This is a genomic window from Cupriavidus sp. C1SS-2L, from assembly GCF_057073735.1.
The window spans coordinates 2,883,497-3,789,621 of the sequence record NZ_CP172708.1 but is presented as its reverse complement, the minus strand read 5'-3'; the positions used below and the strand labels follow the sequence as shown (position 1 = coordinate 3,789,621).

The 906,125-nt window shown below is 64.9% G+C and carries 818 protein-coding genes, 14 tRNA genes, 6 rRNA genes, 4 pseudogenes and 2 riboswitches (2 of these 844 running past the window's edge); of the genes and pseudogenes, 500 read left to right on the top strand and 342 right to left on the bottom strand.

Annotation, left to right across the window (positions count from 1 at the left end):
* From ACIGJG_RS17575 to ACIGJG_RS17550, 6 genes are all read right to left on the bottom strand, one after another.
* Window positions 1-1,699 carry the 5' portion of a hypothetical protein gene (locus ACIGJG_RS17575; protein ID WP_483672584.1) on the bottom strand. The gene continues 689 nt to the left of window position 1, outside the view, so 1,699 of the gene's 2,388 nt are visible here — the first part of the coding sequence; the start codon lies at window positions 1,697-1,699; the stop codon falls past the left edge of the window.
* A 410-nt stretch (window positions 1,700-2,109) separates the two neighbouring features.
* Complete coding sequence (locus ACIGJG_RS17570) at window positions 2,110-5,307, bottom strand: efflux RND transporter permease subunit (RefSeq protein WP_483672583.1); 3,198 nt, start codon at window positions 5,305-5,307, stop codon at window positions 2,110-2,112.
* A 3-nt stretch (window positions 5,308-5,310) separates the two neighbouring features.
* Entirely contained in the window at window positions 5,311-6,549 is a 1,239-nt protein-coding gene (locus tag ACIGJG_RS17565) for an efflux RND transporter periplasmic adaptor subunit (RefSeq protein ID WP_011299550.1), read from the bottom strand.
* Between the two features lie 281 nt (window positions 6,550-6,830).
* Window positions 6,831-7,469 (bottom strand): MOSC domain-containing protein, encoded by a 639-nt coding sequence (locus tag ACIGJG_RS17560; RefSeq protein ID WP_140950435.1) that lies wholly within the window; start codon window positions 7,467-7,469, stop codon window positions 6,831-6,833.
* Window positions 7,470-7,609: 140 nt separating this feature from the next.
* A complete protein-coding gene (locus tag ACIGJG_RS17555) occupies window positions 7,610-8,782 on the bottom strand; it encodes an MFS transporter (protein ID WP_220631147.1) in 1,173 nt (390 codons plus the stop codon).
* Window positions 8,783-8,996: 214 nt separating this feature from the next.
* The gene (locus ACIGJG_RS17550) at window positions 8,997-10,022 is read right to left on the bottom strand and encodes a D-2-hydroxyacid dehydrogenase family protein (protein WP_140950433.1); all 1,026 of its coding nucleotides are present in this window, start codon (window positions 10,020-10,022) and stop codon (window positions 8,997-8,999) included.
* 461 nt (window positions 10,023-10,483) lie between these two features.
* On the opposite strand from ACIGJG_RS17550, the gene ACIGJG_RS17545 reads away from it, so the two are divergent.
* Window positions 10,484-12,340, top strand: a complete 1,857-nt coding sequence (locus ACIGJG_RS17545; RefSeq protein WP_483672582.1) for a phosphoenolpyruvate carboxykinase (GTP) — start codon at window positions 10,484-10,486, stop codon at window positions 12,338-12,340.
* An 87-nt stretch (window positions 12,341-12,427) separates the two neighbouring features.
* On the opposite strand, the gene ACIGJG_RS17540 is transcribed toward ACIGJG_RS17545, so the two are convergent.
* Together ACIGJG_RS17540 and ACIGJG_RS17535 are read right to left on the bottom strand one after the other, a co-directional pair.
* On the bottom strand, window positions 12,428-13,123 hold the full coding sequence (locus ACIGJG_RS17540) for a response regulator (protein ID WP_140950431.1): 696 nt from the start codon (window positions 13,121-13,123) through the stop codon (window positions 12,428-12,430).
* Window positions 13,120-14,526, bottom strand: coding sequence for a cache domain-containing protein (locus ACIGJG_RS17535; RefSeq protein ID WP_041679756.1), 1,407 nt, complete (start codon window positions 14,524-14,526; stop codon window positions 13,120-13,122). Before ACIGJG_RS17535 ends, ACIGJG_RS17540 begins: the two co-directional genes overlap by 4 nt.
* A 388-nt stretch (window positions 14,527-14,914) precedes the next feature.
* On the opposite strand from ACIGJG_RS17535, the gene ACIGJG_RS17530 reads away from it, so the two are divergent.
* The 3 genes from ACIGJG_RS17530 to ACIGJG_RS17520 all read left to right on the top strand — a co-directional run bounded on the left by ACIGJG_RS17530 (window position 14,915) and on the right by ACIGJG_RS17520 (window position 17,881).
* A complete protein-coding gene (locus tag ACIGJG_RS17530; RefSeq protein WP_011299543.1) occupies window positions 14,915-16,987 on the top strand; it encodes a carbon starvation CstA family protein in 2,073 nt (690 codons plus the stop codon).
* Window positions 16,988-17,013: 26 nt separating this feature from the next.
* Window positions 17,014-17,208, top strand: coding sequence for a YbdD/YjiX family protein (locus ACIGJG_RS17525; RefSeq protein WP_010811333.1), 195 nt, complete (start codon window positions 17,014-17,016; stop codon window positions 17,206-17,208).
* A gap of 223 nt (window positions 17,209-17,431) precedes the next feature.
* On the top strand, window positions 17,432-17,881 hold the full coding sequence (locus ACIGJG_RS17520; protein ID WP_011299542.1) for a hypothetical protein: 450 nt from the start codon (window positions 17,432-17,434) through the stop codon (window positions 17,879-17,881).
* A 260-nt stretch (window positions 17,882-18,141) separates the two neighbouring features.
* Here ACIGJG_RS17520 and ACIGJG_RS17515 read toward each other — a convergent pair whose 3' ends face one another.
* The gene (locus tag ACIGJG_RS17515; RefSeq protein ID WP_041679755.1) at window positions 18,142-18,396 is read right to left on the bottom strand and encodes a hypothetical protein; all 255 of its coding nucleotides are present in this window, start codon (window positions 18,394-18,396) and stop codon (window positions 18,142-18,144) included.
* Window positions 18,397-18,590: 194 nt separating this feature from the next.
* Between ACIGJG_RS17515 and ACIGJG_RS17510 the strand changes: the two genes are divergently transcribed.
* A complete protein-coding gene (locus tag ACIGJG_RS17510) occupies window positions 18,591-19,502 on the top strand; it encodes a LysR family transcriptional regulator (protein WP_011299540.1) in 912 nt (303 codons plus the stop codon).
* 52 nt (window positions 19,503-19,554) lie between these two features.
* On the opposite strand, the gene ACIGJG_RS17505 is transcribed toward ACIGJG_RS17510, so the two are convergent.
* The 4 genes from ACIGJG_RS17505 to ACIGJG_RS17490 form a co-directional block, all read right to left on the bottom strand.
* Entirely contained in the window at window positions 19,555-22,245 is a 2,691-nt protein-coding gene (locus tag ACIGJG_RS17505; protein WP_011299539.1) for a DNA topoisomerase III, read from the bottom strand.
* Window positions 22,246-22,401: 156 nt separating this feature from the next.
* On the bottom strand, window positions 22,402-22,806 hold the full coding sequence (locus tag ACIGJG_RS17500) for a thioredoxin family protein (RefSeq protein WP_011299538.1): 405 nt from the start codon (window positions 22,804-22,806) through the stop codon (window positions 22,402-22,404).
* Between the two features lie 79 nt (window positions 22,807-22,885).
* On the bottom strand, window positions 22,886-24,025 hold the full coding sequence (gene dprA / locus ACIGJG_RS17495) for a DNA-processing protein DprA (protein WP_011299537.1): 1,140 nt from the start codon (window positions 24,023-24,025) through the stop codon (window positions 22,886-22,888).
* Window positions 24,022-25,188, bottom strand: a complete 1,167-nt coding sequence (locus ACIGJG_RS17490; protein ID WP_011299536.1) for a LysM peptidoglycan-binding domain-containing protein — start codon at window positions 25,186-25,188, stop codon at window positions 24,022-24,024. The genes dprA and ACIGJG_RS17490 overlap by 4 nt, the downstream gene beginning before the upstream one ends.
* A gap of 161 nt (window positions 25,189-25,349) precedes the next feature.
* Between ACIGJG_RS17490 and def the strand changes: the two genes are divergently transcribed.
* From def to ACIGJG_RS17445, 9 genes are all read left to right on the top strand, one after another.
* Window positions 25,350-25,856 (top strand): peptide deformylase, encoded by a 507-nt coding sequence (def, locus tag ACIGJG_RS17485; protein ID WP_011299535.1) that lies wholly within the window; start codon window positions 25,350-25,352, stop codon window positions 25,854-25,856.
* A gap of 136 nt (window positions 25,857-25,992) precedes the next feature.
* Window positions 25,993-26,988 carry a methionyl-tRNA formyltransferase gene (fmt, locus tag ACIGJG_RS17480; protein WP_011299534.1) on the top strand — a complete coding sequence of 332 codons (996 nt, stop codon included), beginning with the start codon at window positions 25,993-25,995 and terminating at the stop codon, window positions 26,986-26,988.
* A 167-nt stretch (window positions 26,989-27,155) separates the two neighbouring features.
* Window positions 27,156-28,016: a zinc metalloprotease HtpX gene (gene htpX / locus ACIGJG_RS17475; RefSeq protein ID WP_041680095.1), complete on the top strand. Its 861-nt coding sequence runs from the start codon at window positions 27,156-27,158 to the stop codon at window positions 28,014-28,016.
* Window positions 28,017-28,210: 194 nt separating this feature from the next.
* Window positions 28,211-29,584 carry a 16S rRNA (cytosine(967)-C(5))-methyltransferase RsmB gene (gene rsmB / locus ACIGJG_RS17470; RefSeq protein WP_011299532.1) on the top strand — a complete coding sequence of 458 codons (1,374 nt, stop codon included), beginning with the start codon at window positions 28,211-28,213 and terminating at the stop codon, window positions 29,582-29,584.
* A gap of 21 nt (window positions 29,585-29,605) precedes the next feature.
* Window positions 29,606-30,481: a DUF4390 domain-containing protein gene (locus tag ACIGJG_RS17465; protein WP_011299531.1), complete on the top strand. Its 876-nt coding sequence runs from the start codon at window positions 29,606-29,608 to the stop codon at window positions 30,479-30,481.
* Window positions 30,478-32,916: a sensor histidine kinase gene (locus ACIGJG_RS17460; protein WP_011299530.1), complete on the top strand. Its 2,439-nt coding sequence runs from the start codon at window positions 30,478-30,480 to the stop codon at window positions 32,914-32,916. The genes ACIGJG_RS17465 and ACIGJG_RS17460 overlap by 4 nt, the downstream gene beginning before the upstream one ends.
* A 51-nt stretch (window positions 32,917-32,967) precedes the next feature.
* Window positions 32,968-33,678, top strand: coding sequence for a response regulator (locus tag ACIGJG_RS17455; RefSeq protein ID WP_140950428.1), 711 nt, complete (start codon window positions 32,968-32,970; stop codon window positions 33,676-33,678).
* 52 nt (window positions 33,679-33,730) lie between these two features.
* Window positions 33,731-33,806, top strand: a tRNA-Phe gene (locus tag ACIGJG_RS17450).
* A 220-nt stretch (window positions 33,807-34,026) separates the two neighbouring features.
* Window positions 34,027-34,518, top strand: coding sequence for a hypothetical protein (locus ACIGJG_RS17445; RefSeq protein WP_220631696.1), 492 nt, complete (start codon window positions 34,027-34,029; stop codon window positions 34,516-34,518).
* Window positions 34,519-34,539: 21 nt separating this feature from the next.
* Here ACIGJG_RS17445 and ACIGJG_RS17440 read toward each other — a convergent pair whose 3' ends face one another.
* Window positions 34,540-36,294 carry a cellulose biosynthesis regulator YedQ gene (locus ACIGJG_RS17440; RefSeq protein ID WP_483672581.1) on the bottom strand — a complete coding sequence of 585 codons (1,755 nt, stop codon included), beginning with the start codon at window positions 36,292-36,294 and terminating at the stop codon, window positions 34,540-34,542.
* 160 nt (window positions 36,295-36,454) lie between these two features.
* Between ACIGJG_RS17440 and ACIGJG_RS17435 the strand changes: the two genes are divergently transcribed.
* Window positions 36,455-37,075, top strand: a complete 621-nt coding sequence (locus ACIGJG_RS17435; RefSeq protein WP_483672580.1) for a LysE family translocator — start codon at window positions 36,455-36,457, stop codon at window positions 37,073-37,075.
* Window positions 37,076-37,420: 345 nt separating this feature from the next.
* Window positions 37,421-38,170: an aquaporin gene (locus tag ACIGJG_RS17430; RefSeq protein WP_041679753.1), complete on the top strand. Its 750-nt coding sequence runs from the start codon at window positions 37,421-37,423 to the stop codon at window positions 38,168-38,170.
* Here ACIGJG_RS17430 and ACIGJG_RS17425 read toward each other — a convergent pair.
* Window positions 38,154-39,812 carry a carbohydrate porin gene (locus ACIGJG_RS17425; protein ID WP_011299524.1) on the bottom strand — a complete coding sequence of 553 codons (1,659 nt, stop codon included), beginning with the start codon at window positions 39,810-39,812 and terminating at the stop codon, window positions 38,154-38,156. The genes ACIGJG_RS17430 and ACIGJG_RS17425 overlap by 17 nt on opposite strands.
* Before the next feature lie 478 nt (window positions 39,813-40,290).
* On the opposite strand from ACIGJG_RS17425, the gene ACIGJG_RS17420 reads away from it, so the two are divergent.
* The 3 genes from ACIGJG_RS17420 to dinB all read left to right on the top strand — a co-directional run bounded on the left by ACIGJG_RS17420 (window position 40,291) and on the right by dinB (window position 43,734).
* Window positions 40,291-41,424, top strand: coding sequence for a TRAP transporter substrate-binding protein (locus tag ACIGJG_RS17420; protein ID WP_041679752.1), 1,134 nt, complete (start codon window positions 40,291-40,293; stop codon window positions 41,422-41,424).
* Between the two features lie 163 nt (window positions 41,425-41,587).
* Window positions 41,588-42,493 carry an EamA family transporter RarD gene (gene rarD / locus ACIGJG_RS17415; protein WP_011299522.1) on the top strand — a complete coding sequence of 302 codons (906 nt, stop codon included), beginning with the start codon at window positions 41,588-41,590 and terminating at the stop codon, window positions 42,491-42,493.
* A gap of 146 nt (window positions 42,494-42,639) precedes the next feature.
* Complete coding sequence (dinB, locus tag ACIGJG_RS17410) at window positions 42,640-43,734, top strand: DNA polymerase IV (RefSeq protein WP_011299521.1); 1,095 nt, start codon at window positions 42,640-42,642, stop codon at window positions 43,732-43,734.
* Window positions 43,735-43,798: 64 nt separating this feature from the next.
* Here dinB and ACIGJG_RS17405 read toward each other — a convergent pair whose 3' ends face one another.
* Complete coding sequence (locus tag ACIGJG_RS17405; protein ID WP_041679751.1) at window positions 43,799-44,773, bottom strand: DUF2272 domain-containing protein; 975 nt, start codon at window positions 44,771-44,773, stop codon at window positions 43,799-43,801.
* A 250-nt stretch (window positions 44,774-45,023) separates the two neighbouring features.
* Window positions 45,024-45,302, bottom strand: a complete 279-nt coding sequence (locus tag ACIGJG_RS17400) for an HU family DNA-binding protein (RefSeq protein ID WP_011299519.1) — start codon at window positions 45,300-45,302, stop codon at window positions 45,024-45,026.
* 1,125 nt (window positions 45,303-46,427) lie between these two features.
* Between ACIGJG_RS17400 and ACIGJG_RS17395 the strand changes: the two genes are divergently transcribed.
* Window positions 46,428-46,946, top strand: coding sequence for an SET domain-containing protein (locus ACIGJG_RS17395; protein ID WP_011299518.1), 519 nt, complete (start codon window positions 46,428-46,430; stop codon window positions 46,944-46,946).
* A gap of 31 nt (window positions 46,947-46,977) precedes the next feature.
* Here the strand turns inward: ACIGJG_RS17395 and ACIGJG_RS17390 are convergent, their stop codons facing one another.
* From ACIGJG_RS17390 to phhA, 4 genes are all read right to left on the bottom strand, one after another.
* Entirely contained in the window at window positions 46,978-48,606 is a 1,629-nt protein-coding gene (locus tag ACIGJG_RS17390; RefSeq protein WP_011299517.1) for a sensor histidine kinase, read from the bottom strand.
* A 43-nt stretch (window positions 48,607-48,649) separates the two neighbouring features.
* The gene (locus ACIGJG_RS17385; RefSeq protein WP_011299516.1) at window positions 48,650-49,354 is read right to left on the bottom strand and encodes a response regulator transcription factor; all 705 of its coding nucleotides are present in this window, start codon (window positions 49,352-49,354) and stop codon (window positions 48,650-48,652) included.
* Between the two features lie 174 nt (window positions 49,355-49,528).
* A complete protein-coding gene (locus tag ACIGJG_RS17380) occupies window positions 49,529-49,831 on the bottom strand; it encodes a 4a-hydroxytetrahydrobiopterin dehydratase (protein WP_041679750.1) in 303 nt (100 codons plus the stop codon).
* Window positions 49,832-49,948: 117 nt separating this feature from the next.
* Window positions 49,949-50,899: a phenylalanine 4-monooxygenase gene (phhA, locus tag ACIGJG_RS17375; protein ID WP_011299514.1), complete on the bottom strand. Its 951-nt coding sequence runs from the start codon at window positions 50,897-50,899 to the stop codon at window positions 49,949-49,951.
* Between the two features lie 158 nt (window positions 50,900-51,057).
* Here phhA and ACIGJG_RS17370 point away from each other — a divergent pair, with 158 nt between their 5' ends.
* The 6 genes from ACIGJG_RS17370 (at window position 51,058) to ACIGJG_RS17345 (ending at window position 62,760) form a co-directional block, all read left to right on the top strand.
* Window positions 51,058-51,531: an Lrp/AsnC family transcriptional regulator gene (locus tag ACIGJG_RS17370; RefSeq protein WP_011299513.1), complete on the top strand. Its 474-nt coding sequence runs from the start codon at window positions 51,058-51,060 to the stop codon at window positions 51,529-51,531.
* A 97-nt stretch (window positions 51,532-51,628) separates the two neighbouring features.
* Window positions 51,629-57,679 carry an alpha-2-macroglobulin family protein gene (locus tag ACIGJG_RS17365; RefSeq protein ID WP_483672579.1) on the top strand — a complete coding sequence of 2,017 codons (6,051 nt, stop codon included), beginning with the start codon at window positions 51,629-51,631 and terminating at the stop codon, window positions 57,677-57,679.
* The gene (locus ACIGJG_RS17360; protein ID WP_140949987.1) at window positions 57,676-58,386 is read left to right on the top strand and encodes a lysoplasmalogenase; all 711 of its coding nucleotides are present in this window, start codon (window positions 57,676-57,678) and stop codon (window positions 58,384-58,386) included. Before ACIGJG_RS17365 ends, ACIGJG_RS17360 begins: the two co-directional genes overlap by 4 nt.
* A gap of 32 nt (window positions 58,387-58,418) precedes the next feature.
* Window positions 58,419-60,623, top strand: coding sequence for a penicillin-binding protein 1C (gene pbpC / locus ACIGJG_RS17355; RefSeq protein WP_483672578.1), 2,205 nt, complete (start codon window positions 58,419-58,421; stop codon window positions 60,621-60,623).
* 187 nt (window positions 60,624-60,810) lie between these two features.
* Window positions 60,811-61,743 (top strand): aldo/keto reductase, encoded by a 933-nt coding sequence (locus tag ACIGJG_RS17350; RefSeq protein ID WP_483673091.1) that lies wholly within the window; start codon window positions 60,811-60,813, stop codon window positions 61,741-61,743.
* Between the two features lie 60 nt (window positions 61,744-61,803).
* Window positions 61,804-62,760, top strand: a complete 957-nt coding sequence (locus ACIGJG_RS17345) for a delta(1)-pyrroline-2-carboxylate reductase family protein (protein ID WP_140949990.1) — start codon at window positions 61,804-61,806, stop codon at window positions 62,758-62,760.
* Here the strand turns inward: ACIGJG_RS17345 and ACIGJG_RS17340 are convergent.
* Window positions 62,757-63,371, bottom strand: coding sequence for a TetR/AcrR family transcriptional regulator (locus tag ACIGJG_RS17340; protein ID WP_483672577.1), 615 nt, complete (start codon window positions 63,369-63,371; stop codon window positions 62,757-62,759). The two genes, ACIGJG_RS17345 and ACIGJG_RS17340, sit on opposite strands and share 4 nt — an antisense overlap.
* A 215-nt stretch (window positions 63,372-63,586) precedes the next feature.
* Here ACIGJG_RS17340 and ACIGJG_RS17335 point away from each other — a divergent pair, with 215 nt between their 5' ends.
* Together ACIGJG_RS17335 and ACIGJG_RS17330 are read left to right on the top strand one after the other, a co-directional pair.
* Window positions 63,587-65,548 carry an alkyl/aryl-sulfatase gene (locus ACIGJG_RS17335; protein ID WP_483672576.1) on the top strand — a complete coding sequence of 654 codons (1,962 nt, stop codon included), beginning with the start codon at window positions 63,587-63,589 and terminating at the stop codon, window positions 65,546-65,548.
* Window positions 65,549-65,824: 276 nt separating this feature from the next.
* Window positions 65,825-66,550 carry an OmpW/AlkL family protein gene (locus ACIGJG_RS17330; RefSeq protein WP_011299505.1) on the top strand — a complete coding sequence of 242 codons (726 nt, stop codon included), beginning with the start codon at window positions 65,825-65,827 and terminating at the stop codon, window positions 66,548-66,550.
* Between the two features lie 86 nt (window positions 66,551-66,636).
* Here ACIGJG_RS17330 and ACIGJG_RS17325 read toward each other — a convergent pair whose 3' ends face one another.
* Entirely contained in the window at window positions 66,637-66,837 is a 201-nt protein-coding gene (locus ACIGJG_RS17325) for a heavy-metal-associated domain-containing protein (protein WP_011299504.1), read from the bottom strand.
* Window positions 66,838-67,056: 219 nt separating this feature from the next.
* On the opposite strand from ACIGJG_RS17325, the gene ACIGJG_RS17320 reads away from it, so the two are divergent.
* Genes ACIGJG_RS17320 through ACIGJG_RS17310 form a run of 3 tightly spaced genes read left to right on the top strand, consistent with a single transcriptional unit; the run spans window position 67,057 to window position 70,958 of the window.
* On the top strand, window positions 67,057-69,516 hold the full coding sequence (locus ACIGJG_RS17320) for a heavy metal translocating P-type ATPase (RefSeq protein WP_483672575.1): 2,460 nt from the start codon (window positions 67,057-67,059) through the stop codon (window positions 69,514-69,516).
* The gene (gene cueR, locus ACIGJG_RS17315; RefSeq protein ID WP_011299502.1) at window positions 69,513-69,962 is read left to right on the top strand and encodes a Cu(I)-responsive transcriptional regulator; all 450 of its coding nucleotides are present in this window, start codon (window positions 69,513-69,515) and stop codon (window positions 69,960-69,962) included. The genes ACIGJG_RS17320 and cueR overlap by 4 nt, the downstream gene beginning before the upstream one ends.
* 54 nt (window positions 69,963-70,016) lie before the next feature.
* Window positions 70,017-70,958, top strand: a complete 942-nt coding sequence (locus ACIGJG_RS17310) for an alpha/beta hydrolase (RefSeq protein WP_011299501.1) — start codon at window positions 70,017-70,019, stop codon at window positions 70,956-70,958.
* Here the strand turns inward: ACIGJG_RS17310 and ACIGJG_RS17305 are convergent.
* Entirely contained in the window at window positions 70,955-71,842 is an 888-nt protein-coding gene (locus tag ACIGJG_RS17305) for a LysR family transcriptional regulator (protein WP_140949995.1), read from the bottom strand. The two genes, ACIGJG_RS17310 and ACIGJG_RS17305, sit on opposite strands and share 4 nt — an antisense overlap.
* Window positions 71,843-72,078: 236 nt before the next feature.
* Here ACIGJG_RS17305 and ACIGJG_RS17300 point away from each other — a divergent pair, with 236 nt between their 5' ends.
* The 12 genes from ACIGJG_RS17300 (at window position 72,079) to ACIGJG_RS17245 (ending at window position 85,801) form a co-directional block, all read left to right on the top strand.
* Window positions 72,079-73,698 carry a GMC family oxidoreductase gene (locus tag ACIGJG_RS17300; RefSeq protein ID WP_011299499.1) on the top strand — a complete coding sequence of 540 codons (1,620 nt, stop codon included), beginning with the start codon at window positions 72,079-72,081 and terminating at the stop codon, window positions 73,696-73,698.
* Between the two features lie 316 nt (window positions 73,699-74,014).
* Entirely contained in the window at window positions 74,015-74,791 is a 777-nt protein-coding gene (locus ACIGJG_RS17295; RefSeq protein WP_011299498.1) for an ABC transporter ATP-binding protein, read from the top strand.
* A 13-nt stretch (window positions 74,792-74,804) separates the two neighbouring features.
* Window positions 74,805-75,530 carry an ABC transporter ATP-binding protein gene (locus tag ACIGJG_RS17290; RefSeq protein ID WP_011299497.1) on the top strand — a complete coding sequence of 242 codons (726 nt, stop codon included), beginning with the start codon at window positions 74,805-74,807 and terminating at the stop codon, window positions 75,528-75,530.
* 88 nt (window positions 75,531-75,618) lie between these two features.
* The gene (locus ACIGJG_RS17285; RefSeq protein WP_011299496.1) at window positions 75,619-76,827 is read left to right on the top strand and encodes an ABC transporter substrate-binding protein; all 1,209 of its coding nucleotides are present in this window, start codon (window positions 75,619-75,621) and stop codon (window positions 76,825-76,827) included.
* A 103-nt stretch (window positions 76,828-76,930) separates the two neighbouring features.
* Complete coding sequence (locus ACIGJG_RS17280) at window positions 76,931-77,815, top strand: branched-chain amino acid ABC transporter permease (protein ID WP_041679747.1); 885 nt, start codon at window positions 76,931-76,933, stop codon at window positions 77,813-77,815.
* A complete protein-coding gene (locus tag ACIGJG_RS17275) occupies window positions 77,815-78,843 on the top strand; it encodes a branched-chain amino acid ABC transporter permease (protein WP_011299494.1) in 1,029 nt (342 codons plus the stop codon). Before ACIGJG_RS17280 ends, ACIGJG_RS17275 begins: the two co-directional genes overlap by 1 nt.
* Before the next feature lie 310 nt (window positions 78,844-79,153).
* Window positions 79,154-79,660 (top strand): hypothetical protein, encoded by a 507-nt coding sequence (locus tag ACIGJG_RS17270; protein WP_483672573.1) that lies wholly within the window; start codon window positions 79,154-79,156, stop codon window positions 79,658-79,660.
* Between the two features lie 57 nt (window positions 79,661-79,717).
* Complete coding sequence (locus ACIGJG_RS17265) at window positions 79,718-80,476, top strand: sulfite exporter TauE/SafE family protein (protein ID WP_041679745.1); 759 nt, start codon at window positions 79,718-79,720, stop codon at window positions 80,474-80,476.
* A gap of 272 nt (window positions 80,477-80,748) precedes the next feature.
* Window positions 80,749-81,900 (top strand): ABC transporter substrate-binding protein, encoded by a 1,152-nt coding sequence (locus ACIGJG_RS17260; protein ID WP_011299491.1) that lies wholly within the window; start codon window positions 80,749-80,751, stop codon window positions 81,898-81,900.
* Between the two features lie 250 nt (window positions 81,901-82,150).
* Complete coding sequence (locus ACIGJG_RS17255) at window positions 82,151-83,203, top strand: branched-chain amino acid ABC transporter permease (protein ID WP_011299490.1); 1,053 nt, start codon at window positions 82,151-82,153, stop codon at window positions 83,201-83,203.
* A gap of 3 nt (window positions 83,204-83,206) precedes the next feature.
* On the top strand, window positions 83,207-85,048 hold the full coding sequence (locus tag ACIGJG_RS17250; RefSeq protein ID WP_011299489.1) for a branched-chain amino acid ABC transporter ATP-binding protein/permease: 1,842 nt from the start codon (window positions 83,207-83,209) through the stop codon (window positions 85,046-85,048).
* Between the two features lie 9 nt (window positions 85,049-85,057).
* Window positions 85,058-85,801 carry an ABC transporter ATP-binding protein gene (locus ACIGJG_RS17245; protein ID WP_011299488.1) on the top strand — a complete coding sequence of 248 codons (744 nt, stop codon included), beginning with the start codon at window positions 85,058-85,060 and terminating at the stop codon, window positions 85,799-85,801.
* 253 nt (window positions 85,802-86,054) lie between these two features.
* Here ACIGJG_RS17245 and ACIGJG_RS17240 read toward each other — a convergent pair whose 3' ends face one another.
* On the bottom strand, window positions 86,055-86,966 hold the full coding sequence (locus tag ACIGJG_RS17240) for a LysR substrate-binding domain-containing protein (protein WP_140950004.1): 912 nt from the start codon (window positions 86,964-86,966) through the stop codon (window positions 86,055-86,057).
* A gap of 120 nt (window positions 86,967-87,086) precedes the next feature.
* Here ACIGJG_RS17240 and ACIGJG_RS17235 point away from each other — a divergent pair, with 120 nt between their 5' ends.
* The 24 genes from ACIGJG_RS17235 (at window position 87,087) to ACIGJG_RS17120 (ending at window position 118,286) form a co-directional block, all read left to right on the top strand.
* Window positions 87,087-88,082: a tripartite tricarboxylate transporter substrate binding protein BugE gene (locus ACIGJG_RS17235; protein WP_483672572.1), complete on the top strand. Its 996-nt coding sequence runs from the start codon at window positions 87,087-87,089 to the stop codon at window positions 88,080-88,082.
* Window positions 88,083-88,085: 3 nt separating this feature from the next.
* Complete coding sequence (locus ACIGJG_RS17230; protein ID WP_483672571.1) at window positions 88,086-88,955, top strand: N-formylglutamate amidohydrolase; 870 nt, start codon at window positions 88,086-88,088, stop codon at window positions 88,953-88,955.
* Window positions 88,956-89,724: 769 nt separating this feature from the next.
* Window positions 89,725-91,665 carry a tRNA uridine-5-carboxymethylaminomethyl(34) synthesis enzyme MnmG gene (mnmG, locus tag ACIGJG_RS17225; protein WP_011299484.1) on the top strand — a complete coding sequence of 647 codons (1,941 nt, stop codon included), beginning with the start codon at window positions 89,725-89,727 and terminating at the stop codon, window positions 91,663-91,665.
* A 21-nt stretch (window positions 91,666-91,686) separates the two neighbouring features.
* Entirely contained in the window at window positions 91,687-92,373 is a 687-nt protein-coding gene (rsmG, locus tag ACIGJG_RS17220) for a 16S rRNA (guanine(527)-N(7))-methyltransferase RsmG (RefSeq protein WP_483672570.1), read from the top strand.
* An 83-nt stretch (window positions 92,374-92,456) separates the two neighbouring features.
* On the top strand, window positions 92,457-93,263 hold the full coding sequence (locus ACIGJG_RS17215; protein WP_011299482.1) for a ParA family protein: 807 nt from the start codon (window positions 92,457-92,459) through the stop codon (window positions 93,261-93,263).
* A gap of 2 nt (window positions 93,264-93,265) precedes the next feature.
* Entirely contained in the window at window positions 93,266-94,168 is a 903-nt protein-coding gene (locus ACIGJG_RS17210) for a ParB/RepB/Spo0J family partition protein (protein WP_011299481.1), read from the top strand.
* Window positions 94,169-94,497: 329 nt separating this feature from the next.
* Window positions 94,498-95,016, top strand: a complete 519-nt coding sequence (locus tag ACIGJG_RS17205) for an ATP synthase subunit I (RefSeq protein WP_483672569.1) — start codon at window positions 94,498-94,500, stop codon at window positions 95,014-95,016.
* Window positions 95,017-95,275: 259 nt separating this feature from the next.
* The gene (gene atpB, locus ACIGJG_RS17200; RefSeq protein WP_011299479.1) at window positions 95,276-96,142 is read left to right on the top strand and encodes a F0F1 ATP synthase subunit A; all 867 of its coding nucleotides are present in this window, start codon (window positions 95,276-95,278) and stop codon (window positions 96,140-96,142) included.
* 72 nt (window positions 96,143-96,214) lie between these two features.
* Window positions 96,215-96,481, top strand: a complete 267-nt coding sequence (gene atpE / locus ACIGJG_RS17195) for a F0F1 ATP synthase subunit C (RefSeq protein WP_011299478.1) — start codon at window positions 96,215-96,217, stop codon at window positions 96,479-96,481.
* Between the two features lie 100 nt (window positions 96,482-96,581).
* Entirely contained in the window at window positions 96,582-97,052 is a 471-nt protein-coding gene (locus ACIGJG_RS17190; protein ID WP_011299477.1) for a F0F1 ATP synthase subunit B, read from the top strand.
* A 2-nt stretch (window positions 97,053-97,054) separates the two neighbouring features.
* Window positions 97,055-97,594: a F0F1 ATP synthase subunit delta gene (locus tag ACIGJG_RS17185; RefSeq protein WP_011299476.1), complete on the top strand. Its 540-nt coding sequence runs from the start codon at window positions 97,055-97,057 to the stop codon at window positions 97,592-97,594.
* A gap of 38 nt (window positions 97,595-97,632) precedes the next feature.
* The gene (gene atpA, locus ACIGJG_RS17180; protein WP_011299475.1) at window positions 97,633-99,174 is read left to right on the top strand and encodes a F0F1 ATP synthase subunit alpha; all 1,542 of its coding nucleotides are present in this window, start codon (window positions 97,633-97,635) and stop codon (window positions 99,172-99,174) included.
* An 83-nt stretch (window positions 99,175-99,257) separates the two neighbouring features.
* Window positions 99,258-100,133 carry a F0F1 ATP synthase subunit gamma gene (gene atpG, locus ACIGJG_RS17175; RefSeq protein WP_011299474.1) on the top strand — a complete coding sequence of 292 codons (876 nt, stop codon included), beginning with the start codon at window positions 99,258-99,260 and terminating at the stop codon, window positions 100,131-100,133.
* Window positions 100,134-100,166: 33 nt separating this feature from the next.
* Window positions 100,167-101,570 carry a F0F1 ATP synthase subunit beta gene (gene atpD, locus ACIGJG_RS17170; protein WP_011299473.1) on the top strand — a complete coding sequence of 468 codons (1,404 nt, stop codon included), beginning with the start codon at window positions 100,167-100,169 and terminating at the stop codon, window positions 101,568-101,570.
* A gap of 99 nt (window positions 101,571-101,669) precedes the next feature.
* The gene (locus ACIGJG_RS17165; RefSeq protein ID WP_011299472.1) at window positions 101,670-102,086 is read left to right on the top strand and encodes a F0F1 ATP synthase subunit epsilon; all 417 of its coding nucleotides are present in this window, start codon (window positions 101,670-101,672) and stop codon (window positions 102,084-102,086) included.
* 680 nt (window positions 102,087-102,766) lie between these two features.
* Window positions 102,767-103,204 carry a CoA-binding protein gene (locus ACIGJG_RS17160; protein ID WP_011299471.1) on the top strand — a complete coding sequence of 146 codons (438 nt, stop codon included), beginning with the start codon at window positions 102,767-102,769 and terminating at the stop codon, window positions 103,202-103,204.
* An 18-nt stretch (window positions 103,205-103,222) separates the two neighbouring features.
* Window positions 103,223-104,179, top strand: coding sequence for an alpha/beta hydrolase (locus ACIGJG_RS17155; RefSeq protein WP_220631133.1), 957 nt, complete (start codon window positions 103,223-103,225; stop codon window positions 104,177-104,179).
* An 82-nt stretch (window positions 104,180-104,261) separates the two neighbouring features.
* The gene (gene hemE / locus ACIGJG_RS17150) at window positions 104,262-105,353 is read left to right on the top strand and encodes a uroporphyrinogen decarboxylase (protein ID WP_011299469.1); all 1,092 of its coding nucleotides are present in this window, start codon (window positions 104,262-104,264) and stop codon (window positions 105,351-105,353) included.
* Between the two features lie 531 nt (window positions 105,354-105,884).
* Window positions 105,885-108,170, top strand: coding sequence for a primosomal protein N' (locus ACIGJG_RS17145; RefSeq protein ID WP_483672568.1), 2,286 nt, complete (start codon window positions 105,885-105,887; stop codon window positions 108,168-108,170).
* A gap of 197 nt (window positions 108,171-108,367) precedes the next feature.
* Entirely contained in the window at window positions 108,368-112,336 is a 3,969-nt protein-coding gene (putA, locus tag ACIGJG_RS17140; protein ID WP_483672567.1) for a trifunctional transcriptional regulator/proline dehydrogenase/L-glutamate gamma-semialdehyde dehydrogenase, read from the top strand.
* A 149-nt stretch (window positions 112,337-112,485) separates the two neighbouring features.
* Window positions 112,486-113,637, top strand: coding sequence for a branched-chain amino acid ABC transporter substrate-binding protein (locus ACIGJG_RS17135; protein ID WP_140950002.1), 1,152 nt, complete (start codon window positions 112,486-112,488; stop codon window positions 113,635-113,637).
* A 164-nt stretch (window positions 113,638-113,801) separates the two neighbouring features.
* Window positions 113,802-115,769, top strand: a complete 1,968-nt coding sequence (locus tag ACIGJG_RS17130; protein ID WP_041679743.1) for a tetratricopeptide repeat protein — start codon at window positions 113,802-113,804, stop codon at window positions 115,767-115,769.
* A gap of 175 nt (window positions 115,770-115,944) precedes the next feature.
* On the top strand, window positions 115,945-117,171 hold the full coding sequence (locus ACIGJG_RS17125) for a cation:proton antiporter (RefSeq protein WP_084791921.1): 1,227 nt from the start codon (window positions 115,945-115,947) through the stop codon (window positions 117,169-117,171).
* Entirely contained in the window at window positions 117,171-118,286 is a 1,116-nt protein-coding gene (locus tag ACIGJG_RS17120) for a YbdK family carboxylate-amine ligase (RefSeq protein ID WP_011299463.1), read from the top strand. Before ACIGJG_RS17125 ends, ACIGJG_RS17120 begins: the two co-directional genes overlap by 1 nt.
* A 25-nt stretch (window positions 118,287-118,311) precedes the next feature.
* Here the strand turns inward: ACIGJG_RS17120 and ACIGJG_RS17115 are convergent, their stop codons facing one another.
* The 8 genes from ACIGJG_RS17115 to ACIGJG_RS17080 form a co-directional block, all read right to left on the bottom strand.
* Window positions 118,312-118,800, bottom strand: a complete 489-nt coding sequence (locus tag ACIGJG_RS17115) for a YMGG-like glycine zipper-containing protein (RefSeq protein WP_011299462.1) — start codon at window positions 118,798-118,800, stop codon at window positions 118,312-118,314.
* A 157-nt stretch (window positions 118,801-118,957) separates the two neighbouring features.
* A complete protein-coding gene (locus ACIGJG_RS17110) occupies window positions 118,958-119,695 on the bottom strand; it encodes an MBL fold metallo-hydrolase (protein ID WP_011299461.1) in 738 nt (245 codons plus the stop codon).
* 82 nt (window positions 119,696-119,777) lie between these two features.
* Window positions 119,778-121,154: an L-serine ammonia-lyase gene (locus ACIGJG_RS17105; protein WP_011299460.1), complete on the bottom strand. Its 1,377-nt coding sequence runs from the start codon at window positions 121,152-121,154 to the stop codon at window positions 119,778-119,780.
* Window positions 121,155-121,204: 50 nt separating this feature from the next.
* A complete protein-coding gene (locus tag ACIGJG_RS17100; RefSeq protein ID WP_011299459.1) occupies window positions 121,205-121,732 on the bottom strand; it encodes a DUF421 domain-containing protein in 528 nt (175 codons plus the stop codon).
* A 104-nt stretch (window positions 121,733-121,836) separates the two neighbouring features.
* Window positions 121,837-124,767 carry an aminomethyl-transferring glycine dehydrogenase gene (gene gcvP, locus ACIGJG_RS17095; protein WP_011299458.1) on the bottom strand — a complete coding sequence of 977 codons (2,931 nt, stop codon included), beginning with the start codon at window positions 124,765-124,767 and terminating at the stop codon, window positions 121,837-121,839.
* A gap of 103 nt (window positions 124,768-124,870) precedes the next feature.
* Window positions 124,871-125,251 (bottom strand): glycine cleavage system protein GcvH, encoded by a 381-nt coding sequence (gene gcvH, locus ACIGJG_RS17090; protein ID WP_011299457.1) that lies wholly within the window; start codon window positions 125,249-125,251, stop codon window positions 124,871-124,873.
* Window positions 125,252-125,355: 104 nt separating this feature from the next.
* Window positions 125,356-126,483, bottom strand: a complete 1,128-nt coding sequence (gcvT, locus tag ACIGJG_RS17085; protein ID WP_011299456.1) for a glycine cleavage system aminomethyltransferase GcvT — start codon at window positions 126,481-126,483, stop codon at window positions 125,356-125,358.
* 95 nt (window positions 126,484-126,578) lie between these two features.
* Window positions 126,579-126,703: riboswitch (glycine riboswitch) on the bottom strand.
* 21 nt (window positions 126,704-126,724) lie between these two features.
* A riboswitch (glycine riboswitch) is annotated at window positions 126,725-126,813 on the bottom strand.
* A gap of 59 nt (window positions 126,814-126,872) precedes the next feature.
* Window positions 126,873-127,109, bottom strand: coding sequence for a glycine zipper 2TM domain-containing protein (locus ACIGJG_RS17080; RefSeq protein ID WP_011299455.1), 237 nt, complete (start codon window positions 127,107-127,109; stop codon window positions 126,873-126,875).
* Window positions 127,110-127,370: 261 nt separating this feature from the next.
* Here ACIGJG_RS17080 and ACIGJG_RS17075 point away from each other — a divergent pair, with 261 nt between their 5' ends.
* The 3 genes from ACIGJG_RS17075 (at window position 127,371) to ACIGJG_RS17065 (ending at window position 131,517) form a co-directional block, all read left to right on the top strand.
* Window positions 127,371-129,467 (top strand): UvrD-helicase domain-containing protein, encoded by a 2,097-nt coding sequence (locus ACIGJG_RS17075; protein ID WP_140949306.1) that lies wholly within the window; start codon window positions 127,371-127,373, stop codon window positions 129,465-129,467.
* Between the two features lie 237 nt (window positions 129,468-129,704).
* On the top strand, window positions 129,705-130,436 hold the full coding sequence (locus tag ACIGJG_RS17070; RefSeq protein WP_011299453.1) for a response regulator: 732 nt from the start codon (window positions 129,705-129,707) through the stop codon (window positions 130,434-130,436).
* Window positions 130,437-130,440: 4 nt separating this feature from the next.
* On the top strand, window positions 130,441-131,517 hold the full coding sequence (locus ACIGJG_RS17065; protein WP_011299452.1) for a sensor histidine kinase: 1,077 nt from the start codon (window positions 130,441-130,443) through the stop codon (window positions 131,515-131,517).
* Here ACIGJG_RS17065 and ACIGJG_RS17060 read toward each other — a convergent pair.
* Entirely contained in the window at window positions 131,503-132,642 is a 1,140-nt protein-coding gene (locus ACIGJG_RS17060; protein ID WP_011299451.1) for an ABC transporter substrate-binding protein, read from the bottom strand. The two genes, ACIGJG_RS17065 and ACIGJG_RS17060, sit on opposite strands and share 15 nt — an antisense overlap.
* Before the next feature lie 206 nt (window positions 132,643-132,848).
* Here ACIGJG_RS17060 and hemN point away from each other — a divergent pair, with 206 nt between their 5' ends.
* Window positions 132,849-134,318: an oxygen-independent coproporphyrinogen III oxidase gene (gene hemN / locus ACIGJG_RS17055; protein WP_011299450.1), complete on the top strand. Its 1,470-nt coding sequence runs from the start codon at window positions 132,849-132,851 to the stop codon at window positions 134,316-134,318.
* Between the two features lie 83 nt (window positions 134,319-134,401).
* On the opposite strand, the gene ACIGJG_RS17050 is transcribed toward hemN, so the two are convergent.
* A complete protein-coding gene (locus tag ACIGJG_RS17050; protein WP_011299449.1) occupies window positions 134,402-135,295 on the bottom strand; it encodes a c-type cytochrome in 894 nt (297 codons plus the stop codon).
* Window positions 135,296-135,644: 349 nt separating this feature from the next.
* Between ACIGJG_RS17050 and ACIGJG_RS17045 the strand changes: the two genes are divergently transcribed.
* Window positions 135,645-135,720 (top strand) — tRNA-Arg (locus tag ACIGJG_RS17045).
* A 270-nt stretch (window positions 135,721-135,990) separates the two neighbouring features.
* On the opposite strand, the gene ACIGJG_RS17040 is transcribed toward ACIGJG_RS17045, so the two are convergent.
* Both ACIGJG_RS17040 and ACIGJG_RS17035 read right to left on the bottom strand, forming a co-directional pair.
* Entirely contained in the window at window positions 135,991-136,224 is a 234-nt protein-coding gene (locus tag ACIGJG_RS17040; RefSeq protein WP_011299448.1) for a YMGG-like glycine zipper-containing protein, read from the bottom strand.
* A 16-nt stretch (window positions 136,225-136,240) separates the two neighbouring features.
* Window positions 136,241-136,624 (bottom strand): hypothetical protein, encoded by a 384-nt coding sequence (locus tag ACIGJG_RS17035; protein ID WP_011299447.1) that lies wholly within the window; start codon window positions 136,622-136,624, stop codon window positions 136,241-136,243.
* 267 nt (window positions 136,625-136,891) lie between these two features.
* On the opposite strand from ACIGJG_RS17035, the gene ACIGJG_RS17030 reads away from it, so the two are divergent.
* From ACIGJG_RS17030 to arfB, 3 genes and pseudogenes are all read left to right on the top strand, one after another.
* Window positions 136,892-137,728, top strand: a complete 837-nt coding sequence (locus ACIGJG_RS17030) for a MipA/OmpV family protein (protein WP_483672565.1) — start codon at window positions 136,892-136,894, stop codon at window positions 137,726-137,728.
* A 218-nt stretch (window positions 137,729-137,946) separates the two neighbouring features.
* Window positions 137,947-138,222, top strand: a pseudogene (locus ACIGJG_RS17025) (FAD-binding oxidoreductase); the annotation flags it as partial.
* A gap of 79 nt (window positions 138,223-138,301) precedes the next feature.
* Window positions 138,302-138,706 (top strand): alternative ribosome rescue aminoacyl-tRNA hydrolase ArfB, encoded by a 405-nt coding sequence (gene arfB / locus ACIGJG_RS17020; protein ID WP_483672564.1) that lies wholly within the window; start codon window positions 138,302-138,304, stop codon window positions 138,704-138,706.
* 4 nt (window positions 138,707-138,710) lie between these two features.
* On the opposite strand, the gene ACIGJG_RS17015 is transcribed toward arfB, so the two are convergent.
* The 5 genes from ACIGJG_RS17015 to ACIGJG_RS16995 all read right to left on the bottom strand — a co-directional run bounded on the left by ACIGJG_RS17015 (window position 138,711) and on the right by ACIGJG_RS16995 (window position 144,478).
* Window positions 138,711-139,772 carry a GNAT family N-acetyltransferase gene (locus ACIGJG_RS17015; protein WP_483672563.1) on the bottom strand — a complete coding sequence of 354 codons (1,062 nt, stop codon included), beginning with the start codon at window positions 139,770-139,772 and terminating at the stop codon, window positions 138,711-138,713.
* A gap of 79 nt (window positions 139,773-139,851) precedes the next feature.
* Window positions 139,852-140,730: a protease HtpX gene (htpX, locus tag ACIGJG_RS17010; protein ID WP_483672562.1), complete on the bottom strand. Its 879-nt coding sequence runs from the start codon at window positions 140,728-140,730 to the stop codon at window positions 139,852-139,854.
* 113 nt (window positions 140,731-140,843) lie between these two features.
* Window positions 140,844-141,218: a hypothetical protein gene (locus ACIGJG_RS17005; protein ID WP_245001893.1), complete on the bottom strand. Its 375-nt coding sequence runs from the start codon at window positions 141,216-141,218 to the stop codon at window positions 140,844-140,846.
* A 59-nt stretch (window positions 141,219-141,277) separates the two neighbouring features.
* A complete protein-coding gene (locus ACIGJG_RS17000) occupies window positions 141,278-142,945 on the bottom strand; it encodes an NAD(P)-binding protein (protein ID WP_483672560.1) in 1,668 nt (555 codons plus the stop codon).
* 21 nt (window positions 142,946-142,966) lie between these two features.
* Window positions 142,967-144,478, bottom strand: a complete 1,512-nt coding sequence (locus ACIGJG_RS16995) for a polyamine aminopropyltransferase (protein WP_140949301.1) — start codon at window positions 144,476-144,478, stop codon at window positions 142,967-142,969.
* 181 nt (window positions 144,479-144,659) lie between these two features.
* Between ACIGJG_RS16995 and ACIGJG_RS16990 the strand changes: the two genes are divergently transcribed.
* The 8 genes from ACIGJG_RS16990 to ACIGJG_RS16955 all read left to right on the top strand — a co-directional run bounded on the left by ACIGJG_RS16990 (window position 144,660) and on the right by ACIGJG_RS16955 (window position 150,243).
* Window positions 144,660-145,046, top strand: coding sequence for a DUF350 domain-containing protein (locus ACIGJG_RS16990; RefSeq protein ID WP_041680085.1), 387 nt, complete (start codon window positions 144,660-144,662; stop codon window positions 145,044-145,046).
* Between the two features lie 48 nt (window positions 145,047-145,094).
* Window positions 145,095-146,117, top strand: coding sequence for an SPFH domain-containing protein (locus ACIGJG_RS16985; protein WP_483672559.1), 1,023 nt, complete (start codon window positions 145,095-145,097; stop codon window positions 146,115-146,117).
* Between the two features lie 9 nt (window positions 146,118-146,126).
* Window positions 146,127-147,638, top strand: coding sequence for a DUF4178 domain-containing protein (locus ACIGJG_RS16980; protein ID WP_140949300.1), 1,512 nt, complete (start codon window positions 146,127-146,129; stop codon window positions 147,636-147,638).
* A gap of 4 nt (window positions 147,639-147,642) precedes the next feature.
* The gene (locus tag ACIGJG_RS16975) at window positions 147,643-147,807 is read left to right on the top strand and encodes a hypothetical protein (RefSeq protein ID WP_166487025.1); all 165 of its coding nucleotides are present in this window, start codon (window positions 147,643-147,645) and stop codon (window positions 147,805-147,807) included.
* A gap of 10 nt (window positions 147,808-147,817) precedes the next feature.
* A complete protein-coding gene (gene speD, locus ACIGJG_RS16970) occupies window positions 147,818-148,198 on the top strand; it encodes an adenosylmethionine decarboxylase (RefSeq protein WP_049796479.1) in 381 nt (126 codons plus the stop codon).
* 75 nt (window positions 148,199-148,273) lie between these two features.
* Complete coding sequence (locus tag ACIGJG_RS16965; protein ID WP_011299427.1) at window positions 148,274-148,723, top strand: Cd(II)/Pb(II)-responsive transcriptional regulator; 450 nt, start codon at window positions 148,274-148,276, stop codon at window positions 148,721-148,723.
* Between the two features lie 470 nt (window positions 148,724-149,193).
* Window positions 149,194-149,613, top strand: coding sequence for a nucleoside diphosphate kinase regulator (gene rnk, locus ACIGJG_RS16960; protein WP_140949299.1), 420 nt, complete (start codon window positions 149,194-149,196; stop codon window positions 149,611-149,613).
* A 276-nt stretch (window positions 149,614-149,889) separates the two neighbouring features.
* Window positions 149,890-150,243, top strand: coding sequence for a hypothetical protein (locus ACIGJG_RS16955; RefSeq protein WP_483672558.1), 354 nt, complete (start codon window positions 149,890-149,892; stop codon window positions 150,241-150,243).
* A 217-nt stretch (window positions 150,244-150,460) separates the two neighbouring features.
* Here the strand turns inward: ACIGJG_RS16955 and ypfJ are convergent, their stop codons facing one another.
* The 6 genes from ypfJ to gcl form a co-directional block, all read right to left on the bottom strand.
* Window positions 150,461-151,336 (bottom strand): KPN_02809 family neutral zinc metallopeptidase, encoded by an 876-nt coding sequence (ypfJ, locus tag ACIGJG_RS16950; protein WP_041679739.1) that lies wholly within the window; start codon window positions 151,334-151,336, stop codon window positions 150,461-150,463.
* A gap of 217 nt (window positions 151,337-151,553) precedes the next feature.
* Window positions 151,554-153,017, bottom strand: a complete 1,464-nt coding sequence (gene pyk, locus ACIGJG_RS16945; RefSeq protein ID WP_011299423.1) for a pyruvate kinase — start codon at window positions 153,015-153,017, stop codon at window positions 151,554-151,556.
* Window positions 153,018-153,093: 76 nt separating this feature from the next.
* Window positions 153,094-154,401: a glycerate kinase type-2 family protein gene (locus tag ACIGJG_RS16940; RefSeq protein WP_011299422.1), complete on the bottom strand. Its 1,308-nt coding sequence runs from the start codon at window positions 154,399-154,401 to the stop codon at window positions 153,094-153,096.
* Window positions 154,402-154,499: 98 nt separating this feature from the next.
* Window positions 154,500-155,420, bottom strand: coding sequence for a 2-hydroxy-3-oxopropionate reductase (gene glxR, locus ACIGJG_RS16935; protein ID WP_011299421.1), 921 nt, complete (start codon window positions 155,418-155,420; stop codon window positions 154,500-154,502).
* Between the two features lie 69 nt (window positions 155,421-155,489).
* On the bottom strand, window positions 155,490-156,272 hold the full coding sequence (hyi, locus tag ACIGJG_RS16930) for a hydroxypyruvate isomerase (protein WP_011299420.1): 783 nt from the start codon (window positions 156,270-156,272) through the stop codon (window positions 155,490-155,492).
* A 131-nt stretch (window positions 156,273-156,403) separates the two neighbouring features.
* Window positions 156,404-158,188, bottom strand: a complete 1,785-nt coding sequence (gene gcl, locus ACIGJG_RS16925; RefSeq protein WP_011299419.1) for a glyoxylate carboligase — start codon at window positions 158,186-158,188, stop codon at window positions 156,404-156,406.
* A 177-nt stretch (window positions 158,189-158,365) separates the two neighbouring features.
* Here gcl and ACIGJG_RS16920 point away from each other — a divergent pair, with 177 nt between their 5' ends.
* Entirely contained in the window at window positions 158,366-159,217 is an 852-nt protein-coding gene (locus ACIGJG_RS16920; RefSeq protein WP_483672556.1) for a hypothetical protein, read from the top strand.
* A gap of 12 nt (window positions 159,218-159,229) precedes the next feature.
* Here ACIGJG_RS16920 and ACIGJG_RS16915 read toward each other — a convergent pair whose 3' ends face one another.
* A complete protein-coding gene (locus ACIGJG_RS16915; RefSeq protein WP_220631122.1) occupies window positions 159,230-160,444 on the bottom strand; it encodes a M20 aminoacylase family protein in 1,215 nt (404 codons plus the stop codon).
* A gap of 29 nt (window positions 160,445-160,473) precedes the next feature.
* The gene (locus ACIGJG_RS16910; RefSeq protein ID WP_011299416.1) at window positions 160,474-161,769 is read right to left on the bottom strand and encodes an MFS transporter; all 1,296 of its coding nucleotides are present in this window, start codon (window positions 161,767-161,769) and stop codon (window positions 160,474-160,476) included.
* Between the two features lie 344 nt (window positions 161,770-162,113).
* On the opposite strand from ACIGJG_RS16910, the gene ACIGJG_RS16905 reads away from it, so the two are divergent.
* From ACIGJG_RS16905 to ACIGJG_RS16895, 3 genes are all read left to right on the top strand, one after another.
* Window positions 162,114-163,064 (top strand): LysR family transcriptional regulator, encoded by a 951-nt coding sequence (locus tag ACIGJG_RS16905; RefSeq protein WP_011299415.1) that lies wholly within the window; start codon window positions 162,114-162,116, stop codon window positions 163,062-163,064.
* A 64-nt stretch (window positions 163,065-163,128) separates the two neighbouring features.
* Window positions 163,129-164,040: a LysR family transcriptional regulator gene (locus ACIGJG_RS16900; RefSeq protein ID WP_011299414.1), complete on the top strand. Its 912-nt coding sequence runs from the start codon at window positions 163,129-163,131 to the stop codon at window positions 164,038-164,040.
* Window positions 164,041-164,062: 22 nt separating this feature from the next.
* Window positions 164,063-164,425 (top strand): DUF2784 domain-containing protein, encoded by a 363-nt coding sequence (locus tag ACIGJG_RS16895; protein ID WP_483672555.1) that lies wholly within the window; start codon window positions 164,063-164,065, stop codon window positions 164,423-164,425.
* Here the strand turns inward: ACIGJG_RS16895 and ACIGJG_RS16890 are convergent.
* From ACIGJG_RS16890 to ACIGJG_RS16865, 6 genes are all read right to left on the bottom strand, one after another.
* Window positions 164,422-165,255 (bottom strand): crotonase/enoyl-CoA hydratase family protein, encoded by an 834-nt coding sequence (locus tag ACIGJG_RS16890; RefSeq protein WP_483672554.1) that lies wholly within the window; start codon window positions 165,253-165,255, stop codon window positions 164,422-164,424. The genes ACIGJG_RS16895 and ACIGJG_RS16890 overlap by 4 nt on opposite strands.
* Window positions 165,256-165,325: 70 nt before the next feature.
* On the bottom strand, window positions 165,326-166,987 hold the full coding sequence (locus ACIGJG_RS16885) for a long-chain-fatty-acid--CoA ligase (RefSeq protein WP_483672552.1): 1,662 nt from the start codon (window positions 166,985-166,987) through the stop codon (window positions 165,326-165,328).
* A gap of 76 nt (window positions 166,988-167,063) precedes the next feature.
* The gene (locus ACIGJG_RS16880) at window positions 167,064-167,849 is read right to left on the bottom strand and encodes an enoyl-CoA hydratase-related protein (RefSeq protein ID WP_011299410.1); all 786 of its coding nucleotides are present in this window, start codon (window positions 167,847-167,849) and stop codon (window positions 167,064-167,066) included.
* Between the two features lie 28 nt (window positions 167,850-167,877).
* Window positions 167,878-168,678, bottom strand: a complete 801-nt coding sequence (locus tag ACIGJG_RS16875) for an SDR family oxidoreductase (RefSeq protein ID WP_220631118.1) — start codon at window positions 168,676-168,678, stop codon at window positions 167,878-167,880.
* Between the two features lie 492 nt (window positions 168,679-169,170).
* The gene (locus ACIGJG_RS16870) at window positions 169,171-169,863 is read right to left on the bottom strand and encodes a GntR family transcriptional regulator (RefSeq protein WP_011299408.1); all 693 of its coding nucleotides are present in this window, start codon (window positions 169,861-169,863) and stop codon (window positions 169,171-169,173) included.
* Between the two features lie 47 nt (window positions 169,864-169,910).
* Window positions 169,911-171,302 (bottom strand): C4-dicarboxylate transporter DctA, encoded by a 1,392-nt coding sequence (locus ACIGJG_RS16865; RefSeq protein WP_011299407.1) that lies wholly within the window; start codon window positions 171,300-171,302, stop codon window positions 169,911-169,913.
* Between the two features lie 403 nt (window positions 171,303-171,705).
* Here ACIGJG_RS16865 and ACIGJG_RS16860 point away from each other — a divergent pair, with 403 nt between their 5' ends.
* A complete protein-coding gene (locus tag ACIGJG_RS16860; RefSeq protein WP_011299406.1) occupies window positions 171,706-172,959 on the top strand; it encodes an allantoate amidohydrolase in 1,254 nt (417 codons plus the stop codon).
* Window positions 172,960-173,008: 49 nt separating this feature from the next.
* Window positions 173,009-174,277 (top strand): M20/M25/M40 family metallo-hydrolase, encoded by a 1,269-nt coding sequence (locus tag ACIGJG_RS16855; protein WP_011299405.1) that lies wholly within the window; start codon window positions 173,009-173,011, stop codon window positions 174,275-174,277.
* Window positions 174,278-174,343: 66 nt separating this feature from the next.
* Here the strand turns inward: ACIGJG_RS16855 and ACIGJG_RS16850 are convergent, their stop codons facing one another.
* A complete protein-coding gene (locus ACIGJG_RS16850) occupies window positions 174,344-174,850 on the bottom strand; it encodes a MarR family winged helix-turn-helix transcriptional regulator (protein ID WP_011299404.1) in 507 nt (168 codons plus the stop codon).
* 66 nt (window positions 174,851-174,916) lie between these two features.
* Here ACIGJG_RS16850 and ACIGJG_RS16845 point away from each other — a divergent pair, with 66 nt between their 5' ends.
* Genes ACIGJG_RS16845 through ACIGJG_RS16835 form a run of 3 tightly spaced genes read left to right on the top strand, consistent with a single transcriptional unit; the run spans window position 174,917 to window position 176,468 of the window.
* On the top strand, window positions 174,917-175,396 hold the full coding sequence (locus tag ACIGJG_RS16845) for a carboxymuconolactone decarboxylase family protein (RefSeq protein ID WP_011299403.1): 480 nt from the start codon (window positions 174,917-174,919) through the stop codon (window positions 175,394-175,396).
* 2 nt (window positions 175,397-175,398) lie between these two features.
* The gene (locus ACIGJG_RS16840) at window positions 175,399-175,845 is read left to right on the top strand and encodes a GNAT family N-acetyltransferase (protein WP_373460818.1); all 447 of its coding nucleotides are present in this window, start codon (window positions 175,399-175,401) and stop codon (window positions 175,843-175,845) included.
* Between the two features lie 2 nt (window positions 175,846-175,847).
* Window positions 175,848-176,468: an FMN-dependent NADH-azoreductase gene (locus ACIGJG_RS16835; protein WP_011299401.1), complete on the top strand. Its 621-nt coding sequence runs from the start codon at window positions 175,848-175,850 to the stop codon at window positions 176,466-176,468.
* 4 nt (window positions 176,469-176,472) lie between these two features.
* Here the strand turns inward: ACIGJG_RS16835 and ACIGJG_RS16830 are convergent, their stop codons facing one another.
* Window positions 176,473-177,057 carry a GNAT family N-acetyltransferase gene (locus ACIGJG_RS16830; RefSeq protein ID WP_041679737.1) on the bottom strand — a complete coding sequence of 195 codons (585 nt, stop codon included), beginning with the start codon at window positions 177,055-177,057 and terminating at the stop codon, window positions 176,473-176,475.
* Between the two features lie 141 nt (window positions 177,058-177,198).
* On the opposite strand from ACIGJG_RS16830, the gene arsC reads away from it, so the two are divergent.
* Window positions 177,199-177,558: an arsenate reductase (glutaredoxin) gene (gene arsC / locus ACIGJG_RS16825; protein ID WP_011299399.1), complete on the top strand. Its 360-nt coding sequence runs from the start codon at window positions 177,199-177,201 to the stop codon at window positions 177,556-177,558.
* Window positions 177,559-177,699: 141 nt separating this feature from the next.
* Here arsC and ACIGJG_RS16820 read toward each other — a convergent pair whose 3' ends face one another.
* From ACIGJG_RS16820 to ACIGJG_RS16810, 3 genes are all read right to left on the bottom strand, one after another.
* A complete protein-coding gene (locus ACIGJG_RS16820; protein WP_041679736.1) occupies window positions 177,700-177,930 on the bottom strand; it encodes a hypothetical protein in 231 nt (76 codons plus the stop codon).
* Window positions 177,931-178,114: 184 nt separating this feature from the next.
* The gene (locus ACIGJG_RS16815; RefSeq protein WP_011299397.1) at window positions 178,115-178,762 is read right to left on the bottom strand and encodes a hypothetical protein; all 648 of its coding nucleotides are present in this window, start codon (window positions 178,760-178,762) and stop codon (window positions 178,115-178,117) included.
* 25 nt (window positions 178,763-178,787) lie between these two features.
* Entirely contained in the window at window positions 178,788-179,438 is a 651-nt protein-coding gene (locus ACIGJG_RS16810; protein ID WP_011299396.1) for an MBL fold metallo-hydrolase, read from the bottom strand.
* Between the two features lie 260 nt (window positions 179,439-179,698).
* On the opposite strand from ACIGJG_RS16810, the gene ACIGJG_RS16805 reads away from it, so the two are divergent.
* A complete protein-coding gene (locus ACIGJG_RS16805; protein WP_011299395.1) occupies window positions 179,699-180,442 on the top strand; it encodes a septal ring lytic transglycosylase RlpA family protein in 744 nt (247 codons plus the stop codon).
* 72 nt (window positions 180,443-180,514) lie between these two features.
* Here ACIGJG_RS16805 and rsmI read toward each other — a convergent pair whose 3' ends face one another.
* Window positions 180,515-181,414 (bottom strand): 16S rRNA (cytidine(1402)-2'-O)-methyltransferase, encoded by a 900-nt coding sequence (gene rsmI, locus ACIGJG_RS16800; protein WP_011299394.1) that lies wholly within the window; start codon window positions 181,412-181,414, stop codon window positions 180,515-180,517.
* An 11-nt stretch (window positions 181,415-181,425) separates the two neighbouring features.
* Between rsmI and ACIGJG_RS16795 the strand changes: the two genes are divergently transcribed.
* From ACIGJG_RS16795 to ACIGJG_RS16710, 18 genes are all read left to right on the top strand, one after another.
* Window positions 181,426-181,809, top strand: a complete 384-nt coding sequence (locus ACIGJG_RS16795; RefSeq protein WP_011299393.1) for a YraN family protein — start codon at window positions 181,426-181,428, stop codon at window positions 181,807-181,809.
* Between the two features lie 83 nt (window positions 181,810-181,892).
* Window positions 181,893-182,480 (top strand): phosphoheptose isomerase, encoded by a 588-nt coding sequence (locus tag ACIGJG_RS16790; protein WP_011299392.1) that lies wholly within the window; start codon window positions 181,893-181,895, stop codon window positions 182,478-182,480.
* A gap of 75 nt (window positions 182,481-182,555) precedes the next feature.
* Entirely contained in the window at window positions 182,556-183,329 is a 774-nt protein-coding gene (locus ACIGJG_RS16785; protein WP_373460819.1) for a BON domain-containing protein, read from the top strand.
* A gap of 124 nt (window positions 183,330-183,453) precedes the next feature.
* Complete coding sequence (locus ACIGJG_RS16780) at window positions 183,454-183,780, top strand: c-type cytochrome (protein ID WP_011299390.1); 327 nt, start codon at window positions 183,454-183,456, stop codon at window positions 183,778-183,780.
* Window positions 183,781-183,789: 9 nt separating this feature from the next.
* The gene (locus ACIGJG_RS16775; protein ID WP_011299389.1) at window positions 183,790-185,049 is read left to right on the top strand and encodes an NAD(P)/FAD-dependent oxidoreductase; all 1,260 of its coding nucleotides are present in this window, start codon (window positions 183,790-183,792) and stop codon (window positions 185,047-185,049) included.
* A 99-nt stretch (window positions 185,050-185,148) separates the two neighbouring features.
* The gene (locus ACIGJG_RS16770; RefSeq protein ID WP_011299388.1) at window positions 185,149-186,042 is read left to right on the top strand and encodes an O-acetylserine/cysteine exporter; all 894 of its coding nucleotides are present in this window, start codon (window positions 185,149-185,151) and stop codon (window positions 186,040-186,042) included.
* 75 nt (window positions 186,043-186,117) lie between these two features.
* The gene (locus tag ACIGJG_RS16765; protein ID WP_011299387.1) at window positions 186,118-186,534 is read left to right on the top strand and encodes an ArsR/SmtB family transcription factor; all 417 of its coding nucleotides are present in this window, start codon (window positions 186,118-186,120) and stop codon (window positions 186,532-186,534) included.
* 69 nt (window positions 186,535-186,603) lie between these two features.
* Window positions 186,604-187,953, top strand: a complete 1,350-nt coding sequence (gene soxC, locus ACIGJG_RS16760) for a sulfite dehydrogenase (RefSeq protein WP_011299386.1) — start codon at window positions 186,604-186,606, stop codon at window positions 187,951-187,953.
* Window positions 187,937-188,971, top strand: a complete 1,035-nt coding sequence (locus ACIGJG_RS16755; protein WP_011299385.1) for a c-type cytochrome — start codon at window positions 187,937-187,939, stop codon at window positions 188,969-188,971. Before soxC ends, ACIGJG_RS16755 begins: the two co-directional genes overlap by 17 nt.
* A 118-nt stretch (window positions 188,972-189,089) precedes the next feature.
* Window positions 189,090-189,416, top strand: coding sequence for a c-type cytochrome (locus tag ACIGJG_RS16750; RefSeq protein WP_011299384.1), 327 nt, complete (start codon window positions 189,090-189,092; stop codon window positions 189,414-189,416).
* A 167-nt stretch (window positions 189,417-189,583) separates the two neighbouring features.
* Window positions 189,584-190,039: a thiosulfate oxidation carrier protein SoxY gene (gene soxY / locus ACIGJG_RS16745; RefSeq protein WP_011299383.1), complete on the top strand. Its 456-nt coding sequence runs from the start codon at window positions 189,584-189,586 to the stop codon at window positions 190,037-190,039.
* Window positions 190,040-190,085: 46 nt separating this feature from the next.
* Window positions 190,086-190,397, top strand: coding sequence for a thiosulfate oxidation carrier complex protein SoxZ (gene soxZ, locus ACIGJG_RS16740; RefSeq protein ID WP_011299382.1), 312 nt, complete (start codon window positions 190,086-190,088; stop codon window positions 190,395-190,397).
* Between the two features lie 67 nt (window positions 190,398-190,464).
* Window positions 190,465-190,923, top strand: coding sequence for a DsrE family protein (locus ACIGJG_RS16735; RefSeq protein ID WP_011299381.1), 459 nt, complete (start codon window positions 190,465-190,467; stop codon window positions 190,921-190,923).
* A 76-nt stretch (window positions 190,924-190,999) separates the two neighbouring features.
* A complete protein-coding gene (soxA, locus tag ACIGJG_RS16730; RefSeq protein ID WP_011299380.1) occupies window positions 191,000-191,827 on the top strand; it encodes a sulfur oxidation c-type cytochrome SoxA in 828 nt (275 codons plus the stop codon).
* A gap of 18 nt (window positions 191,828-191,845) precedes the next feature.
* Window positions 191,846-192,520 (top strand): sulfur oxidation c-type cytochrome SoxX, encoded by a 675-nt coding sequence (gene soxX / locus ACIGJG_RS16725; RefSeq protein ID WP_011299379.1) that lies wholly within the window; start codon window positions 191,846-191,848, stop codon window positions 192,518-192,520.
* Window positions 192,521-192,529: 9 nt separating this feature from the next.
* Complete coding sequence (locus tag ACIGJG_RS16720; RefSeq protein ID WP_011299378.1) at window positions 192,530-193,027, top strand: TlpA family protein disulfide reductase; 498 nt, start codon at window positions 192,530-192,532, stop codon at window positions 193,025-193,027.
* A 126-nt stretch (window positions 193,028-193,153) separates the two neighbouring features.
* Window positions 193,154-194,875, top strand: a complete 1,722-nt coding sequence (gene soxB / locus ACIGJG_RS16715) for a thiosulfohydrolase SoxB (protein ID WP_140949194.1) — start codon at window positions 193,154-193,156, stop codon at window positions 194,873-194,875.
* A gap of 73 nt (window positions 194,876-194,948) precedes the next feature.
* A tRNA-Ala gene (locus ACIGJG_RS16710) sits at window positions 194,949-195,024 on the top strand.
* Between the two features lie 72 nt (window positions 195,025-195,096).
* Here ACIGJG_RS16710 and ACIGJG_RS16705 read toward each other — a convergent pair.
* Complete coding sequence (locus ACIGJG_RS16705) at window positions 195,097-195,348, bottom strand: hypothetical protein (protein WP_041679735.1); 252 nt, start codon at window positions 195,346-195,348, stop codon at window positions 195,097-195,099.
* Window positions 195,349-195,479: 131 nt separating this feature from the next.
* Window positions 195,480-197,015: a DHA2 family efflux MFS transporter permease subunit gene (locus ACIGJG_RS16700; protein ID WP_220631110.1), complete on the bottom strand. Its 1,536-nt coding sequence runs from the start codon at window positions 197,013-197,015 to the stop codon at window positions 195,480-195,482.
* Between the two features lie 127 nt (window positions 197,016-197,142).
* On the opposite strand from ACIGJG_RS16700, the gene ACIGJG_RS16695 reads away from it, so the two are divergent.
* The 4 genes and pseudogenes from ACIGJG_RS16695 to ACIGJG_RS16680 all read left to right on the top strand — a co-directional run bounded on the left by ACIGJG_RS16695 (window position 197,143) and on the right by ACIGJG_RS16680 (window position 199,843).
* A complete protein-coding gene (locus tag ACIGJG_RS16695) occupies window positions 197,143-197,586 on the top strand; it encodes a MarR family winged helix-turn-helix transcriptional regulator (protein ID WP_011299374.1) in 444 nt (147 codons plus the stop codon).
* Between the two features lie 5 nt (window positions 197,587-197,591).
* Window positions 197,592-198,521, top strand: a complete 930-nt coding sequence (locus ACIGJG_RS16690; RefSeq protein ID WP_011299373.1) for a cation diffusion facilitator family transporter — start codon at window positions 197,592-197,594, stop codon at window positions 198,519-198,521.
* Window positions 198,522-198,867: 346 nt separating this feature from the next.
* Window positions 198,868-199,152: pseudogene (locus tag ACIGJG_RS16685) on the top strand (iron chelate uptake ABC transporter family permease subunit); the annotation flags it as partial.
* A 1-nt stretch (window position 199,153) separates the two neighbouring features.
* Complete coding sequence (locus tag ACIGJG_RS16680; protein WP_220631109.1) at window positions 199,154-199,843, top strand: ATP-binding cassette domain-containing protein; 690 nt, start codon at window positions 199,154-199,156, stop codon at window positions 199,841-199,843.
* A 9-nt stretch (window positions 199,844-199,852) separates the two neighbouring features.
* Here the strand turns inward: ACIGJG_RS16680 and ACIGJG_RS16675 are convergent, their stop codons facing one another.
* The 3 genes from ACIGJG_RS16675 to ACIGJG_RS16665 form a co-directional block, all read right to left on the bottom strand.
* The gene (locus ACIGJG_RS16675; protein WP_011299371.1) at window positions 199,853-200,479 is read right to left on the bottom strand and encodes a DNA-3-methyladenine glycosylase I; all 627 of its coding nucleotides are present in this window, start codon (window positions 200,477-200,479) and stop codon (window positions 199,853-199,855) included.
* 135 nt (window positions 200,480-200,614) lie between these two features.
* Window positions 200,615-201,574 (bottom strand): hypothetical protein, encoded by a 960-nt coding sequence (locus ACIGJG_RS16670; protein WP_011299370.1) that lies wholly within the window; start codon window positions 201,572-201,574, stop codon window positions 200,615-200,617.
* A 190-nt stretch (window positions 201,575-201,764) separates the two neighbouring features.
* Complete coding sequence (locus ACIGJG_RS16665; RefSeq protein ID WP_140949197.1) at window positions 201,765-202,079, bottom strand: hypothetical protein; 315 nt, start codon at window positions 202,077-202,079, stop codon at window positions 201,765-201,767.
* Between the two features lie 285 nt (window positions 202,080-202,364).
* Here ACIGJG_RS16665 and ACIGJG_RS16660 point away from each other — a divergent pair, with 285 nt between their 5' ends.
* Window positions 202,365-203,252 carry a DODA-type extradiol aromatic ring-opening family dioxygenase gene (locus tag ACIGJG_RS16660; RefSeq protein ID WP_011299368.1) on the top strand — a complete coding sequence of 296 codons (888 nt, stop codon included), beginning with the start codon at window positions 202,365-202,367 and terminating at the stop codon, window positions 203,250-203,252.
* 3 nt (window positions 203,253-203,255) lie between these two features.
* Here the strand turns inward: ACIGJG_RS16660 and ACIGJG_RS16655 are convergent, their stop codons facing one another.
* From ACIGJG_RS16655 to ACIGJG_RS16640, 4 genes are all read right to left on the bottom strand, one after another.
* On the bottom strand, window positions 203,256-204,461 hold the full coding sequence (locus tag ACIGJG_RS16655) for an MFS transporter (protein ID WP_084791920.1): 1,206 nt from the start codon (window positions 204,459-204,461) through the stop codon (window positions 203,256-203,258).
* A gap of 100 nt (window positions 204,462-204,561) precedes the next feature.
* Window positions 204,562-205,839: an MFS transporter gene (locus tag ACIGJG_RS16650; RefSeq protein WP_181184369.1), complete on the bottom strand. Its 1,278-nt coding sequence runs from the start codon at window positions 205,837-205,839 to the stop codon at window positions 204,562-204,564.
* A 76-nt stretch (window positions 205,840-205,915) separates the two neighbouring features.
* Window positions 205,916-206,326 carry a VOC family protein gene (locus tag ACIGJG_RS16645; RefSeq protein ID WP_140949198.1) on the bottom strand — a complete coding sequence of 137 codons (411 nt, stop codon included), beginning with the start codon at window positions 206,324-206,326 and terminating at the stop codon, window positions 205,916-205,918.
* A gap of 5 nt (window positions 206,327-206,331) precedes the next feature.
* Window positions 206,332-206,682, bottom strand: a complete 351-nt coding sequence (locus tag ACIGJG_RS16640) for a GFA family protein (protein ID WP_041679733.1) — start codon at window positions 206,680-206,682, stop codon at window positions 206,332-206,334.
* A gap of 142 nt (window positions 206,683-206,824) precedes the next feature.
* Between ACIGJG_RS16640 and ACIGJG_RS16635 the strand changes: the two genes are divergently transcribed.
* On the top strand, window positions 206,825-207,436 hold the full coding sequence (locus ACIGJG_RS16635) for an HD domain-containing protein (RefSeq protein ID WP_011299363.1): 612 nt from the start codon (window positions 206,825-206,827) through the stop codon (window positions 207,434-207,436).
* 43 nt (window positions 207,437-207,479) lie between these two features.
* Here ACIGJG_RS16635 and ACIGJG_RS16630 read toward each other — a convergent pair whose 3' ends face one another.
* On the bottom strand, window positions 207,480-211,073 hold the full coding sequence (locus ACIGJG_RS16630) for an indolepyruvate ferredoxin oxidoreductase family protein (RefSeq protein WP_483672550.1): 3,594 nt from the start codon (window positions 211,071-211,073) through the stop codon (window positions 207,480-207,482).
* A gap of 344 nt (window positions 211,074-211,417) precedes the next feature.
* Here ACIGJG_RS16630 and ACIGJG_RS16625 point away from each other — a divergent pair, with 344 nt between their 5' ends.
* Window positions 211,418-212,677 (top strand): NYN domain-containing protein, encoded by a 1,260-nt coding sequence (locus ACIGJG_RS16625; protein WP_011299361.1) that lies wholly within the window; start codon window positions 211,418-211,420, stop codon window positions 212,675-212,677.
* A gap of 51 nt (window positions 212,678-212,728) precedes the next feature.
* Here the strand turns inward: ACIGJG_RS16625 and gspF are convergent, their stop codons facing one another.
* From gspF to gspG, 11 genes are all read right to left on the bottom strand, one after another.
* Window positions 212,729-213,946 (bottom strand): type II secretion system inner membrane protein GspF, encoded by a 1,218-nt coding sequence (gene gspF / locus ACIGJG_RS16620; protein WP_011299360.1) that lies wholly within the window; start codon window positions 213,944-213,946, stop codon window positions 212,729-212,731.
* Between the two features lie 12 nt (window positions 213,947-213,958).
* Window positions 213,959-215,494: a type II secretion system ATPase GspE gene (gene gspE / locus ACIGJG_RS16615; protein WP_084791919.1), complete on the bottom strand. Its 1,536-nt coding sequence runs from the start codon at window positions 215,492-215,494 to the stop codon at window positions 213,959-213,961.
* Between the two features lie 8 nt (window positions 215,495-215,502).
* The gene (gene gspD, locus ACIGJG_RS16610) at window positions 215,503-217,917 is read right to left on the bottom strand and encodes a type II secretion system secretin GspD (RefSeq protein WP_011299358.1); all 2,415 of its coding nucleotides are present in this window, start codon (window positions 217,915-217,917) and stop codon (window positions 215,503-215,505) included.
* A gap of 34 nt (window positions 217,918-217,951) precedes the next feature.
* Window positions 217,952-218,758 (bottom strand): type II secretion system protein N, encoded by an 807-nt coding sequence (locus tag ACIGJG_RS16605; protein WP_220631106.1) that lies wholly within the window; start codon window positions 218,756-218,758, stop codon window positions 217,952-217,954.
* Window positions 218,758-219,366, bottom strand: a complete 609-nt coding sequence (locus tag ACIGJG_RS16600; RefSeq protein ID WP_483672549.1) for a type II secretion system protein M — start codon at window positions 219,364-219,366, stop codon at window positions 218,758-218,760. Before ACIGJG_RS16600 ends, ACIGJG_RS16605 begins: the two co-directional genes overlap by 1 nt.
* Before the next feature lie 8 nt (window positions 219,367-219,374).
* A complete protein-coding gene (gspL, locus tag ACIGJG_RS16595; protein WP_011299355.1) occupies window positions 219,375-220,775 on the bottom strand; it encodes a type II secretion system protein GspL in 1,401 nt (466 codons plus the stop codon).
* Between the two features lie 257 nt (window positions 220,776-221,032).
* Window positions 221,033-222,046, bottom strand: a complete 1,014-nt coding sequence (gene gspK / locus ACIGJG_RS16590) for a type II secretion system minor pseudopilin GspK (RefSeq protein ID WP_483672548.1) — start codon at window positions 222,044-222,046, stop codon at window positions 221,033-221,035.
* Between the two features lie 2 nt (window positions 222,047-222,048).
* Window positions 222,049-222,747 (bottom strand): PulJ/GspJ family protein, encoded by a 699-nt coding sequence (locus ACIGJG_RS16585; protein WP_041679732.1) that lies wholly within the window; start codon window positions 222,745-222,747, stop codon window positions 222,049-222,051.
* Entirely contained in the window at window positions 222,725-223,129 is a 405-nt protein-coding gene (gspI, locus tag ACIGJG_RS16580; RefSeq protein ID WP_011299352.1) for a type II secretion system minor pseudopilin GspI, read from the bottom strand. The genes ACIGJG_RS16585 and gspI overlap by 23 nt, the downstream gene beginning before the upstream one ends.
* Window positions 223,126-223,626, bottom strand: a complete 501-nt coding sequence (locus ACIGJG_RS16575) for a GspH/FimT family pseudopilin (RefSeq protein WP_011299351.1) — start codon at window positions 223,624-223,626, stop codon at window positions 223,126-223,128. The genes gspI and ACIGJG_RS16575 overlap by 4 nt, the downstream gene beginning before the upstream one ends.
* Before the next feature lie 15 nt (window positions 223,627-223,641).
* Window positions 223,642-224,025 carry a type II secretion system major pseudopilin GspG gene (gene gspG, locus ACIGJG_RS16570; protein ID WP_235679786.1) on the bottom strand — a complete coding sequence of 128 codons (384 nt, stop codon included), beginning with the start codon at window positions 224,023-224,025 and terminating at the stop codon, window positions 223,642-223,644.
* Window positions 224,026-224,333: 308 nt separating this feature from the next.
* On the opposite strand from gspG, the gene ACIGJG_RS16565 reads away from it, so the two are divergent.
* The 5 genes from ACIGJG_RS16565 to ACIGJG_RS16545 all read left to right on the top strand — a co-directional run bounded on the left by ACIGJG_RS16565 (window position 224,334) and on the right by ACIGJG_RS16545 (window position 228,457).
* A complete protein-coding gene (locus ACIGJG_RS16565; RefSeq protein WP_011299349.1) occupies window positions 224,334-224,786 on the top strand; it encodes an RrF2 family transcriptional regulator in 453 nt (150 codons plus the stop codon).
* Between the two features lie 101 nt (window positions 224,787-224,887).
* Window positions 224,888-226,108 carry a globin domain-containing protein gene (locus tag ACIGJG_RS16560; protein WP_011299348.1) on the top strand — a complete coding sequence of 407 codons (1,221 nt, stop codon included), beginning with the start codon at window positions 224,888-224,890 and terminating at the stop codon, window positions 226,106-226,108.
* A gap of 70 nt (window positions 226,109-226,178) precedes the next feature.
* Window positions 226,179-226,868 carry a type II secretion system protein N gene (locus tag ACIGJG_RS16555; RefSeq protein ID WP_140949206.1) on the top strand — a complete coding sequence of 230 codons (690 nt, stop codon included), beginning with the start codon at window positions 226,179-226,181 and terminating at the stop codon, window positions 226,866-226,868.
* 170 nt (window positions 226,869-227,038) lie between these two features.
* Window positions 227,039-227,611, top strand: coding sequence for an EF-hand domain-containing protein (locus tag ACIGJG_RS16550; RefSeq protein ID WP_011299346.1), 573 nt, complete (start codon window positions 227,039-227,041; stop codon window positions 227,609-227,611).
* Between the two features lie 354 nt (window positions 227,612-227,965).
* Window positions 227,966-228,457: an Lrp/AsnC family transcriptional regulator gene (locus ACIGJG_RS16545; RefSeq protein ID WP_011299345.1), complete on the top strand. Its 492-nt coding sequence runs from the start codon at window positions 227,966-227,968 to the stop codon at window positions 228,455-228,457.
* Window positions 228,458-228,539: 82 nt separating this feature from the next.
* On the opposite strand, the gene ACIGJG_RS16540 is transcribed toward ACIGJG_RS16545, so the two are convergent.
* Window positions 228,540-229,238, bottom strand: coding sequence for a GNAT family N-acetyltransferase (locus ACIGJG_RS16540; RefSeq protein WP_011299344.1), 699 nt, complete (start codon window positions 229,236-229,238; stop codon window positions 228,540-228,542).
* 376 nt (window positions 229,239-229,614) lie between these two features.
* Here ACIGJG_RS16540 and kefF point away from each other — a divergent pair, with 376 nt between their 5' ends.
* Together kefF and kefC are read left to right on the top strand one after the other, a co-directional pair.
* A complete protein-coding gene (gene kefF / locus ACIGJG_RS16535) occupies window positions 229,615-230,163 on the top strand; it encodes a glutathione-regulated potassium-efflux system oxidoreductase KefF (protein WP_483673090.1) in 549 nt (182 codons plus the stop codon).
* A complete protein-coding gene (kefC, locus tag ACIGJG_RS16530) occupies window positions 230,160-231,968 on the top strand; it encodes a glutathione-regulated potassium-efflux system protein KefC (RefSeq protein WP_011299342.1) in 1,809 nt (602 codons plus the stop codon). Before kefF ends, kefC begins: the two co-directional genes overlap by 4 nt.
* A gap of 19 nt (window positions 231,969-231,987) precedes the next feature.
* Here kefC and ACIGJG_RS16525 read toward each other — a convergent pair whose 3' ends face one another.
* From ACIGJG_RS16525 to paaA, 7 genes are all read right to left on the bottom strand, one after another.
* Entirely contained in the window at window positions 231,988-232,623 is a 636-nt protein-coding gene (locus tag ACIGJG_RS16525; RefSeq protein WP_011299341.1) for a TetR/AcrR family transcriptional regulator, read from the bottom strand.
* A gap of 72 nt (window positions 232,624-232,695) precedes the next feature.
* Window positions 232,696-233,490, bottom strand: a complete 795-nt coding sequence (locus ACIGJG_RS16520; RefSeq protein ID WP_011299340.1) for a DUF1835 domain-containing protein — start codon at window positions 233,488-233,490, stop codon at window positions 232,696-232,698.
* 146 nt (window positions 233,491-233,636) lie between these two features.
* The gene (paaE, locus tag ACIGJG_RS16515) at window positions 233,637-234,725 is read right to left on the bottom strand and encodes a 1,2-phenylacetyl-CoA epoxidase subunit PaaE (RefSeq protein WP_220631102.1); all 1,089 of its coding nucleotides are present in this window, start codon (window positions 234,723-234,725) and stop codon (window positions 233,637-233,639) included.
* Between the two features lie 34 nt (window positions 234,726-234,759).
* Window positions 234,760-235,302: a 1,2-phenylacetyl-CoA epoxidase subunit PaaD gene (paaD, locus tag ACIGJG_RS16510; RefSeq protein ID WP_011299338.1), complete on the bottom strand. Its 543-nt coding sequence runs from the start codon at window positions 235,300-235,302 to the stop codon at window positions 234,760-234,762.
* A gap of 13 nt (window positions 235,303-235,315) precedes the next feature.
* Complete coding sequence (gene paaC, locus ACIGJG_RS16505; RefSeq protein WP_011299337.1) at window positions 235,316-236,158, bottom strand: 1,2-phenylacetyl-CoA epoxidase subunit PaaC; 843 nt, start codon at window positions 236,156-236,158, stop codon at window positions 235,316-235,318.
* A gap of 12 nt (window positions 236,159-236,170) precedes the next feature.
* Window positions 236,171-236,458: a 1,2-phenylacetyl-CoA epoxidase subunit PaaB gene (gene paaB, locus ACIGJG_RS16500; RefSeq protein WP_011299336.1), complete on the bottom strand. Its 288-nt coding sequence runs from the start codon at window positions 236,456-236,458 to the stop codon at window positions 236,171-236,173.
* Between the two features lie 22 nt (window positions 236,459-236,480).
* Entirely contained in the window at window positions 236,481-237,485 is a 1,005-nt protein-coding gene (gene paaA, locus ACIGJG_RS16495; RefSeq protein WP_011299335.1) for a 1,2-phenylacetyl-CoA epoxidase subunit PaaA, read from the bottom strand.
* 225 nt (window positions 237,486-237,710) lie between these two features.
* Between paaA and ACIGJG_RS16490 the strand changes: the two genes are divergently transcribed.
* Both ACIGJG_RS16490 and ACIGJG_RS16485 read left to right on the top strand, forming a co-directional pair.
* Window positions 237,711-239,918, top strand: a complete 2,208-nt coding sequence (locus ACIGJG_RS16490) for a VTT domain-containing protein (protein ID WP_483672547.1) — start codon at window positions 237,711-237,713, stop codon at window positions 239,916-239,918.
* Entirely contained in the window at window positions 239,879-240,658 is a 780-nt protein-coding gene (locus ACIGJG_RS16485; protein ID WP_140953102.1) for an endonuclease/exonuclease/phosphatase family protein, read from the top strand. Before ACIGJG_RS16490 ends, ACIGJG_RS16485 begins: the two co-directional genes overlap by 40 nt.
* A 24-nt stretch (window positions 240,659-240,682) precedes the next feature.
* Here ACIGJG_RS16485 and ACIGJG_RS16480 read toward each other — a convergent pair whose 3' ends face one another.
* A complete protein-coding gene (locus tag ACIGJG_RS16480) occupies window positions 240,683-241,333 on the bottom strand; it encodes a Vgb family protein (protein ID WP_483672546.1) in 651 nt (216 codons plus the stop codon).
* A gap of 37 nt (window positions 241,334-241,370) precedes the next feature.
* Window positions 241,371-242,594 carry a helix-turn-helix domain-containing protein gene (locus ACIGJG_RS16475; protein WP_483672545.1) on the bottom strand — a complete coding sequence of 408 codons (1,224 nt, stop codon included), beginning with the start codon at window positions 242,592-242,594 and terminating at the stop codon, window positions 241,371-241,373.
* A 165-nt stretch (window positions 242,595-242,759) separates the two neighbouring features.
* Between ACIGJG_RS16475 and ACIGJG_RS16470 the strand changes: the two genes are divergently transcribed.
* Window positions 242,760-243,230, top strand: coding sequence for a universal stress protein (locus tag ACIGJG_RS16470; protein WP_220631098.1), 471 nt, complete (start codon window positions 242,760-242,762; stop codon window positions 243,228-243,230).
* Between the two features lie 23 nt (window positions 243,231-243,253).
* On the opposite strand, the gene ACIGJG_RS16465 is transcribed toward ACIGJG_RS16470, so the two are convergent.
* From ACIGJG_RS16465 to ACIGJG_RS16450, 4 genes are all read right to left on the bottom strand, one after another.
* Window positions 243,254-243,532 (bottom strand): DUF1488 family protein, encoded by a 279-nt coding sequence (locus ACIGJG_RS16465; protein WP_011299329.1) that lies wholly within the window; start codon window positions 243,530-243,532, stop codon window positions 243,254-243,256.
* A gap of 106 nt (window positions 243,533-243,638) precedes the next feature.
* Window positions 243,639-245,741: an FUSC family protein gene (locus ACIGJG_RS16460; RefSeq protein ID WP_011299328.1), complete on the bottom strand. Its 2,103-nt coding sequence runs from the start codon at window positions 245,739-245,741 to the stop codon at window positions 243,639-243,641.
* 398 nt (window positions 245,742-246,139) lie between these two features.
* Entirely contained in the window at window positions 246,140-247,384 is a 1,245-nt protein-coding gene (locus tag ACIGJG_RS16455; RefSeq protein ID WP_011299327.1) for a nucleoside recognition domain-containing protein, read from the bottom strand.
* 76 nt (window positions 247,385-247,460) lie between these two features.
* Entirely contained in the window at window positions 247,461-247,847 is a 387-nt protein-coding gene (locus ACIGJG_RS16450) for a DUF488 domain-containing protein (protein ID WP_011299326.1), read from the bottom strand.
* 679 nt (window positions 247,848-248,526) lie between these two features.
* On the opposite strand from ACIGJG_RS16450, the gene ACIGJG_RS16445 reads away from it, so the two are divergent.
* From ACIGJG_RS16445 to dsbD, 55 genes are all read left to right on the top strand, one after another.
* A 16S ribosomal RNA gene (locus ACIGJG_RS16445) occupies window positions 248,527-250,060 on the top strand.
* Window positions 250,061-250,124: 64 nt separating this feature from the next.
* Window positions 250,125-250,201, top strand: a tRNA-Ile gene (locus tag ACIGJG_RS16440).
* An 11-nt stretch (window positions 250,202-250,212) separates the two neighbouring features.
* Window positions 250,213-250,288 (top strand) — tRNA-Ala (locus tag ACIGJG_RS16435).
* A gap of 298 nt (window positions 250,289-250,586) precedes the next feature.
* Window positions 250,587-253,467, top strand: a 23S ribosomal RNA gene (locus ACIGJG_RS16430).
* Window positions 253,468-253,588: 121 nt separating this feature from the next.
* Window positions 253,589-253,701, top strand: a 5S ribosomal RNA gene (gene rrf, locus ACIGJG_RS16425).
* The 16S, 23S and 5S rRNA genes sit together here with 5 tRNA genes alongside, the layout of an rRNA operon.
* A 321-nt stretch (window positions 253,702-254,022) precedes the next feature.
* Window positions 254,023-254,108, top strand: a tRNA-Tyr gene (locus tag ACIGJG_RS16420).
* 51 nt (window positions 254,109-254,159) lie between these two features.
* Window positions 254,160-254,233, top strand: a tRNA-Gly gene (locus ACIGJG_RS16415).
* 40 nt (window positions 254,234-254,273) lie between these two features.
* Window positions 254,274-254,348: transfer RNA gene (locus tag ACIGJG_RS16410), tRNA-Thr, on the top strand.
* Between the two features lie 42 nt (window positions 254,349-254,390).
* Window positions 254,391-255,581: an elongation factor Tu gene (gene tuf, locus ACIGJG_RS16405; protein WP_011299314.1), complete on the top strand. Its 1,191-nt coding sequence runs from the start codon at window positions 254,391-254,393 to the stop codon at window positions 255,579-255,581.
* 82 nt (window positions 255,582-255,663) lie between these two features.
* Window positions 255,664-255,739 (top strand) — tRNA-Trp (locus ACIGJG_RS16400).
* Between the two features lie 59 nt (window positions 255,740-255,798).
* The gene (gene secE, locus ACIGJG_RS16395; RefSeq protein ID WP_011299325.1) at window positions 255,799-256,179 is read left to right on the top strand and encodes a preprotein translocase subunit SecE; all 381 of its coding nucleotides are present in this window, start codon (window positions 255,799-255,801) and stop codon (window positions 256,177-256,179) included.
* Window positions 256,180-256,189: 10 nt separating this feature from the next.
* Window positions 256,190-256,771, top strand: coding sequence for a transcription termination/antitermination protein NusG (gene nusG / locus ACIGJG_RS16390; RefSeq protein ID WP_483672543.1), 582 nt, complete (start codon window positions 256,190-256,192; stop codon window positions 256,769-256,771).
* A gap of 162 nt (window positions 256,772-256,933) precedes the next feature.
* On the top strand, window positions 256,934-257,365 hold the full coding sequence (gene rplK, locus ACIGJG_RS16385) for a 50S ribosomal protein L11 (RefSeq protein ID WP_011299323.1): 432 nt from the start codon (window positions 256,934-256,936) through the stop codon (window positions 257,363-257,365).
* Window positions 257,366-258,061 carry a 50S ribosomal protein L1 gene (gene rplA / locus ACIGJG_RS16380; protein ID WP_011299322.1) on the top strand — a complete coding sequence of 232 codons (696 nt, stop codon included), beginning with the start codon at window positions 257,366-257,368 and terminating at the stop codon, window positions 258,059-258,061.
* 392 nt (window positions 258,062-258,453) lie between these two features.
* Window positions 258,454-258,975, top strand: coding sequence for a 50S ribosomal protein L10 (gene rplJ, locus ACIGJG_RS16375; RefSeq protein WP_011299321.1), 522 nt, complete (start codon window positions 258,454-258,456; stop codon window positions 258,973-258,975).
* A gap of 66 nt (window positions 258,976-259,041) precedes the next feature.
* On the top strand, window positions 259,042-259,416 hold the full coding sequence (rplL, locus tag ACIGJG_RS16370; RefSeq protein WP_011299320.1) for a 50S ribosomal protein L7/L12: 375 nt from the start codon (window positions 259,042-259,044) through the stop codon (window positions 259,414-259,416).
* Between the two features lie 417 nt (window positions 259,417-259,833).
* The gene (gene rpoB / locus ACIGJG_RS16365) at window positions 259,834-263,940 is read left to right on the top strand and encodes a DNA-directed RNA polymerase subunit beta (RefSeq protein ID WP_011299319.1); all 4,107 of its coding nucleotides are present in this window, start codon (window positions 259,834-259,836) and stop codon (window positions 263,938-263,940) included.
* A gap of 114 nt (window positions 263,941-264,054) precedes the next feature.
* Complete coding sequence (gene rpoC / locus ACIGJG_RS16360) at window positions 264,055-268,302, top strand: DNA-directed RNA polymerase subunit beta' (RefSeq protein ID WP_011299318.1); 4,248 nt, start codon at window positions 264,055-264,057, stop codon at window positions 268,300-268,302.
* 249 nt (window positions 268,303-268,551) lie between these two features.
* A complete protein-coding gene (locus tag ACIGJG_RS16355; RefSeq protein WP_483672542.1) occupies window positions 268,552-269,025 on the top strand; it encodes an aminoacyl-tRNA deacylase in 474 nt (157 codons plus the stop codon).
* A 167-nt stretch (window positions 269,026-269,192) separates the two neighbouring features.
* Window positions 269,193-271,040, top strand: a complete 1,848-nt coding sequence (recQ, locus tag ACIGJG_RS16350) for a DNA helicase RecQ (protein WP_011299316.1) — start codon at window positions 269,193-269,195, stop codon at window positions 271,038-271,040.
* 325 nt (window positions 271,041-271,365) lie between these two features.
* Window positions 271,366-271,743: a 30S ribosomal protein S12 gene (rpsL, locus tag ACIGJG_RS16345; protein WP_006576501.1), complete on the top strand. Its 378-nt coding sequence runs from the start codon at window positions 271,366-271,368 to the stop codon at window positions 271,741-271,743.
* A 207-nt stretch (window positions 271,744-271,950) separates the two neighbouring features.
* Complete coding sequence (gene rpsG / locus ACIGJG_RS16340) at window positions 271,951-272,421, top strand: 30S ribosomal protein S7 (RefSeq protein WP_010810459.1); 471 nt, start codon at window positions 271,951-271,953, stop codon at window positions 272,419-272,421.
* A gap of 117 nt (window positions 272,422-272,538) precedes the next feature.
* Entirely contained in the window at window positions 272,539-274,647 is a 2,109-nt protein-coding gene (gene fusA / locus ACIGJG_RS16335; RefSeq protein WP_011299315.1) for an elongation factor G, read from the top strand.
* Between the two features lie 78 nt (window positions 274,648-274,725).
* Complete coding sequence (tuf, locus tag ACIGJG_RS16330) at window positions 274,726-275,916, top strand: elongation factor Tu (RefSeq protein WP_011299314.1); 1,191 nt, start codon at window positions 274,726-274,728, stop codon at window positions 275,914-275,916.
* A 78-nt stretch (window positions 275,917-275,994) separates the two neighbouring features.
* Window positions 275,995-276,303, top strand: a complete 309-nt coding sequence (gene rpsJ, locus ACIGJG_RS16325) for a 30S ribosomal protein S10 (protein WP_006160488.1) — start codon at window positions 275,995-275,997, stop codon at window positions 276,301-276,303.
* Between the two features lie 260 nt (window positions 276,304-276,563).
* Entirely contained in the window at window positions 276,564-277,793 is a 1,230-nt protein-coding gene (locus ACIGJG_RS16320) for a dienelactone hydrolase family protein (RefSeq protein WP_483672541.1), read from the top strand.
* 326 nt (window positions 277,794-278,119) lie between these two features.
* Window positions 278,120-278,770: a 50S ribosomal protein L3 gene (rplC, locus tag ACIGJG_RS16315; RefSeq protein ID WP_011299312.1), complete on the top strand. Its 651-nt coding sequence runs from the start codon at window positions 278,120-278,122 to the stop codon at window positions 278,768-278,770.
* A 12-nt stretch (window positions 278,771-278,782) separates the two neighbouring features.
* The gene (gene rplD / locus ACIGJG_RS16310) at window positions 278,783-279,403 is read left to right on the top strand and encodes a 50S ribosomal protein L4 (RefSeq protein WP_011299311.1); all 621 of its coding nucleotides are present in this window, start codon (window positions 278,783-278,785) and stop codon (window positions 279,401-279,403) included.
* The gene (gene rplW, locus ACIGJG_RS16305; protein WP_006576245.1) at window positions 279,400-279,714 is read left to right on the top strand and encodes a 50S ribosomal protein L23; all 315 of its coding nucleotides are present in this window, start codon (window positions 279,400-279,402) and stop codon (window positions 279,712-279,714) included. Before rplD ends, rplW begins: the two co-directional genes overlap by 4 nt.
* A 2-nt stretch (window positions 279,715-279,716) precedes the next feature.
* Window positions 279,717-280,547 (top strand): 50S ribosomal protein L2, encoded by an 831-nt coding sequence (rplB, locus tag ACIGJG_RS16300; protein ID WP_011299310.1) that lies wholly within the window; start codon window positions 279,717-279,719, stop codon window positions 280,545-280,547.
* Between the two features lie 22 nt (window positions 280,548-280,569).
* Window positions 280,570-280,845: a 30S ribosomal protein S19 gene (gene rpsS / locus ACIGJG_RS16295; RefSeq protein WP_011299309.1), complete on the top strand. Its 276-nt coding sequence runs from the start codon at window positions 280,570-280,572 to the stop codon at window positions 280,843-280,845.
* Between the two features lie 9 nt (window positions 280,846-280,854).
* A complete protein-coding gene (gene rplV / locus ACIGJG_RS16290; protein WP_010812393.1) occupies window positions 280,855-281,184 on the top strand; it encodes a 50S ribosomal protein L22 in 330 nt (109 codons plus the stop codon).
* A 9-nt stretch (window positions 281,185-281,193) separates the two neighbouring features.
* Window positions 281,194-281,988, top strand: coding sequence for a 30S ribosomal protein S3 (rpsC, locus tag ACIGJG_RS16285; protein WP_011299308.1), 795 nt, complete (start codon window positions 281,194-281,196; stop codon window positions 281,986-281,988).
* Window positions 281,989-281,990: 2 nt separating this feature from the next.
* Complete coding sequence (gene rplP / locus ACIGJG_RS16280; RefSeq protein WP_010812391.1) at window positions 281,991-282,407, top strand: 50S ribosomal protein L16; 417 nt, start codon at window positions 281,991-281,993, stop codon at window positions 282,405-282,407.
* A gap of 11 nt (window positions 282,408-282,418) precedes the next feature.
* Window positions 282,419-282,613: a 50S ribosomal protein L29 gene (rpmC, locus tag ACIGJG_RS16275; protein WP_008642937.1), complete on the top strand. Its 195-nt coding sequence runs from the start codon at window positions 282,419-282,421 to the stop codon at window positions 282,611-282,613.
* Window positions 282,610-282,888 carry a 30S ribosomal protein S17 gene (gene rpsQ / locus ACIGJG_RS16270; RefSeq protein ID WP_011299307.1) on the top strand — a complete coding sequence of 93 codons (279 nt, stop codon included), beginning with the start codon at window positions 282,610-282,612 and terminating at the stop codon, window positions 282,886-282,888. The genes rpmC and rpsQ overlap by 4 nt, the downstream gene beginning before the upstream one ends.
* Window positions 282,889-283,166: 278 nt before the next feature.
* Window positions 283,167-283,535, top strand: a complete 369-nt coding sequence (gene rplN, locus ACIGJG_RS16265) for a 50S ribosomal protein L14 (protein WP_006576237.1) — start codon at window positions 283,167-283,169, stop codon at window positions 283,533-283,535.
* Between the two features lie 9 nt (window positions 283,536-283,544).
* Window positions 283,545-283,853 (top strand): 50S ribosomal protein L24, encoded by a 309-nt coding sequence (gene rplX, locus ACIGJG_RS16260; protein ID WP_011299306.1) that lies wholly within the window; start codon window positions 283,545-283,547, stop codon window positions 283,851-283,853.
* 25 nt (window positions 283,854-283,878) lie between these two features.
* A complete protein-coding gene (gene rplE, locus ACIGJG_RS16255) occupies window positions 283,879-284,421 on the top strand; it encodes a 50S ribosomal protein L5 (RefSeq protein ID WP_011299305.1) in 543 nt (180 codons plus the stop codon).
* A gap of 9 nt (window positions 284,422-284,430) precedes the next feature.
* Window positions 284,431-284,736, top strand: coding sequence for a 30S ribosomal protein S14 (gene rpsN / locus ACIGJG_RS16250; protein WP_011299304.1), 306 nt, complete (start codon window positions 284,431-284,433; stop codon window positions 284,734-284,736).
* 27 nt (window positions 284,737-284,763) lie between these two features.
* Window positions 284,764-285,159, top strand: coding sequence for a 30S ribosomal protein S8 (gene rpsH, locus ACIGJG_RS16245; protein WP_010812384.1), 396 nt, complete (start codon window positions 284,764-284,766; stop codon window positions 285,157-285,159).
* Window positions 285,160-285,169: 10 nt separating this feature from the next.
* Window positions 285,170-285,703 (top strand): 50S ribosomal protein L6, encoded by a 534-nt coding sequence (rplF, locus tag ACIGJG_RS16240; protein ID WP_011299303.1) that lies wholly within the window; start codon window positions 285,170-285,172, stop codon window positions 285,701-285,703.
* A gap of 11 nt (window positions 285,704-285,714) precedes the next feature.
* A complete protein-coding gene (gene rplR / locus ACIGJG_RS16235) occupies window positions 285,715-286,071 on the top strand; it encodes a 50S ribosomal protein L18 (protein WP_010812382.1) in 357 nt (118 codons plus the stop codon).
* Window positions 286,072-286,092: 21 nt separating this feature from the next.
* Complete coding sequence (gene rpsE / locus ACIGJG_RS16230) at window positions 286,093-286,611, top strand: 30S ribosomal protein S5 (RefSeq protein WP_011299302.1); 519 nt, start codon at window positions 286,093-286,095, stop codon at window positions 286,609-286,611.
* A 10-nt stretch (window positions 286,612-286,621) separates the two neighbouring features.
* Window positions 286,622-286,804: a 50S ribosomal protein L30 gene (gene rpmD / locus ACIGJG_RS16225; RefSeq protein WP_010812381.1), complete on the top strand. Its 183-nt coding sequence runs from the start codon at window positions 286,622-286,624 to the stop codon at window positions 286,802-286,804.
* Window positions 286,805-286,823: 19 nt separating this feature from the next.
* Entirely contained in the window at window positions 286,824-287,258 is a 435-nt protein-coding gene (gene rplO / locus ACIGJG_RS16220) for a 50S ribosomal protein L15 (protein WP_011299301.1), read from the top strand.
* 47 nt (window positions 287,259-287,305) lie between these two features.
* Window positions 287,306-288,649 carry a preprotein translocase subunit SecY gene (gene secY, locus ACIGJG_RS16215; protein WP_011299300.1) on the top strand — a complete coding sequence of 448 codons (1,344 nt, stop codon included), beginning with the start codon at window positions 287,306-287,308 and terminating at the stop codon, window positions 288,647-288,649.
* 86 nt (window positions 288,650-288,735) lie between these two features.
* The gene (gene rpmJ, locus ACIGJG_RS16210; protein ID WP_008642959.1) at window positions 288,736-288,852 is read left to right on the top strand and encodes a 50S ribosomal protein L36; all 117 of its coding nucleotides are present in this window, start codon (window positions 288,736-288,738) and stop codon (window positions 288,850-288,852) included.
* A 19-nt stretch (window positions 288,853-288,871) separates the two neighbouring features.
* On the top strand, window positions 288,872-289,237 hold the full coding sequence (rpsM, locus tag ACIGJG_RS16205; RefSeq protein WP_011299299.1) for a 30S ribosomal protein S13: 366 nt from the start codon (window positions 288,872-288,874) through the stop codon (window positions 289,235-289,237).
* A 24-nt stretch (window positions 289,238-289,261) separates the two neighbouring features.
* On the top strand, window positions 289,262-289,660 hold the full coding sequence (rpsK, locus tag ACIGJG_RS16200) for a 30S ribosomal protein S11 (protein ID WP_010812376.1): 399 nt from the start codon (window positions 289,262-289,264) through the stop codon (window positions 289,658-289,660).
* A 286-nt stretch (window positions 289,661-289,946) separates the two neighbouring features.
* Window positions 289,947-290,570, top strand: a complete 624-nt coding sequence (rpsD, locus tag ACIGJG_RS16195; protein ID WP_011299298.1) for a 30S ribosomal protein S4 — start codon at window positions 289,947-289,949, stop codon at window positions 290,568-290,570.
* A 171-nt stretch (window positions 290,571-290,741) separates the two neighbouring features.
* Window positions 290,742-291,722, top strand: a complete 981-nt coding sequence (locus tag ACIGJG_RS16190) for a DNA-directed RNA polymerase subunit alpha (protein WP_011299297.1) — start codon at window positions 290,742-290,744, stop codon at window positions 291,720-291,722.
* Between the two features lie 142 nt (window positions 291,723-291,864).
* Window positions 291,865-292,260 carry a 50S ribosomal protein L17 gene (gene rplQ / locus ACIGJG_RS16185; protein WP_011299296.1) on the top strand — a complete coding sequence of 132 codons (396 nt, stop codon included), beginning with the start codon at window positions 291,865-291,867 and terminating at the stop codon, window positions 292,258-292,260.
* 109 nt (window positions 292,261-292,369) lie between these two features.
* A complete protein-coding gene (gene cutA, locus ACIGJG_RS16180) occupies window positions 292,370-292,750 on the top strand; it encodes a divalent-cation tolerance protein CutA (protein WP_011299295.1) in 381 nt (126 codons plus the stop codon).
* Between the two features lie 51 nt (window positions 292,751-292,801).
* Window positions 292,802-294,721: a protein-disulfide reductase DsbD gene (gene dsbD, locus ACIGJG_RS16175; protein ID WP_011299294.1), complete on the top strand. Its 1,920-nt coding sequence runs from the start codon at window positions 292,802-292,804 to the stop codon at window positions 294,719-294,721.
* A 3-nt stretch (window positions 294,722-294,724) separates the two neighbouring features.
* Here the strand turns inward: dsbD and ACIGJG_RS16170 are convergent, their stop codons facing one another.
* From ACIGJG_RS16170 to yihA, 3 genes are all read right to left on the bottom strand, one after another.
* Window positions 294,725-295,915 (bottom strand): magnesium transporter CorA family protein, encoded by a 1,191-nt coding sequence (locus ACIGJG_RS16170; protein ID WP_011299293.1) that lies wholly within the window; start codon window positions 295,913-295,915, stop codon window positions 294,725-294,727.
* Between the two features lie 15 nt (window positions 295,916-295,930).
* Entirely contained in the window at window positions 295,931-296,923 is a 993-nt protein-coding gene (gene hemB, locus ACIGJG_RS16165) for a porphobilinogen synthase (RefSeq protein WP_011299292.1), read from the bottom strand.
* Between the two features lie 269 nt (window positions 296,924-297,192).
* Window positions 297,193-297,879 carry a ribosome biogenesis GTP-binding protein YihA/YsxC gene (gene yihA, locus ACIGJG_RS16160; RefSeq protein WP_011299291.1) on the bottom strand — a complete coding sequence of 229 codons (687 nt, stop codon included), beginning with the start codon at window positions 297,877-297,879 and terminating at the stop codon, window positions 297,193-297,195.
* A gap of 448 nt (window positions 297,880-298,327) precedes the next feature.
* On the opposite strand from yihA, the gene ACIGJG_RS16155 reads away from it, so the two are divergent.
* The 8 genes from ACIGJG_RS16155 (at window position 298,328) to msrQ (ending at window position 306,446) form a co-directional block, all read left to right on the top strand.
* On the top strand, window positions 298,328-298,987 hold the full coding sequence (locus ACIGJG_RS16155) for a c-type cytochrome (protein ID WP_011299290.1): 660 nt from the start codon (window positions 298,328-298,330) through the stop codon (window positions 298,985-298,987).
* Window positions 298,988-299,142: 155 nt separating this feature from the next.
* A complete protein-coding gene (locus ACIGJG_RS16150) occupies window positions 299,143-301,344 on the top strand; it encodes a cytochrome c biogenesis protein ResB (RefSeq protein ID WP_011299289.1) in 2,202 nt (733 codons plus the stop codon).
* A 91-nt stretch (window positions 301,345-301,435) separates the two neighbouring features.
* On the top strand, window positions 301,436-302,641 hold the full coding sequence (ccsB, locus tag ACIGJG_RS16145; protein ID WP_011299288.1) for a c-type cytochrome biogenesis protein CcsB: 1,206 nt from the start codon (window positions 301,436-301,438) through the stop codon (window positions 302,639-302,641).
* A gap of 143 nt (window positions 302,642-302,784) precedes the next feature.
* Window positions 302,785-303,228, top strand: coding sequence for a COG4315 family predicted lipoprotein (locus ACIGJG_RS16140; RefSeq protein ID WP_011299287.1), 444 nt, complete (start codon window positions 302,785-302,787; stop codon window positions 303,226-303,228).
* A gap of 31 nt (window positions 303,229-303,259) precedes the next feature.
* A complete protein-coding gene (locus tag ACIGJG_RS16135) occupies window positions 303,260-303,811 on the top strand; it encodes an RNA polymerase sigma factor (RefSeq protein ID WP_011299286.1) in 552 nt (183 codons plus the stop codon).
* Window positions 303,808-304,644, top strand: a complete 837-nt coding sequence (locus tag ACIGJG_RS16130) for an anti-sigma factor family protein (RefSeq protein WP_041679728.1) — start codon at window positions 303,808-303,810, stop codon at window positions 304,642-304,644. The genes ACIGJG_RS16135 and ACIGJG_RS16130 overlap by 4 nt, the downstream gene beginning before the upstream one ends.
* A gap of 105 nt (window positions 304,645-304,749) precedes the next feature.
* A complete protein-coding gene (gene msrP, locus ACIGJG_RS16125; RefSeq protein WP_011299284.1) occupies window positions 304,750-305,754 on the top strand; it encodes a protein-methionine-sulfoxide reductase catalytic subunit MsrP in 1,005 nt (334 codons plus the stop codon).
* Window positions 305,755-305,768: 14 nt separating this feature from the next.
* Entirely contained in the window at window positions 305,769-306,446 is a 678-nt protein-coding gene (gene msrQ, locus ACIGJG_RS16120; protein ID WP_140950920.1) for a protein-methionine-sulfoxide reductase heme-binding subunit MsrQ, read from the top strand.
* 30 nt (window positions 306,447-306,476) lie between these two features.
* Here msrQ and lysA read toward each other — a convergent pair whose 3' ends face one another.
* Together lysA and ACIGJG_RS16110 are read right to left on the bottom strand one after the other, a co-directional pair.
* Entirely contained in the window at window positions 306,477-307,736 is a 1,260-nt protein-coding gene (lysA, locus tag ACIGJG_RS16115) for a diaminopimelate decarboxylase (RefSeq protein ID WP_011299282.1), read from the bottom strand.
* Between the two features lie 2 nt (window positions 307,737-307,738).
* The gene (locus ACIGJG_RS16110; protein WP_041679727.1) at window positions 307,739-307,963 is read right to left on the bottom strand and encodes a hypothetical protein; all 225 of its coding nucleotides are present in this window, start codon (window positions 307,961-307,963) and stop codon (window positions 307,739-307,741) included.
* Window positions 307,964-308,154: 191 nt separating this feature from the next.
* On the opposite strand from ACIGJG_RS16110, the gene cyaY reads away from it, so the two are divergent.
* A complete protein-coding gene (cyaY, locus tag ACIGJG_RS16105; RefSeq protein ID WP_011299280.1) occupies window positions 308,155-308,490 on the top strand; it encodes an iron donor protein CyaY in 336 nt (111 codons plus the stop codon).
* 83 nt (window positions 308,491-308,573) lie between these two features.
* On the opposite strand, the gene ACIGJG_RS16100 is transcribed toward cyaY, so the two are convergent.
* Complete coding sequence (locus ACIGJG_RS16100; protein ID WP_011299279.1) at window positions 308,574-310,949, bottom strand: penicillin-binding protein 1A; 2,376 nt, start codon at window positions 310,947-310,949, stop codon at window positions 308,574-308,576.
* Window positions 310,950-311,285: 336 nt separating this feature from the next.
* On the opposite strand from ACIGJG_RS16100, the gene pilM reads away from it, so the two are divergent.
* From pilM to ACIGJG_RS16045, 11 genes are all read left to right on the top strand, one after another.
* The gene (pilM, locus tag ACIGJG_RS16095; RefSeq protein WP_011299278.1) at window positions 311,286-312,389 is read left to right on the top strand and encodes a type IV pilus assembly protein PilM; all 1,104 of its coding nucleotides are present in this window, start codon (window positions 311,286-311,288) and stop codon (window positions 312,387-312,389) included.
* 20 nt (window positions 312,390-312,409) lie between these two features.
* Window positions 312,410-313,051, top strand: coding sequence for a PilN domain-containing protein (locus ACIGJG_RS16090; RefSeq protein ID WP_011299277.1), 642 nt, complete (start codon window positions 312,410-312,412; stop codon window positions 313,049-313,051).
* Window positions 313,052-313,053: 2 nt separating this feature from the next.
* Window positions 313,054-313,722 (top strand): type IV pilus inner membrane component PilO, encoded by a 669-nt coding sequence (locus tag ACIGJG_RS16085; protein WP_011299276.1) that lies wholly within the window; start codon window positions 313,054-313,056, stop codon window positions 313,720-313,722.
* Entirely contained in the window at window positions 313,719-314,255 is a 537-nt protein-coding gene (locus ACIGJG_RS16080) for a pilus assembly protein PilP (protein ID WP_011299275.1), read from the top strand. Before ACIGJG_RS16085 ends, ACIGJG_RS16080 begins: the two co-directional genes overlap by 4 nt.
* Window positions 314,252-316,372, top strand: a complete 2,121-nt coding sequence (locus ACIGJG_RS16075; RefSeq protein ID WP_011299274.1) for a type IV pilus secretin PilQ — start codon at window positions 314,252-314,254, stop codon at window positions 316,370-316,372. Before ACIGJG_RS16080 ends, ACIGJG_RS16075 begins: the two co-directional genes overlap by 4 nt.
* Before the next feature lie 241 nt (window positions 316,373-316,613).
* Window positions 316,614-317,192: a shikimate kinase gene (locus ACIGJG_RS16070; protein ID WP_011299273.1), complete on the top strand. Its 579-nt coding sequence runs from the start codon at window positions 316,614-316,616 to the stop codon at window positions 317,190-317,192.
* Window positions 317,189-318,295 (top strand): 3-dehydroquinate synthase, encoded by a 1,107-nt coding sequence (gene aroB, locus ACIGJG_RS16065; RefSeq protein ID WP_011299272.1) that lies wholly within the window; start codon window positions 317,189-317,191, stop codon window positions 318,293-318,295. Before ACIGJG_RS16070 ends, aroB begins: the two co-directional genes overlap by 4 nt.
* Before the next feature lie 47 nt (window positions 318,296-318,342).
* Window positions 318,343-319,479 (top strand): deoxyguanosinetriphosphate triphosphohydrolase, encoded by a 1,137-nt coding sequence (locus ACIGJG_RS16060; protein WP_011299271.1) that lies wholly within the window; start codon window positions 318,343-318,345, stop codon window positions 319,477-319,479.
* Between the two features lie 103 nt (window positions 319,480-319,582).
* The gene (locus ACIGJG_RS16055) at window positions 319,583-320,308 is read left to right on the top strand and encodes a transposase (RefSeq protein WP_483672540.1); all 726 of its coding nucleotides are present in this window, start codon (window positions 319,583-319,585) and stop codon (window positions 320,306-320,308) included.
* A gap of 350 nt (window positions 320,309-320,658) precedes the next feature.
* Window positions 320,659-325,461, top strand: a complete 4,803-nt coding sequence (locus tag ACIGJG_RS16050) for a glutamate synthase-related protein (RefSeq protein WP_011299269.1) — start codon at window positions 320,659-320,661, stop codon at window positions 325,459-325,461.
* A 121-nt stretch (window positions 325,462-325,582) separates the two neighbouring features.
* On the top strand, window positions 325,583-327,046 hold the full coding sequence (locus tag ACIGJG_RS16045) for a glutamate synthase subunit beta (protein ID WP_011299268.1): 1,464 nt from the start codon (window positions 325,583-325,585) through the stop codon (window positions 327,044-327,046).
* A gap of 67 nt (window positions 327,047-327,113) precedes the next feature.
* On the opposite strand, the gene ACIGJG_RS16040 is transcribed toward ACIGJG_RS16045, so the two are convergent.
* A complete protein-coding gene (locus ACIGJG_RS16040) occupies window positions 327,114-327,653 on the bottom strand; it encodes a GNAT family N-acetyltransferase (RefSeq protein WP_011299267.1) in 540 nt (179 codons plus the stop codon).
* A 228-nt stretch (window positions 327,654-327,881) separates the two neighbouring features.
* Between ACIGJG_RS16040 and ACIGJG_RS16035 the strand changes: the two genes are divergently transcribed.
* The 27 genes from ACIGJG_RS16035 to ACIGJG_RS15905 all read left to right on the top strand — a co-directional run bounded on the left by ACIGJG_RS16035 (window position 327,882) and on the right by ACIGJG_RS15905 (window position 348,793).
* Complete coding sequence (locus ACIGJG_RS16035; RefSeq protein ID WP_041679724.1) at window positions 327,882-328,967, top strand: Bug family tripartite tricarboxylate transporter substrate binding protein; 1,086 nt, start codon at window positions 327,882-327,884, stop codon at window positions 328,965-328,967.
* 104 nt (window positions 328,968-329,071) lie between these two features.
* Window positions 329,072-329,893 carry an ABC transporter ATP-binding protein gene (locus ACIGJG_RS16030; RefSeq protein WP_011299265.1) on the top strand — a complete coding sequence of 274 codons (822 nt, stop codon included), beginning with the start codon at window positions 329,072-329,074 and terminating at the stop codon, window positions 329,891-329,893.
* Window positions 329,890-330,666 (top strand): lipid asymmetry maintenance ABC transporter permease subunit MlaE, encoded by a 777-nt coding sequence (gene mlaE, locus ACIGJG_RS16025; RefSeq protein ID WP_483672539.1) that lies wholly within the window; start codon window positions 329,890-329,892, stop codon window positions 330,664-330,666. Before ACIGJG_RS16030 ends, mlaE begins: the two co-directional genes overlap by 4 nt.
* Window positions 330,667-330,717: 51 nt before the next feature.
* Window positions 330,718-331,239, top strand: a complete 522-nt coding sequence (gene mlaD, locus ACIGJG_RS16020) for an outer membrane lipid asymmetry maintenance protein MlaD (protein WP_011299263.1) — start codon at window positions 330,718-330,720, stop codon at window positions 331,237-331,239.
* Window positions 331,236-332,147, top strand: a complete 912-nt coding sequence (locus tag ACIGJG_RS16015; RefSeq protein ID WP_011299262.1) for an MlaA family lipoprotein — start codon at window positions 331,236-331,238, stop codon at window positions 332,145-332,147. The genes mlaD and ACIGJG_RS16015 overlap by 4 nt, the downstream gene beginning before the upstream one ends.
* Window positions 332,148-332,360: 213 nt before the next feature.
* Complete coding sequence (locus ACIGJG_RS16010; protein ID WP_011299261.1) at window positions 332,361-332,990, top strand: MlaC/ttg2D family ABC transporter substrate-binding protein; 630 nt, start codon at window positions 332,361-332,363, stop codon at window positions 332,988-332,990.
* Between the two features lie 146 nt (window positions 332,991-333,136).
* Window positions 333,137-333,421, top strand: a complete 285-nt coding sequence (locus tag ACIGJG_RS16005; RefSeq protein ID WP_041680076.1) for an STAS domain-containing protein — start codon at window positions 333,137-333,139, stop codon at window positions 333,419-333,421.
* Between the two features lie 229 nt (window positions 333,422-333,650).
* Window positions 333,651-334,601 (top strand): ABC transporter ATP-binding protein, encoded by a 951-nt coding sequence (locus ACIGJG_RS16000; protein WP_011299259.1) that lies wholly within the window; start codon window positions 333,651-333,653, stop codon window positions 334,599-334,601.
* Window positions 334,598-335,419, top strand: coding sequence for an ABC transporter permease (locus tag ACIGJG_RS15995; RefSeq protein WP_011299258.1), 822 nt, complete (start codon window positions 334,598-334,600; stop codon window positions 335,417-335,419). Before ACIGJG_RS16000 ends, ACIGJG_RS15995 begins: the two co-directional genes overlap by 4 nt.
* A 32-nt stretch (window positions 335,420-335,451) precedes the next feature.
* Window positions 335,452-335,700 carry a BolA family protein gene (locus ACIGJG_RS15990; RefSeq protein ID WP_011299257.1) on the top strand — a complete coding sequence of 83 codons (249 nt, stop codon included), beginning with the start codon at window positions 335,452-335,454 and terminating at the stop codon, window positions 335,698-335,700.
* A 110-nt stretch (window positions 335,701-335,810) separates the two neighbouring features.
* Window positions 335,811-337,061, top strand: coding sequence for a UDP-N-acetylglucosamine 1-carboxyvinyltransferase (gene murA / locus ACIGJG_RS15985; protein ID WP_483672536.1), 1,251 nt, complete (start codon window positions 335,811-335,813; stop codon window positions 337,059-337,061).
* Between the two features lie 8 nt (window positions 337,062-337,069).
* Window positions 337,070-337,744, top strand: coding sequence for an ATP phosphoribosyltransferase (gene hisG, locus ACIGJG_RS15980; protein ID WP_011299255.1), 675 nt, complete (start codon window positions 337,070-337,072; stop codon window positions 337,742-337,744).
* Window positions 337,745-337,772: 28 nt separating this feature from the next.
* Window positions 337,773-339,110 carry a histidinol dehydrogenase gene (gene hisD / locus ACIGJG_RS15975; RefSeq protein WP_011299254.1) on the top strand — a complete coding sequence of 446 codons (1,338 nt, stop codon included), beginning with the start codon at window positions 337,773-337,775 and terminating at the stop codon, window positions 339,108-339,110.
* Window positions 339,111-339,155: 45 nt separating this feature from the next.
* Window positions 339,156-340,256, top strand: coding sequence for a histidinol-phosphate transaminase (gene hisC, locus ACIGJG_RS15970; RefSeq protein WP_011299253.1), 1,101 nt, complete (start codon window positions 339,156-339,158; stop codon window positions 340,254-340,256).
* Between the two features lie 4 nt (window positions 340,257-340,260).
* A complete protein-coding gene (gene hisB / locus ACIGJG_RS15965; RefSeq protein WP_011299252.1) occupies window positions 340,261-340,848 on the top strand; it encodes an imidazoleglycerol-phosphate dehydratase HisB in 588 nt (195 codons plus the stop codon).
* A gap of 92 nt (window positions 340,849-340,940) precedes the next feature.
* Entirely contained in the window at window positions 340,941-341,564 is a 624-nt protein-coding gene (locus tag ACIGJG_RS15960) for a YchE family NAAT transporter (protein ID WP_011299251.1), read from the top strand.
* Window positions 341,561-342,214, top strand: coding sequence for an imidazole glycerol phosphate synthase subunit HisH (gene hisH, locus ACIGJG_RS15955; RefSeq protein ID WP_140952675.1), 654 nt, complete (start codon window positions 341,561-341,563; stop codon window positions 342,212-342,214). The genes ACIGJG_RS15960 and hisH overlap by 4 nt, the downstream gene beginning before the upstream one ends.
* Before the next feature lie 115 nt (window positions 342,215-342,329).
* A complete protein-coding gene (hisA, locus tag ACIGJG_RS15950) occupies window positions 342,330-343,076 on the top strand; it encodes a 1-(5-phosphoribosyl)-5-[(5-phosphoribosylamino)methylideneamino]imidazole-4-carboxamide isomerase (RefSeq protein ID WP_011299249.1) in 747 nt (248 codons plus the stop codon).
* 68 nt (window positions 343,077-343,144) lie between these two features.
* Window positions 343,145-343,915, top strand: a complete 771-nt coding sequence (hisF, locus tag ACIGJG_RS15945; protein WP_011299248.1) for an imidazole glycerol phosphate synthase subunit HisF — start codon at window positions 343,145-343,147, stop codon at window positions 343,913-343,915.
* 2 nt (window positions 343,916-343,917) lie between these two features.
* Window positions 343,918-344,325 carry a phosphoribosyl-AMP cyclohydrolase gene (gene hisI, locus ACIGJG_RS15940; protein ID WP_483672534.1) on the top strand — a complete coding sequence of 136 codons (408 nt, stop codon included), beginning with the start codon at window positions 343,918-343,920 and terminating at the stop codon, window positions 344,323-344,325.
* Window positions 344,322-344,699, top strand: coding sequence for a phosphoribosyl-ATP diphosphatase (locus ACIGJG_RS15935; protein ID WP_140952678.1), 378 nt, complete (start codon window positions 344,322-344,324; stop codon window positions 344,697-344,699). Before hisI ends, ACIGJG_RS15935 begins: the two co-directional genes overlap by 4 nt.
* Window positions 344,700-344,744: 45 nt before the next feature.
* A complete protein-coding gene (locus ACIGJG_RS15930) occupies window positions 344,745-345,134 on the top strand; it encodes a DUF4870 family protein (RefSeq protein ID WP_011299245.1) in 390 nt (129 codons plus the stop codon).
* 51 nt (window positions 345,135-345,185) lie between these two features.
* Window positions 345,186-345,542, top strand: a complete 357-nt coding sequence (locus ACIGJG_RS15925) for a histidine triad nucleotide-binding protein (RefSeq protein ID WP_011299244.1) — start codon at window positions 345,186-345,188, stop codon at window positions 345,540-345,542.
* Between the two features lie 146 nt (window positions 345,543-345,688).
* The gene (tatA, locus tag ACIGJG_RS15920; protein WP_011299243.1) at window positions 345,689-345,910 is read left to right on the top strand and encodes a Sec-independent protein translocase subunit TatA; all 222 of its coding nucleotides are present in this window, start codon (window positions 345,689-345,691) and stop codon (window positions 345,908-345,910) included.
* Window positions 345,911-346,012: 102 nt separating this feature from the next.
* Window positions 346,013-346,519 carry a Sec-independent protein translocase protein TatB gene (gene tatB, locus ACIGJG_RS15915; protein WP_011299242.1) on the top strand — a complete coding sequence of 169 codons (507 nt, stop codon included), beginning with the start codon at window positions 346,013-346,015 and terminating at the stop codon, window positions 346,517-346,519.
* A 109-nt stretch (window positions 346,520-346,628) separates the two neighbouring features.
* A complete protein-coding gene (gene tatC / locus ACIGJG_RS15910; RefSeq protein ID WP_011299241.1) occupies window positions 346,629-347,417 on the top strand; it encodes a twin-arginine translocase subunit TatC in 789 nt (262 codons plus the stop codon).
* A 230-nt stretch (window positions 347,418-347,647) separates the two neighbouring features.
* A complete protein-coding gene (locus ACIGJG_RS15905; RefSeq protein ID WP_041679723.1) occupies window positions 347,648-348,793 on the top strand; it encodes a porin in 1,146 nt (381 codons plus the stop codon).
* 407 nt (window positions 348,794-349,200) lie between these two features.
* Here the strand turns inward: ACIGJG_RS15905 and ACIGJG_RS15900 are convergent, their stop codons facing one another.
* On the bottom strand, window positions 349,201-350,397 hold the full coding sequence (locus tag ACIGJG_RS15900; RefSeq protein ID WP_011299239.1) for a Do family serine endopeptidase: 1,197 nt from the start codon (window positions 350,395-350,397) through the stop codon (window positions 349,201-349,203).
* Window positions 350,398-350,416: 19 nt separating this feature from the next.
* Between ACIGJG_RS15900 and ACIGJG_RS15895 the strand changes: the two genes are divergently transcribed.
* Window positions 350,417-351,163: a Nif3-like dinuclear metal center hexameric protein gene (locus ACIGJG_RS15895; RefSeq protein WP_011299238.1), complete on the top strand. Its 747-nt coding sequence runs from the start codon at window positions 350,417-350,419 to the stop codon at window positions 351,161-351,163.
* Between the two features lie 72 nt (window positions 351,164-351,235).
* On the opposite strand, the gene mscL is transcribed toward ACIGJG_RS15895, so the two are convergent.
* The gene (gene mscL, locus ACIGJG_RS15890; protein WP_011299237.1) at window positions 351,236-351,670 is read right to left on the bottom strand and encodes a large conductance mechanosensitive channel protein MscL; all 435 of its coding nucleotides are present in this window, start codon (window positions 351,668-351,670) and stop codon (window positions 351,236-351,238) included.
* A 214-nt stretch (window positions 351,671-351,884) separates the two neighbouring features.
* On the opposite strand from mscL, the gene petA reads away from it, so the two are divergent.
* The 6 genes from petA (at window position 351,885) to ACIGJG_RS15860 (ending at window position 356,192) form a co-directional block, all read left to right on the top strand.
* Window positions 351,885-352,502 (top strand): ubiquinol-cytochrome c reductase iron-sulfur subunit, encoded by a 618-nt coding sequence (petA, locus tag ACIGJG_RS15885; RefSeq protein WP_011299236.1) that lies wholly within the window; start codon window positions 351,885-351,887, stop codon window positions 352,500-352,502.
* A 2-nt stretch (window positions 352,503-352,504) separates the two neighbouring features.
* Window positions 352,505-353,908, top strand: a complete 1,404-nt coding sequence (locus ACIGJG_RS15880) for a cytochrome b (RefSeq protein WP_140952681.1) — start codon at window positions 352,505-352,507, stop codon at window positions 353,906-353,908.
* Window positions 353,909-353,947: 39 nt separating this feature from the next.
* Window positions 353,948-354,691 carry a cytochrome c1 gene (locus tag ACIGJG_RS15875; RefSeq protein WP_011299234.1) on the top strand — a complete coding sequence of 248 codons (744 nt, stop codon included), beginning with the start codon at window positions 353,948-353,950 and terminating at the stop codon, window positions 354,689-354,691.
* Window positions 354,692-354,898: 207 nt separating this feature from the next.
* Complete coding sequence (locus ACIGJG_RS15870) at window positions 354,899-355,510, top strand: glutathione S-transferase N-terminal domain-containing protein (RefSeq protein ID WP_008643086.1); 612 nt, start codon at window positions 354,899-354,901, stop codon at window positions 355,508-355,510.
* Between the two features lie 56 nt (window positions 355,511-355,566).
* A complete protein-coding gene (locus ACIGJG_RS15865) occupies window positions 355,567-356,055 on the top strand; it encodes a ClpXP protease specificity-enhancing factor (RefSeq protein WP_140950681.1) in 489 nt (162 codons plus the stop codon).
* A gap of 61 nt (window positions 356,056-356,116) precedes the next feature.
* Window positions 356,117-356,192 (top strand) — tRNA-Thr (locus tag ACIGJG_RS15860).
* Window positions 356,193-356,308: 116 nt separating this feature from the next.
* On the opposite strand, the gene ACIGJG_RS15855 is transcribed toward ACIGJG_RS15860, so the two are convergent.
* The 3 genes from ACIGJG_RS15855 to ACIGJG_RS15845 are packed head-to-tail and all read right to left on the bottom strand — an operon-like array spanning window position 356,309 to window position 359,352.
* Window positions 356,309-357,079 (bottom strand): enoyl-CoA hydratase/isomerase family protein, encoded by a 771-nt coding sequence (locus ACIGJG_RS15855; protein ID WP_041680075.1) that lies wholly within the window; start codon window positions 357,077-357,079, stop codon window positions 356,309-356,311.
* 14 nt (window positions 357,080-357,093) lie between these two features.
* Window positions 357,094-358,329, bottom strand: a complete 1,236-nt coding sequence (locus ACIGJG_RS15850; protein ID WP_140950680.1) for a CaiB/BaiF CoA transferase family protein — start codon at window positions 358,327-358,329, stop codon at window positions 357,094-357,096.
* A gap of 45 nt (window positions 358,330-358,374) precedes the next feature.
* Window positions 358,375-359,352: a Bug family tripartite tricarboxylate transporter substrate binding protein gene (locus tag ACIGJG_RS15845; RefSeq protein WP_483672531.1), complete on the bottom strand. Its 978-nt coding sequence runs from the start codon at window positions 359,350-359,352 to the stop codon at window positions 358,375-358,377.
* Window positions 359,353-359,514: 162 nt separating this feature from the next.
* Between ACIGJG_RS15845 and ACIGJG_RS15840 the strand changes: the two genes are divergently transcribed.
* Window positions 359,515-360,540 (top strand): LysR family transcriptional regulator, encoded by a 1,026-nt coding sequence (locus tag ACIGJG_RS15840; RefSeq protein ID WP_011299229.1) that lies wholly within the window; start codon window positions 359,515-359,517, stop codon window positions 360,538-360,540.
* Here ACIGJG_RS15840 and ACIGJG_RS15835 read toward each other — a convergent pair.
* Complete coding sequence (locus tag ACIGJG_RS15835; RefSeq protein ID WP_011299228.1) at window positions 360,467-361,519, bottom strand: phytoene/squalene synthase family protein; 1,053 nt, start codon at window positions 361,517-361,519, stop codon at window positions 360,467-360,469. The genes ACIGJG_RS15840 and ACIGJG_RS15835 overlap by 74 nt on opposite strands.
* A 194-nt stretch (window positions 361,520-361,713) precedes the next feature.
* On the opposite strand from ACIGJG_RS15835, the gene sorA reads away from it, so the two are divergent.
* Window positions 361,714-362,967, top strand: coding sequence for a SorA family sulfite dehydrogenase catalytic subunit (sorA, locus tag ACIGJG_RS15830; RefSeq protein WP_011299227.1), 1,254 nt, complete (start codon window positions 361,714-361,716; stop codon window positions 362,965-362,967).
* Window positions 362,968-362,981: 14 nt separating this feature from the next.
* Window positions 362,982-363,608, top strand: a complete 627-nt coding sequence (gene sorB / locus ACIGJG_RS15825; protein ID WP_011299226.1) for a SorB family sulfite dehydrogenase c-type cytochrome subunit — start codon at window positions 362,982-362,984, stop codon at window positions 363,606-363,608.
* 55 nt (window positions 363,609-363,663) lie between these two features.
* On the opposite strand, the gene ACIGJG_RS15820 is transcribed toward sorB, so the two are convergent.
* Entirely contained in the window at window positions 363,664-365,058 is a 1,395-nt protein-coding gene (locus ACIGJG_RS15820) for an amidohydrolase family protein (protein ID WP_140950676.1), read from the bottom strand.
* Between the two features lie 2 nt (window positions 365,059-365,060).
* The gene (locus ACIGJG_RS15815; RefSeq protein WP_011299224.1) at window positions 365,061-366,410 is read right to left on the bottom strand and encodes a nucleobase:cation symporter-2 family protein; all 1,350 of its coding nucleotides are present in this window, start codon (window positions 366,408-366,410) and stop codon (window positions 365,061-365,063) included.
* A gap of 250 nt (window positions 366,411-366,660) precedes the next feature.
* Here ACIGJG_RS15815 and ACIGJG_RS15810 point away from each other — a divergent pair, with 250 nt between their 5' ends.
* Window positions 366,661-367,671: a helix-turn-helix transcriptional regulator gene (locus ACIGJG_RS15810; RefSeq protein ID WP_483672530.1), complete on the top strand. Its 1,011-nt coding sequence runs from the start codon at window positions 366,661-366,663 to the stop codon at window positions 367,669-367,671.
* A 51-nt stretch (window positions 367,672-367,722) separates the two neighbouring features.
* Here ACIGJG_RS15810 and ACIGJG_RS15805 read toward each other — a convergent pair whose 3' ends face one another.
* From ACIGJG_RS15805 to ACIGJG_RS15785, 5 genes are read right to left on the bottom strand one after another with little or no spacing between them, the layout of a single operon-like run.
* The gene (locus ACIGJG_RS15805) at window positions 367,723-368,805 is read right to left on the bottom strand and encodes a CobW family GTP-binding protein (RefSeq protein ID WP_011299222.1); all 1,083 of its coding nucleotides are present in this window, start codon (window positions 368,803-368,805) and stop codon (window positions 367,723-367,725) included.
* A gap of 57 nt (window positions 368,806-368,862) precedes the next feature.
* The gene (locus ACIGJG_RS15800) at window positions 368,863-369,453 is read right to left on the bottom strand and encodes a UbiX family flavin prenyltransferase (protein ID WP_011299221.1); all 591 of its coding nucleotides are present in this window, start codon (window positions 369,451-369,453) and stop codon (window positions 368,863-368,865) included.
* Window positions 369,450-371,723, bottom strand: coding sequence for a xanthine dehydrogenase family protein molybdopterin-binding subunit (locus tag ACIGJG_RS15795; RefSeq protein WP_011299220.1), 2,274 nt, complete (start codon window positions 371,721-371,723; stop codon window positions 369,450-369,452). Before ACIGJG_RS15795 ends, ACIGJG_RS15800 begins: the two co-directional genes overlap by 4 nt.
* Window positions 371,723-372,205 carry a (2Fe-2S)-binding protein gene (locus ACIGJG_RS15790; RefSeq protein WP_140950675.1) on the bottom strand — a complete coding sequence of 161 codons (483 nt, stop codon included), beginning with the start codon at window positions 372,203-372,205 and terminating at the stop codon, window positions 371,723-371,725. Before ACIGJG_RS15790 ends, ACIGJG_RS15795 begins: the two co-directional genes overlap by 1 nt.
* Complete coding sequence (locus ACIGJG_RS15785; RefSeq protein ID WP_220631091.1) at window positions 372,193-373,077, bottom strand: FAD binding domain-containing protein; 885 nt, start codon at window positions 373,075-373,077, stop codon at window positions 372,193-372,195. The genes ACIGJG_RS15790 and ACIGJG_RS15785 overlap by 13 nt, the downstream gene beginning before the upstream one ends.
* Before the next feature lie 179 nt (window positions 373,078-373,256).
* Between ACIGJG_RS15785 and ACIGJG_RS15780 the strand changes: the two genes are divergently transcribed.
* Entirely contained in the window at window positions 373,257-374,171 is a 915-nt protein-coding gene (locus ACIGJG_RS15780) for a LysR family transcriptional regulator (RefSeq protein WP_483672528.1), read from the top strand.
* A 3-nt stretch (window positions 374,172-374,174) separates the two neighbouring features.
* On the opposite strand, the gene ACIGJG_RS15775 is transcribed toward ACIGJG_RS15780, so the two are convergent.
* From ACIGJG_RS15775 to ACIGJG_RS15750, 6 genes are all read right to left on the bottom strand, one after another.
* Window positions 374,175-375,566, bottom strand: a complete 1,392-nt coding sequence (locus ACIGJG_RS15775) for a nucleobase:cation symporter-2 family protein (protein ID WP_011299216.1) — start codon at window positions 375,564-375,566, stop codon at window positions 374,175-374,177.
* A gap of 224 nt (window positions 375,567-375,790) precedes the next feature.
* On the bottom strand, window positions 375,791-377,215 hold the full coding sequence (locus tag ACIGJG_RS15770; RefSeq protein ID WP_483672527.1) for a UbiD family decarboxylase: 1,425 nt from the start codon (window positions 377,213-377,215) through the stop codon (window positions 375,791-375,793).
* A gap of 97 nt (window positions 377,216-377,312) precedes the next feature.
* Entirely contained in the window at window positions 377,313-378,227 is a 915-nt protein-coding gene (locus ACIGJG_RS15765) for an amidohydrolase family protein (RefSeq protein WP_011299214.1), read from the bottom strand.
* A 37-nt stretch (window positions 378,228-378,264) separates the two neighbouring features.
* Window positions 378,265-379,167 carry an amidohydrolase family protein gene (locus ACIGJG_RS15760; RefSeq protein WP_011299213.1) on the bottom strand — a complete coding sequence of 301 codons (903 nt, stop codon included), beginning with the start codon at window positions 379,165-379,167 and terminating at the stop codon, window positions 378,265-378,267.
* A gap of 319 nt (window positions 379,168-379,486) precedes the next feature.
* Window positions 379,487-379,984 carry a M48 metallopeptidase family protein gene (locus ACIGJG_RS15755; RefSeq protein ID WP_011299212.1) on the bottom strand — a complete coding sequence of 166 codons (498 nt, stop codon included), beginning with the start codon at window positions 379,982-379,984 and terminating at the stop codon, window positions 379,487-379,489.
* A gap of 49 nt (window positions 379,985-380,033) precedes the next feature.
* A complete protein-coding gene (locus ACIGJG_RS15750; RefSeq protein ID WP_010812270.1) occupies window positions 380,034-380,258 on the bottom strand; it encodes a hypothetical protein in 225 nt (74 codons plus the stop codon).
* 141 nt (window positions 380,259-380,399) lie between these two features.
* Here ACIGJG_RS15750 and ettA point away from each other — a divergent pair, with 141 nt between their 5' ends.
* Complete coding sequence (gene ettA / locus ACIGJG_RS15745) at window positions 380,400-382,067, top strand: energy-dependent translational throttle protein EttA (RefSeq protein WP_011299211.1); 1,668 nt, start codon at window positions 380,400-380,402, stop codon at window positions 382,065-382,067.
* A gap of 60 nt (window positions 382,068-382,127) precedes the next feature.
* Here the strand turns inward: ettA and ACIGJG_RS15740 are convergent, their stop codons facing one another.
* Window positions 382,128-383,264, bottom strand: a complete 1,137-nt coding sequence (locus tag ACIGJG_RS15740; RefSeq protein ID WP_011299210.1) for a metallophosphoesterase — start codon at window positions 383,262-383,264, stop codon at window positions 382,128-382,130.
* A gap of 372 nt (window positions 383,265-383,636) precedes the next feature.
* On the opposite strand from ACIGJG_RS15740, the gene ACIGJG_RS15735 reads away from it, so the two are divergent.
* The 4 genes from ACIGJG_RS15735 to ACIGJG_RS15720 all read left to right on the top strand — a co-directional run bounded on the left by ACIGJG_RS15735 (window position 383,637) and on the right by ACIGJG_RS15720 (window position 392,099).
* Window positions 383,637-386,024, top strand: a complete 2,388-nt coding sequence (locus tag ACIGJG_RS15735) for a carbohydrate-binding family V/XII (protein WP_220631090.1) — start codon at window positions 383,637-383,639, stop codon at window positions 386,022-386,024.
* Window positions 386,025-386,245: 221 nt separating this feature from the next.
* Entirely contained in the window at window positions 386,246-387,484 is a 1,239-nt protein-coding gene (locus ACIGJG_RS15730; protein ID WP_220631692.1) for an efflux RND transporter periplasmic adaptor subunit, read from the top strand.
* Window positions 387,481-390,654 (top strand): efflux RND transporter permease subunit, encoded by a 3,174-nt coding sequence (locus ACIGJG_RS15725; RefSeq protein ID WP_140950672.1) that lies wholly within the window; start codon window positions 387,481-387,483, stop codon window positions 390,652-390,654. The genes ACIGJG_RS15730 and ACIGJG_RS15725 overlap by 4 nt, the downstream gene beginning before the upstream one ends.
* A complete protein-coding gene (locus ACIGJG_RS15720) occupies window positions 390,651-392,099 on the top strand; it encodes an efflux transporter outer membrane subunit (RefSeq protein ID WP_140950671.1) in 1,449 nt (482 codons plus the stop codon). The genes ACIGJG_RS15725 and ACIGJG_RS15720 overlap by 4 nt, the downstream gene beginning before the upstream one ends.
* Here the strand turns inward: ACIGJG_RS15720 and ACIGJG_RS15715 are convergent.
* From ACIGJG_RS15715 to ACIGJG_RS15705, 3 genes are all read right to left on the bottom strand, one after another.
* Window positions 392,088-393,458: an MATE family efflux transporter gene (locus ACIGJG_RS15715; RefSeq protein WP_483672525.1), complete on the bottom strand. Its 1,371-nt coding sequence runs from the start codon at window positions 393,456-393,458 to the stop codon at window positions 392,088-392,090. The two genes, ACIGJG_RS15720 and ACIGJG_RS15715, sit on opposite strands and share 12 nt — an antisense overlap.
* Window positions 393,451-393,963 (bottom strand): winged helix-turn-helix transcriptional regulator, encoded by a 513-nt coding sequence (locus tag ACIGJG_RS15710; RefSeq protein WP_483672524.1) that lies wholly within the window; start codon window positions 393,961-393,963, stop codon window positions 393,451-393,453. The genes ACIGJG_RS15715 and ACIGJG_RS15710 overlap by 8 nt, the downstream gene beginning before the upstream one ends.
* 288 nt (window positions 393,964-394,251) lie before the next feature.
* On the bottom strand, window positions 394,252-395,154 hold the full coding sequence (locus ACIGJG_RS15705; RefSeq protein WP_011299203.1) for a LysR family transcriptional regulator: 903 nt from the start codon (window positions 395,152-395,154) through the stop codon (window positions 394,252-394,254).
* A 129-nt stretch (window positions 395,155-395,283) separates the two neighbouring features.
* Between ACIGJG_RS15705 and ACIGJG_RS15700 the strand changes: the two genes are divergently transcribed.
* The 5 genes from ACIGJG_RS15700 (at window position 395,284) to ACIGJG_RS15680 (ending at window position 400,787) form a co-directional block, all read left to right on the top strand.
* Complete coding sequence (locus ACIGJG_RS15700; protein WP_483672523.1) at window positions 395,284-396,783, top strand: acyl-CoA synthetase; 1,500 nt, start codon at window positions 395,284-395,286, stop codon at window positions 396,781-396,783.
* Window positions 396,784-396,855: 72 nt separating this feature from the next.
* Window positions 396,856-397,854 (top strand): Bug family tripartite tricarboxylate transporter substrate binding protein, encoded by a 999-nt coding sequence (locus ACIGJG_RS15695; RefSeq protein ID WP_011299201.1) that lies wholly within the window; start codon window positions 396,856-396,858, stop codon window positions 397,852-397,854.
* A gap of 187 nt (window positions 397,855-398,041) precedes the next feature.
* Complete coding sequence (locus tag ACIGJG_RS15690) at window positions 398,042-399,538, top strand: chloride channel protein (protein ID WP_084791917.1); 1,497 nt, start codon at window positions 398,042-398,044, stop codon at window positions 399,536-399,538.
* Between the two features lie 142 nt (window positions 399,539-399,680).
* Window positions 399,681-399,938, top strand: a complete 258-nt coding sequence (locus tag ACIGJG_RS15685) for a hypothetical protein (RefSeq protein WP_220631086.1) — start codon at window positions 399,681-399,683, stop codon at window positions 399,936-399,938.
* 120 nt (window positions 399,939-400,058) lie between these two features.
* Window positions 400,059-400,787, top strand: a complete 729-nt coding sequence (locus tag ACIGJG_RS15680) for a hypothetical protein (protein ID WP_011299199.1) — start codon at window positions 400,059-400,061, stop codon at window positions 400,785-400,787.
* Window positions 400,788-400,815: 28 nt separating this feature from the next.
* Here ACIGJG_RS15680 and dapB (ACIGJG_RS15675) read toward each other — a convergent pair whose 3' ends face one another.
* Together dapB (ACIGJG_RS15675) and ACIGJG_RS15670 are read right to left on the bottom strand one after the other, a co-directional pair.
* On the bottom strand, window positions 400,816-401,625 hold the full coding sequence (gene dapB / locus ACIGJG_RS15675; RefSeq protein ID WP_140950667.1) for a 4-hydroxy-tetrahydrodipicolinate reductase: 810 nt from the start codon (window positions 401,623-401,625) through the stop codon (window positions 400,816-400,818).
* Between the two features lie 46 nt (window positions 401,626-401,671).
* Window positions 401,672-402,130 carry an Lrp/AsnC family transcriptional regulator gene (locus ACIGJG_RS15670; RefSeq protein ID WP_483672522.1) on the bottom strand — a complete coding sequence of 153 codons (459 nt, stop codon included), beginning with the start codon at window positions 402,128-402,130 and terminating at the stop codon, window positions 401,672-401,674.
* 133 nt (window positions 402,131-402,263) lie between these two features.
* Here ACIGJG_RS15670 and ACIGJG_RS15665 point away from each other — a divergent pair, with 133 nt between their 5' ends.
* The 3 genes from ACIGJG_RS15665 (at window position 402,264) to ACIGJG_RS15655 (ending at window position 405,296) form a co-directional block, all read left to right on the top strand.
* Window positions 402,264-403,445 carry a saccharopine dehydrogenase family protein gene (locus ACIGJG_RS15665; protein WP_011299196.1) on the top strand — a complete coding sequence of 394 codons (1,182 nt, stop codon included), beginning with the start codon at window positions 402,264-402,266 and terminating at the stop codon, window positions 403,443-403,445.
* The gene (gene amaB / locus ACIGJG_RS15660; protein ID WP_011299195.1) at window positions 403,442-404,959 is read left to right on the top strand and encodes an L-piperidine-6-carboxylate dehydrogenase; all 1,518 of its coding nucleotides are present in this window, start codon (window positions 403,442-403,444) and stop codon (window positions 404,957-404,959) included. The genes ACIGJG_RS15665 and amaB overlap by 4 nt, the downstream gene beginning before the upstream one ends.
* A 133-nt stretch (window positions 404,960-405,092) precedes the next feature.
* Window positions 405,093-405,296, top strand: coding sequence for a hypothetical protein (locus ACIGJG_RS15655; protein ID WP_084791916.1), 204 nt, complete (start codon window positions 405,093-405,095; stop codon window positions 405,294-405,296).
* A gap of 30 nt (window positions 405,297-405,326) precedes the next feature.
* On the opposite strand, the gene ACIGJG_RS15650 is transcribed toward ACIGJG_RS15655, so the two are convergent.
* The 6 genes from ACIGJG_RS15650 to hemA all read right to left on the bottom strand — a co-directional run bounded on the left by ACIGJG_RS15650 (window position 405,327) and on the right by hemA (window position 410,424).
* Complete coding sequence (locus ACIGJG_RS15650; RefSeq protein ID WP_011299193.1) at window positions 405,327-405,953, bottom strand: UbiX family flavin prenyltransferase; 627 nt, start codon at window positions 405,951-405,953, stop codon at window positions 405,327-405,329.
* An 8-nt stretch (window positions 405,954-405,961) separates the two neighbouring features.
* The gene (gene grxD, locus ACIGJG_RS15645; RefSeq protein ID WP_011299192.1) at window positions 405,962-406,273 is read right to left on the bottom strand and encodes a Grx4 family monothiol glutaredoxin; all 312 of its coding nucleotides are present in this window, start codon (window positions 406,271-406,273) and stop codon (window positions 405,962-405,964) included.
* A gap of 117 nt (window positions 406,274-406,390) precedes the next feature.
* The gene (prmC, locus tag ACIGJG_RS15640) at window positions 406,391-407,260 is read right to left on the bottom strand and encodes a peptide chain release factor N(5)-glutamine methyltransferase (protein WP_011299191.1); all 870 of its coding nucleotides are present in this window, start codon (window positions 407,258-407,260) and stop codon (window positions 406,391-406,393) included.
* A 159-nt stretch (window positions 407,261-407,419) separates the two neighbouring features.
* Entirely contained in the window at window positions 407,420-407,746 is a 327-nt protein-coding gene (locus tag ACIGJG_RS15635) for a hypothetical protein (protein ID WP_140950665.1), read from the bottom strand.
* Between the two features lie 195 nt (window positions 407,747-407,941).
* Complete coding sequence (gene prfA, locus ACIGJG_RS15630; protein ID WP_483672518.1) at window positions 407,942-409,024, bottom strand: peptide chain release factor 1; 1,083 nt, start codon at window positions 409,022-409,024, stop codon at window positions 407,942-407,944.
* 95 nt (window positions 409,025-409,119) lie between these two features.
* Window positions 409,120-410,424 (bottom strand): glutamyl-tRNA reductase, encoded by a 1,305-nt coding sequence (gene hemA / locus ACIGJG_RS15625; protein ID WP_011299188.1) that lies wholly within the window; start codon window positions 410,422-410,424, stop codon window positions 409,120-409,122.
* Between the two features lie 157 nt (window positions 410,425-410,581).
* On the opposite strand from hemA, the gene ACIGJG_RS15620 reads away from it, so the two are divergent.
* Window positions 410,582-410,827 carry a hypothetical protein gene (locus ACIGJG_RS15620; protein WP_011299187.1) on the top strand — a complete coding sequence of 82 codons (246 nt, stop codon included), beginning with the start codon at window positions 410,582-410,584 and terminating at the stop codon, window positions 410,825-410,827.
* Window positions 410,828-410,876: 49 nt separating this feature from the next.
* Here ACIGJG_RS15620 and ACIGJG_RS15615 read toward each other — a convergent pair whose 3' ends face one another.
* Entirely contained in the window at window positions 410,877-411,644 is a 768-nt protein-coding gene (locus ACIGJG_RS15615; protein ID WP_483672516.1) for a 5'-methylthioadenosine/adenosylhomocysteine nucleosidase, read from the bottom strand.
* Between the two features lie 135 nt (window positions 411,645-411,779).
* Between ACIGJG_RS15615 and ACIGJG_RS15610 the strand changes: the two genes are divergently transcribed.
* Genes ACIGJG_RS15610 through ACIGJG_RS15600 form a run of 3 tightly spaced genes read left to right on the top strand, consistent with a single transcriptional unit; the run spans window position 411,780 to window position 414,420 of the window.
* Window positions 411,780-412,808, top strand: coding sequence for a DUF2157 domain-containing protein (locus ACIGJG_RS15610; protein WP_483672515.1), 1,029 nt, complete (start codon window positions 411,780-411,782; stop codon window positions 412,806-412,808).
* Window positions 412,805-413,929 carry a DUF4401 domain-containing protein gene (locus ACIGJG_RS15605; RefSeq protein ID WP_041679720.1) on the top strand — a complete coding sequence of 375 codons (1,125 nt, stop codon included), beginning with the start codon at window positions 412,805-412,807 and terminating at the stop codon, window positions 413,927-413,929. Before ACIGJG_RS15610 ends, ACIGJG_RS15605 begins: the two co-directional genes overlap by 4 nt.
* Window positions 413,926-414,420: a GDYXXLXY domain-containing protein gene (locus ACIGJG_RS15600; protein WP_011299183.1), complete on the top strand. Its 495-nt coding sequence runs from the start codon at window positions 413,926-413,928 to the stop codon at window positions 414,418-414,420. The genes ACIGJG_RS15605 and ACIGJG_RS15600 overlap by 4 nt, the downstream gene beginning before the upstream one ends.
* Before the next feature lie 68 nt (window positions 414,421-414,488).
* Here the strand turns inward: ACIGJG_RS15600 and ychF are convergent, their stop codons facing one another.
* The gene (gene ychF, locus ACIGJG_RS15595; RefSeq protein WP_041679719.1) at window positions 414,489-415,580 is read right to left on the bottom strand and encodes a redox-regulated ATPase YchF; all 1,092 of its coding nucleotides are present in this window, start codon (window positions 415,578-415,580) and stop codon (window positions 414,489-414,491) included.
* A gap of 114 nt (window positions 415,581-415,694) precedes the next feature.
* Between ychF and ACIGJG_RS15590 the strand changes: the two genes are divergently transcribed.
* From ACIGJG_RS15590 to ACIGJG_RS15570, 5 genes are all read left to right on the top strand, one after another.
* Window positions 415,695-416,972 (top strand): UbiH/UbiF family hydroxylase, encoded by a 1,278-nt coding sequence (locus ACIGJG_RS15590; protein WP_140949680.1) that lies wholly within the window; start codon window positions 415,695-415,697, stop codon window positions 416,970-416,972.
* Window positions 416,973-417,012: 40 nt separating this feature from the next.
* Window positions 417,013-417,762 carry a DsbC family protein gene (locus tag ACIGJG_RS15585; RefSeq protein ID WP_011299180.1) on the top strand — a complete coding sequence of 250 codons (750 nt, stop codon included), beginning with the start codon at window positions 417,013-417,015 and terminating at the stop codon, window positions 417,760-417,762.
* Between the two features lie 123 nt (window positions 417,763-417,885).
* Window positions 417,886-418,890, top strand: a complete 1,005-nt coding sequence (acuI, locus tag ACIGJG_RS15580) for an acrylyl-CoA reductase (NADPH) (RefSeq protein ID WP_011299179.1) — start codon at window positions 417,886-417,888, stop codon at window positions 418,888-418,890.
* 55 nt (window positions 418,891-418,945) lie between these two features.
* Window positions 418,946-420,760 (top strand): M61 family metallopeptidase, encoded by a 1,815-nt coding sequence (locus tag ACIGJG_RS15575; protein ID WP_140949688.1) that lies wholly within the window; start codon window positions 418,946-418,948, stop codon window positions 420,758-420,760.
* A 53-nt stretch (window positions 420,761-420,813) separates the two neighbouring features.
* Entirely contained in the window at window positions 420,814-423,126 is a 2,313-nt protein-coding gene (locus tag ACIGJG_RS15570) for an FUSC family protein (protein WP_011299177.1), read from the top strand.
* Between the two features lie 25 nt (window positions 423,127-423,151).
* On the opposite strand, the gene ACIGJG_RS15565 is transcribed toward ACIGJG_RS15570, so the two are convergent.
* Together ACIGJG_RS15565 and ACIGJG_RS15560 are read right to left on the bottom strand one after the other, a co-directional pair.
* On the bottom strand, window positions 423,152-424,498 hold the full coding sequence (locus ACIGJG_RS15565) for an ABC transporter ATP-binding protein (protein ID WP_483672514.1): 1,347 nt from the start codon (window positions 424,496-424,498) through the stop codon (window positions 423,152-423,154).
* 7 nt (window positions 424,499-424,505) lie between these two features.
* Window positions 424,506-426,260 (bottom strand): ABC transporter permease, encoded by a 1,755-nt coding sequence (locus tag ACIGJG_RS15560; protein WP_011299175.1) that lies wholly within the window; start codon window positions 426,258-426,260, stop codon window positions 424,506-424,508.
* Between the two features lie 210 nt (window positions 426,261-426,470).
* Here ACIGJG_RS15560 and ACIGJG_RS15555 point away from each other — a divergent pair, with 210 nt between their 5' ends.
* Window positions 426,471-426,743, top strand: coding sequence for an acylphosphatase (locus ACIGJG_RS15555; RefSeq protein WP_011299174.1), 273 nt, complete (start codon window positions 426,471-426,473; stop codon window positions 426,741-426,743).
* A 38-nt stretch (window positions 426,744-426,781) separates the two neighbouring features.
* Here the strand turns inward: ACIGJG_RS15555 and ACIGJG_RS15550 are convergent, their stop codons facing one another.
* The 8 genes from ACIGJG_RS15550 to rpe form a co-directional block, all read right to left on the bottom strand.
* Window positions 426,782-427,549 (bottom strand): uracil-DNA glycosylase, encoded by a 768-nt coding sequence (locus ACIGJG_RS15550; protein WP_011299173.1) that lies wholly within the window; start codon window positions 427,547-427,549, stop codon window positions 426,782-426,784.
* Window positions 427,550-427,586: 37 nt separating this feature from the next.
* A complete protein-coding gene (locus tag ACIGJG_RS15545) occupies window positions 427,587-428,207 on the bottom strand; it encodes a CYTH domain-containing protein (RefSeq protein WP_011299172.1) in 621 nt (206 codons plus the stop codon).
* Between the two features lie 4 nt (window positions 428,208-428,211).
* Window positions 428,212-429,015 (bottom strand): indole-3-glycerol phosphate synthase TrpC, encoded by an 804-nt coding sequence (gene trpC / locus ACIGJG_RS15540; RefSeq protein WP_011299171.1) that lies wholly within the window; start codon window positions 429,013-429,015, stop codon window positions 428,212-428,214.
* A gap of 7 nt (window positions 429,016-429,022) precedes the next feature.
* A complete protein-coding gene (gene trpD, locus ACIGJG_RS15535; RefSeq protein WP_041680070.1) occupies window positions 429,023-430,051 on the bottom strand; it encodes an anthranilate phosphoribosyltransferase in 1,029 nt (342 codons plus the stop codon).
* Between the two features lie 77 nt (window positions 430,052-430,128).
* Complete coding sequence (locus ACIGJG_RS15530) at window positions 430,129-430,698, bottom strand: aminodeoxychorismate/anthranilate synthase component II (protein WP_041679717.1); 570 nt, start codon at window positions 430,696-430,698, stop codon at window positions 430,129-430,131.
* Between the two features lie 25 nt (window positions 430,699-430,723).
* Window positions 430,724-432,241 carry an anthranilate synthase component I gene (trpE, locus tag ACIGJG_RS15525; RefSeq protein WP_011299168.1) on the bottom strand — a complete coding sequence of 506 codons (1,518 nt, stop codon included), beginning with the start codon at window positions 432,239-432,241 and terminating at the stop codon, window positions 430,724-430,726.
* Between the two features lie 432 nt (window positions 432,242-432,673).
* A complete protein-coding gene (locus ACIGJG_RS15520) occupies window positions 432,674-433,399 on the bottom strand; it encodes a phosphoglycolate phosphatase (RefSeq protein WP_011299167.1) in 726 nt (241 codons plus the stop codon).
* Window positions 433,400-433,407: 8 nt separating this feature from the next.
* A complete protein-coding gene (gene rpe / locus ACIGJG_RS15515; protein ID WP_011299166.1) occupies window positions 433,408-434,109 on the bottom strand; it encodes a ribulose-phosphate 3-epimerase in 702 nt (233 codons plus the stop codon).
* 215 nt (window positions 434,110-434,324) lie between these two features.
* Here rpe and apaG point away from each other — a divergent pair, with 215 nt between their 5' ends.
* Window positions 434,325-434,699: a Co2+/Mg2+ efflux protein ApaG gene (apaG, locus tag ACIGJG_RS15510; protein ID WP_041679716.1), complete on the top strand. Its 375-nt coding sequence runs from the start codon at window positions 434,325-434,327 to the stop codon at window positions 434,697-434,699.
* Window positions 434,700-434,723: 24 nt separating this feature from the next.
* Here the strand turns inward: apaG and ACIGJG_RS15505 are convergent, their stop codons facing one another.
* Window positions 434,724-434,924: a hypothetical protein gene (locus ACIGJG_RS15505; protein WP_011299164.1), complete on the bottom strand. Its 201-nt coding sequence runs from the start codon at window positions 434,922-434,924 to the stop codon at window positions 434,724-434,726.
* A gap of 118 nt (window positions 434,925-435,042) precedes the next feature.
* Between ACIGJG_RS15505 and mltA the strand changes: the two genes are divergently transcribed.
* Entirely contained in the window at window positions 435,043-436,185 is a 1,143-nt protein-coding gene (gene mltA / locus ACIGJG_RS15500; protein ID WP_041679715.1) for a murein transglycosylase A, read from the top strand.
* 18 nt (window positions 436,186-436,203) lie between these two features.
* Here mltA and paaK read toward each other — a convergent pair whose 3' ends face one another.
* The 3 genes from paaK to paaG all read right to left on the bottom strand — a co-directional run bounded on the left by paaK (window position 436,204) and on the right by paaG (window position 438,869).
* Window positions 436,204-437,508, bottom strand: coding sequence for a phenylacetate--CoA ligase PaaK (gene paaK / locus ACIGJG_RS15495; RefSeq protein ID WP_011299162.1), 1,305 nt, complete (start codon window positions 437,506-437,508; stop codon window positions 436,204-436,206).
* An 82-nt stretch (window positions 437,509-437,590) separates the two neighbouring features.
* Complete coding sequence (gene paaI / locus ACIGJG_RS15490; RefSeq protein ID WP_041679714.1) at window positions 437,591-438,037, bottom strand: hydroxyphenylacetyl-CoA thioesterase PaaI; 447 nt, start codon at window positions 438,035-438,037, stop codon at window positions 437,591-437,593.
* A 46-nt stretch (window positions 438,038-438,083) separates the two neighbouring features.
* The gene (gene paaG, locus ACIGJG_RS15485; RefSeq protein WP_483673087.1) at window positions 438,084-438,869 is read right to left on the bottom strand and encodes a 2-(1,2-epoxy-1,2-dihydrophenyl)acetyl-CoA isomerase PaaG; all 786 of its coding nucleotides are present in this window, start codon (window positions 438,867-438,869) and stop codon (window positions 438,084-438,086) included.
* Between the two features lie 339 nt (window positions 438,870-439,208).
* Between paaG and ACIGJG_RS15480 the strand changes: the two genes are divergently transcribed.
* The 11 genes from ACIGJG_RS15480 to ACIGJG_RS15430 all read left to right on the top strand — a co-directional run bounded on the left by ACIGJG_RS15480 (window position 439,209) and on the right by ACIGJG_RS15430 (window position 450,888).
* Window positions 439,209-440,006: an amino acid ABC transporter substrate-binding protein gene (locus ACIGJG_RS15480; RefSeq protein ID WP_011299159.1), complete on the top strand. Its 798-nt coding sequence runs from the start codon at window positions 439,209-439,211 to the stop codon at window positions 440,004-440,006.
* A 123-nt stretch (window positions 440,007-440,129) separates the two neighbouring features.
* The gene (locus ACIGJG_RS15475) at window positions 440,130-440,783 is read left to right on the top strand and encodes an amino acid ABC transporter permease (RefSeq protein WP_011299158.1); all 654 of its coding nucleotides are present in this window, start codon (window positions 440,130-440,132) and stop codon (window positions 440,781-440,783) included.
* Between the two features lie 37 nt (window positions 440,784-440,820).
* Complete coding sequence (locus ACIGJG_RS15470) at window positions 440,821-441,573, top strand: amino acid ABC transporter ATP-binding protein (protein ID WP_041680069.1); 753 nt, start codon at window positions 440,821-440,823, stop codon at window positions 441,571-441,573.
* A gap of 373 nt (window positions 441,574-441,946) precedes the next feature.
* Window positions 441,947-443,092 carry a glycosyltransferase family 9 protein gene (locus tag ACIGJG_RS15465; protein WP_011299156.1) on the top strand — a complete coding sequence of 382 codons (1,146 nt, stop codon included), beginning with the start codon at window positions 441,947-441,949 and terminating at the stop codon, window positions 443,090-443,092.
* A gap of 61 nt (window positions 443,093-443,153) precedes the next feature.
* Window positions 443,154-443,930 carry an enoyl-CoA hydratase gene (locus ACIGJG_RS15460; RefSeq protein WP_011299155.1) on the top strand — a complete coding sequence of 259 codons (777 nt, stop codon included), beginning with the start codon at window positions 443,154-443,156 and terminating at the stop codon, window positions 443,928-443,930.
* A 580-nt stretch (window positions 443,931-444,510) separates the two neighbouring features.
* Window positions 444,511-446,044 (top strand): 16S ribosomal RNA (locus ACIGJG_RS15455).
* Between the two features lie 64 nt (window positions 446,045-446,108).
* Window positions 446,109-446,185 (top strand) — tRNA-Ile (locus ACIGJG_RS15450).
* Between the two features lie 11 nt (window positions 446,186-446,196).
* Window positions 446,197-446,272, top strand: a tRNA-Ala gene (locus ACIGJG_RS15445).
* A gap of 298 nt (window positions 446,273-446,570) precedes the next feature.
* Window positions 446,571-449,451 (top strand): 23S ribosomal RNA (locus tag ACIGJG_RS15440).
* A gap of 121 nt (window positions 449,452-449,572) precedes the next feature.
* Window positions 449,573-449,685: ribosomal RNA gene (gene rrf / locus ACIGJG_RS15435) — 5S ribosomal RNA — on the top strand.
* Between the two features lie 390 nt (window positions 449,686-450,075).
* Window positions 450,076-450,888, top strand: coding sequence for a DUF3047 domain-containing protein (locus ACIGJG_RS15430; protein ID WP_011299154.1), 813 nt, complete (start codon window positions 450,076-450,078; stop codon window positions 450,886-450,888).
* Between the two features lie 12 nt (window positions 450,889-450,900).
* On the opposite strand, the gene ACIGJG_RS15425 is transcribed toward ACIGJG_RS15430, so the two are convergent.
* Both ACIGJG_RS15425 and ACIGJG_RS15420 read right to left on the bottom strand, forming a co-directional pair.
* Window positions 450,901-451,929: a DUF2891 domain-containing protein gene (locus ACIGJG_RS15425; RefSeq protein WP_011299153.1), complete on the bottom strand. Its 1,029-nt coding sequence runs from the start codon at window positions 451,927-451,929 to the stop codon at window positions 450,901-450,903.
* Between the two features lie 15 nt (window positions 451,930-451,944).
* Entirely contained in the window at window positions 451,945-453,138 is a 1,194-nt protein-coding gene (locus ACIGJG_RS15420; protein ID WP_011299152.1) for a M20 aminoacylase family protein, read from the bottom strand.
* Between the two features lie 325 nt (window positions 453,139-453,463).
* On the opposite strand from ACIGJG_RS15420, the gene ACIGJG_RS15415 reads away from it, so the two are divergent.
* From ACIGJG_RS15415 to ACIGJG_RS15395, 5 genes are all read left to right on the top strand, one after another.
* On the top strand, window positions 453,464-455,050 hold the full coding sequence (locus ACIGJG_RS15415; RefSeq protein ID WP_483672512.1) for an ABC transporter substrate-binding protein: 1,587 nt from the start codon (window positions 453,464-453,466) through the stop codon (window positions 455,048-455,050).
* A gap of 125 nt (window positions 455,051-455,175) precedes the next feature.
* Window positions 455,176-456,153, top strand: a complete 978-nt coding sequence (locus tag ACIGJG_RS15410; protein ID WP_011299150.1) for an ABC transporter permease — start codon at window positions 455,176-455,178, stop codon at window positions 456,151-456,153.
* A 3-nt stretch (window positions 456,154-456,156) separates the two neighbouring features.
* Window positions 456,157-457,071 (top strand): ABC transporter permease, encoded by a 915-nt coding sequence (locus tag ACIGJG_RS15405; protein WP_011299149.1) that lies wholly within the window; start codon window positions 456,157-456,159, stop codon window positions 457,069-457,071.
* Between the two features lie 15 nt (window positions 457,072-457,086).
* On the top strand, window positions 457,087-458,085 hold the full coding sequence (locus ACIGJG_RS15400) for an ABC transporter ATP-binding protein (protein WP_483672511.1): 999 nt from the start codon (window positions 457,087-457,089) through the stop codon (window positions 458,083-458,085).
* A complete protein-coding gene (locus ACIGJG_RS15395) occupies window positions 458,082-459,140 on the top strand; it encodes an ABC transporter ATP-binding protein (RefSeq protein ID WP_140952396.1) in 1,059 nt (352 codons plus the stop codon). Before ACIGJG_RS15400 ends, ACIGJG_RS15395 begins: the two co-directional genes overlap by 4 nt.
* Window positions 459,141-459,216: 76 nt before the next feature.
* On the opposite strand, the gene ACIGJG_RS15390 is transcribed toward ACIGJG_RS15395, so the two are convergent.
* Complete coding sequence (locus ACIGJG_RS15390; protein ID WP_011299146.1) at window positions 459,217-460,395, bottom strand: ABC transporter substrate-binding protein; 1,179 nt, start codon at window positions 460,393-460,395, stop codon at window positions 459,217-459,219.
* A 304-nt stretch (window positions 460,396-460,699) separates the two neighbouring features.
* Between ACIGJG_RS15390 and ACIGJG_RS15385 the strand changes: the two genes are divergently transcribed.
* Together ACIGJG_RS15385 and ACIGJG_RS15380 are read left to right on the top strand one after the other, a co-directional pair.
* Window positions 460,700-462,811, top strand: coding sequence for a molybdopterin-containing oxidoreductase family protein (locus tag ACIGJG_RS15385; RefSeq protein WP_220631078.1), 2,112 nt, complete (start codon window positions 460,700-460,702; stop codon window positions 462,809-462,811).
* A 7-nt stretch (window positions 462,812-462,818) separates the two neighbouring features.
* The gene (locus ACIGJG_RS15380; RefSeq protein WP_483672510.1) at window positions 462,819-463,958 is read left to right on the top strand and encodes an aminopeptidase; all 1,140 of its coding nucleotides are present in this window, start codon (window positions 462,819-462,821) and stop codon (window positions 463,956-463,958) included.
* A 16-nt stretch (window positions 463,959-463,974) separates the two neighbouring features.
* On the opposite strand, the gene ACIGJG_RS15375 is transcribed toward ACIGJG_RS15380, so the two are convergent.
* The 3 genes from ACIGJG_RS15375 to ACIGJG_RS15365 all read right to left on the bottom strand — a co-directional run bounded on the left by ACIGJG_RS15375 (window position 463,975) and on the right by ACIGJG_RS15365 (window position 470,478).
* Window positions 463,975-465,267: a branched-chain amino acid ABC transporter substrate-binding protein gene (locus ACIGJG_RS15375; protein WP_483672509.1), complete on the bottom strand. Its 1,293-nt coding sequence runs from the start codon at window positions 465,265-465,267 to the stop codon at window positions 463,975-463,977.
* Between the two features lie 59 nt (window positions 465,268-465,326).
* Window positions 465,327-468,626, bottom strand: coding sequence for an acetyl-CoA carboxylase family protein (locus tag ACIGJG_RS15370; protein WP_483672508.1), 3,300 nt, complete (start codon window positions 468,624-468,626; stop codon window positions 465,327-465,329).
* 73 nt (window positions 468,627-468,699) lie between these two features.
* Window positions 468,700-470,478, bottom strand: coding sequence for an AMP-binding protein (locus ACIGJG_RS15365; RefSeq protein ID WP_483672507.1), 1,779 nt, complete (start codon window positions 470,476-470,478; stop codon window positions 468,700-468,702).
* A 205-nt stretch (window positions 470,479-470,683) separates the two neighbouring features.
* Between ACIGJG_RS15365 and ACIGJG_RS15360 the strand changes: the two genes are divergently transcribed.
* Both ACIGJG_RS15360 and ACIGJG_RS15355 read left to right on the top strand, forming a co-directional pair.
* Window positions 470,684-471,319 (top strand): TetR/AcrR family transcriptional regulator, encoded by a 636-nt coding sequence (locus ACIGJG_RS15360; RefSeq protein ID WP_140952378.1) that lies wholly within the window; start codon window positions 470,684-470,686, stop codon window positions 471,317-471,319.
* Window positions 471,320-471,488: 169 nt separating this feature from the next.
* Window positions 471,489-473,171: a long-chain fatty acid--CoA ligase gene (locus ACIGJG_RS15355; RefSeq protein ID WP_011299139.1), complete on the top strand. Its 1,683-nt coding sequence runs from the start codon at window positions 471,489-471,491 to the stop codon at window positions 473,169-473,171.
* Window positions 473,172-473,238: 67 nt separating this feature from the next.
* Here ACIGJG_RS15355 and ACIGJG_RS15350 read toward each other — a convergent pair whose 3' ends face one another.
* The 4 genes from ACIGJG_RS15350 to ACIGJG_RS15335 form a co-directional block, all read right to left on the bottom strand.
* The gene (locus ACIGJG_RS15350; RefSeq protein WP_011299138.1) at window positions 473,239-473,691 is read right to left on the bottom strand and encodes a hypothetical protein; all 453 of its coding nucleotides are present in this window, start codon (window positions 473,689-473,691) and stop codon (window positions 473,239-473,241) included.
* Window positions 473,688-474,191 (bottom strand): MarR family winged helix-turn-helix transcriptional regulator, encoded by a 504-nt coding sequence (locus tag ACIGJG_RS15345; RefSeq protein WP_011299137.1) that lies wholly within the window; start codon window positions 474,189-474,191, stop codon window positions 473,688-473,690. The genes ACIGJG_RS15350 and ACIGJG_RS15345 overlap by 4 nt, the downstream gene beginning before the upstream one ends.
* 108 nt (window positions 474,192-474,299) lie before the next feature.
* Window positions 474,300-475,301, bottom strand: a complete 1,002-nt coding sequence (locus tag ACIGJG_RS15340; protein WP_011299136.1) for a Bug family tripartite tricarboxylate transporter substrate binding protein — start codon at window positions 475,299-475,301, stop codon at window positions 474,300-474,302.
* A 164-nt stretch (window positions 475,302-475,465) separates the two neighbouring features.
* Window positions 475,466-476,629, bottom strand: a complete 1,164-nt coding sequence (locus tag ACIGJG_RS15335; RefSeq protein ID WP_011299135.1) for a porin — start codon at window positions 476,627-476,629, stop codon at window positions 475,466-475,468.
* 389 nt (window positions 476,630-477,018) lie between these two features.
* Here ACIGJG_RS15335 and coq7 point away from each other — a divergent pair, with 389 nt between their 5' ends.
* From coq7 to lpxC, 18 genes are all read left to right on the top strand, one after another.
* The gene (gene coq7, locus ACIGJG_RS15330) at window positions 477,019-477,642 is read left to right on the top strand and encodes a 2-polyprenyl-3-methyl-6-methoxy-1,4-benzoquinone monooxygenase (protein ID WP_011299134.1); all 624 of its coding nucleotides are present in this window, start codon (window positions 477,019-477,021) and stop codon (window positions 477,640-477,642) included.
* Window positions 477,643-478,091: 449 nt separating this feature from the next.
* Entirely contained in the window at window positions 478,092-478,520 is a 429-nt protein-coding gene (gene mraZ / locus ACIGJG_RS15325) for a division/cell wall cluster transcriptional repressor MraZ (RefSeq protein ID WP_011299133.1), read from the top strand.
* 7 nt (window positions 478,521-478,527) lie between these two features.
* A complete protein-coding gene (gene rsmH, locus ACIGJG_RS15320) occupies window positions 478,528-479,526 on the top strand; it encodes a 16S rRNA (cytosine(1402)-N(4))-methyltransferase RsmH (RefSeq protein ID WP_011299132.1) in 999 nt (332 codons plus the stop codon).
* Window positions 479,523-479,852, top strand: a complete 330-nt coding sequence (ftsL, locus tag ACIGJG_RS15315) for a cell division protein FtsL (RefSeq protein WP_011299131.1) — start codon at window positions 479,523-479,525, stop codon at window positions 479,850-479,852. The genes rsmH and ftsL overlap by 4 nt, the downstream gene beginning before the upstream one ends.
* Complete coding sequence (locus tag ACIGJG_RS15310) at window positions 479,849-481,651, top strand: peptidoglycan D,D-transpeptidase FtsI family protein (protein ID WP_011299130.1); 1,803 nt, start codon at window positions 479,849-479,851, stop codon at window positions 481,649-481,651. The genes ftsL and ACIGJG_RS15310 overlap by 4 nt, the downstream gene beginning before the upstream one ends.
* Window positions 481,648-483,210, top strand: coding sequence for a UDP-N-acetylmuramoyl-L-alanyl-D-glutamate--2,6-diaminopimelate ligase (locus tag ACIGJG_RS15305; protein ID WP_011299129.1), 1,563 nt, complete (start codon window positions 481,648-481,650; stop codon window positions 483,208-483,210). Before ACIGJG_RS15310 ends, ACIGJG_RS15305 begins: the two co-directional genes overlap by 4 nt.
* Window positions 483,207-484,607, top strand: a complete 1,401-nt coding sequence (locus ACIGJG_RS15300; protein WP_483672506.1) for a UDP-N-acetylmuramoyl-tripeptide--D-alanyl-D-alanine ligase — start codon at window positions 483,207-483,209, stop codon at window positions 484,605-484,607. The genes ACIGJG_RS15305 and ACIGJG_RS15300 overlap by 4 nt, the downstream gene beginning before the upstream one ends.
* 14 nt (window positions 484,608-484,621) lie before the next feature.
* The gene (gene mraY / locus ACIGJG_RS15295; protein ID WP_011299127.1) at window positions 484,622-485,791 is read left to right on the top strand and encodes a phospho-N-acetylmuramoyl-pentapeptide-transferase; all 1,170 of its coding nucleotides are present in this window, start codon (window positions 484,622-484,624) and stop codon (window positions 485,789-485,791) included.
* A 58-nt stretch (window positions 485,792-485,849) separates the two neighbouring features.
* Window positions 485,850-487,361: a UDP-N-acetylmuramoyl-L-alanine--D-glutamate ligase gene (murD, locus tag ACIGJG_RS15290; protein WP_483672505.1), complete on the top strand. Its 1,512-nt coding sequence runs from the start codon at window positions 485,850-485,852 to the stop codon at window positions 487,359-487,361.
* Window positions 487,358-488,599: a putative lipid II flippase FtsW gene (gene ftsW, locus ACIGJG_RS15285; RefSeq protein WP_011299125.1), complete on the top strand. Its 1,242-nt coding sequence runs from the start codon at window positions 487,358-487,360 to the stop codon at window positions 488,597-488,599. Before murD ends, ftsW begins: the two co-directional genes overlap by 4 nt.
* Window positions 488,596-489,666: an undecaprenyldiphospho-muramoylpentapeptide beta-N-acetylglucosaminyltransferase gene (gene murG, locus ACIGJG_RS15280; RefSeq protein ID WP_483672504.1), complete on the top strand. Its 1,071-nt coding sequence runs from the start codon at window positions 488,596-488,598 to the stop codon at window positions 489,664-489,666. The genes ftsW and murG overlap by 4 nt, the downstream gene beginning before the upstream one ends.
* Before the next feature lie 23 nt (window positions 489,667-489,689).
* Window positions 489,690-491,117, top strand: a complete 1,428-nt coding sequence (murC, locus tag ACIGJG_RS15275) for a UDP-N-acetylmuramate--L-alanine ligase (RefSeq protein WP_011299123.1) — start codon at window positions 489,690-489,692, stop codon at window positions 491,115-491,117.
* Window positions 491,114-492,097, top strand: a complete 984-nt coding sequence (locus ACIGJG_RS15270) for a D-alanine--D-alanine ligase (RefSeq protein ID WP_011299122.1) — start codon at window positions 491,114-491,116, stop codon at window positions 492,095-492,097. Before murC ends, ACIGJG_RS15270 begins: the two co-directional genes overlap by 4 nt.
* Window positions 492,098-492,130: 33 nt before the next feature.
* A complete protein-coding gene (locus ACIGJG_RS15265; protein WP_011299121.1) occupies window positions 492,131-493,015 on the top strand; it encodes a cell division protein FtsQ/DivIB in 885 nt (294 codons plus the stop codon).
* The gene (ftsA, locus tag ACIGJG_RS15260; protein WP_011299120.1) at window positions 493,012-494,244 is read left to right on the top strand and encodes a cell division protein FtsA; all 1,233 of its coding nucleotides are present in this window, start codon (window positions 493,012-493,014) and stop codon (window positions 494,242-494,244) included. Before ACIGJG_RS15265 ends, ftsA begins: the two co-directional genes overlap by 4 nt.
* Window positions 494,245-494,418: 174 nt before the next feature.
* Window positions 494,419-495,615: a cell division protein FtsZ gene (ftsZ, locus tag ACIGJG_RS15255; protein ID WP_483672503.1), complete on the top strand. Its 1,197-nt coding sequence runs from the start codon at window positions 494,419-494,421 to the stop codon at window positions 495,613-495,615.
* 398 nt (window positions 495,616-496,013) lie between these two features.
* The gene (locus tag ACIGJG_RS15250) at window positions 496,014-496,520 is read left to right on the top strand and encodes a peroxiredoxin (protein ID WP_140949073.1); all 507 of its coding nucleotides are present in this window, start codon (window positions 496,014-496,016) and stop codon (window positions 496,518-496,520) included.
* 153 nt (window positions 496,521-496,673) lie between these two features.
* Window positions 496,674-497,591, top strand: coding sequence for a UDP-3-O-acyl-N-acetylglucosamine deacetylase (gene lpxC, locus ACIGJG_RS15245; RefSeq protein ID WP_011299117.1), 918 nt, complete (start codon window positions 496,674-496,676; stop codon window positions 497,589-497,591).
* Window positions 497,592-497,651: 60 nt separating this feature from the next.
* Here lpxC and ACIGJG_RS15240 read toward each other — a convergent pair whose 3' ends face one another.
* On the bottom strand, window positions 497,652-498,158 hold the full coding sequence (locus ACIGJG_RS15240) for a DciA family protein (protein WP_140953489.1): 507 nt from the start codon (window positions 498,156-498,158) through the stop codon (window positions 497,652-497,654).
* Window positions 498,159-498,558: 400 nt separating this feature from the next.
* Between ACIGJG_RS15240 and secA the strand changes: the two genes are divergently transcribed.
* From secA to ACIGJG_RS15215, 5 genes are all read left to right on the top strand, one after another.
* On the top strand, window positions 498,559-501,333 hold the full coding sequence (secA, locus tag ACIGJG_RS15235) for a preprotein translocase subunit SecA (protein WP_483672502.1): 2,775 nt from the start codon (window positions 498,559-498,561) through the stop codon (window positions 501,331-501,333).
* 155 nt (window positions 501,334-501,488) lie between these two features.
* Window positions 501,489-502,715, top strand: coding sequence for a bifunctional glutamate N-acetyltransferase/amino-acid acetyltransferase ArgJ (gene argJ / locus ACIGJG_RS15230; RefSeq protein ID WP_011299114.1), 1,227 nt, complete (start codon window positions 501,489-501,491; stop codon window positions 502,713-502,715).
* A 33-nt stretch (window positions 502,716-502,748) separates the two neighbouring features.
* Entirely contained in the window at window positions 502,749-503,645 is an 897-nt protein-coding gene (locus tag ACIGJG_RS15225; RefSeq protein WP_011299113.1) for an ATP-binding protein, read from the top strand.
* On the top strand, window positions 503,642-504,070 hold the full coding sequence (locus tag ACIGJG_RS15220; RefSeq protein ID WP_140953488.1) for an NUDIX domain-containing protein: 429 nt from the start codon (window positions 503,642-503,644) through the stop codon (window positions 504,068-504,070). The genes ACIGJG_RS15225 and ACIGJG_RS15220 overlap by 4 nt, the downstream gene beginning before the upstream one ends.
* A 79-nt stretch (window positions 504,071-504,149) precedes the next feature.
* Complete coding sequence (locus ACIGJG_RS15215) at window positions 504,150-506,189, top strand: OPT family oligopeptide transporter (protein ID WP_011299111.1); 2,040 nt, start codon at window positions 504,150-504,152, stop codon at window positions 506,187-506,189.
* A gap of 22 nt (window positions 506,190-506,211) precedes the next feature.
* Here the strand turns inward: ACIGJG_RS15215 and ACIGJG_RS15210 are convergent, their stop codons facing one another.
* The 8 genes from ACIGJG_RS15210 to ispB all read right to left on the bottom strand — a co-directional run bounded on the left by ACIGJG_RS15210 (window position 506,212) and on the right by ispB (window position 513,429).
* Window positions 506,212-506,403 carry a DNA gyrase inhibitor YacG gene (locus tag ACIGJG_RS15210; RefSeq protein WP_011299110.1) on the bottom strand — a complete coding sequence of 64 codons (192 nt, stop codon included), beginning with the start codon at window positions 506,401-506,403 and terminating at the stop codon, window positions 506,212-506,214.
* A 4-nt stretch (window positions 506,404-506,407) separates the two neighbouring features.
* A complete protein-coding gene (gene zapD / locus ACIGJG_RS15205) occupies window positions 506,408-507,166 on the bottom strand; it encodes a cell division protein ZapD (RefSeq protein ID WP_011299109.1) in 759 nt (252 codons plus the stop codon).
* A 214-nt stretch (window positions 507,167-507,380) separates the two neighbouring features.
* On the bottom strand, window positions 507,381-508,007 hold the full coding sequence (gene coaE, locus ACIGJG_RS15200) for a dephospho-CoA kinase (protein ID WP_140953486.1): 627 nt from the start codon (window positions 508,005-508,007) through the stop codon (window positions 507,381-507,383).
* A 68-nt stretch (window positions 508,008-508,075) separates the two neighbouring features.
* Window positions 508,076-508,963, bottom strand: a complete 888-nt coding sequence (locus tag ACIGJG_RS15195; protein ID WP_011299107.1) for a prepilin peptidase — start codon at window positions 508,961-508,963, stop codon at window positions 508,076-508,078.
* Window positions 508,964-508,966: 3 nt separating this feature from the next.
* Window positions 508,967-510,241: a type II secretion system F family protein gene (locus tag ACIGJG_RS15190; RefSeq protein WP_011299106.1), complete on the bottom strand. Its 1,275-nt coding sequence runs from the start codon at window positions 510,239-510,241 to the stop codon at window positions 508,967-508,969.
* 35 nt (window positions 510,242-510,276) lie between these two features.
* Window positions 510,277-512,016: a type IV-A pilus assembly ATPase PilB gene (pilB, locus tag ACIGJG_RS15185; RefSeq protein WP_041680065.1), complete on the bottom strand. Its 1,740-nt coding sequence runs from the start codon at window positions 512,014-512,016 to the stop codon at window positions 510,277-510,279.
* A 299-nt stretch (window positions 512,017-512,315) separates the two neighbouring features.
* Window positions 512,316-512,392, bottom strand: a tRNA-Pro gene (locus tag ACIGJG_RS15180).
* A gap of 107 nt (window positions 512,393-512,499) precedes the next feature.
* A complete protein-coding gene (gene ispB, locus ACIGJG_RS15175; RefSeq protein WP_049796430.1) occupies window positions 512,500-513,429 on the bottom strand; it encodes an octaprenyl diphosphate synthase in 930 nt (309 codons plus the stop codon).
* A gap of 494 nt (window positions 513,430-513,923) precedes the next feature.
* Between ispB and rplU the strand changes: the two genes are divergently transcribed.
* From rplU to proB, 4 genes are all read left to right on the top strand, one after another.
* A complete protein-coding gene (gene rplU / locus ACIGJG_RS15170) occupies window positions 513,924-514,235 on the top strand; it encodes a 50S ribosomal protein L21 (RefSeq protein WP_011299103.1) in 312 nt (103 codons plus the stop codon).
* A 39-nt stretch (window positions 514,236-514,274) separates the two neighbouring features.
* On the top strand, window positions 514,275-514,535 hold the full coding sequence (rpmA, locus tag ACIGJG_RS15165; protein WP_011299102.1) for a 50S ribosomal protein L27: 261 nt from the start codon (window positions 514,275-514,277) through the stop codon (window positions 514,533-514,535).
* A gap of 122 nt (window positions 514,536-514,657) precedes the next feature.
* A complete protein-coding gene (gene obgE / locus ACIGJG_RS15160; RefSeq protein ID WP_011299101.1) occupies window positions 514,658-515,755 on the top strand; it encodes a GTPase ObgE in 1,098 nt (365 codons plus the stop codon).
* Window positions 515,756-515,840: 85 nt separating this feature from the next.
* On the top strand, window positions 515,841-516,959 hold the full coding sequence (gene proB / locus ACIGJG_RS15155; protein ID WP_011299100.1) for a glutamate 5-kinase: 1,119 nt from the start codon (window positions 515,841-515,843) through the stop codon (window positions 516,957-516,959).
* Between the two features lie 71 nt (window positions 516,960-517,030).
* Here proB and ACIGJG_RS15150 read toward each other — a convergent pair whose 3' ends face one another.
* Together ACIGJG_RS15150 and ACIGJG_RS15145 are read right to left on the bottom strand one after the other, a co-directional pair.
* The gene (locus ACIGJG_RS15150; RefSeq protein ID WP_011299099.1) at window positions 517,031-517,612 is read right to left on the bottom strand and encodes a CNP1-like family protein; all 582 of its coding nucleotides are present in this window, start codon (window positions 517,610-517,612) and stop codon (window positions 517,031-517,033) included.
* A complete protein-coding gene (locus ACIGJG_RS15145) occupies window positions 517,612-518,307 on the bottom strand; it encodes an RNA pyrophosphohydrolase (protein ID WP_011299098.1) in 696 nt (231 codons plus the stop codon). Before ACIGJG_RS15145 ends, ACIGJG_RS15150 begins: the two co-directional genes overlap by 1 nt.
* 194 nt (window positions 518,308-518,501) lie before the next feature.
* Here ACIGJG_RS15145 and ACIGJG_RS15140 point away from each other — a divergent pair, with 194 nt between their 5' ends.
* From ACIGJG_RS15140 to ACIGJG_RS15125, 4 genes are all read left to right on the top strand, one after another.
* Window positions 518,502-520,223 carry a proline--tRNA ligase gene (locus ACIGJG_RS15140; RefSeq protein WP_011299097.1) on the top strand — a complete coding sequence of 574 codons (1,722 nt, stop codon included), beginning with the start codon at window positions 518,502-518,504 and terminating at the stop codon, window positions 520,221-520,223.
* A 4-nt stretch (window positions 520,224-520,227) separates the two neighbouring features.
* On the top strand, window positions 520,228-520,953 hold the full coding sequence (locus tag ACIGJG_RS15135; RefSeq protein ID WP_011299096.1) for a lytic transglycosylase domain-containing protein: 726 nt from the start codon (window positions 520,228-520,230) through the stop codon (window positions 520,951-520,953).
* On the top strand, window positions 520,950-521,798 hold the full coding sequence (locus ACIGJG_RS15130) for a 2OG-Fe(II) oxygenase (protein WP_011299095.1): 849 nt from the start codon (window positions 520,950-520,952) through the stop codon (window positions 521,796-521,798). The genes ACIGJG_RS15135 and ACIGJG_RS15130 overlap by 4 nt, the downstream gene beginning before the upstream one ends.
* A 120-nt stretch (window positions 521,799-521,918) precedes the next feature.
* Window positions 521,919-522,545 (top strand): LysE family translocator, encoded by a 627-nt coding sequence (locus ACIGJG_RS15125; RefSeq protein ID WP_140952262.1) that lies wholly within the window; start codon window positions 521,919-521,921, stop codon window positions 522,543-522,545.
* A 7-nt stretch (window positions 522,546-522,552) separates the two neighbouring features.
* On the opposite strand, the gene ACIGJG_RS15120 is transcribed toward ACIGJG_RS15125, so the two are convergent.
* On the bottom strand, window positions 522,553-523,095 hold the full coding sequence (locus ACIGJG_RS15120; RefSeq protein WP_011299093.1) for a hypoxanthine-guanine phosphoribosyltransferase: 543 nt from the start codon (window positions 523,093-523,095) through the stop codon (window positions 522,553-522,555).
* A 58-nt stretch (window positions 523,096-523,153) separates the two neighbouring features.
* A complete protein-coding gene (ffh, locus tag ACIGJG_RS15115; protein ID WP_011299092.1) occupies window positions 523,154-524,542 on the bottom strand; it encodes a signal recognition particle protein in 1,389 nt (462 codons plus the stop codon).
* A gap of 93 nt (window positions 524,543-524,635) precedes the next feature.
* On the opposite strand from ffh, the gene ACIGJG_RS15110 reads away from it, so the two are divergent.
* From ACIGJG_RS15110 to ACIGJG_RS15075, 8 genes are all read left to right on the top strand, one after another.
* Window positions 524,636-525,583 carry a cytochrome C assembly family protein gene (locus ACIGJG_RS15110; RefSeq protein WP_483672501.1) on the top strand — a complete coding sequence of 316 codons (948 nt, stop codon included), beginning with the start codon at window positions 524,636-524,638 and terminating at the stop codon, window positions 525,581-525,583.
* 7 nt (window positions 525,584-525,590) lie between these two features.
* Window positions 525,591-525,845, top strand: a complete 255-nt coding sequence (locus ACIGJG_RS15105; protein ID WP_011299090.1) for a PP0621 family protein — start codon at window positions 525,591-525,593, stop codon at window positions 525,843-525,845.
* The gene (locus ACIGJG_RS15100) at window positions 525,842-527,959 is read left to right on the top strand and encodes a sensor histidine kinase (RefSeq protein ID WP_011299089.1); all 2,118 of its coding nucleotides are present in this window, start codon (window positions 525,842-525,844) and stop codon (window positions 527,957-527,959) included. The genes ACIGJG_RS15105 and ACIGJG_RS15100 overlap by 4 nt, the downstream gene beginning before the upstream one ends.
* A gap of 4 nt (window positions 527,960-527,963) precedes the next feature.
* On the top strand, window positions 527,964-529,553 hold the full coding sequence (locus tag ACIGJG_RS15095; protein WP_483672499.1) for a sigma-54-dependent transcriptional regulator: 1,590 nt from the start codon (window positions 527,964-527,966) through the stop codon (window positions 529,551-529,553).
* Window positions 529,550-530,161, top strand: a complete 612-nt coding sequence (gene ampD / locus ACIGJG_RS15090) for a 1,6-anhydro-N-acetylmuramyl-L-alanine amidase AmpD (protein WP_011299087.1) — start codon at window positions 529,550-529,552, stop codon at window positions 530,159-530,161. Before ACIGJG_RS15095 ends, ampD begins: the two co-directional genes overlap by 4 nt.
* 509 nt (window positions 530,162-530,670) lie before the next feature.
* Window positions 530,671-533,610 (top strand): ribonucleoside-diphosphate reductase subunit alpha, encoded by a 2,940-nt coding sequence (locus ACIGJG_RS15085; protein WP_483672498.1) that lies wholly within the window; start codon window positions 530,671-530,673, stop codon window positions 533,608-533,610.
* A 140-nt stretch (window positions 533,611-533,750) separates the two neighbouring features.
* Window positions 533,751-534,935 carry a ribonucleotide-diphosphate reductase subunit beta gene (locus ACIGJG_RS15080; protein ID WP_011299085.1) on the top strand — a complete coding sequence of 395 codons (1,185 nt, stop codon included), beginning with the start codon at window positions 533,751-533,753 and terminating at the stop codon, window positions 534,933-534,935.
* 189 nt (window positions 534,936-535,124) lie between these two features.
* A complete protein-coding gene (locus ACIGJG_RS15075) occupies window positions 535,125-536,444 on the top strand; it encodes a hypothetical protein (RefSeq protein ID WP_483672496.1) in 1,320 nt (439 codons plus the stop codon).
* Window positions 536,445-536,542: 98 nt separating this feature from the next.
* Here the strand turns inward: ACIGJG_RS15075 and ACIGJG_RS15070 are convergent, their stop codons facing one another.
* Entirely contained in the window at window positions 536,543-536,638 is a 96-nt protein-coding gene (locus ACIGJG_RS15070) for a SymE family type I addiction module toxin (protein ID WP_483673086.1), read from the bottom strand.
* Between the two features lie 421 nt (window positions 536,639-537,059).
* Window positions 537,060-537,515, bottom strand: coding sequence for a hypothetical protein (locus ACIGJG_RS15065; protein WP_483672495.1), 456 nt, complete (start codon window positions 537,513-537,515; stop codon window positions 537,060-537,062).
* A 713-nt stretch (window positions 537,516-538,228) separates the two neighbouring features.
* Here ACIGJG_RS15065 and ACIGJG_RS15060 point away from each other — a divergent pair.
* The 18 genes and pseudogenes from ACIGJG_RS15060 (at window position 538,229) to ACIGJG_RS14975 (ending at window position 564,391) form a co-directional block, all read left to right on the top strand.
* Entirely contained in the window at window positions 538,229-539,212 is a 984-nt protein-coding gene (locus ACIGJG_RS15060; RefSeq protein WP_483672493.1) for a M35 family metalloendopeptidase, read from the top strand.
* A gap of 2 nt (window positions 539,213-539,214) precedes the next feature.
* Window positions 539,215-539,655: a hypothetical protein gene (locus ACIGJG_RS15055; protein ID WP_483672491.1), complete on the top strand. Its 441-nt coding sequence runs from the start codon at window positions 539,215-539,217 to the stop codon at window positions 539,653-539,655.
* A gap of 51 nt (window positions 539,656-539,706) precedes the next feature.
* The gene (locus tag ACIGJG_RS15050; RefSeq protein ID WP_483672490.1) at window positions 539,707-540,210 is read left to right on the top strand and encodes a hypothetical protein; all 504 of its coding nucleotides are present in this window, start codon (window positions 539,707-539,709) and stop codon (window positions 540,208-540,210) included.
* A 297-nt stretch (window positions 540,211-540,507) separates the two neighbouring features.
* Complete coding sequence (locus ACIGJG_RS15045; RefSeq protein ID WP_483672489.1) at window positions 540,508-543,012, top strand: two-partner secretion domain-containing protein; 2,505 nt, start codon at window positions 540,508-540,510, stop codon at window positions 543,010-543,012.
* The gene (locus ACIGJG_RS15040; protein ID WP_140953393.1) at window positions 543,009-544,757 is read left to right on the top strand and encodes a ShlB/FhaC/HecB family hemolysin secretion/activation protein; all 1,749 of its coding nucleotides are present in this window, start codon (window positions 543,009-543,011) and stop codon (window positions 544,755-544,757) included. The genes ACIGJG_RS15045 and ACIGJG_RS15040 overlap by 4 nt, the downstream gene beginning before the upstream one ends.
* Window positions 544,758-544,780: 23 nt before the next feature.
* The gene (locus ACIGJG_RS15035) at window positions 544,781-545,599 is read left to right on the top strand and encodes a peptidylprolyl isomerase (RefSeq protein WP_140953392.1); all 819 of its coding nucleotides are present in this window, start codon (window positions 544,781-544,783) and stop codon (window positions 545,597-545,599) included.
* Window positions 545,600-545,709: 110 nt separating this feature from the next.
* Entirely contained in the window at window positions 545,710-553,320 is a 7,611-nt protein-coding gene (locus ACIGJG_RS15030) for a polymorphic toxin type 22 domain-containing protein (RefSeq protein ID WP_483672488.1), read from the top strand.
* 382 nt (window positions 553,321-553,702) lie between these two features.
* Window positions 553,703-557,197: pseudogene (locus ACIGJG_RS15025) on the top strand (DUF637 domain-containing protein); the annotation flags it as partial.
* On the top strand, window positions 557,194-557,547 hold the full coding sequence (locus ACIGJG_RS15020) for a hypothetical protein (protein WP_011299072.1): 354 nt from the start codon (window positions 557,194-557,196) through the stop codon (window positions 557,545-557,547). The pseudogene ACIGJG_RS15025 and the gene ACIGJG_RS15020, both read left to right, overlap by 4 nt.
* Window positions 557,548-557,839: 292 nt before the next feature.
* Window positions 557,840-558,190: a guanyl-specific ribonuclease gene (locus ACIGJG_RS15015; protein WP_207206575.1), complete on the top strand. Its 351-nt coding sequence runs from the start codon at window positions 557,840-557,842 to the stop codon at window positions 558,188-558,190.
* Window positions 558,191-558,195: 5 nt separating this feature from the next.
* Entirely contained in the window at window positions 558,196-558,585 is a 390-nt protein-coding gene (locus ACIGJG_RS15010; protein WP_011299070.1) for a barstar family protein, read from the top strand.
* 19 nt (window positions 558,586-558,604) lie between these two features.
* Window positions 558,605-558,730, top strand: a complete 126-nt coding sequence (locus tag ACIGJG_RS15005; protein WP_258234705.1) for a hypothetical protein — start codon at window positions 558,605-558,607, stop codon at window positions 558,728-558,730.
* Window positions 558,731-558,749: 19 nt separating this feature from the next.
* Window positions 558,750-559,157, top strand: coding sequence for a hypothetical protein (locus ACIGJG_RS15000; protein ID WP_011299069.1), 408 nt, complete (start codon window positions 558,750-558,752; stop codon window positions 559,155-559,157).
* A gap of 206 nt (window positions 559,158-559,363) precedes the next feature.
* Entirely contained in the window at window positions 559,364-561,637 is a 2,274-nt protein-coding gene (locus ACIGJG_RS14995; protein ID WP_220631054.1) for a DUF637 domain-containing protein, read from the top strand.
* Between the two features lie 9 nt (window positions 561,638-561,646).
* Entirely contained in the window at window positions 561,647-561,901 is a 255-nt protein-coding gene (locus ACIGJG_RS14990) for a DUF7660 family protein (RefSeq protein WP_011299067.1), read from the top strand.
* Between the two features lie 92 nt (window positions 561,902-561,993).
* Window positions 561,994-562,500 carry a hypothetical protein gene (locus ACIGJG_RS14985; RefSeq protein ID WP_181184511.1) on the top strand — a complete coding sequence of 169 codons (507 nt, stop codon included), beginning with the start codon at window positions 561,994-561,996 and terminating at the stop codon, window positions 562,498-562,500.
* Window positions 562,497-562,715 carry a CPCC family cysteine-rich protein gene (locus ACIGJG_RS14980; RefSeq protein ID WP_220631053.1) on the top strand — a complete coding sequence of 73 codons (219 nt, stop codon included), beginning with the start codon at window positions 562,497-562,499 and terminating at the stop codon, window positions 562,713-562,715. The genes ACIGJG_RS14985 and ACIGJG_RS14980 overlap by 4 nt, the downstream gene beginning before the upstream one ends.
* Before the next feature lie 1,139 nt (window positions 562,716-563,854).
* Window positions 563,855-564,391: a DUF6496 domain-containing protein gene (locus tag ACIGJG_RS14975; RefSeq protein WP_483672487.1), complete on the top strand. Its 537-nt coding sequence runs from the start codon at window positions 563,855-563,857 to the stop codon at window positions 564,389-564,391.
* 216 nt (window positions 564,392-564,607) lie between these two features.
* On the opposite strand, the gene ACIGJG_RS14970 is transcribed toward ACIGJG_RS14975, so the two are convergent.
* The 4 genes from ACIGJG_RS14970 to ACIGJG_RS14955 form a co-directional block, all read right to left on the bottom strand.
* Window positions 564,608-565,006, bottom strand: a complete 399-nt coding sequence (locus ACIGJG_RS14970) for a hydroxyquinol 1,2-dioxygenase (RefSeq protein WP_483672485.1) — start codon at window positions 565,004-565,006, stop codon at window positions 564,608-564,610.
* Window positions 565,007-565,319: 313 nt separating this feature from the next.
* Window positions 565,320-565,736, bottom strand: coding sequence for a glycine zipper family protein (locus ACIGJG_RS14965; protein WP_483672484.1), 417 nt, complete (start codon window positions 565,734-565,736; stop codon window positions 565,320-565,322).
* A gap of 13 nt (window positions 565,737-565,749) precedes the next feature.
* The gene (locus ACIGJG_RS14960) at window positions 565,750-566,196 is read right to left on the bottom strand and encodes a hypothetical protein (protein WP_483672482.1); all 447 of its coding nucleotides are present in this window, start codon (window positions 566,194-566,196) and stop codon (window positions 565,750-565,752) included.
* A gap of 203 nt (window positions 566,197-566,399) precedes the next feature.
* Window positions 566,400-567,731: a D-serine ammonia-lyase gene (locus ACIGJG_RS14955; RefSeq protein WP_483672481.1), complete on the bottom strand. Its 1,332-nt coding sequence runs from the start codon at window positions 567,729-567,731 to the stop codon at window positions 566,400-566,402.
* 98 nt (window positions 567,732-567,829) lie between these two features.
* On the opposite strand from ACIGJG_RS14955, the gene ACIGJG_RS14950 reads away from it, so the two are divergent.
* Window positions 567,830-568,777, top strand: a complete 948-nt coding sequence (locus ACIGJG_RS14950; RefSeq protein WP_181184514.1) for a LysR substrate-binding domain-containing protein — start codon at window positions 567,830-567,832, stop codon at window positions 568,775-568,777.
* Here ACIGJG_RS14950 and ACIGJG_RS14945 read toward each other — a convergent pair.
* Window positions 568,716-569,300, bottom strand: a complete 585-nt coding sequence (locus ACIGJG_RS14945; protein WP_140952064.1) for a hypothetical protein — start codon at window positions 569,298-569,300, stop codon at window positions 568,716-568,718. The genes ACIGJG_RS14950 and ACIGJG_RS14945 overlap by 62 nt on opposite strands.
* A 365-nt stretch (window positions 569,301-569,665) precedes the next feature.
* Here ACIGJG_RS14945 and ACIGJG_RS14940 point away from each other — a divergent pair, with 365 nt between their 5' ends.
* From ACIGJG_RS14940 to ACIGJG_RS14915, 6 genes are all read left to right on the top strand, one after another.
* Window positions 569,666-570,049, top strand: a complete 384-nt coding sequence (locus ACIGJG_RS14940; protein WP_041680058.1) for a lysozyme inhibitor LprI family protein — start codon at window positions 569,666-569,668, stop codon at window positions 570,047-570,049.
* Between the two features lie 4 nt (window positions 570,050-570,053).
* On the top strand, window positions 570,054-570,833 hold the full coding sequence (locus ACIGJG_RS14935) for an N-acetylmuramoyl-L-alanine amidase family protein (RefSeq protein WP_140952067.1): 780 nt from the start codon (window positions 570,054-570,056) through the stop codon (window positions 570,831-570,833).
* A 153-nt stretch (window positions 570,834-570,986) separates the two neighbouring features.
* Window positions 570,987-571,925 carry a LysR family transcriptional regulator gene (locus ACIGJG_RS14930; protein ID WP_483672480.1) on the top strand — a complete coding sequence of 313 codons (939 nt, stop codon included), beginning with the start codon at window positions 570,987-570,989 and terminating at the stop codon, window positions 571,923-571,925.
* Between the two features lie 66 nt (window positions 571,926-571,991).
* Window positions 571,992-572,963: a Bug family tripartite tricarboxylate transporter substrate binding protein gene (locus tag ACIGJG_RS14925; protein WP_483672479.1), complete on the top strand. Its 972-nt coding sequence runs from the start codon at window positions 571,992-571,994 to the stop codon at window positions 572,961-572,963.
* Between the two features lie 59 nt (window positions 572,964-573,022).
* Window positions 573,023-574,258: a CaiB/BaiF CoA transferase family protein gene (locus ACIGJG_RS14920; RefSeq protein WP_483672478.1), complete on the top strand. Its 1,236-nt coding sequence runs from the start codon at window positions 573,023-573,025 to the stop codon at window positions 574,256-574,258.
* A complete protein-coding gene (locus ACIGJG_RS14915) occupies window positions 574,255-575,070 on the top strand; it encodes an enoyl-CoA hydratase/isomerase family protein (protein WP_483672477.1) in 816 nt (271 codons plus the stop codon). Before ACIGJG_RS14920 ends, ACIGJG_RS14915 begins: the two co-directional genes overlap by 4 nt.
* Before the next feature lie 24 nt (window positions 575,071-575,094).
* Here the strand turns inward: ACIGJG_RS14915 and ACIGJG_RS14910 are convergent, their stop codons facing one another.
* The 4 genes from ACIGJG_RS14910 to ACIGJG_RS14895 all read right to left on the bottom strand — a co-directional run bounded on the left by ACIGJG_RS14910 (window position 575,095) and on the right by ACIGJG_RS14895 (window position 577,932).
* A complete protein-coding gene (locus ACIGJG_RS14910; protein ID WP_011299051.1) occupies window positions 575,095-576,390 on the bottom strand; it encodes a cation:proton antiporter in 1,296 nt (431 codons plus the stop codon).
* Window positions 576,391-576,555: 165 nt separating this feature from the next.
* Window positions 576,556-576,786 carry a DUF2798 domain-containing protein gene (locus ACIGJG_RS14905; RefSeq protein ID WP_011299050.1) on the bottom strand — a complete coding sequence of 77 codons (231 nt, stop codon included), beginning with the start codon at window positions 576,784-576,786 and terminating at the stop codon, window positions 576,556-576,558.
* Between the two features lie 34 nt (window positions 576,787-576,820).
* Entirely contained in the window at window positions 576,821-577,381 is a 561-nt protein-coding gene (locus ACIGJG_RS14900) for a flavodoxin family protein (protein WP_011299049.1), read from the bottom strand.
* A 47-nt stretch (window positions 577,382-577,428) separates the two neighbouring features.
* Complete coding sequence (locus ACIGJG_RS14895) at window positions 577,429-577,932, bottom strand: DUF2938 domain-containing protein (protein ID WP_011299048.1); 504 nt, start codon at window positions 577,930-577,932, stop codon at window positions 577,429-577,431.
* Between the two features lie 80 nt (window positions 577,933-578,012).
* On the opposite strand from ACIGJG_RS14895, the gene ACIGJG_RS14890 reads away from it, so the two are divergent.
* Window positions 578,013-578,444, top strand: coding sequence for a helix-turn-helix domain-containing protein (locus tag ACIGJG_RS14890; protein ID WP_483672476.1), 432 nt, complete (start codon window positions 578,013-578,015; stop codon window positions 578,442-578,444).
* A 638-nt stretch (window positions 578,445-579,082) separates the two neighbouring features.
* On the top strand, window positions 579,083-579,646 hold the full coding sequence (locus ACIGJG_RS14885) for a ferritin-like domain-containing protein (protein ID WP_011299046.1): 564 nt from the start codon (window positions 579,083-579,085) through the stop codon (window positions 579,644-579,646).
* Window positions 579,647-579,660: 14 nt separating this feature from the next.
* Here the strand turns inward: ACIGJG_RS14885 and ACIGJG_RS14880 are convergent, their stop codons facing one another.
* Both ACIGJG_RS14880 and ACIGJG_RS14875 read right to left on the bottom strand, forming a co-directional pair.
* Complete coding sequence (locus tag ACIGJG_RS14880) at window positions 579,661-580,800, bottom strand: AI-2E family transporter (RefSeq protein WP_011299045.1); 1,140 nt, start codon at window positions 580,798-580,800, stop codon at window positions 579,661-579,663.
* Between the two features lie 186 nt (window positions 580,801-580,986).
* On the bottom strand, window positions 580,987-581,262 hold the full coding sequence (locus ACIGJG_RS14875; RefSeq protein ID WP_011299044.1) for a hypothetical protein: 276 nt from the start codon (window positions 581,260-581,262) through the stop codon (window positions 580,987-580,989).
* Between the two features lie 181 nt (window positions 581,263-581,443).
* On the opposite strand from ACIGJG_RS14875, the pseudogene ACIGJG_RS14870 reads away from it, so the two are divergent.
* The 3 genes and pseudogenes from ACIGJG_RS14870 to ACIGJG_RS14860 form a co-directional block, all read left to right on the top strand.
* Window positions 581,444-581,518: pseudogene (locus ACIGJG_RS14870) on the top strand (hypothetical protein); the annotation flags it as partial.
* A 67-nt stretch (window positions 581,519-581,585) separates the two neighbouring features.
* Window positions 581,586-581,771, top strand: a complete 186-nt coding sequence (locus tag ACIGJG_RS14865) for a diguanylate cyclase (RefSeq protein WP_041679708.1) — start codon at window positions 581,586-581,588, stop codon at window positions 581,769-581,771.
* A 64-nt stretch (window positions 581,772-581,835) separates the two neighbouring features.
* The gene (locus ACIGJG_RS14860; protein ID WP_011299043.1) at window positions 581,836-582,195 is read left to right on the top strand and encodes a hypothetical protein; all 360 of its coding nucleotides are present in this window, start codon (window positions 581,836-581,838) and stop codon (window positions 582,193-582,195) included.
* On the opposite strand, the gene ACIGJG_RS14855 is transcribed toward ACIGJG_RS14860, so the two are convergent.
* Window positions 582,164-582,562, bottom strand: a complete 399-nt coding sequence (locus ACIGJG_RS14855; protein ID WP_220631043.1) for a nuclear transport factor 2 family protein — start codon at window positions 582,560-582,562, stop codon at window positions 582,164-582,166. The two genes, ACIGJG_RS14860 and ACIGJG_RS14855, sit on opposite strands and share 32 nt — an antisense overlap.
* Window positions 582,563-582,827: 265 nt before the next feature.
* Here ACIGJG_RS14855 and ACIGJG_RS14850 point away from each other — a divergent pair, with 265 nt between their 5' ends.
* The 11 genes from ACIGJG_RS14850 to ACIGJG_RS14800 all read left to right on the top strand — a co-directional run bounded on the left by ACIGJG_RS14850 (window position 582,828) and on the right by ACIGJG_RS14800 (window position 596,821).
* Window positions 582,828-584,057 carry a formylglycine-generating enzyme family protein gene (locus tag ACIGJG_RS14850; protein ID WP_483672474.1) on the top strand — a complete coding sequence of 410 codons (1,230 nt, stop codon included), beginning with the start codon at window positions 582,828-582,830 and terminating at the stop codon, window positions 584,055-584,057.
* Window positions 584,058-584,122: 65 nt separating this feature from the next.
* Entirely contained in the window at window positions 584,123-585,217 is a 1,095-nt protein-coding gene (locus ACIGJG_RS14845; protein WP_483672473.1) for an HAD family hydrolase, read from the top strand.
* 54 nt (window positions 585,218-585,271) lie between these two features.
* The gene (locus ACIGJG_RS14840; RefSeq protein ID WP_245001886.1) at window positions 585,272-587,026 is read left to right on the top strand and encodes an arylsulfatase; all 1,755 of its coding nucleotides are present in this window, start codon (window positions 585,272-585,274) and stop codon (window positions 587,024-587,026) included.
* A gap of 57 nt (window positions 587,027-587,083) precedes the next feature.
* On the top strand, window positions 587,084-589,714 hold the full coding sequence (locus ACIGJG_RS14835; RefSeq protein ID WP_483672472.1) for a fused MFS/spermidine synthase: 2,631 nt from the start codon (window positions 587,084-587,086) through the stop codon (window positions 589,712-589,714).
* Window positions 589,711-590,688, top strand: a complete 978-nt coding sequence (locus tag ACIGJG_RS14830) for an AAA family ATPase (protein ID WP_011299037.1) — start codon at window positions 589,711-589,713, stop codon at window positions 590,686-590,688. The genes ACIGJG_RS14835 and ACIGJG_RS14830 overlap by 4 nt, the downstream gene beginning before the upstream one ends.
* A 16-nt stretch (window positions 590,689-590,704) precedes the next feature.
* Window positions 590,705-591,730: a DUF58 domain-containing protein gene (locus ACIGJG_RS14825; RefSeq protein WP_011299036.1), complete on the top strand. Its 1,026-nt coding sequence runs from the start codon at window positions 590,705-590,707 to the stop codon at window positions 591,728-591,730.
* Window positions 591,727-592,272: a DUF4381 domain-containing protein gene (locus ACIGJG_RS14820; RefSeq protein WP_483672471.1), complete on the top strand. Its 546-nt coding sequence runs from the start codon at window positions 591,727-591,729 to the stop codon at window positions 592,270-592,272. Before ACIGJG_RS14825 ends, ACIGJG_RS14820 begins: the two co-directional genes overlap by 4 nt.
* A complete protein-coding gene (locus ACIGJG_RS14815) occupies window positions 592,259-593,281 on the top strand; it encodes a vWA domain-containing protein (protein ID WP_483672469.1) in 1,023 nt (340 codons plus the stop codon). Before ACIGJG_RS14820 ends, ACIGJG_RS14815 begins: the two co-directional genes overlap by 14 nt.
* A complete protein-coding gene (locus tag ACIGJG_RS14810) occupies window positions 593,281-594,915 on the top strand; it encodes a vWA domain-containing protein (protein ID WP_483673085.1) in 1,635 nt (544 codons plus the stop codon). The genes ACIGJG_RS14815 and ACIGJG_RS14810 overlap by 1 nt, the downstream gene beginning before the upstream one ends.
* On the top strand, window positions 594,912-596,267 hold the full coding sequence (locus ACIGJG_RS14805) for a BatD family protein (RefSeq protein ID WP_483672468.1): 1,356 nt from the start codon (window positions 594,912-594,914) through the stop codon (window positions 596,265-596,267). Before ACIGJG_RS14810 ends, ACIGJG_RS14805 begins: the two co-directional genes overlap by 4 nt.
* A gap of 110 nt (window positions 596,268-596,377) precedes the next feature.
* Window positions 596,378-596,821 (top strand): thioesterase family protein, encoded by a 444-nt coding sequence (locus tag ACIGJG_RS14800; RefSeq protein ID WP_140952096.1) that lies wholly within the window; start codon window positions 596,378-596,380, stop codon window positions 596,819-596,821.
* Between the two features lie 15 nt (window positions 596,822-596,836).
* On the opposite strand, the gene ACIGJG_RS14795 is transcribed toward ACIGJG_RS14800, so the two are convergent.
* The 3 genes from ACIGJG_RS14795 to ACIGJG_RS14785 form a co-directional block, all read right to left on the bottom strand.
* Window positions 596,837-598,468: an MFS transporter gene (locus ACIGJG_RS14795; RefSeq protein ID WP_011299030.1), complete on the bottom strand. Its 1,632-nt coding sequence runs from the start codon at window positions 598,466-598,468 to the stop codon at window positions 596,837-596,839.
* A gap of 104 nt (window positions 598,469-598,572) precedes the next feature.
* Window positions 598,573-599,472 carry a recombination-associated protein RdgC gene (locus ACIGJG_RS14790; protein ID WP_011299029.1) on the bottom strand — a complete coding sequence of 300 codons (900 nt, stop codon included), beginning with the start codon at window positions 599,470-599,472 and terminating at the stop codon, window positions 598,573-598,575.
* 93 nt (window positions 599,473-599,565) lie between these two features.
* On the bottom strand, window positions 599,566-600,144 hold the full coding sequence (locus ACIGJG_RS14785; RefSeq protein WP_011299028.1) for a BPSL1445 family SYLF domain-containing lipoprotein: 579 nt from the start codon (window positions 600,142-600,144) through the stop codon (window positions 599,566-599,568).
* Between the two features lie 169 nt (window positions 600,145-600,313).
* On the opposite strand from ACIGJG_RS14785, the gene ACIGJG_RS14780 reads away from it, so the two are divergent.
* Complete coding sequence (locus ACIGJG_RS14780) at window positions 600,314-600,742, top strand: hypothetical protein (protein WP_140952102.1); 429 nt, start codon at window positions 600,314-600,316, stop codon at window positions 600,740-600,742.
* Between the two features lie 12 nt (window positions 600,743-600,754).
* On the opposite strand, the gene ACIGJG_RS14775 is transcribed toward ACIGJG_RS14780, so the two are convergent.
* Both ACIGJG_RS14775 and ACIGJG_RS14770 read right to left on the bottom strand, forming a co-directional pair.
* Complete coding sequence (locus ACIGJG_RS14775; protein WP_140952105.1) at window positions 600,755-601,588, bottom strand: aldo/keto reductase; 834 nt, start codon at window positions 601,586-601,588, stop codon at window positions 600,755-600,757.
* A 129-nt stretch (window positions 601,589-601,717) separates the two neighbouring features.
* On the bottom strand, window positions 601,718-602,110 hold the full coding sequence (locus ACIGJG_RS14770; protein ID WP_011299026.1) for a tautomerase family protein: 393 nt from the start codon (window positions 602,108-602,110) through the stop codon (window positions 601,718-601,720).
* 124 nt (window positions 602,111-602,234) lie between these two features.
* Between ACIGJG_RS14770 and ACIGJG_RS14765 the strand changes: the two genes are divergently transcribed.
* Together ACIGJG_RS14765 and ACIGJG_RS14760 are read left to right on the top strand one after the other, a co-directional pair.
* Complete coding sequence (locus ACIGJG_RS14765) at window positions 602,235-603,113, top strand: LysR family transcriptional regulator (protein ID WP_220631038.1); 879 nt, start codon at window positions 602,235-602,237, stop codon at window positions 603,111-603,113.
* Between the two features lie 150 nt (window positions 603,114-603,263).
* Window positions 603,264-605,387: a TonB-dependent receptor gene (locus ACIGJG_RS14760; RefSeq protein ID WP_483672467.1), complete on the top strand. Its 2,124-nt coding sequence runs from the start codon at window positions 603,264-603,266 to the stop codon at window positions 605,385-605,387.
* Between the two features lie 81 nt (window positions 605,388-605,468).
* On the opposite strand, the gene ACIGJG_RS14755 is transcribed toward ACIGJG_RS14760, so the two are convergent.
* From ACIGJG_RS14755 to ACIGJG_RS14740, 4 genes are all read right to left on the bottom strand, one after another.
* Window positions 605,469-606,155: a Fe2+-dependent dioxygenase gene (locus tag ACIGJG_RS14755; protein WP_011299023.1), complete on the bottom strand. Its 687-nt coding sequence runs from the start codon at window positions 606,153-606,155 to the stop codon at window positions 605,469-605,471.
* 18 nt (window positions 606,156-606,173) lie between these two features.
* The gene (locus ACIGJG_RS14750) at window positions 606,174-608,429 is read right to left on the bottom strand and encodes a TonB-dependent receptor (protein ID WP_011299022.1); all 2,256 of its coding nucleotides are present in this window, start codon (window positions 608,427-608,429) and stop codon (window positions 606,174-606,176) included.
* A 358-nt stretch (window positions 608,430-608,787) separates the two neighbouring features.
* Window positions 608,788-609,795 carry a Bug family tripartite tricarboxylate transporter substrate binding protein gene (locus ACIGJG_RS14745; RefSeq protein ID WP_483672466.1) on the bottom strand — a complete coding sequence of 336 codons (1,008 nt, stop codon included), beginning with the start codon at window positions 609,793-609,795 and terminating at the stop codon, window positions 608,788-608,790.
* Between the two features lie 206 nt (window positions 609,796-610,001).
* Complete coding sequence (locus ACIGJG_RS14740) at window positions 610,002-610,475, bottom strand: DUF2147 domain-containing protein (RefSeq protein ID WP_140952159.1); 474 nt, start codon at window positions 610,473-610,475, stop codon at window positions 610,002-610,004.
* A 1,512-nt stretch (window positions 610,476-611,987) separates the two neighbouring features.
* On the opposite strand from ACIGJG_RS14740, the gene ACIGJG_RS14735 reads away from it, so the two are divergent.
* On the top strand, window positions 611,988-612,584 hold the full coding sequence (locus tag ACIGJG_RS14735; RefSeq protein ID WP_011299018.1) for a histone H1-like DNA-binding protein: 597 nt from the start codon (window positions 611,988-611,990) through the stop codon (window positions 612,582-612,584).
* A 278-nt stretch (window positions 612,585-612,862) separates the two neighbouring features.
* Here ACIGJG_RS14735 and ACIGJG_RS14730 read toward each other — a convergent pair whose 3' ends face one another.
* From ACIGJG_RS14730 to ACIGJG_RS14685, 10 genes are all read right to left on the bottom strand, one after another.
* A complete protein-coding gene (locus tag ACIGJG_RS14730; protein WP_140952121.1) occupies window positions 612,863-613,330 on the bottom strand; it encodes an outer membrane lipoprotein in 468 nt (155 codons plus the stop codon).
* 36 nt (window positions 613,331-613,366) lie between these two features.
* Window positions 613,367-614,314 (bottom strand): carbohydrate kinase family protein, encoded by a 948-nt coding sequence (locus tag ACIGJG_RS14725; protein WP_011299016.1) that lies wholly within the window; start codon window positions 614,312-614,314, stop codon window positions 613,367-613,369.
* Window positions 614,315-614,432: 118 nt separating this feature from the next.
* Window positions 614,433-614,933 (bottom strand): thiol peroxidase, encoded by a 501-nt coding sequence (tpx, locus tag ACIGJG_RS14720; protein ID WP_011299015.1) that lies wholly within the window; start codon window positions 614,931-614,933, stop codon window positions 614,433-614,435.
* 138 nt (window positions 614,934-615,071) lie between these two features.
* Window positions 615,072-616,838, bottom strand: coding sequence for a zinc-ribbon and DUF3426 domain-containing protein (locus tag ACIGJG_RS14715; protein WP_220631033.1), 1,767 nt, complete (start codon window positions 616,836-616,838; stop codon window positions 615,072-615,074).
* 9 nt (window positions 616,839-616,847) lie between these two features.
* Window positions 616,848-617,741 (bottom strand): 50S ribosomal protein L11 methyltransferase, encoded by an 894-nt coding sequence (gene prmA / locus ACIGJG_RS14710; RefSeq protein ID WP_220631032.1) that lies wholly within the window; start codon window positions 617,739-617,741, stop codon window positions 616,848-616,850.
* A 38-nt stretch (window positions 617,742-617,779) separates the two neighbouring features.
* Complete coding sequence (gene accC, locus ACIGJG_RS14705; protein ID WP_011299012.1) at window positions 617,780-619,132, bottom strand: acetyl-CoA carboxylase biotin carboxylase subunit; 1,353 nt, start codon at window positions 619,130-619,132, stop codon at window positions 617,780-617,782.
* A 188-nt stretch (window positions 619,133-619,320) separates the two neighbouring features.
* Entirely contained in the window at window positions 619,321-619,785 is a 465-nt protein-coding gene (gene accB, locus ACIGJG_RS14700) for an acetyl-CoA carboxylase biotin carboxyl carrier protein (protein ID WP_011299011.1), read from the bottom strand.
* 206 nt (window positions 619,786-619,991) lie between these two features.
* Window positions 619,992-620,480, bottom strand: coding sequence for a type II 3-dehydroquinate dehydratase (gene aroQ / locus ACIGJG_RS14695; RefSeq protein ID WP_011299010.1), 489 nt, complete (start codon window positions 620,478-620,480; stop codon window positions 619,992-619,994).
* A 214-nt stretch (window positions 620,481-620,694) separates the two neighbouring features.
* Window positions 620,695-621,243 carry a TlpA family protein disulfide reductase gene (locus tag ACIGJG_RS14690; protein WP_011299009.1) on the bottom strand — a complete coding sequence of 183 codons (549 nt, stop codon included), beginning with the start codon at window positions 621,241-621,243 and terminating at the stop codon, window positions 620,695-620,697.
* A gap of 87 nt (window positions 621,244-621,330) precedes the next feature.
* Window positions 621,331-622,020: a hypothetical protein gene (locus tag ACIGJG_RS14685; RefSeq protein WP_011299008.1), complete on the bottom strand. Its 690-nt coding sequence runs from the start codon at window positions 622,018-622,020 to the stop codon at window positions 621,331-621,333.
* A gap of 184 nt (window positions 622,021-622,204) precedes the next feature.
* Here ACIGJG_RS14685 and mpl point away from each other — a divergent pair, with 184 nt between their 5' ends.
* From mpl to mtgA, 8 genes are all read left to right on the top strand, one after another.
* Entirely contained in the window at window positions 622,205-623,578 is a 1,374-nt protein-coding gene (mpl, locus tag ACIGJG_RS14680; RefSeq protein WP_011299007.1) for a UDP-N-acetylmuramate:L-alanyl-gamma-D-glutamyl-meso-diaminopimelate ligase, read from the top strand.
* Between the two features lie 10 nt (window positions 623,579-623,588).
* Complete coding sequence (locus ACIGJG_RS14675) at window positions 623,589-624,197, top strand: YqiA/YcfP family alpha/beta fold hydrolase (protein ID WP_011299006.1); 609 nt, start codon at window positions 623,589-623,591, stop codon at window positions 624,195-624,197.
* Complete coding sequence (locus ACIGJG_RS14670) at window positions 624,194-624,778, top strand: chorismate--pyruvate lyase family protein (RefSeq protein ID WP_483672465.1); 585 nt, start codon at window positions 624,194-624,196, stop codon at window positions 624,776-624,778. Before ACIGJG_RS14675 ends, ACIGJG_RS14670 begins: the two co-directional genes overlap by 4 nt.
* A 56-nt stretch (window positions 624,779-624,834) precedes the next feature.
* Window positions 624,835-625,575: a 3-oxoacyl-ACP reductase FabG gene (gene fabG / locus ACIGJG_RS14665; RefSeq protein ID WP_011299004.1), complete on the top strand. Its 741-nt coding sequence runs from the start codon at window positions 624,835-624,837 to the stop codon at window positions 625,573-625,575.
* 180 nt (window positions 625,576-625,755) lie between these two features.
* Complete coding sequence (locus ACIGJG_RS14660) at window positions 625,756-627,900, top strand: ribonuclease catalytic domain-containing protein (protein ID WP_140952128.1); 2,145 nt, start codon at window positions 625,756-625,758, stop codon at window positions 627,898-627,900.
* 138 nt (window positions 627,901-628,038) lie between these two features.
* Complete coding sequence (locus ACIGJG_RS14655; protein ID WP_140952131.1) at window positions 628,039-628,959, top strand: energy transducer TonB family protein; 921 nt, start codon at window positions 628,039-628,041, stop codon at window positions 628,957-628,959.
* Complete coding sequence (gene aroE / locus ACIGJG_RS14650; RefSeq protein ID WP_140952134.1) at window positions 628,959-629,843, top strand: shikimate dehydrogenase; 885 nt, start codon at window positions 628,959-628,961, stop codon at window positions 629,841-629,843. Before ACIGJG_RS14655 ends, aroE begins: the two co-directional genes overlap by 1 nt.
* Before the next feature lie 66 nt (window positions 629,844-629,909).
* Complete coding sequence (gene mtgA / locus ACIGJG_RS14645) at window positions 629,910-630,611, top strand: monofunctional biosynthetic peptidoglycan transglycosylase (RefSeq protein WP_041680049.1); 702 nt, start codon at window positions 629,910-629,912, stop codon at window positions 630,609-630,611.
* A gap of 86 nt (window positions 630,612-630,697) precedes the next feature.
* Here the strand turns inward: mtgA and corA are convergent, their stop codons facing one another.
* Together corA and ACIGJG_RS14635 are read right to left on the bottom strand one after the other, a co-directional pair.
* The gene (gene corA / locus ACIGJG_RS14640) at window positions 630,698-631,660 is read right to left on the bottom strand and encodes a magnesium/cobalt transporter CorA (protein WP_011298999.1); all 963 of its coding nucleotides are present in this window, start codon (window positions 631,658-631,660) and stop codon (window positions 630,698-630,700) included.
* Between the two features lie 473 nt (window positions 631,661-632,133).
* On the bottom strand, window positions 632,134-633,048 hold the full coding sequence (locus ACIGJG_RS14635; protein WP_011298998.1) for a DMT family transporter: 915 nt from the start codon (window positions 633,046-633,048) through the stop codon (window positions 632,134-632,136).
* A gap of 194 nt (window positions 633,049-633,242) precedes the next feature.
* Between ACIGJG_RS14635 and pyrF the strand changes: the two genes are divergently transcribed.
* Window positions 633,243-634,061, top strand: a complete 819-nt coding sequence (gene pyrF, locus ACIGJG_RS14630) for an orotidine-5'-phosphate decarboxylase (protein ID WP_041679704.1) — start codon at window positions 633,243-633,245, stop codon at window positions 634,059-634,061.
* 71 nt (window positions 634,062-634,132) lie between these two features.
* Here pyrF and ACIGJG_RS14625 read toward each other — a convergent pair whose 3' ends face one another.
* From ACIGJG_RS14625 to thiL, 3 genes are all read right to left on the bottom strand, one after another.
* Complete coding sequence (locus ACIGJG_RS14625; RefSeq protein ID WP_011298996.1) at window positions 634,133-634,630, bottom strand: CinA family protein; 498 nt, start codon at window positions 634,628-634,630, stop codon at window positions 634,133-634,135.
* 67 nt (window positions 634,631-634,697) lie between these two features.
* Window positions 634,698-635,264 (bottom strand): phosphatidylglycerophosphatase A family protein, encoded by a 567-nt coding sequence (locus ACIGJG_RS14620; RefSeq protein WP_011298995.1) that lies wholly within the window; start codon window positions 635,262-635,264, stop codon window positions 634,698-634,700.
* Between the two features lie 129 nt (window positions 635,265-635,393).
* Complete coding sequence (gene thiL, locus ACIGJG_RS14615) at window positions 635,394-636,374, bottom strand: thiamine-phosphate kinase (RefSeq protein ID WP_483672464.1); 981 nt, start codon at window positions 636,372-636,374, stop codon at window positions 635,394-635,396.
* A gap of 311 nt (window positions 636,375-636,685) precedes the next feature.
* Here thiL and ACIGJG_RS14610 point away from each other — a divergent pair, with 311 nt between their 5' ends.
* From ACIGJG_RS14610 to ACIGJG_RS14600, 3 genes are all read left to right on the top strand, one after another.
* A complete protein-coding gene (locus ACIGJG_RS14610; protein WP_011298993.1) occupies window positions 636,686-639,010 on the top strand; it encodes an NADP-dependent malic enzyme in 2,325 nt (774 codons plus the stop codon).
* Window positions 639,011-639,396: 386 nt separating this feature from the next.
* The gene (locus ACIGJG_RS14605; RefSeq protein WP_181184515.1) at window positions 639,397-639,747 is read left to right on the top strand and encodes a guanyl-specific ribonuclease; all 351 of its coding nucleotides are present in this window, start codon (window positions 639,397-639,399) and stop codon (window positions 639,745-639,747) included.
* Window positions 639,744-640,355: a barstar family protein gene (locus tag ACIGJG_RS14600; protein WP_011298991.1), complete on the top strand. Its 612-nt coding sequence runs from the start codon at window positions 639,744-639,746 to the stop codon at window positions 640,353-640,355. The genes ACIGJG_RS14605 and ACIGJG_RS14600 overlap by 4 nt, the downstream gene beginning before the upstream one ends.
* A gap of 119 nt (window positions 640,356-640,474) precedes the next feature.
* Here ACIGJG_RS14600 and ACIGJG_RS14595 read toward each other — a convergent pair whose 3' ends face one another.
* From ACIGJG_RS14595 to ACIGJG_RS14585, 3 genes are read right to left on the bottom strand one after another with little or no spacing between them, the layout of a single operon-like run.
* Window positions 640,475-641,083 (bottom strand): YidB family protein, encoded by a 609-nt coding sequence (locus tag ACIGJG_RS14595; RefSeq protein ID WP_011298990.1) that lies wholly within the window; start codon window positions 641,081-641,083, stop codon window positions 640,475-640,477.
* Window positions 641,084-641,122: 39 nt separating this feature from the next.
* Window positions 641,123-641,872, bottom strand: coding sequence for a 16S rRNA (uracil(1498)-N(3))-methyltransferase (locus tag ACIGJG_RS14590; protein ID WP_011298989.1), 750 nt, complete (start codon window positions 641,870-641,872; stop codon window positions 641,123-641,125).
* Entirely contained in the window at window positions 641,872-642,303 is a 432-nt protein-coding gene (locus ACIGJG_RS14585; protein WP_011298988.1) for a VOC family protein, read from the bottom strand. The genes ACIGJG_RS14590 and ACIGJG_RS14585 overlap by 1 nt, the downstream gene beginning before the upstream one ends.
* Window positions 642,304-642,577: 274 nt before the next feature.
* Here ACIGJG_RS14585 and tkt point away from each other — a divergent pair, with 274 nt between their 5' ends.
* Window positions 642,578-644,611: a transketolase gene (gene tkt, locus ACIGJG_RS14580; RefSeq protein WP_181184513.1), complete on the top strand. Its 2,034-nt coding sequence runs from the start codon at window positions 642,578-642,580 to the stop codon at window positions 644,609-644,611.
* Window positions 644,612-644,672: 61 nt separating this feature from the next.
* Entirely contained in the window at window positions 644,673-645,671 is a 999-nt protein-coding gene (gene gap, locus ACIGJG_RS14575) for a type I glyceraldehyde-3-phosphate dehydrogenase (RefSeq protein ID WP_011298986.1), read from the top strand.
* Window positions 645,672-645,740: 69 nt separating this feature from the next.
* Here the strand turns inward: gap and ACIGJG_RS14570 are convergent, their stop codons facing one another.
* Entirely contained in the window at window positions 645,741-646,349 is a 609-nt protein-coding gene (locus ACIGJG_RS14570; RefSeq protein ID WP_011298985.1) for a flavin reductase family protein, read from the bottom strand.
* 272 nt (window positions 646,350-646,621) lie between these two features.
* On the opposite strand from ACIGJG_RS14570, the gene ACIGJG_RS14565 reads away from it, so the two are divergent.
* Window positions 646,622-647,608 (top strand): LysR family transcriptional regulator, encoded by a 987-nt coding sequence (locus tag ACIGJG_RS14565; protein WP_140952147.1) that lies wholly within the window; start codon window positions 646,622-646,624, stop codon window positions 647,606-647,608.
* A gap of 96 nt (window positions 647,609-647,704) precedes the next feature.
* Here ACIGJG_RS14565 and fur read toward each other — a convergent pair whose 3' ends face one another.
* Window positions 647,705-648,136, bottom strand: coding sequence for a ferric iron uptake transcriptional regulator (fur, locus tag ACIGJG_RS14560; RefSeq protein WP_011298983.1), 432 nt, complete (start codon window positions 648,134-648,136; stop codon window positions 647,705-647,707).
* Between the two features lie 186 nt (window positions 648,137-648,322).
* On the opposite strand from fur, the gene ACIGJG_RS14555 reads away from it, so the two are divergent.
* The 9 genes from ACIGJG_RS14555 (at window position 648,323) to ACIGJG_RS14515 (ending at window position 658,087) form a co-directional block, all read left to right on the top strand.
* Window positions 648,323-648,946, top strand: a complete 624-nt coding sequence (locus ACIGJG_RS14555; protein ID WP_483672463.1) for an outer membrane protein assembly factor BamE — start codon at window positions 648,323-648,325, stop codon at window positions 648,944-648,946.
* Between the two features lie 102 nt (window positions 648,947-649,048).
* Window positions 649,049-649,846 (top strand): 4-hydroxy-tetrahydrodipicolinate reductase, encoded by a 798-nt coding sequence (dapB, locus tag ACIGJG_RS14550; RefSeq protein ID WP_220631026.1) that lies wholly within the window; start codon window positions 649,049-649,051, stop codon window positions 649,844-649,846.
* 178 nt (window positions 649,847-650,024) lie between these two features.
* Window positions 650,025-652,646, top strand: coding sequence for a leucine--tRNA ligase (gene leuS / locus ACIGJG_RS14545; protein ID WP_220631686.1), 2,622 nt, complete (start codon window positions 650,025-650,027; stop codon window positions 652,644-652,646).
* A gap of 44 nt (window positions 652,647-652,690) precedes the next feature.
* Window positions 652,691-653,197, top strand: a complete 507-nt coding sequence (locus ACIGJG_RS14540; protein ID WP_011298979.1) for an LPS-assembly lipoprotein LptE — start codon at window positions 652,691-652,693, stop codon at window positions 653,195-653,197.
* Window positions 653,198-653,220: 23 nt separating this feature from the next.
* The gene (gene holA / locus ACIGJG_RS14535) at window positions 653,221-654,279 is read left to right on the top strand and encodes a DNA polymerase III subunit delta (RefSeq protein WP_220631025.1); all 1,059 of its coding nucleotides are present in this window, start codon (window positions 653,221-653,223) and stop codon (window positions 654,277-654,279) included.
* Between the two features lie 72 nt (window positions 654,280-654,351).
* The gene (locus ACIGJG_RS14530) at window positions 654,352-655,632 is read left to right on the top strand and encodes a glutamate-5-semialdehyde dehydrogenase (RefSeq protein WP_011298977.1); all 1,281 of its coding nucleotides are present in this window, start codon (window positions 654,352-654,354) and stop codon (window positions 655,630-655,632) included.
* A gap of 66 nt (window positions 655,633-655,698) precedes the next feature.
* The gene (locus tag ACIGJG_RS14525; RefSeq protein ID WP_011298976.1) at window positions 655,699-656,121 is read left to right on the top strand and encodes a CopD family protein; all 423 of its coding nucleotides are present in this window, start codon (window positions 655,699-655,701) and stop codon (window positions 656,119-656,121) included.
* 36 nt (window positions 656,122-656,157) lie between these two features.
* Entirely contained in the window at window positions 656,158-656,763 is a 606-nt protein-coding gene (locus ACIGJG_RS14520) for a DsbA family protein (RefSeq protein ID WP_483672462.1), read from the top strand.
* Between the two features lie 70 nt (window positions 656,764-656,833).
* Window positions 656,834-658,087 (top strand): THUMP domain-containing class I SAM-dependent RNA methyltransferase, encoded by a 1,254-nt coding sequence (locus ACIGJG_RS14515; RefSeq protein ID WP_011298974.1) that lies wholly within the window; start codon window positions 656,834-656,836, stop codon window positions 658,085-658,087.
* Window positions 658,088-658,126: 39 nt separating this feature from the next.
* Here ACIGJG_RS14515 and ACIGJG_RS14510 read toward each other — a convergent pair whose 3' ends face one another.
* The 5 genes from ACIGJG_RS14510 to ACIGJG_RS14490 form a co-directional block, all read right to left on the bottom strand.
* Window positions 658,127-659,173 carry a response regulator gene (locus tag ACIGJG_RS14510; protein WP_011298973.1) on the bottom strand — a complete coding sequence of 349 codons (1,047 nt, stop codon included), beginning with the start codon at window positions 659,171-659,173 and terminating at the stop codon, window positions 658,127-658,129.
* A 125-nt stretch (window positions 659,174-659,298) separates the two neighbouring features.
* On the bottom strand, window positions 659,299-660,774 hold the full coding sequence (locus tag ACIGJG_RS14505) for an NAD(P)(+) transhydrogenase (Re/Si-specific) subunit beta (RefSeq protein ID WP_011298972.1): 1,476 nt from the start codon (window positions 660,772-660,774) through the stop codon (window positions 659,299-659,301).
* Complete coding sequence (locus ACIGJG_RS14500; protein ID WP_011298971.1) at window positions 660,774-661,094, bottom strand: proton-translocating transhydrogenase family protein; 321 nt, start codon at window positions 661,092-661,094, stop codon at window positions 660,774-660,776. The genes ACIGJG_RS14505 and ACIGJG_RS14500 overlap by 1 nt, the downstream gene beginning before the upstream one ends.
* An 84-nt stretch (window positions 661,095-661,178) precedes the next feature.
* Entirely contained in the window at window positions 661,179-662,246 is a 1,068-nt protein-coding gene (locus ACIGJG_RS14495) for an HAD family hydrolase (protein WP_140953136.1), read from the bottom strand.
* A gap of 90 nt (window positions 662,247-662,336) precedes the next feature.
* Window positions 662,337-663,458, bottom strand: a complete 1,122-nt coding sequence (locus ACIGJG_RS14490; RefSeq protein WP_011298969.1) for a Re/Si-specific NAD(P)(+) transhydrogenase subunit alpha — start codon at window positions 663,456-663,458, stop codon at window positions 662,337-662,339.
* Window positions 663,459-663,703: 245 nt separating this feature from the next.
* Between ACIGJG_RS14490 and ACIGJG_RS14485 the strand changes: the two genes are divergently transcribed.
* Complete coding sequence (locus ACIGJG_RS14485) at window positions 663,704-664,195, top strand: NUDIX hydrolase (RefSeq protein ID WP_181184546.1); 492 nt, start codon at window positions 663,704-663,706, stop codon at window positions 664,193-664,195.
* Window positions 664,192-665,280, top strand: a complete 1,089-nt coding sequence (mnmA, locus tag ACIGJG_RS14480; protein WP_011298967.1) for a tRNA 2-thiouridine(34) synthase MnmA — start codon at window positions 664,192-664,194, stop codon at window positions 665,278-665,280. The genes ACIGJG_RS14485 and mnmA overlap by 4 nt, the downstream gene beginning before the upstream one ends.
* A gap of 66 nt (window positions 665,281-665,346) precedes the next feature.
* On the opposite strand, the gene ACIGJG_RS14475 is transcribed toward mnmA, so the two are convergent.
* On the bottom strand, window positions 665,347-665,961 hold the full coding sequence (locus tag ACIGJG_RS14475) for a glutathione S-transferase family protein (RefSeq protein ID WP_011298966.1): 615 nt from the start codon (window positions 665,959-665,961) through the stop codon (window positions 665,347-665,349).
* A gap of 368 nt (window positions 665,962-666,329) precedes the next feature.
* Here ACIGJG_RS14475 and purB point away from each other — a divergent pair, with 368 nt between their 5' ends.
* The 8 genes from purB (at window position 666,330) to ACIGJG_RS14435 (ending at window position 675,138) form a co-directional block, all read left to right on the top strand.
* Complete coding sequence (purB, locus tag ACIGJG_RS14470; protein ID WP_011298965.1) at window positions 666,330-667,706, top strand: adenylosuccinate lyase; 1,377 nt, start codon at window positions 666,330-666,332, stop codon at window positions 667,704-667,706.
* A 255-nt stretch (window positions 667,707-667,961) separates the two neighbouring features.
* Window positions 667,962-668,513, top strand: coding sequence for a cytochrome b (locus ACIGJG_RS14465; protein WP_011298964.1), 552 nt, complete (start codon window positions 667,962-667,964; stop codon window positions 668,511-668,513).
* Window positions 668,514-668,600: 87 nt separating this feature from the next.
* Window positions 668,601-669,173 (top strand): YceI family protein, encoded by a 573-nt coding sequence (locus ACIGJG_RS14460; RefSeq protein ID WP_483672461.1) that lies wholly within the window; start codon window positions 668,601-668,603, stop codon window positions 669,171-669,173.
* A 94-nt stretch (window positions 669,174-669,267) separates the two neighbouring features.
* The gene (locus ACIGJG_RS14455) at window positions 669,268-669,858 is read left to right on the top strand and encodes a YceI family protein (protein ID WP_011298962.1); all 591 of its coding nucleotides are present in this window, start codon (window positions 669,268-669,270) and stop codon (window positions 669,856-669,858) included.
* A 348-nt stretch (window positions 669,859-670,206) separates the two neighbouring features.
* Window positions 670,207-671,598, top strand: coding sequence for a class I SAM-dependent methyltransferase (locus ACIGJG_RS14450; RefSeq protein WP_011298961.1), 1,392 nt, complete (start codon window positions 670,207-670,209; stop codon window positions 671,596-671,598).
* Window positions 671,599-671,661: 63 nt separating this feature from the next.
* Window positions 671,662-672,993, top strand: a complete 1,332-nt coding sequence (locus tag ACIGJG_RS14445) for a sensor histidine kinase (protein WP_011298960.1) — start codon at window positions 671,662-671,664, stop codon at window positions 672,991-672,993.
* Window positions 672,994-673,000: 7 nt separating this feature from the next.
* Window positions 673,001-674,134 (top strand): hybrid sensor histidine kinase/response regulator, encoded by a 1,134-nt coding sequence (locus ACIGJG_RS14440; protein WP_011298959.1) that lies wholly within the window; start codon window positions 673,001-673,003, stop codon window positions 674,132-674,134.
* On the top strand, window positions 674,131-675,138 hold the full coding sequence (locus tag ACIGJG_RS14435) for a response regulator (protein WP_011298958.1): 1,008 nt from the start codon (window positions 674,131-674,133) through the stop codon (window positions 675,136-675,138). Before ACIGJG_RS14440 ends, ACIGJG_RS14435 begins: the two co-directional genes overlap by 4 nt.
* Before the next feature lie 72 nt (window positions 675,139-675,210).
* Here ACIGJG_RS14435 and secF read toward each other — a convergent pair whose 3' ends face one another.
* The 5 genes from secF to queA all read right to left on the bottom strand — a co-directional run bounded on the left by secF (window position 675,211) and on the right by queA (window position 680,986).
* Window positions 675,211-676,182 (bottom strand): protein translocase subunit SecF, encoded by a 972-nt coding sequence (gene secF / locus ACIGJG_RS14430; protein WP_011298957.1) that lies wholly within the window; start codon window positions 676,180-676,182, stop codon window positions 675,211-675,213.
* Between the two features lie 24 nt (window positions 676,183-676,206).
* The gene (secD, locus tag ACIGJG_RS14425; RefSeq protein ID WP_220631022.1) at window positions 676,207-678,072 is read right to left on the bottom strand and encodes a protein translocase subunit SecD; all 1,866 of its coding nucleotides are present in this window, start codon (window positions 678,070-678,072) and stop codon (window positions 676,207-676,209) included.
* A gap of 197 nt (window positions 678,073-678,269) precedes the next feature.
* Complete coding sequence (gene yajC, locus ACIGJG_RS14420) at window positions 678,270-678,596, bottom strand: preprotein translocase subunit YajC (RefSeq protein WP_011298955.1); 327 nt, start codon at window positions 678,594-678,596, stop codon at window positions 678,270-678,272.
* A 183-nt stretch (window positions 678,597-678,779) separates the two neighbouring features.
* Window positions 678,780-679,910 carry a tRNA guanosine(34) transglycosylase Tgt gene (gene tgt / locus ACIGJG_RS14415; protein ID WP_011298954.1) on the bottom strand — a complete coding sequence of 377 codons (1,131 nt, stop codon included), beginning with the start codon at window positions 679,908-679,910 and terminating at the stop codon, window positions 678,780-678,782.
* Window positions 679,911-679,936: 26 nt separating this feature from the next.
* The gene (gene queA, locus ACIGJG_RS14410) at window positions 679,937-680,986 is read right to left on the bottom strand and encodes a tRNA preQ1(34) S-adenosylmethionine ribosyltransferase-isomerase QueA (protein WP_011298953.1); all 1,050 of its coding nucleotides are present in this window, start codon (window positions 680,984-680,986) and stop codon (window positions 679,937-679,939) included.
* A gap of 147 nt (window positions 680,987-681,133) precedes the next feature.
* On the opposite strand from queA, the gene recG reads away from it, so the two are divergent.
* The 4 genes from recG to ubiA all read left to right on the top strand — a co-directional run bounded on the left by recG (window position 681,134) and on the right by ubiA (window position 686,142).
* Entirely contained in the window at window positions 681,134-683,320 is a 2,187-nt protein-coding gene (recG, locus tag ACIGJG_RS14405) for an ATP-dependent DNA helicase RecG (protein WP_011298952.1), read from the top strand.
* A 110-nt stretch (window positions 683,321-683,430) separates the two neighbouring features.
* Window positions 683,431-684,381, top strand: a complete 951-nt coding sequence (locus ACIGJG_RS14400) for a LysR substrate-binding domain-containing protein (RefSeq protein WP_011298951.1) — start codon at window positions 683,431-683,433, stop codon at window positions 684,379-684,381.
* 267 nt (window positions 684,382-684,648) lie between these two features.
* Entirely contained in the window at window positions 684,649-685,134 is a 486-nt protein-coding gene (locus ACIGJG_RS14395) for a Dps family protein (protein ID WP_011298950.1), read from the top strand.
* 150 nt (window positions 685,135-685,284) lie between these two features.
* Window positions 685,285-686,142 carry a 4-hydroxybenzoate octaprenyltransferase gene (gene ubiA / locus ACIGJG_RS14390; protein ID WP_011298949.1) on the top strand — a complete coding sequence of 286 codons (858 nt, stop codon included), beginning with the start codon at window positions 685,285-685,287 and terminating at the stop codon, window positions 686,140-686,142.
* An 81-nt stretch (window positions 686,143-686,223) separates the two neighbouring features.
* Here ubiA and proC read toward each other — a convergent pair whose 3' ends face one another.
* A complete protein-coding gene (proC, locus tag ACIGJG_RS14385) occupies window positions 686,224-687,060 on the bottom strand; it encodes a pyrroline-5-carboxylate reductase (protein ID WP_011298948.1) in 837 nt (278 codons plus the stop codon).
* Between the two features lie 45 nt (window positions 687,061-687,105).
* Window positions 687,106-687,795, bottom strand: coding sequence for a YggS family pyridoxal phosphate-dependent enzyme (locus ACIGJG_RS14380; RefSeq protein ID WP_140951563.1), 690 nt, complete (start codon window positions 687,793-687,795; stop codon window positions 687,106-687,108).
* 78 nt (window positions 687,796-687,873) lie between these two features.
* On the opposite strand from ACIGJG_RS14380, the gene ACIGJG_RS14375 reads away from it, so the two are divergent.
* From ACIGJG_RS14375 to ACIGJG_RS14365, 3 genes are all read left to right on the top strand, one after another.
* Window positions 687,874-688,917: a type IV pilus twitching motility protein PilT gene (locus tag ACIGJG_RS14375; protein WP_011298946.1), complete on the top strand. Its 1,044-nt coding sequence runs from the start codon at window positions 687,874-687,876 to the stop codon at window positions 688,915-688,917.
* 85 nt (window positions 688,918-689,002) lie between these two features.
* Window positions 689,003-690,142 (top strand): PilT/PilU family type 4a pilus ATPase, encoded by a 1,140-nt coding sequence (locus ACIGJG_RS14370; RefSeq protein ID WP_011298945.1) that lies wholly within the window; start codon window positions 689,003-689,005, stop codon window positions 690,140-690,142.
* Between the two features lie 31 nt (window positions 690,143-690,173).
* The gene (locus ACIGJG_RS14365) at window positions 690,174-690,668 is read left to right on the top strand and encodes a glutathione peroxidase (protein ID WP_011298944.1); all 495 of its coding nucleotides are present in this window, start codon (window positions 690,174-690,176) and stop codon (window positions 690,666-690,668) included.
* A gap of 6 nt (window positions 690,669-690,674) precedes the next feature.
* On the opposite strand, the gene ACIGJG_RS14360 is transcribed toward ACIGJG_RS14365, so the two are convergent.
* From ACIGJG_RS14360 to ACIGJG_RS14310, 11 genes are all read right to left on the bottom strand, one after another.
* Window positions 690,675-691,364, bottom strand: a complete 690-nt coding sequence (locus tag ACIGJG_RS14360; RefSeq protein ID WP_483672460.1) for a helix-turn-helix transcriptional regulator — start codon at window positions 691,362-691,364, stop codon at window positions 690,675-690,677.
* Between the two features lie 22 nt (window positions 691,365-691,386).
* On the bottom strand, window positions 691,387-691,758 hold the full coding sequence (locus tag ACIGJG_RS14355; RefSeq protein WP_011298942.1) for a VOC family protein: 372 nt from the start codon (window positions 691,756-691,758) through the stop codon (window positions 691,387-691,389).
* A gap of 86 nt (window positions 691,759-691,844) precedes the next feature.
* Window positions 691,845-692,570, bottom strand: a complete 726-nt coding sequence (locus tag ACIGJG_RS14350) for an LrgB family protein (RefSeq protein WP_011298941.1) — start codon at window positions 692,568-692,570, stop codon at window positions 691,845-691,847.
* A complete protein-coding gene (locus ACIGJG_RS14345; protein ID WP_011298940.1) occupies window positions 692,567-692,959 on the bottom strand; it encodes a CidA/LrgA family protein in 393 nt (130 codons plus the stop codon). Before ACIGJG_RS14345 ends, ACIGJG_RS14350 begins: the two co-directional genes overlap by 4 nt.
* Before the next feature lie 75 nt (window positions 692,960-693,034).
* The gene (gene glcF / locus ACIGJG_RS14340; protein ID WP_011298939.1) at window positions 693,035-694,288 is read right to left on the bottom strand and encodes a glycolate oxidase subunit GlcF; all 1,254 of its coding nucleotides are present in this window, start codon (window positions 694,286-694,288) and stop codon (window positions 693,035-693,037) included.
* Window positions 694,289-694,331: 43 nt separating this feature from the next.
* Window positions 694,332-695,435 (bottom strand): glycolate oxidase subunit GlcE, encoded by a 1,104-nt coding sequence (gene glcE / locus ACIGJG_RS14335; protein ID WP_011298938.1) that lies wholly within the window; start codon window positions 695,433-695,435, stop codon window positions 694,332-694,334.
* A 43-nt stretch (window positions 695,436-695,478) separates the two neighbouring features.
* Window positions 695,479-696,399 (bottom strand): ion transporter, encoded by a 921-nt coding sequence (locus ACIGJG_RS14330; protein ID WP_011298937.1) that lies wholly within the window; start codon window positions 696,397-696,399, stop codon window positions 695,479-695,481.
* Between the two features lie 14 nt (window positions 696,400-696,413).
* Window positions 696,414-697,934, bottom strand: coding sequence for an FAD-linked oxidase C-terminal domain-containing protein (locus tag ACIGJG_RS14325; RefSeq protein ID WP_011298936.1), 1,521 nt, complete (start codon window positions 697,932-697,934; stop codon window positions 696,414-696,416).
* Window positions 697,935-698,154: 220 nt separating this feature from the next.
* On the bottom strand, window positions 698,155-698,673 hold the full coding sequence (locus ACIGJG_RS14320; protein WP_011298935.1) for a GNAT family N-acetyltransferase: 519 nt from the start codon (window positions 698,671-698,673) through the stop codon (window positions 698,155-698,157).
* 14 nt (window positions 698,674-698,687) lie between these two features.
* A complete protein-coding gene (locus ACIGJG_RS14315) occupies window positions 698,688-699,578 on the bottom strand; it encodes a LysR substrate-binding domain-containing protein (protein WP_011298934.1) in 891 nt (296 codons plus the stop codon).
* 5 nt (window positions 699,579-699,583) lie between these two features.
* Window positions 699,584-701,014 (bottom strand): FAD-binding oxidoreductase, encoded by a 1,431-nt coding sequence (locus ACIGJG_RS14310; protein WP_011298933.1) that lies wholly within the window; start codon window positions 701,012-701,014, stop codon window positions 699,584-699,586.
* Window positions 701,015-701,266: 252 nt separating this feature from the next.
* On the opposite strand from ACIGJG_RS14310, the gene ACIGJG_RS14305 reads away from it, so the two are divergent.
* The 4 genes from ACIGJG_RS14305 to ACIGJG_RS14290 all read left to right on the top strand — a co-directional run bounded on the left by ACIGJG_RS14305 (window position 701,267) and on the right by ACIGJG_RS14290 (window position 707,287).
* Complete coding sequence (locus ACIGJG_RS14305) at window positions 701,267-701,842, top strand: cob(I)yrinic acid a,c-diamide adenosyltransferase (protein ID WP_483672459.1); 576 nt, start codon at window positions 701,267-701,269, stop codon at window positions 701,840-701,842.
* A gap of 215 nt (window positions 701,843-702,057) precedes the next feature.
* Entirely contained in the window at window positions 702,058-704,001 is a 1,944-nt protein-coding gene (gene dnaK, locus ACIGJG_RS14300) for a molecular chaperone DnaK (protein WP_011298931.1), read from the top strand.
* Between the two features lie 168 nt (window positions 704,002-704,169).
* Window positions 704,170-705,309, top strand: coding sequence for a molecular chaperone DnaJ (gene dnaJ, locus ACIGJG_RS14295; protein ID WP_011298930.1), 1,140 nt, complete (start codon window positions 704,170-704,172; stop codon window positions 705,307-705,309).
* Window positions 705,310-705,499: 190 nt separating this feature from the next.
* Window positions 705,500-707,287, top strand: a complete 1,788-nt coding sequence (locus tag ACIGJG_RS14290) for a chorismate-binding protein (RefSeq protein ID WP_483672458.1) — start codon at window positions 705,500-705,502, stop codon at window positions 707,285-707,287.
* 20 nt (window positions 707,288-707,307) lie between these two features.
* Here ACIGJG_RS14290 and ACIGJG_RS14285 read toward each other — a convergent pair whose 3' ends face one another.
* The 9 genes from ACIGJG_RS14285 to ACIGJG_RS14245 form a co-directional block, all read right to left on the bottom strand.
* Window positions 707,308-707,994: an energy-coupling factor ABC transporter ATP-binding protein gene (locus tag ACIGJG_RS14285; RefSeq protein WP_011298928.1), complete on the bottom strand. Its 687-nt coding sequence runs from the start codon at window positions 707,992-707,994 to the stop codon at window positions 707,308-707,310.
* The gene (locus ACIGJG_RS14280) at window positions 707,991-708,689 is read right to left on the bottom strand and encodes an ABC transporter permease (RefSeq protein WP_011298927.1); all 699 of its coding nucleotides are present in this window, start codon (window positions 708,687-708,689) and stop codon (window positions 707,991-707,993) included. Before ACIGJG_RS14280 ends, ACIGJG_RS14285 begins: the two co-directional genes overlap by 4 nt.
* 3 nt (window positions 708,690-708,692) lie before the next feature.
* Complete coding sequence (gene panB, locus ACIGJG_RS14275; protein ID WP_011298926.1) at window positions 708,693-709,514, bottom strand: 3-methyl-2-oxobutanoate hydroxymethyltransferase; 822 nt, start codon at window positions 709,512-709,514, stop codon at window positions 708,693-708,695.
* Between the two features lie 93 nt (window positions 709,515-709,607).
* A complete protein-coding gene (locus ACIGJG_RS14270; RefSeq protein WP_011298925.1) occupies window positions 709,608-710,252 on the bottom strand; it encodes a deoxynucleoside kinase in 645 nt (214 codons plus the stop codon).
* Window positions 710,253-710,287: 35 nt separating this feature from the next.
* Entirely contained in the window at window positions 710,288-710,824 is a 537-nt protein-coding gene (folK, locus tag ACIGJG_RS14265; protein WP_011298924.1) for a 2-amino-4-hydroxy-6-hydroxymethyldihydropteridine diphosphokinase, read from the bottom strand.
* Complete coding sequence (pcnB, locus tag ACIGJG_RS14260; protein WP_011298923.1) at window positions 710,821-712,350, bottom strand: polynucleotide adenylyltransferase PcnB; 1,530 nt, start codon at window positions 712,348-712,350, stop codon at window positions 710,821-710,823. Before pcnB ends, folK begins: the two co-directional genes overlap by 4 nt.
* A gap of 1 nt (window position 712,351) precedes the next feature.
* Window positions 712,352-713,026 (bottom strand): histidinol-phosphatase, encoded by a 675-nt coding sequence (locus tag ACIGJG_RS14255; protein ID WP_011298922.1) that lies wholly within the window; start codon window positions 713,024-713,026, stop codon window positions 712,352-712,354.
* Between the two features lie 87 nt (window positions 713,027-713,113).
* Window positions 713,114-713,821: a DnaA regulatory inactivator Hda gene (hda, locus tag ACIGJG_RS14250; protein ID WP_011298921.1), complete on the bottom strand. Its 708-nt coding sequence runs from the start codon at window positions 713,819-713,821 to the stop codon at window positions 713,114-713,116.
* Window positions 713,822-713,922: 101 nt separating this feature from the next.
* On the bottom strand, window positions 713,923-714,993 hold the full coding sequence (locus tag ACIGJG_RS14245; protein WP_483672457.1) for an AI-2E family transporter: 1,071 nt from the start codon (window positions 714,991-714,993) through the stop codon (window positions 713,923-713,925).
* A 158-nt stretch (window positions 714,994-715,151) separates the two neighbouring features.
* On the opposite strand from ACIGJG_RS14245, the gene purM reads away from it, so the two are divergent.
* Window positions 715,152-716,204: a phosphoribosylformylglycinamidine cyclo-ligase gene (gene purM, locus ACIGJG_RS14240; RefSeq protein WP_483672456.1), complete on the top strand. Its 1,053-nt coding sequence runs from the start codon at window positions 715,152-715,154 to the stop codon at window positions 716,202-716,204.
* A gap of 86 nt (window positions 716,205-716,290) precedes the next feature.
* Here purM and ACIGJG_RS14235 read toward each other — a convergent pair whose 3' ends face one another.
* Complete coding sequence (locus ACIGJG_RS14235; RefSeq protein ID WP_483672455.1) at window positions 716,291-717,184, bottom strand: sterol desaturase family protein; 894 nt, start codon at window positions 717,182-717,184, stop codon at window positions 716,291-716,293.
* A gap of 111 nt (window positions 717,185-717,295) precedes the next feature.
* Between ACIGJG_RS14235 and ACIGJG_RS14230 the strand changes: the two genes are divergently transcribed.
* Complete coding sequence (locus tag ACIGJG_RS14230) at window positions 717,296-718,222, top strand: LysR family transcriptional regulator (RefSeq protein ID WP_483672454.1); 927 nt, start codon at window positions 717,296-717,298, stop codon at window positions 718,220-718,222.
* A 24-nt stretch (window positions 718,223-718,246) separates the two neighbouring features.
* Here ACIGJG_RS14230 and miaA read toward each other — a convergent pair whose 3' ends face one another.
* Window positions 718,247-719,203 carry a tRNA (adenosine(37)-N6)-dimethylallyltransferase MiaA gene (miaA, locus tag ACIGJG_RS14225; protein ID WP_011298916.1) on the bottom strand — a complete coding sequence of 319 codons (957 nt, stop codon included), beginning with the start codon at window positions 719,201-719,203 and terminating at the stop codon, window positions 718,247-718,249.
* A gap of 48 nt (window positions 719,204-719,251) precedes the next feature.
* Window positions 719,252-721,210 (bottom strand): DNA mismatch repair endonuclease MutL, encoded by a 1,959-nt coding sequence (gene mutL / locus ACIGJG_RS14220; RefSeq protein WP_483672453.1) that lies wholly within the window; start codon window positions 721,208-721,210, stop codon window positions 719,252-719,254.
* Between the two features lie 141 nt (window positions 721,211-721,351).
* On the opposite strand from mutL, the gene ACIGJG_RS14215 reads away from it, so the two are divergent.
* A complete protein-coding gene (locus ACIGJG_RS14215; protein ID WP_181184495.1) occupies window positions 721,352-722,005 on the top strand; it encodes a VTT domain-containing protein in 654 nt (217 codons plus the stop codon).
* 18 nt (window positions 722,006-722,023) lie between these two features.
* Here ACIGJG_RS14215 and ACIGJG_RS14210 read toward each other — a convergent pair whose 3' ends face one another.
* Together ACIGJG_RS14210 and murJ are read right to left on the bottom strand one after the other, a co-directional pair.
* Window positions 722,024-722,872: a SirB1 family protein gene (locus ACIGJG_RS14210; protein ID WP_011298913.1), complete on the bottom strand. Its 849-nt coding sequence runs from the start codon at window positions 722,870-722,872 to the stop codon at window positions 722,024-722,026.
* Window positions 722,873-722,953: 81 nt separating this feature from the next.
* Complete coding sequence (gene murJ / locus ACIGJG_RS14205) at window positions 722,954-724,504, bottom strand: murein biosynthesis integral membrane protein MurJ (RefSeq protein ID WP_011298912.1); 1,551 nt, start codon at window positions 724,502-724,504, stop codon at window positions 722,954-722,956.
* 362 nt (window positions 724,505-724,866) lie between these two features.
* On the opposite strand from murJ, the gene rpsT reads away from it, so the two are divergent.
* The gene (gene rpsT / locus ACIGJG_RS14200; RefSeq protein WP_011298911.1) at window positions 724,867-725,133 is read left to right on the top strand and encodes a 30S ribosomal protein S20; all 267 of its coding nucleotides are present in this window, start codon (window positions 724,867-724,869) and stop codon (window positions 725,131-725,133) included.
* A gap of 125 nt (window positions 725,134-725,258) precedes the next feature.
* Here rpsT and ACIGJG_RS14195 read toward each other — a convergent pair whose 3' ends face one another.
* Entirely contained in the window at window positions 725,259-725,558 is a 300-nt protein-coding gene (locus ACIGJG_RS14195; RefSeq protein ID WP_011298910.1) for a DUF3579 domain-containing protein, read from the bottom strand.
* 416 nt (window positions 725,559-725,974) lie between these two features.
* Between ACIGJG_RS14195 and argF the strand changes: the two genes are divergently transcribed.
* Together argF and ppnP are read left to right on the top strand one after the other, a co-directional pair.
* Complete coding sequence (gene argF / locus ACIGJG_RS14190) at window positions 725,975-726,898, top strand: ornithine carbamoyltransferase (RefSeq protein ID WP_483672452.1); 924 nt, start codon at window positions 725,975-725,977, stop codon at window positions 726,896-726,898.
* 96 nt (window positions 726,899-726,994) lie between these two features.
* A complete protein-coding gene (gene ppnP, locus ACIGJG_RS14185; protein ID WP_140951553.1) occupies window positions 726,995-727,306 on the top strand; it encodes a pyrimidine/purine nucleoside phosphorylase in 312 nt (103 codons plus the stop codon).
* Window positions 727,307-727,337: 31 nt separating this feature from the next.
* On the opposite strand, the gene murB is transcribed toward ppnP, so the two are convergent.
* Window positions 727,338-728,348: a UDP-N-acetylmuramate dehydrogenase gene (gene murB / locus ACIGJG_RS14180; RefSeq protein WP_011298907.1), complete on the bottom strand. Its 1,011-nt coding sequence runs from the start codon at window positions 728,346-728,348 to the stop codon at window positions 727,338-727,340.
* Window positions 728,349-728,485: 137 nt separating this feature from the next.
* Between murB and ACIGJG_RS14175 the strand changes: the two genes are divergently transcribed.
* Window positions 728,486-728,971 (top strand): YajQ family cyclic di-GMP-binding protein, encoded by a 486-nt coding sequence (locus ACIGJG_RS14175; protein ID WP_011298906.1) that lies wholly within the window; start codon window positions 728,486-728,488, stop codon window positions 728,969-728,971.
* 57 nt (window positions 728,972-729,028) lie between these two features.
* Here the strand turns inward: ACIGJG_RS14175 and ACIGJG_RS14170 are convergent, their stop codons facing one another.
* The 3 genes from ACIGJG_RS14170 to ACIGJG_RS14160 all read right to left on the bottom strand — a co-directional run bounded on the left by ACIGJG_RS14170 (window position 729,029) and on the right by ACIGJG_RS14160 (window position 730,595).
* Complete coding sequence (locus ACIGJG_RS14170) at window positions 729,029-729,478, bottom strand: DUF192 domain-containing protein (RefSeq protein WP_041679699.1); 450 nt, start codon at window positions 729,476-729,478, stop codon at window positions 729,029-729,031.
* A 158-nt stretch (window positions 729,479-729,636) separates the two neighbouring features.
* On the bottom strand, window positions 729,637-729,831 hold the full coding sequence (locus tag ACIGJG_RS14165; protein WP_041679698.1) for a hypothetical protein: 195 nt from the start codon (window positions 729,829-729,831) through the stop codon (window positions 729,637-729,639).
* A 104-nt stretch (window positions 729,832-729,935) separates the two neighbouring features.
* The gene (locus ACIGJG_RS14160; RefSeq protein ID WP_220631019.1) at window positions 729,936-730,595 is read right to left on the bottom strand and encodes a pseudouridine synthase; all 660 of its coding nucleotides are present in this window, start codon (window positions 730,593-730,595) and stop codon (window positions 729,936-729,938) included.
* A 263-nt stretch (window positions 730,596-730,858) separates the two neighbouring features.
* On the opposite strand from ACIGJG_RS14160, the gene icd reads away from it, so the two are divergent.
* Together icd and ACIGJG_RS14150 are read left to right on the top strand one after the other, a co-directional pair.
* Window positions 730,859-732,109: an NADP-dependent isocitrate dehydrogenase gene (gene icd, locus ACIGJG_RS14155; RefSeq protein ID WP_140953161.1), complete on the top strand. Its 1,251-nt coding sequence runs from the start codon at window positions 730,859-730,861 to the stop codon at window positions 732,107-732,109.
* 137 nt (window positions 732,110-732,246) lie between these two features.
* Window positions 732,247-732,708: a VOC family protein gene (locus ACIGJG_RS14150; protein ID WP_220631018.1), complete on the top strand. Its 462-nt coding sequence runs from the start codon at window positions 732,247-732,249 to the stop codon at window positions 732,706-732,708.
* A gap of 232 nt (window positions 732,709-732,940) precedes the next feature.
* On the opposite strand, the gene ACIGJG_RS14145 is transcribed toward ACIGJG_RS14150, so the two are convergent.
* A complete protein-coding gene (locus tag ACIGJG_RS14145) occupies window positions 732,941-733,150 on the bottom strand; it encodes a cold-shock protein (RefSeq protein WP_011298900.1) in 210 nt (69 codons plus the stop codon).
* A gap of 535 nt (window positions 733,151-733,685) precedes the next feature.
* Here ACIGJG_RS14145 and clpS point away from each other — a divergent pair.
* The 4 genes from clpS (at window position 733,686) to ACIGJG_RS14125 (ending at window position 738,295) form a co-directional block, all read left to right on the top strand.
* Window positions 733,686-734,012: an ATP-dependent Clp protease adapter ClpS gene (gene clpS / locus ACIGJG_RS14140; RefSeq protein ID WP_011298899.1), complete on the top strand. Its 327-nt coding sequence runs from the start codon at window positions 733,686-733,688 to the stop codon at window positions 734,010-734,012.
* Window positions 734,009-736,306 carry an ATP-dependent Clp protease ATP-binding subunit ClpA gene (gene clpA / locus ACIGJG_RS14135; protein ID WP_011298898.1) on the top strand — a complete coding sequence of 766 codons (2,298 nt, stop codon included), beginning with the start codon at window positions 734,009-734,011 and terminating at the stop codon, window positions 736,304-736,306. The genes clpS and clpA overlap by 4 nt, the downstream gene beginning before the upstream one ends.
* A gap of 121 nt (window positions 736,307-736,427) precedes the next feature.
* Complete coding sequence (locus ACIGJG_RS14130) at window positions 736,428-737,447, top strand: tripartite tricarboxylate transporter substrate binding protein (protein ID WP_220631017.1); 1,020 nt, start codon at window positions 736,428-736,430, stop codon at window positions 737,445-737,447.
* A complete protein-coding gene (locus ACIGJG_RS14125) occupies window positions 737,447-738,295 on the top strand; it encodes a VOC family protein (RefSeq protein ID WP_220631016.1) in 849 nt (282 codons plus the stop codon). The genes ACIGJG_RS14130 and ACIGJG_RS14125 overlap by 1 nt, the downstream gene beginning before the upstream one ends.
* Window positions 738,296-738,316: 21 nt before the next feature.
* Here the strand turns inward: ACIGJG_RS14125 and dut are convergent, their stop codons facing one another.
* The 6 genes from dut to ACIGJG_RS14095 form a co-directional block, all read right to left on the bottom strand.
* The gene (gene dut, locus ACIGJG_RS14120; RefSeq protein WP_011298895.1) at window positions 738,317-738,817 is read right to left on the bottom strand and encodes a dUTP diphosphatase; all 501 of its coding nucleotides are present in this window, start codon (window positions 738,815-738,817) and stop codon (window positions 738,317-738,319) included.
* A gap of 52 nt (window positions 738,818-738,869) precedes the next feature.
* Window positions 738,870-739,895, bottom strand: coding sequence for an LLM class flavin-dependent oxidoreductase (locus tag ACIGJG_RS14115; protein ID WP_483672451.1), 1,026 nt, complete (start codon window positions 739,893-739,895; stop codon window positions 738,870-738,872).
* Window positions 739,896-739,900: 5 nt separating this feature from the next.
* A complete protein-coding gene (gene coaBC, locus ACIGJG_RS14110; protein WP_140953166.1) occupies window positions 739,901-741,103 on the bottom strand; it encodes a bifunctional phosphopantothenoylcysteine decarboxylase/phosphopantothenate--cysteine ligase CoaBC in 1,203 nt (400 codons plus the stop codon).
* 66 nt (window positions 741,104-741,169) lie between these two features.
* The gene (lspA, locus tag ACIGJG_RS14105) at window positions 741,170-741,700 is read right to left on the bottom strand and encodes a signal peptidase II (RefSeq protein ID WP_483672450.1); all 531 of its coding nucleotides are present in this window, start codon (window positions 741,698-741,700) and stop codon (window positions 741,170-741,172) included.
* Window positions 741,700-744,591 (bottom strand): isoleucine--tRNA ligase, encoded by a 2,892-nt coding sequence (gene ileS / locus ACIGJG_RS14100; RefSeq protein ID WP_041679697.1) that lies wholly within the window; start codon window positions 744,589-744,591, stop codon window positions 741,700-741,702. The genes lspA and ileS overlap by 1 nt, the downstream gene beginning before the upstream one ends.
* Window positions 744,592-744,724: 133 nt before the next feature.
* Window positions 744,725-745,732 (bottom strand): bifunctional riboflavin kinase/FAD synthetase, encoded by a 1,008-nt coding sequence (locus tag ACIGJG_RS14095; protein WP_041680042.1) that lies wholly within the window; start codon window positions 745,730-745,732, stop codon window positions 744,725-744,727.
* A 217-nt stretch (window positions 745,733-745,949) separates the two neighbouring features.
* Between ACIGJG_RS14095 and ACIGJG_RS14090 the strand changes: the two genes are divergently transcribed.
* On the top strand, window positions 745,950-747,752 hold the full coding sequence (locus ACIGJG_RS14090) for a hybrid sensor histidine kinase/response regulator (RefSeq protein ID WP_041679696.1): 1,803 nt from the start codon (window positions 745,950-745,952) through the stop codon (window positions 747,750-747,752).
* 27 nt (window positions 747,753-747,779) lie between these two features.
* Here ACIGJG_RS14090 and ACIGJG_RS14085 read toward each other — a convergent pair whose 3' ends face one another.
* Complete coding sequence (locus tag ACIGJG_RS14085) at window positions 747,780-748,439, bottom strand: response regulator (RefSeq protein WP_011298888.1); 660 nt, start codon at window positions 748,437-748,439, stop codon at window positions 747,780-747,782.
* 237 nt (window positions 748,440-748,676) lie between these two features.
* On the opposite strand from ACIGJG_RS14085, the gene purN reads away from it, so the two are divergent.
* The 6 genes from purN to nadC all read left to right on the top strand — a co-directional run bounded on the left by purN (window position 748,677) and on the right by nadC (window position 755,899).
* On the top strand, window positions 748,677-749,342 hold the full coding sequence (gene purN / locus ACIGJG_RS14080) for a phosphoribosylglycinamide formyltransferase (protein ID WP_011298887.1): 666 nt from the start codon (window positions 748,677-748,679) through the stop codon (window positions 749,340-749,342).
* A complete protein-coding gene (locus tag ACIGJG_RS14075; RefSeq protein WP_041679695.1) occupies window positions 749,339-750,757 on the top strand; it encodes an RsmB/NOP family class I SAM-dependent RNA methyltransferase in 1,419 nt (472 codons plus the stop codon). The genes purN and ACIGJG_RS14075 overlap by 4 nt, the downstream gene beginning before the upstream one ends.
* A 75-nt stretch (window positions 750,758-750,832) precedes the next feature.
* A complete protein-coding gene (locus tag ACIGJG_RS14070) occupies window positions 750,833-752,206 on the top strand; it encodes a mechanosensitive ion channel family protein (protein WP_140951427.1) in 1,374 nt (457 codons plus the stop codon).
* Between the two features lie 360 nt (window positions 752,207-752,566).
* Window positions 752,567-753,757, top strand: coding sequence for a DesA family fatty acid desaturase (locus ACIGJG_RS14065; protein WP_011298884.1), 1,191 nt, complete (start codon window positions 752,567-752,569; stop codon window positions 753,755-753,757).
* 127 nt (window positions 753,758-753,884) lie between these two features.
* On the top strand, window positions 753,885-755,039 hold the full coding sequence (gene nadA / locus ACIGJG_RS14060) for a quinolinate synthase NadA (RefSeq protein WP_140951429.1): 1,155 nt from the start codon (window positions 753,885-753,887) through the stop codon (window positions 755,037-755,039).
* Window positions 755,036-755,899 carry a carboxylating nicotinate-nucleotide diphosphorylase gene (nadC, locus tag ACIGJG_RS14055; RefSeq protein ID WP_140951431.1) on the top strand — a complete coding sequence of 288 codons (864 nt, stop codon included), beginning with the start codon at window positions 755,036-755,038 and terminating at the stop codon, window positions 755,897-755,899. Before nadA ends, nadC begins: the two co-directional genes overlap by 4 nt.
* Before the next feature lie 74 nt (window positions 755,900-755,973).
* Here the strand turns inward: nadC and nadB are convergent, their stop codons facing one another.
* The 4 genes from nadB to radC form a co-directional block, all read right to left on the bottom strand.
* Window positions 755,974-757,560, bottom strand: a complete 1,587-nt coding sequence (nadB, locus tag ACIGJG_RS14050; RefSeq protein ID WP_011298881.1) for an L-aspartate oxidase — start codon at window positions 757,558-757,560, stop codon at window positions 755,974-755,976.
* A 197-nt stretch (window positions 757,561-757,757) separates the two neighbouring features.
* Window positions 757,758-757,928, bottom strand: coding sequence for a 50S ribosomal protein L33 (gene rpmG / locus ACIGJG_RS14045; RefSeq protein ID WP_010814980.1), 171 nt, complete (start codon window positions 757,926-757,928; stop codon window positions 757,758-757,760).
* Window positions 757,929-757,941: 13 nt separating this feature from the next.
* A complete protein-coding gene (rpmB, locus tag ACIGJG_RS14040; protein WP_006575661.1) occupies window positions 757,942-758,175 on the bottom strand; it encodes a 50S ribosomal protein L28 in 234 nt (77 codons plus the stop codon).
* Between the two features lie 189 nt (window positions 758,176-758,364).
* Entirely contained in the window at window positions 758,365-759,051 is a 687-nt protein-coding gene (gene radC / locus ACIGJG_RS14035) for a RadC family protein (protein ID WP_011298880.1), read from the bottom strand.
* Window positions 759,052-759,158: 107 nt separating this feature from the next.
* Between radC and ACIGJG_RS14030 the strand changes: the two genes are divergently transcribed.
* The 8 genes from ACIGJG_RS14030 (at window position 759,159) to ACIGJG_RS13995 (ending at window position 766,841) form a co-directional block, all read left to right on the top strand.
* Window positions 759,159-759,647, top strand: coding sequence for an FKBP-type peptidyl-prolyl cis-trans isomerase (locus ACIGJG_RS14030; RefSeq protein ID WP_011298879.1), 489 nt, complete (start codon window positions 759,159-759,161; stop codon window positions 759,645-759,647).
* Window positions 759,648-759,675: 28 nt separating this feature from the next.
* Window positions 759,676-760,650, top strand: a complete 975-nt coding sequence (gene ispH, locus ACIGJG_RS14025; protein WP_140951433.1) for a 4-hydroxy-3-methylbut-2-enyl diphosphate reductase — start codon at window positions 759,676-759,678, stop codon at window positions 760,648-760,650.
* 621 nt (window positions 760,651-761,271) lie between these two features.
* Window positions 761,272-762,474 (top strand): branched-chain amino acid ABC transporter substrate-binding protein, encoded by a 1,203-nt coding sequence (locus tag ACIGJG_RS14020; RefSeq protein WP_011298877.1) that lies wholly within the window; start codon window positions 761,272-761,274, stop codon window positions 762,472-762,474.
* Between the two features lie 214 nt (window positions 762,475-762,688).
* The gene (locus ACIGJG_RS14015; protein ID WP_140951437.1) at window positions 762,689-763,624 is read left to right on the top strand and encodes a branched-chain amino acid ABC transporter permease; all 936 of its coding nucleotides are present in this window, start codon (window positions 762,689-762,691) and stop codon (window positions 763,622-763,624) included.
* A 13-nt stretch (window positions 763,625-763,637) separates the two neighbouring features.
* Window positions 763,638-764,795, top strand: a complete 1,158-nt coding sequence (locus ACIGJG_RS14010; protein WP_011298875.1) for an ABC transporter permease subunit — start codon at window positions 763,638-763,640, stop codon at window positions 764,793-764,795.
* Window positions 764,796-764,808: 13 nt separating this feature from the next.
* Entirely contained in the window at window positions 764,809-765,585 is a 777-nt protein-coding gene (locus ACIGJG_RS14005; RefSeq protein WP_011298874.1) for an ABC transporter ATP-binding protein, read from the top strand.
* 14 nt (window positions 765,586-765,599) lie between these two features.
* Window positions 765,600-766,316 (top strand): ABC transporter ATP-binding protein, encoded by a 717-nt coding sequence (locus ACIGJG_RS14000; protein WP_140951439.1) that lies wholly within the window; start codon window positions 765,600-765,602, stop codon window positions 766,314-766,316.
* A gap of 171 nt (window positions 766,317-766,487) precedes the next feature.
* Window positions 766,488-766,841: an EF-hand domain-containing protein gene (locus ACIGJG_RS13995; protein ID WP_011298872.1), complete on the top strand. Its 354-nt coding sequence runs from the start codon at window positions 766,488-766,490 to the stop codon at window positions 766,839-766,841.
* A gap of 106 nt (window positions 766,842-766,947) precedes the next feature.
* Here the strand turns inward: ACIGJG_RS13995 and ACIGJG_RS13990 are convergent, their stop codons facing one another.
* Both ACIGJG_RS13990 and ACIGJG_RS13985 read right to left on the bottom strand, forming a co-directional pair.
* Window positions 766,948-768,135: an acetylornithine transaminase gene (locus tag ACIGJG_RS13990; RefSeq protein ID WP_011298871.1), complete on the bottom strand. Its 1,188-nt coding sequence runs from the start codon at window positions 768,133-768,135 to the stop codon at window positions 766,948-766,950.
* Between the two features lie 293 nt (window positions 768,136-768,428).
* A complete protein-coding gene (locus ACIGJG_RS13985) occupies window positions 768,429-769,493 on the bottom strand; it encodes a CDP-6-deoxy-delta-3,4-glucoseen reductase (RefSeq protein ID WP_483672448.1) in 1,065 nt (354 codons plus the stop codon).
* Between the two features lie 9 nt (window positions 769,494-769,502).
* Here ACIGJG_RS13985 and ACIGJG_RS13980 point away from each other — a divergent pair, with 9 nt between their 5' ends.
* The 11 genes from ACIGJG_RS13980 to hutG all read left to right on the top strand — a co-directional run bounded on the left by ACIGJG_RS13980 (window position 769,503) and on the right by hutG (window position 781,702).
* Window positions 769,503-770,480 (top strand): NAD-dependent epimerase/dehydratase family protein, encoded by a 978-nt coding sequence (locus ACIGJG_RS13980; RefSeq protein WP_483672447.1) that lies wholly within the window; start codon window positions 769,503-769,505, stop codon window positions 770,478-770,480.
* A 311-nt stretch (window positions 770,481-770,791) separates the two neighbouring features.
* Window positions 770,792-771,769, top strand: a complete 978-nt coding sequence (locus ACIGJG_RS13975) for an ABC transporter substrate-binding protein (RefSeq protein WP_220631013.1) — start codon at window positions 770,792-770,794, stop codon at window positions 771,767-771,769.
* Window positions 771,770-771,784: 15 nt separating this feature from the next.
* Window positions 771,785-772,639, top strand: a complete 855-nt coding sequence (locus ACIGJG_RS13970) for an ABC transporter permease (protein ID WP_140951143.1) — start codon at window positions 771,785-771,787, stop codon at window positions 772,637-772,639.
* A complete protein-coding gene (locus ACIGJG_RS13965) occupies window positions 772,639-773,418 on the top strand; it encodes an ABC transporter ATP-binding protein (protein ID WP_483672446.1) in 780 nt (259 codons plus the stop codon). The genes ACIGJG_RS13970 and ACIGJG_RS13965 overlap by 1 nt, the downstream gene beginning before the upstream one ends.
* Window positions 773,419-773,423: 5 nt before the next feature.
* Window positions 773,424-774,191 (top strand): histidine utilization repressor, encoded by a 768-nt coding sequence (gene hutC / locus ACIGJG_RS13960; protein WP_011298865.1) that lies wholly within the window; start codon window positions 773,424-773,426, stop codon window positions 774,189-774,191.
* A 79-nt stretch (window positions 774,192-774,270) separates the two neighbouring features.
* Window positions 774,271-775,851, top strand: a complete 1,581-nt coding sequence (gene hutH / locus ACIGJG_RS13955; RefSeq protein WP_483672445.1) for a histidine ammonia-lyase — start codon at window positions 774,271-774,273, stop codon at window positions 775,849-775,851.
* Window positions 775,852-775,868: 17 nt separating this feature from the next.
* On the top strand, window positions 775,869-777,569 hold the full coding sequence (gene hutU / locus ACIGJG_RS13950; RefSeq protein WP_483672444.1) for a urocanate hydratase: 1,701 nt from the start codon (window positions 775,869-775,871) through the stop codon (window positions 777,567-777,569).
* The gene (locus tag ACIGJG_RS13945) at window positions 777,566-778,159 is read left to right on the top strand and encodes a HutD/Ves family protein (protein WP_011298862.1); all 594 of its coding nucleotides are present in this window, start codon (window positions 777,566-777,568) and stop codon (window positions 778,157-778,159) included. The genes hutU and ACIGJG_RS13945 overlap by 4 nt, the downstream gene beginning before the upstream one ends.
* Window positions 778,156-779,427: an imidazolonepropionase gene (hutI, locus tag ACIGJG_RS13940; RefSeq protein ID WP_483672443.1), complete on the top strand. Its 1,272-nt coding sequence runs from the start codon at window positions 778,156-778,158 to the stop codon at window positions 779,425-779,427. The genes ACIGJG_RS13945 and hutI overlap by 4 nt, the downstream gene beginning before the upstream one ends.
* A 4-nt stretch (window positions 779,428-779,431) precedes the next feature.
* Window positions 779,432-780,838 (top strand): formimidoylglutamate deiminase, encoded by a 1,407-nt coding sequence (locus tag ACIGJG_RS13935; protein ID WP_011298860.1) that lies wholly within the window; start codon window positions 779,432-779,434, stop codon window positions 780,836-780,838.
* Between the two features lie 51 nt (window positions 780,839-780,889).
* On the top strand, window positions 780,890-781,702 hold the full coding sequence (hutG, locus tag ACIGJG_RS13930) for an N-formylglutamate deformylase (protein WP_011298859.1): 813 nt from the start codon (window positions 780,890-780,892) through the stop codon (window positions 781,700-781,702).
* A gap of 45 nt (window positions 781,703-781,747) precedes the next feature.
* Here the strand turns inward: hutG and cls are convergent, their stop codons facing one another.
* The 6 genes from cls to msuE all read right to left on the bottom strand — a co-directional run bounded on the left by cls (window position 781,748) and on the right by msuE (window position 790,310).
* The gene (cls, locus tag ACIGJG_RS13925; RefSeq protein ID WP_483672442.1) at window positions 781,748-783,217 is read right to left on the bottom strand and encodes a cardiolipin synthase; all 1,470 of its coding nucleotides are present in this window, start codon (window positions 783,215-783,217) and stop codon (window positions 781,748-781,750) included.
* Between the two features lie 97 nt (window positions 783,218-783,314).
* The gene (locus ACIGJG_RS13920; protein WP_011298857.1) at window positions 783,315-784,940 is read right to left on the bottom strand and encodes a bifunctional aspartate transaminase/aspartate 4-decarboxylase; all 1,626 of its coding nucleotides are present in this window, start codon (window positions 784,938-784,940) and stop codon (window positions 783,315-783,317) included.
* A 97-nt stretch (window positions 784,941-785,037) separates the two neighbouring features.
* Window positions 785,038-786,723 (bottom strand): aspartate-alanine antiporter, encoded by a 1,686-nt coding sequence (gene aspT, locus ACIGJG_RS13915; protein ID WP_011298856.1) that lies wholly within the window; start codon window positions 786,721-786,723, stop codon window positions 785,038-785,040.
* Window positions 786,724-786,812: 89 nt separating this feature from the next.
* On the bottom strand, window positions 786,813-788,507 hold the full coding sequence (gene aspT, locus ACIGJG_RS13910; protein WP_224000975.1) for an aspartate-alanine antiporter: 1,695 nt from the start codon (window positions 788,505-788,507) through the stop codon (window positions 786,813-786,815).
* A gap of 293 nt (window positions 788,508-788,800) precedes the next feature.
* A complete protein-coding gene (gene loiP, locus ACIGJG_RS13905) occupies window positions 788,801-789,553 on the bottom strand; it encodes a metalloprotease LoiP (protein WP_011298854.1) in 753 nt (250 codons plus the stop codon).
* Window positions 789,554-789,746: 193 nt separating this feature from the next.
* Complete coding sequence (gene msuE / locus ACIGJG_RS13900; protein WP_483672441.1) at window positions 789,747-790,310, bottom strand: FMN reductase; 564 nt, start codon at window positions 790,308-790,310, stop codon at window positions 789,747-789,749.
* 353 nt (window positions 790,311-790,663) lie between these two features.
* Here msuE and ACIGJG_RS13895 point away from each other — a divergent pair, with 353 nt between their 5' ends.
* Window positions 790,664-791,452 carry a class I SAM-dependent methyltransferase gene (locus ACIGJG_RS13895; protein ID WP_011298852.1) on the top strand — a complete coding sequence of 263 codons (789 nt, stop codon included), beginning with the start codon at window positions 790,664-790,666 and terminating at the stop codon, window positions 791,450-791,452.
* Between the two features lie 46 nt (window positions 791,453-791,498).
* On the opposite strand, the gene ACIGJG_RS13890 is transcribed toward ACIGJG_RS13895, so the two are convergent.
* Together ACIGJG_RS13890 and ACIGJG_RS13885 are read right to left on the bottom strand one after the other, a co-directional pair.
* Window positions 791,499-791,583 (bottom strand) — tRNA-Leu (locus tag ACIGJG_RS13890).
* A gap of 79 nt (window positions 791,584-791,662) precedes the next feature.
* A complete protein-coding gene (locus ACIGJG_RS13885) occupies window positions 791,663-792,025 on the bottom strand; it encodes an HNH endonuclease (protein WP_140951130.1) in 363 nt (120 codons plus the stop codon).
* 93 nt (window positions 792,026-792,118) lie between these two features.
* Here ACIGJG_RS13885 and ACIGJG_RS13880 point away from each other — a divergent pair, with 93 nt between their 5' ends.
* Complete coding sequence (locus ACIGJG_RS13880; protein ID WP_011298850.1) at window positions 792,119-793,024, top strand: alpha/beta hydrolase; 906 nt, start codon at window positions 792,119-792,121, stop codon at window positions 793,022-793,024.
* A gap of 6 nt (window positions 793,025-793,030) precedes the next feature.
* Here ACIGJG_RS13880 and ACIGJG_RS13875 read toward each other — a convergent pair whose 3' ends face one another.
* From ACIGJG_RS13875 to ACIGJG_RS13860, 4 genes are all read right to left on the bottom strand, one after another.
* Window positions 793,031-793,909 carry an NAD(P)-dependent oxidoreductase gene (locus tag ACIGJG_RS13875; RefSeq protein ID WP_011298849.1) on the bottom strand — a complete coding sequence of 293 codons (879 nt, stop codon included), beginning with the start codon at window positions 793,907-793,909 and terminating at the stop codon, window positions 793,031-793,033.
* A 45-nt stretch (window positions 793,910-793,954) separates the two neighbouring features.
* Window positions 793,955-795,127 carry an ABC transporter substrate-binding protein gene (locus ACIGJG_RS13870; protein WP_140951128.1) on the bottom strand — a complete coding sequence of 391 codons (1,173 nt, stop codon included), beginning with the start codon at window positions 795,125-795,127 and terminating at the stop codon, window positions 793,955-793,957.
* 130 nt (window positions 795,128-795,257) lie between these two features.
* Window positions 795,258-796,403 (bottom strand): methyltransferase, encoded by a 1,146-nt coding sequence (locus tag ACIGJG_RS13865; protein ID WP_011298847.1) that lies wholly within the window; start codon window positions 796,401-796,403, stop codon window positions 795,258-795,260.
* A gap of 96 nt (window positions 796,404-796,499) precedes the next feature.
* Window positions 796,500-797,441 (bottom strand): CysB family HTH-type transcriptional regulator, encoded by a 942-nt coding sequence (locus ACIGJG_RS13860; protein WP_011298846.1) that lies wholly within the window; start codon window positions 797,439-797,441, stop codon window positions 796,500-796,502.
* A gap of 165 nt (window positions 797,442-797,606) precedes the next feature.
* Between ACIGJG_RS13860 and ACIGJG_RS13855 the strand changes: the two genes are divergently transcribed.
* From ACIGJG_RS13855 to cobA, 7 genes are read left to right on the top strand one after another with little or no spacing between them, the layout of a single operon-like run.
* Window positions 797,607-798,380 (top strand): sulfite exporter TauE/SafE family protein, encoded by a 774-nt coding sequence (locus ACIGJG_RS13855; protein WP_011298845.1) that lies wholly within the window; start codon window positions 797,607-797,609, stop codon window positions 798,378-798,380.
* Between the two features lie 29 nt (window positions 798,381-798,409).
* Window positions 798,410-800,092, top strand: coding sequence for a nitrite/sulfite reductase (locus ACIGJG_RS13850; protein WP_011298844.1), 1,683 nt, complete (start codon window positions 798,410-798,412; stop codon window positions 800,090-800,092).
* Window positions 800,093-800,109: 17 nt separating this feature from the next.
* Window positions 800,110-800,685: a DUF934 domain-containing protein gene (locus ACIGJG_RS13845; RefSeq protein ID WP_011298843.1), complete on the top strand. Its 576-nt coding sequence runs from the start codon at window positions 800,110-800,112 to the stop codon at window positions 800,683-800,685.
* Window positions 800,682-801,482 carry a phosphoadenylyl-sulfate reductase gene (locus tag ACIGJG_RS13840; RefSeq protein ID WP_011298842.1) on the top strand — a complete coding sequence of 267 codons (801 nt, stop codon included), beginning with the start codon at window positions 800,682-800,684 and terminating at the stop codon, window positions 801,480-801,482. The genes ACIGJG_RS13845 and ACIGJG_RS13840 overlap by 4 nt, the downstream gene beginning before the upstream one ends.
* Window positions 801,483-801,510: 28 nt before the next feature.
* A complete protein-coding gene (gene cysD / locus ACIGJG_RS13835; protein WP_011298841.1) occupies window positions 801,511-802,476 on the top strand; it encodes a sulfate adenylyltransferase subunit CysD in 966 nt (321 codons plus the stop codon).
* A 25-nt stretch (window positions 802,477-802,501) separates the two neighbouring features.
* The gene (locus ACIGJG_RS13830; protein WP_011298840.1) at window positions 802,502-803,806 is read left to right on the top strand and encodes a sulfate adenylyltransferase subunit 1; all 1,305 of its coding nucleotides are present in this window, start codon (window positions 802,502-802,504) and stop codon (window positions 803,804-803,806) included.
* A gap of 38 nt (window positions 803,807-803,844) precedes the next feature.
* Window positions 803,845-804,648 carry a uroporphyrinogen-III C-methyltransferase gene (gene cobA, locus ACIGJG_RS13825; RefSeq protein WP_011298839.1) on the top strand — a complete coding sequence of 268 codons (804 nt, stop codon included), beginning with the start codon at window positions 803,845-803,847 and terminating at the stop codon, window positions 804,646-804,648.
* Between the two features lie 53 nt (window positions 804,649-804,701).
* Here cobA and ACIGJG_RS13820 read toward each other — a convergent pair whose 3' ends face one another.
* The 7 genes from ACIGJG_RS13820 to lptF form a co-directional block, all read right to left on the bottom strand.
* Window positions 804,702-805,166 carry a DoxX family protein gene (locus ACIGJG_RS13820; protein ID WP_140951124.1) on the bottom strand — a complete coding sequence of 155 codons (465 nt, stop codon included), beginning with the start codon at window positions 805,164-805,166 and terminating at the stop codon, window positions 804,702-804,704.
* Window positions 805,163-805,960: an HvfC/BufC family peptide modification chaperone gene (locus ACIGJG_RS13815; RefSeq protein ID WP_245001885.1), complete on the bottom strand. Its 798-nt coding sequence runs from the start codon at window positions 805,958-805,960 to the stop codon at window positions 805,163-805,165. Before ACIGJG_RS13815 ends, ACIGJG_RS13820 begins: the two co-directional genes overlap by 4 nt.
* Window positions 805,947-806,840 carry an MNIO family bufferin maturase gene (bufB, locus tag ACIGJG_RS13810; RefSeq protein WP_011298836.1) on the bottom strand — a complete coding sequence of 298 codons (894 nt, stop codon included), beginning with the start codon at window positions 806,838-806,840 and terminating at the stop codon, window positions 805,947-805,949. Before bufB ends, ACIGJG_RS13815 begins: the two co-directional genes overlap by 14 nt.
* A 24-nt stretch (window positions 806,841-806,864) precedes the next feature.
* On the bottom strand, window positions 806,865-807,128 hold the full coding sequence (locus tag ACIGJG_RS13805) for a BufA1 family periplasmic bufferin-type metallophore (protein WP_011298835.1): 264 nt from the start codon (window positions 807,126-807,128) through the stop codon (window positions 806,865-806,867).
* A gap of 192 nt (window positions 807,129-807,320) precedes the next feature.
* Window positions 807,321-807,734 carry a sirohydrochlorin chelatase gene (locus ACIGJG_RS13800; protein WP_011298834.1) on the bottom strand — a complete coding sequence of 138 codons (414 nt, stop codon included), beginning with the start codon at window positions 807,732-807,734 and terminating at the stop codon, window positions 807,321-807,323.
* 16 nt (window positions 807,735-807,750) lie between these two features.
* Window positions 807,751-808,902, bottom strand: coding sequence for an LPS export ABC transporter permease LptG (lptG, locus tag ACIGJG_RS13795; RefSeq protein WP_011298833.1), 1,152 nt, complete (start codon window positions 808,900-808,902; stop codon window positions 807,751-807,753).
* Window positions 808,899-810,020 (bottom strand): LPS export ABC transporter permease LptF, encoded by a 1,122-nt coding sequence (lptF, locus tag ACIGJG_RS13790; protein WP_140951116.1) that lies wholly within the window; start codon window positions 810,018-810,020, stop codon window positions 808,899-808,901. Before lptF ends, lptG begins: the two co-directional genes overlap by 4 nt.
* A 158-nt stretch (window positions 810,021-810,178) precedes the next feature.
* On the opposite strand from lptF, the gene ACIGJG_RS13785 reads away from it, so the two are divergent.
* From ACIGJG_RS13785 to ACIGJG_RS13775, 3 genes are read left to right on the top strand one after another with little or no spacing between them, the layout of a single operon-like run.
* On the top strand, window positions 810,179-811,711 hold the full coding sequence (locus ACIGJG_RS13785; protein WP_011298831.1) for a leucyl aminopeptidase: 1,533 nt from the start codon (window positions 810,179-810,181) through the stop codon (window positions 811,709-811,711).
* Between the two features lie 22 nt (window positions 811,712-811,733).
* On the top strand, window positions 811,734-812,168 hold the full coding sequence (locus ACIGJG_RS13780) for a DNA polymerase III subunit chi (RefSeq protein ID WP_011298830.1): 435 nt from the start codon (window positions 811,734-811,736) through the stop codon (window positions 812,166-812,168).
* On the top strand, window positions 812,165-812,692 hold the full coding sequence (locus ACIGJG_RS13775) for a hypothetical protein (protein WP_011298829.1): 528 nt from the start codon (window positions 812,165-812,167) through the stop codon (window positions 812,690-812,692). Before ACIGJG_RS13780 ends, ACIGJG_RS13775 begins: the two co-directional genes overlap by 4 nt.
* Before the next feature lie 14 nt (window positions 812,693-812,706).
* On the opposite strand, the gene ACIGJG_RS13770 is transcribed toward ACIGJG_RS13775, so the two are convergent.
* From ACIGJG_RS13770 to ACIGJG_RS13745, 6 genes are all read right to left on the bottom strand, one after another.
* Complete coding sequence (locus ACIGJG_RS13770) at window positions 812,707-813,330, bottom strand: PqiC family protein (protein ID WP_140951114.1); 624 nt, start codon at window positions 813,328-813,330, stop codon at window positions 812,707-812,709.
* A complete protein-coding gene (locus ACIGJG_RS13765) occupies window positions 813,327-814,967 on the bottom strand; it encodes a PqiB family protein (RefSeq protein WP_011298827.1) in 1,641 nt (546 codons plus the stop codon). The genes ACIGJG_RS13770 and ACIGJG_RS13765 overlap by 4 nt, the downstream gene beginning before the upstream one ends.
* Window positions 814,954-815,712 (bottom strand): paraquat-inducible protein A, encoded by a 759-nt coding sequence (locus tag ACIGJG_RS13760; RefSeq protein WP_011298826.1) that lies wholly within the window; start codon window positions 815,710-815,712, stop codon window positions 814,954-814,956. Before ACIGJG_RS13760 ends, ACIGJG_RS13765 begins: the two co-directional genes overlap by 14 nt.
* Window positions 815,709-816,380: a paraquat-inducible protein A gene (locus ACIGJG_RS13755; RefSeq protein WP_220631008.1), complete on the bottom strand. Its 672-nt coding sequence runs from the start codon at window positions 816,378-816,380 to the stop codon at window positions 815,709-815,711. The genes ACIGJG_RS13760 and ACIGJG_RS13755 overlap by 4 nt, the downstream gene beginning before the upstream one ends.
* A gap of 7 nt (window positions 816,381-816,387) precedes the next feature.
* Window positions 816,388-817,554 (bottom strand): AI-2E family transporter, encoded by a 1,167-nt coding sequence (locus tag ACIGJG_RS13750; protein WP_011298824.1) that lies wholly within the window; start codon window positions 817,552-817,554, stop codon window positions 816,388-816,390.
* A gap of 216 nt (window positions 817,555-817,770) precedes the next feature.
* Window positions 817,771-818,910 (bottom strand): HPP family protein, encoded by a 1,140-nt coding sequence (locus tag ACIGJG_RS13745; protein WP_011298823.1) that lies wholly within the window; start codon window positions 818,908-818,910, stop codon window positions 817,771-817,773.
* Between the two features lie 137 nt (window positions 818,911-819,047).
* Between ACIGJG_RS13745 and ACIGJG_RS13740 the strand changes: the two genes are divergently transcribed.
* Window positions 819,048-820,802, top strand: coding sequence for a chloride channel protein (locus ACIGJG_RS13740; protein ID WP_220631007.1), 1,755 nt, complete (start codon window positions 819,048-819,050; stop codon window positions 820,800-820,802).
* 15 nt (window positions 820,803-820,817) lie between these two features.
* On the opposite strand, the gene ACIGJG_RS13735 is transcribed toward ACIGJG_RS13740, so the two are convergent.
* A complete protein-coding gene (locus ACIGJG_RS13735; RefSeq protein ID WP_011298821.1) occupies window positions 820,818-821,240 on the bottom strand; it encodes an Lrp/AsnC family transcriptional regulator in 423 nt (140 codons plus the stop codon).
* A 163-nt stretch (window positions 821,241-821,403) separates the two neighbouring features.
* On the opposite strand from ACIGJG_RS13735, the gene ACIGJG_RS13730 reads away from it, so the two are divergent.
* Both ACIGJG_RS13730 and ACIGJG_RS13725 read left to right on the top strand, forming a co-directional pair.
* Window positions 821,404-822,294 (top strand): dimethylarginine dimethylaminohydrolase family protein, encoded by an 891-nt coding sequence (locus ACIGJG_RS13730; protein WP_220631006.1) that lies wholly within the window; start codon window positions 821,404-821,406, stop codon window positions 822,292-822,294.
* Between the two features lie 22 nt (window positions 822,295-822,316).
* Window positions 822,317-823,396 (top strand): ornithine cyclodeaminase, encoded by a 1,080-nt coding sequence (locus ACIGJG_RS13725; RefSeq protein ID WP_483672440.1) that lies wholly within the window; start codon window positions 822,317-822,319, stop codon window positions 823,394-823,396.
* A 36-nt stretch (window positions 823,397-823,432) separates the two neighbouring features.
* Here the strand turns inward: ACIGJG_RS13725 and ACIGJG_RS13720 are convergent, their stop codons facing one another.
* The 5 genes from ACIGJG_RS13720 to ACIGJG_RS13700 form a co-directional block, all read right to left on the bottom strand.
* Window positions 823,433-824,032, bottom strand: coding sequence for a helix-turn-helix domain-containing protein (locus ACIGJG_RS13720; RefSeq protein ID WP_041680037.1), 600 nt, complete (start codon window positions 824,030-824,032; stop codon window positions 823,433-823,435).
* Window positions 824,033-824,473: 441 nt separating this feature from the next.
* Window positions 824,474-825,793 carry a sigma-54-dependent transcriptional regulator gene (locus ACIGJG_RS13715; protein ID WP_011298817.1) on the bottom strand — a complete coding sequence of 440 codons (1,320 nt, stop codon included), beginning with the start codon at window positions 825,791-825,793 and terminating at the stop codon, window positions 824,474-824,476.
* Window positions 825,783-827,699 carry a sensor histidine kinase gene (locus tag ACIGJG_RS13710; RefSeq protein WP_140953333.1) on the bottom strand — a complete coding sequence of 639 codons (1,917 nt, stop codon included), beginning with the start codon at window positions 827,697-827,699 and terminating at the stop codon, window positions 825,783-825,785. Before ACIGJG_RS13710 ends, ACIGJG_RS13715 begins: the two co-directional genes overlap by 11 nt.
* 156 nt (window positions 827,700-827,855) lie before the next feature.
* Entirely contained in the window at window positions 827,856-829,166 is a 1,311-nt protein-coding gene (locus tag ACIGJG_RS13705) for a dicarboxylate/amino acid:cation symporter (RefSeq protein WP_483672439.1), read from the bottom strand.
* Window positions 829,167-829,604: 438 nt separating this feature from the next.
* A complete protein-coding gene (locus tag ACIGJG_RS13700) occupies window positions 829,605-832,994 on the bottom strand; it encodes a diguanylate cyclase (RefSeq protein WP_011298814.1) in 3,390 nt (1,129 codons plus the stop codon).
* Between the two features lie 306 nt (window positions 832,995-833,300).
* On the opposite strand from ACIGJG_RS13700, the gene ACIGJG_RS13695 reads away from it, so the two are divergent.
* Together ACIGJG_RS13695 and ACIGJG_RS13690 are read left to right on the top strand one after the other, a co-directional pair.
* Window positions 833,301-833,708 (top strand): nuclear transport factor 2 family protein, encoded by a 408-nt coding sequence (locus tag ACIGJG_RS13695; protein WP_011298813.1) that lies wholly within the window; start codon window positions 833,301-833,303, stop codon window positions 833,706-833,708.
* Between the two features lie 118 nt (window positions 833,709-833,826).
* Window positions 833,827-834,711, top strand: coding sequence for a c-type cytochrome (locus ACIGJG_RS13690; RefSeq protein WP_011298812.1), 885 nt, complete (start codon window positions 833,827-833,829; stop codon window positions 834,709-834,711).
* Between the two features lie 4 nt (window positions 834,712-834,715).
* Here the strand turns inward: ACIGJG_RS13690 and ACIGJG_RS13685 are convergent, their stop codons facing one another.
* Window positions 834,716-835,822: an acyltransferase family protein gene (locus ACIGJG_RS13685; RefSeq protein ID WP_245001884.1), complete on the bottom strand. Its 1,107-nt coding sequence runs from the start codon at window positions 835,820-835,822 to the stop codon at window positions 834,716-834,718.
* A gap of 209 nt (window positions 835,823-836,031) precedes the next feature.
* Here ACIGJG_RS13685 and ACIGJG_RS13680 point away from each other — a divergent pair, with 209 nt between their 5' ends.
* From ACIGJG_RS13680 to ACIGJG_RS13670, 3 genes are all read left to right on the top strand, one after another.
* Complete coding sequence (locus ACIGJG_RS13680) at window positions 836,032-836,490, top strand: (2Fe-2S)-binding protein (protein ID WP_140953336.1); 459 nt, start codon at window positions 836,032-836,034, stop codon at window positions 836,488-836,490.
* 15 nt (window positions 836,491-836,505) lie between these two features.
* Window positions 836,506-838,770, top strand: a complete 2,265-nt coding sequence (locus ACIGJG_RS13675; protein ID WP_011298809.1) for a xanthine dehydrogenase family protein molybdopterin-binding subunit — start codon at window positions 836,506-836,508, stop codon at window positions 838,768-838,770.
* A 234-nt stretch (window positions 838,771-839,004) separates the two neighbouring features.
* Window positions 839,005-839,292, top strand: a complete 288-nt coding sequence (locus ACIGJG_RS13670) for a helix-turn-helix domain-containing protein (protein WP_011298808.1) — start codon at window positions 839,005-839,007, stop codon at window positions 839,290-839,292.
* 50 nt (window positions 839,293-839,342) lie between these two features.
* On the opposite strand, the gene ACIGJG_RS13665 is transcribed toward ACIGJG_RS13670, so the two are convergent.
* Together ACIGJG_RS13665 and ACIGJG_RS13660 are read right to left on the bottom strand one after the other, a co-directional pair.
* Window positions 839,343-840,869: an MltF family protein gene (locus ACIGJG_RS13665; protein ID WP_011298807.1), complete on the bottom strand. Its 1,527-nt coding sequence runs from the start codon at window positions 840,867-840,869 to the stop codon at window positions 839,343-839,345.
* A 166-nt stretch (window positions 840,870-841,035) separates the two neighbouring features.
* Window positions 841,036-841,440 (bottom strand): hypothetical protein, encoded by a 405-nt coding sequence (locus tag ACIGJG_RS13660; protein ID WP_220631004.1) that lies wholly within the window; start codon window positions 841,438-841,440, stop codon window positions 841,036-841,038.
* Window positions 841,441-842,005: 565 nt separating this feature from the next.
* Here ACIGJG_RS13660 and groES point away from each other — a divergent pair.
* From groES to ACIGJG_RS13625, 7 genes are all read left to right on the top strand, one after another.
* A complete protein-coding gene (gene groES, locus ACIGJG_RS13655) occupies window positions 842,006-842,296 on the top strand; it encodes a co-chaperone GroES (RefSeq protein WP_008644494.1) in 291 nt (96 codons plus the stop codon).
* Between the two features lie 46 nt (window positions 842,297-842,342).
* Window positions 842,343-843,986 (top strand): chaperonin GroEL, encoded by a 1,644-nt coding sequence (gene groL / locus ACIGJG_RS13650; RefSeq protein WP_011298805.1) that lies wholly within the window; start codon window positions 842,343-842,345, stop codon window positions 843,984-843,986.
* Window positions 843,987-844,552: 566 nt separating this feature from the next.
* Window positions 844,553-845,725: a pilus assembly protein TadG-related protein gene (locus tag ACIGJG_RS13645; protein ID WP_483672438.1), complete on the top strand. Its 1,173-nt coding sequence runs from the start codon at window positions 844,553-844,555 to the stop codon at window positions 845,723-845,725.
* A gap of 9 nt (window positions 845,726-845,734) precedes the next feature.
* Complete coding sequence (locus ACIGJG_RS13640; RefSeq protein ID WP_011298803.1) at window positions 845,735-846,226, top strand: TadE/TadG family type IV pilus assembly protein; 492 nt, start codon at window positions 845,735-845,737, stop codon at window positions 846,224-846,226.
* The gene (locus tag ACIGJG_RS13635; RefSeq protein WP_011298802.1) at window positions 846,219-846,665 is read left to right on the top strand and encodes a TadE/TadG family type IV pilus assembly protein; all 447 of its coding nucleotides are present in this window, start codon (window positions 846,219-846,221) and stop codon (window positions 846,663-846,665) included. Before ACIGJG_RS13640 ends, ACIGJG_RS13635 begins: the two co-directional genes overlap by 8 nt.
* Before the next feature lie 251 nt (window positions 846,666-846,916).
* Window positions 846,917-847,876, top strand: coding sequence for a phosphatase PAP2 family protein (locus ACIGJG_RS13630; protein ID WP_011298801.1), 960 nt, complete (start codon window positions 846,917-846,919; stop codon window positions 847,874-847,876).
* Window positions 847,877-847,999: 123 nt separating this feature from the next.
* Window positions 848,000-850,297 carry a spermine/spermidine synthase domain-containing protein gene (locus ACIGJG_RS13625; RefSeq protein ID WP_011298800.1) on the top strand — a complete coding sequence of 766 codons (2,298 nt, stop codon included), beginning with the start codon at window positions 848,000-848,002 and terminating at the stop codon, window positions 850,295-850,297.
* Between the two features lie 147 nt (window positions 850,298-850,444).
* Here the strand turns inward: ACIGJG_RS13625 and ACIGJG_RS13620 are convergent, their stop codons facing one another.
* The 12 genes from ACIGJG_RS13620 to ACIGJG_RS13565 all read right to left on the bottom strand — a co-directional run bounded on the left by ACIGJG_RS13620 (window position 850,445) and on the right by ACIGJG_RS13565 (window position 861,981).
* The gene (locus ACIGJG_RS13620; RefSeq protein WP_140950361.1) at window positions 850,445-851,230 is read right to left on the bottom strand and encodes a metallophosphoesterase; all 786 of its coding nucleotides are present in this window, start codon (window positions 851,228-851,230) and stop codon (window positions 850,445-850,447) included.
* Between the two features lie 234 nt (window positions 851,231-851,464).
* Window positions 851,465-852,436 carry a type II secretion system F family protein gene (locus tag ACIGJG_RS13615; RefSeq protein WP_011298798.1) on the bottom strand — a complete coding sequence of 324 codons (972 nt, stop codon included), beginning with the start codon at window positions 852,434-852,436 and terminating at the stop codon, window positions 851,465-851,467.
* A gap of 74 nt (window positions 852,437-852,510) precedes the next feature.
* A complete protein-coding gene (locus tag ACIGJG_RS13610) occupies window positions 852,511-853,488 on the bottom strand; it encodes a type II secretion system F family protein (RefSeq protein WP_011298797.1) in 978 nt (325 codons plus the stop codon).
* 45 nt (window positions 853,489-853,533) lie between these two features.
* Entirely contained in the window at window positions 853,534-854,913 is a 1,380-nt protein-coding gene (locus ACIGJG_RS13605) for a TadA family conjugal transfer-associated ATPase (protein WP_011298796.1), read from the bottom strand.
* A gap of 52 nt (window positions 854,914-854,965) precedes the next feature.
* Window positions 854,966-856,159, bottom strand: a complete 1,194-nt coding sequence (locus ACIGJG_RS13600) for a CpaE/TadZ family protein (protein ID WP_011298795.1) — start codon at window positions 856,157-856,159, stop codon at window positions 854,966-854,968.
* Between the two features lie 64 nt (window positions 856,160-856,223).
* Window positions 856,224-856,568 carry a hypothetical protein gene (locus ACIGJG_RS13595; protein WP_011298794.1) on the bottom strand — a complete coding sequence of 115 codons (345 nt, stop codon included), beginning with the start codon at window positions 856,566-856,568 and terminating at the stop codon, window positions 856,224-856,226.
* A 32-nt stretch (window positions 856,569-856,600) separates the two neighbouring features.
* Window positions 856,601-858,502, bottom strand: coding sequence for a type II and III secretion system protein family protein (locus ACIGJG_RS13590; protein ID WP_140950362.1), 1,902 nt, complete (start codon window positions 858,500-858,502; stop codon window positions 856,601-856,603).
* Window positions 858,503-858,567: 65 nt separating this feature from the next.
* Window positions 858,568-859,410, bottom strand: coding sequence for a Flp pilus assembly protein CpaB (gene cpaB / locus ACIGJG_RS13585; protein WP_011298792.1), 843 nt, complete (start codon window positions 859,408-859,410; stop codon window positions 858,568-858,570).
* A gap of 40 nt (window positions 859,411-859,450) precedes the next feature.
* A complete protein-coding gene (locus ACIGJG_RS13580; protein ID WP_140950363.1) occupies window positions 859,451-860,869 on the bottom strand; it encodes a P-loop NTPase family protein in 1,419 nt (472 codons plus the stop codon).
* A gap of 76 nt (window positions 860,870-860,945) precedes the next feature.
* Complete coding sequence (locus ACIGJG_RS13575; protein WP_258234559.1) at window positions 860,946-861,518, bottom strand: A24 family peptidase; 573 nt, start codon at window positions 861,516-861,518, stop codon at window positions 860,946-860,948.
* Between the two features lie 12 nt (window positions 861,519-861,530).
* A complete protein-coding gene (locus ACIGJG_RS13570; protein ID WP_140950364.1) occupies window positions 861,531-861,704 on the bottom strand; it encodes a Flp family type IVb pilin in 174 nt (57 codons plus the stop codon).
* Window positions 861,705-861,795: 91 nt separating this feature from the next.
* Complete coding sequence (locus ACIGJG_RS13565; protein WP_140950365.1) at window positions 861,796-861,981, bottom strand: Flp family type IVb pilin; 186 nt, start codon at window positions 861,979-861,981, stop codon at window positions 861,796-861,798.
* Window positions 861,982-863,115: 1,134 nt separating this feature from the next.
* On the opposite strand from ACIGJG_RS13565, the gene ACIGJG_RS13560 reads away from it, so the two are divergent.
* Both ACIGJG_RS13560 and ACIGJG_RS13555 read left to right on the top strand, forming a co-directional pair.
* Entirely contained in the window at window positions 863,116-864,396 is a 1,281-nt protein-coding gene (locus tag ACIGJG_RS13560; RefSeq protein ID WP_483672437.1) for a glycosyltransferase family 87 protein, read from the top strand.
* A gap of 153 nt (window positions 864,397-864,549) precedes the next feature.
* A complete protein-coding gene (locus ACIGJG_RS13555; protein WP_140950367.1) occupies window positions 864,550-865,572 on the top strand; it encodes a glycosyltransferase family 2 protein in 1,023 nt (340 codons plus the stop codon).
* A gap of 35 nt (window positions 865,573-865,607) precedes the next feature.
* Here the strand turns inward: ACIGJG_RS13555 and ACIGJG_RS13550 are convergent, their stop codons facing one another.
* From ACIGJG_RS13550 to ACIGJG_RS13535, 4 genes are all read right to left on the bottom strand, one after another.
* Window positions 865,608-865,997 (bottom strand): GtrA family protein, encoded by a 390-nt coding sequence (locus tag ACIGJG_RS13550; protein WP_140950368.1) that lies wholly within the window; start codon window positions 865,995-865,997, stop codon window positions 865,608-865,610.
* The gene (locus ACIGJG_RS13545; RefSeq protein ID WP_140950369.1) at window positions 865,994-866,728 is read right to left on the bottom strand and encodes a class I SAM-dependent methyltransferase; all 735 of its coding nucleotides are present in this window, start codon (window positions 866,726-866,728) and stop codon (window positions 865,994-865,996) included. Before ACIGJG_RS13545 ends, ACIGJG_RS13550 begins: the two co-directional genes overlap by 4 nt.
* Before the next feature lie 27 nt (window positions 866,729-866,755).
* Entirely contained in the window at window positions 866,756-868,129 is a 1,374-nt protein-coding gene (locus ACIGJG_RS13540; RefSeq protein ID WP_140950370.1) for a sigma-54 dependent transcriptional regulator, read from the bottom strand.
* A gap of 1,193 nt (window positions 868,130-869,322) precedes the next feature.
* On the bottom strand, window positions 869,323-870,270 hold the full coding sequence (locus ACIGJG_RS13535) for a LysR substrate-binding domain-containing protein (RefSeq protein WP_140950371.1): 948 nt from the start codon (window positions 870,268-870,270) through the stop codon (window positions 869,323-869,325).
* Window positions 870,271-870,347: 77 nt separating this feature from the next.
* On the opposite strand from ACIGJG_RS13535, the gene ACIGJG_RS13530 reads away from it, so the two are divergent.
* Complete coding sequence (locus ACIGJG_RS13530) at window positions 870,348-871,625, top strand: MFS transporter (protein WP_140950372.1); 1,278 nt, start codon at window positions 870,348-870,350, stop codon at window positions 871,623-871,625.
* Here the strand turns inward: ACIGJG_RS13530 and ACIGJG_RS13525 are convergent.
* From ACIGJG_RS13525 to hemL, 5 genes are all read right to left on the bottom strand, one after another.
* Window positions 871,619-872,236 (bottom strand): methyltransferase family protein, encoded by a 618-nt coding sequence (locus tag ACIGJG_RS13525; RefSeq protein WP_235679760.1) that lies wholly within the window; start codon window positions 872,234-872,236, stop codon window positions 871,619-871,621. The two genes, ACIGJG_RS13530 and ACIGJG_RS13525, sit on opposite strands and share 7 nt — an antisense overlap.
* A gap of 271 nt (window positions 872,237-872,507) precedes the next feature.
* A complete protein-coding gene (locus ACIGJG_RS13520; RefSeq protein WP_011298777.1) occupies window positions 872,508-873,011 on the bottom strand; it encodes a TPM domain-containing protein in 504 nt (167 codons plus the stop codon).
* A gap of 12 nt (window positions 873,012-873,023) precedes the next feature.
* Entirely contained in the window at window positions 873,024-873,833 is an 810-nt protein-coding gene (locus ACIGJG_RS13515; protein WP_049796472.1) for a TPM domain-containing protein, read from the bottom strand.
* Between the two features lie 73 nt (window positions 873,834-873,906).
* On the bottom strand, window positions 873,907-874,533 hold the full coding sequence (locus ACIGJG_RS13510) for a LemA family protein (protein ID WP_011298775.1): 627 nt from the start codon (window positions 874,531-874,533) through the stop codon (window positions 873,907-873,909).
* Window positions 874,534-874,614: 81 nt separating this feature from the next.
* Complete coding sequence (gene hemL, locus ACIGJG_RS13505; protein WP_483672436.1) at window positions 874,615-875,904, bottom strand: glutamate-1-semialdehyde 2,1-aminomutase; 1,290 nt, start codon at window positions 875,902-875,904, stop codon at window positions 874,615-874,617.
* Between the two features lie 235 nt (window positions 875,905-876,139).
* Between hemL and ACIGJG_RS13500 the strand changes: the two genes are divergently transcribed.
* The 6 genes from ACIGJG_RS13500 to ACIGJG_RS13475 all read left to right on the top strand — a co-directional run bounded on the left by ACIGJG_RS13500 (window position 876,140) and on the right by ACIGJG_RS13475 (window position 886,443).
* The gene (locus ACIGJG_RS13500) at window positions 876,140-876,310 is read left to right on the top strand and encodes a rubredoxin (RefSeq protein ID WP_011298773.1); all 171 of its coding nucleotides are present in this window, start codon (window positions 876,140-876,142) and stop codon (window positions 876,308-876,310) included.
* 337 nt (window positions 876,311-876,647) lie between these two features.
* The gene (locus tag ACIGJG_RS13495) at window positions 876,648-877,130 is read left to right on the top strand and encodes a response regulator (RefSeq protein ID WP_011298772.1); all 483 of its coding nucleotides are present in this window, start codon (window positions 876,648-876,650) and stop codon (window positions 877,128-877,130) included.
* Window positions 877,131-877,152: 22 nt separating this feature from the next.
* Window positions 877,153-877,524, top strand: coding sequence for a response regulator (locus ACIGJG_RS13490; protein WP_011298771.1), 372 nt, complete (start codon window positions 877,153-877,155; stop codon window positions 877,522-877,524).
* Window positions 877,525-877,575: 51 nt separating this feature from the next.
* The gene (locus ACIGJG_RS13485; RefSeq protein ID WP_140950374.1) at window positions 877,576-878,124 is read left to right on the top strand and encodes a chemotaxis protein CheW; all 549 of its coding nucleotides are present in this window, start codon (window positions 877,576-877,578) and stop codon (window positions 878,122-878,124) included.
* 114 nt (window positions 878,125-878,238) lie between these two features.
* Window positions 878,239-880,440, top strand: coding sequence for a methyl-accepting chemotaxis protein (locus tag ACIGJG_RS13480; protein WP_140950375.1), 2,202 nt, complete (start codon window positions 878,239-878,241; stop codon window positions 880,438-880,440).
* 144 nt (window positions 880,441-880,584) lie between these two features.
* On the top strand, window positions 880,585-886,443 hold the full coding sequence (locus ACIGJG_RS13475) for a hybrid sensor histidine kinase/response regulator (protein WP_483672435.1): 5,859 nt from the start codon (window positions 880,585-880,587) through the stop codon (window positions 886,441-886,443).
* A gap of 88 nt (window positions 886,444-886,531) precedes the next feature.
* Here ACIGJG_RS13475 and ACIGJG_RS13470 read toward each other — a convergent pair whose 3' ends face one another.
* The 5 genes from ACIGJG_RS13470 to ACIGJG_RS13450 all read right to left on the bottom strand — a co-directional run bounded on the left by ACIGJG_RS13470 (window position 886,532) and on the right by ACIGJG_RS13450 (window position 891,343).
* Window positions 886,532-887,242 (bottom strand): hypothetical protein, encoded by a 711-nt coding sequence (locus ACIGJG_RS13470; protein ID WP_041679688.1) that lies wholly within the window; start codon window positions 887,240-887,242, stop codon window positions 886,532-886,534.
* Window positions 887,243-887,459: 217 nt separating this feature from the next.
* Window positions 887,460-888,770 (bottom strand): MFS transporter, encoded by a 1,311-nt coding sequence (locus ACIGJG_RS13465; RefSeq protein ID WP_011298766.1) that lies wholly within the window; start codon window positions 888,768-888,770, stop codon window positions 887,460-887,462.
* A 96-nt stretch (window positions 888,771-888,866) separates the two neighbouring features.
* Window positions 888,867-889,625, bottom strand: coding sequence for an SDR family oxidoreductase (locus ACIGJG_RS13460; protein ID WP_011298765.1), 759 nt, complete (start codon window positions 889,623-889,625; stop codon window positions 888,867-888,869).
* A 46-nt stretch (window positions 889,626-889,671) separates the two neighbouring features.
* Complete coding sequence (locus ACIGJG_RS13455; protein WP_011298764.1) at window positions 889,672-889,914, bottom strand: hypothetical protein; 243 nt, start codon at window positions 889,912-889,914, stop codon at window positions 889,672-889,674.
* Window positions 889,907-891,343, bottom strand: coding sequence for an aldehyde dehydrogenase family protein (locus ACIGJG_RS13450; protein ID WP_220630957.1), 1,437 nt, complete (start codon window positions 891,341-891,343; stop codon window positions 889,907-889,909). Before ACIGJG_RS13450 ends, ACIGJG_RS13455 begins: the two co-directional genes overlap by 8 nt.
* Window positions 891,344-891,539: 196 nt before the next feature.
* On the opposite strand from ACIGJG_RS13450, the gene ppa reads away from it, so the two are divergent.
* The gene (ppa, locus tag ACIGJG_RS13445) at window positions 891,540-892,067 is read left to right on the top strand and encodes an inorganic diphosphatase (protein ID WP_011298762.1); all 528 of its coding nucleotides are present in this window, start codon (window positions 891,540-891,542) and stop codon (window positions 892,065-892,067) included.
* Between the two features lie 180 nt (window positions 892,068-892,247).
* A complete protein-coding gene (locus ACIGJG_RS13440; RefSeq protein ID WP_140950379.1) occupies window positions 892,248-892,823 on the top strand; it encodes a cytochrome b in 576 nt (191 codons plus the stop codon).
* A 7-nt stretch (window positions 892,824-892,830) separates the two neighbouring features.
* Here the strand turns inward: ACIGJG_RS13440 and ACIGJG_RS13435 are convergent, their stop codons facing one another.
* On the bottom strand, window positions 892,831-894,078 hold the full coding sequence (locus tag ACIGJG_RS13435) for a GNAT family N-acetyltransferase (RefSeq protein WP_011298760.1): 1,248 nt from the start codon (window positions 894,076-894,078) through the stop codon (window positions 892,831-892,833).
* A 192-nt stretch (window positions 894,079-894,270) separates the two neighbouring features.
* On the opposite strand from ACIGJG_RS13435, the gene ACIGJG_RS13430 reads away from it, so the two are divergent.
* Entirely contained in the window at window positions 894,271-896,319 is a 2,049-nt protein-coding gene (locus ACIGJG_RS13430) for an NAD(+) synthase (protein WP_140950380.1), read from the top strand.
* 13 nt (window positions 896,320-896,332) lie between these two features.
* Here the strand turns inward: ACIGJG_RS13430 and ACIGJG_RS13425 are convergent, their stop codons facing one another.
* Genes ACIGJG_RS13425 through ACIGJG_RS13415 form a run of 3 tightly spaced genes read right to left on the bottom strand, consistent with a single transcriptional unit; the run spans window position 896,333 to window position 897,977 of the window.
* On the bottom strand, window positions 896,333-896,590 hold the full coding sequence (locus tag ACIGJG_RS13425) for a hypothetical protein (protein ID WP_140950381.1): 258 nt from the start codon (window positions 896,588-896,590) through the stop codon (window positions 896,333-896,335).
* A 34-nt stretch (window positions 896,591-896,624) separates the two neighbouring features.
* Window positions 896,625-896,951, bottom strand: coding sequence for a DMT family transporter (locus ACIGJG_RS13420; RefSeq protein WP_011298757.1), 327 nt, complete (start codon window positions 896,949-896,951; stop codon window positions 896,625-896,627).
* Between the two features lie 36 nt (window positions 896,952-896,987).
* Window positions 896,988-897,977 (bottom strand): SLAC1 anion channel family protein, encoded by a 990-nt coding sequence (locus tag ACIGJG_RS13415; RefSeq protein ID WP_011298756.1) that lies wholly within the window; start codon window positions 897,975-897,977, stop codon window positions 896,988-896,990.
* A gap of 374 nt (window positions 897,978-898,351) precedes the next feature.
* Between ACIGJG_RS13415 and ACIGJG_RS13410 the strand changes: the two genes are divergently transcribed.
* Together ACIGJG_RS13410 and glnK are read left to right on the top strand one after the other, a co-directional pair.
* Window positions 898,352-899,311, top strand: a complete 960-nt coding sequence (locus tag ACIGJG_RS13410; RefSeq protein WP_140950382.1) for a GlxA family transcriptional regulator — start codon at window positions 898,352-898,354, stop codon at window positions 899,309-899,311.
* Window positions 899,312-899,599: 288 nt separating this feature from the next.
* Window positions 899,600-899,938: a P-II family nitrogen regulator gene (gene glnK, locus ACIGJG_RS13405; RefSeq protein WP_011298753.1), complete on the top strand. Its 339-nt coding sequence runs from the start codon at window positions 899,600-899,602 to the stop codon at window positions 899,936-899,938.
* A 28-nt stretch (window positions 899,939-899,966) separates the two neighbouring features.
* Here the strand turns inward: glnK and ACIGJG_RS13400 are convergent, their stop codons facing one another.
* The 3 genes from ACIGJG_RS13400 to trxB form a co-directional block, all read right to left on the bottom strand.
* On the bottom strand, window positions 899,967-900,608 hold the full coding sequence (locus tag ACIGJG_RS13400; protein ID WP_011298752.1) for a trimeric intracellular cation channel family protein: 642 nt from the start codon (window positions 900,606-900,608) through the stop codon (window positions 899,967-899,969).
* Window positions 900,608-901,279 (bottom strand): Smr/MutS family protein, encoded by a 672-nt coding sequence (locus ACIGJG_RS13395; protein ID WP_011298751.1) that lies wholly within the window; start codon window positions 901,277-901,279, stop codon window positions 900,608-900,610. Before ACIGJG_RS13395 ends, ACIGJG_RS13400 begins: the two co-directional genes overlap by 1 nt.
* Window positions 901,280-901,355: 76 nt before the next feature.
* Window positions 901,356-902,321 carry a thioredoxin-disulfide reductase gene (trxB, locus tag ACIGJG_RS13390; RefSeq protein ID WP_011298750.1) on the bottom strand — a complete coding sequence of 322 codons (966 nt, stop codon included), beginning with the start codon at window positions 902,319-902,321 and terminating at the stop codon, window positions 901,356-901,358.
* A 166-nt stretch (window positions 902,322-902,487) separates the two neighbouring features.
* Here trxB and ACIGJG_RS13385 point away from each other — a divergent pair, with 166 nt between their 5' ends.
* From ACIGJG_RS13385 to ACIGJG_RS13375, 3 genes are all read left to right on the top strand, one after another.
* Window positions 902,488-904,812: a DNA translocase FtsK gene (locus ACIGJG_RS13385; protein ID WP_011298749.1), complete on the top strand. Its 2,325-nt coding sequence runs from the start codon at window positions 902,488-902,490 to the stop codon at window positions 904,810-904,812.
* Window positions 904,813-904,963: 151 nt separating this feature from the next.
* The gene (lolA, locus tag ACIGJG_RS13380; RefSeq protein ID WP_011298748.1) at window positions 904,964-905,602 is read left to right on the top strand and encodes an outer membrane lipoprotein chaperone LolA; all 639 of its coding nucleotides are present in this window, start codon (window positions 904,964-904,966) and stop codon (window positions 905,600-905,602) included.
* Between the two features lie 8 nt (window positions 905,603-905,610).
* The gene (locus ACIGJG_RS13375) at window positions 905,611-906,033 is read left to right on the top strand and encodes a hypothetical protein (protein WP_041679687.1); all 423 of its coding nucleotides are present in this window, start codon (window positions 905,611-905,613) and stop codon (window positions 906,031-906,033) included.
* Here ACIGJG_RS13375 and ACIGJG_RS13370 read toward each other — a convergent pair whose 3' ends face one another.
* On the bottom strand, window positions 906,034-906,125 hold the 3' portion of the coding sequence (locus tag ACIGJG_RS13370) for a hypothetical protein (protein WP_166487018.1). The gene runs 82 nt beyond the window's last position; only the last 92 of its 174 coding nucleotides appear in the window; its start codon lies off the right edge, out of view; the stop codon is at window positions 906,034-906,036.

Here is a 906,125-nt window from a genome sequence, read left to right as displayed (position 1 = left end):
GATGTGCCGAAACGCGTGTGACAACATCGGATGCTGATAGTAGCTTTGACAGGGGAGTACGCCGCTGCCCTGATTGAGTAAGCCAGCTCTTTGCCGGCATAATTTGGCTTATTTCATGCGAGCCGATCCACCCGCACTTTCTAAAATGCCGAATGAAGGCCAGCGGATGAAAAAACCGGAACTTCCTGCCAGCGCCCAGCGGTGTCTGATCAAGGAACTGCAGTTGCCTCAGGAAACCGATGAAGTTCTCGTACCCATGACGATCGAAGTCCTTTCGCGTGCCAAAGAATCCGTCCGGACGGTTGAGCCTGGCATAGCGAGCATCATTACCACTCGCATCCCACTCGCTCGGCGCATGGCAGACGAATCCCCTGAGTTTGCCCCGCACAGCATCATTGCCGTACACGTACGCAGTCAGTTGGTCTGCTTGCTTGTATTCGGCTTCCCTCCGTTGCTCGGGAGTCTCTGATTCCTCCACAAGATCCACGATTCTGCGAAGTTCATCGAAGTCGCACACACCATCCTGGCTGAACGGCGTGTTTGCCTCCTCAATCTTCTGCCAACCCATGAAGAACGGGAAGTCCGCATCCGAGAGCTTCTTAATAGCGTCCTGGCTGATGTCGATATACCCCTGCGCACCACCCGCATCATACGTAACAGCAATCCATGTACGGCTTTCCGCACGGGACAGTGTTGGGAGTTCGGTATTCAAAACCCGACCAAAACGAAGCAGTTCGTATCCGGCGCTTGGGCACTTGGGATATAGGTCGGTCGCCCGCTGGTACAGCTTGTATTCGTAGTCTGCGTAGGGATCTCTGACCGGAGCAGGCGTCAACGCTTCAAGTTTGCCGTTCTTCTCGATCCATGAACGCGTATAACGCTGCCCCTTATAAAAGTAGGCTTCAACATATAGCTTGTTCGGGGCACTAAGGGCGCCGGCTGTGAGCGGCGGAAAGTAGGGTGAACTGTCCTGCCCAGGAGGTACGCTGACAATGACTTCGCCGCCCGGAATCACGAAGTAGCTGTGGCCCCAGTAGTCTTTCGACGCTGGCGTCGCTGGATTCTTCTCGCCAAGCTGCACGGTATGTCCGGCCTGAGAAAACCAAGCACGAAAATCCTCCTCCGTCATGAAGATTTCGAAGTGCAGGTGCGGCTGGCCGTGGCAATGGCCCCAATACCCCAGGATGTCCTTCCGATAGACCTTCTTGCCGCCACCGGCTTGCACCCCATCGGTCGGAGACAACAACCAGGCAGGCAAGGCGCTAGAGGTGCCGACAGCCGGCGGATTTGTTGGCTGTGGCGCGATGCGCTGCTGGTTGTTGATGTCCAGCAGGTGCATATACAAGGAGTAGAAGGTGATCGTCCTTCGTTCTCCAGTGTCGGTCTTGTGCTTAAGCAGAACGAAACCGATATTGGAGTTCAGATCAGGGCTTCCATCTCTTTTCGTTTGCCCGTCGGAAATGGCCTTCTGGCTAACGCGGTACGCGACTACTTCGCCATCAGCAATCGCCCGCACTGGTTCGGTCTGATCATTTGGGGCGAGGTGCGTGCCGCAGTGCCAGCGGCGGTCGAAGGCAATGGGGTAGACGCCGTGGTGTCCCAACTCGAACTGGTCGACGGCATCCATCATTGGATCGTCCTTGGCCGGATCGGTTGAAGTCAGACCATTCTGTGGCAGGAACGGTGGGCTAATGATCATGAGTGGTAGTTGGAAAAGGGGACCGTCGTCGAATTGCGGGCCGGTAATCGCCCTGCCGGCGACATACCTTCTCGGGGCAGATCCCGGCGCCCTCCTGCGGTTAGGGGGTGTCAAGGCGGGCGGCATTGCGATCGCAAAACTCCGTGAACCGGCACAAGGCGCACCGGCCCCCACAGCGTTCCAAAAGCAGCTACGGAAATATATGGAACGATTCCGAATGTGATAGCGATTTATCGAAATCTCATCTCAGAATGTTTTACGAGGAGAATGGCACCGAAGGGCTACGGCGACTCGCCAAAGGAGACGGTTCGACAAGTGCGAACGCGCTTTGCGCCCCTCCCACCGAACGGGAGAGGGACAGACTACAACACCGAAAACTCAAGGCCGCGCCCGAAGCCGCGGCCTCCGTCTCAATGCTGGTGCACCACCTCACCCTGCACCGCTTCCGGCAACCGATTCCCTTCCGAATCGATCTGCAACGGACCCGTGCCCGAGAACCGATCCAGCGCCAGATAGATCACCGGCGTGATGAACAGCGTGATGACCTGCGAGAACAACAGGCCACCGACCACGGCCAGGCCCAGCGGCTGGCGCAGTTCCGCGCCCGCGCCAATCCCCAGCGCCAGCGGTAGCGCGCCCATGACGGCGGCGAAGGTGGTCATCATGATCGGCCGGAAGCGCAGCAGGCAGGCCTGGCGGATGGCGCGGGCCGGCGGCATGCCCTGTTCGCGCTGCGCGGCCAGCGCGAAGTCGATCATCATGATGGCGTTCTTCTTCACGATGCCGATCAGCATCAGCACGCCGATGGTCGCGATCAGCGACAGCTCGACGTCGAACAGGAACAGCGTCAGCAGTGCGCCGATGGCTGCCGATGGCAGGCCAGCCAGGATCGTCAGCGGGTGGATGTAGCTTTCGTACAGCACGCCCAGCAGCGTGTAGATGACCGCGATGGCCGCTACCAGCAGCACGATCTGCGTGGCCTGCGACGATTGGAACACCGCCGCGTCACCGCCCCAGCTCGTGAAGATGGAGGTCGGCATGGCGATCTCCTGCCGGTAGCGGTCGATCTTCGCCGATGCCTCGCCCAGCGCCGCACCGGGCGCCAGGTTGAACGATACCGTCACCGACGGGAGCTGGCCCTGGTGGTTCACGGCAATCGGCCCGACGCGGCGTTCGGTGGTGGCGAACGCGGAGATCGGCACCATCTGGCCGGTCTTGCTGCGCACGTAGAGCTTGGAGAACGCGCTTTCGTCCTGCCGGTCGACGTCGGCCGCCTGCAGGATCACGTAGTAGTTGTCGATCGGCGTGTAGATGGTCGACACCTGACGTTCACCGAACGCCGAGTACAGCGCGGTGCGCACGTCCTGCATCTGCACGCCGAGCGCATTGGCCTTGTCGCGGTCGATCGAAAGCTGAGCCTCCAGGCCTGACTGCTGTGAGTCGCTGGTGACGTCGCGGAACAGCGTGTCGGCACGCATCTTCGCCATCAGCTTGTCGCTGAATTCCTGCAGCTGGCCCGCCTTCACGCTCTGCAGCGTGTACTGGTAGCGGCTCTTGCTCTGGCGGCCGCCCAGGCGCAGGTTCTGCACCGGCGAGAAATACACCGCCAGACCGGGCACCGCCGACACGTCCTTGCGCAGCGACTCGACGACCTGATGCATCTTCGGCCGCTCGCCGAGCGGCTTGAGCTCGACAAACATGCGGCCAGTGTTGATGGCCGGCGAAGGACCACCGCCGATGGAGACCACGACGCTCTTCACCGCCGCGTTGGCACGGATACGCTCGGCAGCATCGCGCAGGCGCTCGGCCATGGCGTCGAAGGAAATGTCCTGCGGGCCTTCGGCGTTGACCTGGATCTGGCCGATGTCTTCCTCGGGGAAGAAGCCCTTCGGAATCTTGACGAACAGTACCGCGGTCAGCACGAAGGTCAAACCTGCGGCCACCAGCACAACACGCCGGTGCGCCAGGCACCAGTCGAGTCCATGGGCATACTTGTGCAGCGTCCATTCGAACAGGTTCTCGAACCACTGCGTCGAGCGCATGCCGATGGTCTGTTTCTGCACCAAGGCTGGCGCGTGGCCGGCATGGTCGCCGTACGCATGCTGCGATTCATCCACCGGCACGTTCTCGGCCGACAGGAAGCGTGCGCACAGCATCGGGATCAGCGTCAGCGACACCAGCGCCGACACCAGGATCGACAGCGACACCACTGCCGCGAATTCATGGAACAGCAGCCCGATCACGCCCGGCATGAAGAAGATCGGGATGAACACCGCCACCAGCGAGATCGAGATCGACAGGATGGTGAAGCCCATCTCGCGCGAACCGACCAACGCGGCCTTAAGCGGCGGCACGCCTTCCTCGATATGGCGCACGATGTTCTCGAGCATCACGATGGCGTCGTCCACCACCAGGCCCACGGCCAGCGTGATGGCGAGCAGCGATACGTTGTCCAGGCTGTAGCCGAAGGCCTTCATCAGCGCGACCGTGCCGATCAGCGAGATCGGCAACGACACGGTCGGGATCAGCGTGGCGGCGGCGCGGCGCAGGAACAGGAAGATCACCATCACCACCAGCGCCACGGTCAGCGCCAGCGTGAACTGCACGTCGTGGATCGATTCGCGGATCGAGTTGGAGCGGTCGTTGACCACCGACACGTTGACCGAGCCCGGCATCTGCGCAAGCAGGCGGGGCAGGGCGCCCTTGATGGCGTCCACCACAGCCACGGTGTTGGCGTCAGGCTGGCGCAGCACGGCCAGCACGATGGAGCGCTCGTTGTTGAGCCAGCTGCCGGTCTTGATGGTCTCGACGCTGTCCTCGACCTCGGCCACGTCGGACAGCCGCACGAGCACGCCGTTGGCCTGGCTGGCGACGATGATGTTGCGGAACGCGTCGGCATTGGCGAGCTGCCGGTTGGCCTGGATGGTCAGCGTCTGGCGCGCGCTGTCGAGCGTACCCACTGGTGTATTGGCGTTGGCGCGGTTGAGCGCCGTGGCGAGCTCGTCGAGCGTGAGGCCGCGCGCGGCGAGCGCATCCGGGTGGGCGCGCACACGCACGGCGAAGCGCTTCTGGCCGAACACCTGCACCTGCGCCACGCCGGGCAGCGTGGCCAGCGTCGGCGAGATCAGGTTGTCGCCGAACGCATTGAGCTCGGCCAGGCTCATGGCCGGCGAGTTGATCGCCAGCAGCAGCACCGGCGCATCGGCCGGGTTGACCTTGCGGTACGACGGCGGCACCGTCATCTCGATCGGCAGCGAACGCTGCGCGCGGAACAGCGCGGCCTGCACGTCCACGGCCGCGGCGTCGATGTCGCGGTCGCTGTTGAATTCGATGGTGATGCTCGAATTGCCGAGAGTGTTCGACGAGCTGATCACCGTCACGCCCGGAATCGTCGCGAACTGCTTTTCGAGCTGCGTGGCCACCGAAGCGGCCATGGTTTCAGGGCTCGCCCCGGGCAGCGTGGCGGTGACCTGGATCACCGGCGAATTGAAGCTGGGCAGTGCCGCGATCGGGATGGTCGGGTACAGCACGATGCCGGTCACGATGACGGCAATGCACAGCAGCACCGTCATCACCGGACGGCGGATACAGAGCTCGGACAGCGTCATGGCTCAGTGCCCCTGGGCGGCGGGCGTGCTCGCGGCCCCGGCGGAGGCGGAAGGGACGCGCGGAACCTCTCGTACCACGGTGCCGGGACGCAGGTTCTGCGTGCCTTCGACGACCACGCGCGTGCCGGGCTGCACGCCCTCGATCACCGCCGACGTGGCGGTGGTGGTCACCATCTTCACGGGCACGCGGGCGACCTTGTTGTCAGGCTGCACTGTGTAGACGAAGCGTCCTTCCGGACCCGTCACCACGGCCTGCGGCGGCACCGACAGCGCGTCCTTCAACGTCTGGACCACGGCGCTGACATTGGCGTACGTACCTGGCCACAGGCGCTGCTCCTCATTGTCGAACTGCGCCTTGACGCGGATGGTGCCGTACTGCGGATCAACGGTGTTATCGATGAACGTGATCTTGCCGGTCACCGGCGTCTTGCTGCCGTCGTTGGGCTGGGCCGTGACCTGCACGGGGCCGTTGCGCAGGGCGTCGCGCAACGAGGCGAGCTGCCGCTCCGGCAGACTGAAGGTCACCGCGATCGGCTGGATCTGGGCGATGGTCACCATCGGCCCGGTGCTGTTTGGCAGCACCATCGATCCCGGGAACACGTTGATCACGCCGGTACGCCCGCCGATGCTCGCGCGGATCGCGCCATAGCTGACAGCAACGCGGCTGGCCTCGATGGCCGCCTGGTCGGCGCGGATAGTAGCCTCAAAGCCGTCCACCTTGGCCTGGGCGGTATCCACCGCGCTTTTGGAGATGAAATTGCGCTCCAGCAGTTCCTTGCTGCGCGACAGGTTGCGGCGCGCATCGGACAGGTCGGCCTGGTCGCGTAGCAATTGCGCCTGGGCCTTGGCCAGGTTGGCTTCGTCCATGCGCGTGTCGAGCGAGAACAGCAGGTCGCCCGGCTTCACGGTCTGGCCTTCCTTGATATGGACGGTACGGACCGTGCTCGAGACCTGTGGGCGCACTTCGACTGTGGATAACGCCGTCACATTGCCGTTGGCCGTGAACTGCAGCGGCACGTCACCCTGCTGCACGAGCGCGGTGGCGACCGCCACGGGCGCCGGCCCCTTGGCAACGGGCTTTGGGGCAAACCAGGTACGCCAGGCAAACCACCCCAGGCCGGCAAGCACCAGCACAGTCACCACCACCGCCCACGGCGATACCCGGCCCCGGCCGGTTCCCGTGGACGCGCTCCAGTTGCTGTCGACAAACCCCTTGGGCTGGTCGATCCTGTCTGTCTTCATCTTGTGTGGACCCTCTTAGCCGCAACGCGCCCTCCCCGGGGACGTCCTGCCTCTGTTCCTGCCGCGGCCGCCCACGACGGGCGGCCCGGGGGCCGGGCGGGTACGTGTCGCGCAAACCTCTACTAGTACAGCGGTTCGCCCCGCAGGGCCAGCGCCGAAAATTACAGCGCGTTACAGCAACAGTAACGGCGTGCGGCGGCCGTGGCTTGCGGGCAACGAAGGGAGTGGGCTTAGCGTGGCGGTCGCGGGGGGCGATTGCTTGTATCGATAGACAAACATTATCAGAAAAGATGCCGCCGGCCATCGCGGCGCCAGCGGTTAATGCTGTCGATCGACAATTTTCGTGGCCCACGCTGCACATGGATAGGGTCGCCGGCCCGGACTTCGCCGGTCTGGACGACGCTCAGGTAGACGCCGGAATACCCGCTCTCGACCATATCGCGCGCGGCGTGGCGATAGCCGAGTGCCGCATTGAACTTGCATGACGGCTGCCGCGGCGATGCCACGCACAGCACCGCGCTGCCGATGCGCAGCACGTCACCGACCCACAGCTCGGTCTCCTCCAGCCCTTCGATCGTCAGGTTTTCGCCCATGGCGCCAAAAGCCAGGCCACGGTGCGCCTCCGGCTGCGCCGCTGCGCGGCGGCGCGCGTTCCACCACGCGTAATGCTCGGCGGGATAGGCGTAGACGGCCTTGTCGAGGCCACCGTGGGCAGTCAGGTCCGCCTGTTCGTCACCGGCTACGCCCAGCGGGCGCACCTGCACGCCCAGCGGGTGGGCCAGCGTGCTGACCGGATGCTTGCGGATGCCGGACATCACCACGGCCTCGGTGCCGGCCCGCGCCACCACCAGCGGGATGGCCTTGCCGATGCTGATTGCCAGCACGCGCGCGCCGGCCAGAGCTCCATTGGTTTCGCTCACGATGCCCCCGCTGCAGGAGTTGTGGATAACTCCGTGGATAACGCAGGGAACAGGTGGTGGACAGTGCGTTGAACAACACTGTGGAAAAGCTGTGGAGCGAGACGCCGCTCAGCGGGTTGTGGGCAACGACCCTGCCCGGTTCAGGCCTGTTGTGCCGCTTGCCGACGCGGCCACTGGCGGCCCAGCGCGCGCGCCCACTGCGAAACCGCCAGCGCCACCAGCGTCAGAGCCGCTGCACCCCAGTGCAGCGAACCGGTGCCCGCCACCGTATAGATGGCCGCACCAGCCATGGCGCCCAGCGCCTGGCCGAGATAGATCGACGATGAGTTGAGCGAGATTGACACCGATGCACGGTCGGGCTCGATCATGACCAGCCGCGCCTGCTGTGCGCTGTTGGTGGCAAACCCGCCGATGCCCCACAGCATGAACAGCAGCACCAGCGCGACGCTGCCCAGGCCCGCGAGCGGCCACAGCACCATTGCCGCGGTCGAGGTCAGCAGCGTGAACTGGACAATCCGGCTCGGCGTGATCCGGTCCATGCGCGACGCCGCCACCGCGTTGCCGAGCACCCCGCAAGCGCCATAGGCCAGGAACATCAGGCTCAGCGCGGCACCGGTGATGCCGTAGGCATCGCGCATCAGCGGCGCAATGTAGGTAAACATCGTGAACATGCCGGCCGACTGGATCATCGTGGCGGCCACCACGAGCATGATCGGCCGGTGGCGCAGCACGGCGCCCCAGGCTTCACGCCCCACGGCCGGCACGTACAGCCCGCGCGGCAACGCACGCCACACCGCCGCCGACACCACCAACGCCAGCACGCCGACGACCGCCATGCTGAAGCGCCAGCCGAGTGTGCTGGCAATCCAGGTCCCCAACGGCATGCCGACCACGCTGGCGATGCTCCAGCCGAGGAACACGAAGCTGATGGCGCGGCCGCGCGTCTGCGCGTTGACCAGCAAGGGCAGCGTGGCCGCGGTCTGCGGCGTATAGATGGCCGCGCCGATCGCCGTCAGGAAGCGGATCGCCATCAGCGTCGCGAAGCTCGGCGCCAGCGCCGCGGCCAAATGCATTACCGCATAGATCAGGAGCGAACCGGCCAGCAACAGCCGGCGGTCGATACGCGAGCCCAGCGTGGCAAACAGCGGCGCCCCCACACAGGTGGCTAGCGCAAACACCGAGATCAACTGGCCGGCGCTGGCCACGCCCAGGCCGAAATCGGCGGCAATGTCGTTCAACATGCCGGTAACGATCATCGCGCCGGTGCCAATGATGAAATTGCCGACGCAGAGCGTCACTAGCCTGGGGTCCATTCCGGCCTTGCTGGAGGGGCGGCGCGCTGCGCCTTTTTGTTGTCGGGGTGCGCCGCGGACCATGGACGGCCGGCGGTCAGGGAAGTCCCGAGTGTAGCGGTTTCCCTAAATTCGCGTCCGCGGGGACAAACGTGGCGGCAGCGCGTGGCCGTGCCGCCCCGAAAGAGACATCCCTCTCCCTCAGGCAGGCGGGAGAGGGCGGGTACCCAAAGACTTAGCGCGACAGCGCCGGCGTCAGGGCCTTCGGGTTGACGATGCTGTCGTGCTGGCCGGCCAGTACGTCGAGGATGTTCTGGAACGCCGTGCGAAAGTACAGCTCGTAGCTGTCGCGCTCGACGTAGCCGAGGTGCGGCGTGCAGATGCAATTTTCCATACGCAGCAGTGCGTGGCCCTGCAGGATCGGCTCGGACTCGAACACATCCACGGCAGCCATGCCCGGACGGCCGCGGTTCAGGGCGGCGACCAGTGCGTTCTCTTCCAGCAGCTCGGCGCGGCTGGTGTTGACGAACAGCGCGGTTGGCTTCATGCGGGTCAGGTCGGTCAGCTTGACCAGGCCACGCGTGTCGTCGTTCAGGCGCAGATGCAGAGACAACACATCGCTGTCGGCAAAGAACTGGTCCTTGGACTCCGCCACCGCCAGGCCGTCCGCGCGCGCGGCTTCCTGCGATGCCTCTCGCCCCCACACCAGCACGTTCATCCCGAAGGCGCGGCCATATCCGGCCAGCAGCCGGCCGATCTTGCCGTAGCCCCAGATACCGAGCGTCTGGCCGCGCAATACCTGGCCTAGGCCGAAATTCGGCGGCATGGTCGTCGACTTCAGGCCCGACTGCTGCCAGGCGCCGTGCTTCAGGCTCGCCACGTATTGCGGGATGCGGCGCTGGGCCGCCATGATCAGCGCCCAGGTCAGCTCGGCCGGCGCCACCGGCGAGCCCACGCCCTCAAGCACCGCCACGCCGCGGTCCGTGCACGCTTCGACATCGATATGCGTGTTCGGCGCGGTGCCGACGCGACCGGTCTGGCTGATGATCTTCAGCTTGGGCAGCTTTTCGAGCAGTTGGCGCGTAATGCGGGTGCGCTCGCGGATCAGCACGACCGCTTCCACATCGGAGAGGCGCGCGGCCAGCTGGCCCACGCCTTTGACGGTGTTGTTGAACACCTTGACGTCGTGCCCTTCCAGCAGGCTGAAGCAGGGCAGCTTGCGCACGGCGTCCTGGTAATCGTCGAGTACAGCAATCTTCATCAGTAACTCTTTATTGTCGGCTGGCCTGGGGATCGGGAATGGTGCGTACGGCAACGGAAACCGCGAGCGCCAGGCGCTATTGTCGGGCATCGCGTGCCGGCACAATTGCTGCGTAAATCCCGGGCCGGCAATGCTGCGCAGCAAAAAACAGCGGGGTGCAGCAGTGGTATCCTTGCCCGTTCCGGTGCCGCCAGGGACTGTCGGTCGAGCCTTGCTCCCGACACCTCGTGTCGCCGGACAAAGCCCGCATGGCCCCGTGCAGCAAGCCCCGCGCGGGCGAAGCGCAACTTTAGCGCAGGCGCGGGGAATGCCGCGACCCTTTGCGTTGCCTGGGCCGCAGTGGAGTTGTAACGGGATGTGACGACCGGTGTGAGCCACAGGACACGCCGGCCTTGCCGGCCAAGGACCGGGCTTTGAAAAGATTTCCCCTCTTCCTTCCCTTTACACTTTGGAGTTGCAGTATGAACCACCCCTCGATGCAAGGCACGACGGCGTTGAACGTCCCGCCCTGGGTCAAGAACCAGAAGCTGGTGGCCTGGGTTGCTGAGATCGCCGCGCTGACCAAGCCGGAGCGCATTCACTGGTGCGACGGTTCGCAGGAGGAATATGATCGCCTCTGCGAACAGATGGTCGCCGCCGGCACGCTCAAGCGCCTGAATCCCGCCAAGCGCAAGAACTCTTACCTCGCCCTGTCCGACCCGTCCGACGTCGCACGTGTCGAAGACCGCACCTTCATCTGCTCGCAGAAGAAGGAAGACGCCGGCCCGACCAACAACTGGGTCGCTCCGGCCGAAATGCGCACGACGCTCAGCGGCCTGTTCGACGGCTGCATGCGCGGCCGCACGCTGTACGTGGTGCCGTTCTCGATGGGCCCGCTGGGCTCGCCGATCGCCCACATTGGCGTGGAGCTGTCCGATTCCCCGTACGTGGCCGTCAACATGCGCATCATGACGCGCATGGGCAAGGCCGTGTATGACGTGCTGGGCACCGACGGCGACTTCGTGCCGTGCGTGCACACCGTCGGGAAGCCGCTCGCCGCCGGCGAGAAGGATGTGCCGTGGCCGTGCAACCCGACCAAGTACATCGTCCACTTCCCGGAGTCGCGCGAGATCTGGTCGTTCGGCTCGGGGTACGGCGGCAACGCGCTGCTCGGCAAGAAGTGCTTCGCACTGCGTATCGCATCGACCATGGGCCGCGACGAAGGCTGGCTGGCCGAGCACATGCTGATCCTGGGCGTGACTTCGCCCGAGGGCAAGAAATTCCATGTTGCGGCCGCGTTCCCGTCGGCCTGCGGCAAGACCAACTTCGCCATGCTGATCCCGCCCAAGGGATTCGAAGGCTGGAAGGTCACGACAATCGGCGACGACATCGCGTGGATCAAGCCGGGCAAGGACGGCCGCCTGTACGCGATCAACCCGGAAGCCGGCTACTTCGGCGTGGCCCCGGGCACGAGCGAGAAGACCAACTTCAACGCCATGGCGACGCTGAAGGAAAACGTCATCTTCACCAATGTGGCGCTGACCGACGACGGCGACGTGTGGTGGGAGGGCATGACCAAGGAAGCGCCGGCGCATCTGACCGACTGGCAGGGCAAGGACTGGACCCCGGAGATCGCCAAGGCCACCGGCGCCAAGGCCGCGCACCCGAACGCCCGCTTCACCGCCCCGGCATCGCAGTGCCCGTCGATCGACGAGAATTGGGACAACCCGGCAGGCGTACCCATTGATGCGTTCATCTTCGGCGGCCGCCGCTCGACCACCGTGCCGCTGGTGACCGAGGCGCGCAATTGGACCGAAGGCGTGTACATGGCTGCGACCATGGGCTCCGAAACCACCGCTGCGGCCGCTGGCCAGCAGGGCGTGGTGCGCCGCGACCCGTTCGCCATGCTGCCGTTCTGCGGCTACAACATGAGCGATTATTTTGGCCACTGGCTCGCACTGGGCCAAAAGCTCGAAGCCGCTGGCGCGAAGCTGCCGAAAATCTACTGTGTGAACTGGTTCCGCAAGGACGCCGACGGCAACTTCGTGTGGCCGGGCTTTGGCGAGAACATGCGCGTGCTGTCGTGGATGATCGACCGCGTGGAAGGCAAAGGCGAGGGCGCCGAGCACGTGTTCGGGACGAGCCCGCGCTACGAAGACCTGAACTGGAGCGGCGTGGAATTCTCCGTGGCGCAGTTCACGCAGGTCACGTCGATCGATGCCGATGCCTGGAAGCAGGAACTGGCGCTGCACGACGAACTGTTCACGCAACTGAAGCACAACCTGCCACAGGCGCTGGCCGAAGCGCGCGCGGCGCTGGGCAAGCGGCTGGAGGGCTAAAGTCTCGCTGCCACGTTGCTGTCCTGCTGATTTGAGGACAGCAAGACAAAACGCCCGTCTCATCCGGAGACGGGCGTTTTTGTTTTCCTATCCGCCCTCGGTTTCCCCCGCCTGCTCCACCGCATACTTCACCAGCCCCGCGCGGCCTTCGATGCCAAGCTTGCGCTTGAGATTGAGCCGGTGCGTTTCCACCGTGCGCACCGATACCCCGAGCTGCGTCGCAATCTCCTTGTTCGCCATGCCGCGGCCGATGCAGCCGAGGATGTCGCGCTCGCGCCGTGTCAGCGCGTCGAGCGGACCGGTCGCCGGCATCTGTTCCGCCATGCCGCGCGCGATGCGGGCGCTGTAGAACACGCGTCCGGCCAGCACCGCCTCGATCGCGGCCATCAGCTCGTCCGCGGGCGCATCCTTGAGCACATAGCCGCGCGCACCGGCGCGCACCGCCTGGCGTGCGTATTCGAGGTTGTCGTGCATGCTGACCACGAGCACGGCGATTTCCGGGTACTGCTCGTGCAGCGCGGCGGTCAATGCGATGCCGCCCATGCCGCGCATGCCGATATCAGTGATGACAAGGTCCGGACGCTCGCGCGCACCGGCTCGCTCGAGCCACGCCAGCGCCGCCTCGCCGCCATCGGCTTCGCCGACCACATGCAGGTCGGGTTGTAGCGTCAGGTGCATGCGCATGCCGTCACGCACGAGCGCATGGTCGTCGATCAGCAGCACGCGCGCGGGCGCATCGATGGAATGGCCTTCCGGTTCGTCGGGGTCCGATATCTGGGTCATGACTGCGAAGATTCTGCGGGAAGGGGAGTGGTGGGTCGGGCGGCCGCCTTCACGACCGGCAGCGTGGCCACCAGCTCGGTGCCGCCGATGCCGGAAACAATGCCGAACTGCCCGCCCAGCGCCGCGATGCGCTCGCGCAGGTTGCGCAGGCCGATGCCGCGCTGGGGATCGAGCTGCATGCGGGCCACGTCAAACCCGCGGCCATCGTCGCGCACGGTCAGGCTGGTGGCATCCGGATCGAACACCAGCGCGACGGTCACTTGCCGCGCGCCGGCATGGCGCTCGACATTGGTCAGCGCTTCCTGCGCGATCCGGTACAACGCGGTGGCCTGTTCGTCGGGCAGTTCGCGCGGCGCGCCGCGCTGGGCCACGGTGATCTCGAGCTGGCTGCCGCCCTGCATCTCGCGAGCGAGATGCTGCAAGGCCGCAAAGATGCCAAGGTCATCGAGCAACGCCGGGCGCAGGTTGCGGGCCACGCGCCGCACCTCGTTGAACACCGTATCGAGCCGGTTCAGCGCCATGCCAAGCACCGGCGCCACGGCCGCGCCTTCGGCCGGGGCCAGGCGCAGCCGGTTGGCGGCTGCTTCCAGCACGAGCTTGACCGACACCAGCAACTGGCTGATGCCGTCATGGAGCTCGCGCGACAGCCGCGCGCGCTCTTCTTCTTGCGACTGCACCACGCGCTGCGCGAGCTGGCGCAGCTTGGCATCGGCCTCGCGGTGTTCGCTGATATTGAGCGCCAGGCCGCTCGCCGCCACCAGCAGGATGCTGACGGCCGCAATCACGCCAATCCAGGCCATGGTTTCGCGGATATCCGTCTCTGCGCGCGCATCGAGCTGGCGCAGCGTGTTTTCCACATCATCCAGATAGATGCCAGTGCCGAGCATCCAGCCCCATTCGGGTACGGCCACCACGTAGCCGAGCTTGGGCGCGAGCTGCTGCGAAGACGGTTTTTTCCACAGGTAGCGTACCGAGCCGCCGCCCGCCTTGGCCGCCGCAATCAGCTTCTGGATGGTGAGCGCGCCCTGCGGGTCGCGCAGCGTCCACAGGTCCTGCCCGACCAGTTCGGGCTGGCGCGGGTGCATGAGGTTGCGGCCCTGCATGTCGTACAGGAAGAAATAGCCGTCCGGCCCGTAGTCGAGCCGGGCCAGGGCTTCCATGGCAGCCTGGCGCGTGGCGGCATCCGTGTGGCCCGAACGCACCATCGGCGCGATGGCGCTCTGCGCGAGTTCTACGTAGTGGCGCAGCTCGGTTTCCTTGCTCTGGATATAGGCGGCCTCGACCAGCGCGCGCTCGTGCCGGGCCAGTTGCGTCGCCTGGAAACGCACGGCAAGCGCGATGCCGAGCATGGCCACCGCGAGCGGCGCGACGGCGAGCAACAGGATCTTCTGGCGGAGTTTCATCTTGGCCGGGGGTAAACACCGATGCCGCGCAGGCGGCATGTCACCGTCGATTTGCGTAGTACTACGCAGAAGTGCTGCGTAGTTTCGCGCTTGTGCGGGGTATGGCGGGTGTCAATACTACACGCCGGATGCATGCAGCCCCAGTGGCCTGTGCATCGACGCAGTGGGTGGGCCGTACAGACTGAACGGCGCACCGCCCGCCTGCCAGACGAGATCCGGAGCCAACAAGGCAAGACCGGGCGCACGCAGCACGATCCAGGAGACCCCATCCCCGCAGGATTGTCCGCAGTCCGTGCGCCCGCCGGCACGCAGTTTGCTGCCATCCCTTGCCGGCCTCCGCCATTCGACGCCGCAGGCTTTCGATACCCGGTCTGAGGAGACCTTCACTATGAATCGCATCGGAGAACACCTCGTGTGGCTGGCCGTCGCCATCTTGGGCGCGTTTGCCTTCGGCACGGTCGCGCTCGCGCGCGGCGAAGCCGTCAGCGCGCTATGGATCGTGGTTGCCGCGCTCTGCATCTACCTGATCGCCTACCGCTACTACAGCCGCTTCATTGCCGACAAGGTGATGCAGCTCGACCCGAAACGCATGACGCCGGCCTGGCGCCATAACGACGGGCTCGACTACGTGCCGACCAACAAGGCAGTGCTGTTCGGCCACCACTTCGCGGCGATTGCCGGCGCCGGCCCGCTGGTCGGCCCCGTGCTGGCCGCGCAGATGGGCTATATGCCGGGCATGCTTTGGATCCTGGCAGGCGTGGTGTTCGCCGGCGCGGTCCAGGATTTCATGATCCTGTTCATCTCCACGCGCCGCGACGGCCGTTCGCTGGGCGACCTGGTCAAGTCCGAGATGGGCACGGTACCGGGCATGATCGCGCTGTTCGGCTGCTTCATGATCATGATCATCATCCTGGCGGTGCTGGCGCTGATCGTGGTGAAGGCGCTGGCCGGCTCCCCGTGGGGTACGTTCACCGTCGCTGTGACCATCCCCATCGCGCTGTTCATGGGCATCTACACGCGCTATATCCGCCCGGGCCGCATCGGTGAGGTGTCGGTGATCGGCTTCGTGCTGCTGATGCTGGCCATCCTCGGCGGGCAGTACGTGCACGAAAGCGCGGTGCTGGCGCCGCTGTTCACATACGACGGCAAGGCACTGACCTGGATGCTGATCATCTACGGCTTTATCGCCGCCGTGCTGCCGGTGTGGCTGCTGCTGGCCCCGCGCGACTACCTGTCGACCTTCCTGAAGATCGGCACCATCATCGCGCTGGCCATCGGCATCCTGATCGTCGCGCCGGAACTGAAGATGCCAGCCTTCACGCAGTTCGCCCAGGGCGGCGGTCCGGTGTGGTCGGGCAACCTGTTCCCGTTCCTCTTCATCACCATCGCGTGTGGCGCGGTATCGGGCTTCCATGCGCTGATCTCGTCGGGCACCACGCCCAAGCTGCTGGAAAACGAATCGCACGCGCGCTTCATCGGCTACGGCGCGATGCTGGCCGAGTCGTTCGTCGCCATCATGGCGCTGGTGGCCGCTTCGGTGATCGAGCCGGGCGTGTACTTCGCGATGAACAGCCCGAGCGCGGTGATCGGCACCTCGCCGGAAGCCGTGGCGCAAGCCGTGTCGACCTGGGGCTTTGTGATCACGCCTGATGTGCTGATCCAGACCGCCAAGGACGTCGGCGAGAACACCATCATCTCGCGCGCCGGCGGCGCGCCGACGCTGGCCGTGGGCATCGCCCACATCCTGCACCAGGTGGTGGGCGGCCAAGCCATGATGGCGTTCTGGTACCACTTCGCGATCCTGTTCGAGGCGCTGTTCATCCTGACCGCCGTCGACGCAGGCACCCGCGCCGGCCGCTTCATGCTGCAGGACCTGCTGGGCAGCTTCGTGCCGTCGCTCAAGCGTACCGACTCGCTGCCGGCCAACCTGATCGCTACCGCGCTGACCGTGGCGGCCTGGGGCTACTTCCTGTACCAGGGCGTGGTGGATCCGCTGGGCGGCATCAACACGCTGTGGCCGCTGTTCGGTATCTCCAACCAGATGCTGGCCGCCGTGGCGCTGGTGCTGGGCACCTGCGTGCTGGTCAAGATGAAGCGCGGCCAGTACGCCTGGGTCACGTTGGTGCCGACCGTCTGGCTGCTGGTCTGCACGCTGACCGCCGGCTGGCAGAAGCTGTTCGACGCCGATCCGAAGGTCAGTTTCCTGACCCACGCCAGCAAGTTCAGCGCCGCCATTGCCGAAGGCAAGGTGCTAGCCCCGGCCAAGAGCCTGGAGCAGATGCAGCGCATCGTCTTCAATGACTACCTGGACGCCGGCCTGTGCGCGCTGTTCATGTTCGTGGTGCTGTCGATCGTGGCCTACGGCTTCAAGACCGCCATGCAGGCACGCGCCGTGAACCGCCCCACCGACAAGGAAACGCCGTTCGAGCCGCTGCCGGCGGCCGCCTCGGCGCAGTCCTGATACCGTATTGGCACAAGGAGCTGGCCATGCTGGAACAATTGGGAACAATGGGCCGCTATCTCGGGCAGTCTCTGCGGCTGATGGTCGGTCTGCCCGACTACCAGACCTATGTGGCTCACATGGAAAGCACCCACCCGGACCGCGAGCCGATGAGCTACGAGGAGTTCTTCCGGGAACGCCAGGAGGCGCGGTACGGCGGCGGGCAGGGCAAGTGTTGCTGATCCGGCCTCCCGCTGGCCACGGCCGGCGGTGAGTGGCTGATCAGGACGGGCAACTTTCGGGTTGCCCATTTTTCTTTTGCGGTGGCAAAGCGTCCGCCCCATCCACGTTGTCGCTCAAATAAGACGTTTCTGCAGGGGGTTACATGCCTTTACACGTGGTTACAGCAAGTCCGGGAATCGCTCTCTACACTTGCGACACATCATGGCAAACAAAGGAAAAGATATGTCTCGCCATCCCGTTCGCAATATGACCCTGGCTATCGCCCTGGCGGCGTCCGCGCTGCCGGCATTCGCGGGCGACATGAACAATGCCCTTGGCGGCGCCCTCGGTGGCGTGGCGGGGGCGGCCGTCGGCGGCGCGCTGGGCGGCAGCACCGGTGCCGTAATCGGTGGCGCGGTGGGCGGCGGTGCGGGTGGTGCAGTGACTTCCAATCGTCGCGAGCGCTCCGGTGCCATCATTGGCGGCGCGCTCGGCGGTGGCGCCGGCACGGCGGCGGGCAATGCGATGGGTGGCCGCACCGGCGGGTTGTTGGGTGCGGCGGTTGGCGGCGGCGCGGGCGCGGCATTGGGCGGAAATGTCTCGCGCAGCAACTCGTACGAAGATGACCGTCGTAACTATCGCGGCGGCTACTACAAGCACAAGAAGCACAAGCACCACCACTACGACGACTGAGCACACGCTCAGCCGCACTGGATGCAGAAACGGGCCGCTCTGGCCCGTTTTTTCTTTGCGCCATCTGGCATAATGGCTCAGCAACATGAGCCGTATGGACCGGGCGCAGAAACAAAGAAGCCCGCAACCAGTGCGGGCTTCTTCTCCAATAAATGCGGAGAGGTCTGTCAGACCCTCTCCAAACGACCTGTGGAGACCAGGTTGAAGGGGAGGGGCCGCATAGGGAGATACGGCCCCGGACCGCAGCGGGCAGTCCCTGCTTACAGGGGCATGCGGTCGGACGACAGATCGTACTTGGCGCCGTCGCTATACGTGTCGAACTTGCCAGCCTTGGCACCGTCGCTGTAGACGTCGTACTTGCCGGCCTTCGCGCCGTCGCTGTACACGTCGAACTTGGTGGCCTTGGCACCGTCAGCGTACGGGTCGAACTTGCCGGACTTGGCCAACACCGGCCCGGCGCACAGGGCAGCGGCGAGGGTGGCAACGGCGATCAGGGTGTGACGGGTAGATTTCATGGCTCTGTTCAATTTCTTCAAGCTGGGATACCTGTCTCGGCAGTCTGACTTGCTGCATCGCGGCATCCGATGACTAGATATTAGGCGTTTCCCTCATATCAATAAATATCGGTTGCCACAATGATTAGTTCTGATTCCAACAATAAAGTCGCCTGAACCGGGAAAAATTCAGGGAAACGACGGGAGACTATGTCATGGATCGCCTGCAATCGATGCGCGTGTTCGCCAAAGTTGTGGAACTCGGCAGCTTCGCGCGTGCAGCGCAGCAGTTGGAAATGTCCAATGCGGTGGTGACACGTTATGTCGCGGACCTGGAGAGTCACCTGGGCACGCGGCTCCTGAACCGCACGACGCGCAGCCTTTCCCTGACCGACGCCGGCGAAACCTATCTGCAGCGCTGCCAGCAGATCCTTGAAGACGTGGAGGAGGCCGAGGGCGTCGTGACAGCCCGCAGCCAGTCGTTATCCGGCACGTTGCGACTGGTGACACCGGTGATGTTCGGCCTGCACCTGTTGCCGAACCTGATGTCGCGCTTCCAGCAGCTATACCCTGACGTGGTCTTTGACGTGCTCCTGTCCGACCGGAACGTGGACATCGTCGAAGAGGGCCGGGACGTCGCCGTCATGCTGTCGGACCTGGGCCTCGGTTCGCACCTGGTCGCCCGTCCGCTGATCTCGGCGGAGATCGTGCTGTGCGCCTCGCCGGAATATGTCCGCACGCACGCACCATTGCGCCACGCGCACGAGCTGACCAGCCATCGCTGCATCGCGATGCGCCTGCCGAACGTGGAACACGAATGGACGCTGCTGGGCCCGGAGGGCGAAGTGACCGTGCCGATCCGCCCCGGACTGCTGTGCAGCAACGCCGAACTGGCGCACCAGGCCGCACTAGCCAATATGGGCGTGGCGATGCTGTCGTCGTACCTGGCCCGGCAAAACATCGAGGCCGGCAACCTCGTGCGTGTGCTGCCGCAGTACCAGCTGCCGCGGCGCGATGTCAGCGTGGTCTACCCGAGCCGCAAGTTCCTGCCGACCAAGGTCCGCGCGTTCATTGACTTTCTGCTGGAAGAAGGCCAGGTCAGAGGCCGGGACGAACAGTTTTCCTGAGCGGGCGGGTAGCCGCAGCTGAAACGCCGCCGCGCCCGCACCGCCTCGCCGCTTATTCCTCGGCTTCGACCGTCGCCTTGCCCGCGGCGCGAGTCTTCTTGGCCGCTACCGTCTTGGCGGGCGCCTTCTTCGCGGCGGTCTTAGTCGCCGTGGTCTTGGTGGCGGTCTTCGTTGCCGCAGCCTTCTTGGCCGGCGCCTTTGCCGCCGCCGCTTCGGCTTCCCCGGTTTCGGCAGCCGCGCGCGATGCGGTCTTGCCTGAGGCCTTGGCACCGGCCTTCGGCTCGCGGGCCTCGAATTCGAAGCCGATCTTGCCGTCCGCCTGTCTGACCAGGAAAGCCTTGAAATTGCGGCCCGTACGCGACGACTTGAAGCCAGTCAGCAGATCCGTACGGCCATCGTTCAGCAACTTGCCGACCTGCTCGCGGCTGATTTCCTGCTGCAGGATGATCTTGCCGGTCGTGAAGTCGCAGCTCTTCGGGCTGGCCACACTGTTTTCGCACACGTACTTCATGCCGTGCTCGAACACCGCGCCGCCGCATTTCGGGCAGGTGCCAACCGGCTCCTGGCCGCTGAAGTCGACCGGCTCGCCGTCGCCTTCGTCATCGTTCTGGCCGAAGTCGAATTCCATCTTGAAATGGCCTTCGTCGTCCTTGGCGATCTTGAGGATGGCGGCAAACGGCCGGCCCATCTTGCTGCGGAAGCCCTGCAGCGGGCCGATTTCGCGCTTCAGGAGCAGTTCCTCGACCTCTTCGATCTCGAACTGGCGGCCGCCAGGGATCTTGCTGATCGAGAACTCGCATGCCATGCAGGCAAAGCGGCGATAGTTTTCCTTCACCTGGCCGCCGCACTGCGGGCACGGCGTATCCAGCGTGGCGTAGTCACCCGGGATCGTATCGCTGTCGTATTCCTTGGCGCGCTTGACGATCTGCTGCGTCATCTGCGCGATTTCGAGCATGAACTCGTCGCGCTTCAGGCGCCCGCGTTCGATCTGCGACAGCTTGTGCTCCCACTCGCCGGTCAGCTCGGCCTGGGTCAGTTCCTGCACGCCGAGGCCGCGCAGCAGCGTCATCAACTGGAACGCCTTGGCGGTCGGAATCAGTTCGCGGCCTTCGCGCACGAGGTATTTTTCCGTCAGCAGGCCTTCGATGATGGCCGCGCGCGTCGCCGGCGTACCAAGGCCCTTGCCGGCCATGGCTTCGCGCAGCGCGTCGTCATCCACCAGCTTGCCCGCGCCTTCCATCGCTGACAGCAGCGTCGCTTCGTTGTAACGCGCGGGCGGCTTGGTCGTCAGGCCCACGCTTTCGACTTTGTCGGTCTTGACCTTCTCGTCCTTGGCCACCGGCACCAGATTGGCGGCGTCCTTGTCGCCCTGCGCCTCGCGGCCGTAGATCACGAGCCAGCCCGGGTTGACCAGCACCTTGCCTTCGGTCTTGAAGTGGTGGCCAGCAACCTCCGTGATGCGGGTCGTGACCTGGAATTCGGCTGCCGGGAAAAACACCGCCAGGAAGCGGCGCACAACCAGGTCATACAGCTTCTGTTCCGGCTCCGACAGGTTCTTGGGCGCCTGCAGCGTCGGGATGATAGCGAAGTGATCGCTGATCTTGCTGTTGTCGAAAATCTTCTTGTTCGGCTTGACCCAGCCCTGCGACAGGATTTTCTTCGCGTGCGGCAGGTAATTGGGCGAGCTGTCGGCCAGCATGGTCATGGTCTGCTTGACCGTTTCCATGTAGTCCTCGGGCAGCGCGCGCGCGTCGGTACGCGGGTAGGTCAGGACCTTGTGCTTTTCATACAGCGCCTGCGCCAGGCCGAGCGTGTTCTTGGCCGAGAAGCCGAAGCGCGAGTTGGCTTCGCGCTGCAGCGTGGTCAGGTCGAACAGCGCCGGCGACTGCTGCGTCGACGGCTTCGATTCCTCGGTGACGGTGCCGGTCTTGTCGCGGCATGCGGCCACGATGCTCTTGGCCTCGGCCTCGCTCCACAGGCGCGATTCGCGGGCCTCGGGATCGAACTCGCTCTTCTTGAACTTCGGGTCGAACCAGCGGCCTTCGTACAGGCCGGCGGCGGCGATGAACTCGGCGTGCACCTCCCAGTAATCGCGCGGCACGAAGTGCTTGATCTTCTCTTCGCGCTCGACCACGATCGACAGCGTCGGCGTCTGCACGCGGCCCACGGTGGTCAGGAAGAAGCCACCGCCCTTGCTGTTGAAGGCGGTCATGGCGCGCGTGCCGTTGATACCCACCAGCCAGTCGGCTTCGGAGCGGCACCGCGCGGCATCGGCAAGCGGCAGCATGTCTTCGTCGGCACGCAGGCTCGCAAAGCCGTCGCGAATCGCCTGCGGCGTCATCGACTGCAGCCACAGCCGGCGCACCGGCTGCTTCGCCTTGGCCTGCTGCGCGATCAGGCGGAAGATCAGTTCCCCTTCGCGCCCCGCGTCACACGCGTTGATCAGGCCGGTCACGTCCTTGCGCTTGATGAGCTTGTTGAGCACCTTGAGCCGCGACTCGGTCTTGGCGATCGGCCGCAGGTCGAAATGCGGCGGGATCACCGGCAGGTTGGCGAAGCTCCATTTGCCGCGCTTGACCTCGTATTCGTCGGGCGCGGCGATCTCCACCAGGTGGCCCACGGCGGACGACAGCACGTAGTCGTCACTTTCAAAGTACTCGTCGTGCTTGGTAAAGCCCCCGAGGGCACGGGCGATATCGGCCGCGACCGATGGCTTTTCCGCGATGATGAGGGCTTTTGACATTGAACGGGTCCTTGCGGGCTGCTTCCGGCAACACGCGAATTGCACAACAAACTTAGTAGACAAACGCCCCCGGGGGCTTTGAGGCGCCAATCATAAGCGCGGTTTCGACGGCGGTGCAAGCTGGCACCGGCAGCGCCGAATGCGGCGAATTCGCCGCTATGCCGCGCGCCTCCCCTCGGAAAGCAACCACTTCAGCACTTCCGGGACATCCTCCTGTGCGCCAGGCAAAGCTGTGCCACGCGCGAGCATCCGCTCGAGCACCTCGATGTGCGGCAGCAGCGTCCCGTAGAACTGCACCGGTCCCCCTGCTATGGGCTGAACCAGCAGCGTCGGGAAATTCTCGATATCGATGTCGCCAAGCCGGTCCGCATGCGTCTCGATGTCGATCCATACATAGCAGTCCTCCGGATGGCGCGCGGCGAGCGCGGAAAATGCCTTGAGGTAATCGCGGCATGTCCCGCACCACTGCGCGCACAAGCAGGCCACCAGCCGGCTCTGCGGACGGGCGGACAGCGCTGCGCTGATGGCGGCAACGTCACGTTCGGGAAAGTAAACGGTCATGACGGTTCAAACATGAGCCTCTTCAGGCACCAGGGACCGCCGATTGTATCGGCAACGGGCCTGAGGCCACTGGCGAAGTCTAGGACAGACTGCGGAAGAGGTTTCCCGGTAGACGCTCGGCGCGCCCCTCCAGTTCCAGTTCGAGCAGTCGCGTGGCCAGCGTTTCCGGCGCCAGTCCGCTGCGCTCGCACAGTGTGTCGAGCGTGACCGGGTCGTGCGTGAGGACGGCAAGGAGCGGATCGTCCGGAGTGCTACGCATGGGCGGCACGGCAACCGCGACCTTTCCCGGCTGGCACGACAAGCCGAACTCCTCCATGACGTCGTCCGGCGTTTCGACCAGCTTGGCGCCCTGGCGGATCAGCACATGGCAGCCGCGCGAGAGCGGCGCATGGATCGAACCAGGGATGGCAAACACCTCACGACCCAATTCCGCCGCGAGCCGGGCAGTGATCAGCGAGCCCGACCTGGCCGCAGCCTCCACCACGAGCACGCCGCGCGCCAGTGCCGCAATCAGGCGGTTGCGCCGCGGGAAATTGTCCTTGAATCCCTGCATGCCGAGCGGAAACTCGCTGACGATCGCCCCTTGCTCGGCGATGCGATGCGCAAGTTTCAGGTTGCGGGCCGGATAGACGCGATCGGCACCCGTGCCGATCACCGCGACCGTGCCGCCTGCGCCCGCCAGCCCGCCTTCATGGGCCGCGGCATCGACACCAAGCGCGAGCCCCGACACCACGGTCTGGCCCGCCGCCGAGAAAGACCGGCCGAACGCTTCCGCGTCGGCCTTGCCTTGCGCCGTAGCACTGCGTGCGCCAACAACGGCGAGCGCGGGCCGCGACAGTGCAGCAGGGTCGCCCTTGATATATAGCAGCGGCGGCGGATCCGTCAGATCAAGCAGGCGCACCGGATAGCGCGGATCCACAAAGGTCAGCAGATGGTTGCCGGGCTGCTCAAGCCACGCCATGGTCTTGGCCAGCGCATGGCTCACGGTGGCGCCGGGCGCGGCCAGTACCGCGCTGGCGAGCTTGCGTGGCACGACCGACGACAGCGCTTCCACGCTTTGCGCGAACACCTGCTGAGGCAGGCCAAACGCCGCCAGCAGCAATCGCACCGTTACGGGGCCGATACCGGGCGCAGACACCAGTCGCAACCACGCCAGCGTGTCATCCGGATTCCGCGCCACGTCCGGCCATTCGGCGGCCGGCGCCTGGCTGGCGGTCAACGCGGGGAAATGACGCGATCGCCGACCTCGATCACGTTCGAGGCGTCGGTGACAAGCGCGTACGACACGCCCGGGAATACGCGGAACACGAATGCCAATCCGTAACGCTCGTCAGGCAGCACGATGTCGCGATTGCCCTCGGTCCGGTCCTTGACGACCTCGCCAGTACGCGACAGGGCGAGCACGTGTCCCGGTTCGAGACCCGCATTGGAACCGACATTGAGCACCACTACCTGCTTGGCGCCACCGTACTGCACGCCACCGTAAACCTTGGCGATACGGCCGTCGACCTGCGTCTCCGGCGCGCGCGGCATGTAGCGCACGGACTCGCGCATCGGCTGGGGCAGCAGCAACGTGCCCACACCCATCTCCTGCTGGGCCTGCGTCACGCGCAGCGTGGAAACCCCGCTCGGGCCTTCGGGGCCACGGGTCAGGCGTACATTGCCTTCGTACTCGGCCTCATAGCCAAGGATCCGGCCGGTGACCGGATCGTACACAGGCGTGACAGGCCGGAACGCCTGCCAGTCGCCGCCGACCGCTGCCGCGTCGGGCGCGATGCCCCGCGCGTAGGCAGTATCGTCGCGACCGAGGTAGACATGCGATTCGGGCACGGCGACGATTCGCGCCGACGTGGCCAGCGTTCCCTCGTCCACCACCAGCGGGCGGATCAGGAACGGCTCGATGTCCTTCGCCGGAATGCTGAGGATGGCGGCGTTTTCGGCGTCGCCGCGCACGTGCGGCGTGAGCTTGACAGTGCCGTTGGCGCCCGGCGTGGTCGAGAGCCACGCGCGGCCATCTCGCTGGATCAGGTACAGGACCTGGCCCGGATAGATAAGGTGCGGATTGCGGATCTGCTGCCGGTTCATGCCCCACAGCTCAGGCCAGCGCCAAGGCTGTCGCAGGTATTGCCCGGAGATGCCCCACAGCGTATCGCCCTTGCGCACCGTATACTGGGATGGCGCGTTGGGTGCCAGCGCTGAAGTCGGAATACCTTGCTGCGCCACGCGCTGGGCTTCGGCGTGCTGTGCGGGCGTGACCGTGAGGTCAGCCGCCAGAGCCGGAACACATGCTGCGGCAGTGACGCCTACAGCACCCAATATGGCATGGGTGAACGCGTACAGCCTGCGGCCCGACGCCGCCTGTTCTTTGGTAAGATCGCGCATTTTCGTGAACCGGCTGGTAGAACAACCGGATTGACCCTGGAGAGCGTGCCTGCTGCGGCGCGCCTTGAATTTTTGTACTAGCGCCCCGATTCTGCATGTAAACCCCCGCCGCCGCAACGCGGCCGGACAGCCCAGAGCAGCCGGCGTTGCGCCCGAGCATCATGGCAAAACTCGACATCCTGACCTACCCCGATCCCCGTCTGCACACTGTGGCGAAACCCGTCAAGGAAGTGGACGACCGCATCCGCCAACTGGTGAAGGACATGGCCGAAACCATGTACGAAGCGCCCGGCATCGGCCTGGCCGCGACGCAGGTCAACGTGCATGAGCAGGTAGTGGTGATCGACGTGTCCGAAACGCGCGACGCGCTCCAGGTCTTCATCAATCCGGAGATCGTCTGGGCCAGCGACAACCGCAAGGTCTGGGAAGAGGGCTGCCTGTCGGTGCCTGAGGTCTATGACCGCGTCGAACGCCCGGACCGCGTGCGCGTGCGCGCGCTCAACGAAAAGGGCGAGACCTTCGAGCTCGACGCAGACGACTTGCTGGCCGTCTGCATCCAGCACGAGATGGACCACCTGCTCGGCAAGGTGTTTGTCGAATACCTGTCGCCGCTCAAGCAAAACCGCATCAAGTCCAAGCTGCACAAGCGCGAACGCGCACGCATGTAACAAGCACGCGCACGGCTGGACAGCTGCGCCGTGTCTGCTATCGTTATGGCTTCCGAAGTCAAAAACGTACCGGCCGCTATGCGGCCGGTTCTGCTTTTGGCCCTGCATTCCTGGTCCTGCATTCAGGGAGCCCGCCATGTCCGAAGCCCAGTCCCTGCGTGTCGCCTTTGCCGGCACGCCCGAATTCGCGCGTGTCGCGCTTGAAGCCATCCATGCCGCCGGTTATCCGGTTGTCGCGGTGCTCAGCCAGCCGGATCGGCCGGCGGGCCGCGGCATGCAACTGCAGGCAAGCCCCGTCAAGCAGTACGCAGTCGCCAATGCCCTGGAGCCGGTGCTGCAGCCGCGTTCGCTGCGCCGTACGGGAAAGTATCCCGAGGATGCCGCTACAGCCATCGACGCGCTCGCGCAGACCGCGCCCGACGTGATGGTCGTGGCTGCCTACGGCCTGATCCTGCCGGCTGAAGTGCTGACGCTGCCGCGGCTCGGCTGCCTGAACATCCACGCTTCGCTGCTGCCGCGCTGGCGCGGCGCCGCCCCGATCCACCGCGCGATCGAGGCTGGCGACGCCGAGACCGGCATCACGCTGATGCAGATGGACGAAGGCCTGGACACCGGCGCCATGCTGTCGCGCGAAGCCGTACCTATTGCAGCGGATGACAGCACCGGCTCGCTTCATGACAAGCTCGCCGCACTCGGCGGCCGCATGATCGTCGAGGCGCTGCGCAAGCTCGCCGCGGGCGAAACACTGCCTGCCACGCCGCAGCCCGAAGCCGGCATCACCTACGCCGAGAAGATCGGCAAGGACGAAGCGCCACTGGATCTGCGCCGCCCGGCCGCTGAACTTGCCAGCCAGGTCCGCGCGTTCAACCCGTTCCCGGGCGCCACGCTGCAGCTCGACAACACGGTGATCAAGTGCTGGCAAGCCGTGCCGCTGTCCGCCGGCACCAGCCTGCCGCACCCGGCGGGCACGGTGCTGGCCTCGGACGCCAGCGGCGTGATCATCGCCTGTGGCAACGGCAGTGCGCTGCAGGTCACCGAGTTGCAGAAACCCGGCGGCCGCCGCCAGCCGGCGCAACAATTCCTGCAAGGCACGCCGCTGCTGCCGGGAACGCGCTTTGTGGTGCCTGCATAAAACGCGGGCGGCGGGCACGATCGTGCACTCCCTGCCGCGCCTGACGCAGCGCCGGACTCGCCGAGCGGTGTGAAACCGTTGAATTTTCAGCGATTCACCCCTATCTAATGTTCAGCGCGCCCCGCTGCGACGGCGGCGCGGGATACGACTACTCGGAGATCACGTCAATGTTCAACTGGGTCAAGACCTTCATGTTGATGGCCGCCATCACGGCGCTGTTCATCGTCATTGGCGGCATGATCGGCGGACGCAACGGCATGATGTTCGCGCTGCTGATGGCGCTGGGCATGAACTTCTTCTCCTACTGGTTCTCCGACAAGATGGTCCTGCGCATGTACAACGCGCAGGAAGTCGACGCCGGCAGCGCGCCGCAGTTTTACGGCATGGTGCAGGAACTGGCGCAGCGCGCGGGCCTGCCGATGCCGCGCGTCTATCTGATCAACGAGGATGCACCGAACGCGTTCGCAACGGGCCGCAATCCCGAACACGCGGCCGTGGCGGCGACGACTGGCATCCTGCGCGTGCTGTCGGAGCGCGAACTGCGCGGCGTGATGGCGCACGAACTCGCGCACGTGCGCCACCGCGACATCCTGACCTCGACCATCGCCGCGACCATGGCCGGTGCGATCTCGGCGCTCGCAAACATGGCGATGTTCTTCGGCGGGCGCGACGAAAACGGCAACCGCACCAATCCGATTGCCAGCATTGCCGTGGCAATCCTGGCGCCACTGGCCGCTTCGTTGATCCAGATGGCGATTTCGCGTGCGCGTGAGTTCGAAGCCGACCGCGGCGGCGCCGAGATCAGCGGCGATCCGCAGGCACTGGCCAGCGCGCTCGACAAGATCCACCGCTATGCGCAGGGCATCCCGTTCCAGGCCGCAGAAGAGCACCCGGCCACGGCGCAGATGATGATCATGAATCCGCTGTCGGGCGGCGGCATCGCCAATCTGTTCTCGACCCACCCGGCGACCGAGGAACGCATCGCCCGTCTGATGCAGATGGCCCAGACCGGTACTTATCCGGCCTGAAGTCCGTGAGAGCCTGGCATGCCCCGGCATGCAAATCCGGGGCTGATCCGCGCACAAGGTAAACTGCCCGCTGTCTTGCCCGTCAAGCCAGCGGGCTTTTTCTTGCCTGCGTGGCGCCGCCTGCGCCTGCATGGCCAGGCGGCCGTTGCCGCGCCTGCTTTGTTCTATTGTCTGAAGTCTGAAGCCTTACCGATATGCGCCTGCCCCACGAATCGCTTGCCTTCCAGATGCTCGGTGCCGCCATGGCCGTGCGTGCCGTCAATGAAGGCACGGCCCTGCCGCAGGCCATTGAAGATACCGCCGCGCACCTGCGCCTGGACCGCGTGCGCGATGCCGCCACGCGCGGCGCCGTGCAGGACCTGGCCTACCGCACCATGCGCCAGTTCGGCACGGCGCGAGCGCTGGTCACGGAACTGGTCACGCGCCCGCCCGGCGCCCAGGTCGATTCGCTGCTCGCCGTGGCGTTGTCGCTGCTGCTCGAAGGCGAGGAGGGCGATGCGGCCAAGGCCGGCCGCGGCGGTTATAACGCATTCACGGTGGTGGACCAGGCCGTCAGCGCCGCGGCATCCGAACCCAAGACTGCGCATGCGCGCGGCCTCGTGAACGCCGTGCTGCGGCGTTTCCTGCGTGAACGCAAGGCGCTGCTCGCCGAAGTCAGCCGCGACGACCAGGCGCGCTGGAACCTGCCCGAATGGTGGCTGCGCATGCTGCGCGAAGCCTATCCCGACCAGTGGACAGCGCTCGCCGAAAGCGCGAACGTGCGTCCGCCTATGACACTGCGCGTCAATACGGCACGCATCCCGTTGCAGCAATACCTGACGGATCTTGCCAATGCCGGACTGGCCGGCCAGGCCATCGGCACGCAGGCCGTGCGACTGGTTCGCGCAGTGCCGGTCTCCCAAGTCCCGGGATTTGATCGCGGCGATGTCTCGGTACAGGACGCCGGCGCGCAGCTCGCGGCGCCGCTGCTCGAGGTAGCCGACGGCATGCGCGTGCTCGACGCGTGCGCCGCGCCCGGCGGCAAGACGGGGCATCTGCTGGAGTTGGCCGATATCGACGTGACTGCCGTGGAGAGCGACGCGCAACGTGCGTCGCGCATCGACGAAAACCTGTCGCGCCTCGGCAAGCGCGCGAGCATCGTCGTGGGCGACGCGAGCCGCCCCGGCGACTGGTGGGATGGCCAGCAGTTCGACCGCATCCTGGCCGACGTGCCGTGCTCCGCATCGGGCATCGTGCGGCGCCACCCCGATATTCGCTGGCTGCGCCGTGAAGCCGATATTGCCCGGCTTGTCAATGAACAGCGGCGCATCGTTTCGCAACTCTGGCCGCTGCTCAAGCCTGGCGGCATTCTGGTCTATGTCACCTGTTCTATTTTCCCAACGGAAGGGGAGGAGCAGGCGCGCTGGTTTGGTGCACAGTTGGCAGATGCGATACGATTGCAGGCGCCGGGGCAGCTGCTGCCCGGCACGCATGCAACACAGCCTGCCGGCGACAACCATGCTGGCCAGGTCAGCCTGCCATCTGATCATGATGGCTTCTTCTACGCCCGCTTCCAGAAACGCGCCTGATTACGCGCCTGATCCGATCCGATGGTGAGCACGCTGCGCCTGTCAGCCTTCCGCGCCCCTGCCGACCAAGCGCACACGGTTGCCGGGGCGTGGTGCAGTGATACTGCCACCCTGTTGCGGCGCGCATGCGCGGCCCTGGTGCTGGTGCTGGCCTGCCTGGTGCTGTGGCCTGGCGCCGTCGGCGCGCAAGTCATCGAGGCCACCGAGGCGCGCATCGAATACCAGGACAACGGCTTCGAACTGACTGCGAGTTTTGACTTCGACTTGCCCCCGCCACTGGAAGACGCGCTGAACAAAGGCATCTCGCTGTACTTCACGGTCGAGTTCCAGTTGAGCCGTCCGCGCTGGTACTGGTTCGACGAAAAGCCCGTCAATACCAGCCGTACCATTCGGCTCTCATACCAGCCGCTGACGCGCCAGTACCGCGTTTCCACCGGCGGCCTCCAGCTTCCGTTCCCGCGGCTGAAGAGCGCGTTGCAGTTTATCCAGCGCGTGCATGGCTGGCGCGTATTCGATCGCAACGCGGTCAAACCCGGCGAGTCTTACCATGCGGAAGTGCGCATGAAGCTCGACCTGTCCCAGTTGCCCAAACCGTTCCAGATCAATGCGGTCAATACGCGTGAATGGAACCTTGCTTCGGACTGGCGCCGCTTCATCTATACCGTGCCGACCGATCTGAACGCGCCGCCACCTGCGCCACCTCCGCCACCTCCGCCGCCTTCACCACCTGTGACCGCGCCCGCGCTACCAGCTTCACCGGCCATGCCGGCATCGCCACCGATGCCCGCTTCGGCGCCGTCCGCATCGGCCGATCCGCGCATCGGCCCCTTCGTGCAGGCGGTGTCGACAGCGCTGTCGCCTGCCACGCTCGTGCAGTCGGTGCCGGGCCAGCCATGAACACCAGCGGTCTCTGGGACAGCCGGTTCCGTCGCGTGCTCTACCGGGTGGTAGCCGGGATCATTGTTTTCCTTGCTCTCGTGCTGGTCGGCCTGCTGGCCGGCGCATCGGCCAACACGGAATTCTTCGACCGCTACTTCACGCTGCTGTTCAAGGTCAACCTGGTGATCGGCGCACTGCTGGTGATCACCGTCGGTGCGCTCGCGGTCACGCTATGGCTGCGCTATCGCCGCGGCAAGTTCGGCACGCGGCTGATGACCAAGCTCGCCGTGTTCTTCGGCGTAGTCGGCGTGCTGCCCGGCGTGCTGATCTACCTGGTGTCGCTGCAATTCGTTTCACGCAGCATCGAATCGTGGTTCGACGTGCGTGTGGAAACCGCGCTCGAAGCAGGCCTGAACCTGGGCCGCTCCACGATCGACAGCGCGCTGGCCGACCTGCAGGGCAAGGCGCGCCTGATGGCCGAGCAGTTGAGCGGCCCGTCGGGCATGGCCACCTCGCTGCAACTGAACCGTCTGCGCGAACAATACGGCGTGCAGGAAGCCGCGATCTTCACGGGCAGCGGACGCGTGCTGGCCACGGCATCGAGCAACTATGCCTCACTGGTACCGGACCTGCCTTCTGGCGTGCTCGCCGAGCAGGCACGGCTGGCGGGCGGCTACGCTGCCGTCGAAGGCGGTACGGACCCATCCGTGGATGGCAACCACCCCGATCCGCGCGTCGACAGCAGCCACCTGTACCGCCTGCGCGTGATCATTCCGCTCGGCGCGGCGCCAGCGGGCGACACGACCGCAGCCGCAGCCAGCGCCCCACGTGTCGCCGCCGCGCCAAAGGCCCGCTGGGCGGGTTCCGGCCTGTCGGTGGAACGCCGGCCCGAAGACTCGCCATCGAGCGGCTTCGGCCTCGTGGGCGACACCGTGCGCGAGGAACGTTACCTGCAGGTGGTGCATCCCGTGCCGGCCGTTCTCGCGCGCAATGCGGACGAAGTGCAGCGTGCCTACCAGGAATACCAGGAAAAGGCGCTGGGCCGCACCGGCCTGCGCAAGATGTATATCGGCACGCTGACGCTCACGTTGTTCCTCGCCGTATTCATCGCGGTGATGCTCGCGCTGCTGCTCGGCGGCCAGCTTGCGCGCCCGCTGCTGATGCTGTTGCAGGGAACCAAGGAAGTGGCCGAGGGCGACCTCTCGCCCAAGCGCGAACTGAAGAGCCGCGACGAACTCGGCATGCTCACGCAGCAGTTCAACCAGATGACGCGCCAGCTTGCCGAAGCGCGCCTGGCCGTGGAAGAGAACCGCGTGGCGCTGGAACAGTCCAAGGCGTACCTGGAAAGCGTGCTGCAGAACCTGACTGCAGGCGTGCTGGTGTTCGACCGGCGCTTTGTACTGATTACCGCCAACCCCGGCGCCGAACGCATCTTCCGCCAGCCGTTCGCGGCCGTGCTCGGACTGCCGGTCGAGCAGATTCCAGGCATGGGGCCGTTCGGCGAGATCGTGCGCCAGGCGTTTTCCGACCAGAACACGCGCGAGGTGCTGGGCGGCGCCGAGCACTGGCAAAAGCAGATCGAGCTTCCGCAGGGCCATGAAGAGCAGCCGTTGACGTTGCTCGTGCGTGGCGCGCACCTGCCCGGCGGCGAGCGTGACGAGCCTGGCTACGTGGTCGTGTTCGACGACATCTCCGACGTGATTTCGGCGCAGCGGTCGGTAGCCTGGGGCGAGGTCGCACGGCGCCTCGCACACGAGATCAAGAACCCGCTCACGCCGATCCAGCTCTCGGCCGAGCGCCTGCAGATGAAGCTTTCGCCGAAACTCGAGGATAAAGACGCCGAGGTGCTAAAGCGCGGTGCGGCCACGATCGTTAACCAGGTGGCGGCGATGAAACGCATGGTGGACGATTTCCGTGACTATGCGCGCACGCCGCCCGCCATGCTGCAGTCGCTGCAGATCAATGCGCTGGTGACTGAAGTGCTGCACCTGTATGGCATCGATGACCCGGCGGTACATGAACATCCGGTGATCCATGCGACGCTGAACGCGGACCTTCCCGAGATCAAGGGAGATCCGACACAGCTGCGCCAGGTGATCCACAACCTGTTGCAGAACTCGCAGGATGCCGCGGCCGAGAACGTCGCGGCTGGTAGGGCGGCGCCCCATATCGCTCTACACACCGAGACGGTAGAATATAAAGATTCTGCCGGCGAAAACCGCCAGGCAGTCAAGCTAACCATTGCGGACAATGGTCCGGGCTTTGCACCTCGCATCCTGAGCCGTGCGTTCGAGCCTTATGTGACCACCAAGGCCAAGGGTACGGGGCTCGGGCTGGCGATGGTAAAGAAGATCATTGACGAACACGGCGCGCGCATTGAACTGCGCAATCGAATGGAAGGTGCCGAGATCGTCGGTGCACAGATCTCGATCCTGTTCGTTAAACTGGCATAGTCAACTTGGCGGTCCGTCACGGAACGCTTTGGTGGGGTTAAGAGGGGAAGTATGGCAACGATCCTCGTAGTCGATGACGAAATGGGAATCCGGGAACTGCTCTCGGAAATCCTGAGCGACGAAGGCCATGTGGTCGAAGTCGCCGAGAACGCGCAGCAGGCACGCGAATACCGTGCGGGCACGACCCCTGATCTCGTGCTGCTCGATATCTGGATGCCCGACACCGATGGCGTGACATTGCTCAAGGAGTGGTCCGCGCAAGGCCAGCTGACAATGCCGGTGATCATGATGTCTGGCCATGCCACCATCGACACCGCGGTCGAGGCCACCAAGATCGGCGCGCTGAATTTCCTGGAAAAGCCGATCGCGCTGCAGAAACTGCTGTCGGCGGTGGAGCAGGGCCTGGCCCGTGGTATCGAACGCCCGCGCGCAGCGCCCGCGGCAATGCCCGCACCGGCGGCGCCGGCTATCGAAACCGCATTGGCACCGGCCTCTGCCGAGGCCAGCCTCGACGCCGCGGCCAACGGCAGCAATGCCGCGCGCCCGCCCGAAGCCGAAATGCACTTCTCGTTCGACATGCCGCTGCGCGAGGCGCGGGACCTGTTCGAGCGTGCCTACTTCGAGTACCACCTGGTGCGCGAACACGGCAGCATGACGCGCGTGGCCGAGAAGACCGGACTGGAACGTACGCACCTCTACCGCAAGCTCAAGCAGCTTGGCGTGGAGCTGGGCCGCAACAAGCAGGAACCTGCGGAGCAGTGATGCAACGAACGCTTGACGGGCGCCGAATCCATTGATATAGTTTCGCTTCTTTGGCCCGGTAGCTCAGTCGGTAGAGCAGAGGATTGAAAATCCTTGTGTCGGCGGTTCGATTCCGTCCCAGGCCACCAGAACATCAAAAGCCCGACTCTTCGAGTCGGGCTTTTTGTTTTTGCATCCTCCCATAGGTTCAGCACGCGGCCATCCGTTCGCCCGGCACAAACCAGATCTAAAAACTTTTGACTTGGCGGTCGATAGACATATCTCTACGATTGACTGACACACGACGGGAATCGGAATCGCGTGCACAGAATGCGCGGCCGGGTCAGACTGTTTTTACTGGGGGTCACTATGGATACGCTGTCCGAAGCAGGAATCGGCTGGCCGCAGGAATCGGACACCGCCGAGCGCGGCATCTGGAAGAGCACGATGGCCGCGGCCAGCCAGGCACTCGGTGCGGCAAGGAATGTGCAACAGACGATGGCGCAGACCTTGAAGCTGCAGCAGAAGATCCGCGCCCTGCGCGATGAACTCCACCACGCCGAAGCCGAACGCGATGTCTACCGCGAACTGCACCAACGCACCGTCGACGAGCTGCACCAGGCCGTGGACCGCAGTCCGGCCGAGATGAAGCGCCTGCGCGCGGAAACAGAGACCCTGCAAATCCGCCACCGCGCGTACAAGCTGCTGGTGCAGCATTACATGCGCATCGGCACGCCGATCGATCCCGCCAAATTTGCCGAGCAGCGCAGCCGCGTGCAGCAGCACATCTTGTTCCAGCGGCGCCGAGGCATTCCGGTCGCGCGGATCGGCGTCGAGGACATCGCGTTCCTGCTGCGCTGAGCGCAGCTGCCCCTCCCCAGATTACGCCTGCACCTGCGGCACAGCCGCAGCGTGCGCGTTGTCGTCGCTGACCACGCGGTTGCGGCCTTGCGTCTTGGCGTCGTAGAGACGCCGGTCGGCGATGGCGGCCAGGCCATCGAGCGTCATCGGCACACCGTCGGCAGCCTCGCCCCGCGCTTCGGCGACGCCCACGGAAATGGTGAAGCGGATGATGCGGTCGGCCCGTTCGACGCAGGCCTCGAGGTCGGCTTCGACCACGCATGCCGCGATGGCGCGTCGCAGCCGCTCCGCGCTCTGCGCGGCCTCGGCCAGGCTCGTATTTGGCATCAGCACGGCGAACTCCTCGCCGCCAAGCCGCGCCGGCTGATCGACGTTGCGCAGGTTTGCACGCATCGTGCGGGCGAGTTCGACGAGTACCTTGTCGCCGCTCGCATGACCCCAGTGGTCATTTACCTTCTTGAAGAAGTCGATATCGATCATGACCAGTGCCAGCGGCTGGCCGTCGCGCTTCTGGCGCTCGAATTCGGACTGCGCCAGTTCGCGCATGCGGCGCCGGTTGGCCAGCCCCGTAAGCGGGTCTTGCCGCGCGATCTCCTGCAGCTTTTCACCGAGCGCGATGTAATGGTCGAACAGCTGCGTCACGACCTTGAGCGTGATCCATAGCAGCAAGGGCAGCAGCACCCAGATCATCAGCAGCGGCCGGCTCATGCTCGCGAACATGCTCGCGTAGAGTTTGCGCGCCGGCACCAGGTCCATCAGCAGCCAGGGACTCTGCGGCGCGCGATGGAACAGCAGATAGTCGCCGTCGTGCTTCACCATGCCGCTACCGCGTGCGAACAGGTCCGCTGGCGCGAAATCCTTCCAGTTCCCGGGTACGGCGTCGGGCCATTTCTGTACCTTTCGGACCGGGTCATCGCTGATCGCCAGCACATCGCCATGGGCGTTCATCATGTACTGGACCGCGCCGGGATCGCTGGCAGCACGCAGCAGCTCGTCAAGGCGCTTCTGCTCGACGTCGATCGCCACGACGCCGCGGAACTGCTGGCCGGCATAGATCGGCACACTGAGCGTGGTCATGCGCCGCTTGCTCTGGAAATCGTCGTACATGGGTACCCAGTAGAGCTCGCGGCCGGGATTCACCTCGGGCGTCTGGCCACGGTAGTACGGCATGCTGTCGAAGCGTTGCATCATGCTTGGGGCCACGGCCGGGTTGATCGCCGGGTAGGCCACGAAGAAGCCGTTGCTTGAGATGAATATCGCGTTGCCCTGAACGTGGTCCGCGCGGATGCTGAGGCCCAGCAGCTCGCTGATCATCCGTCCCACGTACAGATCGGCCATGAGATCCGGGTCGCGGCGGTCGAAGCTGCGCAGGCCTGTCAGTCCCGCCGGGCCGACGCCGATCAGGGCCGGGCCATCCAGTGGCAGCTTCATCTGCCAGACTGTGGCATTGCGCTGCGCGTAGGCCTGGCGAATCGCCGCATCGGGCGCCACTGCATCCGCGCTCGCCTGGATCTCGAACAGACGCTCCGCGTAGGTGCTCAGGTACTCGAGCCGTCGCCGTTCGCCTTCCAGCACCGCTTCGACGCCAAGGGCGCGCAGTTCGAGATTGTGCTGGCGAGCCCGCAGGTCGCGCTCGCGCACCAGGTACACGTCGCGCAATCCAACCACCAACGCAAGCAGCAACACCACGGCGAAACAGCCGACCACCACGCGATGGGGCAGCATGACCGCAAGACGGGGCAGCCAGCGCGGCTGCGGCAGCGAACGACGCCACATGGGGCGCTCTCCTGTCTGATGGCGGGCCTTGCCCGGCAGGTCAGTGGGACGTGGCAAACAGCTCAGTGTAGGACAGCATGAACGCGCGGCGCACACCGGGCCGGTGTGCAGTACCATGCCTGATCGCCCCCCTGCGCGGCAATATCCACCGGAAACTTTCATGTTCGACATCCAGAACTATTACAGCTTCCTGCTTGCGATCCTGGTGTTCCAGCTCATTCCCGGTCCGGGTACGATCGCGATCCTCAACGCCACCGCGCGCAACGGCGTCGCCGCGGGCATGGGTGCGGTGCTGGGCACCTTGCTGGGCGACCTGGCGTTCATGGTTGCTGCCGTGGCGGGGCTGGCGGCGGTGATGAAGGCAAACCCGCTGCTGTTCCAGGGGCTCCAGTGGTTCGGCGCGGCCTACCTGTGCTGGATGGGCGTGCAACTGCTGCGCGCGCGCATCAGCGATGTGCCCGCGGCACCGGAACCGCGCAAGACCGCGAAGGTGTACCTGCGCCAGGGATTCGCTGTCAGCCTCACCAATCCCAAGGTGATCCTGTTCTTCGTCGCGTTCTTCCCGCTGTTCCTGCGGCCCGATTCGCCCCCGCTGACGCTGGCCGCGATGATGGCCCACGTCACGCTGATCAGCCTGCTGTATCAGGCCGGGCTGGTTCTCGTCGGCAACGCCATCGCCGGCAAGCTCAAGGCGCTCCCGTTCGCGCGCAAGGTGGCCACGCGGCTGGCTGGCATCGCGCTGGTGGGCTTCGGTCTGAAGCTCGCCGCGAGCAACCGCTGAGGCCAGCGCAATCGCGCCCTGCGGTGCTCTCCTGCGCCTGATTCGATACCTGCCGTCTGTTCATAACATCGCGCGGGCGCATTGACGCCCGTCGCCCGCAGCGGAACACTTCGCGTGCCGGTTCGCCATGCGTGCGCGCCGGTTTGCCCCCGATCGAGGCGTCGTCTCAGGCGACGTTGCGCATCCCGCTGCCACGCCACTGTCGTCCTCTCTTTCGGCTTGTCGTCCTGCCCGTCAGGACATGCCCGCACCCTGGCCAGACATGCCCCCGATGACCTTGTGCCGCGCGACGCGACCGTCCCGCCTGACCCGATCCATGACCATCCGCACGACCGGAGCGCAGCAGTGAGTACGCTTTCGCGCCGGCTGGTGGCCGAGGGACTGGGTACGGCATTGCTGGTCGCCGTGGTGGTGGGGTCGGGCATCCGCGCCGAGCGGCTGGCCGATGGCAATGTCGGGCTTGCCTTGCTATGCAATGCGCTGGCTACCGGCGCCGGGCTGGTGGCGCTGCTGGTGGCGCTGGGTCCGGTGTCGGGCGGACATTTCAATCCGGTGGTGAGCTTGTCGGCACTGGTGCAGGGCGCACTCTCGCCGCGCGTCGCGCTCGGCTATGCGGCCGTGCAGATCGGTGGCGGCATTGCCGGCGTGCTGGCCGCGCATGCGATGTTCGGCGAACCGGCGCTGGCGTGGTCCGCGCACAGCCGCACCGGGCTGCCGATGTGGTGGAGCGAGTTCGTGGCGACGTTCGGGCTGGTCGGGGTAGGCATCGGCACACTGCGCAGCCGGCCGGGTCTGGTGCCGTTCGTGGTGGCCGGCTATATCACCGCCGGCTACTGGTTCACGTCATCGACCTCGTTCGCCAACCCGGCGCTGACGATTGCGTGCGCGCTGACCGACACGTTCACGGGTATCCGACCGGTCGATGTGCCGGGCTTCGTGCTCGCGCAGATTGCGGGCGGGCTCAGTGCCACGCTGTTGTTCCATTGGCTGTGCCGCAAGCCGGCAGAGATCCCCGAAAGGGCGGAACGCGGGGAAAAGCGCGCAACCGCTGCGCGCTGGCGCGCGGGCAAGCCGGCCGCTACCAGCGCCGATTGAGCTGGACGCCGAAGATCGAGCCGCTGTTCTGCGTGGCCCAGGCCTCGGCCGGCGCCGTGAACGCGATGCCCTCCACGTCGTTGGCGCGGCTGTAGGTATAGAACGCGCGCAGGTTCGCGTTGCCCGCCGACTTGCCCAGCGTCAGCGTCGGCGCGATCGTCAGCGCGGTGCGCTGGCCGCTCGCGCCGAAGCCTGACGAGATCTGGTCACGCGCAACTTCGAAAACCATCTTGAACTGGTCGCTCGCCACATAGGCTGGACGGATCCGCGTGGCGGCCCATTGCAGCGTGCCAATGGGCGAACGATCGAACTGCATGCTCGATTCGACCGAGCCGCCCAGGCCGGACCGGCCCTTCCATTCGAGCGATTCCGCGACGCGCACGCGCGACAGCGCCGGGCCCATGCCCGTGTAGCCTGCCATGGCGCTGCGGGCGCCGGAGCCGAACTGCAGCCCGACACGGTTGGTCCCGGCGAGCACACCTTTCTGTTCATGAAGCGCCGACGCCCACCACGCGCTGCCGGAATCGGCGACCAGCGACTGGGCCTCGACCCGCGTAAAGCCAAGCTGCACCGAGCCCTGCTCGTTGGTCGTGATCGGCGCCGTGCGCACCGAGTGGTAGCTCGGCTGGTTCTGTCCGTTCTGCTCGTTTCGGGCCGTGTATTGGTAGCTCAGGCCGACATCGCCGATCATGCGTGCATTGTCCACGCCGAAGCGCATGGCCGTGGAATTCGGGGGCAGCAGGCCTGACGACATCAGGAACGGGCTGCTGTCGCGGCGGCCGGCCCACATGGTGGCGCCGTCGAGCACCGACAGGCCGCTCACCGCCGTATAGAACTGCGGCACCAGCGCGTAGGGATCGACGGCGGCGGGGCGGCCGTTGACCGAGGTCGCATCGGTGCCGCGGGCCTGGGCGATCAGCATGACCTGCGCGCCGCCGTCGAGGTTGAGCACCGACTCGCGGATCCTCACCTCGCCCGAACTGCGGCACGCCAGACCGTGGCCGATGCCGGTGGACAGCGCGCCGCCGGCACACGCGCGCATGGTGGCGTCGCGGTCCTCGGCGGCGGCACGGCCGCTGTAGCTGAGTCGCCAGACCGAATCTACCGCCGCATCGTCGGCCGGCAACTGCGAGCGCAGCACCGGCGGCGCGTCTGATGGCGTCTCTTCGGCGCTGGCCGCATCGGCAATCGGTTCGGCCGGGGGTTCAGCCACGAAATGCCCGAGCCGCGACGGGAACAGCACCAGGGGTGGGGTAGGCGGGGCAGGCGGAGCCGCGGAATCAGGCGGGCCGACGAACGTGTCGTCGACCGGCGCGGCGGCTTGGGCCACCTGCGCACCGGCCACCTGCGCACCGGCCGATGCCTCGGCGGGTGCCGGTGCAGGCGCCGTTTGCGGTGCCGCGGCAGCAGGAGGCGTCTCACCGGCGATCAGGGCGCCGAGCGGATCGTCCTGGGGCGTCGCCATGGCCAGCACGGCAGGCGCGGGGCGCGCATCCTGTATGCGAGGCGGGGTGATGGAGAGGGACTGGGCGCCCTGCTGCGTCTGCGCGCAAGCCACCATCCCCCAGGCGGCCAGAACGGCGGCACTCAGGCGGCGGCGGGGAAAGCAACGACAGGAGGCAACAGGGAGTCGGGACAGCATGCAACGAACGACCAGGCGGCCAGACCGCCGGTACGGGGGTCTTTTTTTAACAGCCGCACGATTTGACTGCAAGACGGGTTACAAAATCCATCACTGCGTGTGCCTTCTCACAATACGAAAAGCCGAATGTCCGCCACATGCCGGACGATGCGTCAGCGCGCCGAAATCACGCGAAAGAACTAGCGAAAACCCGGACTTCTGCAGGGCTCCGTGCAGAAAAAGGCACCGCTATAATCGGTGGGCTTGTCTTTCGGGTAAGACAGCCGCGGCCTTGTTACGAACGGGTGCCTCAACAGCGGTTGCATCGCGTCGGTTGCACATCGTCCCGGCATCACCAGGGTTCCCGTCCGTAACAGGCACTGCGTTGCGCGCGGCACCAACCCCGCCGCGGGCGCGTCAAGGCTCGGCGCAAGGCGCGATGACACGATCGGCGTCCCAGGCCCATCCGCACCAAATATCTATAAAAGAGGAGAAGTCAATGCAACGTCGTTCCTTCCTGTTGAAAGCGTCGGCAGTGGCCGCTACCGGGGCCCTTGCCGCATGCGGAAAGGAAGAAAAGGCCGCCGCACCGGCTGCCAGCGCCCCAGCAGCCCCCGCCGTCGTCGGCAGCAACCCCGCCGTAGAATGGCGCCTGGCATCGAGCTTCCCCAAGTCGCTGGACACCATCTTCGGCGCGTCCGAACTCCTCGCGACCCGGGTCAAGGAACTGACCGACGGCAAGTTCAACATCAAGGTCTTCGCCGCCGGCGAAATCGTGCCCGGCCTGCAGGTCCTGGACTCGGTGCAGAACAACACCGTCCAGATTGGCCATACCGCCGGTTACTACTACTTCGGCAAGAACCCGACGCTGTGCTTTGACACCACCGTGCCGTTTGGCCTGACCGCGCGCCAGCAAAATGCGTGGATGCTGCAAGGCAACGGCATGAAGCTGATGCGTGAATTCTTCAAGGAATACAACGTCGTCAACTTCCTGGGCGGCAACACCAACGCACAGATGGGCGGCTGGTTCCGCAAGGAAATCAAGACCGTGGCGGACCTGCAAGGCCTGAAGTACCGTATCGCCGGATTTGCCGGCGTGGTGCTGTCGCGCCTTGGCGTGGTGCCGCAGCAGATCGCCGGCGGCGACATCTACCCGGCGCTGGAAAAGGGCACCATCGACGCGGCCGAGTGGGTGGGCCCGTACGACGACGAGAAGCTCGGCTTCTACAAGGTGGCACCGTACTACTATTACCCGGGCTGGTGGGAAGGCAGCGCGCAGCTGTCGTTCTACGCCTCGGCCAGCGAGTTCGAAAAGCTGCCGGCGCTGTACAAGCGCGCGCTGGAAACCGCCACCATCGAGGCCCACACCACGATGATGGCCAAGTACGACACGGTGAACCCGCAGGCGCTGGCCCGCCTGCTCGAAAACGGCGTGAAGCTACGCCCGTTCTCGAAGGAGATCATGGAGGCCTGCTTCAAGGCCACCCAGGAAGCCTACGCCGACGAAACCGCCAAGAACCCGTCGTTCAAGAAGATCTATGACGACTGGCGCGTGTTCCGCAACAACGAGGCTGCCTGGTTCAACGTGGCCGAGCAGGCGTTCTCGCAGTTCAGCTTCGCGCGCAAGCTGTAAAGCACGCCGGGAGGCAGACCGGCCTCCTGCCTGCACAAACCCCGTGTTCCGGTGACGGCACGGGGTTTTTGCTTGGTGCGCCTGGCATGCCGCCGCATTGCGGGCGCCGGCAACAAAACACCCTCGCCGGTAGAATCGCGCGCAGCATCTACCGGAATTTTCCATGCAACTCGGCATCCTTTACGCGCTCCTGGCCTACATCATCTGGGGGCTGCTCCCGCTTTACATCAAATCGCTGCCAGGCATCGCGCCGGCCGAAATCCTGCTGCACCGGATGGTGTGGTCGCTGGCGTTCCTGGCCATCATCCTGGCCAGCCGGCGCCAGTGGGCATGGCTCGGCAAGGTCGTGACGGACCGGCGCCTGCTGGTGTCGTTTGCCGCCAGCGCCGCGCTGTTGTGCGGCAACTGGTTTCTTTATATCTGGGCCGTGTCCGCCAACCGCGTGGTCGACGCGAGCCTCGGCTATTTCATCAACCCGCTGTTCAGTGTGCTGCTCGGCGTGATGTTCCTGCATGAACGCCTGCGGCCGGGACAGTGGCTGTCGATCGTGGTCGCCGCCGCTGGCGTCGCCTGGCTGACGGTTGCGTCGGGCCAGCTTCCGTGGATTGCGCTGGCACTGGCCGCCACCTTCGGCGGTTACGGTCTGCTGCGCAAGACGGGCGCGCTTGGCGCGCTGGAAGGGCTGTCGCTCGAGACACTGCTGCTGTTCCCGATCGCCGCCGCTGCGCTTGGCTACCTGTTTGCAACGGGTCAGGACGGCTTCCGGCACGCAGCACCAGGTACACAATGCCTGCTGTTGATGGCCGGCCCGGTCACCGCCGTGCCGCTGCTGTTCTTTGCCGCCGGCGCCCGCCGGATTCCGTTGTCGCTGCTTGGATTGCTCCAGTACACGGGCCCGACGCTGCAACTACTGCTTGGCGTGTGGCTGTGGCACGAACCGTTTCCGCCTCAGAAGCAGCTTGGCTACGCGCTGATCTGGGTATCGCTGGCCTTGTACGCAGCGGAAGGGCTGTGGATCACGGCGCGGCAGAGGTCGACTTCTATCAGCGCGAAAGATGAAGTGGCTTAATAATGAACCCGTGTGATTCATCGTATAGATGAAATTGGCTACGAAATCATTACTGCGTCGGCAGTTTTCATCGACGCCATTAATCACACACAAGACAATCAACCCCTCACAATAATTCGCATCAATGGATCGGCATTGCTCGATCCATGGCTATCATGCCCGTCGACCCATCCACGCCCCCGGAAGCAGCCGTCCAGCGCAAGATCATCCATTGCGACTGCGACTGCTTCTACGCGTCGGTCGAGATGCGGGATGACCCGTCGTTGCGGGGCCGCCCCATGGCGGTAGGCGGCTCCCCCGACCGCCGCGGCGTGATCGCAACCTGCAACTACGAGGCGCGCGCGTTCGGCGTGCGCTCGGCCATGTCGTCGGCGCAGGCGGTGCGGCGCTGCCCGGACCTGCTGATCCTGCGCCCGGCCATGGACAAATACCGCGAGGTGTCGCGGCGGATCTTTGCGATCTACCGTGAATACACGGCGCTGGTGGAACCGCTTTCGCTGGATGAAGCCTACCTCGACGTAAGCCAGTGTCCGCAGCACGATGGCAGCGCCACGCGCATCGCGGAGGAAATCCGGCGGCGTGTGCGCGAGGAGGTCGGTGTGACGGTGTCAGCGGGCGTCGGCCCGAACAAGTTCGTCGCCAAGATCGCCAGCGACTGGAACAAGCCCGACGGGTTGTTCGTGGTACGGCCTGCTTCCGTCGACGTATTCGTCGCGGAACTGCCGGTCGGACGGATCCATGGCGTGGGGGCCGTTACGGCTGGCAAGCTCAAGCGGCTGGGCGCCGAAACCTGCGGCGACCTGCGCGCATGGCCCGCTGACAGGTTGCACCGCGAGTTCGGCAGCTTCGGCGCGCGGCTCTACAACCTGTGCCGCGGCATTGACCACCGCACGGTTTCGCCCGAACGCGAACGCAAGTCGATCAGTGTCGAGGAAACGTATGCCGACGACCTGCCGGATCTGCAAGCGTGCCTGGCCGAACTGGAACCGCTGATCGCCATGCTGGAGGCCCGCATTGTGCGGGCCCAGGCGCATGACACGATCGACAAGCTCACCGTGAAGCTGCGCTTCTCGGACTTCCGCCAGACCACCGTCGAATGCCGCAGCCATGCACCGGACCGCGATACCTATGCGCGGCTGCTTGCCGAAGGCCATGCCCGGCGCGGCTTGCCTGTGCGGTTGCTCGGGGTAGGGGTCGCGACCAGCGATCGCGACAGGACACAGCTTGAGCTGTTTCCGTGATTGTCATTCACCCGACAAATTGTTTAATCAAAAAAACCACACCACTGATTTTTCGCACAAATAACTACTGCAGATCGTTCCGCATGATCAGCAGCCATGGCAGGTGCGAATTGGTTACGCCGTCGAGCTTGCCTGAATCACCGAGCTCGATCTCGTCCATCGACACCGACTGCTGGACATTGCCGCCAATGGCTTTCACAAGCCGCGCGGGAGGATCGACCGACACCACGATGTCGCAATGCATGGGCGTGGTGCCAAAGCTGATCTCGGCGATGTCGTCGATGTACTTGTCCCGGCCGCGTGGTGCGCAGATGATGTCGCCGGGCCGCGGCAGCGCAGGAACGGGTTCGATGTGAAATGCGGGCCGGGGCAGGATGCCGTCGCGGGAATCCACGACATACATCGAATGTGACTGGCCGGTCAGGAACTGGCGGTCGTCGAGCCCCGCCTTGCGCAAGACCCAGGAAATGAACACGGCCGACCACGCCCACGACGGCTGCGTGACCTGCCCGCAACTGGGCGCTTCCCCGACGATCCCCCAGTAGCGCTGAGCCATCTGACAACCCAGCGGCGTGGCTTCCATGCCGGTACCGTCCGGGAACGACACGCAGCCTGCGCCGTCGGTGTCCGCCTCTGCATCGCTGTCGGCGGATCCGTGCGCTGGAGCGCCTGTATCAGGAGTGGCCGAGGTGGCCACGACCTGAGGTGCCGGCAGCGGACTGAACGTCACGCAGGCCGAATCGTCGCGGCCAAGCCGCACAGTCTGCGAGCCCCAGCGCCGCCATTCCTGCGTGGCGATTTCTACGATGCGCTCGCGCGCCGTGGCGCCCGGTGTGGTCACGGGGCGCTCCATGTCGGGAAGGGGAGTGGCCTGCGGGCGCACCGGTTCGCTGACAGTGCTGCAGCCCGCCAGCACGGCAAGCGCCAGCGCAGCGCATAAGACCGGGCGCAGGACCTGTGGAGAAGCCTGTGGAATCGGCTGTGGAAAGCGCTGTGAATAACGCTGTGGAAAGGTGCCCTTGTGCGATCGTGGAAGCATATGGCCCCATGATGCGCCGTATTCGCTACGGCCTTGATCAACCGTGCCTGAACGGCTGTTTGCGGGTCTGGCCGGCCAGCCGCGGACGGGCCGGCTTGCGGTGCAGATTGCTCTGCAGAAGTATCTTACGAGTACTGTGGATAACGTTCCCCCGCCGGGCGCGCACCTGCGTCCTTGGACGACACGGTGGCGGCATGGCGGGGTCATGCAAAACCGGGGCGCGGCAGCGACCCGCCGGGCATGCCCGGGATTACTGGTTGACGGCGTCCTTGAACTTCTGGCCAGCCTTGAACTTCACCGTCTTGGCTGCTTCCACCTTGATTTCTTCGCCAGTGCGCGGGTTGCGGGCCATGCGCTCGCCGCGCTCACCCTTGCTGAACGTGCCAAAGCCGACCAGGCTCAGCGTATCGCCGTTGGCAACGGCATCCATGATGGCCGACAGCGTCACGTTCAGTGCCTGTTCAGCCTTAGCCTTGGTCAGACCGTCCACACCTGCAGCGATAGCGTCGATCAGTTCGGTTTTCGTCATGCTTCACTCCGTATCGAGTTGATAAAACACAGACGTCCGGGCACGGGCAGCCCATGGCAGGGCCGGCCCGGCAAAGACGTCGCGGGCCACATGATACCGTGCCGGACAAGGCGCACCGGATGAGATTGTTACGAGGACCTTTCCCGGAAGCCCGCATCAGGCCGTGAATCCGCAAAAGCCGGGTCACTCCGTGGGGCCTATAGCCGGCACAGCGAGTGATGTCCACGTCTTCCTGACCCTGCCAGCAGGAATAGCGTCTTGGAGCCCGTATACGCCTTTCAGTGCTCTACGACCTCTCCGGGGTGGGGAAGTTGCCCTGCGCGGCGCCCAAAGGCCTCTGAAGCCCTTACAAGCGTTTCTTGAGCCACCGCCTTCTCTCTACCGCGACCTTCCATGGGAAGGCTATGCACTATGTTGCATGCGGATCGAGCGTTTCCTCAGTTTCCGTTTTCTTACCATTCGCAACGCGAATGACCGAGGAGCGGGTCGAAGATCGGGCGACGCCGTATACGGCCGCATGCGTATACCTCGCCGATGCCGTCAATCCATGTTGTTTTCTGAAATCGCCCTCTTCGTTGGCGTATACGGCCGAGGCTGGTTTATCTCCGCCCGGGAATTCTTGCCGCCATCAGAGTCCCGGCGGCGGCGGACCACTGGGTTTACGTCTTTCTTTTCATGTATACAAATAGTGGTAGTAGGTAAACGGCGGTCCGCGCTGTGGATAAGCCGGTAAACTCAAGGCGGATCAAAGGTTTACGTAAACGAGAACTACAGGGACGCAGTGTTGGCGGACGTGGATGACTTCGGGGTTGATGCGGAAGGTCCCTTCCCGACGTCCTGACTTGTTCCCGTGGCGTCCCCATGCCAGCCCCAGGCAGCCCACACGCAATCCGGCTTCTTATCCACAGAAACTGGCGGCTTTATCCACATTGGTGGCTCCTTCGCGTAAACCGCGAGAGGCGTTAACGTGCCATCCACGCCGTCGTTCTTGCGTCACTTGACGTATACGTGGCACCTGGCGCCCGGCATGCGTATACGGTGGCCATGGCACCCCGGTATCATGCCGATCGCGCCGACTGAACCGGCGCCGGCAACGCAACGGTAGCGACCAGCACGGAAAGGCAAATGGCTGACAAGGCAAAGCGCAAGGACAGCGACAAGGAAAAGAAGGCGGTCAAGTCGGCAAGCGACCGCATCGAGGTGCGCCAGTCTGGCGTGCATGGCAAGGGGGTCTACGCGATTGCGCCGATCGCAGAGGGGGAGCGCGTAATCGAGTACAAGGGCGAGCACATTTCCTGGAAGAAGGCCCTGGATCGCCATCCGCACGATCCGAACGACCCCAACCACACGTTCTATTTCAGCCTGGACGACGGCAGCGTGATCGACGCCAAGTTCGGCGGTAACCGCGCGCGCTGGATCAACCATGCGTGTACCCCGAACTGCGAGGCGCGCGAAAAGAAGGGCCGCGTGTTCATCCACGCGTTGCGCGACATTGCCACCGGCGAAGAGCTTTTCTATGACTACGGGTTGGTGATTGACGCCCGCTATACGAAGAAGCTCAAGAAGGAATTCGAGTGCCGTTGTGGCAGCCCGGACTGCCGCGGCACCATGCTGGCGCCGAAGGGCAAGACGTCGTCGAAGTAAGCGGGCAAGCAAAGCCTGCCCGCCGCAAGCGTCAGGCGGCTAGGCCGGCAGCCTCGCACGGGATACGGATCACAAAGCGCATGGTCGCGCGCCGCTCGGCGCCTGTGGCCGGTTCCGCGGGGGCGTCCGCAGCGGGCACGTCCTCGATGCGGATGGTGCCGTGGTGCAGGCCGATGATCTCGTGCACGATGGCCAGGCCCAGCCCGGCACCCGCGGTTTGCGTGGCCAGCGCCTGGTCGCCCTGGCTGTCGCCGCGGAAGAAGCGTTTGAAGACCTCCTCGCGCCGCTGTGGGGCGATGCCGGGGCCGTTGTCTTCGATCATCACGACCGCCATGCCACGGTTGCCCAATGCCTCGCCGCCCGCGCGTACCGTGATGCGCCCGCCTGGGGGCACATACTTCACCGCGTTGTCGATCAGGTTGGACAGCGCTTCCCGCATGAGCAGGCGATTGCCGCGCACCATGGCCGGTGAGCCGCCCGTGAAAGTCGGGCCCGGCAGCACTTCAAAACCCAGGTCCAGGCGGCGCGCCAGCGCCTGAGGCACCCATTCCGCGCCGGTTTCGAACGCCAGTTCCGCCAGGTCGAAATATTCCACCGGCCCAAGCCGCTCCAATGACAGGCCCGGCTCTGCGCGCGCCAGCGACAGCAGCTGGTTGGACAGTCGCACCGCCCGGTCGGCGGCAGTCTGCAGCTCGCGCAGCGCATGGCGGGCAACATCCAGCGAATCGGCTTCCATGGCGCGATCGGCATGGAGCTTTACCGCCGTCAAAGGCGTGCGCAACTGGTGCGCGGCGTCGGCGATGAACTTGCGCTGGGCGTCGAGGGCATCACGCAGGCGCGACAACAGCGCGTTCAGGCCGCGGATCAGCGGCGCCACCTCGGCGGGGACCTGCGTTTCGTCGAGCGCGGCAAGCGAGCGCGCGGTCTGGCGGTTGAGCTTGTCGGTCAGGATCTGCAGCGGCACTAGCTCTTCCTTGAGCACGTGCGAGAGGATCAGGCTGCCCACGAGCAGCAGCAGGATCAGCGGCACGGACACCGACAGCAGGATCTCGTTGGCCGCCGTTTCGCGGCGGTCCAGCAACTCCGCCACTTCCACCACGATCGGCCCGCGCGTCACCTTGTCGTCTTCATTGGTCCCGAGCTCGTCGGTCGCCGGGCTGGGCAGCATGACCGGGAGCCGCACCGCGCGCACCTGGCGGCCGCTGAACCAGGCGTAGAACAGCCGTGCGTCGTGCAGCGTGGTCTGGCCGGTGCCGTAGCCAAGCCAGGTGTCCATGCCGCCGATCAAGCCGTCAGGCCCGTGGATGCGCCAGTAGATGCGGTCGGTGCCTTCGGCCTCGACCAGCGTCTGGGCGATCATCGGGATGTCCTGCTCGAGCCGCGGCCCGGCAATGCGGATCTGCTGCGCGATGCTGTTCGCCACGCCATAGAGGGCGCGGTCGAACACCTGCGTGGTGTAATGCGCCGCCAGCCAGTAAGACAGCGAGCCGCTGACCAGCACCAGTGCGAACAGCGGCGTGGCCAGCGCGCGCAGCAGGTGGACGCGCAGGCTGGCGTTGGCCGCCACGCGCGGCGCCTGCTTCATGCCGCGGCGGCTCTGCGACTGCGTCGACTCGGCGAAATCGGTGTTGGTACGTGAGGAGCGGGTTCGCGGCCACATGGCGCTGGATTTCAGTCAGCCGGCCGGCGCCGCGGGCGCGTGCTCATTGGCCGGCGCGGGCCTGCAGCAGGTAGCCGAAGCCGCGTACCGTGACGATCTCGACGTCGCTTTCCTCGAGCTTCTTGCGCACGCGGTGCACATAGACTTCGATGGCGGTGTCGCCGACCGTGTCGCCGCCTTCGCCGGCCGGGTGGGCGAAGGTGGCCAGGTGATCCTGGAGCTGTGCCTTGCTGACCACACGGCCCTGGCGCTGCAGCAGCAGTTCCAGCACCGCGAACTCGCGCGGCGACAGTTCCAGCGGCTTGCCGTCGATGAACATGCGGCGATCGTTGCCGGACAGGCGCAGCCGGCCCAGGCGCACGTCGCGATCGGGTACGGCTTCGCCGTGCTGGCTGCGGCGCAACAGCACACGCACGCGGGCCTCCAGCTCGGGCAGTGCGAATGGCTTGACGAGGTAGTCGTCGGCGCCGGCGTTCAGGCCGGAAAGCTTGTCTTCGAGCTCGTCGCGCGCGGTCAGGATGATGACGGGCGTGGTGCGGTTGCGGGCGCGGTAGCGCGCGAGCAGCGTCATGCCGTCAATACCGGGCAGGCCCAGGTCGAGGATGACAAGGTCATGCTGCTCGCGCAGCAGGTGCTCGGTGGCGTAGACGCCGTCATGGACCACGCGCACCTGGTGGCCGGCACGGGTCAGGCCGGCTTCGACGCCGCTCGCGATCTGGCGGTCGTCTTCGATCAGCAGGATACGCATGGCGGCAGTTCGGGCAGGACGTCGGACATGGCTGGATCAGCCGGGAAGGAAGACAGGAGGCGGCAGGCGCGGCGTGGCGCACACGCGGAACCGCGATCCACAGATTGTACAGGGCGAGGCCCTTGTCTTCCTTTCGGTTTGCCTACAGCCCTGACGACCGGAAGCCCGTGCGCCTTACTCCACGCGCAGCGAGGCCGCCGCGCGCTCAATGAAGTGGGCCAGGTCGATATCGCGCTGGGTCAGGCCGTTTGCGTCGTGGGTCGACAGCGTGATGTCGACGCGGTTGTAGACGTTGAACCACTCGGGGTGGTGGTCCGCCTTTTCAGCCTGGATGGCCACGCGTGTCATAAACGCGAATGCGGCGTTGAAATCGGGGAAGGTGAAACGCTTCTGGATTGCGTCGCGGTTGTCGACGTCGGTCCAGCCGGGCAGTTCGGCGAGCAGGGTGGCGCGCGCCTGGGGCGAGAGAGGTGTCATAGTGGGCTCGATCAGTGAAAAGAAAAAACCGGCCCGCCCTGGCGGGCATGCCGGCATTGTTTCATAAAGCGGGATGCCGCGTAGTGGCCGCCGATGGACCACAAACCGGCCGCCCGCTCAGATATCGTCGCTGTCGCCCCAGCCTTCGCGGGTGCCAACGTTGAGCACGAGGTCGCCGTCGATCACGTCGCCGGCGCCCAGCGTCGGCTGGTCACGCAGTTCCTGGTACAGCGGCTCGAAGTCCGGGCGGGTCGCGTCGAAGAGCTGCTCGAAGCTGTCGATCACGAAGTAGCTCTTCTGGAACGTGTCGATGCGGTAGCGCGTGCGCATGATGCGGCGCACGTCGAAGCCGATGCGGTTCGGGCTGGCCGAATCGAGGCTGTAGACCGACTCACCCTGGCTGGACAGGATGCCGGCGCCGTAGATGCGCAGGCCTTCGGGCGTGCGGATCAGGCCGAATTCCACCGTGTACCAGTACAGGCGCGAGAGCATGTCGAGCGCGCCCAGGCCATGGGCCTTGAGCCCGCCCTTGCCGTACGCCTCCATGTAGTCGGCGAAGACCGGGTTGATCAGCAGGGGCACATGGCCGAACACATCGTGGAAGCAGTCCGGTTCCTGCAGGTAGTCGAGCTGCTCGGGTTTGCGCATCCACCAGCTCGCCGGGAAGCGGCGGTTGGCCAGATGGTCGAAGAACACTTCGTCCGGCACCAGGCCCGGCACGGCCACGACCTGCCAGCCGGTGGCGCGCATCAGCGTTTCGTTGAGCTGGTCGAACTCCGGCACGTGGTCCTTCTCCATGCCGAGTGTGGCGAGGCCTTGCAGGAATTCATTGCTGACGCGCCCGCGCAGCATCGAAGCCTGGCGCTCGTAGAGCTTGCGCCAGATGGCGTGGTCGGTGCTGGTGTAGCGGTGGACCGGTTGCGCGATGGTGAAGTCCGGGCGCAGTTCCTGACCGGACAGCAGGCCGGCGTCGAACTGTTCCCTGAGCTTGTCGGTCATGGTGCCCTGAAAGGCACCGTCGAACTGGCCGGAAGCCTCGTGGGCGAGGGCGCTGGCGGTAGCGGACATCAGCTTTGTCTCCTGGGTTTGGCGTTATGCGCCGTGATATGCGGTTTATCTGCGTAGTTTAGGCGTGTGGTGCTGCAATTCGGCCGCAAAATGGGCTGCTTTGCGGACTCTCGTGCGTATAATCCGCGCTATATCGAGAGTGAATGCGGGAATCACGTATGGTGTCGCTTGACCAGTTTGACCTTGCCCTGATTGCGGCGCTGCAGGCAGACGGGCGCTCGACCCACCAGCAGCTCGCCGAGCGCGTACACCTGTCGCCGAGCCAGGTCGGCCGGCGGCTGGCCCGGCTGGAGGCCGATGGCGTCATCACGGGCTACCGCGTGAGCCTGTCGACCCAGGCGCTGGGGCTGGGCGTGCAGGTGTTCATCAGCGTCAAGCTGGCCCACCACGGCGACACCATCATCGAGCGCTTCGCCGAGGAGATCCTGCTGCTCGAGGAAGTGCAGGAGTGCTATTCCGTCGCGGGCGAGGCCGACTACCTGATTCGCGTGGTCGTGCCCGACCTCCCCACGCTGGCCGACTTCACCATGAAGCGGCTGATGCGCGTGCCCGGCGTGGAAAGCGTGCGTTCCAATATTGTCCTGACTGCGTTGAAGTCCGAAGGCGCCTTGCCGCTGTCTCACCTGCGCTGAAATATTTGTCGGCCGCCTTGCAGGTTTGCGTGCCGGCCTTGCACTCCTAAACGTCACATGTCACCCTCGCCGGGTGCTTTGACGGGAGGATCGCAGGATGAAGGGAATCGTTGCCCGACCGGGTCGGGGTGTCGGCAGGCAAGTCGCGCGGGCAAGCCGCGTGGCGATGGCCGGCGTGCTCGCATGGCTGTCCGTGTCTGCGGCGTTCGCGGCACAAGTGACACGCTTCTCGCCGGAAGGCACGGTTCCGCAGGTACGGCAGGTGGCGATCCGCTTCGACGAGGCGATGGTCCCCATGGGCGATGTGCAGGCGGCCGCGCCGGCGGCCATTGCCTGTACCGGCGCCGCCACGGCCGGACACGGACGCTGGGTCGATGCAAGCAACTGGGTATTCGATTTCGAACGCGACCTGCCTCCGGGCGTGCGGTGCTCGGTCCGGATGTCCGCGAGCCTGCGCAGCGCGGCCGGCAAGGCTTATGCGGGCAAGCCCGAGTACCGCTTCGAAACCGGCGGCCCGACCGTGGTGGCCAGCCGGCCATCCGGCGGCGAAATCGAGGAAGACCAGATATTCGCGCTGCGCTTCAACGGCGCTGCGACGGCGGCCTCCGTCCGCGACCATGCGTGGTGCCAGGCCGAAGGCCTTGGCGAACGCATTCCCGTGCGCCTGCTCACCGGCAAGGAGCGCGACGGCGTGCTCGACGCCATCTACTGGAAGCGCATCGCCAAGGACGCGCCCGACGCGATCCACCTGCTCGCTTGCCAGCAGCGGCTGCCGGCCGGCGCGCGCATGCAACTCGTGCTCGGCGCCGGGATTGCCACGCCTTCGGGCCTTGCCACGCGCGACGAGCGCCGCTTCGACTACACGGTGCGCGAACCGTTCACGGCGAGCTTCAGCTGCGAGCGCGAGCACGCGCAATCGCCGTGCACGCCGCTGCGCCCGATGACGGTGTCGTTCTCGGCGCCGATCTCGCGCAAGCTGGCCGAACACGTGGTACTGAAGACGCCGTCGGGCCCGCGCGCGCCGCAGTTCGAGGTGGATCTCGCGCCCGATGCGAACGTGACGTCGCTGACCTTCGCCGCGCCATTCGCCGAGAAGGCGAACTTCACGATCGAGATCCCGCGTGACCTCAAGGACGACAGTGGCCGCACGCTCGCCAATGCGGACCTGTTCCCGTTGAAGGTGTCGACGGCCTCGATGCCGCCGCTGGCCAAGTTCGCCGCAGCGCCGTTTGGCGTCGTCGAGCGTTTCGGCGAACTGCCCAAGGGCAAGGCGCCGGCTGACTATCCGTCGTTGCTGCCCGTCACGCTGCGCAATGTCGAAGCCGACCTGCAGGTCCGCGGCGTGCAGGCGCAGGCGGGCACGGTGATGAAGCTCAAGGTTGATGACGACGGCGCCGTGCTGCGCTGGCTCGGCCTGGTGCGCCGCATGCATGAAGCGAGCTGGACACGTGCCGAACTCGACGCGGTGTTGGCTGGCCGCTCGCCGTATGGCGTGAACAACCCGCGCAATGCCCCGTCGATCGAAACGCGTTCGGTGTCGCTGCTGGAACGCGCGCAGGGCGTGCAGAAGCTGTCGGTGCCCAAGCCTTCGGGCGATGCGCCGCGGCCGTTCGAAGTGGTTGGCATTCCGCTGCCTGAGCCGGGCTTCCATGTCGTGGAAATTGCCTCGCCGATGCTAGGCGAAGCGCTGCTCGGCAAGCGCGCGCCGATGTATGTGCGTACCGCCGCGCTGGTCACGAACCTCGGCGTTCATTTCAAGCTTGCGCGTGGCGATGGCGACGGCTCGATGAGCGGCCTCGCGTGGGTCACCGCGCTCGATGATGGCAAGCCGGTGCGCGACGCAGCCGTCGCAGTGCGTGACTGTTCAGGCCGCCTGCTTGGCGAAGGCCGCACCGACGCCAGCGGCGTGGTGCGCTTCGCGAAGCTCGACGATGTTCGCGGCCGCACCTGCGATGGCAACGGGCTGATGGGCTACTTCGTTTCCGCACGCATCGCTGCTACACATCCGGAAGCGCGTGGCAAGGCCGACATGGCCTTTGTCATGTCCGACTGGAACCGCGGCATCGAGACCTGGCGCTTCAACGTGCCGACCGATGCCAGCGCCACGCAGACCGTGCGTGCGCACACGGTGTTTGACCGCACGCTGTTGCGCGTGGGGGAAACCGTGTCGATGAAGCATTTCATCCGTTCGGAGACCGCGCAGGGCTTCGCGTTGCCGCCGGAGAACCGCAAGCTGCCGGAGACCGTGGTGATCCGCCATGAAGGCAGCGGCCAGACCTATGAGTTGCCGCTGCAGTGGCGTAACACCGCCACGGGTGGACGCAGCGCCGAAAGCAGCTTCCAGGTGCCGCCCGCGGCGAAGCTTGGTGTCTACAACGTAGCGCTGCAGGCCGAAGGCAGTGGGGATGGCAGCGACAGCAGCGCGCGTACCTATTCCAGCGGAAGCTTCCGCGTCGAGGCGTTCCGGCTGCCGGTGCTGACCGGCACGCTGCAGGCGTCGGGCGGCAAGGGCGGCGCCGTGGTCGCGCCGGCCGAACTGCCGGTCGGGGTCGAGGTGCACTACGTATCTGGCGGCGGCGCGGCCGGCCTTCCGGTGCGTGTGTCAGCGCTGTTGCGCGACAAGTGGATCAACTTCCCCGGTTATGACGAGTACTCGTTCAGTCCGCCGCGCCCCACGCGCGAGAGCGCATCGGGCGACGAGGAGATGAGCGATGTCGATGAAGGCCAGGCACGCGATGGCGCACAGAAGCTGATTGCCGACAAGCTGCCACTGACGCTGGACAAGAACGGCAACGGCAGCGTCACGCTGCGCAAGATGCCGAAGATCGATGCGCCACGCGATCTTGTGCTGGAAGCCGGTTTCGCCGATCCCAATGGCGAAGTCCAGACGTTGCGCCAGACCGTACCGGTGTGGCCATCGGCTGTCGTGGCGGGCATCCGCACCGAGGGTTGGGTCTCGGTGAAGCAGAAGCTGGCCGTGCATGGCTTGGTACTCGATACGCAAGGCAAGCCGGTCGCCGATGCGCCGGTGAAGTTCAATGCGCGCGCACGCATCACCACGTCGACGCGCAAGCGTGTGGTCGGCGGCTTCTATCGCTACGACAACCGCAGCGAGAGCCGCGACCTCGGTACCGTGTGCGAAACGCGTACCGATGTGCAGGGGCGTGCGCGTTGCGATGTCACGCTGGACCAGGCCGGCCAAGTCGAGCTGGTTGCGATTGCACGCGACAAGGATGGCCGCAGCGCGCAGGCCGCATCGACCGTGTGGGTCACGCGCCAGGGCGAACTGTGGTTCGGCGGCGAGAACCATGACCGCATCGACGTGCTGCCCGAGAAGAAGCAGTATGCGCCCGGCGATACCGCGGTGTTCCAGGTGCGCATGCCGTTCCGCCAGGCTACCGCGCTAGTCGCGGTCGAGCGTGAAGGCGTGCTCGAAACGCAGGTGGTCGAACTCAACGGCAGTGATCCGACGGTGCGCGTGAAGGTCAAGCCGGAGTGGGGACCTAACGTGTACGTCTCGGTGATGACGATCCGCGGGCGTCTGCACGAAGTGCCGTGGTATTCGTTCTTCACGTGGGGCTGGCGCCAGCCGGGCGAATGGTGGCGGGCGTTCCGCAGTGAAGGCAAAGAGTACGCGGCGCCGACGGCATTGGTCGATCTTTCGCGGCCGGCGTTCCGGCTGGGACTCGCGGAGATCCGCGTCGGCAACGAGGCGCACCGGCTCGATGTGACGGTGACGCCGGATAAGGCGTCCTATTCCGTGCGAGGCAAGGCGCGCGTGGCGCTGCAAGTGAAGCTGCCGGACGGCAAGCCCGCCGGCAACGGCGAAATCGCACTAGCTGCAGTCGATCAGGCGCTGCTCGAACTGATGCCGAACAATAGCTGGGATCTGCTCGACGCGATGCTGCAGCGGCGCAGCTATGGCGTGGAGACCTCCACCGCGCAGATGGAGATCATCGGGCGCCGCCACTATGGGCGCAAGGCGGTGCCGGCTGGCGGTGGCGGCGGCAAGAGCCCGACACGCGAACTGTTCGACACGCTGCTGCTGTGGAACCCGCGCGTGCAGCTGGATGCCGAGGGCAGGGCCACGGTGGACGTGCCGCTCAACGATTCGCTGACGAGCTTCCGTATCGTTGCGGTCGCGGATCTTGGCGTGGGACGCTTCGGCACCGGCAGCGCAACCATTGCAGCGACTCAGGATCTGCAGGTGATATCTGGCCTGCCAATGCTGATACGCGAGGATGATCGCTACCGTGCCATGTTTACGCTACGCAATACGACAAAGCGCGCGATGACGGTGCAAGCGAGCGCACGTGCCACGCTGGTCGGCAACGCCAACGCACTGCCTGTGCAGACCGTGCAGATTCCCGCGGGCGAAGCGCGCGAGATCGGCTGGGATGTCACTGCGCCCGCGCTGCTCGCGTTCTCGCGCAGCGGCACGGTGCAATGGGAAGTGCAGGCTGCCGAGCAGGGCTCCGGCGGCGCGACGGATCGCATCAAGGTGTCGCAGCAGATCGTGCCGGCAGAGCCTGTGACAGTGCAGCAGGCCACCCTGGCGCAGCTCACACCGCAATTGAGTGTGCCCGTGAAGGCGCCGCCGGGCGCGCTTGCCGATCCGACCGGCAAGGTGCGCGGCGGCTTGCAGGTGAACCTGCAGTCGTCGCTCGCGGGCGGCATGCCGGGCGTGCGCGAGTGGTTCGTAAACTACCCGTTCAGCTGCCTGGAGCAACGCACGTCCAAGGCCATCGGCCTGGCCGACGGCACGGCGTGGGAAGCGCTGATGAACCAGTTGCCTTCCTACCTCGATGCGAACGGCCTGGCCGCGTACTTCCCGCTGCGCAGCGACAGCCAGAGCGGCAGCGTTGCGCTGACGGCTTACCTGCTGTCGATCAGCGATGAAGCGGCACGTGCTGGCCTGACCCTGCGCGTGCCGGATGAGCTGCGGACGCAGATGGAGCGCGGACTGGTGGCCTTCGTCGAAGGCCGCATCCGTCCCGACGCGTGGGCGCCGTCGTCGGCGACGATGGACCTGGAAGTCCGCAAGCTCGCCGCGCTCGAAGCGCTGTCGCGCACCGGCCATGCGCAGGCGCGCATGCTCGGCTCGATCCAGATTCTGCCCGCGCAATGGCCTACATCGGCGCTGATCGACTGGACCCTGCTGCTGACGCGCATGCAGGACATTCCGCAACGCGAGGCACGCCTGGCCGAGGCGCAGCAGTTGCTGCGCGCGCGACTGATGGTGCAAGGCACGCGGCTGGCCTTCTCGACCGAGCGCAGTGACGACTGGTGGTGGCTGATGTCAGGTGGCGATGTGAACGCGGCACGCCTGCTCGCGCTGGCTGCGGAACTGCCAGGCTGGAAGGACGACGCGCCGCAGCTTGCTGTAGGCCTGATCGGACGGCAGGTGCGTGGTGCGTGGGGCACGACCAATGCCAATACATGGGGCATGCTCGCCATCACGCGCTTTGCGCAGGTGTTCGAGAAGACGCCGGTGGCTGGCACTACGCGCATGTCGGTCAGCGGTTCTGGCGAATCCGCACGCAGCGTCGACTGGAGCCGTGCACAGCGTCGCGACGGGGTGGCGCAGGGCAGCGTCGATCTGCCGTGGCCGGGCGGCGAAAGCGGTGGCACGCTGCAGCTTGAGCATGCTGGCGCGGGACATCCGTGGGCGACAGTGCGAGCGATGGCGGCGGTGCCGCTGTCCGGTCCGCTGGCTGCGGGCTATCGTGTGCGCCGCACAGTGACGCCTGTGGAGCAGGCCGTGTCCGGCAAGTGGTCGCGCGGCGACACGTATCGCGTGAAGCTGGAGGTCGATGCGCAGGCCGACATGACGTGGGTGGTGATCAGCGATCCGATACCGGCCGGTGCAACGATCCTCGGCAGCGGGCTCGGCCGCGATTCGGAAATCGCCACGCGCGGCGAACGGCGCAAGGGCATGGCATGGGCCGCCTATACCGAACGTACGCCACAGGCCTATCGCGAGTACTACGAGTACCTGCCCAAGGGCAGCATCTCGGTCGAGTACACGGTGCGCCTGAACAATGCGGGCGACTTTGCCCTGCCGCCGACGCGCGTCGAAGCGATGTACGCGCCAGACGTGTTTGGCGCCGCACCGAACGCGCGCCTGACTGTGGGGGCCCGCCCATGAGCTGGCTCGCGCTGATGATGCCGGCGCGCGTGCGCGAGTGGTGGCTGGCCGGCACATTAGCGGGCGTGGTCTACGGTGCGTTGCTGCTGCAGGTATCGATGGAATTGCCGGAAGGCGCGCCACTGACCGGGCACATCGCGATGCAGCCCGTGTGGAAGACGGCAATGGCGCTGATGCTGGCGCGCGCGGCGTGGTTCCACCGGCCGCTGTCCGAGCGGCGCTGGCTCGTGGTTGCGCTGGTGTTCTCGGCGATCGGCGATTTCCTGCTCGCGGTGCCCGCGCTGCGCATTTCGTTCGTCGGCGGGCTTGGTGCTTTCCTGCTCGCACATCTGGCGTACTTGCGGATTCTGGTGCCGCTTGCGGGCGACTCGCGCGCGCATCGGCTGATTGCATGTGGCGCGCTGATCGGCGTGGCGGGCACGATGCTGGGCCGCTTCTGGCCTAATCTTGGCACGCTTGCCGAGGGGGTGACGGTCTATGTCGTCATACTTGCGGCGATGGCGTGCAGCGCGCTTGTGGCAAAGTTGCCCACACCGCTGACTGCGCTGGGCGCACTGTGTTTCGTAGCGTCCGACATGATGATCGGCATCGCGCGGTTCCTGGTGCCGTTCGACAGTTTCCAGCTCGGTATCTGGTGGACGTATTGGGCGGCACAGGTGCTGATCGTCGCGGGCATTGTGGCGAATCGTGGAGAGCGGGGGGGATGAAAAGGCCGGCAGCACATCGTGCGGCAGTTGTCATGTTTGCGATTGCGCTGACATGCACAACACTCCCCGCCCATGCATTTCCAAGCTTCACCCAAGTCCGCGCAGACTGGCGAAGCTCCGACCTCGTCATCACCGATCGCAACGGCGAAACCGTGGCGCGCATACGTGACGATTTCCGCGTGCGCCGCGGTGATTGGGTCACCCTGCAGGAAACCTCGCCGGCGTTGCGCACGGCCATCGTGCTGTCGGAGGACAAGCGCTTCTACGCACACAGCGGCGTCGACTGGCAAGGCGTGGCTGCAGCGGCCTGGGCCAATCTCTTTAACACGCGGACGCGCGGTGCTTCCACGCTGACGATGCAACTGGCAGGCCTGCTCGATGAGGACCTGCGCAGGCCGGGCGCCGCGGGGCAGGGCCGCAGCGTCACGCAGAAGCTCGGACAGGCTGCCGGCGCCGCGTCGCTGGAACGAAGCTGGAGCAAGGACCAGATCCTTGAAGCCTATCTGAACCTCGTGCCGTTCCGTGGCGAACTTGTCGGGCTGTCGGCGATGTCGCAAGTGTTGTTCGGCAAGTTTCCGGAGGGACTGGACGCGCGTGAATCGGCGCTGGCCGTGGCGCTCGTGCGTGCGCCCAACGCAAAGGCAGCGCAGGTGTCGCGCCGCGCATGCGGCATCCTGCGCGAGATGCGCTTGCCGCGCGAGTGCGAGGGGCTGGAAGGCTTTGCACAACTGGCATTGCTGCGCTCAGGCACCGTCGCGCAGCGCGGCACGGCAGCGTCGCCGCAGCCGAGGCAACTCGCACCGCATCTTGGTCGTATGCTGGCGAGTCAGGCGCGTGCGCAACCACGGACAGATCTGGCGCAGTCGTACCTTCGATCGACGCTTGACGCAGATCTCCAGCGCGTGGCCACGGCGAGCCTGCAGCGGCATCTGCGCGAACTGGCCGGACGCCATGTGGAAGACGGCGCCGTGGTGGTGATCGACAACGCGAGCGGCGACGTGCTGGCCTACGTGGGCTCGTCCGGCGAGTTGTCCGGTGCGTCGGAAGTCGATCATGCACAGGCGCTGCGCCAGGCGGGTTCAACGCTGAAACCATTCCTGTACGAGCAGGCGCTGGAAGAACGGCGGCTGACGGCTGCTTCGCTGCTCGACGACCGGCCTGTCAACCTGCCGGTCGGCGGCGGGCTGTACGTGCCGCAGAACTACGACCATCGCTACGCGGGCTGGGTCAGTACGCGCGCGGCACTTGCTGCTTCGCTGAACGTGCCCGCGGTGCGCACGCTCGTGATGGTGACACCCCACCGCTTTCACAAACGCTTGGTGTCGCTGGGACTGCCGTTGACAGAAGCCGGCGACTACTACGGATATAGCCTTGCGCTCGGCAGCGCCGATGTGTCGCTGCTGGCGCTGACCAACGCGTATCGCGCGCTTGCCAACAGCGGTCGCTATGCACCGGTGCGCATGCGTGCGGGCATGGCGGCAGTGCCGACTACGGCGGTGATGGCGCCAGCAGCGAGCTACGTGATCGGCGACATCCTGTCCGACCGCCACGCACGGGCGCGCACGTTCGGGCTCGACAGTCCGCTGACCACGCGTTTCTGGACTGCGGTGAAGACCGGTACGAGCAAGGACATGCGCGACAACTGGTGCATCGGCTGGTCACGGCGTTATACCGTTGGCGTGTGGGTTGGCAATGCGAGCGGGGCCAGCATGCATGACGTATCGGGGGTATCCGGCGCGGCGCCGGTCTGGCATGACGTGATGGAGGCGCTGCACCGTTCGCAGCCGAGCATGGCGCCTGCGGCGCCGGCGGGCGTGGAGCGCGTCGCGCTGGCGTTTGACGATGACCTCGAGCCAGCGCGTGAAGAAGTGTTTCTCGTTGGTACGGCCCAGACACGTGTCGGCGTGGGGATGTCGTCAGCGCGATCTGGCGTGCCGGCCATTGCCAATCCGGCCAACGGCACGGTGTTTGCGCTGGACCCTGACATGCCGCCGTCGGCGCAACGTGTGTGGTTCCACGCCGAAGGCGTAACGGGCCAGACCGCGCGTTCTGTGACGTGGCGCATGGATGGCAAGCCGCTTGGGCGTGGCGGTGAAGTGGCGTGGCTGCCGTGGCCCGGCCGGCATCAGGTTGAGTTGCTCGACGCCGCGGGCAAGGTGGTGGACCGTATCGGCATTGAAGTGCGCGGGGCAAGCGTGCGTGCTCCCGCCGCGCAAACGGGGCGCGGCGCTCGCTGATCCTGCGCGTGGTACCTTGAACCAGTCGCACGCCTCGCAGCGCTTCAAGCTGGCGTGCATTCGTCGCCGCGCGCGACGCCAACCGACAGGAGCAAGCATGACCGGAAACGCCAACCCCGCTGCGAGCGTTGCAACCCGCCAGCTAGGCAACCATGGCCCCACGGTCTCGGCCATCGGCCTTGGCTGCATGGGCATGAGCGATTTCTATGGCGCGCATGACGATGCCGAGTCGATCCGCACGATCCACCATGCGCTCGATCGCGGCATTACGCTGCTCGATACCGCGGACATCTATGGGCCGCATACCAATGAAGAACTCGTGGGCCGTGCCATCGCCGGGCGTCGCGAGCAGGTCGTGCTCGCGACCAAATTCGGCATCGTGCGAGATTTGTCGAAACCCGCAACGCGTGGCGTCAATGGCCGCCCCGAGTATGTGCGCGCGAGCTGCGAGGCAAGTTTGAAGCGCCTCGGCGTAGAGCACATCGATTTGTACTACCAGCACCGCGTCGATCCGGAGGTGCCGATCGAGGAAACCGTGGGCGCGATGGCCGAACTCGTGAAGGCCGGCAAGATCCGCTGGATCGGGCTGTCCGAGGCCGGCGCGCAAACCCTCGAACGCGCGCACAAGGTGCATCCGGTCACGGCCTTGCAGAGCGAGTATTCGTTGTGGACGCGCGATGTGGATACCGACGGCATCCTCGCTACGTGCGAGCGGCTGGGCATTGGCTTCGTGCCCTATAGCCCGCTGGGCCGCGGCTTCCTGACGGGCGCGATCCGCAGCCCCGAGGACTTCGATGCGGACGATTTCCGTCGCACCAACCCGCGCTTCATGGGCGAAAACTTCGCGCGCAACCTGGCGCTTGTCGACAAGGTGCGCGCACTGGCGGACGCAAAAGGCTGCACGCCGGCGCAGCTCGCGCTTGCCTGGGTACTGGCGCGCGGTCCGCAGATCGTGCCGATTCCCGGTACGCGCCGCATCGCCAATCTGGACGACAACCTCGGCGCGCTGGACGTGCGGCTCGATGCAAAGGAGCTGGCGGATATCGATGCCATTTTCCCGGCCGGCGCAGCGGCGGGTACGCGCTATGCCGAGCATGTGATGCCGATGCTGGCACGCTGATTCGGGTGCAGGGCCTGCCGCATAATGGCGGGTCCTGAACCGACCTGCCGGAGTGTCCGCATGGCCCTGATTCCCCTCGATGCCGCCAGCACGGCGGCGCGCCTGCCTTATCCCGAACTCGCCGGGGCGATCGCCGACATGCTGGGCGAGTTGCGCGATGGCACCGCCATGGCGCCGCCGCGTATCGCGCTGCCGGTCGGCGACGCGCAGGCCGGGGCGGGCACGCTGCTGGTGATGCCGGCGCGCAACCGGCGGCTGGTGATGACCAAGAACATCACGGTGCATCCCGATAATCCGCGTCGCGGGCTGCCGAATATCCTCGGCGAGGTCGTGGTCGCTGACGCGCATACGGGCGAGCGCCTCGCGATGCTGGATGGTCCCACCGTCACCGGTCGACGTACGGCCGCTGTGTCGTTGCTGGCCGCGCAGCGCTTTGCGGCGCAGCCGGACGGCGAACTGCTGATCATCGGTGCCGGCGTTCAAGCGATGACCCATCTGGAAGCCTTCATCGCTGGATTGCCGGTACGTCGCGTGTGGCTGCATTCGCGCACGCGCGACAAGGCCGAAGCGCTGGCCGCGCACGCTGGCTCGCTCGGCGTGACGGCGGAGGTGACCGATGATGTTGCATCCGTGCTGCCGCGCGTGTCGATGGTGGTGACCGTCACGTCGAGCCTCAGTCCGGTACTGCCCGACATCGATAGCGGTCTGTGGCAAGAGCACCACTTCATTGCCGCGGTCGGCGCGTTCCGTCCGGACATGTGCGAACTGCCGCCAGCGCTGTGCCATGCGGCGTCGGCCAGCGGGCGCCTGCTCGCCGATACGCTGTTCGGCATCGAGGAAGAGGCCGGTGACTTGTTGCAGGCGGGCATCGACTGGTCGACCGTGCAGCCGTTCGAAACAGCGATCCTGCAGGCGGATGCCATCCGCGCCCGCCGCAGCAGCCCGCTCGTGTTCAAGAGCGTCGGCTACGCGCTGTGGGACCTGGCGGCCTGCGTGCTGGCCAGCCGCCCGGACTAGCCTGCGTCCGCCCCGAGCCAGGCACGAAACAGCTCGCGCGCGGGCTCCAGGTACTCGGCAACCGATTCGCTGCAACCGCCGGCATACCAGTGGCAGTAGCAGCCATGGAACGTGGCCAGCATCAGCCGTGCCATCGCGGCTGGCATCGGACGATGCGGTTGCGAGAACGCGTCGACAAGCTGCCGCACATGACTGTCCCAGCCGCGCCGGATCTCGGCGCGCACGCTGGCCGGCACGCTGCCCGAGAACAGCATGCCGAGCACCACACCCTTGGCTTCGGGGTTGGCGGTGAAAGCCTGCGCGACCTGATTGAAGACGCGGTCCAGCCGCCGCTGAGGCGTTTCGCCGGCACGCACGTCCGGTTCTATCTCTTGGGCGATTTGCTGGAACAGGCTGGTGGCCGCCTCTGCCAGCAACATCTCCTTGCTGCCGAAATGCCATAGCAGACTGCTCTTGGCCACGCCGGCGCTCGCAGAAATCCGGTCGAGCGTGACGTCGGCGTAGCCATGTGCGCGTATCAGGTCTCGCGTGACCTCCAGCACGCGCTGGCGGGTCTCGAGGCCACGGCGGTTTTTCGGATTGGCGTGCGGCGAGAGAGAGGACACGGGCATGAGGGGACCAAATATGTCGTTTGCATCACTAACAGGCTCGGCGGCGCAAAACACAGCCGCTCGGCATTTGACAGTGTGACGCGATTCGAACCAAACTTCGGGATTGTACTGAACGTTCAGCACAATGCGCCCCCGCTGGTGGGCGGCAACTTTCCGTTTTGCCGCCTTGTTGCGTGAGCAGGCTCGCACTGAGCCCATGTCTCAAGGAGAACCGAATGATTTATCGATACGCAGCGCTCGCTGCTGCTGCCATGTGCCTGTTGGGGCCGGTACACGCGGCCGAAGGTCCGAAGGCGGCGACGGCTGCCACAGCAAAGGCCAACGCCGCGGTCCTGCAGCAGTTGCCGTTTGCCAACCGGCAGGATTTCGAGGATGCGCAGCGCGGCTTCCTCGGTACGCTGGACAGCAACGAAATCCGCGATGCGCAGGGGCGCGTGGTCTGGTCGCTTGATACGTACGCATTTCTGCGCGATGCCAGAGCACCGGACACGGTCAACCCGAGCCTGTGGCGTCAGGCCCAGCTCAACATGAACAACGGCTTGTTCCGGGTCACTGACCGCATTTACCAGGTGCGCGGACTCGACATCTCGAACATGACGATCATCGAGGGCGATACCGGGCTGATCATCATCGACCCGCTTACCTCGAAGGAAACGGCGCACGCGGCGCTGGATCTTTACTACAAGCATCGACCGAAGAAGCCCGTGGCGGCAGTGATCTACACCCATAGCCATGGTGACCACTTCGGGGGCGTGAAGGGCGTGACCACCGACGAGGAGGTGAAGGCTGGCCGCGTGAAGGTGCTGGCACCTGAAGGTTTCATGGAGGAGGCAGTCAGCGAGAACGTCTTCGCGGGCAATGCAATGGGGCGCCGCGCGCAGTACATGTACGGTGTCAACCTGCCGAGGGCGGCCAACGGCCATGTCGACTCGGGCCTGGGCAAAGCGGTGTCCCGCGGCACCATCACGCTGATCGCGCCGACCGACCTGATCGCGAAGACCGGAGAGACGCGCACGATCGACGGCGTGCAGATCGAGTTCCTGATGGCGCCCGGCACCGAGGCGCCGGCCGAGATGCTGATGTACTTCCCGCAGTGGAAGGCGCTGTGCGCGGCCGAGGACGCTACCCACAACATGCATAACCTGTACACCATCCGCGGCGCACAGGTGCGCGACGCCAACCAGTGGTGGCGCGCGCTGGACGAGACCATCGACCGCTTCGGCGGCCGTACCGAGGTCCTGTTCGCGCAGCACCACTGGCCGAAGTGGGGCCAGCAGAACATCGTGACGTACCTGGGCAACCAGCGTGATGGCTACAAGTACATCCACGACCAGTCGCTGCGCCTGGCCAACCAGGGCTTCACGCCGGCCGAGATCGGCGAGCGCGTGAAGCTGCCACCGTCGCTGGCGAGCCAGTGGGACCTGCGTGACTACTACGGCACGGTGAACCACAACGCCAAGGCGGTCTACCAGCGCTACCTCGGCTGGTATGACGCCAATCCGGCCAACCTCTATCCGCTTCCGCCCGAAGAATCGGCCCGGCACTATGTTCAGTTCATGGGCGGGGCCGACAAGGTGATCGAACAGGCGAGGGCTTCATTTGCGCGTGGCGAGTACCGCTGGGTGGCCGAAGTCATGAAGCAGGTCGTGTTTGCCGACCCGTCCAACCAGGTGGCGCGCAATCTCGAAGCGGACGCCCTCGAGCAGCTTGGCTACCAGACCGAATCGGCCACGTGGCGCAGCGCTTTCCTGAGCGGTGCGCAGGAACTGCGCAATGGCCTATCGAAGGATTCAGGCGCGCGCACCTCCAGCCCCGATGTGCTGAATGCCATGACCGACACCATGCTGCTGGATTACCTGGCGATCCGCCTGAATGGCGAGCGCGCGGCGGGCCAGAAGCTCGCCATCAACTGGGTCCAGCCCGATACGGCCAAGCGCTACGCACTGACTGTGGATAACGGCGTGTTCCGGTACAAGGCCGATGCCCAGCACCAGAACCCGCAGGTGACGCTGAGCATCCCTCGCATGGCGCTGATGGGGGTGCTTGCCGGCCAGACCACGCTGTCGGCCGAGGTGCAAGCCGGACGCGCGCGTGTCGACGGCGATGCCGGCGCGCTGCGCACGTGGGTGGGGCTGATGGACAAGTTCGACACCAACTTCGCCATCGTGACGCCCTGACGCAACAGCGGTGCTCAGGGGTGGCGGCCCGATGGAGAACCAGCCGCCGCCCTCGTAAAACCACGTATATTCGAGGGTTTTTCGCGCGACACCGCAAAAGCGTTGCGCGGATGCTGCGGTACCGGAGGCCAAGGTCAGCCTCGATGCGATTTTCTTAATGGTTAACCCTTCCTTTAGGGGAGTCCTTCTACGAATCAGTGTCGTCGATGAAACAGTCCCGCTGCTGCAGGCCGGATAATGCCTCCGGCAGCAACCCGAATGAGGAGTATGAGGACTATGAAATCGAACTATAAGAAGATGCTGGCGGCAGGCGCTGTCATGGCGCTGGCAGGTACGGCACAGGCGCAATCCGCGGGCAGCAATATCGTGAGCCTAGGCTGGTTCCGCGTGATGCCGAACAGCTCGGCCGATCCGCTGACGGTGGACAGCATCAATGGCCGTCCGGTCAATATGACCCGGGCAAACACGGGCGCCAGTATCGAGAGTGCCGATACGCTGGGTATCGCCTTCGAGCATTACTTCACGGACAACATCTCGGCCGAACTGGTCGCAGGCATTCCGCCCAAGCATGACGTCAAGGGCACCGGCGACTATGGCCAATATGGCAAGCTGGGCTCGGTCAGGCAGTGGAGCCCGGCGGTGGTGGTGAAGTACCACTTCTTCGATGCCAAGACGAAATTTCGTCCCTATGTCGGCCTGGGTGTGAACTACACCTGGTTCACGGACGAAACCATCACCAACCAGGACTTCGTCAACCACGCCTTCGGTATTCCCGGCGCCAAGATGACCGCCAATGCGGAAAGCTCGTGGAACCCGGTGTTCAACGTGGGCGCGAGCTACGCCATCACTGACAACTGGTTCGTGGGCCTGTCGGTTTCCTACCTGCCCTTGTCTACCCGTGCCACCCTCACCACCCAGGCGAACGGGGTGACGATCGTGTCGCACACCAAGATCAAGATCGATCCGGTGGTGACCTTCCTGAGCGTGGGCTACAAGTTCTGATTTCCGTCAGGACGTATCCAGGAACGAAGAACGGGGCGCCTTGTGCGCCCCGTTTTCTTTGCTTCACTGGCAGGTTGCAGCGCGCTTTACGCCGCCGACTTCACCGGGTACCCGGCCTCTTCGATGGCTGCGCGCAGCGCTTGCACATCCGCGCCGCTTTCCACCTTGACCGACTGGGCCGGTACATCGGCATTCACGCGTGCGGCGGGATCAACGCCCTGAACGGCGCGCGTAATGGCGCCCACGCAGTGGTTGCACGACATGCCTTCGACCTGGAACTGGATCATGGCTGGGACCTCCTGATTGAGATGGACTGGCGGCACGATCGCCGCGACGGACGTAGTGTGAACCTTCCCATGGTGGGAAGCGCAAGCACAAACCTCCAATGAATATCGAAAAGCGCATCATGCGACACTCGAATCGTCATTGACCTTCCTATGATGGTAAGGTCCATCATGCAGTAACCGAAACCGAAACCGAAACCGAAACCGAGGACGAGTCCATCAATGTCGAATGCCAGCCTTTCCCCCACCTTGACGGGCAGCCAGGCGCCGGAGTGGCGGCTGCCGATCGACGGCATGACCTGCGCGTCGTGCGTGCGGCGTGTCGAGAATGCGCTGGCCAAGGTGCCCGGAGTGCAGGACGTGGCCGTGAACCTTGCCACCGAGCAGGCCACGCTCCATGCGGACAGCGGCGCCGTGCTGCCGGCCGCAGCCAAGGCCGTGGCGGATGCCGGCTATGAAGTGCCACGCGAGACGGTAGAACTCAATATCGCAGACATGACCTGCGCTTCCTGCGTGGGCCGTGTCGAACGCGCGCTGCGCGCCGTGCCAGGTGTGCTTGATGCCCAGGTCAACCTTGCTACCGAACGCGCGAGCGTGACCCTGCTGCGCGGCGCCGCCGATGCCGATTCGCTCGCCGCCGCGGTCGCGCGCGCGGGGTACGGTGCAACCCCGGTCACCGAAACGCTGCCATCGGCTGCGCCGGACGATGCCGCACGCGACTTCTGGACCGGTCCATGGCCGGTGATCTTCTCGGCGGCGCTTTCCGTGCCGCTGGTCGCACCGATGGTGCTCGAATGGTTCGGCATGCACTGGATGCTGCCGGGCTCGGTGCAGTGGCTGCTTGCCACGCCGGTGCAGTTCGTGTTTGGCTGGCGCTTCTACAAGGCCGGCTGGAAGGCAGTGCGCGCCCGCGCCGGCAATATGGACCTGCTGGTGGCGCTGGGCACGAGCGCTGCCTATGGCCTGTCCCTGTGGCTGATGTGGCGCATGCCGGACGGCATGCCGCATCTCTACTTCGAAAGCGCCGCGGTGGTCATCACGCTCGTGCGGCTGGGCAAATGGCTGGAGACGCGGGCCAAGCGCCAGACCGCCGATGCCATCCGCGCGCTCGCCGCGCTGCGACCCGACACCGCTCGCGTGCGCCGCGACGGCCAGGAAGTGACGGTGCCGCTGGGATCGGTGCGTGTGGGGGACGAAGTGGTGGTGCGTCCGGGCGAGCGTATCCCCGTCGATGCCGTGGTAATCGAAGGCAGCAGCCATGCCGATGAATCGATGCTGACCGGCGAAAGCGTGCCCGTACCGAAGGGCCCCGGCGACAAGCTCACCGGCGGCGCCATCAATTTCGAAGGGCTGCTGGTAGCGCGCACTGTCGCGGTGGGCGCCGAGACCGTGCTTGCTCGCATCATCCGCATGGTCGAGCATGCGCAGGCGGCCAAGGCACCGATCCAGCGCCTGGTCGACCAGGTCAGCGCGGTGTTCGTGCCGGTGGTGCTGGGCATTGCGCTGGTGACGCTGCTCGGCTGGGGCCTGTTCGCGGGCGACTGGGAAACGGCACTGCTCAATGCGGTGGCAGTGCTGGTGATCGCCTGCCCGTGCGCGCTGGGGCTCGCCACGCCAACCGCGATCATGGCCGGCACCGGCGCCGGTGCGCGCGCGGGCATTCTGATCAAGGATGCAGAGGCGCTCGAGATTGCCCATCGCGTGAGCGTGGTGGCGTTCGACAAGACCGGCACGCTGACCGTGGGCCGGCCGGAAGTGGTGGCGCTGCACGCCGCCGACCCGGAGGATGCCGACGGCGCCAGGCTGCTGGCGCGGCTAGCGGCACTTCAGGCAGGAAGCGAGCACCCGCTGGCGCGCGCGGTGCTGAATGCGGCGCAAACGCGCGGCATCACCGCACCCGCGGCCACTGATGTGCAGGCGTTGCCGGGGCGCGGCATTGCCGGCGTGGTCGACGGGCAAGCGCTGCAGCTCGGCAGCGAACGGCTGCGCGAAGCGCTCGGCGCTGATGCGGGTACGCTGCAGGCGGCGGCGGAACGCCTGCGCGACGAGGGTCGCACGGTGTCGTGGCTGGTGGAAACGCAGCCGCCACGCGTCACTGGCCTGGTGGCGTTTGGCGATGCCATCAAGCCCGGCGCACCCGCGGCCATTGCGCGGCTGCGCGCAGCCGGCGTGCGCACGGTGATGCTGACCGGCGACAACAAGGGCGCCGCGGCACGCGTGGCCCAGGCGCTCGGTCTCGATGAAGTACAGGCCGAGGTACTGCCCGAAGACAAGGCGGCGCGTGTGCGTGCGCTCGGCCAGGATGGCGCGGTGGTGGCCATGGTCGGCGATGGCATCAACGATGCGCCGGCGCTGGCCGCGGCCGATGTCGGCATTGCGATGTCCACTGGTACCGATGTCGCCATGCACGCAGCGGGGATCACGCTGATGCGTGGGGATCCGGCGCTCGTCGCCGACGCGCTGGCCGTGTCACACCGCACCGTGCGCAAGATTCGCCAGAACCTGTTCTGGGCGTTCTTCTACAACGTGGTCGGCATTCCGCTGGCTGCGGCAGGGCTGCTGAACCCGGTGGTCGCCGGGGCCGCGATGGCGTTCTCGAGCGTGAGCGTCGTCAGCAACGCGTTGCTGCTGCGGCGCTGGCATCCGGGTGGCGAGACGGGTGAAACAGGAGCAAAGGCATGAATATCGGCGAGGCAGCGGACGCCTCTGGCGTTTCGGCGAAGATGATCCGGCACTACGAGTCCATCGGCCTGGTCGATGCGCCGCCGCGCACCGAAGGCGGCTACCGCCGCTACGACGAGCGCGCCGTGCATACCTTGCGCTTCGTGCGGCGCGCCCGTAGTCTCGGGTTCTCGCTCGAGGAGATCCGCGGGCTGCTGTCGCTGTGGCATGACCGCCGGCGCGCCAGCGCAGATGTGAAGGCGATGACGCTGCGGCATGTGGCGGACCTGGAAAAGCGGATTGCCGAACTTGCCGCGATGCGCGATACGCTGCGCGCGCTGGCCGAGGCCTGCAGCGGCGACGACCGGCCCGATTGCCCCATCCTCGCCGACTTCGCGCAGCCCGATGACCATGCGCATTGCCATGGTGAGGGCGCATGTAGCGGTACGGTGGCGGACGAACAATAATCAGAAACGCAATGCCCCCGCGCCGGTCGGGCGGCATCGGGAGGAGACCCGCGGATGGACAAGCCCATGACGGAAAACCCCGTTCATCCTGCTGAAGCAGGCCCATCCGGGCCTGCGGACGCGGCTGGCAAAGCGCCCGGTCTTGCAGCAGTAGAAAGCCGCCAGCGTATGCGCGACGGCACCGAACTGCTGCTGCGCACCTGGGAACCGGATCCGTGCATGTTCCCCGAAACGGTCGGCTGCGTGTTGCTCGTCCATGGGCTGGCTGAGCACTGCGGCCGCTACCAGCATGTGGCCGAGGTGCTGTGCGGATTGGGCCTGCGTGTGCGCGCATACGACCAGCGCGGCCATGGTGCGAGCGGTGGGGCGCGCATGGTCGCGGAACATCCCGATGCCTACCTCAATGACCTTGTCGAAATCCATGACGCGGCAGTGCGGGTCTGGAAGGAACTGCCGATCCTGCTCGGCCACAGCATGGGAGGGCTGGTCGCCGCGCGCTTCGCCACTGCGCGCTTGCGCCCGGTGCGTGCGCTGGTGCTGTCGTCGCCGGCGCTGGCATTGCGGTTGTCTCCGACGATGCTGACGATCCACCGCGTACTTCTTACGCTGGCGCCGCGCTTGCGCGTGCCCAACCCGATCGATGCGCGCATGCTGTCGCACGACGCGCATGTCGTGGCGCGCTATCGCGCTGATCCGCTGGTACAGACCACGATTACGGCCGGCGTACTTGAGAGCTTCATCCGGGGCATGGCGCAAGCACAGACCGATGCGCCGCGGCTGGAGGCACCGATGCTGATGCTAGTCGGCGGCGCGGACAAGATCGTCGATCCGGGCGGAAGCCGGACCTTCTTCGATCATGCGCCGGCAGATCTCCGCGAAGAAGTGTGGTTCGGCGAGGGCTACCATGAGATCTTCAACGAGGCCGAGCCGTTGCGCAGCAAGGTATTTGCGGCGCTGACGGACTGGCTGCGGCGGCATCTGGCGCAGCCAGTCTAGGTTCGAAAAACGGACTCAGCGACGCCGAACACTGCGCTGACGACGGGATCTTCACGTCGGCTGGCCAGCGCGACAAGCATCAGTTCCGTCTGCACGGACATGCCTTCCACCACCACGAGGCCATGCGCGTGCGATTCGCGCAGCGCGATCGAGTCGCGCACCAGCGACAGGCCGACACCCGAGCGCACCAGGTCCAGCATCGATGCTTCCTGGTCCACATGCGCGACCTTGTGCACGCTGGCCGCGTCGACGCCCGCTTCGGCAAAGCGCGCCGACAGCAGCCGGTTGTGCGCGGATTCGGACGGCGTCCAGATCCACGGCAGCGTCGCGAGCTGCGCCCACGAGCGCAGCGCGGTGCGCTCCTTCCAGCCCTTAGGCGCGACCACGTAATACGAGAACGGCGTCAATGCCAGCGCATGGAAGCCGGCATCCGGCAGCTGCCCGAGGTAGAAGCCCACATCGAGCGCGCCGCTGCGTATCTGCTGCAGCACCCAGCCCGACATGCCGTGGCGCAACTCCGTGCCGATCTGCGGATGGCGCTCGACCAGCGTGCGCAGCATGACGCCGAGACGCGTGAATTCCGGGTCGAGGATGGTGCCGATCGCAAGCTTGCCCCGCACGGTGGTGTGCATTGCATCGACGGTGTGCTGCAGGTCGCCGACGCTGTCGAGAATGCGCTCGGCGAGCGGCAACAGGGCGGCGCCATCGGCGGTCAGCGTGAGGCCAGTGGCGGTGCGTTCGAACACGCGGACGCGCCATGCCGATTGCAGCGCCTTGAGCTGCAGGCTCACGGCCGGCTGCGTGAGGTGGAGGCGCTGGGCGGCGCGGGTCAGATTGCCTTCGCGCGCGACGGCGACGAAGGCGCGCAGGTGATGGAGATCCAAGGTCCGGGGCGCTTCAGTGTGCGCTGCAATATTTTGCGCGGCTTATATTGCGATTGACGATAAATCATTGGACGGGCCCGTGCAACTGCGCCAATCTTGCGGTCACGGGGCAGCTGCATGTCAGGAAGCGCGTGCCGCATCTTCACTGAACGCAAAGATGGTCGTCCTCCGGGACGCGCATTTGCCCTGCCAGACACCAACATAACAAGAACAAGCACGGAGACGAAACGACTCGTATGGAGACCTTCGACTACATCATCGTGGGCGCCGGCTCGGCCGGCTGCGTGCTGGCCAACCGCCTCACGCAGGACGCGGATGTCAATGTGCTGCTGCTCGAGGCGGGCGGCAAGGACGATTATCACTGGATCCATATTCCGGTCGGCTATCTCTATTGCATCGGCAATCCGCGCACGGACTGGCTGTATCGCACGGTTGCGGAGAAGGGGCTCAACGGCCGTTCGCTCGGTTATCCGCGCGGACGTGTGCTCGGGGGCTCGTCGTCGATCAACGGCATGATCTATATGCGCGGTCAGCGCGAGGACTATGACGACTGGGCACGCCTGAGCGGCGACGACGGCTGGCGCTGGGACAACGTGCTGCCACTGTTCAAGCGCAGCGAGGACCACCATCGCGGCCCCAGCGAATTCCATGGCGCCGGCGGCGAATGGCGTGTGGAAGCGCAGCGCCTGCGCTGGGACATCCTTGAACGCTTTATCGACGCCGCCGAGCAGGCCGGCATTCCGCGCACCGACGACTTCAACCGTGGCGACAACTTCGGCGTGGGGTATTTCGAGGTCAACCAGCGCCGCGGCATCCGCTGGAATACGTCCAAGGCTTTCCTGCGGCGTGCGGCGGACCGGCCGAATCTGACTATCGTGACGGGGGCGCAAGTCAGTGCGCTGACTTTCGAAGGGCGACGCTGCACGGGCGTGAACTACGTCGGTGGCGGGCAGGCGCACAGCGCGGCGGCGCGGCACGAAGTGATCCTGGCCGCGGGCGCAGTCAACACGCCGCAATTGCTCGAGTTGTCAGGCATCGGGCAGGGCGAGCGCCTGCAGGCCCTGGGTATTCAGGTGCGGCATGCATTGCCGGGCGTGGGCGAGAACCTGCAGGACCACCTGCAGTTGCGCACCGTGGTCAAGGTCAATGGTGTGCGCACGCTGAATACGCGCGTGGCGAGTTGGTGGGGCAAGCTCGGCATCGGGCTGGAATACGCATTCAACCAGAGCGGGCCGATGAGCATGGCGCCATCGCAACTTGGCGCGTTCGCGCGCTCGGATGCGTCGCAGGCGCGGCCAAACCTGGAGTACCACGTTCAACCGCTGTCGCTCGACAAGTTCGGCGAGCCGCTGCACGCGTTCAACGCATTCACGGCCAGCGTCTGCAACCTGCGCCCGACCTCGCGCGGCAGCGTCCATATCGATAGCGCTGATTTCCGGCAGGCGCCGGTGATCGCGCCAAACTATCTGTCGACGGACGAGGACCGCAAGGTTGCAGCCGATTCGTTGCGGCTCACGCGTCGTATCGTGGCGTCGCCCGCCCTGGCGCCGTATCGCCCGGAGGAGTGGTTGCCCGGCCCTGGCTTCGAGACGGACGAAGCGCTGGCCGAGGCCGCGGGCAATATCGGCACCACGATCTTCCATCCGGTCGGCACATGCCGCATGGGCCGCCCGGACGATCCGCTTGCCGTCGTGGATCACCGGCTGCGCGTACATGGGATCGAGGGACTTCGCGTGGTCGATGCCTCGGTCATGCCGCTGATTACATCGGGCAACACCAATTCGCCGACCATCATGATTGCCGAGCGGGCGAGCGACATGCTGCGCGAGGAGCGCCGCCAGCAACTCGCTGCATGACATGGCGCGCACGCGGAAAGGGCAGGGCGGGGCGCCGATCGCCCGCAAGTCCTTGATGCAGCGCGTCAAAAACCTGACACGTGGTTCATGTCTTATAGTGCAAACCCCGATGTTTTGCGATGCAACAGGCGCACACAATAGACGCCTGCGGTTGGTGCACCACCCGGCACATGGCACGGGGCATCAACAGCAACAGCGGTAGTCGCACCGCGGAAAAAACACTAAAGCGACCCAACGGCGAAACGCCGAGTTCGAACCGATTGTCAGTGGTGCCGGGCACAAGCCGGCAGTTCAGCAACAGGGCGGGCAGGAGACTATGAATTCACAGGAAACCATCCTGGAAACGCGAAACCTGACGAAGGAATTCAAGGGTTTCACGGCCGTGAGCGACGTCAATCTGCGCGTGCGCCGCGGCTCGATCCATGCGCTGATCGGGCCCAACGGTGCCGGCAAGACCACCTGCTTCAACCTGCTCACCAAGTTCCTGGAGCCGACCACCGGCACCATCCTCTTCAACGGCATCGACATCACACGTGAAAAGCCCGCGCAGATCGCGCGCCGCGGCGTGATCCGTTCGTTCCAGATCTCGGCCGTGTTCCCGCATCTGACGGTGATGGAGAACGTGCGCATCGGCCTGCAGCGCCAGCTTGGCACCGCGTACCAGTTCTGGCGCAGCGAGCGTTCGCTCGACGTGCTCAACAGCCGCGCGATGGAGCTGCTCGACCAGGTCGGCCTGACCGAGTTCGCGCAGACCGTCACGGTGAACCTGCCGTACGGGCGCAAGCGCGCGCTGGAAATCGCCACCACGCTTGCGATGGAGCCCGAGCTGATGCTGCTCGATGAGCCGACGCAGGGCATGGGCCACGAAGACGTCGATCGTGTCACGCAGCTCATCAAGAAGGTGTCGGCGGGCCGCACGATCCTGATGGTCGAGCACAACATGAACGTGGTGTCGTCGATCGCCGACAAGATCACGGTGCTGCAGCGTGGCGCGATTCTCGCCGAAGGTCCGTACGCGGAAGTCTCGAAGGATCCGCGTGTGATGGAGGCTTACATGGGCACCGCGGACGCCGAGTTGCAGGGCGCGCACTGAGGAGGCCATCGACATGACGACATCCAACGTACCCGCGCTTGAAATCAAGGACCTGCACGCCTGGTACGGCGAATCGCACATCCTGCACGGCGTGGACCTGACCGTGAACCGCGGCGAGGTGGTCACGCTGCTGGGCCGCAATGGCGCGGGCCGCACCACGACGCTGCGCGCGATCATGGGCCTCACTGGCGCGCGCAAGGGCTCGATCAAGGTCAACGGCCACGAGACCATCGGCCTGCCCACGCACAAGATCGCGCACTACGGCATTGGCTACTGTCCGGAAGAGCGGGCGATCTTCTCGAGCCTGTCATGTGAAGAGAACCTGATGCTGCCACCGGTGCTCAAGGGCGCAGACAGCAGCAAGGGCATGAGCGAAGCCGAGATCTACGACATGTTCCCGAACCTGAAGGAGCGCCGCCAGAGCCAGGGCACGCGTCTGTCGGGCGGCGAACAGCAGATGCTGGCGGTAGGGCGCATCCTGCGCACCGGCGCGAACCTGCTGCTGCTCGACGAGATCTCGGAGGGCCTTGCGCCGGTGATCGTGCAGGCGCTCGCGCGCATGATCCTGATGCTCAAGAAGAAGGGCTACACGGTGGTGATGGTGGAGCAGAACTTCCGCTTCGCCGCGCCGCTGGCGGACCGCTTTTATGTGATGGAGCACGGCGGCATCGTCGAGCGCTTCGCGGCCAGCGAGCTGCAGGCCAAGATGCCGGTGCTCAATGAATTGCTGGGGGTCTGATCCGCGTATCCGCTTCGCACGGATCGCCAGATCGGTTATTTGGCAGGAACGGGTGGCGCGCTGGCGCTACAACACAGGAGACAACGCAATGAAGAAGACTCGGCTCGCGGCCGCGATGGCGGCCATCGTCATGGGTGCTGTTTCGTTCAACGCCGCCGCGCAGGTATCGGGCGACACCGTCAAGATCGGCTTCATCACCGACCTGTCGGGCCTGTACGCCGATATCGACGGGCAAGGCGGCGTCGAGGCCATCAAGATGGCCATCGAGGATGCGGGCGGCAAAGTGCTCGGCAAGCCAATCGAACTGGTCACGGCCGACCACCAGAACAAGGCCGACATCGCCGCGTCGAAGGCGCGCGAATGGATGGACCAACAGGGCCTGGACGTGCTGATCGGCGGTACCAACTCCGGTACCGCGCTGGCCATGAACAAGGTGGCCGCGGAGAAGAAGCGCGTCTACATCAACAACGGCGCGGGTACGGCCCGCCTGACCAACGAAGAGTGCTCGCCGTACACGGTGCACTACGCGTATGACACCGTGGCGCTTGCCAAGGGCACCGGCAGTGCGGTCGTGAAGCAGGGTGGCAAGTCGTGGTTCTTCCTGACCGCCGACTATGCGTTCGGCCACTCGCTCGAAAGCGATACCGCGGCGGTGGTGAAGGCCAACGGCGGCACGGTGCTGGGGTCGGTGCGCCACCCGCTGTCGGCGTCTGACTTCTCGTCGTTCCTGCTGCAGGCGCAGGCGTCCAAGGCGCAGATCCTTGGGCTGGCCAATGCCGGTGGCGACACCATCAATTCGATCAAGGCGGCCAAGGAATTCGGCATCACCAAGACGATGAAGATCGCCGGCCTGCTGATGTTCATCAACGACATCCACAGCCTGGGCCTGAAGAACACCGAAGGCCTGCTGATGACCGACAGCTGGTACTGGGACATGAACGACGACACGCGCAAGTTCGCGAACCGGTACTTCAGCAAGATGAAGAAGATGCCGAGCAGCCTGCAGGCCGCCGACTATTCCGCCGTCAGCACCTACCTGAAGGCCGTGGCCGCCGCCAAGACGGATGATCCGGACAAGGTCATGGCCGAGCTGAAGAAGACAAAAATCAACGACTTCTACACCAAGGGCTATATCCGCCAGGATGGCCGCGGCATCCACGACATGTACCTGATGCAGGTGAAGTCGCCGGCCGAGTCGAAGAAGCCGTGGGACTACCTGAAGATCGTGGCGACGATCCCGGGTGACCAGGCCTTTACGACGGTCGCCGAGTCGAAGTGCTCGATGATGAAGAAGTAACGAAGCAGGCAGGCTCGGGCAATCCGCGAGCCCGCCGGTTTGCTCCCCTTTCCCGCTTCTTCCGCTAGCGGGAGAGGGGAGATACCACCAGCAACGGATGCCTATGGACATCTTCGGAATTCCTCTTCCCGCCATGCTGTCCCAGCTGCTGCTGGGCCTCGTCAATGGCGCCTTCTATGCGATGCTGAGCCTGGGCCTGGCGGTGATCTTCGGCCTGCTCAACGTCATCAATTTCGCGCACGGCGCGCTGTTCATGCTCGGGGCCGTGCTGGCCTGGATGGGCATGGAGTACGCGGGGCTCAACTACTGGGTCATGCTGATCCTGGCACCGCTCGCTGTGGCGGTGATAGGCGTGGTCATCGAAAAGACCATGCTGCGCTGGATCTACAAGCTCGACCATATCTACGGCCTGCTGCTCACGCTCGGCATCACGCTGGTGATCGAAGGGATCTTCCGCTCGATCTACGGCGTATCGGGCCTGCCGTACCAGACGCCGGATGCGCTGCAGGGCGCGACCGACCTTGGCTTCATGATCCTGCCGAACTATCGCGCGTGGGTCGTGGTGGCGTCGCTGGTGGTGTGCTTTGCCACATGGTACGTGATCGAGAAGACCAAGCTCGGCGCCTACCTGCGCGCCGGTACCGAGAACCCGAAGATGGTGGAAGCCTTCGGCGTCAACGTGCCGCTGATGGTGACGCTGACCTACGGCTTCGGCGTGGCGCTGGCGGCGTTTGCGGGGGTGCTCGCGGCGCCGGTGATCCAGATTTCGCCGCTGATGGGGCAGAACCTGATCATCATCGTGTTCGCGGTGGTAGTGATCGGCGGCATGGGGTCGATCATGGGTTCGATCCTGACCGGCCTGGGCCTCGGCGTGATCGAAGGGCTGACCAAGGTGTTCTATCCTGAAGCATCGTCGACCGTCGTGTTCTTCATCATGGTGATCGTGCTGCTGCTGCGTCCGGCCGGACTGTTCGGGAGGGAGAAGTGATGCGTGCAGAATCCACTGTGACGATCAAGTCCGGACAGGCAAAAGAGGGCACGGGCGTGCAAAAGAAACTGTTGTACGGACTGCTGCTGCTCGCGCTGGTGGCAGCGCCGATGGCCGGCGCCTATCCGGTGTTCGTGCTCAAGGTGTTGTGCTTTGCGCTGTTCGCGTGCGCGTTCAACCTGCTGATCGGCTATACCGGGCTGCTGTCGTTCGGGCACGCGGCGTTCTTCGGCGGCGCGGGCTATATCTCGGGCGAAGCGATGAAGGTCTGGGGCGTGACGCCCGAGATCGGCCTGATCTTGGGTACTGCCGGCGGCGCGGCGATTGGCTACGTGGTCGGCTCGCTGGCCATCCGCCGCCAGGGCATCTACTTCTCGATGATCACGCTGGCGCTGGCGCAGATGCTGTTCTTCATCTGCCTGCAGGCGCCGTTCACGGGCGGTGAGGACGGCCTGCAGGGCATCCCGCGCGGCAAGCTGTTCGGCGTGCTGTCGCTGTCGGACGACCTGACGCTGTACTACGTGGCGCTGGTGATCATCGTGGCGGCGTTCGCGCTCATTGTGCGCACCGTGCATTCGCCGTTCGGCCAGATTCTCAAGGCGATCAAGGAGAACGAGCCGCGCGCGATTTCGCTCGGCTACGATGTGGACCGCTTCAAGCTGACCGCCTTCGTGCTGTCTGCCGCGCTGTCCGGCCTGGCCGGTTCGATCAAGGCGCTGGTGCTCGGCTTCGAGACGCTGACCGACGTGCACTGGTCGATGTCGGGTTCCGTGATCCTGATGACGCTGGTCGGCGGCCTCGGCACATTGTCGGGCCCGATTGTCGGCGCCTTCGTGGTGGTGGCGCTGGAGAACAAGCTCGGCGATATCGGTGCGTTCCTGGCTTCGGCCACTGGCTTCCAGTGGTTCAACTCGCTGGGCGAGTCCGTGACCATGGTGATCGGCGCGATCTTCGTGATCTGCGTGCTGACCTTCCGCCGCGGCATCATGGGCGAGCTGATCGCGCTCTTCGGCCGCAAGCAGGAGTGATCACCGGTCGACATGCCCGGAATTGGGGCTAGGGTTTCTTCTAGCTTGTCCCATTTGCACCGGTTCGTTACATTTCACACACGGTTTTCGCAGGTTAAATGGAGGCGGAAGCGAGGAGACGACAGGCGCGCACCCGGTGTCGGGTAGCAGCGTTATAAAATAAAGGGCGTTGCCGGGTGATCCTCGGCAACGCTTTTTTCATTCCCGAGTGACCTTTTCCTCACGCGCACCGATCTGGGCACCGATGCCGCAACGGCATAACCGGGCTCCGGGTCACATGAGACAATGCGGGCTGCCTTTCAAGCCTGCCATGCCGTCCGATCCCGCTTCTTCCCCTCAGTCCCAATCTTCCCCGCAGTACCAGGTACGCCTTGGCACGAGTGCCGACGCATCCGCACTGGATGCCTGGCTGCAGGCGGCAGCTCCGTTGCCCGTACCCGTGGCGCGCGCACGACGGCTGGTGCTGGAAGGATTGTTGGCGCAGTCCGGGCAGGGGGCATGCCTGTTGGCCGATGCCGAGGGTGGCGGATTCGCCGCTTGCCTGCCAGTGGCCCTGCATCCGAGCCTGGCGTTCGGCGGACTGACGGCCTGCGCGACCGAATGGTGGCTCGACGTTGCTGCAGTGGGTACGCAATCGGGCTGCCTGGAGGCGTGCCTTGCCACGCTGGCCGAGTGGTGCCGCGCGCACGGTATACGTCACATCCTGCTGGCGCCTGCGCTGGCTGCCAATACCCCTTCCGGGCCGTCCGGCTTTGTCCGGCATGCCAGCGGGCTCTGGCACCGCGGCCTGTCCCCGGCCCCTAAGGCGCTGGGCTAATCGTCCGGTCGCTGCTTGCTCCTTCCTTCCTCCTTACCTTCTTCGTTTCCTGCAATGATGGAGTTTGCATTCCTGGCGGTTGCCGCCTTTCTCGCCGGCCTGATCGACGCGGTGGCTGGCGGCGGCGGTTTGGTCCAGATCCCCGCGCTGTTTTCTGCTTTTCCCGGCATGTCGCCCGCCACGCTGCTCGGCACTAACAAGGTGGCGTCAGTCGCCGGAACGGCCAACGCCGCAATCCGCTACGGGCGCAATGTGCGCATCTACTGGGCCGCGACAGCGCCCGCCGTGGTCGCGGCCTTTGTGTTCTCGATGGCAGGCGCATGGGCGCTTACGATGATGCCGGCCGAGCCGCTGCGCAAAGCATTGCCGTTCGTGCTGGTGGCGCTGCTCGCCTACACGGTGGCCAAGAAGGATCTGGGCACCGAGCACGCCCCTTCGCTGACCGGCACGCGCGAACGTGTTGCGGCGCTGCTGGCGGGCGCCGCCATCGGCTTCTATGACGGCGTGTTCGGGCCGGGCACGGGCAGCTTCCTGATGATCGTGTTTGTACGCGTGTTCGGCTATGACTTCCTGCATGCGTCCGCCTCAACCAAGGTGGTGAACCTGGCGACCAATCTCGCCGCGCTGCTGCTGCTGGCCAGCAAGGGCCATATCTGGTGGCAGCTCGGTCTGGTCATGGCTGTCGCCAATGTCGCCGGCAGCCAGGTGGGCAGCCGGCTTGCGCTGCGCCACGGCAGCGGCTTCGTGCGCAAGGTCTTTATCGTTGTGGTCAGCGCGCTGATCCTGAAGACGGCGTGGGACGCCTTTTTGCGTTGATTTGTGATGCCCGCGATGCGGGTTAATCCTGCCTGGAAGTGCAGGATCGCTGTGTTAGACTCGATTCGCATTCCCGACCGCACGGTCGGGAAATGACCGCGACATTTCCGGGGGAGTGGTGCGGACGGGAAAGACGGGATGGACCTTGTTCCTCCCTTGAAATACGCAGGTGCCAGCGATGTGCCTGCGCTGACCCGAGGGGTCGACAAAAGAGGCATCCGGCGGCGGGGCCGTACGGATGCCTTTCCGTTTGCAGGAACGAAGGAGACAAGATGAACTTCAAGCGCGCCAGCCTGCTGGCCATCGCTGCGGCTGCCCTAGTTGCCGGCACTGCCAGCGCACAGGTCAAGGTCGGGGTCACGGTGTCGGCCACGGGTCCGGCGGCATCGCTGGGCATTCCGGAGAAGAACACCTTCTCGCTGATGCCCAAGGAGATCGCGGGCAAGAAGGTCGAGTACATCATCCTCGATGACGCGTCGGACACCACCACGGCCGTCAAGAACACGCGCAAGCTGATCAGCGAAGACAAGGTCGATGTCGTGGTCGGTTCCACCGTCACGCCGAACTCGCTGGCCATGGTCGATATCGTGGCCGAGAACGAGACGCCGATGATCACCATGGCCGCGTCGGCCCGCATTATCGAACCCATGGATGCCAAGCGCGCCTGGGTCTTCAAGACACCGCAGAACGACTCGCACATGGCCACGGCCATTGCCGAGCACATGACCAACAACAACGTGAAGACGGTGGCGTTCATCGGCTTCGCGGATGCCTACGGCGACAGCTGGGCGCAGGAATTCGCCAAGGTGGCGGAGATGCGCAAGATCAAGGTCGTCGCCAACGAGCGCTTTGCGCGCACCGATACCTCGGTGACCGGCCAGGTCCTCAAGATGATGGGCAGCAATGCCGACGCGGTGCTGATCGCAGGCTCGGGTACGCCCGCGGCGCTACCGGAAAAGGCGCTCAAGGAGCGCGGCTACAAGGGTAGGATCTACCAGACCCACGGCATTGCCAATCCCGACTTCCTGCGCGTGTGCGGCAAGGACTGCGAAGGCACGCTGCTGCCGGCGGGCCCGCTGCTCGTGGCTGACCAGCTTCCCGACAGCAATCCGGTCAAGAAGCCGGCCATGACCTACAAGACCGCTTACGAGAAAGCGTTCGGCGGCCAGGTGTCGACGTTCGGCGGCCATGCGTGGGATGCGGGCCTGATCCTGCAGCATGCCATTCCGGAAGCGCTTAAGAAGGGCCAGCCCGGCACGAAGGAATTCCGCAAGGCACTGCGTGACGCGATGGAGCAGATCAAGAACCTTCCGGTCTCGCACGGCATCATGAACATGAGCCCGACCGACCACCTCGGCTTCGATCAGCGCTCGCGCGTGATGGTGCAGATCGTCGACGGCAAGTGGAAGCTGCTGACCAAGTAAGCCGCTGGCAGTTGCTGGACGCGTAGCAAAGGAAGGCGCATGGTGAACCCCATGCGCTTTCTTTTTTGCGCGCTGCATTCGCCGATGCGACAACTAGGGTTGCCCTGTATTTCTGCAATGGATAACCCGTTTACCATTTCGTAATCCCAGCGCATATCTGTGCGCACGCCTCTGCGACGATCCCAGCGCAGATAGCGTCCTGTCCGCCCCTTGGCTTGCAGGCAGAATCATTCGACAACACGGGAAGACAATGGACCTTTCGATTGCCGCCATCCTGGCGCAGGACGGCATCACTTCAGGTGCGATCTACGCGCTGCTCGCGCTCGCACTGGTGCTGGTGTTCTCGGTGACCCGCGTCATCTTCATTCCGCAAGGCGAGTTCGTCGCCTATGGCGCGCTCACGCTGGCCGCCATGCAGGCCGGACATGTGCCTCAGACCACGTGGCTGCTGCTGGCCATGGGCGTGCTGACTTTCCTGTATGAAACCGTGACCGTGCTGCGAAGCGCGGAACTGCGCCGAACGCTCGGGCGAAGGCTCGCTGTGCTGGCCGGCAAGTACCTCGTGTTTCCGCTGGTGGTGCACCTGCTGGTGCAGCAATACGGCGCGCAACCGTTGCCGATGCTCGCGCAGATCGCGATGACGCTGCTGGTCATCATTCCGCTTGGGCCGATGCTGTACCGTCTTGCGTATCAGCCGCTCGCCGAAGCGAGCACGCTGGTGCTGCTGATCGTCTCGGTCGGCGTGCACTTCGCGCTGGTAGGCCTGGGACTCGTGATGTTCGGCGCGGAGGGTTCGCGTACCGAGGCATTTTCCGACGCGCGCTTCGAAGTAGGCAGCCTCACCATCTCGGGCCAGAGCCTGTGGATCGTGGGCGTGTCGGCATTGCTGATCGGCGCGCTGTACTTCTATTTCGATCGCACGCTGCAGGGCAAGGCATTGCGCGCGACGGCGGTGAACCGCCTTGGCGCGCGCCTGGTCGGCATCGGCACGACGCAGGCAGGGCGGCTGTCGTTCACGCTGGCCGCGGCGATGGGCGCGCTGTGCGGCATCTTGATTGCACCGCTCACGACCGTGTACTACGAATCGGGGTTCCTCGTGGGCCTGAAAGGCTTCGTCGGCGCGATCGTCGGCGGGCTGGTGAGCTACCCGATCGCCGCACTGGGTGCGCTGCTGGTGGGGCTGCTTGAATCGTATTCGTCCTTCTGGGCCAGCGCGTTCAAGGAGGTCATTGTCTTTACGCTGATCATTCCGGTGCTGCTGTGGCGCTCGCTGACGAGCAAGCACGTCGAGGAGGAGGAATAAGCCATGACGATGCTGACCGACAAGCAAGCGGCTGTGGGTGGCGAACGCGCCGGCAACCGCGCCGGCCTGCAGCGCAACCGCGTGCTCACGCTGCTGTTCATCGTGGTGCTCGCGCTGATGCCGGTACTGCCGACGCCGGAGTTCTGGATCACGCTGGGCAATTACATCGGGCTGTACAGCATCGTGGCGATCGGGCTCGTGCTGCTGACAGGCGTGGGCGGCATGACGTCGTTCGGGCAGGCCGCGTTCGTGGGACTCGGTGCGTACAGCACTGCGTACCTGACCACGCAGTTCGGGCTGTCGCCGTGGTTCGGATTGCTGGTGGGCCTGGTGATCACCATGGCATGTGCGTATGTGATTGGCCTGATCACGATGCGCATGTCCGGCCACTACCTGCCGCTTGCCACGATTGCGTGGGGACTGTCGCTGTTCTTCCTGTTTGGCAACCTCGAGTTCCTCGGCAAGTACGACGGCCTCAATGGCATTCCTGTGCTGTCGCTGTTCGGCATTGAACTGCAGTCGGGCCGGTCGATGTTCTACCTGATCTGGGCCGTGGTGCTGCTCGCGGTGCTGGCCGTGCAGAACCTGCTGAATTCACGCCCGGGGCGCGCGATGCGCGCGTTGAAGGGCGGCGGCGTGATGGCTGAAGCGATGGGCGTGAACACCGCGTGGATGAAGGTCGTAGTGTTCGTCGTCGCCGCAGTGCTCGCCTGCATCTCAGGCTTTCTCTACGCGCACTTGCAGCGCGCGGTGAACCCGACGCCGTTCGGCCTGAACTACGGTATCGAATACCTGTTCATGGCGGTGGTCGGTGGCGTGGGTCATGTGTGGGGCGCGGTGCTGGGCGCGGGCCTTCTCACGATCCTCAAGGACACGCTGCAGGGACTGCTGCCGAAGCTGCTCGGTGCCAATGGCAATTTCGAGATCATCGTATTCGGCGTGCTGCTCGTGCTGCTGCTGCAGTATGCGCGCGATGGTCTGTGGCCGTTCTTGCGCAGGGTGTTGCCATCGGGCCCGCCCGTGCGCGCGCCGGATGTGGCCGACGCGCTTCCGGTGCGGCAGAAGCCTGAGGCCGGCGAACTGATCCTTGACGTACGCGCTGCGCGGAAGCAGTTCGGTGGACTTGTCGCCGTCAACGACGTGAGCTTTCAGGTGCGCGCCGGCGAGATCATTGGCCTGATCGGTCCGAACGGTGCGGGCAAGTCGACGACGTTCAATCTCGTCACGGGCGTGCTGCCGGTCACGCGTGGCGAAGTGCGATATCGCGGCGAAGTGATATCGGGTCTGCCCTCGCGCGAGATCGTCAAGCGCGGCGTAGGCCGTACTTTCCAGCACGTGCATCTGCTGCCGTCCATGACGGTGCTCGAGAACGTGGCGATCGGCGCGCACCTGCGCGGAGACTTTCGCGCGCAGGGTGGCGTGTCGGCCGCGATGCTGCGCATGAATCGCGTCGAGGAAGAGAAGCTGCTGTTCGAAGCGCGGCGCCAGCTCGAACGCGTGGGGCTGGCCGACTGCATGTACATGGAAGCCGGCAGCCTGGCGCTGGGTCAGCAACGCATCCTGGAAATCGCGCGCGCACTGTGCTGCGATCCGGCGCTGCTGCTGCTTGATGAGCCGGCTGCCGGCCTGCGCTACAAGGAGAAGCAGGCGCTGGCCGAACTGCTGCGCAAGCTGAAGTCCGAAGGGATGAGCGTGCTGCTGGTCGAGCATGACATGGACTTCGTGATGAACCTCACCGATCGCCTCGTGGTGATGGAGTTCGGCACGCGCATCGCCGAAGGCGTGCCCGAAGACGTACAGAAGAACCCGGCTGTGCTTGAGGCCTATCTTGGCGGTGTGGAGTAAGGACGCGACATGAGCTTGATTCTCGAAGTGAAGGACCTTCACGTCCGCTATGGCAAGGTGGAAGCCGTGCACGGCGCGAGCCTCAAAGTGGAAGCCGGCAAGATCGTTACCGTGATCGGCCCCAACGGCGCCGGAAAATCGACGATGCTCAACGCAATCATGGGTGCGCTGCCGGTCAATGGCTCGGCGAATGGCACCGTCAGTTATCTCGGCCATGACATGGCCGGCATTCCGGTGGAGGGCCGGGTGGCGCGCGGCATGTGCCTGGTGCCGGAGAAGCGAGAGCTGTTCGCGTCGATGACGGTGGAAGACAACCTGCTGCTCGGCGCCTTCCGGCGCAAGCGCGCCGGTGAGAAGAACTTTCTGGACCAGATGGACGTGGTCTACGACTTGTTCCCGCGCCTGCGTGAACGGGCGCGGCAGGACGCCGGCACGCTATCTGGCGGCGAACGGCAGATGCTTGCCGTTGGGCGAGCGCTAATGGCCAAGCCGCAACTGCTGATGCTCGATGAACCGAGCCTCGGGCTGGCGCCGCTGATTGTGAAAGAGATCTTCCACATCATCAGCAACCTGCGCCAGACCGGCGTGGCGACGTTGCTGATCGAGCAGAACGCGCGTGCAGCGCTACAGGTGGCGGACTACGGCTATGTGATCGAGACCGGCGATATGGCGATGGAAGGGCCGGCGGCGGAGCTCGCCAGCAATCCGAAGGTGATTGAAACCTATCTGGGGCTGGCAAAGAAGGCGGCTTGAACCGGGGTAGTTATTTGATGAATGCGAGGCCCGCTTCGGCGGGCCTTTTCATTCGTTCAGTAAATATCAAGGCGAGTCCAGTACCAAGTGGCGAAGCTATATATCTCGGCATGGATTTAGGTGGATTGATTTAGCTGAATAAAATTCTTCAGGTGAATGATTCATCCGTGCGATCAACAGGTTGATTCGATTTATCGATATTAGCTGTGTTAAGTGTCAGGCGATCATCTTTCTGACGAATAGTCTGGGTCGCTTATGTCCTAGAATCCTGCGCGGCAGTTTCCAGCAGCCATTCGCGGAAGCAACGCAGGGCGGGATGATCGCGCCGCTCCCTTGGTGAACACAGGAAATAGCCGCGTTGCAGCCGAATCGGAAGATCGAACGGCGCTACGACCCGCCCGGCGGCTAGTTCGTCGTGCAACAGACAGCGCTGCAGCACCGCAATACCCATGTCGGCGCGCACGGCCTGAACCAGGATCGACACCTGGTCGAAGCCTGATGACAGCTTCGGCGCAGCGTTGGGTACGCCTGCCGCCTGCAGCCAGTTGGCCCAGTTTGCAGGGGCGGTGGTGTGATAGAGCAGGGGTTCATCCATCAGCTCGGCGGGTTCGCGCCAGCGTCCGGCTGCATGCCGTTGGCGTGCGCGGTCGGGATGGCAGACCGGCACCATCTCGCGGCCCACTACATAGTCCACCTGGAGGCCAGGCCATTTGCCCGGCTCGCCGGCCAGTAAAGCAGCATCGGGCGCAGCACCGGAGAAATCCTCGTCGCGGCGGTAGGGCACGAAATCGAGGCGGATATCGGGGTGTCGACGGTGGAAGTCGGGCAGGCGGGGCACCAGCCAGACACTGGCAAGCGTTGGCACGGCAGAAAGCGTCAGATGGTGGCTACGGTCACCGGCACGCAATGCCGCACTCGCATTCTCGATCGCGGCAAGCGGGCCCGCGACAGCGTCCAGCAACTGCTGTCCGGCACCCGTCAGTGTCAACCGGTGCGCATTGCGCTGAATCAGCGGCTGGCCAAAGTGTTCCTCGAGCCGGGCAATGGCCCGGCTGATAGCCCCCTGTGTCACGCATAGGGTGTCGGCCGCGCGGGTGAAACTGCCCAAGCGCGCGGCGGCGACGAAGGCGTGCAGCTCGGACATTGAAGGGGAATGCAATCGCATGGGCCGGAGGTCGAGGATGACCTTTGGTAATGCAAAAGTGCAATATAGTCGTTTGCCCCGGACCGGTAAACGGCTGACACTCGGGCGGCAATTTACAACCCAATAACAGGAGAAAGCCCCATGACCCGAGCCCGAATGTCGCGTCGCCAACTGATGCTGTCTGGCGTCGCGGCTGCCACAGCGCTGGCCGTTACAGGCAGCGCATTCGCGCAGGCTGCCTATCCCAACCGTCCCATCCGCCTTGTCGTGCCGTTCGCGGCAGGCGGCTCGACCGATCTCTCGGCACGCCTCGTGGCCGAGTTCGCCGGGCGCGAACTGGGCCAGCCGATCGTCGTCGAGAACAAGGGCGGGGCAGGGGGCTCGGTGGGCATGGAGCAGGTAGCCAAGTCGGACCCCGATGGCTACACCATCGGCATGGCCACGGTCAGCACGCATGGATCCAACCCGGCGGTCTATCCGAAGCTCAAGTACGACCCGATCAAGGACTTTGCGCCGGTAACCAATGTGGTGGCCATTCCCAGCGTCTTCGCCGTGCACCCCAGCGTACCGGCCAAAACCATGCAGGAGTTCATCGCACTGGCCAAGGCCAATCCGGGCAAGTACACCTTCGCGTCGCCGGGTGCCGGTTCGCTGGGCCACGTAAATATCGAGAACTTCATGATGCTGGCCCACATCGACCTGCTGCACGTGCCTTACAAGGGCGCGGGCCTGGCGCTCAACGACGCCGTGGCAGGTCAGGTGAATGCGATCACCGACAACCTGTCATCGACGCTTCCTCACGTGAAATCGGGCCGTCTGCGTGCGCTGGCGGTGCTGGGCGCTGCCCGCTCGCCGCAGCTTCCGGGCGTACCCACTTATGCGGAACTGGGCTTCAAGGACATGGGCGAGGGCGGCTGGTTCGGCATCGTCGCACCGGCGGGTACGCCGTCGGCCGTTGTCATGCGCCTGAATCAGGCCATCCACAAGGCCATGCAGAACCCCGAGTTCAAGCGCAAGGTGGAAGAGGCGGGCGGCACGCTGGTGCCGACCACGCCGGACCAGTTCAAGGTGCAGATCCAGCAGGCCATGGCGCGGTACGCACGCGTAGCCAAGGCGGCCAACATCAAGCTGGACTGACGCATGAACCAAGCCATGGATACGAATCAGATCGCGCCGTTCACGCTGGCGCTGCCGGAAGGGGAGGCCCTGCCGCTGGTGTGCGATTCGCCGCATAGCGGCACCTTTTACCCGGCCGACTTTGGCGCGGTCGTGGCACCGGAGCGCCTGCGTGGTGGCGAGGACACCCACGTCGATGCACTGTGGGAGGCCGTGCCGCGCGTCGGCGGCACACTGCTGGCGGCGACTTTCCCGCGGGTCTACATCGATCCGAACCGCACGCTGGACGATATCGATCCGGCACAGCTGGAAGGGCCGTGGCCCACCCCACTGGCGCCGGGGGAGAAGACTCGCCTCGGCTACGGGCTGATCTGGAGCAACATCGACGCGGCGACGCCGATCTACGACCGGAAGCTGACGGTGGCGGAAGTGCACAGGCGTATCAACCGTTACTACCGGCCGTACCATGCCGCGCTGACCGAGGCAGTGGAGGGCGCTTACCAGCGCTTCGGGGCGGTCTGGCATCTGAACCTGCACTCCATGCCGAACAATGCTTACGAGCGGCTAAAAATCCAGAGCCCGCGTCCGCTGGCGGACTTCGTACTGGGAGATCGGGACGGTACGACGTGCGAGCCTGGTCTAGTTGATCTGGTGGAGAGGGAGTTGCGCGAGAAGGGTTACACCGTGGCACGGAACGATCCCTACAAGGGCGTGCAACTGATCGCTCAGATCGGCCGGCCGGCTGAGCGGCGTAACAGCTTGCAGATTGAGATCAGGCGGCCGCTCTATATGGAGGAGGGGACGCGGGAGAGGAATGAGGGTTTTGCTACGTTGCAGAGGGATTTGACTTTGCTGACGCTGAGGATTGCGGAGTATGTGAGGCGGGGTGTTTGAAGGTTTGGGTGTTTGTTTCACGTGAAACAGTGGGTCGGTCGCTTTTGTTTGGGCACCGGCCCTTTTGGTTTTTGTTGGTAATGGGGGTTGTGTGCTTGGCATGCGCCCCTGTTTCGCCGGCGTAGCCGGCGACCTACTTTTGTCCGAGCGACAAAAGTAGGCAAAAGCGCGTCAGGCTTGCCCCAAAGGGGCGAATTTTTATCGTAGTGTGCCAGGGGTGTTGTACGGGTATGGGCTTCAGAGTCCTTCACGCTGCCTGCCGCGTGGGGCACCACCGTGATCAGAATTACAGCGCTGATTGAACGAGCCCTGCAAGCGTCTGTGGCCCCGGCTGCTACCGGTATCGCATGATCGCCTTCGCCTTCGCCTTCGCCTTCGCCTTCGGCTGCGCTGCGCGCAGAGCTCAAGTCTCACATGGCGTAGCAGGTTCGAACCACTGACCACCGTGACAGGCGTCCAAAGCCGCGTGAACCACTGCTGCCGTGGAATTGATGCCAGCGGCTAGCGACGCGTTTTTTGGGTACTTATTGTCGCTTGGACAAAAAGTGCCTCGCCGACTACGCCGGCGAAACAGCGGCGCATGCCAAGAATAACGCGCCCACCAAACGACGCCCCATGTGTTTCACGTGAAACACACATCCCCATCCACGAAGTAACCCTCCCTCCACGTTCCACGTGAAACAACGCCACCCCCAAAAATCCCCCAGTCGATTGCCGCTATAATTCGACATTCAGCTTTTTCCCGTCAGCCTCCCGGAGGAGGTGTCCCATGCTTTACCCGAAAGAATTCGATGTCATTGTCGTCGGCGGTGGTCACGCCGGCACGGAAGCCGCCCTCGCCGCTGCCCGGATGGGCTGCCAGACCCTGCTGCTGACCCATAACATCGAGACCCTCGGGCAGATGAGCTGCAATCCGTCGATCGGCGGCATTGGCAAGGGGCATCTGGTCAAGGAGGTGGACGCGATGGGCGGCGCCATGGCTGCCGCCACGGACGAGGCGGGCATCCAGTTCCGTATCCTGAACTCCAGCAAGGGGCCGGCCGTGCGAGCGACGCGTGCCCAGGCTGACCGCGTGCTATACCGCAAGGCTATCCGTACCCGGTTGGAAAACCAGCCGAACCTGATGCTGTTCCAGCAAGCCGTGGACGATCTGCTGGTGGAAGGGGATCGCGTTGTCGGCGCCGTCACGCAGGTCGGGATCGCTTTTCGCGCCCGAGCGGTGGTACTCACTGCAGGCACCTTCCTGGACGGCAAGATCCACGTCGGCCTGGACAACTACACCGGAGGTCGCGCAGGCGACCCGGCGTCGGTGTCACTGTCGGCTCGCCTGAAGGAATTGAAGCTACCTCAGGGCCGCCTGAAGACCGGCACGCCGCCGCGCATCGACGGCCGTACCATCGACTTTTCGGTGATGGAAGAACAACCTGGCGACCTCGATCCGGTGCCGGTGTTCTCGTTCCTGGGCCGTCCGGAGCAGCACCCGCAACAGCTGCCTTGCTGGATCAGCCATACCAATAGCCGTACCCACGACATCATCCGGGGCGGCCTCGATCGTTCGCCGATGTACACCGGCGTGATTGAAGGGGTAGGGCCACGCTACTGCCCGAGCATCGAGGACAAGATCCATCGCTTTGCCAGCAAGGACAGCCATCAGATCTTCCTGGAACCGGAGGGGCTGACCACCAACGAGTTCTACCCGAACGGCATCTCGACGAGTCTGCCTTTCGACGTCCAACTTGAACTTGTGCACTCGATCCGCGGGCTGGAGAACGCGCACATCCTGCGCCCGGGCTACGCAATCGAGTACGACTACTTCGACCCGCGCGCGCTGAAGGCTTCGCTGGAAAGCAAGGCGATCAGCGGGCTGTTCTTTGCCGGCCAGATCAACGGCACGACCGGCTATGAAGAAGCGGCGGCACAGGGCCTGCTGGCTGGCATCAATGCTGGCTGCTACGTGCGCGAGCGCGATGCCTGGACGCCGCGCCGCGACCAGGCTTACCTTGGTGTGCTGGTCGACGATCTCATCACGCGCGGCGTGACCGAGCCGTACCGCATGTTCACGAGCCGTGCTGAATTCCGCCTGAGCCTGCGTGAAGACAACGCCGACATGCGCCTGACCGAGGTCGGCCGCGAGCTTGGTGTGGTGGATGACGTGCGCTGGGATGCTTTCAACCGCAAGCGCGACGCTGTTTCACGTGAAACAGAGCGGCTGAAGAGCACGTGGGTCAATCCGACCATCCTGCCGGCTGAAGATGCCGTGCCGCTGCTGGGCAAGCCGATCGAGCGCGAGTACAGCCTGGCTGATCTGCTGCGTCGCCCGGAAGTCGTCTACAACGATCTGATGGCGCTGCAGGGCGGACGTCATGCGCCGGAAGTTCCGCTGGACGGGGACCCGCTGCTGATGGACCAGATCCGCGAGCAGATCGAGATCGGCGTGAAATATCACGGCTACATCGCCCGTCAGGCTGCCGAGGTGGACAAGCTAGAAGCCAACGAATCGACGCGACTGCCGGAAGGGCTCGACTACACCGAAGTGCGCGGGCTGGGCTTCGAGGTCAGCCAGAAGCTGAACCAGCATCGGCCGGAGACGCTTGGCCAGGCCTCGCGTATTTCCGGCGTGACGCCGGCGGCGATCTCGCTGCTGCTGGTTCACCTGAAGAAGAAGGGGCTGGGGCGCACCCGTTCCGGCAACTCGCAAGAGGCTGCCTGAGTGGGCGGCCAACGACACACCATGATCGACGACGCGGCACAGCGTCGTCGCCTCGAGGCGGGCCTGGCCGAGATCGGCCTGGCCTTGCCGCCGGATCGGATCGACACCCTGTTCGCGTACCTGGCGCTGCTGCGCAAGTGGAACGGCGTCTATAACCTGACTGCGATCCGTCATCCCGATGAAATGCTGACGCACCATCTGCTCGATTCGCTGGCCGCCGTGCCGGCGCTGGCGGAGATGGCGCGCTCGTCGGAGGTTGGCGGTGCTGCGCGGGGCAGGGTGCTCGATGTAGGCTCGGGCGGCGGCATGCCCGGCCTTCCGCTGGCGATTTCGTGCCCCGACGTGTCGGTGCTGATGGTCGACATCGTCCAGAAGAAGACCGCGTTCCTGACGCAGTGCCGGGCGCAGCTGGGCTTGTCGAATGCGGCCGCCCATTGGGGCCCGGTCGAGAGGCTGGAAGATGCAGATAAATTTGCGGTGATTACGTCACGTGCGTTTGCGGAACTGACGGACTTCGTCAACCTGTCCGGTCATCTGCTGGCACCGCACGGCAGGCTCATCGCGATGAAGGGCGTGTACCCGCAGGCTGAACTGGATCGCATGGAAGCGGCGGGGCTGATGGCGGCGTGGCAGGTCGAGGAAGTGCGGCGCCTCACTGTCCCGGGGCTCGATGCCGAGCGCCACCTGGTGCTGTTGTCGCGTAAATGATGGTAGCGGCGCGTGCGCCGCGAACCGGGCGGGCCAGCGGGCCATGTCCGGATAAGGAATTCAATCGGGAGCCTCAGAAGCATATGGCCAAGGTATTCGTGATCGCGAACCAGAAGGGCGGGGTGGGCAAGACCACCACGACGGTGAACCTCGCCGCAGGCCTGGCTGCGCAAGGCCAGCGTGTGCTGCTGGTCGACCTGGATCCGCAGGGCAATGCCTCGATGGGGTCGGGCATCGACAAGCAGTCGCTCGAACACAGCGTGTACCAGGTGCTGGTGGGACTCGCCTCGGTCGAGCAGGCGCGCCAGCGCTCCGAGACTGGCAAGTACGACGTGCTGCCCGCGAATCGCGAACTCGCCGGCGCGGAAGTCGAACTCGTGGAACTGGACCAGCGCGAACGCAAGCTCAAGCACGCGATCGCCGAGGTCGACGACCAGTATGACTTCGTGCTGATCGATTGCCCGCCGTCGCTGTCGCTGCTGACGCTGAACGGGCTGTGCGCCGCGCATGGCGTGATCGTGCCGATGCAGTGCGAGTACTTCGCACTCGAAGGGCTGTCCGACCTTGTCAACACGATCAAGCAGGTTCACGCGAACCTGAACCGTGAACTGAAGGTGATCGGCCTGCTGCGCGTCATGTTCGATCCGCGCGTCACGCTGCAGCAGCAGGTGTCGGCCCAGCTCGAATCGCATTTCGGCGACAAGGTCTTCAAGACCCTGATCCCGCGCAATGTGCGCCTCGCTGAGGCGCCTTCCTATGGCATGCCGGGCGTTGCCTTCGATCCGTCGTCGAAGGGCGCCAAGGCTTATCTCGACTTCGGCGCCGAGATGATCGCCCGTGTCAGGCAGCTGTCGGCGCCGGAAGCTGCCACCGCGTTGCAAGGACAGTGACCATGAGCACCGTGAAGAAGAAGGGTCTTGGCCGCGGCCTGGAAGCCCTGCTCGGCGGCCCGGCCGAGATCGTCGAAACCGCGAAGCAGGAGGGCGCGCCCACCGTGCTGCGGCTCGATCAGCTTCAACCCGGCAAGTACCAGCCGCGCACGCGCATGGACGAGGGCGCTCTGCAAGAGCTCGCTGCAAGCATCCGTGCGCAAGGCCTGATGCAGCCGATCCTGGTGCGGCGCGTGGCCGAGCCTGATCGCTACGAGATCATTGCGGGCGAACGCCGTTTCCGCGCTTCGCGACTCGCCGGTCTCGACAAGGTGCCGGTGCTGGTGAAGGAGGTTGCCGACGAAGCCGCGGCGGCCATGGCGCTGATCGAGAACATTCAGCGCGAAGACCTGAATCCGCTCGAAGAAGCGCAAGGCATCATGCGCCTGATCCGCGAATTCCAGTTTACGCACGAGCAGGCGGCCGAGTCGGTGGGCCGCTCTCGCAGCGCAGTCTCGAACCTGCTACGCCTGCTGAACCTTGCAGCGCCGGTGCAGACCATGCTGATGGCGGGCGATCTTGATATGGGACATGCGCGTGCACTCCTGGCGCTCGACGGCGCGAATCAGATCACGCTGGCCAACCAGATCGTCAACAAGCGGCTATCGGTGCGCGAGACCGAGAAGCTTGTTGCTGCTACGCTGAAGCCGTTCGAACTGAAGTCCCTCAAGCACAAGACCGGCAATGGCATGCGCGATGTCGCACGGCTGGAAGAAGAATTGTCGGATGCGCTGGGATTGTCAGTGCAGATCAAGGTAGGTGCGCGCGGCAAGGGCCAACTCACCATTCACTTCAGCAATAACGAAGCGCTCGACGATGTGCTCGAGCGTCTGCGCGATGCAGGCGAAGGGCAACGGGTCGCGTAAACGACTCACGCCGACTCCGTGCAAAAAGCTGCGCGATAAACGGCCATTTGCATGCGCACTGTTGCATTCACGCAGCAGTTAACAGTCCGACATCCGGTTAACGCACCGGGCAGTCACGGATCCTCCATCATGCGTCACGCGAGTTGCGCAATTCAATTACGTCAAGCGTCGTTGCTGCGCAATTTCAACGAAGCCATCATGCAATCGTGATAGCAACCGTTGTGTAGTTTGCCCCTGCAAGCAAACTGTAAGCACGTTGACGCGACTCAGTATTTCCCCTTAAAATCGTGCGGTTTGAATTCTGGTCGGGCCGAAAAGTTCCGGCCTGAATGAGGCAGACAGTAGTGGTTCGAGACCGACAGCAGCAGAACGATTCGCGTCAGGTAAACGCCCGGAATGATGAGTGGGATTTTGACGCAGAACGTGAAGAAGAAGCTGTCGATCCGCTGTCACGCGCGGAAGCGGTGACACTGTTTGGCGAACGCGCGTTGCGTCCTTCGCGCATGACACCCGGCAAAGTTGTGCTGGCGCAGGTGGTTGTGACCCTGCTTTCGGCATTGTGCTGGGCGTTGTTCGGCAAGCAGGCCGGGCCGTACGGCTGGTCCGCGTTGCTTGGCGGTGCTGTGTGTTTCGTGCCGAGCGGGTTCTTCGCATTTCGCCTGTGGATGGCGCGCGATCGGGCCTCGATTGGCGGGCTGGTGATGGGCGAGGCGATCAAGGTGTTCGCCACCGTCGCACTGATGGTGCTCGTGGTGGTGCTGTACCGCGACCTGCGTTGGGTGCCGATGCTCGTCACGTTGCTGCTTGCGCTCAAGACGTATTGGGTGGTGGCTCTGGCGATGCGGTAAGACTGCGGTAAGACTGCGGTAAACCGGCCAGGCCCGCCGCACGAAGTGTGTGCTTCCCGGTGAGATGGGGCACCAAAACGGAATATCAAGATACACGGTGCAGGGTTTCACAGTGGTGAAACCGTGTGCCGACAAAGTTTGACCCGCTTGCATGGCGGTGACCGGCCACAAGGCCGAAGGCAATGCAAGACGCGTACCGGCTGCCCGCCAATGCGAGGGGGCCGGATCCAAGATTTCGCAATATACCGTTCGTCTCGACATGTCAGAAGCTATCCAAGGCGCCGAACACGCGCTGACACCCTCCGGCTATATCGCCGAACACTTGCAGAACTTGAACTCGGTCGGCGGCAAGCAAGCGTCGGTGGTCGATTTCTCCGTGCTGAACTATGACACGGTGTTCTGGTCTGTGCTGTGCGGCGCCATCGCCGTAATCTTCCTCCTGATCGCCGCGCGTCGCGTTCACGCTGGCGTGCCGGGTCGCTTCCAGGCCTTTGTCGAGATGATCGTCGAGATGGTCGACGACCAGGCCAAGGGCATCATTCACGGCGACCGTTCGTGGATTGCTCCGCTGGCACTGATGGTGTTCTGCTGGATCACCATGATGAACGCCATCGACCTGATTCCGGTCGACTGGGTCACCGGCCTGAACAACCTCCTCGGCATTTTCCACATTCACCTTCCTCACCACCGCGCAGTGGCCACGGCCGACCTGAACGGTACGCTGGGCATGTCGTGCTCGGTGCTGGTGCTGATGATCTACTACAGCTTCAAGATCAAGGGCGCGGGCGGCTTCATGCACGAACTGTTCTCTGCCCCGTTCGGCGCCAAGTGGTACCTGGCTCCGTTCAACCTGATCCTGAACATCATCGAGTTCCTGGCCAAGGCCGTGTCGCTGGGCATGCGGTTGTTCGGCAACATGTATGCCGGCGAACTCGTGTTCCTGCTGATCGCATTGCTGGGTTCCATCTGGACGTTCAGTGCTGACCTGTCGGCGCTGGGCTTTGTCGGCCACGTCGTTGCCGGCACGGTCTGGGCGATCTTCCACATCCTGATCGTTCTGCTCCAGGCATTCATTTTCATGATGCTGACGCTGGTGTACATCGGCCAGGCTCACGATCACCACTGATCGACACAGGTTTTAGGTTTTTTGGTTTTTTGGTTTTTTGGTTCTAAGTCTCTCTAAATTAAAGGAGTCATCATGCAAGCATTTCTCGCCAACATCCAGGGTCTGACCGCTATCGGTATCGGCATCATCATCGGTCTGGGCGCTATCGGCGCCTGCCTGGGTATCGCCCTGATGGGTGGCAAGTACATTGAAGCCTGCGCACGTCAGCCTGAGCTGATGAACCCGCTGCAGACCAAGATGTTCCTGCTGGCTGGTCTGATCGACGCGGCATTCCTGATCGGCGTGGGTGTTGCAATGCTGTTCGCCTTCGCCAACCCGCTGCTGGCTGTCATTCAGTAATTTCTTTTCGGTCTGCATGATGCTGACGGGCGGCGCAGGCCATCAGCCTGGCCGCCTTTTGTGCATTTATCTGTAGTTTGATTACCGAAAGGAACACACCATGAATCTGAACGCAACGTTTTTTGCGCAGATGGTCGTGTTCTTCATCCTGTGGTGGGTTGTTGCCAAATTCATTTGGCCGCCGCTGGTGAAGGCGCTCGACGAACGCGCAAAGAAGATCGCCGATGGCCTCGCCGCTGCCGAGAAGGGCAAGGCCGAGCTTGAACTCGCCAACAAGCGTGTGGACCAGGCTATGGCCGAAGCCCGCACCGAGGGTGCTCAACGCGTCGCTGACGCCGAGAAGCGCGCCCAGCTGACGGCAGAAGAGATCAAGCAAAACGCCCAGGCAGAAGCCGCACGCATCATTGCCCAGGCGAAGGCCGAGGCAGAGCAGCAGGTGACCCGCGCACGCGAATCGCTGCGCGACCAGGTTGCCGTGCTGGCAGTCAAGGGTGCCGAGCAGATCCTCAAGCGCGAAGTGAACGCGCAGGTCCATTCCGACCTGCTCAATCAACTCAAAGCTGAGCTCTAATCATGGCCGAAACCGCAACCATTGCCCGTCCCTATGCTGAGGCGCTGTTCCGCGTCGCCAGCGAAGCCGGCAATCTGGGTGCATGGTCCGAGCTGGTGTCGGAGATGGGGCAGATCGCCGCCAACCCCGACATCAAGGCGCTCGCCGACGATCCGAACGTCCCCGGCGACAAGCTGGGTGACCTGTTCCTGTCGGTGGTGAAGTCCCCGGTCAATGACGAGGCACGCCGCTTCGTCAAGCTGCTGGTGGAAAACAACCGCCTGACAGTGATGCCGGAAGTCGCCGAGCAATTCCATGCGCTCAAGAACGCCCGCGAAGGTTCGTCGGACGTCGAGATCACCAGTGCATTCCCGCTGGATGGTCAGCCACTGAACGACCTGGTCGCTGCACTCGAACGCAAGTTCGGCCGCAAGCTGTACGCGAAGGTGGCGGTGGATCCGTCCCTGATCGGCGGCGTGAGCGTCAAGGTCGGCGACGAAGTGCTCGACACCTCCGTGCGTGCGCGCCTGGCTGCCATGCAAACCGCGCTGACCGCCGTCTGATCGGCCGTCCGTCGGATTGAAGAATTAGGAGCATTGTGATGCAACTGAACCCCTCAGAAATCAGCGAGCTGATCAAGTCCCGCATCTCGGGTCTTGGCGCCGACGCTGAAGTGCGCAACACCGGCACGGTGATTTCCGTGACCGATGGTATCTGCCGCGTGCACGGCCTGTCTGGCGTGATGCAGGGCGAGATGCTGGAATTCCCGGGCAACACCTTCGGCCTCGCGCTGAACCTCGAGCGCGACTCCGTCGGTGCCGTGGTGCTGGGCGACTACGAACACATTTCGGAAGGCGATACGGTCAAGTGCACCGGCCGCATTCTGGAAGTGCCCGTTGGCAAGGAGCTGCTGGGCCGCGTGGTCAACACGCTGGGCCAGCCGATCGATGGCAAGGGCCCGATCAACGCGAAGGAAACCGACGTGATCGAAAAGGTCGCGCCGGGCGTGATCGCGCGTCAGTCGGTGAGCCAGCCGGTGCAGACCGGCCTGAAGTCGATCGACTCGATGGTGCCGATCGGCCGTGGCCAGCGTGAGCTGATCATTGGCGACCGCCAGACCGGCAAGACCGCCGTGGCTGTCGACGCCATCATCAACCAGAAGGGCAAGGGCATCTTCTGCGTGTACGTGGCAATCGGCCAGAAGGCTTCGACGATCGCCAACGTGGTGCGCAAGCTCGAAGAACACGGCGCGATGGAATACACCGTCGTCGTGGCTGCCGCCGCTTCGGATTCGGCCGCCATGCAGTACCTGGCTGCCTACGCCGGCTGCACGATGGGCGAGTACTTCCGCGACCGCGGCGAAGACGCGCTGATCGTTTATGACGATCTGACCAAGCAGGCCTGGGCCTACCGCCAGGTGTCGCTGCTGCTGCGCCGCCCGCCGGGCCGCGAAGCTTACCCCGGCGACGTGTTCTACCTGCACTCGCGCCTGCTGGAGCGTGCTGCCCGTGTGAACGAAGAGTACGTCGAGAACTTCACCAAGGGTGCCGTGAAGGGCAAGACCGGTTCGCTGACCGCACTGCCTATCATCGAAACGCAGGCTGGTGACGTGTCCGCATTCGTGCCGACCAACGTGATCTCGATTACCGACGGTCAGATCTTCCTGGAAACCGACCTGTTCAATGCCGGTATCCGTCCCGCGATCAACGCCGGTATCTCGGTGTCGCGCGTGGGTGGTGCTGCACAGACCAAGGTGGTGAAGAACCTGTCCGGCGGTATCCGTACCGACCTGGCCCAGTACCGTGAACTGGCTGCGTTCGCGCAGTTCGCTTCGGACCTGGACGACGCTACCCGCAAGCAGCTCGAGCGTGGCCGCCGCGTGACCGAACTGCTCAAGCAGGCTCAGTACCAGCCGCAGCAAGTGTGGCAACTGGCCGCGTCGCTGTTCGCCGCCAACAATGGCTTCCTCGACAACGTGGAAGTGAAGGACATTCTGCCGTTCGAGAAGGGCCTGCACGACCATCTGAAGACCAAGTACGCCGACCTCGTCAACCGCATCGAAGAGACCAAGGTCCTCTCGAAGGAAGATGAACCGGCGCTGCGTGCTGCGATCGAGGATTTCAGGAAGTCCGCCGCGTTCTAACCGCGTGATTCCACGAAGCTCGCCGCGCCTGCGCCGGGGTCGCCCCGGCGGTGCGCGGCGAGAGTTCGAATGGAGAGGAAGATATGGCCGGAACGAAAGAGATTCGAACCAAGATCAAGAGCGTGCAGAACACGCGCAAGATCACCAAGGCGATGGAGATGGTCGCCGCGTCCAAAATGCGCAAGGCGCAGGAGCGGATGCGCAATGCCCGTCCCTACGCCGAGAAAGTGCGCAATATCGCGGCGCACCTGGCTTCGGCCAACCCCGAGTTCAAGCATCCGTTCATGCAGGAGCGCGAAGTCAAGCGCGTCGGCATGATCGTGGTGACGACCGACAAGGGGCTGTGCGGTGGCCTGAACACCAACGTGCTGCGTGCGGTCACCAATGAACTGAAGACCCTGCAGGGGCGCGGCGTGGACGTGCAAGCGACCGCCATCGGCGGCAAGGGCATGCAGTTCCTGAGCCGTATTGGCGCCAAGGTGGTCTCGAACGTGGTGCAGCTTGGCGACACGCCGCATCTGGAAAAGCTGATCGGTGCCATCAAGGTTCAGCTCGACGCATTCACCAACGGTGAAGTCGACGCGGTGTACCTGTCGTACACCCGGTTCATCAATACGATGAAGCAGGAGCCGATGGTCGAGCAGCTGTTGCCGCTCGCCGCCGACAAGCTGGCCCAGACCGAAGAGGAAAAGCGCGCCTACTCGTGGGATTACATCTACGAGCCTGACGCCCAGACCGTGGTGGAAGACCTGTTGGTCCGCTACGTCGAGGCGCTGGTGTACCAGGCCGTGGCCGAAAACATGGCGTCCGAGCAATCGGCGCGCATGGTGGCCATGAAGGCGGCATCCGACAATGCCAAGAACGTGATCGGCGAACTGCAACTGGACTACAACAAGACCCGTCAGGCAGCGATCACCAAGGAACTGTCGGAAATCGTCAGCGGTGCGGCAGCCGTCTAAGGCGTCAAGAATTCAAGCTATCGGAGATACGAAATGAGTATCGGAAATATTGTGCAGTGCATTGGCGCCGTGGTGGACATCGAGTTCCCGCGCAACGCAATGCCGAAGGTGTACGACGCGCTGGTGCTGGAAGACAGCAGCGAAACGTCGTTTGCCGAAAAGGGCCTGACGTTCGAAGTCCAGCAGCAGCTGGGCGACGGCGTGGTGCGTACCATTGCCCTCGGTTCGTCGGACGGCCTGCGCCGCGGCATGGCCGTGAAGAACACCGAAGCGCCGATCTCGGTGCCGGTGGGTCAGGGCACGCTGGGCCGCATCATGGACGTGCTGGGTCGCCCCATCGACGAAGCTGGCCCGATCGCTTCGGACGAGCGCCGCGCGATTCACCAGAAGGCACCGAAGTTCGACGAACTGTCGCCTTCGACCGACCTGCTCGAAACCGGCATCAAGGTGATCGACCTGATCTGCCCGTTCGCAAAGGGCGGTAAGGTTGGCCTGTTCGGTGGTGCTGGCGTGGGCAAGACCGTCAACATGATGGAGCTCATCAACAACATCGCCAAGCAGCACAGCGGTCTGTCGGTGTTCGCCGGCGTGGGCGAGCGTACCCGTGAAGGGAACGACTTCTACCACGAAATGAAGGACTCCAACGTGCTCGACAAGGTGGCCATGGTGTTCGGCCAGATGAACGAGCCGCCGGGCAACCGTCTGCGCGTGGCACTCTCGGGCCTGACCATGGCCGAGAAGTTCCGCGACGAAGGCCGCGACATCCTGTTCTTCGTCGACAACATCTACCGCTACACGCTGGCCGGTACCGAAGTGTCGGCACTGCTGGGCCGTATGCCTTCCGCCGTGGGCTACCAGCCGACGCTGGCTGAAGAAATGGGCAAGCTGCAGGAACGTATTACGTCGACCAAGACTGGCTCGATCACGTCGATCCAGGCCGTGTACGTGCCTGCGGATGACTTGACCGACCCGTCGCCGGCAACCACCTTCCTGCACCTGGACTCGACCCTCGTGCTGTCGCGTGACATCGCTGCGCTCGGTATCTACCCCGCAGTGGATCCGCTGGACTCGACCTCGCGCCAGATGGACCCGCAGGTTGTGGGTCAGGAGCACTACAATGTCGCGCGTGCCGTTCAGCAGACGCTGCAGCGCTACAAGGAACTGCGCGACATCATCGCGATTCTGGGCATGGACGAACTGTCGCCGGAAGACAAGATGGCCGTGAACCGCGCGCGTAAGATCCAGCGTTTCCTGTCGCAGCCGTTCCACGTGGCCGAAGTGTTCACGGGTTCGCCGGGCAAGTACGTGCCGCTGAAGGAAACCATCCGTGGTTTCAAGATGCTGGTGGATGGCGAGTGCGATCACCTGCCCGAGCAGGCGTTCTACATGGTCGGCTCGATCGACGAAGCCTTCGAGAAGGCCAAGAAGCTCCAGTAAGCCTCGCTTTGACGCTCCCGCACCCCGGTGCGGGAGTGGCGGCCGGCCGCCTTGCGCGCCCGGCCGTCAGAAGTGAAGCGAACGGACAAAGGAATTCATATGGCAACCATTCTTGTAGACGTCGTCAGCGCGGAAGCGTCGATCTTCTCCGGTCCGGCGAAGTTCGTGGCGCTGCCGGGCGAGTCGGGTGAGCTGGGCATTCTGCCGGGCCACACGCCGCTGATTACGCGTATCCAGCCGGGCGCCGTGCGTATTGAGAAGGAAGACGGCAGCGAAGAGTTTGTGTTCGTTGCCGGCGGTATTCTCGAAGTCCAGCCGCAGCACGTTACCGTGCTGGCCGATACCGCTATCCGCGGTACCGATCTGGACGAAGCCAAGGCGCAGGAAGCCAAGCGTGCCGCCGAAGAGTTGATGCAAAACCAGAGCAGCGATCTGGACATTGCACGCGCTCAGAGCGAGCTCGCCGTGGCCGCCGCGCAACTGGCTGCCATCGCCCGTCTGCGTCGTAAGAAGTAAGCAGCAAGCAGTCCCTGTCGCACTGTTGTTTTTTCGGTGCGACAACCAAAAAAGGCAGCCACGCGGCTGCCTTTTTTTATGCTGTGGGGATAAGCTTCTTGTGCTTGGACCAAAAAAAAGCGCGCGGGCCGGGGAGGCTCCGCGCGGACGGGAAAATCCCTTCGAGGGGTCAATTCGAAGGAACGGGTTCGGTCCAGGACTACTAAGAGGCGCAGCGAATCTGGTTCGCACATTCGGCCGCAAAGGCCTCGCGCCATCGGGTCTTCCTGGTGTCCGACCAGCAGGCATCGCCTGCTGGCTCGGAAAATCGGGAATCACTGCCAAGGGCTTTCTTCAGCGCCCCATCTTCTCGTTACTCACTTCTTCGCGGGGACGCGGTCCACCAAACGCCGGTGTGTCAATGCATTGTGGGGGAAAGTCCCTGCAATGGCAGTAACAAAATGTATCCTTTTGCAAGAAGTTGAAAGCCAACTCGCGCGAAATGGAGCGTCATACGCACATCCAACACATAAGGCGTCACTTTCTACGTCATAACGTGATCTGTGCGCACCGTAGTGCGTCGAATTCCCTGTGCGCTGGCGAACAATGCGGCGCTTCCGGCGCGAGAGCCGATCGTCAGTTACGATTGCCCGGTTACAACCACGCCCGGCGCTGCCCGAGGCCATGTACTGGAGTTCATGATGGCAGATATGCAGGACGCGATCCGGAAAATGCTCGGCATGAGGACCGTGGCTATTGTGGGCCTGTCGGACCGTGCTGATCGACCGAGCCATGAGGTTGCCGAATTCCTGCAGCAGCACGGTTTCCGCATCGTGCCGGTCAATCCGCGCCATGCCGGCGAACGCATTCTAGGCGAGCCGTGCCATGCGTCGCTGCAGGACGCGGCGACCGCGATGGCGGCACAGGGCGAGCGCATCGACTGGGTCGACATTTTTCGCCGCGCCGAAGACACTCCGCCCGTGGTCGCCGATGCGAAGGCGATCGGCGCATGTGGCGTATGGCTGCAGCTGGGTATCGTGAACGACGCCGCTATCGGCCAGGCCCGCGTAGAGGGCCTGCTCGCCGTGCAAGACTGCTGCAGCAAGATCGAGCTCACCCGCCAGCTCGCGCTGTCCTGAACCCTTTCGCCTGACCCGATGGCTATCGATCCGCAACTCCTCGCCTATTACCGCCGCCTGGCCGAGCAATATGGCGCCCTTCCCGTACCCGTTGATGCGCGCGCGCGGCGCGAGCGCTTTGCCGAAGTGGCAGCTTCGTCGGTCGTACCTGATCCTGCCGGCAGCACGTGGGAAGACCTCACCCTTGCGCTGGAAGGCCGCTCGCTGACGGCGCGCCTGTTCCGTCCGGTGGCCGATGCGCCGTCCCGGTTGATCGTTTATTTCCACGGCGGCGGCTGGGTCGTCGGATCGCACGAGACCCACCATACCGTCGCAGCACTGCTGGCGGCTGATACGGGCTGCGCGGTAGCCAGCGTGGATTATCGGCTCGCGCCTGAGCATGCGTTTCCCGCGCCATGCGATGACGCCGTAGATGCTGTCCGTTGGTTCGCCGTGCAGCGCGCGTCGCTGGGCTTCGATACCGGCTTCCTTGCCGTGGCGGGCGATAGCGCTGGTGGACACCTCGCAGCACTCGCGGCGCAGCAGGTCAACACCGAAGCCCGACAGCAAGTGGTGGTGGCGCAGTTGCTCGTCTATCCGGTCACAGCGCCGGTGCTTTCCAGCGAGAGCTACCGCGCCTTTGCCGATGGCCCCGGGCTGACCCGTGACGAGATGGCCTGGTTCTGGACGCAGTTTATCGGCGCCGAGAGTCTGGCGCGCGGCGCGCAACACGAAGATCTACGCATTCATCTGATGGCGCAGGCGCCGAAGGTGCAGCCGCCGGCCACCGCCATCGTCGTTGCCGCCAACGACGTGTTGCGCGATGACGGGCTTGCCTATGCCGATTTCCTCGTCCGGCACGACGCCACGGTAGTCACCATCGAGGCCAGTGGCATGACGCACGGATTCGCACGCCTGCAACCGGACGCGCCGCGCGCGCGCGAATGGATGCAACGTGCCGCGCAGGCCTTCGCGAGCCTGTTCGACGACGTCTAGCGGTCTGGTGCGCCGGCACTGTCGCATCAGGCGCCGGTGCGCGGCGGCCATCCCTTAGAATGGCGGTCTTACGAGGATGACCATGACTGCACTGCAGAACGACACTTTCCTGCGCGCACTGCGCCGGCAGCCGACCGAATACACGCCGCTGTGGCTGATGCGCCAGGCGGGCCGCTACCTGCCTGAGTACAACGCCACGCGCGCGCGCGCGGGCAGCTTTCTGGGCCTGGCCAAGAATCCAGCCTATGCCACCGAAGTGACGCTGCAGCCGCTGGACCGCTATCCGCTGGACGCGGCCATCCTGTTCTCCGACATCCTGACCGTGCCCGACGCCATGGGCCTCGGCCTGTCGTTTGCCCAGGGCGAAGGCCCGCGCTTCGCGCGGCCGCTGCGTACCGAGGCCGACGTGCAGAAGCTTGCCGTGCCCGACATGGCATCACTGCAGTATGTGTTCGACGCCGTGGCCGAGATCCGCCGCGCGCTGGTCCAGGACGGGCGCCAGCGCGTGCCGCTGATCGGCTTCTCGGGCAGCCCGTGGACGCTGGCTTGCTACATGGTCGAAGGCGGCGGCTCGGACGACTTCCGCACGGTCAAGGCGATGATGTACGGCCGGCCGGACCTGATGCACCGCATCCTCGACATCAATGCGCAGGCGGTCAGCGAGTACCTGAATGCACAGATCGAGGCAGGCGCGCAGGCCGTCATGATCTTCGACACCTGGGGCGGTGCGCTGGCTGACGGCATGTACCAGGCGTTCTCGCTGGCCTATATGCGCAAGGTGCTCGCCGGCCTGAAGCGCGAGCATGACGGACAGCAGATCCCCGCGATCGTCTTCACGAAGGGTGGCGGCCTGTGGCTGGAAGGCCTCGCCGACACCGGCGCCGACGCCATTGGTTTGGACTGGACGGTCAACCTTGCGCAAGCGCGCCGACGCACCGGTGGCCGCGTGGCGCTGCAGGGCAATATCGATCCGACAGTGCTGTTCGCCCCCGAAGCGGCGATTCGGGAACAGGTGCGGGGCGTGCTCGACAGCTATGCGGCAGCGGGCGGTAGCGACGGTCATGTGTTCAACCTCGGCCACGGTATTTCGCAGTTCACGCCCCCGGAAAGCGTGGCGGTGCTCGTCGACGAAGTGCATCGCTATAGCCGCCAGCTGCGCACGTCGCAGGGCTGAAACACCGATATCCCGAAAGTACCGGCGTCATGCGCCGGTCATATTTTCCTCGCGGTGCAGCGATTTTGGCGCCAACGTCAGCGGTGTCGCTGGAGGCGCGCCGCTGCTGCTGTCAAGTAAACAATTTCATCCTGATTCGCCAAAAAGGTGCTTGCAATTGACGGTGGAGGCTTGACTTATGCACACCGATAGGTTTGCCGCACTGCAAGAAGGGGTAACCCCTTAACTCATCTGGGGGATGTTTGCAAGGCCTTGATTTTTAAGGAATTGGAAGTTTTTCAAAGCGGTTGCGCTTGCCAGTGATTCCCTTGTTTTTCGGGCTTTCGCGGCGTCCCACAGCGACTTTTCAACAAAGTTATCCACAGGGTCTGTGGAATTAGTGGAAAAGCAGTCATCTATCATCGACTTAGGGCCACATTTGAAGTTTTACTTTAAGTTGATGTTGCGCCGCACACTAAGCCTGCTTCTATTCCCTTTGCGCCTGAATCCGCACAGTCTTTGCGCACGCGCCGTGCACCAGAACTGCCTCTGATGACGTTGCCAGACGACACCGAACCGCGTAGCGCAGGCATTGTCCGCGTGGCGCTTGATACGCCCGCGGACGACTGTTTCGACTACCTCGCCGACGATGAAGTGGTGCCGGGCGATCTGGTGGTCGTACCGTTCGGACGTCGCAGCGTGGTCGGCGTTGCCGTTGCGCGCGCCGCCGAGTCGGCCGTGCCGGCGGACCGGATCAAGGCAGTTTCCGCGCGGCTGGGCTGGCTGGCGCCGCTAGCGCAGGAATGGCGCGATCTTGCGACGTTCGCCGCGCGCTATTACCAGCGCTGCCTTGGCGAGGTGATGCTGCCGTCGCTGCCGCCGTCGCTGCGGGAGCCGGAGGGCTGGCCACGCCTTGGCCAGCGTGCACGGACCGAGGCGTACCGGGTCGTTGCGGCACATATCCCTACGTTGCTCGAGTCGATACCTGGGCGTGCGCGATCGGTGCGGGCGCTTGCGCAGGCGCTGGCCGACCGCGCCGCCGACGGCGCAGTGCCCGAGCCGATGAGTCTGGCCGAGGCGCGCGAATTATGCACCGCCGCGCCAGCAAGGCTTGTTGAATGGGCCGCTGCAGGCTGGATCGAGGCGATCAGCGCCGACCGTACCTTGCTCGGCACCGCGCCCTCGCAGGCCCCGTCGGTGGCGCCTGCGTTGCATGAAGAACAGCTTGCGGCGGTCGAAGCTATCGGCGCCGCTGCGTCCTTTGCTCCGTTCCTGCTGCACGGGGTGACCGGCAGCGGCAAGACTGAGGTCTATCTGCATGCCATGGCCCAGGTACTCGCGCGCGATCCTCACACGCAGGTGCTGATGCTGGTGCCCGAGATCAACCTGACCCCGCAACTCCAGTCGCGCATTGCCGCGCGCTTTCCGCACCTGCCGCTGGCCGTGCTGCACAGCGGGCTGGCTGACCAGGAACGCAGCCTGCAATGGCTCGCCGCCCATCGCGGCGAAGCGCGCATCGTACTGGGCACGCGCATGGCGATCATGGCCTCGATGCCGAATCTTGCGCTGATCGTGGTCGATGAAGAGCACGACACGTCCTACAAACAGCAGGAGGGCCTGCGCTACTCCGCGCGCGACCTGGCCGTATGGCGCGCCAAGCGGCTCGAAATTCCGGTCGTACTTGGCTCGGCCACGCCGTCAATGGAAACCTGGTGGCGCGCTGAGCAGGGCGCGTATCGCAAGCTGGTGCTGCGCCAGCGCGCGCAGGCTGAAGCGGCGTTGCCGGCCGTGCGTCTGATCGATCTGAACCATGAACGCCAGCGCCAGCGGGCGCTGTTCGAAGGCCTGTCGGTGCCGTTGCTGGAGGCGATCGACGCCCGGCTGGCTCGCGGGGAGCAGAGCCTGCTGTTCCTGAACCGACGTGGCTATGCGCCGGTGCTGGCCTGCGATAGCTGCGGCTGGCTGTCTGGCTGCCCGCGCTGTTCGGCATACCTGGTGCTGCACCGGCCGGAACGGCGGCTGCGCTGCCACCACTGCGGGCTGGAGGCGCCCGTGCCGCACCATTGCCCTGACTGCGGCAATATGGATATCGCGCCGCTTGGCCGTGGCACCCAGCGCATCGAAGAAGCGCTGGCGGCACGTTTTCCACAGGCTCGTATCGCTCGCATCGATGCCGATTCCACGCGGCGCAAAGGCAGTGCGCAGGCGATGTTCGACGAAGTGCATGCCGGCGAGGTGGACATCCTCGTCGGTACCCAGATGATCGCCAAGGGCCATGATTTTCAACGGGTGACGCTGGTCGGCATCGTGCATCCGGACGCCGCCATGTTCAGCCACGATTTCCGCGCCGCCGAACACCTGTTCGCGTCGCTGATGCAGGTATCCGGGCGGGCCGGGCGGGCCGACCTGCCCGGCGAAGTCCTCATCCAGACCCGCTATCCAGACGCTGCGGCATTGCAGGCCCTCGTGCGCCATGACTATGATGGATTCGCCGCCGGCCAGTTGCGCGAGCGCGGCCAGGCCGGGTTGCCCCCGTTCTGCTATCAGGTGCTGCTGACTGCCGAGCATGGCCAGCTCGAACGGGCATTGCAGTTCCTGCAGGCGGTCCGGCGCCTGGCAGACGGCAATGCTTTGGCGCCGGAGGTGCAACTGCACGATCCGGTACCGATGTCGATGGTGCGCATTGCTAACCGCGAACGTGCCCAGATGTTGTTGGAAGCCAGCTCAAGGCCCGTTTTGCAACGATTTGTGAGCGAGTGGGTGCGGACTTTTTCCGCTGCCGGCGCAGACGCAAGAGGCGTGCGCTGGCAACTGGAAATCGACCCGCTGAGAATCTGAGTGCCGGGCTGCATGTGACTGGGGTGCAACCGTAGCAACCGGCTTTCGATATAGTGGTTGCACTAGGTTGCACCTTTGCGTTTTTCAGGAGTAAGATCGCGCCAGCCCAGAGGTTGCGCAGGTCGGGCCCCACTGCCGCTCGCGTCCCACGCGGGCGACATCGACCCGCAGCCTTGTGTCTTACGGAGAAAGCTCGCATGGCCACCACCACCCTCGGCGTCAAACTCGACGACGCTTCGCGCGATCGCCTCAAGCGTGTCGCCCAATCCATCGACCGGACGCCGCACTGGCTGATCAAGCAGGCGATCTTCACGTATCTCGAGCAGATCGAGCGTGGCCACCTGCCGCATGAGGCGATGGCAGGCGGCGCAGGGGAGGCCGATGGCGCCGACGGTGCTGAGATGAGCCACGCCGATGGCGCACCGCAGCCGTTCCTGGAATTCGCGCAAAGCATTCAGCCGCAATCCGTACTGCGCGCCGCAATTACTTCGGCCTATCGCCGTCCTGAAACCGATTGCGTGCCGGTGCTGCTGGAGCAGGCACGCCTGCCGCAGCAACAGGCCGAAGCCGCCATCAAGATGGCCAAGAAGCTGGCCACCGCGCTGCGCGAGCAGAAGGTGGGCACCGGCCGCGAAGGCCTGGTGCAGGGCCTGATCCAGGAATTCTCCCTGTCGTCGCAAGAAGGCGTAGCGCTGATGTGCCTGGCCGAGGCCCTGCTGCGCATTCCCGACAAGCCCACGCGCGACGCGCTGATCCGCGACAAGATCAGCGGCGCCAACTGGCAGTCGCACCTGGGCCAGAGCCCATCGCTGTTCGTCAACGCCGCGACCTGGGGCCTGCTGCTGACCGGCAAGCTGGTCGCCACCCATACCGAATCGGGCCTGAGCAAGGCGCTCACGCGCATCATCGGCAAGGGCGGCGAACCGCTGATCCGCAAGGGCGTCGACATGGCCATGCGCCTGATGGGCGAGCAGTTCGTCACGGGCGAGACCATTTCCGAAGCGCTGGCCAACGCGCGCAAGTACGAAGCGCAGGGCTTCCGCTATTCCTACGACATGCTTGGCGAAGCGGCGATGACGGAAGAGGATGCGCAGCGCTACCTCGCGTCGTACGAGCAGGCCATCCATGCGATTGGCCAGGCCTCGCGCGGCCGCGGCATCTATGAAGGCCCGGGCATTTCGATCAAGCTGTCGGCGCTGCATCCGCGCTACAGCCGCGCCCAGCACGAGCGGGTGATCAACGAGCTTTATGAGCGCCTGAAGTCGCTGACGCTGCTGGCGCGCCAGTACGACATCGGCATCAACATCGACGCCGAAGAGGCCGACCGCCTCGAGATCTCGCTCGACCTGCTCGAACGCCTGTGCTTCGAGCCCGAGCTGGCCGGCTGGAACGGCATCGGCTTCGTGGTGCAGGGCTACCAGAAGCGCTGCCCGTTCGTGATCGACTACCTGATCGACCTCGCGCGCCGCAGCCGCCACCGCCTGATGATCCGCCTGGTTAAGGGCGCCTACTGGGACAGCGAAATCAAGCGCGCCCAAGTCGAAGGCCTGGAAGGCTATCCGGTCTACACGCGCAAGGTCTACACCGATGTGTCGTACGTGGCCTGCGCGCGCAAGCTGCTGTCGGTGCCCGACGCGATTTATCCACAGTTCGCCACGCACAACGCGCACACGCTGTCGGCCATCTACCAGATCGCCGGCCATAGCTACTATCCCGGCCAGTACGAATTCCAGTGCCTGCACGGCATGGGCGAGCCGCTGTACGACCAGGTCGTCGGCCCGATCGCCGACGGCAAGTTCAACCGCCCGTGCCGTATCTACGCGCCGGTTGGCACGCATGAAACGCTGCTCGCCTACCTGGTGCGCCGCCTGCTCGAAAACGGCGCCAACACCTCGTTCGTCAACCGGATTGCCGACGACACGATTTCGCTCGATGAACTGGTGGCCGACCCGGTCGCCGTGGTCGAGACCATGCATCGCGATGAAGGCACGCTGGGCCTGCCGCATCCGAAGATCCCGTCGCCGCGCGGCCTTTATGGCAAGTCGCGCGCGAACTCGGCGGGTATCGACCTTGCCAACGAGCATCGCCTCGCTTCGCTGTCGTCCGCGCTGCTGGCCGGTACAAGCGAACGCGTCGTGGCCGATCCGATGCTGGGTACCGAGGTCCCGCGCGCAGCCGATGCCATCATCACGCCGGTGCTGAACCCGGCCGACCATCGCGACGTCGTGGGCCAGGTCACTGAAGCCAGCCAGGCCGATGTCGACGCCGCGCTGCAGGCCGCCGCCAATGCGGCACCGATCTGGCAGGCCACGCCGCCCGACGTCCGTGCCTCCGCGCTTGAACGCGCCGCCGACCTGATGGAAGCGCAGATGCAGTCGCTGATGGGCATCATCATGCGCGAGGCCGGCAAGACCTTCTCGAACGCGATCGCCGAAGTGCGCGAGGCGGTGGACTTCCTGCGCTACTACGCGGCCGAAGTGCGCCGCAGCTTCGACAACGAGACGCACCGCCCGCTGGGCCCGGTGGTCTGCATCAGCCCGTGGAATTTCCCGCTGGCGATCTTCACCGGGCAGGTGGCCGCAGCGCTGGCCGCCGGCAATACGGTGCTGGCCAAGCCCGCCGAGCAGACGCCGCTGATTGCCGCTGCCGCGGTGCGCATCCTGCGCGAGGCCGGCGTGCCGGCGGGTGCCGTGCAGCTGCTGCCGGGCCGTGGCGAGACCGTGGGCGCGGCACTGGTGGGCGACGCTCGCGTCAAGGGCGTGATGTTCACGGGCTCGACCGAAGTCGCGCGTATCCTCCAGCGCAATATCGCCGGCCGTCTCGATGCCGCCGGCCGTCCGATTCCGCTAATCGCCGAAACCGGTGGCCAGAACGCGATGATCGTCGACTCGTCTGCACTGGCCGAACAGGTCGTGGGCGACGTAGTCAACTCCGCGTTCGACTCGGCCGGCCAGCGCTGCTCCGCGCTGCGCGTGCTGTGCCTGCAGGAAGACGTGGCCGACCGCGTGCTCGCCATGCTCAAGGGCGCCATGAATGAACTGACCATGGCCAACCCGGATCGCCTGTCCACCGATGTGGGCCCGGTCATCGACGAAGAAGCGCGCGGCAATATCGTGCGCCATATCGATGCGATGCGCGCCAAGGGTCGCCGCGTGCACCAGGCCGATCCGAATGCCCCGCAGGGCGCCAGCTGCCGCCATGGCACCTTCGTGCCGCCGACCCTGATCGAACTCGACAGCATCGACGAACTCAAGCGCGAGGTGTTCGGCCCCGTGCTGCACGTGGTGCGCTTCCCGCGCGCCGCGCTGGACACCATGATCGGCCAGATCAACGGTACCAACTATGGCCTGACGATGGGGATCCACACCCGCATCGACGAGACCATCGCGCAGATCGTGCAGCATGCCGAGGTGGGCAATCTGTACGTGAACCGCAATATCGTCGGCGCGGTGGTGGGTGTGCAGCCGTTTGGCGGCGAGGCGCTGTCGGGCACTGGGCCGAAGGCCGGTGGCCCGTTGTACCTGCACCGCCTGCTGTCGGTCTGCCCGCAGGATGCGGTGGTTCGCAGCGTGCGCCACGCGGAAGCGTCGGGCAACCCGCCGGCTGCGCCGGAGCGCCCAGTCGCCGCACAGGCGCTGAAGGACTGGGCGAAGACCGAGATGCCGGAAGTCGCCGCCGCCTGCGATCGCTTTGCCGAAGCCTCGGCGGCTGGCATTTCGGTGACGCTGCGCGGGCCGACCGGCGAGCGCAACACCTACTCGCTGCTGCCGCGCCACCATGTCCTGTGCCTGGCGGCGCAGGAACAGGATCTGGCCATCCAGCTCGCGGCTGTTCTGGCAGTCGGCAGCCAGGCTGTGATGGCGGAAAACCCTGTTTCGCGTGGGCTGTTTGCACGGCTGCCTAAGGGCGTACAATCGCGCGTCCGCATTGTGTCTGACTGGACTTCGCCGGAGCCCGCGTTCGACGCGGTGATCCATCATGGCGATTCCGACCAGTTGCGCACGGTGTGCGAGCAGGTCGCAGCGCGGCCGGGGCCGATCATCGGCGTGCAGGGCCTCGCGCAAGGTGAGCCGAATATCGCTCTTGAACGTTTGCTGATCGAGCGTTCGCTGTCGGTCAACACGGCGGCGGCCGGCGGCAACGCCAGCCTGATGACGATCGGCTGAGCCGGCACGGACAGAGTTTGTTTGACGTGCGCATGTGCGGCGGCGATCCTGCCGCCATGCGCATCCATAGGGGAGGAGCGCCCAGACGGCGTTCCCGAAGCGTAGAAAAAGCGCAGCAAGAAGGCTGAACCAGCCACCAAGGAGAACTGATGACCTCGACATTCCACAAGACGGCCCTGACCGTTGCCCTGACTATCGCTGGCCTGACTGGCGCCACGGCGGCTTTCGCCCAGGCCCAGGAAATCAAGCTCGGCTTTGCCGGCCCGATGACCGGCGGCCAGGCCCAGTACGGCAAGGACATGCAGAACGGCATCGTCCTCGCCATCGAGGACATGAACGCCACCAAGCCGAAGATCGGCGGCAAGGAAGTCAAGTTCGTGCTGGTCTCCGAAGACGACCAGGCCGACCCGAAGACCGGCTCGGTGGTCGCGCAGAAGCTCGTCGACAACGGCATCCAAGGCATGCTCGGCCACTTCAACTCGGGCACCACCATCCCGGCGTCGATGGTCTACAACCGCGCAGGCATTCCGCAGATCGCCATGGCGACCGCACCGGAATACACCAAGCAAGGCTTCAAGACGACCTTCCGCATGATGACTTCCGACACCCAGCAGGGTTCGGTGATCGGCGCGTTCGTCGTGAAGAAGCTGGGCGCGAAGAACATCGCGATCGTTGACGACCGCACCGCGTACGGCCAGGGCCTGGCTGACGAGTTCGAGAAGGCCGCCAAGGCCGCCGGCGGCAAGATCGTGCGCCGCGAGTTCACCAACGACAAGGCGGTGGACTTCAAGGCCGTGCTGACCAACATCAAGCGCAGCAACCCGGACATCATCTTCTACGGCGGCGCCGAGACCCAGTCGGCCCCGATGGCCAAGCAGGTCAAGGAACTGGGCATGAAGGCCCCGCTGGTGTCGGGCGAAATGTCCAAGACCGACAACTTCCTGAAGCTGGCCGGCCCGGCTGCCGAAGGCACGGTCGTGTCGCTGGCCGGCCTGCCGCTGGACCAGATGCCGGGCGGCGCCGCGTACGAGAAGAAGTACGAGAAGCGCTTCGGCTCGAAGGTGCAGACCTACTCGCCGTACGCCTATGACGGCGCCACCGCGATGATGACCGCCATGGTCAAGGCCGGCTCGGCCGATCCGGCGCGCTATCTGCCGGTGCTGGCGGCGACCAACATGCAGGGCGTCACCACCAAGACGCTGGCGTACGACGCCCGTGGCGACCTGAAGGACGGCGGCATCACCGTCTACAAGGTGGTCGGCGGCAAGTGGACCGTGCTGGAGACGGTTGGCGGCAAGTAAGCCCACCGGCGCCAGGCCAGAAGAACGCCACCCTGCGAGGGTGGCGTTTTTTCTTGCCAATCCTAAAGATTGAACTGACCCCTGCCGTTTGTTGTCCCGGATGGGGGATCGTGCCTTTGGCGCATAATTCCGCATTCGTTTATCCAATCCAGAAGGAGCAGTACGTGTCCGTGCAGGAAGTCAGCTACGACCGCGCCGTCGAACTGGCCGGTGTAGGCCGGTTCGATGAAGCGCTGGAGATTGCCGGCCAGTTGTCGGCAGCCCGGCCCGAAGTGGTCGATTTCACCACGCTGCAGGCACGGTTGTTCTTCGACAAGGGCGATGCGCAGTCGGCCTTCGCGGTGCTTGATGGGGCACTTTCGCGGCTGGAGACGTTGAACCTTGCGCCGCCTCACCGGTGGGCGTCGCGCGGTGTGCTCGCGCATCGCTATGGCGCCATGCTGATGAGCCTTGGCCGGGATCGCGATGCATTGCCGTGGCTGCACGAGGCCTCGCAGCGCAACGGCCTGCTGTCAGGCGAGTGGCCCGCGCATTTCCACGCGGGGCTGGCTTGCTACCGACTCGGCGACCTGGCCGGCGCAGGCCGCTACTGGCACGACCTGCTGTATCGCGCGCCTGATCTGGGCGCGGAGGAGATCCTGCCGCTCGTACACGACGCAATCGTCCGTACCGAGGCGGCGGGCCAGCCCGTCGAGCCCATGATGCGCGTCTGCCTGGGGCGCATTGCGCTGGACAACCCGGATCTGCTCGAACTTGAACCCGAAGTCGCCGATGCGCTCGCCGGCGAGCAAGCCGGGCTGGTGCTTGCCGCATCTCCGGACCATCCGCAGGCCCGCCGCCTGCGTGCGCCGCTGCGCTTCGGTGCCGGCGACACGGAAGGGGCGCAGGACGACCTCGCCGTGTACCAGCGCCAGTGCCCGGACCCGCAGACCCAGGTACGCGCAATGGCCTGGCGCCACCAGGCCGCCCGGACGGCCCAGCCCGGCACGCCGGGTACCGATTCCCAACCCTGGCTGAAGTTCAGCCTGGCGACCGATAGTGACGACGGCGCCGGCTACTACCGTGCCGCCACGGCGCTCGGCGAGTTTATCGACGAGGTGCCGCAGGCCGAAGCCGCGCTGCGGCCCCGGTTGGTGGAAGCCTGCCAGCTTGGCGTCGCGCGCTTCGACCAGTACTTCGCGACCGGCGAGGGCGATGCCAGCGGCCATGGCGGCAATGCCGACCCGCACGTCTATTCGCTGCTGTGCCGCCTTCTGTCGCGCAGCCTTCCGGCCGACGCGGGCAATCTGGAGTCGCGCATCGCGCTGCACCGCAAGGGCATGGCCGCGAGCGAGTTCATCGACCACTGGATCGACCTGCTCGATTGCCATGCTGGCGCCGGCCAGCACCAGAAGGTGGTAGAACTGGCGGGCGAGGTGCTCAATCGCTATCCACTCGAGCGCAATCCGGCCGATGTGACGTGGGCGTTCAGCCGGCTGATCGCCGCGTGGAAGGCCATCGGGGGTGCCGAAGCGGCCGAGGCCGCGGGGGCAGCCATGGCGCATATGGACGCCCGCCTCGACGCACTGCCCGTGGAGGCCCGCAGCGAGGCCGCGCACCCGATGGCGCATGCGCGGGCGCATTACGCAGCGCTGGTGCAGACGCGCATGGACGGCATGGATCCGCACGACCGTACCGATGCACTGGCCGAGATCGACACCCAGCAACGTCGCGCGCTGCTCGTGGAGGATGCGTGGCTGTTCAACCGCTTTGGACAGGTTTGGCGTGACCTGGGCGACTATGAGCGCGCCTTGCCGCTGTTCGAGCAGGCCATTGTCATGACCGAAGGCGATGCGTGGGACCAGGCCGCGCCGCGAGTGCAGCGCGCGCTGATCCACAATGCCGCCGCGCGCCACGACGCGGCGCTGGCAGACTTCGCGGCCGCGTTTGCCGTGCGCGACGACTGGGATGCCGAGACCTGGCTGCGTGCGGTGGAATCGGCGGTCGGACTGGCGCAGCGCGAGACCGCACTCGGCTACTTCGACAAGGCGCGCGCCGCGGGCGCCGAGCAGGGCCGTACGCGCGGCCTCCATGCCAAGGTCGAAGCCGCATTGCGGGCTACCCGGCCGAAATGGAAGTTGTGGGGCGTGTAAAGCACTGATCATGGGGCTGATACGGCCTCATGCACCGCGCGATCCCACAATGAGAAACGCCATCAGCGAAGATGGCGTTTTTTATTGAAAGTTAGCGAAAGAAGTTGGCGCAATGCGTGCGGTGTCAGACAATGGCTGACATGGAATGTCATGTGCTTCCATTACCATGTCACGCATGAATGGACTAAGCCAACTTTTCCCGTCACTTCCGCTCGCCCCCGGCGGCCTGTTCTGGGTCGGCCTGGCGCTGGTCGGCGCTGGCCTTGCGGGCGAACTATGCCGCCGCTGGCTGGGCTGCCCCCGCATCGTCGGCTATGCGGCGGCAGGCCTCTGCGCGGGCATGCTCGGGCGCAGCATCGTCGACACCAACATGATCGGCCAGACCCGTATCCTGATCGATATGGCGCTGGCACTCGCCCTGTTCGAGCTGGGGCATCGTCTTTCGCTGATCTGGCTGAGCGCCAACCGCTGGCTGCTGCTGACCAGTGCGTTCGAAAGCGTGCTGACCTGGGGCCTGGTGGCCGCGGTGTTGCAGTGGATCGGCGCATCGCCCGGGATTGCGATTCTTGCGGGCGGCATCGCAGTCAGCACGTCGCCGACTATCGTGCTGCAGCTCAAGAACGAGTTGCGCGCCGAAGGCCAGGTGACCGAGCGGCTGATGGCCATGGCCGCGCTCAACAGCATTTATGCCGCCGTGATTGTGCAGGTCGCGACGGGCTGGCTGCATTCGGAATATGGCAACCTCGGCGCCGCGCTGCTTCATCCGCTTTATCTGCTGGTCGGCTCCTGCCTGCTGGCCTGGGTGGTTGGCAAGATCGGGCATGCGATCTATGAGCGCATGTCGGCCGACGACCACTACAGCTTCCTTGTGCTCGTGGGCCTGGTGCTGTTCACGCTTGCGCTGACTCGGGTACTAAAATTGTCCATGCCGCTCACGCTGATGCTGGCCGGCGTGGTGTTCAAGCACCAGGACAGCCAGCCGCATGTGTGGCCGACGCACTTCGGTAGCGCGGGCAGCCTGCTGATCATCGTGATGGTGGTGTCGCTGGGCCTGCCGCTCACGGCGCAAGACTGGGTCGTCGGCGGCATGTATGCCGTGGTGCTGGTGCTGCTGCGCCATGCGGCGAAGTTTGCCGGCGTGGTGTCGCTGGGATCGTTTTCTGGCCTGAGCCTGCGCCAGTGCATGGCACTGGGCCTGGCGCTCGCGCCGATGTCGGGCCTGGCGTACCTGTTGATGAACGATGTCGCGCGTCTGTATCCGAGTACCGGACAACCGCTGGCCGCCATCATCCTGTGCGCGCTGGCCATCGAGCAACTGCTGGGCCCCGTGATCGCGGCCTGGGCGCTGCGCTTCGCCGGCGAAGTCCGTGCCGACCAGCGCGGCAATGGAGGAGGGCGCTGATGTCGCTCGAACCGTTCAAGCATTCCGAAGCACTGACCTTCGGCGTCGAGCTGGAGCTGCAGCTTGTCAATCGGCATGACTATGACCTCGCGCCATTCGCGCCTGACCTGTTGCGCGCGCTCAAGGGCGCCCAGCATGCCGGCGATATCAAGCCCGAGATCAGCCCGTCGATGATCGAGATCAGCACGGGCATCTGCCACACCTACCAGCAGGCGCTGGACGAACTGACCACCATGCGCGACCTGATGCAGGCCGCCTCTCGCTCGCTGAACATCGGCATCAGCGGAGGCGGCACGCATCCGTTCCAGCAATGGGCCGACCGCATCATTTCGGATTCCCCGCGCTACCAGTACATCTCGGAGCTGTACGGCTATCTCGCCAAGCAGTTCACGGTGTTCGGCCAGCACGTCCATATCGGCTGCCCGAGCGCGGATGAGTCGCTGTTCCTGTTGCATGCCATCGGCCGCTACGTGCCGCACTTTGTTGCGCTCGCAGCCTCTTCGCCGTATGTGCAAGGGGTCGATACCGGCTTTGCGTCGGCGCGCCTCAACTCGGTCGCGGCCTTCCCGATGAGCGGGCGCGCGCCGTTCCTGCTCACTTGGGACGCCTTTACCGCGTATTTCGAAAAAATGCGCAATACGGGCGTGATCGAGAGCATGAAGGACTTCTACTGGGATATCCGTCCCAAGCCCGAATTCGGCACGATCGAAGTGCGCGTGATGGACACGCCGCTGACCGTGGAGCGTGCCTGCGATATCGCCGCGTACATCCAGATGCTGGCGCGCTACCTGCTGCTGTCGCGCCCGTTCATGCCGCAGGAAGACGATTACCTGGTCTACACCTTCAACCGCTTCCAGGCCTGCCGCTTCGGGCTGGAAGGCGAATACGTGCACCCCAACGAGCTGACGCGCCGGCCAATCGCCGAGCACATCCTGTCGATCTGCGACGCGCTCGTGCCGCACGCCGAGGCATTGGGGTCGATGCAGGCGCTGGCAAATATTCGTGCACTGGCCGAGAATCGCAACGGGGATGCCGAATGGCTGCGCCAGGTCGACGCCGACGCGCGCACCCAGCGCGAAACGGTGCGGCAGGCCTGCGAGCGCTGGGCGGCTTGACGCACCGCCCGGCCGCCACGGCCGCCTACTTCACGGAATAGCCGCGCCCCTGCATGCAGGCTCCCCAGGCCTGGTAGTAGCTTGACATCGCCTGGCTGGTATTGGCTGCCATCTGCTCATTGGCGGCGGCGGCCTGCCTGCGCGATTGCCGGTGTGCCACGCCACCCGCAACCGTACCCGCCGCTGCGCCGGCCGCGGCTCCCTTGCCGGCATCGCCCGCGATCGCTCCGACCACCGCACCGGTCGCCGCACCACCTGCTGCGCCGCGCACGCGCTGGCCGCTCTGCGCCTGTGCCTGAGGTTGCGGCGCCGCGGCTTGTGCCGGATCGACGCCGGTCTGCTGCTTGGCCCAGCTGTAGCAGGCACCGTCATCGCTCGATTGCTGCTGCTGGCTCTGCCCCTTGGCAGGATAGGCGACCGGCTTTTGCTGCGCCTGGGCCGGTGCGAGAGCCAGCGCGGCCAGCATGGCTGCCAGCACACCCAGGCTGCGGTGAGCGCTCGTGTTCAGCTTCATGATGACATCTCCCTGTGATGGCCCGGCGCGCTCCATGCGCAACGCCGCAACGCCAGTGCATGCCCGATATGGCAGAGAGATCAGTATTGCAGCGGTCAGCGCGAAGTCAATTCAGAGTTTTTGGCGCGCCGAATAGAAGGATTTGACGCGCCTGTACTCAGGCGCCATGCGGCACGCTTTCGCCATCGCGCAGCCCGAGCCGCTGGTTGGCCGGCACTGCGACATCGATCAGCTTCGGGCGCGGCAGGTTCAGGTTGCGCATCATGTCGATGAACTCATCGCGCGTACGTCCGGCCACGCGGCTGTTGTGTGCACGCTCCTGGCCGATGGTCGACGACGTCCGGCCCTTGTAGTCGTGCGCCGGAAATACGAGGGTCTCATCGGGCAACGCGAACAGCTTGCGCGTCAGGCTGTCATATAGCGTGCCGGCATCGCCGGATTGGAAATCGGTGCGGCCGCAGCCGTCGATCAGCAATGCGTCACCGGTGAACACGCGGCGCAATGGGCCATCCGGCGTGGCTTCCTCCCACAGGTAGCTCATGCTGCCGGCGGTATGCCCGGGCGTATGGATCGCGCGCAGCACCTGCGTGCCGAAGGTGAGCGTATCGCCGTCGATCAGCTGCATCTGCGCCGGCTTGATGTCGCATCCCGATGGCGCAGCGGTCTTTGCGCCGGTCTGCATGGCGACATGGCCTGCCGACGTGATGTGGTCGGCATGGGCATGGGTTTCCACCACCCACGCGAGGCTGGCGCCCGCGTCGCGCAGCACGGCCATGTCGCGCTCGAGTTGGTGGTCGACCGGATCGATCAGGATCGCGTCGCGCGTGGTGGCGTCGATCAGCAGGTAGGTGAAGGTCGACGAGGTTTCGTCGAACAGCTGATAGAAGGTTTGCATGGCGCCTCGCTTTTTGCTCTGTTTCTGCAGGCGCCTGAGGTGGCGCCCGGGGAGACTGGCGCCATGATACGCCGCTAAGGCCTCAGCACTCCACGATATTCACCGCAAGGCCGCCACGCGCCGTTTCCTTGTACTTGGTCTTCATGTCGGCGCCGGTCTCGCGCATGGTCTTGATGACCGAATCGAGCGACACGTAGTGCGTGCCGTCGCCGCGCAGCGCCATGCGCGCTGCGTTCACGGCCTTGACCGAGGCCATGGCATTGCGTTCGATGCACGGAATCTGTACCAGTCCGCCGACCGGATCGCAGGTCAGGCCCAGGTTGTGCTCCATGCCTATCTCGGCAGCGTTCTCGACCTGCTCAGGCGTGCCGCCGAGCACAGCCGCGAGCGCGCCGGCGGCCATCGAGCACGCCACGCCGACTTCGCCCTGGCAGCCGACCTCGGCCCCCGAGATCGACGCATTGAGCTTGTAGAGCAGGCCGATGGCGCCGGCGGTCAGCAGGAAATCGACCACGCCCTTGCGGTCGGCGCCGGGCACGAAGCGGTCGTAATAATGGAGCACGGCCGGGATGATGCCGGCTGCGCCGTTGGTCGGCGCCGTCACTACGCGGCCGCCCGCGGCGTTCTCTTCGTTGACGGCCATGGCGTAAAGGTTGACCCAGTCCATCACGGACAGCGGATCGGACAGCGTGCGCTCGGCGCGCTCCGTCAGGTTGCGGTACAGCTCGGGCGCGCGACGTCGGACCTTGAACGGGCCCGGCAGTTCGCCATCGGTGCGGCAGCCACGCGCGACGCAGGCCTGCATCACGTCCCAGATATGCAGCAGCCCGGCGGTGACGTCTTCCTCGCTGCGCCAGACGAGTTCGTTCTCCATCATCAGCCGCGCGATGGACTTGCCGCTTTCGTTCGCCATCTCCAGCATGTCCTTGCCGCTGCGGAACGGATGCGGCAGTTGCTGCGCCGCGTTGAGTACCTGCGTGTTCGGCGCGCCCGCGGTCACGACGAAGCCGCCGCCGACCGACAGATAGCGTGCCTCGCGCAGCGACGTCCCCTGCGCGTCATACGCGTGGAACTTCATGCCGTTCGGGTGTTCGGCCATGGCCTCGCGCCGGTAGAAGGCAATGTGCTCCTTCTCGACGAACGGGATCGGATGCCGGCCGAGCAGCGACAGCGTGCGGCTCGCGCGCAACGCATGCAACCGGCCGTCGACGGAATCGGGATCGATGGTATCGGGCGCTTCGCCCATCAGGCCCAGCATCACGCCCTTGTCGGTGCCGTGGCCCTTGCCGGTCGCGCCGAGCGAACCGTACAACTCCACGCGCACACTGGCGACCTGCGGCAGCAGGGCGTCACGCTCCAGGCCCTGGGCAAACATCAGGGCCGCGCGCATCGGGCCCACGGTGTGTGAGCTCGACGGGCCGATGCCCACCTTGAACAGATCGAAGACGCTGACTGCCACGAAAGTCTCCTGAAAGCGACTGCAGGTGATGTGGGAAGGGTGACGAAAGGTCAGACCGCCTCGTCCTTGTTCGACTGGTTCCAGATCGAGGTCCCCGGCGCTGTCGGCGGCGGGCGCTCGTGCATCTTGACCGAAACGGTCCCGTCGGTTTCGAGAATCGCAAAATGCACGTCGGCGACGCTGTTGCAGCCGGCATGGCGTAGCGCCTTGTTCAGGTCGTCGAAGCTAATGTGTTCACGGCGCATGATGTCCCGGTACACCTTGCCGTCGTGGACCAGCAACTGCGGCCGGCCCTCGACGAGAATTTCTAGCTTGCGGCTGCGCCAGGTCACGTAGCCCAGCACCGCGTTGGCTGCCACCAGCGTGACGGCAAGGATCAGGCCCGCTGTCACGGAGTTGTCCCCGGCGTTCATGGCGTTCTGCACGGCGTTGGAAATTACCAGCAGCAGCACGAGGTCGAACGGCGTGAGCTGGCCGATCTGGCGTTTGCCAGACATCCGCAGCAGGGCCAGCACCGCGCCATACACAATCAGGCCGCGCAGCACGAACTCCCACCATGGGGCACTGAGATTCCACATGCAGCCTCCGCTGTGCTGATGGCGCCGCGAAGCGCGGCGCCTCTATGTCGAGCATAGCGCGCCCGCGGGACGGCCGTAACCGGCCCACGGGCTGAGGGGCGGCCTCAGTCCTGCGCGTACTCGCTCATCGGCACGCAGCTGCAGAACAGGTTGCGGTCGCCGTACACGTTGTCGGCACGGCCGACGGGCGGCCAGTACTTCTGCGTGCGCAGCGATGCCACCGGATAGGCGGCTTCTTCACGTGTGTATTTGCGCGTCCACTCGTTGGCCGTGACCACGGCCGCGGTGTGCGGCGCGTGCTTGAGCGGGTTGTCGTCACGGTCGAAGCTGCCGTCTTCGACGCGGCCGATTTCCTTGCGGATGGCGATCATGGCGTCGATGAAGCGGTCGAGTTCGTGCAGTGCTTCGCTCTCGGTCGGCTCGATCATCAGCGTGCCCGGCACCGGGAAGCTCATGGTCGGCGCGTGGAAGCCGTAGTCCATCAGGCGCTTGGCGACGTCTTCGTTGCTGATGCCGGTTTCCTTCTGCAGCGGGCGCAGATCCAGGATGCATTCGTGCGCCACCAGGCCGTGCTGGCCCGTGTACAGCACCGGGTAGTGCGGCGACAGGCGCTTGGCGACATAGTTGGCGGTCAGGATCGCGTTCTCGGTCGCGGCGGTCAGGCCGGCCGAGCCCATCATCGCGATGTACATCCACGAGATCGGCAGGATGCTGGCCGAGCCGAACGGCGCGGCCGATACGCCACCAATGCCGTTGTCGTCGCGACGATAGCCGACGCTGTCCTGGTTCGGCAGGAAATCAGCCAGGTGCGCGCCGACTGCCACGGGGCCCACGCCGGGGCCGCCACCGCCGTGCGGAATGCAGAAGGTCTTGTGCAGGTTCAGGTGCGACACGTCGCCGCCGAAGTGGCCCGGCGCCGCCGTGCCTACCATCGCGTTCATGTTGGCGCCGTCGACATACACCTGGCCGCCGTGCTGGTGCACGATCTCGCAAATCTGCTGCACGCCCTGCTCGAACACGCCATGCGTGGACGGGTAGGTGATCATGATGGCCGCCAGGTTCTTGCTGTGCAGTTCGGCCTTCTTCGCCAGGTCTTCCAGGTCGACGTTGCCGTTTTCATCGCACGCGACGACGACAACCTTCATGCCGGCCATCTGCGCCGACGCCGGGTTGGTGCCGTGCGCCGACGACGGAATCAGGCAGATGTCGCGATGGCTCTCGCCGCGGCTCGCGTGGTAGGCGTGGATGATCAGCAGGCCCGCGTACTCGCCCTGCGAGCCGGCGTTCGGCTGCAGGCTCACGGCCGCGTAGCCGGTGGCCGCGCACAGCATGGCCTCGAGCTGGTCGATCATCTCGCGGTAGCCCACGGTCTGGTCCAGCGGTGCGAACGGGTGGATCTGGCTGAACTCGGGCCAGGTCACCGGGATCATCTCGCTGGTCGCGTTCAGCTTCATCGTGCACGAACCGAGCGGAATCATGGTGCGGTCCAGCGCCAGGTCCTTGTCCGCCAGCATGCGCAGGTAGCGCAGCATCTCATGCTCGGCGTGGTGCGTGTTGAAGACCGGGTGCGTCAGGTATGCGCTGGTGCGGGCAAGATTGGCCGGGAACGCATCCTCGGCCGCGGCTTCGATTGCATCGAACGTCAGCGAGGCGGGCAGCGGCTTGCCGTGCGAGAAGATTTCCCACAGCGCCACGACATCATCGCGCGTCGCGGTTTCGTCGAGCGATACGCCAATGCGCGTCGCGCCCGCATGGCGCAGGTTGATGCCGCGTGCGGTTGCGGCAGCGTGGATCGCGTCGGTGTTGAAGCCGGTCTCGAACGTCAGCGTGTCGAAGAACGTCGCGTTGGTGCGCGTGAAGCCCAGGGTCTGCAGGCCGGCGGCCAGCGTGGCGGTCAGGCGATGCACGCGCTGCGCAATGCGCTTGAGGCCTTGCGGGCCGTGGTACACAGCGTACATCGACGCCATCACGGCCAGCAGCACCTGCGCGGTACAGATGTTGGAAGTGGCCTTTTCGCGGCGGATATGCTGTTCGCGCGTCTGCAGGGCCAGGCGATAGGCCTTGTTGCCCTGCGCATCGACGGTCACGCCGACGAGGCGGCCCGGCATCGACCGCTTGAACGCGTCCTTGACGGCCATGTAGCCAGCGTGCGGGCCGCCAAAACCGAGCGGCACGCCAAAACGCTGCGAGTTGCCCACGGCGACGTCGGCGCCCCATTCGCCCGGCGCCGTAATCAGCGTCAGCGCGAGCAGGTCGGCGGCAGCCACCACCAGGCCGCCGGCCGCGTGCACGGCATCGGCAATGGCGCGGTAGTCCGTGACGTCACCATTGACGCCCGGGTATTGCAGCAGCACGCCGAACGCGTGGGCGGCAGCAGCATCGGCAGCGGGGCCGACCTTGACTTCAATGCCCAGCGGCTTGGCTCGGGTGCGTACCACTTCCAGCGTCTGCGGCAGTACATCGTCAGCCACGTAGAACGTGTTCGACGCATGCTTGTTCACGCGCTGCAGCAGCGTCATGGCTTCGGCCGCGGCGGTGCCTTCGTCGAGCATCGACGCGTTGGCGATGTCCAGGCCAGTCAGGTCGGTGACCATTTGCTGGAAGTTCAGCATCGCTTCCAGACGGCCTTGCGAGATTTCCGGCTGGTAGGGCGTGTAGGCGGTGTACCAGGCGGGGTTCTCGAAGATATTGCGCAGGACCACGGCCGGGGTCAGCGTGTTGTAGTAGCCCTGGCCGATAAAGCTCTTCAGGACCTTGTTCTTGCCAGCGAGCTTGCGCAGCTTCGCCAGCGCGGCTTCCTCGGGCAGCGGCTCGGTGAACTCGCCCATCGGCATGCCGTCGCGGCGGCGGATGGCCTCGGGGATCACAGCGTCGATCAGCGCGGCGCGGCTGTCATAGCCGAGCACCTTGAGCATGTGCTGCTGTTCGGGGGTGTCGGGTCCGATATGGCGGGCGGCGAAGGCGTCGCGCGCCTCCAGTTCGGCCAGCGTGGGCCGGTTACCTTGGGTGGCGGTCATGGGAAGCGGGGCGTTCATGGCAAGAACCTCGTTGGGGGCGCGGTGGCAGGTGGTCAGCCATGCCGCCGCGCATCAATACAGTGGCCGGCCCATGCGCGGTGCAGGGCCGGCTGGCGCGGCGTCAGGCGCCGACGCTGGCCTTGTAGGCGTCAGCCGACATCAGGCCGTTCACGTCGTCGGCGTTGGCCGGCTTGAGCTTGAATAGCCACGCGTCGAACGCGTCGGCGTTCACGCTTTCCGGTGCGGCCGTGGCGGCCTCGTTCACGGCGATCACTTCGCCGGCCACCGGGGCGTAGATGTCGGAAGCGGCCTTCACCGACTCCACCACGGCCAGCGCGTCGCCGGCGCCGACCGACTTGCCGACTTCGGGCAGTTCCAGGAAGACGATGTCGCCGAGCGCGTCCTGCGCGTGGTCGGTGATGCCAATCGTCAGGGTGCCGTCGGCTTCGACACGCACCCACTCGTGCGACTCGGTGTATTTCAGGTCAGCGGGGAAATTCATGAGGTTCTCCGGGATTCAGATTTGTTCTTGGTTCGGGCGCCTGCCATCGGTCGAGGGGGCAGGCGCGACGGGCGACCGTTGTGGTGAGCGGGGGCGTTGCCGCCTCAGCTCACGAGTGCCTTGCCATTACGCACAAACGGCAGTTTAACCACAGTCGCCGCGAGTTTGCGGTCGCGGATCTCCACCTGCACCGTGTCGCCGACCGCCACGCCCATCGGCAGGCGCGCGAAAGCGATCGATTGCGACAGCGACGGGCTGAAGGTGCCGCTCGTGATTTCGCCATCACCGGCCGCGGTGACGACCTTCTGGTGCGCGCGCAGCACGCCGCCCTTGTCACGCAGGATCAGGCCCAGGAACTGCTGGCGCTGGCCGGCGGCGGCAAGCGCCGCCTTGCCGGTGAAATCGCGCTCGCTCTGCAGGTCGACGGTCCAGGCCAGGCCGGCGTCGAGCGGCGAGGTGTTGATATCCATGTCCTGGCCGTACAGGTTCATGCCGGCTTCCAGGCGCAGCGTGTCGCGCGCGCCGAGGCCGGCCGGGCGCACGCCGGCGGCATCGAGCTTTTCCCACACGGCAGCGACGTTCTCGGCAGGCACCACGAGTTCAAAGCCGTCTTCGCCGGTGTAGCCGGTGCGCGCGACCATGATCTCGCCGATGGCCGGGTCGTGGACCACGACGGCGTTGAATGGCTTGAGAGCGTCGGAAGGCTGGGTGGACGGGAAGGTGTTCCACACCTTGGTGCGCGCGTTCGGGCCCTGCACGGCGACAATCGCCAGCGGCAGCGCGCCCGCCGGTGCCACATCGCCACGGCGCGGGGTGATGGTCACGCCGCTGCCGGTCGCGTCATTGCGTGCGCGGATCCACTCGATATCGCCAAGCGCGGTGCTGGCATTGACCACCAGGCGGAAGCGATCCTCGGCGAAGAAGTAGACGATCAGGTCGTCGATCACGCCGCCTTTTTCGTCGAGCATGCAGGAATACAAAGCCTTGCCCGGCGTCTGCAGCTTATCGACGTTGTTGGCCAGCAGGCCGCGCAGGAACGCACGCGTATTGGCGCCGTTCAGGTCGACCACGCACATATGCGACACATCGAACATGCCGGCGTCGCTGCGCACCGCGTTGTGTTCCTCGATCTGGGAGCCGTAGTTGACCGGCATGTCCCAGCCGCCGAAGTCGACCATGCGGGCGCCGAGGGCGCGGTGGATGGCATTGAGGGGCGTGGCCTGGAGCGTCATGGGAATCCTCGGGGCAATCTCGGTTGCGAAAACGAAAAAAGGTCATCCGCCGCAGCGCTTGCTTCGCCCAAATGGCTTCGCAATCCGCTGCGGCGGATGACCCCTCTGTCCTCGATACCTGAGAGATTACGAGGCCGATCCGTTGGATCCGATCCTCGCGCGCCCCTTCGGTGGGCACGCTCGCCATTGATGGCGGGTGCCGCTCTCCAGAGTGCGGCATGCATCGTGTGCATGTTGCATGCCGATCCGAACGGTCCGTGGTGCCTGAGAGTTTTCGGGTGATACCCCTTCGGCGGCGCAAGACTGTGCGCGCTCTCCCGGTCGGATGCGCGCAATGTACGGGAGGGCCCTGCCTTTGTCAACGCGGGGCCCAGCCCCTTTCGGCGGCATTAGTGGTGATGGTGGTTGTCGTCCGTCACCACGTTACCGACCACGCCGCCCAGTGCCGCGCCGCCCAGCGTACCTACCGCGCTGCCGTTGGTCAGCACGGCACCGCCGACGCCGCCGGCGGCCGCGCCGATGGCCGTATTACGTTGCTTCGGCGTCATGTCCGCACATCCGCTCGCAAGGGCTGCAACGGCCACGCCGACCAGTGTCGCTTTGGAAAGGGCTCGTAGGGTTTTCATGATTTGGCTCCGAAAGTGACTCAAATACGTGTGGACGGGAGATCCCGCCATATTTGTTAGAGGCATCAGGACAGGGCCGGTTTTAGGACTTACCAAGTGTTACTTTCGCAACAACTTGGGCCGCGAAATAGCGATTTCCGCTGACTGATCCGAGCTTGGAGAGCGTGTTAGCATGGTCAGCTTTGCGTCAGACGCCAGCCTGTTGCGGCATGTTGCGTTCCCGGCGCCTGCCCCTCTCCACGCCTACTTCCTTCCCCGCGCATGACTCACGGCCTCAACGCTGCCCAATCCGAAGCCGTCCGCTACCTGGACGGACCCTGCCTCGTGCTCGCAGGCGCGGGTTCGGGCAAGACGCGAGTGATCACGCAGAAGATCGCCCACCTGATCGAAGACAAGGGTTTCGAGCCGCGCCACATCGCCGCTGTCACCTTCACCAACAAGGCAGCCAAGGAGATGCAGGAGCGCATCGGCAAGCTGATGGAAGGCAAGACCACGCGCGAGGGCAAGCGCCTGCCGCTCAAGCAGCTCACGGTCTGTACCTTCCACTCGCTGGGCGTGCAGATCCTGCGCATGGAAGCCGAGCACGTGGGCCTCAAGCCGCAGTTCTCGATCATGGATTCGGACGACTGCTTCGGCCTGATCCAGGAGCAGCTGGGCACCACCGACAAGAAGCTGATCCGCGGCGTGCAGAGCACCATCTCCCTGTGGAAGAACGGCATGGTCGATCCCGAAACGGCGATCGCCCAGGCCGCCAATGCCGACGAACACCAGGCCGCGCTGGTCTTCCGCAACTATGTGGCTACGCTGAACGCCTACCAGGCAGTCGATTTCGACGACCTGATCCGCTTGCCCGCCGAACTGTTCGCACGCAATGAAACGGTACAGCTCAAGTGGCAGAACCGCCTGCGCTACTTCCTGGTCGACGAATACCAGGACACCAACGCGTGCCAGTACCAGCTGCTCAAGCTGCTGGCGGGCGGTTCGCACCTGCGCGCGCCGGCATTCACCGCAGTGGGGGACGACGACCAGGCCATCTACGGCTGGCGCGGCGCCACGCTCGACAACCTGCGCCTGCTGCAGACCGATTTCCCCGACCTGAAGGTCGTCAAGCTCGAACAGAACTACCGTTCCACGGTGCGCATCCTGGAAGCGGCCAACGCGGTCATCGCCAACAACCCGAAGCTGTTCGACAAGAAGCTGTGGAGCGAGCACGGCATGGGCGACCCGATCGCCATCAATCCGATGAACGACGAAGAGCACGAAGCCGAGTCGGTCGTGTTCCGCCTGTCCGCGCACAAGTTTGAACGCCGGGCGCAGTTCCGCGATTACGCCATCCTGTACCGCGGCAACCACCAGGCACGGCTGTTCGAGCAGATCCTGCGCCGCGAGCGCATTCCATATGTGCTGTCGGGCGGCCAGAGCTTCTTCGACAAGGCCGAGATCAAGGACATCTGCGCCTATCTTCGGCTGATCGCCAACCCGGACGACGATCCCGCATTCATCCGCGCGATCACCACGCCGCGCCGCGGCATCGGCAACACCACGCTGGAAGTGCTGGGCACGTTCGCGGGTCAAGCGAAGGTTTCGTTGTTCGAGGCCGCGATGATGGGCGGCATCGAAGCCAAGCTGCAACCACGCCAGCTCGAGCCGCTGCGCGTGTTCTGCGAATCGATGGTGCGGCTGGCCGATCGCGCGGCGAAAGACCCGGCCACCGTGGTGCTCGATGACCTGATGGAAGGCATCCACTACGAAGCCTATCTCTACGACGCCTTCGACGAACGGCAGGCGCAGTCGCGCTGGACCAATACGCTCGAATTCCTGGACTGGCTCAAGCGCAAGGGCACCAAGCCCGAGGCGGAAGCCGAGGGCGAGGCAACCGGCTTCGACAATGCCGACGGCTTTGGCAACGAAGGCAAGAACCTGCTCGAACTCACCCAGACCGTGGCGCTGATGAGCATGCTCGAAGGCCGCGAGGAAGATCCCGATGCCGTGCGCCTGTCGACGCTGCATGCGTCGAAGGGGCTCGAGTATCCCCACGTGTTCCTGGTCGGCGTGGAAGAGGGCATCCTGCCCCATTGCCGCGAGGACGAGGACATGGGCGACGAGAAGATCGAAGAAGAACGGCGACTGATGTACGTGGGAATTACGCGTGCGCAGCGCAGTCTGCATATCAGCTGGTGCAAGAAGCGCAAGCGCGCGCGGGAAACCTACTCGTGCGAACCGTCGCGGTTCATCGGCGAGATGAAGCTGGAAGAGGCGCCGGCGCCGAAGGACGACATGCCTGCGATGAGTCCGAAGGATCGGCTCGGTGCGCTGAAGGCGTTGCTCGGGAATGGCGGCAAGGCGGCGCAGGGCTGACGCCGGCAGGCAGCATTCAAGATACAAAGCGCTACCAGCGCGACATGACCCCGGCGGCGGGTAGCGCTGCGGACCTCGGGGCCTCGCCGGCTTGGTTTCAGGCGGGCACGCCTTTGTATCCGACTTGATACAAAGGCGCCAAAGGGCCGGCATGCCGAACTGGTAAAGTGGTCGGCCGCTTTACCCTCTGACCGGCACTGTCATCGCCGGCTCGTGCCTGCATCGCCACACCGCCTCATGGATTTCGCTCCCAACCTGCCGATTCGCCTGCTGGTCGTCGACGACGACCCACAGATCCGCGCCATGCTCGCCGAGTACCTGTCCACCTTCGGCATGCAGGCCGACGGCGTCGAGGGCGGTGCACAGATGCGGCGTGCCATGGCCGCCGGCGACTATGACATGGTCATCCTCGACCTGTCGCTGCCCGGCGAAAGCGGTCTGGACCTGTGCCGCCAGCTACGCGCGCAGACCGATGTGGCGGTGATCATGCTGACCGCGCGGGCCGAACTCGCCGATCGCGTTGTCGGGCTTGAAGTGGGAGCGGACGACTATGTCACCAAGCCGTTCGAGATGCGTGAGCTCGTGGCCCGCATCCACACGGTGCTGCGCCGCAGCCGCAGTGACACCCGCCGCGCGGCGGCAACGTCGGGCGGCCATGAGGTGCGTTTCGGCACCTGGCGCCTCAACACGATGCTGCGCCAGCTTGTCGATGGCGACGACGTGGTGGTGCCGCTGTCCAATGCCGAATTCCGCCTGCTGCTGACCTTTGTCGAGCATCCGAACCGCGTGCTCGACCGCGAGCTGCTGATCAACCAGGCGCGTGGTCGCGGCCTTGATGTGTTCGATCGCAGCATCGACCTGCTGGTGTCGCGGCTGCGCCAGAAGCTGCGCGATGATCCGCGCGACCCCGTACTGATCCGCACTGTGCGCGGCGAAGGCTACGTGTTCACCACGGCGCCGGAGCGCTGAAGCCATGGCCCGCTTCGCGCGCTACGACTCGATGTTCCTGCGGCTGTTCGTGGTCATGGCCACGATCATGCTGTGCGTGCACCTGCTCGGCGTGACCGTGATCGAAAGCCTGTTTCCGCGTCCCGGCGGGCACCATGTCCCGCATGAGATGCGCGGCAATCCGCCCCCCGGAGCGCCTGGCCCGCCGCAGGGCAGTCGCCCGCCACCGCCGCCGCCAGGGCTGCGCGGAATCTGGCCGCCTCATCTCGGCATGCTGTTCCAGCTGGCTGCCATCGTGGCCGCGTCATGGGCCGGCGCACGCCTTCTGGCGCGCCCCGTACAGCAACTCGCAAGCGGAGCAGGGCGCCTTGCGCAGGATGTGCACGCGCCGCCGCTGGACGAGCACACCGGCCCGGCCGAGGCGCGCGCGGCCGCGCAGGCGTTCAACCATATGCAGCAACGCATCCGCATGCAGCTTGCGCAGCAGTCGCGCTTCCTCGCCGCGGTCTCGCACGATCTGCGCACACCGCTCACGCGCATGAGCCTGCGCCTCGAGGGAATTGCCGACAACCCGGTGCAGTACCGGCTGCGCCAGGACTTGGCCGAGATGAACGGGCTCATCGATTCGACGCTGTATTACCTGCGCGACCGCGACGAGGCCGCTGGTCCGCGCCAGCGCGTCGACGTGCTGGCGTTGCTGCAGGCGGTCGTGGACGACGCTGCGGAGCTTGGCCACGAGGTGTTGCTGAACGGCCAGGCGGCGCCGCTGCTGGCTTACCCGGCAGAGTTGCGGCGCGCCGTGGTCAACCTTGTGGAGAACGCGCAGCGCTATGGCGAGCGCGCACACATTGTGTTGACCGACAGCGCGCAGCGAGTGCGGATCGATATCTGCGACGAAGGCCCGGGCATTCCGCCCGAAGAGCTGGCGCGCGTGCTGGAGCCGTTCTACCGGCTTGAATCGTCGCGCAGCCGCGCCACCGGCGGCGTCGGCATGGGCTTGTCGATCGCGGCCGACATCGTCGCGCGCCACGGCGGTGAACTGACGATTGCCAACCGCGAGGCCGGCGGCCTGCGCGTGCGCATCGACCTACCGCGCGCCTGACGCGGCGAGCTGGACGTAGCGCGAGCCGCGCTGTCCCTGCGTGAAATCGAGCGTGAAGTCGCCGACGTCCACGCGCGCCTGCAGTGCGCGTCGCAGTTCCGCCGTGCCACCGCGCCACGTGCCGAGTGCGCGCACCAGCCACGCCGCGCCGATATACCCGGCGATGGTTGCCGGCGAGGGCGGCTCGTCGAGGTATTGCTTCATGCGCGCCACGTGCTCCTTGACCACGCGCAGCGTCGCGGCCTGCGGGCCCGGCGCGACCTGCGTCAGCACGATGCCACCTGCGTAGCCGGCGCCGAGCACTTCGCGCGCCACTGTCGGACTGACCGCCGACAATCCGACCAGGAATCCGTACCAGCCCTGCGCGGCCAGCGCGCGGCCCAGGCTCGCGTATGCAAGCGTGTCGCCCACCACGAAGACGGCGCCCGGCCGTTGGGCCGCGATGCTGCGGGCAGCGGCATCCGCGTTACCGTCCAGCGGCACCGCGCGGGCACCCATCGCGGACTCCTGCCGGGCCAGCCACGATGCGCCGTTGCCGGCGGCAATCGACGCGAATTCCTTCGAGACCGCCAACGCCACGCGCGTCAGCCCATAGTCGCGTAGCTGCCTGACCGCGGCGTCGAGTTCGGCCTGGTAGTCCGCGCGCGTGAACCAGACGTTTTCGGCGTTCAGCGCCAGGCCCGAGAGCGGCGCAACGATCTGCACCCCGCGCCGGTGCAGTTCCGACGAGCCCGCAAGCGCCGGCAGCAATTGGTCTCCGGGGCCGAACAACAGTTCGGCATGCTCGCCGTCCACCAGCGACAGCGCCTGGGCGAGCGCCGCGCGCGGATTGGCATCGGCGTCGCGCACGACATGCTGGATCCGCACCGGGCCCCCGCCGGCGTTGGCCGTATCGAACATGACCTTGGCCCCCGCCAGGTAGTCGCGCGCAAGATCGGCCTGCGCGCCGCTGCGATCCAGCAGATGGCCGACGACGACCGTGCGGCGGGCCGGCGACTGGGCCAGCGCGAGCGGCGCGGCGGCCAGGCCCCCGAGGGCCAAGATCAGTTGGCGGCGCTGCGCGGAGGCCGGCAGCTTGTCGGCGCGCAGCGGCGGGTACGGCGGATGGTGAAGGATCGAGGGCATTGGAACGGTTTTCTGGCGGCCCGGCCGGCGGCCGCCGGAGGTGCGGGGGGCAGCGTATCCGGCACGCATGACAAAAATGTGACGAAATACCCCCGCTGACGAGGGGCTGCGCGCATGCCATGGCTGCCGCGCTTGATGCGCGTCAATTCCCCATTGGCCTAGGGGCTCTAGCATGGGCCGTCAAACTCCCCGGTAAGTCCGCCCCCATGAATTCCCCCGCAACATCATCCCCGGCGCTCGACCGCCGTGCCCTGTCCGACTTCCGTGCGCTGGCTGGCCGCATCGATGGGAACGGCCCGCGCTACACCTCGTATCCCACGGCGGACCGCTTCCACAACAAACTCGGCGAGGCCGGCTACCACGCTTCGCTGGCGGACTGCCGCGCCGCCGCGCCCGCGCCGTTGTCGCTGTATCTGCACATCCCGTTCTGCGAGAACATCTGTTACTACTGCGGCTGCAACAAGGTCATCACGCGCGATCACGGCCGCAGCGCCAAGTACGTCCACTATCTGGCCAAGGAAATGGCCCTGGCGGCTGCGCACATTGGCGGGCGTCGCCAGGTGCTGCAGTCACACTGGGGCGGCGGCACGCCGACTTTCTTGAACCCGGAAGAGATGCGGCGCGTGATGGTGTCGCTGCACGAGCATTTCGACCTGCCGGCCGAGGGCGAGCACTCGATCGAGATCGATCCGCGCCGCGTCGACCACGCGCGCATGGCGCTGCTGGCCGAGCTGGGATTCAACCGCGTGAGCCTCGGCGTGCAGGATTTCGATCCAGAAGTGCAGCAGGCCATCCACCGCGTGCAGCCGTTCGAGGAAACCCGCGCCGTCGTGGATGCCGCGCGTGAGCTCGGATTCCGCTCGGTGAGCCTGGACCTGATCTATGGTCTGCCGCACCAGACCACGGCGCGCTTCAATGCCACGGTGGAACAGGTGCTGACGCTGCGGCCCGACCGGCTCTCGGTCTACAGCTACGCGCACTTGCCTCACGTCTTCAAGCCACAACGGCGTATCGATGAGAATGCGCTGCCGAGCGCAGGCGAGAAGCTCGACATCCTCGTCTCGACGATCGAACGCCTGACCGCCGCCGGTTATGTCTACATCGGCATGGACCACTTTGCGCTGCCCGATGACGACCTCGCCGTAGCGCAACGCGAAGGCCGGCTGCAGCGCAATTTCCAGGGCTATTCCACGCATGCGGGCTACGACCAGCTCGGCTTCGGCATTTCCGCGATCGGCGCCGTGGCGGGCCGCTACGTGCAGAACGCGCGCACGCTCGACGAATACTATGCGTCGCTCGATGCCGGCCATCTGCCAGTGATGCGTGGCTTCGCGATGAATCAGGATGACCACCTGCGACGCGAGATCATCGGCGCGCTGATGTGCAACGGGGTACTCGACATCACGCAGATCGAGGCACGCCATGGCATCGATTTCGCGCACGCCTTCGCAGCCGAACTCGCGGATCTCGACCGCCTCGCCGAAGATGGTCTGGTGCGTCGCGATCCGCGCCGGATCGAGGTGACCTTGCTTGGCCGCTTGCTGGTTCGCCGCGTGGCCATGGTGTTCGACCGCTACCTGCGCGAAGACGCCGCACGACCGCCTGCCGTGCAACCGGCCGCCAACGACGGCGCGCAGCCTGTCCGGTTCGTACCGAAGTATTCCCGTGTAGTCTGAGGCCGAGGCGCAACGACGCCAGAACGACGGACGAAAAAAAGCCCGCGAACATGTCGCGGGCTTTTCTGTATCCGAAGCCGGAATTACTTGGCGGCGTTGGCCATGTAGTCGGCCGCTGCAATTACGTCGGCGTCCGCGCCGGCATAACCACCCTTCGGCGGCATTACACCCTTGCCCTTCAGCGCGAAGTTGTGGACGGCATCCATGCCTTCCTTCAGGCGCGGCGCCCAGGCGGCCTTGTCGCCGAACTTCGGTGCGCCGGCAACGCCAGCGGCGTGGCAGGCTGCGCAAACCTGGTCATAGACCTTCTTGCCCACGTCGGCGGACGCAGCAACGGGTGCGGCAGCCGGGGCCGGCGCGGCTGCGGCGGGAGCCGGTGCTGCCGCAGGAGCCGGAGCAGCGGCGGCTGCCGGGGCAGCAGCGCCAGCGTCAGACGCCGCGGCGGTGGCCGGAGCCGCGGCAGCAGGCGCAGCAGGCTCGGGGAACTTGGCGCCGCCAGCGTCGGCCATGTAGACCACGGCACGGCCCAATTCATAGTCGCTATAGTCGTCCGGCGTCGTGCCGGCGCGCGGCTGCATGGCGCCCTTGCCGTTCAGGACGGACTTGAGCAGGCCGTCGAAGCCCTGGCCGATGCGCGGGGCCCAGTCGCCGGCATTGCTGTACTTCGGCGCACCCGCCGCGCCAGTGGCGTGGCAAGCGGCGCAGACTTCCTTGTAGACCTGTTCACCGGTCTTGTAGACCCGCGGTGCGTTGGCGTCCTTGATCTCGAGCGAAGCGACCGGCTTGATGCGGTCATTGATGGCTTCCGCCGTAGTGACCGACCCGGCACCTTCCTTGGAGCCATGGCCGACAAAATTGACCAGCAGGATGATCACGATGATCGGAACCAGGAAGGCAGCGATCACTACCGCGATCAGCTGCTTCGGCGTTTTGATGGGAGACTCGTGTTCGTCGTGTTGGTGTTGGACGTCGCTCATACAGAACTCTCAGTTTTGCAGGAAACTTCAGCCGCTCACGCTCGGCTTGATTTATCGGGCCCTTGGTGGATGGGTCCTCTGATTGCGTGGTTGTTCAGTACTGTCCCCCGTCTACGACCGCAGCGCGCTGCGTTATAACGGAAATAGCTCGCGATTATAGCCCCAAAGGCCTCATGGCTGGGCCAAAAGAGACGGTTCCGAGACGTCCGGTGACCTCCCCGGATTCCCGCGCATGGACGCGTCACGACAAACGCGGTATCCTATGCGACTTCTCTGCGGCGGCATTCACTCGTCGCACTGGTTGCACAGTCGTGGCAGTGCCTGCCACGCGTGCCAGACCGCTCTCCGCGCGCCCGTAGCTCAATGGATAGAGTACTGCCCTCCGAAGGCAGGGGTTGCTGGTTCGATCCCAGCCGGGCGCGCCAAATTTCCAAGGTGGATTCAGACAGTAACGTCGCGCACAGGCCCAATGCGCCTATGCCTGGTGATCGGCCGCGCATGCGACATTGCATTGGTCGGCTTGGGCAAGCGGCAGCCCGCCCATTCGCTGCCCTTTCAAGTATCGAGAGGAGCAATCCGGCGCCTGTGGAGTGTATGGCGGAGGCTGTGCAAGCGCTTCCGTCGGAAGCCTGTGCTTTCGGTGGACAGATGATTGCTATGGCGAGCCCCCGAAAGCATGCGAGGGCCCTCCGTGGTCAATACCGCTGCTGCTCGTTCCGACCCTTGATATTGCCCGCGACACCGCCGGCCACCGCGCCGATGGCCGCGCCGGTCCAGCCGCTGCCGCCGGCGATGGCGGCTATGCCGGCACCCGCTGCGGCGCCGATCGCCGCTCCGGACATCGTCCCTTGCTGCTCCGGCGACATGCCCGTGCATGCGGTAATGCTACCCAGCACCAGCGCCGCGCCGATCCATTGAAGTCGTGTCATCGCCTAACCCCTAGCCCTACTTGTTGGCCTGCAGTCCAGGTACCACCATCTCGAACCAGATGGTCTCGATCACCGGCCGCTGCAGGCGGTCGGGGTGGGCGGCGTACCAGCGGTCCAGCCCCACGCGGACCGAATCGAGCGTTTGTCCTTTCAGGCCTCTGGCCAGGCGCGGCACGATGGTCTGCGTGTCGGGCGGAGCCTTGCCGGCGTGATAGGCGATGTCGACCTGCACGACGTTGGCAATGCCCACGAGGTAAGCCTTCTTCATCTGCTCCGAAGACTCGGTCCACTGTTTGCCCGTTACCAGCGGAACCTCGTCGGCCCGGGCCATTCCCGATGCCACGGCCAGCGTCATGCACGCCGCGGCGGTCAATGCCTGCAGTTTTTGCCTGGTAGTCATTGCACACTCCTGTGCGGGCCGGTATGCGGACCGCCCGCCTTGGCAGCGCCTCTGCCGCTTCGCCCGCGCAATGTGTGTGCCGGCTGGCGCGCTTTCATATTAGTCGCAATTCCGATGGACGCTACGCCGCAGTACGCCGCCGTAGAGCGATGTGCCGGAATGCCGCTTTCGCCGCGTTTGCGAAAACTTTCATATCGTGAAGCCGGCCTGCGCGCGCGGATGTGCTGATAAATTGGCTTGATCTGACGTGTCCGGAAGAGAAGGAAAATGGGATTGACGGCACTGGCGGGACAGATCCGGCGTATTGCACGCTCTGGCCTGGTGGGCGCGGCGATGGCACTGGCCAGTGCCGGCAGCATCGCGTCACCGGTCGACCTGCCGGGCGAACTGCCCAATATGGTGGGTCTGGGCATCGGCACCACCACTCAATACGCCGGTGGCAAGGACCGCATGGTCGGCGTCGTGCCAGGCCTGCGCTACGTCACGCCCGGCGGCCGCCTGATCGAGTGGTACGGGCCGTATGCGCAATTCAACTTCGGCGGGCTGACCGGCTTCCAGTGGGGTCCGGCAGCATCGCTGCGACTCGGACGCAGCGGCGTCGATGACCCGGTCGTGTCGCGCATCCATGACATCGACACCACGGTCGAGGCCGGTGGCTGGATGGGCTATGAGTACCTGCACGAGGGTTCCATCCCGTTTCGCCTGCGCGGCGGCGTCAATGTGATGACGAATGCGGGCATCGTCTACGGGGGCGCGCGCGTGACGGCGAACGCGTCGGCCTGGGTGCCGGTACACCACCGCGTCTATGCCGGCCTGGGGCTGGGTGCCACGTGGGTCAGCGACAGCTTCAACCGCACCTATTTCGGCGTGACGCAAGCCGATTCGGCAGCGAGCGGCTTGCCGCCGTACAACCCGGGCGGCGGACTGGAGCAGTACACCGGCTGGCTGGCGCTCCTCTACCGGATCGACAAAAACTGGTACGCCGGCGCCATGGTCTATGCGCAGCGCCTGGCCGGAGATGCCGCCGACAGTCCCATCGTCACCCAGCGCGGCACACGCAACCAGATCACCTATGGTATCGGGCTTGGCTACGCGTGGCGGTAGTGCGATATACGTGTCGCCGCTGCAACCAATTGGCCAGGGTATCGAGGGCAACTCTGCATCGAAAGCCCGCCAGATGTGGCGCGATACGGTCCGCGCAGCGGAATGTGCGGCACATCGTCGTTGAAACACTTCCGTCCACATTGGTGCGGCGCTTAAGCCGATTCCGTCTAGAGGCACGCTATGTCGGTGCGTTGCCGCACGTGGCGCGCAATTTGCATATCGACACTGGTTCGCGGCGTGCCTGGGTCGAGCCCGGTGCGCTGCTGGCGGACTTCGACCACGAGGCCCAGGCTTGTGGGCTGGCGACGCCGCTGGGCATCAACTCGACCACCGGTGTGGCCGGGCTGACGCTTGGCGGCGGCTTCGGCTGGCTGACGCGCAAGTACGGCATGACTGTGGATAACCAGACCGAGGACGAAGCGGCACGCGTGGGCGCAGCCTATGGCCCCAACTACGAACGGCTGGCGCGCATCAAGCAGAAGTACGACCCGGACGACCTGTTCTGCGTGAACCAGAACATCGCGCCGTCGGCGTAGCGAAATTCTCGGGCATGTGGCTTGCTATGATGCGTGCATGCCCGACGATTTCCTGATTCCCCACCACGAGTACGACATCACGGCGATTCGCGCGCAGGGCGCGGGCGGGCAGAACATCAACAAGGTGTCTAACGCGGTGCATCTGCGCTACGACGTGCGCACGTCTTCGCTCGCGCCCGACCACAAGGAACGGCTGCTGCAACTGCATGACCACCGCATCACGCGCGATGGCGTGGTCGTCATCAAGGCGCAGCAGCATCGCAGCCTCGAGCTGAACCGCGACGATGCGATTCGGCGTCTGCACGAACTGGTCGCCAGCGTGGCAACACCACCGCGCACGCGCCGTGCGACAAGACCGACGCTCGCTTCGCGCAAGCGCCGCCTGGAGGGCAAGAGCCAGCGCAGCCAGGTCAAGGCGATGCGCGGCCGCGTCACCGAATGAGCGCTCACACAGCGAGCCTGCTGCCCGCCGGCACCCTGACGGGAATAGGCTGCCGGTAGGCCGGAAAATAGCCGCTCAGATCGTCCGTCGAGGTACTCCGTCCTTCCGACAAGGCTCGGTAAGCTTCGGGATTGATGACCACGCGCTGCGTGGCGAAGACGTGGGTGTCCGGCGAGAATCCACGCTTGAATTCATGCAGCGAGTCCGCGGCCGACCCGAGGCCGCCGCCAAGATGCAGTCGCGAGAAGCCGCTCATGCGGCCCCATTCGCGTGCGGTGTGGATGATGATCTTAGTCGGCTGCCGGTGGCGGTAGTCCCAGTCCGATCCTGACAGGTGGTACTGCATGATGCCGGACCGCCGCGCGAGGGTGAACAGTGCGCCGCCAATGACCTTGTCAGCTTCCTCCGCCACCATCAGCAACAAATCATCGCCGAGGTCATCCACCAGCGAACGGTAGTACTGCTTGTCGAAGAAGTAGTAGTCCGTTGCGCAGCGGCGCGTCATGGTCTGGTTGTAGATGTCGATGAACCGCGAGAGCGTTTCGAAGTTCTTGTCGAGCCGTACCGTCACGCCAGCGCGCCGGGCGCGGTTGATGCCAAGCTTGTGGCGCGACTGGGTCTCCTGCCAGAGTTTCTCGGGCGGCTTCGTCAGGTCGACCGATACGGTCAGTCCCTGCTTGAGCACAAGGCCCAGCGAACTTTTCCAGTGCGCGTTCAGCAGCGGGTGCAGGCGCAGAAAGCAGGCCACGCAGCCGGCTTCACGCAGCATCTGCACCGCGGCCCGGAACGCCGCATCGGCGAAATCCGGTGGCGCGCTCGTGCTGGTGAGCGGACCACCGTACCCGTACGCCGAGGTGGCGTCCCACAGGCCTTCGGTAATCTCGCGGCGCACGAACGGCACGAGCAGTTCGTGGGTGCCGTTCGTCACGTGCACCGCAAACGCCCGCCCGCGTTCGCTGCGCTCCGCTGTCTTCAGCCACCCAGGCGTGTGGTGGCAATCATGGCTGCAGCGCCCCAGGGCGGCGCGCCAGGCGGTACTTGTTATGTCCAACAGGTTCGCTTGCATCTCTTGCTCCCTGACAGGATGCCTGCGACACCGCCCGGGCCGCCGAGGCCCCGGCGCGGGTCGCAGCGATGGATCGGCTTCAGCGTGCCGACTGCAGCGCCGCAATGCGCTGCTCGATCGGCGGATGGCTCGAGAACAGCTCCATCCACGACTTTCCACCTGCTATGCCCATGGCCTGCATGTTCTGCGGCAACCCGTCGGCATCCAGTCCGCCGAGGCGGCGCAATGCGCCCACCATCGGCGTGGGCGAGCCCATCAGGCTCGCCGCACCGGCGTCGGCACGGAACTCGCGACGGCGCGAGAAGGCGGCCACGATGATGCTGGCCAGCACGCCGAAGACGATTTCGCAGACGATCACCGTGACCATGTAGCCAATGCCGGGCCCGCTCGACTCCTCGTCGTTCTTGCGCAGCATCGAATCGACGAAATAGCCGACCACGCGCGCAAGGAAGATCACGAACGTGTTGACGACGCCCTGGATCAGCGTGAGCGTGACCATGTCGCCATTGGCGATGTGCGCCACTTCGTGCGCCAGCACGGCTTCCACCTCGTCATGCGACATCGACTGCAGCAGGCCAGTCGAAACGGCGACCAGCGAGCTGTTCTTCGTCGCGCCCGTCGCGAACGCGTTGGGCTCGCCCTCGTAGATCGCCACTTCCGGCATGGGCAACCCGGCCTTCTGCGACAGCTTCTGCACGGTCTGCACCAGCCACAGTTCGGTGCTTGTGCTCGGGTGCGTGATGACCTGCGCACTGGTGGACCACTTGGCAATGGTTTTGGACATCAGCAGCGAAATGAAGGCGCCGCCGAAGCCCATCAGCGCGGCAAAAGCGAGCAGCATGCCGAAGTTGAGACCGTTGGCGGTCAGGAAGCGGTTCACGCCAAGGACGCTGGCGGTGATGCTGAGGACAAGCATGACGGCGAGGTTGGTCGCCAGGAAAAGCAGGACGCGTTTCATGAGTGTGGAACAAGACAGCAGGAAAGACGCGGACGAGCCGCAGGCGCGCGCGGCGCTTCAACGGCACTGCACGCAGGAACGGTCATGCGCGACGATTGCCGCGCAGGTGGGGATCAGCCGCGCGGTGGGCGCGGCAGCAGAGGAAGGTCGGGGTCAGGCAGGGCAGCGCCGGCGTAGCGCGGCAGCCCGGACTGGGCGGAACCGGCGACGACGCGCAACTGGGGGGCGGGCAGAAGCTGTTCCGCAAGGTCGGCACCGAGCGGTGAAGACTCGGCGGCCTCGGCCACATCGGCAGGGGCGGTGCCCCCGGGAGCGGCGTCTTCCACTGCAGCACACAGGCCGGCCCGGTGGTTGTCGGCGTGCTGCGTGACGCAGGCGGCCGCATCGGAAACGTGCACGGCGGTACCGGCCCAGGCCTGGAACGGCATGTAGGCCAGCATCAGAACCAGCAGGAGGAGCCGGATGGTGCGCACGCGAAACGGAAACACAATGGGGACGTCCCGAATTCTACAGGATGGCGCCGTGCCTCGCGGTGGCGTAATGATCGCTAGCCAACCATGCGTGTGGCGGCCCGGGTACCCCACCAGGCGGCCTCCTCGAAGACCGACAGCCCCGACAGGTCGGCGTGCGCGAACTGGATGGGCCCGTCCAGCGCGCGCAGCGCCGCCGCGCCCGCGTTGGTCAGGAAACCCGGCAACGGCGACGCCATGGCGTGCCCGCGTGCGGTGATTTCCACACGATCGGCGTGGCGCCAGAATCCACGGCCGTAGACTTCGCGCAGGTCGGTCACGGCGTAGTCCATCAGGTCGCCCGGGGTCGCTTCGGCCAGCCAGCGCCGCACCTCGCCCGGCGCTGCGGAATGGCCAAGCGCAGCACGATCGAGCGGGCAATAGGCTGTGAAGACCGTACGTGGCGGTGGCGCTTGCCGGATCATCTGGTGCGTCGCCACCACATAGCCGAGGGCGCGGGAACCATGGACGACATTGTCCCAGGCCAGCGGCACGCCCGGTGCTTCGGCGGGAAAGCCACGCAGCCGGAAGCTCGACACCAGCCAGGCCGCATGGGGTGGCAGGTGGCGCGTCGCGTCGAAGCCGAAGCGCGCGAGCGGCATCAGGTGCGCGGCCACGTGCAGCGGCATGGCGCAGATCACGCGCCGCGCGCGCAAGCGCACCGTGCGCGGTACGCCGTTCGCGTCCGCCATGCCGGTGCAGAGCACCTCAACGCCGTCGCGCGATTCCTCCACCTTGAGCGCCATGCCGGGGCGATGCCAGTCCGGGCGGCCGGCGAGTGCAATGATTCGCGCAGTCAGCTTCGACACCAGTCCGTGCAGCCCGTCCGGCCAGGTCAGCACCGCGCCATCTGCGGCGTTCTGCGCATGGCCGCCGCGGCTCGCGAAGTAGTGCAGGCCTGCCCATGCTGAGACGACATCGTGGCCGGCGCCGTAGTCGTCGCGGCAGCAATAGTCGGCGTAGGCATGGAGCGTCGATGACGTGAAGCCTTCGTTGAGCAACCACTGACGGAAAGTGCGCGTATCGAGCGCTGTCCACTTCGGGTCCCGCGACGCCAGCGCGAGCGGAATGGTGAAGACGCGGCGCCCGTCGTTGCCGCGCGTGTCGCGGAGTTCGTTGATGTGCGAGAAGAAGCGCGCATGCTGCGCGCGTTCGTCGGCCTCGAGTCCGTCGTTCGGCAACAGGCCGTCATGCCACCGGCCGTTGCGAAAGTGCCGCTCTTCCGGCGCGTGCACAACGGCGCGCTCATCGAAGCGTGGTCGCGCGCTGAACGGATCCTGTTCGATCACGCCGACGTCGGCGAGCATCTCGCGCATATGCGTCGACTCCGCCGACGGCAGCGGCAGGTAGTGCGCGCCGCGCGGAAAGCCCAGGTCACCGAACTGCCCCGCCGCCGTATTGCCGCCGAATTCGGGACCGTCGATCACGATGAAATCGCGCTTGCCCGCGCGCGCGAGTTGCCATGCGGCTGACAGGCCTGCTGCACCGCTGCCGAGAATGGCGACGTCCGTGCGTAATTCGCCGTCGGGCTGCGGCAATCGCGCGTCGTCGCGCAATGCATGGCCCTGCGCCATGCCCGGACGCAGCACGACAGGCGGGGGCTCATAAAATCCCACACCGGACAGGAAGCGGCGCGACGCATCGCCAAGCCGGTCGCAGCCGGCCAGCGCGGCGGACGCGCCGATCAGGAACGTGCGGCGATCCATCACTGTGCTTTCGTCGGCGTATCAGCGAATGACATTGCCCCAGTCCTGCTCGAAGTCATGCACGAGCGATTGCTCGTTGAGGCGGTTTGCATGGCCCGCGCGCGGCGCCATGTCGGGCGGGAAGCGGAACATCAGCGCGGTGCTGTCCGCATCCAGGAATTTCATCGGCATGTCATAGCGGGTCGGCGGCGTGTAGTCGCTGCGTTTGCCGGCGAGGATGAAACCCCATTCCCCGAACGACGGCACATAGGCATGGTAGGGCCACGTATGCAGGCCGGCCTCGTGCAACGTTGCATCGATGCCCCAGAACGAGCGCGGCGCGTAGTACGGCGAAGTCGACTGCACCACCGCATAACCCTTCTCGGCCAGATGGCGCGACAGCAGCCGGTACATCGGCACCGAATACAGCTTGCCCAGACCGAAGTTGGACGGGTCGGGCAGGTCGACGATGATGGCGTCGAATACCTCGGCGTTCTGCTCCATCCATTGCGCGGCGTCGGCGTTGACCACCGTCACGCGCGCATCGCGCAGCGAGTCCCGGTTGAGCGCGCGCAGCGGGGCGCTCTGCGAGAACAGCGTGGTCATGGCCGGATCGAGATCGACCAGTGTCACATGCTCGATATTGCGGTGTCGCAGGATCTCGCGCAGAGCGAGCCCATCGCCGCCGCCGATCACCAGCACGCGGCGCGCCCACGGCAGCGCTTGCATTACCGGATGCACAAGGGCCTCGTGATAGCGGTGCTCGTCGCGTGACGAGAACTGCAGGTTGCCGTTGATGTACAGGCGCAGGTCGTCCTTCCAGCGCGTGATCACCAGCCGCTGGTATGGCGTCGATTCACTGTGGATAATCTCGTCGCCGAACAGGCCGCGTTCGGCCCAGTGCGTGAGCCGGTCCGACCCGGCAAAGCCAGCACCAAGCAGCGCGATCACCACCAACGCGCGCATCGTGCGCAGCGGCACCTGCGGCAGCTCGTCGCGAAACAGACGCGTGGTGTACAGCGCCACCGCCGCATTGAGCATGCCGAACAGGAAGCCGGTGCGCGACAGACCAAGCCTTGGAGCGAGCACCAGCGGGAAGACCAGCGACACCGCCAGCGCGCCCAGATAGTCGAATGTCAACACACGGCTCACCAGATCGCTGAAGGCCGCACGGCGCGCGTTCAGGATACGCATGACCAGCGGGATCTCCATGCCCACGAGCACGCCGGTCAGGAACACCAGGGCGTACAGTGCCGTGCGGAACGGCGCCGACAGCCACGCGAACACCACGAACAGCAGCGCCGCCGAGATGCCGCCGAGCAGGCCGACCAGTATCTCGATGTCGATGAAGCGGGCGAGCACGTCCTCGTCCTTCACATAGCGCGACAGCCACGACCCTACGCCCATGGCGAACAGATAGCAGCCGATGATGGACGAGAACTGGAGGATGGAATCGCCCAGCAGATAGCTGGACAGGGCGCCGGCGATCAGTTCGTAGCCAAGCCCGCAGGAGGCCACGATCAACACCGAAATAACGAGGGTACGGTCGCGCATCAGGCGGCAGTCTGGCGGGGTTCTGAACGGTTCGGGGGGAACTGGTGGATGAGACTGCGGATATACTTGCGGCGCATTCGCGCGCTGCCGGCGCAATCGTAGTCAAATGTCCTGTGTCGTCGAAATCGGCGCGCATGACTACGCGAATACCGGCGCTGTCGACAACCGCTATGGAAACAGCATGCAACCGATCTACGCCTACGCACTGCACCTGCTGGCAAGCCTTGTCCTGCTTGCCGTGTTCGTCGGAGTCTACACCAGGATCACGCCGTTCCACGAGTTCACGCTGATCCGCCAGGGCAACATTGCGGCAGCGCTGTCGCTCGGGGGTGCGCTCCTCGGTTTCTGCTTCACGCTGTCTTCGTCGATCCAGCACAACGATACCTTTCCGACGTTCCTGTCCTGGGCGGTGGGCGCCATGATTGTCCAGGCGCTGGTGTACGCTGGCCTGACCCGCGCGCTGCCCGACATGGACGCCGCCATCGAATCCAACAACATCGGCATGGGCGCCCTGATGGGCACCATCTCGGTCACCGTGGGCGCGATCAACGCGGCCTGCCTGTCCTGAAACGCGCCCGAATACCGGATCGCGCATCCACGCAAGAGGAGACCTGACATGAGCATCGGTTCTTTCATCAAGAAGCAGTTCATCGACATCCTCCAGTGGACGGAGGACACGGACGGCGTGCTGGCCTGGCGCTACCCGATGGAGGACATGGAAATCCAGTACGGCGGCAGCCTGACCGTACGCGAATCGCAGATGGCGGTGTTCGTCAACGAAGGCAAGATCGCCGACGTGTTCGGCCCCGGCATGTACAAGCTGACCACGCAGACGCTGCCGGTGCTGACCTACCTGAAGAACTGGGACAAGTTGTTCGAGTCACCGTTCAAGTCGGATGTCTACTTCTTCAGCACGCGCCTGCAGATCGGCCGCAAGTGGGGCACGCCGCAGCCGATCACGATCCGCGACGCGGACTTCGGCATGGTGCGGCTGCGCGCGTTCGGCCTGTACTCGTACAAAGTCGCCGATGCGGCGAAGTTCTACAGCGAGATCAGCGGCACGCGTGCTGAATACACGCGCGACGAGGTCGAAGAGCAGTTGCGCAACCTGCTGATCGCCACCATGACGAATGCGCTCGGCGCGTCGTCGCTACCGTTCCTCGACATGGCGGCCAACCAGGCGCTGATGTCGCAGACTATTCGCGAGCGGCTGGCGCCCGAGTTCGAGCGCTATGGCGTGGCGCTGGACAATTTCGCGGTCACCAATGTCTCGCTGCCCGAAGAACTGCAGAAGGCGATCGACACGCGCATCTCGATGGGCATGATGGGGGACATGGCGAAGTACACCCAGTACCAGGTCGCCAGTTCGATCCCGCTGGCCGCGCAGAACGAAGGCGGCGTGGCGGGCCTCGGCGCGAGCCTCGCCGCGGGTGCGGTGATGGGGCAGGCCATGGCCGGCGCGGCGGGTGCGCCGGGCGTACCCGCGCCTGCGGTGCCGCCTGCCGCGCCGCAAGCGGCAGCAGCGGATGACCCCACCGCGCGCCTGCAGAAGCTCAAGGAGCTGCTCGACAAGAGCCTGATCACGCAGGCCGAATTCGACAGCGCCAAGGCCGAGATCCTCAAGAAGCTGGTCGGCTGACGGGGCTGCATGCAACAGGTCAACTGTCCTGGTTGCGGCGCGGAGGTCGCGTTCCGCTCCTCCGCAGCCGTCATGGCCGTATGCGAGTACTGCCATAGCACGCTGGTCAAGGATGCCGAGTCGGTCAAGGACATCGGCAAGATGTCGGCCGTGCTCGAAGACTACACGCCGCTGCAACTCAATACTTCGGGCCAGTGGCAGGGGCAAGGCTTCACGCTGGTGGGGCGCATCCAGCTGCGCTACGAAGCCGGGTTGTGGAACGAGTGGTATCTGCTGTTCGACGACGGCAGCGACGGCTGGCTTGCCGATGCCTCGGGCCAGTACATGCTCACGCGACGCTTGTCGCCGGAACAGGCCACGGCCGGACAGTTCGATACGCCGCCTAAGTTCGAGGCCCTGCGTCCCGGTGACAGCCTGTTCTTCGACAAGCGGCGCTGGCTCGCCGGCGACGTGCGCACCGCACGCTGCACGGGCGGTGAAGGCGAACTGCCGTTCGTCGTCGGCACGGGCTGGACTGCGCAAGTGGCCGACTTCCGCGACGAAGGCCGCTTCCTGACGCTCGACTATGCCGACGGGTTTCCGCCGGCCGTCTACACGGGCGAGCTTGTCACGCTGGATCAGCTCAAGGCGCAACTGCTGCGCGGGGCGGACGAAATCGGCCGCACGGCGGACCGCTACCGCGGCAAGACGGTATCGCTGGCCTGCCCAAACTGCGGCAGCCCGATTGCCTATCGCGCCGGCATGGCGAGCTTCGTCGTCTGCGGCAGCTGCCACAGCGAGGTGGACTGCACCACGTCCACCGCCATTGTGCTGGAAAAGCACAAGGAACTGGAGGCGCTCAAGACCAGCCTCGCGCCCGGAGACACCGGCAATATCGGCGGTAAGCCCTATACCGTGCTCGGGCTCATGCAATGCACGGACAACGACGAGGACGAGGCGTCCACGTGGGTCGAATACCTGCTCTTCAACGAAGAGCGCGGCATGTTCTGGCTCGTGGAGCAGGACAGCGGCTGGGACAAGGTCGAGGTACTCGATACCTGGCCGCGACTGTCGTCCGTCGACGTGGCGACCTGGCAGGGCGGGCTCTTCCGCAAGGGCTTCGACTATCGCAGCGAAGTGCTGTATGCCGCCGGCACCTTCAACTGGCGCGTGCGCGTGGGCGACAGCACGCAACTGACGGAGTTCGGCAATCCGCAACAACGCCTGACGCGCGAGACTTCCGACACGGAAATCGTGTGGACCCGCTCCGTCCCTGTGACCCGTGTGCAGGTGGCGCAATGGTTCAAGGACAACAAGGCGCTCGCCAAGGCCGCCACACGGCCGGACGCCGCTACGCGCAAGACGCCCGACAACTCCGATCTCGCGTTCTGCCGCAAGGCCGCCAAGTGGTACGCCATCGTGCTGGCGATCCTCAACGTACCGGTGGCGCTGTTCAGAGACAGCGGCTGGATCACGCTGGTCTTCGCCATGCTGCTGCTGTGGGCACCGCTGTGGCTCGTGGGCCGCTGGTCAAAGGACTGACGACGTGCGACTTCTCTATCTGATTTACGGACTGATCGTGCTGTTCGGCGCGACGTTCTACAACCTCGGTTCCGGCACGGACTCCCGTTCCGGCGGCTCGGGGGCCGGCCGCATGTGGGGCGGCGGCAGCGGCGGTGGCAGCTGGTCGTCGGGCGGTGGGCACAAGTGAGGCCGGCATCGTGAATGCGCCCCCGCTGCCGTGCCCGGCCGTGCTTGGCCGCCACCTGCTGCTTGACCTGCAGGGTGTCGCACCAGACCTGCTGACCGATGCGGCGCTGGTCGAACGTGTGCTGTATGGCGCAGCGCACGTGGCCGGGGCAACGCCAGTGGATGCACGCTTCCAGCATTTCGGGCCCGGGCTTGGCGTCACGGGCGTGCTGCTGCTCAAGGAGTCGCATATCAGCATCCATACGTGGCCCGAGTACGGCTTCGCGGCTGTGGATATCTTCATGTGCGGCACGGCCCGCCCGGAGATGGCCGCGCAGCATATCCGCGCAGCGCTTGCACCGCGCACGATGACGCTGCGCGATGAAGCCCGCGGTATCGCCGGGTGCCGCTGACGCCGCCCCGGCAAACGATTCGCTTCTGCGCTACACTGCGTTGAACCCCGTAGTCACTACAGAGATTCCAGCACCATGCGAATCGGCGAACTCTCCCGGCACAGCGGTTGCGACGTCGAAACCATCCGCTACTACGAGCGCGAAGGCGTGCTCGATGCCCCGCAGCGTGAGGACAACGGCTACCGCCGCTACGGCGAAACCCACCTCGTCCAACTCAACTTTGTACGGCATTGCCGCTCGCTCGGCATGAGCTTGTCCGATGTACGCCGGCTGCGCGACTTCGAGCGCAATCCGTCGCAGGACTGCGATGACGTCAACGCGCTGCTGGACCGGCAGATCGAGCAGATCCATGCGCAGCGCCTGGCGCTGGAAGCGCTGGAAAGCCAGTTGCGCGCGTTGCGCGAGACCTGTCACCACCAGCACCAGGCCGCCAGCGAATGCGGCATCCTGCAGAACCTGCAGCAAGCGGCGGCTGGGGCGCCGTGCGAGTGCCACGCACATGCAAGCGGCGGGCACGCCGGTTGACGACCGCGCACGCCGCACGGCCTGTGCTACGATCCCAGTTCCCCTCTCTGCACCAGACCGGTGCGGGTGATTCCAGTTCCTAGTACCCATTATTCGCGTGATCACCATGCCAGCTCGCCAATCGCTGTCCGCCGTTCCTGCCCGCAACGCGCGGCAGGCGTGCGTGCGCGCCGGCGCCACGGCCCTGGCCACGCGCATCACGCCTCGACGTCGGATCAGCGCTCCGCCTGATCACGCCCGGTTCCCAGCCTGACCATCCCCACCGGGGCCCGGGCCGAACCGGGCCCGAGCCCTACGCCAGTGTCCTGACATGCGTGCGTTCCGCGCGACTTGCAGCCGCCGTGTGACGCACCGATGCAGCTTTCGCTTCACCTTTCTGATGTCCCCGCATGGCCCGGTGCCGGCATTGCCGCCCCGCGAGCTATGCCGGGCCAAACCTGATCACTACGACCCTTGATGGAGGATTAGCCATGACGGCCACCAACCCGAGCGCACCGACCCTCTACCTGACCGAACTTGACGTCACGCGTCTGGAGCGCATTGCCAGCCGCCCCGGCGCGGGCCCGATGGCCGACATGCTCGATGCGCTGCTCGCACGCGCGGCAATCGTCGCGCCGCAAGACATCCCGACCGATGTCGTCACCATGAACTCGCGCCTGGTCTGCGCGCTGCAGGGCGACGCGACGCCGCGCCTGTGGACGCTGGTCTATCCCGATGAAGCCGATTTCGATGCAGGCCGCCTGTCGGTGCTGTCGCCGGTCGGCCAAGCGCTGCTCGGCGCGCGCGCGGGCGAGACCGTAAGCTATCGCCTGCCCGATGGCCGTGAGCAGCACGTCTCGGTGACCGAGATCACCTTCCAGCCCGAGGCCAGCGGCCAGTACACGCTCTGACCCCTGTGCGACGGGCACCGCACGACATACGCGTGCGGGCCCGGACGCTCATGGGCTCATGGGCAGGGCCGCATGCGGGTGGCGATCCACACGCACCGTTCGTCAGCAAGGTCGTCGTTTCACGACTAGCAACTCACCATTCGTCGCAGCGTCATTTCCGATGGCGCTACCTGTGACTAAGCTTCAGTCCGTGCTCGCATCACAACAAAGATTGTGTAGCGGCAAGAAGTCAGCCGGTCACATAAAGAAAGACGAAATCAGTTGAAGGAGTCCGAAATGATCGCCAAACGCATTATTGGCGGCGCGTTCGTGGTAGCGGCCCTGGCCGTGTCGGCCGCGTCGATCGCTGCCCCTGCCGCGACCAGCAAGGCAGGCAAGTTCGATGTCTACGCCGACGCACTGCGCACCGGCAAGTTCGACCCGTACGTGGACGGCGCCAAGCAAGCCAAATACGACGTCTACACGGACGGCGCCAAGCAAGGCAAGTACGACGTCTATACCGACGGCGCGAAGCAAGGCAAATACGACGTCTATACCGACGGGGCAGCGGCATTCAGCGGCGAGATTTCCGCGAACTCGACCGACAACTCGCGTACCGGCGACGGCTCGCTGTACGGCTACCGAGTCTGACGCGTATCCCCCAGGGTTCTTCCGGAACCTGCAGCGGCCACCTCGGTGGCCGCAAGTTTTCTCTCCCGCCTGCCCGGCAGACCTCCTCCTCCTTCTCTCTGCGCCGGGCAGGCGATTTTTATTCCTGACGGCGCTGTTGTTGGATGGCGCTGCGCCTGCGACTCATGGCGCTTGAGCAGGTTGGCCGTGCCGCAACGTCCGCGTGGCTTCCGTAGGCTCAGAGCTGGCGCGCGGCGAACGTGTCGCACTTGCGGATATCGCCGGTAGTCAGGCCTTGCCGCAGCCAGCGCACGCGCTGCTCGCTGGTGCCATGCGTGAAGGCTTCCGGCACCACATAGCCCTGCGCCTGGCGCTGCAGCCGATCGTCGCCGATTGCGGCGGCGGCCTTCAGGCCTTCCTCGATATCGCCAGGCTCCAGCAACTGCTGGTTCGCGCGTTGCGCGTTGGTGGCCCAGACGCCCGCCAGGCAATCGGCCTGCAGTTCCATCCGCACCGAAAGCTGGTTGGCCTGCGCCTCGCCCATGCGGCGGCGCGCCGCATCGACCTTGTCGGAGACGCCCAGCAGGTTCTGCACATGGTGGCCGATTTCATGCGCGATCACATAGGCCTGCGCGAAGTCGCCGCTGGCGCCGAAGCGCTGGCGCAGTTCGTCATAGAAGGCCAGGTCGATATAGACCTTGTGATCGCCGGGGCAGTAGAACGGGCCCATGGCTGATTGCCCTGTACCGCACGCCGTCGGCGTGGCTCCCGAGAACAGCACGAGCTTGGGTGGCTCGTAGCGGCGGTTGAGCTCGGTTTCGAAGATGTGTTCCCAGGTTCGCTCGGTATTGCCGAGCACCTTCTTCGTGAACACCGTCAGCTTGTCAGTGGCCGGTGGCCGGTTGACCTGTTGCTGCTGCGGCGCCTGCTGGCCCTGCAGCACCGAAGCGCCCTGCATGATGACCGACGGGTCGATGCCGAAGAAATACGAGGCGGCAAGGGCGATGATGACGGTGCCGATGCCGATGGTCTTCGGACCACCGAACCCGCCACCGCCAAAGCCGCCACGGCGGTCTTCAACGTTTTGGCTTTCGGCTTCGTCATCGAGACGCATTGGTGGCTCCAGGGAATGGAATTTGAGCGGGGATGGAATGAAGTATAGCAATGAGGGTTGGCGTGTCTGGCATGCACGACATCCCATCAACCATCCCGATTCTCAATACCCCAAAAACAAAAAACGCCACCCGCCAGACCTCAACAATGAGACTGGCGGGTGACGGGCGGCAATCAACACCATCCAGGCGCGGCCAGCGCCCAACTACCAAGACAAATCAGACTGTGGCGCTCTCCCGCACAGATTCCACACCAGCCACCGCATTGCCGCCGACTTCCGCCACGCGCAGCAAGTTGGTGGTTCCGCCCTGCCCAAACGGCATACCAGCAGCAATCGTGATCTGGTCACCCGGCGCGGCATAGCCTTCAACCAGCGCCGCACGCGTTGCCGCTTCGACCATCTCGTCAACGCTCTTCACGTCGGGGCTCACCGTCGAGTGAATGCCCCAGGCAATCGCCAGCCGGCGCGCGATCTCGAGGTTCGGCGTGATGCTGACGATCGGCGCGCAAGGCCGTTCACGCGCAGCGCGCAGCGCCGTCGCACCTGACGACGTGTAGGTCACCGTCGCCACAGCACCAATGATCTGCGTCACTTCCCGCAGCGCCGCGCAGATCGCATCCTGACGGGTGTTCAGCGGCGTCTCATGCTGCGCATCGAGCAGGTTGCGATAAAGCGGGTCGCGCTCCACCTCGGTGACGATGCGATTCATCATCGACACCGCCGGCACGGGGTAGCGGCCATTGGCCGACTCCGCCGATAGCATCACCGCATCCGCACCTTCATAGATCGCACTCGCCACGTCCGAGGCTTCAGCACGCGTCGGCACCGGCGAGTCAATCATCGACTCAAGCATCTGCGTAGCGATCACCACGGGCTTGCCCAGCTGGCGGCACACACGCAGGATGCGCTTTTGCACGCCGGGCACGCGCTCGGGCGGCAGTTCGACACCAAGGTCGCCACGCGCGACCATCACCGAATCCGACACACGCACGATCTCTTCCAGCTGCTGCAGCGCGGCGGGCTTTTCGATCTTCGACAGGATGCCGGCACGCGTGCCGACGATCTCGCGCGCTTCGACGATGTCGGAAGGGCGCTGCACGAACGACAGGCCGATCCAGTCAGCACCCAGCGACAGTGCAAAGTCCAGGTCCTTGCGGTCCTTCTCGGTCAGCGCAGGGATAGGGATGACCGCATCAGGCACGTTCACACCCTTGCGGTCCGACAGCGTGCCGTTGTTCACCACACGCGTGGTGATGCTGCCGCTCGCCACGGATTCGATCGCAAGGCGCACCTTGCCATCGTCGATCAGCAGCGACTGGCCCGGCTGTGCTGCGTGGAACAGTTCCGGATGCGGCAGATGGACGCGCGTGCCATCGCCAGGGGTCGGATCGCTGTCGAGCACGAACGAGTCGCCCGCGCGCACGGCAACCTTGCCGGCGGCGAATACGCCGATGCGCAGCTTCGGACCCTGCAGGTCGGCCAGCACCGCGATCGGGCGGCCGGTCTCGGCTTCGATCTGGCGCACAGCGTCGTAGCGCGCGCGGTGGTCTTCATGCGTGCCATGGCTGAAGTTCAGGCGGAACACGTCGGCCCCGGCTTCGAACAGCTGTCGGATCACCGCGATATCGGTGCTCGCGGGACCGAGCGTGGCAACGATCTTGGCTTTGCGCTGGCGTCTCATGATGTCTCCTCTTCCATTCTCGGAACGGCGCGCCGTGGTGGCGCGCCGGTAATGCGGTTCAGTTCGGACGCGATACTCAAACGATAAGGATCGCGCGGAAATCGTTCACGTTGGTGCGGGTCGGGCCGGTCACGATCAGGTCGTCCACGCCGGCAAAGAAGCCATAGCCGTCGTTGTTTTCCAGATGCGCGCGGGCCGACAAGCCGCGTGAGGCGGCGCGGGTCAGCGTATCCGGCGCGAGCAGCGCGCCGGCGTTGTCTTCGGAGCCGTCGATGCCGTCGGTGTCGCAAGCAATCGCATGCACGCCGGGCAGGCCATCGAGCGCAACGGCCAGCGACAGCAGGAATTCCGCATTGCGCCCGCCACGGCCCTTGCCGCGCACGGTCACCGTGGTCTCGCCGCCGGACAACAGCACGCATGGCTTGCTGAAGGGTTGGCCGTGCTGTGCGATCTGGCGTGCGATGGCCGCGTGCACGAGCGCCACGTCGCGCGCTTCGCCTTCGATGCAATCGGACAGGATGTGCGCCTCGAAGCCGAGTTCGCGCGCACGTGCCGCGGCCGCTTCGAGCGATTGCTGCGCGGTGGCCAGCGTCACGCTGCGGTGGCCCGCAAAGCGTGCATCGCCGGGCTTCGGCGTTTCGCCTGCGCCGCTTTCCAGATGGGCACGCACATTGGCCGGCACGTCGATGCCGTACTTGGCGATGACCGCGAGCGCGTCGGCGCACGTCGTTGCGTCGGGCAGCGTCGGGCCGCTCGCGATCAGCGTGGGGTCATCGCCGGGAATATCGGAAATCAGCAGCGTCTCGACACGCGCCGGTGCGCAGTGCAACGCGAGGCGCCCGCCCTTGAGCGCCGACAGGTGCTTGCGCACGCAGTTCATCTCGCCGATGCTCGCGCCGCTGCGCAGCAGGGCCTTGTTCACAGCCTGCTTGTCGGCGAGCGAGATGCCAGGCGCGGGCGCGGCGAGCAACGCGGAGCCGCCACCGGAAATCAGGCACAGCACGAGATCGTCAGCGGTCAGGCCCTGCACGAGTTCGACCATGCGCTGCGCGGCGCGGGCGCCGGCTTCATCGGGCACCGGATGCGCGGCTTCGACGACTTCGATGCGCTTGCAGTCGGCACCGTGGCCATAGCGCGTCACCACCAGTCCGCTCAGCTCGCCTTGCCAGTGCGCTTCGACAGCCTGCGCCATCGCGGCGGCGGCCTTGCCGGCGCCGATTACCACGGTGCGGCCCTTCGGCGGATGCGGCAGGTGCGGCGGCAGGCAGTGGCTGGCGCTGACCGATGCCACGGCGGTATCGAACAGGTCGCGCAACAGGGCGCGCGGCTGGAGGCTGGGACGCTGCGGGGTCAGCAGGGCGGCGCTGGTTTCGGTGTCGAGCATGGGGAATCCTGGGAACTGAAACTGAGGCCGTCCCCGCGAAGGGGACGGCGTTTGCTGCAACTACAGGTACTGCGGATGTTGCGTGTACAGCGATGTGCTTACTTGGCGCTGGCGATGTCGTGGTTCGACATGATCTCGATCGCGCGGCACAGCGCCGAGTGGTCGGCCTTGCCGAAGCCGTTGGCAGCGCAGGTGTTGAACAGTTCCTGCGCGGTAGCGGTATTCGGCAGCGCTACGCCCAGCGCCTTGGCGCCTTGCAGGGCCAGGTTCAGGTCCTTCTGGTGCAGTTCGATGCGGAAGCCCGGATCGAAGGTGCGCTTGACCATGCGCTCGCCATGCACTTCCAGGATGCGCGATGCGGCGAAGCCGCCCATCAGCGCCTGGCGCACGCGTGCCGGATCAGCGCCCGCCTTCGAGGCGAACAGCAGCGCTTCGGACACAGCCTGGATGTTCAGCGCGACGATGATCTGGTTGGCCACCTTGGTGGTCTGGCCGTCGCCGTTGCCGCCGACCAGCGTGATGTTCTTGCCCATCAGCTCGAACAGCGGCTTGACCTGGTCGAACGCTTCTTCCGGACCACCAACCATGATCGTCAGCGATGCAGCCTTGGCGCCGACTTCACCGCCCGACACCGGCGCGTCCAGGTACGAAGCGCCCAGCTTGTTGATGCGCGCAGCGAAGTCCTTGGTCGCGATCGGCGAGATCGAGCTCATGTCGACGACGATCTTGCTGTAGCTGGCTTCCTTGCCCGCGGCCTTCAGCGCGGCGGCAACGCCTTTGTCGGCAAACAGCACGGCTTCGACGTGCGGCGTGTCCGGCACCATGATGACGATGATGTCGGCGCGCTTGGCGACTTCCTCCGCGCTGGTGCAGACGGTCACGCCTGCATCGACCAGCGCTTGCGGGGCCGGGTTGACGTCATGCACGAACAGCGTGTGGCCGGCGGCGCGCAGGTGGCCCGCCATGGGTGCGCCCATGATGCCCAGACCGATGAAGCCGACGTTGCGTTGGTTTGCCATGTTGATGTCTCCGATTGGATGTTAAGTCTGTGATGGATTGCGTGTGCGGTAACCCGTTACTGCACGCTGTTACTGCACGCCGTGGGCGGCGCGCCAGCCCAGGCCGGCTTCAGTGGTGGTCTTCGGCTTGTATTCGCAGCCGATCCAGCCGGTGTAGCCGATTTCGTCCAGGTACTTGAACAGGAACTGGTAGTTCAGCTCGCCCGTGCCCGGCTCGTTGCGGCCCGGGTTGTCGGCCAGCTGCACATGCTTGATCTTCGGCAGGTTGGCCTTGATCGTGTTGGCGATCTCGCCTTCCATGCGCTGCATGTGATAGATGTCGTACTGCACGTACAGATTCGGCACGTTGACCTGGTTGATCAGGTCCACCGCCTGCTGCGTGCGCGACAGGAAGAAGCCCGGGATATCGAACGTGTTGATCGGCTCGATCAGCAGGTCGATATGCTCGCCGGCGAGCGCATTGGCGGCGAAGCGCAGGTTTTCCACCAGCGTTTCCTGCGCCTGCTCGCGCTTCACGTTCTGCGGCTGGATGCCGACCAGGCAGTTGAGCTGGCGCACGCCGAGCACCTTGGCGTACTTGATGGCCTCGCCCACACCGTCCTGGAACTCGCTCACGCGATCCGGGTGGCACGCAATGCCGCGCTCGCCCGCATCCCACTTGCCGGCCGGCAGGTTATGCAACACCAGGTCCAGCTGGAAGCGGTTCAGGCGGTCCGCGATCTGGTCCGCGTGGAACGCATACGGAAACAGGAATTCCACGCCGCGGAAGCCCGCGCGTGCGGCGGCTTCGAAGCGGTCGAGAAAGCCCACTTCGTTGAACAGCATGGTGAGGTTTGCCGCAAGTTTGGTCATGAATCTCTCCGGTTTAATTGTGGTTGTCGCTCCGCCGGTGCGGAGCCGCTACTGCTTTCGTTTCTGCTGCAAAAACAGGGGGCGCTGACAGCAGCGCGGGCCTGTCGCCCGCGCCGCGTTTGGAGGCTTGCTTACGCCGTTTCCACTTCTTCGTTCAGGATGGCCTCGTCGGCGTCCTCGATGTCTTCGATCGGCTCGAACTCGTTGATGTTGTCGATTTCGGTGCCCATTGCGATGTTGGTCACGCGCTCCAGGATCACTTCGACCACCACCGGCACCGAGAACTCGGCCATCAGGTCACGCGCTTCGGCGAAGGCCGGCGCGATGTCTTCCGGCTTGAACACGCGGATCGCCTTGCAGCCCAGGCCTTCGACGACCTTGACGTGGTCCACGCCGTAGCCGTTCAGTTCCGGCGCGTTGATGTTGTCGAACGCGAGCTGCACGCAGTAATCCATCTCGAAGCCGCGCTGTGCCTGACGGATCAGGCCGAGGTAGGAGTTGTTCACCACCACGTGGATGTACGGCACCTTGAACTGCGCGGCCACGGCCAGTTCTTCGATCATGAACTGGAAGTCGTAGTCGCCCGAGATCGCCACCACGTCCGAGTTCGGCGATGCGGTCTTCACGCCGATGGCGGCGGGAATGGTCCAGCCCAGCGGGCCAGCCTGGCCGCAGTTGATCCAGTGGCGCGGCTCGTTGACCGACAGGAACTGCGCCGCGGCGATCTGCGACAGGCCGATCGTGCTGACGTAGCGCACGTCGCGAGGGAAGTACTGGTTCATCTCGCGGTACACGCGCTGCGGCTTGACCGGCACGTTGTCGAAATCGCTCTTGCGCTGCATGGTGCGGCGGCGCTTCTGCACATCGGCAACCCACGACTTGCGGCACGGCAGGCGGCCGGCCATCTTCATTTCGCGGGCGACTTCCACGAACAGTTCCAGCGCAGCCTTGGCGTCCGACACGATGCCCAGATCCGGGCCGAACACGCGGCCGATCTGGGTGGGTTCGATATCGACGTGCACAAACTTGCGGCCCTTGGTGTAGACGTCGACGCTGCCGGTGTGGCGGTTGGCCCAGCGGTTGCCGATGCCCATCACGAAGTCCGAGGCGAGCAGCGTGGCGTTGCCATAGCGGTGCGAGGTCTGCAGGCCGACCATGCCGGCTTGCAGCGGGTGGTCGTCGGCGAGCACGCCCCAGCCCATCAGGGTCGGCACCACCGGCACGTTGACCAGCTCGGCGAACTCGACCAGCAGATCGGACGCGTCAGCGTTGATCACGCCGCCGCCGCAGACGATCAGCGGGCGCTCGGCCGCGTTGAGCATGGCGATGGCCTTCTCGATCTGGGCGCGCGAGGCGGCCGGCTTGTACGGCTGCAGCGACTGGTAGGTCTCGACATCGAATTCGATCTCGGCCACCTGCACGTCGAACGGCAGGTCGATCAGCACCGGACCCGGACGGCCCGAACGCATGATGTGGAACGCTTGCTGGAACACTTGCGGCACCAGGGCCGGCTCACGCACGGTCACGGCCCACTTGGTGACGGGCTTGGCGATCGATTCGATATCGACAGCCTGGAAATCTTCCTTGTACAGGCGGGCGCGCGGCGCCTGGCCGGTAATGCAGAGAATGGGGATCGAATCCGCCCAGGCCGAGTACAGGCCGGTGATCATGTCGGTGCCAGCCGGGCCCGAGGTACCGACGCAGACGCCGATATTGCCCGGCTCGGCACGGGTGTAGCCTTCAGCCATGTGCGAGGCGCCTTCGACGTGGCGGGCCAGCACGTGGCTGATGTTGCCCGACTTGCGCATCGCCGAGTAGAACGGGTTGATCGCCGCGCCCGGCACGCCGAACGCCGTGGTCACGCCTTCCTTCTCCAGCACCGCGATGGCCGCGTCGATTGCTCTCATTTTTGCCATGATCTTGTCTCCAGTTGGGGTGGGTTTTCCGTTGGAGTTGATCCTATTCCCGCAACGGGTGTCGGATAAAGGGAAGCGAGATCAGTTGATTCGATACCTGTAGTTTGTAATTTGGCCTTGGAAGCCGCGATGGACGGTTGGCGTCCGTGCCCGGCGCGCCGGGATTCCAGATGGGATGTGACGATCGGGATACGCCAGACGCTACCCGCGACGTGCTGCTGCGGCGACAATGGCGGGATTGCCCGCGCCGACCCGATCCCGCATTTCTCCGCCATGTACTCCCGGCTACCCTCCACCTACGAATTGCTTGAGGCCCTTGCCGCTGTTCCGGCGCCCGCGCCAGTGCCGGCGTCCGCCAGCGCGGTGGGGGCGACGCCATGGCCGCAGCGGGCCGGACGCGCTTTCTGGCTCGGTTTCGTCGTCACGCTGGTGGCCACGCTGATTGCCGCAGCCGGTCTGGTTGTCTGGCGGCTGGTGCTCAAGCATCCGCTTGCGCCATGGTCGATCCGGCTCACGGAAGCGCTGCTCGTGCTGTCGGCCGCGTGCTATGCGGCCTCGGGGCTGATGCGCCTGCCCGGCGTACTGGCGATCTTGCGCAATCCGCTGCGCTGGCAGGCCGTTCAGATGGATCTCGACAGCGCGATCGAAAACGCGCTGCTGCGGCGGCTTGGGCGGATTCATCCGTTGCAGCTGCAGGCGCGGCAGCGGCGCGTGGCGCTGCAATTGCGGCTATGGGAAGGGATGGCGCGCACCGTTGGGCTGCTACTTGCACTGGCGCCGGCCGCGCTGGTGCTGGTCAGCGGGCTGCATCCGCTACCGCATCAGGCGGAGATGAAAGGATCGCTGCTGTGGCTCTATGCCGTGATGGTGGTCGTGGGTGCCGCGTTCTACCTGTACGTGCACGTGCAATGCAGCCGGCCGTTGCGGCGGCTGTCCCACGTGCTTGCGGAAGCGGCGGAGATCAACGCGCGGCTGGGCGCGAAGCGCGCGGGCCTGGCACCATCGACCGAGCCGGCCCCCGCGCAGTAAGAAGCGGCGGATTCACTGCGCAGCCAGGTACGCCTGCGTCAGCCTCACCCACGCCGCTGCACCGAGCGGCAGCACGGCATCGTTGAAGTCGTATCCCGGGTTGTGCACCATGCACCCGCCGAACTCCCCTTCACCGTTGCCCAGGATCAGATAGCACCCCGGCACCTGATTCAGCATCCACGCGAAGTCCTCGCTCCCGTTCAGACCCTTTGGCGCCTGCGTGACCACATTCTCCGCACCGACCAGTTCCGCACACACGCGCTGCGCGAGCTGCGTCTCTGCTTCGGCATTGACCATCGGCGGCGTGAGCTGCCGGTAATCGATCTGCGCTTCCACACCATGCGCCTGCGCTGTCAGCGACACGATTTCGCGGATGCGCTGCTCGACCATTGCACGCGTTTCCGGACGTGCCGCGCGCACGTTCAGTCCGATCGTCACGGACTCGGGAATCACGTTATGCGTAGCGCCTCCACGAATGAAGCCGACCGACACCACCGCCGTGTCATCAGGCGCGACATTGCGCGCGACCACGGTCTGAAGCGCAGTGACGATCGCCGCCGACGCAGCGATCGGATCGCGCGCGCGGTGCGGCATGGCACCGTGGCCACCCACGCCCTTGATGGTCACGTCAGCCACATCGGACGACAGGCTGACCGGCCCGGGCAGCACGCGGAACGTGCCCGCCGGCACACCCGGCATGTTGTGCAGCGCGAACACCGCATCGCACGGGAAGCGTTCGAACAATCCATCCTCGATCATTGCGCGCGCGCCGCACAGGTTCTCCTCGTCGGGCTGGAAGATCAGGTTCAGCGTGCCGTCGAAATCGGGATGGTCGGCGATTGCCTTCGCAGCAGCGAGCAGGATCGCCGTATGACCATCATGGCCGCACGCATGCATCTTGCCGTGCAGCTGGCTCGCATAGGGTAGCCCCGTGGCTTCGATGACCGGCAGCGCGTCCATGTCGGCACGGATGCCGAGACGGCGCTTGCCGGTGCCGCGCTTCAACTGTCCGACCACGCCGCTCTTGCCGATACCGGTATGCACTTCGTAGCCCCATTCGCTCAGCAGAGTGGCCACGAGCTTGCTGGTCGCGCCGACCTCGAAACCGAGTTCGGGATGCGAGTGGATCTGGCGGCGGATGCCGACGAAGGTCTCGGCGTCGATGCTGATATTCGGCAGCAGGTGCGGCAGGTACTGGAACGGCTTGAGCGTGGGTGCGCGAGTCATGGATCGGGTCTCCGGATGAATGGTGGAAATCAGTGCGCGCGGCGTTCGCGGATGCTGAGCACGGCGATCAGTGTGATGGCGCCGCAGACCAGCATGTACCACGCCGGCGACAGCGGGTTGCCGGTGCGCGAGAGCAGCCACGTGACGATAAATTGCGACGAGCCGCCGAACACGGTCACGCCGACGCTGTAGATGACCGACAGGCCGCTGGCGCGCACGCCGGCGGGCAGCATTTCCAGCATCATCAGGAACATTGGCGTCGTGCCGAGATTGATGCCGGCGGTCAGCAGCGCCGACAGGCACAGCACCAGCGGCACGCTCGGATGCGCGTTGATCAGCCAGAACGCGGGATACACGGCGAGCATGCTGAAGACGAGCGATGCGACCACCAGCGGCTTACGGTTCGTCAGGCGGTCAGCGAGGCGGCCGGCGACGAGCGACACCACCGTCAGCGTGAGCCCCGTCACGCAGCCGGACAGGAACGACAGCGACGGCGGCATCTTGAGCACGCGGATCATGTAGGTCGGCATGAAGAAGACCACCAGGTACATCGTCGCGGTGCCGGCCGTGGTGGCCAGGATGCCTTTCACGACCGTCGCCCAGTGGTTGCGGAACAGCTCGCCGAGCGGACTCGGCGCATGTTCGTCGGCCTGGTGCGTTTCGTCGAGATTGGCGCGGATGTAGAGGCCCACGGGCGCGATCAGCAGGCCCACCAGGAACGGCAGGCGCCAGCCCCAGCTTTCGAGCGATTCGGTCGGCAGCAGTGCATACAGGCTCGCACCTGTGAGCGCACCCAGCATCGCCGAGATGCCCTGGCTGCCAAGCTGCCAGCTCACGCGCCAGCCGCGGCCGCGCACGCCGCCGGACTCCATCAGCATGGCCGTCGATGCGCCGATCTCGCCGCCGAGCGAGAAGCCCTGCAGCAGGCGCCCGGCCAGGATCATCAGCGAGCCGAACACGCCAGCCGATGCGTACGGCGGCGCGAGCGCGATGCACAGCGTGCCGGCGACCATCAGGCCGATGGTCAGCGTCATGGCGGCCTTGCGGCCACGGCGGTCGGCATAGCTGCCGATCACCACACCACCGAGCGGGCGCATCACGAAGCCGATGCCGAAGGTTGCGACAGCCAGCAGCAGCGAGCCGTATGGGTTGTCGGACGGGAAGAACAGCTTGCCAATCAGCAGCGAGAAGAAGCTGTAGACGGTGAAGTCGAACATCTCGAGCGCATTGCCGAGCGAACAGGCGGCGATCAGGCGGAACTGGCTTTGCGGTCGCGCCGGCTTGGCAATCGTGCCGCTGCCGGCGGCGAGGGTGGCGTCGTTCATGCGGTCTCCACGAACTGGTGGGTAGGAGGCGCACGCGGGGCCGGTCTTGTTCCTTGCCGGTTGGTGGGAATCCGCGCTGGCCATGGGGTGGCGATGACTGCGATGAAGTATTCAGGCAAACGCGGCGGGACAAAAAATCATATATTTTCATATTGATAACCAAATCGAATCACCGTCATAACCGGGTGCCGACGGATATCGGGACAAGTACCGATCCGGCGCGCAAAACACAGCACCGATGCGGGTTCGCGGGGAAGCGGCGTCCGCCGCGCATCGCAGGCCACGCCCGCAATCGGGGCGCGCTGCACTGCACGCGGGCTTGCTGCACAAAAAGAAAGGAATCGATGAAGCTGCAACAACTGCGCATCCTGCTGGCCGTGGCCGAGCACGGCAGCATCCATGAGGCGTCGCGTTCGCTGCATATCTCGCAGCCGGCGCTGTCGAAGGCGATCGCGGAGCTCGAACGCGAACTCGGCGTCACGCTCATGTCGCGCTCGGTGCGCGGCGTGAGCCTGACGGCCTACGGCGTGGCGCTGGTCAAGCGCGCCAGCGTGGTCGAACAGGAACTGCGGCACGCGCTGGAAGATATCGAGTCGATCCGCGGCCATGCCGAGGCCGAACTCAATATCGGTTTCACGGCGGTCGCGTCCAGCGGGCCATTGCCGGACGCCATGGCGGCGTTCCGCCAGCGCTTCCCGAACGTGGCGCTGCGTGGTTTCGAACTGCGCCCGCAGCAGATTCAGGAGGGACTGCGCGAAGGGCGGCTCGATCTGGGGCTGATTTCCACCAATAGTGGACCCGGCTCGGCATCGTTCCAGTGGGAACCGCTGTTCTCGGTCGGCATGAAGCTGGCGGTGCGCACGGGCCACCCGCTGCGGCGCGCGCGGCGGCTGCGGCCGCTGCTCGATGCCGACTGGCTCGTGCTCGACCCTGTCGACGACGCTGGCAGCCCGCTGGCCAGCCTGATGCGCCTGCACCGGCTCGAAATGCCGAAACGCGTGGTGCAGACCGCGTCGAACCTGCTCGGACTGCAGCTCGCCACCAAGACCGACCTGGTCAGCATGTGGTCGGATTTCGTCTTCTTCGGCACCGGCGGACCGCTGCAGCTGGTACGCGACGCGCTGACGCCGCTGCCGATCCAGGACGAATTGCCCGATTTCCGCGTGTTCCTGGTCTACCGCTCGATGGACCTGATGACCCACGTCTGCGCCGAATTCGTGCGCGAGGTGCGCCATTGTGCCCGCCAGATGGAGGAGCCGCTGGCCACCATGCGCAAGTCCCGATCCGCTTCATAAGTGCCGGCACGATGTCACGGCGCCGCCGATGCCGCACAATGGCGGGCAGGAGACGCAACACCATATGGACAAACTCAAGCAAATCGAAGCCTTTATCGCGGTGGTCGAGCACGGCAGCATGGCCGCTGCCGCGCTCACGCAGGACGTCACGCCCGTGATGATCGGGCGCCGCATCAACGCGCTGGAAGCGCGAATCGGCGTCAAGCTGCTGCATCGCTCGACACGCCGCATCGTGGTCACCGAGCAGGGCGCCGTATTCATGGAGCAGTGCAAGAAGGCGCTGGCCGACCTGGACCGCGCCGAGATGCTGATCGCCGAAGGCAAGCACAAGGCGACGGGCCACCTGATCGTGTCGGCCCCGGCCGCGTTCGGCCGCAAGCACGTGGCGCCGCATGCGCCGGCCTTCCTGGCCGCGAACCCGGAAGTGCAGATTTCGTTCAACCTGACCGACCGCGTGGTCGATCTCGTGCGCGAAGGGTATGACGTCGGCATCCGCATCGGCGGCGCGATCGACCCGAACTTCGTCGCCATCAAGCTGGCCACCAACAAGCGCGTGGTGTGCGGTACGCCCGCGTACTTTGCCAAGCACGGCGTGCCGCTGACGCTGGACGACCTGGAGCACCACAACTGCCTGGCCTTCAACCTGCAGGGCGGCCAGCAGCGCGGCTGGTATTTCCAGCAGAACGGCAAGACCGTGACCGTGCGCGTCAATGGCAATCTCGACTGCAACGATGGCGAATTGCTGCACCGCTGGACCGGCGAGCACCTGGGCCTCGGCTGGCGCTCCACGTGGGAGATCTTGCCGCAACTGGAGAGCGGCGAATTGGTCACCGTGCTCGACGAGTACGCATTGCCGGATTACGACATCCTCGCCGTGTACCCGCAGCAGCGTCCGGTGCCGGCCAAGATCCGCTTCTTCATCGAGCATCTGAAAGCGCAATTCGCGCAGCCGGGCTACTGGACGGCGCGCGGCTGACCCGCGCAAGGGGAGGGCGCTGATGGCGGGGTGGCTGGCGGACCTGGTGGTCGTGGTCCACTTCCTGTTCATCGCCTTCGTGGTCGGCGGCGCGCTGCTGCTGTTCCGGTGGCCGCGCGTGGCGTGGGTGCATCTCCCTGCGGCGGCGTGGGGCGTATTCGTGGAGTGGTCGGGCCGCATGTGTCCGTTGACGCCGCTCGAGAATGCGCTGCGTCGGACGGCCGGGGAGGCTGGGTATGGCGGCGGGTTTGTCGAGCGGTATTTGCTGCCGGTGATCTATCCGGCTGGACTAACCCCAGCCATACAGCTGTGGCTGGGTGCGTTTGTGCTTGTCCTTAACGTGGCGATCTACGCAATCTGGTGGCGCCGCCAGCGACTCAGTTAGCGCTGCGCGGGTTCGAACCTCGGCGCACGCTTCTCCAGATTCGCGCGCACCGCTTCACGCTGATTTGGCGATCCGACCAGCTTGTCCTGCTCGACCGATTCCGCCATCAGAATGGCCGCGTTATCGCCGGCCTCCACCACCTCCATCAGCCGCTTCGCAGCACGAATGGCATGCGGGTTCTTCTGTGCGACCTGGCGCGCGGCCTCGAGCGCAGCGGCCCGTGGATCGTCGACGACGCGCGTGGCCAGACCAAGTTCGCACGCCTCGGCGCCCGTGACAATACGCCCGGTGTAGATCAACTCGCGCAGCAGGTCCGGACGCACAAGTCCGCGCGTCAGCACCATGCCAGCCATGTCCGGCACAAGGCCCCATTTGATCTCCATGACGGAGAGCTTCGTGTCTGCCGTGACGAAGCGCACATCGGCGCCGAGTGCGACCTGTAGTCCGCCACCGAAGGCCACGCCGTGCACGGCAGCGAATACCGGCACCGGCAGTTCGCGCCAAACCATGCAGGCGTATTGCGGACGGTTCGAAATGCCGTGCACGCGCGCAGCCAGACGGCCCGGACGGATACCCGGATCGCCGCTCGCGCCGCCGCCCAGCATGCCGGCCATGCTTTCCATGTCCAGCCCCGCGCAGAACGCGCGGCCTTCGCCCGACAGCACCACCGCGCGCAGGTCCGGTGTCTGCTTCAATTGCTCGCCAGTGGCGATCAATGCGTCGAACATCGCGGGATCGAGCGCGTTCATCTTGTCCGCGCGGTTGAGACGGACGTCGGCAACGCCGTCTTCGATGGTCACAATGATGCGGTCGGTGCTGCTGGCGCTCATGCGCGGCTCCTTATTGATTCGTACAGTGTTCGGGATGAATGCCCGCACCGGGGAGCGCGAGCATCACGGTCTATGCGATGCGTTCGTCCCGCACGGTCGGCAGGACGTAGTTGCGGTACGCGTCGCGCAGCTTCACCTTGAGCAGCTTGCCGGTGGCGGTGTGCGGCAATGCATCGACGAACACCACATCGTCGGGCACCCACCAGCGCACGACCTTGCCGGCCAGGAAGGCGATCAATTCGGCGGACGTGACTTCGTGGTCCGGGCGTTTCACAACAATCAGCAGGGGCCGCTCCTGCCACTTGGGATGCGGCACGCCAATGACAGCTGCCTCGGCCACGGCGGGATGGCTCATGGTCGCGTTCTCGAGGTCGATCGACGAAATCCACTCGCCGCCCGACTTGATCACGTCCTTGGCGCGGTCGACGAGCTGCACATAGCCTTCGGGATCGATGTTGGCCACGTCGCCGGTATCGAACCAGCCGTCATTGTCGAGCGCATCGTGTTCGGCCTTGAAGTAGGCCGACGCAATCCACGGCCCGCGTACCTTGAGCTTGCCGAACGCCTGGCCGTCGTGCGGCAGCACCCGGCCTTCATCGTCCTCGATACGCAGTTCCACGCCCCACAGCGCGCGGCCTTGCTTGAGCTTGATCTTGAGCTGCTCGGCTTCGCTAAGGCCCGCGTGCTGCGGCAGCAGCGTGTTGATCACGCCGATGGGGCTGGTCTCGGTCATGCCCCAGCCTTGCATCAGCGTCGCGCCGAACTGCTTTTCGAAGCGCTCGATCATCGCCGCGGGCGCGGCCGATCCGCCCACGCCGGCGATGCGCAGGCTCAGCTCGCGCGGATCGATTTCCGGATGCGCGTCGAGATACTGGAACAGCATCAGCCACACCGTGGGCACGGCGGTCGAGTAGTTCACGCGCTCGTCGCGCAGCAAGCGGTACACGCTTTCGCCGTCGAGATGCTGGGCAGGCAGCACCATCTTTGCGCCGTTCATCGCGCACGCATAGGGCAGGCCCCAGGCGTTCGCGTGGAACAGCGGCACGATCATCAGGATGCTGCTTTCAGGGCTCACGCCGAACGTGTCGGAGCCGCTCGCCTTGAGGCTATGCAGCACGGTGGAGCGGTGCGAATACAGCACGCCTTTGGGATTGCCCGTGGTCCCTGACGTGTAGCACAGCGACGACGCGGTGCGCTCGTCGAACTGCGGCCATTCGTAGTCCTCGCTGCTGTCGGCAAGCAGGTCTTCGTAGCAGACCAGATTGGGAATGCCGGCACTGGCCAGCGCGGCCATGTGTTCGGGATCGGTCATCGCCACGTAGTGCCGCACGGTCTTCAACTGCGGCGCCAGCTTGGCCACCAGTGGTGCGAAGCAGCTGTCGAAGCAGAGCACGCTGTCTTCGGCGTGGTTGATGATGTATTCGATCTGCTCGGGAAAGAGCCGCGGGTTGACTGTATGCAGCACGGCGCCCGAGCCCGATACGCCGAAGTACATCTCCAGGTGCCGGTGCGTATTCCACGCGAGCGTGCCGATGCGGTCGCCTTCGCTGAGACCCAGCTTCGCGAGCGCGTTGGCGAGCCGCTTCGCGCGGCGGTGCACCTGGTCGTAATTGGTGCGCACCGTGCCGCCTTCCACGGTGCGCGAGATGATTTCCTGTTGCGGGTGGTACGCCGCTGCGTACTCGATCAGCGATGAAATCAACAACGGACGGTCTTGCATGAGGCCCAGCATGATGCGTCTCCCTGTGTTGTTCTCGTGATGCCCCGGGACGGCCATCCCGGGGGTGCTGCAAACGGCGACGGGGCGATCAGCGGCCCTTGAACTGCGGCGGGCGCTTGGCGACGAAGGCGGCCACGCCTTCGCGGAAGTCCTCGCTGCGGCACGCACGCGACTGTTGCGAGGCCTCCAGCTCGAGCTGCGTCGCGAGATCATTGCCGGAGCTCGCGTTGAGCGCTTCCTTGATCAGGCCGTAGGCGAAGGTCGGCATATTGGCGAGGTGGCTCGCCATCTTGCTGGCCTCGGCCTGCAGCGCGTCGTCTGCGTGGACCTTCCACACCAGGCCGATACGCTGGGCTTCTTCCGCATCGATCTTCTCGGCCAGGATGGCGAGCGCACGGGCGCGCATTTCGCCCGCATAGCGCGGCACGAAGTACGTGCTGCCAGCATCCGGCACGAGGCCGATCTTCGAAAAGGCTTGCAGGAACGAGGCCGATTTCCCGGCCAGCACCACATCGGCAGCCAGCGCGAGGCTCATGCCTGCGCCGGCGGCAACGCCGTTCACCGCGCTGATCACGGGCTTGGGCATCTGGCGCAGCGCCAGCACGATCGGGTGATAGCGTTCGCGCAGCAGCGTGCCGGAATCGGCCATCTCGCCGCTGGCGTTCTGGCGCGCGCCCAAGTCTGCGCCCGACGAGAAGCCTCGGCCGGCGCCGGTCAGCACGACGGCGCGCACGGATTCATCGGCGGCGGCACGGTCCACGGCCGCGCGCAGTTCACGCAGCAGTTCCGCGTTGAGTGCGTTCAGGACTTCAGGACGGTTCAGGGTGATGGTGGCCACACCTTCGCTGGCGTGGTAGAGCACGGGGGAAGTCATTGCGGTGTTTTCCTTCGTGAATCGGGGTTCACTTCGTCTTCAGGGCATCGGCCGACGCATCGCCGAGCTTGCTGCCGCCGTCGCAATCCAGGATGGTGCCGGTTACGTAGCGCGCGTTGTCGCAGCTCAGATACAGCGCCGCATCGGCAATGTCCTGCTTGCTGCCGTAGTCGCGCAGCGGCAGGCGACCCTTGTAGCGCGCCTCCATCTCGGGCGTGGGCGCCAGGCGCGCCATGCCTTCGGTATCGGCGATCGGGCCGGGCGAGATGCCGTTTACGCGCACGCCAGCCGGGCCCCATTCCATCGCCAGGCACTTCACGAGCATGTTGATGCCGGCCTTGGCCGCGCACGCGTGGGCCTGGAACATCATCGCGTTCACGCCCTGCGGCGCGGTGATGGCGATCAGCGATGCGCCAGGCTTGTTCAGGTAATCGAACGACGCGCGGAACACATTGAACGTGCCGATCAGGTCGATATCGACCACGGTCTTGAAGCCATTGGCCGACATGCCCACCACGGGCGCCAGGAAGTTGCCGGCCGCGCCCGAAATGACGATGTCGATCGGGCCAAACGTGTCGCGCGCCTGTTTCAGCGCGGCCTCCACCGCGGCGTAGTCGCGCACGTCAGCGGCCATCCCGATGGCGGTACCGCCGGCTTCGGTGATGGTGGCGGCAGCGGCCGCCACGCGCTCCGGATCGCGGCTGATCAGCGCGAGCTTCGCGCCGGAGCGCGCAAAGCTCTGCGCGATGCCAAGGTTGATGCCGGACGAGCCGCCGGCCACGAAAACGGTCTTGCCGGCGAGCGCGTCAGGACGGAATGCACTGGACATGGGATTCCCTCTGTTGAATGGGTGAGCGAGACAAGGCACCGGCGTGCCGATGGCAAGCCGGCGGTTCACGTAAAGGGAGGAGGGGGAGCAGCGAAAAGCAGGGCCGGCTTCAGCGCGCGCGCTTTTCCGGCAAGGTGTTGCAGCAGGCGATAAGGTAGGTGCAATCGTGCATGGTGTCTCCTGTCTTTAGTTATCGCTGGCTCAGGCCTGCGACATGCTAACCCGAAGACGGATTCCGTTCATGCCCCGCCTGCGCAATGCCGCGCCGCAGCAGCGGAAATTATGTGGCGCGGCCGGGCGGGGCGGCAACCGGCAAAGACAGCCTTCCAAAAAGAAAAAGCCCGCACACCGTTGCGGTGTGCGGGCGGCCTGCCAGGAGGAATCAGTCAGGCACGGTGCCCGTGAAGTGCGCCCCCGCGTCTTCACGAGCGGGGTCAATATTGCATCGGCGACCCCGCAAACGCTTTGACCGGGGTCAAGCGGCAAGGCCGGTTACGCGAGCAGTGCCGCTACCAGATCCTTGCCCCGCGCGGCTGGCGGGCTTTCCTCGAAATGCAGGGCGGCCTCGACGTGGCTCAGGTGGTCGACCATCAGCGCCACCGCGCGCTCGACATCGCCAGCACGTGCCGCTTCGATGAACTCGCGGTGCTCGTCGGACGAGCACGCCGCATCGCGGCGCGACTGGTACAGCATGGTGATGACCGCGCTGCGCGCGGACAGCTCGCGCATCATCTCGGTCAGCACGCTGTTGCCGACCACTTCGGCCAGCACGATGTGGAAATCGCCGAGCAGCCGCGTGCGGGTCTGGGCATCGACGCCTTCGATCGACTTGCGCTCGGAGGCCAGGTGCTTGTCGATTCGCTTGTAGTCCGCAGGCTTTGCCTTGGCGACGAACTCCCGCGCGAGCGCCGCTTCCAGGATGCGGCGCACCGCGAAGACCTCACGCGCTTCCTCGGCGCTCGGCTTGGCGACGAACGCGCCCTTGTCCGGCACGATCTGGATGACCTTGTCCTTGGACAGCATCAGCAGCGCCGCGCGCACCTTGGTGCGGCTCACGCGGTAGACGCTGGCCAGGGCTTCCTCCCGCAGCTTGGTGCCCGGAGGCAGCCGGTGCGAGACGATCGCCGCGACAATGTCATCGGCAATCGCTTCGGCGGTCATGTCGGGATCGATATGCTCGGGCATGGCTTGCTTGGGCGCAGGGCCTGCGCGTTTGGGGAAATGCCGAGATTCTAGCGCCCCGCCGCGGGGGACGGCACCGGCACTGCATTGTGGGCCGCGTCGGCCATCGGCAGGCCTTCGTCCAGCTCGGTGGCCGGCACCACACCGTTGAGCACGTCCCGCGCGCGGTCACGGTCGATGTCCTTCTCCCAGGCCGCCACGACGACGGTGGCGACGCAGTTGCCGATCAGGTTGCCGAGCGCACGCGCAATGCCGATGAACCAGTCCACCGACAGCACCAGCACCAGGCCGATAGCCGGGATAGCCGGGTGCGCCGACAGCGTCGCCGCCAGAATCACGATGGCCGAGCCCGGGATGCCGTGGGCCCCCTTGGAGGTGACCAGCGCCACCGCCAGGATGCCGAGCAGGTCGCCCATCGCCAGCGGCGTGTTGGTAGCTTGCGCGATGAACACGGCGGCCAGCGTCAGGTAGATCGAGAACGCGTCAAGGTTGAAAGAATAGCCAGTCGGGATTACGAGGCCGACCACGGATTTCTTGATGCCCATGAACTCGAGCTTCTTCATCACCTGCGGCAAAACGCTGTCCGACGAAGCAGTGCCCAGCACCACGAGCAGTTCGGCGCGCAGGTAGCGGATCAGCTTGATCACAGAGAAGCCGCACAGCCGCATGATGGTGCCCAGCACCACCAGCACGAAGATGGTCACCGCGCCGTAGAACAGCACCACCAGGAAGCCGAGCTGCTTGAGCGAACCAATGCCGTACTTGCCGACGGTGAAGGCCACAGCGCCCAGCACGCCCAGCGGGGCCAGCTTGATGATGAAGCCCATCATCTTGAACAGCGTGTGCGAGAACGTGTCGATCAGGCTCACGAGCGGCTTGGCCTTTTCTCCGACCAGCGACAGCGCACAACCGAACAGCACCGAGACCAGCAGCACCTGCAGCACGTCGCCGCTGGAGAAGGCGCCGATGATCGTGTTCGGGATCAGCTTGAGCAGGAAGTCGGCGGTGCCCTCGCTCTTCACCTTGGTGGCGTTCTCGATATAGCCGGAGATGGCCGACGCATCGAGCGAGCGGGGGTCCACGTTCATGCCCGTGCCCGGGTGAAAGACATAGGCCAGCAGGATGCCGAGCGCCAGCGCGATGGTCGTGACGATCTCGAAGTACACCACCGCCTTGATGCCGACACGGCCGACCTTCTTGAGCTCGCCCGCGCCGCAGATGCCGGCCACGACCACGCAGAACACGATGGGGCCGATCAGCATCTTGACCAACTTGATAAACGCATCGCCGAGCGGCTTGAGCTTGGCGGCGAATTCGGGGAACAGCATGCCGAGCGCCGTGCCGATCACCAGGGCGATCAGCACCTGGCCGAACAGCGACCGGGTGAAGCGGGTGTGGAGGCGGCCACCAGGGGCGGGGCGCGACTGGACTGCGTGCTGCATGGTTGTCTCCGTACCGGGTCGTTGCCTGGCCTGTCGCCGGGCTGCCCGTTTTGATTCAGGAACGCCTGCAGCCCGGTGCTTCGTTGGCCAATGGGCTGCCGGCCTTGCCGTTCAGGTTCGTGTCCGAGTCACCGGCACATCACCTCCGCGGACTGCCCCCCTGTTGGGACGGAATCCACGCTATCCGTTGTCCGGACCGGATTGTCCGCAGCGGATTGTCTGAACGTGGAACCGAATATAGTGCATATCATTTTTGTATGCAATTTTTGAATTCACTGTGCTACCATGAATCGCACAGAATAGAGCTTCGGCCCATGGGGCGCCTGTACCAGGCATAGCCCCGACTGGCACCTCGCCAGCCAGGCGTGCCGCGGCTTCAAGCCCTTCCAGCAGGAGACAACGCATGGCAGCAAACCTGTCGCCGTCCGCAGACATCGGCACGCGCATCATGACCTGGGCCGACGCCCTGGCCGTTCACACCGAGCAGCCCGGCTTGCTCACCCGCACCTATCTGACCGAGGCGCACCACGGCGCGGCCGCACAGCTGACCGAATGGATGCAGGCCGCCGGCATGACCGTGCGCCGTGACGCCGCCGGCAACGTGATCGGCCGCTATGAAGGCACAGACCCGGGCGCCCCGGCGCTGCTGACAGGTTCGCATTTCGACACCGTGCGCGATGCCGGGCGCTTTGACGGCAACCTCGGCGTGATCCTGCCGGTCGCATGCGTGGCGGAATGGAATCGCCAGGGCAAGCGCTTCCCGTTCGCGATCGAGGTGGTCGGCTTCGCCGAAGAAGAGGGCGTACGTTTCAAGGCGACGCTGCTCGGTAGCCGCGCCATTGCCGGCACCTTCGACAACAACGTCCTCGACAACGTCGACGACAGCGGCAAGACCATGCGCGAAGTGATGGCCGCGGCCGGTTTCGACCCGGCCGGCCTGCCCGCCGCCGCGCACGACCCGAAGAAAGTGCTGGCCTTTATCGAAGTCCATATCGAACAGGGCCCTGTACTGCTCAATGAAGGCCTGCCAGTCGGCGTGGTGACCGCGATTTCGGGTGCGACCCGCTTCGTCATCGAACTCGAAGGCCTCGCCGGCCACGCCGGCACGGTGCCGATGGACATGCGCCGCGATGCGGCCATGGCGGGTGCCGAAATCGGCCTTTACATCGAAAAGCGCTGCGGCGGCAAGCCGGGCCTGGTGGGCACCGTGGGCCAGTTCAACGTGCCGAACGGCGCGACCAACACGGTGCCGGGCCGCGCGGTGTTCTCGATCGACATCCGCGCCGGCGAGGACGCCGAGCGCGAAGCCGCCGTGAACGACGTACTGGCCGAGATCGAACGCGTGTGCGCACGCCGCAACGTGCGTGCGCAGGTGCGCAAGACGCACGAAGCCAAGAGTGTTCCCTGCGCCTCGTGGCTGCAGGAGCAATGGGCCGCCGCCGTCGCCCGCCAGGGCGTGCCGGTGCGCCACCTTCCCTCCGGCGCCGGCCATGACTCCATGGCCATTGCCGCGATTGCCGACGTCGCGATGCTGTTCGTGCGCTGCGGCAACGGCGGCATCAGCCACCACCCGACCGAAACCATGACCGCCGAGGACGCCGAACTGTCCGCGCGCGTGTTCAGCGATTTCGTCGAGCACTTCCAGCGGCAGCAATAAGGCTGTCCCCCGAACGCTTCCTGTTACTAAGATTCCCAGAAAACAAGCCATGACCGCACGAGACAATATGAACCCGATCGAAACCACGCTGACGACGTTCATCGACCAGCATCGCCCGCAACAGGAAGCCTTCCTGGCAGAGCTGGTCAAGGTCCCCTCCGACAACCCGGCGGGCGACTGCGATGCCCACGGCAAGCGCGCCAAGGAACTGCTGGAAGGTCTGGGCTTCACCGTCGAAGCGCACAAGGTGCCTGAAGCGCAAGTGAAGGCCGCCGGCATGATCAGCGCGACCAACCTGGTCGTGCGCAAGCAATTCGGCACGGGCGGCCCGGTCATCGCCATGAACGCCCACGGCGACGTGGTGCCTCCGGGCCTGGGCTGGACCAAGGATCCGTACGGCGGCGAGATTGCGGACAGCGAGCACGGCCCGGTCATGTACGGCCGCGGCGTGGCGGTGTCGAAGTCGGACTTCGCGACCTACACCTACGCCGTGCTGGCGCTGATGGAAGCCGAGAAGCAGGGCGCGAAGATCAACGGTGCGGTCGAGCTGCAGTTCACCTATGACGAGGAAACCGGCGGCGACATCGGTCCCAAGTTCCTGCTCGACAACAACCTGAGCAAGGCCGACTACGCGATTTCGGCCGGCTTCTCGTACGGCATCACGTCGTCGCACAACGGCTGCCTGCACGTCGAAGTGACGGTCAAGGGCAAGCAAGGCCACGCCGCCATGCCGCACACCGGCGTCGACGCCATCGAAGCCGCCACGCACATCCTGCAAGCCATCTACGGCTTGCGCGCGGAGCTGGCCACGCGCAAGTCCAAGGTGCCGGGCATCGACACCGCTACGCTGAACGTGGGCCTGATCAAGGGCGGCATCAACACCAACGTGGTGCCGGACCTGGTGACCTTCCGCGTCGACCGCCGCATGATCCCCGAGGAAATCGGCTTCGACGCCGAAGGCGAAATCCGCGCCGTGGTGGAAAAGGCCGCGAAGGACCGTCCGGGCATCGAGGTGAAGGTCGAGCGCATCATCCTGGCCGAGCCGCTGTCGGAACTGCCGGGCGTGGAAAAGCTGATCGGCGCGCTGAAGAGCCGTGCCGAGTCCGTGTTCGGCGTGGAGATCCCGGTGCAAGGCGTGCCGCTGTACACCGACGCGCGCCACTACACCAAGCGCGGCATCCCGACGGTGCTGTACGGCGCCGGCCCGCGCACGCTGATGGAAGCACGCGGCCACAACTCGGACGAGAACCTGCGCCTCAACGACCTGAACCGCGCGACCAAGGTGGTGGCGCTGGCGCTGTCGGACCTGATGGCGTAAGGCTTCGGCATTTCATCGCGAAGTCCGGAGGGCCCGCAGCAATGCGGGTCTTTTCTTTTGTAGATATCACTCCGTCTCGACGGCCAGCGCCACCAGCCAGCGCCGGATGACCTGCTCGTCGGCGTCCGTGAGTCCCGCGCGCAGGCGCGCCTCGTTCTCCTGTACGCGCTCCCGGCATTGCGCGAGCAGCGTCTTGCCTGCCTCCGTCAGGGCGATGTTCTGGATGCGTCCATGCACGGGATGCGGCTGGCGTTCGATGACACTGGCCTTCTCGAGGTTGCCGATGATCAAGCTGACTGTCTGCGGCGTCAGCACCGCAAGCCGCGCGAGATCGGCGTTCGACACGCCCGGGTATGCGCCGATCATCGTCATCACCACGAACTGCGGCGGCGTCACGCCGAGATCCGCGAGCGCTCGCTCCATACGCAGGCGATTCGCGGCGCCGGCCTGGCGGAGCAGGTAGCCCAGATAGCCGCTTTCCCCGCGCTTGCCTTCGCCGGGCGCTGGAATGGGTACGCCCTCCGCGCCGGAATTCCCTGCCACGGATGCGGTCTTTTCCTTGGTCTTGCGCATAATGTAATGTCAGTGCTCTTATATTATGTTCGTGCTCTGATATTATCACTTCCAACGGAGGACCCAATGGCGAACACCATGGCACGCATGGAATACCAGCAGTTCACCCAGACCGCTCCCGCCGTCTATGCCGCGCTGGCTGCGCTCAGCAAGGCCGTGACCGACTCCGGACTGGACAAGGCGCTGGTAGAACTGGTCAAGCTGCGCGTCTCGCAGATCAACGGCTGCGCGTTCTGCCTGCAGTTCCACCTGAACATCATCCGCAAGCTCGATGTCGATCCGCGCAAGCTCGACCTGCTCGCGGCATGGCGTGACGCAGGCGTGTTCAGCGACCGGGAGCAGGCTGCGCTGGCCTGGGCGGAGGCCCTGAGCGATCTGTCGGGCCATGGCCCGGGGGATGCCATCTACGCGCAGGTCCGGGAGCAGTTCTCCGAACAGGAACTTGTGTTTCTCGGTACGGCGATCGCCAGCATCAACTTCTGGAACCGTATCGCCGTGGGCTACCGGTTCACGCCGCCGACGTCCGACATCGGAGCTGCGCGATGAATATGCCAATTGAAAAAATCAACGAGGATATTCGTTACGTTGATGATGACGACGATGTAGCGGCCTGCTTCGGCTTGATGCGCCAGCTACGTCCTCATTTGGCTGACGTGAACGAACTCATCGCACGCTGGCGCCGCCAGCAGTCGGCCGGCTACAGGCTGATGGCCGTCTGGGACGAGGGTCGTCCGGTCGCGCTGGCGGGCTTTCGCCTGCAGGACAACCTGGTCCACGGCGTTCACTTCTATGTCGATGACCTGGTCACCGACGAGTCTGCGCGCAGCGGTGGGTACGGCGCCCGGCTGATGGATCGGCTCAAAAATGAGGCACGCGCGCTCGGTTGCACCAAGCTGGTGCTCGATACGCCGCTCACCAACGTGCTTGGCCACCGCTTCTATTACCGCAACGGCCTGCTCGCCTCGGCGCTGCGTTTCAACATCGTTCTGGATTGACCATGCCCAAGCTCCTTTACCTGAGCGTGAGTCCGCGCGCCGAAAATTCCTATAGCCGGCAGGCCGGCGCTCGCATGATCGCGTGGCTGGAACGCCGGCACGGGCCGCTGACCGTGATCGATCGCGACCTTGCCGCCGACCCGGTGCCTCATATCGACGGCGCCATGGCCCGCGCAAGCCTGATGCCGGCTGCGGACCGCGGTCCCGCCGAGCATGCTGCGCTGGCGTTGTCCGAGACGCTGATTGGTGAACTGGAGGCGGCAGATATCGTGCTGATCTCCACGCCGATGCACAACTTCACGGTGCCGTCCGCGCTCAAGGCCTGGATCGACCATGTGGTGCGATCCAACCGGACGTTTCGCAGTACGCCTGCCGGCAAGGTCGGCCTGCTGGCGGACCGCCCGGTGCTGGCCGTGGTGTCCTGCGGCGGACCGTTCCATGACGGGCCGGGCAGCCAGCGCGACATGATGACGCCTTACCTGCAGTATGTATTTGGCTCGGTCGGCATCACGCAGGTCGAAGTGGTGCGCATGGAGAATATGGCGCGCGGCGAGGATTTCGTCGCACGCGGCTTTGAGCGGCTCAATGCGTGGACGGGGAGCCTGGCAATCCGGGCAGCCTGAACGGCTACTCGGCCAGCGTCCCGTTGCCAGCGCCAAGCGGCCGCTGCATCAGCACCGTATCGATCCACTGCCCGTGCTTGAAGCCGACCGCTTCGAGCCGGCCGACCGTGCGGAAACCGAGCCGCTCATGCACGGCGAGAGAGCCAGCACCCTCGCCGCTGGCGGTGCAGGCGACCACCGCGACCATCTGCCGCCACGGCCCGGTCTCGCAGCGCGCGATCAGCGCTTCCAGCAAGGTTCGCCCCAGACCTTCGCCTACACAGCGGTGATCAACATAGATGGAGTCCTCGATGGCGTACCGGTAAGCACTGCGCGCACGGTATGACGAGGCATAGGCGTAACCGAGCACCTCACCATCGCGCTCCGCGACCAAGTACGGCAGTCCCTTGCGCAAGACTTCGGCCATGCGCAACTGCATGTCGTCCACACCGGGCGGTGTTTCCTCGAACGAGGCGCGGCCGTGCAGCACGTGGTGAGCGTAGATCGCCTGGATGGCCGGCACGTCGGCCGGGCCGGCATCGCGAAGGGTGAACGGTTTGCGTTGCTGCCCGGCTCTCGCCGGGGGCAGGGAAATCGGGGAAATCGTCATGGGAATCGGTGTCGCCGCCATGGTTGGCAATCGTAGTGTGCGAGCCATTCAGCACAATGCATGCCGGCATCGGGCAGCAGGCTTGCACAGCGCTGGTGCACGTATATAGTGCGTGATTATTCGACAAGAAGGACACCTGCCATGATCACCATCTATCACAACCCTCGCTGCTCGAAATCGCGCGAAACGCTGGCCCTGGTCGAGGCCGCCGCCGAACGCCTCGGCGAACCGGTGGAGGTCGTGGAGTATCTGAAGTCGCCGCCTTCGCTGTCGACGCTGCGGCAGCTGCAGACCATGCTCGGGGTGTCGGCGCGGGAAATGATGCGGGACAACGAACCGCCGTATCAGGAGCTGGATCTGGCTGATCCAGGGCTCACGGATGCCGAATTGCTGGCGGCCGTCGCCGACAATCCAATCTTGCTGCAACGGCCGGTAGTGGTCAGGAACCGGCGGGCCGCGATCGGGAGGCCCCCGGAGAAGGTGGTCAGTTTGTTGGGGTGATTTGGGGGCTCGGGGTGCTTGAAGACGTTGTTGTTCCTGGCGCACGCCCGGAACGACAACGCATAAAAATCAAAACCGGCCTCCACCCGAGGCAGAGGCCGGCCCGGTCAGCTAAACCAGATAGCTTCAGGTTGAGTCGTCTTAAGGAACACCCAACCAGTGCATAGCTTCCTGACCGAAAGCGATTGCCGCCAGCACCACCAGCAGCACGACCAACGTAACCGTACTCACATATAGCGTCGCCTTGGCGACTTCGGCATCTTCATCCGAGGTGTGTCGATGGGTGATTTGTGAAGCATTGCGCTCGGCGGGATGCGGCCAATGGATCCGGCCGGCCAGTTCCTTGAAGTGCAGGTCGGTAGGAATACGCATGATCAACACCTCCTCGGCGGGGGCCGCGCAGGCCGGGCAACGCGATGGCGCAGGCAGATGGCGTGATTGCGCTGGTCCGCGAATCGCAAGTCGTCAGGTTTCACCCGGTGCCGCCACCTGCATCTTTACTATAGGCGGCCTGCCGGCAGATGCCAGTCCGCGCACATACGGCGGAAACAGCGGCTCACTCCGTCACCGGCGGAGGTGAAGGTTCGCTTGCGTCGGAGACCTCGCCAGCAGCCAGCCGGGCTTCACGCGCGCGGACTTCGGCAAGCATGTTGCAGAACAGCGCGCCCTGTTCCAGCGCATCGTCGAGTGCCACGTGGGTGTGGGGCAGCGGATCCTTCCACGCAGCCGGAAATGCCGGCTTGACGGCCTTGCGATAAGGCAGGCCGGTCAGCGCGAACCCCAGCGTCTTGACGTCCAGCGCGGCCCAGCCGAACGGCGAGCGGCCGACGAAGCGCATCATGTACCAGAACATCCACGTGAAATCGAAGCCGGCCGGGAAGGCCACGAACACAGGCTTGCCGGGCAGGCTTTCGACCCACTCGACGTAGCGGACCATCGCTGCCTCGGGCCGTTGCAGGTCGCGCCGGCAGGCGGTCCAGGCCTCGGGCTGCGTTTCCCACCATTGCATCTGGACCGGATGGCCCACCGCGCCGGGCAAAGTCTCCAGGTTGGCCGAGAACGTGCCGACCACGGTCTTGTCGGCGAGCATGGCGGCCGATGCGAACGACAGCATCGAATGCGGGCCGGGAATCGGTCCGTCAGCCTCGATGTCGGTGCTGACGTAGATCTCCGGGCGGGTGTCGGGAGCTTGCCGCTTTGCCATGGCGCTTGCGGAAACGGCCTGTGGTTCAGGCTGCGTCGATGAGGTGATCGGCCACGAACGGGTTGTTGCGACGCTCTTCGCCGAATGTGGATACCGGGCCGTGGCCCGGAATGAAGGTCACGTCCTCGCCCAACGGCCACAGGCGCGTGCGGATCGAGCGGACCAGGTCCGCATGATTGCCGCGCGGAAAGTCCGTGCGGCCGATCGAGCCGGCGAACAGCACGTCGCCGACCACGGCGAGCCGGTTGGCGCGCGAGAAGAACACCACGTGGCCGGGCGTGTGGCCGGGGCAATGGTAGACCTCGAGCGTCTCGCCGCCGAACTGGACCGTATCACCGTCCTGCAACCAGCGCTGGGGTTCGAACACTTCGGCCTGGCCGAAGCCGAAGCGGCGGGTTTGCTCGGGAAGCTGGTCGATCCAGAAGCGTTCGTCCTCGTGCGGACCTTCGATCGGAATGCCGAGTTGCCGCGACAGCGCCGCGGCGCCCGCGCAATGGTCGACATGGCCATGCGTGAGGAAGATCTTTTCCAGCGTCACACCCTGTTCCTTCACGGCCTCCAGGATGCGGTCCAGGTCACCGCCGGGATCGCAAACGGCGGCCTTGCCGGTGTGCTCGTCGATCAGCAGCGAACAGTTTTGCTGGAAGGGCGTGACGGGGATCAGCAGGGCTTTCATGGGTGTCTTTTCGTGGGCCGCGACAGGCTCGGTCGCATGCGGCAGGTTGTGCCGGCATTGTAGCGCCGGCAGGCGGAAGGGCCGGCGGCGAGCTCTAAAAGCGCCTCTTAAATCACCATTCCCCGAAAATATTGTGTCGGCCGCAATCCCTTGCCAGGCGGGGGATTGCGGCGAATTGAGGGGCCATTCGTGCGAGATCGCACATAATTCGTAACAAAATCAATGCTATAGACGGAACTGTACGATGATAGACTCGCGCGATGAACTGGATTCTGCCGATCTTCTCCGGCTGGCAGCGGCTGGCAAAACTGGGCACATGCACGGCATGTGCCGCGGTTCTGGCCGCCTGTGCGACGCCGCCCGAGGGCGGCAGCTCCGCCGATGCCGGGACCTCTGGCGCGGTGCCGACCAAGGCTGCCCGCGCGCCCAAAATTGCCAAGGCCGACAAGCCCGATACCGGTAGCTGGAACCTGTTTGGCCTCGATCAGGACGACAGCAGCCTGAGCGGCCGTTCGCTGGACGGCCTGCGCGCCGACATGGGCTCGTTCGAGCAACGCGGCATGGCTTCCTGGTACGGCAAGGGCTTCCATGGCCGCAAGACCGCCAACGGTGAACGCTTCGACATGCGCGCGATGACCGCGGCGCATCCGTCGCTGCCGCTCGATAGCTGGGTGCTCGTGCGCAACCTGCGCAACAACAAGGTCGCCGTACTGCGCATCAACGACCGCGGCCCGTACCACGGCAACCGCGTGCTCGACGTGTCCTATGGTGCCGCGCGCCGCCTTGGCTTTGTCGACCACGGCGCCACGCAGGTTGAAATCCGGCGGCTGTCGCGCACGGAAGTCGCCGCGCTGGGCCCTCAGTTTGACGCAGGTGGCAACGAAGCCGGCGATGGTGCTGGCGATGACGACGTTGCTGTGCCGGAACTGGCCAACTCGCTGGCGCCGACCAAGGGCAGGTCGTCCGCGAAGGCCAGGTCGACGGCCAAGCGCAAGCGCCACTGATTCGGCGCGGGCCGACGCATGCCGCCACGCGCCCCGGCCCGTCCCCCCGCCTTCCTCTTTCTCCGCTTCCCTTCAGTCCCCGCCGCGCTGCGCCAGCGCCAGCTTGTACAGCGCATCGGTACTAGCACCAGTGATCGCGGCGGCCAGCTTGGCCGCGCGCTTGGCGGGCAGTTCCGCCAGCAACAGCGACAGCACGCGCTGTGCTTGCGCGTCGGGCGCCCCGTCATCGGCCGCATTCGCCGCGGCACCTTCCACCACCAGCACGAATTCGCCCTTGGCCCGCGTGGCTTCGGCCGCCAGCCATGCCGGCGCCTCGGCCACGGTCATTACCGGCGTCTCCTCGAACAGCTTGGTCAGTTCGCGCCCGACCAGCAGCCGGCGCGCGGGCGGGAGGCCCGCGGCCAACGCGGCCAGTGTCTCGGCGATGCGGTGTGGCGCTTCGTACAGGACCCAGGCATGATCGAGCGCCGCCAGCGCGGCAATGGCCTCGCCGCGTGCCTTGGGTTTGCTCGGCAGGAAGCCGACGAAGGTGAAGCGGCCCGCGCCGGTGTCGAGCATTTCGCCGGCGACCGACAGCGCCGCCACGGCGGCACTGGGGCCGGGCAGTGGCACCACCGGCAGGCCAGCGGCGCGCACTGCCTCGACCAGCCGTGCGCCGGGATCGGAAATGCCCGGCGTGCCGGCATCCGACACATAGGCAATGCGCTCGCCCGCAGCCAGGCGCTGCACGATGCGGCCTGCCGCTTCGCGCTCGTTGTGCTCGTGCACGGCAACCAGCGGGCGCTGCAGGCCCACGCGCGACAGCAGTTGGCCCGTGTTGCGCGTGTCTTCGCACGCGATGGCGTCGGCCAGCCCCAGCACATGCAGCGCACGCAGCGACAGGTCCGCCACATTGCCGATCGGAGTCGCCACGATATACAGCGTGCCGGCCGGGTACGACTGGCCGGCCGCCAGCGAGATCCAGTCACTCATGAGAACTTCCGTTGATTCCATCATTCAAAAGCACGACGCAGGCACGCGGCGCGCTGGCTGAGGACCGCGCGCTCGCTCACCTGCAGCGGCACGGCCTGCAGCCCGTGGTGCGCAATTATCGCTGCAAAGGCGGCGAGATCGACCTGGTCATGCGCGCGCCGGACGGCACGCTGGTATTTATAGAAGTGCGCCAGCGCAGCGCGAGCGCGTTTGGCGGCGCCGCGGCCAGCGTGACGCCGGCCAAGCAGCGGCGCGTGGTCCTGGCGGCTCTGCACTACCTGTCTACGCTGGCGCAGCAGCCGCCGTGCCGGTTCGACGTGGTAGCGCTGGCGCCGGGCAGGCTCGAATGGCTGCAGCATGCGTTCGATCTCGACACAGCCGGCGAGGCAGGCTGAGTGGGGCTCGGCGGCCGCGCTGGTTCATAATGCGCGGTAACGCGGCCCGTGCCGCGACAGCAACAACAAGGCCCCCTCGAGCGATGAGCATCGAAAGCATTCAGCAGCAATTCCTGGACAGCGCGGAAGCCAAGCGGCAGGCCGCGGCCGTGATGGCGCCGTATATCGACGCCGCGGTGGAGCGCATGGTCGGCGCGCTGACCAGCGGCAACAAAATCCTGGTGTGCGGCAACGGCGGCTCCGCCGCCGACGCCCAGCACTTCGCCGCCGAACTGGTCGGGCGCTTCGAACGCGAGCGGCCCGGGCTGGCGGCGATTGCGCTGACCACGGACAGCTCGATCCTGACCGCCATCGGCAATGACTATGACTTCAGCGTGGTGTTCTCCAAGCAGGTCGAGGCGCTGGGCCAGCCCGGCGACATCCTGCTGGCGCTCTCCACGTCGGGCAACTCGGGCAACGTGATCGCCGCCATCGAGGCTGCGCGCCAGCGCGACATGAGCGTGGTCGCGCTGACCGGCAAGGGCGGCGGCCAGATCGGCGCCATGCTCGACGAATTCGATATCCACCTGTGCGTGCCGAACGAGCGGACGGCGCGCGTACAGGAAGTTCACCTGCTCACCCTGCATTGCCTGTGCGATGGCATCGACGAGGCATTGCTCGGCGAAGCCTGATCCACTTACCCCAGCTACAGCAAGGACAGCATGAAGAATCTGCCTTTCCAGGCCTCCCGCCTGACCCGCATCGCAATGACAGCCGCCGTGCTAGCGGTTGGCACTACCCAGCTCGCCGGCTGCTTCCCGGTGATGGCCGGCGCCGTGGCCAGCGGCGTCGCGGTGGCCACCGACCGTCGCCCGACCGCCACGCAGACTGTGGACCGCGGGCTGCAGATGGAGGCCGACAGCACCCTCAGCTCGCGCTACAACGGCCAGGCGCGCGTGAGCGTCACCGTATTCAACCGCAAGGTCCTGCTGACTGGCGAAGCCGCGAACGACAACGTGAAGCAGCAGGTCGACCAGTACGTGCGCGGCCTGCAGAATGCACGCGTGGTCGTCAACGAACTGGAAATCACGTCTTCGCCGTCGTTCATGACGCAGACCCAGGACACCTATCTGACCAGCGCAGTCAAGACCCAGCTCATGACCGCCGAGGGCGTGCCGTCGAACTCCATCAAGGTCACGACCGACAAGGGTGTGGTCTACCTGCTGGGTATCGTCACCACGACCGAGGGCGACCGCGCCACGGAAGTCGCCCGCAATACGAGCGGCGTCACCAAGGTGGTCAAGGCTTTTGACTACGTCAGCGAAGCGGAGCGCGCGCGCCTGGATCAAGCCTCCACCTCGCAGAACCCGCCGCCCGAGGGTACCGTCGGTACGCCCGCACCGGTGCAATCGGTGCCGGGCGTGGGTGGTCCGGTCACTGCGCCCGCCGGTTCATCCGCCGCCAACGGCGCTGTCGCGAGTCCCGTCGCCTCGCCCGTAAGCTCCCCTGTGGCGCTGCCGCCCGGACGTAGCCTTCCCTGATCGGCATGGGGACCAGAGGTCAGCGCGGACTGCCTGACCTCATGAGGATTCCGCGCCACCTGCCCGCGCGCGATGTGATACGGTTGCCACGCGCCGCCCGCCGGGCGGACTCTGGAGCGAGACCATGTCAAGGATCCCCATGCCGGCGGCACTGGCCGCGCTGGCCTTGCCGATTGCGTGCGGCGCCGCTTCCGCGGCCGATACGGACTCCGCGGCACTGCGCGCGCGCAATCACGCCGCTGCCTGCACCAGTTGCCATGGCCCGCAGGGCCGCCCGCCTGCGGGTAGTCCAATTCCGGCGCTGGCCGGGCGTCCCCAGTCCGAACTCGTTGCCCAGATGCAGGCGTTCAAGGCCGGGACGCGTCCGGCCACCGTCATGCACCAGATCGCCAGGGGCTACAGCGACGAGCAGATCACCGCCATCGCGGCGTGGTTCGCCGCCGTCAGGTAGGAGCGCGCCATGCAACGACGCAACTTTCTGAAGGCGGCGGCTGGCGCCGCTGCACTGGGTACGCTAGGCGCGCGCGCAGCCGCGCCGGCGAAGGTCGTGGTGGTTGGCGGCGGCTATGGCGGTGCCACCGCCGCGCGCTACTTGCGTGAGTGGAGCGGACATGCCATCGATGTCACGCTGGTCGAGCCAAACGCGGCTTTTGTCTCGTGTCCGCTGTCCAATCTGGTGATCGGCGGCACCCGGCGCATGGAAGACATTACCGTGCCGTACGACGCGCTGGTGCGCCGCCATGGCGTGAAGCTCGTGCGCGACAGCGCCGTCGCCATCGACCCCGGCAAACGTACCGTACGCCTCGCCGGTGGCGTGACGCTGCCCTATGACCGCCTGGTGCTCTCGCCCGGCGTCGATATGATGAGCGACGCGCTGCCGGGGCTGCAGCAACCCGGCGGCGACCAGATCCTGCACGCATGGAAGGCCGGCCCGCAGACGCTCGCACTGCGCCGCCAGCTCGAAGCGATGCGCGACGGCGGGACCTTTGTCATCAGCATCCCGCTTGCGCCTTACCGCTGCCCACCGGGTCCGTACGAACGCGCGTGCCAGGTCGCGCACTATTTCAACCGGCACAAACCGCGCAGCAAGGTGCTGATCCTCGATGCGAATCCGGACATTACCTCCAAGGCGGCACTGTTTCGCCAGGTTTGGGCCACGCAGTACAAGGGCATGGTCGAGTACCGGCCGCAGTACAACGCGGTGGACGTGGATCCGGCTACACGCACCCTCAAGTTCGACGTGCAGGACGACGAGCGGGCCGATGTGCTGAACGTGCTGCCGCCGCAGCGTGCGGGAGCGATCGCAGTGTCGGCGGGGCTCGCGACGGCCAACGGGCGCTGGTGCGAAGTCGACTTCCTCACGTTCGAATCGCTAGCCGTGCCCAATATCCACGTGCTCGGCGACGCGATCCAGATCGCGCCGCTGATGCCCAAGTCGGGGCATATGGCGAACCAGCATGGCAAGGTCGCGGCGGCGGCCATCGTCGCGCTGCTCTCCGGCAATACGCCGGACGCGGAACCGCTCTACAACAATACTTGCTACAGCTTCACGTCCGACCGCGAAGCCGTGCATGTGGCGAGCGTGCATCGCTACGATGCGGCGCAGAGGACGATGATCGCGGTGCCCGGTTCGGGCGGATTGTCGGCCGCGCCGAACACGCCCGAGGGCGATCTGGCACTGGCCTGGGCGAAGAGCATCTGGGCCGACATGCTGAGCTAGCCGTTCCGCATAAACCGCAAGAACGTGCAATGCCCCGGGCCGGGGCGCTGCTACGCTGGGGCTTTCCGAATCCGCCCCCGCGCTGCACGCCCATCCGCCATGCAACCCAAAGACCGTCTCCTAGCCCTGGCCATCGTCTGCGTCTGGGGCGTCAATTTCGTCGTCATCAAGGTAGGGCTGGCGGGCGTCCCGCCGATGCTGCTGGGCGCCTTGCGTTTCTGCCTGGTCGTGTTCCCGGCGATTTTCTTCGTGCCGCGCCCGCGCGTACCCCTGCGCATGCTGCTGGCGTACGGGGCGACCATCAGCCTCGGGCAGTTCGCGTTCCTGTTCTATGCGATGGCCGTCGGCATGCCGGCCGGGCTCGCGTCGCTGGTGTTGCAGTCGCAGGTGTTCTTCACAGTCGGCATTGCCGCGCTGTGGCTGGGCGAGCCGCTGCGCTGGCATAACCTGGCCGGCATGGTGGTGGCGGCGGGCGGCCTCGTCCTGATCGGCTCGGGCGCTGCAACGGGTACGGGCGGAATGAGCACCGCCGGGTTTCTGTTGACGCTTTGCGGAGCGGCGAGCTGGGCGACCGGCAATATTGTCAGCAAGAAGATTGGCCCCGTCGACTTGCTCGGCCTGGTGGTGTGGGCGGCACTGATCCCGATCGTGCCGTTCGCACTGCTGTCGCTGTGGTTCGAAGGCCCGGCGCGCATCGCCGCCAGCCTGACCCATATCTCGGGCATGGGCGTGTTCGCGGTGCTGTACCTGGCGTTTGCCGCGACGGTGTTCGGCTACACCATGTGGGGCCGGTTGCTGACACGCTACCCCGCCAGCCAGGTTGCGCCGCTCACGCTGCTGGTGCCGGTGGTTGGGCTGCTGGCCGCGCATGGCTTGCTTGGCGAAGACCTGTCGTTGCCCCAGTGGCTTGGCGCGGCGGTGGTCATGGCCGGCCTGCTGCTCAACGTTTTCGGCGGCCGTCTGTGGATGGGCCGGCGTTTCGCGCGCCGCTGATCTCTGGCGAGTTCTGGTGCCGCCGTGCGACTGGCGGCACAATCATGCTGTTCTGCATCAATGGGTAAACACTATATGCGCAATCACGCATATACGAATATATTGGACGGCATGGAAGAGCTGGATCGCGTGTTCGAGAAGGTGTCGGGATATTTCAGCCTGCTGGCGGAGCCAACGCGGCTGAAGATCTTGCACGCCCTGTGCGATGGCGAGAAGCCGGTGAACACGGTGGTGGAGACGGTGGGTTCGTCCCAGACCAACGTGTCGCGGCATCTCAACGCGATGTACCGCTCGGGCGTGCTGTCGCGCCGCAAGGAAGCGAACCTCGTGTTCTACGCCATTGCGGACGAAAGCGTGGTGGAACTGTGCCGCATGGTCTGCGTGCAGGTGGCCAGCCGGCTGGAGGACAATGCCTTGCCCTCCAACGCGGTCGACCGCTTCATGACCCAGCCTGCACCGTCCCCCGCCCGCCGGCGCAAGGCCGCGCAGTAGCCTAGCTCTTCCTGCAAACCGCATCAGAACAGGCGCGCCGCCACCGCTGACGCGCCGGAGGAGACGGCATTGCAGGAACGCACACCGCGCGGGCGCATCGTGTCCGCGCCCGAGCACTTCGTCAGCGCATCGCTGCAGCAAGACATCGCCCGGCACGGCCTCGACAGCCCGCGGCGCGACTTCCTGCGCAAGAGCTTCCTTGGCGCCGCAGCCGGCGTGGCTACGGCAACGCTGGGCCGGCGTGCGCTGGCTGGCGAGGGCGATCCCGCCATCCTCGAGCCGCAGCCTTGGGCCACGTCGCTGGGCCAGCCGGTGGCGGCGCGGCCGTACGGCCAGCCCTCCGTTCATGAGAAGAACCTGGTGCGGCGCGAGTCGCCCGGTCTGACGCGCGTATCGGCCGCTTCGGTCGCGTTCGCGCCGCTGCAGGGCCTGTTCGGCATCATCACGCCCAATGGCCTGCATTTCGAGCGGCACCACCAGGGCTGGCAGGACATCGACCCGGCCCGCCATCGGCTGATGATCAACGGGCTCGTCAAGGCACCGCGCGTCTATACGATGGATGACCTGATGCGCCTGCCCTCGGTGTCGCGCATGCACTTCATCGAGTGCGGCGCCAATACCGGCATGGAGTGGGGCAACGTCGCGGTGCCGACCGTGCAGTACACGCACGGCATGCTGTCGTGCTGCGAATTCACGGGCGTCCCGCTCAAGGTGTTGCTCGACGATGCCGGTGCAGACTTCCGCCGTGGCAAGTACCTGCTGGCCGAAGGTGGCGATGGCTCAGGCATGACCCGCACGATCCCGATGGAGCTGGCCGACGAGATCATCGTCGCATGGGGCATGAACGGCGAAATGCTGCGCCCCGAGAACGGCTATCCGTTGCGTCTCGTGGTGCCGGGCGTACAGGGCGTGTCGTGGGTCAAGTGGCTGCGCCGGCTGGAACTTGGCGACCAGCCGTGGAACGCGAAGGACGAGACCATCCACTACGTCGACATGATGCCGGACGGCAAGCTGCGCCAGTACACGTCGATCCAGGAGTGCAAGTCGGTCATCACCTCGCCGTCGGGCGGGCAGCAGATGGTCGGCCAGGGCTTCTACAACATCAGCGGGCTCGCATGGTCCGGGCGTGGGCGCATCCGCCGCGTCGATGTCTCGACCGACGGCGGCCGCAACTGGCTTACGGCGCGGCTGGAGACGCCGGTGCTGTCCAAGTGCCTGACGCGCTTCAACCTGGATTGGGTCTGGGACGGCGGCCCGGCCATCCTGCAGAGCCGCGCGATCGACGAAACCGGCTACGTGCAGCCGAAGATGGCGCAGCTTCGCGCGGTGCGCGGCACGCGCTCGATCTATCACAACAACGCCATCCAGAGCTGGCAGGTGGCGCAGGGCGGGGAGGTGTCCAATGTCCATGTGGGCTGACATGGCACGCGTCCTGGCACTTGCCGCCGGTTGCGCGGTCTCGGCGGCATGGGCTGGCACGGCCGACACCACCGCGGCACGCGCGGCGCTGGGGCGCACCGCCACAGCAGCGGAAGTCGCCGCCTGGGACATCGACGTGCGCCCCGACTTCCAGGGCCTGCCCAAGGGCAGCGGCACGGTGTCGCAGGGCCAGAAGATCTGGGATGGCAAGTGCGCGTCCTGCCATGGCGACTTCGGCGAATCGAACGAGGTGTTCTCGCCGATCGTGGGGGGCACCACGGCCGACGATGTCCGCACCGGCCGCGTCGCCGCAATGACCGGCAACCAGCCGTACCGCACGACGCTAATGAAGGTGAGCACGGTCAGCACGCTGTGGGATTACATCCACCGGGCGATGCCGTGGAATGCGCCGCGCAGCTTGAATGCCGACGATGTCTATGCCGTCACGGCGTATCTGCTGAACCTCGGGGAGATCGTCCCGGCCGATTTCACGCTGTCGGACGCCAACATCGCCGAAGTCCAGCGCAAGATGCCGAACCGCAACGGCATGACCACGAACCACGGCATGTGGCCCGGTCGTGGTCGGCCCGACACGCGCAACACGGCATGCATGAAGGACTGCGAAGCGACAGTGAAGGTTGTCTCGGCGATGCCAGCGTACGCACGCGACGCGCATGGCGACCTGTCCCAGCAACAACGCGGGTTTGGGCCGACGCGCGGCGTGGCAGCGCTGACGACCGCGGCGACGGTGGCTTCCGCGCCGGTCGCACCCGGCGCAAAGCTCACCGGCCAGTACCAATGCATGGCCTGCCATGCGCTCGACCGGAAAGTGGTCGGCCCGTCATTTTCGGATATCGCGAGCAAATACCGCGGCCAGGGTGACGCGCACGCCGCGCTGGAGCGCAAGGTCAAGGCCGGCGGGCAGGGCGCGTGGGGCAGCGTGCCGATGCCGCCGCAGCCACAGATCCCGGATTCGGACATCCGCGCGATGGTAGGGTGGATTCTTGAGGCAAAATAGCGGGCTGGCCGCTGGAGTGCCCCCAGGCGGCGGCCAGAGTGTGTTATGTCGCAACGCAGTCCGGTTGTGACGTGGCCTTTGCCGTCCCCACGGCTTTTCAAAAGCTTGGAGCTTAATAATGAAGCAGTTTGTCATCGCAGCGCTGATGCTGGGCGCCGCCGCATCGGCCCACGCGGTCGATGCCGCCAAGGCACAGGAGATCGCCAACAAGAACGCCTGCATGGGTTGCCACCAGGTCGACAAGAAGCTGGTTGGCCCGGCCTACAAGGACGTGGCCGCCAAGTACAAGGGCGACAAGAACGCCCTTGCGACCCTGACCAAGAAGGTCAAGCAAGGTGGTTCCGGCGTGTGGGGCCCGGTGCCGATGCCCGCCAATGCCGGCGTGAGCGACGCCGACATCAAGACGGTCGTCGAGTGGGTGCTGGCTGGCGCGCCGGCCAAGTAAGCAAGGCCCGCAAGGGCAGACAAACCGATGCAACAGGCTCGCCGGCCTCCGCCGTGCGGACCTGGGTACAGAGCACAGCGGCCGGCAAAGCACCGGCCGCATGCAGCAAGCACCGCCCCAAGCGGTCAACCACGACTGGGAACGGAGTAGCCGGAGAGCAAAGCACAATGAATTCGAAACGAAGAGAAGTACTGCGGGTCACCGCTGTCCTGTCGCTGATGGCCGCAACGGGCCTGATCACCGAAGCGCAGGCAGCCGAGTGGAACAAGACCGCTTTTGACGGCAAGAGCGTGGCCGATGTGATCAAGGCCCTGGGCGGCAGTGGCACGGAAAAGAGCACCGCCATCACCTTCAACGCCCCGGACATCGCCGAAAACGGCGCCGTGGTGCCGGTGGCCGTGACCAGCACGATCCCGGATACCGAGCAGATCGCGATCCTGGTCGAAAAGAACCCCAACACGCTGGCCGCGGATTTCGTGATCCCGGCAGGCACCGAACCGTTCGTCTCCACGCGCGTGAAGATGGGCCAGACCTCCGTGGTGCACGCCGCGGTCAAGGCCGGCGGCAAGTGGTACGTGGCATCCAAGGAAATCAAGGTCACCTTGGGCGGCTGCGGCGGTTGAGCCCCGCGCCCCGCCAATCCACGATCATCTGCAACAGGAGAGAGCAATGGCAGACCCGATGCGCGTACGCGCCACCGAAAACGGCGGCGTGGTCGACGTCAAGATTCTGATGAAGCACGACATGGAAACCGGCCAGCGCAAGGACAGCGCCGGCAAGACCATTCCGGCGTGGCATATCCAGACCGTCAGTGCCCAGTGCAAGGGCAAGGAAGTGTTCCGCGCCCAGTTCGGGCCGGCAGTGTCGAAGGACCCGTTCCTGAACTTCAAGTTCAAGGGCGGCGCCAAGGGCGACAAGGTCACCGTGACCTGGATCGACAACCGCGGCGACAAGCGCACCGACGAAGCGACCATCGCCTGATTCGCGCGCGGCGCGCCTGGCCGTCGTCTGCTATGGTTCTGGTCGGAAACTGACCTCGGGAACAATCATGCGGCGAGCATTTATTCGGGCATCGGCGGCGCTGGCCGCCATCGGACTGGCGGCAAAGGCGTCGGCGCAAGCTGCGCCGGCCCCATCCGCTGGCAAGGGCGGCCGCGTCAAGGTGGTGTACCAGCTTTCGGAAGGCATCGACCAGGCGGTGCGCGCGATGGGCAATCTGCGCAACCACCTGAACGGCGCGCCGGGTACGAAGATCGTTGTGGTCGCGTTCGGCTACGGCGTGGATTTCCTGGTGGAAGGCGCCAAGGATTCGCGCGGCAACACCTTTGAAGGCCCCGTAGGCGCGCTGGCTTCGGCCGGTGTCGAGTTCCGCGTGTGCCGCAATACGCTGACGGCACGCAAGATTTCCGAGTCGAGCCTGCTGATGGAAAGCAAGATCGTACCGGCCGGCGTGGTGGAAATCGCGCGCCTGCAGTTTGACGAAGGCTACGCCTACATCAAGCCTTGAGGACGGCCCGGGCGAGGGAAGGCCCGGAGACAGAAGAACAACCCGGCGCGCGAGCGGCCGGGAGGAGAAGCCCCCAATGACCAAGATCCGACGCCTGGCCTCGGGCGCCGCGCTGGCGGCAGCCGGCGCCACCGCGCTGACCCTGGCGGCCGCCGTGCACGCGCAGGGCAGCACCGCCGACGAAATCGCCAAGTACCGTCAGATGCTGGCCGAAGGCAATCCCGCCGAACTGTGGGAAGCCGCCGGCGAAGAACTGTGGAAAAAGCCTGCCGGCCCGAAGAACGTCTCGCTCGAACAGTGCGACCTGGGCAAGGGCCCGGGCGTGACCAAGGGCGCCTACGCCGAACTGCCGCGCTACTTCAAGGACACGGGCAAGGTCATGGATCTCGAACAGCGCCTGGCCTATTGCCGCGTGACGCTCCAGGGTCTGACCAAGGAAGAGGCGATGGCCAACCCTTTCTCGTCGTCGGGCAAGCCGTCGGACATCGAGCGCCTGGCCTCGTACCTGACGGCCGAATCGCGCGGCGTGAAGATGAACGTCCAGCTGAGCCATCCGGAAGAGCAGCGCACCTACGCGCTCGGCCAGAAGATGTTCTTCTACCGCGGCGGCGCCTATGACTTTGCGTGCGCTACTTGCCATGCCGTGGATGGCCAGCGCATCCGCCTGCAGGACCTGCCCAACCTTCTGACCGAGAAGGGCGCACAGGCGGCCTACACCACGTGGCCGGCCTACCGTGTCTCGCAGGGCGAGGTACGCACCATGCAGCACCGCCTGTACGACTGCCTGCGCCAGCAGCGCTTTCCCGAGCCCGCTTACGGCTCGGACGTGATCACCGCCCTCACCATGTTCCTGGCCAGGAACGCGAACGGCGGCACCTACGATGGCCCCGCCATGAAGCGCTGACGAGCACGGGAGACAAACATGCAACGATTCACCAAGCAATACAGCGTGTGGCTCGCGGCCGCCCTGGCGCTGGCCGCCAGCACCGGTGCCGTCGCGCAGGACAATGCCAAGGCCAAGCCGGCGGCAAAGGGCAAGGCCGCCGCCGTGAGCAGCGCCGACATGAAGCACCTGATCGAAGGCTCGTTCTCGTCCAAGGGCCCGGCCACCGTCGAAGGCGTGCTCAACCAGGATGCCATGCAGCAAGCCTGCAGCCAGTATCCGGACCGCAGCAAGGTGCCGGCTGCCACGGCCAAGAAGATCGAAGCTGCCGAGATCAAGCAGGTGAAGTATCCCGCCGATGGCAAGTGGCTCGGCGACTGGAAGGAAGGCGAGAAGGTCGCGCAGAACGGCCGCGGCATGCAGTTCTCCGACCAGGTCGGCGGCGTCAACGGTGGCAACTGCTACGCGTGCCACCAGATGACCAAGGCCGAGATCTCGTTCGGCAATATCGGCCCGTCGCTGTACCAGTACGGCAAGCTGCGCGGCAATTCCGATGACGTGGTCAAGTACACGTGGGGCAAGATCTGGGACTCCAGCGCCTACGCGGCGTGCTCGAATATGCCGCGCTTCGGCCACAAGGGCATCCTGACCGAAGCGCAGATTCGCGACGTGATGGCGCTGCTGCTGGACCCGGCTTCGCCGGTCAACCAGTAAGGGCACGGCATGCTGCGCGTCCGTTCATCGCTCATCGCGTGGCTGCTGGCTTTCGGCCTGATGGCCGGTGCCGGCGGCGCCCGCGCGCTGGAGGTGGGCGACACGGTGCGCCTGCCCGATGTGCAGACGCTGGACGGACGCACGCTGACCGCTGCATCGCTTGCCGGCAAGCCGTTGATCGTCGAGGTATGGGCGTCGTGGTGCCCGTTCTGCGCCATGCAGAACCCGCGCCTGCAGAAGCTCTACGAACGCACGCGCGGCACGCGACTGCAGGTGCTGACCATCAGCATCGACAAGGATCCGCGCGAGGCAACCGAGTACCTGCGCAAGCGCGGCTACACCTTCCCGGTCACCATGGACTCGCCGGCACTGCGTACGGCAATCAGCCCGCGCAAGGGCCTGCCGGAGCTGTACGTGATCGATGCACGCGGGCGCGTGGTGCAGAAGGAAGTGGGCGAGATGCTCGAAGACGAAGTCGCGGCGCTCGACCGCTACGCCAAGCCCTGAATTACGCCTTGCCGCGTGTGCCAACGTTTATCGGCGCGCGGCCAACATGAAACCGATGCCGGAAGCGCCTTGCATGCCCTGCACGGCGCCCACCGGCACGCCGATTCCACAGGAAGAGACGACGACATGAACCGACGCGAGTTCCTGCAGGTGCTGGCCATTGCCGGCGCCAGCGGCATGAGCTTCCCCGCCAGCGCGGCCCAGGCGGCGAAATCCGCCGAGGCCATGTATGACCTGCCGCGCTTCGGCAATGTCCACCTGCTGCACTTCACCGACTGCCACGCACAACTGCGGCCGGTGTACTTCCGTGAACCGAACGTCAACCTTGGCATCGGTGCCTATGCCGGCAAGCCACCGCATCTCGTCGGCGACGCGCTGCTGCGCCATTACGGCATCCGCCCCGGCACGCCGCAGGCGCACGCATTCACATACCTCGACTTCACCGAGGCTGCGCAGCGCTATGGCAAGGTCGGCGGGTTTGCGCACCTGGCAACGCTGGTCAAGCGCATGAAGGCGAGCCGCCCTGGCGCGCTGCTGCTGGACGGCGGCGACACGTGGCAGGGCTCCGCCACCGCGCTGTGGACCAAGGGCCAGGACATGGTCGACGCGGCGCTCGCGCTCGGCGTCAACGTCATGACGCCGCACTGGGAAATGACGCTCGGCGCCGACCGCGTCAAGCAAATCGTCGAGAAGGACTTCAAGGACAAGGTTTCGTTTCTCGCGCAGAACATCAAGACCAACGACTTCGGCGATCCGGTTTTCGACCCGTACGTGATCCGCGACATCAACGGTGTCGCGGTCGCCATCATCGGCCAGGCCTTCCCGTACACGCCGATTGCCAATCCGCGCTACTTCGTGCCGGACTGGACCTTTGGCATCCAGGAAGAAAACCTTCAGCAGGTCATCGACGATGCGCGCACCAAGGGCGCGCAGGTGGTCGTGCTGCTGTCGCACAACGGCATGGACGTCGACCTGAAGCTTGCCTCGCGCGTGCGCGGGCTCGATGCGATCCTCGGCGGCCATACCCATGACGGCATGCCGGCGCCGGTGCCGGTGAATAATGCCGGCGGTACTACGCTCGTCACCAATGCGGGCTCGAACGGCAAGTTCCTCGGCGTGCTGGACTTCGACGTGAAGAACGGCAAGGTGACGGATTTCCGCTACCGCCTGCTGCCGGTGTTCGCGAACTACCTTCCGGCCGATCCGGCCATGGACGCGCTGATCACCAAGGTCCGCGCGCCGTACGAACAGAAACTTGGCGAGGTCCTGGCCGTCAACCGCGGCCTGCTGTACCGGCGCGGCAACTTCAACGGCACCTTCGATCAGCTGATCCTGGATGGCCTGATGGAAGTGCAGGGCGCACAGATCGCGTTCTCGCCGGGCTTCCGCTGGGGCACCACGCTGCTGCCGGGCCAGGCCATCACGATGGAACACCTGATGGACCAGACCGCCATCACGTATCCGTACACCACGGTGACGGACATGACCGGCGAGACCATCAAGACCATTCTGGAAGACGTAGCCGACAACCTGTTCAACCCGGACCCGTACTACCAGCAGGGCGGCGACATGGTGCGCGTGGGCGGCCTGCAGTACACCATCGACCCGAACGCCGGCATGGGCAAGCGCATCCGTGACATGCGCCTGAACGGACAGCCTTTGGACGCCGGCAAAACCTACAAGGTAGCCGGCTGGGCGCCTGTGGCCGAGGAAGCGAAACAAGCCGGCGGCGCACCGATCTGGGACGTCATGGCCCAATGGCTGCGCGCCAACAAGGAGGTCAGCGCCCGCCCGCTGAACCAGCCGCGCGTGGTCGGCATGGAGCGAAACCCGGGCATGGCGCCCTGATGTTGCGCGCGATCCTCACCCCGCGGGTACGGATTGAAGCGCTCGAAGGAAGTAGGCTACAATCGTCCGCGACGGGCCGATAGCTCAGCTGGGAGAGCGCTGCGTTCGCAATGCAGAGGTCGGGAGTTCGATCCTCCTTCGGTCCACCAAATACAAAGGGCTCGGCATGAATGCCGAGCCCTTTTTGTTTTCCCGTTCCTGTTTCGGCGCCGAGCTCCACCTCACGCTACCTTCTGCCCCCGCCTCGCCTTCATCGCCGAAGGCCGTACCTGTTGCAGCGCCCTCAATGACTGCAACGCATCTTCCACCGCCTCGATCCCATCCCTCAACCTTGCCGTGGCATAGCCAAGCCGGCTTTGCGCATCGGGGTCTGGCGCGGAGAGTTGTTCGAGCGCGTCGACCTCCGCCTGCATCTGGCCGATCAGGCGGCGTAATTGAGATGTGCTGTGCGAAGCAAGCGACCGGATAGCCATGCGGACTCCTCGGACGCCATTGGCGACGCCCAATTTGTACCGTAGTACGTCACAGCAAGTTCGCCAGTGCTGTTACGTCTCCATACACCTGTGTCGTCTCGCGCATACAACGGCCCCTTCTCGGTCCATCGTCAATCCATCGCAGCATGGGCCAGGTCTGTCGGCGCTTGCCTGACAGGCCGCACGAGCAGGATCAGCGGTACGACCAGCAGCGTGGCGATGAACATCGCCTTGAAGTCGTTGAGGTAGGCGATCATCGACGCCTGCTGGGTGATGGCATGGTTCAGCGCCATCAGGTCGGTGCGCGAGCCGTTTGCGATCATCGATTGCAGGTTCGGGTTGTAGACGCTGACATGCGCGGCCAGGTCGGCGTGCGCGACTTGCGTGTTGCGTGTCATCAGCGCCTGGATGACCGAGATGCCGATGCTGCTGCCGATATTGCGCACCAGGCTGTAGGTCGCGGTGCCATCGGCGCGCAGATCCGGCCTCAGCGTGGAGAACGTCAGCGCGCTCAGTGGCACAAACACGAGCCCCAGACCGAAGCCCTGGATCACGCCGGGCCAGACGATATCGGACATCGACAGCACGATGGTGTAGTGCATCATCTGCCACAGCGCGAACGCCGAGATCAGGAAGCCCGACAGTAGCAGCAGCCGCGCATCGATGCGGCGCAGCAAACGGCCGGCGAGCAGCATCGCCACCATGGTGCCGGCGCCGCTCGGCGCGGTGACAAGACCAGTGGTCGCCACGGGATACTGCATCAGCCCTTGCAGCATCGGCGGCAGCAGTGCACGCGTGGCGTACATGACCGCCCCGATGACGAAGATGAAACACGTGCCCGTGGCGAAGTTGCGGTCCTTCAGCAGTTCGAACCGGAAGAACGACTTCGCGCCTGCCGTCGCCGTGTGCACGATGAAATAGGCAAAGCTGATCACCGCGAGCAGCGCTTCGATGCGGATTTCCAGCGAGCTGAACCAGTCGAGCTGCTCGCCGCGGTCGAGCATGGCCTGCAGCGCACCGATGGCCAGGCTCAGCGTGGCAAAGCCGAACGCATCGAACTTGATCTCCCTTCGCGGCGCCCTGGCGGGCAGGAACGACATGACACCGAACATGGCAAACGCACCGATCGGCACGTTGATGAAGAACACCCAGCGCCAGTTGTAGCTGTCGGTCAGCCATCCGCCCAGTGTCGGCCCGAGGATTGGACCAACCATCACGCCCATGCCCCACACCGCCATGGCCTGTCCCTGGCGCGACGGCGGGTTGATGTCGAGCAGGATCGACTGCGACAGCGGCACCAGCGATGCGCCGAAGATGCCTTGCAGCAGGCGCGCGGCGACCATTTGCGGCAGCGTCTCGGCCAGCCCGCAGAAGGCCGATGCCACTGTGAAGCCACCGATGGCGATCAGCAACAGCCGCTTCACGCCGAGCCGGTCGGACAACCAGCCCGTCAGTGGCGTGGCGATGGCCGCGGCGACGATGTAGGACGTCAGCACCCACGTGATCTCGTCCTGCGATGCGGAGAGCGTGCCCTGCATGTGCGGCAGCGCGACGTTGGCAATGGTGCTGTCCAGCGTCTGGATCAGCGTTGCCAGCATGATCGAGACAGTGATCATGGGCCGGTTCAGCGGCGTGTCGGCGCCGGCCGGCTTGGCTAGAGAGGACATGAAGCGCGCGGGGGCCGTTTATTGATAAGCGTGCTTATTATATGGCCGGGTGGGGTGGTGTGACAGGGCGCGTCATCCCGGTGTGCCGACCTCTTCACTGTCGTAGTTCTTCAGCTATAGTCGCGCGATGGAATCGGAATCCGAAAAACGCCTTGGCTTCCTGGTGACCGACGTTGGCCGCTTGTGCGGCAAGCGGTTCGACGCCCTGGCGAAGTCCAAGCTCGATCTCACGCGCGCGCAGTGCCGTGCGCTCGCCTATCTCGGCCACCATGGCGAGATCAATCAGGCCAGCCTGGCCGACATCCTCGAGGTGGCACCGATCTCTGCTGGCCGGTTGCTTGACCGTATGGAAGAGGGCGGGTGGATCGTACGCCGCCTCAATCCGGACGATCGCCGCGAACGGCTGGTGCAGATGACCGCAAAGGCACGCAAAGCGCTGGGGCAGGCGCGGCTCGTCGGCGACGAGATTGCCGCTGAGGCCCTGCGAGGCTTTACGCCGCAGGAGCAAGAGCAACTGATTGCACTGCTGCAGCGCGTGCGCGCCAATTTGGTCGACGCCGTGGAGCGCTGAGTACGATGCCTATCCAGGACATTCCTTCCGGCCCGGGCGCCGACGCGCACGCCGATTACCTTGCTGGCCGGCGCAGCACGCTGGTCAGTGTCGCCGTCAATATCGGCCTGAGCGTGGCCCAGGCCGTGGCGGGTTTATGGGCAGGCTCGCAGGCGCTGCTGGCGGACGCGCTGCATTCACTGTCGGACCTCCTGTCCGACTTCGTGGTGCTGCTGGCCGGACATCACGGCCGCAAGGGCCCGGATGCCGATCACCAGTACGGCCATCGCCGTTACGAAACCGCCGCGTCGCTGCTGCTCGGCTGCTTGCTGCTCGCGGTGGGCGTCGGCATGCTATGGGCGGCGGTCGGCAAGATCCAGCATCCGCAGGGCGCGCAGGCGGTCAAGCCGATCGCGCTGTGGGTTGCCGTGGTGGCGTTGCTGTCCAAGGAACTGCTGTTTCGCTACATGCTGGCCGTCGCCAAGCGCGTGCGCTCCGGCATGCTGGTGGCCAATGCGTGGCACGCGCGCTCGGACGCCGCATCTTCGCTGGTGGTGGCGTTTGGCGTCGGCGGCAACCTGCTTGGCTATCACGTGCTGGATCCGGTCGCCGCAATCGTAGTGGGCCTGATGGTGTCGCGCATGGGCTGCAAGTTTGGCTGGGATGCGCTCAACGACCTGATGGACCGCGCCGCCGACACCGAGACCGTGGGCGCGATCCGGCAGACCATGCTCGAAACCCCGGGCGTACTCGGCGTGCACGACCTGCGCACGCGCAAGATGGGCGACCAGGTGCTGGTCGACGTGCATCTCGAGATCAACGCCAACCTGACCGTGGCGGAAGGCCACGCGATCGCAGCGGAAGCACATCAACGCACGGTGGACCGCCACCACGTGCTGAGCGTGATGACACACGTCGATCCCGTATACGCCCCTCCAAAGGAAGCCCGTAGCTGAGGGCCTGTGGATATCTTCGCCCTGCCCTGGGGATAACTGCATGGGAAGGCTGTGATCCGCCTGGGGGTGCACTGTGGGGCGTATACGTACAACGTTTACCTTGTTTCGCCGACGTATACGTCCGCTCCCGGATATTCAGGTGCAACCGCCCTCCCGCACACGGGTTGTCTTTCTTGCAACCAGCTGATCCTAAAGGGAAAAAGGTTGTTATCCACGGCCGAAGGCGAGGTTTACCTACTACTACTATTTATGTATACGTAAACAGTTTTAAGAAAAGACATCAGGGATCGTTGCTGTCGAACGCTTGATGTCTATCCCGCCCGTTGTGCCACGACCGTATACCTCTCGCCGCCTGGTCGTGCTGACCGCGCTGCTGGTGGGGCCGCTGGTCGCGGTGACGGGGACCAGCGGCTTTGTCGGGCTGGTCGTGCCGCACCTGATCCGGCTGCCGCTCGGCGCCGATCACCGCTGGCTGCTGCCGAATACGCTGGTGGGCGGTGCCATCGCACTGACGCTGGCCGACTGGCTCGCGCGTGTTGTCGTGATTCCCGCGGAACTGCCGATCGGCATCGTCACGAGCCTCGTCGGCGGGCCGTTCCTGCTGTGGATGCTGGCACGCAGAGGGAGTTGAGATGCTTTCTACACGCGGACTGACTTGCCATCGCGGCACGCGCCGGGTACTCGACGGCATTGATCTCGATCTTCATGCTGGCGAAGTGCTCGGCGTACTGGGCGCCAACGGCGCCGGCAAGACCACGCTGCTCGCGGTGCTCGCCGGCGAGCTCGAGGCCAGCGGCGGCGCCGTCACGCTTGATACGCGCCCGCTGCGCGAGTGGAAACCCGCTGCGCTTTCACGCCGCCGAGCGGTGCTGCCGCAGTCGGCATCGCTCGGCTTCGACCTGTCCGTGCGCGAAGTGATCGCGATGGGCGCCTATCCGTTTCCCGAGCTGAGTCCCGATGACGAGGCGGCGCTGATGGCGCGCGCGCTGGTACAGGTGCTTGCCGCGCGTTCGCCGGGCCAGTATCGGATGCTGTTTCTCGATGAACCGATTTCCAGCCTGGACCCGCGCCACCAGCTCTTGTTGCTGCACGCTGTCCGGGCCTTGAGCCGCGAAGAGGATTTGGCGGTGTTCGTCGTGCTCCACGACGTCAACCTGGCCGCGCGGTGGTGCGATCGCCTGCTGCTGCTGTCGAACGGGCGCACGATTGCCCACGGCACGCCGGTCGATGTGCTGACGCCGCAGAACATGGAACGCGTGTACACGCTGCCCGCGCGTGTGACAGTGGACGACGTGCCGTCGGTGACGTTCTGCCTGCCTTGAGCGCGCCGCCTAGCGCGGCACCTTGAACGCCTTGCGCGCGCGCAGTGCTTCGGTCCGGGTCCAGCAGCCGTCCTGGTGGTCGTTGACGAGGCCCATCGCCTGCATCAGCGCGTACATCGTGGTCGGTCCGACGAAGCGCCAGCCGCGCTTCTTCAAGTCCTTGGACAGCGCCGCCGATTCCGCCGACGTCGCCATGGTCCGCAGTACCTCGGGCGTCAGTACCGTGGGCCGGCTCGCCGGGTCGGGCTCGTAGCGCCAGAAGTAGGCCGCCAGCGACGACTCCGTTTCCAGCAACTCGGCAGCGCGCTGCGCATTGTTGATAGCCGCCTCGATCTTGCCGCGGTGGCGCACGATGCCGGCATCGGCCAGCAGGCGCTGGATGTCGCGCTCGCCAAAGCGAGCGACCTTCTCGATGTCAAAGTTCGCGAACGCCTTGCGGAAGGCCTCGCGCTTGCGCAGGATGGTCAGCCAGCTCAGGCCGGCCTGGAAGCCTTCGAGGCAGAGTTTCTCGAACAGGCGCCGGTCGTCGTCGACCGGAAAGCCCCATTCGTTATCGTGGTAGTGGCAATAGTCTTCCAGCGTGCCGCACCAGCCGCAGCGCACGCGTTCGGCGGCGGCTTCCTGTTTTCGTGTCATGCGTGCCTTTCCATGGCCCGGGTTGGTGATGGCCGGCCATACTTGCGTGGCACCGGCGTCCGCCGGTGATCATGCACCGGGCGCGCGGTTTGCGGAAGGCCGGAATCGGACATGCGGATCACATGCCCGAACGTTTCAGAAACTGGCCGCGAGTCCCAGCGAAACCCCGGAAACGTTGTTGCCGAACACATACCGCACCACCGCGCGGATCCGCGTGACGAAGACCTCGTGGGCGCTGGTGTCGAGTTCCAGCCCCGTGCCCAGCGTGGTCAGGTAGTTGAAGCCGAGCACCCCGGCCTGGCTGCCAAGGTAGTGTGAATGCGAGAGTTCGAGCACATAGCGGACGGGCCGGTCCAGCGCACGCATGCCGGTCGGCGCTCGCCATCGCGCATAGAGGTTGGCGGTCTGCGCGGTGGCCGTGCCCGTGACGCCGCTGGACGAGCCTCCGAAGCTCTGCAGGTGGATATTGGTGTAGCGCAGTTCGAGGTCGATCTCGTGCGTCTCGCGGTAATGCTCCCAGTCGAGCATGACGGAGCCGCCGAGGCCGTAGGCGTTGAGCGAGCCATGTTCCAGGAAGTCGATCGAGCGGTCGGTGTTGCGCTCGATCACGGCCTCACCGATCCTGAGGTCGCTGGAGACATTGCCGAGCGAGGCGTTGAAAATCGGCCGGAACACCAGTTCCTTATTCTCGGTGAGCGGGAAATCCCAGCCGATGCCGACGGTGCCGGAGAACGTGTTCCACCTGACGGGCAAGGCGCGCGATTGGGTGCCGTCGCTGGCAACGAAGGTCGGGTCGTAGCGGCTGTAGGCGAGCGCACCTTCCAGGTAAAGCGGGAAGGACTTGCTGATGGTGAAGCCGCCGCCGAGTTGCCACATGAAGACGCCGGGGTCCTCCGTCGCCGCGTTGTTGATGGACAGCGAACTCGAGGCCAGGTCCGGTACGACCGAATAGGACATCAGCGTCAGCACGCCGTTGGCATGCTTCTGCACGTTCGTACCGATGACTTGAAACCTTTGTCCCTGCGCCTGCGCGTGTACCTGCCCCGGCAAGAGCCAGAGCGAACCCGATATGACCAGACAGGCTGGCAAGGCCATCGCGGCCCTGCGAAATTGCTGAAATGCGCACATTCGAGTTGCCGCGTAGGGTTCCGAACCCGGCGCCAAGCCCCGTGCGCCGCACCCGTGAAGCATTCTAGCGAGGGATACCGTGGCCCGGAGAGGCGCCAGCCGCACGCGCGAATCTTTTCAGATCACCGGTTGTAAGTCTTGCACACGGCGCCCCGCGCTATCCCACGTGATGGCGGCGAGGCGGGTTCCGTGCCGGGTCTGGTTCAGCTTCCGGCGGGCGCGCAGCGTGCCGGCGCGCAATCCAAAGCACCACGGCGCTGGCCAGCCAGCCGGCCACGAACACGGTATCGCCAGCATGGTTGAGCCAGTAGGCTGCACTGGGCGTGCCGAAGATCATGGTCAAGAGGGCGGCTGGCATTCGCGCGACGATCCACAGGGCCACGGCAGGCGCGCTGGCGTAGGCGCCAGCACGCCACCAGTGTGCAGGAATCGGTGCGGGCCGCTTGTGGCGGCGCGAGGAGCGCTGTACCACGAAAGTCTCCATCTCACCGGCGCGTGCCGGCGGCCATGCGTTGTGGGAAGCGCGTGGTGCTTGCCTATGGCACCGCGGCGAGCCGGAACAGGCTCCCAGAGGCATCGTATGCCATTCCATCTACCGTAGTGCGGGCGCAGCAATGCGCTGTGTGGGCCACCTAACGATGACGGCCCTGCCCACCATTCAAGTTTTTTGCACGAAGTGTCCGCAAATCCGGTCCGCCGCGGGGCGACTTCTTTGTCAAACTTCATTCAGGACACGAAATGCTTTGAAGGAGATGCCATGCTGCCCTCGCTCTACATCTCGCACGGTTCGCCGATGCTGGCCATCGACCCGGGCCCGACCGGCGCCATTTTTGACGCGCTTGGCGCCAGCCTGCGCGCGCAGAAGCCGCGCGCGGTGCTCGTAGTGTCGGCGCACTGGATCTACAGCACGCTGGCGGTCGGCACGCGCGAGCGCCAGGAAGCGTGGCACGACTTCGGTGGCTTTCCGCGCGAGCTCTATGCGCTGCGCTATGACGCGCCGGGCTCGCCCGAGCTTGCGGCGCGGGTCAAGGAACTGGTCGAGGCGGCCCATGTCCCGGGCGCCGGCTTTGTCGGGTTCGACGAAGAGCGCCCGCTCGACCACGGTGCCTGGATGCCGATGCGCCATTTCTTCCCGGATGCGGACGTTCCTGTGGTGCAGCTCGCGCTGAATCCCTACCTGTCGCCCGCGACGCAGATCGACATCGGCCGCGCGCTGGCGCCGCTACGTGACGAGGGTGTGCTGGTGCTTGCCTCGGGCAGCTTCACGCACAACCTGCAGGAAGTGTTCGGCGGCGGCCGGCGTGCCCAACATGGTCCGGCCACCGAGCCGTATGTCGATGCGTTCCGCAACTGGATGCTCGCTGCGCTCGATGAGGCGCTGGCGACCGGCGACACCAGCCGCATTGCCGACTATCGCGCCCAGGCTCCGCACGCGCGCCGCGCACATCCGACCGACGAGCACTTGCTGCCGTTCTATGTGGCGCTGGGTGCCGCGCTCGGTCCGCGCGATGCCGGAACCGGTCAGGCACCGGCGGAGGTGAAGCGGGTCGCCGACGAAGTCACTTACGGCGTGCTGGCCATGGATACCTTCGTGTTCAACGGTCTCGCCGCCGGCGCCCAGCCGCCCGCACGAGCAGCGGCCTGACCCTTATCGCTTGCGCGCTGGCAGGTAGCGCCGTGCCGAGCGGGCGCCCGCCAGCGCGATCCAGCCCATGGTCAGCGCCACCACGGCGAGGCCGACACGCAGGCTGGCCAGGTGCGCCACGCCGCCGATGAGCACGGGGCCCAGCAGCAATCCGAGATAGGCGAAGCGCGCCACGCGCGCGATGGCTTCCGCCGGCGCCACGCCGGGCAGGCCTGATGCCGCTACGAAGAAGATCGGCACCATGTTGGCCGCGCCCAGCCCCATCAGGCTGAATCCCGCCAGCGCAGCCATGGGTACGGGCACGGCCAGCGCCAGCACGATGCCGGCAAAGCCGAGCCACGCGCTGGCGGCCAGCGTGCCGGCTTCCCCCCAGCGCGCGCGCAGGCGGTCGCCGCCGAAGCGCCCGCAGGCCATCCCGCCCGAGAACGCCGCATAGCCAAAGCTGATCCAGCCTGCCGGCGCCATGGCCACATCGCGCATATAGACGCTGGACCAGTCGTACATCGCGCCTTCGCCGATCAGCCCGAGGAATGCCAGCAGCCCCAGCAGCCACAGCGCGCGCACCGCGTGGTCGCGGTGGTGGCTGGCGGTCGGCAGCACGGGGTGGTCCGCCAGCAGCCCGGGCGCCGTGCCAAGGGCCACCGCGGCGGTCAGGCCCGCCATCATCGCCGCATGAACCAGCGGCGGCACGCCGAGTGACAGCATCAGCCCGCCGAACGCCGCGCCAGCCATGCCGCCCAGGCTGAACATGCCATGCAGCGCCGACATCACCGGCCGGGTACGGCTGGCTTCAACCGTTGCGGCCTGCGCGTTCATGCCTACGTCGAATGCGGCATTCGCCATGCCGAAGGCCAGCAGCGCGAGCAGCAGCAGACGGAAGTCAGGCATGGCAACGATCACCACCGTCGCCAGTGCGTAGACGAGGCCGCTGGCCATCGATGCACGGGCGCTGCCCACGCGCGCAACCCAGCGCCCGACCGGCCCCATCGCGGCAATGGCGCCGCCAGCCACGGCCAGCATCGCGATCGACAGCATGGCGTCGGACAGGCCGAAGCGCGCCTTGATGGTTGGGATGTGCACGCCCCACGTCGCAAAGGTGGCACCGTTGACGAAGAACAGCGCCATGGTGCCCCGCGTGGCGCGGGCTACGCGGTCAGCGGGTAGGGTGGAAGCGGGCGGCGACGATGTGCCGGGACTCGACTCGGACATGGCGGGAACTGCGGGCCGCGCGGCGTGCGCGTGGCCTGTGGCAAAACGAGCATTGTCCCGCATTGCCGTGATGGCCGTGTAAAGCGGGACCGGGACGGCGTCAGCCGGTGGCGCGTAGCAGGCCGCGCCGCTGCAGCGCGAATGCGAACGACAGCAGCGCGGCCAGCGCCAGCGCCACCATGGTCCACAGCATCAGCCAGTAGCCGCCGGCGAAGCGCCAGAGCAGGGCGCCCAGCCATGGCGCGGCGGCCTGCATCAGTAGCACCGGCGTCATCATCAGGCCGTTGAGCGTGGCGTAGTGATGGCGCGAGATCAGTTCCGGCATGGCCATGGCGCGCAACATGGTGTTGACGCCATTGGCGCAGCCGTAGAGCAGCGCCGCAACCATGAGCCAGGCGCCATGGCCGAGCGCCATGCATAGCAGGCCCGCGCTCATCAGCAGGTAGACCGGCACGGCCAGCCGTACCGGATGCCGGACGGCGGCACGCATCATGAGCAGGCGGCCCACGACCTGCGCCGGACCGATCAGCGCGGCGACCACGAGCTGCTGTCCCAGCGGCAGGCCCTTCTCGGTCAGCATCGGGATCAAATGCGCGCCGAGCAGCGATGCCACCATGTTCGTCGCGGTGAAGGCCAGCACCACGGCCCAGAATACGGGCAGGCGCAGCGTGGCACGCGCAATGCCATGCTTGCCTGTATCGCTGGCGGGCAGTGGCGAGGCCGGCTGGACGGCGGCGTAACTCGCGTGCAGCACGTAGCGCAGGCGCGCATGCAGCGGCACGCAGACCAGCAGGTTCAGCGCGGCGAAGACCAGCAGCGTCTGCCGCCAGCCGAGATGCAACACCAGCCATTGCGCGAGCGGCACGAAGATCGTGCTCGCAAAGCCAGCCATCAGCGTGACCGTGACGATCGGTTTCTGATAGCCATCGCCATAGGCCTGGCGCAGCACGACGAAAGCGGGCTCATAGAGCGTGGTGGCCATGGCCAGCCCCAGCGGCACCCACATCAGCAGGAACACCGTTGGCGATGGCGACCACGCCCACAGCAGCAGGCCAGCGCCGGCGAGCAGCGAACCGGCGCCCATCACCTTGCGCGCCGGCAACCGGTCCAACAGCCGGCCCACGGCGAACGAGCACATCGCCCACACCAGCAGGCCTAGCGAAAAGCCGCCGGCCAGGAAGGGCTTGGTGTAGCCGAGCGCGCGGCTCATCGGCTCGATGAAGACGGTGAACGAAAAGTACAGCGTGCCCCAGGAGATGGTCTCGGTCAGTCCGAGCATCCAGACCAGGCTGCGTGGTGGCGGGGCCGGAGTGCCGGTATCAGTAGGAACGGAGGGCGTGGCGGAATCCGCGTCGGGCGTGGCGTCTGTTCGGGTCATGGCGCGCCCGGCACCTGGGGGCGGCGCAGCGGGCTAAGCGGAAATTGTAGCGAGCCCGCGCGTGCCGCGATGATCCTCAGGCACTTTCGGCCGGCCCCTTGAGCTCGACCACATTGCCATCGGGATCTTTCACATACAGAGACGGCCCTTTGCCCTCCGCGCCAAAGCGCTGCTCCACCGCGCTCGCCTCCACGCCGTGGCGCGCCAGGCTGGCACGCACGGCGTCGGCATCGAACGGGTCGATGCGCAGGCAGAAGTGGTCGAGGTTGCGGCCCTCGGCGCCGGGACCTGCGCCGCCAGCGCGGCCCAGCGGCCCGTCGAGGGAGACCAGGTCGATGAGCCCGCTGCCCGCGCGCAGTTGCGTGAGGCCAAACGCCGGTTGCTCGCGCTCTACGCTGCAGCCGAGGACGTCGACGTAGAAGCGCCGCAGCCGGTCGACATCGGCGGTGCGCAGGACGAGGTGATCAATGCCTAAGATGCGGAACATGGCGCTCAGTGGTGCAGACCGTCGTAGTCGATGATCTTCAGCGCATCGAGATCGACGTTGTCGAGACAGCGCACATTGACCGCCGCCATCGGCCGCCCGTCCTTGTCCTGCCCATCCGCATACGGCCCGCATCCGCAGACCGGGCAGAAGCGGTGCGCAATCTTCATTGTGTTGAAGCGGTACGTCGATGCATTCGCTTCGGGGGTGGTCAGCTTGAACTGCAGCCGCGGCACGAACCACAGCAGATGCCCGCGCCGGCGGCAGATCGAGCAGTTGCAGCGGATCACGCTAGGAATATTGTCGGCCTCCACCTCGAAGGCGATGGCCCCGCAATGACAGCTGCCCTGGTATGTCATGGCTTCTCCTTGTTATCGGTTTGCGGTGCGCTGCACCAATCGGTGCATTGTTCAGTATTTGACAGTGTAGTCGCCAGCGTCGGTGCCACAATGCGGGCACAGCCTCTACAACGACAGGCGCCCCACCGCCAAGGAGACAAGCATGAGTGACACCCACGCACCCGCACACGCCACGTTCAGCCACATGGAGCACGGCACCCGCGAAGACTGGGCCGCGATCTCCGCCGAATTCATGCCGTTCGCAAAACAGCTGCCTGACCGTGTGCTCGCACACCTGCGTTTGCTTGAAGGCGACTGCGGCGGCTTTCCCGTAGACCGGCTCACGCATTCGCTGCAGACCGCGACGCTCGCGCATCGCGATGGCCGCGACGAGGAGTACGTGGTGTGCGCGCTCCTGCATGACATTGGCGACACGCTCGGCAGCTACAACCATCCCGATATCGCCGCAGCGATCCTGAAGCCGTTCGTCAGCGCAGAAAATCTGTGGATGGTCGAGAAGCACGGCGTCTTCCAGGGCTACTACTTCTTCCATCACCTCGGCCTGGACCGCAACCTGCGCGAGCAATTCCGCGACCAGCCTGAACTGTTCGAGCGTACCGCGGAGTTTTGCCAGAAATATGACGCGGCCGCGTTCATGACGGACTATGACACGCTGCCGCTGTCGTTCTTCGAGCCGATGGTGCGGCGCGTGTTGGCGCAACCGCGGAACTCGATGTATGTGAAGCCGGGGGAGAAGGAGTTGGCGAAGGCGTAGGGTTGACGACTGGCAGCGCTGCAAGCGCTGCCAGTCCGGCGGCTTACGCCGCGCGCTGCGCCGTCTCCGAATGCCGGAATTGTTCCAGCAATTTCGCCCAACGCACTCGAACCGCCTTCCGGTTGTTTTCCTTCACATGGCCAAAACCCCGGATATCGTCCGGCAGATTGGCCAGCGTCACAGCGGTGTCGTAGTTCGCGGCATTCAATCCGGCGATCAGCGTATCGAGCAACGCCCGATACTCGCCAATCAACGCGCGTTCCGTGCGGCGTTCCTCGGTCTTGCCGAAGATATCGAGCATGCCGCCACGCAGGCCCTTCATCTTCGCGAGCACGCGGAACAGCGTCATCGTCGACGGCCCGAACTTGCGCTTGACGAGATGTCCCTTGTCGTCGCGCTTTGCAGTCGTCGGCGGTGCCAGCCAGAAGCTGAGCTGGTAATCCTTGCCGGGTTCGCCTTCGAACTGCGCGCGCAGCTTGTCGAGGAAAACAGGATCGGTGTACAGCCGCGCGACTTCGTACTCGTCCTTGTACGCCATCAGCTTGGACAGGTTGCGCGCGGCAGCTTCGGTGAGCGGCAGCGGCTTGCCGCTTCCCGCCAGCGCGCTTTCGGCTGCGCGCACGCGGTCGATGGCTTCGCGATAACTCCGTGCATAGGCCGCGTCCTGATAGGCCGTCAGATGCTCGACACGTCGGGCAATCAGCTTTTCAAGCAGCGCGCCCGACGACGTCGGCAGCTTCACCACATCCGCGCCTTCGGCGGTGTTCTTCAGCTTGCCGGTCAGCGACAGCACGTGCTCCGGGTCATGCGCCATATGGCGGCCCCAGTCGAACGCCGCCTTGTTCTTTTCCACCGCAACGCCATTCAGCTCGATTGCACGTTCCAGCGCCTGCAGCGTCAGCGGAATCCATCCCTTCTGCCACGCGTAGCCAAGCACCAGCGGGTTCGTGTAGATGGCATCGCCGAGCAGCGCGACGGCGAGACCACTCGCGTTGATGAAGTCGCACTGTTCGCCAACCGCGTTGCGAATATCCTGCTCGGCCGACAGGCCCGGGAACTGCCACTTCGGGTTCTTGATGAACTCGGCCGTCGGCGTTTGCGCGGTGTTGACGACCGCGCGCGTGCGCCCCGACTGCGTCTTCGAGATGACCTCGTCGTTGGCCGACACGATCGCATCGCAGCCGATGATCAGGTCCGCTTCGCCCATCGCGATGCGCGTGGCGTGCAGGTCTTCCGGCCGCGTGGCGAGCTGCACATGCGACAGCACCGCGCCGCCCTTCTGCGCGAGGCCCGCCATGTCGAGCACGGTAACGCCCTTGTTTTCGAGGTGCGCGGCCATGCCGAGCAGACCACCAATGGTCACGACGCCGGTGCCACCCACGCCGGTCACCAGGATGCCATACGCGCGGCGGATCTCCGGCAGTGCAGGCTCAGGCAGTGCGGGCAGGCTGTCCATCGCCACGCCATGCTGCTCGGGCTTTCGCACCTGCGCGCCTTCAGCCGTGACAAAGCTCGGGCAGAAGCCGTTCACGCAGGAGAAGTCCTTGTTGCACGACGACTGGTTGATCTGGCGCTTGGTGCCGAATTCGGTTTCGAGCGGTTCGACCGACAGGCAGTTCGACTTGACCGAGCAATCGCCGCAGCCTTCGCACACCGCGTCATTGATGAAGGCACGGCGTTGCGGATCCTCCATCGTGCCGCGCTTGCGGCGGCGGCGCTTTTCGGTGGCGCAGGTCTGGTCGTAGATGAGGATCGTGCAACCCGGAACCTCGCGCAGCTCGCGCTGGATCGTATCGAGCTGGTCGCGATGGTGGACCGTGATGCCCTCCGGTAGTTTGATCGCGCCGTTGTACTTCTCGGGCTGGTCCGTGACGATGACGATCTTCTTTGCGCCTTCGCTGTGGACCTGCCACGCGATGTCCTGTACGGAGAGCTGGCCATCCACGGGCTGGCCGCCGGTCATGGCGACCGCATCGTTGTAGAGGATCTTGTAGGTGATGTTGACACCCGCAGCAATCGACGCGCGGATCGCCAGCAACCCCGAGTGGAAGTAAGTGCCGTCGCCGAGGTTCGCAAACACATGCTTGTCGCCCGCGAACGGTGCCTGGCCGATCCACGCGACGCCTTCGCCACCCATCTGGCTGAAGGTGCTGGTATTACGGTCCATCCACACTGTCATGTAGTGGCAGCCGATACCCGCCAGCGCGCGCGAGCCCTCGGGCACGTTGGTCGACGTATTGTGCGGGCAGCCCGAGCAGAACCACGGCTTGCGCTCGGCAGTCACGCGCGGCGTGGCCAGCGCTTTTTCCTTGGCCTCGATGATTGCAAGCCGCGCGTCAATGCGCGCACGCACATCCACCGGCAGGTCGAACTTTTCCAGCCGCGTGGCGATGGCCTTGGCGATGATCGCCGGCGACAGCTCGTAGTGCGCGGGCAGCAGCCAGTTGTTCTGCGGGATCGACCATTCGCCGCCCGCATTGTCCTTCTCGTCGAACTTGCCGTAGACCTTGGGGCGCACGTCGTCACGCCAGTTGTACAACTCTTCCTTGAGCGCGTACTCCATGATCTGGCGCTTTTCTTCGACGACCAGGATTTCCTGCAGGCCTTCGGCAAAGGCGCGCGCGCCATGCGCTTCGAGCGGCCACACGCAGCCGACCTTGTACAGGCGGATACCGATCTGCGCGCACATGGCATCGTCGAGGCCCAAGTCGGCCAGCGCCTGGCGCGTATCGAGATAAGCCTTGCCGCCGGTCATGATGCCGAAGCGCGCATGCGGCGAATCGATCTCGATGCGGTCGATCTTGTTGGCGCGCACATAAGCCAGGCCCGCGTACCATTTGTAGTCGAGCAGCCGCGCTTCCTGTTCGAGCGGCGGATCGGGCCAGCGGATATTGAGGCCGCCCGCCGGCAGCACGAAATCGTCGGGAAGCACGATCTGCACGCGATGCGGATCGAGTTCGACCGAAGCCGACGATTCGACCACGTCCGTGACGCACTTCATCGCCACCCATAGGCCGGAGTAGCGGCTCATCGCCCAGCCATGCAGGCCGTAGTCGAGATACTCCTGCACATTCGACGGATACAGCACCGGCAGGCCGCAGGCCTTGAAGATGTGTTCCGACTGGTGCGCGAGCGTCGACGACTTCGCGGAATGATCATCGCCCGCCAGCACCAGCACGCCGCCGTGGCGCGACGAGCCGGCCGAGTTGGCATGCTTGAACACATCCCCGGTGCGGTCCACACCTGGCCCCTTGCCGTACCACATGCCGAACACGCCATCGAACTTCGCATCCGGGTACATATTGACCTGCTGCGAACCCCAGACCGACGTTGCGGCGAGGTCTTCGTTCAGGCCGGCCTGGAACACGATATTGTGCGCGGCGAGATGCTTCTTGGCTTTCCACAGCGACTGGTCCAGCGCTCCGAGCGGCGACCCGCGGTACCCGGAAATGAAGCCGGCCGTGTTAAGGCCGGCGGCGTGGTCGCGTTCCTGCTGCAGCATCGGCAGGCGTACCAGCGCCTGCGTGCCGCTGATGTAGATGCGGCCACGCTCAAGCGTGTACTTGTCGTCGAGGGAAACGTTTGCGAGCGCGCGGCGGATGGCGTCGCTGACCGGAGTGGTCAGGGGGGCATTCATAAGTGCTCCTCTATGGGGTGTGTTGTCGGGATCACCGACTACTACATTCATGGGGCCGACCGTCCTGAGCCTCTTGTGAAGGCCTCGGCAGGTGGTGTCTCTGCGCGGATGGTAGCACCGCTCAAAAATCCGCGGCACCTTGCAATGCAGCAAGAACCGCACCTGTCTCGACAGGAGTTCCCGTATGGACAGGGCTTCGCGTGTACACTGCGATGCATCCAACGCGCCACCCACATGCACTACGATGTGGCCCAAGGCGCCCCTGCCAAGGACCGGCACGCGCCGGTCCGGTGCAACCTCCGTCCGGCAACATGGCCGGAAATCTCCTCCGAGCAGGACCGAACATGACCAATTCCCCCCGCCAGGGCACCGCGACCCTGGCCGTGCTGATCGACGCCGACAATGCGGCGCCCGCCATCATCGAAGGCCTGCTGGCCGAAGTCGCCAAGTACGGCGTCGCCGCCGTCAAGCGCATCTATGGCGACTGGACCAAGCCCAATCTGTCGGGCTGGAAGGAGTGCCTCTTGTCGCACTCGATCCAGCCGATCCAGCAGTTCCGCTACACCGTCGGCAAGAACGCCACCGACAGCGCGATGATCATCGACGCGATGGATCTGCTGTACACCGAACGCTTCGATGGCTTCTGCCTCGTGTCGAGCGACAGTGACTTTACGCGCCTCGCCTCGCGTATTCGTGAGCAAGGGCTGATCGTCTATGGCTTCGGCGAGCGCAAGACGCCCAAGCCGTTCGTCACGGCGTGCGACAAGTTCATTTACTCCGATGTGCTGCGCGCTGACGCCGAAGTCGACGAGGCTGCCACGCCGACGCGCCGTCGCAGTAGCGGCGAACTGCGCCAGGACTCCCGCCTGGTGCGATTGCTGCAGAATGCCTCGCAGGCGGTGTCGGACGATGACGGCTGGTCGACGCTTGGCGGCATGGGCAATCACATCGCCAAGCAGGCTCCGGAGTTCGATTCGCGGAACTATGGGTATGGGAAGCTTTCGGAGCTTGTGGTTGCCACCGGCCTGTTCGAGGTCGAAACCCGCAATGGCGGCAACAACAAGACCATCTGGGTGCGGCTGAAGAAGCGCAGCAAGCAAGGGCAGGAAGGAGATGGGCGCCATGCTGGCGGCCAGCGTCAGGCTGAGAAGCCGCAGGCGCAGCCGACACAGACGCCTGCACCGCAGCCGGAAAACCGCCAGCCAGTCGTTCCGCCGGAGGTCGCGGCCGTACCGGTTGCTGCGCCGGAACCGGAGCCGGTTCGGGAGCCTGTCGAGGTTTCCGTTGCTTCAGAACCCGTACCTGAACCTGCGCCAGTGCCGGAAGTTGAGGCTCCGGAGGTGGTGGCAGCCGATGTCATCGCGGAAGAGTCGCCCGCGCCGGCGGCGAAGAAACCCGCTCGCAAGCGGGCGCCGCGTCGGCCCGACGTGGCGCTTAGCGAGAAGCCCTGGCCGATCGATCAGTCCGTGTTCGCTGCGCCCGGAGATACGGTGCTGACGGCGCAGGTGCAGGAGGCGTTTGAAGGGTTTTCTGAGGCGGCTCCGGTGGCGGATGCCTCTGAGGCGAAACCCGTGAGGAAGACGCGGAGGAAGGTCAAGAGTTGAGGCGTTGGGATGCTTTTGGCGGCGCTTGGCGCATGCCAGCCCGCCAAAGCCCTATCTCACCAGCTGATTGATCTCAATAATCGGCATCAACACCGCCAAGACAATCAGCAGCACCACAACACCCATCGTCAAGATCAACAGCGGCTCCAGCAGACTGGTAAGAAACAGCGTCCGCCGCTCCAGTTCCTGCGCCTCGCCCTGAGCCGCGCGATCGAGCATCACCGGCAAATTCCCGGTCGCCTCGCCAGAGCGAATCAAATGCACCAGCACGGGCGGAAACTGGTTCTGCGCGGCCAGCGCCCGCGCGAGCGACGCGCCTTCCCGCACGCGTGTAGTCGCGTCTTCGACATTGGCCCGTAGCGCTTCATTGGTCAGCGTCTCCCCAGCCGCCTGCAGGCTCCGCAGGATCGGCACCCCAGCCGACACCAGAATCGCCAGCGTGCCGGCGAAGCGCGCGGTGTTGTAGCCGCGGGTCAGTTTGCCGATCAGCGGCGCCGTCAGCAGCCAGCGGTGCCACTCCAGCCGAACAGCCGGCTGCTTGAGCAGGCTGCGCACGATCATGGCGATCACGGCGATCACCGCCAGCGCCGCCCACCACCAGTTCCGCACGAAATCCGACAGCGCCAGCATGACAATCGTCAGCGTCGGCAGCTTCTGCTTGGTGTTGGCGAACACGCTGACCACCTGCGGCACCACATACGACAGCAGGAAGATCACGATCGCAAATGCCACCACCGTGACGATCGCCGGATAGGTGAAGGCCAGCCGGATCTTGGACGTCAGCGCATTGCGCGATTCGATGTAGCCGGCCAGCCGCTCGAGCACCAGCCCGAGGTGGCCGGAGTGCTCGCCGGCGGAAACCAGTGCACGGTAGATATCGGGAAAATCGCGCGGATGCTGGGCCAGGGCCACCGACAGCGAGCTGCCACCCATGACCTCGGCGCGAATGCCGGCGAGCAGCTCGTGGACATAGGGCCGCTCGGCCTGGTCAGCCAGCGCGCCGAGCGCTTCGTCGAGCGGCAGGCCCGAGACGATCAGGCTCGCGAGCTGGCGCGTGAACAGTGCCTGTTCCTGCGTGGAAAGCCGGCGCGTGAAAAGCTGGCTGCCGCTGCGCGGGGCCTGCCCAGTACCAGCGAGCGGATCGACCGTCAGCGGCGTCAGCCCGCGCGCGCGCAGTTGCGAGCGCGCCTGCCGCGGGCTGTCGGCCTCGATGACGCCGCGGTCGGTCTTGCCCAGGGCGTCGGCGGCTTCGTAGCGGAAGGCGGGCATGGCGGCGTTCCGTCAGTCGCGCGTGACGCGCAGCACTTCTTCGAGCGCGGTGGCGCCGGTGTCGATCCAGCGCTGCGCATCGCCGCGCATGGTCTGCATGCCATGAGCAAGCGCGACCTGCTTGATCTCCGACTCGGGCTGCTGGCGGTGGATCATCGTGCGGATCTCGTCGTCGACGGTCAGCAGCTCGTACACGCCCATGCGGCCCTGGTAGCCGGAGTTGCCGCACTTGTCGCAGCCCACCGCATGCCACAGGTGTTGTAGCGGCTTGCCTTGCGTATGCAGCGTTTCGGCTTCGCCGGCGGTGACTTCGATGACTTCCTCGCGCTTGCAATGCGGGCACAACCGGCGTACGAGCCGCTGCGCGAGCACGCCAAGCAGCGACGACGACAGCAGGAACGGCTCGATGCCCATGTCCACGAGCCGCGTGATCGCCGAGGCCGAGTCATTGGTGTGCAGCGTGGCCAGCACTAGGTGGCCGGTCAGCGAAGCCTGCACCGCGATCTGCGCGGTTTCCAGGTCGCGGATTTCGCCGATCATCACCACGTCCGGGTCCTGGCGCAGGATCGCGCGCAGGGCCTTGGCGAAGGTCATGTCGATACGCGCGTTGACCTGCGTCTGGCCGATGCCGTCGAGGTCGTATTCGATCGGATCCTCCACCGTCATGATGTTGGTGGAGCGCGCGTCCAGCCGAGATAGCGCCGCATACAGCGTAGTGGTCTTGCCCGAGCCTGTCGGCCCGGTAACGAGCACGATGCCGTGCGGCTGGCGGATCAGGTCGTCGAAACCGGCCAGCGTGCGCGGCGACATGCCGAGCTTGGCCAGGTCGAGGCGGCCTGCCTCCTTGTCCAGCAGACGCAGCACCGCGCGCTCGCCGTGGCCCGTCGGCAGCGTGGACACGCGCACGTCCACGGGGCGCCCGCCCACGCGCAGCGTGATCCGGCCGTCCTGCGGCAAGCGTTTCTCGGCAATGTCGAGCTGCGCCATGATCTTGATGCGCGAGATCAGCGCGCCGTGCAGCGCCTTCTTCGGCCGCACCACGTCGCGCAGCGTGCCGTCGACACGGAAGCGCACGACCGACGCCGATTCGAACGGTTCGATGTGGATGTCCGATGCGCCTTCGCGCGCGGCCTGTGTGAGCAGCGCGTTGATCATGCGGATGATCGGCGCGTCGTCTTCGGACTCGAGCAGATCTTCCACGGCGGGAATGTCCTGCATCAGGCGCGACAGGTCGACTTCGCCTTCGACTTCGCCCACCACCTGCGCGGCGCTGCCGTCCTGGCGGTTGTAGGCGTCGGACATGGCGCGCTCGAGCGCATCGGGTTCCATCACGCGCAGGCGCAGCGCGCCGTGCACGCGCGCCACCTCCGCAAGCGCAGCGGGCGATGTGGCGCGGCTCACCCAGACTTCAAGGCCGTCGGCGCGCTGGTGCGCGATCAGCAGCGGCGCTTCGCGTGCAAAGCTGTACGACACCAGGCGCGCCGCCATCGGTGACGGCGGCTCCTGGATATCCTGGCTGTCAAGGGCGGCTTGGACTTCGCTTGCCATGGTCTGGCTCAGTTACGGCGGCCGGCGTCGGGCGATGCCGAGCCCGCGAACGTGCCGGGATAGCCTTGCTGCGTAATCGGCTGCGGCACTGGTTGCGGCGCTTGCTGCCCCGGTGCAGTCTGCGGCACGGATTGCGGCAGTGGCAGCGGACTTTGCACCGGCCCGTTGCCACGCGGGTCGACGAACGGCGTGGTCGGCGCATCCGCGGGCGGCAGCACCGGCGTGTTGGCGTCGCGCACCATGATGTTAGGCGAGACGAAGTCGGTCTGCTGCGCGCGCATGTAATCGTAGCGGTCCTGCGTCAACCGGTCGGCCGCGCCGGCCGTGCGCATCACATACGGGCGCAGGAACACCAGCAGGTTGGTCTTGGCGCGGTTCTTGTTCTCATAGCGGAACAGGCCGCCGATCCACGGGATATCGCCCAGCAGCGGCACCTTCTGCACACCGTCGCCGTAGGAATCCTCGATCAGCCCGCCGAGCACGATGATCTGGCCGTCGTCGACAAGGACGTTGGTCTCGATCGAGCGCACATTGGTGGTCGGGCCCTGCACCTGCGTCAGCGTACCCGGCACCACCGACGACGACTCCTGGAAGATCTGCATCTTGACCAGGCCCCCGTCGGTGATCTGCGGCCGCACGCGCAGCGTGATGCCGACATCCTTGCGGTCGAAGGTCTGGAACGGGGTGACCGAGGCAGCGCCGCCGGTCTGTGCATAGGAGCCGGTCGTGATCGGGATGTTCTGGCCGATCAGGATCTTGGCTTCCTCGTTCTCGAGCGTGATCAGGTTTGGCGTCGACAGCAGGTTCACGCTGCCGTTGGTGCCCAGCGCGCGGAGCAGCGCGCCAAGGCCCAGCGCCTTGTTCACCACGCCAAGGTTCAGGCCACCCACATCGGGCACGAGCTGCTGCGCGGCAACGATGCCGGCACTGTGGTTGCTGTTGTACAGCGCGCCGGCGAGTGTCAGGTTCAGGATGTTCTGGCCGCCCGTGCCAAAGTTGGTACCCGCGAAGACGTTGTTGTTGCCGCTGCTCGAACTGAGCAGTCCTTGCCACTGGATGCCGAGCTGGCTGGCTTGCGTGGAGGTCACTTCCACGATCATCGATTCGATGTAGACCTGCGCGCGGCGCGCGTCGAGATCCTCGATCACGGCGCGCAGGTTGCGGTACACCGGTTCGGTGGCCGTAATGATCAGGGCATTGGTGGCCGGATCGGCCTGGATGATGCCGCCTGTGGTCGGCTGGGTGTTTGGGTTGAACGATGCCGCGAACGCCGAATTGCCATAGGCGCCGCCGCCCGTGCTCGACCCGCTGGTGCCGGTCGAGCGCATGCCGGCCTGGCTTGCCGTGGTGCCGCCGGTGTACTGGCCGCCGGCCGGCGTCGACACGTTGGTCAGTCCGCCGGCCCCTGCCGCGCCCGCGGCGCCCGGTTGCGTGCTTGTGGCAAAGCTGCTGTCGGCGGCGACGATCGCGCGCAGCGTGGCGGCCAGCTTGACGGCGTCGGCGTTCTTGAGCGGCACGACCCAGATATTGCCGGGGCGCGCATAAGGCTGGTCGAGCTTTTCGATGAGCATGCGTGCCTGCTGCAGGCGCGCGCGGCTTGTTGCACGGATCATCAGCGAGTTGCTGCGTGGCTCCGCCACCACGGTCGTGCGCAGGCTGCTGTCGACGGACGCCCCCCCGCCTCCCGCCGCGCCCGTCGTCGCCGATCCCGGGTCGAGCAGCTTCTGCAGCACCAGCGCCGTGTCACTAGCGATGGCATTCTTCAGCGGTACGAGCTCGACTTCGCCCGCCGCCGGCGCATCGATCGCGGCGATGATGCGGCCGAGGCGGCGCAGGTTCTCGGCATAGTCCGTGATCACCAGCGTGTTGTTGGCCGGGTAGGCGGTGATGGTGTTGTTGGGCGCGATCATCGGCCGCAGCACCGGCACCAGGTTGTTGGCCGACTCGTAGTTCAGCCGGAACACCTGCGTCACCACCTGGTCGCCGCGGCCGCCCCCGCCGCCGACCACGATCGGCGACCCCTGCAGCTTGGCGTCCGCTTCGGGCACGACCTTGGTGAAGCCATTGCTCTCCACCATCGCATAGCCCTGCATGCGCAGTACCGAGCCCAGCGTTTCGAGCGCCTGCGCGCGCGAGACCGGCTGCTCGGTGACGAGATTGACGGTGCCCTTCACGCGCGGGTCGATCACGAAATTCTTGCCGGTGGCCTGGCCTACGGCTTTGACCACGGAATCGAGGTCGGCGTTGACGAAGTTCAGCACCACCTGGTCCCGGTTGCGCGGCGTGATGTCCGGTGGCGCGCCAGGGCTGGCGGGCTGCTGCGCCCACAGCGGCGTCGGCGCCAGCAGCGAAAGGCCGCACAGCAGGGCCACGGCACGGGCACTGGCGGTCTGGAAGAAGGGTCGGGTGGCTTCGGTTTTCATGTTTGGTTCCGGTCGGCTCCTGGCGCTGCCTGGCTCAGAAGCGCAGCCTTGTCACATTGTTCTCTCGTCGTCCCAGCAGGCTCAGCAGGCTGACCAGCTGGGTAGCGGCTTCGGGCTCGGCATTGGCTGTGCCCTCGAAGCGCGCCTGCCGGCCCAGCGTGCCGCTGCCATCAAGATGCAGCGGCCCGGCGATGGTGCTCAGCGCGAGCTTGCCATCGGCGCCGTTCCAGTCGATCTCGGCACGGTAGCTGCCCAGCGGACGCAGGCGGCTTACCGCCGACGACACTTGTTCGATGCGCAGCGTGATATGCCCGTACAGCAGCCCGCCCGCAAATTTACCCTGCAACGCCGACCAGTCCGCGCGCATGAGGCCGTCCGGGCGCAGCGTGTTGAACGGCGCGCCCACGCCTTCGAGCAGCGCGGCCGGCAGCCGGATGGCGCCCGCCTGCGCGGTCCAGCCGCCCGGCGTGACGGTCAGCCCGACCGGCGCCGGCATGGCCTCCGTATGCGTGAGCACCATGCGTGCGGAGCCGGTCAGCAACGGCCAGAAAGCCACGGACCATTGCAGCCGGCCCGGCAGCACCGTCGCGGTCTGGCTGCCCGCGCCGGCCGACAGCGCCAGCGTGGCGCTGCCGTGCCACAGCGAGCCCGCGGCATCGGCCAGCAGCACGCGCCGCTGCGTGCGGGCCGCCACCGTGTCGGCGATCCATGCGGCCGGCAGCATGGCCAGCACGGTAATGCCGGCCGTGGCCAGGCCCAGCAGCAGCCAGCCGGCGCGGCGCCAGCCTGCCGGGCGGCGCAGCTTGCGTCGGGGCAGCCGCAGCGACTCCAGCCGTACCATCAGCTGCGGCCACCCGGACCCTGCAGGGTCGCGCCGACGTTGACCAGCGCGGTGGCGCCTACGTAGACGATGCGCGCGTCCGTGATCTTCAGGCGCTGCTGCTGGCGCACGTCCTGCAGCCAGCCCGCGACCGCGCCGAACGGCGCCTTGTCTAGCTGCACCTGCACGCTGTTGTCGGCGCCCGCGGCCAGTCGCGTTGCCTTCAGGCCGTACTTGCCCAGGCTCTCCTGCAACGCTTGCGTCAGTGCGTCGCCGCGCAGTGCGGGTGCCGGGCTCGCGTTCAGGCCACGAGCTTCCTGCGCCAGGGTTTCCATTTCTGCCAGGTCCGCGCGCATTCCAGGCAGGCTGCGCGACAGCCGCGCGCGGCCATCGGCGGCAGGCTCCCACAGCACGGAGTAGACCAGCACCAGTCCCAGCACCACAGCGCCGCCACCGAGAATGGCCTGCTCGCGCGGGTTGCGCGCCGACCAGAAGGCGTCGAACTGCTCGCGCCAGACTTGCGGCACGCGCGGCTTGAAGCGCGCCAGCGTTGTGCGGGCCGAAGGGCGGCCAGACGCCGCGGCAGCGTGCGGCGTCTGGGTGCGGAGGTTGTCTTTGCTCGGACTCATGATTCGGTTCACAGGCCTGGCTTGATGACCCAGCGCGAGCCGGCCGGACCGACGGTGCGCGAGGCATCCGCCGTCTTGTCTTCTTCCATCTGCAGGCCGGCCTGGCGCACGGCGCCGCGCAGCGCGGCGGTATCGGTGCCAGGCTTGAGGGTGGCTACGAGCGTGCGGCTGCGGTACTCGAGCGCCTGCAGGCCATCGGGCGGCAACTGGCGCGCAGCCTGCGCAAAGCGGTCGGCCAGCGGCAGGAAATCGTCAGGCGTGCTGCGCCCGCTGGCCAGTCGCAGCTGTTCCACCTGGCGGCGCATCTGCAGCGGGGCATCGAGCACGGTCTGGATCTGCGGAAACGCGGTGTGCAGCGTCTGCAGCTGCGCGGCTTCCAGGCGCTGCTGTTCACGGTGCAGCATCAGCCAGTGGATGTTCATGCCAAGAAGCTGGACCAGCACGATGCCGGCAGCCAGCGCAAGCGGCAGGCGCCACGCCAGCAAGTTCCAGCGGTCGGCACGCCCCTGGGCAAATTCAAACTGGGCGAGATCGAGGCCGGATTCCTGCAGGCAGCCTTGCGCGCCGGCGATCCACATGCGCCAGTCGGCCGCGTTGGCCTGTCGCAGCGCAGGCACAGGCGCGTTGGCCATGGCGTTGGCGTCGCCGTGCCACAAGCCTTCCGGCGCCAGCGCCTGCCAGGCGGCAAGCGCATCGGTGCCCAGCAGCAGGCCATAGCCTTCATGGCGGCCGGTGCGCACCGTGAGTTGCCATTGGCTGCTGGCTGGCGCCGCCTCAGGCGCCAGCGTCGGTTCGACCATGCCTTCGGCCTGTACCAGCGAAGTGGCCGCGGCCTCTACAACCAGCGTGGCGGGTTGCGCCGCGGCGTTGTCGCCATCGGTGGCCTCAGCCAGAGCGGCCGGGACGGCCAGCGGCAGGCACATCTGAGCGGGAAGGATATGGCGCCGGCGGTGGCGGTGTTCGGCAAACGCGTCTAGCACCGCGCGCAGCCAAGCGCGGTCGGCCACCATCAGCAGGCGGCGTCGCGGGCCGCGTGCCGGCCGAGCCGCCTCGCCGTCGAGCGCCGGGCCCACGCCAATGTGGCAGGGCTGCGCGTCGGTGGCCAGGGCGTCTTCCACCAGATTGGGCAGTGCCTGTTTCAGCCGCGCCGGCGGCAGCGGCGGCACGGTGGCCGTGGTGAGTAGTACGTCACTGGCGGCAAGGATCAGCACCAGGCGCTCGGCGGGCGGCATCGCGCCGATCTGGGCGTGGCCTTCGCGCAACACTTCCGGCGCCTGCGCGGCGTCGGAGCGGCGGGCAGCCGGCATGCCAGCGTCGCGTACCAGCGCGAACGGCAGGGCACCGAAATGCCATGGTTGCGGTTGGTCATGCGGCCGATGCGGCAGGCGAACGTACAGGGTGGTACTCAAGGTTTCCTAGCTTTGACGTCAGTGGAGCCTGTGCTGGGGGCGGATTGCCGGGGCAGCGGAATGGCCGGGGCGCGGAGGTGCCGGCTGCGGACACGGACGGGCAGGGAGGCGCCGCTCGGCATGGCGCCACGGTTGCGGCAGCGCCGCAGCATACCTTGCCTGTGTGACTAAACCGCGTCAATAGCATTCTCCCCCGGTAGCCGGGCCCGCAAGGGTGGAAGCAGCGTGCCGCAGCGCACGCAAATCTGCGCTATGGCTCATCGCATGTCGGGAAGCCGGTCCGTGTCGTGGATCCACAGCACACGAGTGGTGTTGGTGTTACCCAGCACCTCGCCCCGGTAAACCAGCGATACCTGGAGGCGGCTGGCGCGCTCATGGCGCACCAGGCCATAAATCAGGAAATAGTGGGAGCGGACGTCCAGCATGGAGGACAGGTTGCTGGTGTCGGCCTGCGGCGCGACGCTGCCCAGCTTGGTCTGCAGGTCGCCGACATTGTTGAAGTACGCGCGATCGCGTTCGCGCACCAGTTCGCGCGCGCGGACCAGGGCCAGGTTGGTGATGACGGCGGACAGGACCTCGGGCTCGGCCGTATTGGCGTTGACCACGGTGCGCTCCGGCAGCACGATGATGAACGGTTCCAGCGCCGTGACCATCTCGGGCGTGTAGCCCGGGATTGCCAGCAGGCTCTGGGCGCTGTCCGGCGGGCGCGGCGCCGGCTGGCCGTCAGAGCCGCCTTGCGCGGCGCGCAGCATGAAGCGTCCCGTGGTCTCGGCCAGCGACGGATTCAGGCCCACGGTTTGCAGCAGGCGGCGGTATGCTGCCAGCGCGGCCGGATCGACCGTGGCGGCGCGGCCCTGCGTTGGCGTGGCCGTCCACAGCACCAGGTTGGTCAGGTTGAAGCGCGCCTGCGCGTCCAGGATGCGGCCCGACAGGAACGATGTCTCGCCGGCCTGGTCGGTGCGCAGCGCGGCGCCCAGGAAATCCGACAGGCGCGTCTCTGCGATCGGCACGGCCCACGGCTCGCCCAGTTCGTCGACGCTGGTGCGGCGCTGGTCGTCGCGCAGGATGAGCCGGGCCCAGTCCACGGCCGCGCGCTCGATCCACGTGGCCTGAGCGAGCAGCCGCTGGTTCTCGATCGATCGGATCTGCACCTGCTGGCGCCACAGCATGCCGGAGACAATGACCACGGCGAGCGTGACCATCAGCAGCGCCGTGACCACGGCGGCGCCACGCATGCGGCGTCGGGACAGGGGCGGGAGGCGTCGGCGCATGTTCACAGCCCGGTCATGCAGATCTTGCGGAAATCGCGCGGCGCATCGCCGTCGCCCATGCGGGCCTGGATGGACAACTCGACGGCGCGAACGACGACGCTGGCCGTGCTGGTCGTGGCGGTCGCCGCCACGGCACTGGCACCGGTCGGATTGAACAGCGCGCCGCGGATGCGCCCGTTGTCCGCCAGCCAACCCGCCGGATCGATCCATACTCGCGCGCCGAGACTGTCCACATCGCCAAGTACCTGACGGGCCTGCACATTGTTCTGGCGGCCAGCCTGGCGCAGCGAGAGCAGGGCGGACTGCACGGCGGCGCGGCTGTCCACCGGCGGCGCTGCCAGGCGTACCAGCGCGTTGCCCTCCAGCCGGTAGCTCAGCGCCTGCCACATCGGCGGCTGGTTCTCTTCGCGGCGGTCGCGCACCATCAAAACCTGGCCGGGCGCGACTTCGACCGGGCTGGCCTGGAGCAGGCCGGGGTCGGACAGGTGTTCGCAGTCGGACTGGAACTGCCCGTAGAGCACCTTCAGCGCATCCAGCCTGGCGTCGTGGTCGGTCAGGCGTTCGCGGCTGCGCGTCATGCTGTCGAGTGCGCGCCAGCCGATCACGGCCATGACCGCCAGCAGCGTAATGGCCACGAGCATTTCCAGCAGCGTGAAGCCGCGCCGAGTCGTGCGGCGATCAGAGCAGGTTGCGCGTTTCATTGGGAATGATGGTGACAAGCCACGCCAGACGCACGGAGCGGTCGGCGGCGGACGGATAGACCGCGATCTCCACGCGCCGGAACGCCGGATTGGGCGTGCCGGAGACACTCTGCTCGCAATAGAGCGGGGTGCCGCCCTGCGGGCAGTCATAGCCGCTCACGCCGGGCTCGGGCCAGGTCTTGGACAGGCGCAGCGTGGCCAGGTGGTTTTCGGCGCTGAACTCGGCCAGCATGCGCGCCTGCAATGACGCGCTGGCATCGACCATGCTGCCCATGGCCCGCATGGCGGCCGTCAGCGCCACGGCCAGGATTGTCAGCGCCACCAGCACTTCAATGAGCGTGAAGCCGTGCCTCTGACGGCGGCGATGCGCGCGCGCGATCATGGCGTGCTGGCGAAGTAGCGGCCGCCGCCGTCGCCGGCGATATCGACGCGGATGTCGCCGCGCACCAGTATCACCCGCTGCGGACCGTCGATCAGTTCGCGCCCGAAGACGAGGCGCGGCGGGCCGCCCGTACCGGCGTTGCGGCCACCTTCGGCGACGATCACCTGGTCCGGCTGCAGGCGCCAGTGGCCTGGCGCGAACACATCGGTACGCAGGGGGACCCAGCCATTCGGCGTGGATTCGAGGAAGCGCCAGCCGCCGGGGCTGCCTTCCCAGGCGATCGGGCGCGCGCCGAGCTGGGCTTCTTCCTGCGCCAGCTCGAACAGCCGCGCGATGCGCTGGCCGTCGTCGAGCAGGCGTCCGCGCTCATTGGGCGACGCGTTGACCGCGACCAGCGAAATGACAATGCCGGCGATCACCATGACCACCAGCAGTTCGAGCAGGGTGAAGCCCCGGGGCCGGCAAGCGGCGGCGCGGCGGCGCGGGGCCGGTTTCATGTTGCCGGTACGGCGTTATTCCCAGTTGCCGATGTCGGCGTCATTGCCGTTGCCACCGGCCTGGCCGTCGGCGCCGAAGCTGAAGATGTCGATCTCGCCGCGCACGCCGGGGTTCAGGTACTGGTACGGATGGCCCCACGGGTCCTTGGGCAGCTTTTCCAGATAGCCGCCGGCCTTCCAGTTGTTCGGCACGGGCTCGGTGGTTGGCTTGGCCACCAGCGCGGCGAGGCCTTGTTCCGTGGTGGGATAGCGGCTGTTGTCGAGCCGGTAGAGCTTCAGTGCCTGCATGATCGACGAAATGTCCTGGCGCGCGGCAACGATACGGGCCTCATCGGGGCGGCTCATGATCTTCGGCACCACCAACGCCGCGAGCACCCCCAGGATGACGATCACCACCATGATTTCGATCAGGGTAAAGCCGCGGCTGCCGCGCTTGGTGCGATCGGCATGGGAGCGGGGCGAACGTGTGGAGCGGGTACTGGCGAATAGGGATGTGGATCGGCGCATCGTGTCTGGACCTCGTGCTGGATGGCGGGGGCGCGCGCTGGCCACGCGCCCGGCGTTCGACAATCAGTATAACCGCCACCCTATGACTGTTTTTTGTGGCGAGGAATTCTCGCGGCCCGGAGTCTGATTTGTGTCACGGGATTCCGCGCCGCACAATAAAACTTGCATTTGAAATGCCGCTTATCTAAGATGTCACCACGATGCAACTGACCCGCTTTTCCGACTACGCACTGCGGCTGCTGATGTACGTGGCACGCGCCGACGGCAGCCGGCCTATCACCATTGCCGAGGTGGGCCAGCAGTTCGAGGTTTCCCATCACCATCTGGTGAAGGTGGCAGCGCGCCTGTCGAAGCTGGGCTGGATCACGGCCACGCGCGGCCGCCACGGCGGCTTGGAACTGGGGCCGCAGGCTGACCAGCTGACCATCGGGACGATCCTGCGCGAACTGGAAGGGCACAAGCCGGTCATCGACTGTGATGACCCGCCATGTGCCCTGAAGGGAAACTGCCGGCTGCGCCGGGCGCTGGACGAGGCGGAGCAGGCGTTCTATCGCTCGCTTGATACTGTCACCCTGGCGGATGTCACCGGCAGCCAGACTGCCGAGTCGATCATCCGGCTGCATCGCGATTTTGTGAGCCGGCGTACGGCTTGAACGGCGCGCTTTGAGCCGCAGTTCTGGCGTTACGTGCGCGGGCTTTGTTGTGAGTAAAAACATGCATTTTGTTTGCATGATTTAAAACGGAGCCTTACCTGATGTTGTCTGCTGCTTCCCGCCCCTACATTGATGCCAGCGTACCGGTGCTGCGTGAACATGGCCTCGCCATCACTACCCATTTCTACCGCGAGATGTTCGCGGCGCGCCCTGAACTGACCCAACTGTTCAACATGGGCAACCAGGCCAACGGCTCGCAGCAGCAGTCGCTCGCCTCCGCCGTGTTCGCCTACGCCGCCAATATCGACAACGCCAACGCGCTTGCGCCGGTGGTCGAACGCATCGTGCACAAGCATGCAGCGGTGGGCCTGAAGCCCGCGCATTACCCGATCGTCGGCCGGCACCTGCTGGGCGCCATCTCCGCCGTGCTCGGCGAAGCCGCCACGCCCGATCTGATTGCCGCCTGGGACGAAGCGTACTGGCTGCTGGCCGGCGAGTTGATCGCCGCCGAAGCGCGCCTGTACCAGAGCACCGGCATGGCCGCCGGCGAACGCATCGCCGTACGGGTCGACCGCCGCGAAGTGCAGAGCGACACCGTGGTCGCGCTGACGCTGTCGGCCGTGGACGGCCAGCCGCTGCGCGATTTCCGCCCGGGCCAGTACGTCAGCGTCGAAGTCACGCTCGATGACGGCAACCGCCAGCAGCGCCAGTACTCGCTGTCTGCGGAGCGCGGCCTGCCGACGTGGCAAATCTCGGTCAAGCGCGAGGACGGCGACCACGCCACGCCGGCCGGCGCAGTATCCAACTGGCTGCATGCCAACGCGCAGCCCGGCACGGAACTGTCGGTGAGCGCGCCGTTCGGCGACTTCGCGCCGCGCCTGGATAACCACCGCCCGATCGTGCTGCTGTCGGCCGGTATCGGCATCACGCCGATGCTGTCGGTGCTGCGCACGTTGGCCGCACAAGGCTCCAGGCGCGAGATTCTGTTTGCCCACGCGGCCCGCGACGGCCGCCACCACGCCCATCGTGCCGACGTGGCCTGGGCCAGGGAACGCCTGCCGCAGCTGCGTACCCATATCAGCTACGAACAGCCGCAAGCCGCCGATGTCGCGGGCCGTGACTACGACCACGCGGGCACCATGCCCGTCGCCGCACTGCTCGATGCGCCCGACAACCGTCTGTTTATCGACGGCGACTTCCACCTGTGCGGACCGCTCGGGTTCATGCAGGCGCAGCGGCACGCGCTGATCAGCGCTGGTGTCCCGGTCGGGCATATCCACCGCGAAGTGTTCGGCCCGGATCTGCTCGACGACCTGTTGTAAGCCGCCACAGACACGGTCATAGGGCTCTGATACGCTTGGCGCATTCCATGTCGAGCGTATCCCTGATTCCGTGCAACTCTCCATCCGGCCCGCCCTCCGTCTCGATGCTGCGGCCTGGTTGCCGCGTGCAGCCAGTCTGGTTCTCTTCATCGCACTGTGCGCACTGGCGACCCGCTGGGTACTGACCTTCAGCGCGATGCGCACGATTCCGGTGCCGCAGTCCGCCCGTGTGGCGCAGACCGAGGCCGTGGAGACGGGCGCCGTGGCCACGCTGTTCGGCGGCTCGGCGCAGGGCGGTGTTCGCGACGTGCAACTGATCGGGGTCGTGGCGGATGTCGCCGATGGCGCCGGCGCTGCAATCGTGTCGCTGGACGGCGGGCCGCCCAAGGCGGTGCGCGCCGGCACGGCACTATCCGCACAAATTCGTCTTGTTGAAATCCACGGCCGTTCCGTGGTGATCGAACGCAACGGCGTTCGCCAGGAAATCGCGCTGCCGGTGCAGACCGGCGCCGCGCGTCCCGGCTCGGCTCCGTTGCCCGCGACGCCACCCTCCGGCGCAGCCGCGCCACTTGCTACCCCGATGACACCGCCCGCGCCGGCGGTCAGCCAGCCACCTGTCCAGTCTGTACAACCCTCGGCGTCCGCCGCCGTGCAGCAACCGGCGGCGCAATCGCACACGCAGGAAATCGATCAGCGCCAGCTTCAGCCCGCCATGGCGCCGGCCGTACCCCCGGCCGATCCCCTCGTGCCGAAGAACTGATCCCGCAGCGCCGGCTGTTCAGTGTGCCTGCAATATTCCGGATCCCTTGCAATCGCTTACGGCCGACAGCCCTATCTGTGAGCCGCGTAACATCGTATTAAAACCGCCAACTTCCCCGCATCGTCCGCGTTCTAATCCGTACATGCCCACGTGATGAAAAGGAGCAAGACATGCAAGGCAAATCCAAGCCGCAGATTCTCAAGCACTTCCTGGCCGCTTCCGCCGCGTTCCTCGTCGCCGGCGGCGCGTTTGCCCAAGCCGCCACCACCGCGCCTGCACCGGCGCCGCGTGGCGGGATGCATCACCACATGGATCACGGCGGTGGCATGTGGATGAAATCGATCGACACCGACGGTGACGGCGCAATTTCCAAGGCCGAGGCCGACGCGCTCTTCAACCGCATCGACACCAACCACGACGGCAAGCTCGACAAGAGCGAGATGGCTGCCTATCGCAAGACGATGATGGAACAGCGTCGCGCCGAGATGCAGAAGGAATTCGATGCCAAGTTCAAGGCGGCTGACAAGAACGGCGATGGCGCGCTGACCAAGGATGAGGCCAAGGCAGGCATGCCGCACCTGGCGGAGCGTTTCGACCAGCTCGACGCGAACCATGACGGCAAGCTGACCCAGGATGAAATCAGGGCCGGCATGCAGAAGATGCATCAGGAACGCATGCAACGCATGCCGCGCGGCCCGGGCGCGCCGGCTGCACCGGGAGCCCCTTCCAGCAGCGGCGGCTGAACCGGTTCGATAGTCCCGGGATGACCGGGACAATGGCTGCGATGCGCGCGCGACCTTCACGGGTCGCGCGTTTTTCTTTTGGCGCCTGTCGCTGACGCCGGCATTTTCGCCGTAAAACGTCGGAACAACCGTAGAATGCCCGCTGCCTGTGTGGCGGGCTTGGCACCATCCTTGCCTTCCCCACGTCGATCGGATGGGTCGGCAAATCCGCCTACCCGGCACCCTGTTTCGCTGAAGGAGTGATGGATACGGCGTCAAATCTGACGGATTCCACAAAAAATTGCGTACTTGTGCACAACTTGCTAAATTTGCGCAAAAAAATTGCAAATAAACATATTGCGGAGCAACGAAATCGTGAGCAAGGTGGAGTTGGACAAGATCGACCGGAAGATCCTGGAGGTCCTGCAGACCAACGGCCGGTTGACCAACCTGGAGGTGGCCGAGCGCGTGAACCTGTCGCCGAGTCCGTGCTTGCGGCGTATCCGCAGGCTGGAGGAGATCGGCGTGATCCGCCAGTACGCGGCGCTGCTCGAGCCCGGCAAGATCGGCCTGGGCCTGCTGGCCTATATCAATGTGCGGCTGGAAAAGCACGGCGGCGCACCGAAGGGCAAGGCGCCGCTCGATCTGTTCCGCGCGGCCATCGGCACCTGGCCGGAAGTCGCGGCGTGCCATGCCATGACGGGCGAAATGGACCTGCTGCTCAAGGTCTATGTCGAGGACATGGAACACTTTGCGCGCTTCATGCAAGAGCAGTTGCTGGCGCACCCGTCCGTGATCGACGTTCGCTCCAGCTTTGCGCTGGAAAGCATCAAGGACACCACCGCATTGCCGGTGGCCGGGGGCTGAGCGCGCGGCCAAAACAAAAACGGCGCATCGTCACGATGCGCCGTCTGGCGTGGGGCCGGTGTCAGGCCGGGCCGCGGTGATATCAGGCGGTGCGCTTCTGCGGCACCATCGAGCGCCAGAAGCGCAGCCCGAAGCGGCGTGCGTCGCGCAGGTTGCGGCGCACCAGGTAGTCTAAATCGGCGACCTGCTCGTCCAGCGCCTCGGTCAGGCGGCTCATGGTGTCCGCAGGCGGCAGTTCCAGGTAGGCGTCGGCTTCGCCGTACGCGTACTGCACCTTCATGCCGGCCTTCTTGGCGATGTGCATCATGGCCGCATTGCGCGACAGGCAGTGCATGTAGAGCGTGCGCACGCTGGTGTTGCGGCCGTGGATGGCGGCGCGCTCGAACAGCGCGCTGCCTATGCCGCGCCCGCGCGCGCTCTTCGACACGGAGACGCCGAATTCCGCCACGCGGCCCTGCGCGTTGTCGCGCAGGTTGGCGAAGTGGCCGACGCCGACCAGCTCGAGCTTCTCGTCATACACACCGAACACGGAATCATGGTCGAAGTCGATGCTGTCGACATACGCTTCGATCACGTGGTTGCCCACGGATTGGCCGAAACGGAGCAGGCGATCCTCCTCGCCCAGGGCGAGGAAATGCTTCAGCAGGCGCGAGCGGTGATGGGCGGCCAGCTCGCGCACCAGAACGGTGGCGCGCTGGGCGGCCTGTGCGGCTTCGGCTGCTTTGCGCAGATCTTCGTCGGTAACGGCGCCGACGGCCTTGCTCAGTTCGAGCGGATTCACGATGTTTCCTTCCCGGTGCAATCCGGTGCAATCAGCGATAAAAATAGCACCGCTGTGGTATTCGTCTAGGCACTTTTCGCATCACTGCGTGCCAGATTAGGGCAAACACTATATTGATGCAATTTGAAAAGTATTGTAGCGGAACTGTCAGTTCGGCGTAAGCTTCCCGCGTCGCAGCAGCGCTGCGCGAACCCGATTTGGATAAAAACCTTCATTAAAATCAAAAACTTGAGAAAATGTGATCGATTGTTGCAGCTGTCCGGCTGTGGATTTGCTGCAACGCCGCATTCCGTTCTGTCGCGGTGCCCCCGCTGCGATAGGTACGCCTGAAATTTCGGACTAAACCGCCGTGACGAAAAGCGAATCTCCGATTGTTGTGATCTATGCGCACCCCACGCCAGGCCGTTCACGGGTCAATCGCCCGTTGGCAGAGGCGCTCGCCTCACAGCCTCACATTGATGTGCGCGACCTCTATTGCCGCTATGTCGATTACGACATCGACGTCGTGGCCGAGCAGCGCGCGCTGGCTGCCGCGGACACGGTAGTTCTGCAATACCCGGTGCACTGGTACAGCGTGCCACCGCTGCTGAAGCTCTGGCTGGATGAAGTGCTGGAGTACGGCTGGGCTTATGGCCCCGGCGGCACGGCGCTGCGCGGCAAATCCATGCTCGCTGTGGCGAGCACCGGCGGGACCTTCGACTCCTATGGGCCGGAAGGCAACCACGGCCATCCGATCGAAGCGTTCCTGCTGCCGCTGGAACAGACGGCGCGCCTGTGCGGCATGGACTGGCTGCCGCCGCAGGTCCTGCACGATGCCGACAACACCGACACTCAGGCGCTGGCCGAGCATATTGCGCACGTTTGCAGGCGCATCGGCGCTCATACGGATAGCCCGGTAGCGGCAGGCGCGGAGGTGCGTGCATGAACCAGCATGATTTCCTGATTGCACTGGTGGTGTTCCTGGTGGCGGCCGTGGTCGCCGTGCCGCTTGCGCGCCGCACCGGGCTTGGCGCGGTGCTGGGGTACCTGCTTGCCGGCGCTGCCATCGGCCCGTTCGCGCTGCGTATGGTGACCAATGTCGAGTCGATCCTGCATTTTTCGGAATTCGGCGTAGTGCTGATGATGTTCGTGATCGGCCTCGAGCTGGAGCCGCGCAAGCTATGGGCGCTGCGGCGGAGCATCTTCGGCTATGGCGGCATCCAGCTGGCGGCGTGCGCGCTGGTGATCGGCATCCTCGCGGCGCTTGTGGGAGCGCCATGGCCAGTGGCGCTGGTGGCGGGGCTCGGGCTGGCGCTGTCATCCACGGCCATTGCGCTGGCCACGCTGGGCGAGCGCAACCTGTTCGGCACGCCTGCGGGTGGGGCGAGCTTCGGCATCCTGCTGTTCCAGGACATCGCGGCGATTCCGATGATCGCGCTGCTGCCGCTGCTGGCGGCAGAGAGCGCGGCCGACGCCAGCGGCGGTGGCTGGCAGTCCGCAGCCAAGGCCGTGGCGGTGATTGCCGCCGTGGTTTTCGGCGGCCGCTACCTCGTCCGTCCGGCCTTGCGCTTCATCGCGCGGACCGATATGCGCGAGATGTTCACTGCGTTCGCGCTGCTGCTGGTGGTGGGCATTGCGCTGATGATGGATGCGGTGGGCCTGTCGATGGCGCTGGGGACTTTCGTCGCCGGCGTGCTGCTGGCCGATTCCGAGTACCGTCATGCGCTCGAGGCCGACCTGGAACCGTTCAAGGGCCTGCTGCTCGGCATGTTCTTCATGGCGGTCGGGATGTCCATCGACTTCGCCGTGCTGGCGCGCGCGCCGGGCACGGTCCTTGGACTGGTGGCTGTGTTCGTAGTCGCCAAGACCGCGGTGCTGATGTTCCTGGGCCGCTATTTCGAGATCGCACGCGGACAGCGGCTGCTGTTCGCGCTGCTGATCTCCCAGGGCGGCGAGTTCGCCTTCGTCGTGTTCGGCGTGGCCGGCACGGCAGGCCTGCTGCCGCGCGAGACCGAGGCGCTGCTGGTGCTGATCGTGGCCTTGTCGATGGTAGCCACGCCCTTGCTGCTGCTGGCCTATGACCGTCTGGTGGCGCCGCGCCTCGGTGTGACCAAGCGCCGTGCGGATGAGGCCATCACGCCGCAGGACAACCCCGTGATGATCGCCGGCTTCGGGCGTTTCGGGCAGATCATCGGCCGCTTGCTGTACGCGCAGGGCGTCGGCGTGACTGTGCTGGACCACGATCCCGACCAGATCGAATTCCTGCGCCAGTACGGCTTCAAGATCTTCTACGGCGACGCCACGCGTCTGGACCTGCTCGAAGCAGCGGGCATTGACAAGGCACGCATCCTGATCGTGGCCATCGACGGCATGGACGACAGCCTGCAACTGATCGACCGCGTGCGCGAGCGCTATCCGGATCTGCAGATCTATGCGCGCGCGCGCCATGTCTCACACATCTACCAGCTCAAGGACCGCGGCGTGAACCTGTTCGAACGCGAGATGTTCGAGGGTTCGCTGATGCTGGGCCGCCGCGTACTGGAAGGGCTGGGCTTCGATCCGGCGGAGGCCCGCAACGTGGCCTTGCGTTTCCGCCGGCACAACATCCAGGCCATCGACCGCTTCTATCCGCATTACACGGACCAGAAGAAGCTGGTGTCGCTGGCGCGCCAGGCGCGCGACGAACTGCAGGAGATGTTCCGCCAGGACCGCGAGCAGCGGCGCCAGCGGGAAGAGGCCGAATGGTCCTGATGGAGGCGCTGGCCCGCGTTCAGCGCCGCGCCAGCAATTCCGCGGACGCGGCGGCCTTGCCCGGCAGGCCGCCTTCGAGCAGGTCCACGACCATATCGGCAAACGCCCCGTAGGACAGCTTGCCGCCCGGCTTGAGCCAGGTGAAGGTCCAGTTGATCATGCCGAACACGGTCATGGTCAGCGCGGTCTGGTTTTCGCGCGTGACGCGCTCCGGGTAGGCGCGCCGCAGCATGCGCGAGAACGCCGCAACCACGTCGCGCTCGCGGCCGAGGATCAGGTCACGCTGTTCCTCGGCCAGGAACTTGACGTCGTTGATCAGCGCGATATGGCGCGTCTGCGAGTTCTCGTACTCGGCCAGGAATGCGCGGATCAGGCTGGCGAAGCTCTCGCGGTCGGTGCGGCCCTGGCGTTCGGAGTCGGCCTCGACCTCGGTGACGATCAGCATCAGCCGACGCGTGTAGCGGTCCAGCAGGTCGAACAGGATCGCTTCCTTGCTCTCGTAATAGTGGTACAGGCGCGCCTTCGACGTGCCGCACGCGGCGGCCAGGTCGGCCATCGAGGTGCTTGGGTAGCTGCTGTTGGCAAAGGCGGCGGCCGCCAGTTCCAGGATCTGCTCGCGCTGTGCTTCGAAATCGGGTGCCTTGGTTCGCGCCATGTCGTTCCGGCAGGGAGTGTCCGGGAAGGGGAAATAAGAAGGAGCGGGCTGGTCCGCTAATCCGCTATTCCGTTATTCCGCGCTGGCAATCACGTGCCGGCGCAGCTCGCAGGTATCCAGCGAATCCGCGTTGCCGCGCAGGACCATGCGGCCCATGGAGATCAGCTCGCGGCAGCGCCAGAACACGAACCAGTCGCTGGCCAGCAGGCCTTCGATGGCGCCCATCACGCTGCCCACGACTTCGGCGGCAGGCGTCCACTCGGACGGCGCGCGCTCCATGATGATGTCATCGATGCTGTGGTAGGCCGCTGCCACCAGCGTATTGCCCTTCCACAGCCGCACGTCGGCGTTTTCGCGCACGTTCTGCTGCCATTCGTAGCCGAGCCGGCCCAGGCGCAGCACGGACACCGGCGCGATGGTCGAGAAGCGCCGCGCCAGCCGTGCCGGCGAATACATGCCGATGGCGGCCAGCCCGGCCTGCGGCGGCAGTTCCAGTTCACGCAGGTCCATCGCGACTTCATTGATGCGCTGGGGCGCCTGGTAGAGGTGGAATACGACCCGGCGCAGCATCAGCTGGTCGGCCGCGCTCTGGCCGTGCCAGATCGCGATTTCCATGTCGCTCTGGCGCAGCTTCTGAAGCTGGTCGAGCGCCTGGCGCATTTCGGCGGCGAAATCGATGTCGGTGTGCGGAGCCACGCGTTGCCAGAAACCGGAACGGATCGACCCGGTGCTGTCGACGTCCACGAGCGGGCCCACGGCAAGGTCGTCGCGCAGCACGACCACGGGGTCGGGCCGGGCAGCCTGGGCCAGCGCCTGGCGCAGGGTATTTCCGGCGACATCGCCGTTGACGACGTGGATATATTGCATGGCCGTGATTGTATATGCGTGGGACGGTTCTCAGTCACCTCCAGGCGTCCGCAACGCGCTCCCTTCCCATTGTAATCACGGCGCGACTTGGGCAGCCGGGCGTGCCAGACACCGCGCGCGGCCCGGCGCACGTTTGACGCGGCGGCTCAGCGTTCGTCGTAGCTGACCACCACGCGGGGCGTGAGCGCGCGCGCCTGGCAGGTCAGGACGAAGCCCTTTTCCATTTCCCACGGCTCCAGCGTGTAGTTCTTTTCCATCTCGACCTGGCCTTCCAGCACCTTGGCCCGGCAGGTGCAACACACGCCGCCCTTGCACGCATAGGGCAGGTCCAGCCCGGCGGCCAGCGCCGTGTCGAGCACTTTGCCGTCCTCCATCGGCAGGCGCATGGTGTGCTGCTTGCCATCGAGCACCACGACCAGCTCGGCCGTGCCGGCGTCGTCGGCATGGGCGTGGGGGGGCGCGCGCTTTTGGCGGTCCACCGGCACACCGAACCGCTCGGCGTGGATGCGGTGCGGATCCAACCCGGCATCGCGCAGCGCGGTTTCGACCTCGTCGATCATCGAGGCCGGTCCGCACACGAACGCCGCATCGATGCCGTCCACCGGGATCAGCGTCTGCAGGAAGGCCGTGACCCGGGCGTGGTCGAGGCGCCCGTGCAGCAGGTCGACTTCCTGCGGCTGGCGCGACAGCACGTGGTACAGCGTGAAGCGCGACAGGTACTGGTTCTTCAGGTCTTCGAGCGCTTCGGAAAAAATGATGCTGTCGACATTGCGGTTGCCATAGACCAGCGTGAAGCGGCTCTGCGGTTCGGCCGCCAGCGCGGTGCGGATCAGCGACAGCACCGGCGTGATGCCGCTGCCCGCGGCAAAGGCGACATAGTGGCGTGCCGCGCCCGCGTCGAGCGGCACATGGAAGCGGCCGTCCGGCGTCATCACATCGATAAGCTGGCCCGGGGCCAGCGTGTCATGGAGGTGGCTCGAAAACACGCCATCCTCGACGAGTTTTACTGCCACGCGCAGCTCACCGCGCTCGGCATAGTCCTGCACGCCGCAGCAGATCGAGTACGAGCGGCGCAGGTCCTGGCCATCGACCGGGGCCTTCAGCGTCAGGAACTGCCCCTGTGTGAAGCGGTAGGCGTCGCGCAGGGTCTCGGGCACTTCGAACGCGATGGAAATCGTGTCGGCCGTCTCGGGGCGCACCTGCGCCACGCGCAGCGGATGGAACTGTGGGGTCATGGCAGCTCGCTCGGGACGGCGGGGTTGGTAACGGTTAGTAGGGTTTGAAGTAGTCGAACGGTTCGCGGCAATCGAGGCAACGGTAAAGCGCCTTGCAGGCCGTCGATGCGAAGCGCGAGATTTCCTGCGTATGGCGGCTGCCGCAGCGCGGACAGGCCACGGTATCCGGTGCGCCGGCGCGGGCGGCGCGCGGCACGAAGCGCAACGGCTGCGTGGCTGGTGCCGCGTCGCATTGCCGCGGCGGCGCAATGCCGAATTCGCGCAGGCGTTCGCGTGCGGCGTCGCTGATCCAGTCGGTCGTCCACGCCGGCGATAGCGCCGTGCGGACGCGCCAGGGCCCGAGTCCTGCCGCGTCGAGGGCCTGGCCGATGTCCTCGGCGATCTGCGACATGGCCGGGCAGCCCGAATACGTCGGCGTGATGGTGACTTCGAGCGTCGCGCCGTCGGCTACGGCAATATCGCGCAGGATGCCGAGGTCCCGAATCGATACCACGGGGATTTCGGGGTCGGGCACCGACTCCAGCGCAGCCCACGCGCGCGTGGTGCGTTCGGCGTCGGAAAGCGCAACAGTGTTCATATCGGGCCCCGTGCTACCACTGCGCGCCAGGATGGGCCCGCGCGAGGCTCTGCATTTCGGCCAGCAGGTAGCTCATATGTTCGGAATGCAGTCCATGCTTGCCAGTCGAAACAAAGGCGTTCGGCACCGGCTTTTCCAGCGTGGCCTCCGCGAGAGTTTCGTCGACCGTCGCTTCCCATGCGTCGCGCAGGTCGGTAGTCGGCACCGCCACGCCCTGCGCGGCGGCGAGCTGCTCCACGTCGTCGCCGGCAAAGCATTCGTTCATGTACGGCATCAGATGGTCGAGCGCGCGCTGCATGCGCAGGTGCGAAGCCTCGGTGCCATCGCCAAGGCGCACCATCCAGCCAGCGGCGTGGTGCAGGTGATAGCGCGCTTCCTTGACCGATTTCGCCGCGATAGCGGCCAGCTCCGCATCGGTACTCGCCTGCAGCACGTTCCACAGTTCCACCATCAGCGCGCTGTACAGGAAGTTGCGCGTGATGGTGACGGCGTAGTCGCGGTCGGTGCTGGCGGTGCCTGCCAGCGGGCCGCTGTGTGGCAACTCGGCCAGCGTCCAGTTGCAGAACTCGCGTTCGGCGCGCCAGTACGCGTAGTTGTCCTCATGGCGCGGCCTGCCGGTCAGCGCGCCTTCCAGCTCGCCGGCATGGGCATAGAGCAGCCGCGCCTGGCCGATCAGGTCCAGGCTGATATTCGCCAGCGCGATGTCTTCTTCCAGCACCGGGCCATGGCCGCACCACTCGGCGTTGCGCTGGCCGAGAATCAGCGCGTTATCGGCGAGCCGCAGCACGTAGCGCAGCGCGGCCGTGCGCTCAGGCGGCAGATGCGACAGCGTGGTGTCGGTCGTCGGGGTCATCATGGTGCCGGGCCCTTACATATGGTTGACTTCGTCGGGTAGCTGGTAGAAGGTCGGATGCCGGTAGATCTTGTCGGCCATCGGGTCGAACAGCTCCGGCTTTTCCTCGGGCGCACTGGCGGTGATAGCGGTGGACGGCACCACCCAGATCGACACACCTTCCTGGCGGCGCGTATAGACGTCGCGCGCCATGTGCAGCGCCTGCTGGGCATCGGTGGCATGCAGGCTGCCGCAATGCTTGTGCTCCAACCCCTGCTTGCTGCGCACGAACACTTCCCACAGCGGCCATTCCTTCTGCGTCATGCTGGTCTCCTTGTCCTTTGCGTCAGGCGGCTTCACGCTGTGTTTCGCGCGCGGCCTGCTTGGCCGCGTGGGCCAGCGCCGCTTTGCGCACCCAGGCGCCGTCTTCGTGGGCTTTCACGCGCGTCGCCAGACGTTCGCGGTTGCACGGGCCATCGCCGTTGATCACGCGCCAGAACTCGTCCCAGTCCAGCGGGCTGTAGTCATAGTGGCCGCGCTCGGCATTCCATTGCAGGCCCGGATCGGGCAGCGTGACGCCCAGCACCTTGGCCTGTTCCACTGTCGCGTCGACAAACTTCTGCCGCAGGTCGTCATTCGAAATCCGCTTGATGCCCCACGCCATGGTCTGCGCGCTGTTGGTGGATGCCGAATCGGGCGGCCCGAACATCATCAGCACCGGAAACCACCAGCGATCGACCGCGTCCTGCACCATCTCGCGCTGGGCGTCGGTGCCGCGCATCATCGCCAGCAGCGCGTCGAACCCCTGGCGCTGATGGAACGACTCTTCCTTGCAGATCCGGATCATGGCGCGCGCGTACGGGCCATACGAGCAACGGCACAGCGGGATCTGGTTCATGATCGCCGCGCCGTCGACAAGCCAGCCGATCACGCCGACATCGGCCCAGGTCAGCGTCGGGTAGTTGAAGATCGATGAATACTTGGCCCGGCCCGTGTGCAGCGCGTCGACCATCTCGTCGCGCGACGTATTGAGCGTCTCCGCGGCGGAATAGAGATAGAGGCCGTGTCCGCCTTCGTCCTGCACCTTGGCCAGCAGGATGGCCTTGCGCTTGAGCGACGGTGCGCGGCTGATCCAGTTGCCTTCGGGAAGCATGCCGACGATTTCGGAGTGCGCGTGCTGGGAGATCTGCCTGACCAGCGTCTTGCGGTAGGCCTGGGGCATCCAGTCCTGCGGCTCGATCTTGCTGTCGGCGGCCATGCGTGCATCGAACGCCGCCTGGCGGCTGGCGTCGTCCGCGGCTGCGGTCACCGAAGCGGGATTGCCGGGCAAATCCAGACTCTGCGTGTACATAGGAGCCTCCTTTGGCAGCGGCTGTCCCGGCTCTGACGGCCGGCTTTGCGCCTGTGGTTCGGCCCCATTATATATAAGCCGACCGGTCGGTCAATTAAATGGCATGGCAGCGGCGTGATGGCAACTTTTGCAATGGCAAGTAAGCCAGGCGCGACATCGGATCCGTGATGGCGGCATATTGGGCCCTGCCGACCGGTACGAAACTTGCGGGGTCTACCCATCAACATGACAAACGATGCCCATCCCTCGCTGCTGCGTCCCGGGCACAACTGCTGGCGCGTGGAGCCCTGCACGCGCTTTGCGATGCTGGTCGATGCGGACGCCTATTTCACCGCACTGCGGGAGGCATTGGCACGTGCGGAGCAAACCATCTATATCGTCGGATGGGATATCGACAGCCGCATGCGCCTGGCGCAAGAGGGGCCGGAAGATGGCTTGCCGGCCGAACTGCGCGACTTCCTTCATGCGCTGTGCAAGCGGCGACCTGACCTGCACGTCTACGTGCTGAGCTGGGATTTCGCCATGGTGTTCGCGTTCGAGCGCGAATTCCTGCCCGCGGCACGGCAGCACTGGGAGGCGCACCGGCGCCTGTCGTTCTGCCTGGACGGCAATCATCCGCCCGGTGCGTCGCATCACCAGAAGGTGGTGGTCATTGATCACGCGCTCGCGTTCGTTGGCGGCCTGGACCTCACCATCCGACGCTGGGACACGCCCGAACACCGCGCCGACGAGCCGCTCAGGACCGATCCCGACGGCAAGCCCTACGCGCCATTTCATGACGTGCAGTGCATGGTGGACGGCGACGCGGCGCGCGCGCTCGGCGATCTCGCCGCGGAGCGATGGCTGCGTGCGACGGGTCGCCATGCACGCGTGCCGACGGCGACTGGCGCGGACCCGTGGCCGAGCCGGGTGCCACCGGACGCCACGGATGTACGCGTCGGCATCAGCCGTACCTATCCGGCGCGCGATGATGCGCCCGCCGTCACCGAGATCCGGGAACTCCATACCGATGCGATCGCTGCCGCGCGCGACAGCCTGTATCTCGAAAACCAGTACTTCAGCTCCGCACTGATCGCCGACGCATTCGCGGCCCGGTTACGCGAATCCGACAGCCCTGACATCGCACTCGTCTCGCGCCGGACGGAAAGCGGCTGGCTCGAGGAAGCCAGCATGGGCGTGCTGCGCGCGCGCCTCTGCCGTACCTTGCGCGCCGCGGACTCACACGGTCGCTTCCGGCTTTACTGCCCGCACGTGCCGGGCCTGCGCGATGCCTGCGTCAATGTCCACAGCAAGGTGATGGTCGTTGATGACCGCCTGCTCATGATCGGCTCCGCGAACCTCAGCAACCGGTCTTTCGGACTCGATACCGAATGCAATCTCGTGATCGAATCGAACGGCGACGCGCGCATCGCCGCATCGATCCGCACCATGCGAGACCGCTTGCTGTGCGAACACCTGGCGGTCTCGCCTGATGCGCTGAATCAGGCGCTGGCCGAGCATCCCAGGCTCAACGATGCACTGCGCGCGCTGCAACGGTCGGGCGAGCGTACCCTCGTGCCGTTCATGCCAAGTGTCCCCGACGAGGTCGACGCTGCATTGCCCGACGCCTCGCTGCTCGATCCGATGGAGCCGATCGACACCGACCAGGTCATGGCCGAGTTCATCGGCCACGATGCGCGCCCGCGCGCCGCAAGCCACGTGGCGATGCTCGTTGGGTTCCTGCTGGTGCTCGCCGGCGTGGCGTTTGCGTGGCGCTATACGCCACTGCGCGAATGGGCCGATGTCCGTCATCTGCTGGTCCTGATGGAGCGCGTGGACGAGATGCCGCTCGCCCCGCTCGTGATGATGTCCGCCTATGTCGTCGGTGGGATGATGCTGATCCCGGTGAGCGTGCTGATCGTGGTCACGGTAGTCGTATTCGGGCCGTTGTATGGCGGCGCGATAGCGCTGGCGGGCACTGTGCTGAGCGCTGCGGTCGGCTACACGGCAGGGCGCCTGTTGGGTCGCAACGCCGTGCGGCGCTTCGGCGGCCGGCGGCTGAACCGGCTCAGCCAGCGCGTAGGCCAGCACGGCGTGCTTGCGATGGTGGCGCTCAGGCTGGTGCCCGTCGCGCCGTTCACGCTGGTCAATCTTGTCGTGGGCGCCTCGCGCATCCGTCTGCGCGATTGCCTGCTGGGGACGGCCATCGGCATGTCGCCCGGCATTATCGTCTCGGCGTCACTGGTGGACCGCATTGCCGCCGTAGCGCGTAACCCGGGCGCGCTGACGTTTGCGTGGCTCGCACTGGTGCTGCTCGTGCCCGTGTGTGTGTGGGTGTTGCTGCGGCGAAGACGCGAGCGCCGCCGCCGGACCACACGTGCGCACCAGCCACACGACACAGGCGTGTGCCATTCATGCGGTGTGCGCACCGCGCCGAACGAGAGAACGCGGTGAACGCGCCAGAAGCACCGCTTGCCGCCCGGCATGCCGAGATCGCGGTGGCGAGCTACAACATCCACGGCGGCGTCGGCACCGACGGTCATTTCGTGCCGAAACGCATCTGCGAGGTGCTGCGCGAGTTGCGGGCCGACCTGGTCGCGCTACAGGAAGTGGAAACCCGCGCCACCGGCTTCGATATGCTCGGCTTCCTGTCCAGGCATACTGGGCTGCATGCAATACCAGGCCCGACGCTGGTGCGCGACGATGGCGACTATGGCAATGCCTTGCTGACACGCTATGCGCCGCTGCGCGTGCGGCACATCGATCTCAGTGTGAAAGGGCGCGAACCGCGCGGTGCCATCGATGCACAGCTGCAATGCGACGCGATCGAAGCCGGCACGTTCGCGCTGCGTGTGATTGCCACGCACCTGGGCCTGCTGCCCAGCGAACGCCGCGCACAGGTGCGCCGCCTGCTGACGGCGCTGGCCGAAGTACCCGCCCAGCCGACCATCTTGCTTGGCGATGTCAACGAATGGTTTCTGTGGGGCCGGCCGTTGCGCTGGCTGCATGCCTATTTCGAGCGCACGCCGCATGTGTCGACGTTTCCGTCGCGCTGCCCCGTGCTCGCGCTCGACCGCATCTGGACGTCGCCGCGCGCGCATCTTGTCGCGGTGTCGAGCCACCGCAGTCCGCTGGCTCGACTTGCATCCGATCATCTGCCGCTGCTCGCGCAAATGCGGCTGACTTCGCGGTAAGGCACGCTGTTCCAGGGTTGCCGATCAGGTCTGTGAGGCGTCCTTCCGTGGACGGCGGACGGTCCTGAGCTTGCCGCTGCTTCCACCGCCGCAGAAGAACCGGTCCGCGCCATCGGACTCAAGCCCCGATACCGCGACGCCCGCAGGCATGTCGAGTCGTTCCAAGACCTCACCCGAGCATGGGTCGATGCGCCGCAAGTCGCTCTCTTCACCTTCCCATGTCCCATGCCATAGCTCACCGTCCACCCAGGTAACCCCGGTCACGAAACGGTTGGATTCGATCGTGCGGAGCACCTTGCCGGTGTCGGGATCGATCTGATGGATCTTCCGTTCGCGGTACTGTCCCACCCAGAGCGATCCTTCGGCCCAGGCCATGCCGGAATCGCCGCCGCCGCCCGGGGCCGGAATGGTCGCGAGCACGTGGCCGGTCTGAGGATCGATCTTCTGGATGCGGCTTTCGGAGATCTGGTAAAGGTGCCGGCCGTCGAACGCCGTCCCGGCGTGCGCGGGGATCTCGATGGTGCGCACCGTCTGCCCGCTCGCCGGATCGAGCGCGTTGAGCCTGTCTCCAGAGCCAAACCACACCTGGCGCCCGTCGTAGGTAACGCCATGGATGGCCTCCACGCCGGCAAAGGGCCCGTATTCACGAATGACTTCCGCTGCGGATCGCTTCATGTTCGTGTCCTCGTCACTGGTTGATGTGCGTTTCATGCTAGCTGCCGGGTAGCGGCCCAGGGAGTAACAAGGTCGTCGCGAATCCGGGTATCGGGGGGGTGATCCACCGGCGTGCACGCCCATGGCCGATCGGCTGGACCTTGCCGGTCGCCGCCAGTGCGTCGAGCGCGCGCTGCATGGTGCGCTGGCTCGCGCCGAGCGCCAGCGCCAGGGCGGAGCTTGACCACGACTCTCCGTCCGCGAGGCAGGCGAGCACGGTGGCATAGGCGTCTTCGACCGGCAGCGCCAGCACAACGACTCCAGGCGCGTCACGTGGTGCCAGCGCGTAGCCGTGCCTTGTCGCGGATACGTCAGCGAGCGGCCCGAGTGCAGCGCGTAGCCGTCCGATTTCCACGCGCAGGCGCGCGCGATGCGAGGCATCGGCGAATTTCATCCGGAACGCACGGGCGATCAGCGTGTCGCGGGGCACATCACCCGGCCATGCTTCGGCGAGCGTGCGGGCGAGCGAGAACAGAACCGGCCGCCGGGCCAGCGGAACCAGGGTGGCGGCGTCACGTACGACGAGGCGGCATGCGTCGACGATCAGCGTTCCGGATGCCAGCAGCGCTTCCACCTCATCGAGCATGAGCAGCCGTTCACTGCCGCGAGAGATCCGTCGCGCGGCCGGGGTATCGAGGACACGGGATGCGGCTTCGACCTCCGCCATCAGCGCCGGGATGCCTGCCTGACGGGCTGCGTCCCGGGCACGGGCGAGCGCGGTGTGCGCCACACCGGTTTGCAGTCGCCGGATAGCGATGCCGGCGACTGCGAGTTCGTGCGCGGCGTGCAGGGCAGCCGGAAGAGGTGTGGCGGGGTCAAGGCCGGCAAGCATATGGTCAGCCGCCTCAAGCTGGCCAATCAGCAGCAGGCGGCGCACTTGCAGATAGCGCGCCTGCGCGGCGTTGGCGCGGTCGCCGTGCGCTTCCAGTGTTGCCCGCGCAGCGTCGAGCGCCTTCACAGGCCAGTGCAGGTCGCGTGAAACCAGCGCGATCTCGGCTTCGGCGACAACGCAGCGCGCACGGGCCATGATCTCCTTCGGACCGAAGGCACGTGCAGCATTGCGCAGCAACGCCTTCGCGAGCGAAAAATCGCCGAGCTGCGCCATTGCGATCCCGCGCAGTGCGAGCGCTGGCGCATCGTCGCGCAGGGCGACGCGGTTCAGCGCGCCGAGCGGGTCACCGGCCGCCAGCGCCCGGGCCGCGGCGGTGATCAGGGAGTCCATCCGAATCCCACCACACTTGTCTTTTCCACCGTTGGAAGGTTGGGCCTAATCTAGCACACGAGATCTGCCGATAGGCCGCTCCGCGTGCCGCTGGCAGCACGTGTAGTATCGTCCTGGCGGCCCTTGCGCCGCCATCCCCTTTTTCTGTCTGTGGAGGTAACGAAGATGACTGGCGCGGCGTACAACAAGATCGTGGTGGCGGTCGACGGCAGCAGCACGTCGACCTTGGCCTTGAACGAGGCGGTTCGGATCGCGGGCCCCGGCGGCGCAACGGTGCTCGCGCTCTATGTGGTTGACAACGCGATGCCGCTCTTCGATGCCGGCTTCTACGATCCGAGCCAGGTGCAGAAGGCAATCGTCGAAAGTGGCCAGCGTGCGCTCGAAGATGCGGCCAGCCGACTGGCAGCCGCCAATGTGAAATACGAAACCCGGCTCGTCAGCGATGCAGCGGTGCCTGGGGACATCGGTGCGTCCATCAACGAGGCTGCCCGCCAGTGGGGCGCCGACCTGCTCGTGATCGGCACGCACGGCCGCCGCGGTGTCCGCAGGCTGGTGCTGGGGAGTGTGGCCGAAGCGTTGATCCGGCAGTCGACCATGCCGGTGCTGCTTGTGCGCGGCGAAGGCGCTGCGGACTGACCCGGTCGGCAGTCCGGAAATCGTTACCCGGCGAAGCGGAAATGTCCGCTGCGCAGCACGATCTCGCGGGCCTCGGTCAGCTCGAACAGGCTTTCCGCCAGTTGTTCGATACGCTGGCGATTGCTGGTGAAGGCCGCCAGCAAGTCTTCTTCGCGCGGAGAACGCGCGCCAAAGTGCGCCTCCAGTGCTTCCGCCGTGACGGAATACTGGGTGGGGCTGCCGTTGACCGTTGCAGGACAGGACAGCCTCAGGCTGGCCGCGCAGTAGGTCGGATTGGCGCGAGGAAACGAGACAGCGGACATGGCGTACCCCTCGTGCGGTCGACGAACGAATGAGAACATTCTAGGACATCGGCTGCTGCGGTAAAGGTGGCCAGATCAAACGCTGGCTGGGACAACCGGATTGCCATTAGGCGCTCCGCGCGTAGCCGAACGGCGCAGCGGCTGACTCCGGCCTTTGCAACGCCTTGGCGACGGCATGCGCGGCGGCAATGTGCGCGTCGGCGTAGTCTGCTTGTTCGGCCAGGAAGCGCTCGAATGGAAGCACCGGCAGGAACTCTGCTGCCTGTCCCTTGTACTCGGAATGGCAGTCGGTCCCGCCGGTCCTATATCCCGGGCGCACCGCGACTTCCGCGAGCCGGGTCTCCAGAGCCGCCAGGGCGGCCTGCACCGGTGCGCGCGGGAGCTCGGCGAACGAACCCGACTCTGCGCCGGCCCGTACCACGCCAGCCAGCGCCGCCATGCGGCGTGCGGTGGCGTGCATCTGTGCATAGGCCTGCGCGGCATCGGGCGACAGTCCGTGGCCATGCTCGTCCCGCGTACGTTCCGCGCGGGTCGATGCCCGTCCGGCCGAGATCCGCAAGGCTTCGAGCCGCGCGGTGCCAGCTGCACCCGAGCGGGCTGCGATAAACGCGGCCCGAAGATAGACGGCATTGACGGCAAGCGCGTCGAAGGCGTGTCGGAACATGCGCGAACGCTCCACACGCGGCGCCAGCACGTAGTAGCTCGCCAACGCGATCAGGCAGCCCAGTGCCGTATCGATGCCCCGCAGGGCGGCAAAGTGGCTGCTGTCGACCGCAGGCGCCCCTATCCATGAGAACAGGATGACCGCCGGCGTCAGGCAGAACGCAAAGCCGGCAGGCTGCGCCGCGAGCCGGCTTGCGTATGCGCCGGACAGGAACAGCGCGCTGATGCCCAACGCTACCGCTGGCTCGGGATGCAACAGGCCAATCGCGCAGGCGAGCAATGCTCCGGCGAGCGATCCGGCGAAGCGCTTGAGCGAGATCTGGCGCGTGGTCTGCAACTGCGGGCTTAGCACCATGATGACGGTGACGGCGACCCAGTAGCCGTGATCCACATGCCACCACTGCGCGGGCAGCAAGCTCAGGCAGCCGCCGAGGGCCAGACGGATCGCATGGCGGCCAGCCAGTGCGTCGCGGGCCGTATGTTCGCGGAGCGCGCCGCGCAGGCGGTCCACGACATGCCACAGGCCGCGCCGTGGCCAGGCGAATCCGGCACGCCAGCGTTCGAAGTCCGGGTGTCGCGCCAGGGCCGCGAGCGCTGACTGGTATGGCGGCGGCGCACTGGCGTTGGGCACCGGCGCAACCAGCCGCCGCAGCTCATGCCGGAGTGCCACGCCCAGGGAAGGCAGGTCCGCCGCATGCCGGGCCATCGCGTGGCGGACCTGCTCGTGCGCATCGGCCATGCAGCGCGCGATGTGCCGCAACGGCAGAGAGTGCGCGGGGCCGGCGCGTTCACGCAGTTCCGCCGCGACAATCAGCAGGCCGAACAGGGCATCCGCGATCCCGACGACATACGCGTAGTGGATCAGCGCGTAGGCGTCCCGCAGGTTGCGGCGCGCTTGGATAGCGCGTCGTGCCGCCTCGATATGGTTGCGGATGTCTTGCTTGCAGGCGGTCAACGTCCGCGCATCGCCGCCGTCGGCGAGTGCGGAGGCGAAGCGTTGAAGCGCGGCATAGGCGGCTTCGGTCTCAGGGCGCGGACGCATTTCGCGGCGCGAGGGAATCAGAGCGAGGCAAACCAGGCAGGCGAATGCCCCGCCCCGCAGGTATCCCAGCCCGGAATCCAGCAGGTGGGCGGCGACATCGTGGCTTGCGACAGGCTGCAGGCAGGCGGCGATCAGCACCACATAGAGCAGCTTGGCCGAGATCGCCGCAGCGGGGCCGCGCGTTTCCGCAAAGCCCGCGGCTAGGCCCGCGACCAGCACGACAGGTACAGCGGCAAACGGGCTGAAGGCCACGGCGGCACCGATCGCACTCGCGACTGAGCCACCGATGCCGACTGCGCCAAGGCTCGCAAGACGTTGAGCGGCCGTGCCTTCCCGGTCGGCGAGGCATGTCCAGATGGAGGCGGTCGCGGCCCAAAGGTAGTTTGTCTGACCGCTGAGCCAACCCATGCCGGCGAGAGCGATAAATGAGCCAGCATAGATCAGGCCGCGGCGGATCAGCGCGGGGTCAGGCCAATAGCGAAGCAACAAGGGTAGGACTGGCATAGGCGTGAGCGGGTGCTGTGGCCACTCTACGACAGCGTATGTTGCGATGCAACAAAATCGCGAATTGCTCCCTTGTCTGCAATGATTTGCGCCACTGATGCCGCCACCACCGTCAATGGTGACCGAAGCGATACATATCCCCGCTGCAGGCACGTCTCGCCCAGAATTCCGATGAGAGCGGGGGCTTATGCCGAAATTTGGGCAAAAAAAACCCGCGCAGTGTTCTGCGCGGGTTGGAATCCACCGAGGTGGTGGAGGAGACAGACTTCACTATACACGTCTTGCTGCGACGCACCAAGCCGACCCTCGGGAATGTTTGCTTTCTGACACAATGTTGTTGTCCTCTTACAACAGATGATGACGAACCACGCTACTGTGCGCCTCATGAGGCGTTTTTGCTATCGAAAAAGATAGGCGGCGCCCACCGCGCAGAAGAGCCCGGCAACGTCAGCAAACAGAGCACACCCAAGCGCATGGCGCGTATTGTGCACATTGACGCTGCCAAAATAGACCGCCAGGACATAGAAGGTGGTTTCGGTCGATCCCTGGATGATGGCAGCCAGCCGCCCCTGGAAGGAGTCGACGCCGTAAGTGGTCATGACATCGACCATGAGTCCGCGCGCGCCGGCGCCGGAAAGTATTTTCATCAGCCCGACCGGAAGCGCCGGGACGAAATCAGTGTTCAGGCCAAGCCAGGCGAAGCCCGCGGACAGCCACTGCATCAGGATGTCCATGCAACCGGTCGCGCGGAACAGGCCGATCGCGACGAGAATCGCCACCAGATACGGGATGATCTGGACCGCGACGCCGAACCCTTCCTTGGCGCCGTCGATGAATGCCTCGTAGACATTCACGCGGCGTATCGCCCCACATATCAGGAACACGGTGATCAGCGACAGGATGAAACCGCTACCCGCCAGGGCAGTGAGCCGGCTGACCTGGTCTGGCGGCGCGTGGCGAAGCCAGACCAGCAGCCCGCCTACGCCAAGCGCGCCCAGCGCAAAAGCGGCCAGCACCACAGGCCGCAACAGGTTCAGCCGCTGCACCCAGGCAACGGCCAGCAGGCCTGCCAGGAACGAACCGCCAGTCGCCAGCAATGTCGGCAGGAAGATGTCGGCCGCATTGAACCCGACCAGGCCTTGCTTGATCGCGATCGCCTGCCGCATGGCGATGACCGAGGTTGGAATCAGCGTCAGGCCCGCCGTGTTCAGCACGATGAACATGATCTGCGCGTCCGTGGCGACATCCGGGCGCCGGTTCAGCGTCTGCAATTCCCGCATGGCGTTCAGGCCAAGCGGCGTCGCCGCGTTGTCCAGCCCGAGCAGGTTGGCCGAGACGTTCATCATCATGGCGCCCTGGGCGGGATGGCCCTGCGGCACGCCGGGGAAGAAGTGTCGCAGAAGCGGGTTGACAAGTCTGGCGAAGGCGTCGACCACGCCGGCCCGCTCGCCGATGCGCATGATGCCAAGCCACAGACTCATCACGCCGGCCAGTCCCAGTGAAATCTCGAACGCCGTGCGGGCGCTGTCGAACAGGCTGGCCAGCATGGCGGGAAATACGGCGAGGTCGCCGTTCGCGAGCCGAATGCAGGCAGCCAGGAACGCAATCAGGAAGAAGCCGAGCCAGACGAAATTCAGGACCATCGGAAATAGGAGCAGAGAGGGAGCGCCGCCGTGGGGCGGCGGCCCCGCGCGGATAACTGTGGCAGTGGAAGCTGTGTCAGCCGATCACTGCGCCGCGCTCGGCGAGTAAATCGCGCAGTACCGAGCGGTGGCAATGCGCTTCATCCTCGCAATAGCAACCGATCGAGAAGTTGGTCTGGTGTGACAGGGCCGCGAGCAGGTCTAGCGTACGGCTGGCATCGGGTCCGGCCATTTCCTTGCGGAAATGCCTGACGAAGGTGCGCCAGGCCTTGTCGTCCGTGGCCGCGAGCGCCTGGGCAACCAGTTCTGGCGTCGGTGATAGGACGGGATACCAGACGTCATAGAAATCGCGGCTCGCGAATTCCGCCTTTGGCACGCCGCGGGGCGGTCGTCGGACAGTGCCGATGCGAAGCCCTTCATCGGCGGCGCGGGGGGATCCCAGTCGAACGATCCGGATTGTCATGGAAGTTTCCGCCTGGGCGGTAGCGCTTGGTCAGGCCTTGATCATGAATCATCGTGTCGTGCATGACAAACATCCGCACCTCCGCCATTGCATTCCTCTACCAAGTCGCTCGGGGAGCCACACACCAATAGGCACTCTATATAGAGAAGCCTCGATTTGGTCCGGTAGCCTAAGCTGAAAGAGAATAAGTGCGGCGGTCGCCGCTTTATGGGGTTTGGCGATTTATTTCACCAAACCGCTTGCCAAGCCTGACTTGCTGCCGTACTATTCGCCCCCTCGCAACACAACGCGGCGCTGCAAGGCAGGGCTGATAAGGGCTGCGGGGCAACTGGGTGGTTCGGAGCGAGAGAGTTAGCGCGACGAACCGAAGCAAAAAAAGTGCTGACCCGGTTGACGAAACGAAGAAAGCTCTGCATAATCTCGTTTCTCTGCTGCTGACGCAGCGACGCAAACGGCAAAGCCGGTGCGGGCCCGAAAGGGCGGGTTCTTTAACAACCAAACAACCGATAAGTGTGGGCGCTGGGTAGCGGACGCACGAAGTCTTCGGGCTTCGGAGCTTCAAAAGTTACAAAGTGCTCGCACAGCAAAACGTGACTGGGTCTACGGATCTGGTCAGTCAGTTTTCTGAGAGTGAGCGACCGCTCGAAAGAGCGAGGTGCTTCGGCACCACACAGAGATTGAACTGAAGAGTTTGATCCTGGCTCAGATTGAACGCTGGCGGCATGCCTTACACATGCAAGTCGAACGGCAGCACGGGCTTCGGCCTGGTGGCGAGTGGCGAACGGGTGAGTAATACATCGGAACGTGCCCTGTCGTGGGGGATAACTAGTCGAAAGATTAGCTAATACCGCATACGACCTGAGGGTGAAAGCGGGGGACCGGTAACGGCCTCGCGCGATAGGAGCGGCCGATGTCTGATTAGCTAGTTGGTGGGGTAAGAGCCCACCAAGGCGACGATCAGTAGCTGGTCTGAGAGGACGATCAGCCACACTGGGACTGAGACACGGCCCAGACTCCTACGGGAGGCAGCAGTGGGGAATTTTGGACAATGGGGGCAACCCTGATCCAGCAATGCCGCGTGTGTGAAGAAGGCCTTCGGGTTGTAAAGCACTTTTGTCCGGAAAGAAAACCCTTGCCCTAATACGGTGGGGGGATGACGGTACCGGAAGAATAAGCACCGGCTAACTACGTGCCAGCAGCCGCGGTAATACGTAGGGTGCGAGCGTTAATCGGAATTACTGGGCGTAAAGCGTGCGCAGGCGGTTTTGTAAGACAGGCGTGAAATCCCCGGGCTTAACCTGGGAATGGCGCTTGTGACTGCAAGGCTAGAGTGTGTCAGAGGGGGGTAGAATTCCACGTGTAGCAGTGAAATGCGTAGAGATGTGGAGGAATACCGATGGCGAAGGCAGCCCCCTGGGACATGACTGACGCTCATGCACGAAAGCGTGGGGAGCAAACAGGATTAGATACCCTGGTAGTCCACGCCCTAAACGATGTCAACTAGTTGTTGGGGATTCATTTCTTCAGTAACGTAGCTAACGCGTGAAGTTGACCGCCTGGGGAGTACGGTCGCAAGATTAAAACTCAAAGGAATTGACGGGGACCCGCACAAGCGGTGGATGATGTGGATTAATTCGATGCAACGCGAAAAACCTTACCTACCCTTGACATGCCACTAACGAAGCAGAGATGCATTAGGTGCCCGAAAGGGAAAGTGGACACAGGTGCTGCATGGCTGTCGTCAGCTCGTGTCGTGAGATGTTGGGTTAAGTCCCGCAACGAGCGCAACCCTTGTCTCTAGTTGCTACGAAAGGGCACTCTAGAGAGACTGCCGGTGACAAACCGGAGGAAGGTGGGGATGACGTCAAGTCCTCATGGCCCTTATGGGTAGGGCTTCACACGTCATACAATGGTGCGTACAGAGGGTTGCCAACCCGCGAGGGGGAGCCAATCCCAGAAAACGCATCGTAGTCCGGATCGTAGTCTGCAACTCGACTACGTGAAGCTGGAATCGCTAGTAATCGCGGATCAGCATGCCGCGGTGAATACGTTCCCGGGTCTTGTACACACCGCCCGTCACACCATGGGAGTGGGTTTTGCCAGAAGTAGTTAGCCTAACCGCAAGGAGGGCGATTACCACGGCAGGGTTCATGACTGGGGTGAAGTCGTAACAAGGTAGCCGTATCGGAAGGTGCGGCTGGATCACCTCCTTTCCAGAGGCGCGCGTTCTGCGTGCTCAGTGTCCACACTTATCGGTTTGTTTGCTGTTACAGCCAAGGGTCTGTAGCTCAGGTGGTTAGAGCACCGTCTTGATAAGGCGGGGGTCGTAGGTTCAAGTCCTACCAGACCCACCAAGTTATCCGAGGGGGGATTAGCTCAGCTGGGAGAGCACCTGCTTTGCAAGCAGGGGGTCGTCGGTTCGATCCCGTCATCCTCCACCACCGCTTACGAGCGGGACGGAAGTACCTTGGTTTGGTTGGCCAAATGCAAGCGCTCTGCGCAAGAGTGTTTGCATTTGGCATTGCCAAGCGATCGCAAGATCGGCTGTTCTTTAACAATATGGGATGTAGTAAAGGTGTCGCGCGAGCGTTGATGAGACGCTCAGTTGTATAACGCGATACCGGGTTGTGATTGTATCAACCAAAGTATTTAAGTGATCGAAAGATGACTTGGAATACGGCACAAATGCGAGAACTCAACCTGTAGCGAGACGGTGTCCTTGAGACACACTTGTTATAGGGTCAAGCGAACAAGTGCATGTGGTGGATGCCTTGGCGATCACAGGCGATGAAGGACGCGGTAGCCTGCGAAAAGCTTCGGGGAGCTGGCAAACGAGCTTTGATCCGGAGATGTCCGAATGGGGAAACCCGGCCCGAATGGGTCATCCCTGACTGAATACATAGGTCAGGGAAGCGAACGCGGCGAACTGAAACATCTAAGTAGCTGCAGGAACAGAAATCAACCGAGATTCCCAAAGTAGTGGCGAACGAAATGGGAAGAGCCTTGTACTCTTTAGCAGTGTTGTTAGCAGAACGGGATGGAAAGCCCGGCCGTAGCAGGTGATAGCCCTGTATGCGAAAACAGCGTTGTGGAACTAGGTGTACGACAAGTAGGGCGGGACACGTGAAATCCTGTCTGAAGATGGGGGGACCATCCTCCAAGGCTAAATACTCGTGATCGACCGATAGTGAACCAGTACCGTGAGGGAAAGGCGAAAAGAACCCCGGGAGGGGAGTGAAATAGATCCTGAAACCGCATGCATACAAACAGTCGGAGCCTCGTAAGGGGTGACGGCGTACCTTTTGTATAATGGGTCAGCGACTTACATTCAGTGGCGAGCTTAACCGATTAGGGCAGGCGTAGCGAAAGCGAGTCCGAACAGGGCGATTAGTCGCTGGGTGTAGACCCGAAACCAGATGATCTATCCATGGCCAGGTTGAAGGTGCGGTAACACGTACTGGAGGACCGAACCCACTAACGTTGAAAAGTTAGGGGATGAGCTGTGGATAGGGGTGAAAGGCTAAACAAATCTGGAAATAGCTGGTTCTCTCCGAAAACTATTTAGGTAGTGCCTCGTGTGTCACCTTCGGGGGTAGAGCACTGTCATGGTTGGGGGGTCTATTGCTGATTACCCCGCCATAGCAAACTCCGAATACCGAAGAGTGCAATCACGGGAGACAGACATCGGGTGCTAACGTCCGGTGTCAAGAGGGAAACAACCCAGACCGCCAGCTAAGGTCCCCAAATATGGCTAAGTGGGAAACGAAGTGGGAAGGCTAAAACAGTCAGGAGGTTGGCTTAGAAGCAGCCACCCTTTAAAGAAAGCGTAATAGCTCACTGATCGAGTCGTCCTGCGCGGAAGATGTAACGGGGCTAAGCCATATACCGAAGCTGCGGACGCACAGTAATGTGCGTGGTAGGAGAGCGTTCCGTAAGCCTGTGAAGGTGTCTTGTAAAGGATGCTGGAGGTATCGGAAGTGCGAATGCTGACATGAGTAGCGATAAAGGGGGTGAAAGGCCCCCTCGCCGTAAGCCCAAGGTTTCCTACGCAACGTTCATCGGCGTAGGGTGAGTCGGCCCCTAAGGCGAGGCAGAGATGCGTAGCTGATGGGAAGCAGGTTAATATTCCTGCACCGTCGTATGATGCGATGGGGGGACGGATCGCGGAAGGTTGTCCGGGTGTTGGAAGTCCCGGTCCCTGCAGTGGAGAAGGCGCTTAGGCAAATCCGGGCGCGTAATTCAAGGCTGTGGGGCGAGTGAGCTAGGCTCGCGAAGCAATTGGAAGTGGTTCCAAGAAAAGCCTCTAAGCTTCAGTCATACGAGACCGTACCGCAAACCGACACAGGTGGGCGAGATGAGTATTCTAAGGCGCTTGAGAGAACTCGGGAGAAGGAACTCGGCAAATTGGTACCGTAACTTCGGGATAAGGTACGCCCTGGTAGCTTGACTGGCCTGCGCCAGAAGGGTGAAGGGGTTGCAATAAAATGGTGGCTGCGACTGTTTAATAAAAACACAGCACTCTGCAAACACGAAAGTGGACGTATAGGGTGTGACGCCTGCCCGGTGCCGGAAGATTAAATGATGGGGTGCAAGCTCTTGATTGAAGTCCCGGTAAACGGCGGCCGTAACTATAACGGTCCTAAGGTAGCGAAATTCCTTGTCGGGTAAGTTCCGACCTGCACGAATGGCGTAACGATGGCCACACTGTCTCCTCCCGAGACTCAGCGAAGTTGAAGTGTTTGTGATGATGCAATCTCCCCGCGGCTAGACGGAAAGACCCCATGAACCTTTACTGTAGCTTTGCATTGGACTTTGAACCGATCTGTGTAGGATAGGTGGGAGGCTTTGAAGCGTGGACGCTAGTTCACGTGGAGCCGTCCTTGAAATACCACCCTGGTTTGTTTGAGGTTCTAACCTTGGCCCGTGAATCCGGGTCGGGGACAGTGCATGGTAGGCAGTTTGACTGGGGCGGTCTCCTCCCAAAGTGTAACGGAGGAGTTCGAAGGTACGCTTGGTACGGTCGGACATCGTACCTAAAGTGCAATGGCAAAAGCGTGCTTAACTGCGAGACCGACAAGTCGAGCAGGTGCGAAAGCAGGACATAGTGATCCGGTGGTTCTGAATGGAAGGGCCATCGCTCAACGGATAAAAGGTACTCTGGGGATAACAGGCTGATACCGCCCAAGAGTTCATATCGACGGCGGTGTTTGGCACCTCGATGTCGGCTCATCTCATCCTGGGGCTGTAGCCGGTCCCAAGGGTATGGCTGTTCGCCATTTAAAGAGGTACGTGAGCTGGGTTTAAAACGTCGTGAGACAGTTTGGTCCCTATCTGCCGTGGGCGTTGGAATCTTGACGGGGGCTGCTCCTAGTACGAGAGGACCGGAGTGGACGTACCGCTGGTGTACCTGTTGTCTCGCCAGAGGCATCGCAGGGTAGCTATGTACGGAAGAGATAACCGCTGAAAGCATCTAAGCGGGAAACTCGCCTGAAGATGAGGATTCCCTGGAGGCTTGACCTCCTTGAAGGGTCGTTCGAGACCAGGACGTTGATAGGCTGGGTGTGGAAGCGCAGTAATGCGTTAAGCTAACCAGTACTAATTGCCCGTAAGGCTTGATCCTATAACCAGTGTGTTTTAGCCTGGTGAGTCAATCGCCTTGTGCCGATACAGCACAACCCAACGCTACAAAACTACATCCCGAATTGGTGAGGTTGACCGCGTCAGCCTCACAACCCCTCATGCCTGGTGACCATAGCGAGCTGGAACCACCCCTTCCCATCCCGAACAGGTCCGTGAAACAGCTCCGCGCCGATGATAGTGCGGATACCCGTGTGAAAGTAGGTCATCGCCAGGCTCTTATAATGCAGAACCCCTCGACAGCGTGTGCTGCGAGGGGTTTTGTCTTTTGTGGCGCCGCTGACGGACTCTGAAGTCCTTTCTGCAGCTCATTCCCTGGGCCGACAGGCTTGCCGGATTGGCCTCCAACGGCCTTCAGGAGGCCGTTTTTAGCCTCCCTATAGGGTGAGAACGCAGAAATTTAAACTGTGTTTGTGGGTTGCCATAGCCAGTGCCAGCGTGCCCGGCAGTGGCCAGCTCGATGGTCCGGTCGATGTACTCCGCAACGGAAAGTGCTTGACAGGCGAGGCGAGAGGTACCATAATCGATAGTTCTCTGCGGAGAGGTGCCCGAGTGGCTAAAGGGGGCAGACTGTAAATCTGTTGGCTTACGCCTACGCTGGTTCGAATCCAGCCCTCTCCACCAGAATGCAAGACAGTGACTGGCTAACAAGGCCGGTGAAGCAAAGAGAACCGGGCGGGTGTAGCTCAATGGTAGAGCAGAAGCCTTCCAAGCTTACGACGAGGGTTCGATTCCCTTCACCCGCTCCAAACAACGCGGTTGCTGTCGACAAGTAATACGTCTAGTTTTGCCCATGTGGCTCAGTGGTAGAGCACTCCCTTGGTAAGGGAGAGGTCGGCAGTTCGATCCTGCCCATGGGCACCAAATACCGCACTGGCAATATCGCTACCAGACAGGAGTCGCGAAATGGCAAAGGAAAAGTTCGAGCGGACTAAGCCGCACGTGAACGTTGGTACGATTGGTCACGTTGACCACGGCAAGACCACGCTGACCGCAGCGATCGCCACGGTGCTGGCAGCGAAGTTCGGCGGTGCCGCCAAGAAGTACGACGAAATCGACGCAGCGCCGGAAGAGAAGGCACGCGGTATTACCATCAATACCGCCCACGTCGAATACGAAACGGCCAACCGCCACTACGCGCACGTTGACTGCCCGGGCCACGCCGACTACGTGAAGAACATGATCACGGGTGCCGCCCAGATGGACGGCGCGATCCTGGTTTGCTCGGCCGCTGACGGCCCGATGCCGCAAACGCGTGAGCACATCCTGCTGGCCCGCCAGGTTGGCGTGCCGTACATCATCGTGTTCCTGAACAAGTGCGACATGGTGGACGACGCTGAACTGCTCGAGCTGGTCGAGATGGAAGTTCGCGAACTGCTGTCGAAGTACGAATTCCCCGGCGACGACACCCCGATCATCAAGGGTTCGGCCAAGCTGGCGCTGGAAGGCGACAAGGGCGAGCTCGGCGAAGTGGCCATCATGAACCTGGCCGACGCGCTGGACACCTACATCCCGACGCCGGAGCGTGCCGTTGACGGTACCTTCCTGATGCCGGTGGAAGACGTGTTCTCGATCTCGGGTCGTGGCACCGTGGTGACCGGCCGTATCGAGCGCGGCGTGATCAAGGTCGGCGAAGAAATCGAAATCGTCGGTATCCGCCCGACCGTGAAGACCACCTGCACCGGCGTGGAAATGTTCCGCAAGCTGCTGGACCAGGGCCAAGCTGGCGACAACGTCGGCCTGCTGCTGCGTGGTACCAAGCGTGAAGACGTCGAGCGCGGCCAAGTGCTGTGCAAGCCGGGTTCGATCAAGCCGCACACCCACTTCACCGGTGAGGTGTACATCCTGTCGAAGGACGAAGGCGGCCGTCACACCCCGTTCTTCAACAACTACCGCCCGCAGTTCTACTTCCGTACCACCGACGTGACCGGCTCGATCGAGCTGCCGGCGGACAAGGAAATGGTGATGCCGGGTGATAACGTGTCGATCACCGTCAAGCTGATCGCCCCGATCGCCATGGAAGAAGGTCTGCGCTTCGCTATCCGTGAAGGCGGCCGTACCGTCGGCGCCGGCGTCGTGGCCAAGATCCTCGACTAAGTAGCATCAGGCGAACGCGGCACCAACCGGTCGCGTTCGTTGCCAGAGGGATTGGCAGCATTGCTGATCCCAAAGTAGTTTTAGGGGTATAGCTCAACTGGCAGAGCGTCGGTCTCCAAAACCGAAGGTTGGGGGTTCGATTCCCTCTGCCCCTGCCAAATCAATCAGCCGCGTCGCGAGACACCATCGTGACGCGGCTTAGTCTCGTTTGCGAAACATGGCCAATCCCAATGTCGAAACCGTAAACGCCAACAGCGGCAAGTGGTTGCTTGGCGTCGCGGTGCTGCTTGTGGTTGCCGGCGTCATCGGTTTCTATGCACTGGCACAGCAACCGTCTTATGTACGTGGCGCCGCACTGTTCGCGGGTATCGCGCTGGGTGTAGTCGTTGCGCTGGTGTCCGCACCTGGCAAGGACTTCATTGGATTCGCCAAGGAATCGTACCGGGAAGTTCGCAAGGTCGTCTGGCCGACGCGCAAGGAAGCCGGGCAGATGACCGGCCTGGTATTCGCCTTCGTCGTGATCATGGCCCTGTTCCTGTGGTCGGCAGACAAGCTCATCGAGTGGGTCATCTTTTCGCTCGTACTGGGCTGGAAATAAGAGGTAGCGCATGACGGATAACGCCCAGCAGGAAAACACCGCCGCGGAATCGCCTTCGTCGAAGAAGCGCTGGTATGTCGTGCACGCCTACTCCGGCATGGAGAAGAGTGTGCAACGCGCGCTGCAGGAGCGCATCGAGCGCGCCGAGATGCACGACAAGTTCGGCCGCATCCTGGTGCCCTCGGAAGAAGTCGTGGAAATCAAGGGTGGCCACAAGTCGGTCACCGAACGTCGTTTCTTCCCGGGCTACGTCCTGGTCGAGATGGAAATGACGGACGAAACCTGGCACCTGGTGAAGAACACCAGCAAGGTCACCGGTTTCGTGGGCGGTGCCCGCAACCGCCCGAGCCCGATTTCGCAGCGCGAAGTCGACAAGATCATGACCCAGATGCAGGAAGGGGTCGAGAAGCCGCGTCCCAAGACGCTCTTCGAAGTGGGCGAAATGGTGCGCGTCAAGGACGGCCCGTTCACCGACTTCAACGGCAACGTGGAAGAAGTGAACTACGAGAAGTCGCGTCTGCGCGTCTCGGTCACGATCTTCGGACGTGCTACCCCTGTCGAACTGGAGTTCGGTCAGGTCGAGAAGGTGTAAGGAATTTGCCGGTTGCCTGGCCGCAAGGCCGGCAGCGGGCAAAGGGCGCAGCCAGGTGCTGCGCCAAGAGGAGCGTGAGGCCGTACCGACGGTACGGCGACAGCGCGTTACGACTCAACAGGATCATCTCCGTGAAACGGAGTGATCTGGATTGGAGTAAAGATGGCCAAGAAGATTATTGGCTTTATCAAGCTGCAGATTCCGGCTGGTAAGGCAAATCCCTCCCCGCCCGTTGGTCCCGCACTGGGTCAGCGTGGTCTGAACATCATGGAGTTCTGCAAGGCGTTCAACGCCCAGACCCAAGGCATGGAGCCTGGTCTGCCGGTGCCGGTGGTGATTACCGCTTTCGCCGACAAGAGCTTCACCTTCGTGATGAAGTCGCCCCCGGCGACGGTGCTGATCAAGAAGGCCGCTGGCGTGACCAAGGGTTCGCCGAAGCCGCACACCGACAAGGTTGGCAAGATCACCCGCGCCCAGGCTGAAGAAATCGCCAAGGCCAAGAACGCTGACCTGACCGCCGCCGATCTGGACGCCGCCGTGCGTACCATCGCCGGTTCGGCTCGCTCGATGGGCATCACCGTGGAGGGTCTGTAAATGGCTAAGGTTTCCAAGCGCGTCGCCGCCAACAAGGCGAAGATCGAGCGTACCAAGTTTTACCCGATCGACGAGGCCCTGGGCCTGGTGAAGGGCTGCGCTTCGGCGAAGTTCGACGAGTCGATCGACGTTGCCGTTCAACTTGGCATCGATGCCAAGAAGTCGGACCAGGTTGTCCGTGGTTCCGTGGTGCTGCCTGCCGGTACCGGCAAGTCGGTGCGCGTGGCCGTGTTCGCCCAGGGCGACAAGGCCGAGGCCGCCAAGGCCGCCGGTGCTGACATCGTTGGCATGGAAGACCTGGCCGAGCAAGTCAAGGCCGGCAACCTGAACTTCGACGTCGTGATCGCTTCGCCGGACACGATGCGTATCGTCGGTACGCTGGGTCAGATCCTGGGCCCGCGCGGCCTGATGCCGAACCCGAAGGTTGGCACCGTAACACCGGACGTGGCCCAGGCTGTGAAGAACGCCAAGGCTGGTCAGGTTCAGTTCCGTGTCGACAAGGCCGGTATCATCCACGCCACCATCGGCCGCCGTTCGTTCGAAGACACCGCGCTGAAGAGCAACCTGGCTGCGCTGCTGGACGCGCTGGTCAAGGCCAAGCCGGCTACGAGCAAGGGCGTGTACCTGCGCAAGATCGCCGTGTCGTCCACCATGGGCGTTGGCGTGCGCGTCGAGCAGGCTTCGCTGTCGGCCTGAGCTGACGGCACTCGGTTGACCGGAACCCGATAACGCTGGTCAGCTGCAAGAATTGAAGGTTCCTGCCACGCGCGGGAACCGTCTCCGGACCGCGAGGAATGGAGCAAGGCTTTGGGCAGTGGTGCCCGCCGCAGGCGAAAGCCGCGGCAGGCATCGCTGGTTATCAAAGACCGCTGGTGTCCACGCCGCTGTAGTCAGGGGGTGTGGGCTTAATCGGAAGGTGCGTGCGTAACGGGGCAACCCGCTGCGACGATCTCCGGCCCGCCAGCGCAGATGGCGCACCCGAAGGGAATGAGGAAGCCGGGTTTCGATCCGGGTGATTCGGGCCAATCGGTCGCCGTTCGTATGGACTGATGCGCGTCGCAAGACAAGCATCGTTTTGGAGCTAAACCGTGCCACTCAATATTGAAGATAAGAAGGCCGTCGTTGCTGAGGTTTCGGCGCAAGTCGCCAAAGCCCAGACCATCGTCGTGGCCGAATATCGCGGCATTGCGGTTGGCGATCTGACCAAGCTGCGTGCTACCGCCCGTCAGCAAGGCGTCTACCTGCGCGTTCTGAAGAACACGCTGGCCCGCCGCGCTGTGGAAGGTACGCCGTTTGCTGGCCTCGCAGAGCAAATGACCGGTCCGCTGATCTACGGTATTTCCGAAGATGCAGTGGCCTCGGCCAAGGTTCTCAACGACTTTGCCAAGACCAACGACAAGCTGGTCCTGCGCGCTGGGTCGTATGACGGCAAGGTGCTCGACGTCAACGCCGTCAAGGCGCTGGCCTCGATCCCGAGCCGCGACGAACTGATTGCTCAGCTGCTTGGCGTGATGCAGGCACCGGTGTCGGGCTTTGCCCGTCTGCTGGGTGCACTGGCCGCCAAGAAGAGCGAAGGCGCTCCCGCGGAAGCGGAAGCCCCGGCTGCTTAAGGCTGCGTACAGATCGGGCATACCGATCGCAATACCGATACCGAATCAAATTTAGGAGTAATCCAAATGGCAATCACCAAAGACGACATCCTGGAAGCCGTTGGCGCGATGTCCGTGATGGAACTGAACGACCTGGTTAAGGCGTTCGAAGAGAAGTTTGGCGTGTCCGCCGCTGCAATGGCCGTGGCTGCTGCCCCGGGCGCTGGCGGTGCTGCTGCTGCCGAAGAGCAGACCGAGTTCAACGTGATCCTGGCTGAAGTCGGCGCCAACAAGGTCGGCGTGATTAAGGCCGTTCGCGAAATCACCGGTCTGGGCCTGAAGGAAGCCAAGGACCTGGTCGATGGCGCACCGAAGGCCGTCAAGGAAGGCGTGGACAAGGCCGCTGCTGCCGAAGCCAAGAAGAAGCTGGAAGACGCTGGCGCGAAGGTCGACGTCAAGTAAGCATTGCCTGCGTGCCATTCCGGCACGCAAATGGGGCTGGCAAAGGGAAATTCCCGGCGCCAGCCTTTTTGCGCTTGTGCGAGTGTGTTTTATTGGCCACTCGCCACCGGCGAAATGTGATTTATTGGTTGTTTGAAGCGGGATAAACTCCCGATGTTCCAGCAGACGCCAAACATCAGTGGCAAACTACCGTGTTGCTGCTGATGTTTGTCTTCTGAACCGACTGCAGAAGACAAGTTTGGTCGGGTGTCCCCCGGGCGAGTACAGGCTTTGCGCCAATGCAATGACCACACCGCCCGCAGCGTGCGGACACCGTCAGCCAGAGGTTGGTAGCGGCCAACCGCCAAATCCCCTCCCAGTCGCTGAACACCTCAGGCGTGGCCAGGTCCAGCCGCCCTGCGATGATTCGGAGATCCCATGGCGTACAGCTTCACCGAAAAGAAGCGCATTCGCAAATCCTTTGCGAAGCGCGCGACGGTTCATCAGGTTCCATTCCTGCTTGCAACCCAGATTGAATCCTACACCCAGTTCTTGCAAGCGGAAACGCCGGCCGCGCGTCGCAAGACCGAAGGCCTGCAGGCCGCTTTCAACGCGATTTTCCCGATTGCCTCCCATAACGGGCTTGCCCGTATGGAGTTTGTCTCGTATCACCTTTCCAACCCGCCGTTTGACGTCAAGGAATGCCAGCAGCGTGGCCTGACGTTCCACTCGGCCCTGCGCGCGAAGGTCCGCCTGATCATCAACGATCGCGAGAACCCGGGCAAGGTCAAGGAAGTGAAGGAGCAGGAAGTGTACATGGGCGAGATTCCGCTCATGACCTCGACCGGCTCGTTCGTGATCAACGGCACCGAGCGTGTCATCGTCTCGCAGCTGCACCGCTCGCCGGGCGTGTTCTTCGAGCACGACAAGGGCAAGACCCACAGCTCGGGCAAGCTGCTCTTCTCCGCACGTATCATCCCTTACCGTGGTTCGTGGCTGGACTTCGAATTCGATCCGAAGGACATCCTGTACTTCCGCGTCGACCGCCGCCGCAAGATGCCGGTGACGATCCTGCTGAAGTCGATCGGCCTGACGCCGGAGCAGATCCTCGCGCACTTCTTCGTGTTCGACAACTTCACGCTGCAGTCGGAAGGCGCGCAGCTCGAGTTCGTGCCCGAGCGCCTGCGCGGTGAAGTCGCGCGCTTCGACATCGCGGACAAGAACGGCCGCGTGGTCGTCGAGAAGGACAAGCGGATCAACGCCAAGCACATCCGTGACCTGGACTCGGCTGGCACCAAGCTGATCAGCGTGCCGGAAGACTATCTGCTGGGCCGCGTGCTGGCCAAGAACATCATCGACCCGGACACCGGTGAGGTGATCGCCAACGCCAACGACGAGCTGACCGAAACTGTTCTCGAGAACCTGCGCGAAGCCGGCGTCAAGCAGATCCAGACCCTGTACACCAACGATCTGGACCAGGGCCCGTACATGTCGCAGACGCTGCGCGTGGACGAGACCGCCGACCAGACCGCTGCGCGTATCGCGATCTACCGCATGATGCGCCCCGGCGAGCCGCCGACCGAAGAAGCCGTGGAAGCGCTGTTCCAGCGCCTGTTCTACAGCGAAGAGTCGTACGACCTGTCGCGCGTGGGCCGCATGAAGGTCAACAGCCGTCTGTCGCGCCCGAGCGGCGAGGGCAGCATGGTGCTGCAGGACGAGGACATCCTCGAGACCATCAAGATCCTGGTCAACCTGCGTAACGGCAAGGGCGAAGTCGACGATATCGACCACCTGGGCAACCGCCGCGTGCGTTGCGTCGGCGAACTGGCCGAGAACCAGTTCCGTGCCGGCCTGTCGCGCGTGGAGCGCGCCGTCAAGGAACGTCTGGGCCAGGCCGAGACCGAGAACCTGATGCCGCACGACCTGATCAACTCGAAGCCGATTTCGTCGGCGATTCGCGAGTTCTTCGGTTCGTCGCAGCTGTCGCAGTTCATGGACCAGACCAACCCGCTGTCGGAAATCACCCACAAGCGCCGTGTTTCGGCCCTTGGCCCGGGCGGTCTGACGCGCGAGCGTGCCGGCTTTGAAGTCCGTGACGTGCACCCGACCCACTATGGCCGCGTGTGCCCGATCGAAACGCCGGAAGGTCCGAACATTGGTCTGATCAACTCGCTGGCACTGTATGCGCGCCTGAACGAGTACGGCTTCCTGGAAACGCCGTACCGCAAGGTCGAGAACAGCAAGCTGACCGACCAGGTCGACTACTTGTCCGCGATCGAGGAAGGCAAGTACGTGGTGGCGCAGGCCAACGCGACCGTCGACGCCGAGGGCAACCTGACCGACGAACTGGTGTCGGCACGTGAAGGTTCCGAGCGTGAAACCCGTATGGTCACGCCGGACCGCGTGCAGTACATCGACGTGGCGCCGTCGCAGATCGTGTCGGCCGCAGCATCGCTGGTGCCGTTCCTGGAACACGATGACGCGAACCGTGCACTGATGGGCGCGAACATGCAGCGTCAGGCCGTGCCTTGCCTGCGTCCGGACAAGCCGCTGGTCGGTACCGGCATCGAGCGCACCGTTGCGGTCGACTCGGGTACTGCCGTGCAGGCGATGCGTGGCGGCGTGGTCGACTACGTCGACGCGATGCGTATCGTGATCCGGGTGAACGACGACGAAGCCGTGGCCGGTGAAGTCGGCGTGGACATCTACAACCTGATCAAGTACACGCGTTCGAACCAGAATACGAACATCAACCAGCGTCCGATGGTCAAGGTCGGCGACATCGTGGCACGCGGCGACGTCGTGGCCGATGGCGCCTCGACCGACCTGGGCGAGCTCGCGCTCGGCCAGAACATGCTGGTCGCGTTCATGCCCTGGAACGGCTACAACTTCGAGGATTCGATCCTGATCTCGGAGCGTGTGGTGGCCGAAGACCGCTATACCTCGATTCACATCGAGGAACTGTCGGTCGTTGCCCGCGACACCAAGCTCGGACCTGAAGAAATTACGCGCGATATCTCGAACCTGGCCGAAGCCCAATTGGCTCGCCTGGACGAGTCGGGCATCACCTACATCGGCGCCGAAGTCGAAGCCGGCGACGTGCTGGTGGGCAAGGTCACGCCGAAGGGCGAGACCCAGCTGACCCCGGAAGAGAAGCTGCTGCGCGCAATTTTCGGCGAGAAGGCTTCGGACGTGAAGGACACCTCGCTGCGCGTGCCGTCGGGCATGAGCGGCATCGTGATCGACGTCCAGGTCTTCACCCGCGAAGGCGTGACCCGCGACAAGCGTGCCCAGTCGATCATCGACGACGAACTGAAGCGCTATCGCCTGGACCTGAACGACCAGCTGCGTATCGTGGAAGGCGACGCGTTCCAGCGTCTGGAGCGTCTGCTGATCGACAAGACCGTCAACGGCGGTCCGAAGAAGCTGGCAAAGGGCGCGAAGCTGACCAAGGAATACCTGGCGGAAATCGACAAGTACCACTGGTTCGACATCCGTCCGGCCGACGAGGAAGTGGCTGCCCAGCTGGAAGCCGTCAAGGAAGCCATCGAGCAGAAGCGCCACGAGTTCGACCTGGCCTTCGAAGAGAAGCGCAAGAAGCTCACGCAAGGCGACGAACTGCCGCCGGGCGTGATCAAGATGGTCAAGGTGTACCTGGCCGTCAAGCGCCGCCTGCAGCCTGGCGACAAGATGGCCGGCCGTCACGGTAACAAGGGTGTGGTGTCGAAGATCGTTCCGATCGAAGACATGCCGTACATGGCGGACGGTACCCCGGCCGACATCGTGCTCAACCCGCTGGGCGTGCCGTCGCGGATGAACGTGGGCCAGATTCTGGAAACCCACTTGGGCTGGGCCGCGCGCGGTCTGGGCCAGCGCATCGGCGACATGCTCAAGGCCTCGGCCAAGGCGCAGGAACTGCGTCCGCTGCTCGCGCAGATCTACAACGAGAGCGGCAAGGCCGAAGACCTGGACAGCCTGTCCGACGCCGAAGTGCTGGAACTGGCAACGAACCTGAAGAAGGGCGTGCCGTTCGCAACGCCGGTGTTTGACGGTGCGCATGAAGACGAAATCCGCCGCATGCTGGACCTGGCCTACCCGGACGACATCGCCAAGGAAAAGGGTCTGACGGCTTCCAAGCAACAGGTCACGCTGCACGACGGCCGCACCGGCGAGGCGTTCGAGCGTCCGGTCACGCTGGGTGTGATGCACATGCTGAAGCTGCACCACTTGGTCGACGACAAGATGCACGCGCGTTCGACCGGTCCGTACTCGCTGGTGACGCAGCAGCCGCTGGGCGGTAAGGCCCAGTTCGGTGGCCAGCGTTTCGGTGAGATGGAAGTGTGGGCACTGGAAGCCTACGGCGCGTCGTACGTGCTGCAGGAAATGCTGACGGTCAAGTCCGATGACGTGAACGGCCGTACCAAGGTGTACGAGAACATCGTCAAGGGCGAGCACTCGATCGATGCCGGCATGCCGGAATCGTTCAACGTGCTGGTGAAGGAAATCCGCTCGCTGGGTATCGACATCGACCTCGATCGCTACTGATCGAACCGATGCGGGTGCCGGCTGCGGCCGGCACTCACCAGTGCAGGATTTCCCACAGAATGAATGCCGCGGTGCCGAACAGAGTTCGGTGCGGCGGCGAAACAAGGAGTTGCAATGAAAGCATTGCTCGATCTCTTTAAGCAGGTACAGCAGGAAGAGCAGTTCGACGCGATCAAGATCGGCCTGGCCTCGCCCGAGAAGATCCGTTCGTGGTCGTACGGTGAAGTCAAGAAGCCGGAAACGATCAACTACCGTACGTTCAAGCCGGAACGCGACGGCCTGTTCTGCGCGAAGATCTTTGGCCCGATCAAGGACTACGAGTGCCTGTGCGGCAAGTACAAGCGCCTGAAGCACCGTGGCGTGATCTGCGAAAAGTGCGGCGTTGAAGTGACGCTGGCCAAGGTGCGCCGCGAGCGCATGGGCCACATCGAACTGGCCGCGCCGACCGCGCACATCTGGTTCCTGAAGTCGCTGCCGTCGCGTCTGGGCATGGTCCTGGACATGACGCTGCGCGACATCGAACGCGTGCTGTACTTCGAAGCATTCGTGGTGCTCGAACCCGGCATGACCCCGCTCAAGAAGAGCCAGATCATGTCGGAAGACGACTACCTCGCGAAGTGCGACGAATACGGCGAGGGCGAGTTCGTCGCCATGATGGGTGCCGAGGGCATCCGTGAACTGCTGCGCGGCATCGACATCGAGAAGCAGATCGAACAGATCCGCGCCGAGCTGCAAGCGACCGGTTCCGAAGCCAAGATCAAGAAGTTCGCCAAGCGCCTGAAGGTGCTCGAGGCCTTCCAGCGTTCGGGCATCAAGCCCGAGTGGATGATTCTCGAAGTGCTGCCGGTGCTGCCGCCCGAACTGCGTCCGCTGGTGCCGCTGGACGGTGGCCGCTTCGCGACCTCGGACCTGAACGACCTGTATCGCCGCGTCATCAACCGTAACAACCGTCTGAAGCGCCTGCTCGAGCTGAAGGCGCCCGAGATCATCGTGCGCAACGAAAAGCGCATGCTGCAGGAAGCGGTTGACTCGCTGCTGGACAACGGCCGTCGCGGCAAGGCGATGACTGGTGCCAACAAGCGTCCGCTGAAGTCCCTGGCCGAAATGATCAAGGGCAAGGGCGGCCGTTTCCGTCAGAACCTGCTGGGCAAGCGCGTCGACTACTCGGGCCGTTCGGTCATCGTGGTGGGCCCGACGCTTAAGCTGCACCAGTGCGGCCTGCCCAAGCTGATGGCGCTCGAGCTGTTCAAGCCGTTCATCTTCCACAAGCTGGAAACGATGGGCATCGCCACCACGATCAAGGCGGCGAAGAAGGAAGTCGAAAGCCAGACGCCGGTGGTGTGGGACATCCTCGAAGAGGTGATCCGCGAGCACCCGGTGATGCTGAACCGTGCGCCGACGCTGCACCGCCTGGGTATCCAGGCGTTCGAGCCGGTGCTGATCGAAGGCAAGGCCATCCAGTTGCACCCGCTCGTCTGCGCGGCGTTCAACGCCGACTTCGACGGTGACCAGATGGCTGTCCACGTACCGCTGTCGCTGGAAGCGCAGATGGAAGCCCGCACGCTGATGCTGGCCTCCAACAACGTGCTGTTCCCGGCCAACGGCGACCCGTCGATCGTCCCGTCGCAAGACGTGGTGCTGGGTCTGTACTACACGACCCGCGACAAGATCAACGGCAAGGGCGAGGGCATGACCTTTGCCGACATCAGCGAAGTGATCCGCGCCTACGAGAACAAGGAAGTCGAACTGGCTTCCCGCGTGAACGTGCGTATCACCGAGTATGAGCTGGTCGACAAGGATGCCGAAGGCGACGCGCGTTTCGCACCCAAGATCACGCTGCAGGCCACCACGGTCGGCCGCGCGATCCTGTCCGAGATCCTGCCGAAGGGCCTGCCGTTCTCGGTGCTGAACAAGCCGCTCAAGAAGAAGGAAATCTCGCGCCTGATCAACACGGCGTTCCGCAAGTGCGGCCTGCGCGAGACCGTGATCTTCGCCGACAAGCTGCTGCAGTCGGGCTTCCGCCTGGCAACGCGCGCCGGTATCTCGATCGCGATCGACGACATGCTGGTGCCGCCGGCCAAGGAGAAGATCATCTCCGAGGCCTCGGCCAAGGTGAAGGAATACGACAAGCAGTACATGTCGGGTCTGGTGACGGACCAGGAGCGTTACAACAACGTCGTGGACATCTGGGGCGCCGCCGGCGACCAGGTGGGCAAGGCGATGATGGAGCAGCTCCAGCACGAAGACGTGGTCGACCGCAACGGCAACACCGTCAAGCAAGAGTCGTTCAACTCCATCTACATGATGGCCGACTCGGGCGCACGGGGTTCCGCTGCGCAGATCCGCCAGCTGGCCGGTATGCGTGGCCTGATGGCCAAGCCGGATGGCTCGATCATTGAAACGCCGATTACGGCGAACTTCCGTGAAGGCCTGAACGTTCTGCAGTACTTCATCTCGACCCACGGTGCACGTAAGGGTCTGGCTGATACGGCACTGAAGACCGCGAACTCGGGTTACCTGACCCGTCGTCTGGTCGACGTGACGCAGGATCTGGTCGTGGTGGAAGACGATTGCGGCACCTCCAACGGCGTGGCCATGAAGGCCCTGGTCGAAGGCGGTGAAGTGATCGAAGCCCTGCGCGATCGTATTCTGGGCCGTGTGACGGTGGCTGACGTGGTGAACCCTGAAACCCAGGAAACCGCGATCGAAACCGGCACGCTGCTGGACGAAGACCTGGTCGACCTGATCGACGCCCTCGGCGTCGATGAAGTCAAGGTGCGCACGCCGCTGTCGTGCGACACGCGCTACGGCCTGTGCGGCAAGTGCTATGGTCGCGACCTCGGCCGCGGCGTACTGGTGAACTCCGGCGAGGCGGTGGGCGTGATCGCTGCCCAGTCGATCGGTGAGCCGGGCACGCAGCTGACCATGCGTACGTTCCACATCGGTGGTGCGGCATCGCGTGCGGCAGTGGCATCGAGCGTGGAAGCCAAGGCGACCGGTACGGTCCGCTTCACGGTGACCATGCGCTACGTGACCAACGCCAAGGGCGAACTGATCGTGATCTCGCGTTCGGGCGAGGCGCTGATCACCGACGACCACGGCCGCGAGCGCGAGCGCCACAAGATCCCGTACGGCGCCACGCTGCTGGTGCAGGACGGCCAGGCCATCAAGGCTGGTACGCAGCTGGCCACGTGGGACGCGCTGACGCGTCCGATCGTGTCGGAGTACACCGGTACGACCAAGTTCGAGAACGTCGAAGAGGGCGTGACCGTCGCCAAGCAGATGGACGAAGTCACCGGTCTGTCGACCCTCGTGGTGATCGACGCCAAGCGCCGCACGGCTGCCACCAAGGGCATTCGCCCGCAGGTGAAGCTGCTCGACGCTAACGGGCAGGAAGTGAAGATCCCGGGCACGGACCACTCCGTGACCATCGGCTTCCAGGTCGGCGCGCTGATTACCGTGAAGGACGGCCAGCAGGTGCACGTCGGTGAAGTGCTTGCACGTATCCCGACGGAATCGCAGAAGACTCGTGACATTACCGGTGGTCTGCCGCGAGTGGCCGAGCTGTTCGAAGCGCGTTCGCCGAAGGACGCCGCCGTGCTGGCGGAAGTCACCGGCACGACTTCGTTCGGCAAGGACACGAAGGGCAAGCAGCGCCTGGTCATTACTGACCTGGACGGCAATGCCCACGAGTTCCTGATCGCGAAGGAAAAGCAGGTGCTGGTGCACGACGGCCAGGTGGTGAACAAGGGCGAAATGATCGTGGAAGGTCCGGCGGATCCGCACGACATCCTGCGCCTGAAGGGCATCGAGGAGCTGGCGCACTACATCGTCGACGAAGTGCAGGACGTGTACCGTCTGCAGGGCGTGAAGATCAACGACAAGCACATCGAAGTGATTGTTCGTCAGATGCTGCGCCGCGTGCAGGTGGCTGACGTGGGCGACACCAAGTTCATCCCGGGTGAACAGGTGGAGCGCTCGGAACTGCTCGACGAGAACGACCGCGTGATCGCCGAAGGCAAGCGTCCGGCAACCTACGAGAACCTGCTGCTCGGTATTACCAAGGCGTCGCTGTCGACCGACAGCTTCATCTCGGCGGCATCGTTCCAGGAAACCACGCGCGTGCTGACCGAAGCCGCGATCATGGGCAAGACCGACGACCTGCGTGGTCTGAAGGAAAACGTGATCGTCGGCCGTCTGATCCCGGCCGGTACCGGCTTGGCCTACCACCGTGCCCGCAAGGCACGCGAGGCGTCCGAGCGCGAACGCGCCCAGGCGATTGCCGACGAAGAGCAGTCGCTCTTCATCGAGCCGCCGCCCGTGGTGCAGGCGACGACCGAGGGCGAAGGCGACAACGCCTGAGTCCCTGCGCTGTAGCGACCCGCCGCGAGGCGGGCACGAAAACCCGGCTGATCCCAGCCGGGTTTTTTTTCGTCCGCGATGCGGAGTGACCGCGCGATAACAGGGAATGCGCAGGTCAGGATGGGCGTTGCGGTGCGGCAAAAAGAAACCGTCTGGAAAGCGGCAGGCAGGCCTCTGCAACCCGTGCGCTGACCTATAGTTTTAGCACCCCGAATAACTGTCGCGATGATCGCGACGGAGGTTGCAATCATGACCATGGCTACCACGCTGGCGAGCTGCCTGGACAAGAAGCAGACCCAGTTCGACATCGTTCGTCACCCGTATAGCCTCAGCAGCATGGCCACCGCCCACGCGGCGCATATTCCTGGCGACCGTCTGGCCAAAACGGTCTTGCTGGAAGACGAAAAGGGCTACCTTGCTGCCGTAATCCCTTCCACCCACCACCTGAAGCTGTCGGAGATCTGTGAGCAGACGGGCCGCAAGCTGTCGCTCGCGCACGAGGATGGCGTGCGCGAAGTGTTCCGGGACTGCGACGTCGGCGCGCTTCCTCCAGTGGGGATGGCGTATGGCATGCAGACCTGGCTGGACGACAGCCTGCTCACGCATTCGGACGTCTATTTTGAAGCGGGTGACCACCAGGAACTCGTGCATATGAGTACCGAACAGTTCATGGCCCTCATGTCCGATGCGCAGCACGGACATTTCGCGCACCGGATGATGTAGGGCGACAGGAATCGAGAAGTACACGGCGGCCGGCATTGACCGGCCGCTTTGTTTTGTGTGGCCAACGTTGGACGTGAGAAACATCGGACTGTTTGTTGTTTGGCGGCGGTCAGCGGCTTGCTTAGTGGTATGGTTACGGCTTTTCCGCTTCAGCAATTCCGTTGTCCATGTCGCAAGCACTGGCGATCCTCAAGGATGTATTCGGCTACCACGCCTTCCGTGGCCGCCAGGGCGAGATCATCGACCATGTCGCGACGGGCGGCGACTGCCTGGTGCTGATGCCCACTGGCGGCGGCAAGTCGTTGTGCTACCAGATTCCGGCGCTGCTGCGCCAGCGCGCAGGCGAGGGCGTAGGCATCGTGGTGTCGCCGCTGATCGCGCTGATGCAGGACCAGGTTGCGGCGCTGACCGAGGCCGGCGTACGCGCCTCGGTGCTCAATTCGACGCTGACCAGTTCGGAGGCCTCGGCGGTCGAACGCGATCTGCTGGCTGGCAGGCTCGAAATCCTCTATGTCGCGCCCGAGCGGTTGATGACCCCGCGCTTTCTCGATCTCCTCGGACGTGCCCGCGTCGGCCTGTTCGCGATCGACGAGGCGCATTGCGTGTCGCAGTGGGGCCACGATTTCCGGCCGGAGTACATCCAGCTGTCGGTATTGCACGAGCGCTTCCCGGATGTGCCGCGCATCGCGCTGACGGCGACGGCCGATGCGCTGACGCGCGACGAGATCATCGAACGGCTGGCGCTCGACGATGCACGTGTCTTTATCTCGAGCTTCGACCGTCCCAATATCCGCTACCGGATCGTCGAAAAGGACAACGCGCGCCAGCAACTGCTCGCCTTCATCAAGGCGGAGCACATGGCCGCCGATGGCACGCATGACAGCGGCATCGTCTACTGCCTGTCGCGCAAGAAGGTCGAGGACACCGCCGAATGGCTGCAAGGCCATGGTCTCAATGCGCTGCCGTACCACGCTGGCATGGATCCGGGCACGCGCCAGCGCCATCAGGCGCGCTTCCGCGAAGAGGAAGGCCTGGTGATGGTCGCGACGATCGCTTTCGGCATGGGCATCGACAAGCCCGACGTGCGTTTCGTCGCCCATCTGGACCTGCCCAAGAGCATGGAGGGGTACTACCAGGAAACCGGCCGTGCCGGGCGCGACGGGTTGCCTGCCAATGCCTGGATGGCCTATGGTCTCGGCGACGTGGTCCAGCAGAAACGCATGATCGACGAGTCCGAGGCCGACGACGCGTTCAAGCGCGTCTCGTCGTCGAAGCTCGATGCGCTGCTCGGCCTGTGCGAAACCGCAGGCTGCCGGCGCGTGCGCATCCTGGCCTACTTCAACGAAACCAGCGAGCCCTGCGGCAATTGCGACACGTGCCTGGAGCCGCCTGCCACGTGGGACGGCACGCGCGAGGCGCAGATGGCGCTGTCGTGCGTGTACCGTACGGCGCAGGCGAGCCGGGTGCACTTCGGCGCCACCCACCTGATCGATGTGCTGCGTGGGAATGCGTCGGAGAAGATCAAGCAGTGGGGCCATGACAAGGTCTCGACCTTCGGCATTGGCAAGGACCGCTCGGTCCACGAATGGCACACGGTGTTCCGGCAGCTGATTGCGCAGGGATGGCTGATGATCGACCACGGCGGCCACGGCGCGCTGCTGCTCGGCGAGGGTGCGCGCGAAGTGCTGAAGGGCGAGCGCCAGATCATCCTGCGCCGGCAGGCCTCCAAGCCGGGCAAGTCTGGCGAGCGCGCTGCGCGCGGCGCGCGTACCGACCATACGGCGGATATGGATGCCGACACGCTTGCGAACTGGGAAGCGCTGCGCCGGTGGCGCACCGAGGCCGCACGCGAGCACGGCGTGCCGGCCTATGTGATCTTCCACGATGCCACCTTGGCCGAACTGGCCCGCACGGCGCCGGGGTCGCTGTCGGCCATGGAGGGCATTCCCGGTATTGGTGCATCCAAGCTCGAGCGTTATGGGCAGGCGATCGTCGACACCCTGAGCAGGGTGTAAGCCGATCGGGTATACGCCTTGACCGTATACGATTCCGCTGCTACCATGCCAGATTCGAGTTTTTGGCTTTGGATTTCGCTCGCCCGTCGGACATGTGGACTTTGCTCCGCTCCCGGCAAGCCTTCCGGATGACTTCTCAGAGTCCGGCGGCGGCAGACGCGGGATCCGGGTTCCGGCTCGCGCTCTTTGGCATGCTGTTACCGCACAGTCCCGTCTTCAGAGCGCGTCTGCTCACCTCTCCCGCCCAAAACCCGTAGCTGCCTCTCCATCCTGGTGCAAACCGGTGCGAGGGGTGTTTTTCGTAAAAACCAAGCTGGATTGAACAATGCCAACTATCAACCAACTGGTTCGCAAGCCGCGCGTCTCTGAAGTCATCAAGAGCAAGAGCCCGGCGCTTGAGAACTGCCCGCAGCGTCGCGGCGTGTGCACCCGCGTGTACACCACGACGCCGAAGAAGCCGAACTCGGCACTGCGTAAGGTCGCCAAGGTGCGCCTGACCAACGGTTTCGAAGTCATTTCGTACATCGGCGGTGAAGGCCACAACCTGCAGGAACACTCGGTCGTGCTGATCCGCGGCGGCCGTGTGAAGGATCTGCCGGGTGTGCGTTACCACATCGTCCGTGGTTCGCTGGATCTGCAAGGCGTGAAGGACCGCAAGCAGGCCCGTTCGAAGTACGGTGCAAAGCGTCCGAAGGCTGCCTAAGCTTTCAGAGCAAGCAACAAGCGATGGCCGCAGGCGGTTTTCGTCATGCAGCTGTCAACAGGCGGCGGTACAACGGAGCGTTTTGTGCGCCGTGCCGTCGAGTAAGTGGTCACCCGGCGAATTTGCTGTCTATCGCATGCAAGCTAGTTGGTGGCCGGAGAGCGGGAACAACTGACCGCGCTCTCAACTGAATCTAAAGGAAAGAAGATGCCACGTCGTCGTGAAGTCCCCAAGCGGGATGTTCTGCCTGATCCGAAGTTCGGTAACGTTGAAGTTGCCAAGTTCATGAACGTGCTGATGCTGGACGGCAAGAAGTCGGTTGCCGAACGCATTGTGTACGGCGCGTTCGACCAGATCGAAAAGAAGGCAGGCAAGGCCCCCATCGAAGTGTTCTCCGTTGCGATCAACAACGTGAAGCCGGTGGTGGAAGTGAAGAGCCGTCGCGTGGGCGGCGCCAACTACCAGGTTCCGGTCGAAGTCCGTCCGTCGCGTCGTTTGGCATTGGCGATGCGCTGGCTGCGTGAGGCCGCGAAAAAACGCAGCGAGAAGTCGATGGCGCTGCGCCTGGCAGGTGAGCTGCTGGAAGCATCGGAAGGCCGTGGCGGCGCAATGAAGAAGCGCGACGAAGTACACCGCATGGCCGAAGCCAACAAGGCGTTCTCGCACTTCCGCTTCTAAAGCGCGCGAAAACACTGTTGGTTGCCGGGCGGGCTGTGTTTTTACACATCTCGCCCGTTTGTGTTAAGGGCGCAGACCATGAGATTTCTGCGCCTCATGGACGAATAGAGGATTAAAGTGGCTCGTAAGACTCCTATTGAGCGCTACCGTAACATCGGTATTTCGGCTCACATTGACGCGGGTAAAACCACCACGACCGAGCGGATCCTGTTCTACACCGGTGTGAACCACAAGATCGGTGAAGTGCATGATGGCGCGGCCACCATGGACTGGATGGAGCAGGAGCAGGAGCGCGGCATCACGATCACGTCTGCTGCGACCACGGCCTTCTGGAAGGGCATGGGCGGCAACTACCCCGAGCACCGCTTCAACATCATCGACACCCCGGGACACGTGGACTTCACCATTGAGGTGGAGCGTTCCATGCGCGTGCTGGACGGCGCCTGCATGGTCTACTGTGCAGTGGGTGGCGTGCAGCCCCAGTCGGAAACCGTCTGGCGCCAGGCCAACAAGTACAAGGTGCCGCGTCTGGCGTTCGTCAACAAGATGGACCGTACCGGCGCGAACTTCTTCAAGGTCTACGACCAGCTGAAGACCCGCCTGAAGGCCAACCCGGTGCCCGTCGTAGTGCCGATCGGCGCTGAAGACGGCTTCCAGGGCGTCGTCGATCTGCTGGAAATGAAGGCGATCATTTGGGACGAAGCCAGCCAGGGCGTGAAGTTCGAATACCAGGACATCCCGGCCGAACTGCAAGCCACCGCTGACGAATGGCGCGAGAAGATGGTCGAGTCCGCCGCCGAAGCCAGCGAAGAGCTGATGGAAAAGTACCTGGGCGGCGAAGAGCTGACCCGCGCCGAGATCGTCAAGGCGCTGCGTGACCGTACCATCGCCTGCGAAATCCAGCCGATGCTGTGCGGCACCGCGTTCAAGAACAAGGGCGTGCAGCGTATGCTCGACGCCGTGATCGACTTCCTGCCGTCGCCGGTCGACATTCCGCCGGTTACGGGCACGGACGAGGACGACAGCGAGAAGAAGCTCGAGCGCAAGGCTGACGACACCGAAAAGTTCTCGGCACTGGCGTTCAAGATCATGACCGACCCGTTCGTTGGTCAGCTGATCTTCTTCCGCGTCTACTCGGGCAAGATCAATTCGGGCGACACCGTGTACAACCCGGTGAAGCAGAAGAAGGAGCGTCTGGGCCGTATTCTGCAGATGCACGCCAACCAGCGCGAAGAAATCAAGGAAGTGCTGGCCGGCGACATCGCCGCTGCGGTGGGCCTGAAGGATGCCACCACGGGCGACACGCTGTGCGATCCGGCTGCGCCGATCGTGCTCGAGCGCATGATCTTCCCTGAGCCGGTGATCTCGCAGGCTGTCGAGCCGAAGACCAAGGCTGACCAGGAAAAGATGGGCATCGCCCTGAACCGCCTGGCCGCTGAGGATCCGTCGTTCCGCGTGCGTACCGATGAAGAATCGGGCCAGACCATCATTTCGGGCATGGGCGAGCTCCACCTCGAAATTCTGGTCGACCGCATGAAGCGCGAATTCGGCGTGGAAGCCAACATCGGCGCGCCGCAGGTGGCCTACCGCGAAACCATTCGCAAGACGGCCGAAGGCGTCGAGGGCAAGTTCGTCAAGCAGTCGGGCGGCCGCGGCCAGTACGGTCACGCCGTGATCACGCTGGAACCGCAAGAGCCGGGCAAGGGCTTCGAGTTCATCGACGCCATCAAGGGCGGTGTGATTCCTCGCGAATACATCCCGGCGGTCGAAAAGGGTATTGTCGACACGCTGCCGTCCGGTATTCTGGCCGGCTTCCCGGTGGTGGACGTGAAGGTCACGCTGACGTTCGGTTCGTACCACGATGTGGACTCGAACGAAAACGCGTTCCGCATGGCCGGCTCGATGGCTTTCAAGGAAGCCATGCGCAAGGCCAGCCCGGTTCTGCTCGAGCCGATGATGGCCGTGGAAGTGGAAACGCCGGAAGACTACACGGGTACCGTGATGGGCGATCTGTCGTCCCGCCGCGGCATCGTGCAGGGCATGGACGACATGGTGGGCGGCGGCAAGATCATCAAGGCCGAAGTCCCGCTGTCGGAAATGTTCGGTTATTCCACGTCGCTGCGCTCGGCCACGCAAGGCCGCGCCACGTACACGATGGAATTCAAGCACTACGCTGAGGCACCGAAGAACATCGCCGAAGCCGTGATGGCGGCCAAGGGCAAGTAATTGGAAGTTTGCCGCCGCGCCAGCCGGTGCGGCGGCGCGATGAAACAACAAGACTGCATTCCTATCAGGAGCTAAGAAATGGCAAAGGAAAAGTTCGAGCGGACTAAGCCGCACGTGAACGTTGGTACGATTGGTCACGTTGACCACGGCAAGACCACGCTGACCGCAGCGATCGCCACGGTGCTGGCAGCGAAGTTCGGCGGTGCCGCCAAGAAGTACGACGAAATCGACGCAGCGCCGGAAGAGAAGGCACGCGGTATTACCATCAATACCGCCCACGTCGAATACGAAACGGCCAACCGCCACTACGCGCACGTTGACTGCCCGGGCCACGCCGACTACGTGAAGAACATGATCACGGGTGCCGCCCAGATGGACGGCGCGATCCTGGTTTGCTCGGCCGCTGACGGCCCGATGCCGCAAACGCGTGAGCACATCCTGCTGGCCCGCCAGGTTGGCGTGCCGTACATCATCGTGTTCCTGAACAAGTGCGACATGGTGGACGACGCTGAACTGCTCGAGCTGGTCGAGATGGAAGTTCGCGAACTGCTGTCGAAGTACGAATTCCCCGGCGACGACACCCCGATCATCAAGGGTTCGGCCAAGCTGGCGCTGGAAGGCGACAAGGGCGAGCTCGGCGAAGTGGCCATCATGAACCTGGCCGACGCGCTGGACACCTACATCCCGACGCCGGAGCGTGCCGTTGACGGTACCTTCCTGATGCCGGTGGAAGACGTGTTCTCGATCTCGGGTCGTGGCACCGTGGTGACCGGCCGTATCGAGCGCGGCGTGATCAAGGTCGGCGAAGAAATCGAAATCGTCGGTATCCGCCCGACCGTGAAGACCACCTGCACCGGCGTGGAAATGTTCCGCAAGCTGCTGGACCAGGGCCAAGCTGGCGACAACGTCGGCCTGCTGCTGCGTGGTACCAAGCGTGAAGACGTCGAGCGCGGCCAAGTGCTGTGCAAGCCGGGTTCGATCAAGCCGCACACCCACTTCACCGGTGAGGTGTACATCCTGTCGAAGGACGAAGGCGGCCGTCACACCCCGTTCTTCAACAACTACCGCCCGCAGTTCTACTTCCGTACCACCGACGTGACCGGCTCGATCGAGCTGCCGGCGGACAAGGAAATGGTGATGCCGGGTGATAACGTGTCGATCACCGTCAAGCTGATCGCCCCGATCGCCATGGAAGAAGGTCTGCGCTTCGCTATCCGTGAAGGCGGCCGTACCGTCGGCGCCGGCGTCGTGGCCAAGATCCTCGACTAAGTAACTTCCTGGGGCATGCCTTCAGGCATGTCCCCTTTGATCCGGGCACATTGCCCATCGCTCTTTTAAGGAAATATCATGCAGAACCAGAAGATCCGTATCCGCCTGAAGGCTTTCGACTACCGCCTGATCGACCAGTCGGCCGCCGAAATCGTGGATACCGCCAAGCGTACCGGCGCGATCGTCAAGGGCCCGGTGCCCCTGCCGACCCGCATCCAGCGCTTCGACATCCTGCGTTCGCCGCACGTCAACAAGACCAGCCGCGATCAGTTCGAGATCCGCACTCACCAGCGCCTGATGGACATCGTCGACCCGACCGACAAGACCGTCGACGCGCTGATGAAGCTCGACCTGCCGGCCGGCGTGGACGTCGAGATCAAGGTGTAATCATGCTTCCGGCCGCATCGCGGCCTGCTGCAGAAAAAACGGCGAACTTCGGTTCGCCGTTTTTGTTTTTCGGGCCCGGTAAGGGACTTGTGCCGATTTGCCTTTCCAGTACTGGCTCAATCTCTGCGTCAGACACTCCCCCGATATTCCGCACTGAGCCGTCCATGTCGCGGTGCGGGTCTGCCATCATGCAGGCAGCAGCGGAAGCGCTCGCTGCGGCAGTCCCCACAGAACTTATGGAACTTAAAGGAGCGACAGGCATGGGCCAGACTATCCAGATCCAGACCCAGGATGGCAGTTTCAGCGGCTATCTCGCCATCCCGGCGGCAGGCAAGGGCCCCGGCATCGTGTTATGCCAGGAGATCTTCGGGGTCAATGCCACGATGCGGCAAGTAGCGGACTACTACGCCGAGGAAGGCTACACGGTGCTGGTGCCGGACTTGTTCTGGCGTATTGCGCCCGGAATCGAGCTGACGGACCGAGGCGAGGACTTCCAGCGGGCGCTAGGGCTATATCAGCAGTTCGACGAGGACAAGGGCGTGCAGGATGTGGGCGCCGCGCTTGATGCACTGCGCGCACGGCCAGAATGCGTCGGCCAGACCGGTGTGCTTGGCTTCTGCCTGGGTGGCAAGCTGGCCTACCTGGCGGCGTGCCGGTTGCCCGGCGTGGCTTGTGCCGTCGGCTACTATGGCGTCGGCATCGAACGGGCGCTGGACGAGGCGGACAATATCCGAGGACGGCTCGTGCTGCATATTGCCGAACGAGATGGCTTTTGCCCACCCGAAGCGCAGGCGCAGATTCGTGAAGCGCTGGGCGGCCGGCCCAGCATCGAACTGTACGTCTATCCTGGCATGGACCACGCCTTCGCGCGCGTTGGCGGCGAGCACTTCGACAAGGCGTCGGCACTGATGGCGCACCAGCGCTCCATCGCGGCGTACCGCAGCGAGATGGGCCCGCACTACGACTTCTCCGCGCTATGGGACAAGCACTGCGAGCACGAATTCGCCACGCGCGATGTCGATGCCACCATGGCAACGATGGTGCCCGAGCCCTACGTCAACCACATCCCGACGACGACCGGAGGCGTGGGCTACCGCCAGCTCAAGCGCTTCTACCAGCACCACTTCGTCCACAGCAATCCGCCTGACACCACGCTGATCCCGCTGTCGCGCACGATCGGCGCGAGCCAGGTGGTCGACGAGATGCTGTTCTGCTTCACCCATACTTGCGAGATCGACTGGATGCTGCCCGGCGTGCCGCCGACCGGCAAGCGCGTGGAGATCCCGCTGATCGCGATTGTCAAGTTCCGCGGGGACAAGCTCTACCACGAGCACATCTACTGGGATCAGGCCAGCGTGCTCGTGCAGATCGGCTGGCTCGACCCCAAGGGTTTGCCGGTGGCAGGCGTGGAGACCGCGCGCAAGCTGCTGGACGAAACACAGCCGTCTAACACGCTGATGGCGCGGTGGAGCGAGAGCGAGCGCCAGTGAACGGGGCATGACTTTGAACGCTTCGGCGGCCATCGCGCCGCCGCAAGTCGGCTTCGCGCCGCAATTTCACGGAATCCGACGATCGCCGCAGGAAGTCCCCGCCGAAATCGACAATTCAGCTTGCCCTTCCAAAAGCACTGGGTTATAGTGTAAGGCTACCCGTGTCTCTGGGTAGGTGGGTTGGCCGTTTTGGCCGTGCGCAGTCCTCTTCAGCGCGCCCAATCGCGTGAAAACGCAAGCGTGAAAACGCAAACGCGCATCAGCGCAAACACAGTTTTCGTGTATCAATCAGCCCCGGCCAATCGCAGCTGGGAATGGAGCAAACCATGAGCCTTGGCCTTGTAGGTCGCAAGGTTGGCATGACCCGTATTTTCACGGACGACGGTGATTCGATTCCCGTTACCGTGGTCGAGGTCGGCGACAACCGCGTGACGCAAATCAAGACGGACGAGACCGACGGTTACACCGCCGTTCAAGTCACCTTCGGCGCACGACGCGCAAGCCGCGTTACCAAGCCGCTGGCGGGTCACCTCGCCAAAGCCGGCGTGGAAGCCGGCGAAATCATCCGCGAATTCCGTATCGATGCAGCCAAGGCTGCCGAACTGCAAACTGGCGGTTCGCTGTCGGTCGACCTGTTCGAAGTCGGTCAGAAGATCGACGTGCAGGGCGTGACCATCGGTAAGGGCTACGCCGGTACCATCAAGCGCTACCACTTCGCCTCCGGCCGTGCCACGCACGGTAACTCGCGCTCGCACAACGTGCCGGGCTCGATCGGTATGGCGCAGGATCCGGGCCGTGTGTTCCCGGGCAAGCGCATGACCGGTCACCTGGGCGATGTCACCCGCACCGTGCAGAACCTGGAAATCGCCAAGATCGACGCAGAGCGCAAGCTGCTGCTGGTCAAGGGCGCCATCCCGGGTTCGAAGAACGGCAAGGTCATCGTTACCCCGGCCGTCAAGGCCAAAGCCAAAGCTTAAGGAGCGCATGTAATGGAACTCAAGCTCCTCCAGGACAATGGCCAAGTCGGTGCAGGCGTTGCAGCCTCGCCCGAAGTGTTCGGCCGTGACTACAACGAAGCCCTCGTTCACCAGATCGTCGTCGCTTACCAGGCCAACGCTCGCAGCGGCAACCGTAAGCAGAAGGATCGTGAAGAGGTCAAGCACACGACCAAGAAGCCGTGGCGCCAGAAGGGTACGGGCCGTGCTCGTGCCGGTATGTCTTCCTCGCCGCTGTGGCGCGGGGGCGGCCGTATCTTCCCGAATTCGCCGGAAGAGAACTTCAGCCAGAAGGTCAACAAGAAGATGTTCCGTGCCGGCATGCGCTCGATTTACTCGCAGCTCGCACGTGAAGGCCGTATCAATGTGGTGGACGGTTTCACCGTCGACGCGCCCAAGACCAAGCTCTTGGCCGACAAGTTCAAGGCCATGGGCCTGGACTCGGTGCTGATCATCACCGACAGCCTCGACGAAAACCTCTACCTGGCTTCGCGCAACCTGCCGCACGTGGCAGTTGTCGAGCCGCGCCAGGCTGACCCGCTGTCGCTCGTGCACTACAAGAAAGTGCTGGTGACCAAGGCAGCTGTCGCGCAGATCGAGGAGTTGCTGAAATGACGCAAGTAGCCAAGAACGATCATCGTTTGATGCAGGTGCTGCTCGCGCCGGTGGTTTCCGAAAAGGCAACCCTGGTCGCCGACAAGAATGAACAAGTCGTGTTCGAAGTCGCTCGCGATGCCAATAAGGCAGAAGTGAAGGCCGCCGTCGAACTGCTGTTCAAGGTCGAGGTGCAGTCCGTTCAGATCCTGAACCAGAAGGGCAAGCAAAAGCGCTTCGGTCGCTTCATGGGGCGTCGCAACCACGTGAAGAAGGCCTACGTTTCGCTGAAGCCGGGTCAGGAAATCAATTTTGAAGCGGAGGCCAAGTAATCATGGCACTCGTCAAGACCAAGCCGACGTCCCCGGGTCGTCGCTCGATGGTGAAGGTCGTCAACAAGGACCTTCACAAGGGCGCCCCGCACGCTCCGCTGCTGGAAAAGCAATTCCAGAAGTCGGGTCGTAACAACAACGGTCATATCACCACCCGCCATAAGGGCGGTGGTCATAAGCACCACTACCGCGTGGTCGACTTCAAGCGCAACGACAAGGACGGCATCGCCGCCAAGGTCGAGCGCCTGGAATACGATCCGAACCGCAGCGCCAATATCGCGCTGGTGCTGTTCGCCGACGGCGAGCGCCGCTACATCATCGCCACCAAGGGCATGGTTGCTGGCCAGGCACTGCTGAACGGCGCTGAAGCCCCGATCAAGGCTGGCAACAACCTGCCGATCCGCAACATTCCGGTTGGTACCACGATCAACAACGTGGAAATCCTGCCGGGCAAGGGTGCTCAGGTCGCTCGTGCTGCTGGCGGCTCCGCCGTGCTGCTGGCCCGCGAAGGCCTGTACGCTCAGGTTCGCCTGCGCTCCGGTGAAGTGCGCCGCGTGCACATCGAGTGCCGCGCCACCATCGGTGAAGTTGGCAACGAAGAGCACAGCCTGCGCGTTATCGGCAAGGCCGGTGCAACCCGTTGGCGCGGTATCCGCCCGACCGTCCGTGGTGTCGTGATGAACCCGGTCGACCACCCGCACGGTGGTGGTGAGGGCAAGACCGCTGCTGGTCGCGATCCGGTTTCGCCGTGGGGTACCCCGGCCAAGGGCTACCGCACCCGCAGCAACAAGCGCACGGACAGCATGATCGTCCAGAAGCGCCACAAGCGTTAATCGGTAGGTAGGAGCTAAAGATATGACTCGTTCCGCTAAAAAGGGTCCGTTCTGCGACGCCCACCTGCTGAAGAAGGTGGAAGCGGCCGTAGGCGGCAAGGACAAGAAGCCCATCAAGACGTGGTCGCGCCGCTCGACCATCATGCCGGAATTCATCGGCCTGACGATCGCCGTGCACAACGGCCGTCAACACGTGCCGGTGTATGTGACGGAAAACATGGTTGGCCACAAGCTCGGCGAATTTGCGCTCACCCGCACGTTCAAGGGCCACGCGGCTGACAAGAAAGCGAAGAGGTAAGGTGCCATCATGGAAGTGAAAGCGATTCATCGCGGTGCCCGCATCTCCGCCCAGAAGACGCGCCTGGTCGCTGACCAGATCCGTGGTCTGCCGATCGAGCGCGCGCTCAATGTCCTGACGTTCAGCCCGAAAAAGGCTGCCGGGATCGTGAAGAAGGTGGTCGAATCGGCCATCGCCAACGCCGAGCACAACGAAGGCGCCGATATCGACGAACTGAAGGTCAAATCGATCTTCGTCGACAAGGCAACCTCGCTCAAGCGCTTCACCGCACGGGCGAAGGGCCGCGGCAACCGCATCGAGAAACAAACCTGTCACATCACTGTGACGCTCGGCAACTAAGGAGTCACGATGGGACAGAAGATTCATCCGACTGGCTTCCGTCTGGCCGTCAGCCGTAACTGGGCTTCGCGTTGGTACGCCAACAATACGAAGTTCGCCGGCATGCTGAAGGAAGACATCGAAGTTCGCGACTTCCTGAAGAAGAAGCTCAAGAACGCATCGGTTGGCCGCGTGGTCATCGAGCGTCCGGCCCGTAACGCACGTATCACCATTTACAGCTCGCGTCCGGGAGTGGTGATCGGCAAGAAGGGTGAGGACATCGAACTGCTCAAGGCTGAACTGCAGCGTCGCATGGGCGTGCCCGTGCACGTGAACATCGAGGAAATCCGCAAGCCGGAAACCGATGCTCAGCTGATCGCCGATTCGATCACCCAGCAGCTCGAGCGCCGTATCATGTTCCGCCGCGCCATGAAGCGTGCGATGCAGAACGCGATGCGCCTGGGCGCCCAGGGTATCAAGATCATGAGCTCGGGCCGTCTGAACGGTATCGAAATCGCACGTACCGAGTGGTACCGCGAAGGCCGTGTGCCCCTGCACACCCTGCGCGCCGACATCGACTACGGCTTCTCCGAAGCAGAAACCACCTACGGCATCATCGGTGTCAAGGTGTGGGTCTACAAGGGTGATCACCTCGGCCGCAATGACGCGCCGGTGGTGGAAGAGCCGCAAGACGACCGTCGTCGTCGTCCGGGTCGTCCGGAAGGCCGTCGCCGTGAAGGCGAAGGTCGCCCGGGTGGCAACCGTCGCGGTGGCGCCGGTGCCGGTCGCCGCGCTGCGCCTGGCGATGCGAAGAGTGGAGAATAACGATGCTGCAACCTAAGCGCAGAAAATACCGCAAGGAGCAGAAGGGCCGCAACACGGGTAAAGCTACCCGTGGTAACGCCGTGTCTTTCGGCGAATTCGGCCTGAAGGCCATGGGCCGTGGCCGCCTGACGGCTCGTCAGATCGAGTCGGCACGTCGTGCGATGACCCGTCACATCAAGCGTGGCGGCCGCATCTGGATCCGGATCTTCCCGGACAAGCCGATCTCGAAGAAGCCCGCTGAAGTCCGTATGGGTAACGGTAAGGGCAATCCGGAGTACTACGTGGCTGAAATCCAGCCGGGCAAGATGCTCTATGAGATGGATGGCGTGAGTGAAGATCTGGCACGCGAGGCGTTCCGCCTCGCGGCTGCCAAGCTGCCGATCGCCACCAATTTCGTGGTGCGCCAGGTCGGGACGTAAGGAGAGCAGGGATGAAAGCATCCGAACTTCGCGGCAAGGACGCCGCAGGCCTGAACCAGGAGCTCTCCGAGCTGCTGAAGGCCCAATTTAGCCTGCGCATGCAAAAGGCGACTCAACAGCTGCAGAACACCAGCCAGCTGAAGAAGGTTCGCAAGGACATCGCGCGAGTGCAAACCGTGCTGACTGAGAAGGCGAACGCGAAATGACTGAAGCTGCAAAAACGGAAACGTCGCTTCGCCGCACCCTCGTCGGTCGTGTGGTAAGCGACAAGATGGACAAGACCGTTACGGTCTTGGTGGAAAACCGCGTCAAGCATCCTCTGTACGGCAAGTACGTGCTGCGTTCGAAGAAGTACCACGCACACGACGAAGCCAACCAGTACAAGGAAGGCGACAAGGTCGAAATCCAGGAAGGCCGTCCGCTGTCGCGGACCAAGTCCTGGGTGGTTTCCCGGCTGGTAGAGGCTGCACGCGTCATCTAAGAACAACACGTTCTTAGTCTGACTTGCAAGTCCAGGATTATGTAGCTATAATCCTGGACTTCCGCTTTGTTGCGTCCGCCAATGCAGTATCACCCGGGCGGCCTGGAGAGCGAGCCAGGGTCAAGTGGCCTCGAGATGTTGTCGAGATTGCCTGATTCCTACCGACTTCAAAGTTGATCAACCCATACGGGGATGGCGCAAAGCCGGAACCGACGGGACCAAGACTGACCGGCAGGCGTTTCTGACACCTGGCGGATTAAGTTGGGAAGACAAACACCATGATTCAGACAGAAAGCCGGCTCGAAGTGGCCGATAACACTGGTGCGCGCGAAGTGCTGTGCATCAAGGTCCTGGGTGGGTCCAAGCGCCGCTACGCGAGCGTTGGCGACATCATCAAAGTGACCGTCAAGGACGCAGCTCCGCGCGGCCGTGTGAAGAAGGGCGATATCTACAACGCCGTCGTCGTGCGCACCGCCAAGGGCGTGCGTCGCGCGGATGGCTCGCTCGTCAAGTTCGACGGTAACGCCGCTGTCCTGCTGAACAACAAGCTCGAGCCGATCGGCACCCGTATCTTCGGGCCGGTGACTCGTGAACTCCGTACCGAGCGCTTCATGAAGATCGTGTCGCTCGCTCCGGAAGTGCTGTAAGGAGCCGCCATGAACAAGATTCGCAAAGGCGACGAAGTCATCGTCCTGACCGGCAAAGACAAGGGCAAGCGCGGTACCGTGCAAGCCGTGCTCGGCGACAAGGTTGCAGTGGAAGGCGTGAACGTTGCCAAGAAGCACGCTCGCCCGAACCCGATGCTGGGCACCACTGGTGGTGTGGTCGACAAGGTCATGCCGCTGCATATTTCCAACGTTGCGCTCGTGGATGCCAATGGCAAGCCGTCGCGCGTCGGCATCAAGGTGGAAGACGGCAAGCGCGTGCGCGTGCTGAAGACCACCGGCGCCGTCGTGGCAGCTTGATTCTGGGCACGTATAGGAGTTGAGCATGGCAGCACGTCTGCAAGAGTTTTACAAAGAAAAGGTTGTGCCGAAGCTGATCGAGCAGTTCGGTTACAAGTCGGTCATGGAAGTGCCGCGCATCACCAAGATCACCCTGAACATGGGCCTTGGCGAAGCGATCAATGACAAGAAGATCATTGAAAACGCTGTCGGCGACCTGACCAAGATCGCTGGCCAGAAGCCGGTGGTGACGAAGGCCAAGAAGGCTATCGCTGGCTTCAAGATCCGTCAGGGCTACCCCATCGGTGCGATGGTGACCCTGCGCGGCGAGCGCATGTTCGAATTCCTCGATCGTTTCGTGACCGTGGCCCTGCCGCGCGTGCGTGACTTCCGTGGTGTGTCGGGCCGTTCGTTTGACGGTCGTGGCAACTACAACATCGGTGTGAAAGAGCAGATCATTTTCCCCGAAATCGAGTACGACAAGATCGACGCACTGCGTGGTCTGAACATCAGCATCACGACGACGGCAAAGAACGACGAGGAAGCCAAGGCACTCCTCGGTGCGTTCAAGTTCCCGTTCCGCAATTAAGGGGTAACCGTGGCTAAACTGGCTCTGATTGAACGTGAGAAGAAGCGCGCCAAGCTGGCGGCGAAGTTCGCCCCCAAGCGCGCTGCCCTCAAGGCCATTATTGACGACCAAGAAAAGTCGGAAGAAGAGCGTTACATGGCGCGTCTCGAGCTGCAACAGCTCCCGCGCAACGCGAACCCGACTCGCCAGCGTAACCGCTGCGCGATCACCGGTCGTCCCCGCGGTACCTTCCGCAAGTTTGGCCTGGCGCGTAACAAGATCCGCGAAATCGCCTTCAAGGGCGAAATCCCGGGTCTGACGAAAGCCAGCTGGTAATTACGCACAGGCTACAGGAGAAACAGTATGAGCATGAGCGATCCTATCGCCGATATGCTGACGCGCATCCGCAACGCCCAAGGCGTGCAGAAGGCGTCGGTTGTCATGCCGTCGTCGAAGCTGAAAGTGGCAATCGCCAAGGTCCTGAAGGACGAAGGCTACATCGACGACTACGCCGTCCAGGAAGATGGCGGCAAGGCACAACTGAGCATCGGCCTGAAGTACTACGCCGGCCGTCCGGTCATCGAGCGCATTGAGCGCGTCTCGAAGCCCGGCCTGCGCGTGTACAAGGGCCGCAGCGACATCCCCCAAGTGATGAACGGCCTCGGCGTCGCGATCATCTCGACCCCGCAGGGTCTGATGACCGACCGCAAGGCACGTGCCACGGGTGTGGGTGGCGAAGTTCTCTGCTACGTCGCTTAAGGAGAGAACCATGTCCCGTGTAGGTAAGGCTCCCATCGCGCTCCCCAAGGGCGCGGAAGTGAACGTGGCAGCTGGCGTGCTCTCCGTGAAGGGCCCGCTCGGTACGCTGTCGCAACCGATTCACAGCCTGGTCAAGGTCAACGTCGAAAACGACACGCTGACTTTCGCTCCGGCCGACGAATCGCGTGAAGCAAACGCCCTGCAAGGCACCATGCGCGCCCTGGCGGCAAACATGGTCAAGGGCGTGACCACCGGTTTCGAGCGCAAGCTGAACCTGGTCGGCGTGGGCTACCGTGCCCAGCTGCAAGGTGCTGCGCTGAAGCTCCAGCTTGGTTTCTCGCACGACGTGATCCATGAGATGCCGGAAGGCGTGAAGGCGGAAACGCCGACGCAGACCGAGATCATCATCAAGGGTGCGGACAAGCAGAAAGTCGGTCAGGTTGCCGCGGAAGTCCGCGCGTACCGCCCGCCTGAGCCCTACAAGGGCAAGGGTGTGCGTTACAGCGACGAGCGCGTCATCCTGAAGGAAACCAAGAAGAAGTAAGGGGTGCAATGATGAACAAGAAAGACGCTCGTTTGCGCCGTGCACGTCAGACCCGCGCCAAGATCGCGGAGATGAAAGTCAATCGTCTGACCGTGTTCCGTACGAATTCGCATATTTACGCCCAGGTCTTCTCCGAGTGCGGCACCAAGGTGCTGGCTTCGGCTTCGACCGCCGAGGTGGAAGTGCGCAAGGAACTGGATGGCAAGGGCGCTACCGCCGCTGCCGCTACCGTCGTGGGCAAGCGCATCGCCGAAAAGGCGAAGGCTGCCGGCGTGGAAACCGTCGCATTCGATCGCGCCGGCTTCCGTTTCCATGGCCGCGTGAAGGCCCTGGCAGACGCCGCCCGCGAAGCTGGCCTGAAGTTCTAAGCGCATAGAGAGAGATACGTCATGGCAAAGATGCAAGCAAAAGTCCAGCAGGACGAACGCGACGACGGCCTCCGCGAGAAGATGATCTCGGTCAACCGTGTCACCAAGGTGGTGAAGGGTGGCCGGATTCTCGGTTTCGCTGCGCTGACCGTGGTTGGTGACGGCGATGGCCGCATCGGCATGGGCAAGGGCAAGGCCAAGGAAGTGCCGGTTGCCGTTCAGAAGGCAATGGACGAAGCCCGTCGCAAGATGGTCAAGGTCTCGCTGAAGAACGGCACGCTGCAACACGAAGTCGTTGGCAAGCATGGCGCCGCCAAGGTGCTGATGATGCCCGCCAAGGAAGGTACCGGCGTGATCGCCGGCGGCCCGATGCGCGCGATCTTCGAAGTGATGGGTGTCACCAACGTGGTGACCAAGTCGCACGGCTCCACCAACCCGTACAACATGGTTCGCGCCACGCTGGACGGCCTTCAGAAGATGAGCACGCCGAGCGAGATCGCTGCGAAGCGTGGCAAGTCGGTCGAAGACATCCTGGGTTAAGGTGAACGCAATGTCGCAGAAAACCGTAAAAGTGCAACTCGTGCGCAGCCTGATCGGCACGCGCGAGGATCATCGCGCCACCGTGCGTGGCCTGGGCCTGCGCCGCATCAACTCGGTGTCGGAGCTGCAGGACACGCCCGCCGTGCGCGGCATGATCAACAAGGTCTCGTACCTGGTCAAGGTTCTGGCCTGATCGGGACTTGGAGAGCAAGATGCAACTGAACAACCTGAAACCGGCTGCCGGTTCGAAGCACGCCAAGCGTCGCGTCGGCCGCGGTATCGGCTCCGGCCTGGGCAAGACCGCCGGTCGCGGTCACAAGGGTCAGAAGTCGCGTTCGGGCGGCTTCCACAAGGTGGGCTTCGAAGGCGGTCAAATGCCGCTGTATCGTCGTCTGCCGAAGCGCGGCTTCACGTCGCTGACCAAGGCCTTCACGGCCGAAGTCTCGCTGCGTGATATCGAGCGCCTGGAAGCGGCCGAAGTCGATCTGCTGGTCCTGAAGCAAGCTGGCCTGGTGAGCGACCTGGTGAAGAGCGCCAAGGTCATCAAGGCTGGCGAGCTGACCCGCAAGGTGACGATCAAGGGTCTGGGCGCCACTGCTGGCGCCAAGGCCGCGATCGAAGCCGCTGGCGGCCAGATCGCAGAGTAAATCGGCAGCAATCATCGCAGCATAGGCAGTCATAGTCGGAGCATCGTTTGGCCACGGCGAAACCCAATGCAAGCGCGCAAGCCAGGAACACGGCGAAGTACGGCGACCTCAAGCGCCGGCTGATGTTCCTGGTGTTGGCCCTGATCGTTTACCGCATCGGCGCACACATTCCGGTGCCGGGAATCGATCCGGATCAGCTCGCGAAGCTTTTCCAGAGTCAGTCGGGTGGCATCCTCGGGATGTTCAACCTGTTCTCGGGCGGGGCGCTGTCGCGCTTTACCGTCTTCGCGCTCGGCATCATGCCGTACATCTCGGCGTCGATCATCATGCAATTGCTGACGATCGTGCTGCCGCAGCTGGAGTCGCTGAAGAAGGAAGGGCAGGCAGGTCAGCGCAAGATCACGCAGTACACGCGTTATGGCACCGTGGTTCTGGCCACGTTCCAGGCGCTGTCGATCGCGGTCGCGCTGGAGTCGCAACCGGGGCTGGTGATCGATCCGGGCCTGATGTTCCGGGCCACGGCGGTGATCACGCTGGTGACCGGCACGATGTTCCTGATGTGGCTGGGTGAGCAGATCACCGAGCGTGGTCTGGGCAACGGCATCTCGATCATCATTTTCGGCGGTATCGCAGCGGGCTTGCCCAACGCGATCGGCGGACTGTTCGAACTGGTTCGTACGGGTTCCATGAGCATCATCGCAGCGATCCTGATCGTCGCGATCGTGATCGGTGTGACCTTCGCCGTGGTGTTCGTCGAGCGTGGCCAGCGCAAGATCCTGGTGAACTATGCCAAGCGTCAGGTCGGCAACAAGGTGTACGGCGGTCAGTCGTCGCACCTGCCGCTGAAGCTGAACATGGCAGGGGTGATTCCGCCGATCTTCGCATCGTCGATCATCCTGTTCCCGGCGACGATTGCGGGCTGGTTCACGTCTCAGTCGACGGGTGCGGTCGGCCGGTTCGTCAAGGACCTGGCTGCCACGCTGTCGCCGGGACAGCCGGTGTATATCCTGCTGTATGCGGCTGCGATTGTATTTTTCTGCTTCTTCTACACGGCTCTGGTTTACAACAGCCGGGAAGTGGCGGACAACCTGAAGAAAAGCGGTGCCTTCATTCCGGGCATTCGTCCGGGCGAGCAGACGACGCGCTACATCGACAAGATTCTGGTGCGCCTGACGCTGGCTGGTGCGATCTACATCACACTGGTCTGCCTGTTGCCGGAATTCCTGGTGCTGCGCTGGAACGTTCCGTTCTATTTTGGCGGAACCTCGCTGCTGATCATCGTGGTCGTCACGATGGACTTCATGGCTCAGGTGCAGTCCTACGTCATGTCGCAGCAGTATGAATCGCTGCTGAAGAAGGCGAACTTTAAGGGCAACCTGACCCTGCGCTGATTCAGATCGGTACAGACAAGGTATGGCGCGCACGGATCGTCTTCCGGACGAAGTGAGCGAACAGGAATTGAAGGAAGAGGAAAATTATGAAAGTGCTGGCTTCTGTTAAGCGCATTTGCCGCAACTGCAAAATCATCAAGCGCAACGGTGTCGTGCGCGTGATCTGCTCGTCGGATCCCCGCCACAAGCAACGCCAAGGCTAATCGGAAAGAGGATTGACGAATGGCACGTATCGCAGGGGTTAACATCCCGAACCACAAGCACACCGAAATCGGCCTGACGGCCATTTATGGTGTCGGCCGCTCGCGCGCTCGCAAGATTTGCGAGGCCACCGGTGTACCGTTTGACAAGAAGGTCAAGGATCTGACCGACGCCGACCTGGAAAAGCTTCGTGACGAAGTGGGCAAGGTGACCGTCGAGGGTGACCTGCGTCGTGAAACCACGATGAACATCAAGCGTCTGATGGACCTTGGTTGCTATCGTGGCATGCGTCACCGCAAGGGCCTGCCGCTCCGTGGCCAGCGTACCCGCACCAATGCCCGTACCCGCAAGGGTCCGCGCAAGGCCGGCGTGGCTCTGAAGAAGTAAAGCCGAAGGCAGAGGAAGAAACTAATGGCAAAAGGTCCGAATAACGCCGCTCGCGCGCGTAAGAAGGTCAAGAAGAACGTTGCCGACGGCATTGCGCACGTCCACGCTTCGTTCAACAACACCATCATCACGATCACCGACCGTCAGGGCAACGCCCTGTCGTGGGCGACCGCTGGTGGCCAGGGCTTCAAGGGTTCGCGCAAGTCGACCCCGTTCGCTGCCCAGGTCGCTGCCGAGAACGCCGGCCGTGTGGCGCAAGACCAGGGTATCAAGAACCTGGAAGTGCGCATCAAGGGCCCGGGCCCGGGTCGTGAGTCGGCTGTCCGCGCACTGAACGCGCTGGGCATCAAGATCGCGATCATCGAAGACGTCACGCCGATTCCGCACAACGGCTGCCGTCCGCCGAAGCGCCGTCGTATCTAAGCGTTGGCGTGTCCGAGCCGGCGGGTTTACCTGCTGGTTTTGGATATGGTAGTATCGCGCGTTGACCTGCTGCATTTGATGCGGCAGGTTTTCGTTTTGCTCGACAGAAATGTCGCATAAGACACATTTCGGTTGCGCTCTGTACATGCTTTCAGCGTCGTACCCGGTAACGGGACGCGCTTCATAAGCCCACCGTCCGTCACGGTCACCGGCAATTCCCGGTGGACAGCGCTGGCGGACTCGCGGCGCGTCAACAAGGCGTCGCGATCGAACAAAGGAAGACAACGTGGCACGTTATACCGGCCCGAAGGCCAAACTCTCCCGCCGTGAAGGTACCGACCTGTTCCTGAAGAGCGCCCGTCGCTCGCTCGCCGACAAGTGCAAGCTGGACAGCAAGCCGGGCCAGCATGGCCGCACCTCGGGTGCCCGCACCTCCGACTACGGCAACCAGCTGCGTGAAAAGCAGAAGGTCAAGCGCATCTACGGTGTGCTCGAGCGCCAGTTCCGCCGCTACTTCGCCGAAGCCGATCGCCGCAAGGGCAACACCGGTGAAAAGCTGCTGCAACTGCTGGAATCGCGCCTGGACAACGTGGTGTATCGCATGGGCTTTGGCTCGACCCGCGCTGAGGCACGCCAGCTGGTGTCGCACAAGGCGATTCTGGTGAACGGTCAGACTCTGAACGTGCCGTCGGCCCAGATCAAGTCGGGCGACGTCATCACCATTCGCGAGCAGTCGAAGAAGCAAGTCCGTATCGCTGAAGCGCTGTCGCTGGCCGAGCAGTCGGGTTTCCCGACCTGGGTTGCCGTGGATGCCAAGAAGTTCGAGGGCACCTTCAAGCAAGTTCCGGACCGCGCTGACATCTCGGGCGACATCAACGAAAGCCTGATCGTCGAACTGTACTCGCGTTAATCCGCGGGCAAGACGACTCAGCGCTTGCGTTCGCCGCAAAGCCTCTCCTTCTGCAGCCCGACGCGCACTATGCGCGGTCGGGCTTGTTGCCCATCGTGCGATGGGATTTCAAGGTTCCAAACGTCAGCCTTATCGGTGTAACGAGCCGAGGGTATTGAAAAGGACAACCTAATGCAAACAGCACTCCTCAAGCCAAAAATCATCGCCGTCGAGCCTCTGGGCGACCATCACGCCAAGGTCGTGATGGAGCCGTTCGAGCGCGGCTACGGCCATACGCTCGGTAACGCCCTGCGTCGCGTGCTGCTGTCGTCGATGGTCGGTTATGCACCGACCGAAGTGACGATCGCTGGGGTGGTCCATGAGTATTCCACCATCGATGGCGTGCAAGAAGACGTCGTCAACCTGCTGCTCAACCTGAAGGGCGTCGTGTTCAAGCTGCACAACCGCGACGAAGTCACGGTTTCGCTGCGCAAGGACGGTGAGGGCATCGTGACTGCAGCCGATATCGAGCTGCCGCACGACGTCGAAATCATCAACCCGAACCACGTCATCGCTCATCTGTCGGCCGGCGGCAAGCTGGACATGCAGATCAAGGTCGAGCAAGGCCGTGGCTATGTGCCGGGCAACGTGCGCAAGTTCGGCGACGAGTCGAGCAAGGTGATCGGCCGTATCGTGCTGGACGCCTCGTTCTCGCCGGTGCGCCGCGTGTCGTACGCCGTCGAGTCCGCTCGCGTCGAGCAGCGTACCGACCTGGACAAGCTGGTGATGAACATCGAAACCGACGGCGTGATTTCGCCCGAGGAAGCGATTCGCCAGTCGGCCCGCATCCTGGTTGATCAGTTGTCGGTGTTCGCCGCGCTGGAAGGCACCGAGTCCGCCGCCGAGGCCGCTTCGAGCCGCGCACCGCAGATCGACCCGATCCTGCTGCGCCCGGTCGACGACCTGGAGCTGACCGTGCGTTCGGCCAACTGCCTGAAGGCAGAGAACATCTACTACATCGGCGACCTGATCCAGCGTACCGAGAACGAGCTGCTGAAGACCCCGAACCTGGGTCGCAAGTCGCTCAACGAGATCAAGGAAGTCCTCGCCTCCCGTGGCCTGACCCTCGGCATGAAGCTCGAGAACTGGCCGCCCGCAGGTCTGGACAAGTAATTGTGATGCGAGGCTTCGGCCTCGCGTTGCGGACCGCCCCGGTTCCGGCCGGGGCATGTATGACTACCGGCCCGCGTCTCGGGAGCTTGCTCCCGGGGTGATAGAAGAGCTGGTCAAACACTCAATCTGAAAAGGAATCATCATGCGTCACCGTCATGGTCTGCGGAAACTGAACCGCACCTCGTCGCACCGTCTCGCGATGCTGCGCAACATGTCCAACTCGCTGTTCCAGCACGAGCTGATCAAGACCACCCTGCCCAAGGCCAAGGAACTGCGCAAGGTTGTCGAGCCGCTCATCACGCTGGCCAAGAAGGACACCGTTGCCAACCGCCGTCTGGCTTTCGCCCGTCTGCGCGACCGCGACATGGTCACCAAGCTGTTCACCGAACTGGGCCCGCGCTACAACGCTCGTCCGGGCGGCTACACGCGTATCCTGAAGTTCGGCTTCCGTCAGGGCGACAATGCGCCGATGGCGCTGGTCGAACTGGTGGATCGTCCGGAAATCACCGAAGCTCCGGCTGAAGAAGCTGCTGAGTAAAGTTGAGTTCCAGCCCGTCTCCCGACGGGTTCGGACACACCGCTTACAATCGAGCCAGGCAATTTGCCTGGCTCTTTTGTTTTTGTGCGCCAGGATTCGGAGGGGCCAGATGCAAGCCGGTAACAGTTCACAAAATGCCCAGGACGGCGGCAACGAGGCGGTCATTGCCGTGCTGACCAACCTGCCCGATGCAGACACCGCGGCGAAGCTTTCGCGGGCCTTGCTGGAAGCGCGCGTGTGCGCGTGCGTGAACCGTCTTGCGCCCGTCGAATCCGAGTACTGGTGGCAAGGCAAGCTGGAACAGGCAACGGAATGGCCGCTGCTGGCGAAGACCACGCGCGGACAATATTCGGCGGTGGAGGCTGTGATCCGCGCCAATCATCCCTATGATGTGCCGGAAATCATTGCCTGGCCCGTGAGCCAAGGTTTCGGACCATATCTCGCATGGGTGCGGGGCGAGGTAACTCGCGCCGAGCAACACAAGGATTGAGGCGCCAGGCACACAGCATCGCAGAGTGACAGAAAGGATTCAGGACGGTCTATGAGCATGGGTTTTGCGCTTTTGGCGCGGTCATACGGGGCGGGCTGGGCGCGGCATATCGCCGCAGTGCTGGCGGTGATGGTGGCCTGGTTGTGCCTGGTCACTGGCGCCCATGCGGCCACGGAAGACGATTTCCTGCCCCCTGAGCAGGCCTTTCGCTTTGCCGCCCGGCAGATCGACCCTCAGACCATTGAAGTGCGCTTCGACGTGGCAAGCGGCTATTACCTGTACCGGGAGCGCTTTGCCTTTGCCGCCCGGCCCGACACTGTCCGCCTGGGCCAGCCCGAATTTCCTCACGGCAAGGTGAAGTTCGACGAGACGTTCGGCAAGGAGATGGAAACCTACCGCGATGCGGTGGTGATCCGCTTGCCGGTCCAGTCCGCGCCGGCTGATGGCAAATGGTCGCTCGTCGTCACGTCCCAGGGCTGTGCCGACAAGGGACTCTGCTATCCGCCGATGGAAAGCGTCTACAAGGTGGGTGGCTCGCCCTTGGGGAACCTGTTCGCCGACAGGCCGCGCAGCGAGGCGACCGTGCCGCCGGCAGCGTCGGCGAGGCCCGGTACGGAAGCCGTTGCGCCCCCCGCGCGCCTCGACGAGAACGACCGCATCGCCGGCGTCCTGGCCAGCCGCAACCTTGGCGTCGTCCTCGCATTGTTCTTTGGCCTTGGCCTGCTGCTGACGTTCACGCCTTGTGTGCTGCCGATGGTGCCCATCCTGTCGTCCATCGTCGTCGGCGAGCACGCGACGCGCAGCCGTGCGCTGGTGGTGTCGCTGGCCTATGTGCTCGGCATGGCCGTCGTCTATACGGCGATTGGCGTTGCCGCAGGCCTGCTCGGCGAGGGCCTGGCCGCAGCGCTGCAGACCCCGGCCGTGCTGGCCGCGTTCGCGGCGCTGATGGTGGCGCTGTCGCTGTCGATGTTCGGGCTCTACGAGCTTCAGCTGCCGCAGCATTGGCAGACCCGCTTGACGGCCACATCAAACCGCCGCCAGGGCGGGCAAGTGATCGGCGCCGCGGCCATGGGCGCGATCTCCGCGCTGATCGTCGGGCCGTGCGTGACGGCACCGCTAGCCGGTGCGCTCGCGTATATCGCGCAGACCCGCGATGCGGTAACCGGCGGCACCGCGCTGCTGGCCATGGCACTGGGAATGGGTGTTCCGCTGGTGCTCGTTGGCGTGGGCGCAGGCAATCTGCTGCCCCGCGCCGGGCACTGGATGGAGGCCACCAAGCGCTTCTTCGGCTTCCTGCTGCTGGGCGTGGCGATCTGGATGGTGACGCCGGTGCTGCCGGCGTGGCTGACCATGGCGCTGTGGGCCGCGTTGCTGCTGGTGGCTGCGGTGTTCCTGGGCGCGTTTGATGCGCTCGGTGCTGAGGCCCGCGGCCTGGCGAGGCTGGGCAAGGGACTGGGTGTACTGGCGGCGCTGGCGGGTGCGATCCTGCTGCTGGGACTGGCCTCGGGTGGCCGGGATCCGCTGCAGCCGTTGGCGCACCTGAGCTTGGCACGCGTCGCTGGCGGTGGAGCGGAGACGGCGGCAGGACCGCAGTCCGTGCGCTTCGAGCGCGTCCGCAGCGTCGCGGAACTGGATGCACGCGTGGCCCAGGCAGCGGCCGCCGGCAAGCCCGTGCTGCTCGACTTCTACGCGGACTGGTGCGTAAGTTGCAAGGAAATGGAACACCTGACCTTCACGGACGCCAAGGTTCGGGCGCGCATGTCGGAAATCGTGCTGCTGCAGGCTGACGTGACCGCCAACAACGCCGATGACAAGGCGCTGCTCAAGCGCTTCGGCCTGTTCGGTCCGCCGGGGATCATCCTGTTCGGCGCCGATGGCCGCGAACGGCCTGTGCGCGTGATCGGCTACCAGTCCGCAGGCCGCTTCCTGGACAGCCTGGAGCGTGCGTTCGGTACACGCCCCAGCACCTGAGCCCTACCGCTCCAACTGCCGCCCAAGTCCCCATACGGCGGCCAGTATCACCACCACCGCGCCCATCAGGCCGATCGACCACCAGAACCCGTCGGGCTCGCGCAGCCACGGCATGCGTTCGAAGTTCATGCCGAAGATGCCGGTGATCAGCGTCAGCGGCATGAATAGCGCCGTGATCAGCGTCAGCGTGCGCATTGTGCGGTTGGTCCGGTGGGCCACCGCCGAGAAATGGATCTGGACGGCGGACTCGATCGAGTCTTCAAGTCGGCGCGCATGCGCGAGCACGCGCTGGATGTGCTCCATCAGGTCGTTGATGCGCACGAGCAGCACTTCGTCGCGGCCCGGTGCCTTGTCCGCTGGCTCGGTCGGATCGGCGCTGTAGCGGTTGTCCAGCACGCTGTCGCGGAACTCCTGCAGCGCATCGCGTTGTTCTTCGCTCAGGTGTTCGAGCCTGCGCAGCTGAATGCGTGCATCCAGAAGCCCTTCCCAGCTCGAGAAACTGCGTCGCGAATTGAGCAGCGCGCGTTGCCAGCGGTCGAGCTGGCGCGTGAGCGGCGCGCGCAGTTCAAGATAGCGGTCGACCATGGCGTTGAGCAGGCGCAGCATCAGGTCCTCGGGCCGGCTTGGCGGCCGCGTGCCGTGCAGCAACGGCGCGTGGCCGTACGCTTTCGGCGCCACGGGGCGCGGCTCCTGGCAGGATTCCAGCAGGCGCTGGCGTACCTGGTCGATTGTGCGCGACGGGCCCGGCCGGACGGTGACAAGTACTGTGTCGAAGACGAAGAAGGTGACCGGCTGGGTGTCGATGCGGGCCAGTGCGGGCAGGAAGCCGGGAGGATAACGCCGCGGCTTCGGCGCGGCTTCGACCGCTGTCACCGGTGAGCCGTCGGCCTCGGCGATCGCGCGGCTCGTCTCGAACGTCAGCTTGCGGAAGATCACCATGTCGTACGCGTGCGTCGTGTCGAAATACGACGGATGCGCCGTGTTGGTGGCATCGGTCAGATGCAGGTCGAGGATCGGCGCTCCGGCAAGCCGCCGCACGTTCTCGCGCCAGACGTCCGGTGCAGCGGATACCTCTTCGATCGGGAAATCGGCCCAGACAAAGCGGGCCGCCGCATTGCCGCCGAGGAACGCCGCCGCCTCATCCAGGGAGGCGAGCGGGTGAACCTGGCCGGCTGAAAAGCCTAGCAACTCCATGCGTGCGGCGTGGCCTTAGCCGGCGAGCAGGCGCGCGGCGTCGCGCGCGAAGTAGGTCAGGATGCCGTCGGCGCCGGCGCGGCGGAACGCCAGCAGCGATTCCATCATGACCTTGTCATGGTCGAGCCAGCCGTTCTGCGCGGCGGCCTTGAGCATCGCATACTCGCCGCTGACCTGGTAGACGTAGGTCGGGAAGCGGAACTCGTCCTTCACGCGGCGCACGATGTCCAGGTACGGCATGCCGGGCTTGACCATCACCATGTCGGCGCCTTCCATGATGTCCTGGGCGACTTCGCGCAGGGCTTCATCGGTGTTGGCCGGGTCCATCTGGTAGGTCATCTTGTTGCCTTTGCCCAGATTGGCAGCCGAGCCGACGGCGTCGCGGAACGGGCCGTAGAACGCTGACGCGTACTTGGCCGAGTACGCCATGATGCGCGTATGGATGTGGCCCGCGTCTTCCAGCGCCATGCGCACGGCGCCGATGCGGCCATCCATCATGTCGGACGGCGCGACGATGTCGACGCCGGCCTCGGCCTGGACCAGTGCTTGCCTGACCAGGATCTCGACAGTCTGGTCGTTGATCACGTAGCCGTTGTCATCAAGCACGCCGTCCTGGCCATGGCTCGTGTACGGGTCGAGTGCCACGTCGGTCAGCACGCCGAGTTCCGGGAAGCGGTCCTTCAGCGCACGCACGGCGCGCGGCACCAGGCCGTCGGCATTGGTCGCCTCGATGCCGTCGGGCGTCTTCAGCGACGGGTCGATGACCGGGAACAGCGCGATCACCGGGATGCCGAGTTTCACGCAGTCTTCGGCCACCGGCAGCAGCAGGTCGACCGACACGCGCTCCACGCCGGGCATGGATGCCACCGTCTGGCGCTGGTTCTGCCCGTCCAGGATGAAGACGGGATAGATCAGGTTGTCCGGCGACAAACGGTTTTCGCGCATCAGACGCCGCGAGAAGTCATCGCGACGCATGCGGCGGGGACGGTACTCGGGAAAGGCAGACATGGCAGCTTGAAGGAGGGAAATTCACAGGAGGAAATGTGCGGAAGATGGTTCACCACCGACCCGCGGCGGGCACGCCGTAGCGCATTCCGCAGAAAAACTAAACTTTTGTGTGTGCCCGCTATCATACTCGCGGACACCTTGCGTTGCGCCTCGCGTGGCGCGGTGTCCCCCGCTACTCCTCCCTGAGCGGGTACCCGCCTCAACCGGCGGGAAAGTTCGTCCCCGTTGCTTGCAACGGGGCTTTTTTTTGTCCGCGCGCTATGGTCGTGTCACTCGGACGCGCCCGGCGCAGCCGGTTGTTCTGCCGGCGCCGCTGCCTGAGCTTCGGGCAGCGACAACCAGCCCGCGATGACCCGCTGTGCTTCTTCGATGCCGCGGCGCTTGAGGCTGGAAAACAGCTGGGCGGTCAGAGGCACCGGGGTGGCAAGCTGCTCCGCATAGCCTTCCAGCATCTTCCGGGTTTCGCGCAGGGCCTTGGCGTTTTCGCTGTTGGTGAGCTTGTCGGCCTTGGTCAGCAGCACATGCACCGGCTTGCCGGTGGGCAGGAACCACTCGACCATCTGGCAATCGAGATCGGTGAAGGGGCGGCGCGCGTCCATCATCAGGATCAGGCCCGAGAGCTGCGACCGGGTCTGCACGTAATCGCTGAGCAGCCCTTGCCAGTGATACTTGGCCGAGCCGGACACCTCGGCATAGCCATAGCCCGGCAAGTCGACCAGGAAAGCGATCGGATCCGGCGCTTTTACCGGGGCCACCGTGAAGTAGTTGATGTGCTGCGTGCGGCCCGGCGTGCGGGACGAAAAGGCCAGGCGTTTCTGGTTGCAAAGGATGTTGATGGCCGTCGACTTGCCGGCGTTGGAGCGTCCGGCGAACGCGACTTCGGGCACCGCGGTGGCAGGCAGGTCGCGCAGATGGTTGACGGTCGTAAAAAAGCGGGCCTGGTGTAGGAGGGACATGCGCTGAAGCGGGTGGGGCGGGCTGATTGCGGCGGCGCGACATGCGCGAAGCGCGGCAACCACGGTCACGCCGAGGTGATAAGGCTGGCGGCACGGGATCGGCCAGGCCGCCGGATTTGATCCAGCACAGGCACAGGGGCTCCATGGCATCAATCCGGCACATTATTTATTGTACAATACGCCGGTTTACGGTCTCCTGTCCGGGTGACGCAGGGCATCCATGGCCGCGTTGCCGGTGACCCGTTCCATCCGGACGGAAGGCCGTGTTTGCCGTTCCATCGTGAGCGGTGCCAGGAAGGCGGGGTCTGCTGCCTGGCGCACCGGCCTGACCGGATGTTTCGGTCGTTGCCACCACGATGCAGGGCCTTGCAAGGCGCGTCCTCACCGCCCGCAAAGTGCCGGCCGGCATGCACTACGGTATTCAATACAATTCAGACAAGGTGTGCGAATGAACCGCATTGCGAAGCTTCTGGGTGTCCTGGTGCTGGCCCTGCCTGCAACCGCCATGACCGGTCTGGCTTCTGCCTCCGAGCAAGCCGCCGCGAAGGCAGATCCGGCAAAGGGCGAAACGCTGTATACGCAGGGCGCGCCCGATCGCAATGTTCCCGCCTGCCTGAGCTGCCACGGTGCCAACGGCAACAGCGGCGCCGCCGCCAACCCGAAGCTGGCTGCACAGCATCCCGAATACGTCCACAAGCAGCTGGCCAACTTCAAGGACAAGTCGCGCAATAACGCGATCATGTCGCCGCTGGCTGGCGCGCTGAACGACCAGGAAATGAAGGACATCGGCGCCTACCTCGCGAAGCAGCCGATCAAGCCGGCCACCGCCAAGAACAAGGACACGATCGAGGCCGGCCAGAAAATCTACCGCGCGGGTATCGCGGCCAAGGGCGTGCCGGCTTGTGCCGCCTGCCATGGCCCGACCGGCGCCGGTATTCCGGCCCAGTATCCGCGCATCGGCGGTCAGTGGTCGGACTACACCGAAGCCCAGCTCGTGGCATTCCGCCAGGGCACCCGCAAGAACAATCCGGTGATGACGACCATCGCTGCCAAGATGTCGGATGCCGAGATCAAGGCCGTGGCGGATTACGTCGCCGGCGTTCGCTAAGTCGTTCCGCGCCGGCCGGACGGTTGGCCTGCGCCTCGCAGGAGCGGGGCACGAAGCAGGATGAAACCGTTGGCGTCGGCAACAATCGAAGAGGGTGGCCTGCTTGCCAAGCATGTCCACCCTTTTTTATTTCAAAGCTTACTGCTGCACTGCACATGTCGACCGCTTCCACTTCAGGCCTGCACCTGAAGACCCCCCACCGCGTGTTGCGCGACGCGGTCGAATTGTTGTCCTCGATGCGCTTTGCGATTGCCCTGCTGACGGTGATTGCCATTGCCAGCATCGTGGGTACCGTGCTCAAGCAGAACGAGCCCTACCCCAACTACGTGAACCAGTTTGGGCCGTTCTGGGCCGATGTCTTCCACGCGTTGTCGCTGCAGAAGGTCTACGGCTCGTGGTGGTTCCTGCTGATCCTGACGTTCCTGGTGGTGTCGACATCGCTGTGCCTTGTGCGCAATGCGCCCAAGATGATCGTCGATATGCGTTCGTGGAAGGACCATGTACGCGAACGCAGCCTGCGTGCGTTCCACCATCGCGGCGAATTCGAGGCGGCGCGGCCGCGCGCCGAGGCCACGGCTCGCGTCACGGCCCTCCTGCGCAACCGCGGCTACCGCACGCGACAGGTTGAGCACGAAGGCGCGACGCTGCTCGCGGCGAAGGCGGGGGCGGCGAACAAGCTCGGTTATATCCTCGCGCATACCGCGATCGTGGTGATCTGCATCGGTGGCCTGCTCGATGGCGACATGCTGATCCGCGCGCAAATGTGGTTCGGCGGCAAGACACCGATCCGCGGCAACGCCGTCATCAGCGATATCCCGCCGCAGCACCGGCTGTCGACCAGCAACCCGGGCTTCCGCGGCAATGCGTTCGTGCCTGAAGGTTCGACTGTCTCCACTGCGATCCTGAACATCGCCGATGGCGCACTCGTGCAGGACCTGCCGTTCAACCTCACGCTCAAGAAGTTCACGATCGATTTCTACCCGACCGGCATGCCCAAGCTGTTCGCGTCCGACGTGGTCGTGACCGACCGTGCCACGGGCAAGCAGACGCATGCGACGGTGAAGGTCAACGAGCCGCTGATCGTCGATGGTGTTGCGATCTACCAGTCGAGTTTCGAGGACGGCGGCTCGCAGCTGAAGTTCGTCGGCTACCCGATGCAGGGCACAGCCCACGGTACTTTCCCGTTTGCCGGCACCGTCGGTGGCAACGCCCCGCTGACCGGCACCGGCTTGGCCGCGGACACTGAAGGCCTGACCGTCGAGTTCAGCGATTTCCGCCTGATGAACATCGAGAACGTCACCGATGCCTCGGGCAAGCCCGATGCGCGTGGCGTGGCGCGCAAGTCGTTCAACGAGACCATCGAGTCGCACCTGGGCGCCGCCGCCAGCGCGCAAAAGGAAAAGACGCTGCGCAATGTCGGCCCTTCGGTTCAGTACAAGCTGCGCGACCGCAACGGCCAGGCGCGCGAGTACAACAACTACATGGTGCCGGTGCAGCTTGACGGCCAGTCGGTGTTCCTGGCCGGCATGCGCGAGTCGCCCAACGAGCCGTTCCGTTACCTGCGCATTCCCGCCGATGACCAGGGCAGCGTGGCCGACTGGATGCGCCTGCGCGCCGCGCTGCAGGACCGCGCCATGCGCGGCGAGGCGGCGCGCCGCTTTGCGCTCGCCTCGATGCCGGGTGCCGACAAGGCCGAACTGCGTGGCCAGCTTGCCGAAAGCGCACTGCGCGCGCTGGATCTCTTTGCCGGCGCCACCCGCCCGAATCCGGATTCCCCACCGGGCGGCTTTACCGCGATCGCGTCATTCCTGGAAAAGTCGGTGCCGGCGGCGGAGCAACAGAAAGCCGCCGATGTGCTGCTGAAGATCCTCAACGGCTCGATGTGGGAGTTGTGGCAGATCGCGCGCGCGCAAGACAAGCAGCCCGTGGTACCCAACAGTGCGCAGAGCGGCGCTTTCCTGCAGCAATCGATCAATGCGCTGTCCGACAGCTTCTTCTACGGCGCGCCGGTGTTCCTGCAGCTCGACGACTTCAAGGAGATCAAGGCCAGCGTGTTCCAGATGACCCGTGCGCCGGGCAAGAACATCGTGTATCTTGGCTGTCTGCTGCTGGTGCTGGGCGTGTTTTCGATGTTCTATATTCGCGAGCGCCGCGTCTGGGTCTGGATCAAGGATCCGGGCCATCATGCGGACGCCGCCGTGCAAACGGAAGCGGCATCGTCAGGCAGCCATGTGCTGATGGCCATGTCGACTCAGCGTCGCACGCTGGACTTCGAGAAGGAATTCGTCGCCTTGCGCGACGATATCGGCCGCGCGGCCGGGGCGGAAACAGACACCTCGGCGCAGGCGCAGCATTGAACCCGTCGGGCCGGACCGTGGTGATCGTCTCCGGTTGCCGCCCGGCTTTTGTGGCGCAGCCTCAGGCTGCGTGCAGATCGCAGGTAACGCTATGTCTTCTAACTTGAACCAGGCCGCCCGGCCGGCCATGCGCCCGGCGACTTCTGCTGATTCCGGCGCACTGGACGAGTCCTACCTCGAACCCTCCTTTCTGCGCCGGCTCACGTGGCTGGACTGGGCCTTCGCCGTGCTGCTGGCAGTCGGCGCCGGCGTGGCGCTGTCGCGCTACGGCCAGTGGATGAACGGCTATGACAAGGCCGTGCTGATTGCCGCGGTGCCGACTTTCGCGCTGCTCGGCTGGCACTGGAAGCCCGTGCGCCCGCTCATGGTCGGGCTCGCCGTGCTGTCGCTGTTCGCCGTGCAGCTATACCAGGGCCAGCTCGCGCGTGCCGACCAGGCGTTCTTCCTGAAGTATTTCCTGTCCAGCCAGTCGGCCATCTTGTGGATGAGCGCGCTAGTGTTCTTGTCCACGCTGTTCTACTGGGTGGGACTGGCCACGCGCTCGGCGACCGGCTATAGCATCGGCAGCAAGCTGTGCTGGGCCGCGGTGGTACTCGGTTTCACGGGCATGCTGGTGCGCTGGTACGAGTCGTATCTGGTCGGCACCGATATTGGCCATATCCCGATCTCGAACCTCTATGAAGTGTTCGTGCTATTCACGCTGATCACGTCACTGTTCTATCTCTACTACGAAGGCCGTTACGCGACGCGTGCGCTCGGCCCGTTCGTGATGCTGGTGGTGTCGGCCGCAGTGGGTTTCCTGCTTTGGTACACGGTCAGCCGCAATGCGCAGGAGATCCAGCCGCTGGTGCCGGCGCTGCAGAGCTGGTGGATGAAGATCCACGTGCCGGCCAACTTCATCGGTTACGGCACGTTTGCGCTCGCGGCGATGGTTTCGGTGGCCTACCTGCTCAAGCAGCGCGGCATCCTGGCCGAGCGCCTGCCGTCGCTCGAAGTGCTAGACGATGTGATGTACAAGGCCATCGCGGTCGGCTTTGCGTTTTTCACCATCGCCACCATCCTCGGTGCGCTGTGGGCGGCGGAAGCGTGGGGCGGCTACTGGAGCTGGGATCCGAAGGAAACCTGGGCGCTGATCGTCTGGCTGAACTATGCGGCCTGGCTGCACATGCGGCTGATGAAGGGGCTGCGCGGCACTGTCGCAGCATGGTGGGCGCTGATGGGCCTGCTGGTGACAACGTTCGCCTTCCTGGGCGTCAACATGTTCCTGTCCGGCCTGCACAGCTACGGCGAATTGTGATTCATGCGGCTTCCGCATCAATGAAGAGAACCTGCCCTGCCGGCAGGTTTTTTTTCGCCCGCAGGGAATAAACGCATCACATCCGGTGTTTACTTGAGGAACGGTGCCGGCTGGCGGCACCGGCTTGCATGGAGAAGAACATCATGGCACGTCTGCGTCGTCCTACCGCTGCATCCCTCCTTCGTCCTGTTGCACTGGCCCTTGGCTGTACCTCCGTTGTCCTGCTGGCCGCCTGTTCCGGCATGGGCGGGATGGGCATGAGCGGCGCCGGCAGCATGCCGCCAACCGTCAAGGTGACCGACGGGGTGTTGACCGATCCGCAAGGCCTGACGCTGTACACGTTCGACCGCGACACCAAGGACAGCGGCAAGAGCGCCTGCAACGGGATGTGCGCGAACAACTGGCCGCCGCTGATGGCAGCGCCGAACACTAGCGCCTCGGGCAGCTACACCATCATCACGCGTGAAGACGGCAGCAAGCAGTGGGCCTACCGTGGCATGCCGCTGTACCGCTTCGCCAAGGATGCCAAGGCGGGCGACCGTATGGGCGACAACCTCAACAATGTCTGGCACGTCGCCAAGCCCTGAGCACCCGGCGACAGATTGAGTCCGGCTAGGCATGGACGGGTTTGAAGGCCAGCTGATCGCGCTGGCGCCGCGCCTGCGGCGCCACGCGCGTGGCCTGACCAGCGACGCGGCGCAGGCCGATGACCTGGTCCAGGACACCCTGGAGCGCGCGCTGCGCTACCGCTGGCGCTTTCGCCTGCGTCCGGGCGCATGGTGGGGCGATGGCGCCGACGGCCTGCTGCCGTGGCTGCTCACGCTGATGCACCGCCTGCGCCTGAATGCCGTGCGCCGGAAGGACCTGGTCGTCGCCATGGAAACTCTGCCGGAGGTCAGCGCCCCGGCCACGGATCCCGGGCTGCGGCGCGATCTGCTGCAGGCGCTGACCGCCTTGCCCGAAGCCCAGCGCGCGGTGCTGCTGCTGGTCAGCCTGGAACAGTTCACGTACGCGGAGGCCGCACACGTGCTCAATGTTCCGGTTGGCACCGTGATGTCCCGCCTGGCGCGAGCGCGCGAACACATGCGCACCCTGCTCGACGGCACAGTGAAGCCACAACATGGCGCACAGGCCACCGAGCCGGCCACGACGCTGCAGCGAGTGAAATGATGTCCCCGATCCACGAAGCCGACCTGCATGCCTACGCCGACGGCCAGCTAAGCGGCCGCCGCCGCGCAGTCGTGGAGGCATACCTGGCCGAGCAGCCGGAAGTGGCGGCGCGCGTGGCCGAATGGCGCAGGCAGGCGGACGCGTTGCATGGCGCACTCGATGGCGTGCTCAACGAACCGGTGCCGCTTGCCGCGCTGCCCGAGCCGCTGCGTGGCGGCTCGCCCCGGCACGACGGCAGGGCGCGCGGCTGGCGTACCGGATGGATCGCGGCCTGTGCGTCGGTCGCCTCGCTGGCCGTGGGCGGCACGATTGGCTGGATCGCGCATGGACGCATGGCGGACGGCCCTGTCATTGCCATGGCGCCGGGCGAGCGCTTTGCGCGCGAAGCGTTGGTCTCCCACGCGGTCTATGCGCCCGAAGTGCGGCATCCCGTGGAAGTGCCGGCCACCGACGAAGCCCATCTGATTGCGTGGCTGTCCAAGCGGCTCGGTGCGCCATTGCAGGTGCCCGACCTGCGCCCACAGGGCTTCCACCTGATCGGAGGCCGCCTTGGCGTGGCCGAAGGCGGGCCGTCCGCGATCCTCATGTATGAAGCCGACGACGGTACGCGCCTGTCGCTGCAGCTGCGCCGCATGGCGCAAGGCACGCCCGATACGGGCTTCCGGCTCGAGCGCATGCCGCAGCCTGCTCCCGGCCGGCCGGGAGCAGGGGCGATGGCGTTTTACTGGATCGACCGCAGTCTCGGGTTCGCGCTGGCCGGGCAGGTGGATCGTGCGCGCCTGCTGACACTGGCGCAGTCCGTGTACCAGCAATACCAAGGCCAGGGCGGCTAGGCGCATCGGCCGCCTCCTGCGAAAAAAAGCTGTCAGGAATGGCCAGCACCATCCGACCAACGGGAAGTCCAACTCCCGGGCCGTTCGAAGTACCAAGGAACAACCATGCTGATTCCCTCCCCGAAGTGGTTGCGCGGTGATGACATCGCCGCCTCCGAGATCACGCCGCGCCATGTGTTCGCCACGCGCCGGCGCTTGCTGGCGCTCGCCGCGGCCGGCACCGCCGGTGCTGCGCTGAGTCCGTGGCTTGCGCGCGAGGCCCGCGCCCAGGGCCGTCATGGGGCAAAGCTGGCGGCCACGCCCAACAGCGCTTTCGTGGTGACAGAAAAGCGTACGCCCTACGAGGATGTCACCACCTACAACAACTTCTACGAATTTGGTACCGACAAGTCCGACCCGGCGCGCAATGCCGGCACGCTGCAGCCGCGTCCGTGGCAGGTGGCGGTGGAAGGCCTGGTGAAAAAGCCCAAGGTCTATGACCTGGACGAGCTGCTCAAGCTCGCGCCGATGGAAGAGCGCGTGTACCGCCTGCGCTGCGTGGAAGGCTGGTCGATGGTGATCCCGTGGCTTGGCTATCCGCTGGCTGAGCTGATTCGCCGCGTGGAGCCGCAGCCGGGCGCGAAGTACGTGCAATTCATCACGCTCGCCGACAAGAAGCAGATGCCCGGCATCAGCAGCTCGGTGCTGGACTGGCCCTACAGCGAAGGCCTGCGCATGGACGAGGCGATGCACCCGCTTGCTCTGCTGACCTTTGGTCTTTATGGCGAGGTGCTGCCGAACCAGAACGGCGCGCCGGTGCGCATGGTGCTGCCATGGAAATACGGCTTCAAGAGCGCGAAGTCGATCGTGAAGATCCGCTTCGTCGACAAGCAGCCGCCGACGAGCTGGAATCTGGCCGCGCCGCAGGAATACGGCTTCTACTCGAACGTGAACCCGGATGTGGACCATCCGCGCTGGAGCCAGGCAACCGAGCGGCGCATTGGCGAGGATAGCGGTGGCGGCGGCTTTGCCGCGCTGTTCGCGCCCAAGCGCAAGACGCTGCCGTTCAATGGCTACGGCCAGCAGGTCGCGTCGCTGTACCAGGGCATGGATCTGAGGAAATTTTTCTGATGGGCAGGGCTGACATGACGGTTTCGCAACCCACTTCGACACGCGCGCAAGGCGCGGTCCCGGGCAGCAGGGCCGGCGGGCTGGCGGCGTTGCCCACGGCGCAGGTGCGCACGCTGAAGGTGTTCATCTGGCTGCTGGCGATGCTGCCGTTTGTGCGGTTGCTGTACCTGGGAGCAACGAGCCAGTTCGGCGCCAATCCGCTGGAGTTCGTGACACGGTCAACCGGCACGTGGACGCTGGTGATGCTGTGCGTGACGCTGGCGGTTACGCCGCTGCGGCGCCTGACCGGCTGGAACTGGCTCGTGCGCTTGCGCCGCATGCTGGGGCTATTCGCGTTCTTCTACGGCCTTCAGCACTTCTTGCTATGGATCGGCGTAGATCGCGGCTTCGACTTCGCCTACATGCTGAAGGATGTAGTCAAGCGGCCGTTCATCACGGTCGGGTTCGCTGCCTTTGTGCTGATGATCCCGCTGGCGCTGACTTCGACCAACGGCATGGTTCGGCGCCTCGGCGGCAAGCGCTGGCAGGCGCTGCACAAGGCGGTGTACGCGATCGCGGTGCTGGCCATCCTGCACTACTGGTGGCACAAGGCTGGCAAGAACGACTTCAGCGAAGTGTCGATCTACGCTGCAGTGGTGTTCTTGCTGCTGGGGCTGCGCCTGTGGTGGCGCTGGCGTCCGGCCGCCCGCTGAGGCAGGCCGGCCGGGAGACTGGCGGGTGGATCAGTCCTGCAGCAGGCGTTCGTCGCGGAACAGGTCTTCGACCAGTTCGCGTTCGCGTACGAGGTGGACCTTGCCGCCGTCGACCATGACTTCGGCGGCGCGGGGGCGGGTGTTGTAGTTGGAGCTCATCACGAAGCCGTAGGCACCGGCCGACATCACTGCCAGCAGGTCGCCCGGCTGCACGGCCAGCGCGCGGTCGCGGCCAAGCCAGTCGCCCGATTCGCACACCGGACCGACGATGTCGTAGACGACCTGCGATCCGCCGTTCGCCTTGACCGGCTCGATACGGTGATAGGCCTCGTACATGGCCGGGCGCGCGAGGTCGTTCATGGCGGCATCGACGATGCAGAAGTTTTTGGCCGCGCCGGGCTTGAGGAATTCCACCTGCGTCAGCAGCACGCCGGCATTGCCGACCAGCGAGCGACCCGGTTCGAACAGCACTTCGCGATGCGCATGGCCACGTGCGGCCACACGGTCAAGCAGCGTGGTGGCAAAGCCCGTGATGTCGGGCGGCGTCTCGTCGGTGTAGGTGATACCCAGGCCGCCGCCGACATCGATGTGCTCGAGTACGATGCCTTCGCGCTCCAGCGCTTCGACCACGTCGAGCACCTTGTCGAGCGCTTCCAGATACGGTGCCACTTCGGTGATCTGCGAACCGATGTGGCAGTCGATGCCGGTGACTTCGATATTCGGCAGCGCAGCGGCAGCACGGTACGTGGGCAGCACGTCCTCGAACGCGATGCCGAATTTGTTGCCTTTCAGGCCCGTCGAGATGTATGGGTGGGTCTTGGCATCGACGTCCGGGTTGATGCGCAGCGACACGCGCGCGCGCTTGCCGATCTGGCCGGCCACGGCATTGAGGCGGTCCAGTTCGGGAATCGATTCGACGTTGAAGCAGCGCACGTCATGGGCGAGCGCGAGTTCCATCTCCGCCGCGTTCTTGCCGACGCCGGAAAACACCACCTTGCGCGGATCACCACCGGCGGCCAGCACGCGCTTGAGTTCGCCACCGGAGACGATGTCGAAGCCCGCGCCAAGTTTTGCGAAGACCTGCAGTACCGCCAGGTTCGAGTTGGCCTTCATGGCGTACTGCACCTGCGCCTTGCGGCCTTTGCAGGCGGCAGCGTAGCCCTGGTACGCGGCGGTCAGCGCGGCGCGCGAGTACACATAGGCCGGCGTGCCGAATTCGGCGGCGATCTGCGCCAGCGGCACCTGTTCGGCCATCAGGGCGCCGTCCTGGCGATGGAAAAATGCGGTCATGGTTATCGGCTGGTGGGGGCGTCGGAAGAGGCCGGAGGCGTGGTGGGTGCTGCCGACGCGGGCAGCTTGGCGTCAGGATGGCCCAGGCCCGGATCGGGCACGGACGGCGCGGTCGGCTCGGGCGGGACCTTCGGCATGGTCAGCGGCCCGCGAATGCCGCATCCGCCCAGCAGGGGCATCGCAAGGCCGGCGGCAAACGCCGATACAATCGCAACACGACGGAGCATCGGGTCGTCCTTGAATACGGTTGGGAAAGCTGTCGGACCGGCAGCCGGCGTGTCGTACGCGGCCGCCGCCAGAGTTCCAGGGCACGGCCGGAATCCGGAAATCCTCAACAATAAAAGCCGGCCACTGCATGTGCCCCATGCGCAGCAGCAAGGCGGACAGAGTACTGGCGCCGGCGGTCTTGGAGTTTAGCATGCCCCCCTTGAGTGAAAGCGAGTTCCTGGCCCTGGCCGGCAAGGAGCTGGACCGCATCGAAGCCGCGGTGGAAGCGGCCGCCGACGCGGCCGACGCCGACATCGAAATCAGCCGTACCGGCAACGTGATGGAGCTGGAGTTCGAGAACGGCTCCAAGATCATCATCAACAGCCAGGCCCCGATGCAGGAACTTTGGGTAGCGGCGCGCTCGGGCGGTTTCCATTTCCGCCGCGACGGCGAGCGGTGGGTCGATACGCGCAGCGGCGATGAGCTGTATGCCGCACTGTCGGCCTATGTCAGCCAGCAGGCGGAGGCGGCGCTCAAGCTGGGCTGAGCAACGTCCCATCCGGCGCTGACCAATGAAAAAGCCGGCCCAAGCAGGCCGGCTTTTTCGTGTGCATGGCGTCCGTGAGACGTTCAGCCCCCGCCGAACATTTCCAGGATCTTCTTTTTCTCCGCTTCCACATCGGCTGGCGGACGCGTGCTTTCTTCCGGCTTGCCCGGCCACGGGTCGCCCAGGCCGACCGATGCCACGCCAGCGCCGCTCGCGTTCTCTTCGAAGGTCCAGTCGCCGCCGGCCATGACCACGCCTTCCGGTGCGGGCCGTTCCGGGCTTTCCGGCACGCCCTTGAGCATCTTGCCCATGTAGCCAACCCAGATCGGCAGGGCCAGTCCGCCGCCGGTCTCGCGCACGCCCAGGCTCTTGGGCTGGTCGTAACCCATCCAGGCGATCGCAACCAGGTTGGGCGTGTAGCCCGCGAACCACGCATCGACGGCATCGTTGGTGGTACCGGTCTTGCCGGCCAGGTCATTGCGGCCCAGGCGCTGCTTGGCGGGGTTGGCCGTCCCCATGCGCACCACATCGCGCAACATGGTGTCGGCGATAAACGCCGTGCGTGCGTCGAGCACGCGCACGGCGTCGCTGCCGGCGCGCTGCGGCTGGGTTTCGGAAAGCACCTTGCCGCGCGCATCGACAACCTTCTGGATCAGGTACGGGTTGATGCGGTAGCCGCCGTTGGCGAACACCGAATAGGCGCCGGCCATCTGCAGCGGCGTGACGCTACCGGCGCCCAGCGCCATCGGCAGGTAGGCGGGGTGCTTCTCCGCCTCGAAGCCGAAGCGAGTGATGTAGTCCTGCGCGTACTGCGTACCGATTGCCCGCAGGATGCGCACCGAGACCAGGTTCTTCGACTTGGCCAGCGCGCGGCGCATGGTCATCGGGCCCTCGAACTTGCCGTCGTAGTTCTTCGGCTCCCACACTTGGCCGCCGGTGTCCGGGCCGATCGTCAGCGGCGCATCATTGATCACGGTGGCCGGCGAGAAGCCTTTTTCCAGCGCTGCCGAGTAGATGAACGGCTTGAAGCTGGAACCGGGCTGGCGCCAGGCCTGCGTCACGTGGTTGAACTTGTTGCGGTTGAAGTCAAAGCCCCCGACCATCGAGCGGATCTCGCCATCCTGCGGGTTGATCGAGACAAACGCCGCCGACACTTCTGGCAACTGGGTGACCGTCCAGTCGCCCTTGTCGTCCTGCGTCACGCGGATAATCGCGCCGGGGCGGATCTTGGTCTTGGGCTGGGCGTTGGCCGACAGCGACGGGGCAATGAAACGCAGCGCCGATCCTTCGATCGTGGCCACTTCGCCGGACAGCAGCGTGGCCTTCACCTGGCGTGGCGACACGGTGGTCACCACGGCCGAGCGCAGGTCGTCGCTGCCGGGATGTTCGACGAGTGCATCGTCGATAGCCTGTTCGCGTTCGGCCTGGTCGGACGGCAGGTCGATGAACGCTTCCGGGCCGCGATAGCCGTGCTTGCGCTCGTAGTTCATGATGCCCGAGCGCACGGCCTCGTAGGCAGCGTCCTGGTCAGGCTTGGTCAGCGTGGTGTAGACCGTCAGGCCACGCGTGTAGGTTTCCTCGCGGTATTGCGCGTACATCAGCTGGCGCACGATTTCCGCCACGTACTCCGCGTGCGTGGAGAACTCGTTGCCCTCGCTGCGCACCTTCGGGGCTTCGCGGAGGGCGGCGTCGTATTGTTCCGGCGTGATGTAGCGCAGGTCGCGCATGCGCTGCAGGATGTATTCCTGGCGGACTTTGGCACGGCGCGGGTTCACCACCGGGTTGTACGCCGACGGCGCCTTGGGCAGGCCGGCCAGCATGGCCGCTTCGGCCGGCGTCACGTCGCGCACGGACTTGCCGAAGTAGACGCGCGCGGCACTATCGAAGCCATAGGCGCGCTGGCCCAGGTAGATCTGGTTCATGTACAGCTCGAGGATCTGGTCCTTGCTCAGGTTCGCCTCGATCTTGTACGCGAGCATCATTTCGTAGATCTTGCGCGTGTAGGTCTTCTCGCTGGACAGGAAGAAGTTGCGCGCGACCTGCATGGTGATCGTGGATGCGCCCTGCGACAGCCCGCCGCGCAGGTTCGCCAGGCCCGCGCGCATCACGCCGACGAAGTCGACGCCGCCGTGCTCGTAGAAGCGGTCGTCTTCGATCGCCAGCACCGCCTTCTTCATGACGTCGGGAATCTCCGCGATCGGCACGAAGTTGCGGCGCTCTTCACCGAACTCGCCGATCAGGACATTGTCAGCAGTGAAGATGCGCAGCGGGATCTTCGGGCGATAGTCCGTGATGGTGTCCAGCGACGGCAGGTTTGGCGCGGCCACGAGCAGCGCGTAGCCGAGCAGCAGCGCGACCGCCACGATGCCGGCGACGATCAGCCCCACTACCCAGAACGTGATGCGCGCCCAGAGCGAGCGGCGGGCTGGGAGGGACGGCTTCGGTTGTGCTGTGGCCATAAGGGAAAAACCTAGTCAGGAGTGCGGGGGATTATATCTTCCGGTATAGCGGCTACTCCCCGTGCAGTGGCGGCCCCGACGCTACCGCGCTGTTACAAGATGTAATGTCGTGGCCGCGGCGGCTTACGCGGATGGGCTTGCAGAAAAAGGGCCCGGAAGGGAACCCGACGACCGTGGGGTTTTGGCAACGTCGCCGGAAAAATAAAAGCGTGGTCAAACCGGCACATTGCCAGCACTGCCGGTTTTTGTGAGAATCGACCAACATAAAAGAGCAAACGTTTCATCCAAGAAACAAGGCTCGCCCGATTAGAGCAGTCAAGCCGGGGGCGAGTTCAAATGTCAGGGGGGGTCACCTTGCGACGGGGCATTTTGTCGGGGCTTCTGCGCCGGACTACGGTCGGCGTGGACATCGGGTCGTCCAGTGTCAAGGTAGTCGAGCTGTCCGTGGGGGGCAGCAAACAGGACTACCGGCTGGAAAAATGTGCCAGCGAATTGCTGGACCGCAATGCCGTTGCCGACGGCAACGTCATCAACATCGAAGCTGTGGGCATCGCGCTCAAGCGCGCGCTCGGCAAGGCCGGCATCCGCTCGAAGGACGTGGTGCTCGGCGTGCCGTCGATGCTGACGGAGTCACAGACTGTCAGCTTGCCGGACAACCTGTCCGAAGACGAACTCTATTCCCAGGTCGAATCCGAAGCGCACCGGCTTTATCCGCCGTCGCAGACGGTCAATTTCGACTTCGCCGTGATCGGCCCGAGCGAAACCGAGGGCGGCATCGGCGTGCGCGTGACCGCGGCGAACAGCGATCGCGTGCAGGAGCGCGTGACCGCCGCCGAGATGGCCGGGCTGCGCCCGCAGGTCATGGACGTCGAGGAATACGCGGTGCAGCGCACCATCGTGCAGATGCTCGGCGTGCCGCGCGAGATGTCGGAAGCCGATGCGCGCGCGCTGCCCGTAGTGGCGGTCGTCCACCTGGGCGGCAGCCGTTCCAAGGCCATCTTCTATCAAGGCTGGAAAGAGCTGTACGAGCAGCCGCTGAACAGCTACGGCGACCAGCTTACGCAGAGCGCCGCGCGCATGTTCACGCTCGATGCGCTCAAGGCCGAGATCAAGAAGCGCAAGAACACGCTGCCCGAAGCCTGGCGTACCCAGTTGCTCAAGCCGTCGCTCGAAGCGCTGGCCATGGAAGTGCAGGCCGCGGTCGGCAATTTCATCGCCAGTTCCAGCCTGGGGCGCGTGGACGAGATCCTGCTGTCGGGCGGGCATGCGTCGCTGCTCGGCGTGCAGGCGGCGATCCAGCAGCAGACCCAGATCACTACCACGCTCGCGAACCCGTTCGCCAACATGGTCACGAACGGCAAGGTCAACGAACGGTATCTGCAGCGTGACTTGCCGGCGTATATCGTCAGCGCCGGACTGGCATTGCGCGGCCTGCAATAACGCACCCCGGGGGAATCCGAATGTCAACGAACACACTCCCGTCGGTCAACCTCCTGCCCTACCACGAAGCCCGCAAGGCCGCCCGACGCAAGCGCGTCTACGCGATCCTTGGGGGCGCGGCGGCGGCCGGCGCGGTGGTGGTGCTGCTGGGCGGGCTTTATATCGATCACGAGATCGAATCCGTGGTGGGGCTGAACCAGGTGCTCACCGCCGAAAACGCGCGCCTGGACGGCCAGATCCGCGAGGTCAACACACTCAAGAAGGACATCGAGGCCCTGTTGCAACGCCAGCAGGCCGTGGAGAGCCTGCAGACCGAACGCAACCGGCCGGTGCAGCTGCTCGAGGAACTGGTACGCCAGGTGCCGGAAGGCGTCTACCTGACCAGCCTCAAGCAGACCGGCGATTCGTTCACGATTGCCGGCGTGGCGCAGTCCAACGAGCGCATTTCCGAGCTGTTGCGCAATGTCGGCGCGGTGCCATGGCTCGACAAGGCCGAACTGGTCGAGTCCAAGGCCGTGACCATGACCAACAACCTGCGTGAACAGCGCCGCCTGTTCGATTTCTCGATGCGCTTCGCCTACCGCGCTCCCGAAACGCCTGCCGACAAGAAGAACGGCGCGGCAAGCGCGGCCCAGGCACCGGCCGCTAACGGAAAGGCCTGACCATGGCGCTCAATACCGAAATCAACCTGGCGGACCTGACAGGCCAGTTCCGCGGGCTCAATATGAACGAGCCCGAGACTTGGCCCACGGCGCCGCGCGTCGTGTTCGCGCTCATCGCGGCGGCTGTCGTGCTGCTGCTCGGCTGGCAGTTCTACTGGAGCGGCAAGACCGAGGAACTCGACCGCCAGCGCGCGGAACAGGAAAACCTCAAGCAGGCCTACCAGTCAAAGGTCGTCCAGGTCGCCAACCTGGAAGCGCTGCGCGAACAGAAGAAGCAGGTGGAGCTGCGGGTGGCGCAGCTCGAGCGCCAGCTTCCGAACAAGACCGAGATGGACGCGCTGCTCGCCGACGTCAACCACGCCGGCGTGGCGCGCGGTCTGCAGTTTGAGCTGTTCAAGCCGCAGGCTGCGGTGCTCAAGCCTTACTTTGCAGAGATCCCGGTGAACCTGAAGGTGACGGGGCGCTATCACGATGTTGCGCAGTTCAACGCCGACGTCGCCGCGCTGTCCCGGATCGTATCGATGCAGAACCTGCAGCTCGCCAATACCAAGGAAGGCGCGCTGACCATGGAAGCGGTGGCGATGGCCTACCGCACCCTGGACCCGGACGAGCAGGCCGCGCAACGCAAGGCTGCCGCCAATGCCGCCAGGCCCGCCGGAGGTGCCAAATGAGCCGCACCGTGAGCCTTTCCATGCGTCGTCTGGGCCTGCTTGCCGCCGCGCTGGCTGCCGGACTGCTGAGCGCGTGCGGTTCCGGCGACGAACAGGCGCTGCGGCAGTGGATGGATGCCACGCGCAACGCCAAAGCCCAGCCGCCCGCGCCCTTGCCCGAACCCAAGCCCTATGTGCCGCGCGAATACGCGGGGCGCAGCGCGCCGGAGCCGTTCGCGCAGACCAAGATCGGCGAACTCAACAAGATGCTGGCGGAGTCGCCCGAAGCCGGGCGTCGCCGCGAGCCGCTCGAAGACTATCCGCTCGAAAACTTCAAGATGCTCGGCATGATGAAGAAGAACGGCGAGACCTTCGGCATCGTGCGTGTTGATAACAAGATCCACCACGTCAAGGTGGGTCAGTATCTCGGCCAGAGTTACGGCCGGGTGGTCCGCATCACCGATCAGGAGATCGTGTTGCGCGAATTGGTCCGGGAAGGGGTATCCGAGTGGAAAGAGAAAATGACCAGCCTGAAGCTGGAGGTGTCGGCATGACCCTGGGTCGCTGGTACCGAGCGCTTGCAGGCGCAATGACGATGACACTTGTGCTGGCCGCCCCGGCGGCGCTCGCACAGGGCAACCAGGTGAAGTCGGTCGACGCCAATGTGGTGGGCGAGCAGACCCTGTTCACCATCGACCTGCAGTCGCCGCCGGCGCAGAAGCCGGCGGACTTCACAACGCAGAATCCGGCTCGCATCGCGATCGATTTCTTCGATACCGGGTTTGCCGCCGGCCGCGCTCAGTATGACTACGCCGGCAAGCTGCTGCGCGGGGCGAGTGTCATGCAGATCGGTGACCGCACCCGCGTGGTGCTCGACCTGACGCGCACGGCGACTTACCGGACCGAGGTCCGCGGCAACCAGTTCCTGGTGCTGCTCGACAATGTCGCGCCTGCTGCCAGGGCGGCCGCGCCGACCTTTGCCGCGCCTGCCGCACCGACCGCGGTCGCCGCGGCACGTGCGTCCGTGCGCAACATCGACTTCCGGCGGGGCACGGATGGCGCGGGACGCGTGGTGGTGGACCTGTCCTCGCGTGATTCGGGCATCAATATCGCGCAGCAAGGCCAGAACGTGGTGGTCGATTTCCTGGGCACCTCGCTGCCCGAGAACCTGCGCCGTCGTTTCGACGTGAGCGACTTCGGCACGCCGGTGCAGGGCATGCGCGCCACGGACGCCAGCGGCAATACCCGCCTGACCATCGAGCCGCGCGGCAACTGGGAGTACAGCTCCTACCAGACCGACACGCAGTTCGTGGTGGAAGTACGGCCGATCAAGGAAGACCCGGCCAAGCTGATCAGCGGCCCGGGTTACCGTGGCGAGCGCCTGTCGCTCAACTTCCAGAACATCGACATCCGCTCGCTGCTGCAGGTGTTTGCCGATTTCACGAACCTGAACATCATTACGAGCGACACCGTACAGGGCAATATCACGCTGCGTCTCAAGGACGTGCCGTGGGACCAGGCGCTGCAGATCGTGATGGATGCCAAGGGGCTGGCGTCGCGACGCAATGGCAATGTGCTGTGGGTGGCGCCCAAGGCTGAACTGGCCACCAAGGAGAAGCTGGAGTTGGAGGCGCAGCAGCAGATCAATGAACTCGAGCCGATCCGCAGCCAGGTGTTCCAGCTGAACTACCAGCGCGCCGAGGATGTGCGCAAGATGCTGCTCGGCATCACCACGGGCGGTGCCGCAGGCGCGGCGGTCCCGGCTGTCGGCATCGGCGGCGCGGCCGGCGTGGCTTCGCGCATGCTGTCCAAGCGCGGTTCGCTGACTGCCGATGCCCGCACCAACCAGCTGTTCGTGTCGGACATCGCCAGCAAGCTGGAAGAGGTGCAGGGGTTCCTGAACAAGATCGACATCCCGGTGCGCCAGGTGATCATCGAGGCGCGCATCGTCGAGGCCACCGACACGTTCAGCCGTAACCTCGGCGTAAAGCTCGGCTTTGCCGGCCAGTACAACAACGCCCGGGTCGGCAACACGTACAGCAACGTGCTGCCTGGCGCGAATTCCGATAACGGGCCGTTCCTGAGCCTGCCGGCCGGAGCGATCAACGGTACGAACCCGGCGAACATCGCGGTCAGCATCTTCAATAGCGCCGCCACCCGGTTCCTGGCGCTCGAACTCTCGGCGCTGGAAGCGGATGGCAAGGGCAAGATCATTTCCAGCCCGCGCGTGGTCACAGCTAACAACATCAAGGCGCTGATCGAGCAAGGTACGGAACTGCCTTACCAGGCAGCCACGTCCAGTGGCGCCACCTCGGTGCAGTTCCGCAAGGCCAACCTGAAGCTGGAAGTGACGCCCCAGATCACGCCGGAAGGCAATGTGCTGCTCGACGTGGATGTGAACAAGGACAGCGTGGGCATCCAGACGACCTCGGGCTTCGCCATCGATACCAAGCACGTGCAGACCCAGGTGCTGGTAGACAATGGCGGCACAGTGGTCATCGGCGGTATCTATACGCAAACGGAAAGCACGGATGTGGACAAGGTGCCGTTCCTGGGCGATATCCCTGTGCTCGGCTATCTGTTCAAGAACAACGCGAAGGTGCGCAACCGCACCGAACTGCTGGTGTTCCTGACGCCGCGTGTCCTGAACGAGAGCGTTACGCTGAAATGACGCGCCCGGCGGCCCGGAGAGGCGCAATTGGCGCCCGGAGGGCTGGATGCAGTAGACTGCAAGGCCGCATCGACCGATGCGGCCTTTTTTTGTCCGTGGCGGCCCGTCGGCGCGGTCATGCCGCATCCGCCACTTGCTGGTTGCGGCCCAACATAAGAAGATGATGCAGTTTCCAACGGGGGAGGGCGGACCGGAATCCGCATTCCCGAGCGACAATCCAGTGACAGCCTTGCCGATGGCCATGGAGACCGGCCGTCCCAACCTCTTCTTCGTCGGCTTGATGGGCGCCGGCAAGACTACCGTGGGCCGGACGGTCGCGCGGCGCCTGCACTATCCGTTTTTTGATTCCGACCACGAGCTGGAAGCGCACTGCGGCGTGCGCATCCCGGTGATTTTCGAGCACGAGGGCGAAGAAGGTTTCCGCGACCGCGAGGCCGCCATGATCCGTGAACTCACCGGCCGCAGCGGCATTGTGCTTGCCACAGGCGGCGGCGCGGTGCTGCGGCCCGAAAACCGCGAACTGCTCAAATCACGCGGCACTGTGGTCTACCTGCGCGCCAGCCCGCACGACCTGTGGCTGCGCACCCGTCACGACCGCAACCGCCCGCTGCTGCAGACCGAGGATCCGAAGGGCAAGCTCGAAGCGCTCTATGGCGCGCGCGACCCGCTTTACCGCGAGGTGGCCGATTTCATCATCGAGACCGGCAAGCCCTCGGTGGCACAGCTTGCTAATATGGTGCTGATGCAGCTGGAAATGGCCGGTTTCCGCATCGACACCGCCGCCGCGTCGGACCAGCCGGCCAACGATACGCATTCATGATCACGCTACAAGTCGACCTGGGAGAGCGCAGCTATCCCATCCATATCGGTACCGGCCTGCTCGGCAACGCCGAGCTGCTGCGCCCGCATGTGCGCGGCCAGCACGCCGTTATCGTCACCAATGAAACCGTCGGCCCGCTCTACGCGGCCCGCGTCGAAGCGAGCCTGAAGGAACTGGGCAAGACCGTGCGCGTGGTCACGCTGCCCGACGGCGAAGCCTTCAAGCAGTGGGAAACGCTGAACCTGATCTTCGATGCGCTGCTTTCCGCTGGCGCTGATCGCAAGACCACGCTGGTCGCGCTGGGCGGCGGCGTGGTGGGCGACATGACCGGGTTTGCGGCGGCGTGCTACATGCGCGGCGTGCCGTTCGTGCAGGTGCCGACCACGCTGCTGTCGCAGGTGGATTCGTCGGTTGGCGGCAAGACCGGCATCAATCACCCGCTCGGCAAGAACATGATTGGCGCGTTCCACCAGCCCAACGCGGTGATTGCCGACATCGACACGCTGCGTACGCTGCCTGCACGCGAGCTGGCAGCCGGCATGGCCGAAGTCATCAAGCACGGCGCGATCGCCGACGCCGATTACTTCGCCTGGATCGAGCGCAATATCGCCGCGCTGAACAGTTGCGACCCGGACCTGATGGCGCTGGCCGTACAGCGCTCGTGCGAGATCAAGGCTGGTGTCGTGGCCCAGGACGAGCGCGAAGGCGGATTGCGTGCAATCCTGAACTTCGGCCATACCTTCGGCCATGCCATCGAAGCCGGCATGGGCTACGGCGAATGGCTGCATGGCGAAGCAGTGGGCTGCGGCATGGTGATGGCGGCGGACCTGTCGCACCGGCTCGGCTTTATCGACACGGAGACGCGTGCGCGCATCCGGCAACTGACGCAGGCGGCCATGCTACCCATCGTCGCGCCGGAACTGGGCACCGACCGCTATATCGAACTGATGAAGGTGGACAAGAAGGCCGAAGCCGGCAGCATCAAGTTCATCCTGCTGAAGAAGCTTGGCGAAGCGTTCATCACCACGGTTCCCGATACCGATCTGCGCGCGACACTGGCGCAGGCAGTCCTTAAACCCCCCACCGAGGCCACGGTCGCGTAAACGATCGGTTATGCCTCGCAACCCTGACCCAGCCCACGGATTGCCGCATGACCGACCTTGAAAGCCACCTCGCTCCCTACGCCGCCCGCTCCGCGCAGACACGCGGGCGCGTCCACGCGGAGTCCGCGTCGTCGTCGCGCACGGAGTTCCAGCGCGACCGCGACCGTGTCATCCACAGTACGGCCTTCCGGCGGCTGGAGTACAAGACCCAGGTCTTCGTCAACCATGAAGGCGACCTGTTCCGCACGCGCCTCACACACAGCCTGGAAGTCGCGCAGATCGCTCGTTCGATCGCGCGCAACCTGCGCCTGAACGAGGATCTGGTCGAGGCGATTTCGCTCGCGCACGACCTCGGCCACACGCCGTTCGGCCATGCCGGCCAGGACGCGCTCAATGCCTGCATGAAGAACCACGGCGGCTTCGAGCACAACCTGCAGAGCCTGCTGGTCGTCGACGAACTGGAAGAGCGCTATGGCGGCTTCAACGGGCTGAATCTGACGTTCGAGACGCGGGAAGGCATCCTCAAGCACTGTTCGCGCGTCAACGCCGCCGCGCTCGGCGAGTTGGGCCGGCGCTTCCTGGAGGGCACGCAGCCATCGCTGGAAGCCCAGCTGGCCAACCTTGCCGACGAGATCGCCTACAACAACCACGATATCGACGATGGCCTGCGCTCGGGGCTGCTGACGCTAGAGCAGCTCGACGAAGTTCCCATGTGGGGGCGCCATCGTGCCGAGGTGGCAGAGGCCTTCCCAGGCATCAATGGCCGCCGCGCGATCAACGAAACCGTGCGGCGCATGATCAATACGCTGATCGTCGACCTGATCGAGACCACGAGCCGCAATATCGCCGCGGCGAATCCACGTTCGATCGACGCCGTGCGTGCGGCCGGTCCGCTCATCGGGTTTAGCCCGCAGATCCACGAAGAGGCCGCTGCGCTCAAGCGTTTCCTGTTCCGTCACCTGTACCGGCATTATCTGGTGATGCGCATGTCGTCCAAGGCCCAGCGCATCGTCTCGGACCTGTTCGGGGCATTCATGTCGGATTCCCGTTTGCTGCCGCCTCAGTACCAGGCGGCGCATGGCGGCGACCAGTCGCGTCTGATCGCCAATTACATTGCCGGCATGACGGACCGCTATGCGATTCGCGAGCATCGGCGGATTTTCGCGGTCAGCGAAGGCAATTGATCGGCAGGGTACCTTGGCGGGCACCGGAAGGTGTCCGCAGAAATTGGGGACGGATCAGGCTATCATCTGGAGCAACTCCGGTCCTGATCCCAGCGGCGCTTCGATGGCACGACTTCCCCGTTTCTCCCCGGCTGGCTTGCCGGCCCTTGTGTTGCAACGCGGCAACAACCGGCAGCCCGTTTTCCTTGGGCCCGACGACTACCTGCACTACCTCGACAGCCTGCGCATGGCCGCGCGCGAGCACGACCTCGCCATTCATGCGTATGGGCTGCGGCCCAACCATATCCATCTGGTCGCCACGCCACGCGGGGCCGATTCGCTGAGCCTGACCATGCAGGCTGTCGGGCGCCGCTATGCGCGCTACTTCAACCGTACGGCAAACCGCACGGGAACGCTGTGGGAAGGGCGCTTCCGTTCCGCGGTGTTCGATCCGGCCGAATGGATGCTGCCGGCCATGCTGTATGCGGAGGGCAACGCCATGCGCGTCGGTGAAGTCATAACGCCCGAGGCCGACCGGTGGAGTAGCTACCGACACCATGTCGGCATTGAGGCCAGCGCACTGGTAAGTGATCACTCTGCGTACTGGGAGCTGGGCAATACACCGTTCGAGCGCCAGTCCAACTATCGCACGCTTAGCAATGAAGGCCTGTCAGGCCGCACGCTCGCGACCTTGCGCAAACACGCCCACAGCGGATGGCCGCTTGGCGGCGACGGCTTTCTTTCTCAGCTCGAGCGGCAGGCCACCCGGCGTGTGCAGCCGCTGCCGAAAGGCCGCCCCAAGCGGGAAGCGGGGGCGGAGGCCACCGAACCGGACGAATCGGTGGCGTAGGCGTCCCATATGACAGATGAGATGTGAAGGATGCACCAATACGCCGCAATTTAATGTGTCCCCATTTAAGTTCATCTTCAAAACGGTGCGAAGTTAAATGTGTTCTGACCCCATTTAAAAACTTTGCAGGCTTTGTGGGATTCTCATATAGTTGCTCCACCCACAGTCATTGTGCGGCGCGTCACGCTCGTGTACGCCGCTTCGGTCTCCCGTAGCTTCCCTGTCAGCAGATGATGCGCCGGTCCAAACCGGACCAGCCGGTGCGAATTTGTGCCCGGCGCGTGCAGGCAGCAGTACGGTCCCGTTCGGTTCGCCCGGCAACCCGCGCAGCCTTCACCGGAATTCAGCCCGTGGACCAATCGCAAAACCATCCGGCCCAGGAACTGGCCCAGGCGCAGACCAGCGCAACTTCCACTGACATCGCTCTGCGTCCGCAAGCGCAAGGCCTGTATGACCCGACCAACGAGCACGATGCCTGCGGCGTCGGCATGGTCGCGCACATCAAGGGCAAGAAGACGCACGAGATCATCAGCCAGGGCCTGAAGATCCTCGAGAACCTGGACCACCGGGGTGCAGTCGGCGCGGACGCGCTGATGGGCGATGGCGCCGGCATCCTGATCCAGATCCCGGACCAGTTCTATCGCGAAGAAATGGCCGCGCAGGGCGTGAGCCTGCCGCCCGCCGGCGAATACGGCGTGGGCATGATCTTCCTGCCGAAGGAACACGCTTCGCGCCTGGCCTGCGAGCAGGAGCTCGAGCGCACCGTCCGCCTGGAAGGCCAGGTCGTGCTGGGCTGGCGCGACGTGCCGGTGGACTGCAACATGCCGATGTCGCCGACGGTCCGCAAGACCGAGCCGGTGATCCGCCAGATCTTCATCGGGCGCGGCCGCGACATCATGACCACGGATGCGCTGGAACGTAAGCTCTACGTGATCCGCAAGACCGCGAGCCACGCCATCCAGGCGCTCAAGCTCAAGCACGGCAAGGAATACTTCGTGCCGTCGATGTCGGCCCGTACCGTTGTGTACAAGGGCCTTCTGCTGGCCAACCAGGTCGGCGAGTACTACCTGGACCTGCAGGACCAGCGCGCCGTGTCGGCCCTGGCCCTGGTGCACCAGCGCTTCTCGACCAACACCTTCCCGGCCTGGGAACTGGCCCACCCGTACCGCATGGTCGCCCACAACGGCGAAATCAACACGGTCAAGGGCAACGTCAACTGGATCAACGCCCGTACCGGCGCGATCTCATCGCCGGTGCTCGGCGACGACCTGCCGAAGCTGTGGCCGCTGATCTACCCGGGCCAATCCGATACGGCATCGTTCGACAACTGCCTCGAACTGCTGACGATGGCCGGCTATCCGCTCGTCCACGCGATGATGATGATGATCCCGGAAGCCTGGGAACAGCACACGCTGATGGACGACAACCGTCGTGCCTTCTACGAGTACCACGCTGCCATGATGGAGCCGTGGGACGGCCCGGCCGCGATCTGCTTCACCGACGGCCGCCAGATCGGCGCGACGCTGGACCGCAACGGCCTGCGCCCGGCCCGTTTCTACGTGACCGAGGACGACATCGTCGTGCTGGCGTCGGAAGCCGGCGTGCTGCCGTTCCCCGAATCGCGCATCGTTGAAAAGTGGCGCCTGCAGCCGGGCAAGATGTTCCTGATCGACATGGAACAGGGCCGCATCATCGACGACAAGGAACTCAAGGACAACCTGGCCAACGCCAAGCCGTACAAGAGCTGGATCGACGCCGTTCGCATCAAGCTGGACGAGATCGACGCCAAGCCGGAAGACGTTGCCGCCGAGAAGAAGCCTGTGGCCAAGCTGCTGGACCGTCAGCAATCGTTCGGCTACACGCAGGAAGACGTCAAGTTCCTGATGGCGCCGATGGCGCTGTCGGGCGAGGAAGCCACCGGCTCGATGGGCAATGACTCGCCGCTCGCCGTGCTGTCGTCGAAGAACAAGACGCTGTACCACTACTTCCGCCAGCTGTTCGCCCAGGTCACCAACCCGCCGATCGACCCGATCCGCGAGAACATGGTGATGTCGCTGGTGTCGTTCATCGGCCCGAAGCCGAACCTGCTCGAACTGAACAACATCAACCCGCCGATGCGTCTCGAAGTGTCCCAGCCCGTGCTGGACTTCAAGGACATCGCCAAGATCCGCAACATCGAGCATTACACCGGCGGCAAGTTCCGTTCGTACGAACTGAACATCTGCTATCCGACCGCGTGGGGCAAGGAAGGCATCGAAGCACGCCTGGCCTCGCTGTGCGCCGAAGCCGTGGATGCGGTGCGTTCGGGCTACAACATCCTGATCGTGACCGACCGCCGCGTCGATGCCGACCAGGTTGCGATTCCGGCGCTGCTGGCTACATCTGCGGTTCACCACCATCTGGTGGAGAAGGGCCTGCGCACGTCCACCGGCCTGGTCGTCGAAACGGGCACCGCGCGTGAAGTGCACCACTTCGCGCTGCTGGCTGGCTACGGCGCGGAAGCCGTGCACCCGTACCTGGCGATGGAAACGCTGGCCGACATGGCCGCCGGCCTGTCGGGCGACCTGTCGCCGGAGAAGGCGGTCAAGAACTTCGTCAAGGCGATCGGCAAGGGCCTGTTCAAGGTGATGTCCAAGATGGGCATCTCCACGTACATGTCGTACACCGGCGCGCAGATCTTCGAAGCGATCGGCCTGTCGCGCGAACTGGTGCAGAAGTACTTCCACGGCACGCCGTCGAATGTCGAAGGCATCGGCATCTTCGAGGTGGCCGAGGAAGCGCTGCGCCTGCACAAGGACGCATTCGGCAACAGCCCGGTGCTGGACAACATGCTCGATAGCGGCGGCGAATACGCGTACCGTATCCGCGGCGAAGAGCATATGTGGACCCCGGACTCGATCGCCAAGCTGCAGCACTCGGTGCGTGCCGAAGACGCCAAGGGTTCGTACCAGACGTACAAGGAATACGCGAACATCATCAACGACCAGAGCAAGCGCCACATGACGCTGCGTGGTCTGTTCGAGTTCAAGGTCGATCCGGCCAAGGCGATTCCGCTGGAAGAAGTCGAGCCCGCCAAGGAAATCGTGCGTCGCTTCGCGACGGGCGCGATGTCGCTCGGCTCGATCTCGACCGAAGCCCATGCCACGCTGGCAGTGGCGATGAACCGCATCGGCGGCAAGTCGAACACCGGCGAAGGCGGCGAGGACGAGAAGCGCTACCGCAACGAACTGCGCGGTATCCCCATCAAGCAGGGCGACAGCCTGAAGAGCCTGCTGGGCGATGTGATCGAAGCCGACCTGCCGCTGAAGGAGGGCGACTCGCTGCGCTCGAAGATCAAGCAGGTGGCATCGGGCCGTTTTGGCGTAACCGCCGAGTACCTGGCCTCCGCCGACCAGATTCAGATCAAGATGGCGCAGGGCGCCAAGCCGGGCGAAGGCGGCCAACTGCCGGGCCATAAGGTCTCGGACTACATCGGCAAGCTGCGTTACTCGGTGCCGGGCGTTGGCCTGATCTCGCCGCCTCCGCACCACGACATCTACTCGATCGAGGATCTGGCACAGCTGATCCACGACCTGAAGAACGTCAACCCGTCGTCAGATATCTCGGTCAAGCTGGTGTCCGAAGTAGGCGTCGGCACGGTGGCTGCCGGTGTGTCGAAGGCCAAGGCCGACCACGTCGTGATCGCTGGCCATGACGGCGGCACAGGCGCTTCGCCGTGGTCGTCGATCAAGCACGCCGGCTCGCCGTGGGAACTGGGCCTGGCCGAGACGCAGCAGACGCTGCTGCTCAATGGCCTGCGCAACCGCATCCGCGTGCAGGCCGACGGCCAGATGAAGACCGGCCGCGACGTCGTGATCGGTGCGCTGCTCGGCGCTGACGAGTTCGGCTTCGCCACGGCACCGCTGGTTGCCGAGGGCTGCATCATGATGCGCAAGTGCCACCTGAACACCTGCCCGGTGGGCGTGGCCACGCAGGATCCGCAACTGCGCAAGAAATTCCAGGGCAAGCCGGAACACGTGGTGAACTTCTTCTTCTTCGTCGCAGAAGAAGCCCGCGAGATCATGGCCCAGCTGGGCATCCGCACTTTCGACGAACTGATCGGCCGCGCCGACCTGCTCGACACGAAGGCTGGCATCGAACACTGGAAGGCGCGTGGCCTGGACTTCAGCCGCATCTTCCACCAGGTGTCGCTGCCGGCGGACACGCCGCTGTTCCACACCGACGTGCAAGACCACGGCCTGTCGGTCGAGGCTGGCAAGGCGCTGGACCACGTGCTGATCGCCAAGGCCCGTCCGGCGATCGAGAAGGGCGAACGCGTGTCGTTCATCCAGCCGGTCAAGAACGTGAACCGTACCGTCGGCGCGATGTTGTCTGGCGTGGTGGCCAAGCAGTACGGCCACGAAGGCCTGCCGGATGACACCATCCACATCCAGCTGCAAGGCACGGCCGGCCAGTCGTTCGGCGCGTTCCTGGCGCACGGCATCACTCTGGACCTGGTCGGCGATGGCAACGACTACGTCGGCAAGGGCCTGTCGGGCGGCCGCGTGATCGTTCGTGCCCCGCATGAGTTCCGCGGTGATCCGACCCGCAACATCATCGTCGGCAACACCGTGCTGTACGGTGCCATCGCCGGTGAAGCGTTCTTCAACGGCGTGGCCGGCGAGCGCTTCGCGGTGCGTAACTCGGGCGCGGTGGCTGTGGTGGAAGGCACCGGCGACCACGGTTGCGAGTACATGACCGGCGGTACCGTGGTGGTGCTGGGCGGCACAGGCCGTAACTTCGCGGCCGGCATGTCGGGCGGCGTGGCCTACGTCTACGACGAGGACGGCCTGTTCGACAAGCGCTGCAACACGTCGATGGTCGCGCTGGAAGCCGTGCTGGCCTCGGCCGACCAGGAGAAGGGCCAGAGCCCGGCTTCGTGGCACAAGGTCAACGGCAAGCGCCAGCTCGACGAAGTCGTGCTGCGCAACCTGATCGAGCAGCACTTCCGCTACACCGGCTCCGAGCGCGCCAAGGCGCTGCTGGCTGACTGGACCACGGCACGCCGCAAGTTCGTCAAGGTCTTCCCGACCGAGTACAAGCGCGCGCTGGGCGAGATGTACGCCAAGGAACAGGCTGCCCGCGATAGCGACCGCGAAGCCATCGCCGCCTGATCCGCGGCACCACGAGACAGGGATCGCCCCAACGGTAACACCGGCGACGATCCCGACAAGATACTGACCTCACAGCAAGGCCGGCCACGCCGGTCTTGCCTAGCAAGATCAAGGACGCAACATGGGTAAGGCGACTGGCTTTCTCGAATTTCCGCGCCAGAACGAAGGCTACGAAGCGGTAGTCAAGCGCGTGAAGCACTACAAGGAATTCGTGTTTGCGCTGTCCGACAGCGAGGCGAAGATCCAGGGTGCGCGCTGCATGGACTGCGGCATCCCGTTCTGCAACAACGGCTGTCCGGTCAACAACATCATTCCCGACTTCAATGACCTGGTGTACCGCCAGGACTGGAAGTCGGCGATCGAAGTGCTGCACCAGACCAACAACTTCCCCGAGTTCACGGGCCGCATCTGCCCGGCACCGTGCGAAGCTGCCTGCACGCTCGGCATCAATGAGCTGCCGGTCGGCATCAAGTCGATCGAGCACGCGATCATCGACAAGGCCTGGGAAGAAGGCTGGGTCGCACCGCAGCCGCCGAAGCACAAGACCGGCAAGACCGTCGCCGTGGTCGGCTCGGGCCCCGCCGGCATGGCGGCCGCGCAGCAACTGGCACGCGCCGGCCATGACGTGACCGTGTTCGAAAAGAACGATCGCATCGGCGGCCTGCTGCGCTACGGCATCCCCGACTTCAAGATGGAGAAGACGCTGATCGACCGCCGCATCGAGCAGATGCAGGCCGAAGGCGTGACTTTCCGCGCAGGCGTGATGGTGACCGACGGCGCGCTGCCGGCCGGCATCAAGAACTATGCGCGTGAAACCATCTCCGCCAAGGATCTGATGGACCAGTTCGACGCTGTCGTGCTGGCCGGCGGTTCGGAAGTGCCGCGCGACCTGCCGGTGCCGGGCCGTGACCTGGATGGCATCCACTTCGCGCTGGAATTCCTGATTCCGCAGAACAAGGAAGTGGCCGGCGACGGCGAGAACGAGATCCGTGCCGAAGGCAAGAACGTGATCGTGATCGGCGGTGGCGATACGGGTTCCGACTGCGTCGGTACCTCGAACCGCCATGGCGCGACCTCGGTGAACCAGTTCGAACTGCTGCCGCAGCCGCCGGAAGAAGAGGACAAGCCGCTGGTGTGGCCGTACTGGCCGATCAAGCTGCGCACCTCGTCGTCGCATGAAGAAGGTTGCGATCGCGACTGGTCCGTCGCCACCAAGGAATTCATCGGCGAAAACGGCAAGGTCACCGCGCTGAAGGCCTGCCGCGTCGAGTGGAAGGACGGCAAGATGCAGGAAGTGCCGGGCAGCGAGTTCATTCTGCCGGCCGACCTCGTGCTGCTGGCGATGGGCTTTACCAATCCGGTGGGTTCGATGCTGGACGCATTCGGTGTTGACACCGATGCGCGCAAGAACGCGAAGGCTGCCACGGAAGGCGAGCGTGCGTACCACACCAATGTGCCGAAGGTGTTCGCCGCTGGCGACGTGCGCCGTGGCCAGTCGCTGGTGGTGTGGGCGATTCGGGAAGGCCGCCAGGCTGCGCGTTCGGTAGACGCGTTCCTGATGGGGCATACGGAACTGCCGCGTTAACAGCTGGAAAGCTGTTTCAGGAAAGACGCCGGGTGAATCCCGGCGTTTTTTTGCCTCGATAAGACGCTCAGGCAGCGAGCACACGCTCCATCATCATCGCGCCCGGCCCATAATCGGCCAGCTTTTCCACATATGCGGAGCCCGCTTGCGCAACCACTGGCACGTACCCAACCCGGCGCCACCACGGCGCTGCCGATTGCACGGCAATCAACCGGGAGTGCCGCAGACCGCCATCGAGCGCGGACTGCAGCGCAGCTTCGTAGAGCCGCATCGCAAGCCCGCCACCGCGTCCGGCTGGCGCCACAGCCATGTCATGGACAAACCAGGTAAGCGTCGCCGTATCGGTGACATCGTGCGCGGATTGCAGCAGTACGCCATTGAGCGGCGGCAGGCTGCCTTGCGGCCAGGAATGGGTGAACAGGTACGCGGCCAGCGCCGCTCGATCATCCCAGGACGTGGCGACCCAGCACGTGGCCGGCGATAGCGCGAGCCGGCTGGCGAAGGCCTCTGTGCCTTCGAGAAGATCACTGCGATAGCACTCCGCTTGAACGCGGAGCACGCCGGGCAAGTCAGCGGCCGTCATGCGCCGCAGCAAAAATTCAGACATTCGACATTGTAGAAGACCTTGCAACTGGTTGCGCAACTGCCCCCCAGCGCCGGGATTCCCTTGGCACACAAGGGCTTCAGGGTTCTCCCGCGCTATGGTTTACGTGCCTGTGCCCCCCTTTGGGTTGTTCGTACAATTTTCAAAAAACAAAAACGGAAACTGCCTCGAATCCATTTTTCCGTCGACCCAGCTGCGGTCCTGCTAAGCGGGACACGCCGGAGAAAATTGATGTCCGAAGTGCGCACGTTGTCGCGGCTTTGGCGAGGTAAAGCGAAGTTGACGCTTCCTGCTGCCATCCGGGACGCTGTAGTGATGTGGTTTGGGGTGTTGGCCGCTTTTATTGTGGCAGGGGCACCTTTTGCTGCGCAGGCGGTATCGCCGGCCGTTGCCTCGGCGCCGCCTGCCACGGCGCGGGCCATCTCGTTTCCGGCGCGTCCTATGCGCCTGATCGTTCCGTTTCCGGCAGGCGGCGTCGCCGACGCCGTAGCCCGCTTGCTGGCCGAACGGCTGTCCGCACGCCTCGGTGTGCCCGTTGACGTGGACAACCGACCCGGCGCGGCCGGTACCACGGCCGGCGATGTCGTGGCGAAGGCCAGCTCGGACGGCCACACGCTGCTGTTCCACCAGGCCAACATGCTGATCCAGCCGGGACTGGAACCCGTGCCATACGATGTGATTCGGGACTTTACGCCGGTGGCGCGCGTGGCCACGACGCCGCTGTTCCTGGTCATCGACGGCCGGCTGCCCATGCGTACGCCGGAACAATGGGCCGTGGCGGTCAAGTCGAATCCAGGCTCCTACAGCTACGGGTATGGCCAGCCCGGAAGCCCGTCGCACCTTTATGCCGAATTTGCCGTGCGCGGTGTCCGCAACGGGGTGCCGCTGGTCACGGCCAAGGGCGAGGGCGCCGTTGTGCAGGAAATGCTCGCCGGGCGCATCAGCGCGTGCTTCTGTTCCTATGCGGCCGTGCAAAGCCATGTGCGCAACGGCTCGCTGCGCATGATCGGCGTGACCGGCATGTCGCGCTCGCCGCTGGCGCCGCTGGTGCCGACGCTCCAGGAATCTGGTCTGGAGGGCTACGCCGCTGCAGCGTGGTTCGGCGTGATGGCACCGGCCAAAACGCCGCGGGCCATCATTGCACGGTTGGCGGGCGAACTCGACGAGGTGATGGCCGAGCGCGAGGTCCGCGCGCGCCTGATGGCCGCTGGCCTGACGCCGCTGCGCGATTCTCCGGAGGCCTTTGCGACCGCAATCCGCTCGGAATCGATCCAGTGGCAGGTGATCCTGCGTGATGCCGCGCAGGGCGAGCCGTAGCCCATTCCGAACCCGCGCCGACGGATGTGGCGGCGGCCCCACGGGCCGCCTGCAGTTCTAGGTAGTAGCCCTTATAATGCGCGACTGCCCGGACTGCTGCCAACGTGACTGAACCTGCCCACAATCTCGTCGAACTCAACGCGGTAGATTTTGCCTACTCGCCAGACGCCACGCCGATCCTGACCGGCCTGACCATGCAATTCCCGCGTGGCAAGGTGATCGCGGTGATGGGCGGCTCGGGCTGTGGCAAGACCACCGTTCTGCGCCTGATCGGCGGCCAGGTGCGGCCGCAAGCCGGTATGGTCACGTTCGGCGGTGCCGATATCCACAAGCTCGATGTGACGGGCCTGTACGCCGTGCGGCGCCAGATGGGCATGCTGTTCCAGTTCGGCGCGCTGTTTACGGACCTGTCGGTGTTCGACAATGTGGCCTTTCCACTGCGTGAGCACACGGACCTGCCGGAGTCGATGATTCGGGACCTCGTGCTTATGAAGCTCAACGCCGTGGGGCTGCGCGGCGCGCGTAATTTGATGCCGTCGCAGATCTCCGGCGGCATGGCGCGCCGGGTGGCGCTCGCCCGCGCGATTGCGCTCGATCCGTCGCTGCTGATGTACGACGAACCGTTTGCCGGACTCGACCCGATTTCGCTGGGGCTGACCGCGCGGCTGATCCGCAGCCTCAACGATGCGCTGGGCGCCACCACCATCATCGTCTCGCACGACGTGCACGAGACGTTCCAGATCGCGGACTACGTGTATTTCATTGCCAACGGCCGCATCGCCGCGCAAGGCGAACCCGAAGCGCTGCGCGCCTCGACCGATCCGTTCGTGCGCCAGTTCGTGCATGCGGAGGCCGACGGCCCCGTGCCTTTCCACTATCCGGGCCCGTCGCTGGTCGAGGACTTTGCCGGCGGGGGTGCGCAATGACGGGCTTCTTCGCCGCCATCGGCTCGGCGGTGCGGCAAAGTGTCGCCGGCCTCGGCCATGCCGCAGGCATGTTCTTTACCGTGCTGGGCTTGTCCCCGGCACTGCTGCGCCGCTTCCGTCTGGTGACCGACCAGATCTTCTTCGTCGGCAACCTGTCACTCGTCATCATCGCGGTGTCGGGCTTGTTCGTTGGCTTCGTGCTGGGGCTGCAGGGCTACTACACGCTGAACCGCTATGGTTCCGAGCAGGCGCTCGGGCTGCTCGTAGCGCTTTCGCTGGTGCGCGAGCTGGGGCCGGTCATCACCGCATTGCTGTTTGCCGGCCGGGCGGGCACGTCCCTGACCGCGGAAATCGGACTGATGAAGGCGGGCGAGCAGTTGACCGCCATGGAAATGATGGCCGTCAATCCGCTGCAACGCGTGATTGCGCCGCGTTTCTGGGCAGGTGTGGTGGCTATGCCGGTGCTGGCCGCGATCTTCAGCGCTGTCGGCGTCCTGGGCGGTTACCTGGTCGGCGTGCAATTGATCGGCGTGGATGCGGGCGCCTTCTGGTCGCAGATGCAGGCTGGCGTGGATGTGCGTGACGACGTGGTCAACGGCGTCATCAAGAGTTTTATTTTCGGCATTGCCGTGACGTTCATTGCGCTGTACCAGGGGTTCGAAGCCAAGCCCACGCCGGAAGGCGTGTCGCGGGCCACAACCCGCACCGTGGTGATCGCGTCGCTGGCCGTGCTTGGGCTGGATTTCCTGCTGACAGCGTTGATGTTCAGTTGATGGGCAACGCACCGGGCCAAACGGCAGGACAACGGGTAGAAAGAGATCCCAATGAAAAAAAGTGCACTCGATTTCTGGGTGGGGCTGTTCGTGGTAGCAGGGTTTGTTGCCTTGCTGTTTCTTGCCCTGAAGGTCGGCAACATGAGTGCCTTCACCTTCCAGGAAACCTACGCAGTCGAAGCCCGCTTCGACAACATCGGCGGCCTGAAGCCGCGCGCGCCGGTCAAGAGCGCTGGCGTGGTGGTGGGGCGTGTGGCGGCGATCCGGTTCGATGACAAGACGTACCAGGCCACCGTGGTCATGAACCTGGAAAAGCAGTACCAGTTTCCGAAGGACTCCTCGGCCAAGATCCTGACGTCGGGCCTGCTGGGCGAGCAGTACATCGGCCTGGAGGCCGGCGGCGATACCGCCATGCTGGCGCAGGGCTCGCGCATCACCATGACGCAGTCGGCCGTGGTGCTCGAAAACCTGATCGGGCAGTTCCTGTACAACAAGGCTGCCGACGCCGGGGCCGGCGGGGCCAGCAGCGGTGGTGCGGCGAGCGCGCCGGCTGTGGGCGGAGCCGGCAAATGACCGTTCCTTCGTGCAAGCCGGCGGCCAGGCACGCTGTCCTGGCGTTGGCAGCTGGTGTCCTGATGGGGCTGGCGGGTTGCGCCACCGGCCCGACCGCCAATCCGAAGGATCCGCTCGAGCCGTTCAATCGCGAGGTCTCGCGCATCAATGAAGACTTCGACAAGGGCGTGCTGAGGCCTGTTGCCCAGCTTTATGCGGACTACATTCCGTCGCCCGTCCAGACCGCGGTGGATAACTTCTTCTCGAATGTCAGCGACGTCTATTCGGCGGTGAACAACCTGCTGCAGGGCAAGCCCAGCCGTGCGGCCGAGGACACCATGCGAGTGGCGATCAACACCGTGCTAGGTATTGGCGGCCTGATCGACATTGCCACGCCGGGCGGCCTGCCCAAGTACAAGGAAGATTTCGGCCAGACGCTTGGTGTCTGGGGCGTGCCGGCGGGGCCGTACCTGGTGCTGCCGCTGTTTGGGCCGAGCACCGTGCGCGACACCGCGGGCATGCTGGTGGACCGTCAGATTGACCCTTCGGCCTATTTCTACCCCGTTTCGCTGCGCAACTCGTTGGTCGGGGTGCGCATTGTTGCGGGCCGCGCGCAACTGCTTGGCGCGACCAACCTGCTCGAGCAGGCCGCGCTGGACAAGTATGCGTTCCTGCGCGATTCCTATCTGCAGCGGCGTGAGTATCTGATCTACGACGGCAATCCTCCGAGTCGGGACAACGATGAATCGGAGAGCGATGGTCAGCCGGCGCAGCCTTCCTCATCGCCTTCGCAGCCGTCGTCCGAACAGCCGTCGCAGCCGGCCGCGCCCGCCGAAGGCGCCACGCAGCCGGAGGGCCAGAACCTGCCTGTGCCGCCGGCTTCACCGATGCAGCGCATCGTTCCCGGCGGTGGCCTGCGCATCCGCTGAGGTGTGGGGGGAGCCTGTAAATGCGCTGTAAGCCGGCTGTGAGTGTGCTGTGAGCGCTGAAACAATTTGTTTTGAAGTGGCGGGGGATGCACGAGGGCCGGCAACCCGCCGCCACGGACTATGTTCCAATGTGCGCAACGCCTGGGGATTGCGGGCTTCGTAAAGCCGGACCTGCCCCGGGCGGCGAATGAATCTGACTGAGAAGGAAATTCCATGATCAAGCGACTGTTGCTCCCCCTCCTCGCTGTAGCTGCCTTTACCGGTGCCGCCCATGCGCAGGTTTCGGCGCAGGATGCCGCCAGCCCCGAAGCGCTGGTCAAGGCCGTGGTCAACGATGTGATGACCAGCGTCAAGAGCGACAAGGACATGCAGGCCGGGAATATCGGCAAGATCTCCGCCCTGGTCGAGCAGAAGATCCTGCCGAACGCGAACTTCCAGAAGACGACGCAGATCGCCATGGGCCGCAACTGGTCGAAGGCCACGCCCGAACAGCAGAAGGTCATCACCGACGAGTTCAAAACGCTGCTGATCCGCACCTACGCGGGCGCGATCGCGCAGATTCGCGACCAGACCGTGCAGTACAAGCCGTACCGCGGTTCGCCGGACGACACCGATGCGACTATCCGCACCCAGGTGATCAACAAGGGCGAGCCGATCCAGCTCGACTACCGTCTCGAGAAGACGGCGCAGGGCTGGAAGGTCTATGACATCAACGTGCTGGGCGCGTGGCTGACCGAGGCCTACAAGGGCAGCTTCAACACCATCGTCGGCCAGCAGGGCGTGGACGGCGTGATCAAGACGCTGCAGGACCGCAACCGCCAGCTGGCCAACGCCAAGAGCTGACGTCGCGCTGCCGCTGCCGCTGCCGCGCTGCATTGCAGCACGCAGCGGCAATCTGCTCTACAATCGCTGTACGCATGCAAGCTCCCGCCTTTGTGCGGGAGCTTGTGTTTTCCGAACTCGCTGGCTTCGCCAATCCGACTTTCACGATGCTTTCGCTAGGCACTTCGCTGACCAACCAGAACGCCGCCGCGGTGCTGCGTGACGGGCTGTCGCGCGTGGCCCGGGGAGAAACGCAAGTCGATTGCGCGGCGCTGGAACAAGTCGATTCGTCGGCGGTGGCCGTGCTGCTGGCCTGGCAGCGCGCCGCTGCCGCCCGCCAGGGCAAGCTGGCGCTGAGCGGCGTGCCACGGCAACTCGCCGAACTGGCCTCGCTGTACGGGGTCGACAGCCTGCTGGGCTTGGCCCCGCAGGCGGCTGCTCATCGACATTGAACCGGCATCCCTGACCGCGCGCTACACCAGCGGTCATCCGGATGCCCCGGCCGCTGCCTGAGGCGGTGGCCGCGCCCCAAGCGGGACTCTCCCCGCATCCCCTATAATTCCGGGTTGTTCGCCCATTCCCCCGCAGCACGTCAGGCCGGGTCAGGGTAGCCCCGGGCACCAGTTGGTCCCCATTTCCAGACGGCCGGTCCCCAATCGGGACAGCCCCAGACATTTGGCCATGAAAGCCATCGAACTCACCGACGTTCGCAAGCGCTACGGCAACCTGCAGGCGCTCAAGGGCGTCAGCTTCACCGTCGAGCGCGGCGAATTCTTCGGCCTGCTCGGTCCCAACGGTGCCGGCAAGACCACGCTGATCTCCATCCTGGCGGGACTGAACCGTCCGGATTCCGGCCGCGTCAGTGTGCTCGGGCACGATGTCGTGTCCGACTACCGCATGGCGCGGCGTATGCTCGGTGTGGTGCCGCAGGAACTTGTGTTCGATCCCTTCTTCACCGTGCGCGAGACGCTGCGGCTGCAGTCCGGCTACTTTGGCCTGACGCGCAATGACGACTGGATCGACGAGATCATGGCCAACCTCGATCTCACCAACAAGGCCGATGCCAACATGCGCCAGCTCTCCGGCGGCATGAAGCGGCGCGTGCTGGTGGCGCAGGCGCTGGTGCACCGTCCGCCCGTGATCGTGCTGGACGAGCCCACCGCCGGCGTGGACGTGGAGCTGCGCCAGACGCTGTGGAAGTTCATTTCGCGGCTGAACCGGGAAGGGCACACCATCATCCTGACCACGCACTACCTCGAAGAGGCCGAAGCGCTGTGCGACCGCATCGCCATGCTGAAGTTTGGCGAGGTCGTGGCGCTGGACCGCACCAGCAACCTGCTGACGCAGTTCGCCGGCCTGCAACTCGTGCTGACGTTCTCGCGCGGCGCGCTGCCGACGGCGCTCGAGCCGCTGCGCATGCCGGCCAACCCCGGCGAGCGCGCAGTGCGCCTGCGCCTGTCGGGCTACCCCGCTGTGGAGCCGATCCTGGCCGCCTGCCGCGAGGCCGGCTGTGAAATCGAAGACATGGAAATCAACAAGGCGGATCTCGAGGACGTGTTCGTTCAGATCATGCGGCGCGAGGGGCACATGCCCGGCGCGCTGCCTGACCAGGCCATGGAGGCCGCGGCATGAAACAGCCTGGCGATATCGAAGTGCTCGATGGCACGCGGCTCGCGTCGATGGCCGTCGGCGGGCTGGTTGGCTTCCGCACGCTGCTTTACAAGGAAGTACTGCGCTTCTGGAAGGTCAGCTTTCAGACAGTGGCCGCACCGGTGCTGACCGCTGTGCTGTACCTGCTGATCTTCGGCCACGTGCTGGAAGACCGCGTCAAGGTCTACGACCAGATCAGCTACACCGCGTTCCTGGTGCCGGGCCTGGTGATGATGAGCGTGCTGCAGAACGCGTTCGCGAACAGTTCTTCGTCGCTGATCCAGTCCAAGATCACCGGTAACCTGGTGTTCGTGCTGCTGCCGCCGCTGTCGCACTGGGAGATGTTCGGGGCCTATGTGGTCGCATCGGTGATCCGCGGGCTGACCGTCGGACTCGGCGTGCTGATCGTGACCGCGTGGTTCGCCCACCTGCATTTCGCCAGTGTGGGCTGGATTCTCGTGTTTGGGCTGCTGGGTGCCGGCATCCTCGGCACGCTCGGGCTGATCGCCGGCATCTGGGCCGAAAAATTTGATCAGCTTGCCGCGTTCCAGAATTTCCTGATCATGCCCGCGACCTTCCTGTCGGGCGTGTTCTATTCCATCCATTCGCTGCCGGCCTTCTGGCAGGCGGTGTCCCATGCCAACCCGTTCTTCTACATGATCGACGGCTTCCGCTATGGCTTCTTCGGCGTCTCGGACGTGTCGCCGATGTTCAGCCTGGCGGTGGTCGGCGCGGCCTTCGTGCTGCTCGCGGCGCTGGCGCTGCGCCTGTTGAAGTCGGGTTACAAGCTGCGCCACTGAAGCGCGGCCCTCCACACAGAAGAGAAGAAAACATGCTGCCTACTCCGGAACAAGTCAGGGAATACATTGCCCAAGGTTTGCCCTGCGAACACCTGGAAGTCGAAGGTGACGGCCAGCACTTCTTTGCCACCATCGTGAGCGCCGAATTCGACGGCAAGCGGTTGATCCAGCGCCACCAGCGCGTGTACGCCGCGCTTGGCGACCGCATGCGCGCCGAGATCCATGCGCTGTCGATGAAGACGCTGACGCCGGCCGAATGGCAGGCGGGTGCCGGCAAGTAACAGGTTAAGGGACGGCAGCTTCACCGAATCGAGCCGCGCGCCTGGCGCGCGTGGTTCCCGCGAAATCGATGCCGGACGTGATGACCCCGTCCGGCCGCAACTGACAGAACATGGACAAATTCCAGATCCAGGGCAATGGCCCGCTCAAAGGCGAGATCCGTGTTTCCGGCGCCAAAAACGCCGCGCTGCCGATCCTGTGCGCCGGCCTGCTGACGGCCGATACCGTCACCATCGACAACGTGCCCAACCTGCAGGACACGCGCACCATGCTCAAGCTGCTGCGGCAGATGGGCATGCACGCCGAGATGAACGGCAGCACCGCCACGCTCAAGGGCACCGATATCAATTCGCCCGAGGCGCCGTACGAGCTGGTGAAGACCATGCGCGCGTCGATCCTGGTGCTCGGCCCGCTGGTCGCGCGCTTTGGCGAGGCGCGTGTGTCGTTGCCGGGCGGGTGCGGCATTGGCGCGCGCCCGGTGGACCAGCACATCAAGGGCCTGCAGGCCATGGGTGCCGAAATCAGTATCGAACACGGCTTCATCCACGCCCGTGCGTCGCGCCTGAAGGGCGCGCGCGTGGTGACGGACATGATTACCGTGACCGGCACCGAAAACCTGCTGATGGCCGCGACGCTAGCCGATGGCGAGACGGTGCTCGAAAACGCCGCGCGCGAACCGGAAGTGACCGACCTCGCGAACCTGCTCGTCAAGATGGGCGCGAAGATCGACGGCATCGGCACCGATCGCCTGATCGTGCACGGCGTCGACAAGCTGCATGGCGCGACGCATTCGGTCGTCGCTGACCGCATCGAGGCCGGCACTTTCCTGTGCGCGGCCGCTGCCTCGCTGGGCGACCTGGTCCTGCGCGATATTCCGCCGCTGATCCTCGACGCGGTGCTGATCAAGCTGCGCGAGGCCGGTGCCAATATCGAAACCGGTGATGACTGGATCCGCCTGTCCATGTCGCAACGCGCGCAGGCCGTGAGCTTCCGCACCTCGGAATACCCGGCGTTCCCGACCGACATGCAGGCCCAGTTCATGGCGCTCAATGCCGTGGCCGAAGGCACCGCCCGCATTACCGAGACGATCTTCGAAAACCGCTTCATGCACGTGCAGGAACTGAACCGCCTGGGCGCCAACATCACCGCCGAAGGCAACACGGCCGTGGTGACCGGCGTGCCGCGCCTGTCCGGCGCCAGCGTGATGGCGACCGACCTGCGCGCATCGGCGAGCCTGGTCATCGCTGGCCTGGTCGCAGATGGCGATACCGTGATCGATCGCATCTACCATCTGGACCGCGGTTACGACCGCATGGAAGACAAGTTGTCGGCAGTCGGCGCCAAGATCCGCCGCATCGCCTGAGGAACCCGATGAGCCCCGCATTCAACGCTTCGCCCAACCAGCTCACGCTGGCGCTTTCCAAGGGCCGCATCTTCAAGGAAACGCTGCCGCTGCTCGAAGCCGCCGGCATCCGTGTCATGGAAGATCCGGAGACGTCGCGCAAGCTGATCCTGCCGACGTCCGATCCGGCTGTGCGCGTGATCATCGTGCGCGCATCGGACGTGCCGACCTACGTGCAATACGGCGCGGCCGATTTCGGCGTGGCCGGCAAGGACGTGCTGATGGAGCACGGCATGACCGGCTTGTACGCGCCGATCGACCTGAACATTGCACGCTGCCGCATGTCGGTAGCGGTGCCGGCCGGGTTTGACTATGCCAACGCCGTGCGCCAGGGCGCGCGCCTGTCGGTGGCGACCAAGTATGTGCAGACCGCGCGCGAGCACTTCGCCAAGAAGGGCGTGCACGTCGACCTGATCAAGCTGTACGGCTCGATGGAGCTGGGCCCGCTGGTGGGCCTGTCGGATGCCATCGTCGACCTGGTCAGCACGGGCGGCACGCTGCGCGCGAACAACCTGGTGGAAGTCGAAGAGATCGTGCAGATTTCGTCGCGGCTGGTGGTGAACCAGGCTGCGCTGAAGCTCAAGCGCGAACGGCTGACGCCGATTCTCGACGCGTTCGAGAAGGCATCGGCGGCGCTGGCCTGAGGCCTGCGTCCCAGATAGGAATGGAGTCATGAACGCAACCGAAATGGAAAACGTGTCGATCCGCCGGCTCGATTCAAGCGATCCGCGCTTCGCGCAAGCGCTGCGCGAGGTGCTGGCCTTCGAGGCCGGCGAGGACGAGGCCATCGACCGCGCCGTGGCGCAGATCCTGGCCGATGTGAAGGATCGCGGCGACGCCGCGGTACTCGAATACACGCAGCGGTTTGACCGGGTCGAGGCGGCGTCGATGGGCGCGCTGGAAATCTCGCAAAGCGAACTCGAAGCTGCGCTCGAAGACCTGGAGCCGAAGCGCCGCGCCGCGCTGGAAGCCGCCGCCGCGCGCGTGCGTGCCTACCACGAGAAGCAGAAGATCGAATGCGGCAGTCATAGCTGGGAATACACCGAGGCCGATGGCACCATGCTGGGCCAGAAGGTGACGCCGCTGGACCGCGTCGGCATCTACGTGCCGGGCGGCAAGGCCGCGTACCCGTCGTCGGTGCTGATGAATGCGATTCCCGCGCGCGTCGCGGGCGTCAAGGAAATCATCATGGTCGTGCCCACGCCGGGCGGCGTGCGCAATGAACTGGTGCTGGCGGCTGCGCAGATCGCTGGTGTGGATCGCGTGTTCACGATCGGCGGTGCGCAGGCGGTTGGCGCCCTGGCGTATGGCACGGCGACGCTGCCGCAGGTCGACAAGATCGTCGGCCCCGGCAACGCCTATGTGGCCGCAGCCAAGCGCCGCGTGTTCGGCACCGTGGGCATCGACATGATCGCCGGCCCGTCGGAGATCCTGGTGATCTGCGACGGTACGACTGATCCGGACTGGGTGGCGATGGACCTGTTCTCGCAGGCCGAGCACGATGAACTCGCGCAGTCGATCCTGCTGTGCCCGGACGCCGACTACATCGCGCAGGTCGAGGCAAGTATCCAGCGCCAGCTCGACAGCATGCCACGCCGCGAGGTGATCGCCGCATCGATTTCAGGCCGTGGCGCGCTGATCAAGGTGCGCGACATGGAAGAAGCTTGCGAGATCGCCAACGCGATCGCGCCCGAGCACCTCGAGATCTCGGCCGAGAACCCGCGCCAGTGGAGCGAGAAGATCCGCCACGCCGGCGCCATTTTCCTGGGTCGCTATACCAGCGAGTCGCTCGGCGACTACTGCGCGGGGCCGAACCACGTGCTGCCGACTTCGCGCACCGCTCGCTTCTCGTCGCCGCTGGGCGTGTACGACTTCCAGAAGCGTTCAAGCCTGATCGAGGTCAGCGAGGGCGGGGCGCAGATGCTGGGCCAGATCGCGGCCGAACTTGCATATGGCGAAGGCCTGCAGGCCCACGCGCGCAGCGCCGAGTACCGTTTCAAGCGTAGTTGAACCCATTGCTGCCGCAGCGTTGCGGCAGCCCATACAGGAGCATCCATGTCAGTCGTAGACCCTTCCCTGATCGAGCGAATCATCCGTGACGACGTGCGCGCCATGGGCGCCTACCACGTGCCGGATTCGCATGGTCTGGTGAAGCTCGATGCCATGGAGAACCCGTACCGCCTGCCGCCCGCACTGCGCAGCGAACTGGCGGCGCGGCTCGGCGAGGTGGCGCTGAACCGTTACCCGGTGCCGAGCAGCGAGGCCTTGCGTGCGAAACTGAAAGAAGTCATGCAGGTGCCGGCCGGCATGGAAGTGCTGCTCGGCAACGGCTCGGACGAAATCATCAGCATGCTCGCGCTGGCCGCGGCGCGGCCAGGCGCGAAGGTGATGGCGCCCGTGCCCGGTTTCGTGATGTATGCGATGTCGGCGCAGTTCGCGGGCCTGGAGTTCGTGGGCGTGCCGCTGCGCGCTGACTTCACGCTGGACCGCGGCGCGATGCTGGCCGCCATGGCCGAGCACCAGCCGGCCATCGTCTATCTCGCTTATCCGAACAATCCGACCGGCAACCTGTTCGATGCCGCCGATATGGAAGCCATCGTCCGCGCCGCGCAGGGTAGCGTCTGCCGCAGCCTGGTAGTCGTGGACGAGGCCTATCAGCCGTTTGCGCAGGAAAGCTGGATGTCGCGCCTGACGGATTTCGGCAACCTGCTGGTCATGCGCACGGTGTCCAAGCTGGGCCTGGCCGGTATCCGCCTGGGCTATGTGGCTGGCGACCCGCAATGGCTCGAGCAGCTCGACAAGGTGCGCCCGCCGTACAACGTCAACGTGCTGACCGAGGCGACCGCGCTGTTCGCGCTCGAGCACGTCGCGGTGCTCGACGAGCAGGCAGCACAGCTGCGCGCCGAACGTTCGCGTGTGGCGGAAGGCATGGCGGCCCATGGTGGCGTGACCGTGTTCCCCAGCGCAGCCAATTTCCTGCTCGCGCGTGTGCCGGATGCGGCACAGACGTTCGATCGGCTCCTTGCACGCAAGGTACTGATCAAGAACGTGAGTAAAATGCACCCATTGCTGGCCAACTGTCTGCGCGTGACGGTCAGCACTCCCGAAGAAAACGCGCAGTTCCTTGAGGCATTCGCAGCGTCGCTGCAGGATTAACACCATGCGTGTTGCAGAGGTCACCCGCAATACATCGGAAACGCAAATCCGCGTTTCCCTGAATCTCGACGGCACCGGCCGCCAGAAGCTGGCGTCGGGCGTGCCGTTCCTCGACCACATGCTCGACCAGATCGCCCGGCATGGCATGTTCGACCTTGAAGTCGAAGCCACCGGTGACACGCATATCGACGACCACCATACGGTGGAAGACGTAGGCATCACGCTGGGTCAGGCCGTGGCCAAGGCCATCGGCGACAAGAAGGGCATCACCCGCTACGGCCACAGCTACGTGCCGCTCGACGAATGCCTGTCGCGTGTGGTGATCGATTTCTCGGGTCGCCCCGGCCTGGAATTCCATGTGCCATTCACGCGTGCACGCGTGGGCAGTTTCGACGTCGACCTGACGATCGAGTTCTTCCGCGGCTTTGTCAATCATGCGGGCGTCACGTTGCATATCGACAACCTGCGCGGCATCAATGCCCATCATCAGTGCGAAACCGTGTTCAAGGCCTTCGGCCGGGCACTGCGCATGGCGGTGGAGCTGGATCCGCGCGCGGCCAACACCATTCCATCGACCAAGGGCACGCTCTGACCGGCTGCTGAACCGAAGGCGTGCCGGCTGGTTGCGGCGCCCGCTGACCGAACTTCGCGAACCCGGGCCGGGACACCGGCCATCCGCAACCGATGGATACGCTCAAGTCGTTCATCTCGCTGTTGGCGCTGATCAACCCGATCGGCGCCATTCCGTTTTTCATCAGCCTGACCAGCCAGCAGTCGGAAGCGGAAAAGCTGCGTACCATCAAGACTGCATCGGTCTCGGTGGCGATCGTGGTGGCGGTGTCGGCGCTGCTGGGCCAGCAGATCATCGAGTTCTTCAATATCTCGGTGGCGTCGCTGCAGGTCGGCGGCGGGCTCATCATGATCATGATGGCCATGAACATGCTGAACGCCCAGACCAGCCGCACCAAGGCCACGCCCGAAGAAGAGGACGAGGCCGAGGCGCGGTCAAGCATCGCGGTGGTGCCGCTGGCACTGCCGCTGCTGACCGGGCCGGGCTCGATCAGTACCGTGATCGTTTATGCGGGCAAGACGCAGCACTGGTACCAGTTGCTGATCCTGGTCGGAATCGGTGTGGTGCTTGGTGCGGTGGTGTATGGGGTGTTCCGCGCGGCCGATCCGATCGCCCGCGTGGTGGGGCGTACCGGCATCAATATCGGCACGCGCCTGATGGGGCTGATCCTGTCGGCGCTGGCCGTTGAATTTATTGTGGACGGGCTGAAGACATTATTGCCTGTTTTGAAATCATGACTACCATAGCAATTGTGGATTACGGCATGGGCAACCTGCGCTCGGTGGCGCAGGCCCTGCGGGCCGCGGCACCGGAGGCGGATGTGCGCGTGGTGGATGCCCCGGAAGGCATTCGGAGCGCGGATCGCGTGGTGCTGCCGGGGCAGGGCGCCATGCCTGACTGCATGTCGGCGCTGGGCGCTTCGGGGCTGCAGGAGGCGGTGATCGAGGCGGCAGCCAGCAAGCCGATGTTCGGTGTGTGCGTTGGCGAACAGATGCTGTTCGAGTCCAGCAGCGAAGCCAGGCCCGGCACCGACAAGACGCCTTGCCTGGGGCTGATGCCGGGTGAAGTCATCCGCTTCGAACTGGACGGGATGACCCAGCCGGACGGCTCGCGCTACAAGGTGCCGCAGATGGGCTGGAACCGCGTCAAACAGTCCAGGCCCCATCCGCTGTGGGATGGCATCCCGGACGAAAGCTGGTTTTACTTCGTGCACAGCTACTTCGTGCGCGCGCAGGATCCGGCCCATATTGCCGGCGAAACGGAGTATGGGGTCGTGTTTACCAGTGCGGTAGCACGCGATAATATTTTTGCCACGCAGTTCCACCCCGAAAAAAGCGCAGCCATGGGGTTGCAGCTTTACCGGAACTTCGTGCACTGGAATCCCTGAAGATCCGATCCGAGCCAGCCAACGCCATTCTGGAATACTTGCCTATTGACCCGGACTGACCGGCCACTGGCCGGGCTGGCTCTATCTCTCTCACTCAACCACGCTCGTCACGATTATGTTGCTCATTCCGGCCATCGACCTGAAGGACGGTCAGTGTGTACGCCTCAAACAAGGCGACATGGACCAGGCCACCGTCTTTTCCGAAGATCCCGCCGCCATGGCACGCCATTGGGTCAATCAAGGGGCGCGCCGCCTGCACTTGGTCGATCTCAACGGTGCATTTGTCGGCAAGCCCCGCAATGAAGCCGCCATCAAGGCCATCATCGCCGAGGTCGGCGACGAGATCCCGGTGCAGCTCGGCGGTGGCATCCGCGACCTGAACACCATCGAACGGTGGCTGGACGACGGCCTGTCGTACGTCATCATCGGCACCGCGGCGGTGAAGAACCCCGGTTTCCTGAAGGATGCCTGCTCGGCGTTCGGCGGTCACATCATCGTCGGACTCGATGCCAAGGACGGCAAGGTGGCGACCGACGGCTGGAGCAAGCTGACCGGCCACGAGGTGGCGGACCTGGCACGCAAGTACGAAGACTACGGCGTGGAGGCCATCATCTATACCGACATCGGACGCGACGGCATGCTGCAAGGGATCAATATCGATGCCACCGTCAAGCTGGCGCAGTCGATGTCGATCCCGGTAATTGCCAGCGGCGGCCTGTCCAACCTGGCCGATATCGACAACCTGTGCGCCGTGGAGAACGAAGGCGTGGAAGGCGTCATCTGCGGCCGTGCCATCTACTCCGGCGATCTCAACTTCACCGACGCGCAGGCGCGTGCGGACAAGCTGAGCAACGGGGAATAAGCCAACGCGCCCCGCGGGGCGCTGCCACCGCCAGGCTGCTACCGGTCTCGCGGCGGACAAGGAATCTCATGCTAGCCAAACGTATCATCCCCTGCCTCGATGTGACGAACGGGCGGGTGGTCAAGGGCGTCAACTTCGTCGAGCTGCGCGATGCGGGCGATCCCGTGGAAATCGCGCGACGCTACGACGAGCAGGGCGCCGACGAAATCACTTTTCTCGACATCACCGCGACCAGCGATGGGCGCGACCTGATCCTACACATCATCGAGGCGGTGGCCTCGCAGGTCTTTATTCCGCTGACCGTTGGCGGCGGCGTGCGCGCCGTCGAAGATGTGCGGCGCCTGCTCAACGCCGGTGCGGACAAGATCAGCGTCAATTCGTCGGCGATCGCCAATCCGCAACTCGTGTCGGATGCCACCGGCAAGTACGGCTCGCAGTGCATCGTGGTTGCCATCGACGCCAAGCGCAGCTCGGCGCCAGGCGAGCCCCCGCGCTGGGAAGTTTTTACGCACGGCGGACGCAAGGCAACCGGGCTCGACGCGGTGGAGTGGGCGAAGGAAATGGCGGCACGTGGCGCGGGCGAGATCCTGCTGACCAGCATGGATCGTGACGGCACCAAGAGCGGTTTCGACCTGGAACTCACCCGCGCGGTCAGCGATGCGGTGCCGGTGCCGGTAATCGCGTCGGGCGGCGTCGGCGGCCTGCAGGACCTGGCCGATGGCATCCGGCTCGGCCACGCGGATGCGGTGCTGGCCGCCAGCATTTTCCACTACGGCCAGCATACGGTTGGCGAGGCAAAGGCATTCATGGCCCGCGAGGGCATTCCTGTGCGGATCTGATCATGGCAAAGAAGTGGCTCAACAAGGTCAAGTGGGACGATAACGGCCTGGTGCCGGTGATCGTGCAGGAAGTCGGCACCAATGACGTGCTGATGTTCGCGTTCATGAACCGCGATGCGCTGCAGAAGACCGTGGAACTCGGCGAAGCCGTGTTCTGGTCGCGTTCGCGCAAGCGCCTGTGGCACAAGGGCGAAGAGTCTGGCCACGTGCAGAAGGTGCACGAGATGCGCCTCGACTGTGACGAAGACGTGGTACTGCTCAAGGTCACCCAGGTCGACAACATCGCCTGCCACACTGGTCGGCATTCGTGCTTCTTCCAGAAGTTCGAAGGTGACGCCGAGAGTGGCGACTGGCAGACCGTCGAGCCTGTGCTCAAGGACCCTTCCCAAATCTACACGGCCAAACCATGACCGAATCCCAACCCGCCGGTACCGATGTGCTGGCGCGCCTGGCTGCGGTGCTGGAGTCGCGCAAGCCTGAGAATGGCGGCGACCCCGAGAAATCGTACGTCGCTCGCCTGTTCCGCAAGGGTGACGACGCCATCCTCAAGAAGATCGGCGAGGAAGCCACCGAGACCGTAATGGCGGCCAAGGATGCGCGCGCGGCCGGCAAGACCGGTGCCGACGCCGACAAGATCGTCTATGAAGTGGCCGACCTGTGGTTCCATACCATGGTGCTGCTGGCCAACTTCGGCCTGACGCCGGCCGATGTCGTCAACGAGCTGGCGCGCCGCGAAGGCCTGTCCGGCATCGAGGAAAAGGCGAGCCGCAAGGACCAGGGCTGATACCGCAGCCCGTGGACCAGGGCGCACTGAATCGGGAGGGCCAGCATGGCGAACGACTACACCGGGCAGGTCACGGTCAGCGACAGCGAGCGGGAGGGCAGCCTGCGCAAGCTGATGCACATCCTTTATGCGCTGTACGCGATCTTCTGGCTGACCGGTGGCGTGACGGCGCTGATTGCCATCATCGTCGACTACGTCAAGCGCGACGATGCGCGCGGCACGCTATATGCATCGCACTTCGCGTGGCAGATTCGCTCGTTCTGGTGGTCGGTGGCCTGGGGAATTCTCGGTGGTGTGTTGTTCGTCAGCGTGGTGCTGATTCCGCTCGCCTTCGCGGTGTGGGGCGTTCTGTCCCTGTGGATGCTGTATCGTATCGTCAAGGGTTGGCTTTACCTCAACGACAGCAAGCCAATGTATCCGGAGCAGTCCTTCTAGCCGGGATATGGCGGCGCGCTGGTGTGCGCCCGACATCGCAACGAAAACTTCATGAATTCCCAGGATAATTGCATCTTCTGCAAGATTGTGGCTGGCCAGATCCCGTCGCGGAAAGTCTATGAAGACGACGACATGATGGCTTTCCACGATATCCACCCGAAGGCCCCGGTACATTTCCTTCTGATCCCCAAGTCACATGTCGACTCGCTGGCAGAGTGCGGTCCAGCCGAAGGGGAGGTGCTTGCTAGAATGATGCTGAAGGTGCCAGAACTGGCGCGCGCGGCAGGCTGTGGCAACGGCTTCCGGACGGTGATCAATACCGGCCCGGATGGCGGCCAGGAGGTCTACCACTTGCACGTGCATGTGCTCGGCGGGCCGCGCCACCAATGGAAGGTGCCGCTGCCCTGAACAGGCAACCCTTGGCATGAGGAGCCGGACCGCGCGTGCGGTCCGGACGCTGCGCCGGCAACCGTCGCCCGGCGCGGCCAAATTCGGACGGAACAACGGGTCCGGGCGGCAACAGGTATCGCCCGCGGCTTCATCAGGAGCAAGAAATGGGTTCGTTTAGCATTTGGCATTGGCTGATCGTTCTGGTGATCGTCATGCTCGTTTTCGGCACCAAGAAGCTGCGCAATATCGGCCAGGACCTGGGCGGCGCGGTCAAGGGCTTCAAGGATGGCATGAAGGAAGGCGACGACAAGGCGGCGCCGGCCAAGGAACTGCGCGATTCCACCACGATCGACGTGGACGCCAAGGAAAAGACGCGCCAGCAATAAGCCTGGCACTCCGGCTTTTTCTCGTTTCCGTCCAGTCTCTTTGCACCGAGTGGTTACTCGCCCGATGAATCTCGCTCCGGCTCTTGTCCGCGTGACGCCCGCATGATCGACCTTGGCATTTCGAAGCTGGCGCTGATCGGCGCCGTGGCGCTGATCGTGATCGGCCCGGAGCGCCTGCCGCGCGTCGCGCGCACGGTGGGTGCGCTGGTCGGCCGTGCGCAGCGCTATATCAATGACGTCAAGGCTGAAGTGAGCCGCGAGGTGGAGCTCGAAGAACTGCGCAAGATGCGCACGGAATTCGAAGACGCCGCGCGCGATGTCGAGCGCACCATCCACAAGGAAGTCAGCGAGCAGACGCAGGCGCTGAACGAAGCGCTGGGCGGTATTGAACCCTCGGCCGAATCGGGTGGGGGCGTGTCGGATTTCGTGCCGAGCTGGCATTCCGCCCACAAGGCGCACAACGGCCGCAAGAGCTGGCGCGTCAAACAGGGTGCCCGTCCGCTCTGGTTCAAGCGCCAGAACAATGTCCGCGTCTGGGTGCAGTCCGGAGCCGCACGCGTCAAACGCCACCGTCCGGCTGCGGGCCGGGCCCGTTCCTTCTTCGAATGAGCATGGCCGGGCAGCAGCATGCTTGCCGCCCGTGTCGTCGCGATGCCTGCCGCGCAAGCGGTGCCACCGAATTTCAAATGCCAGCCGCGCGCGGCTGAGCGTCTACGCCATGAGCGACAACCGGTCCAACGATCCTCAAGACGAATCGCAGCAGGAAACCTTCATTTCGCACCTGATCGAGCTGCGCGAGCGGCTGGTCAAGGCGGTCGCCGGCATCATCCTGGTGTTCGTGGGGCTGGTGTACTGGGCGCCCGTCATCTTCAATCTGTTTGCGCGGCCGCTGATGGAATCGCTGCCCAAGGGCGGCAAGATGATCGTGACCGATGTGACCGGCTCCTTCTTTGTGCCGATGAAGGTCACGCTGCTGGTCGCGTTCCTGATTGCGCTGCCGTGGGTGCTGTACCAAGTCTGGCAGTTCGTCGCACCGGGCCTGTACCAGCATGAGAAGCGGCTGATCGTGCCGCTGGTTAGCAGCAGCTACGTGCTGTTCCTGTGCGGCGTCGCATTCGCGTACTTCCTGGTCTTCCCGACCGTGTTCCATTTCATGGCGCACTACAACGCGCCGCTGGGCGCGGACATGTCGACGGACATCGACAAGTACCTGAGCTTCGCGATGACCATGTTCCTCGCGTTCGGCATCACTTTCGAAGTGCCGGTGGTGGTGATCGTGCTGGTGCGCTTTGGGGTGGTCGAGCTGGACAAGCTCAAGCAGATTCGCCCGTATGTGATTGTCGGCGCCTTCATCATTGCGGCCGTTGTCACGCCGCCGGACGTGCTTTCCCAGCTGCTCCTCGCACTGCCGCTGATCGCCCTGTATGAACTGGGGTTGCTCATGGCGCGCTTTGTCGGGCGTCCGGAAGCCAGCGCGGATGCCGCTGGCGAAACTCAGGCGGATTGAGCTTCCCGGGTGGCGGAAGCCGGCGTTTTGCACCGATTTGGGGAATTATCGGCGCGATTCTGTTGTTCAGTCACAACAAAAAACGTCCGTATACGCAGTTTACGCCGAAAAAGCCTTCTGACGGCCGGGGACGCTGGCCCATAATACGCAGCAGACGTGAAAGTAAGATGCGTCGCCCAAGCACTTGGGCAACCAAGATTTCCCAATCAGTTGACAAGGAAAGTGTCGATATGAAGATGAAACTGTTTGCTGCTGCCGTCGCCGCTCTGGCCGCTGGCGGCGCGTATGCCCAGTCGAGCGTGACCCTGTACGGTGTGGTTGACGCTGGTATCGAATATCAGAACAACCAGCCGGCCAACGTGTCGCAGGGTGTGGGCTCTGGTCACAGCGTGACCCGCATGATCTCGGGCGGCCAGTCGGGCAGCCGTTGGGGCCTGCGTGGCGTGGAAGACCTGGGCGGTGGCCTGAAGGGTCTGTTCGTCCTGGAAAGCGGTTTCACCGTTGACGATGGCAAGATGGGCAATGACAGCCGTCTGTTCGGTCGCCAGGCTTACGTCGGTCTGGGCAGCCAGTACGGTCAGCTGACCCTGGGTCGTCACCAAACTCCGTTCTATGACTTCGGTCTGCAGTTCGACCCGATGGCCATTGCTTCGAACTACTCGATCACCGCTCAGGACGGCGCCTTCGCTGGCCGTGCTGACAACTCGATCAAGTACATCGGTACGTTCGGTGGCCTGACCGCCAACGCTCTGTATAGCTTTGGCTCGAACACCGGCGGCGCCACTGGCGTTTTCCAGGGCAACCAGGGTGAAGTCCCGGGCACGTGGAAGATCGGTCGCGAATACAGCCTGGGTCTGACCTACGCTGCTGGCCCGTTCGCAGTTGGTGCCGTCTATGACGAAACCAACCTGGGCTTCACCGCCAACCCGGACGCAACCGTGCGCCGCGCTTCGCTGGCTGGTACGTACGCCTTCGGTCCGGCCAAGCTGTTCGCTGGCTACCGTTGGGCCAAGGGTGTTGATCTGGGCACGATCCCGTTCCTGGCCAACACGAGCCTCCAGGCAATCAGCGGCGCGAAGGCGTCGTCGAACCTGTACTGGCTGGGCGCTGGCTACCAAATCACGCCGGCATTCTCGCTGACCGGCGCGGCTTACTACCAAGACTTCCGTGGTGCCAAGGCTGATCCGTGGCTGTTCGTTGCTACGGCTGACTACGCACTGTCGAAGCGCACCGACGCTTACCTGAGCCTGGCCTACGCCTACAACCGCGACAACTCGAATCTGGGTGTTAGCGGCTTCGGCAAGACCAACGTCGACTCGACCGGCAAGGGCGACAGCCAGTTCGGCGCTACCGTTGGTATCCGCCACAAGTTCTAATCTGAAGCGGGCCTGAGCCCGCAGTAGATTGGCTTGAAAAAACGCCGGCATCCGAAAGGGTGCCGGCGTTTTGTCTTGTCTTCAGCCACGCGCATCTGCATGGTGTGCGAGAGCAGAACGTTTTTGCATGTGCCGAGCATCAGCTGCGCATCGTTCCTGTCCGCAACGGCTATCAAGGTTGCTCTGGTGCCGCAGCGCCGGTGCCTGCACGAATCCCCAGTTCGCGGCGTGTAGGGTGCAGGCTAAAAATATCTTCCTGGCTTGTCGGGATGCCTACGCGAAGCGCTGTCGATACCGACAATTCCCGAACCTAATTGTTCAGGAGTAGGGCAGCTGGAGAAGGACAACAAAAAACCCCGCCATGCTGGGCGGGGCTTTTCGGTTGTGCAATCAGGAACCAGATGGACCTACTGTTCTTCATCATCGAACGGCAGCGAACGCCGCGGAGGCGGGGGCCGTTTGCCAATCGTCACCGTCAGCTCGGCAGGCTTGCCGCGGCGAATCACCTTCATCTTGATATCCACGCCGGGCTTGAGCTGGGCAATAGCATTGAGCAGTGCGGTGGTATCGGTAATGGGCTGCCCATCGACGGAAGCCAGCACGTCGCCCGGCTTCACGCCTGCCTTGTCAGCCGGGCCGCCTTGCACCACGGCCGCGATCAGCGCGCCTTGCTTGGCGTCGAGTCCGAACGATTCCGCGATTTCGGGCGTCATGTCCTGCGGTTCCACGCCGATCCAGCCGCGCGTCACGCTGCCCGTCGAGATGATCGATTCCATCACCTGCTTGGCCGTCGAGACCGGAATCGCGAAGCCGATGCCGAGCGAGCCGCCCGACCGCGAGTAGATCGCCGTGTTGATGCCGAGCAGATTGCCCTGCGCATCCACCAGCGCTCCGCCGGAGTTGCCCGGGTTGATGGCCGCGTCCGTCTGGATAAAGTTCTCAAACGTGTTGATCCCCAGATGGCTGCGGCCCAGTGCGGAGACGATCCCCATCGTCACGGTCTGGCCGACGCCGAACGGATTGCCGATCGCCAGCACCACGTCGCCCACCTTGACGTTTTCCAGCCGGCCAAGTGTGATCGCAGGCAGTTCCTTCAGCGAAATCTTCAGAACCGCCAGATCAGTTTCAGGGTCCGAGCCCACCACCTTGGCGTTGGCCTTGCGGCCATCGGTCAGCGCGACCTCGATTTCATCGGCGCCGTCCACCACATGGTGGTTGGTTAGAATGTAACCCTCGGCACTGACGATGACGCCGGAGCCCAGGCTGGACACCGGTTCCTGGCGCTCAGGCAGCCGGTCGCCGAAGAAGAAGCGGAACCACGGGTCCTCAGCCTGCGGATGGGGCGAGCGTCGGGAGCCGTTCTTGCTGGTAAAGATATTCACTACGGCAGGCATGGCTTGCCGCGCAGCTTCGCTGTAAGACGCTTGCGCGGCAGCGCCGGCCACGTTGGGCACGACTTCCTTCAGCGCCACGATAGGCGACCCCGACTGCACCGCGACGCGGCCCCTCTGCAGCCACTCTGGCTTGAGCGTGGCCACGACGAACCAGACTGCCAGCACGACCGTGACAGCCTGGGCAAAGAACAGCCAAAAGCGCCGCAACATATTGGAGTTTGAGCAAGAAATGAAGACTAAAGAGCTGGAATTGTACTTGAACGACCTGTTGGAAGTTTCCCGCTACAAGGACTATTGTCCCAATGGCCTCCAAGTGCAAGGCAACGCCGAGGTCACACACGTCGTGACCGGGGTGACGGCCAGTCTGGCTTTGGTCGAGGCCGCCATCGAGGCCGGTGCCCAGGCCATCCTCGTGCATCATGGCTATTTCTGGAAGAACGAGGACGCGCGCGTGGTCGGCCAGAAGCATGCGCGCCTCAAGCGGTTGCTGGGTGCCGATATGAACCTGTTCGCCTATCACCTGCCGCTCGACAATCATCCCGAGTTCGGCAACAACGCGCAGCTCGCACTGCAGCTTGGCTTTGCGCCAACCGGGCGCTTCAGCGACGACCAGCTCGGTTGGACTGGCACGCTGCCTGCGCCGATGCCGCTGCAGGCGCTCGCCGCGCACGTCGGTGGCGTGCTCGGGCGCGAGCCGCTCGCTATCGGCGACCCCTGCCAGATGATCCGCACGGTCGGGTGGTGCACCGGCGGCGCCCAGGGATATTTCGATGCTGCCGTCGCAGCCGGCGTCGACGCCTATCTGAGTGGCGAGGTCTCCGAGCAGACCACGCACCTTGCGCGCGAAAGCGGCGTGGCTTATCTCGCGGCCGGGCATCATGCGACCGAGCGCTACGGCATTCGCTCGCTTGGCGAGCATGTGGCGCAGCGCTTCGGCCTGCAGCATACCTTCATCGATATTCCCAATCCTGTTTGACGCATGTCAAAAAAAACGGCCCCCATCGGGGCCGTTGTCTTGTCAGAATCCTGCTTCCGACGTTTTGCCGGTTCAGGGCTGGCGGGTTTTCAGGCTGTCGCGGATTTCACGCAGCAGGACGATATCCTCCGGCGGCGGCGGTGGCTCTGCCGGGGCCGGCTCTTCCGCACGCATCTTATTGAATGCCCGCACCATCAGGAAAATGATGAAGGCCAAAATCACGAAGTTGACAACGATAGTCAGAAAATTCCCGTAAGCAAACACGGGCACACCAGCTTTTTTCAGCGCGTCAAGCGTCATGGGCGTACCGGGAGGCGGTTCGGCCAAGGTAACAAACATATTCGAGAAATCCAGCTTGCCGACGATACGCCCGATGACCGGCATGATCAGGTCATTGACCACCGAATCGACGATTTTTCCAAATGCCGCGCCAATGATTACGCCGACCGCAAGGTCGATCACGTTGCCGCGCATTGCAAAGGTCTTGAACTCCGACATCATGCTCATGGGGCATTCTCCTTATTGTTGCAAGCAATGAACGTTTCAAGCTCAGAAGCCTGCCGCATCAATGCGCGGAACGCAAGCTTGCATGCGGCTATCGGGCTTGTGCGACCGATAATCGTACATTCCCATTGGGTTTTTCGCCTATCTCGTGCCGAGGTGCCTCATGTACAATTTATGGTTGACGCAAAATCTAAATTGACTTCCCCTGGGGTTTGGAATGAGTGACCAGCAAGACGTGAAGAGCGTGGATAAAGGTCGCCGCAATTGGTTGATCGCGACATCCGTCGCTGGCGGCGTCGGAGGCGTAGCGGTAGCGGTTCCTTTCGTCAGTACCTTTGCACCATCCGAGAAAGCCAAGGCAGCCGGAGCGCCAGTGGAAGCCGATATCGGCGCCCTCAAGCCCGGCGAAATGATGACCGTTGAGTGGCGCGGCAAACCGGTCTGGATCCTGCGCCGGACCGACGAGATGCTGGCCTCGCTCAAGAAGACCGACGGCGAAGTCGCTGATCCCAAATCCGACGTTCCGTTTACGATGCAAACGCCGGATTACTGCAAGAACGAAACCCGCTCCCGCGCGGAACACAAGGACCTCCTGGTCGTCGTGGGCATCTGCTCCCACCTTGGCTGCTCGCCGTCGGGTCCCTTCGCCGCTGGCTCCAATCCTCAGCTCGGCACCGACCCCGGTTTTCTCTGCCCCTGCCACGGCTCCACCTTCGACCTGGCTGGCCGCGTGTTCAAGAACAAGCCGGCGCCGCAGAATCTCGATGTTCCCCCGTACCAGTTCCTGACCGACACCAAGATCGTGATCGGCAAGGACGAAAAAGGAGAAGCTTGATCATGGCGGCCGAAAAGCAAGTCAAGACAACCGGTCTGCTGGGCTGGATCGACGCCCGCTTCCCCGCCACACAGCTTTGGGAAGACCATCTCTCCAAGTATTACGCGCCGAAGAACTTCAACTTCTGGTACTTCTTCGGCTCGCTCGCACTGCTGGTGCTGGTGATCCAGATCGTCACCGGTATCTTCCTGGTGATGAACTACAAGCCGGACGGCACGCTCAACTCCGCCGGTATTCCCGTGGCTTTCGCCAGCGTGGAATACATCATGCGCGAAGTCCCGTGGGGCTGGCTGGTGCGCTACATGCATTCGACCGGCGCCTCGGCGTTCTTCGTCGTGGTGTACCTGCACATGTTCCGCGGACTGCTGTACGGTTCGTACCGCAAGCCGCGTGAGCTGGTCTGGATCTTCGGTTGCCTGATCTTTCTGTGCCTGATGGCCGAAGCGTTCATGGGCTATCTGCTGCCATGGGGCCAGATGTCGTACTGGGGCGCGCAGGTGATCGTGAACCTGTTCTCGGCCATCCCCGTGATCGGCCAGGACCTGTCGCTGTTCATCCGCGGCGACTACGTCGTGAGCGATGCCACGCTGAACCGCTTCTTCTCGTTCCACGTGATCGCGGTGCCGCTGGTGCTGCTGGCGCTGGTCGTTGCACACATCATCGCGCTGCACGAAGTAGGCTCCAACAACCCGGACGGCGTCGAGATCAAGGCGAAGAAGGACGAGAATGGCATCCCGCTGGACGGCATTCCGTTCCACCCGTACTACTCGGTCCACGACACGCTCGGTGTGGCCGGCTTCCTGGTGATCTTCTCGGCCGTGATCTTCTTCTTCCCGGAAGTGGGCGGCTATTTCCTGGAAGCGAACAACTTCTTCCCGGCTGATCCGCTCAAGACTCCGCCGCACATCGCGCCGGTGTGGTACTTCACGCCGTTCTACTCGATGCTGCGTGCGACCACGTCGAACTTCCTGCCGATCCTGTGGGTGTTCTTCGCACTGGTGCTGGGCATGTTGTTCGTGCGCAGCAAGGACGCGCGCATCAAGGCTGCGTCGGTCGCCATTGCCGTGATCCTCGCAGTCGGCTTCTACTTCATCGACGCCAAGTTCTGGGGCGTGCTGGTGATGGGCGGCTCGGTGGTCGTGCTGTTCTTCATGCCGTGGCTCGACTGCTCGCCGGTCAAGTCCATCCGCTATCGTCCCGCTTTCCACAAGACGATCCTGATCGTCTTCGTGGTGGTGTTCCTGGTCCTCGGCTACCTCGGCGTGCAACCGCCGTCGCCGGTGGGTGAGAAGGTGTCGCAGCTCGGCACGCTGCTGTACTTCGCCTTCTTCCTGACCATGCCGCTGTGGAGCCGCGCCGGCGAGTTCAAGCCGGTGCCGGAGCGCGTCACGTTCCATCCGCACTGAGCGAACGCGCGAACCCCGACAAGAGGACAAGGACACACGATGAAAAAGCTGCTTTCCATCATTGCGCTGGCAGGCGCCTGCTTTGCCGCCGCGCCCGTCATGGCCAGCGAAGGGGGCTATCCCCTGGAGCCCGCGCCGGTGAACACCGCCGACCTGTCGTCGCTGCAGCGAGGCGCCAAGCTGTTCGTCAACTACTGCCTGAACTGCCACAGCGCATCGATGATGCGCTACAACCGGCTCAAGGACATCGGCCTGACCGATGACCAGATCCGCGAGAACCTGCTGTTCTCGGCAGACAAGGTTGGCGAGACCATGACCATCGCCATGCAGCCGAAGGAAGCCAAGGCCTTCTTCGGCGCGCAGCCGCCCGACCTGTCCGTAATCGCGCGCGCGCGCGGCGACGACTGGCTCTACACCTACCTGCGTACCTTCTACCGCGACGATAGCCGCGCCACCGGCTGGAACAACCTGGTTTTCCCGAGCGTCGGCATGCCGCACGTGCTGTGGGAACTGCAGGGCCAGCGTGCCGCCAAGTTCGCCGAAGCGGAAGTGCACGGCGAGAAGGTCCACAAGTTTGCCGGCTTCGAGCAGCTGAGCCCGGGCAAGATGAGCAAGGTCGAGTATGACCAGGCCACCGCCGATCTCGTTGGCTTCCTGGACTGGATGGCCGAGCCGGCGCAGAACCACCGCAAACGCCTCGGCGTCTGGGTGCTGCTGTTCCTGGGCATGTTCACTGTCTTTGCATGGCGCCTGAACGCCGCCTTCTGGAAGGACGTGAAGTAACGCCTCAGGCCGGCCCGGCAGCAAAGAAGGGCCAGAGCGGAAGTTGCTGTTGCAGCACCGCTCTGGCCCTTTTTCTATGAGAGTCGGCCAAGGTGGTGCTCAAAAAGTGGATTATATTCAACTTATTTGCTTTTCGATGCCCGGATTTGGCAGAATGTCAGACCTTACCGTCCGACCCAGCATCGGCTAAGCCCAAGGAATCCAACCATGATGGTGTTGTATTCGGGTACGACTTGCCCGTTTTCCCAACGTTGCCGCCTCGTCCTGTTCGAAAAGGGCATGGACTTCGAGATCCGCGACGTCGACCTGTTCAACAAGCCCGAAGATATTTCGGTGATGAACCCCTACGGCCAGGTGCCTATCCTGGTAGAGCGCGACCTCATCCTGTATGAGTCGAACATCATCAACGAGTACATCGACGAGCGCTTCCCGCACCCGCAGCTGATGCCGGCTGACCCGGTGCAGCGCGCCCGCGCCCGCCTGTTCCTGTTCAACTTTGAAAAGGAACTGTTCACGCACGTGTACGTGCTCGAGAACGAAAAGGGCAAGGCCGCCGAAAAGAACCACGAGCGCGCCCGCGCCGCGATTCGCGACCGCCTGACGCAGCTCGCGCCGATCTTCGTCAAGAACAAGTACATGCTTGGGGAAGAGTTCTCGATGCTCGACGTGGCCATCGCCCCGCTGCTGTGGCGCCTGGACCATTACGGTATCGAACTGTCGAAGAACGCCGCGCCGCTGCTCAAGTACGCCGAGCGCATCTTCAGCCGTCCGGCCTACATCGAGGCGCTGACGCCGTCGGAAAAGGTAATGCGCCGTTAAGCATGGCGGGCCCGATGCTTGCATCGGGCCAACCACCGGCGCCATGAAGAAGCACCATGCCTGAAACCTCCACCAAGCCCTATCTGATCCGCGCCATTTACGAGTGGTGCACGGACAATGGCTTCACGCCTTACGTCGCCGTCTTTGTCGACGCCAACACCAACGTGCCGCGCGAGTTCGTCAAGAACAACGAGATCGTGCTCAACGTGAGCTTCGACGCCACCAGCGGCCTAGACATGGGCAACGAGTGGATCACGTTCAGCGCGCGCTTCGGCGGCGTCTCGCGCAAGATCGACGTGCCCGTGGAAAACGTACTTGCGATCTATGCGCGCGAAAACGGCCAGGGCATGGCATTCCCGGTCGAGCGCAGCGTGCCGGAAACGCAGGCCGCAACCGAGCGCGAGAACAACCCGCCGCCCAAGCTGGCGCCCGTGGAATCCGAAACGGCCGTGAGCCCCGAACCGGGCGCACCGGACGATGACGATACGCCGCCCCCTGTGCCGCGTATCGGCGGCAAGAAGCCGTCGCTAAAGGTGGTGAAGTAAGTCACGGGTGACTTACCAAAGCGGACCGTGATGCAGTAGAATCGCGGTCTGCATCAGATATGCCGGCTTAGCTCATCAGGTAGAGCAGTTGATTTGTAATCATCAGGTGGCGGGTTCGAGTCCTGCAGCCGGCACCAGATCATCGAGGGGTTACACGCCATTTGGCTTGTAACCCCTTGTCGTTTTTGCGGCCGATTCGGCGCCGCGGAACAAGCAGGGCGTGAGGCCATAACCGCTGACGCCCGGACGGTGTTCACGCCTGCCAGTACGGCTTGCGCTTCTCCACAAATGCGGATATGCCTTCCCTGGCATCGTCGGTGGCAAAGACATTGCCGAACGATTCCACTGCCGTAGCGATGCCGCGGCGGTAGTCGCTGTCATTGGCGCGCAGGAATGCCGTGCGTCCCATCCGCATCACGACCGGGGACTTGTCGCAGAACGTCTGCGCGAGGGCACGCGCTTCGCACATGACGTCGGCTTCGGGGACGATGCGATTGACCAGCCCGAGCGACATGGCTTCATCGGCGCCGAACGAGCGGCCCGTGAACAGCAGATCGAATGCGCGATGGCGGCCGATGATGCGGGGCAGGTGCGTGTAATGGATCGCGGGCGTGACGCCGACGTCGATCTCCGGATAGCCGAAGGTTGCGGTATCGGCGGCGACGATCATGTCGCAGTGAATCGCCAGCGTCATGCCGCCGCCGCGCGCCGTGCCGCCCACTGCCGCAATCGATGGCTTGCCCAGCCGGAACTGCGCTTCGTTCAAGCCGCTGTAAAGCTTGTCGACCAACTGGTACGCGCGCTGTGGCGATGCACCGTGCAGCGCGTCGAGTTGCAGGCCCGCGCAAAAGCGCCGTGGCACGGCGCTGCCGAGGATGACCGCGCGTACGGCATCGTCCTTCGCCGCACGGTGCAGGGCGTCCAGCAGCGCATCGATCATGCCTTCGTTCAGGGCGTTGACGGGCGGGCTGTCCAGCAGGATTTCCGCGACGCGGTCGCGGACTTCATAGGTAACGGTGCTCATGTTGTCTCGCATGGTCATGCCGCGGCGCGCTGTTGCGTCGGCGTGTTGGATTCCGTGTGGCCCGTGGTTGCCACCACGCCGCTCGCATGCAACGCGGCGATAGCATCGTTGTCATAGCCGGCCTGGCGCAGTAACTCCCCGGTATGCTCGCCCAGCAATGGCGGCGCCCGGTGCGCGATCCGGTCTTCCCCCTGGAAGCGGATGGGCAGGCCCATGTTCCTCACCTTGCCCAGCACCGGGTGCTTGGACTCGACGATTAGCCCGCGCGCGGCCAGTTGCGGATGCGCGAGCGCCTGGTCGAGTGTGTGGATCGGCGCGCAGGCGACACCGGCGTTGCGCAGCGCGTCCAGCCAGAATGCGACGGGCTGGGTGGCAATGCGCGCCTGTACCAGGGCGACGACCTCGTCGAAGTGCGCGACACGGTCGGCATTGGTGGCGAAGCGTGGATCGTCGACATAGGCCTGCAGGGCAGCGACGGGGCAGAAGCGCCGCCACTGTGCGTCGTTGCCGATGCCGATCATGACCGGCCCATCCGAAGCCTCGAACACCTGGTAAGGCGCCATGGCGGGATGCGCGGTACCCATGGGGCGCGGCACCTTGCCGCTGCACCAGTAGTTCTGTGCGAGGTAGCCCATGAATCCCATCGCGGTGTCGAGCAGCGAGACCTCGAGTTGCATGCCGCGGCCGGTCTTCTGGCGTTCGATCAACGCGGCCAGGACGCCGCTGAACGCATGCATGCCGGTGCCGAGATCGACGGGGGAAAAGCTTGCGCGAGCGAGCCTGCCGCCGGGTTCGCCCATGGTGCTGACCATGCCGCTGAACGCTTGCAGCATGACGTCGTAACCGGGTTCCTGTCCGAGCGGGCCGGTACGGCCGTAGCCGGAGATCTCGCAGTAGATCAGCGCGGGGTTCAGGGCCGAAAGGGTGTCGTAGTCAACGCCGAGCCGAGCGGCCGCCCCGCTGCCAAATCCTTGCAGGACGACATCGGACTTGGCCGCCAGCGCGTGGACGATCTTCCGGCCCTCTGCCGTCTTGAGGTCGACCGCGATGCTGCGCTTGTTGTGGTTGACGGCCAGGAAGGTCGCCGACTGGCCCTGGTCCTGCGGCAGCCACGCGCGCGTGTCGTCGCCACTACCGACCGGCTCGACCTTGATGACTTCGGCGCCAAGCTCCCCCAGATACTGGCCGCACAGCGGGCCCGCAAGTACCTTGCTCAGGTCGAGCACCCGAATTCCCTGCAATGCAATCATGTGTCTATCCGTTGAATGTCTCTGGGCGGGTTGGGCCCGCCTGCCTTATTCAGGCTTGATGTCGATCGACCGCGCCAGCGCGGTCCAGCGTGCTGCGTCCCGGTTGACGAAGTCCTGCACCTCGCCCGGCGCGAGATGGAACGGCTCCGCGCCGCGCGCGACCAGCGCGTTGCCGTACGCGGCATTGCGCGCGGATTCGGCCACGGCTTCGCGCAGCAAACCGACAATGGCCGGCGGCGTGCGCGCGGAGATTTGCAGCGAAAGCCAGAATTTGAGGGCGACCGCCGGATATCCCGCTTCAGCCAGCGTCGGCACGTCGGGCAGCAGCGGCGAACGCGCCGCCGACGTAATCGCCAGCGCCTTGAGCTTGCCGCCCTGGATCTGACCAACGCTCGTGGTCATGCTGTCGAACAGGAAATCGACGTTGCCCGCCATCACATCGCTGCTGGCCGGCGCGCTGCCCTTGTAGGGAATGGTGACTGCCGAGAACTTCGCAGCCTTGAGCAGCAGCGCGTCATAGATATGCGGCGAGCTGCCCGCGCCGCAGGTGGCATAGCTGAGGTTGTCGGGCTTCTGCCGGCCAAGCCGGACGAGATCCGCCACGGTGTTGACGCCAAGCTTGGTCGGATGGACCACCAGCACGTTCGGCACGGTCGCCACCACGCCCAGCGCCAGCAGGTCGCGCTGCGGCTGGAAGCGCAGGTCCGGAAACATCAGTGGATTGACCGCATGCATGCCGACCGTGTTGAGCAGGATCGTGTAGCCATCGGGGCTGGCGTCGAGCACGCTCTGCGTGCCCAGGTTGCCGCCAGCGCCGGGCTTGTTTTCTACGACGACCGGCTGGCCGAGTTTCTGCGACAACGGCATGGCGATCTGGCGCGCGACGAAGTCGCCGGGACCACCTGCAGCGAATGGCACGACTAGTTTGACCGGCCGCGTGGGCCATGGTGAATTGGCGAGCAGGGGCCGCGCGAACAGCGCGGCGCCTGTGCCAGCAAGAAAGGTGCGGCGACCGATGCTCATGTTGTCTCCAAGGAAGGTGTACGCCGGATTCCGCGTGCGTTGCGCGGGGCAGGTGGGTGTCACTATCCGGGGCGCTGGGCTATATGTCCAAGATATATTTTGGATGCCTGGTATCATGAATCCTTATAGCCAGCGGGCACACACTAGGGTCAGGAGACAGCCATGGGAATACCGGTGGACGTGCGGGGATTGCGCGGCTTTCTCGCCGTGGCGGCGGCGGGATCGATCTCGCGCGCGGCGGAAACGCTGCATATCGCCCAGCCGGCGCTGAGCTTGCAGATCCGCCAGCTTGAAGACACACTCGGCGTGGCCTTGTTCACGCGCAGCCACCGGGGCGTGTCGGTCACGGCCGCCGGCCAACGTTTCGAGCACCACGCGCGGGATATCCTGAAGCGGGTCGACCTGGCGTGCGAAGACGTCAGGGACCTCGTCACGGACCCGGAAGGCCGCGTCGCCATTGGCCTGCCGCAGTCCATGGCCAAGATCCTGACCGTGCCGCTGGTGCGGGAGACCATCCGGCGCTGGCCCAAGGTGCGCCTGCAGGTGATCGAGCTGAGCACCGGTTACATCCCGAACCATTTGCTGACGGGCCATATCGATATCGGCCTGACCTTCCAGGCAAATGCCGACCCCGGCCTCCAGTTCGATCACCTTGTCGATGAAGACCTTGTGATCGTGGCGGAGCCCGGCCGGTTTGCCGGGGCGAGACGGCGCGACGTCCTGCCGGCCAACGCGATCCGCCTGCGCGAGCTGAGCGATTACCCCATGATTCTGCCCGCCGGCGAGCATGGCCTGCGCGCGCTGATCGACAGCCACCTGCGCGCGAACGAGATCGACCTCCACGTACTGGCGGAAGTGAATGCGATTCCCGAACTGATCGCGCTGGCCGCGGCCGGCGTCGGCTGCACGGTGCTGTCCTACGCTTCGGTCTGCGCGGAGCTGCGCAAGGGTCTGTTGTCGGCCTCGCGCATTGCGGAGCCCGCCATGTCGCGGCCGGTCTTCCTGTGCCGCTCGGCCACCATGCCACTGTCCGTGGCGGCCTCGGCGGTGCATGAACTGCTGACGGAAATCGTCAGCGAGCAGATCGGAGACGGCAGCTGGCCGGCGCGCGTCGCTATGGCGACAGCACCCGCTCAATCCGCGCGATCTCGCCCTCCATCCAGCGGCGCAGCGACCGATCGGACATGACCTGCAACGTGCTGCGACCCAGGATGCGATAGACCGTCTTGCGATCGATCTTCGAGACCTGTGCGGGGTCAAGCCAAACTTCGTTCCGCACGAGCTGCCGCAAGGTTTCGAGGCCGATCAGGATCGGCCACAGGCAGGCCAGCCGCAAGCGCACGGCCGTACGCGGGATTGCGAGCGTGTAGGCCATGGCTTCCCGGAAGTGGTCCAGCGCGAGGCGCACGAGTTCGAACAGCACCGGCCGCATGCGTTGCGAGTTCGCGGGTTGCAGCAGGTCGCGCGGTTGGGCACCGTGGCGGCCGAGCACATCCGTCGGCAGGTAACAGCGTCCGATGCGCAGATCATTGGCGCAGTCGCGCAGCACGTTGACCATTTGCAAGGCCTTGCCGAAGCGGATGCCCCGGCGATGCATGACGGTCGAATCCTCCTTGAGCACGCCGGGCTGGTGCGCATAGGTCATCGCCGTCCAGAACTCGCCCACGCAGCCAGCGACGAGGTAGGTGTAGCGGTCCAGGTCGGACAGGTCGGGCAATGCGCCAAGCTGTCCTGAGCGCTCATCCGGAAAAGTGCGCAGGTCGAATTCCATGCCCTCGGTCAGCGTGGTGACGATGCCGCGCACGGCGGTGCGGTCGGCGTCGTCGAGCTGCGCCAGCACGTCGAACGCGGGGCGGATCGACTCCAGCAGCGCGCTCTCTTTCGCTTGCGTCTGATGCCCAGCGACTTCCCGTGCCAGTCGATCCGCAAGCTGAGCCGGATCGTCGCTGCCATTGACGCACCGACGCAGCGACAGCAGCAGATCGAGGCGTACGGCAGGGGAGATCAGCGAGGTATCCGCAATGGTGTCCGCCGCACGCGCAATCAGGTAGGCGAGCCCGACAGGATCGCGCATGCCCGCTGGCAGGATGCGCAGCGTCAGGTAGAACGAACGGGAAACTCCCTTCAGCAGCGGGCCGAGCAGGTAGGCCCGGTTCGGGTTTGGCATGGGTGCTGTCGTGGCACGAGGGTAGGGCGCATTGTAGCCGTCACATGAGGCAATGACCGTTCTGCGCCCGGGAATTCGATTCCGCCGATAACCCTTACCGGAATATCGAGTTGTACGCTAAACCTTGTGATAGCGACAATCCGGCGGTTACGTCCCTGCCGCGGACTCCAGATCCAGAACAAGAGGAGAAGACCATGAATGCGCCTGACAATCCCCATCGGCGACACACCGGTGGCCGACGCAAATTCCTTCAAGGCGCCGGCGCCCTGATGGCCCAGGCCACGCTCGGCGCCACCGCGTTCGACGCGTTCGCCGCCACGCCGGCCAAGGTCACCATGCCGTTCGCCAACGGCGAGCGCGAACTGGTCGCTTTCCCGCAGAAGCGCCCGCTGATCCTGCTGACCAGCCGTCCGCCACAACTCGAGACGCCGTTCAGCGTGTTCAACGAAGGTGTGCTCACGCCGAATGACGCGTTCTTCGTGCGCTACCACTGGAGCGGGATTCCGACGTCGATCGACCCGCAGACCTATCGCCTGCGCGTCGGCGGCCATGTGAAGGCGCCACTGGAACTGTCGCTGGCGGATTTGAAGACGCTCGCGGATCCGGTCGAGATCGTGGCCGTGAACCAGTGCTCGGGCAACAGCCGCGGCTTCTTTGACCCGCGCGTCAACGGTGGCCAGCTGGGCAATGGTGCGATGGGGAATGCGCGCTGGACCGGCGTGCCGCTCAGGAAGGTGCTGGAAAAGGCCGGCGTCCAGCCGGGCGCCGTGCAGGTGACATTCAACGGCATGGACAAGCCGCCGCTCGAAGGCGGCCCGGACTTCGTCAAGGCGCTGAACATCGACCACGCGCTCGACGGCGAGGTGATGCTGGCCTGGGCAATGAACGGCGCCGACCTGCCGATGCTCAACGGCTATCCGCTGCGGCTCGTGGTGCCTGGGCACTACGGCACGTATTGGGTCAAGCACCTGTCGGACATCCAGGTTGTGGACAAGGTCTTCGACGGCTTCTGGATGGCCTCTGCCTACCGCATTCCGGCGAACCCGTGTGCCTGCGTGGCGCCCGGCACGGCGCCCTCGGCCACCACGCCCATCGGACGCTTCAACGTGCGTTCGTTCATCACCAGCCTGACGGATGGCGCCAAGGTGCCGACCGGCCGCGAGACGGTGGTGCGTGGCATCGCCTTCGACGGCGGCTACGGGATTGGCGAAGTCGGTTTCTCGGCGGATGGCGGCCGTTCCTGGCAATCGGCAAAGCTTGGGCAGGACCTGGGCCGCTACTCGTTCCGCGAATGGACGGCGGTGCTGCGCCCGCCGCGCCGCGGCAATCTCGACTTGCGCGTGCGTGCCGTGAACCGCGCCGGCCAGAGCCAGCCGATGGAGGCGCTGTGGAATCCGCCCGGCTATATGCGCAACGTGGTCGAGTCCACGCGCGTTACCGCAGTCTAAGGGAGGGCGACACGATGAATATGAAGCCCCTGATCGCCGCTGTGTTCGCGGCCTGTGCCCTTCCGGCCATGGCGCTGGAAGTTACCCTGCCCGCCGAAACCGCGGCCTATCGCCCGAGCGATCTGCCCGGCTACCGGCTAGTGCAGCAGAACTGCATGACGTGCCATTCGGCCCAGTACGTCGAGACCCAGCCGCAGACGTCGCCGCGCGCCTACTGGGACGCGACCGTCAAGAAGATGAAGAAGCCGTTCGGCGCGCCGCTGCGCGACGAAGACATCCCGCTGATCGTCGACTACCTGGTCAAGACCTACGGCGCCGAGCGCGGCAGTGCTACGCCGGTCGCCGCGGCAGCCACCGCGGCACCTGCCACGGCGGCGGCTGCTGGCGCGCCACGCTCGGTGGACACGCTGCTCGGTGCTAACCAGTGCAGCGCGTGCCATGCCGTCGACAAGAAGGTGGTCGGCCCCGCGTTCCATGACGTGGCGGCCAAGTATGCGGGCAATGCCGACGCCACCGGCAAGCTGATGCAGAGCATCCGCAGCGGCGGCAGCGGCAAGTGGGGACAGGTGCCAATGCCGGCGTTCCCGCAGCTCGACGATGCTGACCTGAAGACGCTGGCAACCTGGGTGTTGTCGCGATAGCCGTACGCGCTCGCTGCGTGTCCCGTCGAACGGCCACGCAGCGGGCGTTTGCCACTCAGTCCAACAGCGCTGCCAGCGCGCGCCGCGCGTCCTCGCGCAGTCTGCCGAGGTCTAGCCCGACAACCTCGCCATCGCGGACAACCTGCCTGCCGCGTACCAAGACGTGCCGCACAGGCGTCGGTTCGCCGGCCGCTACCGGTGCGGTGGCGATGTCGTGGAAGCCGTGGAAGCGCAGGCCGCTCACATCGTAGATCGCAAGATCCGCTGACTGTCCCGGCGCAAGCATCCCAGTGCCGGGCAACCCCAATACGCGCGCGCCACCCGCCGTGCCCCAGTGGATCACTTCCTCCACGCGCGTCTGCGCGGCGCCGCCCGCCGCCCGGTGCACCAGCCACGCGAAGTTCGCTTCATGCACCATGCTGCCGGACTCGTTGGACGCCACACCATCGACGCCCAGCGATATCGGCACGCCCGCATCGGCCATCTTGCGAACGGGTGCGATACCGCTGCCGAGCCGCGCATTGCTGACCGGGCAGTGCGCCATGCCGGTGTTGGTGACCGCGAGCATCCGGATCTCCTCGGAGGTGACCGCGACCAGATGCGCGAACCACACATCGGGCCCCAGCCAATCATGGTCGGCCACGAACTGCACCGGCGAGCACTGGTATCTCTCGCGGCAAAAGCGCACATAGTTATCGGTCTCGGACAGGTGCGAGTGCAGGCGCAGGTCCATGCCGCGGCCGAAGGCCGACAGTTCGCGCAGCAGCACTGGCGGCAGCGAGAACGTCGGTGTGGTCGGCGCGACTACCACGCGGCGCAGGCCGTCGGCGGAGGCGTCGTGGTAGCGCGCCTTCAGGCGTTCGATGTCGGCGAGCATCTCGTCCAGCGTCTCGGGCACCAGCGCGGCAGCAGCCATGCCAGGGTGATCGGCGGCGGACTGGATTGCTCCGCCACGGCATAGCACGAGGCGCATGCCGAGTTCTTCGGCGACCTGGAACAGCACATCGCCGGTTTCTGCACCATGGCCGTGGTGGTACAGGTAATGATGATCCGCGCATGTTGTCGTGCCAGACAGCAGCAGTTCGGCCATGCCGAGGCGCACCGCCGTGCGGAAGATCTCGGGCGTGAAGCGCGCGAGGCGCGGATAGGGCACCGCGGCCAGCCATTGCTGCAGGTCGGCGTTCATGCCGCCGGGCACGGCCTTCAGCAGGTTCTGGAACAGATGGTGATGCGTGTTGACCCAGCCCGGGTAGATCACGCAGCCGGTGGCGTCGATCACGTCTTCGCCTTCGTGACGGGGCAGGGCAGCGCCGATCTCCGCAATGCGGCCCGCTTGCACGCGGATATCGGCAGCCCGCGCGCGCGCGGGCTCGCCGGCGCGCCCTGTCATCACGGCGGCGGCGTTGCGGATCAGCAGATTGCCCGTCGGGGCGGCAGCGGTGGACACCATGTTCAGACCTCCTGGATGTTGTCGGTATGGATCGGGTGCTCGCTCTCGTCACGCGCGGGCACGCCATTGAGCAGCAGGTTCAGCAGTACGGAGACCACGCACGCGATGATCACGCTGCTGTGCACGAACGGCTGCAGGAAGCCGGGCAGCTTATCGAGCATGGACGGCAGCATCACGGGCATCATGGCGCAGGCGAGCGTGATGGCAACCACCGACAGGTTGGCCGGATTGCGGTCGTATTCGACTCGGCCCAGCGTCTTGATGCCGGCCGCTACAACCACGCCGAACATCACCATCGCCGCGCCGCCGAGTGCCGCAGGCGGGATCGACGCGAACAGCGCGCCAATCTTCGGCACCAGCGCCACCGCGCACAGCATCACGCCGCAGGTCGCAACCACCCAGCGGCTGCGCACGCCGGTGACGATCACGAGCCCCACGTTCTCCATGAAGGCGATATACGGAAACGCCGCGAACATGCCGCCGATGGCACTGGCAAGCCCGTTGGCGCGTAGTCCGCGCGTGGCGTCCTGTTCGGTGATAGGGCGCTTGACGATCTCGCTGACAGCCACGAACAGGCCCATCGATTCCACCATCTGCACAACCATCACGATCACCATCGTCGTGATGGCGCCAATATCGAAAACGGGCATGCCGAATGCAAATGGCGTGACCATCGTGAACCACGGCGCGCGCGACACTTCATCGAAGTTGCCCATGCCGAGCATCCACGCCACGGCGCCGCCGACAAGCAGGCCGATCATCACCGCCAGGTTGCGCACCAGTTCGCTGCGGTGGCGGTTGATGAGCAGGATCAGCGCCACCACACCGAAGCCGACCGCGAAAAAGACGGGGCTGCCAAAATCCGGCGCACCCCTCCCACCGCCAAACCAGTGAAACGACACAGGGAACAGCGACAGCCCCACCGCGGTGATGGTGCAGCCGCTGACCACCGGCGGAAAAAAGCGCTTGAGCCGCCCGATCACGGGCGCGAGCAGCATCGTGATCACGCCTGCGCCGATGATGGCGCCGCACACGCCATTGAAGCCCAGCGACGGGTCGCTGCCGATCGCGATCACCGGCGCGACTGAGCTGAATGCCACGCCTTGCATCAGCGGCAGCCGTACTCCGAATTTCCAGAAGCCCACGGTCTGGAGCAATGTGGCGATGCCGGATGTGAACAGCGCCGTGCTGATCAGCATGGTCGTCTGCGCAGGGGTCATCTTCAGCGCGCTCGCTACAATCATCGGTACGGCGATTGCTCCGAGGTAGCTCACCAGCATGTGCTGGAAGCCCAGCGACGCCATGGCGCGCGCGGGCAATATCTGATCGACGGGGTGCACGGCAGTTGTCATGGTGGTGTCTCCTGCCGCTGTCGTTGGGGGACGCGCACCGTGCCGGCTGCGGCTGGCCGCCGGTGCATGCATGGAAGATAGCGGCGTGCGCCGCGCGCTTATAGCGCAATTGCGAAGGCGATGGCATCCGTCCGCAATCGCACGTGAAAGCGGCATCAGGGGTTTCCCTTGGCTTGCGGTGATCGGGTACGGACCCTAGGATGGACACGACGCTTCCACGCAGCTTTCCTTGCCTGCACCCGCTTCCCGCATGCCAGCCATTCCAGCCATTCCAGCCAATCGAGCCTTTCCCGCTGCATCGAACAGCCCCGGCCGAGCTAGTGATGCGCAACGCATCCAGTCGCTGTCCGGCCGTGTGTTCGGGCCCACGCGGCTGCGCGCGGCCGAGGATGACGCTGCGCTCGACGCGCGCATCGATACCTGTGCGATTGGCCGCCTGACGCTGGTGACCATCGGCTACAACCAGGCCGTGGATATCGAGCCGCAGCAGGGCAAGGACGAGTTCGTGATCCAGACGCTGCTTGCGGGACGCTGCCGCGTGCATGCGCCGCACGGCACGGTTGAGATGCCGCCGGGCGCGACGTTCGTGTTTTCGCCCACGGTGCCGGCGAGCCTGTCGCTCGACCGCGATTGCGAGCGCTTCAGTGTGGTGATCCGCCGGCAGCTGATCGAGGAAGCGTTCCGCCTGCAGTTCGGCTTCGATCCGCCAACGCCGATCGAGTTCGACATGCAGCCGGTCGCAGATGATGGCCGCGCCGAGCGCTGGCAGGCCCTGGTGGCATACCTGCGCGCAGAAACGCGCGTGCGGCGCGAAGGCACCGGCGCGCCCGCGATGGATGCAAGCATCGAACGCATCGTGCTGTCCACGCTGCTGCTCGACCGCTTCGCCGCAGACGGTGGCATGTTGCCGAGTCGCTTTGCGCCGGCGTTGCCGGGCAATGTCCGCTGCGCGATCGCGTATCTCCGCACGCACCTGGATCAGCCGCTCACGCTGGAGCAGGTGGCAGCGCATTGCGGTGTTTCGGCGCGCACGCTGCAGCTCGGGTTCCGCAAGAGCAAGAACACGACGCCCATGGAATATCTGCGGCTGTTGCGCCTGCAGGCGGCCCGTGCGGACTTGCAGCGCGTACCGCAGGAAAAAGGGATGGTCAGCGCCATTGCGTTGCGCCATGGCTTCACGCACCTGAGCCTGTTCTCGCGCGAGTACCGCAAGGCGTTCGGCGAACTGCCGTCGGATACCTTGCAGGCGCCGCGGGGCTGAAGCGGTCTCCACGACAGAGACGCGCTTCAGCCGGTTAACCCGCCAGGGACATTACGCCGCTTCTGCTACGCGCACCGGCATGCAAACGTTCAGCAGTGTCTGCAGCCGCTGCTTGTCCAGGTTGCGGCCGATGAACACGAACTTGCTCTGCGGCGCTTCCGTGCCCCATGGCGCGTCCGCACGGAAATCCATGAGCCGGTGCACGGCCTGCAACACGTAGCGCTGCGTATCGCCGGCCACGGCGACGATGCCTTTCATGCGGAATACATCGTCGCCCTGTGCGGCGAGCAATGCCCGCAAGCCGTATTCAAGCCGCTGGCGATCGAATGGCTGGTCGAACACCAGCGAGACCGATGTCACCGATGGATCATGACGATGACCATGCTCGGCCTCATCATGCGCATGGTCGCAATGCTCGTCGCAGACGTGGCCAGCATGATCGTGCTCGTGATGCGCATGTCCGTGATCCTCCATCTGCACTATGCCCGGCGTGAACCCGCCGATGCCGAGGATCTTGCCTAGATCGACCTGCGCATAGTTGGAGCGCAGGATCTGCGCGCCTTCATTGAGCTTGTGGATGCGCGCTTCGAGTGCGTCGAGCCGCGCGGCACTGACGAGATCGGTCTTGTTCAGGATGACGCGGTCCGCCGCGACAATCTGGTCCACGGCCTGGTTGTCGAACCCTGTCAGTTGCGGATCATCGAGGTGATCTTCGATGTGCACCGCATCCACGAGCGTCAGAATGCCATCGAGTCTTACCTGCTGCGCAACTTCATGGTCCATGAAGAAGGTCGCGGCCACTGGCGTCGGGTCGGCCAGGCCGCTGGTCTCCACGAGGATGTGGTCGAATCGCTCGGGCCGCTCGAGCAGCTTCTGCAGGATGCGCACGAGGTCCGTGCGCACGTCCACAACGCAGCAGATGCAGCCGTTGGTCATCTGGTAGATCTCTTCGTCGGAAGTCATCACGAGATCGGAGTCGACATCGACCTCGCCGAACTCGTTCTCGATCACCGCGATGCGGTGCCCGTGCTTCTGCGTCAGGATGTGGTTCAGCAGCGTGGTCTTGCCGGAGCCAAGGAAGCCGGTGAGGATGGTGACCGGTACGGGCGGCAACTGCGTGGCGTGGTGCGTCATGTTGTCTCCTGATTCAAACTGCGTTCCCCGTTGGCGGGGCGATAAGCGAAACGTGGGCTATGCGGCGCCGATGGCAGGGCGCAGGCCTTCCCAGCGCTGCACCAGTCCATCGTGCGGAACGTTGAACAGATCGAGCACGCGACCAACCGTGTGGTTGACGATATCGTCGACGGTCTGCGGATGCGTGTAGAAGGCAGGAAGGGGCGGCAGCACGATCGCGCCCATCTCGGTGACTGCAGTCATGTTGCGCAGATGCACGAGATGCAGCGGCGTCTCGCGCGCAAGCAGCACGAGTCGGCGCCGTTCCTTGAGCATTACGTCGGCTGCGCGCGTGACGAGGTTGTCGGCCATGCCCGTCGCGATCGCGGCCAGCGTGCGCATGGAGCAGGGCGCTACCACCATGCCGTCGCAGCGGAACGATCCACTCGCGATCGCTGCGCCGATATCGCGCACGTTGTGCACGGCATCGGCCATCGCCTCGACCTGCGGTCGCTGCAGGCCGAGTTCGTGGTGTGCGGTCAGCAGGCCGGAAGGCGAGCACACCAGATGCGTTTCCCAGTCCGCCAGCGGTGACAGCGCCTGCAACACGCGCACGCCATAGACCGCGCCACTCGCACCGGTGATAGCGACGACAAGGCGCTTCGTCATGCCGCCGCCTTTTTGGCAAGCGCCTGCAGCACCTGCTCCGGCCGGATCGGGTAGTGCCGGAAGCGCACGCCGATCGCATCGAACACGGCGTTGGAAATGGCCGGTCCGATCGCGACGATCGGATCCTCCCCTACGCCCTTGGCGCCGAACGGTCCGCCAGGATCGGGGGCCGCTTCAAGGATGATGGTGTGAATCTCCGGCATGTCCATCGCGAGCGGCATCTTGTAGTCGACGAAGTTGGCATTGAGCGAGCGGCCGGTGCGCATGTCGATCTGGTAGTCCTCGTACAGCGTATGGCCGATGCCTTGCTGGATGCCACCCTCGATCTGGCCGGCCGCCGCCACGGGGTGGATCACCTTGCCGACGTCATGCACGGGCACTACCTGCTTCACGGTAATGAAGCCCGTTTCCGTGTCGACTTCGACTTGCACGAAATGCGCGGCGAACGAATACGACTTGGTCGGGTGGTATGTGGCGGTGCCGACCAGTTGCGCGGCAGGAATACCCTTGCGTGGCATGACTGCTTCGCGCACCGTCAGCGTTGGACCTTCGCGGTCGCGCACCGCGATCACGCCAGCCGTGAGCATCAATGCATCAGGGGTGCATTCGAGCAGCTTCGCCGCGCGATCGAACAGTTGCCGCTTGATCTCGCCCGCCGCCATCTGCGCGGCCTTGCCGACCATGTACGTCGTATGGCTCGCGAAGGCGCCGATGTCCCACGGCACCACATCGGTATCGCCGTGGACCACAGACACCGACTCGAACGGCAGCGTCAGTTCCTCTGCCACGATTTGCGCGAGCGCCGTATGCGCTCCCGTGCCAAGCCCTGCAGCACCCGTCAGCAGGACGACGGTGCCATCCTCGTTCATCTTGATGATCGCGTTGCCCTGCTCCTTGATGCCCGGATAGGCGCTGCTGCCGTGCATCTCGCAACCGATGCCCCAGCCGGTGCGGATCGGGCCTTCCGTATCGCGTGGGCGCTGTCGCAGTGCGGCCCAACGGGTGGCTTCCATGCCCTTGCTGATGCATGCTTCCAGCCCGTGGCCGATCAGTGGGTGATTGGACGGTGCGATATCGCCTTCGCGCACGGCGTTCTTCAGTTTTAGGTCGGCGGGGTCCATGCCGAGATGTTCGGCCGCCTCGTCCATCTGGACATCGAGCGCATAGTAGGTCTGCACCACGCCATAGCCACGGAACGCGCCCGCGATCGGGCTGTTGGTGTAGACGCAACGCCCTTCGAGCAGCACGTTGTCGCAGCGGTACAGCGAGACCATGGCTGCGGTGCCGACGTTGGTGACGCCGGGACCATGCGAGCCATACGCGCCCGAGTTGAACACCACCTTCGCCTGGCGCGCAGTGATGGTGCCGTCGTTGCGGAAGCCCTGCTTGAGCCAGATCCTGGCCGGATGGCGTGTGCGTCCGCCGAGGAAGGTTTCCTCGCGCGTGTATTCCATGCGCACCGGCCGGCGCGTCTCGCGCGCCATCAATGCGCACAGAAACTCATGCTGAAACAGGTCTTGCTTCGCACCAAAGCCGCCGCCCATATGGTCGACCAGCACGCGTACCTTGTGCAGCGGCAGGCCCAGCACTTCGGCCATGATGCCGCGTACCATGAACGCGGTCTGCGTGGAAATCCACACGGTCAGATTGCCGTTGCCGTCCCAGTTGCAGGTGCAGACGTTCGGTTCCATGTAGGCCGGGGTAGGGCGGCCGCCTTCATAGATGCCTTCGAGGATGAAATCCGCTTCGGCAAAGCCGGCTTCGACATCACCGCGCTTGACGATGACAGGCGGCAACACCAGGTTGCCGCCGGGTTCGCGGTCGTGGATGCGCGGCGCGTCGGAACGTTCGGCATCTTCTGTCGTGAATACGGCGGGCAGCGTCTCGTATTCGACTTCGATCAGTTCGATCGCATGCGCCGCGATGTCCTCGCTAGTCGCGGCCACGGCGGCCACGCCTTCGCCCCAGTAGCGCACCTTGTCGTCGAGGATGTACTGGTCGCACGTCACTGACGCAGAGCGCGGATGCGGCGATCCGGCATGCAACACGCGCGGCACGTTCTCGTGGGTGAGCACGGCCTTGACGCCGGGCAGCGCAAGCGCGCGCGATGTGTCGATGCGGCGGATCTTTGCGTGCGCGACTTCGCAGCGCTTGATCTTGCCGAACAGCAGGCCGGCGAACGGCATGTCGGCAACGTACTTCGCATTGCCGGTGACCTTGTCGAGCAGGTCGGTGCGCTTGACGCTGTGTCCGATCACGGCGTGGGTCATCATGCCTCCTCGTTCGCCATCGCGGCGGCAGTCTTTTCGATCGCCTCGATGATCTTGGTGTACCCCGTGCAGCGGCAGATGTTGCCGGCAATCGCAAAGCGAATCTCGTCGCGCGTCGGGTGCGGGTTCGCTTCAAGGAGCGCCTTGGCCATCATCACGAAGCCCGGCGTGCAGAAGCCGCACTGCGCGGCGCCGCATTGCATGAACTGCTCCTGGATCGGATGCACGGTGTCGGGCGACGGCTGCACGCCTTCGATCGTGGTGAGCTGGCAGCCATGCGCCTCGGGCGCAAGCATCAGGCACGAATTCATCGGCCTGCCGTCGACGATGACGGTGCATGAGCCGCATTCGCCGACGTCGCAGCCCTTCTTGGTACCAGTCAGGCCGGCGTCGTTGCGCAGCGCGTCCAGCAGCGTGGCGTGCGGCTCGACCGCAAGCTCGCGCGGTTCGCCGTTGATGACGAGTTCGATTAGCTTTCGCATGGTGTGGCCTCCAAAGCGCGTTTGTGGGCTTCCTCTAGCGCGCGGCGCGTGAGCACGCTGACCATCTGTCGGCGATAGGCTTCGCTCGCACGCACGTCGCTGATCGGGCGCGCGTCGCGTGTGGCGGCATGTGCGGCCTGCAGGATCAGTGCATCGGTGAGGTGGTGGTCGCGCAGCAGTGCCTCGGCGTGTTCGGCGCGTACCGGCGTGGGCCCCACCGCGGCGAGCACGATGTTGGCATCTGTACAGCGGCCTTCTTCGATGGTCAGCGATACCGCTACGCCAACCGTGGCCAGTTCCATCTGCACGCGCCGGCCATGCTTGAGATAGACCTTGCCGGTATGCGCGCGCGGTGCGGGCACGGTGATGCGAGTCACGATTTCGTCCGGTGCGATCGCGGTCTTGCCGACGTCGGTGATGAAGTCCTCCACGCGCATCTCGCGCGAGCCCGACAGTCCATACAAATGCACCGATGCACGATCCGCGACCAGCGGCGCGATGGAATCGGCCGACGGCGACGCGCGGCACACATTGCCGACCACGGTTGCGCGGTGGCGCACCTGGATCGAGGCGAAGTCCGTCACCGCCTTCGCCAGCCCGGCGTAGTGCCGTTGCACAAAGCCACAGGTTTCGAGTTGACGCGTAGTGACCAGCGCACCGATGCGCAGGCCATTCACGGGATCGAACGTAAGCACGTCCATGCCCGGGATCTTCTTGATGTTGATGACCTGCTCGGGCTTGCGCACCGACTCCTTGATCTGCACGAGCAGGTCGGTGCCGCCGGCCAGCACGGTGGCCTTGCCGCCGGCGCGGTGCAGCATTGCCGAAGCATCGGCAAGCGTGGCCGGCTCGAAGTATTCAAACGCTCTCATCGCTTCTCCTGAGGATTGCTTCGGCGGCCTGCGGGGCCATCCGTTAGCAACCATCATGGTGTGAGGGCCATCATCGGTAAAGACCTCGAAACCTATTAATTGATCGTGTTACCCTCTGAATCAGATGCGCCGCGCGGATCTCCGCAGCAGGCGCGCACCTGACCACAGGAGGAAGACAAGTGGCCAACATCGGCAACATGAACGTGTCGCTGCGGCAACTGCGCGCCTTTATCGCGGTGGCGCAGGAGCGGCATTTCACGCGCGCGGCGGAAAAGCTGGACCTGTCGCAGTCCTCTGTCAGCGCGCTGATCCACGAGCTCGAAGACAACCTCGGCCTGAAGCTGTTCGACCGGCATACGCGCCAGCTCCACATCACGCAGGCTGGCGAGGAGCTGCTGCCGCTCGTGAAGAAGGCGGTGGCCGATATCGACAGCGCGATCGAGACATCGAGCGAGTTGCGCACGCTGGGCCGCGGGCGCGTATCGATTGCGGCCTCGTCGATCCAGGCGGCACTGATGCTGCCGCGCTTCATTCGCGAGTTCAGCCTTGGACATCCGGGCGTGAAGGTCGACATCCACGATGTGTCAGAGCATGAGGTGCCGAAGATGGTCAGCTCGGGCGAGGTCGACTTCGGCATCGGCACGATTCCGGAAGGGCAGCCCGACCTGGCCGCGCACCGGCTATCGACGGATCCGTTTGTGATCGTGATGCCGCCCGACCATCCGCTGCTGCGGCGCAAGACTCTGCGCTGGGAAGATGTGGCGCCCATTCCGTTGATCGGTCCGCACAAGGGCAATCCGATCCGCGACTGCCTCGATACCGCACTGGCCGCGCGCGGCATCACGCTGTCGCGGCTGCATGAGGTGCTGCTGCCGCTGACGATGGTCGGCATGGTCGAGGCCGGCCTCGGTATCGCCGTGATGAGCGCCGCAGTGACGCGGCTGACCGAGGCGCTGGGACTGGCCACGGTCATGCCGACCGATCCGGTGATCCATCGCGAGATCTCGCTGCTGGTGCACGCGGACCGGTCGCTGTCGCCGCCGGCCCAGCGCTTCCGCGACCTGTTGATGCGCAATCGCGGCAATCTCGGTTAGTCGTCAGGCGGGCTCTTTCGCAAGGCCGTGCGCTTGCGGCTGCGGCGAGCGCGCATTGAACAGCACGTTCAGCAGCACCGCGGACAGCGTGCCGAGCAGGATGCCGTTCTGGCAGAACTTGGCGAGCAGCTCCGGCATCTGCGAGAAGAACCGCTCCGACACGAGCGGAATCATGCCGAGCGCGATGCTCACCGCGACGATGTAGGCGTTCTTCTTGTTCTCGACGAAATCGACATGGCCGAGGATGCGCACGCCTGTGGCCGCGACCATGCCAAACATCACGAGCGCGGCACCGCCCAGCACGTACTGCGGAATCGACGCCGCGAAGAACGCGAGCTTCGGCAGGCAGCCGAGCACGACCAGGATCGCGCCGGCCGTCGCGCAGACCCAGCGGCTGCGCACGCCGGTGACCTGCACCAGTCCGACGTTCTGCGCATACGATGTGTAGGTGAACGTGTTGAACACCGCACCGACGAGCGCGCCGACGCCGTCAGCGCGCAGCCCGCGTGTCAGGTCGTCGCAGGTCACCGGCCGGCCGACGATCTCGCCAAGGGCCAGGAACTGCCCGACGCCTTCGATCATGATCACCACCATCACCACACACAGCGTGACAGTCGTCATCGGATCGAAGGTCGGCCAGCCGAAATGGAACGGCGTGATCAGCTCCACCCAGTGCGCCGCAGCGAGACCGTCGAAGCTGACCTTGCCGAGCGACAGCGCAATCGCGAAGCCGGTCAGGATGCCGATCAGCACGGCGACATTGCATAGAAATCCTTTGGCGAACGCCACCAGAGCCAGCACCGTCAGCAGCACAACCGTGGCAATGGCGATGTTGACCGGCACGCCGAAGTTCGGGTTCGGTACGGGACCGTTGGGCGTCGAGATCATCGGGTTGCCGCCAGCAGCCCAGTTGATGCCCACACGCATCAGCGAGATGCCGATCACGAGCACCACGGTGCCCGTTACCACCGGCGGGAACCAGCGCACCATCTTGCCGACGTACGGCGCCACCAGGAACGTGAAAATGCCGGCGAGCATCACCGCGCCGAACACGGCGGGCAGCCCGAGCGAGGGATTGGAACCGGTCGCGATGATCGGCGCGATGGCCGTGAAGGTCACGCCCATCATGACGGGCAGCCGGATGCCAACTTTCCAGATGCCGATGCTCTGGATCATCGTCACGAGGCCACAGCAGAACAGGTCGGCGGCGATCAGGAACGCGATCTGGTCCTTGGGCAGCTTGAGCGCGCCGCCCACGATCAGCGGCACGGCAATGGCGCCGGCATACATCACCAGCACATGCTGCAGGCCCAATGCGAGCAGACGCGGGGCGGGCAGGACTTCGTCGACGGGATGCACGGGGACTGCCCCATGCGATTGCAGGTTGGGGGTCATGCTGTCTCCATTGGTCGGTACCACGCCGGTCGCGCTCGGTTGCGTCGGTGTCGCCCGAAGGTCGCCGGCGATCGTGTACGGATGGTCGATGCCATCCCTTGCATGCCCGCGCCTGTCCTGTTCTATGAATCCAGCATGCCAGCGGGGGCGGTCAGGAACAATGCTCGTGGCGGATTTATCGATCGGGTTGGACGATGAATCCGCCGTTTCGACGGGGTAATCCCTTACGGAACTGCCAGGCGTGCGAGCAGCGCCTGAGCCCTGTCCATTGCCGCTGCATCGATGCGCGCGCGCACCCCATCGAAGTTCGGCCCGCGTGTGGCATCCAGTCCCATGCGCGAGGTCGTGCCAACACCGGACGCAGATGGGTCCAACGCACTACCCGGCAACCCGTCGACCACCACCACATCGAGATGCGGCTGCAGATGCGTGGCCATGGCCCACAGCACTTCGTCGTCGCGCGTGATGTCGACGTCTTCATCGACGGCCACGACGGTCTTCAGGTACGGGTCCCAGCCGAGCAGGCCCAGCATCACCTGGCGCGCTTCGCCCGGGCGGCTCTGGCGCAGTGCCACGTAGGCGTGGAAGTGCGTGCCCGAACTCGGATAGTGCACGGCGGTCACGCTCGGAAAGCGCTCCCTGAGCTTTTCGACCATCTCCGATTCGCGCGGGATGCGGCCAAGGTTCAGGTGCTCGGCCGAGTTGCCGCCGACCACGTCGACAAGCCACGCGTCGGTGCGCCGCATCACGCTTTCCACACGCAGCAGGTTGTTGGTCGAGCGGTCCGACGAATAGCCGGTGAACTCGCCGAACGGGCCTTCCTCGACGCGCGCTTCGGGATCGATCACGCCTTCAAGAACGATCTCGGCGTGTGCCGGCACGAGGATGCCATAGCGCGGCGTGCGCACCGCCTCCATCGGCGCGCCAAGCAGGCCGCCGGCGACATGGCGCTCATCCACGCCGAACGGCAGCCGAGCCGCGCCGGCAAGCATGAACAGCGGGTGCGCGCCGATCACCATCGCCACCGGCAATGGCTTGCCCAGTTGGGCCGCGCGCTGCTGCATGCGCCACAGGTGCCCGCGCGAATGCAGGCTCGTGGCGATTTCGGTCGGCGAATGCAGCATCGAGCGGTGGAAGCTCGCGTTGCCGACGCCGGTCTCCGGGTCTTCCGCGATCAGGATCGCGTTAGTGATGTACGGGCCGCGGTCGCTCGCGAAGTGCCGGATCGCCGGGATGGTCCGCAGGTCGATGTGGCGCGTCTCGACATGGCCGGTGACGGCGCCGCCCTCCAGCACGCGCGGCGCGACCATGCGGCGGCTGCGCGCCTGATACTCGGCGTGGATGGCAGATGGCGGCACGCCGCCGAGCATGCGGCCCACGCGCTCGCGCGAAGCGAAGAGGTTGGTGACCAGTGGCGTGCCAAGTCCATCTACCTGCTCGAACAGCAGCGCCGGATGGCGGCCCTGCGCCGCGAGTGCCCAGACCAGCGCGGTCGGGTCCTCATCGGCGCTGACCGGTTCGCGGATCTGCAGCACATCATCGGGATACGCCTCGCGGTATGCGGCCAGGAACTGGTGGAAATCCTGCGAGGTGTCGTGGAAAGTCTTGTGCGCCGATGCGGTAGCGAAGGGCGCGGAGGGCGAGTTCATGAATGCCTCCTGTCGTCAGGGTTGGCACGGCGAAGGCTGCCCCGGCGGCCGCTCGTCGCGGCCGCCGTGCCATGCCTGCGGATCTACTCGGTGTGGCTCAGCGCGTGCTGGCGTAGGTGTCCTTGAGCCGCGCCTGTGCCTCTTGCTGGGTCTTCGGCGGCGCAGTGGGCTCGATGCCGACCAGCCGCGCGATGTTGTTGCCCATGTAGTCCTCAAGGCCGTCCTCATCGAGATCCATGCCCTGCGGCGCCGGGCCGCACAGCATTTCCAGCTCGCGCAGCCACATGCCGGGCTCGTTGGGCGGCGTGTCGGTGCCGAACACGATCTTGTTGCGCGGCAGCTCGCGCGCGAACTCGACGATGCGAGACTGGAAGCACCAGCCCGATTCGCAGTACACGTTGGGCGTGTCCATCGCCATCCAGAACGCCTCGAACGAGTAGTTGCCGCCGGTCTGGATGCCGAAGTGCCCGATGATGAAATTGACCATCGGGAACTCGCGGATCACCGGGTAGAACATGGTCGGGATCGTGTACGGTCCGTCGCCGGTGTGGATCAGCACCACGGTGTTGTACTTGGCGCAGACCTTCATCGCCGGGCGTAGCCAGTCGAGGCAGCGGTCGGGCCGGTAGCCGTGCATATTGGCGTGCAGCTTGACCATCTTGAAGCCATATTCCTTGATATGGAATTCCAGCTCCTGCGCGCCTTCTTCCGGGCCCCAGCGCGGGTTGAACGTGAAGTTGCCGATAAAGCGGTCAGGGTACTTCTGGCACAGGCTGGCCACGTAGGCCATGTAGTCGCGGATGCCTTCGCGGCCGCGGCGATTGCCGTCGCGGTAGCCGGTATTGCCCGGCGGCGGCTGGATAAAGCCCATGTCGATGCGGCGCGGCTTGCCGTTGATCATGTAGGGGCCGTCCATCATCTTGAGCATGCGCTCGCCGTTGAAGGGCTCGCCCGTGTGGCGCCAGGCTTCGTCGACGAGGTTGGTCGGGTGCAGGTGGGTGTCGATGATCATGGTGTGTGCTCCGGAGTCCGTTGTCAGTGCATAGCGCTCATGCAGCCAGGCGCGCCCTGGCTTCCTCGAGGGTGCGCGGCACCGGTGTCGGCTCCAGGCCGATCATGCGGGCGACGTTGTTGCCGAGGTAATCCTCGAGCGTGTCTTCGTCGAGGTTCAGGCCTTGCGGCGGCTCGAAGCACAGCACTTCCAGCAGGCGCAGCCACATGCCTGGCTCGTTGGGCGGGGTATCGGAGCCGAACAGGATCTTGTGTTTCGGCAGCACCTTGGCGAACTCGACGATGCGCGACTGCAGACACCAGCCCGATTCGCAGTACACGTTGGGCATATCCATGGCCATCTGGAACGGCTCGAAGCAGTACACGCCGCCGGTCTGCACGCCGAAGTGGGCCATGATGAAGTTGACCGTCGGGAACTCCTTCATCATTGGCACCCATTCGGTCGGGATGCTGTACGGGCCGTCGCCGGTATGCAGCTTGACCAGCACGCCGAGTTCCGCGCATTTCTGTAGCGCGGGCCGCAGCCAGTCGAGCGCGCGGTCGGGCCGGTACGCGTGCATATTGGCCTGGAACTGGACCATCTTGAAACCGAGCGTCTTTACATAGTGCTCGATCGCGTTGACGCCGTTCTGCACGCCGCAGCGCGGGTTGTAGACGAAGCAGCCGATAAAGCGGTCCGGGTACTTCTTCACCATCTCGACCGTGTAGGCCATGTACGCGTCGATGGATTCGCTGCCCGACTTCTCGCCATCGGTCCACGTGTAGATGGTGTTGCCTTGCGGGGGCTGGATAAAGGCCTTGTCGATGCGGCGCGGCTTGCCGTTGATGGTGAACGGGCCGTCCATCATCTGGATCAGGCGCTCGCCCGAGAACGGCTCGCCGTCGTGGCGCCAGGCCAGGTCCACCAGGTTTGTCGGATAACAGCTGGTGTCGATGATCATGGGAGATCCCCTAACAATGACTAGGTTGGACACGCATGCGGCGAACGCGCGCGATACGCGAGCGAACCAGCGCCGCGGGCGCCTTGCATGCTGTTTTCGGGAGTCTTTGTCAGGGGAACGTTGGACAACTGCGCCACCGACGAAACACTCCGTCAGTGAGCAATCTCCAGTTGGACCTCACGGCATTGCGCCGTTGCTGTCCAATCGACCGCTTCTACCCACGCGCTCGTTATACATAGCGGCGCGCGGGAGCGTCAAGCAGCTTGTGTGTTGCGGTGCACGAAGCAGGCGCAGCGGAGGGTGCCGCAACAACCTGCCGTTATGCCTTCGCTGCGCGTTCCACTTCGCGCCATGCGAGCCACAGGCGCGTGTCGAATTCGAGCTGGTGGTAGCGCGGCTCCATGTGTTCGCAGAGCCGGTAAAACGCCTTGTTGTGGTCGCTCTCCTTCAGGTGCGAGAGCTCGTGCACGACGATCATGCGCAGGAATTCCGGCGGCGCGTCCTTGAACAGCGTCGCCACGCGAATTTCCTTCTTGGCTTTGAGCTTGCCGCCCTGCACGCGCGAAATCGCGGTATGCAGGCCCAGCGCCCTGTGTGCCGAGTCCAGCGTCGCATCGAAGCCGACCTTATGCAGCGGCGGCGCGCTGCGCAGGAATTCCTGCTTCAGTTCGGTGGCGTAGTCGTACAGCGCGCGGTCGGTCTGCACCGCGTGGCGCTGCGGATAACGCCGCGCGAGGTGGTCACCGAGGCGGCCCGCGGCGGCGAGTTCGCGCACCTGGTCGAGCACCTCCGGCGGATAGCCGCCGAGGAAGCGCATCGGATCCTTGGTGCCGGGCTGCCAGGTGTTGCCGTTCACTGCGTGCGGATCAGTGGTGGTGGTGATGGTGGTGCATCCAGCTGTTGTCGAGCGAGTTCACGAACGACTCGACCGCGTCCTTGTCGCCGGTGGCGTGGCGCATCATCTCACCGCACTTGCAGAAGCCCTGATACGGGGTGATGTGCGAGCACGCCGACGTCTTCTGCAGATACAGCGTGACGGGCTTCGTGCACTTCTTGCACTTGAACTTCAGGGTCAGGGCAGGTTTGCTCATGGTCGAATGAAATCAACGAGTTAGCGCGAAAGCGAACCTGCGATTGTACCGGCCGCGCGAGCATTGCGCAGACCGGCGGGCACGTGCTTTGTTAAACTCCGCCCATTCCCAAATTCCCTGAACACACGGACACCGCACGCCATGGCTCAGTACGTTTTCACCATGAACCGCGTGGGCAAGATCGTTCCGCCCAAGCGTCACATCCTGAAGGACATCTCGCTGTCCTTTTTCCCCGGCGCCAAGATCGGCGTGCTGGGCCTGAACGGCTCGGGCAAGTCCACGCTGCTGAAGATCATGGCCGGCCTCGACAAGGAGATCGAGGGCGAAGCCACGCCGATGCCGAACCTGAACATCGGCTATCTGCCGCAGGAACCGCAGCTCGATCCAGAGCAGACCGTGCGTGAGTCGGTCGAAGAAGCGCTGGGCGGCGTATTCGAGGCGCGCAAGAAGCTCGACGAGATCTACGCGGCCTATGCCGAGCCCGATGCGGACTTCGACGCACTCGCCGCCGACCAGGCCAAGTACGAGGCCATCCTGGCCGCGAGCGACGGCAACAACGCCGAGCTGCAGCTGGAAATCGCCGCCGACGCACTGCGCCTGCCGCCGTGGGAAGCGAAGATCGGCAATCTGTCCGGTGGCGAAAAGCGCCGCGTGGCGCTGTGCCGCCTGCTGCTGTCGCGCCCCGACATGCTGCTGCTCGACGAACCGACCAACCACCTGGACGCCGAGTCGGTGGACTGGCTCGAGCAGTTCCTGACGCGCTTCCCGGGCACCGTCGTGGCCGTGACCCACGACCGCTACTTCCTCGACAACGCCGCCGAGTGGATCCTGGAACTGGACCGCGGACAGGGCATTCCCTGGAAGGGCAACTACAGCTCGTGGCTCGACCAGAAGGAAGCGCGCCTCAAGCAGGAAGAGGCGAGCGAATCGGCCCGCCAGAAGGCGCTGCACAAGGAACTCGAATGGGTGCGCCAGAACCCGAAGGGTCGCCAGGCCAAGTCGAAGGCGCGTCTGGCGCGCTTTGACGAGCTGAACAGCCAGGAATACCAGAAGCGCAACGAAACCCAGGAAATCTTCATCCCCGTGGGTGAGCGCCTGGGCAACGAGGTCATCGAGTTCGATAACGTCAGCAAGGGTTTTGGCGACCGCATGCTGATCGAGAACCTGAGCTTCAAGGTGCCGCCGGGCGCCATCGTCGGCATCATCGGCCCGAACGGCGCCGGTAAATCGACGTTCTTCAAGATGCTCACGGGCAAGGAGCAGCCGGACAGCGGCGAGATCAAGATCGGGCCGACCGTGAAGATGGCCTTCGTCGACCAGAGCCGCGACGCGCTCGACGGCACCAAGACCGTGTTCGAGGAAATCTCGGGCGGCGCCGATGTCCTGACCGTCGGCCGCTACGAAACGCCGTCGCGTGCCTATATCGGCCGCTTCAACTTCAAGGGCGGCGACCAGCAGAAGCAGGTCGGCACGCTGTCGGGTGGTGAACGCGGCCGCCTGCACATGGCCAAGACGCTGATCGCCGGCGGCAACGTGCTGCTGCTCGATGAACCGTCGAACGACCTGGACGTGGAAACCCTGCGCGCGCTGGAAGACGCGCTGCTGGAATTCGCGGGCTGCGTGATGGTGATCTCGCACGACCGCTGGTTCCTGGACCGTATCGCCACGCACATCCTGGCATTTGAAGGCGACTCGCATGTGGAGTTCTTCCCGGGGAACTACCAGGAGTACGAGGCGGACAAGAAGCGTCGCCTTGGCGAGGAAGCGGCCAAGCCTAAGCGGATCCGGTATAAGCCGATTTCGCGCTGATGGCGCGGTGCCAATGAAAAAGCCAGGCCTTCGCGCCTGGCTTTTTTGTCTTGTGCGGATTCAATCGTCTGCCCGCACCAATTTCACCCGAGTAATCTCCGACGGCGCTCCAAACCGCTTCGGGGGCCCCCAGTACCCCGTCCCCCGGCTGATGTAGACCCACATTGCCCCATGCCGCACCAACCCCGCCGTGTACGGCTGCTGCATCGGCACGAACAGGTTCCACGGCCAGAACTGGCCGCCATGCGTGTGGCCTGACAACTGCAGATCAAAGCCTGCCTCGGCAGCAGCCGCCGCCGTGCGCGGCTGGTGCGCGAGCAGCACGCGCACGCCAGCGCTCGGCGCGCCTTGCAGAGCGCGTTTCGGGTCGCTGCGATGGGTCTCGTGGAAGCGCCCGGCCGAGTAGTCGGTCACCCCGCCCAGCACCACCACATCACTCCCATGCTCGAGCGCCACGTGCTCGTTCATCAGCACGCGCAGCCCTAGCCGCCGCAGTTCCGCGATCCACGGTTCGGCGCCCGAGTAGTACTCGTGGTTCCCCGTCACAAAGTACACGCCATGGCGCGCCTGCAAGCGCGCCAGCGGTGCCGTGTGAGCGGACAACTCTCTCACCGTGCCGTCGACGAGGTCGCCGGTGATGGCCACAGCGTCGGCCTCCAGGCTGTTGACGCGGTCGACGATACGGTCGAGGTACGGCCGCTTGATGGTCGGGCCCACGTGGATGTCGCTGATCTGCGCGATCGTGAAGCCATGCAGCGCCTCCGGCAGGCCGTGGACCGGCACGTCGACATCGACCACGCGGGCGAGCCGGCGCGCATTCACGTAGCCGGCAAGCGTCACGAGCAGCGCAAGCAATACCACCGCCGCTGCGCTGTAAGCGTGCAGTCCGGGGGGCTGCCAGCCCGCCAGCCATGCTACGGCGAGGACGATATCGCGCGCCAGCGTCAGGATCAGCAGCGACGAAAAGAACCCCATCGCGAGCATGCCGACCCAGGACACCGCGTCCGCCCAGGGCTGGCTGATGCGGCGCGCCAGCAGGCCGGCGGGCAGGAGTACGCACGACAGCGCGAGCCAGATGCCGCCGAGCGCCTTGATCAGCAGGGGAACCGGCAGGTCCGGCAGAAGGCGCCAGCCGATATAGGCGTGGAGCAGGGCCGTGATGGTGCCGGCGGTGAGGATGGTGGTCCGTGGGGGCATGGGGGCGGGCTTGGAGGACAGTCCGGAAAAGGTGGGGCCGGCGCGGCGCGCGTTCAAGAGCAGCACCGGGCTGAAGTGATTGCAATGCACTATTGCGCGAGCCGGTGGGGATTTCCGGCGGCTTCCGGTGATCCAACAGACACCCGCATGTGACGCTGCAAGCGCTCGTTCGGCGGCGCGGATGCCAGTGATCTGCGCCCTTTGTGGCGGCGTGCTGAATGTTTTTGAAACGGATTGTCCGCCCTTGCAGGCTCATTTAGATTCGGACGCACGGCTGCTCGTTGTGCAGTATCGTGCCCAACGTTCGTCCGGCCTGCCCTTGGGGCATCGCAGCGGGGCCATGCAGCGGACTGTCCCTACCTGGAGATTGCCATGTCGTTTCGCCTGAAGCACACCAGCGCGCTGGTGGCAGCCGTCTGCATCGCGATCGCGCCGGCCATGGCGGAGGCGGCAACGCCGCCAAAGGCGGTGACGCCGCTGGACTGGCCGCGCAACTTCGATGCCGCTAGCGAGCATGTGGAGCTGTACCAGCCCGAGATCGAGAAATGGGAGGGCAACCGCATGTCCGGCCGTGCCGCGGTCGCGGTCGGTGCGAAGGACGGGACGCCGACTTACGGTGTGGTCCACTTCTCGGCGGTCGCCGATATCGACAAGCCCTCAGCGCTGGTGCAGCTGACGCAGATCACCATCGAAAGCGTCGAGGTGCCGACGCGTCCCGAAGCCGCCGACCAGGTGCGCAACGCGCTGCTGGCCCGGCTGCCGGCGGGCGGCCTGACGGTGCCGCTCGACGAACTGCAGGCCAGCTACGCCGTCTCGCGCCAGCTGGCCAGTGCGACGAAGGTGCCCGTGAAGAACGATGCGCCGCAGATCATCTTTGCCACCACGCCGACGCTGCTGGTCCACGTGGACGGTGATCCGGCGTGGCGCAACGTGCCCGGTACCTCCTACGAACGCGCGCCGAACAGCCGCGCAATGCTGCTGCGCGAGCCCGGCGGCGAGCTGTACCTGCAGGCGGCGGGCTACTGGTTCCGTTCGGAGTCCGCTGGCGGCGCGTGGGAAGTCATGTCGACGGTACCCAAGGGCCTGCAGGCCGCGGCGACCAAGGCGGCAGCCGCTTCCAGGCCCGATGCCATGCTGCCGTCCGACGGCAAGCGCCCGGCGCGTGCGCCGGCCATCCAACTCGCAACCCGGCCGACCGAGCTTGTGGTGACGAGCGGTGCGCCACAGATGACGCCGGTGGGTGGCGGCGGGCTGCTGACGATGTCGAATGCCGATCATGCCGTGTTCGTCGATCCGGCGTCCAACAACTACTACGTGCTGGTGTCCGGGCGCTGGTTCCGCGCGCCGATGCTGACCGGCCCGTGGCAATACGTGCCTGGCGGCGAGCTGCCAGCCGATTTCGCAAAGATTTCGCCGAACGACGCCAAGGCCAACGTGCTGGTGTCCGTGCCCGGCACGCCGCAGGCGAAGGAAGCCGTGATCGCCGCCACGATCCCGCAGACCGCGAACGTCTCGCGCGCGAAGGCGGCGCTGACGGTGGCCTATGATGGCGCGCCGCGCTTTGTGCCGATCACCGGTACCTCGCTGAGCTACGCGGTCAATACCGGTACGCCGGTGATCGAGGTGGACAGCAGTCACTACTACGCCGTGGCCAACGGCGTCTGGTTCACGGCTCCCGTCTCGACGGGCGCCTGGCGCGTGGCGACCGAAGTGCCGTCGGCGATCTACACGATCCCGCCGAGCTCGCCGGTCTACTACGTGACCTATGTGCGCATCTATTCGGTCACGCCCGATACGGTCGTGGTCGGCTACACGCCGGGCTACATGGGCGTGGTGGTCAGCGCCGACGGCACCGTGGTGTACGGCACGGGCTACGTCTATCCGGCGTACGTGGGCGCGGTCTACTACGGCTACCCGGTCACGTACGGCTATGGCGCCGGCTTCGGCATCGGCCTGGCCGAGGGCTTTGCGTTCGGCTTTGCCGCGGGCGCGTTCTGGGGCGCGGCATCGCCGTACTGGGGACCGTACTGGTGGGGCGGCCCGTACAACTGGAATTACGTGAACGTGAACCAGGCCAACTTCTATGGCCGCTGGGGACAGGGCACGGTCACGCATGCGCAGGGCTGGAATGCCTGGACGGGTACGGAATGGCGCGGCACCGCGGCGTCCGGGTTCAACCCGGCCACGGGGGCGCATTTCCAGGGCAGCCGCGGCGCCGCCTTCAATCCCTATTCGGGCAATTACGCAGCGGGACGGCAGGGCTCGTTCGCCAACCCGTCGACAGGGCGCGAAGGTGCCGGACGCGGCGGTGTCGTCGGCAACGAGTACACCGGCAACTACGCGGCTGGCCGTCAGGTCGCGGGCTATAACGCGCAGACGGGCCGCGTGGGCGCTGCGGAGGCTGGTATTGCCGGAAATACCCAGACCGGCGAACACACGGCGGGCAGCCGTGGCTTTGTCGCCAATCCCGACAAGGGCAATGCGGTGGCGTGGAACAACGGCAATGTGTACGCCGGCCATGACGGTTCCGTGTACCAGCACACCGACAGCGGCTGGCAAAAGCACACGCCCGGCGGCTGGGAACCCGTGCAGCCCAATAACGAAGTCACCGGCCGGCTGGAACAGCAGCGCCAGGCGCGCGACATCGGCCAGCAACGATTCCAGGGCGCGGCGCAGCAATGGCAGGGCGGCGGCCGCTTCGGCGGTGGGGGCGGTGGCTTCCGCGGAGGCGGCCGATTCCACGGCGGCTTCCGGCGATGAGTCGTCTTTGCCAGGCGCACAGACAACGCTGAATCCGCCCGCCAGCATGCGCATCGGCATGCACGTCGAAATGAGTAAACACGGCCACAAAAAATTTGAATTGGCGCGCCATTAGGCGCGCCGTAACCTGCCTGAACAGGCACCGGAGCGGCGGGATTTCACCCGTTTGTCCGACAGGGGGAGCGGCCATGGCTGCTGGCACAGGAGGTCACGTGAGGACAATGCTCAACTGGCGCAATGCAGCGGGGCTGATTGCGGTCTTGCTGGCAGCGGGCTGCGGCAAGGAGAAGCCGGTAGCCGTCGCGCCCCCGCCAGCCGAGGTCGGGGTCATGACGGTGGCGCTGCGCGACGTGCCGCTGATCTACGATTTCGTCGGGCAGACGGAAAGCTCGCAGCAGGTTGAAATCCGGGCGCGCGTCAATGGCTTCCTGGACAAGCGGGTCTATACCGAAGGCGCGGTGGTCAAGGCCGGCCAGACCCTGTTCCTGATGGACCGCAAGCCGTTCGAGGCCACGCTGCAGGCGGCCGAAGCGCAGTTGGGCCAGGAGCAGGCCCGGCTGTCCACGGCGCGCGCCGACCTGAAACGTGTACGCCCGCTGGCTGAGCGCAATGCCCTGAGCCAGCGCGACCTGGACGATGCCATTGGCAAGGAGCAAGCGGCCGCCGCAGCGGTCGAGGGGGCGCGCGCCAATGTCATCACCGCCAAGCTCAATCTCGGCTACACGACGATTACTTCGCCGGTGGCGGGCCTGTCGAGCTTTGCCAAGCGCCAGCCGGGCTCCTACATTGACCCGACCAACAGCCTGCTCACGTACGTCGCCAAGCTGGATCCGATGTGGGTGAACTTCAGCCTGTCGGAGAACGAGGTGTTGCGAATTCGCACCGAGCGCGAATCTGGCGCGATTCGTTACCCCGAACAGGACAAGTTCGAGGTAGCCATCGTGCTGGCCGACGGCACGGTATTCCCGAACCGCGGTCGGATCGCTTTCGCCGATGCATCGTTCAACGCCGAAACCGGCACTTATCTGGTCCGTGCCGAGGTGGCCAACCCGGAAGGCGTGCTGCGTCCCGGCCAGTTCGTGCGGGTCAAGGTGCACGGGGCCACGCGGACGAACGCGATTGCGGTGCCGCAGGACGCGATCATCCAGAGCCAGCGCGGCCAGACGGTGTGGGTGATCGGCCCGGACAACAAGGCCCAGCAGCGCGTGGTCGACGTTGGCGAGTGGACCGGCAACAACTGGGTGGTACGTTCCGGACTGAAGCCCGGTGAGCGCGTGGCGGTGAGCGGCACCTTGCGCCTGGCGCCCGGGGCGCCGGTCAAGGCGGTCGAGGTCAAGCCGGGCACCGTGCCTGCGGTGGCCAGCGGTGCCGCTGCGGAAATGCCGGCACCTCAGGCCCCGGCTGCGCCGGCATCCGGCGCAGCGGCGGCGGCATCGGCGCCGGCGGGGGGCAAGTCATGAAACTTGCCCATTTCTTTATCGACCGACCCATCTTTGCGTCGGTCGTTTCCATCATCATCACGGTCGGCGGTCTGGTGGCGCTGACCAAGCTGCCGATCGCGCAGTTTCCCGATATCACGCCGCCGACAATCACCGTCACCACGCGATACCCGGGCGCCAGCGCGGAAGTGGTGGCCCAGAACGTGGCCGCACCGATCGAGCAGCAAGTCAACGGCGCGGACCGCATGATGTACATGAACTCGACGAGTTCGTCGACCGGTGACCTGACGCTGACCTCGTACTTCGAGATCGGCACGGACCCGGAACTTGCGCAGGTGGACGTGCAGAACCGCGTCAACCTGGCGCTGCCCACGTTGCCGAGCGAGGTGACGTCGCAGGGCGTGTCGGTGCAGAAGCGTTCGTCCGCATTCATGATGGTGATTGCCATCTACTCGCCAGACAACAGCTACAACCAGACCTTTGTCGGCAACTACGCCAACATCTATGTGCTGGACGCGATCAAGCGCATTCCGGGCGCCAACCAGTCGTCGATCTTCGGCAGTCCCGACTACGCGATGCGCATCTGGCTGCGGCCCGACCGCATGGCCTCGCTCGGGATCACGACCGAGGACGTGAAGAACGCGGTCTCGGCCCAGAACCAGCAGTTTTCGGCCGGGCGTATCGGCCAGTCCCCGACCAACGGTCCGGTGCAGCTGACGTTCCCGATCTCGACCAAGGGCCGCATGACGGAGCCGGCCGAGTTCGACAACATGATCTTGCGCGCGCAGTCCGGCGAAACGGCGCTGGTGCGGCTCAAGGACATCGGCCACGCCGAACTGGGTTCGAAGGACTATTCGCTGCGCAGCCGCTACAAGGGCAAGACCGCCACGCTGATGGCGGTCTACCAGCAGCCGGGCGCCAATGCACTGGACGTGGCCAAGCAGGTGCGCGCCACGCTGGCCGAGTTGAAGAAGAGCTTCCCGCCCGGGCTGGAGTACGAGATCGCGCTGGACACGACCGAGTTCGTGCAAGAGTCGATCACGGAGGTGGTGCATACGCTGCGCGACGCCGTGATCCTAGTGATCCTGGTGGTGTACCTGTTCCTGCAGAGCTTCCGCGCGACGCTGGTGCCGATCCTGGCCGTGCCGGTGTCGATCATCGGCGCCTTTGTGGGCATGAGCGCGTTCGGTTTCTCGGTCAACATGCTGACGTTATTCGGCATGGTGTTAGCGATCGGCATCGTCGTGGACGATGCCATCGTGGTGATCGAGAACGTCGAGCGCAACATGACGGAGTTCAAGCTCCCGCCGAAGGAAGCCGCCAAGAAGGCGATGGACGAGGTGAGCGGCCCTGTCGTCGCCATTGTGCTGGTACTGCTGGCGGTGTTCATCCCGGTCGCTTTCCTTTCCGGCATTACCGGCCAGCTCTACAAACAGTTCGCCATCACGATTGCGGTGTCCGTAGTGCTGTCGGGCGTCGTGGCCCTGACGCTGTCGCCAGCGCTCGCGGCCATCCTGCTCAAGCCGGGCGAGCACAAGAAGAACCGCTTCTTCACGTGGTTCAACAACAAGTTTGACCAGCTCATTGCCGGGTACGACAAGTCGCTGCAGTTGGTCATCCGCCGCACCGTGGTGTCGATTGCGCTGATCCTGGTGATGGTGGCGGTGAGCGTGCTGATGTTCATCCGCATCCCGTCATCGTTCCTGCCGGTGGAAGACCAGGGCTACCTGTTTGGCGCCGTGGTCATGCCCGATGCTGCCAGCCTCGACCGCACGGGTGACCTGACCAAGCGCGCGGAAAAATGGCTGAGCGGGCAACCCGGCGTGGCATCGGTGGCGACCGTGGATGGCTACAGCCTGATCGATTCGCAGAACAAGGCCAACGCCGGCACGCTGTTCATCACGCTCAAAGGCTTCCACGACCGGGGCAAGGGCGAAAGCGCGAACGACCTGATCGCCAAGGGCAAGAAAGAGTTTTCCACCTACCAGGACGGCCTGGCCATCCCGATCAACCCGCCGTCGATCCCCGGGCTGGGTACGACCGGCGGCTTCGAATTCTGGCTGCAGAGCACCGGGGACAGCACGTATCAGCAGCTTGAGGGCAAGGTGCGCGAGTTCATTGCCAAGGCCCACCAGCGGCCGGAGCTGACAGGCGTGAACTCGACCATCAACTCGCGCTCGCGCCAGTACCTCGTGGAGGTGGACCGGGAACGTTCGGAAACGCAGGGGGTGCCGGTCGAAAATGTCTATTCGGCACTGCAGACCATGTTCGGCTCCTTGTACGTGAGCCAGTTCCCGAAGAACAGCCGTCTGTTCCAGGTGATCCTGCAGGCCGAACCGGACTTCCGCTCGCGGCCTGAAGATCTCGACAAGGTCTACGTGCGCAACAGCAAGGGCGAGATGGTGCCGATCAAGGCGGTGACCACGACCAAATACGTGCCCGGCGCCGACATCGTCACGCGCTTCAACAATTTCCCCGCGGCCAAGATCGTCGGCGATGCCGCACCGGGCTACAGCTCGGGGCAGGCGCTGGCGGCCATGGAGGAGACTGCACAGGAGGTGCTCGGCGAGGGCTACGCGTACGCGTGGAGCGGACAGGCCTACGAAGAGAAGACCGCCGGATCCACCGCCGTCTACGTGTTCGCGTTCGCACTGCTGATGGTGTTCCTGATCCTGGCGGCGCAGTACGAGAAGTGGTCGTTGCCGCTCGGTGTGCTGCTGGCGGTGCCGTTCGCACTGTTCGGCGCCTTGCTTGGCATCCTGATGCGAGGCATGGAGAACGATGTCTACTTCCAGATCGGCCTGACTGTGCTGATCGCGCTGGCGGCCAAGAACGCCATCCTGATCTTCGAGTTCGCCGTCGAAATGCGCGAGAAGGAAGGGCTCAGCGCCTATGACGCCGCCATTCACGCGTCCAAGCTGCGCCTGCGCCCGATCATCATGACCTCGCTCGCGTTCATCCTGGGCTGTGTGCCGCTGGCCATCGCCAGTGGCGCCTCGGCGGCCAGCCGGCAATCGCTCGGGACCGGCGTGATCGGCGGCATGCTGGGTGCCACGGTGATCGCGCTGTTCTTCATCCCGATGTTCTTCTGGGGGCTGGAGCGCATATCCGAAGGCAAGCCCAAGGGCGAGGCCAAGACAGGTGGCGCGTCGCAGCCGCCTACCATTCCTCCGGCGGGAGAACCATCATGAGACCGCGTGCCTGGATGCTCGGCGCCTGCGCGGTGGCGGCGCTGGGCGGCTGCGCGATCGGTCCCAACTACCAGCGGCCCGAAACGCCCGATGTCTCGCAATACCGCATGGACACCGGCCAGCTTGCCATCGCGGCCGACAGCGACTGGTGGAACCAGTTCAACGATCCGGTGCTCAATGCGCTGATCGACGAGGCGCTCGCAAACAATTACGACGTGCGCATCGCCGCCGCGCGCATCGACGAGTTCCGCGGCCAGCTGATGGTCGCGCGTTCGGGCTTTTTCCCGCAGTTGAACCTCGGCGCGGCCGCCACCCGTCAGCGCGCGGGTACGTTCAATGGCACGCCGTTCGCGCCGTTTGACGGTCCACGCAATTCATACCAGCTGCTCGCTAACGCGAGCTGGGAACTCGATCTGTGGGGACGCATCCGCCGCCAGGCTGAAGCCGCGGAAGCGAGCCTGTGGAACGCCGAGTACGCACGGCGTGGCGTCGTGCTGTCGCTCGCCGCGTCGGTGGTGCAAGGCTATGCCACGCTGCGCGGGCTCGATGCGCAGCTCGAGGTCGCGAAGCAGACGCTGGAGTCACGCGCGAGCGGGCTCGATATCTTCAGGCAGCGCTACGAAGGCGGCGTGATCTCCGAGATGGAGCTGGCGCAGGCGCAGAACGACTTCTATGTCGCCGAGGCTTCCATTCCGCAGATCCGCACCGGCATTGCGCAGACCGAGAATGCGCTGTCGGTGCTGGTCGGGCGCCAGCCGGGGCCCATCGAGCGGGGCAAGGGCATCTACGAGCTGCAGGCGCCGTCGGTAGGCGCCGACCTGCCCGCGATGCTGCTGTCGCGCCGGCCCGACGTGCTGCAGGCCGAGCAGGTGGCGGTCGCGGCTAACGCGCAACTGGGCGCGGCGCAGGCGCTCTACCTCCCGGCCGTCAACCTGAGCGGCTTGTTCGGCGCGGTCGCCGCGTCACCGGCGGGGTTGTGGGACAGCGCATCGCGGGTGTGGGGGTTTGGTGCGGGACTGACCCAGCCGATCTTCCAGGGTGGTGCCATCCGTGGGCAAGTGCAGACCGCATCGGCGCAGCGTACCGAGGCCTTGCTGGCTTACCAGGGCACCGTGCTGGCGGCACTGGCCGACGTGAACAGCGCGCTGGCCAATGGTGTCGAGACGCGCAACCGCCTGGGCAGCCTGCGCCAGCAGGAAAAGAGCCTGACCGTCTATGCCGATCAGGCCTACGCAAGGTATGAGGGCGGTTATTCGAGCTACCTGGAAGTCACCAATGCGCGCGAGAAGCTGTTCGACGCGCAGCTGGCGGCCATCCAGGGACAGGTCGATGTGCTGAACGGCACGGCGGCGCTGTACAAGTCGCTCGGTGGTGGCTGGCCGTCGGTGCCCGATACAGTGAAGGGCGCTGGCATGGAGGGCGATGCGCCGGTGCTAGCGCGCTGACCATTCTCCCTCGCGCACGCCCAGCGCGGTGACCAGTCCGTACGCGGTGATCCCCATCGCCACGCCGAGGAAATGCCCATCCAGCCCCATGCCAGCGACATTGGCCAGCAGCCAGCCGCCGCCGGCTGCCAGGCCAATCCGGCACAGGCCCGCCGCGATCGGCCAGCGCATGCGGCCCGCGCCCATCGACGCGAAGTACAGCGCCATGCCAAGGCCGAAACCGCCAAAGGCCGGGCCGACCCACGACAGCGCCCGCGCGGCAATGGCCGCGACCTGCCGGTCCTGCGTGAACAGTCCGGCGAACCGGTGCGGCATCATGCCGACCGCCGCGCCGGCCAGTCCCGCGATCAGCAGCGCCAGCAGCGCACCGACCCACGCCGTGCGTCGCGCCGTATGCCAGTCGCCGGCCCCCACCGCGCGGCCCACCAGCGACGTCAGCGCGGAGCCCACGCCGAATGCGAGCGGGATCATCAGGAATTCCAGCCGCGCCGAGATCCCGTAGGCGGCCACCGCCGCCGTTCCGTGGTGGCGCAGCTGCGCGGTCACGAGGATGGTGGTCAGGTTGGCGACCGAAGCGAGCGCGCAGGCTACCAGTCCGACGGACAGGATACGCACGAATAATGCACGCGACGGGCGCATGCGGAGCACCGGCACGAAGCCCGCACCGCCACGCATGACGACGACCGCCATGCCCAGCGCCGCCGCCCACGACACCGCCGCAAGCGCCGCACCGATCCCGGCCAGGCCCATGCCCGCCGGCTCGGCGAGCAGCCACGCCAGCAGCGGGAAGGCCACCCACATGAACGCCAGCACGCGCGCGGCCAGTGCGTGGCGTCCGCCACCGCGCAACACGGAAGCCAGCGTATTGGCAAGCCAGGCCGGCACGGCGCCCGCGCCGAACAGCCAGATCGCATAGGTCGCCGCAGCCTCGGCCGCGGTGGCGCCGGCCACGGCGCCGAACACGCCGCGCGGGAAGCCTGCGAGCACGATGGCAAATGCGAGGCCGGCCGTCACCGCGATGATCAGCGCATGCAGGACCAGCGACGAGGCCTCTTCACGCTTGTTGGCGCCCAGCGCGCGGGCGATGGCCGACACTACGCCGCCACCCATCGCACCCGTGGACATCTGCTGCAGCAGTAGCGCAAACGGTAACACCACGGCCCAGCCCGCCAGCGCCGCCGTACCCTGGCGCGCCGCAAGCCACGTTTCCACGAGTTGCGCGCAGGACTGCAGCAAGGCGATGACGGCGGTGGGGCCGGCCAGGCTGCCGATGCGCCGCGCCAGTTCGGTGGCGGGGACCGGTGCGGTGCTGGCGGCGGCAGCGGTATTGGATACGGTCATGGCGGGCGTCTCAGGCATGGCCGTTCTCCTGTTCCTGTTCGGCCGCAGCTTCGCCGAAGCGGCGCCGCAGGAAACGGCCCGCGCCGGGGCCGGGCAGCACGCGCACATCGTCCAGCGTGATGGCGCTGCCGTCGGCGCGCATCAGCGCCGGGGTAGCGATTTCCGCGCCGCTAAGCTTGTCCTGCAGCACCGTCAGCGGGCCCTTTTCATCGGTCATCCAGCGGTCCGCCCAGGCCTTGAGCGCTACATAAGCCGGTAAGAAATCGCGCCCTTTTTCCGTGAGCTGGTAGACGTGGCGACCGCCGCCTTCCGGCGTAACGCGGGCAAGCAGCTCGTGCGTCACCAGCGTTTTCAGGCGCGCGCTCAGGATATTGGGCGCGATCCCGAGGTTTTTCTCGAATTCATCGAAACGCGTGCTGCCGTAAAAGGCCTCACGCATCACAAGGATCGCCCAGCGCTCGCCGAGCACCGCCATCGAGCGGGCCACGGGGCAGGGCATGGTGGTGAAATCGGTGGGGGGCATAGGTCTCCGTGCTCGCCGCTGGCTTTACTTTCGATTTGCAAGTTTTAGGAGCATAGCTTGCGAAATGAAAGTTTGCGCGGCCCGAATGCGAACATCGCACGAAACTGTTTTGTCCGATTGATTGTCCCGTTGGTGGATCGGTAGGCTGCGGGACATCGGTATCGCGTCTTTCACTTTCCGGGCGCGAGTGCCGATCAGGCGGGTCTTAGCCGTCTGTTTCCTCCACCCGGATCGGCCCCCCAGGACAGATCCGGGTTCTTTTCTTTGGCGCGCCACTACGCGCCCGGCTCAGTCGCGGAACACCGGCAGGTTGCCGATTTCCTCCTTCAGGAACGCAATCAGCGCGCGCGTGGCCATGGTCGGATGCCGGCTCGGCGTGGTGATGACATAGAGGCTGCTGCCGAGCCCCTCGGGCTTCCAGTCGCTCAGCACAGGCACCAGGCGGCCCTGTCGCATCTCTTCCCAGCCCATGTAGCGCGGCAGCAGGCTGATGCCGTGGCCTTCCAGCACCGCCTGCAACAGGAAGCGGAAGTGTTCCGATTGCAGGTGCGGCGCGAGTTCCACTTCCTCGCGCTGGCCATTGCGGTTGAGCGCCAGCAGGAAGCGCGATCCATAGGGCGGGCAAAGGAAGTGGCAGCGCGCGAGGTCGACCGGCACGCGTGGCGCCGGCACGCGTTCGAGGTACTCCGGAGACGCGCACAGCCGCCAGTCGATCGGACAGATCTCGCGCGCCACATGATCGAGCGGCGGTGCCGACGTCACGCGCAGCGCCACGTCGATTTCCGACGCGATCAGGTCCACCACGCGGTTCGCGAAGAACACGCGCAACGTGATGCCGGGATAGCGCTGGGCAAACTGCAGCAGCAGCGGGGCGATGAACGTATCGCCAAGGCCCGTGGGCATACTGACGCGCACATGGCCGCGCAGCGTCTTGCCGAGGCTGTCGATCTCGGCCTGTGCGGAGGCCACCTCCTGCAAAATGCGGAGCCCATGCTGGTAGAGCGCCTGGCCGGGTTCGGTCATCTCCAGCCTGCGTGTGGTCCGCCGCAGCAGTTGCGCACCGGCCTGTTGCTCCAGTTCGCGCAACTGGCGGCTCACCTGGGAGCGCGTCACACCACGCCGCCGGCCGGCCTCGGCCAGGTTGCCGGCATCAACGATGTCGACGAACGCTTCGATCAGGTTCAGGTCCATCGGGGATTCCCTGCAGGATTGTCACGTCAGGCGCAACATTGTGATTCCGGTGTGGCGGATTGTCGATGCCAGGCTGCGCGGCTACAGTGGAACGCTGCCAGTTCAGGACAAAGACAGGAGACTACCGATATGGCCACAGACCTCTGGTTCGAAGACATGCACCGCGACGGCGCCGAACTGCTCGACCGCGGCGCCCGCCTTGCCGGTGGCCTGCGCGCCGCGGGACTGAAAGAAGGCGATGTCGTTGCGGTGCTGCTGCGCAACGATCCGGTCTATGTCGATGTCGTGCACGCTTGCCGCATCGGTGGCACCTACTACTGCCCGATCAACTGGCACTTCACCGCCGAGGAAGTGCGCTTCCTGCTGGCCGACAGCGGCGCCAAAGCGCTGATCGTGCATGCCGGCCTGCTGGCGGCAGTGCGCGAGGCGGTGCCTGCGGGCATCCCCGTGCTGGTGGTGGCCGATGGCGCCGAAGTGTCCGGCGGCAGCGAGTACGAAGCGTGGCTTGCGCAGCAGGCCCCGTACGATGGCCCACGTGTATCCCCGCGCGGCCATATGGCCTACACCTCCGGCACCACGGGCCGTCCCAAGGGCGTGCTGCGCGAACCCGTCCCGCTGGACCAGCTTGACGACCAGATGGCGCGCGCGCGTTCGCTGGTGCGCCAGACCTACGGCATCGTGCCCGGCTGTCGGGCGCTGATGTCGGCGCCGCTGTACCACAGCGCGCCCGGTTCGTTCATCCAGAACGCGCTGCAGATGGCCGAACGCCTCGTGCTCACGTCGCGCTTCGATGCCGAGCAGGTGCTGGCGCTGGTCGAAAAGCACCGCATCGACGTGCTTTATCTCGTCCCGATCATGTACGTGCGCTTGCTCAAGCTGCCGTCCGAGGTGCGCGCGCGCTACGACCTGTCGTCGATCCGCTTCGTTGCTTCGACCGGTTCGCCGTGCTCGCCCGAGGTCAAGCGCGCGATGCTCGAATGGTTCGGCCCAGTCATCCACGAAACCTACGCGTCGAGCGAGGCCGGCATGATCACCGTGGCCACGCCTGCCGATGCCGCGGCGCGCCCCGGCACGGCCGGCAAGCCGGTGGACGACGCGCAGCTTCGCATCCTCGATGAAGACGGCAAGCCGTGCGCAACGGGCGAGATTGGCCTGGTGTACGTGCGCCAGCCGGCTTACCCCGACTTCACTTACCGCAACAATGAGGCCGCGCGCCGCGCCATCGACCGCGACGGGCTGGTGACGCTTGGCGACATGGGCTATGTCGATGCCGACGGCTACCTGTTCATCTGCGACCGCGCGTCCGACATGGTGATCTCGGGCGGCGTGAACATCTACCCGGCCGAGATCGAACATGAACTCGTGCGCTATCCGGGCGTGGCCGACTGCGTCGTGTTCGGCGTGCCCGACGACGAGTACGGCGAGCGCTTGCTGGCCATGGTGCAGCCGATGCCCGACGCGGCGATCCGCGAGGAAGACGTGATCGACTGGCTGCGCCAGCGCCTGTCCGGCTTCAAGGTGCCGCGCAACATCGTGATCGAAGCGCAATTGCCGCGCGACGAGACCGGCAAACTGGCCAAGCGCCGGCTGCGCGACCGGTACTGGGAAGGGCGGCAGCGGCGCGTCTGAGATACGCACGGAATACCCGGCAAAGATCAAAAGAAAGGCGCCACGAAGGCGCCGCCATCAACAGGAGACACTATGCAAGGCAGTAAATTCGGCCGTCGGGCCTGGCTCGCCACCGCAGCGGCAGCCGCCGTAGGTGCACTGGCAGGCGGCGCCGCGCCCGCGCTGGCTGCGTATCCGGACCATCCCATCAAGCTCGTGGTGCCATACACGCCCGGCGGCTCGACCGACCAGTTCGGCCGCGCGATTGCCGACGGCATGTCGCGCCAGCTCGGCCAGACCGTGGTCGTGGAAAACCGGCCCGGTGCGGCCACGATGATCGGCACCACCAGCGTCGCGCGTGCCCCGGCAGATGGCTACACCATGGTGCTGGCCACCAACGGCAGCATGGTGCTCAACCCGCAGCTGTACAAGAAGATCTCCTACGACCCGCCGCGCGATTTCAAGATCTTCAGTATCGGCGCCGAGGTGCCTTTGGTCGTCGTGACCAACTCGCACGTGCCGGCCAGCAATATCCGCGAGTTCGCGAACTACGCGAAGGCCAGTGGCGGCAAGCTCAATTACTCGTCGGTCGGGCTCGGCAACGCGCTGCAACTCGCCACCGAGATGCTGAAGACCGAACTCGGCATCCAGGTCACGCACGTGCCCTACAACGGCAGCGCGCCGGCGCTGTCGGCGCTGCTCGCCAATGACACGCAGCTGATGGTCGATGTGGTCAGCACTTCGCTGCCGCACATCAAGGCCGGCAAGCTCAAGGCGCTGGCCGTGACCAGCCGCAAGCGGCTGGACGTGCTGCCCAATGTGCCGACTGTCGCCGAAGGCGGCTATCCGGACTTCCAGGCTGCCACGTGGTTCGGGCTGGCCGTGCCCGCGCAGACACCGCCCGAAGCGGTGGCGAAGCTGCGCGCCGCGGCGGACAGCGTGCTGAAGGACCCGAAGTTCCGCGCCACGTTCAGCGATCTCGGGCTCGTGGTGCAGCCGCCGCGCACCCAGGCGGAGATCGACCGCTATATCGAGGCGGACCGCGAGCACTGGGGCAAAGTGATCCGCGCGAACAACATCACGCTGGACTGACAGCAGGGGATGGCGCGACGAGGCAAGAGGGCGCTCGTCCCCGCCTGGCAAGCGTGAGGCCGATATGTGGCCGATAACCGGCGCGCGGCCCGCCCCGGGCGGCATGACCGGCGTATAGTGCCGGGACATACCGGCATAGGCGCCTCCCCCAACACGGCGCAATATGCCTTGGCCATGCCCCCTCGTCATGACTGACCGCGCCCCCTCCGACCCAGCCGAACCGTCCCCCGGCGCTGACCGCGCCGACGCTTCCCACGCAGATTCTCCAGACACCGGAACCGATCGCGCGACCGAGCGCGCCGAAGCACGCCTGTCCGAAGCCATCAGCCGCCGCGCGCGCATGGCGGCGTGGCGCAAGTCACGCCAGGCCGGCCGCATCTCTCGCACCACGCTGCGCTATGCCGTCTTCATGTGCGGCGCCGGCTGCGTGGCGTTGTTCTCGATGGTGTTCGCGTGGATCGCCGAGGTCGCGCTGCGCTGGAACCATCACCTGACGCAGAGCACGCCGTGGATCGCATTCGTGATGCTGCCGTTCGGGCTGGCCGCGCTGCGCTGGCTCACCATCCGGCTCGCGCCGCAAGCGCGCGGCAGCGGCATACCGCAGGTGATCGCCGCGGTCACGCTGCCGCCGGCAGGACCGGCGCAGACGGTGCTCGTGTCGTTCCGCCAGTCGATGTGGAAGGTGGTGCTGACCGCTGCGGGCCTCCTCGCCGGGGCGTCGGTCGGACGCGAAGGGCCCTCGGTGCAGGTCGGCGCAGCGGCCATGCTGGCGTGGGGCCGCTGGTGCCACGAAAAGATGCGCTTTCGCATCGGCTTCCATCCGAACGCTTTGATCGCGGCGGGCGCCGCGGGCGGGCTTGCGGCAGCATTCAACACGCCGCTGGCCGGCGTGGTGTTCGCGATCGAGGAACTTGGCCGCGGCACGGCCGTGCGCTGGGACCGGCTGGTGCTGTCGGGCGTGCTGACGGCCGGTTTCCTGTCGCTGGCGCTGCTCGGCAACAACCCGTATTTCGCCGTCAAGGTGCCGATGCTGGTGCTGCGAAACGCCTGGGGTCCGGTGCTGCTGTGCGCGGTCGTGAACGGCGTGCTCGGCGGGCTGTTCGCCAAGGGGCTGATCGGCGGCGTGCCGGGCCTCTTGCCGGTGCGCTGGCGCCACTGGCCGCTCGAGCATCCGGTGCAGGTGGCGTTTGGCTGCGGCCTGGTCGTGGCGGTACTCGGTTGGGCGACAAGCGGGGCGACATTCGGCACGGGCTACGAACAAGCGTCGGCGCTGATCAACGGCGAATCGCACGCCACGCTGTGGTTCGGGCTGGCCAAGCTGGTTGCCACCGTGGTGTCGTACTTCGCGGGCATCCCCGGCGGCATCTTTACGCCAGCACTGGCCATCGGCGCCGGCATCGGCGAAAACGTCGCGCATTTCATCCCGGGCATGCATGAGCCGCGCGTGCTCGCGCTCGTGGCCATGGCCGCGTTCCTCGCGGCGGCCACGCAGGCGCCGATCACCGCGAGCGTGATCGTCATGGAGATGACGCGCACGCAGGACCTGACGCTATTCCTGCTGGCATCGTCGCTGCTGGCATCGTTCATCTCGCGCCAGTTCTCGCCGCATCCGTTCTACCACCACGTCGGCCATGTGTTCCGGCGCGAGGCGATGGCGCTGGTGCGCAAGGCCCCCGCGAGCTGACGCTGCGCTATGTGCGCCAAGCCATGGTGGCGCGCGCGGCTTTCCCCTAACGTTGTGGCGCGCCGGTCGCAGGACCGGCTCGTGTGTAGCGGCGGCACACCGATCTCGCCGGCATGCTGTCGTCTGCATTCCGGGAGCACCCATGGCTTCGCAACGACCGGCCGGCCGCGCCCGGCCTCCGCGCAAGGAAAGCACCCTCCTGCGCGATATCGGGCCCGACACCATATGGCCCACGCGCGGTTTGCAGAGCCACTCACGGCTGCGCCGGCCGTTGCCGCCCGCGCAGCGGACGCCGCGCCATCCGTTGCCGCCAAGCCGGGTGCCGCACCTGCTGGCATGGGTGCTGGTGCTGGCTATGCTGGCGGCCCTCGCTAACGTGTTGCTGCGCGCGGCGGGTTAGACTCGGTTTGCGGCGCACGCGGGGTGCATCATTCGCCATGCTGACGGCATGTGGTACCGTCGGCCGGAACATACCGCCTGCCGCGGGCTCCAACAGGGGCCTTTTTGAGGAGTCTGGATTTTGAAATTTCCCGTTGCCGGGCTGGCTGCTGCCGGCCTGATCGGCGCCGCCACGTGCGCCTTTGCCGCCCCTGCGGCTCCCGCCGCCGCTTCTGCCCCTACCGCCAACCCTCCCGCTGCTGCACCGAAGGCCGCGCCAGCCGGTAACAGTGCGCTGTCGCCGATGCTGAAACTGCTCGAGATCGGCAACCCGCTGCCCGCGTTGCCCGACTGTGCCGACAAGCGCACGCCGGACGGCCGCGACGTGACCGCCGTCTGCGTCGAGGTAAAGGGGGACGGCGTCATGCGCCAGGTCGGACTGCCGCGTGACAAGCGTCCGTCTTTCATGGATGGCCCCCACGTGGTGGCCTTTGTTGACGGCAATGCGCTGGTCGGCATGATCGTGCCGACCGCCGGCGCCAACTCGCAGCAAGCCGCGCTCGACAGCATCAACGCGCTCTACGGCAAGCCGTTCCGCCAGGAACAGGAAGACATGCGCGACAAGGCCGGCAAGACTGTGAAGACCATCCACGCGGGCTGGATGCAAAAGCCGCTGACGGTCGAGCTGTATGCCATGCCCGAAGACCCGAACACCGGCACCATCGAAATGCTGCTGCCACAGGCACGCAAGCTGATGGCGGACAAGGATGCGCAGGTGGCGCAGCAGCTCACACCTGCATCGGCACCGGCTGCCGCGCCGAGCAAGGAAAAGAAGCCGGCGCCCAAGCCCGTCAAGCCCGGCAGCTGGTAACGCCGGGCCGGGAGCTGTCGGTGCCGGCTCAGATGCCTTCCATCACCTTGTCAAGACCGCGCACCACGCCGCGCACGGTGTGGACCTTGCGGATCGCCAGCAGTGCGCCGGACACATAGGGTTTGGAGCCGTCGCCGGCCTCGTGCTTGAGATGCAGGCGCTGGCCGTCCGCGCCGAAGATCACTTCCACGCCGAGTTGGTAGCCGGGCAGCCGCACCGCGTGAACCTGCGTGCCGGACATGGTCGCGCCGCGCGTCTCGCGCGGGCCGTTGACCTGGTCCACCGGCACGGCTTGCTGAGCGGCCTTGATCTCGCCAAGCCGGAATGCCAGCTCGCGCACCGTGCCTGACGGTACGTCGACCTTGCCGGCCTTGGCGTAATCGATGATCTCCCAGTGGTCTAGGTGGCGCGCCGCCATTTCCGCGAACTTCTGCAGCAGCACGACCGTGATCGCGAAGTTGCCGCACGCGAGCACGCCGCGGTCGGCCTTGCGCGCGGCGGCGTCGATCTCGGCATAGTCCTCGTCGGTCAGGCCCGAAGTGCCCACCACCACGTGCGCACCGTGGGCAATTGCCTGCAAGATGTTGTGCTTGGCAACGGCCGGCTTGGTGTATTCGACGTAGACGTCGTAGGGCGTGCTGCCCAGGGCCTCGATGCTGGCCGCCGCCACGCCCGGCGTGTCGGCATGGCCGGTGAGTTGCGCGAGCGGTTGGCCCGCGGCACCGCGCGACAGGCCCGCCACCAGCGTCATGTCGGCCGCGTGCGCCACGCCGCGCGCCAGTTCGCCGCCGGCCCAGCCGGTTACGCCGCCTACGGCGACACGGATCGGATTGCTCATTGTTTTTGCTCCGTTGGGTGGATTGCGGTCGGTGGAGGATACCGCGCTATTCCGTTGCTCGCCGGCGGTCGATTTTTCGCGCGAGCACGATCGACGTGGTGGTGTGGTTCACGCCCTCGAGCATGCCGATCTCGTCGAGCAACTGGTCGAGGCGCGCGTGCGTGACGCAGCGGATCACCGCCATGTAGTCCACCGGCCCGCTGACAGAACTCAACTCCTCGATCTCCGGCAGCCGCTGCAGCGCGCGCACGATGGCCGGGCCGGCCTTGGGCTGGACCGACAGCCCGCAGAACGCCTGGATCGCGTTGTCGCCCATCTCGCGGCCGAGCCGCACGCCATAGCCGGCAATCACGCCGAGCCGCTCCAGCCGCGCGATGCGCGCCACCACCGTAGTCCGCGCGATATCGAGATGGCGTGCGAGGTTGGCCGCGCTTTCGCGCGCGTTGGCCTGCAACAGCGACAGCAGGTGCCGGTCGGTCTGGTCAAGCTTGTCGGTGTCAGCCATTTCGTCGAAATCCGTCGTCGTTTCGTTCGATTATGGACGGTATTCGTCGAACTCGACCCTTCTTTCTGTTGCGCGCGCTGCCCATACTCCAATCAGGCACATATCGATCAGGGCTTGAACCACGGAGGACACCATGCAGCCATCCACTCTCGGCCGCGACACGCCGCGCGTTCTGTCCCGGGCCAATGGCCCGCTGCAAGTGGTGGTGCTAGGCGCCGGCAAGATCGGCCGCACCATCGCCGCCATGCTGCATGACAGCGGCGATTACCGCGTTTGCCTGGTCGACAACGACGCGCGCCGGCTCGACGGCCTGCCGCGCGCGATTACCGTGCGCGCCGGCGACCCGACCGAGCCCGGCACATGCGCCGCGCTGCTTGCAGGCGCCGACGCCGTGCTCAACGCGCTGCCGTTCCACGCCGCGGTCAGCGTGGCGACGGTGGCGGCCCGCCTCGGCGTGCATTACTTCGACCTGACCGAAGACGTGGCCGCGACGCAGGCCATCCGGCAACTGGGCCAGAACGCGCGGTCGGTGCTGATGCCGCAGTGCGGGCTCGCGCCGGGCTTTATCGGCGTGGTTGGCCACGACCTTGCGCAGCGCTTCGTGCGCGGCGGCGGCGAACTGCTCGACCTGCAGATGCGTGTGGGCGCGTTGCCGCGCTACCCGAGCAATGCGCTCAAGTACAACCTGACGTGGAGCACGGAAGGGCTCATCAACGAGTACTGCAACCCGTGCGAGGCCATCGTCGATGGCCGCTGTGTCGAGCTGCCGGCGCTCGAAGGGCTGGAAACCTTCGCGCTGGACGGCATCGATTACGAGGCCTTTAATACATCGGGCGGCCTCGGCACGTTGCCGGAGACGCTGGCGGGCCGGGCGCGCAATGTCGACTACAAGTCCATCCGCTATCCGGGCCACTGTGCGCAGATGAAGCTGCTGCTCAACGACCTGCGCCTGCGCGAGCGGCGCGGCTGGCTGCGCGAGATCTTCGATCGTGCGATTCCGGTGACGGAGCAGGACGTGGTCATCATCTTCGCCACCGCGACGGGCTATCCGGCCGGCGGCGAGCGCGGACGCGGCCCGCTTACGCAGGCTTCGTTCTCGGCGCGCATCGGCGGCGTGGACGGTCCGGCCGGACACGTCAATGCGATTCAACTCACCACGGCCGCGAGCATCTGCGCGGCGCTGGACATGGTGGTGAGCGGGGCGCTGCCGCAGTCTGGCTTCGTGCGGCAGGAAGCCATGCCGCTCGCCATGTTCCTGGCCAACCGCTTCGGCTGCCACTACACGCAGCATCCGCTGCAGGAGACCACCGTATGAAAGCGCAAGAGATTGCGGCCTGCTGGCAATCGATGGGTCTGCCGCGGCCATGGAGCGACGGCACGCCGGCGGGCACGGTCATCGTGCGGTCGCCGGTCGATGGCGAGGCATTCGGCCACGTCCCGGCCTGTACGCCAGCCGAGGCCGATGCGCGGATTGTCCGCGCGCATGCGGCGCAGAGCAGCTGGGCGCTGGTTCCGGCGCCGGTACGCGGTGACATCGTGCGGCGCTTCGGCGAGGTGCTGCGAGAACACAAGACGGCGCTGGGCCGGCTGGTGTCGCTGGAGTCAGGCAAGATCCAGCAGGAGGGGCTTGGCGAAGTGCAGGAGATGATCGATATCTGCGACTTCGCGGTCGGGCTGTCGCGGCAGCTGCACGGGCTGACTATTGCGTCGGAGCGGCCCCAGCATGCGATGCGCGAAACCTGGCATCCGTATGGCCTGTGCGGCGTGATTTCGGCGTTCAATTTCCCGGTGGCGGTGTGGGCCTGGAACGCTGCGCTCGCGCTGGTGTGTGGCAACGCGGTGCTGTGGAAGCCGTCGGAAAAGACCACGCTGTGCGCGCTGGCCGCGCATGGTTTGCTCGAACGCGTGCTGGCCGCGACGGCGCCGCACTATGTGGGCATATCGGCGGTGCTGCCCGGCGGTCGCATGGTCGGTACGCATCTCGTCGGGCATCCGGCGGTGCGCCTGGTCAGCGCGACCGGCTCGACTCGCATGGGCCGCGAGGTGGGCATCGCCTGCGCCCAGCATTTCAAGCGCAGCATCCTGGAACTCGGCGGCAACAATGCGGCCATTGTGACGCCGTCGGCCGATATCGAACTGGCGGTGCGCGCCATTACGTTCGCGGCGGCCGGCACGGCCGGGCAGCGCTGCACCACGCTACGCCGATGCTTCGTCCACGCCGACCTCATGGACACCATGGCGAGCCGGCTCGTCACGGTGTTCGACCGCCTGCCCGTCGGCGATCCGCTCGAAGACGGCACGCTGCTCGGCCCGCTGATCGACACGGGCGCGGCCGATGCCATGGCCAACGCGCTGGCCAGCTGCCGCGCGCAGGGCAATATCGTCACCGGCGGTGAACGCCTGCTGGCAGACCGCTTCCCGCACGCGAGCTATGTGCGGCCCGCGTTGGTGATGACCGACGAGCAGCACGACACCATGCTGACCGAGACGTTCGCGCCGATCCTGTACCTGATGCCGTACACCTCGCTCGATGAAGCGATCTCACTGAATAATGCGGCCGCGCACGGACTATCGTCGTGCATCTTCACCGAATCGCTGCGCGAGGCGGAGCGCTTCCTGTCATCGGCAGGCAGCGATTGCGGCATCGCCAACGTGAACATCGGCACCAGCGGTGCGGAGATTGGCGGCGCATTTGGCGGCGAGAAGGCAACCGGTGGCGGGCGGGAATCGGGGTCGGATGCGTGGAAGGGCTATATGCGGCGCGCGACCAATACCATCAATTACGGCGACACGTTGCCGTTGGCGCAGGGCATCCGGTTCGAGATTTGAACGAGGATTTACGTTCACCAAACCGTTGCGAATCGTAACAAGCGTTACAGCGCCTTGACGCTGTATTACGCAGGCGCCCCGTATAACGTTCTCAGTGCAGGCATATGCCGAAGCGACCCCCAAGGAAAATACGATGAGAACGGTAACGATTGGATTGGCCGCCGCGGCCGCCGCCACAGCCTTGCTGGGCGGTTGCGCGGTGTATCCGTATCCAGCAGGACCGGGCCCTGTAGCAGTAGCGCCAGCGCCGGTCTATGTTGGACCGCCGGCGGTAGTGGTATCGCCGCGGCCGTACTACGGTGGATACGGCTACTACGGCCGGCGCCACTACTGGTAAGGGGAGAGGCCCGAAGGCCGGCGAGGGGGCTCAGTTGCCGCCGCTCTCGCCGGCTTTGCCATTGAGGCCCGGCCAGCTCGGCGCCAGTGTCTGGCCGATATCGGGCAAATCGACCAGGTCGAGCACGCGGCCCACGGTATGGTCGACCAGTTCGGCAATGCTCTGCGGCTTCTGGTAGAAGCCCGGCACGGGCGGGAACACGATGCCGCCCATTTCCGTCACCGCCGTCATATTGCGCAGATGCGCGAGATTCAGCGGCGTTTCCCGCACCATCAGCACGAGCCGGCGGCGCTCCTTGAGCGTGACGTCCGCGGCGCGGGTTATGAGGTTATCCGAAAGGCCGTGTGCGATGGCAGCCAGCGTGCGCATCGAGCACGGGGCCACCACCATGGCATGCGCGCGGAACGAGCCGCTGGCGATGGTAGCGCCGATATCGCGCACGTTGTGCACGACGTCGGCCATGGCTTCCACGTCGGCGCGACTGATCTCCAGTTCGTGCTGGAGGTTCATCACGCCCGCCGGGGAAATCAGCAAGTGGGTTTCCACCGTCGTCACCTCGCGCAGTACCTGCAGCAGGCGCACGCCATAGATGGCGCCGGTGGCGCCCGTGATGGCGACGATCAGCCGTTGCGGCACGGCGCAGCCGGTCACGGGCATGGCAGTCCTCAGCCTTTGAGCAGGGTCTGCAGTTCGCCGTTCTGGTACATCTCCATCATGATGTCCGAGCCGCCGATGAACTCGCCGTTCACGTAGAGCTGAGGGATGGTCGGCCAGTTGGCGTATTCCTTGATGCCCTGGCGGATGCCTTCATCGTCCAGCACGTTGACCGTGGCCGGCGAATCCACGCCGCAGGCCTTCAGGATCTGGATAGCGCGGCCCGAGAAGCCGCACATCGGGAACTGCGCGGTGCCCTTCATGAACAGGACCACCGGGTTGCCCTTGACGATCTGGTCGATCTTTTGTTGCACGTCACTCATGGTTGCTTTGTCGGTTGAGGGGCACCTGACCGTCAGGCGCCACCGGGTGTCGAAGGCCGCACGGTGACCGTGCGGTGGTGATCTGGCTGCAAATTTTACCGGAATCGCCGCCAGCCTTCAGGCGGCCGGCCGGCGGCGCCCTCCAGTGCAGCGCTGCTGTCCGGCGAGGTCCCGTGCGGTGAAGACCTCGGTGAAGCCGGCACGCTCCAGCAGCCCTTGTGTGGCCTCGGCCTGGTCGTAGCCATGCTCCATCAGCAGCCAGCCGCCTGGCAGCAGCCGCCCGTGCGCGCCGGCGACGATCGCCGCCAGGTCGGACAGTCCGTCTTTGTGATCGGTAAGCGCGTCGATCGGTTCGAACCGCAGGTCACCCTCGATCAGATGCGGATCGCCTTCGGCGATATAGGGCGGGTTGCTGACGATCAGGTGGAAATGCAGTTCGGCCGGCAGCGCGGCATACCAGTCCGACACCAGGAAATGGATGCGGTTGGCGCCAAGCGCGCTGGCATTGTCCTGCGCCACCATCAGCGCGCCGGGCGAGATATCGGTGGCCCAGACTTCGGCATCGGTCCGTTCGCGTGCAATGGTCACGGCCAGGATGCCCGAGCCCGTGCCCAAATCGAGCACGCGCGGATGCGGCACGCCGGCCAGCCGCGCGAGCGACGATTCGGCGGCGATTTCCGTGTCGGGGCGCGGGATCAGCACATCGGGCGTGACGCGGAACTTGCGGCCGAAGAACTCGCGCTCGCCGATCAGGTAGGCCATCGGCTCGCCGGCCAAGCGCCGCGCCAGCAGCGTGGCAAAGGCATCGCGCTGCGGCAGGGTCAGGGTGTCGCCGTCACGCGTGATCAGCTGGGTGCGGGTCAGGCCCGTGACGTGGGTCAGCAGCATCCGCGCTTCCAGCGTCGGCAGGCCGGCCATGGCGGCGAGCGACTGCGCTTCACGCACGGTGGGAGTAGCCGGCAAGGCGCCGGACATGGCAGGGGACATCGGCAATGCGGGGGCGGATACGCCGGCGGCAAACCGCCAGCCAAAAAACAAAAAACCCCGCCGGGCGTTGGCCTGGCGGGGCTTTCGGCGGGTCTGGCAGCTAGGGAGACAGTGTAGCGCTGAACCCTGGCGGCAGGCGTGAAACCCGCGTCGCGGTCATTACTTATTGACGGCGTCCTTGGCCTTGTCGGCGCCGGCGTTGACGGCATCCTTGGCGGCTTGCTTGGCGTTTTCCATGGCGTTGCCGGCGTCGACCTTGGCCTTGTCCGCAGCGGCGGAGACGTCAGCAGCGGCGTTGCTGGCCGCGGCCTTGGCGGCATCGGCGGCGTTGCTGGCGGCCGCGGCGGCATCGCTGGCGGCGGCCTTGGCCGATTCAGCCGCGTTCTGCATGGCGGTATCGGCGCTCGGCGTAGCGGGGGCTTCTTCCTTCTTGCTGCAAGCGGCCATCGCCGCGGTGATCATCAACAAAGCGAGCAGTTTCTTCATGATTTCGTCCTTATGTCCGTGCGTCAGGAGAGACAAATGCCGGCAGCTTCTTGTGTAGCCGGTCGAGAACGATTATAGACAGCGGCCCTATGGCCGCCAGTGCTGTTTCAAGCATTTACAACAGATACAAAGCGTTCGATGCAGTTGAGCGGTGTTGCTGCGATGTAATGCTTAAGGCACTCGCCTAGGCGCGCCTTAGCTATCCTCTCCGAGCGCTGCCAACTGGTCGGCCTGATGCTCGGCCGCCAGCGCGGACACCAGCTCATCAAGGTCGCCGTCCATGATCATGTCGATCTTGTAGAGCGTCAGGTTGATGCGGTGGTCGGTCACGCGTCCCTGCGGGAAGTTGTACGTGCGGATGCGGTCGCTGCGGTCGCCCGAGCCGATCAGGTTGCGGCGCGTGCTTGCCTCCTTCGCCTGCGCGGCGCGCATCTGCTGGTCCTTGATGCGCGCCGCCAGCACCTTCATGGCCTTGTCCTTGTTGCGGTGCTGGCTGCGGTCGTCCTGGCACTCGACCACGATCCCGGTCGGCAGATGCGTGAGGCGCACGGCCGAGTCGGTCTTGTTGACGTGCTGACCGCCGGCGCCCGATGCGCGGAACGTGTCAATGCGCAGGTCGGACGGATTGATCTCGACGTCGCCGACTTCATCGGCTTCGGGCATCACCGCGACGGTGCAGGCCGACGTGTGGATGCGGCCCTGCGCCTCGGTGGCCGGCACGCGCTGCACGCGGTGGCCGCCCGACTCGAACTTCAGGCGCGAAAACGCGGCATCGCCGGCAATGCGCACGATCACTTCCTTGTAACCGCCAAGATCCGATTCCGACTCGCTCATGATCTCCACCTGCCAGCGCTGGCGCTCGGCAAAGCGTGTGTACATGCGCAGCAGGTCGCCCGCGAACAGCGCGCTTTCCTCGCCGCCGGTGCCCGCGCGGATTTCGAGGATCAGGTTGCGGTCGTCGTTCGGGTCCTTGGGCAGCAGCAGCTTCTGCAGGCTGCCTTCCAGGCTTTCCAGCCGTTCACGCGCGCTGGCGATCTCGTCGGCGGCGAAGTCCTTCATCTCCGGATCGTCGAGCAGCGCCTGCGCCGTAGCGAGGTCGTCCTGCGCCTGTCGATAGAAGCCGTACTGCTCGGCCACCGGCGACAGTTCGGCATGCTCGCGGCTGAGCTTGCGGTACTGGTCGATATTGGCGGTCGCGTCCTCGCGTGCGAGCAGCGCGTTGACTTCCTCGAGTCGCTCGGCCAGTTGGTCGAGCTTGGCAAGCATGCTGGCTTTCATGGGATTCCGGGTGGGGAAGGCAGGATACCGGGCCCCGATCGGGGCGGGCGGCGGTTGCCGGCGCGCATTGCGCGCGGGCGCAGCGATCAGCGCGGCTAGCGCTCGGAGTGGCTGCTTTGGCGGAACAGGCCGGGCACCAGGCGCACCAGCGCCTCGCGGTCCTCGCCCTGCATATGGTTCAGCGCATGGGTCGGGCCATGCAGGAACTTGCGCGTGAGCGCGCCGGACAGCGCTTCGAGCACGGCTTCCGGATCGTCGCCACGCGCCAGCATGCGGCGCGCGCGTTCGAGTTCGGCCTGACGAATCGACTCGCCGGCAGTCTGCAGTTCGCGGATGACCGGCACCACGCTGCGCGTCTCCAGCCAGTGCATGAAATTCTGCACACGGCTTTCGATGATGGCCTCGGCCTGCGCCACGGCAGCCTGGCGAAGGGCGTTGCCTTCGCGCACGACAGCGCCGAGATCGTCGACGGTGTAGAGGAACACGTCGTCGAGGCGTGCAACCTCCGGCTCGACGTCGCGCGGCACGGCCAGGTCGACCATCATGATCGGGCGGTGCTTGCGGCGCTTGACCGCGCGTTCCACGGCGCCAAGCCCGATGATCGGCAGCGAGCTCGCCGTGCACGACACCACGATATCGAACTCATGGAGTCGCTCGCCCAGTTCCTGCAGGCGGATCGCCTGCGTCGTCAGGCCCTGTTCGGCAAGTTGCTCCGCCAGCTTCTCGCCACGCTCGACGGTGCGGTTGGCCACCACCACCTGGCGCGGCTTCTGCGCGGCGAAGTGCGTCGCGCACAGCTCAATCATCTCGCCCGCGCCGATGAACAGCACGCGCTGCGTCGAGACGCTTTCAAAAATCCGTTGTGCCAGCCGTACCGCCGCGGCCGCCATCGACACCGAATGCGCGCCGATCTCGGTCTGGCCGCGGACTTCCTTGGCGACCGCGAACGTGCGCTGGAACAGCTGGTTCAGGTAGGTGCCGAGCGAGCCGGCTTCGCCGGCCGTGCGCACCGCGTCCTTGAGCTGGCCCAGGATCTGGGTTTCGCCAAGCACCATCGAGTCGAGCCCGCTGGCGACGCGGAACGCGTGCCGTACGGCTTCGGACTGGGGCAGGGAATACAGGTGCGGTGCCAGGTCGGACGCCGGCACGTTGTGGTGCTGCGACAGCCACCGCAACGTGTGCTCGAAACCTTCGGCGCCCGGCTTCAGGATGTCCGTCGCGCAGTAGATTTCGGTGCGATTGCAGGTGGAAAGGATGGCAGCTTCGGTACCATTGCGCCCGGCCAGATGTGTGCGCAGCGCCCCAAGTGCGGGTTTGATCTGCTCAAGCGGAAACGCCACCCGCTCGCGAAGCGAGACTGGTGCCGTCGTGTGATTGATGCCGATCGCGAGCAGTTGCATTTGTAGGGACTGGTACCGGGTCCGCAGCGTGTGCGGCCCGATTGCCATTATAACGTCGGGATCGGATCTTGCAGGCCGGCGCGGCGGCCAGAGGCCAGAGCCGAATCGTTACGCGGATGCCACTGCTTTGTGGCGATAACAACACATGGGAGCGAGGATGTTGGGCACGTTGATCGTCGGACTGCTGGTCGGCCTGAGCGCGCGGCAGATGCATCCGGCCGGCAGGGTGGTTTCCCTGCCAGCCGCGGTGGTGCTTGGCATGGCGGGCGCCGCGGCGGCTTTCTACGGCGGGCGCGCGCTCCACTTGTTTATCGACGGCCAGCTCAGCGGCTGGCTCGCGGCGATCGTCGGCGCCGCGCTGCTGGTCGGCGTGTGGGGCGCGTTGCGGCCCCGCCACGGATAACTTCAGAACTGACGATCGCGCAGGAATCGGCAGCCGCGTTTGATGGTGGTCAAGCGCGCGCGGCCAGGAACCGCCGCAGGATGCCATCCGAATAGTGGCTGGCGACCTGCTTCAGAAATGCAGGGAAATCCACATGCGCACTGTCGTCGGCGCGGTCGGAGATAGTCCGCATGACCGCGTAGCGCACGCCGTATTCATGGCAGACCTGCGCGACGGCGGCCCCTTCCATTTCCACGGCCATCAGTCCCGGCAGGCGTTCGCGCAGTTCCGCGACGGCCACGGCCGAGTTGATGAACTGGTCGCCACTGGCGACGAGCCCAAGCTGCAGCGCCGGCGTGCCGATGCCGAAGTGTTCGCGCACCCCTTGCGGCACATCGGTCGGCAGGTCGTCGCGCAGGAACCGGTCGGCCGCCGCGCGCAGCGCTTCGGTCAGGGTGGGATCGGCGGGAAAGCGCACGCAGTCCAGCAGCGGTATTTCATGGCGCGGGAACAGCGGACGCGCGTCCATGTCGTGCTGCATGGTTTCGCTGGCGATCACGATATCGCCGACGCGCACGCCGTCGCCGACGCCGCCGGCCAGGCCGGTAAAGACGACCTCCTGCACGCCGAATTCGCGGATCAGCGTGGCCGTGGTCGCGGCTGCGGCGACCTTGCCGACGCGGGCAAGCACGAGCACGCACGGCTGTCCGTGCAGATGGCCCACGTGATAATCGCGCATGCCGATGCGGTGGATGGCCGCGCGGGCGTCTTCATGGCGCATGGCAGCGACCAGGCTGTCGACTTCGTCATGCAGGGCGGCGAGGATGCCGAGGGTCATGGGGGGGCGTGCTGGAAGCGAAAAGCCAAAGCATACCGGCGCACGCCGGGCCCTCATAGGCCGCCTTGATCTTTCCACGTGCGGCGCTGGCTGCGCTTTGCTAGAGTCGATCCATTCCGACTCCGGGGCACGTGCATGACCATGACATCGACGCCGGCAACCGGCGATCGCCGCGCCATCCGCCAGGCCCTGGCGGATTGGCGCGCAGAGGGGCGGGTCGCGGCCGGCAGCGTGGCGCGCCCCTGGGCCGGCACTGAGCCCGAAGCGGCCGACTGGCACCGCTGGCTCGACCACGCGCTGCTTGCGCTCGGCACGGTATTGCTCTGTGCGGGCGTGATCGTCTTCGTCGCCTTCAACTGGCAGGACCTGCACAAGTTCGCGAAATTCGGCGTCCTGGCGGCGGCCATCAGCCTGCTGGCCGGGTTTGCGCTGGTCCGGCCGGGCGGCGACATGGCGGGCCGCGCGGCACTCGGCGGCGCGCAAGCGCTGGCCGGCGTGCTGCTCGCCGTGATCGGCCAGACCTACCAGACCGGGGCCGACGCCTGGCAGCTCTTCGCGCTGTGGGCCCTGCTGGCGGTGCCATGGGCGCTGGCGGCGCGCGTGGCGCCGCACTGGTGGCTCGTGATCGTGATCGGCAATGTAGCGCTGCTGCGCTACCTCAGCGTACGGCTCGGCGTTGGCGGCATGTTCGAGCTGCTGTTCGATGCCCGCCACGCGCGCACCACGACGCTGCTCTTGCTTGGCGCCGTGCTGTTTCAGCTTGCACTGTGGGCCTGGCTTTGCGCGCATGCCGCCGCATTCGGCTTCCGCGGCCAGACTGGCGCACGCATCCTGGCCGCGATGGCCTGCTTCCACGCGGGTTTCGTGGGCCTGTCCGCGCTATTTGCGAACCGGCCCGACTTGTCGGCGTTCGGACTGGCGGCGCTGGCGCTGCTCGCCTTGGGCTGGTGGTTCCGGCAGCGCGCCTTCGACATCGTGGTGCTGAGCCTGGCGAGCCTGACTGGCATCGTCCTCGTCGTAGCCGCAGTCGGTCGCCTGCTGCTGGAAGGCAAGGCCGATTTCGGCGCCTTCCTGCTGCTCGGGCTGCTTACCGTAGGCATGGCGGCTGGTGCGGCCGCGTGGCTGATGCAGGCTTACCGGGCACAAGCCGTGGAACTGTCATGACCGATACCGTTCAGACCGAACAAGCGCTGTGGCGCGAGCTGGCCTTGCGGCGCGAGGTGCAGGGCGAACTCATTGCGCGGGTACGCACGCCATGGGCGGTGCGCGCGCTGATGGGCGCAGCCGGATGGCTCGGCGCACTGTTCTTCCAGATGTTCTTCCTCGGCGCCGTATTCGTCGCGGTGCGCGAGAACGCCGCCGCTATCGCGCTGACCGGCCTAGCGATGATTGCGCTGGCGGCAGTGCTGTACGGGCGCAGCGGCACGGGGATCGCACTGGGACAGTTTGCGCTGGCAGTGAGCCTGAGCGGCCAGGGCATGGCAGTCTATGGCGTCGCCACGGTACTCGGCGGTGAGCGGCTGGTCGAGACCGCGCCTTTCTGGGTCGGGCTTGCCGTATTCGAAGCGCTGCTGTACGTGCTGATCCCGAACCGATTGCACCGCTTCCTAGCTGCGACAGGCGTGTGGATCGGCCTGGCAGTCGCTGTCCATCTTCTGCTGACGGACTCGGTGCGCCATGCGTGGCTGGCCATTCCATGGTCGCTGGGCTGGCTGGCGCCGGCCGCTTGCGCGCTCGCGGCGTGGTTCACTGTCGCCGAGCAGCGCCTGTGCGCTGCGGGCCGGCATGTCTGGCTGGAGCCCGCCATGGATGCCACGCTGTTATTCGCGCTGGGCGCGGCGCTGGTGGTGACGGGTGCCAGCCATCCATTGGCTTGGCTGGAGATTCCAGAAACCGTGCCGCTCTTTACCAGCGCGCGCTGGCTGGCAGGCGCGTTGGTCGGCGTGGTGCTGGTTGGCTTCGCGTGGATGGAATGCCAGCGGCTTGCCTTGTGTGGTCCGGCAACTGCCGTCGTGCTTGCCGGCACAGCGGCATTCGGCGTGCTGATGTCCGCAGCGCCCGCTGTCGGCGCCGGTGCGCTCGCGCTCGGACTGGCGCTGCGGCGCGCTTCGCTGCCATGGCTGGGCCTCGGCATCGCCGCCATTGCCATCGGCTTTATCTGGTACTACAGCTCGCTGCACTGGACGTTGCTGGCCAAGTCCGCCACGCTCGTTGCCGCGGGAATCGTGCTGCTCGGCCTGCGCCAATGGCTCATGCGTGGCGCGCTGGTAAAGGAGGTCGCATGAAACGATGGACCCTGATCGCCTGGGCACTCACGCTGGCGCTGGCCGCCGTGGGCATCTTCGGCAAGGAACGCGTGCTGGCACGTGGCGATACCGTCTACCTCAGGCTCGCCCCGGTCGATCCGCGATCGCTGATGCAAGGCGATTACATGGCGTTGAACTTTGCCATCGGTGCTGCCATCCGTGCTGCGCAACCAGAGGGGTTCGAGCGGCGCAACGGGGTCGCGGTCATACGGCTCGATGCGAAGCGGGAAGCTTCGTTCATCCGCCTGCATCGCGACGAGCCGGTGGCGGCGGATGAGCGGCTACTGCGCTTCCAGACAGTCGAATCGCGGTGGGGCGGCAGGCAGGTGCAGGTGTCGACGGATGCGTATTTCTTTCAGGAAGGGCAGGGCGCTCGCTTCGAGAAGGCGCGGTTTGGGGAATTCCGCGTCGATGGGAACGGGCAAGCGTTGTTGGTGGGGTTGAGAGGGGAGCGGATGGAAGAGCTGTAGATTCTCCCGATCCCGGAAAGCAAGAAAGCCCGCGATTGCGGGCTTTCTCGACTGGGGCGGGATGCAGATCAGACGTTGAACAAGAAATTCAACACATCCCCATCCTTCACCACATACTCCTTGCCTTCCGCCCGCATCTTGCCGGCTTCCTTCGCGCCAGTCTCGCCCTTGAAGGCGATGTAGTCGTCATAGGAAATCGTCTGCGCGCGGATGAAGCCGCGTTCGAAGTCGGTGTGGATGACGCCGGCAGCCTTCGGCGCCGTGTCGCCCACGTGGATGGTCCAGGCGCGAACTTCCTTCACGCCTGCCGTGAAGTAGGTCTGCAGGCCCAGCAGCTTGAAGCCGGCGCGGATCACGCGGTCCAGGCCAGGCTCTTCCATGCCGAGGTCGGCCAGGAATTCGGCCTTGTCGGCGTCGTCCAGGTCGGCGATCTCCGCTTCGATGGCGGCGCAGACGGCCACGACCGGGGAATTGGTCTGCTTGGCGTACTCGCGCACGGCGTCCAGGTGCGGGTTGTTCTCGAAACCGTCTTCACGCACGTTGGCGACATACATTGTCGGCTTGGCGGTGATCAGGCAGAACGGGCGGATCGCATCCCACTCTTCCGGCGCGAGGTCGAGCGTGCGCACGGCCTTGGCCTGGTCGAGCACGGCTTGTGCCTTTTCCAGCACGGCGACCAGACGCTGGGCTTCCTTGTCGCCGGCGCGGGCGGGCTTGATATAGCGGGCCAGCGCCTTCTCGACTGTGCCCAGGTCGGCCAGCGCCAGTTCGGTGTTGATCACTTCAATGTCCGACAGCGGATCGACCCGGCCGGCCACGTGGATCACGTTCTCGTCTTCGAAGCAGCGCACCACGTGGGTGATGGCGTCGCATTCCCGGATGTTGGCAAGGAACTGGTTGCCCAGGCCTTCCCCTTTGGAAGCGCCCGCCACCAGGCCGGCGATGTCGACAAACTCGACCGTGGCCGGCAGGATGCGCTCCGGTTTGACGATCTCGGCCAGCTTGGCGAGCCTCGGATCCGGCACTTCGACCACGCCCACATTGGGTTCGATGGTGCAGAACGGATAGTTTTCGGCGGCGATGCCGGCCTTGGTCAGGGCATTGAACAGCGTGGACTTGCCGACGTTCGGCAGGCCGACGATGCCGCATTGGAGGCTCATGGTGTCAGGCGGGAAATAGCAAAACCCATATTCTAGCGGATGGGGGCTCTCGGCCTTGCCCCGCCGCGCCATGAGCCGCCGGGGCCGCGCGGGTGAGGTGGCTATAATCCAGCCATGACCCGATCCAACGCGTCCATCCGCAATTCCTCAGCTTTCCAGATCGCCGTTGTCGGCGGCGGCATCGTGGGCAAGTCCTGCGCGCTGCTGCTGGCGCAGCAGGGCATGAGCGTGGCCCTGGCCGCGCCGCGTCCAACGCGCGGGCGCCCCCCGGCCGGGCCTGACGACTGGGATAGCCGTATCTATGCGTTTTCCGCGAGTTCGCAGGCGCTGCTCGCGCGCATGCGCGTGTGGGAGGCGCTCGATCCGTCCCGCATCCAGCCAGTGCGCGATATGCGCGTGTTCGGCGACGTGAGCGCCGCCGAGACCTCGCCGAGCCTCGATGGCGACCTGCATTTCTCGGCCTACGCCGCGGCCGTGCCGCAGCTCGCGTGGATCGTCGAGTCCGGGCTCGTGGAGCGCGCGCTCGATACCGCGCTCGGCTTCCAGCACCAGGTCCAGTGGCATGACGACACCGCCGCAAGCTTGGAGCGCGATGCCGATGGCGCCACCCTGACGCTTTCCGGTGGTACGAAGATCCGCGCGGCATGTGTGGTCGGGGCCGATGGCGCGCGCTCCTGGGTGCGCCAGCAGTGCCATATCGGCGTGACCACGCGGCGTTACCGCCAGCTTGGCGTGGTGGCGAACTTCGAATGCGAGCGGCCGCACCACGACACGGCTTGGCAGTGGTTCCTGGGCGCCCCGGAAAAGCTGATGGCCGACGAGGAGCCCGCCAACGGCGAGATCCTCGCCATGCTGCCGCTGCCGGGTTCGCGCGTGTCGATGGTGTGGTCGGCCGACGAGGCGCACGCGCATGACCTGCTCGCGCTGTCGCCAGAGGCACTGGCCAACACAGTAATGCAAGCTGCCTCCGGCGCAGTTGGCAGCCAGTTTGGCACGCTGCGGTGTATCACGCCGGCGCAGGGATTTCCGCTGGTGCTGCAGCGCGCGGAGCAGTTTGTGCAGCCGCATCTGGCGCTGGTGGGCGACGCCGCGCATGTGGTGCATCCGCTTGCGGGGCAGGGCATGAACCTGGGTTTGCGCGATGTTGCGGAACTCGGCAAGGTCATGGCCGCCAAAGAATCTTTCCGCAGCGAGGGCGACCTGCGCCTGCTGCGCCGCTATGAGCGCGCGCGCGCCACCGACTTGCTGTCGCTGACCGCCGCGACCGACGGCCTGCACCGCTTGTTCTCGCTGCCCGGCAGCGCGGCGCGCGTGGTGCGCAACACCGGCATCCGCACCGTAGGGCGGCAGTCGCTGCTCAAGCGCATCCTGATTGAACGGGCGCTCGGCTGACGCCGGGTGCCCGGACCTTGACTGAATACCTGGAGTCGATATGTTCCAACTCATGCGCCGCCACCCTGCCTGGACCACTGCCATTGCCGGCGGCCTGGCGGCCGCAGGCTTTGCCCTGCACGCCATGGCGGCGGGCGAACCGGGCACGGACCGCATCAAGGAATCCCTGCAGAAGATGCTGGGCGGCCGCGCCGAAGTGAAGAGCGTGACCAAGAGCCCGGTGCCGGGCCTGTTCGAGGTCAATGTCGGCGGGCAGGTGGTCTACACCGATGCCACCGGCCGCTACGTGATCAACGGCGAGATGATCGATACCAAGACCGGCACCAACCTGACGGAAGAGCGCCTGGCCGACATCAACCGCATCAAGTGGTCCGACCTGCCGCTCGCGCGCGCCATCAAATGGACCAAGGGAGACGGCAGCCGCCAGGTCGCCGTGTTCTCCGATCCGAACTGCGGCTACTGCAAGCGCATCGAGCAGACCTTCCAGCAGATGGACAACATCACGGTCTACACCTTCCTGTATCCGGTGCTGTCGCCCGATTCGGAAACCAAGGCGAAGCAGGTCTGGTGCTCCGCCGACCGCACCAAGGCGTGGCGCGACTGGATGCTGAACAAGGTCGCGCTGACCGGCAACGGCAACTGCAAGACGCCGCTCGACGACAACCTCGCACTCGGCCAGCGCATGAACATCACGGGCACGCCCGCGGTGTTCTTCATGGACGGCACGCGCATTCCGGGCGCGGCCGACGCCGGCACGCTCGAACGCAAGCTCGCCAGCATCAAGAAGTAAGGATCGGCCGGCAATGTCCCGGCCCGAGCAGGCGGCCGGCTCAGTCCGGCCGTTTTGCTTTGCGGACCATCCCCGCATCATCCCTTCGCAAGATCGCCCGGCAGGGCGGCACAGGAGACTTCCATGACGTTCCAGGCATTGCTGCTGACACAGGCCGACGGCGCGACCCAGGCCAACATCGCCACGCTGGATGAGAGCCAACTGCCCACTGAGGGCGACGTGCTGGTCGCGGTCGACTATTCGACGATCAACTTCAAGGACGGCCTGGCGATCACGGGGCGTTCGCCCGTGGTGCGCAAGTGGCCGATGGTGGCCGGCATCGATGGTGCCGGCACGGTGCTGGAGTCCGCGCACCCGCGCTGGAAGGCCGGCGACAAGGTGGTGCTGAACGGCTATGGCGTCGGCGAAACGCACTGGGGCTGCCTGGCGCAGCGTGCGCGCCTGAAGGGCGACTGGCTGGTGCGGCTGCCCGATGCCTTCACGACGCGCCAGGCCATGGCGATCGGCACGGCAGGCTATACGGCGATGCTATCGGTGCTCGGACTGGAGCGCGGCGGCGTCAATGGCCCCGTGCGTCCCGGCGATGGCGATGTGCTGGTCACTGGCGCATCGGGCGGCGTGGGCACGGTGGCGATCGCGATTCTCGGCAAGCTCGGCTATCGCGTGGTGGCGTCCACCGGCAAGCGCGATGAGGCGGATTTCCTCAAGGCGCTGGGCGCAGCGGAGGTCATCGACCGTGCCGAACTGTCGGCGCCGGGCAAGCCGCTGCAGAAGGAACGCTGGGCCGCCGTGATTGATGCGGTGGGTTCGCACACGCTCGTCAACGCGTGCGCGCAGGTGCGGTACGGCGGCGTAGTCACGGCATGCGGGCTCGCGCAGGGCATGGACTTCCCGGCTTCGGTCGCGCCGTTCATCCTGCGCAGCGTGACGCTGGCCGGTATCGACAGCGTGATGGCAGCCATGTCGCTGCGCGAACAGGCATGGGCGCGGCTGGCCACGGACCTCGAGCCGGATCGCCTCAACGCGATCACGCGCGAGATCGCACTGGGCGAAGCGGTCGAAGCCGGCCGCAGCATCGTCGAAGGCGGCCTGCGTGGGCGCACGGTGGTCAACGTCAACCGCAGCTGAGCGCGTTGGCAGCCTCGGCGGATCGCGCCGAATGACGAACGATACAATCATGCCCATGACGCCGATCCGCTATGCCATCGCTCCGCTTCAACCCGAAGCGCATCTCTTCGCCGTCACCGTCACGGTGACTTCGCCCGATTCCGCCGGCCAGCGCTTTTTCCTGCCGGCCTGGATTCCGGGCAGCTACATGATTCGCGACTTCGCCCGCCATATCGTGCGCATCCGCGCCGATGCGGGGGGCAAAGCCGTGGCGCTGACCAAGCTCGACAAGCAGAGCTGGCAGGCCGCGCCGGTCGATGTTTCCGCCGGTCCGCTCACGCTGAGCTACGAGGTCTACGCGTGGGATCTGTCGGTGCGCGCCGCGCATCTCGATACGACCCACGGCTTCTTCAACGGCAGTTCGGTCTTCCTGTGCGTGGACGGACAGGAAGATCAGCCGTGCACCGTGGACATCCACGCGCCCGCCGGCGAGACCTACCGCAACTGGCGCGTTGCCACGGCGATGCGTGAAGCCTCGGGCCGTGAAGGCGCAAAGCGCTATGGCTTCGGCCGTTACCAGGTCGCTGACTACGACGAACTGGTCGACCATCCGGTCGAAATGGGCGATTTCCTGATGGCGACGTTCCGCGCATGCGGCGCCCAGCACGACGTGGTCTTCACGGGTCGCGTGCCGCAGCTCGACATCGATCGCGTTTGCCGCGACCTCAAGCGAATCTGCGAAGCGCAGATCCGCCTGTTCGAACCGCGCAGCGCGCGCGCGCCGTTCCTCGACAGCAACCGCCGCTACGTCTTCATGACGATGGTCACCACCGACGGCTACGGTGGCCTCGAGCATCGCGCCAGCACCGCGCTGATGTGCGCGCGTTCGGACCTGCCTGTGCTCGGCGACAGCGAGACCAGCGAGGGCTATCGCACGTTCCTGGGCCTGTGCAGCCACGAGTATTTCCATACCTGGAACGTCAAGCGCATCAAGCCCGCGGCGTTCGTGCCATACCGGCTGCAGGAAGAAACCTACACGCCGCTGCTGTGGCTGTTCGAGGGTTTCACGAGCTACTACGACGACCTCGTGCTGGTGCGCTCGGGCTGCGTGACCGACACGCAGTATGTCGAGATGCTGGCCAAGACCTGGAATGGCGTGCTGCGCGGCAACGGCCGCACCAAGCAGAGCGTGGCCGAAAGCTCGTTCGATGCGTGGACCAAGTACTACCGCCAGGACGAAAACGCGCCCAATGCCATCGTGAGCTACTACACCAAGGGGTCGCTGGTAGCGCTGGCGCTGGACCTGACCATCCGCGACAAGACCGCCGGCCGGCGTTCGCTCGACGACGTCATGCGCGCGCTGTGGCAGCGCTACGGGCGTGACTTCTATGCGCCGGACGCCGTGCAGCGTGGCGTGACTGAAGCCGAAGTCCATGCGCTGTTCGACGAGATCACGGGCCTGCGCCTCGGCGCGTTGCTGCGTTCGCTGACCGAAGGCACCGGCGAACTGCCGCTGGCGCCGCTGTTCAAGCGCTTCGGCGTCAAGGCCGAGGCACAGAAGCCGGCCCGCACGGCGGCGCTCGGCATCAAGACCAAGACTGACGACGGCTGGGTGCGCGTGACGCAGGTGCTCGACGGCGGCGCCGCGCAGGCCGGCGGCATCTCCGCGGGCGACTTGCTTGCCGCCGTGGATGGCTTGCGCGTTGCGCCGGGGCAGCTCGACAAGCTGCTCGGACGCTACCGCGCCGGCGACCCGGTCACGCTGCACGTATTCCGTCGCGATGAACTGCAGGTGTTGCCGATCACGCTGGCACGCGAACCGGCGGCGCAGTTCAAGCTGACCTTGGAGAGCGGGAAACACGCTTCGCGCACGCGCTGGCTGGGACGCTGAAGCGTCTCCATTCCCGCCCGCATCTCCCCCCAGCCTGACCTAGCCACGCGTCCATGCAATACGCGCACGATCCCCGCACCTTCGTTTATTCGCACTATGTCTACCGTGGCCTGCGCTCGGCCACGGGGGTGATCGGCGCCACGCTGATCGCGCTGCAGTTCGCCGACCTGCCCACGGCGATGGTGATCTCGATGGGCGCGCTGTGCACCAGCCTGATGGACCTGCCCAGCCCCGTGAACCACAAGTTCAACGAGATGCTGGCCAGCGTGCTGCTTTGCGGTGCCGTCACGCTGGTGGTGGCGCTGGCAACGCCATTCCCACGTGTGATGCCATTCGTGCTCGTGCTGGTCACGTTCATGGCCGGCATGATGTCGGTGTACGGCAACAAGACGCTGCCGCTGCAGTTCTCCACGCTGTTCGTGATGACGCTGACCATCAACGAGGACTTCGTGGTGCGCCGCGCGCTCGAGCACACGGCGTTGTTTATCCTCGGCGCCGTGGCGTATCTGGCCTATGCGATGCTCGTAAGCTGGATCACCGAGCGCCGCACCAAGCAGCAGATCCTCGCGGAATCGCTGTACGAGATGGCCCGCTATCTCGAGGTCAAGGCCGCCTTCTACGACGCCGGCAATGATTACGAGGCGCAGTTCAACCGGCTCGTTCGGCAGCAGATCATCGTGGCCGAGCGCCAGCAGGCCGCGCGAGATCTGGTGCTGCGCGGCAACCGTACGCCGCATGACGGGCTGCTGGTGCAGGTCCACCTGCGCATGCTCGACCTGTACGAGTACATCCTGTCGACCAACACTGACTATCCGCTGCTGCGGCAAACCTTTGGCAGCACGCCGGTGCTCGACCACCTGCATCGGCTGGTGATGCTGATGTGCAAGGACGTCGAGGAGATTGCCTACGAAGTCACGCGCGGGCGGCCGTCCTACGCCGCCGTCGACTACCGCGACGACCTGCGCGCGGTGGAGCGCGAGATCGCCCAGCTTCGCCACCACCACATTTCGCCTGCGGCGATGACGGCGCTGTGCGAGACGCTGGACATGATTCGCGGCGCCATCACGCTGATCGGGCAGCTGCACGAGGCCTCGCGTACGCCTGTCGAGCCGGCCAAGGTCCTGCCGGGCGCCGACATGACCCCGTTCCTGACGCGCCAGAAATACGAGCTTGGCGTGCTGCGCGACAACCTCAAGTGGCGTGCGCCGGCGTTCCGCTTCGCGATTCGCATCTCGATGGCGGTGGCCCTGGGGCTGTGGATCGCGGACCACCTGCCATACGCCTCGCACGGGTACTGGATCCTGCTGACCATCATCGTCATCCTGAAGCCGAACTTCAGCATGACCAAGCAGCGCTACAACGACCGCGTGATCGGCACACTGATCGGCTGCATCATTTCCGTGGGCATCCTGAAGGTGTTTGACGAACCGCTCGTGCTGCTCGGCTTCCTGTTCCTGGCACTTGTCGCGAGCGCGGCGTTCTCGACGATCAAGTACCGCTACACGGCGATCGCGGCCTGCGTGCAGGTGCTTATCCAGATCAACCTGCTGATGCCGAACACGCAAAATGCGGCGGGCGAACGACTGGTCGATACGGTGATCGGCGGCATCATCGCGTCGTTGTTCAGCTTCGTGCTGCCGAGCTGGGAATACCGCGCGATCCCGAAACTCGTGGAAGGCGTGTTGCAAGCCAACCGCCGCTACATCACGGCCACGCGCGACCTGCTGCTGCGCCGGGCCAAGGATGATTTCGCCTACCGCGTGCAGCGCAAGCAGTTCATGGATGCGCTGTCGGCACTGATCGGCTCGTTCCAGCGCATGCTCGACGAGCCCAAGAGCCGGCACCGCGCGGTGGACAACCTGAACCGCTTCATCGTGCAGAACTACCTGGTGGCGGCGCACGTGGCGGCGGCTCGGATCCAGGTGCGCCAGCATTACACCGAGCTTGATATTCCTGCGGCCGAAGCGGCGATCGAACAGGCGACCGATGCGGCGAATCGCAGCCTGCAGCTCGCGATCGAGCGATTGGCTGCGGACGACCGCTCTGGTAGCCGCGGCGCGGGTTTTATCCGCCCAAGCGAGCAGGTGGCCATTGTCAGCGGTCCTTCGCTGGAAGGGCCGCCGCCCGAACATGCCGATGACAGGCGTGCGCGGCTAGCCGATTCGGCCGACCGGCGCCGCGCCGATGAACTTGCGCATGCGGCGGCGGCAGGGGAATCCGTTCAAGAGCCTGGCCCCACGGCAAGTTCGACCGGCCGGCCCGCCAATGCGGTGCTCGAACGACGGTTGCGCGCGCTGCGTGAGGATGCGGCAAAGATCGCGCTGCGCACCGGCGCGATAGGAAGGGCGATGCGGACGCGGGATTGAGCGAAGGCGCGGACTGGCGCCCGCTTTACTGCGTGTCCCCGGACTCCGCCTGTTCTTCCCTCGGCAACGTCAACATCCCGCTGTTATAGCTGTACTCATACACCTCTCCGTACCGCCCCCAGTCCACCGCCACCGACAACACGCGCTCCGCTTCCTCGGGCTTGAGGAACGCCTCCAGCTCGCGCAGCACCTGTTCCTCGCCGATTTCGCCGTCCTCCGACGCGTCCAGTTCGCGCCGGATATGCGTGGCGAGTGCGACGTGGGCAAGCAACTGCCTGCCGAACATTTCCTTGCGCACGGTCGGCTCGGCCGCGTAATAGCGGCGGCCGGCCTCGGTGACCGTGATGTCGCCGCGTTCGATATGCGCGAGCTGCAGCAGCTGGAGCGCTTCGCACGCGGGCAGCAGGTCGTCGTCGGTGAGGCCGGCTTCGTCGGCCAGGTGCGGCAGATCCGCGCGGCCATGGAACGGCGGTTCGGACAGCAGATCCAGAATGGCATCCATCTGGCTGATGTCGACCTCGGGCAGCCGGTAGCCGATCTGGCGGGAAGGCGCCAGCGCCGGCGCGCGCGGCTCGGCCGCCGCGGGCGAGGTCATCAGCGTGTAGACCTCGTCGATCAGCGCGCGCACCTGCGCATCGTCGCGGTTGCGCGGCCGCGGAAACGGCACGCGCACTTCGGCGCGGATGCGCCCCGGATCGCTCGACAGGATGACGATGCGATCGGCCATCATCACCGCTTCCTCGATATTGTGCGAAACGATCAGGATGCACTTGATGTTGGCGCGGCCGCTTTCCCACAGGTCGAGCATCTCGTCGCGCAGTGTCTCGCCGGTCAGCACGTCGAGCGCGGAGAACGCCTCGTCCATCAGCAGCAGGTCGGGCTGCGTCACGAGCGCGCGCGCAATGCCCACGCGCTGGCGCATACCGCCGGACAGCTCGCGCGGCAATGCGCTGTTGAAGCCGGATAGCCCGATCATGTCGATCGCCGCTTCGGCGCGGCGCGCGCGCTCGGTCTTGGCGACGCCCTGGGCTTCAAGTCCCAGCTCGACGTTCTGCTGCACCGTCAGCCACGGAAACAGCGCGAACGACTGGAACACCATGGCGATGCCTTCGGCCGTGCCGTTGAGACGGTTGCCGCGGAACTGCACATCGCCGCGGTCGGCGCCGACGAGGCCGGCCATGATGCGCAGCAACGTCGACTTGCCCGAGCCTGACTTCCCGAGCATGGCCACGATCTCGCCTTCGCGCAGCGTCAGGTCGACGCCTTCGAGCACGGCGCGGTCGCTCTTGTTAGCCGTGCGGAAGATCTTCGATACACCGCGCAGTTCGATCACGGCCGGCGCCATGACGGCGTGGTTCAGGTTTTCTGCCATCGTTACCTTACAAGCGGGTGCGCTCCTGCGCGAGTTGATACAGGCGGTTCCACAGCAGCCGGTTGAAGCCGACTACGAACAGCGCCATGACGCCGATGCCGAGCGCAATGCGCGGGAAATCGCCGCGTGCGGTCGTCTCGGCGATATAGCTGCCAAGGCCCGTCGCCACCAGCGTGCGGTCGCCCCACGTCACGTATTCGGCCACGATGCTGGCATTCCACGAACCGCCCGCGGCCGTCACCAGCCCGGTCAGCAGGCTCGGGAACACCGCGGGAATGAGGAAACGCTTCCACAGCAGCCAGCCGCGCAGGCCGAAATTGCGGGCGGCCAGCTTCAGCTCGGTCGGAATGCCCGAGGCGCCAGCCACCACATTGAACAGGATGTACCACTGCGTGCCAAAGATCAGCAACGGGCTCAGCCAGATTTCCGGGTTCAGGCCGAAGCGCACAATCAGCATGACGACCAGCGGGAACATCAGGTTCGCCGGGAAGGCCGCCAGGAACTGCGCCACGGGCTGGGCGATGCGCGCCACCGACGGATTCAGGCCGATGCGGATGCCGATCGGCACCCAGATCACCGCGGCCAGCGCGATCAGCACGATCACGCGCACCATCGTCAGCGTGCCGAGCCACAGCACATGGCCGACTTCGAGCCAGCCGACTTCGCTGTGCACGAAGTACATCACGCGGCTCAGCGCGGCCAGCGCCACGAGCAGGATGACCGCGTTACCGGCGCGCTCGCGCCATTGCACGCGGCGCGGATCGGGCTCGGCCGTCGCAGGCGCCTGGCGTCGTGCGCCCCAGGCGAGCGTGCGTTCAGCCAGCGCCGCAGTGCGCGCGAGCAGCGCCCGTACCCATTCCGAGCGGCGCAGCAGGTCGAGCAGCCACGACTCGGGCTCGTTGTCCTGCGACAGCGTCTCGAAGCGGAAGCGGTCGGCCCACGCGACCAGCGGGCGGAACAGCAGCTGGTCATACACCAGGATGCCAACCAGCATGGCCAGGATGGCCCAGCCGATCGCAGCCAGGTTCTGCTGCTGGATGGCCAGCGCGATATAGGAGCCGATGCCCGGCAGCCGGATGTCCTGGCCCGACACCGAAATGGCCTCCGACGCGACCACGAAGAACCAGCCGCCCGACATCGACATCATCATGTTCCACAGCAGCCCGGGCATGGCGAACGGCACTTCGAGGCGCCAGAAGCGCTGCCATGGCGACAGCCGGAACATGGCCGCCGCCTCGATCAGGTCGCCCGGAATCGTGCGGAACGACTGGTACAGGCTGAACGCCATGTTCCAGGCCTGCGAGGTGAAGATCGCGAAGATCGCCGCGCATTCCACGCCGATCAGGTTGCCCGGGAACAGCGCGATAAAGCCGGTCACGGTGATCGACAGGAAGCCAAGCACCGGGATCGACTGCAGGATATCCAGCGCGGGCACCAGCACCTTTTCGGCCGTGCGGTTTTTTGACGCGAGCGCCGCGAACGCGAGCGAGAACACCAGCGATGCCGCCAGCGCCGCGAGCATGCGAATGCTCGTACGCATCAGGTAATAGGGCAGGTAGGCGATGTCCAGGTGCACGGTCATCGGCTCGCCGGGCACGAACGGCACGTTCATCTGCTGTGCCGCGAACGCCACCATGACGATGATCGCGAGGATGATCGGCAGCAGCGCGAAATCGAAGCGATTGGGCGGGGCGGTCAGCAACTGGCTGTCATAGCCGGGTGCTGGCGTGGCCGGATTGTCGTTGGCTGGGGGCTGAATCATGGCGCTTGGTGGACTGGGCGACCAGCTTGCGGATGCTGGTGGCGAACGGGCGGCCTGTGGATCAGGCCCGACAGGCGGTGTGGGTGCCGCCGGCATCACGCCTTCTGGCGCGCATTCTCTGGTAACGCCTGGGACAGCCGACTAGTTTACGTCTTGTGGGTGACGTGTCGATGTATCGTCGCTGTCGACATGCCGCAAAAGGAGCTTGCCATGGAAACCTGGCACATGACCGCGCATGGGCGCGTGCAGGGAGTGGGCTACCGCGCGGGCTGCGCGCAGGCGGCCATTGCGCTAGGGGTAAGAGGCTGGGTGCGCAACCGGGCCGACGGCACGGTCGAGGTCATGGCTAGCGGTACGATCCAGCAGCTGGAGGCGCTGCGCAACTGGATGCAGGCCGGGCCGCCGGCCGCGCATGTCGCGCGTGTGGATGTCGAGCCGGGCCAGGGGAAGTTCGAGGATTTCGATTTGCGGCCGACGTTGTAGCTGACGTTGCCGTCAGACAGCGCTGGCGAGATCAAAGATCAGGCCGCCAGCCAGTCAATGGGCGTCCGGCCATGCGCTTCCAGCCACCGGTTAGCCGCGCGGAAATGCCCGCAGCCAAGGAACCCGCGATGCGCCGACAACGGCGACGGATGCGGGGCCTCAAGCACGCAATGGCTGTCCGTCAGCAACGGCTTCTTGGCCTGTGCATGGCTGCCCCACAGCAGGAACACCAGATTGGGATGGCTTGCGGCCAGCGCGTGGATCACGCAGTCGGTCACGGCCTCCCAGCCGCGGCGCGCGTGGCTGGCAGCCTGGCCTTGTTCCACCGTCAGCACCGTGTTTAGCAGCAGCACGCCCTGGCGCGCCCAGCCTTCCAGGTTGCCGGACGTGCGCGGCGCCGGGCTGTCGCCGTATTCGGCCGCGATTTCCTTGAAGATGTTGCGCAGGCTCGGCGGGACCTTGATGCCGTCCGGCACCGAGAACGCCAGGCCATGCGCCTGCGGCAGTTCCATGCCGCCGACGACGCCGGTGCCGTGGTATGGGTCCTGGCCGAGGATCACGACCTTGACCGCGTCCGGGGGCGTCAGGTGCAGCGCGTGGAAGACGTGATGCGGGAAGACCGGCTTGCCGGCGGCGCGCTCGCCATCGACGAAAGTAGACAATTCCTGCCAGGCGGGCGCCGTCAGACACGGCGCGAGCAAGGCACGCCACGCGGCGGGCAGGGCGTCGGCTTGTGCTTGCAGCCCGGCGGCTGCGGACGACGGTGGGGCGGTGTCAGTCTCGGGAGCAAAAAGATCGGCTTGCATGCGTACGGATTGGCGCGGGATGGCAGGGAAGGAGGGTTCAGGCGTTGTCGACACCGGCGAGCCGGTAGCCGCGCGCGGCCTTGCTGAGATCGGACGGCGTCAGCGGCGCGACAGCCTGCAGCCGCGCACCGAGTCCATGCAGAACATCGGCGGCCCGGCTCTCATCGCCCGACAGCCATTCCAGCTCCAGTTCCTGGATGCGTTCCTGCGCCTGCGTGGCCGGTGCCGTGATGGTGCCGCAGTCGAGCCCCGCTTCGATGCGTGCGCCGTCGTGCTGCAAGATCCACAGTCGGCGGACAAAGTCGGTGCGGAACACCGGGGCAAGGCGGTCAGCCAGCGGCGCCAGCAAGGCCCGCGCTTCGTCGGGCAGCTTTTGCAGCTCGATCGCCTCGCCGCCCACCTCGGTTTCCCACTCGTGCCGGCTCGCCAGGCCGCCCTGACTCTGCCCCGCGGTCTTCAGCGTCTGCAGCCACTGCGCGCCTTTGCGGCGCAGGCGCAGCGCGGCGCGCGCGCGGGCGAGATCGCGTTCTGGCGTATCGAGGTAGACATTGAGCAGCGTGACTTCGCCCTTCGATTCGCCGTTGGCGTCGAGCCACGCAGCAAGCTGCGCCAGCGCATCGTCGGGAACGGCGAGCTTCAGCTCGATTTCCTGCGCCATCGGCTTACGCGAACAACCGCGCCAGTTCCACGCCGGGGTCCTTCGCGCGCATGAACGCTTCGCCGACCAGGAACGCGTGCACATCGGCATCGCGCATGCGTTTCACGTCGTTCGGGCCCAGGATGCCGGATTCCGTCACCACGAGCCGGTCGGCCGGCATGCTCGGCAGCAGGTCCAGCGTGTTGTCGAGCGAGACTTCGAACGTGCGCAGGTTGCGGTTGTTGACGCCCAGCAGCGGCGTCTTCAAGCGCAGTGCGCTGTCGAGTTCGTCGGCGCCGTGGACTTCCACGAGCACGTCCATGCCCAGCTCGTGCGCGCACGCTTCCAGGTCGGCCATCAGGCCAGGGTCGAGCGCGGCGACGATCAGCAGGATGCAGTCCGCGCCCCAGCTGCGCGCTTCATAGACCTGGTACAGGTCGACCATGAAGTCCTTGCGCAGCGCGGGCAGCGGGCAGGCGCCACGCGCGCGCTTCAGGTAGTCGGCGTGGCCCTGGAAGAAATTCACGTCGGTCAGCACCGACAGGCAGGCCGCACCGTGGCTCGCGTAGCTTTCGGCGATGGCCTCGGGCACGAAGTTCTCGCGCAGCACGCCCTTGGACGGCGATGCCTTCTTGACTTCGGCGATCACGCCGGCGTGGCCGGCGGCAATCTTGTCGCGCAGCGAACGTTCGAAGCCGCGCGGTGCGAAGCCCGCTTCATTGCGCAGGCTCTCGGCCTCGGCGCGCAGGCTCGGCAGGTCGCGCTTCTTGCGCGCGGCGGAGACTTCGTCGGCCTTGACGGCCAGGATCTTGTCGAGGATGTCGGACATGGTTGCCTTACTTGAATTGCTGCGTGGCGCGCACGAAGTGGTCGAGCTTCTCGCGTGCGGCGCCGCTCGCGATGGCTTCGCGCGCGCGGCGGATGCCATCTTCGATCGAATCGGCGACATTGGCGGCGTACAGCGCGGTGCCCGCATTGAGCGAGACGATCTCGCGCGGCGTGCCGGGCACGTTGCCGAGCGCTTCGAGCAGCATCGCCTTCGACTCGACCGCATCGGCAACCTTCAGGCCGCGGTTGGAAATCATCGACAGGCCGAAGTCTTCCGGATGGATTTCGTACTCGCGCACTTCACCGTCCTTCAGTTCGCCGACCAGCGTCGCGGCGCCGAGCGACACCTCGTCCATGCCGTCCTTGCCGTACACGACCAGCGCGTGCTTCGCGCCGAGGCGCTGCATCACGCGCACCTGGATGCCGACGAGATCCGGGTGGAACACGCCCATCAGGATGTTTGGCGCATCGGCCGGATTGGTCAGCGGGCCGAGGATATTGAAGATCGTGCGTACGCCCATTTCCTTGCGGATCGGCGCCACGTTCTTCATCGCCGGGTGGTGGGTCGGGGCGAACATGAAGCCGATGCCGGTCTGCGCGATGCACTGGCCGACCTGTTCTGGCGTCAGCATGATATTCACGCCCAGGGCTTCCAGCACGTCAGCGCTGCCCGACTTGGAGCTCACGCCGCGGTTGCCGTGCTTGGCGATCTTTGCGCCGGCAGCGGCGGCCACGAACATCGAGGCGGTCGAGATATTGAAGGTATGCGAGCCATCGCCGCCGGTGCCGACGATATCGACGAAGTTCTCGCGGTCCGTCACTTCGACCTTGTTGGCGAACTCGCGCATGACCTGCGCCGCGGCCGAGATCTCGCCGATGGTTTCCTTCTTCACGCGCAGGCCGGTCAGGATCGCGGCGGCCATTACCGGCGAGATCTGCGCCTGCATGATCTGGCGCATCAGATGCAACATCTCGTCGTGGAAGATCTCGCGATGTTCGATGCAGCGGGTCAGCGCTTCCTGGGCGGTGATGGTCATGGCGGTCTCGGTCGGTTGGGTGGCGTGCGGCGCGATGGGAATGGACGAAACGGACGGCGTGGCAGTGTCGAGCAGTCTCATCGCGTCGTCTTCAGGAAGTTGGCCAGCAGCGCATGGCCTTGTTCGGAAAGAATCGACTCGGGATGGAACTGCACGCCTTCGATGGCCAGCGTCTTGTGGCGTACGCCCATGATCTCGCCGTCAGGCGTCCAGGCGGTCACTTCCAGGCAGTCCGGCAGGGTTTCGCGCTCGATCGCCAGCGAATGATAGCGCGTCACGTCGAAGTGTTTGGGCAGGCCGGCAAACACGCCTTGCTGCGTGGTCTCGATGGTGCTGACCTTGCCGTGCATGACTTGCTTCGCGCGGATCACCTTGCCGCCGAACGCTTCGCCGATGGCCTGGTGGCCGAGGCACACGCCGAGCAGCGGCACCTTGCCGGCAAAGTGCTGCAGCGCGGCCACCGAGATGCCGGCTTCCTTCGGGCTGCACGGGCCCGGCGATACGCAGATATGGTCGGGCTTGAGCGCCTCGATTTCCTCGATCGTGATTTCGTCGTTGCGGTAGGTGCGCACGTCCTCGCCGAGTTCGCCGAAATACTGGACAAGGTTGTAGGTGAACGAATCGTAGTTGTCGATCATCAGCAGCATGGCCGTTTCTCCCTTATTCCCTGGTTCAGATGTCGGAGTCCAGGCCATCCTGGACCTGCTCGGCGGCGCGGATCACGGCGCGCGCCTTGGCTTCGGTTTCCCTCCATTCGGCTTCGGGGTCCGAGTCCGCAACGATGCCGGCCGCAGCCTGCACGTAGAGATTGCCGTCCTTGATGATGCCGGTGCGGATCGCAATCGCCAGGTCCATCTCGCCGCCGAACGACAGGTAGCCCACGGCGCCGCCGTAGATGCCGCGCTTGCGCGGCTCCAGTTCGTCGATGATCTCCATCGCGTGCACCTTGGGCGCGCCCGACAGCGTGCCGGCCGGGAAGGTGGCGCGCAGGACGTCGAGGTTGCTCATGCCCGGGCGCAGGGTGCCCTCGACCGAGCTGACGATGTGCTGCACGTGCGAGTACTTTTCGATCACCATCTTGTCGGTGACCTTGACCGAGCCGGTCTCGGCGATGCGGCCGATATCGTTGCGCGCCAGGTCGATCAGCATCACATGCTCGGCGATCTCCTTCGGGTCGTTGAGCAGTTCGGTGGCGAGCTGCGCGTCCTTCTCGGGCGTATTGCCGCGCGGACGCGTGCCGGCCAGCGGACGGATCGTGACGATGTGCTCGTCGCGCGAATCGCCATTGGTGCCGACCTTGCGCGATTCCTGGCGCACGAGGATTTCCGGCGAGGCCCCGACGATCTGGAAATCGCCGAAGTTGTAGAAGTACATGTACGGCGACGGGTTCAGCGAGCGCAGCGCACGGTACAGCGACAGCGGCGCGTCGCGGTACGGCTTCATCAGGCGCTGGCCGATTTGTACCTGCATCATGTCGCCGGCCATGATGTATTCCTTGGCCTTGTGCACGGCGGCCAGGTAATCGGCCTTGTCGAACTCGCGGTAGACGTCGGTCTGCACCGACGGGCTCGTTACCGGCACATCCACGGGCTGGCGCAGCTTCATGCGCAGCTCACGCAGGCGCTGGCGAGCGCGGGAATAGGCTTCCGGCGTGGTCGGGTCGGCGTAGACGATGAGGTAGAGCTTGCCGGACAAGTTGTCGATCACGGCCAGCTCTTCGCACAGCAGCAGCTGGATATCGGGCAGGCCGAGGTCGTCGGGCTTCTGCGTGTTGGCCAGCTTCTTCTCGATATAGCGCACCGCGTCATAGCCGAAATAGCCGGCCAGACCGCCGCAAAAGCGCGGCAGGCCCGGGCGCAGCGCGACTTTGAAGCGCTTCTCGAACTCGGCGATGAAATCAAGCGGGTTGCCTTCGTGGGTCTCGACCACCTTGCCGTCGGTGACAACTTCAGCACGGTTGCCGTAGGAGCGCAGCAGGGTGCGCGCATGCAGGCCGATAAACGAGTAGCGGCCGAAGCGTTCGCCGCCCACCACCGATTCCAGCAGGAAGGTATTGACGCCGCGCGTCTGCGACTGGGCCAGCTTCAGGTACAGCGACAGCGGCGTTTCCAGATCGGCGAAGGCCTCGGCGATCAGCGGGATGCGGTTGTAGCCCTGGTCGGCCAGCGATTTGAATTCCAGTTCGGTCATGTCGATCCTCGTTTGCGGCGCGGCGTGTTCTTGTTGGCGCGGCGCCGTGGTGTCGGCAATTAGGCGGGAGCAGGCGCAAGGCCGCTCCGGTTGCGGAACCGTGGTGCGGGAAGACTGCGGACAAGACCGCACACGGCCGGGGCGGCGTGTGGCGCGTTCTTGAGCTAAACGTAGCACATGCAGCTACGCTTGCTGGCGGGGAGTGAAGAGGGATCCTGGTAAGGATGCCGGCACCCTGGCCGGTGCTGGCGAGCCTTCGGTACGAAGGCCGCTCAGCGGACTCGCGAACGCACTTTACGCCTGTTGGGAGGCGCGCCAGCGACGCCAGGGCCAAGCCTGCCGATCACTGCCAGAAGAGATGCGTTTGCGGTTGAAGAACATTGAGGTGTTCAGGGGCTATGAAAGTCTGATTGCCAGCGAATTACCGCTTTCTCAGCAGGTTCCGTGTGCAGAAAGAAGCTCTGCCACGCGGGCAATGGAATCGACTATACCATCGGCGTCGACGGCTTGTACAGGGTTGCCATGGTTGTAGCCGTAGGGCATCAGCAGCACACCCATGCCGGCCGCGCGGGCCGCCTGCGCGTCGTTTTCCGAGTCGCCGATGGCCAGCATGGCCGACGGATCGAGGTGGAAAACCTCGGCCACCTTGAGCAGCGGATACGGGTCCGGCTTGCGCAGCGGAAACGCATCGCCACCGTAGACCAGCTCGAAATACTGCGCCAGCCCGGTCTTGGCCAGCAGCGGCTCGGTGAAGTTGTACGGCTTGTTGGTCACGCAGGCCATGCGCAGGCCGGCCGCCTTCAGCGCCGCCAGGCCTTCGCGCACGCCGGGGTAGATCTGCGAGAACTGGCCATTGATGCGGATGTACTCGCGGTCGTACAGCGCATAGGCCTGCGCGAACAGGCCGTTGGCGTGCAGTGGCGAGAACCGGGCGTCCAGCACGCGCCGGATCAGGTTCTCCGAACCCTTGCCGACGAAGCTCACGATCTCCTGCTCGGACATCGGCGCGACCGGCCCCAGGTTCGGGTGCAGGTGCGCGAGCGCCAGCAGCATCGCGTTGATCGACGCGTGGAAATCCCCGGCGGTGTCGACCATGGTGCCGTCCAGATCGACGATCACGCCTTCGATGCCGCGCCAGTCGGTGCGGCGCAGCGTCATGCCGGCGCTCACTGGCCGACCTTGGCCAGCTCGCCGCGCAGTGCGGAAATGATGCCGCGGTAGCCGCCGTCCGCATCGGGCTTGCCGAACACGGCCGAGCCCGCCACAAAGGTGTCGGCGCCCGCCGCCGCGATCTCGGCGATGTTGTCGACCTTCACGCCACCGTCCACTTCGAGAAGGATCTTGCGGCCCGTGCGCTCGGTGTAGGCGTCGATGCGCTGGCGCACCGCGCGCAGCTTGTTCAGCGTTTCCGGGATGAACGACTGGCCGCCGAAGCCCGGGTTCACCGACATCAGCAGGATCACGTCGAGGCGATCCATCACGTGGTCCAGGTGGTGCAGCGGCGTGGCCGGATTGAACACCAGGCCGGCCTGGCAGCCGTTGTCGCGGATCAGCGCAAGCGAGCGGTCCACGTGTTCGCTGGCTTCCGGGTGGAAGGTGATGATATTGGCACCCGCCTTGGCGAAGTCCGGGATGATGCGATCCACCGGGCGCACCATCAGGTGCACGTCGATCGGCGCGGTCACGTGCGGCCGGATCGCCTCGCAGACCAGCGGACCCACCGTCAGGTTCGGCACGTAGTGGTTGTCCATCACGTCGAAGTGGATCCAGTCGGCGCCAGCCTCGGTCACGCGGCGGACTTCCTCGCCCAGGCGGGCGAAATCGGCGGAGAGGATGGACGGGGCGATGCGGTAGGTGGGCGTGCTCATGGCGGCGGGCGGAATGGGGACAATTGGAGACTGGGCGGCGGCGGCACGGCGGGAATCCTGCCCCTTGCGGGGCGATCCGGGTTGGCCGGCCGGCGAATCGCGCGTATTTTACGCCTGTCCGCGCAACAGGGCCGGGGCCGGGGCTGCACTTGCCGCTGCCGGAGCCTTGCCGCACAATGCGCCTACCCTTGAGCCGGATCCCGCAGACCAGACAAATGAGCGAGTACGCCTTTTCCGTGGCGGTACGTACCCAGTACCTGCCCGACCAGTCAGACCCCGAGCGCGGGCGCCACGCCTTCGCCTACACCATCACGATCCACAATACAGGCGAGGTTGCGGCGCAGCTGATCTCGCGCCACTGGATCATCACCGACAGCGACAATGCGTCGCAGGAAGTCTCGGGCCTGGGCGTTGTCGGCCATCAGCCGCTGCTCAAGCCGGGCGAGCATTTCGAATACACGAGCTGGGCCACGATTTCGACGCCGGTCGGCTCGATGAAGGGCGAATATTTCTGCGTGGCCGAAGACGGGCACCGCTTCGAGGTGCCGATTCCCGAATTCGCGCTGGTACTGCCGCGCATGCTGCACTGAGCGGCCGCGGGCCGCGCGAGGAACCTACTGGCGCGGCCGGCTGTCCTGATCCTGCGCAGGCGCCTGAGTCTGGCGCGACGGATGATCGGTTGGCGCACGGGTAGGGCGCGGGTTCTTCTTGGCCGTACCCATAGTCCAGACCACGATGAAGATCAGCAGGAACAGTGCCACGCCGGCTTCGAGCGCGAACAGCAGCATCGGGTGGGCTTCAAGGAACTCGGACATGATCGGTATGGCGGGCGTCCTTCACAGGCGCCGGCAACGGTGAAGACTGACGCCGGGCATTGTAGGGCATCGCCCCCCGATGCATGCGCGGCGGCGCTGGACAATACGAACAGACAAGATGGCAATTCCGCATTCCCTTTCCACGTTTTCGCGATCCCATAGCCGCACCGGCGCGCCCTGGCGCGGGTGGCTGGCGCTGGCTGCCGGCGCCGCGCTGCTGGCCGGCTGCATGAGCGGGCCGCCGCCGCGCATCGAGACCGGCGGTGCGCCCGGCACGACGGCGCCAACGCCGGGTGCGCAGAAGGGGCGCCTGCAGGCCGCGAACTGGAACGAGATCAGCGGCTGGACGCAGGACGACATGCGCGCCGCGTGGCCCGCGCTGCAGGCTAGCTGCCAGGCGCTGAAGAAGCGCGCCGAATGGGGCCGCGCCTGTGCCGCTGGCCTGATGGTCGACGCCGGCGACCTCGGCGCCATGCGTGCCTACTTTGAATCCAACTTCCAGCCCTACCGCGTCATCAACGGCGACGGCACCGACAACGGGCTGATCACCGGCTACTACGAACCGATCCTGCACGGCTCGCGCACACGGCAGGGCCAGTATCAGGTTCCGCTGTACCGCAAGCCGCCGCAACTGGCCAACCGCGCGCTGCCGCCGCGCGCCGAACTGCTGCAGAGCCCGGCGATGCGTGGCAACGAGGTGGTATGGGTCGACGATGCCGTCGAGGCCGCCTTCCTGCAGATCCAGGGTTCGGGCCGTATCCGGCTCGCCAACGGCACCATGATGCGCGTGGGCTTTGGCGGCACCAATGACCAGCCGTTCCGCTCGTTTGGCAAGTGGCTGCTCGACCGCGGCGAGATCACGCCGGCGCAGGCGACCATGCAGGGCATCAAGGCATGGGCGCGCGCCAACCCCTCGCGCGTCGAGGAAATGCTCAACGTGAACCCGCGCTTCGTGTTCTTCAAGGAGCTGCCGCCGACCAATGACGGTCCGGTCGGTGCGCTCGGCGTGCCACTCACGGCGGAGCGCTCGATCGCGGTCGATCCGGCGACGATTCCGCTTGGCGTGCCTGTGTTCCTGTCGACCACGCGCCCGCTGTCGACCGAACCGATCGAGCGCCTGATGTTCGCGCAGGACACCGGCAGCGCCATCAAGGGCGGTGTGCGTGCGGACTTCTTCTGGGGCGCGGGCGATGCCGCGGGCGAGACGGCCGGCCGCATGAAGCAGGGCGGCCGGATGTGGGTGCTGATGCCGCGCAGCTGACGCGCCGCGCGGTAACTATCAGCGTGGGCGCTGGTCGACGATGCGCCGCGCCTTGCCGACCGAGCGCTCGATGCCGCCGGTCGGCAGCACCTCGATGCCGGCGCTCACGCCGATATAGGCCTTGATGTCGTGGGCCAGCGCCTCGCGCGCGGCTTGCGCCGTCGCCGGTTCGCCGCCGTGGGCGCATTCCACGCGCACTGTCAGCAGGTCCATCGGCCCTTCGCGCGTCAGCACGCACTGGTAGTGCGGCGCCAGTTCCGGGCGCTTCAGGATCAGCTCCTCGATCTGCGACGGGAACACGTTTACGCCGCGCACGATCATCATGTCGTCGGTCCGGCCGGTGACCTTCTCCATGCGCCGGAACGCCGCGCGCGCGGTGCCCGGCAGCAGGCGCGTCAGGTCGCGTGTGCGGTAGCGGACCACCGGCATCGCTTCCTTGGTCAGTGACGTGAACACGAGTTCGCCGAACTCGCCGTCGGGAAGTACCTCACCGGTGTCCGGGTCGATGATCTCGGGGTAGAAGTGATCTTCCCAGATGGTCGGGCCGTCCTTGGTCTCGGCGCATTCATTGGCCACGCCCGGGCCCATCACTTCGGACAGGCCATAGATGTCGACGGCCGAGATATTCATGCGCTTCTCGATCGCGAGGCGCATTTCCGGCGTCCACGGCTCGGCGCCGAAGATGCCGACGCGCAGCGACGTCGTGGCGGGATCGATGCCCTGGCGCTCGAATTCGTCGGCGATGGCGAGCATATAGCTCGGCGTGACCATGATGATCTCGGGCTTGAAATCCATGATCAGCTGCACCTGGCGTTCGGTCTGCCCGCCGCCGAACGGGATCGCCGTCAGGCCGGCCTTTTCCACGCCGTAGTGCGCGCCGAGGCCGCCCGTGAACAGGCCATAGCCATAGCTGACGTGCACCTTGTCGCAACGCCTCGCTCCGGCAGCCCGGATCGAGCGCGCCATCACCGTGGCCCACGTGTCGATGTCCTTGAGCGTGTAACCGACCACGGTCGGCTTGCCCGTAGTGCCCGACGATGCATGCACGCGCGCCACGCGGTCCTGCGGCACCGCGAACATGCCGAACGGATAGTTGTCGCGCAGGTCCTGTTTGGTGGTGAACGGGAAGCGCGCGAGGTCTGCGAGCGTCTGGACCTGATCGGGATGCACGCCGGCCTCGTCGAATTTGCGGCGGTAGACCGGCGAGTTATCGTAGGCATGCCGCAGCGACCATTTCAGGCGCTCGAGCTGGAGTGCCCGCAATTCGTCGCGGCTGGCGGTCTCGATAGGCTCGAGCGGCAGATCGGTCAGGCGCGTGCTCATATCGTCTCCTGCACGTGGGCGTTCTTGTCGATGGAATCGTGAAATCGTCTTGTGCGGGGTCAGGCCACGGGCCTGGCGAACTTCAGGTGCTGCTGCTGTCCGGCGGTACCACGTGTCCCTTGATCTGCGCCGACTTGCCGCGGAACATCGCCACGGCCTCGCCGGCAAGATTGGTCACGCGGATATCGTAGATGCCGTGCCGCCCCGACAAGATCTGTTCCACCGCTTCGGCGGTCAGCACGTCGCCGCCATGCACGGGTTTGAGGAACTCGATGCTGCAGCCTGCCGCCACGGTATTGATATTGTGGCTATTGCACGCGAAAGCGAAGCTGGAGTCAGCCAGTGTAAACATCAGGCCGCCGTGGCAGATGCCGTGGCCATTGAGGAATTCGGGGCGTACCGGCATGGTCAGCCGGGCATAGCCGGGCCGTACTTCCTGCACCACGATGCCGAGCCAGCGGCTACAGGTATCGGCTTCATACATGGCGGCGGCGGCCGACTCGGCAAGTGCCTGCGGGTTCTTGGTCAAGCGGGTCTCCTGTCTCGGTGGGGCGGCGCACGATGGCGCCTGCAGGTCAGCGGCCGGTGAACTTCGGCGCGCGCTTTTCCAGGAAGGCATTGACGCCTTCCGCATAGTCGGCGGACTGCCCAAGCTCGCGCTGCAGGTCGCGCTCTAGGTCGAGCTGCGCATCGAGGGTTGCGGTTGCGCTCGCATACATCGCACGCTTGATCGCGGCGAGCGCACGCGTCGGCTGGGCTGCCAGTTGCGTGGCCAGCGCCAGCGCCTGCTCGTGCAGCACCGGATCGTCCATGATTTCCCAGACCAGGCCCCATTTCTCAGCCTTTTCGGCAGTGAGTTTTTCGCCGGTCATGGCCAGTCCCATGGCGCGCGACATGCCGATGCGCTTGGGCAGCAACCAGGTGCCGCCGGAATCCGGCACCAGACCGATCTTGACGAAGGCCTGGATAAAGCTGGCCGAGCGCGCCGCCAGCACCATGTCGCAGGCCAGCGCGAGGTTGGCCCCGGCACCCGCGGCGGTGCCGTTGACGGCGGCCACGACGGGCATCGGCAGCGCCTGCAGGCGGCGGACCAGCGGATTGAAGTAGCTGTCGATCAGATCGCCCAGATCGGTCATCTTTCCAGGCGTGAAGTCGAGGTCGGCCAGGTCCTGTCCGGCGCAAAAGCCGCGGCCGGCACCGGTCAGGAGCAGGGCGCGAGCGCCGCCAGCCTCCACATGATCGAGTGCCTGCTGCAGCGCGCCGTGCATCTCGCGCGTGAAGCTGTTGAGCTTGTCGGGGCGGTTCAGGGTGATGACGGCCACGTTGCCTTGCCATGCAAGCAAGACCGGGCCGGAGTCCATGCTGACCGGCTGGCCAGTGGGCGCGGGCATCGGGGGCATTGTTGTCTCCTGCCTTGGTGTTCTTGCCGGACGGTTTTAATTAACCGACCGATCGGTCGGTGAATGGTAGCATCAAAAGTCGGGCGTGGGTGTGATGACTGTGCTGCTGCTTACAGGCTATTAAGGACCGTTCAGGTGCCTTACCAGCGGCACCACAAGAGGGTTTGCGCGATTGCCGGCGACCGCCGCAATGCCGGAGGGGGGCGTCGCTCTATAATCGCGCTGCCAGCAATAACCTGAAATCCGCCGGTCTCCGTACCCGGGACACCGGCGCGCCGTCTATTTGTATTGGATACCTCCATGAAGAAGTTCGCAGCACTACTCCTCATTTCGACCGTCGCCCTACTCGGTGCGTGTGGCAAGAAGGAATCGGCACCTGCCGCCGGCACGGAGCCGGCTCCGGTTGCCGCTACAAAGATCATCGTCGGCCTCGACGACAATTTCCCGCCGATGGGCTTCCGCGACAGCAATAACGAGCTCGTCGGTTTCGACATCGACATGGCCAAGGAGGCGAGCCGCCGCCTCGGCTTGACGGTCGAGTTCAAGCCGATCGACTGGAGCGCCAAGGAAGCCGAGCTCAATGGCAAGCGCGTGGATGTGCTGTGGAACGGCCTGACCATTACGGAAGAGCGCAAGCAGAACATCAGCTTCACCGCGCCCTATATGACGAACCACCAGATCGTCATTGTCGGCACCAATTCGCCGGTGAAGACCAAGGCTGACCTGTCGGGCCGCATTGTCGGCGCACAGGATGGCAGCAGCGCCGTGGACGCGATCAAGAAGGAAGCGCAGGTCGCGGGCAGCCTGAAGGAACTGAAGACCTTCGGCGACAACGTGACGGCGCTGATGGACCTGTCGGCCGGCCGCCTCGATGCGATCGTGGTCGACGAAGTCGTGGGCCGCTACCTGATCAGCAAGCGCGCAGGCGAATACCGTGTACTCGACGAGAACTTCGGTACGGAAGACTACGGCGTAGGCGTGCGCAAGGACGATGCCGAGCTGCTTGGCAAACTCGACAAGACGCTCCATTCGATGAAGGAAGATGGCACGGCGGCCCGCATCGCCACCCGCTGGTTCGGCGCCGACATCACCAAGTAATCCGGATCGTTCGCGACGTCCCGTGCCCCATTGGCGCGGCGTCGCGCCTCATCGCGGCCCGCGCGCCGGCAACGTAGCAGCAGCCAGGCGCCCGGGATCCGAACCCCTCCCATCCGCGCAAGCATGGATTACGTCTTATCCCTTCTGCCGCCCCTGGCGCAGGGTGCGAAAATCACCCTCACACTATTTTTTATCACGCTGGCCCTGTCTGTACCGCTCGGCCTGGCGCTGGCGCTTGCCCGCATTTCGAAGTGGCCGCTGCTGAGCAGCCTCGTCAACGGCTATATCTGGCTGATGCGCGGTACGCCGCTGATGCTGCAGATGCTGTTCATCTATTTCGCGCTGCCGTTCGTGCCGGTCATTGGCGTGCGGCTGCCTGATTTTCCTGCGGCGGTGGTGGCGTTCGCGCTGAACTACGCCGCCTATTTCGCGGAAATCTTCCGTGCGGGCATCAAGTCGGTCGACCGTGGACAGTACGAAGCCAGCAAAGCGCTCGGCATGACCTATTTCCAGACCATGCGCCGCGTCGTGCTGCCGCAGATGGTCAGCCGCGTATTGCCGCCGGTCAGCAACGAGACCATCACGCTGATCAAGGACACGTCGCTGATCTACGTGCTGGCGCTCAACGATATTCTTCGCACCGCGCGCGGCATCGTGCAGCGCGATTTCACGACCACGCCGTTCCTGGTGGCAGCGCTTTTCTACTTGCTGATGACGCTGATCCTGACCTGGTTCTTCCAGAACCTCGAGAAACGCTATGCCAAACATGATGACTGACGCGGCCGGAGCCGATTCCAATCGCGGCGCCAGCGTCATGGTCGCGGCGCGGGACATCGTGAAGGCCTTCGGACCGTTGCAAGTGCTGCGCGGTGTGTCCCTGACCTTGCGCAAGGGCGATGTCACAGCGGTGATCGGTCCGTCGGGATCGGGCAAGAGCACGTTGCTGCGCTGCCTCAATCATCTCGAAGTGATCGACAGCGGCACCGTTGAAATTGAAGGCGAGGCGCTTGCATCGATGGGCGTCGATGGCGTGGCCAAGTACGTGCCGGATGCGGAAGTACGCCGTATCTGCCGGAAGATGGGCATGGTGTTCCAGTCGTTCAACTTGTTCCCGCACATGACGGTGCTGCAGAACATCATCGAAGCGCCGATGACCGTCAAGGGTTTGTCGCGCGACGCGGTGCTGCCCAAGGCCGAGGAACTGTTGCGCAAGGTCGACCTGCTGGCCAAGCGGGACAGTTATCCTGCGCGCTTGTCCGGCGGCCAGAAGCAGCGCGTGGCGATTGCCCGCGCGCTGGCGATGGAGCCCGACATCATGCTGTTCGACGAGCCGACGTCGGCGCTCGACCCCGAACTGACCGGAGAGGTCCTTCGAACCATGCGGCAACTGGCCGACGAACACATGACCATGCTGGTGGTCACGCATGAGATGGGCTTCGCGCGCGAAGTCGCCAATCATGTCGTGTTCATGGACGAAGGAAGGATCCTCGAGGAAGGGCCGCCCGAGCGCGTATTTGGGGCACCGGTCCATGCGCGGACGCGGGAATTCCTCGCACACACGCTCTAGTCGCTGTAACTCGCCACCGCATGACAATTGAAATTGTGCGGTGGCCTCCCCAGTCGGGGCCACTCTGCCACGACCCATGCTCGCTGGCCAAGCCTCGGCGCCTCATTCCCGGCGATCCCTCAAAGCTGCCGGCCTCCCACATTTTTCCTATTGTAAATAGGCGCTGCTCGGCAGCAGCCGCCAAAGTGCTGCGCTTCCATCCTGCACGATTCCCAATTCCGTATGCGAAGTCGATGCAACCAAACATGGTTTTGCCTGTCTTTATATCCAAACAAAGGTCTGGCAAACTCCGTGGCGCCTTTCCCAGGGCTCCGGAGCCAGTGAACGGAATGTTTGGGCCGCCCCGGGCGAAATCGCGGAAGCTGGAGAATCAATGTTGCAGAAAACGAAGCTGGCCAACGGCAAGAGGCCCCGTGCACTGGTTCTTTGCATTGGTGGCCTGGGAGATGTCGTGTGGGCCAGCGCGTCCATCGACGCCTTGCGCGAAACGTACGGGAGCGATATCGAGATCGACCTGCTGCTGAAGCACCGGTCTGGCGAACTGTTCAAGCACGACCCGCGTATTTCTCGGATCCTCATCCTGCGTGGCGGCCCCAGGCTGCCTTTGCTGGTGAATCCGCACAAGTGGCTGATACTCGCGCAGGCGTTGATTCGCTATCCTTATCACTTGATTCTGGACCTGACCATCAACAGGACGGACTTTTTCCCGAGTCTTGGCTGGTGCTTCCCCGCCGCTCACAAGGTCAAGGTCTACAAGGTGCGCCACGAGGTAGATCCGCCGGAGACCCACAGGACGACGGTCGTCCAGCGCCTGCTCGCCTATTGCACGCCTCAACACATTGCACAGCGGGCCATGCCTTCGCTGAGAAGACCGGATATCGATATCCGGGCGCGCTACGGGCTGACATCGCCCTTTATCTGCCTGCATACCGGGAACAGTTCGTTCTATCACAACAGGGCGAACACGCGACTCTGGCCTGTGGGGAAATGGATCGAGTTGCTGGACGGATGGTCGCGATACTTCCCGCACCATCAACCAGTGCTGATTGGTACGCCGGCCGAAGCTGAGCACATTGCGCAGATTGCGGACAAGTATCCGAGCGTCATCAACTTGTGCGGCAAGACGCCGCTGCCGGAAATGATGGCGCTGATCGCCGACGCGGATCTTCTGATCGGCACGGATACCGGTCCAACCCACGTCGCGGCGGCGTTCGGTACACCGGTCATCGCGATTTTCGGGCCGACGCTTTCCCACGTGACAGGTCCGGCAGGGGACAGCAACCGCCTGCGCATCGTCAAGCCATGGACGGGCACGTTGATCGAGGACGTGCAGGTGGATCAGGTCGTCGAGGCTTCGCATGAGCTCATCTCGGCCGATGGGAATCCCCGCGCGGCGGAGGTGGCGATGAAAGGTAGCGACAGACCCCGGAACAGGCAATCACCGCAAAAGGGTTTGTGGACCAAGCCAGGTGGTCTCGCGAATGCCCGCGGCGTCGCACCTGCCACTCCGCGCGGATAGTCCCAATTGCCGCGTCAACGTGGCAAACTCTCCGGCTGCATTTGCCTACAAAGGAGAAGACATGTCGTACGAAAACATCCTCGTGGAAACGCGCGGCCGCGTCGGGCTGGTCACGCTGCACCGTCCGAAGGCGCTGAATGCGCTCAATGACGCATTGATGGATGAACTGGGTGCCGCACTGACGGTGTTCGACAAGGACGAGAACATCGGTGCCATCGTTATTACCGGCAGCGAAAAGGCGTTCGCGGCCGGCGCCGATATTGGCATGATGGCCAAGTACTCGTTCATGGACGTGTACAAGGGCGACTACATTACCCGCAACTGGGAAACGATCCGCACCATCCGCAAGCCGGTGATTGCAGCCGTGGCAGGCTACGCGCTGGGCGGTGGCTCGGAACTCGCGATGATGTGCGACATCATCATTGCCGCTGAAAATGCCCGCTTCGGGCAGCCGGAAGTCAAGCTCGGCACCATGCCCGGCGCCGGCGGCACCCAGCGCATGCCGCGCGCGGTGTCCAAAGCCAAGGCCATGGACCTGTGCCTGACCGCGCGCATGATGGATGCCGCCGAAGCGGAGCGGGCCGGCCTTGTCTCGCGCGTGGTGCCGGCGGACAAGCTGCTGGATGAAGCGCTCGCAGCGGCGGAGACCATCGCCGGCTACTCGCTGCCTGTGGTCATGATGATCAAGGAATCGATCAACGCGGCCTATGAGACAACGCTCGCTGAGGGCGTGCGCTTCGAGCGCCGGCTCTTCCATGCGACGTTTGCCAGCGAAGACCAGAAGGAAGGCATGGCTGCTTTTGTCGAGAAACGCAGCCCTGACTTCAAGCATCGCTGATAACTTGATAGGGGAATACCCGAGGTTTTCTCAGGGGTATTCAGTTTCCCGGTGCTAAAAAGAACGCCGTATTCCCTTATCGATCAAAGAGTTGGGTGAATTGGATGGTGCAGGTTGCTGTGCCGTTGTGACAAAGGTGTTGCAACCCTCGGCAAACCGGCTTAATATTCGCCCCCTCGCAACACAACGCGGCGCTGCAAGGCAGGGCTGGCAAGGGTTGCGGGGCAACTGGGTGGTTCGGAGCGAGAGAGTTAGCGCGACGAACCGAAGCAAAAAAAGTGCTGACCCGGTTGACGAAACGAAGAAAGTTCTGCATAATCTCGTTTCTCTGCTGCTGACGCAGCGACGCAAACGGCAAAGCCGGTAGCGTGGCCTGAAAGGGCGGGTTCTTTAACAACCAAACAACCGATAAGTGTGGGCGCTGGGTAGCGGACGCACGAAGTCTTCGGACTTCGGGGCTTCAAAAGTTATCAGTGCTCGCACAGCAAAACGTGACTGGGTCTACGGATCTGGTCAGTCAGTTTTCTGAGAGTGAGCGACCGCTCGAAAGAGCGAGGTGCTTCGGCACCACACAGAGATTGAACTGAAGAGTTTGATCCTGGCTCAGATTGAACGCTGGCGGCATGCCTTACACATGCAAGTCGAACGGCAGCACGGGCTTCGGCCTGGTGGCGAGTGGCGAACGGGTGAGTAATACATCGGAACGTGCCCTGTCGTGGGGGATAACTAGTCGAAAGATTAGCTAATACCGCATACGACCTGAGGGTGAAAGCGGGGGACCGGTAACGGCCTCGCGCGATAGGAGCGGCCGATGTCTGATTAGCTAGTTGGTGGGGTAAGAGCCCACCAAGGCGACGATCAGTAGCTGGTCTGAGAGGACGATCAGCCACACTGGGACTGAGACACGGCCCAGACTCCTACGGGAGGCAGCAGTGGGGAATTTTGGACAATGGGGGCAACCCTGATCCAGCAATGCCGCGTGTGTGAAGAAGGCCTTCGGGTTGTAAAGCACTTTTGTCCGGAAAGAAAACCCTTGCCCTAATACGGTGGGGGGATGACGGTACCGGAAGAATAAGCACCGGCTAACTACGTGCCAGCAGCCGCGGTAATACGTAGGGTGCGAGCGTTAATCGGAATTACTGGGCGTAAAGCGTGCGCAGGCGGTTTTGTAAGACAGGCGTGAAATCCCCGGGCTTAACCTGGGAATGGCGCTTGTGACTGCAAGGCTAGAGTGTGTCAGAGGGGGGTAGAATTCCACGTGTAGCAGTGAAATGCGTAGAGATGTGGAGGAATACCGATGGCGAAGGCAGCCCCCTGGGACATGACTGACGCTCATGCACGAAAGCGTGGGGAGCAAACAGGATTAGATACCCTGGTAGTCCACGCCCTAAACGATGTCAACTAGTTGTTGGGGATTCATTTCTTCAGTAACGTAGCTAACGCGTGAAGTTGACCGCCTGGGGAGTACGGTCGCAAGATTAAAACTCAAAGGAATTGACGGGGACCCGCACAAGCGGTGGATGATGTGGATTAATTCGATGCAACGCGAAAAACCTTACCTACCCTTGACATGCCACTAACGAAGCAGAGATGCATTAGGTGCCCGAAAGGGAAAGTGGACACAGGTGCTGCATGGCTGTCGTCAGCTCGTGTCGTGAGATGTTGGGTTAAGTCCCGCAACGAGCGCAACCCTTGTCTCTAGTTGCTACGAAAGGGCACTCTAGAGAGACTGCCGGTGACAAACCGGAGGAAGGTGGGGATGACGTCAAGTCCTCATGGCCCTTATGGGTAGGGCTTCACACGTCATACAATGGTGCGTACAGAGGGTTGCCAACCCGCGAGGGGGAGCCAATCCCAGAAAACGCATCGTAGTCCGGATCGTAGTCTGCAACTCGACTACGTGAAGCTGGAATCGCTAGTAATCGCGGATCAGCATGCCGCGGTGAATACGTTCCCGGGTCTTGTACACACCGCCCGTCACACCATGGGAGTGGGTTTTGCCAGAAGTAGTTAGCCTAACCGCAAGGAGGGCGATTACCACGGCAGGGTTCATGACTGGGGTGAAGTCGTAACAAGGTAGCCGTATCGGAAGGTGCGGCTGGATCACCTCCTTTCCAGAGGCGCGCGTTCTGCGTGCTCAGTGTCCACACTTATCGGTTTGTTTGCTGTTACAGCCAAGGGTCTGTAGCTCAGGTGGTTAGAGCACCGTCTTGATAAGGCGGGGGTCGTAGGTTCAAGTCCTACCAGACCCACCAAGTTATCCGAGGGGGGATTAGCTCAGCTGGGAGAGCACCTGCTTTGCAAGCAGGGGGTCGTCGGTTCGATCCCGTCATCCTCCACCACCGCTTACGAGCGGGACGGAAGTACCTTGGTTTGGTTGGCCAAATGCAAGCGCTCTGCGCAAGAGTGTTTGCATTTGGCATTGCCAAGCGATCGCAAGATCGGCTGTTCTTTAACAATATGGGATGTAGTAAAGGTGTCGCGCGAGCGTTGATGAGACGCTCAGTTGTATAACGCGATACCGGGTTGTGATTGTATCAACCAAAGTATTTAAGTGATCGAAAGATGACTTGGAATACGGCACAAATGCGAGAACTCAACCTGTAGCGAGACGGTGTCCTTGAGACACACTTGTTATAGGGTCAAGCGAACAAGTGCATGTGGTGGATGCCTTGGCGATCACAGGCGATGAAGGACGCGGTAGCCTGCGAAAAGCTTCGGGGAGCTGGCAAACGAGCTTTGATCCGGAGATGTCCGAATGGGGAAACCCGGCCCGAATGGGTCATCCCTGACTGAATACATAGGTCAGGGAAGCGAACGCGGCGAACTGAAACATCTAAGTAGCTGCAGGAACAGAAATCAACCGAGATTCCCAAAGTAGTGGCGAACGAAATGGGAAGAGCCTTGTACTCTTTAGCAGTGTTGTTAGCAGAACGGGATGGAAAGCCCGGCCGTAGCAGGTGATAGCCCTGTATGCGAAAACAGCGTTGTGGAACTAGGTGTACGACAAGTAGGGCGGGACACGTGAAATCCTGTCTGAAGATGGGGGGACCATCCTCCAAGGCTAAATACTCGTGATCGACCGATAGTGAACCAGTACCGTGAGGGAAAGGCGAAAAGAACCCCGGGAGGGGAGTGAAATAGATCCTGAAACCGCATGCATACAAACAGTCGGAGCCTCGTAAGGGGTGACGGCGTACCTTTTGTATAATGGGTCAGCGACTTACATTCAGTGGCGAGCTTAACCGATTAGGGCAGGCGTAGCGAAAGCGAGTCCGAACAGGGCGATTAGTCGCTGGGTGTAGACCCGAAACCAGATGATCTATCCATGGCCAGGTTGAAGGTGCGGTAACACGTACTGGAGGACCGAACCCACTAACGTTGAAAAGTTAGGGGATGAGCTGTGGATAGGGGTGAAAGGCTAAACAAATCTGGAAATAGCTGGTTCTCTCCGAAAACTATTTAGGTAGTGCCTCGTGTGTCACCTTCGGGGGTAGAGCACTGTCATGGTTGGGGGGTCTATTGCTGATTACCCCGCCATAGCAAACTCCGAATACCGAAGAGTGCAATCACGGGAGACAGACATCGGGTGCTAACGTCCGGTGTCAAGAGGGAAACAACCCAGACCGCCAGCTAAGGTCCCCAAATATGGCTAAGTGGGAAACGAAGTGGGAAGGCTAAAACAGTCAGGAGGTTGGCTTAGAAGCAGCCACCCTTTAAAGAAAGCGTAATAGCTCACTGATCGAGTCGTCCTGCGCGGAAGATGTAACGGGGCTAAGCCATATACCGAAGCTGCGGACGCACAGTAATGTGCGTGGTAGGAGAGCGTTCCGTAAGCCTGTGAAGGTGTCTTGTAAAGGATGCTGGAGGTATCGGAAGTGCGAATGCTGACATGAGTAGCGATAAAGGGGGTGAAAGGCCCCCTCGCCGTAAGCCCAAGGTTTCCTACGCAACGTTCATCGGCGTAGGGTGAGTCGGCCCCTAAGGCGAGGCAGAGATGCGTAGCTGATGGGAAGCAGGTTAATATTCCTGCACCGTCGTATGATGCGATGGGGGGACGGATCGCGGAAGGTTGTCCGGGTGTTGGAAGTCCCGGTCCCTGCAGTGGAGAAGGCGCTTAGGCAAATCCGGGCGCGTAATTCAAGGCTGTGGGGCGAGTGAGCTAGGCTCGCGAAGCAATTGGAAGTGGTTCCAAGAAAAGCCTCTAAGCTTCAGTCATACGAGACCGTACCGCAAACCGACACAGGTGGGCGAGATGAGTATTCTAAGGCGCTTGAGAGAACTCGGGAGAAGGAACTCGGCAAATTGGTACCGTAACTTCGGGATAAGGTACGCCCTGGTAGCTTGACTGGCCTGCGCCAGAAGGGTGAAGGGGTTGCAATAAAATGGTGGCTGCGACTGTTTAATAAAAACACAGCACTCTGCAAACACGAAAGTGGACGTATAGGGTGTGACGCCTGCCCGGTGCCGGAAGATTAAATGATGGGGTGCAAGCTCTTGATTGAAGTCCCGGTAAACGGCGGCCGTAACTATAACGGTCCTAAGGTAGCGAAATTCCTTGTCGGGTAAGTTCCGACCTGCACGAATGGCGTAACGATGGCCACACTGTCTCCTCCCGAGACTCAGCGAAGTTGAAGTGTTTGTGATGATGCAATCTCCCCGCGGCTAGACGGAAAGACCCCATGAACCTTTACTGTAGCTTTGCATTGGACTTTGAACCGATCTGTGTAGGATAGGTGGGAGGCTTTGAAGCGTGGACGCTAGTTCACGTGGAGCCGTCCTTGAAATACCACCCTGGTTTGTTTGAGGTTCTAACCTTGGCCCGTGAATCCGGGTCGGGGACAGTGCATGGTAGGCAGTTTGACTGGGGCGGTCTCCTCCCAAAGTGTAACGGAGGAGTTCGAAGGTACGCTTGGTACGGTCGGACATCGTACCTAAAGTGCAATGGCAAAAGCGTGCTTAACTGCGAGACCGACAAGTCGAGCAGGTGCGAAAGCAGGACATAGTGATCCGGTGGTTCTGAATGGAAGGGCCATCGCTCAACGGATAAAAGGTACTCTGGGGATAACAGGCTGATACCGCCCAAGAGTTCATATCGACGGCGGTGTTTGGCACCTCGATGTCGGCTCATCTCATCCTGGGGCTGTAGCCGGTCCCAAGGGTATGGCTGTTCGCCATTTAAAGAGGTACGTGAGCTGGGTTTAAAACGTCGTGAGACAGTTTGGTCCCTATCTGCCGTGGGCGTTGGAATCTTGACGGGGGCTGCTCCTAGTACGAGAGGACCGGAGTGGACGTACCGCTGGTGTACCTGTTGTCTCGCCAGAGGCATCGCAGGGTAGCTATGTACGGAAGAGATAACCGCTGAAAGCATCTAAGCGGGAAACTCGCCTGAAGATGAGGATTCCCTGGAGGCTTGACCTCCTTGAAGGGTCGTTCGAGACCAGGACGTTGATAGGCTGGGTGTGGAAGCGCAGTAATGCGTTAAGCTAACCAGTACTAATTGCCCGTAAGGCTTGATCCTATAACCAGTGTGTTTTAGCCTGGTGAGTCAATCGCCTTGTGCCGATACAGCACAACCCAACGCTACAAAACTACATCCCGAATTGGTGAGGTTGACCGCGTCAGCCTCACAACCCCTCATGCCTGGTGACCATAGCGAGCTGGAACCACCCCTTCCCATCCCGAACAGGTCCGTGAAACAGCTCCGCGCCGATGATAGTGCGGATACCCGTGTGAAAGTAGGTCATCGCCAGGCTCTTATAATGCAGAACCCCTCAGCTCCCTCGAGCTGAGGGGTTTTTGCTTTTGGGGCGCTGAAACGTTAGAAAGCGCACCCTAGCCCCGGCGCGGTGTTGTTGCGCGCTGATTCGAGGGTACCGGAGCATTCCGGGCATTCAGCGCTTCTGATATGTTCTTTCCCAAGCTTCGGCCGGGACCGAAGCGACGCAGTCTGCCGCATGCAATTTGCGGCAAGCAGTACGTAATACCAAAGCCCGATGCGAAGCAGCATTGCGGCGGATTCAGAGAGGCAGGGGGTCACATGGCGGCCAGGTGGTATCGGCTTGTTTTGACTGGCGTGGCGGTCGCGCTGACGTTGGCGGGATGCGCATCGACGCAGGTCAGTCCGCCATCGGATCCGTCGAAGATGGCTGCGGCCTCCGCCATCGATTGCAAGGTCTTCGCGGCCCGTGTCGCGTCTCAGAAAAGCCATCCCGCTGATGACCCGGTGTCCGATGCAGTGACCGTCGCCAACGATCAAGCTATCGAGGCGGAAGCTGGCGACGACGGGGATACAGCACCGGCGCCGCTCCTGGCGCACCTTCCCAGATTCTCCGCTGCGTCCTTGAAGAGCCGCCTGCCAGTCGGGTGGCAGCCATGGACGATCAACCGGAACAAGACGCCGACGCGTTACACGCTCGCGGAAGTGGACGAACGCGTCGTCGTCCACGCCCAGGCCGACAGCTCGGCCTCAGGCCTCTACGTGCCCTTGCGTGACCGCGATGCGGGTGTGCTGCGCTGGACGTGGAAGACCAATGGCATTATCCGCAATGCTGACAACGGCCAGGGGCAGCGTGAAGATGCCCCGTTACGCCTGTTTGTCGCATTCGATGGCGACAAGGGCAGTCTGTCGCTCAAGGATCAACTGATGTACGAGATGGCCCGCCTGACAACGGGCCGCGAGATGCCGTACGCAACCCTGATGTATATCTGGGGGGGCAAGCGGGCGGAAGGCACCGTGCTGTCGAATCCGCATACCGATCGAGTACGCATGATCGTGGTAGATGCCGGCACGAAGCACACCAATGAGTGGCGTTGCCACGAAAGGGATCTGCGTGCCGACTACCGTAAGGCCTTCGGCACTGACCCGGGCCGGGTCATCGCCGTTGGCATCATGACCGATACAGACAATACACGGAGCACGGCAGAGTCCTGGTACGGCGACATCGCCCTGGACTGATCGTCGCCTCCGTTACAGGCCCCCCACGGGCTCGCTGAGCGCCAGCACGGCGAACGACGCAAGCCAGTGCCTTGCGACATAGTCGCCCTGCACGGCCTGCGGCAGTGACGCTTCAATATGGTCCGACCACGCGCGCACAGCGAGCGGACGCAGCTCCTCGGGCAATGCGGGCTCCAGCATGCGCCAGCACCACGCACGTGACAGGTTGAGTCCGTCGAGGTGCGTCATCTTCGGATCGCTGCGGTCCGCGACGGCAACCGGCGTGAGCCAGTTGGCCAGTTCCGTGCGTGTCGGGGCAAACAATTCCCACCATTCCGAAAAGGCACATCCGTCCATGACGGCGTGCATCAGGACCGCCTCCGTCAGTCCGCCCGACAGGAATTCGTCGCCGCCCGGCTCATAACGCGCAGGATAGCGCTGATCGTGGCCGAACCAGCGGTGCGCGCGACGGACAATTGCGCGGCGCAGTGCGTGATGCTGATCCGTGCGCGCATAGCTCAACGCCATGACCAGCGCGAACGCGCTGTTGAAGTGCGTGCCGGTGCGGACGGGGAAGTCCGCCACATCCAGATAGTCGATGAGTTGCTGGGCAAGGTGGCGCGCTAGCGGTGCACAGCTTTCGGCCCATCGGGCGATCTGCGCATCGTGTGTGCCAGCTGCCTGCAGTTCAGCCTGCAGCCGCAGCAGCCAGGCCCAGCCATAAGGCCGTTCGAACGTGCGCGACGCCGGTTGCTGGAAGTACGCCAGTTCGGTGCCGATCGACTCGGGCTGGAACTGCCGTTCGAGCATGGCCCGGATCCGCGGTGAATCGTTCAAGTCCGGGCAGAGCAAGAGCAGGCGCACCAGCAGCCAGTGCATGTGCACGCTAGAGTGCCAGTCATAGCTGCCGCAGAACACGGGATGCAGCAACGCGGGATCGAGCGGCTCGTCCGGCCGCGTCAGCATGTGGTCCAGCTTGTACGGGTAGCGGCGCCCGATGTTCTCAAGCGCTACGCGCGCAAATCCATCTGCGATGTCCAGGTCCAATGCGATGCGAGCCATGGCTGTCGTGCTCGCTCAGGCCCGGGGCAGCCACTTCTCCACCAGCTTCACAAAGAATGTCGATCCGACAGGCAGCAGTTCGTCGTTGAAGTCGTAGCTAGGGTTGTGCAGCATGCACGGCCCCATGCCGTGGCCGGATTCGCGATGCGCGCCGTCGCCATTGCCGATGAACAGGTAGCAGCCGGGCTTTTCCTGCAGCATGAACGAGAAATCCTCGGCGCCCATCGTCGGCTCGACATCGGCATTGACGTTGTCTAAACCGACCAGTTCGGCCGCCACGCCGGCGGCAAACTCTGCCTCGGCGGCGCTATTGATTGTCGGCGGATAGTTGCGGTGAAACTCGTAGTCGACCGTGCAATCGAAGGCCGATGCCACGGCACGCGCGACTTCCTCCATGCGCCGCTCGATCAGGTCGAGCACGGGCACCGTAAAGGTACGCACCGTGCCGCCGATCCACGCCTGGTCCGGCACGATATTGGTCGCGTCGCCGGCATGGAACTGCGTGACCGAGATCACGGCCGTGTCGATCGGCCGCTTGTTGCGCGTGATGATGCCCTGCAATGCCGACACGATCTGTGCGGCGGTGAACACCGGATCGCTGCCGTTGTTGGGCATGGCTGCGTGCGCGCCCTTGCCGCGCACGACAATGCGAAATTCATTGCTCGATGCCATCAGCGGGCCGGCGCGCGTACCGAATGCGCCGACCGGCATGCCAGGCCAATTGTGCATGCCGAACACCGCATCGCACGGGAAGCGCTCGAACAGGCCATCCTTGATCATCTCGCGCGCGCCGCCACCGCCTTCTTCGGCCGGCTGGAAGATCAGGTTGATAGTTCCGTCGAAGTTGCGATGCTCGGCCAGATAGCGCGCCGCGCCCAGCAGCATCGCAGTGTGGCCGTCGTGGCCGCACGCGTGCATGCGGCCATCATGCTGCGAGCGATGGCCGAACGTGTTGGCTTCCTGCAGCGGCAGCGCGTCCATGTCGGCGCGCAGGCCAATGCTGCGTGCGCTGTTGCCCTGGCGGATCACGCCGACCAGGCCTGTCTTGCCGAGTCCGCGATGGACTTCGATGCCCCAGGATTCCAGGTTGCTCGCCACCACGTCGGCGGTGCGTTGTTCCTGGAAACACAACTCGGGATGCGCATGGATGTCGCGTCGGATCGTGCGGATGTCGGCTTGCGCCTGCAGGATTTCGGGAATGAGCTTCATGGTGCCGGAGACCCTACGACTGTCGATGGATACCGCGATCATACGACGCCGGCCCGCAAAGCGCCAAAGCGGGCCGATTCCAAGCCTTCGCCAAATTGTATGGACATCTGCGCGATGCCGCGGTGCAAGACGAGTGGGTGGGTTTCCCCCAATGCCAGCTTTCACCGGCTGCTGGAACAGTTCATGCTTGAAGTGCCCGGCCGGCAATACCGTCGCATCCCTGATGCCTGACCGCACCAAAATGCAGCGCTCTTTCGTGTGATGCTGCGGCGCGTCCATTGCCGATCCTAACGTCTGCTTCATCTGTTCCTGGGAGAATTGCGCGATGTCCCTTCGCACAATCAAGAAGGCATTTGGTGCTGTCGCGGTAGCCGGGGCCATGAGCCTTGTGCTGGCCGGCGCGGCACAGGCCGCTGACCTCAAGCTTGCCATGAGTTCGCCGCCGACCTCGATGGATCCGCACTTCTACAATCTGTTTTCGAACATCAACGTGTCTGAACACGTGTTCGAGACGATGATCAAGATGGACCCCGACAGCCGCATCATTCCCGGCCTCGCGGAGTCGTGGAAGATGATCAACAACCTGACCTGGGAATTCAAGATCCGCAAGGGCGTGAAGTTCCATGACGGCTCCGAGCTGACCACCGAGGACATCGTCTGGTCGCTGGACCGGCCGGCCACCATTCAGAACAGTCCCGGCAAGTTCGACGTCTACACCAAGGCGATCATCAACAAGAAGGTGATCGACAAGTACACCATCCAGCTCACTACCAACCAGCCGTATCCGCTGATGCTGAACGACCTCACGTCGATCTTCGTCGTGCAGAAGAAGGCCACGCAAGGGTTGAGTTCGGATGACTTCGCCCAGGGCAAGGGCATGATCGGCACCGGCCCGTTCAAGTTCGTGAGCTACGCGCGCGACGACCGGGTCGAACTGGTGCGCAATCCCGATTACTGGGGCCCGAAGCCCGCGTGGGACAAGGTGACGCTGCGCTTCATTCCCAATCCGGCCACGCGCCTCGCGGCGCTGCTGTCCGGTGATGTGCAGGCGATCGAGAACGTGCCGACGCCGGATCTGCCGAAGGTGCGCAACGATCCCAAGTTGTCGTTCTTCTCCAAGATTTCGCACCGCGTGATCTACCTGTACTTCGATGCCAAGCGTGACAAGTCGCCGTACGTCACGACCAAGGAAGGTCAGCCGATGGACAAGAACCCGCTGAAGGATGCGCGCGTGCGCAATGCCATCAGCATGGCCATCAACCGGCAGGGCATCAAGGACCGACTGATGGAAGGCCTGTCCGAGCCGACCAACAATCTCGTGCCGCCCACGCTGTTCGGTTATAACCCGAACCTCAAGACGGTCAAGTACGATCCCGAGGGCGCGAAGAAGCTGCTTACGGAAGCGGGGTATCCGAACGGCTTCGGCGTGACGCTGCACACGCCTAACAACCGCTATGTCAACGACGAGAAGATCGCGCAGACCATCGCGCAGAACCTCACGCGCATCGGCATCGTGACGAAGGTGGAAGGCATGCCGATGGCGACGTACTCGTCCAAGGGCATCAAGCACGAATGGTCGTTCGGCTTGCTCGGCTGGGGCGCACAGACCGGCGAAGTCAGCTCGCCGCTGCGCGCGCTGCTGGCTTGCGAGGACAGCAAGAAGGGCTTCGGCACCACCAACTGGGGAGAATACTGCAATCCGAAGATGGATGTGGTGCTGGAGAAGGCGCTGGCCACGGTCGATGACAACGAGCGTTCCAAGCTGCTGCAGGAAGCCACTGCCATTGCTATCAACGACGGCGGTATCATCCCGATCCACCAGCAGGTGACCACCTGGGCCACGCAGAAGGGTATCGTCTATATTCCGCGCACCGACGAACGCACCTATGCGCACAACTTCAAGCCGCAGTAAGCGGCGCCATCCGGTCGCCTGCGGGTAGTGCTCGCGGCAACGTACACCATGCGGGCCGTGCCTGGGACGGGCGCGGGGCTGGCCCGGCGCGACCCGCAGCGGTGTGCGAAAGGAAGTGGTTCAATATGCTGGTTTTCATCATCCGGCGGCTGATGCAGAGCGTGGTTGTGCTCTTCATCATGTCGCTGCTCGTCTTTCTCGGCGTCTTCGCCATCGGCAACCCGGTCGACATCCTGATCAATCCGCAAGCGGATCAGGAGGACATCCGGCGCACCATTGCCGCGCTCGGGCTCGACAAACCGCTGTGGGAGCAGTATCTGGTCTTCTTGCAGAACGCCTTGCACGGCAACCTGGGGATCTCGTTCGCTCATGGCACGCCCGCGCTCAAGCTGATCTTCGAGCGCATGCCTGCGACGCTTGAGCTGGCCGTATGCGCGATCCTGCTGGCCATTGTTCTGGGCATTCCGCTGGGGCTTTGGGCAGGCCTGCGCCCGAATGGCATCGCCGGCAAGTCGATCATGACGGTATCGATTCTCGGCTTTTCGCTACCGACGTTCTGGGTCGGGCTGATGCTGATCATGGTGTTCGCGGTGCAGCTCGGCTGGCTGCCTTCGAACGGACGCGGCGAGACCGTGCGCGTGCTTGGCGTGCCGCTGAGCTTCCTGACCGTCGATGGCATCCGCCACCTGATCCTGCCGGCGGTGACGCTGTCGCTGCTCAATATCGCGATGGTGATTCGCCTGACGCGCGCGGGTACGCAGGAGGCGATGCTGCAGGATTACGTGAAGTTTGCCCGTGCAAAGGGACTGTCCAATACGCGCATCGTCGGCGTGCATGTGCTCAAGAACATCATGATCCCGATCGTGACGGTGATCGCACTGCAGTTCGGCTCTATCATCGCGTTCGCGATCGTGACCGAATCGATCTTCGCGTGGCCCGGCATGGGCAAGCTGATCATCGATTCGATCCAGCTGCTCGACCGGCCCGTCATCGTTGCGTACCTGATGGTGATCGTGACGCTGTTCATCCTGATCAATCTGGCGGTGGACATCCTCTACAGCGTGCTCGATCCGCGCGTGCGCATTGCCGACAACAAGGGCTGAGCCATGACTGCCGTAACCGCAGACAAACCGAAAGCCGCGCACGAGCAGACGCCGTTCCGCCGCTTCGCTGCCGAATTCCTCTCCAGCAAGATTGCCGTGGCCGGGCTGATCACGCTGATCACAGTGATCCTGATCGCGATCTTCGCGCCATGGTTGGCGCCGCAGAATCCGTATGACCTTGCCACGCTCGACGTGCTCGACGCACGCCTCGCGCCCGGCGAGCAGGCCGGCAACGGCATGACGTTCGTGCTGGGCTCCGACGAGCAGGGGCGCGACATTCTGTCCGCGGTCATGTACGGGCTGCGCATCAGCATAGGCGTAGGTGTGGTCAGCACGGTCATCGCGCTGATACTGGGCGCGACGCTGGGCCTGTTGGCTGGCTTCCTCGGCGGACGTACCGAAGCGTTCATCATGCGCGTCGCCGACCTGCAGCTCTCGTTCCCGCCAATCCTGCTCGCGCTGATCCTGCTGGCCTTTCTGCGGCCGGGCATCGGCAACATCGTGATCGCGCTCGTGGCGGTGCAATGGGCCTACTATGCGCGCACCACGCGCAGCGCAGCACTCGTAGAACGCCGCAAGGAATACATCGAAGCCGCGACATGCCTCGGCCTGCCGCCGGGCCGCATCATGTTCCGACATCTGCTGCCAAACTGCCTGCCGCCGCTGATCGTGATCGCGGCGCTGCAGGTGGCATCGGCCATCACGCTCGAAGCGACGCTGTCATTCCTCGGGCTCGGCGTGCCGATCACCGAGCCGTCGCTCGGTTCGCTGATTTCCAATGGCCAGCAGTACATGCTGTCCGGCAAGTACTGGATCAGCTTCTTCCCGGGCATTGCGCTCGTCATCACCATCGTGGCCATGAATCTGGTGGCCGACCAGTTGCGCGACGTGCTGAACCCGCGCCTGCAGACGCAATAGGGAGGGGAGGGCAACATGGCACAACCTACCCTGGTGGTGGAACACCTCAAGACGCAGTTCTTCACGCGCGGCGGCATCGCCAAAGCGGTCGACGACGTGTCGTTCACGGTCGGCCGCGGCGAGATCATGGGCCTGGTCGGCGAATCGGGCTCCGGCAAGTCGATGACGGGCTATTCGATCATGGGCCTGATCGATCCGCCCGGCAAAGTCGTGGACGGTCGCATCGCGCTGACCAGCCGCGACGGCGTCACGCGCGACCTGCGCGCGCTCACGCCGGCACAGCAGCGCGATGTGCGCGGCAACCGCATCGCGATGATCTTCCAGGACCCGATGATGACGCTGAACCCGGTCCTGCGCATCGACACGCAGATGATCGAGGCGGTGATGGTGCATGACAATGTCAGCAAGCCTGCGGCGCGCGAGCGGGCGCGCAATGCGCTCGCTCGCGTGGGCATCCCGTCGCCGGACGAACGACTGCTCGCCTATCCGCACCAGTTCTCGGGCGGCATGCGCCAGCGCGTGGCGATCGCCATTGCGCTGCTGAACAAGCCTGACCTGATCATCGCCGATGAGCCGACCACGGCGCTGGATGTGACCATCCAGGGCCAGATCCTGTACGAGATGCAGACGCTGTGCCGCGAATCGGGCACGGCGCTGATCTGGATCACGCATGATCTGTCGGTGGTCGCGGGACTGGCCGACTCGGTCTGCGTGATGTATGCGGGCAAGATCGTCGAGTCGGGTGATGTGCGGCAGGTTCTCGAGCGCCCCGAGCATCCGTACACGCACGGGCTGATCAGCTCGGCGCCTTCGCGCAATCCGCGCGGCGCGCCATTGAAGCAGATTCCCGGCATGACGCCGTCGCTGCTGAACTTGCCCGGTGGTTGCTCGTTCCGCGAGCGCTGTCCCAACGCCACCGAGGTGTGCAGAACGGACCCGCCGCTGGAGACCGCGCCCGACGGCAGGCGGCTGCGTTGCTTCCATCCGATGCTGACACAGCAGGAGGCGGCATGAGCGAAACGGACCTCGATATGCCAGCCATGATAGAAGGGACTTCGCAGCCCGTTACGCCACCAGCGCCGCTGCTGGAGTTGCGCGGCGTTTCCAAGCGCTTCGTCAAATCGCTTGATACGGCGGCGCGCATCGCAAACCTGTTCGGTGCACATGCGCGCGAAGAGGTGGTGCATGCGGTCGACCGCGTTGACCTGAGCATCCGTACGGGCGAGGTGGTGGGGCTCGTGGGCGAGTCGGGCTGCGGCAAATCCACGCTCGGCCGCATGGCTGTGGGCCTGCATACGCTTAGCGAGGGCGAGCGGTTCTGGCGCGGTACTAACCTCGATCACCTGCCGCCCGAGAAGCGCCGCGAGAAGCAGCTCGCGATCCAGATGATCTTCCAGGACCCATATGCCTCGCTCAATCCGCGGCTGCGCGTGATCGACATCGTCGGCGAGGCGCCGGTCGTGCACGGCATGATCGCGCGCGGCGAGCAGAAGGCCTATGTGGAAGACATGCTCGTGCGTGTGGGGATGGATCCGACCGTGCTGCGCCGCTTCCCGCACCAGTTCTCAGGTGGCCAGCGCGCGCGCATCGGCATTGCCCGCGCGCTGGCGGTGAAGCCAGAGTTCCTCGTGTGCGATGAATCGGTCGCGGCGCTCGACGTATCGATCCAGGCCCAGGTGCTGAACCTGTTCATGGGGCTGCGCCAGGAACTGAACCTGACCTACCTGTTCATCAGCCACGACCTCGGGGTGGTCAAGCACATCAGCGACCGCGTGGTGATCATGTACCTGGGGCGCGTGGTGGAGTCGGCGCCGACCGAGCAGGTATTCGCTGCACCGAACCATCCCTATACGCAGGCCTTGCTGGCCGAGGCGCCGAAGCTCGAAGTCGGCAAAAAGACCTATGTGGCGATCCGTGGCGAGATCCCGTCGCCATTGAATCCGCCGACGGGCTGCCACTTCCATCCGCGCTGCCCGCATGCGATGCCGCGTTGCACGACCGAACAGCCGCTGTTGAAGGAGATCGCGCCGGGCAGGCTATCGGCGTGTCACCTGAACGATATGGCGTAGATCGATCCAGCGATCCTCTTGTTTTCTCCCTCTCCCATTAAGGGGGGAGGGAGAAAGCCGCGTGATTCGCAGCCACTCAGCGAATCACCTGCCCCTTCGAGTTGATGATCGTCATCTCCACGAACTTCGACCCGACATGGTTTTCGGGCGTGAAGTTGACGATGAATCCGCCCAGATCGAAATTGTGCATGCCTTCCAGCGCCGCAACGAGCCGTTCGCGCGTCAGGTCCTTGCCGGCGCGGCGCAGGCCCTCCGTAAAAGCCTTCGCAGCGACAAAGCCCTCGATGCCGACGTAGTCGAAATCGTCCGGCTTGCCCGTGGCCTGCAACAGCCGCAGGTATTCACGCACGACCGGCAGTGTGGCGTTGCCCGGATGCGGCATGACCTGAGAGATGATCACGCCGCTGCCACGCGGGCCGAGTTCGCGCGCGAGCGCCTGCGTGCCCACATAGGACACGTTGTAGAACTGGCCGTTGTAGCCCCGGCGTAGCGCTTCCTTCACGAAGGCGCCGGCCGTGCGGTAGGCGCTGATCAGCACGACCGCGTCGGGCTGGGCTTTCATCGTGCCCTGCATGGCGTCGCCGATTTCCGCGGTATTGCGGACCACGGATTCGCGCGCAACGATCTGCACGCTGTTGTCCGCTGACGATTGCAGTGCGCGGGCCAGGCCCTCCAGCCCGGCCTTGCCGTAGGCGTCGTCGTTGTACACCACGGCGACGCGCTTGAGCCCGGTGGTGCGGATCTGCCGAACGATGGCGGCGGTTTCCTCGTTGAAGCCGGCTCGCACGTGGAAGATGTTGCGCAGGCGCGGATCGCGCAGCGATTGCGCGCCGGAGTAGGGCGCAAAGAACGGCACACCGGCCTGGGTGGCAATCGGCAGCGACGCCTCGGCGTTGTCAGTGCCGACATAGCCAAACAGCGCGAACACGCGGTTCTCGCCGATCAGCTTGCGCGTGTTGGCCGCCGCGGTTTCGGGCTCGTTGTAGTCCTCCAGCGTCTGCAACTCGATCCGGCGGCCGTAGATGCCGCCCTGGCGGTTGACGGACTCGAAGTACAGGCGCGCGCCGGCGCCCATCTGCTTGCCCAGTGCCGCCGTCTGCCCGCTCAGCGCAGCCGACTGGCCCAGCACGATCGCGTCGGCCGTCACGCCGGTTTCCGCTGCGACGGCGGCGCCCGCAGCGCCGCAAAAGCCGATGGCGCATGCCACCAGCAGGCCGGCGAAACGCCTGGCCTTGACCCCGTTCAGATCAGACATGAAACCCCGCAAGAAAAGTCAGGTTGGATACCCATGCGCCACCCGGGCCGGTCTGCGCCGACGTCGGTTCCCCGTTGGCCCGCATGCGCTGGCCGCGAGCCGGTTCAGGCCGCGGGACGCGGGCGGGACAACGAGGCCTTTCCGGCCAGGACCGGAACGCGCCGCTGCATCATAATCGAATACAATCCGACCAGAAACCGTCCTGTCCGCCGTGGTTTTCCCGGTAGTGACAGGCATCCGGCCCATCCCCCTGGCCATTCGCCCCGATCGCACCCAGCCGCCTTCCTGCCCGCCCGGAGATTCCATGGCTTCCCGCATTGTCCGCGCCGCCTGCCCGCATGATTGCCCCGACACCTGTGCCTTGCTCGTCACCGTCGAGGACGGCCGCGCCATCAAGGTCAACGGAGACCCGGATCACCCGGGCACGCAGGGCGTGCTGTGCACCAAGGTGTCGCGCTATACCGAGCGCACCTATCACCCTGACCGCCTGTTGACGCCGATGCGCCGCGTCGGGCGCAAGGGCGAGGGCAAGTTCGAGCCGATTTCCTGGGACGAAGCACTTGACGAAGTCGCCACGCGGCTCAATGCCATTGCCGTGCGCGATCCGCAGGCGATCGTGCCGTACAGCTACGCCGGCACCATGGGGCTGGTGCAGGGCGAGAGCATGGCCGCGCGCTTCTTCCACAAGCTCGGCGCCTCGCTGCTCGACCGCACGATCTGCGCGAGTGCCGGCGCCACGGCGCTGCGCTACACCTATGGCGCGAGCGTCGGCATGGACATGGAAAACGTCGTCGATGCGAAGCTCGTGATCATCTGGGGCGGCAACCCGATCGCCTCGAACCTGCACTTCTGGACGCGCGCGCAGGAGGCCAAGCGCCGCGGCGCGACGCTGGTGGCGATCGACCCGTACCGCTCGCTGACCGCCGAGAAGTGCCACCACCATATTGCGCCGATGCCGGGCACGGACGGCGCGCTGGCGCTGGCCATCATGCACGTGCTGATCCGCGACGACCTGCTCGACCACGACTACATCGCGCAGCACACGCTCGGCTTCGACGCGCTGCGCGAGCGCGCGCAAGCGTATTCGCCAGCCCGCGCCGCGGAAATCTGCGGGATTCCGGTGGAGGACATTGAATGGCTGGCCGGCCTCTACGGCATGCTGGCGGTACGTGAGCGCCAGCCGGTGGCGATCCGCCTGAACTACGGCATGCAGCGCGTGCACGGTGGCGGGCAGGCGGTGCGCGCGGTCGCGTGCCTGCCTTCGCTGGTTGGTGCGTGGCGGCATCCGGCGGGCGGGCTTCAGCTCTCGACGTCGGGATTCTTCCCGGTCAACGACCGGGCCTTGCAGCGGCCTGACCTGCTGCCAGCCGGCCGGCTGCCGCGCACGGTCAACATGAGCACGATCGGCGACGCGCTGCTGGACGTGGGGGCGCCGGGCAAGCCGCGCCTCGAAGCCGTGGTGGTCTACAACAGCAACCCGGTGGCCGTGGCGCCGCAATCGGGCAAGGTGGCCGAGGGCTTTGCGCGCGAGGACCTGTTCACGGTCGTGCTGGAGCAGTTCCGCACCGATACGGCGGACTACGCCGACATCCTGCTGCCGGCCACCACGCAGCTCGAACACGTGGATGTGCACAAGGCCTACGGGCACACATACTTCCTCGCCAACAACGCCGCCATCGAGCCGATGGGCCAGGCCTTGCCGAACACCGAGATCTTCCGCCGCCTGGCGCAGCGCATGGGCTTCAGTGATCCCTGTTTTGCCGACAGCGATGAGCAGATCGCCGCGCAGGCCATTGTCCCGGGCGACCAGCGCGCACAGGGCATCACGTGGGAATCGCTGAAGGAGAAGGGCTGGCAGAAGCTGTCGCTGCCGAGCGCGCCGTTCGCGCACGGCGGTTTTCCGACTGCGTCCGGCAAGTGCGAGTTCTATTCCGAAGCCATGCGTAGCGCGGGCCTCGATCCGGTGCCGGACTATGTAGCGCCGTACGAGGCACCTTCGTCCGCACCGGAACTGGCTGGCAAGTATCCACTGGCGATGATCTCGCCGCCCGCGCGCAACTTCCTGAACAGCTCCTTTGTCAACGTCGACAGCCTGCGCGCGACCGAGGGCGAGCCGCACCTGGACATCCACCCCGCCGATGCGGATGCGCGCGGCATTGCCAACGGCGCCCTGGTGCGCGCGTTCAACGACCGCGGCAGCATGCTCGCGCGCGCACGGGTGACCGACCGTGCGCGGCGCGGGCTGGTGGTGGGCCTGTCGATCTGGTGGAAAAAACTGGCGCCGGACGGCAAGAACGCCAACGAGCTGACCAGCCAGCGCCTGACGGATCTGGGCCGCGCGCCCGTGTTCTACGATTGCCTGGTCGAGGTGGAGGCATGGCAGGAAGTCGGCGAGGCAGCGGCGGCTGCCTCATGATGCAGTGATGGACTGGAAAAAGGTTCGCCGGCGGACGGCGGGCATCCTTGCAGCGGCGGGGCTGACGCTGGCGGTGGCCGGCTGTGACACGCTCGGCTATTACTACCAGTCCATCGGCGGCCATCTTGGCGTGATGGCGCAGGCGCAGGCGCTCGACGATGCCATTGCCCGCGCACAGGCGTCCAACGACACGCGCCTTGCTCAGCGCCTGGGGCTCGCGCGCCAGATCCGGGACTATGCCTCGCGCGAGTTGAAGCTGCCCGACAACGGCAGCTACCGCCGCTATGCCAACCTCCATCGGCCCTATGTCGTGTGGAGCGTGTTCGCGACGCCGGAATTGTCGATGGCGCTGCACAAGTGGTGCTTCCCGATCGTCGGCTGCATCAGCTACCGCGGCTATTACGCGCAGGGCGATGCCGAACAATATGCCGCCGGCCTGCGCCGCGAGGGCCTGGAAACCTATGTGGCCGGTATCCCGGCCTATTCCACGCTCGGCTATTTTGACGATCCGCTGCTGAACACCTTCCTGTACCTGCCAGAAGGGGAGCTGGCGCGGATGATCTTCCACGAACTGGCGCACCAGGTCGTGTACGTGCGCAACGACACGCCCTTCAACGAGTCCTTCGCGACCGCAGTCGAAATGGCCGGCGTCGAGCGCTGGCTTCGCGACGAGGCGTCCGAGGATGCTCGCGCGAGTTACCGGCAGTACGACAACCGGCGCAAGCAGTTCCGGGCCCTGCTGCTCGATACGCGCGACCGGCTCGACGCCATGTACCGTTCGGGCGCCGACGATGACGCCAAGCGCCGCGGCAAGAACGAGATCTTTGACAGCCTGCGGCACCGGTACGCCGCGTTGCGTACGGAGTGGGGCGGCTACAGCGGCTACGACCGCTGGTTCGACCAGCCGTTGACCAATGCGCACCTGGCCGCCGTGGCGACGTACCAGCAATGGGTGCCCGCGTTCTCCGCACTGCTCGACAGCGTGGGCGGAGACTGGACGCGGTTCTATGCCGAAGTGCAGCGCATCGGCGACCTGCCGGAAGCCGAGCGCCACGCCGCGCTGAGCAAGCTGGCCCCGCCGGCGGTGAACACCGGTACGCTAAACGCCGAAGATCACTCATCGGGCGTGGGCAAGTTGGGCCACTGACCGGACACGGGCCAAATCAGACGCCGGTCGGCCGCTTCATGTGGCAGGCGGACGGCAAGTCGAGTGCCTGTGCCGGCGTCACGCTGTTCAGGCGGAAGCCGTACTGCGTGCCTTCGGCGCCGACCTTGACGGTCTTGCCGTCCATAGGCGCCACGGTCGACACCACCTGCGGCAGCAGTAGCTGATGATCGCTCTTGCGCATCGTGACCTCGCCCAGCGCCGTCTTCATCTTCATGCCTTCGAGTGCCATCGCGATTTTCGTCGGCTCATCGGTGCCAGCGCGGCGTATCGCCTCGGTCACGAGCTGCACCGACACCAGCACGCGCGGCGTAAAGTATTCGCCGGCGGCGGTCTGCTTCACGCGCGCCGCGAGCGCGGACAGTGCCGGATCTTCCGTATTGGGCAGCCATTCCGACACCCATGTGAGCTTGCCGCTTTTCGCCTGCGACACCGCCAGCACCGTACCGGGCGCGCCGCCGCCGCTGTGGTTCAGGTAGCGCGGGTCATAGCCGATGTCGCCGGCGGCCTTGATCAGCAGGCTCAGGTCCTGGCCCCAGTTGCCCGTGACGATGGTGTCGGCGCCACTCGCCTTGATCTTGCTGACATAGGGTGCGAAGTCCTTGACCTTGCCGAGCGGGTGCAGCGTGGCGCCGACGAACTGCGTGTCCGGACGCGCAGTGGCGATCATCTGCTGGCCCAGCGCCGCCCATACCCGCCCGTGCGCATAGTCCTGGTTCAGCAAGTAAAGCTTGTGGATGTCCTTCTGCTCGCGCGTGAAGTCCGCCAGCGCGCGCATCTTCATGGACGTGTTGGCCTCGGTCGCGAAGTGCCAGAAGCTGCAGCGCGCGCCGGTGAGGTCCGGATCGATCGACGCATAGTTGACGATCAGGATGCGGCGATCGGGATTGCGCTCGTTGTGGCGCGTGGCGGCTTCCACCAGCGCCGTGACCACCGAAGAGCCTGAGCCGCCCGTGAACACCACCTTGACGCCCGCGTCGATCGCACTTTGCAGCGCCGACAGACTATCCTGCGCGGACAGCTTGTTGTCGTAGCTCGTCAGCTCATACTTGCGGCCGAGTACGCCGCCCTGCGCATTGGCATCGTCGATCGCGAACTTCAGGTTGGCCTGGAAGATCTCGCCGACATTGGCCAGCGGACCGGAGAGCTGGTCGATAAACGCGACTTTGATTGGCGCGTCCTGAGCCGCGGCCAATGCTGGCAGCAGGGCCAAGGCCGTGGTGGCCAGCAGGCGGGCCAGGGGACGCTTGCGCGCGCCGGTTGATCTGTGCGTTGACGGGGTGGACTGCATCAGGTGTCTCCTCCTGTGTCGATGAAGAATCCGGGTGGCGCCGTGTTCCCGGCGCGTTATTACCAGGTGTCGATGAAGCGGCGGTCCTCGCCAGTGCGCCGCCCGAGGCTGCGGGGCGGCACCGAGGCGAGGCCGCGCAACAGCCAGCGGCGCGTGTCGGCAGGGTCGATCACGGCGTCGATCTCGAGGTGGCTCGCCATGTTCAGTGCGCGGCCGCGTTGGTACGCGGCATCGACCATGCGCGCGAACAGCGCCTCGCGCTCGTCGGGGTCGGCCACGGCTTCCAGTTCCTTGCGGAAGCCGAGCCGGATCGAACCCTCCAGCCCCATGGCGCCAAATTCGCCGCTTGGCCACGCTGCCGTGAAGAACGGCGCGGCAAAGCTGCCGCCGGCCATCGCTTGCGCGCCGAGCCCGTAGCCCTTGCGCAGCACAACTGTGAAGAACGGCACGCGCAGCGCGCCGGCCACCACGAACAGGCGCGAGACGTGGCGCACCGTGGCGCTTTTCTCGGCCTGCGGGCCGACCATGAAGCCCGGTGTGTCGCACAGCGACAGGATCGGCAGGCCGTGCGCATCGCACAGCTGCATGAAGCGTGCGGCCTTGTCCCCGGCGGCGCTGTCGATCGCGCCGCCGAGGTGGCGCGGGTTGTTGGCGATGCAGCCGAACGCACGGCCTTCGATGCGGATCAGCGCGGTGATGATGCCGGTGCCGAACGCAGCGCGCAGTTCGAGCACGGAATCTGTGTCCGCCAGCGCGTGGATGACGGCACGCATGTCGTAGCTGCGCAGGCGGTTCTCGGGAATCGCATGGCGCAGATGGCGTGGGTCTTCGCCCCGCCAGCCGGGGGCATCGCCCTGGAAGTAGGCCAGGTAGCGGCGCGCGGTGTCGACAGCGGCCTGCTCGTCGTCGACGACGACATCGATGACGCCATTGGGCGCCTGCACGCCGACCGGGCCGACTTCCTCGGGTGCGTACACGCCGAGGCCGCCGCCCTCGATCATGGCCGGGCCGCCCATGCCGATGGTCGCGCTACGCGTGGCGATGATCACGTCGGCGCAGCCGAGCAGCGCCGCATTGCCGGCGAAGCAGCGCCCGTGCACGATCCCGACCAGCGGCACTTGGCCGGAAAGCCGCGCGAACTGGATGAACGAGGTGCAGTCGAGTCCAGCCACTACCGGCATGTCGGTGTCGCCGGGGCGGCCGCCGCCACCTTCGGCGAACAGCACCACCGGCAGTCGCCACTGCCGCGCCAGGGCGAGCATGCGGTCCAGCTTCTTGTGGCCGTAGTAGCCCTGCGTGCCGGCCAGCACCGTGTAGTCGTAGGCGAGGACCATGCAACGCGCGTCAGCATCGGGAAGCTGCGCCGCATTCACGGTGCCGATGCCGGTGACGATGCCATCGGCCGGCGTCGAGCGGATCAGGTCGTCTTCCGTGCGGCGCTGGCGCTGGGCCGCGATGGCCAGCGCGCCGTATTCGATGAAGGAGTCGGCGTCGCATAGTTGCGCGATGTTCTCGCGCGCGGTACGGCCGCCCTGTGCGTGGCGTTTTGCCACGGCAGCGTCGCGCGCGGCATCGTGGCCGAGTGCGTGGCGCTCGAGCGCTTCGCGCAGGTCGGCGCGGATATGCTCGAGATCAGCGGCGGCGCAGGCCTGCTCGGCATGGCCGGTGTCGTCGCCGGCTTCGATCAGCACCAGCGTGGCGCCGGCACGTACGGTGGCGCCGGCCTCCGTCCGCACGGCCAGCACGGTGCCGGCGGCTGGTGCCTCGACCGGGTGCTCCATCTTCATCGCTTCGATGACGGCTAGCGGCTGGCCACGGCGCACGGTGTCGCCCGGCTTCACATGGAGTGCGGCCAGCGCGCCGTCCATCGGCGCCTGCACGGCGAACGCATCGGTGGGCAGGTCATCCTCGTCGTCGGGGTCCTGCTCCGGGATCGCGGTTGCGGTGGCATGCAGCGCAGGATGATCGCTATCGGCTGCGGCGAGCGCAGGCAATGCATGGTCAAGGTATTGCGTGTGAACCGCGTTGCGCTGCACGGCGTCCTGTTGCAGCAAGTCCTGCAGCAGGCGCCGGTTGGTGTTGATGCCCTCGATGCGGAACTCGCACAGCGCGCGGTACGCCAGACCCAGCGCACGTGCGTAGTTGCCGCTGGGTTCGTGCACGATCAGCTTTGCGAGCAGCGAGTCGAAGCGCGGGTTGGCTGCCATGCCCGCGTAGCCCGCGCTATCGACCCGCACGCCGGGGCCGCTCGGCGCCTCGAACGCGGTGAGCGTGCCCGCGGCCGGGCGCAGGTTGCCCTGTCCGTCGAGATGTTCGGCATTGATGCGCAGCTGCACGGCAACGCCGCGCGGTACCGGCGCGCGTGCCATACTCAGTTGCGCGAGATCTGCGCCCATCGCAATGGCGAGTTGGGTTTGCACGAGATCCACGCCGGTGACCATCTCGGTCACGGTATGTTCGACCTGCAGGCGCGGGTTGGCTTCCATGAACCAGAACGCGGGCGGCTGGCAGTCGCGTTCCTGCACAAGGAATTCAAACGTGCCGATGCCCCGGTACGCGGCCGCGCGTGCCAGTGTGGCGGCAGCCTCGGCGAGGCGCGCGCGCGTCGCATCGTCGAGCGCGGGGCTGGGCGCGACTTCCACGAGCTTCTGGTGGCGGCGTTGCAGGCTGCACTCGCGTTCGCCGAGCGTGACGACTTGCCCATTGGTGTCCGCGACCACCTGAATTTCGATGTGGCGCGGCGCCGTGACGATCTGTTCGACATAGACCGCGCCGTTGCCGAATGCCGCCGTCGCTTCCGACGCGCAACGTGTCCATGCTTCGTCGATCTGCGCCACATCATGGACTGCACGCATGCCGCGTCCGCCGCCGCCGGCCAGCGCCTTGATCATCATGCCGGTACCGTTCGGCAGGTCGGCAAAGAAGGCATGTGCTTCGGCCAGCGTGGTGGGCCCGGTCGTTCCCGGCACCACTGGCACGCCATGTTCGCGGGCCAGTGCGCGCGCCCGCGCCTTGTCGCCGAAGAGCCGCAGCACATCGGGCGCCGGACCGACGAAGATCAGACCCGCGTCCAGACAGGCCTGCGCGAAGTCCGCGTTCTCGGACAGGAACCCATAGCCGGGATGAACTAGCTGGCAGCCGGCGCGCCGCGCGGCGGCAACCACCTGTTCGATATCGAGATAAGCGCGCGGACCGCTGCCGGGCAGCGCCACGGCTTCATCGGCCTTGCGCACGTGCAGCGCGTCGCGGTCGTCCTCGCTGTGGATGGCCACGCTCGGCATGTCCAGGGCCGCTGCCGCGCGGGCGATGCGGATGGCGATTTCGCCGCGGTTGGCGATCAGGAGCTTCGGCGGATTCATGTCGGATAGCGGTGAGGCATGGGGTACCCGCCCCAGCATCGAAATGCTTGGGGCAGGCAGAGGGGATACAGCGTCAGCGCAGTGCGTCGGCCATCGGCACCAGGTCCTGCTTGCGCACCTTGCCGGTCGCCGTCAGCGGCAGCGCATCGACGATGCGAAGCTGCGGCACCTTGTAGACCGCCATGCTGCCGCGGCACCACGCGGTCAGCGCGGCTTCGTCGACGGTGCCGACGGCGTCGGGCTTGAGCATCACGAAGGCCACCGGCACCTGGCCGCGGTCCTCGTCGGGGCGCCCGACCACGGCCGAGCCAAGGATGGCCGGGTGCTGGCCGAGCATTGTTTCGATCTCGGCCGGGAACACGCTCATGCCGTTGACCTTGAGCATCTCCTTGCGCCGGCCCAGATAGTGCAGGTAGCCGTCGGCGTCGATCACGCCGATGTCGCCGGTGTGGAACCAGCCGTCGCGCAGCGATTCGCGTGTGGCCTCGGGCTTGTTCCAGTAGCCCTTGAGCAGCGTCGGCGTGCGCACGCACAACTCGCCCTCGGTGCCGAGCGGCAGCAGTTCGCCCGTGGCGAAGTCGCACACCTTGAATTCGGTGCCCGGCACCGGCAGGCCGACGAACACGGGCTGCGCGCGCAGGTCCATGTCGTTGTCCTGCATGCCGCAGGTGAACGTGTTGCAGGTCTGCGTTTCGGTCATGCCCCACGCGGTTTCAGCGATGGTGGCGCCGGTCAGCGCCTGCCAGCGGTGGCGGTAATCGAGGTTCAGCTTCTTGATGAACGACGACACGCCGACATGGCGCAGCGAGCGCAGATCGTAGTCGGCAACGCGCGGGTGGTCCATCACCTCGACGGCACTGTCGACGAGCATCGAAGCATTGGTGACCCGGTAGTGCTGCACGGCGGCCATGAAAGTCTGGGCGTCCCAGCGCGCCAGCAAAACCAGCGGTATGCCAAAGAAGACCGGGAAGATCAGGCACAGGTTCTCGCCCGCGATCCAGAACTCGGGGAAGAAGCCGAGCATGACGGAGTCGTCGGTCATGGGCAGTGCCACGGCGCCGAACGCGGCGGCCATGTCGACCATGTCGCCCTGCGTGTGGATGCAGCCCTTCGGCAAGCCTGTGGTGCCGCCGGTGTAGTTGAGCGCGGCCGGGGCATCGAGATCGGGAATTGCTTGTGGCGCCGGCGCGGTGCAGGTGGACATCGCGCGCAGCAGGTCGATCGCGCGGTCTTGGGGCTCGGGTTCCAGGCGCGGGGCCTGCACCATCGGTGGCAACGGCAGTGTGGGCTCGGCCGGCACGACGTCAGCGTAGCTGGCGACAAAGAGATTGCGCAATGGATCGTCAGCGCCAAGTTCTTCGCGCGTGTCCGCCACGAGCGGCAGCAACTGATCCAGCGCGATCAGTGCGCAAGGCGTGCTGTCGCGCAGCGCATGCAACAATTCGGCGCGCTGCGACAGCGGGCTTACCGGCACGTAGATCGCGCCCAACTTCAGGATGCCGAAGAACACGACATGGAACTGCGGGCAGTTGGGCAGCAGTACCGCGACGCGGTCGCCGGTGCCGATGCCGTGCGCGGCCAGCAAGGCGGCGCAACGGTCGCTCTGCGCATCGAGCTCCGCATAGCTCGTGACATGGCCATAGAAGTGGACCGCGGGCTGCTGCGGGCGTTCGCGGGCCCAATGGCGCAGCATCTCGGACAGCGGCACGCGGCCCAGCGGGTACTGCGGTTCGCGCGGCGCACCGGCCGGCCAGGCGGCGTGCCAGCGGCGGCGCAGATCATCGAGATACTCGGCTTCATTCCGTGGTGCGCGGAGCGCGGCGGATATGGGCGGCGTTGCGGTCGGGTCCATCAGCGGGTGTCTCCTCGCAGGATGTGTCGGTAGCGGCGCGATCAGCACGCCGCAGTGTGTACCTTTTGGTATATTTATTTACCGATGGGTATGATCGTAGGCGGGACGCGCGTTTGCGTCAATCCGCCGAACGCCTGTGGTCCCCCCGAATGTGGGCTGGGTGTGCCCCGATGGCGAGCCTGCGGGCCCATGCGAGAATTGCGACATGTCAATTGCACCGAAACCCGCAGCGGAAGCCGAGGAAGCGCCGGCCCGCCCGCATATTGCCGAACGCCAGGAAGCGCGCCGCCGCCAGATTCTGGACGCGGCCGCGCAGCTCTTCTACACCAAGGGCTATCCCGGCATGACCATGAATGACCTGTGCCGCGCGCTGGGCGTGACCAAGCCGGCCGTCTACTACTACTTCACCGACAAGTACGAGATCTTCGACATCCTGTGCCGCGAATCGGCGCAGACCTGCTTGCCTGTCATCCGCGAGACGGCCGATCCGTCGCTGCCGGTCCGCGAACGGCTGCACGCGTGCGTGCTCGAAATGGCGCGCCGCTGCGTGTCGTGCCACGTGGCGGCCACGCTGAGTTTCCGCGACAACCAGTACCTCAAGCCTGAGACGGTGGCCTGGCTCGATAGCATGGCGCGCGATTTCTATCGCGACCTGTATGCGCTGCTCGAGGAAGGCAAGCGCGAAGGCGTGTTCGCGTTTGGCGATGCGCGCGTCGCGGCCCATTCGATCGGCAGCGTGGTCGGCTTCATGTACACGTGGCACCAGCCGGGCCGCATGGAACCCGAGGCGCTCGCGCAGGAGCTGGCGTCCAACATGATGAAGCTGGTGCTGCCAGCCTGAGCGCGGCCTCGGGGTTATCCCGTGGTCGGTGCTGTGCCCGTGGCGCATAATGCGCCTGGGGACCGGTCTTTCCCCCTGAGGACTTCGTCTAACGTGTTGTTTTCACGCGGGCTGGCGTTTAGCATTTCCGAAAAATCGAACGACCATTCAGAAATCAGGAGACGGTGTCATGGACAGGTTTTGGCTGAAACACTACCCGGCCGGCGTGCCCGCCGAGATCGATGCCAGCCAGTTTCGCTCGCTTGCGCAGCTGCTCGAGCATTCCTTCCGCACCTATGCCGACCGCCGCGCCTTCGTCTGCATGGACAAGGCCATCACCTACGGCGAGCTGGACCGCATGTCGGCGCACTTTGCCGCGTGGCTGCAGTCGCGCGGCCTCCGTCCCGGCGCGCGCGTGGCAATCATGATGCCTAACGTGCTGCAATACCCGGTGGTGCTGGCAGCAGTGCTGCGCGCAGGGTTTGTCGTCGTCAACGTCAACCCGCTCTACACGCCGCGCGAGCTGGAGCACCAGCTCAAGGACAGCGGCGCCGAGGCCATCGTCATCCTCGAAAACTTCGCCACCACGCTGCAGCAGGTGCTGGCGCGCACGCCGGTCAAGCATGTGGTGGTCGCGAGCATGGGCGACCTGCTTGGCGGCCTCAAGGGGGCCATCGTCAATTTCGTGGTGCGCAACGTCAAGAAGATGGTGCCGGAGTGGGAGCTGCCCAACTGCGTGCGCTTCAATGCCGTACTGGCCGAAGGGCGCAAGCTCACGCTGCAGCCGGCCACCACGGGGCCTGACGACGTTGCGTTCCTGCAATACACGGGTGGCACCACCGGCGTTTCGAAAGGCGCCGTGCTGCTGCACCGAAACGTAGTTGCCAACGTGCTGCAATCGGAAGCGTGGATGCAGCCGGCGCTGAACAAGGGCGCGCCGATCGAGCAGGTGGTCACGATCACCGCGCTGCCGCTGTACCACATCTTCGCGCTGACGGTCTGCTGCCTGCTCGGCATGCGCAATGGCGGGATGAGCGTGCTGATCCCGAATCCGCGCGATATCCCGGGCTTTATCAAGGAACTGCAGAAGTACAAATTCCACATGTTCCCGGCGGTCAACACGCTGTACAACGCGCTGCTCAACAACCCGGAAATCGGCAAGGTCGACTTCTCGGGGCTACGCGTGGCGAATGGCGGCGGCATGGCGGTGCAGGAGGCGGTGGCCAAGCAGTGGCTTGCCAAGACCGGGTGCCCGATCATCGAGGGCTATGGCCTGTCCGAGACTTCGCCGTCGGCCACCTGCAATCCGACCGACAGCAACGCGTTCTCGGGCACCATCGGCCTGCCGCTGCCATCGACCGAAATCGCGATCCGCGACGACGACGGCCGCGACGTGCCGCTTGGCCAGCCCGGCGAGATCTGCATCCGCGGCCCGCAGGTGATGGCCGGCTACTGGAACCGTCCGGACGAGACCGCCAAGGTCATGACGCCCGACGGCTTCTTCAAGACCGGCGATATCGGCGTGATGGACGAGCGCGGCTATACCAAGATCGTCGACCGCAAGAAGGACATGATCCTGGTGTCGGGCTTCAACGTGTATCCGAACGAGATCGAGGGCGTGGCGGCTGAATGCCCGGGCGTGCTGGAAGTGGCCGCGGTGGGCGTGCCCGACACGCATTCGGGCGAGGTGGTGAAGCTCTACGTCGTGAAGAAGGATCCGGCGCTCACCGAAGCCGATGTGATCGAGTTCTGCAAGGAGCGGCTCACCGGCTACAAGCGGCCCAAATACGTGGAGTTCCGTACCGAGCTGCCGAAGACCAATGTCGGCAAGATCCTGCGGCGCGAGCTGCGCGATACGCGTCAGGCAGCCTGATCGCCTGGCACGGCTCAAGCAAAACGGCCTCCCACCCGGGAGGCCGTTTTGCTTGAGCCCGCTACGTTCAGCACTCGTTCGATGGCGCCAGCCTGGCATCGCTGCTGCCATCGACGTAAATCAGCCGCACGCAGGCACCGGGCTCCAGACCGGGTGCGGCGGGCGCATTGACGGAGGCCATCGTGCCGTCGATGGTGCGCACCTTGTACTGGAACAGCTCGATCTGCTGCGGCGGCGGTGGCCGGTTGAACAGGCGCGAAAGATCGAACGAGAAGCCGACCCCCACGCCGCCTCCGCCCCCGCCACTGCCGCCCACGGCGCCGACCCCGACGCCGCCATAGTTGCCGTAGCCGCCGCCATCGGTCGCGACGTCGACGCGCGTCAGAAAGGTCTTCTCCGTGACGCGGCCGAGCTTGATGGTGGCGTTCAGCGGCATGACCTGTGGCGCTGGCGGCGCGGTATTGCAGCCGGCAATGGTGGCCATCAGCGCGGCCAGAACGAGTGTGTAGGTCGTCTTCATGGCGCAGTCAGCCCGGCCTTGAGCCGGCCAAGCAGTCGGAACAGGGCGCGGCGGTCGGTATCGGCCAGGCCCGAGAACAGTTGCTCGATCCAGTCTTCATGTGCACGCGCCATGCGCGAGAACGCCTCGCGTCCCGCAGGCGTGAGCCGGATCAGGTAGGCGCGACGGTCGGTCGGCAGGGCCTCGCGCGAAACCAGTCCTTCCTGCTGGAGCTGATCCGTAATGCCGGTGACATTGCCGCCTGTCACCATCATGCGGCGCGACAGCTCACCCATCTTGAGGCCTTCGGGATGGCGGTCGAGCTGGGACAGCAGGTCGAAGCGCGGCAGCGTGCAGGCGAAGTCCTGGCGCAGCCGGCTGCGGATATCCGCTTCGACCAGGTTGGTGCAAGTCAGCAGGCGCAGCCACAGGCGCAGTGCCTCGTGCTCGGTGTCGCCAGCACGGGTTTCAAGGTCGACCGGGACGGCATCGGCGTTGCCGGCGGTGGAGGGATTGGGCATCTGGATGGACGGTTATGCGGCCGGACCGCCCGCGACTTGCGGGCAGTCCAGACATTTGATGCCTCAAGTATATGCCGGTTGGCCGGTTCGGGCCGCTGTCTGGCCTGTTTAGTCGACCTTGGCGCCCGAAGCCTTGACCACCTGGGCCCACTTGGCGGTTTCCGAGCGGATCAGCGCGGCGAACTGCTCCGGCGTATTGCCGACCGGTTCCGCGCCCTGGGCCAGCAGGCGCTCGCGCACGGCGGGCGAGCCCAGCGCCTTGGCGACCTCGTGCTGCAGGCGGTGGATGATGTCGGGCGGCGTGCCGGCCGGCGCCAGCAGGCCAAACCAGGAGCTGGCCTCGTAGCTGGGCAGGTTCGCGGCGGCTGCGATGGTCGGCACGTCGGGCAGGGCCGGCGACGGCTTGGCGCTGGTCACCGCCAGCGCCTTGAGCTTGCCGGCCTTGATCAGCGCCATGGATGACGGCAGGTTGTCGAACATGACCTGCATGGTGCCGCCCGCCAGGTCCGTCAGCGCGGGTCCGCTGCCCTTGTACGGGAAGTGGACCATATAGGTGCGTGTCTGCGTCTTGAAGAGTTCGCCGGCCAGGTGGATCGACGTACCGTTGCCGCTCGATGCCATGTTCAGCTTGCCCGGGTTGGCGCGCGCATAGGCGATCAGGTCGCGGACGTTGCTGATCTTGTTCTGCTGCGCGAAGGCCGGGTTGACCACCAGCACATTGGGCACAGCGGCGACTTCGGTGATCGGCGCGAAGTCCTTGATCGGATCGAACGGCAGCTTGCCGTACAGCGACTGATTGATGCCGTGCGTGCCGACCGTGCCCATCAGCAGCGTGTAGCCGTCAGGCGCGGATTTGGCCACGATGTCGGCGCCGATGTTGCCGCCGGCGCCGGGTTTGTTGTCCACCACCATGTTCCAGCCGGGCAGCTTCGCAAGCTCGGCCGCCACCGCGCGCGCCAGGATGTCAGTCGTGCCGCCGGCCGCGAACGGCACCACGAGCCGGATCGGCTTGTTCGGATAGGGATCCGCCGCCAGGACCGGCTGACTCAGTAATGCGGCGAGACTGCCGGACAACAGCAGTGCGACGACGTGCCGGCGATGGGATGGCATGCGGGTCTCCTGAAATGTCCGGGCAAGCCCGGTCTGTGGATGGGTCAGTGCATTCTAGTGGGCACCCGCGTGAACGCCGATGAGGTGATGCCCTATGACCGCACATGCGCCATGCCAAAGAAAAAGGCACCCGAAGGTGCCTTTGCGGTTCAGGCGAAATACGCTCAGAACTTGTGGCGGATGCCGATGGCAGCGCCGAACATCGAGCTTTGACCATTGGCCAGCGCATAGCTTTGACCCAAGGAAAGGCTCGTCGCGTACGTCGTGGCCAGCGATTCCATCGTCAGGCCGGCGTTCTTGGCGTAGGCAGTGCTCAGGTAGACGTCGGTACGCTTGGAGAACGAGTAGGTCGCGATGAAGGCGATCTGCCACGGGTTGGCAACGTGCGTGTCGCCGAACAGGCTCTTGATGTTGTCGTAGTTGTATTCCAGCGTCAGGCCGACGGCCGGGGTGACCTGGTAGTTAGCACCGATCCAGTAGAAGTCGTCACGCTGGATCAGCACGTCCGCGGCGTTCTTCTGCTGGCCCCAGCGGTAGCCGCCCATGATCTTGGCCGGGCCATACGAATAGCTGGCTGCGGCGGAGGCTTTCTTGACGGTGCCGTTGCCGGTACCGATGGTCGGGTTCCACTGATCGTAGCCAACCGTTGCGCCGAACGGGCCTGCAAGGTAGGTCACGGCAGCACCGTAGCCCGTATCGCGGCGGAACGCGCCCGGGACTTCGCCGTTGCCGCCGATCGGCGTTGCCACGCCAACCGTCGCCGGCAACGCTACACCAGTACCGAACGACCAATGGGCGCCCGCCGTGATCGGACCGAACTTGCCGGTGTACTTGATGGTGTTGTCTTCACGGTAGTTGGGGCCTTGCTGCAGTACGACAGGTTCGTACTGGGTGGCGTAGGCAGTCGGCGAGAAGTTGGCCAGCGCGTCGAACATCGAGACGTACTGGCGGCCGAAGGTGAACTGGCCGATGCGGTCACTTTGCAGACCCACGAAGGACTGACGACCAAACAGACGGCCGCTTTGCTGCAGGCCACCGGTGTCGGAGCTGAAGCCGCTTTCCAGCACGAACAGGGCCTTCAGGCCGCCACCGAGATCCTCGGTGCCGCGCAAGCCCCAGCGCGACCCGGACAGGCCACCCGGATCCATGCGGGTAACGGAATGGGCAGGGCCGCGATTGAACCCGTTGGTCGCAACGGGTACGACACCGACGTTATTGACGTATTCGATGTTGGCGTCGACCACACCGTAAAGCGTCACGCTCGATTGTGCTTGTGCCGCACCTGCAAACGCGCCCAGTGCTGCCAGCGCGATAAGCGATTTCTTCATGCTCAACGATCTCCACTTAATGAATTGTTATGTGGCGAGCGAGAAAACCTCCTAAATCTCCATTCCTCACTGCCAGACTTCCTGCGTTGCTGAGAAGCTGCGAAGTACTGTAACAAACAACCTTAAATTCACTATCTGCGGCCAACCCCGTTGTCGGCTTTTAACAACTCAGGGTTTTCTTGTACCCGCGAGTAAATTGCTAGGCCTGGCATGGGACAGCGGGAGTTAGAGCCTTGCTACAATGCGGGTAATCCCGATGTCTTCGGCGGTTCGCAATGGCGGCATGTTGCCCCTGCTTTGGCAGGGTATTTCTGCACCAGCCCCGGGGATTTCAGGCTTATTGCCCGATTGCTTTTTCTTTTACTGGCCTTTTCGCTTTCCCGCATCGCATGGACACTTTCATCCGCGAATTCGACATGGCATTGCGCGCCATTGCTGGTGCCACGCGCTCGGGCCGGGCTAATCCCGCTGACCGGCTCGCACCGGACGACGGGCAACTCGAGCAGGCCGAGCGCCGCCACGTGGCCGGACTCATGCGAGTCAACCATGTCGGCGAAGTCTGTGCGCAGGCTCTCTACCAGGCGCAGAAGCTCACCGCGCGCAATGACGACGTGCGAACCCAGATGGACACCGCCGCGCGCGAAGAGGAAGACCATCTCGCCTGGTGCGCCGAACGGCTGCGCGAACTCGATTCGCGGCCGAGCCTGCTGAACCCACTGTGGTACGCGGGCGCTTTTGCGATCGGTTTCCTGGCCGGCCGCGCCGGCGACAAGGTCAGCCTCGGCTTCGTCGCGGAAACCGAGCACCAGGTCGAGCAGCACCTGAGCGGCCACCTTGACCAGCTGCCCGCGGCCGACGGCCGCTCGCGCGCTATCCTCGAACAGATGCGCGATGACGAGATCCGCCATGGCGATGCCGCCCGCGCTGCCGGCGGCGTGCCGCTGCCCGCGCCGGTGCGTGCGCTGATGCGCGGCGCATCCCGCGTCATGACGACCGCCGCGTACCGGATCTGAGCTTGTGCAGCGGGGCCTGCAAGGGGCTCCGCATCGGGCCCGCACGGAGCCCGGTACTGGGCCCGTTTCGCCGGCCATGTCCGGCAAATGTTGTATCCTTCCCCACGGTCTCGGGCCGGTCTTTCCCGCGATTTCGGCAGTCCCTCCCCCGGCAGTTCTCAGGTGGTTTCTCTGCTTTGCTCCCTAAGATCTTCATTTCATTAAGGATTCACGTTTACGGTGCGTGGAGGTATGCGCGCTAAGTCTTTGTTCTGATTCGAAAATCCCGGTTTGTTGCCGTGCAGCGAGCCTTGACCCGCGAAATTGCTTCCTCTAAAGTGGGAAATAGTGTGAGGAAGTGTATTTTTGTGTGAAATTGGACCCGTACCGTGGGATCATCCCGCAGGTCGGAATGCAACGATTCACGCACGTGCCGGCAAGCCAGTTGCCGGCCGGACCGGGGAGCAAGCTTGTTTCAGGGAGCATCGGCGCTCTCGCTGGATGCCAAGGGGCGGATGTCGATTCCGTCGCGGCACCGGGAAGCGCTGCAACAGCAGGCCGAGGGCCGGGTGACGCTGACCAAGCACCCGGATGGCTGCCTGCTGCTGTTTCCCAGGCCCGAGTGGGAAAGTTTCCGGCAACGGATTGCGGCGCTGCCGATGGATGCGCACTGGTGGAAGCGCATCTTCCTGGGCAACGCTGCCGACGTGGAAATGGACGGCGCAGGCCGCGTGCTGATCGCACCGGAGCTGCGCGGTGCCGCCATGCTCGACAAGGAAGTCATGCTGCTCGGCATGGGCAGCCATTTCGAAGTCTGGGATGCCGCGACATACGCCGCCAAGGAACAGCAGGCGATGGCGCAAGGCATGCCGGAAGCATTGAAGAATTTCTCTTTCTGACGAGGTCATGAGTCCTACCGGATCGCCGGCAACCCCCGCCCTGCGCCATCGCACCGTGCTGCTGGACGAGGCCGTCGAGGCATTGGTCTGGCGGCCCGACGGTGTTTACGTGGACGGCACCTTCGGCAGGGGAGGGCACAGCCGGGCAGTTCTGGCCCGGCTGGGGCCAGACGGGGCCCTCGTCGCGTTCGACAAGGACCCAGCAGCAATCGCAGAAGCGGGCACCATCCAGGATGCCCGCTTCTCCATTGAGCACGAGAGCTTTGCGGCCATGGGCGAGCGCCTGGCCGGGCGCGGCCATGTGGCCGGCGTGCTGCTCGACCTGGGGATCAGCTCGCCCCAGATCGATGAAGCGGCGAGGGGGTTTTCCTTTCGTTTCGAGGGACCGCTGGACATGCGCATGGACACCACGCGCGGCATTACCGCCGCCGAGTGGCTGGCGCAGGCGGAAGAGCAGGACATTGCCAGGGTGATACGAGACTATGGGGAAGAACGGTTTGCTGTACAGATTGCAAAGGCGATTGTTGCTCGCCGGCGCGAACCCGGCGATGGCGGACCTCTCGCCACTACTGCCGACCTTGCCGCGCTCGTGGCGAAAGCCGTCAAAACACGCGAGAAGGGTCAGGACCCTGCGACCCGCACCTTTCAGGCTCTACGGATTCACATCAATCAAGAGCTTGAGGACCTCGAAAGAGGGCTGAAGGCTGCCTATGACCTGCTGCAGGTAGGGGGCCGCCTCGTGGTGATCAGCTTCCATTCGCTGGAGGACCGCATCGTCAAGCGGTTCATGGCGGCGCACGCCCGTCCCCAGCAGGATGCCGATCCCGCGCTGCGCCGCGCGCCACTGCGCGCGGCCGATTTGCCACAGCCGACGCTGCGCCTGCTGGGCCGCGTCAAGCCCGGCGCGCAGGAAGTTGCCGACAACCCGCGCGCGCGATCGGCCGTGATGCGCGTCGCCGAAAAACTGGCACCGGCCGCATCGGGCCGAGGGGCGGCGCCAGCATGAACCGACTAACATTTTTCCTCCTTGCGGCACTGATCTTCTGTGCGCTCTCGCTCGTAAGCGCGCAGCACCAGGCGCGCACGCTGTTCGTCGCGCTCGAGCGCGCCCAGGCCGAGGAAAAGCAACTCGACGTCGACTGGTCGCGGCTGCAGTACCAGCAAAGCGCGCTCGGCAAGAGCGCGCGCATTGCCGACGCGGCGCGCACCCAGCTGCGCATGGCACCCATCATGGCAGGCAGGACCCAGTACCTGTCGGGCATCGTGCTGCCGCCGGCGGCACCGGCGCCCGCGGCAGCCGCATCCGCCCCTGCCGGGGAGGAACGTCCATGACCATGGCACGCAGCGGCAACGCCTCGCGCAATCGCCCGAACAACTCGCGTCCGCGCACCGGGCAGTTTTCGGCCAGCCCCGTGCTGGGCCTGCGCCTGCCAATGTGGCGCTCCAAGTTTGTCGTGTTCCTGATGTTCGCGGCATTCGTGGCGCTGGCCGTGCGCGCGCTGTGGATCCAGGGGCCCGGTAACCAGTTCTATGAGGCAGAAGGCAAGAAGCGCTTCCAGCGCACGCTCGAGCTGCCGGCCACGCGCGGCAAGATCCTGGACCGCAACGGCCTGGTGCTGGCCACCAGCCTGCCGGTCAAGGCGATCTGGGCCGTGCCCGAGGATGTGCCGAACCAGGTCGAGGCCGCCAAGATCCGCCAGCTCGCGAAGCTGCTCGACATGTCCGAGAAGGACCTGAGCCGCAAGCTGTCCGAGGACAAGAGCTTTGTCTACCTGAAGCGCCAGGTCCAGCCCGACGCGGCCGAGAAGATTGCCGCGCTGAAGATCGAAGGCATCCACCAGACCCGCGAATACAAGCGCTTCTACCCGGAAGGGGAGGCGATGGCGCACATCGTCGGGTTCACCAATGTGGAAGACCGCGGCCAGGAAGGCGTGGAGCTGGCACGCGAGGCCGGCCTGGCCGGGCGGCCCGGCGCGCGCCAGGTGATCAAGGATCGCCTCGGCCGTGTGGTCGAGGACGTCGGCATCCTCAAGACCCCGCGCGACGGCGAGGACATGCAGCTGTCGATCGACGCCAAGATCCAGTACCTCGCCTACAACGAGCTGAAGGCCGTGGTCGAGCGCAACAAGGCCAAGGCGGCCAGCGCGGTGGTGCTCGACGCCCAGACCGGCGAAGTGCTGGCGCTGGCCAACTGGCCGACCTACAACCCGAACGACCGCACCCGGCTGTCGGGCGAACAGCTGCGCAACCGCGTGCTGACCGACACCTTCGAGCCCGGCTCGATGATGAAGCCGATCACGATCGGCCTCGCGCTGCAGCTCAAGCGCGTGACCCCGTCCACGGTCGTCGTCACCACCGGCAAGTACAACTTCGAAGGCGCCACCATCACCGATACCCACAACTACGGCGCGCTGACTGTTGGCGGCGTGATCCAGAAGTCGAGCAATATCGGCACGACCAAGATCGCGATGATGATGAAGCCGCAGGAAATGTGGGACATGTTCACCAGCGTCGGCCTGGGCCAGGCGCCGAAGATCGGCTTCCCGGGCGCCGTGGCGGGCCGCGTGCGTCCGTTCAAGAGCTGGCGTCCGATCGAACAGGCCACCATGTCGTACGGCTACGGCCTGTCGGTGTCGCTGTTCCAGATGGCGCACGCCTACACGGTCTTCGCGCATGACGGCGAGATCATCCCCGTATCGATGTTCCGCACCAATGGCCCCGTGACCGGCGAACGCATCCTGTCGCCTCAGGTCGCGCGCGACGTGCGCGCCATGCTTGAAACCGTGACGGCGCCCGGCGGCACCGCGCCCGAGGCGCAGGTGATGGGCTACCGCGTCGGCGGCAAGACCGGTACCGCATACAAGCACGAAGGCCGCGGCTACAACCGCAGCAAGTACCGCGCTTCGTTCATCGGCCTGGCGCCGATGTCGAACCCGCGCGTGATCGTCGCCGTCAGCGTGGACGAGCCGACCGCCGGCAGCCACTACGGTGGCGCGGTGGCCGGCCCGGTCTTCGCCGCGATCACCGGCGGCACGCTGCGTGCGCTGAATGTCCAGCCCGATTCGCCGATCCGCCAACTGGTGGTCAGCGACAAGGTGCAGGAAAGCGAACCGTGGAGCTCGACGCAATGACGGCCAAGCCGCTGCTCCCGCTCGAAGTCACCGCACAGGCCAGCGACGCGCTGGCCTGGCTGCGTACCAAGGTGCCGGCCAGTGCCCGGCTGACCGGCGATACGCGCCGCCTGGCGCGCGGCGACGTCTTCCTGGCTTACGTGCTCGGCAACGAGCGCCTGTCCACCGACGGCCGCCCGCATATCGCGCAGGCCATTGCCGCCGGCGCCGGTGCGATCCTGTATGAGGCCGATGGCTTCGACTGGACGTTCGGCGACACCGTGCCGCATCTCGCGCTGAACAGCCTGCACCAGCTTGCCGGCCCGATTGCCGCCGGCTGGTACGGCAATCCCGCTCGCGGCGTGGCCGTCACCGGCATGACCGGCACCAACGGCAAGACTTCGTGCAGCCAGTGGCTGGCGCGGCTGCTGCAAGCCACCGGTACGCCATGCGCGACCATCGGCACGCTCGGTACCGGCTTCCCGGATGCGCTGCAGCCGACCGGCTTCACTACGCCCGATGCCGTGCAACTGCAAGCCAGTCTGGCTAGCCTGCACGATGCCGGCGCGCGCGCGGTGGCAATGGAAGTGTCGTCCCACGGTCTCGAACAGGAGCGCGTGGCCGGTACGCATTTCTCGGTCGCGGTGCTGACCAACCTGACGCAGGACCACCTCGACTACCACGGCACCATGGCCGAGTACGAGGCCGCCAAAGCGCGCCTGTTCCGCTGGGACGGCCTGCGCACCGCCGTGATCAATCGCGATGACGGGATGGGGCGGCGCCTGCTGGCGTCCAACGGCGCGGCCATCGCGGCGCCGCATGTGATCGAGTACGGCATCGACGGTCCGGCGCGTGCGTCCATCAGCGGCGCGCGTGGCCAATGGCTGCGCGCCAGCGGCGTGCGCGCGACGGCGACCGGCACCGCATTCCACATCGACGGCAGCTTCGGCAGCGCCGATGTCGCCACGCCGATGATCGGCGCGTTCAATGTCAGCAACCTGCTTGCAGTGCTCGGTGCGGCGCTGGCCAACGGGGTGGCGTGGGATGCGGCGCTCGCCGCGCTGCGCGCGCTCTCGCCCGTCGATGGCCGCATGGAGCTGTTCGGCGCCCACGCGGGCCAGGACGGCCCGCTGGCCGTGGTCGACTACGCGCACACGCCCGATGCACTGGAAAAGACGCTGGAAGCGCTGCGCCCGGTTGCGCAGGCACGCAATGGCCGCCTGTGGTGCGTCTTCGGCTGTGGCGGCGACCGCGACCCGATCAAGCGCCCCCTCATGGGCGGCGTGGCGGAGCGCCTGGCCGACGAGATCGTGCTGACCAGCGACAACCCGCGCAGCGAGGATCCGCAGGACATCCTCGACGCCATTGCCGACGGCATGGCCGACCGCGCGCGCGGTCGCCAGATCGAAGACCGCGCCGCTGCGATCCTCTATGCAATCAAGCACGCGGCCGGTGCCGACGTGGTGCTGGTGGCCGGCAAGGGCCACGAGGCCACGCAGGAAGCCCATGGCCGCAAGCGGCCGTTCTCGGACCGCGAGCATGTACGCCTGGCCCTCGCCGCGCGGGGGGTATCGGCATGAGCGATTCCAAGATGACGAATTTGCAGGAAGCCGCCGGCTGGATTGCCGGCGCGCGTGTTCTGGGCGATGGCACGCAGGCGTTTGCCCGCGTGCATACCGACAGTCGTACGGTCGAGCCGGGCGACCTGTTTGTCGCGCTCAAGGGTGAGCGCTTCGACGCGCACGATTTCATCGCCGACGTGGTGGCACGCGGTGCTGTCGCCGTACTGGTGAGCCGCGACGTCGATGCCGGCGTGCCGGCCATCGTCGCGCCGGATACGCGCATTGCGCTCGGCGAACTCGGCGCCGGCTGGCGTCGGCAGTTCACGTTGCCGGCCGTCGCGGTGACGGGCAGCAACGGCAAGACCACGGTCAAGGAAATGATCGCGGCGATCTTCGCGGCGGCGGTGGGTGAAGACCAGCGCCTGGCCACGGGCGGCAACCTGAACAATGATATCGGCCTGCCGCTGACGGTGCTGCGCCTGCGCGCGACGCACCGGCTGGCCGTGCTTGAACTGGGCATGAACCATCCGGGCGAGACGGTCTACCTGGCCGGCATCGCCCAGCCGACGGTGGCGGTCGTCACTAATGCGCAGCGAGAACATCAGGAATTCATGGTCAGCGTGGAAGCTGTCGCCCACGAGCATGCCGCGGCCATTGCCGCGCTGCCTGCCGATGGCGTGGCCGTGTTCCCGCTCGACGAAGAAAGCGGCGGCCAGCATGCCGCGATCTGGCGCGCAGCTGCCGGTACGCGTCGCGTGCTCAGCTTCGGCACCGCGGGCCAGGCCGACGTGCAGGCCACGGTGGCGCTCGTCGACGGCGTGCAGGTGATGCAGGTCCGCGCGCCGGGCCATGCATTCGAGGTCCGCCTCGGCCTGCTCGGCACGCACAACGTTCGCAACGCGCTCGCGGCTACCGCCTGCGCGCTGGCGGCCGGCGTGCAGGTGCCGGCTATCCAGCAAGGACTGGCGGCATTCAAGGCTGTCAAAGGCCGGCTGCAGGTCAAGCACACGCCGGGTGGCACCGTGGTGATCGACGACACCTACAACGCCAACCCCGATTCCATGCGCGCCGCGATCGACGTGCTGGCCGGGTTTGCCGCGCCGCGCCTGCTGGTGATCGGCGACATGGGCGAGGTCGGGGACCAGGGGCCGGCGTTCCACACGGAAATCGGCGGCTATGCGCAGGCGCTCGGCATCGAAGCGTTGTGGGCGACGGGCGAACTGGCCACGCATGCCGTGCAGGCATTCGGTGCGCAAGGCAGGCATTTCGAACGGGCGGAGGATCTCGCCCGGGCGCTGGAGGAAGACGCAGGGGGCACGGTGGCGAAGGCTGGCGCCGTGCTGGTGAAGGGATCGCGCTTCATGCGCATGGAACGGATGGTGGCTGCGCTGGTCGCAGACACTCCCGCTCACTAGATAAGTAGAACACGATGTTATTGGCTCTGGCCCAGTGGCTGCAAAACGATTACAGCTTCCTTCGGGTCGTCAACTACCTGACCTTCCGCGCGGTGATGGCCAACCTCACCGCGCTGGTGATCGGCCTTGCCGCCGGTCCGTGGGTCATCCGCAAACTGACCGAGCTGAAGGTCGGCCAGGCCGTGCGCACGATCGGCCCGCAGACCCATCTGGTCAAGTCCGGCACGCCGACTATGGGTGGCGTGCTGGTGCTCGTTTCCATCGCCATCTCTACCGTGCTGTGGTGCGACTGGGGCAACCGCTTCATCTGGGTGGTGATGCTGGTGACGCTCGGCTATGGCGCCATTGGCTGGGTCGACGACTATCGCAAGGTGGTCTATCGCGATCCGCGCGGCATGTCGAGCCGCGAGAAGTTCTTCTGGCAGACGCTGATTGGCCTTGTCGCCGCGGTCTACCTGGCGTTCTCGGTGTCGGAAAGCAGCAATGTGCGGGTCTGGGACCTGTTCCTGAGCTGGGTCGAGGGCGGCCTGTCGCTGGATATGCCGTACAAGTCCAACCTGATCGTGCCCTTCTTCAAGGAAGTCAGCTATCCGCTGGGTGTGGCCGGCTTCATCGTGCTGACCTATCTGGTGATCGTCGGCTCCAGCAACGCCGTGAACCTGACTGATGGCCTCGACGGCCTGGTGATCATGCCAGTGGTGCTGGTTGGCGGCGCGCTGGGCGCCTTCGCTTATGTGATGGGCAGTTCGGTCTACAGCAAATACCTGCTGTTCCCGCATATTCCGGGCGCGGGCGAACTACTGATCTTCTGTTCGGCGATGGCGGGCGCGGGGCTGGCCTTCCTCTGGTTCAACGCGCATCCGGCGCAGGTGTTCATGGGCGACGTTGGTGCGCTGGCACTCGGCGGCGCGCTCGGGACCGTGGCCGTGATCGTGCGCCAGGAGATCGTGCTGTTCGTGATGGGTGGCATCTTCGTCGTGGAAACCGTGTCGGTGATGCTGCAGGTCACGTGGTTCAAGATCACCAAGCGCCGCTATGGCGAAGGGCGAAGGCTCTTCCGCATGGCGCCGCTGCATCACCATTTCGAGCTGAGCGGCTGGAAGGAAACGCAGGTCACCGTGCGCTTCTGGATCGTCACCATGCTGCTGGTGCTGATCGGGCTGTCCACGCTGAAGCTGCGCTGATTCGGGCGCTTTCTATATAGACAACAGGATTACTGAACTCAAAAGGCAGGAATACGAAGTGTTTGGCGAGCTGCAAAAACCTCATGTGCTGGTACTGGGCCTCGGCGAATCGGGGCTGGCCATGGCGCGCTGGTGTGGCCTGAACGGCTGCGCCGTGCGCGTGGCCGACACGCGCGAGGCACCCGCCAACCTTGTCTTCCTGCAGGCCGAACTGATGTCGGCCGAGTTCGTGGGCGGCCCGTTCGCCGAAAGCCTGCTCGACGGCATCGGCCTGGTGGCGATCAGCCCGGGCTTGTCGCCGCTGGAGGCGAATACCGGCGAGCTGCTGGCCGCGGCACGCCAGCGCGGTATCCCCGTGTGGGGCGAGATCGAACTGTTCGCGCGCGCGCTCGCGCACCTGCAGGCCGAATCCGGCTATGCGCCGAAGATGCTCGCGATCACCGGCACCAACGGCAAGACGACTACGACCGCGCTGACCGGCCGGCTGGTCGAGCGCGCCGGCAAGAGCGTGGCGGTGGCCGGCAATATCAGCCCGTCGGCGCTCGACAAGCTGTCGGCGTGCATTGCTTCGGCCACGCTGCCGGACGTCTGGGTGCTCGAGTTGTCGAGCTTCCAGCTCGAAACGACGCATACGCTGGCGCCGCACGCGGCGACCGTGCTCAACGTCACGCAGGATCACCTCGACTGGCATGGCTCGATGGAAGCCTATGCCGCGTCCAAGGCGCGCATCTTCGGACCGGCCGGCACGGCTTGCGTGCAGGTGCTGAACCGCAATGACCGCCTGACCATGGACATGGCCCGCCCGGGCACGGCACCGGTGACCTTCGGCACCGACCTGCCCGAGACGCCGGGCAGCTTCGGCGTGCTGCGCGAAGGCGGCATGCCGTGGCTGGTGCTCGCCGAACCCGACTCGGAAGCGGAAGGGGAGGGCAAGCCGCGCCGCCGCAAGGCCGATGCCTCCGCGCAGGAGGCCGTGCCGGTGCGCCACAAGCGCCTGATGCCGGCCGACGCGCTGCATATCCGCGGCATGCACAACGCTACCAACGCCATGGCGGCGCTGGCGCTGTGCCGCGCGATCGACCTGCCGCTCAACGCGCTGCTGCATGGCCTGCGCGAATATCGTGGCGAGCCGCATCGCGTGGAGTGGGTCGCCACCATCGATGAAGTCGAGTATTTCGACGACAGCAAGGGCACCAACGTGGGCGCCACGGTGGCCGCGCTGTCGGGTCTGGACAAGCGCGTCGTGCTGATTGCCGGCGGCGAAGGCAAGGGTCAGGATTTCTCGCCGCTGGTCGCGCCGGTCGCGCAGTACGCGCGCGCCGTGGTGCTGATCGGCCGTGCAGCGGGCGAGTTGCGCGATGCGCTGCAAGGCAGCGTCGCGTCGCTGGTCGACGCGGCCACGCTTGAAGAAGCCGTCAACAAGGCGGCGGAGCTGGCTGAAGGCGGCGACGTTGTGCTCCTGTCGCCGGCCTGCGCCAGCCTCGACATGTTCCGTAACTACGTGCACCGCGCCGAAGTGTTCCGCTCGGCGGTGGAAGAACTGGCCCTGTCGCGGGGGATCATGCCATGAGTGAATCGCAGGTCAAGCGCAGCGGTTTCATCGGCGCCACCATCGGCAATGCCTGGGGTGGCCTGCGCGATGCGGTGTCCGGCGTCAAGCCGACCCGTTCGCGCATGATGGAGTACGACCAGCCCCTGCTGTGGGTGGCGATCGTGCTGCTCGCGCTCGGCCTGGTGATGGTCTACTCGGCGTCGATTGCGCTGCCGGATTCGCCGCGCTACGCCAACTATCGCGAAAGCCATTTCCTGGTCCGCCATGCGTTCGCGCTGCTGATCGGGCTGTCGGTCGGCCTGGCGGCGTTCCAGATTCCCGTGAAGGTGTGGGACCGATACGCGCCCAAGCTGTTCATCATCGCGCTGGTGCTGCTGGTGATCGTGCTGGTGCCGTTCGTCGGCAAGGGCGTGAATGGCGCGCGCCGCTGGATTCCCCTCGGCATCATGAACTTCCAGCCGTCGGAGCTGATGAAGCTGGCCGTGGTGCTGTACGCGGCCAACTACACCGTGCGCAAGCAGGAGTGGATGCAGACCGTGTCCAAGGGCTTCCTGCCAATGGGTGTGGCGGTCGTGGTGGTCGGCATGCTGCTGCTGCTCGAGCCGGACATGGGCGCGTTCCTCGTGATCGCCGCGGTGGCCATGGGCATTCTGTTCCTTGGCGGCATCAACGGCAAGCTGTTCGCGGGACTGGTCGGTGTGGCGGTCGGCGCGTTTGCGCTGCTGATCACGGCATCGCCATGGCGGCGTGAACGGATCTTTGCATACCTCAATCCGTGGGAAGAGAGCAACGCGCTCGGCAAGGCGTACCAGTTGACCCACTCGCTGATCGCGTTTGGCCGTGGCGAATGGACCGGTGTCGGCCTTGGCGGCAGCATCGAAAAATTGCACTACCTGCCTGAAGCGCATACCGACTTCATCCTCGCCGTGATTGGCGAGGAATTTGGCTTTGTGGGCGTGCTGGTCGTCATCATCCTGTTCTACTGGATGGTGCGCCGCGCGTTCGGCATCGGCCGCACCGCGCTGCAACTCGACCGCACGTTTGCCGGCCTCGTGGCCAAGGGCATTGGCGTGTGGATCGGCTGGCAGACCTTTATCAATATGGGCGTGAACCTGGGCCTGCTGCCGACCAAGGGATTGACGCTGCCGCTGGTGAGCTATGGCGGCTCGGGCATTCTGATGAATTGCATGGCTTTGGCGATCCTGCTCCGTATCGACTATGAAAACCGTGTGCTGATGCGTGGAGGGAAGGTATGACGCAGCAGCGCACGTTGCTCGTGATGGCCGGCGGCACCGGGGGGCATGTATTCCCCGGGTTGGCGGTCGCGCACGCGCTGCGCGAGCAGGGCTGGAAGGTGGTCTGGCTGGGCAACCGTACCGGCATGGAGGCCACGCTGGTGCCCAAGCATGACATCCCGATGGAGTTCATCCAGTTCGGCGGGCTGCGTGGCAAGGGGCTCGTGACCAAGTTCCTGTTGCCGCTGAACTTGCTGCGCGCGTTCTGGCAGAGCCTCGGCGCGCTGCGCCGCGTGCGGCCGAGCGTGGTGCTGGGCATGGGCGGCTATATCACGTTCCCGGCGGGCATGATGGCCTCGCTGCTCGGGCGGCCGCTGGTGCTGCACGAGCAGAACTCGATTGCCGGACTCGCCAACAAGGTGCTTGCCAAAGTGGCGGACCGCGTGCTGTGCGCGTTCCCGGATACGCTGCCCGACAGCGAGTGGACCGGGAACCCGGTACGCGAAGAGCTCGCGCACATGGCGGAACCGGAGGCACGCTATGACATACGCACCGGCCCGCTGAACGTGCTGGTGGTCGGCGGCAGCCTGGGCGCCGCGGCGCTCAACGACGTCGTGCCGAAGGCGATCGCCATGCTGCCTGAAGCGCAGCGTCCGGTGGTCACGCACCAGGCCGGCGCAAAGCAGATCGACAAGCTGCGTGCGAACTATGCCGCCGCGCAAGTGTCTGCTCAGACCCTGCCTTTTATCGATGACATGGCGAAGGCGTATGCCGACGCCGACCTGGTGATCTGCCGCGCGGGCGCGATGACGGTCTCGGAAGTGGCGGCCGCCGGTGTAGCGGCGCTGTTCGTGCCGTTCCCGCACGCGGTGGACGATCACCAGACGACCAATGCGGAATTCCTGTCCAAGCAGGGTGCAGCCCTGCTTGTGCAGCAACAAGAACTGACGGCGGACCGGCTGGCGAAGACCATCGCCGGCCTGAACCGGCCGCAACTGAAAGAGATGGCGCGCCTGGCGCGCGGACTGGCCAAGCCTGAGGCAACCCGGCGCGTCGCCGAGGTATGCAGCCAGATGGCCAGGGACTGAAGCCCAATACATGTAGTGACTCAATGAAGCATATCGTCAAAAACATCCACTTCGTAGGCATCGGCGGCGCCGGCATGAGCGGCATCGCGGAGGTCCTGCTGAACCTGGGCTACAAGGTCTCGGGTTCCGATGTGGGCAGCAACGCCGCCACGCGGCGCCTGGCTTCGCTCGGTGCCACGGTCATGCACGGGCATGACGCGGCGAACATCGCCGGTGCGAACGCCGTGGTGGTTTCCACGGCCGTGAGCGGGGACAACCCCGAAGTGCTGGCCGCCCGCAGCAAGCGTATCCCGGTGGTGCCGCGCGCGGTGATGCTGGCCGAGTTGATGCGCCTGAAGCAGGGCGTCGCCATTGCCGGCACGCACGGCAAGACCACGACCACGAGCCTGGTGGCGTCGGTGCTGGCCGAGGGCGGGCTCGACCCGACCTTCGTGATCGGCGGCCGCCTGAATTCCGCGGGTGCTAATGCGCGCCTGGGCACGGGCGATTTCATCGTGGCCGAAGCCGATGAATCCGATGCCTCGTTCCTGAACCTGTTCCCGGTCATCGAAGTCATCACGAACATCGATGCCGACCACATGGACACCTACGGGCACGACTTCGCTCGGCTCAAGCAGGCGTTCATCGAATTCACGCAGCGCCTGCCGTTCTACGGCATCGCCGTGCTGTGCGTGGACGATCCGAACGTGCGCGAGATTCTGCCATTCGTGTCCAAGCCTGTCGTGCGCTATGGCTTTGCCGAGGATGCACAGATCCGCGCTGTCAATGCGCGCGCAGTCGATGGCCAGATGCATTTCACCGTGCTGCGCCACCTCAACGGCCATGCCGAACCGCCACTCGACGTGGTGCTGAACCTGCCCGGCCTGCACAACGTGCAGAACGCGCTGGCCGCGATCGCGATTGCGACGGAACTGGAAGTCCCGGACGCCGCGATCGTCAAGGCGCTGCGCGAGTTCCACGGCGTAGGACGCCGCTTCCAGCGCTACGGCGAAGTGGCCACGGCGGATGGCACCGGCACGTTCACGCTGGTCGACGACTACGGGCACCACCCGGTGGAAATGGCCGCTACGCTCTCCGCCGCGCGCGGCGCGTTCCCGGGCCGCCGCCTGGTGCTGGCGTTCCAGCCGCACCGTTTCACGCGCACGCGCGATTGCTTCGAGGATTTCGTCAAGGTGCTCGGCACCGTTGATGCGTTGTTGCTGGCCGAGGTCTATGCCGCCGGCGAAGCGCCGATCGTCGCGGCCGATGGCCGCGCGCTGACCCGTGCGCTGCGCGTGGCGGCCAAGGTAGAACCTGTTTTCGTGGAGCAGATGGAAGAGATGCCGCAGGCCATCATGAATGCCGCCAGGCCTGGCGACGTGGTCGTAACGATGGGAGCCGGCTCGATCGGCGCGGTACCGGGACAGGTGGTCTCGCACCAGCAGCCGCTGCAGGCGGGAGGTGCGGCATGAGCTTCGTCGCCAATCCCAAGATCGACCCGAAATCGCTGGGCAAGGTCGGCGTGCTGTATGGCGGCCGCTCGGCCGAGCGCGAGATTTCGCTGATGTCCGGCAGCGGCGTGCTGGCCGCGCTGCAGTCGCGCGGCGTGGATGCGCACGGCTTTGACCCGGCCACGCAGAGCGTGGCCGAACTGGCCGCGGCCGGCTTCGACCGCGTCTTCATCGCGCTGCACGGCCGCTACGGCGAGGACGGCACCATGCAGGGCCTGCTCGAGCAGCTCGGCGTGCCCTACACCGGCAGCGGCGTGCTGGCGTCGGCGCTGGCCATGGACAAGCAGGCGACCAAGCGCCTGTGGATGACGCATGACCTGTCCACGCCGCGTTTCGCGATGCTCTATGCCGATACGGACTTCGATGCAGTCGTCGCCGATCTCGGCCTGCCGCTGATCGTCAAGCCGGCGCGCGAAGGCTCGTCGATCGGTCTGAGCAAGGTCACCGATGCGTCGCAGATGCGCGAGGCATTCGAGAAGGCTGCCGCGCTCGACAACGACGTCATTGCAGAGACCTTCATTGACGGCGCCGAGCTGACCTGCCCGCTGGTAGGGGAGGGCGCTACGGCTGAAGCGCTGCCGGTGATTCGCATCGTCGCGCCGGATTCTAACTATGACTATCAAAATAAGTACTTTACTGACGATACCCAATATCTGTGTCCGTCAGGCCTGAGTGCTGAAGTCGAGCGCGAGGTGCAGCAACTGGCGGTGCAGGCCTACCGCGTGCTGGGCTGCCGTGGCTGGGCGCGTGCGGACGTGATGCTGCGCGCCGACGGCAAGCCTTTCCTGCTTGAGATGAATACCTCGCCTGGCATGACCGGCCATTCGCTCGTGCCGATGGCCGCGCGCGCGGCTGGCATCAGCTATGAGGACTTCGTCATGCAGGTGGTGGCCGCCGCGACGCTGGACCTGCATCCGAACGAACACTGGAAACCCGAATAACCCTGGCAAGACCATACCGGACGACCCTGGAACATGTGGCATAACGCACGCCTGCTCAACCTGATCGCTTCCGCGCTGTACGCGCTGGTGGCGCTGATGGCGCTTGCGGCCGGTTTGCTGTGGCTGGCGCAGCGGCCGGTGTTCGCCATTACCCATGTCGTGGTGGCGTCGATGGACGGCGGCGCACTGCGCCACGTCAACGCGCCGAGCGTGCGGTCCAATGCGCTGGGCAAGCTGACCGGCAACTTCTTCACGCTCGACCTGAACGCGGCACGGCAGGTGTTCGAGTCGGTGCCTTGGGTGCGGCGCGCAAGCGTGCGGCGCGAATGGCCCAACGGGCTGGCCGTGGAAGTCGAGGAACACGAAGCGTTGGGCACCTGGGGGGCGGCAGACAGCGGCAGGCTGATCAATACCTATGGAGAGGTGTTCGTCGCCAATACCGCGGAGGCCGAGGAGGACGCCCAGCTGCTGGCGCTCGACGGTCCGCCCGACAGCGAAGGCGACGTGATCGAGAAACTTGAAGTCATGCGCGAATGGTTCAAGCCGCTCAAGGCCGAACCGCTGTCGGTGGCGCTGTCCGGGCGCTATGCATGGCGCACCAAGCTTTCCAACGGCATGGTGGTCGAGCTGGGCCGGGAGCAGAACGATGAAGAGCGCGCAGCGATGGAACAGCGCGTGAAGCGTTTTGTCGCCGCGTGGCCGCAGGTCACCGAGCAGTGGGGCAAGCAGATCGACTACGCGGACCTGCGTTACCCGAACGGGTTCGCGATCCGCACGGCCAGCGCGCGCTTCCTGACCGACGCGCAGGCTGCGGCGGCGGCGAAGGCTGCGGCGGCAGGCAAGGGATCCACAGCAACTGGTACTTCCACTAACAATCCGACGCGACTGAAGAGCAAGAACGCGGAGAAAACCCGATGAGCAAGGAATACAAGGACCTACTAGTCGGTCTCGACATCGGCACCTCGAAGGTGGCCGCCGTGGTGGCGGAACTGCGCCCCGACGGCAGCTACGAGGTGATCGGGATGGGCCAGTCAGAGTCCAAGGGTCTGAAGAAAGGGGTCGTGGTCAATATCGAGGCCACCGTGCAGTCGATCCAGAAGGCGCTGGAAGAGGCCGAGCTGATGGCCGACTGCAAGATTGCCGAGGTGTTCACCGGCATTGCCGGCAGCCATATCCGCAGCTTCAATTCGAGCGGCATGGTGGCCATCAAGGACAAGGAGGTCACGCAGACCGACGTGGCGCGCGTGATCGAGACCGCGAAGGCGGTCAATATCCCGACCGACCAGCAGATCCTGCATATCCTCACGCAGGAATTCATCATCGACGGCCAGGAAGACGTGCGCGAGCCGATCGGCATGAGCGGCATCCGGCTGGAAGTGAAGGTGCATATCGTCACCGGCGCGGTGAGCGCGGCGCAGAACATCGTCAAGTGCGTGCGCCGCTGCGGCCTGGAAGTGCATGACCTGATCCTGCAGCCGCTGGCGTCGAGCCTGGCGGTGCTGACCGAGGACGAGAAGGAACTGGGCGTGGTGCTCGTCGACATCGGCGGCGGCACCACCGACATCGCGATCTTCAGCGAGGGCGCGATCCGCCATACGGCCGTGATCCCGATCGCCGGCGACCAGATCACCAACGACATCGCGATGGCGCTGCGCACGCCGACGCCGGATGCCGAGGACATCAAGGTGCAGTACGGCATCGCCAAGCAGGCCATTGCCGATCCGGAAGACATGATCGAGGTGCCCGGCGTGGGCGACCGCGGCACGCGCACGCTGTCGCGCCAGGCGCTGGCGGCGGTGATCGAGCCGCGTATCGAGGAACTGTATTCGCTGGTGCACCAGGTGGTGCGTGAATCGGGCTATGAGGAGCTGCTGTCGTCCGGCGTGGTGATCACCGGCGGCACGGCGATGATGCCGGGCATGGTCGAGCTCGGCGAGGACATCTTCCTGAAACCGGTTCGTGTGGGCGTGCCTGAGTACCGCGGCAACCTGCATGAGGTGGTGAAGAGCCCGCGCTACTCAACGGTGATGGGTCTGTTGCTCGAAGGCCGCGTGCAGCGCATGCGCGGACGAAAGGTGGCTGTGCAGAGCGGCTCGGTCAAGCAGGTGTGGGGCCGCATGAAGGAATGGTTTGTCGGCAACTTCTGACGTGAAGCTTGTCTGACAAAAGGAAAGTCGCGCTGCCCTTGTCGTTCTTGTCTACCTGGACGGGGATGGCGCGTTGAAGTGAACGGTTTCTTTTAATTGGTTTCTTGTTCAGGAACCAGCGGTTGCGGCGGGGAGGCTGCAACGTCTGGGGACTGATTTTTCTCGGAGGCAGTGATGGACTTTGACATGATCGAAACGGAAGTGATGGACGGCACCATCATCAAAGTGGTTGGTGTGGGCGGCGCGGGCGGCAATGCCGTGCAGCACATGATCAGCCGCGGCGTGCAAGGTGTGGAGTTCATCTGCATGAACACCGACGCGCAGGCGCTGAAGCGCTCGACCGCTTCGCGCGTGCTGCAGCTCGGCAATTCGGGCCTGGGTGCCGGCGCCAAGCCGGAAGTCGGCCGCAACTGCGCCGAGCAGGCCCGCGAGCAGATCGCGGACGCACTGCGCGGTGCGCACATGGTCTTCATCACTGCCGGCATGGGCGGCGGCACCGGTACCGGCGCCGCGCCGATCGTCGCTCAGGTGGCCAAGGAAATGGGCATCCTGACCGTGGGCGTGGTCAGCAAGCCGTTCGACTTCGAAGGCGCACGCCGCGCCAAGGTGGCCGAACACGGTTCGAGCGAGCTGGAAAGCTCGGTCGACTCGCTGATCGTCGTGCTCAACGAGAAGCTCTTCGAAGTCATGGGCGATGACGCCGAGATGGACAAGTGCTTCCAGTGCGCCGACGACGTGCTGCACAACGCCGTGGCCGGCATCGCCGAAATCATCAATGTCGATGGCCTGGTGAACGTCGACTTCGAAGACGTGAAGACGGTGATGGGCGAGCAGGGCAAGGCCATGATGGGCACGGCGACCGTGTCGGGCGTGGACCGCGCCCGCCTGGCTGCCGAGCAGGCCGTGGCCAGCCCGCTGCTGGAAGGCGTGGATCTGTCCGGTGCGCGCGGCGTGCTGGTCAACATCACGGCCAGCCGTTCGCTCAAGCTGTCGGAAACCAAGGAAGTCATGAACACCATCCGCAGCTACGCCGCGGAAGATGCGACCGTGATCTTTGGTACGGTGTACGACGATGCAATGGGCGATGCACTGCGCGTTACTGTTGTGGCGACGGGCCTGGGCCGTTCGGCTAAGAAGCAGCAACCGATGACGCTGCTGAAGACCGGTACCGACAACATGCCGGTGCAGATGATGGCCGGCATGGCGGCAGCCCCGACCACGCACCACAGCTCGCCGGACTACAGCGGCCTGGATACCCCGGCCGTGTGGCGCAGCTCGCGTGAATCGGCGTCGGCCCACGTGGCGGCGCTGCAGGAAAAGGGTGTGGATACGTACGATATCCCGGCCTTCCTGCGCAAGCAGGCAGACTGAGCCGGAGCGGCCGGATCCAGCATCGCAGGGCCGGTCCCTGTCGGATTGCACGTCCTTGTCGCGAAGCACGCAGCGCTCCCTATCCGCGCGTGCCTTGCATGGATGTGTGACCCGCCCGGGCTGCCGGTGATGCCGCGTCCGCGCTGAACCGCCTCCGTTCACATCCTGTCGCCGGGACGGGCGGCCGCTGGCCGCCTCCCCGGACTGGTTCCCGCCCTCCCGGTCGGGATGTGTCGTCGTCCGCGCGGCGCGCTGCAAGGCGCGCCGCGCGGACGTTTTTTGTAGCAAGCTGTATCGAAATGCCACCGGATGTCATCGGCCTTGGACGAGCGCGCCATGGCGCCTATGATTGCCGGCAGGCTTTCAGATCCCTCCTTTTTGACAGGAAGTCACCCACCATGATCGCTGTCGGACAACGCGTGCCGGACGCCACGCTGCAGGAATTCTTCGATACCCAGAGCGAAGGCTGCTCGCTCGGCCCCAATGCCTTCAGCGTCTCGGACCTCGTCAAGGGTCGCAAGATCGTGGTCTTCGCCTTGCCTGGCGCGTTCACGCCGACTTGCTCGGCCAAGCATGTGCCCGGCTACGTGGCCGAAGCACAGGCGCTGCGCGACGCGGGCGTGGACGAAGTCTGGTGTGTTTCGGTCAACGACGCGTTCGTGATGGGCGCCTGGGGCCGCGAACAGCACACTGAAGGCAAGGTGCGCATGATGGCCGACGGAAGCGCAGAATGGACCCGTGCGCTGGGTCTTGACCAGGATTTGTCGGCGCGCGGCATGGGCGTCCGCTCCAAGCGGTACGCCATGGTGCTGGACGATGGCGTCGTGACCCACCTTCAAGTCGAGGCGCCCGGCGAGTTCAAGGTCAGCAGCGCCGAAGCGATGCTAGAGGCGTTGCGCGGCTGACACAGATTCTCAATTCGGTGTGTCGCAAATGACACGTCATGTGCATGTATTAACACACCGAAACAAAGTGTCTTAGCGGGATTTCCCTAGCAGTGGTAAAATCACTTAATCGAATATGAAACCTGATAGGTTTTAATAATTACTGAGGCCGCCATGCTCAAACAGCGCACCATCAAGTCCCTGGTGAAGACGGTCGGCATCGGTCTGCACTCGGGTCGCAAAGTGACGCTGACCCTGCGGCCGGCACCGGCCGACACCGGTATCGTCTTTACCCGCGTGGACCTGCCCGAAGCCGTCGAAATCCCCGCCGCTGCCGGCGCCATCGGCGACACGCGCCTTGCGTCGGTGTTGCAGAAGGATGGTGCGCGTGTGTCGACGGTCGAGCATCTGATGTCGGCCTGTGCCGGCTTGGGCATCGACAACCTCTATGTCGATGTCGACGCCGAAGAAATCCCGATCATGGACGGCAGCGCGGCTTCCTTCGTGTTCCTGCTGCAATCGGCTGGCATCGAACAGCAGAATGCCGCCAAGCGTTTCATCCGCGTGAAAAAGGCCGTGGAAGTGCGCGAGGGCGACAAGCTGGCGCGCCTGGAGCCGTTCTTTGGCTTCAAGCTGTCGTTCACGATCGACTTTCGTCATCCGGCGGTCGACAAGACTGGCCAGAACTTCGAGATCGATTTCGCCGATACCAGCTACGTGCGTGAAATCGCGCGTGCGCGGACCTTTGGCTTCGCCCATGAAGTGGAAGCCTTGCGTGAGATGGGACTGGCACGTGGCGGCAGTCTCGACAATGCGATCGTGCTGGATGAACACCGCATGCTCAACAACGAAGAGCTGCGCTATGGCGATGAGTTCGTGCGCCACAAGATCCTGGATGCGATCGGTGACCTGTATGTGGTCGGCCATCCGCTGATTGGCGCTTATGTGGCGCACAAGTCGGGTCACGGGTTGAACAACCAGTTGCTGCGTGCGTTGCTGGCTGACCAGGAAGCGTATGAGGTAGTGACGTTCGATCGCATGGAGGACGCGCCCGTTGCGTTCCTGCCGCAGGTGCAGCCGGCGTTTGCCTGATCGGGGCCGGCACCGAAAACAAAAAACCGGCCAGAAGGCCGGTTTTTTGTTTCTGTGGTCCTAGCGATGATGCGACAGCAAGGTCTTTAGCGCGTCCTGTAACGGTGACGGCGGCAAACTGCGCGCCAGTTCGTCGAGGCTGGCCAGCCCGACCGCGGTCATCTTCCCGTTGGTCCGCGGCCGCACCACAGGCCCGGTATCCCAGTCACTGTGCCGCGTCGCCTCTGGTTGTACCCGTACCCGGATGGCACTGACCTGCGAGCCCCGCTCCTGCAGGCGGGACAGCAACGTCGGCACCACTTGGCGCACACGCGCCGCCGCCGCGCCATGCGCGGCCAGCAACAGCAGCACCTGTTCCTGCTGAGGTCCCCGCCCGTCGCGCTTGACGCCGGCAACGGCAATGCCGTTGCGCATGCCAGGCGGCAGCAACGACAGCACCTCCGCTTCCAGCGAAGCCAGCTCCCGCGCGGTCTGCATCAGCGCGGAGACAGGTCCGGCCTTGGCCAGCCAGTCATTGAGAGGCTTGGCTGCCGGAGTCTGCAGGGCGTGGTGGGTGAACAGGCGCATCAACACATTTTAACAACTTGGCAGGCTGGTGTTCCGGCATGGCCCCTTCCGTCCGCAGCAGGCGATGCCGCTCGACCGGCCCGCCTGCATTTGAAGGTCCATGTGAACAGCGTGTCACGCAAGCGGCACGATTTCGTGTCGGGTCAGGTGGACTTCCGCGACCGCCGCCGCAATCCGTTTGGCAACGGGTGATTGAACCTTGCCGATCCGCCCCGATCTGTCAATAAATCCACGTCGCGCCGGGGCTTGCCGGGGTGTTGGCAACACGGCGGCCGCTGTCCCGGCCGCGACCCCGGCACATGATAAACTCGGCGTTTTGCGCCAATCTATCCATGCCTGGCACGGCTGGGGCTGCCTATCCATGGGTCGCCGGTCCGGACCGCGCAGGTGAAAGCACTCGATGATCACGGGCCTTCTCAAGAAAGTCTTCGGCAGCCGTAATGAACGGCTGATCAAACAATACCGCCGCACGGTGGAGCAGATCAACGCGCTGGAGCCCAAGTTCGAGCAGCTCTCGGACGACCAACTGCGCGGCATGACCGAGACCTTCCGGCAGCGCCACGCTGGCGGCGAGTCGCTCGAGTCGCTGCTGCCCGAGGCGTTTGCCGTGTGCCGCGAGGCCAGCAAGCGCATCATGAAGATGCGCCACTTCGACGTGCAGCTGATCGGCGGCATGGTGCTCAATGACAACAAGATCGCCGAAATGCGCACCGGCGAAGGCAAGACGCTGACCGCGACGCTGGCCGTGTACCTCAATGCCATCACCGGCAAGGGCGTGCACGTGGTGACCGTCAACGATTACCTGGCCCAGCGCGATGCCGAGTGGATGGGGCGCCTGTACAACTACCTGGGCCTGTCGGTGGGCGTGAACCTGTCGCAGATGGCGCATGACCAGAAGCAGGCCGCGTACAACGCCGACATCACCTACGGCACCAACAACGAGTTCGGCTTCGACTACCTGCGCGACAACATGGTCTATGACCCGTCGCAGCGCGTGCAGCGTCCGCTGAACTACGCGATCGTCGATGAAGTGGACTCGATCCTGATCGACGAGGCGCGTACGCCGCTGATCATCTCGGGCCAGGCCGAGAACCACACCGACCTGTACCAGCGCATGAACGGCATCCCGAGGCTGCTCGAGCGCCAGATCGGCGAGGAAAAGGCCGACGGCACGGGCGTCGAGAAGCCGGGCGACTACTACGTGGATGAAAAGGGCCACCAGGTCTACCTGACCGAGGCTGGCCACGAAAAGGCGGAAGAGATCCTGGCGCAGCAAGGCCTGATCGGCGAGGGCGAATCGCTCTACGCACCGCAGAACATCACGCTGATGCACCACCTGTACGCGGCCCTGCGCGCGCACAGCCTGTTCCATCGCGACCAGCACTACGTGGTGCAGAACGACGAAGTCGTGATCGTCGACGAATTCACGGGCCGCCTGATGACGGGCCGCCGCTGGTCCGACGGTCTGCACCAGGCCGTGGAAGCCAAGGAAGGCGTGTCGATCCAGCAGGAAAACCAGACGCTGGCGACCATCACCTTCCAGAACTACTTCCGCATGTACACCAAGCTGGCCGGCATGACCGGCACGGCTGACACGGAAGCCTACGAATTCCAGGAGATCTACGGCCTGGAAGTGGTCGTGATCCCGACCAACCGCGCGGCGCAGCGCAAGGACCTGCAGGACCAGATCTACAAGACGTCGAAGGAACGCTACGACGCCGTCGTGCGCGATATCCGCGACTGCTACGACCGTGGCCAGCCGGTGCTGGTCGGCACGACCTCGATCGAGACGTCCGAATACCTGTCGGACCTGCTCAACAAGGAAAAGCTGCCGCACCAGGTGCTCAACGCCAAGCAGCACGAGCGCGAAGCCGAGATCGTGGCCCAGGCCGGCCGGCCCAAGATGATCACCATCGCGACCAACATGGCGGGCCGCGGTACCGACATCGTGCTCGGCGGCAACGTGGAGAAGCAGGCAGGCTTTGTCGAGATTGACCCGAACCTGTCGGACGCCGACAAGGCCGCGCGTATCCAGCAACTCAAGGATGAATGGCAGTCGCTGCACGAGCAGGTCAAGTCGTTCGGCGGTCTGCATATCGTGGGCACCGAGCGCCATGAATCGCGCCGTATCGACAACCAGCTGCGTGGCCGTGCCGGCCGCCAGGGCGACCCGGGTTCGTCGCGTTTCTACCTGTCGCTGGACGACCAACTGCTGCGCATTTTCGCAGGCGACCGCGTGCGCGCGATCATGGAACGCCTGAAGATGCCCGAGGGTGAGCCGATCGAGGCCGGCATCGTCACGCGTTCGATCGAATCGGCGCAGCGCAAGGTGGAAGGCCGCAACTTCGACATCCGCAAGCAGCTGCTGCAGTACGACGACGTTGCCAACGACCAGCGCAAGGAAATCTACAAGCTGCGCAACGACGTGCTCGAAGCCAATGACGTCGGCGAAATGGTCAAGAACCTGCGCGAAAGCGTGCTGATCGAGCTGTTCCGCGAGCACGTGGCGGCCGACACCATGGAAGAGCAGTGGGACATCGCCGGCCTCGAAACGCGCCTGCGCGAGGACTGGGGCCTGGAGCTGCCGCTGGCCAAGACCATCGAAGGCGCTCAGAGCATCGAGGACGAGGCGCTGCTCGACATGATCCTCAAGGCGGCCGAAGAACGTTACGAAGGCAAGGTTGCGATGGTGGGCCGCGAATCGTTCGCGGGCTTCGAGCGCTCGGTCATGCTGCAAAGCATCGACTCGCACTGGCGCGAGCACCTGGCCGCGCTGGACCACCTGCGCCAGGGCATCCATCTGCGCGGCTATGCGCAGAAGGATCCGAAGCAGGAATACAAGCGCGAGTCGTTCGAACTGTTCGCGCGCCTGCTGGACGTGATCAAGAACGAAGTCACGCGCGTGACGTTCAACGTGCAGATCCAGTCGCCGGAAGAGCTGGAGCAGGCTTCGGAGCAGATCGAGGAAGGCCTGTCGCACCTGGAGAACGTCCAGTACAAGCACGACGAGTTTGCCGAGGGCCGCGAGCCCGTGGAGGACGTGCCGTCGCTGCGCACGGGCGCTGCGGTGGCCGCCGAGATGGCGGTGGCCGGCATGCCGAAGGTCGGCCGCAACGATCCTTGCCCGTGCGGTTCGGGCAAGAAGTTCAAGCAGTGCCACGGCAAGCTGAGCTGAGCCCCGCGCCAGCCGCGCCGTGCAGGATTGCCCTGGCCGCCGTAGCGGAAGGGGCGAAGAGATAACGACATGCCCGCGCTACGCGGGCATGTTCGTCTGACGACTGAACAGAAACAGGTCAAGCAGGACCACAGGACTACAGGACAGGAGCCGATATGCCCGTCAATCTTCCGCTGCCGCAGGCAGACAACCTGAAACCCGTTGCCGGCGTGGAGCTCGGCTGGGCCGAGGCCGGCATCCGCAAGGCCAACCGCAAGGACGTGCTTGTCGTGCGCGTGGCCGAAGGCAGCACGGTGGCTGGCGTGTTTACGCGCAACCGCTTCTGCGCCGCGCCGGTGCAGGTTTGCCGCGAGAACCTTGCTGGCGGAAAGGGTATTCGCGCGCTGGTGATCAACACTGGCAACGCCAATGCCGGGACCGGCGAGACCGGCCTGGCCAATGCGCGTGCCACATGTGACGCGCTGGCTGGCCAACTGGGCATCGCCGCGAATCAGGTGCTGCCGTTCTCGACCGGCGTGATCCTCGAACAACTGCCGATGGACCGGCTGCTCGCCGGCCTGGCACCGGCCATCGCCAACGCCAAGGCTGACAACTGGCTGGCCGCAGCGGAATCGATCATGACCACCGACACGCAGCCCAAGGCGGCGTCGCGCACGGTACAGATCGACGGCAAGACGGTCACGCTGAGCGGTATCAGCAAGGGCGCTGGCATGATCCGCCCGAACATGGCGACCATGCTCGGCTTCATCGCCACCGACGCGGCCGTGGCCCAGCCGGTGCTGCAGGCGCTGGTGTCGCATGCGGCCGACCACTCGTTCAACAGCATCACGATCGACGGCGATACGTCGACCAACGATTCTTTCGTGCTGATCGCCACGGGCAAGTCGGGCGCCGCGATCGACCGCGCCGACGGCCCGGCCTTCGAGGCGCTGCGCGAGGCCGTGACCAGCCTGGCCCAGGAACTCGCGCAGATGATCGTGCGCGACGGCGAGGGCGCCACCAAGCTGATGACCATCCGCGTGGAAGGCGGCAAGGACGTGGCTGAATGCCGCCAGATCGCTTATGCCGTGGCCCACTCGCCGCTGGTCAAGACCGCGTTCTACGCTTCGGACCCCAACCTCGGCCGTATCCTGGCCGCAGTCGGCTACGCCGGTGTGGATGATCTCGATGTCGACCGCGTCAACCTGTGGCTTGACGACGTCTGGGTCGCGCGCGACGGCGGCCGCAACCCCGAATACCGGGAAGAAGACGGCCAGCGCGTGATGAAGCAGGCCGAAATCACCGTGCGCATCGCGCTGGGCCGCGGCAACGCCGAGGCCACGGTGTGGACCTGCGACCTCTCGCACGACTACGTATCGATCAACGCGGACTACCGTTCCTGATCATCGCCCCCTGTTCAACGACGCTCTGCTGCCATGTCTGACCTCGCCTCTCGCCTCGACAATTTCCTCGCCCGACTCGAACAGTGGCTACCGCCGCAGCTCACGGAAGCGGACTGGCAGGAAGCGGTAGCGTTCCGCTGGCGCAAGCGGCAGAGCCTGTTCGGCAATATTGGCTACCTGCAACCGGTGCGCCAACTGCCGCCGATCCACCTGGACGACCTCAAGAACATCGAGCGCCAGAAGGACGCCATCGTCGCCAATACGCGCCAGTTCGTGAACAAGCTGCCGGCCAACAACGTGCTGCTGACCGGCGCGCGCGGGACCGGCAAGTCGTCGCTGATCAAGGCCTGTCTCAATGCCTTCGTCAAGGACGGGCTGCGTCTCGTGGAAGTCGACAAGAGCGACCTCGGCGATCTCGGCGATATCGTCGAGCAGGTCTCGCAGCGCCCCGAGCGCTTCGTGATCTTCTGCGATGACCTGTCATTCGAGGACGGCGAGTCGGGCTACAAGGCGCTCAAGTCGGCGCTGGACGGCTCGGTCGCCGCGCAGTCGGACAATGTGCTTGTGTACGCGACGTCGAACCGCCGCCATCTGTTGCCCGAGTACATGAAGGACAACGAGTCCTACCGCCACACCGAGGACGGCGAAATCCATCCCGGCGAAGTCGTCGAGGAAAAGATCTCGCTGTCCGAGCGTTTCGGCCTGTGGCTGTCGTTCTACCCGCCCAAGCAGGACGAGTATCTGTCGATCGTCGGCCACTGGCTGAAGCACTTCGGCTGCACCGACGAGGACATCGCCGCAGCGCGTGGCGATGCCCTGGTTTGGGCGCTCGAACGCGGCTCGCGTTCGGGCCGCGTGGCGTGGCAGTTTGCGCGCGACTGGGGCGGCAAGCATGGCAAGCCGTTCATCGCGGATGTGGAGGGCGCATGACGCAGACGCAAGACAGCACGACGCCCCGCAAGGTGACCGAAGTGGCCGTGGGCGTGCTGGTGCAGCCCGATGGCCGCTTCCTGCTGGCGCAGCGCCCGGGCGGCAAGCCGTATGAGGGCTACTGGGAATTTCCCGGCGGCAAGCTGGAACCGGGCGAGACGGTGGAAGCCGCGCTCGCGCGCGAGTTGCATGAAGAGCTGGGCCTGGACATTACCGAGTGCGTGCGCTGGCATGTGCTAGAACACGATTACCCGCACGCCTACGTGCGGCTGCATTTCTGCAAGGTCACGGCCTGGCGCGGTGACCCGGTCGGCCGCGAAGGGCAGGCTTTTTCCTGGCAGACAGTCCCCGTGACGGTGGAACCGCTGCTGCCGGCCACCATCCCGGTGGTCGAATGGCTGGGCGAAGAATCCCGGCCCGCCTGACAATTCGAGCTTTACCCGCGCCCCTGCGGCTGCGGCGCCCGTGATCGCGCCGGCATAACAACAGCAAGAAAGGATCCGTATGCTACGTGCAGACCGCGTTGCCGACGATATTTCCCTGCCTGAGCTGACCCTGCGCGGCATTATCCTGGGGGCGCTGATCACGGTGGTGTTCACCGCCTCCAATATCTATCTGGGTCTTAAGGTCGGGCTGACCTTTTCCTCGGCGATTCCGGCGGCCGTCATCTCGATGGCGGTGCTGCGCCTGTTTCCGGGCGCCAATATCCTCGAAAACAATATGGTGCAGACGCAGGCCTCGGCCGCGGGCACCCTGTCGTCGATCATCTTCGTACTGCCGGGCCTGGTGATGCTGGGTCACTGGCAGGGCTTCCCGTTCTGGCAGACGCTGTCGATCTGCGCGGCCGGCGGCATGCTTGGCGTGCTGTTCAGCATCCCGCTGCGTCACGCAATGGTGGTGCAGAGCGAACTGCCGTATCCGGAGGGCGTGGCCGCTGCGGAAATCCTGCGCGTGGGCAGCGCAGGGCAGGATGTGGCGCCGGGCGCGAAGAAGCAGGGCACCGGTCTGGCCGACCTGATGGCCGGCGGTCTCGTGGCCGGCGTGTTCAGCTTTGCCGCAGGCGGACTGCGCTTGCTGGCGGAGGGCGCGAACCTGTGGCTCGCCGCTGGCGCTTCGGTAGTGCGGTTCTCGATGGGCTTCTCGCTCGCGCTGGTCGGCGCGGGCTACCTGGTCGGCATCGTCGGCGGTCTGGCCATGTTGCTCGGCCTGCTGCTGACGTGGGGCATCGCCGTGCCGTGGCTGACAGCCATCACGCCGCGCCCGGAGGGCGCCACGCTACAGGCATTTGGCACCATGGTGTGGAGCACGCAAGTGCGCTTCATCGGCGCAGGCACGATCGGTATCGCGGCGATCTGGACGCTGATCACGCTGGCCAGGCCGATGCTCGACGGCATCCGTGCCTCGCTGGGCGCGATCAAGGGCGCAGGCGCGGCGGGCGGCGCCGGCGTGCCGCGCACGCAGCAGGACATGCCGGTGCGCTGGATCGGCGTGCTCGCGGTCGTGCTGGCAGTGGTGCTCGCGGTCACCTTCGGCTACTTCATGATGCCTGCGCCGCTGGATGCGGGTGCACGCTGGCGCCTGGTCGGCTGCGCGGTGCTGTTTGCGTTCGTGTTCGGCTTCCTGGTCGCGGCCGCGTGCGGCTACATGGCCGGGCTCGTGGGCTCGTCGGCAAGCCCGATTTCGGGCATCGGCATCATCGCAGTGATCCTGGTGTCGCTGCTGATCCTTCTGATCGGCACAGCGGACGGTTTGCTCGATACGCCCGATGGCAGCAAGTTTGCCATTGCACTCGCCATCTTCACGACCTCGGCCGTGCTGGCGGTGGCGACCATCTCCAATGACAACCTGCAGGACCTGAAGACCGGCTGGCTTGTGGGCGCGACGCCGTGGCGCCAGCAGGTCGCGCTGCTGATCGGCTGCGCGGTCGGTGCGGCGGTGATCCCGCCGGTGCTGGATCTGCTCTACAACGCCTACGGGTTTGCGGGTGCTTTGCCGCGCACGGGCATGGATCCGGGCCAGGCTCTGGCGGCGCCGCAGGCCACGCTGATGACGGCCATTGCTACCGGCATCTTCACGCACAAGCTCAACTGGAACATGATCCTGATCGGCATCGCGCTAGGCGTGGTGCTGATCGTGATCGACGAGATCCTGCGCCGCCGCGGCGGTACCGCACGCTTGCCGGTGCTGGCGGTGGGCATCGGCATTTACCTGCCGCCGACCATCAGTTCGGCGCTGGTGGTGGGGGCGGTGCTGGCGTGGGTCCTGCTGCGCGCCGAGCGCCGCCGCGCTATCGCACGCGGCGACGACGTCAAGCTGGCGCTCGAACATGCCGAACGCCGCGGCACGCTGCTGGCCTCGGGGCTGATCGTCGGGGAAAGCCTGATCGGGGTGCTGCTGGCGGCCGTGATCGGCCTGTCCGGCAAGGATGCGCCGCTGGCGGTGGTGGGCGAGGGCTTCGCCGGCACGGCCGAATGGCTCGGGCTGGCGGTGTTCGTGCTCGTGTGCGTGGGGTTCTACCGCCGCGTGCTGGCCGCGGCGCACTGACTGCGCTGTAGGACAGGACGACTCAGTCGTCCTCGTCTTCAGGCAGGTCCGGCGAAGGCGTTTCGCCGGGCTTGCTGCCGATCACGTATTTTTCGGACGCCCACGCGCCCAGGTCAATCTGCTTGCAGCGCTCCGAGCAAAACGGGCGGAACTTGTTCTCGGGAATCCATTCCACCTTGGTGCCGCAGGTGGGACATTTGACGACGGCAGGCATGACTTCAGAAATTGCAGAGCTTGAGCAGGAACGGAATGTCGGCATCGACCGAACGCGGGCGCAGGTCGCCGTCCTGCTGCGTAAAGCGCACCCATAGCATGTACTTGTTGGCGCTCATCTCGGGGATGAAGGCCAGCAGCGAATCGTCGAGGTGCACCTGCATGAGCTGGTAACTGCGGCCAGACAGCATCTGTTGGTAGCTGCCGCCCGTGGCGATCACCTTGCCGCTCTGGCCCGATTCACGCAGCAGGCGCAGTACGGTGGACGTACCGGCACGCAGCGCGACCAGCGGGCGGGCCCATTTCAGGATGTCGGCGCGGCGTTCTTCGGCCGGACGGTGCTGCCACGCATAGTACGCCGGCAAGTCGAATTCGCACGTGCCGCCCGGAATGATGGCGCGGCTGCGGATGCTCGTTAGCCACTCATTGTCAGTCAGCAGCTGTCCCGCCTTGCCGACAGTCTGGTTGAGCATGGCAATGCCTTGCTCGATCTCGCCGATGATGGCGTCCAGCGCCTCCTGATCGATCTGCGGATTGACCCGCAGCGCAGTCAGCGCCTGGCGCTGGCGCTCGAGTTCCTTGATCAGATCAGTCTTGAGGTCGGCGCGGCCGGCGACGTCAATGATCTCGAACAGCGTGGTCAGCGCGACATGGTGCTGCAGTGGATGTTCCTGGCCGAGGAAGTAATCCAGGCGATCGAACAGGTCTTCCAGGCGCAGGAGTGTCCTGATGCGTTCGTTGAAAGGATATTCGTACAGGATCAAGTGCTATGTCCGTGCAGCGCTTTGGCGGCGCTCCGGTCGGAGCGCCACGGTGCGGGCGTGGCCCGGGGAACGTCAGGAATGTGTGGACGATTCAGCTTTCCACGCATTTCGCGTCATGTTCCAGCGCATTCTATGCGAGACGGGCTGAGAGGACAATGCAATGTGAACGGTGCGCCGTGTTCTGGAGTGGTCCGGTGCCCGGTCGTGCTCCGGCTCACGCTTGCGTGACGCCGGCGGCGGACAGTGCACGATAGGTGCGATCAAGCTGATCCACCTGTGCCGTCAGTGCCTCAACCGGCCCATCGTTGTCGATCACGTCATGGGCGACTGCCAGGCGCTGTGCACGCGTTGCCTGCTTAGCCATGATGGCCAGCACCTGCTCGCGGCTGAAGCCGTTGCGCGACATGACACGGGCGATCTGCGTGTCCTCGCTGCAGTCCACGACCAGCACGCGCCCCACGCGATCGAGCCATGCGCCCGATTCAACCAGCAGCGGCACTACGTAGATCAGATAGGGATGCTCACGGGCGTGCGCGATCTCGGCGGCGCGTGACGTGGTCAGTTCGCGGATCAGCGGATGGGTGATGCCTTCGAGCCGTGCCTTGGCGGCCGGGTCCGCAAAGACCACCGCGCGCATGGCATCGCGGTCCATGGCGCCGTCGGGGCGCAGGCACTGCGGGCCGAAGGCCTCGACCAGCGCGGGGATGGCCTGCCCGCCCGGGGCAGTGATCTCGTGGGCCAGCAGGTCAGTGTCGATGATGGCGGCGCCGCGCGCGGCGAACATGTCGGCTACGCGGGTCTTGCCGCTGCCGATACCGCCAGTCAGTCCGATCTCCAGCATGTCAGGTTCCGTGGGTGCAATGCCCCAAACGATACCAGCTTGGCGCTTCTCCGGTCCTCTGGCGCCGCTTACGGCATGAATAGCAGCGGCAGCACACCCGGGCCGAAGAACAGCACCAGCCCGCCGGCGCCCGCAATGAATGGGCCGAACGGGAACGGCGTGTCCCGTCCCTGGCGGCGCAGCGCGATATTGGCGACGCCGAACACCACGCCGACCACCGACGACAGCAGCACCAGCGACGGCAAGGCCTGCCAGCCGAACCAGGCGCCCAGCGCGGCCATCAGCTTGAAATCGCCGTAGCCCATGCCTTCCTTGCCGCGCACGAGCTTGAACAGCCAGTAGGCGCTCCACAGCAGCAGGTAGCCGGCCACGGCGCCGATCACGGCATCGGCGATCGGCACGAACAGCCCGGCCAGGTTCAGCAGCAGGCCCAGCCACACCAGCGGCAGCGTGATCTGGTCGGGCAGCAACTGCGTATCGGCGTCGATCATCGTCAGTGCCATCAGCGCCCACAGCAGCACCAGCGCGGCCACGCCCTGCCAGGTCGCGCCGAAGTGCCAAGCGGCCAGCGCGCTGAGCACGCCGGTCGCCAGCTCCACTAGCGGATAGCGCATGCCGATCGGTGCCTTGCATGACGAGCAGCGTCCGCGCAGGAACAGGTAGCTGATAACCGGAATATTCTCCCAGGCCGCGATCGCATGGCCGCAGTGGGGGCAGGCCGAGCGCGGCACCATCAGGTTGTAGCGGTCGGGGTAGGGCAGCGGGTCGCTGCGCACTTCGGCGATGTAGTTGGCCTCGTCGTGTTCCATCATGCGCGGCAGCCGGTGGATCACCACGTTCAGGAAGCTGCCGACCAGCAGGCCGAGCACGGCGGCTGCCGCCACCAGGAACGACGGCGGCAGTGCCGCCAGCGCCGGCAGCGCAAAGGCGCCGCCGGCGGGGAATGCCGGATTCATCAATTACACCACCTGTCCCAGCTTGAAGATCGGCAGGTACATTGCCACCACCATACCGCCGATGAGCACGCCCAGCACCACGATGATGAGCGGCTCGATCAGGCTCGAAATGGCCGCCACGGCGTCATCGACCTCGCGCTCGTAGAACTCCGCCACCTTGATGAGCATATTGTCCAGCGCGCCCGATTCCTCGCCGATCTGCGTCATCTGCAGCACCATGTTGTCGAACACGTGCGTGGCTTGCATGGCGTTGGTCAGGCTGGTACCGATGCGCACGGACTGTTCGATCTCGCGCGTGGCGTCGTAGTAGACCCAGTTGCCCGCCGCGCCGGCCACGGATTCCATCGATTCCACCAGCGGCGTACCCGCCGCGAACATGGTGGCGAGCGTACGCGTCCAGCGCGCGATCACGGCCTTGCGGAAGAGGCTGCCGAAAATGGGCAGCTTCAGCATTATGCGGTCCGTGGTGCGCTGGACCTTCTCGGATTTCTTCAAGGCCCGTAAATAGAACGCGATTGCCCCCACCGGTATGCCGATGACGATGTACCAGTACGCGACGAAGAAGTCCGAGATGGCGATCACGACCAGCGTCGGCGCCGGCAGGTTCGCGCCGAAGCTCGAGAACACGCCCTTGAACGCCGGGATCACGAACAGCATCAGGATCACCGTCACGGCAAAGGCCACGGTCAGCACCGCGATCGGGTAGATCATCGCGGACTTGATCTGGCTCTTCAGCGCGATGGTCTTTTCCATGTAGAGCGACAGGCGCTCGAGCAGGGAGTCGAGAATACCGCCCTGCTCGCCGGCGTCGATCAGGTTGCAGTACAGCGTGTCGAAGTAGCGCGGATGGCGTCGGAACGCCGCCGCCATGCTGCTGCCGGATTCGATGTCGAAGCGGATGTCGGACAGCAGCTGCGTGAAGTTCGGATTGGCGTGCCCGCGCGCGATGATGTCGATCGACTGCAGCAGCGGAATGCCAGCCTTCAGCATGGTCGAAAGCTGGCGCGTGAAATACGCGATGTCCTTCTCGGTGATCTTCTTGCCGCGCGCGGCCTTGCGCTTCTTGAGCTTGACCACCGTGAGGCCCTGCTTGCGCAGCGCCGCCGTGACCTCGGCCTGGTTTTCGGCCCGCTGTTCCCCGGTGAACGTCTTGCCTTTGCGGTCCTTGCCTTCCCACTCGAAGATGTACTGCGTGGGTGCTTTACGTCCTGCTCGTCCTGCCTTCGCGCGTGGCGGCACTGCCGCCCGTGCGCTCGCAGCTGGTGCGCGCGTTGCCATGATCGACCCCCGACATGAATGTTTTGTCTGTAGTTTTATGAATTGGTGGTGGCCAGCACTTCTTCGAGTGACGTGACCCCTTGCTTGACCTTGAGCAGGCCAGCTTCCCGCAACGATAGCACGCCGTCGCGCCGCGCCTGCTCGGCAATCTGCAGCGCCGTACCGTGCGACAGGATGATCTGCTGCATCGCCTCGGTGATCGGCATAACCTGGTAGATGCCGCAGCGTCCCTTGTAGCCGCTGCCATTGCAGCGCTCGCAGCCGACCGGATGGTACGGCTGCCAGCTACCGTCGAGCTGCGGTTCCTTGAACCCGGCGTCGAGCAGCGCTTCGCGCGGGATCGTGCCGGGCTTCTTGCAGGTGCACAGCCGCCGCGCCAGGCGCTGCGCCGTGATCAGCAGCACGCTCGATGCGATGTTGAACGGCGCCACGCCCATGTTCATCAGTCGCGTGAGCGTGGTCGGCGCATCGTTGGTGTGCAGCGTCGACAGCACCAGGTGGCCTGTCTGCGCGGCCTTGATCGAGATATCGGCGGTTTCCAGGTCGCGGATTTCGCCGACCATGATGATGTCCGGATCCTGCCGCAGGAACGAACGCAGCGCCGCGGCAAAGGTCAGGCCGGCTTTGTCGTTGACGTTGACCTGGTTGATGCCGGGCAGCTGGATTTCAGCCGGGTCCTCAGCGGTCGAGATATTGATATCGCCCTGGTTCAGCAGGTTCAGGAACGTATAGAGCGACACGGTCTTGCCGCTGCCGGTCGGCCCGGTCACCAGGATCATGCCGTAGGGCCGCTTGATGGTTTCCAGCAGCAGCGCCTTCTGTTCGGGCTCGTAGCCGAGCTGGTCGATATCGAGCTTGTCGGACGATGATTCCAGGATACGCATCACGATCTTCTCGCCGAAGAGCGTGGGCAGCGTCGACACGCGGAAGTCCACCGCCTTCTCGACGGTTTCCTTGTCCTTGCCGTCCTTGTCCTTGTCCTTGGGCAGCGCGATCAGCAGCTTCATGCGGCCGTCCTGCGGCACGCGCTTTTCAGAAATGTCCAGGCGCGACAGCACCTTGATGCGCGTGGCGATCTTGTCGCGAATATCGAGCGGCGGCCGCGCGACCTCGTGCAGCACGCCGTCCACGCGGAAGCGGATGCGGTAGAAGGTCTCGAACGGCTCGAAGTGCAAGTCCGACGCGCCGCGGTGGAAGGCTTCGGTCAGCAGCTTCTGCAGGAAGCGCACGACCGGCGCATCGTCGATGTCGTTGGTGGCGCCCGTGCGGGGCCGCTGCGCGGCGGCGGCGACCGGATCGTATTCGATCATCTTGCGCTCAGTGGGCGTGCCGGGCGCAACGTCCTTGAGCGTGCCCAGCGCTTCGCCGGCGGAACGCACATGCTTCATCAGCTTGTCGTGCTCCACCACCACGGTGTCGAGCGGCAGGTTGTACTTCTGCTTGATGGCGTCGAGTCCCGCCTGGTTGGACGGGTCCGACATGGCCACGACAAGGCGGTTCTCGCGCCGCCCCAGCGGCAGCAGGCGGTGCGCGTGGAATTCGCGGTTGCCGGCCAGCGCGGACGGCACCTTGTTCATGTTGTACTGGCTGAGATCGAGCAGTGGAAGCTGATACTTGTCGGCGGCGAACAGTGCGACGTCGTGCGCGGTCATGGTGCCGGTGCCAACGATCTCGTCGATCAGCTGCGTCTGCTTTTCGCGTGCCGACTGCTCAAGTTGGGCGAGCAGCGCGGGGGCGATACGACGGCTCTGTGCAAGGGCGAGACCAAGTGTCATGGCAGGGACCAGGTAGTGCATTGCGCCCGGAGGCGCCGGTCGGGGCCATGGGCCCCGGATCGGCGCAGTTTGCCGCCGGGGTCACTTTTTGTAAAGGCGACAAATGGACGGTGTCGGCATTTGTGCGACACGGGCGCAACCCTACTTGCGCGGGGAGCGGGCGCGGCAGCGCAGTAGCGGCTGATGGGCGGAATATCGGTGCCGCGAGAAGGCTCGCGAAGAAGGCGACGCAGAAAACAAAAAAGCCGCACATTGCTGTGCGGCTTCTTGCTGGCCCAGTACTGCATGGCCATGAATTCTGGTCGGGGTGAGAGGATTCGAACCTCCGGCCTCTACGTCCCGAACGTAGCGCTCTACCAGGCTAAGCTACACCCCGAAATTCTGTTGCTAATACTCTGCTTTGTTGCTAACACGTTAGCGTCAGCAGCAAAGAACGTAACTTTAACAGCGTTTCTTCCGGAAGGGAAGAGGCTGGCGGCAATTTCAGGATTGCCGCTGCAGCGAGAACTCGCACAGCGCGATCAGCGTGTCTTTCCAGTCGGACGCCGGGAACTGCTGCGCAGCCTTCTCGGCGGCTTCGGCTTCGCGGCGTGCCGCTTCGAACGTGACATCGAGCGCGCCGCTCGCATGGATGGCCGAGAACACTGCGTCGAAATGCTCGGTGCCGCCTTGCACGATCGCTTCGCGCGCCAGCACGCGCTGCTCCGGCGTGCCGTACTCGAGCAGGTGCAGCAGCGGCAGCGTCGGCTTGCCTTCGCGAAGGTCGTCGCCGGCGTTCTTGCCCATCTGCTCGGCACTCGCGGTGTAGTCGAGCATGTCATCGATGAGCTGGAACGCGGTGCCGATACGGCGGCCGTACTCGGCGGCGGCTTCTTCCATGGCGGCGTCCGCACCGGCCAGCACCGCGCCAAGCTGGGCGGAGGCCTCGAACAGCTTGGCCGTCTTGTAGCGGATCACTTGCAGGTAGCGTTCGATCGTGACGTCGGGATCGTGCATGTTCAGCAGCTGCAGCACTTCGCCTTCGGCGATCACGTTGGTCGCGTTGGACAGAATCTCCATGATTCGCATGCTGCCCGCATCGACCATCATCTGGAATGCGCGCGAATAAAGGAAGTCGCCGACCAGCACGCTGGCGGCGTTGCCGAACACCGCGTTGGCGGTCTCGCGGCCGCGGCGCAGTTCGGATTCATCGACCACATCGTCATGCAGCAGCGTGGCGGTGTGGATGAACTCGACGACGGCTGCGAGCTCATGGTGGCGGTTGCCGTCGTAGCCAAACGCGCGTGCCGACATCAGCAGGATCACCGGGCGCAGGCGCTTGCCGCCGGCACTGATGATGTATTCGCCGATCTGTTCGATCAGTGGAACTTCAGAAGACAGCCGTTGACGGATGACCGCATCGACCGCGCGCATGTCTGCAGCGACCGGGGCAAGCAAGGCAGTGGCGGAAGGCTGGGTCAAGATGATCACCGTTACGCAAAACCGGACGATTATATGCGATGCGAACGTGGTTCACGCCAATGGCTGTCCCCGTTCGGGGGATGCGGGTAGCGGCGGACTATAATTCGGACATGAACAAGCCCATGTCCCGCCGCAATGTCCGCCGCACGGCCTGGTGGGTGGCGTTTGCCGCACTGGCGGGCTTTCTGCTGGCCGATCTGACCTGATCCTCGTGGGCGCAGAAGTGCGCAAGGCGTCGCCGGACAGGCTATGTGCCTGTTTTCTTTGCGTTTTTCCGTAGCCTCGTTTACAATACGCGGTTTCCTCCGGTTGCTTTGCCCGTTTTGCGGCTGCTGACCGGTGGGAGATAACCGGGCCTCACCATGCGCGCAAGCGCCCAAATGCGGGGCGCGCAAGCGCTCTGGTGCAGGTCATCGGCGTTTTATTCACATCCGAGAGGTTCGACAATGTACGCGGTCGTAAAAACCGGCGGCAAGCAATACAAGGTTGCTGCTGGCGAAAAACTTAAAGTAGAACAGATACCGGCAGACATTGGCGCAGAAATCACGCTCGACCAGGTGCTCGCAGTGGGCGCCGGCGACCAAATCAAGTTTGGTACGCCGCTGGTTAGCGGGGCTTCCGTCAAGGCTACCGTTATCTCCCAAGGTCGTCACGACAAGGTGAAGATCTTCAAGATGCGCCGTCGCAAGCACTACCAGAAGCGTCAGGGCCATCGTCAGAATTACACCGAGCTGCGCATCGAAGCGATCAACGCCTGATCATTCGAACGTAACCCGGTAAAGCGACAGGAGTAAGACATGGCACAGAAAAAAGGCGGCGGTTCCACGCGGAACGGCCGTGATTCCGAATCGAAGCGTCTGGGCGTGAAGGTGTTTGGTGGCCAGGCCATCAACGCCGGCGGCATCATCATCCGCCAACGCGGCACCCGCGTGCACGCCGGTGACAACGTGGGCGTGGGCAAGGACCACACCCTGTTTGCACTGGTCGACGGCCACGTGCAATTCGCCGTCAAGGGCCCTGCCAAGAAGCAGCACGTCAGCGTCGTCCCGGCGGCCTGATAACAGCCTTTGCAGCACGAAGGCCCCGCAACGCTTGCGGGGCTTTTTTGTTTCTGGCGACAATATAAATAGTCAATGCCAGTCACCCGCCCGGTCACCTGGCTCCATCACGGAAACCCATCATGAAGTTCATCGACGAAGCCCGAATCGAAGCCATCGCCGGCAACGGCGGCAATGGCAGCGCCTCGTTCCGGCGCGAGAAGTTTGTGCCCTTCGGTGGTCCGGATGGCGGCGACGGCGGCCGGGGTGGCAGCGTGTTCGCCGTGGCGGACCGCAACATCAATACGCTGATCGACTTCCGCTACGCGAAGAAGCACGTGGCGCGCAACGGTGAAAACGGCCGTGGCTCCGACTGCTACGGTGCGGCCGGCGACGACGTCACGTTGCGCATGCCGGTCGGTACGCTGATCACCGACATGGACACCGGCGAGCTGATCGCCGACCTGACCGAGCACGGCCAGAAGGTCTGCCTGGCCGAAGGCGGCATGGGTGGCTGGGGCAACCTGCATTTCAAGTCCAGTACCAACCGCGCGCCGCGCCAACAGGTTGACGGCAAGCCGGGCGAGCGCCGCATGCTCAAGCTCGAACTCAAGGTGCTGGCCGACGTCGGCCTGCTGGGCATGCCCAACGCCGGCAAGTCGACGTTCATCTCGCACATCTCGAACGCGCGGCCGAAGGTGGCGGACTACCCGTTCACCACGCTGCACCCGAACCTGGGTGTGGTGCGCGTCGACCATGAGCAGTCTTTCGTGGTGGCCGACATTCCGGGCCTGATCGAAGGCGCGGCCGAAGGCGCTGGCCTCGGCCACCAGTTCCTGCGCCATCTGCAGCGTACGGGCCTGTTGCTGCACATCGTTGACCTCGCGCCGTTTGATGAAGCCGTGGATCCCGTGGCGGAAGCCAAGGCCATCGTCAACGAGCTCAAGAAGTACGACGAAACGCTCTACGACAAGCCGCGCTGGCTCGTGCTGAACAAGCTCGACGTAGTGCCCGAGGAAGAGCGCGCCACGCGCGTGAAGGACTTCATCAAGCGCTACAAGTGGAAGGGCCCGGTGTTCCAGATCTCCGCGCTGACCGGCGACGGCTGCCGCGAGTTGATCTACGCGATCAAGGACCACCTGGCAGCGCTCAAGGCTGAAGAGGCCGCAGCGCTGGCCGAGCCCGATATCCGCCTCGACGAGCGCCTGCATAACGTCGACCACGACGGTCACGAGCAGTAAGCCAGCTTTTCTCCCTCGCCCATGCGGGGCGAGGGATCACCATTGGGGATGCCAGAAAAGCCCCCCGGAGACAGGATTTCTCGCCATGCAATCGGTCATTGCCCAGGCAAAACGTATCGTCGTCAAGGTTGGCTCCAGCCTGGTCACCAACGACGGCAAGGGATTGGACTACGACGCCATTGCGCGCTGGGCGGCGCAGATCGCAAAGCTGCGTTCGATCGGCAAGGAAGTGGTGCTGGTTAGTTCCGGCGCCATTGCCGAGGGCATGCAACGCCTGGGCTGGGTACGCCGACCGCGTGAAATCCACGAACTGCAAGCCGCCGCCGCCGTTGGCCAGATGGGCCTGGCGCAGGTCTACGAAAGCCAGTTCGGCCGCTATGGCATCCGCACCGCGCAGGTGCTGCTGACCCACGCCGATCTGGCCGACCGCGAACGCTACCTGAACGCACGTTCCACGCTGCTCACGCTGCTGTCTCTCGGCGTCGTGCCGATCATCAACGAGAACGACACCGTGGTTACCGACGAAATCAAGTTCGGCGACAACGACACGCTTGGCGCGCTGGTCACCAACCTGATCGAAGGCGATGCGCTGGTCATCCTGACCGACCAGCGTGGGCTCTACACCGCTGATCCGCGCAAGGACCCGAATGCCGAGTTCGTCGACGAGGCGCTGGCCGGCACGCCCGAGCTGGAGCAGATGGCGGGCGGCGCCGGTACATCGATCGGCCGGGGCGGCATGCTGACCAAGATCCTCGCGGCCAAGCGCGCGGCCAAGTCAGGCGCGCACACGACCATTGCGTCTGGCCGTGAGGCCAACGTGCTCGAACGCCTGGCAGCCGGTGAGGCCATTGGCACGCAACTGCTGGCGCCGACCGGCCGCCTGACCGCGCGCAAACAGTGGATGGCAGATCACTTGCAGCTGCGCGGCCGCGTGGTCATCGACGCCGGCGCCGTCGAAAAGCTGACCAGCGGCGGCAAGTCACTGCTGCCGATCGGCGTGGTCGAAGTGCAGGGCGAGTTCGCGCGCGGCGAGGTAATTGCCTGTGTCGGCGCGGACGGGCGCGAAGTGGCGCGCGGCATCACCAACTATTCGAGCGCCGAGGCCCGCCTGATTGCGCGCAAGCCGTCGTCGGAGATCGAGTCGGTGCTCGGCCACCTGAACGAACCCGAACTGATCCACCGGGACAACCTCGTGCTGGTCTGAGCCGGCATCACGCCGCAAAAGAAAAGGGCGACGCCGAGGCATCGCCCTTTCTGCATTCAGCCGGCTGGCATTCAGCGACGGTGCGGTGCGCTGTCCTTCAGGTCGCGGACCATTTTCTCCGGCGTACCGGCCACGGTGCGGCCTTCGCAGAAGAAATCCGTCGCCAGCGTCGCCGCATAGGCGTTGCGCGCCGAAGTCTGCATGCGGATCCAGCTGTCGCGAGACTCGCCGCGGTTCACTTCCCATTCCTTGGCACCTGCCGGGAGCGTCGCGTAGATCCGCCGCTCGAAGGCGTCGCAGCGCAGGCCTTCGTAATTCACGTTGCGCGCACCCGTCGAGCTGCTGATCACCACCGTGAACCGCACCACCTTGTCGTTGCCGACCGACACCGACTTGCCGTCCACCTCGAACGTGAGATTGCCGGTGCCGTTGACCGAGAACGGAATCAGGTTCGCATCCTGCGGCAGCGCTGGCAGAATGGCCTCTTCTTCCTTGAAGGTCTTGGGCTCGAACGGATTGATCCACTTGGATTCTTCTTCGGGCATTTCCTTGCCGGTGGTCTTGCAGCCTGCCAGTGCCAGGCAGGCGGCGGCAAGCAACAGGCCAGCAGCGGTCAGGCCGCCGCGGCGGCCCAGGCCGGTAACACGATTCATCAGGACTCCGTCGGGTTGGGGGCCGGCGTAGCCGGCAAAACTGCATCGCTTTCCACTGCCTGCACCGCTTCCGCTGCCGGTGCAACAGGCGCGACCTGCGTGACGGGCTGCAGCGGCCGGCGCTGCGCCAGCGTGGGCGGCTGGCCGGGCTGCTGCGCATACCGCTGCCCGCTGCCATGGCGGCCGTGATGCACGCCGTACGGGCTCAGCGGCACGCGCGGATTGCGGTTCAGGAAGCGCGACAGCTCTGTCAGTGCAAGCTGGTACACGTCGCGCTTGAACTCGATGACTGCCTCCAGCGGCACCCAGTAGTCGCTCCACCGCCAGGCATCGAACTCGGGATGCTCCGTGGCGCGCAGGTGTACGTCACAGTCCCTGCCTGCCATGCGCAGCAGGAACCATATCTGCTTCTGGCCCCTGTAATGGCCGCGGATCTCGCGGCGGATGAACTTGTCCGGCACCTCATAGCGCAACCAGTCGCGCGTGCGACCGACGATCCTGACGTGCTCCGGTAGCAGGCCGATCTCCTCATGCAGTTCGCGATACATGGCCTGTTCGGGCGTTTCGCCGTACTTGATGCCGCCTTGCGGAAACTGCCAGGAATGCTCGCCGATTCGCTTGCCCCAGAAAACCTCGTTTCGTGCGTTGATGAGGATGATGCCGACGTTCGGGCGAAAGCCTTCACGATCGAGCATGACTGCACCTCGAATCCTTTAGAATTATGTCGATTATAAAGGATGCGCGCGGCCCGGCTCAGGCGGGGTGCTGCTGGTTTTCCCCGAGCGGGAAGGGCAGTTTCAGGCAGTTGCCGGCGCGTTCCAGTCGATTATGCGCGGCATGGCTGCCGCCAATTCACCGGGATTTACCGGTTTCCAGAGAAGACATTCGGATGAAAGCCTCGCAATTTTTCATTTCCACCCTGAAGGAAGCCCCCGCCGACGCGGAAATCGTGTCGCACAAGCTCATGATGCGCGCGGGCATGATCAAGAAGCTCGGCGCCGGCATCTACAACTACATGCCGGTGGGCCTGCGCGTGATCCGCAAGGTGGAAAACATCGTCCGCGAGGAAATGAACCGCGCCGGCGCCGTGGAACTGTCGATGCCCGTGATCCAGCCGGCCGAGCTGTGGCAGGAAACCGGCCGCTGGGACAAGATGGGCCCGGAGCTGCTGCGCCTGAAGGATCGCCACGAGCGCGACTTCGCCGTGCAACCGACCTCCGAGGAAGTCGTGACGGACATTGCGCGCAGCGAAATCCGCAGCTACAAGCAGCTGCCGGTCAATTTCTACCAGATCCAGACCAAGTTCCGCGACGAGCGCCGTCCTCGCTTCGGCATCATGCGCGGCCGCGAATTCACGATGAAGGATGCGTACTCGTTCGACCGTGACGCCGAGGGCCTGAAGAAGTCGTACGAGAATATGTACGACGCGTACGTGCGCATCTTCCAGCGCTTCGGCCTGGAATTCCGCGCCGTGGCGGCCGACAACGGCGCCATCGGCGGTTCGGGCTCGCACGAATTCCACGTGATTGCCGACACCGGCGAAGACGCCATCGTCTACTGCCCGACGTCCGACTACGCCGCCAACATGGAAGCCGCCGAGGCGCTGCCGCTGGTGGCCGAGCGTGCCGCGCCGACCCAGGCGCTGGAAAAGACCTTTACTCCGGAAAAGGTCAAGTGCGAGCAAGTGGCCGAGTTCCTGGGGATCCCGCTCGAACGCAACGTCAAGTCGATCGTGCTGGCCAAGGACACCGAGGCCGGCGCAGAGATCTGGCTGCTGCTGATCCGCGCCGACCACGAGCTGAACGAGGTCAAGGCTTCGAAGGTGCCGGGCCTGGCTGACTTCCGCTTCGCCACCGAAAACGAGATCGTCGACGCGTTCGGTTCGCCCCCGGGCTACCTGGGCCCGATCGACATGAAGAAGCCGGTCAAGGTCGTGGCCGACCGCACCGTCGCCAACATGAGCGACTTCTGCTGCGGCGCGAACTATCGCGACTACCACTTCACCGGCGTCAACTGGGGCCGTGACCTGCCCGAGCCGATCGTTGCCGACCTGCGCAACGTGGTGGCCGGGGACGCCTCGCCGGACGGCAAGGGCACGCTGGAAATCTGCCGCGGCATCGAAGTGGGCCACGTGTTCATGCTCGGCACGCGTTATTCCGAGTCGATGAACGCGACCTTCCTCGACGAGAACGGCAAGACCCAGCCGATGCAGATGGGCTGCTACGGTATCGGCGTGACCCGTATCCTCGGCGCCGCCATCGAGCAGAACTTCGACGAGCGCGGCATCATCTGGCCCGCCGCCATTGCCCCGTTCGAGGTCGTGGTGTGCCCGGTCGGCTATGACCGCTCCGAAGCCGTCAAGGCCGAGGCTGACCGCATCCACGCCGAGCTGCTGGCTGCCGGCGTGGACGTCATCATTGACGACCGTGGCGAGCGCCCCGGCGTGATGTTCGCCGACTGGGAACTGATCGGCGTGCCGCACCGCGTGGTGGTGGGCGACCGTGGCCTGAAGGAAGGCAAGGTCGAATACCAGGGCCGCCGCGACGCGCAGGCGACGCAAGTGGCCGTGGCCGACGTGGTCGGCCACGTACGCGGCCAGATCGGCAAGTAAGCCCATGCGCGCGGCCCGTCTGGTTCGCACGGCCGGCAGCCTGCTGCTGGCCTTTGCCGCCACTGCCGCGCAGGCTGGCGCGCAAAAGGAAGAAGATCTGGCCGATTCGGTGCGCGGCGCGCTGGCTGCGGCCATTGCCGACTCGCGCCCGGTGCGGCCGGTCTTTGCCACCGGCGGCGAACGGCTGGCCTACCTCAAGTGGCTCGGCGAAATGTCGCATCGGCTCGAAGGCCGCATCCCCGAGCCGCAGATGCGCGTGGAGCTGATCGAAGCCGCGTACTACGAAGCCAAGCGCGCCGGGCTCGAACCCTCGCTGGTGCTGGGCCTGGTGCAGGTCGAAAGCAACTTCCGCAAGTACGCGATCAGCTCGGTCGGCGCGCGCGGTCTGATGCAAGTGATGCCCTTCTGGGTCCGCACGATCGGCGACAACGACCCGCGCAAGCTGTTCCACCTGCAGAGCAACCTGCGCTACGGCTGCACCATCCTGCGCCACTACCTGGACCGCGAGCAGGGCGACCTGTTCCTGGCGCTCGGCCGCTACAACGGCAGCCGCGGCCGTCCTGAATACCCGAACGCGGTGCTGGCCGCGTGGAAGCGCTGGCAGTATTCGGAAGCCACGGTTACCGTCGCGGGCGACCCGGAGAACGCGCCGACCCGTCCGCGCAAGCTGCTGCCCGAGGCGCCCGCGCGTAACCCGTTCTCGCCGCAGCGCCTGGCCAATCCGTCATGACTGTCGACACGCGTCCGGCCGTGGGCAATCCGGGCTATGCCACCTCGTCGCCCGAGCTTGAGCGCTGGCTGGCGCGGCATATTTCCGAGGGCTTTGGCGCCGAATCGCTTGTGCTTTCCATGCTGCGGTCTGGCTATGACGCCGCGTTCGCGCGCAGCGCCGTGGCCACGGCAATGGGCCATCGTCGTCCCGATGCGTCGGCTACTCAACCCGCGCCACGTCTCGCCCGGCGCGAAGTTCCCGTGCTGTTTTCCCTGCAGTCGCCGAGCATCCGTCTGTACCAACACTTGTTGAGCGATGCCGAGTGCGATGCGCTGGTCGAACTCGCACGCGGACGCCTTGCGCGTTCGCCGGTGATCAACCCGGATACTGGCGACGAAAACCTGATCGATGCGCGCACCAGCATGGGTGCCATGTTCCAGGTGGGCGAGCACACGCTGATCCAGCGCATCGAAGACCGCATCGCCGCCGTGCTCGGCGTACCCGTCGACCATGGGGAAGGCTTGCAGATCCTCAACTACAAGCCGGGCGGGGAATACCAGCCGCATTTCGATTTCTTCAATCCGAAGCGCCCCGGCGAGGCACGCCAGCTCCGCGTAGGCGGCCAGCGCACTGCGACGCTCGTGATCTACCTGAACACGCCGCAGGCGGGCGGCGCAACGGCGTTCCCGCGCATCGGCCTGGAAGTGGCGCCGGTCAAGGGCAACGCTGTGTACTTCAGTTATCTGCAACCCGACGGCAAGCTCGACGAACGTACGTTGCACGCCGGCCTGCCGGTGCAATCGGGCGAAAAATGGATCGCTACCAAGTGGCTGCGTGAGCACCCATATCGCGCAGGCGCATAACGACCGGCCCGCTGTACGGCGCACTGCCGTCACGGAAGAATTTCGCGAAACTGTACCGGTACTGTACTGTTAGCTGTGACTAGACTGGCAGCAATCCCCCATATTCAGCGGTTGCGTGCCATGGCTTTCCCCGATCTTGTCGCTGGTTCTGGCGTCTTTCTCGCGTTTTCTGCATTCGCCCTGGTGTCGTCGATCACGCCCGGTCCCAATAACACCATGGTGCTCGCCTCCGGCGTGAATTTCGGATTCACGCGGACGATTCCGCATCTGCTAGGCATCAGTAGCGGCTTTTCGCTGATGGTCGCGCTGGTAGGTCTTGGGCTTGGCTCGATGTTCTCGCACTGGCCATGGACGTGGCAGGTGCTTCGGATCGCGGCCGGCGCTTATCTGGTCTGGCTCGCATGGAAGCTTGCTACCTCAGGCGGCCTGCAGGATCGACAGGTCGCGCGCCCGATGGGTTTCCTGCAGGCGGCCGCGTTCCAGTGGGTCAACCCAAAGGCTTGGGTGATGGCGGTAGGCGCGTGCAGCACCTATGTGCTGCACGGCAATGTGTGGCTGAACGTGGCGTTGATGGCGGGCATCTTCGCCGTTATCAACCTGCCGAGCGTGGCGATGTGGGCCGTGTTTGGCTCGGCCCTGCGCCGCTGGCTGTCGCAGCCGCGCGTGCTGCGCGTGTTCAATGTGGGGATGGCGTTGCTGCTGCTGGCGTCGCTGTGGCCGATTCTGGGGGCACACCACGCCGGCTGACGGGCGCTTACATCAGCGCCCGAATCGTCCCCAGATTCCGCCAGTATCCCTTCGCGTCCATCCCGCAACCAAACACATACCGGTCCGGCACCTGGAAGCCGCAGAAATCCGGATGCATCGGCTTGAGCTTGGTCAGCGTTTTCTCGCACAGCACCGCGGCGTGGAATTCCTTGGCGCCCATATCCATGATGCGCTGGCGGATGGCCGCCATGGTCTCGCCTTCGTCGAGGATATCGTCGAGCACCAGCACCACGCGATCCCTGACGGATTCACGCGGCGCCACGCGCCATTGCATCTCGCCGCCCACGGTCTTGTTGTTGTAGCGGGACAGGTGGATGTAGTCGAATTCCAGCGGGAACTGCAGCTTGGGCAGCAGCATGCCGGTGAACACCACCGCGCCGCCCATCACAGACAGCACCAGCGGGAAGGCATCGCCCATCTTCGCGGTGATGTCTTTCGCCATGCGGTCCAGCGATGCCTGGACTTCCTGGGCGCTGACGATTTCCTCGGAGTTGGCCCACAGTTCGCGGGCCTGTTCAGCGGTCATCATGATGTCTTTCCTGTTCTTGTCTCTTGCGGGGTAGGGCAGGTAGGGAGCGCGGCGCCGATCAGCGGTTGAAAAGGCCCTTCATGCCGCCCTTCATTGCACCCATCTGGCGCATCATCTTCATCATGCCGCCGCCCTTGAGCTTCTTCATCATGCCTTGCATCTGGTCGAACTGGTTCAGCAGGCGGTTCACTTCCTGCACCGGCACGCCCGCGCCCGCGGCAATGCGGCGCTTGCGGCTGGCCTTGATCAGCTCGGGCTTGGCGCGCTCGGCGGCAGTCATGCTGTTGATGATGCCTTCCATGCGGCGCACCTGCTTTTCCGCCTGATCCATATTGGCGCCCTGGGCCTGCTGCGCGAACTGCGCGGGCAGCTTGTCGACCAGGCTGCCGAGGCCGCCCATCTTCTTCATCTGGCCGATCTGGGCCTTGAAGTCTTCCAGGTCGAAGCCGCCAGTCTTCTTGATCTTCTTGGCCAGCTTCTCGGCGGCGTCCATGTCCACGCCGCGCTGGGCTTCCTCGACCAGTGCGAGGATGTCGCCCATGCCCAGAATACGCTGGGCCATGCGGTCGGGGTAGAACGGCTCCAGGCCGTCGAGCTTTTCGCCGACGCCGACGAACTTGATCGGCCGGCCAGTGACATGGCGCACCGACAGCGCGGCACCGCCGCGCGCATCGCCGTCCAGCTTGGTCAGCACCACGCCCGTCAGCGGCAGGGTGTCGTTGAAGGCCTTGGCCGTGTTGACCGCGTCCTGGCCGAGCATGGCGTCGACCACGAACAGCGTTTCGGCCGGCTTCAGCTCGGCGTGCAGCGCGGCGATTTCCTGCATCATCGCCTCGTCGATACCGAGACGGCCCGCCGTATCGACGATCAGCACGTCGTGGTAATGCTTGCGCGCCCAGTCCACCGCCGCGCGGGCGATGTCGACCGGCTTCTGGTCGGGCTGGGACGGGAAGAATTCGGCGCCGACCTGTTCGGACACCGTCTTCAGCTGGGCGATAGCTGCCGGACGGTACACGTCGCACGAGACCGTCAGCACTTTCTTCTTCTTGTTCTCTTTAAGCCACTTGGCCAGCTTGCCGACGGTGGTGGTCTTGCCGGCGCCCTGCAGGCCTGCCATCAGGATGATGGCGGGGGGCTGCACGGCCAGGTTCAGCTCCGCACCCTTGCCGGAGATGGCTTCCTCGCCGCCGATCACCGTGGTCAGCTCGCGCTGCACCACGCCGACCAGGGCCTGGCCCGGGGTCAGGCTCGAGACGACGTCCTCGCCCATCGCCTTTTCCTTGACGCGGGCAATGAAGTCGCGGACGACCGGGAGCGCCACGTCGGCCTCGAGCATGGCCAGGCGCACTTCGCGCAGCATTTCGGCGGTATTGGCCTCGGTCAGGCGGGCCTCGCCGCGCATGGTCTTGACGACCCGCGCCAGGCGTTGAGTGAGATTGTCCAGCATGGCAGGAATGGGGGAAGAAAGGGCTGTGTTGCGGCCTTTGTTACCGCGTTAGCCGCCCGCCACTGGCAGGAGGCACTAAGGTAAACTGCGCAAATGGTCATTGTACTGTATGCCCTGACGGCACTTCTCTATTGCGGCCTGGCCTTCCACGGCTGGGTGACGCGCAATCCCCGGCTCGCCGCCGCCGGTGGCCCCGCTGGCGGCGCGGCGTCGGCTGTACTGACGGCCAACGGCGGCCCTGCGGGCGTCGCGGGAGGACGCGGCGAGGCGCAGCCGGGCTGGTGGCACCTGCTGATGGCGGCCGTGCTGACCAGCCACGGCATGCTGCTGCATGAAACCATCTTCCCGGCCGACCGCATGATGTTCGGCTTCGCCTTCGCCCTCTCGGCCATGCTGTGGCTCGGCGTGGGAATCTACTGGATCGAAAGCTTCTTCTTCTCGCTGGCCGGCTTGGGACTGATCGTGATCCCGGTGGCTCTCGTCGCCAGCCTGATGCCGCTGGCCTTTCCGGGCGCGCAGATCCTGGGCTATGCCGCGCAGCCGCTGTTCAAGCTGCATTTCATCATCGCCAACGTCGCCTATGGCTTGTTCACGCTAGCGGCGTTCCACGCGTTCCTGATGCTGATGGCCGAGCGCCGCCTGCACGGCTTCAAGCACACACCCGCGCGTCCGGGCAATGGCACGGCCAAGGCGCCGGCCAACGAGTGGCTGGGTCGCTGGCTGGACCTGCTGCCGCCGCTGCTGACGCTTGAAAAGCTGCTGTTCCGGCTCATCGGCGCCGGCTTTGTGCTGCTGACGCTGACCATCGCCTCCGGCCTGTTGTTCTCGGAGGAACTATTCGGCCGCGCGTTCCGGCTCGACCACAAGACCGTGTTCGCGCTGATTTCGTGGGCGATGTTCGGCGGCATCCTGGCCGGGCGGCACTTCCGCGGCTGGCGCGGCCGCGTGGCGCTGCGCTGGGTCATTGCCTCGTTCGGCATCCTGCTGCTGGCCTACGTCGGCAGCCGCTTCGTGATTGAAGTGATCCTGCACCGGCTCTGAGACCGCCATGGCAAGAATCTTCATTCTGCTGGCCGTGGTGCTGGGGGTGTTCTGGTGGCTGCGCTCGCGCGCCGAAGCGCAGCGCGAGCAGACTTCCCGCGCGGCTCGCCCGACGCCTGCACCGCGTGACGACCACGCCGAGACCATGGTCCAGTGCGCCCATTGCGGCGTGCACCTGCCGAAGAGCGAGGCCATTGCCTGGCGCGGCCTGCATTACTGCCGGCGCAGCCACTTGCCCGACGACAGCGGCGACCGCGCATGAGCACGGCGCGGCCGACGATCACCGCCCGGCACGCCCCGTGGCTCGGCTTTGCCCAACTGTGGCGAGCGCCCGAGCCGCCTGATTTCCACTGGCGCCTGCTGCGCTATTTCTGCTGGACCCGCGTGGCCGTGGGCCTGCTGTTGCTGGCCTTCACCATCATGCAGCGAGGCGCGGATACGCACGGCGTGTCGCTCGTGCTGCCGTTCCAGCTCACCTTGCCCGCCCACACGACGGCGGCCATGCAACTGGCCATCCCTTACCTTGGCATCGCGCTCGCCATGCTGGCGGGCACGTTGTGGCGCAGGCGTTTCCATTTGCGCGTGCGGCTGCAGGTGCTGGCCGATCTGGCCATGCTTGGCCTGATCTACGAGATGCTCGGCCGCAACGGCCATGCCGATGGCCTGGCGATGATCTTCCTGCTGCCGGCGCTGGAAGCCGGCGCGCTCACCAGCCTGCTGTTCGCGCTGTTTGCCGCCTCGCTCTCGGCGCTGGTGATCATGGCGCACCCGTTCATGCAGACCATCCTGCTGCGCCAGGCCGATGCCGGCCTGCTCGGCTCGGGCCTGTACGGGCTGGTGTTCATGATCGCGGCGCTGCTGATGTATATGCTGGCCTACCGGCAGGTCGCGCAGGAAAAGATCGCGCTCGCGCGCGAGCAGGAGCTGCGCCTGCAGCAGCTAGTCAACCGGCTGATGGTCAACGACATGCAGGATGGCGTGATGCTGGTGCGCGCCAATGGCATGGTCGTGGCCGCCAACCCGGCCGCCGTGGTGCTGCTGGGCGTGCAGCCGCATGAGCGCGTCTATTCGCGCCGCGGCCGCGAAGGCGAGGGCGACGAAGGTGGCCAGGCCGCGCTGTTCGACCTGCGCCGCATTCCGCGCCTGCAGCCGCTCATGGAAATGCTGCGGGACTGGCTGCGCAGCAAGGACGATGTGCCCCGCATCCTGCAACTGCTGCCCATCGTCTCGCGTCCGGCGCCGCCCGCCGGCGGCACGCTGCACACGCGGCTGCGCCTGCGTTTCGTGCTGCCGGGGCTGGCCGGGTTGCGTGCCACCGTGGCAAGCACCTCGACGATGCCATCGAACCTCGACACGGCCGCCTGGAACGAACTGACGCCCGAAGCCGCCGCGCGCCTGCGCCTGGCCATTGCCCAGCAGGAAGCCATGGCCTGGACGCCCGACGACGAGGCGCTGCTGCGCAGCGAGATGCGCGACACCGTGCTGGTCCACATCGAGAGCTGGGAACGCATCGCCGAACAGGTCCAGCAGGAAAAGCTCGCCGCCATGGGCCGGCTGGTGGCCAGCGTTGCGCACCAGATCCGCAACCCGCTGGCCGCGATCAGCCAGGCCAGCGAACTACTCGGCGACGGCGCCAGCATGGGCAGCGGCGGCGGCGTGGAGTCCGATGTCGATGCGCGCCTGCTGCGCATCATCCATGACAATGTGCGCCGGCTCGACCAGGTCGTGTCAGACGTGCTGCAGATCTCGCGCCGCCCGCGCACGGGCCGCAGCACCGTGCACCTGGCGCAGGCGCTGCCCGAGATCGTCGACCGCTGGCGCCTGGAAATGCGCTTGCGCGTGCCGCGCGGCGGTGACACGCGCCAGCCCGGACGCGGCGAGATCAATGCGAATGCCATCCGGCTCACGGTAGACGTGCCGCAGCAGGTTGTCTTCGATACCTCGCAGCTCCAGCAGGTGCTTGGGAACCTGCTCGACAACGCATGGCGCTATTGCAGCCGCCTGCCGGGCGCCATCCGCCTGCTCGCGCATGCGCTGGACCAGCACCATGCCGAGCTGATCGTCTGGAACGACGGCACGGAGATTCCGCGCGAGCACCAGCGCAGCCTGTTCGAGCCGTTCTTTACCAGCAATGCACAGGGCACCGGGCTCGGCCTGTTCATGGCGCGCGAGCTATGCGGCGCTAATGACGCGCAGGTCCGCTACGGCACCATCGCACTCGACGACCTGCTCGCGCGCACCGGACTGCTGGCTGCGCCGCGCGATACACTGCCTGCCAAGGCCTTCGTGCTGACGCTGCGCATCGACACCGGCGATGCGGCGCCGGCCCGAGGCGCCGATCCGCTTGTCCACCGAAACTCCGCCTCCGATACGTAGCTCCATGCCACCCAGAACGCCTGGCCTCGATCCCATCCTCGTCATCGACGACGAGGCAGACTTGCGCGAGCTGCTGGACATTTCCATCCGCCGCATGGGGCATGACGTGGTGCTGGCCGGCTCGCTGGCCGAAGCGCGCGAGAAGCTCGTACAGCAACGCTACAGCCTGGTGCTGACCGATATGCGCCTTGGCGACGGCCTCGGTATCGAGATAGTGCGCCAGCTTGCGGCCGCGCCGGAACGTGTGCCGGTGGCCGTCATCACCGCGTACGGGAGTGCCGACAACGCCGTCGAAGCGCTCAAGGCCGGTGCGTTCGACTACATTGCCAAGCCGGTGTCGCTGGACCAGTTGCGCAGCCTCGTGATGAATGCGCTTGGGCGCCAGCAACGCGAAGACCAGGACAACGCAGCCGCCGCGGAAGCCGCCCTGGCTGCAGACCGTGCCGCTGCGCTGTTGCCCGGCCACTCGGCGGCCATGCAGGAGGTGCGCCGTTCGCTGTCGCGGCTCGCGCGCAGCATGGCACCGGTGGTGATCAGCGGCGAGTCGGGCAGCGGCAAGGAACGCGCCGCGCGTGCCATCCACGCCACCAGCACGCGTGCCGCGCACCCGTTCGTGGCGGTGAACTGTGGCGCCATCCCGGAAAACCTGATGGAGTCCGAGTTCTTCGGACACGTCAAAGGCGCGTTCACCGGCGCCGACGCCGAGCGCGGCGGCTTCTTCCAGGCTGCCAACGGCGGCACGCTGCTGCTCGACGAGGTGGCCGACCTGCCGCTCGCCATGCAGGTCAAGCTGCTGCGCGCGCTGCAGGAGCGCCGCGTGCGCAAGATCGGCGCGAGCCGCGAAGATGCCGTCGATGTGCGCGTGATGTGCGCGAGCCACAAGGACCTGGCCGCGATGGTCTCGACCGGCCAGTTCCGGCAGGACTTGTATTACCGCCTCAATGTGCTGGGGTTGCGCATGCCGACGCTGCGCGAGCGCGCCGAGGACATTCCCGTACTGGCCCGCGCCATCCTCGAACACCTGGCCGTGCGTTACAGCGACCCGCGCCCGCGCCGGCTGTCGCAGGCCGCGCTGGAGCGGCTGGTGGCGTATCCGTTTCCGGGCAACGTCCGCGAACTGGAAAACCTGCTCGAACGCGCCTACGCGTTTGCCGAGGCCGAGGATATCCAGGTGGAAGACCTGGGGCCGCTCGACGCCAATATGGAGCACGCGGCGCTGCGTCCCGCGCCGTCGCCGCTTACGCCGTACACGCCATGGGCCGGCGGCCTGGCGCCAGCGGAGCCCGCTCCGGCACCCGAGCCCACGCCACAGGCCGCCACCGCGCCAGAGTCCGAGGCCATCGTCGTGCCGGCCGACCTGCCTGATACCGCCGAACGCGCTTGCCGTGGCGTCACGTTCCCGATCGATCTGCCAGCCCGGCTGGAAGACGTGGAGCGCGAGATCATCCTGCAGGCGCTGGCCCAGACCGGCTTCAATCGCACCGCTGCCGCGCCGCTGCTGGGGCTGAACCTGCGCCAGTTGCGCTACCGCATCCAGCAACTCGGTATCCGCGACGGGCGCGATGAACGCGAGGAAGGGGAGGGCGCGGCATGACGGCTCCGGCTGCAGGTCCCATCCCGGCCAGTTTCCTGCCCGACGCCGAAGGCTGGGTTCCGGCCGCGCGCCGCGTGCCGTCGCCCAACTTCGACGAGCGGCCCGCCGGCATGCCGGTGGACCTGGTGGTGCTCCATAACATCAGCCTGCCGCCGGGCCAGTTCGGCAGCGGTGATATCGAGGCCTTCTTCCAGAACCGGCTCGACCCCGACCGCCACCCGTTCTTCGCGACGATCCATCAGGTGCAGGTATCGGCGCACTTCCTGGTGCGGCGCGATGGTGAACTCGTGCAGTTCGTCCCGTGCACCAAGCGCGCCTGGCATGCCGGTCAGTCTGATTTCTTCGGCCGCAGCCGTTGCAATGACTTCTCGGTCGGCATCGAGATCGAAGGCACTGACGACTTGCCATTCACCGCCGCCCAGTACACCACCACCTCCACGCTGGTGAAGGCCCTGCGCGCCACCCTGCCAGTGCGGGCGGTTGCAGGCCATAGCGACATCGCTCCGGGCCGCAAGACCGACCCCGGACCGCACTTCGACTGGGACCGTTTTGCCGGTCTCGCCGGGGTTCCGCAAAACCTGTTACCCTACCGCCCCTCGCACAACTAAGGTGCTGTCGGGCAGCCGCCACAGCACCATGTCGGCGCGGTGTCACATGCCAATTCCCCAGGGTGGTGTGGGGCTATCAGGCGCGCCACACGGATAAAAAAAATTTCCAAAAAATGTGCGCTTGCGAACGGCTTGGCGCGATCCCTTGTCGTAGCGCGGTTCCCGGGAATGTGGCGCTGCCGCACTTGTCATCCGGGTGTCGCAACCACGCTTGTCAAGACTGGTCTTTCGGTTTTGTTTCACTATACTTAGCCCAGTTTTCCGCAGCGACCACTATATCTAGTAGTTCATCCGGGGAGCTGGCCCAACCATGAGGGAGCTGTCGCAGACGTGGCGATAGTGGTTGAAACCCTGATGTGGGGCCGGCGCATCACAAGAGTCCCTGGCGAAATGTGTAGCAAAAAGCAGTCAGTTCAGCCGTTCTTCAGGTCCGGCAGGACGCTTTCGCATCCGCATTTCGCCAGGGACTCTTTTGTCTCTTAAAACAGGCTAAAAACAGGAGTTCCTATATGCAAACGGCCCAGAACGAAATCACCACGGGCGCGACGGGCGCCGCCGGTATTGCAGGTACCGCGCAACAAGCCCCCGCAGCCCAAGCCGGCACGACGAACTACCAGGATTACAAGATCATCCGCCGTAACGGCGCCGTGGTGGCGTTCGAGCCGTCCAAGATCAACGTTGCCATGACCAAGGCCTTCCTCGCCGTAAACGGCGGGCAAGGTGCCGCTTCCGCGCGCGTGCGCGAGATCGTCGAGCAACTGACGCAGAACGTCGTGCGCGCGCTGGTGCGCAGCCGCCCGAGCGGTGGCGCCATCCATATCGAAGACGTGCAAGACCACGTCGAACTGGCCCTGATGCGCTCGGGTGAGCACGAAGTGGCCCGTTCCTATGTGCTGTACCGCGAAAAGCGCGCGCAAGAGCGCGCGAGCGCCAGCGCGCAGGCCGTGGCCCGCGTGCAGGAATCCGGCATCCAGTTCAACGTGACCGACGCCGGCGTGACCAAGCCGCTGGACATCGTCGCGCTGCACGATTTGCTCGACACCGCCTGCGCCGGCCTGGGCAAGGCCGTGAGCGCCGAGCCGATCCTCAAGGAAACGCTCAAGAACCTGTACGAAGGCGTGCCGATGACGCAGGTGTACGACTCCGCCATCCTGGCCGCGCGTACGCTGATCGAAAAGGACCCGGACTACAGCCAGGTCACCGCCCGTATCCTGCTGCACACCATCCGCAAGGAAATCCTGGGTGCTGAAGTGACGCAGGCTGAAATGACCACGCGTTACGCCGAATACTTCCCGAAGTTCATCGCGCGCGGTATCGCCGCCGAGCTGCTGGACGAAAAGCTGGCCACGTTCGACCTGGCCCGCCTGGGCGCTGCGCTGGACGCCGGCCGCGACTTCCAGTTCAACTACCTGGGCCTGCAGACGCTGTATGACCGCTATTTCCTGCACATCGACGAGACTCGCATCGAGATGCCGCAGGCATTCTTCATGCGCGTCGCCATGGGCCTGGCCCTCAACGAAGCCGACCGCGAAGCGCGCGCCATCGAGTTCTACCAGCTGCTGTCGTCGTTCGACTTCATGTCGTCCACGCCGACCCTGTTCAACTCGGGCACCCGTCGCTCGCAGCTGTCGTCGTGCTACCTGACCACGGTTTCGGACGACCTGGAAGGCATCTACGAAGCGCTCAAGGAAAACGCGCTGCTGTCGAAGTTCGCCGGCGGCCTGGGCAATGACTGGACCAACGTGCGCGCACTCGGCTCGCACATCAAGGGCACCAACGGCAAGTCGCAGGGCGTAGTGCCGTTCCTGAAGGTGGTGAACGACACCGCCGTGGCCGTGAACCAGGGCGGCAAGCGCAAGGGCGCCGTCTGCGCCTACCTGGAAACGTGGCACCTGGACATCGAAGAGTTCCTGGAACTGCGCAAGAACACCGGCGACGACCGCCGCCGCACCCACGACATGAACACGGCCAACTGGATTCCGGACCTGTTCATGAAGCGCGTGATGGAAAACGGCGAATGGACGCTGTTCTCGCCGTCCACCTGCCCGGACCTGCACGACAAGGTCGGCAAGGCGTTCGAGCAGGCCTACCTCGGCTACGAAGCCAAGGCCGCCAGCGGCGAGCTGAAGCTGTTCAAGAAGGTCCCGGCCATGCAGCTCTGGCGCAAGATGCTGGGCATGCTGTTCGAAACCGGCCACCCGTGGATCACCTTCAAGGATCCTTGCAACATCCGCAGCCCGCAGCAGCACGTTGGCGTCGTCCACAGCTCCAACCTGTGCACGGAAATCACGCTGAACACCAATGACAGCGAAATCGCCGTCTGCAACCTGGGCTCGGTCAACCTGGTCGCGCACCTGACGAAGCAGGCCGATGGCTCGTACGTGCTCGACCACGCCAAGCTGCAGAAGACCATCCGCACCGCCATGCGGATGCTCGACAACGTCATCGACATCAACTACTACGCTGTCGAGAAGGCCCGCAACTCCAACCTGCGCCACCGTCCGGTCGGCATGGGCATCATGGGCTTCCAGGACTGCCTGCACGTACTGCGCACGCCGTACGCCAGCGACGCCGCGGTGAAGTTCGCCGACACCTCGATGGAAGCCGTGTGCTACTACGCCTACCAGGCCTCCACCGAGCTGGCCGAAGAGCGTGGCCGCTACGAGACCTACGCCGGCTCGCTGTGGGACCGCGGCATCCTGCCGCAGGACTCGCTCAAGCTGCTGGCCGAAGAGCGCGGCGGCTACCTGGAAGTGGATCACTCGAGCAGCATGGACTGGGACAGCCTGCGCGGCCGCATCAAGCAGCACGGCATGCGCAACTCGAACTGCATCGCGATCGCGCCGACCGCCACGATCTCGAACATCATCGGCGTGTCCGCGTGCATCGAGCCGACGTTCCAGAACCTGTACGTCAAGTCGAACCTGTCGGGCGAGTTCACCGTGGTCAATGACTACCTGGTGCGCGACCTGAAGGAACGCGGCCTGTGGGACGAAGTGATGGTCGCCGACCTGAAGTACTTCGACGGCTCGCTGTCGCGTATCGACCGCATTCCGCAAGACCTGCGCGACATCTACGCCACCGCGTTCGAAGTCGAGCCGACCTGGCTGGTCGAAGCCGCCAGCCGCCGCCAGAAGTGGATCGACCAGGCCCAGTCCCTGAACATCTACATGGCCGGCGCCTCGGGCAAGAAGCTGGACGACACCTACAAGCTGGCCTGGCTGCGCGGCCTGAAGACCACGTACTACCTGCGCACCATGGCTGCCACGCACGTGGAGAAGTCCACCGTGTCGCGCGGCTCGCTGAACGCGGTGTCGTCGGGCAGCGACAGCAGCTCCGCCATGGACGCCGCCGCAGCCGCAGCACCGGCTATGCCGGAAGCGGAAGGCGCGGTCTGCACGATGCGCCCGGGCGATCCTGGGTTTGAAGAGTGCGAGGCTTGCCAGTAACACGCGACTGAGGAGTGCGAAGGCCGTAACCCTTCCACTCCGTCGTTCCCGCGAAGGCGGGAACCCAGCGTCTTTAAAAGTCACTGGGCTCCCGCCTGCGCGGGAGCGACAACATTGAGAATTCCACGGAGAACAACATCATGCTGAGCTGGGACGACGACGTTCAAGCCACCCCGCAGGCCGCACCGCAGCCTGCCCTGCAACCCGCTGCCGCCGTCACGGCTGACCAGCAAGGCGTGCTGCCGTCGAGCGCTACGCAAGCGGGCATCCTGGGCAACAACCCCAACGCCGCCGCCGCGCAAAGCAACCGCCGCGTCAACGCCGCCGACAAGCGCGTCATCAACGGCTCGACCGACGTCAACCAGCTCGTCCCGTTCAAGTACAAGTGGGCGTGGGAAAAGTACCTGGCCGGCTGCGCCAACCACTGGATGCCGCAGGAAATCAACATGTCGCGCGACATCGCGACGTGGAAGGACCCGAACGGCCTGACCGAAGACGAGCGCCGCATCATCAAGCGCAACCTCGGCTTCTTCGTCACCGCCGACTCGCTGGCTGCCAACAACATCGTGCTGGGCACCTACCGCCAGATCACCGCGCCGGAATGCCGCCAGTACCTGCTGCGCCAGGCCTTTGAGGAGGCCATCCACACGCACGCCTACCAGTACATCGTTGAATCGCTGGGCCTGAACGAAGCCGAGATCTTCAACGCGTACCACGAAGTGCAGTCGATCCGCGACAAGGACGAGTTCCTGATCCCGTTCATCGACACGCTGACCGACCCGTCGTTCAAGACCGGCACGCCGGAAAACGACCAGAAGCTGCTGAAGTCGCTGATCGTGTTCGCCTGCATCATGGAAGGGCTGTTCTTCTATGTGGGCTTCACGCAGATTTTGGCGATGGGGCGGCAGAACAAGATGACCGGGGCTGCGGAGCAGTATCAGTACATCCTGCGGGATGAGTCGCTGCACTGCAATTTTGGGATTGACCTGATTAATCAGATCAAGCTGGAGAATCCGCATCTTTGGACGGCGGAGTTCAAGGCTGAGATTACGGAGTTGTTCAAGAAGGCTGTTGATCTGGAATATCGGTACGCTGAGGACACCATGCCGCGTGGCGTGCTGGGGCTGAATGCGCCGATGTTTAAGTCGTATCTGCGGTTTATCTGCAATCGTCGGTGCCAGCAGATTGGGTTGGATCAGCTGTTCCCGAATGAGGAGAATCCGTTCCCGTGGATGTCTGAGATGATTGATCTGAAGAAGGAGCGGAATTTCTTTGAGACGCGGGTTATTGAGTATCAGACTGGTGGGGCGTTGAGCTGGGATTGAGGCTTCTTCCTCTAACGCTTCTTAGCTCGTTGCCGTTATGTGACAAAGAATTGGGGCCGAGGAGCCCCAATTTTTTTACTCGAACATTCATTGGCAAGAGTGAAACGTCGCATGATGGATGCGACGGAATCGTGTTAAGAGGGCGCAGCGTACTTGGACATCTAAGAAAAACAATACGAGGCAGTTGATATGGAAATCTCTCAGACGCGGGATGTTTTTACTCCTACAAAACCCGCAAGAATAGCGTTCGTGGAGCGGGAGTCGGTTAACAGCAAGCTTGTGAATTCTCTTACCACCCCGGGGAAGCAAATAGTTGTCTATGGACACTCGGGAACTGGCAAGACAACCCTGCTGGTTAATAAACTTACCCAATTGTACGAACGGCACATTACAACGAGATGTATGAAGGGGTTGAAGTTCGAGCAATTGGTGTTGGATGCCTTTGATCAATTGGAGCCCTATTACGTACACGAATGGCAGAATGTCGTTAAAGTAAGCGGTGGTGTTGATCTTGGGGCGACGTACAAGATGCTTCAGGCGAAAATTTCCACTACCAGCGCTTCAGAAAAGGGGGAAAAGCAAAATCGCATTCTGCCACCTCAGCTAACTCCTCAAACTCTTGGGCGCTTCTTGGGGGCGCAGCAGGCATGCTGGGTCTTGGAAGATTTTCATAAAATTGATGAAAGCGAAAAGGATAAGCTTTCTCAGCTTATGAAGGTTTTCATGGATCTGGCGGATGAATATCCGGATCTAAAGATCATTGCACTCGGAGCGGTGGATACCGCGCGACAGGTAGTTGACTATGATCCGGAAATGCGAAATCGTGTGGCTGAAATCCAGGTTTCGTTGATGACGGAGGAAGAGATTGAGGCCATCATCGCTAAGGGGGAGCAAGCTCTTAATATCAATTTCGGCAAAGACATTAGGCGCGTAATCTCCCGTCATACAAATGGATTGGCCTCGGTTTGCCATCATCTTTGTCTTAATATGTGTAACGCTGCGGGGATAAGCGAGACAGTTGATGGGGAGCCATTTCAGCTTACCAGGCAGCACTGCGAAAATGCGGTGAAAACGTATGTGGAGGAGGCTTCAGATAGTATAAAGAGTGCTTTTGATAAGGCATTCAAGAAACGCAGAAAGACTCAGTATGATAATGCGTCTCTAATACTTCAGGCGCTCAGTGGTCTTGGTGAGTTGGGAGGCGCAAGAACAGATATACATAGGCGGATCCAATGGACGGAGCCAAAGTATCCCGAAGCAAACTTGAAATACATGCTGCCTAAGCTTTGCACTGCAGAGTATGGGGAGATAGTTAGGTTCGACTCGAACTCGGGGCGTTATTCTTTTTCTGATCCAATCTATCGAGCATATGCACTTGCGCTTTTTCAGCGGAGCGAGGTGGAGGTCAGTGTTACGCTTGATGGCGAGTTTGAACGTATCCTGTTGCGGGTACTAAGTGAGAAGGTAAAGATTAAGGGTTTTGTTCGCGCAGCTGCTAGTAAAGGCTAGTGTGGGGAGGTCGCTTCCGTAGGGCAAGCTATTTAGTGCTATGTGGGCAGGGTCGGATGCAATTTTTTCCGACCCTAAGTCATATGGTTAATGCCCTATTATTCGGTAGAGATAACAATTAACTTGCGATGAACCCTTACTTTAAGAATTTTTCCTACGGAAAATCCAGCCTGCTCTAGCCAAATGCCCCGCATTCGAATCCAAGGCACGGTGCGCAAGCCCGTAAAGTGATTGTTTAGAGCTGGTGCGGCTGGATAGTGAGTTCGTCCCGTCTTGATAAGGCGTATTTGTGCGCTTGAAGTTTGTCTTGCCATAGCCAATCCTTGCATGAAGATTGTTAGTTCGCCCCTGTTCAGAGGGCGGCCGGGTACCTGAACACCGCTGGCAAACGGCCCGCATTTTTCCCCTTTCGGGTCTTATATGGATGCGCGCTACCCGGCCTCAGCAAAGCTATGGACGAAAAAAAGCCGCGTACTGTCGGGCGCGGTAAGGCCGTTACCAGAGGTGTGTTCAGCACCGACAGCAAGGCTAAGAGTTGCAGATACTGCCGCCAATGAGACGACTCTGCATTGTGTTGCCGCAACCCAGGTCCCGATGCCCGCCGCGCCCTGTCATCTAGTCCATCGACTGCCGGAAGTACCCCTTCCCCAAGTAGTCGAGATAGGACCGATACTCTGGGCGACCAGCTGAACAAAGCTCCCCAAAGATCGCCTGGTAACTGATTGCTTTGAACTTCAGTTCATCGCCAACCAGCTCTTGGAACCTCCGGATCTCGTCCCGATGACGCTCCCCATGTGGTTCCGACCAATCGAAGTACACATACCGCAGCACCCAATGGCCCCCGTACTGACGAGCAAGTGCCAGGGCATGCTTAAGTAGCTGCGGCGCGCGAATGTGCCGGAACGCCTCCCGGCCCTCTTGCAGAGCTTCGGCGAGCGCCTGTGCCTGCGGCAACTCGACCTCTTCCCAGCGGCGACGCCCTTTTGCAAGGTATGGCGGCCTGAACGCCTCACCCACCTGCGTTGCCTTGCCGCGCAGCCACTCCGTGAACTTGCTCTCCACGCCGGCCATGAGCCGTTCGCCAGTGGCAGGCACACATCCAGGTTGGCGTGACTGTCGAAGCCGGTGGACAGTTTCGATTCGAATAGCGCTGCGGTGGGGCAGGAGGGTAGCGCCAGCGCTTTCATCAATGGCGTGGCATCCGCGCAATCGGTCCAGAAATCGAAGATGTTCGCGGCCAGCGCAGAAGACGAATGCAAGGCTCGCATCTTTGCCGGCCTGTTTCCACGCTCCAGCAGTTCGCCGCCGTCGCCATTTGCAAACGCCGCTAATGTTGCTGGCGAAAGTGGTCGCATCAGATTCAGGTCCAGATGGGGGACATAACCACGTGCGTCAAAGGCGATGCCCCGGTTCGCCGCCCACTCCTGCTGTCCCCTGCAAATGGCTGCTACAGACATGAATCGCCTCCGTCGAGCGCGTTCCCCAGCTCACCGGCGGTCATGCAAGGGATCGTGGTTACAGATGGCGATTGTTTATCAGTCGAGAAGGGCAAGGAATCCGCCGAATGGTGGAGGCGGAAATATGCGCTGGCCGATGTCCGACATCGTCCCGCCCACGAGCCAACTTGTTATCGCGACCTCTGACCATGGCTCCATCACCCGCGGCGACACCGGCCAACACAGTGCTGACGTGCCCTTCGCGTCTTTAGCATCTTGATCTGCCGTAAAGACAGCACTAAGTACGCCACGTATAGAACCTCAGCCCAACGACGAAAGGAGAGAACCATGGCTGATGTTCGAAATGCGCTCCGCGACGGGGACGCGACAAGTACCGGTGGAAGGCTCATCGGCACTGGTGACATGTGGCACCACAACGTCCGTGTAGCCGTGGACGGAGATTTCGCCACGTGCCCTGCGTGCAAAAAGGGCGGAAGGGTGGTCAATGACTGCTATCCGGCCTTTGACCTGATGGGCAAGCAGATCCTCGTTGAGGGCGCGCGGGTGTATTGCTCATGTGCTGTCAAGCCGTATGTGATTTCGTCCCAGAGCAATTTCACCATTGAGGTACAAGCGGGATCGCTGGCTGCCAACAAGTTATCGAAAGATGCCGGTCTCCCAGCCTCAACGAACAAACTCTTGGACGATGCCGAAGCGAAGCAGAAGGCTGCGCCTGGCGCAGCCCAAATCTGCCCAAACATGAGCAACACGGAGTTCTATGCGACGGTGCTGCGTCTGCGCGATAAGGCGGTGCAATTGGCGGAGGATCGAGTGGTTGAGTTGCAGAGGTGGTCGACGGAGGACCAGGTCAAGGTGGAGCGCTGGTTCGGCAACAGGGCGCAGGAAACTCGAAGGACGCTCCAGGATGGATTGACGGGCATCTGCGCGCTACTGAAGAAACTGACCCGCGACAATTTTGAGCGGTACAGTGCAGAAGGACTACGGCGAGTCGGATGCGTACCTCGTCCAGGCGCCGAAACTAGCCTGTCCGCTGCCTCAGTCTGCAAGCCAGACGGCACATCTACCATCTTCATTCGACTGCCGTTCTGCGAATTGCCCGATGAACTATTGAGCGCGGCAGGTCTGCCGATGGATGGCGATTCCAAATTGCTGGTGCTGGTTCACGAGGTATCGCACTTTCCGACCGCAATGAATTCTGAAGACAAGTGGTATGTGACGAGATGGTCCAAGATGAAGGCCCGGATGCGCGATCAGTTCTGCATTGCCAATGCCGACAACATTGCGGGCTATATCGTCAACATCGGAGATTGATCATGCTGCGAAGACTCGCCGCTGCCCTGCTGTTCACCTGGTGCAGTTCTACATTCCCTTGTTCGTTGACCGGACTTGAACACGAACTCAGCTTTGCCAATGACGATAACGTCTTGCCAGCAGCCGAAGTACACAAGCTGGCCGAGTGGAACGCAAGAATGAAGGAGGGCTTTCCCAGTGGAGGGCAGTATGCCGTTTTTGTCAGGCGAGCATACAGTGGGCGTCCATCGAAGAATCTAGCCATGACGCGGCTGGAAAGCGCGAAGGCAGCTTTGGCGGCGATCGGTTTGGTGCCAGAGCGGATCGAGCATTCGGAAGTTGATACTGCGATGCTTGAGCTTCGGTCCGGCACCAAGAACGCGATGCCAGTAAGCGAGGTCTATGTGGTATTTCAACCGGCCTGTCCCCATCCGTGTTGTCCTGGGCCACAGCCAATCCGGTAGAAGCCAGTCCCGTGAGTGAATGGTGTCGTCTTGTACAAGGTGGTCAAGAATATGAAACTGCTTGCCTGCAAGGTTGCGCGCCAAGTGCTGGCTCTGGTGCTGCTGCTGGGCGCCGGAGTGTTGGCCGCCTTCCTATACCCCTTTCCACTGTCCAGCGAAAACACAACGATCGATGTCATGCACATGCAGTACGCCTGTGGAGACTGCTATGTGCAGTACCGAGTGCTAAAAGCGGGAAGGGACGGACAGACAGGTGCCCGAACGTTTGATAACACGAACGACACCCCGATGCGGTTCATTGGCTGGGATGTCGTTGTTCTATTCAAGGGTTCCGACGCGCCGCTGCTCAAGTACGCAGACTCAAGCGATGCGTCAGACCGAGGTTGTGCGAGCCCTGTAGTCCGCCTGACCGGGCAGTTCAAGCGCAAGCTGATCTACACGCTCTTCTACACCGGCGATCGATACGATGGCATCTACTTTGATGCCGACACCGCTTCGATCGTCCCGAACGGCATCCGCGGCTGTAGACCGAGCCGCAGGGCGTCGATCCGATAGTCCAATCGATCCCCGTCATCAACGTGCCAGGTTCATGCTGTGGACAACAGCCTTTGGCTCCGGTTGGTATTTCCCGCCAAATGCAAACAACTGTGATATTCGACGAAGAATCTGAAATGTTCTAAATACATTTGGATAATTTGCCGTTAACGTCACGCCAACTTTATGCGCGGCGGACGTGGAGCGGATAGCCTTGGCTATTCGCCCACCGTCACAGTTGATCCCAGCCGCGCCATCCAACGAGGGAGCGCAGTGGTGCGGCAACGTAAGGCAATACAACGATGCGATCGGGTGCGGGTGTACGGGCACAGGCTGCAGCTATCCGCGCTTGCGTGGGGCGTGGCGTTGCTGGCCAGCCGCGCGCTGGCATCAGGCGTAGTGCCGGACGGTGGCATCAACGCGCCGACTGTCACAGCGAGCGCGAGCGGTCACGTCACGGTCAATGTGAACACCCCGGTTGGCGGTGTCTCCACCAACACCTATCGAGACTTCAACGTATCGCGCGCTGGCGTCGATCTTGACAATCGAGCGGCGAGCGCCCGCACTATCCTGAACCAGGTCACCGGCACCAATCCCTCACTGCTGGAAGGACCCCTGGTTGTGCTTGGCTCGCGTGCCAACGTCATCATTGCTAATCCCAATGGGATCAGCGTCAATGGACTGAGAGTGCAGAACACGGGCAACCTGGCGCTCACTACCGGCCAGGTCTCCTTTAACGATTTCACGACGGCCAGCGGGCAATTGCAGCGCAACCTGCGCATCGATACCAATCAGGGCGCCATCGAGATCGGGCCCGAGGGCCTGACCGGGACGCTCCTGAACCTCGAACTGATCGCCAAACGGCTCCGCATCGGCGGCCCCGTCACAAACCTGTACGACGATCCGAATGCCCGCGCACGTCTGGTAGCCGGCAATAGCCGCGCGGAGATCGACACCAGCGTCTCGCCCACAGACAATCTCACGCCCTGGATTACCTATTCGACGCCAGCCGTCAATCCAGGCCAGGGCATCGCCATTGACATCACCGCCGCGGGCAGTCTCATGGCGGGACGCATCGAACTCATGGTCACCGATCAGGGTGCCGGTGTGCGCCATGCCGGCGCGGCGTATGCCACCGCGGGCGACTTTGTGGTGTCGAGCACCGGTGACTTGCAGCTGGCCTCCGGCAAGATCGACGCAAAGCAAGACGTGCTGGTCGGCAGCGGCGGCTTCACCGGTAGCGGTGATGTCAGTGCCGGGCGCCACCTGCAGATTGCGTCGGACCGCGTGGACCTGTCGCAAGCAACGCTTGCCGCCGGCACGCGGGTACCAGGTGATCTTGTGATCGGTGCCGACGGCCAGGTCCACAGCCAGCCCGTCCGGCTGACGGACTCAACCGTTACCGCCAGTGGCGGCATCGGCGTCTTCGACGCGGGTGCAGGCCTGGTCTTGGCGGGCACGCAGCTTACGGCCAACGGCAACGTGGTCGTGGCGGTGCCGAGCCTGAGGACGCAAGCTACCGGCCAGCGCACGACGCTCACGTCCAGGTCCGGCACGGTGTCGATTGCAGCGGACGAGGAGACGCTAGCCGCTACCGATATTGACGGCGTGGGCGGCATCGGCATTACCGCGCGAAACCTGTCGCTACAGGACTCCAAGGTTCAGTCGTCCGGCGGCGCAGTGGCCATCGACGCCAGCGGTGCCTACGCCCAGCAGGACAGTGATGTGTTGGCGGCCACCGACGTACGCTTGCACGCCGGCTCAGTGGTGCTCGATTCCGCCAACCGGCAATCCACGCTTGTTGCCAGCAATGGCGGGGTGCTGATCCAGTCCGATACGGATGTGACCAACAGCAGCGCGTTGATCCAGGGCCAGACGCGCATCGCTAGTGAGCCGCAATCCGCGGGTGCCGTGACGGTGCGTGCGGGCGGCAATGTCACGAATTCATCCACGCCCGCTTACCTCGGCATCCTGTTCGGCGCGGGCGACGATGTCGACGTGCAGGCGCGCGGCAATGTCTTGAATCAACATGCGCGGATGCTCTCGAACGGCTTTCTGCGCGTGCACGCTGATGGCGATGTTTCCAACGAGATCAGCAAGCAGAACGGCGCCAATGGAGAGCAGCCCGACTTCTACGGGGCGTCCGGACAGCGCTGGCTGGTGCTGACGAAGCGCTCGGCGGGTTTTGACGTGGACTACGGCACTGCCGACCGGCCCGGTCAGATTGCCTACCTGCTTTCGGACAAGGGCACGACCGTCTCCGGACGCAATGTCACCAACTATGGCGGCGAGATCTACGCCAACAACGGGCCGATCCGTATCCGGGCCTCCGATACATTCAGGACCGAAGGCGTTGCAACTGGCGCTGCACACTACGAACGATCCTGTCTGATCTTCTGTCGCACCACGGCCTCTTCAACCACGTCCGTGACTGGCGGCCTTTTGTCGGCCGGCGGCGATATCGACATCCAGGCTGGCAAGGCGGCGATCAATGTTGGCGGCCGAGTGCTGGCCATGGGTGACCTGACCGTCGCGGCGCCGGTCACCTATGCAAGCGGCATCACCGGCTACACCGCCATCTCGCGCGATCGCGGCTTTAAGGCCTTCTTCGGGGATACGTGGGCCCGCCTGTACGCGGCAGATGTCGGCGGCAGCTGGATGGCCTCCGGCAAGACCCAGATCAACGGCGACACCGTGACCGAGGGCGGCAGCTTCGATGGCAACGTTGCGGTCAGCGGCGTGACCACAATGACTCGTCCACGCCAGCGTGACCCCGTCACCATGGAGAATCACCTCGGCCTCACTTCGTGGTTGTGGCGATGAGGTGGCGTGCTGACTCCCTGCGCGCGGCTGCCTGGGCGGCCGCGCTGGCCTGTGCGTCGGCGTGGGCGCAAGTGCCGCCCGCCGCGCTCGTGCCGGAAGATCCCGCCCAGCGCTTGTTGCGCGAACAGCGCCAGCGGGAGCTCGAGCGAGAGGCGACCCAGCTCCCGACCAGGATCGAAGCGCCCGCCGTCGTGCCAGCCGATGCCCCGGTGGAATCGGTACCGGAAACTTCGGCCACCTTCGATATCCAGCGCATCGAGGTCCTCGGCAACACCGTCCTGTCCGAGCGCGAGATCGAGACCATCACGGCGCCGTTCGTCGGCCATGCGCTCGGTACCAATCGCATCAACTTGCTGCTGCGCCGCTTCACGGAAGCGTTCATGGCCAAGGGCTACATCACCACGCGCGCCTACCTGGGCGAGCAGAACCTGACCAGTGGTGTGCTCGTGGTGACGGTCGTGCCCGGAAAGGTCGAGGCGATCACGCTCAATGGCAGCGCCATCCGGCCTAGCGATCGCGGTCTGTTCGACACGGTGGGCGGCGGTTGGGTGACCGACGCCGGCACCGCTGGCCAGTTCCCGGCGCCGGGGGACACGCTCCGGCTACAGGACCTGGAGCAGGGTGTCGACCAGATCAACCGGTTGCGTCGTAACCGCGCTGAGTTGCAGATTCAGCCCGGCCAGACACCGGGCAGCTCCATCGTGGCGCTCACCAACCAGCCTGCCGACCGCTTCCGCTTTAACGCGGGGGTGGACAACTATGGCAGCAAATCGACCGGCATCTCACGTACACGTCTGGGCATCGAGGCGGACAACGCCCTGGGTTTCCAGGAATCGCTAGCGGCCAGTTACGTGGGCACCCTGGACACCAATGCCGCCGTTATATCGGCGGCGGTGCCCTGGGGCTACAACACCTTCAGCTACACCGGCTCAGTCTCGGAATACCAGAACGTCATCGGCGACACGGCGCTGCTGTATGGCCGCACCTTCGGCCACACAGTTGGTTGGAACCGGGTGCTCACACGTAGCCAGAGCGGCAGGCAGGCGTTCGACCTGACGCTCACGCATCGCAAGACCGAGCGGGAGATCAACAATTTCGAGCTCGACCCGCAGCGGCTGACGGTGCTGCGCGCCGCGTGGAGCGGGCTGCGCCGCTTCGCGGCCAACGGCCAGCCGGGATATGGCACGGCAGAGGTCGGTCTCTCGCGCGGCCTGCCAAGCGTCAATGCGACGCGCGACCCTTCCGACATCCGGTCCGACGAAGCACATGCCCAGTTCACGAAGCTCGACGCCAATGTGGGCTGGCAATTGCCATTGCCCGTGGTTCTCGACAGCGCGCGGCTGGCCTGGCGCAGTCAGGTGGTCGGCCAGTGGACCAACGTGGCGCTGTTCGGCTCCGAGCAGATCTATGCCGGCGGCATGAGCACGGTGCGGGGCTTTCGCGAAGGGGTCATCGCCGGCGATCGAGGTGCGTACTGGCGCAACGAATTGGCCTGGGCCAATGCCCCGACCCTGGCTGGCCTGCGCATGGAACCGTACCTGTTTCTGGACGGGGGGCAGGCGATGTATGTCGCCACCCGTCATTGGCAATACGTGGCTGGCACGGGCGCCGGCATTCGCCTCTCGGCCCAGTGGGCCCGACAAACCTTCACCAGTGAGCTGATGGCGGGCGTGCCGTTGGCACAGCCGGCCGGCTTGGGCACCAAACGCCCGATCGTGCTAGCCACGCTCAACTGGCTCTACTGAACCCGTTCTTCAAGGAAGACCCCATGCAATCCCACGCGACCCGCCTGCTGATTACCTCCGCCATGGCCGTCGGCCTGCAGTTTGGTCTGCCGGCTGCGCATGCCGCCTCGGTCAATGGTGTGGCGATCCCGGACAGCCAGATCACGGCGGCCTTGCAACAGGCACATCTGCCGGACACGCCGCAGGCACGCAGCGCGATCACGCAGCAACTCATCGCACGCGAGCTGTTCCGGCAGGAAGCCGCCAAGGACAAATCCCTGGAATCGCGGCCCGACGTGCAGCAGGCCATTCGTGACGCCAAGGCGGCCATCCTCACTCAGGCCTGGCTCAAGGAGCGCATCAAGCCGGCTCCGGTTACCGAGGCCGACGTCAAGGCCCGCTACGACGCCATCGTGGCCACGCTCGGCGACAAGGAGTACAAGGCGCGCCTCATCCAGGTCGGCGACGAGGCAGGTGCCAGGGCGGCGCTGGCGCGCATCAAGGGTGGGGAGGACTTCGCCAAGGTGGCGGAGGCCATGAGCCTCGCACCGTCGAAGGGCAACGGCGGGCAGATGGACTGGATCAGCTTCAAGGTGCCGGTGCAGGAAGGCAAGACACAGAACCTGCCGCTGCCGATTGCGCAGGCGCTTGCAGCGTTGCCCGCGGGCGCGGTGACGGCTACTCCGATTGCCTGGAACAACCACTACTACCTGATGAAGCTGGACGAGGCGCGCCCGACGCAGGTGCCGACCTTCGAACAGACAAGGCCAGGCATCCAGCAGGCGCTGCAGGCGCAGGCCCTCGAGCGCGCAACTACGGCGCTGGTCACCCAGCTTCTGGCCAAGGCGAAGGTGTCCCAGTAAGCGGGCAGCACGGCGAGCAACGCCTCGCCATTCTGGCTCTGGCGCGTGAGCCAACGCGCCAGGCCAGCCCCGACGCAAAACAAGCAGCGAACCGCATCGTCAGGATTTCCATGACCCGCAAGCAGTCGGCCGCGACGGCCCCCGCAGCACAGAACCGAACCGCAGCCCAGATTGGCACGCTGCAGGGTGACGCAACGTCAGACATGGCGCCTGGTGTCTCGATGGCCGAGCGCACCCGCCGCAGCGTGGCGGGACGTGCCCTGGCCGGCCTGGTGGCAGTGACGCTGTGGCTGGCTCCGCTGCAGGTGTCGCTCCAGCAAGCGCGGCAGGCAGCCGGCGTTCTGGCCGCGGGCGCCGTTGCGGTCGATGCACCGGCGGTGCTTGCGGGCGCAATGCGTCAGGGCTTGCTGCGCTGGGCGGTCAACCACCTGCCGGTGGCAGTCAGCTTCGGCGTGCGCGAGGCCAATGCCGCGCCCATCGTCGACCCGACGGCGCCGATCCGCTTCCAACCGACGATCTCCGCGACTACGGGACCGGGCGCACCTGAAGGCGGCGTCCCGGTGGTCGGGATCACCACGCCGAACGCGGCGGGTATCTCCCTGAACCAGTATCGGGCGTTCGTGGTCGATCCGGTCGGCCTGATCCTGAACAACAGCACGACCGGCGGTGGAACCTTTCTTGGCGGCCAGGTTGCGGCGAACCCGAATCTGTCCGGGTCTGGGCCTGCGAACCTGATCATCAATCAGGTCACCAGTTCGGCCGCGGCGCAGATCAACGGTACCGTGGAGGTCTTTGGCGCGCCTGCGGCGCTGGTCATTGCCGCGCCCGGCGGCGTCTATACCAGCGGCGCAGGCTTCACGAATGCGACACAGGTCACGCTGACCACGGGCGTACCCCAGTTCCTGTCCACGACAGGCGCCCCGAGCAGCTTCGATGCGGCTGCCGCCGCCGGCTTCCTCGTCGAAGGCGGGCGCATTCAGATCGCCAACCCGGCGCCGGGCAACCCCAACGGCGTTGGCATCGAAGGCACCGTCGGCAACGTTAACCTGATTGCCGAGTCGATCGGCATCGATGCCGCGCTCTATGCCGGCAACCACATCAACGTGGTGGCCGGGCGCCAGCTGGTGGCACCGGCCGGCACGGGCTTCGCCACGACAGCTACCGGCCCGAACAACGCCAGCACAAACACCACCGCAGCCAACGGCCTGGCGATCGACGCGACGGCCTTTGGCGCCATGACGGCGGGCCAGATCTCGATCCTGTCGACGGCAGCCGGCGTGGGCGTGCGCGCTGACGGGAACCTGGCCGCCTCCGCGGGCAACCTGACGCTGGATTCGGCCGGCAACCTGAAGGTTGGCAAGACCTATGGCAAAGGTGACGTCGCCCTTAACGCCGCAGGCAATATCGATGCCGCGGGAAACGGGCAGTCCGAAGGCAACTACTCCGTGCGTGCGGGCCGGGACGCGACGCTGGGCGGCACGCTCAGCGCCAACCAGGCGGTGACGGTGAGCGCGGGCGGCTCAATCAACGGAGCGGGTAGCGTGACCGCCCAGCAGGCGGCGATGCTTGCCGCGGGCGGCAGCGTGGACGTGGGTGGCGCCGTATCGGGCTCGCAGGTCACGGTGACGGCGGCGGGCAACGACGGCAAGGGCGATATCGACCTTGGCGGCGACGTGACCTCGCCGGGTCTGATCACGCTGGGCGCCGCGCGCGACACCACCATCGATGGCAACGTGGTGTCGGCCGAGGACCTCAACCTGACGACCCAGCGCAACCTGACTGTCCATGGCGCGGCGGGCAGTGTGGGTGGCAACGTGAGCCTGACCGGCGTGACGGGCAGTGTCACGACGACTGGAGATGTGGTCTCGCCCGGTTCGCTGACCGTGAATGCGGGCACCGACGCGAACCTGGGCGGGCAGGTCACCTCCACCGGCCCGATCAACGTCACCGCACAAACAGGGAGCATCAGCACCAGCGGCCAGGTCAGCAGCAACGACAACCTGACCCTGATCGCCGCGCAAAACGTGACGGTGGGCGGTGAGGCGCAAAGCGCCGGCAACACGACGATCACGGCCACCGGCGGTAGCGCGACGGTCAATGGCGCGCTTTCCGCTAATGGCGATGCCACCATCAAGGCGGCGCAGGACGCGACCGTAACGGGCAGCGTTGGCAGCGGCGGGAACACCACGGTTCAGGCGACGAATGGCTCGGCCACCGTCACGGGCGGCCTGCTGAGCTTCGGCAATGCGACCATCAGCGGCGGCCAGAACACGACACTGGGCGGAGGCGTGCTGACGGTTGGCGACCTCAACGCGAGCGCAGGCCAGAACTTGACGGTCGGTGCGCTGCCCTACGTGGGCGGTAATGCCACGTTGCGCGGCAAGGACATCGCACTCGGCTCGGCGGCGATCCAGGACAATGTGGTCGCCGGCGCGCTGGACGCGGCGGCGACCAACAGCGTGGCGCTCATCGGCAACACTCAGGCCACCAACGTGACGCTGGCCGCGCCGACGCTGGTCAACGCCGGTACGACGGTCGCCAAGCAAACCTTGTCGGCCAGCGGCGGCACGCTGGGTAACCTGGGCACACTCGCCGGCAATCAGGTCAGCGTCGACATGGCCGATGTGGTGAACCGGGGCACGCTGGGCGGGCAGACCGTCAACCTGACGGCCAGCAATACGCTGGATAACACGGGAGGCCTAATCGTTGGCGTGCAGACGCTGAACGTCACCACCGGTGCGCTCATCAGCAACGCGGGCGGCACGCTGTTCGCGGGTGACCTGACCGGCCAGAGTCCGCCCACGGGCGACCTGACACTGACGGTGACGGGCGGCAATAGCAGCTTTAACAACGCGGCTGGGCAAGTGCTGGCGGGCAACAACGCCACGGTCAACCTGCCTAACCAGGCAATCGACCTGTCAGCGGCGACCACCGGCACGATCAGCGCCAACAACACGGTCACGCTCGCGGCGCAATCGATCGACAACATCGGCACTTGGACGACGCCCGGTGCCGCCAATACCGTGCTCAACGGCGCGCAGGGCATCAGCAACACCGGCACGCTCCAGGGCGCGGGCAACCTGACCCTGACCACCGGCGGCACGCTGGACAACCAGGGCAACATCGTCGGAGGCAGCAGCCTCACGATGTCCGGGTCCACGGTTGGCAACTCCGGCACGATCCACGCCGACGGCGATCTGGCGCTGGCCGGCAACGTGGTCAACTCTGGCACGGTCGAGGCGCTGAGTAACCTGAATATCACCGGCGGCGATTACGACAACCGGGGCGGCACCACGCAGGCGGGCAAGAACCTCGCCATCGACATCGGCGGCACGCTCAACAACACCGCCAGCGTGATCGGCGCGGTGGGGGACGTGCACATTGCCGCGCAGCAGGTCATCAATGACCGTGGCACGCCGGTCGATGCGGGCAGCGTTTCCGGCCAGGTCATCAACGATGCGCTGGTCAATTCGACGGTCATTGGCAGCCATGCCACGGCGGAAACCAACTGTTACGGCGACGCCGGTTGCAACACCACCATGACGGGACCGCCCGTCAACCTGACCCTCGGCGACCTGATCCGCAATTCGGACGGCACCATTCCGCTGCTGCTAGGCAACGTCGAGGTGCCGACGGGCGACCTGAACGGCTCGTCGCAATGGGTGCTGATGTGGCACCTTGGGATGAACCCGACGTGGTATCCCGATCTGACCGCTGATTGGCAACAAATCGTGCCATTGTCTGCCGTGACGGTGGACCGCAAGGTCATGCAGCAGACCGAGGGCGTTGCCGGCCAGATCACCAGCGGTGGCAAGCTGGATATGACCGCTGCGTCGCTCTCCAACAAAGGCGGGGTCATTTCGGCCGCAGGCGACGCCACGCTGAACGTTGGGGCGCTCGACAACGGCCATTCGGCATCGCTGCTCGACGGCGTGACCGACACGGTCAACCAGGCCAGCCTGTCGGCATTCCTGACGCAACTGCAGGCCATCGGCGGCACCTCGATGGGGGGACTGGCTGCGCCCGGCAACGTGTTGATGTATGGCCCGCTCACGATTCCCCAGTGCAGCGGAGGGGACAATGGCTGCTCCATCCCCACGGCAGTCGACACGCCTTTCGTGATCGGCAAGGCTGCTGACGGCTCGACTGTGACGGGACTGGTCCAGACCAGCGTGACCGAGCGCGTCGGCAAGGCCGGCCAAATTATCGTCGGTGGCAACCTGGCCCTGAACGGCACGGGCAACCTGACCAATGCCGGTGACCTGGCAGCGGCTGGCAATATCACCATCACCACGCCTGGGACCTTCACCAACCAGGGCTTCTACGACGCCAAGGTCACGACCACGCCGGGGTGCATGCCGGGCTCGACCACGTGCGCGAACCCGAACCCGCATGTCGATGACCTGACGTGGCAGCAGCAGAACAACACCGTGGCAGCAGGCGGCACGCTGACGGTGCAGGCAGCGAGCGTGCAGAACCTGAACGGCACGCTTGCCGCGCGGGGCAACGTGAGCGTCACGGCCGGCATCAGCGTTGTCAACCAGAGCGGCACCATCCAGTCGGTCAACGGCGACGTGTCAATCACCGCGCCAACCCTGGTCAACAAGGCCATGGACCCGGTGACGCTGCACAAGGACTACGGGAACCTCAATCCGTCCTACGCGGGCGGCTGCAATGCGGGCGGTAGCTACAAGGGCAGCAACTGCTCGGCCGATGAGACCGTGGCCGCAGGCCCCGCCGGCATCATCCAAGGGGCGCGCAATGTCGCGCTCTCGGGCACGACGCTCGCCAACAACGGGGGGATGATTTCGGGCGGCAACAACGTGACGGTCAACATGACCGGTGCGGTGGACAATACCAGCCTGCTGCAAAACGCCAATTGGGCGGGCATGTGGGTCGAAAAGACTGGCATGTTCAGTTCGGACAAGCACCACAGCACCAACGGCGTGACGGTGCTGGGCAGCCAGGAGTCGCTGATCCAGGCGGGCAATGTGTTGTCGGTGACCGCTGGTGGTCAGGTCCAGAACACCGGCAACCTGATGGGCCAGCAGGTGGATGTGAGCGGCGCCACGCTGCTGAACGGCTATACCAGCCCGAATCAGCCGACGCCGCCGTCCACAGTGCCCAAGCAGGTGATCTCGCTCGGGCCGCCCCCCGTGCCGGCCGGCTCGCTGCCGTCGGGTACTCCGGCCACAGACCCGACCCAGCCGTGGCAGTTCAACCCGGTGATCGTCACGACACCCGCCACGCCAACCACGGGCGGCCCGCAGACGATCGACTGGCATTTCACGGCCAATCTCGGCGGCAACCCACTCAACGCGCCAGGCGCCAACACCGACCGCGCGCAGTATTTGAATCAGTCCCCCGCCACAGCGGTGCTCGCTGGAGTGACGCCGGACTACCTGTTGTCCCAGTTGCCGGCGGACCTGAAGCCGGGCAGCGTGACGTTCTACTACGACCCGTACACTGAAAGCCAGAAGCTGGACCAGGCCGCCTTGCAGCAGACCGGTCACAACAGCTTCATCAACGGTCTAGCTTACGACAGCCAGAACCAGCTTTCCGTCCAGGACCAGGAGAAGCTGGCGCTGTACCAGAACGCCGCCGACTACGCCAAGGCGAACAACATCCACCTTGGCACAGCGCTGACGCCTGCGCAGATTGCGGCGCTGGACAAGCCGATGCTGTGGTACGTCGAGCAGGCGGTGCCGGACCCGAGTTGCAACACGGTGAGCAGCGCGGTGTGCCCGGGCGTCACAGCCTTGGTCCCGCAGGTGTACCTGCCCGAAGGCTATGCGCAAGCGACGGCGAAGTCCACCGGGGGGACCATCGTCGGCAATGACGTAAGCCTTGACATTGCCGGTCAGATTCGCAATAGCGGGGCCGTCATGGCCGCCGACAAGCTGGTCGTCCGTGCCGGCACCATCGATAACGACCCCAACGTCGTGAACATCGGCAAGTCGGCTTATGGGGTCCAGGGCGGCTGGATGGAATACACCGGCACGCAGGTGCAGCCGGGCGGTTTCATGAGTGCGGCCAACCTGGACCTCCAGGCCGGCAGCATTAACGCGGTCAACGATGCCTTCCGCATTACCAACCCGGACGGTACGACCAACCAGGCGGCCACCGAGGCATTCATTGCGCAGCTGAGCGCCAGCCTGGGCGAGCAGTACACCGCCAGCACGGTGACCGATGACATTCACCAGAATTTCATCAAGAAGGAAAGCGCGCTGCCGAGCTGGGCCATCATGGCGGCGGCGGTTGTTATCGCCATCGTGACCTATGGCGCGGCGAGCTATGCGATTGGTGCGGCCGCCGCAGCGGAGGCAGGCGCTGCTGGTGCTGCAGCGGCAGGAACGGCTGCGGCAGGTGCCGCTGAAGCGGCGGCGGTAGGCGGCACATGGGCCGCTGCGACGGCTACCGCCTCTGCCGGCCTGGGCAACGTCATGGCATCGGCCGCGCTGGCTGGCATGGCCAGCAGCGCGGTATCTCAAGGACTGTCGGGCCAAGGCATCAATTTCGGCAAGGTGCTGGAGGCGGGAGCGGTCGGTGCCATCACGGCGGGCCTGACCAACGGCATTACGGTCGACAGCACCGGCAGCCTTGGCTTCAACACCGGCGTCAATGTGGCGGGCTCGGGAACGCAAAGCCTGGCGAGCCTGGCAGGCGTCAGCAATTCCAGCGGCGTCATGCAAGCCGCAAAGGATGGCGCAACCGGTGCGCTGTGGCAGCAAGGTGCCGCAATCCTTGGCACCGGGTTGATTACTGCGGGTGTGGGTAACGCATTCTATGGCGGCAGTTTTGGCAATGCGCTGACGACCAACCTGATCACCCAAGGGGCGGCGCTGGGGGCGTACGCCATCGGTGAGGATATTCCGGGCATTGGTGATAACAGGGCAACGGCAGACACTCAAATTGCCAATGTGCTGGTTCACGCAGCGTTAGGTTGCGCCAGTTCGGCGGCACTTGGCACAGGCTGTGCAGGTGGGGCCATTGGCGGGGCGACATCGGCTGTCGTGGCTGGTTCACTCGTTGATCAGGCAGGCGGCGCTGCAAACCTGACTTTGGGGGATCGAGCAGCAATCACCGCCATTGCTATGCTTGCTGGCGGTGGTTTGGCGCAAGCGTTAGGTCAGAACGGGGTGGCTGGGGCAAGTGCTGCACAAAACGAGGCTCTGAACAACTCGGAGCAAGTCCACAATACGACACCAAAATCCTTCGGGGGATCTGCGTTGACAGCAGCCTGCGGCAATGGCAGTCAGCCGTGCAACACGCAGTTGCTAGGCACGATGCTGCAGGCACAGGGGGAGAATGCGCAACAGGCGCTTGGAACAGTGTCGCCAAATTACGCGACACTGAACGTTGGGATATTGTCGGGTTCGGCTGGCGGTGTGATAAATCTTGTCGATGGTACGAAGTATCTCGCCTTCGGTGTGGGGCAGAGCAATCCTTCTGCCATATCCTGGTCGCCTGGGGGTAGTGCCACACTTGGCTGGATCTGGGGAGCGCAAGGAGCAGCAGCAACCAACTCTTTCCTGAATGGAGATGGCAATCAAGCGTTTGTGTCTATCCCCACCCCCTTCCCATTCAACGTGGTTGGTGCGGTAACGCATGCCTACGGTGGCGCAACAGCGATCGAGCTTGGGATAGGCACACCGGGCGGAAAGACATTCGGGATTGTGCCCTGGAGTCATTCGATTCCTGTGGGTACCGGTTCGAAATAGGAGGAAGAAATGCCGGCAGTAGGAGGAGGGCCATCGCCAGAGCAATGGAAACGGATGAGCAAGGCAGAAAAGTCCGTCTATTGCATATTGGTCGGTGCAGCTGTGGTGTTTGTTGGATACTTGGTCATCGAAAAATTACTGAATTGATGTTGTGAAAGCCTTGCTGAACCCGGCTTCGGCCGGGTTCGTCGTTTCTGGAGGGCAATAAAGGCCAGGCTAGACGCAACCATCATCCGCGTGCTCACGCGGGCGCGCATTTCGTTTTAAGGAAACCGGATTGCGCGGGCAAAAACCGCGTCTGGGGCAAAAAGCCGCCACCGGCACCCGCGTCGGGGTGTTGACGGCCTGCAAAGCCAAGCTGTGTCTAGAGTTGCAGGCCGTCGCGAACCCGAACCCGCACTACGATGATCTGAGCTGGCAGCAACAGAACAACACCGTGGGGGCTGGCCAGAGCCTCACCATCGAAGCGGCGAACATCCGGAACCTGAACGGCACGCTGGCCGCGCAGGGCAATGTCAGTTTGACCGCTGGGAACAGTGTCACCAACCAGAGCGGTACCATCCAATCGGTCAACGGCGATGTGTCGGTCACCGCGCCGAGCCTGGTCAACAAGGCCATGGATCCGGTGACACTGCACAAGGACTACGGCAACCTCAATCCGTCTTACGCCGGCGGCTGCAACGCCGGGGGCAGCTACAAGGGCAGCAACTGCTCGGCCGACGAAACCGTGGCGGCCGGGCCTGCCGCCATCATCCAGGGCGCGCGTGACGTGAGCCTGTCCGGCACGACGCTGGCCAACAACGGTGGGATGATCTCGGGCGGACGCAACGTGACGGTCAACATGACCGGCGGCGTCGACAACACCAGCCTGCTGCAGAACGCCAATTGGGCCGGACTGTGGGTCGAGAAGGCCGGGGCGTTCCGATCGGACAAGACCCACAGCACCGGCGGCACGGCGGTACTGGGCAGCCAGGAGTCGCTGATCCAGGCCGGCAACGCGCTGACGGTCGCCTCAAGCGGCCAGATCGTCAATACGGGCAACCTGATGGGCAATCAGGTGGACGTGACGGGTGCAACGCTGATCAATGGCTACACCAACCCGAACCAGCCGACGCCACCTTCGACGACGCCCAAGCAGGTGATCTCGCTCGGTCCGCCGCCCATGCCGGCCGGCTCGCTGCCGCCGGGCACGCCGACCACCGATCCGACCCAGCCGTGGCAGTTCAGCCCGGTCATCGTGACGACGCCTGGCGCACCGACGACCAGTGGCGCGTCGACCATCGACTGGCACTTCACGGCCAACCTGGGCGGCAACCCGTTGTCGGGGCCGGCTCCCAATGGCGACCGCGCCCGGTATGTGAATCCGTCGGCCGCGACCTCGGTGCTTGCCGGCATCACGCCAGATGCACTGCTCAAGCAGTTGCCGCCCGAGTTGCGCCCGGGCAACGTGAGTTTCTACTACGACCCGTACACCGAAGGGCAGAAACTCCAGCAGGCGGCGCTGCAGCAGACCGGCCAGGGCAGCTTCGTCAATGGCCTGACCTACGACAGCCAGAACCAACTCTCGGTGACCGACCAGGAGAAGCTGGCCCTGTACAAGAACGCGGCGGACTACGCCAAGGAGCACAACCTGACCCTGGGCACGACGCTGACGCCGGAGCAGGTGGCGAAGCTGGATAAGCCGATGCTCTGGTACGTGGAGCAGGCGGTGCCCGACCCGAGTTGCAACACCGCGAGCAGCGTGGTGTGCCCGGGCGTGAATGCACTGGTGCCGCAGGTCTACCTCCCGGAAGGCTATGCGCAGGCGCTGACCAAGCCGACGGGCGGCACGATCACGGGCGAAAACATCAGCCTGGACATCGCAGGCAACTTGCGCAACAGCGGCGTGGTGTCGGCCGGTGACACGCTGAGCGTCAAGGCGGGCAGCCTGGACCTGTCGCCCAATGTGGTGGACATCGGCAAGTCGGCGTACGGCGTGAGCGGCGGCTGGATGGAGTACACCGGCACGCAGGTGCAGCCGGGCGGGTTCATGAGCGCGATGCACATGAACATCGAGGCCGATAGCATCAATGCGGTCAACGATGCGCTCCGCATCCTGCGTGCTGACGGCAGCGTGGACGAGGCGGCGACCAGCGCGCTGATCGCGCAGCTGAAGAGCAACCTCGGAGTGGACTACACCGAGGGGTCGGTCAGCGATGACATCCACACGCACTTCATCAAGCAGGACAAGGGGCTTGGGCCGATTGGCCAGGTCATCGCCATCGCGGCGGCCGTGGCAATCTCCATCGTGACCGCAGGGGCTGGTCTGGCCGTGGTTGGCGCCGTGGCGGGCTCGGCATTTGCTGCAACTGCTGTTGGCACCGCGATATCGATGGCCGTGTCCGGGCTGATTGCCGGCACGCTGTCGAGCATGGTGGGGCAGGTCATCATGACCGGTTCGGTCGATCTCGGCGCGGCGCTGAAATCCGGTCTGGTGTCGGCCGCCACGGCCGGCCTGACGCAGGGCGCCCTAGGAGCGATGGGGCTTGCCAATGCCGGGGTGTCGAGCATTGGCACCAACATCAGTGTCGGCGACTGGGCCGCGGTCCAGTCCAACCTGACGAATGCGGTGGCCGCGAGTGTGGTGCGTTCGGCGATTAGTGCCGGTATCAATACGGTGGCCTATGGCGGGAGCTTTGGGCAGGCCTTTGCGAACGGGATCGTGCGAGATGTGGCGGCGGTTGGCGCCAATGCGATTGGTGCGACGATTCCGGGTATCGGTGCGGACCGTGCGACGCCGGGCACTGTCATGGCGAATGCTCTCAGTCATGCGTTGCTGGGGTGTGCGGCACAGAGTCTGACGGGTGGCGACTGCGCCGGCGGTGCCATTGGTGGGGCGGCTAGTGCGCTGGCGGCGCCGCTGATCCGTGATGCGATCTACGCGGATAGCCCGGTACTGAATTACAGCGACGACAGGGTTCGACAAGCCATTACGGTGGGACTGGCGACGTTGGTCGGTGGGACGACTGGGATTGTATTGGGCCAGGATGCCACCGCGGCGGCACTGGCGGCGCAGAACGAGGCGCTGAACAACACCACAAGCAAGTGGCAGAACGTCAAGGATCCGCGCTTCCAGGCGAACGTGAAGGCGCTGGGAGACTGCGTCGACCCGGTGTCGTGCCGCTCCAATGCTGCGTTCTTGGAGCAGCAGATTGGGGCGCTGAGCGATGACAAGATCGCGGCCAAGTGCGGCAGTAGCGCTGACTGCGTCGCCGCACGGCAGCAAGAACGAGGTCTCTACCAGCAGGCCTATGGTCAGGCGATCGCGCATCAGGATGCCAATGTAGCGGCACGTGATTATCTGGGACGACTCAGCCAATCACAGGGCAATAGCTACACAACGACGCAGCTTGACGGAGCGCTGCAGCGGTATCAGCAAGGCACGGCCGACTCCTCGAACCCGGTGGACGCCTTCGTCGCGAAGGCGATCGTCGGCAACGTGGCCTTGTTCGGGGCGATCAAGGGCGTGACGGGCGTCGATTCTGATGGTGGCGGTAGCTCTAGCGGTGTACCTGGTCGAGTACAGTCGAGGATCAACGTGACCAATGCTGGCATGGCTCACATTGGCGATCGACATCTTGATCCGACTGTGAATGCAAGCCAGTTTACGATTAGTGAGAGTGATCTTACGAAACTGCTGCAGAGCAGAACCACCGTGTCGACACCTGTTACGCGTACCATCCCAAGCGGTAATGACATCAACTACGTCCGTGAAGTAAATGCCGGGCAGGTGGTGGGAGCCGACAAGTTTAATAACTACCAGCCGACGTCCACAATGACTGTGATTACAGACAAGTACGGTAACCTAGTAACGGCATTTCCCGGGAAGCTGAAATGAGAGCAAAGAAAGTTGAAAAAAGGGAATCGATTCAAAGGGAGCTTCTTGTTACTTCCGAACAATTGTGTTCGAAAACCGGAGCGAATGCCTTGGGTCTCGCACTGCGTCGTTTCTTGCCGACGCTTGATCATGCATTCATTCTGGAGTGGCTACCGGAGCAGGCGGAAGACATTTTCTGGGTACTTACCAGCCTGTCAACGATTGTGAAAGTAGAGATTCGTAGAGGACAGTTAGATGGCGAGGAGGATGTCTCGCTAGACACCATTGATGTTGCAATGTTCCGGCGAAAGCCTCATTCGCGTCAGGTGAGAGAAAAACTGGAAATCGCGCTTGAGTTGATGAGCGACTGAGTTGCGCAGTTGGGGCGATTGGTGGGGTGGCCAGTGCATTGGCGGCGCCGTTGTCTAGGGCCAAATCTGGGAATGGAAACCGCGTCGGGGCAATCGCGTGAACACGAGTTCACCGTCTCCCTACGGAGAAAGCATCACCATTCGTCAAGACAGGCGTGCCGGTGAATTTTGATTCTTACAGCGTGAATTCAATAACCGGTCAACGCGTCAAGATTAGCAATGGACATTTGAACGTAAGGAAATAGGAGTTCGACCATGCATGCTGTGGTGCAGGGCATAACTTGCGATCAATGTGATCTGGCATCCTTTGTCCCGTCGGAGCCACATTGCTTCACCCTGTCGCTTCGTCTACGAATCGGCCCCTCACCGTGCTACTGGAAACGTCTACGAAGGCACTGTTGACCTTCAACCGACGCCGGACCGAATCTCGAGCGGCGTAAAATATCCGTCACGCAATGACGGCACCACCTTCAACAATAATGAAGGTCTGTTGCCGCAGCAGCCAGCGGGTTACTACACCGAATATGTTGTTCCCACACCCAATGTGAAGGGTGTTGGTCCTCAGCGGATCGTGACTGGGAAAAATGGCGAGGTGTTTTACACACCCGATCACTACAAGACGTTCACTCCCGTGAAAAGGTGAATACCATGAAAATCGCGCATCCTTTTCGCTACGAGGAGGAACTTCACAATTACCACCAGAAGGACGCGTTCGTTGCCGTGCTCCCAACTGGCATCGCAACGAAGAGTGTTCTACTGGAAGCGCTTGCGTCCGTGCTCGCATTCCCGGCCTATTTTGGCTCGAATTGGGATGCGCTGTTTGACTGCCTCCGTGATTTCAGTTGGATGAGTGAACATGACATCGTGCTCATTCATCCCGAGCTTCCGATGTTGCCCGAGTCGGATCTGAAGATCTATTTGCGTTTGTTGCGCGACTCCGTTCTTGACTGGCGCCCGGAGGAGGCACATCACTTCGATGTTGTATTCGCCAAATCGGAAGAGGAGACTGTCGAACGATTGCTCTGCGACGGATGGTGACTCTCGCGCTAGAGTAGCCATGCGCTGCTGGGGTGTGGCGCAGAGCCTGACAGAGGGGATTGCGCGTGCCGTGCCATTTGGCGGGGCGGCCAGTGCGCTGGCGGCGCCGCTGATCCGGGATGCCATTGGTGTGCCAGTCGTCTAAGGTGCCTTAAGGAGACGTAATGAAGTTGGTGTTTTCCTATTTGGACGGCGGAACTCACCCCGCTGCAGGGCATGTATTTCACTGGCACCCGATTGCAATTGGGGGAGTTGACGTTCCGCGCTACAACAGATACGTCTGCGGTGTCCTTGGCGCCATCGCACAGACCATCGAAGACTGTGATCGCTTGCTCAGCTTCCTTAGTGCGGTCGAAGGTGGACTGGAGCAAGAGGTGGAGACTGGTGGTAACGACGTCACGCTTACGTTGACTCGTGAAGGGGTGCAGGTCGATATCGAGGCTAATGAAGACTGGGTGGGAACAGAGGAAGGCCATTTCTCCTTGCGCGAATGGAAGCTGATTCTAGAAGGGTGGAAGCGCTTCCTTGCTATGCCCCAAGCCAAAGAATCAGTAGTCGAAGTGTTTCTGTAGGTGGTCGGGATTTGGAGCAACACCCTGCAGCTGACCCAGCGATGCTCGGATAGACCTGCGCCTCGCCGGGTGGGCGTGCTTGGCTTTCCGTTGCGCAGCCCAAAACCCGCGTTGGGGCCAAAGACCGATAGCTACGCGCGCTGCAACAAACGGGGCAGGCCAGCTTCATCAACGGCCTGGCCTACGACAGCCAGAACCAACTCTCGGTGACCGACCAGGAGAAGCTGGCCCTGTACAAGAACGCGGCGGACTACGCCAAGGAGCACAACCTGACCCTGGGCACGGCGCTGACGCCGGAGCAGGTGGCGAAGCTGGATAAGCCGATGCTCTGGTACGTGGAGCAGGCGGTGCCCGACCCGAGTTGCAACACCGCGAGCAGCGTGGTGTGCCCGGGCGTGAATGCACTGGTGCCGCAGGTCTACCTCCCGGAAGGCTATGCGCAGGCGCTGACCAAGCCGACGGGCGGCACGATCACGGGCGAAAACATCAGCCTGGACATCGCAGGCAACTTGCGCAACAGCGGCGTGGTGTCGGCCGGTGACACGCTGAGCGTCAAGGCGGGCAGCCTGGACCTGTCGCCCAATGTGGTGGACATCGGCAAGTCGGCGTACGGCGTGAGCGGCGGCTGGATGGAGTACACCGGCACGCAGGTGCAGCCGGGCGGGTTCATGAGCGCGATGCACATGAACATCGAGGCCGATAGCATCAATGCGGTCAACGATGCGCTCCGCATCCTGCGTGCTGACGGCAGCGTGGACGAGGCGGCGACCAGCGCGCTGATCGCGCAGCTGAAGAGCAACCTCGGAGTGGACTACACCGAGGGGTCGGTCAGCGATGACATCCACACGCACTTCATCAAGCAAGACAAGGGACTTGGGCCGATTGGCCAGGTCGTTGCGATCGTTGCTGCTGTGGCAGCGTCCATTGTGACTGCTGGCGCTGCTGCGGCGGCCATGGGCGTTGCACTCGCAAACATGACGCTGGCACAGGCCATGATGGTTGCGGCACTCTCCAGCATGGCAGGCAGTGTGGCCAGTCAGTTGGTATCCGGCCAAGGTCTGGACTTCGGGAAGGTAGCCATCGCAGGGCTGGTGGGTGCCGCGACAGCAGGCCTGACCAACGGCATCACCTTCGATGGCAGCAGCTTTGGGGTGAATGGCTTTGATACCGTACTGAAGGGCACCAACAGCCTGGCGAATCTGGCCGGCACGAACAGTATTGGCGGCGTATTGCAGGCCGCACAGGACGGCGCAACCGGCACACTCGCCCAGCAAGCTATGGGGATGGTGGGTGCCGCCCTGATCAACGCTGGGGTGAATACGGCCGTCTACGGCGGCAGCTTCGGGAAGGCGCTGGCTGGCAGTCTAGTTGCTCAGTCCGCAGCGCTTGCGGCGAATGCGATCGGCGCCTCCACCGAGGCGGGCTCCTGGCAGAACATCGCCGAGCACGCGGCACTGGGCTGTGCTGCTGTTGCTGCCAGTGGCGCTGATTGCAAGTCAGGCGCCATCGGTGGTGCTGCGGGTGCGGTCGTCTCGCCGCTGGTGGGTAGTGCGCTGGGCATCGAGACCAATGCCGACCGGGCCAACTCGATCAACCAGGCGGTCGTGATTGGTACAGCAATGCTGGCCGGCGGAACCCTGGCCAACACACTGGGCCAGAATGGAATCGCTGCGGCGGGTGCGGCGCAGAATGAGGCGGCCAGCCCGAAAGATCGGCAAGCGTTTGAGAAGGCCAAGCGAGAATGTGCGAACGGCGTCTGGTCGTCGTGTGCCGCAGCCAACATTTACGCGGAGAAAGATCAGAAAAGCAACGACATTCTGGCCGATGGCCTGACCAGGTGTGAGGGAAGCAGTTGCCAGTCCCTAGCCAACTGGGTTCAGGACCAGAAGACGTCCCTGGGTTGTGGGTCCGCCAGCGGCTCTGCAGACTGCCAGGTCTTGGACAAGAGTTGGCAGATCGCGCAAGCGAAGGCCCAAGGGCTTGAGCTGCCGGTTTTCTCGCCGGATGACTTGATTGGTACTGGGCTCCTCAAGGGGCTGGCCACTGGCACCCTCAAGGGTGTTGGTCTCTTGGGCCCAATGAGGTCTGTTGGTGACGATGCTGCTAGGGCTTTGGAAGGGCAACTCGTCAAAGATAGCGGCGTACCGAGTACCCTGAGTGGGCTGGCAGATCCAAACTCGATTCGCTTCACGCAAAGTAGTATTGGTTCGACGTTCTCCAATGGGACATCTCTACAAGATGCAATTGGAGCCTTGCAATCAGGGAGCCTTTCACCTACCAGCTTGCCACCGATACGCGTGTTTGAAAAGGATGGGCTGTTCTATACGCTGGACAATCGAAGGCTGTTTGTGACCTCGCAAGCCGGTACTATGGTCAACATAACGCCCGCAACGGCTCAGGAAGTAATGAGTCAAGTGTGGAAATTTACAACGCCGAACCAAGGGTGCATTGTGTGTATCAGGGGTGTTCCAAAGCAATAGGAGACGGAGATGAATCTGCAGGATCAGATCGGTGAAATTGATTCGAAGGAGCGGCTTGCAGACCTTGTCGCTGCGCTCCTTGATGACCTAGTGAGAAATCCACAGGAATGGGAGAACGTTAGCCTAGAAGGGTTCCTTGCTGCGATGGAAGCCTGGATTAGAGATATGGATGGGTATTACAAGAATGCTGGCCAGCCTATTCCAGACATGCCGACTTGGCGGACGTTGGCTGACATATTGTTGGCAGCTAGAGTTTACGAATAGGGCAAGTTATGGCGTGATTAGCCTTGACGGACCCGGCTTCGGCCGGGTTCATCGTTTCTGGCTACCATCGAGGCGTCGCCACTTGTGAGCTCTTGCTGAGCAGCCTGCCATCGCAGAATTCGTCAGCTGCTGCTACCGCTGTACGGCGATGGAATGACACTGCCAATGCCTTGGCGCAGGCCAAGACTCAGCAAGCGCTGTTAGCGTCGGGTGCTTCTCCGACAACGGCGGTTGCACTATCCGGGTTGTCGCCTATCGATGTGTCAGGAACGGTCGATGCTGCACTCGGTGCGGTGGTTGGCGGAGCAGGTTCTTTCTGGTCGTCAAAGAAAAACCAGTCCTCAGTGGAGAACGCATATGGTCATTGGGACAAGCACCAATCTGAATTCCCCGAATATCAGAACTCAGTGCAGTACGTCCAGGGGGCGCAGAATTTCGTAACGAATCCGCCAGCGGGCACGTTAGTGAAAACACGTCCAAACGGGGATACACTGCTGTATGACCCAGCAACGAATACTTTTGCAACTAAGACTGCAGACGGTGCTCCCAGAACAATGTTTCGGCCGCAGGATGGAATTGGCTACTGGAACAAGCAATGATCAAGATAATTGAAGGCCGCGAGTTAAATTCATGCCCTTGCTGCGGCAGCTTTACGCTCGATGAAGTAGGCGTCTACGAGATATGCACGATTTGCGGGTGGGAGGATGACCCAGTGCAATCAGCCGCCCCAGACTATGCGGGCGGGGCGAATTCTTGCAGCCTTAGAGAAGCGCGGATACTTTGGCAGAATAAAATCTCCAGAAACTCAGAATAGGGATTCTATGGCCTCGGCTACCTGGCTCGTCATCGCTTCCAATCGGGGAGGCGCGCCAGTACGACGAAACCTTAAACATGGACTATCCGCCGGACTCGAGATTCGAAAATTCCGAGGCGGATGCTGAGTTCAAGCACGAAGGTCTTCGTCTTGCCGCCCAGTTGAGGACGGAGTTGGGACCCGAGTATGAGATAAGGATCCACCTGTAACGTTACTGGGCTGCGCGGCGCTGAGCCTGCCTGGTGCACTGGGCACGAAGTCCTTAATCTGGTCAGCGAACGGACGACGAAGGTTGAGCTATATTGTGACGCGTCAGGTGCTGGGGTACGGCCTATTTTGACATCCGTGGTGCGAGAGCGGATGCGATCGTTATCTTGGAGCCAGAGACCAGGTGTCGTTGGTGGTTGATCCGAAGAGAGTAAGAATGGTGCCATTCCGACATAAGAATCATCTCTTCCATGACAAATATTGGACTTGACGGCGGCCATTCAATATATGAGCTGAGCCCTGTGGGCGGGGAAGTTTTCCCCTGAATTTTAAAGTTGATTCTTCGTAGATAAAAAGGCTATGAATTCGTGTGGCTGGGAGTCTATCCATGGATTTGAGTCGCCGCGTGAATATGCACTCTTTTGCGCGTGGATTGCCGCTCAAGTAGATGCTGGGGAGTTTGAGCAGGTTCCTGTAAGCGAACCGAGCAGCGATCTCATTTTCGGGGTGGAAGAGCGTTGGTACCGGTGTAAGACCTCTGGCGAGGTATGGCGTTTGGTTGCTCCAGAGCCACCATTTAGGGGCCTCTGGGGAGAATTCGCGTAGGGGCTACTGGGTAGTCCGGGGTGGAATCTTTCCCCCTTACTGTGAGCGATGCCTCTGAATCCACGCCCAAGCCCCGCTGCGATTCCCAAGTCGAGATACATGGGCCACAAGTGTCCATGAGGCCGACGGCGGCTACACGGTCACCCAGAAGAATAGCTGCCTTAATCCAATAGCGGCCTGCAACTTTGTAGATTTGACGTCCAGAGTGCAGCTTTCGCGAGCAACTCCACCGCAGGTTTCTCAGGAGTGACGATCTCCATGCCTTAAAGCCATGGCATGGCATATGCGGAAGACCCAAACCTTCCGCAAACACCACGGAGACCATCATGCCAAAAGCATCCAGCATTGCCCAGGCAAAGGCGGACAAGCGTTCGGGCAAGGCACCGAGCACCCAGGCCGGCCATTTCGTCCGCGACGAGATCGAAGCCGTTCGCCATGGCAAGCATGGCGTGCGTTCCGCCAAGCAGGCCATCGCCATCGGTTTGTCGGAAGCGCGCCGGGCAGGCGTGGACGTGCCGCCGCCCAAGACGGGGTCCAAGGCAGTAGCGGCAAAGAAGAGTGCCGGCAAGCCCGCCGCCAAGAGTACCGGCGACAGGGCGCCAAGGCGGCCTAGTTCGGAAAGCACGGCCAAGCGTCGCAGTGCCGCTACCAAGGCCCTGAAGCGAGAGAGCACGGCCGGTGCCTCGCATGAGGCGCTGTCAGCCCAGGCCAAGAGCGCGGCCAGCAAGCGTACTGCGGCAGATCGCTCCGCGGCCGCCGAGAAGGCTGCCAAGACCAAGGGTGCGGCGGGCCGATCCGAGGCGGCCCAAAAGGCTGCGCGCACGCGCGCGGCGAAGAAACGGACAGTCCAGAAGCCCCGTTAGGTCGGGGCAAGGCGTTGATCACCTGATCTTCGCCTAGCCTGCGACTTCGGCATCGCGGTCAAACCGCACTTCGTCCGACAGGGGCCACTGCGAGCCCTTCACGCGGAACGACGCAATGGCGGACGTACGTCGACGCCGTGGATCATTAGCCGACACATCGCGCAAATGTCGTAGCGGACGTCTTCGAGCATTCGCCAGCCTGAAGGAAGCACAGCATCACGCCAGCGCACCATCCAGATACGGATCAACATTGCGCGCCGGAGCGTTCGACGGCCACGTCTGATCCCGGCCGGCCAGGGAGCGCGCGCCGTCGTAGTACGGATCAACGCTGCGAGCCGGTGCCGCCGAGGTACCCGTCCGGTCCAGGCCAGCCAGCGAGCGCGCGCCATCCAGGAACGGATCAACGTTACGTGCCCCATCGACAAACGGGTTGCGCGGTTCCTGCACCGAGCGCGCACCCTCGGTGTACGGGTCAGGTGCATCGCTGACGGCGCGGGCACCGTCGGTGAACGGGTCGCGTGCGCCTGTGTACGACAGGCTGGCGGCCTGTGCGCCCGCTGCAGCGGCAACGAGGGCGATGGCGAGGACAAAGCGCTTGGTGATGTGGGTAGTCATGATCGGCTTCCTTTAACGTTTGAGAGGGTATGGGTCCGGTGGAGACTGCATCATTGCAACTCGCTGCGGGCCCGTGGAACGTATTAAAGAAAACCGATGTATCGCGCCTGTAGAAACTTGCGGCCGGATTTGTCGGTGCGCGTATCGTTGGTGCGGCGTGATACAGAACTGTACAAGGACCCCATCCCGTCCTCGTAGCGCTGAAGGCTTCGCGTGATGAAAGTATCGAAGGAGCCTCATCATCCTGGTCCGCCGGTGCCTGTGGCAGCACGCAGACATGCGATGGCTCGGGGCAGAAGAACCGCCAGACCACTCAGGGCGCATTCCCCTGCGGTGCCGGCGGCGGGAAGTCTGGCTTGTAGTTCGCAGGCGGCGTCGCGGGCGGCGCACCCAGCATCTGGCCGTAAACGGGGACCCGGTGTCCGCTTGCGTACATGCATTGGATGTAGGCAACGTCATACCGGTACTGTGCACCGTATCCCGGATCGCCCGAGCTACTGGTGCCGACCGCTGGAGTGCCCGCCGCTGCCATGTTGGAGGCCTGAGGCGAACTGGCGCCGCCCACCTGGCCTAGCGCGAACTGGCGGCAGTTGCGGTCGTCTCCGAGAAACTGATCAAACGTCTTATTGCTGCCGGGCAGCACCATCACACTGGGGCCCGACGGCATCGCCGTACAAGCGCCCAGAACGAGCACTGCCACCATCAGGAGAGGAACGGAACGCGGCTTCATGTGAACGTTGGGATTACGGCGACGGCTGGGCGGGCACCGTTTGCCAGCCGCCCGGGCAGTCCTGGACGTACGGGTAATAGCCACTAGGCTGATCGCAGCGGTACCACCACGCGTTCGCCGACGCGACGTCCGACCCATCGCCTTGCTCGATGTATTGCGTCGGCGCGTAGTAAGCGGGGTAGGAGCCGGGGTATGGCCAGCCATCGTATGGATATCCCCACCAGCCCGGCCAGCCGAAGCCTGCCACGAATGCTACGTGCCCATGGTGAAAGCCATGATGATGAAAGCCGCCCTGGTGGAAGCCACCGTGACCCTGAAAGCTGCCGCCGTGCATGCCTGCGCCGCCACCACCACTACCACGACCGCCCCCACGACCCGCCGCCAGCGTCGGACCGCTGGCGGCTATCGCCGCTCCAGCCACGAATGCCAGGGCGATCTTGCAAAGCCTGCGCCCGTTCATGATGTGTCCCCCAGCCTTGCTGCTTCACGGCCGGGTCGCTCGGGGCCCGCGCCGGACTATCCCTCCCTTTTGGTAAACGCCTGACAGGTCAAATTTATTCCAGCAACCCGTCCCGATTTCCTCTCCGGCGTTCCCTCCATTTCAGGATAGTGCGCACATGACGCCGGTGAGGCGATCACGGAAAAACACGGAGATCGCGAGCGTCAGGCTGCCTTATGCATCGCGCCAGGCACATGGGCCAGTGCGGCCGCGTAAGCCTGAAACCGGTGAAGCTCTTCTCGCGGAACGAGCGAGCCGCCGGTAGCCCAGATCACATGCGTCGCGTCGCGCATGTCGAGCCCGTGATCGCGCACATACGCTCGGCCTTCGGGGGAGTCGCGCAACCAGCCCGGGCCGCCGATGCCGGCCGCCGCTGATGGTTCGACTTCCACACCCATCGACGTCTTGAGCGCGAGCAACTGAACATAGAGCGGATCGTCGGGGACCGTGAACACGCCAGCGAGTTGCGAAGCCATTAACGGGCTGACCAGATGGGATGCCTGTCCGACGGCGAGACCATCGGCATCGGTCCGGTTGTCGAGGCCGATGTCGTAGACGGATACGGGATCATCCGAGCCGGAGGCCAACTGCACCAGTACGCACGGCGAGGCCACGGGCTCGGCAAAGAAGCAATGCACGTGGTCGCCTAACAGTGCCTTGAGCCCATACGTGATGCCACCGGGCGCGCCGCCGACCCCGCAAGGGAGATAGACGAATAGCGGATGCGCGGCATCCACGACGCGGCCGGCTTCGGCCAGTTGGCGCGCCAGATGACGTGCCGCGGCGGCGTATCCGAAGAACAGCAGGGCGGAGCGCTCGTCATCGACAAAATGGCAGCGTGGCGCTGCCAATGCCTGTTCGCGGCCCGCTGCCACGGCTTGCGCGTAGTCACCTTCATGCTCCACCACGCGCACGCCGCGCTTGCGCAGGCGGTCCTTCTTCCACCCCTTGGCGTCCGCGGACATATGCACCACCGCATCGAATCCGAGCGCCGCCGCCATCACGCCGATGCTCAGGCCGAGGTTGCCGGTGCTGCCGACCGTCACCGAGTATTGCGAGAACAGCTTGCGCGCCGCCTCTGTTGCCAGCACGCGGCGGTCACCATCCGGGTCGAGCATGCCGTGTTCGATCGCGATGGATTCAGCAATCGCCAGCACTTCATGAAAGCCGCCGCGGGCCTTGATGGAACCAGCAATCGGGAGTTGGTCGTCACGCTTGATGAACCACGCGCCCTCGGCGCCTTCGCCGAGCGCGTATTGGAGGCCGGTGGCTGGCATCAATTGCGATTCCACTTGCCCATGGCTGGACGCCAGTTCGGGTAACAGCGCCGCCATAAGCGGGGCGCAGCGTGCAAGACGTGCTTCCGCCGCTGCGATCAGTTCCAAGGATGGGGCGGTAGCCGGCAGCGGTTGTCCCAACCTCGGATTCAGCCAAAGCAGCGGTTGTCTCGATTGAAGTTTTGCTAATAGGTCGGGCGCGAGGGACAGGGTGACCATCAGGTCATTCTCCGGAAAATTCCTTACCGAAAGAAATCGTAAAGGCCGCAGCCGTGCAAGAATAGCGATCGTTTCTAACGCATGCATTAGTCTGGCTAATAGCCATGCAGCTCGATTCCTCCATCCTCGGCGCGCTGCGGTGTTTCGAAGCCGCAGGGCGCCTGCTGAGCTTCACCAAGGCCGCCGAATCGCTGAACCTCACCCAAAGCGCGGTGAGCCAGCAGATTCGCCATCTGGAAGACCGTCTCGGCTACGTGCTTTTCGTGCGCCAGCCGCGCAGCCTGAAACTGACGCCAAAGGGCGAGGCGCTGTTCGAGACCACGACGCGCGCACTGCATGACATCCAGCAGACCATCCAGCGACTCGGCATGCCGAACGCGCCGCTGCAGGTCAATTGCCTGCCGTCGTTTGCACTGCAATGGCTGATGCCGCGCCTGACCGATTTCCACCGCGAACAGCCGGACGTTTCCGTACGCTTGAAAGCCGAGTTCCAGGCTTTGGACAGGCAATCGATGGACACGGAAGACATCGACGTGGCGGTGCGTTACGACCCGGTCCGCTACAGCCGGCTGCACGCGGATGTCTTGCTGGACGAGTATCTGGTTCCGGTGGCTACGCCTGAGTATCTCGCCGAGCATCGCGAGCTAGCCGAGGGGACGTCGCTCGACGGCGTCGTGTTGCTGCACGACGCATCGCCATGGGTCGGTGCGGCCGAGTTCGTGGAATGGCGCACATGGCTTGAGGCGTTTCATCCGACATGGATGGCGCATCTGGAAGGGCCGCAATTCAATCTGTCGAGCCTGGCCATCAGCGCGGCGCTGAACCACCAGGGCGTGGCGATGGGACGTACGGCGCTGGTCTATGACGAGATCAGGAGCGGGCGACTGGTGAATGTGTTCCGCCAGCACGTACGCGCGCCGGCGCGCTACATGCTGCTTTCCCGGAATCCGGATGATCGGCGTGTGACCATTTTCTCGGCATGGCTCAAGGCAGAGTGCGCGCGGTTTGATGCGATGCGGATGGAGACGCTTTCGCGGGATCGCTAGGCGCCGCTCGCGGCGCTTCGATCGTCTGACTGTGCTGCTGCCTGGCGTCGGCTGGCCGGTCCGCGTGCGCCGCAAGCCGACCGGCAGACGCCGCGAACCCTTTCGCCTGCAACGCGTACGTGTCGACGAGGCGCGCGTTCGCTCGCTCGACCCGATAGGTCACGCTCATCGACAGCAGGGTGGCAACAACGAAGGCCAGGCCGACAGCCGTCGACACCGGCAGTGAAAGCTGCAGCTTCAACACCTGTTCGGCGGCGAACGCGGCGGCGGCCAACACCAGGACGACGCAAGCCGCCATCCCGATTACCCGCGCGGAGCATGCGAGTGCGGGGCGTGGGGCCGTTGTCGGCGCATGACATGCAACGGGCTCAACCTGTCCGGGTTGTTGCTTGATGCGCTCGATCCGTTCGCGTGCAGCATCGATGCGCTGGTCGGCATCCTGCAGCCGCGCGCGCGAGCTGGTGCGGATATCGGTGCTGAAGCGCAGGAAGCTGGAAAGCTGGAAACGGGAACGCGTAGACATGAAGGTTGAGGCGTGTCAGGAGACCGCGAGCGCGCGGCCGCTGCAGGCCGGCTTACGACTTCATTCCTAACGACGAAGTCGCGCGGAGTTGCATAGCTCTTTGGTGGGGTGCCTGGGAACGGGGCCCAGGCCAGGCGAAACCTCGCCACTATCATCGCTGCGAAGGTCAGTCCGATTTGACAAGGATCCTGATGGCCCGCTGACACAGGAAGTTATCGCGGGGACTTGTTGCTCGTCGTGAGAAGACGTGCCATAACCAGATGCAGCCGCTGGTCTGCGCAGATACACTGCAGCGCTGTTGTCCCGCAGATGGCGATTGTTTGATCGCCGACAGCCTATTCTTTCCCTACGTCAATCCGGACTCCATGAAAGCCATCCTCTCCGCCCTGACTCTCGCCCTTCTGGCCCCTGTCGCCGCCCACGCCGCCAACGAGTGCGACAAATACCGCACGAGCTACGACAAGACGTACTGCTTCGCCAAGCTGTTCCTCGAATCCGACAAGGAGCTGAACGCCAGCTACACCGAACTGCGTGGCCTGATCGCCGATGGCGCGAAGCAGAAGCTCAAGGACACCCAGCTGGAATGGATCAAGTACCGCGACGCATCGTGCGAGTCGAGCGGGGCGATTGACGTGGACTGCAACTATCGCGTGAACCGCGACCGCGCGGAGTACCTGCGCGACCGCGTGCGCGAGTGCAAGGCGGGCACCTGCCGCAACGACATGATCAGCAAGAAGTCCTGGAACTGACGCCATGGCGCGGACGATCTCAACGGGCCGCCGCGCCGCATTGGCATGGCTGGCGGCTTGTGTGCCGATGCTGGCCACCGCATCGCCGCTGTCCTCCGGTGCGCGGGCGTTCCGGATCGTCATCGATCCCGGCCACACGCCGGCGCAGGGTGGAGCGCTAGGCGTTCGCGGCGTCTATGAGGTGCGCTACAACGATCGGCTGGCGTCGCAGGTGGCACAGGCGCTCACGCAGGCAGGGTTCGACGTGACGTTGACCCGTGGTCCGGATGACAACTTGTCGCTCGAGGAACGCGCCCGGATCGCCAATGCACGGCAGGCGGACCTGTTCCTGTCCATTCACCACGACTCGGCGCAGATGCAGTATCTCGAAAAGGTGAGGGTGGAGGACCGTGACGCGTACCGGACCACGCGGCCGATCGCTGGGTATTCAGTTTTCGTATCGCAGCGCAATCCCAGCTTCGCGGGAAGCTACGCTTTCGCGCAAATGCTGGGCGAAGAAATGCGCAAGCTGGGCAGGGCGCCGACGCTGCATCATGCGGAGCCGATTGCCGGGGAGTCGCGGGAATTGCTGGCGCCCGATATCGGGATCTATCGATTCGATGATCTCGCTGTGCTGCGGCACACCGCCATGCCGGCTGTGTTGCTGGAGGCGGGCGTGATCGTGGATCCCGGTGATGAGGGGTATGTCAGTGATCCGGGGAATCAGGCGAGTATGGCCAATGCGGTTGTCACGGCCGTTCGGCGGTATGTGGCGAGGGTTCGATCGGGCGACTTGCAGCGGTGACACAAGGACGACACGGGAAATCCGCAATTGCCGATCCGGCTTGATCGACGCAAAATCGGGCCACAACACCACGGCAGCTCCAGGCGCTGCACGTTTTCTCTCCCGGAACAGGCAGTTCGCTTCCCAACGGCGCCCACTCGAGCGCAGACCATCGTGACGTCCACCGCCCCCTCACGCTCTTCCCGCCTGCATTTCGACCTCACCACCATCCAGCTCTTCATCGCCGTAGCAGACCAGGGCAGCATCACCCGCGGCGCCGAGCGCCTGCACCTGGCCGCTGCCGCCGCTTCCCGCCGCATCCTCGAACTGGAATCCCAGCTCGGGGTTTCGCTTTTCGAACGGCTTCCGCACGGCATGGCTTTGACCGAGGCCGGCCGAGCCTTGCTGGCCCACGCGCGTGGTATCACCCACACCGTCCAGCGCATGCAGGACGATGCGTCTTCGTTCGTCGGCGGCGACCTGGGGGTGGTGCGCGTGGCGGCGCCGAAGTCCGCGGTGATCCAGTTTCTCCCGTTCGATATCCAGCGCTGTGCCGCCGCCTGTCCTGGCGTCCGCATCGATCTCCAGGAGATGAACAGCCAGGAAGTCCAGCAATCGCTGCGACGGGGAACCGTGGATATCGGCATCTATGAAGGCAGCCTCGGCGTGGTCGACATGCCGACGGAGCCGTATCGCGCCGATCGGCTGGTGCTGGTCGTTGCGCGCGGACACGGGCTGGCGCGCCGCAAGCAGGTGACGACGGAGGATGTGCTGGACTGCGATCTGATCGTGCTCGGCGAAAGCTCGGCGATCTCGATCGGGCTGGAGCGGCTGGCAGAGGAGGCCGGTCGCGTGCTACGCATGCGCATGCGGGTCGGGGGCTTCGATAGCATCGCCGCGCTGGTGGCGCAGAACCTCGGAGGCGGGGTGATGCCGGAGGCCATCGCGCGCGAGGTTGCCGGTGGCAGCCGCTTTGCGCGGCTGCCCATCGCCGGGGATTGGGCGGAGCGGCAGTTTGTGCTGTGCCATCGGCCTCACGGCGCGTTGTCCTCGGCCGCGCAGAGCGTGGTGGCGGTGCTTGCGCAGAACGCGAAACCTGAATCACCCAAATAGCGATAGCCCGCGGTGAAGGCATTGCGCATCATGGACTCCATAAAACTATCAGGACGGAGACACGCAATGCAGCGCAGGCAATTCATTCTCGCGGCTGCGGCCGGATTGGCGGTGCCCGGGCTGGTGCGCGCGGCGGCCTCTGACGTGCACGGGCCGGTGCGGATCGTAGTCGGCTTTGCCCCGGGCGGCGGCACGGACGTGCTGGCGCGCGTGATCGGGCAGAAGCTCGGCGCCATGTGGAACACCAGCGTGCTGGTCGAGAACAAGCCCGGTGCGACCGGCGCGATCGCCGCTGCCTATGTGGCCAAGCAGCCGCCTGACGGCACCACGCTGTTGATGGCGCACGTGAACAGCCACGCCATCGCTCCCGCATTGCTCGACGTCAAGTACGACCCGCGCACTGACTTCTCGCCGATCTCGATGGTTGGCGTCACGCCCAATATGCTGACTTGCCGCCCCGAGCAGAAGGTGCGCACCGTGTCGGACATCGTGGCGCTGTGCCGGCAGAAGCCGGGCAAGATTTCTTTCGGTTCGTCCGGCATCGGCTCGGCGCAGCATCTGGCGCTGGAGATGTTCCGGATGCAGGCCAAGCTCGATGTGGTGCACGTGCCGTACAAGGGTTCGGGCCCGCTGGTGGCCGACCTGATGGGCGGCCAGATCGACTATGCCTTCGACACGATGACCGCCGCCACGCCGTTCATCCAGCAGGGCAAGGTGATTGCCATCGCGCAGACGCGCCTGAAGCGCGCGGCCAGCCATCCCAATGTGCCGACGCTGGCGGAGTCGGGCTTTCCTGGCCTTGACGCGGCATCGTGGTACGGGCTCGTGGGCCCTAAGGGCATGTCGCCCGCGCTGGTGCAGCGCATGAACGAGGACGTCAACCGCGTGCTGGACATGCCTGACGTGGTCGAGCGTCTCAAGAGTTTCGGCGCCGAGGACTCCGGCGGATCGAGCCAGCAGTTCGCCGCCTTCATTGCGTCCGAGTCGAGCAAATGGGCCAAGGTCGTGAAGGACGCTGGCGTGAAGGCCGAGGCCTGATGGCCGGTCGCCGCCGCACCGACGCACGCCACTCTATTCCTCTATCCAGGAAGTACCCGATGACAGATTTCAGCGATACCTGCGTTCAGGACTCCGCTCGCCCCTTGCCGCTGGCCGGCGTGCGCGTGCTCGACGTCAGCCAGGTCATGGCCGGCCCCTACGCGTGCATGCTGCTGGCCGACCTTGGCGCCGACGTGATCAAGATCGAACCGCCAGAGGGCGGCGACCAGACGCGCGGCTCGATGGGCTTCAAGATGAAGGGCCCGGACAGCATGGGCTTCCTCAACATGAACCGCAACAAGCGCAGCGTCACGCTGGACCTGAAGACGGAATCGGGGCGCGAGGTGCTGTACCGGCTGGCGGAAACCGCCGACATCCTCGTCGAGAATTACCGGCCGGGCGTGATGAAACGCCTCGGCATCGATTACGAGACGCTTAGCAAGATCAATCCGAAGCTCGTCTACTGCAGCATCTCCGGCTTCGGGCAGAGCGGCCCGTGGGCCACGCGGCCCGGCTTCGACCTGATGGCGCAGGCCATGTCGGGCGTCATGAGCGTGACCGGCTACCCGGGCGGCGCGCCCGTGAAGGCCGGTGTGCCGGTGGCCGACATTGGCTGCGCGCTGTTTGCCACTTACGGCATGCTGTCCGCGTACATCGGGGCCAAGGCGACAGGAAAAGGGCAGTACGTCGATGCTTCGCTGTTCGATTCCGCACTGGCCTTTTCGGTGTGGGACACGTGCGAATACTGGGGCACGGGCCGCGAACCCGAGCCGCTGGGCACGGCCAACCGCATGAGCGCGCCGTACCAGGCCATGAAAGCCGCCGATGGCTACTTCGTGATGGGCGCCACCAACCAGAAGCTGTGGCAGTTGCTGTGCAAGACCATCGACCGGCCCGACCTCCTCGCGGACGAGCGCTTTGCGACCGTGGCGCTGCGGCTGAACAACCGCAAGGCGCTGATTTCCGCGCTGGAGGAAAGCTTCGCGCAGCAGGGCTGCGACTACTGGATCGAGCACCTGCTCGAAGTCGGTATCCCGGCCGGGCCGATCCTGACGTATCCGCAGGCGTTCGACAGCGAGCACGGCAAGCACCGCCAGATGCGTATCGAGATCGATCACCCGATCGAAGGCAAGGTGCCCAATATTGGCTTCGCCGTTAAGATGGGCGGCACGCCGCAGCAGGTCAGGCGACCGCCACCGTTGCTGGGTCAGCATACGGAGGAAGTCCTGGCGGAGCTTGGCCTTTCGAAGGATCAACAGCAGTCGCTGGCGGCAGCCGGCGCGTTTGGCGCATGAGCACCGCACGGTCTCCGGAAGGCGACGTCCCTGCCGAGGGGCGCGTCACGCTGACAATGCAGGGACCAGTCGCGACCCTGACATTCGACCGCCCCGCGGCACGCAATGCGATGACGTGGGCGATGTACGAGCAACTCGCCACGCACTGCCGCGCGCTTTCTGCCGATGGCAACGCGGGCGCTCGCGTGGTTGTACTGCGAGGCGCAGGCGGCGAGGCCTTTGTTGCGGGCACGGACATCGCCCAATTCCAGCAGTTCTCGGACGGCGATGACGGGGTTGCCTACGAGGCGCGCATCGACGAAGGCATCCAACTGGTCGAGCAGTTGCCGATGCCGACAGTCGCGGTGATTGAAGGCTGGGCGGTTGGCGGTGGACTGGCCATCGCCACGGCCTGTGATTTCCGGGTGGCGACGCCCAGAGCCCGCTTTGGCGTGCCGATCGCAAAGACGCTCGGCAATACATTGTCGGCGCAGAACCTTGCCAAGCTACGCGCGGCGTGGGGCCTCCAGCCGGTGCGGCGCATGCTGCTGCTGGCGCAGATACTCGATGCCGAGGCGGCGCTGGTGTGTGGCTTTCTGGAAGGCGTGTATCCGGCCGAGACGCTGGATGCAGAGGTGGCCGCGCTATGCGACCGCCTTGGCGCGCTGGCGCTCGTCACGCAGAGCGTCGTCAAGGAGGCGCTGCGCAGGCAGACCGTCGAGTCAGTGCCCGACACCGATGATCTGGTGCGCCGCTGCTACGGCAGCAATGACTTCCATGAGGGCGTCGATGCGTTCGTGAATCGCCGGCCACCGAAGTGGCAGGGACGCTGAACGGCGGTCGTGCGCGCTCATGTGTCAGGCATGATTCCCTGCATTGACGTCGCCGCCAATTCCCAGCCGGCGCACCAGCGGCCGCAGCGTCAGCCCGTTGCAGGTCAGGTTGACCAGGACAAAGCCGACGGCCACCACGGAGGCCAGATGCCTTGCCTCCGGCGGCAAACTTGTTGCCTGCGCGGCGCATAGGGCCAGGACGAGTGTCACGGGGCCGCGCACACCGCCCCACGTGATGGCCAGCCGGTGCGCGCGCGGCAGCGGCGCGCACATGCCGAGGCGGCTCAGCAGCGGCAGGCTGGAGCCAAGCACGGCCCAGCGGCTGAACAGGGCCGCGACCAGCACACCGAGGATCAGCCACAGGTCGGATCCACGCAGCCCGCGCAGCAAGTCAGGCACGTGCATCGCCGCGAGCAGGAAGACCATGCCGCCCGCCATGCCACCCATGCTGCGCCACAAGTGGCGGAATATCGCGTGTTCCTCGGGTGTGCTGGAGCGCCGCAACAACGTGCCGGCGGTCAGCCCGGCCGACACCACCGTCACCACGCCCGACACATGCAGCCACAGGTCGGCGATCGGATAGAGCAGATTCGGCAGGGCCAGAGATAGCGTGAAGCGCGACAGCGGCGCAGCGGGAATGGCCCGGCACGCGCGCGCCAGCAACGCACCCGCGAGCGCGCCGAGTAGCCCGCCGGCAAACAGCGAGCCAAACAGGTCGCCCAGGACCGAGCCTGTCATGGCGTGCGCCGGCTGGCCAACGATGCGCGCCATCAGGTGCGACGCGAGCGTAATCGCCGCTGCATCATTCAGCAGGCTCTCGCCCTCCACCAGCCGCACCATGCGCGCAGGCACGCCACTACTGCGGAACAGGTCGATCACGGCCGACGGATCCGTGGTGCTGACAATGGCTCCGACCAGCAGGCAAACCGCCAGGTTCGCGCCGGAAATCGCATGCGCCGTGACGCCCACCAGCAGTGTCGCAGCGAACACCGCGCCGATCGCCAGAACCAGGATGGGGAGCAGGTCCCGTGCCATCGCGCCTGCATCGGCCTCCAGCGCGGCCTGGAAGAGAATCGGAGGCAGAAAGATCCAGAGATAGCCTTCGGGCCGCAGCGACGGAGACAGAAAGGGCTGGATGGTCTGCGCAGTAAATGTCGGGGCCACGGTGCTGGTGATCAGCAAGCCCGTGCCAAGCGCGAGACCGGCAGCGGTGAGCGTGAGCGCATCGGGCAACCGCAGCTTGATTGCGGCAACATTGCAGGCCGCGATCACGGCCAGCAGACAGCCGATGCGCAGTGTGAGTTCGACAGAGGGTTCCATGCGGGGACGCAAGCGTCAGGTGGCGTACGCTGTCTGACAAGCGGCCTGTCCGCTATGTTCTTGTCGAATCTGGAAATGGGTTATTCCGTCATGCGGGCTTGACGTGGGCAGACTCCGAGCCGGTGCGGCGCGCCGGAGCGTCGCCGCGTGGCTGCTGCGATCTCGTCATGACTCCTTCACCACCAGTATCTGCACCGCCCGCCGTGCAACCGGCGTGACCACCAGCACGGCCGGGAATGCGACGATCCATGCCGTGAGCCACGTACCGGCCCAGATACCGGCGAAGTCCGGCACCAACCCGACAGCGCGATAGGTGGAGATGCCCGCAACAATCAGGGACATGAGTCCTGACAGCACGAGACTGAACAACTGCGGCGCGTATTTGCTGGGGATCATCTGAGTACCTCGCGGTTCCATTTACTGGACATGGTCAAAGGATGCGGTGCAGCGTTTCCGCGAAGTTCCTGCCGAACATCCGGGCGGTCTTCACATCTCCCGCACCGAATCCGTCCGCCGGCGCGGAGTGATCGGACTGTGCCATCAGGCCCGACCATGATCCGAGCCGGTTGGCGGCGTCGTCGTAAGGGACACCGGCATGCTGCTCCGGCAGGATCGGATTGCCGACCCACAGCATGCCGTGCTGCATGCAGAACACGAACATCGACATCAGCGTGGATTGCTTGTCGCCCGCGGGCAGCGACGACACCGTGAAGCCGGCCGCTAGCTTGCCCTTGAGCTGCTGCGTTCGCCACAAGCGGCCGGTGGCGTCCATGAAAGACTTGAAGGGACCGGAGACGCCGCCGAGATAGGTGGGCGAGCCTAGAATGTAGGCGTCATAGCCAAGCAGTGTGTCGGGCGCTCCGGCAAGGTCCTCCGCATTCAGCAATTGCGCCTCGGTATCGGCGACACTCGCGGCGCCCTGGCGCACACAGGACGCAATGTGCCTGGTGTGGCCGTGGGCGCTGTGATAGATGATGGCTAGCTTCTTCATGATGTGGTTTCCAGGTGGCGTTATGCGTCGATCGAAGCAAGCACCGTTCATTGCCCGATACATGCGACAACGAGCGCTGAGAGGTACAGGCCGAATCCGAACACGGTGTGATTGGCGACGCTGCGCAGGCAATTCCTGAGCGGCGTCGGCGTGCGCGAGGCGGCGAAGCCGGAGCCCATCGCCGGTTGCATGACGAACAACGGTGCGGCGACGGTGACCATGCCGATAAGCACTGCGGGCAGCACCGTTGGATGACGCATCCAGCCGATTCCCTGGATCGCGACAAGCAACGCCGCGAACGCGATGCCGATTGCGTAGTGGGTCACCCAGCCCAGCGAGCGTTCGCCGCGAATCGGTCTTGCCTTCCCGATGGAGGCATGCGCAAACGTGCCGTGAAAGAGATGTCCGACCCATCGCCCGATGAACGCGAAGTTCAGCGTCGGAACGCCCATCCGTTTGAGGAACGTCAGCCAGACGTCCATGAAGGCGGTGGCGCCGATTCCTGTGGCAACGATGGCAGTGGCGGTTGCGATATCTGGCAGGCGAGTCATGAGGGGCCCTTTTGTTTGACTTGCGGAAGCGATGTGGCCACTATAGAAGTTGAAGTCAACTTCAAGTCAAGGGTGTTCGGATGGATATCGCGGAAGTCGCAAAGCGCACGGGCGTGCCCGCCTCGACACTGCGCTACTACGAGAAGATGGGGCTGATCGTGTCGCTGGGGCCGCAGGGCGCACGGCGCAGCTTTGCCGATAACGTGGTGGATCAGCTCGCGTTGATCTCGCTCGGGCAGGCTGCGGGGCTCTCGCTGGAAGAGATTCGGTCGATGTTCTCGCCAGACGGGCAGCCGAACATCGACAGGCAGATGCTGGTGGAGAAGGCTGACGAGATCGACGCGCTGATCAAGCGGCTCCGCGCGATGAGCCACGGTCTGCGGCATGCGGCGGCTTGTCCTGCGCCTAGCCATGCCGAATGCCCGACCTTTCGCAAGCTGCTCAAGGCCGCGTCGTCTGGCGCGATGGGGAAAGGGCTGGTGAATGTGGAGTTGAAGCGGCGGGCCAAGTAGCGCTTCGCAAGGTATTGGATTGCGGAGTACCACGCCGGGAGCAGGATGGCGCATTGCGTTCCTGCTCCATTTCCACACGACTATTGCTTCGTCATCTGAGCCTTAAGGCCGACCGATCGTAGGGAGACGGGTGCTGCAGGACTTAAAGGCAGGTCAAAGGTCCGTCCGATTCAGAAGATTCCGACGCTGTTGGCATAGCGGCATTGCATGCATGCAACAGGCTGGCGTTTTCCGCCAAAGAAACTGGCTTCCCTCTGAGGTTCGAATGTGGCGCGAGCCGCAGTCCGGTGAACGGACCCGATGCCGTCGCGCATGCATCGCATCGAAGCGCGGCGCGGCAGCGGCCTTGTTGTCAACGGCGGAATCAAGGACATGGATGGCCGCGAGGCACAGATGTTCGGTCAGAAGGGGTATAGGTTTTCGTGGTGCTTGATGTCGTGGTCGTTTGAAATTTCTCGTCGTCCACCACCCCCGGTACCGTGCATTTTTTTCACGCTGAAACGTCGCCCTGCCGCCACACTAGCGCTCCCGCGCTAGCCCATGTGCCCGTGCCTGGTCTGGCACGCTTCTCGCGTCACATACCCATCCCACCCCCGGATGGCTCGTCTCCCCGCGCGCCGTCCGCTCAGGAGCCCGTGATGACGACGACAACGACGACAACGACAACCCCATTCCTCACCGACGTAAAAACCCTGCGCGAGCGTGCGCGCAAGCATATCGACGACGGTGCGGTGACGGCCGGCTATTCCGCGGAGCGCGATACCGTACTCAAGCTGTTGAATGACGCGCTCGCGACAGAGATCGTCTGCACGCTGCGCTACCGGCGCCACTACTTCATGGCGCAGGGACCGAACTCGAAGAGTGTGGCGGAGGAATTCCTTGCGCACTCGAATGAAGAGCAGGGGCATGCCGACAAGATTGCCGAGCGCATCGTGCAGCTCGGTGGCGAGCCAGACTTTGCGCCCGACGGGCTGACCAGCCGTTCACACGCCGAGTATGTCGAAGGCAAGACGCTGACCGACATGATTCGCGAAGATCTTGTCGCCGAGCGCATCGCGATCGACAGCTATCGCGAGATCGTCAAGTTCCTTGGCGACCGCGACCCGACGTCGCGGCGCATGATGGAAGAGATCCTCGCGGTAGAGGAAGAGCACGCCGACGACATGGCGGACCTGTTGGCCCGCCAGGGCTCGGAACGCTGAGACCGCGAAGGGTTTCAGCTGACGCGAGGGGGCGCTGCCGGCGACAGCGCCTCGTTCGGCTCGGGTGTCACGACTTCGACCGTGGCGGCGGGTTCGTCAACCCAAAGCCAGAACAGACGGTAGCCGACCGCCAGCATCACCGGGCCGATGAACAGGCCGATGATGCCGCCGCTGACCATCCCGCCGAGCGCGCCGATCAGCACCACTGGCATCGGCACGTCCACGCCGCGCCCGAGCAGCAGCGGCTTGAGCACGTTGTCGGCGAGGCCGGCGACGAACACATAGATCGAGAAGACGATCGTCGCGAAGGTGGTGCCCTCGGTGGCGAAGACATAAACAATCACCGGTACTGTGATCAGCGTCGCCGGCAGTTGCATGATGCCAAGCAGCAGGACGGCAAGCGCCAGCAGCCCGGCGCCCGGAATGTCCTTGACGATGAAGGCCACGCCGATCAGCATCATCTGGATGAAGGCGATGCCGACCACGCCCTGCGCCACGGCACGAATGGTCGCGGTGCACAATTCCACGATGCGTAGGCCGCGGTCAGGCCCGACGATGCGCGAGGCGATCCGCTCGGCGCTGCGCGACCCCATCTCGCCGTAGGCCATGATGATGCCTGCGATGATCAGCGCAAACACGAACACCAGCAATCCCGTGCCAAGGCCTGCCAGCTTGGCCAGCAAGCCGACGCTGAACCCCTTCAGCTGCGGCGCGACTTTCATCAGCAGGCCGCTCAGGTCGGTAGCCGCCTGTTGCCAGAAGGCATAGAGCTGCTGGCCCACCAGCGGCCAGCTGGCGACGGACTCCGCCGGCTGGGGGATGCTGAGTCTGCCGTCCTTGACGACGTCGATGGCGCGTTCCACCGACTCGAACACGGCGACGCCCAGCAGGTAGGCAGGCACCAGGATGATGGCGATAGAAAGCAGGACAATCAACGTGGCGATGTGGCCCTCGCTGAGTCCCAGCCGGCCGCGCAGCCTGACTTGCAGCGGGTAGATAGTGACCGCGAGGATCAGCGCCCAGACCACCAGGTCGAAGAACGGGTGGAAGATCTCGAAGCAGAAGATGACGAGCGTGGCGATTAGCCCCGCGCGGATCAGGACATCGAGCAGCCCGCGGGACAGCGCCCGCTCGGAAATGGATGTTTGCAGCATCGCCTGTCTCCTTGCAGGGCGCGGCCGGTCGCTGGCTGCGCGGGCGGCCGCGGAAAGTGCACGGCGCAGAACGCCGCATTCAGTCTAGGTCAGGCGGAGTGCCGGAACAAGCGCAGCAGCGGTCACTGGCCGCAATCCGCGGCTGCCGTGAATGTGCCCGATGATCTGCTTTTGCCGGGACAGCGACTATGCATCCCGCTCGTGGTACGGCAGCAGCAGCGAGAAGGCGGGATTGAGCGCCAGCCACGGTTGCCATGTCGCGCGCACCATGTCCGCCCACCATTGGACGACTTCTTCGAAAGGCAGCGGCGGATATTGCGCAAGCCAGTGCTCCATGGCCGCGAAGGATGGCGTTGCCCGGATCAGCACGGATATCAGTTCGGCATTCTGCTCGGGCGCGTTGCGTCGCGTGAACTCGATGTCCACGGTGGGGAGATGTGCGGTGATGCTGGCTTCTGGCATGGTCGTCGACTCCTGATCGGATCCAAGGGAATCCTGAGGGATAAGCGGTGCTTCATTCATTCTTGGCGACGAACGTGTCAGCGGCAAGCACAAGGACTTGCACCAGGACTTGCTCTAGGACTCGCGTCCGGGACTCCCTGGTCATGCCGCCGGCGACGAGTTGCTCAAGCACCTGGCTACAGTGAGCAAGGCCGCGGTGCGGCCGCAAGACATGGTGGCGCGTGTTAGTGACGAGGAGTTCTGCGTGCTGCTGCCCGATACCACTCCCGAGGATGCGGCGGAGATCGCCGGGCGTCTGCGTCTGGCGATTGCCGCTTGTGTGCATGCGGGACGCGACACTGTTGCGATTTGGCTCGCCGGGGCGGGAGATCCGCTATACGGTATCGATCGGCGTCGCGGAGCTGGTGACGGACGCATGCGACAGCCTCGATGCGCAGGCCGCCCCGGCGGACCACAGACTCTACGCGGCCAAGGAGCGAGGCAGGAACCGTGTGGTAGCGCACGGGTGATTTGACGCGGCCTGCGAACAGGAGCACGCTGTCAGCATCGTCTCACCCTCCAGCGGAGCCCGCCATGCCCACCGACGATTTCAAGGCGCACAAGGCATTCAAGGAGCTGAAGGCAACCCTGGCGATGCTGCTGCGCGACATGCCCGCCGGCACCACGGCCGATTTTGCCGATGTGGCTGTCGCCTACTGGGATGGCATGCGCGTGTCAGGCTTCTATCTGCGCGACCGCGGGCGGCTCGACGAGGAATTCGATTTCGACGAGAACGCGTGGGAAAACTGGCGCGACGAACTCAGCGCGTGGCTCGCCGCGCCACGCTTCAGCGAGCGCGACGAACTCAAGGCACGCCTGTCCGGCGCGGAGTCGCGCACCAGCAGCGCGCGGATGGCGACCGTTACCTGGCTTCCGGCTGCGTCGCAGCGCTGAAGGTCTTGTTGGCGATGCCCCACACGCCGTTGATCTCCAGCAACGTGAAGTAGTCGGTAAACGTCACCCCCGGATACTGCAGCACCACCTTGGCCGCGCCGGCATTGCCCGTGACATCGAACTGCGTGATGAAACGCTTGCGCTGGGCTTCGTCAGCGGCTGGCTCGCCATGAAATCGCGCGGCAATGAAGTCGTCGACGGTCAGGCTGTAGTGCACGCCGTCGCGAAAAGAGATGATGCGGGCGTCAGGGTGGAACGCCTTGCGGATGTACTCGCCGTTGCCGGTCGCGTGACCTTTCAGGTAGTTCTCGACAGGTTCCAGGGCGGCAGCGTATTGCGGCGTCAGGCTGGCTTCGCGGGATGTCATGGTTTCCTCCTTTCCAAGGGTCGCCGGGCGCGGCCCGGACAGTTCAGGTCCGTTATTGTATTCCAATATTGTATACAAAAATGCCGGTGCACGGCATTCGGGGGAAGACACGGATCCCGCCCAGCCGCAGATGACCTGCGGTTAGTCGATGCGAAATATCTAAAATCACCACCCGAGAAAACTCAATTCCGTTTCGCTTTTCCTTCTGTAACGATAGCTTCGGGGTGCGGTCTACGCACCACTTATGCATTGCGGAGGAAGAGTCATGGGCAGCAAGGAGCGCCGGAATTCCGCCACAGGCATGGCGCAGGCGGAAGGCGTTGCGGCAACGGTCGCTGATCGGCCGGGCCGCTGGCGCGGCGCCATCGTCGCCATGCTGGTATGCACCGGTGTGGCGGCGGGCTTCGGTGCGACCTGGTGGTTCCAGCACGGCAGGCACGGTCAGCAAGGGCAGGGCGTGGTCGTTGGCGATGGCACGCGTGGCCCGGCCGGCATGGTCCATGTGCCCGGCGGCGAATTCCTCATGGGCAGCGACAGCAAGATGGCGCAGGCCAACGAGAAGCCCGCGCACAAGGTGCGCATCCACGGCTTCTGGATGGACCAGCACCATGTCACCAATGCCGAGTTCCGCAAGTTCGTCGAGGCGACCGGCTATGTCACCACGGCCGAGAAATCGCCTGACTGGGAAACGCTGAAAGTCCAACTGCCGCCCGGTACGCCACGCCCGCCCGCCAGTGCAATGGTCGCGGGCGCCATGGTGTTCGTGGGCACGTCGCGGCCCGTGCCGCTGCAGGACTATTCGCGCTGGTGGCGCTACGTCCCGGGTGCGGACTGGCGCCATCCGGGCGGGCCGGGTACGTCGATCGAGGGCAAGGACAATCACCCGGTTGTGCAGGTCTCCTATGAAGACGCGCAGGCCTATGCCAAGTGGGCAGGCAAGCGTCTGCCGACCGAAGCCGAGTGGGAGTTCGCCGCGCGCGGCGGGCTGGAGCAGGCCACCTACGCGTGGGGCGAGAAGTTCGCGCCCGATGGCAAACAGATGGCCAATGTCTGGCAGGGCCAGCAGGGGCAGCCGTTCCCCGTGATCAGCCCGAAGGCTGGCGGCGCGCTCGGCACGAGCCCGGTCGGCACGTTTCCGGCCAACGGCTACGGCCTCTATGACATGACTGGCAATGCGTGGCAGTGGGTCGCGGACTGGTACCGCGCCGACCAGTTCCGGCGAGAGGCTGCGCAGGGCAAGCTGGTCGACGATCCTCCTGGCCCGCTGGCGTCATGGGATCCGAGCGAGCCTGGCGTGCCCGTCGGCGCGCCCAAGCGCGTCACGCGCGGCGGGTCGTTTCTCTGCAATGAGGATTACTGCCTGAGCTACCGGCCCAGCGCGCGGCGCGGCACCGATCCGTACAACAGCATGTCGCATCTCGGCTTCCGTCTGGTGATGGACGACAGCCGCTGGGCCGAAATGCGAAAGCAGCAGCCAGTGGCCATGGCGCGATAGCCGTTGTTCGGCTCGTTCTGCTTGTTCTGCTTTCGAACCGTTTTCCAACAACAGGAGCGCGCGCGATGCACCCCTCCACACCCAGGCCGCCGGCCCGCAACCGGCTGAGCCCGGCGCTGGCCGCCCTGTGCCTGGCCGCACTGACGTTTGCGGGCGGCACTCTCGGCGGATGCGCGGCACCGACCGAAGGCGCCGCGGCGGAGCCAATTGCTCAGTCCGCGCAGTCGCCGCAGGCCGCTGCGCAAGCGCTGCCGTCATGGCGCGACGCGCCGGCGCGGCAGGCATTGCTGAAGTTCGTGGCGGATACCACGCGTCCTGGTTCGCCCACCTTTGTCGCGCCGGCCGACCGCGTTGCCGTGTTCGACAACGACGGCACGCTGTGGAGCGAGCAGCCGCTCTACTTCCAGTTCTTCTTCCTGCTGGATCAGGTCAAGGCCGCCGCACCGCAGCATTCCGAGTGGAAGAGCAATCCAGCCTTCAAGGCGCTGATGGCCAACGACATGCAGGCCCTGATGCGCAACGAGAAACAGTTGCTCGCGCTGATCGCCGCGGCCAACAGCGGCATGACGGTCGATGAGTATGACCGCACGATCCGCACGTGGCTCGCGCAGGCGAAGCACCCGAAGCTGCAGCGTCCATACACCGAACTGGTTTACCAGCCGCAAGTGGAGCTGCTGTCCTACCTGCGTGCCAACGGCTTCAAGACCTACATCGTCTCGGGCGGCACCATCGATTTCATGCGCCCCTGGACAGAAAAGATCTACGGCATTCCACCCGAGCAGGTGATCGGTTCCTCGCAGGCGGTCAAGTACACGCTGCGCGACGGCAAACCAGTGCTCGTGCGAGAACCGAAGCTGGAATTCATCGATGACGGACCCGGCAAGCCAGTCGGCATCTACCGCCATATCGGGCGGCGCCCCATTCTCGCCGTGGGCAATTCGGACGGCGACCTGCAGATGCTGGAGTACACCGCGGGCGGCGAAGGCCTGCGGCTGGCCGTGCTGGTGCACCACGACGACGCCGAGCGCGAGTTTGCCTATGACCGGCAGTCCAGGGTCGGCAAACTCGACAAGGCGCTCGACGCGGCCCGGGCCAAGGGCTGGACGGTAGTCAGCATGAAGCAGGACTGGCTGCAGGTCTATCCGGCCGGCAAGCCGTGACGTTCAACAGCAGCACGAAGCTGGCAATCATGGGTCGACAAACGGAGGCAGGACATGCACCGAGTTGAAGAAGGCAGTAGCAGAGGAAGGGGCACCAGGCTGGTGATGCTGGCCATGGCCGCCGCCGTGTTCACGTTGGCGGGCTGCGGCAAGAAGGAAACGCCGCCCAAGGAACAGCAGCCAGCGGCACAGGCGCCCGCGCCCGCGCCTGTGGCGCAGGCTCCGGTGCCTGCAAAGGAAAACCCGCCCGTGGCGGCCAGTGCGCCAGTTGACGCGGCATCGGCGCCGGCGCTGGCGGCTACCTCGTCGTCCGGCAAGAAGCCGAACATCCTCGTCATCTTCGGCGATGACATCGGGCAGACCAACATCAGCGCCTACAGTCACGGCGTGGTGGGCTATCGCACGCCCAACATCGACCGCATCGCCAATGAAGGCATGATGCTCACCGACTACTACGGCGAGAACAGCTGCACGGCAGGCCGCTCCACGTTCATTACCGGTGAGGTTGGCTTGCGCACCGGTCTGCTGAAGGTCGGCATTCCCGGCGCACCGGTCGGTCTGCAGGCGCAGAACGTGACGATCGCACAGGCGCTCAAGCCGCTCGGCTATGCGACCGGCCAGTTTGGCAAGAATCACCTGGGCGACCGCAACGAGTACCTGCCGACCGCGCACGGCTTCGACGAGTTCTTCGGCAACCTCTACCACTTGAACGCGGAAGAGGAACCCGAGCGTCCGTACTACCCGAAGAACGATACGGCATGGGTCAAGGCAAACGCGCCGCGTGGCGTGCTCCATACGTACGCCGACGGCAAGATCGAAGATACCGGTCCGCTGAACCGCAAGCGCATGGAGACCATCGATGACGAAACCACGGCGGCGGCGATCGGCTTCATGGAGAAGCAGGTCAAGGCCGACAAGCCGTTCTTCGTGTGGATGAATACCACGCGCATGCACGCGTTCACGCACGTGCGCGAGTCGATGCGCGGACAGAGCGGCATGCCCGGTAACGATTATGCGGACGGCATGCTCGAACATGATGGCGATGTCGGCAAGCTGCTCAAGTCGCTCGACGACCTGAAGGTTGCCGACAACACTATCGTTATTTACACGACCGACAACGGGCCGAACCAGTGGTCCTGGCCGGACGCCGCAACAACGCCGTTCCGCAGCGAGAAGGACACCAACTGGGAAGGTGCGTTCCGCGTGCCTGCAATGGTGCGCTGGCCGGGCAGGATCAAGCCTGGCACGGTGTCAACGACCATGATGTCCGGCCTCGACTGGTTCCCGACGCTGCTTGCGGCGGCTGGCGATGGCGACATCAAGGACCGGCTGCTCAAGGGCGCGAGCATTGGCGGCAAGTCCTTCAAGGTGCACCTCGACGGCTATAACTTCCTGCCATACCTGACCGGACAGACTAATGTCGGACCGCGCCAGGACTTCTTCTATTTCAACGATGACGGCGTGCTGGTCGCCATGCGCCACAACGACTGGAAATTTGTGTTCTGCGAGCAGCGACACCCGGGCGGCTTCGAGGTATGGGCGAATCCCTTTACCTGCCTGCGCGTGCCAAAGGCGTTCAACCTCCGCATGGACCCGTATGAGCGTGCGGATATCGTCTCCGATCAGTACTATGACTGGACGGCGAAAAACGCCTACATGATCGGCTACGCGTCATCGCGGGTCGCACCGTTCCTCCAGACGTTCAAGGACTACCCGCCCAGCCAGCGTCCGGCGAGCTTCACGATCGACCAGATGACGGAGGCGGTGATGAAGTCCATTGACAAGGGGGCTGCCGGGGCCGGGAAGTAATTCCAGCAGCAATGGTTGGCCGGGCTGTCCCGGCCAACCGCTTCACAGGATCGCGACATGAGAGAAGCGCATGCCGGCACGGACGCCGGCAAACAGCAAGCGCGGCACAGATCGGGCAAATCACGGCGTACGCAAGGCGCCGCCGTGCAGGCAGGGCAGGGTCAACTGGCGCAACACGGCGCCTTGCTGGCACCTGCCCTGTTGCTTTTCGCGTCCGGCGCGGCCGGACTGATTTACCAGGTTCTCTGGATCAAGCAGCTTGCGCTCGTGGTCGGGGTGGATGTGCACGCCGTGACCACGGCCGTGAGCGCGTTCTTTGCCGGGCTGGCGCTCGGCGGCTGGCTGTTCGGCCGCGTCGCTGACCGCCATGCGAGGCCGTTGCGGCTGTATGCGTGGCTCGAAATCGGCGTGCTCGTGCTGGCGATTGGCGCCACGCTGTTGCTGGCACGATCCGCTGCGCCGTTCGCATGGCTCGAAAGTCGTGTAGGCCTGCTGGCCTGGGCATTGCCGTTCGTGCTGGTGATACTGCCGGCTGCAGCCATGGGCGGCACGCTGCCAGTCTTGATGCGCGTGCTGGCGTCGCGTGCGGGGCAGGTCGGCACGCACGGCGGGCGCTTGTATGCCGCCAATACCACGGGCGCCATTGCCGGCACGCTGCTGGCGGGCTTCGTGCTGATTCCGTGGCTCGGCATCACGGGCAGTGCGCTGGCCGCGGCCACGCTCAACGGCGTCGCAGCGATCGCCGCGTTTGCCATGGCATCGCGAGCCGTAGCAACAGAAGCGTCGGCGGCGGACCCGGTGCCCGCATCTGCACAGCCGGCGCGAGATGCCGGTGGTGGCCGGCTCGCGCTCGTGCTCTATGCCGCAGCGGGCGGCATCGCGCTCGGCTATGAAGTGGTCTGGTCGCAAGCGATCGTGCAGTTCATCAGCACGCGCACGTTTGCGTTCACGGTGGTGCTGGCCACGTATCTGGCCGGGCTGGCGATCGGCAGCGCGCTGGCCGCGCGCCGCGCCGATCGCGTACGCGATCCGTGGGGCGCATTCGCGATGCTGATCGCCGCGGCCGGGCTCGTCGCACTGCTGGAAATCGTCGTACTCGGGGAGTGGCTGCTGCTCGCGCAAGCCGCGGTATCGGCGTGGGTGCAGTCCGCCACGTCGAACGGTCTGGCTGCCGCATGCGCGAGCTTCGCGGTGGCGGCGCTGTGCGTGGTGTTCGTGCCGACGCTGCTGCTGGGGGCCGCATTCCCGTTCGTGTTGCGCGTCGGCGTGGACAACCACCGGCTTGGCTCTGGCGTGGGTGCGGTGGTCGCGCTCAATACGCTGGGTGGTATCGCGGGGACGGCTGTGGCGGGGTTTGTGCTGGTGCCGCGCATCGGGCTTGTGCACGCACTGTCGCTGTTGGCCGTCGGTGCCGGCATCGTTGGCGTGATCGCGGTGGCACTCGGCTCTGGCGTGCACAAGCTCGCACGTTGGGCGGTGCCGATGGTGGCATTGCTCGCCGTGATCGCCGCGGCGCTGGCGCCCGCGGACCGGCTCGCCACGCTGCTCGCACGCGCACGCGGTGGCGAGATTGCGTTCTACGAGGAAGGCCGCGGCGCGACTGTAGCGGTGGTGAAGCAGGCATCTGCGACCCACACGTTCAATCGGCTCTATATCCAGGGCGTGTCCAACTCCGGCGACACCATGACGTCTCTGCGCTACATGCGCCTGCAGGCGCTGCTGCCGCTGATCGTGCATGGCGGCACGCCGCGTTCGGTGCTGGTGATCGGTCTGGGCACGGGCATCACGGCCGGCGCCACGCTGCCGTATCCGGGCCTTGAACATCGCGTCGTCGCAGAGCTGCTGCCACCCGTGCTGCGCGCGGTGCCCCAGTTCCAGGGCAACTACAACGTGGCCGGCGACAAGCGTGTCGATATCCGGCTGCGCGATGGCCGGCGCGAACTGCTGCAGAGCGAACAACGCTACGACCTGATCACGCTGGAGCCACCCCCGCCTTCGGCCGCGGGCGTGGTTAGCCTGTACTCGACCGATTTCTACAAGCTGGCGGCGGCGCGCCTGCAGCCGGGCGGGCTGGTCGCGCAATGGCTGCCGCTGCCCACGCAGAACGACGAGGACACGCGTGCGCTGGTGCGCAGCTTCCTCGACGTGTTTCCGCATGCGACGTTGTGGACCACCGAGTTGCACGAGATGATGCTGGTCGGCTCGATGTCGCCGATCAAGCTGGATCCGGAGCGCATCCGCCAGCGTTTTGCCGAGCCCGAGGTGTCGGCGGCACTGCGCGCGGTGGGCGTGACGTCGACGGCTGCATTGCTCGCGACCTGGGTGACCGGCCGGGAAGGCCTGGAGCGCTACGCGGGCGATGCGCCCGCCGTGACCGACGACCATCCTCGCATCGAATACGCGGGCTGGGTGCGGCGCACGGAGTTTCCGCTGGTCCTGCAGCGGCTGCTGACGCTGCAGACTGAGCCGCCGCTGGCGGAGGCCGACGCGGCGCTGATCTCCGACATCGGACTCGAACGCGAAACGCTGCACACCTTCTACACGGCCGGTCTCGACGCCTACTACGGTGACCGCGAGGCCTGGGCGCTGCATATGAACAAGGTGATGCGCACCGATCCCGACAATCCGTACTACGCCTGGTTCGGCGGTGGCCGCCGCGCCGCCGCCCCATCGAGGAATCCCCAATGAGCACCCGTGACGACGTGCTGGCGCTGCAGCAGCGGATGGGCGAGTCCATCGTCGGCCAGCAGCATATGGTCGAGCGCCTGTTGCTTGGCCTGCTGGCCGATGGCCACCTGCTGGTGGAAGGGCTACCAGGGCTGGCCAAGACGCGCGCGATCAAGGTGCTCGCGCGCAACCTGGAGGCGAAGCTGTCGCGCATCCAGTTCACGCCGGATTTGCTGCCGGCCGACATCACCGGGTCCGAGGTGTACTACAGCGAGGGCGGCAAGGGCGAGTTCCGCTTCCAGGCTGGCCCGATCTTCGCCAACCTGGTGCTGGCGGATGAAGTGAACCGCTCTCCGGCGAAGGTGCAAGCGGCGCTGCTTGAAGCGATGGAAGAGCGCCAGGTCACCGTGGGCGGCACGACGCACAAGCTCGACCCGCTGTTCCTCGTCATGGCCACGCAGAACCCGATCGAGCAGGAAGGGACATACCCGCTGCCCGAGGCGCAGATGGATCGCTTCCTGATGCACGTGAACGTGACCTATCCCGCCGCGGATGCCGAGGCGCAGATCGTGGCGCTGGCGCGGGCCGAAGAATCCGGCGCGGCGTCGAACGCGCAGGGCGCGGCTGCGCAGCGGCTGGCCCCCGAAGTCATCTTCGCCGCGCGTGCCGAGATCCACGGCATCCATGTCAGCGATGCGGTGGCACGCTACATGGTCGCGCTGGTACACGCCACGCGCGAGCCGAAGGCCGTGGACGACGAGCTGGATCGATGGATTCAGGTCGGCGTGAGCCCGCGTGGCTCGATCGGGCTGGACAAGGTTGCACGCGCCTATGCCTGGTTGCGTGGCCATGACTTCGTCTCGCCCGAGGACGTCCAGGCCGTCGTGCATGAAGTATTCCGCCATCGCCTGATCCTGTCGTATGAGGCGCACGCGGCCGGCGTCAGTGCCGATGCCGTGATCGATCGCCTCGTGCAGCAGGTGGCCGTGGCCTGATGCGGCGGGCGCGATTATGCGGTCCCATCTCGCATCGCTCGCCCGTTCGCCCGTGGCTGCCAGCCCTGCGCAGGAGCGCGTGCAGCCCGGCGTCAGCGTCGATGCCGCGACGCTGGCTGCGCTCGAGGTCGCCGCACGCGATTTCCATTTCCTGCCACGCCAGCCGGTGCACAGCGTGCTCGCCGGCCGGCATGCGTCGCGCGTGCGCGGACGCGGCCTGACCTTCGAAGAGTTGCGCGGCTACCTGCCCGGCGACGATATCCGCAGCATGGACTGGCGCGTCACCGCGCGCACCGGCAAGCCGCACGTGCGCGTGTACAGCGAGGAGAAGGACCGTCCCGTGTTGCTGCTCGTGGACCAGCGCATCAACATGTTCTTCGGCAGCCGCCGCGCGATGAAGTCGGTCGTGGCCGCAGAGGCTGCGGCGCTGGCGGCGTGGCGCGTGCTGTCCGAGGGCGACCGCGTCGGAGGGCTCGTGTTCGGCGACAACGAATGCACCGAGCTTGCGCCGCGCCGCAGCCGGCAGGCCGTTGAGCACCTGCTCGGCGAGATCGCGCGACATAACCAGTCGCTACGCGCCGATGCTCCTGCACGGCGCGGCGCAAGTCAGCTCAACGCCGCGCTCGAGCGCGCAGCAAGGCTCGCGCGGCACGACCACCTCGTCATCGTCATCAGTGACTTTGACGGGCATGACGCGACCACGCGCGACCTGATGCTGTCGATGTGCGCGCGCAACGACGTGCTGACGATGCTGGTGTACGACCCGTTCCTGCTGGAACTCCCCGACTCCGGCCATCTCGTGGTCAGTGACGGCGAATTACAGGTCGAACTCGGCTTCGGCCAGGCATCCACGCGCAAGGGCATCGCCGATTTCGTAGACACGCAGAGCCGCAGCCTCATGGACTGGCATCGCGCCATCGGCGTGCCGCTGCTGCCGTTGTCGGCGGCTGAGGAGACTCCGCAGCAGTTGCGTCGTCTGCTGGGCCAGGCCGCACCGCAAGGTCAAACGCGCGTTCGCGGCGCACGGGTAGAGCAGCAATGACGGACCTCGTGCGCAGCACGGCTGAGCCCGACAGCGCCACGATCTCCGGCGAACTCCAGACACTGGCCGATGTGGCGGTTCCGGCGCCGCCGTCGTGGCGGCCGCAGACCATCGGCTGGCCCGTGGCTGGTGCGATCGTGCTTGCGCTGCTGGTGTTTGCAACCTGGCGCTGGTGGCGCCGTTATCGCGCGAACCGCTATCGCCGCGAGGCGCTGGCCGAACTCGCGCGGCTGCGCGCAGGCATGACAGCTTCCCCTGCCGCGCGCGCGCAGGCGCTGGCAGACATGGCCGAGCTGCTCAAGCGCACCGCGCTGGCGGCATGGCCGCGCGCACAGGTGGCCAGCATGGCGGGCGCGGAGTGGGTGCAGTTCCTGCAGGCCAACGCGGGCAAGGCCGGCGCGGCCGTGCCGACGCTCGCGGCGCTCGTCAACGACGCGCAGTACCGCGATGCCGCCGCGCTGGCGCAGTGGCCGGAAACCCAGGTAACGGCCACGGCCACCGCCTGCCAGCAATGGATTGCCGGTCACCATGTACCAGTTTGAATATCCGTGGCTCTTCGTGCTGCTGCCGCTGCCCTTGCTGCTGTGGTGGCTGTTGCCGCCGTATCGCGAGGAAAGTCCTTCAGTGCGGCTGCCTTTCTTCGGCGAGGTGGCGAGCGCATTGGGCCTGGAGCCGGCGGCTGGCGCCGTCGTGCCACGCAGCAACTGGCTGCAGCGCATCCTGGCGCCGCTCGCATGGGCGTTGCTGGTGACCGCGCTGGCGCGGCCGCAGTTCCTGGAGGCGCCGATCGAAAAGACGCAGCCCGTGCGCGATCTGCTGCTTGCGCTGGACTTGTCGCAATCCATGGACACGCGCGATTTCCGTGACCCGTCCGGCGCGCTGATTCCGCGCGTGCAGGCGGTGCGCGAGGTGGTCAGCAGCTTCGTGGCGCGCCGGCCCGGCGACCGCATCGGCCTGATCGTGTTTGGCGATGCGCCGTATCCGCTCGCGCCGTTCACGCTGGACCACGCGCTCGTGCAGACCATGATCCGCGACCTGCTGCCGGGCATGGCCGGACCCAGTACCGCACTGGGTGATGCGGTCGGCCTCGGCATCAAGATGTTCGACCAGAGCCAGGCACCGGAGAAGGTGCTGATCGTGCTCACCGATGGCAATGACACAGCCAGCAAGATGCCGCCCGAGCGCGCGGCGGATATCGCGAAGCAGCGGCATGTGACCGTGCATACGATCGGCATCGGCGATCCGTCCGCCGAGGGCGAGCAGCGCGTCGATCTCGGCGTGCTGCAGCGCATGGCGGCGCAGACCGGCGGGCGTTACTTCTTCGGTGCGGACCAGAACAGCCTGGAAAGCATCTACGCGACGCTCGACCGCATCACGCCGCACAACCACAAGACGCTGTCATGGCGGCCGCGGCGCGAGCTGTTCATGTGGCCGCTTGGTGCGGCGATCGGTGTGGTGCTCGTGTACCAACTCATCATGGCGATCTGGTCGGCCTGGCTGTCGCGGCCGCGCCGGCAGAATGCGCCGCAGCCGGCCACGGAGGAGCCGTGATGCAGGCGCCCGCGGCATTCCATTTCCTGCGCCCGTGGTGGCTGCTCGTGCTGATTCCGGCGGTGCTGCTGGTGTGGGCCGTGCAACGGCGCGGCGATGTCCGGCGGCGCTGGCGCGACGCCATCGCCCCGCATCTGCTCGATGCGCTGATGGTCGGCGAGCGCCGTCGGCTGGCGATCCGGCCCGTACACCTGACCGCGCTGCTGCTCGCATTCGGCGCCATCGCACTGGCCGGGCCGGCATGGGAGCGTGAGCGCCCGCCATTCCTCGACGACAAGGCGCCGCTGGCCATCGCGATCGACCTGTCGCCAACCATGGACGCGATCGACGTGACGCCCACACGGCTCGAGCGCGCCAAGCTCAAGGTCAAGGCGCTGCTCGCGCGCCGCGACGGCGGACGCACGGCGATCTGGGCCTACGCGGGCTCGACGCACCTGGTGCTGCCGCTGACTGACGACGCCACGCTGTTGCAGACCTTTGTCGATGCGCTGCAGACACGGATCATGCCCGCGCCCGGCAAGGACACCGCGCTCGCGCTGCGCACCATCGACGCCGCACTCGCGCATGAGGAGGTACCGGGAACCATCCTGTTCCTGACCGACAGCATGGAGGCAGCCGCCGTGCGCGCGTTCAAGGCCCAGGCCAGCGGCGGGCGCAGCCAGCCCGTGGTGCTGGCGATTGGCACCGAACGCGGTGGCCCGCTGCGCAGCGGATCCGTGGGCTTTGTCGAAAAGGACGGCGTGCGCGTGTTCTCGCGCATGGACACGGCTGCACTCAAGCGCTTTGGTGACGACACCGGCGTGCCGGTGGCCACGTTCACACCGGACAGCGACGATGACGTGGCCTGGGTCCAGCGCCATGTGCAGTCGCATCTCGCGCAGAAGCAAACGGCGGAGAACTCGCGCTGGAAGGATGAAGGCTGGTGGCTCACGATCCCGATCGCGCTGCTCGGCGTGCTGTGGTTCCGCAAGGGCTGGACCGTGCGCTGGATCACCGGCCTGTTGCTGGCGATGGCGCTGGCCGCGCCGCAACAGGAACTGCGCGCGCAAGCGTCCGCACCGGACGCTGCACCGCCTGCGTGGCGCTTCGCCGACCTGTGGCTCACGCATGACCAGCAGGGCCGGCTGGCATTCGAGCGTGGCGATTTTGCCGGCGCCGCCGCACTGTTCGACGACCCCATGTGGCGCGGCGTGGCGCAGTACCGCGCGGGGCAGTACGCGAAGGCCGTGCAGAGCTTCGCACTCGTCGATTCGCCCGAGAGCGACTTCAACCAGGGCGATGCGCTGGCGCACCTTGGCAAGTACAAGGACGCGGCGGCGCGCTATCGGCAGGCGCTGAAGCGCCGTCCGCAATGGCCGGCGGCGACGGCCAATCTCGCGCTCATGGAAAAGCTGGCCGCGAAGGCGGACAAGCCAAAGGAAGGCGAGGAGCCGCCGGACATCAAGCCTGACGAAGTCAAGTATGACCGTGAGTCCAAGCCGCCCGAGGGCGAAGGCAAGAAAACGGAAATGGGTGCGGTCCAGAGCGCCGAGACCTGGATGCGTGCGATCCAGACCTCGCCGACCGAGCTGCTGCAGCGCAAGTTCGCGCTGCAGCAGAGCCAGGCACAGCCGTCCGCCGGAGACAAGCCATGATGCGGGCAAGGCGCGATATCGGGCACTGGCTGGCCGGCTTTGTGCTGTGGCTTTCCTGCGCCCTCGCGCTGGCGGCCGAGCCGGTGGTGCGCGTCAAGGTCGATGCAAAGCAGCCGGTGATGCCGGGCCAGCAGATCCCGGTCGAGGTGACGATCCTGGCGCCCAACTTCTTCATGTCGGCGCCGGTCTTCCCGACGCTGCAGGTGCCCGGCGCGATCGTGACCATGCCGGATGACCGCGGCCTCAACACGGTCGAGAAGATCGACGGCGTGAGCTATGCCGGCATCCAGAAGACGTATCTGTTCGCGGCGGAGCAGGGCGGCGATTTCCCGTTGCCGCAGGTGTCGATTGCCTTCACTTACGCGGGCGACGACGGCAAGCCGCAGCAAGGCAAGGTCACGTTGCCGGCCACCACGATTCACGCTTCTGGGGCTGCGGGTACCGCGGTCAGCACGACACTGCCGGTGGCACGCCTGAACGTCACGCAGAGTTTCGACCGGCCGGTCAACGGCGCGCAGGCGCAGTTCCACGCTGGCGATGCGCTGGTGCGCACCATCACCACGTTCGCGCCGCAGACGCAGGCCATGATGATCCGGCCGCCGAAGCTCGAGGCGCCGTCCGGCGTGCGCGTGTTCGCGGGCGATCCGCAGCTCAGCGACGCCGCACAAGACAGCGCGGGCAATACGGGCGGCAGGCGCACGGACCGCATCACCTATGTGTTCGAGCATGCCGGCACCTATACGCTGCCCGCGGTCAAGGTCGAATGGTTCGATCCCGTCACGCGCCAGCCCGGCGAATCGGAAGCGCCCGAGGTAAAGGTGGAAGTGGCATCCGCGCCGAGGCTGTCAGGCCTCTTGCCGACCGGTCCGCATGCGGCGGCGCTGCCCGGCGAAGGCGTTACCACGCGGCGCTTGTGGCGATGGGCCGCCGGTGGTGCGGTGGTACTGGGGCTTGCATGGCTGCTGCTGCGTTGGGCACGTCCGCACGTGGCGCGGTGGCGGCGGGCACTGGCGGCGCGGCGCAGCGCCCGCGCAGCCAGCAGCGAGGCGCGCCTGGCGGCGCTGCTACAGGCCTGCCGCGCCAGTGACGCCGCAGCGGCATACCGCGCGTTGGGCGCGTGGTCGAATACCGCGTCGGGCAAGGCGCCGTCGGACTGGGCCGCCGGCACGGACGATCAGGCTGTGATCGCGGCCGTCGGTGCCCTGGAGCGGCACCTGTTCGGCGCCGATGCCGGGCACGGACAGTGGTCCGGCAGCGCGCTCGCGCAAGTCCTGCCGAAATATGCCGCTGCGCGCCGGCACATCTCCAGGCACCGAGCCACGCCGGCGGCACTGCCGCCGCTCAACCCCTGAGCGGGGGCTGGCCGAACAGGCCGGATCGACTATGATGGGCGCCTCGCCGCCGCACCCCCCATGATCCCGTGACTGGCGGCGGTTTTCCTTCCACTTTGCTCGATGCCGCCATGGCCCGTCTTCAGCTCGACCTTCCTGCCGACCAGTTCTGCTATTCGACCCATCTGACTGTGCGTGTCACCGAGATCAACTCGGCCAATCACCTGGCCAACGACGCCATGATTTCGATGATCTCCGAGGCGCGCGCCCGTTTCCTGTACGAGTTCGGCAGTGTGGGCGATCAGGTCGAAGGCCTTGGCATCATCGTCACGGACCTGGCCACGATGTACCGCAATGAAGCGCATGCGCGCGACCAGTTGCTGTTCGAAGTCGGCGTGATGGATTTCAACAAGTACGGCGGCGACATCATCTTCCGCATCACGCGCCCGCAGGACAGCGCGCTGATCGCCATGGCCAAGTCCGGCTTCGTGTTCTTCGACTACCAGCAGAAGAAAGTGAAGGCGATGCCGGCCGGCTTTGCGGACCGCTTCCCCAAGGTCAACTGGATCGACTGAGGGATCGCTTCAGCATCACGCGGCCGGCGGTGTCTGCGGCGCGATGAAGTGCGATACCACTGGCGGTTGCGCGCCGCTGTGGAATGCCAGCGCGCGTTCCTGCACATCGCGGTCATGGAGCGTCACGCGCTCATGCTGGCGCAGGTGCTCCAGCCACGACACGACCTGGAAGCATTCGACGTAGCGCCCCGGCTGCGCGGCATCTTCGAACAAGCCCCATGAAAAAGCACCGTCACGCAGGCGGGCCTGACTCAGTTCGTCCAGCGTGGCGACAAAGCGTGCCGCGTTTTCGGGCCGTACCTGATATTCGATCGTGATCAGCACCGGGCCGCGGTCGTGCGCGACTTCATCGCTGACCGTCGGCGCTGGCCAATGCATGGACGGGGCCAGTTGCGAAGAATCGCCCTGCTGCAGCTTGTAGCGCCACGTCAGCGCGATGGCCAGCACCGCGCCGGCGCTCGCGATCAGCAGCGCGGCGGAGATGCCGAAGTGCGTTGCGGTCTGGCCCCAGACGATGCTGCCTGCGCTCATCGAGCCGAAAAACACGGTGACGAAGATCGACAGGCCGCGTGCGCGCACCCATTCCGGCAGCGATGTCTGCGCGGACACGTTGAGCGTGGTCAGCACGGCAATCCATGAGGCGCCTGCTACGAGGCTCGCCACACCGGCTGCCACGGGGTTGTGGATCGTGGCAAAGAGCAACAGCGCTACCACAGTACCCATGGTGCCCAGCGCCACCACGCTGTCGGGGCCGAGCCGCTGGCGCAGCCGGCCCAATCCCAGCGCGCCCAGCACCGCGCCAACGCCCACGCAGCCAAGCAGCACGCCGTAGAGCTGGGCGCCCCCGGCCAGCACCTGTCGCACGATCAACGGCAGCATGGCCCAGTAGGCGCTCGCGAACAGAAAGAAGGCTGCCGCGCGCGCGAGCGTGGCCTTGAGCGCCTGGCTATGCCATGCGAAGCGCACGCCGGCGCGCATGGCGCCGAGCAGGTCTTCGGTGGGCAGCCGGCGCTCTGCCGGTGCAGGCGGGCGCCACCACGCGAGTGCGGCCACCACAGCCAGGAAACTGACGGCATTGATCAGGAAGGGCGCAGCCACGCCGATGCCGGAAATGATGAAGCCCGCCAGGGCAGGGCCGATGGCGCGGCTGATATTGATACCCACGCTGTTGGTGGCCACCGCCTGCTGCAGCGCCTGGCGCGGGACAAGGCTCGGCACGATGGCCTGCCAGGCCGGCGCCGTGATGGCGGCTCCCACGCCCATTGCGAACGTGAACAGCAACAGCAGCACGGGGGTGGCCGCACCCAGCAACACCACCACACCGAGGCCCGCAGCGACCAGGGCCATCACGATCTGCACCGCCAGCAACATCTTGCGCCGGTCGAGGATATCGGCCAGCGCCCCTGCTGGCAGCGCCAGCAGGAACACCGGCAGCGACGTCGCGGTCTGCACCAGTGCCACCCACGCCGGCGACGGCGCGAGCGACGTCATGAGCCAGCCGGCGCCGACGTCATGCATCCAGGTGCCGATATTCGAGAGCACCGTGGCGATCCACAGCACCGTGAACGCAGGATAGGAGAAGGGGCCCGCAGCCGGGGCGCCGGTGCGTGATGGGGCGCCAGAAGGCGAAGCCTTGGAGTTGTCCACGTGTAGCTCCGGAAAAGGGCGTGTGGGGCAACTTCAAGGCTAAACATAAAACGGCCGCGTGGAGCGGCCGTCGAAAGTTTTCAGATCGGTGGGGCAGGCAGGCCTCAGGCCTTGCGTTCTCCGCCAAGCGCTTCGGTCAGGTCGCCGAGCATGCCGGCCAGTTCTCCGGCCATCAGCGTGAAATCCGCGTCGAAACGCTCGTCTTCGTCGCTGACCGTGCCGTCGGCCTGTTCTTTGATCACATCGAGCGGTGCTACGCGCTTGATCGCCAGCGAATCGGTCAGCACGAACGACACGCGGTCGTTCCAGGTCATGGCCAGGCGCGTGCAGCGCTTGCCGCCGGAAATATGGCGGCGCAGGTCTTCGGCGTCGAGCGGATGGCGGACGTAGCGGACGGTGGCCTTGCTCTCGCTGCCCGACTGCAGCTCGATTTCCTGGTCGACGGTGAAGCCGGCGGGAGCGACGTCGGTCGACAGCCAGTCCGTCATCGCAGCGACGGGCGACTGGTTCACGTGCAGATTCGCGAGCGGCAGCGCGTCCAGTGCCTTGAACAGCATGCCGCGTACTTCGTCGGCCTTGGCTGTGCTGGCGGCGTCGATGGCGAGCCAGCCATTGTCCGGGTCGATCCACACGCGCGTGTCGCGGCGGATGCTGAACGCGCGTGGCAGCAGTTCTTCGGTGACCTGCTCCTTCAGTTCGCGCAGCTGCTTGCGGCCCGGCTTGTAGCCTTGCTGCTCCTCGACCTCGGCCGCGCGTGCCTTGGTGACCTGGTTGACCACGGTGGCGGGCAGCAGCTTCTTTTCGGTGCGCAGCGTCAGCAACATCTGGCGGCCCACGGCGTGCACCAGCTGGCCGTTGTCGCGTGGCGAAGCCCAGCCCTGCGTCTGCATTTCAAGGCTGGTGCCGGGGAAGAAGGCATGTTTGGCCAGGCTGGCTTCGACTTCGTCGGCGCTGGGCGACCATGGAGCGGAAAAACGGTGGAGCTGCAGGTTCTTGAACCACATGGGAGGAATTCGGCCAAAGGGACGAATTCTATCCGGTCGCGCCGCGCCGCCGGAAAAAGCGGTCGACACGGCGGCCGGTTGATGTGGTTGGTGCTACAGGTCGAGCTTGGTGATCTTGCTGCCTTCGAGGCTCAGCCCGGCCATCAGGCCCGCGTTGGTCATGACGAAGCCGACGATCGGGCTCTGCGCGGTGTTGGTGTCCAGCACGCCGTTGGCACCGACCGTAGCCAGTGCCACGGTGGCATCCACGCCGGCGGTCCAGCCGTTGCTGCGCACGAACTTGTCGTAGGCCTCCTGCGTCAGGAACATCAGGATGACGGACTTGGACTGCGCGCCGATCTGCCAGCCGACCGAGCCTGCAATCAGGCGGTAATAGCCGCGCGTGGCACCGCCCGAGCGCAGCGCGCCGTCACCATACTCGCCGCCGACCACGAAGCCCGCCGTGAGCGTCTTCGGGAAGACCAGGATGCCGCGCGCCTTGTTGGCCAGGTCACGCGAGCCATTGACGCTGCCGTACAGTTTGCTGAGCGTGGCATCCACGCCGGAGTCCAGTTCGCGCCGCCGCGCGGCCTTGTCGCTTGGCGCATCGGGCCCCGTGGTGGTGCAGGCAGCCAGCGACAAGCCGCCGAGCACGAGGCCGGCACTGGTTTGGAGGAATGAGCGGCGCTTCATACGATCTCCTTCTGCTTGTTTGTGTACTTTTAAGCATAGTGCGCGACCGCCTTTGGGCCAATGGTGGACCGTATGCAACACGTCGAAGTCGTTTCCATTTGTTAATGTTGTGATGTGTGGTCGACTTTCGCCCGGCAAAGGCGGACATGCTGCGGTACAGTCCCGACGCATGAAGACGATCCTCCAAGCCCCCAAACTCTCCATCCTGCTGGTCGCGGTGCTGCTAGGCGCCTGCGGGTCGCAGCCATCGGCGCCTGATGCGAGTGCCGCTGCCAACGCCGATGCAAGTGCCGACAATGGCTGGCAAGCGTTGCGCGCCCGCTACATGGATTGCGTGCAGCACCGTGCCGACGACGGCATCGCGGGCAAAGCCCAGACGAAGGAGGTGGTGTCCTCGGCACTGGCCGCCTGCAACGGCGAGCTGAAGGCCATGCACGATGCGTTCGGTTCGTACCTGGATGGCCAAATGGTGTCGTCGCACGGCAAGTCCGGCGCGCGCCAGGCGGCGGACCGCGTGACGACGGATACCCGCGAGAAGGCGCGCAGCTACCTGACGCGCTATGTCGAGCGCGAGCGCTACGTTGCGCACAACAAGTAAGCCGCGCCGGCGCTAGAGCATTTCAAGCGCCCCTGGCCCAGTCGGCGGCGGGAACAGGCGGTCGAGTTCCTGCAGCTGTTCCGGCGTGAGCGGATGCTGTAGCGCGCCCAGGTTTTCGCGCAGGCGCTCGCGATGGCCGGTCTTCGGAATCGCAATGATGTCGTCGTGCGCAAGTAGCCACGCCAGCGCCACCTGCGCCGGCGTCATGCCGCTGTCTTGCGCGAAGCGCACGAGCTTCGGATGCCGCACCAGCCGCGCCTGCTCGATCGGGGAGTAGGCCATCACCGGCACGCGGCGCTCGCGCAGCCACGGCAGCAGATCCCATTCAATGCCGCGCCGCGTGAGGTTGTAGAGCAGCTGGTTGACCGCCACCTGGTCGCCACCGGGGACATCCCACAGTTCCTCCATATCGGACAGGTCCAGGTTGCTCACGCCATAGCGGCGGATCTTGCCGTCACGCTGCAGCTTCTGCAGCGCTTCCACCGTTTCCTCGAATGCAATGCCGCCGCGCCAGTGCAGCAGGTACAGATCGAGACGATCGGTGCCAAGCCGCCGCAGGCTGCGCTCGCACGCAGCCACGGTGCCGCGCTTGCTGGCGTTGTGCGGGTAGACCTTGCTGACCAGGAAGACCTTGTCGCGGCGCCCGGCAATGGCTTCGCCGATCATCTCCTCGGACTGGCCTTCGCCGTACATCTCGGCGGTGTCGATCAGGCGCAGGCCCAGGTCCAGGCCCAGCCGCAGCGTGGCGATTTCCTCGACACGCGCGGCGCGGTTCTCGCCCATATTCCACGTTCCCATGCCAAGCGCGGGTATGCGCTCGCCATCGGGCAGGGTGACATGTTTCATGGTGGCTATCCTCGTAGCGCGTTGGCATGCGCGCACTGACTAGTTAACAAGCTACCAATCTACAAGAACGCCGGGCCTGGATTAAGCGTGGAAATGTCCGGTCAGCCCATACGCCGGCGGCGCACTGGCTCACCCATGCTGATGCCGATACTCCTGCGTCAGCCCGCCATACCCGTACGCCGCCGCGCGCGCATCGATCACGTGGATATACGAAACCGGATGCACGTTGCCGATCAACTCCGACAGCGCCTCGAACACGGCCTTCAGGTAGGCCGCCTTCTCCGCCTTGGTATTCGTCTCGTCGGTCACGCTGATATCGAGATGGAACGCATTGCGCCCGGTATCAGACAGCGCCTCGCCGCCAATGATCCACTGCTCGCGCGGCACGTACTGGACCGCGATGGCGATGACATCGGGCTTCTTGCCGAGCACGCGTTGCGTGATTTCGGACACCGCGGCGGCGCTGCGGCGGGTGAGGGCGGCGTCGGGCTGGCCGGAGATCTGCAGGTTGATGTGGGGCATGGCTGGCTCCTGTTTCGTTGGGTTGGTGATGTCATGGTAGGTGGCGGTGTAATATCGGAAAAGCAGGAAGTTCCGATATGAACCATCGGTTTATCCGAATCATCGAAATCAACGGAGGATCGCCATGCGCGGATTCGATACGGACCACTTGCGCACCTTCGTCACAGTGGCCGACAGCGGCAGCCTGTCCGCGGCGGCGCCCCGGCTGTTTCTGTCGCAGTCCTCGGTCAGCGAGCAATTGCGCAAGCTCGAGGAGCGCGCCGGCGTGCCGCTGCTCACACGCGGCCGCAAAGGCGCGGTGCCGACGCCTGCCGGGACGCGCCTGCTGGAACATGCGCGGCGCATCCTGGCGCTCAGCGACATGGCGCTGCAGGAACTGCGCGGCCGCGTGCTGGAAGGGGAGTTGCGGCTCGCGGTGACCGACTATTTCCGGCCTGCGGAGATCGCCGGCATGCTGCGCCGCCTGCGCGAACGCCATCCGCTGCTGCGCCTGCACGTCACGGTGATGAAAAGCGCCGTGATCGACGCGAGCGCTGACATGGACGCATTCGATATCGGACTGAGCATGCGTATCGTCGGCACGCGCGGCCAGGCGGCAGCGCGACGCGGGACCCTGCTGCGTCGCGAGTCGCTGTCATGGGTGACGGCGCAGGGCGAGGCGGGCACCTTGCCGGAGACGCTGCCGCTGGTGTTGCTGCCTGACTCGTGCTCGCTGCACCAGTTTGTCGTGAAGCTGCTGGTGCGCAAGCGCAGGGCGTTCGAGATCGCGCACTCGGCCTCGGGCGTGGCGGGGCTTCATCTCGCTCTGGCTGCAGGGCTGGGCCTCTCGTGCCTGAATGCGTCGGCGATCGGCCCGGGCGTGGCGCCTCTCGATGCCGCCAGCCAGCGCAGGCTTGGCCTGCCGGCCTTGCCGGAAGCGGAGTTCTTCCTGTTACCAGCCAAGCGCGGTGAACCGGATTTCATCGCCGCAGCGCGCGATGCGTTGGCAGAACAATTTGGATGACAAGCTCCGAGCCAGGCTCTGATTGTGATGTAGAGAGCGCCTTACCAGGAATACCAAAGAGGACATTTATCCCCATATTTGACGCCTCCGCTCCTTGTAAATGATAATGCTTCGCATTTTATCGAAAGCATTACAAAAAATTACAGGGAAATGAGCCTTAAACTGCATCCGGTCCACCGTGCCGTTCTGACGGTATTCGCCTGCCAGCCCATGCTCGCGGGCATCGCCCTCGCACAGGAGGCCGGCGTCGCCGCGCCGTCCCAGCAAAGCCTTCCGGAGGTCACGGTGAGGGCCGATGCCAGCCAGGACCTTGGCACTGGCTACAACCCGTCCAAAACCGTCAGCGCGACCAAGACCGAGGCGCCGCTGCGTGACGTGCCGCAGACGGTCAACGTGGTCACGGCCGATGTCATGCGCGACCAGCATGCCAACTCCATGCAGGACGCCCTGAAGAACGTGCCGGGGGTGTCGTTCTCCACTGGCGACGGCCAGCGGGACCAGGTGTCGATCCGCGGCTTCACGGCGATTGCCGACCAGTTTGTCGACGGCATCCGTGACGACGCGCTGTACTTCCGCGACCTGTCCAACGTGGACCGCGTCGAAGTCATCAAGGGGCCGGCGGCTGTGCTCTATGGCCGCGGCTCCTCGGGCGGCCTGATCAACCGCGTGACCAAGAAGCCGGGCGTCGACGTGACCGACTTCGCGCTGAGCTACGGCATGTGGGCCGACCGACGCGCGGAAGCCGACGTCGGCCGCGTGTTCGCCGACGGCGCGGCTGCGTTCCGTGTGACGGGCGCCGTGGAAAAGGCCAACAGCTATCGCTCGCAGCAGTTTCTCGATCGCAAGGCCATTGCGCCGTCGCTCGAACTGCGCATCGCGCCCGAGACCACGGTGCTGTTGCAGGCCGACTATCTAGAGGATCGTCGCGTCACCGACTTCGGCATCCCTGCGTACAAGGGCCGGCCGGTCGACGTGCCGGCATCGCGCTACTACGGCGCGGCCAATGCGCGCGATGCTGATTACTCGCAGTCGCGTGTGTACTCGGGCACGGCCACGATCAACCACCGCTTCAACGACAGCTGGTCGATCCGCAATGCGACGCGCTATTACCACTATTCGCTGGACCGGAACAACACGCTGACTAGCGCGGTCAACGAGGCGGCGCAGACCTTCACGATGAACCACGGCAATGTCGGCCGCGAAGAGCATGGCTGGTTCAACCAGACCGACCTGACGCAGAAGGCCAGCGTCTTCGGCATGCAGCATGAATTGCTGTACGGCATGGAAATCGGCCAGCAGAACAAGAACCAGGTCAACAACACCAAGCCTGTGCCGGGCAGCTTCGACCTGTTCAACCCGGTGCTGCCGACGCTGGCGCGCGTGGCCCCGGGCACGCCGACCACCAACAACCTGGGCGTGTTCAATACCCTGGCGTTCTATACGCAGGACATGGTCACGTTCAGCGAGCAATGGAAGGCGCTGGTGGGCTTGCGCTACGACCACTTCGAGCAGCAAACGCTGCAGAACATTGCCGGGCTGCAGAACCTTTCGCGCACGGACAATGCCTGGAGCCCGCGTGCGGGCCTGGTGTGGCAGCCGTCGAAGGCGCAGTCGTACTACGTGTCGTGGAGCAAGTCGTTCCAGCCGTCCGGCGAGGCCTTCGCGCTGGCGGCCAACAATACGCAGCTCGCCCCGGAAACCACCAACAACACCGAAGTGGGCGCCAAGTATGACTTCCTCGATGGCAAGGCCAGCGCCACGGTCTCGGTCTTCCGCCTCGAGCGCACCAATATCAAGGTGGCCAATGCCACCAATACGGCGCTGATCCCGATCGGCGAACAGCGTACCGACGGCGTGGAGATCTCGGGTGCCGCGGAACTGGGCAGCGGCTGGCGCTTCCTGGCGGGCTACGCCTACCTGGACGCCGAAGTGACCAAGTCGACCGCCGCGCTGCAGGGCAAGCGCGCAACGATCACGCCAAAGCATTCAGGCAATGTCTGGCTGACGAAGAGCCTTGGGTATGGCTTTGGCGTGGGCGCCGGCCTGAACCTCGTAGGCGCGCGCTACGCCGATCCGCTCAACACCGTCACGCTGCCCGGCTACGTGACGGCCGACATGATGGCGTGGTACCGCCATGGCGCGTTTGAAGCCCAGCTGAACCTGTACAACCTGTTCGACAAGAGCTACATCGTTTCGGCGCATGGCAATAACCCGAACCTGAACATGCCGGGTGCGCCCCGCAGCGTGATGGCGACGATTCGCTATCGGATGTAAGCGAGTCGGCGGTCAGCAAAAAGGGCCGGGCGGTGATTCACCGCCCGGCCCTTTTTTCGCTTCCGTGACCAGACTTTCGGCTTACGTCTCGCTCCACTGCCGCAGCAGGTTGTGATAGCAGCCCACCAGCGTGCGGCGCGCTTCCTCGTCCGCACCGGTCTGGTTCAGCCGCTGGATGGCGTTGTCCATGTCGAACAGCAGCGAGCGCTGCGTGTCGTCGCGTATCAGGCTCTGGATCCAGAAGAAGCTGGCCACGCGCGTGCCGCGCGTAATCGGCGTGACCTGGTGCAGGCTGGTGGCGGGGTAGACGACCATGTCGCCGGCGTCGAGCTTGACCGAGTGCATGCCGTAGGTGTCCTGCACCTGCAGCTCGCCGCCGTCGTAACTGTCGTGTGGCGACAGGAACAGCGTGGCGGAGATGTCGGTGCGCAGCTTGCGCCCGTCATGCGGATGGATGCGTACGCTGCCGTCCACATGGGCGCCGAACGTCATGCCCTCGCTGTAGCGGTTGAACATCGGCGGGTAGACGATATTCGGCAGCGCAGCGCTGATGAATCGCGGGTTGCGCTCGAGCATGCCAAGAATCAGCCGCTGGCACTCGAGCGCCACGTCGGAGCGTTCGTCGATCTGCTGGTTGAACTTGACCGGCGCGCCCGAGTAGCCAGCCGTGACCCGGCCATCGACCCAGGCCTCGCCCGCATGTTCGAGCCGTTCGCGTACGGCGCCGACCTGTTCGGCGTTGAGGACCTGGGGGATGACGACCAGCATCAGGCTTTCCTTTCCTGCTTACATGCGATACGTAAACGACAGCATGGCGGTGCGGCCCGTGCCCGGCACCGAGCGTCCGCCGTCCGACTGGATCAGCGCATCGTAATACATCTTGTCGAAGATGTTGAACAGGTTCAGGCGCACATCATATTTGGGCTGATGGTAGGCGATCATGCCGTCCCAGCGCACGAAGCTGCCCACCTGGACCGTGTTGGTGTTGTTGGCAAAGCGCTCCGACATATAGAAAGCGCCGCCGCCGACTTCCCAGTTCGGCAGGAAGCGATAGCTGGTCCAGGCCGTGGCGGTGTGCTTCGGCGTGTTTGTCGGTACCTTGCCGGTGGTGCTCGCGGCGATGCCGTTGATGATCTCGCCGTCGAGGTACGTATAGCCGGCAAACACCTGCCACTTGCTGGTGATATGCCCGGTGGCGCCTGCGCGGAAGCCCTTTACCCGGATCTTGCCGGACAACGCATAGGTCGTGGCGTCGATCTGGCTGCGGGCATTGTCCTTGGTGATCTGGAACAGCGCGGAGGTCAGCGACAGGTCGCCGCCCATCACGTCCCACTTGCCGCCGACTTCATACGACTTGTTCTTTTCCGGATCCAGGCTCTGCTGGCCCACGGTGCCGACCAGTTGCTCCAGCGACGGATTGAACGAAGTGCCGTACGACACATAGTAGGACTGGGCTTCAGTCGGCTGCCAGATGCCACCGAGGCGCACGCTGGTGAAGTTGACGGTCTGGTCGGCGCTCGCCAGTGCGGTACTGAAATACGGTGCGCCGGCGTCGTTGGACGAATTGATCGAGTTGCTGACGCTCGCGATGTAGCGGTCATAGCGCAGGCCAGCCACGGCCTTCCATTGCTTGGTGAGCTCGATCGAATCGTTCAGGTAGGCGGCAATCGTGTTCGCCGAACCTCCTTGCAGGTTTCCGGTGCTGGCAGGCGCATTGGCGGGCGAGGCGGTGTACGTCGGGTTGACTACCGGCTCGCAGGCAACGTAACCGACGGTCGCGGCGGTCGTGCCGCTGACCAGCGGCTGGCCATTGCAGCTGCCGTTGCGGTAATAGTTCTGGTTGTTGTAGCCGTCATGGCCAATTTCGGCGCCGACCAGCAGCGTGTGCTTGATGGAGCCGGTGTCGAAGTTAGCGGTCAGTTCCGTCTGGTTGTAGATGGAATAGTCGCGGATCTTGCGGTCGTGGCTCTGCAGGCGCACAAACAGCTGGTCCAGCGGCAGGGCGCTGGTGGTCAGCGGCGTGAAGCCTCGCGCGCTGACCGAGCCGACCGAGTTCGGCGCGGTTTCCCGCGCATCGGTTTCCACATAGTTGAACTGCGTCTGGTTGCGCAGGCGCAGGTTCGGCGAGAACTTGTGCGAGATGCTGGCGTTCAGCGCGGCGATGTCCTGGTTGGTGCGATCGTCGGTGAAGCCGTAGAACGTATTGCGGTCGACGCTGGTCGGGTGGCCGTTGATGTTCGAGAAGCCATAGTCCGGCATGTCGTGGTTGTGCTGCAGCAGCGCCGACAGGGTGATTTCGGTGGGGGTGCCGATACCCAGGCGCCACGACGGCGCAATGCCGAAGTCCTGCACCGTCATTTCGTCGCGCGTGGTCGGCCGGCCGTCCTGGCCCATGGCCGAGATGCGGAACGCCGAGGTCTCGCCCGTCGGCGTGTTGTAGTCCGCGGTCGCGCGCACCAGCCCGTTCGTGGTCACCGAGCCCGTCACTTCGGTGGCGGCCTTCAGCTGCGGCTTCTTGGTGACCTGGTTGATCACGCCGCCCGTGGAGCCGCGGCCGAACAACATCGACGACGGGCCCATCAGCACTTCCACCTGGTCCAGCGCGAACGTGTCGCGGTAGTACTGGCCGCGGTCGCGGAAGCCGTCCAGGTAGATGTCGGTACGCGCCGAGAAGCCGTTCAGGTTGATGTTGTTGCCGATCTGGCCGCCTTCGGCGCCCCCGATGGTGATGCCCGGCACATTGCGCAGCGCGTCGGCGAGCGAATTCACGCCCTGCGACTCCATCAACGCCTTGTTCACGATGGTGACCGATTGAGGCACATCGTGGAGGTCTTCAGGCAGCTTGCTGAGGGAGGTCTTGCCGGCGTTGAAGTCGTCGCGCGATGCCGCGCCCGAGACCACGACCTCCTTCAACGTTGTGGCGGCTGCCGCCTGTTGCGTCGGAGCTGTGGCCGGGGCCTGCTGGGCGAGGGTTGCAGCGGGGACGGCGGACAGGGCGATCAGCGCGGTGGCAAGGGGGGTGCGTTGGAAGCGGCGGTTCATGGCTCAGGTGTTTTTGTTCCCCCGCTACGGGCACATATAGCGCGGCCGCCGGCGCGAATCCACTGCAATCGGAAATGCGGTCAAAGGGGGCAATGATTTGGGCTCGCAGAATATAAATGCGAATGATTTGCGTTGCAATTCACGTTGCTGATAGGACACAGACAAGATATGGCCGTCTATGATGTATCTAATATGAGACAAAAAAGCCGAGAATAGTGGACAAAGCGCCATAATCGATCGCCAGCCAACGCCCATGGGTTTTGCCAGCGCGGCGCCATGAAAGAAAACGGCCCGTCGAAAGAAGGGCCGTTCTAATACATTCAGAAAAATGACCGCGAAGTCAGTTTGAAAATATTTCTCAGTCGGCGCTCATCTTTGCGTTCTTTGCGATCCGTCCCAGGCGTTCACGCTCGGATTTGATGAACGCGACGAAGCTCTCCTGCGATCCGCCGGCCGGCTCGATGCCATTGGGCAATAGCCGTTCGCGCGTTTCCTGCGTCTGCATTGCCGCGGTCATTTCGGTGTTCAGCTTCTTCAGGATGGCGGGATCGGTTCCCTTGGGCGCGAAGATGCCGGCCCAGTGTCCGATGCGGACTTCAGGCATGCCCTGTTCGGCCGTGGTGGGGATGTTCGGCGCGGCGGTCATGCGTTTGTCCCACGTTGCGCCGAGCGCCTTGAGCTTGCCCGCCTTGATATGCGGCAGCACCACCACGCTCGCTTCGGATGTCGCGGCAACCTGTCCGCCCATCACCGCGGTGATGCTTTCCGATCCGCTCTTGTATGGCACCGGCGTCAGCGCGGCGCCTTTCTCCTTGAGCATCTCTTCGACGAAGTGAGGCGTGCTGCCACTGCCCGCCGTGGCGAAGTTCACGCCGCCGCCTTGCTTCTTCGAGTAGTCGATCAGCTCCTTCAGGTTGTTCACCGGCAGCGATGGCGGTGCCACGATCACCGACGGGCTCACCGCAATCAGCGACACCGGCACGAGGTCGTCAGGCGCGTACGGCATCTTCGTACGGATCAGGCTGTTGGTCACGGTGCCGACCGCGCCGACGAGGAACGTGTAGCCATCGGGTTTGCTCTTGGCCACATAGTCGGCACCGACCACACCGCCCGCGCCGGGACGGTTCTCGATCACGACAGCCTGGCCCAGGCGCTTGCTGACTGCATCGGCCGCGGCACGCGCCACCAGGTCATTGGCACCGCCCGCCGTGAACGGCACGACGAACTTGATGACGTGATTTGGCCACGCATCGGCGGCATGGACTTGCGAGGGCAGGACTGCAAAAGTCATCGCGGTCACCGCGGCGGCCGCGGCAACGGATGGCAAGGCAAGGACCAGCGCTCGGCTGGCGGGGATCTGTCGCATGGTTGTCTCCGACTCGACTTGTTGGATCGGTCCGCAGCGCGACGACGACTCCGTGCAGTGCGGATGCCGGACGATGTTACCCGGACTCGCTGTCAGTTCGCTTAAGGTGCGTCATGCGGTGCGTGGTGCGGTTCGCCATGGGGTGCCTCATGTCGCCGGCGATGCCCGCACAGCGCTCCGTGATGCGTGACTACCCACTCGCACGATCAGCGCTCGCGCTCCCAGGTCTGCGTGCGGCCCAGCAAGCTGATGCCGATGAAGCCGCGCACGTTGAGCTTGTTGCCGTCATCGGACAGCGACATCTTGCTCTTGTAGACCTTGCCGTTCGCGGGGTCGAGGATCTCGCCGCCGCTCCATTCGTTGTCGCCGGTCTTGCGCAAGCCCGACAGGATCGTCATGCCGATGATGGGCTGGTCTTTGCGCGCGTCCGTACACTTCTCGCATACCTTGGGCTTGCCGTCGCCCTCGACGAATGTCTTCACCAGGCGGCCGCTGTAGACGCCGTTCTTCTCGGTGATCTCAACCAGTCCGCGCGGCTTGCCGGTGGAGTCGTCAATGGTCTTCCAACTGCCGCCGGGTGTCGCCTGCGCGAGCGCCGCGGCGCTTGCGACCATGGCGGCGGCGAACATGCCGGCGCGCAGCAGCGTGCGCGCGGTGGTGGCGTGGGGATGAATGTGCATGAAGTCTCCTCTCGGGTAGTGGTGGCTGTTGTGCGCGATGCCGGCAGCCGTGCAGCGTGGCGTGTCGCACAGTCCGGCGGTGTCAGGCATGCACGCCAATCTACTGGCGCGGTAGACGCTCGGCAATCGGCACGCTGGCGGGCGAACGACGGGCATGCCGCCGCGCACTTCTCCGAAAGCCGCATGCGCGCGCCGTTTGCGGGAATTCTGTATCGCAGCAAAGCGCGTCGTGCGAGGTGCCGAAGCATTCCTCTAAGCGGCTGCATCGCACGCCTTGTCGGCGTCCCGCTGTCAGACGAACGCGGGGGACACGGCATCGGTCGACGCGTGCGGACATGCAAGCCGGTCGTTGCCTTCGGGCATCGCAACGCGCGTTCATTGCAAAAGCTTTGCCGGATCGCAACGCTTCGAACGCTGCCAAGTTGTTGCGCCGATGCAAATCGTTGCGCTGACGCATCACTGTCTCGCGTCGTCGCGGGCATCGATGCACGGGACCATCGCGCGCGTCATCGCGGCGAGTGAATCATCGCGTGCGTTGCGTGTCGGAACTGGTAGTGGCGCGACTGTCGCGATGGCGTGGTGCCTGATCGCATGTCGGCCGAGCCTGCAACGGAACACGCTTGCCGCAGTCTTGCTTCGCCTGCCGGAAAGCCTTTGTTCATGCGGGTTTCCAGTCGGAGTGAGGTTCGTTGCGCGTGATCGTGCGCCGTGCCGAGCCGTCTTTGCGATGCCGACGCGCGTGACGCGAGGCGACTGTCCGGCGGTGTTGGAGAGCGTGCATTCGCGCGTGTCGTGGCGCGTGTTCGCATCGTCGAACAGGTCGTGTGTTGATGCATGCGGACGTCGTCGCGCGATGGTGTCGGCGATGTCTTCGCGAGGCGGCGCACATGAACTAGATCGACATGCGTGCGCACGCAAGTTTTTTTGCACTTTTTTCTTAACATCATCGTGCAAACGAATTATGATTCGCCTTGACAAGAGTCCCACTTCATTGCAGCGAAGCAGGAAGCAAGATCGAACGATGAGCGCGATGCGCGCTTCGATGCAGTGACACAGTGATGCAGGTAGCTGAGGAGCACGAGAACTTTGACGCAGACCAAGCCGAACCGGCTTCTTAAAACGCGTGCAGTCTCCTTTGGCCCAGAGACGGGATGGGTCAGCTACCTCAAGATGAATGCCGTCTGCCGTGCGCGAGGCCATGCCCGCACCGCAGGCAAGCCGTCCGATATCTCCTCATTGCTGGCTGCACGCCGACTCGACGGGCGGCGTGGGCCGATCGAATATTCCGGGGCGCGGCAAGTGCCCGGAGCCCGCTTGCGGGGCCGCCTTGCCGCCAGTGCGTCGCTATCGGCGACGGCCCTGCTACCGAATTCATTAGCGTGCGGCGGAGGTAAAGCCGTGCGCCGATGAATCGCTCGCTCGACTGGGGTAGCGGCAGTACGCTGCGCCTCGGGTCGGTCGGGTCGCCAACTTTGGTCATTCGATATTCACTCTCTAGTGAAGGAGTTATCCATGGCAACGACTGCGAAGAAGAAGCCGGCGGCTAAGAAGGCCGCCAAGCCGGCAGCCAAGAAGGCTGCACCGGCCAAGAAAGCCGCTGTGAAGAAGGTAGCCGCCAAGAAGGCAGCACCGGCCGCCAAGAAGGCCGCAACCAAGAAGGTAGCCGCCAAGAAGGCAGCACCGGCCAAGAAGGCCGCAGTGAAGAAGGTTGCAGCCAAGAAGGCAGCGCCGGCCAAGAAGGCCGCAGTGAAGAAGGTCGCCGCCAAGAAGGCAGCACCGGCCAAGAAGGCCGCAGTGAAGAAGGTCGCAGCCAAGAAGGCAGCACCGGCCAAGAAGGCTGCAGTCAAGAAGGTCGCCGCCAAGAAGGCAGCACCGGCCAAGAAGGCCGCTGCCAAGAAGGCTGCACCGGCCAAGAAGGCTGCTGCGAAGAAGTCCGCTGGCAAGCCTGCTGCGAAGAAGGCTGGCGCCAAGAAGCCGGCTGCGAAGAAGGCCAAGGCTGCCCCTGCGGCAGCCCCTGCCGCTGCGCCCGCCGTTGCTCCTGCTTCCACTGCCAAGACCGCGCTGAACCCGGCCGCCGCATGGCCGTTCCCGACGGGCAACCGTCCGTAAGTCTTCGCTCGACAGAGTGGGGACTACGACTTCCGCAAGGGGTCACCCGGGCACGTATAGCGTGCCATAGTGGCCGGATACGCCGTATCCGGCCTGCAAGACACTAGTCTTGCCCACCCGCCGATGGCTGCTGCCCGGCGGGTTTTTCTTTTGGGGTTCCCCGAGCAGAGACGCCTTGCCAGTTCACCGCCTGAGGTTGCGCTGGGGGCGATCACAAAAGAAAAACGCCGCATCCTCGCGGATACGGCGCCTTCACCAAAACCCGGGACGTGGAACGATCAGTGCGTGACCCGCGTGACGCCACCCGAGGACAGCAGCCGGACGCGGTCGCCTGGTCGGAACAGCTCGTCGGCTTCCTGCGTGATCGCGCGCATCTCGCCGTTTTCGAGCCGCACGGTGATCTCGAGTCCGCGCCGCTGGTTGACCTTGTTTTCGGTCGCGCTGCCGGCAATGCCGCCGAGTACCGCGCCAAGGAGGCCGGCCGCCACGGAGCCGTTGCCGCTGCCGATCAGGCTGCCTGCGGCCACGCCGCCGATCGCCCCGCCGGCGAGCGTGCCGGCACCGGTCTGGCTGCCCTGGATCATCACGTCGCGCACGCCTTCGACGACGCCGTAGCGGACCGTCTGCTCGCGCTGCGCCTGCCCGGTCGAGTAGACGCTGTTGGAGTTGGATTCCGTGGCGCAGCCGCTGACCAGCGCGGTCACGGCAAGCATGGTGACGACTCCGGTTCGGAGCTTGTTGTTCATGTTCATTCCCGTCAATGTGCCACGCCCCGCTGCAGGTCAGGCGTAGCGGTAACCGAATGCAGACTGGAAACGGTTGCCGATCTCGTCGAGCGGCAGCCAGTGGTTCTGCGGACCCTGCTGTGCGATCTTGATTGATCCCATCAGCGATGCCAGGCGGCCAGTGGTTTCCCAGTCTAACCCGTTTTCGATGCCGAACAGCAGGCCACCTCGGAAGGCGTCGCCACAGCCGGTCGGGTCCACGATGCGCTCGGCCGGAACGGCAGGGATCGCGTACTGCTGACCATCGGCAAAGATGCTGGCGCCGCGCTCGCCGTGCGTGACGATGAAGGCACGAACCTTGGCAGCAACCTCGGCGCTGGTCCAGGCCGTGCGAGACAGCAGGACCTGCGCTTCGTAGTCATTGACTGTCACGTAGCTGGCGAGTTCAACGAACTCCCGCAGGTCTTCGCCGTTGAACAGCGGCATGGCCTGTCCAAGATCAAAGATGAACGGGATACCGGTCTCGGCGAACTGGCGTGCGTGGTGCAGCATGCCCTCGCGGCTGTCCGGCGCGACGATGCCGAGCTTCGGCGGCTGGCTGCCGCCGAGCGCATCCTTCACGTTGGAGAGCTGCGACTGGCTCATCGCGCCCGGGTGGAACGCGGTGATCTGGTTGTTGTCCAGGTCGGTGGTGATCATCGCCTGCGCCGTGAAGGTATCGGGCAGCACGCGGATATGCGTGGTGTCGATGTTCTGCCCGCGCAGGTATTGCAGGTACGGTTCGGCGTCGGCGCCTACAGTGGCCATGACCACGGGCTCGCCACCGAGCATCTTGAGCGTGAACGCGATGTTGCCGGCGCAGCCGCCGTACTCGCGCCGCATGCCGGGCACCAGGAACGAGACGTTCAGCATGTGGATCTGGTCCGGCAGGATGTGTTCGCGGAAGCGTCCGTCGAACGTCATGATGGTGTCGTAGGCGACGGAGCCGCAGATCAGGCTGGCCATGCTCTCTCCAGGTACTTGGGATGGTCGGGCTGCTTGCACGCATACAGCCCGGGGGGTTCGGAAAACAGAAGCGGCCGCCCCGGGAATGCAGGCGGCCGGTGCGGATTGCCGGGGCAGCTTACTTCAGTGCGGCCAGCGCGGCGTCGTAGTCGGGCTCGGTCTTGATCTCGGGCACCAGCTGGCTGTACTTGACGACGTTGTTTTCGTCGAGCACCACCACGGCACGCGCGGTCACGCCGGCCAGCGGGCCGGACTTGATGTCCACGCCGTAGTTGCCCTTGAACTCGGCGCCGCGCATGGTCGACAGCGGCACCACGTTGTCCAGGCCTTCAGCGCTGCAGAACCGGCCCATGGCGAACGGCAGGTCGGCCGAGATGGTCAGCACGACAGTGTTGGCCAGGCCGCTGGCGGCCTCGTTGAACTTGCGCGTCGACGCCTGGCACACCGGGGTATCCAGGCTCGGTACGATATTGAGCACTTTGCGCTTGCCGGCGAAGTCGGCCAGCGTCACGTCCTTCAGGTCCTTGCCGACCAGCTTGAAATCGGCGGCCTTGTCGCCAGGTTGCGGGAACTTGCCTGCCACTTCGATAGCGTTGCCGCCGAGGGTCACGTTGCTCATCTCTGCTCCTTCCTGTTCAGGATCTTCGGGGGGGGCGCAGCTTGCAGCCGGACTCGATTCGGTCTTCGGCGGCAAGCCTGCGGATTCCAGGAGGCGTTCACCTGTGAAACGCGTGTGCGTCGTGTGCGTGAACAGACCTTATGGATAGAAAATCAGCACGCGGTAGTTGGCCGCCGCCTGCTGAGTCCGGAATCGTACCCGAACCGGCAGTTCCATGCCCGCACGAAGGCCATGTGTGGCAAAGGTCTTTTGCGCGGGTTCCAGGTACTCGGAGGGTTCCAGCACACGGCGCAGCAGCAACTGGTCCTGCAGGTCGGTCATGACCAGCTCGATCGCGGGCAAGGCCGTCGTAGCACGGCCCTGGTTGCGTAGCGTGACGGCAAGAAGATAGGCATCGCTGCCTTCTTCCTGCTTCTGCAACTGCGAAGTATCGATGCGCAGCGCGTCGATGTCGCGCCAGGGCGGCACGTCGCAGCCGAGCGGCGCGCAGGCGGCTTCGAGCACAGGACGTAGCGCCGGGAAGTGGCCCGCAAGCTGCCCACGCATCAGGTACAGCCCTTGCATGACCACGCCCAGGGCCAGCACGCCCGCGGCGATATGCCAGCCATAGCGAGAGCGTGGCGTCGACGGTGTCGCAGCAACCTCGCGCGCGCGTTCGCGTTCGCGGGCCTGGCGCAGGAAGTCAGGCGCGAACGCGGGGCCCATTTGCGGCTCCTCGCGAGCCCAGCGCCGCGTGGCATTCTCGCGCGCGATGGCGCCGGCGGTGGCACTGAAGGCCTCGCCAGGGCTCGGCCCATAGGTGGGGCCGAGATTGCGGCCGTAATCCGGTCCGGCTTCGTGTCCGGACGCGTGCGCGGATTCGTGGTCAGCGTCGTGGCCTTCGTGTCCGTCGCTTCCGTATCCACGGCGCGTCTCGTGGCCAGCTTCGTACGTTGTTGGCGCGGCGTCAGCCAGGGCAGGCACTTCGGTGCTGTCGCTGGACTGCGCGCGCAAAAACTCGCTCGCACTGCGTAGCACGGGGTCGGCGGGCGACCCGGCACGCGGCTCGCTGGCCGGCTCATCGGCCGCATCTTCCTGTGCTCCAGCTTGCACCACGTCCGGCGCAGCCGGAGCGGGCTCCTCATCTTCAAACGCGGAGCGATCGAGCGTTGGCCAAGCCGCGTGAGGGGTCACGATGGCTGCGGATTCCGGCGCTTCGTGCGGTGCATCCTGCTCGGCATAATGCAGGCCGTTGGCGGCCGCGACGGGCCCGACTTCCGGCTGCTCCGCTTCAACGGACTCGCGTTCAAGTTGAGATTCGTTGTGAGGTTCGGACTCAGGCTCCGCTGCGGAAGCCTCCGTCGCTTGCGCAGCTTCCGCAGCTTCGGGTTGCGTGGGCTGCAATTCGGTGTCTTCGCCCGCAGTCTCTTCCGCATGCCCGCCATGGATCTCGACAGGTGCTTCAGGTAGCGCTTCCTGCAGCGCAGGCTGTGCAACGGCGTGCGGGGTGCGTTCGGGCTCCCACGATGGCGCCGGGTCTCGCACGGCATCGTCTTCCACGTCGAAGGGCGCTTCTTCTTCGTCCTCGGCGGGAGCCATCATCATGGTCGGCGAATCGAGCGCGGGCACGTCGTACCCGGGGTCGTAGCCGGGATCGAACACGGCGGCGGATGAGGCCGGCGTGGCTTCGAACTCGGTGTTGACAGGTGCGCTCGCGGGTGGCGAAGGTTCAGGCTGCCGGTGCGGCGACGGCGCGGCGGCTGAGGTCGCCGGCGCCGGCACTTCGATCAGGTGCTCGCGCGCATCGAAGACGGTTTCGCAGTGTCCGCAACGCACGAGCCCCTGGCGCAGCCGCAACTGATCGGCCACGAGCCGAAAGGCGGTGCGGCAGGCCGGGCAGCGCGTGACAAGCTTGGCGGCGGCCATCGGCGCACCTCAGGGACGCGTGCCGTGCAGGCAGACCCAGCCTTCCTCGCTGCGCCACACAGTCAGCGGCAGCCAAGGGGCGTAGGCCGCGGCCACTTCCTCGGCCTGGCGCTCGAGCACGCCGGACAGGATCAGGCGTCCGCCGGCGCGCACGCGTGCGCTGAGCATGGCCGCCATCAGCTTGAGCGGGTTGGAGAGGATATTGGCGACGACGAGATCGTAGGTCGCTTCCGAGACCGACTCGGGCAAGGCAAAGTCGGCCTGGACCTGGTTGCGCTCGGCGTTGTAGCGCGACGCTTCCACGGCATTCGGATCGATGTCGATGCCTAGCGTATCGCCCGCACCGAGCTTCTTCGCAACGATAGCGAGAATGCCGGAACCGCAACCGTAGTCGAGCACGGTTTCGCCGGCCTTCAGGTTCTGCTCGAGCCACTGCATGCACAGGCGCGTGGTCGGATGGCTGCCAGTGCCGAAGGCCAGGCCCGGATCGAGTTCCAGCACCACGGCGTCGGGCTCCGGCGCGTCATGCCACGACGGCACGACCCAGATGCGCTCGCCGATGCGGATCGGCTCGAACTGCGATTGCGTGAGACGCACCCAGTCCTGGTCCTCGACCTCGCGCAGCGCATACGCCGGCACCGGATCGATGCCGAGCGCATTCGACGCGGCCGCGACGGCGAGCGCCGGATCGGTATCATCGCCGAACAGCGCCACGACGCGCGAGCGGTTCCACGCGAGCTTGGTCGGCTCGAGCCCGGGCTCGCCGAACAGCGGCTGCTCGTCCGGCGTGTCGGCATCGGCATCTTCCACCGACACCGACAACGCGCCAAGGTCGAACAGGGCGTCAGACCAGGCTTCGGCCTGGTCCTGCGCCACTTCGATCACACATTCCTGAAAGGCCACGGGCTTCCTCTTGTACAGCAGGTGCGGCAGTCGCCGCGTCAGGCTTTCTCGCGCTGCGCGAGGCGATGCTCGAGATAGTGGATGCTGGTGCCGCCTTCGACGAAGTTGGCGTCCATCATCAGCTCCCGGTGCAGCGGCACGTTGGTCTGGATACCGTCCACCACCATCTCCGACAGCGCGATCCGCATGCGGGCAATCGCCTGCTCGCGGGTAGCGCCGTAGGTGATGATCTTGCCGATCATCGAATCATAATTCGGCGGGACGAAGTAACCATCATACGCGTGCGAGTCGACGCGTACGCCGGGGCCACCGGGCATGTGCCAGGCGGTGATGCGGCCCGGGGACGGAATGAACTTGAACGGGTCCTCGGCATTCACGCGGCATTCGATCGCATGGCCACGGAACTGCACATCCTTCTGGCGGTAGCGCAGCTTCTCGCCAAATGCGATGCGGATCTGTTCCTGCACGATGTCGATGCCCGTGATCATTTCGGTGACCGGGTGCTCGACCTGCACGCGCGTGTTCATCTCGATGAAGTAGAACTCGTTGTTCTCGTACAGGAATTCGAACGTGCCGGCGCCACGGTAGCCCATCTTGCGGCAAGCCTCCGCGCAACGGTCGCCGATGCGTTCGATCAGGCGGCGCGGAATGTGCGGCGCGGGCGCTTCCTCGATCACCTTCTGGTGGCGTCGCTGCATCGAGCAGTCGCGCTCGCCCAGCCAGATAGCTTGCTTGTGCTGGTCGGCAAGGATCTGGATCTCCACGTGGCGCGGATTCTCCAGGAACTTCTCCATGTAGACCTCGGGGTTGCCGAAGGCACGGCCGGCTTCTTCGCGCGTCATGTTGACGGCGTTGACCAGCGCGGCCTCGGTGTGCACCACGCGCATGCCGCGGCCGCCACCACCGCCGGCAGCCTTGATGATGACCGGGTAGCCCACGCGGCGCGCCGCCGCGACGATTTCGGCGGGATCGTCAGGCAGTGCGCCTTCCGAGCCCGGCACGCACGGCACGCCGGCCTTGATCATGGCCTGCTTGGCCGAGACCTTGTCGCCCATCAGGCGGATGCTCTCGGCGGTCGGGCCGATGAAGACGAAGCCGGACTTCTCCACGCGCTCGGCAAAGTCGGCGTTTTCGGACAGGAAGCCGTAGCCCGGGTGGATCGCCTGCGCGTCGGTCACTTCGGCGGCCGAAATGATGGCAGGCATGTTCAGGTAGGACAGCGGCGACGGGGCCGGGCCGATACACACGGCTTCGTCGGCCAGCTTCACGTACTTGGCTTCCTTGTCGGCTTCCGAGTACACCACCACGGTCTTGATGCCCAGCTCGCGGCAGGCGCGCTGGATGCGAAGGGCAATTTCACCGCGGTTCGCGATCAGAATTTTTTCAAACATGGTCTCTCTCTGCGAGAACGGGAGCGGTCCCGCCAGGTGCCGCCGCGGCACGCGGGGTGCGCGGCCGGGAAACTGGCGAGGCCAGGGGCCGCTTCATGGCAAGGGATGCGGTTCGCAACGTGCGAACATCCACGACATCCGGCAGGCCGCAGCCCGGGGGGCAGGGCGGCGCGGCATGCCGGGCAGCATTAGCCGATGACGAACAGCGGCTGGCCGTATTCCACCGCCTGGCCGTTTTCGACCAGGATTTCCTTGATGACGCCGGCCTTGTCGCACTCGATCTCGTTGAGCAGCTTCATGGCTTCGATGATGCAGACGGTCTGGCCTTCCTTGACCGAGTCCCCGACGTTGACGAACGGCGCGGCGCCCGGCGACGGTGCACGGTAGAAGGTGCCGACCATCGGCGAGGTCACGATGTGACCGGCGGGAAGCTGCGGGGCGGCCGCTTCAGCGGCTGCCGGGGCGCTGGCTGCCGGAGCAGCGGCGGGCATGACCGGCAGCGCCTGCATTTGCGGCATGGCCATCGGCGCGGCGATGACTTGCGGCGGTTGCTTGACGATACGAACCTTGCCGTCGCCTTCAGTGACTTCCAGCTCCGAGATGCCGGATTCGGCCACCAGGTCGATCAGCGTCTTCAGCTTGCGCAGGTCCATCTTCTATCCTCCTGAATCAGGTTGTCCGGGCATGCCCTCGCGGGCAGCGGCGGAAGAAATCGTCGGTACGGCCACCCGCTCTCCGCGCCCGCCGTGCTTGCTGCGCACGCTGCAGGCGCGGCCGCGAGGCGGCGCGCATCATGTTTTCGGGTAAAGCCTTTGCTTTGTCTTTGTACGTCGTTCTGCTTGGGCGTCTCAGCCGCGTCTCAGCCCTTCGGCGGCGGCTGCTCCAGCCCGAGAGCATAGTCCAGCGCCAGCAGATAGCCCTGCCAGCCCAGTCCGCAGATCACGCCGACGGCAAGGTCGGAGAAATAGGAATGGTGGCGGAAGCTTTCGCGGCGATGTACGTTCGACAGGTGCACTTCGACAAACGGAATGGCTACGCCGGCCAGCGCATCGCGCAGCGCTACGCTGGTATGCGTATAGGCGGCCGGGTTGATGACGATGAAGTCCACCCCTTCCGTGCGTGCGGCATGCACGCGGTCTACCAGTGCGCCTTCGTGGTTGGACTGGAACGACGACAACGCGATACCGGCGTCGGCGGCGTGCTGTGCCAGTGCGGCGTCGATATCAGCCAGCGTAGTGTGACCGTACGTCTCCGGCTCGCGCGTGCCCAGCAGATTGAGGTTCGGCCCATGCAGGACCAGCACCTTGCGGTAGCGGGCAGAGCGACGATTGGAGCGGGTTGCAGTCACGGCGGCTCGACCAGTTCAACGAAATTGCGCGGAGATTACCGTAGCTTAGAGGGATTTGTCTAGCAGGCGATACAAGCCTCCACGTCGTGATCAGCGCTTGCGGGGTGATTAGGCCACATTAAGGCATCCCCGGCAATATGCGCGGCGTTTCAGTGCAAGTTCACCACGGTTTCGGCGAACTTGACTGAAGAAGCGTGTTATGCCCCTTGCTCCACTACGAACGTGGCAGAACGGCGCGCAATTCGTCGGAAGTCACGCGCCCCATCTTGCGATATTTGACGGATCCGTCGGGATTGATCACCACCGTGTAGGGCAGGCCACCCGCAGCGTTGCCAAAATTGCGCGACAACTCCGTGCCTGCGAACCCAGCCACTGCGAGCGGATAGGCGACAGGCACCTTCTTGACGAACTGCTGGATATTGGCAGCCGAATCGATGCCGATCCCGACAAACTCGACCTTGCGGGGCGCGTACTCGGCGTGCAGCGCGGTGAGCTCGGGCATTTCTTCCACGCACGGTCCGCACCAAGGCGCCCAGAAATTGATCACCACGGTCTTGCCTCGCAGCTTGCTCAGATCGATGTCGGCGCCGCTTGGGTCAGGCAGTCGTGTCTGGAAGAAGGTCTCCACGGCGTGGTCCGACGCCGCTTTCGGCGCGAATACGAATTGGCCGGCCAGCGCACCAGCGGCGCAGGCCACCACGGCGACGGCGACCCATAGCCAAAGACGGGAACGGCGGACGGGTTTCTGGGTGGGAGCGTTCATGGAGTCTCGGTAAGAACGGCGGTGTCCGGGGGCGGCATTCAGCGCTGATAACGGCAGATGGTGAACGTGTGACAGGGCCGCCCTGACTCAGTTCGAATCGCCGGCCTCGCTGGCGGCGAGCAGGGCCTGCACTGCTTGCAGGTCGGCCCGGTTCACGCGACCGCTCGCATCAGTGCGTACGGCGCCGCGTTCATCGTTGGCATCATACAGAGCAATATGAATCCCGACCGGCGCGCCGAGCTCCGCGCGCACTTCGCCGGCGAGCAGGCGCGCTTCGCGGCGATCGGGCCACTGGCCCTTCCAGAGAAAGCTCAGCGTCTCGACTTCGCCGCGGCCGTTGAAGTGGCGGGTCTCGCTGGTCTCGAAGTCGACGCCGTCATTGAGCAGATGCAGCGTGGCGTCCTTGGGGCTGTCGCAGAAGCACTGCAGATAGATGTCTGAATGCTCGGTCGCGGTGCCATTCAGTACGGCGCCTACCAGGTAAGGCCGGAAAGGCGCGAGGTCTTCCATCGCCAGGACGGCGAGACGCCGCATGAGCGCCAGAATGCGCGGCTGGGTATCGGAGTGGAAAAGTGCCTGATAAGCGCGCACTTCGGCTTCGATCATCTCGTTATCAGGCAGCCATTCGCCGGCCACGCGCTGCTCGCCAAGCAACTGGCGCGCGGCCTTGCGCTTGGCGGTGGCATAGTCGGCGCCGTCTTCGGCGATCATGCGTGCCGCGGCCTGCGCAATCTCTTCGCGCAGACGGACGGGGTCGGAAAGAGTGCGTCGGGACATGGCCCGATGATACCGGAGCAGGGCGGGAAACCGGTGGGGCAGCAAGGGCCGCAAGCGCTGCCGCAGTGCAGCGACGCGCGGAAGTGCTCGGGTACAATCAGGACCTTCCTGCACGGCATGGTCCGACGGATCATCGCTGGCATGCCGACCGGCCCGGCCGGTCTCAAGTCTTTCCGGGAACCCCATGCATATACATATCCTTGGCATCTGCGGCACTTTCATGGGCGGCTTGGCGGTGCTCGCCAAGCAGGCGGGTCACCGTGTCACGGGCTGCGATGCCAATGTCTATCCCCCGATGAGCACGCAGCTCGAAGCCCAGGGCATCGAACTGATCGAGGGCTTCGATCCGGCCCAGCTCTCGCTCGAGCCGGACCTGTTCGTGATCGGCAACGTGGTGTCGCGCGGCAATCCGCTGATGGAAGCCATCCTGAACCGCAACCTGCCGTATGTGTCGGGCCCGCAATGGCTTGGCGAACATGTGCTCGCCGGCAAGTGGGTGCTGGCCGTAGCCGGCACGCACGGCAAGACCACCACCACGTCGATGCTCGCGTGGATCCTCGAAGACGCCGGCTACAACCCCGGCTTCCTCGTAGGTGGCGTGCCGCAGAACTTCGGCATTTCGGCGCGCGTGACGGAGTCGGATTTCTTCGTGATCGAGGCGGATGAATACGACACCGCCTTCTTCGACAAGCGCAGCAAGTTCGTTCACTACCGCCCGCGCACGGCCATCCTGAACAACCTCGAATACGATCACGCCGACATCTTCCCTGATCTCGACGCGATCGAAACGCAGTTCCACCATCTCGTGCGCACGGTGCCGGGGCAGGGGCGTCTTGTCGTCAATGGCCTCGAAGCTAGCCTGGCGCGCGTGATCGAGCGCGGTTGCTGGAGCGAAGTCGAGCAGTTCGGCGTCGGTGACTGGCGCGAAAGCGACGCCGGCACCGACGATGGCAAGGACGCGTTCGACGTGTGGTTCGGCGACGCCGTCCAGGGCCGCGTGAGCTGGGACCTGCAGGGCACCCATAACCGCATGAATGCGTTGGCCGCGATTGCCGCTGCGCGCCACGTCGGCGTGCCGGTTGCGCAGGCGATCGAATCGCTGGGCCGCTTCGCCAATGTGAAGCGCCGCATGGAAGTGCGCGGCGTGGCGGCAGGTGTGACGGTCTATGACGACTTCGCCCACCATCCGACCGCGATCCAGACCACACTGGACGGCCTGCGCCGCCGTGTCGGCGGTGCGCGCATCCTGGCCGTGCTGGAGCCGCGCTCGAACACCATGAAGCTCGGCGTGATGAAGGCGCAGTTGCCGGCCAGCCTCGAGCAGGCCGACCTGGTGTTCGGCTACGGTGCGCCGAGCGGCAAGGACGCGCTCGGCTGGGACCTGGCCGGCGCGCTGGCGCCGCTGGGCAAGAAGGCGGCGGCGTTCCACGATCTCGGCGCACTGGTCGAGGCCGTGCGCGCTGCCGCACAGCCGGGCGACCAGGTGCTGGTCATGAGCAACGGCGGCTTCGGCGGCGTGCACCAGAAGCTGCTCGACGCGTTGGGTAAGGCAGGCTGAGGACACCGACATGCTGTTGTACCTGCACGGATTCCGCTCCTCGCCGCAGTCGTTCAAGGCGCGGCTGGTGCAGGAGCGCATGCGCGAGTGGGGGGTGGGCCGCTACTACGCCTGCCCCTTGCTCAATGTTTCGCCGGTCCAGGCCATCGCACAGGCCGAGGCCGCCATCCACGCCGCGCGCGCGGGCGGCGACCAGGAAATCGCGATCGTCGGTTCCTCGCTGGGCGGGTTCTACGCGCGCTGGCTTGGCGAGCGTCACGGCTGCCGCACGGTGCTACTGAACCCCGCCATCCACCCGTGGACCGATTTAATGCAATACATCGGCGAGCAGCCGCTGTGGCACGGCGGCGGCACGGTCACTGTCGAGCCGCGCCATATGCAGGAACTGCTCGACCTGCGCGTCGATACGCTCTCGCATCCCGAACGCTATTACCTGCTCGCCGCGACCGGCGATGAAGTGCTCGATTACCGCGAGATGGTGGCCGCCTGCACGGGCGCGCACATCCGCGTGATCTCCGGCAGCGACCACGGCATCAGCGAGTTTGCCGACTACGTTGACGACGTATTGACTTTCTGCGGCTACGGGCCTGGCGGCGTGGTGCCGGGCCGCGCGGCATGAGCGCGCAATACGCGCGCCGCTGCGGCTGGACCTGCCACCTGCCCTTCGATCCGACGATTCCGCCGAACCTGCGGCATTGGGTCACGGGTGAAGGCTCGCTGACCGCGCGACTGGTGACCGCTTCCGAACGTTTTCGCGTGCGCCGCCTGTTCCAGGCATCGGCGCGACCTTTCCTCGACGAATGGCAGGTGCTCGGTCAATGCGGCCGCGAACCGGCGCTGACACGCGAAGTACTGCTGATCTGCGACGAACAGCCCGCCATCTACGCCCACACCGTCGTGCGCGAACGGCATGCGCGCCGTGACTGGCCGTTCCTGCGCGGGCTCGGCGAGCGCCCGCTCGGCGGGCGCCTGTTCGTCGACCCGGCCGTGCGGCGCGATCCGTTCCAGTTTGCGCGGCTGCTGCCGCACCATCCGCTGCGTCAGGCGCTGCTGCGGATCCTGCCGGCTATGGCACCGGTACCCATGCTGCCTGCGCGCCGTTCCGTATTCCGGCGCGGCGCCGGCGTCATGCTCGTGACAGAGGTCTTTTTGCCGGACCTGCTGACACGGCCATCGCGGGGACTCGGGCAGAGATATTGATCAGATCCGGGCCTCGCCTGTTTGACACACTACCAAGACCATCAAGAGAAGACATCATGAAATTGCAGGGTCGCGTTGCCATCATCACCGGCGCAGCCGCAGGCATCGGGTTTGCCACGGCCGAGCGTTTTGCCGCCGAGGGCGCCATCGTCATTCTTTGCGACGTGCAGGACGGGCGCGTTCGTGAAGCGGCGGCGAAGCTCGCCGCCACCGGCGCCACGGTTGACGCCTACCGCGTCGACGTGACACGCCGTGACGAAGTCGACGCCATGGTCGGCGCGGTGCTGGCCGCGCATGGCCGCATCGATGTGCTGGTCAACAACGCCGGCATCACCAAGGACGCGCGCCTGGCCAAGATGACAGAGGCGCAGTTCGATGCCGTCATCGACGTCAACCTGAAGGGCGTGTTCCATTGCGCGCAGGCCGTCGCCGGCATCATGACGGAACAGGGCAAGGGCGTGATCCTCAACGCGTCGAGCGTGGTCGGCCTGTACGGTAACTTCGGCCAGACCAACTATGCGGCCAGCAAGTTCGGCGTGATCGGCTTCACCAAGACCTGGGCGCGCGAACTCGGGCCCAAGGGCGTGCGCGTCAATGCCGTGTGCCCGGGCTTCGTCAACACTGAGATTTTGCAGACCGTGCCGCAGAAGGTGCTCGACGGCATGAAGGAATCGTGCTGGATGCGCCGTCTGGCCGAGCCGTCCGAGATCGCCAGCGTGTACGCGTTCCTGGCCAGCGACGACGCCAGCTACATCAACGGCGTGGCGATCGAAACCAGCGGCGGCATGTCGCTCTGACGTCACTCGTTGCCGGCCGCCAGGCCGGTTTCCCGGAGGCGGCTGTAAACGGTGCGGTATCATTCTGATTTCGGCCCCTGCGGCCAGCCCGCCCGCAGGGGCGCTCACACTATCTCCCCGGAACCCGCGTTTTGGCCGCTTAAGCGGCAGGGTTCCCGGCATTTCTGAAAGTACCGATCGATGCAGTTGCTGTTCGAAGAAGGCGGCGAGATTCGCGCCGGCACCGTGCTGGCCCAGCAGGGCGAGGCCTACCAGGTCGAATTGCCCGCCGGCAAGCGCACCAAGGTCAAATCGCGCGATGTGCTGCTGCAGTTTGCCCAGCCGTCAGCGATCGAACTGGTGCGCCAGACTGGCGAGATGACCGCCGAGATCGACCTCGACTTCCTGTGGGAATGCGCGCCCGAAGCCGAGTTCGGCTTTGCCGAGCTGGCCGCCGAATACTACGGCGCTGATCCCGGCCCGGTGCAACAGGCGGCACTGGCCATGGCGCTGCACGGCAACCCGGTGTACTTCCGCCGCAAGGGCCGCGGACGCTACCAGCGCGCGCCGGAAGACCAGCTCAAGGCCGCACTGGCCGCGCTCGAGCGCAAGAAGCAGCAGGCGTTGGTGCAAGCCGAGTACGAGGAACAGCTCAAGGCGCTGACGCTGCCGGAATCGTTCCGTAACAAGGTGCTGCAACTGCTGTTCAAGCCGGACAAGAACAGCCTCGAATTCAAGGCAATGGACGCCGCCTGCACGGCGCTGGGCATGACGCCGATGCGCCTGATGGTGGCGGTCGGCGGCGTCGCCAGCGCGCGCGCGCTGCATGAGGCGAAGTTCCTGGCCGAGTGCTTCCCGAAGGGCACGGGCTTCCCTGACGTCGAGGTGCCCGAGCCGTCCGCCGACCTGCCGGTGGCGGACGTGGAGGCGTTCTCGATCGATGATGTGACCACCACCGAAATCGACGACGCGCTGTCGGTCACCGAACTGCCCGGCGGCAACCTGCGCATCGGCATTCACATTGCGGCGCCGGCGCTCGGCATCCGCCGTGGCGAGGCGCTCGACGCAATCGCGCGCCAGCGCCTGTCCACGGTCTATTTCCCGGGCGACAAGATCACCATGCTGCCCGACAGCGTGGTCGAGCGCTACACGCTGCAAGAGGGCCGCCAGTGCCCCGCGCTGTCGCTCTACGTGACGGTCGAGCCGGTGCACTGGCAGGTGCTGGGCAGCGAATCGCGCGCCGAGATGGTCATGATCGCGGCCAACCTGCGCCACAACCTGCTGGACGATGTCATCACCGAGGCGTCGCTGGCCGACGGCACTGGCGACTATCCGTTCCGCGCCCAGCTCACGCGGCTGTGGCACTTTGCCGGCGCGCTGCACGACGAGCGCCAGAAGGCGCGCCTGGCCAGCGGCCTTCGGCCCGAATCGCACAACCGCGCGGACTACAACTTCTACCTCGACGACCAGGCCGATGGCAGCCAGCGCGTGCGCATCGAACAGCGCAAGCGCGGTTCGCCGCTGGACAAGATCGTCGCCGAGCTGATGATCCTGGCCAACAGCACGTGGGGCAAGCTGCTCGCCGACAACGGCGTGCCGGGCATCTACCGCACGCAGAAGGCCTGGGGCATGCACCGCACGCGCATGCAGACATACCCGGCGCCGCACGAAGGCCTGGGCGTGGCGCAGTACGCGTGGAGCACTTCACCGCTGCGCCGCTATGTCGACCTGGTCAACCAGTGGCAGATCCTGGCGGTGGCGCAGCATGGCATCACGGCCAAGCTGGTGGCGCCGTTCAAGCCCAAGGACGCCGACCTGCTGGCCGCCGTGGCCGATTTCGAAGGCACCTACGCCGCCTATGCCGACCACCAGTCGACCATGGAGCGCTACTGGTGCCTGCGCTGGCTGCAGCAGGAACGCCGTGAACGCATGATGGCCACGACGCTCAAGGAAGGCGCCGTGCGCTTCACCGAGATCCCGTTGGTCACGCGCGTGCCGGAACTCATGCAAGCCCAGCGCGGCACGCAGGTGCTGCTGGAAATCGGCCCGATCGACGAGATTTCGCTCGAGGTCTCGTGCCGCGTGCTCGAAGTCTTCGCCGGTGAGGGCGCGTTGCCTGAAGAGGAACTGGAGAGCGTCGACGGCGACGAAAGCGACGAGGAAGCCGCTGAAGTGTCGGCCGAAGCTGCCGCCGAAGTGGCGGCGGAGCAGGCCGCCGAACAGTCGGCGCAAGGGGATGCGCCAGCACAGGACGATGCCGGCGACTTGGCCGGCGCGGGTAGCGACGAGGACATCGCCGACCAGGCGTCTGCCGCGCGCGACACCATTGTCCCCGGCCAGGGCTGATCCCTTCGGAAAAGCCGGCGGCTCACATACAATGCCCTTCTGACCCGGCGTAGCCGCCGGGCCGGGGGCGCATGACGCCATGCTGCCCCGGCGAGTCTCCCTAGCGATTCCCAAGCCATTGCCCAGCCAGCTCCCATCGTGAACGCCGCTCTCGTCGATCCCCGCCACTGGTGGCACGCCAGCAACACGCTGGCCAAGGCGCTGGCCATCTCGGTAGTCATCCATCTCGTGCTGCTGATGGTGCGGATCGCGGCGCCCGAGGTATTCGAGATCAAGCGCTCGGATGCCGCGCTGGACGTGGTGCTGGTCAACTCCAAGTCCGCGCAGAAGCCGCGCAATGCCAACGTGCTGGCGCAGGCCAACCTCGATGGCGGCGGCGACCACGACCAGCAGCGCGCGACCACGCCGCTGCCCGCGCAGACAGTTTCGCAGGACGGCGATCTCGTACGCCAGGTACAGCGCCGCGTCGAGCAGCTCGAGCAGGAACAGCAGCGCCTGATGACGCAGTCGCGCGAAGCGGCCCCCGCCGTGCGCAGCCAACCGCTCAAGCCCGGCGAACGGCGCCAGGACGACCTGCTTCGCGGCCAGGACGAGCGTACCTCCACCGACGAGATGGCCAAGCTCGAGGCCGAGATCGGCCGCAATCTCGAGCAGTACGCCAAACGGCCCAAGCGCTACCAGCTCACCGCCACGAGCGCGCGCGAAGTGGATTACGCCCAGTATTACGACCGCCTGCGCCGCAAGATCGAGGCGCGCGGCACCAGCGATTTCCCGCAGCACAACGGCAAGCCGCTGTACGGCCAGCTGATCCTCGTGATCAACGTGAACCGGCTCGGCAAGCTCGGCTACAACCGCGACGGCTACAACGTCGACGCCATCGACGTGGTCAAGAGTTCGGGCGATCCAGCGCTCGACCGCCAGGCCGTCGCGATCGTCCGCGCCGCCGCGCCGTTCGGTCCGTTCACGGCCGAGATGGCCGCGCGCCAGGACATTCTCGAAGTGATTTCCACATTCAAGTTTTCGCGCAGCGGGCTGGAAACCCGCTTGCAGGCACGCTGATGACATCCACCGAATCCTCCCAGCCGGCTGACCGCTACGTCGTGGTCGGCAACCCCGTCGCGCACAGCCGTTCGCCGTTCATCCACGCCGCGTTTGCCAAGCAGACCGGCGAAGCCGTCGAATACGGCCGCCTGGAAGCGCCGCTCGACGCTTTCGCAGACACCATGCGCGCGTTCCTTGCTGAAGGCGGCTATGGCTTCAACGTGACCGTGCCGTTCAAGCTGCAGGCCTATGATCTGGCCGACCGCCTGACGCCGCGCGCGGAAGCCGCTGGCGCGGTCAACACGATGTGGATCGAGGATGGCCTGATCCACGGCGACAATACCGACGGCATCGGCCTCGTGCGCGATATCCAGGACAATCTCGACACCCTGCTCGAAGACAAGCGTGTGCTGCTGCTCGGCGCGGGCGGCGCGGCCATGGGCGCGATGCTGCCGCTGATTGAATGCCGGCCCTCGCGCATTGTGGTGGCCAACCGCACGGCCTCGCGCGCGAGCGACATGCTCGAAGAGTTCGTGGAAGCGGCCGATTCGTTCGGCGTGGAGTTGTGGGGCGGTGGCCTCGATGCGCTTGAGCAGCTGTCCGAAGACGATGTCTGCGACGTCGTCATCAACGCATCGTCGAGCAGCCTGCATGGCGAAGTGCCGCCGGTGCCGGCGTTCCTGCTCGGCGAAGGCGTGCTCGCCTACGACATGATGTACGGCGCCGAGCCGACCGTATTCCTGCAGCACGCTGCGCAATGCGGCGCGCGCACGGCCGACGGTCTCGGCATGCTGGTCGAACAGGCGGCTGAAGCGTTCTACATCTGGCGCGGCGTGCGTCCGCGCACCGCGCCCGTGCTGGCCGACCTGCGCGCCGCGCTGCAGGCCGAGCGCAAGGGCTGATCGCCGCCAGTGCCCGTGGCCACCCGACAGCGCTCCGCGCGCGCCGCCGGCACGGCATTCTCCCCGCTGCGCTGGATCGGTTTCCTGCTCGGCTGCATCGTGGCCGGCGTGGTCGCGATGCAGGTCTATTTCTTCCTGCAGATCGCCGCATGGCAGTACGTGGCGCCGTCTTCCACGTCGTTCATGCGCGCCGAGCGCTGGCGCCTGTGCGGCTTCAACGTCTGGAACTGCAGCATCGACCGCCGCTGGGTGCCGTACGACCAGATCTCGCGCAACCTCAAGCGCGCAGTGATCGCGAGCGAAGACGCTGACTTCGTCAATCATCCCGGCTACGAAATCGACGCCATGCTCGACGCGTGGGAGCGCAACAAGAAGCGCGGCCGCGTCGTGCGCGGCGGTTCGACCATCACCCAGCAGCTCGCCAAGAACCTGTTCCTGTCGTCCGAGCAGCATTACCTGCGCAAGGGCCAGGAACTGGCCATCACGTGGATGCTCGAGTTCTGGCTCGACAAGCAGCGCATCTTCGAGATCTACCTGAATTCGGTGGAGTGGGGCGAAGGCGTGTTCGGTGCGGAGGCTGCGGCGCAGCACTACTTCCGTACGAACGCCGGGAAGCTCGGCGTGGGCCAGGCGGCGCGCCTGGCGGCGGCGCTGCCTGCGCCGAAGTGCTTCGACAAGAAGGAGTACTGCGCGAATGTGCGCGTGAACTTCAGGGTGAAGGCGGGGATTATTGCGCGGCGGATGGGGGCGGCTACGTTGCCGGATTGACGGCTGGCGTTCCTTGGTTTCTCTCCTCTCGCGCTTGCGGGAGAGGAGCGGGGGAGAGGGGAGTCAGCCTGTCGTTGTTTCAGCCCTCAGCTCAACCACCCCTTCCGCTTGAAATACACCAACGGAATCGCCGCCGACACCGCCATCAACGCAATCGCCCACGGATACCCGGCCGCCCAGTCCAGCTCCGGCATGAATTTGAAGTTCATGCCGTAGATACTCGCGATCAGCGTCGGTGGCATCAATGCCACCGACACCACCGAGAACAGCTTGATGATCTTGTTCTGGTTGATGTTGATGAAACCGACGGTCGCATCCATCAGGAAGTTGATCTTGTCGAACAGGAATGCGGTGTGGTTCTCGATCGAGTCGATGTCGCGCAGGATCTGGCGTGCCTCGTCCTGCTGCTCGGCTGACAGCAGCTGGCTGCGCATCAGGAACGACACCGCGCGGCGCGTGTCCATGACGTTGCGTCGGATGCGGCCGTTCAAGTCTTCCTCGCGCGCGATGGTTTCGAGCACGTCGGCGGCGGCGGCATCGGTCACGTTTTCGGCCAGCACGCGGCGGCTGGCTTCTTCCAGGCGTTCGTAGACTTCCTCGATGGAGTCGGCCGAGTATTCCGCATCGGTCGCGTACAGATCCATCAGCACGTCCTTGGCGTTGCGTACCGAGCCCGGACGCATGCGCGCGCGCAGCCGCACCAGGCGGAACACCGGCAGGTCTTCGTCGTGGATGGAAAACAGCACGTCGCGCGTGAGCACGAACGCCACGCGCACGTTGCGCGAAGCCTCTTCCTCGTCGAGCAGGAAGTCGGTGCGGATGTGGATGTTCTCGTCCTCGCCTTCGAAATAACGCGCGGACGCTTCCAGGTCGCCCAGGTCTTCGAGTTCCGGCAGGGCGACGCCGTACGCTTCCTTGATCCAGGCGAGTTCCTCGTCGTCGGGGCTGACGACGTCGATCCAGATCGGCTTGTGCTGCAGCAGCTCGTTGCGCTCGTCGACCTGCTCTTGGGCGAGCCGGCCTTTCTGCAGGACGAACAGGTTGATCATCCCCGGGATTCCTTATTGCTATGCTGATTGCGACGAAAAACAAAGACAAGCGCGAAGACAAGCGCAGGCAGGCTCGCCGCATCCCAGGGTGGTCCGGACCGGTTCAGTGCGGAATCACGGGCAAGCGTGATCGCGCTGCGGGCGGCGGCAGGGCCGACGGGCGCAAGGCGATGGCGTTTGCCTGGGGTGGCTGGCAAGCCGGGAGAGGGAATATCCGCAATGGCACGGCCCACGCTTCGGTGGCCGTCGGCGATACGGAAAAACACTCGCCCGCATGGATTCTGCGGGCGATGCGACGATGCGGGAGCGCTTGGCGGCTCCGGCGGTTCGTCTACGCAGCCCGCAGTGACATGGCATCCGACGAAGCTGCGTTAACTGCGTTACCGCGGCAACTCGAACACCCGATGCTACTGCCCACGTAGTTTCTCCGGGATTGTGATGGCCGCGAGTGTAGCCCAACGCAGGGGGGCTTGTTAAGTGAAATCTCCACGCGCCATGCCGGTCCGCAGTCGCCGCCGCAACAGTGGCACGAGCATCACCGAGGACAGCGCGGCGAACATCAGTGCAATCGCCGCGTAGTCCTGCCAGTGCGGCTGCTCGCCGAGCATCCACATGCCGGAGAACACGCCAACCACGGGGATGAACATGACCGACAGGCTCGACACCACCGGCGGCAGGTTGCGCGCGAGCCCGAACCAGACCAGGTGGCAGTAGGCGAACACCACCACGGCGTTATAGGCGATCGCGCCCCACTCGGCGGCGGTGGGCATGCGCCAGCCGGTCTCGAGCAACAGCGTGCCGGCGGCCAGGAAGGGCAGGGTGACGGCCAGCATCCAGAACGTCAGCGTGCCGATAGGGATGTCGATCTGCGTACGCTTCATGAGCTGGGTGCCGAAGCCCCAGCCGGCGGCTGCAGCCAGCATCAGCAATGTACCGGCCGGGCTGCCGGTCAGCGCTCGGATCTCGCCAGACAGCAGCAGGACGGTGCCGGCCAGCGCGCAGCCGATGCCGACCCAGGCCGACACGCCGATGCGGTCGCGATACAGCACCAGGCCCCACACTACGGCCCAGATCGGCATGGTGTAGCCGAGGATCGCGGCGCGTCCCGAGGACAGCATCTTGACGGCGCAGATCGCCAGCAGGTGCCAGAACACCATGTTCGGGATGGCGAGCTTCACCACCGTGGCCCATTGCGAGCGCGGCACGCGCAGCGATTCGCCGCGCACGGTCAGCGCAATCCCCAGCGCGGCGACGCCGCCGGCCATGCACAGCAGCCGGAAACCCATGGCCGGGAAGTGCGCCACGCCGATTTTCATGATGGGCCAGTTGACGCCCCAGGCGATGGTCAGGATGACCAGCAGGACGAGGCCGCGGCGATCGAGAGACATGTCGTGGATGGCGGCTGTGAACTACGCCGCTCTTTGTTTTGACTTTGAGCGCAAAACGATAGCACGCAGCGGGTAAAATTGCCGGAAACGACATATGCTGCGATATGAGGGGGTCTATCCGCCCCAGCCCGCAGCAACCGGGTCGCCCGCCACGCGCCGGCGGCGCCGGAGCAACCAGGATATCGAGTCAACCCATGACCTTCATCGAGCAGCTGTCTGCCGCCTGGCAGCGCAACGATTCCCTACTCTGCGTCGGACTCGATCCCGACCCGCAGAAGCTGCCGCTGTCCCTGACCGGGGCCGGCGGCGCAATCTTTTCCTTCTGCCGCGAAATCGTCGACGCCACCGCGGACCTGGTCTGCGCATTCAAGCCGCAGATCGCTTACTTCCATTCGCAGCGCGCCGAAGACCAGCTGGAACAGCTGATCCACTATATCCATGATGCGCACCCGGGTATTCCGGTGATCCTGGACGCCAAGCGTGGCGACATCGGCTCGACCGCCGAGCACTACGCGAGCGAGGCATTCGAACGCTACAAGGCCGATGCGGTGACCGTGAGCCCCTATATGGGCTTCGATTCGATGCAGCCGTACCTGGCCTATCCAGACCGCGGCGTGATCGTGCTGTGCCGCACGTCCAACCCGGGCGGCTCGGACGTCCAATTTCTGCAGGTGGATGGCAAGCCGCTTTACCAACTCGTGGCCGAAGCCGCGAAGGAACGCTGGAATACGACGGGGCAGATGGGCCTGGTGGTCGGCGCCACGTTCCCGAACGAGATCGCCCGTGTGCGGCAGATCGTTGGCGACATGCCGCTGCTGATTCCGGGCATCGGCGCGCAGGGCGGCGATATCGAGGCAACGGTGAAGGCTGGCCGCACGGCTGACGGCACGGGCATGATGATCAACTCGTCGCGCGCGATTCTCTATGCGAGCGGCGAGAAGGATTTCGCCACCGCTGCACGCCATGTGGCGATGCAAACGCGGGATACCATCAACCGCTACCGGCACGGGTAATCCGAGCCAGGCTGTCAGATAGCGTCAGTACAGCAAAAGGCCGCGCCTGACCGGGCGCGGCCTTTGTCGTTTCAGGCCTCGTTGCGTACCAGTTCCAGCAGTCCGCGCATCGCATGCTCGGCCGCCTGGCGGCGGATCTGTGCGCGGTCGCCCTTGAAGCGCTGGGTCTCGGTGCGCGTGGTGATGCGGTTGCTCCAGCCGAAGCAGACCATGCCGACCGGCTTCTCGGGCGTGCCGCCGTTGGGGCCGGCCACGCCTGTGATGGACAGCGATACCTGTGCGCGGCTGTTGAGCAGCGCACCCTCCGCCATCGCGCGGGCCACTTCCTCGCTGACCGCGCCGTAGTCGCGGATCATCTTGGCGGGCACGCCGAGCATCGTGCTCTTGGCCTCGTTCGAGTACGTGACAAAGCCGCGTTCGAACCATCCGGAAGAGCCCGATACATCGGTAATGGCGGCGGCAACGAGTCCTCCGGTGCAGGACTCGGCCGTGGCCAGCATCAGCGATGTTTCGGCGAGGGCTACGCCGGCCTGGATGGCCAGTTGGTCGAGCAAGCGGCTGATGGACATGGGTGAAAGGTGCGTGGCGTTTGAAGAAAGATGGCGAGTGAACGTCGCGGGAAACGTGGCGAAAGCGTCAGAACGAGCGCCACAGCGCGAATACCAGCAGGGTGTAGAACGCCGCGAAGATGTCGTCGAACATCACGCCGAATGCGCCGCGCAGTCCCGGGCCTTTCAGCGTGCGATCGTAGTAGGCGATCGGTGCCGGCTTGGCGATATCGAACAGCCGGAACCATAGAAAGGCGGCAAACTGGCCCCACAGGCCGGTGGGCATGACAAAGGTCAGCACCAGCCAGAACGCGATGATCTCGTCCCAGACCATGCTGCCGTGGTCGTCCACGCCCATGTCGCGCGCCGTGCGTCCACAGGCCCACATGCCGATCAGGAAGCCCGCACCGATGATCCACAGCCATGTCGTCGGTTCGATCCACAGGGAAATCACGACGAACGAGAGCCACCCATAGAGCGTGCCTACGGTACCCGGGCTGACCGGCGACAGGCCGGAACCGAAGCCGATAGCGATCAGATGCGCGGGGTGCGCGAGCATGAAGCGGGCCGTCGGGCGCGTGACCTTGACAGTCTGCCCGGCTTCGAGGGTCATGGCGGGGTCGCGCGGCGCGGCCGCGGGGGGAGAGGTCGACATCGGATTTGGCTCGTGTACTTATGTTTTATGTGCGCGGCGCCCGGCGTGCCAGTTTCCCGGGTTCCCTCCCGGGCAGATCATGATGCTGGCGCTGCAAGCCGGCATCATGACACGCCCGCGCGCAGGCTGTCAGGGCGACGCGAAGTGGTCGAAGCTAGCGCCGGCATAGGTCACGGGGCTGCCATGGCGGTCGACCAGCCGCAAGCCGGGTTCCGGTGTGATCGAGCCGACGCGTGTCAGCGGCAGTTCCAGGCGATCCGAGATGGCGGCAATGGCTTCACGGTTGCCGATCGGCGCGGTGAAGCAAAGTTCGTAGTCGTCGCCGCCGGCCAGCACGCATTCGCGTTGCAGCGAGTCCGGTTGGGCCGCCAGCACGGTTGAACGCGGCAGCGAGTCCACGTCGAGCAGTGCCCCGACCTGCGAGCGGGTCAGGATGTGGCCGAGATCGCCGATCAGGCCATCTGAAATATCAAGTGCCGCATGCGCTACACCGCGCAGCGCCATGCCCAGCGCGACGCGCGGCGTCGGCATTTCCATACGCGGGCGCACGCGGCTGAATTCGGGTTCGGGCAACAGCCATTCGCCGCGGCAGTCGCCCAGTGCGAGACGCGCGTCGCCAAGTGTTCCGGAAACCCAGATATCGTCGCCAGGACGCGCGGCATCGCGTCGCAGGGCGGCGCGCGCCGGCACGTCGCCGAATACGGTCAGGCTAAGCGTGAGCGGCCCGCGTGTGGTGTCGCCGCCGATCAGCTCGCAGCCGTGTTCGTCGGCGAGCGCCAACATGCCTGCAGCCAGTTCTTCAAGCCATGCGGGATCGGCTTCGGGCAGTGCCAGCGCGAGCGTGAACCCGCGCGGCTCGGCGCCCATGGCCGCCAGATCTGACAAGTTGACCGCCAGCGCCTTATGGCCCAGTGCACGGGGCGGGACATCGGCAAAGAAATGGCGCCCGCTGACCAGCATGTCGGTGCTGACGGCCAGGTGATGGCCGGGCCGCGGATCGATCAGCGCGCAGTCGTCGCCCACGCCAAGCACGGCCTTGCGTACCGGACGCGTAAAGAAACGGCGGATCAGATCGAACTCGGAGAGCTGCGCGCGGCGGATCGTGGACATGGGACTAACCGGGCCAGGGCGGCGCCGGCGCAAAAAAGGCGGATCGGGACAAGGATGGTGCCAGGCCAGCGGCTCGGCAAGATACTGCAGCGGGCGGCAGCATTGACTGTTGCTTGCTGTTCAAGGCCAGCGGCTTGGGGCATATTGTACCGAAACACAATGCTGGTCCTCGTCAAATGCTTATTGTGAAATAGTATTTCACAATATAAAATGCCGGGTCCAGAGGAAGAGATTGGCGGGCACGTGGAGCCGGTCCGCCAATCATCCGAAGCCCTGTCAAATGACGGCTCCACCGATTGGAATATGCGCCGATGACCAGCCCTCAGCAGTCCCCGTCCCAAGACGATCTGAAACAGCAGCAGCGTGAGGCGCTGCGCAAAGCGGCGCTCGAGTATCACGAGTTTCCGACTCCCGGGAAGATCTCCGTTACGCCGACCAAGCCGCTGTCGAACCAGCGCGACCTGGCCCTGGCCTATTCGCCGGGCGTGGCAGCTGCCTGCGAGGAGATCGTCGCCGACCCCGCCAACTCCTTCCGCTACACCGCGCGCGGCAACCTGGTGGCGGTAATCACCAATGGCACCGCCGTGCTGGGCCTGGGCGACATTGGCGCCGCGGCGTCCAAGCCGGTCATGGAAGGCAAGGCCGGCCTGTTCAAGAAATTCGCCGGCATCGACGTCTTTGACATCGAAATCGACGAAAAAGACCCCGAAAAGCTCGTGCAGGTCATTGCCGCGCTGGAGCCGACCTTCGGCGGCATCAACCTCGAAGACATCAAGGCACCGGAGTGCTTCTACGTCGAGCGCAAGCTGCGCGAGAAGATGAAGATCCCGGTCTTCCACGATGACCAGCACGGTACCGCCATCGTCGTGGCTGCCGCCGTCATCAACGGCCTGAAGGTCGTCGGCAAGGACATCAAGAGCGTCAAGCTGGTGGCCTCGGGCGCCGGCGCCGCCGCGCTGGCCTGCCTGGATCTGCTGGTGGACCTGGGCCTGCCCATCGAGAACATCTGGGTGACGGACCTGGCCGGCGTGGTCTACGAAGGCCGTACCGAATTGATGGACCCGGAGAAGGCCCGCTTCTGCCAGAAGACCGACAAGCGCAAGCTTGGCGAGGTGATCGATGGCGCCGACATTTTCCTGGGCCTGTCCGCCGCCGGCGTGCTCAAGCAGGACATGGTCCAGCGCATGGGCGAGAAGCCGCTGGTGCTGGCCCTGGCCAACCCGAACCCGGAAATCGCACCGGAACTGGTCAAGGAAGTCCGCCCGGACGCCATCATGGCGACCGGCCGTACCGACTACCCGAACCAGGTCAATAACGTCCTGTGCTTCCCGTTCATCTTCCGCGGCGCGCTCGATTGCGGTGCGACCACCATCACGCGTGAGATGGAGATCGCCGCCGCCAACGCGATCGCCGAGCTGGCGCGCCAGGAGCAGAGCGATATCGTGGCCACGGCCTACGGCATCCAGGACCTGGCGTTCGGCCCGGAATACCTGATCCCGAAGCCGTTCGATCCGCGCCTGATCGTGTGGGTGGCACCGGCTGTGGCGGAAGCCGCCATGAAATCTGGCGTGGCCTCGCGTCCGATCGAGGACATGGACGCCTACCGCCTGCAGTTGCAGCAGTTCGTGTACCACTCCGGCACGCTGATGAAGCCGATCTACGCCGCCGCCCGCAAGGTCGAGATGGCGAAGAAGCGCATCGTCTTTGCCGAGGGCGAGGAGGAGCGCGTGCTGCGCGCCGTGCAGGTGGTCGTCGATGAAAAGCTGGCCAACCCGATCCTGATCGGCCGCCCGGCGGTGTTGCAGCATCGCATTGAGCGTTTCGGCCTGCGCCTGCGCCCGGGCGTGGACTTCGCCGTGGTCAACCCCGAGCACGACGAGCGCTTCCGCGATTATTCCGACGCGTATTACCGCATGATGGCGCGCGAAGGCGTTACGCCGCAGTACGCCAAGCTCGAACTGCGCCGCCGCACCACGCTGATTGGCGCCATGCTGGTCAAGAGGGGCGAGGCCGATGGCATGATCTGCGGTACCGTCAGCAACACCGCCGCACACCTGCGCTACATCGACCAGGTTCTGGGTGGGACCAGCAAGGTCTACGCAGCCATGAACGGCCTGGTGCTGCCGGGCCGCCAGATCTTCCTGGTGGATACCCACGTGAACGTGGATCCGACCGCCGATGAACTGGCCGAGATCACGCTGATGGCGGCTGAAGAGCTCAAGCGCTTCGGCATCGAGCCCAAGGTGGGGCTGCTGTCGCACTCGAATTTCGGGTCGTCCGAAGCGCCCTCGGCCCGCAAGATGCGCGATACGCTCGCGATCCTGCGCGAACGCGCACCGGAGCTCGAAGTCGACGGCGAAATGCACGGCGACAGCGCGCTGGACGAGAAGCTGCGCAATACCCTGGTGCCGGACGGCACGCTCAAGGGCGAGGCGAACCTGCTGGTCTGCCCGAACATCGACGCGGCCAATATCTCGTACAACCTGCTGAAGGTTGCGGCGGGCAACAACGTCGCCATCGGGCCGATTTTGCTCGGCGTGAAGGCGCCGGTGCACATCTTGACCCCGTCGGCAACGGTGCGCCGCATCGTCAACATGACCTCGCTGGTCGTGGTCGACGCTGCTGCCAAGCGCTAAGCCGCAGTACGGTTCAATGTGGCGGAAAAGCCGGGCTTGCCCGGCTTTTTTTCGCTTTGCGGCTGCCAGTTAGTATGCGCACACATCCTATTAACACATTGAAACAATTGAGGATTTCGCGCTGGCGCAGAGCCGGGATTGATTAATTGCTTGCATACGCGTACCCTTACGCCCTTGATACAGGCGCTCGCCACGGGCGCTCCGGTGCGGTCGGCGGCAGGTAAGCCGGCCAGGGTGGCCCGGATACTTGTCTACCCAGCAGGCGGCAGGCTCGATTTCCGGTTCAACCAAGACAGACCAACGTGGGTTTCCAGATTCCCGTGATACAGCAGCGGCAACCGCTGCCCGTGCGCGGCCGGCGCTTGCTGGCGCAGGCGTTGTCAGGCATGGTCCTGGCATTGGCCTTCATGCAGCCGTCGCTGGCCAGGCAGCAACAGGCCGAGGGACTGGCGGGAACCATTGCCGTGCAGCAACTGCCCAATGAGGCACGGCAGACGCTGGAGCGTATCGAGGCCGGCGGCCCGTTTCCCTACGAGAAGGACGGCACGCGATTCGGCAACTATGAACGCGCCCTCCCTCAACAACAACGCGGTTACTACCGCGAATATACGGTCAAGAGCCAGAACAGCCGGAACCGGGGAGCAAAGCGGATCGTTTGCGGGGGCGACCAGCGCGCGGCGAACGACTGCTACTACACAGAAGACCACTACAACAGCTTCAAACGGATAACCAAATGATGACTGACATTTTCGGATTGGGCGACGCCCTTGCCGCCCGCGAGGAGCGCGGCGCCGGAGATGGCTGGCAGCGGGCGCAGCATCAGGCCCAGAACCTTTACGACAACGTGCTGATGATGCCGCGCCAAGAGCTCACGCACAGACTTCCGCCCGCTGCCCCGGTCGCCGTGCCGGCTATCGCAAGCTGGGCCGACGGGGCCGAGGGAGCCATGAACCTGTTCAAGTCGGTGCGACCGAACATTGTCCAGTCGATCCGCGCATTCCGCGTGCCCGATCTTGCCCAGGCGGCGGCCGACCTTGGCCAGCATTTCCTGTACGCGAACTGCGCCCATTGCGCGAGCAAGGCGGAGGTTCTGGAAACGATCGCCACGTCGTTCACGTTCCCCAAGCATTTCGGCAAGAACTTCGACGCGCTGGCGGATTGCCTGACCGACATGATCTACAAGGCCGGCCAGCAGCCGGGCTTCGTAATCGTGCTCGAAGGCCTGCCGATTGCGCAAAAGTTTGACAAGGAAGGGCGCGAGGTCCTGCTGGACGTATTCCGCGATGCCGCCGAGTTCTGGGGCGAACGCAAGGTCCAGTTCCGGGTGTTCTATTCGTTTGCCTGATCGTTGATTGCTAATTCCTGACCGCGTGCCCGCTTAATGCCTGGCGGGACAGAAATTAGAAAGCCCGCGACCGTCACCGACGTCGCGGGCTTTTGTTTGATGGCAGGTCGGCCAGTCGATCAGGACTGTGACGGCACGTGGCCGTGCGGGGTTAGCCGGTCGATCAGCTCGGGCAGGCCTTCGCTCAACTGCGCGGCCACGTCTTCTTGCGACATGCCCGTGGAGGTCGCCAGCGAGTCGAGGGCGCCGGTGTTGCCCAGCGCATCGCTCAGGGCAGAAGGCGTGACCGGCTGGTTGGCGCCGGAGCCGATCCATGAATCCACCTGCTCGCCAAGACCCGCCTGCGCGAGCACATCGCGTAGCGCGCCGATGCCGCCGGCCGCGGCGCCGAGCGCCTGGCTGTTCGCCGGCGCGCCACCTTGTCCACCCAGCAAGCCGCCGATCAGCGAACCAAGGTCCAGGCCGCCGCCGGGGGTAGCGCCCGAACCGCCGGTCAGGCCCCCCAGCAAGCCGCCCAGGCTGCCCAGTCCACCGAGTCCATCGTCCGTGGTGGCTTGAGCCGGATCCCCTGAGGCACCGCTCTTGTGGCGCATTGCCATCATTGCCAGCAGACCCAACGCCATCATCAGCTTCGGGTTCAGGCCGCCTTCGGCGCCTTCACCTTCCCCCTGGCGCGCGCCGCCGAGTTGCCCGAGCACCCCGCCCAGCACGCTATCGAGTAATCCCATGGTCGACTCCTTTGTGATGAAGGATGGCGTGCGCCGCCATCAGAATCCGCCCAGCAAGGCGTTCAGCGTTGCCAGGCAGGCAAGCCCGGCAGTTTCGGTGCGCAGGATGCGCGGGCCGAGTGACACGGCGGTGAAGCCCGCGTGCAGGGCGGCATCTTCCTCTTCCGGCGCCAGGCCGCCTTCTGGCCCAATCAGCAGCGTGACGCCGCCAGCCAGCAGGCTTACCCTGTTCGCCGCGGCATAGGCCGGCAGCGACTGGTCGGCACGTGGCGACACCAAGAGCCGGTTGCCTTCGCCTGCGGCACGCAGCCACGTATCCAAGTTAGTTACCGGCGCGACGGCCGGCAAGCGATTGCGGCCGCATTGCTCGCAGGCAGCTTCTACGAGCGCCTGCCAGTGGGCCTGGCGCTTCTGCGCGCGGTCGCCGCTGAGCCGTACGACCGAACGCGCGGCCTGCAGCGGCTGGATGGCAGTCACGCCCAGTTCGACGGCCTTTTCGATCAGCCAGTCCATCTTGTCGCCGCCGGCCAGGCCCTGGGCAAGCATGACACGGAATGGTGGTTCCGTTTCCGTGTTGTCTCGCTCACCCACGCGCGCGAGTGCGTGGCGCTTGCCCAAATCAAGCAGCGTGGCGGCATGGCTGCCGCCACGGCCATCGAACAGCGTGATGGCGTCGCCCGGCGCCAGGCGCAGCACCTGCACATGGCGAACGACGGCTTCGGGGAGGTCGAAATCGGTACCGGCGGCAAGCGCCGCGTCGGCGCTGCCGACAAAGAAACGCGGTGGCATCAGCTGGTCTTGTCTTCCTGTTTGCCCGCTACGGGTTTGCCGAAACCCCAGCGGTAGCCGTCCGGGTCTTCGACCATGCAGTAGCGGTCGCCCCAGAACTGGTCGGCGGGCTCCATCAGGCTGACCGCGCCGGCCGCCACGGCTTGCGCATGCATGGCGTCGACGTCGTCGCAATAGACGTAGAACGTTTGCGGGCACTCCACGCCAAGCGAGCGCGGTGTGCGCGCCGTGCTGCCCCAGGCGCCCTCGGGCGCGAACATGACGATCAGCTCGCCCTGATAGGACATTTCGGCATGCGTGGGCACGCCGTTCTCGTCGACCACGTGGCCCGCCGCGAAGCCGAAGGCGCGCTGGTAGAAGTCCAGGGCGGTGCGCCCGTTGCTGACGGTCAGGTAGGGCGTGAGCCTCGGGGTGTTGGCCGGTCTCGTCATGGTCGTCTCCTGTCGGGGAAACCTCGCGTTCCTTAATGGATGCGGGAGCGCGGTGCGAGTGTGCATCTTACGCGTGCGCGCCGGTGCTGTCGAAGTCCTCGCCCCGCGCTCCAAAGTGCATCAACGGCAATCTGCGATCGCTGCCGGGCAAGTGCCTGTGCGATTACCGGCCCCTGTCCGGTCCGTCCGACGGCAGCGTTGCAGCCGGATTTACCCTTAGCTTCTGCTAAAATTGCTGTTTTCCTGCCGCCAGGCCCAGCGCCCTTACGCCCGCATGTCCGCCCTTGCTCATCCCGCCACAAGTCCCTTTGCTTCCCAGCCTGCCAAGCTGATGGCCGATGCCATTCGCGTGCTTGCCATGGACGCCGTCCAGCAAGCCAATTCCGGCCATCCTGGCGCGCCGATGGGCATGGCCGATATCGCAGTGGCGCTGTGGGGCCGCCACCTGAAGCACAACCCGGCCAATCCGCACTGGGCGGACCGCGACCGCTTCGTGCTGTCGAACGGCCACGGCTCGATGCTGATCTACGCGCTGCTGCACCTGACCGGCTATGACCTGCCGATCGAGGAGCTGAAGAACTTCCGCCAGCTTCACAGCAAGACCGCCGGTCACCCGGAATACGGCATCACCCCTGGCGTGGAAACGACCACCGGCCCGCTGGGCCAGGGCATCACCAATGCCGTCGGCATGGCGCTGGCCGAACGCCTGCTCGGTGAAGAATTCAACCGCCCGGGCTTCAACATTGTCAATCACTACACCTACGTGTTCCTCGGCGACGGCTGCCTGATGGAAGGCATCAGCCACGAGGCTTGCTCGCTGGCCGGCACGCTGAAGCTGAACAAGCTGATCGCACTGTGGGATGACAACGGCATCTCGATCGATGGCGACGTGGTGCACTGGTTCAACGACGACACGCCCAAGCGCTTCGAAGCCTACGGCTGGAACGTGATCCGCGGCATCGACGGCCACGACGTGACCGCTGTCGACCTGGCGATTTCGCAGGCCAAGGCCAGCGACAAGCCGACCCTGATCTGCTGCCGCACCAAGATCGGCAAGGGCGCGCCCAACAAGGAAGGCGGTCACGACGTGCACGGCGCCCCGCTTGGCGGCGCCGAAGTGCTGGCCACGCGCGAAGCGCTTGGCTGGGCCCACGCCCCGTTCGAAGTGCCGGCGGATGTCTACGACGCCTGGGATGCCAAGGCCACCGGCCTCGCCCTGGAAAAGGCCTGGAACGCGCTGTTCGAAGGCTACGCCGACCGCCACCCGTATGAAGCCGGTGAATTCCAGCGCCGCATGCGCGGCGAGCTGCCAGGCAGCTTCGACGCCGCCGTCGACGCCTTCATCGCCAAGTGCGAAGAAAAGGCCGAGACCATCGCTACCCGCAAGGCGAGCCAGAACACCATCGAGGCCTTCGGCCCGGTGCTGCCCGAATTCCTCGGCGGCTCGGCCGACCTGACCGGCTCGAACCTGACCAACTGGTCGGGCAGCCAGGCCGTGCGTGTGGATGCCTGGGGCAACCACATCAACTATGGTGTGCGCGAGTTCGGCATGAGCGCCATCCTGAACGGTATTACGCTGCACGGTGGCTACATCCCCTACGGCGCCACGTTCCTGACCTTCTCGGACTACAGCCGCAACGCGCTGCGCATGGCGGCGCTGATGAAAATCCGCTCGCTGTTCGTGTTCACCCATGACTCGATCGGCCTGGGCGAAGACGGCCCGACGCACCAGTCGATCGAACACGTCGCCAGCCTGCGCCTGATCCCGAACATGGACGTCTGGCGTACCGCCGACACCACTGAGACCGCCGTGGCCTGGGCCGAGGCGATCCGCCGCGAAAACGGCCCGAGCTGCCTGATCTTCAGCCGCCAGAACCTGCCGTTCCAGCAGCGTGACGACGCGACCCGCGCCAATATCGCGCGCGGCGGCTACGTGCTGCGCGACGGCACGAACGCGAACACCGGCCGTCCCGACGCCGTGATCCTGGCCACCGGCTCCGAAGTGGGCCTGGCCGTCGGCGCTGCCGACCAGCTGGCCGCCGAAGGCGTGCACGTGCGCGTGGTATCGATTCCGGCCACGACTGTGTTCGACAAGCAGGACAGCGCCTACAAGGCGAGCGTCCTGCCGGCCGGCGTGCCCCGCGTGGCCGTGGAAGCCGGTGTGACGGATTTCTGGTGGAAATACCAGGTCCAGGCTGTTGTGGGCATTGACACCTTCGGCGAGTCGGCGCCGGCCGGCGTGCTGTTCAAGCACTTCGGCTTCACCGTCGAGAACGTCGTGCGGACCGTCAAGGACACGCTGCAATAAGAGTCGCGGCGGACAACCCGGCGCCCCAGTTTTCTAGCATCAGGCATTTCAGGAGATAGACATGACCATCAAGATCGGCATCAACGGCTTCGGCCGCATCGGGCGCATGGTATTCCGTGCAGCCGCCGCCAACTTCAAGGACATCGAAGTCGTTGCCATCAACGACCTGCTCGAGCCCGACTACCTCGCGTACATGCTGAAGTACGACTCGGTGCACGGCCGTTTCGACGGTGAAGTGTCGGTCGACGGCAACACGCTGGTCGTCAACGGCAAGAAGATCCGCCTGACCGCCGTCAAGGATCCGGCCGAGCTGAAGTGGGGCGAAGTCGGCGCCGACGTGGTGATCGAGTCGACCGGCATCTTCCTGACCAAGGAAGGCGCGCAGAAGCACATCGACGCGGGCGCCAAGAAGGTGATCATGTCGGCACCGTCGAAGGACGACACCCCGATGTTCGTGTACGGCGTGAACCACGAAACGTACAAGGGCGAAGCGATCATCTCGAACGCTTCGTGCACCACGAACTGCCTGGCACCGGTTGCCAAGGTGCTGAACGACAAGTGGGGCATCAAGCGCGGCCTGATGACCACCGTGCACGCTGCCACCGCCACGCAGAAGACCGTCGACGGCCCGTCCAACAAGGACTGGCGCGGCGGCCGCGGCATCCTGGAAAACATCATCCCGTCGTCGACGGGCGCCGCCAAGGCCGTGGGCGTGGTGATTCCGCAGCTGAACAAGAAGCTGACCGGCATGTCGTTCCGCGTGCCGACTTCGGACGTGTCCGTGGTCGACCTGACCGTCGAACTGGAAAAGTCGGCGTCGTACGAAGAAATCTGCGCCGAGATGAAGGCCCAGAGCCAGGGCGCGCTGAAGGGCGTGCTGGGCTACACCGAAGACAAGGTTGTTGCCACGGACTTCCGCGGCGATGCACGCACCTCGATTTTCGACGCTGAAGCCGGCATCGCGCTGGACGGCACCTTTATCAAGGTCGTGAGCTGGTACGACAACGAGTGGGGCTACTCGAACAAGTGCCTGGAAATGGCACGCGTGGTGGCCAAGTAATCCGGCTGCCTGTCGCGAAAAAACGCGCCTTCGGGCGCGTTTTTCTTTGGGCGGGCGTCAAGCTACGCGTCAACCGGCGGGCCGTGCTGCGAGCGGCCGTGCGTCCACGGCGGCACCATCCACAAGGAAATGGCCGCCGGCGACGTGGTGGATCGTGCGCAGGGCGTCGTGTCCTTCGAAATGCCACCGACCGTTGCTGAATACGCGCGCATCGGCATGGGCCGCCACCACTTCGCCGAGGAACAGGTCGTAGGTTTGCTGGATCGGCGGTTCGGGCAGCAGCCGGCATTCCAGCCAAGCGGCGCAGCCAGCCAGCAGCGGGGCGCCGACGACGTCGCCGGCGAACGTTTCCAGGCCGAAGGTTTCGAACTTGTCCGTGCTTTGCTGCTCGGCGAGCGATTGCCCGGAACTGGATCCGAGCGCTTCGGTCAGGTCGACCTGGCTCACGGTCGGCACCTGGAGCACAAATTCGCCGCTCTGCTCCAGCAGCTGGCGTGTCCAGGTGCTCTTGTCCAGCACCACCGCGACCTTGGGCGGCGAGAAATCCAGCGGCATCGCCCATGCGGCCGCCATGATGTTGCGGTGCCCGCCGGCGGCTGCGCTGACCAGCACGGTCGGCCCGTGGTTCAGCAACCGGTAGGCTTTCACGAGTTCAACCGCTTGGCGGTGTGATGGCATAGGCGCAAAAATGGGATCGGGGGAAACCCGACTATACGCCGACCTTCATGTGATTGCTGTCCGACGGCGGGAGCCCTTTTTCACGAAATGGACCTGAAGTTCATCATACAGTCGCGAAAAATGCAGACCATTGCCCGGAGTGAAATGCTGAATCTGCTTTCCGATGGCGTTTTTTCCACTTACACTAATAACGAGCCGTTGATATCTGATGTGCAGCCAGTGCAAGTCGCGGGGCCATCTAAGATCGGAATAAATCGGAACAGGGCCTGATCATGGTGAACGTGGACACCAAGCTTCTTGTGATTTTCACCGAACTGCTGAGCAAGCGGAACGCGACCTATGTCGCGGAGAAAATGCACATGACGGCCCCGGCCGTGTCGCATTCGCTTGGCCGGCTGCGCGAGATCTTCGACGATCCGCTTTTCATCCGTGTGCCGCACGGGCTGACCCCGACGCCCCGCGCGCTCGAACTTGGCCCCAAGATCCGCGACATGCTGGACCTGTGGTCGTCGATCAATGAAGGCGATGCCGACAATTTCGATCCGGCGATCGCCACGGGCACGCTGAGCATCGGCTTTGCCGCGGAACTGGGCGACACGGTGTTCAACCGTTTCGTGCTGCGCATCAAGCAGCTGGCACCGGAACTGCATATCAAGCTGGTCGAATCCCATTCGTGGGAAACCGATGTGGCTTCGATGCGCGCGAACGAACTCGACCTGGCTTTTTCGCCGTTCCCGACGCGGCATCCGGAAATCGTCGAGGAGATGGTGACGTCGCTGAGCCTGTGGGTGTGCGCACGCAAGAACCATCCGCTGCTGAAAGGCCAGTGCACGCTGGAGCAATACCTCGACTGTGGCCATATCTTCATGGCGCATTCGGGCGGCGCGGGCCGGCCGGCTCCGTCGCTGATCCCGCTCGACTACGCATTGCAGCAGCGAGGGCTCAAGCGCAACGCGACGCTGACCGTCCATTCGTGGCGTGCGCAGGCCGAGCTGGCCGCGCAGACCGACATGATCTTCACGGTCAACGCACTGACCAAGGACATGGCCTGCGAGACCTACGGCCTCAAGGCGTTTCCGCTGCCGGCCGAGCTCAACACCACAGTCGGTCTGAACATGTTCTGGCACCGCAGCCGCAATACGCACCCGATGCTGGTGTGGGCGCGCGGCCTGTTCCGACAGGTAGTGGGCGAATTCGTCGGCATGCCGGCCGCACGGCAGCTGCGTATGGTTGCCGAGCAGGACGTCGAAACCCCCTGATCGCAGCCTCAGGCTCATTCGGACCCAAGAAAAAACCGGCGCACAGGCGCCGGTTTTTTCTTGCTGCCATCCCGCCGCGCACGAGCGGTGGCCGGCTTATCGTTTTGGTCTGTGGGGACAATCAGTTTTGGTGCAGTTGCCGTACAGCGACAACGCATGTTCCTGCAGCGCAAAGCCGCGTTCGCGCGCGATGCTTTGCTGGCGTTGCTCGATCTCGCCGTCGAAGAACTCCTCCACGCGGCCGCAATCGAGGCATACCAAGTGGTCGTGGTGTTTGCCTTCGTTGAGCTCGAAAATGGCCTTGCCGGATTCGAAATTGTTGCGCGACAGAAGGCCCGCCTGCTCGAACTGGGTGAGCACACGGTAAACGGTCGCCAGGCCGATATCCATATGCTCGTTGAGCAGGATTCGGTAGACGTCTTCAGCGCTCAGGTGGCGCTGTTCACTGGTCTGAAAAATCTCAAGAATTTTCAGCCGCGGCACGGTCGCCTTTAGGCCGATATTCTTGAGCTCCGCCGGACTCGGCATGGGCGTGACTCCCTAGAGTACAATGTCTGGATAGTTGAATCATAAGGGTTTTGGCGACAAAAGTCGCCCGGTGCCAGGGCCAGCAAAGGCGGCTTCAGCCCGCCGGACGCCGTGGCAGCCCAGACAGCCGCCGCGCGGCGGAAATGTCCCTGTCGGCACTTTCCTTTCCCTCTGGAAGCGAGATACATGCGTTCATTCCGTTCGTTTGCCATGCGTCCGACGCTGGTGATTTCCCTGCTGGCTGCGGCGCTTCTGGCCGGTGCCTGCTCGACCTACGACTCCACTTCGCGCAAGCTCACAAACGCCATTACGCCGTATCGGATCAATATCGTGCAGGGCAACTTCGTCTCGCGTGAGGCGGCTTCGCAACTGCACGAGGGCATGACCCGCGACCAGGTCAAATTCCTGCTCGGTACGCCACTGCTGACCGACGTCTTCCATGCCGATCGCTGGGACTACGTGTTCTCATTCCGCCGTGGCAATGCAGCGATTGTCCAGCAGCGCCGCTTTACCGTTTACTTTGACGGCGACAAGCTGGTGAAGTTTGGCGGTGACGAACTGCCGTCCGAATACGAGCTGATTGCCGAAATCGATGGCATGAAAAAGGCACTGAAAGACCAGAAACCGGGCATCGGCGGCAGTGCCAGCAGCCAGGCAGCAACAGCGCCGGCGGCAACACCCGCTGCCCCGCAAGACGCTCCGGCGGCACCCACCGAACCGCAGGCGGTCGCTCCGGAGACTTCCGCCGCCACGCCGGCCGCCCAGCCGGCCGCCGCTACGCAGCCTGAATCCGCTCCACAGTCCAACTGAAGCGCGCTTCAGGCGCGTGAGGCAACCCGCAACGGTTGCCACCATGATTCCCGGCCGGCGCTTTGCGACCGGCCGTTTTCCGATTTCGCCAGGTAAAACACCATGAACATTGCCATTGCCGGCGCCTCCGGCCGCATGGGCCGCATGCTGATCGAACACATTCTCGCCACCGAAGGCGTCTCGCTGTCGGGCGCGCTCGACGTGCCGGGCTCGCCTGCGCTGGGTCAGGATGCCGGCTTGTTGCTGGGCCGCCAGACCGGCGTGGCGATTACGGCCGACCTCGAAGCAGGCCTGGCCGGCGCCGACTGCCTGATCGACTTCACGCGCCCCGAGGGCACGCTGGCTCACCTTGCCGTGGCCAAGCGCCTGGGCGTCAAGATGGTGATCGGCACGACGGGCTTTGACGACGCCGGCAAGGCCGCGCTGGCCGAAGCGGCAAAGTCGATTGGCATCGTGTTCGCCGCGAACATGAGCGTGGGCGTCAATGCAACCTTCAAACTGCTGGAAGTGGCGGCAAAGCTGCTTTCTACCGGCTACGACATCGAAATCATCGAAGCTCACCACCGATTCAAGGTCGATGCCCCGTCGGGCACGGCGCTGAAGATGGGCGAGGTGGTGGCAGAAGCTCTGGGTCGCGACCTCAAGACCTGTGCAGTCTATGCGCGTGAAGGTCACACGGGCGAGCGCGATCCGAACTCGATCGGCTTTGCCACCGTGCGCGGCGGCGATATCGTCGGGGACCACACCGTGATGTTCGCCGGCATCGGCGAGCGCATCGAGATCAGCCACAAGTCCTCGAGCCGGCAGTCGTATGCCGATGGCGCCGTGCGCGCGGCCCGCTTCCTGGCCGACAAGCCGAACGGCCTGTTCGACATGCAGGACGTGCTGGGCCTGAAGTAAGGCGGCACCCGGGTTGGCAAGGCCGTGACGGCCTTGCCGCACGGTTATAATCAGCTTCTTTCGCATTGCACGACAGGCGGACGCCGCACCAGCGGTTGCTCGCCATCTGCCTTCCTGTCCCCCGGATGCGGGCATGCCTGACGCCGCGCAGACCGTTGTCCTGAACGTTGTCCCGACCATGCAAGACAAATATCTTCCTTCCGCCGTTGAACAAGCCGCCCAGCAACACTGGCAGGCGATCGACGCCTACCGCGTGCCCGAGCATGCCACCGGCCCCGACGGCAAGGAAAAGCCCAAGTTCTACGCCTGCTCGATGCTGCCGTACCCGTCGGGCAAGCTGCACATGGGACACGTGCGCAACTACACGATCAACGACGTGATGGCGCGCTACTTGCGCATGAACGGCAACAACGTGCTAATGCCGATGGGCTGGGACGCCTTCGGCATGCCGGCGGAAAATGCCGCGCTGAATAACGGCGTGGCCCCGGCCGCCTGGACCTACGACAACATCGCTTACATGAAGAAGCAGATGCAGTCGATGGGCCTGGCGATCGACTGGTCGCGCGAAGTCGCGACCTGCAGCCCCGACTACTACCGCTGGAACCAGTGGCTGTTCCTGAAGATGCTGGAAAAGGGCATTGCCTACCGCAAGACCGGCACCGTCAACTGGGACCCGGTCGACCAGACCGTGCTGGCCAACGAGCAGGTCATCGACGGCCGCGGCTGGCGCTCGGGCGCGATCGTGGAAAAGCGCGAGATCCCGATGTACTACCTGCGTATCACCGATTACGCAGAGGAACTGCTCGGCGACCTCGACGGCCTGGGCTGGCCCGAGCGCGTCAAGATCATGCAGCAGAACTGGATCGGCAAGAGCGTGGGCGTGCGCTTTGCGTTCAAGCACGATATCGAGGGCGACGACGGTCAGCTGATCAATGACGGCAAGCTGTACGTGTTTACCACGCGCGCCGACACGATCATGGGCGTGACCTTCTGCGCGGTCGCCGCCGAGCACCCGCTGGCCACGCACGCCGCCGCGAACAACCCCGAACTGGCTGCCTTCATCGACGAATGCAAGCATGGTTCGGTCATGGAAGCCGACATGGCGACCATGGAGAAGAAGGGCATGCCGACAGGCTTGCAGGTCACGCATCCGCTGACCGGCGAGCAGGTCGACGTTTGGGTTGGCAACTACGTGCTGATGAGCTACGGCGACGGCGCCGTGATGGGCGTGCCCGCGCACGACGAGCGCGATTTCGCATTCGCCAACAAGTACAAGCTGCCGATCAGGCAGGTCATCGACGTCAAGGGCCAGCCGTATTCGACCGAAGCCTGGCAGGAGTGGTACGGCGACAAGGAAAACGGCGTCTGCATCGAAAGCGGCAAGTACAACGGCCTCGGTTACCTGGCCGCGGTCGAGGCGATCGCTGCCGATCTCGGCGCGATGGGCCTCGGCGAGAAGAAGATCACCTGGCGCCTGCGCGACTGGGGCATCTCGCGCCAGCGCTACTGGGGCACGCCGATCCCGCTGATCCACTGCGACAGCTGCGGCGTGGTGCCGGTGCCCGAGCAGGACCTGCCCGTGGTGCTGCCCGAGGATCTCGTGCCGGACGGCACGGGCAACCCGCTGAACAAGGACCCCCGCTTCCTGCAGTGCAGCTGCCCGTCCTGCGGCAAGCCCGCGCGCCGCGAGACCGACACGATGGATACGTTCATCGATTCGTGCTGGTACTACATGCGCTATACGTGCCCGGACGCGGCCACCATGGTCGATGCGCGCAACGATTACTGGATGCCGATGGACCAGTACATCGGCGGCATCGAGCACGCGATCCTGCACCTCCTGTACGCGCGCTTCTGGACCAAGGTCATGCGCGACCTAGGCCTGGTCAAGTTCGACGAGCCGTTCACGAACCTGCTCACGCAGGGCATGGTGCTCAACGAAACCTTCTACCGCGAAGACGCTGCCGGCAAGAAGACCTGGTACAACCCGGCCGACGTTGACGTGCAGACCGATGACCGCGGCCGTCCCGTGGGCGCCACGCTGAAGGCCGATGGCCAGCCGGTGGTGATCGGGGGCGTCGAGAAAATGTCGAAGTCGAAGAACAACGGCATCGACCCGCAGGCCCTGATCGACCAGCACGGCGCCGACACCGCGCGCCTGTTCGTGATGTTCGCCGCCCCGCCGGAACAGCAGCTCGAATGGAGTGGCTCGGGCGTGGAAGGCGCATCGCGCTTCCTGCGCCGCGTGTGGAACTATGGCTTCGCCAACGCCGCGGCCGTACGCGATGGTGCTGGCGCCGCGCCGACCGCGGATGACGCGGACCTGCGCCGAGAGATCCATGGCGTGCTCAAGCAGGCCAACTACGACTACCAGCGCATCCAGTACAACACCGTGGTGTCCGCCACGATGAAGATGCTGAACGCGCTCGAAGACGCCAAGAACGCTTCGCCGGTCGCGCGCCGCGAGTGCTTCGGCATCCTGCTGCGCGTGCTGTACCCGGTGGTGCCGCACATCACGCACGGCCTGTGGGATGCGCTGGGCTACGCCACGCAGTACGGCGACCTGCTCGACGCCCCGTGGCCGCAGGTCGATGAAGGCGCGCTGGTGCGAACCGAAATCGAAATGGTGCTGCAGATCAACGGCAAGGTGCGCGGCAGCGTGACCGTGCCGGCTGATGCCGACCGCGCCGCGATCGAGGCCGCCGCCGCTGCCAGCGAGACCGTGGCCAAGTTTGCCGAGGGCAAGGCGCCGAAGAAGATCGTGGTCGTGCCGGGCCGCCTGGTCAACGTGGTGCTGTAAGCACAGGGATCGGAACCGATAAGCGGATGAAGGAATCGCCGAGAATGGATCGACTGGACAAGGGCCGCCGCAAGCTGCTCGCCGCGATGCTGGCCACGGGCCTGCTGGCGGGCTGCGGCTTCCACATGCGCGGCAATGCTGACTTTGCGTTCAAGCGGCTCTATATCGGCATTCCGCCCAATACGCTGATGGGCGCCGACCTGCGCCGCGCGATCCGCGGCGGTTCGGACACCGTGGTCGTGGCCGACCAGAAAGAGGCCGACGCGCTGCTGGACGTGCTGCAGGACACGCGCACCAAGACCATCTTGTCGATCACAACCGAAGGCGTGGTGCGCGAATACCGCCTGACGCAGCGCTTCAGCTTCCGCCTGCGCGACGCCACGGGCAAGGAACTGATCGCGCCGTCGCAGCTGATCCTCACGCGCGACCTTACGTACAACGAAGCCAATACGCTGGCCAAGGACTACGAAGAGCAGCAGCTCTATCGCGACATGCAGCGCGATATCGTGCAGCAGCTCATGCGCCGGCTGGCCGCGGTCAAGGCCATCTGAGCGCATCGACGTCCCGCACCGGCATGCAGCTCAAGCTCGACGGACTCGACGCCCATTTGCGGCAGGCCAAGGCCAAGGGTCTCGCGCCGCTCTACGTCGTCCATGGCGACGAGCACTTGCTGGTGCTCGAAGCGGTGGACCGCCTGCGCCAGACCGCGCGCGAGGCCGGTTTCTCCGAGCGCGACGTGCTCGTGGTCGAACGCAATTTCCACTGGAGCCAGCTCGTCGAGGCGCAGCAGTCGATGTCGCTGTTCGGTGATCGCAAGATCGTCGAACTGCGCATTCCGTCCGGCAAGCCTGGCAAAGAGGGTGGCGAGGCGCTGCGCGCCGTGGCGGCTCAGCCGTCGCCCGACGTGGTGATGCTCGTCACGCTGCCGCGGCTGGATTTCGCCACGTCGAAGTCGGCGTGGTTCCAGGCGCTGGAAGGTGCGGGCGTATCGATCAAGGTCGACTCCGTGGACCGAACCCGGCTGCCGGCCTGGGTCGGCGAACGCCTGGCCCTGCAGCAGCAGCGCGTGGAAGGCGGCGAGCCCGGCCGGCGAGCGCTGCAGTTCATTGCCGACAAGGTTGAAGGCAACCTGCTGGCCGCCCACCAGGAAATTCAGAAGCTCGGCCTGTTGTACCCGACCGGCGAACTGACCTTCGACCAGGTGCACGATGCGGTGCTCAACGTGGCCCGCTACGACGTCTTCAAACTGTCTGAAGCGATGCTCGGCGGCGACGTGCCGCGGCTGGTGCGCATGCTCGAAGGGCTGCGAGGCGAGGGCGAAGCCACGGTCCTGGTGCTGTGGGCGCTGACCGAGGAAATTCGCGTATTATCCAAGGTCCGGCAAGGCATTGCGGCCGGCAAGCCCGCCGCCGTGCTGATGCGCGAACTGCGGGTCTGGGGCGCACGCGAACGGCTGGTGCCGCAGGCCGCGCAGCGGCTCACGCAGGGCAAACTCGATGCGGCGCTGGCAATGGCAGCGCGGCTGGACCGGCAAGTGAAGGGTTTGCAAGACCTGCCGCCACCGGGCAGCGCGCCGCTGCCGGCAGAGCCATGGGATGGCTTGCAGCAGCTGGCGCTGATGATTGCGCGCTGATCCTTGCACCGCGCTCCCGCTCGCGGGAACGAAGAAACATTCTCAGACGGCCGTCGTCTGTAGGCCACGAACATGACCGAGCTCGATCTCAACCAATACATGGACCGCGTCGGCCGCCAGGCACGCGCGGCATCGCGCGCGATGGCGCGCGCCTCCACTGCCGACAAGAACCGCGCGCTGCTGACCATTGCCGCGGCGATCCGCCGTGATGCCGACAAGCTCAAGGCCGTCAACGCGCGTGACGTCGAGCGTGCCCGCGCCAACGGCCAGGATGCGGCCTTCGTCGACCGCCTGACCCTGTCGGACAAGGCCATCAAGACCATGGCTGAAGGCCTTGAGCAGATCGCCGCGCTGGCCGATCCGATCGGCGAGATCTCGAACATGAAATTCCGCCCGACCGGCATCCAGGTCGGCCAGATGCGCGTGCCGCTCGGCGTGATCGGCATCATCTACGAATCGCGTCCGAACGTGACCATTGATGCAGCGGCGCTGTGTCTGAAGTCGGGCAATGCGACGATCCTGCGCGGCGGCTCGGAGGCCATCGAATCGAACACCGCGCTGGCCGCGCTCGTCGCTGAAGGCCTGGCGTCCGCCGGCCTGCCGCCCGAGGCCGTGCAAGTCGTCGAAACCACGGACCGCGCTGCGGTCGGCCGCCTGATCACGATGACCGAGTACGTCGACGTGATCGTGCCGCGTGGCGGCAAGAGCCTGATCGCGCGTCTGATGGAAGAAGCGCGCGTGCCGATGATCAAGCATCTGGACGGCATCTGCCACGTGTTCATCGACGCCGACGCGGACCTCGACAAGGCCGTGCGCGTCTGCGACAACGCCAAGACCCAGCGCTACGCGCCGTGCAACACCATGGAGACGCTCCTGGTGTCGCAGGACATCGCCGCGCGCGCGCTGCCGCCGCTGTGCCGCATCTACCAGGAAAAGGGCGTCGAGCTGCGTGTCTGCCCGGCTACGCGCGCCATGCTGGAAGCCGCGGGCTTCAGCGGGCTTGTCGATGCGCACGAAGAAGACTGGCGCCTGGAGTACCTGGCCCCGATCCTCGCCATCAAGACAGTGGCCGGACTTGACGAGGCCATCGCGCATATCAACGAATACGGCTCGCACCATACCGATTCGATCATCACCGAGAACTACTCGACCGGCATGCGCTTTATCCGCGAAGTCGATTCGGCGAGCGTGATGATCAACGCGTCGACGCGCTTTGCTGACGGCTTCGAGTACGGCCTTGGCGCGGAGATCGGCATTTCCAACGACAAGCTGCACGCACGCGGCCCGGTCGGACTGGAAGGGCTGACGTCGCTGAAGTATGTGGTGTTCGGCCACGGCGAGATCCGTACCTGAGAACGCGCCGGCGGGCGATCATGCCCGCCGCAAAGAACAACAACTGCTCCGCAAACGCTTCGCTGAATGCTCTGGGTCAAAGCGCTTCATATCGTCTTTGTCGTGTCCTGGTTTGCCGGCCTGTTCTACCTGCCGCGAATCTTCGTCAATCTGGCCATGGAGACCGAGCCCGCCAGCACGCAGCGCCTGCTGCTGATGGCGCGCAAGCTGTACCGCTTCATGACCATGCTGGCCGTGCCGGCGGTGGTGTTCGGGTTGTGGCTGTATCTCGGCTACGGCATCGGCCGCGGGCCGGGGCAGGGCTGGATGCATGCCAAGCTGGCACTGGTGCTGGTGCTGGTCGGCTATCACCATGGCTGCGGCCGGCTGCTCAAGAAGTTCGAGGCGGGCCGCAACACCCGCTCGCATACCTTCTACCGCTGGTTCAACGAACTGCCCGTACTTGTGCTGTTGGCAGTGGTGATCCTGGTGGTGGTCAAGCCGTTCTGAATCCCGGCCCGTCCGGATGTCCTCGATGAGAGCAAGATGAGCAAGCAGGTCGACTACTATCTCACGCCGCAGTCCCCCTTCGTGTACCTCGGCCATGAGCGCTTTGTCGCCATCACGGCCAGGCACGGTGCCCAGGTGAACCTGAAGCCGTGCGATCTCGGCAAGGTGTTTTCCGTCTCGGGCGGTTTGCCGCTCGCGCAGCGTCCGCCGCAGCGGCAGGCCTACCGCCTGGTCGAGCTAGCGCGCTGGAGCGAATACCTCGGGCTGCCGCTGAATCTCCATCCAACTTATTTTCCGGTGTCCGGCGATGCGGCCAGCAAGCTGATCATCGCTGCCCAGCTTGCCCACGGCACCGCGCGGGCCATGCAGCTCACCGGCGCCATCGGCGCGGCGGTGTGGGCGCAGCAGCGCAATATCGCCGACGCCGCCACGCTGGCCCAGCTTGCGGATGAAACCGGCCTGGACGGCGCCAACCTGCTCAAGGCCAGCGAAGGGAAGGCCGTGCAGGATGCCTATGCGCAAAACACGCAGGATGCGATCTCCGCGGGCGTCTTTGGGGCCCCGTGGTTTATCTACGATGGCCAGCCCTTTTGGGGCCAGGACCGGCTGGACTTCCTCGACCGCGCACTGGCGGCAGGCTGAACCGTCGGCTAGGCTAATCTGATCTCCCGTCCGCCACGGCGGACGTTTTTGTTTGCAGGAACCCGAATCCATGACCCAAGCTTTCTTTGCTCCCTGCCCGCGCGGCCTCGAGGGTGCGCTCGCCGAAGAACTGCGCGAGATTGCCGCGCGGCCCGGCATGGCGGCGCTGGCCCCGTTCGAGGTGCATCGCGAGGTGCCGGGCGGTGTCAGTTTTTCGGGCGAGATGGCCGCTGCCTACGCCGTCAACCTCCATTCGCGCATTGCCAGCCGCGTGCTGATGCGCGTGGCGGCGCGCGGCTACCGGCATGAGGACGACATCTACTCGCTGGTGCGCAACCAGCGCTGGGAGCAGTGGTTCTCGCCCGACGAGTCGATTCGAGTGGACTTGACGGCCACCAAGTCGCCGCTGCGCAGCCTCAACTTCACGGCGCTGCGCATCAAGGATGGCGTCTGCGACGGCATGCGCGACCGCGTCGGCGCGCGGCCGAGCGTCGATACGGTCAGCCCGGATGTGCGCATCTATGCCCACCTGACCGAGCACGACTGCACGCTGTATCTCGACACGACCGGCGAGCCGCTGTTCAAGCGCGGATGGCGCATGGAGAAGGGCGAGGCGCCGCTGAAGGAGAATCTCGCGGCGGGTATCCTGCGCCTGGCCGGCTGGGTGCGCGGCCAGACCAACCTGCCGTTCTACGACCCGATGTGTGGCAGCGGCACGTTCCTGATCGAAGCCGCGCAGGTGGCGCTGGATATCGCGCCGGGCGGCAGCCGCAGCTTTGCCTTCGAATGGCTCAAGGGTGCGGACACCAAGTCCTGGCAGAAGCTGAAGTCGGACGCGCAGCGCGCGCGCATGCTGGCGTCGGCGGAGGGCCTGCAGATCGCAGGCTCGGACATTTCCACCGACATGCTGGCCATGGCCCACGCTAACTGGGCGCGCGCCGGCTTGCCCGGCGAAGCGCGTACCAAGCAGGTCGATGCGCGCTTTACGCAGCCGCCGTTCGCTGAACCGGGGCTGTTGATGATGAACCCGCCGTACGGCGAACGAATCGTGGTGCGCGGCGACCGTCGTCAGCCACAGGCCGAAATGCCGCGCGACGAGGCCGAAGAGGCCGCCGCCAACCAGTTCGCCAGCGCCTTTGCGACCACCCTCAAGCAGAACTTCGCCGGCTGGCAGGCGTGGGTCTTCACGGGGGATCTGTCTATGCCGAAGCGGCTGCGCCTGAAAGAGTCGCGTCGCACGCCGCTTTACAACGGCAATATCGAATGCCGCCTGTTCCGCTTCGATATGGTGCGGGGCGGCAACCGCGGGCCGCAGCCGGGCTGAGCGGTCCAATCGGCCCGGGCCGCCCGGGCGGCCGCGGCGTCAGGGGTGCTTGCGGCCGATCAGCGCGTCGGGATTGCGCGTGAAATCGGCCAGGAAGGCCTGCTGGCTGATTACCGGCTCCTGCAGCAGGTGGCGCGGCAGGTCGAACAGCGCATAGAAGTATTCCTCACGCCCCTCGCAGCGTTCGGCCGGCAGGCAATATTGCTCCCAGTCAACGCAGGCAGGCGTGTACATGCCGTTGCCAGGCCAGAAGAAGGGGAGCAGGCGACCTTCGCGCAGGCCTTCGATCAGCGTGGCGGGCGCATCGTAGGCCTCGGCCGACTCGACCTGGCTCATCAGCCCTGCGCGGGTCTCGATCACCATTAGCGTCGCATGGCCCTGCGCGGTCAGCATGAGGATGCCGACCGGATTCGGGTACAGGTAGTATTCGACGAAGCCGTAGCGCGCGGTGATCTGGCGCACACGCTCCGTCATGGCCGGATCCGACAGGAACGAATACGAATGCCGCGTCAGCAGCTCGCGCAGCGTGCGCGACAGCGTGGCGAAGTACTGCTGCTGCATCGCGTCGATTTCCTGGCCCAGGCGCTCGACCATATTGGCTTCGTGCTTCTTCACGTAGCGGTCGATCAGGCCATGGTTGAAGCCCTGCACGGCGATGCTCTCGTCGGCGGTGCCGGTCAGCAGGATGGTCTTGCACGGCAGGTCCTGCAGGGCCTGGCAGAACTCCAGTCCGTCCATCTGCGGCATCGAATAGTCCACCACGATCACGCCCGGCTGCAGGAAGCGGTTGATGTCGTGGATCTGGCGGTGGATGCGGTCGATGTCGAGCTGCACGGTGCGCCGCTCGGTCAGGAAGGTCAGGTCGTCGTGGGTGACCCGCACCGGCAGGAAGGCGGGGAAGCGCGTGGCGTAGGCTTCACGGATCCATTGCAGCGCTTCGCGCGGGTCGGTGAAGGTGACCACCGCGCGCGAGGCGTCCATCTGGAACGCCAGGCTGTCGATGAACGACTTGCTGTCATCGACCAGGACGGTCAGGATCGGGTGATGGAAAACCGACAGGTTCCTGTCGTGCGGGTTGAATGTCATGGTGCGTTCGGGCCATGCAGCAACGCTGGGAATTCAGCGCAGGCCAGTATAACGCGCTGCCGCCCCGAAGGGCGGCAGCGTGGCGCATCAGGCACGAATTCGCGATTCGACTGTAGCGCCCGTGGTTATTCCACGGCCTTGAACATGTCCTCGACCACCTTCTTGGCGTCGCCGAACACCATCATGGTCTTGTCCATGTAGAACAGCTCGTTGTCCAGGCCCGCGTAGCCGGCCGCCATCGATCGCTTGTTCACGATGATGGTCTTGGCCTTGTACGCCTCCAGGATCGGCATGCCGGCGATCGGCGACTTCGGATCGGTCTTGGCCGACGGGTTGACCACGTCGTTGGCGCCGAGCACCAGCACCACGTCGGCCTGGCCGAACTCGCTGTTGATGTCTTCCATCTCGAAGACCATGTCGTACGGCACTTCGGCTTCGGCCAGCAGCACGTTCATGTGGCCCGGCATGCGGCCCGCTACCGGGTGGATCGCGTACTTCACCGTCACGCCCTTCTCGGTCAGCTTCTCGGTCAGCTCCTTGAGCGCATGCTGGGCCCGTGCCACCGCCAGGCCATAGCCCGGCACGATGATCACGGTCTCGGCATTGCCCATCAGGAAGGCCGCATCGTCAGCGGAGCCCGACTTCACGTTGCGCTGGGCCTGTGCCCCGGCCGCGCCGGCCGCCGCCGCCTCGCCGCCGAATCCGCCCAGGATCACGTTGAAGAACGAGCGGTTCATCGCCTTGCACATGATGTACGAGAGGATGGCACCGGACGAACCCACCAGCGAACCGGCAATGATCAGCATCGGGTTGTTCAGCGAGAAGCCGATGCCTGCCGCCGCCCAGCCCGAGTACGAGTTCAGCATCGACACCACCACCGGCATGTCGGCGCCGCCGATCGGGATGATGATCAGCACGCCGAGCACGAAGGCAATGGCCAGCATGACGAGGAACGGCAGCCACTCCTGCGTCATGAAGAACGCGATGCCGAAGCCGACCATGGCGACGGCGAGCGCCAGGTTCAGCATGTGCTGGCCCGCGAACACCACCGGCGCACCCTGGAACAGGCGGAACTTGTAGCGCCCGGCCAGCTTGCCGAAGGCGATCACCGAACCGGAGAAGGTGATGGCACCGACGAAGCAGCCGATGAACAGTTCGATGCGGTTGCCCAGCGGGATCTCATGCGAGCCCGCCGGCGCTATGCCGAAGGCCGAAGGCTCGGCCACCGCGGCCACCGCGATGAACACCGCCGCGAGACCGATCAGCGAGTGCATCGCCGCGACCAGTTCGGGCATCTTGGTCATCTCGACCTTCTTCGCCACATAGGCGCCAATGCCGCCGCCCACGACCAGCGCGCCGAAGATCAGCGCCAGGCCCGAACCCACCGAGGACTGCGCCGTGCCGGCCGCGAGGAACTCGTTCTTGAGCTTGATGATCAGCACCAGCGTAGTGACCACGGCAATGGCCATGCCGATCATGCCGAAGGCATTGCCCTTGCGGGCCGAAGCCGGGTGCGAAAGCCCCTTGAGCGCCTGGATGAAACAGACCGAGGCGATCAGGTAGAGCAGGGTGACAAGGTTCATGCTGACGAGTTCGGTCATCACGCACCCTCCTTGGCGGCCTTGGCCTTCGGCTCTTTCTTCTTGAACATCTCCAGCATCCGCTGGGTCACCAGGAAGCCGCCGAACACGTTGACGGCAGCCAGGGCCACCGCCAGTGTGCCCATGATGCGGCCCGTGGCGCCCTCGGTGAGGCCGGCGGCCAGCATGGCGCCGACGATGATGATGGCCGAGATCGCATTCGTCACGGCCATCAGCGGGGTGTGCAGCGCGGGCGTTACCGTCCAGACCACGTGGTAACCCACGTAGATCGCCAGCACAAAGATGATCAGGTTGATCACCGTGTGGTTCACCATCTCCATCGACTTCTCCTCCCTTGCATTGAATCCTGGATGCCGCTTGTGTTCTTTGTCTGGAATGCGAACGACCGGGATGGCGTCGCTGCGCTACGGCGCCTGTGCCAGCGCCGGTGCCTGCAATGCCGCCGCCGCGCCGGGGGTCGGAAACACCCGGCTCCAGTCGCGCTTCATGCTGACCACCGTCCAGCCGCGCTCGGATGCCGCGCGCAGCGACGCGCCGTCGCTTTCCGCATACGCCGATTCGCGTTCGGCATCGTCATGGTTGACCAGCAGCTGGAACGACGGTCCCTTGCGTGCCTGCGAGTACGACAGCATCGCGATATCGCCCTTGCCGCCGACATTGCCCGCCGCGAACACTGGCCGCTTGCCGATCTGCAGCGCAATGTTGACCGGCTTCATCTGCTTGTCGTTGAAGCTTTCGATCTTCGGTTCGCGCCAGATCTCGTTGTCGCGGCCGCTTTCACGGAACTGCGCGGCGACCCGTGAGCCGATGACCTGTTGCGGGGGGATGCCATAGTAGGACTGAGAGACGACGCGCATGAAGTCCGTCGTGCCGCCTGAGCAGATCCAGGTCTGGTAGCCGTGCGCGCGCAGCAGCGCCAGCAGTTCCAGCATCGGCTGGTAAGTGCCTTCGCGCAGCGGCGCCTTGGATTTCGGGTGGCGCGCGTTGGCGAAGTAGCGCCGCGCGTCGTCCTGGAAGGCATCGAGAGAGGTGTTGCCGTAGAGCTCGTTGAGCAGGCGCACGGCGCCCGCTTCCCCGGTGGATTTGAAATAGGCCGCGGGGTCGGCCAGAAATTCCTTGTAGGGCGATCGTCCGGCCAATGCCGGCTCGGCCCGCACACGCTCCTGCGCGCGGTTGATCACGAACAGCAGTTCGATCACCGGATCTTCGCGCCACAGGGTGCCGTCGTTGTCGAACACGGCGATGCGGTCTTCGGGCGCCACGAATTCGGGGCTGCCCGGCGTGGTGGTCTTGCTGACGAAATTCAGGACGGACTGCTTGGCAGCGCCGTCGCGCCAGGCGGGCAGGGGATCAAGCAGCTTTGGGCCGCTGGTGGCCGCAGCGCTTGCCATATCGGCGTTGCCGCCGCCAGATGTACTGCAGGCCGCGCACAGCGCCAGCAATCCAATGCCGGCCGCCTGGGCGAACCGCATGCCAAGGCGGGCACCCCATGGTGCCGCCTTCGCTGCGGAATCCCGACACAGGCTGGCCGTCATGCGCTTAGACCCGGGTGCCGGGAAGACTCACGCCGCCTTTCGCACGACTTCGCCGCCGTTGCACATCAGGCAGGCAGCGACGATGTCGTCTTCCAGGTTGAGCGTGAAGTTGCCGTCCTTGTCGATGACCAGCTTGAGGAAGTCCAGCACGTTGCGCGCGTACAGCGCCGAGGCGTCTGCCGCGACCATGCTGGCCAGGTTCGTATGGCCCACGAAGATCACGCCATGGCGCTCGACCACTTCGTCGGCCACGGTCAGCGGGCAGTTGCCGCCTTGCGCGGCGGCAAGGTCGACCACCACCGAGCCCGGCTTCATCTGCTGCACGGTTTCTTCCTGCAGCAGCACGGGTGCCTTGCGGCCCGGGATCAGTGCGGTGGTGATGATGATATCGGCCTGCTTGGCGCGCTCGTGGACCAGTTCGGCCTGGCGGCGCATCCAGTCAGGCGGCATCGGGCGCGCATAGCCGCCCACGCCCTGCGCAATCTCGCGCTCTTCGTCGGTGACGAACGGCACGTCGAGGAACTTGCCGCCGAGCGATTCGATCTGCTCCTTCACCGCCGGGCGCACGTCTGACGCTTCGATTACCGCACCGAGGCGCTTGGCCGTGGCGATGGCCTGCAGGCCCGCCACACCGGCGCCGAGGATCAGCACGCGCGCGGCCTTGACGGTGCCCGCGGCGGTCATCAGCATCGGCATGAAGCGCTGATAGTGGTGCGCGGCGACCAGCACGGCCTTGTAGCCGGCGATGTTTGCCTGCGAGGACAGCACGTCCATGCTCTGCGCACGCGTGGTGCGCGGCGCGGCTTCCAGCGCGAAGGCCGTGACCGATGCAGCGGCCATGCGCGCGTTGTTCTCTGCATCGAACGGGTTGAGCATGCCCACCAGTGCCGAGCCGGGCCTCATCAGCGCCAGCTCCGCGGCTTCCGGGGCGCGCACTTTCAGCACCAGGTCGGCGCCGAATGCGTCGGCCGCGGTGCCAATGGTCGCGCCAACGGCCTCATAGGCGCTGTCAGGCTGGCTGGCCCGTACACCGGCGCCCGCCTGCACCACGACCTTATGGCCTTGTGCGACGTACTTCTTGACGGTCTCCGGGGTGGCGGCGACGCGAGTCTCGCCGGCCCGCGTCTCCTGCGGGATGCCGATGTACATCGTCAATTTCTCCTTTTGCTGGCGTCATATCTGGTTGGCGAGCCGACGTCTGGCCCGTTGTTCGCTACGACTGTCAACAGCCGCAGCGCACAATTTTTCACGCAGCTTACAGGAATCTGACGTTTGTTGGTGACCGATCGGTCGGGTTTTGGCGTGGCGCCACGTGACCGCCTCGCCGCCTGTCGCCGCGCTGCACAATGCCCCCGCAACCGGTAAAATGCCGGATTGCCTAAAAAATGTGCACCATGCCCACTGACTGGAATGCCAGCGTGACGGTTGCCGCGGTCATCGAACGCGGCGGCAGGTTCCTGCTGGTGGAAGAAGAAACCCGCGACGGCCTGCGGCTGAACCAGCCAGCGGGCCATCTCGACCCGGGCGAAAGCCTGATCCGCGCCGTTATCCGCGAAACGCTGGAAGAAACCGCGCACACGTTTGAACCCCGCGCGCTGCTCGGCTGCTACATGGGCCGTGCGTTGTCGTCGCGCACCGATACGGACGTCACCTATGTGCGCTTCGCGTTCACGGGCGACCTCGGTTCGCTCGACGCGGGCCGCCAGCTCGACACCGGCATCGTGCGCACGGTGTGGATGAGCGCCGACGAAATTCGCGCCTGTCCGGAACGCCACCGCACGCCGCTGGTGCTTGCCTGCGTGGAAGACTATCTTGCCGGCAAGCGCTTTGCGCTTGACGCGCTCTACACGCACCCCTCCGTACTCGCTACCGGAGCGGCATCGTGAGCGGCAAGCGTGTCGTAGTGGGCATGTCGGGCGGCGTCGATTCGTCGGTCACCGCATGGCTGCTCAAGCAGCAGGGCTACGAAGTCATCGGCCTGTTCATGAAGAACTGGGAAGACGATGACGACAGCGAGTACTGCTCCACGCGCCAGGACTGGCTCGACGTGGTATCGGTGGCCGACCTGATCGGCGTGGATGTCGAAGCGGTGAACTTCGCGGCCGAGTACAAGGACCGCGTGTTCGCCGATTTCCTGCGCGAATATTCCGCGGGCCGCACGCCGAACCCCGACGTGCTATGCAATGCCGAGATCAAGTTCAAGGCCTTCCTCGACCACGCCATGTCGCTGGGCGCAGAGACCATCGCCACGGGCCACTATGCTCGCGTGCGGCAGAACGCGGCTGGTCGCTTCGAGTTGCTCAAGGCGCTCGACCATACCAAGGATCAAAGCTACTTCCTGCATCGGCTGAACCAGGCGCAGCTGTCGCGCACGCTGTTCCCGCTCGGCGAGATTCCGAAGACGCGCGTGCGCGAGATCGCCGCGGAAATCGGCTTGCCGAACGCGAAGAAAAAGGACTCGACCGGCATCTGCTTTATCGGCGAGCGGCCGTTCCGCGATTTCCTGAATCGCTACCTGCCGACCAAGCCGGGACCGATGAAGACGCCCGACGGCAAGGTGGTTGGCGAGCATATCGGGCTGGCGTTCTACACGCTTGGTCAGCGCAAAGGTATCGGCCTTGGCGGCAGCCGCGAGGGCTCTGGCGATGCCTGGTACGTGGCGCGCAAGGACATGGCGAGCAATACGCTCTATGTCGTGCAGGGGCACGACCATCCGTGGCTCCTCACGCCCACGCTGGTCGCCGCCGATCTTTCCTGGGTGGCGGGCGAGCCACCTTTGGCCGGCGCATCGATGGCAGCCAAGACGCGCTATCGCCAGAGCGATGCGCCATGCGTGGTCGATGCGGCCGATGGCGATATGCTGAAGCTTGCGTTTGCCGAAGCGCAATGGGCGGTCACGCCGGGCCAGTCGGCAGTGCTGTACGACGGCGATGTCTGCCTCGGCGGCGGCATCATTCAGTCAGCGCAGTAAGCCGATTGTGCCGTCAGAAGGCAGAAACGCCCGCATTTGCGGGCGTTTCTGCTTTGCGGATCGGCCTCAGGCCTTTGGCGGTTCGGTGTCGATGAACGACTGGCGCTTGGCCAGTTTCTCGTGGTACGTGGCCAGGTTCGGATGGCGCTCGCGCCAGTTGATTTCCGGGAAGCGGAAGTCCAGATAGGACAGCGCGCAGCCCACGGCCACATCGGCGAGCGAATAGTGGTTGCCGCTGCACCACTGACGATCCGCCAGGTTGTTCGACATGGCAGCCAGCGCGGCGTGGATCTTGCCGAGCTGGCGCTGCACCCAGCGCTCGCTGCGCTCGTGCGGTTCGCGCTGGGTGTTCTCCAGGCGCGCGAGCAACGCGGCATCGAGCAGGCCGTCGGCCAGCGCTTCCCAGCAGCGCACTTCGAGGCGTTCGCGGCCGCCTTGCGGAATCAGGCGGCTGACCGGGGTGAGCGTGTCCACGTATTCGACAATCACGCGCGAGTCATAGATCGAACTGCCGTCTTCCATGACCAGGCAAGGCACCTTGCCGAGCGGATTGTATTGGCTGATCACCGTATCGGCTGACCAGACGTTCTCTTCGATCAACTGGTAGTCGATCTTCTTTTCCGCCATCACTACGCGCACCTTGCGCGCGTAGGGACTGGTTTGGGACGCGAACAGCTTCATTTTCTCCCCTCGAGCTTGTTATGAAGTGCATCGACGCTCGGCGGCAAGCTGCGCAGGAGCCTCGGGGCCATGCTTGCCCGATGCACTTCATAACAGGCTAGCGGAACGGCGAGCGCGAGTATACCCGCGCTGCATGGCGAATGAGTCCTCCCGAACGGATGTCCCATGGCGGTGCTGCAGCGTTGCCCCGGTACCGGGGCATGGGTGGTAAAATCGCCCGTTGCGCGGCGCCGGCCCGTCAGCGCCGTTAGCCGCAAGACATCCGCGGTGCGGCGTATCGGCCGCTTGCCAGCTGCCCGCGGGGCCCTCCCCGCGCATGGCGCGCGCCTGCAATCCATCCCGTACCCCCATTCTCCCCGGTTGCCAGCATGTCCACCTCTTCGCTTTCGCCGCTCACCGCCCTGTCCCCCATTGATGGTCGCTATGCCTCCAAGGCCGACCCGCTGCGCGAATGGCTATCCGAAGCGGCCTTCATGCGCAACCGCGTCAAGGTCGAGGTGCACTGGCTGATCGCGCTGGCCCAGGCCGGCCTGCCCGATATGCCGAAGTTCTCGGCGGCTTCGGAAGCGGCACTGCTGGCACTCGTGGACAAGTTCGGCGAGGCCGACGCCGCCCGTATCAAGGAAATCGAAGCCGTCACGAACCATGACGTGAAGGCCGTCGAGTACTGGCTCAAGGAGCAGGTAAAGGGCAATGCCGAACTTGAAGCGGCGAGCGAATTCATCCACTTCGCCTGCACCTCGGAAGACATCAACAACACCTCGCACGGCATGATGCTCAAGGGCGCGCGCGAAGGTGTCATCGTGCCGGCGCTCAAGCGCGTACAAGCGCGCCTGGTCGAACTGGCCAAGCTCAATGCCACGCAGCCGATGCTGTCGCGCACCCATGGTCAGCCGGCCAGCCCGACCACGCTCGGCAAGGAAATGGCCAACGTGGCCGCGCGCCTGGCCCGTGCGATCGATCGCATCGAACGCGTGGAACTGCTCGGCAAAATGAACGGTGCCGTCGGTAATTACAACGCGCACCTGTCGGCGTACCCGACGTTCGACTGGGAAGCGTTTTCGAAGCAGGTTATCGAAACGCGCCTGGGCCTGACCTTCAACCCGTACACCATCCAGATCGAGCCGCACGACTACATGGCCGAGCTGTTTGACGCGGTCGCACGCGCCAACACCATCCTGCTTGACCTGAACCGCGACGTCTGGGGCTATATCTCGCTGGGTTACTTCAAGCAAAAGACCAAGGCCGGCGAGATCGGCTCGTCGACCATGCCGCACAAGGTCAACCCGATCGACTTCGAGAACTCGGAAGGCAATCTGGGCCTGGCCAACGCGGTGCTGCGCCACCTGTCGGAAAAGCTGCCGGTGTCGCGCTGGCAGCGTGACCTGACCGACTCGACCGTGCTGCGCAATATCGGCGTGGCGTTCGGCTACAGCCTGCTGGCCTACGAGGCGTGCCTGCGCGGCCTGGGCAAGCTGGAAACCAACCCGGAACGCCTGAACGAGGACCTCGACAACTGCTGGGAAGTGCTGGCCGAGCCGGTGCAGACCGTGATGCGTCGCTTCGGCGTGCCGAACCCGTACGAACAGCTCAAGGAGCTGACCCGCGGCAAGGGCATTTCGCGCGAGGCACTGCAGACGTTCATCACCGGCCTGGCGATTCCGCAAGAGGCCAAGGACCTGCTGCTGGCCATGACGCCGGCCAGCTACATTGGCAAGGCAGTGGTGCTGGCCGAGCGCATCTGATCTGCCGCTGTTCCAGCCGTCAATGAGAAAGCCACCCCCGAAGGGGTGGCTTTTTTGTGCCTATCGAAACGATGGTCCGGCTTTCCGTGCGGCAGAATGTCGCTTCAAATCATTTGAATAACTTAATTAAGGACTGTCCTTCATCTGCGCACGATTCGTCGCAATAATGCGAGAATCGTAAGCGTGGGGCCCGATCTTCCGCTGCGGAATTACCCAAAGATTGTGAAACGCCCGCGACTCGGGCTGAGGAATTTGATGCGTTCTAACGCCAATGCTACCGGCTACGGTGCCACGGCCATCGGCCTGCACTGGATCATTGCCCTGCTGATTTTTGCCGCCTTCGGGCTTGGCTGGTACATGACCGGCATCCCCGGTCTGACTCCTACCAAGCTCAAGCTGTTTTCATGGCACAAATGGCTCGGCGTGACCGTGTTCGGCATTGCCGTGCTGCGCGTTCTCTGGCGAGCCACGCACGCAGCGCCGCCGGTGGCCGCGGGCACACCGGCGTGGCAGGCTAAGGCGGCTGCGGGCGCTCACCACCTGCTTTATGTTCTGATTATCGTGGTTCCCATCACCGGTTATCTGTACAGCCTGTCCGCGGGCGTGCCCGTGGTCTATCTGGGCTTGTGGAAGATGCCGGTGCTGATCGAGCCCAACGATGCACTGAAGGAAGTCTTCAAGGCCGTGCACGTCTGGCTGAATTACCTGATGGCAGCCGTGGTGGCCGTGCATGCGGCGGCTGCCATCAAGCACCAGGTGGTCGACCGCGACGGCACGCTCGGCCGCATGCTGCCGTTCCTGCGCTAGGCTGCATACCCGGTTGCCATTGTTCGGGAAGTCCCTTTTCGGTTCTGATGCGCGGCGTTTGGCGCCGCCCACTGACAGGAGTCATTGATGAAACGCATTCCCCGCCCCGGTTCGCTGCTGCTGGCCGCCGTGCTGGCCACTACCGGTTTCGCCGCGAATCTCGCCTGGGCGCAGATCGACGCCGCGAAGAGCTCGGTGACCGCGGTGGCGCGCCAGATCGGCGTGCCCATGGAAGGCAAGTTCAAGAAGTTCGATGCAAACGTTGACTTCGACCCGGCCAAGCTGGCGACGTCGTCGGCCAAGATCGAGATCGACGTGTCGAGCTTCGAGATCGCCGATGCCGAGACCACCAAGGAAGTGAAGGGCAAGGACTGGTTCGACGCGGCGAAGTATCCGAAGGCCGTGTTCCAGTCCACCAGCATCAAGAATGGCACGCCGGGCAAGTACGAAGTCGCCGGCAAGCTGACCATCAAGGGCAAGACCCAGGATGTCGTGGTGCCGGCAACCTATCGCCAAGAAGGCGGTGCCCAGATGTTCGACGGCGTGCTGCCGATCAAGCGCACGGTCTTCAATGTCGGCGATGGCGAATGGAAGGACACTTCCGTGGTGGCCGACGACGTGCAGATCAAATTCCATATCGTGATGGCGGCAAAGAAGTGAAAGACGTGAAGCCCGGCATTGCCGGACTTTACGCACTGAACAGCCGCTGCCATTCCCATTGATGTTCCTCTCCAACCTTCTGTCGGGAGATCCCATGAAACTGCGTACCCTCATGACCGCCGTGGCAGCCATTGCCGCAACCGCCGCCTTCGGCGTGGCTTCGGCCAACACGGTAACCTATAACCTCGATCCGACCCACACCTACCCGAGCTTCGAAGCCGACCACCTCGGTGGCCTGTCGACGTGGCGCGGCAAGTTCGAAAAGTCCAGCGGCGTGGTCACCCTCGATCGCGTGGCCAAGACCGGCACGGTCGATGTGAAGATCGATCCGGCGTCGATCGACTTCGGCAATGCCAAGCTGAACCAGCACGTCAAGAGCCCCGATATGTTCGACGTCGAGGCTTTCCCGGAAGCGAGCTACAAGGGCAAGTTCAGCAAGTTCAAGGGCGACGTCCCGACCGAAGTGGAGGGCGTGCTGACGCTGCGCGGCGTGTCCAAGCCGGTGAAGCTGGAAATCCGCGACTTCAAGTGCATCCAGCACCCTATGCTCAAGCGTGAAGCGTGCGGTGCCGACGCAGTCGGCACGTTCAACCGCGCCGATTTCGGCATCGACTACGGCGTAAAGATGGGCTTCAAGCCCGATGTCAAGCTGGCGATCCAGGTCGAAGGCATCCGCGCCGAGTAAGATCCGCCATCTGCTGCACACGAAAAGCCGGCATCCGCCGGCTTTTTTCTTGGGCGCTCATTGCGAAGAGGGCGTACTATGCACTTGGTTGTACGGCATGCGGCAGCCACAGTACAATGGTCCGCGGCATTTCCCCATCGTCGGTGCAGGCAACGCGCCTGCCCGTCTGCGTGGGGGGAGCCAGCCCCCGCATCCAACTCAGGCAATCGCGCATTACTATGAGCATTCGCTGTCGTAGCCCGTTCCGGTAGCCATTCCCGCGTCCCACTCGCCCCTGCGTGCCTTGCCCGGCGGATTTGTCGGGCGGCATGGCCGCAGCGTTTCTCGGATTTCCCCTGGCGCAATACCGTGTATTCCAAAACGCAAATCGATCCGGTGGTCAGTTTCCGCAACTCGCAGGGTGAGCAGGTGCGGGGCACGATCATCAATCTCCAGAGAAAGTCTCTGGTGATGGAAATCTACAATCCATATTCGATCGTGCAGGTCAGCGAGGTGCTGAGCGAGCTCAGTGTCCGGATGGGGGCCAAGAACGCCTACCTCGGCAAGGCCGTGGTCATGAGCCTGGTGAATACCGGCCTGACCGCGGTGGTGTCGCTGACGCTGATCGACGAATGGCGCGAACTGACCGACCTGAACAACGAGCCCAAGTCGGTGGCCCGCGAGGCCGAGCTGTTCGTGCAGGACTGGGATGCCCGCTTCAATATCCGGCGGGACTACCAGATCGTGGTCAACGAGATGCGCGCGTTCCTGTCCGAGGTGTCGCGCTGGGTGGAGCAGGTCGACCTGACCGAGACGCTGCCCAAGGTCGAAGGCCGCCTGCGCGAGGACGTGTTCTACGAACTCGCCACGCCGATCATGGGCCGCACCAAGCGCTACCTCGAGTGGCTCGAGGGCGAGGCCCAGAGTGTCGACCCGGAAATCGCCCCGGTGCACCGCACCTATGCCCAGGCGGCCCTGCATCCGCTGCTGCTGCGCGCACCGTTCGTCTACCGGACCTTTACCAAGCCGCTCGGCTACGCCGGCGACTACGAGATGGTGAACCAGATCCTGAGCGATCCGCAGCAGGGGCCCACCACCTACTTCCAGATCGTCAACACCGCCTTCCTCAAGGCGGCGGTGGCGACGGCGCACCGCAACCGCATCGACCTGCTGATCGAATTCCTGACGCGGCAAGCCGAGCGTGCGCGCCAGGCAGGGCGCCCGTTCCGCGTGCTCAATGTGGGCTGCGGTCCGGCTTTCGAGATCCAGCGCTTTGTCCGCGAGTACCAGCATCCGGAAATGCTGTCGTTCCAGCTCGTCGACTTCAGCGAAGAGACACTCGATTACACCAGGGGCTCGATCGAACGCGCCGCCGCGCAGGCCGGGCACAAGGTCTCGGTAGAGATGGTCCACCAGTCGGTGCACGAACTGCTCAAGCGCCGCATCTCCCCGGACGATATCGATGCCAGGGAGTTCGATGCCGTCTACTGCGCGGGTCTCTTCGACTACCTGTCGGACAAAGTGTGCTCGCGCCTGCTTTCGTACTTCGCGTCGCGCACCCGGCCTGGCGGGCAGATCCTCGTGACCAACGTGCATGCGGACAATCCGGAGAAATTCGGCATGGAGCACTTGCTCGAGTGGTACCTGATCTATCGGGACGACGCGGGCATGGAGTCACTGCTGCCCGAGCACTCGCATGGCCATCGGATTTATGTCGATGCCACCGGCGTCAACGTATTCGCCGAAGCGACCATTCAATGAGGCACTGACCGTGCATGTTCCGCGCCAGCGGGCTGGCGCGGTGGGGCACCAACGGACCAGGTCATGAGTACGAACCAACTATATGCAGGCTACCAGTCGGAACTCGCGGATTTCCGGCTGGCGTTCAGCCGCGGGGGTGCCTACACCGCCATCGCGCTCGTCCTGCTCGGGGTAGGGCTGGACTACGGTCAGTATCCGCAGCAGCAACTCGCCTTTGGCCTGGCCCGCGTGGTGGTGTCGCTGCTGATTGCCGGCGTGGTGGTCATGCTCTACAGCGCCGCGGGCCGGCGTTTCGCGCCATGGCTTACGCTGACCTGGCTGCTGCTGCCGCAGATCATGATCGCGTGGATGATCTCGCAGACCGAGGGCGTGGAGTCGCCTTATTACGTTGGCCTCAATCTCGCGATCTTCGCCTCGGGCATCGCACTGCCGTTCGGGCTGTGGCAAAACCTGGTGTTCGGCCTGCTTTCGTACCTGCTGTACGCGGCGGCCTGCCTGCTGCACCACGGCGGCATCGATCCGGTAGGTACCTTCATCGTCAATTCGCTGTTCCTGCTGTTTGCGGCGGCCGCCAGCGGGGTCTATACCTTTTTCAACGAGCGCGCGCGCTTCATGCTGTTCCGGCTCAAGGCCGAGGTGGCCGAGAAGAACGCCGAACTCGAAGTCATCAACCGCAAGCTCGTAGATATCAAAGGCCAGATGCTGCAGCAGGAAAAGATGGCCGCCATCGGTACGCTCGCGGCCGGCCTGCTGCATGAGGTCAACAACCCGGTCAACTTCTGTCTGATGGCGATCGAGGTGGCCATGGAAGAGCCGCAGGCCAAGGAAAACCCGTCGCTCGAAGAGTGCCTGGTCGATGCCAAGCAGGGCATGCAGCGCATCCAGCATATCGTGTCGGACCTGAAGACATTTGCGTACCGCAAGCCTGGTGCCGAGGTCGAAGGCACGCCGTTCCTGTTCGAAAAGGCGCTGGATTCGTCGATCCGCCTCACGGCCCACGAACTGCGCGGCGTGAAGGTGACGCGCGAGCTGCCGGACGACACCCTCGTGCTCGGCGACGAAGCTGCTGTCATCGGCGTGCTGATCAACCTGTTCTCGAACGCCGCGCTGGCGATGCGCAAGGCAGGCACGGCGGCGCCCGCGATCCATACCACGGTCAAGTGGATGGAGAACCGGCTCCATGTGCGCGTGCAGGACAATGGCCCGGGCATCGCGGAAGAGAACATCGCACGGGTGTTCGAGCCGTTCTTTACCACGCGCGACGTGGGCCAGGGACTGGGGCTCGGCCTGTCGATCAGCTACGCGGTGATCGAACGGCATGGCGGCCAGCTCATCGTCGAGAGCGAATTCGGCCACTGGGCCGCCTTCAGCTTCGACCTGCCGCGCGCGGAGTGACACGGCCATGACAGAAGCCCAGCAGGCACGGCCCGCCGTGCTCTACGTCGACGATGAAGATATGGCGCGCAAGTACTTTGCGCGCGCCGTCGGCAACGAGTACGAAGTGCTGACCGCCGCCGGCGCCGACGAAGCCATCGGCATGCTGCGTGCCGCCGGTACGCGTACGGTCATCCTGGTGACCGACTTCCGCATGCCGGGGCGCGACGGCGGGGACCTGCTGCGCCAGGTGGCCGAGGAATTCCCCCAGATCGTGCGCATCCTCGTCACGGCCTATGCCGACAAGGACGTGCTGCTGCAGACTGTCAATTCCGGCGAGGTGTTCCGCATCCTGGAGAAGCCGCTCAGCGTCGGCGATGTGCGCAACGTGCTGCGCCTGGCCGTGGAGCGCTCCCGCGAGCGGACCCTGCGGCAGCAGCGCCTGATGGCCATCGACGAGACGCTGGCGTTCCTGGCCCATGAACTGAACACGCCGCTGGCGGCCATCGCCAATTTCGCGCGCGGTATCGAAGGCCGCGTGGCAGCCGAATACAGTGCCCAGCGGCAGGGCGAGATCGGACAGGCAGCCACCGCGATGCACGACAACGCGCAGTATTGCCTCGCGGTGTTGTCGTCGTTCCTGCAATCCGTGCGCAGCAGCGCGGGCAGCGCGCCGACGCGTCAGGAGCCCGCCGCCGACGTGAGCGCGGGCGCGCTGGTCGCATCGCTGCTCGATACCTATCCGTTTGCCGGCGATCAGCGCAACTGGGTACAGGTTGAGATGCACGGCGACTTCCCGGTACAGACCTTGCCCAACTGCGTGGCGCTGGTGCTGTCGTCGGTGATGAGCAATGCGCTGCGCGCACTCGGCGACACCAGTGTGCCAAACCTGCGCTTTGTCGTGGTCGCGCAGCCGCGGCAGGAGATCCGCATCAGCGACAACGGTCCGGGGATTCCGCCCGAAGTGATGGACCGCCTGCTCGTGGATCCCGTCACTACTCACGCGGGGGCCGGCGGCAGTGGCCTCGGCATGATTTTCTGCAACCGCGTCATGCAGTCGTTTGGCGGCGGCATCCGGATCGCCTCAGCGTCCGGAGCCGGCACGACGGTGACGCTGGACTTCCCAAATTTCAAGAATCGAATGCACAGGAGTGACCGATGAGCGAACCGAATGCCACCCAGGCACCACCCCCGGCGATTCTGTTCGTCGACGACGAAGCCACAGCCGTCAAATACTTCCATCGCGCGATCGGCGCCCTGGCCCCGGTGGTGACGGCCGGCTCCGTGGAGGAGGGCAAGACGCTGCTCGAGGCGCACGCCGACAGCCTCGCGGTGCTGGTGTCGGACCAGCGCATGCCCGGCGAGTACGGCAATGAACTGCTGCGCCATGCGCGCGAGCGCTATCCGCATATCGTGCGGATCCTGACCACGGCATACTCGGAACTCGACCAGACCGTGGAAGCGGTCAACCAGGGCCAGATCCACCGCTACATCAAAAAGCCGTGGGACATCACCGCGCTGCGCATGGAACTGAAGCAGGCGCTGGAGATGGCCGGCCTGCGCAAGGAGCGCGACCAACTCGTGCGCGAAAAGCTGAGCGTGCTGCAGACGCAGACCGTGGCAACGCGCATCGGGATGATTCACGCGCTGTGCGCGAGCCTGATTGGCCCTGGCCGTTTCCAGCCCGTGGAAACCTACCTGGCCGCAACCGAATTGGCGGGCGCGCGCAATGCCGAGCCTGACTGGCAGCGTATGGACTACGCCGACCTTGTGCGCGCCGAGAGCGAACGCAGCGGCAGCTTCGGCCATGCGGTAGCGACGCAGCTTGCGGGTTTGCGCGGACGCTATGCGGGGCGCGGCGCCGCGGACGCGGTACAGGTCATTGCCGAATCGCTCGGCGATGGTACCGTGCGCCGCGACGGCGAAGCGGTGGTATGGACCTCGCCGTCTGCGCTCAGCGAGTTCGTGGCGAAGCCGGTTGGTGAAGCGGTGTCGGCCCAGCATGCGACATGGCTGGCGTGCCTGCTGTGGCTTGAGGAAGTCGGCGGCGCGCTGCGCTTCGCGCGAGAAGGCGATGCCATTGCGTGCCGTGTCGGCGAACGCGCGGCCAGCTTTTCGACGGACCGTCTGGCGATCTGGATCGAGCGGTTTTCTGAATTGGCTTGAGCGACTAGCTACCGCGGGCAACAAAAAAGCGCACCGGCTGGTGCGCTTTTTTATTTGGACATCAGGCCGGCTTCAGGCCTGCGCCCCGAAGTTCGGATCATCGCGATCCGTACCACCAGCCTTCTTCTCGCCTTTGATCAGGTCCTCGCGCTTGACACCGAACCACATGGCCAACGCCGCGGCAACGAACACCGACGAGTAGATGCCGAACAGGATACCGACCGTCAGCGCGAGCGCGAAGTAGTGCAGGGTGGGGCCGCCGAAGAAGAACATCGACAGCACCATCATTTCGGTCGAGCCGTGGGTGATGATGGTCCGCGACATCGTGCTCGTAATGGCGTGGTCGATGACTTCGTGCGTGGTCATCTTGCGGTACTTGCGGAAGGCTTCGCGGATCCGGTCAAAGATCACGACGGATTCGTTCACCGAGTATCCGAGCACCGCCAGGATGGCCGCCAGCACCGACAGCGAGAATTCCCACTGGAAGAATGCGAAGAAGCCCAGGATGATCACCACGTCGTGCAGGTTGGCGATGATGCCCGCCACCGCGAACTTCCACTCGAAGCGGAACGACAGGTAGATCACGATGCCGATGACCACGCACAGCAGCGCCAGCAGGCCATCGGTCGCCAGTTCCTTGCCGACCTGCGGGCCGACGAACTCGACGCGTTGCAGCTTCACGTCAGGCGTGGCGGCCTGCAGTGCGCCCATGACCTGTTCGCTCTGCTGGGCCGACGTCACTTGCTTGCCGTCCGGACCCTTCTGCAGCGGCAGGCGGATCATGACGTCGCGCGAGGTGCCGAAGTTCTGCACCTGCACGTCGGTATAGCCGAGCTTGCCCACCTGGCCGCGGATCTTTTCGAGATCGGCGGCCTGCTGGTAGTTGACCTCCATCACCGTACCGCCGGTGAATTCGATCGACAGGTGCAAGCCCTTGTGCCACAGGAAGAATACGGCCGCGGCAAACGTCAGGAAGGAGACCACGTTGAAGATCAACGCGTGCTTCATGAACGGAATGTCGCGCCGGATGCGGAAGAATTCCATGATGTTGTCCTGATGAATCGGTGCTTACTTGGCGACCGGGGAGTCCGCACCCGGTTTCCAGATCTGGCCGATGGCCACGCTCTGCAGCTTCTTCTTGCGGCCGTACCAGAGGTTGACCAGGCCGCGGTTGAAGAACACCGCCGAGAACATCGAGGTCAGGATGCCCAGGCAGTGCACCACGGCAAAGCCGCGCACCGGGCCGGAGCCGAAGGCCAGCAGCGCCAGGCCCGCGATCAGCGTGGTGACGTTGGAGTCCAGGATGGTGGCCCAGGCGCGTTCGAAGCCGACGGCGATGGCCATCTGCGGCGAAGCACCCGCGCGTAGTTCCTCGCGGATACGTTCGTTGATCAGCACGTTCGCGTCGATGGCCATACCCAGCACCAGCGCGATAGCGGCAATACCTGGCAGCGTGAGCGTGGCCTGCAGCATCGACAGCACAGCGATCAGCAGCAGCAGGTTGATGCCTAGCGCCGCGACCGAGAACACGCCGAACAGCATGTAGTACAGCACCATGAACAAGGTGATGGCACCGAAGCCGTAAGCCACCGAGTCAAAGCCCTTCTGGATGTTGTCCGCGCCCAACGACGGGCCGATCGTGCGTTCCTCGATGATCTCCATCGGCGCGGCCAGCGAGCCGGCGCGCAGCAGCAGCGCGAGGTCGTTGGCGGCTTCGGTCGAGTAGGAGCCGGTGATCTGGAAGCTCGAGCCGAGTTCGGACTGGATCGTCGCGACCGTCAGCACCTCGCCCTTGCCCTTTTCGAACAGCACGATGCCCATCGGCTTGCCGATGTTCTCGCGCGAGACGTCGCGCAGCACGCGGCCGCCCTGGGCGTCGAGCTTGATGTTGACCGACGGGCGCTGGTTCTGGTCGAAGCCGGCCGATGCGCTTTCGATGCGGTCGCCGGTGAAGATGACTTGCTTCTTCAGCACGACCGGGGCGCCGTTGCCTTGCGTGAACAGCTCGCTGCCGAACGGAACCGGGTCGCCTGCGCGCGGGTTGCGCGGTGCGTCCGGATCGGCCAGGCGGGCTTCCAGCGTGGCGGTGCGGCCGATGATGTCCTTGGCCTTGGCGGTGTCCTGCACGCCAGGCAGCTGGACCACGATGCGGTCGGCGCCTTGCTGCTGGATCACCGGCTCGGCCACGCCGAGTTCGTTCACGCGGTTGTGCAGCGTGGTGATGTTCTGCTTGACGGCGGCGTCCTGCACGGCCTTGCGGGCGGCTTCGGTGAAGGTGCCGACCACGTTGTTGCCGTCCATCGCGAAGGCGAGTTCGCGCAGGTTGTCGGCCAGGATACCGCGCGCGCGGTTGGCGTCGTCGGCATTGTTGAAGCGCACGGTCAGCTTGTCGCCGTCGCGGTCGATGCCGCCGTGGCGCACGTTCTTGTCGCGCAGCAGGGTGCGGGCATCGCCCGCCAGGCTGTCGAGCTTCTTGTCGACGGCACCCTTCATGTCGACCTGCAGCAGGAAGTGCACGCCGCCGCGCAGGTCCAGGCCCAGGTACATTGGCAGCGCATGCATCGCGGTCAGCCAGCGCGGCGAGCCGGAGAGCAGGTTCAGCGCGACCACGTAAGTCGGATCGGCAGCGTCCGGATTGAGCGCGCGCGACAAGACGTCCTTGGCCTTGAGCTGGTCGTCGGTGGTACGGAAGCGCGCCTTGACCGAGCCGGACTGGCCCGATACATCGAAGAACACGCCGTCAGGCTGGAGCTGGTTCTGGGCCAGGATTTCCTCCACATGCTTTTGCATGGAGAGGTCCACCTTGACCGTGGCCTTTCCCGAGGAGACCTGCACGGCAGGCGCCTCGCCGAAGAAGTTCGGCAGGGTATAGATGATGCCGATGGCCAGGGCCACCAGGATCACGACATATTTCCAAAGCGGATAACGATTCATCTCTGGCCAGTCATTCTGCGGTTGGCGGGTCCGCCGGGAGCCTTGGAGGCACTCCGTCGGGGCCGGACCGGTTGGCAAACAGCCGCCTGGCCGCCACGAAGGGTCCTTTACAGGCCTTCGGGCTGATCAGGCGGCTGCCAGGGCATGCACAAGGCGGCACGCCGGAACAAGACAAAGGGCAGTGTCGCGAACGGGAATCAGAGCGACTTCAGCGAGCCCTTCGGCAGTACCGTGGTCACGGCGTTCTTCTGCACGGTGATTTCGGTGCCCGGGGCGATTTCCAGGCTCACGTACTGGTCGGTCACCTTGGTGACCTTGCCCAGGATGCCGCCGGCCGTGACGACTTCGTCGTTCTTGGCCAGTGCTTCCATCATTGCCTTGGCTTCCTTCTGGCGCTTCATCTGCGGGCGGATCATGATGAACCACAGCACGCCAAACATCAGGATGATGGGCAGGAAGCTCATCAGGCCACCCGCTGCGCCGCCGACACCGGCGGTCTGGGCGAATGCGTTAGAAATCAGCACGTTGATTCTCCGTCACAAAAGTCATTCAAGTAATCGACCATTCTATCACCCGTGCAAGGCCGGCCCTGGCATTCTAGGGCGGGAATCCGGGTTTGTTCGGGGTGCGTTGCGGGCGACTTGGCGCAGATGCGCGACAGACCCGTCGCCCGGTATTCGACCGCGCCGCGTCGGAAAGTTCGCGGCTCAGCGCGTGCCGCGCGCGCGGTCGCTGGCGAACTGGCGGCGGAAGTCGCTGAAGCGGTGCTGCTCGATGGACTCGCGCACCTCGCGCATGAGCTGCAGGTAGTAGTGCAGGTTGTGAATCGTGTTCAGGCGTGCGCCAAGAATTTCGCCGACACGGTGCAGATGGTGCAGGTACGCGCGCGAGAAATTGCGGCAGGTGTAGCACGCGCAGCTTTCGTCGAGCGGGCGCGGGTCATTGCGGTGCGCAGCGTTTCGGATCTTGACGTCGCCGTAGCGCGTGAACAGCCAGCCGTTGCGCGCGTTGCGGGTCGGCATCACGCAATCGAACATGTCGACGCCAGCCGCCACGCCCGCCACCAGATCTTCCGGCGTGCCGACGCCCATCAGGTAATGCGGCTTGTCGGCCGGCAGGCGCGGCGCCACGTGCTCGAGCACGCGCATCATGTCTTCCTTTGGCTCGCCCACCGACAGGCCGCCAATCGCGAAGCCATGGAAATCCAGTTCGGACAGGCCCGCCAGCGATTCATCACGCAGGTCCTCGAACATGCCGCCCTGGACGATGCCGAACAGCGCGTTCGGGTTGGCCAGCCGCTCGAACTCGTCGCGCGAGCGCTTGGCCCAGCGCAGGCTCATGCGCATCGATTTGGCCGCCTCTTCATGCGTGGCGGGGCGGCCTTCGATCTCGTACGGCGTGCATTCATCGAACTGCATGACGATGTCGGAGTTCAGCGTACGCTGGATCTGCATCGAGATCTCGGGCGACAGGAACAGCTTGTCACCGTTGACCGGCGACGCGAACGTGACGCCATCTTCAGTGATCTTGCGCAGGTCGCCGAGCGAAAACACCTGAAAGCCGCCAGAGTCGGTCAGGATCGGCTTGTCCCAGCCGATGAAGCGGTGCAGGCCCTCATGCGTGTTCACCACGTCCAGCCCCGGGCGCAGCCACAGGTGGAAAGTGTTGCCCAGGATGATCTCCGCGCCGATCTCGTTGAGTTCCAGCGGCGACATGGCCTTGACCGAGCCATAGGTGCCGACCGGCATGAAGATGGGCGTTTCGACCACGCCGTGGTTCAGCGTGACCCGGCCGCGTCGTGCGTTGCCGTCGGTAGTGATGAGTTCGAAATTGAGCATGGCGGGATTCGGTTCGGCTTCAGGCGTTACTGGCGGGTCAGCAACATGGCATCGCCGTAGCTGAAGAAACGATAGCGCGCCTCGACCGCATGGCGGTACGCGGCGCGGATGGCTTCCACGCCGGCCAGCGCCGAGACCAGCATCAGAAGCGTCGACTTGGGCAGGTGGAAGTTGGTGATCAGGGCATCGACGAGCCGGAACTGGTAGCCCGGCGTGATGAAGATGTCGGTGTCGCCATTGCCGGCTTCGAGCGTGCCGTCGGGCTTGGCGGCCGATTCCAGTGCCCGCAGCGAGGTCGTGCCCACCGCAATGACACGGCCGCCGCGCTTGCGCGTTTCGCGAACGGCATCGGCCAGTTCCGGCGAAATCGCGTACCACTCGGAGTGCATCTTGTGTTCGGCGATGTTCTCGGTGCGTACCGGCTGGAAGGTGCCAGCGCCGACATGCAGCGTCAGGAACGCACGCCGCACGCCGGCGGCGTCGAGCCGCGCGAACAGTGCATCGTCGAAATGGAGGCCGGCCGTCGGCGCGGCCACGGCGCCGGGATTGCGCGCGTAAACGGTCTGGTAGCGGGTTTCGTCGTAGGCGTCGGGATCGTGCGTGATGTACGGCGGCAGCGGCAGGCGGCCGTACTGCTCGATCAGGTCCAGCGCGGGCGCGGGAAAGCGCAGCGTGAAGAACTGGTCGACGCGCGGGCCGACGGTGACAGCGAACGCGTCTTCGGCGAGGTGCAGCAGGCTGCCCTCGGCGGGCGTTTTCGATGCGCGCACCTGGGCCAGCACGGTGTGCGTATCGAGCACGCGCTCGACCAGCACCTCGACCTTGCCGCCGCTCGGCTTCTGGCCGAAGAAGCGCGCCTTGATCACGCGGGTATCGTTGAAGACCAGCAAATCTTCGGGCTTCAGGTACCCGATGATGTCGCTGAACGCGCGGTCGACGAGCCGGATGGCATCGGGCTGCTCGCCTGGCGCGAGGCGCTCGACCACGAGCAGCCGGCTCGCACTGCGGTCGGGCAGCGCGCTCTGTGCAATCAGTTCGGGTGGCAGCGGAAAGTCGAAATCGGACAGCGTCAACATGGGGAAACGGCAATGCCCCGGCAAGGCGCCGCGCGGAGCGGCAACCGGGATAGGTACAATCGGCGAATCCGATATTGTAAGGCTTGGGCGCCAGGCGCCGCCCGGCCCGGTGTGATCCCCCTTATTTCTCCGCCCGCCCGATTACCGATGCCCGGAACCGCCACCGAACCCACCGAGGACAAAGCCGAAGCCCCCGACTCAGCGCCGTCCGCGAAGGCCAAGGCAGCGGGCAAGGCTGGGAGCAAGGCGACGGGCAAGGACAGCAAGCCATCGTCCGCCGTCGCGCGGCTCGCCAAGATGGGGCTGCGGCGCAGCGTCGACCTCGTGCTGCATCTGCCGATGCGCTACGAGGACGAAACCACGCTGATGCCGATCGCTGAAGCCATCCGCCGCTCCGGGCTCGGCCAGCCGGCACAGGTCGAAGGCGAAGTGATTTCCAATGAAGTCACGTTCCGCCCGCGTCGCCAGCTCGTCGTGAAGATCGCTGACGACAGCGGCGAACTCACGCTGCGCTTCCTGAATTTCTACGGCAGCCAGACCAAGCAGATGGAAGAGGGCGTGCGCCTGCGCGTGCGCGGCGAAGTCCGCGGCGGCTTCTTCGGGGCCGAGATGGTGCACCCGACGGTGCGGCCGGTCGCACCGGATGAGCCCTTGCCAGACCGGCTCACGCCCGTCTATCCCGCCACGGCCGGTATTTCGCAAGCCTATCTGCGCAAAGCCATCTCCGGCGCGCTAGCGCGTACGCCCTTGCCCGAGACGCTGCCCCCCGCCGTGCTCGAAGGCCCGGTCGCAAAGCTAAAGCTGCGCCCGCTCGCCGAATCCCTGCGCCTGCTGCATACGCCGCCACCGCAGGAAAGCGAGGCGGCACTGGCCGACCGGTCGCATCCGGCCTGGCAGCGCATCAAGTTTGATGAACTGCTCGCTCAGCAGATTTCCTTGCGGCGTGCCCACGAGGCGCGGCGCGAAAAGAACGCGCCATCGATGCCCCGGCAGGAAGGCGGCCTGCTCACGCGCTTCCTGGCCGCACTGCCGTTCCGCCTGACCGGCGCCCAGCAGCGCGTCGTCGAGGAAATCGCGGCCGACATGACCGCGCAGCACCCGATGCACCGTCTGCTGCAGGGCGACGTGGGCAGCGGCAAGACCATCGTCGCGGCGCTGGCCGCGTGCCAGGCCATCGACGCCGGCTACCAGGCCGCGATCATGGCGCCGACGGAAATCCTGGCCGAGCAGCACTATCGCAAGCTGTCGGCGTGGCTCGAGCCGCTGGGCGTGCCGGTGGTATGGCTCGCCGGCAGCCTCAAGGCGCGCGAGAAGCGCGAGGCCGTGGCTCGCGTGGAGTCAGGGGAAGCGCGGCTAGCCATCGGCACGCATGCGCTGATCCAGGACACCGTGCGCTTCGCCAGGCTGGGCTTGTCAGTGGTGGACGAGCAGCACCGCTTCGGCGTCGCGCAGCGGCTGGCGTTGCGTGGCAAGGCCGGCAGCGCGGAGCCTGCTCAAACTGCCCCGGACACCGTCCCGCACCAGCTGATGATGTCGGCCACGCCGATTCCCCGCACGCTGGCCATGACGTATTACGCCGACCTCGACGTATCCGTGATCGACGAATTGCCGCCGGGCCGCACGCCGATCGTCACGCGCCTGGTCAATGACGAGCGGCGTGACGAAGTCATCGACCGTATCCACCATGCCGCCGCAGAAGGGCGCCAGGTCTACTGGGTCTGCCCGCTGATCGAGGAAAGCGAAGCCCTGCAGCTCCAGACCGCGGTGGAAACCTATGAAACGCTGGTCGCCGCGCTGCCGGACCTGCGCGTCGGCCTGGTCCACGGCCGCCTGCCGCCGGCCGAGAAGGCGTCCGTGATGGACGATTTCAGCGCCAACCGCCTGCAGGTGCTGGTGGCGACGACGGTGATCGAAGTCGGCGTAGATGTACCCAATGCCTCGTTGATGGTGATCGAGCATGCCGAGCGTTTCGGCCTCGCGCAGCTCCACCAGTTGCGCGGCCGCGTCGGGCGGGGCACCGCGGAGTCCGTCTGCCTGCTGATGTACCAGGCGCCGCTGTCGCCCACGGCGCGCGAGCGCCTTGCGACCATGCGCGAGACGACCGACGGCTTCGAGATCGCGCGGCGCGACCTCGATATCCGCGGGCCAGGCGAATTTCTCGGTGCGCGACAGTCCGGTGAAGCGATGCTTCGCTTCGCCGACCTGAACACCGATGCGTGGCTCGTCGAATATGCTCGGGAAGCCGCACAGGTGATGCTTGCGCAGTTTCCTGAGGCGGTGGAGGCGCATCTGTCGCGCTGGCTCGGCGGGCGCGAGCACTACCTGAAGGCCTGAGCTACGGCTCTTTTTGACGACGCAGTGGCCTGTTCGCCGCATTCCCGCGGCGTTCTGACAGATTCGGGAATCGAAGGTAAAATCTATCGCCTACCGCACATTGATAAGTCATGACGCTCACCGAACTGAAGTACATCGTCGCCGTGGCGCGAGAGCGCCATTTCGGCCGTGCTGCCGAAGCGTGCTTCGTATCGCAGCCGACCCTGTCGGTGGCGATCAAGAAGCTGGAAGACGAACTCAACGTGCAGATCTTCGAGCGCGGCACCTCGGAGGTCTCCGTGACCTCCGTCGGCGAGCAGATCGTGGCCCAGGCCCAGCGCGTGCTCGAACAGACCATGGCCATCCGCGAGATTGCCAAACAGGGCAAGGACCCGCTGGCCGGTCCGCTGCGAGTCGGTGTGATCTACACGATCGGGCCGTACCTGCTGCCGGCCCTGGTCAAGCAGATGATCGAGAACGTACCGCAGATGCCGCTGATGCTGCAGGAGAACTACACGGTCAAGCTGATCGAACTGCTCAAGCAGGGCGAGATCGATTGCGCGATCATGGCTGAGCCGTTTGCCGATTCCGGTCTCACTGTGCGGCCGCTCTATGACGAACCTTTCGTCGTTGCCGTGCCGCGCGGGCACCAGCTTGCGCAGGTCAGCCATGTTGATCCGGATGAGCTGAAGCAGCAGACCATGCTGCTGCTTGGTAGCGGGCATTGCTTCCGTGATCATGTGCTTGGCGTTTGCCCCGAGCTGTCGCGCTTCTCGCAGGCGTCGGACGGGATCCAGAAGACGTTTGAAGGCTCGTCCCTCGAGACCATTCGCCATATGGTGGCGAGCGGCGTAGGAATAACCGTGCTGCCGCGCACGTCTGTGCCGGATATGAAGGCCAAGGGCGATATGCTGGCCTATGTGCCGTTTGCCGAGCCCGTACCTGACCGGCGCGTGGTATTGGCCTGGCGGAAGAGTTTTACGCGGCTGCCAGCTATGGAGGCGTTGGCGAACGCGGTGGCGGCGTGTGAATTGCCGGGGGTCAGGAAGTTGAATGCCAAGGAGTTGGCTGAGGCGGCTTGACGGGTTGTCGTTCTTGGCGGCGCCGCTATTTCGTCGGCGTAGCCGGCGACCTGCTTGCAGCCGCGTAGAGTCAGGAAATCGGGCGCGGGCGCCTGCCAGGCGCGATCACCACCGCCACCAGAAACCCATACATATCAATTGCCTCGGGGTTTGTCCGGGCTTGCATGGTAATGCAATAATGTCGGGGTTATGCCACCCAGCGCGGGTTGGGCTGCCCTTGGGCGGCGACCCATGCTTTCCCAGTTTTCCGAACGGAGCGTAATCACCATGGCAAAGAAGAATGAGATGAGCGTGAACATCGGCATTTCCGACAAGGACCGCAAGAAGATCGCGGAAGGCCTGTCGAAGCTGCTGGCTGACACCTACACCCTCTACCTCAAGACCCATAACTTCCACTGGAACGTGACGGGTCCCATGTTCAACACGCTGCATCTGATGTTCGAGACGCAGTACAACGAACTGGCGCTGGCCGTCGATTCCATCGCCGAGCGCATCCGCGCGCTGGGCTATCCGGCTCCGGGCACCTACAAGGAATACGCGCGTCTGTCGTCGATCCAGGAAGAGGAAGGCGTGCCGGAAGCGACCGAAATGATCCGCAAGCTCGTCGAAGGCCAGGAAGCCGTGGTGCGCACCGCGCGCTCGATCTTCCCGCTGGTCGATGCCGCCAGCGACGAACCGTCGGCCGACCTGCTGACCCAGCGCATGCAGACACACGAAAAGACTGCGTGGATGCTGCGCTCGATGCTGGCCTGATGGCCATCTGATCCCCATGCTGCCCCAACGCGCCGCAACCGTCCTGGCTGCGGCGCGTTTTCGTTCGATGGGCGCTGTCCGTTGAACGCGTGCTCCTCCGATTCCTCTCGCCCCGCTGTCGCCGTGTTGCTTTCCTTCCCCCAAGCTCCCATGTCTGAACGCCTAGCCCTCTATGCGCGCCTGGTGCGCATCGACAAGCCCATCGGCACGCTGCTGCTGCTGTGGCCCACGCTGTGGGCGCTGTGGATGGCGGCCGGTGGCCCACCTGCGCTGAGCGTGTTCTGCATCTTCTTTGCCGGCACGTTCCTGATGCGCTCGGCAGGCTGCGCGATCAACGACTATGCCGACCGCGATTTTGACAAGCATGTGAAACGCACGAAGGAACGCCCGCTGACCGCGGGAAAGATCGCGGCGTGGGAAGCGGTGCTGATTGCCGCCGTGCTCGCGCTGATCGCATTCGCGCTGATCCTGCCGCTGAACAGCCTGACCAAATGGCTCGCGGTGGTGGCTGCCGTGGTAGCTGGCACGTATCCGTTCTTCAAGCGCTTTTTCGCGATTCCGCAGGCTTACCTCGGCATTGCGTTTGGCTTCGGCATTCCGATGGCATTCGCGGCCGTGCAGGATCAGGTGCCGCTGGTGGCGTGGGTGATGTTGCTGGCGAATGTGTTCTGGGCGGTCGCCTATGACACGGCCTACGCGATGGTGGACCGCGACGATGACCTGCTGATTGGCATCAAGACTTCGGCCATCACGTTTGGCCGCTTTGATGTGGCCGCGATCATGCTGTGCTACGCGGCGTTCCTGGTGCTGATGGGCTGGGCAGGCGTGATGCTGTCGCTGGGGTGGCCGTATTGGGTGGGGCTGGCTGCTGCGGCGGTTTGCGCCGGCTATCACTACACGCTGATCCGCGACCGGGATCGCATGCGGTGTTTTGCGGCGTTTCGCCATAACAACTGGCTGGGTGCCTGCGTGTTTGCGGGAACCGCGGTGGCCTACGCGATCCGCTAGGTTTTCTCCCCTCTCCCCTTCACAAGGGAGGGGGGAGCCGGTCTGCTGTATGGCGAGCGCCCTGTCAGATTAAACGCCCGCTCAATCCTTCCCGAACTCTTCCCCCATCTCCTTCCCACGCGCCGCTGCAGCCTGCATGGCGCGCACGAAAGCATCGCCGATTCCAGCGCTTTCCATGGCAGTGAGCGCCGCATACGTCGTGCCACCCTTGGATGTCACCCGCTCGCGCAACGTAGCGACCGGTTCCGTCGATTGCCCGGCCAGCGTGGCTGCCCCGAGGAAAGTCTGCACCGCAAGCTCGCGACCCTGCTGCGTGGTCAGGCCGAGTTCCGTCGCCGCACGTTCCATCGCTTCGATGAAATAGAACACATAAGCCGGACCGCTGCCCGAAATGGCCGTAACCGCGTCGATCTGCTCATCGCCATCGACCCATGCGCTCTTGCCCACGGCTTCCGCCACGGCGGAGGCAATCGCGCGATCGTGTTGCGATAGTCCGGCGGGCGCGGCCAAGCCCGTCATACCCATGCCCGACAGTGCGGGCGTATTCGGCATGGCGCGCACCAGACGCGTGCGGCCGCCCAGCCAGCGCTCCATGTCCTGCAGGCGAATCCCGGCGGCGACGCTGATGATCAGGTTGCCGGCGCCAGTCGCAGGCAGGTGCGGCAGCAAGCTGGCGGCGGCTTCACGGAACTGCTGTGGCTTGACGGCCAGCACCAGGACGTCGGACCCACCGAACGCCGCGTCGGGTGCGCCGGCGACATGCACGCGCAGGTCGCGCACCAGGCGCTGCTGCGCATCGGGGAACGGATCGACCACGCGGATCGAACCGGCGGGCACGCCGCGGGCGATCAGGCCGCTGATCAGCGCGGTGGCCATATTGCCGCCGCCAAGGAAGCCGAAGGTCAGGGTGTCGAGCATGTCAGTCTCTGGCTGGAATGGTGTAGGGAAATGCTGTCGTGGCGCTCAAGCGCGTGCGCCGAAAATGGCCGTGCCGATGCGCACGATGGTGGCGCCTTCTGCGATCGCTGCGTTCATGTCGCCCGACATGCCCATCGACAAGGTGTCGAGCTGCAGGCCTTCGGCCTGCAGCGATTGCAACAGGTTGCGCATGGCGGTGAATGGCTCGCGCTGTGCCGCAGGATCGGTCGCCGGTTCGGGAATCGCCATCAGCCCGCGCAGCCGCAGGCCGGGCAGGGCGGCTACGGCGCGAGCCAGTTCCGGCACCTCGCCGGGGGCTACGCCGCTCTTGCTTGCCTCGTTGCTGATATTCACCTGGATGCAGACCTGCAGCGGCGCCATGCCGGCCGGGCGCTGTTCCGACAGCCGTTGTGCGATCTTGAGGCGATCGAGCGCATGCACCCAGTCAAAATGCTCGGCGACGAGACGCGTCTTGTTGCTTTGCAGCGGCCCGATGAAATGCCATGTGATCTGGCTGCGCAGGTCGGCCAGCGCGACGATCTTTTCCACGCCTTCCTGCACGTAGTTTTCGCCAAAAGCGCGCTGTCCGGCCTCGAATGCCTCGCGCACGATGCCAGGCGCGACAGTCTTGGAAACGGCCAGCAGCGCCACCTCTTCGGGCGTCCTTCCGGCTTGTTGTGCCGCCGCCGCGATGCCGCGGTACACAGCTTGCAAGTTGGCGGCAATTACAGACATAATCCTGCGGACATACAGAAGAAGTAAAAAGAAGTACTAAAAGTACTGCATACAATTAATCGGGTGGGGTCATTATAGATGGACATCGCGCAGCTATTGGCTTTCGCAGTCAAGAACAAGGCGTCCGATTTGCATCTCTCGGCGGACATGCCGCCGATGGTACGTATCCACGGCGACATGCGGCGCATCAATGTCGCGTCCATGGCGCACAAGGACGTCCACGCCATGGTGTACGACATCATGAGCGACTCCCAGCGCAAGGTTTACGAAGAACGGCTCGAGATCGATTTCTCGTTTGAGATCGGCGGCCTGTCGCGTTTCCGGGTCAACGCCTACAACACGCAACGCGGCGCGGCCGCGGTGTTCCGTACGATTCCCTCGAAGGTTCTCACGCTTGAAGAGCTGCGCGCGCCGGCGGTGTTCGCCGACCTGTGCATGAAGCCGCGTGGCCTGGTGCTGGTGACCGGGCCGACCGGCTCGGGCAAGTCGACCACGCTCGCGGCAATGGTCGATCACCGCAACGAAAACGACATGGGCCACATCCTCACGGTGGAAGACCCGATCGAATTCGTGCACCAGTCGAAGAAGAGCCTGATCAACCAGCGCGAACTCGGTCCGCACACGCATTCGTTTGCCAACGCGCTGCGTTCGGCACTGCGTGAAGACCCGGACGTGATCCTCGTCGGCGAATTGCGCGATCTTGAAACCATCCGCCTCGCGCTGACCGCGGCGGAAACCGGCCACCTGGTTTTCGGCACGCTGCACACGAGTTCCGCGGCCAAGACCATCGACCGTGTGGTAGACGTGTTCCCGCCCGAAGAGAAGGACATGGTGCGCACAATGCTGTCCGAATCGCTCGAGGCGGTGATCTCGCAGACGCTGCTCAAGACGCGCGACGGCAATGGCCGTACCGCGGCGCACGAGATCATGATCGCCACGCCCGCGATCCGCCATCTGATCCGCGAGAACAAGATTGCACAGATGTACTCGATGATGCAGACCAGCAGCGGCCTGGGCATGCAGACGCTGGACCAGTGCCTGTCGGACCTGATCAAGCGCAGCCTGATCAGCTACAGCGACGCGCGCGCCATCGCCAAGAACCCGGACGCCTTCATGGGCTGAGTCCCGCGCCGTGCCGTGCCGCGCCGTGCGCGCGGCCGCCGTTCCGCTCCATCCGCCCAATTCGTCCATTCAGCAGGACCACGCCATGCTCGACCGCGAATCCGCCGCCAAGTACATCAACGACCTGCTCGAGCTTATGGTGAGCAACCGCGGGTCGGACCTGTTCATCACCTCCGACTTTCCGCCGGCTATCAAAGTTGATGGCAAGATCACGCCCGTCTCGCAGCAGCCGCTGAATCCTACGCAGGCGCTGGGCCTGGTGCGTTCGATCATGAACGAGCGCCAGGTCAAGGAGTTCGACGACAGCCGTGAATGCAACTTCGCCATCTCGGCGCCCAAGGCCGGCCGCTTCCGCGTATCGGCCTTTATCCAGCAGGGCAAGGCCGGCATGGTGGTGCGGACCATCAACACGCGCATTCCGTCGGTGTCGGACCTTGACTTGCCGCCCACGCTTCACGAGATCGTCATGTCCAAGCGCGGCCTGGTGATCGTGACCGGCGCCACGGGCTCGGGCAAGTCGACCACGCTCGCGGCGATGCTCGATCACCGCAATGCGCATTCGTACGGTCACATCATCACCATCGAGGACCCGATCGAATACGTGCATGCGCACCAGAACTGCGTCGTCACACAGCGCGAGGTGGGCATCGATACCGAGTCCTGGCATGTGGCGCTGAAGAACACCCTGCGCCAAGCACCCGATGTGATCCTGATCGGCGAAATCCGCGATCGCGAGACCATGGAGTACGCGATGCAGTACGCCGAAACCGGCCACCTGTGCCTGGCCACGCTGCACGCCAACAACGCCAACCAGGCGATCGACCGTATCGTCAACTTCTTCCCGGAAGAGAAGCGCCAGCAGCTGCTGATCGACCTGTCGCTGAACCTGAAGGCCATGGTGTCGCAGCGGCTGCTGCCGCGAGCGGGCCGCAAGGGGCGTGTGCCGGCCGTCGAAATCATGATCGGCACGCCGCTGGTGGCCGACCTCATCTTCAAGGGCGAGATCCACGAACTCAAGGAAGTGATCAAGAAATCGCGCGAGCAGGGCATGATTTCGTTCGACCAGGCGTTGTTCGACCTGCACGAAAGCGGCAAGATCACGTATGAGGACGCGCTGCGCAATGCCGATTCGCTCAATGACCTTCGGCTGATGATCAAGCTGCACAGTGCGACCAGGAAGGACAGCGATTTGGGTGCCGGCACCGAGCACTTGAACGTTATCTGATCCGCGCGTCCGTTCCAGGAGCCAAGTCCGCATGAGCAATGTCTACCAGTTCGAAGCCAAGTCCCTCGCGGGGCAGCCCGTGCCGCTGTCGCAGTTCCGCGGCAAGGTACTGCTGATCGTCAACACCGCCAGCGAATGCGGCTTTACGCCGCAGTACGCGGGCCTGCAGGCCCTGCACGACGCGTACGCCGCGCGCGGACTCGAAGTGCTGGGATTCCCGTGCAACCAGTTCGGCAAGCAGGAGCCAGGCGACGCGCAGCAGATCGGCCAGTTCTGCGAATCGCGCTTCAGCGTCAAGTTTCCGATGTTCGCCAAGATCGACGTGAAGGGGCCTGACGCGCACCCGCTATACCAATGGCTCACCAGCGCGAAGCGCGGCGTGCTCGGCACGCAGGCAATCAAGTGGAATTTCACCAAGTTCCTGCTGCGCCGTGACGGCACGGTCTACAAGCGCTACGGGTCGATCACCAAGCCGGAAGAGATCCGCGCGGATATCGAAACGCTGCTGGCCGATCCGGCTGCCTGAAACACGCTATACGCCACAGGCCCGCACCGCGCGCAGAAAGCCGTTGAGCGAGCGGTCCGGCGTTTCGTGGAAGCGGTCGTCGAGCATGCGGATTTCGCGGCAGCGGTCCAGGCGAAAACTGCGGTAGTCGGTGCGCGTCGTGCACCATGCCGCCAGCAGCCATGCATTGCCCCAGAAAAACAGGCCGAGCGGCTGCACCACGCGTTCGGTGATGCGCTGTTCGGCATCACAATAGTCAAGCAGCAGAAGCCTTTGCGACCCAAGCGCGCCGTGCACGACGTCGAATGCCTCACGTACCTGCGCGCGATTGACATACTCCGGCGCGAACACGCGGCTTTGCTGCGCAGCTAGCCGGCGTGGCGGCGGCAGAGCTGCCATCAGCTTTTCCAGCGCGGGGTCGGCGGCGGCCGCGAGCGCACCACCGCCCCAGGCCTTGAGCAGGCGAAGGCCGGCCACCAGCGCTTCGACTTCGAGGGCGGTGAACATCAGCGGCGGGACATCGAAATCGGCACGCAGCCGATAGCCAATACCGGCCTCGCCCTCGACCGGCACGCCCGACAGCGACAGCGCCTGGATATCACGGTAGACCGTGCGCTCGGACACGCCGAGCCGCTGCGCGAGCAACGCCGCCGTGGTCAGGCGGCGCCCGCGCAGGACCTGGACGATCTGGAACAGGCGGTCGGCGCGGCGGCTCATCGGTCCTCCGGTATGGCGGGCATTAGCCCGTGAACGGCTCGTGCAGGCCGATGCGGTTGCCCTCGCTGTCGGCGATATGCGCGATGCGGCCGATGTCGCCGGGCAGCTGGAGCGGACCGAACACGGTCTTGCCGCCCGCGTGGGCCACGCGCTGCAGCAGCGCATCGAGCCCTGGCGCGTGCAGATAAGGCACCGGGCCGTAGTGCTGGCTGGGCCGGTAGCCTTCGCCGGCCACGAGCGCGCCGCCGGGATCTGGGTTCGGGAACACCGCCATGTCGACCTGGCTCATGGTTTCGCGCTTGAGCGTCGTTTGGAATACCTGCTCGTAGAAGTGGATCGCACGATGCATATCGACGACGGGGATCTCCAGCCAGTTGATCAGACCGTTGCTCATGATGGACTCCTTGGTCACGGGGAAAAGGAGTCCGCATCTTGCGCGGGGCCTGCTGACAGCGTCCTGTCAGGAGCGTGTCAGCACGTTCAGTGGGGCATCCAGGCCGCCAGCACCGGCACCATGATGGCTGTCAGCACGCCGTTGAGTCCCATGCCGAGCGCGGCGAATGCACCGGCTTCCTGGTTCACCTGGAATGCGCGCGCGGTGCCGATGCCGTGCGCCGCCACGCCAGTGGCGAAACCACGCACCGTGTAGTCGCGGACGCGCAGCAGGTTCAGCAGGCTGGTTGCGCTGACTGCGCCGATGATGCCGGTGGCCATCACCAGCACTGCGGTCAGCGAAGGCAGCCCGCCGATCTTCTCGGCTACGCCCATGGCGATCGGGATCGTCACCGACTTCGGTGCGAGCGACAGCACCGTCTCGCGCGATGCGCCGAGCAGCCATGCAATGCCGACCGCCGATACCACCGCGACCAGCGATCCGGCGACGAGGCCTACCAGCAGCGGGAACACATGCGTGCGCAGCTTGGGCAGTTGCAGGTAGAGCGGCACGGCCAGCGCCACGGTGGCGGGGCCGAGCAGGAAGTGCACGAACTGCGCACCATCGAAGTAGGTCTTGTACGGCGTGCCCGTGACTGTCAGCACCGTGACCAGCAGCGCCACGGCGATCATCACCGGGTTGGCCAGCGGCGAGAAACGCGAGCGCTCGTAGATGCGGAACGCGAACACATAGGCCAGCAGCGTTGCGGTCAGCCCGACCAGCGGGCTCGCGGCAAGGTAGACCCAGATCTCGTTGAGGCGGGGCGTCATCATGCTTGTTCTCCGCTGTGGTCGGCAGCATTGGCAGCCTGCGCGGCGGGCGCCTTGGGCTTGCGCATCAGCATGCGCGTGACCACGGCGGTGGTCGCGATGGCGAGCCAGGTCGATACCACGAGTGCGATCAGGATTGGCATCCACTCGCCTTCGATGCGGTTCGCGTGGACCATGATGCCGACGCCGGCCGGCACGAACAGCAGCGACAGGTGCTTGAGCAGTTCGCTGGTCGTGCCCTGGATGATGGGCAGCAGGCGGTCGTCGAAGACGAGCCAGCCGAACAGCATGATCATGCCCAGCACGGGGCCGGGCACGGGCAGGCGCAGCGCGTAGCTGACCACCTCGCCGACGGATTGGAAAACCAGGAGGATGGCAAAGGTCTGGAGCATGAGGGCGTCTTGGTTGTACTGTTTATCCCCGCTCCCGCAAGCGGGAGCGGGGAGACAACCACGCCCCGGGGCTGTTCAGCCCAGCATCTTGTCCACCAGTTCGATCCAGTGCACGACCGGCGTTTCAGTGCCGCCCTGCAGGTGGGTGATGCAGCCGATATTGGCCGACACGATGGCTTCGGGCTCGGTGGCCTGCAGTTTGGCGAGCTTGTCGTCGCGCAGGCGGTAGGCCAGTTCCGGCTGCAACACGGAATACGTGCCCGCCGAGCCGCAGCACAGGTGGCTGTCAGCGCAGAGTTTGACTTCCACACCGAGGCCGGTCAAGAGCGCTTCGACCTTGCCGCGGATCTGCTGGCCGTGCTGAAGGGTGCATGGCGGGTGGTACGCCACGCGGCGTCCATCGCGCGGCACCGCGCCGGCGCGCTTGTGCAGCAGGTCGGCAAAGTCCGGCAGGATCTCCGACAGGTCGCGCGTGAGTGCCGAGACGCGGCGCGCGCGCTCGGCGTAGCGGGGGTCGTTGCGCAGCAGGTGGCCGTAGTCCTTGACCATGGCACCGCAGCCCGATGCGGTCATGACGATGGCCTCGGCGCCCGCTTCGAGATGCGGCCACCATGCATCGATATTGCGGCGCATATTGTCGAGGCCGCCATCGTGGTCGCCGGTGTGGAAGCGGATGGCGCCACAACAGCCCGCTTCGCGCGCCACGATCAGTTGTACGCCGACACGGTCGAACACGCGCGCGGTTGCGGCATTGATGTTGGGCGACATGGCCGGTTGCACGCAACCGTCGAGCAACAGCATCTTGCGTGCATGCGTGGTGCGCGGCCATTGGCCGGGCTCGGCGGACTTGCTGAGTTGGGGCACTTTGTTGCGCAGCGTGGGCGGCAGCATCGGCCGCACCATCTGCCCCAGCTTCAGCGCGGTGCCAAACAGGGCGGGGCGTGTCAGGCCTTCGCGCAGCACCCAGCGCGCCACGCGTTCGCGCGCGGGACGACGCACGCCGCGCGCTTCAAGCTGTTCATCCACCACCTGCCGGCCGATGTCCACGAGCCGCCCGTAGCGCACGCCCGAAGGGCAGGTCGATTCGCAGTTGCGGCACGTCAGGCAGCGGTCCAGGTGCAGACGTGTGCTTTCGCTGACGGCATTCCCCTCCAGCACCTGCTTCATCAGGTAGATGCGCCCGCGCGGGCCGTCGAGCTCGTCGCCGAGCAACTGGTAGGTCGGACAGGTAGCAGTGCAGAAGCCGCAGTGCACGCATTTGCCGACGATAGACTTGGCTTCCTCGCCTTCAGGCGTATTGCGGAGAAAATTGGCCAGGGTCGTTTGCATGGTGTGGGGTGGGTTTGCCTTGGCGTTGAACGATGCGCGCGGCTCAGAGGCCGGGGTACATGCGCTGCGGATTGAAGATGCCTGCCGGGTCGAAGGTGGCCTTCAGCCGTGCATGGATCGCGGCCAGCGGTGCGGCCAGTGGTGTGAACACGCCGACCGACTTGTCGCCGTTGCGGAACAGCGTGGCATGTCCGCCGACGGCCTGCGCGGTTCCCCGCACGAGCCTGGCATGGTTGCCGTCCGGGCCCGCATCGGGCAGCCACCAGCGCTGCCCGCCGCCCCATTCGACCAGCTGTGAGCCGGGCAGATCCAGCGGCGCCGATGTCGGCGGCACCGCCAGGCGCCACAGCGCGCGGCCCTGCAGCGCCGGCGCGAAGAACGCATGCGTCTGTTCGCGCAGCGACTGCCAGAAGACCACGCCTTCGTCCTGCGCGACGGCATCGCCGCCGAGCCGCGCGCGTGCGGCTCGCACTGCGGCCGTGGCGCCCGACAGCCGCACGTGCAACACGCCTTCATGCCATGCGGAAGCCGCGATCGGCAGCGGCTGGCCGCCCCACTGGTTAATGCGGTCGATGGCCTCGGCCTGGCTCATCGCAAAGCACAGCGTGGCGTCGTCGAACGGCGTCGGCAGCACCTTGAGCGAGACTTCGAGAATCAACCCCAGCGTGCCGAGCGATCCCGCCAGCAGCCGCGACACGTCATAGCCCGCGACGTTCTTCATGACCTGGCCGCCAAAGCTCATGACCTCGCCGTGGCCATCCATCATCTGCGCGCCCAGTACGAAGTCGCGCAGCGCACCGACCGATTGCCGGCGCGGACCGGACAGGCCCGCGGCCACGGCACCGCCGAGTGTCGCGCTGCTCGTTTGGCCCGGGGCGGCAAAATGCGGCGGCTCGAATGCCAGCATCTGGCGCTTCTCCGCGAGCGCGGCCTCGATCTCGGCCAGCGGCGTGCCGCAGCGTGCGGTGACCACCAGCTCGGCAGGATCGTATTCGACGATGCCGCGGTACGCGCGCGTATCGAGCAGTGCGCCGTCCATGGCATTGCCATAGAAGTCCTTGCTGCCGCCGCCGCGCAGGCGCAGCGGCGTGCGCGTCTCGGAGGCATGCCGTACGGCATCGCGGAGGGCGTCGAGAGTGGCTTGCATGTGGGTCCGGTTCTTTATCGTGCGGGTACGTATTGCCCGTGGGTCAGGCGTCTTTCCGGCGACCGCCGGCGGGCCCGCCCGGTACTTCTGGGCGGTCGTTCTGGTACTCGGGCAGTTTGCTGCCGCAATGCTTGCAGTACAGCGCATCCGCGTCGTGCCCCTCGGTCAGGCAGTGCGTGCAGGTGCGCGTCGTGAGCGGGCGTTTCATGATGCTGGCGGCCAGCTCGGCGCCGACGATGCCGGTCGGGAACGCGATGATGCCGTAGCCCAGCAGGATCGTCAGCGAGGTGATGAACTGCCCCAGCGGGGTCTTCGGCACCATGTCGCCAAAGCCAGTCGTGGTCAGCGTCACCACGGCCCAGTACATGCTCACAGGGATGCTCGTGAAGCCATGTTGCGGGCCTTCCACCACGTACATCACCGTGCCGAGGATCACGGTGATGATGAACACCGTGCCCAGGAACACGAAGATCTTGCGCCGGCTGTTAGCGAGCGCGCGGTACAGGATCTCGGCTTCCTCGAAGTACACCGTGAGCTTGAGGATCCGGAACACGCGCAGCAGCCGCAGCAGCCGTACATCGATCAGGAACGCGAGCTCCGGCAGGAAGAACGCGAGCCACGTCGGCATGATCGAGATGAAATCGATGACGCCGAAAAAGCTGAACACATAGCGCCACGGCCGCTGCACCACCAGGATCCGCATCACGTACTCGGCCGTGAACAGCAGCGTGAACATCCACTCGAGCACCGTGAACAGCGTGCGCAGGTGTTCGTTCACGCCTTGCAGGCTGTCGACCATCACGATCAGCACGCTGGCCACGATGGCGACCAGCAGCGTGATGTCGAACAGCCGGCCTTCGCGCGTATCGGCCTCGAAGATGATCGTGTACCAGCGCTCGCGCCAGCCGGTCTCGGGCCGGCCGAGGCGCTGGCGCAGGGTCTGGTTGGTCTCGCGGTGCGGCATGGCTGGCGCGTCGTTCAGAAGCGCGGCAGGTCGGGGTGGGGCAGCAGCCCCTTCTTGACGTGCATCTTGCCGTATTCGGCGCAGCGCGCGAGCGTCGGGATGGCCTTGTCCGGGTTCAGCAGTCGCGCCGGGTCGAAGGCAGCCTTGACGCCAAAGAAGGCATCGCGCTCGGACGGCGAGAACTGCACGCACATCGAGTTGAGCTTCTCCACGCCCACGCCGTGTTCGCCGGTGACGGTGCCGCCCAGTTCCACGCAAGCTTCCAGGATGTCCGAGCCAAACAGCTCGGCACGGTGCCACTGGTCCTCGTCCGCACCATCGAACAGGATCAGCGGATGCATATTGCCGTCGCCGGCATGGAACACGTTGATGCAGCGCAGCGCGTACTTGCGCTCCATCTCTTCGATGCGGCGCAGCAGTGTGCCGATATGCTTGCGCGGGATAGTGCCGTCCATGCAGTAATAGTCAGGCGAGATGCGGCCCGCCGCCGGGAACGCGTTCTTGCGGCCGCTCCAGAAACGCAGGCGCTCGGCTTCGTTCTGCGAGACGACGATGCGCGTGCACCCCGAAGCCGTCAGCACCGCGCTCATGCGCTCGATTTCCTCTGCGACCTCCTCGGGCGTGCCATCGGATTCGCATAGCAGGATGGCCGCGGCGTCGAGGTCGTAGCCAGCGTGCACGAACTCTTCCACGGCGGCCGTGGCGGGTTTGTCCATCATCTCCAGGCCTGCCGGGATGATGCCGGCCGCGATGATCGCGGCCACCGCGTTGCCGCCTTTTTCCACGTCGTCGAAGCAGGCCATGATCACCTGCGCAAGCTGGGGCTTCGGGATCAGGCGCACGGTGACTTCGGTTACCACGGCCAGCATGCCTTCGGAGCCGATCATTGCGGCGAGCAGATCCAGGCCCGGCGAATCCGGGGCTTCGGAGCCGAACACGACGACCTCGCCTTCCATCGTCACCGCGCGCACGCGCAGCACGTTATGCACGGTCAGGCCGTATTTCAGGCAGTGCACGCCGCCCGAATTTTCGCTGACGTTGCCGCCGATGGTGCAGGCGATCTGCGACGACGGATCGGGCGCGTAATACAGGTTGAAGGGAGCGGCGGCGTCGGAGATGGCCAGGTTGCGCACGCCCGGCTGGACCACCGCGGTGCGTGAGTGCGGGTCAACTTTCAGGATGCGCTTGAACTTGGCCAGCGACAGCACCAGCCCTTCGGCGATCGGCATGGCGCCGCCGGACAGGCTCGTCCCCGCGCCGCGCGGCACCACGGGCACGCTGAGCCTGTGGCACAGGCGCAGGATCGCGCAGACCTGTTCCTCGGTATCGGGCAGGGCCACGGCCATCGGCACCTGGCGGTAGGCGGCCAGGCCGTCGCACTCGTAGGGGACGGTGTCTTCCGGCTTCCACAGCAATGCGGCGTCCGGCAGGATCTGCGCAAGGCCCGCCAGCAGCGCGCTGCGGCGGCCATCGGCGGCGCCGTTACCGGCGGGTGTGGCGCCGGTGGTCAGTGGGGCTTCGTGCGGGGCATTCATGGCGACTCCTATGTGCCTGTCTGCGAGGCCGGCGTGCGGCCGGAGGGGACGGGTGACTATAGCGCAGCGCTTGCGCCGCCAGCACGCCCCGGTACGTGAATTCGGCACGGCAAGCCGATCAAAAATGCTCATCATGGCCACGGTCCGCTGTGCGGTGCCGGGCCTGCCAGATCAGCGTAGCATCGCCGGGCGCGTGCAGGGAAGGCCGCGCCGGGCGGCGTCAGGGTGCGGTCGTGGCCGGCAGCCGGTACACCATGTCGAGCTTGTCGTGGAAGTGCGGCGCAACGTACAGCGCTTCGGGTTCCAGGCCAAAGCGCACGAAGCCGAGCGATTCATACAGGCGCACCGCTCCGGTACTGCCCGCGTTGACGCACAGCGTGACCTGGCGCACGTCCGGCATGGCCGCGGCGCGTTGCAGCGCGAATTCCATCAGCGCGCGGCCGAGCTTGCGGTCGCGCCACGCGGGCGCAATGTACATGCCCCAGATGAACGCCTTGTGCCGGTGCTTGCGCTTGGCTTCGCGCAGTACGCCGACCACGCCGGCCAGTTCGCTGCCGTCAAAGGCGCCAAACACAGCGCCGTCGTCATTCGCGGCAAGACGCGCGGCCACGACCTCGATCGGCAGGTCCGTTTCCTCTTCCAGGCTGGAGGCGAATGCCTCGGGCGCCTCGACCAACCCGGCCAGGCGCAAGGCCTGGAAAGCGAGAGCATCGGTGGGGGTCAACAGGCGCAGTTCCATGGCGAGTCTCTTCCTTACCAGTCCAGGCTCAAGAGCCAGTCGACGAAGTAGCGCGCTTCGGGCTTGAGTGGCGCCTGTTCGCGCTCGACGATGTAGTAGCCGTGCGGCGACACCGATTCGATATCGAGCAGCCTTACCATCTGGCCCAGCGACAGCCAGTGCCGCGCCATGCGCTGGCGCACAAGCGCCACGCCCTGGTTGGAGGCGACCGCTTCCAGCATCAGGCCGATATCGTTGAGCTGCGGACCGGTCTGCGGCTCGGGCCAGTCCAGGCCGGCGGTTTCGAACCACGGCTTCCACGGTTCCAGCGGACTGCGCAGCAGCACCAGTCCGTGCAGATGCTCGGGCTTGGTGATGGCGCGGCCGTTGACGCGCTCGTAGTACTCGCGCCCGCAGGCCGGGAACACGGGCTCGACCAGCAGCTTGGTCGTCTTCAGGTCCGGATAGCGGCCCGTTCCGTAGCGGATCTCGACATCGGTGTCTTCGGCCTTCACGTCTAGGAACGGGATGGCCAGGTGCAGCTCGATGTCGATATGCGGATACAGCGCGCCGAACTCGGGCAAGCGCGGCACCAGGTGCTGGCGCCCGAACGTCGGTGGGATCGCCACGCGCAGCCGCGTGCGCATCTTGTTGTACTCGGGCCGCGCCAGTTCGTTGAGCGATTTGAGCGCGTCCTGCACGTTGCGCAGATAACGCGTGCCGGCCGCAGTCAGGCGCAGCGCGGCGTTCGAGCGCACGAACAGATCCTCGCCCCAGAGCTCTTCCAGGTTCTTGATGCGGTGCGACACCGCGCTGGGCGTGACCGACAACTCCTCGGCCGCGCGCGCGAAACTGCCCAGGCGCGCCGCGGCTTCAAAGGCCACGAGCAGGTGCAGAGGCGGGACGCGGTTGAACATCGAAGCCATGCCGCTCAGCCCGCCGGGCCGCGCGCGGAGCGGAAGATCTTGCCGGGATTCAGGATGCCGTTCGGATCGAGCGCGTGCTTGATCACGCGCATCAGGTCCAGCGCGTCCTCGCCATGCTCCTGCACCAGGAAATCCATCTTGTGCAGGCCGACGCCATGTTCGCCGGTGCAGGTGCCGCCCATCGCCAGCGCGCGCTCGACGATGCGGCGGTTGATGTCCTCGGCCTCGGCCATCTCTTCGGGCTTGTCGGGGTCGATCAGGATCGCGACGTGGAAATTGCCGTCGCCGACGTGCCCGACGATCGGGCAGGGCAGCGACGAGGCGATCAGGTCTTTCTCGGTCTCGGCCACGCAGTCGGCCAGGCGCGAGATCGGCACGCACACGTCGGTGGTCACTGCGCGGCAGCCCGGCTTGAGCTGCAGCATCGCGAAATACGCGGTATGGCGAGCGTTCCACAGACGGCTGCGGTCTTCGGGCCGCGTGGCCCACTCGAAGTCCTGGCCGCCATGCTCGGTGGTGATCTGCTGCACGGTCTCGGCCTGTTCGCGCACGCCGGCCTCGGTGCCGTGGAACTCGAAGAACAGATGCGGCATTTCGGGCAGCGTCAGGTTGTCGTGCCGGTTGATCGCGCGGATGGCCAGCGCATCGACGAACTCCACGCGCGCGATCGGCACGCCGAGCTGAATGGTCTGGATCACGGCCTGCACGGCGCTGCTCATGCTTGGGAATGCGCAGACCGCGGCGGAAATCGCTTCCGGCTGCGGGTACAGGCGCACCGTTACCTCGGTGATGATGCCGAGGGTGCCTTCGCTACCGATAAACAGGCGCGTCAGGTCATAGCCCGCCGACGACTTGCGCGCATGCGTGCCGGTGTGGATCACGCGCCCGTCGGCGGTCACTACGGTCAGCGCGAGCACGTTCTCGCGCATCGTGCCGTAGCGCACTGCATTGGTCCCCGAGGCCCGCGTCGCGCACATGCCGCCCAGCGACGCATCCGCGCCCGGGTCAATCGGGAAAAACAGGCCCGTGTCCTTGATGTCCTGGTTGAGCTGCTTGCGCGTGACGCCGGGCTGCACGGTGACGGTCAGGTCTTCCGGCTGGATCGCCAGCACCTTGTTCATCTGCGAGAGGTCCAGGCTGATGCCGCCGGCCACGGCCAGCAGGTGGCCTTCGAGCGAGGAGCCCGCACCGTAGGGGATCAACGGCACGCCGTGCTCGTTGCACAGACGCGCAACCTCGGCCACTTCCTCGGTACTGTGCGCATACACCACGCCGTCCGGGAGCGCCGGCGGGAACGGCGATTCGTCGCGGCCATGGTGTTCGCAGACGCCGGCGGAGGTCGAGAAACGGTCGCCGAAGCGTGCCTGCAGCGCGTCACGCAATGCAGAAGGCAACGGGCGGCGAGCCAGGGCGGCGTGTGGCGCGGGGTGGTTCATGCGGGTCTCCGGCGGGTCGCTGCGCGATGCGGCAGGCTTCCGGAACCGTCGGCGATTGTCGGCGGCGTCGGCGACGGAAGGGGCGCGATCCGGTTGTTGATTGGGGAATATCGCCATTCTACGCCGCGCGGCGCCTGATGCACCCCCGCCCTTGGCCGAGATGACGGCCATTCCGGCGGCACAATCCGTTCGCGCGGGAGGCAAAGGGCGCCATAATGCGCGCCATCACAGAGACTTCCAGAGGAGACCGGCATGGGACACCGCCTGTCCAAGATTGCAACCCGCACCGGCGACGCGGGCACCACGGGCCTCGGCGACGGCAGTCGCACGGGCAAGGACAGCCTGCGCATCGCCGCGATTGGCGACGTGGACGAACTGAATTGCCAGATCGGCGTGCTGCTCACGGAAACGCTGCCGGACGATGTGCGCGCGGCGCTGCTGCATATGCAGCATGACCTGTTCGACCTGGGCGGGGAGCTCTCCATTCCCGGTTACACGCTGCTCAAGCCGGAGCAGGTGGCACAGCTGGACGTCTGGCTGGAGCACTACAACGCCGGCCTGCCGCGCCTGGCCGAATTCATCCTGCCGGGCGGCAGCCGTGCCGCAGCGCTCGCGCATGTTTGCCGTACCGTCTGTCGGCGTGCCGAGCGCGCGCTGGTGGCCCTCGGTGCCATGGAAGCGCTCAATGAGGCACCGCGCCAGTACCTGAACCGCCTGTCCGACCTGATGTTCGTGTTGGCCCGCGTGCTCAATCGCGTGGACGGCGGTAGCGACGTGCTCTGGCAGCGCGGGCGTGATACGGCAAATGCACCGGAAAAAAGTGATTAATAGAATTCTTTTGGCCGTCGACATCCCCGTTCGATGGTCCGCCGGCCCGCGCCACTCAAGGTCGGCAGTGAGCTTGCCGTGAATTGGACGGAAGTAACCGAGAAAATTACTCGGATTTGCGAATTCCGCCCTTGAAATGGCCCCGGACGGCCACATTTCGCACTCAGGATGAATTGCAGCCGCGCGGATAGCGATGGCTCAATAGGAGAGAATAAATGGGTAAGATCATCGGTATCGACCTCGGTACCACCAATAGCTGCGTGTCGATCCTGGAAGGCAATACGCCGAAGGTCATCGAAAATTCGGAAGGCACCCGCACCACCCCGTCGATCATCGCCTACATGGAAGACGGCGAGATCCTGGTCGGTGCACCCGCCAAGCGCCAGGCCGTCACCAATCCGCGCAACACGCTGTATGCCGTGAAGCGCCTGATCGGCCGCAAGTTCGAAGAGAAGGAAGTCCAGAAGGACATCGGCCTGATGCCGTATTCCATCGTCAAGGCCGACAACGGCGACGCATGGGTCGGCGTGCGTGACCAGAAGCTGGCGCCGCCGCAGGTGTCCGCCGAAGTGCTGCGCAAGATGAAGAAGACCGCCGAGGACTACCTGGGCGAGCCGGTCACCGAGGCCGTGATCACGGTGCCCGCGTACTTCAACGACTCGCAGCGCCAGGCGACCAAGGACGCCGGCCGCATTGCGGGCCTGGACGTCAAGCGCATCATCAACGAGCCGACCGCGGCCGCGCTGGCGTTCGGCATGGACAAGAACGAGAAGGGCGACCGCAAGATCGCCGTGTATGACCTCGGTGGCGGTACCTTCGACATCTCGATCATCGAGATCGCGGACGTCGACGGCGAAAAGCAGTTCGAAGTGCTGTCGACCAACGGCGACACCTTCCTGGGCGGCGAAGACTTCGACCAGCGCATCATCGACTACATCATCGGCGAGTTCAAGAAGGACCAGGGCGTCGACCTGTCGAAGGACGTGCTGGCCCTGCAGCGCCTGAAGGAAGCCGCTGAAAAGGCCAAGATCGAACTGTCGAGCTCGCAGCAGACCGAGATCAACCTGCCGTACATCACGGCCGATGCGTCGGGTCCGAAGCACTTGAACCTGAAGATCACGCGCGCCAAGCTGGAAGCGCTGGTCGAAGACCTGATCACGCGCACGATCGAGCCGTGCCGCACCGCCATCAAGGATGCGGGCGTCAAGGTCAGCGAGATCGACGACGTGATCCTGGTCGGCGGCATGACCCGCATGCCCAAGGTGCAGGAGCAGGTCAAGGAGTTCTTCGGCAAGGAAGCGCGCAAGGACGTGAACCCGGACGAAGCCGTGGCCGTCGGTGCCGCGATCCAGGGTTCGGTGCTGTCGGGCGACCGCAAGGACGTGCTGCTGCTGGACGTGACGCCGCTGTCGCTGGGTATCGAAACCCTCGGTGGCGTGATGACCAAGATGATCACCAAGAACACCACCATCCCGACCAAGCATGCGCAGGTGTTCTCGACCGCTGACGACAACCAGCCGGCCGTGACCATCAAGGTGTACCAGGGCGAGCGTGAAATGGCGACCGGCAACAAGCTGCTGGGCGAGTTCAACCTCGAAGGGATCCCGCCGTCGCCGCGCGGCACGCCGCAGATCGAGGTGTCGTTCGACATCGACGCGAACGGCATCCTGCACGTGGGCGCGAAGGACAAGGCGACCGGCAAGGAAAACCGGATCACCATCAAGGCGAATTCGGGCCTGTCGGAAGACGAGATCCAGCGCATGGTGAAGGACGCCGAGGCCAACGCCGAGGAAGACAAGAAGGCCCGCGAGCTGGCTGACGCCCGCAACCAGGCCGACGCGCTGGTCCACTCGACCAAGAAGGCCGTGACCGAATACGGTGACAAGCTGGAAGCCGGCGAGAAGGAAAAGATCGAAGCTGCGATCAAGGAACTGGAAGACGCCGCACGCGGCGGCGACAAGGCCGAGATCGACGCCAAGGTCACCGCGCTGTCGGAAGTCAGCCAGAAGCTGGGCGAGAAGGTCTACGCCGACATGCAGGCGAAGGCCGGCGAGCAGGGCGCGGCCGGTGCAGCCGGCGCCGGTGCCCAGCAGCAAGCCCAGCCGCAGGACGACAACGTGGTCGACGCCGAGTTCAAGGAAGTCAACGACAAGAAGTAATCGGGAAGGGCGGCGGCGCGGACATGCGCCGGCGCCGCCCCTGTCCCGACGCCGGGCGACGGACATCGGACCCAGCGGGAAACCGCCGTCGGATGCCTCGCTCGGCTTTTTTGCTATTCGCCCCGAGCCGTGTTCTGCCGGTTCCGGGCCATCAGGTAATGAGCCACCATGGCAAAACGTGACTACTACGAAGTGCTCGGGGTAGGCAAGAACGCGAGCGACGACGAGATCAAGAAGGCTTATCGCAAGCTCGCGATGAAATACCACCCGGACCGCAATCCGGACAGCAAGGAATCCGAGGAAAAGTTCAAGGAGGTCAAAGAGGCCTACGAGATGCTTTCCGACGCGGAGAAGAAGGCGGCCTATGACCAGTATGGTCATGCCGGCGTCGATCCGAACATGGCAGGCGGCTTTGGCGGCGGTCAGGGCTACGGCGGCTTTGCCGAAGCGTTCGGCGACATCTTCGGCGACATCTTCGGCCAGCAGGCCGGCGGTGGCCGCCGCGGTGGCGGTGGCCCGCAGGCCTACCGCGGCGCCGACCTGCGCTACAGCATGGAAATCTCGCTGGAGCAGGCCGCGCATGGCCACGAGGCGCAGATCCGCGTGCCGCACTGGGACGATTGCGACCACTGCCACGGCAATGGCGCCGAGCCCGGCTCGAGCGTGGAAACCTGCCCGACCTGCCACGGCGCCGGCCAGGTGCGCGTGTCGCAGGGCTTTTTCAGCATGCAGCAGACCTGCCCGAAATGCCACGGCAGCGGCAAGTTCATTCCGAAGCCGTGCACCAAGTGCCACGGCCAGGGCAAGCTGAAGTCGCAGAAGACGCTGGAAGTGAAGATTCCGGCTGGCATCGACGAAGGCATGCGCATCCGCTCGTCGGGCAACGGCGAGCCGGGCATCAACGGCGGCCCGCCGGGCGACCTGTATGTCGAAGTCCATATCAAGGCCCATCCGGTGTTCGAGCGCGACGGCGACGACCTGCACTGCCAGATGCCGATTTCCTTCGCCACCGCGGCGCTGGGCGGCGATCTGGAAGTGCCGACGCTGAACGGCAAGGCCACGTTCCCGGTGCCTGAAGCCACCCAGTCGGGCAAGACGTTCCGCCTGCGCGGCAAAGGCATCAAGGGCGTGCGTTCGGGCTATCCGGGCGATCTCTACGTGCATGTGAACGTGGAGACGCCGGTCAAGCTGACCGAGGCCCAGAAGGACATGCTGCGCCAGTTCGACCGCTCTGTGCACGAAGGCGGCTCGCGCCACAGTCCGCAGGAGCAGTCCTGGCTGGACAAGGTGAAGAGCTTCTTCAGCTAAGCCAACCCCCGCTAGACCGGCCACGCAAGCGCGTGGCCGGTTTGCTTTTGAGCCCGCAACACGGGCCGGCAGCGCATAATGCAGGCGCTGTGCATTTTCCCGCCTTCTTGTCGTGCCTCTCTCGCTTTCCTGCTCCGATCCCCAACCGTTCGTACTGCTGGACGATGCTACTGCGCCATCTGGCGAAGCGATGTCACGGCTCTACACCGGCCTCGTTCGCGAAGACCGGCTGCCCGCTGGCAGTGATGTCGCGCTGATCGATGCACTGCTCGCCGAAGGCTGGCGCCAGGGCTGGCACGCGACGCTGTTCGCACCCTACGAATTCGGCGGCGCGCTGGTCGGCGCCCCGGCGCACACCGACGACAGGTTGCCCTTCCACGATGGCGCCGTGCGCCTGCTCTGGTTCCGCGACATGCGGCGGCTCGACGGCGATGCCGTGCGCGCCTGGCTGCCTGAACCCGATGCACAAGCGCCCGCCGGGCTCATGAATGTCGCCGCGGATACCCCGCGCGAAGCCTTCGATACCGCCATTGCCCGCATCCATGCATGGATCGAAGCCGGCGATACCTACCAGGTCAATTTCACGCAGCGGATCGCATTCTCGTCGTTTGGCGATCCGCGCGCGCTCTACGCCGCGTTGCGCGACGCGCAGCCGGTGCCCTATGGCGTGCTGGCCTGCCTGCCCGGCGATGGCTGGGTACTGTCGCTGTCGCCCGAGCTTTTCGTGCAGCACGATGGAAGCGGCCGTCTGCTCACGCGTCCGATGAAGGGCACTGCGCCGCTGTCCGGCGATCCCGGGCAAGACGCGCAAGCCGCCGCCGGCCTCGCCGCCGATGCGAAGAATCGCGCCGAGAACGTGATGATCGTGGACCTGCTTCGCAACGACCTTGGACGCATTGCGCAACCGGGCAGCGTGGAAGTGCCGGACCGCTTTGTTGTGCAGCCGTTCGGCGCCGTGCTGCAGATGACCTCGACCGTCAGGGCAACGGCGCGCGCTGCCACGCGGTTCGGCGAACTCTTCGGGGCGCTGTTCCCGTGTGGCTCGATCACCGGCGCGCCCAAGCGGCGTACCATGCAAATCATTGCCGAGCTCGAACCCGCGCCTCGCGGCCTCTACACCGGTGCAATCGGCTGGCTCGATGCGCCAGAGCCCAGCGATGGTGGCCTGTGCCGTTTCGCCATGTCCGTAGCCATTCGCACGCTAGTGCTGTCGCCGCGTGCGGCGGATGGCTTGCGAGCCGGCGAGATGGGCGTTGGTGGTGGCATCGTGCACGACAGCGTGGTGGCCGACGAGTTTGCCGAGTGCGGCTGGAAGGCGCGCTTCCTCACTCGCCATGATCCCGGCCTTACGCTGTTCGAGACCATGCACGTCGAAGACGGCCGCTGCCTTCGCGGCGATCGGCACCTCGCGCGGTTGGCCTCGTCATGTGCTGCGCTTGGGTTTGCCTTCGACCGGCCGGCGGTCATGGCCGCATTGACGGCCGAGATGGTCCGTTTGGGCGCCGGAAACTGGCGCCTGCGCATGAGCGTCGACAAACACGGCGAGCTGTCGTTTGCCAGCGGCGCGCTGCGGCCACTGGCGGAAGCGACCGTCGGACTCGACATCGCCGACGAGCCGCTGCCCGACGCCGACCCGCTGCGCCGGCACAAGACCAGCGCGCGCGCTGTCTACGACGCCGGCTGGCAGGCAGCGGAGCGCGCCGGCTGTTTCGATCGCCTGTTCTTCAACACACGCGATGAATTGCTCGAGGGTGGCCGCAGCTCGGTATTCGTCAAGGTCGATGGAGAATGGCTGACGCCACCGCTGGCCGCGGACATCCTGCCCGGCGTGATGCGGGCGGTGGTGCTGGAGGAGGGCGATCCAATGCTCGATGGTCCGGCTCGCGAGGCGGTTGTAACGCGGGCAATGCTGATGCGCGCGGAGGCAGTGCTGGCCATCAATTCGCTGCGCGGCGTGATGCGGGCAAGCTTGCGCTAGGCTGCGACGGCGAGCGCGCTCTACCGATGGTGAATATCCAGCAACCCATCGCCAAGCTTCCACCGCACCACACCGGGCAGATTGATCAGCTCGCGGTCGTGGCAAATCATCACCACCGTGCGGCCTTCCTCCGCCAGTTCGCGCACCAGCGCAATGACCTGCTCGCGCGCCTGCCCGTCCAGGCTTGAGGTCGGTTCATCGAGCAGCATCAGGTCCGGTTCCAGTACCTTGGCGCGCGCCAGCGCCACACGCTGAACTTCGCCGCCGGACAGCTTCTCGGGCGCCGTGTCCTGCAGGTGTGTCACACCCGCCCAGGCCAGTGCCTCGTCGGCGCGGCGCAGGATTTCATCGCTCGGCAGGCCGCGTGCGCGCAGGCCATAGGCGACGTTCTCGCGCACGGAAGTGCGGAACAGGTATGGATGCTGGTGCAGGTAGGCAATGCGCTCGCGCAACTCGCGTGGCAGCGGATCCAGCGGTGCGCTGCGCGCGGATGTGTGCGCGTCGGTCCAGTGCACTGTGGCGCCTGGCGCCGGCTCAAGCCCGGCCACCATGCGCAGCAGCGTGGTCTTGCCGGCGCCGTTTTGTCCCGTCAGCACAATGGCCGTGGCGCGCGGGAACATCAGTTCGCCGATATCGAACAGGCGGCGCGCCCCGATGCTGCGCGACAGGCGGCGTACGGTCAGCAATGGTGTGGAGGACGCGCTCATCGGCGGAATCCTCCGGCGCCCTGCAGCCACGCCATTCCGATATTCACGAGCAGTGCCAGTGCTACCAGCACGATGCCCAGCGCAATGCCCTGCGCAAACTCACCTTTGCTGGTTTCAAGCGCGATCGCCGTAGTGATAGTGCGCGTGGAGCCTTCGATATTGCCGCCGATCATCAGCGCCGAACCGACCTCGGCAATCACGCGGCCGAAGCCTGCCACGATGGCGGCCATCAGCCCGAAGCGCAGTTCGCGGATCACCGTGAAGAAGATGCGCCAGCGGCCCGCGCCGAGCACGCGCGCGGTTTCCTGCAGTCGTGGATCGGCGCCCTGCAATGTGGACAACGAAAACGCGAGGATCACGGGAAAGCCGATCACCGCTTGCCCCAGCACCATGCCACCCGGCGTGAACAGCAGCGAAAAGCCGCCAAGCGGGCCCTGTCGCGTCAGCAGCAGGTAGAGGATGAGCCCGACCAGCACGGTCGGAAATGAGAGAAAGGCCTGCGCCACGACGACGACCGCGCGGCGGCCCGGGAACCGGTGCGTGGCGATCAGCCAGGCCGCACCTACGGCGGGAGCCGTGGCGATGGCCAGGCCCAGCACCGCGACCATCAGCGAGGTCCAGACAATGAACCAGAGCGCCGCGTCGCCGCTGGCAAGCAGGCGGAACGCGGCCAGCGTGGCGGCGCCGATCTCCACCGGTCAGGCGGAGAAGGTGTGCTCTGCTGCCGGGAAGCTGCCATCCTTCACGGCGGCCACATAGGCGCGGATCGCACCTTCGATCGTCGTCTGGCCGTCCATGAAGTTGCGCACGAACTTGGCCTTGCGTCCCGGGTAGACGTTGATCATGTCCTGCAGCACCAGCACCTGGCCCGAGCAGTCCGCGCCGGCACCGATGCCGATGGTCGGCACCTTGAGCATCTGCGTGATCTCGCCGGCGAGCGTGGCCGGCACCGCCTCCATCAGCACGATCTGTGCGCCGGCAGCCTCCATTGCCTGAGCGTCGCGCCGCAGTTGGGCTGCGCCTTCATCGGTCTTGCCCTGCACCTTGAAGCCGCCGAACGCATGCACCGACTGCGGGGTCAGGCCGATATGGGCGCACACCGGGATGCTGCGCTCGACCAGGAACTTCACGGTCGGGGCCAGCCAGTCGCCGCCTTCGAGCTTGACCATGTGCGCGCCCGCACGCATCAGCGTGACCGCGCTTGCAAATGCCATTTCCGGCGTGCCATAGGTGCCGAAGGGCAGGTCGGTTACCAGCAGCGCCGTCTGGTTGGCGCGTGCCACGCATTCGGTGTGGTAAGCCATGTGCTCCAGCGTCACGGGCAGCGTGGTTTGCTGGCCTTGCATCACGTTGCCGAGCGAATCACCGACCAGGATGACTTCCACGCCGCAGTAGTCGAGCAACGCGGCGAAGCTGGAGTCGTAAGCGGTCAGCATCGCGATCTTTTCACCGGCGTCGCGCATGGCCTGCAGCCGGGTGATGGTGACGGTCTTGCGGGAGGGATCGAGGAGGTAGCTCATGGCAGTGACGAGTCAGGAGAGGGCGCTCGGCGTGAGGCGGGCCGGCGCGGCTGTCGTTATGGTTGTGTGCCGTCGCGGGCAAGCCCGCTGCGGTCAGGGCGCAGCCAGATTGAGAAAGGCCCTGCGGCCGCGCATGTTCTCGATGCGCGTCAGTAGTGTACGGAAATCCCCATCGTTGTCCACCGGATTGAAGTGGGCCGTATCCACGATCAGTACGGGGGCTTCGTCATAGCGATGGAACAGTTCGCCGTAGGCGTCCGTCAGCTGCTGCAGGTAGGCCTCGTCGATGCCGGCAGCCTCGCCGGGCTCGCCACGGCGGGCGATGCGCTCGCGCAGCAGCGACGGGGTGGCCTGCAGCATGATCACGAGGTCGGTGCGCTGTGGTGGCAACTGCAGCCGTGAGGCAATCGCGTCATAGAGTGCCAGCTCGTCCTCGGGCAGGTTCAGCGAAGCGTACAGGCGATCCTTTGCGATCAGGAAATTGCTGACCATGCGCTGCCCTGCGAACAGGGCGTTTTGCCATTGCTGGAGCTGGTCGGCACGCTTGTTCAGGCAGGCCAGTTGCAGCGGCAGCGCATAGCGCGCGCGATCGCGGTAGAAGCGTTCGAGGAAGGGGTTGCTGCGGACGCCGTCGGGGAGTTCGGCCGCGTGCAGCGTGTGCGCAAGGCGCTGGGCCAGCGAAGTCTTGCCGGACCCGACCGGGCCTTCCACGACGATGCGGCGCAGGTGTTCGAGCATATCGTTGCCGGCGCGAGGCGGATGGCTCCGCCGGCTCAGTCCTTAGCGTCGGAGGGGCCGGCTGAACCGGCGGCCTGCGCGCGCATGCACTTGCAGGTGGAGACTTTATCGATGCGCTGGCCGCCAACCCGAGCGAGAAAGTCGACGGCGGGGCCGACGCCGGGAATCACCAGTTCGGGGGCCAGCTCCAGCAGCGGCACCAGCGTAAAGGCGCGCTCGGTGACGCGCGGATGCGGTACCGTCAGATGCTCGTGGTTGTGCTGTTCGTCACCGAACACAAGCAGGTCCAGGTCCAGCGTGCGCGGCGCGTTGCGGAACGGGCGTTCGCGGCCAAACTGGTCTTCGATGTGGTGGCAGATGCGAAGCAGCTGCGCGGCCGTGAACGAGGTCTGCACCTTGACCACCGCGTTGTAGTAATCGTCGCCATCGGCATCGACGGGCGCGGTCCGATACAGCGAAGACCGTGCCAGTACCGTAATGCCGACCTGCTGAGCCAGGCATACGATCGCGTCTTTCAGTGCCTGGCGGGCATCGCCCAGGTTGGCACCAATGCCGATGAAGGCGAGTGTCATTGATGTTCCTCCGGCTGGCCGCGGCCGGCATGTGATTCCTGCCCCGCGTCCGTGTCGCTCCGGGAAGAAACTTTATCCGATTTCCGCGGACCGCGTCGGCGGCGCTTCTTGCGCGCCGGGCCTTCGCCTTCGGTGCCAGCCGGACCGGCCTGGCCGGCCGGGCCACGCGGGGTGCGCGCGGCGTCGATCAGGCCTTCGCGCTCATCCGGGTCGGCATTCTGGAAGTCCTGCCACCAGCGGGAAATCTCCTCGGGCATTTCACCGGACTGGCAGCGCAGGTGCAGGAAGTCGAAGCCGGCGCGGAAGCGCGGCGACTCCAGCAGGCGGAACGGCATGCGTCCCACGCGCTTTTCGAAGCGCGGCTGCATGCCCCAGATGTCACGCATGTCGGTGACGAAGCGGCGCTGGATCGCAAGCTGGCCGGTCTGCTTTTCGAGCACGGCATCCATGGCGATATTGAGCGCAGCGATCGGATGCTCGCCGCGTTCGCGCTCGGCGTTCCAGCGCTGCAGCACGTGGTGCCACAGCAGCGCCGCGAACAGGAAGCCCGGCGAGACCGGCTTGCCGGCCTGTACGCGCCGGTCGGTGTTGTCGAGCGCGAGCTGCACGAAGCGCTGGCCCATCGGCTGTTCCAGCGCCACGTCGAGCAGCGGCAGCAGGCCTTTGTGCAGGCCGGCCTTGCGCAGTTCCTGTAGTGATGCCCACGCATGGCCGGACATCAGCAGCTTGAGCATTTCGTCGAACAGGCGCGCGCTCGGCACGTTGTGGATCAGCGACGCCAGGCCGCCGATCGGCTCGCGCGTGGCCTCGTCGATGCCGAAGCCGGTCTTGGCCGCAAAGCGCACCACGCGCAGCATGCGGATCGGATCCTCGCGGTAGCGCAGGGTCGGGTCGCCGATCATGCGCAGCGTGCGCGCGCGGATGTCTTCCATGCCGTGATGGTAGTCATGCACGGTCTGCGCGGCCGGGTCGTAGTACATCGCATTGATGGTGAAGTCGCGGCGTTCCGCGTCTTCGGCCTGCGATCCCCACACGTTGTCGCGCAACACGCGTCCCGATGCGTCGATCGCGTGCGTCTTGCTGTCGAGTTCCGAACGCTTCAGGCGCCGGCCCTCTGGCAGCGTCTCGCTGGCGACGGCATCGACCAGCGCGCGGAACGTGGAAACCTCGATGATTTCCTGCTCGCGCCCGCCGTAGAACGTCACGTGGACGATCTGGAAGCGCCGCCCGATGATGCGCGAGCGCCGGAACAGCGACTGCACCTGCTCGGGCGTGGCGTTGGTGGCGACGTCGAAATCCTTCGGCTTGATGCCAAGCAGCAGGTCCCGCACAGCGCCGCCGACGATAAAGGCCTGGTACCCCGCCTGTTGCAGCGTGGAAGTGACTTTGACCGCATTGCGCGACAGCAGCGTCGGGTCGATGCGGTGCTCTTCCACGGTGACGATGCGCGGCGTGTGGGCGCGGCCAATGCGGCGCTGCTTGGGGCCGGGCTTGCCGAGTAGCCGGTTGATGAGCTTTTTGATCACGTCAGAACAGGTCCATGATGCGCCAGCCCGCAGCGGCGGCATGCTCGCGCAGGCGATCGTCCGGGTTGGTGGCGATCGGTTCGCTCGACTTTTCCATCAGCGGCAGGTCGTTGATCGAGTCGCTGTAGAAGTAGGTCGTGCTGAAGTCGTCCCAGTGTGCGCCCTGGCTCTTGAGCCATGCTTCGACACGGGTGATCTTGCCTTCGCGGAAGCTCGGCACGCCGTCGACCTCGCCGGTGAACTGGGCTTCGGGCCGGCCGTCGACTGTCGCTGGCTCGGTCGCAATCAGGTGCTTGATGCCGAATGCCGACACGATTGGGGCGGTGACGAAGCTGTTGGTTGCGGTCACCACGGCACAAAGGTCGCCGGCTTCGATGTGCTTGTAGACCAGCGCGCGCGCCTGCGGCGTGATGACCGGATCGATGACTTCGCGCATGAAATGCTGGCGCAGGGTGTCAAGCCGCTCACGCGTGTTGGCGGCCAGCGGCGCCAGCGCGAAGCGCAGGAATGCCTGGATATCCAGGGTGCCGGCCTTGTAGTGGCCATAGAACTCATCGTTCCTGCGGCGGTAGGAGTCCTCGTCGACAACGCCCTGGCGCACCAGGAAACGGCCCCATTCGTGGTCGCTGTCAGTCGGGATCAGGGTATGGTCGAGATCAAAGAGTGCCAGATTCATGGGGCGCGATTTTACCTTAAGCGAGTGTGCCGGTCCGCGTGCTCTCGCGCCGGCCACAAAAAGGCGGGTGGCGAAGATTTCCGGCGATTATTCCCGAAACTCCGCGAACATTTCGCGAAGCAGGGGCAGGGTGACCGGGCGCTTGCGCTCCAGCGAGTAGGTATCCAGCGCATCGAGCAGCGCCATCAGGCTGGGCATGTCGCGGTAATGGCGCGTGACCAGCCAGTGCGTGATTTCCGGGGACAGCTGCAGGCCCCGCTCGCGTGCCGCCTGAAGCACTGCGGACATCTTGTCCTCGTCCGACAGCGGCTGGACCTGGTAGACCAATCCCCAGCCGAGCCTGGTGCGCAGGTCTTCGCGCACGGGCATGGCGCGCGGTGCCATGCCCCCTGCCACGACCAGCGCGGTGCGCACGTGCGCGCGGACTTCGTTGTACAGCGAAAACACCGCGATCTGCCGCGCTTCATCGAGCAGTTCGACGTCATCGACCGTATAAAGCTGGCAGGACGGGTCGAACAGGAAATCGGACAGCGGGTGGTGCGGGCTCAGGTAGCGGCAGTTGATGCCGGTTTGGGGCGTCGCCTCGCACACCGCATGCAGCAGGTGCGTGCGGCCGCAGCCGTTTTCCCCCCACAGATAGAACAGCCGGTCAATGGCGCGCTCCTGCGCGACCGCACTGGGCAGGTCGTGCAGGCGTTGCACCGCCTCGCGGTTCGAAGCCACGACAAAATTGTCGAAGGTCGAAGGCGGGGGGCTGCCAAGCTCGAGCGAAAGTTGCTTGGGACGCGGGGACATGACGTATGGCTAACTTGCGGGGGACAGCTTGCGCGGTGCACATGGAATCGGCTCAAGCCGACTATTGTCCGTCATTTTTCCCGTCGCTTCCGTTATTTCCATTACTTCCGATAGAGGTCGCTGGCCAGGTACACGCGACGAAGCTGCCGCGCCCCGACCAGCAGCACTGCGCAGGTGGGCAGCGCCAGCAGCACGCCGAAGAAGCCGAACAGTTGTCCGAATGCGAGCAGTGCGAAGATCACCACGAGCGGATGCAGCCCGATGCGCTCGCCGACCAGCCGCGGCGTCAGGTAGAAACTTTCGATGAACTGGCCAATGCCGTACACGACGGCCACCGCTGCCAAACCGTACCAGTCGCCGAACTGCAACAGCGCAGCCAGGATAGCCAGCGCCAGGCCGATGCCGAAGCCGATATACGGAATGAACACGGCCAATCCCGTGAACACGCCCACGGGTACGCCGACGTCAAAGCCGGCCACGGTCAGGCCGATCGAATAGATCGAGGCCAGGATTACCATCACCAGAATCTGGCCACGCAGGTATTGCGACAGCAGCACGTCCGTCTCGGCAGTCAGTTCGCGCACCTTCGGCACCCAGCGGCGCGGCACCAGGCCTTCGATGCGCCGCATCACCATGTGCCAGTCCATCATCAGGTAGAACATGACGATCGGAATGACGAACGCCATGCCGGCCACCTCGAGCAGCGCCGAGCCGGAGACTTTGGCATAGTTCAGCAGCATCGCCAGCAGGTCTTCGGGGCTCGCCGAGAAACGGTCCGACAGCATGCTGCGCAGGCCGGGGAAATCGAAGCGCACGCGCACGCCGAAGTCCGCCAGCCGAGGCGCCACCACGGCGTTGAGCTTCTTCAGCAGCATCGGCAACTGCTCGCGCACCTGCGGAATTTCCCGCTGCAGCACGGCGATCAGCAGCAGCACCAACACCACGCAGACCACGACAAGCAACAGGATCATCACGGCGACGGCGATCGCGCGCGGCACGCGCCGGCGCGCCATCCAGTCCACGCCCGGGGTCAGGATGTAGGCGAAGATGAAGGCCAGCAGGAAGGGCGTCAGGATCGGCGCCAGCGCGATGATGGCGGCGAACAGGCCCGCAGCGACCGCGATCCAGAGCAGGACGCGCTTGGTCTCATCGTTCAGCAGGGGAGCGTTCATCGAATGGGCGCACAGGGCGGAACTGGCGAAACTGGAAGCCGGGCGCCTGTATCCGTTAAAATCGCAATTCTACTGGACTCGCGCCCGCCCCCTGCCACAGCTAGGTTGCCGGAGCGGCGAAGTCTCCACTTTATCTCCTCTGACACAAGCAGGTTCTCATGAGCGCTTCCTCGACCGCCGGCCAGGCAGGCCTTTCCTACCGCGATGCCGGTGTTGACATCGATGCCGGCGATGCCCTGGTCGACCGCATCAAGCCGTTCGCCAAGCGCACCATGCGCGAAGGCGTGATGGCTGGCATCGGCGGTTTCGGCGCGCTGTTCGAACTGTCGAAGAAGTACCAGGAGCCCGTGCTGGTGTCGGGTACCGACGGCGTGGGCACCAAGCTGAAGCTCGCCTTCCAGCTTAACCGCCACGATACCGTGGGCCAGGACCTGGTCGCCATGAGCGTGAACGACATCCTGGTGCAGGGTGCCGAGCCGCTGTTCTTCCTGGACTACTTCGCCTGCGGCAAGCTCGACGTTGACACGGCCGCCACCGTGATCCAAGGCATCGCCCGCGGCTGCGAACTGGCCGGCTGCGCACTGATCGGCGGCGAAACTGCCGAGATGCCGACCATGTACCCGGACGGCGAATACGACCTGGCCGGCTTTGCGGTCGGCGCGGTCGAGAAGAAGAAGATCATCGACGGCACCACCATCACCCCGGGCGATGTGGTGCTGGGCCTGGCCTCGTCGGGCGCGCACTCGAACGGCTACTCGCTGGTGCGCAAGATCATCGAAGTCGCCAAGCCGGACCTGGACGCCGATTTCCACGGCCAGCGCCTGCAGGACGCCATCATGGCGCCGACGCGCATCTACGTGAAGCCGCTGCTGTCGCTGATCGAAACGCTGCCGGTCAAGGGCATGGCTCACATCACTGGCGGTGGCCTGACCGAGAACGTGCCGCGCGTGCTGCCGCAGAACACCACGGCCGTGCTCCAGCGCGACGCGTGGGCGCTGCCGCCGCTGTTCCAGTGGCTGCAGTCGCAAGGCCGCGTGGCCGATGAGGAAATGCACCGCGTGTTCAACTGCGGCATCGGCATGGTGGTCATTGTTGCCAAGGAAGATGCCGAGCGTGCGATCCGCCATCTGCAGGCTGCCGGTGAAGCCGTGTGGGAGATTGGCGAGATCCGCGAGCGCGCTGAAGGCCAGGCGCAGACCGTGGTGGTCTGACACGCCCGGATGCCGGCTCGCTGGCCGGCAACGCAATAAGAAAAAGCGCATGCACTGCATGCGCTTTTTTTTTTGAGTCACGTGTATCAGCGATTTCCGGCGGCCGTGACATCCGCAGCGGTGTCCTGATCGCCAAATGCCTCGCCCCCGAACCGCAGTGCCGTGTGCTGCCGTTGCGACTGGCGCAGCGGATAAAACATCTGCGCGGCCCAGTGTTCGGCTCCGAAGCGGCGATCATCCTCCAGTCCGACTTTAGCCGGGTACTTGCGGGTGATGTGGGCCGTCCCAAACAGAACGTCCCAGAAAAACAGCAGGTTGCCAAAGTTGCCCTTGTAGTGGCCGATGCCATCGGCATTGGTCAGCGCATGGTGGGCCCAGTGCGTGGCAGGCGTAGAGATGGTCCGCTCGACGACCCACATCAACGGTCGCAGCGCGCGCATCCGATAGAGCGGTTCATCCCAGCGCCACGCGCAGTGCGCACCCAGGATCACCAGCATCTTGACCACGATATATACGCCGTAGACCTTGCCGAAGCCCAGGTAAAGCAGCACGCCCGCGATCCACAGCCCCGGCATCATCAGGTAGTAGAAGAAGTTGTTCCGGTACGTGACGCGGATGCTCATGTACGACGCCGAATGATGCGCTCGATGCAGCGGCCACAACCACGGTGTATGGGACGCCCGATGCCACCAGTATTGCGTCATGTCGTCGGCGACCAGCAGGATGGCAACCATGCTCCACCACGACAGGTGGGACCAGGCGCCGTGCATCTCGGGGATTAGCCAGCCGCAGAGCCCGTTGGCACCAAGCAGCGCAAGCGGCTGCGTGACGGCGATCAGGCTGACGAACATCAGGACTTCGAGCTTGGTGTCGTTGGCGTCGGCGCGCACGCTTTGCTGGTAGCGGCGCGAGGCGAATTCCATCACGGCAAAGCCGACGATGATGCTGCCGATCAGCAGGTTCTGAAGCTGCAAGTTCATGAGGTATGTCTCCGGTAATGCTTTTTGTACGGACCACTCTAGGTTGGCGATATCGATGCGTCCAATGCATAATCGACATCATTCCAATGTGCAAAACGCAATGAGAACGCCATGGACCTTCGCCGGCTCAGCCATGTGGTTGCCCTTGCCGACACGCTGCACTTCGCCCGTGCAGCCGAGCAAGTGCACCTTAGTCAACCCGCGTTCAGCCGAAGCATCCAGGCGGTCGAAAACGATCTCGGGGTGCGCCTTTTCGAGCGTGATGTGGGGGATATCCGGCCGACGCCGGCCGGTGAGTTCGTGCTCGAACGTGCCAGGCGGCTGCTGTTCGAGGCCCGCTGCATGCAGCGCGACGTCGATCTCTACCTCGACAATCAACTTGGAGACACGGCTTTCGGCGTCGGGCCGTTCCCCGCCGCGACCCTGATGCCGCGCGTGCTGACGGAACTGCGGCGCCTGCATCCGCAGGTCGCCTTGCGCGTTGAAGAGAGCAACTGGGTACTGTTGCTTGAGCGTTTGCGTGCCGAGGACATTGAGTTCTTTGTCGCTGACGTACGCGACTTGCCCGATGACGACGCGCTGGACATCCGGCCGCTGCCGGCGCAGGCCGCACGCTTCTTTGTCCGCGCGGGGCATCCGGTCGCCGGTACGTCATGCACGATCAAGGCTGCGTGGGCGTACGGCGTCGCAGCCGTCAAGGCGCCGCGCGCTGTAACGGCGGCGCTGACGAAAGTCTTGGGATTGCCCGCCGGTCAGGAAGCCGTCCTGGCGCTCGAGTGCGACGATTTCGCCGTGATCCGGGCGGTCACCCTGTCCACGGACATGGTGCTCGGCGCGACAGAAGCAGCGGTAGAGGCGCAGGTGGCTTCGGGCGAACTGGTACCGCTCGACGTCGAGGGGCTTCCCACGCTGCATGCCGGCATGGGTATTGTGAGCCTGCGCAATCGCACGCCGTCGCCCATGGCGATGAAGGCGATGCGTTGCATCGAGCGCGTGGCAGGCGAGATCCACGGCGAGCGCAAGGCGTCGCCGCAATAGGCTGGCTTAGTGCCGACGGGTGGGTCACATGCCCGCCAGCCGCGCTACCTGCTGGACGTAGTCGGGTGCGACGCAATCGACGGACAGCCGCTCGGGCGTGCTGCGCAGCCACGTGATCTGGCGCTTGCAGAGCTGGCGCGTGGCCACGATGCCGCGTTCGCGCATGGTCGCGTAATCGGTGTCGCCGTCCAGGTATTCCCAGACCTGACGGTAGCCTACGCAGCGGATCGACGGCAGGCCCGGATGGAGATCGCCGCGCCGGCGCAGGCGTTCGACTTCCTCGATAAAGCCGCCAGCCAGCATGGCGTCGTAGCGCGCGGCGATGCGTGCATGCAGCACGGCGCGGTCCGACGGCTCCAGCGCGATCACGCGGTAGCGCTGATCCGCTGCGCCCGTAAAGGTACGGCCGTCGGCCTGCCGCGCCAGCAGCTCGGACATTGGTTGCCCCGATAACCGGTGGATCTCCAGCGCACGCTGGATGCGCTGCGCGTCGTTGGGCGCGAGCCGCGCGGCGGTGACCGGGTCGACCTCCGCCAGCATCGCGTGCAGTGCGGGCCAGCCGCGTTCGGCGGCCAGTTCGTCGAGTTTGGCGCGCACGGCAGGATCAGCCTGCGGCAGGTCGTTCAGGCCCTGCGTCAGCGCCTTGTAGTACAGCATGGTGCCGCCGACGATCAGCGGCTGGTGGCCGCGACTGCGGATCTCGGCGATCAGCCGTTCGGCGTCGGTGACGAATTGCGCGGCGGAGTAGCTGTCGGTCGGATCGATGATGTCGATCAGGTGGTGTGGCACGGAGGCCAGCTCTTCACGCGTGGGCTTGGCAGTGCCGATATCCATCTCGCGATAGACCAGCGCCGAATCGAGGCTGATGATCTCGACCGGCGCCTGCTGTGCCAGGGCCAGGGCGGCCGCGGTCTTGCCTGAGGCGGTCGGGCCCAGCAGGCAGACGACGGGCGGGTGTTCGGACGAAGGCAGGGCGGACATCAGGACTTCTGCAAGGCGTAGTGCGCGAACGCGGTGAAAAACGCGGTGTTACTGGCCGCGCAGGAAAAGACGATCGAGCTCAGACACGCTCAGCTGAACCCACGTCGGGCGGCCGTGATTGCACTGGTCGGCGCGTTCGGTCTGTTCCATCTGGCGCAGCAGCGCGTTCATCTCTTCCAGCGTGAGCTTGCGGTTGGCGCGCACAGCGCTGTGGCAGGCCAGCGTGGCCAGCAGTTCGTTGCGGCGCTCGGCCAGCACTCGGGATCCGCCATAGGAGTGCAGGTCGCGCAGCACGTCTCGGGCCAGCGCTTCTGCGTCGGCCTGCTGCAGCAGCGCCGGCACGGCACGCACCGCGAGCGTGGTGGGCGATACGGGAGCGATGTCGAAGCCGAGCAGTTCGAGCGTTTCGCGATGTTCTTCGGCAGTGCCGATTTCCACGGGGTTTGCCGGTAGCGTCACGGGCAGCAGCAGCGGCTGCACGGCGAGATCGCGTGCATCAAGCGCGTCCTTGATCTGCTCGTACAGGATGCGCTCGTGCGCCGCGTGCATGTCGACGAGCACAAGGCCCCGCGCGTTCTGCGCGAGCACGTAGATGCCGTGGAGCTGGGCAATCGCGTAGCCGAGCGGGTGGTCCTCAGCGCCTTCCGTAGCGTCTTCCGCAATCGGCAGCGCCATGCGGGCCGGGACCACACCATCGAGCAGGCTCGGCGGTTCATCGGCGCGCGCGGCTTGCGCATCGGCGAGCCACGCGGGCGGCTGGGACGATGGCACGTAAGGCCGCGGCATGGTGGCTTCGCGCACCATGCCCAGATAAGCCTGGCGTGGCTGCGCAATGCCGAGTTCGGTCTGGCGCGCCGCCGAATAGTTGATCCACTGGCTGCCGCTGCTCGCCGTGCCACCGTATGGCGCGCGGGGCTCGCGCAGTTCGCCCGCGCCGCCTGCTGCCGGCACGTCTTCGACGTCGGTCCCGGTGTGCAGGCTGTCGCCGTTCTCACCAGCCTGGCGCGCGAGACAGCGCTGCACGGCGTGATAGACGAACTGATGCACGGAGCGCGATTCGCGGAAGCGCACCTCGATCTTGGACGGATGGACGTTCACGTCCACCATTTCCGGCGGCAGGTCCAGGCACAGCACGTAGGACGGGAAGCGGTCGCCATGCAGTACGTCCTGGTAGGCGCTGCGCACGGCATGATTAAGCAGCTTGTCGCGCACAAAGCGGCCGTTCACGAAGAAATACTGCTGGTCCGGGCGGCCGCGCGAGGCCGTGGGCAACCCTGCAAAGCCATACAGATGCAGGTCGCCGGCTTCCTCGTCGAGCGGCAGCCGTGCACGGGCGAAATCGCTGCCGAGGACCTGTGCGGTGCGCGTGGCCACGTCACCGGCGTTCCAGTGTTCCAGCGGCTTGCCGTTGTGATGGACCGAAATGGCCACGTCTGGGCGGGCCAGTGCCACGCGGCGGACCATTTCCAGGCAGTGACCTAGCTCTGTTTGTTCCGATTTGAGGAACTTTCGGCGCGCTGGCGTGTTGAAGTAGAGATGCTGGACATCGACGGTGGTGCCGACGCCGCCCGAAGCCGGCTGCATTGCGCCGGTATCGGCACTGACCTGCGTGGCGTGCGCGTCGCTGGCGGTACGGCTGGTCAGCGAGAGTTGCGAGACGGACGCAATCGATGCAAGGGCCTCGCCGCGGAAACCGAGGGTCAGTACGGCCTCGAGTTCGTCGAGCGAAGCGATCTTGCTGGTGGCATGGCGCATCAGCGCGACGGGCAGTTCGGCGGGCGGAATGCCGCAGCCGTTGTCCGTGATGACGATGCGCCTCACGCCGCCTTCTTCGAGCCGGATGCCGAGCTGGCTTGTCCCTGCGTCGAGTGCATTTTCGAGCAGTTCCTTGACCACGGATGCCGGCCGTTCCACGACTTCGCCGGCGGCAATCTGGCTGATGAGCTGGTCGGGCAGGGGACGGATCGGCCGTGGCGGCTGCGCGGTGCGGGAGGCGGAGGCTGGCATGCGGGCGATTATACGTGGCGCGCCACACGCGAGATGGCCGCGCAAGCCCCGCCAGGTGACCGATGCGTCGGGCGGGTCTTGTATGATGTCGCGCTTGGTGAAGTAACCTACAACATAACGGGGAACGACTTGGATCTCGCTCTGCAGCTCATCGACATGCTCCTGCATGTCGACAAATATCTCGGCACGGTTATCCAGCAATACGGTGCATGGGTCTATGCGATCCTGTTCCTCATCGTATTTGCCGAAACCGGGCTGGTGGTGCTGCCGTTCCTGCCGGGCGACTCGCTGCTATTCATTGCGGGCGCGTTCTGCGCAACCGGCGCCATGAATGAATGGGTGCTGATCGGGCTGCTGCTGGCGGCGGCGATTTCGGGCAACACCGTGAACTACTGGGTCGGCAGCTGGATCGGGCCCAAGGTGTTCGACCATCAATGGCGCTTTCTCGACCAGAAAGCGCTGCGCCGCACACACGATTTCTACGAGCGCCACGGTGGCAAGACCCTCGTGATGGCGCGCTTCGTGCCGATCGTGCGCACCTTCGCGCCGTTCGTCGCGGGCGTGTCGCAGATGACGTTCGCGCGCTTCCAGTTCTTCAACGTGATCGGCGCAATGGCGTGGGTCGCGGGGCTTGTGTTTGCGGGCTATTTCTTCGGCAACCTGCCGTTCATCAAGCAGTACCTGAACCTGATCGTGCTGGCCGGTATCGGCGCGGCTGTGGTGCCGCTGGTGCTGGGCGGGCTGTGGCGGCTGGTGCGCGGCAACAAGCGCAGCACGCCGAGCGTCGAGCGCTGAACCCGCTCTGCCGCGGTCTCAGTTGAGGCTGCGGCTCATCATGCGCAGGGCCGGCATGCGGTCGCGAATCTGCGCGATGTCGGCGGCGTCCGGGCGCGCCTTCACATAGGCTTCCAGATCTTCGAGCGCCGGGCGGAAGCACTCGAGATTCGCATACGCCAGGCCGCGGTCGCGTACTTCCTCGATCGACCCGGGCAGCAGGATCACCAGGCGGTTCTGTACCGCAAGCAGCCGCTGCCAGCGTGATTCCTGCAGATAGATCGCCTTCAGGTTGCGCAGCATGCGCGCGATGATCTCGCGATGGCTTGCAGCCTGCAGGAACAGGCCCAGCGGCACTTGGCCGGGGTCGGAAATTCCTTCTCGCTCCAGATACGGGTCGAGCATCTCCTGAAGCTGTTCCTTTGATAGGGTTTCCCCAGTCAGCGGGTCGAGCACGACTTCGCCGGCGGGGATCGTCATGCGCACCAGGAAATGGTTCGGGAACGATACGCCCTTGAGCGGAAGGCCAATCTGCTGGCCAAGTTCCATGTACAGCACCGCCAGCGAAATCGGGATGCCGCGACGCTGTTTCAGCACCACGTTCAGGTACGAGTTGTCCGGGTCGTAGTAGTCGTTGGCGTTGGCGCCAAAGCCGAGGTCGCGATAGAAGAAGTGGTTCAGCAGACGCAGCCGCTGGATCGCTGGGGTGCCCTCGGCTATCCGGCGCTTCAGGCGCAGCGCCAGTACATCGAGCGCCGCGAGTTCGGCTTGCAAATCCAGATCCGGGTAAGCGTCCTGCGCGATGGAAAGTGCGGTTTCAGTCAGGGGGATGCCGTTTTCGTCGGCCACGAGGCTGGCGAAATAGTCCAGGACTTTCGTACTTGTCATTGCGGATTCCTGATGCGGCACGGCCGGGCCGTGCGCTGGCGCCCACTACTCGCTATGGCACGTTCCATATATGAACAGGCCTTAGGCCGTCCGGCGCTTGAAGGCGGCGTATCGCAGTCCCATGAGCCACAGTGTACCGAAGTAGACCACCGCCGCAAGTATCAGGCAGGAGGCCAGAAGGGCAATGCGCAGCAGCGGCGTGGCACCCAGGCCGACCCAGTCGAAGTTGCGTACGAACCAGAGCAGCAGGCCCGAGAGAAGCAGCACCGCGGTGAAGAGCTGCGCCAGGAACAGCCACCATCCGGGCGCCGGCCGGTAGAACCCCCGACGCACCAGCCCCGCAAAAAGCAGCAGTGCATTAATGCTTGCGCCGACGCTGATCGACAGCGCCAGGCCCGCATGACCCATCCATGGCACGAACAGATAGTTGCAGGCCTGCGTGATGACGAGCACCACGATCGCAATCTTCACCGGCGTGCGGATATCCTGCCGCGCATAGAAGCCCGGGGCCAGAATCTTGATGACGATGAGGCCGAGCAGGCCGGTGCCGTACGACACCAGCGCCTGGCGCGTCATCTCGACAGCGTGCGCGTCGAACTTGCCGTAGTTGAACAGCACCGCGGTCAGCGGCGTGCCGAACACGAACAGGCCCACCGCGCATGGCACCGCGAGCAGGAAGGTCAGGCGCAGGCCCCAGTCGAGCAGGCCCGAGTATTCTTCGCGATTGTCCTGGGCGCTTGCTTTCGACAGGCTCGGCAGCAGGATGGTCCCGAGCGCCACGCCGAGCAGCGCGGTCGGAAACTCCATCAGGCGGTCGGCATAGGTCAGGTACGACACGCTGCCCGCAGCCAGGCGCGAAGCAATGTTGGTATTGATGATCAGGCTGATCTGCGCGACCGACACGGCCAGCAGGGCCGGCCCCATCTGCTTCAGGATGCGCCGCACGCCGGCGTTGGCCCATGCTGCGCGCACGCTGAAGCTCAGGCGTGGCATCGCGCCCAGGCGACGCAGCGCAGGTACCTGGATCACGAGTTGCAGGATGCCGCCAACCAGCACGCCCCAAGCCTGCGCATAGATCGGCTGCGCCATGTGCGGGCCCACGAACAGCGCAGCGACGATCAGGCACAGGTTCAGCAGGACTGGCGTGAAGGCAGGCACCGCGAACTTGCGCCATGTGTTCAGGATGCCGGATGCCAATGCCACCAGCGAGATCAGGCCGATGTACGGGAACATCACGCGCGTCATGAATACCGCGGCGGTGTAGGTTTCGCCCTGACCACGAAAGCCGGTCGCCACCACAGTCATCACCAGTGGCGCGCCAATCACGCCAAGCAGTGACACGCCCATCAGCGCCCAGGTCATGACCGTGGCGACGGCATCGATCAGGAGCTTGGTCTCGGCGTCACCGCGCTTGGCGTGGTATTCGCCCAGAATTGGCACGAAGGCTTGCGAGAACGCGCCTTCGCCGAAGATGCGCCGCAGCAGGTTGGGAATCCGGAAGGCCACGTTGAAGGCATCGGTCATGTCCGACGCGCCGAACGCCCGGGCGATGAGGATTTCGCGCACCAGCCCCGTGATGCGCGAGAGCATGGTCAGGCCGCTGATGGTGGCGAGCGCTTTGAGCAGATTCAAGGTGAGTGGGCGGGAAGTGGTGGATCGGCAGTGCTGGCGCTGGCACGGCAGGGTGCGGGTCGCGCACGCCGCGCTAGCATCGGGATGGCGGTTCTGACGCCCGGCGCGCGGTAAAGTTGCCGCGGCGGCACGCGCGCGCGTCGAAGTGACGACTATTATACGGATCGTCCCGGCGGCTTCCGGGGGCAGCGCCGTATACCGAGGTGAGTCTTGCGTGTGGCGCTGACGTGTGTGTATAATTGCCGATTCACAAGGACAGTTGCGTTCCGGATTCGTGTGTCAGTGCATCCCGGGTCGCTTGATATGACTTAATTGTTGTGTCCCCCGCGGCACGCATCTGAGAATTCAGGATACTTATTTAAATGGCAAATTCCGCACAAGCTCGCAAACGCGCTCGCCAAGCCGTTGCCCAGAACGCCCACAACTCCAGCCTGCGCTCGCGTCTGCGTACCGCCGTGAAGGCTGTTCGCAAGGCTATCGACGCCGGCGACAAGGCTGCCGCTGCCGAGATCTTCAAGAACTCGCAAGCCACCATCGACAGCATTGCTGACAAGAAGATCGTGCACAAGAACAAGGCTGCACGTCACAAGTCGCGTCTGTCGGCTGCCATCAAGGCCATGGCTGCCTGATAGCTGCCCGGGCCGCCACGGCGGCCCGCTGACGGGTGCTACGGTACCCGCCCAACAAAAAAGCTCGTCATCCGACGAGCTTTTTTGCTTTCTGGCTACCGCATCCTGGTGCGGCCCCGGTTGGATTATTCGAGCGAGCAGGCTTCGACCAGTTGCAGGTTGTTGTCGCGCGCGAAGTTCAGCACGAAGTCCAGCGCCTTGGGTTCAATCTCGCGCAGTCGCACATCGACCACGACGCATTTGACGTTGCCCGAGAAGATCGGGCGTACATACGGGGAGTAGGTCAGGCGGGGATCGCCGGTATCGCCTTCTGGACGGAATTGCGCCATGACGCCGCAGAGTCGTTCAGCCCAGTCGCTCGGGCGGAAGGTCTTGCCCTCCTTGGTAATGCCTTGGATGAAATATTCGCGAACATTGGGGTTCATGAGACTGGGCGACTGCGGGTGAGGCGTGGTGACTCGACGGAAAACCCGCGTAACGGGCGCCCGGTTTGACGCGGCCGGCGAGTGTTGGTTCGCTCTTTCCGGCCGGGACTGGCGGGGCGTCGGTGTCTGCGGGGGCACTTTTGATGCCGGCGGCGGGCAGGCGGCATGGGTATGCCGGGCCCCGCGTGAATCAGCCAGTATTATATCTTATATAAGACTTGCGCATAAGCTCGAAATCCTGTCGGGAACCTGTCAACGGGTGGCGAACCGGGTTCTTCCGGGCTCGCCAAAGCAGAAATAATCCCTTATGATCATTCCAAGTAAATTGCGTATGCGACGCGAAAGGCGGCTCCGCGACGCGCTTCTGTCATGCACTTGATGACGGCGTGTCCCCTCCGGGCCGCCTTCTTTGTTTTATGAGCTCAACCCCGATCAAGCATTACCTCCAGTTCAGCGACTTGACTCCCGACGAGTACGAGTACCTGCTGGACCGCGCACGGATCCTCAAGGCCAAGTTCAAGAACTACGAGACATGGCATCCGCTGCACGACCGCACGCTGGCCATGATCTTCGAGAAGAACTCGACGCGTACGCGCCTGTCGTTCGAAGCCGGCATCCACCAGCTCGGCGGCCATGCGGTGTTCCTCAACACGCGCGACTCGCAGCTTGGCCGTGGCGAGCCGATCGAAGATGCGGCGCAGGTGATTTCGCGCATGGTCGACATCATCATGATCCGCACGTTCGGGCAGGACATCATCGAACGCTTCGCCGCGCATTCGCGCGTGCCGGTGATCAACGGCCTGACCAACGAATATCACCCGTGCCAGGTGCTGGCCGACGTGTTCACCTATATCGAGCAGCGCGGCAGCATCCGCGGCAAGACGGTGGCATGGATCGGCGATGCCAACAACATGGCCTATACCTGGATCCAGGCAGCCGAACGGCTGGGCTTCACGTTCCATTTCTCGGCGCCGCCGGGGTACCAGCTCGATCCGGCCCTGGTGCCGGCATCGGCGGCAGGCCAGCTGAAGGTGTTTGAAGATCCGCTCGCTGCTTGCAAGGGCGCGAGCCTGGTGACCACCGATGTGTGGACCAGCATGGGCTTCGAAGCCGAGAACGAGGCGCGCAAGCGCGCGTTCCAGGACTGGATGGTGACCACGGCGATGATGGACCGTGCCGAGCCGGACGCTCTGTTCATGCACTGCCTGCCCGCCCACCGCGGCGAGGAAGTCGAGGCCTCCGTGATCGACGGCCCCAAGAGCGTGGTCTGGGACGAGGCGGAAAACCGCCTGCACGTGCAGAAGGCGCTGATGGAATATCTGCTCTGCGGCCGCTACTGACACTGAGGCGCGCGCCGGCAGGCACAACGGGAGGGGCCGCCATGGCCCCTCTTTTTACGTGACCGCATCCACAAAACTGCAATCAAGGAGATGGAAGTGAGCCAGTTCGATAACGTATCGGTCGTCAAGAAGGCCAACCTGTATTTCGACGGCAAGTGCGTGAGCCACACCGTGCTGTTTGCCGATGGCACACGCAAGACGCTCGGCGTGATCTTCCCGGCGACGCTGACCTTTAACACCGGCGCTCCGGAAATCATGGAAATCAACGCTGGCGTGTGCCGCGTGCGCCTGGCCGGCTCCGAAGCCTGGCAGACGTATGGCGCCGGCCAGCAGTTCGATGTGCCGGGCAACAGCAGCTTTGACATTGAAGTCCAGGAAACCCTGGACTACGTCTGCCACTTTGGCTGACCAGAACGGCTGATCTCAGCCGCGGAGCCCATTACAGCACGACCGGTTCCGGTTCGATCCGCACGCCGAAGCGGGCCTGCACCGTATCGGCGATACGCCCGGCCAGCGCCAGCAGTGCTGCGCCGGTGCCGCCACCGTGGTGTACCAGCACCAGCGCCTGCTTGCCATAGACGCCCACCGGGCCGTCGTTGAGTCCCTTGAATCCGCAGCGGTCGATCAGCCAGCCCGCGGCTAGCTTGAACGAGCCGTCGGGCTGGGCATAGCTGACCAGATCGGGGTGGCTCGCCAGCAGCACGTCGCGTTGCTCTGCACTGACCAGCGGATTCTTGAAGAAGCTGCCCGCATTGCCGATCTGCGCGGGATCGGGCAGCTTGCGCGAGCGGATGGCGATCACCGCATCGCGGATCGCCGCCGCGTCAGGCGCGGCATTGCCTTCCACTTCGCGTGCCAGCTCGCCATAGGCCAGCACCGGCTGCCAGTCGCGCGACAGGCGCAGCGTCACTGCCGTGATGATGTAACGGTCGCGACCAGCCTGCTTGAACAGGCTGTCGCGGTAGCTGAACGCGCACTGTTCCAGGTCGAGGTCCACGAAACGCATCGTCTGGCGGTCGAGCGCCCGCACGCTCGCAAAACGCTCGCGCAGTTCGACGCCATACGCGCCGATGTTCTGGATAGGCGCCGCCCCGACGGTGCCGGGAATCAGGGCAAGGTTTTCGAGGCCAGGGAGGCCCTCCGCGATGGTGCGGCAGACCAGCCCATGCCAGTTTTCGCCAGCGCCCGCCGTGACCAGCCAGGCATCTGGCGCCGTGCCAACGCGAAAGCCCGGAATCTCCATCAGCAGAACCAGCGCGTCGAGATCGCCGGTCAGCACCACATTACTGCCGCCGCCGAGCACCACCAGCGGCAGTCCGACGGCACGCGGGTCATTCAGCGCGGCGAGAAGGTCGGCTTCGCTGCGGATGTGGGATGCATATCGCGCCCGGACGTCGAATCCGAATGTATTGTGGCGGCGCAGGGGATAAAATTCGTGGAAATCTGCCATGCAAGCTAGAGGTGATGCGGCCGCCGCTGCGCGGCCGGGTGCTCCGTGGAGCGCGAGGCAGGCTGGATTATACGGAAGTACCGGCGCGGACCGCCCGGGTTGCGGGCGCCGGACAGGCAAGTGACAAGGAGAATGCAATGCCGTCGTTTGACGTAGTGTGCGAAGCGAACATGGTCGAGGTCAAGAATGCGGTCGAGCAGGCCAACAAGGAGATCTCGACGCGGTTCGATTTCAAGGGTTCGGACGCACGGGTCGAGCAGAAGGAGGGCGAGCTGACCGCCTTTGCCGACGATGATTTCAAGCTGGGGCAGGTCAAGGACGTGCTGCTCAACAAGATGGCCAAGCGCAACGTCGACGTGCGGTTCCTCGACTACGGCAAGGTCGAGAAGATCAGCGGCGACAAGGTCAAGCAAGTCATCACGATCAAGAAGGGCGTGACTGGCGACCTGGGCAAGAAGATCGTGCGCATGATCAAGGACAGCAAGATCAAAGTCCAGGGCAGCATCCAGGGCGACGCCGTGCGCGTGTCCGGCACCAAGCGCGATGATCTGCAGAGCGTGATCGCCATGCTGCGCAAGGACGTGTCCGAGGCGCCGCTGGACTTCAACAACTTCCGGGACTGATTGCCCCGTACCTGTAGGGGCGCCGGTGCAATGCCGGCGCCTCGCTGCAGCGTGCGCTCAGCGCGGCTGCGGCAGTCCGCCTATCTTCGCGCCGGCCCGGATGCCCTTCTGCGCGAACCAGCCCTTGTTCATTTCGAGCGCGTAGCGGATCGCTGCCTTCGGGCAGTGGTTGTCTTGCGTCTGCGGCGCCATGTCCTCGATATTGACGATGCTGCCGTCATCGGCCAGGAAGGCGATCGATAGCGGCAGGTCGGTGTTCTTCATCCAGAAGCAGTGTCCGGCCTTCTGCTCGAACACGAACAGCATGCCGGCATTGGCCGGCATCGACTTCCGGTACATCAGCCCCTGTTCACGTGCCGCGGGGGTTGACGCGACCTCTGCCTGGATGGCGTACATGCCGGCTGTGAGTGGCACCACGGGGAGGGCGCTCTGGGCGTGGGCCAGACCGCTGAAGGCAGCGGCCACCAACATGCAGCGGGAAAGCGGGGTCTTGGTCAAGGTTCGCATGGCAATGCGGCGGGAGATTCGAAGGCAGCCGCAAGCATAACGCACGCCGGCGAAGACTGAGCGGCATGGGTATGGCGGTCCGGCAGATACAAAAAAGGCAGGTTGCCGGGCAACCTGCCTTTCACACGGTGCGGCGGATGCCCGCCGCAGCCGCATGCTTACTGCGCAGCCGGCGCCGAAGCAGCAGCCGTCGACTTCTTGGCGTGGTGCTTCTTGTGCGAGGTCTTCTTCTTCTGGGCCTTCGGGGCTTCCTTGGCGGCCGGAGCAGCGTCGGCAGCAGCAGGAGCCGAAGCCTGGGCGAAAGCGCCGGTGGCGAACAGACCAACAACCAGGGCAGCGATCAGTTTTTTCATTGCGATTACCTCGAAGGGTGACTGTAGTCGGAAAGGTCGGCGCGCAATTGGGCGCGTCACCGACAACAACGAGGACACCGCCCGGTGCGTTGACGTGCCGGGTGTTAGTTTTTGTAACGCACTCGACCCTTGATGCCGGTGCCGCGCGTTCCGGCGTTGCCCGACCCGAGGGTTCGCGGCTCCGGGCGCGGTGTGCGAGTCGGTGGCAGGCCCAGCCGGTCCGGCTCCACGATGCACGACTGTCCGGGCTGCAGGCCCAGTTCACGTAGATCCAGCCGCCCGATGGTGGCGCGCAGCAGGCGCAGCGTCGGGAAGCCGACGGCCGCCGTCATGCGGCGAACCTGGCGATTCTTGCCTTCACGGATCTGGAGCTCCAGCCAACTGGTCGGAATCGCGGCGCGAAAGCGCACCGGTGGGTTTCGGGGCCAAAGCCATGACGGCTCCTCGACCGCGCGTACCTTGGCCGGCAAGGTGTGGAAGTCGCCGAGGTCGATGCCCTGTCGCAGGCGCGCCAGCGCGGCCTCGTCGGGAATCCCCTCGACCTGCGCGAAGTAGGTCTTGGCTAGCTTGTGCCGCGGATCGGCAATGCGCGCCTGCAGGCCGCCGTCATCGGTCAGCAGCAGCAGGCCTTCGCTGTCGGCATCAAGCCGGCCTGCCGGGTACACGCCAGGCGTTGCGATCCACTCGGCCAGCGTTGGGCGAGAGGGATGCTCGGAAAACTGGCTCATCGTGCCAAAGGGTTTGTTCAGGGCAATCAACGTCATGGGGCAGCAGTATGCCGCAGACGGGGCCAATCGCCTGCTTTCCTTGACTGGCGCGGCTTGGCGGAATGGCAGATCACGGAAAATTGCTGCATAATATGAAACCAGTCTTGTGTCTTATATAAGACTGAAAGCAAGGCTGGATTGTGCGGCGCAGTGCAGATGAACCGGGGTGCCCGGCTACAATGCCTTCGCTACGCCTCCCATATTTCGCTGCCGGGTCGTGTACCGGGCGGCCGTCTTAACCGTTCCGTACTGGAGACGTCATGTACCAACACATCAAGGTCCCGGCCGGCGAGAAGATCACGGTCAACCAGGATTTCTCGCTGAATGTCCCGGACACTCCGATCATTCCTTATATTGAAGGCGATGGTACGGGCCTCGACATCACGCCTGTGATGATCAAGGTGGTGGATGCCGCGGTGGAAAAGGCCTACGGCGGCAAGCGCAAGATCTCGTGGATGGAAATCTACGCCGGCGAGAAGTCCACCAAGGTCTATGGCCCGGACGTGTGGCTGCCTGACGAAACCCTGGACGTGCTCAAGGAATACGTCGTCTCGATCAAGGGCCCGCTGACCACGCCGGTCGGCGGCGGCATCCGCTCGCTGAACGTGGCGCTGCGCCAGCAGCTCGACCTGTACGTGTGCCTGCGCCCGGTGCGCTACTTCAAGGGCGTGCCTTCGCCGGTGCGCGAGCCGGAAAAGACCGACATGGTCATTTTCCGCGAGAACTCGGAAGACATCTACGCCGGGATCGAATGGGAGGCCGAAAGCCCGCAGGCCCAGAAGCTGATTGCCTTCCTGCAGAACGAAATGGGTGTGAAGAAGATCCGCTTCCCGGAAACGTCGGGCATTGGCGTCAAGCCTGTGTCGAAGCAGGGCACCCAGCGCCTGGTGCGCAAGGCTATCCAGTACGCCATCGATAACGACAAGCCGTCGGTCACGCTGGTGCACAAGGGCAACATCATGAAGTTCACGGAAGGCGGTTTCCGTGACTGGGGCTATGAGCTGGCCCAGAAGGAATTCGGCGCCGAGCTGGTCGATGGAGGCCCGTGGTGCAAGTTCAAGAACCCGAAGACGGGCCGCGACATCGTCATCAAGGACGCCATTGCCGACGCCTTCCTGCAGCAGATCCTGCTGCGCCCGGCTGAGTATTCAGTGATCGCGACGCTGAACCTGAACGGCGACTATATCTCGGACGCACTGGCAGCACAGGTCGGTGGTATCGGCATTGCCCCCGGTGCGAACCTGTCCGACTCCGTGGCCATGTTCGAAGCCACGCACGGCACGGCGCCGAAGTACGCTGGCAAGGACTACGTGAACCCGGGTTCGGAAATCCTGTCGGCAGAAATGATGCTGCGCCACATGGGCTGGACCGAAGCGGCCGACCTGATCATCGCCTCGATGGAAAAGTCGATCCTGTCGAAGAAGGTCACTTATGACTTCGCCCGCCTGCTGGAAGGTGCGACCCAGGTGTCGTGCTCGGGTTTTGGTCAGGTGATGATCGAAAACATGTGATCCCGCCCGGCGCCCATGCGCGGGCGCGGCGCGTCAGAACCCCGGTAAGCGATGAGGCTGCCGGGGTTTTTTTTCTTGTCTGCGCGATGCCGGCTGCCTAGAACGTCAGGGTGTCCGACAGTGTAAGGAGCCAACAAATGGAAGACCCGTTTCGCCGCGCCGCACTCGGCGCGGCAGTGTTCTACAGGGAACCGCTGGGCGCGCTGGACTGGCTGGAGCAGGCGTTCGGCTTCACGCGCACCATGGTCATCACCGACGACCGGGGCAAGCTTGCGCATGCCGAGATGCGTTTCGGGGACAGTTACCTGATGGTGGGTAGCGAATGGGCTGATTTCACGGCGAGCCCCGCCAGCGTGAACGGCAAGAACACGCAGTCGATCCATGTCCACCTTCAGGAAGGGCTGGATGCGCACTGCGAGCGCGCGCGTGCGGCCGGCGCAGTGATCATCTGCGAGCCGGAGGATCAGTTCTACGGCGATCGCGCCTATACCGCCCGCGATCCGGAAGGCCATGTCTGGACTTTCGGCCAGACCGTGCGAAAGGTCAGCCGGGAAGAGGCCGAGCAGGCCAGCGGGCTGAAGATCGAGGGCTGGGCCTGATCTGCGCCCCGTTATCACAGGTACGAGATGCAGAAAAGAAATGCAGAAAGCCCGGCACGAAGCCGGGCTTTCTGTCGGATGCGGTAGCGTGCAGCTGAGTCCGTGCCATGGCACCTCCGCAGCCCTGAGGGCGGCGGCACAACCTGCGCGGATCCCGTTCCGGGGGAGTTCCCCCCGCATCCTTGGTGACCACCCCGGAACTCTGTCGGCCCGGGTGCGGTCGCGGCGCACTTCAGGCCGAGGCGTCCTGGATGTTCGTGGCTTGCTTGCCCTTGGGGCCTTGCACGACCTCGAACGAGACGCGCTGACCTTCCTTGAGCGTCTTGAAGCCCGCCATCTGGATAGCCGAAAAGTGCGCAAACAGTTCTTCTTCGCCTTCGTCCGGCTTGATGAACCCGAAGCCCTTGGCGTCATTGAACCATTTGACGATACCGCTTGCCATATACTCCCCCAACGAAATTGCAGATTTCAAAGCGGGGATGCCTGCGGCCAGCCGGATGACAAGCGCTGCGGCGCCATGGCGGCCGCTTCCTGTCGGATGCGGTCGGCAATGACGCGGCATGATGTCTCGCGCGGCGACGGATCTGGCAGTTGCCTGCCCGAAATGCCGCCACTGGATTCGTGGGCCTCCCTGCTCACGGATCACCCGGCGTGGCCTTTTTGCTTGGCTCGCTGGCCTGTACCGGATGTGCGACCGATTTTTCTGGCAAACCCATCTACTGTCAAGCTGGCGGATTCCCCACTCGCGGCAGGGTGTGGCGGGAATGGGACGGCGGCTGATGGTACCGTGTGGGGGTGCGCACGGTAGTGCGGAGCGCGCCAGCGGTAGCCTGCACATGTGCACCAGCCACGTGCTTTGCAGTGCCTTTGGCGCTTCTTGATCGTCGGGGAAGCAGATGGAAACAGGTGGCACGGCTCTTGAATCCTGCAACTGTTCCCCAAATTGCAGAGTTGCGAGTAAGGGTTAGAATAAAGCCATGGCTACACGGCTGGCGAATGTCCCACAACGCGAAGCAGGCACCATTCTGGAGCGGAAAGAGCAGCAGCTCAAACCTCCCGCTATGTACAAGGTGGTGCTGCTCAATGACGACTACACTCCGATGGAGTTTGTAGTCATGATCCTGCAACAGTATTTCAGCAGGGACCGGGAAACCGCGACGCAGATCATGCTCACGGTGCATCGGGAAGGTAAGGGCGTCTGCGGTATCTACACCAGAGATATCGCCGCGACAAAAGTCGAGCTGGTGTCAACGCACGCGCGGCAGGCGGGGCACCCCTTGCAGTGCGTGATGGAGGAAGCATGATTGCGCAAGAATTGGAAGTGAGCCTGCACATGGCGTTCGTTGAGGCCCGGCAGGCACGCCACGAGTTCATTACCGTGGAGCACCTGCTGCTGGCGTTGCTCGACAATCCCACGGCAGCCGAGGTCTTGCGCGCCTGCGCGGCCAATATCGAGGACTTGCGCACGAGCCTGAAGAATTTTATTGCTGACAACACGCCGGTGGTTCCGGGGACCGACGAAGTCGATACCCAGCCCACGCTCGGTTTCCAGCGCGTGATCCAGCGCGCGATCATGCACGTCCAGTCGACTTCCAACGGCAAGAAGGAAGTGACGGGCGCCAATGTGCTGGTCGCGATCTTCGGCGAGAAGGATTCCCATGCCGTCTACTACCTGCAGCAACAGGGCGTGACGCGCCTGGACGTCGTCAATTTCATCAGCCACGGCATCCGCAAGGATCAGTCCGAACCGGCCAAGCACGGTGACGGCACTGGCGAAGGCGAGGGCGGCGACGGCAAGGAAAGCCCGCTCGAACAGTACACGCAGAACCTGAACGCGCTGGCCAAGGCCGGCAAGATCGATCCGCTGATCGGCCGCGAGAGCGAAGTCGAGCGCGTGGTGCAGGTGCTGTGCCGCCGGCGCAAGAACAACCCTCTGCTGGTCGGCGAGGCTGGCGTCGGCAAGACCGCGATCGCCGAAGGCCTGGCCTGGCGCATCACCAAGAACGAGGTACCCGACATCCTCGAGAAGGCGACCGTCTACTCACTCGATATGGGCGCGTTGCTGGCCGGCACCAAGTACCGTGGTGACTTCGAGCAGCGCCTCAAGGGTGTGCTGAAGTCGCTCAAGGACAATCCGAACGCGATCCTGTTCATCGACGAGATCCACACGCTGATCGGCGCGGGCGCCGCATCGGGCGGCACGCTGGACGCGAGTAACCTGCTCAAGCCGGCGCTGTCGTCGGGCCAGCTCAAGTGCATCGGTGCAACTACCTTCACCGAGTATCGTGGCATCTTCGAAAAGGACGCAGCGCTGTCGCGGCGTTTCCAGAAGATCGACGTGGTTGAACCGTCGGTGGACCAGACCGTGCAGATCCTGCGCGGCCTGAAGTCGCGCTTCGAGGAACACCATGGCGTCAAGTACGCGTCTTCCGCGCTGACCGCGGCGGCCGAACTGTCGGCGCGCTTCATCACCGACCGTCACCTGCCTGACAAGGCGATCGACGTGATCGACGAAGCCGGCGCAGCGCAACGCATCCTGCCGAAGTCGAAGCAGAAGAAGACCATCGGCAAGAGCGAGATCGAGGACATCGTCTCGCGCATCGCCCGCATCCCGCCGCAGAGCGTGAACCAGGACGACCGCAGCAAGCTGCAGACGCTGGAACGCGACCTGAAGTCGGTGGTGTTCGGCCAGGATCCGGCCATCGAGGCGCTGGCGTCGGCGATCAAGATGTCGCGCGCGGGCCTTGGCAAGACCGACAAGCCGATCGGCTCGTTCCTGTTCTCGGGCCCCACCGGCGTGGGCAAGACCGAAGTCGCCAAGCAGCTCGCGTTCATCATGGGCATCGAACTGCTGCGCTTCGACATGTCAGAGTACATGGAGCGCCATGCGGTGAGCCGCCTGATCGGTGCGCCGCCGGGATACGTCGGTTTCGACCAGGGCGGCCTGCTGACCGAGGCCGTCACCAAGAAGCCGCACTGCGTGCTGCTGCTCGATGAAATCGAAAAAGCGCATCCGGATATCTTCAATATCCTGCTGCAGGTGATGGACCATGGATCGCTGACCGATAACAACGGCCGGCGCGCCGACTTCCGCAATGTGATCATCATCATGACCACGAACGCGGGGGCGGAGACCATGAACCGCGCCACCATCGGTTTCACGACGTCGCGCCAGCAGGGCGACGAGATGGCCGACATCAAGCGCATGTTCACGCCGGAGTTCCGCAACCGGCTGGATGCCACCATCAGCTTCCGTTCGCTGGACGAGGAAATCATCCTGCGCGTGGTCGACAAGTTCCTGATGCAGCTCGAAGAGCAGCTGCACGAGAAGAAGGTGGAAGCGAGCTTCACCGAAAAGCTGCGCAAGTTCCTGGCACGCAAGGGCTTCGACCCGCTGATGGGCGCACGCCCGATGCAGCGCCTGATTCAGGACATGATCCGCAAGGCTCTGGCCGACGAACTGCTGTTCGGCAAGCTGGTGTCCGGTGGCAAGGTCGTGGTGGATCTCGACGAGCAGGACCAGATCAAGCTGGACTTCTCCGAGGCCGATCCGGAACCGCCGGAAGCACCGGAAAGCGAGCAGCGCGCAGAGGCCTGAGCGGGCGCGCGAGGACATTGTCTGCAATTGCGGCCATCCTCGGGCAAAATACAGGGGCGGCAGAAATGCCGCCCTTTGTTTTTGTCCAGGCAGCTGCCAGCTGCCCCTTCCTGAAAGCCCGATGTCCCGTCCCGATCGCACGCGGCTGCGCCGCATGCTGCTCAAAGCGCTGCCGCTGGCCGCCACGCCCCTGACCGCGGTGCAAGCCGTTGCTGCCACTGCTGCCAGCGCGCCCGCCGAATTGCCCATGAACGGCCGTCTGATCGCGATGGTCCTGCCGTTCCCGCCCGGTGGCAGCGTCGACATCGTGGCGCGTCAGCTTCAGCCGGGCCTGAAATCCTTGCTGGGCCAGACGGTTGTGGTCGACAACAAGCCAGGCGCGGGCGGCCTGCTCGCCTCGAGTTCGGTGGCCCGGGCCAAGCCGGATGGCAATACGCTGTTGATGGCGTTCGACACCCACGCCATCAACCCGTTTGCCTACAAGCAGCTTCCCTACGACACCTTCCGCGACTTCACGCCGATTTCGCAGCTCGTGCGTTTCCCGCTGGTGATCGCCGCCAATCCGGCCCTGCCCGCGTCGAATGTGCGCGAGCTGATCGCGCTCGCCAAGGCGAAGCACGACGGCGTGCGCTATGCCTCGTCCGGTATCGGCAGCCTGAACCAGCTTGCCGCCGAAGCGCTGGCGACCGAAGCCGGCGTGCACATGCTGCACGTGCCCTACAAGGGCGGTGGGCCGGCCGTGCAGGCGGTGCTATCGAACGAGGTCGATATCTTCTTCAGCAGTTACGCAGCCGTGCAGGCCCATGTGGCGGCCAAAACCATCAAGGTGCTCGGTGTCACTGGCACCAGCCGCCTGAAGCAGTTGCCGCAGGTGCCGACCGTGGCGGAGCAGGGCGTGCGCGGGTTTGAAGCGTACTCATGGATCGGCGTGTTCGGCCCGGCGGGCATGGCGCCCGCCACCGTGAGCCGGATCCATGACGCACTCGTGGAATCACTGCACCAGCCGCGCGTGGTCGATGCACTGGCAGCGCAGGGCTTCGAAATCGTCGGGGGCAGCCCCGCTGAGCTTGGCAACCTCGTGCGGCACGAGCACGACAAGTGGCAGGCCGTGGCACGCAAGGCCAATATCCAGTTCGAGTAATGGCAAACCAGGCAGAAATGTTTGACCACGCCGTCGTGGTCTGTCTCGATCTCGATGCCGGCGCGCAAGCCTGGCGGCGGCTCGGCTTCACGCTGACGCCGCGCGGCTACCACACGCTCGGTTCGCAGAACCACTGCATCATGCTCGCCCGCGACTATGTCGAACTGCTGCACGTCACCGCGCCCAATCCTAGCCGGCAGTATTACTGGGAAGCGCAGCAGCGCGGAGGCGGTTGCGCGGCCATGTCGTGCAAGAGCGCTGATGCGTTCGCAACGGCAGCGCGTCTGCGCGAGGGCGGATGGCACACCTCGGACCCGATCGAGTTCTCGCGTCCCGTGGTGCTCGACGATGGCAGCGAGTACGCGGCCACGTTCCGCGTCACGGCGCTCGACGACGCGCCGGGCGCGCGCTACTTCGTCTGTGAACACCGTACGCCTGAACTACTCTGGCGGCCGGAATGGATTCGACACGCCAATGGTGCACAGGCGATTGCGTCGATGTTTCTGGTGGTTGCGCCGTCGCTGGTGGATGCGGCCGGCCGCGCGTATGCCGAACTGACCGGCGGCGAGATGACCCAGCTAAGCGACCACATCTGCAGCCTGGCGGTCGACGATGCCACGCTGGTCATCAGCACGCCGCAGGCGCTGGCGGCCGCGACCGGCACGTCGCATATCCGGCGCGACGTGCCCGGCTATGCGGCGATCCGCCTGCGCACTACCGCGCTGGCGGAGGCGCGCCAGCTATGGCGCTCCGCAGGGGTTGCCGCGATGGACTTGGGGCCGCATGAAACACTGATTCCGGCGGATGCCGCCGGAGGTGTGGCCCTGCTGTTCGAGCAGCAGGACTGATGCACTGAAGCCAGCCGGCGCTCAGGCGCTGGCCTTGGCGTGGTGCACGCCTGTCGACCCGAAACCGCCGGCGCCGCGCTCGCTGCTCTCCGAGAACTCTTCTACCGTCGTGAACACCGGGCGCAGCACGGGCACAAACATCATCTGCGCGATGCGCTCGCCGGGCTGAATCACGATCGGCTCGGTACCCGGCGCGTTGCGGTTCCACACGCTGACCATGATCTGGCCCTGGTAATCGGCATCGATCACGCCAATCGAATTGCCGAGCACGAGCCCCTTCTTGTGGCCCAGCCCCGAGCGCGGCACGATGGTCGCGGCCATGTACGGGTTGCCCATATGCACGGCGATGCCGGCCGGCACCAGTTGCGCAGCGGTGCCCGCGGCGATGGACACGGGCGCATCGACGCAGGCGTGCAGGTCGATGGCGGCGGCCATGTCGCTCTGGTAGGCGGGCAGGCCCCACTCGTTCAGGCGGGCGTCGAGGACCTTGATTTCAACGGTCGGGTTCAGTTGTTGGCTCATTTCTGTATCGGTTCAGTCAGTCGCAGGCCGGGCAGCTTGCCCGGGCCCGACATCAGTTTTCGGAATTCAGTTCGAACGCTTCGGCGAGCAGTTCGTACGTGCGCAGCCGCGCCGCGTAGGTGGCGGTCACGCTGAGCACGACGAGTTCGTCCGCAGCGAATTGCTCGCGCAGCGCAAGCATCCGCTCGGTCACGCGTTCCGGCGTGCCGCAGATCGTGCGCGGACGTTCGCGCTCGATGATCAGCCGGTCGCGTTCGGTCGGCGTGTGGCTTCCGGCCTGTTCCAGAGAGGGAATCGGCGCATTTACGCCGTAGGCCATCTGCAGGCGGCGCAGGTCGACAGCGCGCTCGAGTTCGGCTGCCTCCGCGTCAGTGTGGGCGCAGATCACGAAGATCGCGGCGGCACTGTAGGGCTTGGCCTCGTAGCCTTCCTGGAAGTCCTCGCGATACTGCCGCGCGACGTGGTGGCCGGTGTGCGCGTTGATGAAGTGCGCAAAGGCAAACCGCAGCCCAAGCTTTGCGGCCAGTGCGCCGCCGTAGTCGCTCGAACCGAGCACCCACAGTTCGGGCCGCGTATCGATGACGGGCTGGAGCAATACGCCTTCAGCGAGATGGCCGGAAGGGACCTCGCCGCTCAGCAGGCATGCAAGGTCACGCACCTGCTCCTCGAACTGCGAGCCGCGATCATACTGGCCCATCGCCACAGCCTGTGCAGTGCGCATATCGCCGCCAGGCGCGCGGCCCACGCCGAGGTCGATACGGTACGGGAACAGTCCTTCGAGCATGCGGAATTGCTCGGCAACCTTGAACGGGCTGTAGTAGGGCAGCATCACGCCACCCGAGCCGAGCCGGATGTGCTGCGTCACGCTGCCGATGCGCGCGAGCATGACTTCGGGCGCCGGATTGCAGACGCCGCGCAGGCCGTGATGCTCGGCGCACCAGTAGCGCGTGTAGCCGAGCGCGTCGGCCATCTGGGCCAGTTCGATGGTGGCAGCAAGCGCGTCACGCGCGGTATGGCCGGCGATCACCGGGCTCTGGTCGAGCACGGACAGGCGCAGCCGGGGTCGGTTCGCAGTCATGCGCGTCAGGGGTGGGCACGGCCCGGCAGGCGCTGACCGATGGCGGCCACAAGCTGCCGCGCCAGCGTCAGCTTGTCGGCGCGCGGCAGTCGCGTCATGCCCGCGGCATCGAACAGCACGATCTCGTTGTCGTCGAGCCCGAAGGTATGGTGGCCGATATTGCCAACCAGCAGCGGCACGCCCTTGCGCTGGCGCTTCTGCTCGCCGTATTGCTCAAGGTTCTCGCTCTCGGCGGCAAAGCCGACGCAGTAGGGCGCATCGGCGCGCGCCGCCACGGTGGCGAGGATATCCGGGTTCTGCACGAACTGCAGCGTCGGGGTGTCGGTATCGTTGACCTTCTTGAGCTTCTGCTGGGCGACCTCGGCGGGGCGCCAGTCGGCCACGGCGGCGACCGCAATGAACACGTCGACGTCGTGCAACTGGGCCAGCACCGAGTCATGCATCTGCTGGGCGCTGCGCACATCGCTGCGCACTACGCCGCGCGGCGTGGGCAGGCCAGTCGGGCCGGAGACCAGCCGCACGTCGGCACCGGCTTCGCGCGCGGCGCGCGCGATCGAAAAGCCCATCTTGCCCGACGACAGGTTGGTGATGCCGCGTACCGGGTCGATCGCTTCGAACGTCGGGCCCGCGGTGATCAGCACGCGCTTGCCTGCCAGCGGCTTGGGCTGGAAGAACGCGATGATGTCGTCGACCAGCTCTTCGGGCTCCAGCATGCGGCCGTCGCCGACTTCGCCGCAGGCCTGATCGCCGCTGCCGGGGCCGAGGATGACGACGCCATCGGCACGGAGTTGCGCCGCATTGCGTTGCGTCGGCGCAGCGGCCCACATCTGGCGGTTCATGGCCGGTGCCACGAGCAGCGGACAGTCGCGCGCAATGCACAGCGTGGTCAGCAAATCGTCGCAGAGCCCGTTGGCCAGCTTGGCGAGGAAGTCCGTCGATGCTGGCGCGATCACGATGGCATCGGCCTCGCGCGAGAGATCGATGTGCGCCATGTTGTTGTCGACGCGCGCATCCCACTGCGACAGGAACACCGGGCGGCCCGACAGGGCCTGCATCGTGACCGGGGTGATGAAATGGGTCGCCGCCTCGGTCATCGCCACTTGAACCGTGGCGCCGGCCTTGGTCAGCAGGCGGACCAGCTCGGCCGACTTGTAGCAGGCGATGCCGCCGGTCAGGCCGAGAACGATGTGCTTGCCGCGCAAATCCATGGAAGGCTCGTCAGAGATTGGGTTTCGGCATGATACCGGCAGCCTGCGCAGGCTGCCGGCGGCGGCTTAGTGCTTGCGCACGCGCCGCAGCTCGTCGACGATCAGCAGCACCGCACCCACGGTAATGGCGCAGTCGGCCACGTTGAACGCCGGCCAGTGGTAGTTGCGCACGTAGAAATCGAGGAAGTCGATCACGTGGCCGTAGACCACGCGGTCGACCACATTGCCCACTGCGCCGCCGAGGATCAGCGACACAGCGAAGCAGAACAGCTTCTGACCCGTATGGCGGTACAGCAGCCAGACGATGAACGCGCCGACCACGAGGCCGAGCCCGGTGAAGAACCAGCGCTGCCAGCCGCCGGCGTCGGCCAGGAGGCTGAACGCTGCGCCCTTGTTGTACACCAGGACCAGGTTGAAAAAGCGCGTCACCGGGCGCGATTCGCCGTACGTGAACGTACGCACGATGACGATCTTGAAGAACTGGTCCAGCACCACCACCAGCAGGGCGAACGCCATCCACAGCAGTGGCGTGGTGTTGCCCGACGCCTTGTTATTGCGCCGCGCGGGGCGGGCGGAACGGGACGTGGTCGATGCCATCAGGCATGGCTCCTGTGTTCACCGGCGCCGAACAGATTGCTGTCGCAGCGGCCGCAGAGGGTCGGGTGGTCCGGATTCTGTCCGACGTCGGCGCGGTAGTGCCAGCAGCGCTCGCATTTAGCATGTGTCGATGCCGTCACGGTGACCAGCAGGTCGCCGGCTTCGGGCGCCGGCGTAACCGTTGCCGCAGAAGTCAGCAGCACGAAGCGCAGGTCGTCCTCCAGGCTCTGCAGCGCGGCCAGCACCGGGCCTCCGGCCTGGATGTTGACCTCAGCCTGCAGCGACGAACCGATCGCGCCTTCCACGCGCACCGCCTCGAGCTGCTTCGTGACTTCCGCGCGGACTTCGCGCAGGCTGTGCCATTTCTGCAGCAGGTCGTCGGCCTGGTCCACTTCGGGCAGCGTGTAGTACGTGCTCGTGAAGATGGTGTCGGTGTGACCGGTGCCGTGCGCGAACACCTGCCAGGCTTCCTCGGCCGTGAACGACAGGAACGGCGCCATCCAGTGCAGCATGGCCTGCGTGATGTGATAGAGCGCGTTCTGCGCCGCGCGGCGGGCCTTCGAGTCCGCTGCGGTGGTGTAGAGGCGGTCCTTCAGCACGTCCAGGTAGAAGCCGCCCAGGTCTTCGGAGCAGAACGTCTGCAGCTTGGCGACCACCGGGTGGAACTCGTACGAGTCGTAGTGCGACAGCACTTCCTTCTGCAGGCGCTCGGTCAGCGCCACGGCGTAGCGGTCGATCTCGAGCCATTCCGAAGCCGGCAGCGCATGCTTGCTGTGGTCATAGTCAGACAGATTCGACAGCAGGAAGCGCAGCGTGTTGCGGATGCGGCGATAGCTTTCCACCACGCGCTTCAGGATCTCGTCGGAGATCGACAGCTCGCCCGAGTAGTCGGTCGAGGCCACCCACAGGCGGATGATCTCGGCGCCCATCTTGTTGGCGATGTCCTGCGGCGACACAGTGTTGCCGACCGACTTCGACATCTTGCGGCCTTCGCCGTCCACGGTGAAGCCGTGCGTCAGCAGCGCCTTGTAGGGCGGCTTGCCGTACAGCATTGAGGCCGTCAGCAGCGAAGAGTGGAACCAGCCACGGTGCTGGTCCGAGCCTTCCAGGTACAGGTCCGCAAGGCGGCCGTCGGCTTCATCGGCGGACGGATCGTACAGGTCGTCGCGGTGCGAGCCGCGGATCACGGTCCAGTGCGTGGTGCCCGAATCGAACCACACGTCGAGCGTGTCGCGGTTCTTTTCGTACTGGTCGGCCTCGTCGCCGAGCAGGTCCTTCGGGTCGAGCGTTTGCCACGCTTCGATACCATGCTGCTCGACGCGCCTGGCGACTTCTTCGAGCAACTCGGCCGTACGCGGGTGCAGCGCGCCGGTTTCCTTGTGCACGAAGAAGGCCATCGGCACACCCCACTGGCGCTGGCGCGACAGCGTCCAGTCCGGGCGGTTGGCGATCATGTTGTGCAGGCGCTGCTTGCCCCACGACGGGTAGAACTCGGTGGCTTCGATGCCGGCCAGCGCGGTTTCGCGCAGCGTCGGCACGGCCTTGCCGTCCTGCTCGACCGGATCCACGTCCATGCCGGCGAACCACTGCGACGTGGCGCGGTAGATGATCGGCGTCTTATGACGCCAGCAGTGCATGTAGCTGTGGGTGTACTTGTGCGAGTTGAACAGATTGCCGGACGCCTTCAGCACCTCGACGATCTTGGGGTTCGCGTCCCAGATCGACAGGCCGCCGAACAGCGGCAGCGTGCCGGCGTACACGCCGTTGCCCATCACGGGGCTGATGATGTCGTGGTCGCTCATGCCGTGCGCCTTGCACGACTGGAAGTCTTCCACGCCGTAGGCCGGGGCCGAGTGCACGATGCCCGAGCCGGTGTCGGTGGTCACGTAGTCGCCGAGGTAGATCGGCGACAGGCGGTCATAGCCGGTGTCCATCTTGGCCAGCGGATGGTGGAAACGGATCTCCGACAGCGCGGCGCCCGTGGTGGTGGCCACGACCTTGCCTTCGAGTTCGTAGATCTTGAGCTGTTCCTCGACGCGCTCGGTTGCCAGGATCAGGTAGCCGCGCGGCGTGTCGACCAGCGCGTATTCCACTTCCGGGTGCACATTGAGCGCCTGGTTGCTCGGGATCGTCCACGGCGTGGTGGTCCAGATCACGATCCAGCCGGGTTTGGCGTTGAGCTGCTCGATCGAAAGCTTGAACGCGTGCGCCAGCTTGTCCGTCTCGGCGAACGGGAAGCCCACGTCGATCGACAGGTCGACCTTGTCCTTGTACTCAACCTCTGCCTCGGCCAGCGCCGAGCCGCAGTCAAAGCACCAGTTCACCGGCTTCAGGCCGCGGAACACATAGCCCTTTTCCATGATCTTGCCAAGGGCGCGGAGTTCGTCGGCCTCGTTGCTGTAGTTCATGGTCAGGTACGGGTGGCCCCAGTCGCCGAGCACGCCCAGGCGCTCGAAGTCCACCATCTGGCGCTTGATCTGCTCGGTGGCATAGGCGCGCGCCTTGGCCTGGACTTCCTGCACGGGGAGGCCCTTGCCGAACTGCTTCTCGATCTGGATCTCGATCGGCATGCCGTGGCAGTCCCAGCCCGGCACGTAGACGGCGTCCAGGCCGCTCAGTCCGCGCGCCTTGACGATCATGTCCTTGAGGACCTTGTTGACCGCGTGGCCGATGTGGATGTCGCCGTTGGCGTACGGGGGGCCGTCGTGCAGCACGAACTTCTTCGCACCCTTGCGGGCCGCGCGGATTTTCTTGTAGAGCTGCTTGTCCTGCCACTGCTTGACCCACTGCGGTTCACGCTTGGGCAGGTCGCCGCGCATCGGGAAGGTGGTGTCCAGCAGGTTGACCGGATACTTGCTTTTCTCGGGCTTGGCGCGTTTGTCGTCGGACATGTCGATTCTCGGGGCAATTCGTTTGGCGCGCATCGGGCCGCATATTTGGGCCACGCAGGGCCGGATACGGGCATGCGCGCAGGAAAGTCGGGATGAGGCGGAGCGCGAACCGGCACCGCAGGGTGCCGGGCCGCTAGCTAATTCGGTCGGTGGCCGACGTGGCGAAGTCGCGGCCGCCAGTGCCTTCGGCACGGCCGGTGTGGGCGTCCGGCGCGGTCAGGCCGAAGAAGGCGCGTGCCTCGGCGCTGTCCTTGGCGATGGCCGCAGTCAGGTCTTCCAGGTTGTCGAAACGCGCCTCATCGCGCAGCTTCTTCATGAACTCGACGCGGATCAGCTTCCCGTACAGGTTTTCGTTGATGTCGAACAGGTGAACTTCAAGCAGCACCCGGCCGGCATCCTCGATGGTCGGGCGTACGCCGATGCTGGCCACGCCGGGTACCGGATGATCGGCAATGCCGTGCACCTGCACTACGAAAATGCCATTGACTGCGGGACGCTTGTGCGAGATGCGCAGGTTCAGCGTCGGGAAGCCGAGGTCGCGGCCCAGCTTGCGGCCGTGGATCACGTGCCCGCTGATCGCGTAGCCATGGCCGAGCAGGCGGCGAGCGTGTTCGAGGTCGCCGTCGGCCAGCGCCTGGCGCACAGCCGAGCTTGAGATCCGGATCCCGCCTTCGGACACAGAGCCCATCTGCTCGACGTCGAAGCCAAAGCGGCGGCCGGCGTCCTGCAGGTAAGTGAAATCGCCGGCGCGCTTCGCGCCGAAGCGGAAGTCATCGCCGACCAGCACCCAGCGCGCATGCAGGCCATGCCACAGCACGTTCTCGACGAACGCCTGCGGCGACTGGCCGGCGAAATGGGCGTTGAAATGCTCGACCACGACGCGGTCGACACCGTTGCGGCGCAGGCTTTCGAGCTTGTCGCGCAGCAGGGCGATGCGCGTCGGCGCCTTGTCCGGGGTGAAGAACTCGCGCGGATGCGGCTCAAACGTCATCACGCACAGGGGCAGGCCGCGCGCGTCGGCCGCCGCGCGGGCGCGCGCAAGCAGCGACTGGTGGCCGCGATGCACACCGTCGAAATTGCCGATGGTGAGCGCGCAGGGCGCCCGGCTCTCGGCGTTGGGCAGACCGCGGAAGACTTTCACGGGGACGGCGGGAAATGTTTCGGGTAAAGCGAGCATTATAAGGCGAATGGTTGCGATTGCCCCTTCCGGGTGCCCGTCCACCGCGTCAAGTCACTGAATTTGTGGCGCAATCGGCCCACCTCCGTGGCGCGATACCGCAAAAGGCGGCATGATATGCGCCACCCAAGAAGGGCGCGAAGCATGTATGCCGGCGCCCGCGCTTCCTTCACACATTCACTTGAACGCGCTGCTCAACCGGCTGTTGCCAAGAATCCTGCCGCCTCCCGGCGCCCAGCTCGATATCGAGACGCGGGCCAAGCTGATGGCCATCGTCCATAAGGCCTCGCCGTCCGCTGCGGTGGCGGCGGTACTGCTGCCGGCGCTAACCATCCTGGCCTTCTGGAACTCGGCCGACCATGCCGCGCTGCTTGGCTGGGGCGCCGTGATGCTGCTGCTGCTCGCTGGCGGCCTGTGGTTCTACCTGGGTTACCAGCGCGACGGTGCTTCCATGAGCCGTTCCGCCCACACGCGCAAGTGGTGGGGCAATATGCGCGCCCTGGCGTTCCTGACCGGGGTGACATGGGGCAGTTCCGCGGTGCTCCACATGTACACGGGCTCGGCGGTGTTCTCGAGCGTGCTTTACCTGTTGAGCCTGGGCGTGCTGGCCGGTGGTGCGGTATCCCAGGCGCCCGTGCCGTCGAACCTCGCCTATGCGGGGATTCCCATCCTGGTGCCGAATCTGCTGATGGCCGAGATTGCGTTCCCCGGCCATGGCATCTACGTGCAGCTGCTGCTCGTCATCTACGCGATGATGCTCGGCCGCCATGCGCTCGGCCTGCAGGGCACGCTGGTCAGGGCGATCCAGCTCGAAGGCGACAGCCGCCGTCTGGCCAAGCAGTTCCAGGAGGAAAAAGAGCGTGCGCTGCACGCGAGCGAGGAAAAATCCCGTTTCCTGGCCGCGGCCAGCCACGACTTGCGCCAGCCCGTGCATGCGCTGGTGATGCTGGTGGAAGCGCTGCGCGCGCGCAACCAGTCCACGGTGCTGCATCCGCTGGTGGAGCAGGTCGCGGCCGGTACGCAGACCATCGACCTGCTGTTCCGCTCGCTGCTCGATCTCTCCAAGCTGGAGGGCCGCAAGGTGCTGCCCACGCTCGAGCCATGCGAGCTGAGCGCGCTGATCCGCGATGTGATGAGTCAGTTCGCCGCCGATGCGCGCGAAAGCGGTCTGACGCTGACGCCACGCGTGCCCGACGAACTCTTTGCGATGGCGGAGCCGGTGCTGCTGCGCCGCGCGCTATTCAACCTCGTGCAGAACGCGCTGCGCTATACCAAGCGCGGCGGCGTGCTGGTCACGGCCCGGCAGCGCCGCAAGCACGTGCGGCTGGAGGTGTGGGACACGGGCGCTGGCATCTTGCCCGACCATTTGCCGGACATCTTTTCGCCGTACTACCAGGTGCATAACCCACAGCGCGATCCGTCGCAGGGTCTCGGGTTGGGGCTGGCCATCTTCAAGGAATGCGTGCGCCTGATGCGCGGCACCTATGGCGTGCGTTCGGTGCCCGGCAAGGGGTCGGTATTCTGGTTCGCGCTGGGCACGGTGCCCGATGAGACCGTTGCCAGCGTGCGCGAAATGCGCGCCATGGCGGCGGCCGAGGAATCGAAGCCGGACAAGCTTCAGGGCACGGTACTCGTCGTCGACGACGATACCCAGATCCGCAAGGCATGGATTGCGCTGATGGAGGCCTGGGGTATCCGCGTTGAGTGTGCAGCGCATGGCGCGGAAGCGGACAAACTGTTTGCCCAGGGATTCCGACCGGACATCATCTTCTGCGACCTGCGGCTGCCAGGCAGCGAAAACGGCCTCGACCTGCTGGAGCGTTGGCAGAACACCCAACCGCAGGCGCGCAGCGCCTTGCTGACCGGAGACCTGAAATCTGCCGCGTTGGCGGCGGCGGAGGAGGCGGGATATTTTGTGCTGCCGAAGCCCGTCGATCCGGCTTCACTGCGCATGCTGCTGCGTCGCTGGCTGCGCCCCGCCTGACGGCGTGTGTCCCACCGGCGTTCCGACTTACTGGCGCAGGCGGAAGCGCTCCATGCGGGACATGACCTGCATGCGCGTACGCACGCCGAGCCGCTGCAGGATGGCGGAAACGTGCTCCTTTACCGTGTTCTCGGTCAGGCCTAGCCGGCGCGCGATCACCTTGTTGGGCAGGCCTTCGAGTACGAGCGCGAGTACGGAGCCCTGGCGCGGCGTCAGGCCAAGCTCGGCCGGCGTGACGGGGATCCCGTGGGCCGGTCCGAACGACTGGGCGCGGCCGCTGAGGGCCTCATCGGTCGGAAACGACGTGTCGCCAGCCAATACCTTCCGTACAGCCGAGGTAAAGGCGTGAGCATCGAGGTGCTTTCCTACGAAGCCGCAGGCCGACAGCGCGCGGGCGCGCCCGACGATTTCAGGCGTGGCCTCAGCTGACATGAAAATGAAGCGGGCGCCCGGAATCACGGTCTTGAACGTCTGCATGGCATCGAAACCCGTGCCATCGTTCAGCCAGATATCGAGCAGGACAATATCAGGACGCAGGCCCTGCTGAAGGCTCGTCAATGCCTCCCTGGCGCTGCCAGCGGCGTGGACTGCAACATCAGGCATCACCTCCGTCAGGAATGCGGTAGTGCCGGACAAGGCCATAGGATGATCATCGACCACCAACAACGTCGGTGCAGCGTTCGACATGCTAATTCCCGTCTAATTTCCCGTTTCGTCCTTGTTGTCACCAGCATGCACAAAATTGGCGCGTGGACGTAGGATCCACTCTATCAGAGCGTGGGAAGCGTCACAATCCATCAAATGGGGGTTTACAGCCCGGGTGTCGCATCCCGGTTGCGCCCCGAATCTCGGATTGTCGTGAATTAAGTGCCTAATGTATTCGCTTTGGCAGAGTTTAGTGCTTGCACTTGGTAGAATTGCGCGATGAAAAAAATCGTAATCCTGATTTCAGGGCGTGGCTCCAATATGGAAGCCATCGTCCGGGCATGCGCGGCCGGGGGTTGGCCGGCGCGCATTGCCGCAGTCATTTCCAACCGGCCGGATGCCGCCGGACTGCAGTTTGCCAAGGACCACGGCATTGCCGCCGGCGTGGTCGATCATCGCCAGCATCCCGACCGCGCCAGCTTCGATGCGGCGCTGGCCGAGGCCATTGATGCCTACGAACCCGATCTGGTCGTGCTGGCCGGCTTTATGCGCATCCTGACGACCGGCTTTGTCGATCGTTATGCCGGCCGACTGCTCAATATCCATCCGTCGCTGCTGCCGTGCTTCCCGGGTCTGAACACCCATAAGCAGGCGCTCGACGCAGGCGTGAAGCTGCACGGTGCGACCGTGCATTTCGTGACCCCGGAACTCGATCACGGCCCGATCGTGATCCAGGCGGGCCTCGATGTATTGCCAAACGATACTCCAGAGAGCCTCGCCGCACGCCTGCTCGACTGCGAGCATGTCATTTATCCCCGCGCCGTCCAGTGGTTCGTCGAAGGACGCCTGCAGGTGCAAAACGGGGTCGTACACGTCAATCCGGCCGAGCCGCAACTGCTTATGGCCATCTCCGCCGGTGTACCGGCGGCAGGAGCAAAGCCATGAGTCGTCATCAGGCCGGGGCGCGCCCGGCGCCCAAGGATTCCCGCCAACCTGCTAAAGCCCGCAAGTCGAGCCCGATCCGCAGGCCGGCAAACGCGCGGTCCGCTCAGGGTCCGGGAGCGGATGGTCAGCCCACGCGCGTGCACGGAGGCCTGCACGCGTCCCATATCCAGCATATCGACCGGCTGCTCGGCAAGGTCATGCTGTTTGCGCGTCCGGCCGACGCCGTGGTGAGCTATTACTTCCGCGAGAACAGCAAGCTTGGCCATCGCGAGCGCGGCATCATTGCCGAGGCGGTCTACGCGGTGCTGCGCCGGCGCGTGGAGTTCGGTCAGTTTGCCGAAAGCGGCACCGGTTCGGCCTCGCGCCGCCTGGCGCTGCTGGGCCTGGCGGCAACACTGGGCCGCGATACGCTTACGCCGTTCCTCTATCCCGACGAGGCCGAGTGGCTGGACCGCCTGACCACGATCGAGCGATCGAGCCTGTCGCCGCGTGTACGGGCGAACCTGCCCGAGTGGCTGTTCGATAACCTCGTGGCGCGCCATGGCGAAGCCTTTACGTCGGCGCTCGGCGACGCCTGGTTGCGCCCGGCGCCGTTGGATCTGCGTGTAAATCTCATCAAGACCACGCGCGAGGCAGCACTCGCCGAGCTCGAGGCGGCAGGTTTGCGTGCCGAGCCCACGCCGATGGCTCCCGCCGGCATCCGCATGCAAGGCAAGCCTGCGCTGAACCAGTTGCCGATGTTCGTGAACGGCCTGGTGGAAGTCCAGGATGAGGGTAGCCAGCTGCTGTGCAGCCTGGTAGGACCGAAGCGCGGCGAGATGGTCGTCGATTTCTGTGCCGGCGCAGGCGGCAAGACCTTGGCGCTTGGCGTGGCCATGCGCTCGACTGGCCGACTCTATGCCTTCGATGTGTCGGAAAAGCGGCTTGCCAACCTGAAGCCGCGGCTTGCGCGCAGCGGTTTGTCGAACGTGCACCCGGTGCTGATCGACTCGGAGCGCGATGCCAAGGTCAAGCGCCTGGCGGGCAAGATCGACCGCGTGCTGGTAGACGCGCCGTGCAGCGGGCTCGGGACGCTGCGGCGCAATCCCGACCTGAAGTGGCGCCAGAACCCCGAATCGGTGCTTGAGCTGACCGCCAAGCAGAGCGCGATCCTCGAGGCTGCGGCACGGCTCGTCAAAGGTGGGGGGCGAGTGGTGTATGCCACTTGCAGTGTGCTTGAGGCGGAGAATGAGGCGATCGTTCGAGACTTCCTCGCCAAACACCCGACTTTCCGGCTGGTCCCGGCGACGGAAGTGCTGGCCGAGCAAAAGATCGAAGTGCCAGCGTTGCAGACAGAAGGCGACATGTTCGCGCTGTATCCCCATCTGCATCAGACCGACGGCTTCTTCGCCGCCGTGCTGGAGCGTACGCAGTAATCTCCCCATCCCACCGGCACTCGCGCGGTTCGCGCGGCTGCCGGTGCGGCGACAGGGTATCCAGGCAGAATTCCCATGAACGGAAACCCATTAACGGACCTGACGGCTTCGCACGCGACGTTCGGCAGAATGCTCGACGACTTGATGCGGGACGCAGGCGGGCCCGGCTTCATCTGGCAACTTGTCGTGCTGGCCGGCTGCCTGCTGGCCGCCTGGCCGCTCGCGCGTTTTGTCGACAAGCGGCTCGAGAAACACTACGCCGCCTCCAGCTTCTCGCTGCGCTTCGCCGCGGCCAGCCTTGAGCGGGCGATGTTCCCGCTGTTCGGCTGGCTGCTGGTCATGACGGCCCGCTTCGTGCTGGAGCCTGTCATGGCGATCAGCGTGCTGCGGCTCGCGCTCGTGCCGTTATTTGGCATCACGTCGCTGTACTTCACCTTCTACATCCTGCGCCGGGTGCTCTCGGGCAGCGGCCAGTTGCACGGCATGCTGCTCCTTGTCGAGAAGGTGCTGACTACGCTGGTGTGGGTGGCCATGGCGCTGTATGTGCTGGGGGTGTTGCCGGAGGTGACCAAGTGGATGGAGGCCATGCGCTTCTCGCTCGGCAAGCAGAAGGTGAGCCTTGCAGACATTCTGATGGCCGTGGTGTGGATCCTGCTGACCGTGCTGGTCGCGATGTGGTTCGGATCTTGGCTGGAAGAGCGCCTGATGCGCTCGGCCAGCCTCGACGTGAACCTGAAGGTGGTGCTGACACGCATTTCCAAGGCGCTGCTGCTGCTGGTGTCACTGCTGCTGAGCCTGTCCCTGGTCGGTATCGACCTGACGGTGTTGTCGGTGTTTGGCGGCGCGCTGGGTGTTGGCCTTGGTCTTGGCTTGCAGAAAATCGCCAGTAACTATATTTCGGGCTTCATCATCCTGCTCGATCGTTCCGTGAAACTTGGCGATCAGATCACGGTGGACAAGTACACGGGCATCGTCTCGCAGATCCGCACCCGCTACACGGTCGTCCGCAATGGCGATGGCGAGACGCTGGTGCCGAACGAGCAGCTGGTGGCCCAATCAGTGCAAAACCACTCGTTTTCGAACACCAATGTCCGCGTGGCAACACGCGTGCAGGCTGATTACGGCGCCGATCCTGAGACTGTGATCATGCTGCTGACGGAATGTGTCCGCGAACTGCCTCGAGTGTTGCAGGATCCGGCGCCGGCGGCGTTCTTGGTTCTGTTTGCTGACAGCGGCATCGAATATGAAGTCGCGGTTTATATCGCCGATCCGCAGAACGGCAAGCTTGGCGTGCAATCCGCCATGAACCGCGCGATCTGGCGGACGCTGCGCGAGCACGGCATCTCCATTCCTTATCCCCAGCGCGAGGTCCGTGTGTTGACCAATGGTCACTTTCAGCCGTTGAGTGACGCCTCCGCGCAAGCCGTAGAAGTGGCGAATCAGGCATGACTGCATAAGGAAACAGGCGGGCGCTTCACAAGGGAACAAAAATGAAGCGTCCCCGTCAAACTCGGGGAAAAAGCGTATGACTCAGACCTGCATGATCCGGTAGAATGCCGGGTTGTCGCGGGTTTACCATCCCGCCCCCACACCAGACAGCCGCCAGATTGCAGCGGCTCGTGCCTGTCCCGCCTGCCAACGCCGGCGCCGGAACTGCGCGCCAGGGGTTCCCGCCAACGGATGGCGGGTCCGTGGCGGACGCCAGACCAAATCGCAATCAGTAGATTTGCAGTCTTTTTTCTGCGCGTTGGGCACGGCGCCGGGGCAGCCGCAAAGGAAAGCCCCTGTTTAACTGACGGAGAACAGAGTTTGTTCGACACTATTCTTGACTGGGCCGCGAATGGCCTTGCCAACTGGTCCTGGTGGGAGATCGTGATCTACACGCTGGTGGTGACGCACATCACCATCGCGGGCGTCACCATCTTCCTGCATCGGTGCATGGCGCACCGCTCGCTGGACTTGCACCCGATTGCCCAGCATTTCTTCCGCTTCTGGCTCTGGCTGACCACGGGCATGGTCACGCGCGAGTGGACCGCGATCCACCGCAAGCACCACGCCAAATGCGAGACCGAGGATGATCCGCACAGCCCGCAGACCCGTGGCATCCGCAAGGTGCTGCTGGAAGGCGCCGAGCTGTACCGCGCCGAGGCCAAGAACAAGGAAACCATCGCCAAGTTCGGCCATGGCTGCCCGAACGACTGGGTCGAGCGCAATGTGTACTCGCGCTTCGGCTGGCAGGGCGTCGGCCTGATGCTGATCATCGACCTGGCGCTGTTCGGCGTGATCGGCATGACGGTCTGGGCCGTGCAGATGCTGTGGATCCCCATCAACGCTGCCGGCGTCATCAACGGCCTGGGCCACTGGTGGGGCTACCGCAACTACGATTGCGAGGATGCATCGACCAATGTCTCGCCGTGGGGCCTGGTCATCGGTGGCGAAGAGCTGCACAACAACCACCACACGTACCCGACTTCGGCGAAGTTTTCGATCAAGTGGTACGAGTTCGATGTGGGTTGGGGTTATATCCGCGCGATGCAAGCCGTAGGCCTCGCCAAGGTGAAGAAGACGCCGCCCAAGGCTCGCCTGGTGGAAGCACGCCCAGTCGACGAGAACACGCTGGAAGCGATCATCGCCAACCGCTATGACGTGATGGCACGCTACGCCAAGGCCGTGAAGAGCGCGTTCCGCCAGGAGCTGGAACAACTCAAGGAAGGCCGCGTTGCCGAGTACCGCACGTTCAAGCCGGCCAGCAAGTGGTTCCACCGCGAAGAGGCCAAGCTGGCCGCGCCGCAGCGCCAGCAGCTCGCGAGCATCGTCGAGCAGAGCAAGTCGCTGCACACGTTCGTGGAAATGCGACGTGAACTGGCCGCCATCTGGGGCCGTTCGAACCTGACGCGCGAGCAGCTGCTGCAGCAGCTGCAGGCCTGGTGCCATCGTGCCGAGGCTAGTGGTATCCAGGCGCTGCACGATTTTTCGCTGCGCCTGCGCCGCTACGCCTGATACAATTCGGCCGCGCCGTATGGTTACAAAGCCCCGCCCATGGCGGGGCTTTTGTTTTAGATAAACTCCCCCAGGTTCTGGCTGTCCGCATGATGTTGCATGCGTGAGGTCTAGAGGAGTACCGGAGATGACCCCACAATCGATCAAGACCGTCGAGTTCGAAAAGCCGGACCTGACGGATACCGAAAGCCCCGCCGGCGGTAGCTGCGTGGCCCACGCCTGGGCCAAGGTGCCCCCCGTGCTGACGCCGGACGAACGCCAGGCGCTCAAGGCGCGCATCAAGCGGTTGCTGAAGGAACGCAATGCCGTGCTGGTTGCCCACTATTACGTGGACGCCGACCTGCAGGACCTCGCCGAAGAAACCGGCGGCTGCGTCTCCGACTCGCTCGAAATGGCCCGCTTCGGCCGTGACCATGCGGCCCAGACCCTGGTCGTGGCCGGCGTGCGCTTCATGGGCGAAACCGCCAAGATCCTGAGTCCGGAAAAGACCATCCTGATGCCGGACCTGGACGCGACCTGCTCGCTCGACCTCGGCTGCCCCGCCGACGAGTTTGCGGCGTTCTGTGACGCGCATCCGGATCGCACCGTGGTCGTGTATGCGAACACCAGCGCGGCGGTGAAGGCGCGCGCGGACTGGATGGTGACGTCCAGCATTGGCCTGAAGATCGTGCAGCACCTGCATGCGCGCGGCGAGAAGATTCTGTGGGCGCCCGACAAGCACCTCGGCAGCTATATCCAGAAGGAGACCGGCGCCGACATGCTGCTGTGGCAGGGCTCGTGCCTGGTCCATGACGAGTTCAAGGGCATCGAACTCGACCTGCTGCGCCGCGAATTTCCGAAGGCCAAGATTCTCGTGCATCCGGAGTCGCCGGCCAATGTGGTCGAGCAGGCCGATGTGGTGGGCTCCACGTCGCAACTCATCGCGGCCGCGCAGGAACTGGACGCGACCGAGTTCATCGTGGCGACCGACAACGGCATCCTGCACAAGATGCGGATGGCGGCACCGGGCAAGCATTTCATCGAAGCTCCGACGGCGGGCAACAGCGCTACCTGCAAGAGCTGCGCACATTGCCCGTGGATGGCGATGAATGCGCTGTCGAACCTGGCCGAAGTGCTCGAGACCGGCCGCAACGAGATCCATGTGGATCCGGCCACCGGCCGACAGGCGGTGACCTGCATCAATCGCATGCTCGACTTCGCTGCGCAGCAGAAGGCCAATGTCCGGCCGGCGGCTGACCTTGCGAAGGAACAGGCCTTGTTCCAGGGAATCGGTCCGGCATGAGTGTGAATTCGGTGTTCGATAGCTATGGTCCGGCGCTGAAGTCGGCGCTGGAAGCCAACGTCAGCGCGGCGATCGCCGAGGACGTCGGCAGTGGTGATCTGACCGGCCTGCTGGTGCCGGCGGACAAGCAGGCCCACGCGCGCGTGATCGTGCGTGAGCAGGCCGTGTTGTGCGGCCAACCGTGGTTCTCGGCCTGCATGAAGGCGGTGGACGAGCGGCTGACGGTCACGTGGAAGCAGGAAGAGGGTGCCCGCATGGCGCCGGATTCCGTGGTTTGCGAGATCACTGGCCCGGCCCGGGCTCTGCTCACGGCGGAGCGTCCGGCGCTCAATTTCCTGCAACTGCTGTCGGGCGTGGCAACGGCAACGCGACGCTACGCCGACCTGATCGCCGGCACCAATGCGCGCGTGCTTGATACGCGCAAGACGCTGCCGGGCCTGCGGTTGGCCCAGAAGTATGCGGTCCGGATTGGTGGGGGCGAAAACCAGCGCCTCGCGCTTTACGATGGCATCCTGATCAAGGAAAACCATATCGCCGCGGCGGGCAGCATCACGGCTGCGATGCAAGCCGCGCTGGCACTCGGTGCCAACGCCTCGATCCAGATCGAAGTGGAATCGCTGGCCGAGCTGGAAGAGGCGCTGGCCGCTGGCGCGACCTCGATCCTGATCGACAACTTCACCGTGCCGATGATGCATGATGCCGTACGCATCAACGCCGGCCGTGCACTGCTCGAGGTGTCGGGTGGTGTCAATGCCGACACCATTCGCACATTTGCCGAGACCGGCGTGGATCGTATCTCGGTGGGAGCACTGACCAAGGACGTGCGCGCCACCGACTACTCGCTGCGGATCATCGGCTGATCGTCAGCTACGTCAGAACAAAAACGGCCCGCTTTATGTGGGCCGTTTTGCTTTCTGCGTGCAGGGACTTCTCTTTAGCGCTTGCGGGCCGGCTGCATCACGGTAGGAAGAGCCTTCGGCAACGTATCCGGATAGTCCCGGCTGAAATGCAGGCCGCGGCTTTCGTGGCGGGAGTACGCGCTATCGACGATCAGCGAGGCAACTTCGACGAGATTGCGCAGCTCGAGCAGGTCGCGCGTGACGCGGAAGTTCGCGTAGTACTCGGCGATCTCCTCGCGCAGCAGGCGGATACGGTGCTGCGCGCGTTCCAGGCGCTTGCTGGTGCGCACGATGCCGACGTAGTTCCACATCATGCGGCGCAGCTCGTCCCAGTTGTGCGAGACCACAACTTCCTCGTCGGCGTCGGAGACGCGGCTTTCATCCCACGACGGCAGTGCGAGATCCGGCAGGCCGGCCTTGTCCTGGCTTGCGATGTCGGTCGCGGCCGCGCGGCCGATCACAATGCATTCGAGCAGCGAATTCGATGCAAGACGGTTAGCGCCGTGCAGCCCGGTGCATGCCGTCTCGCCCACGGCGTAGAGATTGCCGATGTCGGTTCGGCCCAGGGTGTCGGTCACCACGCCGCCGCAGGTGTAATGCGCAGCCGGTACCACGGGGATCGGTTCGCGCGCGATGTCGATGCCCAGTTCCAGGCAGCGCGCGTGGATCGTGGGGAAATGTTCCTTCAGGAAGGCCTCGGGCTGGTGCGTGATATCGAGATAGACGCAGTCCAGGCCGCGCTTCTTCATTTCGAAGTCGATCGCCCGTGCCACCACGTCACGCGGCGCGAGTTCTGCGCGCTCATCGTGCTCGGGCATGAAGCGGGTGCCGTCCGGCAGCTTGAGCAGGCCGCCTTCGCCGCGCACGGCTTCCGAGATCAGGAAGGACTTGGCGTACGGGTGGTACAGGCAGGTCGGATGAAACTGGATGAATTCCATGTTCGACACGCGGCAACCCGCGCGCCATGCCATGGCAATGCCGTCGCCGGTGGCCGTGTCTGGGTTGGTCGTGTACAGGTACACCTTGCCTGCGCCGCCGGCCGCCAGCACCGTGTGCGTCGCGGTGATGGTACGGACTTCTCCGGTGCTGTCGTCGAGCACGTACAGGCCGTAGCAGCGGTTCCCCGGCAGCCCCAGCTTGCGCGACGTGATCAGGTCGATCGCAAACTGGTCTTCAATAACAGTGATGTTCGGATGCTGGCGGGCCATCTCCGACAGCGTGCTGACCACGGCGTGACCCGTTGCATCCGCGGCATGGATGATGCGGCGCCGGCTATGTCCGCCTTCGCGTGTCAGGTGATAGCCGAGTTCGGCCTGCTCATCTTTGGTGAACGGCACGCCGCGGTCGATCAGCCACTGAATCGCTTCACGTCCATGCTCGACGATGAAGCGCGTTGCCTCTTCATCGCAGAGGCCCGCACCGGCCACGAGCGTGTCCTGCGTATGCTCGTCGTGGCTGTCGCCCGAATCAAGCACGGCGGCAATGCCGCCCTGTGCCCAGTCGCTGGCGCCTTGCGTCATGGCGCGCTTGCTGAGGATGACAACCCGATGGGTGTCGGCCAGTTGCAGCGCGACCGTGAGACCGGCCAGCCCGCTGCCTACGATGGCGACGTCGAAGTTCATGGTGCAGGAGTGGCGCGCGCGGGGGCGCGGCGCTAGAGGGAAAGCTCGAAAGTCTACACCCGGGTGATGCCCTGATGCACCAGAGCTGCAATGCCGCGAGGGTCAAATTGCACGGTGGCTGGCCCCCAAGCCGCGTCAGCGCCACAAAACAAAAAGCCCCGCAGTTGCGGGGCCTTTTGGGTGAAAACCGGGATCAATTACTTGATCTTGGTTTCCTTGTAAGCGACGTGCTTGCGGGCGACGGGATCGAACTTCATGATCTCCATCTTTTCCGGCATGGTGCGCTTGTTCTTGGTCGTGGTGTAGAAGTGACCGGTACCTGCGGTCGATTCCAGCTTGATTTTGTCGCGGCCGCCCTTGCTTGCCATGATGTACTCCTAATTAGACTTCGCCGCGTGCGCGCAGGTCGGCGAGCACGGAGTCGATGCCTTTCTTGTCGATCAGGCGCAGGCCGGCGTTCGAGACGCGCAGGCTCACCCAACGGTTTTCCGATTCAACAAAGAAACGACGATTCTGCAGGTTGGGCAGAAAACGGCGCTTGGTCTTGTTGTTTGCGTGGGAAACGTTGTTGCCGACCATCGGCGCTTTCCCGGTCACTTGACAGACGCGTGCCATGAAGCACTCCTAACTCTTCTATTCGTGGACAATGTTCGCAACAGATCAACAAAAGGCGCGCGGCCCGGACTGCAGCGGATGAGACTTCAGCAAAACGGGCATTATAGACCGGAAAGCATCGGCTAATCAATGCCTTCGCCACTCTGGCGTTGTATACCGGCCGTATACCTCTGCACCGTGCCGCAGGCGTCACGTGGCGGTCTTAAGCTCGCCGTGTTCGGCAAACGAGTGCACATGGGTGCCGGCCACGACGAAATGGTCGAGCAGCCGCACATCGATCAGGTCGAGCGCGCGCGCCAGCATGCGCGTCATCTGCAGGTCGCTCTGGCTCGGCGTGCAACAGCCGGAGGGATGATTATGCGCAACGATGACGCTGGCCGCATTATGCGCCAGCGCCCGGCGCGCCACTTCGCGGGGGTAGACGGCGGTCTGGTTCAGCGTGCCGCGGAACAGCTCCTCGCTGGCGATCATGCGGTTGCGTGTGTCCAAAAACAGGCAGACGAAGACCTCCTGGGCGAGCGGCGCCAGTGTCAGGCGCAGATAGCTGCGTACTGCCGCGGGGGAATCCAGCCCGCTCGGCAGTTCCAGTGACTCGGCGAGCATGCGGCGCGCCAGTTCGGGCACGGCCTGCAGCTGGGTGTACTTGGCTTCGCCCATGCCCCGGATGCCGAGCACGGCGCGCGCGTCGGCCGTGAACAGGCGCGTCAGCGAGCCGAAGCGGACCATCAGGTCGCGCGCAAGCTCCACCGCGCTCTTGCCGGTTGCGCCAACGCGCAGGAACACAGCCAGCAGTTCGGCGTCAGACAACGCGGCGGCGCCGCATTCCTGCAGTTTTTCTCGTGGCCGCTCGCAGGCGGGCCAGTTTGTGATACTCATGTCGCGGGAGTCTCGTGACGGGTGCGTCGGGCCGGGCGAGGGTGGATCGGCAGGGCGTCCGGTGGCCCAGTCGAATACAATACGGGTTGTCGACAGGTTGATCACCCATGAATTTGCAAACATTTGCGTCGGAAGCCGACGGCGGCGCGGCTGACCGCAAGACGGTCCAGGCCGACTCCTTCCTGACCCTCCACTACAGTATCTCTCTCGAAAACGGCACCGAAGTCGTGAGCACGTTCGAGGAGAATCCCGCCACGATGCTGCTTGGCCAGGGGCAGCTCGCCCCGACGCTGGAGCAGGCGCTGCTCGGCATGCCCGAGGGCGAGCGCATGACCTACCGCCTGGCGCCCGAACAGGCCTTCGGCCCGCGCAACCCGGAATTGCTGCAGTGGGTATCGCTCGCCACGCTGCGCGAGAACAGCTCGTTCGAGGAAGACTACAGCCCCGGCGATCTGGTCGAGTTCAACGCACCCGGCGGTGGCAAATATGCGGGCGTCCTCAAGGAGATCGGCGACACTGCGGCGCTGTTCGATTTCAACCATCCGCTGGCCGGGCAGACCATCCTGTTCGACGTGCAGCTGATCGGGATCCTCTGATTGCGCTCACTTGTCCTGACATTGCAGCATGCCTGACCTGACTACCGCACCCGATGCCGAGATCCTGATGGCGCAGCCGCGCGGCTTTTGCGCCGGCGTCGACCGCGCCATCGAGATCGTCGAGCGCGCGCTTACGCGTTTCGGGGCGCCCATCTATGTGCGTCACGAGATTGTCCACAACGCCTATGTCGTCGCCGACCTGCGCCGCAAGGGCGCGGTGTTCGTGCGCGAGCTCGATGAAGTGCCGGCTGGCGCTACTGTCATCTTCAGCGCCCACGGCGTGTCGAAGGACGTTCGCGCCGAAGCTGCCTCACGCGGCCTCAACGTGTTCGACGCGACTTGCCCGCTCGTGACCAAGGTCCATGTCGAAGTCGGCAAGATGCGCGCGGAGGGCTGCGAGATCGTGATGATCGGCCACCGCGGGCACCCGGAAGTCGAAGGCACCATGGGCCAGGCCGAAGGCGGCATGCTGCTGGTGGAGTCGGTGGCGGATGTCGCAGGGCTGGTGGTTGCCGATCCCGCGCGCCTGGCGTACGTGACGCAGACCACGCTGTCGGTCGATGAAACCCTCGAGATCGTGGCCGCGCTCAAGGCCCGTTTCCCGCTGATCCGCGAGCCAAAGAAACAGGACATCTGCTACGCCACGCAGAACCGCCAGGATGCCGTTAAGTTCATGGCGCCCCAGGTCGATGTGGTGATCGTGGTGGGCAGCCCCAACAGTTCGAACTCGAACCGGTTGCGCGAACTGGCCGCACGACTGGGCGTGCCCGCCTATATGGTGGATGCACCCGAGCAGGTGCACCCGGAATGGGTGGCGGGCAAGCGGCGCATCGGCCTGACCGCCGGCGCATCGGCGCCCGAGGAACTGGCCCAGTCCATCGTTGCACGACTGCGCGAGCTCGGTGCCGGCCACGTGCGTGCCCTTGCCGGCATCGAAGAAAACATGGCGTTCCCGCTACCGCGCGGCCTCCAGGCCGCTGCCACGGTCGGCGTCACGGCCTGACCTGCTGACCTGTCTTGCCGGCGCCGCGTTCTGCGGCGCCTCTCTCCTGCCTTTTCGTCAGACTGCTTTCGCGCGATGCGTGCGTGATCGCGCGCGCATTTTCATTCCATTTCGCTGAATGCTTTTACCGTCACAACGATAATCCACCATTCCTAGGTCGTTATGCTCCGATAAGGTGCATCGATTACGTACCTGTCAATGCAAGCAGACAAATCAGGGTAATCCCCGTGACTGGGGTTTTCCCTATTATGGTGCGGCGCTACATTCTGCACATTAGAGATCGGTGCAGGATTTATGGAATGAAACGCCTAATTAATACAGATGGATTATACGTGGCACCGGGCGTGCAAATTGCGATGGGAGAGAGCTACCGGGCACGATTCTTGTAAGCGGTGGTGCGGCCCCCGTCAGGTGAGCGGGAATTGCCCCAATCTGTGCATTGGGGAAATTCCCTAGCTCATTTGGCGGGTAATTCGCTCAGGTTGTTGCGTCGCGTATTGCATCGCCGAAGAAAGGGGATACAATGCGCGCGTTTCAAATTGAAACTAAACAAAGGCGGTATGGGGACGCGCCCGGGAGGCGTTGCAAAATCCCCATTTTGTGAATCCTAGGAGATCACTCATGCAAATCACGTTTGCCAAGATTCTGCCGATCGCGGCCGCAGTGGCGCTCGTTACAGCTTGCGGCAAGAAAGAAGAAAAGCCGGCTGAACCGTCGGCATCGGCTCCGGCAGCGGCTGCTCCGGCCGCAGGCGGCGGTGAAGTCGTCGTCAAGATCGGCCACGCGGCTCCGCTGACCGGCGGTATCGCCCACCTTGGCAAGGACAACGAAAACGGCGCCCGCCTGGCCGTGGAAGAAGTCAACAAGAACGGTCTGGAGATCGGCGGCAAGAAGGTCAAGCTGGAACTGATCGGCGAAGACGACGCCGCGGATCCGAAGACCGGCACCGCCGTTGCCCAGAAGCTGGTCGACCAGAAGGTCGTGGCCGTGGTCGGCCACCTGAACTCGGGCGTGTCGATCCCGGCCTCGAAGATCTACAGCGATGCCGGCATTGTCCAGATCTCGCCGTCGTCGACCAACCCGGACTACACCAAGCAAGGCTTCAAGACGACCTACCGCGTGGTCGCCACCGATGCCCAGCAAGGTCCGGCACTGGCCAACTACGCCGCCAAGACCCTGCATGCCAAGAGCGTGGCGATCGTCGACGACGCTACCGCCTACGGCAAGGGCCTGGCCGACGAGTTCGAGAAGACCGCGAAGGCGGCCGGCGTGAACGTGGTGGCGCGTGAAGCCACCAACGACAAGGCCACCGACTTCAAGGCCATTCTGACCAAGATCAAGGGCAAGAAGCCGGACGTCATCATGTACGGCGGCATGGACGCCACCGGCGGCCCGTTCGCCAAGCAGGCCAAGGAACTGGGCATCTCGTCCAAGATCGTTGGCGGCGACGGCGTCTGTACCGACAAGGTGGCCGAGCTGGCCGGCGATGCCGTGCAGAACATCATCTGCTCCGAGGCAGGCCTGGCCCTGTCGAAGATGGAGAACGGCGCCGACTTCGAGAAGCGCTACCAGGCTCGTTTCAACGCGCCGGTGCAGATCTATGCACCGTTCACGTATGACGCCGTGATGGTCATCGTCGACGCCATGAAGCGCGCCAACTCGACCGATCCGGCAGCCATCCTGGCCGAAATGCCCAAGACCAACTACAAGGGCGTGATCGGCAACATCGCCTTCGACGAGAAGGGCGACATGAAGGAAGGCACCATCACGCTGTACGAGTACAAGGACAAGAAGAAGTCCGTTCTCGACGTCGTGAAGATGTAATTCGGGCTTACCGGCCCATCCGAACGGCACCGTGAGTATTTTGCGGTGCCGTTCTTTTTAGCCTCGCCTAATGTAGAAGCATCCTTACCATGGATGGAGCAGGGCAGGCCGCTTACCAGCAAACCCACCACCGCAACATACTACCCATCCCACACCATGGTCCCCCCGGCATCCACACCATGCCGCAGGAACCGGGACTGAAGCAGGAGTTTTCATGGATATCTTTATCCAACAGATCGTGAACGGTCTGGTGCTCGGCAGCATCTATGCGCTGATCGCACTGGGCTACACCATGGTCTACGGCATTCTGGGCATCATCAACTTCGCCCACGGCGACGTCCTGATGATTGGCGCGCTGACCGCTTTGTCAGCGATTCTTGGGCTGCAGAAATTCGCGCCCGGCCTGCCCGAGTGGCTGACGCTGGTGATTGCCACGCTGATCGCCATGCCGGTTTGTGCAGTGCTTGCCTATTCCATCGAGCGGATCGCCTACCGGCCGCTGCGCAATGCGCCGCGCCTGGCCCCGCTGATCACCGCCATCGGCGTTTCCATCATCCTGCAGACCGCGGGCATGCTGATCTGGTCGCGCAACCCGCTGACCTTCCCGCAACTGCTGCCTTCCGAGCCGATCGATATCGGATCCACGGGCGCCACCATTACCGGCAAGGAAATGGTCATCATTGGCCTGGCCGTGATGGTCATGGCTGGCCTGCTGGCCCTGGTCAACCGCACCAAGCTGGGCCGCGCGATGCGCGCCACCGCCGAAAACCAGAAGGTGGCCGGCCTGATGGGCGTGAACCCGAACTTCGTCATCTCCGCCACCTTCATGATCGGCGCCGCGCTCGCCGCACTGGCCGGCGTGATGATGGCGACCAACTACGGCAACGCCCACTTCTACATGGGCTTCATCCCGGGCCTGAAGGCGTTCACCGCCGCGGTGCTGGGCGGCATCGGCAACCTGGCCGGCGCCATGGTCGGCGGGATGCTGCTGGGCCTGATCGAAGCACTGGGCGCCGGCTACATCGGCGACCTGACCAATGGCGTGTTCGGTTCGAACTACCAGGACGTCTTTGCGTTCATTGTGCTGATTACCGTACTTGTATTCCGTCCGTCCGGCATCATGGGCGAACGCGTGGCTGACCGTGCCTGAGGGGAGAGAATCCATGAATACTCCGATTCCATCCGCGGCCGCCGTCGCTGCGCCGTCCCGAGTTCCGGCGAAGACCCTGGCCGCGCTGCTGGGCTTCCTGGTGATCGCGCTGTGCGCCCCGTTCTTCGTCCAGACGCTGGGCGGCAACTACTGGGTGCGCGTGCTCGATTTCGCGCTGCTGTACATCATGCTGGCGCTGGGCCTGAACATCGTGGTGGGCTTTGCCGGCCTGCTTGACCTCGGCTATATCGCGTTCTACGCGGTGGGTGCCTACATGATGGCGCTGCTCGGCTCGCCCCACCTGGCCAACCAGTTCGAGTGGATCCATCAACTGTTCCCCCACGGGCTGCACTTGTCGATGTGGTGGGTGTTGCCGCTTGCGGTGCTGGTGGCGGCCACGTTCGGCGTGCTGCTTGGCGCGCCAACGCTGAAGCTGCGCGGTGACTACCTCGCCATCGTGACGCTTGGCTTCGGCGAGATCATCCGCATCTTCATGAACAACCTGGACCGCCCGCTGAACATCACCAACGGGCCGAAGGGCATCACGGCGGTGGACCCGGTCCACATCTTCGGCTTCGACTTCTCGAAGACGCACGAGATTTTCGGGCTGAAATTCTCGCCGGTGTTCATGTACTACTACCTGCTCGTGTTCCTGGTCATCGTGATCGTGTTTGTGTGCCTGCGCCTGCAGAACTCGCGCATCGGCCGTGCGTTCGTGGCGATCCGCGAAGACGAGATCGCCGCCAAGGCGATGGGCATCAACACCCGCAACATCAAGCTGCTGGCCTTCGCCATGGGCGCATCGTTCGGCGGCGCCTCGGGCGCGGTGTTCGGTGCGTTCCAGGGCTTCGTGTCGCCGGAATCGTTCACGCTGTGGGAGTCGATCTACATCCTGGCCATCGTGGTGCTGGGCGGCATGGGCCATATCCCGGGCGTGATCCTGGGCGGCATCCTGCTGGTCGGCTTCCAGGAGTTGCTGCGCGTGGTCGCCGAGCCGATCCAGACCGGTATCTTCGGTCACGTGATCGTTGACGCCGAAGTCCTGCGCCAGTTGCTGTTCGGCCTGGCCCTGGTTGGTGTGATGCTTTACCGCCCGGCAGGTATCTGGCCGTCGCCGCGCAAGGAAGACCGCCCGGTGGTGCGCCGTGCGGGCAGTGTGGGCCGTTTCTGACCAGGAGGACAACATGAGCAACAACGATTTCCTCCTGTCGGTACAGGGGGTCAACAAGCGATTCGGCGGCTTGCAGGCGCTGTCCGATGTGGGCCTGCAGATCAAGGCCGGTGAAATCTATGGCCTGATCGGCCCGAACGGTGCCGGCAAGACCACGTTCTTCAACGTGATTACAGGCCTGTACACGCCCGATTCCGGCGAGTTCAGGCTGGGCGGCAAGCCCTACCAGCCGACGGCCGTGCATGAGGTGGCCAAGACCGGGATCGCCCGTACGTTCCAGAACATTCGCCTGTTTGGCGACATGACGGCGCTGGAGAACGTCATGGTGGGCCGTCACGTCCGTACCAAGGCCGGCCTGTTCGGCGCTATCTTCCGTCCGCCCGGCGTGCGCCGTGAGGAAGAAGGCATCGAGGACATGGCCCACGACCTGCTCGAGTACGTTGGCATCAGCAAATACGCCAACTTCACCTCGCGCAATCTTTCCTACGGCCACCAGCGCCGTCTGGAAATTGCCCGCGCGCTGGCGACCGAGCCCAAGCTGCTGGCGCTGGACGAGCCGGCAGCTGGCATGAACGCGACCGAAAAGGTCGAGTTGCGCGGCCTGCTCGAAAAGATCAAGAACGATGGCAAGACCATCCTGCTGATCGAGCACGACGTGAAGCTCGTGATGGGCCTGTGCAACCGCCTGACCGTGCTCGACTACGGCAAGGTGATCGCGCAAGGGCTGCCGCAGGAAGTACAGAGCAACCCGGCGGTGATCGAGGCTTACCTGGGTGCTTCGGCGCACTGAGGCGGAGGACAGCAATGAAACAGACAGTACTGAAGATCTCCGGCCTCAAGGTTGCCTATGGCGGCATCCAGGCCGTCAAGGGCGTTGACCTCGAAATCAAGGACGGCGAACTCGTGACGCTGATCGGAGCCAATGGCGCCGGCAAGACCACGACCATGAAGGCCATCACCGGACTGCAAAGCTGGTCCGGCGGCGACGTGGAGTACATGGGCAAGTCCATCAAGGGCGTGCCCAGCTACGCGCTGCTCAAGCAGGGCCTGGCGATGGTGCCGGAAGGCCGCGGCGTGTTCGCGCGCATGACCATCACCGAAAACCTGCAGATGGGCGCCTACACTCGCAATGACGAGAGCACCATCAAGGACGATATCGACCGCATGTTCCAGACGTTCCCGCGCCTCAAGGAGCGTGCGAACCAGCTGGCCGGCACGATGTCGGGCGGTGAACAGCAGATGCTGGCCATGGCGCGCGCGCTGATGAGCCAGCCCAAGCTGCTGTTGCTGGACGAGCCGTCGATGGGTCTCTCGCCGATCATGGTCGAGAAGATCTTCGAGGTGGTGCGCAACGTGTCCGCACAAGGCGTGCCCGTGCTGCTGGTGGAGCAGAACGCGCGCCTGGCGCTGCAGGCCGCGCACCGCGGCTACGTGATGGAGTCAGGCCTGATCACGATGAACGGTGAGGCGAAGCAGATGCTGGACGATCCGAAGGTCCGCGCCGCCTACCTGGGCGAGTAAGGCTTGTCGTCAGTCAAGAAGCACTGGACTGGCAGACCCACCGATGCATAAATGTGTTGGTAGGCGGGCCACCAGTGCCTAGAATTCCCTGTGAGCTTTGGCTCACAGGGATTTTTTTTGCCGGTATTTCGCAAGAAGGCCCTTCTCGACAAAATCCTAGAGGAGATGGAAATGATCGTGCGTAAATTGCCTGCAGTATGCCTGGCAGCCGTGATGGCGCTGGCTTGTACGGCCGCGAGTGCCCAGCAGGCGAGTGCTCCGGGGGCGGACAGCCAGGTTCCGACGGCACCACCGACCACCGCTGAAGCCAAGGCGCTTATATCCGACCGCTTCAAGGCGGCCGATGCCAACCACGACGGCAAGCTCAGCCGTGACGAAGCGAAAGCGGGGATGCCACAGGTCTACAAGAACTTCAGCAAGATCGATTCGCTGAAGCGCGGCTATGTCACCCAACGCCAGATCGGCGCGTATTGGGAAGCGAAGACCAAGGAACAGATGCAGAAGGAAAATCCCATCTGGAATTGACCATCCGGGCGCGGTGACCTGTGCTGGGGGACGGGGCGCGGGGTGCCCCGTCCCGCCTCCCCGATGGCAGGCAGAGGGCCCGTTCAGGGCCCGTTTCGTCTGACGATCAGGCCAGCTTCTTCAGCAGCGTACGCAGCATCCCGATCATCTGGTCGATCTCTTCACGCGTCACGTTCAGTGCCGGCATGAAGCGCAGCAGGTTGGCGCGCGGCGCATTCAGCAGCAGGCCGTCGGGTCCCATGTCGCGCGCTTCCTCGACCAGCTGCGGGCCGATGTCCTTGCCGAGTTGCAGGGCACGCAGCAGGCCTTCTCCGCGCTCGCCGGCCAGGCCAAATTCGCTGCACAGGGCCAGCAGCTGTTCCTTCAGGTACTCGCCCTTGGCTTTCACATCGTCCAGGAACCCCGGTGCGGTCAGTTGCTCGATGACGGCGCTGCCGACCGCGGTCATCAGCGGGTTGCCATTGTAGGTGCCGCCCTGGTCGCCGGCCTCGAAGCTCGCGACTTCAGCCTTGCACAGCAGCGCCGACAGCGGCACGCCACCGCCGATGCCCTTGCCCAGCGTCATGATGTCCGGCTCCACGCCCGACAGCTCGTACGCGAACAGCGTGCCGCAGCGGCCGCAACCGGTCTGCACTTCATCGACGATCAGCAGCAGCTTGTGCTTGTCGGCCAGCGCGCGCAGGCCCTGCATGAACTCGCGCGTGGCGGGAAGCACGCCGCCTTCGCCCTGCACCGGCTCGAGCATGATGCCGACGGTCTTGTCGGTGATCAGCTTTTCCACCGAGGCCAGGTCGTTCAGGTCGGCCTTTGGGAAGCCGGGCACCTGCGGCGCGAAGATGGTGTCCCAGCCAGCCTTGCCCGACGCGCTCATGGTGGCGAGCGTGCGGCCATGGAAACTGTGGTCCATGGTGATGATCTCGAACGCGCCGTTCTTGTGCTTGCGGCCCCATTTGCGCGCGAGCTTGATTGCGCCTTCGTTGGCTTCGGCGCCGCTGTTGGCGAAGAAGACCTTGTCGAAGCAGCTGTTGTCGGTGAGCTGCTTGGCCAGCTTGATCATCGGCGCGTTGTAGAAAGCCGGGCTCGGGTTGATCAGCTTGCCGGCCTGCGCGACCACGGCGTCGACCATGCCCTGGTTGGAGTGGCCGAGGCAGTTCACTGCCCAGCCTTGCACGAAGTCCAGGTATCGCTTGCCGTTATGGTCCGTCAGCCAGGAGCCCTTGCCCTCGGTGAACACGAGTTCGGGCCGGTTGGTGATGTACATCAGGGATTGAACGGGATACTCAGCAAATGCCATGGCGGACTCCAGGGGTCGGCTTTGAATGATGGACGGAGGGGCGGAAGGGCCGGAACAAAAACAAAAAGCCACGGGGGTTGCCCGTGGCTCGTTGACATGAACAGACGCTGTCGACGGTCAGCCGCGCGGCACCCCAGCGGGGAGCGACGTACGGAAGCTGCGGCGTCGGTTGAAGGTCATGTGCATGCGCACAAATATAAGGCGCATGCGCCCGGGTGTCAAAACGAATTTTGGCAGTCCCGGGCATCGTTGTACGGGGAGAGCGGCTTCGGGAACGGCTGGCGGCGCGCGCCTCAGGCCGCCGGCGCCGAGCCCGCCGGGTGCATGTCGGCCTCGGACGTGAACGAGTCGGCGAAGAACGCATCCTCATGCAGCTTGCACTGCTTCGTGAAATCGCCACGCGCCGCGTTGATCATGACCGGCGCGCCGCAGGCATAGACTTCGTGGCCCGACAGGTCGGGATGATCGGCGATCACGGCCTGATGGACAAAGCCGGTGCGGCCGCTCCAGTTGTCTTCCGGCAGCGCTTCGGAAATGACTGGCACGTACTTGAAGTTCGGCAGGTCGCGCGCCCATTGCTCGCATAGCGCGTGCATGTACAGGTCCTTCGGCCGGCGGCCGCCCCAGTACAGCGTCATCGGGCGCGTGATGCCGGTGTAGGCAGCGTGCTCGACGATCGCCTTGATCGGCGCGAAACCCGTGCCGGAGGCCAGCAGGATCATCGGCGCGGTGGATTCCTCGCGCAGGAAGAAGCTGCCCAGCGGGCCTTCGAAGCGCAGGATGTCGCGTTCCTTCATGGCGGGGGCGCCTTCCTTGGCGCCGAACACGTAGTCGGTGAACGCGCCGCCCGGCATGTGGCGGATATGCAGTTCGATCGGGCCGTCTTCATGCGGCGGCGTGGCGATCGAGTAGCTGCGGCGCTTGCCGTCGCGCAGCAGGAATTCCACGTACTGGCCGGCCAGGTACTGCATGCGCTCGGTGGCGGGGAGTTGCAGCTTGATGGCGATCACGTCGTCGGCCAGGCGTTCCAGCGAGGTGACGCGACACGGCACCTTCTTGATCGGGATGTCGCCGGCGCCGTGCACCTCGCGGCATTCGATGGTGATGTCCGAGCTGGCATTCGCGCAGCAGAACAGCGCGCGGCCTTCGGTTTTTTCCTGCGCGGTCAACGCGGCCGGGGCATGGTCGCCCTGTACGATCGAGCCTTCCAGAACGCGGCCCTTGCACGAGCCGCATGCACCGTTCTTGCAGCCGTAGGGCAGGCCGATGCTGTGGCGCAGGGCGGCGCCCAGGATGGTTTCATCGTCAGCCACTTCAAACTTGTGGCCGCTGGGCATTACGGTGACTTGATAAGCCATAATCGATCTATGAGCCAAATTCTTACGAAACTGCAGCCAGTGCGCCGTCCGCGCCCAGCTATTCGTCTGGGCCGCCCGCGCCTGTTGATCGTGGGGTGCGGGGATGTGGGGACGCGCTGCCTGCGAATCCTCTCGGCGCGCATGCGTATATTTGCCGTGACGTCGCAGCCGGAGCGCCGGGCGGAACTGCGTGCGGCCGGTGCGGTGCCGCTCGTCGCGAATCTCGACCGACCAGCCACGCTTGCGCGCCTGCGCGGGCTGGCCAGCCGCGTGCTGGACCTGGCTCCGCCGCCCGGAACGGGCGGGGGCGATCCGCGCACACGCGCCTTGCTAGCCACCCTGCGCCGCACCGCATGGCGCCGCAGCCGGGTGCATGCCGGCGAGCCCGTCATTCTACCCGACCGGCAAGGCACCCGCCCGGCCTTTGTCTATGCCAGCACTTCGGGCGTCTACGGCGACCGGGCTGGCGCGCGCGTGGCGGAATTCGCGCGCGTGCGCCCGGAAACGGCCCGCGCGCGTCGCCGCGTTGCGGCCGAACAGGCAGTGCGCAAGTTCGGCCGTAGTGGCGGCTGGCGCACCAGCATCGTGCGCATCCCCGGCATCTACGCCGAAGACCGCCTGCCGGTGGCGCGGCTCAAGCGCGGCACCCCGGCCCTCGCGCCCCAGGACGACGTCTACACCAGCCACATTCACGCCGACGATCTTGCGCGCACCATGATCGCCGCGCTGTTCCGCGGCCGGGCCCAGCGCATCGTCCACGCCAGCGACGACACCGAACTGCGCATGGCCGATTACTTCGACCTCGTGGCGGATCGCCGTGGCCTGCCGCGGCCGCCACGGATCACGCGCCAACAAGCGCGGGAAGTGATCGACCCCACGCTGCTCAGCTTCATGAGCGAATCGCGCCGCCTCGACAACCGGCGCCTTAAACGCGAGCTGCGCCTGCGGCTGCGCTATCCGACCGTCGCTTCCTTCTTTGACGCCTGATCCGGGCGAGCGTTGCGCCGTGCCGTTTCAGGCACGGCGCTTGCGTCCCCCACGCCGCGTCGACTCCTGTCTATACAGCAACCGGTATTCCGCACCAATGCGAGGCAAGCTGTCCCCGCACTGGTAGCCGTTCGACTGTGCACTTTGCTGCGCGTTTGGGGAAAAAGCGCCTGCTATCGCACTCATGGCGCTTCATTGCCCCGGGCAACTACTACGTTGACTTGTATATACAGGATTGTAAAATCTCCGGAACCGAGCACTGCCACCATGCATGGCGCTGCCGCTGACGGACAAACCAAAGGAGCTTACCGATGAGGATTCAGAGCCGGATTGCAGGTCAGGCCGCCATGCGCATGGCCCGCGCGTCGCTGCTGGCAGCGGTTGCCATGGTCGGGGCTGCTCATGCCCAGACGACGCAGGTCACGCTCGGCATGAGCGGCTGGACCGGCTTCGCGCCGCTGACACTGGCCGACAAGGCAGGAATCTTCAAGAAGCACGGCGTCGATGTGGACATCAAGATGATCCCGCAGAAGGACCGCCACCTGGCGCTGGCCTCGGGCGCGATCCAGTGCGCGGCGACCACCGTGGAAACGCATGTCGCCTGGAACGCCAACGGCGTGCCGATCACGCAGATCGTGCAGCTCGACAAGTCCTATGGCGCCGACGGCCTGGCCGTGCGCGCCGACGTGAAGAGCTTTGCCGACCTGAAGGGTAAGACCATCGGCGTCGATGCGCCGGGTACCGCGCCTTACTTCGGCCTGGCCTGGATGCTCAAGAAGAACGGCATGACGCTCAAGGACGTGAAGACCACGACGCTGTCGCCGCAGGCGGCAGCGCAGGCGTTCGTGGCTGGCCAGAACGACGGCGCCATGACGTACGAGCCGTACCTGTCGACCGTTCGCCAGAACCCGGACAAGGGCAAGATCCTGGCCACCACGCTCGACTACCCGATGGTGACCGACACGCTCGGCTGCGCGCCCAAATGGCTCAAGGACAATCCCAAGGCCGCGCAGGCGCTGGTTGACAGCTACTTCGAAGCGATTGAGATGATCCGAAAGGAGCCCGAGAAGTCGAACGAAATCATGGGCGCGGCGGTCAAGCAAACCGGCGAGCAGTTCGCCAAGTCGTCGGCCTACCTGCGCTGGCAGGATCGCGAGGCCAATCGCAAGTTCTTCTCGGGCGAGCTGGCCAGCTTCAGCAAGGAAGCCGCCGGCGTGCTGCTCGACATTGGCGTGATCCGCCAGGTGCCCGACGTGACCACGCTCTACGACGCGCGTTTCCTCAAGTAAGCAGGGGCTGATGTCATGGCGCAAGTTCAAGTGAGTTCCGCAGCGCCGGTGGCGATGGCTGCCAAGGCGGCACCGGCACGTCGCCGCCATCCTTGGCTGTCGCCGCTGGTGCCGGTGTCGCCGCATGCGCGCTGGGTGCTGGGCCTGTCCTTCTTCGTGCTGTTCTTCGCGGTGTGGGCTGTGGTGACGCTGGGCGGCTTCGTGCCGCGTACGTTCCTGGCCGATCCGGCGACCATGGCGCGCGAAGGGCTGACGCTGTTCACGCAGTACAACTTCATCGGCGACATCGGCATGACCGTGTGGCGCGTGCTTGGCGGGTTCGTGCTGGCGGCGGTGCTCGCGGTGCCGCTCGGCATCCTGATGGGCGCGTACAAGGCGGCCGAGGCGTTCTTCGAGCCGTTCGTCTCGTTCTGCCGCTACCTGCCCGCCTCGGCCTTCATCCCGCTGCTGATCCTGTGGGCCGGCATTGGCGAGACGCAGAAGCTGCTGGTGATCTTCATCGGCTCGTTCTTCCAGATCGTACTGATGGTGGCGGTGGCCGTCGGCGGTGCGCGCAAGGATCTCGTGGAAGCCGCCTATACGCTCGGCGCCAACAGCCGCGGCATCGTCAAGCGCGTGCTGATTCCAGGCGCTGCGCCCGAGATCGCGGAGATCCTGCGGCTCGTGCTCGGCTGGGCCTGGACCTACGTGATCGTCGCCGAGCTGATCGGCTCGTCGTCGGGCATCGGCCACATGATCACCGACAGCCAGGCGTTGCTGAACACCGGGCAGATCATCTTCGGCATCATCGTCATCGGCTGCATCGGGCTGGTGTCGGACCTCGTCTTCAAGCAGGCCAACCAGCACCTGTTCCCGTGGAGTTCGATCTGATGAGCGCACTGTCCATCCAGCAGGTCTCGCGCACCTTCACCAATCCGCGCGGCGGCCAGACGCAGGCGCTGCTGCCGGTCGATTTCGAAGTGCGTGACAACGACTTTGTCACCATCCTGGGCCCGTCGGGATGCGGTAAATCCACGCTGCTGCGCATCGTCGCCGGCCTCGACACGCCAACCGGCGGCACCGTGCTGCTCGACGGCCAGCCGGTGTCCGGCCCGGGCGCCGACCGCGGCATGGTGTTCCAGTCCTACACGCTGTTCCCGTGGCTCACGATCGCGCAGAACGTTCGGTTCGGCCTGCGCGAGCGTGGCATGAGCGAGGCCGAGCAACGCGAGCGCAGCGACTTCTTCATCCAGCGCGTGGGCTTGCGCGGCTTCGAACACCACTACCCCAAGCAGCTCTCGGGCGGCATGCAGCAGCGCACCGCGATTGCGCGCGCGCTGGCCAATGACCCGAAGATCCTGCTGCTCGACGAGCCGTTCGGCGCGCTCGACAACCAGACCCGCGTGCTGATGCAGGAATTGCTGCTCGGCATCTGGGAGGCGTCGCGCAAGACGGTATTATTCGTGACCCACGATATCGACGAGGCCATTTTCATGGCCAACCGGGTGGCGGTGTTTTCCGCCAGGCCGGGTCGGATCAAGAGCGAGATCGCGGTCGATTTTCCGCATCCGCGCCATTACACGATCAAGACGTCGCCGGAGTTCTCCGCGCTCAAGGCGCGGCTGACCGAGGAGATCCGCGCCGAGGCCATGGCCGCGGCCGAGCACTGAACGCCATGAACCACGCCGTCGGCCAGGGGCCTGCCACTTCCGCTACGAACTCTCCCACCGCCCTCTACCAGCAGGTGAAGGAGTACATCGCCCGCCAGATCCAGAGCGGTGCGTGGCAGCCGGGCGACCGCGTGCCGTCAGAGCAGGAACTGGTGACCCGCTTCGGTGTGTCGCGCATGACCGTCAACCGCGCACTGCGCGAGCTGTCCGAGCAGGGCAGGGTGGTGCGCGTGGCCGGCGTGGGTACCTTCGTGGCGGAGCACAAGCCGCAGTCCACGCTGCTTAGCGTGGTCAACCTGCAGGACGAAATCCGCATGCGCGGCCATGACTATGCCTGCGACGTGATCCTGGTGGAGCGCGTGGCCGCGTCGATCGAAGTGGCCGCGGCGCTGGAGTTGCGCACGGGCGAGTCGGTCTTCCACTCCGTCTGCGTGCACCGCGAGGACGGCGTGCCCGTGCAGCTCGAAGACCGCTATGTCAATCCGCGCGTGGCACCGGATTTCATTACGCAGGACTTCAGCGGCATCAAGCCCGGCGAGTACCTGCTGCGCAATGTGCCCTACGATCAGGTCGAGCACGTGGTCGACGCCATCTCCGCCACGCCCGAGCAGGCCGCGCAACTCGAAATGCCGCCGACGCAACCTTGCCTGATGCTGACACGCCGCACGTGGACCAATGGCGTGCCCGTGACCTTCGTGCGTTGCCTGCACCCCGGCAACCGCTACCGCCTCGGGAGCCGCTTCCGCGCCGACGGCAATCCCGCCTTCGGCTGATTTCCGACAGAAGTCAGCCATCTCACCCAAATTTTGTTCTAAGCTGTATAGACAGGAACATACAAGACAGGAATCACTCATGAGCGCCAGCCAAACCAACCAAGCCTCCCGCCCGCTGCTGACCCTGAATCCGGGCCAGGTCACCCTGGCTGACCTGCGCCGCATCTACCGTGGCGAAGTTCGCCTGGAGATGGCCGACTCGGCCTGGGCCGGCGTACGTGCCGCGCAGGCCACCGTGCAGGACATCATCGACGCCGATGCCGTGGTTTACGGCATCAACACCGGCTTCGGCAAGCTTGCGCAGACGCGCATTCCGAATGACAAGCTCGCCACGCTGCAGCGCAATCTGGTGCTGTCGCACAGCGTCGGCACCGGCCCGGACCTGGCCGAGGACGTGGTACGCGTGATCCTCGCGATCAAGGCAGTGAGCCTCGCGCGCGGCCACTCGGGCGTGCGGCCCGAAATCATTGAAGCGCTGCTCGCGCTGGCCAACCACGGCGTGACCCCTTGCATCCCGGCCAAGGGCTCGGTGGGTGCCTCGGGCGACCTCGCGCCGCTCGCGCATATGTCGTGCACGCTGATCGGCGTGGGCGATGTGATCGTTGATGGCCGTCGCGTGCCGGCTGCCGAAGGCCTCGCACATGCCGGCCTGTCGGCGTTTGAACTCGGTCCGAAGGAAGGGCTGGCGTTGCTGAACGGCACGCAAGTTTCCACCGCGCTGGCGCTGGCCGGGCTGTTTGCCGCCGAAGATACCTTTGCCGCCGGTCTGGTGGCCGGCGCGCTGTCGCTCGAAGCGATCAAGGGCTCGGTCAAGCCGTTCGATGCACGCATCCATGAAGCGCGCGGCCAGGCCGGCCAGATCGCCGTGGCCGGCGCGGTGCGCGCAATGCTCGATGGCAGCGAGATCGTCGACTCGCACAAGGCCTGCGGCCGCGTGCAGGACCCATACTCGATCCGTTGCCAGCCGCAGGTGATGGGCGCGTGCCTGGACAACCTGCAGCATGCCGCGCGCATCTTGCGCATCGAAGCGAACGCCGCCTCGGACAATCCGCTTGTATTCTCCGCGCAGGGCGACGTGATTTCGGGCGGTAATTTCCACGCCGAGCCGGTTGCGTTCGCGGCCGACATCATCGCGCTGGCGATTGCCGAGATCGGCGCGATTTCCGAGCGCCGCCTGGCGCTGCTGCTGGACACGGGCCTGTCGGGCCTGCCGCCGTTCCTCGTGCGCGATGGCGGCCTGAACTCGGGCTTCATGATTGCGCAGGTCACCGCCGCGGCGCTGGCCTCGGAGAACAAATCGCTCGCGCATCCGTCGAGCGTGGACAGCCTGCCGACTTCGGCCAACCAGGAGGACCATGTGTCGATGGCCACCTACGGCGCACGCCGGCTTGGCGATATGGCGGCCAATACCGCGGTGGTGGTCGGCATCGAAGCGATGGCGGCCGCGCAGGGCATCGAATTCCATCGCCCGCTGAAGTCGTCGCCGCTGGTGGAGCAGGAACTGGCCCGCATCCGCGCACGCGTGGCGTTCGTGGAGGCCGACCGCTACCTGGCGCCGGATATCGAGGCGATGAAGCAGTGGGTGGTGCAGGGCGATGCGGGGGCAGGCTGGCCTGCTGCGGTGCGCGACATCCTGCCGACGAATACCAAGAACGCCTGAGCAAGGAGAGAGTCCCCATGAACGCTCACGAATCCCGATTCCTCCAGCGCGGCCAGCGCGAAATCCGCGCGCCGCGTGGCACCGAGCTGCACTGCAAGAACTGGCTGATCGAAGCGGCCTACCGCATGATCCAGAACAACCTGGACCCGGACGTGGCCGAGCGCCCGCAAGACCTGGTGGTCTACGGTGGCATCGGCAAGGCCGCGCGCAACTGGGAATGCTTCGACGCGATCCTCGACAGCCTGCGCCGACTCGGCGAAGACGAGTCGCTGCTTGTGCAGTCCGGCAAGCCGGTGGGCGTGTTCCGCACGCACGCCGATGCACCGCGCGTGCTGATTGCCAACTCCAACCTCGTGCCGCACTGGGCCAACTGGGACAAGTTCAACGAACTCGACCGCGCCGGCCTGATGATGTACGGCCAGATGACCGCGGGTTCGTGGATCTACATCGGCACACAGGGCATCGTGCAGGGCACGTATGAAACCTTCGTCGAGGCGGGTCGCCAGCACTACAACGGCGACCTGTCGGGCAAGTGGATACTGACGGCAGGCCTGGGCGGCATGGGCGGCGCGCAGCCGCTGGCCGGTGTGCTGGCCGGTGCGTGCGTGCTCGCGATCGAATGCCAGGAATCGCGCATCGACTTCCGCCTGCGTACGCGCTACCTCGACAAGAAGGCCACCACGCTCGACGAAGCGCTGGCGATGATCGCCGAGGCCACGCAGAAGAAGGAAGCCATCTCCGTGGGGCTGCTCGGCAACGCGGCCGACATCGTCCCGGAACTCGTCAAGCGCGCGCAGGCCGGTGGCATGCGTCCGGACATCGTCACCGACCAGACTTCGGCACACGACCTCGTCAACGGCTACCTGCCTCAAGGCTGGACCGTTGACCAATGGGAACACGCACGCCAGCACGATCCCAAGTCGGTGGAAGCCGCCGCGCGACCGTCGATTGTGAAACACGTTCAGGCAATGCTCGCGTTCCAGCAGATGGGCGTGCCGACTGTCGACTACGGCAACAACATTCGCCAGGTTGCGTTCGACGAGGGCGTGAAGAATGCCTTCGATTTCCCCGGCTTCGTGCCGGCCTATATCCGGCCGCTGTTCTGCCGCGGCAAGGGCCCGTTCCGCTGGGTCGCGCTATCCGGCGATCCCGAGGACATCTACAAGACCGACGCCAAGATGAAGGAGCTTTTCCCCGAGGACACGCACCTGCACCGCTGGCTCGACATGGCGCACGACCGCATCGCGTTCCAGGGTTTGCCCGCGCGCATCTGCTGGGTTGGGCTGGACGAGCGTCATCGCGCGGGCCTTGCATTCAACGAGATGGTGAAGTCGGGCGAACTCAAGGCGCCCGTCGTGATCGGCCGTGACCATCTGGACTGCGGCTCGGTCGCTTCGCCGAACCGCGAAACCGAGTCCATGCGCGACGGCTCCGATGCCGTTTCCGACTGGCCGCTGCTCAACGCGTTGCTGAACACCGCCGGCGGCGCGACGTGGGTCAGCCTGCATCATGGCGGTGGTGTCGGCATGGGTTTCTCGCAGCATTCGGGCGTGGTGATCGTCTGCGACGGTACCGACGCGGCGGCTAAGCGCATTGAGCGCGTGCTGTGGAACGACCCGGCCACGGGCGTGATGCGCCATGCCGATGCGGGCTACGAGCTTGCCATCGAATGCGCGCACGTGAAGGGCCTCAACTTGCCGATGGTGAATCGCTCATGACCCGCTTCGCACTTGACTCGATGGAACCTACGCCGTGGAAGAACGGCGGCGGCACCACGCGCGAAGTCGCGGTGTGGCCGCCCGATGCCGGGCTCGACGACTTTGCCTGGCGCATCAGCATCGCCGATATTGCCGCGGATGGACCGTTCTCGGCGTTTGCGGGAATCGACCGGCAGATCGTGCTGCTTGACGGCGCGGGCGTGCAGTTGCGCGCTGCCGATGGCAGCTTTGACCACCGCCTTGACGCCGTCGGCGAGCCGTTCGCATTTTCGGGTGATGTGGCCGTCAACGCCACGCTGATTGCCGGTGCCACGCGAGACTTCAACGTGATGGCGCGCCGCGGCGTCTGCCGCGCGAATGTGCATGCCATGCGGCACGGCTTCTCTTTCAACTCGGGCGAGGATGCCGTGGCGCTGTTCGTGCTGCGCGGCGCGTGGCGTGATCCCGGTGCGAGCCAGATGGAACCTCTACGCGCCAATGAAGGCGTCTGGTATCCGACAGGCGTGACCGCTGCATTCCATGCGCTCGCGCCGCTCGAAGGCGATTCGCTGTGCCTTTGCATCACGCTGGAAACGGAGGCTGACCAATGAACGCGCCCCTCGCTTCGGGACGCCCCGACATTCAATCCGCCGACGGCATCTGGCACTGCTGCCATTTGCTGCCAGATGCCGATCCCGACCGCGCCGTGCGCGACGCAGCGCTGGTTGTCGAGCAGGGCCGCATCGCATGGCTGGGCGCCGAAGCGGAATTGCCCGCAGACTATCGCAGCCTGCCGCGCCACGATGCGGGTGGAACCTGGATGACGCCCGGACTGGTCGACTGTCATACGCACCTCGTCTATGGCGGCCAGCGTGCCGATGAGTTCGCAATGCGCCTCGCAGGCGCGAGCTATGAAGAGATCGCACGCGCCGGCGGCGGCATCGTTTCGTCGGTACGCGCCACGCGCGCGGCCGACGAAGACACCCTGTTCTCGCAAGCCGCTGCGCGCCTCGCGCCGCTGCTGGCGGAAGGCGTGACGGCCATCGAAATCAAGTCGGGCTATGGCCTCGAACTCGAAGCCGAACGCCGCCAGTTGCGTGTCGCGCGCCGTCTTGGCGAAGCGTTCGGCGTGTCGGTGCATACGACTTTCCTCGGCGCGCATGCCTTGCCGCCCGAATACGCGGGGCGCGCCGACGATTACATCGAGCTGGTCTGCAACACGATGCTGCCGGCACTGGCCGAAGAAGGACTGGTCGATGCTGTCGATGCGTTCTGCGAATCGGTCGGCTTCTCGCTCGCGCAGACCGAGCGCGTGTTCGAAGCCGCCGCGCGCCATGGCTTGCGCGTCAAGCTGCATGCCGAGCAACTGAGCAACCTCGGCGGCGCTGCGCTGGCCGCGCGCCACCATGCGCTGTCGGCGGACCATCTGGAGCATCTGGACGAGGCCGGCGTAGAAGCCATGGCGGCCGCCGGTACGGTGGCAGTGCTGCTGCCGGGCGCCTATTATTTCCTGCGTGACACGAACCTGCCGCCGATTGCGCTGCTGCGCAAGCACGGCGTGCCGATGGCGATTTCCACGGACCACAATCCGGGTACCTCGCCGGTCACATCGCTGCTGCTGATGATGAACATGGCCTGCACGCTGTTCCGCCTGACGGTGCCCGAGGCGCTGGCCGGCGTGACCACGCATGCGGCGCGCGCGCTCGGCGCAGCGGACCGGCATGGAAAGCTCGCAGTCGGACGCGCAGCGGATTTCGTGCTCTGGCGCGTCGAGTCACCGGCGGAACTGGCTTACTGGTTCGGCCGCAACCCGGCCGCGGTGGTCGTGCGGCAGGGACGCATCCATCCGGCGACGTCGCAACACGGCGGGAGGGCATGAGCGCATGAACGAAGCACGCATTCTTGCACCCCACGCGCTGCTGCCCACCGGCTGGGCGCGCGACGTGCTACTGGCATGGGATACAACGGGCCGCCTGACAACGGTGCAGGCGGGCGCATCGGCCAGTGCCGATGTGCCGCGCGCCGCCGGCCCCGTGCTGCCCGGTATGCCGAATCTCCATTCGCACGCGTTCCAGCGCGGCTTTGCCGGCCTGACGGAATACCGCAGCGTGACGCAGGGCGGCGATCCCGCCGGCGCAGACTCGTTCTGGAGCTGGCGCACGCTGATGTACCGCTTCGCGCTGCGCTTGTCGCCGGACACGCTGGAGGCCATCGCCACGCAGCTCTACATCGAGATGCTGCGCGCGGGCTACACCAGCGTATGCGAGTTCCACTACGTGCACCACGACATCGACGGCAAGCCATATGCAGACGCGGCCGAGATGTCTTTGCGCCTGTTGCGCGCGGCCGAACGCGCTGGCATCGGCATGACGCTGCTGCCGGTGCTGTACCAGACGGCCGGCTTCGGCGACAAGCCGGCGGTGGCGGAGCAGCGCCGCTTCCTGCATGACACCGACGCCATGCTCAGGCTGCTCGAACGCCTGTCGCCCGCGTGCGCGCAGCACGGCGCGCGCCTGGGCCTCGCCCCGCACTCGTTGCGCGCAGTGCCACAGCAAAGCCTCACGCACGCATTGGCCGGCCTGCATGCGATGGATCCTACTGCACCTGTGCACATCCACATCGCCGAGCAGCAGCGCGAGGTGGACGACTGCATCGCGCAGACCGGCATCCGGCCCGTCGAATGGCTGCTCGACCATGCCGAGGTCGATGCGCGCTGGTGCCTTGTGCATGCCACGCATATGGACTGGGATGAACGCCGGCGCCTCGCGCACAGCGGGGCGGTGGCTGGCATCTGTCCGACCACCGAGGCAAACCTGGGCGATGGCGTGTTCGAAGCGGCGCCGTACCTCGCCCAGCACGGTGCATGGGGCATCGGCTCGGACAGCCATGCGAGCGTCAGCGTCGCCGAAGAGCTGCGCATGTTCGAGTACGGCCAGCGGCTGGCCCTGCAGCAGCGCAATGTGCTGGCCTCGGAATCGCATATGCAGGTCGCGGATCGTCTCTACCTCGAGGCGGTGGCCGGCGGTGCGCGTGCAACGGGCCGCGCGGTAGCCGGGCTCGCGGCGGGCCAGCAGGCCGATTTCGTCGTGCTCGATGGCTCGCATCCCGCGCTGGCGGGGCTTGACGGCGCCCAGGCGCTGGCCACGCACGTCTTTGCCAACCACGGCCATGAGACACTAGCGGAAGTCCGCACTGCCGGCCGTTGCCGCGTGCAGCATGGTGCGCATCCGCTGCAGGCGGAAGCTGGCCAGCTGTTCGTGTCGGCGCGCGCGAGCCTGCTGGGCGACTGAAAACCGGCAGCCGCCGCATTGCGCGGCGCGCTGCCCTGCATTGCACAGACCATGTCCTTTTCTACCGACACCCCCGCTTTTACCCTGCATCGCGGCACCCGTCCGCTGCTGGTATCGATGCCGCACGTCGGCACCTACCTACCCGCCACCGTGTCGCAGCGGCTGACCGCCGAGGCACGCACGGTGCCCGATACCGACTGGCACCTGGAACGCCTCTACGACTTCGCGCGCGAACTTGGCGCGTCGGTACTGGCGGCCACCCATTCGCGCTACGTGGTGGACCTGAACCGACCGCCCGATAACGCCAATCTCTATCCGGGCCAGGACACCACCGGCCTGTGCCCGGTCGATACCTTCGACAAGACGCCGCTGTACGCGAACGGCGTCGGTCCTGACGATGCCGAGATCGGCGCGCGGCGTGATGCCGTATGGCGCCCGTACCACGGCGCGCTGGCCGAGGAACTCGCTCGCCTGCGCCAGCAGCACGGCACGGTGGCGCTGTGGGATGCGCATTCGATCCGCTCGATGCTGCCGCGCTTCTTCGAAGGCAGGCTGCCCGACTTCAACCTCGGCACGGCCAATGGCGATAGCTGTGATCAATCGCTGGCGGACGAGCTGCTGGAGATTGCACAGGGTATCCCGGGCCACACTGCGGTGCTCAACGGTCGCTTCAAGGGTGGCTATATCACGCGCAATTACGGGCAACCGCGCGACGGCGTGCATGCCGTGCAGCTCGAACTCGCGCAATCGGCTTACATGAGCGAGTCGTATCCGTTCGCGTATGACGAGGCCAAGGCCTCGGCGCTGCAGCCGTCGCTGAAGCAGATGCTGGCGGCGGTGCTGGGGTTTGTGGAAGGGCGTTAAGCCGAACTCCGTGGAGAGGGCCAGCGCTTGCCGCAGCCCTCGCCATCACAACAACGAATCCGCCAACCGGCAAAGGTTCTGCCAGGTCCGCGTGCGCAACGGCCGCGCGGCCCATTTCTCGCGTACCACGGTGTCGCTCGCAGCCAGATAGCGCTGCTGAATGCGCACCATCTTCGCCACCACATCCCTGTCGTAAATCACCAGCGCCGATTCCGCATTGAGCGCGAACGAGCGGATGTCCATGTTCGTCGAGCCGACCATCGCCACCGTGTCGTCGATGGTCACATGCTTGGCATGCAGGAACGCGGGCCGGTACAGGTGGACCTTCACGCCCGATTCCAGCAGCACACCGAAATACGCTTCCTGCGCGGCCTGCGTGAAGTGCTGGTCGATGCGCTGGGACAGCACCAGATGCACCTCCACGCCGCGATAGCACGCGACGTGCAGCGCTTGCAGGAACGACTCGTCGGGCACGAAATAAGGCGTGGTGATGACCACGCGGCGCACGGCATTGTGGATCATCGACACCAGCACCATCTGCGCATTCTGCGTGCCGTAGCCAGGCCCGCTCGGGAGCATCTGCGCAATGCACGGCCCGTCCGGCGCCAGCGGCGGGAAATCGGCAGCGCCGAGGTCCTTGTCGCCGGTCTCGAGGTAGCGGTCCGCGAGGAACACAGCCTGCAGTTGCGATACCACCGGGCCGGTCACGCGGGCCACCAGTTCCTCATTGGGCAGACCCGGCATCGATTCGGCATCGACGACGTTCTGCGAGCCGATGTAGCCGACGCTGCCATCGAGCACGACGATCTTGCGGTGATTGCGCAGGTCGAAGCGCGCACTCTTGCCCTTGAGCACTGCCGACAGCGAGCGCATCGGCAGCACCGGTACCACCTGCACGCCGGCAGAGCGCAGCTTGCCGGTAAAGGCCTTCAGTCCGTCGCGCGCACCGAGCGCGTCCATCAGCACGCTGCAGCGTACGCCACGGCGCGCGGCGCGCAGCACGGCGTCGGTAATCCTTCGGCCCGTCGCATCGTCCGCGTAGATGTACATCAGGATGTGCACCGACTGCTTCGCGGCGTCGATGTCGGCCACCATTGCGGCAATCACGTCGTCGTAGCGGTCGATCAGCGTGACATCGTTGCCGCGCATCGGCGCGAATGAGCCGACCCGTTCAATCAGGCAGGAACCCGTCTGGCACAGCCCATCCGGCAATGGACCCTGTGGCAGTTCATGGCTGATGCGCGCGCGCAGCTGCTCGATCCCCTGGTTGATGCGGGCCAGTTTCAGGCGGCGTGACTTCGGATAGTAGATGCGTCCGAACAGCGCATAAAGTATCAGGCCCAGCCACGGCAGGAAGAACACCAGCAGCAGCCACGTGCGCGCGGCAGCCGGCGCACGGCGCTGCGGCACGTAGACCAGCATCGTCAGGCGGATCGCCCATTCGGTCACCGTGAACAGCGGGCCCCACCACAGGGCAGGATCGGGCAGCGAGGACAGGAACGGTGGAAGCGGCATGCCGGGGCTCGGGTATGGCGGCGGAGGTCACTGGAATCGCCCACGACCATACCAGAGCCGGCTGCATGCAGCCAACCGCATGCAGCCGGCGACGCGCCTACTTCTTCACCACGTGTTTGTTGGCCTTATTGCCGGTGGCTTCGTTGTACTTTTCCACATACTCCTCGAAGAGCTTGCGGATCGAGCGGCCGATTTTCGCGTAGTCCGATTCGTTCAGGTTGGCCAGCGATACGCGGCCGGACGGATGGCGCGTACCAAAGCCACGGCCTGGCAGCAGCACCACGCCTGCATCTTCAGCCAGGCGGAACAGCAGCTCATTGGGCTCCACCGAGGCGAGCACCCATTTCACGAAGTCAGGACCGAGCGCTTTGCCGCCCAGCGCCTCGATGTCGAGCAGCGTGTAGTAATCCACGGCATTCGGATCGTCCGCCTCCGGCGCGATGCCAATTTCGCGATACAGCGCAGCCTTGCGGTTCCGGATCAGCCGCTTCATGGCGATCTTGTAGTTGTCGGGCGTGTCCATCAGAGAGAACAACGAGAACAGCACCATCTGTACCTGCTGCGGCGTGGACAGGCCGGCCGTGTGGTTCAGCGCCACCGTGCGACTGTCGGCCACCAGGCGGTCGATGAATTTAAGCTTGTCCGGCTCGGTGGTGATCGACGTATAGCGTTCGTGCAGCTCCTTGCGCGCGGCATCGGGAAGCGCGGCGATCTTTTCGTCGAACACGTTGTCGCGGTGCGTGGCAATCACGCCGAGCCGCCAGCCGGTCGCGCCGAAGTACTTCGAGAACGAGTACACCAGGATGGTGTTCTTCGGGCACATCGCAAACAGCGAGACGAAGTTGTCAGCAAAGGTGCCATACACATCGTCGGTCAGGATGATCAGGTCGGGACGTTCCTCGATGATTGACGCCAGGTACTCGAGACTTTCATCGCTCATGCGTACCGAGGGCGGGTTGCTCGGATTGACGAGGAAGAAGGCCTTGACCTTCGGGTCGCGCAGCTTGTCGAGTTCCTTGTTCGAGTACTGCCAGCGTTCGCCGGGATCGGCCTCGACCGAAAGCTCGACGAGCTTGTAGTCGTTCAGTTCCGGGATCTCGATGTACGGCGTGAAGATCGGCATGCCCAGCGCAATGGTATCGCCGGCCTTGAGCAGGTGGTTTTCGCGGATCGAGTTGAACAGGTACGTCATCGCCGCGGTGCCGCCTTCGACCGCGAACAGGTCGAACTCGCCGATGAACGGATGGTTGCCGATCATCTCCTTGCGGATGTACTGGCCCACGATGACCTCGGACAGCTTCAGCATGCGGTCCGGCACCGGGTAATTGCAGGCCAGGATGCCTTCGCACATTTCATAGAGGAAAGCGCCGGCGTTCAGCCCAAGCTGGTCGCGCACATAGGAGACGGCTCCGGCCAGGAACGAGACGCCCGGCACGTGCGCGAACTCGCGCGCGAACAGGTCGAAGCGTTCCTCGATGCCTTCGCGGCGCGGGAAGCCGCCTACGCCTTCGGGCATGTACGAGAACGAACGCTCCGATTCGCGCATGGCGAACAGGCCGAGTTGCCAGAAGCCGTGGCGCGGAATCGTGGCGAGGAAATTGGGGTTGCCGCGGCCCGCGTTCAGCATCAGGCGGTCCGCATCGCTGCTGGCAAGCTTGATCAGTTCATCCTTCAGTTCGAACGGCGAGAGGCTCGCCAGCTTGGACATATCCGGTTTGGTCATGACTTGCTCCTGTTAAGACGCTTGTCGGGTTGGCGCTGGCGGGCCGGGAGGGAAGGGCGGCCCGCGCAGCAGGAAGAACGGTGAAACGACGTGACCGCTAGACGAGGCCGACCACCAGCGGTCCGAGCAGCGTCAGCAGCACGTTGGCAATGGCGTAGGTGATGGCGAAGGGCACGGTCGGCACCGGGCTCTCGGCCTTGTCGAGAATGCCGCCGAAGGCGGGGTTCGCACTGCGCGACCCGGACAGCGCGCCCGCGAGCAGCGCGGCGTTGTCGTACTTGAGCACGTAGCGGCCGAAGAACATGGTCAGGAACAGCGGCAGCAGCGTGACCACGGCACCAAGGATGAAGATGGTCAGGCCTTGCTGCTTCAACGTGGTAGCAGCCTGCAGACCCGAGTTGATGCCGACGATGGCCACGAACGCAGCGAGCCCGAAGTCCTTCAGCAACTGGCACGCGGCAGTCGGCATCGCGCCGAACATCTTGTGCTTGGATCGGGCCCAGCCAAACACCAGGCCGGAGAGCAGCGCACCACCGCCGGCGCCGAGCGTCAGCGGGATCGAGCCGATGCGCCATACCAGCAGGCCGATCAGCAGACCCACCAGCACACCGGCACCGAAGTAGACGAAGTCCGTCTTCTCGGTGGGCGCCAGTTCGTACCCGGCCATCTGCGCGGCACGCCTGGTATCGGCCGGCGTGCCGTACAGCGTGAGGATGTCGCCATGCTGCAGCTTCAGTTCTGGCAGCAACGGCAGCGGGTTGTCGTAGCGCTCGATATGCTCGATGTACACACCGTGGCGCATGTCGCGCCCCACCATCTCGACGATCTCCGCGACCGTCTTGTTGTTCATGCCCTTGGCGGTGAACACCACCTTGCGCGTCTGCATGACGACGCCCATGCCTTCCACATCGGCGACTTCCTCGCCGATCAGCGCGGCCGTGGGCACCATGGCGTCGCGGCGGCCCACCAGCAGCACCAGGTCACCGTCCTTGAGCACGATGTCCTGCTTGACCTCGAGCGCCTTGCCGCCGCGCTGGATCTTCTCCACCGTGACGAGATCCTCGCCGCCGATCTCGATATGCGAAACGGTCTTGCCCGCAGCGCCGCCCACGCGGAAAAGCCGGCCCACTAGCCGCGGCAGCGCACCGCGCTGGTTCGGGCCGAACTGCGGCAGCCCGCCGTGCAGCTGCGCTTCCATCTTCTTCGCGTCTTCCTTCAGGTCGGCTTTCATGAAGCGCGGCAGGATGTTCACGCAAACGATGATCGCGCCGAGAGACCCAAACACATATGTCACCGCATACCCTATTGCAACGTTTGCCTGTAGTTGCTTCACCTGGTCCGGTGGCAGCCCAAGCTTGGTGATCGCATCACCGGCCGTACCGATGATGGCCGACTGCGTCATGCCACCTGCGGCCAGGCCTGCGGCGATGCCCTTGTCGAGATCAAAGATCTTGGCCAGCACCACCACCGTGACCAGGCCGCATACCGCCATGAACACCGCCATGGCGATCTCGCGCAGCGAGCTGCGGTTCAGCGAGTTGAAGAACTGCGGGCCGCTTTCGTAGCCGACCGCATAGATGAAGACGGCGAACATCACCGCCTTGACGCCATTGTCGATCTGGACGCCGACCTGGCTGATCAGCACCGCGGCCAGCAGCGAGCCCGCCACGCCACCAAGCTGGAAGCGCCCGAACGTAATCTTGCCGATGGCATAGCCGACGGCCAGCGACAGGAATAGCGCTGATTCCGGCGATTTCTGGAAAATGTCATGCAACCATTCCATGAGGGCCTCCTGTTGCGATGGGAGCGGGTTGAGACTGCAGGGCTGAATGTGCTGCCCGGTTGGTGAAACGTGTTCTCAGTCGCGGGGCATCAGTGCCTCGCCAGGGCGCCCGCCATGGCCACGGAAATCGGCCCCAGCAGCGGAAGCAGGACATTGGAAATCGCATACGTGATCGTGTAGCCGATCACCGGGGTGCCGTTGCCGGCCGCGCTGGTCAGCGCCATGATCGTCGGCGTGCTGCAGTGCTGGCCTGCGACGGCGCCGAGCAGGATCGGCGTGTCCAGCTTCAGCCAGCGGTGGCCGATGAACAGCGAAATCGCGGCCGGCACCACGGAAACCAGGATGCCCGCGACGGGCAGGATCAGGCCGTACTCGCGGATGAGCGTGATCGCATCGGGTCCGGCGGACAGGCCGACTGCGGCAATGAACGTAGCGAGGCCGAAGTCCTTCAGGATCGCGGCCGCGGAGGAGGGCAGCGAGCCGAACAGCGGCATGCGCGCGCGCAGCCAGCCGAAGATCAGGCCCGACACGAGGCAGCCGCCGCCGGTCCCCAGCGTGAGATCGGCCTGACCGAACTTGACGCTGAACGCACCGATCAGCATGCCTAGCAGCACGCCGATGCCCAGGAACACGAAATCCGTCTTGATCGTCGGCGTGACCGCGTAGCCGAGTTCCGGCACCACGCGCTGCACGGCTTCCTGCGGTCCGCTCAGCGTCAGTACGTCTCCACGCTCGAGCACCGTTTCCGGCAGCGTGGGCACCCGGTGCTGCATGCGCGAGATACGCTGGATATAGACACCGCGGCCCATGCCGACGTCGGCCATCTGGCGCAGCCGGGCCAGCGTCAGTCCGCGGATCTCGCGCCGCGTGAGCAGCACGTCCTGCTCGTTCTGCACGGCTTCCATGCCGGGCTCTTCAGGCAACTCGGTGCCGACGTAGCCGGCGAAGGCCACCATTGCATCGCGCCGGCCGACTGCGAGCACAACGTCACCGGTGCGCAGCAACTCGGCGGGCGATGGCCGGAAGGTCTCGCCATCGCGCCGCACGCGCCGTATCGTTGCGCCGAGCGCGACCAGTTGCTCCGCTTCCAGCACCGTCTTGCCCGCGACGCGTTCCACGCGCAGCACGCGACCGACCAGCAACGGCAGTGCGCTGCTCTGGCCTTCGCCCAAGTCGTTCTCGCCGCCGAGCTTCTGCCACAGCCTTTCCGCCGATTCGCGCAGGTTCACGCGCAACAGCCACGGCGCGAGCTGGCTCGTGAACAGCACGATCGAGATCAGGCCGAACAGGTACGTCACGCTGTATGCGGTGACGATATTGGTCTGCAGCACGCGCACCTGCTCGGAAGAGATGCCGAGCCGGGAAATCGCTTCGGAAGCGGTGCCGATCACGGCCGATTCGGTCGCGGCGCCGGCGAGCAGGCCGGCGGCCGTACCCTGGTCCAGGCTCAGCAACGGTACGGCGATCGCAAGCAGTGCCAGGAGTACAAAGGCTTCCACGAGCGAGAGCAATCCGATGCGCCATTCGCGCCCGACATTGGCGAAGAACTGCGGGCCACCGGTGAAGCCGAGCGCAAAGATGAACACCGCGAAGGCAACGTTCTTGACGTCGTTGTCGAGACGCGCCCCGCTTTGCCCGATCACGAGCGCGGCGATCAGCGTGCCGCAGATGCCGCCGAGCTGGAATGGCCCGAAACGGATCGCGCCAATCGCATGGCCGACCGCGAGCGCGAGGAAGAGCGCGATCTCCGGTTGGGAGGCAAGCAAGTCTGAAAGCAATTCCATTGCGCGGCAACGATATCCCTGGTGCGTTCAGCGTGGCGCGGATACATGCCGTCGAAACTGGCCGTGAGAAACGTACGGTCAGGCGAGCAGCCAGTACGCGTCCGCATCCGCCTGGATGCGGCGCGATGGATTATCACTGTCGAGTTGTGGCCGGCGTAGTGAAAGCTTTTGTCTGTGATTTAAACGCCGTCAATGGCTGCTGCACTGCATCGCGGTGCGGTGCAGTGTGGGCTGGAGATGCTTGTGCCGTGCTTCACCCAATCGGGTGTCGCACGGCTGTCACGGTGTCGCGCTTATTTGCCTCCGGCAAGGCGCGCGTCGATATGCTTGGCGCGCTCAAGCGAGCCCGGGTGGGAACTCAGCATGCTTGACTGCCCGCCATCGAGCGAGGCCAGCTTGCGGAACGCGGAGGCAAGCGCTTGGCGGTTTGCACCGTTCTTCGTCAGCAAATCGAAAGAATAGTCATCGGCGGCACTTTCCTGCCGTTGGGAAAACTGCGCGTTGATGAACTGCTCACCAAGGTCCGCGATCTGCGATGACGTCAGCGCGGTAAGCGTCGGGTTCCCCAGCGCGCCCAGCGCGCCGCGCGCAGCCGACGTGCCGTAGGCAACCTGCATGGCGGCCTTGGTATGCCCCAGCGCGACGTGGCCGATTTCGTGCCCGACCACGCCGCGGACTTCATCGTCGGTCATCAGGTCCATGAGGCCGCTGTAGACACGCACGCAGCCGTTGGCCATGGCCCAGGCATTGACGTCCTTGGTCATGTAGACCTTTGCATCAAGCGGCAGGCCGGTATTGCCCAGGCCGCTCATGACGTTGGCGAGCCGTTTCGTGTAGGTGCTGTCGGCTGCGGCGATGGTGTTCTTCTTGTCCATCTCCGCGCATGACTGGTCGGACAAGGTCTTGACGTTGGCATCGGACAGCGAGGCGGCAGAAAACAGGCTGCCGCCCGCCTGCGTCATGCTGTCCATGTTCATGTTGGCGCAACCGGCCTGCAGGGCAATGCAGGCAAGGGCAGGGACGGCATATCGTGCATATCGCGTCATGGCTGGGGCTCCGTGGCGGGATTGACCAATGCATAGCATAGGAAAACCGTGGGCGGATGCGCCAGTGGATTCCGTCCGACACGCAGGGCGGCGAGTGGGTCGCACGGATGTGGTGCCGGGGATACCGGCCGTCTCGCGTGCATCGACGAGGCGGCTAGGCGTTTCGCGCGATCGTGCGGGCTGTGCTCGGCGCTTACGCGGCCTTCAATGCGACCCGCTGGTTTGCCGCGAACAGCGGCACAGCGCGGTCGGCCGCGAGCCGGATACGCTCGAGCAGCGCGGGGCTCTGCACCGTGTGGCCCGCGAAATCCGAGGGGCTCGCATAGACCCCGATGGGCAGTGTCAAAGCCTGTAGAAATCCAAAGAGCGGCCGCAACTGGTGCTCGAGTACGAGTGCGTGTCGGTCGCTGCCGCCGGTGGCTGCCAGCAGCACGGGCTTGTCCGTGAGAGCTTCCTGGCCGACGAGGTCGAACAGGTGCTTGAAGTGTCCCGGATACGCGCCGCGATAGACCGGCGCCGCGGCGATGATGAGATCGGCGGATTCGAGCGCCTGCAGTTCCGCCTCGATCGTGGGCGGCAGTTCCGTGCGCCAGAGGGCGCCGCCGAGGGGGCGCGCGATATCGGCAAGGCTGATGACGCGAGCGTCGACATGCAGCCGTGCGTCGAGCGCGCCGATCAGCGCGTGGACCAGCGCTAGCGTGCGCGAGGGTTGCTGGGTACTGCCGTTGACTGCAACGATCTTCAGGGGCTTGGGCACGATGGATTTCCGGTGATGTGTTGTTGATGGCGGCGACCGCGTCAGGGTATCGAGACGATACTGCGGAGGGCCCGCCATGCAAACGACGCGTTCGTTCTATCCATAGGCGATCGGCGCACATAAGGGCATGCGCTTTTGATTGTTGATTGCCGGGTTGTCGAAATGGGGATCATCCACTTGGCGTGTCATCGCTGAAGCGAAGTGGCGACCCCATGACAACAAGCCAAGCAGTTCTGCCGTTCTGAGGCCTTCCGCACAAACGTCATCATCCTTTGGTATGGAGCGGCATTTGGTTGTTGCTAGACTCAGACAACCAAATCGTTCCCCACCCCCGTCCCAGAACAGGAGGCAACATGACTACGGCTGTCACTTCCACACGTTCCGTGCTGGCGCAACGATTCAAGCAAAGGCTGAAGCCGTTGATTCCGGCATGGGTGTTGAAGTTCCATCGCGACCGTGTGATACGCAGGGAAGGCTCGATGTATGAAGGCAAGCCGCTGGGCGAAGTGTTCACCCATGTGTACAAGACCGGCGCTTGGGGCGTAGCGGAAGATCAGTCCGGGTTCTATAGCGGCAGCAGTTCTCATGACCCGAAAATTGTCGAGCCGTATGTGAAGGCAGTGACCGAGTACCTGAGTGCACTGCCCGAGCGGCCGACGGTCGTGGATCTGGGCTGCGGCGATTTCAACGTCGGCAAGCGCATCCGGTCTGTATGCGGACGCTATATGGCGTGCGACGTGGTCGATGCGGCGATCCAATCGAACCGCACGCGTTTTTCCCATCTCGACGTCGACTTTCGTTGCGTGGACATCACGACCGACCCGTTGCCACCGGGCGATATTGTGTTCCTGCGCCAGGTGCTGGACCACCTGGACAATGTGCGCATTGCCACCGTGCTATCGAAACTGGGGCCGTACAAGATTCTGATTCTGACCGAATACCTGCCCCTGGGATCCAGTTTCACGCCCAATCTCGACAAAGCGATCGGCTCGCACCTGCGCCTGTTCGGGGAACAACCGAGTGGACTAGTCCTGACTGCGCCGCCATTCAATATGAAGGTGCTGTCCGCGCGGATCCTCTGCGAAGTGCCCGACAGCGGTGGAGTCATCCGCACAATCGCCTACGAATTGCCGGGACGCTGAGCGTGTGGAGTGGATGGATTTCCGTGGACTGCTTCGGAAGAGTATGTGGTGCCCGGGGTCGGACTCGAACCGACACGCCTTGCGGCGGGGGATTTTGAGTCCCCTGCGTCTACCTGTTTCACCACCCGGGCAGGTGTGGGCGCCGGAATCGGCACCGCGCTGAGCCGCGAATTATGCCGGAAATTGCCTCTGGCGACAACCTGAGGCCGTTCACCGACCGCGCCGTTCGTTGGTGTGGCGGCTGCGGTCGTAGTATTCGGGCGGTTTGCGGGCGATCCAGCGGATGAAGTCGGCCATGGCCGGGTGGCGCCGCAGCGCTTCCCAGTCATGGAAACTGCCGGCCAGCTCGGCCTCGGTAAAGACCGAATGAATCTTCTGGTGGCAGACGCGGTGCATCGGTACGGTGTCGCGGCCGCCGTGGCTGCGCGGGACGGGGTGGTGCAGGTCGGTACTCGGGCCCGCCACGAGTTCCCGGCCGCAGAGCGGACAGCGGCCTGTGGCGGCCTCGGGGTCGGGGTCAGGCGGGCCGAGCTGGTCATGCCGGCCGGCCCGGAGACTGCGTTTGACGACCATGTGGCGCGTCCGGTGAGTGGGTATTGGTACGGATATCCGCGCGAGCCGGGCAGGGGCTAGCATGCCAGGGTTTGCCACCTTGTCGAGCCCGCCATGCCCGCACAATCCTCCCTGTCCAGCCTGGCCCGGTTGCCTTCGCAGGACCCGGCCTTTTACGAGCGAGAATACAACAACCGTGCGCGCGTGCCCGACAACGCCGAGCACATGGCGCGCTGGGCGGGGCTGTCGGCGGAGGTGCGGGCGCGTGGCGGCTATCAGGAGGATCTGAGCTACGCGGCGCCCGGTGCGACCCATGCGCAGGACCAGCGGCTCGACTACTTCCCGGGCACCGGCGAGCGTCCGCCGCTGCTGGTCTTCGTGCATGGCGGCTATTTCCGCGCGCTGGACAAGCGCGACCACAGCTTCGTGGCCAGCGAGTTGCCGCGGCTCGGCGTATCCGTGGCGGTGGTGAACTATTCGCTGTGCCCGTCCGTGACGGTGCCCGCCATCGTGCGCCAGGTGGTGGGCAGCGTGGCGTGGCTCTACCGGCAGTCGGAACGGCTTGGGCATGACCATTCCCGCATCTTCGTGGCGGGCCATTCGGTCGGCGGCCACCTGGTGGCCATGTTGATGGCGGCGCTATGGCCACAGGTCGGGCCGGATTTGCCGGATGACCTGGTCAAGGGCGGCCTGTCGATCAGCGGCCTGTACGACCTCGAACCGCTGCGGCGCGCCGATTTCCTGCAGCGCGACCTGCGCCTGTCCGAGGAGGACGTGGCGCGCCTGTCGCCGGCGTTCATGCAGCCCGCGACGAACGCGCCGCTGGTGACGGCCGTCGGCGAACTGGAAGCGGCCGAGTACCACCGCCAGAACGCGCTGATCCGAGCGGCGTGGCCGGCCAATGCGGCGCAGGATGTGCCGCTGCCGGGCCGGCACCATTTCAACGTGATGGACGACCTGGCCAATCCCGACAGCACGCTGCTGCGCGCTGTCCTGACACTGACGGGCGTCAGGACGTAATCGCTCTCAGTTTTCCAGCACGCGCAGCAGGGACGAGGTATCGTCCTTGCCCCAGCCGTGTTCCATCAGCGACTTCAGCTGCGCTGAAGTTGCCTGCATGGCCGGCAGTTTCAGGCCGATTTCCTGCGCGATATCGCGCGCGAGCCCGAAGTCCTTGTCGTGCAACCGCGCCTCGATGCCGGCTGCGAACTCGCGCTCGACCATCTTCGGGCCCATCAGGTCCAGCATGCGGCTGCCCGCAAAGCCCGTGGAGATCGCCTGAAGCACCCGTCCGGTGTCGACCTGCTGTGCAGCGGCAAAATGCATCGCCTCCGCGATGCCTTCGATATTGACCACCTGCACGATCTGGTTGCACAGCTTGGCCACCTGGCCCGCGCCGTTGCCGCCGATGTAGGTGATGCTCTTGCCGAGCAGCGCCAGCAGCGGGCGCACGCGCTCCAGCACTTCCGGCTTGCCGCCGACCATGATGGTCAGCGTGGCAGCCTCGGCGCCGGCCGTGCCGCCCGACACCGGGCAGTCCAGTGCGTCGATGCCGCGCGCGGCCAGCGCCGTGGCGATCTCGCGCGTGACAATCGGCGAGATGGTGCTGTGGTCGACGCATACGGTTCCGGGCGCGGCGCCGTGGATCACGCCGTTCTCGCCGAGAAGCACCTCGCGCACGTCCTCGGACGAGGTCACGTTGGTGAACACGACGCTCGCGCCGCGCGCCGCTTCGGCGGGCGTGAAGAACGGTTCGGCGCCGAGCGCGCGGGCGGCTTCGGCCGCCTCAGGGCGGCGCACGAATGCGCGCACCGTGTGGCCCGCGGCCAGCAGGTGGCGGACCATGTGCGAGCCCATGGCGCCCAGGCCGATGAAGGCGACGGTAGTCGATTGCGTTGCAGTCATGTCAGAACTTCCTTGTTGCGAATCCGGCAGCCGCCTCGCACCGGATCACTGGTCCGGCGCGTAGGCGAACTTGCCGTTGCGGATGACCCCCATCACGCGCGAACGCTGGTCGAAGCCCTGGTGATCCTTGGCCGACAGGTTCAGCACGCCGTTGGGGACGGTGAGATTGTTGGTCGTTTCCAGCGCATCGCGCAGCGCATGGCGGAATGCGGGCGTGCCGGGCTGTGCTCCGGTCTTGAGCGCGCGGCGGCTGGCGTCGTCGAGCAGTTGCCACGCGCCCCAGGCGTCGCCGGCGAACTGGGTAACGGTGTCCGGGCCGTACTTCCCTTCATACTGGTTGACGAAGGACAGGGCGACCTTCTTCACCGGATGGCCGTCCGGCAACTGGCGCGCCACCACTACCGGGCCGGTCGGGAACAGCGTGCCTTCCACGTCCTTGCCGCCCATGCGCAGGAATTCCCACGAGGCGATGCCGTGGGTCTGGTAGACCTTGCCCTTGTAGCCGCGCTCGCCCAGCGTCTTCTGCGGCAGCACGGCGGGCGTGCCGGCGCCGGCGATCAGGATCGCATCCGGATTGGCAGCCATCAGCTTGAGCACCTGGCCGGTCACCGAGGTATCCGCGCGCGAGAAGCGCTCGTTGGCCACCACCTTGATCTTGCGCAGATCCGCCAGCCGCGAAAACTCGCGCCACCAGCTTTCGCCGTAGGCGTCATTGAAGCCGATGAATCCGACCGATTTCACGCCATGATTGCTCATGTACTCGGTCAGCACGGTCGCCATGTGCGAGTCGTTCTGCGGCATCTTGAAGGCCCAGCGCCGCTTCGGGTCGCTCTGCGGCTCGACGATGGTGGCCGAGGCGGCCAGCGTGACCATCGGCGTTTCGCCCTCGCGAATGGCGTCGAGCGAGGCCAGCGCCGTGGCGGTGATGTTGGGGCCGACGATCACGTCGACCTTGTCCTCGGAGATCAGCTTGCGCACGTTGCGCACGGCGGCGGACGGGTCCGTCGCGTCGTCCAGCACGATGTAGTGCGCCTTTTGCCCGCCAAGCGTCTGTGGCCACATCAGCACGGTGTTCTTGGATGGAATGCCGATCGACGCCGCCGGCCCGGTGGTGGAGACATCGACGCCGACGTGGATATCGGCAAGCGCGGCATTGGCAATCAGTGCGGTGGCGGACACGCAGGCGATGACGAGCGCGCGGCGCAGCGGGTTGGGCATGGTTCTCCTCGGTATGTGTTTTCTTTTTCTCCGCCGCTTCTCTCCCCGGTGGGAGAGAGAAGCAGTCAGGCAGCAAGCATAGCGAAGTGGCAGGTGATCCGCATTTGGCGCATTCCCGCTGTTTCGCGGCTTACTTGGCGCCAAGCCGCCAGAGCGAGGTCACCTCTGCCGAGCGCGCCGCATGCAGCGGATCGGCAGCGTCCGCGGCGCGCGGGTGGCGCGGGCGGATGTCGGAATGGCCCAGCACGCGCAGCCCGGCTGCATCGATCCAGCCGAGCAGCTGCTCTCGCGAACGCAAGCCGAGGTGCTCGGCCAGGTCGGACAACAGCAGCCAGCCTTCACCGCCCGGTTCCAGGTGGGCCGCCAGGCCGTCCAGGAAGCCGCGCAGCATGGCGCTGTCGGGGTCATAGACCGCACGCTCCACGGGCGAACTGGGCCGCGCTGGGACCCACGGCGGGTTGCAGACGATCAGCGGTGCGCGGCCTTCGGGGAAGAGGTCGGCGGTGATGATTTCCACCTGCTTGTCGTAGCCGAGCTGCGCAATGTTTTCACGGGCGCAGGCGAGCGCGCGCTCGTCCATGTCCGTCGCCACCACGCGCTGTACGCCGCGCCGGGCCAGCACGGCCGACAGCACGCCGGTGCCTGCGCCAATGTCGAAGGCCAGCGTCTTGGCCGGCAGCGGCTCGTTGGCGACGAGATCCACATACTCGCCGCGCACCGGCGAGAACACGCCGTACCACGGGTGGATGCGTGCGTCGAGCGCAGGGATCTCCACGCCCTTGCGGCGCCATTCATACGCGCCGATCATGCCGAGCAGTTCGCGCATGGACGCCACATAGGGTTCGGCGGCACTGCCGTAGACCTGCTCGCAGGCCTGGCTGACCTCTGGCGCACGGCGCAGCGGCAGCGTGTGGCCGGGCTCGAACGGCAGCAGCAGCATGCCCAGCGTGCGTGCGCGCTGGGACTGGGCCAGCCGGTGCTGGTGGAAGGCTTCGGTCGCCGAGCCTGCGGCGTGCTTGTGGCCGGGCCGGCTCTTTTTCTTCGGCTTGCGCTCGGTGCGCCGGGCCATGGCCTGCAGCAGCTGGCGCGCATTCTGGAAGTCGCCACGCCACAGCAGCGCGGTGCCTTCGCAGGCGAGGCGGTAGGCGGTATCGGCCGATGTGGTGTCATCGGCCACCACGACGCGGCGCGGTGGTGGCAGGCCGGCTTCCGAGCGCCAGCGCGCGCTGTGTTCGACGCCGTCTTCGGTCCAGTGGATCTGCGGAAAATCACTCACAGGCGGGCCTCCGGCTGCGCGCGGCACACGAGTGCCAGGGAAATGTTCATGAATTTTGTCCTGCTATATAGAGAGGGAAGGGCGTAGCCGCCCCGTTCAGAGTTCGTACGCCTCGTGGTCGCCCGACATCGCCTGTTCGACCAGCTTGCGGTTCAGCGTGGGCGAGAACAACTCGATGAAGGTATAGACGAAGCTGCGCAGGTAGGCGCCCTGCTTGACGGCCAGATGCGTCACATTGGTGCCGAACAGGTGCCCGGCGGGAATGCCGCGCAGGTTGCGGTCGCGCTCAGCGTCATAGGCAAGCCCCGCAACGATACCGATGCCGAGGCCGATCTCCACATAGGTCTTGATCACGTCCGCATCGATCGCTTCCAGGATGATGTCAGGCTGCAAGTGCCGCAGCTCGAACGCCTTGTTGATCTTGGGCCGCCCGGCAAAATTCGGGTCGTAGGTGATGAGCGGGTAGCTCATCAGGTCTTCGAGCGCCAGATGCTTTTTTTCCAGTAGCGGGTGATCGGGTGGCGTAATCACCACGTGCTGCCATTGGTAGCCAGGCAGGGAGACCAAGGTCTTCTCGTGGGTGATGCCTTCGGTGGCGATGCCGATATCCGCCTGGTCATGAAGCAGCATGTCGGCAATCTGCGAAGGATTGCCCTGCTGGATCGACAGCCGGACCTTCGGGTAGCGCTTGGTGAACTCGCTGATCACGCGCGGCAGCGCGTAGCGCGCCTGCGTGTGCGTGGTCGCAATGGTGAAATTGCCCTGGTCCTGTGCCGCATAGTCCATGCCGACACGCTTGAGGCTTTCCACCTCCTGAAGAATTTTTTCCACCGAGTTCAGGATGCGGCGCCCCGGCTCCGTCAGGCTGCGGATGCGCTTGCCATGGCGCGTGAAGATATCGACGCCGAGCTCTTCCTCCAGCTCGATGATGGCCTTGGACACACCGGGTTGTGATGTGTAGAGCGCTTTGGCGGCCTCCGTCAGATTGTAGTTCTGGCGTACCGCCTCACGCACAAAGCGAAACTGGTGCAGGTTCATATAACTCGGGTCGTATAAACAAACAACTTCTTATTAGTTTGAGGTATGAGGCCAGTTTATTACGATTCTCGAACTTTGTTAATGAACGGCCAGCCCGCATTGCGCCCGCAGTCACCACCCTGAAAGTGACGCCGGCAAGACGGACGGGCCCAGCCAAGCCTCCACATGTCCCTTGCCTATACCGTTTCCGGTCTGCTCGTAGGCGTCCTCGTCGGTCTGACCGGGGTGGGCGGGGGCTCGCTCATGACGCCGCTGCTGACGTTGCTGTTCGGATTCTCGCCGGCCACCGCCGTGGGTACCGACCTGGCCTTCGCGGCGATCACCAAGGGTTTCGGCACCATCGCGCATCGCGCCCACGGGCACGTGCAGTGGCAGGTCGTGCGCCGCCTGTGCATCGGCAGCCTGCCGGCCGCTGTGGCCGCCATCCTCGTCCTGAAGAACGCCGGCGAACTGAATGCCCAGTGGCTGCATGTGATTCGCGTGACGATCGGCGTGTCGGTGCTGCTGACCGTGCTGTCGCTGCTGTTCCGCAAGCAGATGCTGGCCTGGCTCGAGCGCAATCCGCGCTTCCAGCTGCATGGCCGTGCGCAAGTGATTGCGACCATCGTGGTCGGCGCCGTGATCGGCGTGCTGGTCACGGTGTCGTCGATCGGCGCCGGCGCGGTTGGCGCGACGCTGATCCTGCTGCTGTATCCGCAAATGAAGCCGGCCGAAGTGGCTGGCACCGATATCGCCTACGCCGTCCCGCTGACGGCGCTGGCCGGGCTGGGCCACGTATGGCTTGGCACCGTCGACTGGAATCTGCTGCTGTCGCTGCTGGTGGGCTCGATCCCCGGCATCTGGCTGGGCGCGCAATTGTCGCGCGCGCTGCCCGAGCGGCTCGTACGCGCGGCCCTGGCCACCACGCTGACGCTGGTCGCCATCAAGCTCGTCTCCTGAATTCAACGAATACTGAACGGACCCACACCATGTATCAGTACGATCAATACGACCAGCGCATCGTCAACGAGCGCGTTGCCCAGTTCCGCGACCAGGTGCGCCGCCGCCTGTCGGATGAGCTGACCGAGGAAGAATTCCTGCCGCTGCGCCTGCAGAACGGCCTGTACATGCAGCGCCATGCGTACATGCTGCGCGTGGCGATCCCATATGGCCTGCTGGCTTCGAAGCAGCTGCGCAAGCTGGCCCATATCGCACGCGAGTACGACCGCGGCTACGGCCACTTTTCGACGCGCCAGAACATCCAGTACAACTGGATGGAACTCGAGCGCGTGCCCGACGTGCTGGCCGAGCTGGCCAGCGTCGAGATGCACGGCATCCAGACCTCGGGCAACTGTGTGCGCAACATCACCACCGATCACTTCGCCGGCGTCGCGCCGGACGAGTCGGTGGACCCGCGCGTGCTGGCCGAACTGCTGCGCCAGTGGAGCACGTTCCAGCCCGAATTCGCCTTCCTGCCGCGTAAGTTCAAGATCGCCATCTCGGCCTCGAAGGACGACCGCGCCGTGGTGCAGATGCATGACATCGGCATCTACGTGTACAAGAACGACGCCGGCGAGACCCGCATCCGCGTGCTGGCTGGCGGCGGCCTGGGCCGCACCCCGATCCTCGGCACGATCATCAAGGACGATCTGCCGTGGCAGCACATGCTGACCTACGTCGAGTCCGCCATCCGCGTGTACAACCGCTATGGCCGCCGCGACAACAAGTACAAGGCGCGCATCAAGATCCTGGTGAAGGCCATCGGCGCCGAGAAGTTTGCCGAGGAAGTCGAAGAGGAATGGCAGTACAGCAAGGACGGTCCCGGCACGCTGACGCAGGACGAGTTCGATCGCGTGGCGCAGTACTTCACGCCGCCGGCCTATGAAAAGCTGGCCGACACTGACGCCTCGTACGAAAAGCACCTGCTCGAGGACAAGGCCTTCGCGCGCTGGGTCAGCCGCAGCGTGCACGGCCACAAGGTGCCGGGCTACGCCGCCGTGACGCTGTCGACCAAGCCGGGTCCGGTCTCGCCTCCGGGTGACGCCACCGCCGAACAGATGGAAGCCGTGGCCGACCTGGCCGACCAATTCGGCTTCGGCGAGCTGCGCGTGGCGCACGAGCAGAACCTGGTGCTGCCGGACGTGAAGAAGCACGACCTGTACGACCTGTGGCAACTCGCGAAGAAGGCCGGCCTGGCTACGGCCAACATCGGCCTGCTGACCGACATCATCGCCTGCCCGGGCGGCGACTTCTGCTCGCTGGCCAATGCCAAGTCGATCCCGATCGCGCTGGCCATTCAGGAGCGCTTCGACAACCTGGACTTCGTCCATGACCTGGGCGAAGTGTCGCTGAACATCTCGGGCTGCATCAACGCCTGCGGCCATCACCACGTCGGCAACATCGGCATCCTCGGCGTCGACAAGGACGGTTCGGAGTGGTACCAGGTCACGCTCGGCGGCGCGCAAGGCAACAGCACGGCGCTGGGCAAGGTCATCGGCCCGTCGTTCAGCGCAGAGGAAATGCCGGACGTGATCTCGCGCATTATCGAGACCTTCGTGGCGAACCGCATCGAAGACGAACGCTTCATCGAGACCGTGAACCGGATCGGCATCGCCCCGTTCAAGGAGCGCGTGTACGCCGACAAGCAACCGCGCGAGCGCGCAGAAGCCTGAGGACCGGAGAAACAGACATGGCAAAGATTATTCAACTGCAACGTACGGCCGACGCCGTCACCCCGGTCATCGTCGAAGACAGCTGGACCGTGCTGCGCGGCGCCGAAGGCCAGCCGCTGACCGAGGAGCAGATCGTCGCCGCGGTGCAGAGCCAGGACGCTGTCCTGTTCCCGCTGACGGTGTGGAAGTCGCATGAAGGCCTGCTGGCCGGCCGTGCGCGTGAGCGCACCGGCGTGTGGCTCGCGCCCGAAGACGAGCCGGGCGATGCCCAGGCGCTGTTCGATGGCGTGGCCGTGGTGGCGGTGGACTTCCCGGTGTTCCGCGATGGCCGTGGTTTTTCTACGGCTTACCTGCTGCGCACCCGCTATCAGTGGAAGGGCCAGCTGCGCGCCATCGGCGACGTACTGCGCGACCAGCTCAACTTCATGAAGCGCTGCGGCTTCGACACCTTCGCGGTGCGCGCCGACAAGAACATCGACGACGCGATCAAGGGCTTCACCGAATTCACCGTGACCTACCAGGCTTCGGTCGATGAGCCGCTGCCGCTGTTCCGCCGCGCACGTGCCGAGGTTGGCGCAAGGGAATCGGCATGAGCGGCCTGAGCGACATCGCAGTCGTGGATGGCGGCGCGCCGGCATCGGCGCTGCGTCCCACGCTGTGGACCATGCCCGAGTACACGGGCAGCCTGGCGGACCTCGACGAGAAGGAACGCGAGCTGTCGGCCCGCCTGGCCGGCATTGCCGCACGCTTCTTCCGCGCGCGTTTTGCCACTAGCCTTGCTGCCGAAGACATGGTGCTGACCGACGCGATCCTGCGCGGCACGCCGGCCGTGCGCGCGGGCATCCGCGTGTTCACGCTGAACACGGGCCGCCTGCACGCCGAAACGCTGGCTGTGCTGGACGAGGTGAAGGTGCATTACGGCTACACCGTCGAGCAGTTCACGCCGGACACCGAGGCCGTCGAGAACTACCTGAAGAAGCATGGCCTGAACGCGTTTTACGACAGCATCGACCTGCGCAAGGATTGCTGCGGCATCCGCAAGGTCGAGCCGCTCAACCGCGCGCTGTCGCACGCGGACGCCTGGATGACCGGCCAGCGCCGCGAGCAAGCCGTCACGCGTTCCGAACTGCCGTTCGAGGAAATGGACGAAGCTCGCGCCATCCCGAAGTTCAATCCGCTTGCGGACTGGACCGAGGCCGAGGTGTGGGCATACCTGAAGCGCCACAACGTCCCGGTGAACGCGCTGCATGCCAAGGGCTACCCCAGCATTGGCTGCGAACCTTGTACGCGTGCGGTGCGCGCGGGCGAGGACCTGCGCGCCGGGCGCTGGTGGTGGGAGAGCAAGGACTCGAAAGAGTGCGGGCTCCACGAACAGAACATCAAGCATTGACGCATTGAAGCATTCGAGGCCGAACGACATGGGCATCATGAACGACATCGCAAGCGCCACCAGCAGCGTGGCGCACTTGCTGCAGGTACAGAACGATCACCTCGACCGCCTGGAGGCCGAGTCGATCTACATCATCCGCGAGGTCGTGGCCGAGTGCCGCAACCCGGCGCTGCTGTTTTCGGGCGGCAAGGATTCGATCGTCATGCTGCACCTGGCATTGAAGGCCTTCCGCCTCGGTGACCGCAAGATCGAGCTGCCGTTCCCGCTCGTGCACATCGACACCGGCCACAACTATCCGGAAGTGATCCAGTTCCGCGACCAGCGCGTGGCCGAACTCGGCGCGCGCCTGGTGGTGGGCCATGTGGAGGATTCCATGAAGCGCGGCACCGTGCGCCTGCGCAAGGAAACCGATTCGCGCAACGCCGCGCAGGCCGTGACGCTGCTCGAAACCATCGAGGCGCACCAGTTCGACGCGCTGATGGGCGGTGCCCGCCGCGACGAAGAGAAGGCCCGCGCCAAGGAACGCATCTTCTCGTTCCGCGATGAATTCGGCCAGTGGGACCCGAAGGCCCAGCGCCCCGAACTGTGGAGCCTGTACAACGCCCGCATGGCGCAGGGCGAGCAGATGCGCGTGTTCCCGATCTCGAACTGGACCGAACTCGACGTGTGGCAGTACATCGCCCGCGAGAAGCTGGCCCTGCCGCCGATCTACTACGCGCACCAGCGTGAAGTCGTGCGCAAGAACGGCCTGCTGGTGCCGGTGACGCCGATCACGCCGAAGCAAGATGGTGACGTCAGCGAAACGTTGTCGGTCCGCTTCCGTACCGTCGGCGACATCAGCTGCACCTGCCCGGTGGCCAGCGAGGCCGATTCGCCCGAAGCGATCATCGCCGAAACCGCGGTGACCGAAATCACCGAGCGGGGTGCCACGCGCATGGACGACCAGACCAGCGAGGCGTCGATGGAGCGCCGCAAGAAGGAAGGCTATTTCTAAGCCGACGCAGCCAAGGATTCAGAACATGACTCACCAATCTACCCATCAGGGCCTGCTGCGTTTCATCACCGCGGGTTCCGTCGACGACGGCAAGAGCACGCTGATCGGCCGCCTGCTGTTCGACAGCAAGGCCGTGCTGTCGGACCAGCTGACCGCGCTGGCCAACGCCAAGAACAAGCGCACCGCCGGCGAGCAGATCGACTTCTCGCTGCTGACCGATGGCCTGGAAGCCGAGCGCGAGCAGGGCATCACGATCGACGTGGCGTACCGCTACTTCTCGACCGCGCGCCGCAAGTTCATCATCGCCGATACGCCGGGCCACGAGCAGTACACGCGCAACATGGTCACGGGCGCCTCGACCGCGCATGCGGCCATCGTGCTGGTCGATGCCACGCGAGTGACGGTCAAGGACGGCCGCGCCGAACTGCTGGCCCAGACCAAGCGCCATTCGGCCATCCTGAAGCTGCTGGAACTGCAGCACGTGATCGTGGCCGTCAACAAGATGGACCTGGTCGAGTACAGCGAGCAGCGTTTCAACGAGATCCGTACTGCCTACACCGAACTGGCCGAGCAACTTGGGCTGAAGGACGTGCGTTACGTGCCGGTGTCGGCGCTGCGCGGCGACAACATCGTGCACGCCAGCGACGCCATGCCGTGGTACCAGGGCGAGTCGCTGTTGCCGCTGCTCGAAGCGCTGCCGGTGGAAGAAGCCGCTCCGGAAGGCGATGCCGCCCTGCGTTTCCCGGTGCAGCTGGTGATCCGCCAGGACGGTTCGCAGTCGGACGACTTTCGCGGCTATGCCGGCCGCGTCGAAGCGGGTACCGTGCGCGTCGGCCAGAAGCTGCGCGTGCTGCCGGCCAACCGCGAAGCGGTGGTGGCCGAAGTGCTGACGCCGAACGGCTCGGCCGATTCCGCCAGCGCTGGCGACACCGTCACGGTGCGCCTGTCCGAGGACGTCGATGTGTCACGTGGTGACATGTTCGTCGCCGCCGATGCGACCGCCGCTTCCGCGAAGAAGCTGCAAGCCGACTTGTGCTGGTTCGACGATGAATCGCTGAACCCGTCGCGTAAATATGTGCTCAAGCACACCACGGCCAGCGTGTTCGCGCGCGTGTCGTCAGTGGACCGCGTGCTCGACGTGCACACGCTGTCGCACGAGACCGGCCGCCACGACATCCGCCTGAACGACATCGGCTCGGTGCAGCTTTCGCTGCAGAAGCCGATCGTGTGCGATGCCTACGGTGACAACCCGGCGACCGGCGCGTTCGTGCTGATCGACGAGGCAACCAACCACACGGTCGCCGCGGGCATGATCCGTGCATACTCCTGAGCATCAGGACACACGTCACGCGAGGCAAGGGGCAGATGATGGACAAGGCAGGCAAATCGACCGGCAAGGTCTACCTGATCGGGGCGGGCCCCGGGGCGGCGGACCTCATTACGGTGCGCGGTGCACGGTTGTTGGGCGAAGCCCAGGTCGTGCTGCATGACGCACTGGTGTCGCCCGAGATGCTGGCCTGGTGTCCGCAGGCCAGGCTGGTGGAAGTGGGCAAGCGCTGCGGCAAGCGTTCGACGGCACAACTGTTCATCAACCGCCAGATCATCGACATGGCGACGAAGTACGAGCGCGTGGTGCGTCTCAAGGGCGGCGATCCTATGCTGTTCGGCCGCGCCGATGAGGAACTCCAGGCGCTGGAAGCGGCTGGTATCGCGTACGAGGTGGTGCCCGGCATTACCGCGGCACTCGCGGCCGCGTCGGCCATCGCCAAGCCGCTGACCAAGCGCGGCGTGTCGCGCAGCGTGGCCTTCGCCACGCAGGCCAAGGCCGCGGATGGCACGGAAGTGCCGGCATCCGCCGCGGACATCGAAGCAGATGTGCGCGCCGATACGCTCGTGTACTACATGGGCCGCGACCAGGCCGCGGCCATCGCCGCGCAGCTGATCGCCCACGGCAAGGCGCCGTCGACGCCGGCATGGGTGGTCGAGGCGGTCAGCACGCCCCACCAGCGCAGCCATGCCTTTACGCTGCAGCAGATGGCGGCGGGCGAAGCAGCCGGCTGGATCGACCCGTCGCATCCGAGCCTGCTGATGATCGGCGCGGCGCTGGCGGCGCGCGCGACCGAGCCGGTGACGCGCGATGTAGCCGCGACGATCTCGGCAAAGGCGGCCTGAAATCAGTTTATGCGGAACCGCGAAAGCCGGGCATATGCCCGGCTTTTTGCTATTCAGGTCCGCTGGCGCAGCGCATCGACACTGAAGCGTCCGCCACCCGCCATCATCGGCACCAGCAGCAGCATGCCCCAGTACAGGTGACTCTGGATCGCTGCCGGGCATTCAAAGGTCCATAGCTGCGGGTAAGAGAGCACCGCCATGGCATTCACCGCGAACAGGCCCAGTGCGGCTGGCCGTGAGAACAGGCCCGCGAACAGCAGCAGCGGGAACGCGAGTTCACCGAAGGTGCCAGCCATTGCCGCCAGTTCCGGCGGCAACACGGGGACGTGGTATTCGTCGCGGAACAGGGCCAGCGTCGTGCCCCAGTCGTGCAGCTTGAGCCAGCCGGAGGCCAGGAACTGCCAGCCGACATAGACGCGGATCAGCAGCAGGACGGCCGACAATCCCCAATCGCCGAAGAATCCGGCAGTACGTTGCAGCGGCGCCGACACGAACTGGGCAGGGCTGATGGCTTTCATGATCGGGTATCTCCTTCGGTGGGGTGAGGACTTGCCAGACACAGGAGGCCTGTCTCCAGCCATGCCGCGAGCGTGCTGGCGGCATCGAACGACGGGTCCGCGCTGGCCGCTTGCCAGAGCAGGTCGCCAAGGGTTGTGGGCTGCTCGCGCAGCCGGTCAAGGACGTCCACCTGCGCTGGCGGCATGGCGATGACGCTCACGCGCCAGCGCGGACGGATCACCATGCCGTGGCTCGGCGTGTCGGGACACTCAGGGAGCGGCGGCCCGCCAGACTGGTGCGCCTGCCAGATCGGCACAGCCGCCCACGCAGCAGAGAACGGCTGTGCGCAACGGCACAGCGTCACGGCAAGCGCGGCGACGTCGGCGGGTGCCATCGATTGCAGCATGGCGGCGTCGAGCATGACATCGTCGGCGGCGTAGTAGGCCATGTGGCACAGCCATTCGAGCCGGGCGACGTCGGGCAGGTAAGGGTAGGGCGCCACCGGGCCGAACGTTGCCAGGAACGCCGGGAAGGATTCGCCATAGCGATGCAGGTCCGGATCGCGCGACGGATGCGTTTGCCCGTAGGCGTGGCTGAGCCCTTCGAAGAAGGCGTCGCCCATCAGGGCGAGGACTACCGGATAGGCTGCGCGCAATACCTTGAGCGCCGTTTCGTGTTGGTTGCCGCGGTAGTAGCCGATGCGGTCGCGCGCCTGTGCCGTGTCGCCTGCAAATATCGACAGGCTTGCCGCGGTCGGCTCGGTGTCGATGATGGCGTTGGCGAACGCCTGCTGGAGCGTGTCAGGCGCACGCATGGTCATGCTCCGCGAGCGCCGATGCGGCTTGCGACAGTGCGCGTTGCCGCTCGTCGAGCAGCACGTCAAGCGCCGGAATGTCCGTGTCCCATTCGATCAGCGTGGGCACGCTGGGCATGCCATCGCCTGCGAAGCGTTGCACGGCGTATGCATAGAGCGACCACACCTCCGGGGCGACGCGCGCGCCGTGATGGTCGATCAGCACGCTGCCATCGGCCAAATGGCCGGCAAGGTGGAACTCGCCAACGGTTCCCGCCGGCAATTGCGCAAGCATGTCGATCGCGGCGTGCGCATCCTCGCCGTGGTTGAACTGGTTCACGTAGAGGTTGTTGATGTCGAGCAGGATGCCGCAACCGGTACGCTGCGCGAGCGCGGCGAGGAACTGTGCCTCGCTCATCTGTTCATCACGAAAGCGCAGGAACGTCGATACGTTCTCGACCAGCATGCGTCGCCGCAGTACGGACTGCATCCGGTCCACGCGTTCGCATACGAGGGCGAGCGCTGCCTCGGTCAGCGGCAACGGCAGCAGTTCGTTGAACTGGTGGCTCCCGATGCGGTTCCAGCACAGGTGTTCGGATACCAACGCCGGTTCGATGCGCGCTACCAGGTCTGCGATGCGGGCAAGGTGGGGTGCGAACGCGTCGCCGCTGGCGGAGCCCAGGCCCAGCCCCACGCCGTGCAGGCTGACCGGATAATCGGCGCGCAATGCGGTCAGGACCTGGAGGTCCCTCCCGCCCGCGCCGAGGTAGTTTTCCGTATGCGCTTCCAGCCAGCCAAGCGCGGGACGCTGCGCGAGCAACTCGGCATAGTGCATGGCGCGCAGGCCGATACCGGTGCCAAGGTCGCCGCCGCCGTCCCGCTCAACGAGGGATGTGGGCATGATGGACTCCGCCGCGGACCGTACTTACATCGCCTTGACCGTGCCCCCCATCTTTTCGCAGCTTCCCCTGGCCACGTACTTCCAGCTCTTGGGGTCGTTGTCCTTCTTGGACTGGCCCGCACAGGAGTGGCTCCCGGCTGCGCTGGCGCAGTCATTCTGGCCGGCCTTGGCGATGCCAAAGCACTTTTCCTTGTCCATGTTCTTGTCCATGGCATCGGCGGCATGGCCGATGCCCGAGGCGAACAGTCCGGCCAGCGCGACGGCGACGAGTGCGGTTTGCTTGTTCATGGTTCTCTCCTGGTGCAGGTGGATGGCCGCATGCATGGTCCACGTTTGTCCACGTTGGTCCCGCGCGGCGAACCGTCAGCGACGGTCTGCACGGTAGTCGGCGTGGCCCCTGCGTTCCTTACACGCGGTGGAGAGATTTTTTTTGGGAATGCTTTCCGGACCTGAGAGCGGTGCGGTCGGCGTGGGTGCTGGTCAGGCCTGGCCGGATGCCGCAGGCGAGAGGGATGCTGCGCAGTACGCCGCAATCGCGTCGAGGACGCTGTCGGCTTCGCCGACGGCCGTGGCGCAGCGGATCGAGAGCGCGGGGTATTGCTGCCGGCATGTATCGATGAGCGCGGGCAGGTCGCGCCGCAGATGCCCGCCCTGCCCGAAGAATACCGGCACCACAGTGATCTCGTCGACGCCCGCGGCGGCCAGTTCGGCCAGCGCCTCGGGCAACTGCGGGGACATCAGTTCCAGGAATGCCAGCCGCACAGGTGTGCCCGGCAGCGCCGCGGTGAGCTTCTGCACCAGCCGGTCAAACGGTTCACGCCAGCGCACGTCGCGCGCCCCATGCGCAAACAGGACCAGGGCCTGGCGGACGGGCGTGGTGTCGGTCTGCGACATGGCGGTGTCCCTTGCGTTAGTGACGATCGACCCAGCGCAGGGCCGTCAACGCCAGCAACAGGTACAGGGTGCCGGGTACCAGCGCCGAAACGATAGGCGGCCACGTATGCAACAGCCCCACGTGCGAGAACAGCGTATTCGACAGGTGGAACGACAGCCCCAGCATGATGCCGCCAAACACCTTGACGCCCACTGCGCCGGCACGCGCGTGCAGGTAGGCGAAGGGCAGGGCCAGCGCCATCATGACGAACAGCGTCAGCGGATAGACCACCTTCTTCCAGAACGCAATCTCGTAGCGCTGCGTGTCCTGCTTGTTGTCGCGCAGGTGCCGGATATAGCGGAACAGGTCCAGCGTCGACATGCGTTCGGGTGTGACCAGCAGCACGGACAGGATCTGCGGGGTCAGCTCGGAATGCATCGTGACGCTCGGGAACCGAACCTGTTCGGCGCGGAACTCCGGTGCCAGGCCATCGCGCGAGGCGGTGCCCGGCTGACGGAGTTCCGAGAATCGGGTCTCGTTGACGTCGCTCAGCAGCCACGACTGCGCGCCCTGGTACCGGCCTTCCTTCACCACGCGGATGACGCGCAGACGGTACTGGGCATCGAATTCATAGACCGTGATGCCCGTGATGGTCTGGTCCGGCCGCAGTCCGGCCACATTGACAAAGCGGGTGATCTCGCCGCCGGCCGGATCCTTGTCGCGGTCCTTGACCCATACGCCGGAGCGGAAGCCTGACGAGACGGTCGCACCGATCGCCTCCAGCTTGATCTTCTGCGCGAACTGCTCGGCCCGCGGGCCGATGAACTCGCCAAAGATGAAGGTGATGAGCGCCAGCGGCACGGCGAGCTTGAACAGCGAGAACAGCGCCTGGCGCGTATTGAGCCCCGCCACGCGGAAGATGGTGTACTCCGACTGGCTGGCCAGTTGCGAGAACACGTAGATCGCGCTGATCAGCACAGCAATCGGCAGGACTTCGTAGATGCGCGTCGGCGCCTGCAGCAGGACGTGCACGAAGGCGATCAGCGAGGTGTACTTGCCGTTGACGTTCTCGAGCTCGCTGAGCAGGTCGAAGAAGACGAACAGCGACAGCACCGCGAACAGGATGAAGACGAACACCCCGTAGACCTGGCGCGCAAAGTAGCGCTCATAAACACGCAGCAGCCTCATGCCGTGCCTCCCTTGGCGGGCGCCGGGCGGCGGCCGAACACGGCGCGCCAGCCACCGAGGCTGCGGTTCTGCCGGTAGCGGAACATCAGCAGCGCGGCCAGGAACGCCACCGCGTGGATCGGCCACCAGGCCAGCCAGAACGGGATCGAGCCTGAACGCACCCAGGACTGGGCCAGGTTGATCAGGTTGCTGTAGGTCAGGTAGATCAGCACCGCGAAGACCAGCGGCGTGTAGCGGCCGAGCCGCGGGTTCACGTAGGCCAGCGGGATGGCGATCATCACGAAATTGAAGGCAAGGATCGGCAGCGAAATGCGCCAGAGCAGTTCGCCCAGGTTCTCAAGCGTGGGTTTGCGCAACAGGTCGATGGTGTCCCGGCTCTTGGGCGGCTGCTCGTTGGCGCTTTCAGGTGGCTTGTTGTCCACCTTGACCGCATAGCGCTCGAATTCGACGATGCGGTAGTCGATCTGGCCTGGCGTGCCGGCATAGCGGCGGCCGTTCTCCATGACCACCATGCGGTCGCCGTTGGGCATGGTTTCGAAGGTGCCCTGGTGTGCCAGCGCAACCCCGATCTTGTTGGCCTCGGCATTGGCGACGAAGACGTTGCGCGCGTACTTCATGTTGCCGTCGATGCCTTCGATGAACAGCACATAGTTGCCGTTGGACGGTTCAATGAAGCGCCCGGCGGCGATCATCGACAGCACGCCGCGCTGCTCGAAGCGGTCGCGGAACAGCGTGCTCTGCTGGTTGGCCCAGGGCCAGGCGAACAGGCCCAGCAGCAAGGACAGCAAGATGAACGGCGCCGCGAACTGCAGCACCGGCTTGACGAGGTCGCGCAGCGAGATGCCGGCCGAGAACCAGACCACCATCTCCGAGTCCTTGTACCAGCGCGTCAGCACGATCAGCGTCGAGATGAACAGCGTGGCCGAGAGCAGGATGGACAGGTAGCCGATGGTGGCCAGGCCGATCAGGATCAGCACGTCGTTGGGACTGGCCTTGCCATTGGCAGCCAGGCCCAGGATACGGATCACAAGCGACGTGAGCATGAAGGTTAGCATCACCAGGAACACCGCGCCGGCGGTGTAGGCGAGCTCGCGTCGCAGGGCTTGTTGAAAGATCATGCGGTGTCGGTTCCGGTCTGCCGGCCGGCGCGGGCGATGTGCCTTGCGCGAAGTGCCTCGCAGGACAGCGGGCTGCAGGCGGGGCGGATCGGCAGGTCGCGGATAAAAATCGCGGATAATGGAGGCTTTCGTGTCTACGAGCCCCTGAAGGAAGCGCGATGGAATTTAGCACAAAAGCCCTGGATTGGAGCAAAGCCGGCCAAAATGGTTTCCTGGCGACCAAGACCGACTGCCTCGTGGTCGGCGTGTTCGAAGGACAGAATCTGGCGGGCGTGGCCAAGGCCCTCGACGTGGCAACCAAGGGCTTGGTCGCACGGTTGCTGAAGCAGGGCGACTTCGAAGGCAAGCGCGGCACGCAGCTGACGCTGCATGAGGTGGCCGGCGTGGGCGCGGCCCGCGTGCTGCTGGTAGGCCTGGGCAAGGAGGCGGATTTCAACGACAAGGCCTTTGCCGAAGCCGTGCGCACGGCCGTGCGTGCCTTGTCGTCCACGCGCGCCACCTCGGCGCTGTGGTGCCTGTCGCAGCAGCCGCCGCAGCAGCGCGATATCGGCTGGGCGGTCATCACCACCATCTCGCTCGTGCGCGATGCGGGCTACCGCCTGCTGGAGCGCCACCCGGGCCTGAAGCGCGCCAACGGCAAGCCCGGCGCCGCCGACAAGGCGACACTGCGCAAGGTCGTGCTGGCCGTGGACGCCAACGACGCCAAGGCGGCGACCCAGGCCGTGGTGCGCGGCACTGCCATTGCCAACGGCATGGAACTGACCCGCGACCTCGGCAACCTGCCGTCCAATATCTGCACCCCGACCTACCTGGCCAACACGGCGCGCGCGATTGCCAAGCGCCACAAGCTCAAGGTGGAAGTGCTGGGCCGCAAGCAGATCGAAGCGCTGAACATGGGCTCGTTCCTGGCCGTGACCAAGGGCAGCGTCGAGCCGCCGCAGTTCATCGTGCTGCGCTATGACGGCGCGGGCGCCAAGCAGGCGCCGGTGGTACTGGTCGGCAAGGGCATCACCTTCGATACCGGCGGCATCTCGCTCAAGCCGGGCGAGGGCATGGACGAGATGAAGTACGACATGTGCGGTGCCGCGTCGGTGCTCGGCACGCTGCAGGCCGTGGCCGAAATGGGCCTGAAGCTCAATGTGATCGCCGTGGTGCCGACCTGCGAGAACATGCCCAGCGGTGTCGCCACCAAGCCCGGCGACGTGGTGACCAGCATGTCGGGCCAGACGATCGAGATCCTGAACACGGACGCCGAAGGCCGCCTGATCCTGTGCGATGCGCTGACCTATGTCGAACGCTTCAAGCCGGCCGCCGTGGTCGATGTCGCGACGCTGACGGGCGCCTGCATCATCGCGCTCGGCCATATCAACACCGGGCTGTACGCGCGCAGCGACATGCTGGCCGACCAGCTGCTGCAGGCCGGCCGCAAGTCCATGGACACCGCCTGGCGCATGCCGCTGGACGACGAGTACCAGGATCAGCTCAAATCGAACTTTGCCGACATGGCCAATATCGGCGGCCGCCCGGCAGGCAGCGTGACCGCGGCCTGCTTCCTGGCGCGCTTCACCGAAAAGTACGACTGGGCCCACCTGGACATCGCCGGCACGGCCTGGAAGAGCGGCGCGGCCAAGGGCGCCACCGGCCGCCCGGTGCCGCTGCTCACGCAGTTCCTGATGGACCGCGCGGCCTGACGGGCGCAAGAGGCAGGCAGTCATGACGCGCATCGATTTCCACAGCAACGTGCCGGACAAGCTCGGCTATATCTGCCGGCTGGTCCGCAAGGCCTACGGCGCCGGCCAGAAGGTGGTCGTGCACGGCCAGCCGGCGCAACTGGCGGAGCTCGACGCGCGCCTGTGGACGTTCTCGCCGCTGGACTTTCTGCCGCACTGCGGCGTGGACCACCCGAACGCGGAGGTCACGCCGATCGTGCTGGCCGCCACCCTCGACCAGGCGCCGCACCACCAGCTGCTGATCAACCTCGATGCCAAGGCGCCCGCGCAGTTCGCCAGCTTCGAGCGCCTGATCGAAGTGGTCGGCGCCGGCCCCGAAGATCGCGAGGCCGGGCGCGAGCGCTATCGCTTCTACCGTGAGCGCGGCTATCCGCTGACGCACCACGACCTCAGCCAGCCACGCGGAGAATCCGAATGACCGAACGCACGACCTCGCGGGTGATTCCGCGGCTGGGGCCGAACGACAGCATTCCGCTGCTGACCGAGGTGGTGGAATTTCCGGATGGCACGCAGGATGTCTCGGCGATGCCTTCGGATAGCGGCGTGATCGATACCGCTGGCATGACGGAATCAGGCGTGGTCACGCATGTCGGTGACACGGGCGAGCCGGATGTGCTGGACATACCGGTGCTGACTGACGAGATCGATGACGCCGATGCCGCATCGCCGTTGAGCGAGCCTGCGGGCCGCTATCTGTCCGATGCGCCCGGTGAAGACGATCTTCGTGCAGTGCGCACCGAATTGCTGACGCGGGTCATGATGCGGTTCCGGACCGAGTGGCCCCAGGTCGTCGAGGCGCACACCGAGGCCACGCTGCAGGCGAGGCTGGCGCCGCTGACGGCGCAACTCGCTGCCGAGCTGACGCAGGCGCTGGAAGCCCGGTTGGTGGAGTGGCTGGACGCCACGCTCGAAGAGATCGAGCGGGATCCGGGCGGCATGTGAATCGGTTTCGGGCCTCACCGCCCCAACGACCTGACCCCGGCCGCAATATCCCCGGCCGTCCCCGACAGAATCTCGCGATACGCCGCGACCACCGCATCGACCTCGCCGGGCGCCGGCAGGTCCGACTGCGTGCGCCCGCTCACCACCTTCCCATCCGGCAACCGCCGCACCGTCCAGTTGATCGTCGCACCGGCGCGCTGCCCGATGTCGGCATCGAGCCGGACCACTTCCGTCGTGATGCGGTAGACGGGCGCTACATCGGCCAGCCCTTGCTGGTATGTATCCACCGCACCAAGGCTGGCCTGCAAGCGCTGCGACAGTGCGTCGCGCATCTCATCGGGAAGCGGCGACGACCAGCGCGACAGGTCCAGCAACCGCAGGCCTGACTCATTGCCGTTACGCGGGTCGCGCACCACGAGTTGCGGCCGGTTCAGCCGTTCGGGCACGCGCACTGGCGCGACCTCGATCCAGAGTGGATCGCTAGCCGGCACGGCAGGGGTGACGGCGCTTGCATCGGCGGCCGGCCCCTGCGCGAGCGTGTAATAGCGCGGTTCCGGCGAAGCGCAGCCAGCCAGCACCGTGGCGGCGAACAGCATGGACAGCGCGCATGCGCGCGAGGCGTGGATGCGATTCATCATTCCTTCTCCGGCTTGCCGCGCAGCAGCGCTTCGGGATGGCGTTCGAGATAGTCGGTCAGGTTGCGCAACGATGTCGCCGTGCGGGTCAATTCCTGCACCATGCGGCGCGCGTCCTGCTGCAGCGGCGCCTCGGACGACAGCGTGCCGTTGGCAGTGGACAGCGTCTTGCGCGCGTCCTGCAGCGCGGCCAGCACCTGTGGCGCGACATCGCCATTAAGCTGCTTCACGAGTTCGTCGGCACTCGCGAGCGTGGTGTTGAGCGCGGCCACGGACTTGCGCAAATCCTGCCCGATCTGGTCGAACGGCACCTTGTCGATGCGGTTGACGATGTCGCCGACCTGCGCCTGCAACTGATCGAACGTGCCCGGCGTGGTGGCGAACTCGGGGATCGGTGCATTCAGGTCGACATTGGCCGGCGGCGCCTTCGGGAAGAAGTCGAGCGCCACATACAGCTGGCCCGTCAGCAGGTTGCCGGTACGAAGCTGCGCGCGCATGCCACGCTTGAGCAGGCCCGCGATGATCTCGTGGCGGCGGTTGGTGTCCTGGACGTCGCGTTCGCGGAAGCCCATGCGCGACGGGTACAGCTCCACCACCACCGGCATGCGGAACGCCTTCTTGTCGCGCTGGAATTCAATGCCGATGGATCGCACCTGGCCCACGATCACACCTCGGAAATCCACCGGCGCGCCCGGCGAAAGCCCGCGCACGGACTGGTCGAAGTTGAGCACAGCCAGCGTCGGGGCCAGTTCCTCGGGTTCCTTCATGGCCTCGGCCTGGTCGGCCGCGAGCAGGAACTGCGTGTTCTCGGCGGCGCCATCCGTCGCACTGGTGCCTTCGGGCGCCTGGAAGGCGACGCCGCCCAGCAGCACGGTCACGAGCGACTGCGTCGACAGTTTGAGGCCCGACGCATCGAGCTTGAGATCGACGCCGCTCGCATGCCAGAAGCGCGTATCGGCATTCACAAGCCGGTCATAGGGTTTGTTGACGAACACGCGCAGCGTGATGTCGCGCCCGTTCGGGTCGAGCTGGAACGCTACCACTTGGCCGACCTGCACGCGCCGGTAATAGACCGGTGAGCCGATATCTAGCGAGCCCAGGTCCGAGGCGCGCAGCACGAACTGCTTGCCGGACGAGTCCGACGTCACCACCGGCGGCGCCTCCAGGCCCTTGAATTCGCGCCGGCTTTCGGTGGACTTGCCCGCGTCTACGCCGATGTAGGCGCCCGACAGCAGCGTTTCCAGCCCGGATACGCCGCTGGCGGCGAAGCGCGGACGCACGACCCAGAAGCGCGTGTCAGCCACGGCGAAGTTCTCGGCATCCTTGGTCAGGTCGATGTTGGCCAGCACGTGCGAGCGGTCGGACGCAAGCCGCACCGATTTCACCAGCCCGATATCCACGTCCTTGTAGCGCACCGCGGTCTTGCCTGGCGTGAGCCCCTCGGCCGAGCGGAAGGTCACGGTGATCTCGGGCCCGCGCGAGGTCAGGGTGTGGACCAGCAGCGAAATGCCGACCACGGCCGCGACGATCGGGATCAGCCAGACCAGCGACGGCAGCCAGCGCGCCCGCCGGCGGCGTTCGGGTTGCGGCAGGCCCGGCTGTCCCGGTGGTGTGGGCGGAAGGTTTTCAGTCTCGGGCATCTTGTTGTTCCAGCGAGTCCCACAGCAGGCGTGGGTCGAAGCTCAGCGACGCGAGCATGGTCAGCACCACGACCGACGCAAAGGCCATCGCGCCGCCGCCGGGAATGATGGTGGCCAGCGCCCCGGCCCGCACCAGCGAGGCCAGCAGTGCCACCACGAATATGTCGAGCATGGACCAGCGGCCGATCACCTCGACCAGGCCATACAGTTTGGTCTGCTGCCGGATACGCCAGGTGGAGCGCATGTGCACGGACACCAGCAGCAGCGTCAGGATCGCCATCTTCAGCAGCGGCACGATGATGCTCGCGATCAGCACGATGCCCGCGAGCAGGCGGGAGCCCGACAGCCACAGGTAGATCACGCCCGACAGGATAGTGTCCTGCTGCGTGCCCAGGATGGACTGCGTGACCATCACGGGCAGCAGGTTGGCGGGGATGTACAGGATGTAGGCCGACAGCAGGAACGCCCAGGTGCGCGCCAGGCTGTCCGGCTTGCGGTGGTGCAGCGTGGCGCCGCAGCGCGGGCACGGCTCGCCCTCGAGCGAGCGCGGGCTGACCAGGTCGCATGCGTGGCACGAGACGAGACCCAGGCGCGAGGCAGTGGGTACCTGCGGCAGCGGCGTGCGCTCGTCGTCGTCGGTAATTTCCTGCACCACGCTGGCGGCGAGCTTGCGCGAGCGTTCGAGCTGTTCGCGCGCGCCGGCGATTCCGGGGCGCGGACGGCGCGCTGGCGGCTTGTCGCTCATCGGCGCGCTCCGTCCGTGGCCTCGGCGTCTTCCGGCGATTCCAGGTAATGCCAGAGGTCGCGCGGGTCGAATGACAGCATGGCCGCCAGCACCACCACCAGCGCCCCGAACGACCACAGCGCGATGCCCGGCAGCACCTGCGCCATGCTTGACAGCTTCACCAGCGTGACCAGCACGCCGATCATGAACACTTCGATCATGCCCCACGGGCGGGTCTGGCAAATGCCGCGCACGATGCGGTCAAAGCCCACCGGCATGCGGTGGCCTGCCATCGGTACCAGCAGGTAGGCCATCATCAGCATCTCCGAGAGCGGGAACAGGATGGTGGTGGCGAATACCAGTGCCGCCACCAGCGCCATGTGGTCGGCATACAGCGCCTGCACGGCGCCCCACAGCGTGGTCTGCGTGCGCACGCCCTTGAGATCCATCTCGACGATCGGAAACGCGTTGGAAATCAGGAACAGGATCAGTGCGGTGACGACCAGGGGCAGCAGGCGCCGGTACGCGCGTGCGCTTTCGCGGTAAAGCTGGCCGCCGCAGCGCAGGCACAGCGCGCGCTCGCCGCGGGCAAGTTCGGCGCGCTGGTACACGGCGTCGCAGTATTCGCAGGCGATCAGGTTATGGAGTGCGCGCGTGTCCAGTGGCGTGCCAGAATCACCATCGTTCATGGGCCGCTCAGCGTGAGGGCTTGCCCGGCGTGACGGCCGGGGCATCGGGGTTGTCGACGAGCGCGGGAGCGGGGCCGTCCGCTGGCGCGGCGATCCCCGCTGCTGCGGCCTGAGCAGCCCGTGCGGCTTCGACCTGCGAGCCGATGGTCCAGTCGCGCAGCAGCGCATAGGCCACCGCCAGCAGGGTTGGGCCGATAAATACGCCGAGGAAGCCAAAGGCCAGTGCTCCGCCGAGCACGCCCATCATGATCCAGATGAGCGGCATGCCCGTGCCTTTGCTGATCAGCAGCGGCTTGACGACGTTATCCGCCATGCCGACTACGGCCACGCCCCATACCACCAGGAAGATCGCCCAGCCAGTTTCGCCGCCGTGGTACAGCCACAGCGCGGCAGGCAGCCACACCAGCGGCGGGCCGACGGGAATGACGGACAGGAAGAACGTGACGAAACCGAGGATGGCAGCGGCGGGCACCCCGGCAATCCACAGGCCGATGCCTTGCAGCACGGCCTGGATGAACGCCGTGCCGAGTACGCCATAGACCACGCCCTTGACCGTACTTCCGGCGAGCGCGAGGAGGTGATCGGCACGCTCGCCTGCAATACGACGCATGCCCGCGCGCAGCCAGTCGATTGCGTATTCGCCGCCGGTATAGAAAAAGAACGCCAGGATGATCGACAGTGCGAGCTGGCCCAGCCCGGCCCCGACCGACAGGCCAGCGCCGAGCAACGCATGTCCGACCGGCGCGATCAGCTTGCGCACATTGGCCACCATTTCGGAATCGGCGTGGATCAGCCGCTCCCACGATGTCTGCAGGTAGCCGCCCACATAGGGCAGGCTGCTGAGCCAGTCCGGAAGCTGCGGAATGCCTTGGTCGATGTAGCGGTCAACCAGCGCGGAAAGCTGGTCGATATGTGCCGAAAAGCTCGCGCCGGCATAAACGAAGGGCCCAAGCACGATCACGGCGGCCAGCACCACGCAGATCAGCGCGGCCAGGCTGCGCCGGTTGCCAAGCCAGCGGGCCAGCACGGTGTAGGGATACCACGAGCTGAATGCCAGGATCGCGCCCCACAGCAGCGCCGTGGTGAACGGCGCCAGCACCAGCAATGAGCCGCCGATCAGCACGACCAGTGCGAACACGGCGGCGATCTTTTCAATCAGTTGGCCGGAACTCATGACATCTCCCAATTCCGCCGGAGTGACGGAAACGGCGTAAATATAGCTTACGTCAGTCCCAGCGACGGCAGGAGGGGGATTCAGGTGGCTGTGCAGGCACCTGTGAACGCGTAGCCGGGGATGAGTCCACAGTGCCACAGGTATGTGACATGCGCCAGCGTTCGAGGGGCGTAGCAGGCGCCCGATATGCGACGCCCGGGAGGAGGCCGAAGGAAATCAGGCCGTGGCGCTCATCACGCCGTCCTTGAGCAGCGCAGCCACCAGGTCCGACTGCGTCACCATGCCGACCACGCGGTGGTGGTCGTCGATGACTGGCGCATGGTGCAGGCCGCCGTCGCTGAAGGCCTGGGCCAGTTCGACCATGGGCTGGTCGGCGCGCGCGGTGACCACGGCGCGCGTCATCAGGTCGCGCACGGTGCCGGCCAGGCGCCGCGCCCCCGTGTCGCGCTGCGCGGCGAAGAAGTCGCTCTGGGTGATGATGCCCAGCAGCTTGCGATGTTCGTCGACCACCGGAAGCGCCTTGATGCGGTGCCGCGTGAGCAGGTGCGAAGCCTCCGATGCCGGCTGGCTCGGGTTCACCGTCACGACGTCGCGCGACATGATTTCCGAAACCAGCACATTGCCGAAATGGCGCCGGTACGCGCGAAGTTGGGCGGCCACTAGGATCGCTTCGAGATCGTCTTCTTCGATGTCGAGGAATTCGCCGCGGGCCTGCAATGCGTCATGCAGGTCCGCGCGCGTGAAGCCGACGCGCTGTCCAGGCGGGGCATCGGCAGTATGGTGCTGTACCGGCGGCTCGGGTGGGCGATGCGGATAGCGCCGCTGCGACAGGTTGTTGAAGGCCAGTGCCATCAGTAACAGCAGCATCGAATTGAACAGCACCGGCACCGCGACGAAACCGAAGCCGAGTGCGCTGACTGCGGGCCCCCCAAACACCGCAGTGATCGCCACGGCACCGCTGGGCGGGTGCACGCAGCGGAACTGGAACATCACGGCGATGGCGACTGCGACGGCCGTGGCCGCCGCGAGCCCCTGATCCGGAATCCAGCGTGCGCACGCTACGCCGACCAGCGCTGCAAATAAATTGCCGCCGATGATCGACCATGGCTGGGCAAGCGGACTCGAAGGCACCGCGAACAGCAGCACGGCCGAGGCGCCCATCGGCGCGACAAACCAGGGATTGAAGCCGCCCAGCGTCTGGTGACTGATCCATTCGGTGAGAAAGAGGCCTAGCAGCGCGCCGAGGCAACTCTTGATGCGCTCGGTGCGGTTAGCGGAAACAGGCAGCGGTACGAAAGTGCGCAGCCAGGCACGAGTGCTATGTGCGAGCGCAGCGACGGCGGGGGCGGTTGGCATTCTGGAGCGGGGCGCGTTGGAATGGTCGGCGTAATATATCACGGAGTGATATATTTGGCGGCCTCTGGCAGAGTCATTGTCGTACGGACGTTCCGCGCTGATTCTTGCCGCATCGCACAAGAATCCAAGGAGTCCCCATGCATACTGAAAAGAGCGACTATGCCGTCAGCCAGCGCCTGTTGCTGCTGTGCGGCATCGCGTTGCTGATTGGCGTCGTCAGCACGCTGGCCGCTGACGTGCTGCTGAAGCTGATCCGCTTCTTCACCAACCTGTTCTTCTACCAGACGCTGTCGCTCGCGGAACGTTCGCCGGCGCACCACACGCTCGGCGCGTGGGTCATCGTCGTGCCCGTGCTGGGCGGATTGATCGTCGGGCTGATGGCCCGCTATGGTAGCGACAAGATCCGCGGCCACGGCATTCCCGAAGCCATCGAAGCTGTGCTGTTCGGGAAGAGCAAGATGTCGCCACGCGTGGCCGTGCTCAAGCCGCTGTCGTCCGGCATCGTAATCGGCAGCGGCGGGCCGTTCGGCGCGGAAGGCCCGATTATCATGACCGGCGGTTCGCTGGCGTCATTGCTCGCGCAGTACCTGCATCTGACCGCTGGCGAGCGCAAGTCGCTGCTGGTGGCGGGCGCTTGCGCGGGTATGACGGCGATCTTCGGCACACCCGTGGCAGCCGTGCTGCTCGCCATCGAGCTTTTGCTGTTCGAACTGCGCCCGCGCAGCCTGCTGCCGGTAGCGCTGGCCTGCGCGGTGGCGGGTTTCCTGCGGCCGTTCTTCTTTGAAGCGGGTCCGCTGTTCCCGTTGCAAACGGCGCCGGCCGGCCCCGTAGCGCTCGGCTCGTGCGTGGTGGCAGGGCTGTTGTGCGGTGCGCTGGGCGCTGCGCTGACGCTTGCGCTGTACCGCACGGAAGACGCCTTCTCGCGGTTGCCGCTGCACTGGATGTGGTGGCCTGCCATCGGCGGCCTGCTGGTTGGCATCGGCGGCTATTTCGAGCCGCGCGCGCTTGGCGTTGGCTATGACGTGATCGGCGACCTGCTGAACAATCATCTCGCGATCAGTGTCGCGGTGGCCTTGCTGGTGGTGAAGGCGCTGATCTGGATCGCAGCGCTCGGTTCCGGCACGTCGGGCGGCGTGCTCGCGCCGCTGCTGATGCTCGGCGCGGGGCTTGGCACCGTGCTGGCCCCATGGCTGCCAGGCGGCTCGCCGCAACTGTGGGCGCTGGTCTGCATGGCCGGCGTGCTTGGCAGCGTGCTCGGCGCGCCGCTCACGGCCATCGTGTTCGCGTTCGGGCTCACGCACAATACCGAGGCGCTGCTGCCGCTGCTGCTGACCACCGCGGTGGCGTACGGCTTCTCGGTGCTGACTATGAAGCGTTCGATCATGACGGAGAAGATCGCGCGGCGCGGCCTGCATATCTATCGCGAATATAGCGTCGATCCGCTCGAACGTGCCCATGTGGCGGAGCTGATGACGCGCGATGTCATCACGATCGACGCCGACCTCGGCGTGTCCGAGGCGACCGCGCGCTACTTCGGTGAACACGCCGCGCACCGCGCCTACCCCGTGGTATCGGGCGACCGCGTGCTCGGCATGCTGGATCGTGCCACGGTGCGTGGCGCCGCGGCCGGCTCGGCGCCGGCTAACCTGCGCTGCCGCGACCTGCTCGTGGCGCAAGCGCAAGTCCTGGTGCCGGCGCAGACTGCGCGCGCGGCCGCAGGCAGCATGGCCGCGTCGAGCGTGGCGCGGCTGCCGGTGGTGGAGAGCCTCGACACCATGCGGCTGGTCGGCATAGTCTCGCTGCGCGACCTGCTGCAGCCGAGCGGCCAGGTCTTCCACGAGGAATTCCGGCGGGAGCGCCTGCGCGGCTCGCAACAACAACTCGCAAGCTAAGCGTCTTCGCAACCGCTACAGCTTGTAAGTCGACAGCAGGATGCTGGTCTCGGTGGCGCTGATCCCGTCGATCAGCCGGATCCGGTCCAGCGTGCGGTCGAACGCTTCGAGCGTGTCGGCGCGCAGTTCCGCAATGATGTCCCAGCGGCCGTTGGTGGTGTGCAGCGCCTGCACATTCGGTTCGCCGCGCAAGGCCTGCAGCACGGCGCGGGCCTTGTTGCCTTCCACCGCCACCGTCATCCATGCGCGGATGCGGTGCGGCTCGGCTTCCGGCCGCAGCCGCACCGTATAGCCGACGATCAGTCCTTCCTTCTCCAACTTGTCGATGCGGTTCTGCACGGTCGCGCGCGACACGCGCAGCGCCTGCGCGAGCGCCGTGACCGGCGTGCGCGCGTTGTCGCGAAGCAGGGACAGCAGTTGTTGGTCGATGGCATCCATTGGGTTGGCGTTTTGATTGCGATGGCTGGCGATTTGTACATTCGCCTCAGCATTCTGCGCAAGTTGCTGGCTATTAGTTAACACCGGGCCGCACGAAAATGCAATCGACCCACCGAACAACACCCCCGCCGCAACCCGCTGCCGACGACCCAAAGGAGCCGCCGTGATCACCACCCCTACCATCCTGCTTGTCGAACCCACGTTCTACGACGTGTCCTACAGCATCAATCCGTGGATGGATCCGCAAGCTTGGGCGCGCGATCCGCGCGGCATGCACCGCAATGCAAGCCGTGCCTTCGACGCCCTGCACGAAGCCTTGCAGCAGGCCGGCTTCACGGTGGAACTCGCGCCGGGCTTTCCCGGCGTGCCCGACATGGTCTTCCCCGCCAATGCCGCCGTGGTGCTCGATGGCCGCGCCGTGCTCGCGCGTTTCCGTTATCCGCAGCGGCGCGGCGAAGAAGCGCCGTTCGCGAGCATTTTTGAAAGCCTGCGCCAGCGCGGAAAGGTCGATGAAGTCATGCAGCTGCCCGACGGGTGCTACCAGGAAGGCGCGGGCGACTGCATCTGGGACGCGAGCCGCGGACACTTCTGGGCCGGCTTCGGCCCGCGTTCCTCGCGCGAAGCCGCCGACGCCATGTCCGCGCACTTTGGCCGCGAAGTCGTGGCGCTGGAACTGGCCACCGAGCAGAGCTACCACCTTGATGTGTGCTTCTGCCCGCTATCCGGTGGCGAGGTGCTGTACTACCCGCCGGCCTTCAGCGAAGCTGCGCTGCGCGAACTGCGCGCGCGCGTGCCGGCGAGCCTGCGGATCGAGGCGACCGAGGACGACCTGCGCCACTTCAGCGTGAACGCCGTCAACCTGCATGACCAGGTCGTCATGACGCGCACCACGCCGCACCTGCGCGCGGAGCTGGGCGGACGCGGCTACCAGTTGCGCGAAGTCGACCTGTCGCCGTTCATGCTGTCCGGCGGCGGCGCCTATTGCATGACCTTGCGACTGGACCGCAGCAGCGGCGCCTCGACCAGGGCCCCGACTGCTCGCGCCGCAGCATGATCGGCCGCTACAGGAGTCCACCATGAAAGACACCGCCATGACGCGCTTCCTTGATGCCACCGACGTTGCCCGACTGGTCGGCGCCATCGGGGTTCCCGTTGCCATCATGCAACTGGCCGACCACGTGCGGCAGGATTTCCTGCGCTGGGAACAGTTCGAGAAATCGGCCCGGCTGGCCAGCCATTCGCCAGTCGGCGTGATCGAGCTGATGCCGGTGACCGACGGCGTGCAGTACGCGTTCAAGTACGTCAACGGCCATCCGCGTAACGCGCGCGTCTCGATGCCTACGGTGATGGCCTGCGGCATGCTGGCTGAGGTCGAGACCGGTTTCCCGCTGATGCTGACGGACCTGACGCTGGCCACGGCGCTGCGCACGGCGGCTACCTCCGCGCTCGCGGCGCGCGCCATGGCGCGGCCCGACAGTGCGGTGATGGCGCTGATCGGCAACGGCGCGCAGGCAGAGTTCCAGGCGCTGGCGTTCCACGCCCTGCTTGGCGTGCGCGAAGTCCGCGCCTACGACATCGACCCCGAAGCCACGGCACGGCTCGCGCGCAACCTTGCGGGCGTGCCGGACTTGTCCATCGTCGCGGTGGAGACCGTGCACGCCGCGCTGGCCGGTGCGGACATCGTCTCGACCGTGACCGCCGACAAGACGCGCGCGACCATCCTGACACCGGACATGGTGCGGCCGGGCGTGCACCTGAACGCCGTGGGCGGCGACTGTCCGGGCAAAACCGAGCTGCATCCGGACATCCTGCGCAAGGCACGCATCGTGGTGGAATACGAACCGCAGACGCGGCTCGAAGGCGAGATCCAGCAGCTCGGATCCGATACGCCGGTCACCGAGCTCTGGCAGGTGCTGTCAGGCCGGATACCCGGGCGCGCGGCCGCGGACGAGGTGACGATTTTCGATTCCGTCGGGTTTGCGCTAGAAGATTATTCGGCGCTGCGCTGGCTGTACGCCGCGGCGCGGGCTCGCCATGCCGGCCGGCATGTGGAACTGGTAGCGATGCCGCCGGATCCGCGCAACCTGTTTGGCTGGATGATGGAAGCGCAGCAGGCGCCGCACGCGACGGCATCGCACGAAGCGGCGCTGGCCTGACCGCGCTGCCGGCTATGCAACAGGAACGGGCCGTGTTCAACCGGCCCGGCCCATCATGAGTTGCGCGCGCAGGAAACCCTTGACCTCCTCAAGCGACGGCGTCTTCAGAAACACCATGATGCCCCAGTGCTGCAGTGCATCGGCCACGCCGTCATAAGCCTGGCGGTTGGTGATGACGGCAAAGATCACGTGCAGGCTCGAGAAGAAGTTCTGCAGCTTCTCGATGGTGGCGGACTCGGCGTCGTTCAGTTCGTCGACGTAGTAGAGCACCACGCGCGGATGCGCGCTGACCGAGGCGATGACGGTGTCGAGCAGGTCATCAACCACCGCCGTGCGCAGTGGCAGTCCCCATTTGCCGAGCTGGCCATGGATACGCTGCGCTTCCTGGTGATTGGGATGGAACACCACGAGGTCCAGCGCGTTGCCATTTGCGGGAGCTTCATGGCCGACGCGGGTCGCGAGCAGCCGGTGCACGGTTTCCTTGTGGATGCGGCGGTGGCCGCCATTGGTCTTCCAGGCACCGAGCTCTCCGCGCTCGACCATCTTCTGTACGGTGCCCAACGATACATTGAGCAGTTTTGCAGCTGTACGCGTGCTGTAGTACGGCTTTTCAGCCAGTTCCGGATCCAGTTTCATCCACTCACCCGTAATCATCCCGGTGACAGTCACGCGCTGCGCGGGAAACCTGCGCCGCACGGCCTGTCGCCGCCTCCCCCTGGTTGACTGACCCTTTTGGCCGGCCCGCTCCCTGGCCGGACTGCAGCTCCTGCTGCTATGGTTGTTCGTTGCTGGCCGGTTTGCCATGCCGGTGCGTATGCGGTCGAACGTGCCGTTGCACTAGCACCTGCGGGACCGTGTTGGCTTTGCGCTCTTGCCGGTCCGCGCTGGCAATGCCGGAACCCAATAATATGCCGGAAAGAGCAGAATTTCACTGGCCTGGAACAATAATCGAGTGGCATTTTTGTTCTTTGACACACATTCTTGCAATTCGCGGCTCTCGACCAAAATCGTGGGCCGTGCTTGCACAGCAGACCTCCGCCATCGCAAGCAGTTCCCCCGGTGTGGAGCGGGTGCCGGCTACAGGCCGTACTTGCGGGTCTTGTCGAACAGCGTAGTCTTGGCCACGCCCAGCGCCTCGCTGGCGCGGCTGAGGTTGCCGTCGTGCCGGCGCAGCGCGTCGGCGATCAGCGCGCGCTCGAACTGCTCGACTGCCTGCGCGAGCGGCAGCGCTTCCGGCGCTGAGGTGCCGTGGCCCGGATCGCAGCCGAGACCGAGCACGTGGCGTTCGGCCAGGTTGCGCAGTTCCCGCACGTTGCCGGGCCAGGGGTAGGCGACCAGCGTGGCCAGTTCGGCTGGCGTGGCCGGCACGGCGTCGCGCCCGAAGCGCAGCGCGGCCTGCGCCACGAAATGCTCGAACAGCAGCGGCACGTCTTCGCGCCGGTCGCGCAGCGCCGGCAGTTCCAGCGTGATGACGTTGAGGCGGTAATAAAGGTCCGAGCGGAACTGCCCTGCGTCGGACAACGCGCGGAGGTCGGCCTTGGTGGCCGCGACCACCCGCGTGTCCACGGGCACGGGTTCGTTCGACCCCAGGCGTTCCACCACGCGTTCCTGCAGGACCCGCAGCAGCTTGATCTGCAGCGGCATCGGCATGCTCTCGATTTCGTCGAGGAACAGCGTGCCGCCTTCGGCGTGCTCGACCTTGCCGATGCGGCGGCGCGCGGCGCCGGTGAATGAGCCCGCCTCATGGCCGAAGATCTCGCTCTCGAACAGCTGTTCGGGGAGGCCGCCGCAGTTGATGGCGACGAAATTGCGCGCATGGCGCCGGCTGGCATCGTGCAGGCAGCGTGCGACCAGTTCCTTGCCGGTACCGGTCTCGCCATGGATCAGCACGTTGGCGGCCGTGTCGGCCAGATCGGCAATCAGCCGGCGCAGGCGTTCGATCGCCGGCGAGCGGCCGATCAGCTGCGCCGCGAGCTTGTCGCGGCCGGCCAGGCGCTCGCGCAGTTCCTCGACTTCAAGCGTCAGACGGCGCTGCTCGAGCGCGCGGCGCGTGGTGTCGACGAGCTGCTCGGGCGAGAACGGCTTTTCGAGGAAATCGTAGGCGCCTTGCTTCATGGCCTGCACGGCCAGGCTCACATCGCCGTGGCCGGTGATCATGATCACCGGGAGCGACGGATCCCGCCCGCGCAGTTCCGCCTGCAAGGCCATGCCATCGATGCCCGGCAGGCGGATGTCGCTGACTACGATGCCGGGCCAGCCCGGCGTGATCTCGCGCAGGGCCGCCTCGGCACTTGCCACGCCTTGCGTGGCGATGCCTTCGAGCCGCAGTGCCTGCTCGCAGCCCAGACGCACGTCGGCGTCGTCTTCGACGATCAGTACAGTCAGTTCAGCCGGCATGTGGGATTTCCTGGCGGACCAAGGGCAGGACCAGCGTGAAGCACGCGCCGCCGTCGGGGTGATTGGACGCGGACAGGCTGCCACCGTTCTCGTTGAGGATGCCTGCCGACAGGGTCAGACCCAGGCCAAGGCCTTCGCCGGCCGGCTTGGTCGTGAAGAACGGCTCGAACAGCTGGGAGAACGCGTCCTCGGACAGGCCTGCGCCGTTGTCGCGCACGGTCAGGTGCGCCATGCTGCCGCTGACATGGGCGTGCAGCGACACCATTGGCTGCGCGCGCCCCGCGACGGCATCGAGCGCATTGCCGACCAGGTTGACCAGCACCTGTTCCAGCCGGTTCGCGTCGCATGCCACCACCAGCCCGGGTTCGATCTCGCGCTGCAGCTGCGGCTGCACGTCTTCGATACGCGTGTTGAGCAGGAACAGTGCGTTATCCACGGCCTGGGCGATGTCCGCCTGGCGCAGGCCGTTGCCGGGCTTGCGCGCAAAGGACTTGAGCGCGCCGGTGATGCGGCCCATACGCTCGACCAGGCCGATGATCGTGCCGAGGTTGGCGCGGACCGTCTCGTAGTCGCCGCGTTCCAGGAACTTGCCGGTATTGCCCGAGATCGTGCGCAGCGCCGCCAGCGGCTGATTGAGCTCGTGAGCGATGCCGGTCGACATCTGCCCGACCGCTGCGAGCTTGCCCGCTTGCAGCAGGCCGTCCTGAGCCTGGCGCAGCACGGCTTCGGTGCGGATGCGCTCGGCTATCTCGGCCTGCAGGCGCTGGTTGGTGGCCGACAGGTCGCCGGTGCGCTCAGCCACCTTGCGTTCGAGTTCGCTGTTGGCGGCTTCGAGCGCCGCGCGTGCGGCAAGCCGTTCGCCAATGATGCGCCGGCGCACATTCCACGCGGCGCCAAGCAGCAGCACGAAGGCCGTCAGCACGCCGGCCAGCGCGGCGCTGTTCAGCGCTACCACGCGCGCGCCCGACGTGTTGGACAGCAGCGTGAGGTGCCAGTCGGTTCCGGGCAGCGCGGACTGCTGCGCGAGCATCGCCGGACCCTGGCGCAGCCGCACCAGGCGGTCGCTGCCGTTGCCGAGCACGCGGAAGTCCTGCAGCGGCAGCTGGGGCAATGGCGCGCGGTTGTATTGCAGGTCGCGAGCGAACCGAGCGCGTGCCTCGGGCGACAGCGGGCGCAATGCCGCGAGCTTCCACGATGGGTCCGAAGCCAGAATCACCACGCCGTTCTCGTCGGCCAGCAGCATCTGGCTGTCGGCGCCTTGCCAGCGGTTCTCCAGCGGCTCCAGCCCGATCTTGACCACCGCCACGCCGTCGGGGTTGTCACGCTCGCCGAGCGGAGCGGACAGGTAATAGCCCGACTCGCTGCGCGTGGTGCCCACGCCGTAGAAGCGGCCGAGCTGGCCTTCCATGGCGGCGCGGAAGTACGGGCGGAAGCTCAGGTCCTCGCCGAGGTAGCTGTCCGGACGCTGCCAGTTGCTGGTGGCCAGCACCTTGCCGCGGGCGTCGAGCACATAGACCACGCGCGTGCCGGCGCGCGTGTTGAGCGCCGACAGGTAATCATTGGCGCGCGCGACGGCGTCGGCATTGCCGGGCTGGCGCAGCAGCGTGCCGATGCGATCGTCCAGCGTCAGTAATCCGGGAACGTAGTCGTAGTGCGCCAGTTCGCTTTCGAGGGCCTGCGCGTACAGGCGCAGCTGCACCTGCCCGCGCTCGGCCTGGCGCGCCAGCGCCGTGTCGAAGCTGTAGCGGTAGCCGAGCCATCCCGCCAGGCTGACCAGTGCCGCCAGCGCCAGCAGCGCGAGCAACGGCGCGGCGCCGCGCAGGGCGGCGGGGCGGGGAACGGGATGGCCGGGATGGCTGGCAGAGTCGCCGGCAGGGTCACGAAAGGGGTCAGGCTGGCCGGTCATGAAGTGCTGGCTAAGGCAGTGAGGCTGACGATGTGCGGCCCGCGGGAGGCCAGCGGGCGCCTACTTTTACCACACCCGCGCGACGTCAAAACAAAAAAGCCCGGCTGCCTGATCGGCAGCCGGGCTCCGGCGCGTGCCCTGTCGGAACAGGGCGGCTTACTTGCCCGCCAGCACCTGGGCGGGTGCCAGGGCAGGGGCGCTGTCCGCGACGGGTTCATCCTCGTCGGACGGCACGGGCGCGCCGATGGCGCCTTCGCTTTTGGCGACGACAGCCGTGGCAATCGCATTGCCAAGCACATTGGTCACGGTGCGACCCATGTCCAGGACGTGGTCGATGCCGAGCACCAGCAGGATGCCGGCCTCAGGCAGGCCGAACATCGGCAGCACGGCCGCGACCACCACCAGCGAGGCGCGCGGCACGCCGGCGATGCCCTTGCTGGTGACCAGCAGCACCAGCAGCATGGTGATCTGCTGGGTCAGCGACAGATGGATGCCGTACACCTGGGCGACGAACAGCGCCGCGAAGGAGGTGTACATGATCGAGCCGTCCAGGTTGAACGAGTAGCCCAGCGGCAGCACGAAGTTGGTGATGCGTTCCTTGACGCCGAAATGGGTCAGCTGGTCGATGACCTTCGGGTAGGCCGATTCGCTGCTGGCGGTGGCGAAGCCGATCATCAGCGGCGCGCGCACCATCTTGAGCAGGCGGAACACGTCGCGGCCCAGGAAGTAGTAGCCGCCGGCGATCAGCGCCGCCCACAGCAACGCCAGCGCCAGGTACAGGCTCCCCAGCAGCTTGGCATAGACCACCAGCACGCCCAGACCCTGCGCGGTGATGACGGCCGAGATCGCGCCGAACACGCCCACCGGGGCGAACGCCATCACGTAATTGGTGACTTTCAGCATCACCTTGCCGAGGCCTTCAATGGCGTCCAGTACGGGCTTGCCCACGCCGTCCTTGATGGTGCCCAGGGCAAAGCCGAAGAACAGCGAGAACACCACGATCTGCAGGATCTCGTTGGTGGCCATGGCCTCCGCGATGCTCTTGGGGAACATGTGCGCGATGAAATCGCGCAGGTTCAGCGACGCGGTTTTCACGCTGGAGGCGGCGTCGGCGGCCGGCAGCGGCAGGTTCATGCCCTGGCCGGGCGTCAGCAGGTTGGCCATCACCAGGCCCAGCAGCAGCGACGTGATCGACGCGCCGATAAACCAGGCCATGGCCTTCATGCCGATGCGGCCGACGGCGCGGCCGTCGCCCATGCTGGCGATGCCGGCGACCAGCGTGGCGAACACCAGCGGCCCGATGATCATCTTGATCATCCGCAGGAACACGTCGGTGAGGATGGACAGATGGTCCGCGATCGATTTGGCGGTGGCAGCGTCCGGCGACAGATTGTGCGCGGCGGTGCCGACCAGCACGCCAAGCAGCATCGCAATGAAGATCAGAGTGGGTAGTCGGTTCAGTTTCATCGTGGGGTCAGGCCGTGCGTCCGGCTTCTTCCGCAAGACGGGAAGAAGCCGGACGGCTGTATTGCGAGATCGGCTCGGCCGGAACGCCATGCCGCCGGTGAGGCGGCTGTCGCGCCGGCGGACGCCGGGGACGTTAGCGGGGCAACAGGCGCCGCATTCGCGCCGGGGCGGCGCGGGCACATCGATGGGCGGGTTCCGTCATATGTCTCCTCCTTGGTTTTTGGCTTGGCTGGCGCGTCCTGAGCGGGCGCCGGCCTTCCTGTTGGCCCTGTCGGCGGCGCTTACATCGCACAAGGCGTGCCAGGACCGCATGCCTGAAAGGGCTCGCTAAGCCTATGAAAACAAAGGAGAAAAAATGTGATTCCGACGCCGGCGTTCGGGCGTCCGGACGGTTGTCCTTGCCAGTCGTTCGGGTTTCCGAACGACTGGGCGGTCGGGTCAGACGCCAGGCGCGACGGAGGATCCGTGGGTGCTGACCATTTCGCACTCGGCCAGGTAGGCATCGAGCGGCACGGGGCGGCCGATGGCATACCCCTGCGCGTAATCAACGCCGATCGCGCGCAGCGCGTTCAGCGTGCGCTCGTCTTCGACCCATTCGGCCACGGTCTTGACGCCGAGCCGGTGGCCGATGTCGTTGATGGAACTGACGATCTCGCGGTCGACTATGTTGTCGGCAAGATTGCGGATAAAGCTGCCGTCGATCTTGAGGTAGTCCACCGGGAACTGCTTGAGATAGGCAAACGACGACAGTCCCGAGCCGAAGTCGTCCAGCGCGACGGTACAGCCCGCGCGCCGCATTTCCGTGACCACGCGATTGGCCGCAGCCATGTTGTTGATCAGCGCGGTTTCCGTGATTTCGAGCCGGATGCGGTTCGCGGGCAACGCGGAGTGTTCGAGTTCGGCATGCAGGAAGGGCAGCAGGAAGGGCTCGCCCAGCGAGTTGGCCGACAGGTTGATCGAAACCGACAGGCCCGGCACCGCGCACAGCCGCTCGCCGTATTCGCGCAGCACGTTCCGGATCACCCAGCGGTCCACATGGCCCATCAGGTCATAGCGCTCCGCGGCCGGGATGAAGGCGCCGGGCATGACCATCTCGCCGTGTTCGTCGACCATGCGCACGAGGATCTCGACATGGCGTTCGTCGCGCGGGTCGCCGCAATGGTGCTGCAGGGCGCGGATTTCCTGCGCGAACAGGCGGAAGTGGTTGCCTTCCAGCGCAGTGTGGATGCCCGCGGCAATCTCGAGTTCGCGGTGGTGGCGGCGCGCATCGCTCTCGTCGCGGCGATACACCGATACCCGGCTGCGGCCCGCAGCCTTGGCGGCATAGCAGGCCACGTCGGCGCGGCTCATCAGTTCGCCGACTGGCGGCACGTCCTGGTCGATCGCGGCAATGCCGATGCTCGCGCCCACGTCGTACACGCGGCCGTCCCATGGAAAGCGCCGGCTGCGGATGGCGTCGATGACACCGTGGCCGATGGTTTCGGCCTGGTCGACGGTACAGTCCTTGAGCAGCAGCCCGAATTCGTCGCCGCCGAGGCGCGCGAGCAGGTCGTCGGGGCGCACGTGGTTGCGGATCAGGTAGCCCAGCTCGCGCAGCAGGATGTCACCGGCGCCGTGCCCGGCCGTATCGTTGACGATCTTGAAGCGGTCCAGGTCGATGAAGCACAGCGCGCCGTGATGGCCCTGCGTGCGCGCCGCGTCGCAAGCTTCGCGCAGCCGCTTTTCGAACCACGTGCGGTTGGGCAGGCCGGTGAGCGCGTCGTGCATGGCCGAATGGGCGAGCTCGCGCTGCATCGCGCGCGCTGTGGTGATGTCCTGGAACACCAGCACCGCACCCAGCACAGTGCCGGTGGCGGTGAGCACCGGCGCGGCGGAGTCCTGCACGTCGTGGCGCTCGCCGGTCAGGCTCTGCAGCACCGCGCCTTCCTGCAGGTAGGCCGGCGTGAGCGTCTGCAGGCACGCTTCGACCGGACTCGGGATGGGCAGCCCCGTGACTTCATCGACGATGCGGAACACGCGTTCCAGCGGCAGCCCGCTCGCGCTCGCCATGGTCCAGCCTGTGAGCTGTTCGGCGATTGGGTTCATGAAGGTCACGCGCATGCCGGCGTCCGTGCAGATCACCGCGTCGCCGATCGACTGCAGCGTGATGTGCAGCCGCTCCTTCTCCTCGAACAGCGCCTCGGTCAGGCGGCGTTGCTCGGTGATGTCCCAGTTGGTGCCCACCAGCGCCAGCGCGGTGCCGTCGCCGCTGCGCGTGACATTGGCCAGGGCGCGCACGTGCCGGACCTGGCCATCGGGCCGCACCACGCGGTATTCGGTGTCGAATGGCTTGTCGCCGCGGATCGCGCGGCGCATCTCGCCATTCACGCGGCCCACGTCTTCGGGGTGGAGCATGGCAATCCACTGCGCGATCACCGGCGCGCCGTTCGCGGCGTCGGTGCCGTGCAGCGCATGCATGCGCGCATCCCAGGTGATGCCGGAACTGGTGAAGTCCCATTCCCAGATGCCGACGCCGCCGGCCTCCACCGCGAGCTGCGTGCGGCGCGAGAGCTGCTCGAATTGCTGCTGCGCGAGCTTGCGCGTGTGGATGTCCTCGATCTGCGCGATGAAATGCAGCGGGTGCCCGCTTTGCTGGTCGCGCACCAGCGACACGGCCAGTAGTGCCCAGCGGTACTCGCCGTCCTGGTGCAGGAAGCGCTTTTCCAGGCGGTACGACTCGATCTCGCCAGCCAGCAGCCGCTGCATCTGGCCCAGGTCGGCATCGAGATCGTCGGGATGCGTGATGTCCTGGAAGCGCTGCTGGCGCAGTTCGGCCGCGCTGTAGCCGAGCAGTTCGGACAGCGAGCGGTTCACGGTCTGCCAGCGGCCGTCCAGACCCGTCAGCGCCATGCCGATGGCGGAATGCTCCATGGCCAGGCGGAAGCGCTGGTCGCTGCTGTGCAGATTGGCGCGGCCGGCGCGGTTCTGCTCGGCCAGGTAGGCAATGCAGACCGGGAACACCATGATCAGCGCCGCCGACAGCGGTACCGACTGCTGCAGGTGCGCCGCCACCGCGGCCAGCTCCATGGTCAGTGTGGCCATCAACGTCAGCAGGGCGGTGCCGAACGGGTTGGCGAACATGGCTGCCAGCACCAGCGGCAGTGACATGGCGACGAACGGGTCATGGCCCTGCCACAGCGCAAATACGCCAATGGCCAGGCACAGCGCCAGCAGGCCCGCCTGGGGCATCAGCATGGAGCGCGAAAACGTCGCGCGCACGCGCGCGCTGGTGATGGTCAGCGCCAGCGGCAACACCACCACCATGCCCAGCGCGCCCGCCTGCCACCAGGCCCACCAGATACTGGCAAAGCGCGTGTCGCCCAGCCACGTCAGCCCCGCCGCGCCGGCCGTGGCGCCCAGCGCGGGCCCAAGCACGCCGGCTACGCCAAGCGTGAGCGCGAAATTGCCGAGCGGAGCCAGCCGCTCCGCGCCGGCATGGGCGGCGACAAAGCGCAGCAGCCGCGCGGAACAGGCGACTTCGAACAGGTTCGCGCCGGCCAGTAGCACGGCGGTGCCCGGCCCGTCGACGAACAGGCCGTTGGCCGCCAGGTTGCCGCCGACCATGCTGGCCAGCAGCCACGGCGCTTCCGCGCGCGGCCGGTACAGCACCAGGCCCAGGCAGAACGCGTTGGGCAACCACAGCGTGGCCACGCTGCCGGGCAGGCGCGCCAGCCAGATACCGAGCGCGGCCAGCGCGAAGTAGCCGATGCCGCAGATCAGCATGGGCAGCCAGCGGCGCAGCGGGGCGCCAATGGAGGGAGCGGCCGTATCGACCGGATGGGGCGTCATGGACGGTTCAGCAGGCAGTGCGGAGGTTCAACGTCGTGAGGGCGGACCGTGGCCCAGCGTAGCGCCACTGTATCGGTTCAGGGTCGGGCGGCAGCGCCGGGACAGCAGGCAGGTACCGTGCCTGTTGCCACTGGTGCTGGCAGGTTTTTTTTGGTATGGCGCGAAGTCTGGCATGGGCCCCAAGGTCGTCGCGGCGATGACCTCACGGGTAATCGCACCGCCGCCGGGGCGCGGCCATTATGCATCCATGGCAGCCCGCCATCGTTTCCGTCCCGGTCTTAACCTGCCCCACTTTAGGAGTATGCAATGTCCGCAACGACCCCCGCCGCCCACGTCGCCCGTGCCAACGACCCGAGCACGCTGGCCGACCGCTACCTGGCCGCCTGGAACGAGACCGATGCCGCGCGCCGGCGCGAGCTGATCGCGCTGGCCTGGACCGAATCGGCAACCTATGTCGACCCGCTCATGCGCGGCGACGGCCATGCCGGCATCGACGCCATGATCGCCGGCGTGCAGTCGCGCTTTCCGGGGTTCCGCTTCCGACGCGTCACGCCCGTGGACGCGCACGGCCCGCATCTGCGCTTTACCTGGGAGCTGGGCCCGGACGGCGACGCCGCACTGGTGGTCGGCACGGATTTCGCCACGGTCGGCGCCGACGGCCGGCTGCAGAGCATGACCGGCTTTATCGATCGCGCGCCGCAAGGGTTGGGCTGACCCGCGCGTCGCCCCGTTCAAGTGTGCCTTTCCCCACAGACACGGCGGTGCCGGCCGGCTGGAATCGGAGACGTCTGCGCCGCATGGGCGGCGCGATCTCCGCACGGGGGAAGGCAGCATGGCTCGTTATCTGCGTATGGCGGCCTGGTCGCTGGCCGGGGCGGTCGTGGCCGCGGCCGGGGTCGTCTATGGCGCCTTCCTGATCGGCGATCAGAAGGCCGGCCGCACCATCGACGTCAGGGTGGCGCCGGTGGCCTACCGTGAAGACGCGGCCAGCATCGCCCACGGCAAGTATCTGTTCGAATCGCGCGGCTGCATGGAGTGTCACGGCGCCGCGGCTGGCGGGAAACAGGTCTTTGACGATCCCGGTGGTCTGCAGGTCCGTGCGCCAGACCTGACGCGCGGCAACCCGGAGATTGCGCACTACCAGCCGATCGACTGGGTCCGCAGCATCCGCCACGGCGTGTCGCCTTCCGGCCGGCCGCTGCTGGTCATGCCCAGCGAGGACTACAACCGGCTCAGCGACGAAGACCTGGCCGCACTGGTGGCGTATCTGCGCAGCCTGCCGCCGGGTCTCGGCGCGCCCGCCGAAATCCGCATGCCGTGGTTCGTGCGAGCCATGTACGGCGCCGGCTTCATCCGCGATGCGGCGTCCAAGATCGACCACAAGCTGCCGCCGTCGCCGGCAGTCGTGCCGTCGGTGACCGCTCAGTACGGCGGTTACGTGGCCAATGCCTGCCTCGGCTGCCACCGCGCGGACCTGCGTGGCGGCAAGATCCCCGGCGCGCCGCCCGACTGGCCGCCCGCGGCCGACCTGCGTCCCGTTTCCGGCGGCGCGATGGCGCGCTACGACAAGGCCGCCGCCTTTATCGCCATGATGCGCAGCGGCAAGCGGCCCGACGGATCGGCCATCAGTACCGTGATGCCGTTCGATTCCTTTGGCCGCATGAACGACACCGACCTGACCGCGCTGTACCTGTACCTGGCCAGCCTGCGCAGCTGAATGCTCAGCCTTGCCGGCGCGCCCAGCGCCGGCCGGCGGCGATGCCGGGCAGCTCGACCCAGCGGTGCAGCAGCATCGCGAGCAATAGTGCCAGCGCCGCGTCGATGGCGAAGCGCGCAAGCTGCAACCCGTACTGGTCGGGCGCGAGTTCCGGCATCAATCGCTTGATGCCTTCGATCACTGTCGGATGGACCAGGTACAGCGCGTAGGACAGCTCGCCGAGCCACACCAGCGCTCGCGGCACGCGCAGCAGGCCCGTGTGTTCGGCCGCGACGGCGCCTGCAAGCAAGGCGGCGGCAGGCAGCCCACGGCCGGCCAGGCTGAAATCGGGGCCGACCAGCGGGAGTGATGCCAGGAACCAGCCGGTGCCGACGGTCAGCATGGCCCACGCCACGCGGCGAGACAGCCGATGGCGCCAGGCCGCATACGCCCACGCGAGCAGGCAGCCAAGCACGAACTCCAGCACGAGCGGGTTGCTTGCCATCGCCATCCACGGCCACGTGAACGGGTAGCCCTGCGCGGGATCGGCGACCGGCGCGCCGAAGCGCCACCATGGCAGCGCCAGCGTGAAGACGGCGAACAGCGCCAGCACCACCCATAGCGCGCGCCGGCCCGCCAGCCACAGTCCCAGCGCGAACGCCCCATAGAACGCCATCTCGTAGTTAAGCGACCAGCCCACATACAACGCCGGATAGCCGTAGTACGGCGCATGCGCGGTGCTGGTGGGAACGAACGCGAGCGAGGCCGCGAATACCGCCGGGGTGACCGGGTTCAGCAACAGCGCATGGATGGCCGACATGGTCCAGTACGGCGGCGCCAGCCGGCAGCAGCGCCGGATCACGAAGCTGACCGGCGTCTCGGGCTGCGGGCGCGCCAGCACCGCGACCCACGCGATGATGAAGCCGCTGATGACGAAGAACACGTCAACGCCCACATGGCCGCGCTTGATGATGTTCGCGGTGATCCAGCCGAGCACGGGCGTCTGCGCTGTGCCCAGCGTCAGACCGGAGTGGTAGAGCACCACGTACGCGGCAGCCAGGCCGCGCAGAGCCTGGATGCTGTCGAGCGTAGCGACGGCGCGCTCGCGGGAATCTGGAATAGTCGTTGTCACTGTTGCTGCGGCAGCGGGCCGGAGCCCTGATCTTCAGACTGACCGCGTCCCATTGCACAAAGTTCGTGCATGGAGCGCGCCCCGCGCCGGCATCCGGCAAGGTGACCGGAATTGCACTATGCTCATTTGTCCGCGGCGGCAGGCTATTGTCCGCTTCTGTGGCGTGTGAACAAGAACATCGGGCAATGTACCCAAGGAGTGTCCTCCCCATGACAACCCTCAATATCAACGGCAAGGCCCAGGAAGTCGACGCGGATCCGTCCACGCCGCTACTGTGGGCCCTGCGCGACAACCTTGACCTGACCGGGACCAAATTCGGCTGCGGCATGGCCGCGTGCGGCGCCTGCACGGTCCATATCAACGGCCAGGCCACGCGCAGCTGCGTGACGCCGATCTCGGCCGCGGCCGGCGCGCGCATTACTACGATCGAAGGCGTGAGCGGCGACAAAGTCGGGCGCGCTGTACTCGATGCATGGATCAAGCATGACGTGGCCCAGTGCGGCTACTGCCAGAACGGGCAGGTCATGAGTGCCGTGGGCCTGCTGCGGAACAAGCCGAAACCCACCGACGCCGACATCGACCAGGCCATGGCCGGAAACCTGTGCCGCTGCGGCACCTACCAACGCATCCGGGCCGCGATCAAAGACGCGGCCCGCGCGCTGGCCTGAGCGGAGGTGCCTGACATGCGTATTCGTGGACTCGAAGCACTCGCCGGCGCCAGCAGCGCGCAGGGAAGCAATACTGGCAGCGCCGGTGATCACGGCGTGGCAACGCTGAATCGCCGCAGCTTCCTCAAGCTGACCGGCCTGGCCGGCGGCGGCCTTGCACTGGGCGTGACGCCGCTTGCGCAGGCGCAAGAAGGCGGCGCACCGAAGGCGCCGCCTTCGGCGCCACAGGCGTTCGTGGTGATTTCGCCGGACAACACGGTAACCATCGCGGTGAACCGGCTGGAGTTCGGCCAGGGCGTACACACGGCGCTGCCCATGGCGCTTGCCGAAGAGCTGGATGTCGACTGGCGCAACGTGCGCGCAGCGCTCGCGCCCGCCGGTGATGCGTACAAGGACCCGGGCTTCGGCATGCAGATGACCGGCGGTTCCACGGCCATCAACCATTCCTTCCAGCAATATCGTGAGCTGGGCGCGCGTGCCCGCGCCATGCTGGTCACGGCTGCGGCGCAGCAGTGGAAAGTGGATCCCGCAAGCTGCAAGGTCGAGCAGGGCGTGGTGACCTCGGGCAGCCAGCGTGCCACCTTCGGCGAACTGGCCCCGGCGGCCATGGAACTGCCCGTACCGAAAGACGTGCGCCTGAAGGACCCTTCGCAATTCCGGCTGATCGGCAAGCCGACGCCGCGGCTCGATGCGCGCAGCAAGCTCGAAGGCAAGCCCGCCTTCGGTATCGACACGCGCCTGAAGGACATGATGGTGGCCGTGGTGGCGCGTCCACCGCGCTTTGGCGGGAAGGTCAAGTCGTTCAATGCCGACAAGGCGCGCGCGATCAAGGGTGTCAGCGACGTGATGCTGGTACCGGTCGATCGCGGCGGCACCGGCGTGGCCGTGGTCGCTGACGGCTACTGGCCCGCGAAGCAGGCGCGCGATGCGCTGCAAATCGAATGGGAGGATGCCGGCTCGAAGGTGTCGACGCAGGCCCTGTTCGAGGAGTACGCGAAGCTCGCCGCCCAGCCCGGCACCGTGGCGCGCGCCGGCGAAGGCGATGTGGCCGCAGCCGTGAATGGCGCGGCGCGCAAGATCGACGCCGAGTACCGCTTCCCGTATCTGGCCCATGCGCCGATGGAGCCGCTGAACTGCACGCTGCAGCCGGAAGTGCTGGCGAACAAGGTGCAGAGCGTCAAGGTGTGGGTCGGCTCGCAGTTCCAGACCGTGGACCAGGCCGCCATCGCGCGCGTGCTCGAGCTGAGCCCGGACAAGGTGACACTCAACACCATGATGGCAGGTGGCGGCTTCGGCCGCCGCGCGGTGCCCACGTCGGACTACCTCGTGGAAGCCGCCAACGTGCTGCGCACCTGGGTGGCGAACGGCCACACCGAGCCGCTCAAGATCGTGTGGAGCCGCGAGGACGATATCCGCGGCGGCTACTACCGGCCGCTCCACGTGCACCGCGCACGTATCGGCCTGGATGCGCAGGGCAAAGTGGTGGGCTGGCAGCACACCATCGTCGGCCAGTCGATCCTGAAGGGCACGCCGTTCGAGCCGTTCATGGTCAAGAACGGCGTGGACGCGACCATGAGCGAAGGCCTGGTCGAGAATGACTACAACCTGCCGATGCGGCTTGCGGTGCATCACCCGCAGGTCGATGTGCCGGTGCTGTGGTGGCGCTCGGTCGGCAACACGCACACGGCCTACGTCAAGGAAACGCTGGTCGACGAAATGGCCGCGGCCGCGAAGCAGGACCCCGTGGCCTTCCGCCTGGCGCGGCTCGACGAAAGCAAGCACGCGCGCCATCGCGCCGCGCTGCAGCTCGCGGTGCAGAAGTCGGGCTATGGCAAGCGCAAGCTGCCCAAGGGGCAAGCGTGGGGCGTGGCGGTGCATGAGTCGTTCAACTCGGTGGTGGCCTATGTGGCGGAGGTTTCGCTCGTCAAGGGCGAGCCGCGCGTGCATCGCGTGACTGCCGGCGTGCATGCCAACCGCGTGGTCAATCCCTTGTCGGCTGAGGCGCAGATCCAGGGCGCCTGCGTCTTCGGGCTGGCGATGACGCGGCCCGGGTTCGCCATCGAGATCGAGAACGGCGTGGTGAAGAACAGCAACTTCCCTGACTATCCGCCGCCGCGCATCACCGATGCGCCCGTGGTGGACGTGTTCTTCGTGCCATCGCAGGACCCGCCCACGGGTCTTGGCGAACCGGGCGTGCCGCCGATCGCCCCGGCCGTCGCCAACGCGCTGTTCGTGCTCACGGGCAAGCGCCAGCGCCAGCTGCCGTTCGTGCTGACCTGAGCGCGCCCCGCGCCGGAGGAGCATGCCGCCTCCGGCGCTTCCGGGCCTCGCTGCCTGGACGCCCGCGCCAACACCAGCGGCGCGGGCTGCGCATCACCCGTCTGCGGGCGGGACGGCTGCGTGTTGTAATCGCGCAGCCGGGGTGGAGCCCTATTGCCTTTGCGGGCAGCCCCGCGTAGAACGGGAAAAATCAGCCAGGGCGGCGCGCCCGCCCGAATAACCCGAGGGGTGGCCATGGAGACCCAGGAAAGCGCGCTGACAATGGCGCTGATGACCGAACCGGCGCGCGTGAAGATCTGCCGGGCGCTCTTGCAGGCAGGCGAAGAGGGGCTGCCCGCGACGGACCTCGCGCAACTGGCGGGGCTGCCGATCAAGCGTGCGGGCCACATGTTCGAGGAAATGCTGCAGGCCGACCTGATCGTGCTGTCAATCCGCGACCGGCGCGTCTGCTACGTGCTCAAGGCCAGGCTGGCGGTGAGCGCAGCGCTCGGTTATATCGACGCGAGCGGCCTGGCCGACTAGCACCGTCCGGCGGCACGCATCACCACCGCGATGCGCGCGCGACCGGCCGGCTATTTACCGACTTCCTTCAGCGCGCGTGCGCGCGTGTCCTCCATGTCCTGCGCCAGCCGGTACGCAGCGTAGTACTTGTAGATGTTGCGCACATAGGTCGTGGTCTCGATGCCGATCTTCTCGGCCACGACAATCTCCACATTGTTGAACCACTGGTCCGGATCCAGCCCGCGCGCCGCGGCTTCCGTGCGCATCTTCGCGATATTGCCCGGGCCCGCGTTATAGCTGGCGAATGCAAAGAGCGGCCGGTTGGATTCCGAGAAGCGCGCATCGGGGAAATACCGCGTCATCAGCTGGTCCATGTATTTGGTGCCAGCGTGGATGTTTGATTCGGGCTCCTGGATATTGCCCACATTGAGTTGCTTGCCGGTGGCTGGCATGACCTGCATGATGCCGATGGCGCCCACGTGGCTGCGCGCCTTCTGGTTCAGCTGCGATTCCTGGAAGCCCTGCGCTGCCAGCATCAACGGATCGAAGCTGTAGTCCTTGCCGTATTTCTGGAAGAAGGCAATGGTCTGCTCGAAGCGCTTGTACTCGGCGTCGTTGGTATTGTTCCGGATCTGCCGGACACTCTTCATCATCTGCTTGAGCCGGTATTCGGCGACGCCCTGCTTCTTCAGGTAGTTCACGTAGAAATCGTCCAGCGCCTGGCGCATCTGCGGGCTGTCCTTGCGGTAGGCCCAGCCGACATAGCCTTGCGCGCGGACGACGAGGTCATTGTGTACCTTGATGTTGGGCAGGATCTGCGCCCACATCGCGGCCTTCCAGTCATCCACCACGAGGATGGGCAGCAAGCCGGCATTGGCCATCTCCATCGCGTCTTCGTCTTCCAGCGCATCGGGCAGCAGCACCAGGCGCATGGGTGCCTTGCCGGCCTTGCGCAACTGGTCATTGAGCGCCGTGAGGCTTTCGTAGTAGCTGCTGGCGCGCCGTACATGCACCGTCTTGCCGGACAAGTCGTCCAGACTGGCCAGGGCAGGCGCCTTCGAACCGGTCACGATCAGTTCGCGCACCGGCTTGCGGTCGCGCGGCGCCGAGAAGTCGGCAACCTTCAGACGTTCGTCGGTCGCTGTCAGGTTGCCGGCCGCAATGTCGCCCAGTCCGGCGGCCAGGTCGGGCAGCAGGCGGTCACGCGTCGTGGGAATGACGATGACCGTGAGCGGCCGCTTGCCGAGGCGGCTGGCGTAGGTCTTGTTCAGATAGCGCTCGAAGTCCCGCACCAGTCCGGCGGTCAGGCCGCATTCACGGCCCTTGTCGCTGAAATACAGCGTACGGCTGTATGGCACCAGGACGCGGATGACGCGGCGATCGAGCATCGCGTCGAAATCGCCTTTCCAGGGTTTGTTGCCCAGGTTGAGCCGGCGTACGGCTGCGGAATCTGCTTTGGCCGGGGCGACAGCCACGGGTGCCGAGGCGGGAGTGGGCTTTTGCTGCGCGGCGGCAATCGGGCCGAAGAGGCATGCAGCGCCCACCAGGCCTTGCACAAGGAGGCCTGGCAGCGTGGGCGGCAAGCGGAAAGCGGGCATCTCGCGCAGCGCCGCTGCCGGATTGCCTGCGGCGCATGCTCATTGAGTCTAGCGCGGATACGGCACGGTACAAGCCGTGCGTAAGCCCGCCGGCGAAGGTCAGAACTGGCGGCGGCTTGCCAGCCTGCCGCCAGCGACGAGGTAGCGATTTGCTACTGGCTACTCGCTACTGCTTTGGCGCAGTGAGTTCCTGACGCGCCGTGCTGTCCGCAGCCTGGTTTTCCGCCTTGCGTTCTTGCTTGGCGGCCTTCACGTCCTGCTTGTACTCGCCCTTGGCGGCCTTCTTGGTGGCCTTGTACTCATCGGCCGCCTTCTTGCGGGCTTCGCGGCGTTCCACCAGCGGGTCCTTCGGTGGTTCGATCTGCTGCGTCATGGCAGGGGGGACGCCTTGCGCGCCAGCGGGGGCGGCCGGAGTGGCCGGAGTAGCGGGGATGGCCGGAGTGGCGGGCGTGGCCGATGTGGCGGGCGCAGTGGGAGTCTGGGCAAAGGCAACGGCACAACTCAGACCGGCCAGGACCGCGGCGAGTGCGCCGGCCACATGGGTCGGACGGACGGGCTTTTTCAGATCCATTTGGAACCTCATCAGGGTTGTTGTCGGAATCGCCACGGTCGCTTGCCGGCTTAAGCGCATATCTCACCTGGCTAGCGGAGCGGCGGGCGTAGGGTTCAATCTAATGGCCGGGGTGGGTGGGCGATGTCGGGGTTACGCCGAATGGGGTGGGGAGGATGTCTTACAGCGACCCAGAGGGCGCCTATCGCGAATGGCTGATCGGGTTCCCTTCATTGAAGGGATGCCTTGGCGCGGCCGGGCATGCTTGGCGCCGACCAATGACGACGAAGGCATGATTCCCCCGGCAGACTTTATGTGCATGATTGGGCGCGCGGAGGGGTGGGCGGATTGGTGCTTAGGTCGCGGATGCCCGGTCCGCCAAATGCTCCCCACCTGACCCAAGGGAAAACCCCCATCAAGCCGCTGTCTTGAAATGGCCATACCCCGTCCCTATAATTAGCACTCGCTGGGGGTGAGTGCTAACAGCTCCCTGCGGTACCCGAAATTCCGCGGCCAGCGAGGTTCAGCCAGGCTGAATCGCGGCCCGTTTGTGAATCAAAACTCACTTTTGTATCTAGGAGTCCGTATGAATCTGCGTCCTTTGCACGACCGTGTGATCGTGAAGCGTCTGGACAATGAAACCAAGACCGCGTCCGGTATCGTGATTCCCGACAACGCCGCCGAGAAGCCGGATCAAGGCGAAGTGCTGGCCATCGGCCCGGGCAAGAAGGATGACAAGGGCAACAACATTGCCCTCGACGTCAAGGTGGGTGACCGTGTGCTGTTCGGCAAGTACGCCGGCCAGGGCGTGAAGGTCGATGGCCAGGAGCTGCTGGTCATGCGCGAAGAAGACATCATGGCCGTGGTGAACAAGTGATCACTTGTTGACGACTAGCACCGTACCGAATTAGGAGAATCAGAACATGGCAGCAAAAGACGTAGTATTTGGCGACGCCGCCCGTGCCAAGATGGTCGAAGGCGTGAACATTCTCGCCAACGCAGTGAAGGTTACCCTGGGTCCGAAGGGCCGCAACGTGGTGCTGGAGCGCAGCTTCGGCGGCCCGACCGTGACCAAGGACGGCGTGTCCGTGGCCAAGGAAATCGAGCTGAAGGACAAGCTGCAGAACATGGGCGCCCAGATGGTCAAGGAAGTGGCTTCCAAGACCAGCGACAACGCCGGTGACGGTACCACCACCGCTACCGTTCTGGCCCAGTCGATCGTGCGCGAAGGCATGAAGTTCGTCGCCGCCGGCATGAACCCGATGGACCTGAAGCGCGGTATCGACAAGGCTGTCGCCGCCGCCGTGGAAGAGCTGAAGAAGGTCAGCAAGCCGACCACCACCAGCAAGGAAATCGCCCAGGTTGGCGCGATCTCGGCCAACAGCGACACCTCGATCGGTGAGCGCATTGCCGAAGCCATGGACAAGGTCGGCAAGGAAGGCGTGATCACCGTCGAAGACGGCAAGTCGCTGGCCGACGAGCTGGAAGTCGTGGAAGGCATGCAGTTCGACCGCGGCTACCTGTCGCCGTACTTCATCAACAACCCCGAAAAGCAAGTTGTCCAGCTGGACAGCCCGTTCGTGCTGCTGTTCGACAAGAAGGTTTCGAACATCCGCGACCTGCTGCCGGTGCTGGAGCAAGTGGCCAAGGCTGGCCGCCCGCTGCTGATCATTGCTGAAGACGTCGAGGGCGAAGCCCTGGCGACCCTGGTGGTCAACAACATCCGTGGCATCCTGAAGACCGCCGCCGTCAAGGCTCCGGGCTTCGGCGACCGCCGCAAGGCCATGCTGGAAGACATCGCCATCCTGACCGGCGGCACCGTCATTGCTGAAGAAATCGGCCTGACGCTGGAAAAGGCGACCCTGAACGACCTGGGCCAAGCCAAGCGCATCGAAATCGGCAAGGAAAACACCATCATCATCGACGGCGCCGGCGACGCAGCTGCGATCGAAGGCCGCGTGAAGCAGATCCGTGCCCAGATCGAAGAAGCGACCTCGGACTACGACCGTGAAAAGCTGCAAGAGCGCGTGGCCAAGCTGGCCGGCGGTGTTGCCGTGATCAAGGTTGGCGCTGCCACCGAAGTCGAAATGAAGGAAAAGAAGGCCCGCGTGGAAGACGCCCTGCACGCCACCCGCGCTGCGGTGGAAGAAGGCATCGTCCCCGGCGGCGGTGTGGCCCTGCTGCGTGCCCGCGCTGCGATCTCGGCACTGACCGGTGAAAACCCGGACCAGAACGCCGGTATCAAGATCGTGCTGCGCGCCATGGAAGAGCCGCTGCGCCAGATCGTGCTGAACGCTGGTGAAGAAGCTTCGGTCGTCGTTGCCAAGGTCATCGAAGGCAAGGGCAACTACGGCTACAACGCGGCTTCGGGCGAGTACGGCGACCTGGTGGAAATGGGCGTGCTGGATCCGACCAAGGTTACCCGCACCGCACTGCAGAACGCCGCTTCGGTGGCATCGCTGATGCTGACCACGGACTGCGCAGTTGCCGAAACGCCGAAGGAAGAGTCGGCTCCGGCAATGCCGGGCGGCATGGGCGGCATGGGCGGCATGGAAGGCATGATGTAAATCAGGCCGACCGACTGCCGACTGCCTTAACGGGCAGGCTGTCTGAAAAAACCCCCGCAAGCGCGAGCTTGCGGGGGTTTTTGCTTGTAGCTGTGCCGGATGAGAGATCGCGCCGATTTTCGCCAGAGGTATGAATCAAGTCTGCAACATACTCGGCCCTGATTTCAGGCGGCCCATGTACCGAAATTCGATATCGCTCTACGGCAAGTGCATCCGCTTGCACTATTGACTCGGCTAACCTGCCCTCGCTGGCTGCCGGACGAATCCTTGCCTCACTGCTTCCGGTTTCTCGCGTCCCCACGTTTCATTTCTTCATCATTTCCCGGATGTCAGCCTGCCGGCTTGGTCGCCCATTGGATCGATACCAATTGCCGTACCGATCGCCAAGAATGCATGTACGTCGGTAGGGCTTGGGAAGTTTCGCCGGGACGACGGCTAGTCGGACCTGTTCCCGCAATTCGCCCCATCGTGCTCACATGATTATCCAAGGGCGAAGCCATATGTCCAGGTACGACAACAAGAAGGAAAGAGGGGTCATTCTTCCGATTGTGGGCCTGACCCTTGCCGTGCTGCTGGGCATGGCCGGACTTGTCATCGATCTTGGCGCCATGTTCGTTGCCAAGACCGAGCTGCAGTCGGCCGTAGACAGCTGTGCACTGGCGGCAGCGCAAGAGCTTGACGGTGCCGCCGATGCCCTGACGCGGGCGACCAGCGCCGGCCTGACGGCTGGCAACGCCAACAAGGTTCAATACCAGAAGGCCTCGGCATCGCTCATTGACACGGATGTCACGTTCAGCGACTCGCTCACCGGTGCGTTCAGTTCGACGTTCACGCCCGTGGCTAACGCGCGCTATGCCAAATGCGGCCATCTGACCACCGGGATCCTGGCCTATCTGATCCAGATGGTGGGCGGCCCTACCAGCAACGCTGTCGCTGCAATTGGCGTTGCAACGCGTACGCATGCGCAGAGTACTTGCCCGATTCCGGTCGGCCTGCTGCCCAGGACCGGGGGCACTGCTCCCGACTATGGCTTCGCGGTAGGCGACTGGGTCACGGTACTCTACGACGGAACAAAGACTGCCGGCCCGGGGGAAATGGGCTGGTATAACCTCGATGGCTCGACCAACGCCAATGAAACCAAAAACGAAATGTCGGTCGGCTACTGCAATTCGAAAGTCAACGATACGCTGCGGACTCCGGGTGCGAAGGTTGCTGTCGACGATCAGTGGAACAGCCGGTTCGGCATCTACAAGAACAATGGCGACATGCAGACGATGCGGCCTGATTTTACGGGCTATTCGTACACCACCCAGAACTGGCCCAATGGCAAGAGCGCGTATAACGGCACATCGGGCGGCAGCGATCCCACTGCGACAAATTTCAAGACCAAGCGGCTTACGTTCGCCAGCTATGGGGATACGAGCACGGATGTTCAGGCTGGTGACAACATTACCGGGCTGAACATGAAAGGTGGCTACAAGAATCTTGCCGCACCGGGCAGCACGGGCGATTACGCCAAGCTCGGCATGAGCCGGCGCCTCGTCATCGTCCCTGTGGTTTCGACTGCGTCGAAAGTGGTCGATTTCGCCTGCATGCTGATGCTGCAGCCAATCAGCGGCCCTACGCTGACAGTGCAGTTCGAATACCTCGGCAACGCCGCAAGCATCAGCAGCCCTTGCACGACCAATGGCCTGGCGGGCGGCAACTTCGGACCCATGATCCCAGCGCTCGTACAGTAGGGGAAATCGATGAAAAAGCGACAGAAAGGCGTGGCGTTGGTTGAGTTTGCCATCACGATCTCGTTGCTGCTAGCGACGTGCTTCGCAGTCACCGAGTTCGGTCGGGCCATTTATACGTACAACACGCTGACGAAATCCGTTCGTGATGCGGCCCGTTACCTGAGTACGCAGGCCGCAGGCAGCGCCGCGGCGCATGCCACGGCACAGCAACTGGTTGTCTACGGTACTCCGGTGGTGACCAACAACCAGCCCACCCTGGTGCCGGGGCTGACCACAAGCATGGTCAGCATCTGCGATGCAGCGGATGTGACATGTACCTCGAATATGGGGCAGGGTAGCAATCCGGCCATCAATACGGTCACGGTCCGGATTTCGGGCTACACCTTTACGCCGCTGCTGGATATTCTCGGATTCACACGGTTCTACACCGGCGGCAGCAGTTCCCTGACGTCCATTTCCTTCAGCGACATCTCAGCGACGATGAGGCAGGCATATGAATAGGCGTCAGCGAGGTACGACAGCCGTGGAGTTTGCCATCGTGGCAGCGCTCTTCTTTGCGTTGCTGCTGGGAATACTGGAGTTCGGACGCGTGCTGTACACATGGAACTCCGTGGCGGAAGCCACGCGGTGGGGCGCAAGGCAGGCCGTGGTGTGCGGGCGCGGGTCGGGATCGGTGCTCAGCCGGATGCAGCAGATCGTTCCAGGTCTCAAGTCCAGCAATGTCGTGGTCACCTGGTACGACTCGAACGGCGTCAGCGCAAGTTGCGACAGCACGTCCTGTACCGGGGTTTCCGTCAGCGTGGCAGGGATGAACGCGTCTCCGGTATCACCGGCGTCCTGGATCGGATTTTCATCCAGCCTGGTGGTACCTGGATTCGTGACCTATCTGCCACGGGAAATCATGGGTCAGGATCCGGGAAGCCCCACGGTATGCAGCTAGGATCCCGGCGCTCGGAACGTCATCCAGCCGGCGCGCGGCTCTGCCCAGTTCAGACGTGGCTTTTGAAGATTCCGCCCGTACGATTGACCCGGGCAGGGGCGCCTCGAACGGCTTTGCTACAGATCGAGGCCACCGCGCAGCAGGGCTTCTTGTCTGCCGGCGAATTTCTGATCTAGCAGGTGGAACGGTTGGCGAGCCCTTCTCAAGCACGCCTAAGTTTCCGGTCGAACGGTTCCGGGGGGAGCTGCAAAATGACAATCGATACTCGGGTATTTACCTGCGGCGACGCTATCCGATGGGCGATTGTGCTCGCGATCTTGGCGCTGGATTTCGTCTGGCTGATTGCCAGCGGGCGTTCGGTGACGCATAGCAGTCTGGTCGCGCAATGCCTGGCGGTGGCCATGCTGGGAACCATCACCCTGGCGCTCAGTTTGATTGCGGGCCTGCCACGCATTACGGCGACATCGCGCGGACTGCACTACCGACGCCTGGCGCTGGTAGCGCAGTGTGGCGCGTTGCTAGTCTCGTTCACCAGTGTCATGAGCGTCCTGTCCTATTTGCTTATCACGCTTGCTCCTCCATTGGTGGACGGCAAGCTGGCGGCATTGGATGCGATGCTGGGCTTTCATTGGCCGCAGGCCTATGCCTGGGTTCGGGCACAGCCGACACTGAACTTCGTTCTGGCGCTAGCTTATGCCAGCGGCCTGCCTCAGCTGGTGCTGGTGCCGATGCTGATCGGTCTGCTTGGGCGGGCTGCCTATTTGCGCGAGTTTCTTTCCAATCTGATGCTCTCCTGCGTGCTGCTGCTGCTGATTGCCGCACCGTGGCCGGCCGCGGGGGCCTTCGTTTTTTTCGGCGTGGCGAGCCCTGCAGAAATGGCCACAGTTTCACACTTCGGCGCGCTGCGTGAAGGATCGATGCGGGTGTTCGACCTGGCACAAATGCAAGGCCTGATATCGCTTCCTTCCTATCACACGGCTATGGCTCTGTTCTTTGTGCAAGCGATGCGCTGGACGCGCGTTGGCGTGGTGATCATCGGACTGCTTAACCTGTTGATGATTGTGTCGACCCCCACGGAGGGCGGCCACTATCTTATCGATGTTGTGTCTGGCGTGGGATTGTGGGCGCTGACCGTAGGCGCGCTGAGCTTGCTTGCCGCCAGGAGCGCGCCGGCAAGGGCGGAGCCAGATGCGGCGCCTCAGCCGGTCTGAGCGCGCGTTGCCTTCTCCGTTTCGCACATTGGGTGGCGGGGCGGCTGACGAGGAGTGTTTCAGGATCTATTCGAACCACTAACGCGCTACCGACAAGAATAATGATCGGCTCGAGGGGAATCCATGGAAACGAGAAACCCAATCGCAACCGCATTGCCGGCGGCAATACCGGTTCGAGATGGCAGCAAACTGCCCACGGATACCACTGCGCTGCGTTGGAAGCACACTCTCTGCATCCTGTTTTTCTTTTCCGGATTTCCGGCGCTTATTTACCAGCTGATATGGCAACGGGCTCTGTTTCGGATTCTCGGGGTCAATATCGAGTCGGTGACTATCGTCGTCACGGCCTTCATGCTTGGGCTTGGGCTTGGCAGCCTTGCGGGCGGATTGCTGTCGAAACGACGCGGCCTTTCCCTGCTTCCGCTGCTGGCAGCCATCGAGTTTCTCTCGGGAGCTTTCGGCCTCGTTTCGCTGGATGTATTCGACCGGGTTGGCACCTTTGCGCTGGGTCTGCCGTTAAGCGCGACAGCGGCAGTGGCGCTGGCGCTGGTGCTGGCACCGACGCTGCTCATGGGCGCAACGCTGCCGGTCCTGGTCGGTCATCTGGCTCGACGCTCCGGTAACGTAGGCAGTTCCGTTGGCTTGCTCTACTACGTCAATACATTGGGGGCTGGCGTTGCTTGCCTGATCTGTACGGTATTGCTGTTCCCTTTTCTCGGCATGCAGGCTGCGGTGTACGTGGCGGTTGCCATCAACGCAACCGTAGCAGTCGTGGCGTTGGTGGTGCACTGGCGCGACCACGGTGAAGGCGATACGGGCGCAGCACAATCGCAGGTTCAATCGGCCACTACACCAGCACTGCGCTTTGGCGCGGTGCTGGCCCTGGCTTGTGCTGGCGGAGCGATTTCGCTCTCCTATGAGATCTTCTTCTTCCGCACAGTGTCTTATGCCTCCGGGAGCGGGGCCTCGGCTTTCGCAGCGACCTTGGCAGCATTCTTGATCGGCATCGCCTCGGGATCGCGCCAGGCGGGGGAGTGGTGCGGCGGGGCGCTGGAACACGGTATGCGGCAGTTGGCCGGCTCGCTGTTAAAGGCCAATCTGGTGGGCTTGCTGTTTCTGCCGCTGCTGGCGCATTTCCCCGTGCCCGGTAGCGCGCAGCTTGGCGTCTCGCTGCTGGTGGTGTTCGTGGTGGCCCGCAGTTGGGGGGCGCTGCTACCTTGCCTGGCTCATTGGGGCGTGTCTCCCGATGGCCATGCCGGTATGCGCATTGCACTACTCTATCTCGCCAACATAGTCGGCTCGGTCACGGGCAGCATCCTTACCGGCTTTGTCCTGATGGAGCATCTCGGACTGGTCAGCATTTCCATGGTGCTGGTAGGGGCTGGTGTCGGATGTTCCTTGTTGCTGAACGTATTGCTGCCTCTGCCACCGAAGGCGAAGCGCTGGCATGTCGGCTGCGCCGGCGCTATGGGCGTGTTGATCGTAGCGGCGCTCCCTGCGCTTAGTATCGGCGTGCTGGAAGCGCTGTTATGGAAGGGTTCACCCGAGGCCAAGGGGCCGTTCACCCATGTGATCGAGAACCGCAGTGGCATCATCACAGTGGATAGGGAAGGTACTGTGTATGGCGGCGGTATGTATGATGGCCGTTTCAACGTCGATCTGCGGCACGACACCAATGGCATCTTGCGTCCCTATGCGCTGAACCTGTTCCATCGCCACCCACGCGACGTGCTGATGATCGGACTGTCATCCGGCTCGTGGGCACAGGTGATTGCCAACAATCCGGAAGTGCGATCGCTCACGATTGTGGAGATTAATCCCGGCTACGTCGAGTTAGTAGCAGGTTCGGCGGAAGTTGCGTCTGTACTGCGCAACCCCAAGGTGACTCTCATTACCGACGACGGGCGCCGCTGGTTGCGCTTGAACCGCGAACGGCGCTTTGACGCTATCGTCTCCAATACGACTTGGCATTTCAGGGCAAACGCAACCAATCTGCTGTCTGCCGAATTCCTTCAACTGGCCGATGCCCACTTAAAGCCAGGGGGCGTCCTTTACTACAACACCACCGATTCGGATCGGGTTCAGCGTACGGCTTGCCTGGCATTCCCCTACGGGGCGCGTTTCAGCAATCATATGGTCGTGTCGCGTGCACCGCTGGCCTGGGACTTCGAACATTTCCGCCATACGCTGGAAGCCTATCGTATCAATGGCCAGCCGGTCCTCGACGTGCGTGCCGGCCAGGACCGCCTTGTTGCAGATGCCTTGATGGCCGAGTGGGAATCCTCGCTGCACCGTGGCAGTTCTCGACAAGAGGATGCCATGGAAACCTGTCCGCGCATCCTGGCCCGTACCGTTGGGCTGAAGCAGGTTACCGATGACAACATGGGTACGGAATGGCGCCACTTGATGCGTCTCGATTGAGTCGTGCTGCTTCGTCGGCTTTTGCCCGCCGTATGCGGCAAAATCGGCGCAAGAGAATCGCCGTGCCAGTTCGGCGCAGGCGCCTATCGTTAGCCGCGGTCATGCTGGCCCCGGCCATGCCATCGCAGGGGCAAGGGCAGCCCTGCGTCAGATCTCGACCACACAGCACCAGTCGAACCGGGAATTCTCCAGCTCCCCCGTGCGCCGGCTGACATAGCCGCGAGGGTTACACACCACGCGCGAGGTGTCGATGCAATAGTCAAAGCTGGTATGCGTATGGCCGTGGATCCACAGGTCGGCCTGCGCTACCAGATCAGGCCTTCTCGACAGGAAACCACCGGATACCAGATCGTGCGAATAGCGCGGATCCAGGCTGCCGAGATCGGGGCCGTGGTGGGTGACTACCACGGTCTTGCCGTCGAAGGGCAGGGCCAGTTGACCTGCAAGCCAGGCGGAGGCTATCTGGTGGCGCGCCAGCGCGTCTTCCGGCGAGAAGTGACGCAGGTGCCCGTCATCGCCATTGAGCTCGATCAGCCGGTGGTCCAGCATCACTGCCGAACAGGCCTGCATCGAAGCCTCACGCCTGTCGGTGCCGAACAGGCAATAGTCTGTCCACCAGGTGGTGCCCAGGACGCGTACCCGCCCGCTGGCGCCGCTGAACTCCGCCACCGCACCATTGAGCAGGTGCACACCGGGATGCGTGGCAGCCGCGTCCGCCATCAGCCGGTCCACGGCGTCGACGTTGCCTTCGTAATACTCATGGTTGCCCGGCACGTAGATCAGCGGCTGGCCGAAGGTTCGGGCCGCCCAATCGATGCCGTCCCGGCCATTGGCGATATCGCCGGCCAGTATCACGATATCGGCGTCGCAGGCCGGTACGGCTTGCGGCATGGCGTGTTCGATATGCAGATCGCTCAGGATACGTAGTTTCATGGAGACTCCAGGCGAATTCGTTGGCACTGCGCGCCGTGCCAGGACGGCGGTGCTTGAATTCTTAAGAAGGCCGGAGATCCGGTCAAGTCCCTCGATTCCGGACGAGTGCTCGAGCGTCTGCGCAGCGACCCCCAGACAGCGAAAAGGCCCGGAGCCAGGTCCGGGCAAAAGACCGTCTTGCCGGCATTGCACCGGGAGACAGCCGGGGGAACCGTTTCCGGATACCCGGAAGCGCTATCCCTGGCCGGCCATGGTCGGCAACAGGACGCGATAGATCTGGATGAATGCCGGGCCAAGCAGTACCAGCAGCAGTGATGGGAAGATCGTGAAGATCAGCGGGAACAACAGCTTCAGCGCAATCTTGGCTGCCTGTTCTTCCGCTCGCATGCGTCGCTTGGTGCGCAACATGTCGGACAGCACGCGCAGGGAGTCGCCCAGGCTGGTACCGAAGCGATCGGCCTGAATCAGCATGGATGCAAACTTGTCGACATCTTCCACCCCGGTGCGTAACGAGAGATTGGACAGTGCCTTTTCCTTGGAGAAGCCGGAGCGCAGCTCCAGCAGCATCAGCTGCAGTTCGTCGGCAAGGACCGGGCAGCGCAGGGCCAGTTCGTCGGCCACGCGCATCAGCGCCGCGTCGAGGCCGAGGCCGGCTTCCACGCATACCGTCAGGAGGTCGATGACGTCCGGGAACTCTTCGAATACCGCGCGCTGGCGTTCGGCCACCTTGTGCGACAGCACGGTGTTCGGCAGATAGTAGCCGATGGCGGCAAGCAACGTCAGCAAGGCGAGCATGATGTGCTGCTGCTGTAGCGCCGGCTGATTGCTGACCGCGATCAGGCCGATCATCGGCAGGGCGATTGCCAGTATTGTCTTGGCGGTGAAGTACAGCGGGGCGGCGCTTGTGCTACGCCACCCGGCATTCATGAAGCGCACGCGCAACTGCGAGCCTTCCCATCCTTCCTTAGGCAGCGACAGGCGCGAGACCGGCTGCGTCCATTGCACGAGCTTGTCGATCCAGGCCTGCTGCCTTCCGGACCTGCCGCTTGCCTGGCCTGGCTGGCCCGCGAGTTGCTCGGCCCTGCCGCGCATGCGGTTCGGTGAGAACGCATAGAGCACGCCAAACACCATGCCGAATGCCGCCACGAAGATCAATGTCAGCACGATCAGCTGATCGGACTGAAACCCCTGAATGATGCCTTGCATGATGGACTCCCGTCAGGCTACTTGCCCATACCGTGTGTGTCGGAGCACTACGCTGTTCGTTGCTCGTCGTGACGTCATACGCGGATACGGATGATCTTGCGCATCCACAAGACACCGAGCATCATCATTCCCACCGCTGCGCCGACCATCTTCAGGCCGATCGGGTCTTCCCACAGCACCTTCATGAAGTCCGGGTTGACCACCAGGATCATCCCGCCAGTGGCGAAAGGCAGCAGACCCAGCACCCACGCAGACATGCGTCCTTCTGCCGACAGGACCCGGATCTTGGCAAACAGCTTCAGGCGCTCGCGCACCATGTTGCCAATGGTGTCGAGGATCTCCGCCAGGTTGCCGCCGCTCTCGCGCTGGATCAGGACCGCGATCACGAAGTAGCGCAGGTCGCCCACCGGCACCCGGATGGCGAGGTTGGTCATGGCTTCATCAAGCGCAATGCCGTAGTTGATTTCCTCGAAGGTGGTGCGGAACTCGGGGGCGATCGGCGCCTTCATCTCCTGGCCGACCATGCCGAGCGCACCGCTGAATGAATGCCCGGCGCGCAATGCGCGGGCGATCATGTCAACCGCATCGGGCAGCTGAGATTCCATCTGCTGGATGCGCTTGGCGCGCAGGCGCATGATATGAAGGACCGGCAGGACCGCGGCCACGGCGGCCCCAACCAGCATCAGTGGCGCCGGCACCGGCACTACCGGGATCAGCGCAATGGTGCACAGCGCTACCGTCGCACAGTAGCCCAGCAACTGGGCCACCGACCACGTACTGCCCGACTGCTCCAGCCAACGATCGAGCGAACCGACGCGAGGCAGGCTCATCAGCCACTGCTGCATACGCGGCGAGCCGGCGAGCAGCCGCTTCTTCAGGATCGACAGTTGTTCAGCGCCGACTTGCCCGCCGGCGGACAGCGCCCGCAGCCGCGCCTCAATGCGCTTCGCCGCCGCACCATGCGTACTGTTCCACCAGATAAAGATACCCTCGACGCAGAGCACCACGGCCACAAACAGCAGGATGCCAAAGGCATAGAAGATCATGCTCATGAGTGTCTCCGCATGGCGTATTCGCTGTGATATCCCGTGGCCGCCTCAGACTTCATGGCGCTTGGCCGGATCGTAGATTTCGTCGGGCAGGCCCACGCCGAACACGCGCAGGCGTTCGGCGAACTTGGGGTACACCCCCGTGGCGCGGAAATGACCGCGCACGGTGCCGTCCTTGTCTACGCCGGTGCGCTGGAAGGTGAAGATCTCCTGCATGTTGATGATGTCGCCTTCCATGCCGGTGATCTCCGAGATGCTGATAATCTTGCGCCGGCCATCGGTCAGGCGCGCGGCCTGGACGATCACCGTAATCGCCGAGGCGATCTGCTGCCGCATGGCCTTGGCCGGCATGGTCAGGCCAGCCATGCTGACCATGTTCTCCAGGCGCGTCAGGGCATCGCGCGGCGTGTTGGCGTGGATGGTGGTCAGCGATCCTTCATGGCCCGTGTTCATGGCATTGAGCATGTCGAGGGCCTCGCCGCCGCGCACCTCGCCCAGGATGATGCGGTCCGGGCGCATCCGCAGCGCGTTGCGCACCAGCGCACGCTGCGTGATCTCTCCCTTGCCCTCGATGTTGGGCGGACGCGTTTCCAGCCGCAGCACATGAGGCTGGCGCAGTTGCAGTTCGGCGGCGTCCTCGATGGTGATCACGCGTTCGTCCTCGGGGATGAAGCCCGAGAGGATGTTCAACAGCGTGGTCTTGCCGCTGCCGGTGCCTCCCGACACCAGCACGTTGACCTTGGCCTTCGACAATGCCTGCAGCATCTGCGCCATCGGCGGCGTCAGGCTGCGCAGTTCCACGAGGTCCGACACCTGAAGCGGATTGACGGAAAAGCGGCGGATCGAGAGCAGGGGTCCGTCGATGGCGGATGGCGGAATGATGGCGTTGACGCGCGATCCATCCGGCAGGCGCGCGTCCACCATCGGGCTCGTCTCGTCGATGCGGCGGCCCACGCGCGAGACAATCTTCTCGATCACCTTCATCAGGTGCGCATCGTCATAGAACACGACGTCGGTCAGTTCGAGCTTGCCGCGCCGCTCCACATAGGTCTGGCGCCCGGTGTTGACCAGGATGTCTGAAACCGTCGGGTCCTTCAGCAGTGGCTCCAGCGGGCCAAAGCCGAACATTTCGTCGTAGATCTCGACCGTCAGCTGGCGTCGTTCGTTGTCGTTGAGCAGAACCCTTTGCTCGTCGATGATCAGGTTCACCAGCGTAGAGATTTCCTGCCTCACCTGTTCTTGCGGAAAACGCGCCAGGCGCTCCAGTTCCACGCGGTCCAGGACGACTTCGTGCACCTCGCGCTTGAGGGCATGGTAGCCCGGTGACGCGGTGGTGCTGACTGGCGCTCCGGTCGTGAACTGGATCGCGGCATGGCCATTGGTCGTAAAGGCAGGGCCGGCGCCGGCAAGCTGTTCGCGGATCGACATGATGGGCTCCTTCAATTTGATTTGGGTTCAGTGCAGGCCAGGCAGACCATCATCAGGTGCTCTTGGTGCGCAACATCAGGCGACGCAGCGGCGATACGGCATCGGCTTTGCCATGACGGCCGCTCTCGGTCGGAGCGGCCAGTTGCGCGGCCATGCTCTGCAGCGCTCGCGTGATGGCGCTGCGCCGGCTCAGCTTGCCCACCGGCTCGCCGTGGCTCACGGCTTCATCCACCGCCGACGGGTCGTCCGGCAGGACGACTGCCACCTTCATGCCGAAGATCTCTTCCATGGTCGCGCGCGGCACTTCGCTCTTGCGGCCCGTGCGATTGAGCACGAGCTGGATCTTGCTGGGCGGGTAGTGCAAGGCGCGCAGGATATCGAGCATGCGGCGGCCCGGTCGCCCGCACGCGACCGCTGGCTCCGTGACGACGTAGATGCGCTCGCTCTGGTCCAGCACGCTGATCGACAGCGGGTCGATGTTCTGCCCCATGTCGACGAGGATGAAGTCATAGTTCGGCTGCGCCACAGAGAGGATCCATTCGAGCTTTTCCTTCTGGATGTGCGTGGCCTGGACCGGATCGGCGGCGCCGGCGAGCAGGTCGAATCCGTTCTCCACGTGGACCAGGCTGGCATCCAGAAGCGCAGCGTCCATGCGGTCGGCCTGGCTGCAGATGTCGGGCAGGGTGGACGGCGGTGTCTTGTCGGTGACGATGTGGGTGAGATCGCCGAAGTGCCGGTTCAGATCCACGACCAGTACCCGCTTGCCGTGTTGCCGGGCGATCGTGTCGCCGAGATTGGCCGTGACGAAGCTCGTGCCCACACCCCCCTTGCACGAGATCACAGAGATCACCTGGGCAGCTTCATGGGCGCGCGGCACATGGGTCGCCTCGACGCGCTTGAGGGCATCGGCGAGCTGCGCCTTGTCCAGGGGCCACGACAGTACATCGCGGATGCCGGCGCGCATCGCCTTGATCAACACGTCGGGGCCCGGCGCCTGCGTGACCAGGATGCAAGGAAGGTCGGCGTGTTGCTGGCGCAAGGCTTCGATGGATAGCATCTGCGCAGGACCCAGGTCAGGCAGCTCCACGATCAGCAGGTCCGCCATGCGCAGCCGGCCGGCATGGAGCGGGAAGCGAGCCAGGCCTTCCTGAAGCGACATGGCCCGGAAGTTCCCGACTGCGGCACAGAGCCGGTTGATCTCGGCGAGCCGTTCGGTGTTCTCGGATGCGATCAGGATCTTCAACATGGTGTCCTCGCGAGTCTCTGTTCTGGTTTCCTGGGATGGACGTGGTGGCGCGCCGGCGTTGGGCTTAGCGCGAGCCGCCGCCCATGCCCACACCGCCGTAGCCGCCGCCTGCTCCGAAGTCGATGGAGAAGCCGCCGGCAGTGCCGCCGCCCGTCTGCATCCGGATCAGAGAGCGATCAAAGTTCCGCATTGCAGCCACTGCGGTCTTGCCATCGGTGCCGGTGACCGTCGGCAGGCCGGCCGGCGCATCAGGGTTGATGATCTGCATCTGGTTGACGGTGGCGAGTGCCACGCCACGCTGGCCATCCCACACCGGGGTAGATGTCATGCAGGCCGACAGCCCGAGGCACGACAGGGTGCCCAGTACCAGGGCGGCGGCGCCGCGCGAAAGCTTCGAGATCTTGTTCATGATCGTTCTCCGGTTTGCTGGTGGCGCGACGCTCAGTTGCTGTCCGATGGGGTGCCGCCGGCCGAGCCTGCCGTCCGCGCCTGTGCCAGGCGCGCGGCGGTGGCTTCGATGCGGGCGATACGCGCGGCGGAGTCCTCCGGCGGCGGCAGCGCCGCCACGCTGCGTGCGCGTACCTCGGGCGCCTTGGGTGCCGCGGCAGCTGGCCGCGGGGACGCGGGGGCCGCCGGGACCGGTGCAGGGGGCGTGGCAGCGGACGGAGCCGCGACCGTGGACGGCTCCTCCAGCGGCCGGCCTTCCGGCATGGCCGAGATCGACGTGGCCTGGGTGGCTTCGCTACGCGGGGCCGACGGCGCGGGGGCGGGCGCTGCGGCTGGCGCTGGCTGCGACGGGGCCGGCGCCGGAGCGGGCGGCATATTGCGGTGGCCTTCCATATTGCCCATGAAGTACAGCGAGAACGGATCAGGCGTGGTGAAGCTGTCGGTGGGCAGCGGGTAGTTGTTGGTCGCCATCGGCTTGACCAGGCGTGGCGTGATGATGAACACCAGTTCGGTCAGGTCCTGCTGGTACTGCGTGCTGCGGAACAGTGTGCCCAGCACCGGCACTTCGCCAGCACCCGGCAGCGCCTTGAGCGAACCGCGCGCACTGTCCTGCAGCAGGCCGCCGATGGCAAAGCTTTCGCCGTCACGCATCTGCACGGTGGTGGAGGCGCGGCGGGTGGTGATGAGCGGAAGCACGGACTGGCCAGCCAGAGTGCCGCCGCTGACGGTCGCGCCGGTAGGCGACAGCTCGGACACTTCCGGCGCCACCTTCAGGTGGATGCGGCCATTTGCGAGCACCGTAGGCGTGAACTTCAGTCCCACACCAAACTCTTCTTCCTGCAGGGTGACCGTGCCGGCACCATTCAGCACGTTGGCCTGCGCCACCGGGATGTAGATCTTGCCGCCGGCGAGGAAGCTCGCTTCCTGCCCGCTGATGGTGACGAGGTTCGGCTCGGCCAGGATCTTCACCAGGCTGTCGTTCTTCTGCGCGTCGATGGCAAAATTGAATGGCTTGTTGTTGGCCTTGCTGCCGAAGATCGCGCCGGAAGCGCCGGTCAGCAACGATGTCACCAGTCCGCCGGTCCACGAGCCGAAGCCGCCTTGCAGGTTCACCGACGAGCCAAGTTGATTCAGCAGCGTCTTCGAGACCTCCGCCACCTTCACTTCCAGCATCACCTGTTGCGGCGTGTCGACCGAGAGCATGTTGAGCACGCCGCCCTTCTTGCCGGCATCGCCGCCTGCACCGACCTGCGCTGCATTGGCATAGGCCTGTGCAATATCCATGGCCTGCAGGGCCGATTGCGCATTGGTGACACTGCCTGTCAGCACCAGGTTGTCCGCGGCAGTCATCACGCGGATGCCCGGTTCACCGGGCAGGAGTTGGCTGAGCGATGTCTGCAGTCCGCCGGCGTCGGCGTTCACCACCACGTTGATGATGCTGCAGCTGCCGCTGCGGCCCTGCACGATCATGTTGGTGGTTCCCACCGTGCGGCCCAGTACGTAGAGCGTCTGTGCCGATACCATCGTGGCCTGCACCACGTTCGGGTTGCCCAGCGTGCGATTCTTTACCGGCTCCTGCAGCGTGATCAGCTGGGACTTGCCGACCGGGACAATCACGCTCGATTCCTGGCGGACCGCGCCGGTGCAATTGGGGCCGCGGGCATCGGCGACCGGCACCGGCGCGGCGGCACCGACCGGTGCGGTGCCGGCTGGCGCCATGCTGATGGTCATCTGCATCGGGGCCTGGGGCGCCTTGGCGGCTGCAGGCGAGGTGGCCTTCGTCAGGTTCCCGGCCTCCACGGCGACCTGCGCCGCGGCGGCCAGCGGTGTGCAGAGGATGGCAGCCAGCACCAGGATGCGGGTGCCGCCAGCGGCTTCGGATCGTTTCTGGTTCATTTTGAATCTCCCCCCGGAGAGGCTGTGTTGCAGCTCGAAATTCGTGGATGCCGTGTGCTACGCGTTCAGAAGCACTCGATGCCGCCCTGGATGCCTGCCAGCACGCCGACGCAGTTGCCAGCGTGCGGCTGTGCGGCCACCGTGCGGGTCTTGACCACGGTGCGCGTTTGCGTCTGCGTGACCACCTTGACCTGCGGGGCTTCTGGCGCCTTGCCCAGCAGCGTGCCCTTGGTCGCGCCGCCGGTGTTGATGTCGGCCACGTCCATCTGGTTGCGCAGCACCAGCGAAAGGGTGCCCACGCTGCGCGCCACGTCCAGCTTTTCGGCCTGGTCGGGTGTTACTTCCAGCGTCACCGCATTGACCACCTTCGGCTGGGTGTCGTCGCGGCTGACTTGCTGTGCCACCGCCAGCACCAGGATCTTCTCGAGCACGATCTTCGAGATGCTGCCGTTCTGCGCGGTCTTGGCTTCCTCATTGGTATTGACGATCACATCGACGTAGTTGCCTGGCAGCGCGAAGCCGGCCACGCCTACCACATCGTTGACGCGTACCGTGATGGCTCGCTTGCCGTCGTTGATGACGGCGGACAGACCGCCTTTGGTGCCGATGGGAGCAAGCTTGGCGTCGAGCACGGGCTCGCCGCGCTGCAGGCTGGTCCGAACGACGCGGCCTTCCAGGAGCTTGAGGTCTTCGAAAGCGCCGGGCGGCACGCTGGCCGTGGGCCAGTTCACCAGGCGCAACTGGCTGCCGTTCAGCGGCTGACCCAGGTTCAGGTCATTGGCAGCGACCACCACCTGTTTGACGGAATTGGACGATTGCTCCATCAGCCATCGCGACGCCGACACCACCGCCGCCACGCCGGCGAGCAGGGCAATCAGCAACATCAGGATTGCGCGTGTGTTCTTCATGATGACTCTCCCCTAGAAGTTCCGTGTGGGCTGGTATGGTTCAGCTTGCCGCGCGCTGGTCGATGGACCAGTGATGAATGGTGCTGGCCGATGGCATGCCGCCGGCCGAAGTCCGCAGTCCGTAATACGCTTGCCACGCTGCCAGCAGTCCCTCCTGGGTGACTTGCGGTGCATGGCCGTGATAGCGCACGCCCGACGCAACCAGGCGCAGCAGGTCGCGCGGCAGGCAGGCCAGGAGCGGCGTGTCGCTTTCGTAATGCAGGCTGTCGACCAGGAAGTCGAATACGGCTTCAGCGCTGCTCAGTCCGAAATCGGTGACTGTGCGCCGGTACACCTCGCGGTAGTCATCAACTGACAGCGGCCCCACGTAGAGCTTGCTGCCGAGACGACGCAGGAAGGCATCGTCGCCGAGTTCGGACGGCTCAAGGTTGGTCGAGAACACCGGCCAGACGTCGAAGGGCACCGAGAAGCGCACGCCGGTCTGCAGCGTGAACATGTCGACGGAGCGGTCCAGCGGCACGATCCAGCGGTTGAGCAGGTCGTCGACGCCTACAAGTTGCCGGCCCAGATCATCGACAATGTAGATGCCGTTGTTGGCCTTCATATGCGGGGGCGCCTGGTAGAAGCCGGAGGTGCGGTCGTAGCGCAGGTCGAGCATGGACAGCGTGAGCTCGCCGCCGGACAGCACTACAGGGCGGTGGCACAGGATCCAGCGACGGTCCAGTGATCGGCGCGCCAGCGACGCTTCGCTGTCGCTGAAGGGCACATGTACCAGCGGATCGAATACCTGGATGATTTCGCCAGCGACCGTGATGGCGTGCGGCACTGGCACCGCGCCCGGCAGCAGCATGCCGAGGCGTTGTGCCAGGTAAGTCTTACCGCTGCCGGCGGGACCGTAGATCATCAGCGCACGGCAGGTGTTCAGGGCCATGCCGATCGCGTCCAGCAGGTGGACCGGGATCACGAGGTCATGGAAGGCTGCGGTGACGTCGGCCTTGGTGACGGAGCCATGACTGACCGAGTGGTGCTTGACGGCTTCGACATACGCGTCCAGGGTAACGGGCGCCGGGCCGTTGTAGCTGCAGCGCGCCGACGCCTCTGCGGCACGCGTGTAGCCGGCATCGGTGAGGCGGAAGCGTACGTCCAGGTCGCTGGCGCCCCGATGCGCGATCTCCAGCAGGCGCTCGCGGACCGCGACCGCGGCGATTTCGTTGACCACCGCTGCAGGAAGCTTCAGTGAATCCGTCAACACGGCCAAGGTAACCGTACGGTGCAGGTACGCCGCTTTCATCAGCAGGCCAATCAGCTGGGCGATCTCAAGGCCGGTATCGGCGATGGTGCGCGGGAGCACATGCCAGGGGGGCAGCGGCACCGAGCTGTGGTCGCCGCTGGTATTCCTTCCCGTCGAGACCGGCTCGAGGAGTCGAGGTGCATGTCCCGCGTCGTGATGCTCGTTCATTGCCGTCCCCTGTTTGCTGATCTGCGCGTTCTTCTCAGGGCGCCCGTCGCTGCAGGCGCAGTTGCGTTGGGCTGCCTCACATACCGAAAAAGAGCATGGCCAGGGTGCCGCCGGCGATGGCGACACCATAAGGTATGGAGCCAGCGGATGACTTGCCCCCGGATTTAGCCAGCCCGTGGCCACGATGAATGGCCGCGCTCAGCAGCATGTTGCCGACTCTCGACAACGTCGCGCGGGTTTGTCCGGTGACGAGAAGCATTGCCAGTGCCCAGGCGCCACCGATCAACCAGGTAGCAACTGCGATCGACGGCACCATGCTTGCGCCGAGCCACGCGCCGACGGCTGCCATCAGCTTGACGTCGCCAGCAGCCATGCCTCGCAACAGGTAAAAGGGCAGGAAGATAATCAGGCCCGCTATCCACCCATAGAGCCACGCCAGCGATCCCGCGGCGATTCCATGGATGGCAACCTGCATTGGCAGGGCTGCAATCCAAGACCCGAGGGTCAGCCAGTTCGGAATGCGACGCCGGTCCAGGTCGATGGCCGCCGCAGTCGACACGATAGCGATGGTGATGGGGCCAATGAAGGTGGCGAAGGTGGCGGATGACATGGCGCTTGGGGCTGGTAGTTTGGGCGGCAGCAGATTCATTGGCCAGGTGCCTCACGGCATCTTGGCAGCGATGGATTCATACAAGGTCTTGACGGCATCCCCAACCGTGGAAACGGAGCCGACAATGGCGACCGCGATAAGCATGCCGAGCAACGCGTACTCGATGGACGTGACGGCTGCGTCTTCGTGCAACAGATCCGCGATCAGATTGAGGAGCTTTTGCATTTCGCGTTCCCGGTGATGGAGGTGTTGCGCTGAGCGTTGCGCTGGCCGCATGGCTGACCGGTATAGGGCAGCCATGCGGGCTCGCCAGGTATTAAGTGTTGGCGCTCGTGAGACTGCTGCCGATCTTGGAGAACGTGCTGTTCAACTGCGTGCCGACGATAGCGACCGACGCGATGATGACGACTGCAATCAGGGCCGCAATCAGGCCATATTCGATGGCCGTCACGCCCTCTTCGTCACGGATGAATTGCTTCAGCATGGTGGTCAGGTTTTGCATGACAATCTCCTTTTGTCAGGAACAAGAACTCGGTACTGCAAGACCGCGCAACGACGGTCAGGGAACGCTGGCACCGTGGATCGATGCCAAGGGGGGGACGGCGGCGCGCAGATGGCACACGCATGAAATGGCCAGCGGCCGTGGCCGCCTTGCATACCTTGAGGGCTGCGCGACTGCAACCGGCGTTGTGCCGAGGCATGCATGCATCGCGCCACGTGTTGCGCATGGCCCGCGCAGACCAGGACCATGCAGCGGAACTGCGCGCTGCCAACCCTGAGGGCGCTGGCAGCGTGGCTGGCGTTCCGGTGTTGAGAACCGGGTCGGCAGGTGGAAGGCATGGCAGATGTTCCCCGTATGTTTTCTTGGTGCCGGCCAGCTGAGCCGGCATTGCGGCAATCCGATCGACTGTATTTGCCGCATGCCGTGGCATAGGCAAACGGCGGGCCAGGTATTACGAAACCGTTGTCCTGCAAGGGTTTGCGGCGCGCCGAGTGCGATCCGCGTGGACTCGTCGGCGTGGAACATGGATTCCAGGCCGTACTTCGTTGCCGGCAGGAAACGCGCGCCGCGCAGGTTTATTTGGATGACGGAACCGATGGACTAGGGCGCGGCACGGTGCGCCGCCTGCCACCGTGGGGGGATGGCGGCTTGCCTTCAGCCAAAAGCATGAAGAGGCGAGTGAGCCGGGCGCAACGCATCCGGCCGTTGGACGACGGGATTTCCCTTTGCGAGGGGGCAGTGCCGCATAGGGCCGCCTAATGGATGAGTTCCCAGTGTGCCGGACCCGCGTTTCTCAATAGAAACATCATGCCCGCCCGGGAGTGTTCGCGCGGGGGCAAACACATCGTCCTGAGTTCTCGTCAGCCATTGTGGGATCTGGCGTTCCCGGCAATCCGGGCCACATGATTCAGCAAAGAAACGTTGCTCGCGGAAGTGCTTGCGGACAATGAGCGCGCGGGTCTTCTGACGTATCCGTTGGCTTGCGCTTCCGCGTACGCGCGACAACACTGAGCCTGTTGGTTAGCTGCTGGCGACGCTCTTAGTAGCGGGCCGTGGCGAGGGCAGGGGCAATGTCGAATGCGGCGAGCCAAGTGTCGACGACGCAAGTAGGCAGATGCAGGGCACACGGTGCGAGTGGGGCTGGGCAGTTCGCGTTGGTCGCGAATGCCAGTCATGGGAGCCAACGAAATGGCCTTTGAGAACTTTGCAGGCAGCAAGCCATTGCTCCCCGTGTCGGATGAGCACTGGCTCGACGCTGAGCGCATGCGGCTGTATTCCTGCGCGGCGCTGATCTGTTACGTGGTGTTCTTTGGGATCTGGATGTATCGGGCCTGGATACTGAACGTCGCCGGGCTCTTCCCGCCGGGAGCGGATTTCGTCGTCTTCTGGAGTGCGGCAAAGGTGGCGCTCGAGCATGGAGCGGTCGCTCCCTACAATCTTGAGCTGCTCCAGGCTAAAGAGGTTGCAACGGTGCCTCAGGTGCTGGTGGGCGGTGGTGCACTGCCGTGGCTTTATCCGCCGACATTCCTGCTGGCCATCCTGCCGCTCGGTTTGCTGCCTTACGGGGTCGCTGCGTTTGTATTCCTGACGGGTGGAGCCTGCTGGTATGGATGGGCAATGTCGCGGACATTGCCATGGCGCGGGGCGTGGATTGCGGCACTCGGCTTCCCGGGGGTCGCCGTATGCATCGCGACGGGGCAGAACTCGCTCTGGCTTGCCGGCACCGCTGGCCTGGCGCTGACACTGCTGCGCCAACGCCCGGTGTTGGCCGGTGCGTTGCTCGGGCTTGTTACGGTCAAGCCGCACATTGCAATCATGTTTCCGCTTGCCTTGCTTTGTGCCGGGCAGTGGCGTGCGTTGCTGGGGATGGCTGCCAGCGCAGCGGCCCTGGCGGCATTGTCGCTGGTGTGCTTCGGTGTCGAACCGGTCCTGGCGTTCCTGAGTGCAACAGGGCTTGCGCGTGCGGCAGTCGAGAACGGTACGGCACCACTGATTCGGATGCCCACCATGTTTGCAGCTACCAAGTTGCTGTTCGGAGGCGTCGTGCTGCCTTATGTCGTGCATGCGGTATGCGCCTGCGCGGCGGTGGCATCGGTGATCTACGCATGGTCGCGTCCATGCAGCTTTGCGCTTCGCGCCGCGGTGCTGTCGACTGCAATGCTGCTGGTGCCTCCTTACCTTTACGACTACGACCTGGCTTTCCTGGGGATTGCCATGGCGTGGCTGGGTATTCATGCCCATCGCTGCGGATGGCTGACAGGCGAACGTGAACTGCTGGTAGTGCTGTGGCTACTGCCTTTGTATGGGCTGCTGCTGGGAGAGTGGATCGGCATGCAGCTGATGCCGATCGGGTTAGTCCTGGCGCTGGCGCTGGGCGTATGGCGCATCCGCCTGGAGCGGGTGGATCCGCACTGACACGTTGCGAGGGTGCGGTAGGGGGCTGCCAGGGCTTGCACTGGTCGCCTGAAAGCGGCATCGCTATCAACCCTGAATTGCTGAAGAAGAGAAGCGCATCAAGCCGAGTTCACGGCGGTGTGGGAGCGAGTCACACCGTCTCAGGAGAAAATCATGCCGGATCCACACGATTTCAGAATGCTTTCCCTCGTTGTACCTTGCTACAACGAGTCCCAAAGCATCGCGGGATTCTTCGATTGCGTCGTGCCGATCCTGGAATCCATCGAGCGCATCCGCTTCGAGATCGTGCTGGTGAACGACGGCAGCACCGACGACACACTGGACCAGATGCTGGCGTGTGCGCAGCGGGACGAACGCGTCCGCGTGGTGGACCTGACGCGGAACTTCGGGAAGGAGGCCGCGTTGACTGCCGGGCTCGACGAAGCCCTGGGCGACGCTGTCATTCCTATGGATGTCGATCTGCAGGATCCGCCTTCACTCATCCCACAGCTCGTCGCGCGCTGGCGCGAGGGCGCCGAAGTCGTGCTGGCGCAACGTAGCAGCCGCGAGTGCGATTCCTGGCTCAAGCGCGTGACGGCAGCCGGCTATTATCAAATCCACAACCGATTGTCCGATCTGAAGCTGCCCGTGAACGTGGGGGATTTCCGCCTGATGGACCGGGTGGTCGTCAACGCGTTAAAGCAGTTGCCGGAACGGCATCGCTTCATGAAGGGCCTGTTTGCCTGGGTAGGTTACAAGACCGCCATCGTCCGTTATGAGCGCGAGCCGCGCAGTGCGGGCCGCTCGAAGTTCTCGGCCTGGCGTTTGTGGAACCTTGCGCTGGAAGGCATCACCAGCTTCAGTACGCTTCCGTTGCGCAGCTGGACCTATATCGGGCTGCTGATCGCCGTCAGCGCATTCCTCTACGGTACCTTCATCGTGGCGCGGACGCTGATCTTCGGCGTGGATGTGCCCGGCTATGCGTCGTTGCTTTCCGTCGTGCTGTTCCTTGGCGGTATCCAACTGGTCGGGCTGGGCGTGGTCGGCGAGTATATCGGCCGGATCTACGATGAAGCCAAGGGGCGGCCGATCTACCTGGTACGGCGCCGCTATCAGGAGCTTGGCCGTGACCGGCAATTGGCTTCAGGGCGGCGCGTCATCCGCCTTGAGCGTGGGCATGCGGGCAACGGTCGTTGATGGCGATGGGCCCCGTTGGAGGGGCCAGCCTATGCCTATTTCTGGTAGGTCCAGCTTCGATGCGCCACGTAGGTGAAGGCTGGCACGATCAGTACCACGCAGGCGAGTCCTGTCCAATAGCTGGATCCCACGGACTGCGCCGTCCACGAAATCCCCATGGTCAGGCCAAGTCCGAGCAGCGATACGCCTGCGAAGCGCCAGAGCGTCGTATGGTGCAGTCGCGATGAAAAGCTCCACAGCGTGTTGATCAGATAGGAGCAGGCGGTCGCGCACACGAAAGCCACGCAGTTTGCCGTGACCGGTGAAGTGCCCGTTGCATTGACCAGTGTCGCGACGATCGCGACGTGGATGCCGGTCGAGCTTGCCCCCGCTAGGAGGAACCGCGCGAGCTGGCGGAATTCGTCCGGGCGGACAAGGGCTCTCACGGTGCTCGCACGATCGCCATCAGCGAAATGCCGAACGGCAGCGACGCGCGCGCCAGCCAGTGGCGCTCCGCGCTGAACAGCGCGTGTAGCGCGTTGTTGATGGAGCGAGCCGGTACGGCGGCACCCGTAGCTTTTTCGCAGCCGCGCAACTGGTCGCCGAGGCGAGCGGTAATGGCCAACGGAGACAGCAGAGTGTTGAAGTAGGTGATCCGATCCAAATGCAAACCACAACAGCTGACCAGCGTTTGCAGCGACTCCTTGCTGTAGCGCCGCCGGTGATGCAGGAAGACGTCGTGGCGGCTCCATAGCCACTGGTATGCCGGCACGGTGAGCAGGACCACCCCGCCGGGCTTCAGCATCTTCGCGGCGCAGTCGAGCGCCCCGTCATCGTCAGCAATGTGTTCCAGGCAATCCAGCAGGCAGACGAGGTCAAAGCTGCCTTCCGCAAACGGCATGTCGTCGGGACATCTGCCGCAGCGGATGTCGTAGACTTCGCCGGTCTTTTCGCGTGCGAGTTGCAATGCCACGCCGTCCATTTCCACGGCACTGACCTTGCCGAATCGGGAAAGCATCTCAAGATTGCCGCCGGTTCCGGCGCCAATTTCCAGGATGGATGCGTCAGGCGGCAGGTCTAGCCCGGCCAGGACGGTGGCGAGTATGTCGCGCCGCCCACGGAACCACCAGTGAGCGGCTTCTGTCTCGGCCATTTCAAGATAAGCATCAGGGGACATGGGACGATTCCTCGGATAGCAGTGAGGTTAGCCTTGCACGCATACCAGGCCGAGATCGCCCTTCTTCACGTGCAACTTGTAGTCCCGCATCAACCTGAACAGCGTCACCCGCGAAATTCCGAGCTCCGCCGCGACATCGATCAGGCGCTCATGATTGCGCTGCAGCGCTTCCACGAGGGCATTCTGCTCGGCTGCTTCACGGATCGCCGCCAGCGTGAGCGGGCGTTCCTCCACCGGAGCAGCGAGTTCCAGGTCCTCGGGCTGGATCACCCCGTCCTCGCACATCGCCGCGGCATGGCGGATGCGGTTGATGAGTTCGCGCACATTGCCGGGCCAATCGTGTTGTTGAATCGCGCGCAGCGCGGTAGGCGCGAAGCCACGAATATGGTTGGGAGACTGCTTGCGCACGCCGGCGAGCACATGCTCGGCGAGCAGCATGAGGTCGCTGCCGCGTTCGCGCAGCGGTGGCTGACGCACGCGCAGCACGCACAGGCGGTGGTACAGGTCGCCGCGGAACCGCTCGGCTGCGATGGCCGCTTCCAGATCGACGTGCGTGGCCGAGATGATGCGTACATCCACTTCAATGGATTCGGTGCCGCCGAGCCGCTCTATGCGCCCGGTTTCCAGGAAGCGCAGCAGGCTGGTCTGGCTTTCCAGCGGCATGTCGCCGATTTCGTCAAGGAACAGCGTGCCGCCCTGAGCCATCTCGATGCGGCCGAGCTTGCGCTTGGCCGCTCCGGTGAAAGCCCCGCGCTCATAGCCGAACAACTCCGACATGAGCAGGGTGGGCGGGATCGCGGCGCAGTTCACGGCCACGAACGGCTTCTGCGCGCGTTCGCTGGCGCGGTGGATGGCCTGCGCAGCCAGTTCCTTGCCGGTACCGGATTCGCCGGAGATCAGCACGGGGGTATCCCAGAGCGAGACCTTTTCGATACCGCGGAACAGCGTCTGCATCGCAGCGCAGGTGCCAATCATGCCGTCCGGGCGCGCGCTGCTCCCGGCTGTGCGCTGGGCGGCGGGCCGCATCTGCGCCATGCCTTGTGCATGGCCGAGCGAATGCGCCAGGTGGATCAGGTCGAATGGCGCGGTGTAGTAGTCAATAAAATAGAGGCCGAGAAGGCGGCGCGCCGCGTCGCCCAGCTCTTCGCGGCTGGCGACCATGCCGATCCAGCCCAGCAACGGGTGGGCCAGCCAGGGCTCGAAGGATTCAAGCTCGGCATCGCTGAATCCGCTATGGACGTCGAGCAGAGCGGCACAGGCCGTGTTGTGCGCCAGCGCGTCGAGGTCTTGCAGGCTCGATGCAAAGCTGATTTTCCAGCCGCGTTGCGAAAACGCCCTGCACAGCGTGGCGTCATGATGCTTGGACAGATAGAGCAGCGGACGATTGGCGTAAGTGCTCATGAGATTTCCCCGGATTCTTGTTTTTGACGAAACCGACTCCAGCGGTTGCCGGATATCGGATTCGGTGGCCTTAGGCCCGCACCGGCCGCGGGTTGATCTCGCTTTGGCCGGCGTATTTCCCGAATTCTGTGTTGGCCAAGCCTGCTTTGCAGGCTTGGCCATGCCCCTCGTGACGCCGGTGTCCGGCATCCCGCTTGTTAGCGGTCCCCATCGCCGCCATGGTCGTCCATGGCTGGCTTCAGTATTTCAGGCTGCACGGGCCGCCCAGACCGGCGCGACCCGTGGTTCCCTGAAAGACCTCACCTGTTCTTCCCGGCCCAGACCGCAACGGTATGCGTCGGTGCGAGCCATTCCCTGCAGCGCGGCCCTACGCTTACAGCACCAGCCCGAGTCCCGCCCTGGGGTGCGGGGTCGTTCTGAAACTGACCTCGTCGAACGTTTGCCAGTGTGTAGGCGCTTCGGTCTCAGACTTCCCCAATTCCAGGCTTCATGTTCGCGTGGACATATATCGCGATGAGCATGCCAGAGTCGGGCATGTCTCTGAAAACAAAGGAAAACCTCGATTCGATGGAAATTGGGGGCGCTGTGGCGCCGCCAAATCGTTCCATTTCTGTTACAGCCTGTGACCTGAAACACCCTTTGGTATGGCTCTGGGGGAGTGCAAACGACACTCATACTCATCTTCCTGTGGCCGGAGGAGCATTTGTGCTTGGTAGCCCTGTCCGAAGGAAGGGAAGCGCCATGAGAAACGCCGGAGTGCCACGGCACCGGGTTTGGATCCGACCCGCCGCTCAAAATGGTTTCGTTTCCGTTACAGGGAGCGGCATGAGTTACATGGCAGAGTCGGATTCTCTAGGGTGTTATCCCTAGTCAAACCGGCGTTGCTGCATCGGGCGGTCGCGACGCATTGGAAACGAGCCATGCGATGACAAGCATTTGCACGAGTCGTTGGATGAGGCTCCCATCCCTATCTCATCTTTATGGATGGAGTGAGTAGAAGTTGCACGGTAGTCGACCTGACCGAGCGAAATGGTTGCATCCGTGAAACTCGCCCCGCATGGAAGACGAGTCGTCCCCGAGGCGTTGAGCCGGCGGCAACGCTTCCCTGCATGACGCTAAGCCATGGATTCTTCTGAATCAAACGAAAATGATTCGTATTGCCAACTTTGGACATCGAAAACATTTCATGTCTGTTACTTCATGGCGTCGTCTGTCGTCGGCTCCGCGGTCAGCGTTTCGCGGCGCACCTGTTCCTGCAGCCAGGCATGGAACTGCTGGATCGCTTTCTCGCGAGGATTGCCCTCGCGCCAGGTGACCCAGTAATGCAGGCTGGACGGAATGCGGGTAGAACCGACCTGCACCAACTGGCCGCTCTCAAGGTAGTCGTGGGCCAGTTGCGCCCTGGCGGTGGCTACGCCCAGGCCGGCCACGGCTGACTGCAGCATCAGCCCGGCGTCCTGGAAGATCGGGCCGCGTTCGGGCTCGGCATCCGGCAGGCCGGCGGCTTCGAGCCAGTCGCGCCAGGGCCGCAGCGCAAAGCGCAGCATCGGCATGCGAGGCACGTCGGCTGGCGTGAAGCCGGGGTAGCGCGCCAGCAGCGCCGGGCTGGCCACGGCGATGACATGGTCTTCGATCAGGTTGTGGCATTCGAAGCCAGGAAGATCGATGCGTTGGTGCCAGATGCCGACGTCGACGCTGTACGGGTCGGGCGGCGTGATCTCGGCATGCAGCCGCAGGTGCAGGTCCAGCGACGGCACCTGGGCGTGCAGGCTCGGCAAGCGGCGAATCAGCCAGGCGTTGGCCAGGTCCGCCATGACGCTGACCTGCAGTCGCACTACCGGTGTGGTCGTGCTGCTGCTGGCTTCGCGCAGGGCGCTTTCAATATCGTCCAGCGCGGCACGGATTTGCTCGGCGAGCCTTGCTCCGGCACTGGTCGGCGCCATCTGGCTGCCGGTACGCTGAAATAGTTTGGTGCCGAGCTTGTCCTCGAGCGCCCGCATGTGATGACTGATGGCGCTGTGGGTCAGTGCAAGCTCTTCTGCGGCACGCGAGAAGCTGCGATGGCGCGCGGCAGCTTCCAGCGCACGCAGCGCTTGCAACGGCGGGATGTGAACAGGGCGATCGATAGGTTTGCGGGCCATGGCCGTCAAATTCTACTCACAATTGCCGACCGTAACTTTCGTTGGCGTTGCACCATGCTGGTGAGGACAATGGCGGCATGACGACCTCTGCTGCTACCCGATCTTCCATGGCCCGCCCGGAACACGGACCTGTTACAGACGCCCGCTGGCGGGTTCTGGCGGTTTTTTCGCTTGGCTTTCTGGTTTCCTACGTATTCCGCGGTGTCAATCTGGGCTTCGCGCCGCACTTGATTCGTGAGCTGGGACTGAGCGCTGGTGACCTCGGTCTGCTCACCAGCTTCTACTTCCTCGGGTTCGCCGCGGCGCAACTGCCGGCCGGCATCCTGCTGGATCGGTATGGGCCCCGCAAGACCGAAGCTGCGATGCTTTTGGCAGCAGTGGCCGGATCCATGTTGTTTGCGGTGGCCCCCGGCATGGCCGGATTGGCTGCGGCGCGGCTGCTGATCGGGATCGGTGTTTCGGTTTGCCTTGGCGCGGCCATCCAGGCGCTGTCGATGTGGTTCCCGCTGTCGCGTATGCCTTTGCTCAACGGCCTCGTCATGGCGATTGGCGGGCTGGGGGCGGTGGCTGTCGGTTCGCCGCTGGCGTGGCTGCTGTCCTGGACGGACTGGAGATCCGTCAGCACTGGGCTGGCCTTCGTATCGCTGGCCATGGCCGCCTTGCTTTGGTTCGGCGTGCCGGACAAGGCCAGCCCGCGGCGTGAAAGCCTGGCGGAGCAGTTGCGTGGCACGCGTCAAATTCTTGGCAGCGAGCGCTTCTGGCGCGTGGTGCCGCTGACCTTGCTTAACCAGGGCGTATTCCTGGCGGTGCAAACGTTGTGGGTGGGTGCCTTCATGCGTGATGTGTCCGGATTTGCGCCTGACCAGAGCGCGCGACTGGTATCAGTCATTGGTCTGGCGATGATGGCCGGGTGCGTAGGGTCGGGCTGGGCGGCACGTCATCTGGAGCGGCTCGGCGTAAGCCTGAAGGCCTTTGCCGGCGCTGGCATGACGGGCTTCATCGTGGTCCAGATATTGATCATGGCCCAGGTGCCGCTGTCGCCAGTGCTGCTGTGGGCGGCCTATGGCGTGTTCGGCTCGAGCGGCATCCTGACCTATGCCGTTCTGGCGCGCAGTTTCCCGGATGCCCTGATCGGCCGCGCGACGACAGCCATGACACTTACGGTGTTTCTGGCCACGTTCCTCTGCCAGGTCGGGATTGGCCAGGTATTGGACCTGTGGCCGGCCACGGGCGGCCGCTATCCCGCTACTGCCCACCTGTCGGCATGGGCTGGCTTGGTAACGCTGCAGGCCCTTGCGGCAGTGTGGTATGCGATCGGGCGCGGCGGCCCGACCGATCCGCGCAGGGTTCAGTAGACTCCCGGCAACACGCGAAACCGTACTTTCTCGCGATACCGGCAATATTCCGGGTCGTCGGACAATAGTGCTTCTTCGCGCCTGATACGCATGACCTGAAGCGTATAAAGCCCTGCATAGACCAGCAGGTTCTGCAGTCCGAAGTTCGTCAGCAGAAAGCCGATGTCGGCAATGAGATAGCTCAGATAGATCGGGTGACGCATGAAGCGGTAGGCACCGCTCGACACGATTCCGCGATTCGCCGGCAGGATGCCGAACGAGAACCGCAGCGAGAGCTTTGCGTAGATCTGCCAGGCAATCCCGGCGATCTGCAGGCCCGCACCGACGATCTCGGGCGCGAAGTGCGCGCCAGGCGCCAGGTCGATGGCAAGGAAATAATACGTGCCGCCCAGTGAGCAGAGCACTGTGACCGGATTCCAGTCGCGCTTCTTGGGGACACGGGCAAACAAGGTCAGGCCTAGCGTCAGGCAACTCGCCACCACGAGTAGCAAAAGGGTGATTCGCGAGGGGGTATCCAGCCATCGCTGGATTGCTCCATATACGAAGCCGGCAAGCAGTGCGGCGGTGGTGGATCTTAGCGTCAACTCCAACAGCAGTTCACGCAAGTCCATCTTGGGCGCGGCGTTCGCTTGCCCGTGGTGCACCAGGCTTTCTGACATATTTACCCCGTTCCGGCGAAATTGAGGCTTCGCCTTTTCTGACTGCAATGTCGTTGTGCAGTCAGCTTAGTCGTGGCTGGCTCGCCGCAATATCGGGTAAAGGGATGTTTCGTGCGTGAACGGTTGTGGCGCTACACGGATGATTCGTCAGCGCCTGATATCGACGCAGGTTTCCAAGCCTGGTGAGGCGAAGTGAAACCGGGGCGCGAGGCCAGAGCCCGGTCTAGAGAACCAACGGCCGGTCGTCCAGTTCGTTCGGATTGCGGCCACCATTGGATGGGAAATGCGCTGCCAGCAGATCATGAATGCTGGCCACTGCGACGAGCACAGGGCGCACCGAAAGATCCTTGGCCAGCCCCTGCGCCAGTTCATCGCAGACAACCCGCCAGGTTTTCGCCCCCACGCGTGCATCGATGCCCCGGTCTGCCAGCAGTTCCACTGCATGGTCAGCCAGATTGATATACAGGAGCACCCCGGTATGCTCCTCGGTATTCCAAACCTCCAGCGCGCCGAACAGGGCCCGCGCGCGCTCCCGCGGCGTGGTGCCACGCCAGGCGTGGCCGAGCGGCAGGCTGGATTCGATGACCACGCGGATTTCACCGAGGTGGCGAGCTTCTCCGTCATGGACCGCATCGTGAAGCTGCTGTTGCGCCTCCGCCGGGAAATAGCGTCGGGCGGTGCCGGTTGTCGTACCGAGGTGGCGCAGCGCACGTCGCAGCGATGGCATGGCCGGGTCTCCTTACCAGTTGCCGGAGGCACCGCCTCCGTCGAAGCCGCCACCGCCTCCGCCGCTAAATCCGCCGCCCGAGCCGCCACCGAAGTCCCCGCCGCCACCAAATCCGCCGCCCCGGCGCCCCCAGTCGCTGCCCATGCCGTAGCCGCCAAGTCCGCCCAGGCCTCCTGCAATGACGTCGCGGCCGCGCGGCGTGGTGACGATCTGCGGGCCGCGGCGGCGCGTGGCGGCGGTCAGGAAGAAGAACAGGATGATGGCCAGCGGAAACAGTACCGGCAGCCAGTCCGACCAGAACGATGACTCCTGCTTGCGCGGCTGCGGCCCGGCCAGGCCTTCCTTGTCGATGGTGGCCTGGATCGCGGAAATGCCGGCCGCCAGCCCACCGTAGAAATCGTTTTGGCGGAAGTGAGGCGCCATCACATCCTGCAGGATGCGCTTGGACATGGCATCGGTCAGCGACCCCTGCACGCCGCGCCCGACCTCAAGCCGCATTTTGCGCAGGCCGGGTGGATTGTCCTTGGCGATCAGCACGATCACGCCGTCGTCGATGCCCTTGCGGCCGGCGCGCCATGCGTCAGCCACGCGGATGCTGTAGGCGTCGATGGTTTCGGGCTCGGTGGTCGGCAGCATCAGCACGAAGATCTGGCTGCCGCGCTGCTGCTCGTATTCGGCCAGCACGTTTTCCAGCGCGGTGCGCTGGGTGGCGGAAAGCGTGTTGGTCAGGTCCGTGACGCGCTGGGTCAGCGGCGGAACGGGAACGAAGCCGTCGTTGGCCGCCAGCGCCGGCATCGCCACCACGCTGGCAAGCCACAGCATGGCGGCCAGCCAGCGGCGCCAGCATCGGAAAGCGGGCAGGGCGGTCGGTGTGCCCACGATATGTGTCCTGCTGTCAGAACTTCACGGTCGGCGGCGTGGAGATTGCCTTCTCGTTTTCCACCGCGAACGAAGGCTTGACCTGGTACTTGAAGACCATGGCCGTCAGGTTGGTCGGGAAGCTGCGTGCGAGCACGTTGTAGTCGCGCACCGCGGCAATGTAGCGCTGGCGTGCCACCGTGATGCGGTTCTCCGTGCCTTCGAGCTGCGATTGCAGGTCGCGGAACGAGGCATCTGCCTTGAGTTGCGGGTAGTTCTCCGACACCGCCAGCAGGCGCGACAGCGCGCCGGACAGCTCGCCCTGCGCCTGCTGGAAGCGCTTGAACGCTTCCGGGTCGTTCAGCGTCTCGGGCGATACCTGGATGCTGGTGGCGGCGGCGCGTGCCTTGGTCACGGCCTCGAGCGTCTCGCGCTCGTGCGTGGCGTAGCCCTTGACGGTGTTGACGAGGTTCGGGATCAGGTCGGCGCGCCGCTGGTACTGGTTGACGACCTCGCCCCAGGCTGCCTTGACCGCCTCGTCCTTGGACTGGAAGTCGTTGTAGCCGCAGGCCGACAGCAGGCTGGCCATGCAGGCCAGCAACAGCCAGCGGAGCCAGCCGGCGGAGCGGATCGGGGTGGAGGACAGGGGCAGTGAGGCGCGCATCGTGGGCTCCCGGTTTGAGGCGAATCTCAAGTGTAGCGCACGGCGCGTTGCTGACAGCCGCGGTCCCTGCTTTGGCTCCCGTCAGGCCGCGAAGGCCTTGCGTGCGGCGTCCAGCGTGGCCTGCAGGATGGCGTCGTCATGGCAGGCCGAGACAAAGCCGGCCTCGAATGCCGAGGGCGCCAGGTACACGCCGTTGTCGAGCATGGCGTGGAAGAAGCGGTTGAAGCGCGCGGTGTCGCTCTTCGTCACCTCGGCAAAGCTGCCTGGCACGCCGTCGCGGAAGTAGATGCCGAACATGCCGCCAATGGCATCGGCCGCGAACGGCACGCCGGCCGCACGGGCCGCTTCGCTCAGGCCATCGGCCAGCTTGCGGGTTTGCGCGGTCAGTTTGTCGTAGAAGCCCGGTGCCTGGATCAGCCGCAGTGTGGTCAGACCGGCCGCCACGGCCAGCGGATTGCCCGACAGCGTGCCCGCCTGGTACACGCCACCCAGCGGCGCGAGCTTGGCCATGATGTCGCGCCGGCCGCCAAACGCCGCTGCCGGCATGCCGCCACCGATGACCTTGCCCAGGCACGTCATGTCCGGCGTGATGCCGTAGTGGGACTGCGCGCCGCCCAGCGCCACGCGGAACCCGGTCATGACTTCGTCGAAGATCAGCACGGCGCCGTCGCGCGTGCACAGTTCACGCATGGCCTTCAGGAACGCGTCGCTCGCGCGCACGAGGTTCATGTTGCCGGCCACCACTTCCACGATCACGGCCGCAATCTCGCCGCGGTGCTGGCCAAACGCTTCTTCGAGCTGCGCGACGTTGTTGTACTCGAGCACCATGGTGTGGCGCGTCACGTCCGCGGGCACGCCGGCCGACGACGGTGCGTTCTGCGTGGTGTCGGCAAAGGTCAGCAGGCCCGAGCCGGCCTTGACCAGCAGGCTGTCGGCATGGCCGTGGTAGCAGCCTTCGAACTTGATGATCAGGTCGCGGCCGGTGAACCCGCGCGCCAGGCGCAGCGCGCTCATGGTTGCCTCGGTGCCCGACGACACCAGGCGCACCTGTTCGATCGACGGCACCAGCTTGCAGATTTCCTCGGCCATGTCGATCTCGGCCTCGGTCGGGGCGCCGAACGAGAAGCTGTGCGCGGCGGTCTCCTGCACGGCGCGGACGACGTCGGGATGCGCGTGGCCGACGATCATCGGGCCCCAGGAGCCGATGTAGTCGATATAGCGCTGGCCATCCGCATCCCACATATAGGCGCCCTCGGCACGCGTGATGAAGCGCGGCGTGCCGCCCACCGAGCGGAAGGCCCGCACGGGCGAGTTGACGCCGCCGGGAATGGTTTGCTGGGCACGGTCGAAGAGCTGCTGGTTACGGGACATGGTCTGCCTGGTGGAAAACTCGGGGGAAACGCGTTCAAGCGGGCGCGAACTGGCGTCCAAAGCGTGGGCAAAGCGGTGCAAATCGGTGGAATAGCGCGGCTTTTGTCCGGTATTTGTACGCTAACGTGCGCGAACACGGCGGATTTGGCACGATTCTGGCTTAAGCGGCTGGCGCCGTCGGCGCCGATTCGGTACCATCTGCGCTGAATTTTAATGGAGAGCGCCAGAGCCTGTTATGGAATACAAGACTTGGATGTGCCTGATCTGCGGCTGGATCTACGACGAAGCCACCGGCGCGCCGGAAGACGGCATTGCCCCCGGCACCAAATGGGAAGACGTGCCCATCAACTGGACCTGTCCGGAATGCGGCGCCCGCAAGGAAGATTTCGAGATGGTGGCGATCTGACGCTGCTTCTCGCCGGCTGCGTGTCGATATGCGTCGCGCCGGCGCGACAATTCGCCTGACCGTGCCGGACGCTCCGGATTGACGGGCATCGGGCGGCTTGTCACACTCTGACACAATTCAGATCCGTCCATCCCGCCATCCGGGGGTGGCGCAGGGCGGAATGGCAGGTGCGGGTTCCACGCACCGCCTCTGGCCGGTGAACTTGCCGGTCTTTTGTAGGGAAGATGAAATCGGGGTTCCGTCGGGGCGGCTGGCCAGGTCAGGCCAAGCCGTTTCGCGCGGGTGTTCTCAAGAGATTGCCGGTGCTCCGCATGGAGACGCTGGTCGCGGGAACAACATGCGGGTCGCTCAACCACTAGAAAACCATCGGGTCAATGCCGGCGCCAGCGCGCAGCCGGACCAGGGGCCGGCGTGCGCGCCGGCATCGTCGCGCAGAGTGCTGGTGATCGATGATTCCAGCACCATCCGCCGTACGGCGGAGATCTTCCTGTCGCAGGCGGGCTATCAGGTCGTGCTTGCGGAGGACGGTTTCGAAGCGCTCGCCAAGGTCGGCGACATGCATCCCGACCTCATCTTCTGCGACATCCTGATGCCGCGTCTCGACGGCTATCAGACCTGCTCGCTGATCAAGAAAAGTCCGCGTTTCCACGCCATTCCCGTGATCATGCTGTCGTCGCGCGATGGCGTGTTCGACCGTTCGCGCGGACGGCTCGTGGGCGCGCAGGACCACCTGGCCAAGCCGTTCACGCGTGACGCCCTGCTGCAGGCCGTGCAGGCCTGCCTGCCCGGCCATGCGAGCGGCAACGCGCTGCCGGCATGACCCGGATTCAAGGAACTGACTCATGACAACCATCAACAAGATCCTCATCGTCGATGACTCGCCGACGGAAGCGCTGTTCATGTCCGACCTGCTCGGCAAGCAGGGCTTCAAGGTCTCGGTCGCGGGCAACAGCGACCAGGCCTTCGCGCGCCTCGAGGCCGAGGCCTTCGACCTGATCCTGATGGATGTGGTCATGCCTGGCCAGAACGGCTACCAGGCCACGCGCGCCATCAAGCGCGACGATCGCTTCAAGGACATCCCCGTGATCATGTGCACCAGCAAGGGCCTGGACACGGACCGCATCTGGGGCATGCGCCAGGGTGCGTCGGACTATATCGTCAAGCCAGTCGACAGCAAGGAATTGCTGACCAAGATCGCTGCGCTGTCTCACTGACAGCCGCAACACTGACGCACCAGTTTTCGCCAGCACCGCCGGGGACGCCACATGAACGCGCCACGCCAAGACCTCCGCACCCGCCAGACTCGGCTGCAGGACTACCAGGCCATGCTCGCCAGGCGCCTGCGCGAGGCCCGCAACGTGCCTGCCGCCGACAGCTACCTCGCTCTCCAGGTAGGCCAGCGCGGCTGGCTGTTGCCGCTTGCGCAGACCGGCGAGGTGCTCGACATGCGCCACCCGAGCCGCGTGCCGCTGACGCAGCCGTGGTACGCGGGCCTGGTCAATGCGCGCGGCAGCCTGCTTGGCGTGATTGATTTCGGATTGTTCTGCGGCGACGCGCCGACGCCACTGCAGCCGGGCAGCAAGATCGTCGTGCTGTCGCGCCAGGTCGAGCGCGCGTGCGGCATCCTGGCGACGCGCGTGGTTGGCTTGCGCCATGCGGCGGACCTGCGCGAGCCGGCACAACCAGCCGGGGCGGCAGAGGCATGGGAAGGCAGGCGGCTGGATGACGGCGACGGCCGCGCGTGGCAGGTGCTGGACGTGCGCGCCTTGCTTGACACACCGGCATTTCTGCAGGCAGGGCGCATGGCGGCATAAGCCCGCAGTAATTTTCCGGCGCCGTTGGTCGCGGTGCCCGTGGCAACAGAACAAATAGCGCGGCGGCCCGTGTCGAGGCTGCCCCAGATAACGATTCAACGGACAGAGGGTGCTATGGGGTTCAAGAAAATCAGCCTGGGACGCCGGAAGCCGGCAGCCGACGCGGCCGCCGGCCTGGTGGGAGACCGCGCCGGCGCGGCACCATCGGCGAGTACCGCACCGCGTGCGGACGGGCTGGGCAGAACTCCGCTGGAGGCCGTGTCGGCATTGCTGTCGCGCATGCCGTTCTCCTCGCAGCAGCGTGCGCTGACCATCGGCGTGGTGGTGTCGCTGGTCGCGCTGCTCGGCTCGGTGTATATGGATAACCGCATCGCCAACAATGCCGCGGCGCAGATCGAAATCTCGGGCGACATGCTGATGCACTCGCAGCGCCTGGGCAAGGCCGCGCCAGTGGCGCTGCTGGGCAATATGCAGGCCTTCACGCAGCTGCGCCAGTCCAAGGAAGCGCTGGCCGCTGACTTGCAGGCGCTGCAGGCCGGCAGCGATGACAGGCACGTGCGCGCCACGACGGGCGAGGCACAGCCGCTGCTCGAAACCGCGATCAGCTCGTGGAAGCGCAGCGAGAAGAGCGCCGCCGACGTGCTCGCGCAGCAGGCGGTGCTGACGACGATCGGCCAGACGCTGCAGGTTTTCAACGCATCCAACCCCGAACTGCTCGAAGCCGCCGAACAGGTGGCGGCGCTCAAGCTGCAATCAGGCTCCAATGCGCGTGAGGTGGCCGCATCCGCCCAGCTTGTGATGCTGACGCAGCGCTTGGGCAAGAACCTGAATGAGTTCCTGTCCGGCGAAGGCGTGAACCCCGAAACCGCGTTCCTGCTCGGCAAGGACACCAACACCTTCCGCGAGACGCTGGACGGTCTGCTCAACGGCAGCGAGGCGCTGCGGCTGAATGCCGCCACCGATGCCGAGACGCGCGGGTACCTGCAGCAGCTGTCGCAGCGCTTCGACGCGGTGCAGAAGACCACCCAGACGATCCTGCAGAACCTGCCCGGCCTGATTGCCGCCAAGCGCGCGCAGCAGCAGATCTTCAACGACAACGAAAGCCTGCGCGGCGAGCTGTCGGCGCTGCAGAAGTCTTACTCCGAAGGCGCGCGCTTCCGTCCGGTGACGCTGGGCGCGATGCTGGTTTCAGCGCTGGCCACGCTGCTCTGCCTGGCCGGCCTGGCCTCGCTGTACCTGCGCGATTCGCGCCTGCGCGCGGTCGAAGCCGAAGCGCGCGAACGTGAAGCCGAAGCACGCCGCCTGGAAGAAAAACGCAACAACGACACCACGCAAAAGGCCATTCTGCAGCTGATGAACGAACTGCAGGACATCGCCGACGGTGACCTGACACGCCAGGCGACCGTGACCGAGGACATCACCGGCGCCATTGCCGACTCGGTGAACTATACGGTGGAAGAACTGCGCGAACTGGTGGGCCGCGTGCAGCAGACGGCAGGGGAAGTGACGCTGGCGTCGGGACAGGTGCAGGCCACGTCCAACCAGCTTGCCACGACGACCGAAGAGCAGTCGCGCCAGATCCGCCAGACCGGTGAGTCCGTGGTGGACATGGCGGATCGCATCACGCAGGTGTCGCGCGGTGCGGCGGAGTCTGCCAACGTGGCGCGCGCCTCGCTGACGGCTGCGGAGCAAGGGCAGCAGGCGGTGCAGAACGCGATCGCGGGCATGAACGACATCCGCGAGCAGATCCAGGAAACGTCCAAGCGCATCAAGCGGCTGGGCGAGTCGTCGCAGGAGATCGGCGAAATCGTCGAGCTGATCTCGGACATTACCGAGCAGACCAACGTGCTGGCACTCAACGCCGCCATCCAGGCCGCATCGGCTGGTGAGGCCGGCCGCGGCTTCACGGTGGTGGCCGAAGAAGTGCAGCGCCTGGCGGAGCGCTCGGGGGAAGCAACCAAGCAGATTGGCGCGCTGATCCGCACCATCCAGACCGACACGCAGGATGCCGTGCACGCGATGGAGCGCAGCACGCAGGGTGTGGTCGAAGGGGCGCGCCTGTCGGACAATGCCGGCGCCGCACTGCAGGAAATCGGCCGCGTGTCGCGCCAGCTTGCCGAACTGATCGAACAGATCTCGCGCTCCACTTCGCACGAAGCGGATCTCGCTGGCGGCGTGGCCCGCCACATCGAGCGCATTCTGCAGGCGACCGAGCAGACCACCGCCGGTACGCGCCAGACGGCGAATTCGGTGCGCGATCTGACGCAGCTCACCGAAGAGCTGCGCAACTCCGTGTCGCGGTTCAAGATCGCCTGACAATGAACAGGCACGGGGTTTCCCGCCAGCATGCCGGTATCGCGCATGCCGGCTGCAAGGCAGCCCCGGTGCGAATGACGATCCTGGCGCCCGCCGCGTCGGGACAGCCCCGACCCGCGCGCAAAGGCCGCAATGGAAGCCGTGATGTCTTTGAATTCTCCCTTTTCGCGTGACCCCGCCGAGTTGCCGATGACGGATGCGCCCGAACCGGACGCATTGGCCCTGCCGGCCGCATCGGCCTCGCGCGACCTGTCCGTGCTGGCATGGGTGGTGCCGAGCCTGCGCGCGGCGCTCGATGACGCCGCGACCGAGCTGTCCCACTACGTCGATGAAGTCCAGCAGGCGCCCGAGGCACTGGGCGCGCGCGATACCACGTCGCTGCGCCTGGCCGGGCAGCAACTGCACCAGGCCGCCGGAGCGGTGCATATCGTAGGCCTGCGCGGCGTCGATCCATACTGCCAGGCGCTGCGCCGCCTGATCGAAGGCCTTGATGGCGGCGGCGTAGTCGCCAACGCTGGAACGCTCGCCGTGTTTCGCGCGGGCGTACAGGCCTTGGCCGAATACGTCGATGACCTGATGGCGGGCGATGAACAGGACCCGTTGCGGCTGTTCCGCCCGTATGCCGAGATCCTGGAACTGCTCGGCGACGAGCGTGTGCATCCGGCCGACCTCTGGCTCGATGAACTGCAGATGCTGCCTGGCATTTTGCTGCCGACGCGCAATGCATCGGCCGTGACGCGTGCGCGCCAGCGCTACGAGGCGGCGCTGCTCAAGGCACTGCGCCTGCCGGTGCCGTGCACAGAATCCGCGCGCTTGCGCGAAGCCTACCTGCCGCTGCAGGAAGCGCTGGACGACGTCCGCGCCAGCGAGCAGGAGGCACGCCGCGTGACCGACCACCCGGACCGTGGCGTCTGGCATGTGCTGTCGCTGGCGTTCCGAGCATTTGCCCACGGGCTGCTGCTGTCCGACCTGCTGGCCAAGCGCTTTGCCGGCCGCGCGCACCTGCTGCTGCGCCAGTACCAGCAGGGCCAGGTCCGCGTGCCGCAGTCGCTGCTCAACGACGCCGTCTTCCTGCTCGTTTGTACGACACAGGATGACGGGGGACAGCCGCCGCACGGCGCAGAGGATGCTGCCGTCCAGTTGCTGCGTGCCGATATCGCGCGCACGCTGCAGGCATTCCGCCTCGACCGTGCGCATGCCACGCGGGGCGCCGACTACCATCTGCGCTACTACGGCTGGCTCGATCCGATCGATACCCGAAACCTTCAACAGGCCGCCGCAGGTCTTGAGCGGGCCGCGGAAGGCGATACGGCTGGCTGGGAAATCGCGCTCGCGGCGCTGGCCGAGGCCGCGCAACCGCTCGCGCAGCCCGCGTTGCAGCTTTGCCTGTCGCAGGCGGCATTGAAGGCCGGCGCGGCGCATGATCGCAACGAGGCGCTCGGTGCGAGCGGCATCGCGCTGTTCCTGACGCGCGCGCTGGCGTTGCCGTGGCGCGTGCATGGCATGAGTCCCAACGCTGCCGCAGCGGTGTTTGCCACGCGCTGCGAGGAACTCGCGCAATGCCTCGTCGACCCGGCCGCCGCCGCGCCCGCATGGCTTGCGCGCATGGCCGATGAAGCGCGCGCGCAGGCAGCGCGGGTGCAGGCCGTCGCGCAATTGCGCTCCCAGCTTGACGGCGGCGAATCGTGGCTCGATACGTACGACCGCAATGCGGCGCGGCCCGACGCCGGCGCCAGCCTTGCCGAGGCCGTGCAGGCATTCGAGGCGCTGCGGATCACGCTGGACGCACTGCAGCACACCGATGCATTGCCCGACACGCTCAGCGACGATGCCCAGCACGCCAGCGAAGCCGTGCAGGAGGCCGTGCGGCAAGCCGCTACGCTCGGCCCCGATGATGGCGAGGTCGCGCGCGGCGAATGCCTGGCAGCAATTGCCACCACGCTGGGTTCGGTGCACGCGTTTATCGATGCGCTGGAACTCGGCCGCAATCGCCACGATGCCGAAGATATCGATCTCGATGATGGCGCCGCCTTGCGTCAGGAGCATTCCGCGAACAGCGACCCGCTCGCGGTAGCGCGTGCCGCGGCCAGGGAAGCGATTCGCACGGAAGCCACGGCCGATACGCCGGCGGTCCAGCGGCTGCGCGCTGCGCTGCAGACCCTGGCAGACCAGGCCGCGATCGACGATAACGCCGTATTGCGTCGCCAGGCCGCGGAAGCGAGCACGCAACTCAACGCGTGGCTTGCGGGCAGCGACACGTCCGGCGAACGGCTGATTGCTGCATTGGCCGAGCCGATGCCGGTTGCCGCACAGGCGCCGGAAGCCGCGCCTGCAGCCGACGACAGTGCCGCGCTGGATGCCGAGCTGTTCGAGATATTCCTGAACGAGGCCGACGAAGTGCTCGGCGGCATCGCGGGTGATCTCGGCTCGGGGCTGGAGGCGCTTGGCGATACTGACACGCTCAGCCGGATTCGCCGCGCATTCCATACGCTCAAGGGTTCGAGCCGCATGGTCGGCCTGCATCGCTATGGCGATGCCGCGTGGGCCGTGGAGCAGGTGATGAACCTGTGGCTCGCCGAGGCGCGCGCGCCCGTGCCGGCCTTGCTGAACCTGCTGCGCCGCGCGCATGCGGAGTTGTCCGCGTGGGTGGCACTGCTGCATCGCGATGCCGGCGCCGCGCATGACATTGCGCCGCTGGTAGCGGCAGCGGAGGCGGTGCGGGATCCCCAACCTGAAGCGGACGCTACCGCAGCCGTGACGGAGCCGCGCCATGCCGTCCCCGACGATGCGCCGATGCCGGATGTCCAGATTGCCGGGCCGCCCGACACGGACCCACTCACGCAACCCCATGCGACGGACGACGGCAACGTCATTCCTTTCCGCCTGTCCGGCGCGCTGTCGGACGCGGACGACAACTTCAAGGTGATCGGGCCGATCCGGATCGGACTGCCGCTCTACAACGTCTACCTGCAGGAGGCCGACGACCTGCTGCGCCAGTTCGCTACCGACATCTCCGAGTGGCGCCACGAGAACCATCCGTGCCCGAGCGAGCTGGCCCTGCGCGTCGCGCACACGCTGCAGGGTAGTGCGTCGACCGTCGGTCTGGAGCCCGTGCGCGAGATTGCCGAGGCGCTTGAACACCTGCTGCTGCAGCTTGGCTCTCATCCCGTCGCCATGCACCCGGGCGATTTCCGCCTGCTGGAGCAGTCGGTCGAGCGGCTGCGCGGCATGCTGCACCAGTTCGCCGCGGGCATCTGGCCGGAAGCCGATGCGGGCCTGCACCGCAGCCTGTCCGAATTCGGCGAGCGTGCGCTGCTGCGCCCGCGCGTGCTGGTGCCTGCGCCGCAGGCGCCTGCCGAGCCCGATGCTTCGGTGGCGAGCCTGTTCGGCCAGGTGCCGCCCGCTGCAGTGGCGCCGGATCAGCCTGCGCCCGAGCCGACCGTGGAAGCTGCGCCCGCAGCGCCCGAGATCGCGCCGCCGGAACCTGCACCGGCATCAATCAAGCATGACGCCATGGTGATCCCGCTGCCGACGCCGACGCCCGCGCGGCCGCTGCCACAGGCGGTGGTGCAGTCGGATGCCGCCGAACTCGATGCGGCCCTGGTCGAGATCTTCCTGGAAGAAGCGCACGGCAGCCTGCCGGAACTTGGCCGGCTGGTGCGCACATGGGAAGCCGCGCCCGAAGACGCCCGGCAAGGTGGCCTGGTACTGCGTGCGCTGCATACGCTCAAGGGCAGTGCGCGCATGGCCGGCGCGATGGCGCTGGGCCAGGCCGCGCACGAGATGGAAACGCTGCTCGACGCCAGCCTGCGCGCGCAACGCGTTGGCCCGCAGCTGTTCGGGCGCCTGTATGCGTGGTATGACCGCATCCTGATGCACGTGGAGGCGCTGCAAGCCGGGCGCCTGCTGGTGCCGGACGATGCCGATCTCATCAACGGGATCGGCCAGTCCGAGCAGCCGGCGACGCCGGTGATGGCGAGCGTTGCTCCGCCGAAGCCTGAGAGCGCTGGCACGGCGCTGCCGGTGCCGGCTGTCGGGGCCCCTGCGGGCGCTGCGGTACAGCCTTCGGATGCTACTGAGCGCCAGCGTGCGCTGGTGCGCGTGCAGGCGCGTGCGCTCGATACGCTGATCAACGAGGCTGGCGAAGTCGGCGCCACGCGCGCACGCCTGGAAAGCGAACTGGATTCCATGCGCGCGTACCTCGGCGAACTGAACGACAACGTCGCGCGTCTGCGCGGCCAGTTGCGCGAGATCGAAATCCAGGCCGAATCGCAGATGGCCTCGCGCATTGCCGATGCCCAGCAAAAGCAGGATTTCGATCCGCTCGAGTTCGACCGCTTCACGCGCTTCCAGGAACTGACGCGGATGATGGCCGAATCGGTCAACGACGTGGCAACCGTGGAGCAAAACCTGCACCGCGGCTTCGACCGCACCGCCGGCGACCTGGCGGCGCAGGCGCGCCTTACGCGTGGTCTGCAACGCGGGCTGATGCAGGCGCGCATGGTGCAGTTCGACGCGTTGGCCGAACGCCTCTACCGCGTGGCGCGCCAGGCCGCTGCCGAGAGCGGCAAGGAAGTCCGCCTGCTGATCCAGGGCGGCACCGTGGAAATCGACCGGTCGGTGCTGGATCGCATGGCCGGCCCGATCGAGCACCTGATCCGCAATGCCGTGGTGCATGGCATCGAAAAGTCGGACGCCCGCCGCGCGGCAGGCAAGCCGGCAGCCGGTTCGCTGACGCTGGAAGTGCAGCAGGAAGGCAACGAGGTCGTGCTGCATTTCGTCGATGACGGCGCAGGGCTGGACCTTGCACGCATTCGCGCGCGGGCCGTGGAGCGCAGCCTGCTTGCGCAGGACGATGACGCGAGCGAGGCCCGCCTGACCGAGATGATCTTTGCGCCGGGCTTTTCGACGGCCGATGCAGTCTCGGAACTCGCCGGCCGCGGCGTGGGCATGGACGTGGTGCGCGCCGAAACCGTGGCGCTCGGCGGCCGGATCACGCTGTCCACCACGGCTGGCCGCGGCACCACGTTCACGGTGCATCTGCCGCTGACCACGGCTATCACGCAGGTGCTGGTCGTGATGCTCGGCGGTCGCATATATGCCATGCCGAGCGGCATGATCGACCAGGTCCAGCAGCTTCGTACGCAGGCCCTGCTCGACGCCTACAACCAGGGGCAGATCGCCGTGGCGGGCCATGTCGTGCCGTTCTACTACTTCGGTGGCTTGCTCGAGGAAAGCGCCGCGAGCCCGTCCGGCCGCAAGTATTCGCCGGTGGTCATCGTGCGCAGCGGCTCCGAACGCGTGGCGGTGCACGTGGACGAAGTGGTGGGCAACCGCGAAGTGGTGGTCAAGCACATCGGCCCGCACCTCGCGCGCCTGGAGGGCATTGCAGGCGCGACCACGATGGGCGACGGCGAGATCGTGCTGATCTACAACCCCGTGGTGCTCGCGCAGCGCTTCGAGCGCGTGCGCGGCGAAGCGGCGCCGGCCATGGTGCCGCCTGAAACTGCGCAGCCGCTCGGCGCCGTGGCAGAACTGGACGGCAGTGGCGCGACCACGCCGGTGCATGGTCTGGTGATGCAGCCCACTGTCATGGTCGTGGACGATTCGCTGACCGTGCGCAAGGCCGCGCACCGACTGCTCACGCGTGCCGGCTATGAGGTGCTGCTCGCCCGCGACGGTGTCGACGCGCTCAAGCAGTTGCAGGATGTGATGCCGGACGCCATGCTTGTGGACATCGAAATGCCGCACATGGACGGCTTCGACCTCACGCGCAACGTGCGGGCCGACAGCCGCACGGCGCATATGCCGCTCGTGATGATTACCTCGCGCACGGCGGAAAAGCACCGCCGCTATGCGCAGGAAATCGGCGTGGACGTCTACCTCGGCAAGCCCTACAACGAGGATGAACTGCTCAGCACGCTGCAGCGGCTGATTGGTGCGCGGGCTGCCAGGGTTGCAGGTTCGGTTGCGCAGATGCTGGGGGACCAGCCGGAACCTTGAAGCCGTTTGCGAACGTGCAGAAAGCAGAGAGGGCCGCCGTCATGGTGGCCCTCTCTTCTTTGCGGATGGTTAGCGCGCTGACAGCGGATTACCAACGCATCTGCGCATTCCGCGTGCCCGTGCTGACCACCTGCGTCTTGGTCCGGCCTTCATACGTCGCACGTACGCTGTAGCTGCCTTCCGGCGCGCGCAGCAGGCACTTCGGCCCGTCGGCGACGAAGTTGGCCACTTCACGCCCGTTCCGAATCAGTTTCACGTTGACGTCGGACAGGTATTCCCCGCGCGCGCCCTGCGTGAACAGCAGCCCCATGTTGTAGTTGCGGGCCTGCGCGGACAGTGCGCGCTGCTCGTCGTCGGCAACGCCGCCGCAGATATAGGTCACTGAGCCGGCCTTGCGCGGCACCATGGCGTCGCGCGGCGGCGGGGGCGGCGGCGTCGTCAATGGCGGGGAGGGAGGCGTAGGTGAGGCCAGCGGGGGCGATGGTGCCGCGGGAGCCGTATTGATTGGCGCGGTCGAGGGCGCAGGTCCCGCGGCCGGCGGTACGGCCGAGGGGACCGGCAGCGGCGGTGTACCAGGCGTGCCAGGTGCGCCCGTTGTGCCCGGCGTTGGCGCCATGGGCGCGGTTGCGGCATCCGCCGGTGCAGGGGGAGCCTGTGCCTGGCTCGCCGCCGGTACGAAAGCCAGCAATGCCAATGCACCTGCGCCCGTCAGAAGCGCCACGCGAAGTGCGCGCGCGTGCCGTTCCCGCGCACCGGACACCTCGACGGGGCGGGCCGTTCGTGAAGACAGTTGCTTCATCTTGGCCTCCTTGACGAAAGAAGGGAAACAGGGCCGCCACAATCCCGGAGGGACGTGGCGGGTCTCCATTCCATGCTACGGAGGGGTACCGGAGCACACTGCCCGTCAGGCTCCTACATGCGTGTCGGAGGAGGGCGTGTTGCAGGATGCGGGCGGCGCGCAGGCCACCCGGCAGGTGCACGCCGCGGCAGTTTGCGGCGTGCAAGGGGAACGAAGGTCAGGTCTTGCTGCTTACCAGCCGTGCCGGCACCGACAGCGTTAGCGCGGCGCCGACCACCAGGCAGGCCGCGAGCAGGTACATGCCGGAATCGGTGGTATGGGTCAGGTCCTTGAGCCAGCCGACCGCATACGGGCTGAGGAAGCCGGCCAGGTTGCCGAGCGAGTTGATCAGCGCGATGCCGGCGGCAGCGCCGGTACCGGCCAGGAAGGCGGTAGGCAGGCTCCAGAACAGCGGCAGCGTGGTCAGGATGCCGATCGTCGCCAGCGTCAGCGCCACCATGGCCAGCGCGGTGCTGTCATGCCAGTACACCGAAAGCAGCAGGCCGAGCGCGCCCGCCACGGCGGGAATGGCAATGTGCCAGCGGCGTTCGCCGGAACGGTCGGCGCTGAACGCAAACAGCACCATGCCGACCACCGCGCAGCCATACGGGATCGCGGTCAGCAGGCCGATGTCGAGCGCGCTCTTGACGCCGGTCTGCTTGATGATGGTCGGCAGCCAGAAGCTCACGCCGTAGAGGCCCATCACGAAGCAGAAGTAGATCGCACTCATCAGCCACACACGGGGGCTGGACAGCACGGTGCGGATCGGCGGGTCTTCCTTGTGGGCGTCTTCGTGGGCGATATTGCGTTCGAGCAGCGCCTTTTCCTCGTTGGTCAGCCACTTGGCGTGCACGATACGATCATCCAGGTAGGCCAGCACCCACAGGCCGACCAGGATCGAAGGGATGCCTTCGAGCAGGAACATCCACTGCCAGCCGGACCAGCCGTTGTGGCCGTCGAACGATTGCATCACCCAGCCCGACAGCGGGCCGCCGATCACGCCCGACAGCGCGATGGCGGTCATGAAGAACGTGGTGGTGCGCCCGCGCCGGTTGGCCGGATACCAGTAGGTCAGGTACAGGATGATGCCGGGGAAGAAGCCGGCCTCCGCAATGCCGAGCAGGAAGCGCAGCACGTAGAACATCGTCGGCGTGGTGACGAACATCATCGCCGCCGAAATGACGCCCCACGTGATCATGATGCGCGCGATCCAGATGCGGGCGCCGACCTTGTGCAGGATCACGTTGCTCGGCACTTCGAACAGGAAGTAGCCGATGAAGAAGATCCCCGCGCCGAGGCCGTAGATGGTCTCGCTGAACTTCAGGTCGCTGAGCATCTGCAGCTTGGCAAAGCCCACGTTGACGCGGTCCAGGTAGGCCACCACGTAGCACAGCAGCAGGAAAGGCACCAGGCGCCAGCTCACCTTGCGGTAAGTGGCGTCTTCAAACGCGGCGTCGCCAACGCCGGGATTCACTGCAGTCGTTGTCATGCTGTCTCCTCAGAATGGTTGCGCTTCTACGACGCTTCTATGACGTTGTTACGACGCTTCGGTGATGCAGATACAGCTACACAAAAACGGTATTGGCTAGACGCAGCGGCCGCCGTCCACTTCGATGCAGGTGCCGGTGATGAACGCGGCTTCATCGGAGGCCAGGTACAGGCAGGCATTGGCGACATCCGGCGGCGTCGACATGCGGCCCATCGGGATCGTGGCGAGGAACTTGGCGCGGTTTTCCGGCGTGTCCGGCATGCCCATGAATTCTTCGAGCAGGCCGGTCGCGCCAATCACCGGGTTGACGCAGTTGACGCGGATATTGTCCTTGCCGAGCTCTGCCGCCATGGCCTTGCTCGCGGTGATGACGGCGCCCTTGCTGCCGTTGTACCAGACCAGTCCCGGACGCGGCCGGATGCCCGCGGTCGACGCGATATTGACGAACACGCCGCCGCCGCGCTGGCGGAAATGCGGGATGAACGCGCGCGCTGACCAGAAGATGCTTTTGACGTTGACGGCGTAGACCCGATCGAATTCCTCCTCGGTGATGTCGAGGATCGGCTTGTTGCGATGCGTGGTGCCGGCGTTGTTGATGACGATATGCACGTCGCCGAACGCGCTTAGCGTGGCGTCGCGCATGGCCTCCGTATCCGCTTCGCGCGCGACATCGGTGCACACGGCGCGGGCCTGGCCACCGGCATCGCGGATGGCGGCGGCCACACGCTCGGCGGCGTCTTCACGCAAGTCGGCCACCATCACGCGCGCACCTTCGCGCGCGAACGTGTGCGCGATGCCTTCGCCAAAGCCGGAGCCGCCACCTGTCACCACCGCTACCTTGTCTGCCAGTCTCATCGCATGTCTCCTCTGGGTTATCGTGTTGTGCGGGGTGTCTGCCGGTTCAGTGTGCGAACGGTCCGCGTCCCCGTAGCGCGTTCGCCACCATCATCACCGCCAGCAGGAACGGCAATGCCACGTACAGGCACCAGTGCACGCGGTCGCCCACGGTATCGCCCCATTTGCGCTTGAAGACCTGCAGCCGCGGCATGCCGGACGGATTGGTGGCGCGCTTGTTCTTCACATGCCAGGCCATCCAGAAAAAGAAGATGGCGAAGGCGACCGACAGGAAATTGATGTTACCCATGTTGAATGGCAATGGTTTTCAGGGTGGTAAAGCCGTACAGGGCCTCGAAACCTTTTTCGCGGCCGTAGCCGGATTGGCCGGTGCCGCCGAAGGGCAGCTCCACGCCGCCGCCGGCACCGTAGTTGTTGATAAAGACCTGACCGGCGCGCAGCTTGCGGGCCAGGCGTAGCTGCCGTCCTCCGTCGCGCGTCCACAACCCCGCGACGAGGCCGTAAGGCGTGCCGTTGGCGAGCGCCACGGCTTCCGCTTCGGAATCGAACGGCATGGCGGCCAGCAGCGGGCCGAACACTTCTTCCTGCGCCAGCCGGTGTGCGGGCGGCACGTCGCGGAACAGCATCGGCACCTGGTAGTAGCCGGACTCCGGCGCTTCCGCGACGATCTGCCCCTGCGCCATCACGGAGATGCCGGCGTGCTGCGCATCGGAAACGAAGTCCCACACGCGTTGCTGCTGCTTGCGGCTGATCAGCGGGCCGCATTCCAGGTCCAGTTCGGACGGGCCGACGCGCAGCGATTCGAACACCGATGCGATCCGGTCCAGCAGAGCATTGTAGAGCGGCCGTTCCACCAGCACGCGGCTGCCGGCCGAGCAGGTCTGGCCGGCGTTCTGCACGATGCCGTTGACGATCACCGGCACCAGCGCATCCACATCGGCGTCGGCAAACACAATCTGTGGCGACTTGCCGCCGAGTTCGAGCGTGACCGGCACATGATTCTCGGCGGCGAGTTGTGATACCAGCTTGCCGGTCTGCGGCGAACCGGTGAACGAGATGTGGTTGATGCCGGGGTGGCGCGCGAGCGCGGCGCCGGCCTCATGGCCGTAGCCGGTGACGATATTGAGCGCGCCTTCGGGCAGCCCGGCCTCGGCGGCCAGTTCGGCCACGCGCAGCAGCGACAGGCAGGCATCTTCCGCTGGCTTGACCACGCAGGCATTGCCGGCGGCCAGCGCCGCGCCGACGCTGCGGCCGAAGATCTGCAGCGGATAGTTCCAGGGAATGATGTGGCCGGTGACGCCGTGCGGCTCGCGCAGCGTGAACACCGTGTAGCCGGGGTTGTACGGAATGGTCTGGCCGTGCAGCTTGTCAACCGCGCCAGCGTAGAACTCGAAATAGCGCGCGACCGCGCGCGCATCGGCCCTGGCCTGGCGCACCGGCTTGCCGGTATCGCGCGCTTCGAGCGCGGTCAGCTCTTCTTCGTGGGCGACCAGCGTGAGCGCCACGCGGTTGAGCAGCCGCACGCGCTCGGCCGGGGCCATCGCGCCCCATGCGCCGTCGGCGGCTTGCCGTGCGGCGTGCACGGCGACATTGATATCGGTGGCGTTGCCGCGCGCGATCTCGGCAAAGGGTTCGCCATTGGACGGGTCGAAAACCTTGATGCGCAGGCCGTTGTCCGGTGCGATCAGGCGGTTGGCGACGAAATGCTGGGCATGCATGAAGGGTCTCCGGGGTCTCCGAGGGCTTTTCGTTCAGTCGGGGGCGTGGCTCGGAATTCAGCGTTGGCTGAAGAATGCGCCATTATCGCGCAGCGCGGACGGCGTGCAAGGCACGGGCTTTGTCAGCCTCGGGTCAGGGGGGAGCCGCTATAATGCCGCCCATCCATAAACACACCGCAGGCATCTGGAGAATCGCATGAGCTTCAATCTCGTCTCCCCGGGCAAGGACCTTCCCAACGATTTCAACGTGATCATCGAGATCTCCGCCCAGAGCGATCCGGTGAAGTACGAGGCCGACAAGGAAACCGGCCTGCTGTTCGTGGACCGTTTTATCGGCACCGGCATGCGCTATCCGGCCAACTACGGCTTCATTCCTCAAACGCTGTCGGGCGACGGCGACCCGGTGGATGTGCTGGTGATCACCCCGTTCCCGATCCTCGCTGGCGCTGTCGTGCGCTGCCGTGCACTCGGCATGCTGAAGATGACGGACGAGTCGGGCGTGGATGCCAAGCTGGTCGCCGTGCCGGTGGACAAGCTGTCGCCGGCCACCGCCTTCATGAAGGGCCTGTCGGACGTGCCGCAGAACACGCTGGACCAGATCAAGCACTTCTTTGAGAACTACAAGGCACTGGAAGCCGGCAAGTGGGTCAAGGTCGAAGGCTGGGCCGGCATCGAGGAAGCCCACAAGGAAATCACCGACGGCGTGGCGAACTACAAGAAGTAATTGCCTCACGGTCGACATCGGTCTGGCAGTTTATGCGTCATTCGCGCGCAATGCTGAACGGCTGCTGAACGAACCCCGCTCCGGCGGGGTTTTTTATTGCGGAAAACGTGACGATCGACAAGCCGCAGCCCCGCTTGTCGGGGTACGCTGTCGGTAGTCCCCCAAACCACAGGAGTCCCTATGAACCGCCTTCAGGGCTTGTCCGGTGCCACGGAGTTTCCCGGAACCGTGCGCCGCTACGACGGCCTCGCGATCTTTTTCCACTGGGCTGTATTCCTGCTGATTGCCGCGGCGTACGCGGCGATCGAGCTGAAAGGGTTTGCCGGCAAGGGCAGCCCGGCGCGGTCGCTGGCCATGGCGGCACATGAATGGACCGGCCTGCTGGTCCTGGTCCTTGCCGTGCCGCGCCTGCTGTGGCGCCTGGTACGCGGGACGCCGCCGGCCGAGCCGGGGTCGCGATGGATGCACCTTGCAGGCGAGGCGATGCACTGGGTGCTGTACCTGTTCATTTTCGCGCAGCCGATCCTTGGCCTGCTCACGCTCAACGCCGGTGGCCACGTACTCACGCTGCCGGGGCTCGGCCTTCAGATTCCGGCATGGGTCGGCCCCGACGACGCCTTGAAGGACCAACTGGAGGAAATCCATGAAACGCTGGGCAACGCGTTCTACCTGGTGATCGGCCTGCACGCCATGGCGGCGCTGTTCCACCACTACATGCTCGGCGATAACACCTTGCGCCGCATGTGGCGGCGCTGAGCGAACGTCAGTCGCGCTGGGCGAACGGCGACCGTTCGTTCAGTTCATCGAGGTAGGCATCGATGCCCTCGCGCTCCCGCACGAGGAAGCGCTCGACGGCATCGGCAAACGCCGGATGCGCGAGCCAGTGCGCGGACCGCGTCGGCACGGGCAGGAAACCGCGGGCCATCTTGTGCTCGCCCTGCGCGCCGCCTTCGAACGTGCCGATGCCGTGGCGGATGCAGAATTCGAGCGGCTGGTAGTAGGCGGTCTCGAAGTGCAGGCACGGGTGATACTCCAGCGCGCCCCAGTAGCGTCCGTACAGCGTGCTGACGCCCGGCGTATCGTCATAGACCACCAGCGAACTGGCGATCGGCTGACCCGCGCGTTCGGCAATCACCAGCAGCAGGTGCTGCGGCATGGAAGCACCAATGCGCTGGAAGAAGTCCAGGTTCAGGTACGGCGTGGAGTGGTGTTCTCGGTAGGTCTGGCGGTAGCAGCGATTGAAGAAGTGCCAGGCCTCGTCATCGATCTGCGCGCCTTGCAGGTGGCGGAACGTGATGCCGGCCTCCGCCACGTGGCGCCGCTCGGCGCGGATGTTCTTGCGCTTCTTCTGCGACAGCGTGGCCAGGAAATCGTCGAAGCTGCCATACCCCGCATTGGTCCAGTGAAACTGCACGCCGTGACGCATCATCATGCCGGCCTCGTCCATCAGGTCCGCCTCGGCGTCGTTGGGGAACAGGATGTGCAGCGACGACAGGCCGCTTTCCGCGGCCAGTGCCAGCGCAAGCTGCAGCAGCAGGCGTCGCGCGTCGGTGTTCTCGGCCAGCAGGCGCGCGCCGCGCACAGGCGTGAACGGGATCGCCGACAGCCATTTCGGGTAGTACTCCAGACCGTTGCGCGCATAGGCGTCGGCCCAGGCCCAGTCGAACACATACTCGCCGTACGAGTGCGATTTAGCGTACAGCGGCATCGCGCCCGCCAGCCTTTCACGCTGTCCATTGGCGGCCGGTGCCCACAGCGTCAGGTAGCGCGCGCTCCAGCCAGTATCGGCACACGCACTGCCACTTGCGTGGAGCGCATGCAGGAACGCATGGCGCAGGAACGGGGTGGCGTCCGGGTCGCTGGCGACCAGGGCATCCCAGGTGTCGGCGTCGATTTCGGCCAGATCCGAAACGATCTCCGTCCTGTAGTCCTGCACGCCGCCAGCTTCTGGCGATTCCGCCCCCTGCAGCGTGTCGGGCACACCGCCCCGGTTGCAAGATTCCGACTGCATTGCGCCTGATTCCCCGTTTCCGACAATCGGGGCGAGTCTACCGGAAACCGTAGGTGGCCGCTCCCGCCGCGGACGATGCCGGGCACCGCGTCGTAGAATGACGTATGGCCGTCACAGCAGCGGCCGCAGGAATCCCCCGATGCCGCCGGCTGCAAGCGCGTGCGATGCAGACGCCGGCAAACAAGGCCCGATATGAAGAATCCGTTTTTCAACCTGTATTCCCACGGCTTTGCGCGCGTGGCCGTGGGCGTGCCGGTCTGCCGTGTGGCCGATCCGGCCTTCAATGCCGCCGAAACGATCGCACTGGCCACGCAGGCCGCAAAGCAGGGCGCCGTGCTGGTCGCCTTTCCGGAACTCGGCCTCTCTGCTTATACGTGCGACGACCTGTTCCATCAGCGTGCGCTGCTCGATGCCTGCGAAGCGGCGCTGGGCACGATTGTCGAGGCGTCGCGCAAGCTTTCCGCCGCGATGATCGTCGGCATGCCGCTGCGGGTCGAGCACCAGTTGTTCAACTGCGCCGTGGTGGTGGCCCGAGGCCGTGTGCTCGGCGTGGTGCCGAAGTCCTACCTGCCGAACTACTGGGAGTTCTACGAGGCGCGCCAGTTCAGCGAAGCCGACAACGCCGCCACCGATTCCATCCGCCTGCACGGCCAGGATGTGCCGTTCGGCGCCGGGCTGCTGTTCGAGATCGAGGACATTCCGTTCTTCCGCTTCCATGCGGAGATCTGCGAAGACGTATGGGTGCCGATTCCGCCGTCGTCGTTTGCGGCACTGGCCGGTGCGACGGTGCTGGTCAACCTGTCGGCATCAAACATCGTGATCGGCAAGTCAGGCTACCGGCACCAGCTGGTGTCACAGCAATCGGCGCGTTGCCTGGCCGCCTACCTCTACACCTCGGCTGGCAAGGGCGAGTCGTCGACCGATCTCGCCTGGGACGGGCAGGCGCTGATTTGCGAGAACGGCGAGCTGCTGGCCGAGTCGGAGCGCTTCGCCGATACCTCGCACGTGTTATTTGCGGATGTGGACGTGGAACGCCTGTCCCGAGAACGCATGCATCAGGTGACGTTCGGCCACTCGGTGCGCCGGCACAAGGCCGAGGTCGACAAATTCCGCGTGGTCCGCTTCCCGCTCGAGGTGTCGCGCGACAAGGCGCTGCCGCTCGAACGCAAGGTGGCGCGCTTCCCGTACGTGCCGGCCGATCCACGCCAGCGCGACGAGCGCTGCCACGAGGTCTACAACATCCAGGTGCAGGCGCTGGTGCAGCGGCTGTCGGCCAGCAAAATTTCCAAGGTGGTGATCGGCGTGTCGGGCGGGCTCGATTCCACACATGCGCTGCTGGTGTGCGCGAAGGCGATGGACCGCCTGGGGTTGCCGCGCTCGAACATCCTGGCCTACACCATGCCGGGCTTTGCGACCAGCGACCGCACGTTGCGCCAGGCGCGCCAACTGATGGAGCTGGTCGGCTGCACCGCGCGCGAGATTGATATCCGGCCGAGTTGCCTCGCGATGCTGAAGGACCTGGACCATCCGTATGCGCGCGGCGAGAAGGTCTATGACGTGACCTTCGAGAACGTGCAGGCCGGCGAGCGCACCAACCACCTGTTCCGGCTGGCCAATCACAACGGCGCCATTGTGATCGGCACGGGCGACCTCAGCGAACTCGCGCTGGGCTGGTGCACCTACGGCGTGGGCGACCATATGTCGCACTACAACGTGAATGCGAGCGTGCCGAAGACGCTGATCTCGCACCTGGTGCGCTGGGTGGCCGAGACCGGGCAGGTCGGCGACAGCGGCTCGGAGGTGCTGATCCATGTGCTCGACACGGATATCAGCCCGGAACTGGTGCCTGGCGATTCGAACCACGGGCCGGAGCAGAAGACCGAAAGCACGATCGGCCCGTACGAGCTGCAGGACTTCAATCTCTACTACACGTTGCGGTTCGGCTTTGCGCCGTCCAAGATCGCGTTTCTGTCACTGCACGCGTGGGGCGATCGCGAACGCGGCATCTGGCCGAACGGGCCGCATGTGGTGCGCAACCAGTACGGTCTTCCGGACATCAAGCGCAATCTGGGGATATTCCTTGATCGCTTCTTCCGTACCAGCCAGTTCAAGCGGTCCTGCATTCCGAATGCGCCGAAGGTGGGTTCGGGCGGGTCGCTGTCGCCACGGGGCGACTGGCGTGCGCCGAGCGACTCCGAATCGGTGGTGTGGCTGAAGGATCTGGAGAAGGTGCCTGACTGAGCGATTGGACAGACTAGGCCGACGGCGGTGACGCAAAGCCGCCGGTCGCCAGATCTTTGCAAAAAGCCATGAGCCAGTCGGCCGTTTCATCAAGCGGGTAGGCCAGTTGCCTGCCGCTGGCGAGGCAGTCGACCACGGCATATCCATAGATGTCGCTGGGGTCCGTGTGCTGCCGTTCGCGGCCGGTCAGGCGGAAGTCTGCGTCGGCGTGCCCGTGGCTGCGAAGCAGGCCCAGGAACAGTACGCGTTCAGCGGTTTCGATCAGTGGCATGGGTTCTGTGTTGTCGCGGGCCTTTGCCGCTGTGTCAGGACGGATCGGCTGAAACCAGCTTCAGCCCGATCACGCCGCACAAGATGAGAGCCACGCAGCCAATGCGGGCCGGTGATGCCGGCTCGCCAAGCAATGCCATGCCCAGCAGCGCCGTGCCGGCGGCGCCGATGCCGGTCCAGACCGCGTAGGCCGTGCCCACCGGCAAGGCGCGCAGGGCCATCGTCAGCAGCACGATGCTGCTGAGTCCGGTGAGCGCGGCAAAGAGGCTCGGCCACAGCCGGCTGAAGCCGGCGGACCACTTCATGCCAAAGGCGAAAGCAACTTCCAGCAGGCCGGCACAGGCCAGCAAGATCCAGGACATCGTGGTAAAGGCGTTGGGTTGAGAGGAAGGGCGCCGTCAACCGACCAGCAGGCGGTGCGTGGACAGCCGATACAGCGTGCGGACGAACAGGACGGCGATGGCGACGGTCAGCAGCGCAAGGATGACCGCGGCGACGATGCGCAGCACGCCGGTCTCCGCATGGTGCGCATACTTCAGCGCGGCATTGGACAGCGCAGCCATCGGGAAGCTGATGGCCCACCACGACGCGGCGAACGGCACCGAGCGCCGGAACACCTTGGCCGCGAGCACCACGAACAGGAACAGGCCGAAGTAGAACAGCAGGGCGGCGAACATGTCGACGTGCTGGGTCACGTTGACATAGGCCAGGAAGCCGACTTCGAAAGGCGCGATCAGGATGATCAGCGAAGGCACCATGCCGGCGGGCAGTGGATCGTGGTGGACCAGGCGGGCAAAGATCATCGTGAAGAACACCAGCGCCATCACCGTGCCGACAGCGACGGCGAACAGGTTGAGCTCCGGCGCCCAGGCCATCGGCATGGTGCCCCCGGCCACGGCGATATCGAGCGTTGCCACACCCGGAATGAGCCACGCAGGCGTCACGTGGGTCGGGTCGCCCTTGCCGAGGAAGAGGCGGCTGGCAATCACATAGGTCAGGGCAATGGTCAGGGCGGCGCCGATGGTCCACACCACCTGACCCAGCGCTTCGCTGTAGACGCCGACGACGGACGACAGCAGCAGGATGGCAATGGTGATGGTGCCAAAGAAATTGCCTGCAATCGGATGGTTGAACTCGGCCTTGACGGCTGCCGGGTACAGGCGCCACTTGGCGAGGTAGCCCGCCGCCAGTGCAAGGAACGTGAGGACCGCCACCACGCCGACGGCATCGGCAATGGCGGGGCTGGTCCCGAACACATTGCTCGCGGCGCGCCATGCCAGCGAGAGCCCTGAGAGGCCCATGACGGCGCCGAACAGGTTGACCGGGAGATGCTGGACCGAACTGCGCTGGGTAGGCGCCGCGGCGGCGGGATTGGCTGCAATAGTCATCGTGCTTTCGTCTGCCTGTATCGAGTGCCGAGCGCGTTGCGTCGGCGATGGAACAACCCCGGACTGCGTTTCGTCCCTGCTATGGGGCTGTCGTGGAATGCATTATGGGAAAAGCTTGCGAAGGCTGAAAGAAGCTAGATACGTCAATTTCTGCCAATCCGTGATCGCTCTCGGTCAACCGCGTTTTCGCCGCGCAAATGACGCCCTAGACTGCGCTCGTCTCCAATCGAGGTATTAGGACGTATGATGAGCAGCAGGAAATTGGGAGGTGCCAGGGTCACCTGGCTGATGGATCCCGTCAGACTAGTTGGCCGAAACTGACTAAACTGGCGGAATCCGTTTCCTCCGCCTCATAGTCATACGGTCGTGAAGTCATGAAGATTGCCGTGCTTGCGTTTCCCGGAGTCCAGATGCTGGATCTGGCCGGCCCTATCGACGTCTTTCACGAAGGGGCGCGCCAGGCAGGGGAGCCGGGTGCCTATGTGTTCGAGATCGTGTCGGCGGTCCCCGGCGTGCTGCGTGCGTCCAATGGCATGACCATCACGCCAGACACGACGCTGGAAACCAGCAGCCCGGATATCGACACTTTGTTGATCGCCGGCAGCCCGCTGGTCAGCCAGGTCGAGAAAGACAGCGCCATCGGAAACTGGCTGACCCGCTATGCGCGCACGGTCCGCCGGCTGGGGTCCGTATGCTCGGGCGCCATGCTTCTGGCACACGCGGGCTTGCTGGACGGCCGCAACGCCACCACGCACTGGAACTCGACCGAACGGCTGTCGCGGCAGTTTCCTCAGGTCAGGGTGCAGCCGGACCAGATCTACGTGAAGGACGGCAATCTCTACACCTCGGCCGGCGTCACAGCGGGGCTGGACCTGGCGCTGGCGATGGTCGAGGAGGACTTCGGCCGCACGGTAGCGCTGAAGGTGGCGCGGGAATTCGTGATGTTCCTGAAGCGCCCCGGCGGCCAGTCGCAGTTCAGCGCGCACCTGGCGGCGCAGGGCGCCGAGAAGAGTGCCATTCGCGATGTGCAGAACTGGGTGCTGGAAAACCTGGCGGAACGCCTGTCCGTAGAGAGCCTGGCCGAGCGGGCCGGCATGAGCACGCGCAACTTCGCGCGAATCTTCAAGCAGGAATGCCAGGTCACGCCGGCGGACTTTGTCGAGGGCGCGCGCATTGACGCGGCGCGCCGCCAGCTTGAGGAAACGCGCAATCCGCTCAAGCGCGTCGCGGCGGTGACCGGCTTTAACGATCCCAACAGCCTGCGCCGGGCATTCCTGCGACGCCTGGGCGTGTCGCCGGCCGACTACCGTCGGCGCTTTCGCTCGACCGTATAGCGTCCAGTATCGCTGGCCTTATGCACAAGCGATCCACAGCCCGTCCACAACCCCTCCACAGGCCTTCCACAGTTTTCCCCGGTCGTTGCCCACAAGGTTATCCACAGTCATGTGGCGTGCAAGGCAGCCCGTCGATGCGCGCGCCAGCGCGCTGTGGGTGCGCATTGAACGGCTCGCGCCGACGATAGACCACGTCAATTGGCTGTTAAAATGAAAAAAATCCACGCCGTCTGCGCTCGCTGCGCGCCGGTGGCGCGTTACCCAAACGACTATAACCAGGGGCCAGTCATGAAGCAGATTACCGCCATCATCAAACCGTTCAAACTCGACGAAGTGCGCGAATCGCTCGCGGATGTCGGCGTGACGGGGCTGACGGTGACCGAAGTGAAGGGATTTGGCCGCCAGAAGGGGCATACCGAGCTGTACCGCGGCGCCGAGTATGTGGTCGACTTCCTGCCGAAGATCAAGATCGAGGTCGTGGTCGCCGAGAACCAGCTCGACACGGTGCTGGACGCCGTCGTCAAGGCCGCGCACACCGGCAAGATCGGCGACGGCAAGATCTTCGTCACGGAGATCGAGCGCGTGATCCGCATCCGCACCGGCGAGCAGGACGAAGCCGCGGTCTGATGCTTGCGCCGGGCGGCGCCGACAGGCGTCAGCTCGGCAGTTTCCAGCCGTAGCTCACCGACACCAGCCGCATGGCGATGATGCTCAGCGCACCGGTGAGCAACGCGGCTTCCTGGTCCACCTGCAGCCAGGTCAGCCCCATGTAGACCCAGCAGCCCACGAACGAGCACGTTGCGTAGGGTGAGCGGTCACGCAGGATCATCGGGACTTCATTGCACAGCACGTCCCGCACCACCCCGCCGAATACCGCCGAGATGATGCCCATCATGACCGCCACGGTCGGGGTCATCTGCGCCACCAGCGCCAGCGAGGCGCCCGTCACCGAGAACAATCCCAGGCCGATCGCATCCGCCACGATCATGGTGCGCTCCGAGGCCACGCGGCTGACCACGCGCAGCACGAAGGACGCGCCGATCGACATCGCGAAGATCAGCAGGACATAGCCTTCGTGCTCGACCCAGTAGAACGGCCGGCGGTCCAGCAGTACGTCGCGCACGGTGCCGCCGCCAAAGGCGGTGGCGAACGCGACCACGAAGGTGCCGACCACATCGAGGCGCTGCTTGCGCGCGTCGACCACGCCTGATACAGCGAAAGACAGCATGCCGATCACCTCCATCACATGGAGGATCAAGGGCAGGCGCCCCATCAGCAATTCGAGCGGCAGGTGCATCAGGTGCGCGGCTGGCGCAACAGGACCATCAGCGCACCGGCGCCGCCCTGCGCTTCGCGCGCCTGGACGAAGGCGATGACTTCGTCTTTCTGCACCAGCCAGCTGCGGACCTTGCCTTTGAGCACGGGGAGCTTGTCGGGCGAACCGATACCCTTGCCGTGGATCACGCGCACGCAGCGCACGCCGTTGCGCACCGAGCGGCGCAGGAATTCCGACAGCGCTTCGCGCGCTTCTTCGGTGCGCAGGCCGTGCAGGTCGACCTTGTCCTGCGGCACCCATTCGCCGCGGCGCAGCTTGCGGATGACGTCCATGCCTATGCCGGGCCGGCGGAAGGACAGCGTCTCATCCGTTTCGAGCAGCATGTCGACATCGTATTCGTCGGACAGCGATGCTTCGAGCACGGCCTTGTCGTTCAACTGCGTCTGCACGGGAACCGGGGCAGGGCGAGGGTTTGAGAGCGTAGCGTGGTTGCGTTCGCGCAACTGGCTGACCTGGCCGACGCTGCTGCGAAAGACATCGGCTTCTTCTCGCGCGCGTTGCGCCGCCTGCTTGGCCGCGAGCCGTTCGGCTTCGCGGCGCTCGGTCTCGGCCTTGAGGTCGTTGCGCAGGGCGGCCAGATCGTTCAGGCCGTAGCGCTTGGTCGGACGGTCGGGTTTGGCGCCGTGCGTCATGGAAAATTCTCCGGGGGCTCGGCGCCAATTATATCGGGAGGGGCGGGCCCGGCCGGTCGGCCGGGCCGCGGAGGGCTTACTTCAGCGCTTCAATGTAGCGCTGGGCGTCCAGTGCGGCCATGCAGCCTGTGCCGGCGCTGGTGATGGCCTGGCGGTAGACGTGGTCCTGCACGTCGCCGGCGGCGAACACGCCCGGGACGCTGGTAGCGGTGGCGTCGCCGGACAGGCCCGACTTCGTCACCAGGTAGCCATTTTCCATGGCGAGCTGGCCGACAAACAGGTCGGTATTGGGCTTGTGGCCGATCGCGATGAACACGCCGGCCAGCTTGAGGTCCTGGGTCTCGCCCGACTTCGCACCGCGGATGCGCAGGCCGGTCACGCCGGAGTCGTCGCCAAGCACTTCGTCGAGCACGCTGTCGTAACGGATCTCGACACGGCCTTCCTTCTCGCGCTGCAGCAGGCGGTCGACCAGGATCGGCTCGGCGCGGAAGCTGTCCCGGCGGTGGATCACGGTGACCTTGCTGGCGATATGGGACAGGTACAGTGCTTCTTCCACAGCGGTATTGCCGCCGCCGACCACGGCGACTTCCTGGTTCTTGTAGAAGAAGCCGTCGCAGGTGGCGCAGGCCGACACGCCGCGGCCCATGAACGATTCTTCGGACGGCAGGCCCAGGTACTGCGCCGACGCGCCGGTGGCGATGATCAGGGCATCACAGGTGTACTCGCCGGCATCGCCGATCAGGCGGAACGGGCGGGCCGGATTGCCGCTTTCATCGACGAGCTTGGCCGTGTGGATGTGATCGAAGATGATTTCCGTCTTGAATTCTTCTGCATGGGCCAGCAGGCGCTGCATCAGTTCCGGACCCTGCACGCCCTTGGCGTCGCCCGGCCAGTTCTCGACATCCGTGGTGGTCATCAGCTGGCCGCCTTGCGCCAGGCCGGTGATCAGCACCGGTTCCAGGTTGGCGCGGGCTGCGTAGACAGCGGCGGTGTAGCCGGCGGGACCGGATCCGAGAATCAGCACTTTTGCGTGTTTTGCCATGATGCGTTCCTGTGGCGGTGCGTCTTGCTGCGCACCGGCATTGCTCGAAACCGACATTATAAGAGGAGCGCGATTTGCCCACTGTTGCAAATTCCAATGGCGGCGATAGCGCCGCGCCACGTTAAAATGGCCGCCACCATCACCTGCAAGTGAACCAGATCAAGGCATGGCGAGAGCAACCACCACAACCCGGACGGACCCGTCGGCGCTGCCTTCGCGCATCGGCAAACTGCTTGGCGAGGTGCGCTGGTTCCTGCTGCTCGCCGTCACGCTGGGCTTCCTCTGCGTGCTGGCCAGCTACAGCAAGACCGACCCCGGCTGGTCCCACGCCAACCAGGTCGCGGACATCCATAACCTTGGCGGCCGCGTCGGCGCCTGGGTCTCCGACGTACTGTTCTTCATCTTCGGTTTCTCGGCCTACTGGTGGGCCGTTCTGCTGGTGCGCCGCTGCTGGCGGGGCTGGCGCACACTGACCGCGGAACTGCCCGAGCGTGAGGACCACCGCCAGGGCGTGACGGTGAGCTGGATCGGCTTCGTGCTGACGCTGTTTTCCAGCATGGGCCTGGAAGCCATCCGCATGTACCCGCTGCGAGCCGCGCTGCCGCGTGCGCCGGGCGGCGTGCTCGGCGACCTGATTGGCGGCTGGATGCAGACCGCGCTGGGCTTTACCGGTGCCACGCTGCTGCTGCTGCTGATGCTGGCCATCGGCCTGTCGCTGTTCTTCCATTTCTCGTGGCTGTCGGTAGCCGAGCATATCGGCGGCTTTGTCGAGACCCTGTTCCTGGGCTTCAAGGCCCGGCGCGAGAGCAAGCAGGACCGCATCATCGGCAAGGCCGCCAAGGTCGAGCGCACCGAAACCGTGGAAGTGCAGCGCGTGCGTATCGAGGAAGCGGCGCCCGTGCAGATCGTGCGGCCGCAGGCGGTGCCCAAGCACGAGCGCGTGGAGCGCGAGAAGCAGCAGCCACTGTTCGCCGATATCCAGGATTCGGACCTACCGCCGCTGGCGCTGCTGGACCCGATCCCGCCGCACCAGGAAACCGTCAGCGCCGAGACACTGGAATTCACTTCGCGCCTGATCGAGAAGAAGCTCAAGGACTTCGGCGTCGAGGTCAAGGTGGTGGCGGCCTACCCGGGCCCGGTCATTACGCGCTACGAGATCGAGCCGGCAACCGGCGTGAAGGGCAGCCAGGTGGTGAACCTCGCGCGCGACCTCGCGCGTTCGCTGTCGCTGGTGTCGATCCGCGTGGTGGAGACCATCCCGGGCAAGAACTACATGGGGCTGGAGTTGCCGAACCCGAAGCGCCAGACCGTGCGCCTGTCGGAAATCCTCGGCTCGCAGGTCTACAACGAGAGCGCTTCCAGCCTGACCATGGCGTTGGGCAAGGACATCGCCGGCAAGCCGATGGTGGCCGACCTTGCCAAGATGCCGCACTGCATGGTGGCCGGCACGACGGGCTCGGGCAAGTCGGTGGGCATCAATGCGATGATCCTGTCGCTGCTCTACAAGGCCAAGCCCGAGAGCGTGCGCCTGATCCTGATCGATCCGAAGATGCTCGAAATGAGCGTCTACGAAGGCATTCCGCACCTGTTGTGCCCGGTCGTGACCGACATGCGCCAGGCGGGCAACGCGCTGAACTGGGCCGTCGGCGAAATGGAGCGGCGCTACAAGCTGATGAGCAAGCTGGGCGTACGCAACCTGGCCGGCTACAACAAGAAGATCGACGAAGCCGCGGCGAAGGAAGAGAAGATCCCGAACCCGTTCAGCCTCACGCCGGACGCGCCGGAGCCACTCGACAGGCTGCCGACCATCGTCATCGTCATCGACGAGCTCGCCGACCTGATGATGGTCGTGGGCAAGAAGGTCGAGGAACTGATCGCGCGTATCGCTCAGAAGGCGCGTGCCGCCGGCCTGCACCTGGTGCTGGCCACGCAGCGTCCCTCCGTAGACGTGATCACCGGCCTGATCAAGGCCAACGTGCCGACCCGCATTGCGTTCCAGGTCAGCAGCAAGATCGATTCGCGCACCATCCTTGACCAGCAGGGCGCGGAAGCGCTGCTCGGCATGGGCGACATGCTCTATCTCGCCCCGGGAACGGGCCTGCCAGTGCGCGTGCACGGCGCCTTTGTCTCCGACGACGAAGTGCACCGCGTGGTGGAAAAGCTCAAGGAAGGCGGCGAGGCCAACTACATCGAAGGCATCCTCGAAGGCGGCCTGGCTGAAGGCGAGACTGGCACCGATGGCCTTGGCGGCGGTGCCGGCATTGGCGGCGGCGGTGGCGAAGCGGATCCGCTGTACGACCAGGCAGTGGAAGTCGTGCTGAAGAACCGCCGCGCGTCGATCTCGCTGGTGCAGCGCCACCTGCGCATCGGCTACAACCGTGCGGCGCGGCTGCTCGAGGATATGGAGAAGGCCGGACTGGTGTCGGCCATGTCGGGCAACGGCAACCGGGACATCCTTGCGGCCCCGGGCGCCGCAAGGGAAGATGACTGAGCGCCGCATCGGTAACATGTGGTTACCCGGTAACCGGCGCAGTGCGGAATCCGGCGCCGGCCGCACGCTCTAACCTGACAGGTTGCGCCGCCGCCTGATCCAATTGGCACGCGGCGGCGCGGCGCCTTTTCCATCAGCAAGGATCTGATACATGCGAAAACGCATTCTCGTGTCGGCCTGTGCAGCGCTCGCCGTATTTGCTGCGCACATGCCCACGGCGCTCGCCGCCGCCACTGACCAGTTGCAAAGCTTCGTGACCGGCGTGAAGAGCGCCAAGGGCGAATTCACGCAGCGCCAGGTCAAGGGGCAGGGCGACAGCCTCAAGGTCACCGGCACGTCGAGCGGCAGCTTTGTGTTCTCGCGCCCGGGCAAGTTCACGTGGCGCTATGCCAAGCCCTATGAGCAGTTGTTGCAGGCAGACGGGCAGACGCTCTACATCTACGACAAGGACCTGAACCAGGTCACCGAGCGCAAGCTCGACGGCGCATTGGGCTCGAGTCCGGCAGCCATCCTGTTCGGCAGCAATGACCTCGAGAAGAATTTCACGGTCAAGAACGGCCCGACGCGTGACGGCGTCGAGTGGCTGGAGCTGACGCCGAAGTCGAAGGACACGCAGTTCGAGCGGATCGGCATTGGCTTCAAGGGCGGCAATCTGGAGGCGATGGAGTTGCGCGACGCGTTCGGCAACACCACGCTGCTGACGTTCTCGGCCATGCAGAAGAATCCGCAACTGCCCGCGAATGCATTCCGGTTCACGGTGCCCAAGGGCGCCGATGTGATGAAGCAATGAGAGGCGCCATGTCCGCACTGAAACCCGTGGTGTCCAGCGACGCGCGCCGTGTCGCGGTGGCTGCCGTATGCATGGCGGTCGCGCTTGGCTTGTCCGCGTGCGCAACGACGGCCAGCGGCAAGTTCGATGTCGATTCTTTCCTGCGGGCGTCCGACACGGCCTTGCCCGAAGTGCTTGGCAACGCGGCGTTCCTGTCGGCGACGCGCGTGCCGGCGAACGAGTGCGCCGTCATGCTTCAGTCGGCCAGCACCGGCGTGCTCGAAGATTTGCCACCGAGCAGCAGCGCGCGCGGCCCGGCGTGGGTGCTGCATCCCGCCAGTTCGCCAGGGCGGGTCTGGCTCGTCACCAGCGAAGCTGGCGGCGAGCGGACTTGTCATGGTCCGCTGCCCGCCGATGCCATGAAGACGCTGGTCGATCGCGCCAAGGGCTGATTACGTCGCTGCGCTGGGTGCATGCAAGTAGCGCTGGCGCGGCACCGGCAGCGCCTTGAGCTGCTCGCGGCGGATGCGGATGGCTTCCTCAT

Coding starts and splice junctions, on each gene's coding strand:
- ACIGJG_RS14510 (WP_011298973.1), bottom strand. CDS start 659,173: ATGACATTCAACCCGCACGACAGGAACCTGTCGGTTTTCCATCACCCG.
- gspE (WP_084791919.1), bottom strand. CDS start 215,494: ATGGCAAGCGAAGTCCAAGCCGCCCTTGACAGCCAGGATATCCAGGAG.
- hisB (WP_011299252.1), top strand. CDS start 340,261: ATGCGTGTTGCAGAGGTCACCCGCAATACATCGGAAACGCAAATCCGC.
- arsC (WP_011299399.1), top strand. CDS start 177,199: ATGATCACCATCTATCACAACCCTCGCTGCTCGAAATCGCGCGAAACG.
- purN (WP_011298887.1), top strand. CDS start 748,677: ATGAAAAAAATCGTAATCCTGATTTCAGGGCGTGGCTCCAATATGGAA.
- ACIGJG_RS16705 (WP_041679735.1), bottom strand. CDS start 195,348: ATGGCTATCCGGTCGCTTGCTTCGCACAGCACATCTCAATTACGCCGC.
- ACIGJG_RS15460 (WP_011299155.1), top strand. CDS start 443,154: ATGTCGTACGAAAACATCCTCGTGGAAACGCGCGGCCGCGTCGGGCTG.
- ACIGJG_RS16355 (WP_483672542.1), top strand. CDS start 268,552: ATGACCATGGCTACCACGCTGGCGAGCTGCCTGGACAAGAAGCAGACC.
- pyk (WP_011299423.1), bottom strand. CDS start 153,017: ATGAGACGCCAGCGCAAAGCCAAGATCGTTGCCACGCTCGGTCCCGCG.
- ACIGJG_RS16805 (WP_011299395.1), top strand. CDS start 179,699: ATGAACTGGATTCTGCCGATCTTCTCCGGCTGGCAGCGGCTGGCAAAA.
- ACIGJG_RS17080 (WP_011299455.1), bottom strand. CDS start 127,109: ATGAAAACCCTACGAGCCCTTTCCAAAGCGACACTGGTCGGCGTGGCC.
- ACIGJG_RS16130 (WP_041679728.1), top strand. CDS start 303,808: ATGATGTCCCCGATCCACGAAGCCGACCTGCATGCCTACGCCGACGGC.
- ACIGJG_RS16585 (WP_041679732.1), bottom strand. CDS start 222,747: ATGAAACGCGCAACCTGCTCTGATCGCCGCACGACTCGGCGCGGCTTC.
- ACIGJG_RS14375 (WP_011298946.1), top strand. CDS start 687,874: ATGGACATCGCGCAGCTATTGGCTTTCGCAGTCAAGAACAAGGCGTCC.
- rpsL (WP_006576501.1), top strand. CDS start 271,366: ATGCCAACTATCAACCAACTGGTTCGCAAGCCGCGCGTCTCTGAAGTC.
- atpG (WP_011299474.1), top strand. CDS start 99,258: ATGGCCGGAACGAAAGAGATTCGAACCAAGATCAAGAGCGTGCAGAAC.
- ACIGJG_RS15110 (WP_483672501.1), top strand. CDS start 524,636: ATGGTCATTGTACTGTATGCCCTGACGGCACTTCTCTATTGCGGCCTG.
- trpD (WP_041680070.1), bottom strand. CDS start 430,051: ATGACCATCACCGCCCAGGAAGCGCTGACCCGCTGCATCGAACATCGC.
- ACIGJG_RS17050 (WP_011299449.1), bottom strand. CDS start 135,295: ATGAGCGACGTCCAACACCAACACGACGAACACGAGTCTCCCATCAAA.
- hemN (WP_011299450.1), top strand. CDS start 132,849: ATGAATTCCCCCGCAACATCATCCCCGGCGCTCGACCGCCGTGCCCTG.
- glxR (WP_011299421.1), bottom strand. CDS start 155,420: ATGGCAAACCAACGCAACGTCGGCTTCATCGGTCTGGGCATCATGGGC.
- ffh (WP_011299092.1), bottom strand. CDS start 524,542: ATGCTGGACAATCTCACTCAACGCCTGGCGCGGGTCGTCAAGACCATG.
- msrQ (WP_140950920.1), top strand. CDS start 305,769: ATGACGGTTTCGCAACCCACTTCGACACGCGCGCAAGGCGCGGTCCCG.
- ACIGJG_RS13575 (WP_258234559.1), bottom strand. CDS start 861,518: ATGAATCTGCTGCCGCCCAAACTACCAGCCCCAAGCGCCATGTCATCC.
- ACIGJG_RS16755 (WP_011299385.1), top strand. CDS start 187,937: ATGTCCATGTGGGCTGACATGGCACGCGTCCTGGCACTTGCCGCCGGT.
- lpxC (WP_011299117.1), top strand. CDS start 496,674: ATGCTCAAACAGCGCACCATCAAGTCCCTGGTGAAGACGGTCGGCATC.
- ACIGJG_RS13705 (WP_483672439.1), bottom strand. CDS start 829,166: ATGAAACTGAACCGACTACCCACTCTGATCTTCATTGCGATGCTGCTT.
- ACIGJG_RS14605 (WP_181184515.1), top strand. CDS start 639,397: ATGGTCCTGGCATTGGCCTTCATGCAGCCGTCGCTGGCCAGGCAGCAA.
- grxD (WP_011299192.1), bottom strand. CDS start 406,273: ATGAGTGACGTGCAACAAAAGATCGACCAGATCGTCAAGGGCAACCCG.
- ACIGJG_RS17160 (WP_011299471.1), top strand. CDS start 102,767: ATGGCAGATATGCAGGACGCGATCCGGAAAATGCTCGGCATGAGGACC.
- ACIGJG_RS13805 (WP_011298835.1), bottom strand. CDS start 807,128: ATGAACAAGCAAACCGCACTCGTCGCCGTCGCGCTGGCCGGACTGTTC.
- atpA (WP_011299475.1), top strand. CDS start 97,633: ATGCAACTGAACCCCTCAGAAATCAGCGAGCTGATCAAGTCCCGCATC.
- ACIGJG_RS17570 (WP_483672583.1), bottom strand. CDS start 5,307: ATGACGCTGTCCGAGCTCTGTATCCGCCGTCCGGTGATGACGGTGCTG.
- ACIGJG_RS13830 (WP_011298840.1), top strand. CDS start 802,502: ATGACTCACCAATCTACCCATCAGGGCCTGCTGCGTTTCATCACCGCG.
- ACIGJG_RS15425 (WP_011299153.1), bottom strand. CDS start 451,929: ATGGCTCGCATCGCATTGGACCTGGACATCGCAGATGGATTTGCGCGC.
- ACIGJG_RS15240 (WP_140953489.1), bottom strand. CDS start 498,158: ATGCGCCTGTTCACCCACCACGCCCTGCAGACTCCGGCAGCCAAGCCT.
- proC (WP_011298948.1), bottom strand. CDS start 687,060: ATGCTCGACACCCTGACCTTCGGCTTCCTTGGCGGCGGCAATATGGCC.
- ACIGJG_RS15585 (WP_011299180.1), top strand. CDS start 417,013: ATGTTCCAACTCATGCGCCGCCACCCTGCCTGGACCACTGCCATTGCC.
- ACIGJG_RS16190 (WP_011299297.1), top strand. CDS start 290,742: ATGCAAACAGCACTCCTCAAGCCAAAAATCATCGCCGTCGAGCCTCTG.
- lptF (WP_140951116.1), bottom strand. CDS start 810,020: ATGATCTTTCAACAAGCCCTGCGACGCGAGCTCGCCTACACCGCCGGC.
- ACIGJG_RS13675 (WP_011298809.1), top strand. CDS start 836,506: ATGCGTATTCGTGGACTCGAAGCACTCGCCGGCGCCAGCAGCGCGCAG.
- ACIGJG_RS14965 (WP_483672484.1), bottom strand. CDS start 565,736: ATGAAGCCGCGTTCCGTTCCTCTCCTGATGGTGGCAGTGCTCGTTCTG.
- ACIGJG_RS13920 (WP_011298857.1), bottom strand. CDS start 784,940: ATGACCAAACCGGATATGTCCAAGCTGGCGAGCCTCTCGCCGTTCGAA.
- ACIGJG_RS13500 (WP_011298773.1), top strand. CDS start 876,140: ATGGAATACAAGACTTGGATGTGCCTGATCTGCGGCTGGATCTACGAC.
- ACIGJG_RS14890 (WP_483672476.1), top strand. CDS start 578,013: ATGGATATCGCGGAAGTCGCAAAGCGCACGGGCGTGCCCGCCTCGACA.
- ACIGJG_RS15475 (WP_011299158.1), top strand. CDS start 440,130: ATGGATTACGTCTTATCCCTTCTGCCGCCCCTGGCGCAGGGTGCGAAA.
- ACIGJG_RS13460 (WP_011298765.1), bottom strand. CDS start 889,625: ATGAGACTGGCAGACAAGGTAGCGGTGGTGACAGGTGGCGGCTCCGGC.
- ACIGJG_RS17255 (WP_011299490.1), top strand. CDS start 82,151: ATGGACCTTTCGATTGCCGCCATCCTGGCGCAGGACGGCATCACTTCA.
- ACIGJG_RS15360 (WP_140952378.1), top strand. CDS start 470,684: ATGTCAATTGCACCGAAACCCGCAGCGGAAGCCGAGGAAGCGCCGGCC.
- mlaE (WP_483672539.1), top strand. CDS start 329,890: ATGACGGGCTTCTTCGCCGCCATCGGCTCGGCGGTGCGGCAAAGTGTC.
- ACIGJG_RS15755 (WP_011299212.1), bottom strand. CDS start 379,984: ATGCGCTTCCTCGGCGGCTATCCGCCGGAGGTGCTCGACCAGGTGCGC.
- ACIGJG_RS13395 (WP_011298751.1), bottom strand. CDS start 901,279: ATGACGCACGGCGCCAAACCCGACCGTCCGACCAAGCGCTACGGCCTG.
- purB (WP_011298965.1), top strand. CDS start 666,330: ATGTCCACCTCTTCGCTTTCGCCGCTCACCGCCCTGTCCCCCATTGAT.
- ACIGJG_RS17165 (WP_011299472.1), top strand. CDS start 101,670: ATGGCAACCATTCTTGTAGACGTCGTCAGCGCGGAAGCGTCGATCTTC.
- ACIGJG_RS14460 (WP_483672461.1), top strand. CDS start 668,601: ATGAAACGCATTCCCCGCCCCGGTTCGCTGCTGCTGGCCGCCGTGCTG.
- ACIGJG_RS16625 (WP_011299361.1), top strand. CDS start 211,418: ATGACCAATTCCCCCCGCCAGGGCACCGCGACCCTGGCCGTGCTGATC.
- ACIGJG_RS14440 (WP_011298959.1), top strand. CDS start 673,001: ATGACAGAAGCCCAGCAGGCACGGCCCGCCGTGCTCTACGTCGACGAT.
- phhA (WP_011299514.1), bottom strand. CDS start 50,899: ATGTCCGCTACCGCCAGCGCCCTCGCCCACGAGGCTTCCGGCCAGTTC.
- yihA (WP_011299291.1), bottom strand. CDS start 297,879: ATGTCCCTCCTACACCAGGCCCGCTTTTTTACGACCGTCAACCATCTG.
- ACIGJG_RS14360 (WP_483672460.1), bottom strand. CDS start 691,364: ATGAGCCGCCGCGCCGACCGCCTGTTCCAGATCGTCCAGGTCCTGCGC.
- aspT (WP_224000975.1), bottom strand. CDS start 788,507: ATGGAATTGCTTTCAGACTTGCTTGCCTCCCAACCGGAGATCGCGCTC.
- ACIGJG_RS14775 (WP_140952105.1), bottom strand. CDS start 601,588: ATGAAACATGTCACCCTGCCCGATGGCGAGCGCATACCCGCGCTTGGC.
- ACIGJG_RS14845 (WP_483672473.1), top strand. CDS start 584,123: ATGCACCCCTCCACACCCAGGCCGCCGGCCCGCAACCGGCTGAGCCCG.
- ACIGJG_RS14000 (WP_140951439.1), top strand. CDS start 765,600: ATGAAACAGACAGTACTGAAGATCTCCGGCCTCAAGGTTGCCTATGGC.
- dsbD (WP_011299294.1), top strand. CDS start 292,802: ATGAGCATGGGTTTTGCGCTTTTGGCGCGGTCATACGGGGCGGGCTGG.
- accB (WP_011299011.1), bottom strand. CDS start 619,785: ATGGACCTGCGCAAGCTGAAGACGCTGATCGACCTGGTGGCCGAATCC.
- ACIGJG_RS13620 (WP_140950361.1), bottom strand. CDS start 851,230: ATGAAACTACGTATCCTGAGCGATCTGCATATCGAACACGCCATGCCG.
- ACIGJG_RS14315 (WP_011298934.1), bottom strand. CDS start 699,578: ATGGCTTCGATGTTCAACCGCGTCCCGCCTCTGCACCTGCTCGTGGCC.
- ACIGJG_RS17275 (WP_011299494.1), top strand. CDS start 77,815: ATGCGTGCAGAATCCACTGTGACGATCAAGTCCGGACAGGCAAAAGAG.
- ACIGJG_RS16075 (WP_011299274.1), top strand. CDS start 314,252: ATGACCCTGGGTCGCTGGTACCGAGCGCTTGCAGGCGCAATGACGATG.
- ACIGJG_RS16635 (WP_011299363.1), top strand. CDS start 206,825: ATGAGTGACACCCACGCACCCGCACACGCCACGTTCAGCCACATGGAG.
- ACIGJG_RS17205 (WP_483672569.1), top strand. CDS start 94,498: ATGAGGCAGACAGTAGTGGTTCGAGACCGACAGCAGCAGAACGATTCG.
- ACIGJG_RS15120 (WP_011299093.1), bottom strand. CDS start 523,095: ATGATGACCGCTGAACAGGCCCGCGAACTGTGGGCCAACTCCGAGGAA.
- gcvP (WP_011299458.1), bottom strand. CDS start 124,767: ATGAACGCCCCGCTTCCCATGACCGCCACCCAAGGTAACCGGCCCACG.
- ACIGJG_RS15005 (WP_258234705.1), top strand. CDS start 558,605: ATGCGCTGCTGGGGTGTGGCGCAGAGCCTGACAGAGGGGATTGCGCGT.
- ACIGJG_RS13995 (WP_011298872.1), top strand. CDS start 766,488: ATGATCGTGCGTAAATTGCCTGCAGTATGCCTGGCAGCCGTGATGGCG.
- ACIGJG_RS17385 (WP_011299516.1), bottom strand. CDS start 49,354: ATGCGTATCCTGCTGATCGAAGACGACCGCCAGATCGCGAGCGGCGTC.
- ACIGJG_RS15505 (WP_011299164.1), bottom strand. CDS start 434,924: ATGTCCGAGTTCCTTGAAGCCCACCCGATGCTGCTGTTCGCGCTCGAA.
- ACIGJG_RS15845 (WP_483672531.1), bottom strand. CDS start 359,352: ATGAGCATCGGTCGCCGCACCTTTCTTGCTGGCACAGGCGCCGCGCTG.
- ACIGJG_RS14015 (WP_140951437.1), top strand. CDS start 762,689: ATGGATATCTTTATCCAACAGATCGTGAACGGTCTGGTGCTCGGCAGC.
- putA (WP_483672567.1), top strand. CDS start 108,368: ATGGCCACCACCACCCTCGGCGTCAAACTCGACGACGCTTCGCGCGAT.
- ACIGJG_RS15730 (WP_220631692.1), top strand. CDS start 386,246: ATGCTCAACTGGCGCAATGCAGCGGGGCTGATTGCGGTCTTGCTGGCA.
- ACIGJG_RS15430 (WP_011299154.1), top strand. CDS start 450,076: ATGGCTGCGGCCTCCGCCATCGATTGCAAGGTCTTCGCGGCCCGTGTC.
- ACIGJG_RS14660 (WP_140952128.1), top strand. CDS start 625,756: ATGCAGTTGCTGTTCGAAGAAGGCGGCGAGATTCGCGCCGGCACCGTG.
- ACIGJG_RS14075 (WP_041679695.1), top strand. CDS start 749,339: ATGAGTCGTCATCAGGCCGGGGCGCGCCCGGCGCCCAAGGATTCCCGC.
- ACIGJG_RS15150 (WP_011299099.1), bottom strand. CDS start 517,612: ATGAATCGTGTTACCGGCCTGGGCCGCCGCGGCGGCCTGACCGCTGCT.
- ACIGJG_RS14820 (WP_483672471.1), top strand. CDS start 591,727: ATGACGGACCTCGTGCGCAGCACGGCTGAGCCCGACAGCGCCACGATC.
- ACIGJG_RS14790 (WP_011299029.1), bottom strand. CDS start 599,472: ATGTGGTTCAAGAACCTGCAGCTCCACCGTTTTTCCGCTCCATGGTCG.
- ACIGJG_RS14530 (WP_011298977.1), top strand. CDS start 654,352: ATGACCGAGCTCGATCTCAACCAATACATGGACCGCGTCGGCCGCCAG.
- ACIGJG_RS14970 (WP_483672485.1), bottom strand. CDS start 565,006: ATGACTACCCACATCACCAAGCGCTTTGTCCTCGCCATCGCCCTCGTT.
- rplD (WP_011299311.1), top strand. CDS start 278,783: ATGGAACTCAAGCTCCTCCAGGACAATGGCCAAGTCGGTGCAGGCGTT.
- ACIGJG_RS14490 (WP_011298969.1), bottom strand. CDS start 663,458: ATGTACATCGGCATCCCGCAGGAGACGCGGGCCGGCGAGACTCGCGTC.
- ubiA (WP_011298949.1), top strand. CDS start 685,285: ATGTCTGAACGCCTAGCCCTCTATGCGCGCCTGGTGCGCATCGACAAG.
- ACIGJG_RS15480 (WP_011299159.1), top strand. CDS start 439,209: ATGAAGAAGTTCGCAGCACTACTCCTCATTTCGACCGTCGCCCTACTC.
- ACIGJG_RS14825 (WP_011299036.1), top strand. CDS start 590,705: ATGCGGTCCCATCTCGCATCGCTCGCCCGTTCGCCCGTGGCTGCCAGC.
- ACIGJG_RS15720 (WP_140950671.1), top strand. CDS start 390,651: ATGAGACCGCGTGCCTGGATGCTCGGCGCCTGCGCGGTGGCGGCGCTG.
- soxX (WP_011299379.1), top strand. CDS start 191,846: ATGCAACGATTCACCAAGCAATACAGCGTGTGGCTCGCGGCCGCCCTG.
- nadB (WP_011298881.1), bottom strand. CDS start 757,560: ATGAACTTCGACGTCGCCATCGTAGGCAGCGGGCTGGCCGGTCTCACG.
- rpsQ (WP_011299307.1), top strand. CDS start 282,610: ATGACTGAAGCTGCAAAAACGGAAACGTCGCTTCGCCGCACCCTCGTC.
- ACIGJG_RS13850 (WP_011298844.1), top strand. CDS start 798,410: ATGTATCAGTACGATCAATACGACCAGCGCATCGTCAACGAGCGCGTT.
- corA (WP_011298999.1), bottom strand. CDS start 631,660: ATGATCAACCTGTTCGTCCTGCAGAAAGGCCGGCTCGCCCAAGAGCAG.
- ACIGJG_RS17325 (WP_011299504.1), bottom strand. CDS start 66,837: ATGATCCAGTTCCAGGTCGAAGGCATGTCGTGCAACCACTGCGTGGGC.
- dapB (WP_140950667.1), bottom strand. CDS start 401,625: ATGAGCAATCCGATCCGTGTCGCCGTAGGCGGCGTAACCGGCTGGGCC.
- ACIGJG_RS15900 (WP_011299239.1), bottom strand. CDS start 350,397: ATGTTGCGGCGCTTTTGGCTGTTCTTTGCCCAGGCTGTCACGGTCGTG.
- ACIGJG_RS14670 (WP_483672465.1), top strand. CDS start 624,194: ATGAGCGCGCAATACGCGCGCCGCTGCGGCTGGACCTGCCACCTGCCC.
- secF (WP_011298957.1), bottom strand. CDS start 676,182: ATGGAATTCTTCCGCATCCGGCGCGACATTCCGTTCATGAAGCACGCG.
- ACIGJG_RS15770 (WP_483672527.1), bottom strand. CDS start 377,215: ATGAACTCGCCCTCCGCGCCCTTCGCTACCGCATCGGCGCACAAGACT.
- ACIGJG_RS17155 (WP_220631133.1), top strand. CDS start 103,223: ATGGCTATCGATCCGCAACTCCTCGCCTATTACCGCCGCCTGGCCGAG.
- groL (WP_011298805.1), top strand. CDS start 842,343: ATGGCAGCAAAAGACGTAGTATTTGGCGACGCCGCCCGTGCCAAGATG.
- aroB (WP_011299272.1), top strand. CDS start 317,189: ATGATCACGCTACAAGTCGACCTGGGAGAGCGCAGCTATCCCATCCAT.
- rsmG (WP_483672570.1), top strand. CDS start 91,687: ATGATCGACGACGCGGCACAGCGTCGTCGCCTCGAGGCGGGCCTGGCC.
- gspG (WP_235679786.1), bottom strand. CDS start 224,025: ATGGTGGTGATCGTCATCCTGGGGGTGCTCGCGGCGTTGGTGGTGCCG.
- ACIGJG_RS14195 (WP_011298910.1), bottom strand. CDS start 725,558: ATGAACCCCAATGTTCGCGAATATTTCATCCAAGGCATTACCAAGGAG.
- ACIGJG_RS14380 (WP_140951563.1), bottom strand. CDS start 687,795: ATGTCTGTAATTGCCGCCAACTTGCAAGCTGTGTACCGCGGCATCGCG.
- ACIGJG_RS13695 (WP_011298813.1), top strand. CDS start 833,301: ATGTCCGCAACGACCCCCGCCGCCCACGTCGCCCGTGCCAACGACCCG.
- rpoB (WP_011299319.1), top strand. CDS start 259,834: ATGGCGTACAGCTTCACCGAAAAGAAGCGCATTCGCAAATCCTTTGCG.
- ACIGJG_RS13510 (WP_011298775.1), bottom strand. CDS start 874,533: ATGCGCGCCTCACTGCCCCTGTCCTCCACCCCGATCCGCTCCGCCGGC.
- ACIGJG_RS15835 (WP_011299228.1), bottom strand. CDS start 361,519: ATGCCAAACCCGAACCGGGCCTACCTGCTCGGCCCGCTGCTGAAGGGA.
- ACIGJG_RS14690 (WP_011299009.1), bottom strand. CDS start 621,243: ATGAACGCTCCCACCCAGAAACCCGTCCGCCGTTCCCGTCTTTGGCTA.
- ACIGJG_RS16170 (WP_011299293.1), bottom strand. CDS start 295,915: ATGGAGTTGCTAGGCTTTTCAGCCGGCCAGGTTCACCCGCTCGCCTCC.
- ACIGJG_RS14010 (WP_011298875.1), top strand. CDS start 763,638: ATGAATACTCCGATTCCATCCGCGGCCGCCGTCGCTGCGCCGTCCCGA.
- ACIGJG_RS13385 (WP_011298749.1), top strand. CDS start 902,488: ATGGCGAGAGCAACCACCACAACCCGGACGGACCCGTCGGCGCTGCCT.
- dinB (WP_011299521.1), top strand. CDS start 42,640: ATGGCTATCATGCCCGTCGACCCATCCACGCCCCCGGAAGCAGCCGTC.
- clpA (WP_011298898.1), top strand. CDS start 734,009: ATGATTGCGCAAGAATTGGAAGTGAGCCTGCACATGGCGTTCGTTGAG.
- ACIGJG_RS13605 (WP_011298796.1), bottom strand. CDS start 854,913: ATGTCGATCCGCGAACAGCTTGCCGGCGCCGGCCCTGCCTTTACGACC.
- ACIGJG_RS17525 (WP_010811333.1), top strand. CDS start 17,014: ATGCTGGAACAATTGGGAACAATGGGCCGCTATCTCGGGCAGTCTCTG.
- tkt (WP_181184513.1), top strand. CDS start 642,578: ATGTCCGCCCTTGCTCATCCCGCCACAAGTCCCTTTGCTTCCCAGCCT.
- ACIGJG_RS15795 (WP_011299220.1), bottom strand. CDS start 371,723: ATGACCCACGCCGTGATCGGACACAGCGTCAAGCGCACCGACCTGCTC.
- ACIGJG_RS14235 (WP_483672455.1), bottom strand. CDS start 717,184: ATGAACTTGCAGCTTCAGAACCTGCTGATCGGCAGCATCATCGTCGGC.
- ACIGJG_RS13640 (WP_011298803.1), top strand. CDS start 845,735: ATGAAAAAGCGACAGAAAGGCGTGGCGTTGGTTGAGTTTGCCATCACG.
- ACIGJG_RS13670 (WP_011298808.1), top strand. CDS start 839,005: ATGGAGACCCAGGAAAGCGCGCTGACAATGGCGCTGATGACCGAACCG.
- ACIGJG_RS15215 (WP_011299111.1), top strand. CDS start 504,150: ATGCTACGTGCAGACCGCGTTGCCGACGATATTTCCCTGCCTGAGCTG.
- coaBC (WP_140953166.1), bottom strand. CDS start 741,103: ATGGATTTGCGCGGCAAGCACATCGTTCTCGGCCTGACCGGCGGCATC.
- ACIGJG_RS14945 (WP_140952064.1), bottom strand. CDS start 569,300: ATGTCTACGCGTTCCCGTTTCCAGCTTTCCAGCTTCCTGCGCTTCAGC.
- ACIGJG_RS17060 (WP_011299451.1), bottom strand. CDS start 132,642: ATGCCCTCGATCCTTCACCATCCGCCGTACCCGCCGCTGCGCGCCGAC.
- ACIGJG_RS17400 (WP_011299519.1), bottom strand. CDS start 45,302: ATGACGAAAACCGAACTGATCGACGCTATCGCTGCAGGTGTGGACGGT.
- ACIGJG_RS14815 (WP_483672469.1), top strand. CDS start 592,259: ATGTACCAGTTTGAATATCCGTGGCTCTTCGTGCTGCTGCCGCTGCCC.
- ACIGJG_RS14030 (WP_011298879.1), top strand. CDS start 759,159: ATGAATTTGCAAACATTTGCGTCGGAAGCCGACGGCGGCGCGGCTGAC.
- nusG (WP_483672543.1), top strand. CDS start 256,190: ATGACGGATAACGCCCAGCAGGAAAACACCGCCGCGGAATCGCCTTCG.
- ACIGJG_RS15760 (WP_011299213.1), bottom strand. CDS start 379,167: ATGATCATCGACACCAGCTGTTATCCGACAAACCTGGTGGACCTGGCC.
- ACIGJG_RS13725 (WP_483672440.1), top strand. CDS start 822,317: ATGAAAGACACCGCCATGACGCGCTTCCTTGATGCCACCGACGTTGCC.
- hisI (WP_483672534.1), top strand. CDS start 343,918: ATGGCAAAGAAGTGGCTCAACAAGGTCAAGTGGGACGATAACGGCCTG.
- queA (WP_011298953.1), bottom strand. CDS start 680,986: ATGTTGACGCTGTCCGATTTCGACTTTCCGCTGCCACCCGAACTGATT.
- ACIGJG_RS14485 (WP_181184546.1), top strand. CDS start 663,704: ATGCCCACTGACTGGAATGCCAGCGTGACGGTTGCCGCGGTCATCGAA.
- ACIGJG_RS15925 (WP_011299244.1), top strand. CDS start 345,186: ATGAATTCCCAGGATAATTGCATCTTCTGCAAGATTGTGGCTGGCCAG.
- ACIGJG_RS14880 (WP_011299045.1), bottom strand. CDS start 580,800: ATGCTGCAAACATCCATTTCCGAGCGGGCGCTGTCCCGCGGGCTGCTC.
- ACIGJG_RS16320 (WP_483672541.1), top strand. CDS start 276,564: ATGGGCCAGACTATCCAGATCCAGACCCAGGATGGCAGTTTCAGCGGC.
- cutA (WP_011299295.1), top strand. CDS start 292,370: ATGCAAGCCGGTAACAGTTCACAAAATGCCCAGGACGGCGGCAACGAG.
- lolA (WP_011298748.1), top strand. CDS start 904,964: ATGCGAAAACGCATTCTCGTGTCGGCCTGTGCAGCGCTCGCCGTATTT.
- ACIGJG_RS16965 (WP_011299427.1), top strand. CDS start 148,274: ATGCGAATCGGCGAACTCTCCCGGCACAGCGGTTGCGACGTCGAAACC.
- clpS (WP_011298899.1), top strand. CDS start 733,686: ATGGCTACACGGCTGGCGAATGTCCCACAACGCGAAGCAGGCACCATT.
- ACIGJG_RS16100 (WP_011299279.1), bottom strand. CDS start 310,949: ATGGCCACAGCACAACCGAAGCCGTCCCTCCCAGCCCGCCGCTCGCTC.
- mscL (WP_011299237.1), bottom strand. CDS start 351,670: ATGAGCATGATGTCGGAGTTCAAGACCTTTGCAATGCGCGGCAACGTG.
- ACIGJG_RS14400 (WP_011298951.1), top strand. CDS start 683,431: ATGACGCTCACCGAACTGAAGTACATCGTCGCCGTGGCGCGAGAGCGC.
- thiL (WP_483672464.1), bottom strand. CDS start 636,374: ATGTCCACGATCCGCCGCGCGCAGCTCTCCGAGTTCGATCTGATCCGC.
- ACIGJG_RS17240 (WP_140950004.1), bottom strand. CDS start 86,966: ATGCGATTGCATTCCCCTTCAATGTCCGAGCTGCACGCCTTCGTCGCC.
- gspF (WP_011299360.1), bottom strand. CDS start 213,946: ATGCCCGCCTTCCGCTACGAAGCCGCCGACGCCCTGGGCAAGACCGAC.
- ACIGJG_RS16080 (WP_011299275.1), top strand. CDS start 313,719: ATGAGCCGCACCGTGAGCCTTTCCATGCGTCGTCTGGGCCTGCTTGCC.
- apaG (WP_041679716.1), top strand. CDS start 434,325: ATGAGCGAGTACGCCTTTTCCGTGGCGGTACGTACCCAGTACCTGCCC.
- ACIGJG_RS14905 (WP_011299050.1), bottom strand. CDS start 576,786: ATGATCCCCAGCAAATACGCGCCGCAGTTGTTCAGTCTCGTGCTGTCA.
- ACIGJG_RS17035 (WP_011299447.1), bottom strand. CDS start 136,624: ATGACTACCAGGCAAAAACTGCAGGCATTGACCGCCGCGGCGTGCATG.
- petA (WP_011299236.1), top strand. CDS start 351,885: ATGAGTGACCAGCAAGACGTGAAGAGCGTGGATAAAGGTCGCCGCAAT.
- ACIGJG_RS14730 (WP_140952121.1), bottom strand. CDS start 613,330: ATGAACAACAAGCTCCGAACCGGAGTCGTCACCATGCTTGCCGTGACC.
- ACIGJG_RS17540 (WP_140950431.1), bottom strand. CDS start 13,123: ATGACCCAGATATCGGACCCCGACGAACCGGAAGGCCATTCCATCGAT.
- rplX (WP_011299306.1), top strand. CDS start 283,545: ATGAACAAGATTCGCAAAGGCGACGAAGTCATCGTCCTGACCGGCAAA.
- ACIGJG_RS13755 (WP_220631008.1), bottom strand. CDS start 816,380: ATGAACGATGGTGATTCTGGCACGCCACTGGACACGCGCGCACTCCAT.
- ACIGJG_RS14955 (WP_483672481.1), bottom strand. CDS start 567,731: ATGGTCACCCTGTCCCTCGCGCCCGACCTATTAGCAAAACTTCAATCG.
- ACIGJG_RS14345 (WP_011298940.1), bottom strand. CDS start 692,959: ATGCTCCAGACCTTTGCCATCCTCCTGGTTTTCCAATCCGTCGGCGAG.
- ACIGJG_RS13740 (WP_220631007.1), top strand. CDS start 819,048: ATGCATACTGAAAAGAGCGACTATGCCGTCAGCCAGCGCCTGTTGCTG.
- ACIGJG_RS15650 (WP_011299193.1), bottom strand. CDS start 405,953: ATGCCCGTGACCGGCTGCGCCGTGCCGCAACGGCTGATCGTCGCCATC.
- ACIGJG_RS16845 (WP_011299403.1), top strand. CDS start 174,917: ATGGCGAACACCATGGCACGCATGGAATACCAGCAGTTCACCCAGACC.
- ACIGJG_RS13690 (WP_011298812.1), top strand. CDS start 833,827: ATGGCTCGTTATCTGCGTATGGCGGCCTGGTCGCTGGCCGGGGCGGTC.
- ACIGJG_RS15405 (WP_011299149.1), top strand. CDS start 456,157: ATGACTGCCGTAACCGCAGACAAACCGAAAGCCGCGCACGAGCAGACG.
- ACIGJG_RS14325 (WP_011298936.1), bottom strand. CDS start 697,934: ATGAATGCCCCGCACGAAGCCCCACTGACCACCGGCGCCACACCCGCC.
- gap (WP_011298986.1), top strand. CDS start 644,673: ATGACCATCAAGATCGGCATCAACGGCTTCGGCCGCATCGGGCGCATG.
- ACIGJG_RS15905 (WP_041679723.1), top strand. CDS start 347,648: ATGAAGATGAAACTGTTTGCTGCTGCCGTCGCCGCTCTGGCCGCTGGC.
- ACIGJG_RS14755 (WP_011299023.1), bottom strand. CDS start 606,155: ATGCTGGTCGTCATCCCCCAGGTCCTCAACGCCGAACAGGTCGGCGCC.
- pbpC (WP_483672578.1), top strand. CDS start 58,419: ATGTTTGCGATTGCGCTGACATGCACAACACTCCCCGCCCATGCATTT.
- ACIGJG_RS16870 (WP_011299408.1), bottom strand. CDS start 169,863: ATGCCCGAGCATATCGATCCCGACATGACCGCCGAAGCGATTGCCGAT.
- rpoC (WP_011299318.1), top strand. CDS start 264,055: ATGAAAGCATTGCTCGATCTCTTTAAGCAGGTACAGCAGGAAGAGCAG.
- ACIGJG_RS13425 (WP_140950381.1), bottom strand. CDS start 896,590: ATGCCACTGATCGAAACCGCTGAACGCGTACTGTTCCTGGGCCTGCTT.
- ACIGJG_RS14940 (WP_041680058.1), top strand. CDS start 569,666: ATGAAAGCCATCCTCTCCGCCCTGACTCTCGCCCTTCTGGCCCCTGTC.
- purM (WP_483672456.1), top strand. CDS start 715,152: ATGAGCGCTTCCTCGACCGCCGGCCAGGCAGGCCTTTCCTACCGCGAT.
- ACIGJG_RS17295 (WP_011299498.1), top strand. CDS start 74,015: ATGAATTCACAGGAAACCATCCTGGAAACGCGAAACCTGACGAAGGAA.
- ACIGJG_RS16810 (WP_011299396.1), bottom strand. CDS start 179,438: ATGAAAGCCCTGCTGATCCCCGTCACGCCCTTCCAGCAAAACTGTTCG.
- rpmC (WP_008642937.1), top strand. CDS start 282,419: ATGAAAGCATCCGAACTTCGCGGCAAGGACGCCGCAGGCCTGAACCAG.
- ACIGJG_RS15345 (WP_011299137.1), bottom strand. CDS start 474,191: ATGCCCAATCCCTCCACCGCCGGCAACGCCGATGCCGTCCCGGTCGAC.
- ACIGJG_RS15365 (WP_483672507.1), bottom strand. CDS start 470,478: ATGGACCCGACCGCAACGCCGCCCATATCCGCCGCGCTCCGCGCACCA.
- ACIGJG_RS15590 (WP_140949680.1), top strand. CDS start 415,695: ATGACCCGATCCAACGCGTCCATCCGCAATTCCTCAGCTTTCCAGATC.
- ACIGJG_RS15865 (WP_140950681.1), top strand. CDS start 355,567: ATGCCTGAAACCTCCACCAAGCCCTATCTGATCCGCGCCATTTACGAG.
- ACIGJG_RS15265 (WP_011299121.1), top strand. CDS start 492,131: ATGTGGCATAACGCACGCCTGCTCAACCTGATCGCTTCCGCGCTGTAC.
- kefC (WP_011299342.1), top strand. CDS start 230,160: ATGAACCAGCATGATTTCCTGATTGCACTGGTGGTGTTCCTGGTGGCG.
- acuI (WP_011299179.1), top strand. CDS start 417,886: ATGACGTTCCAGGCATTGCTGCTGACACAGGCCGACGGCGCGACCCAG.
- ACIGJG_RS17550 (WP_140950433.1), bottom strand. CDS start 10,022: ATGAAGATTGCTGTACTCGACGATTACCAGGACGCCGTGCGCAAGCTG.
- ACIGJG_RS15070 (WP_483673086.1), bottom strand. CDS start 536,638: ATGCGGGGCATTTGGCTAGAGCAGGCTGGATTTTCCGTAGGAAAAATT.
- ACIGJG_RS16150 (WP_011299289.1), top strand. CDS start 299,143: ATGTCGACCGCTTCCACTTCAGGCCTGCACCTGAAGACCCCCCACCGC.
- ACIGJG_RS14855 (WP_220631043.1), bottom strand. CDS start 582,562: ATGACATCCCGCGAAGCCAGCCTGACGCCGCAATACGCTGCCGCCCTG.
- ACIGJG_RS14525 (WP_011298976.1), top strand. CDS start 655,699: ATGCTCTGGGTCAAAGCGCTTCATATCGTCTTTGTCGTGTCCTGGTTT.
- ACIGJG_RS16550 (WP_011299346.1), top strand. CDS start 227,039: ATGCAAGGCAAATCCAAGCCGCAGATTCTCAAGCACTTCCTGGCCGCT.
- atpD (WP_011299473.1), top strand. CDS start 100,167: ATGAGTATCGGAAATATTGTGCAGTGCATTGGCGCCGTGGTGGACATC.
- pyrF (WP_041679704.1), top strand. CDS start 633,243: ATGACCTTCATCGAGCAGCTGTCTGCCGCCTGGCAGCGCAACGATTCC.
- ACIGJG_RS14230 (WP_483672454.1), top strand. CDS start 717,296: ATGGACCTTCGCCGGCTCAGCCATGTGGTTGCCCTTGCCGACACGCTG.
- ACIGJG_RS16460 (WP_011299328.1), bottom strand. CDS start 245,741: ATGCCAGTCCTACCCTTGTTGCTTCGCTATTGGCCTGACCCCGCGCTG.
- ACIGJG_RS14900 (WP_011299049.1), bottom strand. CDS start 577,381: ATGAAGAAGCTAGCCATCATCTATCACAGCGCCCACGGCCACACCAGG.
- ACIGJG_RS15705 (WP_011299203.1), bottom strand. CDS start 395,154: ATGGACCTGAACCTGATCGAAGCGTTCGTCGACATCGTTGATGCCGGC.
- ACIGJG_RS13465 (WP_011298766.1), bottom strand. CDS start 888,770: ATGACAACGACTGCAGTGAATCCCGGCGTTGGCGACGCCGCGTTTGAA.
- ACIGJG_RS13745 (WP_011298823.1), bottom strand. CDS start 818,910: ATGCCAACCGCCCCCGCCGTCGCTGCGCTCGCACATAGCACTCGTGCC.
- ACIGJG_RS13665 (WP_011298807.1), bottom strand. CDS start 840,869: ATGCCCGCTTTCCGCTTGCCGCCCACGCTGCCAGGCCTCCTTGTGCAA.
- icd (WP_140953161.1), top strand. CDS start 730,859: ATGTACCAACACATCAAGGTCCCGGCCGGCGAGAAGATCACGGTCAAC.
- ACIGJG_RS14125 (WP_220631016.1), top strand. CDS start 737,447: ATGGCAAACCAGGCAGAAATGTTTGACCACGCCGTCGTGGTCTGTCTC.
- ACIGJG_RS13765 (WP_011298827.1), bottom strand. CDS start 814,967: ATGCCCGAGACTGAAAACCTTCCGCCCACACCACCGGGACAGCCGGGC.
- ACIGJG_RS14785 (WP_011299028.1), bottom strand. CDS start 600,144: ATGAAGCGCCGCTCATTCCTCCAAACCAGTGCCGGCCTCGTGCTCGGC.
- ACIGJG_RS13400 (WP_011298752.1), bottom strand. CDS start 900,608: ATGCACCTGCCGCTCGAATTGCTGATGGGGCGCCTGCCCTTGATCCTC.
- ACIGJG_RS15700 (WP_483672523.1), top strand. CDS start 395,284: ATGGCCACAGACCTCTGGTTCGAAGACATGCACCGCGACGGCGCCGAA.
- arfB (WP_483672564.1), top strand. CDS start 138,302: ATGCCCGACGATTTCCTGATTCCCCACCACGAGTACGACATCACGGCG.
- ACIGJG_RS14130 (WP_220631017.1), top strand. CDS start 736,428: ATGTCCCGTCCCGATCGCACGCGGCTGCGCCGCATGCTGCTCAAAGCG.
- ACIGJG_RS14070 (WP_140951427.1), top strand. CDS start 750,833: ATGAACGGAAACCCATTAACGGACCTGACGGCTTCGCACGCGACGTTC.
- ACIGJG_RS15300 (WP_483672506.1), top strand. CDS start 483,207: ATGAGCGATTCCAAGATGACGAATTTGCAGGAAGCCGCCGGCTGGATT.
- radC (WP_011298880.1), bottom strand. CDS start 759,051: ATGAGTATCACAAACTGGCCCGCCTGCGAGCGGCCACGAGAAAAACTG.
- ACIGJG_RS15560 (WP_011299175.1), bottom strand. CDS start 426,260: ATGATTCAGCCCCCAGCCAACGACAATCCGGCCACGCCAGCACCCGGC.
- trpE (WP_011299168.1), bottom strand. CDS start 432,241: ATGACCGAACTGGAATTCAAATCGCTGGCCGACCAGGGCTACAACCGC.
- ACIGJG_RS15810 (WP_483672530.1), top strand. CDS start 366,661: ATGCCAGCCATTCCAGCCATTCCAGCCAATCGAGCCTTTCCCGCTGCA.
- ispH (WP_140951433.1), top strand. CDS start 759,676: ATGCCTGACCTGACTACCGCACCCGATGCCGAGATCCTGATGGCGCAG.
- ACIGJG_RS17510 (WP_011299540.1), top strand. CDS start 18,591: ATGGATCGCCTGCAATCGATGCGCGTGTTCGCCAAAGTTGTGGAACTC.
- holA (WP_220631025.1), top strand. CDS start 653,221: ATGCAGCTCAAGCTCGACGGACTCGACGCCCATTTGCGGCAGGCCAAG.
- rpsH (WP_010812384.1), top strand. CDS start 284,764: ATGAGCATGAGCGATCCTATCGCCGATATGCTGACGCGCATCCGCAAC.
- ACIGJG_RS15125 (WP_140952262.1), top strand. CDS start 521,919: ATGGCTTTCCCCGATCTTGTCGCTGGTTCTGGCGTCTTTCTCGCGTTT.
- rpsG (WP_010810459.1), top strand. CDS start 271,951: ATGCCACGTCGTCGTGAAGTCCCCAAGCGGGATGTTCTGCCTGATCCG.
- gcvH (WP_011299457.1), bottom strand. CDS start 125,251: ATGAATTTCCCCGCTGACCTGAAATACACCGAGTCGCACGAGTGGGTG.
- ACIGJG_RS15620 (WP_011299187.1), top strand. CDS start 410,582: ATGTTGGGCACGTTGATCGTCGGACTGCTGGTCGGCCTGAGCGCGCGG.
- hutG (WP_011298859.1), top strand. CDS start 780,890: ATGTCCTTTTCTACCGACACCCCCGCTTTTACCCTGCATCGCGGCACC.
- ACIGJG_RS14515 (WP_011298974.1), top strand. CDS start 656,834: ATGACCCAAGCTTTCTTTGCTCCCTGCCCGCGCGGCCTCGAGGGTGCG.
- ACIGJG_RS17290 (WP_011299497.1), top strand. CDS start 74,805: ATGACGACATCCAACGTACCCGCGCTTGAAATCAAGGACCTGCACGCC.
- ACIGJG_RS15520 (WP_011299167.1), bottom strand. CDS start 433,399: ATGACGCTGCGCCGCACCGACTGGCGCGGCATCGAAGGCGTGATCGTC.
- ACIGJG_RS16055 (WP_483672540.1), top strand. CDS start 319,583: ATGGCACGACTTCCCCGTTTCTCCCCGGCTGGCTTGCCGGCCCTTGTG.
- ACIGJG_RS13410 (WP_140950382.1), top strand. CDS start 898,352: ATGAAGATTGCCGTGCTTGCGTTTCCCGGAGTCCAGATGCTGGATCTG.
- ACIGJG_RS17145 (WP_483672568.1), top strand. CDS start 105,885: ATGACGTTGCCAGACGACACCGAACCGCGTAGCGCAGGCATTGTCCGC.
- rplB (WP_011299310.1), top strand. CDS start 279,717: ATGGCACTCGTCAAGACCAAGCCGACGTCCCCGGGTCGTCGCTCGATG.
- ACIGJG_RS15060 (WP_483672493.1), top strand. CDS start 538,229: ATGGCTGATGTTCGAAATGCGCTCCGCGACGGGGACGCGACAAGTACC.
- rpmG (WP_010814980.1), bottom strand. CDS start 757,928: ATGGCAAGCAAGGGCGGCCGCGACAAAATCAAGCTGGAATCGACCGCA.
- ACIGJG_RS15470 (WP_041680069.1), top strand. CDS start 440,821: ATGGTCGCGGCGCGGGACATCGTGAAGGCCTTCGGACCGTTGCAAGTG.
- gspI (WP_011299352.1), bottom strand. CDS start 223,129: ATGATCGCGCGCGCGCATCGCCGCCGTCAGAGGCACGGCTTCACGCTC.
- ACIGJG_RS15310 (WP_011299130.1), top strand. CDS start 479,849: ATGACCATGGCACGCAGCGGCAACGCCTCGCGCAATCGCCCGAACAAC.
- ACIGJG_RS14165 (WP_041679698.1), bottom strand. CDS start 729,831: ATGAAAAAACTGATCGCTGCCCTGGTTGTTGGTCTGTTCGCCACCGGC.
- paaC (WP_011299337.1), bottom strand. CDS start 236,158: ATGATGACCCCGACGACCGACACCACGCTGTCGCATCTGCCGCCTGAG.
- rpsJ (WP_006160488.1), top strand. CDS start 275,995: ATGCAGAACCAGAAGATCCGTATCCGCCTGAAGGCTTTCGACTACCGC.
- accC (WP_011299012.1), bottom strand. CDS start 619,132: ATGTTTGAAAAAATTCTGATCGCGAACCGCGGTGAAATTGCCCTTCGC.
- ACIGJG_RS14285 (WP_011298928.1), bottom strand. CDS start 707,994: ATGAGCGCGTCCTCCACACCATTGCTGACCGTACGCCGCCTGTCGCGC.
- ACIGJG_RS17460 (WP_011299530.1), top strand. CDS start 30,478: ATGAACACCAGCGGTCTCTGGGACAGCCGGTTCCGTCGCGTGCTCTAC.
- rpmJ (WP_008642959.1), top strand. CDS start 288,736: ATGAAAGTGCTGGCTTCTGTTAAGCGCATTTGCCGCAACTGCAAAATC.
- ACIGJG_RS13610 (WP_011298797.1), bottom strand. CDS start 853,488: ATGAGCATGATCTTCTATGCCTTTGGCATCCTGCTGTTTGTGGCCGTG.
- rplP (WP_010812391.1), top strand. CDS start 281,991: ATGCTGCAACCTAAGCGCAGAAAATACCGCAAGGAGCAGAAGGGCCGC.
- ACIGJG_RS15195 (WP_011299107.1), bottom strand. CDS start 508,963: ATGAATCCGGCATTCCCCGCCGGCGGCGCCTTTGCGCTGCCGGCGCTG.
- rplR (WP_010812382.1), top strand. CDS start 285,715: ATGAACAAGAAAGACGCTCGTTTGCGCCGTGCACGTCAGACCCGCGCC.
- ACIGJG_RS16630 (WP_483672550.1), bottom strand. CDS start 211,073: ATGAATGCCCCCCTGACCACTCCGGTCAGCGACGCCATCCGCCGCGCG.
- gcvT (WP_011299456.1), bottom strand. CDS start 126,483: ATGACGCTCCAGGCCACGCCCCTCAATGCCATCCACCGCGCCCTCGGC.
- ACIGJG_RS17405 (WP_041679751.1), bottom strand. CDS start 44,773: ATGCTTCCACGATCGCACAAGGGCACCTTTCCACAGCGTTATTCACAG.
- ACIGJG_RS15935 (WP_140952678.1), top strand. CDS start 344,322: ATGACCGAATCCCAACCCGCCGGTACCGATGTGCTGGCGCGCCTGGCT.
- ACIGJG_RS16830 (WP_041679737.1), bottom strand. CDS start 177,057: ATGACGATTTCCCCGATTTCCCTGCCCCCGGCGAGAGCCGGGCAGCAA.
- hemB (WP_011299292.1), bottom strand. CDS start 296,923: ATGTCTGCCTTTCCCGAGTACCGTCCCCGCCGCATGCGTCGCGATGAC.
- ACIGJG_RS15605 (WP_041679720.1), top strand. CDS start 412,805: ATGACCGATACCGTTCAGACCGAACAAGCGCTGTGGCGCGAGCTGGCC.
- ACIGJG_RS16990 (WP_041680085.1), top strand. CDS start 144,660: ATGCAACCGATCTACGCCTACGCACTGCACCTGCTGGCAAGCCTTGTC.
- prfA (WP_483672518.1), bottom strand. CDS start 409,024: ATGAAAGCCAGCATGCTTGCCAAGCTCGACCAACTGGCCGAGCGACTC.
- ACIGJG_RS13630 (WP_011298801.1), top strand. CDS start 846,917: ATGACAATCGATACTCGGGTATTTACCTGCGGCGACGCTATCCGATGG.
- ACIGJG_RS16565 (WP_011299349.1), top strand. CDS start 224,334: ATGCAACTGACCCGCTTTTCCGACTACGCACTGCGGCTGCTGATGTAC.
- ACIGJG_RS14585 (WP_011298988.1), bottom strand. CDS start 642,303: ATGACGAGACCGGCCAACACCCCGAGGCTCACGCCCTACCTGACCGTC.
- rplC (WP_011299312.1), top strand. CDS start 278,120: ATGAGCCTTGGCCTTGTAGGTCGCAAGGTTGGCATGACCCGTATTTTC.
- soxB (WP_140949194.1), top strand. CDS start 193,154: ATGAACCGACGCGAGTTCCTGCAGGTGCTGGCCATTGCCGGCGCCAGC.
- ACIGJG_RS16655 (WP_084791920.1), bottom strand. CDS start 204,461: ATGTCCGAGTCGAGTCCCGGCACATCGTCGCCGCCCGCTTCCACCCTA.
- ACIGJG_RS15050 (WP_483672490.1), top strand. CDS start 539,707: ATGAAACTGCTTGCCTGCAAGGTTGCGCGCCAAGTGCTGGCTCTGGTG.
- ACIGJG_RS17030 (WP_483672565.1), top strand. CDS start 136,892: ATGGGATTGACGGCACTGGCGGGACAGATCCGGCGTATTGCACGCTCT.
- ACIGJG_RS16985 (WP_483672559.1), top strand. CDS start 145,095: ATGAGCATCGGTTCTTTCATCAAGAAGCAGTTCATCGACATCCTCCAG.
- cobA (WP_011298839.1), top strand. CDS start 803,845: ATGGACAAGGCAGGCAAATCGACCGGCAAGGTCTACCTGATCGGGGCG.
- ACIGJG_RS16675 (WP_011299371.1), bottom strand. CDS start 200,479: ATGACACGAAAACAGGAAGCCGCCGCCGAACGCGTGCGCTGCGGCTGG.
- ACIGJG_RS15550 (WP_011299173.1), bottom strand. CDS start 427,549: ATGCAAGCCGATCTTTTTGCTCCCGAGACTGACACCGCCCCACCGTCG.
- ACIGJG_RS17285 (WP_011299496.1), top strand. CDS start 75,619: ATGAAGAAGACTCGGCTCGCGGCCGCGATGGCGGCCATCGTCATGGGT.
- ACIGJG_RS13715 (WP_011298817.1), bottom strand. CDS start 825,793: ATGCCGGCTGAACTGACTGTACTGATCGTCGAAGACGACGCCGACGTG.
- soxA (WP_011299380.1), top strand. CDS start 191,000: ATGACCAAGATCCGACGCCTGGCCTCGGGCGCCGCGCTGGCGGCAGCC.
- ACIGJG_RS17455 (WP_140950428.1), top strand. CDS start 32,968: ATGGCAACGATCCTCGTAGTCGATGACGAAATGGGAATCCGGGAACTG.
- ACIGJG_RS14835 (WP_483672472.1), top strand. CDS start 587,084: ATGAGAGAAGCGCATGCCGGCACGGACGCCGGCAAACAGCAAGCGCGG.
- ACIGJG_RS13455 (WP_011298764.1), bottom strand. CDS start 889,914: ATGGGTAACATCAATTTCCTGTCGGTCGCCTTCGCCATCTTCTTTTTC.
- ACIGJG_RS15210 (WP_011299110.1), bottom strand. CDS start 506,403: ATGCCTGCCGTCGTCAAATGTCCCACCTGCGGCACCAAGGTGGAATGG.
- hisH (WP_140952675.1), top strand. CDS start 341,561: ATGACTACCATAGCAATTGTGGATTACGGCATGGGCAACCTGCGCTCG.
- hda (WP_011298921.1), bottom strand. CDS start 713,821: ATGTCCCCGCGTCCCAAGCAACTTTCGCTCGAGCTTGGCAGCCCCCCG.
- hemL (WP_483672436.1), bottom strand. CDS start 875,904: ATGTCCCGTAACCAGCAGCTCTTCGACCGTGCCCAGCAAACCATTCCC.
- ACIGJG_RS16670 (WP_011299370.1), bottom strand. CDS start 201,574: ATGGCCTTGCCAGCCTGTCTGGTCATATCGGGTTCGCTCTGGCTCTTG.
- rplN (WP_006576237.1), top strand. CDS start 283,167: ATGATTCAGACAGAAAGCCGGCTCGAAGTGGCCGATAACACTGGTGCG.
- ACIGJG_RS15270 (WP_011299122.1), top strand. CDS start 491,114: ATGAGCTTCGTCGCCAATCCCAAGATCGACCCGAAATCGCTGGGCAAG.
- ACIGJG_RS15100 (WP_011299089.1), top strand. CDS start 525,842: ATGAGCACGGCGCGGCCGACGATCACCGCCCGGCACGCCCCGTGGCTC.
- ACIGJG_RS13845 (WP_011298843.1), top strand. CDS start 800,110: ATGGCAAAGATTATTCAACTGCAACGTACGGCCGACGCCGTCACCCCG.
- ACIGJG_RS13515 (WP_049796472.1), bottom strand. CDS start 873,833: ATGCTGTGGCTTGCCAGCGTGGTGGCGATGCCGGCGCTGGCGGCCAAC.
- mnmG (WP_011299484.1), top strand. CDS start 89,725: ATGCTTTACCCGAAAGAATTCGATGTCATTGTCGTCGGCGGTGGTCAC.
- ACIGJG_RS17395 (WP_011299518.1), top strand. CDS start 46,428: ATGGCTGACAAGGCAAAGCGCAAGGACAGCGACAAGGAAAAGAAGGCG.
- msrP (WP_011299284.1), top strand. CDS start 304,750: ATGCTGATTCCCTCCCCGAAGTGGTTGCGCGGTGATGACATCGCCGCC.
- ACIGJG_RS15410 (WP_011299150.1), top strand. CDS start 455,176: ATGCTGGTTTTCATCATCCGGCGGCTGATGCAGAGCGTGGTTGTGCTC.
- folK (WP_011298924.1), bottom strand. CDS start 710,824: ATGACACTCGCCTTCATCGGCATTGGTGCCAACCTGGGCGATGCCCGC.
- pilB (WP_041680065.1), bottom strand. CDS start 512,016: ATGACACTTGGTCTCGCCCTTGCACAGAGCCGTCGTATCGCCCCCGCG.
- ACIGJG_RS13440 (WP_140950379.1), top strand. CDS start 892,248: ATGAACCGCCTTCAGGGCTTGTCCGGTGCCACGGAGTTTCCCGGAACC.
- ACIGJG_RS16155 (WP_011299290.1), top strand. CDS start 298,328: ATGAACCGCATTGCGAAGCTTCTGGGTGTCCTGGTGCTGGCCCTGCCT.
- ACIGJG_RS15710 (WP_483672524.1), bottom strand. CDS start 393,963: ATGCCCCCCACCGATTTCACCACCATGCCCTGCCCCGTGGCCCGCTCG.
- ACIGJG_RS17280 (WP_041679747.1), top strand. CDS start 76,931: ATGGACATCTTCGGAATTCCTCTTCCCGCCATGCTGTCCCAGCTGCTG.
- ACIGJG_RS14760 (WP_483672467.1), top strand. CDS start 603,264: ATGAGCCTTAAACTGCATCCGGTCCACCGTGCCGTTCTGACGGTATTC.
- mltA (WP_041679715.1), top strand. CDS start 435,043: ATGGCAATTCCGCATTCCCTTTCCACGTTTTCGCGATCCCATAGCCGC.
- hisF (WP_011299248.1), top strand. CDS start 343,145: ATGCTAGCCAAACGTATCATCCCCTGCCTCGATGTGACGAACGGGCGG.
- rpsM (WP_011299299.1), top strand. CDS start 288,872: ATGGCACGTATCGCAGGGGTTAACATCCCGAACCACAAGCACACCGAA.
- ACIGJG_RS15715 (WP_483672525.1), bottom strand. CDS start 393,458: ATGCCTGAGACGCCCGCCATGACCGTATCCAATACCGCTGCCGCCGCC.
- ACIGJG_RS14270 (WP_011298925.1), bottom strand. CDS start 710,252: ATGCTCGAACACCTGCGCCGCATCGTCGTGGAAGGCCCGGTCGGGTCC.
- ypfJ (WP_041679739.1), bottom strand. CDS start 151,336: ATGCGTCTCGATGACGAAGCCGAAAGCCAAAACGTTGAAGACCGCCGT.
- soxZ (WP_011299382.1), top strand. CDS start 190,086: ATGGCAGACCCGATGCGCGTACGCGCCACCGAAAACGGCGGCGTGGTC.
- ACIGJG_RS13595 (WP_011298794.1), bottom strand. CDS start 856,568: ATGAACAAGATCTCGAAGCTTTCGCGCGGCGCCGCCGCCCTGGTACTG.
- ACIGJG_RS15870 (WP_008643086.1), top strand. CDS start 354,899: ATGATGGTGTTGTATTCGGGTACGACTTGCCCGTTTTCCCAACGTTGC.
- ACIGJG_RS16000 (WP_011299259.1), top strand. CDS start 333,651: ATGAAAGCCATCGAACTCACCGACGTTCGCAAGCGCTACGGCAACCTG.
- ACIGJG_RS16660 (WP_011299368.1), top strand. CDS start 202,365: ATGCTGCCCTCGCTCTACATCTCGCACGGTTCGCCGATGCTGGCCATC.
- ACIGJG_RS14020 (WP_011298877.1), top strand. CDS start 761,272: ATGCAAATCACGTTTGCCAAGATTCTGCCGATCGCGGCCGCAGTGGCG.
- nadA (WP_140951429.1), top strand. CDS start 753,885: ATGACCCCACAATCGATCAAGACCGTCGAGTTCGAAAAGCCGGACCTG.
- ACIGJG_RS14570 (WP_011298985.1), bottom strand. CDS start 646,349: ATGCCATCACACCGCCAAGCGGTTGAACTCGTGAAAGCCTACCGGTTG.
- ACIGJG_RS14805 (WP_483672468.1), top strand. CDS start 594,912: ATGATGCGGGCAAGGCGCGATATCGGGCACTGGCTGGCCGGCTTTGTG.
- ACIGJG_RS15030 (WP_483672488.1), top strand. CDS start 545,710: ATGACCCGCAAGCAGTCGGCCGCGACGGCCCCCGCAGCACAGAACCGA.
- ACIGJG_RS16060 (WP_011299271.1), top strand. CDS start 318,343: ATGACCGACCTTGAAAGCCACCTCGCTCCCTACGCCGCCCGCTCCGCG.
- ACIGJG_RS13540 (WP_140950370.1), bottom strand. CDS start 868,129: ATGAGCACTTACGCCAATCGTCCGCTGCTCTATCTGTCCAAGCATCAT.
- ACIGJG_RS15530 (WP_041679717.1), bottom strand. CDS start 430,698: ATGCTGCTGATGATCGACAACTACGATTCGTTCACCTACAACCTTGTC.
- proB (WP_011299100.1), top strand. CDS start 515,841: ATGCAATCGGTCATTGCCCAGGCAAAACGTATCGTCGTCAAGGTTGGC.
- ACIGJG_RS14370 (WP_011298945.1), top strand. CDS start 689,003: ATGCTCGACCGCGAATCCGCCGCCAAGTACATCAACGACCTGCTCGAG.
- ACIGJG_RS14320 (WP_011298935.1), bottom strand. CDS start 698,673: ATGGAACTGCGCCTGTTGACCCCCACCGATGCTCTCGCTTTCCAGGCC.
- ACIGJG_RS13590 (WP_140950362.1), bottom strand. CDS start 858,502: ATGAACCAGAAACGATCCGAAGCCGCTGGCGGCACCCGCATCCTGGTG.
- gspD (WP_011299358.1), bottom strand. CDS start 217,917: ATGAAAACCGAAGCCACCCGACCCTTCTTCCAGACCGCCAGTGCCCGT.
- ACIGJG_RS14745 (WP_483672466.1), bottom strand. CDS start 609,795: ATGCGACAGATCCCCGCCAGCCGAGCGCTGGTCCTTGCCTTGCCATCC.
- ACIGJG_RS17545 (WP_483672582.1), top strand. CDS start 10,484: ATGAACCACCCCTCGATGCAAGGCACGACGGCGTTGAACGTCCCGCCC.
- ACIGJG_RS13490 (WP_011298771.1), top strand. CDS start 877,153: ATGACAACCATCAACAAGATCCTCATCGTCGATGACTCGCCGACGGAA.
- ACIGJG_RS16490 (WP_483672547.1), top strand. CDS start 237,711: ATGACAAACGATGCCCATCCCTCGCTGCTGCGTCCCGGGCACAACTGC.
- ACIGJG_RS13555 (WP_140950367.1), top strand. CDS start 864,550: ATGCCGGATCCACACGATTTCAGAATGCTTTCCCTCGTTGTACCTTGC.
- hisG (WP_011299255.1), top strand. CDS start 337,070: ATGAGCCCCGCATTCAACGCTTCGCCCAACCAGCTCACGCTGGCGCTT.
- cueR (WP_011299502.1), top strand. CDS start 69,513: ATGAATATCGGCGAGGCAGCGGACGCCTCTGGCGTTTCGGCGAAGATG.
- ACIGJG_RS16035 (WP_041679724.1), top strand. CDS start 327,882: ATGTCCGAAGTGCGCACGTTGTCGCGGCTTTGGCGAGGTAAAGCGAAG.
- ACIGJG_RS14255 (WP_011298922.1), bottom strand. CDS start 713,026: ATGAATCTGGCACTCTTTGATCTCGACCATACCCTGATCCCGACTGAC.
- ACIGJG_RS16785 (WP_373460819.1), top strand. CDS start 182,556: ATGACAGCCGCCGTGCTAGCGGTTGGCACTACCCAGCTCGCCGGCTGC.
- ACIGJG_RS13580 (WP_140950363.1), bottom strand. CDS start 860,869: ATGAACGAGCATCACGACGCGGGACATGCACCTCGACTCCTCGAGCCG.
- rpsE (WP_011299302.1), top strand. CDS start 286,093: ATGGCAAAGATGCAAGCAAAAGTCCAGCAGGACGAACGCGACGACGGC.
- ACIGJG_RS13970 (WP_140951143.1), top strand. CDS start 771,785: ATGGCGCAAGTTCAAGTGAGTTCCGCAGCGCCGGTGGCGATGGCTGCC.
- ACIGJG_RS14830 (WP_011299037.1), top strand. CDS start 589,711: ATGAGCACCCGTGACGACGTGCTGGCGCTGCAGCAGCGGATGGGCGAG.
- tuf (WP_011299314.1), top strand. CDS start 274,726: ATGGCAAAGGAAAAGTTCGAGCGGACTAAGCCGCACGTGAACGTTGGT.
- tatC (WP_011299241.1), top strand. CDS start 346,629: ATGAGCGACAACCGGTCCAACGATCCTCAAGACGAATCGCAGCAGGAA.
- htpX (WP_041680095.1), top strand. CDS start 27,156: ATGTTCAACTGGGTCAAGACCTTCATGTTGATGGCCGCCATCACGGCG.
- ACIGJG_RS14920 (WP_483672478.1), top strand. CDS start 573,023: ATGACAGATTTCAGCGATACCTGCGTTCAGGACTCCGCTCGCCCCTTG.
- rsmI (WP_011299394.1), bottom strand. CDS start 181,414: ATGAGTGACTGGATCTCGCTGGCGGCCGGCCAGTCGTACCCGGCCGGC.
- ACIGJG_RS14780 (WP_140952102.1), top strand. CDS start 600,314: ATGAAGACGATCCTCCAAGCCCCCAAACTCTCCATCCTGCTGGTCGCG.
- ACIGJG_RS14350 (WP_011298941.1), bottom strand. CDS start 692,570: ATGATGACGCCCCGCCTCAACGAGATCTGGGTCTACCTTGCCGCGAGC.
- hyi (WP_011299420.1), bottom strand. CDS start 156,272: ATGACCAAACTTGCGGCAAACCTCACCATGCTGTTCAACGAAGTGGGC.
- leuS (WP_220631686.1), top strand. CDS start 650,025: ATGCAAGACAAATATCTTCCTTCCGCCGTTGAACAAGCCGCCCAGCAA.
- ACIGJG_RS16640 (WP_041679733.1), bottom strand. CDS start 206,682: ATGACATACCAGGGCAGCTGTCATTGCGGGGCCATCGCCTTCGAGGTG.
- ACIGJG_RS14840 (WP_245001886.1), top strand. CDS start 585,272: ATGCACCGAGTTGAAGAAGGCAGTAGCAGAGGAAGGGGCACCAGGCTG.
- ACIGJG_RS14770 (WP_011299026.1), bottom strand. CDS start 602,110: ATGCCCCACATCAACCTGCAGATCTCCGGCCAGCCCGACGCCGCCCTC.
- paaB (WP_011299336.1), bottom strand. CDS start 236,458: ATGACGCAGAAGGAATGGCCGCTGTGGGAAGTGTTCGTGCGCAGCAAG.
- ACIGJG_RS13625 (WP_011298800.1), top strand. CDS start 848,000: ATGGAAACGAGAAACCCAATCGCAACCGCATTGCCGGCGGCAATACCG.
- dut (WP_011298895.1), bottom strand. CDS start 738,817: ATGAGCCAACAACTGAACCCGACCGTTGAAATCAAGGTCCTCGACGCC.
- ACIGJG_RS14590 (WP_011298989.1), bottom strand. CDS start 641,872: ATGCCACCGCGTTTCTTTGTCGGCAGCGCCGACGCGGCGCTTGCCGCC.
- ACIGJG_RS16520 (WP_011299340.1), bottom strand. CDS start 233,490: ATGCAATATATCCACGTCGTCAACGGCGATGTCGCCGGAAATACCCTG.
- ACIGJG_RS17110 (WP_011299461.1), bottom strand. CDS start 119,695: ATGCAAACCTTCTATCAGCTGTTCGACGAAACCTCGTCGACCTTCACC.
- ACIGJG_RS15775 (WP_011299216.1), bottom strand. CDS start 375,566: ATGACCCCCAACCTGCAATCGCATGGGGCAGTCCCCGTGCATCCCGTC.
- ACIGJG_RS15875 (WP_011299234.1), top strand. CDS start 353,948: ATGAAAAAGCTGCTTTCCATCATTGCGCTGGCAGGCGCCTGCTTTGCC.
- ACIGJG_RS17490 (WP_011299536.1), bottom strand. CDS start 25,188: ATGCGCGATCTTACCAAAGAACAGGCGGCGTCGGGCCGCAGGCTGTAC.
- ACIGJG_RS15610 (WP_483672515.1), top strand. CDS start 411,780: ATGACCATGACATCGACGCCGGCAACCGGCGATCGCCGCGCCATCCGC.
- ACIGJG_RS14715 (WP_220631033.1), bottom strand. CDS start 616,838: ATGGCCGCCGCCAAGCTTGTCACGCGCTGCCCGGCCTGCCGCACCGCC.
- ACIGJG_RS14445 (WP_011298960.1), top strand. CDS start 671,662: ATGAGTACGAACCAACTATATGCAGGCTACCAGTCGGAACTCGCGGAT.
- ACIGJG_RS14290 (WP_483672458.1), top strand. CDS start 705,500: ATGTCACGGCTCTACACCGGCCTCGTTCGCGAAGACCGGCTGCCCGCT.
- ACIGJG_RS17185 (WP_011299476.1), top strand. CDS start 97,055: ATGGCCGAAACCGCAACCATTGCCCGTCCCTATGCTGAGGCGCTGTTC.
- ACIGJG_RS17555 (WP_220631147.1), bottom strand. CDS start 8,782: ATGGACCCCAGGCTAGTGACGCTCTGCGTCGGCAATTTCATCATTGGC.
- hisC (WP_011299253.1), top strand. CDS start 339,156: ATGTCAGTCGTAGACCCTTCCCTGATCGAGCGAATCATCCGTGACGAC.
- ACIGJG_RS14620 (WP_011298995.1), bottom strand. CDS start 635,264: ATGTCGACCTCTCCCCCCGCGGCCGCGCCGCGCGACCCCGCCATGACC.
- ampD (WP_011299087.1), top strand. CDS start 529,550: ATGACGGCTCCGGCTGCAGGTCCCATCCCGGCCAGTTTCCTGCCCGAC.
- ACIGJG_RS16855 (WP_011299405.1), top strand. CDS start 173,009: ATGACCGCACGAGACAATATGAACCCGATCGAAACCACGCTGACGACG.
- ACIGJG_RS17125 (WP_084791921.1), top strand. CDS start 115,945: ATGAATGGACTAAGCCAACTTTTCCCGTCACTTCCGCTCGCCCCCGGC.
- ACIGJG_RS16875 (WP_220631118.1), bottom strand. CDS start 168,678: ATGTCCAGTGCATTCCGTCCTGACGCGCTCGCCGGCAAGACCGTTTTC.
- ACIGJG_RS15615 (WP_483672516.1), bottom strand. CDS start 411,644: ATGACCCTCGGCATCCTCGCCGCCCTGCATGACGAAGTCGACAGCCTG.
- ACIGJG_RS15635 (WP_140950665.1), bottom strand. CDS start 407,746: ATGAAGAAACTGCTCGCTTTGTTGATGATCACCGCGGCGATGGCCGCT.
- hisD (WP_011299254.1), top strand. CDS start 337,773: ATGAACGCAACCGAAATGGAAAACGTGTCGATCCGCCGGCTCGATTCA.
- ACIGJG_RS15735 (WP_220631090.1), top strand. CDS start 383,637: ATGTCGTTTCGCCTGAAGCACACCAGCGCGCTGGTGGCAGCCGTCTGC.
- argJ (WP_011299114.1), top strand. CDS start 501,489: ATGCCCGTCAATCTTCCGCTGCCGCAGGCAGACAACCTGAAACCCGTT.
- ACIGJG_RS15570 (WP_011299177.1), top strand. CDS start 420,814: ATGCAATACGCGCACGATCCCCGCACCTTCGTTTATTCGCACTATGTC.
- ACIGJG_RS13660 (WP_220631004.1), bottom strand. CDS start 841,440: ATGGATCTGAAAAAGCCCGTCCGTCCGACCCATGTGGCCGGCGCACTC.
- argF (WP_483672452.1), top strand. CDS start 725,975: ATGAGCTCAACCCCGATCAAGCATTACCTCCAGTTCAGCGACTTGACT.
- ACIGJG_RS14150 (WP_220631018.1), top strand. CDS start 732,247: ATGGAAGACCCGTTTCGCCGCGCCGCACTCGGCGCGGCAGTGTTCTAC.
- ACIGJG_RS16770 (WP_011299388.1), top strand. CDS start 185,149: ATGCAACCCAAAGACCGTCTCCTAGCCCTGGCCATCGTCTGCGTCTGG.
- ACIGJG_RS14435 (WP_011298958.1), top strand. CDS start 674,131: ATGAGCGAACCGAATGCCACCCAGGCACCACCCCCGGCGATTCTGTTC.
- ACIGJG_RS17370 (WP_011299513.1), top strand. CDS start 51,058: ATGGTGTCGCTTGACCAGTTTGACCTTGCCCTGATTGCGGCGCTGCAG.
- ACIGJG_RS16085 (WP_011299276.1), top strand. CDS start 313,054: ATGGCGCTCAATACCGAAATCAACCTGGCGGACCTGACAGGCCAGTTC.
- ACIGJG_RS13535 (WP_140950371.1), bottom strand. CDS start 870,270: ATGGCCCGCAAACCTATCGATCGCCCTGTTCACATCCCGCCGTTGCAA.
- glcF (WP_011298939.1), bottom strand. CDS start 694,288: ATGCAAACGACCCTGGCCAATTTTCTCCGCAATACGCCTGAAGGCGAG.
- ACIGJG_RS13750 (WP_011298824.1), bottom strand. CDS start 817,554: ATGAGTTCCGGCCAACTGATTGAAAAGATCGCCGCCGTGTTCGCACTG.
- ACIGJG_RS16860 (WP_011299406.1), top strand. CDS start 171,706: ATGGCAGCAAACCTGTCGCCGTCCGCAGACATCGGCACGCGCATCATG.
- ACIGJG_RS16865 (WP_011299407.1), bottom strand. CDS start 171,302: ATGCAGCACGCAGTCCAGTCGCGCCCCGCCCCTGGTGGCCGCCTCCAC.
- ACIGJG_RS13770 (WP_140951114.1), bottom strand. CDS start 813,330: ATGATGAATCGCATCCACGCCTCGCGCGCATGCGCGCTGTCCATGCTG.
- ACIGJG_RS17015 (WP_483672563.1), bottom strand. CDS start 139,772: ATGCAAGCGAACCTGTTGGACATAACAAGTACCGCCTGGCGCGCCGCC.
- hisA (WP_011299249.1), top strand. CDS start 342,330: ATGTTGCTCATTCCGGCCATCGACCTGAAGGACGGTCAGTGTGTACGC.
- ACIGJG_RS16005 (WP_041680076.1), top strand. CDS start 333,137: ATGCTTTCGCTAGGCACTTCGCTGACCAACCAGAACGCCGCCGCGGTG.
- ACIGJG_RS16010 (WP_011299261.1), top strand. CDS start 332,361: ATGATCAAGCGACTGTTGCTCCCCCTCCTCGCTGTAGCTGCCTTTACC.
- ACIGJG_RS17135 (WP_140950002.1), top strand. CDS start 112,486: ATGACCTCGACATTCCACAAGACGGCCCTGACCGTTGCCCTGACTATC.
- sorB (WP_011299226.1), top strand. CDS start 362,982: ATGAATATGAAGCCCCTGATCGCCGCTGTGTTCGCGGCCTGTGCCCTT.
- rpe (WP_011299166.1), bottom strand. CDS start 434,109: ATGAGCACGCCCACCTACCGCATCGCCCCGTCCATCCTCTCCGCCGAT.
- ACIGJG_RS14175 (WP_011298906.1), top strand. CDS start 728,486: ATGCCGTCGTTTGACGTAGTGTGCGAAGCGAACATGGTCGAGGTCAAG.
- ACIGJG_RS15655 (WP_084791916.1), top strand. CDS start 405,093: ATGAGAACGGTAACGATTGGATTGGCCGCCGCGGCCGCCGCCACAGCC.
- ftsA (WP_011299120.1), top strand. CDS start 493,012: ATGAGCAAGGAATACAAGGACCTACTAGTCGGTCTCGACATCGGCACC.
- ACIGJG_RS15140 (WP_011299097.1), top strand. CDS start 518,502: ATGAAAGCCTCGCAATTTTTCATTTCCACCCTGAAGGAAGCCCCCGCC.
- paaG (WP_483673087.1), bottom strand. CDS start 438,869: ATGGACTCCGGCCCGGTCTTGCTTGCATGGCAAGGCAACGTGGCCGTC.
- fabG (WP_011299004.1), top strand. CDS start 624,835: ATGAAATTGCAGGGTCGCGTTGCCATCATCACCGGCGCAGCCGCAGGC.
- rarD (WP_011299522.1), top strand. CDS start 41,588: ATGCAACTCGGCATCCTTTACGCGCTCCTGGCCTACATCATCTGGGGG.
- ACIGJG_RS17215 (WP_011299482.1), top strand. CDS start 92,457: ATGGCCAAGGTATTCGTGATCGCGAACCAGAAGGGCGGGGTGGGCAAG.
- obgE (WP_011299101.1), top strand. CDS start 514,658: ATGAAGTTCATCGACGAAGCCCGAATCGAAGCCATCGCCGGCAACGGC.
- ACIGJG_RS16140 (WP_011299287.1), top strand. CDS start 302,785: ATGGCACGTCTGCGTCGTCCTACCGCTGCATCCCTCCTTCGTCCTGTT.
- ACIGJG_RS14935 (WP_140952067.1), top strand. CDS start 570,054: ATGGCGCGGACGATCTCAACGGGCCGCCGCGCCGCATTGGCATGGCTG.
- ACIGJG_RS16485 (WP_140953102.1), top strand. CDS start 239,879: ATGCGGTGTGCGCACCGCGCCGAACGAGAGAACGCGGTGAACGCGCCA.
- ACIGJG_RS15840 (WP_011299229.1), top strand. CDS start 359,515: ATGGGAATACCGGTGGACGTGCGGGGATTGCGCGGCTTTCTCGCCGTG.
- rplW (WP_006576245.1), top strand. CDS start 279,400: ATGACGCAAGTAGCCAAGAACGATCATCGTTTGATGCAGGTGCTGCTC.
- ACIGJG_RS15895 (WP_011299238.1), top strand. CDS start 350,417: ATGAAGACTAAAGAGCTGGAATTGTACTTGAACGACCTGTTGGAAGTT.
- ACIGJG_RS13485 (WP_140950374.1), top strand. CDS start 877,576: ATGAACGCGCCACGCCAAGACCTCCGCACCCGCCAGACTCGGCTGCAG.
- ACIGJG_RS16850 (WP_011299404.1), bottom strand. CDS start 174,850: ATGCGCAAGACCAAGGAAAAGACCGCATCCGTGGCAGGGAATTCCGGC.
- ACIGJG_RS14635 (WP_011298998.1), bottom strand. CDS start 633,048: ATGTCTCTCGATCGCCGCGGCCTCGTCCTGCTGGTCATCCTGACCATC.
- ACIGJG_RS16720 (WP_011299378.1), top strand. CDS start 192,530: ATGCTGCGCGTCCGTTCATCGCTCATCGCGTGGCTGCTGGCTTTCGGC.
- ACIGJG_RS16480 (WP_483672546.1), bottom strand. CDS start 241,333: ATGAAGCGATCCGCAGCGGAAGTCATTCGTGAATACGGGCCCTTTGCC.
- hutC (WP_011298865.1), top strand. CDS start 773,424: ATGAACCACGCCGTCGGCCAGGGGCCTGCCACTTCCGCTACGAACTCT.
- ACIGJG_RS14915 (WP_483672477.1), top strand. CDS start 574,255: ATGAGCACCGCACGGTCTCCGGAAGGCGACGTCCCTGCCGAGGGGCGC.
- ppa (WP_011298762.1), top strand. CDS start 891,540: ATGAGCTTCAATCTCGTCTCCCCGGGCAAGGACCTTCCCAACGATTTC.
- ACIGJG_RS13785 (WP_011298831.1), top strand. CDS start 810,179: ATGGAATTTAGCACAAAAGCCCTGGATTGGAGCAAAGCCGGCCAAAAT.
- ccsB (WP_011299288.1), top strand. CDS start 301,436: ATGTCTTCTAACTTGAACCAGGCCGCCCGGCCGGCCATGCGCCCGGCG.
- ACIGJG_RS16475 (WP_483672545.1), bottom strand. CDS start 242,594: ATGGACTCCCTGATCACCGCCGCGGCCCGGGCGCTGGCGGCCGGTGAC.
- ACIGJG_RS16650 (WP_181184369.1), bottom strand. CDS start 205,839: ATGACCCGAACAGACGCCACGCCCGACGCGGATTCCGCCACGCCCTCC.
- ACIGJG_RS15130 (WP_011299095.1), top strand. CDS start 520,950: ATGACTGTCGACACGCGTCCGGCCGTGGGCAATCCGGGCTATGCCACC.
- murB (WP_011298907.1), bottom strand. CDS start 728,348: ATGGCAGATTTCCACGAATTTTATCCCCTGCGCCGCCACAATACATTC.
- ACIGJG_RS15040 (WP_140953393.1), top strand. CDS start 543,009: ATGAGGTGGCGTGCTGACTCCCTGCGCGCGGCTGCCTGGGCGGCCGCG.
- ACIGJG_RS15555 (WP_011299174.1), top strand. CDS start 426,471: ATGGAAACCTGGCACATGACCGCGCATGGGCGCGTGCAGGGAGTGGGC.
- ACIGJG_RS13475 (WP_483672435.1), top strand. CDS start 880,585: ATGTCTTTGAATTCTCCCTTTTCGCGTGACCCCGCCGAGTTGCCGATG.
- ACIGJG_RS14540 (WP_011298979.1), top strand. CDS start 652,691: ATGGATCGACTGGACAAGGGCCGCCGCAAGCTGCTCGCCGCGATGCTG.
- ACIGJG_RS15695 (WP_011299201.1), top strand. CDS start 396,856: ATGCAAGGCAGTAAATTCGGCCGTCGGGCCTGGCTCGCCACCGCAGCG.
- ACIGJG_RS14925 (WP_483672479.1), top strand. CDS start 571,992: ATGCAGCGCAGGCAATTCATTCTCGCGGCTGCGGCCGGATTGGCGGTG.
- ACIGJG_RS14750 (WP_011299022.1), bottom strand. CDS start 608,429: ATGAACCGCCGCTTCCAACGCACCCCCCTTGCCACCGCGCTGATCGCC.
- ACIGJG_RS15380 (WP_483672510.1), top strand. CDS start 462,819: ATGGACTGGAAAAAGGTTCGCCGGCGGACGGCGGGCATCCTTGCAGCG.
- ACIGJG_RS17265 (WP_041679745.1), top strand. CDS start 79,718: ATGGAGTTTGCATTCCTGGCGGTTGCCGCCTTTCTCGCCGGCCTGATC.
- rpmD (WP_010812381.1), top strand. CDS start 286,622: ATGTCGCAGAAAACCGTAAAAGTGCAACTCGTGCGCAGCCTGATCGGC.
- ACIGJG_RS17390 (WP_011299517.1), bottom strand. CDS start 48,606: ATGTGGCCGCGAACCCGCTCCTCACGTACCAACACCGATTTCGCCGAG.
- ACIGJG_RS17235 (WP_483672572.1), top strand. CDS start 87,087: ATGACCCGAGCCCGAATGTCGCGTCGCCAACTGATGCTGTCTGGCGTC.
- ACIGJG_RS13430 (WP_140950380.1), top strand. CDS start 894,271: ATGAAGAATCCGTTTTTCAACCTGTATTCCCACGGCTTTGCGCGCGTG.
- ACIGJG_RS15035 (WP_140953392.1), top strand. CDS start 544,781: ATGCAATCCCACGCGACCCGCCTGCTGATTACCTCCGCCATGGCCGTC.
- ACIGJG_RS14455 (WP_011298962.1), top strand. CDS start 669,268: ATGAAACTGCGTACCCTCATGACCGCCGTGGCAGCCATTGCCGCAACC.
- ACIGJG_RS14565 (WP_140952147.1), top strand. CDS start 646,622: ATGGTGAACGTGGACACCAAGCTTCTTGTGATTTTCACCGAACTGCTG.
- gcl (WP_011299419.1), bottom strand. CDS start 158,188: ATGGCAAAAATGAGAGCAATCGACGCGGCCATCGCGGTGCTGGAGAAG.
- ACIGJG_RS16465 (WP_011299329.1), bottom strand. CDS start 243,532: ATGTCCGCTGTCTCGTTTCCTCGCGCCAATCCGACCTACTGCGCGGCC.
- ACIGJG_RS15020 (WP_011299072.1), top strand. CDS start 557,194: ATGAGAGCAAAGAAAGTTGAAAAAAGGGAATCGATTCAAAGGGAGCTT.
- ACIGJG_RS14310 (WP_011298933.1), bottom strand. CDS start 701,014: ATGAACCACCCCGCGCCACACGCCGCCCTGGCTCGCCGCCCGTTGCCT.
- ACIGJG_RS15575 (WP_140949688.1), top strand. CDS start 418,946: ATGACGCCGATCCGCTATGCCATCGCTCCGCTTCAACCCGAAGCGCAT.
- ACIGJG_RS15785 (WP_220631091.1), bottom strand. CDS start 373,077: ATGAGAGCGTTTGAATACTTCGAGCCGGCCACGCTTGCCGATGCTTCG.
- ACIGJG_RS13975 (WP_220631013.1), top strand. CDS start 770,792: ATGAGGATTCAGAGCCGGATTGCAGGTCAGGCCGCCATGCGCATGGCC.
- lptG (WP_011298833.1), bottom strand. CDS start 808,902: ATGAGGCTGCTGCGTGTTTATGAGCGCTACTTTGCGCGCCAGGTCTAC.
- ACIGJG_RS16820 (WP_041679736.1), bottom strand. CDS start 177,930: ATGCGTATTCCTACCGACCTGCACTTCAAGGAACTGGCCGGCCGGATC.
- ACIGJG_RS15765 (WP_011299214.1), bottom strand. CDS start 378,227: ATGATCATCGACACCCACCTGCACCCGACCAACCTCGTCGACGAAGCC.
- ACIGJG_RS16885 (WP_483672552.1), bottom strand. CDS start 166,987: ATGCTGGGCCTCATGCAAGACCGTCCGTTGTTGATTTCATCGCTGATC.
- ychF (WP_041679719.1), bottom strand. CDS start 415,580: ATGAGCCTCCAATGCGGCATCGTCGGCCTGCCGAACGTCGGCAAGTCC.
- ACIGJG_RS17330 (WP_011299505.1), top strand. CDS start 65,825: ATGAAATCGAACTATAAGAAGATGCTGGCGGCAGGCGCTGTCATGGCG.
- cpaB (WP_011298792.1), bottom strand. CDS start 859,410: ATGAAGAACACACGCGCAATCCTGATGTTGCTGATTGCCCTGCTCGCC.
- aroE (WP_140952134.1), top strand. CDS start 628,959: ATGACATCCACCGAATCCTCCCAGCCGGCTGACCGCTACGTCGTGGTC.
- ACIGJG_RS16600 (WP_483672549.1), bottom strand. CDS start 219,366: ATGAGTCCGAGCAAAGACAACCTCCGCACCCAGACGCCGCACGCTGCC.
- ACIGJG_RS17065 (WP_011299452.1), top strand. CDS start 130,441: ATGGCCCGCTTCGCGCGCTACGACTCGATGTTCCTGCGGCTGTTCGTG.
- ACIGJG_RS16890 (WP_483672554.1), bottom strand. CDS start 165,255: ATGAGCGCCAGCAGCACCGACCGCATCATTGTGACCATCGAAGACGGC.
- rpsC (WP_011299308.1), top strand. CDS start 281,194: ATGGGACAGAAGATTCATCCGACTGGCTTCCGTCTGGCCGTCAGCCGT.
- cls (WP_483672442.1), bottom strand. CDS start 783,217: ATGCCGCTTCCACCGTTCCTGTCCTCGCTGCCCGATCCTGCCCTGTGG.
- ACIGJG_RS17350 (WP_483673091.1), top strand. CDS start 60,811: ATGGGCATGAGCGATTTCTATGGCGCGCATGACGATGCCGAGTCGATC.
- ACIGJG_RS16815 (WP_011299397.1), bottom strand. CDS start 178,762: ATGGCAAAGCGGCAAGCTCCCGACACCCGCCCGGAGATCTACGTCAGC.
- ACIGJG_RS14975 (WP_483672487.1), top strand. CDS start 563,855: ATGCCAAAAGCATCCAGCATTGCCCAGGCAAAGGCGGACAAGCGTTCG.
- ACIGJG_RS16995 (WP_140949301.1), bottom strand. CDS start 144,478: ATGCGCGACCGTACCCTCGTTATTTCGGTGTTGATCGTGGCCTCCTGC.
- ACIGJG_RS17040 (WP_011299448.1), bottom strand. CDS start 136,224: ATGACACGACTTCAATGGATCGGCGCGGCGCTGGTGCTGGGTAGCATT.
- ACIGJG_RS14330 (WP_011298937.1), bottom strand. CDS start 696,399: ATGCCGCACCGCGAGACCAACCAGACCCTGCGCCAGCGCCTCGGCCGG.
- rplO (WP_011299301.1), top strand. CDS start 286,824: ATGCAACTGAACAACCTGAAACCGGCTGCCGGTTCGAAGCACGCCAAG.
- ACIGJG_RS13780 (WP_011298830.1), top strand. CDS start 811,734: ATGACGCGCATCGATTTCCACAGCAACGTGCCGGACAAGCTCGGCTAT.
- ACIGJG_RS15225 (WP_011299113.1), top strand. CDS start 502,749: ATGTCTGACCTCGCCTCTCGCCTCGACAATTTCCTCGCCCGACTCGAA.
- ACIGJG_RS15390 (WP_011299146.1), bottom strand. CDS start 460,395: ATGTCTGATCTGAACGGGGTCAAGGCCAGGCGTTTCGCCGGCCTGCTG.
- ACIGJG_RS16525 (WP_011299341.1), bottom strand. CDS start 232,623: ATGGCGCGAACCAAGGCACCCGATTTCGAAGCACAGCGCGAGCAGATC.
- cyaY (WP_011299280.1), top strand. CDS start 308,155: ATGCCCCCCTTGAGTGAAAGCGAGTTCCTGGCCCTGGCCGGCAAGGAG.
- murG (WP_483672504.1), top strand. CDS start 488,596: ATGACGCAGCAGCGCACGTTGCTCGTGATGGCCGGCGGCACCGGGGGG.
- ACIGJG_RS15350 (WP_011299138.1), bottom strand. CDS start 473,691: ATGAAGACGACCTACACACTCGTTCTGGCCGCGCTGATGGCCACCATT.
- ACIGJG_RS15805 (WP_011299222.1), bottom strand. CDS start 368,805: ATGACGCACCACGCCACGCAGTTGCCGCCCGTACCGGTCACCATCCTC.
- ACIGJG_RS14910 (WP_011299051.1), bottom strand. CDS start 576,390: ATGGAACCCTCTGTCGAACTCACACTGCGCATCGGCTGTCTGCTGGCC.
- ACIGJG_RS17310 (WP_011299501.1), top strand. CDS start 70,017: ATGGACAAGCCCATGACGGAAAACCCCGTTCATCCTGCTGAAGCAGGC.
- ACIGJG_RS16040 (WP_011299267.1), bottom strand. CDS start 327,653: ATGTCTGAATTTTTGCTGCGGCGCATGACGGCCGCTGACTTGCCCGGC.
- ACIGJG_RS13520 (WP_011298777.1), bottom strand. CDS start 873,011: ATGCCATCGCTGCGACGTGCGCTGCGCCACCTCGGTACGACAACCGGC.
- ACIGJG_RS15105 (WP_011299090.1), top strand. CDS start 525,591: ATGGCAAGAATCTTCATTCTGCTGGCCGTGGTGCTGGGGGTGTTCTGG.
- fur (WP_011298983.1), bottom strand. CDS start 648,136: ATGCCGAGTCCGGCGGAGCTCAAGAATATCGGCCTAAAGGCGACCGTG.
- coaE (WP_140953486.1), bottom strand. CDS start 508,007: ATGCTGGAGATCGGACTGACTGGCGGTATCGGCAGCGGCAAGACCCGC.
- glnK (WP_011298753.1), top strand. CDS start 899,600: ATGAAGCAGATTACCGCCATCATCAAACCGTTCAAACTCGACGAAGTG.
- loiP (WP_011298854.1), bottom strand. CDS start 789,553: ATGACGCGATATGCACGATATGCCGTCCCTGCCCTTGCCTGCATTGCC.
- sorA (WP_011299227.1), top strand. CDS start 361,714: ATGAATGCGCCTGACAATCCCCATCGGCGACACACCGGTGGCCGACGC.
- ACIGJG_RS13720 (WP_041680037.1), bottom strand. CDS start 824,032: ATGAAACTGGATCCGGAACTGGCTGAAAAGCCGTACTACAGCACGCGT.
- ACIGJG_RS13615 (WP_011298798.1), bottom strand. CDS start 852,436: ATGCAAGGCATCATTCAGGGGTTTCAGTCCGATCAGCTGATCGTGCTG.
- ACIGJG_RS16450 (WP_011299326.1), bottom strand. CDS start 247,847: ATGACAATCCGGATCGTTCGACTGGGATCCCCCCGCGCCGCCGATGAA.
- mlaD (WP_011299263.1), top strand. CDS start 330,718: ATGAAAAAAAGTGCACTCGATTTCTGGGTGGGGCTGTTCGTGGTAGCA.
- ACIGJG_RS13700 (WP_011298814.1), bottom strand. CDS start 832,994: ATGACGCCCCATCCGGTCGATACGGCCGCTCCCTCCATTGGCGCCCCG.
- ACIGJG_RS14115 (WP_483672451.1), bottom strand. CDS start 739,895: ATGACTGCGAACCGACCCCGGCTGCGCCTGTCCGTGCTCGACCAGAGC.
- ACIGJG_RS13435 (WP_011298760.1), bottom strand. CDS start 894,078: ATGCAGTCGGAATCTTGCAACCGGGGCGGTGTGCCCGACACGCTGCAG.
- mpl (WP_011299007.1), top strand. CDS start 622,205: ATGCATATACATATCCTTGGCATCTGCGGCACTTTCATGGGCGGCTTG.
- ACIGJG_RS16880 (WP_011299410.1), bottom strand. CDS start 167,849: ATGACTTCCCCCGTGCTCTACCACGCCAGCGAAGGTGTGGCCACCATC.
- amaB (WP_011299195.1), top strand. CDS start 403,442: ATGAAAGCGCAAGAGATTGCGGCCTGCTGGCAATCGATGGGTCTGCCG.
- ACIGJG_RS16905 (WP_011299415.1), top strand. CDS start 162,114: ATGAAGCTGCAACAACTGCGCATCCTGCTGGCCGTGGCCGAGCACGGC.
- ACIGJG_RS15790 (WP_140950675.1), bottom strand. CDS start 372,205: ATGCGAAAGCTAATCGAACTCGTCATCAACGGCGAACCGCGCGAGCTT.
- ACIGJG_RS15220 (WP_140953488.1), top strand. CDS start 503,642: ATGACGCAGACGCAAGACAGCACGACGCCCCGCAAGGTGACCGAAGTG.
- ACIGJG_RS13525 (WP_235679760.1), bottom strand. CDS start 872,236: ATGGACTTGCGTGAACTGCTGTTGGAGTTGACGCTAAGATCCACCACC.
- ACIGJG_RS13735 (WP_011298821.1), bottom strand. CDS start 821,240: ATGGATGCCATCGACCAACAACTGCTGTCCCTGCTTCGCGACAACGCG.
- ACIGJG_RS14005 (WP_011298874.1), top strand. CDS start 764,809: ATGAGCAACAACGATTTCCTCCTGTCGGTACAGGGGGTCAACAAGCGA.
- ACIGJG_RS13985 (WP_483672448.1), bottom strand. CDS start 769,493: ATGGCTTATCAAGTCACCGTAATGCCCAGCGGCCACAAGTTTGAAGTG.
- ACIGJG_RS16645 (WP_140949198.1), bottom strand. CDS start 206,326: ATGTTCCGCATCTTAGGCATTGATCACCTCGTCCTGCGCACCGCCGAT.
- ACIGJG_RS15075 (WP_483672496.1), top strand. CDS start 535,125: ATGGAAATCTCTCAGACGCGGGATGTTTTTACTCCTACAAAACCCGCA.
- rplE (WP_011299305.1), top strand. CDS start 283,879: ATGGCAGCACGTCTGCAAGAGTTTTACAAAGAAAAGGTTGTGCCGAAG.
- ACIGJG_RS15190 (WP_011299106.1), bottom strand. CDS start 510,241: ATGGCAACGCGCGCACCAGCTGCGAGCGCACGGGCGGCAGTGCCGCCA.
- ACIGJG_RS15065 (WP_483672495.1), bottom strand. CDS start 537,515: ATGGCCGGCGTGGAGAGCAAGTTCACGGAGTGGCTGCGCGGCAAGGCA.
- ACIGJG_RS14625 (WP_011298996.1), bottom strand. CDS start 634,630: ATGTCCATCAGCCGCTTGCTCGACCAACTGGCCATCCAGGCCGGCGTA.
- glcE (WP_011298938.1), bottom strand. CDS start 695,435: ATGCAAGCCACTCTCGACGCCCTCCGCGATGCCGTACGGCATGCCTCC.
- ACIGJG_RS17120 (WP_011299463.1), top strand. CDS start 117,171: ATGTCGCTCGAACCGTTCAAGCATTCCGAAGCACTGACCTTCGGCGTC.
- ACIGJG_RS17230 (WP_483672571.1), top strand. CDS start 88,086: ATGAACCAAGCCATGGATACGAATCAGATCGCGCCGTTCACGCTGGCG.
- ACIGJG_RS13815 (WP_245001885.1), bottom strand. CDS start 805,960: ATGCGTGCGCCTGACACGCTCCAGCAGGCGTTCGCCAACGCCATCATC.
- ACIGJG_RS16775 (WP_011299389.1), top strand. CDS start 183,790: ATGCAACGACGCAACTTTCTGAAGGCGGCGGCTGGCGCCGCTGCACTG.
- ACIGJG_RS14860 (WP_011299043.1), top strand. CDS start 581,836: ATGCCCACCGACGATTTCAAGGCGCACAAGGCATTCAAGGAGCTGAAG.
- ACIGJG_RS17270 (WP_483672573.1), top strand. CDS start 79,154: ATGCCGTCCGATCCCGCTTCTTCCCCTCAGTCCCAATCTTCCCCGCAG.
- ACIGJG_RS17300 (WP_011299499.1), top strand. CDS start 72,079: ATGGAGACCTTCGACTACATCATCGTGGGCGCCGGCTCGGCCGGCTGC.
- secA (WP_483672502.1), top strand. CDS start 498,559: ATGATCACGGGCCTTCTCAAGAAAGTCTTCGGCAGCCGTAATGAACGG.
- ACIGJG_RS15375 (WP_483672509.1), bottom strand. CDS start 465,267: ATGCAGTCCACCCCGTCAACGCACAGATCAACCGGCGCGCGCAAGCGT.
- ACIGJG_RS14600 (WP_011298991.1), top strand. CDS start 639,744: ATGATGACTGACATTTTCGGATTGGGCGACGCCCTTGCCGCCCGCGAG.
- tatB (WP_011299242.1), top strand. CDS start 346,013: ATGATCGACCTTGGCATTTCGAAGCTGGCGCTGATCGGCGCCGTGGCG.
- ettA (WP_011299211.1), top strand. CDS start 380,400: ATGGCTCAGTACGTTTTCACCATGAACCGCGTGGGCAAGATCGTTCCG.
- ACIGJG_RS13875 (WP_011298849.1), bottom strand. CDS start 793,909: ATGACTGCAACGCAATCGACTACCGTCGCCTTCATCGGCCTGGGCGCC.
- rpmB (WP_006575661.1), bottom strand. CDS start 758,175: ATGGCACGCGTCTGTCAAGTGACCGGGAAAGCGCCGATGGTCGGCAAC.
- ACIGJG_RS15930 (WP_011299245.1), top strand. CDS start 344,745: ATGGCGAACGACTACACCGGGCAGGTCACGGTCAGCGACAGCGAGCGG.
- ACIGJG_RS14555 (WP_483672463.1), top strand. CDS start 648,323: ATGCGTTCATTCCGTTCGTTTGCCATGCGTCCGACGCTGGTGATTTCC.
- ACIGJG_RS13760 (WP_011298826.1), bottom strand. CDS start 815,712: ATGAGCGACAAGCCGCCAGCGCGCCGTCCGCGCCCCGGAATCGCCGGC.
- ACIGJG_RS14520 (WP_483672462.1), top strand. CDS start 656,158: ATGAGCAAGCAGGTCGACTACTATCTCACGCCGCAGTCCCCCTTCGTG.
- ACIGJG_RS14725 (WP_011299016.1), bottom strand. CDS start 614,314: ATGGCCAGCCTGATCTGCGGCTCCGTCGCCTACGACACCATCATGACG.
- rpsS (WP_011299309.1), top strand. CDS start 280,570: ATGACTCGTTCCGCTAAAAAGGGTCCGTTCTGCGACGCCCACCTGCTG.
- ACIGJG_RS16840 (WP_373460818.1), top strand. CDS start 175,399: ATGCCAATTGAAAAAATCAACGAGGATATTCGTTACGTTGATGATGAC.
- hemA (WP_011299188.1), bottom strand. CDS start 410,424: ATGCAACTGCTCGCGATCGGCATCAATCACACGACGGCACCAGTCTCG.
- ACIGJG_RS16695 (WP_011299374.1), top strand. CDS start 197,143: ATGGAATCGGAATCCGAAAAACGCCTTGGCTTCCTGGTGACCGACGTT.
- ACIGJG_RS13545 (WP_140950369.1), bottom strand. CDS start 866,728: ATGTCCCCTGATGCTTATCTTGAAATGGCCGAGACAGAAGCCGCTCAC.
- ACIGJG_RS14355 (WP_011298942.1), bottom strand. CDS start 691,758: ATGAGCAACGGTCTGATCAACTGGCTGGAGATCCCCGTCGTCGATATG.
- ACIGJG_RS14305 (WP_483672459.1), top strand. CDS start 701,267: ATGGGACACCGCCTGTCCAAGATTGCAACCCGCACCGGCGACGCGGGC.
- secE (WP_011299325.1), top strand. CDS start 255,799: ATGGCCAATCCCAATGTCGAAACCGTAAACGCCAACAGCGGCAAGTGG.
- ACIGJG_RS14500 (WP_011298971.1), bottom strand. CDS start 661,094: ATGGAGATGGTGAACCACACGGTGATCAACCTGATCATCTTTGTGCTG.
- ACIGJG_RS15565 (WP_483672514.1), bottom strand. CDS start 424,498: ATGGCAGAAAACCTGAACCACGCCGTCATGGCGCCGGCCGTGATCGAA.
- ftsW (WP_011299125.1), top strand. CDS start 487,358: ATGAGTGAATCGCAGGTCAAGCGCAGCGGTTTCATCGGCGCCACCATC.
- paaK (WP_011299162.1), bottom strand. CDS start 437,508: ATGAGCACGCGCCTGACCGATCTGCCGCTCGAGCCTATCGAGACCGCC.
- ACIGJG_RS13880 (WP_011298850.1), top strand. CDS start 792,119: ATGCCCGCACAATCCTCCCTGTCCAGCCTGGCCCGGTTGCCTTCGCAG.
- ACIGJG_RS13895 (WP_011298852.1), top strand. CDS start 790,664: ATGACTACGGCTGTCACTTCCACACGTTCCGTGCTGGCGCAACGATTC.
- ACIGJG_RS13800 (WP_011298834.1), bottom strand. CDS start 807,734: ATGTCGCAGACCGACACCACGCCCGTCCGCCAGGCCCTGGTCCTGTTT.
- ACIGJG_RS15420 (WP_011299152.1), bottom strand. CDS start 453,138: ATGAAGCTCATTCCCGAAATCCTGCAGGCGCAAGCCGACATCCGCACG.
- hemE (WP_011299469.1), top strand. CDS start 104,262: ATGACTGCACTGCAGAACGACACTTTCCTGCGCGCACTGCGCCGGCAG.
- ACIGJG_RS15545 (WP_011299172.1), bottom strand. CDS start 428,207: ATGGCGCAGGAAATCGAGCTGAAGCTCGCCGTTCCCGACGATGCGCTG.
- ACIGJG_RS15855 (WP_041680075.1), bottom strand. CDS start 357,079: ATGAGCACCGTTACCTATGAAGTCCGCGACCGCGTCGCGGAAATCCTG.
- ACIGJG_RS15085 (WP_483672498.1), top strand. CDS start 530,671: ATGCAAACGGCCCAGAACGAAATCACCACGGGCGCGACGGGCGCCGCC.
- ACIGJG_RS16110 (WP_041679727.1), bottom strand. CDS start 307,963: ATGCTCCGTCGTGTTGCGATTGTATCGGCGTTTGCCGCCGGCCTTGCG.
- lspA (WP_483672450.1), bottom strand. CDS start 741,700: ATGGCATCGACCACGTCCCGTTCCGCCCGCCCCGCGCGGCGCAATAAC.
- ACIGJG_RS14245 (WP_483672457.1), bottom strand. CDS start 714,993: ATGAACGCTCCCCTGCTGAACGATGAGACCAAGCGCGTCCTGCTCTGG.
- ACIGJG_RS13450 (WP_220630957.1), bottom strand. CDS start 891,343: ATGCATGCCCAGCATTTCGTCGCCAACCGCCTGATCGCACCGGACAAC.
- ACIGJG_RS14980 (WP_220631053.1), top strand. CDS start 562,497: ATGATCAAGATAATTGAAGGCCGCGAGTTAAATTCATGCCCTTGCTGC.
- ACIGJG_RS15145 (WP_011299098.1), bottom strand. CDS start 518,307: ATGCTCGATCGTGAAGGCTTTCGCCCGAACGTCGGCATCATCCTCATC.
- dnaK (WP_011298931.1), top strand. CDS start 702,058: ATGGGTAAGATCATCGGTATCGACCTCGGTACCACCAATAGCTGCGTG.
- ACIGJG_RS13860 (WP_011298846.1), bottom strand. CDS start 797,441: ATGAACCTGCACCAGTTTCGCTTTGTGCGTGAGGCGGTACGCCAGAAC.
- gspK (WP_483672548.1), bottom strand. CDS start 222,046: ATGCGCCGACGCCTCCCGCCCCTGTCCCGACGCCGCATGCGTGGCGCC.
- ACIGJG_RS13840 (WP_011298842.1), top strand. CDS start 800,682: ATGAGCGGCCTGAGCGACATCGCAGTCGTGGATGGCGGCGCGCCGGCA.
- rplV (WP_010812393.1), top strand. CDS start 280,855: ATGGAAGTGAAAGCGATTCATCGCGGTGCCCGCATCTCCGCCCAGAAG.
- rplQ (WP_011299296.1), top strand. CDS start 291,865: ATGCGTCACCGTCATGGTCTGCGGAAACTGAACCGCACCTCGTCGCAC.
- miaA (WP_011298916.1), bottom strand. CDS start 719,203: ATGTCCGCCCTGCCTTCGTCCGAACACCCGCCCGTCGTCTGCCTGCTG.
- ACIGJG_RS16470 (WP_220631098.1), top strand. CDS start 242,760: ATGACTGGCGCGGCGTACAACAAGATCGTGGTGGCGGTCGACGGCAGC.
- mraY (WP_011299127.1), top strand. CDS start 484,622: ATGTTATTGGCTCTGGCCCAGTGGCTGCAAAACGATTACAGCTTCCTT.
- rsmH (WP_011299132.1), top strand. CDS start 478,528: ATGAGTCCTACCGGATCGCCGGCAACCCCCGCCCTGCGCCATCGCACC.
- ACIGJG_RS17565 (WP_011299550.1), bottom strand. CDS start 6,549: ATGAAGACAGACAGGATCGACCAGCCCAAGGGGTTTGTCGACAGCAAC.
- groES (WP_008644494.1), top strand. CDS start 842,006: ATGAATCTGCGTCCTTTGCACGACCGTGTGATCGTGAAGCGTCTGGAC.
- paaE (WP_220631102.1), bottom strand. CDS start 234,725: ATGACCCCACAGTTCCATCCGCTGCGCGTGGCGCAGGTGCGCCCCGAG.
- cysD (WP_011298841.1), top strand. CDS start 801,511: ATGGGCATCATGAACGACATCGCAAGCGCCACCAGCAGCGTGGCGCAC.
- ACIGJG_RS16690 (WP_011299373.1), top strand. CDS start 197,592: ATGCCTATCCAGGACATTCCTTCCGGCCCGGGCGCCGACGCGCACGCC.
- ACIGJG_RS15395 (WP_140952396.1), top strand. CDS start 458,082: ATGAGCGAAACGGACCTCGATATGCCAGCCATGATAGAAGGGACTTCG.
- ACIGJG_RS13885 (WP_140951130.1), bottom strand. CDS start 792,025: ATGGTCGTCAAACGCAGTCTCCGGGCCGGCCGGCATGACCAGCTCGGC.
- ispB (WP_049796430.1), bottom strand. CDS start 513,429: ATGCGCGCGGTCGATGCGGTCATCCGTCAACGGCTGTCTTCTGAAGTT.
- ileS (WP_041679697.1), bottom strand. CDS start 744,591: ATGTCCGACGACAAACGCGCCAAGCCCGAGAAAAGCAAGTATCCGGTC.
- ACIGJG_RS15685 (WP_220631086.1), top strand. CDS start 399,681: ATGGCTTCGCAACGACCGGCCGGCCGCGCCCGGCCTCCGCGCAAGGAA.
- ACIGJG_RS16560 (WP_011299348.1), top strand. CDS start 224,888: ATGTTGTCTGCTGCTTCCCGCCCCTACATTGATGCCAGCGTACCGGTG.
- ACIGJG_RS16015 (WP_011299262.1), top strand. CDS start 331,236: ATGACCGTTCCTTCGTGCAAGCCGGCGGCCAGGCACGCTGTCCTGGCG.
- ACIGJG_RS14675 (WP_011299006.1), top strand. CDS start 623,589: ATGCTGTTGTACCTGCACGGATTCCGCTCCTCGCCGCAGTCGTTCAAG.
- ACIGJG_RS16900 (WP_011299414.1), top strand. CDS start 163,129: ATGGACAAACTCAAGCAAATCGAAGCCTTTATCGCGGTGGTCGAGCAC.
- lysA (WP_011299282.1), bottom strand. CDS start 307,736: ATGACCGCATTTTTCCATCGCCAGGACGGCGCCCTGATGGCCGAACAG.
- ACIGJG_RS15250 (WP_140949073.1), top strand. CDS start 496,014: ATGATCGCTGTCGGACAACGCGTGCCGGACGCCACGCTGCAGGAATTC.
- ACIGJG_RS17345 (WP_140949990.1), top strand. CDS start 61,804: ATGGCCCTGATTCCCCTCGATGCCGCCAGCACGGCGGCGCGCCTGCCT.
- ACIGJG_RS17365 (WP_483672579.1), top strand. CDS start 51,629: ATGAAGGGAATCGTTGCCCGACCGGGTCGGGGTGTCGGCAGGCAAGTC.
- mutL (WP_483672453.1), bottom strand. CDS start 721,210: ATGCCAGCCTCCGCCTCCCGCACCGCGCAGCCGCCACGGCCGATCCGT.
- ACIGJG_RS13375 (WP_041679687.1), top strand. CDS start 905,611: ATGTCCGCACTGAAACCCGTGGTGTCCAGCGACGCGCGCCGTGTCGCG.
- ACIGJG_RS14740 (WP_140952159.1), bottom strand. CDS start 610,475: ATGCACATTCATCCCCACGCCACCACCGCGCGCACGCTGCTGCGCGCC.
- ACIGJG_RS15385 (WP_220631078.1), top strand. CDS start 460,700: ATGGCTTCCCGCATTGTCCGCGCCGCCTGCCCGCATGATTGCCCCGAC.
- ACIGJG_RS13820 (WP_140951124.1), bottom strand. CDS start 805,166: ATGAAAGCCATCAGCCCTGCCCAGTTCGTGTCGGCGCCGCTGCAACGT.
- ACIGJG_RS14170 (WP_041679699.1), bottom strand. CDS start 729,478: ATGCGAACCTTGACCAAGACCCCGCTTTCCCGCTGCATGTTGGTGGCC.
- fmt (WP_011299534.1), top strand. CDS start 25,993: ATGTCCGAAGCCCAGTCCCTGCGTGTCGCCTTTGCCGGCACGCCCGAA.
- ACIGJG_RS16750 (WP_011299384.1), top strand. CDS start 189,090: ATGAAGCAGTTTGTCATCGCAGCGCTGATGCTGGGCGCCGCCGCATCG.
- ACIGJG_RS17440 (WP_483672581.1), bottom strand. CDS start 36,294: ATGTGGCGTCGTTCGCTGCCGCAGCCGCGCTGGCTGCCCCGTCTTGCG.
- ACIGJG_RS14505 (WP_011298972.1), bottom strand. CDS start 660,774: ATGACCGAACTCGTCAGCATGAACCTTGTCACCCTGCTCTACCTGATC.
- ACIGJG_RS17250 (WP_011299489.1), top strand. CDS start 83,207: ATGACGATGCTGACCGACAAGCAAGCGGCTGTGGGTGGCGAACGCGCC.
- tgt (WP_011298954.1), bottom strand. CDS start 679,910: ATGCTCAATTTCGAACTCATCACTACCGACGGCAACGCACGACGCGGC.
- ACIGJG_RS15010 (WP_011299070.1), top strand. CDS start 558,196: ATGAAAATCGCGCATCCTTTTCGCTACGAGGAGGAACTTCACAATTAC.
- ACIGJG_RS14765 (WP_220631038.1), top strand. CDS start 602,235: ATGCGCGGATTCGATACGGACCACTTGCGCACCTTCGTCACAGTGGCC.
- ACIGJG_RS13530 (WP_140950372.1), top strand. CDS start 870,348: ATGACGACCTCTGCTGCTACCCGATCTTCCATGGCCCGCCCGGAACAC.
- ACIGJG_RS13470 (WP_041679688.1), bottom strand. CDS start 887,242: ATGAAGCAACTGTCTTCACGAACGGCCCGCCCCGTCGAGGTGTCCGGT.
- ACIGJG_RS17520 (WP_011299542.1), top strand. CDS start 17,432: ATGTCTCGCCATCCCGTTCGCAATATGACCCTGGCTATCGCCCTGGCG.
- ACIGJG_RS14865 (WP_041679708.1), top strand. CDS start 581,586: ATGCGGGACGCGACACTGTTGCGATTTGGCTCGCCGGGGCGGGAGATC.
- ACIGJG_RS14160 (WP_220631019.1), bottom strand. CDS start 730,595: ATGACGTTGATTGCCCTGAACAAACCCTTTGGCACGATGAGCCAGTTT.
- ACIGJG_RS17360 (WP_140949987.1), top strand. CDS start 57,676: ATGAGCTGGCTCGCGCTGATGATGCCGGCGCGCGTGCGCGAGTGGTGG.
- ACIGJG_RS14475 (WP_011298966.1), bottom strand. CDS start 665,961: ATGAAGCTGTTCGCGTCCCAAACCAGTCCCTACGCGCGCAAGGTGCGC.
- ACIGJG_RS16455 (WP_011299327.1), bottom strand. CDS start 247,384: ATGGTCCTGAATTTCGTCTGGCTCGGCTTCTTCCTGATTGCGTTCCTG.
- ACIGJG_RS15080 (WP_011299085.1), top strand. CDS start 533,751: ATGCTGAGCTGGGACGACGACGTTCAAGCCACCCCGCAGGCCGCACCG.
- ACIGJG_RS17115 (WP_011299462.1), bottom strand. CDS start 118,800: ATGAAGCTGAACACGAGCGCTCACCGCAGCCTGGGTGTGCTGGCAGCC.
- ACIGJG_RS15095 (WP_483672499.1), top strand. CDS start 527,964: ATGCCACCCAGAACGCCTGGCCTCGATCCCATCCTCGTCATCGACGAC.
- ACIGJG_RS16605 (WP_220631106.1), bottom strand. CDS start 218,758: ATGGTACGGCTGGAGTCGCTGCGGCTGCCCCGACGCAAGCTGCGCCGC.
- dapB (WP_220631026.1), top strand. CDS start 649,049: ATGAACATTGCCATTGCCGGCGCCTCCGGCCGCATGGGCCGCATGCTG.
- ACIGJG_RS16090 (WP_011299277.1), top strand. CDS start 312,410: ATGTCAACGAACACACTCCCGTCGGTCAACCTCCTGCCCTACCACGAA.
- ACIGJG_RS14395 (WP_011298950.1), top strand. CDS start 684,649: ATGGCAAAGAAGAATGAGATGAGCGTGAACATCGGCATTTCCGACAAG.
- ACIGJG_RS15815 (WP_011299224.1), bottom strand. CDS start 366,410: ATGACAACTGCCGTGCACCCCGTCGATCAGATATTGCCCGCGCGCGCC.
- atpE (WP_011299478.1), top strand. CDS start 96,215: ATGCAAGCATTTCTCGCCAACATCCAGGGTCTGACCGCTATCGGTATC.
- ACIGJG_RS17100 (WP_011299459.1), bottom strand. CDS start 121,732: ATGTGGAATCTCAGTGCCCCATGGTGGGAGTTCGTGCTGCGCGGCCTG.
- ACIGJG_RS15670 (WP_483672522.1), bottom strand. CDS start 402,130: ATGGCTGACACCGACAAGCTTGACCAGACCGACCGGCACCTGCTGTCG.
- ACIGJG_RS15740 (WP_011299210.1), bottom strand. CDS start 383,264: ATGCCCCCACGGACCACCATCCTCACCGCCGGCACCATCACGGCCCTG.
- ACIGJG_RS13600 (WP_011298795.1), bottom strand. CDS start 856,159: ATGTTGAAGATCCTGATCGCATCCGAGAACACCGAACGGCTCGCCGAG.
- ACIGJG_RS17535 (WP_041679756.1), bottom strand. CDS start 14,526: ATGAAACTCCGCCAGAAGATCCTGTTGCTCGCCGTCGCGCCGCTCGCG.
- ACIGJG_RS13980 (WP_483672447.1), top strand. CDS start 769,503: ATGAGCCAAATTCTTACGAAACTGCAGCCAGTGCGCCGTCCGCGCCCA.
- ACIGJG_RS16575 (WP_011299351.1), bottom strand. CDS start 223,626: ATGAAACCGGCCCCGCGCCGCCGCGCCGCCGCTTGCCGGCCCCGGGGC.
- ACIGJG_RS17505 (WP_011299539.1), bottom strand. CDS start 22,245: ATGTCAAAAGCCCTCATCATCGCGGAAAAGCCATCGGTCGCGGCCGAT.
- ACIGJG_RS13420 (WP_011298757.1), bottom strand. CDS start 896,951: ATGTCCTGGATCTTGCTGGCCTGTGCCGGCCTGCTGGAAGTTGCTTTC.
- ACIGJG_RS14685 (WP_011299008.1), bottom strand. CDS start 622,020: ATGTCCCGACGCACTCTTTCCGACCCCGTCCGTCTGCGCGAAGAGATT.
- recQ (WP_011299316.1), top strand. CDS start 269,193: ATGTCGCAAGCACTGGCGATCCTCAAGGATGTATTCGGCTACCACGCC.
- ACIGJG_RS15600 (WP_011299183.1), top strand. CDS start 413,926: ATGAAACGATGGACCCTGATCGCCTGGGCACTCACGCTGGCGCTGGCC.
- ACIGJG_RS15355 (WP_011299139.1), top strand. CDS start 471,489: ATGGACAGGTTTTGGCTGAAACACTACCCGGCCGGCGTGCCCGCCGAG.
- ACIGJG_RS15850 (WP_140950680.1), bottom strand. CDS start 358,329: ATGATTGCATTGCAGGGAATTCGGGTGCTCGACCTGAGCAAGGTACTT.
- ACIGJG_RS17000 (WP_483672560.1), bottom strand. CDS start 142,945: ATGGATCGCCGCACGTTCCTGATCGGCGCGTCCGCCGCGCTGGCCGGC.
- ACIGJG_RS15400 (WP_483672511.1), top strand. CDS start 457,087: ATGGCACAACCTACCCTGGTGGTGGAACACCTCAAGACGCAGTTCTTC.
- ACIGJG_RS16735 (WP_011299381.1), top strand. CDS start 190,465: ATGCGGCGAGCATTTATTCGGGCATCGGCGGCGCTGGCCGCCATCGGA.
- ACIGJG_RS14875 (WP_011299044.1), bottom strand. CDS start 581,262: ATGCCAGAAGCCAGCATCACCGCACATCTCCCCACCGTGGACATCGAG.
- ACIGJG_RS16680 (WP_220631109.1), top strand. CDS start 199,154: ATGCTTTCTACACGCGGACTGACTTGCCATCGCGGCACGCGCCGGGTA.
- ACIGJG_RS17380 (WP_041679750.1), bottom strand. CDS start 49,831: ATGACACCTCTCTCGCCCCAGGCGCGCGCCACCCTGCTCGCCGAACTG.
- ACIGJG_RS15000 (WP_011299069.1), top strand. CDS start 558,750: ATGAAGTTGGTGTTTTCCTATTTGGACGGCGGAACTCACCCCGCTGCA.
- tpx (WP_011299015.1), bottom strand. CDS start 614,933: ATGAGCAACGTGACCCTCGGCGGCAACGCTATCGAAGTGGCAGGCAAG.
- ACIGJG_RS14735 (WP_011299018.1), top strand. CDS start 611,988: ATGGCAACGACTGCGAAGAAGAAGCCGGCGGCTAAGAAGGCCGCCAAG.
- ACIGJG_RS17245 (WP_011299488.1), top strand. CDS start 85,058: ATGAGCTTGATTCTCGAAGTGAAGGACCTTCACGTCCGCTATGGCAAG.
- ACIGJG_RS15335 (WP_011299135.1), bottom strand. CDS start 476,629: ATGAAGAAATCGCTTATCGCGCTGGCAGCACTGGGCGCGTTTGCAGGT.
- hutI (WP_483672443.1), top strand. CDS start 778,156: ATGAACGCGCCCCTCGCTTCGGGACGCCCCGACATTCAATCCGCCGAC.
- ACIGJG_RS14990 (WP_011299067.1), top strand. CDS start 561,647: ATGAATCTGCAGGATCAGATCGGTGAAATTGATTCGAAGGAGCGGCTT.
- ACIGJG_RS17420 (WP_041679752.1), top strand. CDS start 40,291: ATGCAACGTCGTTCCTTCCTGTTGAAAGCGTCGGCAGTGGCCGCTACC.
- ACIGJG_RS15820 (WP_140950676.1), bottom strand. CDS start 365,058: ATGGTGTCCACCGCTGCCGCCCCGACGGGCAATCTGCTGATCCGCAAC.
- tuf (WP_011299314.1), top strand. CDS start 254,391: ATGGCAAAGGAAAAGTTCGAGCGGACTAAGCCGCACGTGAACGTTGGT.
- rpmA (WP_011299102.1), top strand. CDS start 514,275: ATGGCACAGAAAAAAGGCGGCGGTTCCACGCGGAACGGCCGTGATTCC.
- ACIGJG_RS15465 (WP_011299156.1), top strand. CDS start 441,947: ATGTTGCAGAAAACGAAGCTGGCCAACGGCAAGAGGCCCCGTGCACTG.
- panB (WP_011298926.1), bottom strand. CDS start 709,514: ATGAGCTACCTCCTCGATCCCTCCCGCAAGACCGTCACCATCACCCGG.
- ACIGJG_RS17210 (WP_011299481.1), top strand. CDS start 93,266: ATGAGCACCGTGAAGAAGAAGGGTCTTGGCCGCGGCCTGGAAGCCCTG.
- ACIGJG_RS13965 (WP_483672446.1), top strand. CDS start 772,639: ATGAGCGCACTGTCCATCCAGCAGGTCTCGCGCACCTTCACCAATCCG.
- ACIGJG_RS17260 (WP_011299491.1), top strand. CDS start 80,749: ATGAACTTCAAGCGCGCCAGCCTGCTGGCCATCGCTGCGGCTGCCCTA.
- ACIGJG_RS16070 (WP_011299273.1), top strand. CDS start 316,614: ATGGAGACCGGCCGTCCCAACCTCTTCTTCGTCGGCTTGATGGGCGCC.
- atpB (WP_011299479.1), top strand. CDS start 95,276: ATGTCAGAAGCTATCCAAGGCGCCGAACACGCGCTGACACCCTCCGGC.
- ACIGJG_RS16700 (WP_220631110.1), bottom strand. CDS start 197,015: ATGTCCTCTCTAGCCAAGCCGGCCGGCGCCGACACGCCGCTGAACCGG.
- paaD (WP_011299338.1), bottom strand. CDS start 235,302: ATGAACACTGTTGCGCTTTCCGACGCCGAACGCACCACGCGCGCGTGG.
- ACIGJG_RS15135 (WP_011299096.1), top strand. CDS start 520,228: ATGCGCGCGGCCCGTCTGGTTCGCACGGCCGGCAGCCTGCTGCTGGCC.
- dnaJ (WP_011298930.1), top strand. CDS start 704,170: ATGGCAAAACGTGACTACTACGAAGTGCTCGGGGTAGGCAAGAACGCG.
- ACIGJG_RS16980 (WP_140949300.1), top strand. CDS start 146,127: ATGCAACAGGTCAACTGTCCTGGTTGCGGCGCGGAGGTCGCGTTCCGC.
- nadC (WP_140951431.1), top strand. CDS start 755,036: ATGAGTGTGAATTCGGTGTTCGATAGCTATGGTCCGGCGCTGAAGTCG.
- ACIGJG_RS15305 (WP_011299129.1), top strand. CDS start 481,648: ATGACGGCCAAGCCGCTGCTCCCGCTCGAAGTCACCGCACAGGCCAGC.
- ACIGJG_RS16915 (WP_220631122.1), bottom strand. CDS start 160,444: ATGACTCGCGCACCCACGCTCAAGCCGTTCCAGTACCTGCCGCACCTG.
- ACIGJG_RS17530 (WP_011299543.1), top strand. CDS start 14,915: ATGAATCGCATCGGAGAACACCTCGTGTGGCTGGCCGTCGCCATCTTG.
- ACIGJG_RS13855 (WP_011298845.1), top strand. CDS start 797,607: ATGTCCCTTGCCTATACCGTTTCCGGTCTGCTCGTAGGCGTCCTCGTC.
- ACIGJG_RS13935 (WP_011298860.1), top strand. CDS start 779,432: ATGAACGAAGCACGCATTCTTGCACCCCACGCGCTGCTGCCCACCGGC.
- ACIGJG_RS14885 (WP_011299046.1), top strand. CDS start 579,083: ATGACGACGACAACGACGACAACGACAACCCCATTCCTCACCGACGTA.
- ACIGJG_RS17335 (WP_483672576.1), top strand. CDS start 63,587: ATGATTTATCGATACGCAGCGCTCGCTGCTGCTGCCATGTGCCTGTTG.
- ACIGJG_RS17445 (WP_220631696.1), top strand. CDS start 34,027: ATGGATACGCTGTCCGAAGCAGGAATCGGCTGGCCGCAGGAATCGGAC.
- paaA (WP_011299335.1), bottom strand. CDS start 237,485: ATGTACACGCAGAGTCTGGATTTGCCCGGCAATCCCGCTTCGGTGACC.
- ACIGJG_RS15415 (WP_483672512.1), top strand. CDS start 453,464: ATGTCCCTTCGCACAATCAAGAAGGCATTTGGTGCTGTCGCGGTAGCC.
- aspT (WP_011298856.1), bottom strand. CDS start 786,723: ATGGAATGGTTGCATGACATTTTCCAGAAATCGCCGGAATCAGCGCTA.
- ACIGJG_RS16790 (WP_011299392.1), top strand. CDS start 181,893: ATGAGCATCGAAAGCATTCAGCAGCAATTCCTGGACAGCGCGGAAGCC.
- ACIGJG_RS15055 (WP_483672491.1), top strand. CDS start 539,215: ATGCTGCGAAGACTCGCCGCTGCCCTGCTGTTCACCTGGTGCAGTTCT.
- ACIGJG_RS13635 (WP_011298802.1), top strand. CDS start 846,219: ATGAATAGGCGTCAGCGAGGTACGACAGCCGTGGAGTTTGCCATCGTG.
- ACIGJG_RS15725 (WP_140950672.1), top strand. CDS start 387,481: ATGAAACTTGCCCATTTCTTTATCGACCGACCCATCTTTGCGTCGGTC.
- murC (WP_011299123.1), top strand. CDS start 489,690: ATGAAGCATATCGTCAAAAACATCCACTTCGTAGGCATCGGCGGCGCC.
- trpC (WP_011299171.1), bottom strand. CDS start 429,015: ATGTCCGACATCCTCGACAAGATCCTGGCCGTCAAGGCCGACGAAGTC.
- ACIGJG_RS16765 (WP_011299387.1), top strand. CDS start 186,118: ATGCGCAATCACGCATATACGAATATATTGGACGGCATGGAAGAGCTG.
- ACIGJG_RS16835 (WP_011299401.1), top strand. CDS start 175,848: ATGCCCAAGCTCCTTTACCTGAGCGTGAGTCCGCGCGCCGAAAATTCC.
- ACIGJG_RS14495 (WP_140953136.1), bottom strand. CDS start 662,246: ATGCGGTTCGCCCAGGCGGCCGGCATTGGATTGCTGGCGCTGTGCGCG.
- ACIGJG_RS15665 (WP_011299196.1), top strand. CDS start 402,264: ATGCAGCCATCCACTCTCGGCCGCGACACGCCGCGCGTTCTGTCCCGG.
- ACIGJG_RS14085 (WP_011298888.1), bottom strand. CDS start 748,439: ATGTCGAACGCTGCACCGACGTTGTTGGTGGTCGATGATCATCCTATG.
- ACIGJG_RS14800 (WP_140952096.1), top strand. CDS start 596,378: ATGGCCCGTCTTCAGCTCGACCTTCCTGCCGACCAGTTCTGCTATTCG.
- rplA (WP_011299322.1), top strand. CDS start 257,366: ATGGCTAAGGTTTCCAAGCGCGTCGCCGCCAACAAGGCGAAGATCGAG.
- ACIGJG_RS16940 (WP_011299422.1), bottom strand. CDS start 154,401: ATGCTCGACACCGAAACCAGCGCCGCCCTGCTGACCCCGCAGCGTCCC.
- trxB (WP_011298750.1), bottom strand. CDS start 902,321: ATGGCAAAACACGCAAAAGTGCTGATTCTCGGATCCGGTCCCGCCGGC.
- ACIGJG_RS17425 (WP_011299524.1), bottom strand. CDS start 39,812: ATGCTGTCCCGACTCCCTGTTGCCTCCTGTCGTTGCTTTCCCCGCCGC.
- ACIGJG_RS17075 (WP_140949306.1), top strand. CDS start 127,371: ATGACTCACGGCCTCAACGCTGCCCAATCCGAAGCCGTCCGCTACCTG.
- ACIGJG_RS14365 (WP_011298944.1), top strand. CDS start 690,174: ATGAGCAATGTCTACCAGTTCGAAGCCAAGTCCCTCGCGGGGCAGCCC.
- rplL (WP_011299320.1), top strand. CDS start 259,042: ATGGCAATCACCAAAGACGACATCCTGGAAGCCGTTGGCGCGATGTCC.
- ACIGJG_RS13415 (WP_011298756.1), bottom strand. CDS start 897,977: ATGACTATTGCAGCCAATCCCGCCGCCGCGGCGCCTACCCAGCGCAGT.
- ACIGJG_RS17190 (WP_011299477.1), top strand. CDS start 96,582: ATGAATCTGAACGCAACGTTTTTTGCGCAGATGGTCGTGTTCTTCATC.
- ACIGJG_RS15370 (WP_483672508.1), bottom strand. CDS start 468,626: ATGAATCCGCCGAAGCTCCTGATCGCCAACCGCGGCGAAATCGCCATC.
- ACIGJG_RS14810 (WP_483673085.1), top strand. CDS start 593,281: ATGCAGGCGCCCGCGGCATTCCATTTCCTGCGCCCGTGGTGGCTGCTC.
- ACIGJG_RS16045 (WP_011299268.1), top strand. CDS start 325,583: ATGGGTAAGGCGACTGGCTTTCTCGAATTTCCGCGCCAGAACGAAGGC.
- ACIGJG_RS14465 (WP_011298964.1), top strand. CDS start 667,962: ATGCGTTCTAACGCCAATGCTACCGGCTACGGTGCCACGGCCATCGGC.
- ACIGJG_RS13710 (WP_140953333.1), bottom strand. CDS start 827,699: ATGACCGGCCAGCCTGACCCCTTTCGTGACCCTGCCGGCGACTCTGCC.
- ACIGJG_RS15960 (WP_011299251.1), top strand. CDS start 340,941: ATGGATACGCTCAAGTCGTTCATCTCGCTGTTGGCGCTGATCAACCCG.
- rplF (WP_011299303.1), top strand. CDS start 285,170: ATGTCCCGTGTAGGTAAGGCTCCCATCGCGCTCCCCAAGGGCGCGGAA.
- ACIGJG_RS14595 (WP_011298990.1), bottom strand. CDS start 641,083: ATGGGATTACTCGATAGCGTGCTGGGCGGGGTGCTCGGGCAACTCGGC.
- ACIGJG_RS15800 (WP_011299221.1), bottom strand. CDS start 369,453: ATGACGAAGCGCCTTGTCGTCGCTATCACCGGTGCGAGTGGCGCGGTC.
- murA (WP_483672536.1), top strand. CDS start 335,811: ATGGACAAATTCCAGATCCAGGGCAATGGCCCGCTCAAAGGCGAGATC.
- ACIGJG_RS17500 (WP_011299538.1), bottom strand. CDS start 22,806: ATGACCGTTTACTTTCCCGAACGTGACGTTGCCGCCATCAGCGCAGCG.
- ftsZ (WP_483672503.1), top strand. CDS start 494,419: ATGGACTTTGACATGATCGAAACGGAAGTGATGGACGGCACCATCATC.
- ACIGJG_RS17435 (WP_483672580.1), top strand. CDS start 36,455: ATGTTCGACATCCAGAACTATTACAGCTTCCTGCTTGCGATCCTGGTG.
- ACIGJG_RS13680 (WP_140953336.1), top strand. CDS start 836,032: ATGACAACCCTCAATATCAACGGCAAGGCCCAGGAAGTCGACGCGGAT.
- rsmB (WP_011299532.1), top strand. CDS start 28,211: ATGCGCCTGCCCCACGAATCGCTTGCCTTCCAGATGCTCGGTGCCGCC.
- ACIGJG_RS17465 (WP_011299531.1), top strand. CDS start 29,606: ATGGTGAGCACGCTGCGCCTGTCAGCCTTCCGCGCCCCTGCCGACCAA.
- recG (WP_011298952.1), top strand. CDS start 681,134: ATGCCCGGAACCGCCACCGAACCCACCGAGGACAAAGCCGAAGCCCCC.
- ACIGJG_RS16780 (WP_011299390.1), top strand. CDS start 183,454: ATGTCAAGGATCCCCATGCCGGCGGCACTGGCCGCGCTGGCCTTGCCG.
- ACIGJG_RS15750 (WP_010812270.1), bottom strand. CDS start 380,258: ATGAGCAAACCTGCCCTGACCCTGAAGTTCAAGTGCAAGAAGTGCACG.
- ACIGJG_RS15340 (WP_011299136.1), bottom strand. CDS start 475,301: ATGCCATCCCATCGCCGGCACGTCGTCGCACTGCTGTTGTCCGGCAGT.
- prmC (WP_011299191.1), bottom strand. CDS start 407,260: ATGTCCCCTGCCATGTCCGGCGCCTTGCCGGCTACTCCCACCGTGCGT.
- rnk (WP_140949299.1), top strand. CDS start 149,194: ATGACGGCCACCAACCCGAGCGCACCGACCCTCTACCTGACCGAACTT.
- ACIGJG_RS15995 (WP_011299258.1), top strand. CDS start 334,598: ATGAAACAGCCTGGCGATATCGAAGTGCTCGATGGCACGCGGCTCGCG.
- soxY (WP_011299383.1), top strand. CDS start 189,584: ATGAATTCGAAACGAAGAGAAGTACTGCGGGTCACCGCTGTCCTGTCG.
- ACIGJG_RS13990 (WP_011298871.1), bottom strand. CDS start 768,135: ATGGCATTTGCTGAGTATCCCGTTCAATCCCTGATGTACATCACCAAC.
- ACIGJG_RS13775 (WP_011298829.1), top strand. CDS start 812,165: ATGACCGAACGCACGACCTCGCGGGTGATTCCGCGGCTGGGGCCGAAC.
- ACIGJG_RS13480 (WP_140950375.1), top strand. CDS start 878,239: ATGGGGTTCAAGAAAATCAGCCTGGGACGCCGGAAGCCGGCAGCCGAC.
- ftsL (WP_011299131.1), top strand. CDS start 479,523: ATGAACCGACTAACATTTTTCCTCCTTGCGGCACTGATCTTCTGTGCG.
- secD (WP_220631022.1), bottom strand. CDS start 678,072: ATGAATCGTTATCCGCTTTGGAAATATGTCGTGATCCTGGTGGCCCTG.
- ACIGJG_RS14850 (WP_483672474.1), top strand. CDS start 582,828: ATGGGCAGCAAGGAGCGCCGGAATTCCGCCACAGGCATGGCGCAGGCG.
- hutH (WP_483672445.1), top strand. CDS start 774,271: ATGAGCGCCAGCCAAACCAACCAAGCCTCCCGCCCGCTGCTGACCCTG.
- tatA (WP_011299243.1), top strand. CDS start 345,689: ATGGGTTCGTTTAGCATTTGGCATTGGCTGATCGTTCTGGTGATCGTC.
- rpsT (WP_011298911.1), top strand. CDS start 724,867: ATGGCAAATTCCGCACAAGCTCGCAAACGCGCTCGCCAAGCCGTTGCC.
- pilM (WP_011299278.1), top strand. CDS start 311,286: ATGTCAGGGGGGGTCACCTTGCGACGGGGCATTTTGTCGGGGCTTCTG.
- ACIGJG_RS16910 (WP_011299416.1), bottom strand. CDS start 161,769: ATGAACGACGCCACCCTCGCCGCCGGCAGCGGCACGATTGCCAAGCCG.
- ACIGJG_RS13870 (WP_140951128.1), bottom strand. CDS start 795,127: ATGCCCAACCCGCTGCGCCGCGCGCTCGTCATCGCCTGCGTGTCCGCC.
- coq7 (WP_011299134.1), top strand. CDS start 477,019: ATGGACACTTTCATCCGCGAATTCGACATGGCATTGCGCGCCATTGCT.
- bufB (WP_011298836.1), bottom strand. CDS start 806,840: ATGCCCACATCCCTCGTTGAGCGGGACGGCGGCGGCGACCTTGGCACC.
- hutU (WP_483672444.1), top strand. CDS start 775,869: ATGAACGCTCACGAATCCCGATTCCTCCAGCGCGGCCAGCGCGAAATC.
- ACIGJG_RS13570 (WP_140950364.1), bottom strand. CDS start 861,704: ATGCAAAAGCTCCTCAATCTGATCGCGGATCTGTTGCACGAAGACGCA.
- ACIGJG_RS14895 (WP_011299048.1), bottom strand. CDS start 577,932: ATGACTCGCCTGCCAGATATCGCAACCGCCACTGCCATCGTTGCCACA.
- ACIGJG_RS17320 (WP_483672575.1), top strand. CDS start 67,057: ATGTCGAATGCCAGCCTTTCCCCCACCTTGACGGGCAGCCAGGCGCCG.
- ACIGJG_RS16955 (WP_483672558.1), top strand. CDS start 149,890: ATGATCGCCAAACGCATTATTGGCGGCGCGTTCGTGGTAGCGGCCCTG.
- ACIGJG_RS14210 (WP_011298913.1), bottom strand. CDS start 722,872: ATGACAAGTACGAAAGTCCTGGACTATTTCGCCAGCCTCGTGGCCGAC.
- rplU (WP_011299103.1), top strand. CDS start 513,924: ATGTACGCGGTCGTAAAAACCGGCGGCAAGCAATACAAGGTTGCTGCT.
- rpsK (WP_010812376.1), top strand. CDS start 289,262: ATGGCAAAAGGTCCGAATAACGCCGCTCGCGCGCGTAAGAAGGTCAAG.
- ACIGJG_RS17515 (WP_041679755.1), bottom strand. CDS start 18,396: ATGAAATCTACCCGTCACACCCTGATCGCCGTTGCCACCCTCGCCGCT.
- ACIGJG_RS15690 (WP_084791917.1), top strand. CDS start 398,042: ATGACTGACCGCGCCCCCTCCGACCCAGCCGAACCGTCCCCCGGCGCT.
- ACIGJG_RS16135 (WP_011299286.1), top strand. CDS start 303,260: ATGGACGGGTTTGAAGGCCAGCTGATCGCGCTGGCGCCGCGCCTGCGG.
- def (WP_011299535.1), top strand. CDS start 25,350: ATGGCAAAACTCGACATCCTGACCTACCCCGATCCCCGTCTGCACACT.
- htpX (WP_483672562.1), bottom strand. CDS start 140,730: ATGAAACGCGTCCTGCTTTTCCTGGCGACCAACCTCGCCGTCATGCTT.
- ACIGJG_RS13495 (WP_011298772.1), top strand. CDS start 876,648: ATGCGGGTCGCTCAACCACTAGAAAACCATCGGGTCAATGCCGGCGCC.
- ACIGJG_RS14960 (WP_483672482.1), bottom strand. CDS start 566,196: ATGAACGGGCGCAGGCTTTGCAAGATCGCCCTGGCATTCGTGGCTGGA.
- ACIGJG_RS16895 (WP_483672555.1), top strand. CDS start 164,063: ATGGCGGGGTGGCTGGCGGACCTGGTGGTCGTGGTCCACTTCCTGTTC.
- ACIGJG_RS17340 (WP_483672577.1), bottom strand. CDS start 63,371: ATGCCCGTGTCCTCTCTCTCGCCGCACGCCAATCCGAAAAACCGCCGT.
- ACIGJG_RS14610 (WP_011298993.1), top strand. CDS start 636,686: ATGACCAGCCCTCAGCAGTCCCCGTCCCAAGACGATCTGAAACAGCAG.
- ACIGJG_RS14145 (WP_011298900.1), bottom strand. CDS start 733,150: ATGGCAAGCGGTATCGTCAAATGGTTCAATGACGCCAAGGGCTTCGGG.
- ACIGJG_RS15880 (WP_140952681.1), top strand. CDS start 352,505: ATGGCGGCCGAAAAGCAAGTCAAGACAACCGGTCTGCTGGGCTGGATC.
- ACIGJG_RS13945 (WP_011298862.1), top strand. CDS start 777,566: ATGACCCGCTTCGCACTTGACTCGATGGAACCTACGCCGTGGAAGAAC.
- ACIGJG_RS17070 (WP_011299453.1), top strand. CDS start 129,705: ATGGATTTCGCTCCCAACCTGCCGATTCGCCTGCTGGTCGTCGACGAC.
- rplK (WP_011299323.1), top strand. CDS start 256,934: ATGGCCAAGAAGATTATTGGCTTTATCAAGCTGCAGATTCCGGCTGGT.
- ACIGJG_RS13565 (WP_140950365.1), bottom strand. CDS start 861,981: ATGCAAAACCTGACCACCATGCTGAAGCAATTCATCCGTGACGAAGAG.
- ACIGJG_RS15990 (WP_011299257.1), top strand. CDS start 335,452: ATGCTGCCTACTCCGGAACAAGTCAGGGAATACATTGCCCAAGGTTTG.